At 41.2% G+C, this 922,746-nt stretch carries 831 protein-coding genes, 2 tRNA genes, 3 rRNA genes, 2 other RNA genes, 16 pseudogenes and 12 riboswitches (2 of these 866 running past the window's edge); of the genes and pseudogenes, 222 read left to right on the top strand and 632 right to left on the bottom strand.

The genetic code is table 11. The annotated features are described in order from the left end of the window. Together DESACI_RS12620 and DESACI_RS12615 are read right to left on the bottom strand one after the other, a co-directional pair. Positions 1 to 1,094, bottom strand: the 5' portion of a protein-coding gene (locus tag DESACI_RS12620) for an MFS transporter (RefSeq protein ID WP_014827581.1). The gene continues 367 nt to the left of window position 1, outside the view; the window shows 1,094 of its 1,461 coding nt (coding positions 1-1,094); the start codon lies at positions 1,092 to 1,094; its stop codon lies off the left edge, out of view. 272 nt (positions 1,095 to 1,366) lie between these two features. Then, positions 1,367 to 2,593, bottom strand: a complete 1,227-nt coding sequence (locus DESACI_RS12615) for an MFS transporter (protein WP_014827580.1) — start codon at positions 2,591 to 2,593, stop codon at positions 1,367 to 1,369. Positions 2,594 to 3,247: 654 nt separating this feature from the next. On the opposite strand from DESACI_RS12615, the gene DESACI_RS12610 reads away from it, so the two are divergent. From DESACI_RS12610 to DESACI_RS12590, 5 genes are all read left to right on the top strand, one after another. Then, entirely contained in the window at positions 3,248 to 3,712 is a 465-nt protein-coding gene (locus DESACI_RS12610) for a hypothetical protein (protein WP_014827579.1), read from the top strand. Between the two features lie 175 nt (positions 3,713 to 3,887). Continuing rightward, the gene (locus DESACI_RS12605) at positions 3,888 to 6,593 is read left to right on the top strand and encodes an ATP-binding protein (protein ID WP_014827578.1); all 2,706 of its coding nucleotides are present in this window, start codon (positions 3,888 to 3,890) and stop codon (positions 6,591 to 6,593) included. Between the two features lie 11 nt (positions 6,594 to 6,604). Continuing rightward, positions 6,605 to 7,471, top strand: coding sequence for a response regulator (locus DESACI_RS12600; RefSeq protein WP_014827577.1), 867 nt, complete (start codon positions 6,605 to 6,607; stop codon positions 7,469 to 7,471). 319 nt (positions 7,472 to 7,790) lie between these two features. Further along, complete coding sequence (locus DESACI_RS12595; RefSeq protein ID WP_158310180.1) at positions 7,791 to 8,813, top strand: PAS domain S-box protein; 1,023 nt, start codon at positions 7,791 to 7,793, stop codon at positions 8,811 to 8,813. A gap of 64 nt (positions 8,814 to 8,877) precedes the next feature. Beyond that, positions 8,878 to 11,136, top strand: coding sequence for a PocR ligand-binding domain-containing protein (locus DESACI_RS12590; protein WP_014827575.1), 2,259 nt, complete (start codon positions 8,878 to 8,880; stop codon positions 11,134 to 11,136). A 58-nt stretch (positions 11,137 to 11,194) separates the two neighbouring features. Here DESACI_RS12590 and DESACI_RS12585 read toward each other — a convergent pair whose 3' ends face one another. After that, positions 11,195 to 11,902 (bottom strand): potassium channel family protein, encoded by a 708-nt coding sequence (locus DESACI_RS12585; protein WP_014827574.1) that lies wholly within the window; start codon positions 11,900 to 11,902, stop codon positions 11,195 to 11,197. 827 nt (positions 11,903 to 12,729) lie between these two features. On the opposite strand from DESACI_RS12585, the gene DESACI_RS12575 reads away from it, so the two are divergent. The 8 genes from DESACI_RS12575 (at position 12,730) to DESACI_RS12540 (ending at position 22,914) form a co-directional block, all read left to right on the top strand. Beyond that, positions 12,730 to 13,200, top strand: coding sequence for a nucleoside deaminase (locus DESACI_RS12575; protein ID WP_014827571.1), 471 nt, complete (start codon positions 12,730 to 12,732; stop codon positions 13,198 to 13,200). 436 nt (positions 13,201 to 13,636) lie between these two features. Next, on the top strand, positions 13,637 to 15,568 hold the full coding sequence (gene amt / locus DESACI_RS12570; protein WP_014827570.1) for an ammonium transporter: 1,932 nt from the start codon (positions 13,637 to 13,639) through the stop codon (positions 15,566 to 15,568). Continuing rightward, positions 15,558 to 16,205, top strand: a complete 648-nt coding sequence (locus DESACI_RS12565) for a response regulator transcription factor (RefSeq protein ID WP_014827569.1) — start codon at positions 15,558 to 15,560, stop codon at positions 16,203 to 16,205. Before amt ends, DESACI_RS12565 begins: the two co-directional genes overlap by 11 nt. Before the next feature lie 122 nt (positions 16,206 to 16,327). Continuing rightward, complete coding sequence (locus tag DESACI_RS12560; RefSeq protein ID WP_242833049.1) at positions 16,328 to 17,542, top strand: ammonium transporter; 1,215 nt, start codon at positions 16,328 to 16,330, stop codon at positions 17,540 to 17,542. A gap of 228 nt (positions 17,543 to 17,770) precedes the next feature. Further along, positions 17,771 to 18,688, top strand: coding sequence for an EamA family transporter (locus DESACI_RS12555; protein ID WP_014827567.1), 918 nt, complete (start codon positions 17,771 to 17,773; stop codon positions 18,686 to 18,688). Positions 18,689 to 18,947: 259 nt separating this feature from the next. Then, on the top strand, positions 18,948 to 20,372 hold the full coding sequence (gene cls / locus DESACI_RS12550; protein WP_014827566.1) for a cardiolipin synthase: 1,425 nt from the start codon (positions 18,948 to 18,950) through the stop codon (positions 20,370 to 20,372). A 168-nt stretch (positions 20,373 to 20,540) separates the two neighbouring features. Continuing rightward, a complete protein-coding gene (locus tag DESACI_RS12545) occupies positions 20,541 to 21,386 on the top strand; it encodes a YitT family protein (protein ID WP_014827565.1) in 846 nt (281 codons plus the stop codon). Positions 21,387 to 21,498: 112 nt separating this feature from the next. Beyond that, a complete protein-coding gene (locus DESACI_RS12540; RefSeq protein WP_014827564.1) occupies positions 21,499 to 22,914 on the top strand; it encodes a GGDEF domain-containing protein in 1,416 nt (471 codons plus the stop codon). On the opposite strand, the gene DESACI_RS12535 is transcribed toward DESACI_RS12540, so the two are convergent. Next, complete coding sequence (locus DESACI_RS12535) at positions 22,915 to 23,640, bottom strand: polysaccharide deacetylase family protein (RefSeq protein ID WP_014827563.1); 726 nt, start codon at positions 23,638 to 23,640, stop codon at positions 22,915 to 22,917. Positions 23,641 to 24,009: 369 nt separating this feature from the next. Here DESACI_RS12535 and addB point away from each other — a divergent pair, with 369 nt between their 5' ends. From addB to DESACI_RS12470, 13 genes are all read left to right on the top strand, one after another. Then, positions 24,010 to 27,639 (top strand): helicase-exonuclease AddAB subunit AddB, encoded by a 3,630-nt coding sequence (addB, locus tag DESACI_RS12530; RefSeq protein ID WP_014827562.1) that lies wholly within the window; start codon positions 24,010 to 24,012, stop codon positions 27,637 to 27,639. After that, positions 27,632 to 31,684, top strand: a complete 4,053-nt coding sequence (addA, locus tag DESACI_RS12525; RefSeq protein ID WP_014827561.1) for a helicase-exonuclease AddAB subunit AddA — start codon at positions 27,632 to 27,634, stop codon at positions 31,682 to 31,684. Before addB ends, addA begins: the two co-directional genes overlap by 8 nt. A gap of 152 nt (positions 31,685 to 31,836) precedes the next feature. Then, entirely contained in the window at positions 31,837 to 34,869 is a 3,033-nt protein-coding gene (locus tag DESACI_RS12520) for an FAD-dependent oxidoreductase (RefSeq protein ID WP_014827560.1), read from the top strand. A 35-nt stretch (positions 34,870 to 34,904) separates the two neighbouring features. Further along, positions 34,905 to 35,387, top strand: a complete 483-nt coding sequence (locus DESACI_RS12515; RefSeq protein ID WP_014827559.1) for a hydrogenase iron-sulfur subunit — start codon at positions 34,905 to 34,907, stop codon at positions 35,385 to 35,387. Next, the gene (locus DESACI_RS12510; RefSeq protein ID WP_014827558.1) at positions 35,380 to 36,330 is read left to right on the top strand and encodes a 4Fe-4S dicluster domain-containing protein; all 951 of its coding nucleotides are present in this window, start codon (positions 35,380 to 35,382) and stop codon (positions 36,328 to 36,330) included. Before DESACI_RS12515 ends, DESACI_RS12510 begins: the two co-directional genes overlap by 8 nt. A gap of 9 nt (positions 36,331 to 36,339) precedes the next feature. Further along, on the top strand, positions 36,340 to 37,353 hold the full coding sequence (locus tag DESACI_RS12505; RefSeq protein WP_014827557.1) for a 4Fe-4S dicluster domain-containing protein: 1,014 nt from the start codon (positions 36,340 to 36,342) through the stop codon (positions 37,351 to 37,353). Beyond that, the gene (locus DESACI_RS12500; protein WP_014827556.1) at positions 37,353 to 38,195 is read left to right on the top strand and encodes an FAD/NAD(P)-binding protein; all 843 of its coding nucleotides are present in this window, start codon (positions 37,353 to 37,355) and stop codon (positions 38,193 to 38,195) included. Before DESACI_RS12505 ends, DESACI_RS12500 begins: the two co-directional genes overlap by 1 nt. A 24-nt stretch (positions 38,196 to 38,219) precedes the next feature. Continuing rightward, positions 38,220 to 39,461, top strand: coding sequence for a (Fe-S)-binding protein (locus DESACI_RS12495; RefSeq protein ID WP_014827555.1), 1,242 nt, complete (start codon positions 38,220 to 38,222; stop codon positions 39,459 to 39,461). 252 nt (positions 39,462 to 39,713) lie between these two features. Continuing rightward, a complete protein-coding gene (locus DESACI_RS12490) occupies positions 39,714 to 40,877 on the top strand; it encodes a pyridoxal-phosphate-dependent aminotransferase family protein (protein ID WP_014827554.1) in 1,164 nt (387 codons plus the stop codon). Between the two features lie 321 nt (positions 40,878 to 41,198). Next, the gene (locus DESACI_RS12485; protein WP_014827553.1) at positions 41,199 to 42,185 is read left to right on the top strand and encodes a (Fe-S)-binding protein; all 987 of its coding nucleotides are present in this window, start codon (positions 41,199 to 41,201) and stop codon (positions 42,183 to 42,185) included. Next, positions 42,185 to 43,384, top strand: coding sequence for an LUD domain-containing protein (locus DESACI_RS12480; protein WP_014827552.1), 1,200 nt, complete (start codon positions 42,185 to 42,187; stop codon positions 43,382 to 43,384). Before DESACI_RS12485 ends, DESACI_RS12480 begins: the two co-directional genes overlap by 1 nt. Before the next feature lie 214 nt (positions 43,385 to 43,598). After that, positions 43,599 to 44,426 carry a class I SAM-dependent methyltransferase gene (locus DESACI_RS12475; protein ID WP_049804121.1) on the top strand — a complete coding sequence of 276 codons (828 nt, stop codon included), beginning with the start codon at positions 43,599 to 43,601 and terminating at the stop codon, positions 44,424 to 44,426. Positions 44,427 to 44,851: 425 nt separating this feature from the next. Further along, a complete protein-coding gene (locus DESACI_RS12470; RefSeq protein WP_014827550.1) occupies positions 44,852 to 45,055 on the top strand; it encodes a hypothetical protein in 204 nt (67 codons plus the stop codon). A 121-nt stretch (positions 45,056 to 45,176) separates the two neighbouring features. On the opposite strand, the gene msrB is transcribed toward DESACI_RS12470, so the two are convergent. After that, positions 45,177 to 46,136 carry a peptide-methionine (R)-S-oxide reductase MsrB gene (gene msrB / locus DESACI_RS12465; protein WP_014827549.1) on the bottom strand — a complete coding sequence of 320 codons (960 nt, stop codon included), beginning with the start codon at positions 46,134 to 46,136 and terminating at the stop codon, positions 45,177 to 45,179. Between the two features lie 30 nt (positions 46,137 to 46,166). Then, positions 46,167 to 47,152: pseudogene (locus DESACI_RS12460) on the bottom strand (tyrosine-type recombinase/integrase). A 358-nt stretch (positions 47,153 to 47,510) separates the two neighbouring features. On the opposite strand from DESACI_RS12460, the gene DESACI_RS12455 reads away from it, so the two are divergent. The 6 genes from DESACI_RS12455 to DESACI_RS12430 all read left to right on the top strand — a co-directional run bounded on the left by DESACI_RS12455 (position 47,511) and on the right by DESACI_RS12430 (position 54,014). Further along, positions 47,511 to 48,662 carry a metallophosphoesterase family protein gene (locus DESACI_RS12455; protein ID WP_014827547.1) on the top strand — a complete coding sequence of 384 codons (1,152 nt, stop codon included), beginning with the start codon at positions 47,511 to 47,513 and terminating at the stop codon, positions 48,660 to 48,662. After that, positions 48,652 to 51,081 (top strand): coiled-coil domain-containing protein, encoded by a 2,430-nt coding sequence (locus tag DESACI_RS12450; RefSeq protein ID WP_014827546.1) that lies wholly within the window; start codon positions 48,652 to 48,654, stop codon positions 51,079 to 51,081. Before DESACI_RS12455 ends, DESACI_RS12450 begins: the two co-directional genes overlap by 11 nt. Before the next feature lie 263 nt (positions 51,082 to 51,344). Next, positions 51,345 to 52,157, top strand: coding sequence for an EFR1 family ferrodoxin (locus tag DESACI_RS12445; protein ID WP_014827544.1), 813 nt, complete (start codon positions 51,345 to 51,347; stop codon positions 52,155 to 52,157). Between the two features lie 250 nt (positions 52,158 to 52,407). Further along, on the top strand, positions 52,408 to 53,403 hold the full coding sequence (locus DESACI_RS12440; protein WP_014827543.1) for a DMT family transporter: 996 nt from the start codon (positions 52,408 to 52,410) through the stop codon (positions 53,401 to 53,403). Positions 53,404 to 53,467: 64 nt separating this feature from the next. Continuing rightward, a complete protein-coding gene (locus DESACI_RS12435; protein ID WP_014827542.1) occupies positions 53,468 to 53,791 on the top strand; it encodes a heavy metal-binding domain-containing protein in 324 nt (107 codons plus the stop codon). A gap of 4 nt (positions 53,792 to 53,795) precedes the next feature. After that, positions 53,796 to 54,014, top strand: coding sequence for a hypothetical protein (locus DESACI_RS12430; RefSeq protein ID WP_041276079.1), 219 nt, complete (start codon positions 53,796 to 53,798; stop codon positions 54,012 to 54,014). Between the two features lie 568 nt (positions 54,015 to 54,582). On the opposite strand, the gene DESACI_RS12425 is transcribed toward DESACI_RS12430, so the two are convergent. Next, a complete protein-coding gene (locus DESACI_RS12425) occupies positions 54,583 to 54,783 on the bottom strand; it encodes a hypothetical protein (RefSeq protein ID WP_014827540.1) in 201 nt (66 codons plus the stop codon). Between the two features lie 350 nt (positions 54,784 to 55,133). On the opposite strand from DESACI_RS12425, the gene DESACI_RS12420 reads away from it, so the two are divergent. The 12 genes and pseudogenes from DESACI_RS12420 to istA form a co-directional block, all read left to right on the top strand. After that, complete coding sequence (locus DESACI_RS12420; protein WP_014827539.1) at positions 55,134 to 55,793, top strand: DUF6483 family protein; 660 nt, start codon at positions 55,134 to 55,136, stop codon at positions 55,791 to 55,793. Between the two features lie 246 nt (positions 55,794 to 56,039). Next, positions 56,040 to 57,734: a sigma-54-dependent Fis family transcriptional regulator gene (locus DESACI_RS12415; protein ID WP_014827538.1), complete on the top strand. Its 1,695-nt coding sequence runs from the start codon at positions 56,040 to 56,042 to the stop codon at positions 57,732 to 57,734. Between the two features lie 330 nt (positions 57,735 to 58,064). After that, a complete protein-coding gene (locus DESACI_RS12410) occupies positions 58,065 to 59,639 on the top strand; it encodes an acyl CoA:acetate/3-ketoacid CoA transferase (protein WP_014827537.1) in 1,575 nt (524 codons plus the stop codon). Beyond that, complete coding sequence (gene fabG / locus DESACI_RS12405; protein ID WP_014827536.1) at positions 59,636 to 60,382, top strand: 3-oxoacyl-ACP reductase FabG; 747 nt, start codon at positions 59,636 to 59,638, stop codon at positions 60,380 to 60,382. Before DESACI_RS12410 ends, fabG begins: the two co-directional genes overlap by 4 nt. 77 nt (positions 60,383 to 60,459) lie before the next feature. Next, positions 60,460 to 61,638, top strand: a complete 1,179-nt coding sequence (locus DESACI_RS12400) for an acetyl-CoA C-acetyltransferase (protein WP_014827535.1) — start codon at positions 60,460 to 60,462, stop codon at positions 61,636 to 61,638. Between the two features lie 19 nt (positions 61,639 to 61,657). Further along, on the top strand, positions 61,658 to 63,052 hold the full coding sequence (locus DESACI_RS12395) for a GntP family permease (protein WP_014827534.1): 1,395 nt from the start codon (positions 61,658 to 61,660) through the stop codon (positions 63,050 to 63,052). Positions 63,053 to 63,689: 637 nt separating this feature from the next. Further along, the gene (locus tag DESACI_RS12390; protein WP_014827533.1) at positions 63,690 to 64,205 is read left to right on the top strand and encodes a YfiT family bacillithiol transferase; all 516 of its coding nucleotides are present in this window, start codon (positions 63,690 to 63,692) and stop codon (positions 64,203 to 64,205) included. A 55-nt stretch (positions 64,206 to 64,260) separates the two neighbouring features. Next, complete coding sequence (locus DESACI_RS12385) at positions 64,261 to 64,731, top strand: (2Fe-2S)-binding protein (protein WP_242833048.1); 471 nt, start codon at positions 64,261 to 64,263, stop codon at positions 64,729 to 64,731. An 83-nt stretch (positions 64,732 to 64,814) separates the two neighbouring features. Next, the gene (locus DESACI_RS12380) at positions 64,815 to 65,930 is read left to right on the top strand and encodes an aldo/keto reductase (RefSeq protein ID WP_014827531.1); all 1,116 of its coding nucleotides are present in this window, start codon (positions 64,815 to 64,817) and stop codon (positions 65,928 to 65,930) included. Positions 65,931 to 66,111: 181 nt separating this feature from the next. Then, positions 66,112 to 66,462: a transfer-messenger RNA gene (gene ssrA, locus DESACI_RS23685) on the top strand. A gap of 158 nt (positions 66,463 to 66,620) precedes the next feature. Next, positions 66,621 to 66,935, top strand: a complete 315-nt coding sequence (locus DESACI_RS12370) for a helix-turn-helix domain-containing protein (RefSeq protein WP_014827530.1) — start codon at positions 66,621 to 66,623, stop codon at positions 66,933 to 66,935. A 151-nt stretch (positions 66,936 to 67,086) separates the two neighbouring features. After that, a pseudogene (istA, locus tag DESACI_RS12365) lies at positions 67,087 to 67,881 on the top strand (IS21 family transposase); the annotation flags it as partial. 23 nt (positions 67,882 to 67,904) lie between these two features. On the opposite strand, the gene DESACI_RS12360 reads toward istA, so the two are convergent. From DESACI_RS12360 to DESACI_RS12350, 3 genes are read right to left on the bottom strand one after another with little or no spacing between them, the layout of a single operon-like run. After that, positions 67,905 to 68,924, bottom strand: coding sequence for a site-specific integrase (locus tag DESACI_RS12360; protein ID WP_014827528.1), 1,020 nt, complete (start codon positions 68,922 to 68,924; stop codon positions 67,905 to 67,907). Then, complete coding sequence (locus tag DESACI_RS12355) at positions 68,911 to 69,882, bottom strand: tyrosine-type recombinase/integrase (RefSeq protein ID WP_014827527.1); 972 nt, start codon at positions 69,880 to 69,882, stop codon at positions 68,911 to 68,913. The genes DESACI_RS12360 and DESACI_RS12355 overlap by 14 nt, the downstream gene beginning before the upstream one ends. Then, a complete protein-coding gene (locus tag DESACI_RS12350) occupies positions 69,879 to 71,129 on the bottom strand; it encodes a site-specific integrase (protein ID WP_014827526.1) in 1,251 nt (416 codons plus the stop codon). Before DESACI_RS12350 ends, DESACI_RS12355 begins: the two co-directional genes overlap by 4 nt. 235 nt (positions 71,130 to 71,364) lie before the next feature. On the opposite strand from DESACI_RS12350, the gene DESACI_RS12345 reads away from it, so the two are divergent. The 5 genes from DESACI_RS12345 to DESACI_RS12325 all read left to right on the top strand — a co-directional run bounded on the left by DESACI_RS12345 (position 71,365) and on the right by DESACI_RS12325 (position 74,311). Continuing rightward, entirely contained in the window at positions 71,365 to 72,099 is a 735-nt protein-coding gene (locus tag DESACI_RS12345; RefSeq protein WP_242833047.1) for a hypothetical protein, read from the top strand. Beyond that, positions 72,092 to 72,859, top strand: a complete 768-nt coding sequence (gene istB / locus DESACI_RS12340) for an IS21-like element helper ATPase IstB (protein ID WP_014827525.1) — start codon at positions 72,092 to 72,094, stop codon at positions 72,857 to 72,859. Before DESACI_RS12345 ends, istB begins: the two co-directional genes overlap by 8 nt. 1 nt (position 72,860) lies before the next feature. Continuing rightward, complete coding sequence (locus tag DESACI_RS12335) at positions 72,861 to 73,247, top strand: hypothetical protein (protein ID WP_014827524.1); 387 nt, start codon at positions 72,861 to 72,863, stop codon at positions 73,245 to 73,247. 214 nt (positions 73,248 to 73,461) lie between these two features. Further along, entirely contained in the window at positions 73,462 to 73,782 is a 321-nt protein-coding gene (locus DESACI_RS12330; RefSeq protein WP_158310179.1) for a helix-turn-helix domain-containing protein, read from the top strand. 118 nt (positions 73,783 to 73,900) lie between these two features. Then, positions 73,901 to 74,311 (top strand): IS3 family transposase, encoded by a 411-nt coding sequence (locus DESACI_RS12325; RefSeq protein ID WP_083845586.1) that lies wholly within the window; start codon positions 73,901 to 73,903, stop codon positions 74,309 to 74,311. A 50-nt stretch (positions 74,312 to 74,361) separates the two neighbouring features. Here DESACI_RS12325 and DESACI_RS12320 read toward each other — a convergent pair whose 3' ends face one another. Beyond that, complete coding sequence (locus DESACI_RS12320; RefSeq protein WP_014826382.1) at positions 74,362 to 75,723, bottom strand: IS1182 family transposase; 1,362 nt, start codon at positions 75,721 to 75,723, stop codon at positions 74,362 to 74,364. 1,537 nt (positions 75,724 to 77,260) lie between these two features. Between DESACI_RS12320 and DESACI_RS12315 the strand changes: the two genes are divergently transcribed. The 12 genes from DESACI_RS12315 to DESACI_RS24265 all read left to right on the top strand — a co-directional run bounded on the left by DESACI_RS12315 (position 77,261) and on the right by DESACI_RS24265 (position 85,814). Then, positions 77,261 to 77,680: a GNAT family N-acetyltransferase gene (locus DESACI_RS12315; protein WP_014827523.1), complete on the top strand. Its 420-nt coding sequence runs from the start codon at positions 77,261 to 77,263 to the stop codon at positions 77,678 to 77,680. A gap of 229 nt (positions 77,681 to 77,909) precedes the next feature. After that, the gene (locus DESACI_RS12310; RefSeq protein WP_014827522.1) at positions 77,910 to 78,095 is read left to right on the top strand and encodes a hypothetical protein; all 186 of its coding nucleotides are present in this window, start codon (positions 77,910 to 77,912) and stop codon (positions 78,093 to 78,095) included. A 204-nt stretch (positions 78,096 to 78,299) separates the two neighbouring features. Beyond that, positions 78,300 to 78,755: a GNAT family N-acetyltransferase gene (locus tag DESACI_RS12305; protein ID WP_014827521.1), complete on the top strand. Its 456-nt coding sequence runs from the start codon at positions 78,300 to 78,302 to the stop codon at positions 78,753 to 78,755. A 555-nt stretch (positions 78,756 to 79,310) separates the two neighbouring features. Next, positions 79,311 to 79,901: a hypothetical protein gene (locus DESACI_RS12300; protein WP_014827520.1), complete on the top strand. Its 591-nt coding sequence runs from the start codon at positions 79,311 to 79,313 to the stop codon at positions 79,899 to 79,901. A 419-nt stretch (positions 79,902 to 80,320) separates the two neighbouring features. Further along, a complete protein-coding gene (locus DESACI_RS12295) occupies positions 80,321 to 81,094 on the top strand; it encodes a SurA N-terminal domain-containing protein (protein WP_014827519.1) in 774 nt (257 codons plus the stop codon). Between the two features lie 211 nt (positions 81,095 to 81,305). Further along, positions 81,306 to 81,632, top strand: coding sequence for a TIGR04076 family protein (locus tag DESACI_RS12290; RefSeq protein ID WP_014827518.1), 327 nt, complete (start codon positions 81,306 to 81,308; stop codon positions 81,630 to 81,632). Between the two features lie 242 nt (positions 81,633 to 81,874). After that, positions 81,875 to 82,069 (top strand): YwbE family protein, encoded by a 195-nt coding sequence (locus DESACI_RS12285; protein WP_014827517.1) that lies wholly within the window; start codon positions 81,875 to 81,877, stop codon positions 82,067 to 82,069. 65 nt (positions 82,070 to 82,134) lie between these two features. Then, the gene (locus DESACI_RS12280) at positions 82,135 to 82,737 is read left to right on the top strand and encodes a pentapeptide repeat-containing protein (RefSeq protein ID WP_014827516.1); all 603 of its coding nucleotides are present in this window, start codon (positions 82,135 to 82,137) and stop codon (positions 82,735 to 82,737) included. 215 nt (positions 82,738 to 82,952) lie between these two features. Further along, positions 82,953 to 83,426 carry a hypothetical protein gene (locus tag DESACI_RS12275; RefSeq protein WP_014827515.1) on the top strand — a complete coding sequence of 158 codons (474 nt, stop codon included), beginning with the start codon at positions 82,953 to 82,955 and terminating at the stop codon, positions 83,424 to 83,426. A gap of 261 nt (positions 83,427 to 83,687) precedes the next feature. Continuing rightward, on the top strand, positions 83,688 to 84,302 hold the full coding sequence (locus DESACI_RS12270) for an SGNH/GDSL hydrolase family protein (RefSeq protein WP_014827513.1): 615 nt from the start codon (positions 83,688 to 83,690) through the stop codon (positions 84,300 to 84,302). 214 nt (positions 84,303 to 84,516) lie between these two features. Beyond that, a complete protein-coding gene (locus tag DESACI_RS12265) occupies positions 84,517 to 85,005 on the top strand; it encodes a GNAT family N-acetyltransferase (RefSeq protein WP_014827512.1) in 489 nt (162 codons plus the stop codon). 341 nt (positions 85,006 to 85,346) lie between these two features. Then, positions 85,347 to 85,814, top strand: a complete 468-nt coding sequence (locus DESACI_RS24265; RefSeq protein WP_148271299.1) for a hypothetical protein — start codon at positions 85,347 to 85,349, stop codon at positions 85,812 to 85,814. On the opposite strand, the gene DESACI_RS23680 is transcribed toward DESACI_RS24265, so the two are convergent. Further along, positions 85,815 to 85,952: a helix-turn-helix domain-containing protein gene (locus DESACI_RS23680; RefSeq protein ID WP_282434174.1), complete on the bottom strand. Its 138-nt coding sequence runs from the start codon at positions 85,950 to 85,952 to the stop codon at positions 85,815 to 85,817. It lies immediately after the preceding gene. A 186-nt stretch (positions 85,953 to 86,138) separates the two neighbouring features. On the opposite strand from DESACI_RS23680, the gene DESACI_RS12250 reads away from it, so the two are divergent. The 7 genes and pseudogenes from DESACI_RS12250 to DESACI_RS12220 all read left to right on the top strand — a co-directional run bounded on the left by DESACI_RS12250 (position 86,139) and on the right by DESACI_RS12220 (position 90,256). Next, positions 86,139 to 86,339: a hypothetical protein gene (locus DESACI_RS12250; protein ID WP_014827509.1), complete on the top strand. Its 201-nt coding sequence runs from the start codon at positions 86,139 to 86,141 to the stop codon at positions 86,337 to 86,339. A gap of 122 nt (positions 86,340 to 86,461) precedes the next feature. Further along, the gene (locus DESACI_RS24915) at positions 86,462 to 86,674 is read left to right on the top strand and encodes a hypothetical protein (protein WP_202947852.1); all 213 of its coding nucleotides are present in this window, start codon (positions 86,462 to 86,464) and stop codon (positions 86,672 to 86,674) included. A 9-nt stretch (positions 86,675 to 86,683) separates the two neighbouring features. Then, positions 86,684 to 87,202, top strand: a complete 519-nt coding sequence (locus DESACI_RS12245) for an ATP-binding protein (protein WP_202947851.1) — start codon at positions 86,684 to 86,686, stop codon at positions 87,200 to 87,202. Between the two features lie 651 nt (positions 87,203 to 87,853). Next, positions 87,854 to 88,423, top strand: a complete 570-nt coding sequence (locus DESACI_RS12235; protein WP_014827508.1) for a TetR/AcrR family transcriptional regulator — start codon at positions 87,854 to 87,856, stop codon at positions 88,421 to 88,423. 18 nt (positions 88,424 to 88,441) lie between these two features. Next, a pseudogene (locus DESACI_RS12230) lies at positions 88,442 to 89,092 on the top strand (flavodoxin family protein); the annotation flags it as partial. A 215-nt stretch (positions 89,093 to 89,307) separates the two neighbouring features. Then, positions 89,308 to 89,610, top strand: coding sequence for a DUF2087 domain-containing protein (locus DESACI_RS12225; RefSeq protein WP_014827506.1), 303 nt, complete (start codon positions 89,308 to 89,310; stop codon positions 89,608 to 89,610). After that, positions 89,600 to 90,256 (top strand): chloramphenicol acetyltransferase, encoded by a 657-nt coding sequence (locus tag DESACI_RS12220; protein ID WP_014827505.1) that lies wholly within the window; start codon positions 89,600 to 89,602, stop codon positions 90,254 to 90,256. The genes DESACI_RS12225 and DESACI_RS12220 overlap by 11 nt, the downstream gene beginning before the upstream one ends. 647 nt (positions 90,257 to 90,903) lie before the next feature. On the opposite strand, the gene DESACI_RS12215 is transcribed toward DESACI_RS12220, so the two are convergent. Next, a complete protein-coding gene (locus DESACI_RS12215; RefSeq protein WP_014827504.1) occupies positions 90,904 to 91,512 on the bottom strand; it encodes a TetR/AcrR family transcriptional regulator in 609 nt (202 codons plus the stop codon). A 190-nt stretch (positions 91,513 to 91,702) separates the two neighbouring features. On the opposite strand from DESACI_RS12215, the gene DESACI_RS12210 reads away from it, so the two are divergent. From DESACI_RS12210 to DESACI_RS12180, 7 genes are all read left to right on the top strand, one after another. Then, complete coding sequence (locus DESACI_RS12210; protein WP_242833046.1) at positions 91,703 to 91,879, top strand: cysteine hydrolase family protein; 177 nt, start codon at positions 91,703 to 91,705, stop codon at positions 91,877 to 91,879. A 92-nt stretch (positions 91,880 to 91,971) separates the two neighbouring features. Continuing rightward, the gene (locus tag DESACI_RS12205) at positions 91,972 to 92,625 is read left to right on the top strand and encodes an MBL fold metallo-hydrolase (protein WP_014827503.1); all 654 of its coding nucleotides are present in this window, start codon (positions 91,972 to 91,974) and stop codon (positions 92,623 to 92,625) included. Between the two features lie 34 nt (positions 92,626 to 92,659). Continuing rightward, on the top strand, positions 92,660 to 93,871 hold the full coding sequence (locus DESACI_RS12200) for a multidrug efflux MFS transporter (RefSeq protein ID WP_014827502.1): 1,212 nt from the start codon (positions 92,660 to 92,662) through the stop codon (positions 93,869 to 93,871). A gap of 1,073 nt (positions 93,872 to 94,944) precedes the next feature. Further along, complete coding sequence (locus tag DESACI_RS12195) at positions 94,945 to 95,622, top strand: response regulator transcription factor (RefSeq protein ID WP_014827501.1); 678 nt, start codon at positions 94,945 to 94,947, stop codon at positions 95,620 to 95,622. Next, positions 95,619 to 96,674 carry a sensor histidine kinase gene (locus tag DESACI_RS12190; protein ID WP_014827500.1) on the top strand — a complete coding sequence of 352 codons (1,056 nt, stop codon included), beginning with the start codon at positions 95,619 to 95,621 and terminating at the stop codon, positions 96,672 to 96,674. The genes DESACI_RS12195 and DESACI_RS12190 overlap by 4 nt, the downstream gene beginning before the upstream one ends. 178 nt (positions 96,675 to 96,852) lie before the next feature. Beyond that, on the top strand, positions 96,853 to 98,088 hold the full coding sequence (locus DESACI_RS12185; protein WP_014827499.1) for an amidohydrolase family protein: 1,236 nt from the start codon (positions 96,853 to 96,855) through the stop codon (positions 98,086 to 98,088). A 13-nt stretch (positions 98,089 to 98,101) separates the two neighbouring features. Next, positions 98,102 to 98,980: an amidohydrolase family protein gene (locus DESACI_RS12180; RefSeq protein ID WP_014827498.1), complete on the top strand. Its 879-nt coding sequence runs from the start codon at positions 98,102 to 98,104 to the stop codon at positions 98,978 to 98,980. 197 nt (positions 98,981 to 99,177) lie between these two features. Here DESACI_RS12180 and DESACI_RS12175 read toward each other — a convergent pair whose 3' ends face one another. After that, entirely contained in the window at positions 99,178 to 99,360 is a 183-nt protein-coding gene (locus DESACI_RS12175; protein WP_207643895.1) for a recombinase family protein, read from the bottom strand. A 470-nt stretch (positions 99,361 to 99,830) separates the two neighbouring features. Between DESACI_RS12175 and DESACI_RS12170 the strand changes: the two genes are divergently transcribed. The 16 genes and pseudogenes from DESACI_RS12170 (at position 99,831) to DESACI_RS12100 (ending at position 114,024) form a co-directional block, all read left to right on the top strand. Beyond that, positions 99,831 to 100,793: a helix-turn-helix transcriptional regulator gene (locus DESACI_RS12170; RefSeq protein ID WP_014827497.1), complete on the top strand. Its 963-nt coding sequence runs from the start codon at positions 99,831 to 99,833 to the stop codon at positions 100,791 to 100,793. 118 nt (positions 100,794 to 100,911) lie between these two features. Continuing rightward, positions 100,912 to 101,541 carry a type 1 glutamine amidotransferase family protein gene (locus DESACI_RS12165; RefSeq protein ID WP_014827496.1) on the top strand — a complete coding sequence of 210 codons (630 nt, stop codon included), beginning with the start codon at positions 100,912 to 100,914 and terminating at the stop codon, positions 101,539 to 101,541. Positions 101,542 to 102,027: 486 nt separating this feature from the next. Beyond that, positions 102,028 to 102,264 (top strand): hypothetical protein, encoded by a 237-nt coding sequence (locus tag DESACI_RS12160; protein ID WP_041276074.1) that lies wholly within the window; start codon positions 102,028 to 102,030, stop codon positions 102,262 to 102,264. A 334-nt stretch (positions 102,265 to 102,598) separates the two neighbouring features. Continuing rightward, positions 102,599 to 103,285 carry a response regulator transcription factor gene (locus tag DESACI_RS12155; RefSeq protein WP_041276073.1) on the top strand — a complete coding sequence of 229 codons (687 nt, stop codon included), beginning with the start codon at positions 102,599 to 102,601 and terminating at the stop codon, positions 103,283 to 103,285. Beyond that, positions 103,272 to 104,261, top strand: coding sequence for a sensor histidine kinase (locus DESACI_RS12150; protein ID WP_014827494.1), 990 nt, complete (start codon positions 103,272 to 103,274; stop codon positions 104,259 to 104,261). The genes DESACI_RS12155 and DESACI_RS12150 overlap by 14 nt, the downstream gene beginning before the upstream one ends. Before the next feature lie 82 nt (positions 104,262 to 104,343). Continuing rightward, entirely contained in the window at positions 104,344 to 105,033 is a 690-nt protein-coding gene (locus DESACI_RS12145; RefSeq protein ID WP_014827493.1) for an ABC transporter ATP-binding protein, read from the top strand. Further along, the gene (locus tag DESACI_RS12140) at positions 105,030 to 107,624 is read left to right on the top strand and encodes an ABC transporter permease (RefSeq protein WP_014827492.1); all 2,595 of its coding nucleotides are present in this window, start codon (positions 105,030 to 105,032) and stop codon (positions 107,622 to 107,624) included. The genes DESACI_RS12145 and DESACI_RS12140 overlap by 4 nt, the downstream gene beginning before the upstream one ends. A gap of 233 nt (positions 107,625 to 107,857) precedes the next feature. Then, a complete protein-coding gene (locus DESACI_RS25195; protein ID WP_014827491.1) occupies positions 107,858 to 108,637 on the top strand; it encodes an RNA polymerase sigma factor in 780 nt (259 codons plus the stop codon). A 67-nt stretch (positions 108,638 to 108,704) separates the two neighbouring features. After that, positions 108,705 to 109,019 (top strand): annotated as a pseudogene (locus DESACI_RS23670) (DUF1254 domain-containing protein); the annotation flags it as partial. A 219-nt stretch (positions 109,020 to 109,238) separates the two neighbouring features. Continuing rightward, entirely contained in the window at positions 109,239 to 110,015 is a 777-nt protein-coding gene (locus tag DESACI_RS12130; RefSeq protein ID WP_014827490.1) for a cyclase family protein, read from the top strand. A gap of 145 nt (positions 110,016 to 110,160) precedes the next feature. After that, positions 110,161 to 110,451, top strand: coding sequence for a hypothetical protein (locus DESACI_RS12125; RefSeq protein ID WP_014827489.1), 291 nt, complete (start codon positions 110,161 to 110,163; stop codon positions 110,449 to 110,451). Positions 110,452 to 110,721: 270 nt separating this feature from the next. Next, complete coding sequence (locus DESACI_RS12120) at positions 110,722 to 111,180, top strand: hypothetical protein (RefSeq protein WP_014827488.1); 459 nt, start codon at positions 110,722 to 110,724, stop codon at positions 111,178 to 111,180. A 66-nt stretch (positions 111,181 to 111,246) separates the two neighbouring features. Further along, a complete protein-coding gene (locus tag DESACI_RS12115; RefSeq protein ID WP_014827487.1) occupies positions 111,247 to 111,735 on the top strand; it encodes a hypothetical protein in 489 nt (162 codons plus the stop codon). A 46-nt stretch (positions 111,736 to 111,781) separates the two neighbouring features. After that, on the top strand, positions 111,782 to 113,020 hold the full coding sequence (locus DESACI_RS12110; protein ID WP_014827486.1) for a glutathionylspermidine synthase family protein: 1,239 nt from the start codon (positions 111,782 to 111,784) through the stop codon (positions 113,018 to 113,020). A 24-nt stretch (positions 113,021 to 113,044) separates the two neighbouring features. Continuing rightward, positions 113,045 to 113,470, top strand: a complete 426-nt coding sequence (locus tag DESACI_RS12105) for a DUF350 domain-containing protein (protein WP_014827485.1) — start codon at positions 113,045 to 113,047, stop codon at positions 113,468 to 113,470. A gap of 359 nt (positions 113,471 to 113,829) precedes the next feature. After that, complete coding sequence (locus tag DESACI_RS12100; RefSeq protein ID WP_014827484.1) at positions 113,830 to 114,024, top strand: YwbE family protein; 195 nt, start codon at positions 113,830 to 113,832, stop codon at positions 114,022 to 114,024. A 2,434-nt stretch (positions 114,025 to 116,458) separates the two neighbouring features. Here DESACI_RS12100 and DESACI_RS12090 read toward each other — a convergent pair. The 4 genes and pseudogenes from DESACI_RS12090 to DESACI_RS25785 form a co-directional block, all read right to left on the bottom strand. Beyond that, positions 116,459 to 117,367, bottom strand: a complete 909-nt coding sequence (locus DESACI_RS12090; protein WP_014827482.1) for a class I SAM-dependent methyltransferase — start codon at positions 117,365 to 117,367, stop codon at positions 116,459 to 116,461. 214 nt (positions 117,368 to 117,581) lie between these two features. After that, positions 117,582 to 118,181, bottom strand: coding sequence for a type 1 glutamine amidotransferase family protein (locus tag DESACI_RS12085; protein ID WP_014827481.1), 600 nt, complete (start codon positions 118,179 to 118,181; stop codon positions 117,582 to 117,584). 409 nt (positions 118,182 to 118,590) lie between these two features. Then, positions 118,591 to 119,307 carry an MBL fold metallo-hydrolase gene (locus tag DESACI_RS12080; protein WP_014827480.1) on the bottom strand — a complete coding sequence of 239 codons (717 nt, stop codon included), beginning with the start codon at positions 119,305 to 119,307 and terminating at the stop codon, positions 118,591 to 118,593. A 910-nt stretch (positions 119,308 to 120,217) separates the two neighbouring features. After that, positions 120,218 to 120,523 (bottom strand): annotated as a pseudogene (locus DESACI_RS25785) (DUF7674 family protein); the annotation flags it as partial. 384 nt (positions 120,524 to 120,907) lie between these two features. On the opposite strand from DESACI_RS25785, the gene DESACI_RS12070 reads away from it, so the two are divergent. Beyond that, entirely contained in the window at positions 120,908 to 121,459 is a 552-nt protein-coding gene (locus tag DESACI_RS12070) for a flavin reductase family protein (RefSeq protein WP_014827478.1), read from the top strand. A 215-nt stretch (positions 121,460 to 121,674) separates the two neighbouring features. Here the strand turns inward: DESACI_RS12070 and DESACI_RS12065 are convergent, their stop codons facing one another. The 5 genes from DESACI_RS12065 to DESACI_RS12045 form a co-directional block, all read right to left on the bottom strand. Next, a complete protein-coding gene (locus DESACI_RS12065; RefSeq protein WP_014827477.1) occupies positions 121,675 to 122,043 on the bottom strand; it encodes a hypothetical protein in 369 nt (122 codons plus the stop codon). A 98-nt stretch (positions 122,044 to 122,141) separates the two neighbouring features. Further along, the gene (locus tag DESACI_RS23110) at positions 122,142 to 122,837 is read right to left on the bottom strand and encodes a hypothetical protein (RefSeq protein ID WP_014827476.1); all 696 of its coding nucleotides are present in this window, start codon (positions 122,835 to 122,837) and stop codon (positions 122,142 to 122,144) included. Between the two features lie 130 nt (positions 122,838 to 122,967). After that, positions 122,968 to 123,345 carry a hypothetical protein gene (locus DESACI_RS12055; protein ID WP_014827475.1) on the bottom strand — a complete coding sequence of 126 codons (378 nt, stop codon included), beginning with the start codon at positions 123,343 to 123,345 and terminating at the stop codon, positions 122,968 to 122,970. 155 nt (positions 123,346 to 123,500) lie between these two features. After that, complete coding sequence (locus DESACI_RS12050; protein ID WP_014827474.1) at positions 123,501 to 124,367, bottom strand: hypothetical protein; 867 nt, start codon at positions 124,365 to 124,367, stop codon at positions 123,501 to 123,503. Next, positions 124,367 to 124,687 (bottom strand): PadR family transcriptional regulator, encoded by a 321-nt coding sequence (locus tag DESACI_RS12045; protein ID WP_014827473.1) that lies wholly within the window; start codon positions 124,685 to 124,687, stop codon positions 124,367 to 124,369. The genes DESACI_RS12050 and DESACI_RS12045 overlap by 1 nt, the downstream gene beginning before the upstream one ends. 404 nt (positions 124,688 to 125,091) lie before the next feature. Between DESACI_RS12045 and DESACI_RS25515 the strand changes: the two genes are divergently transcribed. Beyond that, positions 125,092 to 125,220 carry a hypothetical protein gene (locus tag DESACI_RS25515; RefSeq protein WP_282434139.1) on the top strand — a complete coding sequence of 43 codons (129 nt, stop codon included), beginning with the start codon at positions 125,092 to 125,094 and terminating at the stop codon, positions 125,218 to 125,220. Positions 125,221 to 125,872: 652 nt separating this feature from the next. Here the strand turns inward: DESACI_RS25515 and DESACI_RS23660 are convergent. From DESACI_RS23660 to DESACI_RS11945, 22 genes are all read right to left on the bottom strand, one after another. Continuing rightward, positions 125,873 to 126,061, bottom strand: a complete 189-nt coding sequence (locus tag DESACI_RS23660; RefSeq protein ID WP_014827472.1) for a hypothetical protein — start codon at positions 126,059 to 126,061, stop codon at positions 125,873 to 125,875. A gap of 265 nt (positions 126,062 to 126,326) precedes the next feature. Continuing rightward, positions 126,327 to 126,695, bottom strand: coding sequence for a hypothetical protein (locus DESACI_RS24255; RefSeq protein ID WP_014827471.1), 369 nt, complete (start codon positions 126,693 to 126,695; stop codon positions 126,327 to 126,329). Continuing rightward, a complete protein-coding gene (locus DESACI_RS23105; protein WP_014827470.1) occupies positions 126,649 to 127,254 on the bottom strand; it encodes a class I SAM-dependent methyltransferase in 606 nt (201 codons plus the stop codon). Before DESACI_RS23105 ends, DESACI_RS24255 begins: the two co-directional genes overlap by 47 nt. Positions 127,255 to 127,677: 423 nt before the next feature. Beyond that, positions 127,678 to 128,310, bottom strand: a complete 633-nt coding sequence (locus tag DESACI_RS12035; RefSeq protein WP_014827469.1) for a universal stress protein — start codon at positions 128,308 to 128,310, stop codon at positions 127,678 to 127,680. Positions 128,311 to 128,580: 270 nt separating this feature from the next. After that, positions 128,581 to 129,498: a methylenetetrahydrofolate reductase gene (locus DESACI_RS12030; protein ID WP_014827468.1), complete on the bottom strand. Its 918-nt coding sequence runs from the start codon at positions 129,496 to 129,498 to the stop codon at positions 128,581 to 128,583. Further along, positions 129,491 to 130,162, bottom strand: coding sequence for a methylenetetrahydrofolate reductase C-terminal domain-containing protein (locus DESACI_RS12025; RefSeq protein ID WP_014827467.1), 672 nt, complete (start codon positions 130,160 to 130,162; stop codon positions 129,491 to 129,493). Before DESACI_RS12025 ends, DESACI_RS12030 begins: the two co-directional genes overlap by 8 nt. Further along, positions 130,159 to 130,638 (bottom strand): hydrogenase iron-sulfur subunit, encoded by a 480-nt coding sequence (locus DESACI_RS12020; RefSeq protein ID WP_014827466.1) that lies wholly within the window; start codon positions 130,636 to 130,638, stop codon positions 130,159 to 130,161. The genes DESACI_RS12025 and DESACI_RS12020 overlap by 4 nt, the downstream gene beginning before the upstream one ends. Next, complete coding sequence (locus DESACI_RS12015; protein WP_014827465.1) at positions 130,638 to 135,107, bottom strand: FAD-dependent oxidoreductase; 4,470 nt, start codon at positions 135,105 to 135,107, stop codon at positions 130,638 to 130,640. The genes DESACI_RS12020 and DESACI_RS12015 overlap by 1 nt, the downstream gene beginning before the upstream one ends. Continuing rightward, the gene (locus DESACI_RS12010) at positions 135,097 to 135,969 is read right to left on the bottom strand and encodes a CoB--CoM heterodisulfide reductase iron-sulfur subunit B family protein (protein WP_014827464.1); all 873 of its coding nucleotides are present in this window, start codon (positions 135,967 to 135,969) and stop codon (positions 135,097 to 135,099) included. The genes DESACI_RS12015 and DESACI_RS12010 overlap by 11 nt, the downstream gene beginning before the upstream one ends. Then, positions 135,962 to 136,552 carry a 4Fe-4S dicluster domain-containing protein gene (locus tag DESACI_RS12005; RefSeq protein WP_242833044.1) on the bottom strand — a complete coding sequence of 197 codons (591 nt, stop codon included), beginning with the start codon at positions 136,550 to 136,552 and terminating at the stop codon, positions 135,962 to 135,964. Before DESACI_RS12005 ends, DESACI_RS12010 begins: the two co-directional genes overlap by 8 nt. A gap of 130 nt (positions 136,553 to 136,682) precedes the next feature. After that, positions 136,683 to 137,189: a tetrahydrofolate dehydrogenase/cyclohydrolase catalytic domain-containing protein gene (locus DESACI_RS12000; protein ID WP_014827462.1), complete on the bottom strand. Its 507-nt coding sequence runs from the start codon at positions 137,187 to 137,189 to the stop codon at positions 136,683 to 136,685. 252 nt (positions 137,190 to 137,441) lie between these two features. Continuing rightward, the gene (locus tag DESACI_RS24700) at positions 137,442 to 137,621 is read right to left on the bottom strand and encodes a hypothetical protein (protein ID WP_162470961.1); all 180 of its coding nucleotides are present in this window, start codon (positions 137,619 to 137,621) and stop codon (positions 137,442 to 137,444) included. A gap of 140 nt (positions 137,622 to 137,761) precedes the next feature. After that, on the bottom strand, positions 137,762 to 139,465 hold the full coding sequence (gene ptsP / locus DESACI_RS11990) for a phosphoenolpyruvate--protein phosphotransferase (RefSeq protein WP_014827460.1): 1,704 nt from the start codon (positions 139,463 to 139,465) through the stop codon (positions 137,762 to 137,764). Between the two features lie 78 nt (positions 139,466 to 139,543). After that, the gene (locus tag DESACI_RS11985; RefSeq protein ID WP_014827459.1) at positions 139,544 to 139,807 is read right to left on the bottom strand and encodes an HPr family phosphocarrier protein; all 264 of its coding nucleotides are present in this window, start codon (positions 139,805 to 139,807) and stop codon (positions 139,544 to 139,546) included. Between the two features lie 313 nt (positions 139,808 to 140,120). Further along, the gene (locus DESACI_RS11980) at positions 140,121 to 140,462 is read right to left on the bottom strand and encodes a PTS sugar transporter subunit IIA (RefSeq protein WP_014827458.1); all 342 of its coding nucleotides are present in this window, start codon (positions 140,460 to 140,462) and stop codon (positions 140,121 to 140,123) included. Between the two features lie 68 nt (positions 140,463 to 140,530). Next, positions 140,531 to 141,838 (bottom strand): PTS sugar transporter subunit IIC, encoded by a 1,308-nt coding sequence (locus tag DESACI_RS11975; RefSeq protein WP_014827457.1) that lies wholly within the window; start codon positions 141,836 to 141,838, stop codon positions 140,531 to 140,533. 179 nt (positions 141,839 to 142,017) lie between these two features. Further along, on the bottom strand, positions 142,018 to 142,338 hold the full coding sequence (locus DESACI_RS11970) for a PTS sugar transporter subunit IIB (RefSeq protein WP_014827456.1): 321 nt from the start codon (positions 142,336 to 142,338) through the stop codon (positions 142,018 to 142,020). A 6-nt stretch (positions 142,339 to 142,344) separates the two neighbouring features. Beyond that, positions 142,345 to 142,602: a hypothetical protein gene (locus DESACI_RS11965; RefSeq protein ID WP_014827455.1), complete on the bottom strand. Its 258-nt coding sequence runs from the start codon at positions 142,600 to 142,602 to the stop codon at positions 142,345 to 142,347. Between the two features lie 15 nt (positions 142,603 to 142,617). Next, entirely contained in the window at positions 142,618 to 144,720 is a 2,103-nt protein-coding gene (locus DESACI_RS11960) for a BglG family transcription antiterminator (RefSeq protein WP_014827454.1), read from the bottom strand. 632 nt (positions 144,721 to 145,352) lie between these two features. After that, positions 145,353 to 146,654 (bottom strand): B12 lower ligand biosynthesis ThiC-like protein BzaB, encoded by a 1,302-nt coding sequence (gene bzaB, locus DESACI_RS11955; RefSeq protein WP_014827453.1) that lies wholly within the window; start codon positions 146,652 to 146,654, stop codon positions 145,353 to 145,355. Positions 146,655 to 146,673: 19 nt separating this feature from the next. Continuing rightward, a complete protein-coding gene (gene thiC, locus DESACI_RS11950; protein WP_014827452.1) occupies positions 146,674 to 147,972 on the bottom strand; it encodes a phosphomethylpyrimidine synthase ThiC in 1,299 nt (432 codons plus the stop codon). Between the two features lie 345 nt (positions 147,973 to 148,317). Then, a riboswitch (cobalamin riboswitch) is annotated at positions 148,318 to 148,490 on the bottom strand. A gap of 125 nt (positions 148,491 to 148,615) precedes the next feature. Next, positions 148,616 to 149,176, bottom strand: coding sequence for a TetR/AcrR family transcriptional regulator (locus DESACI_RS11945; protein WP_014827451.1), 561 nt, complete (start codon positions 149,174 to 149,176; stop codon positions 148,616 to 148,618). Positions 149,177 to 149,322: 146 nt separating this feature from the next. Here DESACI_RS11945 and DESACI_RS11940 point away from each other — a divergent pair, with 146 nt between their 5' ends. Beyond that, entirely contained in the window at positions 149,323 to 150,210 is an 888-nt protein-coding gene (locus DESACI_RS11940) for an NAD(P)H-binding protein (protein ID WP_014827450.1), read from the top strand. A gap of 164 nt (positions 150,211 to 150,374) precedes the next feature. Here the strand turns inward: DESACI_RS11940 and DESACI_RS11935 are convergent, their stop codons facing one another. Together DESACI_RS11935 and DESACI_RS11930 are read right to left on the bottom strand one after the other, a co-directional pair. Continuing rightward, on the bottom strand, positions 150,375 to 151,331 hold the full coding sequence (locus DESACI_RS11935) for a VOC family protein (protein WP_014827449.1): 957 nt from the start codon (positions 151,329 to 151,331) through the stop codon (positions 150,375 to 150,377). A gap of 145 nt (positions 151,332 to 151,476) precedes the next feature. Further along, the gene (locus tag DESACI_RS11930; RefSeq protein WP_158310177.1) at positions 151,477 to 152,613 is read right to left on the bottom strand and encodes a GGDEF domain-containing protein; all 1,137 of its coding nucleotides are present in this window, start codon (positions 152,611 to 152,613) and stop codon (positions 151,477 to 151,479) included. Positions 152,614 to 153,109: 496 nt separating this feature from the next. Here DESACI_RS11930 and DESACI_RS24910 point away from each other — a divergent pair, with 496 nt between their 5' ends. Next, positions 153,110 to 153,352 carry an amino acid permease gene (locus tag DESACI_RS24910; RefSeq protein WP_041276072.1) on the top strand — a complete coding sequence of 81 codons (243 nt, stop codon included), beginning with the start codon at positions 153,110 to 153,112 and terminating at the stop codon, positions 153,350 to 153,352. Between the two features lie 431 nt (positions 153,353 to 153,783). On the opposite strand, the gene DESACI_RS11920 is transcribed toward DESACI_RS24910, so the two are convergent. From DESACI_RS11920 to DESACI_RS11795, 28 genes are all read right to left on the bottom strand, one after another. Then, positions 153,784 to 155,259, bottom strand: coding sequence for a PAS domain-containing sensor histidine kinase (locus DESACI_RS11920; protein WP_014827447.1), 1,476 nt, complete (start codon positions 155,257 to 155,259; stop codon positions 153,784 to 153,786). Positions 155,260 to 155,768: 509 nt separating this feature from the next. Further along, a complete protein-coding gene (locus DESACI_RS11915) occupies positions 155,769 to 157,004 on the bottom strand; it encodes an anaerobic sulfatase maturase (protein WP_207643893.1) in 1,236 nt (411 codons plus the stop codon). 19 nt (positions 157,005 to 157,023) lie between these two features. Then, complete coding sequence (locus DESACI_RS11910) at positions 157,024 to 157,803, bottom strand: dienelactone hydrolase family protein (protein WP_014827445.1); 780 nt, start codon at positions 157,801 to 157,803, stop codon at positions 157,024 to 157,026. 457 nt (positions 157,804 to 158,260) lie between these two features. Continuing rightward, complete coding sequence (locus DESACI_RS11905; RefSeq protein ID WP_014827444.1) at positions 158,261 to 158,692, bottom strand: Hsp20/alpha crystallin family protein; 432 nt, start codon at positions 158,690 to 158,692, stop codon at positions 158,261 to 158,263. A gap of 249 nt (positions 158,693 to 158,941) precedes the next feature. Further along, positions 158,942 to 160,129, bottom strand: coding sequence for an MFS transporter (locus DESACI_RS11900; RefSeq protein WP_014827443.1), 1,188 nt, complete (start codon positions 160,127 to 160,129; stop codon positions 158,942 to 158,944). A gap of 246 nt (positions 160,130 to 160,375) precedes the next feature. Next, positions 160,376 to 160,465: riboswitch (cyclic di-GMP riboswitch) on the bottom strand. A 201-nt stretch (positions 160,466 to 160,666) separates the two neighbouring features. Continuing rightward, a complete protein-coding gene (locus DESACI_RS24550; RefSeq protein WP_014827442.1) occupies positions 160,667 to 160,819 on the bottom strand; it encodes a hypothetical protein in 153 nt (50 codons plus the stop codon). A gap of 288 nt (positions 160,820 to 161,107) precedes the next feature. Further along, positions 161,108 to 161,782, bottom strand: coding sequence for a CDGSH iron-sulfur domain-containing protein (locus tag DESACI_RS11895; RefSeq protein ID WP_014827440.1), 675 nt, complete (start codon positions 161,780 to 161,782; stop codon positions 161,108 to 161,110). A gap of 178 nt (positions 161,783 to 161,960) precedes the next feature. Then, positions 161,961 to 163,211 carry an HD-GYP domain-containing protein gene (locus DESACI_RS11890; RefSeq protein ID WP_014827439.1) on the bottom strand — a complete coding sequence of 417 codons (1,251 nt, stop codon included), beginning with the start codon at positions 163,209 to 163,211 and terminating at the stop codon, positions 161,961 to 161,963. Positions 163,212 to 163,570: 359 nt separating this feature from the next. After that, the gene (locus tag DESACI_RS11885) at positions 163,571 to 165,814 is read right to left on the bottom strand and encodes a glycosyltransferase (RefSeq protein ID WP_242833186.1); all 2,244 of its coding nucleotides are present in this window, start codon (positions 165,812 to 165,814) and stop codon (positions 163,571 to 163,573) included. A 271-nt stretch (positions 165,815 to 166,085) separates the two neighbouring features. Then, positions 166,086 to 167,135, bottom strand: coding sequence for a family 8 glycosyl hydrolase (locus DESACI_RS23100; RefSeq protein WP_014827437.1), 1,050 nt, complete (start codon positions 167,133 to 167,135; stop codon positions 166,086 to 166,088). A gap of 97 nt (positions 167,136 to 167,232) precedes the next feature. Further along, positions 167,233 to 167,751 carry a molybdopterin-dependent oxidoreductase gene (locus DESACI_RS11875; protein WP_014827436.1) on the bottom strand — a complete coding sequence of 173 codons (519 nt, stop codon included), beginning with the start codon at positions 167,749 to 167,751 and terminating at the stop codon, positions 167,233 to 167,235. Positions 167,752 to 168,068: 317 nt separating this feature from the next. Continuing rightward, the gene (locus DESACI_RS24545) at positions 168,069 to 168,224 is read right to left on the bottom strand and encodes a hypothetical protein (RefSeq protein WP_207643892.1); all 156 of its coding nucleotides are present in this window, start codon (positions 168,222 to 168,224) and stop codon (positions 168,069 to 168,071) included. 256 nt (positions 168,225 to 168,480) lie between these two features. Next, complete coding sequence (gene thiE, locus DESACI_RS11870; RefSeq protein ID WP_014827434.1) at positions 168,481 to 169,104, bottom strand: thiamine phosphate synthase; 624 nt, start codon at positions 169,102 to 169,104, stop codon at positions 168,481 to 168,483. 5 nt (positions 169,105 to 169,109) lie between these two features. Beyond that, the gene (gene thiF, locus DESACI_RS11865; RefSeq protein WP_014827433.1) at positions 169,110 to 169,724 is read right to left on the bottom strand and encodes a sulfur carrier protein ThiS adenylyltransferase ThiF; all 615 of its coding nucleotides are present in this window, start codon (positions 169,722 to 169,724) and stop codon (positions 169,110 to 169,112) included. Positions 169,725 to 169,726: 2 nt separating this feature from the next. Further along, positions 169,727 to 170,848, bottom strand: coding sequence for a 2-iminoacetate synthase ThiH (gene thiH / locus DESACI_RS11860; protein WP_014827432.1), 1,122 nt, complete (start codon positions 170,846 to 170,848; stop codon positions 169,727 to 169,729). A gap of 2 nt (positions 170,849 to 170,850) precedes the next feature. Further along, a complete protein-coding gene (locus tag DESACI_RS11855) occupies positions 170,851 to 171,657 on the bottom strand; it encodes a thiazole synthase (RefSeq protein ID WP_014827431.1) in 807 nt (268 codons plus the stop codon). A 56-nt stretch (positions 171,658 to 171,713) separates the two neighbouring features. Beyond that, on the bottom strand, positions 171,714 to 171,914 hold the full coding sequence (thiS, locus tag DESACI_RS11850) for a sulfur carrier protein ThiS (protein WP_014827430.1): 201 nt from the start codon (positions 171,912 to 171,914) through the stop codon (positions 171,714 to 171,716). A gap of 22 nt (positions 171,915 to 171,936) precedes the next feature. After that, entirely contained in the window at positions 171,937 to 173,208 is a 1,272-nt protein-coding gene (gene thiC, locus DESACI_RS11845; protein WP_014827429.1) for a phosphomethylpyrimidine synthase ThiC, read from the bottom strand. Positions 173,209 to 173,362: 154 nt separating this feature from the next. Then, a riboswitch (TPP riboswitch) is annotated at positions 173,363 to 173,465 on the bottom strand. Positions 173,466 to 173,492: 27 nt separating this feature from the next. After that, on the bottom strand, positions 173,493 to 174,866 hold the full coding sequence (purF, locus tag DESACI_RS11840; protein ID WP_014827428.1) for an amidophosphoribosyltransferase: 1,374 nt from the start codon (positions 174,864 to 174,866) through the stop codon (positions 173,493 to 173,495). A gap of 94 nt (positions 174,867 to 174,960) precedes the next feature. Next, positions 174,961 to 175,066: riboswitch (TPP riboswitch) on the bottom strand. Positions 175,067 to 175,160: 94 nt separating this feature from the next. Continuing rightward, positions 175,161 to 175,568 carry a nuclear transport factor 2 family protein gene (locus DESACI_RS11835; protein ID WP_014827427.1) on the bottom strand — a complete coding sequence of 136 codons (408 nt, stop codon included), beginning with the start codon at positions 175,566 to 175,568 and terminating at the stop codon, positions 175,161 to 175,163. Positions 175,569 to 175,578: 10 nt separating this feature from the next. Then, positions 175,579 to 176,271, bottom strand: coding sequence for a DNA alkylation repair protein (locus DESACI_RS11830; RefSeq protein ID WP_014827426.1), 693 nt, complete (start codon positions 176,269 to 176,271; stop codon positions 175,579 to 175,581). Between the two features lie 297 nt (positions 176,272 to 176,568). Continuing rightward, on the bottom strand, positions 176,569 to 177,933 hold the full coding sequence (locus DESACI_RS11825; RefSeq protein WP_014827402.1) for an ISNCY-like element ISDsac1 family transposase: 1,365 nt from the start codon (positions 177,931 to 177,933) through the stop codon (positions 176,569 to 176,571). 162 nt (positions 177,934 to 178,095) lie between these two features. Continuing rightward, the gene (locus tag DESACI_RS11820; protein ID WP_014827425.1) at positions 178,096 to 178,551 is read right to left on the bottom strand and encodes a CinA family protein; all 456 of its coding nucleotides are present in this window, start codon (positions 178,549 to 178,551) and stop codon (positions 178,096 to 178,098) included. 560 nt (positions 178,552 to 179,111) lie between these two features. Then, a complete protein-coding gene (locus DESACI_RS11815; RefSeq protein WP_014827424.1) occupies positions 179,112 to 179,630 on the bottom strand; it encodes a DUF3231 family protein in 519 nt (172 codons plus the stop codon). Positions 179,631 to 179,649: 19 nt separating this feature from the next. After that, a complete protein-coding gene (locus tag DESACI_RS11810) occupies positions 179,650 to 180,177 on the bottom strand; it encodes a DUF3231 family protein (protein WP_014827423.1) in 528 nt (175 codons plus the stop codon). 244 nt (positions 180,178 to 180,421) lie between these two features. Further along, entirely contained in the window at positions 180,422 to 182,110 is a 1,689-nt protein-coding gene (locus tag DESACI_RS11805) for an oleate hydratase (RefSeq protein WP_014827422.1), read from the bottom strand. A gap of 161 nt (positions 182,111 to 182,271) precedes the next feature. Further along, entirely contained in the window at positions 182,272 to 182,835 is a 564-nt protein-coding gene (locus tag DESACI_RS11800) for a TetR/AcrR family transcriptional regulator (protein ID WP_014827421.1), read from the bottom strand. Between the two features lie 74 nt (positions 182,836 to 182,909). Beyond that, the gene (locus DESACI_RS11795) at positions 182,910 to 183,296 is read right to left on the bottom strand and encodes a MerR family transcriptional regulator (RefSeq protein ID WP_014827420.1); all 387 of its coding nucleotides are present in this window, start codon (positions 183,294 to 183,296) and stop codon (positions 182,910 to 182,912) included. 250 nt (positions 183,297 to 183,546) lie between these two features. Here DESACI_RS11795 and DESACI_RS11790 point away from each other — a divergent pair, with 250 nt between their 5' ends. The 6 genes from DESACI_RS11790 (at position 183,547) to DESACI_RS24980 (ending at position 187,699) form a co-directional block, all read left to right on the top strand. Continuing rightward, positions 183,547 to 184,278 carry an amidohydrolase family protein gene (locus DESACI_RS11790; RefSeq protein ID WP_202947850.1) on the top strand — a complete coding sequence of 244 codons (732 nt, stop codon included), beginning with the start codon at positions 183,547 to 183,549 and terminating at the stop codon, positions 184,276 to 184,278. Beyond that, a complete protein-coding gene (locus DESACI_RS25510) occupies positions 184,263 to 184,493 on the top strand; it encodes an amidohydrolase family protein (RefSeq protein ID WP_202947849.1) in 231 nt (76 codons plus the stop codon). The genes DESACI_RS11790 and DESACI_RS25510 overlap by 16 nt, the downstream gene beginning before the upstream one ends. A gap of 240 nt (positions 184,494 to 184,733) precedes the next feature. After that, the gene (locus tag DESACI_RS11780; RefSeq protein WP_014827419.1) at positions 184,734 to 185,651 is read left to right on the top strand and encodes an ABC transporter ATP-binding protein; all 918 of its coding nucleotides are present in this window, start codon (positions 184,734 to 184,736) and stop codon (positions 185,649 to 185,651) included. After that, positions 185,635 to 186,648, top strand: a complete 1,014-nt coding sequence (locus DESACI_RS11775) for an ABC transporter permease (protein WP_242833043.1) — start codon at positions 185,635 to 185,637, stop codon at positions 186,646 to 186,648. The genes DESACI_RS11780 and DESACI_RS11775 overlap by 17 nt, the downstream gene beginning before the upstream one ends. Positions 186,649 to 186,678: 30 nt before the next feature. Continuing rightward, positions 186,679 to 187,491 carry a GDSL-type esterase/lipase family protein gene (locus DESACI_RS11770; protein WP_014827417.1) on the top strand — a complete coding sequence of 271 codons (813 nt, stop codon included), beginning with the start codon at positions 186,679 to 186,681 and terminating at the stop codon, positions 187,489 to 187,491. A 19-nt stretch (positions 187,492 to 187,510) separates the two neighbouring features. Further along, complete coding sequence (locus tag DESACI_RS24980) at positions 187,511 to 187,699, top strand: hypothetical protein (protein WP_207643891.1); 189 nt, start codon at positions 187,511 to 187,513, stop codon at positions 187,697 to 187,699. Between the two features lie 18 nt (positions 187,700 to 187,717). Here DESACI_RS24980 and DESACI_RS11760 read toward each other — a convergent pair whose 3' ends face one another. The 3 genes from DESACI_RS11760 to DESACI_RS11750 all read right to left on the bottom strand — a co-directional run bounded on the left by DESACI_RS11760 (position 187,718) and on the right by DESACI_RS11750 (position 190,720). After that, on the bottom strand, positions 187,718 to 189,079 hold the full coding sequence (locus DESACI_RS11760) for an FMN-binding glutamate synthase family protein (RefSeq protein WP_014827416.1): 1,362 nt from the start codon (positions 189,077 to 189,079) through the stop codon (positions 187,718 to 187,720). Between the two features lie 280 nt (positions 189,080 to 189,359). Next, positions 189,360 to 189,980 carry a hypothetical protein gene (locus DESACI_RS11755; protein WP_041276068.1) on the bottom strand — a complete coding sequence of 207 codons (621 nt, stop codon included), beginning with the start codon at positions 189,978 to 189,980 and terminating at the stop codon, positions 189,360 to 189,362. A 131-nt stretch (positions 189,981 to 190,111) separates the two neighbouring features. Then, the gene (locus DESACI_RS11750) at positions 190,112 to 190,720 is read right to left on the bottom strand and encodes a hypothetical protein (protein WP_014827415.1); all 609 of its coding nucleotides are present in this window, start codon (positions 190,718 to 190,720) and stop codon (positions 190,112 to 190,114) included. Between the two features lie 457 nt (positions 190,721 to 191,177). On the opposite strand from DESACI_RS11750, the gene DESACI_RS11745 reads away from it, so the two are divergent. Beyond that, the gene (locus tag DESACI_RS11745) at positions 191,178 to 191,387 is read left to right on the top strand and encodes a hypothetical protein (protein ID WP_014827414.1); all 210 of its coding nucleotides are present in this window, start codon (positions 191,178 to 191,180) and stop codon (positions 191,385 to 191,387) included. A 15-nt stretch (positions 191,388 to 191,402) separates the two neighbouring features. Then, positions 191,403 to 192,200, top strand: coding sequence for a hypothetical protein (locus tag DESACI_RS11740; protein WP_174270320.1), 798 nt, complete (start codon positions 191,403 to 191,405; stop codon positions 192,198 to 192,200). A gap of 298 nt (positions 192,201 to 192,498) precedes the next feature. Here DESACI_RS11740 and DESACI_RS11735 read toward each other — a convergent pair whose 3' ends face one another. After that, complete coding sequence (locus tag DESACI_RS11735) at positions 192,499 to 193,278, bottom strand: arylamine N-acetyltransferase family protein (protein ID WP_041276067.1); 780 nt, start codon at positions 193,276 to 193,278, stop codon at positions 192,499 to 192,501. Positions 193,279 to 193,542: 264 nt separating this feature from the next. Here DESACI_RS11735 and DESACI_RS11730 point away from each other — a divergent pair, with 264 nt between their 5' ends. After that, positions 193,543 to 194,178, top strand: a complete 636-nt coding sequence (locus DESACI_RS11730) for an oxygen-binding di-iron domain-containing protein (RefSeq protein WP_014827410.1) — start codon at positions 193,543 to 193,545, stop codon at positions 194,176 to 194,178. Between the two features lie 153 nt (positions 194,179 to 194,331). Further along, the gene (locus DESACI_RS11725; RefSeq protein ID WP_014827409.1) at positions 194,332 to 194,709 is read left to right on the top strand and encodes a pyridoxamine 5'-phosphate oxidase family protein; all 378 of its coding nucleotides are present in this window, start codon (positions 194,332 to 194,334) and stop codon (positions 194,707 to 194,709) included. A gap of 105 nt (positions 194,710 to 194,814) precedes the next feature. Here DESACI_RS11725 and DESACI_RS11720 read toward each other — a convergent pair whose 3' ends face one another. The 4 genes from DESACI_RS11720 to DESACI_RS11705 all read right to left on the bottom strand — a co-directional run bounded on the left by DESACI_RS11720 (position 194,815) and on the right by DESACI_RS11705 (position 198,015). After that, complete coding sequence (locus DESACI_RS11720; RefSeq protein WP_014827408.1) at positions 194,815 to 195,792, bottom strand: uroporphyrinogen decarboxylase family protein; 978 nt, start codon at positions 195,790 to 195,792, stop codon at positions 194,815 to 194,817. 198 nt (positions 195,793 to 195,990) lie between these two features. After that, positions 195,991 to 196,458: an acyl-CoA thioesterase gene (locus DESACI_RS11715; RefSeq protein WP_014827407.1), complete on the bottom strand. Its 468-nt coding sequence runs from the start codon at positions 196,456 to 196,458 to the stop codon at positions 195,991 to 195,993. 186 nt (positions 196,459 to 196,644) lie between these two features. After that, positions 196,645 to 197,139 carry a peptide deformylase gene (locus tag DESACI_RS11710; RefSeq protein WP_014827406.1) on the bottom strand — a complete coding sequence of 165 codons (495 nt, stop codon included), beginning with the start codon at positions 197,137 to 197,139 and terminating at the stop codon, positions 196,645 to 196,647. 168 nt (positions 197,140 to 197,307) lie between these two features. Continuing rightward, positions 197,308 to 198,015, bottom strand: a complete 708-nt coding sequence (locus DESACI_RS11705) for a 4Fe-4S double cluster binding domain-containing protein (protein ID WP_041276066.1) — start codon at positions 198,013 to 198,015, stop codon at positions 197,308 to 197,310. 234 nt (positions 198,016 to 198,249) lie between these two features. On the opposite strand from DESACI_RS11705, the gene DESACI_RS11700 reads away from it, so the two are divergent. Beyond that, positions 198,250 to 198,636, top strand: a complete 387-nt coding sequence (locus tag DESACI_RS11700) for a hypothetical protein (protein ID WP_041276065.1) — start codon at positions 198,250 to 198,252, stop codon at positions 198,634 to 198,636. After that, complete coding sequence (locus DESACI_RS25780) at positions 198,566 to 198,901, top strand: ATP-binding domain-containing protein (RefSeq protein WP_427846750.1); 336 nt, start codon at positions 198,566 to 198,568, stop codon at positions 198,899 to 198,901. The genes DESACI_RS11700 and DESACI_RS25780 overlap by 71 nt, the downstream gene beginning before the upstream one ends. An 83-nt stretch (positions 198,902 to 198,984) precedes the next feature. Here the strand turns inward: DESACI_RS25780 and ssrS are convergent. Then, a non-coding RNA gene (gene ssrS / locus DESACI_RS23645) (6S RNA) lies at positions 198,985 to 199,169 on the bottom strand. A 210-nt stretch (positions 199,170 to 199,379) separates the two neighbouring features. Here ssrS and DESACI_RS11690 point away from each other — a divergent pair. From DESACI_RS11690 to DESACI_RS11670, 6 genes are all read left to right on the top strand, one after another. Next, positions 199,380 to 200,723 carry a methyl-accepting chemotaxis protein gene (locus DESACI_RS11690; protein WP_014827404.1) on the top strand — a complete coding sequence of 448 codons (1,344 nt, stop codon included), beginning with the start codon at positions 199,380 to 199,382 and terminating at the stop codon, positions 200,721 to 200,723. 297 nt (positions 200,724 to 201,020) lie between these two features. Continuing rightward, positions 201,021 to 201,977 (top strand): AraC family transcriptional regulator, encoded by a 957-nt coding sequence (locus DESACI_RS11685; RefSeq protein WP_014827403.1) that lies wholly within the window; start codon positions 201,021 to 201,023, stop codon positions 201,975 to 201,977. Positions 201,978 to 202,136: 159 nt separating this feature from the next. Beyond that, positions 202,137 to 202,307 (top strand): hypothetical protein, encoded by a 171-nt coding sequence (locus tag DESACI_RS24540; protein ID WP_158310173.1) that lies wholly within the window; start codon positions 202,137 to 202,139, stop codon positions 202,305 to 202,307. A gap of 218 nt (positions 202,308 to 202,525) precedes the next feature. Beyond that, positions 202,526 to 203,890 (top strand): ISNCY-like element ISDsac1 family transposase, encoded by a 1,365-nt coding sequence (locus tag DESACI_RS11680; RefSeq protein ID WP_014827402.1) that lies wholly within the window; start codon positions 202,526 to 202,528, stop codon positions 203,888 to 203,890. Between the two features lie 154 nt (positions 203,891 to 204,044). Further along, the gene (locus DESACI_RS11675; protein ID WP_014827401.1) at positions 204,045 to 204,608 is read left to right on the top strand and encodes a flavodoxin family protein; all 564 of its coding nucleotides are present in this window, start codon (positions 204,045 to 204,047) and stop codon (positions 204,606 to 204,608) included. 68 nt (positions 204,609 to 204,676) lie between these two features. Further along, the gene (locus tag DESACI_RS11670; protein ID WP_041276063.1) at positions 204,677 to 205,075 is read left to right on the top strand and encodes a GNAT family N-acetyltransferase; all 399 of its coding nucleotides are present in this window, start codon (positions 204,677 to 204,679) and stop codon (positions 205,073 to 205,075) included. 93 nt (positions 205,076 to 205,168) lie between these two features. Here DESACI_RS11670 and ligD read toward each other — a convergent pair whose 3' ends face one another. The 3 genes from ligD to DESACI_RS11655 form a co-directional block, all read right to left on the bottom strand. Continuing rightward, positions 205,169 to 207,610, bottom strand: a complete 2,442-nt coding sequence (gene ligD / locus DESACI_RS11665) for a DNA ligase D (protein ID WP_014827400.1) — start codon at positions 207,608 to 207,610, stop codon at positions 205,169 to 205,171. 183 nt (positions 207,611 to 207,793) lie between these two features. Then, on the bottom strand, positions 207,794 to 208,078 hold the full coding sequence (locus DESACI_RS11660) for a putative quinol monooxygenase (protein ID WP_014827399.1): 285 nt from the start codon (positions 208,076 to 208,078) through the stop codon (positions 207,794 to 207,796). 38 nt (positions 208,079 to 208,116) lie between these two features. After that, a complete protein-coding gene (locus DESACI_RS11655; protein WP_014827398.1) occupies positions 208,117 to 208,353 on the bottom strand; it encodes a hypothetical protein in 237 nt (78 codons plus the stop codon). Positions 208,354 to 209,055: 702 nt separating this feature from the next. On the opposite strand from DESACI_RS11655, the gene DESACI_RS11650 reads away from it, so the two are divergent. Continuing rightward, complete coding sequence (locus tag DESACI_RS11650; protein WP_014827397.1) at positions 209,056 to 210,717, top strand: L-lactate permease; 1,662 nt, start codon at positions 209,056 to 209,058, stop codon at positions 210,715 to 210,717. A gap of 403 nt (positions 210,718 to 211,120) precedes the next feature. On the opposite strand, the gene cobD is transcribed toward DESACI_RS11650, so the two are convergent. From cobD to DESACI_RS11580, 14 genes are all read right to left on the bottom strand, one after another. Then, positions 211,121 to 212,206 carry a threonine-phosphate decarboxylase CobD gene (gene cobD, locus DESACI_RS11645; protein WP_014827396.1) on the bottom strand — a complete coding sequence of 362 codons (1,086 nt, stop codon included), beginning with the start codon at positions 212,204 to 212,206 and terminating at the stop codon, positions 211,121 to 211,123. After that, a complete protein-coding gene (locus tag DESACI_RS11640; protein ID WP_014827395.1) occupies positions 212,196 to 213,113 on the bottom strand; it encodes a GHMP family kinase ATP-binding protein in 918 nt (305 codons plus the stop codon). Before DESACI_RS11640 ends, cobD begins: the two co-directional genes overlap by 11 nt. After that, positions 213,113 to 213,670, bottom strand: coding sequence for a cob(I)yrinic acid a,c-diamide adenosyltransferase (locus DESACI_RS11635; protein WP_014827394.1), 558 nt, complete (start codon positions 213,668 to 213,670; stop codon positions 213,113 to 213,115). The genes DESACI_RS11640 and DESACI_RS11635 overlap by 1 nt, the downstream gene beginning before the upstream one ends. After that, positions 213,667 to 215,196, bottom strand: coding sequence for a cobyrinic acid a,c-diamide synthase CobB (locus tag DESACI_RS11630; protein WP_014827393.1), 1,530 nt, complete (start codon positions 215,194 to 215,196; stop codon positions 213,667 to 213,669). Before DESACI_RS11630 ends, DESACI_RS11635 begins: the two co-directional genes overlap by 4 nt. Positions 215,197 to 215,341: 145 nt before the next feature. Further along, positions 215,342 to 216,301, bottom strand: a complete 960-nt coding sequence (gene cbiB, locus DESACI_RS11625) for an adenosylcobinamide-phosphate synthase CbiB (protein ID WP_014827392.1) — start codon at positions 216,299 to 216,301, stop codon at positions 215,342 to 215,344. 17 nt (positions 216,302 to 216,318) lie between these two features. Next, positions 216,319 to 217,929, bottom strand: a complete 1,611-nt coding sequence (locus DESACI_RS11620) for a cobyric acid synthase (RefSeq protein WP_014827391.1) — start codon at positions 217,927 to 217,929, stop codon at positions 216,319 to 216,321. 37 nt (positions 217,930 to 217,966) lie between these two features. Then, positions 217,967 to 218,602, bottom strand: coding sequence for a precorrin-8X methylmutase (locus tag DESACI_RS11615; protein ID WP_014827390.1), 636 nt, complete (start codon positions 218,600 to 218,602; stop codon positions 217,967 to 217,969). Continuing rightward, on the bottom strand, positions 218,599 to 218,967 hold the full coding sequence (locus tag DESACI_RS11610) for a sirohydrochlorin chelatase (RefSeq protein WP_014827389.1): 369 nt from the start codon (positions 218,965 to 218,967) through the stop codon (positions 218,599 to 218,601). The genes DESACI_RS11615 and DESACI_RS11610 overlap by 4 nt, the downstream gene beginning before the upstream one ends. Continuing rightward, on the bottom strand, positions 218,957 to 219,751 hold the full coding sequence (gene cobK, locus DESACI_RS11605) for a precorrin-6A reductase (RefSeq protein ID WP_014827388.1): 795 nt from the start codon (positions 219,749 to 219,751) through the stop codon (positions 218,957 to 218,959). The genes DESACI_RS11610 and cobK overlap by 11 nt, the downstream gene beginning before the upstream one ends. Then, positions 219,748 to 220,437, bottom strand: a complete 690-nt coding sequence (cobJ, locus tag DESACI_RS11600; protein ID WP_014827387.1) for a precorrin-3B C(17)-methyltransferase — start codon at positions 220,435 to 220,437, stop codon at positions 219,748 to 219,750. The genes cobK and cobJ overlap by 4 nt, the downstream gene beginning before the upstream one ends. Further along, positions 220,434 to 221,672 (bottom strand): cobalt-precorrin 5A hydrolase, encoded by a 1,239-nt coding sequence (locus DESACI_RS25180; RefSeq protein WP_014827386.1) that lies wholly within the window; start codon positions 221,670 to 221,672, stop codon positions 220,434 to 220,436. The genes cobJ and DESACI_RS25180 overlap by 4 nt, the downstream gene beginning before the upstream one ends. Then, on the bottom strand, positions 221,669 to 222,457 hold the full coding sequence (gene cobM / locus DESACI_RS11590) for a precorrin-4 C(11)-methyltransferase (RefSeq protein ID WP_014827385.1): 789 nt from the start codon (positions 222,455 to 222,457) through the stop codon (positions 221,669 to 221,671). The genes DESACI_RS25180 and cobM overlap by 4 nt, the downstream gene beginning before the upstream one ends. After that, positions 222,444 to 223,175, bottom strand: coding sequence for a precorrin-2 C(20)-methyltransferase (cobI, locus tag DESACI_RS11585; protein WP_041276061.1), 732 nt, complete (start codon positions 223,173 to 223,175; stop codon positions 222,444 to 222,446). The genes cobM and cobI overlap by 14 nt, the downstream gene beginning before the upstream one ends. Then, positions 223,175 to 224,413 carry a bifunctional cobalt-precorrin-7 (C(5))-methyltransferase/cobalt-precorrin-6B (C(15))-methyltransferase gene (locus DESACI_RS11580; protein ID WP_014827383.1) on the bottom strand — a complete coding sequence of 413 codons (1,239 nt, stop codon included), beginning with the start codon at positions 224,411 to 224,413 and terminating at the stop codon, positions 223,175 to 223,177. Before DESACI_RS11580 ends, cobI begins: the two co-directional genes overlap by 1 nt. A 231-nt stretch (positions 224,414 to 224,644) precedes the next feature. Beyond that, positions 224,645 to 224,822: riboswitch (cobalamin riboswitch) on the bottom strand. Between the two features lie 337 nt (positions 224,823 to 225,159). On the opposite strand from DESACI_RS11580, the gene DESACI_RS23095 reads away from it, so the two are divergent. Further along, complete coding sequence (locus DESACI_RS23095) at positions 225,160 to 225,594, top strand: YtxH domain-containing protein (RefSeq protein WP_014827382.1); 435 nt, start codon at positions 225,160 to 225,162, stop codon at positions 225,592 to 225,594. A 48-nt stretch (positions 225,595 to 225,642) separates the two neighbouring features. On the opposite strand, the gene cbiD is transcribed toward DESACI_RS23095, so the two are convergent. The 5 genes from cbiD to DESACI_RS11550 all read right to left on the bottom strand — a co-directional run bounded on the left by cbiD (position 225,643) and on the right by DESACI_RS11550 (position 231,495). After that, positions 225,643 to 226,785, bottom strand: coding sequence for a cobalt-precorrin-5B (C(1))-methyltransferase CbiD (gene cbiD, locus DESACI_RS11570; protein ID WP_014827381.1), 1,143 nt, complete (start codon positions 226,783 to 226,785; stop codon positions 225,643 to 225,645). 554 nt (positions 226,786 to 227,339) lie between these two features. Continuing rightward, positions 227,340 to 228,152, bottom strand: coding sequence for an energy-coupling factor transporter transmembrane component T family protein (locus tag DESACI_RS11565; RefSeq protein WP_014827380.1), 813 nt, complete (start codon positions 228,150 to 228,152; stop codon positions 227,340 to 227,342). Next, positions 228,146 to 229,990, bottom strand: coding sequence for an ABC transporter ATP-binding protein (locus tag DESACI_RS11560; protein ID WP_014827379.1), 1,845 nt, complete (start codon positions 229,988 to 229,990; stop codon positions 228,146 to 228,148). The genes DESACI_RS11565 and DESACI_RS11560 overlap by 7 nt, the downstream gene beginning before the upstream one ends. 26 nt (positions 229,991 to 230,016) lie before the next feature. Continuing rightward, on the bottom strand, positions 230,017 to 230,535 hold the full coding sequence (locus DESACI_RS11555) for an ECF transporter S component (RefSeq protein ID WP_014827378.1): 519 nt from the start codon (positions 230,533 to 230,535) through the stop codon (positions 230,017 to 230,019). A gap of 216 nt (positions 230,536 to 230,751) precedes the next feature. Beyond that, positions 230,752 to 231,495 (bottom strand): AIR synthase family protein, encoded by a 744-nt coding sequence (locus tag DESACI_RS11550; protein WP_041276060.1) that lies wholly within the window; start codon positions 231,493 to 231,495, stop codon positions 230,752 to 230,754. A 96-nt stretch (positions 231,496 to 231,591) separates the two neighbouring features. Further along, a riboswitch (cobalamin riboswitch) is annotated at positions 231,592 to 231,768 on the bottom strand. Between the two features lie 181 nt (positions 231,769 to 231,949). Between DESACI_RS11550 and DESACI_RS11545 the strand changes: the two genes are divergently transcribed. Then, positions 231,950 to 232,516, top strand: coding sequence for a spore coat protein (locus tag DESACI_RS11545; protein ID WP_014827376.1), 567 nt, complete (start codon positions 231,950 to 231,952; stop codon positions 232,514 to 232,516). Between the two features lie 100 nt (positions 232,517 to 232,616). Here DESACI_RS11545 and DESACI_RS11540 read toward each other — a convergent pair whose 3' ends face one another. The 8 genes and pseudogenes from DESACI_RS11540 to DESACI_RS11505 all read right to left on the bottom strand — a co-directional run bounded on the left by DESACI_RS11540 (position 232,617) and on the right by DESACI_RS11505 (position 241,479). Next, positions 232,617 to 233,780, bottom strand: coding sequence for an MFS transporter (locus DESACI_RS11540; protein WP_014827375.1), 1,164 nt, complete (start codon positions 233,778 to 233,780; stop codon positions 232,617 to 232,619). Between the two features lie 76 nt (positions 233,781 to 233,856). Beyond that, positions 233,857 to 234,600, bottom strand: a complete 744-nt coding sequence (locus tag DESACI_RS11535; protein ID WP_014827374.1) for a DUF1287 domain-containing protein — start codon at positions 234,598 to 234,600, stop codon at positions 233,857 to 233,859. 289 nt (positions 234,601 to 234,889) lie between these two features. Further along, positions 234,890 to 235,222 carry a DUF6054 family protein gene (locus DESACI_RS11530; protein WP_014827373.1) on the bottom strand — a complete coding sequence of 111 codons (333 nt, stop codon included), beginning with the start codon at positions 235,220 to 235,222 and terminating at the stop codon, positions 234,890 to 234,892. An 89-nt stretch (positions 235,223 to 235,311) separates the two neighbouring features. Beyond that, positions 235,312 to 235,575 (bottom strand): annotated as a pseudogene (locus DESACI_RS11525) (PaaI family thioesterase); the annotation flags it as partial. A gap of 344 nt (positions 235,576 to 235,919) precedes the next feature. Then, positions 235,920 to 238,376 (bottom strand): HD domain-containing phosphohydrolase, encoded by a 2,457-nt coding sequence (locus tag DESACI_RS23090; protein WP_014827372.1) that lies wholly within the window; start codon positions 238,374 to 238,376, stop codon positions 235,920 to 235,922. 274 nt (positions 238,377 to 238,650) lie between these two features. After that, positions 238,651 to 239,403: pseudogene (locus DESACI_RS11515) on the bottom strand (DUF5714 domain-containing protein); the annotation flags it as partial. 169 nt (positions 239,404 to 239,572) lie between these two features. Further along, positions 239,573 to 240,820 (bottom strand): MFS transporter, encoded by a 1,248-nt coding sequence (locus DESACI_RS11510; protein ID WP_014827371.1) that lies wholly within the window; start codon positions 240,818 to 240,820, stop codon positions 239,573 to 239,575. Between the two features lie 176 nt (positions 240,821 to 240,996). Further along, a complete protein-coding gene (locus DESACI_RS11505; protein ID WP_041276447.1) occupies positions 240,997 to 241,479 on the bottom strand; it encodes a MarR family transcriptional regulator in 483 nt (160 codons plus the stop codon). A gap of 394 nt (positions 241,480 to 241,873) precedes the next feature. On the opposite strand from DESACI_RS11505, the gene DESACI_RS11500 reads away from it, so the two are divergent. After that, positions 241,874 to 243,061, top strand: a complete 1,188-nt coding sequence (locus DESACI_RS11500) for an acyltransferase family protein (RefSeq protein ID WP_014827369.1) — start codon at positions 241,874 to 241,876, stop codon at positions 243,059 to 243,061. A gap of 12 nt (positions 243,062 to 243,073) precedes the next feature. Here DESACI_RS11500 and DESACI_RS11495 read toward each other — a convergent pair whose 3' ends face one another. From DESACI_RS11495 to DESACI_RS11475, 6 genes are all read right to left on the bottom strand, one after another. After that, positions 243,074 to 243,763 carry an aspartate/glutamate racemase family protein gene (locus DESACI_RS11495; protein WP_014827368.1) on the bottom strand — a complete coding sequence of 230 codons (690 nt, stop codon included), beginning with the start codon at positions 243,761 to 243,763 and terminating at the stop codon, positions 243,074 to 243,076. 49 nt (positions 243,764 to 243,812) lie between these two features. Further along, positions 243,813 to 244,997: an aminotransferase-like domain-containing protein gene (locus DESACI_RS11490; protein ID WP_014827367.1), complete on the bottom strand. Its 1,185-nt coding sequence runs from the start codon at positions 244,995 to 244,997 to the stop codon at positions 243,813 to 243,815. Positions 244,998 to 245,037: 40 nt separating this feature from the next. After that, positions 245,038 to 246,555 (bottom strand): MocR-like pyridoxine biosynthesis transcription factor PdxR, encoded by a 1,518-nt coding sequence (gene pdxR / locus DESACI_RS11485; protein WP_014827366.1) that lies wholly within the window; start codon positions 246,553 to 246,555, stop codon positions 245,038 to 245,040. Positions 246,556 to 246,891: 336 nt separating this feature from the next. Further along, positions 246,892 to 247,143, bottom strand: coding sequence for a hypothetical protein (locus DESACI_RS11480; RefSeq protein WP_014827365.1), 252 nt, complete (start codon positions 247,141 to 247,143; stop codon positions 246,892 to 246,894). A 279-nt stretch (positions 247,144 to 247,422) separates the two neighbouring features. After that, the gene (locus DESACI_RS24535; protein WP_158310172.1) at positions 247,423 to 247,566 is read right to left on the bottom strand and encodes a hypothetical protein; all 144 of its coding nucleotides are present in this window, start codon (positions 247,564 to 247,566) and stop codon (positions 247,423 to 247,425) included. Between the two features lie 84 nt (positions 247,567 to 247,650). Further along, a complete protein-coding gene (locus DESACI_RS11475) occupies positions 247,651 to 248,292 on the bottom strand; it encodes a hypothetical protein (protein WP_242833040.1) in 642 nt (213 codons plus the stop codon). Positions 248,293 to 248,537: 245 nt separating this feature from the next. Between DESACI_RS11475 and DESACI_RS11470 the strand changes: the two genes are divergently transcribed. Both DESACI_RS11470 and DESACI_RS11465 read left to right on the top strand, forming a co-directional pair. After that, positions 248,538 to 249,002 carry a C40 family peptidase gene (locus DESACI_RS11470; RefSeq protein WP_014827363.1) on the top strand — a complete coding sequence of 155 codons (465 nt, stop codon included), beginning with the start codon at positions 248,538 to 248,540 and terminating at the stop codon, positions 249,000 to 249,002. 119 nt (positions 249,003 to 249,121) lie between these two features. Next, positions 249,122 to 250,726, top strand: coding sequence for an IS1182 family transposase (locus DESACI_RS11465; RefSeq protein ID WP_014825273.1), 1,605 nt, complete (start codon positions 249,122 to 249,124; stop codon positions 250,724 to 250,726). Between the two features lie 171 nt (positions 250,727 to 250,897). Here the strand turns inward: DESACI_RS11465 and DESACI_RS11460 are convergent, their stop codons facing one another. The 6 genes and pseudogenes from DESACI_RS11460 to DESACI_RS11440 form a co-directional block, all read right to left on the bottom strand. Next, a complete protein-coding gene (locus tag DESACI_RS11460) occupies positions 250,898 to 252,058 on the bottom strand; it encodes an acyltransferase (protein WP_014827362.1) in 1,161 nt (386 codons plus the stop codon). A 258-nt stretch (positions 252,059 to 252,316) separates the two neighbouring features. Continuing rightward, the gene (locus DESACI_RS23085) at positions 252,317 to 252,619 is read right to left on the bottom strand and encodes a flavodoxin family protein (protein ID WP_014827361.1); all 303 of its coding nucleotides are present in this window, start codon (positions 252,617 to 252,619) and stop codon (positions 252,317 to 252,319) included. Positions 252,620 to 253,259: 640 nt separating this feature from the next. Continuing rightward, a complete protein-coding gene (locus DESACI_RS11450; protein ID WP_014827358.1) occupies positions 253,260 to 255,620 on the bottom strand; it encodes a PEP/pyruvate-binding domain-containing protein in 2,361 nt (786 codons plus the stop codon). 20 nt (positions 255,621 to 255,640) lie between these two features. Next, positions 255,641 to 256,261 (bottom strand): TetR/AcrR family transcriptional regulator, encoded by a 621-nt coding sequence (locus DESACI_RS11445; protein WP_014827357.1) that lies wholly within the window; start codon positions 256,259 to 256,261, stop codon positions 255,641 to 255,643. Positions 256,262 to 256,477: 216 nt separating this feature from the next. Beyond that, a pseudogene (locus DESACI_RS25175) lies at positions 256,478 to 256,653 on the bottom strand (DUF2238 domain-containing protein); the annotation flags it as partial. Between the two features lie 12 nt (positions 256,654 to 256,665). Beyond that, the gene (locus DESACI_RS11440; protein ID WP_014827356.1) at positions 256,666 to 257,484 is read right to left on the bottom strand and encodes a flavodoxin family protein; all 819 of its coding nucleotides are present in this window, start codon (positions 257,482 to 257,484) and stop codon (positions 256,666 to 256,668) included. Between the two features lie 162 nt (positions 257,485 to 257,646). Between DESACI_RS11440 and DESACI_RS23640 the strand changes: the two genes are divergently transcribed. The 3 genes from DESACI_RS23640 to DESACI_RS11430 all read left to right on the top strand — a co-directional run bounded on the left by DESACI_RS23640 (position 257,647) and on the right by DESACI_RS11430 (position 260,053). Beyond that, complete coding sequence (locus tag DESACI_RS23640) at positions 257,647 to 257,814, top strand: DUF1540 domain-containing protein (RefSeq protein ID WP_014827355.1); 168 nt, start codon at positions 257,647 to 257,649, stop codon at positions 257,812 to 257,814. A 148-nt stretch (positions 257,815 to 257,962) separates the two neighbouring features. Then, positions 257,963 to 259,567, top strand: a complete 1,605-nt coding sequence (locus DESACI_RS11435; RefSeq protein WP_014827354.1) for an IS1182 family transposase — start codon at positions 257,963 to 257,965, stop codon at positions 259,565 to 259,567. A gap of 288 nt (positions 259,568 to 259,855) precedes the next feature. Further along, positions 259,856 to 260,053, top strand: coding sequence for a PspC domain-containing protein (locus DESACI_RS11430; RefSeq protein ID WP_014827353.1), 198 nt, complete (start codon positions 259,856 to 259,858; stop codon positions 260,051 to 260,053). 129 nt (positions 260,054 to 260,182) lie between these two features. Here the strand turns inward: DESACI_RS11430 and DESACI_RS11425 are convergent, their stop codons facing one another. The 21 genes from DESACI_RS11425 to DESACI_RS11325 form a co-directional block, all read right to left on the bottom strand. Beyond that, positions 260,183 to 261,925, bottom strand: a complete 1,743-nt coding sequence (locus DESACI_RS11425) for an ABC transporter ATP-binding protein (protein ID WP_014827352.1) — start codon at positions 261,923 to 261,925, stop codon at positions 260,183 to 260,185. A gap of 1 nt (position 261,926) precedes the next feature. Further along, entirely contained in the window at positions 261,927 to 263,681 is a 1,755-nt protein-coding gene (locus tag DESACI_RS11420) for an ABC transporter transmembrane domain-containing protein (RefSeq protein WP_014827351.1), read from the bottom strand. Between the two features lie 416 nt (positions 263,682 to 264,097). Then, entirely contained in the window at positions 264,098 to 264,445 is a 348-nt protein-coding gene (gene ytxJ / locus DESACI_RS11415) for a bacillithiol system redox-active protein YtxJ (protein ID WP_014827350.1), read from the bottom strand. 12 nt (positions 264,446 to 264,457) lie between these two features. Next, complete coding sequence (locus DESACI_RS11410) at positions 264,458 to 265,234, bottom strand: ABC transporter permease (RefSeq protein ID WP_014827349.1); 777 nt, start codon at positions 265,232 to 265,234, stop codon at positions 264,458 to 264,460. Next, positions 265,231 to 265,986, bottom strand: a complete 756-nt coding sequence (locus DESACI_RS11405) for an ABC transporter ATP-binding protein (RefSeq protein ID WP_014827348.1) — start codon at positions 265,984 to 265,986, stop codon at positions 265,231 to 265,233. The genes DESACI_RS11410 and DESACI_RS11405 overlap by 4 nt, the downstream gene beginning before the upstream one ends. A 45-nt stretch (positions 265,987 to 266,031) precedes the next feature. Beyond that, positions 266,032 to 267,015 (bottom strand): ABC transporter substrate-binding protein, encoded by a 984-nt coding sequence (locus tag DESACI_RS11400; protein ID WP_014827347.1) that lies wholly within the window; start codon positions 267,013 to 267,015, stop codon positions 266,032 to 266,034. Positions 267,016 to 267,093: 78 nt separating this feature from the next. Next, a complete protein-coding gene (locus DESACI_RS11395) occupies positions 267,094 to 268,239 on the bottom strand; it encodes a M20/M25/M40 family metallo-hydrolase (protein ID WP_014827346.1) in 1,146 nt (381 codons plus the stop codon). A gap of 491 nt (positions 268,240 to 268,730) precedes the next feature. Then, positions 268,731 to 270,935 (bottom strand): PepSY domain-containing protein, encoded by a 2,205-nt coding sequence (locus DESACI_RS11390; RefSeq protein WP_148271294.1) that lies wholly within the window; start codon positions 270,933 to 270,935, stop codon positions 268,731 to 268,733. Between the two features lie 232 nt (positions 270,936 to 271,167). Then, positions 271,168 to 271,920 carry a carbonic anhydrase gene (locus DESACI_RS11385; RefSeq protein ID WP_014827344.1) on the bottom strand — a complete coding sequence of 251 codons (753 nt, stop codon included), beginning with the start codon at positions 271,918 to 271,920 and terminating at the stop codon, positions 271,168 to 271,170. Positions 271,921 to 272,263: 343 nt separating this feature from the next. After that, positions 272,264 to 272,620, bottom strand: coding sequence for a DsrE family protein (locus DESACI_RS11380; protein ID WP_014827343.1), 357 nt, complete (start codon positions 272,618 to 272,620; stop codon positions 272,264 to 272,266). Positions 272,621 to 272,666: 46 nt separating this feature from the next. Next, positions 272,667 to 272,978, bottom strand: a complete 312-nt coding sequence (locus DESACI_RS11375; RefSeq protein ID WP_014827342.1) for a hypothetical protein — start codon at positions 272,976 to 272,978, stop codon at positions 272,667 to 272,669. Between the two features lie 367 nt (positions 272,979 to 273,345). Beyond that, positions 273,346 to 277,152 carry a phosphoribosylformylglycinamidine synthase gene (locus tag DESACI_RS11370; RefSeq protein ID WP_014827341.1) on the bottom strand — a complete coding sequence of 1,269 codons (3,807 nt, stop codon included), beginning with the start codon at positions 277,150 to 277,152 and terminating at the stop codon, positions 273,346 to 273,348. 261 nt (positions 277,153 to 277,413) lie between these two features. Further along, on the bottom strand, positions 277,414 to 278,586 hold the full coding sequence (locus DESACI_RS11365) for a MalY/PatB family protein (RefSeq protein ID WP_014827340.1): 1,173 nt from the start codon (positions 278,584 to 278,586) through the stop codon (positions 277,414 to 277,416). A 363-nt stretch (positions 278,587 to 278,949) separates the two neighbouring features. Beyond that, complete coding sequence (locus DESACI_RS11360; protein WP_014827339.1) at positions 278,950 to 279,483, bottom strand: DoxX family membrane protein; 534 nt, start codon at positions 279,481 to 279,483, stop codon at positions 278,950 to 278,952. A gap of 405 nt (positions 279,484 to 279,888) precedes the next feature. Continuing rightward, positions 279,889 to 280,335 carry a C-GCAxxG-C-C family protein gene (locus DESACI_RS11355; RefSeq protein WP_014827338.1) on the bottom strand — a complete coding sequence of 149 codons (447 nt, stop codon included), beginning with the start codon at positions 280,333 to 280,335 and terminating at the stop codon, positions 279,889 to 279,891. Between the two features lie 331 nt (positions 280,336 to 280,666). Beyond that, positions 280,667 to 281,563, bottom strand: a complete 897-nt coding sequence (locus tag DESACI_RS11350; RefSeq protein WP_014827337.1) for a succinate--CoA ligase subunit alpha — start codon at positions 281,561 to 281,563, stop codon at positions 280,667 to 280,669. 2 nt (positions 281,564 to 281,565) lie between these two features. Then, complete coding sequence (locus DESACI_RS11345) at positions 281,566 to 282,792, bottom strand: ATP-grasp domain-containing protein (protein ID WP_014827336.1); 1,227 nt, start codon at positions 282,790 to 282,792, stop codon at positions 281,566 to 281,568. A gap of 707 nt (positions 282,793 to 283,499) precedes the next feature. After that, positions 283,500 to 285,140, bottom strand: coding sequence for a sigma-54-dependent Fis family transcriptional regulator (locus tag DESACI_RS11340; RefSeq protein WP_014827335.1), 1,641 nt, complete (start codon positions 285,138 to 285,140; stop codon positions 283,500 to 283,502). A gap of 317 nt (positions 285,141 to 285,457) precedes the next feature. Continuing rightward, positions 285,458 to 285,811 (bottom strand): toprim domain-containing protein, encoded by a 354-nt coding sequence (locus DESACI_RS11335; RefSeq protein ID WP_014827334.1) that lies wholly within the window; start codon positions 285,809 to 285,811, stop codon positions 285,458 to 285,460. 79 nt (positions 285,812 to 285,890) lie between these two features. Continuing rightward, the gene (locus DESACI_RS11330; protein WP_014827333.1) at positions 285,891 to 287,792 is read right to left on the bottom strand and encodes an ATP-binding protein; all 1,902 of its coding nucleotides are present in this window, start codon (positions 287,790 to 287,792) and stop codon (positions 285,891 to 285,893) included. Continuing rightward, entirely contained in the window at positions 287,785 to 288,477 is a 693-nt protein-coding gene (locus DESACI_RS11325) for a response regulator transcription factor (RefSeq protein WP_014827332.1), read from the bottom strand. Before DESACI_RS11325 ends, DESACI_RS11330 begins: the two co-directional genes overlap by 8 nt. Positions 288,478 to 288,642: 165 nt before the next feature. On the opposite strand from DESACI_RS11325, the gene DESACI_RS11320 reads away from it, so the two are divergent. After that, the gene (locus DESACI_RS11320) at positions 288,643 to 289,125 is read left to right on the top strand and encodes a hypothetical protein (RefSeq protein ID WP_014827331.1); all 483 of its coding nucleotides are present in this window, start codon (positions 288,643 to 288,645) and stop codon (positions 289,123 to 289,125) included. 219 nt (positions 289,126 to 289,344) lie between these two features. On the opposite strand, the gene DESACI_RS11315 is transcribed toward DESACI_RS11320, so the two are convergent. Then, positions 289,345 to 290,781 carry an MFS transporter gene (locus DESACI_RS11315; protein ID WP_041276058.1) on the bottom strand — a complete coding sequence of 479 codons (1,437 nt, stop codon included), beginning with the start codon at positions 290,779 to 290,781 and terminating at the stop codon, positions 289,345 to 289,347. Further along, positions 290,762 to 291,226 carry a MarR family winged helix-turn-helix transcriptional regulator gene (locus DESACI_RS11310; RefSeq protein ID WP_014827329.1) on the bottom strand — a complete coding sequence of 155 codons (465 nt, stop codon included), beginning with the start codon at positions 291,224 to 291,226 and terminating at the stop codon, positions 290,762 to 290,764. The genes DESACI_RS11315 and DESACI_RS11310 overlap by 20 nt, the downstream gene beginning before the upstream one ends. Before the next feature lie 192 nt (positions 291,227 to 291,418). Here DESACI_RS11310 and DESACI_RS11305 point away from each other — a divergent pair, with 192 nt between their 5' ends. Beyond that, positions 291,419 to 291,628 carry a hypothetical protein gene (locus tag DESACI_RS11305; protein WP_014827328.1) on the top strand — a complete coding sequence of 70 codons (210 nt, stop codon included), beginning with the start codon at positions 291,419 to 291,421 and terminating at the stop codon, positions 291,626 to 291,628. A gap of 71 nt (positions 291,629 to 291,699) precedes the next feature. On the opposite strand, the gene DESACI_RS11300 is transcribed toward DESACI_RS11305, so the two are convergent. The 9 genes and pseudogenes from DESACI_RS11300 to thiD form a co-directional block, all read right to left on the bottom strand. Further along, positions 291,700 to 291,945 (bottom strand): hypothetical protein, encoded by a 246-nt coding sequence (locus DESACI_RS11300; protein WP_014827327.1) that lies wholly within the window; start codon positions 291,943 to 291,945, stop codon positions 291,700 to 291,702. Between the two features lie 144 nt (positions 291,946 to 292,089). Further along, on the bottom strand, positions 292,090 to 292,734 hold the full coding sequence (locus DESACI_RS11295) for a DUF3786 domain-containing protein (RefSeq protein WP_345788493.1): 645 nt from the start codon (positions 292,732 to 292,734) through the stop codon (positions 292,090 to 292,092). A 60-nt stretch (positions 292,735 to 292,794) separates the two neighbouring features. After that, positions 292,795 to 292,917: pseudogene (locus DESACI_RS25675) on the bottom strand ((Fe-S)-binding protein); the annotation flags it as partial. Between the two features lie 65 nt (positions 292,918 to 292,982). Then, positions 292,983 to 293,696: a purine-nucleoside phosphorylase gene (gene deoD / locus DESACI_RS11290; protein ID WP_014827325.1), complete on the bottom strand. Its 714-nt coding sequence runs from the start codon at positions 293,694 to 293,696 to the stop codon at positions 292,983 to 292,985. Positions 293,697 to 293,801: 105 nt separating this feature from the next. After that, the gene (locus DESACI_RS11285; protein WP_014825279.1) at positions 293,802 to 295,559 is read right to left on the bottom strand and encodes an IS1634 family transposase; all 1,758 of its coding nucleotides are present in this window, start codon (positions 295,557 to 295,559) and stop codon (positions 293,802 to 293,804) included. Positions 295,560 to 296,635: 1,076 nt separating this feature from the next. Next, complete coding sequence (locus DESACI_RS11280) at positions 296,636 to 297,373, bottom strand: SDR family NAD(P)-dependent oxidoreductase (protein ID WP_014827324.1); 738 nt, start codon at positions 297,371 to 297,373, stop codon at positions 296,636 to 296,638. Positions 297,374 to 297,595: 222 nt separating this feature from the next. Next, complete coding sequence (gene thiE, locus DESACI_RS11275) at positions 297,596 to 298,225, bottom strand: thiamine phosphate synthase (RefSeq protein WP_014827323.1); 630 nt, start codon at positions 298,223 to 298,225, stop codon at positions 297,596 to 297,598. Continuing rightward, positions 298,218 to 299,030, bottom strand: coding sequence for a hydroxyethylthiazole kinase (gene thiM / locus DESACI_RS11270; protein ID WP_014827322.1), 813 nt, complete (start codon positions 299,028 to 299,030; stop codon positions 298,218 to 298,220). The genes thiE (DESACI_RS11275) and thiM overlap by 8 nt, the downstream gene beginning before the upstream one ends. Positions 299,031 to 299,068: 38 nt before the next feature. After that, complete coding sequence (gene thiD, locus DESACI_RS11265; protein ID WP_014827321.1) at positions 299,069 to 299,872, bottom strand: bifunctional hydroxymethylpyrimidine kinase/phosphomethylpyrimidine kinase; 804 nt, start codon at positions 299,870 to 299,872, stop codon at positions 299,069 to 299,071. An 80-nt stretch (positions 299,873 to 299,952) separates the two neighbouring features. Further along, positions 299,953 to 300,065, bottom strand: a riboswitch (TPP riboswitch). A gap of 250 nt (positions 300,066 to 300,315) precedes the next feature. Between thiD and DESACI_RS11260 the strand changes: the two genes are divergently transcribed. Further along, entirely contained in the window at positions 300,316 to 301,653 is a 1,338-nt protein-coding gene (locus DESACI_RS11260) for a DNA recombination protein RmuC (RefSeq protein ID WP_014827320.1), read from the top strand. A gap of 147 nt (positions 301,654 to 301,800) precedes the next feature. Here the strand turns inward: DESACI_RS11260 and cydC are convergent, their stop codons facing one another. The 4 genes from cydC to DESACI_RS11240 form a co-directional block, all read right to left on the bottom strand. After that, positions 301,801 to 303,633 carry a thiol reductant ABC exporter subunit CydC gene (gene cydC / locus DESACI_RS11255; RefSeq protein ID WP_014827319.1) on the bottom strand — a complete coding sequence of 611 codons (1,833 nt, stop codon included), beginning with the start codon at positions 303,631 to 303,633 and terminating at the stop codon, positions 301,801 to 301,803. After that, a complete protein-coding gene (gene cydD, locus DESACI_RS11250; RefSeq protein ID WP_014827318.1) occupies positions 303,630 to 305,372 on the bottom strand; it encodes a thiol reductant ABC exporter subunit CydD in 1,743 nt (580 codons plus the stop codon). The genes cydC and cydD overlap by 4 nt, the downstream gene beginning before the upstream one ends. Positions 305,373 to 305,499: 127 nt before the next feature. After that, positions 305,500 to 306,504 (bottom strand): cytochrome d ubiquinol oxidase subunit II, encoded by a 1,005-nt coding sequence (cydB, locus tag DESACI_RS11245; protein WP_014827317.1) that lies wholly within the window; start codon positions 306,502 to 306,504, stop codon positions 305,500 to 305,502. After that, positions 306,495 to 307,880 carry a cytochrome ubiquinol oxidase subunit I gene (locus tag DESACI_RS11240; protein WP_014827316.1) on the bottom strand — a complete coding sequence of 462 codons (1,386 nt, stop codon included), beginning with the start codon at positions 307,878 to 307,880 and terminating at the stop codon, positions 306,495 to 306,497. Before DESACI_RS11240 ends, cydB begins: the two co-directional genes overlap by 10 nt. A gap of 527 nt (positions 307,881 to 308,407) precedes the next feature. On the opposite strand from DESACI_RS11240, the gene DESACI_RS11235 reads away from it, so the two are divergent. Then, complete coding sequence (locus tag DESACI_RS11235; RefSeq protein WP_049804021.1) at positions 308,408 to 309,919, top strand: IS5 family transposase; 1,512 nt, start codon at positions 308,408 to 308,410, stop codon at positions 309,917 to 309,919. A 12-nt stretch (positions 309,920 to 309,931) separates the two neighbouring features. Here DESACI_RS11235 and DESACI_RS11230 read toward each other — a convergent pair whose 3' ends face one another. From DESACI_RS11230 to DESACI_RS11160, 15 genes are all read right to left on the bottom strand, one after another. Further along, the gene (locus tag DESACI_RS11230; RefSeq protein WP_242833156.1) at positions 309,932 to 311,494 is read right to left on the bottom strand and encodes an LTA synthase family protein; all 1,563 of its coding nucleotides are present in this window, start codon (positions 311,492 to 311,494) and stop codon (positions 309,932 to 309,934) included. 473 nt (positions 311,495 to 311,967) lie between these two features. Then, positions 311,968 to 312,237, bottom strand: coding sequence for a hypothetical protein (locus DESACI_RS11225; protein WP_014827314.1), 270 nt, complete (start codon positions 312,235 to 312,237; stop codon positions 311,968 to 311,970). Positions 312,238 to 312,333: 96 nt separating this feature from the next. Next, a complete protein-coding gene (locus DESACI_RS11220) occupies positions 312,334 to 313,845 on the bottom strand; it encodes an IS5 family transposase (RefSeq protein WP_049804021.1) in 1,512 nt (503 codons plus the stop codon). 258 nt (positions 313,846 to 314,103) lie between these two features. Then, entirely contained in the window at positions 314,104 to 316,515 is a 2,412-nt protein-coding gene (gyrA, locus tag DESACI_RS11215) for a DNA gyrase subunit A (RefSeq protein ID WP_014827313.1), read from the bottom strand. Between the two features lie 23 nt (positions 316,516 to 316,538). Beyond that, a complete protein-coding gene (locus DESACI_RS11210) occupies positions 316,539 to 318,452 on the bottom strand; it encodes a DNA gyrase/topoisomerase IV subunit B (protein ID WP_014827312.1) in 1,914 nt (637 codons plus the stop codon). Between the two features lie 204 nt (positions 318,453 to 318,656). Then, positions 318,657 to 319,760: a 4Fe-4S binding protein gene (locus tag DESACI_RS11205; RefSeq protein ID WP_014827311.1), complete on the bottom strand. Its 1,104-nt coding sequence runs from the start codon at positions 319,758 to 319,760 to the stop codon at positions 318,657 to 318,659. Positions 319,761 to 319,795: 35 nt separating this feature from the next. Beyond that, entirely contained in the window at positions 319,796 to 321,805 is a 2,010-nt protein-coding gene (locus tag DESACI_RS11200) for an oxidoreductase (RefSeq protein WP_014827310.1), read from the bottom strand. Between the two features lie 21 nt (positions 321,806 to 321,826). After that, the gene (locus DESACI_RS11195; protein ID WP_014827309.1) at positions 321,827 to 322,267 is read right to left on the bottom strand and encodes a MarR family winged helix-turn-helix transcriptional regulator; all 441 of its coding nucleotides are present in this window, start codon (positions 322,265 to 322,267) and stop codon (positions 321,827 to 321,829) included. Positions 322,268 to 322,678: 411 nt separating this feature from the next. After that, positions 322,679 to 323,803, bottom strand: a complete 1,125-nt coding sequence (locus tag DESACI_RS11190; RefSeq protein WP_014827308.1) for a toxic anion resistance protein — start codon at positions 323,801 to 323,803, stop codon at positions 322,679 to 322,681. A gap of 119 nt (positions 323,804 to 323,922) precedes the next feature. Continuing rightward, on the bottom strand, positions 323,923 to 326,394 hold the full coding sequence (locus DESACI_RS11185) for a YceG family protein (RefSeq protein ID WP_014827307.1): 2,472 nt from the start codon (positions 326,392 to 326,394) through the stop codon (positions 323,923 to 323,925). A 35-nt stretch (positions 326,395 to 326,429) separates the two neighbouring features. After that, positions 326,430 to 326,768 carry an arsenate reductase family protein gene (locus DESACI_RS11180; protein ID WP_014827306.1) on the bottom strand — a complete coding sequence of 113 codons (339 nt, stop codon included), beginning with the start codon at positions 326,766 to 326,768 and terminating at the stop codon, positions 326,430 to 326,432. A 79-nt stretch (positions 326,769 to 326,847) separates the two neighbouring features. Further along, positions 326,848 to 327,810: a DMT family transporter gene (locus DESACI_RS11175; protein ID WP_014827305.1), complete on the bottom strand. Its 963-nt coding sequence runs from the start codon at positions 327,808 to 327,810 to the stop codon at positions 326,848 to 326,850. 108 nt (positions 327,811 to 327,918) lie between these two features. Next, positions 327,919 to 328,326: a TIGR02328 family protein gene (locus DESACI_RS11170; RefSeq protein WP_014827304.1), complete on the bottom strand. Its 408-nt coding sequence runs from the start codon at positions 328,324 to 328,326 to the stop codon at positions 327,919 to 327,921. Between the two features lie 98 nt (positions 328,327 to 328,424). Then, a complete protein-coding gene (locus DESACI_RS25775) occupies positions 328,425 to 329,813 on the bottom strand; it encodes a TerD family protein (RefSeq protein WP_014827303.1) in 1,389 nt (462 codons plus the stop codon). Positions 329,814 to 330,284: 471 nt separating this feature from the next. Beyond that, positions 330,285 to 330,632 (bottom strand): cupin domain-containing protein, encoded by a 348-nt coding sequence (locus tag DESACI_RS11160; protein WP_014827302.1) that lies wholly within the window; start codon positions 330,630 to 330,632, stop codon positions 330,285 to 330,287. 359 nt (positions 330,633 to 330,991) lie between these two features. Here DESACI_RS11160 and DESACI_RS11155 point away from each other — a divergent pair, with 359 nt between their 5' ends. Beyond that, on the top strand, positions 330,992 to 332,218 hold the full coding sequence (locus DESACI_RS11155) for an aminopeptidase (RefSeq protein ID WP_014827301.1): 1,227 nt from the start codon (positions 330,992 to 330,994) through the stop codon (positions 332,216 to 332,218). A gap of 32 nt (positions 332,219 to 332,250) precedes the next feature. Here DESACI_RS11155 and DESACI_RS11150 read toward each other — a convergent pair whose 3' ends face one another. The 40 genes and pseudogenes from DESACI_RS11150 to DESACI_RS10960 form a co-directional block, all read right to left on the bottom strand. After that, positions 332,251 to 332,664, bottom strand: a complete 414-nt coding sequence (locus DESACI_RS11150; RefSeq protein WP_014827300.1) for a PaaI family thioesterase — start codon at positions 332,662 to 332,664, stop codon at positions 332,251 to 332,253. Between the two features lie 330 nt (positions 332,665 to 332,994). Next, complete coding sequence (locus tag DESACI_RS11145; RefSeq protein WP_014827299.1) at positions 332,995 to 334,437, bottom strand: sigma-54 interaction domain-containing protein; 1,443 nt, start codon at positions 334,435 to 334,437, stop codon at positions 332,995 to 332,997. A gap of 316 nt (positions 334,438 to 334,753) precedes the next feature. Continuing rightward, complete coding sequence (locus DESACI_RS11140; RefSeq protein WP_014827298.1) at positions 334,754 to 335,947, bottom strand: thiolase family protein; 1,194 nt, start codon at positions 335,945 to 335,947, stop codon at positions 334,754 to 334,756. Between the two features lie 70 nt (positions 335,948 to 336,017). After that, positions 336,018 to 336,800 (bottom strand): enoyl-CoA hydratase/isomerase family protein, encoded by a 783-nt coding sequence (locus DESACI_RS11135; protein WP_014827297.1) that lies wholly within the window; start codon positions 336,798 to 336,800, stop codon positions 336,018 to 336,020. A gap of 49 nt (positions 336,801 to 336,849) precedes the next feature. Next, positions 336,850 to 337,707: a 3-hydroxyacyl-CoA dehydrogenase family protein gene (locus DESACI_RS11130; RefSeq protein WP_014827296.1), complete on the bottom strand. Its 858-nt coding sequence runs from the start codon at positions 337,705 to 337,707 to the stop codon at positions 336,850 to 336,852. Positions 337,708 to 338,097: 390 nt separating this feature from the next. After that, the gene (locus DESACI_RS11125; protein WP_014827295.1) at positions 338,098 to 339,852 is read right to left on the bottom strand and encodes an acyl-CoA dehydrogenase family protein; all 1,755 of its coding nucleotides are present in this window, start codon (positions 339,850 to 339,852) and stop codon (positions 338,098 to 338,100) included. Between the two features lie 42 nt (positions 339,853 to 339,894). Beyond that, complete coding sequence (locus tag DESACI_RS11120) at positions 339,895 to 341,238, bottom strand: MFS transporter (RefSeq protein WP_014827294.1); 1,344 nt, start codon at positions 341,236 to 341,238, stop codon at positions 339,895 to 339,897. A gap of 38 nt (positions 341,239 to 341,276) precedes the next feature. Beyond that, on the bottom strand, positions 341,277 to 342,560 hold the full coding sequence (locus DESACI_RS11115) for a CaiB/BaiF CoA transferase family protein (RefSeq protein WP_014827293.1): 1,284 nt from the start codon (positions 342,558 to 342,560) through the stop codon (positions 341,277 to 341,279). A 430-nt stretch (positions 342,561 to 342,990) separates the two neighbouring features. Continuing rightward, the gene (locus DESACI_RS11110; protein WP_014827292.1) at positions 342,991 to 344,916 is read right to left on the bottom strand and encodes a sigma 54-interacting transcriptional regulator; all 1,926 of its coding nucleotides are present in this window, start codon (positions 344,914 to 344,916) and stop codon (positions 342,991 to 342,993) included. A gap of 38 nt (positions 344,917 to 344,954) precedes the next feature. Further along, the gene (locus tag DESACI_RS11105; protein ID WP_014827291.1) at positions 344,955 to 346,298 is read right to left on the bottom strand and encodes an MFS transporter; all 1,344 of its coding nucleotides are present in this window, start codon (positions 346,296 to 346,298) and stop codon (positions 344,955 to 344,957) included. Positions 346,299 to 346,738: 440 nt separating this feature from the next. After that, positions 346,739 to 347,359 carry a hypothetical protein gene (locus DESACI_RS11100; protein ID WP_014827290.1) on the bottom strand — a complete coding sequence of 207 codons (621 nt, stop codon included), beginning with the start codon at positions 347,357 to 347,359 and terminating at the stop codon, positions 346,739 to 346,741. A 59-nt stretch (positions 347,360 to 347,418) separates the two neighbouring features. Continuing rightward, a complete protein-coding gene (locus DESACI_RS11095; protein WP_014827289.1) occupies positions 347,419 to 349,248 on the bottom strand; it encodes a SulP family inorganic anion transporter in 1,830 nt (609 codons plus the stop codon). A gap of 955 nt (positions 349,249 to 350,203) precedes the next feature. Beyond that, positions 350,204 to 350,740, bottom strand: a complete 537-nt coding sequence (locus DESACI_RS11090; protein WP_014827287.1) for a universal stress protein — start codon at positions 350,738 to 350,740, stop codon at positions 350,204 to 350,206. 188 nt (positions 350,741 to 350,928) lie between these two features. Then, positions 350,929 to 351,507, bottom strand: a complete 579-nt coding sequence (locus tag DESACI_RS11085; RefSeq protein ID WP_014827286.1) for a universal stress protein — start codon at positions 351,505 to 351,507, stop codon at positions 350,929 to 350,931. Positions 351,508 to 351,652: 145 nt separating this feature from the next. After that, positions 351,653 to 352,129: a hypothetical protein gene (locus DESACI_RS11080; protein WP_014827285.1), complete on the bottom strand. Its 477-nt coding sequence runs from the start codon at positions 352,127 to 352,129 to the stop codon at positions 351,653 to 351,655. A 5-nt stretch (positions 352,130 to 352,134) separates the two neighbouring features. After that, complete coding sequence (locus DESACI_RS11075) at positions 352,135 to 353,061, bottom strand: sulfite exporter TauE/SafE family protein (protein WP_014827284.1); 927 nt, start codon at positions 353,059 to 353,061, stop codon at positions 352,135 to 352,137. A 492-nt stretch (positions 353,062 to 353,553) separates the two neighbouring features. Continuing rightward, positions 353,554 to 354,183 carry a hypothetical protein gene (locus tag DESACI_RS11070; RefSeq protein WP_014827283.1) on the bottom strand — a complete coding sequence of 210 codons (630 nt, stop codon included), beginning with the start codon at positions 354,181 to 354,183 and terminating at the stop codon, positions 353,554 to 353,556. A gap of 911 nt (positions 354,184 to 355,094) precedes the next feature. After that, entirely contained in the window at positions 355,095 to 355,724 is a 630-nt protein-coding gene (locus DESACI_RS11065) for a hypothetical protein (RefSeq protein ID WP_014827282.1), read from the bottom strand. Positions 355,725 to 355,799: 75 nt separating this feature from the next. Further along, the gene (locus tag DESACI_RS11060; RefSeq protein ID WP_014827281.1) at positions 355,800 to 356,471 is read right to left on the bottom strand and encodes a universal stress protein; all 672 of its coding nucleotides are present in this window, start codon (positions 356,469 to 356,471) and stop codon (positions 355,800 to 355,802) included. Between the two features lie 709 nt (positions 356,472 to 357,180). Next, a complete protein-coding gene (locus DESACI_RS11055) occupies positions 357,181 to 357,819 on the bottom strand; it encodes a universal stress protein (RefSeq protein ID WP_041276056.1) in 639 nt (212 codons plus the stop codon). Positions 357,820 to 358,289: 470 nt separating this feature from the next. Further along, complete coding sequence (locus DESACI_RS11050) at positions 358,290 to 358,829, bottom strand: chromate transporter (RefSeq protein WP_014827279.1); 540 nt, start codon at positions 358,827 to 358,829, stop codon at positions 358,290 to 358,292. Continuing rightward, positions 358,826 to 359,434 carry a chromate transporter gene (locus DESACI_RS11045; protein WP_014827278.1) on the bottom strand — a complete coding sequence of 203 codons (609 nt, stop codon included), beginning with the start codon at positions 359,432 to 359,434 and terminating at the stop codon, positions 358,826 to 358,828. Before DESACI_RS11045 ends, DESACI_RS11050 begins: the two co-directional genes overlap by 4 nt. Positions 359,435 to 360,311: 877 nt before the next feature. Then, positions 360,312 to 360,455: a hypothetical protein gene (locus DESACI_RS24530; RefSeq protein ID WP_158310171.1), complete on the bottom strand. Its 144-nt coding sequence runs from the start codon at positions 360,453 to 360,455 to the stop codon at positions 360,312 to 360,314. Between the two features lie 382 nt (positions 360,456 to 360,837). Further along, positions 360,838 to 362,730 carry an adenylyl-sulfate reductase subunit alpha gene (gene aprA, locus DESACI_RS11040; protein ID WP_014827276.1) on the bottom strand — a complete coding sequence of 631 codons (1,893 nt, stop codon included), beginning with the start codon at positions 362,728 to 362,730 and terminating at the stop codon, positions 360,838 to 360,840. 38 nt (positions 362,731 to 362,768) lie between these two features. Beyond that, positions 362,769 to 363,209 (bottom strand): adenylyl-sulfate reductase subunit beta, encoded by a 441-nt coding sequence (gene aprB / locus DESACI_RS11035; RefSeq protein WP_014827275.1) that lies wholly within the window; start codon positions 363,207 to 363,209, stop codon positions 362,769 to 362,771. 81 nt (positions 363,210 to 363,290) lie between these two features. Continuing rightward, positions 363,291 to 364,463: a sulfate adenylyltransferase gene (gene sat / locus DESACI_RS11030; protein WP_041276055.1), complete on the bottom strand. Its 1,173-nt coding sequence runs from the start codon at positions 364,461 to 364,463 to the stop codon at positions 363,291 to 363,293. Between the two features lie 219 nt (positions 364,464 to 364,682). Then, a complete protein-coding gene (locus tag DESACI_RS11025; RefSeq protein ID WP_014827273.1) occupies positions 364,683 to 365,852 on the bottom strand; it encodes a (Fe-S)-binding protein in 1,170 nt (389 codons plus the stop codon). A gap of 27 nt (positions 365,853 to 365,879) precedes the next feature. Then, positions 365,880 to 368,102, bottom strand: coding sequence for a hydrogenase iron-sulfur subunit (locus tag DESACI_RS11020; protein WP_014827272.1), 2,223 nt, complete (start codon positions 368,100 to 368,102; stop codon positions 365,880 to 365,882). Positions 368,103 to 368,106: 4 nt separating this feature from the next. Next, the gene (locus DESACI_RS11015; RefSeq protein WP_014827271.1) at positions 368,107 to 369,354 is read right to left on the bottom strand and encodes a CoB--CoM heterodisulfide reductase iron-sulfur subunit A family protein; all 1,248 of its coding nucleotides are present in this window, start codon (positions 369,352 to 369,354) and stop codon (positions 368,107 to 368,109) included. A 744-nt stretch (positions 369,355 to 370,098) separates the two neighbouring features. Next, on the bottom strand, positions 370,099 to 370,449 hold the full coding sequence (locus DESACI_RS11010) for a YlbF/YmcA family competence regulator (protein WP_014827270.1): 351 nt from the start codon (positions 370,447 to 370,449) through the stop codon (positions 370,099 to 370,101). Positions 370,450 to 370,792: 343 nt separating this feature from the next. Continuing rightward, positions 370,793 to 372,686, bottom strand: a pseudogene (gene aprA / locus DESACI_RS11005) (adenylyl-sulfate reductase subunit alpha). Positions 372,687 to 372,732: 46 nt separating this feature from the next. Next, complete coding sequence (gene aprB / locus DESACI_RS11000) at positions 372,733 to 373,176, bottom strand: adenylyl-sulfate reductase subunit beta (protein ID WP_014827269.1); 444 nt, start codon at positions 373,174 to 373,176, stop codon at positions 372,733 to 372,735. A 399-nt stretch (positions 373,177 to 373,575) separates the two neighbouring features. Further along, entirely contained in the window at positions 373,576 to 375,615 is a 2,040-nt protein-coding gene (locus DESACI_RS10995) for a heterodisulfide reductase-related iron-sulfur binding cluster (RefSeq protein ID WP_014827268.1), read from the bottom strand. 101 nt (positions 375,616 to 375,716) lie between these two features. After that, positions 375,717 to 376,706, bottom strand: coding sequence for an electron transfer flavoprotein subunit alpha/FixB family protein (locus DESACI_RS10990; protein WP_014827267.1), 990 nt, complete (start codon positions 376,704 to 376,706; stop codon positions 375,717 to 375,719). A gap of 14 nt (positions 376,707 to 376,720) precedes the next feature. Then, positions 376,721 to 377,494: an electron transfer flavoprotein subunit beta/FixA family protein gene (locus DESACI_RS10985; RefSeq protein ID WP_014827266.1), complete on the bottom strand. Its 774-nt coding sequence runs from the start codon at positions 377,492 to 377,494 to the stop codon at positions 376,721 to 376,723. Positions 377,495 to 377,603: 109 nt separating this feature from the next. After that, a complete protein-coding gene (locus tag DESACI_RS10980) occupies positions 377,604 to 378,773 on the bottom strand; it encodes a (Fe-S)-binding protein (RefSeq protein WP_014827265.1) in 1,170 nt (389 codons plus the stop codon). A 27-nt stretch (positions 378,774 to 378,800) separates the two neighbouring features. After that, positions 378,801 to 381,024: pseudogene (locus DESACI_RS10975) on the bottom strand (hydrogenase iron-sulfur subunit). A gap of 4 nt (positions 381,025 to 381,028) precedes the next feature. Next, positions 381,029 to 382,276: a CoB--CoM heterodisulfide reductase iron-sulfur subunit A family protein gene (locus tag DESACI_RS10970; RefSeq protein ID WP_014827264.1), complete on the bottom strand. Its 1,248-nt coding sequence runs from the start codon at positions 382,274 to 382,276 to the stop codon at positions 381,029 to 381,031. A gap of 725 nt (positions 382,277 to 383,001) precedes the next feature. Next, on the bottom strand, positions 383,002 to 383,910 hold the full coding sequence (locus DESACI_RS10965; protein ID WP_014827263.1) for an NAD(P)-dependent oxidoreductase: 909 nt from the start codon (positions 383,908 to 383,910) through the stop codon (positions 383,002 to 383,004). Between the two features lie 158 nt (positions 383,911 to 384,068). Further along, entirely contained in the window at positions 384,069 to 384,452 is a 384-nt protein-coding gene (locus DESACI_RS10960) for a desulfoferrodoxin (protein ID WP_014827262.1), read from the bottom strand. Between the two features lie 447 nt (positions 384,453 to 384,899). Between DESACI_RS10960 and DESACI_RS10955 the strand changes: the two genes are divergently transcribed. The 3 genes from DESACI_RS10955 to DESACI_RS10945 are packed head-to-tail and all read left to right on the top strand — an operon-like array spanning position 384,900 to position 388,109. Beyond that, positions 384,900 to 386,006, top strand: coding sequence for a 2-hydroxyacyl-CoA dehydratase family protein (locus tag DESACI_RS10955; protein ID WP_014827261.1), 1,107 nt, complete (start codon positions 384,900 to 384,902; stop codon positions 386,004 to 386,006). Between the two features lie 27 nt (positions 386,007 to 386,033). Continuing rightward, complete coding sequence (locus DESACI_RS10950; RefSeq protein ID WP_014827260.1) at positions 386,034 to 387,308, top strand: 2-hydroxyacyl-CoA dehydratase subunit D; 1,275 nt, start codon at positions 386,034 to 386,036, stop codon at positions 387,306 to 387,308. A 21-nt stretch (positions 387,309 to 387,329) separates the two neighbouring features. Further along, entirely contained in the window at positions 387,330 to 388,109 is a 780-nt protein-coding gene (locus DESACI_RS10945; protein WP_014827259.1) for an acyl-CoA dehydratase activase, read from the top strand. 50 nt (positions 388,110 to 388,159) lie between these two features. On the opposite strand, the gene DESACI_RS10940 is transcribed toward DESACI_RS10945, so the two are convergent. From DESACI_RS10940 to DESACI_RS10810, 27 genes are all read right to left on the bottom strand, one after another. Continuing rightward, positions 388,160 to 389,506, bottom strand: a complete 1,347-nt coding sequence (locus tag DESACI_RS10940) for a HEAT repeat domain-containing protein (protein ID WP_014827258.1) — start codon at positions 389,504 to 389,506, stop codon at positions 388,160 to 388,162. Next, the gene (locus tag DESACI_RS10935) at positions 389,503 to 390,093 is read right to left on the bottom strand and encodes a 2-oxoacid:acceptor oxidoreductase family protein (protein ID WP_014827257.1); all 591 of its coding nucleotides are present in this window, start codon (positions 390,091 to 390,093) and stop codon (positions 389,503 to 389,505) included. The genes DESACI_RS10940 and DESACI_RS10935 overlap by 4 nt, the downstream gene beginning before the upstream one ends. Then, positions 390,086 to 390,898, bottom strand: a complete 813-nt coding sequence (locus tag DESACI_RS10930; RefSeq protein ID WP_014827256.1) for a 2-oxoacid:ferredoxin oxidoreductase subunit beta — start codon at positions 390,896 to 390,898, stop codon at positions 390,086 to 390,088. Before DESACI_RS10930 ends, DESACI_RS10935 begins: the two co-directional genes overlap by 8 nt. A gap of 1 nt (position 390,899) precedes the next feature. After that, positions 390,900 to 392,015 carry a 2-oxoacid:acceptor oxidoreductase subunit alpha gene (locus DESACI_RS10925; protein WP_014827255.1) on the bottom strand — a complete coding sequence of 372 codons (1,116 nt, stop codon included), beginning with the start codon at positions 392,013 to 392,015 and terminating at the stop codon, positions 390,900 to 390,902. Continuing rightward, complete coding sequence (locus tag DESACI_RS10920) at positions 392,008 to 392,223, bottom strand: 4Fe-4S dicluster domain-containing protein (RefSeq protein WP_014827254.1); 216 nt, start codon at positions 392,221 to 392,223, stop codon at positions 392,008 to 392,010. The genes DESACI_RS10925 and DESACI_RS10920 overlap by 8 nt, the downstream gene beginning before the upstream one ends. Positions 392,224 to 392,467: 244 nt before the next feature. Continuing rightward, the gene (gene cls / locus DESACI_RS10915; RefSeq protein ID WP_014827253.1) at positions 392,468 to 393,904 is read right to left on the bottom strand and encodes a cardiolipin synthase; all 1,437 of its coding nucleotides are present in this window, start codon (positions 393,902 to 393,904) and stop codon (positions 392,468 to 392,470) included. A gap of 9 nt (positions 393,905 to 393,913) precedes the next feature. Continuing rightward, entirely contained in the window at positions 393,914 to 395,266 is a 1,353-nt protein-coding gene (locus DESACI_RS10910; protein ID WP_014827252.1) for a VWA domain-containing protein, read from the bottom strand. 3 nt (positions 395,267 to 395,269) lie between these two features. After that, positions 395,270 to 396,148: an AAA family ATPase gene (locus DESACI_RS10905; protein ID WP_014827251.1), complete on the bottom strand. Its 879-nt coding sequence runs from the start codon at positions 396,146 to 396,148 to the stop codon at positions 395,270 to 395,272. 163 nt (positions 396,149 to 396,311) lie between these two features. Beyond that, the gene (locus DESACI_RS10900; protein WP_014827250.1) at positions 396,312 to 397,520 is read right to left on the bottom strand and encodes a DEAD/DEAH box helicase; all 1,209 of its coding nucleotides are present in this window, start codon (positions 397,518 to 397,520) and stop codon (positions 396,312 to 396,314) included. A 60-nt stretch (positions 397,521 to 397,580) separates the two neighbouring features. Next, the gene (locus DESACI_RS10895; protein ID WP_014827249.1) at positions 397,581 to 399,869 is read right to left on the bottom strand and encodes a type IA DNA topoisomerase; all 2,289 of its coding nucleotides are present in this window, start codon (positions 399,867 to 399,869) and stop codon (positions 397,581 to 397,583) included. 372 nt (positions 399,870 to 400,241) lie between these two features. Beyond that, positions 400,242 to 401,498 carry an adenosylhomocysteinase gene (locus tag DESACI_RS10890; RefSeq protein ID WP_014827248.1) on the bottom strand — a complete coding sequence of 419 codons (1,257 nt, stop codon included), beginning with the start codon at positions 401,496 to 401,498 and terminating at the stop codon, positions 400,242 to 400,244. Positions 401,499 to 401,637: 139 nt separating this feature from the next. Then, complete coding sequence (locus DESACI_RS10885) at positions 401,638 to 402,288, bottom strand: class II aldolase/adducin family protein (RefSeq protein WP_014827247.1); 651 nt, start codon at positions 402,286 to 402,288, stop codon at positions 401,638 to 401,640. Positions 402,289 to 402,329: 41 nt separating this feature from the next. Next, a complete protein-coding gene (locus tag DESACI_RS10880; RefSeq protein ID WP_014827246.1) occupies positions 402,330 to 402,920 on the bottom strand; it encodes an HD domain-containing protein in 591 nt (196 codons plus the stop codon). 549 nt (positions 402,921 to 403,469) lie between these two features. Then, the gene (locus DESACI_RS10875) at positions 403,470 to 403,787 is read right to left on the bottom strand and encodes a TusE/DsrC/DsvC family sulfur relay protein (RefSeq protein WP_014827244.1); all 318 of its coding nucleotides are present in this window, start codon (positions 403,785 to 403,787) and stop codon (positions 403,470 to 403,472) included. Between the two features lie 97 nt (positions 403,788 to 403,884). Continuing rightward, complete coding sequence (gene dsrP, locus DESACI_RS10870) at positions 403,885 to 405,045, bottom strand: sulfate reduction electron transfer complex DsrMKJOP subunit DsrP (protein ID WP_014827243.1); 1,161 nt, start codon at positions 405,043 to 405,045, stop codon at positions 403,885 to 403,887. Continuing rightward, on the bottom strand, positions 405,038 to 405,838 hold the full coding sequence (dsrO, locus tag DESACI_RS10865; protein WP_014827242.1) for a sulfate reduction electron transfer complex DsrMKJOP subunit DsrO: 801 nt from the start codon (positions 405,836 to 405,838) through the stop codon (positions 405,038 to 405,040). The genes dsrP and dsrO overlap by 8 nt, the downstream gene beginning before the upstream one ends. Next, entirely contained in the window at positions 405,835 to 406,305 is a 471-nt protein-coding gene (gene dsrJ / locus DESACI_RS10860; protein ID WP_014827241.1) for a sulfate reduction electron transfer complex DsrMKJOP subunit DsrJ, read from the bottom strand. The genes dsrO and dsrJ overlap by 4 nt, the downstream gene beginning before the upstream one ends. Continuing rightward, positions 406,305 to 407,924 (bottom strand): sulfate reduction electron transfer complex DsrMKJOP subunit DsrK, encoded by a 1,620-nt coding sequence (gene dsrK, locus DESACI_RS10855; protein ID WP_014827240.1) that lies wholly within the window; start codon positions 407,922 to 407,924, stop codon positions 406,305 to 406,307. The genes dsrJ and dsrK overlap by 1 nt, the downstream gene beginning before the upstream one ends. Positions 407,925 to 407,930: 6 nt before the next feature. Next, positions 407,931 to 408,932: a sulfate reduction electron transfer complex DsrMKJOP subunit DsrM gene (gene dsrM / locus DESACI_RS10850; protein ID WP_014827239.1), complete on the bottom strand. Its 1,002-nt coding sequence runs from the start codon at positions 408,930 to 408,932 to the stop codon at positions 407,931 to 407,933. A gap of 17 nt (positions 408,933 to 408,949) precedes the next feature. Beyond that, entirely contained in the window at positions 408,950 to 409,504 is a 555-nt protein-coding gene (locus DESACI_RS10845; protein ID WP_014827238.1) for an RsbRD N-terminal domain-containing protein, read from the bottom strand. Positions 409,505 to 410,010: 506 nt separating this feature from the next. Further along, on the bottom strand, positions 410,011 to 411,861 hold the full coding sequence (gene htpG, locus DESACI_RS10840) for a molecular chaperone HtpG (RefSeq protein WP_014827237.1): 1,851 nt from the start codon (positions 411,859 to 411,861) through the stop codon (positions 410,011 to 410,013). A gap of 212 nt (positions 411,862 to 412,073) precedes the next feature. Continuing rightward, the gene (locus DESACI_RS10835) at positions 412,074 to 412,514 is read right to left on the bottom strand and encodes a YaiI/YqxD family protein (RefSeq protein WP_014827236.1); all 441 of its coding nucleotides are present in this window, start codon (positions 412,512 to 412,514) and stop codon (positions 412,074 to 412,076) included. 80 nt (positions 412,515 to 412,594) lie between these two features. After that, a complete protein-coding gene (locus tag DESACI_RS10830; protein ID WP_014827235.1) occupies positions 412,595 to 413,473 on the bottom strand; it encodes a CvfB family protein in 879 nt (292 codons plus the stop codon). Positions 413,474 to 413,578: 105 nt separating this feature from the next. Further along, complete coding sequence (locus DESACI_RS10825) at positions 413,579 to 414,886, bottom strand: ATP-binding protein (RefSeq protein WP_041276054.1); 1,308 nt, start codon at positions 414,884 to 414,886, stop codon at positions 413,579 to 413,581. A gap of 116 nt (positions 414,887 to 415,002) precedes the next feature. After that, on the bottom strand, positions 415,003 to 416,325 hold the full coding sequence (locus tag DESACI_RS10820) for a dicarboxylate/amino acid:cation symporter (protein WP_014827233.1): 1,323 nt from the start codon (positions 416,323 to 416,325) through the stop codon (positions 415,003 to 415,005). Positions 416,326 to 416,440: 115 nt separating this feature from the next. Next, positions 416,441 to 417,304 (bottom strand): response regulator, encoded by an 864-nt coding sequence (locus DESACI_RS10815; RefSeq protein ID WP_014827232.1) that lies wholly within the window; start codon positions 417,302 to 417,304, stop codon positions 416,441 to 416,443. Between the two features lie 258 nt (positions 417,305 to 417,562). Then, complete coding sequence (locus tag DESACI_RS10810) at positions 417,563 to 419,257, bottom strand: sigma 54-interacting transcriptional regulator (RefSeq protein WP_014827231.1); 1,695 nt, start codon at positions 419,255 to 419,257, stop codon at positions 417,563 to 417,565. A 336-nt stretch (positions 419,258 to 419,593) separates the two neighbouring features. Here DESACI_RS10810 and DESACI_RS10805 point away from each other — a divergent pair, with 336 nt between their 5' ends. Beyond that, entirely contained in the window at positions 419,594 to 421,687 is a 2,094-nt protein-coding gene (locus DESACI_RS10805; protein WP_014827230.1) for a glutamine synthetase III family protein, read from the top strand. Between the two features lie 268 nt (positions 421,688 to 421,955). Here the strand turns inward: DESACI_RS10805 and DESACI_RS10800 are convergent, their stop codons facing one another. The 6 genes from DESACI_RS10800 to buk all read right to left on the bottom strand — a co-directional run bounded on the left by DESACI_RS10800 (position 421,956) and on the right by buk (position 428,864). Next, a complete protein-coding gene (locus DESACI_RS10800) occupies positions 421,956 to 422,273 on the bottom strand; it encodes a DUF6951 family protein (protein ID WP_014827229.1) in 318 nt (105 codons plus the stop codon). 28 nt (positions 422,274 to 422,301) lie between these two features. Continuing rightward, entirely contained in the window at positions 422,302 to 423,876 is a 1,575-nt protein-coding gene (locus DESACI_RS10795; protein ID WP_014827228.1) for a methylenetetrahydrofolate reductase C-terminal domain-containing protein, read from the bottom strand. 368 nt (positions 423,877 to 424,244) lie between these two features. Continuing rightward, the gene (locus tag DESACI_RS10790; RefSeq protein ID WP_014827227.1) at positions 424,245 to 425,228 is read right to left on the bottom strand and encodes a 4Fe-4S binding protein; all 984 of its coding nucleotides are present in this window, start codon (positions 425,226 to 425,228) and stop codon (positions 424,245 to 424,247) included. Positions 425,229 to 425,668: 440 nt separating this feature from the next. Continuing rightward, the gene (locus DESACI_RS10785) at positions 425,669 to 426,538 is read right to left on the bottom strand and encodes an SDR family oxidoreductase (protein ID WP_014827226.1); all 870 of its coding nucleotides are present in this window, start codon (positions 426,536 to 426,538) and stop codon (positions 425,669 to 425,671) included. A gap of 316 nt (positions 426,539 to 426,854) precedes the next feature. Continuing rightward, complete coding sequence (locus DESACI_RS10780) at positions 426,855 to 427,769, bottom strand: bifunctional enoyl-CoA hydratase/phosphate acetyltransferase (protein ID WP_041276053.1); 915 nt, start codon at positions 427,767 to 427,769, stop codon at positions 426,855 to 426,857. 30 nt (positions 427,770 to 427,799) lie between these two features. Continuing rightward, positions 427,800 to 428,864, bottom strand: coding sequence for a butyrate kinase (gene buk, locus DESACI_RS10775; protein ID WP_014827224.1), 1,065 nt, complete (start codon positions 428,862 to 428,864; stop codon positions 427,800 to 427,802). Between the two features lie 389 nt (positions 428,865 to 429,253). Here buk and DESACI_RS10770 point away from each other — a divergent pair, with 389 nt between their 5' ends. After that, positions 429,254 to 429,814, top strand: coding sequence for a flavin reductase family protein (locus DESACI_RS10770; protein WP_014827223.1), 561 nt, complete (start codon positions 429,254 to 429,256; stop codon positions 429,812 to 429,814). Positions 429,815 to 429,949: 135 nt separating this feature from the next. On the opposite strand, the gene DESACI_RS10765 is transcribed toward DESACI_RS10770, so the two are convergent. From DESACI_RS10765 to DESACI_RS10740, 6 genes are all read right to left on the bottom strand, one after another. Further along, complete coding sequence (locus DESACI_RS10765) at positions 429,950 to 430,705, bottom strand: class I SAM-dependent methyltransferase (protein ID WP_014827222.1); 756 nt, start codon at positions 430,703 to 430,705, stop codon at positions 429,950 to 429,952. A gap of 247 nt (positions 430,706 to 430,952) precedes the next feature. Next, positions 430,953 to 432,131: a C40 family peptidase gene (locus DESACI_RS10760; protein ID WP_014827221.1), complete on the bottom strand. Its 1,179-nt coding sequence runs from the start codon at positions 432,129 to 432,131 to the stop codon at positions 430,953 to 430,955. 500 nt (positions 432,132 to 432,631) lie between these two features. Further along, positions 432,632 to 432,747: ribosomal RNA gene (gene rrf / locus DESACI_RS10755) — 5S ribosomal RNA — on the bottom strand. Positions 432,748 to 432,864: 117 nt separating this feature from the next. Continuing rightward, a 23S ribosomal RNA gene (locus DESACI_RS10750) occupies positions 432,865 to 435,777 on the bottom strand. Between the two features lie 369 nt (positions 435,778 to 436,146). Beyond that, a 16S ribosomal RNA gene (locus tag DESACI_RS10745) occupies positions 436,147 to 437,714 on the bottom strand. Together the 16S, 23S and 5S rRNA genes form the textbook arrangement of a ribosomal RNA operon. 424 nt (positions 437,715 to 438,138) lie before the next feature. After that, positions 438,139 to 438,456: a hypothetical protein gene (locus tag DESACI_RS10740; protein WP_041276052.1), complete on the bottom strand. Its 318-nt coding sequence runs from the start codon at positions 438,454 to 438,456 to the stop codon at positions 438,139 to 438,141. Positions 438,457 to 438,585: 129 nt separating this feature from the next. Here DESACI_RS10740 and DESACI_RS10735 point away from each other — a divergent pair, with 129 nt between their 5' ends. After that, on the top strand, positions 438,586 to 439,761 hold the full coding sequence (locus tag DESACI_RS10735) for an N-acetylmuramoyl-L-alanine amidase (RefSeq protein WP_014827219.1): 1,176 nt from the start codon (positions 438,586 to 438,588) through the stop codon (positions 439,759 to 439,761). Positions 439,762 to 440,408: 647 nt separating this feature from the next. On the opposite strand, the gene DESACI_RS10730 is transcribed toward DESACI_RS10735, so the two are convergent. From DESACI_RS10730 to DESACI_RS10700, 6 genes are all read right to left on the bottom strand, one after another. Then, a complete protein-coding gene (locus tag DESACI_RS10730; protein ID WP_014827218.1) occupies positions 440,409 to 442,010 on the bottom strand; it encodes a peptide chain release factor 3 in 1,602 nt (533 codons plus the stop codon). A 519-nt stretch (positions 442,011 to 442,529) separates the two neighbouring features. Next, entirely contained in the window at positions 442,530 to 443,318 is a 789-nt protein-coding gene (locus DESACI_RS10725) for a formate dehydrogenase accessory protein FdhE domain-containing protein (protein WP_014827217.1), read from the bottom strand. A 39-nt stretch (positions 443,319 to 443,357) separates the two neighbouring features. Further along, positions 443,358 to 444,056, bottom strand: coding sequence for a formate dehydrogenase subunit gamma (locus DESACI_RS10720; protein WP_014827216.1), 699 nt, complete (start codon positions 444,054 to 444,056; stop codon positions 443,358 to 443,360). A 53-nt stretch (positions 444,057 to 444,109) separates the two neighbouring features. Continuing rightward, on the bottom strand, positions 444,110 to 444,889 hold the full coding sequence (locus DESACI_RS10715; protein ID WP_014827215.1) for a 4Fe-4S dicluster domain-containing protein: 780 nt from the start codon (positions 444,887 to 444,889) through the stop codon (positions 444,110 to 444,112). Positions 444,890 to 444,891: 2 nt separating this feature from the next. Further along, positions 444,892 to 447,939: a formate dehydrogenase-N subunit alpha gene (gene fdnG / locus DESACI_RS10710; protein WP_014827214.1), complete on the bottom strand. Its 3,048-nt coding sequence runs from the start codon at positions 447,937 to 447,939 to the stop codon at positions 444,892 to 444,894. A 354-nt stretch (positions 447,940 to 448,293) separates the two neighbouring features. Beyond that, positions 448,294 to 449,517 (bottom strand): cache domain-containing protein, encoded by a 1,224-nt coding sequence (locus DESACI_RS10700; protein ID WP_014827213.1) that lies wholly within the window; start codon positions 449,515 to 449,517, stop codon positions 448,294 to 448,296. A 173-nt stretch (positions 449,518 to 449,690) separates the two neighbouring features. Here DESACI_RS10700 and DESACI_RS10695 point away from each other — a divergent pair, with 173 nt between their 5' ends. Next, complete coding sequence (locus tag DESACI_RS10695; protein WP_014827212.1) at positions 449,691 to 450,149, top strand: YbjN domain-containing protein; 459 nt, start codon at positions 449,691 to 449,693, stop codon at positions 450,147 to 450,149. Between the two features lie 32 nt (positions 450,150 to 450,181). Here DESACI_RS10695 and trhA read toward each other — a convergent pair whose 3' ends face one another. After that, a complete protein-coding gene (trhA, locus tag DESACI_RS10690) occupies positions 450,182 to 450,832 on the bottom strand; it encodes a PAQR family membrane homeostasis protein TrhA (protein ID WP_014827211.1) in 651 nt (216 codons plus the stop codon). Positions 450,833 to 451,092: 260 nt separating this feature from the next. Between trhA and DESACI_RS10685 the strand changes: the two genes are divergently transcribed. Next, entirely contained in the window at positions 451,093 to 451,299 is a 207-nt protein-coding gene (locus DESACI_RS10685; RefSeq protein WP_014827210.1) for an alpha/beta-type small acid-soluble spore protein, read from the top strand. A 231-nt stretch (positions 451,300 to 451,530) separates the two neighbouring features. Here the strand turns inward: DESACI_RS10685 and DESACI_RS10680 are convergent, their stop codons facing one another. The 6 genes from DESACI_RS10680 to DESACI_RS10655 form a co-directional block, all read right to left on the bottom strand. Continuing rightward, positions 451,531 to 451,728 carry a hypothetical protein gene (locus DESACI_RS10680; RefSeq protein ID WP_014827209.1) on the bottom strand — a complete coding sequence of 66 codons (198 nt, stop codon included), beginning with the start codon at positions 451,726 to 451,728 and terminating at the stop codon, positions 451,531 to 451,533. Positions 451,729 to 451,815: 87 nt separating this feature from the next. Then, positions 451,816 to 452,982, bottom strand: coding sequence for a DNA polymerase IV (gene dinB / locus DESACI_RS10675; protein ID WP_041276433.1), 1,167 nt, complete (start codon positions 452,980 to 452,982; stop codon positions 451,816 to 451,818). A 67-nt stretch (positions 452,983 to 453,049) separates the two neighbouring features. Continuing rightward, positions 453,050 to 453,478, bottom strand: coding sequence for a MauE/DoxX family redox-associated membrane protein (locus tag DESACI_RS10670; RefSeq protein ID WP_014827207.1), 429 nt, complete (start codon positions 453,476 to 453,478; stop codon positions 453,050 to 453,052). Further along, positions 453,475 to 453,888 carry a thioredoxin family protein gene (locus DESACI_RS10665; protein ID WP_041276049.1) on the bottom strand — a complete coding sequence of 138 codons (414 nt, stop codon included), beginning with the start codon at positions 453,886 to 453,888 and terminating at the stop codon, positions 453,475 to 453,477. Before DESACI_RS10665 ends, DESACI_RS10670 begins: the two co-directional genes overlap by 4 nt. Before the next feature lie 216 nt (positions 453,889 to 454,104). Next, entirely contained in the window at positions 454,105 to 454,527 is a 423-nt protein-coding gene (locus DESACI_RS10660) for a GNAT family N-acetyltransferase (protein ID WP_014827205.1), read from the bottom strand. A 119-nt stretch (positions 454,528 to 454,646) separates the two neighbouring features. Then, entirely contained in the window at positions 454,647 to 455,900 is a 1,254-nt protein-coding gene (locus tag DESACI_RS10655) for a Y-family DNA polymerase (protein WP_014827204.1), read from the bottom strand. 185 nt (positions 455,901 to 456,085) lie between these two features. Between DESACI_RS10655 and DESACI_RS10650 the strand changes: the two genes are divergently transcribed. Further along, positions 456,086 to 456,667, top strand: a complete 582-nt coding sequence (locus DESACI_RS10650) for an HDIG domain-containing metalloprotein (RefSeq protein ID WP_014827203.1) — start codon at positions 456,086 to 456,088, stop codon at positions 456,665 to 456,667. 314 nt (positions 456,668 to 456,981) lie between these two features. Here DESACI_RS10650 and DESACI_RS10645 read toward each other — a convergent pair whose 3' ends face one another. From DESACI_RS10645 to fadR, 13 genes are all read right to left on the bottom strand, one after another. Then, the gene (locus tag DESACI_RS10645; protein WP_014827201.1) at positions 456,982 to 457,182 is read right to left on the bottom strand and encodes a CopZ family metallochaperone; all 201 of its coding nucleotides are present in this window, start codon (positions 457,180 to 457,182) and stop codon (positions 456,982 to 456,984) included. A 125-nt stretch (positions 457,183 to 457,307) separates the two neighbouring features. Next, positions 457,308 to 460,016 (bottom strand): heavy metal translocating P-type ATPase, encoded by a 2,709-nt coding sequence (locus DESACI_RS10640; RefSeq protein ID WP_242833184.1) that lies wholly within the window; start codon positions 460,014 to 460,016, stop codon positions 457,308 to 457,310. A 78-nt stretch (positions 460,017 to 460,094) separates the two neighbouring features. Next, a complete protein-coding gene (locus DESACI_RS10635) occupies positions 460,095 to 460,439 on the bottom strand; it encodes a metal-sensitive transcriptional regulator (protein WP_041276048.1) in 345 nt (114 codons plus the stop codon). Between the two features lie 132 nt (positions 460,440 to 460,571). Continuing rightward, on the bottom strand, positions 460,572 to 460,919 hold the full coding sequence (locus DESACI_RS10630; RefSeq protein WP_014827198.1) for a cupin domain-containing protein: 348 nt from the start codon (positions 460,917 to 460,919) through the stop codon (positions 460,572 to 460,574). Positions 460,920 to 461,009: 90 nt separating this feature from the next. Next, positions 461,010 to 462,560: a histidine ammonia-lyase gene (gene hutH / locus DESACI_RS10625; protein ID WP_014827197.1), complete on the bottom strand. Its 1,551-nt coding sequence runs from the start codon at positions 462,558 to 462,560 to the stop codon at positions 461,010 to 461,012. A 145-nt stretch (positions 462,561 to 462,705) separates the two neighbouring features. Next, a complete protein-coding gene (gene hutP, locus DESACI_RS10620; protein ID WP_014827196.1) occupies positions 462,706 to 463,146 on the bottom strand; it encodes a histidine utilization transcription antiterminator HutP in 441 nt (146 codons plus the stop codon). Positions 463,147 to 463,458: 312 nt separating this feature from the next. Next, positions 463,459 to 463,734: an SHOCT domain-containing protein gene (locus DESACI_RS10615; RefSeq protein ID WP_014827195.1), complete on the bottom strand. Its 276-nt coding sequence runs from the start codon at positions 463,732 to 463,734 to the stop codon at positions 463,459 to 463,461. Further along, positions 463,731 to 463,934 carry an SHOCT domain-containing protein gene (locus DESACI_RS10610; RefSeq protein ID WP_014827194.1) on the bottom strand — a complete coding sequence of 68 codons (204 nt, stop codon included), beginning with the start codon at positions 463,932 to 463,934 and terminating at the stop codon, positions 463,731 to 463,733. The genes DESACI_RS10615 and DESACI_RS10610 overlap by 4 nt, the downstream gene beginning before the upstream one ends. 363 nt (positions 463,935 to 464,297) lie before the next feature. Continuing rightward, positions 464,298 to 465,590, bottom strand: a complete 1,293-nt coding sequence (locus DESACI_RS10605; protein WP_148271292.1) for a methyl-accepting chemotaxis protein — start codon at positions 465,588 to 465,590, stop codon at positions 464,298 to 464,300. A gap of 160 nt (positions 465,591 to 465,750) precedes the next feature. Further along, positions 465,751 to 467,520 (bottom strand): acyl-CoA dehydrogenase family protein, encoded by a 1,770-nt coding sequence (locus DESACI_RS10600; RefSeq protein ID WP_014827192.1) that lies wholly within the window; start codon positions 467,518 to 467,520, stop codon positions 465,751 to 465,753. A 344-nt stretch (positions 467,521 to 467,864) separates the two neighbouring features. Next, positions 467,865 to 469,022, bottom strand: coding sequence for a thiolase family protein (locus DESACI_RS10595; protein WP_014827191.1), 1,158 nt, complete (start codon positions 469,020 to 469,022; stop codon positions 467,865 to 467,867). Positions 469,023 to 469,033: 11 nt separating this feature from the next. Continuing rightward, positions 469,034 to 471,421 carry a 3-hydroxyacyl-CoA dehydrogenase/enoyl-CoA hydratase family protein gene (locus DESACI_RS10590; RefSeq protein WP_014827190.1) on the bottom strand — a complete coding sequence of 796 codons (2,388 nt, stop codon included), beginning with the start codon at positions 471,419 to 471,421 and terminating at the stop codon, positions 469,034 to 469,036. Continuing rightward, positions 471,408 to 472,058, bottom strand: a complete 651-nt coding sequence (gene fadR / locus DESACI_RS10585) for a fatty acid metabolism transcriptional regulator FadR (protein ID WP_014827189.1) — start codon at positions 472,056 to 472,058, stop codon at positions 471,408 to 471,410. Before fadR ends, DESACI_RS10590 begins: the two co-directional genes overlap by 14 nt. A 210-nt stretch (positions 472,059 to 472,268) precedes the next feature. On the opposite strand from fadR, the gene DESACI_RS24785 reads away from it, so the two are divergent. The 4 genes from DESACI_RS24785 to DESACI_RS10570 all read left to right on the top strand — a co-directional run bounded on the left by DESACI_RS24785 (position 472,269) and on the right by DESACI_RS10570 (position 475,675). After that, a complete protein-coding gene (locus DESACI_RS24785) occupies positions 472,269 to 472,439 on the top strand; it encodes a hypothetical protein (RefSeq protein ID WP_014827188.1) in 171 nt (56 codons plus the stop codon). Positions 472,440 to 472,781: 342 nt separating this feature from the next. Beyond that, positions 472,782 to 473,507: a (Fe-S)-binding protein gene (locus DESACI_RS10580; RefSeq protein ID WP_014827187.1), complete on the top strand. Its 726-nt coding sequence runs from the start codon at positions 472,782 to 472,784 to the stop codon at positions 473,505 to 473,507. Further along, positions 473,507 to 474,949, top strand: a complete 1,443-nt coding sequence (locus tag DESACI_RS10575; RefSeq protein ID WP_014827186.1) for a LutB/LldF family L-lactate oxidation iron-sulfur protein — start codon at positions 473,507 to 473,509, stop codon at positions 474,947 to 474,949. The genes DESACI_RS10580 and DESACI_RS10575 overlap by 1 nt, the downstream gene beginning before the upstream one ends. 15 nt (positions 474,950 to 474,964) lie before the next feature. Further along, positions 474,965 to 475,675, top strand: a complete 711-nt coding sequence (locus DESACI_RS10570) for a LutC/YkgG family protein (RefSeq protein ID WP_014827185.1) — start codon at positions 474,965 to 474,967, stop codon at positions 475,673 to 475,675. A 154-nt stretch (positions 475,676 to 475,829) separates the two neighbouring features. Here DESACI_RS10570 and splB read toward each other — a convergent pair whose 3' ends face one another. The 3 genes from splB to DESACI_RS10555 form a co-directional block, all read right to left on the bottom strand. Next, positions 475,830 to 476,873: a spore photoproduct lyase gene (gene splB / locus DESACI_RS10565; protein ID WP_014827184.1), complete on the bottom strand. Its 1,044-nt coding sequence runs from the start codon at positions 476,871 to 476,873 to the stop codon at positions 475,830 to 475,832. A gap of 140 nt (positions 476,874 to 477,013) precedes the next feature. Further along, entirely contained in the window at positions 477,014 to 478,690 is a 1,677-nt protein-coding gene (locus DESACI_RS10560; RefSeq protein ID WP_041276431.1) for an ABC1 kinase family protein, read from the bottom strand. Positions 478,691 to 478,803: 113 nt separating this feature from the next. Next, positions 478,804 to 479,112 carry a phasin family protein gene (locus DESACI_RS10555; RefSeq protein WP_014827182.1) on the bottom strand — a complete coding sequence of 103 codons (309 nt, stop codon included), beginning with the start codon at positions 479,110 to 479,112 and terminating at the stop codon, positions 478,804 to 478,806. Positions 479,113 to 479,554: 442 nt separating this feature from the next. On the opposite strand from DESACI_RS10555, the gene DESACI_RS10550 reads away from it, so the two are divergent. Then, positions 479,555 to 480,322 carry a C40 family peptidase gene (locus DESACI_RS10550; protein ID WP_242833154.1) on the top strand — a complete coding sequence of 256 codons (768 nt, stop codon included), beginning with the start codon at positions 479,555 to 479,557 and terminating at the stop codon, positions 480,320 to 480,322. A gap of 2 nt (positions 480,323 to 480,324) precedes the next feature. Here DESACI_RS10550 and DESACI_RS10545 read toward each other — a convergent pair whose 3' ends face one another. Genes DESACI_RS10545 through DESACI_RS10535 form a run of 5 tightly spaced genes read right to left on the bottom strand, consistent with a single transcriptional unit; the run spans position 480,325 to position 482,541 of the window. After that, positions 480,325 to 480,546: a hypothetical protein gene (locus DESACI_RS10545; protein ID WP_041276047.1), complete on the bottom strand. Its 222-nt coding sequence runs from the start codon at positions 480,544 to 480,546 to the stop codon at positions 480,325 to 480,327. Continuing rightward, positions 480,539 to 480,673 carry a hypothetical protein gene (locus DESACI_RS25505; protein WP_282434166.1) on the bottom strand — a complete coding sequence of 45 codons (135 nt, stop codon included), beginning with the start codon at positions 480,671 to 480,673 and terminating at the stop codon, positions 480,539 to 480,541. Before DESACI_RS25505 ends, DESACI_RS10545 begins: the two co-directional genes overlap by 8 nt. Next, complete coding sequence (locus DESACI_RS10540; RefSeq protein WP_014827180.1) at positions 480,663 to 482,054, bottom strand: sigma-54-dependent transcriptional regulator; 1,392 nt, start codon at positions 482,052 to 482,054, stop codon at positions 480,663 to 480,665. Before DESACI_RS10540 ends, DESACI_RS25505 begins: the two co-directional genes overlap by 11 nt. Then, on the bottom strand, positions 482,047 to 482,223 hold the full coding sequence (locus DESACI_RS23635) for an ATP-binding protein (protein WP_083845581.1): 177 nt from the start codon (positions 482,221 to 482,223) through the stop codon (positions 482,047 to 482,049). The genes DESACI_RS10540 and DESACI_RS23635 overlap by 8 nt, the downstream gene beginning before the upstream one ends. A 39-nt stretch (positions 482,224 to 482,262) precedes the next feature. Beyond that, complete coding sequence (locus DESACI_RS10535; RefSeq protein WP_041276046.1) at positions 482,263 to 482,541, bottom strand: hypothetical protein; 279 nt, start codon at positions 482,539 to 482,541, stop codon at positions 482,263 to 482,265. A 198-nt stretch (positions 482,542 to 482,739) separates the two neighbouring features. Here DESACI_RS10535 and DESACI_RS10530 point away from each other — a divergent pair, with 198 nt between their 5' ends. Next, positions 482,740 to 483,657: a LysR family transcriptional regulator gene (locus tag DESACI_RS10530; protein ID WP_014827179.1), complete on the top strand. Its 918-nt coding sequence runs from the start codon at positions 482,740 to 482,742 to the stop codon at positions 483,655 to 483,657. A 27-nt stretch (positions 483,658 to 483,684) separates the two neighbouring features. Here DESACI_RS10530 and DESACI_RS10525 read toward each other — a convergent pair whose 3' ends face one another. From DESACI_RS10525 to DESACI_RS10510, 4 genes are all read right to left on the bottom strand, one after another. Further along, entirely contained in the window at positions 483,685 to 484,404 is a 720-nt protein-coding gene (locus tag DESACI_RS10525) for a M48 family metallopeptidase (protein ID WP_049804117.1), read from the bottom strand. Between the two features lie 470 nt (positions 484,405 to 484,874). After that, a complete protein-coding gene (locus tag DESACI_RS10520; RefSeq protein WP_014827177.1) occupies positions 484,875 to 486,407 on the bottom strand; it encodes a Na+/H+ antiporter NhaC family protein in 1,533 nt (510 codons plus the stop codon). 143 nt (positions 486,408 to 486,550) lie between these two features. Further along, a complete protein-coding gene (locus tag DESACI_RS24780) occupies positions 486,551 to 486,724 on the bottom strand; it encodes a hypothetical protein (protein ID WP_014827176.1) in 174 nt (57 codons plus the stop codon). Between the two features lie 91 nt (positions 486,725 to 486,815). After that, positions 486,816 to 488,555, bottom strand: coding sequence for a methyl-accepting chemotaxis protein (locus DESACI_RS10510; protein WP_014827175.1), 1,740 nt, complete (start codon positions 488,553 to 488,555; stop codon positions 486,816 to 486,818). Between the two features lie 321 nt (positions 488,556 to 488,876). Here DESACI_RS10510 and DESACI_RS10505 point away from each other — a divergent pair, with 321 nt between their 5' ends. Next, on the top strand, positions 488,877 to 489,494 hold the full coding sequence (locus DESACI_RS10505) for a nitroreductase family protein (protein ID WP_014827174.1): 618 nt from the start codon (positions 488,877 to 488,879) through the stop codon (positions 489,492 to 489,494). Between the two features lie 285 nt (positions 489,495 to 489,779). On the opposite strand, the gene DESACI_RS10500 is transcribed toward DESACI_RS10505, so the two are convergent. Then, on the bottom strand, positions 489,780 to 491,060 hold the full coding sequence (locus DESACI_RS10500; RefSeq protein ID WP_014827173.1) for a 4Fe-4S dicluster domain-containing protein: 1,281 nt from the start codon (positions 491,058 to 491,060) through the stop codon (positions 489,780 to 489,782). 205 nt (positions 491,061 to 491,265) lie between these two features. Here DESACI_RS10500 and DESACI_RS10495 point away from each other — a divergent pair, with 205 nt between their 5' ends. Continuing rightward, the gene (locus tag DESACI_RS10495; RefSeq protein ID WP_014827172.1) at positions 491,266 to 492,111 is read left to right on the top strand and encodes a patatin-like phospholipase family protein; all 846 of its coding nucleotides are present in this window, start codon (positions 491,266 to 491,268) and stop codon (positions 492,109 to 492,111) included. Between the two features lie 172 nt (positions 492,112 to 492,283). Here the strand turns inward: DESACI_RS10495 and DESACI_RS10490 are convergent, their stop codons facing one another. From DESACI_RS10490 to DESACI_RS10465, 6 genes are all read right to left on the bottom strand, one after another. Next, on the bottom strand, positions 492,284 to 493,468 hold the full coding sequence (locus tag DESACI_RS10490) for a pyridoxal phosphate-dependent aminotransferase (RefSeq protein WP_014827171.1): 1,185 nt from the start codon (positions 493,466 to 493,468) through the stop codon (positions 492,284 to 492,286). Between the two features lie 329 nt (positions 493,469 to 493,797). Then, positions 493,798 to 494,049 (bottom strand): hypothetical protein, encoded by a 252-nt coding sequence (locus DESACI_RS10485; RefSeq protein ID WP_014827170.1) that lies wholly within the window; start codon positions 494,047 to 494,049, stop codon positions 493,798 to 493,800. Positions 494,050 to 494,096: 47 nt separating this feature from the next. Beyond that, a complete protein-coding gene (gene nspC / locus DESACI_RS10480) occupies positions 494,097 to 495,236 on the bottom strand; it encodes a carboxynorspermidine decarboxylase (protein ID WP_014827169.1) in 1,140 nt (379 codons plus the stop codon). A gap of 10 nt (positions 495,237 to 495,246) precedes the next feature. Beyond that, complete coding sequence (locus DESACI_RS10475) at positions 495,247 to 496,446, bottom strand: saccharopine dehydrogenase family protein (RefSeq protein ID WP_014827168.1); 1,200 nt, start codon at positions 496,444 to 496,446, stop codon at positions 495,247 to 495,249. 156 nt (positions 496,447 to 496,602) lie between these two features. Then, positions 496,603 to 497,835 (bottom strand): LL-diaminopimelate aminotransferase, encoded by a 1,233-nt coding sequence (locus DESACI_RS10470; RefSeq protein ID WP_014827167.1) that lies wholly within the window; start codon positions 497,833 to 497,835, stop codon positions 496,603 to 496,605. Positions 497,836 to 498,330: 495 nt separating this feature from the next. Next, entirely contained in the window at positions 498,331 to 498,561 is a 231-nt protein-coding gene (locus DESACI_RS10465; RefSeq protein ID WP_014827166.1) for a hypothetical protein, read from the bottom strand. 352 nt (positions 498,562 to 498,913) lie between these two features. On the opposite strand from DESACI_RS10465, the gene asnB reads away from it, so the two are divergent. Then, the gene (gene asnB / locus DESACI_RS10460) at positions 498,914 to 500,797 is read left to right on the top strand and encodes an asparagine synthase (glutamine-hydrolyzing) (protein ID WP_014827165.1); all 1,884 of its coding nucleotides are present in this window, start codon (positions 498,914 to 498,916) and stop codon (positions 500,795 to 500,797) included. 187 nt (positions 500,798 to 500,984) lie between these two features. Here asnB and DESACI_RS10455 read toward each other — a convergent pair whose 3' ends face one another. Beyond that, positions 500,985 to 502,331, bottom strand: coding sequence for a hemolysin family protein (locus tag DESACI_RS10455; RefSeq protein ID WP_083845580.1), 1,347 nt, complete (start codon positions 502,329 to 502,331; stop codon positions 500,985 to 500,987). Positions 502,332 to 502,573: 242 nt separating this feature from the next. Beyond that, a riboswitch (cobalamin riboswitch) is annotated at positions 502,574 to 502,783 on the top strand. Between the two features lie 98 nt (positions 502,784 to 502,881). Between DESACI_RS10455 and DESACI_RS23630 the strand changes: the two are divergent. From DESACI_RS23630 to cobS, 3 genes and pseudogenes are all read left to right on the top strand, one after another. Beyond that, positions 502,882 to 503,046 (top strand): annotated as a pseudogene (locus tag DESACI_RS23630) (nicotinate-nucleotide--dimethylbenzimidazole phosphoribosyltransferase); the annotation flags it as partial. A gap of 118 nt (positions 503,047 to 503,164) precedes the next feature. Next, a complete protein-coding gene (gene cobU / locus DESACI_RS10450; RefSeq protein WP_014827162.1) occupies positions 503,165 to 503,797 on the top strand; it encodes a bifunctional adenosylcobinamide kinase/adenosylcobinamide-phosphate guanylyltransferase in 633 nt (210 codons plus the stop codon). Between the two features lie 3 nt (positions 503,798 to 503,800). Further along, the gene (gene cobS, locus DESACI_RS10445; protein ID WP_014827161.1) at positions 503,801 to 504,538 is read left to right on the top strand and encodes an adenosylcobinamide-GDP ribazoletransferase; all 738 of its coding nucleotides are present in this window, start codon (positions 503,801 to 503,803) and stop codon (positions 504,536 to 504,538) included. A gap of 317 nt (positions 504,539 to 504,855) precedes the next feature. Here cobS and DESACI_RS10440 read toward each other — a convergent pair whose 3' ends face one another. After that, positions 504,856 to 506,037 carry an aminotransferase-like domain-containing protein gene (locus DESACI_RS10440; RefSeq protein WP_014827159.1) on the bottom strand — a complete coding sequence of 394 codons (1,182 nt, stop codon included), beginning with the start codon at positions 506,035 to 506,037 and terminating at the stop codon, positions 504,856 to 504,858. 326 nt (positions 506,038 to 506,363) lie between these two features. Beyond that, positions 506,364 to 507,926, bottom strand: coding sequence for a sensor domain-containing diguanylate cyclase (locus DESACI_RS10435; protein WP_014827158.1), 1,563 nt, complete (start codon positions 507,924 to 507,926; stop codon positions 506,364 to 506,366). A gap of 164 nt (positions 507,927 to 508,090) precedes the next feature. On the opposite strand from DESACI_RS10435, the gene DESACI_RS10430 reads away from it, so the two are divergent. Continuing rightward, a complete protein-coding gene (locus tag DESACI_RS10430) occupies positions 508,091 to 508,741 on the top strand; it encodes a TVP38/TMEM64 family protein (RefSeq protein ID WP_014827157.1) in 651 nt (216 codons plus the stop codon). 116 nt (positions 508,742 to 508,857) lie between these two features. On the opposite strand, the gene DESACI_RS10425 is transcribed toward DESACI_RS10430, so the two are convergent. Then, complete coding sequence (locus DESACI_RS10425; protein WP_014827156.1) at positions 508,858 to 509,487, bottom strand: SGNH/GDSL hydrolase family protein; 630 nt, start codon at positions 509,485 to 509,487, stop codon at positions 508,858 to 508,860. Between the two features lie 120 nt (positions 509,488 to 509,607). Between DESACI_RS10425 and DESACI_RS10420 the strand changes: the two genes are divergently transcribed. Further along, the gene (locus tag DESACI_RS10420) at positions 509,608 to 510,582 is read left to right on the top strand and encodes a cation diffusion facilitator family transporter (RefSeq protein ID WP_014827155.1); all 975 of its coding nucleotides are present in this window, start codon (positions 509,608 to 509,610) and stop codon (positions 510,580 to 510,582) included. An 80-nt stretch (positions 510,583 to 510,662) separates the two neighbouring features. Here DESACI_RS10420 and DESACI_RS10415 read toward each other — a convergent pair whose 3' ends face one another. The 8 genes from DESACI_RS10415 to DESACI_RS10385 form a co-directional block, all read right to left on the bottom strand. Further along, positions 510,663 to 511,163 (bottom strand): GNAT family N-acetyltransferase, encoded by a 501-nt coding sequence (locus DESACI_RS10415; protein WP_014827154.1) that lies wholly within the window; start codon positions 511,161 to 511,163, stop codon positions 510,663 to 510,665. A gap of 28 nt (positions 511,164 to 511,191) precedes the next feature. Then, the gene (locus DESACI_RS23625) at positions 511,192 to 511,356 is read right to left on the bottom strand and encodes an aspartyl-phosphate phosphatase Spo0E family protein (RefSeq protein ID WP_014827153.1); all 165 of its coding nucleotides are present in this window, start codon (positions 511,354 to 511,356) and stop codon (positions 511,192 to 511,194) included. Positions 511,357 to 511,488: 132 nt separating this feature from the next. Beyond that, on the bottom strand, positions 511,489 to 512,109 hold the full coding sequence (locus DESACI_RS10410) for a DNA-3-methyladenine glycosylase family protein (RefSeq protein WP_014827152.1): 621 nt from the start codon (positions 512,107 to 512,109) through the stop codon (positions 511,489 to 511,491). Positions 512,110 to 512,367: 258 nt separating this feature from the next. Beyond that, complete coding sequence (locus tag DESACI_RS10405; protein WP_014827151.1) at positions 512,368 to 513,414, bottom strand: phosphodiester glycosidase family protein; 1,047 nt, start codon at positions 513,412 to 513,414, stop codon at positions 512,368 to 512,370. Positions 513,415 to 513,607: 193 nt separating this feature from the next. After that, a complete protein-coding gene (locus DESACI_RS10400; RefSeq protein WP_014827150.1) occupies positions 513,608 to 514,705 on the bottom strand; it encodes a GIY-YIG nuclease family protein in 1,098 nt (365 codons plus the stop codon). A 66-nt stretch (positions 514,706 to 514,771) separates the two neighbouring features. Beyond that, positions 514,772 to 515,971 (bottom strand): MFS transporter, encoded by a 1,200-nt coding sequence (locus tag DESACI_RS10395; protein ID WP_041276042.1) that lies wholly within the window; start codon positions 515,969 to 515,971, stop codon positions 514,772 to 514,774. A gap of 48 nt (positions 515,972 to 516,019) precedes the next feature. Continuing rightward, entirely contained in the window at positions 516,020 to 516,598 is a 579-nt protein-coding gene (locus DESACI_RS10390; RefSeq protein WP_014827148.1) for a peroxiredoxin family protein, read from the bottom strand. Positions 516,599 to 516,625: 27 nt separating this feature from the next. After that, the gene (locus DESACI_RS10385) at positions 516,626 to 517,330 is read right to left on the bottom strand and encodes a cytochrome c biogenesis CcdA family protein (protein ID WP_014827147.1); all 705 of its coding nucleotides are present in this window, start codon (positions 517,328 to 517,330) and stop codon (positions 516,626 to 516,628) included. 338 nt (positions 517,331 to 517,668) lie between these two features. On the opposite strand from DESACI_RS10385, the gene DESACI_RS10380 reads away from it, so the two are divergent. Beyond that, entirely contained in the window at positions 517,669 to 517,881 is a 213-nt protein-coding gene (locus tag DESACI_RS10380) for a (2Fe-2S)-binding protein (RefSeq protein ID WP_014827146.1), read from the top strand. A 78-nt stretch (positions 517,882 to 517,959) separates the two neighbouring features. Here DESACI_RS10380 and DESACI_RS10375 read toward each other — a convergent pair whose 3' ends face one another. From DESACI_RS10375 to DESACI_RS10350, 6 genes are all read right to left on the bottom strand, one after another. Continuing rightward, entirely contained in the window at positions 517,960 to 519,720 is a 1,761-nt protein-coding gene (locus DESACI_RS10375) for a cell wall-binding repeat-containing protein (RefSeq protein WP_014827145.1), read from the bottom strand. A gap of 430 nt (positions 519,721 to 520,150) precedes the next feature. Further along, positions 520,151 to 520,429 carry a hypothetical protein gene (locus tag DESACI_RS10370; protein WP_014827144.1) on the bottom strand — a complete coding sequence of 93 codons (279 nt, stop codon included), beginning with the start codon at positions 520,427 to 520,429 and terminating at the stop codon, positions 520,151 to 520,153. 101 nt (positions 520,430 to 520,530) lie between these two features. Next, positions 520,531 to 520,959, bottom strand: a complete 429-nt coding sequence (locus tag DESACI_RS10365; protein ID WP_014827143.1) for a hypothetical protein — start codon at positions 520,957 to 520,959, stop codon at positions 520,531 to 520,533. Positions 520,960 to 520,962: 3 nt separating this feature from the next. Next, complete coding sequence (locus DESACI_RS10360; protein ID WP_014827142.1) at positions 520,963 to 521,160, bottom strand: helix-turn-helix transcriptional regulator; 198 nt, start codon at positions 521,158 to 521,160, stop codon at positions 520,963 to 520,965. Between the two features lie 374 nt (positions 521,161 to 521,534). Further along, positions 521,535 to 521,780 (bottom strand): NapC/NirT family cytochrome c, encoded by a 246-nt coding sequence (locus DESACI_RS10355; protein ID WP_014827141.1) that lies wholly within the window; start codon positions 521,778 to 521,780, stop codon positions 521,535 to 521,537. Positions 521,781 to 522,146: 366 nt separating this feature from the next. Beyond that, entirely contained in the window at positions 522,147 to 525,599 is a 3,453-nt protein-coding gene (locus tag DESACI_RS10350) for a pyruvate carboxylase (RefSeq protein WP_014827140.1), read from the bottom strand. A 474-nt stretch (positions 525,600 to 526,073) separates the two neighbouring features. Here DESACI_RS10350 and panB point away from each other — a divergent pair, with 474 nt between their 5' ends. Beyond that, the gene (gene panB / locus DESACI_RS10345; protein ID WP_014827139.1) at positions 526,074 to 526,907 is read left to right on the top strand and encodes a 3-methyl-2-oxobutanoate hydroxymethyltransferase; all 834 of its coding nucleotides are present in this window, start codon (positions 526,074 to 526,076) and stop codon (positions 526,905 to 526,907) included. Positions 526,908 to 527,118: 211 nt separating this feature from the next. Here panB and DESACI_RS10340 read toward each other — a convergent pair whose 3' ends face one another. The 3 genes from DESACI_RS10340 to DESACI_RS10330 all read right to left on the bottom strand — a co-directional run bounded on the left by DESACI_RS10340 (position 527,119) and on the right by DESACI_RS10330 (position 529,280). Then, positions 527,119 to 528,033 carry a hypothetical protein gene (locus DESACI_RS10340; RefSeq protein ID WP_041276040.1) on the bottom strand — a complete coding sequence of 305 codons (915 nt, stop codon included), beginning with the start codon at positions 528,031 to 528,033 and terminating at the stop codon, positions 527,119 to 527,121. A gap of 320 nt (positions 528,034 to 528,353) precedes the next feature. Next, entirely contained in the window at positions 528,354 to 528,563 is a 210-nt protein-coding gene (locus DESACI_RS10335) for a hypothetical protein (RefSeq protein ID WP_014827138.1), read from the bottom strand. 201 nt (positions 528,564 to 528,764) lie between these two features. Next, positions 528,765 to 529,280, bottom strand: coding sequence for an Lrp/AsnC family transcriptional regulator (locus DESACI_RS10330; protein ID WP_014827137.1), 516 nt, complete (start codon positions 529,278 to 529,280; stop codon positions 528,765 to 528,767). Between the two features lie 56 nt (positions 529,281 to 529,336). Between DESACI_RS10330 and DESACI_RS10325 the strand changes: the two genes are divergently transcribed. Continuing rightward, positions 529,337 to 530,089 carry an MBL fold metallo-hydrolase gene (locus DESACI_RS10325; RefSeq protein WP_014827136.1) on the top strand — a complete coding sequence of 251 codons (753 nt, stop codon included), beginning with the start codon at positions 529,337 to 529,339 and terminating at the stop codon, positions 530,087 to 530,089. Positions 530,090 to 530,245: 156 nt separating this feature from the next. Here DESACI_RS10325 and DESACI_RS10320 read toward each other — a convergent pair whose 3' ends face one another. Next, positions 530,246 to 530,929 (bottom strand): alpha/beta hydrolase, encoded by a 684-nt coding sequence (locus DESACI_RS10320; RefSeq protein WP_014827135.1) that lies wholly within the window; start codon positions 530,927 to 530,929, stop codon positions 530,246 to 530,248. Further along, positions 530,916 to 531,377, bottom strand: coding sequence for a helix-turn-helix transcriptional regulator (locus tag DESACI_RS10315; RefSeq protein WP_014827134.1), 462 nt, complete (start codon positions 531,375 to 531,377; stop codon positions 530,916 to 530,918). Before DESACI_RS10315 ends, DESACI_RS10320 begins: the two co-directional genes overlap by 14 nt. Before the next feature lie 126 nt (positions 531,378 to 531,503). Between DESACI_RS10315 and DESACI_RS10310 the strand changes: the two genes are divergently transcribed. Together DESACI_RS10310 and DESACI_RS10305 are read left to right on the top strand one after the other, a co-directional pair. Then, positions 531,504 to 531,863, top strand: a complete 360-nt coding sequence (locus DESACI_RS10310) for a PadR family transcriptional regulator (protein WP_014827133.1) — start codon at positions 531,504 to 531,506, stop codon at positions 531,861 to 531,863. A gap of 31 nt (positions 531,864 to 531,894) precedes the next feature. Continuing rightward, on the top strand, positions 531,895 to 533,067 hold the full coding sequence (locus DESACI_RS10305) for an MFS transporter (protein WP_014827132.1): 1,173 nt from the start codon (positions 531,895 to 531,897) through the stop codon (positions 533,065 to 533,067). 124 nt (positions 533,068 to 533,191) lie between these two features. On the opposite strand, the gene pepV is transcribed toward DESACI_RS10305, so the two are convergent. The 7 genes from pepV to DESACI_RS10270 form a co-directional block, all read right to left on the bottom strand. After that, positions 533,192 to 534,583, bottom strand: a complete 1,392-nt coding sequence (gene pepV / locus DESACI_RS10300) for a dipeptidase PepV (RefSeq protein ID WP_014827131.1) — start codon at positions 534,581 to 534,583, stop codon at positions 533,192 to 533,194. 2 nt (positions 534,584 to 534,585) lie between these two features. Beyond that, positions 534,586 to 534,957: a PqqD family protein gene (locus DESACI_RS10295; protein WP_041276426.1), complete on the bottom strand. Its 372-nt coding sequence runs from the start codon at positions 534,955 to 534,957 to the stop codon at positions 534,586 to 534,588. A 4-nt stretch (positions 534,958 to 534,961) separates the two neighbouring features. Further along, positions 534,962 to 536,887: an OPT family oligopeptide transporter gene (locus DESACI_RS10290; RefSeq protein WP_014827129.1), complete on the bottom strand. Its 1,926-nt coding sequence runs from the start codon at positions 536,885 to 536,887 to the stop codon at positions 534,962 to 534,964. Between the two features lie 1,037 nt (positions 536,888 to 537,924). After that, on the bottom strand, positions 537,925 to 538,869 hold the full coding sequence (locus DESACI_RS10285; protein WP_014827127.1) for a TIM44-like domain-containing protein: 945 nt from the start codon (positions 538,867 to 538,869) through the stop codon (positions 537,925 to 537,927). A 70-nt stretch (positions 538,870 to 538,939) separates the two neighbouring features. Beyond that, the gene (locus DESACI_RS10280) at positions 538,940 to 539,626 is read right to left on the bottom strand and encodes a PspA/IM30 family protein (RefSeq protein WP_014827126.1); all 687 of its coding nucleotides are present in this window, start codon (positions 539,624 to 539,626) and stop codon (positions 538,940 to 538,942) included. 57 nt (positions 539,627 to 539,683) lie between these two features. After that, positions 539,684 to 541,180: a flotillin family protein gene (locus tag DESACI_RS10275; RefSeq protein WP_014827125.1), complete on the bottom strand. Its 1,497-nt coding sequence runs from the start codon at positions 541,178 to 541,180 to the stop codon at positions 539,684 to 539,686. Between the two features lie 15 nt (positions 541,181 to 541,195). Further along, positions 541,196 to 541,849 (bottom strand): NfeD family protein, encoded by a 654-nt coding sequence (locus tag DESACI_RS10270; RefSeq protein ID WP_014827124.1) that lies wholly within the window; start codon positions 541,847 to 541,849, stop codon positions 541,196 to 541,198. A 355-nt stretch (positions 541,850 to 542,204) separates the two neighbouring features. Here DESACI_RS10270 and DESACI_RS10265 point away from each other — a divergent pair, with 355 nt between their 5' ends. After that, positions 542,205 to 542,519: a flavodoxin family protein gene (locus DESACI_RS10265; protein WP_242833152.1), complete on the top strand. Its 315-nt coding sequence runs from the start codon at positions 542,205 to 542,207 to the stop codon at positions 542,517 to 542,519. Between the two features lie 152 nt (positions 542,520 to 542,671). Here DESACI_RS10265 and DESACI_RS10260 read toward each other — a convergent pair whose 3' ends face one another. From DESACI_RS10260 to DESACI_RS10230, 8 genes are all read right to left on the bottom strand, one after another. Beyond that, positions 542,672 to 543,916 (bottom strand): MFS transporter, encoded by a 1,245-nt coding sequence (locus DESACI_RS10260; RefSeq protein WP_014827123.1) that lies wholly within the window; start codon positions 543,914 to 543,916, stop codon positions 542,672 to 542,674. A gap of 326 nt (positions 543,917 to 544,242) precedes the next feature. Next, on the bottom strand, positions 544,243 to 544,746 hold the full coding sequence (locus DESACI_RS10255) for a CBO0543 family protein (protein WP_014827122.1): 504 nt from the start codon (positions 544,744 to 544,746) through the stop codon (positions 544,243 to 544,245). A gap of 269 nt (positions 544,747 to 545,015) precedes the next feature. Next, positions 545,016 to 545,204, bottom strand: coding sequence for a hypothetical protein (locus DESACI_RS24860; RefSeq protein WP_083845578.1), 189 nt, complete (start codon positions 545,202 to 545,204; stop codon positions 545,016 to 545,018). 208 nt (positions 545,205 to 545,412) lie between these two features. Next, complete coding sequence (locus tag DESACI_RS10250; protein ID WP_014827121.1) at positions 545,413 to 546,744, bottom strand: acetyl-CoA hydrolase/transferase family protein; 1,332 nt, start codon at positions 546,742 to 546,744, stop codon at positions 545,413 to 545,415. A 279-nt stretch (positions 546,745 to 547,023) separates the two neighbouring features. Continuing rightward, positions 547,024 to 548,163, bottom strand: coding sequence for an acyl-CoA dehydrogenase family protein (locus DESACI_RS10245; protein ID WP_014827120.1), 1,140 nt, complete (start codon positions 548,161 to 548,163; stop codon positions 547,024 to 547,026). 409 nt (positions 548,164 to 548,572) lie between these two features. Beyond that, positions 548,573 to 549,910 (bottom strand): acetyl-CoA carboxylase biotin carboxylase subunit, encoded by a 1,338-nt coding sequence (gene accC, locus DESACI_RS10240; RefSeq protein WP_014827119.1) that lies wholly within the window; start codon positions 549,908 to 549,910, stop codon positions 548,573 to 548,575. Positions 549,911 to 549,971: 61 nt separating this feature from the next. Further along, positions 549,972 to 550,166: an acyl-CoA carboxylase biotin carboxyl carrier protein subunit gene (locus DESACI_RS10235; protein ID WP_242833151.1), complete on the bottom strand. Its 195-nt coding sequence runs from the start codon at positions 550,164 to 550,166 to the stop codon at positions 549,972 to 549,974. Between the two features lie 112 nt (positions 550,167 to 550,278). Further along, positions 550,279 to 551,064, bottom strand: coding sequence for an enoyl-CoA hydratase/isomerase family protein (locus DESACI_RS10230; RefSeq protein ID WP_014827117.1), 786 nt, complete (start codon positions 551,062 to 551,064; stop codon positions 550,279 to 550,281). Positions 551,065 to 551,711: 647 nt separating this feature from the next. Here DESACI_RS10230 and DESACI_RS10225 point away from each other — a divergent pair. After that, complete coding sequence (locus DESACI_RS10225) at positions 551,712 to 552,953, top strand: IS110 family RNA-guided transposase (RefSeq protein WP_014827116.1); 1,242 nt, start codon at positions 551,712 to 551,714, stop codon at positions 552,951 to 552,953. A 153-nt stretch (positions 552,954 to 553,106) separates the two neighbouring features. Here DESACI_RS10225 and DESACI_RS10220 read toward each other — a convergent pair whose 3' ends face one another. The 4 genes from DESACI_RS10220 to DESACI_RS10205 all read right to left on the bottom strand — a co-directional run bounded on the left by DESACI_RS10220 (position 553,107) and on the right by DESACI_RS10205 (position 558,601). Next, positions 553,107 to 554,636 carry an acyl-CoA carboxylase subunit beta gene (locus tag DESACI_RS10220; RefSeq protein WP_014827115.1) on the bottom strand — a complete coding sequence of 510 codons (1,530 nt, stop codon included), beginning with the start codon at positions 554,634 to 554,636 and terminating at the stop codon, positions 553,107 to 553,109. 225 nt (positions 554,637 to 554,861) lie between these two features. After that, positions 554,862 to 555,221 (bottom strand): AtuA-related protein, encoded by a 360-nt coding sequence (locus DESACI_RS10215; RefSeq protein ID WP_014827114.1) that lies wholly within the window; start codon positions 555,219 to 555,221, stop codon positions 554,862 to 554,864. Positions 555,222 to 555,224: 3 nt separating this feature from the next. After that, positions 555,225 to 556,577 (bottom strand): acyclic terpene utilization AtuA family protein, encoded by a 1,353-nt coding sequence (locus DESACI_RS10210; RefSeq protein WP_014827113.1) that lies wholly within the window; start codon positions 556,575 to 556,577, stop codon positions 555,225 to 555,227. A 455-nt stretch (positions 556,578 to 557,032) separates the two neighbouring features. Next, complete coding sequence (locus DESACI_RS10205; protein WP_014827112.1) at positions 557,033 to 558,601, bottom strand: sigma-54 interaction domain-containing protein; 1,569 nt, start codon at positions 558,599 to 558,601, stop codon at positions 557,033 to 557,035. 208 nt (positions 558,602 to 558,809) lie between these two features. Between DESACI_RS10205 and DESACI_RS10200 the strand changes: the two genes are divergently transcribed. Together DESACI_RS10200 and DESACI_RS10195 are read left to right on the top strand one after the other, a co-directional pair. Next, the gene (locus DESACI_RS10200; RefSeq protein ID WP_014827111.1) at positions 558,810 to 559,202 is read left to right on the top strand and encodes a c-type cytochrome; all 393 of its coding nucleotides are present in this window, start codon (positions 558,810 to 558,812) and stop codon (positions 559,200 to 559,202) included. A gap of 298 nt (positions 559,203 to 559,500) precedes the next feature. Further along, a complete protein-coding gene (locus tag DESACI_RS10195) occupies positions 559,501 to 560,106 on the top strand; it encodes a phosphatase PAP2 family protein (protein WP_014827110.1) in 606 nt (201 codons plus the stop codon). A gap of 159 nt (positions 560,107 to 560,265) precedes the next feature. On the opposite strand, the gene DESACI_RS10190 is transcribed toward DESACI_RS10195, so the two are convergent. The 4 genes from DESACI_RS10190 to DESACI_RS10175 all read right to left on the bottom strand — a co-directional run bounded on the left by DESACI_RS10190 (position 560,266) and on the right by DESACI_RS10175 (position 566,185). Beyond that, a complete protein-coding gene (locus DESACI_RS10190) occupies positions 560,266 to 561,510 on the bottom strand; it encodes an Nramp family divalent metal transporter (protein WP_014827109.1) in 1,245 nt (414 codons plus the stop codon). A 15-nt stretch (positions 561,511 to 561,525) separates the two neighbouring features. Beyond that, positions 561,526 to 562,770: a magnesium transporter gene (locus DESACI_RS10185; RefSeq protein ID WP_014827108.1), complete on the bottom strand. Its 1,245-nt coding sequence runs from the start codon at positions 562,768 to 562,770 to the stop codon at positions 561,526 to 561,528. Between the two features lie 250 nt (positions 562,771 to 563,020). Beyond that, positions 563,021 to 563,177, bottom strand: a riboswitch (M-box (ykoK) riboswitch). A gap of 526 nt (positions 563,178 to 563,703) precedes the next feature. Further along, a complete protein-coding gene (locus DESACI_RS10180; protein WP_242833150.1) occupies positions 563,704 to 565,296 on the bottom strand; it encodes a methyl-accepting chemotaxis protein in 1,593 nt (530 codons plus the stop codon). A gap of 274 nt (positions 565,297 to 565,570) precedes the next feature. Then, on the bottom strand, positions 565,571 to 566,185 hold the full coding sequence (locus DESACI_RS10175) for a LysE family translocator (RefSeq protein WP_014827106.1): 615 nt from the start codon (positions 566,183 to 566,185) through the stop codon (positions 565,571 to 565,573). Positions 566,186 to 566,301: 116 nt separating this feature from the next. Between DESACI_RS10175 and pdxR (DESACI_RS10170) the strand changes: the two genes are divergently transcribed. After that, positions 566,302 to 567,714, top strand: coding sequence for a MocR-like pyridoxine biosynthesis transcription factor PdxR (gene pdxR, locus DESACI_RS10170; protein WP_014827105.1), 1,413 nt, complete (start codon positions 566,302 to 566,304; stop codon positions 567,712 to 567,714). Between the two features lie 21 nt (positions 567,715 to 567,735). On the opposite strand, the gene DESACI_RS10165 is transcribed toward pdxR (DESACI_RS10170), so the two are convergent. The 6 genes from DESACI_RS10165 to DESACI_RS10140 form a co-directional block, all read right to left on the bottom strand. Then, on the bottom strand, positions 567,736 to 568,593 hold the full coding sequence (locus tag DESACI_RS10165) for an EFR1 family ferrodoxin (RefSeq protein ID WP_427846745.1): 858 nt from the start codon (positions 568,591 to 568,593) through the stop codon (positions 567,736 to 567,738). Between the two features lie 273 nt (positions 568,594 to 568,866). Then, on the bottom strand, positions 568,867 to 569,868 hold the full coding sequence (locus DESACI_RS10160; protein ID WP_014827103.1) for an ABC transporter substrate-binding protein: 1,002 nt from the start codon (positions 569,866 to 569,868) through the stop codon (positions 568,867 to 568,869). A 122-nt stretch (positions 569,869 to 569,990) separates the two neighbouring features. Next, positions 569,991 to 570,842, bottom strand: a complete 852-nt coding sequence (locus tag DESACI_RS10155) for an ABC transporter permease (protein WP_014827102.1) — start codon at positions 570,840 to 570,842, stop codon at positions 569,991 to 569,993. Beyond that, entirely contained in the window at positions 570,835 to 571,569 is a 735-nt protein-coding gene (locus DESACI_RS10150; protein ID WP_041276421.1) for an ABC transporter ATP-binding protein, read from the bottom strand. The genes DESACI_RS10155 and DESACI_RS10150 overlap by 8 nt, the downstream gene beginning before the upstream one ends. 374 nt (positions 571,570 to 571,943) lie before the next feature. Further along, positions 571,944 to 572,567, bottom strand: a complete 624-nt coding sequence (locus DESACI_RS10145) for an HAD family hydrolase (RefSeq protein ID WP_014827100.1) — start codon at positions 572,565 to 572,567, stop codon at positions 571,944 to 571,946. A 61-nt stretch (positions 572,568 to 572,628) separates the two neighbouring features. Then, positions 572,629 to 573,504, bottom strand: a complete 876-nt coding sequence (locus DESACI_RS10140; RefSeq protein ID WP_014827099.1) for a LysR family transcriptional regulator — start codon at positions 573,502 to 573,504, stop codon at positions 572,629 to 572,631. A gap of 128 nt (positions 573,505 to 573,632) precedes the next feature. On the opposite strand from DESACI_RS10140, the gene DESACI_RS10135 reads away from it, so the two are divergent. The 3 genes from DESACI_RS10135 to DESACI_RS10125 all read left to right on the top strand — a co-directional run bounded on the left by DESACI_RS10135 (position 573,633) and on the right by DESACI_RS10125 (position 576,134). Continuing rightward, positions 573,633 to 574,844, top strand: a complete 1,212-nt coding sequence (locus tag DESACI_RS10135) for an MFS transporter (RefSeq protein ID WP_014827098.1) — start codon at positions 573,633 to 573,635, stop codon at positions 574,842 to 574,844. 248 nt (positions 574,845 to 575,092) lie between these two features. Then, positions 575,093 to 575,635, top strand: coding sequence for a hypothetical protein (locus tag DESACI_RS10130; RefSeq protein WP_014827097.1), 543 nt, complete (start codon positions 575,093 to 575,095; stop codon positions 575,633 to 575,635). Positions 575,636 to 575,660: 25 nt separating this feature from the next. Beyond that, positions 575,661 to 576,134, top strand: a complete 474-nt coding sequence (locus DESACI_RS10125) for a hypothetical protein (protein WP_014827096.1) — start codon at positions 575,661 to 575,663, stop codon at positions 576,132 to 576,134. Positions 576,135 to 576,483: 349 nt separating this feature from the next. On the opposite strand, the gene DESACI_RS10120 is transcribed toward DESACI_RS10125, so the two are convergent. Continuing rightward, complete coding sequence (locus DESACI_RS10120; RefSeq protein WP_014827094.1) at positions 576,484 to 576,672, bottom strand: hypothetical protein; 189 nt, start codon at positions 576,670 to 576,672, stop codon at positions 576,484 to 576,486. A gap of 297 nt (positions 576,673 to 576,969) precedes the next feature. Continuing rightward, positions 576,970 to 578,352 carry an MFS transporter gene (locus DESACI_RS10115; RefSeq protein ID WP_014827093.1) on the bottom strand — a complete coding sequence of 461 codons (1,383 nt, stop codon included), beginning with the start codon at positions 578,350 to 578,352 and terminating at the stop codon, positions 576,970 to 576,972. Between the two features lie 570 nt (positions 578,353 to 578,922). On the opposite strand from DESACI_RS10115, the gene DESACI_RS10110 reads away from it, so the two are divergent. Continuing rightward, on the top strand, positions 578,923 to 579,300 hold the full coding sequence (locus tag DESACI_RS10110; RefSeq protein WP_014827092.1) for a hotdog family protein: 378 nt from the start codon (positions 578,923 to 578,925) through the stop codon (positions 579,298 to 579,300). A 159-nt stretch (positions 579,301 to 579,459) separates the two neighbouring features. Here the strand turns inward: DESACI_RS10110 and DESACI_RS10105 are convergent, their stop codons facing one another. From DESACI_RS10105 to DESACI_RS23075, 48 genes are all read right to left on the bottom strand, one after another. Next, entirely contained in the window at positions 579,460 to 579,933 is a 474-nt protein-coding gene (locus DESACI_RS10105) for a hypothetical protein (protein ID WP_041276039.1), read from the bottom strand. Between the two features lie 97 nt (positions 579,934 to 580,030). Continuing rightward, the gene (locus DESACI_RS10100) at positions 580,031 to 581,392 is read right to left on the bottom strand and encodes an IS1182 family transposase (RefSeq protein ID WP_014825334.1); all 1,362 of its coding nucleotides are present in this window, start codon (positions 581,390 to 581,392) and stop codon (positions 580,031 to 580,033) included. 114 nt (positions 581,393 to 581,506) lie between these two features. Then, positions 581,507 to 581,779, bottom strand: coding sequence for a DUF3784 domain-containing protein (locus tag DESACI_RS10095; protein ID WP_014827091.1), 273 nt, complete (start codon positions 581,777 to 581,779; stop codon positions 581,507 to 581,509). Between the two features lie 45 nt (positions 581,780 to 581,824). Continuing rightward, a complete protein-coding gene (locus DESACI_RS25170; RefSeq protein WP_242833183.1) occupies positions 581,825 to 581,905 on the bottom strand; it encodes a hypothetical protein in 81 nt (26 codons plus the stop codon). 85 nt (positions 581,906 to 581,990) lie between these two features. Continuing rightward, positions 581,991 to 582,599 (bottom strand): LysE family translocator, encoded by a 609-nt coding sequence (locus DESACI_RS10090; RefSeq protein WP_014827090.1) that lies wholly within the window; start codon positions 582,597 to 582,599, stop codon positions 581,991 to 581,993. A 64-nt stretch (positions 582,600 to 582,663) separates the two neighbouring features. After that, complete coding sequence (locus DESACI_RS10085) at positions 582,664 to 583,167, bottom strand: NAD-dependent epimerase/dehydratase family protein (RefSeq protein WP_014827089.1); 504 nt, start codon at positions 583,165 to 583,167, stop codon at positions 582,664 to 582,666. Between the two features lie 1,472 nt (positions 583,168 to 584,639). Continuing rightward, complete coding sequence (locus DESACI_RS10075; protein WP_014827087.1) at positions 584,640 to 586,004, bottom strand: FAD-binding oxidoreductase; 1,365 nt, start codon at positions 586,002 to 586,004, stop codon at positions 584,640 to 584,642. A gap of 301 nt (positions 586,005 to 586,305) precedes the next feature. Further along, a complete protein-coding gene (locus DESACI_RS10070; protein WP_014827086.1) occupies positions 586,306 to 587,004 on the bottom strand; it encodes a hypothetical protein in 699 nt (232 codons plus the stop codon). 39 nt (positions 587,005 to 587,043) lie between these two features. Beyond that, positions 587,044 to 587,352: a hypothetical protein gene (locus DESACI_RS10065; RefSeq protein ID WP_049804058.1), complete on the bottom strand. Its 309-nt coding sequence runs from the start codon at positions 587,350 to 587,352 to the stop codon at positions 587,044 to 587,046. A 994-nt stretch (positions 587,353 to 588,346) separates the two neighbouring features. Continuing rightward, positions 588,347 to 588,697, bottom strand: a complete 351-nt coding sequence (locus tag DESACI_RS10060) for a hypothetical protein (protein WP_014827085.1) — start codon at positions 588,695 to 588,697, stop codon at positions 588,347 to 588,349. Further along, the gene (locus DESACI_RS10055) at positions 588,694 to 588,975 is read right to left on the bottom strand and encodes a hypothetical protein (protein WP_041276038.1); all 282 of its coding nucleotides are present in this window, start codon (positions 588,973 to 588,975) and stop codon (positions 588,694 to 588,696) included. Before DESACI_RS10055 ends, DESACI_RS10060 begins: the two co-directional genes overlap by 4 nt. A gap of 20 nt (positions 588,976 to 588,995) precedes the next feature. Beyond that, positions 588,996 to 589,544, bottom strand: a complete 549-nt coding sequence (locus DESACI_RS10050) for a GNAT family N-acetyltransferase (protein WP_014827084.1) — start codon at positions 589,542 to 589,544, stop codon at positions 588,996 to 588,998. Between the two features lie 156 nt (positions 589,545 to 589,700). Next, a complete protein-coding gene (locus DESACI_RS10045; protein WP_014827083.1) occupies positions 589,701 to 590,135 on the bottom strand; it encodes a GNAT family N-acetyltransferase in 435 nt (144 codons plus the stop codon). Positions 590,136 to 590,703: 568 nt separating this feature from the next. Then, entirely contained in the window at positions 590,704 to 591,606 is a 903-nt protein-coding gene (locus tag DESACI_RS10040) for a PEP/pyruvate-binding domain-containing protein (RefSeq protein ID WP_014827082.1), read from the bottom strand. Between the two features lie 38 nt (positions 591,607 to 591,644). Next, positions 591,645 to 593,327 (bottom strand): PEP-utilizing enzyme, encoded by a 1,683-nt coding sequence (locus tag DESACI_RS10035; protein WP_014827081.1) that lies wholly within the window; start codon positions 593,325 to 593,327, stop codon positions 591,645 to 591,647. A gap of 35 nt (positions 593,328 to 593,362) precedes the next feature. Beyond that, positions 593,363 to 593,953, bottom strand: coding sequence for a TetR/AcrR family transcriptional regulator (locus DESACI_RS10030; RefSeq protein WP_014827080.1), 591 nt, complete (start codon positions 593,951 to 593,953; stop codon positions 593,363 to 593,365). 272 nt (positions 593,954 to 594,225) lie between these two features. Beyond that, the gene (locus DESACI_RS10025) at positions 594,226 to 594,513 is read right to left on the bottom strand and encodes an HTH domain-containing protein (RefSeq protein ID WP_014827079.1); all 288 of its coding nucleotides are present in this window, start codon (positions 594,511 to 594,513) and stop codon (positions 594,226 to 594,228) included. Between the two features lie 6 nt (positions 594,514 to 594,519). Continuing rightward, on the bottom strand, positions 594,520 to 594,654 hold the full coding sequence (locus tag DESACI_RS25500) for a hypothetical protein (protein WP_282434164.1): 135 nt from the start codon (positions 594,652 to 594,654) through the stop codon (positions 594,520 to 594,522). 80 nt (positions 594,655 to 594,734) lie between these two features. After that, positions 594,735 to 595,190, bottom strand: coding sequence for an immunoglobulin-like domain-containing protein (locus DESACI_RS10020; RefSeq protein ID WP_014827078.1), 456 nt, complete (start codon positions 595,188 to 595,190; stop codon positions 594,735 to 594,737). A 109-nt stretch (positions 595,191 to 595,299) separates the two neighbouring features. Continuing rightward, positions 595,300 to 595,497, bottom strand: a complete 198-nt coding sequence (locus tag DESACI_RS10015) for a sigma factor-like helix-turn-helix DNA-binding protein (protein WP_041276037.1) — start codon at positions 595,495 to 595,497, stop codon at positions 595,300 to 595,302. A gap of 123 nt (positions 595,498 to 595,620) precedes the next feature. Further along, positions 595,621 to 596,553, bottom strand: coding sequence for a DUF4830 domain-containing protein (locus DESACI_RS25165; protein WP_242833149.1), 933 nt, complete (start codon positions 596,551 to 596,553; stop codon positions 595,621 to 595,623). Positions 596,554 to 596,653: 100 nt separating this feature from the next. Continuing rightward, positions 596,654 to 597,124, bottom strand: a complete 471-nt coding sequence (locus DESACI_RS10005; RefSeq protein WP_014827076.1) for a hypothetical protein — start codon at positions 597,122 to 597,124, stop codon at positions 596,654 to 596,656. A gap of 239 nt (positions 597,125 to 597,363) precedes the next feature. Next, entirely contained in the window at positions 597,364 to 597,840 is a 477-nt protein-coding gene (locus DESACI_RS10000; RefSeq protein WP_014827075.1) for a GNAT family N-acetyltransferase, read from the bottom strand. A 230-nt stretch (positions 597,841 to 598,070) separates the two neighbouring features. Next, entirely contained in the window at positions 598,071 to 598,538 is a 468-nt protein-coding gene (locus DESACI_RS09995; protein ID WP_014827074.1) for a GNAT family N-acetyltransferase, read from the bottom strand. 98 nt (positions 598,539 to 598,636) lie between these two features. Continuing rightward, positions 598,637 to 599,416, bottom strand: a complete 780-nt coding sequence (locus DESACI_RS09990) for a SurA N-terminal domain-containing protein (protein ID WP_014827073.1) — start codon at positions 599,414 to 599,416, stop codon at positions 598,637 to 598,639. Positions 599,417 to 599,988: 572 nt separating this feature from the next. Next, on the bottom strand, positions 599,989 to 600,423 hold the full coding sequence (locus DESACI_RS09985; RefSeq protein WP_014827071.1) for a GNAT family N-acetyltransferase: 435 nt from the start codon (positions 600,421 to 600,423) through the stop codon (positions 599,989 to 599,991). A gap of 523 nt (positions 600,424 to 600,946) precedes the next feature. Beyond that, a complete protein-coding gene (locus DESACI_RS09980; RefSeq protein ID WP_014827069.1) occupies positions 600,947 to 601,537 on the bottom strand; it encodes a tetratricopeptide repeat protein in 591 nt (196 codons plus the stop codon). 63 nt (positions 601,538 to 601,600) lie between these two features. Further along, positions 601,601 to 602,338: a class I SAM-dependent methyltransferase gene (locus DESACI_RS09975; RefSeq protein ID WP_014827068.1), complete on the bottom strand. Its 738-nt coding sequence runs from the start codon at positions 602,336 to 602,338 to the stop codon at positions 601,601 to 601,603. Positions 602,339 to 602,645: 307 nt separating this feature from the next. Beyond that, positions 602,646 to 603,380: a hypothetical protein gene (locus tag DESACI_RS09970; RefSeq protein WP_014827066.1), complete on the bottom strand. Its 735-nt coding sequence runs from the start codon at positions 603,378 to 603,380 to the stop codon at positions 602,646 to 602,648. A 43-nt stretch (positions 603,381 to 603,423) separates the two neighbouring features. Then, a complete protein-coding gene (locus DESACI_RS09965; RefSeq protein WP_014827065.1) occupies positions 603,424 to 604,242 on the bottom strand; it encodes a hypothetical protein in 819 nt (272 codons plus the stop codon). Between the two features lie 106 nt (positions 604,243 to 604,348). Continuing rightward, the gene (locus DESACI_RS09960) at positions 604,349 to 604,906 is read right to left on the bottom strand and encodes a carboxypeptidase-like regulatory domain-containing protein (protein WP_014827064.1); all 558 of its coding nucleotides are present in this window, start codon (positions 604,904 to 604,906) and stop codon (positions 604,349 to 604,351) included. A gap of 32 nt (positions 604,907 to 604,938) precedes the next feature. Beyond that, entirely contained in the window at positions 604,939 to 605,439 is a 501-nt protein-coding gene (locus DESACI_RS09955) for a LysE family translocator (protein ID WP_014827063.1), read from the bottom strand. Between the two features lie 266 nt (positions 605,440 to 605,705). Next, positions 605,706 to 605,948: a hypothetical protein gene (locus DESACI_RS24225; protein WP_014827062.1), complete on the bottom strand. Its 243-nt coding sequence runs from the start codon at positions 605,946 to 605,948 to the stop codon at positions 605,706 to 605,708. Positions 605,949 to 605,998: 50 nt separating this feature from the next. Next, positions 605,999 to 606,442 carry a hypothetical protein gene (locus tag DESACI_RS09950; protein WP_014827061.1) on the bottom strand — a complete coding sequence of 148 codons (444 nt, stop codon included), beginning with the start codon at positions 606,440 to 606,442 and terminating at the stop codon, positions 605,999 to 606,001. A gap of 52 nt (positions 606,443 to 606,494) precedes the next feature. Next, a complete protein-coding gene (locus tag DESACI_RS09945; RefSeq protein WP_014827060.1) occupies positions 606,495 to 607,004 on the bottom strand; it encodes a hypothetical protein in 510 nt (169 codons plus the stop codon). Between the two features lie 76 nt (positions 607,005 to 607,080). Beyond that, a complete protein-coding gene (locus DESACI_RS09940) occupies positions 607,081 to 607,635 on the bottom strand; it encodes a hypothetical protein (protein ID WP_041276036.1) in 555 nt (184 codons plus the stop codon). A gap of 75 nt (positions 607,636 to 607,710) precedes the next feature. After that, the gene (locus DESACI_RS09935) at positions 607,711 to 608,625 is read right to left on the bottom strand and encodes a TIGR01777 family oxidoreductase (protein WP_014827059.1); all 915 of its coding nucleotides are present in this window, start codon (positions 608,623 to 608,625) and stop codon (positions 607,711 to 607,713) included. A gap of 75 nt (positions 608,626 to 608,700) precedes the next feature. Further along, entirely contained in the window at positions 608,701 to 609,063 is a 363-nt protein-coding gene (locus tag DESACI_RS09930; protein ID WP_014827058.1) for a hypothetical protein, read from the bottom strand. Positions 609,064 to 609,102: 39 nt separating this feature from the next. Then, a complete protein-coding gene (locus DESACI_RS09925; RefSeq protein WP_014827057.1) occupies positions 609,103 to 609,570 on the bottom strand; it encodes a GNAT family N-acetyltransferase in 468 nt (155 codons plus the stop codon). A 46-nt stretch (positions 609,571 to 609,616) separates the two neighbouring features. After that, a complete protein-coding gene (locus DESACI_RS09920; protein WP_014827056.1) occupies positions 609,617 to 610,120 on the bottom strand; it encodes a GNAT family N-acetyltransferase in 504 nt (167 codons plus the stop codon). Positions 610,121 to 610,342: 222 nt separating this feature from the next. Beyond that, complete coding sequence (locus DESACI_RS09915) at positions 610,343 to 611,161, bottom strand: VPS10 domain-containing protein (RefSeq protein WP_158310170.1); 819 nt, start codon at positions 611,159 to 611,161, stop codon at positions 610,343 to 610,345. A 226-nt stretch (positions 611,162 to 611,387) separates the two neighbouring features. Beyond that, positions 611,388 to 611,975, bottom strand: a complete 588-nt coding sequence (locus DESACI_RS09910) for a hypothetical protein (RefSeq protein WP_014827054.1) — start codon at positions 611,973 to 611,975, stop codon at positions 611,388 to 611,390. 9 nt (positions 611,976 to 611,984) lie between these two features. Further along, complete coding sequence (locus DESACI_RS09905) at positions 611,985 to 612,344, bottom strand: hypothetical protein (RefSeq protein ID WP_014827053.1); 360 nt, start codon at positions 612,342 to 612,344, stop codon at positions 611,985 to 611,987. A gap of 127 nt (positions 612,345 to 612,471) precedes the next feature. Further along, positions 612,472 to 612,945, bottom strand: coding sequence for a hypothetical protein (locus DESACI_RS09900; RefSeq protein WP_041276035.1), 474 nt, complete (start codon positions 612,943 to 612,945; stop codon positions 612,472 to 612,474). A gap of 7 nt (positions 612,946 to 612,952) precedes the next feature. Further along, a complete protein-coding gene (locus DESACI_RS23605; RefSeq protein WP_242833148.1) occupies positions 612,953 to 613,129 on the bottom strand; it encodes a hypothetical protein in 177 nt (58 codons plus the stop codon). 481 nt (positions 613,130 to 613,610) lie between these two features. Next, positions 613,611 to 614,618 (bottom strand): uracil-DNA glycosylase family protein, encoded by a 1,008-nt coding sequence (locus DESACI_RS23080; RefSeq protein WP_014827050.1) that lies wholly within the window; start codon positions 614,616 to 614,618, stop codon positions 613,611 to 613,613. A 150-nt stretch (positions 614,619 to 614,768) separates the two neighbouring features. Next, entirely contained in the window at positions 614,769 to 615,773 is a 1,005-nt protein-coding gene (locus DESACI_RS09890; RefSeq protein WP_014827049.1) for a hypothetical protein, read from the bottom strand. A 67-nt stretch (positions 615,774 to 615,840) separates the two neighbouring features. Next, on the bottom strand, positions 615,841 to 616,287 hold the full coding sequence (locus DESACI_RS23075) for a helix-turn-helix domain-containing protein (protein ID WP_014827048.1): 447 nt from the start codon (positions 616,285 to 616,287) through the stop codon (positions 615,841 to 615,843). Positions 616,288 to 617,077: 790 nt separating this feature from the next. Here DESACI_RS23075 and DESACI_RS09875 point away from each other — a divergent pair. Then, positions 617,078 to 618,631: a recombinase family protein gene (locus tag DESACI_RS09875; RefSeq protein ID WP_014827047.1), complete on the top strand. Its 1,554-nt coding sequence runs from the start codon at positions 617,078 to 617,080 to the stop codon at positions 618,629 to 618,631. Positions 618,632 to 618,804: 173 nt separating this feature from the next. Next, positions 618,805 to 620,913: pseudogene (locus DESACI_RS09870) on the top strand (thioredoxin domain-containing protein). A 443-nt stretch (positions 620,914 to 621,356) separates the two neighbouring features. On the opposite strand, the gene DESACI_RS09865 reads toward DESACI_RS09870, so the two are convergent. The 32 genes from DESACI_RS09865 to DESACI_RS09710 all read right to left on the bottom strand — a co-directional run bounded on the left by DESACI_RS09865 (position 621,357) and on the right by DESACI_RS09710 (position 666,025). Further along, positions 621,357 to 622,424: an HD-GYP domain-containing protein gene (locus DESACI_RS09865; protein WP_014827046.1), complete on the bottom strand. Its 1,068-nt coding sequence runs from the start codon at positions 622,422 to 622,424 to the stop codon at positions 621,357 to 621,359. Between the two features lie 171 nt (positions 622,425 to 622,595). Further along, the gene (locus DESACI_RS09860; protein ID WP_014827045.1) at positions 622,596 to 623,963 is read right to left on the bottom strand and encodes a sodium-dependent transporter; all 1,368 of its coding nucleotides are present in this window, start codon (positions 623,961 to 623,963) and stop codon (positions 622,596 to 622,598) included. A gap of 202 nt (positions 623,964 to 624,165) precedes the next feature. Then, positions 624,166 to 625,890 carry an adenine deaminase gene (ade, locus tag DESACI_RS09855; protein ID WP_014827044.1) on the bottom strand — a complete coding sequence of 575 codons (1,725 nt, stop codon included), beginning with the start codon at positions 625,888 to 625,890 and terminating at the stop codon, positions 624,166 to 624,168. A 68-nt stretch (positions 625,891 to 625,958) separates the two neighbouring features. Further along, a complete protein-coding gene (locus tag DESACI_RS09850) occupies positions 625,959 to 627,290 on the bottom strand; it encodes a 5'-deoxyadenosine deaminase (RefSeq protein WP_014827043.1) in 1,332 nt (443 codons plus the stop codon). 113 nt (positions 627,291 to 627,403) lie between these two features. Next, positions 627,404 to 628,765 carry an NCS2 family permease gene (locus tag DESACI_RS09845; protein WP_014827042.1) on the bottom strand — a complete coding sequence of 454 codons (1,362 nt, stop codon included), beginning with the start codon at positions 628,763 to 628,765 and terminating at the stop codon, positions 627,404 to 627,406. 90 nt (positions 628,766 to 628,855) lie between these two features. Next, positions 628,856 to 629,857: a xanthine dehydrogenase family protein molybdopterin-binding subunit gene (locus DESACI_RS25495; protein WP_014827041.1), complete on the bottom strand. Its 1,002-nt coding sequence runs from the start codon at positions 629,855 to 629,857 to the stop codon at positions 628,856 to 628,858. Next, positions 629,854 to 631,119, bottom strand: a complete 1,266-nt coding sequence (locus DESACI_RS25490; RefSeq protein WP_014827040.1) for a xanthine dehydrogenase family protein molybdopterin-binding subunit — start codon at positions 631,117 to 631,119, stop codon at positions 629,854 to 629,856. Before DESACI_RS25490 ends, DESACI_RS25495 begins: the two co-directional genes overlap by 4 nt. Next, entirely contained in the window at positions 631,119 to 631,583 is a 465-nt protein-coding gene (locus DESACI_RS09830) for a (2Fe-2S)-binding protein (RefSeq protein WP_014827039.1), read from the bottom strand. The genes DESACI_RS25490 and DESACI_RS09830 overlap by 1 nt, the downstream gene beginning before the upstream one ends. Then, positions 631,580 to 632,422, bottom strand: coding sequence for an FAD binding domain-containing protein (locus DESACI_RS09825; RefSeq protein ID WP_014827038.1), 843 nt, complete (start codon positions 632,420 to 632,422; stop codon positions 631,580 to 631,582). The genes DESACI_RS09830 and DESACI_RS09825 overlap by 4 nt, the downstream gene beginning before the upstream one ends. 70 nt (positions 632,423 to 632,492) lie before the next feature. Continuing rightward, positions 632,493 to 632,592: riboswitch (purine riboswitch) on the bottom strand. 294 nt (positions 632,593 to 632,886) lie between these two features. After that, positions 632,887 to 633,744, bottom strand: a complete 858-nt coding sequence (gene yqeB, locus DESACI_RS09820; RefSeq protein WP_014827037.1) for a selenium-dependent molybdenum cofactor biosynthesis protein YqeB — start codon at positions 633,742 to 633,744, stop codon at positions 632,887 to 632,889. Positions 633,745 to 633,767: 23 nt separating this feature from the next. Then, complete coding sequence (locus tag DESACI_RS09815; protein WP_014827036.1) at positions 633,768 to 634,484, bottom strand: nucleotidyltransferase family protein; 717 nt, start codon at positions 634,482 to 634,484, stop codon at positions 633,768 to 633,770. Then, entirely contained in the window at positions 634,466 to 635,359 is an 894-nt protein-coding gene (gene yqeC / locus DESACI_RS09810) for a selenium cofactor biosynthesis protein YqeC (RefSeq protein ID WP_014827035.1), read from the bottom strand. Before yqeC ends, DESACI_RS09815 begins: the two co-directional genes overlap by 19 nt. A gap of 357 nt (positions 635,360 to 635,716) precedes the next feature. Then, positions 635,717 to 638,272, bottom strand: a complete 2,556-nt coding sequence (gene xdh, locus DESACI_RS09805; RefSeq protein ID WP_041276410.1) for a selenium-dependent xanthine dehydrogenase — start codon at positions 638,270 to 638,272, stop codon at positions 635,717 to 635,719. Beyond that, on the bottom strand, positions 638,265 to 639,668 hold the full coding sequence (gene hydA, locus DESACI_RS09800) for a dihydropyrimidinase (protein ID WP_014827033.1): 1,404 nt from the start codon (positions 639,666 to 639,668) through the stop codon (positions 638,265 to 638,267). Before hydA ends, xdh begins: the two co-directional genes overlap by 8 nt. 364 nt (positions 639,669 to 640,032) lie before the next feature. Further along, on the bottom strand, positions 640,033 to 640,983 hold the full coding sequence (gene arcC / locus DESACI_RS09795; RefSeq protein ID WP_014827032.1) for a carbamate kinase: 951 nt from the start codon (positions 640,981 to 640,983) through the stop codon (positions 640,033 to 640,035). A gap of 2 nt (positions 640,984 to 640,985) precedes the next feature. Continuing rightward, the gene (locus DESACI_RS09790; RefSeq protein WP_014827031.1) at positions 640,986 to 641,990 is read right to left on the bottom strand and encodes an ornithine carbamoyltransferase; all 1,005 of its coding nucleotides are present in this window, start codon (positions 641,988 to 641,990) and stop codon (positions 640,986 to 640,988) included. 92 nt (positions 641,991 to 642,082) lie between these two features. Beyond that, on the bottom strand, positions 642,083 to 643,330 hold the full coding sequence (locus DESACI_RS09785) for a YgeY family selenium metabolism-linked hydrolase (RefSeq protein ID WP_014827030.1): 1,248 nt from the start codon (positions 643,328 to 643,330) through the stop codon (positions 642,083 to 642,085). A gap of 335 nt (positions 643,331 to 643,665) precedes the next feature. Further along, positions 643,666 to 645,429, bottom strand: coding sequence for a sigma-54-dependent Fis family transcriptional regulator (locus DESACI_RS09780; protein WP_014827029.1), 1,764 nt, complete (start codon positions 645,427 to 645,429; stop codon positions 643,666 to 643,668). 403 nt (positions 645,430 to 645,832) lie between these two features. Continuing rightward, a complete protein-coding gene (gene dpaL, locus DESACI_RS09775; RefSeq protein ID WP_014827028.1) occupies positions 645,833 to 647,056 on the bottom strand; it encodes a diaminopropionate ammonia-lyase in 1,224 nt (407 codons plus the stop codon). A gap of 367 nt (positions 647,057 to 647,423) precedes the next feature. Further along, complete coding sequence (locus tag DESACI_RS09770) at positions 647,424 to 648,905, bottom strand: pyridoxal-phosphate dependent enzyme (protein WP_014827027.1); 1,482 nt, start codon at positions 648,903 to 648,905, stop codon at positions 647,424 to 647,426. A gap of 195 nt (positions 648,906 to 649,100) precedes the next feature. Continuing rightward, positions 649,101 to 650,330, bottom strand: a complete 1,230-nt coding sequence (thrC, locus tag DESACI_RS09765) for a threonine synthase (RefSeq protein ID WP_014827026.1) — start codon at positions 650,328 to 650,330, stop codon at positions 649,101 to 649,103. Positions 650,331 to 650,340: 10 nt separating this feature from the next. Then, positions 650,341 to 651,669 (bottom strand): putative aminohydrolase SsnA, encoded by a 1,329-nt coding sequence (gene ssnA, locus DESACI_RS09760; protein WP_041276409.1) that lies wholly within the window; start codon positions 651,667 to 651,669, stop codon positions 650,341 to 650,343. 37 nt (positions 651,670 to 651,706) lie between these two features. Then, positions 651,707 to 652,915 (bottom strand): NAD-dependent dihydropyrimidine dehydrogenase subunit PreA, encoded by a 1,209-nt coding sequence (preA, locus tag DESACI_RS09755; RefSeq protein ID WP_014827024.1) that lies wholly within the window; start codon positions 652,913 to 652,915, stop codon positions 651,707 to 651,709. A gap of 90 nt (positions 652,916 to 653,005) precedes the next feature. Continuing rightward, positions 653,006 to 654,358 carry a nucleobase:cation symporter-2 family protein gene (locus tag DESACI_RS09750; protein WP_014827023.1) on the bottom strand — a complete coding sequence of 451 codons (1,353 nt, stop codon included), beginning with the start codon at positions 654,356 to 654,358 and terminating at the stop codon, positions 653,006 to 653,008. Positions 654,359 to 654,891: 533 nt separating this feature from the next. Beyond that, positions 654,892 to 657,951, bottom strand: coding sequence for a putative selenate reductase subunit YgfK (ygfK, locus tag DESACI_RS09745; protein ID WP_014827022.1), 3,060 nt, complete (start codon positions 657,949 to 657,951; stop codon positions 654,892 to 654,894). 6 nt (positions 657,952 to 657,957) lie between these two features. After that, on the bottom strand, positions 657,958 to 658,485 hold the full coding sequence (gene xdhC / locus DESACI_RS09740; protein ID WP_014827021.1) for a xanthine dehydrogenase subunit XdhC: 528 nt from the start codon (positions 658,483 to 658,485) through the stop codon (positions 657,958 to 657,960). Beyond that, complete coding sequence (gene xdhB / locus DESACI_RS09735) at positions 658,478 to 659,359, bottom strand: xanthine dehydrogenase FAD-binding subunit XdhB (protein ID WP_014827020.1); 882 nt, start codon at positions 659,357 to 659,359, stop codon at positions 658,478 to 658,480. The genes xdhC and xdhB overlap by 8 nt, the downstream gene beginning before the upstream one ends. 13 nt (positions 659,360 to 659,372) lie before the next feature. Further along, a complete protein-coding gene (gene xdhA / locus DESACI_RS09730) occupies positions 659,373 to 661,736 on the bottom strand; it encodes a xanthine dehydrogenase molybdenum-binding subunit XdhA (protein ID WP_014827019.1) in 2,364 nt (787 codons plus the stop codon). A gap of 443 nt (positions 661,737 to 662,179) precedes the next feature. After that, the gene (locus DESACI_RS09725; protein ID WP_014827018.1) at positions 662,180 to 663,952 is read right to left on the bottom strand and encodes a sigma-54 interaction domain-containing protein; all 1,773 of its coding nucleotides are present in this window, start codon (positions 663,950 to 663,952) and stop codon (positions 662,180 to 662,182) included. A 181-nt stretch (positions 663,953 to 664,133) separates the two neighbouring features. Beyond that, positions 664,134 to 664,397 carry a DUF1294 domain-containing protein gene (locus DESACI_RS09720; RefSeq protein ID WP_041276408.1) on the bottom strand — a complete coding sequence of 88 codons (264 nt, stop codon included), beginning with the start codon at positions 664,395 to 664,397 and terminating at the stop codon, positions 664,134 to 664,136. 58 nt (positions 664,398 to 664,455) lie between these two features. After that, positions 664,456 to 665,016 carry a UbiX family flavin prenyltransferase gene (locus DESACI_RS09715; RefSeq protein ID WP_014827016.1) on the bottom strand — a complete coding sequence of 187 codons (561 nt, stop codon included), beginning with the start codon at positions 665,014 to 665,016 and terminating at the stop codon, positions 664,456 to 664,458. 100 nt (positions 665,017 to 665,116) lie between these two features. Then, positions 665,117 to 666,025: a DMT family transporter gene (locus DESACI_RS09710; RefSeq protein WP_014827015.1), complete on the bottom strand. Its 909-nt coding sequence runs from the start codon at positions 666,023 to 666,025 to the stop codon at positions 665,117 to 665,119. Positions 666,026 to 666,553: 528 nt separating this feature from the next. Here DESACI_RS09710 and DESACI_RS09705 point away from each other — a divergent pair. From DESACI_RS09705 to DESACI_RS09695, 3 genes are all read left to right on the top strand, one after another. Further along, positions 666,554 to 666,640 (top strand) — tRNA-Leu (locus DESACI_RS09705). 158 nt (positions 666,641 to 666,798) lie between these two features. Beyond that, on the top strand, positions 666,799 to 667,785 hold the full coding sequence (locus DESACI_RS09700; protein WP_014827014.1) for a tyrosine-type recombinase/integrase: 987 nt from the start codon (positions 666,799 to 666,801) through the stop codon (positions 667,783 to 667,785). A 115-nt stretch (positions 667,786 to 667,900) separates the two neighbouring features. After that, the gene (locus DESACI_RS09695; RefSeq protein ID WP_014827013.1) at positions 667,901 to 668,113 is read left to right on the top strand and encodes a hypothetical protein; all 213 of its coding nucleotides are present in this window, start codon (positions 667,901 to 667,903) and stop codon (positions 668,111 to 668,113) included. A gap of 40 nt (positions 668,114 to 668,153) precedes the next feature. On the opposite strand, the gene DESACI_RS09690 is transcribed toward DESACI_RS09695, so the two are convergent. The 4 genes from DESACI_RS09690 to DESACI_RS09675 all read right to left on the bottom strand — a co-directional run bounded on the left by DESACI_RS09690 (position 668,154) and on the right by DESACI_RS09675 (position 670,208). Continuing rightward, on the bottom strand, positions 668,154 to 669,272 hold the full coding sequence (locus tag DESACI_RS09690) for a hypothetical protein (RefSeq protein WP_014827012.1): 1,119 nt from the start codon (positions 669,270 to 669,272) through the stop codon (positions 668,154 to 668,156). Between the two features lie 16 nt (positions 669,273 to 669,288). After that, positions 669,289 to 669,636 carry a hypothetical protein gene (locus DESACI_RS09685; RefSeq protein WP_014827011.1) on the bottom strand — a complete coding sequence of 116 codons (348 nt, stop codon included), beginning with the start codon at positions 669,634 to 669,636 and terminating at the stop codon, positions 669,289 to 669,291. Between the two features lie 68 nt (positions 669,637 to 669,704). After that, complete coding sequence (locus DESACI_RS09680; protein WP_014827010.1) at positions 669,705 to 669,965, bottom strand: hypothetical protein; 261 nt, start codon at positions 669,963 to 669,965, stop codon at positions 669,705 to 669,707. A 24-nt stretch (positions 669,966 to 669,989) separates the two neighbouring features. Continuing rightward, complete coding sequence (locus tag DESACI_RS09675; RefSeq protein ID WP_014827009.1) at positions 669,990 to 670,208, bottom strand: hypothetical protein; 219 nt, start codon at positions 670,206 to 670,208, stop codon at positions 669,990 to 669,992. 187 nt (positions 670,209 to 670,395) lie between these two features. On the opposite strand from DESACI_RS09675, the gene DESACI_RS09670 reads away from it, so the two are divergent. Continuing rightward, positions 670,396 to 671,262, top strand: coding sequence for a hypothetical protein (locus DESACI_RS09670; protein WP_014827008.1), 867 nt, complete (start codon positions 670,396 to 670,398; stop codon positions 671,260 to 671,262). A 151-nt stretch (positions 671,263 to 671,413) separates the two neighbouring features. On the opposite strand, the gene DESACI_RS09665 is transcribed toward DESACI_RS09670, so the two are convergent. Then, positions 671,414 to 672,655, bottom strand: coding sequence for an IS110 family RNA-guided transposase (locus DESACI_RS09665; protein WP_014826601.1), 1,242 nt, complete (start codon positions 672,653 to 672,655; stop codon positions 671,414 to 671,416). Between the two features lie 643 nt (positions 672,656 to 673,298). On the opposite strand from DESACI_RS09665, the gene DESACI_RS09660 reads away from it, so the two are divergent. Together DESACI_RS09660 and DESACI_RS09655 are read left to right on the top strand one after the other, a co-directional pair. Beyond that, a complete protein-coding gene (locus tag DESACI_RS09660; protein ID WP_014827007.1) occupies positions 673,299 to 673,649 on the top strand; it encodes a hypothetical protein in 351 nt (116 codons plus the stop codon). 36 nt (positions 673,650 to 673,685) lie between these two features. After that, positions 673,686 to 673,979 carry a zinc ribbon domain-containing protein gene (locus DESACI_RS09655; RefSeq protein ID WP_014827006.1) on the top strand — a complete coding sequence of 98 codons (294 nt, stop codon included), beginning with the start codon at positions 673,686 to 673,688 and terminating at the stop codon, positions 673,977 to 673,979. Positions 673,980 to 674,550: 571 nt separating this feature from the next. Here DESACI_RS09655 and DESACI_RS09650 read toward each other — a convergent pair. From DESACI_RS09650 to DESACI_RS25765, 23 genes are all read right to left on the bottom strand, one after another. Continuing rightward, positions 674,551 to 676,011: a phage portal protein gene (locus tag DESACI_RS09650; RefSeq protein ID WP_014827005.1), complete on the bottom strand. Its 1,461-nt coding sequence runs from the start codon at positions 676,009 to 676,011 to the stop codon at positions 674,551 to 674,553. Positions 676,012 to 676,027: 16 nt separating this feature from the next. Further along, the gene (locus DESACI_RS09645) at positions 676,028 to 677,593 is read right to left on the bottom strand and encodes a terminase large subunit domain-containing protein (protein WP_148271291.1); all 1,566 of its coding nucleotides are present in this window, start codon (positions 677,591 to 677,593) and stop codon (positions 676,028 to 676,030) included. Positions 677,594 to 677,595: 2 nt separating this feature from the next. Further along, on the bottom strand, positions 677,596 to 677,988 hold the full coding sequence (locus DESACI_RS09640; RefSeq protein WP_014827003.1) for a hypothetical protein: 393 nt from the start codon (positions 677,986 to 677,988) through the stop codon (positions 677,596 to 677,598). 429 nt (positions 677,989 to 678,417) lie between these two features. Next, positions 678,418 to 679,920: a helicase-related protein gene (locus DESACI_RS09635; protein WP_148271290.1), complete on the bottom strand. Its 1,503-nt coding sequence runs from the start codon at positions 679,918 to 679,920 to the stop codon at positions 678,418 to 678,420. Between the two features lie 165 nt (positions 679,921 to 680,085). Continuing rightward, entirely contained in the window at positions 680,086 to 680,835 is a 750-nt protein-coding gene (locus DESACI_RS09630; RefSeq protein ID WP_242833182.1) for a hypothetical protein, read from the bottom strand. A gap of 510 nt (positions 680,836 to 681,345) precedes the next feature. Further along, complete coding sequence (locus tag DESACI_RS09620) at positions 681,346 to 682,233, bottom strand: DUF5309 domain-containing protein (protein ID WP_014826999.1); 888 nt, start codon at positions 682,231 to 682,233, stop codon at positions 681,346 to 681,348. 41 nt (positions 682,234 to 682,274) lie between these two features. Further along, the gene (locus DESACI_RS09615; RefSeq protein ID WP_014826998.1) at positions 682,275 to 682,691 is read right to left on the bottom strand and encodes a hypothetical protein; all 417 of its coding nucleotides are present in this window, start codon (positions 682,689 to 682,691) and stop codon (positions 682,275 to 682,277) included. 14 nt (positions 682,692 to 682,705) lie between these two features. Then, entirely contained in the window at positions 682,706 to 682,912 is a 207-nt protein-coding gene (locus DESACI_RS09610; RefSeq protein WP_014826997.1) for a BhlA/UviB family holin-like peptide, read from the bottom strand. A 75-nt stretch (positions 682,913 to 682,987) separates the two neighbouring features. Next, positions 682,988 to 683,116, bottom strand: a complete 129-nt coding sequence (locus tag DESACI_RS25485; RefSeq protein ID WP_014826996.1) for a hypothetical protein — start codon at positions 683,114 to 683,116, stop codon at positions 682,988 to 682,990. 2 nt (positions 683,117 to 683,118) lie between these two features. Beyond that, positions 683,119 to 683,322 carry a DUF5659 domain-containing protein gene (locus tag DESACI_RS09605; protein WP_014826995.1) on the bottom strand — a complete coding sequence of 68 codons (204 nt, stop codon included), beginning with the start codon at positions 683,320 to 683,322 and terminating at the stop codon, positions 683,119 to 683,121. A 168-nt stretch (positions 683,323 to 683,490) separates the two neighbouring features. After that, the gene (locus DESACI_RS25480) at positions 683,491 to 683,625 is read right to left on the bottom strand and encodes a hypothetical protein (protein ID WP_014826993.1); all 135 of its coding nucleotides are present in this window, start codon (positions 683,623 to 683,625) and stop codon (positions 683,491 to 683,493) included. 1,775 nt (positions 683,626 to 685,400) lie between these two features. Beyond that, the gene (locus tag DESACI_RS24975; RefSeq protein WP_207643921.1) at positions 685,401 to 685,637 is read right to left on the bottom strand and encodes a hypothetical protein; all 237 of its coding nucleotides are present in this window, start codon (positions 685,635 to 685,637) and stop codon (positions 685,401 to 685,403) included. Positions 685,638 to 686,064: 427 nt separating this feature from the next. After that, positions 686,065 to 686,373: a hypothetical protein gene (locus tag DESACI_RS09595; protein WP_014826992.1), complete on the bottom strand. Its 309-nt coding sequence runs from the start codon at positions 686,371 to 686,373 to the stop codon at positions 686,065 to 686,067. 18 nt (positions 686,374 to 686,391) lie between these two features. Beyond that, positions 686,392 to 686,580, bottom strand: coding sequence for a hypothetical protein (locus tag DESACI_RS09590; protein WP_014826991.1), 189 nt, complete (start codon positions 686,578 to 686,580; stop codon positions 686,392 to 686,394). A 37-nt stretch (positions 686,581 to 686,617) separates the two neighbouring features. After that, positions 686,618 to 686,830 carry a hypothetical protein gene (locus DESACI_RS09585; RefSeq protein ID WP_014826990.1) on the bottom strand — a complete coding sequence of 71 codons (213 nt, stop codon included), beginning with the start codon at positions 686,828 to 686,830 and terminating at the stop codon, positions 686,618 to 686,620. A 998-nt stretch (positions 686,831 to 687,828) separates the two neighbouring features. Next, complete coding sequence (locus tag DESACI_RS09580; RefSeq protein ID WP_041276031.1) at positions 687,829 to 688,059, bottom strand: hypothetical protein; 231 nt, start codon at positions 688,057 to 688,059, stop codon at positions 687,829 to 687,831. A gap of 20 nt (positions 688,060 to 688,079) precedes the next feature. After that, a complete protein-coding gene (locus DESACI_RS09575; protein ID WP_014826988.1) occupies positions 688,080 to 690,569 on the bottom strand; it encodes a hypothetical protein in 2,490 nt (829 codons plus the stop codon). After that, positions 690,566 to 691,426: a hypothetical protein gene (locus DESACI_RS09570; protein WP_041276030.1), complete on the bottom strand. Its 861-nt coding sequence runs from the start codon at positions 691,424 to 691,426 to the stop codon at positions 690,566 to 690,568. Before DESACI_RS09570 ends, DESACI_RS09575 begins: the two co-directional genes overlap by 4 nt. Continuing rightward, a complete protein-coding gene (locus tag DESACI_RS24970; protein WP_014826986.1) occupies positions 691,419 to 691,565 on the bottom strand; it encodes a hypothetical protein in 147 nt (48 codons plus the stop codon). Before DESACI_RS24970 ends, DESACI_RS09570 begins: the two co-directional genes overlap by 8 nt. Positions 691,566 to 691,675: 110 nt before the next feature. Next, positions 691,676 to 691,879 carry a helix-turn-helix domain-containing protein gene (locus DESACI_RS09565; RefSeq protein WP_014826985.1) on the bottom strand — a complete coding sequence of 68 codons (204 nt, stop codon included), beginning with the start codon at positions 691,877 to 691,879 and terminating at the stop codon, positions 691,676 to 691,678. Between the two features lie 394 nt (positions 691,880 to 692,273). Continuing rightward, complete coding sequence (locus DESACI_RS09560; RefSeq protein WP_014826984.1) at positions 692,274 to 692,462, bottom strand: hypothetical protein; 189 nt, start codon at positions 692,460 to 692,462, stop codon at positions 692,274 to 692,276. 143 nt (positions 692,463 to 692,605) lie between these two features. Next, the gene (locus DESACI_RS23595; RefSeq protein WP_014826983.1) at positions 692,606 to 692,782 is read right to left on the bottom strand and encodes a helix-turn-helix transcriptional regulator; all 177 of its coding nucleotides are present in this window, start codon (positions 692,780 to 692,782) and stop codon (positions 692,606 to 692,608) included. A 255-nt stretch (positions 692,783 to 693,037) separates the two neighbouring features. Next, entirely contained in the window at positions 693,038 to 693,118 is an 81-nt protein-coding gene (locus tag DESACI_RS25765; protein ID WP_427846749.1) for a putative holin-like toxin, read from the bottom strand. A 277-nt stretch (positions 693,119 to 693,395) separates the two neighbouring features. On the opposite strand from DESACI_RS25765, the gene DESACI_RS09555 reads away from it, so the two are divergent. After that, entirely contained in the window at positions 693,396 to 693,968 is a 573-nt protein-coding gene (locus DESACI_RS09555) for a helix-turn-helix domain-containing protein (RefSeq protein WP_014826982.1), read from the top strand. 184 nt (positions 693,969 to 694,152) lie between these two features. Here DESACI_RS09555 and DESACI_RS09550 read toward each other — a convergent pair whose 3' ends face one another. From DESACI_RS09550 to DESACI_RS09485, 15 genes are all read right to left on the bottom strand, one after another. Further along, complete coding sequence (locus DESACI_RS09550; RefSeq protein ID WP_014826981.1) at positions 694,153 to 694,545, bottom strand: DUF3795 domain-containing protein; 393 nt, start codon at positions 694,543 to 694,545, stop codon at positions 694,153 to 694,155. A gap of 85 nt (positions 694,546 to 694,630) precedes the next feature. Continuing rightward, on the bottom strand, positions 694,631 to 695,143 hold the full coding sequence (locus tag DESACI_RS09545) for a GNAT family N-acetyltransferase (protein WP_014826980.1): 513 nt from the start codon (positions 695,141 to 695,143) through the stop codon (positions 694,631 to 694,633). 498 nt (positions 695,144 to 695,641) lie between these two features. After that, positions 695,642 to 696,025, bottom strand: a complete 384-nt coding sequence (locus DESACI_RS09540; RefSeq protein ID WP_014826979.1) for a hypothetical protein — start codon at positions 696,023 to 696,025, stop codon at positions 695,642 to 695,644. A 488-nt stretch (positions 696,026 to 696,513) separates the two neighbouring features. Beyond that, entirely contained in the window at positions 696,514 to 696,651 is a 138-nt protein-coding gene (locus tag DESACI_RS24520) for a hypothetical protein (RefSeq protein WP_158310168.1), read from the bottom strand. Positions 696,652 to 696,902: 251 nt separating this feature from the next. Further along, entirely contained in the window at positions 696,903 to 697,811 is a 909-nt protein-coding gene (locus DESACI_RS09535; protein WP_014826977.1) for a class I SAM-dependent methyltransferase, read from the bottom strand. A gap of 369 nt (positions 697,812 to 698,180) precedes the next feature. Further along, on the bottom strand, positions 698,181 to 698,468 hold the full coding sequence (locus DESACI_RS09530) for an OsmC family protein (protein ID WP_014826976.1): 288 nt from the start codon (positions 698,466 to 698,468) through the stop codon (positions 698,181 to 698,183). 140 nt (positions 698,469 to 698,608) lie between these two features. Beyond that, positions 698,609 to 699,388: an inositol monophosphatase family protein gene (locus DESACI_RS09525; protein WP_041276405.1), complete on the bottom strand. Its 780-nt coding sequence runs from the start codon at positions 699,386 to 699,388 to the stop codon at positions 698,609 to 698,611. Positions 699,389 to 699,585: 197 nt separating this feature from the next. Beyond that, a complete protein-coding gene (locus DESACI_RS09520; RefSeq protein ID WP_014826974.1) occupies positions 699,586 to 699,918 on the bottom strand; it encodes a zinc ribbon domain-containing protein in 333 nt (110 codons plus the stop codon). 357 nt (positions 699,919 to 700,275) lie between these two features. After that, a complete protein-coding gene (locus DESACI_RS09515; protein ID WP_207643920.1) occupies positions 700,276 to 700,842 on the bottom strand; it encodes a hypothetical protein in 567 nt (188 codons plus the stop codon). Positions 700,843 to 700,938: 96 nt separating this feature from the next. Next, a complete protein-coding gene (locus DESACI_RS09510) occupies positions 700,939 to 701,994 on the bottom strand; it encodes a hypothetical protein (protein ID WP_014826972.1) in 1,056 nt (351 codons plus the stop codon). Positions 701,995 to 702,132: 138 nt separating this feature from the next. Further along, complete coding sequence (locus tag DESACI_RS09505; protein ID WP_014826971.1) at positions 702,133 to 702,396, bottom strand: hypothetical protein; 264 nt, start codon at positions 702,394 to 702,396, stop codon at positions 702,133 to 702,135. 112 nt (positions 702,397 to 702,508) lie between these two features. Continuing rightward, positions 702,509 to 703,033 (bottom strand): hypothetical protein, encoded by a 525-nt coding sequence (locus DESACI_RS09500; protein ID WP_014826970.1) that lies wholly within the window; start codon positions 703,031 to 703,033, stop codon positions 702,509 to 702,511. Positions 703,034 to 703,149: 116 nt separating this feature from the next. Then, the gene (locus tag DESACI_RS09495; protein WP_014826969.1) at positions 703,150 to 703,620 is read right to left on the bottom strand and encodes a hypothetical protein; all 471 of its coding nucleotides are present in this window, start codon (positions 703,618 to 703,620) and stop codon (positions 703,150 to 703,152) included. A 705-nt stretch (positions 703,621 to 704,325) separates the two neighbouring features. Then, entirely contained in the window at positions 704,326 to 705,717 is a 1,392-nt protein-coding gene (locus DESACI_RS09490) for a hypothetical protein (RefSeq protein ID WP_014826968.1), read from the bottom strand. Positions 705,718 to 705,867: 150 nt separating this feature from the next. Further along, positions 705,868 to 706,710 carry a hypothetical protein gene (locus DESACI_RS09485; RefSeq protein ID WP_014826967.1) on the bottom strand — a complete coding sequence of 281 codons (843 nt, stop codon included), beginning with the start codon at positions 706,708 to 706,710 and terminating at the stop codon, positions 705,868 to 705,870. Between the two features lie 199 nt (positions 706,711 to 706,909). On the opposite strand from DESACI_RS09485, the pseudogene tnpA reads away from it, so the two are divergent. Beyond that, positions 706,910 to 707,113, top strand: a pseudogene (tnpA, locus tag DESACI_RS23590) (IS200/IS605 family transposase); the annotation flags it as partial. Positions 707,114 to 708,306: 1,193 nt separating this feature from the next. On the opposite strand, the gene DESACI_RS09470 reads toward tnpA, so the two are convergent. The 7 genes from DESACI_RS09470 to DESACI_RS23070 form a co-directional block, all read right to left on the bottom strand. Next, the gene (locus DESACI_RS09470) at positions 708,307 to 710,439 is read right to left on the bottom strand and encodes a DUF927 domain-containing protein (RefSeq protein WP_014826966.1); all 2,133 of its coding nucleotides are present in this window, start codon (positions 710,437 to 710,439) and stop codon (positions 708,307 to 708,309) included. A 738-nt stretch (positions 710,440 to 711,177) separates the two neighbouring features. Next, complete coding sequence (locus DESACI_RS09460) at positions 711,178 to 711,732, bottom strand: hypothetical protein (protein ID WP_148271289.1); 555 nt, start codon at positions 711,730 to 711,732, stop codon at positions 711,178 to 711,180. Between the two features lie 57 nt (positions 711,733 to 711,789). Further along, positions 711,790 to 712,395, bottom strand: a complete 606-nt coding sequence (locus DESACI_RS09455; RefSeq protein ID WP_014826962.1) for a recombinase family protein — start codon at positions 712,393 to 712,395, stop codon at positions 711,790 to 711,792. A gap of 367 nt (positions 712,396 to 712,762) precedes the next feature. Further along, entirely contained in the window at positions 712,763 to 715,954 is a 3,192-nt protein-coding gene (locus DESACI_RS09450; RefSeq protein ID WP_014826961.1) for a DEAD/DEAH box helicase, read from the bottom strand. Positions 715,955 to 716,259: 305 nt separating this feature from the next. After that, positions 716,260 to 717,480, bottom strand: coding sequence for a hypothetical protein (locus tag DESACI_RS09445; RefSeq protein WP_014826960.1), 1,221 nt, complete (start codon positions 717,478 to 717,480; stop codon positions 716,260 to 716,262). A gap of 432 nt (positions 717,481 to 717,912) precedes the next feature. Beyond that, positions 717,913 to 718,149, bottom strand: coding sequence for a VOC family protein (locus DESACI_RS25475; protein ID WP_282434163.1), 237 nt, complete (start codon positions 718,147 to 718,149; stop codon positions 717,913 to 717,915). Positions 718,150 to 718,676: 527 nt separating this feature from the next. Then, positions 718,677 to 722,714: an SIR2 family protein gene (locus tag DESACI_RS23070; protein WP_014826959.1), complete on the bottom strand. Its 4,038-nt coding sequence runs from the start codon at positions 722,712 to 722,714 to the stop codon at positions 718,677 to 718,679. Positions 722,715 to 723,114: 400 nt separating this feature from the next. On the opposite strand from DESACI_RS23070, the gene DESACI_RS09430 reads away from it, so the two are divergent. Together DESACI_RS09430 and DESACI_RS09425 are read left to right on the top strand one after the other, a co-directional pair. After that, positions 723,115 to 723,369: a helix-turn-helix domain-containing protein gene (locus DESACI_RS09430; protein WP_014826958.1), complete on the top strand. Its 255-nt coding sequence runs from the start codon at positions 723,115 to 723,117 to the stop codon at positions 723,367 to 723,369. Continuing rightward, positions 723,350 to 724,414, top strand: coding sequence for a tyrosine-type recombinase/integrase (locus DESACI_RS09425; RefSeq protein ID WP_014826957.1), 1,065 nt, complete (start codon positions 723,350 to 723,352; stop codon positions 724,412 to 724,414). Before DESACI_RS09430 ends, DESACI_RS09425 begins: the two co-directional genes overlap by 20 nt. Positions 724,415 to 725,222: 808 nt before the next feature. On the opposite strand, the gene DESACI_RS09415 is transcribed toward DESACI_RS09425, so the two are convergent. Together DESACI_RS09415 and DESACI_RS09410 are read right to left on the bottom strand one after the other, a co-directional pair. After that, a complete protein-coding gene (locus DESACI_RS09415; RefSeq protein ID WP_014826956.1) occupies positions 725,223 to 725,816 on the bottom strand; it encodes a hypothetical protein in 594 nt (197 codons plus the stop codon). Positions 725,817 to 726,120: 304 nt separating this feature from the next. Further along, entirely contained in the window at positions 726,121 to 726,315 is a 195-nt protein-coding gene (locus DESACI_RS09410; protein ID WP_041276027.1) for a hypothetical protein, read from the bottom strand. Positions 726,316 to 726,581: 266 nt separating this feature from the next. On the opposite strand from DESACI_RS09410, the gene DESACI_RS09405 reads away from it, so the two are divergent. After that, positions 726,582 to 726,887: a DUF3846 domain-containing protein gene (locus tag DESACI_RS09405; protein ID WP_014826955.1), complete on the top strand. Its 306-nt coding sequence runs from the start codon at positions 726,582 to 726,584 to the stop codon at positions 726,885 to 726,887. A gap of 756 nt (positions 726,888 to 727,643) precedes the next feature. Beyond that, entirely contained in the window at positions 727,644 to 728,738 is a 1,095-nt protein-coding gene (locus DESACI_RS09400) for a GerAB/ArcD/ProY family transporter (RefSeq protein WP_041276026.1), read from the top strand. 331 nt (positions 728,739 to 729,069) lie between these two features. Here DESACI_RS09400 and DESACI_RS09395 read toward each other — a convergent pair whose 3' ends face one another. The 9 genes from DESACI_RS09395 to DESACI_RS09350 all read right to left on the bottom strand — a co-directional run bounded on the left by DESACI_RS09395 (position 729,070) and on the right by DESACI_RS09350 (position 735,445). Next, a complete protein-coding gene (locus tag DESACI_RS09395; RefSeq protein WP_014826953.1) occupies positions 729,070 to 729,474 on the bottom strand; it encodes a PaaI family thioesterase in 405 nt (134 codons plus the stop codon). A 53-nt stretch (positions 729,475 to 729,527) separates the two neighbouring features. Further along, positions 729,528 to 729,980, bottom strand: a complete 453-nt coding sequence (locus DESACI_RS09390) for a DinB family protein (RefSeq protein WP_014826952.1) — start codon at positions 729,978 to 729,980, stop codon at positions 729,528 to 729,530. 176 nt (positions 729,981 to 730,156) lie between these two features. Next, a complete protein-coding gene (locus DESACI_RS09385; RefSeq protein ID WP_014826951.1) occupies positions 730,157 to 730,732 on the bottom strand; it encodes a flavodoxin family protein in 576 nt (191 codons plus the stop codon). Between the two features lie 617 nt (positions 730,733 to 731,349). Then, positions 731,350 to 732,231, bottom strand: a complete 882-nt coding sequence (locus DESACI_RS09375) for an AraC family transcriptional regulator (protein WP_014826950.1) — start codon at positions 732,229 to 732,231, stop codon at positions 731,350 to 731,352. A gap of 808 nt (positions 732,232 to 733,039) precedes the next feature. Beyond that, positions 733,040 to 733,438, bottom strand: coding sequence for an SdpI family protein (locus tag DESACI_RS09370; RefSeq protein WP_014826949.1), 399 nt, complete (start codon positions 733,436 to 733,438; stop codon positions 733,040 to 733,042). A 60-nt stretch (positions 733,439 to 733,498) separates the two neighbouring features. Next, positions 733,499 to 733,834 carry a hypothetical protein gene (locus DESACI_RS09365; protein ID WP_014826948.1) on the bottom strand — a complete coding sequence of 112 codons (336 nt, stop codon included), beginning with the start codon at positions 733,832 to 733,834 and terminating at the stop codon, positions 733,499 to 733,501. A gap of 50 nt (positions 733,835 to 733,884) precedes the next feature. After that, complete coding sequence (locus DESACI_RS09360) at positions 733,885 to 734,322, bottom strand: hypothetical protein (RefSeq protein WP_014826947.1); 438 nt, start codon at positions 734,320 to 734,322, stop codon at positions 733,885 to 733,887. 34 nt (positions 734,323 to 734,356) lie between these two features. After that, entirely contained in the window at positions 734,357 to 734,845 is a 489-nt protein-coding gene (locus tag DESACI_RS09355; protein ID WP_014826946.1) for a hypothetical protein, read from the bottom strand. A gap of 267 nt (positions 734,846 to 735,112) precedes the next feature. Further along, positions 735,113 to 735,445 (bottom strand): hypothetical protein, encoded by a 333-nt coding sequence (locus DESACI_RS09350; RefSeq protein WP_014826945.1) that lies wholly within the window; start codon positions 735,443 to 735,445, stop codon positions 735,113 to 735,115. Between the two features lie 548 nt (positions 735,446 to 735,993). On the opposite strand from DESACI_RS09350, the gene DESACI_RS09345 reads away from it, so the two are divergent. Next, a complete protein-coding gene (locus tag DESACI_RS09345) occupies positions 735,994 to 736,263 on the top strand; it encodes a hypothetical protein (protein ID WP_014826944.1) in 270 nt (89 codons plus the stop codon). Between the two features lie 205 nt (positions 736,264 to 736,468). After that, positions 736,469 to 736,615 carry a hypothetical protein gene (locus DESACI_RS24775; protein WP_014826943.1) on the top strand — a complete coding sequence of 49 codons (147 nt, stop codon included), beginning with the start codon at positions 736,469 to 736,471 and terminating at the stop codon, positions 736,613 to 736,615. A 275-nt stretch (positions 736,616 to 736,890) separates the two neighbouring features. Here DESACI_RS24775 and DESACI_RS09340 read toward each other — a convergent pair whose 3' ends face one another. Beyond that, positions 736,891 to 738,132 carry an IS110 family RNA-guided transposase gene (locus DESACI_RS09340; protein ID WP_014826601.1) on the bottom strand — a complete coding sequence of 414 codons (1,242 nt, stop codon included), beginning with the start codon at positions 738,130 to 738,132 and terminating at the stop codon, positions 736,891 to 736,893. A gap of 1,289 nt (positions 738,133 to 739,421) precedes the next feature. On the opposite strand from DESACI_RS09340, the gene DESACI_RS09335 reads away from it, so the two are divergent. Further along, positions 739,422 to 739,907 (top strand): peptidoglycan-binding domain-containing protein, encoded by a 486-nt coding sequence (locus tag DESACI_RS09335; protein ID WP_014826942.1) that lies wholly within the window; start codon positions 739,422 to 739,424, stop codon positions 739,905 to 739,907. Positions 739,908 to 739,937: 30 nt separating this feature from the next. On the opposite strand, the gene DESACI_RS09330 is transcribed toward DESACI_RS09335, so the two are convergent. From DESACI_RS09330 to DESACI_RS09315, 4 genes are all read right to left on the bottom strand, one after another. Beyond that, positions 739,938 to 741,413, bottom strand: coding sequence for an amino acid permease (locus DESACI_RS09330; RefSeq protein WP_014826941.1), 1,476 nt, complete (start codon positions 741,411 to 741,413; stop codon positions 739,938 to 739,940). Between the two features lie 204 nt (positions 741,414 to 741,617). Next, positions 741,618 to 743,531: an APC family permease gene (locus DESACI_RS09325; protein ID WP_014826940.1), complete on the bottom strand. Its 1,914-nt coding sequence runs from the start codon at positions 743,529 to 743,531 to the stop codon at positions 741,618 to 741,620. 73 nt (positions 743,532 to 743,604) lie between these two features. Next, complete coding sequence (locus DESACI_RS09320; RefSeq protein ID WP_014826939.1) at positions 743,605 to 744,306, bottom strand: response regulator; 702 nt, start codon at positions 744,304 to 744,306, stop codon at positions 743,605 to 743,607. Further along, complete coding sequence (locus DESACI_RS09315) at positions 744,290 to 746,965, bottom strand: sensor histidine kinase (protein ID WP_014826938.1); 2,676 nt, start codon at positions 746,963 to 746,965, stop codon at positions 744,290 to 744,292. Before DESACI_RS09315 ends, DESACI_RS09320 begins: the two co-directional genes overlap by 17 nt. A 402-nt stretch (positions 746,966 to 747,367) precedes the next feature. On the opposite strand from DESACI_RS09315, the gene DESACI_RS09310 reads away from it, so the two are divergent. Continuing rightward, entirely contained in the window at positions 747,368 to 747,697 is a 330-nt protein-coding gene (locus DESACI_RS09310; RefSeq protein ID WP_014826937.1) for a nucleotide pyrophosphohydrolase, read from the top strand. A 138-nt stretch (positions 747,698 to 747,835) separates the two neighbouring features. Further along, positions 747,836 to 748,156 carry a hypothetical protein gene (locus tag DESACI_RS09305; RefSeq protein ID WP_014826936.1) on the top strand — a complete coding sequence of 107 codons (321 nt, stop codon included), beginning with the start codon at positions 747,836 to 747,838 and terminating at the stop codon, positions 748,154 to 748,156. 192 nt (positions 748,157 to 748,348) lie between these two features. Here the strand turns inward: DESACI_RS09305 and DESACI_RS09300 are convergent, their stop codons facing one another. Together DESACI_RS09300 and DESACI_RS09295 are read right to left on the bottom strand one after the other, a co-directional pair. Next, entirely contained in the window at positions 748,349 to 748,468 is a 120-nt protein-coding gene (locus DESACI_RS09300) for a DUF4023 family protein (RefSeq protein WP_014826935.1), read from the bottom strand. A 126-nt stretch (positions 748,469 to 748,594) separates the two neighbouring features. After that, complete coding sequence (locus tag DESACI_RS09295; protein ID WP_014826934.1) at positions 748,595 to 748,891, bottom strand: hypothetical protein; 297 nt, start codon at positions 748,889 to 748,891, stop codon at positions 748,595 to 748,597. A gap of 469 nt (positions 748,892 to 749,360) precedes the next feature. Between DESACI_RS09295 and DESACI_RS09290 the strand changes: the two genes are divergently transcribed. Further along, on the top strand, positions 749,361 to 750,113 hold the full coding sequence (locus DESACI_RS09290) for a C1 family peptidase (protein ID WP_014826933.1): 753 nt from the start codon (positions 749,361 to 749,363) through the stop codon (positions 750,111 to 750,113). 112 nt (positions 750,114 to 750,225) lie between these two features. On the opposite strand, the gene DESACI_RS09285 is transcribed toward DESACI_RS09290, so the two are convergent. From DESACI_RS09285 to DESACI_RS09270, 5 genes are all read right to left on the bottom strand, one after another. Beyond that, positions 750,226 to 750,909: a PhoH family protein gene (locus DESACI_RS09285; RefSeq protein WP_014826932.1), complete on the bottom strand. Its 684-nt coding sequence runs from the start codon at positions 750,907 to 750,909 to the stop codon at positions 750,226 to 750,228. A gap of 322 nt (positions 750,910 to 751,231) precedes the next feature. After that, positions 751,232 to 751,870, bottom strand: coding sequence for a carbonic anhydrase (locus DESACI_RS09280; RefSeq protein ID WP_014826931.1), 639 nt, complete (start codon positions 751,868 to 751,870; stop codon positions 751,232 to 751,234). Positions 751,871 to 751,960: 90 nt separating this feature from the next. Next, positions 751,961 to 752,131 (bottom strand): hypothetical protein, encoded by a 171-nt coding sequence (locus DESACI_RS24510; RefSeq protein WP_158310166.1) that lies wholly within the window; start codon positions 752,129 to 752,131, stop codon positions 751,961 to 751,963. Continuing rightward, positions 752,131 to 752,688 carry a flavodoxin family protein gene (locus DESACI_RS09275; RefSeq protein ID WP_014826930.1) on the bottom strand — a complete coding sequence of 186 codons (558 nt, stop codon included), beginning with the start codon at positions 752,686 to 752,688 and terminating at the stop codon, positions 752,131 to 752,133. The genes DESACI_RS24510 and DESACI_RS09275 overlap by 1 nt, the downstream gene beginning before the upstream one ends. A 401-nt stretch (positions 752,689 to 753,089) precedes the next feature. After that, on the bottom strand, positions 753,090 to 753,308 hold the full coding sequence (locus DESACI_RS09270; protein ID WP_014826928.1) for a hypothetical protein: 219 nt from the start codon (positions 753,306 to 753,308) through the stop codon (positions 753,090 to 753,092). Positions 753,309 to 753,498: 190 nt separating this feature from the next. Here DESACI_RS09270 and DESACI_RS09265 point away from each other — a divergent pair, with 190 nt between their 5' ends. Then, entirely contained in the window at positions 753,499 to 754,491 is a 993-nt protein-coding gene (locus tag DESACI_RS09265; RefSeq protein WP_014826927.1) for a polyprenyl synthetase family protein, read from the top strand. Here DESACI_RS09265 and DESACI_RS09260 read toward each other — a convergent pair. After that, entirely contained in the window at positions 754,488 to 755,558 is a 1,071-nt protein-coding gene (locus tag DESACI_RS09260; RefSeq protein ID WP_014826926.1) for a tetraprenyl-beta-curcumene synthase family protein, read from the bottom strand. The genes DESACI_RS09265 and DESACI_RS09260 overlap by 4 nt on opposite strands. Before the next feature lie 186 nt (positions 755,559 to 755,744). Between DESACI_RS09260 and DESACI_RS09255 the strand changes: the two genes are divergently transcribed. After that, positions 755,745 to 755,951 carry a ferritin family protein gene (locus DESACI_RS09255; RefSeq protein WP_014826925.1) on the top strand — a complete coding sequence of 69 codons (207 nt, stop codon included), beginning with the start codon at positions 755,745 to 755,747 and terminating at the stop codon, positions 755,949 to 755,951. A gap of 15 nt (positions 755,952 to 755,966) precedes the next feature. Further along, a complete protein-coding gene (locus DESACI_RS09250) occupies positions 755,967 to 756,242 on the top strand; it encodes a spore coat protein (protein WP_242833147.1) in 276 nt (91 codons plus the stop codon). 66 nt (positions 756,243 to 756,308) lie between these two features. Here the strand turns inward: DESACI_RS09250 and tatA are convergent, their stop codons facing one another. From tatA to DESACI_RS09140, 23 genes are all read right to left on the bottom strand, one after another. Then, positions 756,309 to 756,518, bottom strand: coding sequence for a twin-arginine translocase TatA/TatE family subunit (tatA, locus tag DESACI_RS09245; protein WP_014826923.1), 210 nt, complete (start codon positions 756,516 to 756,518; stop codon positions 756,309 to 756,311). Positions 756,519 to 756,816: 298 nt separating this feature from the next. Continuing rightward, positions 756,817 to 757,581 carry an SDH family Clp fold serine proteinase gene (locus tag DESACI_RS09240; RefSeq protein ID WP_014826922.1) on the bottom strand — a complete coding sequence of 255 codons (765 nt, stop codon included), beginning with the start codon at positions 757,579 to 757,581 and terminating at the stop codon, positions 756,817 to 756,819. A gap of 85 nt (positions 757,582 to 757,666) precedes the next feature. Next, complete coding sequence (locus DESACI_RS09235; RefSeq protein ID WP_014826921.1) at positions 757,667 to 757,960, bottom strand: hypothetical protein; 294 nt, start codon at positions 757,958 to 757,960, stop codon at positions 757,667 to 757,669. Positions 757,961 to 758,051: 91 nt separating this feature from the next. Then, on the bottom strand, positions 758,052 to 759,341 hold the full coding sequence (gene hemL, locus DESACI_RS09230; protein WP_014826920.1) for a glutamate-1-semialdehyde 2,1-aminomutase: 1,290 nt from the start codon (positions 759,339 to 759,341) through the stop codon (positions 758,052 to 758,054). Positions 759,342 to 759,364: 23 nt separating this feature from the next. After that, complete coding sequence (gene ahbB / locus DESACI_RS09225) at positions 759,365 to 760,381, bottom strand: siroheme decarboxylase subunit beta (protein WP_014826919.1); 1,017 nt, start codon at positions 760,379 to 760,381, stop codon at positions 759,365 to 759,367. Beyond that, positions 760,353 to 760,553 (bottom strand): SPASM domain-containing protein, encoded by a 201-nt coding sequence (locus tag DESACI_RS23580; RefSeq protein WP_148271287.1) that lies wholly within the window; start codon positions 760,551 to 760,553, stop codon positions 760,353 to 760,355. Before DESACI_RS23580 ends, ahbB begins: the two co-directional genes overlap by 29 nt. A 16-nt stretch (positions 760,554 to 760,569) precedes the next feature. Further along, complete coding sequence (gene hemB, locus DESACI_RS09220) at positions 760,570 to 761,544, bottom strand: porphobilinogen synthase (RefSeq protein ID WP_014826917.1); 975 nt, start codon at positions 761,542 to 761,544, stop codon at positions 760,570 to 760,572. A 138-nt stretch (positions 761,545 to 761,682) separates the two neighbouring features. Continuing rightward, positions 761,683 to 762,861: a putative heme d1 biosynthesis radical SAM protein NirJ1 gene (gene nirJ1, locus DESACI_RS09215; RefSeq protein WP_014826916.1), complete on the bottom strand. Its 1,179-nt coding sequence runs from the start codon at positions 762,859 to 762,861 to the stop codon at positions 761,683 to 761,685. Continuing rightward, the gene (cobA, locus tag DESACI_RS09210) at positions 762,854 to 764,371 is read right to left on the bottom strand and encodes a uroporphyrinogen-III C-methyltransferase (protein WP_014826915.1); all 1,518 of its coding nucleotides are present in this window, start codon (positions 764,369 to 764,371) and stop codon (positions 762,854 to 762,856) included. The genes nirJ1 and cobA overlap by 8 nt, the downstream gene beginning before the upstream one ends. 181 nt (positions 764,372 to 764,552) lie before the next feature. Further along, complete coding sequence (gene hemC, locus DESACI_RS09205) at positions 764,553 to 765,464, bottom strand: hydroxymethylbilane synthase (RefSeq protein WP_014826914.1); 912 nt, start codon at positions 765,462 to 765,464, stop codon at positions 764,553 to 764,555. After that, positions 765,461 to 766,798, bottom strand: coding sequence for a glutamyl-tRNA reductase (hemA, locus tag DESACI_RS09200; RefSeq protein ID WP_014826913.1), 1,338 nt, complete (start codon positions 766,796 to 766,798; stop codon positions 765,461 to 765,463). Before hemA ends, hemC begins: the two co-directional genes overlap by 4 nt. Further along, positions 766,774 to 767,412 (bottom strand): precorrin-2 dehydrogenase/sirohydrochlorin ferrochelatase family protein, encoded by a 639-nt coding sequence (locus DESACI_RS09195; RefSeq protein ID WP_014826912.1) that lies wholly within the window; start codon positions 767,410 to 767,412, stop codon positions 766,774 to 766,776. Before DESACI_RS09195 ends, hemA begins: the two co-directional genes overlap by 25 nt. 102 nt (positions 767,413 to 767,514) lie before the next feature. Then, positions 767,515 to 768,375 (bottom strand): c-type cytochrome biogenesis protein CcsB, encoded by an 861-nt coding sequence (gene ccsB / locus DESACI_RS09190; RefSeq protein WP_014826911.1) that lies wholly within the window; start codon positions 768,373 to 768,375, stop codon positions 767,515 to 767,517. A 32-nt stretch (positions 768,376 to 768,407) separates the two neighbouring features. Beyond that, positions 768,408 to 769,712 (bottom strand): cytochrome c biogenesis ResB family protein, encoded by a 1,305-nt coding sequence (locus DESACI_RS09185; RefSeq protein ID WP_014826910.1) that lies wholly within the window; start codon positions 769,710 to 769,712, stop codon positions 768,408 to 768,410. Positions 769,713 to 769,951: 239 nt separating this feature from the next. Beyond that, positions 769,952 to 770,920 (bottom strand): polyprenyl synthetase family protein, encoded by a 969-nt coding sequence (locus DESACI_RS09180; RefSeq protein ID WP_014826909.1) that lies wholly within the window; start codon positions 770,918 to 770,920, stop codon positions 769,952 to 769,954. Positions 770,921 to 770,927: 7 nt separating this feature from the next. After that, positions 770,928 to 771,284 carry a twin-arginine translocase TatA/TatE family subunit gene (locus tag DESACI_RS09175; RefSeq protein ID WP_014826908.1) on the bottom strand — a complete coding sequence of 119 codons (357 nt, stop codon included), beginning with the start codon at positions 771,282 to 771,284 and terminating at the stop codon, positions 770,928 to 770,930. Between the two features lie 116 nt (positions 771,285 to 771,400). After that, positions 771,401 to 772,159, bottom strand: a complete 759-nt coding sequence (tatC, locus tag DESACI_RS09170) for a twin-arginine translocase subunit TatC (RefSeq protein WP_014826907.1) — start codon at positions 772,157 to 772,159, stop codon at positions 771,401 to 771,403. A gap of 4 nt (positions 772,160 to 772,163) precedes the next feature. Next, positions 772,164 to 773,246 (bottom strand): cyclic dehypoxanthinyl futalosine synthase, encoded by a 1,083-nt coding sequence (mqnC, locus tag DESACI_RS09165; protein ID WP_041276023.1) that lies wholly within the window; start codon positions 773,244 to 773,246, stop codon positions 772,164 to 772,166. Between the two features lie 20 nt (positions 773,247 to 773,266). Further along, positions 773,267 to 774,370, bottom strand: a complete 1,104-nt coding sequence (gene mqnE, locus DESACI_RS09160; protein ID WP_041276399.1) for an aminofutalosine synthase MqnE — start codon at positions 774,368 to 774,370, stop codon at positions 773,267 to 773,269. Positions 774,371 to 774,388: 18 nt separating this feature from the next. After that, on the bottom strand, positions 774,389 to 775,243 hold the full coding sequence (locus DESACI_RS09155; protein ID WP_014826904.1) for a UbiA-like polyprenyltransferase: 855 nt from the start codon (positions 775,241 to 775,243) through the stop codon (positions 774,389 to 774,391). A 14-nt stretch (positions 775,244 to 775,257) separates the two neighbouring features. Continuing rightward, a complete protein-coding gene (locus tag DESACI_RS09150) occupies positions 775,258 to 776,025 on the bottom strand; it encodes a polyprenyl synthetase family protein (RefSeq protein WP_014826903.1) in 768 nt (255 codons plus the stop codon). A 271-nt stretch (positions 776,026 to 776,296) separates the two neighbouring features. Continuing rightward, positions 776,297 to 776,674, bottom strand: coding sequence for an adenosylmethionine decarboxylase (gene speD, locus DESACI_RS09145; protein WP_014826902.1), 378 nt, complete (start codon positions 776,672 to 776,674; stop codon positions 776,297 to 776,299). A 302-nt stretch (positions 776,675 to 776,976) separates the two neighbouring features. After that, positions 776,977 to 778,068 carry an XdhC family protein gene (locus tag DESACI_RS09140; RefSeq protein WP_014826901.1) on the bottom strand — a complete coding sequence of 364 codons (1,092 nt, stop codon included), beginning with the start codon at positions 778,066 to 778,068 and terminating at the stop codon, positions 776,977 to 776,979. A gap of 256 nt (positions 778,069 to 778,324) precedes the next feature. Between DESACI_RS09140 and DESACI_RS09135 the strand changes: the two genes are divergently transcribed. Continuing rightward, positions 778,325 to 779,347: a molybdopterin-binding protein gene (locus DESACI_RS09135; RefSeq protein ID WP_014826900.1), complete on the top strand. Its 1,023-nt coding sequence runs from the start codon at positions 778,325 to 778,327 to the stop codon at positions 779,345 to 779,347. A 392-nt stretch (positions 779,348 to 779,739) separates the two neighbouring features. Continuing rightward, positions 779,740 to 780,177, top strand: coding sequence for a hypothetical protein (locus tag DESACI_RS09130; protein WP_014826899.1), 438 nt, complete (start codon positions 779,740 to 779,742; stop codon positions 780,175 to 780,177). Positions 780,178 to 780,543: 366 nt separating this feature from the next. On the opposite strand, the gene DESACI_RS09125 is transcribed toward DESACI_RS09130, so the two are convergent. From DESACI_RS09125 to DESACI_RS09090, 8 genes are all read right to left on the bottom strand, one after another. Then, positions 780,544 to 781,122: a TerD family protein gene (locus tag DESACI_RS09125; RefSeq protein WP_014826898.1), complete on the bottom strand. Its 579-nt coding sequence runs from the start codon at positions 781,120 to 781,122 to the stop codon at positions 780,544 to 780,546. Between the two features lie 57 nt (positions 781,123 to 781,179). Next, positions 781,180 to 781,758, bottom strand: coding sequence for a TerD family protein (locus DESACI_RS09120; RefSeq protein ID WP_014826897.1), 579 nt, complete (start codon positions 781,756 to 781,758; stop codon positions 781,180 to 781,182). A gap of 27 nt (positions 781,759 to 781,785) precedes the next feature. Further along, positions 781,786 to 782,397, bottom strand: a complete 612-nt coding sequence (locus DESACI_RS09115; RefSeq protein WP_014826896.1) for a TerD family protein — start codon at positions 782,395 to 782,397, stop codon at positions 781,786 to 781,788. Positions 782,398 to 782,418: 21 nt separating this feature from the next. Next, entirely contained in the window at positions 782,419 to 783,201 is a 783-nt protein-coding gene (locus DESACI_RS09110; protein WP_014826895.1) for a TerC family protein, read from the bottom strand. Positions 783,202 to 783,415: 214 nt separating this feature from the next. Next, positions 783,416 to 784,252, bottom strand: a complete 837-nt coding sequence (locus DESACI_RS09105; RefSeq protein ID WP_049804055.1) for an HAD family hydrolase — start codon at positions 784,250 to 784,252, stop codon at positions 783,416 to 783,418. Next, positions 784,249 to 785,364: a cysteine protease StiP family protein gene (locus tag DESACI_RS09100; RefSeq protein WP_014826893.1), complete on the bottom strand. Its 1,116-nt coding sequence runs from the start codon at positions 785,362 to 785,364 to the stop codon at positions 784,249 to 784,251. The genes DESACI_RS09105 and DESACI_RS09100 overlap by 4 nt, the downstream gene beginning before the upstream one ends. Further along, positions 785,330 to 786,799, bottom strand: coding sequence for a phosphoribosyltransferase family protein (locus tag DESACI_RS09095; RefSeq protein ID WP_014826892.1), 1,470 nt, complete (start codon positions 786,797 to 786,799; stop codon positions 785,330 to 785,332). The genes DESACI_RS09100 and DESACI_RS09095 overlap by 35 nt, the downstream gene beginning before the upstream one ends. Further along, positions 786,750 to 787,949: an HpcH/HpaI aldolase/citrate lyase family protein gene (locus DESACI_RS09090; protein ID WP_014826891.1), complete on the bottom strand. Its 1,200-nt coding sequence runs from the start codon at positions 787,947 to 787,949 to the stop codon at positions 786,750 to 786,752. Before DESACI_RS09090 ends, DESACI_RS09095 begins: the two co-directional genes overlap by 50 nt. A 370-nt stretch (positions 787,950 to 788,319) precedes the next feature. Here DESACI_RS09090 and DESACI_RS09085 point away from each other — a divergent pair, with 370 nt between their 5' ends. After that, positions 788,320 to 788,766 carry a demethoxyubiquinone hydroxylase family protein gene (locus tag DESACI_RS09085; RefSeq protein ID WP_014826890.1) on the top strand — a complete coding sequence of 149 codons (447 nt, stop codon included), beginning with the start codon at positions 788,320 to 788,322 and terminating at the stop codon, positions 788,764 to 788,766. A gap of 38 nt (positions 788,767 to 788,804) precedes the next feature. On the opposite strand, the gene DESACI_RS09080 is transcribed toward DESACI_RS09085, so the two are convergent. The 6 genes from DESACI_RS09080 to DESACI_RS09055 all read right to left on the bottom strand — a co-directional run bounded on the left by DESACI_RS09080 (position 788,805) and on the right by DESACI_RS09055 (position 796,370). Then, positions 788,805 to 789,977 carry an NAD(P)/FAD-dependent oxidoreductase gene (locus tag DESACI_RS09080; protein WP_014826889.1) on the bottom strand — a complete coding sequence of 391 codons (1,173 nt, stop codon included), beginning with the start codon at positions 789,975 to 789,977 and terminating at the stop codon, positions 788,805 to 788,807. Between the two features lie 442 nt (positions 789,978 to 790,419). Further along, positions 790,420 to 790,683 (bottom strand): hypothetical protein, encoded by a 264-nt coding sequence (locus DESACI_RS09075; RefSeq protein ID WP_014826888.1) that lies wholly within the window; start codon positions 790,681 to 790,683, stop codon positions 790,420 to 790,422. Positions 790,684 to 790,712: 29 nt separating this feature from the next. Continuing rightward, a complete protein-coding gene (gene mqnE, locus DESACI_RS09070; RefSeq protein WP_014826887.1) occupies positions 790,713 to 791,822 on the bottom strand; it encodes an aminofutalosine synthase MqnE in 1,110 nt (369 codons plus the stop codon). A gap of 485 nt (positions 791,823 to 792,307) precedes the next feature. Then, complete coding sequence (locus DESACI_RS09065; protein ID WP_014826886.1) at positions 792,308 to 793,378, bottom strand: M24 family metallopeptidase; 1,071 nt, start codon at positions 793,376 to 793,378, stop codon at positions 792,308 to 792,310. 416 nt (positions 793,379 to 793,794) lie between these two features. Beyond that, positions 793,795 to 794,685, bottom strand: coding sequence for a 4-hydroxy-tetrahydrodipicolinate synthase (gene dapA / locus DESACI_RS09060; protein ID WP_014826885.1), 891 nt, complete (start codon positions 794,683 to 794,685; stop codon positions 793,795 to 793,797). A gap of 82 nt (positions 794,686 to 794,767) precedes the next feature. Continuing rightward, positions 794,768 to 794,943, bottom strand: a riboswitch (Lysine riboswitch). A gap of 410 nt (positions 794,944 to 795,353) precedes the next feature. After that, on the bottom strand, positions 795,354 to 796,370 hold the full coding sequence (locus DESACI_RS09055) for a YeiH family protein (protein WP_169314525.1): 1,017 nt from the start codon (positions 796,368 to 796,370) through the stop codon (positions 795,354 to 795,356). 244 nt (positions 796,371 to 796,614) lie between these two features. On the opposite strand from DESACI_RS09055, the gene DESACI_RS09050 reads away from it, so the two are divergent. The 3 genes from DESACI_RS09050 (at position 796,615) to DESACI_RS09040 (ending at position 800,396) form a co-directional block, all read left to right on the top strand. Then, a complete protein-coding gene (locus DESACI_RS09050; RefSeq protein ID WP_014826883.1) occupies positions 796,615 to 797,508 on the top strand; it encodes a LysR family transcriptional regulator in 894 nt (297 codons plus the stop codon). Positions 797,509 to 797,805: 297 nt separating this feature from the next. Further along, entirely contained in the window at positions 797,806 to 799,749 is a 1,944-nt protein-coding gene (acs, locus tag DESACI_RS09045; RefSeq protein WP_014826882.1) for an acetate--CoA ligase, read from the top strand. A gap of 35 nt (positions 799,750 to 799,784) precedes the next feature. Further along, positions 799,785 to 800,396: an acetate uptake transporter gene (locus DESACI_RS09040; RefSeq protein WP_242833146.1), complete on the top strand. Its 612-nt coding sequence runs from the start codon at positions 799,785 to 799,787 to the stop codon at positions 800,394 to 800,396. A gap of 315 nt (positions 800,397 to 800,711) precedes the next feature. Here the strand turns inward: DESACI_RS09040 and DESACI_RS09035 are convergent, their stop codons facing one another. The 10 genes from DESACI_RS09035 to DESACI_RS08990 all read right to left on the bottom strand — a co-directional run bounded on the left by DESACI_RS09035 (position 800,712) and on the right by DESACI_RS08990 (position 811,559). Then, positions 800,712 to 801,056: a biotin/lipoyl-containing protein gene (locus tag DESACI_RS09035; RefSeq protein ID WP_014826880.1), complete on the bottom strand. Its 345-nt coding sequence runs from the start codon at positions 801,054 to 801,056 to the stop codon at positions 800,712 to 800,714. Next, entirely contained in the window at positions 801,053 to 802,588 is a 1,536-nt protein-coding gene (accC, locus tag DESACI_RS09030; RefSeq protein ID WP_014826879.1) for an acetyl-CoA carboxylase biotin carboxylase subunit, read from the bottom strand. Before accC (DESACI_RS09030) ends, DESACI_RS09035 begins: the two co-directional genes overlap by 4 nt. Positions 802,589 to 802,599: 11 nt before the next feature. After that, a complete protein-coding gene (locus DESACI_RS09025; RefSeq protein ID WP_014826878.1) occupies positions 802,600 to 804,147 on the bottom strand; it encodes an acyl-CoA carboxylase subunit beta in 1,548 nt (515 codons plus the stop codon). 13 nt (positions 804,148 to 804,160) lie between these two features. Further along, on the bottom strand, positions 804,161 to 804,574 hold the full coding sequence (mce, locus tag DESACI_RS09020; protein ID WP_014826877.1) for a methylmalonyl-CoA epimerase: 414 nt from the start codon (positions 804,572 to 804,574) through the stop codon (positions 804,161 to 804,163). A 46-nt stretch (positions 804,575 to 804,620) separates the two neighbouring features. Beyond that, the gene (locus DESACI_RS09015; protein WP_014826876.1) at positions 804,621 to 805,022 is read right to left on the bottom strand and encodes a cobalamin B12-binding domain-containing protein; all 402 of its coding nucleotides are present in this window, start codon (positions 805,020 to 805,022) and stop codon (positions 804,621 to 804,623) included. Positions 805,023 to 805,037: 15 nt separating this feature from the next. Beyond that, positions 805,038 to 806,711, bottom strand: a complete 1,674-nt coding sequence (locus tag DESACI_RS09010) for an acyl-CoA mutase large subunit family protein (RefSeq protein ID WP_014826875.1) — start codon at positions 806,709 to 806,711, stop codon at positions 805,038 to 805,040. Then, positions 806,690 to 807,595 (bottom strand): succinate--CoA ligase subunit alpha, encoded by a 906-nt coding sequence (gene sucD, locus DESACI_RS09005; RefSeq protein WP_014826874.1) that lies wholly within the window; start codon positions 807,593 to 807,595, stop codon positions 806,690 to 806,692. Before sucD ends, DESACI_RS09010 begins: the two co-directional genes overlap by 22 nt. Further along, positions 807,576 to 808,712: an ADP-forming succinate--CoA ligase subunit beta gene (gene sucC, locus DESACI_RS09000; RefSeq protein WP_014826873.1), complete on the bottom strand. Its 1,137-nt coding sequence runs from the start codon at positions 808,710 to 808,712 to the stop codon at positions 807,576 to 807,578. The genes sucD and sucC overlap by 20 nt, the downstream gene beginning before the upstream one ends. Before the next feature lie 180 nt (positions 808,713 to 808,892). Further along, on the bottom strand, positions 808,893 to 810,776 hold the full coding sequence (locus DESACI_RS08995; protein WP_014826872.1) for a sigma-54-dependent Fis family transcriptional regulator: 1,884 nt from the start codon (positions 810,774 to 810,776) through the stop codon (positions 808,893 to 808,895). A gap of 318 nt (positions 810,777 to 811,094) precedes the next feature. Beyond that, the gene (locus tag DESACI_RS08990) at positions 811,095 to 811,559 is read right to left on the bottom strand and encodes a ferritin-like domain-containing protein (protein ID WP_014826871.1); all 465 of its coding nucleotides are present in this window, start codon (positions 811,557 to 811,559) and stop codon (positions 811,095 to 811,097) included. A gap of 624 nt (positions 811,560 to 812,183) precedes the next feature. Here DESACI_RS08990 and DESACI_RS08985 point away from each other — a divergent pair. The 7 genes from DESACI_RS08985 (at position 812,184) to DESACI_RS08955 (ending at position 821,039) form a co-directional block, all read left to right on the top strand. Beyond that, positions 812,184 to 813,470, top strand: coding sequence for a DedA family protein (locus DESACI_RS08985; protein ID WP_014826870.1), 1,287 nt, complete (start codon positions 812,184 to 812,186; stop codon positions 813,468 to 813,470). A 136-nt stretch (positions 813,471 to 813,606) separates the two neighbouring features. Then, positions 813,607 to 814,248, top strand: coding sequence for an ABC transporter ATP-binding protein (locus DESACI_RS08980; RefSeq protein WP_014826869.1), 642 nt, complete (start codon positions 813,607 to 813,609; stop codon positions 814,246 to 814,248). Beyond that, positions 814,245 to 815,036, top strand: a complete 792-nt coding sequence (locus DESACI_RS08975) for an ABC transporter permease (protein WP_014826868.1) — start codon at positions 814,245 to 814,247, stop codon at positions 815,034 to 815,036. The genes DESACI_RS08980 and DESACI_RS08975 overlap by 4 nt, the downstream gene beginning before the upstream one ends. A gap of 226 nt (positions 815,037 to 815,262) precedes the next feature. Further along, on the top strand, positions 815,263 to 816,831 hold the full coding sequence (locus tag DESACI_RS08970; RefSeq protein ID WP_014826867.1) for an L-aspartate oxidase: 1,569 nt from the start codon (positions 815,263 to 815,265) through the stop codon (positions 816,829 to 816,831). After that, positions 816,809 to 817,675 (top strand): carboxylating nicotinate-nucleotide diphosphorylase, encoded by an 867-nt coding sequence (nadC, locus tag DESACI_RS08965; protein WP_014826866.1) that lies wholly within the window; start codon positions 816,809 to 816,811, stop codon positions 817,673 to 817,675. Before DESACI_RS08970 ends, nadC begins: the two co-directional genes overlap by 23 nt. A gap of 83 nt (positions 817,676 to 817,758) precedes the next feature. Further along, a complete protein-coding gene (nadA, locus tag DESACI_RS08960) occupies positions 817,759 to 818,844 on the top strand; it encodes a quinolinate synthase NadA (RefSeq protein ID WP_014826865.1) in 1,086 nt (361 codons plus the stop codon). A gap of 620 nt (positions 818,845 to 819,464) precedes the next feature. After that, a complete protein-coding gene (locus DESACI_RS08955; protein ID WP_014826864.1) occupies positions 819,465 to 821,039 on the top strand; it encodes an APC family permease in 1,575 nt (524 codons plus the stop codon). Between the two features lie 208 nt (positions 821,040 to 821,247). On the opposite strand, the gene rocF is transcribed toward DESACI_RS08955, so the two are convergent. The 9 genes from rocF to DESACI_RS08910 all read right to left on the bottom strand — a co-directional run bounded on the left by rocF (position 821,248) and on the right by DESACI_RS08910 (position 832,070). Further along, entirely contained in the window at positions 821,248 to 822,150 is a 903-nt protein-coding gene (gene rocF / locus DESACI_RS08950) for an arginase (protein WP_014826863.1), read from the bottom strand. Between the two features lie 33 nt (positions 822,151 to 822,183). Beyond that, positions 822,184 to 823,251, bottom strand: coding sequence for an alanine/ornithine racemase family PLP-dependent enzyme (locus DESACI_RS08945; RefSeq protein WP_014826862.1), 1,068 nt, complete (start codon positions 823,249 to 823,251; stop codon positions 822,184 to 822,186). A gap of 15 nt (positions 823,252 to 823,266) precedes the next feature. Further along, the gene (locus DESACI_RS08940) at positions 823,267 to 824,628 is read right to left on the bottom strand and encodes a GlmL-related ornithine degradation protein (RefSeq protein WP_014826861.1); all 1,362 of its coding nucleotides are present in this window, start codon (positions 824,626 to 824,628) and stop codon (positions 823,267 to 823,269) included. Between the two features lie 2 nt (positions 824,629 to 824,630). Continuing rightward, a complete protein-coding gene (oraE, locus tag DESACI_RS08935) occupies positions 824,631 to 826,841 on the bottom strand; it encodes a D-ornithine 4,5-aminomutase subunit OraE (protein ID WP_014826860.1) in 2,211 nt (736 codons plus the stop codon). Then, positions 826,834 to 827,205: an ornithine aminomutase subunit alpha gene (locus tag DESACI_RS08930; RefSeq protein WP_014826859.1), complete on the bottom strand. Its 372-nt coding sequence runs from the start codon at positions 827,203 to 827,205 to the stop codon at positions 826,834 to 826,836. Before DESACI_RS08930 ends, oraE begins: the two co-directional genes overlap by 8 nt. An 83-nt stretch (positions 827,206 to 827,288) precedes the next feature. Further along, entirely contained in the window at positions 827,289 to 828,701 is a 1,413-nt protein-coding gene (gene ortB, locus DESACI_RS08925; RefSeq protein WP_014826858.1) for a 2-amino-4-oxopentanoate thiolase subunit OrtB, read from the bottom strand. Beyond that, complete coding sequence (gene ortA / locus DESACI_RS08920) at positions 828,694 to 829,038, bottom strand: 2-amino-4-oxopentanoate thiolase subunit OrtA (protein WP_014826857.1); 345 nt, start codon at positions 829,036 to 829,038, stop codon at positions 828,694 to 828,696. The genes ortB and ortA overlap by 8 nt, the downstream gene beginning before the upstream one ends. A 4-nt stretch (positions 829,039 to 829,042) precedes the next feature. Then, entirely contained in the window at positions 829,043 to 830,095 is a 1,053-nt protein-coding gene (ord, locus tag DESACI_RS08915) for a 2,4-diaminopentanoate dehydrogenase (RefSeq protein ID WP_014826856.1), read from the bottom strand. A gap of 568 nt (positions 830,096 to 830,663) precedes the next feature. Beyond that, positions 830,664 to 832,070 carry a sigma-54 interaction domain-containing protein gene (locus DESACI_RS08910; protein ID WP_014826855.1) on the bottom strand — a complete coding sequence of 469 codons (1,407 nt, stop codon included), beginning with the start codon at positions 832,068 to 832,070 and terminating at the stop codon, positions 830,664 to 830,666. 263 nt (positions 832,071 to 832,333) lie between these two features. On the opposite strand from DESACI_RS08910, the gene DESACI_RS08905 reads away from it, so the two are divergent. From DESACI_RS08905 to kce, 8 genes are all read left to right on the top strand, one after another. Further along, a complete protein-coding gene (locus tag DESACI_RS08905; protein ID WP_014826854.1) occupies positions 832,334 to 833,731 on the top strand; it encodes a sigma-54 interaction domain-containing protein in 1,398 nt (465 codons plus the stop codon). Positions 833,732 to 834,109: 378 nt separating this feature from the next. After that, complete coding sequence (gene kamA / locus DESACI_RS08900; protein WP_014826853.1) at positions 834,110 to 835,354, top strand: lysine 2,3-aminomutase; 1,245 nt, start codon at positions 834,110 to 834,112, stop codon at positions 835,352 to 835,354. 29 nt (positions 835,355 to 835,383) lie between these two features. Then, positions 835,384 to 836,421 (top strand): L-erythro-3,5-diaminohexanoate dehydrogenase, encoded by a 1,038-nt coding sequence (kdd, locus tag DESACI_RS08895; protein ID WP_014826852.1) that lies wholly within the window; start codon positions 835,384 to 835,386, stop codon positions 836,419 to 836,421. Next, positions 836,402 to 837,493, top strand: a complete 1,092-nt coding sequence (locus DESACI_RS08890) for a hypothetical protein (protein WP_014826851.1) — start codon at positions 836,402 to 836,404, stop codon at positions 837,491 to 837,493. The genes kdd and DESACI_RS08890 overlap by 20 nt, the downstream gene beginning before the upstream one ends. A 25-nt stretch (positions 837,494 to 837,518) precedes the next feature. Beyond that, entirely contained in the window at positions 837,519 to 839,228 is a 1,710-nt protein-coding gene (gene kamD / locus DESACI_RS08885) for a lysine 5,6-aminomutase subunit alpha (RefSeq protein WP_014826850.1), read from the top strand. After that, entirely contained in the window at positions 839,215 to 839,958 is a 744-nt protein-coding gene (kamE, locus tag DESACI_RS08880; protein ID WP_014826849.1) for a lysine 5,6-aminomutase subunit beta, read from the top strand. The genes kamD and kamE overlap by 14 nt, the downstream gene beginning before the upstream one ends. An 88-nt stretch (positions 839,959 to 840,046) precedes the next feature. After that, entirely contained in the window at positions 840,047 to 840,445 is a 399-nt protein-coding gene (gene kal, locus DESACI_RS08875) for a 3-aminobutyryl-CoA ammonia lyase (RefSeq protein WP_014826848.1), read from the top strand. A gap of 122 nt (positions 840,446 to 840,567) precedes the next feature. Continuing rightward, on the top strand, positions 840,568 to 841,377 hold the full coding sequence (gene kce / locus DESACI_RS08870) for a 3-keto-5-aminohexanoate cleavage enzyme (protein ID WP_014826847.1): 810 nt from the start codon (positions 840,568 to 840,570) through the stop codon (positions 841,375 to 841,377). 244 nt (positions 841,378 to 841,621) lie between these two features. On the opposite strand, the gene DESACI_RS23065 is transcribed toward kce, so the two are convergent. Together DESACI_RS23065 and DESACI_RS08860 are read right to left on the bottom strand one after the other, a co-directional pair. Next, complete coding sequence (locus DESACI_RS23065; RefSeq protein ID WP_014826846.1) at positions 841,622 to 842,767, bottom strand: hypothetical protein; 1,146 nt, start codon at positions 842,765 to 842,767, stop codon at positions 841,622 to 841,624. Positions 842,768 to 843,165: 398 nt separating this feature from the next. Further along, on the bottom strand, positions 843,166 to 843,774 hold the full coding sequence (locus DESACI_RS08860; protein WP_014826845.1) for a TetR/AcrR family transcriptional regulator: 609 nt from the start codon (positions 843,772 to 843,774) through the stop codon (positions 843,166 to 843,168). A gap of 127 nt (positions 843,775 to 843,901) precedes the next feature. Here DESACI_RS08860 and DESACI_RS08855 point away from each other — a divergent pair, with 127 nt between their 5' ends. Continuing rightward, positions 843,902 to 844,462 carry a flavodoxin family protein gene (locus tag DESACI_RS08855; RefSeq protein WP_014826844.1) on the top strand — a complete coding sequence of 187 codons (561 nt, stop codon included), beginning with the start codon at positions 843,902 to 843,904 and terminating at the stop codon, positions 844,460 to 844,462. After that, positions 844,459 to 845,145, top strand: coding sequence for an NADPH-dependent FMN reductase family protein (locus DESACI_RS08850; RefSeq protein WP_014826843.1), 687 nt, complete (start codon positions 844,459 to 844,461; stop codon positions 845,143 to 845,145). Before DESACI_RS08855 ends, DESACI_RS08850 begins: the two co-directional genes overlap by 4 nt. A gap of 87 nt (positions 845,146 to 845,232) precedes the next feature. Here the strand turns inward: DESACI_RS08850 and DESACI_RS08845 are convergent. The 7 genes and pseudogenes from DESACI_RS08845 to DESACI_RS08820 form a co-directional block, all read right to left on the bottom strand. Continuing rightward, positions 845,233 to 845,448, bottom strand: a pseudogene (locus DESACI_RS08845) (GntP family permease); the annotation flags it as partial. A gap of 62 nt (positions 845,449 to 845,510) precedes the next feature. Continuing rightward, complete coding sequence (locus DESACI_RS08840; protein WP_427846744.1) at positions 845,511 to 847,472, bottom strand: acetoacetate--CoA ligase; 1,962 nt, start codon at positions 847,470 to 847,472, stop codon at positions 845,511 to 845,513. A 10-nt stretch (positions 847,473 to 847,482) separates the two neighbouring features. Continuing rightward, on the bottom strand, positions 847,483 to 847,881 hold the full coding sequence (locus DESACI_RS25470; RefSeq protein ID WP_049804053.1) for an SDR family oxidoreductase: 399 nt from the start codon (positions 847,879 to 847,881) through the stop codon (positions 847,483 to 847,485). Further along, positions 847,878 to 848,243 carry an SDR family NAD(P)-dependent oxidoreductase gene (locus DESACI_RS25465; RefSeq protein ID WP_049804052.1) on the bottom strand — a complete coding sequence of 122 codons (366 nt, stop codon included), beginning with the start codon at positions 848,241 to 848,243 and terminating at the stop codon, positions 847,878 to 847,880. Before DESACI_RS25465 ends, DESACI_RS25470 begins: the two co-directional genes overlap by 4 nt. Before the next feature lie 425 nt (positions 848,244 to 848,668). Then, positions 848,669 to 848,989, bottom strand: a complete 321-nt coding sequence (locus DESACI_RS08830; RefSeq protein ID WP_041276020.1) for a helix-turn-helix domain-containing protein — start codon at positions 848,987 to 848,989, stop codon at positions 848,669 to 848,671. Between the two features lie 310 nt (positions 848,990 to 849,299). Further along, positions 849,300 to 850,073 (bottom strand): hypothetical protein, encoded by a 774-nt coding sequence (locus tag DESACI_RS08825; protein ID WP_014826840.1) that lies wholly within the window; start codon positions 850,071 to 850,073, stop codon positions 849,300 to 849,302. Positions 850,074 to 850,441: 368 nt separating this feature from the next. Further along, positions 850,442 to 851,437 carry a PepSY domain-containing protein gene (locus DESACI_RS08820; RefSeq protein WP_014826839.1) on the bottom strand — a complete coding sequence of 332 codons (996 nt, stop codon included), beginning with the start codon at positions 851,435 to 851,437 and terminating at the stop codon, positions 850,442 to 850,444. A 738-nt stretch (positions 851,438 to 852,175) separates the two neighbouring features. Between DESACI_RS08820 and DESACI_RS08815 the strand changes: the two genes are divergently transcribed. Continuing rightward, positions 852,176 to 852,982: a hypothetical protein gene (locus tag DESACI_RS08815; protein WP_014826838.1), complete on the top strand. Its 807-nt coding sequence runs from the start codon at positions 852,176 to 852,178 to the stop codon at positions 852,980 to 852,982. Between the two features lie 141 nt (positions 852,983 to 853,123). On the opposite strand, the gene DESACI_RS08810 is transcribed toward DESACI_RS08815, so the two are convergent. From DESACI_RS08810 to DESACI_RS08800, 3 genes are all read right to left on the bottom strand, one after another. Next, complete coding sequence (locus tag DESACI_RS08810; RefSeq protein ID WP_014826837.1) at positions 853,124 to 854,038, bottom strand: NAD(P)/FAD-dependent oxidoreductase; 915 nt, start codon at positions 854,036 to 854,038, stop codon at positions 853,124 to 853,126. 435 nt (positions 854,039 to 854,473) lie between these two features. Continuing rightward, positions 854,474 to 855,601 (bottom strand): lipid II:glycine glycyltransferase FemX, encoded by a 1,128-nt coding sequence (locus tag DESACI_RS08805; RefSeq protein ID WP_014826836.1) that lies wholly within the window; start codon positions 855,599 to 855,601, stop codon positions 854,474 to 854,476. Positions 855,602 to 856,243: 642 nt separating this feature from the next. Next, positions 856,244 to 856,975: a protein kinase family protein gene (locus DESACI_RS08800; RefSeq protein ID WP_014826835.1), complete on the bottom strand. Its 732-nt coding sequence runs from the start codon at positions 856,973 to 856,975 to the stop codon at positions 856,244 to 856,246. Positions 856,976 to 857,563: 588 nt separating this feature from the next. Beyond that, a riboswitch (NiCo riboswitch) is annotated at positions 857,564 to 857,659 on the bottom strand. A 240-nt stretch (positions 857,660 to 857,899) separates the two neighbouring features. On the opposite strand from DESACI_RS08800, the gene DESACI_RS08790 reads away from it, so the two are divergent. Further along, a complete protein-coding gene (locus DESACI_RS08790) occupies positions 857,900 to 858,466 on the top strand; it encodes a hypothetical protein (protein WP_014826833.1) in 567 nt (188 codons plus the stop codon). Between the two features lie 1,308 nt (positions 858,467 to 859,774). Here the strand turns inward: DESACI_RS08790 and DESACI_RS08785 are convergent. From DESACI_RS08785 to DESACI_RS08755, 7 genes are all read right to left on the bottom strand, one after another. After that, positions 859,775 to 861,508 (bottom strand): SWIM zinc finger family protein, encoded by a 1,734-nt coding sequence (locus DESACI_RS08785; protein ID WP_427846743.1) that lies wholly within the window; start codon positions 861,506 to 861,508, stop codon positions 859,775 to 859,777. Positions 861,509 to 861,606: 98 nt separating this feature from the next. Beyond that, positions 861,607 to 862,194, bottom strand: a complete 588-nt coding sequence (locus DESACI_RS08780; RefSeq protein ID WP_014826831.1) for an RQC domain-containing protein — start codon at positions 862,192 to 862,194, stop codon at positions 861,607 to 861,609. 54 nt (positions 862,195 to 862,248) lie between these two features. Beyond that, positions 862,249 to 862,605 carry a hypothetical protein gene (locus tag DESACI_RS08775; protein ID WP_014826830.1) on the bottom strand — a complete coding sequence of 119 codons (357 nt, stop codon included), beginning with the start codon at positions 862,603 to 862,605 and terminating at the stop codon, positions 862,249 to 862,251. A gap of 315 nt (positions 862,606 to 862,920) precedes the next feature. Next, positions 862,921 to 863,241, bottom strand: a complete 321-nt coding sequence (locus DESACI_RS08770; protein ID WP_014826829.1) for a type II toxin-antitoxin system RelE/ParE family toxin — start codon at positions 863,239 to 863,241, stop codon at positions 862,921 to 862,923. Next, on the bottom strand, positions 863,222 to 863,494 hold the full coding sequence (locus DESACI_RS08765) for a type II toxin-antitoxin system Phd/YefM family antitoxin (protein WP_014826828.1): 273 nt from the start codon (positions 863,492 to 863,494) through the stop codon (positions 863,222 to 863,224). The genes DESACI_RS08770 and DESACI_RS08765 overlap by 20 nt, the downstream gene beginning before the upstream one ends. A gap of 77 nt (positions 863,495 to 863,571) precedes the next feature. After that, entirely contained in the window at positions 863,572 to 866,535 is a 2,964-nt protein-coding gene (locus tag DESACI_RS08760; RefSeq protein WP_014826827.1) for a TOTE conflict system archaeo-eukaryotic primase domain-containing protein, read from the bottom strand. Between the two features lie 224 nt (positions 866,536 to 866,759). Continuing rightward, positions 866,760 to 867,218, bottom strand: coding sequence for an AAA family ATPase (locus DESACI_RS08755; protein ID WP_049804051.1), 459 nt, complete (start codon positions 867,216 to 867,218; stop codon positions 866,760 to 866,762). 288 nt (positions 867,219 to 867,506) lie between these two features. On the opposite strand from DESACI_RS08755, the gene DESACI_RS25875 reads away from it, so the two are divergent. Both DESACI_RS25875 and DESACI_RS25870 read left to right on the top strand, forming a co-directional pair. Then, positions 867,507 to 868,130 (top strand): IS66 family transposase, encoded by a 624-nt coding sequence (locus DESACI_RS25875; RefSeq protein ID WP_049804050.1) that lies wholly within the window; start codon positions 867,507 to 867,509, stop codon positions 868,128 to 868,130. Between the two features lie 44 nt (positions 868,131 to 868,174). Then, positions 868,175 to 868,657 carry an IS66 family transposase gene (locus tag DESACI_RS25870; RefSeq protein WP_049804049.1) on the top strand — a complete coding sequence of 161 codons (483 nt, stop codon included), beginning with the start codon at positions 868,175 to 868,177 and terminating at the stop codon, positions 868,655 to 868,657. A 21-nt stretch (positions 868,658 to 868,678) separates the two neighbouring features. Here DESACI_RS25870 and DESACI_RS08745 read toward each other — a convergent pair. Beyond that, positions 868,679 to 869,949: pseudogene (locus tag DESACI_RS08745) on the bottom strand (transposase); the annotation flags it as partial. A gap of 110 nt (positions 869,950 to 870,059) precedes the next feature. On the opposite strand from DESACI_RS08745, the gene DESACI_RS08740 reads away from it, so the two are divergent. Then, positions 870,060 to 870,380, top strand: a complete 321-nt coding sequence (locus DESACI_RS08740) for a site-specific integrase (protein ID WP_242833145.1) — start codon at positions 870,060 to 870,062, stop codon at positions 870,378 to 870,380. Between the two features lie 117 nt (positions 870,381 to 870,497). Here the strand turns inward: DESACI_RS08740 and DESACI_RS08735 are convergent. The 20 genes from DESACI_RS08735 to DESACI_RS08640 all read right to left on the bottom strand — a co-directional run bounded on the left by DESACI_RS08735 (position 870,498) and on the right by DESACI_RS08640 (position 895,286). Beyond that, positions 870,498 to 870,574, bottom strand: a tRNA-Pro gene (locus tag DESACI_RS08735). 70 nt (positions 870,575 to 870,644) lie between these two features. Continuing rightward, a complete protein-coding gene (locus DESACI_RS08730) occupies positions 870,645 to 871,091 on the bottom strand; it encodes an ACT domain-containing protein (protein ID WP_014826826.1) in 447 nt (148 codons plus the stop codon). A 51-nt stretch (positions 871,092 to 871,142) separates the two neighbouring features. Then, positions 871,143 to 873,272, bottom strand: coding sequence for an acetate--CoA ligase family protein (locus tag DESACI_RS08725; protein ID WP_014826825.1), 2,130 nt, complete (start codon positions 873,270 to 873,272; stop codon positions 871,143 to 871,145). 118 nt (positions 873,273 to 873,390) lie between these two features. Further along, a complete protein-coding gene (locus DESACI_RS08720) occupies positions 873,391 to 875,505 on the bottom strand; it encodes a sigma-54-dependent Fis family transcriptional regulator (RefSeq protein WP_014826824.1) in 2,115 nt (704 codons plus the stop codon). A gap of 18 nt (positions 875,506 to 875,523) precedes the next feature. Next, positions 875,524 to 876,681, bottom strand: coding sequence for an acyl-CoA dehydrogenase family protein (locus DESACI_RS08715; RefSeq protein WP_014826823.1), 1,158 nt, complete (start codon positions 876,679 to 876,681; stop codon positions 875,524 to 875,526). A gap of 28 nt (positions 876,682 to 876,709) precedes the next feature. Beyond that, on the bottom strand, positions 876,710 to 877,588 hold the full coding sequence (locus DESACI_RS08710; protein ID WP_014826822.1) for an enoyl-CoA hydratase/isomerase family protein: 879 nt from the start codon (positions 877,586 to 877,588) through the stop codon (positions 876,710 to 876,712). 525 nt (positions 877,589 to 878,113) lie between these two features. Then, the gene (gene spoIVA / locus DESACI_RS08705; protein ID WP_014826821.1) at positions 878,114 to 879,598 is read right to left on the bottom strand and encodes a stage IV sporulation protein A; all 1,485 of its coding nucleotides are present in this window, start codon (positions 879,596 to 879,598) and stop codon (positions 878,114 to 878,116) included. A 214-nt stretch (positions 879,599 to 879,812) separates the two neighbouring features. Continuing rightward, positions 879,813 to 880,826: an NAD(P)H-dependent glycerol-3-phosphate dehydrogenase gene (locus DESACI_RS08700; protein ID WP_014826820.1), complete on the bottom strand. Its 1,014-nt coding sequence runs from the start codon at positions 880,824 to 880,826 to the stop codon at positions 879,813 to 879,815. Between the two features lie 264 nt (positions 880,827 to 881,090). Continuing rightward, on the bottom strand, positions 881,091 to 881,681 hold the full coding sequence (gene plsY, locus DESACI_RS08695) for a glycerol-3-phosphate 1-O-acyltransferase PlsY (protein ID WP_014826819.1): 591 nt from the start codon (positions 881,679 to 881,681) through the stop codon (positions 881,091 to 881,093). 3 nt (positions 881,682 to 881,684) lie between these two features. Further along, positions 881,685 to 883,016, bottom strand: a complete 1,332-nt coding sequence (gene der, locus DESACI_RS08690; protein WP_014826818.1) for a ribosome biogenesis GTPase Der — start codon at positions 883,014 to 883,016, stop codon at positions 881,685 to 881,687. After that, positions 883,009 to 884,340: a DUF512 domain-containing protein gene (locus tag DESACI_RS08685; protein ID WP_014826817.1), complete on the bottom strand. Its 1,332-nt coding sequence runs from the start codon at positions 884,338 to 884,340 to the stop codon at positions 883,009 to 883,011. The genes der and DESACI_RS08685 overlap by 8 nt, the downstream gene beginning before the upstream one ends. Positions 884,341 to 884,425: 85 nt before the next feature. Then, positions 884,426 to 885,022: a hypothetical protein gene (locus tag DESACI_RS08680; RefSeq protein ID WP_014826816.1), complete on the bottom strand. Its 597-nt coding sequence runs from the start codon at positions 885,020 to 885,022 to the stop codon at positions 884,426 to 884,428. Between the two features lie 56 nt (positions 885,023 to 885,078). Then, positions 885,079 to 886,224 (bottom strand): putative lipid II flippase FtsW, encoded by a 1,146-nt coding sequence (gene ftsW / locus DESACI_RS08675; protein WP_014826815.1) that lies wholly within the window; start codon positions 886,222 to 886,224, stop codon positions 885,079 to 885,081. Between the two features lie 94 nt (positions 886,225 to 886,318). Then, positions 886,319 to 888,307 carry a bifunctional 4-hydroxy-3-methylbut-2-enyl diphosphate reductase/30S ribosomal protein S1 gene (locus tag DESACI_RS08670; protein ID WP_014826814.1) on the bottom strand — a complete coding sequence of 663 codons (1,989 nt, stop codon included), beginning with the start codon at positions 888,305 to 888,307 and terminating at the stop codon, positions 886,319 to 886,321. Positions 888,308 to 888,533: 226 nt separating this feature from the next. Next, entirely contained in the window at positions 888,534 to 889,133 is a 600-nt protein-coding gene (locus tag DESACI_RS08665; protein ID WP_014826813.1) for a lysophospholipid acyltransferase family protein, read from the bottom strand. Positions 889,134 to 889,135: 2 nt separating this feature from the next. Beyond that, positions 889,136 to 889,813 carry a (d)CMP kinase gene (cmk, locus tag DESACI_RS08660; protein ID WP_014826812.1) on the bottom strand — a complete coding sequence of 226 codons (678 nt, stop codon included), beginning with the start codon at positions 889,811 to 889,813 and terminating at the stop codon, positions 889,136 to 889,138. A 723-nt stretch (positions 889,814 to 890,536) separates the two neighbouring features. After that, positions 890,537 to 891,208 carry a Ni/Fe-hydrogenase, b-type cytochrome subunit gene (gene cybH / locus DESACI_RS08655; protein WP_014826811.1) on the bottom strand — a complete coding sequence of 224 codons (672 nt, stop codon included), beginning with the start codon at positions 891,206 to 891,208 and terminating at the stop codon, positions 890,537 to 890,539. A 14-nt stretch (positions 891,209 to 891,222) separates the two neighbouring features. After that, on the bottom strand, positions 891,223 to 892,935 hold the full coding sequence (locus DESACI_RS08650) for a nickel-dependent hydrogenase large subunit (protein WP_014826810.1): 1,713 nt from the start codon (positions 892,933 to 892,935) through the stop codon (positions 891,223 to 891,225). 96 nt (positions 892,936 to 893,031) lie between these two features. After that, positions 893,032 to 894,156, bottom strand: coding sequence for a hydrogenase small subunit (locus DESACI_RS08645; RefSeq protein WP_049804048.1), 1,125 nt, complete (start codon positions 894,154 to 894,156; stop codon positions 893,032 to 893,034). A gap of 392 nt (positions 894,157 to 894,548) precedes the next feature. Further along, positions 894,549 to 895,286, bottom strand: a complete 738-nt coding sequence (locus tag DESACI_RS08640; RefSeq protein ID WP_014826808.1) for a CPBP family intramembrane glutamic endopeptidase — start codon at positions 895,284 to 895,286, stop codon at positions 894,549 to 894,551. A gap of 79 nt (positions 895,287 to 895,365) precedes the next feature. Between DESACI_RS08640 and DESACI_RS08635 the strand changes: the two genes are divergently transcribed. Then, on the top strand, positions 895,366 to 895,632 hold the full coding sequence (locus tag DESACI_RS08635; RefSeq protein WP_014826807.1) for a hypothetical protein: 267 nt from the start codon (positions 895,366 to 895,368) through the stop codon (positions 895,630 to 895,632). Between the two features lie 6 nt (positions 895,633 to 895,638). On the opposite strand, the gene DESACI_RS08630 is transcribed toward DESACI_RS08635, so the two are convergent. Continuing rightward, positions 895,639 to 896,292 (bottom strand): HAD family hydrolase, encoded by a 654-nt coding sequence (locus DESACI_RS08630; protein ID WP_014826806.1) that lies wholly within the window; start codon positions 896,290 to 896,292, stop codon positions 895,639 to 895,641. Between the two features lie 86 nt (positions 896,293 to 896,378). On the opposite strand from DESACI_RS08630, the gene DESACI_RS08625 reads away from it, so the two are divergent. Together DESACI_RS08625 and DESACI_RS08620 are read left to right on the top strand one after the other, a co-directional pair. Beyond that, the gene (locus DESACI_RS08625) at positions 896,379 to 896,594 is read left to right on the top strand and encodes a hypothetical protein (protein WP_014826805.1); all 216 of its coding nucleotides are present in this window, start codon (positions 896,379 to 896,381) and stop codon (positions 896,592 to 896,594) included. Between the two features lie 322 nt (positions 896,595 to 896,916). Further along, complete coding sequence (locus tag DESACI_RS08620) at positions 896,917 to 897,309, top strand: PaaI family thioesterase (protein WP_014826804.1); 393 nt, start codon at positions 896,917 to 896,919, stop codon at positions 897,307 to 897,309. A 144-nt stretch (positions 897,310 to 897,453) separates the two neighbouring features. Here the strand turns inward: DESACI_RS08620 and DESACI_RS08615 are convergent, their stop codons facing one another. The 9 genes from DESACI_RS08615 to DESACI_RS08575 all read right to left on the bottom strand — a co-directional run bounded on the left by DESACI_RS08615 (position 897,454) and on the right by DESACI_RS08575 (position 904,946). After that, on the bottom strand, positions 897,454 to 897,783 hold the full coding sequence (locus DESACI_RS08615) for an AzlD domain-containing protein (RefSeq protein WP_014826803.1): 330 nt from the start codon (positions 897,781 to 897,783) through the stop codon (positions 897,454 to 897,456). A 71-nt stretch (positions 897,784 to 897,854) separates the two neighbouring features. Next, a complete protein-coding gene (locus DESACI_RS08610; protein ID WP_014826802.1) occupies positions 897,855 to 898,571 on the bottom strand; it encodes an AzlC family ABC transporter permease in 717 nt (238 codons plus the stop codon). Beyond that, positions 898,568 to 899,854, bottom strand: coding sequence for a 3-phosphoshikimate 1-carboxyvinyltransferase (aroA, locus tag DESACI_RS08605; RefSeq protein WP_014826801.1), 1,287 nt, complete (start codon positions 899,852 to 899,854; stop codon positions 898,568 to 898,570). Before aroA ends, DESACI_RS08610 begins: the two co-directional genes overlap by 4 nt. An 88-nt stretch (positions 899,855 to 899,942) precedes the next feature. Continuing rightward, complete coding sequence (locus DESACI_RS08600) at positions 899,943 to 900,833, bottom strand: prephenate dehydrogenase (RefSeq protein ID WP_014826800.1); 891 nt, start codon at positions 900,831 to 900,833, stop codon at positions 899,943 to 899,945. Further along, on the bottom strand, positions 900,833 to 901,861 hold the full coding sequence (aroF, locus tag DESACI_RS08595; protein ID WP_014826799.1) for a 3-deoxy-7-phosphoheptulonate synthase: 1,029 nt from the start codon (positions 901,859 to 901,861) through the stop codon (positions 900,833 to 900,835). Before aroF ends, DESACI_RS08600 begins: the two co-directional genes overlap by 1 nt. A gap of 391 nt (positions 901,862 to 902,252) precedes the next feature. Beyond that, positions 902,253 to 902,621, bottom strand: coding sequence for a chorismate mutase (gene aroH / locus DESACI_RS08590; protein ID WP_014826797.1), 369 nt, complete (start codon positions 902,619 to 902,621; stop codon positions 902,253 to 902,255). Between the two features lie 13 nt (positions 902,622 to 902,634). Then, positions 902,635 to 903,054, bottom strand: a complete 420-nt coding sequence (locus DESACI_RS08585) for a HutP family protein (protein WP_014826796.1) — start codon at positions 903,052 to 903,054, stop codon at positions 902,635 to 902,637. 117 nt (positions 903,055 to 903,171) lie between these two features. Then, positions 903,172 to 903,645 (bottom strand): hypothetical protein, encoded by a 474-nt coding sequence (locus DESACI_RS08580; protein WP_014826795.1) that lies wholly within the window; start codon positions 903,643 to 903,645, stop codon positions 903,172 to 903,174. A 41-nt stretch (positions 903,646 to 903,686) separates the two neighbouring features. Then, positions 903,687 to 904,946, bottom strand: a complete 1,260-nt coding sequence (locus DESACI_RS08575; RefSeq protein WP_014826794.1) for a BaiN/RdsA family NAD(P)/FAD-dependent oxidoreductase — start codon at positions 904,944 to 904,946, stop codon at positions 903,687 to 903,689. A gap of 372 nt (positions 904,947 to 905,318) precedes the next feature. Here DESACI_RS08575 and DESACI_RS08570 point away from each other — a divergent pair, with 372 nt between their 5' ends. Both DESACI_RS08570 and DESACI_RS08565 read left to right on the top strand, forming a co-directional pair. Beyond that, positions 905,319 to 905,588, top strand: coding sequence for a carboxymuconolactone decarboxylase family protein (locus tag DESACI_RS08570; RefSeq protein WP_014826793.1), 270 nt, complete (start codon positions 905,319 to 905,321; stop codon positions 905,586 to 905,588). 14 nt (positions 905,589 to 905,602) lie between these two features. Then, positions 905,603 to 906,499: a phosphatase PAP2 family protein gene (locus DESACI_RS08565; protein WP_014826792.1), complete on the top strand. Its 897-nt coding sequence runs from the start codon at positions 905,603 to 905,605 to the stop codon at positions 906,497 to 906,499. Here the strand turns inward: DESACI_RS08565 and DESACI_RS08560 are convergent. The 6 genes from DESACI_RS08560 to DESACI_RS08535 all read right to left on the bottom strand — a co-directional run bounded on the left by DESACI_RS08560 (position 906,471) and on the right by DESACI_RS08535 (position 914,269). After that, positions 906,471 to 907,544 carry a 4Fe-4S binding protein gene (locus DESACI_RS08560; protein ID WP_014826791.1) on the bottom strand — a complete coding sequence of 358 codons (1,074 nt, stop codon included), beginning with the start codon at positions 907,542 to 907,544 and terminating at the stop codon, positions 906,471 to 906,473. The two genes, DESACI_RS08565 and DESACI_RS08560, sit on opposite strands and share 29 nt — an antisense overlap. Positions 907,545 to 907,656: 112 nt before the next feature. Next, a complete protein-coding gene (locus DESACI_RS08555; protein WP_014826790.1) occupies positions 907,657 to 908,376 on the bottom strand; it encodes a FadR/GntR family transcriptional regulator in 720 nt (239 codons plus the stop codon). Positions 908,377 to 908,597: 221 nt separating this feature from the next. Further along, complete coding sequence (locus DESACI_RS08550) at positions 908,598 to 909,893, bottom strand: (Fe-S)-binding protein (protein ID WP_014826789.1); 1,296 nt, start codon at positions 909,891 to 909,893, stop codon at positions 908,598 to 908,600. Between the two features lie 2 nt (positions 909,894 to 909,895). After that, a complete protein-coding gene (locus DESACI_RS08545; protein ID WP_014826788.1) occupies positions 909,896 to 911,284 on the bottom strand; it encodes an FAD-binding oxidoreductase in 1,389 nt (462 codons plus the stop codon). Between the two features lie 263 nt (positions 911,285 to 911,547). After that, the gene (locus DESACI_RS08540) at positions 911,548 to 913,188 is read right to left on the bottom strand and encodes an L-lactate permease (RefSeq protein ID WP_014826787.1); all 1,641 of its coding nucleotides are present in this window, start codon (positions 913,186 to 913,188) and stop codon (positions 911,548 to 911,550) included. Between the two features lie 616 nt (positions 913,189 to 913,804). Beyond that, positions 913,805 to 914,269: a hypothetical protein gene (locus DESACI_RS08535; protein WP_014826786.1), complete on the bottom strand. Its 465-nt coding sequence runs from the start codon at positions 914,267 to 914,269 to the stop codon at positions 913,805 to 913,807. Positions 914,270 to 914,429: 160 nt separating this feature from the next. Here DESACI_RS08535 and DESACI_RS08530 point away from each other — a divergent pair, with 160 nt between their 5' ends. Next, complete coding sequence (locus tag DESACI_RS08530; protein ID WP_014826785.1) at positions 914,430 to 914,942, top strand: hypothetical protein; 513 nt, start codon at positions 914,430 to 914,432, stop codon at positions 914,940 to 914,942. Here the strand turns inward: DESACI_RS08530 and DESACI_RS08525 are convergent. From DESACI_RS08525 to lepB, 11 genes are all read right to left on the bottom strand, one after another. After that, positions 914,939 to 915,727 carry a pseudouridine synthase gene (locus DESACI_RS08525; RefSeq protein ID WP_014826784.1) on the bottom strand — a complete coding sequence of 263 codons (789 nt, stop codon included), beginning with the start codon at positions 915,725 to 915,727 and terminating at the stop codon, positions 914,939 to 914,941. The two genes, DESACI_RS08530 and DESACI_RS08525, sit on opposite strands and share 4 nt — an antisense overlap. A 40-nt stretch (positions 915,728 to 915,767) precedes the next feature. Continuing rightward, positions 915,768 to 915,929, bottom strand: coding sequence for a hypothetical protein (locus DESACI_RS24500; RefSeq protein WP_158310164.1), 162 nt, complete (start codon positions 915,927 to 915,929; stop codon positions 915,768 to 915,770). Beyond that, a complete protein-coding gene (locus tag DESACI_RS08520) occupies positions 915,926 to 917,344 on the bottom strand; it encodes an ArnT family glycosyltransferase (RefSeq protein WP_014826783.1) in 1,419 nt (472 codons plus the stop codon). The genes DESACI_RS24500 and DESACI_RS08520 overlap by 4 nt, the downstream gene beginning before the upstream one ends. Beyond that, positions 917,329 to 918,123, bottom strand: a complete 795-nt coding sequence (locus tag DESACI_RS08515; RefSeq protein ID WP_014826782.1) for a glycosyltransferase family 2 protein — start codon at positions 918,121 to 918,123, stop codon at positions 917,329 to 917,331. The genes DESACI_RS08520 and DESACI_RS08515 overlap by 16 nt, the downstream gene beginning before the upstream one ends. Before the next feature lie 51 nt (positions 918,124 to 918,174). Further along, positions 918,175 to 918,711: a spore maturation protein gene (locus DESACI_RS08510; protein ID WP_014826781.1), complete on the bottom strand. Its 537-nt coding sequence runs from the start codon at positions 918,709 to 918,711 to the stop codon at positions 918,175 to 918,177. Further along, positions 918,708 to 919,289 carry a nucleoside recognition domain-containing protein gene (locus DESACI_RS08505; protein WP_014826780.1) on the bottom strand — a complete coding sequence of 194 codons (582 nt, stop codon included), beginning with the start codon at positions 919,287 to 919,289 and terminating at the stop codon, positions 918,708 to 918,710. Before DESACI_RS08505 ends, DESACI_RS08510 begins: the two co-directional genes overlap by 4 nt. A 95-nt stretch (positions 919,290 to 919,384) precedes the next feature. Then, positions 919,385 to 919,822, bottom strand: coding sequence for a GerW family sporulation protein (gene ytfJ, locus DESACI_RS08500; protein ID WP_014826779.1), 438 nt, complete (start codon positions 919,820 to 919,822; stop codon positions 919,385 to 919,387). A gap of 4 nt (positions 919,823 to 919,826) precedes the next feature. Next, positions 919,827 to 920,471, bottom strand: a complete 645-nt coding sequence (locus DESACI_RS08495; protein WP_014826778.1) for a DUF2953 domain-containing protein — start codon at positions 920,469 to 920,471, stop codon at positions 919,827 to 919,829. A gap of 108 nt (positions 920,472 to 920,579) precedes the next feature. After that, on the bottom strand, positions 920,580 to 921,230 hold the full coding sequence (locus DESACI_RS08490; protein ID WP_014826777.1) for an HAD family hydrolase: 651 nt from the start codon (positions 921,228 to 921,230) through the stop codon (positions 920,580 to 920,582). Positions 921,231 to 921,413: 183 nt separating this feature from the next. Beyond that, on the bottom strand, positions 921,414 to 921,926 hold the full coding sequence (locus DESACI_RS08485; RefSeq protein WP_014826776.1) for a DNA-deoxyinosine glycosylase: 513 nt from the start codon (positions 921,924 to 921,926) through the stop codon (positions 921,414 to 921,416). A gap of 252 nt (positions 921,927 to 922,178) precedes the next feature. Continuing rightward, on the bottom strand, positions 922,179 to 922,715 hold the full coding sequence (lepB, locus tag DESACI_RS08480; protein WP_014826775.1) for a signal peptidase I: 537 nt from the start codon (positions 922,713 to 922,715) through the stop codon (positions 922,179 to 922,181). Here lepB and DESACI_RS08475 point away from each other — a divergent pair. Next, positions 922,693 to 922,746, top strand: partial view of a YgaP family membrane protein gene (locus DESACI_RS08475; protein WP_242833144.1) — the start only. Its footprint extends 357 nt past the window's final position; only the first 54 of its 411 coding nucleotides appear in the window; it begins with the start codon at positions 922,693 to 922,695; its stop codon lies off the right edge, out of view. The two genes, lepB and DESACI_RS08475, sit on opposite strands and share 23 nt — an antisense overlap.

Below are 922,746 nucleotides of genomic sequence, written 5' to 3'. Positions count from 1 at the left end.
ATAGCAGTTTTGCTTGATAAGAATACCAGCACCATTGCTCCGCTGGATGCCAGAATCATCCCGCTGGCGGTCAAAACTTTGGGGCCTATCCGGTCGTCAAGCGCCCCGGAGAGGGGAGACATAATAAACATAGCTATGGAAACGACTGTTAAAATGAGGCCGGTATAATAAGTGGGGAGTTGCATCACCCATTCTAGATAAAACGGCATTAAAAAGATGACACCGAACATTAGCGAGTAGGAAAGCATCCCTGAGATATTCCCCCCGCTAAAAGACTTGATTTTAAGTAAATTTAAATCCATCATAGGATTCTGACATCTCTTTTCCCGAAGGACAAACAGAAATAAAAACAAGATTACACCCATAAATTCGCAGATAATTGTAGTTGATAACCAGCCGACGATGTAACCGTCTTTAAATATCAGAACTAATAAGATTAAAGCTGGTGTAAAAAGTATTGCCCCTAGGTAATCAAAGCGAGAAGAATGCGGGTTTGGCTTATCCTTAGGTAGGATAAAGGCGGCAATAATGGTCCCGACAAGTGCTATAGGAAGATTCACGTAGAAGATCAAACGCCATCCATAATTAGCCAAGAGAATTCCCCCTACCGTTGGTCCAATAGATAAACCAATCGCCTGAGCGGAACCTTGAATGCCAATTGCTTTCCCCCGACTGTTTTCAGGAACTGAGGCTGTAATAATCGCCACGGAGTTAGCTTGCAGCATCGCTGCCCCGAGAGCTTGCAGAACTCTGGAAACGATGAGAAAAGATATTGTTGGCGCTACACCGCATAACCCTGAACCCAGGCCAAAAACAGCAAACCCAATGGTATAAAATAATTTCCTGCCCAGTCTATCGGATAAACTGCCTAACAAAGTTAAAAGAGATGTCAAAGTCAAAAGATAGGCAATAGAAACCCATTCAATAATGTTCATGCTAACGGAAAAACTTCTGCTTAAAGTGGGCATGGAGACGTTGATGATGCTGGCATCCAAGGCAGCCATAAAGGCACCTATACATACTGCGCCAACAATATACCAATGATAGCCTCTTTTTCTAGACAAGGGTTGATTCTTTGATACATCCTCATTCATTATTTATCACTCCTTAACAGAGTAGAAAACTAGATATAAGAAAAAGATCCGAAGTCCTTTGGGTTTGACTAGCCCTATATTTTAAGGTAAAATCTCCAAGGATTAAGGGTAGATAGAGATTATTTATAAATATTCTTATATAATCTTAATATTAAGCATAATTTAAGTATACGTCAATATCGTTTTGCCATCGTACGTCAAAATATATTGCTAATGTAAACGTAGTCGCAAATATAATAAAGGCAGGCGAGGTGATAAGAAGGGGATACTGGTCAGTGCTGAACCGCATGTTTCTTTATCACTGTATTAATAACAATTAGCAGAATTAGCAAAACTGAAATTGATCCACAAACCAAAACTCCAATACCAGCTCCCCATCTTTGCGCAATGCTCCCGACAAAAAGGTTTCCAATGGGTGTAGTCCCTAAAAATGCAAACGAGTAAACACTCATGACTCTGCCCCGGAATTCGTCGGCGGAATTGAACTGCATTGTTGAGTTTGCAGTCGTCATAAATAGAATGTTAGAAAACCCAATAATCGCTAACATGACGGAAGCCAAGGGTAAAAAGTGGACTAAATATAGCAGCGTAAGAAAGGCGGATACGGAAAAAGCGCTGCCAAATAGCAGTCTTAACCTAGGCTTACCTTTAGCCCAAGAGGCTACCATTAGTGCTCCAATGAGTGAACCTGCACCACTGGAAGACAATAGAAAACCATATCCCCCAACACCTTGTTTAAGTACTTCTCCGGCAAATAGAGGAATAATCACGTTATAGTTCATGACAAAAGTACCAACAGAGAGCGTACATAGGACAGCGCTGCGCAGAAAGACTGAATGTCTGATATACATTAACCCTTCATATATTTCAGTCAGTACTTTCTTGGATACCTTTTTAGCTTCAAAGGGTTTAGTTTTTATCAAGTTGATTGCAATTATGACGGGAATAAAACTGATTCCATTAAGGATAAACAACGGACCCGCTCCATATTTGGCCATTAATACGGCGGCTATGGCCGGCCCAATCATTCTGGCGACATTAAAAATGGATGAGTTTAGCCCAATTGCACTTCTCAAATCTTTTTTTTCTACTAATTCCGGCATGAAGGATTGGCGTGTAGGTTGATCGAGGGTGTTTACCAACCCAAGGAAGATAGCTAAAGTAAAGATATGCCAATAAGTTATCTGTCCGGACAAGACTAGAATGGCAAGAATGAACGCAAGGATCATCATGCATGTTTGTGTGAATAGGAGTATTCGTTTTTTAGGGTAACGGTCAATAATTACTCCGGCAAAAAGTGAAAAACACATGACCGGTCCAAATTGTGCTACTCCGAGCAGCCCCAATAATAATGCGGATTTAGTCAAAGTATATGCCAGCCATTGTTGGCCAGTCGTATCTATCCAAGTGCCTATTAAAGAAATACATTGACCAAGCCAAAAATAACGAAAATTTCGTTGAGTTAATGCAGGGTATGTTTCCTTGAGTTTTGCTAACATTGTTTAACCACCCATTTCATGCAATTACTTTTGTTCAAGCTTGCAGTGCGATAAGAGATAGCGTCGAACCATTAGTTTTTTATCGGGGTAAAGTTCTTTTGCCTTTTCAACTTCTTCATTAAAATTTTTGATAAACGTATTTGATCTAACCGTTGCCGAATAGTTAGATAAAATTCCTCTACTGAGAGAAAGAAACATGCGTTCAATTTCGTTATGCATATGAGGGTTTTAGTTGGATAAATTTAAGAAAAATAAGTTATAAGTTCAATATTGGTAAGCACAATTGCAATCCTAGATACCATTAATACTACTACTATTATATGTAGTAGTATTAATAATGGTATTTTATTTAATCATATATAGTTTGTCAATTTTATAAATAGGGCAGCTCTGTTTGCGCACTGGAACCGTGAGAGTTAGGCATTGATCAACATGATCTTCACTAAAACTCATTGGCAGAAGAGAGAAGGTTATCGAACACAAAAAGTGCTGCTCCAAGGTGTAGCTCCTTTGTGTTCGATATGATGATTCTATATAATAAATTGAGAATGGGCAGGTCCCGAATGGTTATAATTACTTAATTGAAGCTGTATAGCGTCTTTGACTATCGGTGATAATTCAAGCAGCATTTATTTATAATTGAGGTAGGAGTCTATGGGATACAACGTTGCTGATATAATTGAGAAAGCTCTCAAAATTGCAGTTAGAAGAAGAGCTATATATGAAAGTATTGGACAGCACAAGAGTGACATTTTATATGTAAAGATATTTTCAAATGTTTTAATTAAACAAATGGATAAAACTGTTAAATATTACGAATCGCTTTTAAATGAAATAAGGAAAGTAACGTTTGAGGAAATTGATTTTTCAACGTACGATAAAATGTCATCATTAATCAGTAATTTTAATATGAGATTAAATGAAATCAATATTACTAGTGGCCGGGAGTTTTTAGAGTTTTCACTGAGTTTAGAACGGGCTGTATATTCATTGTTAGTAGATATACAAGGTAGGTTTGTGAAAAATACCGATGACGTTCATACACGAACCTATGAAATATTATCTGATATTATTCTAAGTAAGGCCAAGCAAATTGAAATGATTGAAAGAATGTTGTGAGCTTAAGCATAAGAAACTTGGGGTTTTGGTGATAGTGAATTACTTGATATGAATAATTAACAAGGAATGCTCCTTTTATAGTATTGAAGGAGATTAGCTTGATATGTCGAATAAAACGTCTAACTATCAGTAATCTTAATTAACTCACTTAAACCTTTGTAAATGGGGCTTTACAATGAGAGACGAGAACAAAACAAGTCCTATCTATAGAAATAATAGTAAAGTCAAGGAAGCTATTCTTTGTCTGAGAGACATTACAGATCAGACGAGTTATGCAGCTGAACAGAAGAAATTACGAGAGGAATTACAGCTTGAAAAACAAAAAGTAACGGACATTCTTGATAGCATAACAGCGGCGTTTTTTGCTCTTAATGACCAATGGAAAATTATATATGTTAATAAAACTGCCTTGCAATACTTTAATAAATCTGAACAGGAATGCATCGGACAAGATTTTAGATGTCTTAAGCCGGAAATTAAAGGGTCAATCTATGATGAGTACTTCAGAGAAGCTATGACCCAAAAAGCGCCAAGGCATTTTGAGGCTAAAGGTGTCTTGGAGGACAGATGGTTTGAAGTCCATGTTTACCCTTCTGCAGATGGGATTTCTGTTTACTGCAATGACATAACCAATCGTAAACAAATGGAAAACGCACTGCAATATTTGGCTGCCATTGTAGAAAATTCTACTAATGCTATTTATAGCACGGATTTAAAGGGTTTAATTAAGAGCTGGAATCCGAGCGCGCAAAGAATTTTTGGCTATTCTTTTCTTGAAATAGAAGGACAATCGGCATCAATTCTTTATCCTCCAGATATGTTATCTCAATATGATATGTTTTTGAAAAAAATCAATTATGGGGAGTGTATAATTCGACCAGAGATTCCGCACGTCAGAAAAGATGGCTCAATTATTTATGTTTCAATTTCAAAATCGCCGATTAAGAATGAAAAGGGCGAGATTATCGGAATCTCATCAATCGTTGAGGATATTTCACGGCGTATAGAAATGGAAAAAGAGATGCTGCGCCTAAATCGTCTCAGATCAGCCGGTGAACTGGCCTCTAGGATGAACGTTAAGCTCTTAGAACTGGATCGACTAAAAGATGAATTTCTGGCCAATACGTCACATGAACTTCGGACACCACTCCATGGAATTATTAATATTACAAAGGCCGCAATAGAAAGCGGCCAGCTTAATCAAATTCAGCAGCAAAATCTACAAATCGTTGTTGCTTCGGCACAGCATTTACATAATCTCATTAATGATATTTTAGATATGTCAAGCCTTCAACAAAGTGCTATTAAGTTGGCACGAAGACCTGTGGATATACGTACTATGACTGAAACTGTTATATTCGTATTGAAACACCTTCGCGGCAATAAGAAAATAGAATTTATTAATAGCATCCCGAGGGAATTATCTCCGGTTTATGCTGATGTTGAAAGGCTGCGTCAAGTATTATTCAATCTTTTAGGAAATGCCTTGAAGTTTACGACAAAGGGACAAATTGTGGTTGGTGCGGTTAAACGAAATGATAGCCTAGAAATCTGGGTTGAGGACACTGGCTGCGGGGTCCCGGAGGACAAGCTAGAAGAAATCTTTAAGTCCTTTTATCAGGTAAACGCGTCGGAATCGAAGGAGATTTACGGCACTGGGTTAGGTCTATCTATAACTAAGATTTTAATAGAACTACATGAAGGCACTATCTGGGTTAATTCAACAATTGGCAAAGGGAGCCGATTTACTTTTACATTACCAATTTGTTTTGAATCCAACGAAACGATACATCTGGAAAGCAGCAATGATGTCCATAATAAGGCGGCTGCGGAAGATGCTGCAATGAAGCCGGTTTATAGGTCATTAATCTCTGATAACAAAAGGAAGTATTCTATCCTGGCTGCGGATGACGACGTGGCTAGTTTAACCGCTCTTTTTAATATTCTTGACAATGAAGGTTACTACGTCAAAGCTCTCAATAGTGGGGAAGATGTTTTGCAGGAACTTCAAAAATGCCCTGAATATAACCTTGTAATTCTAGATATCATGATGCCCAAATTATCTGGCTATGAAGTCCTTAAACGAATACGAAAACGTTTTCATGCCATAGATATGCCGGTGCTCTTATTGACAGCTAAAGCAAGGCCCGATGATCTGCAGGCTGGTTTTGATGCCGGGGCCAACGATTACCTGACAAAACCTTTTGAAGCCTTGGAACTAAAGGCAAGGGTTAAAACCCTTGTACAGTTAAAAGAGTCGGTCAGTGAACTGGTAGCAAAGGAACTTTCATTTTTACAAGCCCAGATTAAACCGCATTTTCTGTATAATACGCTTAATGTAATTACAGCTCTCTGTAATAAAGCACCTTTGCGTGCTAAAGAGCTTCTTTATGACTTTTCAGATTATTTAAGAGGCAGTTTTGACTTCGAAAACCTTAATGGGATGACACCGTTATCGACGGAGCTATCAACGATACAGGCCTATCTATCGATTGAAATGGAACGTTTTGAAAATAAGTTAAGGGTAGAATATGACATAGATGAAACCCTTGATATCTCGGTTCCCCTGCTGACAATACAACCCTTGGTGGAAAACGCAATTCGACATGGAATACTAAAAAAGGCCAAGGGCGGAACGTTGAAATTAAGTATTAAAAATCGCGACAAGTATGTAATTATCAAAGTTCAGGATGATGGAATCGGAATCCCACCAGATAAACTTGCCGATCTATTGAACAGCAAAATTTCGCAAGTAGGAGTTGGCTTAAAGAATATTCAGCGCAGGCTGATGCTCAGCTATGGAGAAGGGCTTGATATTCAAAGCGAAGAAAATCAGGGTACAATTATCACTATGAAAATCCCTAATTCAACAATAAACTGAGGTGATGTGTTGTGATAAGGACAATTCTAGTTGATGATGAGCCGGTAATACTAGAAGATTTGAAATTGATGATTAAAGACTTTAAAAATATAGAGGTCGTAGGAGCTTACACTGATCCTCAAGAGGTTCTTCAAGAGCTTTCTATTTTAAGGCCTGATTGTGCTTTTTTGGACATTGAGATGAGTGACCTGAACGGTATCGAACTGGCAGCAAAGCTCTCGGAAAAGTACCCCGACATAGAGGTGATGTTCATTACGGCTTATAACCATTATGCAACCCAGGCCTTTGAGGTTAATGCCATTGAATATATATTGAAACCTGTCAGGCCGGAAAGATTAGCTAAAGCCATAACAAAAATTTCTCAGAAAATTAAGTATAGAAAGTCTTTGGCCCACGTATCTCTTAAAATACGAAGTTTTGGAAATTTCGAGGTTTTTGTAGGGCACAAACCGATTCGTTGGACTCGAACGAAACCGAGAGAACTTCTTGCCTATCTGTTGCAAAATGATGGAAAATGGGTGGACAAATATAAAATATGTGATGATTTATGGAGGACACTTAAGCCAGAGAAGGCTTTAGCCAGCCTCCAGACGGCCGTTTGGGCTATCAGAAAGACTTTGAGTCAGTCGGGATGTATGGCGAAAATCAATTACGCTCATGATTCGTATCAGCTGAATTTGCCGGAAACCGAATGGGACTTACAGCAGTTTGATGATGCCTATGATATTTTTCTAAGAACGGGGTTAGCAGAAAGAGGCAAGGAAGCTGAATTATTATATACCGGAGAGTATTTAAACGGTGAAGATTGGCTATGGGCCGATCTGATCAGAGAAAGTTATGCTCAAAAATATAGAAATTTAAAACAAAGATTATACTAAGTTGTGGAACCATTAAAATGATTTAGGCATACTATACCCTTAAAGGGACATACATAATTTTGAACAAAAGCCAAAAAGATGGCGATTATTCGCTATCTTTTTGGCTTTTGTTGAGAATTTGTTGAGCATTTCAATTTATAATAATTACAGAAGAATAATATTACTCACATTTTGGTACGTTGAAAATCTTTAGAAAGGAATGATTTCAATGCAATTGAATTCTAAGATACTCAGGTTTGAGTCTAAAGAGAACAAGTACTATAGTGACAATGTATGTAAGGCTTTAGAAGTTCAAGTTAATCTTCTGAGGTGCAGAAAGATGAACTTTTTTGAATCTATTTTTAAGCATTCTAGAGATATTGTCCTTTTGATTAATTCCAATGGAAACATAATTAAAGCTAATATCGCAGCCGCAAAGGCTTATGGTTATAATCTTCAGGAACTATACAATATGAAGATTTACAGTCTTCGAGCTCCCAAAACCAAGGATTCTGTATATCAACAACTGCAGGAAGCTTTTGATATAGGAATTTCCTTTGAAACGCGGCATGTCAGGAAAAATGGTGAAGAGTTTCCTGTTGAAGTAAGTGCGCATCAGCTAATGTATAACCATGAAAAATTATTATTGAGCATTATCCGAGATGTAACGAAACGTAAAAGGACAGAGCAAGTGTTTGCGGAGACAGAAATTATTAAGATTATCGAAAAAGTTGCCTCCGGACTTGCTCATGAAATTAGGAACTCAATAACCAGCGTCCATGGATTTCTTCAACTTGCAGCTCATCAGAAGATGGAGCAAAACCAGTTTGCTCATCACTGCAATCTAATGCTTGAAGAGCTTGATTATGCTGAACTTGTGATTACCGGACTGATTTTAGTTGCCGGTGATAAGTTTTTGGATTTGCAAGTTCGTAATCTGAATCAACTTATAGAATCAATGTTCCCATTACTTCAAACACAAGCGAAATTACAGGGGAAAACTATTGAACTTTCCCTTGAAGATACTCAAGCCATCTATTTGGACGCTAAAGAAATTAAATTACTGGTTACTCAATTAACCAATAATGCGCTCGAATCCATGTCATCTGGCGGTAAAGTAATAATTCGCACTCAGATGATTGATGATAGCCCTGTTTTATCTATTCGCGATAACGGCAAAGGAATACCTCACGAAATTCGAGACAAACTGGGCACTTCATTTTTTACAACAAAAGATATAGGGGTTGGCTTGGGTTTAGCGATATGTAATCGAATTGTTATCCGTCATGAGGCAATTATGAATATTGAAAGCAATGGTTTAGGGACAACGGTCAATGTAACGTTCCAAAGTAAATCAAAATAATGGGACATGTTTTTTACAAGTAGACGAGAGTTTCGCCATCAAAAAGATTAGGGAGGTGTAATGTATGGGCAAGTTGTTCTTGTCTGAAAGATTAACAGAAATTAAAGTATCTAAATTTAAAGAGCTCTTTGATATTGGCGAAATACAAAAACTACAAAATTCATTTTCTGCGGCTACAGGTGTGGCTTCTATCATAACTGAGCCCGATGGAACTCCTATCACTGAACCAAGTGGTTTTTGTGATTTATGCAATGAAATAAGGAGCACCGAAAAGGGTTTCACAAGTTGCAAAAAATCAGATTCCATCCTTGGTGTTCCTAAAGAAGATGGACCTAACATTCGAAAGTGTTTAAGTGCCGGTCTTTTGCATGGCGAAGCATGTATCATTGTTAATGGAATACATATCGCCAACTGGTTGATTGGACAAGTTCTTGATGAAGATTCTAAAATTGTGGATTTGCTGGAATTTGCAGATGAAATCGGTATGAATCAGGCTATTTATTGCCGAAAATTAGCTAAGGTCAAACGCATGCCCAAACAACAATTTGAAGCTATATGTAATTATCTATATTTAAATGCACTGCTGCTCTCAAAGTATGCAGTACAAAATATTTCTTTAGTACAGCAAATCAAGAGTCGGATTAAAAGTGAAGAAAAAATTAAAAAACTTAATACTGAACTTGAAGAAGGAATAAGGAAAAGAACATCTGAATTAGTCATGACAAACGGAATGCTCGAAGAGTTTAATGCAGAGTTAGAAGAGATCAATGCCATGCTTGAAGAGGAAATTGGCAAACGGCAAAAGGCTGAAGATGAAATTAACACATTGAATAAGGAATTAGAGACTAAAGTAGCAGAACGTACCAATCAACTTCAAGAATTGAACGCCATATTGGAAGAAGAAATCGCTGAGAAGATACTTGCCGAAAATGAACTGAAAAAATATCAAATTCTTGTGGAAAAAGCCAACGATGTCATGATGTTTCTTGATAGGGAAGGAAATATTCTGGAAGTTAATTACGCTGCAACAAGAGTATATGGGTATACATTTGAAGAATTTTCCTCCTTAAATGTTTCGGATTTGAGGCATTTTCATAATACTTCAGTGATTATTGCCCAAATGGAAGCCGCTGATAAAGAGGGTATTATTTTTGAAACGATTCATTATCGAAAGGATGGTTCGCCGATTGATGTTGAGGTAAGCTCACAAGGAGCTAATTTGGCCAATAAAAGAGTTCTTCTCAGTGTCATAAGAGATATCTCTGACCGAAAGAAACGAGATGATGAAAATCGATATTTAAGTTATCATGATGCCTTGACAGGTCTTTATAACAGGCGGTTTTACGAAGAGGAAATTAAACGCTTAGATACCAAAAGAAACCTTCCGATCTCTATCATCATGGGAGATGTCAATGATCTGAAGCTCATAAATGATGCCTTTGGTCATAATAAAGGGGATGAGCTTTTACGAAAGGCTGCGGCAGCAATACAAAGTGCCTGCAGAACGGATGATATAATTGCCCGATGGGGAGGCGATGAATTTATCATTCTTTTGCCTAAGACTAATAAAGAAGAAGCAGAAAACGTTGTCCGAAGAATAAAGCATCGATGTTTATCCCTAAGTGTTAATTCCATACAAGTTAGCATTTCATTTGGGTGGGAAACGAAGACAAGTACAGATGAAGATCTGCTCAAAGTTCTAAAATGTGCTGAGGATTTCATGTATAAAGTTAAAATCATTGAAAACGAAGGTACAACAAATAATTTAATCAAAACGATTATTAACACCTTGCATGAAAAAAACCCAAGGGAAGAACAGCACTCTAAAAGAGTGAGTGAATTATGCCAGCTAATAGGCAGAGCAATGGGGTTGTCCGAAATTGATATTAGCAGACTTAGAGTTGCCGGTCTGCTTCATGACATAGGAAAAATTGCCATCGAAGAAGGGATTCTTAACAAACCAGAAAAACTTACTGAAGGTGAGTGGGAACAAGTAAAAAGCCACCCGGATATTGGCTATAGGATCATGAATACATCCCACGAAATGTTAGAATTAGCGGGGTATATACTAGCTCATCATGAACGTTGGGATGGAAATGGTTATCCAAAAGGATTAAAAGGAGAATCTATTCCAAAGATTTCAAGAATTATTGCTCTTGCTGACAGCTATGATGCCATGATAAGTATGCGCCCCTACAAAAATGCTCTTACGAAGGAACAAGCCATCTATGAAATCCAAAGAAGTTCAGGGACTCAATTTAATCCGGGAATTGCTTCAATTTTCATCGAAAGACTACTCGTTGATCCGGCAATAAATTATTAAGCATCAAGGCATGATGGGAGCGGCTGTTTTCAATCAAACCGATGAGTACACTTAAAATTTAGGGATCAGCAAAAAATACAATCCCCATGGTAAAGATATATATAAAGAATAGGACTTCAAGGGTTACTAGAATTCTTGAGGCATCACTTATCGGTGAGAAGTCTCCCATGCTTGCAGTAGCAAAGGTTGTAACACTAAAATAGACAAATGTAAATAATTCGGAGACGATGTCATTTCCGAAACGTTTTCCTGAAAAACTTCCCGGAACCATGTGATATTCAAGATCATAAGCAGCAGCAAAATAAATCAATAGAAGAGAAATGGCTGAGGCCACAGGAATAAATGTCGTAAGCATATGCCCATCGGTAGATGTTAACACCCTAAACACATAGTACGAGACACCCGCAGTTGCGATTATCGAATATATGACGACCACGGCTGAGCCGACCGGAGTATCTTGAGGTTCTGGAAATCCTTCAAAATCCTCGTCGTCTCGCTCATTATTCCATTGCTTATGGTTTGCCATAAGCAACAATAGGATCGTTGCTCCAGCCCCAATAGTCGCAGGCAGTAAAGGCCAAATATCAGCAACTGCAATATCTCGTTCCGAAGGTCCGACAGACTCATGCTCAGGTTTTGGGAAAGTCTCTGAAGAATTGATAGCGCCCTTCCCCCACTCGACAAACGGTGAATTCGCAGGGCAAGTGTGTGGCGGATACCAAATATGCGGAGGGCATTGCCCCTTTAATTCATCCCGCTGAACCATTCCATCTCCTCCTTATGCCACCATATTATTCCATAGAAGTTAATTCTGTGTTTTTTAAACCCAAAATACAACCGCCATTTTAAAGGCCCAAACTAGAAATCCCCCGCCTAAAACAGCGGGGGAAGTCTGATATTAGCAAACGAATAAATAATTCTTTCGGAACACTGGAAGGAATTGATCTAAAAAATTACTCCTAAAGCGATAAGAATTAATACAGCGATGAAAATAATACTTACACCAACGCATCCAGTAACAGGAAAACAGACTGGCCGACAGGTTGTGATAGGACCGATGTGGGGAGGAGCCCCTACTGGTGAAATGTTAGGATAATGACCAAGATATCCGTACATCATTACACTCTCCTTTAAATTAAAATACTATTCCCATAGCGATAAGCAGAAGAATAATAACAACAACTATACCAATACCGGGAAGAAAATTAGGGGTACAAACACCGTCAACACCATATGCCATTTTAAAATCCTCCCTTAATAAAAAATAGTTAGGAAGAAACAAACTTTTAAAGTAAAATTATTAATTAACATTAGTTAATTACTACCACCAAGGACCAAAGAACGGCCAACCGAAACCAATCCCCCACCAGCGAGGACCCCACCACATAATACCCCCTCCTTATATTTGAAATAGATTATTAACCTAGTACACTTTATGAAAACATAGGAGGTTTAGTTCCATATTATGTATATATAGTAAGGATATTGTAAATATGGGAAAATAGGGAACGAATGCAAATAGAGAGTGGCCCTTGCAAAATTTCTGCAACATAATTTGCTCATTAGTAGTAAAGAATGGTTGGAGGTCTAAAAATGGCTAAAACAGATGAATTTTTCATGAAGATAGCAATTGAATTGGCTATTTCAGCGGTAGAACATGGCAATGAACCTTTTGGGGCGGTTCTTGTGAAAGATAATGAAATAGTTTATACCAATGAAAATCAGATATATACTGCAACTGACCCGACATTTCACGCCGAAGCCGGATTAATTCGGAAGTTCTGTTATGAGACACATATTGTTGATTTACGAGAATATACGCTATATTCAAGTTGTGAGCCATGTTTCATGTGTTGTGGAGCAATGGTTTGGACCAAGCTTGGCAGACTGGTTTATGGAGCCAGTGATATTGACTTATGTAACATATTGGGTGAAAACGGCAGTCAGTGCTGTCAAATTGTATTTAATAACTCACCATTTAAACCAGAGGTGACAGCAGGAATATTGCGGGATGAAAGTCTTCAAGTATTGGCAAGCTATTTTTCTCACAATATAAAAGGTTAAATTCTAACTCTGTAGGGATAAGCAGCAAATATAATTTTAAGATACTCTAGGATTAAGGGTGAACTTTTTTGAAACGCGCGACTACTCAAAGTGCAAAATCCAAACAGACGTAAACGGAAATATCAGATAATCGTCAACGACCGAAATTTCTCTAACTAAAATGGAGCAGCCTCTCGTTGTACCCATGAGTACTGTTCCCCAAAGGTCAGGAAATGATGAGTTGATATTTTTTCACAAATCGAGGGCACTTTACCCAAATGGGTAGAACCTAACTCCTTATTCTGGCGAGTAAATTATTTGTAACATACGTATAAATGGAAACGTTTTCTTGGTAAGATAACTGCAGCGAAATAAAATTTATAATTAATTCAGCACATAAAAGTTTAGAATTTTCGTACAGGATTATTTTTATGGTTTATGTGGAGTGAAATACTGCATGAGTATTAATCATTTATGGATCATTGTCAGTGCATGTTTTGTATTCTTTATGCAAGCGGGTTTTGTTTGTTATGAAGTTGGTTTCATTCAATCCAAAAATGTCATTAGTGTTGCCATTGAAAATATCATTACATTTGTCATTACAACTTTAGTTTATTGTTTTATAGGATTTGCACTTATGTTCGGAAAGAGTCATTGGGGGCTTTTTGGCGGCAATTTCTGGTTTCTTAATAACCTATCTCAAGCACACAATTCCCTGGGCTTTGTTTTTGTATTTTTTGAATTAATGTTTGCCGGAACAGCAGTAACAATTGTATCTGGGAGTATGACGGAGAGAACCAGACTTTTGCCCTTATTAATTGCTGACGTTTTTCTGGCAGGATTTATCTATCCTTTATATGGGCACTGGGTGTGGGCAGATATGTTTACCAATCAGTCGGCCTGGCTAAAACAGTTGGGATTTATGGATTTTGCAGGAGCCACAGTCGTCCATTGCACTGCGGGCTGGGTCTCTTTAGCAGGAATTATCATTGTGGGGCCGCGTAAGGATAAGTGGGACGATCATGGGAGAATTAAGAAATTAGGGAGATCGAATATACCGTTTGCTGTATTGGGAACATTTATTTTATGGTTTAGTTGGTTCGGGTTTAATGGAGGAAGCCTTTTGGAATTCAATGATCGTGTTGGGCTAATCCTCTTAAATACAAATTTTTCAGCAGCAGCAGGGGTTGTTGGTGCTGTACTGACAACCAGTGTCTTTATTAAAAATCATAGTTATATGGAAGCTGTTTTTTCAGGCGCCTTGGGTGGATTAGTGGCAATAACGGCTGGGTCTAATTATCTTTATCCTTTTCAAGCGGTTATGGTAGGGTTTATCGCAGGGGTGGTCGTTGTTTTAGCTAGCTTATTGCTAGAAAAACTAGGATTAGATGATGCTGTGGGTGCAGTACCTATACACGGTTTTGGAGGTGCTGCAGGGACCATATTATTAGCTTTATTTACTCCCGTAGAATTTCTTGGAGGCCAAACACGTATAGTTAAGATTCTAGTTCAGTTATCGGGGGTAATACTTAATTTTGTCTGGGCCTTTGGTTTGGGTCTGTTAATGTTTTATACAATCAAAAAAACACTCGGCTTACGGGTAACCGAAGAAGAAGAGGACAAAGGGTTAAACATTGTTGAATTTGCTGATATTTATTCATGGCAAGACTATTTGAAAATGACACATTATGAAAATTTAACACAAGATCTCAATCTGAAAATTCATGCTCAAAATCAATTATTGCAGAAACAGGCTAAACTTTTGGTAGAAACGCAGGAGCATGAACGGCTTAAATTGGCAAGAGATATCCATGATGGCGTTGGACAATCCTTGGCGGCTTTAAAATTACAATTGGGTATGATTGCAAATAAGGTTAAAACAGAGTACAAAGATAATAAATTGGGCAATCAAGTTGAAGGAACTGTTAACCTTGCAACCCAAACTATAGAGGATATTAGGGCTGTGCTATTTAATTTGAAACCAGCCTTTTTACGGGAAAAGGGTCTTAGTACTGCAATTGAAGTTTTAATAAAGAACTTTGAAAAGACTACAGGCATCAAATCGGAATTTAATTTATTAACGGAAATGCCTGCTTGGGAGGATGCTGCGGTCTTGAATATATATCGAGTAATTCAGGAATGTTTGACAAATATCTTAAAACATGCTCGGGCAACAATGGTAAACGTTAATTTTGTAAGGCTTAAAAGGAATTTGTATTTGTTTCAGGTCAGCGATAATGGAGTAGGTTTTGAGGCCGATGGAGTACATACGGGATTGGGGTTGAATTCGATTCAGGAAAGATTGCAAATGCTGGGCGGGAGACTTCAGATTATAACGGCAGAAGGCCAAGGAACTTCATTGATGATGGAGGTGCCTTTTGAAGATTAAAGTATTTTTAGCAGATGATCATAAAATACTCCGAGAATCATTACTTATTTTACTCCAACAAGAAAATGATATAGAAATAATTGGTGAGGCCCCTGATGGGCAGATGGCATTGCAGGAAATTCTGCGCTTAAAACCGGATATCGCTATACTAGATATTTCTCTTCCCCGGCTTAATGGTTTGGAAGTGGCAGAACGAATTAAAAGAGATTGCCCAGAAATAAAAGTAATAATCTTAACAATGCATAAGAATGAAGAATTTGTGGCCCGGGCCTATCAGTCGCAGGTTAGTGGCTATGTATTAAAGGATAATGCACTCGAAGAATTATTAAAGGCAATTAGAATAGTACAATTAGGTGGAATATATCTTTCAACAGATATTACTTCCACGGTCGTAGCCGGCTTTGTGAAGAATTTTAATCTTAAGAAGGGAGAGCCCGATGAACTTATTTCTTCAAGAGAAAGAGAAATAATCCAGCTTCTTGCTGAAGGAAATAGTAACAAACAAATAGCCAACATGCTGAATTTGAGTTTAAAAACCGTGGAAACTCATAGGTCTAATATCATGCATAAAATGGAATTTAAAAGCCTAGCCGATTTAGTTTTATATGCAGTTCGAAATCATATCATCGAGGTATAATTAATAGGGCGAAAATTAAATACAGTGAAAATTGCCGTATAATACAGTAAATCCCGTATTAATTAATCCTTCGTTTTAGTTTAAGATTTATTTGACTTTAAAAATTAATAAATGGGAGGATTATGATGATTAATACAGGAGATACGGCGTTTGTTTTAATAAGTGCCGCTTTGGTCTGTCTTATGACCCCGGGTTTAGCATTTTTTTACGGTGGCCTGGTAAGAAAGAAGAACGTATTGACAATCATGATTCAGAACTTTGTTTCAATGGGAATCGTGACGGCCATTTGGGTCCTGGGAGGATTTAGTCTAGCCTTTGGTAAAGATTTTCATGGTATTATAGGAAGTTTACAATATTTTGGTTTAAGCGGAGTGGGCATGACCCCAAATCCGGCTTATGGGCCAACCATACCTTTCCTAGTATTTTTCTTTTATCAAGAGATGTTTGCCGTAATTACGCCTGCTTTGATTACCGGGGCCTTTGCCGATAGGATAAGTTTTAAAAGTTATCTTAAGTTTTTAGTATTATGGAGTATTTTTGTCTATATACCTGTGGCTCATTGGGTCTGGGGTGGAGGCTTTCTGGCCCAAATGGGGCTTGTTGATTTTGCAGGCGGTATTGTTGTTCATGTTACTGCCGGAATTGCCGCTTTGGCCTCAGTGTTTTTCGTTGGAAAACGAGTTTTGCAACCAGGAGAGAGCACTGCGCCGCATAACATTGCCTTTGTTGCTTTGGGGACAGGACTCTTATGGTTTGGCTGGTTTGGATTTAATGGCGGCAGTGCGTTAGCTGCTAATGGTGTTGCGGCAACCGCTTGCGTCAATACCGATATTGCAGGTTCCCTGGCCATGATTGCCTGGCTTATTATATCTTGGATTCATGAGAAAAAACCGACCATGTTAGGTGTTCTTACTGGTGCAGTTGCTGGCTTAGCAACTATTACGCCTGCTGCAGGCTATGTCCGGCCTTGGGGAGCTGCTATCATCGGTTTACTGGCTGGGGTTGTTTGTTATGCAGCGGTTCAATTACGCATAAAACTCGATTGGGATGATGCTCTTGACGTTTGGGGAGTGCATGGAGTCGGAGGTATTCTAGGATCAATTTTGGTGGGTGTATTTGCAATATCGAGCGTTAATCATACGAGCGGTCTGGTTCAAGGAAATCTGCATCAATTTTTAATTCAAATACTAGGGGTTGCTTTCACGGCTCTTTATGCTTTTGGTGTAACGTATCTTATCTTAAAAATTATAAATGTTTTTGAATCTGTGCGTGTGCCTAAGGAAGTGGAAATAAAGGGACTGGATGCAATTCTGCACGGTGAAACAGCCTATTTGTAATTTTAAAAATGGAATATAGGTCAATCAGCCAGAGATTAAGGCTCTTGCTGATTGACTTTTTTTGTACTATCAGAAAGGATGCGCTGGTCTACTTTCCTGGTGGTCTAGTTATTACGATAGTTGAAGGGATCTCTATAGGGAAAGAAAAACATCGGTTGAGAATAAATTGTCATCGCACAATTAAACATGGTAATATAAATTGTTGAAAATAATTCTGGAGATGACAAAATGAATAACGTGAGGAGCAATGGACACGGTCGTGGAATAGTGGCAATTCTTATATCCGCCTTAGGTTTTGCCTTCTATCCCATCTTTGGGAAATTTGTTTTTGCGGGCGGAGCAAGTTTGGCAACGGTTTTGTTTATACGTTTTCTGATTGCCGCCGCGGTTTTTTGGGGTCTAATTATCGTGAGAAAAAGTACTATCCATTTAGCCAAACGAGACTTTTTGCGACTTTGGTTGCTTGGCGGAATAATTTATGCAGGGCAAGCCGGGTTATATATTTCAGCTGTAAAATTTATTCCGGCATCCATGGCTTCTCTTATTTTTTATGTATACCCGATTCTAGTTACAATCTTAGCTTTGGCAACTAAACAAGAAAGACTTTCTGTTATAAAAGTCGGCGGTTTGTTGTTTTCCATTATAGGATTAATCTTTGTTTTAGGATTAAACTTTGGAGGATTGAATGTTCTTGGTATATTATGCGCTTTGGGTGCTTCAGCAATTTATTCAGTCTATATTTTAACGAGCAATCGCGTCATAAATTCTGTTAGCCCGTTGCTTAGTTCTGCAGTGATTTCAAGTGCAGCCTGTGTAACCTATGGGTTAACCGGTGTGATTCAGGGATTCACTTGGAATATCTCAGTTTTAACCTGGCTGGATATTTTGGGGATTGCAATTTTATCTACCATCATAGCTATCTTAACTTTTTTTGGGGGGCTTCGGAGAGTTGGACCAACGACAGCCTCTATTGTCAGTACTTTGGAGCCGGTGTTAACAGTAGGTTTAGCTTATATTCTCTTAGGTGAGTATTTAAATACTACTCAAGGTATCGGTGCCGCCTGTGTCTTATTAGGAGCTATTTTGGCAGCTTGGCCACATAATAAAAAATTAAATATTGGCATAAGGGAAACAGAATCCTTGTGAATTCATCAAAAGGCTTTCCACTCACACCTAAAACTAATCCAGTTAAGTATGAGAACTTGCCTAAATTGTGGGAGAAGTTTCCTTGAATTATCACCGCTTGCCAATGCAATAGTGTTCGCCATCACCTCGGATGCAAGTACTCTTTGATGTATTTGCAGCATTTGAATTAGTACAAAAGCATTAAAATCAACTACATGTGCACATAATACCTAGAGCATTTGTTAAATACTTGCCGGAATTATAACTGGGCGGTGGAGATGTGTATTGGTTAATTTTACTGCTATTTGTTCAAATAGTTCTTTTTGGATCCGTTATTCTACTTGAAAATAAAGATCCGGGGAAAACGGTAACTTGGCTGTTTATTCTCAGCCTTCTGCCTGTCCTTGGTTTTCTTCTTTACGTCTTGTTTGCTCAAAGGCAACGCAATCAATTGTTTAAGAAAAAAACTCTTATTTCCAAAAGACTGCCTTATAATAGCGATCAACAAGAAACCCTTTTAGAGCAGGAATGTCCGATGTTATATCAGGAACGTTCTATTGACCCTAAAATATTAAAACTCCTTTATAACAGTGGTTATGCTCCTCCAAGTGTCCATAATCGTGTTGTTGTACTTGTCAATGGCGGAGAGAAATTTAAGGCTTTACTTCAAGCATTAGAAAATGCCTCTCATCATATCCATCTGAGTTACTATATCTTTAAGGATGATGAAATTGGTGCCGATATTTTAAAGATTTTATCACGTAAATCCTCGGAGGGAGTGGAGGTTCGAGTCCTATTGGATGGAGTCGGAAGCCTCTCGATTGCGGGAAATTTTATGGGCACTATGCGAAAGATGGGAATACAAGCCCATTGGTATTTTCCTGTACGTTTTCCTTTTTTAACTCCCAGGCTCAATTTGCGTTACCACCGCAAAATCGTGATTGTGGATGGATCTGTAGGTTTTATGGGAGGATTAAACATAGGAGATGAATACCTTTCCCGCAACCCGAAGCTGGGATTTTGGAGAGATACCCATATAAAACTTTTAGGTGAATCCGTACATACTCTGCAAACAATTTTTTTAAATGATTGGTATTCAGTATCAGAGCAAGAGATAAAGGGGGAAATTTACTTCCCAAAAGTTGATATTCCCGACATTCTTCCGATTCAGATTGGTGTCGGTGGCCCAGATACTACCCGCTCATCTATTTTGCAGGGATTTTTCGTCGCACTGACAATGGCTAAAAAGAATATAAAAATCGAAACGCCCTATTTTATCCCCGATGAAAGTTTAATGATGGCGCTCAAAACTGCCGCTCTTTCAGGAATCGATGTTCAGATAATCATTCAGGGAGTCCCTGAGCATAAAGTGACTTACTGGGCTATGAACTCCTATCTGGAAGAACTGCTTAAGGCGGGCGTTCAAATCTATCAATATATGAAAGGGATTCTCCATGCCAAAATCTTGCTCATTGATGATAATTTGGCATCTGTAGGGTCGGCCAATATGGACGTGCGAAGTTTTGTCCTTGATTTTGAGATTTCTGCTTTTATTTATGACAGTAATATAACGATGATACTGAAAGAAAACTTCGAACAGGACTTAAAGGAATCTCGGAGTATTAATCTTGAAACATTTCAAACCCGTCCTTATTATGAACGTCTTAAAGAGTCTTTAGCTCGACTATTTTCCCCCTTGTTATAGAATCCTGGCTTTTTCACCGAATACGAATGCATTAACTTTACCTCGGCTATAAATATCTGTATAATATTATCAACCTCAAACCTCCCCGTAACTCTTTTGGAGACTGGGGAGGTTTGATTTATAAAGTAAGTACATCCAGAGAGACGTTGCATACTTGGAGGGTAAGGTATGAAAATAACGAAACGTACTAAATCAATTGCGGGTATACTGGCAATTGCTGCGGGAGCAATTATTGCAGCCTATGGAGTTCAAGCCTTTGTCGTCCCTTCCGGACTTGGAGGAGGCGGGGTAGGGGGTATTGCGCTTTTGCTATATTATACCTTTAAACTGCCTATTGGTTTGATGACCTTCCTATTAAACATTCCCTTATTCATATTAGGCTGGCGCGAAATTAATAAAGATTTTATTTTCAAAACGATTTTGGGCCTGGTTATCTTTTCTATTTTTTTAGATTTATTTAAAGGTATACAGCCTGTTCCTATTAACGATATCTTCTTAGGAGCACTTTATGGCGGAGTGTTTTCAGGTATTTCCTCAAGTATCGTTTTTCGCTTTGGCGGAAGTCTTGGGGGAACCGATATTGTTTCCAAGGTTATCCAGCGTAGATTCGGTGTGCCCATAGGAACTTCAGCCTTAGCAATTAACAGCGTGATCATTCTCGTTTCATGGGCCATATTGGGCTCTAATAGGGCTCTTTATACCTTAGTCAACCTCTTCGTCTACGGACGAGTCCTTGATCTGATTCAAAGCGGCGTTCCTTCAAAATCCATAACCATTATTTCAGATCAATCGGAAGCCTTAGTTGGTCGAATCATGGCAGACTTAGGCAGAGGAGCTACCTTTCTAAGTGGTCGGGGGGCTTACTCCAACGAGCCTAAAAATGTTGTTATCTGTGTGGTAAGTTTACCTGAGATTGGCCGCTTAAAACAAGCAGTACGTGAGGTAGACCCGGACGCCTTTATGATTGTGACTAACGCAGGAGAAGTCCTTGGCAGAGGGTTTAAAAATGAATAATTTTAGAGTTAATAAATTTGTTGCAGGATTTGGTCTGAAGCAAAGAGAATTATAATCTTTGGTAGTAGAAGGATATCTTGACTATCAGTTATAGAACAGAGGGGTCGAACTGATGACGGGCAAGAACAAGAATCACTGGAGAATTCAAACGTTATGGGCTTCCGGCTCTCCGCATAATTTGATTTGGACTTTTAGCATGATTTGCTTAATGTTTTGTCTGGCGAGTATTATTATTATCCTAGGTGATAAAAGCATCTTTTTAATTTCGCTTTTTTTCCTGATTACGGCTTTAGTGGCACTCTATTCTCCTTGGGAATATATGCTAATACAAGTTCTATTTGCCTCCGGCTTAACATTTCTCATTTTTTATGAAAATTCACTACGCCTCACCCTTCTTCAATGGTTTCTCTATACGTTTGTTTATCTTTTAATTGGGATTGCAGTGAACAGGGAAATTTATTCCATCCGTCAATTTCAGCGCCATGAAACAGAAATGTCGGCGTTATCGAACATCTCTGCTTCGCTGACGAAAACGCTGGATTTATGTGAATTAACGAATCAAGTCGTAGACGAGATATTTTCATTATTTCAAGCCGATGGCTGCACTATTTTCCTAATGGAAGAAGAAAAAAAATCGTTACGAGTCATTAGCGCACGTGAAAGTCGAAACGATCCTGTAATTCTAACCAGCATTTTGCATAGCCAACCTCGAGTAGGTTTTGGCATGGTAGGCTGGGTAGCGGCTACCGGGGAATCCATTCTTTCCGGCGATGCCGAACACGATCCTAGGGCTATCCACATTCCTGGTACTCCCTATGATGATGAATCGGTGATGGGAATTCCGCTTCAACTGGAAGGGGAAACCTTTGGGGTTCTCTGGATTTATACCCTTAGTTTAAATGCCTTTAACAAAGAGGATCTGCAATTAGCCCAGATATTTGCCAACCAGGTGAGTGTGGCATTGGCAAACGCCCGCTTATACGAACATGTACGCTGCCTATCAGAAACGGACAGCCTAACCGGCCTTTTAAATTCTCGTTCGCTTTCGGATTTAACAGAGCGGGCCATAAGCCATGCAAAAGCTACCCAGGGGAATGTTTCGCTTCTTTTTATTGATTGCGATAACTTTAAGGGAATTAACGATCAGTTTGGTCATCCCGTGGGGGATCAATTCTTGCGTTTTTTTGCAACACTCTTGCTTGAAGGGGTAAGAGAAGGGGATGCTGTAGTACGCTACGCGGGAGATGAATTTGTTATTCTCTTGCCTAATACCAATCTAGATGCTGCGATCAGCATCGCAGAACGCTTAATTGAGAATACACGTGCCAAAAGTATGGAGAATAATCCTTTGCTTCATACCACGATTTCAGTGGGACTTGCTTCTTATCCGCAACACGCCTTAGTGGCTGAAGACCTCATTAAACATGCTGATGATGCCCTTTACGTTTCAAAGCGTAACGGCAAAAATCAGTTAACCGTCTACAATTCAGACACTAAAACTAAAACTATGTCTCAGCAAAACTCCTGATTATTTCAACTCATTATCGAGCGCTTTTAATTCACTTAGAGTAACAATTCGATAGCCTTCGCTTTTAAGGGAATCAATAACAGTTGCTAAGGCCTTAACTGTTTGAGTGCGACGGTATCCGCCGTCGTGCATGAGAATAATCGCTCCTGGGAAAACATGATCCATAACATTTTTAACAATTTGATTTACTCCAGGATCGCGCCAATCTTTACTATCAACACTCCAAAGAACCACTACCTGTCCGTTCTTCTTGATGCTGTCCAGTTGTTCTTTTGTTATACAGCCTCCCGGTGGTCGATAGAAATAAGTGTGAGTTCCGCATGCTGCATAAACTGCAGCGTCTGTTTGACCTATTTCTCGCAAAAGCTGCCTTTGCTTATAATCATGATCGTAGCTGTGATTTCCGATTTCATGGCCTTCACTTACTAAGCGTTTTACTAAATCAGGATATTCCTTAACAGCCTGACCCAAAACAAAAAACGTTGCCCGTACTTTTTTTTCTTTGAGAATTTCCATGATTTTCGGTGTGTCAATAGGATTAGGCCCATCATCGAAGGTTAGCGCTACAACTTTTTCTTGTGTATGAGCCATATAATAGGTACCCGGTGCACGTACTATGGAGGGAGCCGTTAATGAATGGGCAGAGCTAAAGGCAATGATTCCGAAAATGATCATAAAAAAACAGGAAATGATTATTTTCCGTCGAGTTAGTACACAAAAAATCATCTACTACACCCCCCAATTACTTTATTATCCTATTTCAAATATCTCAGGGCATGCCTGGAATTTTAATGAAGGCAGCAGACCAACGGTTAACCGGTGGTCTGCTGCCTGAAAACAATTTTATGGCATTCTAATGTGTCCTTTATACGTGCTATAATCAAAGTGAGTTTTTTTAGTCAGCTTCTGGGCCTGCGAAAATTACTAAAGCAACTATTTCGATTTTGCGAAGAATTTGAGTGAATCATGTCGTTGGCTAGTTACAAGATATACAAATCATAACCTCTATATTATTAAGACGTCCTGAAGAAAGAGATATTAGAGGGTGTTGGCGGGATTGACACATAAACTGTGTCCTGAGAAAGGAGAATTGAGTTGAGTCTCCGATTGATTATTGGCCGGGCAGGCAGCGGTAAAAGCTCACTCTGTCTGGAGGAAATACGCAGTGAACTTCGGGAGCAGTCGTGGGGGGACCCCATAATCTTTCTTGTTCCCGAACAGGCAAGCTATCAGATGGAAGTGGCTCTGGCCAATTCGCCTGAATTGGCAGGAAGTTTGCGAGCACAAGTTTTGAGCTTCCGCAGGATGGGCTGGCGGGTTTTTGCCGAAACCGGGGGCGGAAATAAGATAATGATCGGAGCTACGGGCAAACGAATGCTTCTGCGGCGGATTCTCCTCAAACATCGTCTGGAGCTGAAGGCCTTTGCCCGTTCGGCAACTCGCCCCGGAATGGCCGATCTTCTTGCCAAAACTATTGGGGAATTTAAAACCTATCGCATCGCTCCTCATGACTTACGTGACGTTAAAAACCCCCATGAACTATTGGAGAATAAACTTTTTGACTTAGCCCTGATTTATGAGGAATTTCAAGTATCCCTCGGACAAGCCGTAAGGGATCCCGACGATGAGCTTTCCCTTTTGGCAGCAAAGATACCGCAAGCCCCGCTTATTCAGGCAGCTAAAGTTTGGATTGATGGTTTCATTGGTTTTACGCCTCAGGAACTGGAGGTTTTAAAACAACTTATAACAACTGCCGCCAATGTTGTGGTAACAATTCCTCTTGACCCTGACCTTTTGAGTGAAGTGCGAGATACCGAAGGAACTTTAAAAATAGGGGAAGAGTTTTTTACAGGTCCATGGCAAACCTATCAAGCTCTGCAGCGATTGGCTATTGAAACGGGAGTTCAAGTTCAACCTCCGTCAATTCTGGCGGCCACAAAACGCTTTCAGCATCCTTGGCTTTACCATTTAGAAAAGTATTATTTTTCTTATCCAACAACCCCTTTTTCTGAAACTTATACTTCGAATCTACCTACAGAGTCTCCCACGTTTAATGAGTCTACCCTTATACCAGGTCCTGGAATTGAGATAATATCCGCCGTCAACCGGCGGGCGGAAATCGAGGGAATTGCCCGAGAATTACGTAACTATGCCCGGGATGAAGGATTATGTTGGAAGGACATGTCTGTCATGACACGTGATCTTTCGGGGTATCAGGATTTAATATCTCAAGTGTTTACTTCCTACGAAATTCCTTTTTATATTGATCATAAACACACCATACTTCACCATCCTTTCATAGAATTGGTGCTCTCAATTCTGGAAGTAGTTTCAGGTAATTGGGCTTATGAACCTCTTTTTCGCTGCTTAAAGACCGATTTTTTCCCGTTGCAAAGGGATGATATTGATCGTTTGGAAAACTATAGTCTTGAACATGGCATCAATGGCGGAAGCTGGAGCAGTAAGGCGCCCTGGCGCTACCATCGACAATGGTCACTTGGTCAAAATGAGGAACAGCGTGATCGTGAGTTAAAAATCGAAGCTCAGTTAAATAGCTCTAGGTTAATTATTTACCAACATATTTTTCCTCTTTATGAAGCGCTGACGAATAGGGATAATAAGGAAGCTATAACGGTTCGCGAGATTACGGAAACCCTGTTTTCTTTTTTAGAGAAACTCGAAGTGCCCGCAACCTTGAAACGCTGGGCTGATCATTCTCAAACTGAAGGGAAGCTGAGCGAAGCCAGACTGCACGATCAGCTTTGGGCCGCAGTGATCCAGGTATTCGATGAAATCGTTACCGGCTTAGGTGACGAAATTTTAGAACTTGAGGATTATAATTTAATTCTTGCTTCCGGAATTGAGGCGCTGGAAATCGGGCAAATTCCACCCGGAATTGATCAGGTCCTCGTGGGATCTTTAGATCGCTCACGAAATCCTGAAGTGCGTATTCAATTTATTCTCGGTGCTAATGAAGGAATTCTGCCGGCAAGACCAGGTTTTGAAGGCGTTTTTGATGCTGAAGAACGGGAGGAATTGGAGAAAGAAGGTGTTTCTCTCGCTCCGAAAGGGAAAGCACAGATGTATGAGGAACAATTTTTTATCTATATGGCTTTAACCAGAGCAAGAGAGAAGTTAGTGATCTCCTATCCTTTGACAGATGAAGAGGGAAAGGCTCTTACGGAATCCCCAGTAATTCCGCGTTTAAAACAGCTTTTCTTAATTTCCGAGAACTTTCTGGGCAATCAGGAGGCTTTAGAACTTATCTCTCATGCGGATTCCGCTCTTCAATACTATGCAGGTCAGCTGCGCAATCCAGAACGGAGTGAGCATACATCGCCCATTTGGAAAGCAGCCGAATTATGGTTGAGCCAAGATCCTCAACATCGGCGGAAACTGACCTATATTCAGTCGAGCCTCACTGCGAAAAATCAAGAACAACGGATTCCGCGTCCAATAGCTCGCCGTCTCTATGGTAAGCAATTAAAGGCAAGTGTCTCCCGTTTAGAACAATTCTCCAAGTGCCCTTTCGGACATTTTGCCCATTACGGTCTGAAGCTCCATGAACGTCCCACATATCAGCTTACCCGTCCAAATATGGGAGAATTCTTTCACACTCTTTTACATGATTTCGCTCTTCAGCTGCAAGAGAGAAACTTAGATTGGGGCAAATTAACGAAAGAAGAGTCTTGGGGCCTTATTAGTGAATTAGCGGATCAGTTAGCGCCTAAGCTGCAGCATGAAATTCTTCTAAGCAATGCCCGCTATCGCTACATCACCCATAAACTTAAGCGCACTGTCCATCATGCAGTGCGTGTACTGGCGGAACATGCCCGGCGAGGAGTATTCCTCCCAATCCAGTTGGAAGTTAAATTCGGTCCGAATGGGACACTTCCCGGGGTTGAGGTTCCTCTATCAGGAGGAGATTCATTAGTTTTATCCGGACAAATTGATCGTGTCGACGCTGCCTTTTTAAACGGGCAAGTATATTTGCGAATCCTTGATTATAAATCCAGAGAACAAACGTTAGCTCTGGATACAATTTACTACGGTCTTAATCTTCAATTACTTACTTATTTAAGTGTTGCCCTCCAAGGTGCGGAGGTCTTGTTGAATACCGTTGACCTTTCAGCTCTTAAAGATCAAGAAAGTCCCAAGACTTTACCGCCAACCTTGCCTGCCGGTTTTCTTTATTTTCCTGTCCTTGAACCTCAGCTTGATGAAAAAGCCCCTCTTAGTGCGGAAGAAGCGGAAGAACGGCGTCTTAAAGCAATTAAAATCAGCGGCTATTTATTAGCGGACCCCCATGTTTTAGAAGCAATGGACGCTTCCTTTGCTGCCGGACAATCCGATATACTAGGCTTGAAATTAAATAAAGATGGTTCGTTCAGAAAAGGCGCCAATGTTCTGACAGAAGAACAGTTTTCAATGCTGCAGAACTATCTTTTTCATACTCTCCGTCAGACAGGTGAGGATATTCTTGGAGGGGAAATTTCCTTATATCCCTACCGACGGGGTAAGAGTACAGGCTGCCAGTATTGCTCCTATCGCCCAGTATGTCACTTTGACCCCTATCTTCCGGAAAATCAATATCGAGATTTGCGGCCATTAAACCAAGAAGAACTTTGGGACCGTTTAGAAAGCATTAGTTCTCCTGCCTCGGTTGCAGACAGACCGGCAAAAGGAGTTTTAAATTGGCTGGAAGGAGAAGACTTTGATGAGTAAGCCATCTTGGACAGCAGAACAACGTACGGCAATTAATCTACGCGGCCAACTTTTAGTGGCTGCCGCTGCCGGTTCCGGAAAAACCGCTGTGTTAGTTGAACGGATTATAAAACAAATTACAGAGATAGATAATCACGTTAATGTGGATGGGTTTCTTGTGGTTACCTTCACCAAAGCTGCCGCAAATGAGATGAAAGAGAGGATTGGCAAAGCCCTTGATGAGGCCCTGTTCCAAGAGCAAGACTTTAAGCAAGTTGAACATCTCCTCCAGCAGCGAGCTTTACTCCAGAGAGCCAATATAACCACCCTGCACTCATTCTGTTTAGAATTAATTAGAAAGTATTTTTACGTGCTGGATCTGGACCCGGCATTTCGAGTCGCTGATGAAGCAGAGATCACACTCCTGCGTCAGGATGTGGTGGAAGCTCTCTTTGAAGAACGTTATGATTGTGAAGACCCGGACTTTATAGCGCTCATTGATGCCTTCGGCTCAGACCGGGATGATCTGGCAGTAATGGAACACACACTCCGTATTTTCGATTTTGCCCAAAGTCAAACAAACCCCTTGGAATGGCTAAAGACCCTTGACCAAGCCTATCTCTGGGATGATTTGGAAACCATGATGCAGAGTGAGTGGGGACAATCCATTCGACAGGGACTCCTGGATTCCATTGAGGAAGTCTATAGTCTTCTGAAAAATGCTGAACAAATTACCCAAAAGCCGGAGGGACCTGTTCAATATGCAGAAACCTTGCAAGATGACCTTAATCGTGTTGGCCTCTTGAAACAGCTAATGAACTCAAGTTCCTGGACTAGGATAGAATCTCAAGTTCAAGAAACCGCTATGTTTCCCAAACTGTCATCTGCTCGCTCCAAAGGGGATAAAGAATTACAAGAAGAATGCAAAAAGCTTCGTGATGAGGCCAAGAAAAAAATGAATGCCCTTAAAAACGAACTTTTCTCATATCCTCATGAGCGCCAATTGCAAGATTTTAAACCTATGGCAAGAATAGCTCAATCGATGGGCCAATTGGTCTTGGATTTCTCTCGGAACTATGCTGGGGCTAAAAGACAACGTAACATTCTGGATTTTTCGGATCTTGAACATTTTGCCCTGCGCCTACTCGAAGAAGAGGACAAACCTACTTTAGCAGCTCAAGGAATTAAAGACTTTTTTACAGAAGTTCTCGTTGATGAATACCAAGATATCAATCCAGTACAAGAACGGATTTTGCAGTTGGTGTCTCGTCAGGAAGTGTCCCCGAACCTTTTTATGGTTGGGGACGTTAAACAGAGCATCTATCGTTTTCGCATGGCAGATCCCGGTCTGTTTCTGAATAAGTATCAAAACTTGCCTCATTGGAATCCAGAATCTCAGGTTGATGCGTCTGTGCCTGTCAAAATGGTTATCGATTTGAACCGAAATTTTCGCAGCCGCCAAGAAATTGTAGACGGTGTTAATTTTCTGTTCCGCCAGATCATGACTCAAGGTTCCGGAGAAATATCCTATGATGATCAAGCAGCTTTGCAGTATGGAGCTTCTTTTGTCAAAGGACAAGATTCAATTTCTACAGCTGAGGGCCCAATAGAAGTCCATCTTATAAATCTAAAGAGTGTGAAAGCCTCTTGGAATAAAGAAAACGTGTCTCAGGGAATAAGTCAAAGTTCTGACGAAGTCTCGAATCAAGAATTCTCCAATCAAGAATCTTCTCAGGAAGAATTCGACAAAGCTAGAATTGAAGCACGCTTTGTCAGCGAACGGATTCAAACCCTTGTAGAAGGCTCCGAGTTTCATATCTATGATAAGAAATTGGGAAATTTCCGTCCGGTACAATATTCCGACATCGTAGTCTTAATGCGCTCCTATTCAGCAGTGGCTCCAGTCTACGTAGAGGAATTTCAGAAAGCAAACATTCCCGTGTATGCAGAAACATCAACGGGTTACTTCGGGGCAAGTGAAGTAGAAATAATCCTTTCTCTTCTTAAAGTCATTGATAATCCGCATCAGGATATTCCTCTGGCAGCAGTTCTGCGTTCTCCTCTGGTGGGCCTTAACGGACTTGAACTTGGTAAACTGCGCATGGTACTTCCGGAAGGAGATTTTTACGAGGCCTTGACACTTTCTGTTTGGGCCGGTTTAGATGAGGATCATCTTTCCGAAGATAACCAAGAGATTTTTTCACAGGTTCTAAATCTTTATAACCATCATATATTGTCTCGAATTAAAAAAGCCCAAGACTTATTAGCTTCAGCTCCCGGTTTAAGTGAGAAAATTGTTGACTTCTGGACAAAGCTGCAAAGCTGGCGGACTCAGTCACGCCGTTTGTCACTGTCTGAACTTCTCTGGGCCCTCTATGAAGAAACCGGGTATTTTACTTATGTGGGAACGCTGCCTGCTGGGGTTCAGCGTCAGGCCAATCTTCGAGTGCTTTATGACAGGGCTAAAGGTTTTGAAGCCACAAGATACCGGGGGTTATTCCGCTTCCTTAGATTTTTAGAACGATTTCAGGGCCAGGGGAAGGATATGGGCAGCGCCCGTGCGCTGGGAGAAAATGAAAATGTTGTCCGCTTAATCACAGTCCATGCCAGTAAAGGACTGGAATTTCCTGTTGTCTTCGTAGTCGGTCTGGGGCGAAGCTTTAATTCAAGAAGCCTGAATGGAAAGCTGCTTCTTCACTCCGAGTTAGGTTTGGGCATGCCTATCATTGATGTTGAGAACAATGTGCGTTATCCGTCGTTAATCCAATATGCTGTACAGCAGCGTCTGGCTCAAGAGTCGTTAGCCGAAGAGCTGCGTATCCTTTATGTTGCTCTGACCCGTGCCAAAGAACGATTGTTCCTCTACGGCAATGTGGAAAACTTGGACAGCGCTCTTCTCAAGTGGCGGCGAATTTGTGACTGGCAAGATGTTTCACTGCCCGAGGAATTGCTCCGAAATGCCAAGTCCTTTCTTGATTGGATTATCCCCGCATTGGCTCGTCATCCTTTAGTTGACTTAGGCCAGGGGCAAGACCATACGATCATAACTCTTCCTGAGTCCAATTCTGCGTGGGAAATCTTCTTTCATCATAATTTGGAATCCGAACAAGAGATGAATCATCAAGACAGTCCTAAACCGGTCTCTGAAACGGAAGGGGAGGAAACTGGCTGCGAAAAGCGTGGTATTGAGGAAGTTAAAGAACCAACAAAAGAATTGGCTAAAGAAGAAGTTGTTGATGAATCCACAGAAAATTTAACCCCTGAACAATGGTTTTATGAAATCGACCGCCGTTTACGTTGGAAATATCCTCACCCGGTTAGTCTGGTTGCCAAAACAAGTGTTTCAGAATTAAAGCGCCAGTATAATTGGTATGTTGATGATGAAACTTCTCAACATGAGAGTATCTCTACGAGAGGGGATCAAATTCTGCGACCGAAGTTTCTCCAGACGTCACATTCCTTGACGGCAGCAGAACGTGGGACTGCCTTGCATACAGTGATGCAGCATTTGCCCTTTAGAGAATGGAGTACCGATTGGGCAGTTTTAAACTCAGCCGAGCAGACGATAAAAATTGTTGAATTACTAAACCTTTTGCAAGACAGAGATATTCTAAACGATGAACAAAAGAACAGTATCGAACCGCCTAAAATTGTTCAACTGCTGAATACGCCTCTCGGATTACGGCTGTTCTGTTCGGAACGGGTTCTTAGAGAACTGCCTTTCACGTTAACGTTTACTCCCCAAAAACAAGCTCAAACGAATATCTTAGTTCAAGGTGTCATAGATGTAGTTATGATCCGGAAGAACGGTCAAGAATTTTCTGCTGAAATTCTTGATTACAAAACAGACGCTTTGGTGGGAAGAAACGAAAAGCCCCCTGAACAACTTCTCATCGATCGGTACGCCCTGCAACTGACCCTTTATGCTTTGGCCATTGAAAAGCTTATGGGCATTGGAGTTACTCAATGTTCACTCTATTCGTTTTCCTTAGGGAGAGAAGTTATCATTCCAAATTCACTTTGTCTGGAAATACGGCAAACGATGGAAAATCAACTATTCCTATGATACTAGCCAAAAATCTTATTGAATAATTACATTCTTCTATAATATTTTGGCATTTTGCGAAAGGATTTTTAATTTATTTGGCGAATTTAATAATCATTGCCCTTGTGATAGTTGTAACTATTGCAAAGAGTTAGCATGAAAGAGGTGTTATAATGAGTCAAAATAAAATCGGTGCTGTAATGATTGTAGGCGCAGGAATTGCCGGTATTCAATCTGCACTTGATTTGGCAGAGTCGGGGTACTTGGTCCATTTGGTAGAAGAATCGTCAGCCATTGGCGGAACCATGCCAATGTTAGATAAGACATTCCCTACTAATGATTGCTCTATGTGTATTTTGTCTCCAAAGCTGGTAGAGTGCGGACGCCATCTTAACATTCGCATTTATACAAATTCCCAGGTTATAAAAACCGAAGGGGAAGCTGGGAATTTTAAAGTTACTATTCGACAGCAGCCGCGCTTTGTCGATGTTGATAAATGCACAGGCTGTGGATCATGCGCAGAAGTATGCCCGGTTAAAGTTGATGATGAGTTCAATCAAGGAATCGGTAAACGTAAAGCGATCTTTAAACAGTATTCACAGGCGTTTCCTAACGCCTATGCAATTGATCCTAAAAAATGCCTCTTCCAAACCACCGGAAAGGCCAAAGGCAAGGACATTTGCAAAAAGTGTCTGAAAGCCTGCCAAGCCGGTGCTATTAATCATGATATGGAAGGCGAAGATATCGAAATTGAAGTTGGTTCGATGATCTTGAACCCTGGTTTCAAAGTATTTGATGCGTCTGCCTTGGAGTATTATGGGTATGGCAAAATCAAAAGCGTTGTTACCAGCTTGGAATTCGAGCGTCTCTTAAGTGCTTCCGGCCCCTTCGATGGTCATTTAGTTCGTCCCTTCGATAAGAAAGAGCCGCAAAGAATTGCTTGGATTCAGTGCGTTGGCTCCAGAAATGCAAAAATCAACAAAAATTATTGCTCCGGCGTTTGCTGTATGTACGCTATTAAAGAAGCAGTCATTGCCAAAGAGCATAGTCATATTCCCGTGGATACTACGATTTTCTTTATGGATATGAGAACTCCGGGCAAAGATTTTGAGAAATATTACAACAATGCTAAGGATAATCAAGGAGTCCGCTTTATCCGTTCTCGTATCTATGAGGTTACAGAGGCTGAAGACGGCTCAGGAGATTCCGTCATTCGCTATTCCAATGAGGATGGCCAAATCTCCACCGAGCAATTCGATCTTGTCGTTCTTTCCGTTGGCTTAGAGCCTGGGGAAAGTTCCAAAGCTTTAGCCGAGACCTTAGATTTAAAAGTCAATAAATTTGGCTTTGCCGAGTTGGAACCTCTCAGCGGTGTTAACACTTCCCGAGAAGGTATTTTTGCCGCGGGTGCTTTCAGCGGCCCTCGTGATATCCCGGAAACAGTCATGCAGGCCAGTGCCGCCGCCGGTGCAGCTTCCGCTTTATTATCCCAAGAGCGGGGAACTCTGGTCAGCGAGAAAGAATATCCGCCGGAAAAAGAAGTCGCCGGAGATGTTATTCGTACAGGAGTTTTCATCTGTCATTGCGGCGTTAACATTGGCAGTGTCGTTAATGTACCGGAAGTCGTGGAATATGCTAAAACTCTGCCTACCGTTGTCGTAGCCACAGAAAAAATCTATGCTTGTTCCCAGGATGCTCAAGCTTCTATGAAGGAAATGATCGAAGAATATAAACTTAACAGAGTTGTAGTTTCTTCCTGCAGCCCCCGAACTCACGAACCACTCTTCCAAGAAACACTAAAAGAAGCCGGTTTGAATGCTCATTTATTTGATATGGCCAATATCCGCGACCAATGTTCCTGGGTACACATGAACGAGCCGGAAAAAGCCACTGAAAAGGCTAAAGACCTAACCCGCCTGGCTATTGTTCGAGCCACAATGCAGCAACCTGTTCAGCCGGTATTTATGGAGATGAACCATGACGCTTTAGTAGTTGGCGGCGGAGTTGCCGGTATGACTAGTGCTTTATCCTTAGCCGATCAAGGATATGTTGTTCATTTAGTTGAAAAAGCTCCGGAACTTGGAGGTATTGCCAAACGCTTCTCCACCGGTTTCCGAGGAGAAGATATCAAGGCTTTCCTGGCAGGATTAATCGACCGCGTCAGCAGTCATCCCAAAATCACCCTGCATCTAGGTAAGGAAATTCAAGAGGTTGGTGGTTTCTTAGGAAACTTTACAACGACCCTGAAGGATGGAGAACAAATCCGCCATGGGGTTGCCGTCATTGCTATCGGCGGCCAAGAATATCAGCCTAAAGAATATTTCTACGGTCAAGATCCCCGTGTCATGACTCAGATCCAAATGGATGAAGCCTTAGTACGGCACGATGACCTAGTGTCTAAAGCTCAAAATTTTGTATTCATTCAATGTGTCGGTTCCCGTTGCGAAGAAAACCCTTATTGCAGCCGCACGTGTTGTACTAAATCCGTTAAACTGGCCTTAAAAGTTAAAGCTAAGAATCCTAAAGCTAATGTCTTTGTTCTGTATCGCGATATGAGAACTTACAGCTATTTCGAAGAGGACTATGAGCTGGCTCGCAGAAGCGGAATTCTTTTCGTTCGCTACAGTGAAAATGAAAAACCTGTAGTTACTAAAGAAGGAGAAACTCTTGTGGTCACTGTCAGGGATCACGTCTTAGATCGTCCTATTGAAATTGAAGCTGACGTCATCTGCCTTGCGGCTGCTATTAAAGCACCGGAAGACGGCAAAAAACTCTCCAAGTGGTTCAAAGTACCCCTTAATAATGAAGGATTCTTCTTAGAAGCTCATATGAAATTAAGACCTGTTGATTTCAGTACTGACGGTGTCTATATGGCAGGTATTGCTCATAGCCCTAAAAATATGGAAGAGGTTATCGCCCAGGCTAAAGCAGCGGCCGGTCGTGCCGGCGTGGCTTTATCTAAGGAACAAGTTGAATCCGCCGGTTTAACTGCCTTTGTTAACAAACGCAAGTGTACGGCCTGCGGAACCTGCGAAGCTATATGTTCGGCTAAGGCTGTTGCCGTGGATTTAGAAAACCGGGTAGCCGTCGTGAACGATGCACTGTGTAAAGGTTGTGGAGCATGTGCTTCCAGTTGCCGCTGCGGTGCCATCAATCTTAGAGGATGTACAAACGAACAAATCGTGGAAATGTTAAACTTCTTCTAAAATTGAACTGCTTTAATAAGGCTAAGGAAAGGTAGATGTTTATGGAAGAACGTCAAGTAAACGTATCTGATACGGACAATAAAGCTTACCAACCTAAGATTGCCGCCTTTTTATGCAACTGGTGCAGTTATGCCGGCGCTGATCTTGCCGGTGTCAGCCGCTTTCAATATCCAGCGACAATCAGAACTATTCGAGTCCCATGTTCAGGAAGAATCAATCCCTTATATCTCTTAAAAGCTATGGCTAACGGAGCCGATGGAGTCCTTGTTTCCGGATGCCACCCTGGTGACTGCCACTATATCAGCGGTAATTTCGTCGCTCGCCGGAAATTTGCTCTGATCAAGTCCCTTTTAAAACATGTTGGCTTAGAAGAAGACCGGGTCAGTTTCTCTTGGGTATCTGCCGCAGAGGGTGTTCGATTCTCCGAAGTGGTGAAAGGGGTTACGGAACGTGTCGCAGCCCTGGGACCTAATAACGGTGTATTTAAAGTAAAGGACGGGGGTGGAACGGATGAGTAGTGTCGTGGAAGATATCCGAAAAACAGCCCGCCAATTACTGGCCGACGGAAAAGTCGATGTTGTCATTGGATATGAAAAAGGTTCCTTGCCGCTGAAAGCTACACCTTGCTTTGTCCGTACAGTAGAAGATACAGATAAACTCATTTGGGATGAAACCTGCGAAAATAATTTAGCAGCCTTTTCTTATAAGATTAAGGGGAAGAAGGCTATTATCACTAAAGGATGCGACAGCCGTGCTTTAGTCGTGCTCCTGCAGGAAAACCAATTAACTAAAGACGATGTCTACATCATCGGAGTTTCCTGCCAAGGGGTTATCGACAAGCGGAAGATTGAAAACGAACTCGGGGAAATAATCGAAGCAACGGTAGCTGATGGCAAGATTTCAGTAAAAGGTATGTCAGGCAGCGGAGAATTTACTTTTGCAGATGTTAAGGATGCAACCTGCCAAACCTGCCGTTATCCCAATCCAGTGATCGAAGATATTCACCTTGGCGGAACTGTGGAAGTACCCAAAGAGGCTGTCCTTTTTGCCGACGTTCTGGAGATGGAGGCAAAATCGGATAAAGAACGTGAAGCTTATTTCGGAGAGCAGATGGACAAATGTATTCGCTGCTATTCTTGCCGCAACGCTTGCCCGCTGTGTTACTGCCAGGAATGTTTTGTTGATTGCAATACCCCGCGCTGGTTAACAGGCGGAGTAAACCGGGCCGAAAATCTTTTCTTCCAAGCCGGACGTGTTCTCCATCTGGCCGGACGTTGTGTTGATTGCGGCGCCTGCAGCAGAGCTTGTCCCCAAGGAGTAGATATTCGGGCCTTAAATCGCAAGATGAGCCGTGACGTATTAGAAATGTACAATCATGAATCCGGAATCAGCCTAGATGTTAAGCCAGCTCTTAATGAATACAGCGGGGATGACCCAGAAGCATTTTTGGTAAAGGAGTGAGGTGAAGACATGAAGATAAGTAAAGAAAAATTCGGCCAATCCTTAGAGGCTTTGTCCTCAGACTATAAAATCATTGCTCCGGTCAGTGAAGCTGGTGGAGTGAACTTTAAAGCCGTTAAGAGCTTTTCGGACATTAAGCAAGATTATCTGAATTCCAAACTTCCTCCAAAATCTTTCTTCTTCCCCCAACATGAAAAGCTGTTGTCCTATGTCAAAAACGGCAAAGAAGTCACCGTTAAAAACGAGCTGAACGCGGAAAAAACAATTCTTTTCGGAGTAAGACCCTGTGACGCCAAAGGATTGCTCCTGATTGATAAAGTTTTTAAGAACGACCAGTATCGAGATCCCTATTATTATGATCGCCGCGATAATACCGTAATTATCGGCCTGGCTTGTAAAAACATTGCTCCAACCTGTTTCTGCTCATCAATGGGTTTATCTCCGGCCAGCAGCGAAGGGGCCGACATTTTCCTTATTGATTTAGGTGATTCCTACGAAGTAGAAGTGATTACCGAAAAGGGCAAAGCACTGTTCAGTAACCTTGGTCTTAGTGAATTAACCGCACAGGAACAAGCAATTGTTGATGCCATTAAAGGTGCTGAGACAACAAGTAAAGTGGATGTATCGACCATTACTGAAAAACTGGACAAAATGTTCAACAACTCCTATTGGGATACGTTGCAAGAGAAATGCTTAGGTTGCAATACCTGCTCCTTCTCCTGCCCAACCTGCCATTGTTTCGATATTTCCGAAGAAGTACGCCAAAACTCAGGGAGTCGCGTAAGAACCTGGGATGCTTGCATGGCCCCGCTCTTTACTCTGCACGGTTCTGGTCATAATCCTCGCAACGAGCAAAAAGCTCGCTGGCGCCAGCGAATGATGCACAAATTTAATTATTTTGTGCATAACAATGGGGACATAGCCTGTGTTGGCTGCGGCCGCTGTATTCGCAGCTGCCCTGTAAATATGGATATGCGCCAGGTCATTGATGGCGTCAACAAAGCAGAATTGGTGGTGGAATAATGCAACAGAATCCTTATCTCCCGATAACAATGAGGCTCGCTAAAAATTTAGTTGAGACCGAAGATCGAAATATTAATACCTTTACTCTGGAATACCTCAATAAACAAGATGAAGAAAACTTCAAATATATGCCGGGACAATTTGCCGAACTTAGTGCTTTTGGTTACGGCGAAGCTCCCTTTGGAATCGCCACATCACCTACGGAACCCGGTGTTCTCAAGTTTTCTGTAGCTAAAGTAGGCTGCGTATCCAATGCCCTCCATCTGATGGAAGAGGGCACCATGGTGGGAGTCCGGGGTCCCATGGGCAACTATTATCCCGTGGAAGAATTTAAGGGAAAAAACCTTGTCATCATCGGTGGAGGATTTGCCTTTACGACGCTTCGCTCGTTGGCAGTCTATATGTTGGATGAAAAGCACCGCGGCGACTATGGAGACATCACAGTAATTTACGGAGCGAGAAATCCTGGCTTATTGCTTTATAAAGATGAATTAGCCGAGTGGGACAAAAATCCCAATATCAATCTTGTCACCACCATCGACCGTCCGGCAGAGGGCTGGACTAAGCACGTCGGCTTTATTCCGTCGATCACAGAACAAATTGCACCATCCTCTGTAAATACCTATGCAGTTGTATGTGGACCGCCGGCAATGATTAAATTTACGCTGCCTGTTTTGGAAAAACTGAATTTCCCTCCTGAACGCATCTATACCTCATTAGAAATGCGGATGAAATGCGGGCTGGGAATCTGCGGCCGCTGCAATATTGGTACTGAATACGTTTGTAAAGACGGTCCGGTTTTTTCGATGGCTCAATTAAAAGAACTGCCTAGCGAATATTAATTCAAAATCGGAGGTGATAGTAAGATGGCAGAACCCATTAGAGTTAAAAGTTTAGATCCGACCCTGCGCGATGAAGTCGCTGAAATGTTAAAAGGCTATGATTTCTCGAATTGTCTCACCTGCGGAATGTGTACTGCTGGATGCAAGTATAGTGATATTTGGGAGGATAACGATCCTCGTAAATTCATACGTAAAGTAGCCCTAGGTCTTCGGGAAGAGGTCGAAAACGACCCCTTTGTCTGGAATTGCAATATGTGTGAACGCTGCACCGTTGAATGCCCTATGGGTGTGAATATAGCTGCGATTACCCGGGCTTTCCGCGGAAAAACTCCTGTTCCTCCAGGTCATCTGCAAATTATTGCTGATGACCATATCAGAACAGGAAATCAAATGGCTGTTGAGCAAATTGACTACGATGAGACTTTAGAATGGCTTGAAGAAGAGCTTCAAAACGAACTGAAAGATCCCAGCTATAAAATTCCTATTGATGTACCTAATGCAGATTTTATGTTTGGATTTAATGCGCGTGAGGTAAAACACTATCCAAATGAACTCCAAACGATCTTGCATATCTTTGCGGTTGCCAAAGTTAATTATACTCTTAGCAGCAAGCGCTGGGATGCTACAAATATTTGTCTTTTCACCGGAAAGAACGATGAATTCCAGGAAATTTCCCGTCCCCTCTTTGAAGAAGTTGAGCGCTTGAATGCTAAAGAACTCATTGTCACAGAATGCGGTCACGCCTTCCGTTCCTGCAGGATGTTTAAGCGTTCTTTTTGGAAAGGCAAAGATTTTCCTGTCCGCCACATTGTTGAACTTTATGCGGATTTAATTAAGGAAGGGCGACTTAAACTCGATAAGACTAAGAATCCTCTTCCGGTAACTATGCACGACCCTTGTAACACTGTACGTAAAGAAGGAGTTTATGAACCTCAACGTTATGTAATCAAGAATGTCGTCATGGATTATCGCGAAATGAATCCTGATGGTAAATACAATATTTGTTGCGGAGCCGGCGGTGGTGCTCTTGCTGTTGCCTCGACCAGAGCACAACGTATGGAAAAGGCAAAACCTAAAGTTAAACAACTGATAGATTCCGGAGCAAAAATAGGTTGCATTCCATGTCATAATTGCATTGACCAATTTAATGACATGAATAAGTTCTATAAACTTGGAATGAAAATGTATCACCTTAGCCATCTCATAGAGAATGCCTTAGTGACTGATGAGGAACAAGAGGCAGAAACTGGAGATAAATCACAGTAGGAAAAATAATTTTTATAAAATAATAATATTGTATTAAAAACCCTTATGAAGTCCCGTTAGGGCTGCCGCCCAACGGGACTTTGTTCTATTGCATAATACAGTATTTACATAATAATCTGTCTTTGAACAAAAAATGAAACACTTGCAGGAAATATTAGATTTAAGGAGAAAATATAATAATATGTAATTATATATTAATGGTAGCAGGAAACACTAAAAATAATTGGATACTAAGAAAGAAGGGGTCTAATCATGCCAAATAAGGAAATGCTTCTTATCCCCGGGCCTACACCCGTTGTGGATGAAATTTACGATGCCTTGTCCAGTGAAACCTATGCACACACTGATCCGCGCTTCGTTAAGATTTTCAAGAATAGTTTAGAACAAACTAAAAAATTATTTAACACTGACGGTGAAGTATTTGTGATTGCCGGTTCCGGCACACTTGCGATGGAAATAGCGATTATTAATACTGTTGCTCCAGGGGAAAAACTGCTGGTTATTAGCCACGGTTATTTTGGAGACCGTTTCATTCCGTTAGCTAAAGCCTTTGGGATTCAAGTTGAGACTATCCAAGCAGAATGGGGAGAGCATGTTCGCAAAGAAGTTATAGAAGATAAATTGGCTTCCGGAGATTTTAAAGCCGTAACCGTTACTCATGTTGACACCTCGACAGGAATTATGGCAAATCTTGAAGAGTTAGTTCCCGTTGTTAAGAAATCAGGAGCTCTCTTTATTCTTGATGGAGTCTGTGCAGCAGCAGCAATTGATGAAGATATGCAGAAAACTTACGGAGATCCATCTTACACTATCGATGTTGTCTTAACTGGATCACAAAAAGCGATCGGGGTACCACCGGGTCTGGCAATTGTTGCGTTTGGATCAAAAGCCTTAGCAGCTCGCGAAGCTATACCCTCGGTCCCTGGCTATTACACTGATATTAAAAATTGGCTTCCTATTATGCAAGATCCCGGAAAATATTATGCGACTCCACCTGTCAACATGATCTATGCCTTTAACAAAGGGATGGAAATTGTCATGGCCGAAGGATTATCTGAACGCTATCAACGCCATGCCGCCTTAGGTAAAGCTGTAAGAGCCGGCTTAAAAGTATATGGCATGAAACCTTTAGCTCCTGAAGCAATTGCTGCTCCGACCCTGAGTTGTGTTCTTTATCCTGAAGGTGTAAACGATGCAAAATTTCGGTCACGTCTGGCGGAAAAAGGTATGGTTATTGCCGGGGCTTTAGCTTCCTTATCTGGTAAAGCATTTCGGATTGGTCACATGGGCAACGCTACCGAAAGTATGTTTAAAAAAGCCTTAGAACTCATTGGAGAAACCCTAAAAGAAATGGGACATGAAGCGAATGTTGAAGAGGCAGTAGCTGAGTTTACAAAGGTTTACCATACTCGCTAAAAACGCCAGTTTTGTAATTATTTATTCCTTTATGTTAATCGTTTTAATAGTTAGGTGATAATAAAATTATCTTGGATTAATTGGGATTGTACGACTGAAATATCAGGAAGTACAATCCTTTTTTTATTTTTAGAATGTATAACCTTCTTGTGCATACTGCAAGAAGAGCTAATACGTGCGAAGATAGTGTTTTTACTCCCCAGCATATGTCACTCTCGAATAATACATAATACATGCGCTGTAATCTATTTACATTTAACTCCTTTTTTAATTTAATGATAATAATATGGTTTACTCTAATTACAGATTGGATGGGATAGTATGGCTGTTGAAATAAAACTACCTCCTGTACTAGATATTATTCGAGGCAATATTATTAAAAACGGCAATCCTTTAGCTTTGAAAGGTTCTGAAGTAGCCGCCTGGGCTAAAGAGCTAAAGCTTCCTGATCAGGGAGATTTGCTTTTATACACCGGAGGGGAGTACCAGTTGCTGCCTTTTATAGATTCGTTAGTAAGTACGATGACCGTAATGGACCAAGGGAGCAAAGTTTTCTCTCTTATGATGGGGGCCCGTAATCTTATTAACAAAACAGGCATCAATGCTGAAAAAATCTATGCCTCAGTGCTGGCTAAAGATCGTGAACGATTTAACTCAATTTCCTATAAAGCCGCCATTATTCTCCAAAAGTTAGGATACGAGCTTTGCTATTCAGGTGAAAAAGAATTGTACAGCGGAGCATTACTGACAGAATTGGGCTTCAATATTGATATGCAAACCTATGCTCTAAAAGTCGCAAAGGTAATTAGGGAAAGCAAGGCTAAAACTATCGTCTGTTTATCACCCCATGCCGCTGAAGTCCTTAAGTTTGTTTATCCAAAACTAATTTCAGATTTTAACTATGAGATTAAAACCTTTGTGGAATTGGTCTGGGAAAAAAGAGATAAATTACCGAAAATTAGTCTCAACAAATCGGTTGTCCTTCACGACTCATGTCGCTTAGCTCGCGAAATGGATATAACTGAGGAACTTAGAGATATTTTAACTAGCATGGGAGTTTCATTCCGAGAAGCCAGCAGCAATCGTAAATGGACGACATGCTGCGGCGGGCCTAACAAGCTTCTATATCCTGAAATATCTCATACCATCGCTTCCCGACGGATTAATGAACTAGAAGAAACCGGTGCAGATATTATCCTAACCTCTTGCCCTTATTGTCTTGCGGCCTTGCTAGGCGGACAAACAAAGGATGATAAGACGATTGTTGAAGATTTTATTGAATATCTTTATCGGGGGGTTGGAGCGTAATGTCTGATTTGCAAAAAGAATTTAATATATATACCAAAGATATTATAACAGCAAGCAGGGATGAAAATATTGAAAGGGCTATTACTCGTGCAGTTAAGTCATATCGCCAAACCACCGCAGAAACCTTAGAACGTTACCCTCATACTCCTGAATTAGCTGCGGAAGTTCGAGAGATTAAGAAAATCTCTATAGCCAATCAACAAACATTGCTTAAACAAGCCATGGAATCCGTGGAACGCAACAAAGGCAGAGCTTTTTATGCCAAAGATAAACAAGAAGCTCTCGAATTAGCGGCAAAGATCATCGGCACAGGAAAAACTATCGTAAAAGGGAAAAGTATGTTGGGAGAAGAATTGTCTCTCCGCGAATATCTGGAGGAGAAAGGAAATGAAGTTTGGGAAACGGATTTGGGAGAATTTATCTTACAGCTCAACAAAGAACGCCCCATGCATATTTTATCTCCTTCTGTACATGTACCCAGAGAACGAGTTGCCGAGATATTTTCAAAGTTCTTCGCTAAAGAAGTCCCCCCGGACATAGCTCAAGAAGTGGCTGAAGTACGTGACTTCATGAGAGAAAAGTATTTTAAAGCAGATGTAGGGATAAGCGGAGCCAATGTTGTGGCGGCGGATACAGGGGCCATGGTGATTATTGAAAACGAAGGGAACGTAAGGCTGGCCACAGGAGCACCTCCGGTTCATATCGTCTTAGTAGGTATTGAAAAGATAGTTCCCACGTTTCAAGATGCGATGAAAGTGACAGAGGTTACCTGGCGATACGCCCAATATGGCGTCCCAGGTTATGTTAATATAATCAGCGGACCGAGTAAAACCGGGGATATCGAAAAGGTCACTACATATGGGGCCCATGGGCCAAAAGAATTTAATGTGATTTTTGTGGATAATGGACGAAGTGAAATGGCAAGGGAAAACGAATTCAAAGCTGCTCTTCATTGCCTGCGTTGCGGCGGCTGTATGTATGAATGCCCAGTCTTTCAAATCACAGCCGGTCATTTTGGCCACATCTATATGAGTGGGATCGGGACAGTCTGGACAGCTTTTGTAGCTGGAGGCATGGATAAAGCCGCACCTCTTGCCTTTACCTGTCTGCGCTGCGGACGCTGCGTTGAACGCTGTCCCATGCAAATCAATGTACCTGCAATGGTTCAGAAATTACGCGAAAAAATAGTAAACGGTTAAGTTATCTTTATTACCTGTGAATTATAATCTTTAAAACCGATTAGAAGCAGCCCACGGCTTTCGGCTTGGGTTGCTTTTTACTGTCCCTGCTATGGATAGTGGATACAGCTTTTCTTTTGATACAACTATCACCTGGATTATTTCTGGAATATAATACCACAGACTCATGGGTTAAGGAGGTGAGCCGGTGGGTAATAGTAAACGCGTAGAAGATATGAATTATTTCGAACTTATTGCTTGGTTAGGCATAGGCAGTTCCCATCCAGGAGGTTTTCCCGCTACGAGACAGAATTTAGCTGCCTTACAATTAAAGCCGGAAGACTATGTGCTTGATGCTGGGTGTGGCAGCGGACTTACAGCTTGCCATGTTGCAAAAACAATTGGATGCAAAATATTGGGGATTGATATCAATCCATTAATGGTTGAAAAGGCCATAAATAGAGCAAAAAAGGAAGGCGTTTCCCATTTGGTTTCCTTTGAGGCAGCGGATGTTTATCAACTGCCATATAAAGACAATCAATTTGATGTTGTCATAGCTGAGTCTATTACAGTCTTTTTAGATAAAGTGAAAGTATACAAAGAATTTTATCGTGTCCTTAAACCTCAGGGTAGGGTGGCCGATTTAGAAATGGCTCTCATAAAGGATTTGCCTCAGGATATAAAACAACAACTAGAATCCTGTTTTGGCCCTGGCACAAATCCGCTGCCTTTCGATCAATGGCTGCAATCATTAGCAGATGCCGAATTTGAAGAAGTCACTATCATAAATCCTCAACCCATGAGCAATAGCAGTAACTTGGTTATAAGTGAACTAAAAAAAGATTGGCTGTTAATAAAAGATCTTCCCATGAAAATTAAGAATCAGCCCGGTCTATATAAGCGACTTCAGCGCAATGCAAATTTCATGAAGAGAAACCTGAGTTACTTTTGCTTTGGTCTGATCATCGGTCGGAAACCCGAACCCAAACCCAAACCCAAACCATCTATTAATAGGGGTTTTAGAGGATGGCTGGCGAAACTTTTCCGAAGAGAAATCAAGTAGAGTAAAATAAAGATACTAGCCACAAAATACAGGCAAAAGGGTGTATTTTGTGGCCCTTTGGCCTTTTTCTTTCCCTCATTAAAAAATACTTGGGCGAATTGCTATTGCAAATACATTTTGTGAAAGCCCCATTTTTATGAAGATAGATGAATATAATACCAGAAATAGATATATTTTTACAAAAATAATTATCTTCAGACTTCACTAAATATATTGACTCTTCAGACTAATTGGATTAAAATTGAAGTATCCTAAAAATTTAATTTGCCTCATTCATAAGATACAACATTTCAATTCTCAATATTTCAAGGCCTACTTGCGAGAGATAGATGGTTATGATAAGATACAAATATAACATATATAATGAAACGTGGTTTTATTATATGAAACATTTGTGTTCTTATACTTTAAGGAGGTGATTAACAATGACTCATGGTGGAGATGAAGAAAAAGAAGTCTCTAAATGGGCAGAATCTCAAGGAACAAGTGAAAATTCCGGTGATTGGGAAAAGGGAACACGGGGTATCTATTCCGAACATGGTAAGAGTTTACATCCCAGACAAGCACGTGCGATTGAAGCACACGACCTCTGCTACGATTGCGAAACTGGGTTTCACTATATGAAATAATTAATCAAGCCTTTCATAATCCCTAGAAACCTTCTGGATCGGGTTTTAGGGATGCTTTAATACTCAGTTAAGACCTCCACTTGTAGAAGTGGAGGTTTCTCTTATTAATTGATTAATTTTATCAATGTGAAAACAAGCTTAGATATTCATCATAGCCTTCCTCTGCCAGTCGTTCCTTAGGAATAAAACGCAAGGCCGCAGAATTGATACAGTACCGTAATCCCGTCGGTTGTGGGCCGTCTGTAAAAACATGTCCAAGATGAGCAGCTCCTTGAGTACTGGTAACCTCAGTTCTCTGCATAAAATGACTGTAATCAGGCTTTTCTTGTACCGCATCAGGTTTAAGGGGCTTTGTAAAACTCGGCCAACCACATCCTGAATCAAATTTATCTGCAGAGCTAAAAAGAGGTTCGCCGGTAATAATATCAACATAGATGCCTTCAGATTTATTATCCCAATATTCATTGTCAAAGGGAGGTTCAGTCCCTTTATTTTGAGTCACCTCGTATTGCAGCTTTGTCAATTTCGTCTTTAAAAGTTCATTATTTGTTGTATTCCAATGTTGTTCAATAAAACCATCTCGTCCAGATCCACGACGATAGGCTTCATATTTTAATGGATTTTTTCGATAATAATATTGATGATACTCCTCGGCTCTGTAGAATTCTGTAGCGGGAAGAATCAAGGTAACGATTGGGTTTTCAAACCTGCCGCTTTTCTCTAGCTCGTGTTTAGAACGCTGAGCTTCAAGTTGTTGTTCATGGTTATGATAAAAAATAGCCGTTCGGTAAGATGTGCCCCGATCTGAGAACTGCCCCTCTGAATTAGTGGGATCAATCTGTTGCCAATAAACATCCAAAAGTTTTTGATAGGGGATAATTTGAGTATTGTAAGTAACTTGCACTGCCTCAAAATGACCGGTGTTCTTATAACAAACATCTTCATAGGTGGGATTTTCAAAGTTCCCGCCTGTATAACCCGCTATTACTTCACGAACACCCGATAATGCTTCAAATGGTTTTACCATGCACCAAAAGCACCCACCGGCAAAGGTAGCAAGCTGATAGTTTTGATCTCCCATTGACAAGTTTTCCTCCATTTAGCAATCTTTTTACTTAAATTTTATTAGATCCGCTGCTTGTTTGAGTGTTTATCAAGAACTTTAGCATAAATTCTTGTCGTTCGGGGGTCTGAGTGACCTAAAGCATCCTGAACAATAGCAAGATTGTCAGTCTCCCTGAGAAGCAATGTTGCAAATGTTGAACGCATCTTATGGGCGCTGAAACCCTCCGTATTGTGACCAAGATTTTTTAAGATATTCATATACTTTGATATTAAATTTTGCACTGCTCTCTTACTAACACGTTTTCCTTGCATAGAAAGAAATAATGCATCTGATTTTTTTGCGCTATAACGGGGACGTTCGTGCGAAATATAGTCCATCAAAGCATTAGCAATTTCACGATTGAAGTAAACCACCGTTTCCTTATTGCCTTTGCGCCGCACTTCGAAGCACCCTTTATTGAAATTAGTGGTACTGAGATTCAGATTGCAAAGCTCAGATAAACGCAGCCCGGTACCAAGAAGAGTAAGTATTAGTGCGTAATCCCTTTTTTCTGTATAAGCATAATATTTAAGTTGACCAGGGGATAATCCCATTCCGGTTTCCATGACATCTGTTAAATCGGCAATCTGGTTTGGTTCTAATGCTTTAGGGAGCTTCTGATGAATTTTGATGGGGTCCAATTTTACAGTCACATCTTTGACAAGCAAGTCTTCCCGAACCAGGTAATGAAAGAAGGACTTTATGACCGCCTGTTTACGTGCCAGAGCACGTGCACCATTATTTCGCTGGGCACTAGCCCAACTAAGGTATGATTCTACATGATGATGACTAATCTTTTCCATTGAAGCCAAAGAAATATCGGCTGAAGCGTTTGGAAGCTCAGGTAGGGAATGACATAAATAATTAAAAAATAAACGAAGTTCCAGAGCGTAAGCCATTTGCGTTGATTTTGATTTATTGGTCACCGCTAGGTGATTAATATAATTCCTTGCAAAATAGGGGAGGGGAGAGGAGTCGAATCGATCTTCCATGGGCTGGCCTCCGTTTCTATTAAACTTACTCTACGTAAGATGATATGCCAGATTTTAACTCTTTCATTATAACTTGGAATTAGTAATCTTTTCAATCTAAGCATTTTTATTTAGTAATCCAAAGAGATATGCTTTTTGGAAGGGTTAATCTATTAATCTTTTCCCAATGTAAAATAATTGATACATAACCGTTTATCATATTAATTGTAGTTTGATCCTTATAGATATGTTTCTGTGCTAAACGACCTATAGTTTATTGCCTTTGATGTGTTGTAAAATGAAATTATGTTAACCTTTGGGAATGAATTCAGGATAAATAAGACAAGACTATCATTTATTGTCAAAATGAGGTGAAGGTATGGCTTCGAAAGTCCGTTTTTTACAATGTTCCGGCTGTCGTTTTGACAGTCCGTTTTGGGATGGGCCAGATACATGGATTCCCTATCGCAATCAAGACTTGTGGAAGACATTTGAAGCAGTACTTTCTTTATGTCAGTCGGAAAATATTGATCTGCTTTTTCTAATGGGCAATTTATTTGAGCAAGAATATACTCGTAAACCAACTGTTGAGAGGGTAGCGAATTCCTTAGGATCATTAACTAAAACCCGTGTTTTTATTGTACCTGGTGAAAAAGATCCTCTTGTGATTTCCTCACCTTACCGGCTTACTGTATGGCCGAACAATGTCCATATATTTTCCAGCGGAATAAACAATATAAATCTTCAAAACAAGGTGACAGTATACGGTTCAGGATGGACCGCGTTTCAACAAAACAAGTCTTTCCTTAGCAAAGGCTTTCGAGCCGATGTTGATACAACCTCAATTATGCTTCTTCATTCCGAAGTGGGCAATGATGAAAAAAGTAATTTTCTCACGCTTGAACAAATAGGAGCCAGTGAGTTAACATATTTAGCCTTAGGCCATCAGGAGAACTATAGCGGAATTCAGAAGACCGGAAGAACTTTCTGGGCAGACAGCGGCGTTATAGAAACCAGAAGTTTTACCTCAAGCGGTCCTCACGGCGTGATCATCGGCGAGATAGAAGAAGGCTCGATTCGTCTTGAATTCCGAGAACTGGGGCAGCGACAATATATTTCAAAGAGTTTTGACCTTCCATCCGACATTCAATCTCTTGAGACAAAACTGTTGGCGGAAACGAGTTCCGAAGAACGTCAACGGAATTTGTATAGAGTCACCTTTTCTAAGTCCTTGCCCGAGGAAGACTTAGACTTTAATTCCTTGCAAAAAATTCTCTCGGAGAAATTCCGTTATATCCAAGTGATTGATCCTCAAGAGGAAACACATTCTCCATTAGAACTGGATCATAGTAGGCCGGTTCGGGCGATACATGAAGAATGCGATTTTATGACATTATCGCAAGTCTATCTCCAGAAAATTAGTGACTATCAATTAGCAGCGACGAGCTCAGAGGATCAGAAACAATGGGAACTGGTGAAAAAAATCGGTCTGGCAGCACTGGAGCAGGGGCGGATAGACGATGAAAATTGAACGAATTAATGGTCTTCATTTGAAGGGACTTGGGAATATTAAGTGGACATTCCCGGCAGGTCCAGTCTTTCTTCTTTTTAAAGAAGAAAGTCAGCAAAAAGTTTTAGCTGAGTTGTTATGGGAATTATTTTGCAAACAAAAAACGCTGGACACTGTCCATCCATTGGGTAGTTCCAGCGTGTTCGAAATGTGGGTGAGCAGAGAAAACCACCGCTTCCATATTCGTCAGGAGTACCAGCTCTGTGACAATGATCTTTTGCCAACTTCCGATTTTATCAAGGACGAGATAACCGGGGAGAATGTTTCTCTTGCAGATTCAATGTCCTTAGGAGAATACATATTCGGAGTCAATCTCCAAGTAGTTCAACAGGGGGTAACTATTGACTGGTCGGAAATTAGTGATGTCAATCAACTTTACCAAAGAATAGAAAACATTTGTCAGAGTGGAGATGAAAAGCTATCCCCACAAAAAGTAAAAGCTTCGTTAATCGGAGCCCAGAATAAGGTCCTTGAACAAAAGGGGAAAATAGCTCTGGTTAAAGCTGAGTATGATGAGTTACGAAAGGATTGGGAAAATTCTCACCGGCAGCAAGAAGAAGAACGACTTCTTTTAATAGAACTTAAAGAATTTGAAGAAAATGATGCAATTATAGCTGAAAAAATTACAGCAGCTCATAAAATCAAAGAACGTTTAACCTTGCTAAATCAAAATCAAGATTATCGTGAGCTACGACGACTTCAGACGGATATCATCAGTTCGGAGGAGCGCCTACGAAGAGCTGAAGCTAATCTAGCAGCCTTAACTAATGAGTCAGTAATTGATTGGACTTTAGTCGAAAGCCTGCGTGAAGAATGTATAAGATGGGCTGATCTACAAGAACAAATTAAACGCATTGATCATATTATTCAAACGTTAGGGGACAGAATTGCAAATCTAAAGGTTTCAATTCAAACCAGCGGGTATGAGGGATCTAATAACGAAAAGCAACGCATGTACAGACTTTTAGAAGAAAAAAATACAGCACAAGATAAACTTAATAGTCTAGCTAATTTTAAAAAAGATCTGGCGGACACTCATCTAAGCTTATCCCAGGCCGCTGCTGAGCTCCAGGAATTAAGTGAAATGACCTCTGTTACACAGAAAGATGCAGCAAGGGTTGCTCGATGGGAATGGCAATTAAGGAAGTGGCATAATTCGATAATCGGCGGAACCTTTGAGCGCATTTCACAAGAACATTTTAGTAGATTCAGTATCGAAAAAAAGCTCCGAACTCGTATTAAGCAATACTACGAAACCCTCCGCGTCAAAGACTATGAAGGCTTTCAAAATCGGCTTACCAAATTCCATGAGCTAAAAAATTACGCGGAAAGACTACAAGAAAAGATTATTCAATTGAAAAATGTTATCGACCAGGAAGAAATTCTCCGTGAGACGGTTGATTCACGAAATGACTCATTAAATGAAGCTTTTTTCGCTGCTAATGTTGACAATTTTTCATTATGGTTAGAAGGTTGGAAGGATTGTAACAGAAAAATATTTCAATTATCCCATCTGCAAAAAAAACTACAGTCATTATCTGATCGTTATGATGCAGAAGATACTATCCTGCGCGACTTTACAGCAGAATTAAAGGAAAAGCTCAATGACTGGAACACACCAGTTACAGATCGAGAAGAAGTCTTGGCCATGGTCTTTAATGTTGCCCATCAATTAAGGGAAAAAGATAGGGCGGAAAAAAGAATGGCCGAATGCAGATCGAAATTTATGGAGATGATCGGTGATCGTGACTTAGACACTTTGGCTAAAAAAATTGAACCTTTAGCTGAGTTGGACAAGGAAGCTCTTATTTCCAGTACTGATCGTCAGTCTGCAATTGCTTCATGGGAGATAGAGCGCTTAGAAATTAGTCGACTTCGTCAGGATACAGAAAAGCGTCTCAAATCGATGAAAAAATATCTGTCGCTACCCGTCTTAGAAGAAAAAATGGAAGCGTCTAGGAAGGAATGGATGACCTATGAGAACTTACTTATGGCCATTAATGACACTCTAAGACTTTTTGAGATGTCAACAGACTCTTGGCAAGCAACTTACGGAAATGCCCTCTATTTTGAAGCAACAAGAATTCTAAAACAATTCTCTTCCTTGTCAGACATAGAAATGTCTCAAAAGGAACTTCTTAAGACGAAAAGAGAATATTTTGCTTATCGCATGGCTATTGCAGAATTAGCTCTGGGCAATAACATCGAGTTACCTCTTTATCTCTCAATTGAAAAACTATCTGAGGACGAAAGTTTCCTGACAAATATTACAGAGTATTTATCACAACTATCTCCTGCGAGACAAATAATCCTTTCCACCACTAATCTTAAACTCGCGGAAAAGCTCAAAAACATCGGCTGGCCTTCAATTATAGTCTAATTCTGATTTCGTAATTCCTCAATTTATAGAAAGACGTTGGCACTCCATTACAGAAGTGTTATGACAACGTCTTTCTTTGCAACCACTATGTTTTTATGGGTTGAGTTCTTACCGTCACTAAAATCAGGGGAGTTTTTTTTGGCTCTAATATGCTTTTTCGCCATATTTCGCCGCCAACTTGGATTATAGTTGTCTCTAAGAAATTGTTTTTCTCTGAAATAAGTTGAATAGAAATAGAGCTATTAAATTAGAGGAGGTTTCCTATGACTAGATCGATCAGAGCCATGTATTTTAGTCCAACAGGTACGACCCAAAAAATAATTACGGGAATAGCTGGAACTATCTCAAAACATTTTGCGCAGGAAACACATACCATTGATTTCACCTTACCCGAGGAAAGGATGAAACCCATCTCCTTTTCTAGAGATGATATAGTAATTATCGGTGTCCCAGTCTATGCAGGAAGAGTTCCCAATGTATTGTTGAAATACTTAACGAGCATTATGGGTAACGATGCTTTAGCAATTGCTGTTGTTTTATATGGTAATAGAAATTACGATGATGCCTTAATTGAATTAAGAGATATTCTAAATAATAACGGATTTAAGGTCATTGCAGGAGGAGCATTTATCGGAGAACATTCGTTTTCAAAAACACTTGCTCAAAATAGACCTGATGAAAAAGATATGAACATAGTTGAGGATTTCGCAAACCAAATCATTAATAAAATGAGAACCAGCAATGAACTTCAAACTGTAAACGTCAAGGGTAATCAACCCTACCGAAACTATTACAAGCCCATAAATAAAGAAGGTATTCCCGTAGACATTCGTAAGGTTACCCCCAAAACAAATGACCGTTGCCTAGACTGTAAGCTTTGTGTTACTGTTTGCCCCATGGGATCAATTGATCCCGAAGATGTGACTAAATTAAAGGGGATTTGTATTAAATGCGGTGCCTGTATCAAAAAATGCCCTTCAGAAGCGAAGTATTATGACGATCAAGATTATTTAAGACATAAACAAGAGTTAGAGTTAGAGTTTTCCTCTCGAAATGAGCCGGAACTCTTTCTATAGCCTTTGCAAATCTTTAGGAAACTTTCAGCAATTTTACAGGATAGTTATAGGCCGCCATTAGGTGGCCTGAATTCATTTACCGGTTAAAGCGAACAGTTCAGAGTTTTTCGCGGATACTAAACAGTAAAAAATTTAATGTATTGCGACTAATAATTTATGTCTTTTATCATAGGTACATATGGGGTAAAATCAATAGGATTAATACTAATTGATTTAAACATAATCTTTCGGAAATTAAGAGGGAATAACAATGCAATTCACAAGACAAAACATTGGGCAAGCCGCACAAAAAGAAAGAATTGAAGCATATTTAATTCTGCTTATTTCTTCAACGCTGTATGCAGGTAACGTCATTGCAGGAAAATTAATAGCCAACGATGTTCCTTCTGCAGGCTTATCTGCCGTACGAGGAATACTGGGGCTTATGATTATAGTTCCTCTTACTTGGTCACGACTCAAAATCTCAACTAGACCTAATAGAAAAGAGATGTTGCAACTTCTAGTTTTGGGATTTTTCGGTATTACTCTTGCTTATTTGACGTTTATTGTAGGAATGAAATATTCGTCAGGGACAAATGCTTCGATTATTGCGGCAACTTTGCCCGCCTTAACGAATTCGCTGTTAGTCATTGGATTTAAAACAAAATTGAATAAGCTGCAATTTTGGGGCATAGCAACTTCCTTTTTAGGACTTCTGATTGTGTTTACTAAGGGATCGATACATCATCTGCTCACATTAAATTTGGGGCTTGGGGATATAATTCTTCTTGCTAATGTTTTGTTTATGGCATTTTTCTATGTCCTGAGTCAAAGAATTATGAAAAAGTTGTCCTCAATTGTGACATCGGTTTACGCTTTGGCTTTTGGCACCTTTTTACTTATTCCTATGGGTGTTTGGCAACTTGTCTCCGCCCCTTGGCATATTAATTTTTATAAACTTTTAATTATCATCTACATGGGATGCTTCGTCACAGGATTTGCTTTTTTTCTTAACCTCAAAGGCATTAATCTCATCGGCAGCGGACGTGCTGCAATTTTTAGTAACCTTCAGCCAGTGCTTTCAATAGTCTTGAGCGCATTAATTCTCGGAGAATCTTTAGCAATTTACCATTGGGTTGGATTTCTGCTTGTTATTTCCGGAATTGTTCTATCTCTAGCAAAACCTGAACAACTATTGAAAGAACCTTGTGGTAACGAAATTTCTCCGGCGACAGCACAAGGTGAGGAGCTAAAAAGCACGCTTTGAATGTTTGACTATTTGCACAATGATTTGCGTAAAATAAGGATAAAATGATTGAGGAGTGATGGCAATGTTGGTCGTTACCACTGAAAATATCCAAGGATACAAAGTCAATGAAATAAAAGGGCAAGTTTTCGGAGTTGTGGTTCGTAGTAGAGGATTAGGGGGGAACCTTGTAGCCGGATTGCGAAGCATTGTCGGTGGAGAAATTCATGAATATACAGCGTTACTTGAAGATACACGTAAACAAGCAATTGACAGATTGGTTAAAAACGCCCAGGCTATGGGGGCAAACGCGGTAGTTATGATGAGATTCGATTCTAGTGAAATCGGTCAAACGATGAGTGAAATTGTAGCCTATGGGACTGCTGTTGTTGTGGAGAAAGAAGCTTAATATAATGCTTGGAAGAATTAATTTGTTATTTTTGGTAGGCCTCATTATTATTGCAGTTCTCTCATGGCTAATTTGGGATAAACGATATCGAAAAAATCATGGAGAAAACATCCCTAAAGGATATATTGCCACAAATGAGGTTTTCCATGATCCTGTAACTAATAAAAGGCTTAGAGTATATTATAATCCGCTAACAGGAGATAGATTTTACCATGAAAATTAGAGCATAAGGGAATATCAGCCAATAACCCAAATTAGAGTCAGATTGATTGCCCCCCAGAGTTACCAAGGCTATCTGGATTGGCACATTAATCCTTTTGAGGAACCATTATTATACATCTCCATATATTAGAAGTGAGAAAGCAATGGAGGTGATAGCATGTTTGGTTTTGGACCATGGGGTTGGGGTTTTGGATGGTATAGGCCTTTTTGGCGTCCTTTCTGGGGAGGCTTTTGGTGGTAAATCCTTTGAAATATCTCTTTAATTTCTTCTTCAATAAAAAATAAACCGGGGCAATTCACCTGGTTTATTTTTTATACTATCGGAAAGTATAACCTTCGGTTAAATACTGCAAGAAGAGTTTATACGTGCGAAGACAGTGTCTTCGTCCTCTAGCATAAGTGCAACTAACCTGCCGCTTTCGCCAGAGGCTTAGCGCCAGCTAAGTTTTCTTTATGCTTTTGGTTGTATTCTGCAAGAAAGTTAATACGTGCGAGACATTGTCTTTATCTTATAGCATAATTGTATTGTATCTGACAGTCTCTTGCGCCTGTGCCTTGGAGACAGATTATTAATCTGGTGACTTTTTACCGTTATTACTTCTATGTTCTTTTTCAATAGTAAATATCAATTTTCCCCCTTTTGATTCTAAATTAACCAGGCTGGCACCTCTGTGTAAATTCGCGTTAATTGTTGCAATTTCTTCACCAGAAATATTACTAAGATCAACTTCAAGTATTCCTCTTGTGAGCTCAATGGTCTTGAGGTTCATATAATTAATTCCCTCCTTAATCACGAAATCATGATCTGATTTTAAGTTCAAAATTACCTAATTCCAAATTACCTAATTGCCGAGTATACATATTTTTAGCTTTTTCTAACTCAGCATACGCCCTTTTGAAATAAACTATATTTCGAGCATATAAAAATTTAGAGTTTTGTCCAGATCCTCGTGTAGGTTCTTAGCATCTACCGGTTTTAGTTTACCTCGTACCTTCTAGTTTATCTGGAATTTGAATTAATTTTTCATTCCGTTTGCAGGGAACTCATGGGAAAATCGCTATGGAAACTCGTAAATTGGGGATATAATATTAACATCAATGATCGGATAGGAGCATAGAAATGTTTGAAGAAAAAGATTATTTAATGAAAATGATAAAAGAGTTCACAAATGCTATAGCAAAAATTGCTGGGTTAAAGGCGGAAAATAAAATTGAAGAAAGTCAAGAGGTACTTAGTGAAACACTAAAGCACTTTACTGACCTCGATATGAAAGTAATAGAAGCACTTCCTTATGATATTCTAATCCACAAAATCGGCGGCAATACGGTAAATTCAGAAAAATATTTAATGCTTAGCGAACTATTAGTTCAACAAGCTGAAATTTATGAAATTAGGGGAGAGAAGTCAAGAGCAAACAATTTATTGGCAAAAAGCTTAAATATAATGCTCAATATTCTACTCAATGATAATAATCCAATCTCAGAATCGAATGTTGTTAAGGTAAATGAAGTCGTTGATAAACTTGGTTGGTATAACTTGCCTAATGAAAGCGAGCTTTTGTTATTCCAGTATTATGAATCAACTCAAAGCTATGCCAAAGCCGAAGATGTGCTCTTTCATTTACTTAAATCGGATGAAAATAATAAAGATATTTTAAAAAAAGGTATCTCATTTTACGAAAGATTAAAGGATAAAGATCATGATGAACTTGAAAAAGGGAATCTACCTTTCGATGAGGTGTTAGAAGGGTTAGAAAGTCTCAGGCATTATAACGGGTAAAATAATCAAGAAGAGCAATAGAGATGAGACGATTTTCACTCTCACTCTATTGCTCTTTTCTTTCTATTCTAACCATGGAACGGGTAATTTTCATATTCGACGAACAAACACCTTAGCCAACTATGCCAAAAACTAGAACAAGCGACTTTGAAGCTTGTATATGTAAAAACATGTCGTATAATGACGTATGAAGAGTTTTAAGATATTTCTCGCTTGTTCCATAATTTCTTCAAGGAGGACTAATCTGTGTATTTTTCCAAATTATCATTAATTTGGCAGACATGCGTTCAAGGCATGATTTTATGTAATTCTGAGTTAATAATTGAGGCGGCAAACCCTTCTGCTGAACGGATGTTGGTCAGTTCTGCAAATTGCCTGGCAGGTAAACCATTAGCCATGTATTTACCAACCATAAAACCCGCTAAAAGCGGTGAAATGGAGCAAGTCATTACTGAGGAAACAGTGTCTGTCAAAGCAAAAACATTAAATGTATGCACTTTTCCGGTAACCATAACTGAGAAACAAACGGGCATATTACTCCTTCTTAATGATGTTACCGAATTGAAAGAGGTCCGAAAAAAACTGGAAGATACGGAGAAATGGAAAAATATCCTAACAACCGTCTTAGATACTGCCTATGAGGGAATTGTAATTGTCGATGAGAACGGTTATGTCACAACGTTTAACCAAGCCTATGAAAACTTTATAGGAGTTAAGCGGGAAAAGATGATTGGTCGTCCGGTAGAAGAAGTTGTGGAAAATACACGGCTGCATATCGTCGTCAAAACTGGAAAACCTGAAATTCGGCAGATTCAACGGATCAAGGGGCATGATATGATTTGTGACCGGATCCCCATCCGCGAGGGGAATAAAATTATCGGCGCAGTTGGTAAAGTGCTTTTTAGAGATGTTTCAGAAATTGATCAGTTACAGGAACAAACTCGCCGTTTAAAGCAAGAACTGGAGTATTATAAAGGCAGGCTGCGGCGTCAACAACAGCAGGCTCGTTACTCTGTAGAAAATATTATAGGCAAGAGCAAAGTAATTTCTGATCTGAAAGAAATGGTTAGCAAAGCTGCAACAAGCCGTTCTACGGTGCTTCTTAGGGGGGAAAGCGGAACGGGTAAAGAACTATTCGCTCACGCTATACATAATTCGTCGCCTTTCTATGCCAAGGCGTTTATTAAAGTAAATTGTGCTGCTATACCAGAAAACTTGTTGGAATCCGAATTGTTCGGTTATGAGGAAGGAGCGTTCACTGGGGCCAAAAAAGGCGGCAAAATAGGCAAATTCGAACAGGCAGAGGGCGGAAGTATCTTTCTTGATGAGATAGGCGATATGCCCTTAAGTATGCAGGTTAAGCTTTTACGTGTTTTACAAGAGAGAGAGTTGGAACGGGTTGGTGGGACGCAAACGATTAAAATTAACACCCGTGTCATTGCTGCTACTAATTGTGAACTAGAAGAACTGGTTCTTGATGGAAAGTTTCGGCAAGATCTCTTTTATAGGCTGAACGTTGTTAGTTTACCAATACCGGCTCTTCGCCAACGGACTGAAGATATCCCCGTATTAATTGAGCATTTTCTTGATAAACTCGGGAAAGTTCTTGGCTGCGGACATAAAAAAATCAGTTCAGATGCTTTAGAAATCCTCTTAAACCATAGTTGGCCGGGGAATATCCGTGAATTAGAAAATGTACTGGAACGAGCTTTAAATATCGTCGATGGCGACGAAATATTAGCGGAACATTTACCGGATTACCTTATTGAGACTACTAATGGGGCAGCCATTGTAACGTTAAAAGAAGCTCTTGCCAAAAAAGAGTGCGAGATGTTAAAAAAGGCTCTCGAAACTACCCATGGAAATGTTATTGAAGCCGCAAGGCGCTTAGGTTTAAGCAAATCCAGTTTTTATGAAAAAATGTCACGTTACGGTATTTAACTTTTCCGGATACATGGAAACGGAGTCCGGGTTTCCGGAATATAGGCTGAGAACCTATATATTCAATAGTTTATGTGTTTCCAAACAACAGAATCTTTCATTGTTTTCCGGATTTCCGGAATAGTAACAAAGAAACCTGCAGATTTATCAGCCTGCGGGTTTTTATTTTTTTGGCACGGTTTTTGCTATTTAGAATATTTGAAATCAAATAACCAAGAAATATGTCGAATTACATGAAGAGAGGGAGGAGTATTTTAATTTGGGCTTCAGAAAGACTTCTTGATGTTGACTCTATCCAACAGAAAGCAGAAACGGAGGAGAGTAAAGAACGTGCGAAAACGATTTATGTCAGCGAATGAAGCGGTAGAGTTAATTCCACACGGCAGTACCATAGCCATTGATGGTTTTGTCGGGATTGGTCATCCGGAAGAACTCACCGAAGCGCTGGAAAAGAGGTTCCTTGAAACGGGTGAACCGCGAAATTTAACGTTGGTATATGCAGCCGGACAAGGAGATGGACGAGATAAAGGTTTGAACCACCTCGCCCACGAGGGATTGCTAAAACGTGTCGTCGGCGGGCATTGGAATCTGGCTCCTAAGTTGGGGAAAATGGCAGTTGAAGAAAAAATCGAAGCCTACAATTTTCCTCAAGGTGTTATAACGCACTTGTTTCGAGATATTGCCGCAGGCAAACCTGGAACCTTGACCCATGTGGGGTTGGATACCTTTGTCGATCCCCGTCTGGGCGGTGGAAGATTAAACAAAGTAACCCAAGAAAATTTAGTTGAACTTTTATCTGTCCAAGGTAAAGAATATTTGCTTTATCATAGTTTTCCAATCGAAATTGCACTTTTACGAGGTACGACATCTGATGAGGATGGAAATATATCTCTTGAGAAAGAAGCATTAACCTTAGAGGTGCTGTCTATTGCTCAAGCTGTAAAAAATAATGGGGGCCTTGTCATTGTTCAGGTTGAAAGGGTTGTTCGACGCGGAACTTTAAACCCTCGGGAAGTGATCATTCCAGGAATTTTGGTTGATGTGATTGTCAAAGCCAATCCTGACAGGCATATGCAGTCGTTTGCAGAACAATATAACCCTGCTTACAGCGGAGAACTTCGCTTACCACTCTCTCAACTTGAAACTATGCCTCTTGATGAACGAAAAGTTATTGCTCGCAGAGCTTATATGGAACTTAGCCTCGGAGCTGTCGTAAACCTGGGGATTGGAATGCCTGAAGGGATAGCAGCCGTTGCAACAGAAGAGGGAACGTTAGATGAAATGAACCTGACTTTAGAATCCGGAGGAATCGGAGGGGTTCCCGCAGGCGGATTGAGTTTCGGGGCCAGCTTTAATCCGGATTGTATTATCGATCAGCCGTACCAATTTGATTTTTACGATGGTGGAGGGCTGGATATAGCGTTTTTGGGAATGGCTCAAGCGGACGCCCAGGGAAATGTGAATGTCAGCAAGTTTGGACCGAGGATTGCCGGTGCCGGTGGTTTTATCAACATCACTCAGAATGCCAAAAAAGTAGTATTTTGCGGAACCTTTACAGCCGGTGGACTCGAGGTAGCGGTTACAGAGGGCAGTCTAAACATTATTAACGAGGGGAAAATTCCTAAATTCATAGAAGAGGTAGAACAGATTACCTTTAGTGGTCATTATGCGAGGAAGAATGGCAAGAAAGTAATATATATCACTGAACGAGCCGTATTCTCCCTGAGTGAAGAAGGTCTGATCCTTAAGGAAATTGCACCGGGGATTGATGTGGAAAAAGATGTATTATCCCTGATGAGTCCCCGTCCCAGAATATCGTCTGAACTGAAAGAAATGGATCACCGGATCTTTAATCTTGGTTTGATGAAGTATGAAAAAACGTATATGGAGTGTGTGGCAAAATGAGAACCAAAGATCGCGTAACTTTAATAACCGGTGCTGGTCAAGGCTTGGGAAAAGCCATAGCAATAACGTTTGCCCGTGAAGGGGCAAAACTGGCAATCAATGATGTTCGCTTCAATGAAAAACAAGCCCTTGAGACGATTACAGAATTGAGAGAGCTGGGAGCTGAAGCAGAACTTTTTCTTGCAGATGTAAGTAATGAGGCTGAAGTTGAAGAGATGACGAGGAACGTTTTGGAACGCTTCGGCCGTATTGATATTTTAGTTAATAATGCAGGAATTAATCGAGACGGTTTAATCCATAAAGCAGAGAAATCAAAGTGGGACGCAGTCATAGCGGTCAATCTCACCGGCCCTTTTCTCTGTACTAAAGCAGTCTTACCTTCCATGGGCCAGCAAAATTACGGCCGGATTGTAAATATTTCTTCAGTAACCGCCAGAACAGGAGTTGCCGGAACGGGGTATTACGCAACGGCTAAGACGGGACTGATTGGGTTAACGAAAATAACTGCTGCGGAAAATGCCAAAAAGGGCATTACAGTCAATGCAGTTGCTCCCGGCTATATCAAAACCTCAATGATGATGACTTATCCGGAAGATGTCCTTAACGGAATTATTGCTAAAATTCCGGTGGGGCGTTTTGCCGAACCTCAAGAGATAGCCGAAGCTGTACTTTTTCTGGCAGAGGACACTTCCGGTTATGTAACTGGCTCTGTCTTAGATATCAACGGCGGCTTCCACTTTTAAGCACGGGATGCCTACAAGCACTGGTGACTGGAAATCATTATGGTTTTGTGTTCGTTTATTTATGCAGGAGGTAAATTATGAGACAAGTCGTAATCGTAAGTGCAGTAAGGACACCCATTGGCAGTTTTGAAGGAGCTTTATCTCAAATTCCCGCAGCCGAACTTGGAGCTGTTGTCATAAAGGAAGCAATTAAACGTGCCGGTCTAAAGCTTGACCAAGTCGAAGAAGTGATTATGGGGAATGTGTTATCGGCAGCCCAAGGACAAAATCCTGCTCGTCAAGCCGCAATGAAAGCAGGTGTTCCCCAAGAAGTTCCTGCCTGGACTGTAAGCAAAGTATGCGGATCAGGCTTAAAGGCCGTGATCTGTGCGGCACAGGCAATTCTAAGCAATGATGCGGATATTGTTGTTGCCGGTGGAATGGAAAGCATGTCTCAGGCAAGCTATGCTTTGCCCAAAGCCCGGAATGGCTATCGCATGGGGAATCATGCAGTGATCGATACCATGATTAATGATGGTTTGACCGATGCCTTCCATAACATCCATATGGGAGTTACGGCAGAAAATATTGCTGAACACTATGACATTTCCCGGGAGGAACAAGACAAGTATGCGGTATCCAGCCAAAACCGTGCCGAAGCCGCAATTAAGTCGGGAAAATTCAAAGATGAAATCATCGCTGTCCCTGTCCCGCAACGGAAGGGTGAAACAATCTTGGTTAATCAAGATGAATTCCCGCGTTTCGGTGCTACCTATGACGGGTTAGCAAAATTAAGACCGGCATTTAAAAAAGATGGCACCGTTACAGCGGGAAATGCTTCCGGAATCAATGACGGTGCGGCCGCAGTCGTAGTCATGTCTATGGAAAAAGCAGAGGAGCTTGGTTTGACTCCACTGGCAACGATTACTTCGTGGGCTTCTGCCGGCGTGGATCCGCTGATCATGGGAACCGGTCCAATTCCGGCCTCGCGCAAAGCTTTGGCAAAAGCTAACCTGAAGATTGAAGACATCGACCTTATTGAGGCCAACGAGGCTTTTGCATCTCAAACTTTAAGCGTGGCCAGGGAACTTCTACTCGATGCTGACAAAACGAATATCAATGGTGGAGCTATAGCGTTAGGGCATCCTATTGGTGCCTCGGGAACAAGAGTCTTGGTCACATTGCTTCATGAAATGAAAAAGCAGCAAGTCAAACGTGGCCTAGCAACGTTGTGCATTGGCGGCGGTCAAGGTATAGCCATGATTGTAGAAAGGTAATAAATAAAGGGGGATTTATATGTTAGCAGTACTTGGGATTTTGCTAAGCTTGGGACTTCTGATGTTCATGGCTTATAAAGGATATTCCGTTATCTTCTTCGCTCCGGTGTTTGCCCTCCTAGCAGCAGTACTATCGGGAATGGCCATTATGCCGACTTACACTGAAGTGTTTCTCCCCAATTTGGCCAGTTATGTAAAAGTTTACTTTCCATTCTTTCTCCTTGGAGCTGTGTTCGGTAAAGCGATGGAGGAATCCGGTGCAGCGAAAGCCATTGCTAAAGCTATTGTTCAGAAGTTAGGTAAAAAACAAGCGATGCTCTCGGTGGTTTTATCATGTGCAATTCTCACCTATGGCGGGGTCAGTCTTTTTGTGGTTGCCTTTGCCGTTTACCCCTTTGCTGCTTCGATTTTTAAAGAAGCGGATATTCCCAAACGCTTAATCCCGGCAACGATTGCCTTAGGTGCCTTTACCTTCACGATGGATGCTCTGCCGGGTACACCGCAGATTCAAAATACTATCCCCATGAAATTTTTTAATACGGATTTATATGCTGCCCCGGTGTTTGGAACAGCAGGAGCGATTATCATATTTGTGGTTGGCATTCTTTATCTTGAATGGCGTAAAAGGAAAGCCCAGGCGGCCGGTGAAGGATATGGCCTTCATGCGAATGAACCGGAACTGGTTGAAGACCAAAATCTGCCCAATGCCTTATTGGCAACAATACCTCTAATTTCCGTACTTGTTGTTACATTATTATTACAAAAAGTTGTTTTTCCCCAATGGGATATTGCTTCATGGGTTACAAAGGCTCCCTATAGTATTCCTAAAGATGGCGTGGTCGGAACTATGAACAACTGGGCCTTAATCATTGGTTTAGCGGCGGGCACATTTATTGCTTTAGTGCTTAATCCAAAGCGAATTAATGGCAATGTCGCTAAAGCAATTAATGCCGGCGCTATCGGTTCTTTACTCGCGGTTATGAATACAGCATCCGAAGTAGGATATGGTAATGTTATTAAAACACTTCCTGGTTTCAACTCCATTGCCCATGCTCTCATGAACATCAATCACGGCGGCAGTCCGTTATTATCTGAAGCCGTTACGGTGAATACTTTAGCAGGGGTAACCGGTTCAGCCTCTGGTGGAATGAGTATAGCACTTGATACCTTTGGCAAAGACTATCTGGCTTGGGCCCATAAAGCTAATGTGAGCCCGGAACTCTTGCACCGTGTTGCCTCCATGGCTTCCGGCGGGATGGATACCCTGCCGCATAATGGTGCGGTAATTACCCTCCTGGCGATCAGCGGCTTAACCCATAAGCAGTCCTATAAAGACATCTTTGCAATTACCTTAATAAAGGCAAGCACAGTATTTGTTTTGATTGGAATCACCACTATATTCCGTTTTGCTTAAGAAATGAAGTAAATTTAAATAGCTTTTTCCTAGACGTAAGTGAAGTCTTAGCGTCTCGGAATTTTGGAAGATCGCACCACTAATTTGCGGAAAGTGCAGCAAACTACAGTAACTAACCAACATGGAGAAATTGTTGTGAATGGTACGGCGGTTTTCAAGAAATGCTCTTGAGGAGATAATTAGGAGTTAACAGGGGGAGGGTAGATATTAACTGCCTTCCCCATATTGTTGTCCTTCCGAACCTCAGAATAAGAAGAAGTGGATAAACACATATTCAAACCCCATTGATTAATTTTTTTTCTGCTTTCCAAGCCAGGGGGGCGAGTAGTCTGATACCCCATAAAAATAAATTATATGATAAAATGTTAATAAATGAACTATATAGGGGTTAGAAATGGAGTATTTACAAATCATATTATTATGAAGGGAAATGTATAAAAGCCACAGCATGTATAGGAGTAGTAGGTATCAATAAGGTAACAAATGTAAGCTTTGATTACTTTTTAAAATATGCTGACTTGGCATTATAAAATGGCTCTTATCAAGTTTTTGTGGAACATCAACCAGGATATTTTACGATGTTGAGGAACTGAAGGAGGCAATCCATTGATTAACCAAAAGGAGGTCATGTTCAGTTATGGATAAACTTAGGTATCCCATCGGTCAATTTAATATGTCAGAAGATGTTAGTCTGGATCAAGTTGAGAATTTGATTGCTCAAATCGAGGTTTTGCCACGTTTGCTTGCTGATTCGGTTAAAGATTTGAGTAAGGAACAATTAAATTCATCCTACAGGCCAGGGGGATGGACGATCCGGCAAGTTGTTCATCATATAGCAGATAGTCATATGAATGGTTACATAAGATTCAAACTCGCACTGACTGAGAATAACCCTACAATAATGCCGTATAACGAAGCGTTATGGGCAGAGCTTGAAGACGCACGAACATTACCAGTCGAGGTTTCTCTGAAGCTTATCGAAACTCTACATGAAAGATGGGCTTTTTTAATGAGGTCGTTATCAGGCACCGAACTTAATTGTCAATTTCGCCATCCAGAGGCCGGAGACGTAAGCCTTAGAAAGGGAATTGGGTTATATGCCTGGCATGGTAATCATCATTTAGCACACATTACTAACTATATTGGCCTTTAGCTTTCCACACCCCCTATACTTAGATTTTTAGATCTAAAGAAGGAAATGATAAACTATGATTCAACTTAACACGAATAAAGATAAAGAAATGGCTCCGACTTGTCCTCTTTGTCATGGTATAGGACAGAAGGTTCGCAAAATTACAGTTCAGCATCAGGTAAAACAGGGTTTTAAAGTTGAAGGCGAACAGTTTTTCCTCTGTACAACTCCCGAATGCGATGTTGCCTATTATACTCAAAATAAGAAGACAATCCCCCAAGAACAATTGATTAATAAGATCTGGCTTAAGGAAGTTCCTCCTCCCGTTTCAATTTGTTATTGTGCAAACGTTACGGAGGATGAAATTTTATATCATGTGGCGATCGCAAAATGTTGCTCTTCTCTGGACGATATTAAAAAGCATACTGGGGCAAATACTGGGCACGAATGTCTTACTAAAAATCCGGCAGGTGCCTGATGTTCTTCTGTTGTGCAATCGGTGATTGCCAAAGGTCTCGCTTTAAGGAAAGTAACAAAAGGCCAGTAGTAGGTTAGTAGTGTATATTCTGGGCATGTTTTCGCAGATATTACCTTCATTTGAAAGACAATATTGGAAATGGAGTGTGTCAAATGCAGTATACGCAATTTGGAAAAACGGGACTTAACGTTTCTAGGTTTGGGCTGGGTTGTATGCGATTCCCATCGAGCGAGAAAGATGCAATTGAAATGGTTAGGTATGCACTAGATCATGGGGTGAACTACATTGATACCGCTTACATGTATAAGGATAGCGAAATAATAACTGGAAAAGCTCTCAAAGATGGTTACAGAAATAAAACTTTCATAGCAACGAAAAACCCTATCTGGCACATAAGTAAGCATGAGGATTTTGAAAAATATTTGGATGAAGAACTAAAACGTCTTGGAACAGAATACATTGATGTTTATCTGCTGCATAACTTAAGTCATGATAATTGGGAGAAGGTTAGAAAATTTGACGGCTTTAGTTTCCTAGACAAGATGGTTCAAAAAGGGAAAATAAGGCATAAGGCTTTTTCCTTTCATGGAACTTTATCGGCATTTAAAGAAATCGTAGATACTTTTGACTGGGAGATGGCGCAAATCCAATTAAATATTTTGGATGAAACTTTACAGGCAGGGGTCGAAGGCTTAAAATATGCGGCGGATAAAGGAGTCGCCATGGTCATCATGGAGCCGTTAAGAGGAGGATTCATGCTTAATAATGTCCCCGAGGAAGTATACGATTTAATTAGTCATTATCCGGAAAAACGTTCACTTGTTGAGTGGTGTTTCCGCTGGCTCTATAATATGCCTGAAGTATCGGTCATTTTGAGTGGAACAAATACTTTGGAACAGTTAAAAGATAATTTGAGAATCTTTAACGATTCCGCACCGAATGTAATGACAGAAGAGGATCAAAATCTCATTAAAAAGATAAGGGGAATTTTTGAGTCGAAAAATAGCATTGGCTGTACAGGCTGCAGATATTGTATGCCCTGCCCCCAAGGTGTCAGTATTCCTGAAATATTCCGTCTCTATAATAGTAACCAGCTTATGAAATCCCACTGGGTAGACAAAGGGGTCTATCGTATTAGTTTGTTGCCTTCAGGTTCCGGTGCCGATCAATGTATATCTTGCGAACTTTGTATGGAACAATGCCCACAGGGTCTAAATATACCCATTTTACTTAAAAAAGTTCACGAGGAATTCACGGCCCAGCCCTAAATAACTTTTGACAAGAGAATGGGCTGGAACAGTAAAAACGGGAAACACTGATATCATTTCACAACAATTTATCCAGGCACATTGGCAATTTTTAACTACCACTAATCGCTATATCTTAAGCCTCGGAAGGTTGGTTATGGAAGAAAAGTTGAAAGGGTATTATGCAAGTAACATTTCATATGGGGGCGTTTTGGACTCGCTCGGGGAAGCAGTGACAAAAGTTGCGCGTCGAGATTCCACCTGGTCTCGTTAAACGGTGGACCAAAATAGTTAACGAAAATAATTACGCCCTAGCTGCCTAAGTGCTGTTAGCATCCTGCTTTCAAGACCTACGATGAAGGGCCAGGGTGTCAATTTAGTAGGACGCTCAAATTCAATGCTCGAAGACATTAGCTAAGATGATCGAGCTAGTCTGAAATGAATCCTTGCCTTTAGGAGTCATTAACGGTGAAGGTTAAATTAAAGGACACACGCGTAGACGCTTTTGTGGCAGCTCTTCGATACAGGGGCGCAAATCCCCTCGTCTCCGCCAAATAAGTACTCAATAATTGATACAATTAATAACATAAAAAGTCCAGCAATGCTGGGCTTTTCGGCGTTTATGGGTAATTTAAGCATCACTTTGTGATATGCTCCCTTTATGGTAGACAGTTAAAATAATAAAACTGTTATCATAAGGAGGAGCTTTTTTTGTCCCATAGATCAAGAGTATCAGGGTCAGAAAAAATAGCGGCAATTGAAAAGTATCTTCGTGGAGAAGATACACTATCTCATTTAGCAAGTCTTCTAGGTGTTGATTTTAAATCCGCCCAGCAATGGCTTCAAACATACCATTCACTAGGTCCAAATGGACTAATTAATACATCTAAGAATACTGCCTATTCTGTGGAACTTAGAACTTCAGCTGTCAAAGATTATTTGGTGGGCGGTGGTTCCTACATGGATATATGTAGGAAATATGGTATTAAATCAACTTGCCAGTTACGTTACTGGTGTTTGTTGTAAGATAAAAGTACCGAAAGTTGCAAGTTAAAATTCCAGAGTGTTGCAATTGGAAATTCCATAGTATTGCAAAATCCATTGCAGGCATAAACCATAGCCTATATCCTTGTATCTGTTGAAGAGAGGATACAAGGAGGAAAGGAGAATGCTTACAATGGACAAGGTTCATGATATCAGATTCCGTTACTTCGTGAAAGGAGAAAACATTTCTCAAATTGCAGATACTCTACACTTGGACTGGAAGACGGTACAGAAGTATGTCGATAAGACGGATTTTAACAAACCAGCCCCCAAGCCGGCTTCAAATCAACGTTTCTGTCCTAAACTAGATCCCTACAAGTCAACCATTGATAAGTGGCTTGAAGAGGATAAACAGGCACCTCGAAAACAGCGGCATACTGCCAAGAGAGTCTTTAACCGTCTTAAGAAGGAGTTCGCTGGTTTTAATTGCTCATATAGGACCGTTGCCAACTACTATGCCGTAAAGCACAAGGAGCTTTTCAATAGTGCCAAAGGCGGATTCCTTCCGCTAGAGCACCGTCCAGGTGAGGCACAAGTCGATTTTGGGACAGCCGACTTTTATGAAAATGGTACCCGAAAAACAGGAAAGTATCTTGAAGTGTCATTTCCCTATAGCAACAAAGGTTACTTGCAACTCTTTTATGGTGAAAATATGGAATGTCTCCTGGAGGGGCTTGACGCTATTTTTCGGCACATTGGTGGAGTCCCTGAAGAATTATGGTTTGACAATACCAAAACCATTGTCACCAAAGTCCTCCGAGGTGGCGGGCGTGAGACCACGGAACGGTTTGACCGTTTTCAGGAACACTACCGGTTCCAAGCGGTCTTCATGAACCCTGGCGAAGGTCATGAAAAAGGTTATGGAAAGTGTGAGATAATGTATAGTAAGGTCGTGGATGTACCATTTTTACAGGTAGTTGCGCCGTTTTACTTTACATTATCTACACAGTATTATTTAGAAAAAGACTTTAGCCATTCTAATAAATCGTCATTGGCTAACCATATCGGTGTTGCTTCTGGTGTTACATCCGTATAAGCTTTTTCAATTGCTGCGCGCTTTTGACGGGAATCTGTTCTAGCATAAACCTCTGTGACCTGGATAGATGTGTGTCCAAGAATATCACGTATATATACCAGATTGACACCCGACTGAAGCAAATGCATGGCCTTGGAGTGCCTTAAAGTGTGGCAACTTAACTTTTCTGGTATCATGGATGGATTTTTGGTCCTGGCCTGCATCGCATATTTGGCTAGTATGTAATTTACTCCGGCACGAGTGAGCTTTTCCTTCCGGCTGTTGCTAAATAATGGGTACATATTCGCATATGGTTCCAGAAGCTTTTGCTCTGCCATATACATTTTGAGAAATTTCATCTGTGCATCAAGAAGCGGAACGATCCTAGCCTTATTACCTTTTCCAATCAATTTTATTGTACAAGGTACATCAAAGCGCACCATAGAAGGTGTCAAATCTATGATTTCCTGGACACGTGCGCCACTGTCATACATAAGTGACAATAATGCAAGGTCTCTTCGCCCATTACGGGTTAAACGATCCGGTTCTTCAAGAAGTAACCGGATACCTTCCAATGAAAGATAATTAATAGATGTCTTTTCTGTCCTTTTTACCGGAATAGAGAGTATTCTCTGCCATTCCAGCAGGTTTTCTGGGCACTGGTATTGTAGGTAATGAAAAAAAGAATGCAGGGCAGCAAGGCGTACATTTCGTGTTGCTGTACAACAATGCCGGGATTCCTCAATCCAGTCCAGAAAATCCACAATATTTTCTTTAGTTAATTGTTTGAGTAACAGCTTGTTGGCTGGAATTCCTTTCTCATCTTTCATAAATGTTAGAAAGAGAATAAACGTATCTTTATAGGATGCAATGGTATTTTTACTAACACCTTTTTCACCGGGTAGATAACAGATCAGGAAATCGGTCAATCTCTTCGAGAAATCAGTTGGTTTCATGGCAGTCTACCTCAGGAAAAGCATAAGCACAGATATTGTTAACATTGGAAATTATCTCAGGATACATCTCAGATGTCAGCCTAACATATTTTTCGGTTGCCTCCAGGGACTGGTGTCCTAGATATTCAGAGAGTATTGGAAGAGAGTAATAAAGGTCTAAACCAGCCTTTGCCATTGCCGCCAGCGAATGTACGCTAAAAACGTGGCGGATATCGTGCAAGCGTGGCCCCTGACCTTTCCCGCCATGAGGAATACCTGCTTCCCAGAGGACTTTCCTAAACCATTCATAGATAGCTTTCGGATTACATCTGCGCCCATTACGTTTCACAAAAAAGTAATCTTCAGGCCCCTGTACGACTTGTAAGGAATCTCTGTATTGCCTGCAAACGTTAGCAAGTGAATCAGAGAAAGGAATCATCCGATCCTTGCCATTTTTGCTTTTCCGGATAATTAGGTATTGTTCAGTTAGGTTTACGTCTTTCACTTTTAGAGATACCGCTTCACCGATGCGAATTCCCGTACCGTATAACATGCGTAAAAGTGCAGGAATTACATTGACTGCCGAATCCATAAAGTTATCCAATTTTAATCGTTCACTGGCTGCAAAGACGGACCTCATCTCCTCTTTGGAGAAAATGTATGGTGTAAAAGTGCTTTTGTAAGCCTTAGGTAGCCGAGGAATATATGAAGGATACCCTGAATCATTGAGGAAAGAGGAAAACTGTATCAGATACATAACTCTTTTGTAACAGGTACTATCCGACTCATTCGGGCGTTTCACTGCCCACTTATCGGCCAGCTCCTTAGTAATGCCAATCTCGGTCTCCCCGTTTCTGATGGTAAACTGATCAAAGATGTAATAGGTGCTTTCAGCATCTTTAAACTTATAGCCCAAGTTTCTTTTGAGATCGATGTATTGCTTAATCAAAATAGCATATATGCCCTTGTATCTGCTCATCTGCCCGAACCTCTTTCATAAAAAGAGCGTGAGACAGGCGGCACTTCCAAGGCACACTGGCGCAGAGAGTTCATATCAATTCTAAGATAGATCCGGGTACTTTCTGTGTTCTTATGCCCCAGTACTTCGGAAATGACAGGCAAAGGTGTCTTTTTCTCAAGCAGGACTCCGGCTAGGCTGTGACGGAGTGCATGGGGACCGTGTTTACGTTCCTTTTCGTAATGAATATCTGCCCTTCTTAGATAAAAGCACACGATGCTATGGAGGGTTGATCGGTTGAGCCTGTCATACGGGGGAGTTACATGAAGGAATATGAAGGGTACATTTGAACTAGGTCTTCCGTATTTTAAATAGTCGATGATGGCTTCACCGATTTCGGTTAGCAGTGGAAGTTCTATTCCGGATTTGGTTTTTTGTTGGTACAGGACAATAAGATTCTTTTCCCATAGGATGTTTTCAAAGGTAAGATTACAAACGTCGGAGGCTCTGAGTCCCAAACGTGCTGTAATTAATACCATTGCATAATCCCGTTTTCCCTTTGGACTACTCCTATCAATAGCAGCTAATAAAGCTTTGACTTCTTTTTGGGAATAAGTCGAAGGAAGTTTTGGCTGCTTAACATATTTATCCTTTGGGAGCAACCGGGAACAATCTATTTCGGCTAGTCCCTGATCATAAATATATCGGAGATACCCTTTAACGATTGATAGGTTCCTATGTCTGGTATAGGGAGTAAAGAAGCCCATCTGATTAGCATAATTCAGAAGAAACAACTGATTTATTGAATTTAGCTCTGTAATTCCATGATCATTAAGATAATTGAGCAAACGCCGCAAATTGCTCTTGTACTCTTCAACCGTTTCTCGTGAAATTCCATAAGATTTTTTGTAATCAATGTAAGATAACATAGTCTTACCGATAGATCCAAGCAGTTCCCGGAATTTCTGGTTCCTTCTGAATTTCACAGTTCTAGTCTCTAGGAATTCTGTCAGTACGTTGGCGCATTGGATAATAGTTTTCTCCCAACGGTCAAGATTATCATAGCCTCTGGTTCCAATTAGGTGGTAAATGAATGCCTCACCAACAGACGCATTATAGTATTGTAGATCATTGTCTCTCATAAATACGGCTACTTTTTGCCATGCGGAACGATATTGACTAATTCTCGAATCGGAATAGGCAAGTTTTTGGAGATAGTTGACGACTTCACCCGTCAATATCTCAAGTGTCATTTGATTTTCCTTCATTAAAGCTAATACCCCCTTAATTGATTTAAGCACACCGCTTGAATCAACTATAGAGGACAATAATGTAAAGTAAAGCGACAAAATTCTCAGTGTAATTGAGTATTTAACCACCTTACTTTACATTATCTCACACTTTCCATAACCTTTTTAATGTAAAGCTTTACATTAAAAAGGCAATGTGGAAAACAAAGTGGGTTACCAGAGACGCAACTTCCTTGTTCCGCTACCGCATTTCATGAAGCTCTCTGATTTCAACCGGCAGCTTCTCAAGCTGTGTGAGGAAGATGCCATGAGGGAACATTACCGCCATAATGATACGATTGAGGAACGGTTTGCTGAGGATTTAAAACACTGCCATGCCCTTCCTGATATCGAGTTCGATCTCAGCGGCAAAGGAACGGTTACTACCAATAACTGGGGCAAATTTTATCTGAACAAAGGAATGCATGAGTATTCGGTTTCGCCGAAACATGCAAACGTTGCGGTTAACTTGAAACTGACCTCATCGCACGTCATTGTGATGGATGAAAACCTTCGTGAAATTGTAAGACACCGCCGTCTTTATGGCGATAATAAACAACAGAGTATGGACTGGCTTCCCTATCTCAGACAACTTTCTATACGTCCACGGGCCTTGAAATATTCCGGTATCTATGACCTTATGCCGACTGCCATGAAACAGTTCTTTGAAGGCTGCACCAACTCGGAAACCGGTAAAGTTCTTAAAGTTCTAGCTGAACTGACGGGCAGAACCGGCTTTGACAGTGCACTCAATACCGTCGGCCAGGCGCTCTGTTACGGCGCATCGGATGCGGACAGTCTTAAGAACCTCTACCGTCGTATTTATGCTGATGTACCGGAACTTCCGCCGATGCCCTTGAGTCCGGAAATACCAAAGGTCGCTCAGATGCCAACGAACCTCGTCACTTACGATGTCTTCCTAAGAAAGGGAGGTAACGTAAATGCTTGAAGAAGAGATCATTTACTGCTGTAAGAAACTAAAGTTGAGCCACAATCTCGCCGATATGGCTCAGACGACGGAAGGACAATCCCATCAGGACTATTTACATAAACTCTTGTCCGCAGAACTAAAGAACCGTGAACAAGGGCGTATAGCTAAACTGATGAACAGTGCAGGCTTTTATAGCATTAAGACCTTTGACGGATTCCGATTTGATGAAATAACGCTTCCCTCCGGTCTGACACCGGAAAACCTAAAATCGTTGAACTTTATTAAAGAAAAGAAGAACATCATAATGTATGGCCGAACAGGAACGGGAAAAACTATGCTTTCCACTGCGCTCGGTGTAACCGCCTGCCAGAAAGGTATTCCCGTCCGATTCTACCGTACGGCAGCCCTGGTCAACCAGCTTTCGGAAGCCAAGAAGGCCGGGACCCTTGGAATACTGTTGAAAAAATTGAATAAAGCATCCGTCATTATCCTCGATGAGTGGGGCTATGTACCTTATGACCGCACCGGTGCCCAGTTACTCTTTGACTATCTTTCTGAGATCCATGAGCAGAAATCGGTCATCCTGAACACAAACCTGGAGTTTTCCCGGTGGGTCAATGTACTCTATGATGAACAAATGACCGCTGCCCTTGTCGGCCGGCTCATGCATCATTGTTATCTTCTCCTCTTTCCAGGAGAGAATAACCGGCTAAGGGAGTCCAGCATCAATGAGCTTTACCAATCGATAGCCTCAACAGATAAATCGGAGGATCAATGACATGATCATTAACAAAACGGTGATTAGAGATCTTGAACATAAATTCAGGAGGTCTTTTCCTGCTGACCTTAAAAAGTATTTACTTGTGAACTATGCAAACGAGCCGTTTCCGTATGAATTTACCGAACAGGATCTTTACGCTAATATCCAGAAAGACATCCATGATTATGAAGCTGGGACGTTGGATGTTACAGTAAAAAGCCCGTCCGAACGCTGGGCTGAAGAACGTGAATACCTACAAGACCTGTGCATTGAAAAATTCCGTGAGATCTGCATTCTTAAGGAGTACATTTCTGAACTGGAACACAAACTTTTAGAACACGGCCTAGAACCCTCCCAAATGGTGAAACAACGGGTTAAATATGAAGCCGAATCATTGCCTTATTAACCACATTGAGGTGACAAATGTCTGCAAAGAATCTATTTCCCTGCTAAGAAGTGGGGAAATAGAACTTGCAACATTGTGGAAAATGGAGTTGCAATACTATGGAAAAATTACTTGCAACTTTTAGGAAAAAGTTCTTGCAAAAAACAGTTACTGGATTTTAAAGTATAATAGTCATGAGAAGTTAATGTCTTCTGGAACAGGGGGAACACTAATCATGACTAAAGGACGAACAACGACTAACGATGAACGGATTGAAGTCGTTAATTACTGCATAGAACATCAATATAATTACGCTGAAACGGCACAGAAATTTCAGGTATCCTATCAGCAGGTTTATTCCTGGACCAATAAATACTTAAAAGATGGTGTGGAGGCACTTCAGGATAAACGCGGTAAAAGAAAATCGGAAGATGAGATGTCCGAAGTAGAGAAACTACGGGCACAGAACAAGTTACTTGAGACTGATAATAGAAGAAAGCAAATGGAGATTGATTTACTAAAAAAGCTGGACGAGATAGAAAGGTGGCGGTTTTAAGCCAAGTAAGACATGAAACGATCTATTACGCCGTACGTAATCTTCATGACACAAAATCATATCCTATAAGGGAACTTTGTGAAATTATTGGTATCCAGCGTCTTCATACTATAAATGGCTGAACAGGAAAGAAAGCGATAATGAGAAGTTCAACAAGGAGCTACTTCCAATCATTAAGGAGGCCTATGAGGAACGGAACGGTATCCTTGGATATCGCCAGATGACCACGAAACTTAATCGTGAACATCATCTTCGTGTTAATCATAAACGGGTATATAGACTCATGCATATCCTAAATCTAAAATCGGTGTGTCGCAGGAAACGAAAGAATTACATCAAATCAACGCCTGAAATCACAGCAGAAAATGTTCTAAACAGAGAGTTCGAATCCAATGAATTCGGAACAAAATGGCTCACTGACGTTACTGAAATGAAGTTTAGCCTTCAACGCAAGGCTTATCTCAGTGCCATCCTTGATCTGGCAGATAAAAGTATTGTTTCTTATGTGAGTCAATTTCATAATGTTTAATTGTTAAAGCTCAGACCTTCAGAATTTCGTTAGTAACATTTTTTGAAGATTTATGCTGCAGCTATACGTTTGAACTTGTTCAATCGGTCTACGGCTAATTTGCAGAGGGTATAGGTCAGGATAGAAAACTCGAAATCGACTTTGGCTACGTTTCCTCGATGTCGAATGTTGTTTAACTGAAAGTACTCTTTGAGATAAGCATTAACACGTTCTACGGCTGTTCTCTGTTTATAGAGTTCAAAGTAGCGCCCACTTCCTCTGGCTGGAACGGTGTATTTTCTGGGGTCTGAGGAAACCTTAACCTTGAATACCTTTTGACACTGGTTGTTTTCTTTCAGAGGACACTCTTTGCACTCCTTGGGTTGAGTATATTTCAACGTGTCGTATCGGGAATCATAGCTATCATATCGGTAGGAATGACCTTCTTGACACTTAGGGCAAAAGTATTTGTCCTTGTCTTCAGGTAGTTGTTCATTGCGTGGATTGTAATCAATCAGGGCCCTTGACCCCATGGCTTTTGCTTGTTGGTAAATTGAGCTGTAATCGTAACCAGCATCCAAAAGCGAATAGGAAGGCTTCAGCTGGGGGTGAAGTTCATGAAGAGCCTTGAGTAGAGGAATCGCCATTTTGCCATCATTGACATTTCCCGAGGAAAGTAAGGACTTTAAAATGTATTGGCTTTTACAGTCCACGAGAAGATGACCTTTGAACCCGAACCAAAAGACGTTTTTGCCCTCGGAGTTTTTCTTAATTCCCCAGTGAGGATCTTGCGGGATTTGCTGTTCGATCGTCTTGAAATCAAGAGGAAGTTGAGCTTCAATTTTCTTCTCAAAGAGGGGTCGATTCTCTTCCAGTTCCTGTTGTTCTTTGAGCCATTTCTCCCGTTCCGATTTGGGTTTTCGTCCGCGTTTTTTGGAGGTTTGCTTGACCGGAATCTCTTCGTCTTTCTTTTTCTCAGGTTTACGGTCTCTCGCTTCAATATGAGTAGCATCGATGGCTATAACATCCCCATCGATGAAGCCTTCTTGAAACGCCTGAGAGACTAGTTCATTTTGAATTTTTTCCAAAGCAGAAGAACCCTTGATTTTTTGAATCATTCGAGTATAAGAGGACTCGCTAGGAACTGCATCAGCCATCGTAAAGCCGCAGTCGAAACGGAATTCCAAGCTGTTTTTTAATCGTTTTCGTAAATCTTTGATCGTAGGAATTCGTTCGATCACTCGAATGAATAAAGAATAGATCATGGCTGAATAGTTAAGCGTGGTTGGAGCTCCCAAAAATGCCCTTTTTGAAACCACTCTCAACAAAGGAGTAATATTCAGCGGTTCCAATAGAAGCGGATACGATTCTTTCGGTGACATTTCTAAGATTTCTTCCAAGGAAAATAGACGTTCTTGGCGAATACTAAACATTGGGAGTTCTCCTTTCAACCTCTCGGTGTTTGTTTGGTCACTTACACTTTCGAGATTTTGGGGAGGTACTCCTTTTTTTACGGGTAAAAAGCCCGCTTATATCAAGGGGTATGAATTATGAAACTAACTCATGTAATTGGACATTCCAACAATAATCAACTGGTTTTTAAAACGTTTGATATAGCCCACAAAACGTATCCTAATGCCAAACCTTTCTTTCATAGTGACCGTGGCTTTCAATATACGAATAAAATATTCAAGAAAAAATTAGACGATACAGGAATGACACAAGCATGTCAAGGGTATCCATCCACCTGGATGTGCTGCTTGTGCGGCTGTAGCAGTTGCTGGTTATGGCAGTATAGGATCTTTTTGTGCAGGTTATTGTGCTCATACGCTATAATCTTAATCGAGAAATATTATTTTAGGTTTAACTTGTAATTGTAATGGAGTTTTATGTGAGGATGGAACTATAATGTAGACCATAAGTTCCGCCTCACATAATAACTCCCAAAAAACTAAATAAAGTTATAACTCGCTAAAATGGGGGAGACATTTGAAAAATTTCGGTAAACTTTTTATGGGGCTCAGTTTGTTATCGTTAACTGTCGCGTATATAGTAAAGGGGATTTTTTATTATGCTCCAGTCGTCGGATGGCTCTTGGCAATTATCCTTTCTTCCATTGCTTTAGTTATTTATATCAAAACGCGTTCCTGATCATGTCAATCACGACAAACGCTTTTTTAAAAACGGATTTCCGCAGGAATTTGCTTTGGTTAAACTTAGACGTGGCAATATTTGCTTTTTGTGCAGCACTTTAGCCCCTACCGCAGCCAAGCCATTGATTTCGCAGGTATATTTATCGATTTAAAAAGTGTACTAAATTAGGAGTTTACCTTTTATCAGCCATTTCATTCTGCTAAAATCAGGGGGAAAGAGGGGATAAAATGAGAATAATACATTGCAAAATTGGTAAGGTATATGAAAAATATTTACCAAATTGAACGAGGTTTAAGTAACCTTTCTGACGGAAGAGTTAAACCAACTTATAGCACAGACCAACTTATTCTGCCTGTGCTTTGCTTTTGCTGAGGATAAAAGGTTTTGGGATATTTAGGGGTGTGACGTCGATACAATTTTCTACCACCGGAACGTAGTGTTTGTTTATATTACATGTTTAGACAAAGAATTTATCATGCAATTAGAAATTTATCGGATATTAAGAAGCTGTTAACATAATACTTTTATTTGATAACTTTTTGAATTATTTTTTCGGCAAAATCCCCCACGCACACCCGCGCCCCCGCTAACCTCAAGAAGAATTAGCCGCCTCCGATAAAGCCTAGTTGACGGTCGCGAGTGGCGACTGCCGCTGGGAGTGATAATACAAAGAAACCCTAACAGCTAATGCTCCGGGATATCCTTACCTATCCAAAGGCGCTAACCGAACCGGAAAGCTGAAAGGATGGGTTGCATGTTGGGGCTGGTTAAAAATCCAGATAGAATGAGCAAAGTTTTAAATCGGAGTGAGAAAGCATGTTTAACTACAAGATTGGTATAGACTGTATCGATTGGCAACAGCTCTTTCAAATATATGATGAGGTTGGATTAGTTGCTGGCTACGGTAAAAAGAAGGATCATGACAAGATTTGTAAGGCATTTGAACAAAGCTATAAGGTAGTAACAGCTTGGAGAAATGAGAAACTAATTGGAGCGGCCAGGATGTTGTCGGATGGAGTTTGTTATGGAATGATCTTTGATGTAGGTGTCTTGCCGGAATATCAGAAATTAGGAATCGGTAAAGGTCTAATTGCTGGATTGCTAAAAGAAAACGAGCACCTATGCATTCATTTGACATCGACTTTTGGGAACGAGGAGTTCTATAGAAAGTTAGGGTTTAAGCATCATAAAACTGCATTTGCTAAGTATCCATATGACTCAGATTATTTGGCTTGATCTTCGGTTGCACAGTTAATACCCAACTCCTCGAACTCCACAAAGCCAAGTTATCCCTAACTGTCATTGCTTCAGGATGTCCTTACCTAACCAAAGGCGCTCACTGAACTGGGAAGGTGGAGGCTGAGAGATGCGTCACATAGAGTGTTGGGAGTGTGGGATTGCCGGAAGCAGGCCGTCACCCGGTTAGAAAAGAGAAATGAGAACATTATAAGAACGGTGAGAAAAAATGCTAAACATTCGAAATGCAAAAACCGGTGAATCTGAAATCTTGACAAATATTGCCGTGAGATCTGAAGCATATTGGGGATATGATTCCAGCTACATGGAAAAGTTTCAGTCAATTTATAAAGTGACTGAAGAGTTAATGGATTTAGCATTGTTACAAGTCCACAAGCCAAGGAATTCTATATAAAAATGGGCGCGATTTATTGCGGAGAAGTTGAATCTTTACTTAAAAGAGGACGACTAATTCCACGGTTTATTTATTCAGTAAAGTAACGTGAAGGTAAATAATCCTGCCACTTGCTAATCTTAAGGAGAAATAGCCGCCATTATCAAAGCTATCTGCTGGTCAAGCGAGTCAATAAACTAAGTTCCATACATTGGAGGTATTTCTATGTATCTTAAAATAGATGATTTATCCGGGCCACAAGTTGCTGAATTAGTGAGAGAGCATCTACAGAGTATGGCCATTCAGTCTCCGCCGGGGAGTATGCATGCACTTGGTCTTGAATCCCTAAGAAAACCTGAAATTACTTTTTGGAGCGCCTGGGAGGGTGATGAATTAGTTGGGTGCGGGGCTCTAAAAGAACTGGATAGAAAACACGGAGAGATCAAATCAATGCGAACTTCCTCATCGCATCGCAGAAAGGGTATTGCTAAGGGCGTTCTTCAAAATATTATTGAAGAGGCCAAGGTGCGCGGATATCAGAGATTGAGTTTGGAAACGGGTTCAATAAATGCTTTCGAACCGGCTAGAAGATTATATATAAGTTTTGGGTTCCAATATTGTGAGCCGTTTTCGGAATACGTAGAGGACCCAAATAGTGTTTTTATGACGAAGGAATTATGACTCCTTTTACCATTCAACCGTCGCATTGATCCCTACTAACTCCAGGCCCACCAGCGCCCCCAGCTAAATTTCGGGAATTTGATAAACTTACTTATTAAGTCAGGCCTCCACTGCTAGGGGAAACCTAAAAATCCCCCCACCTGCGAGAGCTGGGTTAAAAACCAAATGATCTAAACGGCTTTGCGAATCCAGGGCGTATTGCTCTGGATTTTTACAATTTGTCGAGGTACGGTGGTATAATTAGGAAAGGATAGCGGTTAGAACTGGTCCGGACGCCAATTCCGTCAATTAGCGTACAACTCAAAGCGGCAATATTCTGGGCAAGATGCCCGGCAGTTATTTACTCAAGCCACTTGCACCACCCAGCTATCCCTCAACCCCAAATCCCCACCAATGTGATAAAACCCAGCTACCAGTCAAGCAACCAGACTCCTTCAATCCCGAAGGAGGGGATGCGCTTAGCTAGTGGATACGGGAGATAGGTGGATGGAGTCTATAAAAGGAGACGTCTTCTGAAGGATGAGATTGAAAGTCGGAAAAGGAAGAGGGGTGTAAATGAAAATAAAGATTATATCCATACTTATCATTCTTGTGGTTTCGGTATTATCATTTTTCGGGACATTTTACTTAGGCATAAATGGTGTGTTAGGCGTTAAAATATTTGGTTTAACGATTGGGACGTTGCTACCTATAGTTATTGAAATAATTTTAAGTATTATCATTGTTTATGATTTTATAAGTATCAGGCTTAAAAGAATGCGATATGGGGAATTAAAGTATGTCTTGAAAAGGACTAATAAAAAAGTTCAGGTCATTGGGTTTTTCATCCTGGTAGCAATTTTAATATTCGAAGCGATTTTAAGAACTGTTGATATCTCATTTCTATATATGCTGGGCATGTTACCACTAATGTTCGGTTATCACAATATGGAAAAAGAGGGGTTAGGCGATAAATGCATCTACCAATGGGGAATACCTACAAAGTGGAGTAATGTTTCTTCATATAATTTTAAAGAAGAACTATTGACATTTAATGTAACTAAAAAATATTTGTGGATGACTCAAGACATAAAGATACCATTCAAAGTTGAGAAGGAACAACAGACTGAAATTCTCGACTATGTAAAAAGCAGGGTGGGAATATAAAAAACTATTGATTAACTAAGAAAAGTTTAATTTGCCAACAAAATGTATCTAAACTCAATCCCCCCCACGTCATCCTGCCCCCCGCTACCCTCAACCCCAAATTCCTATAAACCCCAGCCACCAGTCAACCACCGAACTCTTTCAATCCCGCAGGATGGATGTCCTTACCTAGCGGATAACCGAACCGAAAGCTGGAGGGATGCGTTGCATCGAGTCTTGCATAAGGGGGTACTGTTGTCGTTTTATCCGAGAGTGTTGATGGCAAAATTAACGGAGCGTCTTCGGACGCTCTTTTTACATTCATATTGCAGGAAACAGATGGCAATTGTGGAATTAAGATTAAGATACCTGATTTAACCACCACGCCTGGCTGATAAGAATGAAGGGTGAACGTCAGCTAGAAAAGAGGGATTTAGTTGATGAAGAGAATTTTAGTATCTATTGTACTTTTACTTCTGTTAAGTCAAATTTTAATCGGTTGTGGTCAAAAAGCTGAACAACAAGTCCCAACAAACATACTTAAAGCGGTACAAAGCATGACATCACAAAATAATAGTCATACCCAAATAGCACAGCCCATTGTCGGAAGTACTACGAATATAGCAATCCCTGATCTTAAGAATATAAAAAATACAAAGTATCCAAATGTAGTTGCAGAGGTAGGGGATACCAAAATAACCGGTTTGCAGCTTACGCGGGAAGTTTTAATTAAGCAGAATGACTTTGTTAACAATATTAAAAAGCCCCAGGATGAATTCTTCTACGAAAAAATAGCATTGGGTCTTCTAGTAAAAAATGCGTTAATTGATAATGAGGTAATGCGCCAAGGATTGCAGGTAACTCCAGACGAAGCTAGCTCATATTTGGAACAACAGAAAAAATCTATGGATTCGCTACCAGATAGCGACCCTGCCAAAAAAGCGTATACAAAAACAATAAATGACAATGGCTTTAGTACTTCCACGGATTACATCAATTCTCCCGAAACGATAAAATTTACGCAAATTCTTTTAGGAAGAGTGAAACTTAGAAACTTAGTTTTACACTCGATTCCAGCCGGGCAGAATGAAGCTTATAAGACATGGCAAGATTATACAGATAAGCTGATAAATCAAGTCAATTACAAAATATTTATCCCTGTTGATATAAAGGGTTACCAACAATTAGAGGAGCAGACTGCCAAAGGAAAATAGAGCAAGTTATATCACCCCCACACCAGCCCACCCTCGCCAAGTTCAAGAAGCCGTCATTTGATTTAAAGGTTAGCCAGGAGTCTGGTGCCAAGTCAATTCCCCCGCTTTCCAAAAGAAGGCCCCTTTTGAAACTTGGTGAGCTGGTGAGGTGATAGTATTCTGGTTGAATTAGAGGTATAAGTCGACAGAATTCATGAAAGAGGTTAAAGAGATGGGAGCAACAAAATATTATGACGTTAAAATTTCGGTTCTCAAAAAACTCGATGTTGGCGATATCCATGAAAAGTACGCTTCAGAAGGAGTTCCAACAAAGTGTTCAAAATATAAAAAAGGACAAGAGTTCATAACAAAAAATTGTAATAAACCTGAAGGATTTTGTAGTTGGGCTTGGGCAGGGATTCAAGACAAGGTTGTTTATTTAGCATTAGGGCATGATTATCCTTGGGTTAGGCAGAAAGGAACCGAAATATTCTGTTGTGCCGATGGACTTCATCCAGTACTTTATAAATTGGAGAGAATAGAAGGAACCGAGTCATAACTTTCCTGATGCCACTGTAAGTCACTCGCACCACTTCCGCCCGTATCCCGCTACCCTCAAGCCCAAATACCCGCCTCCCCATAAAGCCCAGCTCGCTCGTCAACTATCGGACTCCTTCAATCCCGCAGGATGGGATGTGCTTACTTGGTGGATACCTGGGGGAGGTGTGGGGATGGGTTTACATGGAGTGACGGGGGTTACCGCATGTTAAATAGAAAAAAGATATGTAGGTGGTCATTGTAATGGAAGGAAATAATCGTGTAAATATCAAGCGAGGTACGCACGTTTTAATAGTTCAAAAACAAGATCAAAGAACGGAAAAATTAACTGAAGGTGTTGTAAAAGATATTCTAACCAATTCGCCTACTCATCCTCATGGAATAAAGGTTCGACTTGAGAGTGGAATAGTGGGTCGAGTAAAGCGGATTATTCCTTAAACGTAAAAATAACTAGAATTTGATAAATTTCATCATCAAGGATATTGAAATATAAGAGGCATTTTATGTTAGAAAAAACAATTTCAGAAGCAAGGTTAGATGATAACTATATTAAGAATGTAAGTTTTGTAAATGAGGTTCTTAAGGATGCTGATATCTCAAAGATTGAATTTGAGTCGGTACAGTTTGACAAGTGTCAATTTATTAATTGCAATTTTTCACGTGCTAGCTTTTATGACGTAGCCTTTATGAATTCCGATTTCTCAAACTGTATCTTTGAAGATAGCTATTGGAAGAAATCAAAGATATTAGAAAGTAAAGGCGATGGAAGTAACTTTAGTCAAGGTCATTTCAAAGAGGTAGTGTTATCTAATTGTTCATTCCGTTACGCAAATTATACAATATCAGTATGGGTAAGCTGTGCGATAAGTGATTGTAACTTTAAAGAAGCATTTATATCAGAGGTAAAGTTCAAAAAGATTAAGCTAAAAGCAGTCGATTTTCAAAGTGCGGATTTCTTTAGAACTTCTCTCAAAGGAATTGACCTAACAGATTGTATTATTGAGGGGATTACATTATCCGATACATTTAGTGAACTTAAGGGTGCCAAGATAAACGCCATGCAAGCTGTTGATATAGTACAAATTTTGGGAGTAACAATTATTTAGACCCTACTTCAAGTAGTTGATTATTCCTAAGATTTTTGGGAAATATGCTCCAGTTCTAATTGAAATAAAGCATATCTACCTGTCAAAGCCACCGAACTCCTTTAATCCCGCAGATGGATGTATTTACCTATCGGATAACCGAACCGGAAAGCTGGAGGGATGCGTTAGAAGACATTTCAGCCATGCCCAGAGTATTCTAGAACGGATGTGATTCAATGAGTAGGTTTATGTTTATTGCAGCTGACGTTGAATTGCCAGAAATAGATTTATCTGGCGTCCTAAGGCTGACGGTTAAGGACTTAAAGAGCATGAGTCCTAGACCAAAATCATTTTGGGATCTAGATAAACTTTCTGATGATAGTAAAGCATTAGTAATTCCGAAAGACGCCGATACTACAGGGTTACAAATATCGAAATGTTCAAATCCTCCTCATGAAACAGGAGAATATATTAAAAAGAAATACATTTATTGGCTAGGTGGAAGATTTAACTCTAAGTGGAAAAAACAGTTTCAAGAATATTTACAGGATAACTTTGGAGAAGGTACTTACTTTGAGCTTTGGTCACTATGGTTCGGAAACGACAAAATGGATGAGATATTACAAGAGGAATGTAACTTTGTAGATATCGCTAATTTTGATTTTGATAAATTGTTGAATACAGATTGTTGTATAACTGTAATTATGTAGACACCCCAGCGCCCCCAGTTTCCCTCACCCCCAAATACCCATAAACCCCAGCTCACCCGTCAAAGCCACCGAACTCCTTCAATCCCGCAGGATGGATGTCCTTACCTATCACATATTCGAACCGGAAAGGTGGAGGGATAGGTTTATGGATTGTTATGGTGGAGAGGAGTTTTTTAAAGGCAGACGAGATTCGAAGATCGGATTGGGGAAAAGGTTAAACATAGAAGCTAAGTTAATTGACTGAGTAGCAAGGTGAAATATATGGAAAAGAAAAGAGTATTTGTCCTTGGCGATAGCATCTCGATACACTACAGCCCATTTTTGGAAAAAATGATAAGCAGTAAGTTTAAGTATCAACAAAAGGACCAGGTTATTGATGCTCTCAAGGATTTGGATAAGCCGAATGGGGCTAATGCGGGTGACAGTAATATGGTCCTGGAGTATTTAAGAGATGAAGAGAAAAAAGGTGTATATTACGACATATTGCTCGTGAATTGTGGTTTACATGATATAAGGGTAGATCGTAATGCTAACCAAATTCAAACTGAGAAAGAGCGCTATGAGGAGAATTTAAAACAAATTTGTGAAGTTACCTTGAAAATGTCACAAAGAATGTTTTGGATCACGACTACCCCAGTTATTGATATAATCCATAATCGTAGATCTGAAGGATTTCTAAGGTATGGCAAAGATGTTGAACTCTATAACCATTTGGCAGAAAAAATAATGGACAATTTGCAAATACCAATTATTGATTTATTTTTATTCACTAGCAGTCTAGGAAACAATATCTATTATGATCATGTACACTTTACTGAAGAAGTCAGGGCATTACAAGCAGCTTTTATTTCTGGATATTTATTTAGTATTGGATAAAAAAGTGGATTAATTCCAGTCCACCCAACACTCCCGCTACCTCTCAACCCCAAATCATCATAAACCCCTGTCAACCCACCGCACTCCTTCAATCCCGCAGGATGGATGTCTTTACCTAACGGATACGGAAATTGGGTGGAGGGATGGGAGTTGGGAGAGCACAAAAATATGCCTCGTTCAAAGATAGGTACATAAAAATAAGAAGGGATTGCCAATGAACATATCTTTAACTAAAGCTGAGTTGAAAGATGCAGAAACTATTCATGTGATGCAAACAAATTCGTTTATGCCTTTACTTGAAAAATATCAAGACTTTGAAACCAGTCCTGCCAATGAGCCAATTGAGAAAATAGTGACCCGACTTAATCAGTCTTTTACAGATTATTATGTTATAAAAAATGACGGGGTTACTGTTGGCGCTATTAGAATAATAAAAATGGGAGACCAACGCTACCGTGTCAGTCCTATTTTTATCTTACCTGAATACCAAGGAAAAGGGTTTGCTCAGAAAGTCTTTGAAATAATTGAAAGGGTATACTGTGATGCAAGAGCGTGGGAACTAGATACACTATTGCAGGAAAAAGGAAATTGCCATCTGTATGAGAAATTGGGATATAAACGAACTGGTAAAATGGAGACTATTAATAGGAAAATGACGTTAGTATTCTATGAAAAGTATCTAACCCCTTCGCAAGAAATTTGATTTCTATTTGTTTTCCCGCTACCCCTCAACCCAAATCTCCATAAACCCCCAACCGCCGGTCAACCAAAGAACTCCTTCAATTCCGCAGAATGGGATGTGGTTGCCTGGTGGATGGGGGATAGTGAGGGGTTACATTGGTTGGGACTAAAATATATTAGCTTACAGATATAGTTTGAAACTACAAAATTATACAAGCGTATGGAGGAAAACTTAATGATGCGAAAAGGTGGTCCTTCTTGGGCCGTTACAATAACACATGATGTGGCTATGAATTTCGCGTTATATGTTGGTTGTTGTTTCGGGTTTATTTCTAAGAGTATGTATTCGGGCAGGGTACTACTTTGGCATATAAACAGTTGGGTGATTATTCTGATTGTAATCTTTCTAGACAGTGGGAAAGTTGGTGGACACAGTTAATACATGAAAGAAGCTCTAATCTTAGTAATGGTGTTCTGAATCCAATAAATAGTTTGTTCAATCCCCCAGAATTCTCAGATTTAGGTGACAGGCAGTTAACAAATTGTTGTAAAGAGGCATGGCCTCTGTTTTCTTCGTGGTGGGAGATGCCAGCAGGTGGTGGATCAGCAATGGCATATTGGGAATCTGTCCCTAATGTGATCAATATAGTTCATAAATTTGAACAAAAAGAAGGTAAAAATGTAAAGGACTTTAGGTTGCATATTGATCTCGTGTACACCGGCATATCAGAAAGAATAGAACTTAGGCAGGATTATGTAATAATGGCATTGGATATCAAGCAATTAAGAGAAGAGTCTTGGTGGATGCAAAAACTCAGGCAAATTGGATAATTAATTAAGTCCATACGATCCCTTTTTGACCGTATTCTTTGACATGTTCAATTGCCTTGAGATAGCCTTGATTTTCATACCACTTTTGTATAACCGTTTTACTGCGATCCAGTCTTGCACATCTTTCATTCCCTCCAGTGGTCGTCCTTTCTCTAATTTACTTCAGAGAAAAGGATAACTATTTAGTTGGAGGGGGGCAATATTCAGTGAAAATAGGGGGTCAGTTTTCAGTATAAATCAATAGCATCTGAGTCTTACTTAATTTGACATGTTTTAATAGTTATGAATGAGTAAAAGTAGACATTGGTATGGAGGGGAAACACTATGGATGAGAAACGAATTTTCACAATTGGGCTGAAACTGGTTGGCGTTATGAATATCATAAGTGGCTTAGTCAACTTTGTTAGCTTTATTCCTGTTATAATAAATGCTTTAGGTGGTCCCATGCCAAGCCGAATAGTCGAAATGCCAAATCAAATTGTTATAGTACATGTTGAAAAGAGAGGGGAAGTGGACTCCTTTTAAGCGAGTATATGTTAACGGATCTGCATATGGACACCAGAAAAGTTCACCCCCCGAATCAATATCGCGGTTTCAAAACCGCAAATCGACAAGTATGATACCTTGATGAACAGGGGGGCTGCGGTATGAGTAATTCGCGAACCGAGATTAACCCTGTTAAAGAGACCATAATGCTTTATGCAAAGCAGTTAAGAACCCCTGCCTTTATGGGCTATGAAAATGTTATACGACAACTCTCTCCAGGCGAGGGATATGACAAATTTCTCTGCGAAACCATGAAACTTGAAGTCATACAACGGCAAGCAGTTGGACAAAATCGCCGAATTAAGAAGGCTTGATTTCCTGTCATGAAGACTCTGGATGAGTTTCAATTTGGACGACTCGAACATGTTTCTGAATCCTTCATCTGGGAGCTCGCTTCATGTGATTACATAAAAAAGCGGCAAAACATCGTTATGATTGGTAATCCTGGCTCGGGGAAAACCCACCTATCCATAGGACTTGGTTTAAAAGCTTGTTATGCAGGCTTTAACGTTAAGTTCTATACGGCAGTCAATTTGGCCAGTACCTTAGCTGAAGCTATACAGTTTCACCGCTTATCCAAGCTAGAGAAAAGTCTTGCTAAAGTTGATTTGCTTGTGATCGACGAGCTTAGTTACCTTACGTTTAACCGACATCAATCAGAGATGCTGTTTCAAGTTATCTCTGAGGGCTCCGAGAGGGCCAGTGTCATCATAACTACAAATCTTGAGTTTTCCAGTTGGACCGATCTTTTTGAAAATGAAATTATGGTAGCTGCTTTAATCGATCGAGTAACCTTCCGGTCATATTTTGAACATGAATGTAAAGGATTCTTACCGGCTTGAGCAGACATTAAGTGAAACGCACTAGAGGCTGGCGGGCGCGGAGCCAGTAAAATCTCCATTCGGGCTACGCCCTCATTCCGATTTTACTGGCACAAACTTAACGGATAAATGGCTCAATATTTTTCCAGCGTTTTTCATAATACGGTTCACTTTTTTTCTAGCGTTAGTGGCTCAAATTTTTTCTGGCGAATGGCTCACTTTTTTCTTGACGTTCGCACAGTGGTGCTACCCTTGCAGAATCTAAACAAATGGAAGGCGCTGTGCGAGATTTTTATCGTTAAAAGGTTTGAGGAATCGTTAATAAAATATAAACTCAAACATCCTACTTCCGGGCAGAGACAGCAACGAGGACAGTCCTGGGTTTTACGGCTTAGGATTTTTGTTGGCTCTGTTGTAAAAAAATATAATAATAATGTAAACGGCATAATGGCAAAACTGTTCTTTAAAATATAATTATTACCCAACATTTAGGATCCGATGTCAACTCCATTTCTGCAAATGGAGTTTATTCGAACTGCTTGTTTTTTTCTAAGCATGTGTATGGTTTCAAAACCGGTATGCTATTATTGTAGGCTTGACAAAGCGACACTTGTGTTGCATAATTATAAAAGCGACATGCGTGTCGCTAATGTGTAGGAAAGGTGAATTGCAATGTCAACCAAAGGAACTAATACTAAGCAAAATATCATCGACGCATCAATGCAATTATTTTCTAAAAAAGGCTATCTTGCTATTACGATGAAAGACATTTGTGACTGCTGCGGTTTGAGCAGAGGGGGGCTATATCGTCATTTCTCTTCCACGAAAGAGATCTTTATAGCCATGCTTGACAGAGATATAGATGATGATAGAAATGCTGTGAAGCGAGCGATCAGTCAAAGAGTACCCGCCAAAGTAATCTTTGAGCATTATTTAGCTCATGAGAGAAACGCCATTTTCAGTGACAATAAAGGGTTGTTTTTCGCTACACACGAATTTGCTTTTGTCGAATCTGAACAACGTGCTTATTTTGATAAACGAGTAGAGTTATCAGTTGAATTACTGAGTATTCTATTCAGATATGGTCAAGAAACAGGAGAATTCAAGAATTTTGATGTTTCTGTTGTAGCAATGCATATTATTTATTTTTTTGATGGCTTGAAGACATCTTCATCTGTTCTCACAATAACTGAAGAAATAGTAGATCAGCAGTTAAATATCATAAAGGAGATGGTTATATGAAAATTTTTTAACGGCAGTCCCCGAGGCAAAAACAGCAATACAAATGTAATGGTGGAAGCTTTCTTGGCAGGTGCACGGGATGCAGGTGCGGAAACCGAAAATATCTTTTTGATTGATAAAAAAATCAATCATTGCACTGGGTGCTTTTCCTGCTGGTTCCAAACACCAGGAAAATGTGTCCACCAGGATGATATGAATGAACTGCTGGAAATGTATAAGTGTTCAGACATTGTATGTTTTGCTACCCCGGTTTACCTTTGGAATATGACAGCATGCCTCAAAAACTTCTTAGATAGATTAATTCCAATAAAAAGCCCGAATGTTGTGGAAAGTGACGGCAATTTTGATATGAAAAATAGCCTGTCAAAATTTCCGGATGTTGTGATTATTTCTAATTCAGGTTTTCCGGGAGAAAACAATTTTCATACTATGCACGAAGTGATGAAATCCGCAAATCCGATACTGGAAATATACCGAAATAACGGTATGCTTCTTCGAATGAATAGGGATGACATACAGTCAAAAGTGCAAGAATATCTCTCCTATGTTAAGCAAGCCGGATTTCAAATTGCATCAAAAACTAAATTATCAGATGAAGTAATATCCGGGCTAAATTCAGAGCTATTAACTGTTGAGGAATATATCAAAGTAATTTCGGGTGGCAAGTAATGAGCTTGAGCAATTGGTACACTTAACTGACATCTTAAGGCGACACTGATTAACATTTGCGTAAAAAAAAGGCATGACACAAAAACAGGTGCCGATATGATAAACATCAGCGGCAAAGCGATCTCTAAATGGGAACGATCTTAGGTTGTCCTCTTCCTACAAATATAAAGAGGTATTTCTCATGGGAAATTATAAATTTGTGATGAGGTAATAGCATGGAACAAAAGCTTAATATTAAACGATTCCTTGATGATTCAGGTAGAATAACGCAATTACCACAAAAACAGAAGGTGAGATATGCATTGCTGGAGTATTTGGCTGAAAAATTTGAGATTGACTGTAGTTATACGGAACGAGATGTGAATGATATCTGCAACAAGTGGCATACTTTTGAGGACTACTTTCTACTGAGACGAGAACTCGTTGATAACGGTCTTCTATGCCGTGAGCGAGACGATTCCATCTACTGGAAAGTGCCAATCAACACAAAGGAAAGGAAAGTTAACGATGAATACTGAATTTCATCCAATTGATCTTAACACTTGGGATAGAAAACAATACTTTTATTATTTCACAAAGATGCTTCCCACAAGGTATAGCCTCAGCGTGGAAGTAGATATTACAAGCACTTATAATATGGTAAAAAGAGCTAATAAAAAGTTCTTTCCTGCTTACCTGTATTTAGTTTCAAGGCTAATAGCAGAACAACAAGAATTTCGAATTGCAGAAAAAGATGGTCAATTGGGATATTATGAGGTTTTGCATCCGACCTATGCTTGCTTTCATGAAGACGATAATACCATATCTAGCATGTGGACTGAATACAACTCGGATTTTGAAACTTTTTATCGGAATTACATCGAAGACCAAAAGCAATATGCTGGCAATCATGAGATTATAGCAAAACCAGATGTAATGCCCGATAATAATTGCATGATAGGTATGTTGCCATGGATACAGTTTACAAATTACACGCCTATTTCCTATGGTAACGAAAGTAATTTTTCCCCTGTATTACAAGCAGGGAAATTCTTTGATAAAGCCAATAAAAAAATGATGCCATTATCCATCACGGTACATCACGCTGTAGCAGATGGATATCATGTTGGTTTGTTCCTCAAGAAATTCCAAGAAAATATGAATTATCCAGAAGAGTGGATTTAAGTGGGAAGTAGAATAATTATTGCCTAAAGGTATAAAGCTGGATTTCAAAACGATCCCCCTGTTTTTTGGGGGTCTTACCTTTACGCATAATGATAATTCCGCATATCAGTATTACTTTACTGGGAAAACAAACGTTGAGACCGTAGTTTCTGCTCAGAGTTTTGCGATTAACCGGGTCTGGGGAATTGAATAATATTTTGCACCCCCAAAAGCACAAAAGCCCCCCTTGAGCATCAAGCGAAGGTGGATCGTTAAATTGTATCAAAGAATATGTCTTTTAGCCTCATTATCTCAAATAAGTACTCAATAATTGATACAATTAATGAACATAGAAAGTCCAGCAATGCTGGGCCTTTCGGCTATTTAGGGCAGAGAAAACATCGTTTAAGGCGGTGCTTTCTTTGTTTTTTGCATCCGAATCGTTAAAAGATGCACCCCCCTGAAGGGTGAAACCTACCTTTCGTTAAAAGGTGTAAGGTAGAGGATCAAGTGAGTAAATTAGGAAGAGATATAATTATAGCCAAATTAGAGGATATCCTCTGATTATGGGCATGAAAGAAATAGGAATAGTAAGTAAAAATAAGAAGGCTAATATCAGAAGATGAGTTGGCAAAATAATTTTTGTTAAGCTGAACCATAATGAGTTATTATTTAATCCCGAAAAATAATGCGCAAAGTTGCTCCAAAATTATCTCTGGCGCATATCCACGTACATCTCTTTGAAATGAATAGGAATCTCTTTTTAAAGCCATCAACAACATATCCGCCCTAAAAACACTGTTGAAATTGGTCTGTTCAGTTGTATTCATCTCGTCAAATAGTTCCACTAAAAGTTGGTGCAATTCGTTGAATAGTGGACTCTGCATTCCTGACCTGAGTGAATTAGTTGACGATAAATCCTCTACTCCTGTAAGCAATTGTGCCTTTCTTTCTCGAAAACGGATAAATAAACTAAGAATTCCTTTTAAGCGTCGACTTGGAGGATTAGAGTAGTTATGTTCCAGGTAGTTTTCTATATCATCAAAAAGTTGATCAACGTTTTCTTTAATTAAATCAAGACATAATTCACCTTTGTTTCTGTAACGCCGATAAAGAGTTCCAGACCCGACCTGCGCTTCGATGGCAATTTGATTCATACTTACTTTTTCAACACCATTTTGCTCAAAGAGCTTAATGGCTGCATTCAGAATGCGCTGACGATTCTCAGCAGCATCACGGCGCTCTGTGCGAATTTGGGGTGCTTTTGAATTATTCATTATATCATCACATCCATAAAACTTATTGACAAGCGGAGAGATCTCCATTATATTATATGGAGAACTCCCCACTTATATTAACATAAAGAAAAGGAGTTGTAAAACATCTTGCAAAATCATTCTCCGGTCTCGACAAATTGATACCTTAGTCCTAAGTGGAATTTCAACAAGCGGTGTCATTCTGTGAACTTTGCGCGAAGCGGCGGATAAAGATTATGGCCTAATCGTACTTTCCGACGCCTGTCTGGACGCAGATCCGGAAGTTCACTGGGTGTTAATGGAGAAGGTCTTCCCCCGTCAAGCGGATGTTTTGACAGTAGATGAGTGGATGGCTATTTTGACTGCTGCAAGGCTGAAGATTGGCTAATCACTCCACCAAACCAGTTTGCCGTATACTAAACGTTAAATGCCGTTGCATACGGTAAATATATTGAGAACTATAAAAAGGGGTGTCGAAAATTGAAAATCAAATGGTTAGGCCAATCATGTTTTCTGATAACTTCGGGAAATGGCACAAAAATACTCACTGACCCGTTCAAAAATATGTTGGGTTATAAGTTACCTGAAATTGAAGCGAATATTGTATCTACCAGTCACAATCACAGCGATCATAATAATATTAATGCAGTCAAAGACAGCTTCACCCATGTTAACGAACTGGGTACTTTTGCGGTGAATGATATTGCTATAAAAGGGGTAGCAACATTTCATGATAAAGCTTTGGGGACCAAGAGGGGGAAAAACACGGTATATATCTTTAGTATTGATGGAATCAATGTCTGCCACTGCGGCGATCTGGGACATGTGCTAACAGATACTCAGATTAACGAAATAGGAACTGTAGACATACTCCTGCTTCCCGTTGGTGGACGCGCCACCATTGATGCATTGGGTGCTGTTCAAGTCATGAAGCAACTGAATCCAGCAATTGTGATCCCGATGCATTACAGGACAAAAGCGTTTGGGCTGCTTGGCTTTATATTTGAAAAGGTCGATAAATTCATTGCTGCTTCTGGGTTAAAGGCTAAAAAGTGTAAGGAACTGGACATTGATAAGGCCAATATAAAAGAATACAAAGAAGATAAAGAGATTGTTATCCTTCAATATGATTGAGATCAGACAGCTTTGAACAAGGAGAGTTATATTCATGCCAATTTGGAAAAGAAATTTATTCGTTTGCTGGTTTGGAATTTTTGTAGCAGCTATCGGGATGAGTCAGATTGCCCCTGTATTACCGCTTTATATTCAGCATTTGGGTGTTAATAGTACATCTTCCATTGCCCAACTTTCAGGCGTTACTTTTGGTGTTACCTATTTAATTTCAGCCGTTTTCTCACCAATTTGGGGTCATTTTGCCGACAAAGTTGGGCGAAAGCCAATGATTTTGCGGGCAAGCCTTGGTATGGCATTAGTTATTGGTTGTATGGGATTTGCGCCGAATGTATATGTACTGATCGGGTTAAGATTATTGGAGGGTGTTATCACAGGTTTTAGCACTGCTTGTACTGCTTTGATTGCAACTCAAACGGACAAAGAACACGCAGGATATGCTTTAGGCACACTTTCAACAGGAAGTATTGCTGGTTCTTTGCTAGGTCCTGTTATTGGCGGTTTTATCGAAGAAAACCTTGGGTTTCAACCAGTATTTTTTATAACAGGGGCCTTGTTGCTGATTGCATTTATTATGACCGCTTTATTTGTTAAAGAATCTTTTGTCCGTCAGGATAAAAAGGCCAATAGTATCAAGAAGATATGGGAGGATATTCCTGAAAAGAGTTTGACGATTATTCTGCTTGTAACCTTTTTTATTTTAGCTCTAGGGTTATATTCTATAGAACCCATTGTAACTGTTTACGTCACTCAATTAACCAAAGGTACTGCTGCTACTCATGTTGCACTGTTGGCCGGATTAGCGTTCTCAGCTTCAGGGCTGGCAAACATCATTTCAGCACCGAGACTGGGCAGACTTTCTGATAAAATAGGTGCGCATAAAGTTATTTTAATTGCACTCATTGTTGCCGGAATCATTTATATACCACAAGCCTTTGTAAAGAATCCATGGCAATTGATAGGGCTGCGCTTTTTATTGGGATTAGCGATAGCTGGGTTGAACCCTTCTGTTAATACCCTTGTTAAGAAGATTACACCAGATTCGCTTGTAGGTAGAGTTTTTGGCTTTACCATGTCCGCTGGATATCTGGGCATATTTGGTGGCTCTGTATTAGGCGGGCAAGTGGCAGCCCATTTAGGAATTCAATATGTCTTTTTTGTAACCAGCGCACTGTTGATGATAAATGCAATATGGGTGTATTTTAAAGTGTATAAAAAGCTTTGTCTGAAGGAAAAAGTCAGATCGTAATTCTACACAACATTCTTTATTGCTTATATTTCACCCTATCCATTACCAATGAACATTTAATGTTTTGAACAATTTGGTTAATTAAGTCGCTATACCGTTAATCGACTTTGCAACTATTATTTTGTACGATTTTAGCTTCTTACTCGTCGAGGATCAGTTCGCCTTCTTGATCCTGATCATCTCAATTTTATGATTGCGGCATTCTTTCAGCTACCTTCATTCCTTTCGAGACAGGAATGTCTGGCGAATCTCATCCCGGTATCTGGTAGCTAGAGTATTCTATAATCGTTATTGAAATCCTTTTTGTAGATTGTACCAAGAAGTTGCCGCACCCCCATTAAGCAAATGCACCCCTTGGATTATTAATCGAAAGATGAATCGTTAAATTGTATCAAAGTATGTGTTTTTTAGCCTAATCATCTCAAATAAGTACTCAATAATTGATACAATTATTAAACATAGAAAGTCCAGCAATGCTGGGCTTTTCAGCATTTTAGGGCAGTGCTTTCTCTGTTTTTGAACCCAAATCGTTAAATGATGCACTATACTTTTTAACGATTCCTACCTTTCGTTAAAAAGTATAGTCATCGTTAAACGGTTTATGGAATCGTTATAAAGTGTAAATCAAAGTGGAAATTGTTGTAGAAGTAAAAAATATATCTAAATTCGGAGGATATTTTGCTGATTTTAGGTATGAATAAAAAGGGATGGCGAATATAGATAGGCAGGCTAAAACCTCAAGCTGAGTAGGCAAAATAGAAAAAATGGGTAAGCACATATACCGATTTATCAAGCACCTAATCTTCTATTTTTGTGTTAAATGATTACTTTGACGCTATGTAGAGTCGAATCTTCATTACTTGGTCGGAAGCCTCATTGCTCCGCGACTGCAAGATGGAGGTCCAAGGGCAATGGCACTCTCGTGCCCGTGCTAGCGAACTCTTCCAAGCAGCATCTAGGACAGGTGAATACCAACGACAGCACGAATAAGCTAAGGGTGGGTTGGAAAGAGAAATTTTGTTTATATTGTATTTACATTCGTCGTGTATACTTACAAAAAGAGGGTGAAAGATTTGAATAAGGTTTTAGTTATAGATGATGACGGTTATATCCGAGAACTTATTTGCACTGTATTAAAAAATGAAGGATTTTCTGTGACTGAAGCTGTAAACGGAAGGGATGCCTTACAAAAACTTGGAGAAGAAAAAATAGACCTTTGTGTACTTGACATCATGATGCCTCAAATGGATGGCTACGAATTTTGCAAACAGGTTCGTAGATATTATGAGGATATGCCTGTATTAATGCTGACCGCCAAAAGTGAACTTTCCCAAAAAGTCAGGGGTTTTGAAATTGGTGCGGACGATTATTTAACAAAACCCTTTGAAGTTGATGAACTGATTGTTCGAATAAAAGCACTTCTGAGGCGTTATAAAGTAGCTGCTTCACAAACTATTAATATTGGTGATTTAGTCATGGATAAAAGTAGTTATGCTATCATTATCAATCATGAAAAATGTGATATACCCATGAAAGAATTTGAGCTTTTATTTCTGCTTGGAAGTTATCCTGGTAAAACCCTTTCTCGCGATAAGTTAATTGAAGATATTTGGGGTCTTGATTTTGATGGAAACGAGCGAACACTTGACGTTCATATCAACCGTCTTAGAGAGAGATTTCCGTCTGACGTTTACAAATTCAGAATTACTACAATTCGGGGGCTTGGTTACAGATTGGAGGCAGCGAAGTGAGAGGAGCCTGGTCTTTTGCTTCAGTGTTGCTGATTTTTCTTCTAGCATTATTTAGCCTTACTTGTGGATATTATAGTTTTACGTTTATTTTCAGGCAATCAGAAATTATCCCATCATATCTAACCTTTATTGCTCAAAGTTTCGTTTCCATAGTGATATTTTTTCTAGGTTTTAAAATTTATTTAAATTTGCAATGGCACTTTACTCATAAAACTAGAAAATTTGACCTTTCCCGTTCTGAAATATTAAGCGGAGCTGTTGAGGCCATGAATAAGATAGCTTCCGGTGATTTTAATGTGTTTGTTACAACAAGCGAACTCGACCCTTTTAATGAAGTAGCTGACAATATTAACAGAATGGCAAGAGAACTTGGTTCCCTGGAAAAACTTCGTCAGGATTTTATATCAGATGTATCGCATGAAATACAGTCACCGTTAACTTCTATATCGGGGTTTGCCTCACTGCTGAAAAAAGGAAATTTAAACCAGAGCCAAATATCACACTACGCCACTATAATAGAAGCGGAGAGCAAACGATTATCTAAACTCAGCGAAAATTTATTAAGATTGTCTAATTTGGAATCGGAAAATCACTATTTAGATTTAAAGCAATATCCAATCGATAAGCAAATTGAAAATATTTTGCTTATGTTAGAACCTCAGTGGTCGGCGAAAAATATCACTCTTGACGTTTCACTTGAAAGAACGATAATATGCGGTGATGAGGATTTATTAAGTCAGGTATTGATAAATCTGCTTCATAATGCTATTAAATTTACACCGGAAAACGGCAGTATAGGCGTTAAATTATCAAGCAATAAAAACATAACTGAATGTAAAATCTCCGATACAGGTATAGGTATTTCTCAGCAAGATCAACCGCGAATCTTTGAGCGGTTTTACAAAGCAGATAAATCTCGTGACCGTTCTTTGGGCGGCAACGGACTTGGGCTTTCAATCGTAAAAAAGATTATTGATTTACATGGAGGAAAAATATCCCTTATGAGTGAAATTGGAAAAGGTACGGAATTTACTATTTTGCTGCCCAAATAGAACTAATAGATCAATTACCACAGTCTGAATTTATTGACTGTGGTTTTTATTTTCTGTTTACATTGCGTTTAAACTCCATTTAAGTTCGGTTTAAATTGCAGTCCTATACTATGCTTGTAGACACCAAACAGGTTCAAACAGGGGTTAGAAATATTACGTTTGAAAAGAGGTTATTAGCATGAATAAAGAAAAAATCACATTCATTACCAACGTAAAAATCTTTGATGGCGAGCGAGTAATCGACAAGCAATCTGTCACAATCAACGATGAAAAGATTATTAATGTTGGAGGTCCTGCTCCCGAGGGTGCTGAGATTATCGATGCAAAAGGCTGTACGCTGCTTCCGGGATTAATCGACGCTCACTCCCATCCCAATCTTAAAGATTTGAGGTCGGCAATAACATTTGGTGTTACCATGACATACCAAATGCAGGGGTTTTATACGGATGATCAGAAAAAAGAAATCGACGAAAAAAGAGATTTGGCATATGCCTTGAAATCAAATCTTTCAATTTCAGCCCCCGATGGTCATCCAATGGAACTTTTAACCCCTGAAGTTAAAGAAAAGATGAAAGCTCTGTCAGCTGCAGCTGGACCGGGAGCGACTATGGATAGACACGCTACTACGCCTGAAGAGGCAGTCAGATGTGTAGCTAAGCGTGTAGCGCAAGGCGCTGACTATATTAAAGTTATGATCGAAGACGGAACGGTTTTTGGTCATCCTGGCATCCCCGACCTCAGCGATGAAGTCATTGAGGCTGCCTGTAAGGCTGCACACAGTCAGGGCAAAATGGCTGTAGCACACACGATGTCTTTAAAAGCTACCGAACGTGCGATTAAAGCTGGAATCGACGGGCTAATGCATCTCTTTGTTGACAAGCCTAGTAAAGAAATCATTGATACCATTATAAGTTCAGGGGTGTTTGTATGCCCAACGATCGTTGCCGGTGCTTCTACAATAGGAGACAGCGACACAGAACGATTTGGCAATGATATACGTGTAAGTTCTAAATTGACCGACGAATGGAAAATAGCACTTAATAAGCATATAGCCTCCTGGCCTCAGGGCAAGACGGAAGATCTGCTGGCAACTGTAAAGGCCCTCCATGACGCTGGAGTCGATATTTTAGCTGGCAGTGATCCTACACAGCCGAATGTTGGTGGAATGGTACATGGTGCCAGCCTGCATCATGAACTGCAAATGATGGTCAAAGCTGGATTGACTCCGATTGAGGCTTTGAGAACAGCAACTTCCATCCCCGCACGCCGCTTCGGAGTGTATAACCGCGGCCGCATAGTGAATGGTGCTCTCGCAGATCTGTTACTGGTACAAGGCGATCCGACGACGAATATCTCAGACACGTTATCAATTAAGGCAGTTTGGCGCCAGGGTACAAGACTAACTACAATATAAGGAGGAAATTCATATGTCTTTTATAGATGTACATCATCATTTAATTGGAAAACAGCACCTTGCCGGAATGCCGGACTGGAGCTTAGAACTTGACAAGGAGTCAATGGACCGCATGGGGCTTACAAACGCACTGTTATCTTTACCAGTAGCAGGGGCCCCCGAGCAAACCCGTGGAATAAATGATATGATAGCCGGTCTTGCGGCAAAAGATCCAAAGCGCTACGGAATGTTGGCGTGTTTGCCGAGTGCTTATGTAGATGCTGCATTGAGGGAGATCGAATATGCCTGCGATACATTGAAGGCGGACGGATTCTGTATGCCAAGCAATGCGAGCGGAATCTATATCGGTGATGACCGCATGGATGAGATCCTTGCGGAGCTCAATAGGAGGTCGGCCACTGTACTGCTTCATCCCACCAAGGCTGGCGGAGAGATCCCATCACTGCTTGTCACTGATTTATCCACCTATGAGTATCCGTTTGAAACATCACGTGCCATGATAGACCTCATTTACAGGGGCAAGATTCAGAAGTATCCTAATATAAAATGGATTGTCTCTCATGCGGGAGGAGTTTTACCGTATATTGCTTATCGCGTAAGTACGGTTGCACAGGAAAACAAAGCAATGCCATTGACTTCCGACGAAGTAATGTCTTCTTTGAAAACACTCTACTATGATGTAGCGCTTTCAACCGCGCCATACGTATTTGCGACACTAAAAGAACTGTTTGGTACTTCGCATATTGTTTTCGGTACGGATGCTCCCTTAAGATATGAGGGGCCAGTAACAGAAAGCATACAACAGCTCAAAAGTTACCGAGGATTCGACGAAGGTGAAAAGAGCAAGATAATGTCTGAAAATGCAAAAGAACTTTTTCCTCGATTGCGTTAAAGCAGTAGTTTTAAGATTTAAGAACGAATCGGGAATGTTAATTCTTTAATAAGCTCATGAGCTAAGCCAAAATGATGTTAAGACTTTAAGTCTTAACGTCATTTTCTTTGAGATAAACTCTTGAATACCTTCCCATTATCACATCGTGTAACTATAGGTACACATTCAAGCAGGATAGCTCAACTTATTCAAGATTGCTAACCTTTTTTCATACTGCAGTGAGCGCTTTTGCGTTTAACACCATCGGTTTCGATATTGCTTCTACGTGACTTTTCCGCTTGAACGCGATCAAACTTCTCCTCCGAGATAATAGCAGGATGGCAGTCTTCCAGCATTCTCTGGAACCCTGGGCGTCCAAAGGTGTTTTTTCCAGAACGCACGTCAGCATAAATGCCCACGAGTCACAATCCAAATGGCTATCAACCAGATCTCTAAAATAGGAAGTTTGGTTCGCAAGGCTGTGGGCATGATCTTCGTGGGAGGTGCTGACCCGACAGTAAATGGCTACCTTCAATCCTTTCGGAGAATGTCCTTTTTGTTGTAATACCTGGTGATTGCTTATCCTGGTATCCGGTAGCCAAAGTCGCCTAATTTTCATGTGCTTAGGCTTAACATCTTTATCCTTTAGAAATATTATAGATCGTTTAACTTTCCGCGCATATATAGATGTATTTGGTAATTCTAATGTGGCATAATGACGTTGTGTTACATTCCGATTCTGATATTAATAAAGGTTCACGCTACTGATAATGCTATAATAGTGGCGTGAAGGGAAATGTGGATTCCTTTTGTTAGGAAATAATGAGAAAAAGGAAGGATGGAAATGTCCTAAAGGAAAGGAGGATGTCCAATGGCAAAAAACGATAATATGCTGGCGATTATATGGATGCTTAATTCTGGATCAAAAATAACTGCGAAGCAAATAGCGGAAAAATTGGAGATAAATATACGAACTGTTTACCGTTATATTGATTCGCTCTGCGCAAGCGGAGTACCGATTGTATCTGATGCAGGACAGAACGGTGGATATAGTTTACTGAGTAATTTTATCCATGCACCTTTGTTTTTCGATATTGAAGAACAAAAAGCACTGCTTCATGCCGCCGTATTTGCCAACGAAGCGGGATACCCTTTCAGTGAGTCATTAAACAATGCAACACAAAAATTAAAAATGTATTCAAACCAGGAACAGGAAAGTATCCTCAAGCGCCACTTAGCCGGTTTCGAAGTGTTAAACCGTGATATTGCCCCGTCTGTTAAGCTGACATTGGAAGAACTGGAGCGGGCTGTAGCAAACGAATATTCTGTTGAAATTGAATACCGTACAAGCCATGATGAACAACCCCGGCCAAGAGTGATTGACCCTTATGGAATGCTCTATTGGAACAATAAATGGTATACGGTTGGATTTTGCCATCTTCGAAATGAAATCAGAGTCTTTCGGGCAGAACGGATTTTTCGGATACAACGGACGCAAATGATGTTTAAAAGGCCGGAAGCCTTTTCTGCTAGGAAATTTTTAATTCAAAATCTTTTACCGGATTCTGAAAGTAAGGATGGGTTGGCCTCAGTAATTATTTGTGGTAGGTCAGAAGCTTTGGACGATTTGTGTATTCATTGGTTTTTAGGTCATCACCTGAAAGAGCGTACATCAAATCAAGCAGTTTTTTTATTAGACGAAAGAGCACTTCATGCATATGTACCCCATTTTCTCTTATCTTATGGAAAGGCTATTCAAGTGATGGAACCGCAGAGTTTAAAGAAAAAGCTTGTTTCTGTTGCATCCGAATTAATGGAATATTATCAATTATGATAGCTTCACTGACAGTGGTTGTCAGTGAAGCTATTATATTATGAAGTTAAACATCGTTCTTTATCATGGATGGATGTTTGATTAACGCTTGAAAAATAAAAAAATGGAGGACATGCGTATGAATAATAATGTTGTATATCTTTATGTATTTGATACAATGGCCGATTGGGAAGTTGGATTTTTGACTGCAGAGTTAAACTCAGGAAGGTATTTTAGGAAGGATATATCACCAGTTAAAGTAGTAACTTTAGGACTTGAAAAGAATTATATTACTACAATGGGCGGGTTGAGAATACTACCTGATATTGATTTGGAAGAATGCAACATAAAAGAAACTGACGCTTTGATTTTACCTGGTGGTGAAACGTGGATGGAAACAATTCATCAACCAATATTAAGTTTAGCTAAACAATGTATCGATAAGAATATAATTGTAGCGGCGATATGTGGTGCGACAATGTCACTTGCTCAAAATGGACTTCTAGATTCAAGAAATCATACAAGTAATGATTTGGGATATCTTAAAATGATGTGTCCTAACTATGCAGGAGAAAATCACTATAAGCAGGAGTCTGCGGTAACTGACGGAAAACTGATAACTGCTTCCGGAATAGCTCCGTTGGAATTTTCCGTACATGTCTTGAAAGCCTTGGACGTGTTTTCTACTAAGACATTAGATGCCTGGTATAATCTTTATAGGACTCATGAATCCGAATGTTTTTATGAGTTGATGAATTCAATCCAATAATGAGGGAATAAGCGTGGATCTGTTATGTTCAATTAAGGAGAATATTAAAGTGAGCCCGCGTTTAGGTACTGTGCACTCCCACAGAAAAATGCACCCCCTTTTGAGCAATTGCACCCCTTTGATCCTCAAGCGGGAGTTGTATCGTTAAATTGTATCAAAGAATCTGGTTTTTAGTCTCATCATCTCAACTAAGTACTCAATAATTGATACAATTCATGAACATAAAAAGTCCAGCAGTGCTGGGCTTTTCGGCGTTTTAGGGTAGATTGAGTATTGTTTAAGGCGGCGCTTTTTCTGTTTTTGTACCGGAATCGTAAAAGGTTTAAGGAATCGTTGAAAAATTTAAGCGAGATCTATAAAATGTACACATAGAAATGGACATCTAAAAGGTTCAGAAACCCCTTATTGTGGACACCGTAAGGTTCACCTGATTATACTCACAATAAGAAACCAGAAGCCGCCTGAATTTAATGGCTAGTTCTATCTGTGCTTTTTGGTTTCTTGCTTAGGATAAAAAGCTTCAACGAACTGAATCTAAAGCTAAAGAATCACGAGTTTAGTAAACTGCATCCCCAAGGAACAAAGCTGCCGCAGGCTGATGCAATCAGAGATACGCTTAAAGTCATAGATCTCAACGGACTAAAACAAGTCAATCGTATCAATGCAATTGTCCGAGCAAAAAACAATAACAATAAAGTTTACGGTTGGCAAAAAGGGGGCTAATAAGATGGAGGCAATTGAGATTTGGGACTATGACCAAGCAAATATCATACGGCTGTTCTAGTAAGGCGATGAGAACCATTTCACAACTCAACGAGAAATGGTAAGGCTTTTATTGAAAGGACAATATCTGCTGAAGTATAGATCCGAATTAGTTTTTGTAGTTCATAGAAATGCGCAATTAAATAAGAAACTGAAATTGTGGAGTAAGCGAAGGTATATCCTTTTTTAGGGGAATAAGACAACTAGAGCATAAAACTTAAAAATGTTTAAGTAAAGGGCTGTAAAATTTATACAGAAGCTAAATTGCTGGTTAATTAAAGGATGGTGAAAATAACTGAAACGGATATTTTTGGTTGAGGACGATAAGACAATCGCTAAAAACCTTATGCAATTGCTCAGCTCGGAGGGATTTTCAGTCACTCACGCCCCTACGCGGGGTGATGCTCATGCGGCGCTTGCCGTGAATAAATTTGACTTAGTGTTGATTGATATTTCTTTACCTGACGGAAATGGCTTTACGGTTTGCACGGAAATCAAGGAAACGCAAGATGTTCCCGTCATCTTTCTGACTGCTTCCGGCGATGAGGCGAGTGTTGTTACGGGGCTGAACATGGGCGCGGACGATTATATCACCAAGCCTTTTCGTCCGCGTGAATTGATTGCACGAATTAGAACAGCCCTGCGAAAAAGCGGACGCTCTCCATCGGTCTTTGAACTCTGCGGTCTTTATGTCGATATGGCAAGCGGCGTCGTGAAAAAGGATGGCAGCGAGGTTTTTCTTTCAGCCTTAGAATACCGCTTGCTGCTGGTGTTTATTAACAACCCAAAAAGTATTATCACAAGGAGCAGACTACTTGACGAATTGTGGGACGCTGCGGGCGAGTTTGTCAATGACAATACATTGACCGTGTACATCAAACGGTTGCGGGAGAAGATAGAGAACAACCCAGCAAGCCCGCAAATCATTCTGACCGTTCGTGGGACAGGATATAGATTAGGGGACGGGTATGCTTCGGAATAAAGAGTTTCGGCAGTTCGCCATTTTGTTCTCCTTAATCGCCGCCGCCGCTGTAACGCTGGGATTTACAATCAATAAAGCTGCTGGAATGCTTGCCATTGCTTCTGCCGCCGCTTTTGGAACAGCGCTTTTTGCATTTACCAAAGCCCGATATAAAAGCATTGCGCAGATTTCAGATCAAATCAATCTTGTGCTTCATAATGTTGATCATCTGTATATTAGTGAATCGGATGAGGGCGAACTTTCTATTCTGCAAAACGAGATTACAAAGATGATGCTGCGTATTCGGGAGCAAAACGACGCGCTGAAAAAAGAAAAAGAACATCTTGCCGATTCTCTGGCCGACATAGCTCACCAACTCCGCACCCCGCTCACATCCGTAAACCTTATTCTATCATTATTAGAGAATGACCCTGACAAAAATGAACGGAAAGCATTGATACGGGAAACTAAGGAATTGTTCGAACAGATGGATTGGCTGCTTACTTCCCTGTTGAAATTATCCCGCCTAGATGCGGGCATTGTGGTTTTCAAAGGTGAGGAGATCGATGTGAACACTTTGATAAGCGCCGCGATTCACCCGTTTTTGATCCCACTTGAGCTGCACAATATTGCTTTGCAAATAGACGTGCCGAAAGGGATAATCCTTCAGGGCGATTCTGGTTGGCTTTCCGAAGCCATTCAAAATATCCTCAAAAATTGCATGGAAAGCGCAGGCGATAACGGGAAGATTGTGATTGCCTGCACAGACAACCCGCTGTTTACCGAGATTGCCATCCATGACAGCGGCGCAGGCTTTGAAAAAGAAGATCTGCCCTGCCTGTTTGACAGGTTCTATCGTGGGAAAAACGCTGGTGCGACGGGGTACGGGATCGGATTGGCTCTCTGCAAGATGATTATAACGAGGCAGGGCGGGATGATTACCGCTAAAAATCACTCGCAGGGCGGCGCGATATTTGCCATTCGTTTCCCAAAGTGACGAATCTCTCACCTGAAAGTCACAGAGATGTAAGTTGAAAGCTTTATTATATGGGTAAACCGTGACGAAGGAGGCTCACATAATGGAGTTTTTAAAAATTGAAGATTTATACAAGGTCTACGGTAAGGGCGAAAGCCAAGTCACCGCGCTTGACCATGTTTCGCTTGCCATCGAAAGGGGAGAGTTTACCGCAATCATCGGTTCCTCAGGTTCCGGCAAATCCACTCTACTGCACGCTATCGCTGGTGTGGATAAGCCAACGGGGGGGAAGGTGTATCTTGAGGGGCAGGATGTCTATGCCCAAAGCAACGAAAAGCTTGCCATTTTCCGTAGACGGCAGGTCGGACTTATTTATCAGTTTCACAATCTCATTCCTACACTGAATGTGGTGGAAAACATCACCCTGCCGATTCTGATGGACAGTCGGAAGGTCAACGAGGAGAGGTTGAATGACCTGTTGGAGTTGCTTGGCCTGCATGAGCGGAGAACACATTTGCCGAACCAGCTTTCCGGCGGTCAGCAGCAGCGCGTGGCCATCGGCCGCGCATTGATGAATGCCCCAGCTGTGATGCTTGCCGACGAACCCACCGGCAGTTTGGACAGCCGCAACAGTCATGAGATCATCCATCTGCTTAAAGAAAGCCATACAAAGTACCATCAGACCCTGATCATCGTCACGCACGATGAAAACATCGCTTTGCAGGCAGACCGTATCATCGGAATCTCGGATGGTAAAGTGGTGCGGGACGAGAGGCAGGCGGCTCGCTCATGAACATTTTCAACAAAGTAGCACTGCAAGGCCTCAAAAAGAGCCGCACGCGCACATTTGTAACGATTATCGGCGTTGTTCTGTCTGCCGCCCTGATTACGGCAGTGGCTTCCTTTGGCGTTTCCCTGCTAAACTATATGGCGAACGGCGCGGCCCAGAAATACGGCGGTTGGGACGTAGAATTTGAGGATGTGAATTCTTCTTTCGTAGCCAAACAGGCAAGTAACAACAATGTTTCAAATACCGCAACATTTGAAAATATCGGCTACGCAAAACTTGAAGGCGGGAAGAACCCCAAAAAACCGTATCTTCTTATCGCCGGATTCAGCAAGAAAGCCTTTGCCGCCCTGCCCATCGAGCTGGTTTCCGGAAGGCTGCCGAAAAACGGCGGGGAGATTCTTGTTTCGGGGAGTGTCATGACAAAAGGCGGCGTTCAGTTCAAGGTGGGCGACATGCTTACCCTTGATGTCGGGAACCGCATGAACGGAAACGAGAAGCTCGGCCAGAGTGATCCGTACACCGCCGAGAGTGAAACTCTTGTGCCGCAGGACGAGAGAACCTACACGGTGGTCGGCATCTGTCAAACGCCCCACTTTGAGGAAAATTCCGCGCCGGGATACACCTTAATCACAACCGCAGATGCCCCAGGCACAGCGGACGATCTCAGCTTGTTTGTCACGCTGAAAAACCCGCGTGACGTTCATGCTTATGCACAAAAAACAGCCGGAAGCCATGCTTACATCTTGAATAATGATTTGCTGCGTTTCATGGGTCTTTCGGACGATCCGGGCGATAAGGTGTTTAACGATCTTCTGTACTCCAGCGGGAGCATTGTAGTCTTCATCATCATGATTGGTTCGATTTTTTTAATTTACAATTCCTTCAACATCTCCTTGAACGAGCGCACATATCAGTTCGGGATTCTCTCGTCGGTGGGAGCCACCGCGAAGCAACTGCGCCATTGTGTGCTGTTTGAGGGGCTTTGTATCGGTGCGGTCGGCATACCGATTGGTGTTATTGTCGGAATAGGCAGCATGGGGCTTGTGCTTGACCTTGTCGCCAAGAATTTTGGAAACGTTCTCTACAGTAACGTCCCTTTAACATTGACGGTATCCGCCCCCGCGATTATCGGCGCAGCGGCGGTCAGCATGGTTACGATTCTGATTTCGGCCTATATTCCGGCTCGCAAGGCTGCCAATATGCCTGTGATGGAGTGTATTCGCCAGACGAATGAGGTGAAAGTGGAAGCTAAAGCAATCAAAACCTCAAAACCGGCACAGCACATCTTCGGCCTGGAAGGTACGCTTGCGCTGAAAAACTCCAAGAGAAACAAGGGACGTTATCGCAGCATTGTGCTGTCACTTGTTTTAAGCATTGTGTTGTTTGTATCGGCCAGCGCTTTTGTAACGTATTTGAAACAGGCATCGGAGCAGGCAAAAGCGGTTAGCAACTACGACATCAGTTTTGGCACACAGGATATGAACGACAGCAAAATGCTGCAGCTTTACGACAAACTGAAAACTGCCGCCGGTATTACCGACAGCTCCTATCAAGTTGTTATGAAGTATTCCTGCTCTGCCAAAGCAAGTGATCTTTCAGACGCTTACTGGGAATCCGCGGGAGTACATTCGTCGAACGAAACGGTCAATCTGCCAATGCAAATCCAGTTTCTTGATGACAGAACCTATCTGAAAATTATCAAAGGCTTGGGTTTGTCCGAGAAGGAATATACCGGGCAAAACGCGAAACTGATTGCTGTCGCCAAAGTGCAAGGCCACAGCAACTGGGAGGAGAAGGTTGGCCAGATCAAGGATATATTCAAGAATTCTTCCCTGTATTTTACCATCGCTCCCAAAATAAATAGCGAGCCGAAAACGGAACATGGACAAAACGTAAGCATTACGATTGTCAATACCGTGCCGCCTGATACACCAGCGGTAACAGGAATGTCCATGCTGAGCCCTTATACTATTATGGGGATGGCTCCCTACTCGCTCAAGGAGAAGCTTGTTCACTCCGAGACTGCGTCGAATATCAGGGTTAAGGGCATGACCTTTCGGTCAATGAATCCATCCCAGTCTGTGGCTGAAATGAAAATGATGATTCAGGGCGAAGGAATTACAGCCTCGTATCTCCTTTTGAATTCGTCTGAAATATTTGATCAGAACCGCAATATGATATTCATTGCCAACGTGTTCGCTTATACGTTTATCATTATGATTTCGCTGATTGCGGCTGCCAATGTGTTCAACACGATTTCCACAAATATCAAGCTGCGCCGGCGGGAGCTTGCTATGCTCCGCTCTGTGGGGATGTCCGACCGCGATTTCAATAAAATGATGTGCTTTGAATGCGCCTTTTATGGCGAGAGGGCTCTGCTTGTCGGGCTTCCCCTGGCAATCATCTTCTCCTGGCTGATTTACAAAGGGATGGTCGCCGGCGGAGCAGACAATATAAATTTTGTGTTTCCGTGGGGCAGTATCGGAATCAGCGTGTTCAGTGTGCTCTTTGTGGTGTTTATTACCATGCTGTATGCCATTAGCAAGATAAAAAAAGAAAATATTATTGACGCACTTCGGGATGACATGAACTGATTAAGGATTCTGCAATTAATCATACCAAGTTGGCAGGGAAGGTGAAACAATAAAAAAGAAGCGTTCTCATTCTACATTGACGGTGGAAGGAGAACGTTTTTTGGTTTAAAACTCTATGAATTAGTCGTATAGCCAACATAACTACGTTAATCCAATGCAACCATTTCAAGCGTTTTTTAGTCTAATATGTAGAGAAGAAAAAATGCAGAACAATTATGGAAAGAAAGGTTTAGGTGGAATATCAAATTAAGAAGGCTCAGAAAGGGGACAAAGAGGCCTTCGTCCAAGCCATAACTTTATACCTTCCGGTAATGTATAAAGTCGCCAGGACAAGATTATCGTCCGAAGAAGACATTGGAGATGCCATTCAGGAATCTATCCTTTCGGCGTTTAAGAACCTACAGTCGCTAAAAAATCCCAGTGTTTTCCACACCTGGCTTATGAGGATTTTAATTAATCAATGTAATGGCATAGGGACGAAAATAACTAAGGTTACTGTGGATAAGTCAAGGCTGGCTCTTTCCATCAAGGTTAAGTTTAGAGATGTCAAAGCAATTAAGAAAACGTCCAATATACATTTGGATTTGTTAATCACAGATGGTAAGGGGACTGTAATTTCCGGAGAGGGGTATGTTAATCAGTCTATAGGCGGATATGAAGAGAATACGGATATCTCTAATTTAAACAATGGGGTATTGGAATACAATGTTTTACTGAGTTCACTTGATGCGAGTATCCCCCAAATGCTGCCGACGGGTTTCGCAATCAAGTTTCTGGTCAATTCAGTTGACCCCATTACTATCGAAACAATTAAAACACAGTTTATTGATTCAAGTGGCAAAACCTATCAAAACTCTGGGGCAATGAGCGTTGAGCGTACAGAGGACAATAAGTCTTTAGTTTCTATGGTGTTTGAAGTATCGCAATTTGATAAAATTGATTCATTTAAGTTACTGGTTAAATGTCTTGGCGAGAAAGAAGGAATTGTTACTTTAGTGAAAGATGTAAGATAGAAGAAAACGGTAAAGCAATCAGGAGGTAAACCCTCTTCATTCATCAGGCTCATACTTAACGACTACTGGCGTGAACCGTGACACGATTATCACGATCCGCTGGTTAGACCTCAGTAAAGGACCGCAAATCTTGCATGTGCCGGACATGTCCGGCCGATATTACAGTGTGCAGTTCACCGATTCGTCGAAAAATACTACCTTTTCCTACGTCGGTAAACGTACCACAGGAACCGAGGCCGGAACCTACCTCATCTGCGGTCCCGATTGGAAAGGAGCCGTGCCGCAGGGGGTGTCACAAATTTCTTCGCCAAATAATTCGGCGCTCGTTGATGCAGCCATAGTGTGCGATGTTCTCTGTAAAAAATCGTTTTTTTCCTGTTAAAACAGCTATATTATTGCTAAAAACTCCAGTTAATAGCCAAAGTGAGCGTTTTTGGACGCTCTTTTTGTGTTCTTATTGCAGGTAATTTAGGATAATTGTGGAATTAGGACAATTGGTAATAGTTTCATGACCATCACCTGCCAATACTTTTTTATTAATGAGGACATAACGACAAATAGTCATTGGTCTTTAATAATGAATTTTACAGGAGGATGCCTAATGAGAAAGTTTATTGATTTAAGCATTTCTATTGAAAATAATATACCGTCAGATCCGAAGGAAATGATACCAAATATCCAATATATGAACCATGATATAGGTGCGCAACAAATGGCCGCATTCTTTCCCGGTATTGATACAGCAAATGATTTACCTGATGGAAAAGGCTGGGCTATTGAACAATTGACTCTATCATCGCATACAGGAACACATATTGATGCACCTTGGCATTATCATCCAACAATGAGTAACGGTCAAAGAGCATTAACCATTGATGAAATTCCTCTTGAATGGTGTATGGGTAATGGTGTCAAACTGGATTTAACCAAATTTCCCGATGGGTATCTTGTTACAGTTGAAGATTTGGAAGATGCCTTTAAAAATATTGGATATAAGTTAAAAGCAGGCGACATTGTTCTTGTAAACACTGGAGCAGATAAATTTTGGGGCAAACCGGAATATTTAATTAAAGGGTGCGGAATGGGTAAAGAAGCGACACTGTGGTTATGTGAAAAAGGTGTTCGGGTTGTTGGAACGGATGCATGGAGTTGGGATCGTCCATTGCCTTTGATTGCAAAAGATTTTGTGCAAAGTAAAGATCCATCAATTATTTGGGAAGGTCATTTTGCAGGGATTGAATGTGGGTATTGCCATATTGAAAAACTCACCAATCTAGAAAAATTACCTTCATTTGGTTTTACCTTTTGTTGTTTCCCGATAAAAATCAAGAATGCAAGTGGTGGATGGATAAGAGCCGTTGCTATTTTAGACGAATAAAATAAATGAATAATATTTCGGCAAAAATGGGGCCTAACCTGCAGTTAAGAAGTTATTTAATTTTCCCGTTTTAAGACTATCTTTACCACATGTGTGGAAGTAGGAGAAGATTTAATGATCGTCAGCTCATTGGAGGTTATTTTTGATGGAACCAGCGAAATTCATTCGTAAGTGGGAAAGAAAACGTACGAAAGGGCCATTGAAACATATAGTTCTACATAGCGTTGTTATTCCGGTTGGAGGGCTATGTGGCGGAATAATCGGAACAACACTTGGTCATGGAGATGTCCATAGATTTCTTGCCAACTCACCATTTGGCGTAGCTTTTCTTTTTTTGTGGGGGTTAGGGATAGGTGTGTTTGATTGGAAGAGAAATGAAAGTAAATACAAAACATTAGTTGAGAAAGGTGAACCACCCTTACCTACACTTCGTTAACAGGTAAGGGCTTCAGGCAAGCCCAAATGCCACTGAGACATTTTTTGATTTTGCTTATGGAGTAGCCGATGCGGGCGTGCCGTTCCGCGACATTCGGGCGTAATCGATCGCCAGCAGACCTTGCCAGTTGTCAGCATTTCATCTGAAGAGGCGGCCTCCCACTTCGGATGGCTTAGACAATTAGGTTTTCTGTAGCAGGATTATTCCATTTTTTAAGCGAATAGGAAATAAAAGAGTAATACAAAAAAGGAAGTAGAAGGAGAATGAGGAATGGCTCAGTTAGAGTACCGATTGCTGGATGAAGAAATGGGTTTTCCAGCACTTTTTGGGTATGAAAGCATACCGAAAGAAGAGGTAATTGCGCGCTGTTTATGTGATTACTTCGTAAAGGAATTTACAGTCTATGAGCTCACTTCATCTGCTAAAGAAGAATATTTGCAAGTGATTTATGTGAAAAAGGTGGAGGAAAAACCGAATTCCTTTAGCCCAGGACAAATTTCGGGGATGGGATATATTTTGTTGGAGTTTCGGGAGTTCCTGGAGGAGGCAGAGCATTACCCCCTTCTTAAGACTCTGGAACTTGGGAATATGCAGGATTTACTCATGTATGCGGTTAGCCAATATATAAACTTTCAAGGGAGTGAATGGGAAAAGACTTCCTTTGAAATCGATGAGGATCGGCAAGTCTTCAGCCTATATTTAAAGAAGTCAACTCCTGTTAAGGCTTAAAGTATAAGGGTTAAACTCAAATGTTTACATTAAGAGTTAGCATTGTACCTAGAAAGAAGGGATAAGGTGACCAGGACACAACGCATGGTCGGGATTTTCTTATCAACGGCTCTCGTAGTTGGTATTGTGGGCTATGGAATAAAGGAAATATCTGAGGACCAACAAGAACAGCAGGGTATTATCGGTGGTGCAACAAATGGAGGAGGGACGGTTATTGTTGAGAACGACTCCCATGGAGGGCTTTTCTCAGGGTTCTTTGGACCGTTTGGTCCATTCGGTCCCTTTGGGTATTTTAGCGGACGATCTTCTGGGTATTTCTCAGGAGTAAATTCGGGAGTATCCTCAGGAACGTCCGGGAACGTGAAGGCCCCTGCGTTCGGCTCATCAGAAAGTTCTTCAAGCACACAATCGCAAGGTGCAGGAATTGCCGGTATATCACCATGGGGGAAATCGGGTTCGACAAGTTCCAGTTCCTCTTCTTCTAGTTTTAAGAGCGGGATTTCGAGTGGTAGTCATGGTGGGATTGGAAGCAGCAGCGGTGCCAGTGCCAGCTAGGTGTCAAATTAAATTGGGTTTAAGATTGAAAGGGGAAAGTTAAACCGTGAAGAGGTGTCAATACCCAGAGGTTCGTGAAAAGTTTTACGGGTCCATTCGCGAGGTTTTCTCCTGGGACTGGATCGATGGAAATGAATATGGCTTAGCTGGAATCCACTATATTAACGAGGAGTTTCGTCAGGAAATTGCTATGGCAACGGATGGACTCGGGAAGATCTATGCAAAAACTGTAGTGATGGTTCAGCAAAGTCCAGAAAGTTTGCTTGAAATGTTGGGACTCCCCACGGAAACGTTTCAGGCGATTCGGCTCCCGATCTTGCCAGAAATTCCGACGACGATCGGTCGCTTTGATTTTGCGCATACCGCACAGGGGATTAAAATGCTGGAATTTAATGCAGATACCCCCACAAGTGTGGTCGAAGCATTTTATACAAATGGTAAAGCGTGTGAGTTTTTTGGTGCAGGCAACCCCAATTTAGGGATGGAGCAGGACCTCACAGATGCCTTTCAGGGGATTGTCGAATGCTATCAGGGGTTAGGCTACCCGATAGAAAATATCGTTTTTAGCGCCTTGGATTGGCATGAAGAGGATAAGGGAACAGTGGAGTACTTATTGAAAAGGTCGGACCTGCCTGGTCGATTTGTCCCACTGGAAAATCTCAGAGTGATTGAGGATGAACTCTGTGCGTTTATCGAAGGAGAGTATCAGAAAATTGATGTTTGGTACCGGCTTCATGCACTGGAAAAATTGGCTGAGGAGAAGGATGAGGATGGATATCCCACAGGAGCCCATGTTCTTGATCTAATCGCCCGAGGAAGATTGGCGATTATCAATCCCCCGGCAGCGTTCATTGCCCAGACTAAGGCAATGCAGGCTTTAATATGGGGTTTGCATGAGGCAAAAAGGTTCTATACTGAGGTTGAGCATGAAATTATTGAGCGCTATATGCTCCCGACTTATCTGGAAAATCCTTTTTTAGGGAAAGAACCCTTTGTGGCAAAACCTATTTATGGGAGAGAAGGAGGAGCTGTCAGTATTTTTCAAGCGGATGGTAGCGTACTAGAGAAAGACAGGGATGAAATGTATTGGGAGCAACCGATGATCTATCAGAAATTCGTGGAGCTGGAGGAAGTGGAAAGCATGACAGTGACCGGCCCTTATAAGGGACGATTACTCTGGGGATCTTTTCTCGTCGGAGGAAAGGCCTCAGCGATCAGTGCAAGAATCGGGGAGCGAATCACAGGAAATCTATCGTGCTTTTTGCCGTCGGGATATAAGAAATAAGGAGTGGGAGAGAGGGGCTATTGTATGTTATTAATCAATTTCCTTAGGTACTTGGGAGTCACTTTACCATTGATGGCTTTTGCTATCTTTTTATTCACTTTAACTACACCTTATCAGGAATTTAAAATCATGTTTGATGGTGATGATTTGGAGAATCCGTTAAAGGTAGCAGCTGCTAAAGCTGTCGCTTTCGATTTAGGGGGTAAGATACTCGGTATTTCGTTTTTGCTTGCTTCAGCGATCTATCATGCAGTTAGCTTGTGGGATTTGGTGGTTTGGGCTTTAACTGGGATCGTTTTTCTCGTTGGAATTTATTATCTATTTGAACTTTTGACTCCGGGGATTACGATTCGGAAAGAAATACCGAATGGGAATGTGGGCGTCGGGATCTTTTCGTTTTGTTTAAGTTTGGCTACTGGGGTTTTAATGGCGGCTCTGATCAGCTATTAATTGTCAAAACAATCCATGCCTTGAATAGTCAAGGTGTGGCTATTTCATTCAAATTATTTATTTAACTGCAGATGCAATATTCAGTCCGACGAATGCCGCTGTTTCAATTATTCCCTTCGGATCAGAATTTTTAACCATTGGGTGTCTATACGAGGTGTGTACGACTCTTCTAAGCTTTCTGCTTCCTCGCCGATCAGTATCGGATTAAAAGGGCGACTCCCCCCACCGAACCGGAAAGCTGGAGGGATGCGGGAGTGAAATCAGCGAGATCAGGCCGAGGCTGAGAGAGCGCGTTGCATGGAAGATTTGAGTGTGGGGATAGAGGTTAATACATTAAGGATTTATAGGTGGTCATAGTAATGGAAGGAAATAATCGCGTAAATATCAAACGAGGTACACACCTTTTAATAGTTCAAAAACAGGATCAAAGGACGGAAAAATTAACTGAAGGTATTGTAAAAGACATTCTAACTAATTCGCCTACTCATCCTCATGGAATAAAAGTTCGCCTTGAGTGTGGAATAGTGGGTCGAGTAAAGCGAATTATCCCTTAAACGAAAATCTATTAATTTTCCGCATCAATTTTTAAGATAAGGGTGGAGCCGATCCTGGTTGGTTTCTACTAACCAGTGAATGATAGTGATTCACCAGTCAACTTGCCCCCTAGCCAAGTTCAAGAAGAACATGCGGTCTGAAATGACCGCCTTGATGATGTGGACTGAGTAGGGTAATGTTCAATGATCAATTGTTGCATCATGCTCCGGAGAAATCGAGATCGCTTGCCCTGTCAATAGTAAGTACGATTCAAACGCTAATGATGATAGTTTTTTCTCCGCTTTGTGGATTTCTGGCAACTCATGCAGGCTATCATGTCATATTTATGTGTTGCTTTATTGTATTTACTATCATGACAATAGCAATAACCTTTAGATCATTCGGCTTCGAGTCATAGTAATCACCATTTGGCACATATCACGAATTATTGAAAGAGTATTGGCATCAAAACGACTTAGGTTGTTTGTTACCTTTATTCTGGCACTCCATCAACCCAAAATCCCCTAGCCTCTTGTGCCCCCCAGCTACCAGTCAACCACCGAACTCCTTCAATCCCGCAGGATGGAAGTTCTTACCTATCGGATACGGGAGACTGGGAGATGGGTTGGATGCGGGAGTTAAAAGGAACCTATTGGTAAGTAGGTTGTAAATGTAAAAATATTGGGCTTTAGAGCTAAATTGAAATTATAGAACGGAGGAATTGCCATAATGGGTGGTAACCCGATTCAATTTGATTATACTGCTCTCTTTATCTTTATATTTCCAATCGTGTTTTTTGCACTTATAGCCTATTTAATAGTTAATGTGGTACGTTATTTAAAACGCAAAGATAAAAATGATAAAGAAATGATACAGAAGATGGATGAACTGATTAAGTTACATCGGCAATCAAATAACCATCTTCAATAATGACATAGGGGAAGGCTTAAAAGTAGGGTGAAAATACCCCAAAGTCTGTTGTGAGAATTTAAGCTACAACGCGACCAAATTGCTGCCACTTGATGAACCTTACTAAGTTCAAGAACAATCCTTGGATAAAGCCTAGCCAGGAGTAAGTATGTGAATGCCGCCAGGAATGGGGAAGAGGACTGGCTAAATTTAAATGTCTCGGAAGAATCATGAAAGTAGTTTTTTAATTCGTTTCAGCTGAATTACTAAAATTAATACAAGATAATATCGTGCATAAATAATAACCCCTCTAAGCTCAAGAAGAAACATCGCCGTGATAAAGGCTAGCTAACTTACATATCATCAAGAAACTTGATAAATGATTCAAGCAATAAGATACAAAGACTACAGTTCTTCTGAATTTTTGTGTCATTTATAAATTTAAGAAATATAAACTTTTGTGTCGCTCGTCAATACTTGAAAAGAAGTAGCTCGAGAGAATAAATTATTTGGGTCCTATAATAGATATTATGTAAAGTAGAATATAATTTATGGTGGGGGTAGACTAAAATAGCCCGAAAAAATCATGGTACGGATTTTAACAAACTGACTCGTCCGTATCAGCGATTTTTTAGGCTATCAGTGTTTAAGCAATTATCAGTATTATCATGTCGGTTATATAAATTCAATTGATAACTACTACTATATTTGGCTTTCTGGTTTGATATCTTCTAGATTAAGCTTCAGTTTGGAGATTGACATTACTATTCATATGAACTCTTTTATAAGGTTTACGATAACCGTCACGAAAAAACCAGCCTCTAGGAGCCTCTGTAAGGCTTTAGAAATATTTGCTTAATATGATTTAGCCTAATCTAAGTAAACTATGGCTACAGGAGCCATTTAAAGCCTTGAATATGTATCGATATATATATACGAGTCATTTTCAGGTACTAAATTCGGGATTCTAAAAGATTCAATTAATGCTTTACTAATCGAATTACGTTATTAATAGTTATTTGAGCATGTAATTAACTTATTAGAATTATTGACCTAACCACATGCTCAATTAGCCTCTATCAACTATGCGTTAAATGCCTTTTTAATGAAGAGTTGCATCCTGTTTTATATTTAACAAATTAGTTCTATTTAACTTAAAATAGGTTTTTGCGGTTATTCCGTTTTCTCCATTTCTACTGGTATTAGTTTTGCAATCTTCTTTCCATCCTTAATGATTGTCAATTCTTGTTTCTCTTGTCGCAAGATTAAGATATTCAACGAAATTTGATTCAAAATCATCTTCGGTAAGAATCATTTATCAACCTCCCTCCTTGATTTCCTCGTTCTTACTGTATAAATATAGCTTGTCCATTTGAATATATTTCTCTTCAGGAGATTTTCTCATTAGCTACTTTCTAGGTCAGCGCTAATCCTGAAAGATCATTTTATACTATTCTCATAAATGTAAAATAATATCGATTAGACCTCCTAAAATTGGCTTTCCACCAAGTTCGGATACTCTCCAATCAATAACCTGACCTTAATTTACCATGTAGCATGGGACAAATGTACATGTTCACTTGCTGCATAGCCTTCATTACATTCCTTGAAATATTTCTGTTGTATCTCTTCAGGACCTAAATTATCCAGCAGTTGCAATCCCTGAAGAGCAAGGTCCATGCTAAGTTTTGATGGATCAAATCCTGTTATGATGGTCTCTCCGATAGTCTTTGTATTTTTCATAATATAATTAATACGATTCGAACCTTTGTCAGGATCAAAAGCTAATTTATCGTAATAATCGAATACAATCTCACTACCGCTACATGATAACTTTATTATAGCCTTGAGTGTTGACAATACAGACTCAAGTGGCAGGTAATGGGTCACTCCCATCCAGCTAAAAAAACTCACTTGCCCTGAATCATATTTTGATTCTAAAAGGGCTGAAGATAGATTGCTCTCAGTAAAATCTACCGGAATGTAGTGCAGGAATTCCGGTTTTTCAAGGTTTAGACGGCCTAATAATTGGCGTTTTAGTTCTTGTGTATAAGGTAAATCAAGCTCGAATACTTGCAGGCGATCTGTCAGATCAAGACGACGATAAGCAAAGGTATCAAGTCCTGCACCCAGAATTATATATTGTCTAATACCCTTCCGGATGCCTTCTTCAAGCCGTTCTTCTACAAATCGTGCTCTGGCTAGGACGGGACCAGCCATGATTCTCACAGCCAAGCGTAATGAGGTTGCGTCATCAGTACATTCTTTTGCTAGCTCAGGAGCCATTTCTGCGGCGGATTTAATTAAATGCTGTTTAAATGCTTCCCGAACTTCCTCGGGTATTAAATCATAAGCAAGTGGATCATTAAATATTTTCTTATTATCATAAACTGCGTGAAATCCTCGTAGAAATGCCATCATAAATGCTGTGCCACTAGGATTTCTACTGACCATAATATCCCTCCCCAGAAATAAGCCTTTGGTTAGAAATCACGTTACGATGTTTGTTAATCCGAATATTGCTACAACATCATTGTGTTTATGGTAATCCTGCTAATAAAAGTCAACCATAAATTTCAGAAAATATCAATAATGGAAGACAGAATCCATATAATTTTAACTCATCGTAATGCTCATTTTGTACAATAAACTATCTACCCCCATAAATTTACATGCTCGGCATAGGTGCCCCGTAGTACCCAAGTTTATGAAAATTGTAAAATTCAAGAATCCTGTTTTCAGGTGCAGCTCCCAACGCTAGCATTACTTCTTTAGCAAACTCCAAAGATGCTGTACCGTTAGCTGTAATAATATTATTATCTCTTACTGCCTGTTGCATGATATATTTTTCTTCTCCTGTGTATGAATTTCCAGCCCATTGCTTTAAGTCATTTAAATCATTACTGGTATGGCTAACATTATTTAAAACACCAATTGTACCAAGAAAGGCCGAAGCATCGCAGATACCACCCAAAACTTTTCTATTGTTTAATGCATTTTGTACCAAAAGTTTAACCTGCTGTGCAGACTCATTTCTCCATGACATTCCACCAATTAGAATTAATCCCTCAAAATCTGTTGGAGCTGATTGAATATCATAGTCCGGAAGAACGGTAAATCCCCCTATGGATTGAATGATATCCTTTGTTAATGAAACGGTCTTCACAGAATATTCATCTTGACCTAAAGATAATATTAACGACGATAGATAAGCGGCTTCCCAATCAGCGTATTTATCCAAAATAACAAATAGCACTACTTTTTTCATTAGCTGGCCTCCCTCTTATAACTTTATTAATGATAATAATATTCTACCAACTAAACACTTGTATTTAAAATATAAACAATACTAAATTCACTTGATCATACACCCATTATTTAAGAAAATTTAGAAGTTCATCGGTCAGGGCTGGCTTGTTGGTTGTAAAATCAATTATTATTCGCCACATTACTGTTTTTAAGTAGCTGACAAACTATCTTGACTTCTACTTAATCGTCTTTTCCTTCTTCCCTCCATATATTACCAAAATAGTATTTGCAGCCTGTTTAGTGACATATTGTATCCGATAAAAATGATGTTGATTATCCAGGAGACATATCATAGTGGGTTCTAAACACTAGAATTTTTCCTCAATTTACGAAGAATGTTCCGAAATATGGCAACTTAAAGTATTTTTCTATCGTTCCAGAAGAGAACTCATGATATTAAGGATATCTAATTTACTTACTGGTTCAGCGTGTCCCATTACACATATATCAAAATCATAGTTTTCAATCGTTGTAATTAAACAATGTAATTTACCTTTATCTAAATAGCAATTATTATAATAATCCACTCCCACAGCATCGCCTATAAATAACACTCTTTCTTGAGGTATAAAAATGCAACTACAGTCTTCACTATGTGGAGATACGATAGGATGTAATTCAGCAACTATATCTCCTAGGTCAATTTCCATTTTTCCATCATATGAGATATCGGAAGTCGATACTTGTATCTCCGAAAGTACTGGATACTCTTTTCGAATACTACTATCAGCAAATTCAATCTCAAGCTTTGTTTCTAACCTCTTCTTCATTTCCGAATCGGTCCATTTCCACTTCGCCATTTCTGCCAATTTGTCATTCGTTTTTTTGTTAGCAAATGTGATCCCTTCGACTGCATTCATACCAAAACTATGGTCCCAGTGCCAATGAGTAATTGCGATGAAGTCTGGTTTTCTTAATCTTTCATCACTTATAGCGTCATTGAATAATTGAACATGCCTTTTTGAATTACCCGAATCCACCATTAATGAATATTTCCGCCCATATATATATCCTAATACAGGCCTATCAACCTCTTTGTTATGCATACTATAAAACACTCTATCAGTAAGCCGTCTTAACTCCATAAAAAAGGTCCTCCTTATGTAAAAGCTCATGAACCCAAACTTAAAAACTATCCCTCTTTTAACTACTCACATCTAAGCCATCCCTCAGCTTCCCAGTTCAGTTATCCGATAGGTAAGAACATCCATCCTGCTGGATTGAAGGAGTTCGGTGGTTGACTGGCGAGCTGGTCTTTATAGGAAGTCAGGTATTTGGGGTTAAGGGTAGCGAGGGGTGCAAAACGCGGGCGATGTAGGGGGATTGGGTGGTAGTGTAAGTTGTTATATAATACTTTTTAAGCTTTAACGGCGGGTTTGTAGTCGGCTTAGTCGTTTTATTCCGTGTTGATTACCAGTTGGATGTCAGCACCTTTTCAGGTATGTAATTTTACATTATTCGCCCAGTTGTTTCTTATTCCTGTTGGCTTGCACCATAGCGACATTTGCTTTTTCCAACGCTCCTTTATCCTCTGGAGATTGTATCTTCCTTGCGGTTGACCTACCGAAATCGGACTCCATAGGACATACCAAGTTCAGTTTCTATTAGACACGGATGGGTTAGGTTTATTCAATACACCGGCAGATATGTAGGCAGTAACATACGCACATGGGAAGCTGCGTTTTCCAATCTGCAATACAATGGTTAACATATCCCAGCCACTGCTGCTAATGACGATGCTTAATCATAAACCATACCATTCTTTCCCTCGCCCCTAGTTGCCATGGATACTAGGCAACCAGTTGGGCTTTTCCTCATGCAACCCACCCCGGAGTTATCCCCGACGCAGTTTCGGACGGGAATGTCCCTACTACTGGGACAGCAGACTGTAGTCTGCACTAATCTTTCAAGAAGAAGCCGTTTCTTGCGCACTTCCATTAATAGCCTAATGTGTATATGGATAATTGTAGCATTAAGGGAGTCCAAACAGTTTACTTATTTTCGCCCTAAGAATCTTTCAATTTCATCGGATTGTCTTTTTGTATATATACCCATGTACCTATATGCTGTATTAAGAATCTCTTTATCATCTCCCAAATACTCTAAGAGGGTTACTTGTAGTACATTCCTTATATCGTCATCATCACTGGTAGCCATACCTTCATAGAAAGAAAAAATACGATTTTTCAATTCTTCATTTCCGTGACTCTTTAATAGATTAACCACAAAGCTGTTCATTACATTACCAAAAATGTTATGTAAACCTGGAAATTGATCATTACCCCACCAAGCTATTTCTTCCTGGTATTTTTTTTTTTGACCTCAGGGATGTTAAACAAAAGTTGTCCGATGATATTGTTTTTATCTTACGTTAGCATGGCGTTTCTCCTAATGGAACAATGTTATTATCTTGGAAAATATGGATTAGCGGAAGTTCAGTAAATATGAATAAACTGTAACAAATTAAGAATAATTAGAATATGCGGATTCAAAATAACAAAAATATGTCTATAAAATGCACTATAATTTAAACGTATAAAAAATGCCCCTGAAGATCAATAGACCTTCAGGGCACACATTTACAATATAATAACTCATTGCAAAGAAAAAGTCTATACTTATTTGAGGAAACCAGATATTATAAATGCTGGCAGCCAAGCAAGACTAATGTTTGGAGGAATAAACATGGAAAAGATAAAAATTAAAAATTACCCGATGGTTAATTCAACTCCTATTGTGCTTGCTGGAGCTGATGTTAACGGTAAGCCAAATTATACCACTATTGGGGCATTCGGAGTAGTGTGTGAAGGACCGATTTTTTATATATCCTTAAAGGATACCCATTTTTCTACTATTGGCGTCAGAGAAAATGGATACTTCAGTGTCAATATTCCCTCTGCTGATATGATTGAAAAAACAGATTATTGCGGTTTAGTATCAGGAAAAACAATAGATAAATCACATTTGTTTTCATCGTTCTATGATGAGATTGGAAAAGCTCCAATGATTAGTGAATGTCCTATGAACTTTTTATGCAAAGTCATTCAAACCGTTCCTATCTGTGGCTTTACAGTATTTTTTGGAGAAATAGTTTCAACATTTATAAGTGAGGATTGCTTGACAGGTGATGTACCCGACCCACTAAAAATCAATCCGACTTTAGGAATGGGTTTTAGATACTTTAAGTTAGGCCAGTCGGTAGGAGTCGTGTTTAAGGAAGGTAAAGTAATAAAATAATGGCTGAAAAAAGGATGTCATACATTTGATTATCCCTTCTTTTACTTATCCAACGTTTAATGGGTTATCAATACTATTCATAACAAATTACTTCGAAATGAGCTTTGTATTATCTCACTTATGCCGCCCTACGCCTTAAAGAGATGGGGCGATTGTTATAGCTGTAGGGTTTAAGAATAACCTGAAGCTATCGAGTACCAAAAGAAGTTACGTTATTATCTCCAATCCCAAGATGGATTTTGCTTCAGCAGAGTTATGAAATCCTGAATAGGAAGTATTATACCGTGGTTGTTGTCAATCCAAGTGTTTTTCATACTGTACTCAGTGAGAATTAAATTTTTAAGAATGCCTAAAGAAATATAATCCACAAGCATAAATTGGGGTTGTTTAAATGGAATGACCTTTAATTCAACTTCATATTCCTTAATTAGCTCGGGTTCAATATGATAGTAAACCCGAGAGTCTGCATATTCGACGACGAACCAAATATTGGAATAGTATTTCCTAATACAATTGTTATGCTCCATTCTCTCAATGACTGATAACTCTAAATTTTTATTGCCAACAAGAATAATGGACTCCATATTATACCACCTATGGCAAACATTATTTGCTATCCTATAGTTCACGAATTAAGAATAATGCAAAGTAAGTACACCCTTCCAATCTTACATTATTCAAATTAAAGTTTGGCTAATAAGGATTCTACATCAAAAGCTCTTTCGATTAATTCATCGTCATCTTTAATGCTACATTGAAGAACTATAGAACCATCCTCATTCCAACGTAAGGGTATTATGTCGTTGTCAATGTTCAATTCATTTTCCATTTCATACGAACTATAAATTACTTTATAGGGCAATTGCTCTGGATTTGTAAGGTTAATAAATAATGTTGCATATGGACAAGCCCAATAACATCCATCAACCACGAGAATATTGTTCTTATTGAAATAAAAGGCCCCCGTCCAAATGAAAGTCTCTTCTTGCCCCAGAAAACTCACATCTGGCACGAAATGATATACCTCATAATTGGATAAATTCATTATGCTGTAGCCGTATAAATCAATTTTAAAGAGTAGATATGTTTTTCCATTCGAATGCTCAAAAGCATAAAAGAAAATGCTTTGGTTTACGTTTTCAAATTTGGCTACTATTTGACTTTGGCTATTTAATATTTCAGTTTTAGAAGCAAGGACCCTATATTTTGATATGGAACAAGTTTCATCTTTGTAAAATGTAATTCTTGCTGAATGTTTTCCATCAGATAACGGTTGCTCTATAACTTGCTCTTTGTATTTATTATCAAATACAAAGTTAAAAGTGTCTCTGTATTTTTTGTATTCTTCTGTATATGCAACATTCTTGAGGCTGTTCATTCTAGCTAACTCCATTCTATACCTAAGAGTATAAGAGTAACTGGCAGTTTATGACATCAATAGTATCTTTGTGAATTAACTCCTTGTCTCTCGCTGCAATATTGTTGCTCATAACGTTGCAACCTCACACTTATTGAGTCTTAGCCATGAACATCCGTCTTATTTGCCATCCCATATACCCCAATCCTGTCCCACAGAGCAACCCGAACAAGGACGGCAAAACGATAAGCGGGATGAGTATTAAAACCTGGGTAAGAGAGTGAATATTCTGGTTGTCAAACCACAAATATGAATAGGATACTAGAAACCCGAATACAGCTCCAAGGCGTAACGCATCGCTTTTACCTATCCCTAGCCAGGCTGTCACAAGAAGGACTATGATACCCCAAGGTACCGCATTTAGCAACGCTTTCCCTTGTGCAATACTGAACCGACTAAAAATAAATGCTGTAATTAAAGCAAGAAGTATCGTAAACCAATACCGTGTTGGCAGTTTAGTGAGTTTCATCTTATAATCCCCCTTAACAGCATTAACAAGAAGCATAAAAGATTTATCGGAATGAAAAATACAAAATTCAAATAAAAGTTACTGCAATTGTACAATAAAATTTACTTAGAAATCAGATTGACTTAGATTATATTTCAAAGTGTTTATAAACGAATTTATTCTTGTATAAACTGGTCGATTTGTGCAATTGTGCCGCGTTTAAGTCCGATTACTGCAAAGATTGTACTGAGTGACATTAAAATGATTCCTGTAATAAACATTGTGCTACTTACATCTTGTGTGATAAATAATTGTGGTGCGTTAGTAGTGATCCTGGCGATTAAGATGGTTGATAGCATTACTGATACTACCATACCAAACAAAATGACGATTTCAGGGATATAAACGAGTTTGAGTTCAGGCAATTTAAACTCTGTTCTTGCTATAACAAATGAAACAGCAACAGTTCCTACAACTAAAAAGAGAGCCGAAAGTAAAAGGTACCCAATCAAAATGGTATAAATATGGCCTTGCGGGTGCCAAATCACAAGGATTGTTGTTAAAATTACGAATAAAAGCAGGCATGAAAGAGCTGCCCAAAATGGACTTAACACATTTTGCTTTCCCTCCCTATAAGCTCGTTTGACCGAAATATATAAAATGGGTAAACCGCCTATTAAGAAGGCTAAAAAAGAGATAAAACCAACAATGAAAATTGCCTTATAAATAACCCCAAATTCAGGATGAATTGTATTTATTACTTGAAAATTAGGAATGGGATCATTAAGCCGCTGAAGTAAACTCCATCCGATACCATATAACATAAATGAACAAAAAATCATCACAATTCCTGACCGAACTCGATTGATCATATAGAAAATCCCCTCCGTAAAACCATTGTAATTAAAATTAGCGTCAATAGCCCCTAATAGTAAGTCAAACATAGTGGTAGGTGTTATTTTGTGTTCTTCTAACACTATCAGCATTTCATCTTCATACCGTTCACGCCAAACACGAGGATAGAGTTTTAATAACCAACGCATTAAAATCCCTCCAGTGTTGCTAATCGGTTTTTTCCAACCATTGCAACTTGTTCTAATGTTGCAACTTGTTCCCGAAGAGCTGTTATCCCTGCACCAGTAATGCGATAAGGGCGACGCCTTTCCTCAGTAACCAGAGATTCAATCCATCCCTGTTTCTCTAATCGCGAAATCGCACCATAGAGTGTTCCTGGCTCCAGTTGAGTACCACTGAATAGCTTAATATCTTCCATCATAGCGTACCCATGTTTCGGTCCATTTGCCAGACTTGAAAGGATAAGAAACGATGCGTCCGAAAAACGTCCTAAATCATTGCTTCTCATAAATTATTCTCCCCCACTTATTACGTTCAACTTACTAAGTATAACTGAATAATAGTGTATTCTTTAACAGTTGTCAATGTATTTTATATGGTAAATTAGAAGAAGTACTTCGGAAGTGAAATAAGAAACCTAATGAGTAAAAAGAAGAGCCGACGTCTTTCATATGATGTCTCTCACCATTTTTAACTTCCCATAATCCTACTTTTTGTTCCTTAACTTGGTTTATCGGAACTTACTATTATTAGCCTTTGGCGAAGTTCGGTAAATGGGTCCTCAGCGAAGGTCATTTACGATACAATCTTCTAGAATCCGATAAAGATGGGTATTAAGCCTCTCTGTCTTTTTGGAAACGAGGGGTTCTTAGTTATGTCTAATACGTTGATTTACTCTGATTCCCTTGCTTTGTGTTCTCTACGTTGGTAGGACGAAGCTACGGGCCTGGTGTTCAACTGCCCCTGCGCGGGCTTCTTCGCGGGATGGTAGAAGATAATCAGCGAGCCAACCACCACCATGAATCCGGCAAATACGCCTAGAAGGATGTTTTTGCTTACGACGTTGGATAATAACCAGTAAAAAAGGGAACAAGAATGAAGGCCGCTCCTACTCTGCCCATTGGCATAAACGATTAAAAACCAACGTACTTAGGAAACCCCAAATATATATTCCATTGCGTATCATTTAAGTTCAATTCTTTCCAATTTATAAAGAACCGGATGAAGTCCATCGGCGCAACAAAAATTTCGGTTCCTTTCTGCTTTACCCAAGGATAATCATGTCCTAATACTAAATACACAACCTTATCTTGAAGTCCTGCCCAAGCCCAACTACAAAATCCTTCTGGCTTATTACAATTCTTTGAAATGAACTCTTGTCCTTCCTTATATTTCGAACCCCTTCAAAACGAGCCTTTGAGGGAACCAGTTCTTGACTGCCAGTTAATCTTTACGCAAGGCGGTTTCTTGAACTAAGCAATGACGCGAATTAATATCTTTGTCTATTTGCAAATAACTGTGAGTAAGCCCCTCTAGTACTTCTTCATTCGATCGTGGAATCGAACTGAATTGTTTACTTCAAGCCAAAACATTGGCTACTTCGAACAACTTCTTAAACAAATAATCCTGCAGCGGAGGTGTCGAGGTGATAGGTTGGATATTAGGGATGTAATTAATCCAAAGTAATAACAAGCTAAAAGTCTTCCATCATCATTTTATAAGTACAGCGTGACTCACAGTTAGAACTACTACTTTCACACTGAAATCCAACAATTTCTCCGATCTCAGTAATTTCCTTAGGTTTTTGCCGGAAAATCTTTAACGAAACAATCTTTGAAACGGTTGAACATATTTCCTGTCTCTCTTCTACTATCTTTTCCAAATTTTAACGCACCTACTTTTACAGTTTCAACATGGAAGCTTGCCGTTGCGACTGTTGAATGGTAAAAGGAGTCATAATTCCTTTGTCATAAAAACACCGTTTGCGTCCCCTATCTAATACGCAAACGGCTCACAATATTGGAACCCGATACATGTATATAATATTCCTGCTGGTTCTATAGGACACATGCTTTTGTCAATGATCTAATTGATGATAAGACCAACGGAAATCTAAACAGGCTTCTCAAACAATTTAATAAATTGGATTAGTCATTATCCTCAAAATGCTTCTCTCTATTTAATCCGGCATGTCTAATACCATCGAGCAGGTTAACCAAACCCTGTGAACCCAAAAATATTCCTAATCCAATGATAAATTGGGCAATCGTTCCGGCAAATCCAAGTGATCCAAATAGCCTTGCCGTAGAATTCGGAACTTTCATTGTATAAAAACTTAGAAATGCTGAGACGACCTTGGGTATTGAATTGCCAAGTAATAATAACCCAAGTACTGAAAATGCTACTCGCTGAATGTCACTTGCATTAACTCCTGATTCTTCAAGGACAATTGGCTCCCGTCGACCATATCTAACGTCGGGGCGAGCAAAGATATATTGCAGTCTGAGGACCAACATCTATTATCCGAACATCATGGAAATTACTTCTAATTTCCTTTTCCCCCTGGCGTACAAATCCAAAATAATCTCCACCTTCGGCCCATTCAACGATATCCGTAAATAATCTGCGCTTTTGGTTATAATCGTAAAAAAGTACTTGGCCGCGGGAAAGTCTGTTGGCCTCGGCATATATACTTTGACGCAATTTGGAACTCAAGCCATGCAGAACATATGAGGAGAGAACTAGGTCAAAACTTGCGTCCGGAAAATCTAACCCCTTGGTGACGTCCCCCTGCTTAAATTCGATAGACTCCCCCAGGGTGGACTTCCTGGCTGCTCTGAGCATGGATGAGGAAAAATCCACCCCCACGGCCTGATACCCACGCTCAGCTAAGCAATATGTAAAAGCACCTGTGCCACAACCAATATCCAACACTTTACCGCCTGCTGGAATCTTCAAAAAATCTGTGTACTTATCTAAAATTGAGCCATAATTCTTGACCTGCCAACGAAAGAATCTATTGTAAACAGGTGCAATCAGATTAAATATGCGGACATGTTTCTCTAACTCTCCCAAAGTATCCTATCCTTTCCTTCACGCAGGTATCGTTCAATGGTTTCTGTATGCTCTCATCCACCATGCTTCCTGATCCCCTCGAATTCCTGCCGAGAAATCCCTTTATAATCCAATATAGCGTAAACTACTTTAACTAAATATGACAGTTCCTCATCGCTTTGGCTGTCCGGATACTCCTGAAGCTCTTCACCTACCTTTGCGTTTAATAAGTCCGGGTACTTTGTTTCCGAAACCCTTACCCTATGATTGGCAGGCCAATAGGCGGCGTGAGACAAGAAAAACTGGCATTACGGACAACGTTTGCGCATACTTTTCTTTTTCGCCGAACTTCCCGCTTTTCCCTCCACTAATCGCCAAATATTTGTTGGACAACAAAAAAAGCACTGGGTAATCGCCCTCTAGTGCTTACTATCAAGATTATTCTTAATGCTCAGTGTCTGCCAAGTAACTATCAATAAAGTGTTGAGGAAGTTTCTTAATTAGCAACACTTGTATAGGGGATTTGTATAACACAGTATACGCTAAACTACCAAAAATCAGCCTATTTAAGGTAGAAAGCCCCCGCGTACCCATAATTATTAATTCAAATGAACCTTTTGTTGCATAATCAAGAATTACATCTGCCATTTCGGATATGTCAAATGTGTTGGAAATACTGTAATCGGAACATAATTCCTCATACTTGACGTTGGCCCCTTTCTTTGAAAATATTTCGTTAGTTTTGGCAAGTATTTGAGAATATTGTTTTCTTGAGTCCGAATCACCTTCATCGAGCACGCGCCTCATCCAGTCATAGGTAGGGCTAACCGGCCAAGTGTCTATCCAACTATATACATTCCCTTTAGAACAACCCCAAGAATATCTTTTGTATCTAGTCCTCAACTCTTTCCAACTATATTCTGTCCCCATTAAACTTCCATCAGCTTCATGTACCTGCACGATGGTCAAATGCATATTAGGCATAATCTTCAATAGCGTGGCAGTATAAACAGCTGCAGAAAACGCCTGGTGTGAACCATCGGAGTAGAGAAGTACTTTAAACTTAGAATCATTCATGTCAAATACCTCTTTCATCAATACATTTGACACTGATAGCCTAATTCTTCAATCTGTTTTATATCTGACGCTTCCAAAAGTGTTCATCATACATCCGGTTCCGACATGCTGGGAGTTAAAATCTACAGCGGCCTGGTATAAAGAATTCCATTCTTGCGAAATAATTTTTATTATGGTTCACTAAGAGCCTTATGATACACCAATTCTAATTTAGTGCTTCACCTCTGGGATAAATTCGGATCCGCCTCCGCTCGGGAGGCGGATCTTTTCTTAAGGCCTTGGTAACAGCCCCGCTCCTTTGACGATTTCCGGCACTATTTCTTCCCAGGCCACTGCCATGATATGAACCCCCCGTACTCCGGGAACGGTCCGCAAATGTTTGATCTGCTCGATGCAAAGTTTGATGCCCTCGGCGGGTTGGTCCTCAGCCTTGCTCATTCTTTCCACAATCCCATCGGGGACCAGCATGCCGGAAACATTTTTCTGCATATACTTAGCCGCTTTAGCGGACTTGATGGGCATTACCCCGGCCATAATATAAGCTTGCTGGTGGAGGCCCCGCTTGCAGGCCAGATCCATGAAGGCTTCAAAGCGCTCCATGTCGAAGATGCACTGGGTTTGAATGAACTGGGCGCCAGCCCGGATTTTCTTTTCCAGCCGCAGCACCCGGAACTCGAAGGGGTCGGCGAAGGGATTGGCCACCGCCCCGATGAAAAACCGTGGTTCGCCCTGCTTGATTACTTCCCCGGATTGGAACACTTTGGCGTCCCGCATGTCTTTTACCGTTTGGATTAACTGGATGGAATCCAGATCATAGACGTTTTTCGCTCCTTGATGGTTGCCAAAAGTCTGGTGATCCCCCGAAAGACAGAGCACATTGCGCACGCCCAGGCTGTAGGCCCCCAGCAAATCGCTCTGCAAGGCTATGCGGTTGCGGTCGCGGGTTGTCATCTGGATAATGGGTTCGCCGCCTGCCGCCAGGACATGCACACCGGCCCCGATGCTGGAAAGTCTGACGATGGCTGTCTGGTTGTCGGTGAGGTTTACGGCGTCCACAAATGGCTTTAGATGTTCGGAGTGATTACGGATGCCATCTCCCTGAGCGTTTTTAGGGGGGCCAATCTCGCAGGTTACTGCAAATTCACCCTGTTCAAAAAGGCTCTGCAGTTTGCTCTTTTCCTCAGCCATCGATCTTCACATCCTCTCTGACCATTTTGCGGGGACCGCCGTCCCTGGACTTAGACCAGTCCTTGGCCCCAGCCACGTCCAGAAGCAATTCCAACCTGCCCAGCTCGCTCATCCTGTTGTAAATCAACTGCCAGGCGCATTCGTTGGGCTTCACTTCGCATTTGCCATTCTGCGAACCGCCGCATGGACCATTTAAGAGGCTCTTGGCGCAGCGGATTACCGGACATACCCCGCCGGTCCGGGCTAGCACACATTCCCCGCACAACCCGCAGCGTTCTTCCCAAACTCCGTGCTCCATGGTCGCACCGGCAAACTTGGTATTCAGAGCCGGAACCACCCAGGTTTGGGGGAATTGTTCCACTAGAAACTGTACACCCACTCCGCAGGCCAGAGAAAGGATGCAGTCTATACCTTCCAGCTTTTTGGCCAACTGCTGCACGTATTCGGGATCGCACTGGCGGGTCAGGGTTTCCTCCACAGTTTCTAGTGAGTCGCCCATAAGCTCGCGCTTCATGCGCAGGGTACTGGCCAGAATTCCCACTTCCTTTTCTCCGCCGGCCAGGCAGACCGACACGCAGCCGCCGCAGCCCACTACCAAAACCTTTGACATTCCCTGCAGGGTCTCCAGGATTTCCTCCAACGGTTTTGCTTCCGCTACGATCATATAGGTTCACCCTCCTCTCCCCTTGTAGCCTGCTCAGCCCTGGCTGTGTTCAGCGGGTTGGGACCGAGCTTTAAAATTCTTTCCGTCATCTCATTGGCTATTTCAGCAAATCTGGGGCCCATGGAGCCCGACAGATTGAACATTTCCAGCCTCTCACCGCCGACCCCGACCTTGTCGAGGATTATTTTGGCGGCGTTAACCCTTTTTTTGGCCCTGATGTTGCCTTTGAGAAAATGGCAATCCCCCTCCATGCAACCCGCCACATACACCCCGTCCGCTCCGTCCTCAAAGGCCTGCAGCAGGAGACGGATATCCACTTTGCCGGAACAGGGCTGTTCGATCATCCGCACCGTTGGCGGGTACTGCAGGCGCAGCGATCCTGCCAGGTCGGCGGCCGAATAGGCGCAGTAGTAACAACAGAAGGCAATGATTTTGGGATAGAAACTTTCCTTATTTCCACTCTCGCGCTTTTCCATTACTCAGTCCTCCCAACCGCAGAGATTTTGGCCAACATTTGTTCGTCGGTATAGTGCTGGAGTTGAATGGCTTTAGCCGGGCACTCGCCGACGCAGGTGCCGCAACCGTGGCACTGGACAGTTTCGATTTCTGCGACCATTTTAGGCCCGATCTTCGGTACGCTGTAGGGGCAAACTCGGACGCAGGTTAGACAGGCGGCGCATTTTTCCGCTTCCACTTTTGCAACCACCCCACCCACCATCAGGTGGGGCTTAGCCAAGATGGTCACTGCTCGGGCCACTGCCCCCTGGGCCTGATAGATGGCCTCACTGACAAACTTGGGCGAGTGGGCGGCTCCACAGAGGAACATTCCAGAGCCCGGAAAATCCATCGGTCCCAGCTTGGCGTGGGTTTCCATGAAGAAGCTGTCTTCATTCAGCGGTACTTTGAGCAGGGTGCCCAGTTCCCTAGCGCCCTCGGCCGCTTCAAAACCCTGCGCCAAGACCAAGAGGTCCGGTTTGATCAGAAATTCTAATTCTGAATCCAGGTCTGCCACCCTAATCGACAGCTCGGTGCCAATATTCGGCGCAGGCAGATTATCCGGGGAGTAGCGGACGAAGACTATCCCCATTTCTCGGGCTAGCTTATAGTAGCTCTCCAGGAAACCGTAGGTGCGGATTTCGCGGTGCAGCACATAGACCGTGCCCTGAGGATTTTGCTGCTTCAGCCTGATGGCGTTGGAGATGCCTTGGGTGCAGCAGCTCCTGCTGCAGTAGGGCATCTCCTCCCCGGCGCTGGCGCAGAGGATAATGGCCGCTTCGTGCCATTTGCCCAACTGCTCTTGATAGGCTGACCACAGCTTACCTTCCTGTACCTGCTGCAGGGCGTGGAGTTTTTCTTCCAGCTCTGACAGGGTGATGATTCTGGGGTCTTTATTGATTCCGTAAACCGGGTTTGCTTCCGACAACCTCCCGCCGGTGGCCACGACAACCACTCCGTGGTGCACCTCCCGGCGTAGGTCACCAGTCTTCATAGAGCTGACAAAGTGTCCCTGGTGACCGGTAATATCCTGGAGTTCCGTTTGAGTAAACACATGAATTAAGGGGTTGGACCGGACTTTATCGATCATTTCAAGCATATATTCCTGTGCGTCCCGGCCGTCTTCCCCAAAGCGCAGGCTGCGCAGGCTGCCGCCCAGGATCTGCTCCCGTTCCACCAGGTAAGACTCGAATCCCTGCTCGGCAAAGGTCAGACAGGCCGTCATTCCGGCTATCCCGCCTCCGATAACCAAAGCCCTGGGGACTACCGGAACCGGTTCCAGGTGCAGGGGCACATGGCCCTTGACCTTGGCCACTGCCGCCCGGACCAAATCCCTGGCTTTAACCGTAGCCCGTTTTGGTTCGGCCCTGTGCACCCATGAGCACTGGTCCCGAATATTGGCCATTTCGAAAAGGAACTGGTTTAATCCGGCCTCCCTTAAAGCCTCTCGGAACAGGGGCTGATGCGTCCTGATGGTGCAGGAAGCCACCACGACCCGGTTAAGCCCTTGCTCGTTGATTACGTCTTCAATGTGTTTGACGGAATCCTGAGAACAGGTGTAGAGGAACTCCTCGGCGTGGACCACTCCGGGCAGGGTCCTGGCATAGGCTACAGTGCCAGGAACATCGACGATGGAACCGATGTTGATGCCGCAGTGGCAGACAAACACTCCTACTTTGGCTTCTTCCTCGCTGACATCGCGTTCCGGAGGATAGACCTTGGGAGTAACCAGCTGGTTTCGTCCGTCAGCCAGAAGAGCACCGGCAGCAGCGGCAGCAGCGCTGGCGTTCATCACGGTCTCGGGAATATCTCTGGGACCCTGGAAAGCTCCCGCCACGAAAATCCCAGGTCTTGATGTCTGAATTGGGTCGAGGGGTTTGGTATGGGCGAAGCCGTATTCATTCAAGGTTATCCCCGTGACACGGGCCAGTTCCCCGGCAGCCTTCGGCGGTTTAACCCCCATAGCCAGAACCACCAATTCGAACTCTTCCTCCACGATATTACTATCCTGGTAGTATTTGATGATCAGGTTACCGCTCACCGGATCTTCCTTGACGCTGGAGATCATGGTGCGCACATAACGCACCCCGTTTTTCTTGGCTGATTTAACGTACTTGTCAAAGTTCTTGCCGTAGGACCTCATGTCCAGGTAGAAAATCGACGGCTGGATGTTGGCATCGTGTTCACGGGAGATGATGGCTTCTTTGGTCGAATACATACAACAGATGGAAGAGCAGTATTCAGTTCCCTTATCACAGGTCCGCGATCCTACGCATTGGATAAAGGCGACTTTCTGCGGCGCTTTGCGATCCGAAGGCCGCAGCACATGGCCTTGGGTAGGCCCGGTGGAACTAAGCAATCGTTCATACTCCAGGGAGGTCATAACGTTTTCATAGATGCCGTAGCCGTACTCACCTCTCAGGTTTCCCGATTCCAGCTGGTAACCGGGAGAGAGGATTACGGCTCCCACGGCCAATTCATAAACTTGGGGTTCTGCCGAATGGTCAATAGCCCTTTTCTTGCAGGCCTTGACGCACTGCAGGCATTCAGAGCAAATCCCGCAGTTTAGGCAGCGTTTAGCCTCCTTGATGACCTGCTCCCGGGTCAGGCCTTCATAGACTTCAGTGAAATCCCTGACCCGCCGGGCGGGATCCGCCTGGGCCTGGTTTTGCCGGGCAGCATGCGTCACCTTCAAACCTTCAGGTACTCCCACCGGTTCCGATTTCGCCAGACTCCTGCCCTGCCTGAGATCCTGACCTTGGAGGAAACGGTGGATGGATTCAGCCGCTTCATGGGCAGCGCCGACGGCAGCCACCACAGAAGCAGGCCCGCTGACGATATCCCCGCAGGCGAACACCCCTGCTTGATTGGCAGCGTAGGTCAGTTGATCAACCTTAATCACGCCCCGGTTGGTTTCCACCCCTGTTCCGTCCAGGAAGGACAGGTCGCTGGCCTGGCCAATGGAAAGGACAACGCAGTCGGCACTGATTGTTTCCGTTTGCAGTTCATCATAGGTCGGATTGAATTGTCCATTTTCATCGAAGACCCGGGTACAGCGTTTGAAAACGGCCCCCATCACTCCGCCGTTTTTGCCAAGGATTTCTTTGGGTCCCCAGCCGGCATGAACGCGCACCTCTTCTTCCTCGGCTTCATCGATCTCCCATCGGTGAGCCGGCATATGCTCATAATCTTCCAGGCAGTAGAGGTGAACTTCCTCTGCCCCCAGCCGTAGTGCGGTGCGGGCCGTATCTATAGCTACATTGCCCCCGCCGATAATCACTGTTTTCCTGCCTACTGCCGGAGTTTCACCCAAGGCAGCCGCCCGGAGGAACTCGACCCCCAGTTCTACTCCCTTGAGTTCGCACCCCGGGATGGGCAGCGAACGGCCCTTTTGAAAACCTGTTGCAACAAGCACTGCGTTAAATTCTGATTGCAAGTCCTTAAAGCGTACGTCTACCCCGACCCTGGTATTGGGCCTAAAGGTCACTCCCAGGTCTAGGATTGCCTGGGTTTCACGGCTGACAATCTCCCCGGGCAGACGGTAGCGGGGAATTCCGGCCCGCAGCATTCCGCCGGCTTCCGGCAGGGCATCAATGACAGTCACCTGGTAACCCAGCTCAGCCAGGTCCTTGGCTGCTGCCAGGCCGCCGGGACCTGCCCCGATGACCGCTGTTTTTAAGGGATTTCCTCGTTCATCCACCAAGAATTCTGCGGGCGGTTTGACCAACAGGTTCTGTTCCGCCGCTTCAGCCCAACCGTAATCCGCCGCAGAGCGTTTCAACTGGGCAATGGCTATGGGCTGATCGAACTGCTTGCGGTTGCATTCTCCTTCACAGGGATGGTGACAGATTCGTCCGCAAACCCCGGCAAAGGGCATGCGCCTCCTGATAACCTCCAAGGCCTCGCCGAACTTTCCTTTGGAAAGCAATGCTACATAACCCTGGGCGTTGCAGCCTGCCGGGCAAGCGCCCCGACAGGGAGGTGTGCCGCGTTTTTCCACTAGGTACTTGTTGGGCACCGCCTGGGGAAACAGCTTATAAATTGCTTTGCGCTGCATGGAGTCCTCGTTGAAGCGATCCCCTACCTCAACCGGGCAGACCTGCTCACAATCCCCGCAGGCCGTACATTCGGCCATATTGACGTAGCGCGGGGCCTCTGCTACCGTGGCCTTAAAGTTACCTGCGTCACCATCGACTTTGGTCAAAGTTGAACAGGTATGGATTTGAATATTAGGGTGGCTTAAGGTGTCGGACATTTTCGGTCCTAAGAGACACATGGCGCATTCATTGGTGGGAAAGGTTTTGTCCAACTGGGCCATTTTGCCGCCGATTGAGGATTCGTCAGTCACCAAATGCACCAAGAATCCCCCATTGGCCAGATCCAGCGCGGACTGCATGCCGGCAATTCCTCCTCCAACCACCATTACCGCGCCAACCACGTTATCTGCCACCGGATATCCCCCCTTGCACTTTGCTTAACACCGGGGTTGTATCTACCAGATGGGACTTGAACCACCGCTTGCTGGCGGAAATCCCCAGAGCCAGGCCCACCAGTTCTGTGAAATAGAAAGCAGGTAAACCCTGGGTCTGCCTGCCTTCCAGATTAGCCTGGCACAGGGGGCAGGCTGTAACCACAGCTTCCGCGCCCGCCTTCTTGGCCTCGCGGACCAGCTTCTCCACCAGGGAAGACGCCACTGATCCCTCGGTAATCCCCACTCCGCCGCCGCAGCATTCGGTTTTATAGGACCAGCGGACCACTTCGGCACCCAATTCCCGCAGTAGAATATCCATCTTCTGAGGCTGTTCCTGGTCATCGAAAGCGGCAATTTCCGGCCGGACCAGGAAACAGCCGTAATAGGGGGCGAGTTTAATGCCGTTCAGCGAAGTACTCAGCTGTCCTTTGATCTTGTTGAGCATTTCCGGCTTGGTTAGCAAGTCTAAAGGATGGCTTACCCGGACCTTTTCCCGGTAGGGTTTGCCCAGAACCTGCTCCACTTTAGCCTGCAGCTCCCTGGCCTCTGCTGACTTTTTCTGCAGATAGCCGGAGGTGGAGCGCAAGATGCTGTAGCAAGCCGCACAGGGTACAATCAGGTCTTCTCCCACATCCTCGGCGATCATTAGGTTGCGCAGGGGTAGGGCCCGGCTGAGGGCATGCCCGGCACCGTGGGCTGAACTCGCGCCGCAGCAGTTCCAGTCCGGAATTTCTGCATAGTCCACGCCAAGGGCTCTAAGTACCGCACGGCAGGAAAGGTCGTATTCCCTGGCGCTGGTATGTAGAGAACATCCGGGATAGTAACCGAGTCGCTCACCCATTGTCTTTACCCCCTTCCTTCTTTCGGAGTGCTACTTCTATCTGGAAAATCTCACGGATTTGCCGGCTGTTGCTGCAGCGGTTGGGGAGAAGCGCCAACTTCCCTTTAAGGAACATCCTGGCTCCCAATCCTTTATCGTCCGTCCATCTCTTGGAGCGCCATTTGTAACCGGCCACCATGCCCAGCTCAAATACTCTGCCGTGGTGTCTAACTGAAGCCAGGAAGCAGTCGTGGAAAAAGGGTAAGCTTTCAGCGGTCAAATCCCCGGCCCTTAAGGCACGGGCCTTGACTACGTCAAGGATTGCCGATATGTTGATGCCATTAGGGCAGCGCGCGTGGCAAGTCATGCAGCCCGTACAGTACCAGATTCCCGGCGAAGCAAGCAACTCCTCCTGCTTCCCCAGCTGGGCCAGCCTCACCATCTGGTGGGGTCTGATGTCTGTGTAGGAGCTTACCGGACAGCCGCCGCTGCACTTCTTGCATTGATAACAGCGTCTGATAGGCTGACCGCTCTCCGTTTCCAGCAGCTCTAGGAAATCGTTCACATCCTTTACCCCCAAACAATTATTAATTCTTCTTGACATCTTGACCAAGTAAGGTTCGTGCCAACACTAAAAAGGCCGTAAATCTGCCAATTAAGACAAAGATAGTTTGGCTTGCGCAATAACTGGATGACCATAATCTTTCAAAACTGTTGTAACGATACCGGCGAATTTATTTTATATGCCCCTTTTGCTTGGCGATCTGATCGACGGCAGTATAAAAGGTTTTTTCGAGCATCATGAGAATGCTTAAAATATCCTTTTCATGCGGATCAAGGCCAAACTTTTCTATTTTGTGGTAATCTTCATCGTTCAATTGAATATTTTTTTGTGGACTTATATGGTCATATAATAGATTTAACACGGACTTAAGAGTGGATGGCACTACGACGATCAGCCCATGAATAGATTTTTCACGATTTAGCGATTCGATTAATGTCACTACCTTTTCTAACCCAATATTTTGAGGTAGCAAATACTCTGAGTATCGAATGGGCAATGAGTCACAGGTTTTCCGCAGGAGATCTCTGGAAATCGCAGTATTAGGTCCGTCAATCAACACCGCAGCTAAACAGACCGGCTCGTTTAATCGTTCAAATAAGAATTCTAAATCATCAGTAAGAGACTCGAAGCTTCTTTTAATATACTGAGATCCTAATCCATTCATATCAATATCCAAAGTAGCTTCCCCCTTATATATTTTTAATTAGTATAGTATATTTTGAATATTCTGAATAAGTACCATGAAATGTGCCTATTTAAATGTCAAATAGGCACATTGCCCGAAAAAAAAATCCAACTCTCCTGTTGGACCCAATACTTAGGCGTTATCTTGATTGTAGAGTCTACTGGCAGTTCTTAGGACTCCATTCCCTACTGTTGACATTACAGCGCCTCTTAGAAGGGGACGGGTATATTGATTTTAGTGTTTTCAAGCATTATGGATAACTTTTTTTATTGCTCCCGAAGAAATTTGTTCCGTCAATTGCAGCCACAGTATATCCGTCAATTGTTCCGCCTTGAAAAACCTTAAAAAACCTAAAAGCACAGGCCGAATAACTTGGCCTGTGCTATAAATGGGGTTAACTTTTCCGTCAGAAAGTTTTTTCAACCTACGTTCGATGTGGTAAACATTCTTCCTATAACAGTTTACTAGTTTTCCAAAGTAGTTCTTCCTAATATAAACTCTCTTCCCTACTGATTTTAACGGATAGAGAAGTTTGACAAAAGACAAAAAAACTCGAAATTCTACTATCCTCTGATCGACTTTAATCTCAAAGCTTCTTTGATCCCCTCTGCCGTCCCAATGGCCAATACTTCAGGCACCCACGCCTGAATTTCAGCATAATTCAGCTTTCCGATGAGTTCCCTTGCTTCCAGGACAGATATAGCACTCATACTGAATTCATCCAGTCCCATGCCCAGCAGCAAGGGGATTAAAGCAGTTTCTCCGGCAGCTTCGCCGCACATCCCGACCCAGATTCCGGAGTTGTGTCCGTTTTCGATAACCTTTTGCACTAGACGCAACACCCCGGGATGATAAGGTGTATAGAGAGAAGCGATATTTTCGTTTAAACGGTCCACAGCTGTCGTATACTGGATCAAATCATTTGTTCCAATACTAAAAAAATCCACTTCTTTAGCCAAAATGTCCGAGATCAAAGCGGCTGAAGGAATCTCTATCATAATGCCTACCTCGACATCCGGACTAACAGCAATTCCTTCAGTAGCCAATTCTGCTTTGGTATCGGCAAGAATCGCATTGGCCTGACGCACTTCATCCAAGCTGGAGATCATCGGATACATTATCCCGAGCTTGCCGTAGACACTTGCCCGCAAAAGGGCACGCAGCTGGGTTTTAAAGATTTCGGTCTGGCGCAAACAGACACGGATCGCCCGATATCCCAAAAACGGATTACTCTCTTTGCCCAAGCCCAAATACGGAATCTCCTTATCACCGCCCACGTCTAAGGTTCTTATTATTACTGAGTTTGGGGCCATTTCTTCCAGGGCTGCCTTGTACGCTTGAAACTGTTCATCTTCACTTGGCAGTGTATCCCGATTTAAATACAAAAATTCTGTCCGAAACAATCCCACTCCTTCGGCTCCATGCTTCAGTGCTCCTTCACAGTCTTTAGGTGTTCCGATGTTAGCAGCAATAAGCACTTGCCGCCCATCCTGAGTCATTGAGGGCTGTTCCTTGAGCGCCTGCAGCCTTGCCCTGCTTTCCCGCTCCTTTTTCTGTTTAGCAGAATAAACCATTAAGGTTTCTTCGCTGGGGTTCAGGACTAATTCCCCGCTTTCACCATCAAAAACCACCAGATCTCCGGTTTTGATAATGCTCGTCCCGTCAACCATACCGACTACCGCTGGTATCTCCAGCGTTCTTGCCATAATCGCAGTATGGGATGTTCGGCCTCCAATCTCAGTGACGAAACCCAGGACACGTTCCTGGTCCATCGTCGCCGTATCGGACGGAGTAAGGTCATGGGCAACGATAATATAACTTTCAGGTAAATGAGCTAAATCAGATTGTTCAACTCCTAAGAGATGACGTATCATCCTCTGGCCCACGTCCCTAATATCGGCAGCCCGTTCACGCATATAGTCATTATCCATACTAGCCAAAAGTTCGGCGTAAAATTCCACACCATCATGAACAGCCGCTTCAGCAGACAAACCTTCTTTTAATTTACCCCTCACGAACGTCAGGAGTTCTTCATCCTGAGTGATCAAGATTTGCGCATCGAGAATTTGGGCCTTATCTCCCAATTTAGCTTCAGCTTTCGCCCGGATATTTTCCAGTTGAAGACGCACCGTACTCAGGCATTTTTCCAGACGTTGGTTTTCTTCCTGATAGTTAAAGTAGCTTTGTTTTGGTGAATTTGTGGGAATCTCTTTGAGCACAAAGGCTTTCCCAATGGCAATTCCGGGTGATACCCCTATTCCCATCATTTTTGATCCTCCATTTTTGAACTTGGCAGCATTATTTTTTCCACCGAATAGTTTCTTGGATTCTAATACCCTATTGATTTATTCACCAAAATTCCCAGCAAATAAAGCTTGGATCTTGTTTTCCGTCTCCAATTCGTCCGGACCATCGATTCTAATTACAAGAATATCTCCTTTCTGGGCTCCCACACTCAGAACTCCCAGAATACTTTTAAGATTATATTCGTTGCCATTTTTAATAAGCGTAACGGCCGACTTACTTTGGGTAGCCGCTTGTACCAATAGACTAGCTGGTCTGGCATGAAGGCCTTGCGGATTCGTTAAAGTATATCCTTTTTCAATCATTGGACTGTCTCCTTTAAAGTAATTATTAATCAAGTTGTAACGATATTTCTTAGATTGCTAATTCGTTAGCTAGATCATACAAAAACGCCAATCTTTTTTATCTCACCCAATATTGTCACCTCTCAACCAAAACGCTTTTGAAAGTAACCGCAAATACTTGTGCAGCTTTGGATTGTTGAAAGGGGTATTCTCTGTTCATTACTTAGTAATAAGCGTACAAAGAATCACCCCATAAAATAGAATACTGCGTTTCCCGTGAATTTGCTTAATTGCCTTTTTATCTAATCTAATTTATACTTAATTTGCCGAACACTTATCGAATTTTCTTTTCTAATTCATGGACACGTTTATAAAGAGCGATTTGTCTTTTTATAAGGTTCTTTTCAGCAAGAGCAGTCATGAGCTGATCTTGGGCGTGAATGACTAGGAAATTTGGTACAGTGTCCTTTTCTAATTGACCTTGTATAAGTTGATTCTGGTATTTATGACCCTCATAAAATTCCTGATCAGCTTCTTCAAGGTTTTTTTCCGCTTGCTCAAAATTGCCTTCTTCAGCGGCATCCAGAGCTTCGTAAGCTTTGCCGCGGGCATTGCCGCCGTGCAGGACTAGATTCAAAATGATTTGTTCGAGGTCAAGTTTATTTTCGACGTTCACTTTTAAGCCTCCCCTATTGTTAATTCTAGATTGTAGATACTTAAAACGGATTCTGAAAAATTCATCTACTAAGCAGTTTCTTGTTCAGCTGCTTTTTCGTTTTCTACCAATTCTTTTTCGAACATTTTGAAGAAAGGATAGTAGATAATTGCAGCGACAATCAAGTTAACTAACTGAAGAGCAGCACCCTGCCAATACCCACCTGTAGCAATGATACCACCTAGAAATACCGGAGTCGTAAATGAGGGCTGGGTAACAATTCTTGGTACAAGATGAAAAGCAAAGGCTGCATAGTTAATAGTAACAGCCGCAACTGGGGCTAGGATTAAGGGAATAAACATAATTGGATTTAAAACAAGCGGGGCACCGAAAAGAAGAGGCTCGTTAATATTAAAGATAGCTGGAATAATTTCTGTTCTGCCAATACCCTTAAGCTGTTTGGAAGCGGACATTAAGAACATAATCGTTAATGGCCATGTCAAACCTGAACCACCTATGTGCGTAAACATATGGAAGAAAGGTTCAGTAACAATTCCAGGAAGCGGCTGACCGGCTTTCAGAGCAGCATCATTGGCTGCCAATTGGGTCATCCAGAACGGATAGGCTACTGAAGACACAACGTTCATACCATGGATGCCCAGTGACCATAACAGCATCATGAGAATGATTTCGGCCAGTGCAGCCGGATAGCTGTCAGACACAGCAACTAATGGTTTAAAGACCTCAAGTACTAATTGCGGAACAGTGATGTGCATATGGGACCACACAATCCATTCAAGAGCCCAAGAAAATGTGATCATGAAAAAGAACGGAACAAGAGCTGTAAAAGTTCTCACGACATAAGGAGGGACCCCGGCGGGCATCTTAATAACGAGACCTTTCTGAGTGAAAAACTTCATTATTTTAGCAGTCATAATTCCAATCATAATCGCAACAAATAATCCTTGACCTCCGAGATAGTTTAGAACATCTCCAAAGGAGACTTTGCTTACATCTGTTGCGGGAAAGCAGAGAATGAGGAAACTGACCATCGAGAGGATACCGGCCAAAGCATCATCTAAGTCCCACCTTGTAGCGAGGCTATAAGCTGTCCCAAAGGCAACCATCAAAGCCATGATGCCAAAGCTTAAATTAAACGCGGTCATGATTTGGCCTTGGATCGGTGTAATAGCATTATTCCAAGCTGTGATAATTCCCCAGTGAAGGGCTACAGGTGGATTAGAGATAATCAAGAAAACAGAACCCGTAATAATAAGTGGTAATGCAAAGATGCAAAATGCATCACGAATGGATTGCAAATAGATGTTTTGAGCAATTCTTGCTAGGACAGGCATAAAATGCTCATCCATCCACTGCATAAATCGGCTGTTTTTCATAATTTAGCCCCCCAAATATTTATTGTTAAAATCGGGATTATAATGTCCTTACAATTTGGCAAAGACTCATTACCCCCAAGGGGTGAAGACTAATTCGTTTACCACCTCGCTCTCCTTCAGTCTTATTCATCTTGGTTGGAAAATTCCGTAACCTAGTAAGGTCTTCAAAAGTCCTTACTTTAACTGTTTGACTTTGCTTTTTTTGCTAACTCAAGGATCTGGTCGAGGACTTTGCTTCCGTTCATCATGGCAAAGGCCTGCATATCGACGAGATCTACCGGAATCCCGTATTTACTTGCCGCCTCTTCGATCTCCTTCTTGAGATGCCTAACCTGAGGCTCAAGTAAAGCAACGGTGTAATCTGCCGCTTTTTTCTTGAATTCACCTGTACCCCCGGCATCAACAGTAATGTCCAGATTCCTCTTCTTGGCCTCGTCGGTTACACTCTTAGCCAGTGAACTTGATGTGGCACCCCAACTGCATAAAATAATCGCTTTCATAATTAACTACCTCCTATTTTTTAATGCCTGTCTAGAACTATTTAAATTCTTCTGGTAAAGCAGAAGCATTCTCGTGAAATAACTCTGAATCAGATAGAGAGCAATAAGGAATAGACTCCCAAAGACAAACAAGCTTAAACCCGCAGAGAAATGGTAGTGAATAATTTCATTGATAGATTCCCCGAACCAAACTGTTGCTAAGAGAATATAGAATAACCCTAATTGTTTTTTAGAAACTGAAATTAAATTTCCTTCTGATGTCAATTTACTCACCTCCTTCTAAGAAAAGATTCTTTCTATTTGAACATAAAGCTTTTTAAGAAGAGTTTCTTCTAATAGAGCGCGACAGTCCTCTACGTTTGAACTTCGATTAATTTCGGTGACAAAGTCCGAACTCTCGATAATGGAACTAGAAATATCCCCGATGATCTCCAAGCTTTCTTTAACATATAGTGGTGCAAGCATTAGAAAAGCCGTTGTCACCTTTTCATTTTTACCAAGTAAATTTATTAGATTGGCAGGCTTGTCCAATCGAGCGACGGCTATCATCGGCTCCGTTATTTCAGAGCTGGCACAATGATAAATGGCGAAGTTTTTTTTCGGGATTATAATAGCCCCAAGTTTTTCCCTATCCAACAGTGTCTGTCTTAAACTTAAGGCTTGCTGTCGATTCAATAATTTCTTCTCAACAAGCTCGTTTAAAAGTCCCTTAATAATACAATTGACTTGGGTAGAACTCATCGTTGTAAAACAGACATTCTTGGTTAGAACACTAATTTGTGAACTGTAATCTTTGATATATTTTAATTGGCTCAACTGGTCTTTCTCAAACTCGATTTTTCGCTCCTGGGGTTGAACACTTATCCTTACATTTAATTCACCTTCCAACTTTTCTAAATCACTTTCCGTAAAAAGTGGATTAACAATAACGACCTTAATGTCATCTCTTTGAATAGGAACAGTCGATATAATAACATCTAAATCAAACGTCTCTTTCATTTCGTTGATCTTTAGCACAGACGCCGTTGTCACAACATTTAATTGGGGGATCTTCTTCAGTTTGGCCATTAACATTCTAGAAGTTCCTATTCCGCTCGCACAGACCAAAAGAGCATTTATCTTTCTAGTCTTATTTTTTAAACGTTCTAGCGATGCGAGAAAGTGCATTGTAATATAGCCAATTTCATCGTCATTAATCTCGAGATTCAAATCTTCTCTGAGAGTTTTATCCAGGGTTAATTTGCACTGTTTAAAAACGGTTTTATACTGATTTTTTATTTGCTGTATGAGAGGGTTACGGATCTTAAAACCGTTTTTCAAGCGATAGACTGAATATAGTAGATGAGATTTTAAGTCCTTGTACAAGGTTTGATCTTCTCTAAAATTTATTCCGAATACCACTGAAGCCTTTTGAATAATTTTGTTAGTCATGGTAGTCAAGAACTGATCATCGACCTGAAGGGCCTGTGTGCCAATTCTTACCCCTTGAAGGTGAATTGTAATATACCCGATTTCGGCTTCTGGGATTTCAATAGGAAGGTCACTCGTAATAGAACGGGCTATTTTTTCAGCGTAAATATAATCTCCCGATTCTTTTAATTTTTCTAAAGTTGAATTTTGAATATCAATAGTTTCTCCGTTAAGAAGCCTTTTAATTGCTAAAGCTAAATGAATCGCTAACTCAATATAGAGTCTATCTTCAATCTGGTAATTCATTTCAGTGGCCAAGTTTGTTAGAGCCTTTTCAATTACTTTTAAGGTATTATGATCCATCATGTTTAATAATCTATCATTTAACTCATTATTAAGCTTGTTGCTTGTAGGATTTGCTTGATGTTCATAACCTTCTTGTAAAAAGCTAACTAATTCATCAGCACTGTAAGTTTGATATAACAAATCTATGATAGCATGTCGAATATTCCCTTCATCAGATTCTATATATATTCCGACCCCCGGCTTAGAAACTAGAATAATATTTTTACTCTCCAGCCATTCTTTAATATCTTTAAGGTAGTAACTGATGGTAGCACTAGATACATTAAATTTTTTGGCGAAATATTGTATTTTAATAGGTCCTTTACCTTGTAGGAGATCTAAGAGGATTAGATTTTTCTTGTTCTGAACCTTCATAACTGAATCAATACCAGGAATATTCAATTTAAGATGAATAAGTTGTTCAGAATCTCCATTTAAGACAAGCCCTCCATCCGCGTTTGCGACTTTAACTCCAAAAGTCTGAATTTCTTTATTGATATTGTCAATTTCTCGGTAAACTGTTCGGACACTTATATTATATTTTTGGGCAAAATCCTTAACCTTTATATTTTCTCGGTTAATAAGCTTTCGGAACAAATCGAGTTGTCGCGAACTAAGCTTAATCATAATGTTTCCCCCCCTTACCCAAATATTTAAAGTACTTATTAAGAAATATATTTATTTACTTCTAAAAATCAATTTAGAATTTGATTTATAATTTAATTCTTTAATATTTAGTAGTTAAATTATCTAACATTTATTATAAACGTTAGAGATGACATAGCAATATGAACTTAATTATACATTGACACATTTGTACTGACACTTTTCTATTATTTAAGGTAATAAATATTATTTATTACCTTTTCCTTCCATTAAATAAGGAAATTTAGCAGTTGTTTTAGGCTTATGTTTGTTCTAAGAGCCGCATGACAGGTAGGTTAGCAACTATAATTTTTAAGTTGTTTTCCGTTTGACCGTTAATACAAGCTAAACCCTAACATTCTAGGAAAAAGCTCATTTAATATTATGGCCAATACCAAAATAATCGCTCAAGAGTGATTATTTAGATTCGTCTAGAGTAGTAAGTAAGTAATAGAATGCCGGCAAAGCCCATTGCCTGGACTTCATAATTATGAGTTATTCTAAAACCAAAAAATAAAAATATACCGCTGATAAAGTTAATGAAAAACGACCGGCATGCGTCGGTCGTCTACTTTTATATAAACAATCACTATACCAATTTCAAAGTCGGTTCCTCATGAATTCGACATACTGTCGTCCGGCTGGCCAAAATATTCGGCAGCGACCTGGGCGGCACATCCGGTTCCGCATACCACACAAACGTGATCGTTTGTGGTAGTTGCTGCGGAAGCTTTCAGTTGTTCGGGATAAAGGGCCGCCGTAATCTGCCCGTCAATGTTCAGGGCAACACGGGCCTTGGCCATTTCCAAATCTCTAGCCCAGGCTTGTTTATTGCCTTTGGTGATATCAGCAATATGGGCTGCCATTCTGGTGGTGATTACTCCGGTTCTGACGTCTTCCTCAGTTGGTAGCCCCAGGTGTTCGGCAGGAGTCAGATAACATAGAAAATCCGCACCGCATGCTCCGATCAATGCGCCTCCGATCGCTCCGCTGATATGATCATAACCTGGAGTTACATCCGTAGCCAAAGTTCCAAGAATATAATATGGGGCATTGTTGCATAGTCTTTTCTGCACGCGCATAGTAGCTTCGACATGATTAAGGGGAACATGTCCCGGTCCTTCCACCATGACCTGTACACCGGCCTCCTGTGCTCTCCTGGTTAGTTCTCCCTGAATGATCATTCCTTGAAGTTGCGCACCATCCAACGAATCGGCGATACTGCCGGGTCGGATGGCATCCCCCAGGCTTAAGGTTACGTCATAGGCCTTTAATATCTCCAGCACACGATCGAATTTTTCATACAGCGGATTTTCTTTCTGATTGTGCAGCATCCATCCGGTAAGAAAAGCTCCGCCCCGGCTGACCACGTCGGTTACGCGCCCGACTGTCTGCATTCTTTTGATAACGTCCATATTCAGAGCACAATGAATCGCCATAAAATCCAGACCTTCAGCCGCTTGTCGTTCAACGACCTCAAAAATATCCTCTTCTCTCATGTTGACAACACTGCCGTATTTTTCAATCGCTTCGATACCTGCTTGGTAAATCATCGTGCTGCCTACCGCTACATGAGCTAGGGACAAGGACTGCTTCCTCATCCCATCTATATCTTTTCCCGTACTTAAGTCCATAAAACTGTCGCAGCCGGCTTCTTCCGCAATCGCAACCTTGCGTGCTTCTATTTCCATGTCATCACGGTCGCTCGAGGTACCGATCAAGGCATTAACCTTAATCCTTAAACCTTCCCCAATCCCACAGTATTTAAATTCCTTCCGTTTTTTGTTTCTGGGAATAACTATTCTCCCTTCTGCGATTCCCTGCCGGATAAACTCTACATCAAGATTCTCATCAGCTGCCACGGCCTCCATTTCCTCAGTAATGATTCCTGAACGTGCTTTTAAAACCTGGGTCATCTTATCTACCTTTCCCTTCTTAACAGCTATGTTTTGTTGTGTTCAGATACTTTGCGACAATTTCCATAGCACAATACTTTCCACACATGGCACAAGCTGAAGATTCGCCGCTATTTCGTGTTTTCCTGATCTCTTTTGCTCTCTGCGGATCAAGGGCCAATTCCAGTTGTCTTTTCCAGTTCAGGTTTTTCCGAGCCATAGACATTTCTAAATCCCATTGATGGGCTTCTTTCATCCCTTTGGCCAGGTCTCCGGCATGTGCAGCGATACGGGCAGCTATGACTCCCTCCCGTACCTGATCAATACTGGGAACGCCAATATGTTCAGCAGGAGTTACATAGCAGAGAAATTCCGCACCGGCCCAGGCACTGATGGCACCCCCGATTGCAGCATTAATATGGTCATAACCGGCAGCAATATCCGTAAGCAAAGGCCCGAAAACAAAATATGGGGCCCCCTTACAAAGGCTCTTTTGCAAAGTAACCGTCGCCTTTACATGATCAAGGGGCATATGTCCAGGTCCTTTAATCATGATTTGAACCCCCCCTTCCCGAGCCCGTCTGACCAGTTCTCCCAGGATTACCAGTTCCTGAACCTGCGCTCCGTCCAAAGAATCAGCCAGACAACCCGGCCTCATCCCGTCTGCCAGGCTTAGGGTAACGTTATATTTTCTGGCAATTTCCAATACCCGATCATATTGTTCGTAAAGGGGATTTTCACATTGATTGGCGATCATCCAACCAATTAGGTGAACACCTCCATAACTTACTAGTGGGTCAATACGCCCTTCTTTCTTTGCTCGTTCCACAACATCCATGGTTGTTGCACAGTGTAAAGCTAAGAAGTCAACACCATCGGCAGCATGACGTTCAATGACCTCAAACATTTCCTCGGCATCCATTTTCACACTCGAACCGTACTTTTCTCCTGCTTCAGCGATTGCCTGATAAACCGGCAGTGTACCAACTGGAACGGAAGCAGAATTTAGTGTCTCTTTACGCATCGTGTCGATATCACCGCTAACGCTTAAATCCATTAGAGCATCCGTGCCTGCTGTTAACGCTGTTTTGATCTTTTTAACTTCTTCGTCGATTACAGCATTATTACCGTAAAGACCGATACTGGCACTGACCTTTGTACGCAGCCCATTTCCTATCCCTATAGGAACAATAGTCTTATGATGAAAATTACAAGGGATTACTATTCTGCCAGCGGCAACTCCCTGCCTAATAAATTCCGGTGAGACGTTCTCCTGGGCTGCCACCTGATCCATTTCAGGTGTAATTATTCCTTCCAATGCTTTCGTTAACAAACTCATCATTATCCTCCCTATATGAATTTAATTTCTCTTGGTTTTCCTCTTGTTTTTATAGAATTGCTAGCTCCTTGTGTATCTTGTTATAAATAGACTTCATGGCCATCCGGGTTTACTAAAGTCCATTTTGTGCAAACGCTTTTTCAATTGACATACATTGGTTATGCTCCCATTATGAACTTCTGCGACTGACCTATAGCTACATCTCCCTCAGGAAATTCCCATGGGAACATCTGCCCCCTCCTCCCACGAAACTAGTAACTTAAAATAAAAACAAAAAACCCGCAACTCATTATGAGTGCGGATTTTTCCATCATCCTCACCTAAATCGACTTAGACACGAAGTCGATACTAAGTATTTTACAGGCAGGTCTCCTGACTTAGGTTCATAGCCTCCTTGCCTCCTTCCTCCTTACAGAGTGGTAATGACAATAGCTCCCCTTTACAGTGGCGGGTCCGTCCGGGACTTTCACCCGGTTCCCTATTCTCCCACATTGGGCACCTGTAAAATCTTGTTAAATTAAGCTAATATTACTTGAGAATATAGAATATGTCAAGCAACAAGCTCAAAATGTTGCTTTCATCCCTTCCTCGTAATCTACTCACTCGAACTCCATCTCCAAAAGCGGCTATTTCCTCTTGAAGGTTAGCCAAGCGAAACAGGTGAGGTGATTAGTTTTTCATACAGCGCATAAACATCGAGTACTTGCTCGGCAAAGCTTTTCTCGTCACTTTTGATCCATTTTTTAAATGCGATGTGAAATATTTCAACCGAAAATCGTGCGGCAAGCTCTGACAGTTCAATATCATATTTGACAGACAAAGCGTTTATGACAGACTCAATTAGCACCTGCCTTTTCAACAGCTCACGTTCCTGCAAATCAGGGTTGCTTTGAATAATTTGATTCCGTGCCAATACACGCTCCCGCGAACCATCAAAAAACTCAGAAATCGTCGCAAAACCGCCAACTGCAAGCTTCAGGGGCTTTCGCTCGACCTCAAAATTGTCAGTGATAAAAGCCGCGACCCGTTGCCCCAACGTATTGCTCGAGTCAAAAAGCACGTCCGATTTGTCCTTAAACTGCCGAAAAAATGTTCGCTCCGTCACACCTGCTAGACTCGCAATCTCCTGCACTGTCGTGTTTTCATAGCCATTTTTCATAAATAATTGTGCGGCTGCTAACTGCAATTTCTCTTTACTTTTCATTTTGCTCATTCCTATTTTTTAAATTTGATAGCACCACATATTTGTCAGTGTCTGACATTTTTTATTGACAACAAAATTCTGCAAAGGTATAATGATTTCAATGTCAGTTTGTGACATTATTTTATCAAAAAGAAGGTTAAAACACAATGAAAATTACAGTTCTGGGCTCACTCGGCAATATCAATCGCAACTATCTTCCACGCCTGATCGCTGACGGACATGATGTCACCGTCATTACTAGCTCGCAAGACCGAATCGCCGCTATCCATGCCCTCGGAGCCGAAGCTGCTGTCGGTTCAAACCGCGACGTCGACTTCCTCACCACAACATTCCAAGGCAGCGACGTTGTTTACCTCATGATTTCAGGCATCAACCCGATGTCAGGCGCTGACATGTGGCAGGCCGCCATAGAGCTTTCTGAAAATTATAAGACCGCCGTGCAAAGCTCAGGCGTTAAAAATGTCGTAAACCTCAGCTCGATCGGCGCTGACAACCCCAACGCCGGCATTCTTTATTGCTACCATTTTGGAGAAGACGCGCTCAACTCACTTGATGGTGTGAACGTTGTTCACATCCGCCCAGTCGGCTTTTTTAACAACCTTTTTGCCGACATGCAAAGCCTTAAAACTCAGCAAACCATCTTCAGTCAAGTTTCAGCTGACATCATGCGCGGCTGGGTTAGCCCCGTTGATATTGCGGATGTAGTTTACGCACTGATTTCCAACACCCCAGCGGGAAAAAGCGTGAAATTCGTCGTGAGCGACTGGGGCACTGGCAACGATTGGCTCAAGGCTCTTGCTGAAAATGGTATTGAAGCCAAATACCAAAAAATCCCTGCCGAAGCCATTGCTACAAATATGAGAAAAATCGGCTTCCATGAAGACACAGCCAACCGCTTCGTGCAAATGAATCGTGCCGGAGAAAACGCTGACGAATTCTACGCAAGCCTCCGCGCCACGGATTACCATCTCGGCAAAGTCAAACTCGGTGATTTTGCGAAAGTTTTTGCGGAGACATATAAAAAATCAATATAAATAGATTGGAAGACATTTTTTTAATCCACAAATATAAAAACGCACCTCGGTGCGTTTTTATTCGTTAAAAGTTGATTTTTTGAGGCATGCTCATAGGCATAATGTGAATTTTCTACTAGTGGCGATTCATCCACTAATTTTTGACTAAAGTAAAAATTTTGTGTTTACTCTATCTGTCTAAAGACTATGACAGTACCAAGCGCAGAGGAAGATGGTACAAAAATATCCTTAGTTGTTTCCATCACCGGGAATCCGTTTCCTTCAATATATTTCCTGGTAGCCGATATGTCGCGTACTTTAACAACATATCCTACAAATCCCGGCAAAGCCGGTGCCACTTCACCTGGAAATAAATTGGACAACTGAGATTCGGAAACAATTGTTATTCGCGCACTTTCTAAATCGATAAAACGTGTAACTCCATCTCCCTGCACAGCGCGGCCTAGATATTGCTGATATCGATTGATAAAATTATCAATTTCTTGATCAGTAACACAAAGGATAACTTCAACAAGTTCAATCGCCCCGTTCGGATGATCCATTTGGACTTGTTTCTGTAAAATTTCTAATGGCGGAAGATCCGCAATGGCGAGTCGACCTTCAGGTACATCTTCTCCATCAATCTCCAAGACTTTGACAGGCATTATCTGTACGCCGTCAGTAGTTTCAACAAGGCGCTGGACAGCGTTGACTCCGCTATGTCCAATATTACATTTCGCAAACCTGTCCGCCGAAGCGTTTACATCAGGTGTAAAAAAACAAAGAATATGGGTGCCTTCGTAGCGAGCCAGACACTTGGAAACAGTTTCTATGGTGCGTTTGATATTCTCAAGAACTTTAGGAAGCACTGCTGGTGGAACCTGAATGGGAACGAGGTTAGCATTTTCGGGAATCAGTCCTGCATCTTTTACTACAGTAGCAATCTCTATGAAGTTGCGCAAAAATGTAATATGTGTGTTCGCCATGCCAAGTGGCTTAGGTTTCTCGCCTTCATTTTCTGCCATCATTGGATATGCAGGTATTAGACAATCAAAACCAAGTTTTTGATACAATTCCAACGCGACACCCATATCTTTAACGACATGACCAATATGATGGATATGCTTGATTTCAGCATTCATGGAAAACTCTCCTCTATTTGCATTTTCCAATAACATGACTCTAATTTGCCCCAAGTTCGCTTTGGCAATTCCATAAAGGAGTTCATCCTGATGTGTCTAAAACCCATCACACAAACCCCCTACGAGACCATCATCTAAGGTGTCTTTAATTGGCTTTCCTTACGTCATTTGCTACAACTACTTTATTTCTTCCATTATTTTTGGCCTCATACAACGCTCTATCCGATAGTCTTACCAGCTGATCAACTTGATTTGTAGTTTCAGGAAATGAGGAAATGCCTATAGAAACTGTTACATGGATTGTTTCATCTGAATCGATTATAAAATCGTACTGAGCCACGCAAGTTCTAATCCGCTCAGCAACATTTACGGCTTGTTGTAATGAACAATTTAATAATATAATGGAAAATTCCTCACCGCCATTTCGGGAAATAACGTCTCCCGGTCTGGAGTTTTCTTGCAAAAGAGAACTTATTTCTTTTAAAATTTTATCACCTACCGGATGTCCGTAGGTGTCATTAATTCTTTTAAAGTAATCAACATCTAAAAATAGCATCGAAAGATTTTCATTCTTTTCTTTGGAATGTTCAAGGGCATTATTCAAAAGTCTATCAAATTCTCGTATATTGTTTAAACCTGTCAAAGAGTCTTTTAGGGCGGCTTCTTTTATTTCCATGTACCGATGATTCGTAAGGATAATATAATCCATTAAATAAAAGACAATTGAACAAACTAAGATTGTTCCGCTGCAATAAATTACTATCATTAAAATTAAATTGGGTTCATTTGTTGAATGTGCTAATTTCGCAGGTAGAGGAGGGAGTGGTGTTATGATTAAATTCGCGACAAAGACAAAGCATACCCAGAAACATTCTAAAACCCATTTTTTCCAGCGTTCTATCTTTAATTTTCCAATTACCCCACAACCAACTGCAACAGATAATCCAGTTATAAAATGCCCTAAATATCCAAATTCATGGACTGGCAAAGTAAGTATTTTAACACCGTAAATAATAATAGAAGCTAATATTGCTGTAGGCAGAGAAAAATAAATTCCAGAAATTATTATGGCTATGTTTGAAAAATCGATAAGAAATCCCTTGATGGTCTGAGAACTGTAAACTATTAAAACTGACCCAATAATACCGGCAAGAGTTCCGGCAATAATTACTTCTTTTAAAAATTTTGAGGTGACCCTCGAGTCTACTTCCCTATATATTTGATTTCCAAAAACAATTAAAGACGCCAAAATGGTAAAGTTAATAAATAAATCGCTGATCATTCGTAACATATTTATCAGTCCTTATTCATCTAGTTGTATTTTCGGCTAGAACTTATTTTATATGCTTATGAGCAGTTTCTAAATTCTATATCATCCCTAATACCTAGCAAACATATCGTACAAAATCTAATCAACCTAAAATTCGACATAATACCTTATATTCCTTTTGTATTCGCGAAATATATAAAATAAATTCAATCACTGAGTTAATGAGCAGTTATACTGACTATTTGCTCGGTTTATAGCCGACGTTTCTTCTTCAATATAGTTGTAAGCCCTTCAACAGAAAGATTGAAGGGCTTAATTTATAGCCAACATTAAATCATTCAATATATAGTTATTTCACGTTAATAAGCATTGAATTCATATTGACAGCAGTAGATGCAATCTGCTCGAAGAGTCGTAGAAATCTCAGATAACTATATCCCCTATAACTATCTTGAAATTCACAGTTTTAAACTGAGGCCTTATAATTTAAAAATGACTGATCGCTTCTATGGTTCTGATCATCCAGACTGCATTTTTCGGCTCTGCCAGAGCAATGGAGTCCATGGCGAAGGAAGAGAATCTTCCGGCGATTTTCGGAAAAACGAATACCTATGGAACTCCGGTAATTGCTATGATAGTCACGGCGCTTTTCAATATAGCGCTGATCACGCTAAAATCTCCTGCGGCCGTTCTCGCTGCTTCGGCAATTGGCTACATTTGCGCTAACGGCATCAGCCTGTCGCCTATGTAAAAGTATACTCCGACAAAAAGTTTCGTTCGCTGCCCAGAGAATTCAAGGCTCCTTCCGGATGGAAGCTCATCGCGCTGATTTGCGCACTGATCAATATTCCGTTATATCTAGTTGGGATCACGTATCTGAATGCCTTGGATTCCGGCTGATCATCCACGCTTGTAGGACTGGGTGTGTTGCTTTTATATATACCACTTTGGTTCTATACTCAGCACCTAGTCTCGGAAAATCAACAAAACTATGTTAGAAAATCAAAAGCGGCCTAAGCCGGTCAAACCCAGCACTTTGTCGCGGAAATGCGCCCCTTTCCCCAAAGTCGCATTCATAATCGGACGAATGAGCCGACCTTATTCATTAAAAGCACCATTGCAAAAGTGTATCGCTTGGGGGAAAGACGAAGTCTATTGGAGCACATAAATTTCCAGAAAAAATTAGCTCCGTCTAAACCGTACAAAAAAAGTAGTTCCTTCTGCGGATGTTTCAATATCAATTTTTGCGTTATGCTTAGCCGCAATGCTGTAGCAAACTGCTAATCCTAACCCAGTTCCATCTTTTTTGGTAGTGAAGAATGGAGTGCCGATTTTCTCGAGCACTTCTGGCTCTATCCCTTCACCATCGTCAGTAACGGATAATACAACTTCTTCTTTCTCCATAAATGTTCTTATCTTCAAAGTCCCACCGGGTGACATCGCCTGCGTACCGTTAAGAACAAGATTTAGAATTAACTGCCGCATTTCTTTTTTGTCTAAAGGGATCTTCTCGACCTCTTCTAGTTCTAGGATTATGTACTTGTTGTTAAGCAATCCATCCGCTTTGATTAATGGAAATAAGTTTTCAACTATTTCTTTTATGCTTTGTATTTCTAATTCAACAACCCTGTCTTTGGCCAATGAAAGGAAGTTCGTGATAATAGAATTTGCTCTGTCCAATTCATCGATCATCAGGGTGAAAAACTCCAGATATTTGGAACACTCCTCTTTGCGAGATAGTAATTGCAAAAATCCCCTTACAGTAGTCATTGGGTTCCGGACTTCATGACCGATACCTGCGGCCATCTGACCAACCAAGTTCAATCGATCGAGGTGGGCCATTTCCTTTTGCATCTTGCTTTTTAGGGATGTTTCTTCATACTCTTTAATTTTTGTTATATCATCTGCGATTCCTATACATCGAATCATTCTTCCGTTTTTGTCAAGGATAGGCATTGATCTATCCCAAATCCATCGGATCTCACCATTTGGCCTGATAATTTTATACTGCTCATTTAATAAACCTTTTACAGTGCGCATTTCTCCCGAATATACTTGGATAATTCTTTCTTTATCTTCAGGATGTATGGCATCAATAAAAGAATCGGGATCATCATATAAACTTTGACATGTTTTCCCCCACACTCTCTCGTATGCCGGATTAATATAAACAAGCCGTTCGTTCTGACGAACCCAAACCACTTCGCCAAGATTTTCAGCAAGCTCCTTAAACTTTAACTCACTTTCTTTCAGGTCAATTTCGCCCAGCTTTCGCTCTGTTATATCTTGAACAATTCCGTAAGTGCGAATTAATTTCCCGGACAAATCTTGCCCATATTTGATTTTTACATGGACCCATCTATTTTCGGCATCCCTTCTAATTATCCTAAAATCTATTTCAGGGCTTGTATCAATTATAGGGTTTCGCATAATTTTTATTATTAATTCTTTATCGTCAGGATGTACTAAACTTATAAAATCATGTATGGTTGGTATAAATTCTTGCGGCTCGAAACCACATATACGAAAGAGCTCATCAGACCAAGTATTTTCTCCAGTGATTCTATCGAATTCCCAGAAGCCTAAATGAGCAAATTCCTGGGCCTCCTCTAATCTCATCTTGATTTTTCTTAGTTCTTCTTCCTCATCTGATTTCATATCAATTCTCCCGTCATTTTGTCCTAAAACTTGAATAATGGTCATATTTGAAATTTATTATAATCCTTATCACCTGGCGTTTATTCGAGTGAAATTTAGTTATTTCAACATATTCTGCATTTTAAATGAAATATCCTCTCTGTAAAAATGCAAAGACATAAACATTTTTTCGGATTTGATTACCACAGAACTATATGAGAAAAGGCGATACATATCCTACGGAATTAAAAAAACAGCTCCACTGATGCTGATGGAGCTGTTTTTTTAATGTAAGCCTTCGGGTTCTGCTTAGCATGCTCAGGCCCCATTATTAATGCTATGAATTCCATTACTCGGCAAGGTCATTGGAAGATTAAGAATTATGTAAAGTGCAAAATCTAAAAAAAAGCACCTTCTTTATCAGAAGATGCCTCTTCAAATCGGTTAACCTCATGTGAGAACTTGTCGGGTTAACAGATTAAGTGTTTGAATTAGTGAATATAGAAAACAATTCTCTTGGTCTTAGTCTTCTATAACCGCTTGGACCAGCAGCAATGCTTTGCTTTGCGACCACTACCACAGGGACAGGGATCATTTCGTCCCACACCTTGCCACCGGACCTGTAATTCGGCAAGCAGTTCAGCTATAATCGCTTCGGAAGTCAACCCTTGTTTCCTGAGTTTCATGACATGCCTCAACGGTTGTTCTGCATGAGCAAAAATCTGCCGTAAACCGGTACATAAATAATTAAGACCTTGTTCTCCGTTCTCCGCTAAAGCGAACCTGTCTTTAGGGCATCCCCCATTGCATATCGAAAGCCATGAACAAGAACGGCATTGTAGGGGGAGTTTCGTCTGTTTATCGTTACCGAAACGTCGTTGTACTGGTGAGTCAACTAGTGTATTCAGGTGGGAAGATTCAATGTCACCGATGCGGTGGTCAGGATTAACAAAGTGATCGCACGAGTATACACCGCCGTCATGCTCGACGATGAGTACTTGCCCGCAGGTTGGAGCCATCCAGCATAAGCTGGCATTCCCTCCAGACCATACTAATGCCATTTCCGCGAACAGTTGGACATTCAGCTGTCCAAGATCGTGACTGATCCAGTCGTCGAAAATCGCACACAGAAAATTTCCGTATTCTTCTCCCGTCACGGAGTCCGATGTCGGGTTTCCGTCTGCTGCAAGCCGCACGATTGGTATGAATTGAATCCACCCTGTATTAAGCTCTTTGAGCGCCCGGTAAACAGCGAGCGGTTCTTTGGCACTGTCGGATGTTACGGTGCACAGCAAATCAGGCTGAATCCCGTGAGACTGCAAGCATCGGACTGCAGCCACCGCCCGTTCATAAGAGCCGCTGCCTCTATGATCTTTGCGGTTTTTGTCATGCAGCCATTGTGTACCGTCTATACTCAGCCCCACATCAAATTGGGCGTCAGCTAAAAACGAACACCACTCGTCATCCAGCAGAATCCCGTTGGTCTGAAGATTATTCCAGCAGCTCCATCCTTCCGGGAGATAGCGTTTCTGCAATTTTACTACCAGCCGGTAAAAGTCCAATCCTGCTAAGGTTGGTTCCCCGCCGTGCCACGTAAACTGCACGACAGGCCCCGGGCTTGATGCTATATATTGATGGATATACGTTTCAAGCAAGCTGTCCGACATGCGGACTTGTTGATGCTGGCCTGAAAATAAACGTCCTGTCTCTAAATAGTAACAGTAACTGCATTCCAAGTTACACAGCGACCCAACCGGCTTCGCCATAACAACAAATGGCTGCATCTTAATCTCTTTCCTTCAGACTTAGATGTTCACCGAAAAAGTCAAATACTTTCTCCCAGGCATCCATGGCCTGCCGCGGCCGATACATTTGAGTATGATAATACATAAACCCGTGTCCCGCGTCATCATACCGATAGAATTTATAATTCTTCCCGTATTTTTTGAGCTCTTCTTCCTGCAAGTCAACTTGTTCCGGTGTGGGAAATTTATCGTCATTTCCAAACAGACCCAACAGAGGGCAGCCTAACTCAGGCGTATAGTCAATGGGGGCAACAGGGCGGGCTGGAGTCAGTTCTTCTTTGGAAGCGACTACGCGTCCCCCCCAGCAATCGACTGCCGCATCAAGTCCACTGACCTTGCACGCCGCAAGAAAGGCGTGGCGTCCCCCGGAACACATACCGATAACGCCTGCTTTTCCATTGGAATAAGGCAAAGAATTTAGGTATTCTAAAGATCCCTCACAATCACCTATTACGCTGTCATCGGCGACACCGCCAGCATCACGAGCTTTTGTCGCTATCTCATCAGGAGTCCCGTGCCCAAACCGACAGTATATGTCGGGGCAAAGAGCCATGTAGCCATGCTGTGAGAAGCGGCGGGCGGTTTCGCGGCAAAACTCATCCCACCCGGGCATGTGCGGAATCAAGATTATTCCTGGGAATGGTCCTTTCCCAAGAGGCCGTGAAAAGTAGGCGTGTATTTGATCACCTTTATACCCGGGCATAGTGATGGTCTCAGCCAGCATCCCTTCATACTCATCAGTTCGTAATTTGTTCCACATAATGACTCTCCTTCTGCGCTAGTTATATGTATGTTTCATTTAATTATATATTCGATGGACAAATTTGGCTATCAATATCCCTATTCCTGAGTGAATTCATTTTCTATCATACCGATCTTTTTCAGAAAGAACATCCCTGTAGTAATTTATAGCAGAATAGTTTGGGTAACTTTTTTAAATCATTAGTATAAACTAGGAAACGAAGAATTCAAACAAAAGTCTCCTTTTCCGAAAGTATTTACAAAACTTCTGAATTATAATTACGTGGAAGATCTTGACACTTGAATAAGGTAAGATTGAAATAGAACACCATCTAAAAAAATAACCCCTCACTTGGAGGGGTAAATAGAGTAGGAGCAATGCCATAAAAGAATGTATGTTAACCGCATTTAGCGGGAGTATACATTTATGTATCAGGACGAGCGCCCATTTATTAAGGGCACTCATCCTTGCTATTTTATTGAATTTCAATTTTTCGATTAGTATTTTGAATTACTTTCTTCGGTAAAGTCACTATCAAAACACCATTTTCATATCTGGCTTCGATACTATCACTTTCAATACCATCAAACGCGAATTTGCGAGAGATAGATTGCTGATAACGTTCGCGACGGATATAGTTTTCTTCCTCTTCCTTGACTTGTTTATCTTGTTCTACCGAAATTGTTAGCACATTATCTTCAAATGATACATTCAAATTTTCCTTACTCACGTTAGGAAGATCTGCCTCCAGAACATACTCGTTGCTGTTATCTCTGATATCAACCTTGAGATTGTTGGTGTTTTGTGTAATCCCGGAAAAAAATGGCTCGTTGAAGAAGTTTCGAAAAATATTTTCAATCTCATTATAATGCTGCAACCGTCTTGGACTAGAAATTAAATCATACATGATTTTATACCTCCATCAGGGGTCTTTTTACTTCCTGACCTTTCCTGACATTTAGTATACTCTCTCTATTCTTCATACTCAAGCGTCAAATTTGACCATTTCTGACCTTTTTCTTTGACCTTGACTGAATTTATTCTTTTAGCTCATTAAGTGTTTACCTTTCACCTTGTAATGGATGCCAAGACCATTCCTTATGTTAAGATATAATTCACTTATAGTACAATCAAGGGCAGTTTACTAGTTAATGTTTTACCTGGCTGCAGCTCTAGGTTCTGCATCTAAGTTTCGATTAAAATAGACCATTACGGCGTTAACAAGCAAAATAAACATTGTAACATAAAAAACATTTTTAATACCATAAGTGGCTGCTACGGTACTCCCAACTAGTGGACCTATAAGATTGCCTAAGAAAGTGGAAGCAGAGTTGAACCCGAACGCTGTAGCTTGCAGCTCTTTAGGAGCCTTCTTTTTAACGAGTACATTTAACGATGGTATCATACCTCCGATAAATAATCCTAAAAGGAACCGACCCACAAGTAAAACGTAGATATTAGTGGCTAAGGCTTGAGGAAAATACATACATGCTGCTGAACATAAGGCAATCATCAAAACCTTGCGCTGACCGATATTATCACCCAATCTACCTAATGTAGGTGCGCCAATAAGATTTGCAAACCCACTCATTGCAACAACTAGACCAGCAATCAAGGCCAAATGCCCGCCAGAATATAATGTTTCTGCATAGATTGAGACGATTGGTTCAATGCTCATCATACCGACTTGGGTGAATGTAGAGGCCATAAAGACTGGCAAAAGTGGTTTTAATTGAATAAGTTCACCTTTTTTATTATTTTTCGAATATATTTTTGGCTCATGATTTTCATGTACAAATATCAAAACAATAATACCGGCAACGATAAGAAACCCTCCTGTTAAAAAGAACACAGCACGGAAACCAATAGTTTCGGCTAAAACACCACCTATCAAAGGGCCGATGAGATTTCCTGCAATTGCTCCCGTTTGAAGCATGCCAAGTGCCTGGCCTGAATGCTCATTAGGCGTTATTGAGGCTTGCAATGAAACGGACATGGAGATAAATCCGGAAAAGATCCCGTTGAATAATCGGAATAAAAGCAATTGCCACACAGACGCAACTGCGCCCATTAACGCTGTTACGACGCCCATACCTAGGCCGGCACGTAAAAGCATGATTTTGCGTCCATGCTTGTCGGCAAATCTTCCCCAGATGGGTTGGAAAATAACGGATGTGACAAATTGGGCTGAAAAAATCCACCCCGACCATTGTTCTATGTCCTTTAATTGATGTACTCCGAGCTTTTCAATATATAAAGGAAGGAATGGAATCACCAAACTCATACCGGCCGTGACTAGAAAGTTGGTCACCCATAAAATCCAAAGCGTTCGTCTCCAGTTCAATAATAACTGCATCTCCTTTGGTATTAAAATCATTGTGCCTGTTGTCTGTCCCTATGTCAGGAAAACCATTTTACTTCTTATTTCTACCATGCTCCGTCGTGATGACTTACTTAAGGAAAGTAGTAAAACGTTATCTCCTTCTTCATATTCTAAGGAATAATTTACTTATCACAGTTATCTAAACTACTTAAATGAATAAAATAAGCAACCTACAATTAAAAGGTTACTTAAATGTACGATCAATATTAAAGCAATTAGGCATTCATGTTCTGTGTAAGGAATTTAGACCCTATGATTTTGCGTCCCGCTCTTTCGGACGGTCTGCCGTATTGCTTAGGAAATTAGTCCTCTAAAAACAAACCAATTCCTTTTAATATATTACCAAATAGCCTCATTTTCAACAATAATTTTTAGGACCTTACCCCTATCTTGGGCTGGAGTATTGGACAGAAAATGAACAACATGGGATCAAGTATGTAAAAAAGGTGCAAAGAACCCCAGGATTCAGAGGCTCTTTGCAAGCTAGTCGATCTTCCTTTATGCAGCTGACGGAGCAGCAACCAATGCAATCAGAGCGGCCCACAAATCTCCTATAGCGGCCCACAAAACAGCAAACGCTGTCCAAAAAGTCCCCAGAGCAGCCCAAACATTTCCTAATGCAGCCCATAAAGCGCCTGAACCTAAAGCCATAATGACACCCCCTATTTAATCCAATTATTCATGAAGGCTTGTATATCATATCTTATGCAGTTGTCCAAATAACGCTACACGCTGATTTTCATCAGTGTCTCTTGAACAACGCGAAACTCAATCTTCGTTTTATTAATTATACCTTCTTCATGATAACTAAAATCAAGAAAATAAAAAGAAGCGTCAAAACGCTCCCTCATCGCCCACACAAATCCTTGGTGTTAGTATGAACTGTACTTTATTAAAGTACAATGAAATAACAAATAATATACCGAAGTTGCCAAATCCTTATTTCTTATCCAAAAACTTTGTCAGCACGTGTGTAGCATCGCAGAAAGGTTTATTTTCGGAATTCCCACAGCGGCACAACGCCACTCTGTTTCTAACTTCATAGGTTTCACCATTTGCCCCTACGATAGGAATATTTCCTTTTACGAAAATACCGGCACTTACCCTTTTTTCAGGATCTTGGATGATATCGATGGAGGGCTGAAGTTCAGGTTCAATTTCATTTCCATCTTTATCCACTGCGACAAGTCTTCCCGCCAAACATTCGCTCGCTGCAATGATCGCTTCACTCCTGTTGTCGCCCCAATCCGATTTTTGAGTCAGTTCCCAAACGTTACCATTATCCCTGTGGCAAAAACGGGCAAAAGCGCACCGGTTATCATCTAATAGATCGATCTCTGGTCCTCCTATTAATTCCGCTCGGTCTTCATATTTAGCCTTTGACGCAGTTTCAGTTCCTACAAACCCAACCTTTTCATGGGAACCGTCACAAAATGGAGTGTTTTTTGACTTTCCGCAGCGGCACAAAGCATAGGTTTCGGTTTGTGGCAATTCCCGTCCCTCAAACAGTTCGTATTTTCTGCCTTGAGGGACAATGATTTTCTCAGATAATGGTACGTTGCCCGTGACGATATAAGGACCATCTTGTGTAATTTTAATCTCAGGTTTTTGCATGGGGTTCTCCTTTTTCTTTTGCGTATCGATATCCTACCGAAAATCATTTTATTCTTATCTGTTTACTTTGTAAAGATCGTAAAAGAATTGTACACAACACTCCCCATCCGATGGGCTGCCAGACTTGACTAAACCATAGGTCATTGTTCGTTGTGTCTGCCCCGTCATTTTAAAGTTCTTAACATTGTTTCTTAAGAAACGGTGGAATTACTTTCTTCGTAATTAAATTAAGGATCATATCAGCATTTAAGCAAATATAATTAACCAATTTCGAATCAATTTTATTTTCCAGGGCCATCATGGTCATGGTTTGCAGAATTTGTTCAACACTTAATCCATTTCTGTAGGGTCTATCCTCTGATAATGCACAAAAAATATCCGCTACCGTAATAATTCGTGCCCCTAAACTAATTTTATCGTTTTTGAGCCCGAATGGATAACCGCTGGCATCTAATAATTCATGGTGCTGGGAAACCCACGTTGCAATAGTGGTAAATCCTTCAATTTGTTTAAGTATTCGAAAACTATAGTAGGGGTGTTGCTTGATAAGATCAAATTCCTTTTCCGTAAGCTTTCCAGGTATAGTCAAGATCTCATTAGGTACTGCTAATTTTCCCAAATCATGCAGTAAACCAGCTAGATAAAACATTTTAATTTCTTCGTCATTATAGCCATAGATTTTAGCTAAGGAGCTTGATACAACAGCTACATTTTTCGAATGGCTTGCCGTATAAGGGGATGTCTCATCCACGATTTTGGAAAATACTTCAGCAATTTCTATAAGTTCATCGTTATTAAACATTAACTTGCCTAAAAAATCTAGATCGCTTAAGAATTCGTTTTGATAACTTGAATTTACAATGTCTAACCAAAAGCTTTCTGTTTTTGCAAGATGCTTGACCACTTTTATAAGGTCTATATCAAAAATATTTGAATCTGAAATGTAATCCAATATTTTATTACGTTGATTAAATATGTGATCGTTTGCATCAATCAGTACATCAATTCTGTCTGCAATATGGATTATTCTACTTAAAAGCGGAATATCCTGCCCTCTTAAGCCACTAGGATTTCCCCCTGCAATTCGATCATGATGGTATCTTATAGGAATAGAAAGTACATTTAAATGTCTGCAATCTTTCAAAATTCTATACCCTGATTCAGCGTGATTAAAGATAGAATCTTGATGATCATTATGCATAATTAGATGTTTTTCTTCCCAATTTGAAGCGGCTCCAATATCATGTAATAAGGCTGCATACAATAGAGTTTGTAAGGAAGTCTGAGATAGTTGAAGTTGTTGAGCTATGGAATATGAAATTATTGCAGTTTCAAGGTGATGCTTTGATATACCTTTATTTGTTAATTCGAGAGCCGTTGACATTCCTTTAATAAAACTAATAGGATGAATTTTTGATATTGTATGCAAACTCGCCACCCCTTTTACCCAAAATCAAACTTGATTTCTCATGGGCTGCATTCATGTAGTTACATAGGATTCATGTAATTATTTGATAAATTCTACATTTTTCACTCATTTTCCTTCCTTAGTAACATGATTAATACATACAACATGAGGAAGAATAGGGGTATTTTATCTCAAGCCTGTTACAGATCCGTCCTTAGCCTCTAGAATTGCGCGGCTCTTGTTAGTTTCCATCACAACATCCAGACAGAAAAAAGACCCCCGCCAGTATAGCAGAAGCCTACAATATGTATGATGTAATTACCCCAAGATGTCATCTTGGAATATTAGATCATCCGGAGTAAAAAGACTGTGTTGAGTATTCATTTACCTATTAGTTTGATCTGATTGTCTCTAACAATTGGCGGCTTTGGCACGCTCCACCGGCTAAACTTTCTTCGTCGGCTTGATTCGATCCATTGCAATGAACATTTGGCTACTTCACGGTAATTGAGAACCTTGTAAAGATGAATATTTTGGCGTCGTGAACGTTCCTTCATACTTTTTACAAATCTGCAATACAATAGGATACGCTGAGTCGTGTTTAAGACGAGATCAAATTCCGGATAATTCTTGTCAGATCTAATCGTGACATAGTGATAGTTAAAATCCAATACCTCTATAAATTTAAGGTTTCCCTTCACATAAGCAATTAAGCGATTATTGATTGGAATTCGCGGTAACTTACGGTTCATTGCTGAAAATTTACTCTTTCGATACTTAATGTTGCTTCCGATAAGTCTCCAACTCCGCCCTTGATGATGTTCAGGCAGCATTGGCTTGCGATCATATAAAATATGGAGTAAGTTCTGATAGTTTGATTCGTCATAAGCTGTTATTTGGCAGGCGTATTTATAACAGGATGATGTTTGTCGGGCAACATGAACCACAATGGCCTGAAATTCTGCAAAGTAATTCCGATCTGAAACTTTCAGTATGAGCGGTTTATCGGGTTCAAAATACACAGGTTCGGAAAAAAGCAGAGATATACCCGTTTCAGAAATATCATAGGAATAGGCTATCCGGTATTTTTCACCAGCGCAAACCTTGACGGCCGTCTTGATGGGAAATCTTTCAGTTTGACGAAACTTTGGACGCTCTGAGGCAAAGATAATTGCTATCGTTAAAACAATGAAGTTGTAGGAAAGCCAAAAGAAATTTATAGCATAGGCTGCCGTAAAACCATGAATCAAAAAATCAACAATGATTCGCCCAATTCCTATGAGTGATAATAATGCTAATATGATCTGTACTCTAACCAGACGCCATTGCCCAGTAAACTCAGAACGCGTTACACTATCTTTAGGGGTAACTTTAAACTTCGCCATAGTAAACCCCAGAGTTTCCAGGATCACCCCACGAAAGACATGGGGAAATAGAATCGTATCGTAAATATGGCTCCAAAATGTAGTCCGTATGCCTCTAGTGAAAAGCCGGAAAACAAGAGTGGACAGTGCAAACATTGGAAGCCAGATCTCAAGCACGGCTTTAACAGTTGCCTGCAGAACCACAACCCCAAATACAGAATAAGCTATAGGAGCAAGTAGGTAAATCGCACGACCGAAGCCAAAATACCAATACGTTAAGGTACTTGTGTACATTAGTTTTTGGAATATGGTTAAGCCTGATTGACTCCAAGGATGGTGAAATTTAAAAGTTTGTATAACACCTCTTCCCCACCGAATTCTCTGCTGATAGAGGTCAGCCAGATTTTCCGGGGAAAGACCGGAAGCCAATACTTCGTTAAGGTATATGCCACGATAACCTCTACTCTGAATAATCATTCCTGTTGCAATATCCTCGGTTATAGTACCGGTTACAAACCCTCCAATTTCTTCAAGGGCTTTACGGGAAATTACGGTATTCGATCCTGCATAGATTGTAGCATTGAATCGGGACCTTCCGGGTTGAATCAAGCGAAAAAACATATCCTGTTCGTTTGGAGTCCTATGTTCCTGAAATAAGTTATATTGAAACGGATCAGGATTATAAAAACTCTGTGGGGTTTGCACGAAACCCATCTTCTTATCATTGAGAAAAAAAGGAATAGTGCGTGTTAAAAAATCCTGGAGCGGTATCATATCGGCATCTAATGTGACTAAGTAGGGGGATTTAGAGTACTTTAATGCATTGTTTAAATTCCCTGCCTTGGCATGCTCATGTTCGGTACGCGTAATATAGTGAACACCCAATCTTGAACACATTCGTTTCAGTTCGTCACGTTCGCCATCATCACAGACGTAAATAAATACGCCTTCTGGCCTAGGATACTTTAAATTTAAACATCCCACAATAGTCTTATACAAAAGATCGAGAGGTTCGTTATATGTTGCAATAAAAATATCGACATCCGGGTATTCTCCCTCCCAAGACGATGGAGATAGTGTGTCAATCCTGTAGATGGTAAGATAAAACAGAATCATTTCGAAGAAACCCACTATTTCAGCCCACAATAATGCCAATCCTCCGACAATAGCCACAAAACCATCATTTAGAGGAAGAGTCCAAAAAGTACGCCAAACTAAATAGACAAGATTAAAGACTAAAAACAACACAAGAATAAACATTCTTGCCAAGAATTTTTCCCCTCTTTCAACGCACCTGACTTGTTTGGGATAATTTTAAATGCCTAAAGAAGTCACAAAATGATAACATTACTGTTTATACTCTAATATTCGGCATTTCTCACTCAATTACCTTCAACTACAAAGCCATATAGTTAAAAGAGGCGAAATATCACCTAAGATAACAAGTATACATAGATAACTAAAAAAGTATTAAGACATTATTTTGATTCAACAAGTTAGTAGGAAGATTTATTCTTGTTCCGAAACTAACTTAAAATTTATTAGCGGCTAGACTCATCACCCAAACCTTCATTGCATTACCATAATAAGTTGGACTTTGGCTATGACTAAGTCTCCAGATTAGAGAAATTGATAATGGGGAGTACGGTTTATAAAGGCTCAGCGCTGTAAATGATGCCAGATAATCAGTATTGAGAAAATTGACAGTCGGGACGCCCTCGAGAGTATATCCAGACTTGAGTCCGCGTTTTGCCAAAAGTTTCAGGGTACCTAGTTCCTTTCCCAAAATATTACGGGCATTAACATTATGATTCTGTCGATAATAACAAATCCATCGAATAGGCACTCTAATTGCATCATAACCATAATTGTTATCTTTAGGATACCCTAAGTGATCAGCCCAGTCGGGAGCGAGTCCTGTTGTATTATTAAGGGTCTTTACTAGCCAATTTGAATTGGCTTGAGCTATTTTCTCCCAGACTAAATTTCCGGTTATTTTATAAAATAGTTCATAATATGCCGGAGCAATATAGGATGGGTTATAAATTTCCGGATTACCCCAATTGTCTCCAGGCAACAATAATCCTTCTTGATCTGATTCATAGGTGACAATAGAATTGAGTATTTGTTTTGCCGCTTGAACATAACCGCGTCCCGGCCATTTCTCCTCAGCTAAAATTAAGGCATAAGCAATATCTTGATCGGCATCCGTTGCTGATCCTTGCCCAAGGATCTCACCATTCTTCCCAATTTTCCAATTCATCAAACCCTTTGCATCTAGATTATGATTCGCGTAGGACCAAAGACGATCAAAGTGGTAAATATCATCGAACGCCACAGAAAAAAGCATGCCATATCCTATACCTTCACTAACAGTGCTATTTTCCATTTGAGGATTTATAACTCTGTCCCTATTAGTACCCGCTGGTACAATGTAACTAAGCCAACTTTCATAAGCACTGCGTGCCTGTCGCTGAATATAAGTTTGCCAACCGTAAAAAAGAAAAGCACCCAGTAAAATAAGGATTACAGATAATGTAATAATTGCCTTTATTAATAAACCGATATTTAATTGTTTCACAGAGTCACTCTCCTTTCGGAATAGTTCCGAATTGTTCATTATCTGAGGGCTCGTTTAAGAAATGATTAACACTTTTTTACCCTGCTAATTGAACTCCTCAAAGACTCTGAACACACTTGGGCGTTTTACCGCCGAATCCGTAAATATCACTTATAGGAAGTCCGCCCATGGTAACTCCGGAGGCAGAAACACGTGAAAAAAAACAAATATGACCCGGAGATACAAAATTGGGTGTGCCAAAAGCATTGGCAAATCGTCCATTAAACAAGGTATACGGCCGACCCGTACCTTGCATCATTGCAAAATACTCCGGACCATATTCCTCCCTTACATTATCAAGCTTTTCAACAATTTCATTAATTGCTTCCTCCCAGGAAATCTGAGTCCACTTATTTTCTCCACGGTCACCCATACGTTTCATTGGATAGGTTAGTCTTTCAGGATGATATAGAAGTTCCGGAGATGCCATACCTTTAGGACAAATGTATCCTTTACTTGTTGGGCTCTCAGGATCCCCCGTAACCTTAATGACTCTATCTCCATCCATATGTACCAACACCTGGCATACTCCGTGACACATTCGACAAGATGATCTAATGACATGAAGGTCTTTCATAAACATCCTCCTAAACAACTTCTTTACAGATAGTTTTGGCTTAAGTGCAATTGATAATCAGGCCCCAAAAATGTTCTGACTCAAAACCCATTCCACGAACTGCCTTTATTTACCTGCAATTTGCTATCAAGAATAACAAAATATCAGAAAGGCCACCTACCTCCGGTTACCATTAACCAAAAACACGAAAACGGGCTTAAGGGCCAATTTTCGTGTTTTGATGTTTAGCCAAAAACGTGTTTAGCATAAAAAAACCAATCTGCCTAATACCAGAAATGCTTAGATTTTCTGTGCTCTTCAAATGGTTATTTTGGTAATTAATTACCAGCGGTGATAATGACCCCAACCGTAGGGATGACCGTATCCGCTCCAAGGGTAACGATGATGCCCCCTAAAACCGGGGTATCCCATATGACCCCAACCATGACCAAAATAACCGCCATGCCCCCAGTAACCTGGGTGTCCATATCCAATACCAAAATGATCCATGCTCATTCACTCCATATAAATTATTCTCTATCCATATTATGGTAATAAATAATTGTCTGGTGCTTGTGTAATATCTCTCATTTGTAAGTTTTCATACTGTTTCCGATTTTCTCTTCCGATATTCTAATCCTCCTCACAACCTTAATAATGTTTCCATCATGTCGAAACTGAATAACTAAAAAGTAAACTTTTGACCCCTCACTATTCAGTAAGGGGTCAAAAATTTTGAGCAGTTTAAATTTATTTATTGAAGATGTTATTTATCCTCGAAATCGTGCCTTGGATATCCTCACTTCCTACAATCTCAGTGACTAGGGCCACTGTTTTGGCTCCATTTCTAATCACTTCAGCTAAGTTATGCTCTTTGATTCCGCCAATCGCGACGAATGGAATATCCAAGTTTTCAACAACATAACGTAAATACTCAAGACCTACCGGATCACAGACATCAGTTTTGGTCTGAGTCTTATAGAGCGGACCGACACCGATATAGTCCGCTCCATTCTTTACCGCAGCCTGTGCTTGATGAGGAGAATGAGTCGATAAACCAATCATACGTTTGGGGCCAACAATCTTTCGTACAACATCTATCGGAAGATCATCTTGGCCAACATGGACTCCATCGGCATCCACAGCCAAAGCCAAATCAAGGAAATCATTGACAATAAAGATTGCATCAGCCTCCTGAGTCAATTTCCTTAGTATTAGACATTCTTCGTACATAGCCTTAGGTTTTTTTGCCTTTTCTCGATATTGAAGAATTTTAACCCCGCTTTTTAGGATTTGTTTCGATACCTCTATATTGCTTCTTCCCAAAGAATGCGGGGCTGAAGTGAGTGCATAAATTCCCTCAGGCAGTATCATAAAACCTAAGCCTCCCGTCCTAATATCCAAGTTAATACGGTATCAGCCTCTTTAGCTGCAGCTATGCCAACCCTTGGGGACATAGGCGGCTTATGCTTCGACACTTCCGATTCCAAGTCGCCGATCATCACGAACTTAGTATTAATTTGATGGGTTGCCAGGGCATCAGAATTTCCCCAACCCGCAAGCCCTGAGGCGCTTACTATATATTTACCCTGTTTGAAAGCGGCTTCAACGAACAGTTTCTTTGTCTCAGCTGAATCAAAGGCTTCAATCCAAACATCACAATCCGCAAAGAGTGATTCTACATTTTTCTTAGTTATTTTCTCGATGCCGATGTTGAGCTGTAAATCAGGATTAATTCGTTTTAAGTTGTCGGCTAATGCTTCTACTTTAAACTGTCCAACCTGATCGGCAAAGTAAAATTGCCGGTTAAGATTGCTGGGTTCGATCCGGTCAAAATCTATAATCGTCAGGTTCTGGCATCCGGAACGAACGAGATGCATGGCAGCATTTGAGCCTAAGCCCCCGGCGCCACCGATACCTATCTTAACTGATGTAAGCCGGGATAGACGTTCTTCGCTAAACGTTTTATTTAAGCTTTCAATAAGTGGGTTCATGTTTAAGCATCTCTCTTATCTCGAAGGTTAACCCAGTCACAAAAGACGGGTTGGTAGCCCTTAGTCCGCAGCATCTTCACAACGTCTTCCACGGATCGCTCATCGGATATCTCAAATTGAGCACTGCCTGTTTCCGTTGTCTCCGCATAGCCTCCTACAGAGGTCAATGAACCGGCTGAGAGTTTGGTGATTCCCAAGGGTAACAGAGAATCTCGCATGGCGGCGCTTTCTCTGGTGGAAAGGGTAATGCCTGCTCGTTGCAAGAATAAACGATATGCCAAAAGAATTTGTACAAGTTCTGCATCCCCAATGGGATATAACGGTTGATAAGAACCGACATGGGGTCGCATTCGTGGCGCAGATACCGCGACTTCTACTTCCGGATAGGTTCTTTGCAAATAGGCGGCGTGTAAGCCTGTAAAAAACGCCTCTTTTCTCCACTCACCTAAACCAAGCAGAGCTCCGATTGTTACCCCACTAAAGCCTGCCTCACAGGCCCGTTCAGGGGCCTCCAAGCGGTAGCGATGGACACGTTTGGGGCCGGCCAAGTGAACAGAGGCATAAATGTCCTCATCATAAACCTCTTGATAAATGGTCAAAGTGTCAATTCCTGCTTCATAAAGAGTGTGATATTCTTTGATTTCAAGAGGATAAACTTCAATACCCAGCGATGCAAAATAGGGTCTGAGAACCTTGGCACAATCTGCGATATACTCTGGGCTGCTGGCCTTGCGGGATTCGCCTGTTAAAAGCAGCAAATGCTGGAGTCCCATCGCCGCTATGGCTTTACCTTCTACCTCCACCTCAGTAAAACTTAATTTGCGCCGCACAATTTCATTCTTGATATTGTAGCTGCAGTATATACACTGATTGGAGCAGAAGTTGGCCAGGTATAATGGGGTAAAGAGAAGAATCGATTTGCCGAAGTTTTGGAGGGTCAGCCGATGCGCTTTCAGAGCCATTTGCTCCAAATAGGGCCTGGCAGCGGGTGATAGCAAGGCTAAAAAATCAAATTCATCAAGCCGGTGGTGACTCAGGGCTCGCTCAACATGGATCTCAGAGAACTGATCAAAGGGGTAACGAGTTAATTCTTTCTGCCAAGCTTTAAACTCGTCAAAAAACATAATTATTCCTCCCTTAAAAACCCTGTCAAGGGAGATGAAGCTTCCGCCTCCTGGCGACGGGCGCCAAGACCTGCAAGATAAGCAGTCCTGCCGGCCTCGACGGCTAACCGGAAAGCCTTGGCCATGTCCACGGGCTGATAAGCCGTAGCAATGGCTGTGTTGACAAGAACTGCTGCTGCTCCCATTTCCATGGCTTCCGCAGCTTCCGAAGGACGCCCGATACCTGCATCAACAATGATGGGTACCGAGATTTCTTCAATCAGTATCCTTATAAGTTCCCGCGTTTGCAGGCCGCGGTTACTGCCTATCGGAGCCCCTAAAGGCATCACTGCGGCGGCTCCTACGCTTTGCAACCGTCTTGCTGTCCCCAGATCAGGGCACATGTAGGGAAGAACTACAAACCCTTCTTTGACAAGCTGTTCCGTAGCGATCAAGGTTTCCTGGTTATCAGGCAATAAATAACGTTGATCCTGAATAACCTCAATCTTAATCCAATGACCACAACCGGCAGCTTTTGCCAGACGTGCAATTCGTATTGCTTCCTCCGCTGTGCGGGCTCCGGAAGTATTCGGAAGCAAGATTATGCCTTCGGGTATGTAATTCAAAATATTTTCTTGGGAATTTTTCCAGTCCACCCTGCGCAAAGCCATGGTTACAACTTGTGTTCCAGAGGCTTCAATGACTTTGGGAACAATCTCGTGACTAGAAAACTTGCCCGTTCCTGTAAACAACCGGCTGTTGAGTTTCGTTCCGCCAATCGCAAATATATCTGTTGTCTGTTCAGGTTTGACTGCTCGCTGCATAATCATTCACCTTCCACTTTCATTACCGTTCACTATCCATTTGAATACGGGCAGAGTCGAAATCAGCCCCCGCCCACAAACTTCAAAATCTCTAATTTGTCCCCCTGTTTTAAGACAGTGTTTCTCCACAGTTCCTCGGGAACAATTTCCCCATTGTACTCAATAATCACTGTTCTCGTGGGAATGCTTTGCTCTTCAACCCACTTTTGCAGGCTGAGGCTTCCTGTTAATTCCACCATTTCTCCATTAATCGTTATCTTCATAGTTGGCCCTCCTGGGTAAGAATTACAGAATTTTATTCATCAGTCTCATCGGACACATTTCTCCGCACATTGTACAGCTATCTTCGTGAGTTGGAGAAGATTCTCTCCGATAACGTTCGGCTTTTTCCCGATCAATCGCTAAATCAAACATAGTTGACCAATCCAACGCTTGTCTTGCTTTACTCATTTTAAGATCCCAATCGGCAGCCCCTGGGATTCCTTTGGCAATATCTGCGGCATGAGCCGCTATTTTAGTAGCTATGATTCCTTCTTTCATATCTTCCAGGGAGGGAAGGCGAAGATGTTCTGCCGGGGTTACATAACATAAGAAGTCCGCTCCTGATGCGGCAGCTATGGCACCGCCAATGGCACTGGTAATGTGATCATATCCTGGAGCAATATCTGTTACTACTGGGCCTAATACGTAAAAAGGAGCGTTGTGGCATAATTTCTTTTCTAATAACATATTGGCTTGAATTTCATTGAGAGGGACATGACCTGGGCCTTCAATCATAACTTGAACATTCTTTTCCCAAGCGCGCAGGGTTAATTCGCCTAACACGATAAGTTCTTCAATCTGCGCAGGATCAGTAGCATCCGCAAGGGATCCCGGACGACAGCCATCCCCCAAGCTCAGGGTTACATCGTACTTGGCACAGATATCCAATAGATCGTCAAAATACTCGTAAAATGGATTCTCGCGATTATTTAATTCCATCCAGGCAAACAAAAGCGAACCTCCACGGGAAACTATATTTGTGACGCGTTTATTTTTTCGAAAATGGGCCACTGTTTGACGATTAAGTCCAGCATGGATCGTCATGAAATCTACCCCATCTTGGGCATGCTTTTCTACAACTGCTAAAAACTCTTCTACAGTGATATCTTCGAGTTTTTTATCCAAATAACCAATGGCATCATACATAGGAACTGTGCCGATCATTGCTGTTGACATGTTAATTAGACGGGAACGAAATTCTGCTGTTTTTCCATAGTTGCTCAAATCCATAATAGCTTCAGCCTTCATATTAATGGCTGTTTGTACCTTTTCCAGTTCAAGATTAATATTCGCACAATCTTTGGAAATCCCTAAGTTGACATTGATTTTCGTTTTTAGGCCTTGCCCTACGCCTTCAGGGCTTAAAGATTGGTGATTAATATTTGCCGGAATGACCACAGTTCCTTGGGCAACACGTGCCCGTATATCTTCAGGGGATTGATTCTCTTTCTGAGCAACAATTCTCATCGCTTCGGTAATTTCGCCTCGTTTAGCGGCCGCCATTTGTGTTGTCATATCTAAGTGCCTCCTCAAATATTTTTTACTCTGTTTGAAGAATTAAATAACGTTAAGCTTTACTTAAATGCATGCCCTCCTCTCCTTTAAGATTCTAAAAGTACAAAGAAGAAAGCGACTTTCCTTGTGGAAGCCGCCTTCATCTAAATACAACATTAGACGCACATTGCTTCCCTACGCCGGTATTACCCGGATCAGGTTTGAAGGGTTAAGAGAACTCTCAATCTCAGCCTGTTACGGCACCCCTAGCAGTTAATTTATAAATTGGGTAAATGGTAAATTGACTAGTACGGAATCCTTGGTTTCAGCGGATATCTTTTATTAAAACAAGCTAAACAAACGTCTTGAGAAAACACGGAACGAAGTAAACCGGCTTGTGATAAGTAATATAGTGTATCAGCGTTTAAATATTCACGAATTTTATCCACTGACATTTGTGCCGCGATTAATTCTGCCTTTTCAGCAATATCGATACCGTAATAACAGGGGAATTGTACTCGAGGAGAAGCAATAAGCAAATGCACTTCTCTAGCGCCAGCCTCACGGATAAGTTTAACTAACTTGACAGCAGTAGTTCCCCGTACCAGGGAATCATCAATTAATATGACACGTTTAGAACGGATAACCTCAGGTTGAACTTTTATGGTCTTAGTCACTACCAGTTCTCTTAACGGTTGAGCAGGTTGTATAAACGATCGATCATATTGGGTAGTTTTTAGTAAAGCCTCTTCTAAAGGAAGCCGCCTTGCAGAAGCATAGCCTAATGCCGCATGACGCCCGGAACGGGGAACGGGAATCACTACATCAGCATCTATGGGATATTCTCTGGCTAATTCTTGCCCCATCCAAAAGCGGCTTTTTTCGACATTAATACTATCAATTGTGCTGGCTGGGTGAGCGAAATAAATATACTCAAATGCACAACAACATGTTTTTGACGTGTTAACTACTTGATGTGATTGTATCCCGGTTTCATTAATAATTATCATCTCTCCGGGAGCGATATCTCTGATAAAAGTTGCGTTAATTGATTGAAGGGCAAAGCTTTCAGAGGCTAAACAGTAAGCCTTTCCTAAGCGACCTAAGCAGAGCGGCCGGAGTCCAAAAGGATCTCTAATGCCAATTAAGGCATTGTTCGTCATGACAACTAAAGAATAGGCCCCGTATAATTTATTTAATGCGTTGCTAATTGCATTTTCCAAGGAAGAAGCTTGTTGATTTATTAAATGTAGAATTACTTCACTGTCTGCTGTACTCTCAAAACGATGACCGGCCCGGGTCAGAGATAAACGCAATTCTTGGGCATTCATGATATTGCCGTTATGAGCCAAAGCGATTTCTCCAAATTGTGTGGAAAGAGTTAACGGCTGGGCATTTTTGATGTGATTCGAGCCGGTTGTCGAATAACGCACATGGCCAATTGCACTACTTCCATGTAGGCTGTCGAGAATTCCATCGTTAAAGACACTGGTAACGAGTCCTAAAGCTTTATAGGTTTTCATTGAAATTTTGTTAGATATGGTTATTCCACAGGATTCTTGTCCTCGATGTTGTAAAGCCCTTAATCCAGAAAAAGCCAAACGTGCAGCATTATCTTCAGACCCCAAAATGCCAAATACTCCGCATTCTTCCTTTGGTTTATCATGTTCGCAATTCATGTGGAAATCCTCCCAGACCAAATAAAAAACAGCTTACCCGTTGGTAAGCTGTCGTTTTGACTCATGTAAACTATGCTTCAATGAATGTAAGTCAATATTAAACGATTTGCTTTCCTACGCTGGTATTAACCAGATCAGGTTCGAAGGGACAAGAGCAATAGCTCTATCTCAGCCACTTTTGGGCACCCCTAGCAATTAATTTTGTTTTATTATACAACGTCATACTTAAGAAGTAAATGTAAACGTATATATCATTAAAGAGTTAAGAGATAGGATTTTGAGGAAAATGGCAGATTATTTTTCTGGCTCGAATGAACAATGCACATGCTTGATCTTCCATGCCTCTATGTTCCTTTCCAAATACATTGTTGTTCTTACTGCTGGTTTAGGAAAACTTTTATACCTTGCATAAAAACATACACACGCAGCTCTTTCTGTTTTAAAATAATGAATGTTTTCCATTATCAGTTCTTCAACTGCTCCTGATTCGGTTTTCTTACCATTTTGAAAAAAATCTCGCAATAATTTTAGATGTTCATCTACAGAATATGTATCATTATTTTTGTGATTATCATAATATACTAATTCGCTGTCATCATCAGGATAAAATAACTTTAATCTTTCTATATTTCTTTCTAGAAAGCACTTATCATATTCTTTTATGAAATTATTCAGTTCATCATCTTCAAGTTTATCCAACATTTCTTATTCCTCATTTTACTTTCAGTGTCCGCAGGTACGCCTTTGCTTCGTCACTGATTCGGTAGCTCTCAATCGCTTTCTGAATAGTTTTGTTATGTGTCCACTTCTCCAAGCGTTGTTCTTGAATATATGGCAAAGATGCTTCGTACTGCTTAGCCAATGCCGTTGCGAAATACCAGGCGATCATCATGTTGACATAGTATTCATCCGACCGGGTAGCCGCCACAAGCTCAAGCATCTCCGTCCGGAAAGAATCATCGAGATAAAAGCTCATCAGCATTCCAATCCCGAAGCGCACTGTATAGGTTCGGCCGGATATCAGCCAGACATTGATTTTTTCGTAGAGCTCAGGCAGATGCTTTTTAAATATCTTTGGAGAAATTAAATCACAGGTTGCCCAGTTGTCTATGTACGGCAGAAACTCTTCAACGGCGGCAACGGCACCCTCATATTCCTTGATCGTTTCGATGAGGAAGCCATGCAGGTTATTTTCTTCATAATACGCGTGCGGTAGGATTTTAAGAAACTCCAAAGCCTCCGGCGTTTTGGAAAATTCCCGGGCTAACTTCCGTAGATCCGGCGTACGGACGCCGATTACTGTATCCGGGTTTACCGTCGGCATGAGTTTGCTGGCAAACTCTTTGTATTTCAGATCCTGCAGCTCGAATAACCGTCGTCGGATTTTTTCTTCTATCCCATTCATATCGTTTCACCTTTCCTCAACTAAGTATTATTAATTGGAATCAATTAGCCTTCTCCTGTTCGGCTTGCCGCTGTTTTGTTCATCAAATTTCTTCTTCCCAAACATTCCGGTGGTGAGTTTACTCTTTGAGGTTAAAATTTAAGAGTGCCTTCTGTATAGATTCAAGAACATCCAAGACTCTTTTAAGTAGATTCCCCTGAAAAAGTCGGTTAAAAAATACTCGTTTTAAACTCGTCTGGAAACAACATAGTTTTTAAGCTTTATACTCAAATACCCCTTGCCATTTCTCGGTTTCCTCTAAATCAGGGCCGCTATTCGTCTCAAATTGTAGGTTAATATCCCAAATCCCACCCAGGTACTTACACCTTGGTGGCCTCGGGACAGACTTCTCCCTAGACCATATTTCCGTTTCAAAATGCTTATGGTACCTTCTCCGCCAGCTCTCCAAGCTTGCAATCGTCGGAACCATCTCTGCTTTTCGTGAGATGCCTGTGCTTTACTCTTCTTGCCCTTTTTAGGCATCGATATTCGTTTGATTCCTAGGTCAGTCAGTTCTTTTTGGTTCTTACCGCTGCTGTAACCTCTGTCGGTAGCGATTGAATATGGCACTTTTCCTGTTTTAGAAATATGACGTTTAACAGTTTCTACCAAAAGACTGTCATCACTAGGATTTCCAACATGAACTTTATAATCGGTTATAATGCGGTCTTCATTTTCTGTGATCTCTGTTTTATAGCCAAACTCTGTCGGACTCTTTAATTTCCCTTTTTGAATCGGCCGTGCATCTGGATCATGAAGACTAATCACTCGATTCGAAATGTGGGTGTTTCCGCCGTTGACTTTTAGTGTTTGATTCACAATTTTGTCGGCGGTGACTATGACCTTATCGAGTTTCTCAATCTTGCGTTTTGTAGTGTTGCTCATCTGCTCGCCTAGAGCTTCTTCGGCTTTATCCATAATCTGATGGGCGTTAGTCATAGTTTCAATGGCTTTATCAACTAATTTATCGGTAATCTTACGAACTTCTTCAACAGCCTGATGATTACGCCGCTTAAGTGTTTTACCGATTTCCAAAATTCGCTTCTTCGCTGAACGACAGCGTTCAATCATCTTGGGCATCGTCGAACCCGCAGTTTCTCGAAGGCTTTGAGCTTGGCGTGTTATCGATTTAATAGCATCGGCCAAGAGCTGAGCATCCGTAGGGTAATGAATATTGGATTCCGTCACCGTTGTGTCCGTGCGAAGTCTCCGGCTCCGAGTAATCTTGTCTTGAGAAGCCTTAACAACGAGAGCTTCATTAAGCTGTTCAACGATGTCTTCTCCATACTTTTGAGTCAGTTTAATCAAGGTCGTACTATGAGGAACTGTCGCATCTAAGTTAATTCGACAAAAGCGACGCCATTTAATGCTGTCACTAACCTCTGCAACGAGAGTTTCATAACCAAACTCATAACGGAACTTAAGGTACATGAGACGAAGAAAGGTTTCGACAGGAACTGTCGGTCGGCCAATACGTATATTCCAACGAGAAAGGAAAGGCCGCATAAATTTCTCATCATCCAGAAGTTCATCGATAGTCTTTAATTCCTTGCTTAGTTCTAGAACTTGCTCAGGTAAAGCAAAATCCCAAATAGTAAGTTGCTCATTGTGAAGACGTAACATTTTTTGACCCCCTGAAAGGATTTTTTCACCCTCTTGGAGAATCTAAAAACTAGGAATTCTCCAAAAGGGTAGTAGAATTTGGTTGCTTGTCACTTCTAAATTTCTACCAAATCCTTGGGAATTCCTTTTATTTTGGCCATTTTGAAAATATCGGTTAGTTTTTCAGGGGAATCTAAGTATGATTTCGGTAATAAATTGTTTTTGATCAGTCCTCCTCATGACCGGTACATTTATTTTTTCAGCTATTGCTTGCTCCGCTTTAAATACTACGGCGAAATAGACAACTCCTGGCTCGCTGTCTTCATTATGTAAATCAATAGTTGTGAAAGTCCCTGTTACCCCAATACTAAAATCAGCTTGAGTATTCTTCTGACCTGCTATAGCCATGGCCTTTGCACACTCTAAGCTATACACGCCGTATTTCTCAATAATAACTTCAGGAACTCCAATAGCAAGTTTTTGCCGGTTTGAATAAGTAACATACCCCCCTGGTGTGACATTCGATGCTCCTTCTACATCTGTAATCGAGGAAATAATATGTCCTCCTGTACAGCTCTCAACCGTTGTGATTGTCGCAGACAACTCGTTAAGCAACGCGACAACTCTTTCTGCATTCATTATAATTCTGCCTCCTAAATGATGTTTGAGGAATAGCTCCTCCCTCTCACAAACCTTTCTTTTGGGAATTAGGGAATTAATACGGATATAACTACTTAACTACCAGTATCGCACTTAATAATCATCATTTTAAGGCGAAAATACTTATATATTATAACTTTTTAATTATATCTCAACCAAGTAATATCGGCATAAAAAGATAATGACCTTTCCTGGAATTCAGATAAAAACATTTGAACATCTCCGATCAGACTGGTTCAACCTTAAGGTTCTTCTTCAAATGTAAATAATCGGGACTGTGCCAAAACTTGTTCCCCTCGCATTGCAATCTCACTTTTGCCTCCCTAATCACTAAAGAAAGGCGTTGTCACTTCACTATAGCAGTGAAATGATAACGCCTTTGGCTATTTTGCCCCACTTTTGGTTTTCTGAGTTAAGTTTTTACACAACCCCTTTTGCAGTGACTCGGCTGCCAGATTATTTTCCAGATGACTACGGTACTATCTGCCGGGGATCGGCATGTATGGTAATCCTCGACAGATTGTCATCAAGTTTAACAACTAAGGTCTGTACATAGGTGGTTTTATTAAATAATCCTTCATTTTTCCATATTCAAGAAATTTATCATATACTTTCATTTCTTCATTCATAAACGACATAAACAAATCCCTGATTTTTGGTGAAGTACTGTGAATAAAAGCCATATTATGTACCGGTAAAAATGCCTGAATACCACTTAATATCCGCCTGTAAATATATCTGTCTGATATCAATTCGGAACTTGACGTCTCTTGGACTTGTTTTGGTGGTCTAAGTGGCAAAGGTATACCGTAATTCAAAAGCTCCTTTTCTAATGCCTCTATATGTTTCATCAGAATTTTGCTTCCGTGATTAATGACTAACTTAAAATCAGTATCTTGTACTGAGCTGTTTAAAAGGTTAGTAATATACATGACATTGTATCTCTGCATCAAATGATTCCAGAGATGATAGACCTCGCTTACATTGATAGTTCTTTGTTTTTCTCGAAGAGATTTGTTCATTTCGGAAACTTTTTCAAGGGACTTTAATATCTCCATAGTCTCAACCTCATTTATTCTAATTATATGTACGATAGGCAGGTGGATGGTTTAAAAAGCCTTTTAACTTACCGTATTCCACTAGCATTTCCTGTAATTCAATGGTTAAGAGCAAGTGATTCTTTAGGCTTTTTCTAACATCTGGAGTGGTACTTTGCATAAAACCTATGCCCAGAACCGGGAAGAAAGCAGCAATTATCTCATAAAACATTTGAAAAATATCCCTATCCTTAACTGATTCCATATAAACTATTGAACTAACATCTGCCGGCGGCCTCATGGGAAAGGGCAAATCGTAATCGCGCATTATTATTTCCATATCCTCAATCCCTTTGAGAATGCCATCTTTTACCTTGCTTTTGATGATCTTCAAATCATTATCTTCAATCATATGCTCAAAAATCTGAATGCTTTCTAAAGCATCCAGCTTAGTGACTAAAACATCCCAAATATAAAAAACTTCAACCACATTGATAATTTCCTGTTTTTCACTGACTGATTTACCGATATCAGCGACTTTTTGGATTTTATCCATAATATCTACCATTTTTTATACTCCCTTTTATATCCTCTTCATCTTATTGTTACCCGATTCTTATCATTTATACTTATATATAAAGAGGACACTGCATCAATCATTGCAAGTGCCCTCTTTGTATAGTCTTCTATTTCTTTCTACTGTTTCATCATTGAGTCGTTCAGCGGGTGTCAAGAGATTCCAAGGATATTATGAAATTAATACACTAGTTAGAGCGAGGAATCATATGCATTTTGAAATCGGAAATTGGATTCTATAACAAATTTCCGATTTCAAGGTTCTTTAAAAGAAGCCCAAGAGGGATATCTTTAAGCGAACTCACACCAAGACAGGTCTTTGCCGCTTTGGTTAGTACCCGTAGATCATACCATCCGGGGTAAACCGGTTCGACAGGTTTTTCTAAGCCAAGCAGCCCATATACGGCCATCATTGCACTGCGGACCGAGTATTCAACGGTGAATACACAATCATGCGGAATTTCCGCAAACTGTCCGAGGAAACCGAAATTCCTACTGCCTGATGGAATCACATTCGGCCTGTCGCCTGCCACACGCGGCATAAACTGAGACGTGATATAAGGCATCATTGCCGGAATAACATTGACCGTGTGCGACAAAATTTCGGAAATACTGTCTTTGAGTCCCATGTGATAAAGCAGTTCCTCAAACATCTCACGTCCGGTACACTCGGAATAAGTTTTCCTGATATAGTCACCTGGTACATCCATGTTTAGTGCATATGCCCATAGAACCTTAACATTGTCAGGTTGACCGATAAAATGCGGATGTTTTGGCACAACCCAGCTCATCAGCCAGCTGGAATCCTTGATTGTAACCAGCCCCCCCATACCCGGTTTGTCACCTGTCAAATTCAGAATATGCGGGAACACGATATCATCGTCTTTTAAGGTTATTGTAAAGCTCATCCACTTTGTTTTGTCAATATTTGAACAGAATGCTTCCGGATGACCGAAATCCGGTGACTTTACGGCTATTTTCTCCCAAACGGAAAAGCAGCCCTTATCGTCCGATCGGTTAAGCGGAGCGGGAGTATTGAAATCCCCACGCTCAGTATTCTGAGTCATTGAACCGTTTGTGAAGAGAACAAGATCATCTTCGGTGACTGAAATCTTGCCGGTTTTACCGTCCTTGGAATAATGGACGCCGGTTGCAGTCTTCGTATCGTTGGAAAAATCGAAATCAATGTCGGTTACTGTATAGCCGTATGCAAACTGCACCCCGTTCTGTTTCAGCCATGTAATTAATGGCAAAATTAGTGAATCGTACTGGTTATAATCCGTGTGCAGGATGCCTTTCAATCGGTTCATTCCATCAATCAGGTGCATGAAACGTTCCATGTATCGTTTAACTTCAACGACACTGTGCCACGGCTCAAAGGCAAACATTGTAACCCAAAAATACCAGAAGTTAGTCTTGAAAAATTCGGGAGTAAAGTATTGTTCAATGGTAGTTGCTCCCAGCGCCTCTTCTGTCAGCATGTGAAGCTTCGCCAATTCCAGAGCATTTTTTGTGCTGAGACCGAAAGAAGAGAAATCCGCCGGAGTACCCTGCTTCTCTACCAAACGGCAGTGGGATTCAATCGGCTCATCGATATTTAGTTGATGAAATTCATCAAGTACACTGACCTTCGGGTCGGAAAGCGAGGGAATAAAACTAAACAGTTCGCTGAAACACTCAAAATGCGATTCGATTTCGCGTCCCCCGCGTGCAGTATACCCCTTTTCAGCCGTTCCTGCACCATCCATTGACCCTCCGAGACGATCCAGTGATTCCAATATATGAATATTTTCTCCCGGCATATGGGCATCATGAATCAGAAATGCTGCCGCAGAGAGAGAACCGATTCCGCCTCCGATAAGGTAAGCATGCCTTTTTTCAATGTTCTTTGGAGCCTTTGGATTGATTCTTTCATAGTTATACATAAAAAGCACTCTCCTTTCACGCAAGATATCTTTGGATGCAGACTTACTTAACCGATCCGAAAGTCTTGCTATAAAAAAGATAGTACAAATCAAAAGAGTGCTCAATGAACAAAACGGGATACGTGTGCAATAATTACACACATTATAGAAATTGTGTAATTTCAGCTTCTATCGAATTTTTTTAATGTATTTACAATGTTCCCACTCATCATTTGATCGATTTGCTTTAACATTTGCTCAGGAGTTTCCCGTAAATCCCTCTTTAGCCAGGAAATAAACACACCCATGAGGGCATTTGAATAAAATTCACAACATTCAAGCTTAATCTCTTCAGCCAACACCATGCTTTTAGAAATATCTTCTATTATCCTGAACAAAAATCGATAAAACACACGTTGCAGAAATGCTTCTAAATGGTCTCTTCCCAAGGAACGGTAAGTGTTAAGGCAGATCATGCGATTGTCTGCCGTATATTCTAAGATCAACTGCAGACCTTGCTGCCATTGGTCGAGCGTGCAGTATTGATCAACACCGTCGATTACTTCACGGCTAAAGATCCAGCCCAGCAGTTCATACACATCGTGAAAATGATTGTAGAATGTATGCCTTGTAAATCCACAATCATCAGTAATCATCCTGACATGAATCTGGTTAATAGAGTGGGACAACATAAGCTTTTTTAACGAATTAGCAAGTGCCGTTTGCGTAATTGCAGTGTTAGCCATATAATCCTCCGATGTAACACTTTTATAGAAGAAGTATTTCCGGGCCAGCCCCCTGGCAATGTGATGGGTTGTAGCTACCTTGGATTTGAATCATCCGAAATCACTTGATTTATGACTTTATGATAGCGTTTCGCCTTTTCTTCCATAAATTCAACTCTTCTCGTTGCCTCCTCCAATTGCTCCCGTGCAATCTCCTTGTATTTTAAAATAATTTCATAACGGAGAGGAATTGAAGAATCTCCTTCTAGGTATAGATCAACAAAGTGTTTGATATCCTTTATTGACATACCGCAATCCTTGAGATACTTCACCCTGATCAGCCAATTAAGAGATTCCTCGTCAAATATGCGATGATTATAGTTGTCACGATGTATGTTCGGTACCAAGCCCTTGTCAGTATAGTATCTGATTGTATGCTCTGTGAGATTAGTTTTTTGAGCTATTTCTTTGACTGTGTACAATTACTCTGCCTCTTCTCTGTAAAAACGCTTGACTTCGAGTTACTCGAAGGCGATAAAGTAAACATATCAAGAAAAGGAGGCGAAGTAAAGTATCTTCTCCCCCCGTAGTATCTTTTGCGCTGGATTGAGGAAGATTTGAAAAATCAATAGTATCTATATGTAGAAGAGCAGTTAGAGTCAGGAAGAAACTCCCCTGGCGAGCCGGAAAGATGAAGAATATTTATCAGATAAATTAAGGGAGGTAATAATAATGCGCATTATTACTCTTGAAGAGCATTTTACTTTTCAGGGATATATTGACAGATTTGGCAGACAATCCTTTCATAACAAAGATGAGCAACTGTGCGACCTAGACGAACGTCGAATCGCTGAAATGGACGCCGCCGGTATCGACATGCAGGTGCTCTCGCTGACCTCTCCCGGTACTGAGTCGTTAACGGCGGAGGAGGCGTTGAAAATCTCCGGCAGCGCCAATGACCTTCTGGCAGCGGCGATAGAACGTCATCCCAGCCGTTTTGCGGGCTTTGCAGCCCTGCCGGCAGCTGCTCCCGACCTCGCTGCCGATGAACTGGAACGTATGGTTTGCCAATATAGTTTCAAAGGTGCGGTGATCAATGGTCACATACAGGGCCGCTATCTGGACGACAGTTTCTTTTGGCCCATCATGGAACGGGCAGAAACGCTCCAGGTACCCATTTACCTGCATCCAGCGCCACCGCCGCAGCCGGTAATCGACGCCTACTATACAGGCAACTTCTCATCTGAGGTAACCCGTATACTTTCGTCGGCAGGCTGGGGATGGCATATCGAAACTGCTGTCCATATCCTGCGTCTTATTCTCAGCGGAGTATTCGACCGCTATCCCAAGCTGCAGATCATTATAGGCCACTTGGGCGAAGCTCTGCCTTTCATGATGCCAAGGATCGATCAAGTTCTGCAGCCGAATCTAACTAATTACAGCGCCCTATGGCAGCCTACCTAAGAGAGAATGTCCATTACACGTTTAGTGGTTTCAATTTTAACGCTGCTTTCCTGAATCTGTTGTCGGAAGTCGGCAGCGACCGCATCATGTTCTCGGCAGACTATCCTTACGGCTCAATGGAAAAAGGGCGAGCTTTCCTTTCTCAGCTGCCTGTCAGCGCCACTGATAGGGAAAAAATCGCTCATGGCAATGCTGAACTACTCCTGCGTTTGTAACAACACCAACTTGTTCGCTGATAATTTCCTACAAATAAGGTCTCCATCATCTTTTACTAGCTTCCTCAAAACCTCTGGTTTGTGATGCTCGGCGGCTATTTCCTCTTTAATATTTCCCTGCAATGAGTTGCTTATTGATACCATAAGAATTAGTATATAAGAGTATTCTCCGCCCCAGTCGCACGAATTAGTCCGAAAATGCATAGTTATTTCGAGTGAAAATGTAAAGAGGAAAAAAGAATGCAACAAACTCCGGTACTGGAATTGAAAAACATAAAAAAAACTATCAAGGGAAAAGAGATCATAAAACATATTGATCTCACCCTTTATCCTTCTCAAATCTTTGGTTTTCTCGGGCCGAATGGTGCCGGGAAGACGACGACAATCCGCATGATTGTTGGCTTGATCCGACCGACGGAGGGTTCTGTGACGATCTGTGGCCATTCTGTCGCCCACGATTTTGTTAAAGCAATGTCCAACGTCGGATGTATCATTGAAAGCCCTGATATGTACAAATACTTGACCGGGATGGAAAATTTGCTTCAATATGCCGCCATGAACAAAACAATAGGCAAGCAGCGTGTCCGCGATGCGGTGGAGATGGTTGGACTCCAACATCGGATCAATGACAAAATCAGCACCTATTCTCTAGGCATGCGCCAACGTTTGGGCATTGCTCAGGCCCTGCTTTCCCGACCTAAACTCTTAATTCTTGACGAACCCACAAACGGGTTGGATCCGGCCGGCATCACGGAGTTCAGAAATCTGATCCGCAGACTTGCTTACGAAGAGAGCATGACGGTCTTTGTCTCCAGTCATCTGCTCTTGGAAATACAGGAAATCTGCGATACGGTCTCAATTATTAAGCAAGGAACAGTCATCAAAACCGGCGCAGTCCAGGAACTCCTTCACGAGGACAAGATCGAGTGGCAGCTGAATGATCCACAAAAAGCGATCGCACTCCTTGATGAACATTGGAACATCAAGGCGGTTCAATTGAAAAAGAACACTGTCAGCGCCCGTCTCGGCGAACCATCCCTTGCCGAGATTAATGAACTCTTAATAAAAGAAGGCCTGGAACTTACCTACTGCTCATCAAAGCAGAATACTCTCGAAGAGCTGTTCCTCGGCCTTACAGAAGGTGATCAAATTGTTTAGCCTGATTGAAAACGAAGTCACTAAAATGATTGCTAAGAAGCGGCTTATGTTTGTCTTGATCATTTTGGTTATCTTGATCTCCGTCTTCGCCTATGGTCAAAACCGAACTTTGGCAAGGACCAAGGCGCAGCTCACACAGCGCATGGGGATTACGGCAACGGTTGACTGGCGCAAACTGGCGGAACAGCAGTTGATTGACATGAAAGGCAGGCTGGACAGCCCCTACATGGATGCTAAAAGCCAATCGTCTCTAACGGTAAGAATGCAGCAGCTGCAATATGATCTCAACAACAACATCAACCCCTTGGATCAGTCCGCCGCAAAATTTACGGCGACTTTCATGGAACAGTCCATCTTCTTATTCCTGCCCTTGCTTGTTGTCATATTGGCCGCAGATATGGTGTCTGGAGAATCCTCCAGCGGGACGATTAAGCTTCTCCTTGTTCGGAATGTTCCCAGGTGGAAAATCCTCCTAAGCAAATATCTGGCTTTGATCATTCTGGAAGTGGTAGTGGTCTTCTGTGCCTTTTTGCTATCCGCTCTTATCTCCGGCTTCTTCTTCGGTTTTGGCGGCTGGATGGCGCCGGTCGCAACCGGGTTTAAGGTCCTGGCCGGGAAATTGGACGCTTCCGGAGTTTTCAATGTTCAGGAGTGGCAGTTTTCTCTCATGGTCTACTCTTTGGCTTTCTTTGTAGCCGTCGTTGTGGGCAGCATCTCCTTTATGATTTCTGTCCTTGTCAAGAGCACGGCTGCTTCAATTGGGATTATCTTGGCCACCCTTATCGCTGGGAATTTCATTAGCTTCTTTCTTTCCGACTGGACCCTTACACATTACCTGTTCATGGTTAATCTGCGACTTACCGATTATTTGTCAGGAGCGGTCCAGCCGGTTGATGGCATGAACATGCTCTTCTCAGTCACGGTGCTCTTCGTCTGGGCCTTGGTGGCAACTTTCGTTAGTTTTCTTTACTTTACTAAAAAAGACATCCTTGTTTAGTCCAAATTGCAGATGCAGGGAGAAATTAGCATGCTTAAGAAGACGATCTGGTACTCCGTTTTCACAATAGCCATCGCCGGTATTGTCGTATTGGCAGGAGGGTTCTATCAAGCACTCAAGGTCACAACGGAAAATAGCCCCTTTCGGCCTGCAAAAGTCGCCATGACCCAAACTTCAGGAAGCCCAGCCAAATCAGAGCTTAAGAACACCAATACACTCCAACTCCTCATTCTTGGTGACTCTATCGCCAAGGGAACCGGTGATGAAAAAGGCAAAGGCTTCTCCGCTGATCTGCCACAAGCAATTAAAACTGACACTTCCAAAGATATCCTCGTCACTGATGCAGGAATAAACGGGTTGGAAAGCCAGGGACTGCTAGGACAGCTTCAGAACGGGAGACTGAACAAACCCGTTGCGGGAGCGAATTTTATTTTGCTCTCCATCGGCGGCAATGATTTAAGAACGATTCTCTCCTTAAATCCCCAGGCCCAAGAGGATGAATTCAAAATCAAAGAGGACAGTTACCTCAGCAACTTAAAACAGGCGCTCAGGATTCTCCGAAGTTCAAATCCTAACGCCTATATCGTTTTTCTCGGTCTTTATAATCCCTATGAAAAAACGACCACCGCGGAAGAGGTCAGCCTTTGGCAAGAGTGGAATTATAACACAGAGCTGCTCATCGAAAGCGATCACAAAGCCATCTACATTCCAAGTGATGACTTGATGAAATTCAATCTCGGCAAATATCTCGCTCCCGACGGCCTCCATCCTAATTCCGCCGGATATCTGGCTCTATCCGACAGAATCCGCAAGTCGCTTGAAAGCGTCATCGCGGGAACGTAAAGAAGACGGCAAAGCCTTTATGGTCTGTCGAGTTGTCAAACATGTAATGACAAATCCATGGCTTTGGCTTGGTGAGGCGCCTCTCCTTCTCAAACAGGCGTTCCAAAAGAGTCCCGGTCATGACCTCGATCTTGTTATAGTCGAAAGCCTCGGGGTAACCAACCGAGTCCAGGATCTCCCGGTTATGACGGTTCATTCCTCCAGATAAAATGCTTATCGGAAATTCTTACTTCGCTGCCAGATGAACTGTACCCCTACGGAATACGGGTTCTCCTGCATAACCAATTTTTAAAGCGGCGGCTATTTCCCGATCAATACAAACTAAGTCCTCTCTCCCCAAATCGCGAATATTATTTTTCCCCATTGCCTGGAGGGCCATAATCATTTCCTCTCTGCATGATTGGAAAAAGTTAGCCAAATGCCTGCTTCCTTCATCAACATCAAATTGATCAGCCAAGCTCCCGTTATAGAGTGCTAATTGAGGAGCAGGATTCTCAGGCAATGCTTTAATCATTTGACTTTGCAAGGAAGCGATAATCGCGATTGAACCGATGTAAACTGCATCGGCACCAAGAGCCAAAGCCTTGAGAAATTCTCCAGGAGTCCGCAATCCCCCTGCGGCTATAAGAGAAAATTGTTCCCTTTTTCCTTGTTTTCTAAGCCAATCAACTGTGCGGCTTATTCCAAAGAGAGTTGGCAATCCCATATCATCCTCTAATGTTAGGGCGGCGGCAGCGGTCCCTCCTTCCTGTCCATCAATCACAATGAAATCAGCCTTGGTCTGGCCGATTATCTCCAGTTCACGTTCTATGAAATGAGTAGCTGCGATTTTTATCCCAATAGGTACTTCATACGTTTTTTGGAGTTGATTGACTAAATTGATAATTTCCTCAGGAGAATTGACCCCCTTAAACCTTGCCTTCTTCCCAGAAGTTTCACCTGGTTTGACATGCCACAACTCACGTAAGTGTTCGTCCATTTCTTCATATTTCATTGAAGATTCGACTGCGCCGCCCCAAGCGCCTTGTCCTAGTTGTACTTCAATCGCATCTAATTGTTTGAGTTGCTCCGGAGTATTTAACCATCCGCCACGATTATACTGACCAACAAGAAATTTAGCAGCTTTCCTTTCTTCAGATGAAACAGCCGATTCTCCTGTGTTTGTGGCGGTACCGGCTAGTGCTGCTCCTTTTGCCAAAGCTTCTTTCATTTTAAGATTAAGTGAACCTCCATAAGACATGCCTGTAATAAGAATCGGCAGGTCAATTTGAAGGGGTCTTTTAGCATTTGGCCCAATAGTTACTTGCGTTTTGATATTTGACTGTTTCGCTGTCGGTAATTGAAATAGTTGACGGGGATTGAGGAGTAGTTTTTCCCAAGGCGAAAGTCGTAAGGGACTGCCCATAGGACGTTTTAGGGCTTTACCGGTTTCAGCCCTGATTCCAGTCTCGGCAATAGCTCTTAATGTAAGTTTTTCCATGATTGTCATCATTACCAGAGGGCTTTTTGCGTAGTCCTCAGTAACTATCTTCTCAAATAGACCGTCTGTAATAGGGTTAGCCATTCGCAATAACAGTTCATTTAACATTTTTGATCACTCCTAAGATTGAATTTGTGATTAATAAGCTGACCCAATTGCAATTCAAAGTGACTTCGATTGGATTTATCAAACCCAAAAGTAGTCATTTTAGTATTGTGTCGATACATTCTAATTTATGTGCAAAAGAAAGGGCGAATTAACCTCAAGATCAACCGCCACGATCAGAAATCATTTAGGATATTCTAATGTGACAATATTTTGTTTTACTTGTAACCTCAATGCTAGTGGATAAAACTCTCTTCAAAGAAAATAGGTAATTGAAACGGTACTAATGACGTGCCTTCTTATAGATGTTATTTACCTTTTTATCTAAGTCGATAGTGCCGCCATACAATGACTTCAAGATCTCCATATTATACATACCCTTAAAAAGGGTCTCGTTGGCCTTTGTGAACATTTGACTTATTTTAAGAAGATCATCTGGTTTCTGCTTTTTAAAATATAATGCTGCGTAACCAAATCCTTCGGAGGCCAGTCTAAATCCTGTAATATAGTCCCCTTTCACCAGCTCAATATTGGCCATCTCCCTGGTAAGAGTATACTTTTTGCCTCTTATAATGATCTCTTTTGAAAATTCAAGTTTAGAAATTTGGTTAGAAATTTCCTTAGTCTTCTTTTGAGAATCCTTCGACAAGCGTATTCCTTCTTCAATGGTCTTGGGATGGGCCGCATCATATTGATCCATTATCAACCTTCCTTGGTAGTCAAGGTTATATATTTTATCAGAAAAGTTCTTAAGTAATATAAGAACTTCTTGTCGATATTCTAATCGTTCCGGCAATTCTAAGTTTTGACCTATAGTATTTGCACTTGCCAAAAATGGCACTAAGGAAACTTCATTTACTACGTTTTCCCATGTCTGATTTGCGTTGACATTTCTGTTTTGCATAGACATTCTAAAAATGAAATAGCCTATAACGATTACAGCGAGAACTCCTAAGATTAAAACTTTTCTTTTCGTTTTTACCCCTCCGATCCATATGAGAAGCTTTCAAATCCGGCATTATTAGTTTTCTAAGACTAATTAAAAGTCTTAATATTGTTATTACCAGTGGGTTCTGAGTATTTTGCTTTTAAGGCTTCCAAATCAAAAATTCCCTTAAGGAAGTTTTCATCAGCCTTTCTAAATGAAGCTCTCATTTGGTTTAGGGCATTTGTATTTTGGCCGGCAATATAGGGTGGTACATAATCATAACCTTTTGATGTCAAAGTAAATCCCTTTACAAAGTTATCCTTAATTTCGTTGATGCTCCCTTGTTCATTCTTGATGTTGTACTTTTTTCCTTTAACAATTACTTCATTTGGAAACTCTATTTTCGAAATGTCAGCGGCAATCTTTGACATTCTGGCCTGAACGTTTTTCGAACGTTGAACCCCCTCTTGAAAGTTCTTGGGGGGAGATTCCATGAACTGAGCTATTACTAACGTTCCCTGATGTCGAAACGCATACATCTTCTCGGAAAAGTCCTCAATTAGCTTTAAAACTTCCTGCCGATATTCTTTATCCATCGTCTCAGCGGTACCTTGTAAAAGTGTTTTTGGACTCCCCCAAAAAGGCACTTGTGAGATTTGATTTACTACATTTCTCCATGTCTCGGTTACATCGGCTCTTCTATTCTGAGACTGCATCTCTAAAATTCTATACGCCGAAACACCCAGAACTAAAATTAACCCACAGATTAAAATAATTCTCCTCGTTCAAACCGCCCCCTTAAGATAACTTTCGAGGTACTGTTATGCGTTAAACAATCGATAAATGATTAAAAAAATAAATGGCTAAAGAAAACCTTTAGCCAATTTTGCTTAATTATTCAATTTTTACGTATATTATTCCAAACCCAGCCTGTAGAAAAGATGTTCTCATATTGTCAGGGCCCTTTTTCACGTACCACCATATTCTGGAATATAATATCTTAGAATTGGAGGCTGCTTTTGTGATTTGGAATAATTGCACCTTTTGGTTAATTCAAAGCTATTGGATGATATGGTTAATTGGCTCCTTTATTGTCTCAATGATTCTAGGCGCTGTTATTTTTCGTAACCATGAATCCATTCGATAAGACCTTTCTTATTTATGGAGGACATTATGAGTGGTTGTTCAACCATCATGGGAAACGCAAGTAATAACATGAATGCAAATCAACAAAACACGAAATTTTGGGGCATCTGGCTGCCTGTCCCGACTTTTATTGCGATCCTTAATTCGCTTTTTTGGACCTGGCTCATCCTCAATACGGTTGGTTATACGGAAAGAGCCATTGAAAAAGCAGGTGAAAGAATAACTGAGCAGTTTTAATTGGGGTGAATCTTTATGCCTCCAATGACGGATATTATCTTAGAACAATATTTAGGTCGATTTAGCCCATATTTTAGGGAGGTATTATGTAAGGATTCAAAATTCTTACAGAAGTATTACTCATTATTGCTAAGACAAGGACAGAAATGGTTTGCTAGTAAAACAAACCCATTTAGACTTTGTCCGGATACAGTAGTGTTTTGGTTTTTCGTCCGGCCATATTGCGCCATTGGATTAGCTATACGGGATCTTCGAAATGTACAAATTCTCTGGCGCCAACAAATGGAACCAAACGAAACAATATATTTACTATTTAAAGTGATTGAAATATGGCCTCCGTATTCTCTGACCCTATTGGCCACCTATGCCTCTCTTGCTTTAGTAATTATAGACGCTGCTTACAGGATCTTTGAAGTAATTGGACTGAAAAATGAGCAAAAATCAATGAAAACGGATATGGACACAAACAATCTTTCGTATGAACCAGCTGAATTAGAAGAAATAATTAAACAGGAAGTAATAAATGAACATAGTAGTTCTTGCAGCAGTTACCTTGACCCATTTAGCCTTACGCCAAGAATGTCCATTTACTTTCCTGTTTATGATCATCATACATCGATTGGTTTTCTTACTATTGACTTTCGCCATGTTGAATTGAGCATAAAACAATCCCTAGAACCCAGTGATAACATCGTCAGTCTTATTAGATTTTTCGATTTGTATTCGCCATTTCCATTGCAGATTGCAGTGATGATTCTATCATTCGGGTTATTTTTGAATGGTGCTATTTATAAATTGGAGCAATTGAAATGAGTAAAAAAGAGTAATAAAATAACTGCCTAAGTTTCAATAATAACTTTAATTTATTCAGATTAACCTTAGTGAGGGGGGAGGTTATGTCACTTTGGGATTTATGGGCTCATGGTACCACTATGGGGGCTCAACCCTTTGCTTATTTTTCTCCTTTACTTTCTATAACTGTTTTTATAATTATCGTATTTATAATTACGGCATTAAAACAGGTGATCGACAACTCGGATCAACATGTTCTATGGTAATTAACTTCTAAATCCCTGCAAAATAAATTGTATCCAATGCTGGTTGGGGAGATTCACTCAATCGTATTCAAGTTAAGCTGAAAATGCTTTTTTAACAGTTCATTAAACTCGCCATCATTTGCCACATTTTGTTCGCAAACCTTCCCGTTTTCAAGAACCTTAAAATGGTTATCGGTTAACGTAATTCTGCCTTCCTTAGTAGGCATTGTACAAAATTTCATCTTTAGAAAAAGTGAATCGGGATACGTTGCGGTAAAGTGATTGGACATTAGAAAATCCATGGGGTAACATTCATCTAAGGTAAAAGCATATAAATATTGATATTCATCCTTGACTTTGTATTGTAATACATAACCGAATTTGGGGTCGTTAAGCAATCGGTAAGTATGGGCAAATTGCCGCTGCTCTAATCCTTCTTCCAATAAAAGAGGTGCAGTAATTCCATTATTTCCATAGCCGACATCAACCAACCATCTCTTATCATCGATTTCCACCATCAGCAATTGGTGCAATTTAGCCAAAAAGGTCTTTCCGTCTGTTGTTCCTCTAGCCAATAGGTCAGTCACCTTAAAACCCAGTTCTTTAAGAATATAAGAGAACAAGCCATTCATTTCAAAGCAATAGCCACCTCTCTTATTTTCAACAATTTTCTTATAAAGAGATTCCGTATCAAGCAAGATCGGCTTTCGGTTATAAACATCAAGATTTTCAAAAGGCACATTCAATGTGTGGGATGTGTGCAGTGCATATAGAGTCTCATAGGAAACATCAACATTTCCTTCGTAGTTAATTCTTTCCAAATAAGCATCGATATTTTTTAGATTTATTGACAAATTAATGCACCCCATTTTGTTTTATTCATTATTACAATAATTAAATCACTTCTCTAAAACGATTACCTACCAAAAGGTAAGTATCTAAAAAAAGAGTGCCAACTTGCAAAATAACTGTCATGGATATATTCTACTAATCAAGCTTAATTTAACAACCACATCTAGTTTAAGATTGCAAATTTCCTAATTAATTTAACGTTCTAGGGAATTACTATCTTTAAACCAAGTCATACCAGAGAAATTCTGGGGAAAGGAGTCACTAGTATGTCTGTTATTTATCAAGATCTACATCAATTTAGCACCTACATTCCGCCCATCAACCTTACATTTAACCAATATCTTCTAACTGCCAAGGAGCCAATTTTGTTTCATACAGGGAACGTTCAACAAGCAACTGAAATGGTGCCAAAACTGAAAACCATTCTTGGGTATAACAACCTGAGCTATATCTTTATTTCGCATTTTGAAGCAGATGAATGCGGCGGATTGTCATACCTGCTTGAACATTTCCCACAAGCTAAACCAATATGCCCTGAAGTGACAGCCCGTCAGCTAACCGGATTTGGACTTACTCAAGAGTTTATCGCCAAAAAACCTGGCGAGAAACTCACAACAGAAGATTACGAATTAGAGTTCTTTAGTTACCCTTCAGAAATGCATCTTTGGGAGGGACTGTTGGTCTTGGAAAAAAGACGCGGGATCTTCTTCAGCAGTGACCTTATGATCCGCTTCGGAGAAGCAATCGATGCTATTGTAGAATCTAACTGGGAGACTGAAATCGACGGCATCCGTAAGGAACAAGTGCCTGACTCCGAACGCCTTATACAATTACAACGTACGTTAAAACAATTCAACCCCAATTTTGTGGCAACCGGCCACGGTCCCTGTCTTAAAGTTTGATAGACCTCTAATAAGTTCCTTCATTTAAAACTTGAACGAATTTGGAAGCTATTTATTAACGCCAATTGTCTTAAAAGTCGAGTAGCCTCGAAGGAAAAATAACTCCATGATTAGTTTACGAATCCTTAATTTTAACTTAGGGGGTTTATATGAATGCTTAACGAAAAGCTCAAAGAAGTGATAGGTCACTCATCCGACGGAGCAGTTGCTATTGTAACTCAAGGGATAAATGAACCCCATGTGGTCAATACATGGAACAGCTACATTACCATAACACCAGATGGGGAATTTCTTATCCCAGTTGGCGGAATGAACGAAACCGAGAAAAATATCTCTCAAAATAATAAAGTCAAACTTACGATCGCTAATCGTGAAGTACAAGGTAAAATGTATAAAGGAACAGGCTTTTTAATTAAAGGAACCGCCGGTTTTGTTAAAGAAGGTTCGGAATTTGAGATGATGAAAACTAAATTCCCCTGGGCCAGGGCGGTACTGAAGATAACGATCGAATCTGCAGACCAAACTCTGTGACAAGAGCTCTTTAGTTACTATTAGTGAAACACGATAATAAGATTCCCTATCAGCAGTATTAATTGAAGAAAAAACCTCCGAAGATGGCTTCGGAGGTTTTTTCACTTAGAACATTTCCTTGCTCATTTTAGCAATTTCAGTGCTAACGCAATCATAGACGCCGGGGAAGGAACTGATCCCCAAACCCTGAGTTAAACAGGGAATGAAATAAAGTTTTCCGCAATTTGTGCAGGCCCTTCTGACTTCTGCCCCACAGATCTCCTGGGTCCAATCCGGGAAATCAATGGTGCCGCTGTCCAGATCACCCATGAACGATATTTTCCCGCCGTATTTCTTGATTAACTCCGGCGTATTGTTGGTTGTCATGACTCCCTGCCAAATGTCAATTCCCATTTCGATCATATACTCAACTAAATTAGCGGCATAGGAATCGCTATGGTGAACGATCAGTTCCACGCCATTGGCCTTGTAGAAACCGTAGACTTTTTTATACGCGGGTAAATAGAACTCTTCGAACATTTCCGGAGAAATAAACGAATTTTTCTGACTGCCCCAATCGTCATGATGGAAAAGTGCATCGGGATGGATGTGGTCGATTATTTCCTTTGCATAAGCCAGCTCGAAATCAACCAGATAATCGATAAGCTCATGCATGGCTTCAGGTTCTTCATATAAGGCCATCAGAGCATCTTCCATGCCCATAAGGTTATGGCACTGTTCGAAGATTCCCGGTGCAATAAATGCTGTCACGAATTTTTCATTACGGTCCACAGATTTGGCATGCGCTACGGCTTGACCCCAGAATTCATCAGAAGTCGGGATCTCCGGTGCTTTGACGTATTTTTTCCACTCAGTGATATCTTTCAATACCTTGTGCTCTTCATCGTGCACAGGAAACTGGCCGATCTGTCCTTCGGGCCATCTGTATGTTATTCCCCAGCTGTTTACGCCTTCCCCTCCGATCGGGAGCTTTTTGTCAAAGCGTGTTTCCATGATTATTTCCATGAATTCATACTGGTTGACAAAACGGCCAGGCTTGCCGCCTCTGATTGTTTCTAATAAATTCTGTCTTGGGGTTAACATGAATGCTGCCTCCTTTTGTGCAATCTGTTTTCTATAATGATACCTATAATATCAATCTTCTGAGCATTCAACATGCGCTCTAAATATCCTTCCGATATCTCCTAATTATTTATATTTTATTCAAAAGATCAAAAAGCCCTCCAGAAGTTGCAAGTGATGATTTCATAAGCCTAAAGCAGGTGTGGATATAACCATTGATTATTTTCGGAGCTGTTTATAAGCAAGATAACGATTCTGCCCTTCCTCAAATAAGTTTCTTTCTTCCTCATTCTCGAGCACAAGTGACGGTACATGTTGCGGTTTGCCCTTCTCATCTAAGGCCACGAATGTAAAAAAGGCAGTCAAAGCTATTTTAGCAGGTTCCTCTTTTGTAACATCTTCAACGGTAACGGTAACAGAGACTTCCATCGAACTTTTCCCAACAAAAGTCAACTTTCCATAGCACGTTACAACATTTCCAATATGAACGGGATAGAGAAATTCAAGTTTGTCGACTCTTGCCGTAACAACATTAGTACGTGCATGTCTAAAGGCTACAACTCCAGCAGCGCTGTCCATCATTTTCATAATCTCGCCGCCATGAACATTACCTGATGGGTTGGCATGCTGAGGAAGCATTACGTTTGACATGACAACTTCTGATTGTTTAACTGATTTACCAGTCATAATTATCCCCTCCATAAACTACCTCTGATTTGTAATCGAAATCTCTAGATTTTCTAGATAGGTAAAAATCCAGAGCATATTGTCACTCTGGATTACTTTTTACCTTTAACATCCCCAAAGCCGTTTAGATTATTTGTTTTTACCCCCGCTCTCGCTCACACCTCAACACTTCAATTTCTGTAGACTCTAGCTGAAAATTTCACTTCGCAAATAGAATGATTTATTATCAATCGCTCTCATCGTAGCCAAAATTCCGTCAAGGTGGTCATACTCATGTTGTAACAATTCAGATAAATCTCCCTCCAGCATTATTTTTCTAGGTTCCCATTGTAGATCTAGATATTCAATCGTACATCGTTTATACCTCTTTACCCTAACCAGTAGCTGCGGAAAACTCATACAATCGTCGATAATTTCCATCATTTCGTCATCGATAAACTCTAATGTTGGATTAATGAAAACGACAGGTTCATCAATATACATATATAATAGCCGTTTGAATATGCCTATCTGAGGAGCAGCAATGGCTCTACCGACGCCGTATTTATTTCTAAAGTCAATCATCGTGTCATGTAAATCTTTGATAACCAGCGCTAAATCATTTAGTTCGCTTTCTTGTACGGTTTCACTAACTTCATATAACTTTGGATTACCAAGTAATAGAATCTCTTTAATTGCCATTCTTTAATTTTTCCCCATTCTTTCAGACTACTACGTTGAATCCCTTCAACTTGTCTCCAAATAAGAAAAACCCGGTATCGGTTGCCAGACAGTTAGCAAGAGTTTATCGCTTGTAACTGCCTGTTCCTCCGAACTTAAGCAAGGCGCAAACAGCATGACAGACGAAAACTACCTCCGTTTTCCCCAAGGACAAACACTAATACAAACTCCACAGATATTTTTGTCGATTTCAGGTCGTTTTGCAAAATCATTTGTTAATTTTTCCACACATCGGCTAAAGTGTAGAGCCTCTTCACGCGATTGAGGATGATCATCCCATGATATACCTTTTATGGCGGCAGCAGGACACGCAAGTTGGCATCTGTTACATTTTCCACAGCGATTAGGTTGCACAGGATCTTGGTCAAGTTGTGCGTTGGTTAATATCGTAGCTAATCGAACACGCGGACCATACTTAGGCGTTACCAACAGAAGACTTTTTCCTTGCCAGCCTAGACCTGCAGCTTTGGCCATCGCTTTGTGAGATATATGTCCCATCCAATTAACCTTATCAACTGTAAGCGAAGCAGGAATAGCAAGGGCACGAAATCCTTCCTGCAGTAGTTCATTTTGTAAACGTAAGGTAATATTATCTAAAAGAATGTTAACGGCTTGATAATGATGGACATACAGGGGTGTCGGTTCATTCTTTATTTGTTCAAAAACATCCGGTGAAACTGCAATAGCAATCACAACGGCGCTTGTATATTTCTCAAGAAGATCTTTAGGTTCAGTAGGAATTCCACTGACGCGTCTTAAGTCAGCTATTCCGACCAAATCAGCCCCCAGTTCGATAGCTTTCTGTTTTAATTCTAATGAACTAACCACTAAGATCATCTCCTCTCATTTCATAGTGCGCTTGGAACTTGACTTCTGGCCAGCTTTTTTTGAAGTGGTTATTACTTCTTGAACTTAACAGTACGGAATTGGCGTGGCGATTATGGCTCGATACTTGGCTGAAATGACCACTTAATTGATTTGGAAAAGTCTTTTCTGAAAACTAATTCCACAATTTACCCTAAGTTTCCTGCATAGATCAGTCAATAAAAACTAAATCCCAGGAAAATTCATATGTTCCGGTGGATGAGAATTATTGTTGAAACAATTCAACGAGAGCAGGATATGATCATACGTGATGTTGAAACCGAACTTCTAATAGTTCAAGGCGCAGCCGGGAGCGGCAAAACTTCGATTGCTATGCACCGGATTGCTTTCCTTCTCTATCATGGACTTGGCTCAGGCTTAAGTTCCTCGAATTTTATGATAATTTCTCCTAATGATATTCTTAATCAATATATATCAACTACTTTGCCGGAACTCGGGGAAGAAAACGTCCAGCAGACCACCTTTGAGTCAATTGCTCATAGTTTTATTTCAGATAAACTAAATCCTGAGGGACGAAGCGCACAGCTCGAGAGACTTATTTCCGGAGGAAATAGTTCAAACAAAATACACTAAGGTTAATCTTGTTACCGCCGACGATATAACCTTAAATAAGGGAGTAACAATAGCTTCTGTTTATATGGCCAAGGGATTAGAATTTGACGTAGTACTTCTATATCAGGCTTCGGCAGAGAATTATTCCAGTGAATTTGACCGCAAATTACTCTATGTAGCCTGCACCCGTGCCTTGCACAGGCTTTCACTGTATCATACAGGAGAATTAAGTGGCTTCTTGAAATTCAATGGTAAAGAAACTGCAAGATTTGACCTCTCTTCTTGAGCTAAGCTTCCGAGCAAGGTGTAAATAAAAAAATCCGAAGCATCAAGTCGCTTCGGATTTTTTATATAACATTTTGTTCTTTTTCAATACCCGCAAAGCCGTTTAGATCATTTGGTTTTTAACCCCGCTCTCGCAGGTGGGCATTTTCACCTTACTTTTTAGTCTTCCCCTAACAGTGGAGGCCTGACCTAGTCAGATAAGTTTATTAAATTCCCGAAATTTAAATAGGATCAAAACCAAATCAAATCTTCGCACAACGCAGGTTTGAAGGAATTTCATTATAACAAGTTTATGTTCAAAAAACATCAGGAAAGTTATGGTTAATACCCTTTAAGATGTTTTTAATATCTTCTAAAGGATTTCTCACATTAATATAGAACTTTACAGTTAAGGCATTTCTTAATATTTCAAATTGTCTACACTCCATTAATTAAAGTTTAATTACAATCATATTCCATGAAATTTAGGGGGCTTTTATATGTCAGATTTTCTTGACCGTTTGAGTAGGTTTCTTGTTTTAAAGAGTCGAATTATCCGTTGGTGGTTTAACCTCTCACTCTCTCATAAGCTAACTCTTGCTTTTTCAATTAGTGCTATTATCAACCTTTCTGGCGGCGGTTTTGCTTACTACTTAGCCGTAAAAGGAGATAATTTAGTGGCCCATATTGGAACTCTATTACTAGTAACGACATTAGCAAGTTTATTAATTTTTCTTTATGGTCTTTATATTTCTTTTCTTACCTCAACTCCCCTGCAGCGTTCAGTAGAATTTGCTGAAACGTTAGCAAAAGGAGACTTAACTCCTCAACTTTATTGCCTCACGGAAAAAGACGAAATAGGGCAACTCTGCATCTCTTTAAATACTATGTTACAAAATTTCCGATCGTTAGTAAGTGGAATTCTTTCGGGAGCTGACACCTTCTATGAATCCGCAATTGTCCTAAGAGATCGGGCAGAAGCTACAGCACTGGCTGCACAACAAGTCGCTTCGTCGATAGAGCAAATAGCTCAAAGTTCCCAGAATGAGAATCAAACAAATAGTATTCAAGCGATCCAATTAGCAGTTCAAGCTATGTCAGAAGGCATCGGCCAAATTGACAGCAGTGTTTTTCTGGCAAACGAAGCCGCCTCTCAGGCTTTGCTCCTTGCTAAAGACGGAGATCAAGCGATTAGGAAAACAGGGGTACAAATGAAGCATATTCATCAAACGGTTGAAGAAACTGGGACAATAATTTCCGAACTCGGCGAGAAATCCTCATCGATTGGTGAGATTGTGGAAACCATTAAATCCATAGCAGGGCAAACAAACTTGCTTGCTCTCAATGCTGCCATCGAAGCGGCTAGAGCCGGAGAACACGGGCAAGGATTTAATGTTGTTGCAGAAGAAGTTCGGAAATTAGCAGAGCAATCAAAACAGTCCAGCGCTCAGATTGAACAAATCATTCAAGGCATAAAGGTCAATGTTGACCGAGCAATCGCCAGTATGAGCGCCGAAAAAGATGTTGTCAACGAGGGTACTATGATTATTAAGGAAGCTCAAGAAGCTTTTAACAGGATTATGAAAAGCACTGAAATTGTAAATCAGCAAATAAAAGAAGTATCACAGTTTTCCCAGTATATTTCCACCAACTCGAATAAAATATTCTCTGAAATTGGTAATATTGATAACATCATAAAAGAGACCACCGATCAAACAATGGCTGTTGCTATAAGCAGTACAGAACAGATGAATTCAATGCAAGAGATAAATATCCTCTCGGAGGAACTGCAAGCTGCAGCACAATCGCTCCAAGATTCAGCCCAAAAATTTAAGGTCGCTTAAATATATTTAAATGATACTTGACGAGTATCACGTTATTGAGATACTAAGGTGTTATCGATAATCGAGCCATCTTTTGTTTCAATTTTCTCCCTAGCTGCAAATGCAGTTTTATGCTCACAAAATCTTCAAACTTCCTGCAAATTACTTAGATATTAAAATGAAGTGTTGGTCGAATTATTCATACTTTGACCGACACTTCATTTTTCTTGCTATTAGTTTTATAATTTGCATAATCAATGAAGAAAGATCTTAGGCAAAGGCATTCCAAATATCACCATAAGGAGCTGTTTTCAAATTTTGAATGCAAATAATCACTCCATTCTTCCTGCCCCAGATAATACTGAGAAATCAATTGAAGCAGAAATGGCGCGGCTTTCACGTCTGTTATTAACCGTTGCTCCTTATGATGGTGTTAGACCCCTTCCCATCTCAGGTTTATATGTTGCACGTTATTCAAGTATAAACGTGGACTGCATAAAGACTCTCTACTTACCTTCTTTGGGGATAGTTGCACAAGGAGCAAAATCCATCACAGTGGGACAGGAGACATACCAAATCGAAAAATCTCAAATGTTGATGCATCCTGTCGCCCTGCCAGTTGCACTAAAGGCCATAAAGGCCAGCAAGGCCGAACCTCTTCTCGCTGTCAGGCTGGATTTAAGCCCTCAAAGAATTGCAGAGCTAGTTTTGAAAGTATATCCTCATGGCCTTCCACCGATTCGTCAATGGAGTGCAGGTTACGTAGTAAATGCTGATGTGAGCTTTGTCAACGCAGTAACGAGGTTGCTGGAATGCCTGGAAAAACCCGGCGATGTTGAATTGCTTAGCCCCCTTATTATGGACGAAATTTTAATCCGCCTTCTTCGCAGTCCAATTGGCATTCATGTTGCCGAAATGGGTTTTGCAGACTCAGATGTACATCAAGTTGCAGAGGCGATCGCCTGGCTTCGTGAAAATTATTCTCAGTCTGTTAAAGTTACGGATTTGGCTGAGCTGACACATATGAGTGTATCATCTTTCCATGATCATTTTAAAGCTGTTACATCGATGACCCCCATGCAATATCAAAAAGCATTACGTTTACAGGAAGCAAGGCGCTTGATGCTTTCCCGCGAAATGGATGCAACGACGGCTTGTAGAATAGTAGGATACGTGAGTAATTCTCAGTTTAGCCGTGATTACAGTGTTTTTTTCGGAGCCTCACCCAGAAGAGATATAGCCAGATTGCGTCAACAATCCCAGAGATCGGAGTGACCTAGACAACGGCAATATGTTTGGTCCACAATATTTGAATCCCTTCTGTTTTTCCTAAAGTTAATCGGATTTACGCTTTCTATTATGCTCGCTATCGAAAGGCAGCGGGCATTTATTTGTACGATCTCACTGCATGTCGCTAAGCGGCATCGCCGATGAATGGAAAATTTATTTACCAGAAAAGAAAATGCTATTTTCAGCAGTATACTTTCTTCTGGCATAAGTACAACGGGGATCAAAAAAAGCTCTGGAGAATTAGGCAAAAAGAAAAGTGAAATAGGCAAATATCATAATCTAAGAACTTTTATAATAAATATAGCCCTTGACTAGCGGGCATCTCATTCATGCCTTCTAGTCCAAGCAGCTCCGTAATTAGATTCCCCTGAAAAACTAACCGATATTTTCAAAATGGCCAAAATAAAAGGAATTCCCAAGGATTTGGTAGAAATTTAGAAGTGACAAGCAACCAAATTCTACTACCCTTTTGGAGAATTCCTAGTTTTTAGATTCTCCAAGAGGGTGAAAAAATCCTTTCAGGGGGTCAAAAAATGTTACGTCTTCACAATGAGCAACTTACTATTTGGGATTTTGCTTTACCTGAGCAAGTTCTAGAACTAAGCAAGGAATTAAAGACTATCGATGAACTTCTGGATGATGAGAAATTTATGCGGCCTTTCCTTTCTCGTTGGAATATACGTATTGGCCGACCGACAGTTCCTGTCGAAACCTTTCTTCGTCTCATGTACCTTAAGTTCCGTTATGAGTTTGGTTATGAAACTCTCGTTGCAGAGGTTAGTGACAGCATTAAATGGCGTCGCTTTTGTCGAATTAACTTAGATGCGACAGTTCCTCATAGTACGACCTTGATTAAACTGACTCAAAAGTATGGAGAAGACATCGTTGAACAGCTTAATGAAGCTCTCGTTGTTAAGGCTTCTCAAGACAAGATTACTCGGAGCCGGAGACTTCGCACGGACACAACGGTGACGGAATCCAATATTCATTACCCTACGGATGCTCAGCTCTTGGCCGATGCTATTAAATCGATAACACGCCAAGCTCAAAGCCTTCGAGAAACTGCGGGTTCGACGATGCCCAAGATGATTGAACGCTGTCGTTCAGCGAAGAAGCGAATTTTGGAAATCGGTAAAACACTTAAGCGGCGTAATCATCAGGCTGTTGAAGAAGTTCGTAAGATTACCGATAAATTAGTTGATAAAGCCATTGAAACTATGACTAACGCCCATCAGATTATGGATAAAGCCGAAGAAGCTCTAGGCGAGCAGATGAGCAACACTACAAAACGCAAGATTGAGAAACTCGATAAGGTCATAGTCACCGCCGACAAAATTGTGAATCAAACACTAAAAGTCAACGGCGGAAACACCCACATTTCGAATCGAGTGATTAGTCTTCATGATCCAGATGCACGGCCGATTCAAAAAGGGAAATTAAAGAGTCCGACAGAGTTTGGCTATAAAACAGAGATCACAGAAAATGAAGACCGCATTATAACCGATTATAAAGTTCATGTTGGAAATCCTAGTGATGACAGTCTTTTGGTAGAAACTGTTAAACGTCATATTTCTAAAACAGGAAAAGTGCCATATTCAATCGCTACCGACAGAGGTTACAGCAGCGGTAAGAACCAAAAAGAACTGACTGACCTAGGAATCAAACGAATATCGATGCCTAAAAAGGGCAAGAAGAGTAAAGCACAGGCATCTCACGAAAAGCAGAGATGGTTCCGACGATTGCAAGCTTGGAGAGCTGGCGGAGAAGGTACCATAAGCATTTTGAAACGGAAATATGGTCTAGGGAGAAGTCTGTCCCGAGGCCACCAAGGTGTAAGTACCTGGGTGGGATTTGGGATATTAACCTACAATTTGAGACGAATAGCGGCCCTGATTTAGAGGAAACCGAGAAATGGCAAGGGGTATTTGAGTATAAAGCTTAAAAACTATGTTGTTTCCAGACGAGTTTAAAACGAGTATTTTTTAACCGACTTTTTCAGGGGAATCTAATTAAGAAGATTTACATTATTAGATGACATCAGGGAGGAAAGAAATGATGAAAGTAATGGCTTTCGTTGGAAGTCCTAGGAAAGGTGGAAACACCTCGAAAATTGTTAATTCTATTTGCACGGGCCTTAAAGAGAATGGGCATGCGGTTGAAGTTTATTATTTATCGGAGCTTGATAATGTGGGATGCAAAGCCTGTGACTCATGTCAGGCAAATAAAGTCGAATATTGTGCAATAAATGACAAGATGACCACCCTTTTACCAAAAATAGCGGATGCAGACTGCATTATTGTGGGGACGCCGGTCTATATGCTGCAATTGAGCGGGATCACGAAGAATTTTCTCGACAGATTATTTACTTTCTATAGACGGTCCAATCATACTGCAAGATACTTGCCAGGGAAAAAATATATGACGGTTACTTGTAATGGTGCACCAGCAGAAGCATTCGGAAATGTTACGGAGTACCTCAATCAGCTCTTTAACGGTTCATTTAAAATGAAGAATGTCGGAAATATAATAACGGGTAATTTAACGAATAAAGATGATATCTTAAAACAACAAGGAGTTTTAGAGCAAGCCGAAGAACTGGGGCGAAAACTAAGTTAATTAAGCTCAATCATAACTGTCATTAAGAATAAATCAAAAGTCTCTAAAAACTCATACACTTTCGGTGCTTGGCTTTTTTCATAGTTCCTCCCCCAAAAGAAATACACCTTTACCTGTTTGATATAGAAACAGGTAAAGGTGTTTGTTCATCTAATGTAAGTTATTATCTGCCAAATTGCAATGAACGAAGCATTGTGATAGCTCAGGCAGATGAAGGAATCGCTCAATTAAGATATTTCCTGCTTGAGCCTGAAACTCGCGGTGCGGGTTTGGGGCGCAAACTTGTTGATATGGCTCTGGCCTTTTGCCGAGAAAAAGGCTATAAACAAGTTTTTCTTGAAACGATTTGTTTTCTTGAAGCGGCTAGGCATATTTATGCAAGCAAAGGATTCAAAATAACCAAAACCCATAAAAATCCGTCTTGGGGAGACGATGTAATTGAAGAACATTGGGATTTACTTTTATGAAGTAATACGCCAACGTTCTCCGGGGAACAAGTTAATGATGAAGCATTTCGAAATTTGCTTCAGGAAACCGTTTCGACTGCCATTCGCGCTTCTTCATTTAAGCTGTTGATTATTATGGAAGAAATCTTTCCACGGGTCATTGCCGCCGATCCTTCGGAGGGCTTCCGCCATATCGACACCGTTAGGAGTTACTGTGTCCAATTCTTCCCACGCAATGGGCATGGATACCCCCGCTCCTTTCCTTGCTCTCAAGGAATACGGGGCAATGCTGGTGGCGCCTCTGCCGTTGCGAATCCAGTCAATGAATATCTTGTTAGTACGCTTAGCCTTTCTTACATTACTTGTGTAGCGGTCAGGCCATTTCTTCTCCATTACTTCGGCTACTCGCCTGGCAAAATCGCGAAACCCTTCCCAGGCAACGGCAGGTTTTAAAGGGACAACCACGTGGTACCCTTTGCCGCCGCTGGTCTTAAGGTATGAGTTCAGGGAAAGCTCGGCAAGAATATTCTTCATATCCCGCACACCCTGTCGCACCCTGCTAAGTTCCATCCCCTCATCGGGGTCCAGATCAAATACCATCATATCCGGCTTTTCCAGCTCGTCGACATGGCTTCCCCAGATATGAAATTCCAGGGTACCCATTTGTGCTTCCGCTATCAGTCCAGATATATTCTCAATATAGAAGTAGTCTTCCATTTCTCCGCTGCCGGTTAAAATAGGGATAGTGACGATCCCTTTACTCCCAGGACCCGGATGCTTTTTATAGAAGCAAGTCTGTGAGATGCCCTTAGGGCAGCGTACAATGCTGAGGATCCTGCGTCTAACATAGGGCAGCATGCACTCTGCCACCTTAGCATAATACTTAACCACATCCCCTTTGGTTATTTCAGAGTCTGTAAAGATCACCTTGTCCGGATTGCTAATCTTTATTCCTTCGATGATGATACTGTTGGTGCTTGATTTCATGGTTCTCTCCACTTTTTTGCCGGATGATGGGGATGGCATTTCCTCATCCGTTTTTTCCTTTTTAATTTCTCTGGGATTTTTGTCCCTCCGCAGGCCTTTGAAGCTTGCTTGCCTTAAAAGATTATCGTTTGTCCATTCGGCATATTTAATTTCTGCGACCAGTAAGGGCTTAAGCCAGGTGATTTTTTCATTTGACCTGGGCTTGGGGACGGGCCGGAAAGATGACTCCTCTTTTTTAAGGCATGTAAATTCTTCCTCCAGCTCTTTCATATCGGCTTCGCTCAGTCCGGACCCGGCACGTCCTGCATAAACTAATTCCTCACCTTCATAGATGCCAAGGAGCAGAGAACTTATCCCGCTCGTTTTTCTATCAGTAAGAGTATATCCTCCGATGACAAATTCCTGTCTCGTATCGCATTTTAGTTTGATCCAGTCGCCGTTTCTTGTTCCCCTGTATACGGAATCGGCTTTTTTACCTACGATCCCTTCCATGTCTGCCTCACAGGCCGCACGGAAACTTTCCTTGCCGTTTCCTCTCATGTGACGGCTGTAATGGAGATTAATGGGGGCACCCTTCATTAAAGTTTCAAGGGTTTTCTTTCTGTCAATTAGACGGTGTCCCCGAAGGTCCGCTCCATCTAAGGCCAGGAGATCAAAGACGATATAGGTCAAGTTTTTAGTCTGATGATTTTTTAGATAGTTCTGCAAAGCTTGAAAATCCGTTTTACCCGCTTCGTCCGTGATGACCATTTCACCATCTAAAATCATTGCCCTTCCCGCAGCCCATTCTATAAGGGAATGGACCACTTCCTGAAATCGTTCGGTATAATCATTGCCGTTCCTGGTAACAAGGCGAACGCTGTTACCTTCAACATACGCCATTATCCTGTAACCATCGTATTTCAACTCATAAAGCCAATCCTCACCCTTAGGAACCGTGCTGACTAATTTAGCAAGCTGCACGTCGGTATTGTTGAAGGGATTACTCGTGAACTTTTCCTCTTCCCCATCTTCAATTTCCATCATGGTCCGTCCGGTTCTGATACTGGTGGTGAATTCTGATAGTTCTTTGTCCTTTTTAGTATATTCATCGTTCTCTTTAAGTAACAGCCAGTTATCCTGCTTCTCCTCAGCCTTACCTTTTAACCGCACAAGAGCCCATTTCCCCTTAAGCCTTCGCCCTTTCAGAACAAACTTCAGCATACCTGCACGGAGCCCGTCAGCTACATCCCCGTAAGGTTCCCAACTGCCTTCATCCCAGATCATAACAATTCCGCCGCCATATTCCCCTTTGGGAATCGTACCCTCAAAGTTTCTGTATTCCAAAGGATGATCTTCCATCTTTATTGCAAGCCTTTTGTCCCGAGTATCGTAGGAAGGGCCCTTGGGTACTGCCCAGCTCAAGAGTGTACCGTCCCATTCCAGGCGGAAATCGTAGTGATCTCTGCGGGCCAAATGGTGCTGGACGACATACCTTAGATCCGCTTGGGCTATTTCTGTTCTCCCTTCCGGTTCCAAGGTTCTTGTAAGATTTCTTTTTTGATTATATTCGTTGAGATTTGCGGTCATCTAATTACGCCGGTTCCTTTTCTTTTTTGCTATTGTTTCCAACTTAAATTATAAGTATCCGATCGTTTCCTATGTGCTTCCTAATAGAAGAAAGCTTGAAAATGTTTAGTACCAACATATGAGTTTTAATCAAGTTTCGCCTTTATCAGCTTCTTACTAAAATTTCAGGACGTTTTTTGAGTATTACGTTGGAATGTAGACTGCCCTGTCTACCGGTTTAGCTAAATAAGGGCCGACGGTTTCATTCCATGTTTTAAAATGCTCAGTTTTAAGATGATCGTCCATGGCCTGCTGGGAACTGTAAACCTCATAAAGCACAAATTTTGATGCATCATCTCGGCACTGAAAAAGGTCAAAACTCTCTATGCCTTCTTCCTGAAGGGAATTCCTTCGGTTTTCCTTAGTTGCCTCAATAAACGCCTTGATGTTTGACTCTTTGACATAGATGGTTACGATTTTAACTAACATATACCCTCTCTCCTTAAAACAAGATAAATATATACCGATTATATCTTGTAAATTTGCAAATTACACGCCTTCCCCATTTGCTTTTGAAGATACAAGCTGAGTTTACGAATCAATGGAACAATCACAGTTGAAAGCAAAGTGGTGATAATGGCACCCAATTTATTATTCGCCTGCAGCCTATTCAAGATTTTCTTCTGAAAGCTTACGATCTCAAAGAGATTATCGTAACTTCCGTCATAAGCAAAGGTTAGATTTGTAACTTTAATTTGAGACATAGTATTATCCTCCAGAGAAAAATTAAGAGCTGCAAGAAAGCTAATTCTCGCAGCTCGTTAATATACAGCAAAACCAACCCCATCTTGGGTGTAGTAGGGATGTATTATTTGAGTGAAAAAGATAGGAACTTTCTTGCTTAAGAACAACAAAATAAGTGGTAAAAATAACTGCACTAATTCATCATGTTTTATTTTAGCAAGAAAAATTACGCATCTTTTCAACTCCATTCTTCTGGTATTACATTTTTTACTACTACTTATCGCAAACAAAATCAATATGCTTTTTCATACTTTCAGAACCTCGCGTCATTCAAACGATACCTTTCCGCCAACATAATATCAAATTATTGAAAGTTGTTGGGCTGTTTGCAAGGGAGTTGCTGGAGCGGCATTTTGATCAATCTTTCTGTTTCAATATATAAAACTGTATTTTAATATTTATCATTTAATGTATCACATTATAAATGAATTGTCGAATATAAGTGAAACAATAAACTTTTTGATAAATCGTGTAAAAGCGGTTAAACTTTATATATATTTTCTTTTCACAAAATTCTTTGATCTAAAGGAGGATGATCCAATTGTTAGCTAAAGAATATCTTGACAGAGTAAGTTGCGGGCCTCCATGTTCTGTCTTAACTAGAAACTAATCACTCTACTATGAACTGACTAACTATCTTGATAGGAAGGAAGGGGTTTTCGATGCCTTGGACACAGAATTATTCAGCATTGGCTGGTAATGTTGGATTAACTTCACTCGCTGTAGCAGTACCTATCCTCTATTTGTTTTGGGCTTTAGCTGTTAAAAAAATGACGGGGCACATTGCTGGGGTAACCACTCTTATATTAACTATTCTAGATGTTGTTATCGTTTACAAAATGCCTGTTTCAATGGCGATATCTGCCAGCATCTTGGGTGTTTTTAATGGACTCTTCCCGATTGCCTGGATTGTATTTTCGGCTGTCTTTCTCTATAATTTGGTCGTTGAAGCAGGGCAATTCGATATCATTAAATCATCAATCGCATCGCTCTCCAACGACCGACGACTTCAAACCTTGTTAATTGCTTTTTCCTTTGGTGCGTTTCTTGAAGGTGCAGCTGGTTTTGGCGCACCGGTTGCTATTGCTGGGGCTATTCTTATCGGCTTAGGGTTTGAACCTCTATATGCTGCAGGACTCTGCTTAATCGCGGACACTGCTCCTGTAGCATTTGGCGGCATTGGCAGCCCAATTATCGCTGCAGCTTCAGTTACAGGAATCAGCGCCAATGTTATTTCCCAAGCAGTCGGACGTCAACTGCCATTCCTTTCTGTTTTGGTTCCTATGTATCTTATCATTGTGCTGGCTGGATGGAAGAAAACCGTTGAAGTGCTTCCAGCAGTCCTTATAGCTGGTGGTTCGTTTGCTATAACACAATTTTTATCCTCAAATTATTTAGGAGCTTATCTCCCTGACATCATCTCTTCTCTTGTATCTCTTGTCTGCACAGCAGCTTTTCTTAAAGTTTGGAAACCAAAAACTATTTGGCGTTTCCCGCATGAAAAAGACACTGAAACAGGAACCACTGTCAAATATACGGGAGCTCAAATTTTGAAGGCTTGGACTCCATTTATTATCTTAACCATCTTTGTTGGAATTTGGGGTGTACCTGCTTTTAAAGATTTCGTTGCAAAAGATCTGAGATGGTTTATCAATATTAAACATTGGCCGGGTCTTGATGGCTTAATTTATAAAGCAGCACCTATTGTTCCCAAACCTACTCTTTATCCTGCGAACTATGAATGGGATTTCTTCTCTGCCGCAGGAACAGCCATTCTTTTGGCGGCTATCATTTCGTCCTTTGTCCTCGGACTGAAGCCATCCAAGACGATCAGAGTTTTTGGAGCGACATTCAAGCAACTTCTCTATCCGATTATTATGATGGGTTCTGTATTAGGAATCGCTTATCTGGCGAACTACTCTGGAATGTCATTTACACTTGGTTTACTGTTCGCTTCCACCGGAAAAATCTTCCCGTTCCTGTCTCCTATCTTGGGATGGTTGGGTGTATTCTTAACTGGTTCGGACACATCTTCCAACGCCTTGTTTGGCAAACTGCAAATGACAACTGCTTCGCAGTTAGGCTTAAACCCAGTCTTGGCTGTTTCGGCAAACAGTTCCGGAGGTGTTATGGGTAAAATGATTTCTCCACAATCTTTGGCTGTTGCAGCAGCGGGTACCAATCAAGTCGGTAATGAATCAAGTTTGTTCCGTTTTACCTTTAAACATTCTCTCGGTTTTGTAGTTATTGTCGGCATAATCATTGTACTTCAGGCTTACGTTTTCCCAGGTATGTTACCCCACGTGTCGCTTGCACTTCAGTAACATTCAATACGCATAAGAAGACTGTCCTTTTTGATTAGGACAGTCTTCTTTTTGGTTGTAAGCAAATTTCAAGAAGATAACATCGTCCATGTGATATCCATAGATACAATATAAAATATGAAGCGATTTAAACGATGCTCATTCTATAAAATAAAGAAAACTTAGCTGGCGCTAAGCCTCCGGCGAAAGCGGCAGGTTAGTTGCACTTATGCCAGAGGAAAGTATTTAACCAAAAGTTATACTTTCTGATAGTACGATGAAAAGTCCGGTACGACCGGACCTCCTATGTTCATAATTGTATTAATTGTTGAGTATAGGTAGTTGAAGCGAAAAATTGAGTCCAAAAGTCTATCGGGCTCAATTTAATTGACATAATGATCGTATCGTTCTTTGCAAAAGAAGTTTAGAAATAGAAAGCTTTAAGCGCTTCAAGCAATTTCTTCATGGCTGAGATATCTTTAATCGCTACTCTGATAAAGTTCCCCTCTAAGCCAGCAAAATTTCGGCAATCCCGGACAAGAATTCCCCTCTCCCCAAGATATTGAATTAATTTAGAAATTGAAGAATCGAGAATCTCAAGCAAGGAGAAGTTTACTGTGGTGGGAAGAAGCTTCAATTGAGTAAAACCCAGTGATTCAAATTGTTGATAAAAATAGGATCTGCTCTCTTCGATTTTATGGCGAACATCCCTAGAATACGACTGATCCATTAAGGCAGAAATCCCTGCTTTTTGAGCAAGGACATTAACAGACCAAGGATCCCGGTAGCCTTCAAATCGGTCTAACATTGATCTAGAGGCATAAGCTGCACCCAAACGCAAGCCGGGGATGCTATAGAACTTTGTTAAAGAATATAAAACTATGAGATGTTTATGCCTTGTTAAATAAGAACGAGCAGATTTATACTGTCCTTCCGGTAAAAAATCAAAGAATGACTCGTCGAAGAGAATTTTACAGCCCATTTCGCTGCTGAGTTTTAGGATACTTTCAAAAGTTTTCTCTTGAAGAATACTTCCTGTTGGATTATGGGGAGAACAAAGAAATAGAAGATCACATTCCCGAAGATATTCCTTCCATTGTTCCTCTGAAAAATGATACCCGTTCCATCCCTCTGCTCCCAAAGGGATATAACTAACTTGAGCCCCTACAGAGTATGCTGCTCGTTCATATTCACTAAAGGTTGGCAAAGGAATGGCGACTTTTCGAGGCTTTAGGGCATTTACGATGGTAAAGATTAATTCCCCGGCGCCATTGCCAACCATGATTTCCTCAAGAGGTAATCCTAATTGACCCGCAAGAGTTGTTCTTAAGGCCAAGCATTCGGGATCGGGATAACTTACTATTTCCTTAAGACTTTCTTTCAGGCAATCCCATACTCCTTGAGGAGGTCCAAAGGGATTAATATTAGCGGATAAATCAACGAATTCACGTTGGCCAAAATTTTCTTGAGCTTTTCTAAGATTACCGCCGTGCACAACCTCACCCCGCATTTTCTGCAAACCGCAGCTTATTTATAATGATTCCTCCAGGATGGCTTTTAAAGAAATCAAGGTAAACCGGATTGAACCGTCGTTGAATTTCACACCGTAAATCATTGTGAAAGGTACGTTCCACAGATTCCGAAGAAGGAAAAACGCCTGCCAGTAAGGTTCCGCTATGAGCTGTAACGACACCCAAGCCATTATTTTTTAAAACCCAATCTAAAAACGGTTTGAATTGTGGTTTAGGATTCATCTCTAAATTGCACTGGGCACTCATTGTCCCGGCTATGGCCAATTTTTCTAAATCCCCTTGCTCAATCCCTTCACAAGCCAATTTATAGGCTCTGCCAATGGTCTCTTCGAAACGCCGGTAATGTTCGCTGAGTCCCGGTCGGGCATTGAAGAGTTTAGTATCGATTGAACCGCCCCAATCCAAAGCTAAAAATATAGCAGGCACGGTAGTTCCTAAAATTTTATAGTTATGTCCTTGAACATGATCAAACGCTGTGATTCCCGGAAACATCACACTATCGCTAGGCTCAATGCGCATAGCCAGTTTCATCAATTGTTCAGATGAAGGATTTTGGTTTAAGGCCAGCAAAAGAGCTGCTGCTGCTGCAGAAATATCGGCTGTTGAACTGGCCATCCCTTTCCCTTCCGGCAACTGTTGAAGAAACTCGACTTCTCCTCCTAATGCCGGCAGGTCCAAATCTTCTTTAAGAAAATTCAAGACTTGAAGCACTTTTGTTTTCTGTGAAGGAAGCTCCCAACGGTTACTAAATAAGTCAACGGTCACTCTGATCTCGGAAAAACGGTCAATAGGACAATCGACTAGAAAAGGGATTCCCTTGTGAGCCCCCTGTACCCATTCTCCGCATGTTCCCGGACACCGAGCAAGCCCCACCGAGACATTCATTAATACTCAATCCCCCTACGACTGTGTACCCCCTGGGCAAAGGGATGCTTAATCAAGTTTAAGTCCCACCATGAATCCACCCAGGAGTCTATTGCTTCGGGCATTCCCCGTCCGGTCAGAATCCAACTTATAGAAATATTATCAGCAAGAAGTTCCTGTAATTGCTTAAGGTTTAAAAAACCTCTATTAATTGCATGACTAACTTCATCTAATATAATGAGATCATAGCTGTTGCTTTTAGCTTCTTTAAGGACATATTCATAGGCCATGTTTACAAGACCATGAGCTATCTCCGGGTCTCGATTTTGACGAAAGCATTCACCACACCCTGTGCAATGCTTCAGACCAGTGCGTATCATTCCCGACCAACGGCATCCTACTCCGAACTGAAGAAGAGGAATTCCTAATTGATTTAGGGCCATAATTTCACCGCTATACGTGCTCCCCTTGAGAAATTGTACCATAAGGACCTTTTTGCCTTCGGAATAGGCAAGAATTGCATCCCCAATGGCTGATGTAGTTTTCCCTTTTCCCTGGCCCGTGTAGACTGTAATCATGATGATCGTCTCCTCTCATGAGAGGAAAACCAGTGCTGCATTAACTCCGGTTGTCCGGCAAAATTAAGATGGAGATAAGAAGCCACAAGATTATCCCGGGCATACCCTTCCAGGCGATCCGCCTGGTCTCCTTTATACAGTTCATAAACTGCCGGAACCTCGGACTCATAAGTAACTCGTGAGTAATGGAACTCATGGCCTTGAACCATAGTTCCTCTGGGTCCGAGAAAATTATCTTCCCTGAAAACACCTTTGCGATAACCAATACCTTGCAAACGTTTTGTCATTTCTGCTTTCATGGGGATGAGACCGGCCATGGGGAGTTCTGTACCATCAAAACTTGTAATTGATTTTCCTAAGTACATATAGCCGCCGCATTCCGCATAAATGGGTTTTCCGCTTGCCGCAAAGTTGCGAAGAGACTCAAGAAAGGAAACATTAGCACTCAATTCTTTTAGATGCAGTTCCGGGAAACCACCGCCAAGAAAAATCCCATCGAGATCTTTCGGCAGCGATTGATCGTGCAAAGGGCTGAAGGGTACGACGGAACAGTTCAAGCCTGCGGCCATATCCAGAGCATCCTGGTAATAAAATAAGAAAGCCTCATCCCAAGCTAAACCTAAGCGAAATCTATGGTTGGAAACATCAAAGTCTGAGGCTAAGCTTCCCTTACTTTTGGCAATGCCGGATTCCCTGCCGCCAGCAACTGTAACTTTATCTAGATTGTCAAAGTTCTCTCTGGTATTTGAGTGACTATTGTTCAAAATTTCGTTGTTGTCAGATGAGTTTAAATCCAAAGATAAATAATCATAAATGTCTGCTCGAGATGTTTCCGGAAAATCAGGTGCCTTAAGCATGATTTTCTCAATCTGCTCAAGATCTAGATAAGTTCCAATAAATTCAGCCAGAGACTCAATATATCCTTCCAGCAAGCCGCCTTCGCCAACAGGAATTAACCCCAAATGCCGTTCCGGCAGGTGAAGAGATGTTTCCTTCGGAAGGACCCCAAGTACAGGGATTTGCAGTTCTATAAGAGCGTCTCGCAGTATTTTTTCCTGAGCCGAGGACTTGACCCGATTAAGGATAACGCCTTGCAGGTTCACTTCAGGATCATAAGTTTTGAATCCATGTACCAAGGCTGCTACACTGCGGGACATGGAAGAAGCATCAACAATAAGTAATATTGGGGCTTTGAGAAGCTTCGCTACATCTGCCGTACTCCCAAAACCTGCGGTCCCGCTCATACCGTCGAACATTCCCATAACACCTTCGATCACTGCCCAACGTTCCTGAGAACTTTGCAGAAAGGCCGGAAGAAGGCGCTCTCCCAGCAGCCAACGGTCAAGATTACGGGAAGGCCTGCCGGTAGCAGCCGCATGATAACTGGGATCAATATAGTCAGGACCGACCTTATACCCTTGAATCGGACGCTGGCGTTTATTTAACGCTGCCATCAATCCCGTTGCCAGAGTAGTTTTGCCCACGCCGCTGTGGGTACCCGCCAGGACTATGCGAGGAATCTTCACGCCGCTGCCCCCTCTTCTAAAAAAGTTAGTTCCTTTCAAGACACTAGAAATTAAAAGCTGCTATGAATAGATAGTTTAAAGAGAATATGACTAAAGAATAAGTCATACTCACAAATATTATTGTTTGGCGCCAGATTCACTTTGGTTAACTTACCCAATAAGCTAAACCTAAAGCCGGGAGCAGTGACAGCCATGTGGCTGATCTGACAAGCTTTTGGCAAAGAACTATGTCTCTGAAGTTCGAGACATGCATAACATCTCCCATTTCTGCTCGATGATGAGAACGGCCATGGTAAATATTGATTCCGCCAAGCTGAACTCCCAATAATCCGGCCACAACACTTTCAGGATTTCCGCCATTAGGGCTGGGATGACCTGAAGCATCTCGCTGCCAAATTTTATAGGCCCGTCTGACCGGAAGTCTCTGTAACCATCCTGCCATGAGCAAAAAGAATACCGATAAACGTGCCGGGATGTAATTTGCCCAATCGTCCGTTCGTGCTGAAAACCAGCCAAAGTCTTCATACTGTTCATTGCGATAGCCTACCATGGAATCCAAGGTACTAATAGCTTTAAAAGCCATTGCCAGGGGAGCCCCTCCCAAGGCTGCGTAAAAAAGCGGCGACAGAATTCCATCCACGAAGTTTTCAGCCAGAGTTTCCAGCGTGCCACGGACAATATCCTTTTCGCTAAGATTAGAAGTATCACGACTGACAAACCAAGAAAGTTTGACTCGTGCCTCTTCCAAATCGCCTCGTTCAAGGGGTTTCAGAACACTTTGTCCCGCATCCAGGAGGGATTTGCCGGCCAGGGTTGTAAAAACAAAATAAGCGCTGATGATGAAACCCAATATCGGATGGATCGTCTTTACTCCATATATAATAGCCCAGGTCAAAAAATAAGTGCCGCCGACAATTAAAAATGTAAGCAAAACTCCTTTTATGCGCCTCGATCTTCCTGGGCCATGATTAAGCAGTCCCTCTAAAAGGGCTATGGTTTTACCGATCATCACGACGGGATGAGGCCAATTCGGCGGGTCACCGATCATTTGATCGAGAATAAAACCCAGTAAAACCACAAGGGTCAAATAATGAATTTCTGTCATCATCCATCATCCTTCTCCTAGCAATTTTCTTTAATGGATGATTTCCCAATTACAGAAACTTTAGCTGCATTTGAAAATTCCTGATCGTCATTTGGCGGCAGTCCCATAATCCTGCGGATACGCTCAACATCAACATTCTGACGTACGAGATCAGCTAATTCATTAAAAGCTGATTCCCTCAGGGCCGCCTGAGACTGAGTCGCTTCACTGGGACGAATGCGGTCTTTACGCTGCCAAAGCCAATTCAGAAGAGAAGTCCTTAACTGATCATTGTCAAAAATCCCGTGCAGATACGTTCCGTAACCATTCCCTGCCTGTAATCCGTCAGGATATGATACACCGTTAGACGTTAATTCAAATAGCGGTTCTTGATCTTCATCAGGGATAGAACGCCCCATATGGATCTCATAGCCTGCCACAGACTCTCCGGTACAACCTTGAAAAAAGGTTCCCGTCGATCGGATGGTCCCTTTACTTTGGACCGTATGTTTTTGCGGGTAAAATTCGGTGACCATGGGGAGAATTCCCAGTCCGGGCACTTCTTCCAGATCGGATTCCGTATGAAGAGGGTCCTTCACTAATCGCCCCATCATTTGGTAGCCTCCGCAGATCCCAAGGATAGGAAGATCTTCTTTCCAAGACTTATATATCTGATTTCCCAACCCGCTTTCGTGTAAAAAGCGTAAGTCAGCGAGAGTGTTTTTACTGCCAGGAATAACGATTAAATCCGGGTTCCCTAAATTGCCAAGTTCTGTAACATAGTGCACACAGACATCAGGCTCGTCCTGCAAGGCATCAAAATCAGTAAAGTTAGAAATATAGGGCAAGCGAATCACCGCAATATCCAGTTGATCAACGGAGGAAACAGCAGGTTTTTCCGCAGCTTCGCTGATAGCTACAGAATCTTCGTCCGGAATCCGTATTTTAAAATAGGGAACAACACCCACTACAGGTATTCCTGTTCTTTCTTCAATAAAATCTAAGGCCGGCTGAAGAAGAGCCAGTTCCCCCCGAAATTTATTAAAGATAATTCCCTTAATCAAAGCCCGTTCTTCCGGTTCTATTAATTCTAAGGTCCCCACCACGGAGGCCAAGGCTCCGCCCCGGTCGATGTCGGCGACGAGTAAGACGGGCGACTTCGCTTCCATGGCTACGCGCATATTTACGATGTCGTTGGATTTAAGATTTACTTCCGCTGGGCTGCCTGCCCCTTCGATAACAACGATTTCATAGTCATTGAGCAATTCGTGCAGTGCCTTTTGGGCATGAGGCCAAGTCAAGCGCTGGTATTCCCCATGATAACGCAGGGCTGTCACATTCCCTTGGGAAACTCCCATAATGACGACTTGAGAACCTTTGGGACCGCTGGGTTTCAATAATATAGGATTCATACGCACATCAGGATCGACACCCGCCGCTTGAGCCTGAACCACTTGAGCACGTCCCATTTCACCCCCTGCTGCAGTAACAAAGGAATTAAGGGCCATATTTTGGGCTTTAAAAGGACTGACCCGGTAACCTTCCTGGTAAAAGATCCGGCAGAAGGCGGCGGCTAACACGCTTTTCCCCACGCTGGAGGAGGTTCCCTGGATCATGAGTCTGGCTGCCGGTTGTTTCTCTGGAGACATATCCTCACCCTCTTTTCTAAGGTGGTGTTAATTCGCTTCAATTCTTTTGCCGCAACGCGGTATAGATTAAGGCATTGACTACGGTTGCTGCCATGGGGCTTCCCCCGCGGGTCCCCAGAACAGTAATCGAAGGGATTTCCTGGTGCTGCCAAAGTAAATCTTTGGCTTCCTTGGCACCGACAAAGCCCACAGGGATGCCGATGATTAAAGCCGGACGTGTTTCGGGATTCTCGGCCAGACGCAAAACCTCCAACAGAGCCGTAGGAGCATTGCCAATCGCAACTATTGCGCCCTGCAATCGATCCGGATACATCCGAAAGGCGGTCATTGAGCGGGTAATCCCCCACTCTTTAGCTTGTTGAGCAATTTCCGGTGCATTCAAATTGCACTCAACACTTCCTCCTAGGGATTTAAGTTTTTCTTTGGCGATTCCGGCGCGTACCATCTCCACATCCGTGATAACCCTGGCTCCGTGTTTCAGGGCTTCAAGGCCGCAATCAATAGCTTGAGGATGGAGGGCAATAACCTGTTCCAAGGATGGATCACCACTGGTATGAATTAAGCGTTCGACCACTGGATATTCTTTTTCCGGCCAGTCACGCGTAAGAGCAGAACGAATGATATTCATACTTTTCTTTTCAATTTGCTGGGGATCCAATATAAACTCTGTCATCCTCGACTGGCCTCCTTGATGCGCTCAGACGCCAGTTGGGCAATGCCGTCATCAGCTCCCAATTCTCTGGTAAAGACAATTTCGACTTCCGGATGCTGTTCGCGTATCTCTTTCAGTTCTTCATGAATATCATAGGTGACATGAATTCCCCGGAAGAGAAACAGCGGCATAATAACAATATGAGAGGCACCTTCCTGGATTTTTTCCGCTACAGCTTCAGGAAGACTGGGATGATCGTGAGCCATATAAGCAGGCGTAACTTGTTGATCTAGTAAGGAACTTACTTTTTCAGCGACCTCTAAAAGTCCTTGATTTGCTTCTGCGCGGCGGCTTCCATGTCCTAAAAGAATGATCTCAGTTTTCATCAAAGAGTTCCTCCATTTGTTTTAGAAATTGCGGTATCGAATGAGCAACAACTATCGGAATATCCGAGCTGCTTATTGTTTTAGCGGACGGCCGCTTTAAAAGAACCAGAGGTATATCTAACCTGCGGCAAGCTTCTGCTTTTTCCAAGGTTCCTCCTACTTGGCCGCTTTCCTTAGCAACCACAACATTAATTTTTAATTGCCGGAACATGGCTTCGTCCCAGGCTTGAGAAAACGGCCCTTGGGCAGCAATGATCTGATTGGGCTTAAATCCTAGGTTTTCACAACGTGATAAAACCTGGGAAGTGGGCAAGACACGTATGAAAAGGCTTTTATTGTTTAAACAGGGTTGTGCCCTCCAATCCGGCAAGGAATTGCTCCCGGTGGTAAGCAGGATGCGTTCCCCCAGAGCGGCCGCCTTTTGGGAAGCGCCTGGAATATCCTCGGCCCAATGAATCAGACGGTGATCCTCAAGATCCAGGGGCAAACGCTCCCAGCGCAGATAGGGTATTTTTAGTTCGCTGCAAACATTTTGAGCTATTTCCTTGACCTGCAAGGCATAAGGATGGGTGGCATCGACGAGAGCTGAATAAGATCCACCTTTAAGAAGGTCTGTTAGCTGCTCGGCATTTATAGCTCCTGAACGAGCATCCAGACCTGATTCCGCGACTAAATCTGCTCCGTAAGCGGTGAGAGTCGATACTAATACCTCATGTCCCCGGCTCTTTATGGCTTCAGCCAAATTGCGTCCGTCTTCTGTCCCAGCTAAGACCAGGAACTTCATAATTTATAGCCTCGGGAAGTCACCATATAAGGTCCGACGATACGGGTTTGGGAATTTCCGACAATGACCGTCGTCAGCATATCGATGGGGTGATTAGTAAATTCGGCAAGGTTCGTGATTAAGACACTGGATTCGTCACCTCGTAAGGCTTCACGAACAAGCCCGACGGGAGTATCAGGACGGCGGTATTGCAAAAGGATTTCCCGGACTGTTTCAATATGTTGGGTACGGCCTTGACTTTTCGGATTATAAATAGCAAAAATGAAATCCCCTTCAGCGGCTAAGCGAACCCGTTTTTCAATAACTTCCCAGGGGGTAAGTAAATCACTTAAACTGATCACGGCAAAATCATGCATGAGAGGTGCCCCAAGCATGGAGGCCGCCGCTGAGGCTGCCGTAACGCCCGGGATAATTTCCAAAGGGAGGTCCATAAGTCCCGCCTGTTCCATACATTCAATGATAATCCCAGCCATTCCGTAGACTCCGGCGTCTCCGCTGCTTACCACGGCAACTCGGTGCCCTTCTCCTGCCAAACGAATGGCTTCCCGGCAGCGATCAATTTCCTGCCGCATGCCGGTGGCAACAACTTCTTGATGGGTTATAAAGGGCCGAATCAAATCTATGTAAGTTTTGTAACCTACGATGTATTCTACCTCATTTAATACGGATTGAACCCGTGCTGTCATGTGTTCAGGATCTCCGGGTCCGAGTCCCACGACAAAGAGTTTGCTATGCTGATGGCCACCGTGACTCCCTGTCCTTTGGTCTTGGGCAGAATCAGCTGCCCCTTGTGTGCTCCCAGTATACTCGCTGCTTCGCATACTCCGTCCACTCCTATCTTTTCCATTACAAAGTTTGATCGGGTTAGTTGTTCCTGGTTAATTGCTGTTTGAAGTTCAGCGGCGGAAAAGGTTTGAAAATCAACTCCGAGGGATTGAGCCGCTTTCCGCAATCCCTCCTCATCAGCTTTTAAATCAATACTATAAATGCCGGAAATAGCTTTTAAGGATGCACCGATTTTTTCCATATCTTCAGTGATACGCTCTAAGACCACAGTGCCGGAAACTCCTCTGCGGCAACCGACTCCGACACTTAAAACCGGAGGGATAAGATAAATACAATTCGCCGGGATGTCACGTTTCGGAAAAGCATCGATAATTACATTTGCTTCATCTTCAGCCTTTATGTTTCCTACATTATGATTATCTAAAGCATGATTATCTAAAGAGTCCTTCATTCCATTTCTTGATTGATCACCTTCGCCTCTGCAATTCAAATAATCTAGAGATTTTCCTCTTCCATGCCCCACAGAAAAACAATAGTGAGGATCGTCGAGAAGTGTTGGGTCAATGCTCAGAATATATGGAGTTACTACTTTGAGGACTTTCTCTTCCAGCAGCAAACGATTGACTGCCGGTAAATGGTCAACAGGCTCTACCTTCCAGCCAAACCTTCGAGCGTATTCATCGGGTGCTATGATCCCCCGGCCATCTGTAGCGGTAGTAATAACTGCCTGGGCATCAATTTGCTTGGCAATTAGTCTGGCCCAGGCATTCGCGCCTCCTAAATGCCCGGAAAGCAAAGGAATTACAAATTTCCCTGCCTCATCTAAAACCAATACGGCAGGATCTCGGTCTTTCCTGTCGATCAATGAAGCTATCTTTCGAACCACAATTCCTGAAGCCATGATAAAGATAAGTACTGAACCTTCCTGCCATAGTGCAGGAACAAGGTCCCCTAAACGCTGAAAAATTCGAATAGGGATAGAGCCTTCTCTTTCTTTGTCTTCGGATGTGATCATTTTTGGAATCGCTTTTTCATGAAGATAAAGAGTCGGGGCCATAGAACTGGGAAGATTCTCTCCAATGCGAAGAGCTGTAGTCAAACCGCGATCTGTTATGGCAAGCAGCGCTATCTTCACGATTCTTTTCCTTGTCTGAATTCGTGAGTAAAGGTTGGGTCATAAAGCTTGGACCGAGCATATCCCCCTGCAGGATCTAAGAAATCTCCCACAAGGATTTGGGCCTGTTTTCGGATACCGGCGGCTTTCACTTTATCGACGATGGTTTCCAAGGTTCCGAAAACGATCTCTTCGTCAGGCCAGCTGGCTTTGGCAACTACGGCAATGGGAGTGGTGACAGGATATCCTCCCTCAAGTAAAGCTTCAACCACAGACTTCATATCTTGAACGCTTAGAAAAATTGCCATACTGGATTGGTGTTTAGCTAAAAGAGTTAAGGCTTCTCGCTCCGGGACTGGGGTTCGACCGGCCAAACGAGTGAGAATTAACGTTTGGCTGATATCCGGCAAGGTAAATTCCCGCTTGACTGCTGCAGCAGAGGCAAAAACTGAGCTGACTCCCGGAATTACTGAATAGGAAATCCCTTGCTGGTCCAACCGATCAAATTGTTCTTTAATGGCTCCATACATGCTTGGGTCTCCGGTATGGAGACGAACGACGGTTTCACCGTTTGCAGTTCCCTCGATCATTAAAGTGATAACCTCTTCCAGGGTCAAAGAAGCACTGTCATGACAGGGAGTTCCCGGTTTAGAAAGCTTAAGTAACTCAGGGTTGACTAAAGACCCGGCGTATATGACCCGATCCGCTTTCTCAATTGCTCGTGATCCTTTGATAGTAATCAGTTCCGGATCACCAGGACCAGCACCTACAAAGATAACTTCACCCTTTGTCTTAGTTTCGCTCACCCTTTTCCCTCCCCAATAAATTCTTTTTAACCAGAAGCAGACTGAGATAGTCTACCTTATCTGTTTGAAAATCTTCAGGTTTCGGTTCCCAGCGGATTTCCTCTCCGAACTGTCCCAGGCGTGTCAGTAAGACGGCTTTGCGATCTCTTTCTTTAAGAAGATTTAATATTTCAGGAAGTCTGCGTGAGACTTTCATTAAAACTAAATTGGGAAAATCAAGATATTGTCCAACATCCTCCGTGCTCGGCAAAACTAGTAAAGGCTCATCCCCCGTCGCCAGCGGCAAATTGATTTTCGCAGCCGCAGCCGCCATAGCAGTAATGCCTGGGATGGTAGTAATTAAATCGGAAGGTAATTTTTCTTCCAAAAGATTTAGCAGGTAACTGTAAGTACTATATAAGGAGGGGTCTCCTAAGGTAATAAAGGCGATAGATTTACCCTGCTTTAGCTCCTTTAAGAGCATTTCAGCTCCATCCTGCCAGGCTTTAGCTAAAACTTGCTGATCAGCTGTCATGGGCATTTCTAATTCTAAAAGACGCACATTCGCTGGACAATGGACTTTAGCGATGTCCCAGGCAACACTTTCCCTTTCCATTTTCGATTTTGGTATGGCGACCAGATCTACTGCCTGCAAGACATCGACAGCCTGCAGAGTTAAAAGGCGAGGGTCTCCCGGTCCTACTCCGACTCCATAAAATTTTCCCCATGTTGTTGTCATCATCGTACCCCTTTTCGTGCAGATAGTATAAAGACAGGATTTAAGGCTTGGGCCATATGCAGATTTTGAACGGGCTGCCAACGGACAGCTTGCAGAGAGACAATATCAATGTCCTGATAGTTCAGTTCAGTCAGTAAGTTTACGCTCTGAGACATGGTTTCGAGAGTTACAGCTGTTATTACAACCCTTCCCCCCTCAAGGAGGGGTACCATTCGCAAAATATCTTTCATTCGCCCCTTACTTCCCCCAATAATACAGACATTAACGGCGGGAAGTTCAGCAAAAACGTCTGGAGCAGTTCCGGGGATCAAGCGAAGATTCGAAACTTCAAACTTTTGCTGATTGGCGACAATTAAAGCTTGTGCTTCAGGATTATTTTCAATGGCATAAACAACTCCCTCAGGAGCTAAACCTGCAGCTTCAATACTGATACTTCCGGTGCCCGCGCCGATGTCAACGATCGTATCGGTTTTGGAAATTTGGGCCTTGGCGAGGACTTGGACTCTAATCTCCGACTTGGTCATAGGAACTTTTCCCCGCAAAAATTCCTGGTCAGGAATCCCTATCCGACTCCTGGAGGCAACATTTGCTGCAGTCTCAAACTGATGGTCTGTTGAATGCATTGAATCCGGATGCAGAATAAGAATCGCGTTCTTCAATAAATCTTTTTCCTGGGCCAAATGACGGGCATCCATTAATTGCCATAGTTCTTCAGGATAAGCCAGAGCATTCCCTACTGAAATATTCGGATTTTGTCCCAAATCGAGATAGAATTGAGCAACGTTTTGGGGAGTATTTGCCCCGCCGGTCAATACTGCTGTCAGACGAATTAGTTTGGGGGGGAGTAATGACAGATCTCGTCCATGAACACTGACAAAGTCAGCCTCTTGCCAAGGCAGACCAGCTCTGGCAAAGGCAAACTGAAGAGAACTAATTCCGGGGTACACATCCATCTGTTCCTCGGGGAATTCTTTTTTTAACCTTGGCAGCAGGCTGAAAAACCCAGGGTCACCCGAGACGAGAACACCAATGACTTTCTTCTCCAGAAGAGCATCTTTAATCACAGTGAGGCTGGAGTCAAGGTCTCCGGACAAACAATGTTGACTGCCCGGAAAATCAGGAAACAATTCAAGGGCTCGTGACCCTCCTATTAGTACATCACAGTGATTAACAAGATCTCCAACAGCCGGTGGCAGCCATTCCGACCTGCCGGGACCAATTCCGATTACCTTTAACATTTCTTCCCCTTCTTCCGTGGTTGGATCGCTGTCTCAAAAACTCGACGGCAGATCTGTGAGAAAAATATAGAGAATAAAGAAAACTTAGCTAACGCTCCAAGACACTGTCTTCGCACGTATAAACTCTTTTTGCAGTTAGCCGAAGGTTTCTCTCTGATAGTATTAAAAAAGAGCCTGAGCGGCTCGTATGGTTTACCCTTAATAAACACACACATTACCTATCGCTCGTAGGTCAGTGAATTACTTAAGTAAGGTTTTCTGGCTTCAAATCATCATTCTCTCCATCATTTCAAGATCTAAATGGACGGGAGAGAACTCCTTGTTCACAGTGGCGGGACCGCGCCGGATTTACACCGGCTTCCCCTTTCAGATCCTCATTGACTGAGGAGCCTTAAGTATTTGATATGAAATTATCTCGAAAGTTACTAAGTAAATTAAGAGGCTGCTTTATTGTCTAAGTATTCTATAAATATATACAAAATTCCTCTTTTTGAAGAAAACTTATCTGCCCAAGCAGTTTAAAAATCAAACAACGATACGATAATCTGATTTTTATTGTAAGGCTTAACGTCTATTTAATCAATTAATTCTTAAATTATTCTTTTACTTCAGTTTAGGTTTAACAAAACATAATGATTATATTTTAACCATATATGTTATATTATACCATCAATTATTAGGAACTACACTAACTCCTCTAGAATAATATATTTTGCATAAAGTGCAAAGAAAGGAGTTCATGATTTATGCCCATAGCTAAAAAAACGAGCATAGGTTCTGTTGCCATTGCAGCCCTCGTGGGCGGAGTAGCCGGCGCGTTTGTCGGGTTAATGGTCTCGCCGAAGAGCGGAGAGGCATTACGTAAAGATATTCAGACTAGAGCCGTCAATATTGCCGATCATGTCCAAGATTGTACTGTTCAACAAGCAGAAACCATAAAAGAAAAAAGCACGAATCTTTTGGAAAAAGGAAAGAAAATCAAAGAAGATCTCAATGTTCTATGGCAGGACATAAAACCTCGAAAATTAGGTTATAAGAACGTTGTTCAGTCCTCACTTGAAGAGATCATCGAATCAGAAGTAGAGAATGAAAGCCCTTCAGAACCCCTTACCGAAACCCCATCTTCAGAAACTTCATTTCCGGAAACTCCAGCTCAAGATGATATTGAAACCTTGCTTTAGAACGTTATCCATTGACAAAGAAAGCCCTAAAATCGTTTTTAAGCGATTCTAGGGCTTACCATTAAAAGGTTCAAAAGGCCATTTCCATTGCTGACTTTCAATTATCTTCTGGGCATTCCTATCCCAACCAACCGGCTTTCCATTCAATAGAGTCATGATGGTTCCCACTCTCAGACGGTTAAAAGTAAACCCTTGGGCACGTTCGCTGGCTAATTGTGCCAGATGATGGAGCAGCCCGTCATGACCTTGATTTAAAAGCTCCAGCGCAGCACCTTCGGTAGTAGGAGATTCTGAAAGCAACGATAAGGTTTCAGACTGAATTCCCATGAGGGCAGCGTGGGCCAGCAAAATTTCCATTCGGGCATCTGCCACGCGGTTGTGAGTGTGGAAGATCCCTCCTGAAACTTTGATTAATTTTCCAATATGCCCGAGTAAAACTACCTCCTCAATACCCCGGTAAGCGGCTTCTTCCAAGAGAAAACCAACAAAATTACTCATTTGGATAACAGCTTCCGTAGGAATATTAAAATCTTCTGTGGCAACTCGAAATCCATAATGCCCCGGAGTAAGGACAATTGCTTGATGCCCATAAGCCACCGCTTGATCTAATTCCGGTAAGATCGAGGTTTTAAAGGCTTCTTCGGACATTGGACGAACAATCCCGCTCGTTCCTAAAATTGAAATTCCGCCAACAATACCCAAACGTGGATTTAGAGTATGCTTGGCAGTTTCTTCTCCCCCCGGAACTTCAACAGTTATTTCAAGTTCTTCCTGAGGAAAAACTTCTCTGACTGCTTCGCGAATCATTCGTCTTGGCACTGTGTTAATGGCTTTCTCTCCCACCGGTTGATCCAAGCCTTTTTTAGTGACCCTGCCAACTCCTTGTCCGCCATTGATATGGACATCACCTTGAATTGAGAGCTTGCGTACCAAGACACGGATCTCTAATCCGTCCGTGATATCGGCATCGTCTCCGCCATCTTTGAGAATACTCGCCGTCGCTCTGGCATTTTCAAGGTTTCCGCCATGGACAGGCATCGTTAATCGAGCTTGATTCGGCAGAGGTATTTCAATTCGCTCCGGCAAACTACCTCCTTGAAGGAGAAGACAAGCTGCTTTGGCAGCGCCGGCGGCACAACTGCCTGTTGTATATCCTTCGCGCCAGGTATGTCGATCTTTATCTCGAGCCATATTGATCTCCTATTAGCAAATTAATGGAATTAAAGACAGTTTTTATTCTGAAGCAGTATTATCCCGAAACGAAACGATGATTATCCTTAAATAGTTTGTTTTATTGTGGTTCACTTTTATGCGACACAGTCTGTTCTTTATAGATTAAATAATTTTCCATGATTAAATTATCGAGTTGGAGAAATTACATGAATTCAATCTGAAAAACTATATCTTTCAATTTATACTTAAATTTATTTAAGTATAGTTGATAAAGTATGTTAGATCAAGTTAACAATTGTTTATCCAATCGTGAGACTCCCACTTCTTGTAAGTGGTAGTGGTCCCCGGTCTCTGCTTCGGTGGGGGTAGAGTCCCGATGTTCAGCTTTAGCTGAACGAGTTCACTAAATCCACATACAATCTTCGTACTCTATCATCAGTAGTTTATCTTCAGTACTATATATTAACTATATATTCAGTATTTTATCTTGAGTACTTTCTTTCCTCAGAACTAAGATTATCCTTTCAGCTAAACATCCAATATATTAACTGTAAACAATAAACCTAAATTCATTATAAAATTCCTAGGCGAAGCTTAAAACGGACAAAAAGGGCCAATACAAATACAATAAGAATGAAAGCACTTATCCATAAATCTCTTATCGAAATGGTTTGCTGAGGTTGAACGGACAAAGCCCGCGTTAAACCATACCCCCGGTTCAGCATGGCCATCGACAGGGTATTAGCCATCATAATCGAGTTAATAAACAAAGGGACCATAACTGGGACATAGGAACGAATTGTACCAATAATCCCTTTTCCTTGGAAATTCATGCCCCTTGCCATTTGAGCCTCAAGAATAAGGCATCTTTTTTTATCTAAGGTGGGAATAAAGCGCAGTGCCGTGGTCAGTATCATAGATACTTCGGCGGGAACCTTCAGCCATTGAAAAAAGCAGGTGAATTCCTCAAGTGACGTTGTGAAGGTCAAGATTGAGGAAGCGATCAATAAACTCCATATCCGGAGTAAAAAGGTCGTCCCCATTAAAAAGCCTCCGACGGTGGCTCCCAAGTGATTCCCTGGGAAAAGATAAAAGAGAATTTTTCGGTTGTCAATGTGTTCAAAGTGCTGAGGTGAGAAAGAAAACCCAGTAACAAGGGTGATCGAAATGACAATAGGCAGTAAAGGAACGATCAGGCCTAGGATTTTACGCAGAGGGATATTTATCCACAAGGCGATAAGGCCCGTGAAAAGGATAATAGCAAGCTGGTAAATAGGATTTTGAAATAAAAAAGTCAGTATGATAATCACTAAGAAACAAAGCATTTTACTGCGAACATCTAAACGGTGAATTAAGGTATTTTCTGATAAAGAGGCAGCTAACATTTTGTCATTTCCCCTCTTTCGAAAAGTGCCGTAAATTCTTCCGGGTGGAGTAACGTCTCTTGAATTCCCATGTCACGTAAACCTAAGGAAAGCCGACAGAGCTGGGGTGGAATTATAGAGGCATCTGCTAAAACCTTTTCTTGGGCGAAGACCTCCCGGGGATGCCCATCAAGAAGAATCCTGCCCTCATTCAGAACAATAACCCGTTGGGCATATTGGGCTACAAGATCCATATCATGACTTACCATGACAATGGTCGTACCCGCTTGATGAAGTCGGTTGATCAATTCCATCATTGCCTGTACTCCCGACCAGTCTGTTCCAGTCGTCGGTTCGTCAATAATTAAAATTCGAGGATTAAGCACTAGGATTGAAGCTACAGCAATCATCTGTCTTTCTCCTTTTCCCAAGGTAAAAGGGTGAAGATGACGAAAGCCCTCTAAGCCGGTTTCTTGAAGTACTTGTTGAATTCGTTCTTTGATTTCTGAGGTAGTCAAACCGCTGTTTCTCAGGCCGTATTCAATTTCTTTTTCAACGGTGGTGGAAAAAATCTGATGGTCTGGATTCTGGAAAACATAACCAACGATTTTTCCCAAATGAGAAATATCATTGTCTTTTGTACTCATACCATGAACAAAGACTTCCCCGTTTGATGGTTTCAACAGACCATTCAAATGTTTTGCTAACGTCGTTTTGCCGGCACCGTTTTGACCAATCAGAGCAACAAAATCCCCGATGTCTATTGTTAAATTTATTCCTTGTAGAGCATTTCTTCCTGATTTATATTGATAAAATAAACCTTTGATTTCTATGGCCTTTTCCTTGAGCAGCTGACACTCCTTCTGATCTTGCATTTGCGACTGAAGCCATGAAGGGCCTACATCCTCAGACATCTGATTTTTGGTAACCTGTGTATGATTAGAAAGCAATTTTTTTAAAAGTATTTCGGCAGCCGATATATCTAATGGGATTTCTTCAAGGGATATCCATCCTCTTTCATATAATTCCCATCCGATAAGACTGACAGGCAAAGGTTTTATCCCATACCGGAGCAATAAAGGAATGTTGCGAAAAAGTTGAGCCGGTTCACCACGCCAAACCAGTTGTCCCTGATTTAAGACGATAATTTCATCCGCCCTGTTGATCACTTCTTCACCGGAGTGCACTGCCAATAGAATGGTCAAGGCATTTTTCCGGCGCAATTCATCGAGGGTTGCGAAAATCTCCAATTGACCCGCAGGATCAAGTTCTGACGTAGGCTCATCGAGCACTAATATCTCTGATTTCATCGCCAGAACCCCTGCAATCGCCAACCGCTGTTTCTCTCCGCCGGATAATTCCTCAGTCAAACGATGATTATATCCTTTAAGCCGAACCTTTTCTAAGGAGTGATCAACACGTTGTTGGATTTCTTCTAAGGGAACAGAAATGTTACGGGGACCAAAAGCCGTATCTTCTTCCACAGTACGGCCAAGAATTTGAGTTTCCGGGTCTTGGAGGACAAGCCCTAAAATTGTGGACATGAGCTGGACAGGAGTATTCCTCACGTTTCTGCCGGCCACTCGAACATCTCCGGTCAATTTTCCTTCAAAAAGCTGTGGTATTAAGCCGTTAAGGCATAAACTTAAGGTTGTTTTCCCGGCTCCGGTAGCTCCCATTAGGACAACGAACCGTCCTTTTTCAATGGTAAGGTTAATTCTCTGCAAACTTTCCTCGACAGAATTTGGATAATGATAAGAAACATTCCTTAGTTCGATGGCTTTATCATTTTCAGTATTAACTAAGGTTGAGTGGGTTGTTTGATTAGTTCCTGCCGCGTTGGTTGTTTCTATGGCCACAGTTTCTTCACTTTCCTCCTTTAATCCTAGATAAGCCGAGTCCCTTTGATTGCTTTATAGGCAATCGCCGAAATTATTACATTAAGGGCAGAACCGAGGACGAGAAAAGGAAGTAATCCGAGTACTCCACCCATTCCCATGATTGGCAGCATAGCAAAAGAAGATACAACTCCATTTAGTATTATTCCGGCAATGGCGGCAGGTATAAGGCCGAAAGTTTTATTCACCCAACGATAAGCCAAGGCCCATAAAGCCATCTGTACTGCAATATAAAGATGAACAGGGATTGTTAAAGGGAATCCAACTACAGCTGAAGTTAATAAGTGACCAAAAGCTATAACCACGGCTCCCTCAATTCCTCCAAAGGCTAGAGCACAGAAAAAACCAGGGGCTGAATCCATACCGATAGTTCCCACCGGACTTGGAATTTTAATTAGTGCACCCACATAACTCAAGGCTAAGAAAATAGCCATGACAGAAAGCCGTTTGACATTCCAGGCGGACAGCTTGACCTCTTTTGTTTCCATGTTGTTGATTTGACCCATTAATTTTTCCCCCTTAATATTTCATATGTTTTACATTAAACTTCATTTGTTTATAGAATTACATTCTAATTCTCATCTGTTAGTATTTTTATGCTTCATAATTTTGTGTTATAGTTTCAATGATTATTTCATCGATTCCTCCATCGATTCCTCATTTCACTATGTCATGCCCCATCTCCCCAGCTCTCTTATCTCCTCCGTTATATCCTTAGTTCATTAGATTAGTGCACCAATTTTATTAAGCTGTAATTGATCCCGGTTTAAAGAAAGTAAATTCTCTTTTGTTGATGAAGAAGCAGAGAAAACAAGACACGTGGATGGACCAGCGGATTTATTTAAGTCTAAAGAACAGGATTGATTAATTAACAACTTACTGTTATTATTTGAGGCTAACAGCTGGGCCTCTTTCAAAATTCCTTTTGACCCCACGGGTATAACGTCATGGATTCCAAGAACTTCTAAGAGCTTTTGCAGATCTGTAACCTGTACGATTTCTGGATCTTCCGGATTGCAAAGTTCAGAGCCGACTTTTGGCATACCAAGGCAGTAAACTTCATCTCCAATTTGTGAAGTTCCTACTCGCAGATGTTCTGTACGAACTGTGCCAATGACACTTATGCCGAGCCCAGTTTGTTGGGTCGGTATATTTTTTTCGGTGCTTACAGCCATCGAGAGGTTAAGCCCGGCAAAGTCTAACTCTTCTTTCACCCCCTTTAATAGTTCCTCACCCGTCGGAGAAGGTTCGTTAGAAATCGCCACAGTCATGATTTTCGGTACTGCGCCTACGGCTAGGACCTCCAGCAGGGCAACTCTGGTGGTCATTCTTCCAGTGACCGACCAAGATACTTTAACGACATCAAACTCTTTTAATCCGATTGCCCCGCAGGAATCACAAGATGCAATTAGATATTGCTCTGGATTTATCAAAACAGCTTCTATATCGCGACCCTGATATCCCAAACTTCTATCACTCCTTTCTCTTAGCAGAACAAAAAGTTCATAGTCAAAAGTCTGCTCCCTAGGAAACAGATTTTTGACCATGAACTTTGCCTTGATTCATGTTCTACATTATAGGCAGGTCTCCTGACTTAGAATCATCAACTTATACACCTTCCCGGTCACCCAGTGGCTTTATATAAGTCTCCTCATTTACAGTGGTGGGTCCGTCTGGGATTCTCACCCAGTTCCCTATTCTCCCTTTATTTAAAGGGCACCTCTAATGTCTGATTTTTAATTTAATTAATCGTATTTTAATCTATAAAAGCTTAGATTACAAGAGTTTTTTGAATCACCAAAATTAGAAACTGTGTAGGTCAAGGGTACAACCGACGGTTAAGCTGCGGTTAGCGAGAATAAAAGTTAGTCTTCTGAGCAATATAAAATGACAAAATACCAAAAGGAGGCTGCCATTATTATGAAATTAGCAAACAATGAAGCCCTGAATCTCAACGAATTAACACTGAGTTGTGTTAATTCAATTACAAATATGGCTTTCTTTCTTAGTCAGGTAAAAGACCCGGAATTAAGGTCCATTATTCAGGGACATTTTGATTACCACGTTAAGGATTATAACATTAAAGTTGAATATCTCAGCAGACCGGACGGTCCGACATCTACCCTCCAAGTTCCTCCCTTAAACAATACCCTGCCTAATTACACCGAATCACAAACAAACGTGCAATCGGTTACTCCAAGGACACAATTAACCGCGTTAAATGATAGAGAAATTGCTACATCCTATATGCTGACCTTAAAAAGAGCAGGTCGTGAATATGCATGGTCAGCCATGGAAGCAGGCAACCCTGGCTTAAGATCATTTTTAGAAGATGCTTTTAAAATGTCATCACATCACGCCTATGATGTTTGGCAGTGGATGGTTAAGAAAGGTTATTATCCTCTTGAAGCTGCTGATCAAACCACAATGAACATCCTTGGACAGTCTTATAATGTTGTCCAAGGTCCGGCTGCAACCTTACAATGAAAAATCATGGCACTCTCATTCGGGGAGTGCCATGATTTTTGGGTCCGGAAAGGATTAGGAAATTAATTCATTTCAGTTTCTTCTTAAATACCTTATGTGTTTACTTCACGGCACCCCCCCAGGCCCTGACATCCGGGAGGATAAAGGCAAGTCCAAGGCCCAGTACAGGAAGTAAGCTTATGATGTTCATAGTAAAGGGCAGGCCGAAACGATCAGCGATAGCTCCAAGTAATGTTACCCCGATAGAACCCATACCAACTGCAAAACCTAGCATCAGTCCTGAAGCAAGCCCAATATTACGAGGCAAAAGCCTTTGTCCAAAAACCACAGTGGTAGAAAAAGTCGAAATCAATGCGGCACCGACAATGAATGCGAGAATGGGGATCCCAATTCCATTTAGGTGCAGAAACGGGTAGACAGTGGCTAAACAAAGAACCATAGAGACCAATAGGCCCTTGCGCCCGCCGAAACGGTCGGCAAAAGGCCCGCCGACAATTGTGCCTACTGCCCCGGCAATTAAAAAGGTGCTCACCAGATAATCAGGTTTTTCAATTCCTTTAAAATTAGGAAAATAAAAAGGGATAAAATAAACCAGGCCGGATTGTATCCATGACCTTATCGTTACATACAGGATTAAAATTATGAGGCTTCCTACTTGATTTTCATGATCCATTTGATCTCCATTATTTTTTCGTACATGTAAATTCTTCGCTAGTAATTTATTGAATTTAGGTAATAGAAACACGAAGACCAAAGCGGCCAAAGCTCCCGGAATCATTACACCCTGAATTGAACCTAAACCAGAAAAGCCCAAAACAAACGCAGCTAACATAGGACCTAGACCATATCCTATATTCCCTCCCACTGAAAAGATCGCCATCGAAGACCCGGCTTTGCTGTCCTCGCTAATGAAATGAGCTATTTTAGAACCTTCAGGGTGATATCCCGCTACTCCAATACCACTCAAAAGCACCACAAGTAAAAGCAACCCGTAGGTTTTAACAGTGCCAGTGAGAGCTAAACCTAAACCAGAAAGGAGAAGCCCCAGGGGCATTAACCAGGGCATGCTGCAACGATCGCTTAAAACACCGAAAATTGGCTGGATAATCGCTGAACTAAAAGTAAAAGCCAACGCAACGATACCGATTTGAAAATAGCTAAGATGAAAGCTCTTCGCTAAGAAGGGAGACATAATAGGAAGGACCCCTTGGCTCAAATCTACAATTAAATGGCCAATGCTTAAAAACCACAAATATGGATTCACTTATATCGCCTCATTCTCTATTTCAATTTTTCACCAACGGCATGGGCTAACACAATGCTTGCAGGTGTTGTTAACACTAAAACTTTGGAAATCGGAAATGGCCGGTTATTTTAGAAGGCCAGCTTTGGAGTTGGTCCGTTTCACTCGCCGTGGGTCCTGCAATATGTAAAATATATGGTACGCCATCCTTCCTCCGTTTATCAGAGATAATTGCAACATGTTCATGTGGATTATCAAAAATAACAATGTCTCCAGGCTGCCATTGGTATAGGTTTTCAGCGTCACCGGGTTTTATATCCCTCGTAAGTTCTGTTCCGTACCTTCGAAAAAAAACAATCAAGTTTGGAACCCGGCGAAAATCTATATTTGGATCGGGATTGCCCGCAATACGAGAATATTTTGCAGGATTTTCCCGGATATCTTTATCCACTAATGCCTTTAAATTATAACCCGCATCACGCATAGCCCTCCACACAACGTCAGTACACACACCTTCACTGTCGGGAGGAAAACCTCCTTGGTAATAAGCGCTGCGATAATGAGGCTTTCTGTTCACTTCCGCTCTGGCCCCTTTAACAATGTCTTGTAAATCGGTGATGCCATCGTTATCCTTATCACTTGGGCATGAAATATTGGGGATCTTAAGTGACTGTCCTATGGGCAACTTGTCTATAGGATGGAACAAATCAATACCAACCCATGATATCAGGGCTAATCCTATTAGGCTGAACAAAACCGTATATCGTTTAACAGATCTTTTCAGGCTGATCACCTCACCAAGGACACATTTTAATATAGTTACTTTTGAACTTTCTTCCATCCACATCCAAGAGAATTATCATAACAGACGTATCTACTTAAGATAAGGTATTTCGATATGTGAATTTTAATTTCCTTCTACTGAGCATTTCTTATTCTTATTTACTCTTTTATAAAAACAAGGCCCGAATAATTGTATGAGCTTGAAGGCCAGCAACTCTTGCCGGAGTTCCGATTACTAGATGCCCTTTAGAAGATATGCGATCATTATAAAAAGCTGCTCTCTCATGAGAACAGCTAAGTAAAGCTAAAATATGAGTTCGAAATTTTCCGATTTAGCCCTTAGGTAATTACGATTGAATGATAAAGTCATCAAGAATGTCTTTTACGCTGCTGGCAAAGGAATCTGCGGCACCCCAATCAAAGTTGAAAATCATCCCTTCTGAACTTCCTGTGGCTATTGATCTTACGTCCGTTTGTCCATAAATATTATCGATTATTACGACGAGTGCCACCCTATTCTTTACACGCATATAATATTTTTCAAATATTAATGTCCCGATGTAATTTCCATTACCTAAATCATGAATTTCCTCATGTACAAGATCAGCATCCACATTTTGCTTGACTATATCCAATGCTTCGATGGGAGACATACTAACCTTGAAATTATAAGTACTCATCAATGTTCCTCCTTTGAATTTAGAAGAAGCCTTCTAATTAATTTAATATTCGCGTCTTGACTCAAGCTTAGAATTATCAACATTGGTGGTTAACCAACTTTGATAATCATACATGTGCTCACCCCATGAGCATATAATTCATTATTTTCCCCTATTATGCGACCTTCAACAGTGGCTAGCTTTCTTCCTATATGGATAGGCTTGGCCTCACAACGCAAAAGTTTACTTTCTGCATTGACTGGTTTAATAAAATTAACCTTAACTTCAACTGTCGAGCAGGTTATGTTATGCGGAAGTGTTGTGAGTACCGCAGCGGTCATGGTGGTATCCAACAAAGTGGAAAGAATTCCTCCATGTACGGTGGATTTTGGAAGGTATCATTATGGCACTTCACATCTTCGGTTTAAACATCTATTAATTCAGTTTTGATTTTATACTATGTTCTGACTTTGTTTTATTGGCGTTTGCCCTGACCTTTCCTGATGTTTAGTATACCCTCTTCCGGTATTTTACTCAACCCTCAAATCTGATCATCACTGACCTTCGGATAACATTTTAACTGATTTGAAGTTTTTAACTACTTAAAGGTTAATATTTCGTCTGAAAGATCTCTAGGATATAACCGATCAAGCTGAGGCAATCGGTTATATCCTATATTTATCTCTCCCTTCTATGGGAACCCAGAATAATGTCGCTTCTACGATGTTATATTATTGTCTACTAAATTACCGTTCATCAATAGCTTTAGGAATACTTCAACAATAACAGGATCAAATTGTTTTCCCGAACATGCTTTTAATTCTTCAATTGCCTCTTCAACACTAACGGCAGCTTTGTATGGTCTAGTATTCGTCATGACATCAAAAGAATCAACTATGCTTAATATTCTTGCCATCTTTGGTATCTGTTCGCCCTTTAAGCTATTAGGATATCCCTTCCCATCATAACGTTCATGATGAGAAAGAATATATTTGGCGATATGCGACAGTTCCGGCGTTGACTCAGCAATACGAAAACCTATTTCCGAATGTTTTTTCATGATATCCCACTCTTCAGCGGAGAGCTTGTCCGGTTTCATTAATATATGATCTGGAATCGCAATTTTGCCAATATCATGGAGCATTGCAAACAATGCTAATTCATCAAGTTCGTATTGCGAAAATCCCATTTCCTCACCAATTTTCACGCACATAATTTTCAATCTCGCTGCATGTTCTTCTGTTTCTTGATCTTTTTCAAAAAGGGTTCTTTCAAGGGATAAGAGCGTTGAACTTCTCAGGCTTGTACTTTCTAAAAGTTTATTTTGGTACATTCTTTCTTCAGCAATTTTAATAATATCTTTACTTTTGTAATTACCATTCTTTTCAGCGCTGCCAATTGCAATACTTAATTTTACAGGAAGATTCGGGGATATATTTCTACATTCGCTTTTAATCTTTTTTATAATTTCTTGACAATACGATTGATCCTTATCTTTAATGAGAATAATAAATTCATCTCCACCCCAACGAGCGATAATATCACTCACTGAGCAACTTCTCTTAAGGATCTCAGAAATTTGACACAATAACTTATCACCCTGATTATGTCCATAGGTATCATTAGTATATTTCAATCCATTTAAATCCCCCATTAGGATTTGATATTTAGATTCTATGGATCCATCGAGACTTTCAAGTACTTTCTCCATATACGCTCTATTTTTTAGGCCGGTTAACTTATCAGTATAACTTAATATATACAATTCTTGCTCAATCCGTTTTTGCGTAGTAATATCTGAAAAAGTCCCCACCACACGTTTAGGCTTTCCTGAAGAATCATATTCAACGACTTTACCACGATTTAAGATCCAAATCTGTTCGCCATTATTTTTGAATACACTGTATTCTTCATGTAAATATTCCTTGTCCCCACGAATACACTCATCTAAGGCATTATTGATCGTTGATTCATCTACTTTAACTGGGCGGAAGTATTTTTTGTAAAGGTCGTCCTGATCAAGAGTTTCATCACCAACTAACCTTAACCACTCAGAATTGATATAAAGATTCATATCCTCAATTCTCAGATCCCAGAACCCATCATTGGTCGCTTCCATTGTTAACCTGAATCGTTCTTCTCCTTCTTCAATATCTTTATAAGCCATTTTAATTTCTTCAAGCATATGATTTATTGCTGTCGCTAACTTCGAGATTTCATCCTTTCCACTAAGTTCTATTCTTGACCATACGTCTTTTCTTATGCCTACCTCGTGGACAAAACTATAGAGCTTGCGCAGACGTTTAAGTATCGTTCGATCGATTACGAGTATGCAAATTAGGATTATCGTAAATAATCCTGCTAAAAACACCCATCTAAATAAATTCAGAGTTTTTATTCCCTGATCATAAATATTCCTTTCCCTCTTCATGGTTATTGAAATATCCGGATTTCCATTAAGATCTTTAACATAGGTAGTAGCCATTATCAGGGTTTGGCTTTTTTTAATAACTAAACCATCGTCAGAGGGTGTTGCTTGGCTTGGATTAACGCTTCCAATATCTATGGTCTCATGAGTAACATCATCCAGATAATTCAAGAAGCTTTTATCTAAGTATTGCCCAATAATAAGATAGCCGTCGGCAGGAGGTTTCTCATTAGACTGAGTAATTGAGGAAATAAGAATAATCATAGGTCGGTTCGAAACCATAAGCATGCCTGCAAGGACGTCATTTCCTTGAATACCCGATAATTTTTTTTGACTTTTATTGATGTAACTAATAATACTTGAATCAATTGAAGTTTTAACACCATTCTCAAGATCATAACCTTTAGCGTAAATAACCTTTCCATCATTATTTAAAAACATCATCATATTAAGTGATAAATCAGTAAATGTTGAATTCTGTAAATTGTTATTAATATATGCTTGATTATCGTCCCTGATAAAATTGAATGTGTCATCCCATTTTGCCCAATCTAGGAGGGTGCTTTTTAAAGAATTCTGTCTTGAGTTTAACATAATAGAAATGCTTTTATAATTTTGCTTTATGATTTGATCTTCTTGACTTAATAAGTTATCGATTAAAAACATTCTAATTGCACCTAACATAACTAGAGCAACGGCCAGTGCACCTGCAGTAATGACAAAAAATGTCTTAAGTCTAATCCCCATAACCCCTTACCTCTTCTCAACACGCATCCCTTGGTATTACTTACAATCTAATCATGGCTTTGATCAAAATATGAAAACATTTGTTCCTTGACATACAATATTCGACGCAATTCGATTGTACTCCTTCAATAACGTGCTAGCAATTTCTCTCTTTTAATAAGTAATATATTTTCTACAAACATTTCATAGCGTTTTTAAGTTTATCACATCTAAGAAAAACTCCGCATAGCAAACCGCTGAACCAGAAAGGTTCAGCGGTCTTAGAGATGATTTATTAATTTTGGGATATTTCGTTTATCTGAAAATACGAACATTTGGATTTTCTACATCCGTGAGGGTGCCGCGAACTGTGGTTACAAATAATTGCCTTACTGGGTACTGGTAAAACAATATCAAAATACTCCTTGACTACATTGATCGCTTCACTTAATCCGGTTCTGACAAAGTTCTTGCAGCAACAAGGACCAGTTTCATCAGCAATTCTTGCAACAATTCTCCCAGCAGCTCTCATAGTCATTGCCGTTTCTTGGTCTTTAGGACAAGCCGCATCTAATAAGACGCTAAAACAGGCACCAATAGCCGGAACAATTCCACAGACTCCCGTCAGCCCGCAATAACCTCCAATGGCTTGTTTCTTCGTTCGATTCAAGGATTCCACAATTTGTTCATTTGTAACCCTGATCGACCCTTCATTCTTAATTGCTGCCATCAAAGCTCCTGCAGCAATCCAAGCATTTTCACAACCGAGCATAGGTATATTACGCTGTGTCATCAGAGACTCAGCTATTTCCAAAGGGTTTGTTGAGTCGGTACTCAAAACAAAGTCTTTGACAGCTGACCAAAGGCCCTTTCCGTGACATTCATCGCAGACATAGTGTCCATCGGGACAGAAGATGTTGGCTATTTCAATTTTGCCGCATTGAATGCAAGCTAGTTCCCGCCCTGAATTGGTATATTCTAATGGACCTCCGCAAATTTGGCAGTTCTCGGTTTGAGTTTCATTGTGCTGACCAACACTGGATGAACTGCCTCAGCAATCGCTGGAACCTGAGAAGGCTGTTTTGTTAATATCCATCATAATGCTCCTCTCCCGCTGCTTATATCACAATTATAGTTGATCGAGGATTTGAATACAACTTAGTATCCAGTCATTTTTAGTGAGTAACGCTATTATTATGACGTCTTCATTTTTGTAGTTAGTCTTGAACCCATAACTGATTATGTGTACCTTTTTGTATAGCTGTTACTGCCGCTGTCACAAGAATTATACCCATTACGGCGGGGGCGAAATGTCCCAGAGATACATACAACTCGCCGCCAAGAATAGGCCCGATTATTCGTGTCAAAGCCTGAACGGATTGACTGCCTCCCTGAATCCTGCCTTGTTCCTCAGAACTGACAGCACTGGAAAGTATCCCATTGACAGACGGACCAAAAATGGCATCTCCAAAACCGTATACAATTGTACCTGCAATAAAAAATGGAAAGGATGAGAATATAACAGATACTGCAATGAGACCGTAAGCTATAGTTTCAGAGAGCATTCCAAGAACTGCTATTTGCGATACTTTGAGTTTAATCAAGAGCTTGGGCATTAGAAGACTTTGAGTAATAATATCCAGGGCGCCGAGAATAGAGAACATAACTCCTATTATCCAGGGTCCCCATTTAAAGGTATCTTTGGCTAGTTGAGAAAATAGGGCTTGAAGAGAACCGGAGGGTACACCGAGCAAGAAGATCGCAATAAAAATCCATTTTAGGTTTTTTATAGATAATATACTTGCTAATTGAGTCAATGGATTCAACCTCGCAAAGGAGATTTTCTTCAGTCTGCGGTCTTGGCAAAGACTTTCAGGCATATAAAAGGCCCCATAGACAACATTTAACAATGTTATGATCGCTCCAAAGTACACGGGAGTAGAATAGCCAAAATTTGCAAGCAATCCGCCTAGACTAGGTCCGATGATGGTGCCTGCTCCAGCAGCTGCGCCAGCCCATCCGAAGTATTTTGTTCGCTGATCCGCTGGCGTGATATCGGCAAAATATGCTAAGATGGTGCTTATATTTCCGCCTGTAAGCCCGTCTATTATGCGCCCTAGAAACAATACCCAAAGAGCGCCGCCGATACCAAAAATCAGATATCCGGCAGCGGAGCCCAACAGGCATACTAAGAGTATCGGACGGCGACCGTACCGATCACTCAAAGCTCCAAGCGCGGGAGCTGCCAGAAATACGCAGATTGCATAGATGAAAGTCAGCAGTGCAACAGCCATAGCCTGATTTCCAGCATTCTTAAAAAAGGGTTGTACCAAAAATGGAACAACAGGTGTTGTAAGTCCGAAGCCTATACCATAAAGAAGTACGGAAATTAGACCGAATATTAAAGCATTTCTATTAACGATTTGTTCAATAGGTTGTGTATTAATTAATTTAAATCTGCTCATTAAGATTTCTCCTCACTAAACTATTTATGTTTCCGTGGCAACATAGATAGTTTAGTTCAGTATTGTTTCCTTGTCAATAATAATGTTTCCTGGTAAATAATAAAAGAGGAGGGTATCATGCGCTGATGTTCCAGCGTTTTGATACCCTCCCTTTTAGGATGTTTTTATACCACCCATTATTCGAAATCATTTCGATTTGCTATATCTTCTTCTTGCTTCTTTATTTCCGCATCCAAATGTCTTCGATACGTCTCTACGAAACTAAGCATCATATCAAATTGTTCCTCAGTTACCTGCTCAAATACGACTTTATCCCGCTCATGAAACTCTTTATGAAGTTCCTCGTGCACGTTATAAATTTCCTTCCCTCTCTGAGTCAAGCGAAAATAGATTTCTTTCTTATTAACCGGCTTCTGGTAGCTTTCGATAACGCCTTTGTTTATAAGTTTCTTAGCTATTTTACTTATGGCTCCCCTAGTCATATAAAAGGACTCCGCAAGTTTTGTCACGTTGGAATCCTCATTTTTTCCAATGTATTCGATGCAATGTACTTCAGAAGATTTATAACCCTTGAGACTATCTTCCATCTTCCTATTAATAAAAACAATCTTGTTGTATAAGTCCCTCAAGCCCATTGTGAGCATTTCCTCTTTGGTCATAGTCATGGCCTCGTACCTCCATCCGTTGGTGCATTAACAATATTATATTAAACTTATGTTTCCGCTTCAACAATATTAATCTTATTGACATACATAACACATTTAATAATGCACCTGCGTTTTTTCTATAGCTGATTCCAGGATAAATCTGGGTTTTGCTTTTTCATTAAAGTTTCAGCTTTCTCTAAGCTCATTTTCAGCTACAAGTATTATCCTTTTACTATAAACTCAGGGAGGAAAAATGTTGTAACAAACTTAGAAAAGAATTTGTATTGGCTTTCATTTTGAACGCAAAGCAAGATTAGGATCGACGATTCAATTGTTATTCACTTCAAAAAAGCCATATCCTATCCCTGCAAATTTAAATTAAAAAATAATTAATACGAGGTAAATAATGGATAAGAGAACGGAATATTTGGATATTGCCAAAGGTCTGTTAATCATCAGTGTCATATTAACCCATAGTCCTTGGCCTTATGCACCGTATATGTATTGGTTCCACATGCCGGCGTTTTTTATAATCAGCGGATTATTATATCGAGATGGAATTGATTTCAAAAGACAATTCTTCAAGTTCTATTTACCATATTTCAGTTTTTCCGCGGTAGATATATTATTCAACTTTTTAATGTATCCTGGTATTGCTTCCTTAGGAAACTTTTTATCGTCCTTTAAAAACTATATTTATGGTGGAAAAGCAGTATGGGGCGTATTTTGGTTTATTCCAGTATTGTTAATCAGTAAATTTCTTTTTAGCAAATTAAAAAGTAACTTTAAGACGCCCTATGTAATAGCAATCCTCTCTCTTGGATATATTGCTGTTCATATATATTCAATAAAGGTTATACCTAATTCTATTGTTGATATAACTAAGCAGTATTGGTTGCCATTGGATATCGATGTAGTTCCTTTAGCTTTAGTATATTATGCTATTGGTTTTTACTCTAAAAACATTATACGATATTTAGTAACAAAAACCGCTATGTTTATTAGTGGAATCGCTTGTCTGTTGTTAACTTTTATTAATTTTGCTTTTAGAATTGATTTCTACATGAACATGAAAGATTCTTACTATAAATCTCTTATTTGGGATTTAATAATTCCTCTATGTTTTACCATCTTTATTCTAGCTATTAGCAATAATTTAGTTAAGGGAAAACTAAGAAATTTTTTAAATTATTGTGGTGTAAACTCCTTGATTATTATGTATTTGCATAGACCTATAGGAAACTTAACACTTAAACTTTTCCCTTCAGTGGGGTGGTTAGGATATACACTATGCGGATTATTTGTATCCATAGCATTTAATTTTATCATTAGCCAATCATTCTTAACTCAGATTTTATTTAAAGGAAAACTACCCAAATACAAACTGCGCTTATCATTTATTACTCATCAAGATTCTTTGACTATTCAACAAGCTCGTTCAAAAGTTATAACGCTGCATAGAACGGCTAAAACTGAAGTTTATCGCAAAGTAAATCAAAAACTGACAGTAGTCTCAATGGTGCCCCCTTTGTCTAGAGACTTTTGGAAAAACTTAAAAATAGGGAAAAAAAGTTACTATACTATGGGGTCCTGATTATAGGGACGATTACCTAAGAGCAAAATTCACTGCCTCTTTAGCATGAAGTTCAGTTGTGTCAAACAATGGAACGGTGGAATCCTCAGGTTTAACTAATAGACCAATTTCGGTACAGCCTAAAACAATTCCTTTTGCGCCCTGCTCAATCAAGTCCTGAATAATCCGCTTATAGTTAACTCTAGAGTCTTCTAGAAGATATCCTAAGCAAAGTTCGTTAAAAATCACATCATTTATGATTTCCCTATCTGTTTCCTGGGGAATCAAAACATTGATGCCTTGAGCCTCTAAACGCGACTTATAAAAATCTTGTTCCATGGTATATCTTGTTCCCAAAAGGCCAACAACATTAATTCCGTTCGAAATAAGTTCTTGAGCCGTGACATCAGCGATGTGCAATAATGGAATATGAATGCCTGCCCGAATCTCGTCAGCAACTTTGTGCATAGTATTGGTGCAAATGATAATAAAGTCGGCACCTGAAGCCTCTAAACTATGGGCAGCATTTGTCAGAATTCGGGCAGCCTTTTCCCATTCGTTATTTCTTTGACAGATCTCAATTTCCTCAAAATCGACACTTAAAAGAACGCATTTAGCGGAATGAAGACCTCCGAGCCTTACTTTAATTTCTTCATTAAGAATACGGTAATACTCGGAGGATGATTCCCAACTCATCCCCCCAATTAAACCTATTGTTTTCATTAATAACCTCCTTCATTAATATCCCTACTAGTTGGTATCCTTTCCGATATTACATAAACTGTTTTAAAGTTTCTCCAAGATATTTAATACCTTCTCTAATCCTCTCCTCCGGCATATTGGAATAATTGACTCTGAAGGTGTTCTCTTTTCCGCCGTTAGGAAAGAACGATCCTCCTGGTACGAAGGCAACTCTTTTTTCCAGACTTTTTTCCAAGACATCCCTGGCATTAATGTTCGCAGGCAGCTCTACCCAGGCAAATAAACCCCCTTGAGGTCTCGTAAAGGTTACTCCCTCTGGAAATTCCTTTTCCATGGCTTGAACCATAATAGTTTTCCGTCGTTTATAAACCTCACGTATCTTGGCAATATGCTTATCAATATCATACAACTCAAGGTATTTGGCTATTTCCCTTTGAGCAAGGGTATTACATTGCAAATCTGTCCCTTGCTTAACTAGGACATATTTTCTAATGACCGACTTTTCACCGGCAACCCAACCAATTCTATAGCCTGGGCAAAATGTTTTGGAGAAAGTTCCATAACAAAGCACACAACCTACCTGATCAAAGGATTTAACTGATGGCAAATTTTCACCTTCAAACCTAAGTTCCCCATATGGATTGTCCTCAATAATCATAACATTGTGCTTTGTTGCTGCATTAACTAGGGATTTTCGCCTCTCAAGACTCCAAGTCCTTCCCGTTGGATTCTGAAAGTCAGGAATGACGTAAATTAATTTAACCTTTTGAGTGTTTTCCAGAATCCTATTCAGTTCTTCCGGTATCATTCCCTCATCATCTGTAGGCACCTCGACGAAATTACAGCCATAGGCTCTGAAGGCACTAATTGCAGCAAGGTAAGTTGGACTTTCACAAAGTACAATATCTCCTTCATCGAGAAAAACTTTACCTGTTAGGTCAAGAGCCTGTTGTGATCCGTGAGTTATCAGTATATTATCGGTATCGAAGCAAGTCCCTAACCGGTGATTCATTCTTTGCGCTATCCATTGCCTGAGTGGGGTATATCCTTCGGTGGCTGAATATTGCAAGGCTTTTGCGCCTTCTTCCTCAAGCACAATTCTACATACTTCTTTAATTTCTTCTACAGGAAAAAGCTCTGGTGCAGGTAAACCACCAGCAAATGAAATAAACTCCGGTCTCTCAGCAACCTTTAAAATTTCTCTGATCTCAGAGGCCTTTATAAAGTCCATTCTCTTCGCATACTTAAAATCCATGCTAACTCCTCCTTCATCTCGCCTAAAATAGACCATTAGATTAAACGATTGGATTGATCTCCAGTGAGGGATAATCATCGCTGCAATTTTGTTCATCTATTAACTCTTTCATAGCTTCACACAACCTCTGAATCCCTTCCGTAATATTTTTAAGTTCTTCAAAAGTGAAGTTTAAACGTATAAAATCGTCACCGTGTTCTGAGGTAAAGAAAGGTGTTCCAGGGACGAAGACTACCTTACGTTCTGCCGCCTTAGTCATAAGTTTAGTCGCTGAAACTCCGATGGGAAGTTTACACCAAATATAGTAGCCTCCTCTAGGCATATTCCATAGCAAATCTGCCGGTGCATTTTTGGCCAAAGCATCGTACATTGCATTTCTTTTTTCCCGATAGTCTTTGCAAAGCCTGGGGATATGCGATTTAAGTCCCCCGCTTCTAATAAACTGTTCAATTATCCACTGTGATAAACTACTAGAATGCAAATCCATAATTTGTTTTGCGGCGGCGAACTTCTTTATAACCTTTTTATGCGCCGTCATCCAACCCAACCTCAAACCAGAATAAACAGTTTTGGAAAAGGTACTTAAGTAAATAACATACCCGTCATTATCCATTGCTTTCAGCAAAGGAAGTGAATGACCTTCATAACAAAGATCCCCGTAAGCATCATCTTCAATAATCAGAACCTTGTATTTATAGGCCAGTTCAATTAGTCGTTTCCTGCGTTCCAGCTCCATTTCAATCCCTGTTGGATTATGAAATGTTGGTATTGTGTAGATCAATTTGGGTCTGTACCTCTGTAACAACTGTTCAAGTAATTCGATTCTCATGCCCTTTTCGTCCATGGGAATCCCCATGACTCTGGCACCGACAGATTTGAACACCTGAATAGCAGGAAAAAATGAAGGTTCTTCAACGACAACGATGTCTCCCGGATCAAGGATTATCCTTGCAGCTACGTCCAAACCTTGTTGTGAACCCGAAAGAAGCATGATCTCATCATAATTGCAATAGACTCCTCGTTTTTGCATCAAACCGGCAATGGCGTCACGCAATGAGGTAAAGCCTTCGGTGGGAGAATGAAGTAAAGCCTTAAAATTTCTTCTTTCTATTAATTCTTTTTCGATACCAAGAAAAGCGTTTAGAGGACCAGTATCCGGAGAGGCCATCCCTGTGGCAAAAGAAATCACATCTTTTCTGCTTGCTAAGGTTAACAAGTCCTTTAGAATGTAGGAATCAAAATCATCTGCATGATGACTAAAAATTTGGTTCCATGCCGGTTCCTGTGAAGTGAAATCACTCAAGTCTGACTCGTCCTGAAGATAGGAAAGGACAACCGTTCCATTTCCAACATGAGAGCCAACCAGTCCTTCGGCTTTTAGTTCGCGATAGGCGTTCAAAATTGTTGTTCTATTGACGCCAAGACTTTGAGCCAACTTCCTTTCTGGCGGAAGCCTGAAGCCAGGGGTTAGCTCACCAGATATAATCATCCGACGTATCTGCTCGGAAATCTGAAGATAAACAGGCGTATGATTTTCTCTATCAATGATTAGTCTCATGCCAAATCACCTCATTGGATTCATCCAATTTAAATTATTAACCCAAAAACGCCAATAATCAACAACCAATAAACTATATTTTTACTCAACCAATTGTGAATAACACGCTTTAATTAGTTTGAATTGAATAGTAAAGTAAAAAAGAAAAAACCTTGGTTCCGTAAAGGAATCCAAGGCTTGATCGAACTAGAATTTATAAATTGACTCGTTATTAAGTTGCAGCAAATATCTACCATTGCTGCAACAAACTACTCAAAAATATGTTAATCGAAAGATGAAGTTATGTCTACAGCTCGAATATATATCTTTATATGTCTTGATATTTCTTGGACAAAATTAACCGCATTTTTGCAGAGTTTTTTCGTCTCGGCTTAACTTAATGATTACATTAGTGTTCGTTTCAACAGGCTCCGGAAGCATAACGTATCCCATTATCATTTCCATGAACCTCTTGCAGACGTTTCTTTGTTCCTCTGTGCAACCAATGCCTTCCAACTCCTTGGCGCTTAACTTTACTCCAAGAGCAGCGGCATTACAATAATAATAGGGTCCGTCGATATTCATTCCTTCATTAATATATGGACACATTTTAATTCCCCCATTGATATTAGTATTTGGTTTGAGCTCAAATTACTTGCTACTAGTTTGTCGCACAATTCACAATTGTTGATTTTGTTTGTGATTGTGATTACATTCACTATGTAAACTATATCATACTGTTGTTATTAAGTCACTATTTTTTGCTAGGCATAAATATTACTAATCTCAAAATTTTATCTAGCCGAAAGAATTTGCTTTAATAACTATAGATCTTGAAACCCGATTAGGGCCAGGCAGATCAAATTAATCGCCAGACCGTACTTAAAACTATCGAACAATCTGGCGATTACTGTTTTCAAACTTACAAACGTCACAGCGTAACCATAAACTGCTTTTTATGACGCTTTGAGTTTCTTCATAAGCAATAGATTCAAACTCGCAGATAAGATCTTTCTTAATCTGTTTTTTCACCTTCTCTTAGAAGATAATTCCTTAAATTTTCATTAGTTATGGAACTTCTTCGCGGGGATAACAACTTGCAAAGTTCTTTTTCTGTTAATTTCGCAAATTCATAGTATATGTATTCGCTGTGTTTTGCGATGGCTGAGGCTGAACAAATTTTATTTTATCTATATCATTTGATGTATTGATAGTGATATTAAGAGATTGTTGTTTATCTCGCAGATTGAACATAGTTGGCTCAGCAAGACTAACCATCGTCTTTGCGGAAACCAATCCGTAAATCACATTGTTAAGAGCTGCGGAATAATGAGTTTTTGTAAAGCGAAGCTTTTTAAAAAAGCCAATCTTTTGTCCTCCCGTATAAAGAATTCCCCATGTTAACATGGAAGTGATCAGGCCTTTAGATAAGTAATGATCCTTACCCGTCTTTTTAAGCATAAATATTGTTGGTAATCCAAAAATAGCACCAACTGAAAAGTGCAGCAGTTCGCCTAAGAGAAAATTTTTTCGCTGATTTGTCCTAAAAGGACTTACAAAAAATTGTCCCGCTAAATGACCATATAGTTTCTCAGTACCCCCAACTTTGAAAATTAAGGCATTTGATATATCCATACAAAGGGTCCCAATAAAACCTCCAAGAAGCCCTGTAACAATTGAATCTTTTGTTTCAATCTCAAAAAGTGACATTTCTAAACCCCCCTTTATTCCATTTATATATAGCATTTCCTTCTGCATCTATATTATTTTGTCACAATATCCCAAAGTCACCCACCCCTAATCTTAGTAAAGGGCAAATATTATTATAAAAGATTGTAGGCCATTCTTCCTGTATCAGCGTAGCAGGAGTAATAAATACTCAGTCTCAGTTAATAGGCCATAAATATCCATTAATTCCAACAACCTTATAATGATTTACAAGTTGTCATTATGTTATCCTTTGTTATATCCTTTTAAGGACAAGTTTTTTCTGGGAGGTTAACATGATGAAAAGAATAATAACATTAACTATAACCGTCTTGATAGGTATATTAGCTATGGTTCCAGTAGCAAATGCTTCAACAAATACTGCTCGTGCCGCAAAAGTTCAACGAGTTATAGCAAAATCAGAAAGTTTCATTGGTACAAGATACGTCTTAGGTGGGACAAGTTATTACGGTATTGATTGTTCCGGCCTTACAATGGACGCATACAAGGTTGCAGGAATCGCTCTCCCGCGGACAAGTTCCGGACAGTATAACGTTGGAACTTATGTCACGACAGGTCGACTTTTACTGGGTGATTTGGTTTTCTTTAGCTTTAATGCACGCCATACGATAACTCATGTTGGCATTTATCTTGGCAACGGTAAATTTATCAACGCTACAAGTCATAAAGGAGTAACCATCAGTCGCTTTAGCCCTTATTGGTGGAAAGCTTATGTTGGGGCTAAAAGAATAATCAGGTAATAACTGAAGGGGCCGTTGCAAAACGAACTAAAATAGTTCGCAAGCAACGGCCCTTTTTCTTACTAAAAATAGAAAACTGCGGGTCCCAAAGAACTCGCAGTTAGCGTATAATTTAAGTTATGCTAAAAACCAAATTACACACTAAGAATTATAACGAATTAGGTGGACACTATCAATTAGCTTTGCCATTTAATTTTAACGTGTTAATACCAGAGGATGACTCCGTTCGACTACTAAGCCACATTTTGGAGGGATTAAATTACGAAGCGTTGTATAAGGCCTACTCTTCCACTGGAAGAAAACCGGTAGTCGAACCCAAAATCCTGTTTAAAGTATTGACCTATGCCTATATGAATAACATTTACTCCAGCCGAAAAATTGAAGTCGCCTGTAAAAGAGACATTAACTTCATGTGGTTATTGGCAGGATGCAAAGCACCTGACCACAGCACCATTGCTCGATTCCGAAAAGACTATCTGAAGGAAGCCATAGAAGACCTCTTTTTCCAAATGGTAAAGCATTTACATGAGCTTGGTGAAGTAGAGTTTAAGAACCTCTTTGTCGATGGAACAAAAATTGAAGCCAGTGCTAACCGTTATACCTTTGTCTGGAAAAAAGTCGTTAACAAAAATGAGGCAAAGATGTTCTTGAAAATTCAGTCTTGTCTTGAGGAGATCAATTTGACCTATTTAAAGGACTTCAACGTAACCAAAGAGACGTTACTTAAGGATCTTAAGACTGCTATCTCTTACCTAGAAGAAAAATGTCAGCAAGAGCAGATTGAATTTGTTCACGGTATTGGAAAACGGAAATCAAAGCTGCAGAAATTTATAGAAAGCCTGAAGGAATTCTATACCCGGCAAGAAAAGTACAATGCACATCACCAATTCTTCGAAGGAAGAAATAGCTACTCTAAGACCGATCCTGATGCAACGTTCATGCATATGAAAGATGATCATATGCGCAATGCTCAGTTAAAGCCGGCTTACAATGTCCAGATTGGCGTGGAAAGCGAATATGTAACAGGGGTTGGGATCTTCCAGGATCGTAACGACATAGCCACATTAATTCCTTTTTTAAATATGCTTGAATCAAAACTACAGGCGCATTATGAGAATGTTACCGCAGACTCTGGTTATGAGAGCGAAGAGAACTATCTTTATCTCGAAGGAAAACATCAGACCTGCTACATAAAGCCACAGACCTATGAACAATGGAAAAAGAAGAGCTTCAAAAAAGATATTAGTAAGCGAGAAAACATGGCTTACAATGCGGAAATCGATGAATACACGTGTCATAATGGAAAACAACTCAAACCCGTTGGAATCACTCATCGAACATCAGCAACCGGTTACCAGTCCGAAATAACAGTCTATGAATGTGAAGACTGCAGTGACTGTCCGTGTAAAAGTCGCTGTACAAAAGCTAAAGGCAATCGACGAATGCAAGTATCCAAAACGTTTGTGGCCAAACGCCAGATCTCGTATAGAAACATCACAACCAAAGAAGGAATACTGCTAAGAGTAAATCGGTCCATACAGGTTGAAGGAGCCTTTGGGGTCCTCAAAAATGACTATAACTTCAACCGCTTTCTAACACGAGGCAAAAACAGTGTGAAAACTGAATTTATGCTGCTGTGTTTTGGGTATAACGTGAATAAACTTCACTCTAAAATACAAAATGAACGAATTGGGAAACCCCTTCATCCACTAAAAACCGCATAAAAAGGAGAGAAAAACGGCCTAATCCTGAAGGCTTATTTTGTTATACTCAAATTTAAGAAGAAAGTAGAGATTAAGCATTTCAATCAAACCAATAAATATCTTTCAAGGGAAAAAGAAAAAGGGAGCATCGCTTGCTACTTTAGAAAAGTAGTTTTGCGACACCTCCAGGTTTTAACCTCTTCCTGTGAAGGTGTATTGAAAATCCCTATTACTGATGTATTTCTGCTGGTACTTACAGTTCGTACCAAGAAAGTATTTTGAAAATGGTAACAGACTTAATAACTGAACCAACTTCACAGTTAATGCAATCGTTAATATATAGATGAGTAAGCTTGATGCCAAGAAATCTTTTATGGGATACACCTTGTTTAATTCCATCGCTACTGCTTGAAGCACAATAACATGTGCTAAATAGGCCGAATAGGAGTACGGAGAAGTTTCTTTGAATAAACGATATAGTTTTGGTTTTTGGTTTGCAATGTAACAGGCAGAACAATATGACATTAGGATAGAAAAAAGCATGTATGAAACTTTTAGAAAACAGTATAGATATCCAGGCATAATATACTTATGTCCGGGAAGATGAGGTGATATTTGAGCGAAATACATATAGAGCATCAACAGTATATATGAAAATAATATTTGTTTTCGATAACGTTGGAGCCACGATAAAAAGCGGGAATATCCGAATATAATATAAGCCCCTACAACGAAGTAAATTGAGTACAACAAGGGTGTTCGGTCAATAAATTTTTGCTCGTTATTTGTAGGGGTTGTAAAAATGATCTTACCAATTAATAAAGTAATTCCATTATTCCTCAGAAGTATTATGTATAACACAAAAGAAATTAATAGGATACCCACTTTATATAATTTAGGCAGTTTTATAATCCGTTTGGACAGCCATAATAACAGCGGAAAGAACAAGTAAATTGTTAAAATCATTGACATGTACCATAGATGGTACCGTCCGGTACCGGCGGCCAATTGCCCTAGGAAATGATCAAAAGAAGACTGTCCGTACTGTTTGGCATCGATTATATTAATAATAGACCAAATTACATAGGGCAGAAAAATATAAAGGATCCGTTTTTTATAAAATGTTAGTTTATTCATTGGTTCAGTATGACTATAGAATAGACTGATCGCAGTAATCATCACAAACATGGGTACAGCGGGTTGAGCAATAACATAGAGCAAACTTAGAATCAGTGATTCCGAAAAACTTGCCCCTTCCCGCCAGGCATATGCCCCAAAAATGTGCTGGGCAACAACAAATGCAAAGCCAATCATTCTTAGGACGTCTAATTCTTTAATATGTTCTTTGTTCATATCTAACCACTTTTCTTTAAAACCTGAGGGCGACTGGTTTTTAATTTTACTTGGTTTGATTTCTTACTTGAGGATATAATCATAAATTATAAATTCAGTGAAAAACAAACCAAAATCTATTTTAACATATAATTTGTTAACGATGTCTAAACTGATTCACTTTTTATATTGGCAAAAAAAACCGCCGTTAAGGATTTCAAACCTTTCGTCGGTTTACTTTTTTCGATTTAGCACCTTTTGGATTTTAAGCAAACAACTCTATGGCTTTTCTAGCGATTCTTTCACCAAATATGTTTGCCCGTTCTTGTTGACCATCAAGTAGACCAACATACCTTTTACCAACATCTCAGCAATCATTGAGAGTTCCGCCACTTCTGCTCCGCCATCTACATGCTTTGCAGTAGCAAAAACAGCACCGGGTTTTCCTCCGATATTTTTAGCCGTATCTAACCATTGCTTTAGTTGTCCTGCAAAGGTTACCGCAAAACGTTTTAGCACCATTTTCAGGATGTGGAAATATAAAGCAATGTTATAACAAGGCTCATCTTCTCGTAAATACATAAAACAAGCCCCAATATCTCAGTCGATGAAATATCGGGGCCTGTAGTATTCAATAATCTTTTGTAATGATCTAAGTGGAAACACTTCGCCATCAGCTAATTACCGCCAAAGTAGACCAATATTCCTTAGATTGAGTAATGTCTCCATTTATTGCTTTGGTTACATCGACCCCAACCGTTTTATTATCTATTTTAGTCTTCTTCATCATAATGCACGACCTTTCTTAGAGATTATTTTAGTGAATCATTATTATTTTGCAGCGTGGTTAACTAATGTTTCATTTGATTCTTTGACATTAATATACACAGGGCAGCCCATAATATACATTAACAATTGTTTTTTCATTTTTAACACCTCCATCTTTTACTATTGTGTGAAAAATTTTAAACTCCATTTGATCGATGGCTACTATTTTGTTTCTGTAATTATAATAAATCATATTCTACTATAAGTAAAATATATAATTGTAATTCTATGCATGAGAAATATAGATACGGAAAGGGAGGCTGTTATGATTCAGCCTCCCTTTTGTTAAATAGGGCCTTATGAAAACCAGTTTTAGTTCTTTCTAAAGCAGCAGAACTCTTTGCTAGGATCAAAAATCATACGAGAACACCTGAAGTTCTTTATGCTTTGGGAATTATTTACGACTCAAGATTTCAATCAAGCCTTGACCGCCATCTACTATCACCCTGTCTCCTGTTTTCAACCTACTGGTTGCGGTTCCGCAGCCCACGACTGCCGGAATGCCAAGCTCTCGTGCAACAATGGCAGCATGTGACAAAGGAGCTCCTATATCGGTTATGATTGCAGCGGCTTTAGGAAAAAGAGGAGTCCAACCTACATTGGTTGTTGAAGTAACAAGAATTTCTCCTGGCAGAAATGACTCTGTTTCTGCAAAGCTCTCTAGTAGACGAACATTTCCTTCAATCTTCCCCGCGGCTCCAGGAAAACCTTTTATGACCTGTGGGTTTTCATCGCAGGGCAAACGTTTCGTTCGAGGACCAAAATAATCGATCCGACGATCCTCTTCTCTTGCCCACATAAAGGGGTCAAATCGCCCTCTGATAAATTGAGGCATAACAGGGAGAGTCTTGTAAAGGTCGTAATTTTGCTGGCGAACAACTAAATGTCTAAGCATTGAATCATCGCCTCTGAGTAAATCCGGCACTTCAAAACAGTATAGGAAGAAGACATTATCAATTTGCGTAAGTTCTCCAAGTTTGAGCATGAAACAACGTATCACACGGAACGTTTTAACAAACTCGGAACGCAACGATTCTCTATCCTGTGCTGTTAGTCTTATTTTAGAAAGATTCTTTTCCAACCATTTTCGTTTTGCCGGATAACGCAAATCAAACCGTTCTTTTGCCTGTCTAAACTGCTCTTGTTGCTTTTGTAAGAGTTCTTCGACATCAACGCCGGATTTTTTATATTCAGTAATCTGCTTATCAAGGTATTCTTTATCTTCTATCGGATATGGAATTGACATTTCAAATTCATGCGGGCTGCGGTGACCATACTGAGCCATATAATCTTCACGGCTCAGCTCTCCCTTAGTAATTTCCATGATCCCCATTAAAGGCCCCAGGCTTTCTAAACCATGATCTCCTCGAACATTTGAAAGCAAACGATTAGCCTCTTCCTCGCCTACCATTTTAATGAGTCGTTTACGGAGGGTTACTAGTGTCGTACTGCTTGCTCCTCCGAGCCACGCATTCCAAAGTTTAGACACGTAGGGCCTTATTTCGTTTAACCAAAGATCGAGCAATTGCTGACGCGAATTGAAATCATCGATCTGTTTGAGGACCTCATTACACCATCGCTGGGTGAAATCGAGATAATATTGTTTGTTTTTTTGCGCCTCTTTTATCCGTTTGACGTTCTTCTTACCTCTTTGTATCAATTCCTTAATTAAGGCGACTTTCTCAAAAGGATAGAGAGGTACCTCGATATCGTTGGGGATGTTGCCGAAAACATCTCCTATTAATTGTTTACCCCAATTCAGACTAAGACCAAATTGCGGCATAATCGACAACAGCATACTGACATTTGTATAAACCCTGCCGCAAATATTACCAGACCATAAATAATATCCGGTGATTCTTTGGCATTCTATATCAAGCTCCCGAATCAAACTCCAGGTAAAAGGAGTCATGACATCGGGTATTGCTTCTCCGACGTTATTGTTAGTCCACAAGAAATCCCCATCAAGACTTTCGTTAATTTCGTAGCTGTCGTAATTGATGGTGCGCAAGCTGGTAACAGGCCGAGATTGAAGGATATACAATTTGTCCTTTGCCAAGGCCCACTCAATATCCTGCGGTCCGTTATAATCATTTTCCAAGTTGTTGGCATATCTAAAAAGCTCTTCCGCATATTGTTTAAATTCCTTTGGACCATCATACTTGCCTTTTGGCCTCATTAATCTAAAGGGATTGGCATTAGCCTCGCCGGAAACGAGCTGCTCACCCAAACCATGGACATAGTTTCCCGCCATACTGGTATGACTCCCAGTAATGGGGTCCGCCGTAAACAAGACACCTGAAAGTTCCGACGGCACCATTAATTGAACGACTACGGCTATTTTATGCCTTTCCTCGAACCCATGAACTGAACTATATACTTTGACACGCTCAGACTCTGTAGACTTAAATACCGTATGAATTGCGTCACGAACCTTATCTGCTTCAACATTGAGAACAGTTTCGAATTCCCCTGCAAAAGAAGCTAAAGCCGAATCCTCGCTCAATCCGGAAGACCTTACGGCAAAAAAAGCCGATCCTCCGGAATTCTTAATAATGTCCTTGAGGTAAGCCTCTATCTCCTGCCAAGCGCTGTTATCCAGACCTTGTTCGTTAAAGGCTGAGGGCAAAATTACAAAACCTTCCGGTACCGGATAAACACCTTGAAACATTCGTGCAAGCATAGCGCCTTTTCCACCGGCAGCAGAATAAAATTCAGGAGTTAATTCATTAAAATGCTTCACGAAATTTCCCATAAAATCACTTCCTTAAGTGTTTATTTGTAAAAGGCAATTTCCAAATACTTTAGATAAACATCCAATTCCTTTGATATTTCTTCATAATCCAAATCAGTGAGATGTTGGGATTTAATCTTTGCAAGTATTTGGTTGGAGTAACCCTCTATTGTCCAAATTACAATGTTTTTTGTCTTGTCGATTTCAAAAGTGTCTTTGAATTTATCGACATCAATATCCCGAAAAAGTTTAGCGTAATTATCGTTTAATATTTGCTTGTTTTTTTGCTCTAAATCATCTTTAATTTCCTGCGCTTCTTCAAGAACAGCAGTATAAAGAAAATTATATATTTCCGGGTATTTTTTTATTAGGCCGATTTTTAATAAAGCCATCTGACGGATTCTCTTAAAAATATCTTTCTCTAGCAAATTAATTCTTGCAAAGAACTCCATGGTAAATGTCTCTAGGGAGTAATTATATAAATATAAAAATAAGCTTTTTTTATTTGTAAAATAGTGAAATAATAAACCTTTCGATATACCGGCTTCTTTAACAATTTCGTTGGTTGAAGCATTTTTATAACCTTTTAAAGCAAATTCTTTCATTGCAGCATTTATAATACGATCTTGCTTAAGTTTATCTAACTCTAAAAATTTTAACATTCATTCTTTCCTTCTTTTTAGTAATAATACATTGACCACATAGGTCAATCTAAGTATAACGCAATTGACCAGTGTGGTCAATTGCGCAAACGAAAAATTTTTATAGATCAATTTATTATTCCTAGAGATCTTATAGTTTTGAATTATTCATTCAAACTCTAATTATATTAGTCTAGTCCTTAATTTTGAATTTAGTTTGGAATTGAAGTTTAGTTATTAAGTTAATATGGCTGAATACTTAGATAATTTTTCTAAAAATTTGTCATGGGTTTTACTCACAAATATTAATGATGTTACTGATCCTAATAGGGACATAATCATATCCCATTGGGTATCCCAGACATCACTTGAGTACCTAAAAAGGCATCAGCAGCACTGCAGGTAGCCTCTGCAGGTGTGGTTTTTTAAACCCTATACTTATTTCGAATCAGAGCCAATTCTTTACGACGTTTAATAAATTCTTGTACTTGATCTTTTAACCAAACTTGAAAATGTTCTTTTAAATGATCTTTGCTAAAGCGAGCTGCAGATGGTCCAAATTCCCAAGTCAAGGAATTGCCATCATCGGCAGGTAAGATCTTTGCTTCTTGGCCGCAGATAGGACACAACGCATGATTGGGTGTAGGAAACTTCCATAAATCAGACCAGCAAGTAGGACATTGTCCTGATTCTGGTTGATGAGGTATGCCAAATAAAGATTGACCGATAAGCTTGATTCTCTCCCTCCCCTCCGGATCAACCAATGTTTCACCGGGCAAGGCACCGATAAACATATGAGCATCTTTTACCTCCAGCCCCATAAAACGAGCATTGGCAATCATGGCAGAAAGGGTATATCCTTCCCAGCACCTGATGCCTGCGGTACCGATAATTACACAGGGTTTTCCCCAAATTTGATCAATCTGTTGTGCAAGAGCAATAATACGGTCACCGAAGATTTTTGTAATTCCAGCCGGGCCCAAAGCATAGCACGGCGAGGAGAGTATAACTCCGTCAGCTTCTTTAATCCGGTCGAATAAAGAATACAAATCATCATCCAGAGGACAGCGCTTATCCTTTCCTAAGCAGGCATAACATGCTTTACAGGGCATAAGCTTGAGATCTGTCAACTTAACAAGTTCTAACTCCGCTTCCTCCCCAACTGAAGCAGCAGCTTCTTTAATAAGAATTTCTCCATTCGCTAGTTTGCGCTGAGAAGCTACAATTCCTAATATTTTTTTCAAAGTGATCTCTTCCTTTATCTTAAATGTTTTATGATCTTAAGTTGAATCTTTACTAAATTATACCACTTATTTAAGCTGATTTCGGTATTACAAATAAATGGATTCATGAAAACAATGATTCTGGAGAATCTATTAAAGAATCAAAATTAAGGAGGAATTCACATGCCAGTTAAGAAAATGCCTCAACCTAATGGTGGGATTAAATGTGTTGTTAACACCTGTCATTATTATGGTTCAGGAGATCATTGCCATGCTGAGAAAATTGAAGTCCAATCCCCCAATGCAACGACACCAGATATGACGGACTGCGCTACTTTTCGTGCAGAGTAATCCCATTTAACTACTCCTTATAATTTCCTAAAGATAAGGGGCCGTTGCAAAACGAACTAAAATAGTTCGCAAGCAACGGCCCTTTTTCTTACTAAAAATAGAAAACTGCGGGTCCCAAAGAACTCGCAGTTAGCGTATAATTTAAGTTATGCTAAAAACCAAATTACACACTAAGAATTATAACGAATTAGGTGGACACTATCAATTAGCTTTGCCATTTAATTTTAACGTGTTAATACCAGAGGATGACTCCGTTCGACTACTAAGCCACATTTTGGAGGGATTAAATTACGAAGCGTTGTATAAGGCCTACTCTTCCACTGGAAGAAAACCGGTAGTCGAACCCAAAATCCTGTTTAAAGTATTGACCTATGCCTATATGAATAACATTTACTCCAGCCGAAAAATTGAAGTCGCCTGTAAAAGAGACATTAACTTCATGTGGTTATTGGCAGGATGCAAAGCACCTGACCACAGCACCATTGCTCGATTCCGAAAAGACTATCTGAAGGAAGCCATAGAAGACCTCTTTTTCCAAATGGTAAAGCATTTACATGAGCTTGGTGAAGTAGAGTTTAAGAACCTCTTTGTCGATGGAACAAAAATTGAAGCCAGTGCTAACCGTTATACCTTTGTCTGGAAAAAAGTCGTTAACAAAAATGAGGCAAAGATGTTCTTGAAAATTCAGTCTTGTCTTGAGGAGATCAATTTGACCTATTTAAAGGACTTCAACGTAACCAAAGAGACGTTACTTAAGGATCTTAAGACTGCTATCTCTTACCTAGAAGAAAAATGTCAGCAAGAGCAGATTGAATTTGTTCACGGTATTGGAAAACGGAAATCAAAGCTGCAGAAATTTATAGAAAGCCTGAAGGAATTCTATACCCGGCAAGAAAAGTACAATGCACATCACCAATTCTTCGAAGGAAGAAATAGCTACTCTAAGACCGATCCTGATGCAACGTTCATGCATATGAAAGATGATCATATGCGCAATGCTCAGTTAAAGCCGGCTTACAATGTCCAGATTGGCGTGGAAAGCGAATATGTAACAGGGGTTGGGATCTTCCAGGATCGTAACGACATAGCCACATTAATTCCTTTTTTAAACATGCTTGAATCAAAACTACAGGCGCATTATGAGAATGTTACCGCAGACTCTGGTTATGAGAGCGAAGAGAACTATCTTTATCTCGAAGGAAAACATCAGACCTGCTACATAAAGCCACAGACCTATGAACAATGGAAAAAGAAGAGCTTCAAAAAAGATATTAGTAAGCGAGAAAACATGGCTTACAATGCGGAAATCGATGAATACACGTGTCATAATGGAAAACAACTCAAACCCGTTGGAATCACTCATCGAACATCAGCAACCGGTTACCAGTCCGAAATAACAGTCTATGAATGTGAAGACTGCAGTGACTGTCCGTGTAAAAGTCGCTGTACAAAAGCTAAAGGCAATCGACGAATGCAAGTATCCAAAACGTTTGTGGCCAAACGCCAGATCTCGTATAGAAACATCACAACCAAAGAAGGAATACTGCTAAGAGTAAATCGGTCCATACAGGTTGAAGGAGCCTTTGGGGTCCTCAAAAATGACTATAACTTCGACCGCTTTCTAACACGAGGCAAAAACAGTGTGAAAACTGAATTTATGCTGCTGTGTTTTGGGTATAACGTGAATAAACTTCACTCTAAAATACAAAATGAACGAATTGGGAAACCCCTTCATCCACTAAAAACCGCATAAAAAGGAGAGAAAAACGGCCTAATCCTGAAGGCTTATTTTGTTATACTCAAATTTAAGAAGAAAGTAGAGATTAAGCATTTCAATCAAACCAATAAATATCTTTCAAGGGAAAAAGAAAAAGGGAGCATCGCTTGCTACTTTAGAAAAGTAGTTTTGCGACACCTCCTTTTTATTTTAGATAAAACAGAACAGTTCCCTAAAGGATTATGGCACATTTATGTATCTTCCTGCGTATTAAGAAAGAGATCATTTTTTTATCCCATTATATCTGTTAAAGGAGGCAAAAAAATGGCGAGACGTTTGTATAGATCAAGCCAAGATCGGCAGCTCGGAGGCGTATGCGGCGGAATCGCAGAGTACTTAGATTTAGATCCCAGTCTGGTTAGAATAGGCGCATTACTTCTTCTCATAGTAGGTGGTACAGGTTTTTTGGCCTATCTTGTTGCCTGGCTCATTATACCAAGCGAAAAAAAATCTGATTTTTAACGAACCATCATGAACTTTGGAAAGGCAACACTATTGGATTAAATATATCAAATTTCATTACAAAAATAGCCACAACTTTTAAAGTCATGGCTATTTTTATACTCATTAACACTAACGCGATGGTTTGATTTATTCTCTGCTGCCGTGCTGCAGTAAAAACATCTTGTAATATAACCCTTCTAAAGCCAAAAGTTCAGAATGAGTTCCCCTTTCCACGATTTTACCATTGTGAAGGACTAAAATCAGGTCGGCATCCTGAATTGTGGAAAGACGATGGGCAATGGCGATGGTTGTTCGTCCCTGCCGCATCCTTTTTAAAGCATTTTGGATGGCTTCCTCTGTTTCCGTATCCACATTAGCTGTGGCTTCATCCAAAACTAGAATCTTAGGATTTCCGGCGATGGTGCGGGCAAAACAGATAAGTTGACGCTGACCGCTGGATAAAGTTGCTCCCCGTTCTCCCATGGGCTCCTGAAATCCTTGGGGCAGCCTACGTATAAAATCCTCTGCCTGAACAAAAGAAACAGCCTCTCGAACTTCTTTTTCCTTAATCTCAGTTCGGGCGAGGGAAATATTACTGGAGATAGTTCCCACAAATAAGAAGGGATCTTGGGCTACAAGTCCTACTTTTGACCGCAGCTCTTGATCAGAGTACTCGGATACGGATATCCCATCAATGAGAATTTCCCCTTGGGTGATCGGATAGAACCGCAGGAGAAGATTAGCAATGGTACTTTTGCCGCTGCCGGTGTGCCCGACTAAGGCGACAGTTTGCCCCGGATAAGCAGTAAATGAGATCGACTTCAAGACCTCTGACCCCTTAATGTCACTGTCATATGAGAAACTGACATCTTTAAATTCAATCTTACCCTTAGCAATGACAGGAGAACTGCCGGAATCAACTTTCCGGCTTGTACGCTGATCATCCAATAGTTCGAAAACCCGTTCCGCAGCAACTAACGATTGTTGAAATTGAGATAAGCGCTGCATCATCATGTTCACCGGTTCAAAGAATCGATCAATATAGTTAATAAAAGCGTAAAGAACCCCAATTTGAACTGATCCCGTTATTGATTGGAGCCCGAAATAATTTAAGATAATGATTAAAGCAAAGGTATAGATCAGGTCAACAGCCGGACGCACAAAAAGGCTTTCTAAGCGAATATTAGCCATGGCTGCGTGATAGTAATCATCGTTAATGTTCTGCAATTCCTGGCGAAAGCGTTTCTCTTGGCGCATGGCCTGGATTATATTCATCCCTTGGATAGATTCGTTCAGTTTGGCATTAAGATGGCTAAGTTCTTTGCGTAATTTACGGTACACCTTGGTACTTACTTTACGATAGCCAACCATGAGGATAAAAATAATGGGAAGTAAAATCAGACAAAATGAAGCTAAGCGCACATCCAAATAAAACATGGCCACAAAAACGCCAAGCATGAACACCACATTCTGCACGAAAGCAGCCAAAACTCCCACAAACAACTCTTTAATGGCTTCCGTATCATTGGTGATACGAGATATTAAGGCACCGGCAGGGGTTTTATCAAAGACTTTAAATTCCAGGTTCTGTACATGGTTGAAAACATCAATTCGCAGTTGTTGAACTATTTTTAAAGCTATTTGGTTAAAACTGACTAATTGACGATAGTGAAATAGTGCCGACAGTATGTTCAAGCCTACATAGCTGATTGCCAGAATTAATAGTGCCCCACGATCAAAGGAACGCGGTACCAAATGCTGATCAAGAAAAATCTTCACAAGAACCGGCCCGATAACATCAGAAAAGGTAGCTAGGATGAGAATTATGGATGATAAGGTCAAAGACTTTTTATGGGGAGCAAGATAACCCATCAGGCGTCGAATCACCATTTTAAAGCTCCCCCCCTTCTTCAATCAACGATTCAAGTTGTTGACTTCGATAAGTGGAGGCATACCAACCGTTAAGGGCCATCAATTCCGAATGGGAACCCTCTTCGCTGATTTGACCGTCTTTAAGAACGATAATCAGATCCGCCTCTTCGACAGCACTTAGACGATGTGACGATATAAACGTGGTTTTTTGAACTCTCATTTTGCGCAGACTTTGCAAAATGGATTTTTCCGTTTTGGCATCGACTGCGGATAACGAATCATCTAAGATGAGAATTTCCGGTTCCAATAAAAGTGCCCTGGCAATTGATATTCTTTGTTTTTGTCCACCGGAAAGTGTCACCCCTCTGTCCCCAACCAAGGTGTCATACCCTTCAGGAAAACTGAGAACATCATTATGGATATCGGCAATTGCCGCCGCATCATGAATTTCCTCTAAAGATGCCGCAGGTTTACCTAAAGCAATATTTTCAGCAATAGACGTTGAGAATAGGAAATGATCTTGGGGTACATAGCCAATTTTACCGCGTAATGATTCGAGAGTTACATCATAGACAGAAATTCCTCCGATTTGAAGAGCACCACCGCTAAGATCAAATTCACGCAAAAGAAGACGTAAAAACGTAGTCTTCCCGCTTCCTGTTTTACCGACAATCCCCAGAGTTTGCCCCTGCCGTACCCGGACTGATATGTTTCGCAGCACCGAAGTACTAACTCCGGGATAACTAAAGGATGCCTTTTCAAAAATGACATCACCATTGTTGAATCGAGAGAGAGCGTTCTCCTTTTCCATGATTTTCTGATCGATCTTCAATAACGTATCAACCCGGTCATATGACGCTCTGCCCCGTTCGAGAATATTAAACAGCCAGCCGAAAGCCAGCATAGGCCAGATAAATTGACCTAAATAAATCGTGAACTGAGTAAGCTGTCCAAAGGTCAATCTGTCGTTAATTACATCGATTGAGCCAAAAATAAGAGCGAGAAAAAAAGAAATCCCGATAATTAGTTGGATTGTAGGATCAAAGAGGGCATCAACTTTGGCAACCTCAAGATTCTTCTCTACGACATCTTCGGACAACTTGCGAAAAGCTTCCAATTCAGCCTTTTCTTCTCCGAAGGCTTTTACCACTCTCACTCCGTTAATATTCTCCAGAACTTTATCATTAAGGTCGGAAAAAGCTGCCTGGGCCCGGTGAAATCGTTTATGAAGCATCGTCCCGTAGCGGCTGGTAGCCCAAGCCATTATGGGCATAGGCAGCAGCGTTATTAAGGTGAGTTTCCAACTGATAAAGACAGCCATCGAGATAATCACTAATCCGCCGGTTGTCAGGGAGTCCACAAAGGTCAATACCCCCATACCCGCTGTCATTTCAATGGCTTGAATGTCATTAGTTGCATGAGCCATTAAATCCCCGGTACGATACTTTTGATAAAATTGCGGGGACATAAGGGTGAAGTGATCAAAAAGCCGTTTTCTAAGTACTTTGCTCAACCGGCTAGCAGCACCAAAAATCATAAGTCGCCAGGTGAAACGTAAAGCATAGACGGCCACACCGTTCCCTATTAGCAACAATGTCCATTGAAGCAGCGATCTCGGCGTTAGAACTCCGCGGGTAACTTCATCGACAATAACCCGAACAACATAGGGTGGGAATAAATTAAGAAAGGCGACAAGAACCAGTACAATAATCCCTGTTATGTAGCTTTTTTTCTCTAACTTAAAAAACCACATCAGGTCTTTAAAAAGAAGCATACTATCTCCTCTCGTATTACAATTTGTTTCGGAGAATTTATTAAAGGGATTTAAACCCAATACGTACACACTCATCCGCTTGACCTATGTCACAATATGAGTGAACCTACGCGCAGTACGATATCTAAAAATGCTAACGAATGCTCTAAAATTATACCATAACGATGATTGTATGTTCCTCAAATATTTTATTAAACGTAAAATTTAAGGTATTAACTATAATAGAGATGGTCCATTGTCCAATGAGTAATTATACGTTTCTATAAAAAAAACTGCATATAAGTGGATTATTAAGCCGCTTTTATGCAGGGTTTTCTTTATTGAGGGCGCTTAGGCATTTTGCAACAGCCCATCTTTAACTTCCTATTCATATTATTTTTGTTTTGCGTTTGGATATAACCTTAGAATTAATTTAGTTATGCGTTTTCTTGCAGGGCCCGAAGTATATTTTCTAAGGTGACTGCTTGATGCGAAGTGTGCCAAACAACTTTCTTATTTCTAATTAGAAGTATTTGAGGAGATTCATGCTTGATTCCTAAGTCCCTTTCCGCTTGATTGGAAACCGACCGTGATTCAATTACTTTAATGACAGCTACTTGAACTTGCTCCGGGGCTTGCCGGGCGAATTTTTGGATCTCTTGCCAAGCACGAGCACTTATCGGACATTGAGTGCTGTGCTTAAACAGGAGAACTTCTTGCTGATAAGATTCATTTAAAACGGCTTCAAATTCTTGAAGCGATGACAATTCTCTTATTTCAGTCATAGTCTCAGCTCCTTAATTAGGGTTCTTATTGACATGCTGCCAGCGGCATAAAACCATCTCAAGCAAATCGACGATGATGAATAGTCCGACTCCCAAGACAGCCATCATAATGATTCCTGCAAACATTTCATCCGGTGCCGCCCGGCTCCATGCGTCCATGATGAAATAACCCAGACCTTTTGTGGTTGCAAAGGATTCGGCAAAGAATAAAACGGCAATAGCTGTTCCCATACTGAGACGCAGGGAAGTCAGTACATCAGGCAAACTTGCAGGCAGCAAAACATAGCGATAGATCTGTCCTCGGCTGCCTCCTAGAGAACGCAGTGAGGAAATTGTTTCAGACGGGATTTTGCGGACCGAATCCCGGGTAGTAACCAGAATCTGAAAAAAGACGATCAAGGTAATCAGAAATATCTTAGATTGATCACCCAAGCCAAGAAATAAAAGAATTAAAGGCAGAAAGACTATTTTTGGGATTGGATAAAGAAGATAAATCAACGGAGCTAAAAAACGGTCTATTTTGCTTTCAAATCCCATGATGAGTCCTAAGGGAAGCCCTAGAAACAAAGAAATTAAAGTTGAAGCCAAAACTCGATAGGTACTAATCCAAAGGTGAGTTCCAAGATTCCCCTGCAATAAGCGTTGTGTTGCTCTGAAAGCTGCTTCGGGTGTCGGCAAGAGAGGTGACTTTAGAATCCAGGCACCATACTGCCAAAGAGCCAGCAGAAATATCCCGGCTCCTAAGTAACCCAGGAGCTGATTTTGAAAGGTTCTCCGGCCCTGCTTCATTCTGCCGCTCCCCCTTCTAAAAGAGAACGAATGTAGGTTGCCTTTTCAAAAAACTCAGGGGTTTGCCTGTAACTCTTTTGTCCCACAAGAGGATTTAGAATTTCTCCTACAATTTCGGTGGGGCGTCCATTTTTGAGAACTAAAATACGGCTTCCCAGAAAAACAGCCTCCTCGATACTGTGTGTCACTAGAACCGTTGTCAGTTTTTCCTCTTGCCAAATTCCCAACAATAGTTCCTGCAAACGCTCACGTGTAAGAGCGTCGAGAGCCGACAAAGGTTCATCCATCAAAAGCAAATCTGGCTTGAGAGTTAAGGCCCTTGCCAAAGCCACCCGCTGTTTTTGACCACCGCTTAATTGACTGGGAAAATGATGACGGACTTCGGACAGGCCCATTTTGTGAATTATTTCAGAGACAATGTTTTGATAGATTCTTTTAGGTTGATGCCGCACCTTCAAGCCTAGCCGAACGTTTTGCTCAACATTAAGCCAAGGAAAGAGTCCATATTCTTGAAGGATGATGGCTGTCTTTTGGCGGGTTTTCTTTAAAGGCTCTCCCCAGATTTTAATTTCTCCCCCGGAGGGGATTAATAATCCTGCAAGCAGATAAAGAAGCGTGCTTTTTCCGCATCCGGAGGGGCCAATGAGTACAAGGCTTTCACCCGGCTCAATTTTTAAATTAAAATCTGTATAGATCTTGACCATTGTTGTTCCTTGAACATAGGCAAGATTACAATTCATCACTTCAATCACAGGTTATGTTTCTCCTTATTATCCATACCTCTGTTAAATTTCTGATTAGGGCAAAAGGCTTTTGTCTACTAAATCTTGGTAACTATATGCTTGGGGAATAAGCTTTTTATTTACCATCCATTTCATAACGCTGTTAACTTCCTCTTGAGTAGGTAATTGAAGTTTTGAAAAGGTTGGAGTTTTGTAGCTTTGTTGAATAGGGGCAGGCACTTGAGCTTTTTCTAAAAATAAACTTCGATATTGTTCAGGATGGGTACTTAAGGCTTGTCCTGCTAAACCATAAACTTGAACCGCGGCTTTAACGCCTGTCGGATTATCTTGAATGCTTTTCGTTCTGAACAAGAGTACTGTTTGTGAGATATTACGATAAGTATCGTCTGCGACTAAATGGGCCCCTTTCGCTTGGGCTAACGATGCTAAAGGGTCCGGCAAACAAGCAGCATTGATTTGGTCTGAAAGGAGCATGTCCAAACGTACGGGCATCTTAGGGATAGACACCTTTTGAACATCGCTTAACTGAACCCCTTTGTCACTGAGCATCTGGTCACTGACATAGTCAATAATGGAGTTCTCGGATATTCCTAATTTAGCACCTTTTAGTTCCTTGAGATTTCGAATGTTGGACTTCGGTGATGATAGAATGGCGAAGCGACCTTCCTGAGGAGTGGCACCAAGACCGATGGTTGCAATTTTTACATCTGTTCCAATTTTCTTTAACAGTGCAACAGCCACTAAATCGGCAACTTCACCATCGATTTGACCGGCCTGTAAAGCTGTGTCACGTTCCACAGCACTAGAAAAGCTCACCAATTGAACTTGAACTCCTTCTTTAGCAAAGAGCCCGTCTTTTTCAGCAACATAGAAAGGAAGATTGTCCTCAATGGGCAGAACACCGATTTTCACGGGGGCACTGGTTTGAGCTGATGTTTGTTTCGCAGTCGTTGATGTTGAGGTGCCGCACCCGGACAGTACTAATGCTAATCCTAGGATTAAAGGTATTACTTTAAACCAAATACTGTTTTTTCTCATCTTTTCCTGACACTCCTCAATACTTTATGTTTTTTTAGGTTTTATCTAAAATCTGGTCTATTGTCAATTAATAGTCTTCTATTTTATCATCGCGAAATCTTTAGTCTGTGAACTCACAGCTTTTATAATTTCGATGACGAATTGAGTGGTCCTAACCAGATCCTCTTCAAGGATGTATTCATCCGTTGTATGAATCTTTCCCATGCCTGTAGACAAAACAAGGCTGGGAACTCCGTAACTATTGTAATTATTAGCGTCACTACCACCACCGGTAGCGATAAATTCAGGAGTTAGTCCTGCAGCCTTTGCCGCATTTGCAGCTAAAACAGCAATTTGTGATTCTTGGCTTAGTTTAAACGGGGAATATAATCTCTGAACCTTGATCTCTGCCGAAGCGCCCATTTCTTCCGCTGAATTTTGAAAGATTTTACAGATCTCTTCAGTTAATTTCTCGAGTTTATTTAAATCCCGACTTCTCGATTCACAAGCAATCTCTACATTTTCCGCTACAATATTTGTTGCTAAACCGCCTCGTATAGTGCCGACATTAGCTGTTGTCTCTTCATCAAGACGACCACAGGGGACGTTGGCGATCGCCTTAGACGCAGCCACAATGGCATTAATCCCTTCTTCGGGAACAATTCCTGCATGAGATGCCCTGCCTTTAATGGACACATTAATTCTGTCCTGCCCCGGAGCTTCCAGAATAATTCTTCCCGGTGCCCCGCTGGAATCCAGCACAAAACCTAAATTTGCTTTTAATTTTGTTGAATCGAGGTTTTTGGAGCCATTAAGACCTCCTTCTTCGGCAATACTAAAAACTACTTGGATATCCCCGTGAGGAATATTCTGTTCCTTGATAACTCGCAAAGCCTCTAAAATAGGTACAATGCCGGACTTATCATCTGCCCCTAAGATCGTCGCCCCGGCAGAGCTGATGATCCCTTCTGTCTGAAGGGGTTCTATATTTTGACTGGGTTCTACCGTATCCATATGTGCCGATAATAATAAGACGGGCGCTTCGGGGAGATTACCTCGCAAATAGCCAAAAACATTGCCGCAGTTACCGCCGATTGCTTTCCCCGCCTGATCTTCATAAACCTCCATGCCAAACTGCACCAAACGTTCTTTAAGAAGATCGGCAATTTGTCTCTCCTGACGCCCTGGGGAATCAATTTTAACCAGTTCCAAGAATTCTGCTATCAATCGCTTGCGATTGGGCATTAGACATTTCCCTCTCTTTAATAGATTTGTTGAATGGTTCACTATTGAACTAGTGTATTTACTCTAATAATCTATTATTCAACAATTCCAGCTCAATTCCTGCCGGTATTTTAGTTGTCCGCCCTATACTCCAGTGAACTCGTTCAGCTAAAACTGAACATCGGGGCTTCAGATGGGATCTCTACCCCACTTGAAGTTTACGAAGGACCCAGGGGCTGTGTAAAATGTTAATTCAAAAAGTCCGAAGTGGGTAGCAAATAACCAAGGCGTTCTCCCTTAACTAGTATAGTGGACTGAGAATGCCTCTATATAATGATTATGCAAGTGAAAGTGGGGACTCAATGAGGCTGCCAACAAGTTTTGGTACAACCCCTCTTAAAAATCGGATAAATCATCTATGAATACAACACCTTCGAAAAGAAAAGAGAGTCTTGTCGTTCAAGACAAAACTCTCCAGAGAATAACTAGTAAATGAGTGATGTTCGTTAAAATTAACTGCGCCAAGTCAGTGCTCTGAATAAATCCCCCGCAGCTTCAGCACGATCCACAACTTCGTTGGGAGCAAAGCTTTGACCTTTGACTTGTACAATCCCTGTGCCAGTTGCCACGGCAACGTACCCTAAATCAGCCGTCGGAATATCCGAACTATCTTGGAAATTAACCTGATAAATATTCTTCAATTCAGCTAATTTATTAAGCTGCAGAAAACGCAGAAGTATCTTGCATAATAAGTCGCGGCTGACTTGATCCTTTGGTTGCAGGTTTTCCTTTAGCCAACCTTGATCTTTAGCCCGGGTGATTATCTCTGAGTCGGATAAAGATGCATATTGCCAAACGCCGTAACGGCTGAGATACATAGCTCTTAAGAGAGAACCAAGAGTCATTTTCTCATTAGGTTTAAAACTACTGCCAAAATCCCCAAATAATCCTGCTTCTCCAAGAGCTGATATCTCTTGCTCACCTACAACTCCTGTGATATCGGAAAATTCGTATGGCTGTGGCCCTTGGTCAACCGTTTCCCCTTGAAAATTCAGCAATTCACCGCTCATGGCATCAAGAATATTAAACGATTGATTGCTTTGATCTTTTGCCTTAGGAAGATAAACTAAACGCACATCTCCGGGAATACCATTTGAAAAAATTCGAACATAGGTCAAAGTCATCGGGCGATTCTTTAGAAAGGCTTCAACTGCCTGATCTTTAGTTAATATTCCGGAGGAGTTCGGAAAATCAAGATTAGACCAGTTTAAATCGTAGTTGGTAATGGTTCCGTCAGAAGGTTCTACACGAATCGCCATTATATTATTCGGAAAGTCAATCCCGTTTACCACGCGATGATAGATGAAACTTCCTGTACCGACAGGTTCAGCTATTTTCATCTGCTCAGGGCTGTCTGCTGTATCCAACGTTACTTGGCTGAACTTATTAGGCTGAACTTTTTGCAAAAAATTTTCTGCTATTTTTTGCATTGCTGTTTTGTCCAGTTTCGAATCACTTTTAGCCGTAGATTGATAGGAGCGGTTGAATCCCAGTAATTCTCCCGTTGACGCATCAATTCTGGCACTCATATATTGAGCTTGGCCTTCTGAGTTATCCCGATTCGCGTTGAACCAATCAAAACTCCAGACACGATTATCCGCGCTTCGCCAGTCTGTACTCAAGTTGGCGCTGCGCAGTGTTAATTCATCGGGAATACTAATCCAGCGTTTCACTGCCGCAATAGCTTCATCTTGTTTCAGAAGCTTGGCTGTATTAGCCACCTCACGCTGTTCCTGAGGAGTTAAATTTTGAGCGGCACTCGAAGCCGAACCGGCCGCGTCACCTTTGCCGCCCATACCGCCGCTCATAGATGTCTCAGCAAGCCAATCTCCGGAATTTAGCGTAAGCGGTTCACCGGTCAAGGCATCGATTGCTCCCCCGCTTGGGCTGACTAATTGATAAACAAGTTTGGCATTTAGTTTTTGACCGGCACTCAAGATTCGGTAAGGTTCCGGTGTCCAATATTGTAGTTTAAAGAAAGGTGATGCAGTAAAGGCTTCTTTAGCCTGAGTTTCACTGATTACATCTTTACTGTCTGGAAACTTAACATCACTCCAGTTGAGATTGTAGGAGATAATGTGTCCATCACTGCCTGAGACCTGGACATTAGCACCATTCGCTGTAAAAGGAATATCATTGACGAGCCGCTGATACTGAAAGTTGTAAGTAACCGGTCCATAGGTATTGATTGGTACAATCTGTTGATCATTATTCAGCAATTTCATATTTTGAGCCCGTTGCCCCAGGAGCCGGTTCAAAAGCGTATCACAAATTTTCCGAGCATCTTCTTTCGTTACAACAGAGATGCTCGAACTTGTCGTTGAGGTTTCATCTTTCCAGTTGTTAATACTAATAATATCACCATTGACGGCATTTACCTCAGCCATGAAATCCCCGGGTTTATCAGTATTATTCCAATGCAGGGACCAGGCTTGCCGGTCATCACTGGTACTGAAATTTGAGGTAAAATTCGTTAGATCACTCGGTATGTCAAAATTATGTTTAACAATCTCGATGGCCTTTTCTAAAGAAATTGTCGGCAATGACATTACTGGGGAAACAACAACCGGTATCGTTGTCCCTGAAGCCTGTTCAGCAGCGAGAACCGGTGAAGCTGTTATTTGCAGAAAAAATGCCATAGATATAAGGCTTGCCATTGTTTTTCGATATTTATTGTTCACTCTTTTCCCTTCCTCTCTATTTTCTTTAAATTTTTAGCGTACCTATCCCTCCTTACTTTTGTCTTAAATGATATAGATCGCATACTATGATGTCTTCCTCTGTTTAAAAGCATGTTCTTTAATCTATTTCCTATTATAAAATATAGACGTTTAATTAGCAGGTTTTCCGACTAAGAATTTATCGACATAAACTTACATAAATCGTACTTTAGTTAAGAATTGACACCTTTCCTTGGTCTAAATCATATTTAGCGCCAACAATTTGTATCTGTTTTGTATTTAAATACTCTTTAATCACAGGACTCTTTTGAATATCAAGAACTGAATTATGGATATTCAAGTCAACACATGTCTCAAGGAATATGTTTCCCTTTAGACCATAAGACGTTGCTGTATGGACAGAGGGTGTTATTTTATCAATTACAGCAGATAGGCTGCCTTTCGCTTCTCCTCCTTCTACGGCAGCAGTGACAGCCCCGCAGCCTTCATGGCCAAGTACTAAGACTAAAGGCACCTTTAGATGATCAACGGCATACTCCACACTCCCTAATTCAGCGGGAGTTATGACATTCCCCGCGACGCGAATGACAAATAGATCGCCTAGAGCTTGGTCAAATAACAATTCCGGCGGTACGCGTGAATCTGAGCAGCTAATAATCGCCGCAAAAGGATGCTGCCCCTTCTGCAATAAGTCAGAACGCTTGTCGGCACTAAAATCTTTATTTAAGACCTTTCCCGATTTGAAGCGTTGGTTACCATTCAAAAGAAGTTGCAGTGCTTCTGCCGGAGAAGTTATCATCTCCTTGCGTTGATAGACGGGCATTGCTGATGTTTGTTGCACTTGAGAATTTTGGTCAACTGAGGGGGTAACGGGCTGAGGAAGTGACGATTGATGGCAACCGTTCAGAAGGATTGCGAGATTAAACAGGACTAAAACTATGTAAGAAGATTTCCGTTTCATAAAAATTCTCTCCTTATTCTAAATGCTTTCTATACCCAGTTTAACCCAAAGAAGCCCCGGCTTAATCTACCCCACAGGTTATACATTCAGATACTATCCAGAAAACTTGGTTGGTGACTGCCAAGTTGCACTTATGCCGGAGGACGAAGACACCGTTTTCACTCGTATTAACTTTTCTTGCAGTATACGACCACAAGTTTTGCTTTCGGATAGCATAAAAAAAACAGGTCTCCTTAAAGGAAACCTGCTGTCTTGCTTATGATAATTAGGTTTTAGTCTTAAAATGATGGACTATTTGTATGAAATGCCATCTCATGATCGAAGTACTTTTTGGCAAGAATGGTTAAAATGTAAATACTTTAGATTCCGCTGCCATATCAATCAGATGACCCGCTGTCGATAATTTTGCGCCTTTAATAAATTGATCTTCTCCAAAAAGTCTAGTACGCGCACAGGGAGTGCAAACGTAAAACGAGACATCTTGACTTATCAGATAGTCAAGGTATTGCTTGGCATTATCCCCTGTGGGTGCCATAACTCCATCTGCCAATCCCAAAATCGCGTAAGAAACCGCATCATCAACTAAGAAAATATTTACTTCATGCCCTTTTTCTTTGGCTACCTTCGCCAGTTGAAAAGCCCTAGTGGCCCGTACAGGGTCCTCAAGTCCACGGCTTAGCACAAATAGAAATTTTTCCATAGCTAATTCCTCCTTTACTTTTGGGGATAGGAAGATCGAAATAAACCTACATATCCCCTGCCTCTTTGGTTGGGCAAGTTTTGCTCAGGTCGATTTCAGCTGTAATCTCTTTCCATGATGCTTCTTTAATATTGAGCGTTTCCAGTAACAGTATTAGATCTGACCTGCCAAAATAAGCCGGATTTCCTTGGGGATCAATTGTCATGAGAATAACAGGCATCCCAGGAAAGACCGGAAGCATCGCTTTAATAATCATAATAGCATTATCTGAGTCATGAAAGATATTGCGGTTTACCGAAATCACCGCAACATTTTTGTCTTGTACTGTAACGACAGCTGCTTCAAATTTAGATTCCATATAGTTCATCTCCTAATTCTTTTGTGATCAAATCCTTGGTTATTTTCCTCTCTTCTCGCCATCTCGAAAGTATGCACCCGAAATCTATACTTCTAACAGTACTCGGAAAATAACCTCTCCTAATATAAAATGCCCCAGAGTATGTCTTCGACAAACAATTCTCAAACCCTGCAAAGGGATTACCAAGATATTACTCTAACTCCTCTTGCGTATACTTATTTACCTCCAATCGGAGACTCCCGTTTCCCTTATGTGGAAGTGCTCTCCGTTCTTTGTTTCGGAGGGGTAGAGTTCATCTTCTGGGCATAACATTAGTTATTGGCTGGGCGTTTTCGTCGAAACCGCCCACAGGACACTTTCGTCACTGTTAATCCCTGAAATAATTAACACCGCCGGCAAAAATCGGCTGATATTTTTCTCCGGGGATATTGCATGCCACTCCATGGCCCGTCCGTTCAGAATGAGCCATCTTGCCTAAAATTCGTCCATCCGGACTGGTAATACCTTCGATGGCCTCATAAGAGCCATTTGGATTAAACTCGATACGATTACTAGGATTACCAGAAAAATCAACATACTGGGTGGCAATTTGCCCATTGGCTTCCAGGGTTTCTATAATGTTTCGACTGGCAACAAAACGTCCTTCTCCATGAGATACAGGAATCGTATGAATGTCCCCCAGCTTGACTCCGCTAAACCAAGGTGATAAAACAGAGACTATCTTTGTTTGAACCATACAGGATACATGGCGCCCAATCTTGTTATAAGTCAAGGTCGGGGCTTCTTCCGTCAAATCCAAAATTTCTCCATAGGGCACTAAACCTAGTTTAATCAATGCCTGAAAGCCATTGCAAATTCCTAACATAAGTCCGTCACGTTTGTTTAAGAGTTCTGCAACAGCCTCCTTGATCCGAGGGTTCCTGAACATAGCTGCAATAAACTTTCCGGAACCGTCAGGTTCATCTCCGGCGCTGAAACCACCGGCTAACATGACGATTTGGGCTTGGGCAATTTTCTTGGCCATCTCCTGAATTGATTCTTCCACGTCTGCAGGAGTTAAGTTGCGAATAATTAGCGTTTCAACAGAAGCGCCTACTTTTTCAAAAGCCCTTGCAGAATCATATTCACAATTAGTTCCCGGAAAAACAGGGATAAAAACTTTAGGTCTGGCAATTTTCAACGCTGGCTTTTGTATATTGCGTAATTTATAGCTTACAGTTCTTGGCTCAATCATATCTTCAGTACAGGTAGGGAAGACTTTTTCTAAGGGTTGTTCCCAAGCTTTTAAAGCCAATTCAATACCGATAGAAACTCCGTTGACTGTCAGCTCTGGGGTGTTTTGAGTCGTACCCAGCAGTTTATAGTGAACCTCGCCAAAAACATCATCTAAGGAGACTGATTCTTCAATTTCTAACAGGATTGAGCCGTAATTGGCGGCATAAAGCTGCTGAACGTCCATAGGTTCTTTGATTGTTAAACCAATCCTATTTCCAAATGACATCTTACTGACAGCCGCCGCCAGACCTCCCATGGGAATAGTATGAGAAGCTAAAACATATCCGGCTTGGATTAATTCATAGACCTTGCGGTAGTTTTTCATCAGTTGTTCAAAGTCAGGAATTTCCTGGCTGTTCCGCTGCGAACTTATTAAGACCACTTGACTTCCGGCTTTTTTGAACTCCTGGGAAACCACCTTGTCCACGTTAAGGACATTGACGGCAAAAGCTACTAAGGTTGGCGGTACATTTAAATTCATAAAGGTACCTGACATACTATCTTTTCCGCCGATAGCTGGTATTCCGAGCTTTTTCTGAGCATAAAAAGCTCCTAACAAGGCGCTAAAAGGTTTACCCCACTTTTCCGGATCCGTACCGAGTTTTTCAAAATACTCTTGAAGAGTTAGACGAACCTTGCGATAATCTCCGCCGAGAGCAACAATTTTACTCACGGCATCAACGACTGCATAGAGAGCACCATGGAAGGGGCTCCATTTTGCCAGCTGCGGATTATAACCATAGGTCATTACCGTGGCAACCGGTGAATCTCCGCTTAAAATTGGGAGTTTGGCTATCATCCCTTCGGCGGGAGTCGCTTGATATTTCCCTCCCAGAGGCATTAAAACTGTGGACATGCCAATGCTGCTGTCAAACCTTTCGACAAGGCCTTTCTGGCTGCATACATTTAGGTCCTGTAAGTTAGCAAGCCATGCTTTAGCAAAAACAGAGGACTCTAAAGGTTCCGTTGTGAAAGAATGGAGAGCCGCAGATAATTCTTTAAAGTAGTTGTTTTGAAAATCCGGTAAATTCACTTGAACCTTTGCAGTTTGTTTAATACCATTCGTATTTAGAAACTCCCGGCTTAAATCAACAATAGTCTGACCTCTCCAGGTCATTTTAAGCCTGGGGCTGGAAGTTACCTGAGCAACCGGAGTAGCTTCTAAATTCTCCTCATGGGCAAACTTAATGAAAGGCTCCAAATTTCCCGAACTAATAACTACTGCCATACGTTCCTGTGATTCGGAAATAGCCAGCTCTGTGCCATCCAACCCTTCATATTTTTTGGGAACAACATCAAGATTGATCTCCAGTCCTTCTGTTAATTCACCGATGGCTACGGAAACACCGCCTGCTCCAAAATCGTTGCAGCGTTTAATCATGGTGCTGACTTCCGATTTTCGGAACAAGCGCTGAATCTTGCGTTCCGTGGGCGGATTTCCTTTTTGAACCTCTGCTCCACAGGTTAACAAAGACTCTGAGGTATGTTCTTTTGACGAGCCAGTTGCACCTCCACATCCGTCCCGTCCTGTTCTTCCACCGACTAATACGACTATGTCTCCAGCTTGAGGTGTTTCACGCACAACATTTTTGCGAGGAGCTGCTGCGATGACAGCCCCGATTTCCATACGCTTAGCTATAAAACCTTCATCATAGACTTCAGTAACTTGTCCCGTTGCCAGACCTATTTGATTTCCATAAGAGCTATAACCTGCTGCGGCTCCTTGAGTGATTTTGCGCTGAGGCAATTTTCCGGCTAAGGTTGCTTCCAGTTTACCTCTGGGATCTCCGCTTCCTGTTACACGCATGGCCTGGTAGACATAAGTTCTTCCTGACAAGGGATCACGTATGGCTCCGCCCAGGCAGGTAGCAGCGCCTCCGAAGGGTTCAATCTCGGTGGGATGATTATGAGTCTCATTTTTAAACATGACAAGCCACTCTTCAGATTGGCCATTTAATTCTGCATTAACAACAATACTGCAGGCGTTTATCTCTTCAGATTCATCGAGGTCATTTAGGTATCCTCTCTTTTTTAATTCTTTCATTCCTATGACAGCCAGGTCCATCAGACAAATATCTCTGTCATTTATTTTTTCCGCATAGACAAAGTTTCGAGAGGCAAGATATTCTTGATAGGATTCCAGTAACTGTGAGGAAAAGTCTCCAGAGGGAATCGTTACTTCTTCAATTCTTGTATTGAATGTAGTGTGACGGCAGTGATCCGACCAATAGGTGTCAATGACTCGAATTTCAGTAATTGTCGGATTCCGCTTCTCTGAGTCACGGAAATAGGTTTGGCAAAACATTAAATCCTCAAAACTCATTGCTAAGCCAGATTCGTGAAAAAATACTTTAAGTTCTTCCGCGGATTTAGCAATAAAATTCGAGATTACCTCTACATGGGGGGGGATGACAGATTCAAATTCCAGAGATTTAGGCTTTTCTAAAGAAGCTTCCCTAGATTCCACCGGATTTATACAATATTGTTTAATAACTTGGAAATCATCTTCTGTTAAAGAACCCTTGAGAGCAATTACTTTAGCAGAAGCAATAAGCGGCCGCTCTTTTTGAGTAAGAATTTGGAGACATTGGGCAGCTGAATCTGCTCGCTGGTCATATTGACCAGGGAGATATTCCATGGCAAAAACTCTGTCTTCTGCCGGGACATCAAGACGTTCATCATACATATAATCAAGAGGCGGTTCAGCAAAAATGATTGAGCGCGATTGTTGGTATTCTTCATCTGTTATTCCGGAAATATCATAGCGGTTAATAATTCGTAAGCCTAACAAAGAATTGATCCCTAAGTTTTCACGCAGATCGCTCAATAATCCTTGAGCCTCGATATCGTATCCTGGCCTTTTTTCAACATAAATCCTCTTGACTGTTTGTGATTCCATGAGTTACCTCCATTATCTATTTGCCTTAAATATAATTTGATCTCCATTCGGTTAATAAACAGGCTTTTCTCTGGGGAATATTCTTGATCGGCAATATAAGCCAAAATATGTTTAAGGTCATAGCGCTTTGTCTATGACCTCGTTGCCAGTTACTTTAAACTATAGGTTGTCCGTTTTCTCTATGTTTGCATAATACCATGATTCAAAAAGAAATAAAAGCCACTACTTGAAGTGCAAACTTTAAGAAAAGTGTGACGCACGTTAAAGGTCTTTAACAGCCCTGATAATTCTTCCCAATCCCTCTTCTAATAATGAACGCGGGCATCCAATATTTATCCTTTCAAAGCCTTCGCCTCCTGGGCCAAACCCATAACCCGCATTTAACCCGACCCCAGCTTTATGAACTAAAAATTCCTGTAATGCTTTAGGATCTAACCCTAAAGCACGGAAGTCAAGCCAGACAAGATATGTTCCTTCCGGCTTTATCACTTTAATTTGAGGCAATTCTTGAGAAACACGCAACAAGAGATAGTCTAAATTACCCTGTAGATATACCATTAACTGATCCAGCCACGCTCTTCCTTCTCGATAAGCCGCCTCCATGGCCGTCGCGCCGAAGACATTTGGAAGATGGATGCCAGTCAAGTTTACTGAGGATTTATAAATTTCCCGATATTTCTCATTGGGAATAATTATATTTGAAGTTTGCAGACCTGCAAGATTAAATGTCTTGCTTGGAGCCGTGCAGACGATGGAATGTTGAGCTAATTCTAATGATAGTGAACCAAAAGGTAGATGTCGATATCCATCATAAATGAGATCACCATGAATTTCATCGGAAATCAATAAGACATCATAGGTTAAGCAAAGTTTGCCTAAAAGCTCTAATTCTTCTCTTTCCCACACACGCCCTACCGGGTTGTGGGGACTGCAGAAAATCATGAATTTAACACCGTCGGCAAACTTTTTCTCCAGGTCGTCAAAATTAATTGTATATCTGCCATCTCTCAAACCTAGTTGGTTATTGACAACCTCGCAGCCATGATTCTTAATAGCTTGAAAAAAAGGATGGTACACGGGAGACTGCAGAAGAATTTTATCTCCGGGTTTTGCAAAAGCCCTCACCAATTCGTTCAGAGCCGGAACAATCCCAGGACTATATACGATCCAATCACGTTGAATTTGCCAGCCATGTCGCTCTTCCATCCAGGCAATGACGGATTCATAGTATTGGTCCATACCGTCAGTATATCCATAAATACCGTGTTGGGCCCTCTTAACCAAGGCTTCTACCACTGCCTGGGGTGCCTGAAAATCCATGTCCGCTACCCAAAGTGGTAAAATATCCTCACGCCCAAAAATCTTTTGGTTAAAATCCCATTTTAGAGAGCCGGTCCGGCGCCGGTCATGAAGTTTGTCAAAGTTGCAGTTCATAAGCGACTCCTTTTTCTGTTCATTTCCTTAATATCTCTTCTTTGACTCTTTACTTTCATTCTAGATTATATCAATACAATTATATCTTACATTTTATTGTATTGGTATAAACTAAAAATTATTTAATCTGCTTTAACTATTAAATTACGCTGCAAGATACTAACATTTATGTGAATATAAACCTACACTTATCCGCTGATGGGATTCCTAACTGCATTACACTAAAATCTTAGGAATGTTCGTCCGACAAGCTGTTTAATTAATGAACAAAAAAAAGAAGCATCGTTACATAAAGTAAAACAATGCTTCTCTACCAACTACCTGTTCAATATTTTTAATGTTAAATGTTAAATTTTTAATTTTTTAGTTAAGAACTTTTTGACCTTTTTTAAACCTTAAATATCCACTAACACCGATTAATTCGAAATATTTTGCGAAATTCATAACAATGATGTTCGTCCAGATATAGCCAAAGTTGTTTCCAGATCCGGCAGTTATAAACTGCACATTCAGGAAGAGACCAAGTAAAGCAACCCATAAGAGTCTGAAACCGATGATCATTCCTATACCAACCGCAATCTCGCAAATGGGAACTAAGAAATCTGTTATACCGGGCATACCGTTAAAGATATGAACGGCAATCCAAGCCCATAATTTATTGATATAGAGAGGGTCAAATCCATGCGCTTTAGGCGGGAGCATGTTGGCAACCATTCCTGCTATGAGTCCTTTAGCATGACCTCCAGCCAAGTTAAGCCAACCTGAAGTTGCTTTTTCCCAACCTGCCTCAACCCAGGCATAACCATAAATGATTCTTGCTACTGTGAAAATTATAACTACGAGAGCCTTTTTCCAATCCTTTAATTCTGATTTGACAGCATCAAAATATGAGTTCATGTCTTTCTACCTCCTGTTTTTTTAAAATCGAATTTAATTAAAATAGAGCTTGATTATCTTATCATAAGTTGAAAATGATTTTCAATGTAAAAATACTGTAAGCTTATCCATAAAATAGAATTAATACTATTTACTAATTGTTCTGGTATTATTATAGCGCTTTATCAATCCGTAATCAATACTTATTTATATTAATTTTAGTCTATGCATTAATACTAGTTAATGGTTTTCTCGACTCTAATGATAATCTCTACAATTTGAAAATATAAATCACTTATCGATTATAAATCATTCAGATCACTGGATTTAAAAACCCATTAAATGGCAATATTTTAGCACAACCCTTTGAGCAGAAAATCTGCTGCTAGGATTGTGCTAAAATATTGCTTTATAAGAACCCCATGCTTATTTATTTGGTAAGGAAAGCCCTTTTTCCAAGATATATTCCATCAGAAGTTTGGCGGTTCCCCCTGTTAGTTTCAGACAATGTCTTAAATGCTCCGGAGTATCAAATTCATGAGGATTTAAAACCCGGCAACAAGTCCCTCCAAATTGATCAGAAAAGCGATCATGGAATTCATGGGCGAGGTTGTAAACAGGTTCCCGATCTATCTGGGGAGTGGTACGACCTTGGTAAAGTCCTAAAATCATGACTGAACTGGTTAAAGCCCCGCACATACAGCCGGCATGCCCTAATCCTCCCCCAAACCCCGATGCCATTTTTAAGCTTTCACTATTCAGGGGATTTTTGAGTAATTCATTAAACGTTTGCAGAATTGACTCTGAACAATTTAGGCCTTCCTTAAATTTGTTTCCAGCTCGTGAACGAGCCTCCATTGCCATGTCGTCCATAAAATACCTCCTACTCTTTACAAGTACCTCCTTAAGTTATTCTCTATATATTCGAATATTCCTACTATTTAATAGAATCTTGGATCAATGATTCTTAAGAAAATACAACAACTTTCGATAAATAAGTGATTTTCATGCGAGTGAACACGATACATTTATCTATAGTTAGAATTCGGTTCCTATTCCGTTTTAAAAATATCTAATCCACAAGTAGATTGATGATATTCCAATGGTTAAAACCCTAACGAATAATATAAAAGGCACTCCCCAAACTTTTGGGCGAGTACCTTTCTGAATTCCGATGAATTAACCAAGATTAATTGAAAAGTAATTAATTAAGAACCTGTTTTAATAGTGGGATTAAATCATCAAACCGTTCCAAGACATGGGCACCTGCGCTCCGCAGCAGGGCCATTTTTTGAGTCGGTTTACCTGTACCACCGGAGATCATAGCACCAGCATGGCCGAAGACTGTCCCTTCAGGCATAGTTTCAGTAAATCGGCCTGCCACAAAACTGAATAAAGGCTTTGTGAATCCCCCTTCCATCATAAATTCAGCCGCTTCTTCCTCAAAATGTGTTCCCGGTTCAGAAAATGTTACAACGGCTTCAGTTTTCGGATCCTTTTGATAAAGCAAGAGCAGATCTTTGATGGAAGTACCAATCAGAGCATCCCCACCGATACTGACTGAGGTACTTACGCCATAGCCTGCCCGTTTAACCAGCCAAGAACTTTCTGCGGTCATGCCTCCGCTGCGGGAAATAACGCCGATCCCGCCGGGAACAAAACAGCGTTCAACATTATCTCCCCCTATAGCACCTACTTTGACTCGATCTTTAGGGGTAATAATTCCCACAGAATTAGGACCAATCACACGTACGCCATTTTTTTTAGCAGAGGCTAAAAATTTCATAGCATCCATTTGCGGAACATTTTCTGTAGCAATAAGGATTAAGGTTACTCCCGCAGATATGGCCTCTAAAACTGCATCATAGACAAAAGCCGGAGGTACATAGATTACTGACGTGTTTATGCCATGAATCGCCACTGCTTTTTTTAAGGTGTCATAAACAGGTACCCCATGGACTTCTTGCCCGGATTTTCCGGGAGTAACACCGGCCAATAGTTTAGTTCCATAATCAAGACTGTGTTTTGTGACCATGGCCGCTTCTCTGCCGGTAATTCCTTGAATTGCAATTCTAGAATTTTTATCTAAGAGGATAGACATAATTAAATCCCCTCCCCTGATATTTCTAAGGCTTTAATTCGCTCGACCATTCTTTGAGCCGCTTCCGTAATAGTGGCATTGTCCCCGTAGTATTCAACTCCGGTTTTAGTGAATATTTCTCTTGCAGCTTCGTCATTGACACCGGCCTCTCTCACGACCACAGGAAAGATTTTTGGATCTTTTCCCATTTCCTTTAAAGCTTGAACGACTCCCTGAGCAAGAACATCGACCTGAGTATTATTTGTAATATTATGAGCAACGAATAACCCTTTGACTCCCGGTTTCGCTAAGATCCCTTTAGTGATCCCCAAAACTTTTCGTTCAGGCGGGTTCCCCCCCACCTCGCTGTAATTGGCAGGTCTTCCCCCGAAGGAAACGAGAGCATCAAAAGAAAGAAGGCTTCCTCCTCCCCCGCCGCATAAAAATCCAATCTCTCCTCCATCCATTTCTGTATAGCGGGCCGTCCCCCGATAAGGATCTAATTCATTGACTTCTACCATTCTTTTCTCTAAATCGGTCAAAGGCCGCCAAGTTCTTTCGCTCCCTAATTGAACCATCGCTGCTAATTCAGGGTGTCTGTACATTGCGCTGTCATCAACACTCATGACTGAAGCAGCCGCTGCCACGTCTCCATTTTCGGTAAGCACTAAAGGGTTGATTTCTAAAAGAGTTGCATCTTTAGCAAGAAATATCTTAACTAAGCATGTTAAAGCTTGGGTTGCTAACGTCAAAGGTTTTCCAGTCAAACCAAGCTCAGACCATAATTCTTTTGCTTGAAATTCGGCAAACCCAAGAATTGGATCGATAGATTTCGTCATTATTTGTTCCGGTGCACTTTGACTCAACTCCTCAACATCAACTCCTCCTTTTAAGCTGGCAATAATTAAGGGAGTCTGTGCTTTCTTATCAATCGTAATTGCTAAGTACCATTCCTGAGCAATTGCGATTTTTTCTTCAATTAGGACTTTCTCTACCGGAAAATGCCTTACCGTCATGGCCAATAATTCTCTCGTCAGCTCAAAAGCTTCTTGGGCATTTTGAGCAAATTTGACGGCCCCTGCTTTACCACGCTTTCCCACAGGTACTAAGGCTTTCAATACCACAGGAAAGCCCAGTTCGGCAGCTTTTTCAGCTGCTTCCTCCGGTGAACGGGCAACCACGTGTTTTGGCACAAGAACTCCTGCTTCCCTCAGAAGGTTTTTACTGTGGTTTTCTAATAGTTTCCCCATATTTACCCCGCTTTCTTTTCTTACAAAGTTAGATTTGTATCTCAGTTTTAGCTGAACGAGTTTACTTTCCCAACCAGCCCAAGATGCTCTGGATCGTTGTGGCTCGATTAAGTTTTCCGCATGGCAACATCTAATCCAGGTCCAGCCCTGATGGCAGGACTTAACCCGGCTAACCCACCGCCGACGATAAGTATATGAGTTTTGATTCGAACAATGTCCAAGCCCTTTCCTCCTTATGAGAACTTTATATTATTGGAATTTTAGCAATATTCATGCCAATTATTAAAGTTAGGTTCTTAAAAACTGTTTAAAACTTAGCTGACCCTCGAAGACACAGTCTTCGCACTTGTTAACCTCTGGCGCAGACAGCATGGGGTGGCTACTCTGCAAAAACTGCCCGAACACTTCAGACCTCATAGGAGGTGGCTTCGACCACAAGAGTGAACTCGGCCAATCCACACTGCAGGATTCTTTGTTACCGGTTGCAGTGTGGCCATAAGATCGTCCGCTTATCGTCAGGGTCAGCGGTTCACCTCAGGACCTGCCCTGAGGTTCGGCACGGAAATGTCCGTGGACTTTTTCATAAAAAAAGGCCGCATAAGTACGGCCTTTTAGAGGGGTAATAATAATTCACTTAACACTTAACGCTCAGCGCATCATAGTGTTCATAAAATGAACAGTAATCACTTTATGAACATCCTAAACGTTCATTTTTTATTTAACAATGCATTTGAATTAAGTTTCTTCCAGAGAGTTGTTCTGCTGATGTTTAATTTTTCGGCAAGCTGCGTTTTGTTACCCTCATAGCGCAGTAATAACGCTTTAATTAACTGAGTTTCCATATCCTCTAAAGTTCCTGGATAAACCGACAATGGGAATTCTTCGTTTGGTTTTACGGGGTTATCTTTATTTAAACTTGATTGACCTAAATCTTTTTTTATGCTTACTTCTGAGCAGAGCTCAGGGAAAAAGGAAAAGAGCTCACCTTCACTTAAGGGCTTGTTGTTTCCTGCTAAGACTAGATAACGTTCGAGGATATTCTCTAACTCTCTTATATTGCCAGGATAATCATGGTTCTGAAGAGCTGATTCAAACTCAGGTGAAAGATTTGGTTTAGAGCCATGAGTATGTTCATAACGAGTGAGATAATGGTCCACCAAGTCCATAATATCTTCTTTTCTTTCCCTAAGCGGAAGTAAATGGAGATTTAATACATTAAGCCGGTAGTACAAATCTTTGCGAAACGTTCCCTCGGCTACAGCGGCGTATAAATCCTCATTACTGGCAGCAATTAACCGGACATTCAGCGGAATATTTTTTTCTCCTCCAAGTTTGCGCAGTTCTCTTGTCTGAATAACTCGTAAAAGACGGGCTTGTAAATCTTGAGACATCTTTCCTATCTCATCCAGAAATATTGTGCCTCCATCAGCAAGGGCAAAGAGACCGACTTTACCACCTTTTTTCGCTCCTGTAAAGGCTCCCTCTTCATAACCGAACAATTCGCTCTCTAAAAGATTGTCTGGCAGCGAGGCACAATTGACAGCAACAAAGGGACCGTTTTTGCGAGGGCTTTCATTATGAATGCTTTGAGCAAAAAGTTCCTTACCGGTTCCGCTTTCTCCCCTTATAATGACCGTACCCTCAGATTTGCTGAATTGTATAGCTTTAGTGATCGTTGCCTGAAGAGTTGGTCCAACTAAATCGTTGAACGTGTAATGGGCCACTAGACCTTTTTCAAGGATATAACGTTGTTGACGCTCCTCTTCGTCTCTCTTCTTTTGTCGATGGGATACAATTTCTCGAGCCCCCTCCAAGGCAGAGACTATCGTACTAAGGCTCGAAAAAATCAAGAAACTTTCCATACCAAAGGCTCTCGCCAGAAGCGCTCCCCGTTGCCCGCCGCCAACAGTAACTTCACAGCCATCATGATGAGCCTGTTCCATCTGAGCGGTTAGTTCACGGATGTTTCGAAAGGAATAATGTTTTATTTCTATTTGCAGGATTTTTCGAACTTTAATTAAAAACTCCTGGTCCATAAGGTTAGGATAACTGAAATATCCGATCTGAGGACTGTAATTTTTAGCAGCAGCTAAGGCCAGAAGAACGTCTGCTTCACTAGGAGCTAATGACAAAACCGGCAGAGAGAATGTTTGTTTTAATAATTCCGCCGTTGCTCCTCTGCTGATGATAGCATCTACGGTATATAATTCATTAAGATGCGAGACTTTTTCAAGAGCCTCTTCTAAAACAGCCTCTACAACGATGACCTTCATTTTTAACTTTGCGGCTGAATCTAAGACTAATCCCGTAAGTTCCGGATAAGCTGAAGTTACGATAACTTTACTCATAAACTCCCCTTAGTGTTTAATAAGAGAATAATTAATCTACTATTCTAAATTATCAGATATTAATTAAGCTTGCAATACGGTACTTAAAAAGAAAATATGTAATTATATTGTATAGGATATTTGGATTATATTTACAATGGAAGGAGTACTGTAATGATGTGACTTTAAAATGCCTTAACTTCAAAGCAGTTAATCAAAACACCATCAAAGAAGCACATTTTTCTGTTTAGAAAGTCAATATGGCTAAGTTGGCCGCCCAATCAATAAGTATAAGTCTATTTAATTATGCCTCCATTCGCTCCTATCCCCCATCTTTTTTAACATTCGTTGCTGCAGTCCGCCTCTTCCGGAAGTTTGACTATGAAGTGAGCCCCTTCAAGGATCTGGGTCAATACGTGAAAAGGAGTTGTTGCTACTTCACGATACATTCTGTGAGTATATAAATGGCGAACATTAGGAAAGTCTTGCTTGAATAGGCGTCTAACTTTGTCGCCCGCATAATCAGCATCTAAAAGAACATAGACTTCATCCTCGCTATATTCGGAGATCAATTCGTCTAGTTTATCCTCACCTATCGTTCCATAGGTACATGCTATTTCTACGGGTTCGTCTAAAATTTGCTGGAGACGCTGTTTATCAGTTTTTCCTTCAACAATAATCACTTTTCCCATGAATCCACCTCTGAACTTTCTAATAGATTTTCATAATACTGAGCTAGCCTCTGCGCTTCGTGACAGAAATATTCTACAGCTAGTCAACATTAAAATCAGAAGGAAGTTCAATTGGCAGACAAATTGTGATCCTCGTGCCTTTCTTCGGCTCGCTTTGGATTTCTATCCTTCCGTTTTGGAGATCTATCAACGCTTTAGCAATTGCTAAGCCGAGCCCAGTCCCTTTGCTGGTTCGAGATCCGTCTCCCTTATAAAAACGCTCCCAAATATGCGGTAATTGATCTGCAGTTATACCATATCCCTCGTCATCAATTATGATGATCAGCTCCTGTTTAGCCAGCAGAGAGATTTCGACGAAAATAGAAGTATTATTGGGTGAATGGGTAATAGCGTTATCCAAGAAAATAATCATGAGCTGACGTAACCGGTCATAATCCCCTAGAAAAGGAGGCACTTCTTCTTTAATTGAATAGGCTAATTTTATTGTTTTGGTATCAGCCAGACTTTGCAGGCTCTTTAAGGTATCGCTTAAAAGGCTTGTAAAATGAATGCACTCTCGATGGATGGCAGCTTTACCGGATTGCAGGTAAGAAAGTTCCAAAAGATCCTTTACCAATCGTTCTAAACTATGGGTTTCTGAAAGTATCTTTCGGTGAACATTTTGTATATCTTCCCAAGTCTCGATGTTTCCATCGTTTATTGCTTCAAGGTACCCCCGGATTACGGTCAGGGGAGTACGAAATTCATGGGAAACATTCGCTACAAAATCACGACGCAATTGTTCAAGCCGCTCACTTTCACTGATATCATGAACTAAGGCAACACACCCGGTTACGGCATCTTGCTTATCGACGATGGGGGAAATAGTAAATTGAAGTATCTTATCTGACCAGTTTTTAAGAATCTGAATGGTTTGCTTCTTCTCGAACACTTGAGCGATTTCAGGTTTGATTCCTAAAGCTTTAAAGTCTTTGTCAACATCTTCAACAGAGTAAGGTAAGATCCGGTTAAGGATTCCCGCAAGGGCTGCGTTAGTACTTACCGGTTCGAAGTTGTAGTTGAATGCCGCAATTCCTTCGGAAATACTGGACAAGATATCATTAAGTTTTTGCTTTTCCTGGAATAGTTCGTCAATGGTTAAACCAAGTTCTTGGGCCATAAGATCAAGAGACTTCCCGAGTTGTCCGACCTCATCACTTCTCTCCACTCCCGTTCTGGCATTATAATTGCCGTTTGTGATTTCAACAGCGGTTTGGTTCATGGCTTTTAAAGGACGGGTAAAGAGGATTGAATAAAATACGCCCAAGGCTACAGCGAGTAAAAATGCCCCCAATAAACTGACGCCTAATATACCGGTGGCTTTATTAAGGACACTGGTTATTCCTGTTACCGGAGTATGTAAAAGGACTGTACCTATCACCAAATTATGATCATCGAAAATGGGAACACCAATCGTAATGGTCGCTTCCCTATAGATGCTGCTGAAGCTTTCACTGATGGATTCTTGGCCTTTTAGGACATTTCGGATCACATTTTCGGCCTCTTGGGGAAGCGGTTCAGTATTCGTTAGGAAACCTTGACCCAAACCACTCCCTTTATTGTTTCCCTGTCTAGCCCCATATCCAAATCCTCTGCCTTGACCCATTCCCTGCCCTGGGATATTACCGGAGATTACAACAGGCAGGCCAGTATTATCAGTGATCCAAACCTGAGAGTCAGTTATAATATCAAGAGAACGTAGATAGGCGCCATAACCCCTCAGAGGGTTGTTAGGGCCTATTGACTTATCCTTAGAGTCTCCAATTACTTCAGCTGCCACAGACGCAACGCTGCGCGCACTGGTGAGCATTGCCTTTTCCCGACTGGCAAAGGCATATTGTTTAAAAAGCTGCATAAATAATACGCCAATGGCAATCATACAGATAGTAACTATTAGAACCAAACTAATGGTTAATTTGATAACTATTTTATTTTTAATCATGCTTAACCTCAAATTTATAGCCGACTCCCCATATTGTCCTGATATCCCAAGGAAGACCCGCAGGAACATTCATTTTAGCTCTTAAGCGTTTAATGTGAGTATCCACGGTACGAGCATCGCCAAAATATTCGTATCCCCAAACACTGTTCAGGAGATTATCTCTGGAAAAAACTTTTCCCGGGTTTGAAGCCAAGATCCATAGAACTTCGAGTTCTTTCTTAGTTAAAGAAATGGGCTTTCCCTCAATTAGAACTTCGTAATCTGAAAGTTTTATAACAAGACCAGGATACTCAATAATTTCGTTGTTTAGTTCTTCTGAAATGTCGAGCCTTCTTAGAACTGCACGGATTCGGGCCATAACTTCACCGGGACTAAAAGGCTTTACTATGTAATCGTCTGCCCCAATGTCTAACCCCATAATTCGATCTCCGTCTTCACCTTTCGAAGTTATCATGATAATTGGCACACTTGAGTTTTGGCGTATTTCCCGACAAACTGTAAAACCATCCTTTTTAGGCATCAGAACGTCTAATAAGATAAGCAGCGGCCGGTACTCGGCAAACTTAGAAAGAGTTTCCTCCCCATCACGCGCCACAATTGGATAATAACCTTCTTTACTTACGTAACTTTTTAATATATCGACAATACTCTCATTATCGTCAGCAATTAAAAGAAACTTGTTCATATTCGTCCCCCTACTCCAAGTCTATTTTACCATTATTTAACCGTTTGATTGTGACATATTTGTGGCACCTTTCATGTCATAAGAGGTTCAAACTTTTGTCATAATTTTGCCACATTTTATTTGTATCTTATCACTGTAAATATAATTGAAAGGGTGTGCAGAACAATGAAAACCTTTAAAAAAATTCTAGTTGCAGCAACAATGGCAGTGATGTTAGGGGGTGCCGGAACAGCCTATGCAGCCGTCATCACTAAGACACCTGCCGACATAGCCGCCAGTGTAACCGGCAAATCAGTGTCCGACGTAGTCCAAGAAAGGGCTTCAGGCAAAACTTACGGAACAATAGCCAAAGACGCAGGAAAACTGGAAGAATTCCAGGCTCAAATGTTAGAACAAAAAAAAGCTATCCTGGATCAAAAAGTTCAGGACGGTCAATTAACACAACAGCAGGCTGATCAAATCTATACAGCACTTAAAAACAATCAGGCTGTATGTGATGGAACAGGCAATGCTCTCGGAAAAACCTACGGGCTGGGACTTGGCAATGGTTCAGGTCTCCATCGCGGTCAAGGTATGGGGCGCGGAGGAAATGGTTTCGGCATGGGAGGCGGCAATGGAATGGGCTGCAGACTAAGTCTGAATCAGTAAAAACAGTGATAAAGAAATCCTTACCTGCTCCCTCGACACTTGGCCATCTGGCCTGCGGCTTCCTCGTTGACCTAGGCTAGAAGATGAAGTCAATGTCTTCGCACGTATTGACTCTTCTTGCAGTATACAACCGAAAGTTATACTTCCTTACCGTAAAAATAACTCCGCCTGAAAAATCAATCAGGCGGAGTTATTTGCTGTAACGTTCGTTAATAGTTATTACATATTTTCCGAAACCAACGTCGAAGATTCACTGCCGCGCATATAGGAAATAATGGCGGCCAGTAGACTCATGCCAAAAGAAATAGCAAATGCAGTTCTTAATCCCCCAATGAACTGAGCTACGGCAATCCCTTGCGAGCCAACTTGGGTGCCGGCAAAAAGGCCCTGCAGTGCCTCCGGGGTTATGCTTGAAGATATAATTGCCATTGAAAGAGCCATGCTGATTACACTACCTGCATTATTCATCATCGTTCTTACTCCACCTGCGATGCCTCTTCTTTGTGGAGCTACCGCTCCCATAATGGCACTGGTGTTAGGTGAGAAAAACATCCCTGAACCAAGTCCGGCAATAAACATCCAAATGGCTAATTCGAGAATCGACGTGGATTCTTTGATTTCCACCATACCGATAAGTCCTAAAGCTGAGATGAGTAAGCCCAGAGAACTGAGAACCCTCGAACCATAACGATCAGAGAGTTTTCCGCTGATCGGAGCCATTATCATCATGGATACAGCAAAAGGCGACAAGAGAATCCCAGCCATCACCGGATCTATAGCTTTAATTCCTTGAAAGTAAAATACCAGCAAGAAGGTAACAGCTCCTCGCGCTATCCCATTTAACAGATTGCTTGTTAGAGCAAACGCTAAGATCCTTGTTTTGAAGAGACTTAAATCCAGCATGGGTTCTTTAATTTTATTTTCAATTTGAACAAACGCAACCATAAAAATAAGAGCCAACGCAAAGAGGACTAATGTTGAGAGATTCAACCAACCTTTAAATCCGCCTAAAGTTAGAGCAACTAATAAAGCTAGCATGCCAATGGTAAAGAATATAGTTCCTAACCAGTCAAAGGATTGTTTTTGAGGAAGCCGCTCAACTTCTTTTATCTGTGACCATGCCCAAATGCTTCCTATGATCCCTATGGGGAGATTAATATAGAAGATCCATCTCCAGCCAATAGTAACAAATGCCCCTCCTAAGATCGGACCAATAACTGAACCAACGCTGATAATCATACCGTTTATCCCCAGGGCCTTGCCAAGTTCCCCCCGGGAAAAAGCATCTGCAACAATAGGAGTACTCACAGCTAAAAGTAACGCCCCGCCGATAGATTGTATTAGTCTAAAAAGAATAAGCTGCCAAGCAGTTTGGGAAAACCCGCAAAGCAGGGAACCAATGGTAAAAATAACGAATCCACTGACAAAGAGTTTTTTTCGTCCTATCATATCAGCAATTCTACCGATGGAGGGAACGAGAATAGTTATAACTAACATATAGATCATGACAGTCCAAATGATGGAGTTCATACTGGCATGCAATTCTTTCATGATATCAGGCAGGGCAATAATTAGCGTATTGCTGCTCAACACAGAAAGCAAGGCTCCAAGGGAAGTACATGACAAGGCTTTCCATTTATAATCCACTTTTCTCACGCTCTTTCTCTTCAAGTTCTATTTTGTAATTTGCTGCGTTTTCAGCCATTCTACGTAAAATCGCTTCAACCTTACGAATTTCCTCGTCATTAAAACCAGAAGTGATAAGGTTTTCCCAATCCATAATTACACTTTGGATTTCGGGAATAACGCTGTAACCCTTAGGCGTTAGGAAAACTTTATAAGCACGCCTATCCTTTTCGTCAATTTTTCTTAGTAAATAGCCTTCATCTTCAAGCCGCTTAAGAGTTTTTGCAGTTGTTCCTTTATCAATTTTTAAGAAATTAGATAACTCTTCCTGACTTTGACCATCTTGGCGATAAAGTCTCATCATCAACCCATATCCACTGCCAATATTTAAAGTTTCTAACCTTTTTGTTGAATAGGACTGACCATAACGATAAAGGGTAGAAATGTATCGGCCGATTAAATACTCATTTTTCAAACTTACCCCCACCTTAAATCATTGACCCATGATTAGTTTTAGATTAGTTGCAATAGCAACCTTTTTAGATTATAAAGCAGATTAGTTGTTATTGCAACTAATTTGTCCTTAAATGTTTTCCAGTTATTTTTTGCTTGAATAAAACAAACCCAGGATATTGGCATATATTGGTTAATAAGGAGGTGCCAAAAGATGTTTCTTGGAAGAAATCGCGTCTTGAATCAAGGAGGAGAACTCGGCAGTACGGATGCAGGGGAAAATACTGAATTTTTAAATCAAGTAAATCGACCCATGCCAAACGGCATGCAGCGTTTCCTAGCGAAAAAGGGTATTAGTTCCTATGATGACTTTTCAAACAGGGTACAATACGCTCCTCGAATGCCATTCAGAAGAGTTCGTTAATCTTGTCTATCAATTTCGCAAGCTCATGTTCATATAAACAGCCGCCTCATGAAAGGAGGCGGCTGTTTATGTTATGGTTTCAATCTTAAATTGTCTGATCTATATTCAGGAGTAATATCAATAACTTCACCCGTGGAAAAGTGTTTCGAAGGTTTGTGAAACAGTCCGGAATATTTTCTTCTCCAATATAAGCGCAAAATCCCGATTGCTCCTACCATGATAACTCCTATTAAGATGATTCCGAAGGTGAAGGCTGCCATGGTGATTACCACCCCAAAAATTGCGATAGACCAAAGAACTTTGGACAATTTTGGCATATTTCCCCCTCCTAGACTGTAATTAACAACATTATTCGTAGCGCACAGCGGTACAATTCCCAAGTATGAGGTAACATACCGCCCTTCCATAGATGGCGTTGAAACTTAAAACCTTCATATTAATAAAATAATTGATCAGCTATGCTAAATTACACTAACTCCGTCTCTTGGAGAGCCTAAGTGTCGTAAGGAAATTTTTCGAAACATCACTAAAAGGCCCATGCATAGTCGATAAATGGAATCTATATGAAGATTTGTTCCTGCAGTTTCATCAAAAAATACATTGATTTTTGACTCAAGGTCTTCAGTTAGTTTAGTATAGCATATTAGAATAGGCACTTTAGGTAATGGATACAAGGCGAGGGAAATATCTGAATCAAAGTGAGCTTTAACTGGTTTTCCGCTAAAAATATATATCATATCTTCGATCAAATCCGGATGGGCATCTAGAAGCAATTTTAAAGGCTTTTCAAACCTTTGATGAAAGAAACTATTCCATACTGTCTCCTTGCTTAATTCCCTGAAGGGAACCCATTTTCCGGTCGGATCATTGCCCGCTCCTTGAATGATATAATTGAGTAGCGGTGTTATAACCCAAACGTTGAGATGGCAGTCAGATATTACATTACCTTCAGAATCAACTGTGAAATCCTTTCCCAAGCACCTAATACTCAGTTTTTTTCCTGAAAGACCGGCTCCTAATCGTTCTGCTGATTTAGAAAAATCTACTCTGCTAATTTCCTTTTTTAATGGTTCAAGGACATTTTTAAGTTGCTCTTCCTGGGTCAATTGCCGAACGATTTTCCCTTCAATTTCCTCGATGAATTTCCTATCTAAATGAGGACATTCTGTAAGGTGTTTTTCTCCCTTGATTATGGCAGATGCAAAGGCCAGACAAGAAGCCAAGCCACAAAGTTTGCAATTTGATTTTGGGAGTAACTTATATACTTCTAAAGGATTATCCAAGGGCATTGAATTTAACCCCCTTTGAAACATACAACAAGATCAAAGAAATTTGCAATTAATCATCCTATTGATTAAACATCCAGTTCTAAGGTCGTTTGCAGAGCGATCTCGATCATGTTGCGGAAAGTTTTCTGCCGCTCTTCGGAGGTTGTGATTTCGTGGGTAATAAGACTATCACTTACGGTCATAATCCCAAGTGCTTTTACCTTAAACTTAGCCGCCAACGTATATAAGGCTGCTGCTTCCATTTCCACTGCCAAAACTCCAAACTTAGCCCAGTGTTTCCATTCATCAGGGTCATCGCCGTAAAACGTATCGGTACTTAATATATTTCCCACCCGAACCTGGACTCCCAATTTTTGCGCATTATTATAAGCTTTCATAAGCAAGGAAAAATCAGCCGTTGGAGCATAGTCCATGTTATTAAATCTAAGCTTGTTCATGCTGGAATCCGTAGATACACTCATGGCCAAAATGACATCTTTTAGGTGAATATCGTCCTGCATGGCACCGCAAGTTCCAATGCGAATTAAATTCTGAACCTTATATTCAGTAATAAGTTCGTTGACATAAATTGATATTGAAGGCATCCCCATACCTGTTCCTTGCACAGAGATACGTTTTCCTTGATAGGTTCCTGTAAATCCATACATTCCTCTGACTTCATTATAACAAACAACATCTTTGAGGAACGTTTCCGCAATGAACTTTGCCCGCAATGGATCGCCTGGCAAAAGAACAGTACTTGCAATCTCACCTTGTTTAGCACCAATATGTATACTCATGAAATTCACCTTCCTAATTAAACTATATAGCCCGAGTTTGGCGACATTTTTTACCAGTACTGGACGTAGCAAGGCTTTAGACCATGTGTAAATTAATTTTTGTCACTACAACGTGTTTTTCAGTAAGAAATCATCAAATTGGTTGATCACTTTTGGTTTCATCATTTTTTCGCAATGAAACAATTTGACCCATTGTTCCTGCTGTTCCGTCATCTCCGTAATAGTTAGAGAACGTTGGGTAGAGCTTTTTAAGCCAACCTGATTTAATTGACAACTGCTTACCTGCCTTAGTAGCTCTTCAGATGATAGTGCGATTCCTGAATTCCTGAGGATTATCTCGATTGAGTTTATCAGCAAGTAAGCTATAATGCATATGCTCACATGGGCTTTTACACGTTCTGGCCGTGTCAAATAGATAGGGCGTAGAGCAAGCTGTGATTTCATCTCGCGGAAAGCTTCTTCAATCTTATTTTTCTCTCGATACTTTTGAATCACATCCCTTTGTGGTATGTTCAAATCGTTCGTAATAAAACAGGTTATTCCGTCCAATCGCCTTTTCTGCTGTTCCTTGTTCTTATCAATCTCGGCCGATAATCGGAAAGATTGTACAATTCGTGTCGTCTTATCACTTTTAGTTACTGTCAGTTCAATAGGCGTAACAGTCACGAGAAGTACCGATTTGAGTTTTCGTTTAGCAATCATTGTCTTGATATCTCGCTCAATCGTTTCCTTATTACGCGACTTTTTGGCAACCGCCAGACTGTCATTTTTCTCCGTGATCCAAGCCATGGCCTGAGCTACTCGCTTTTCTCTTGATTCAATGTCCTCATAAAATCGAGTAACATCAAAAGAGAAAATGAATCGGCGCTGATCAATTTGCCCCTCACGTGTATAAAAAAACTGATTTTCATCCGTTGGCTGAAATTCATGAAGTGCTAGTATCTGCTCATAATCATCTTTTGAAGCAGGCTCTGGCATGAATTCGTTGAATAGCGAGTGGCTAGCCATCTCATCCTTGTCCATTGCCGACAAATAGGTGAGTTCTTGCCGTTCAAGAAGGTTTAAATGATCATCGGACACCATGCCTCGATCAAATACAAGATGACATCGAGTCAAACCAAATCGTTTTTTCAATTCTTTGACCACGTCAGGCAGCGTGGTGACGTCCTGAGTGTTACCTTCAAGCACCTTCCAATAGAAAGGAGAACCAAGAGGAGTAACCATTAATGCGATTACAATTTGTTGCAAGTCGGGGCGGTGATCTCTCGAATAACCCAGCTTGGCAATAACACATTTGCTACCTTCCAAATAAGTTGAAGTAATGTCATAGAAAAAGCCTTCCCCGACTGAAGGATCAAACTGCAGAAGTTGCTGATAGAGATGAGCCTGTAAGGCAGATTCCCGCTTGTTCAGATCATCTAATTCACGATAAACAGCAAAATCAGAAGGTTTGGCTGAACTACGGTGTATTGCTGGTAAAACCGTATCTTGAACCCACTCCATGACATGGATTTTACTTCGAGGTTCTATACAACGATTGAGGACCATCGCTTCTGTAAGCAAGCCATTAGAGAAAAAGCGATGCAAGTTGAATTTCTCCCACAGCGAATGTAATAGAAGGATGGGTAGAAACATCCAATGCTTTGTGACTACGATATCGGAACTCTTAGTAAGGGAAAGATCAGCATCCTGCTGAACCTGAAGAATCATTTTCATCCTTGTGGCATCCTCGTCGGATAAAACACCAAGGTTTTGAATGAGACGGTGCTTGGGTTTTCCATCTTTATCTCGATAAGAAGCAACAATTTTGTAGTAACTGTAGGTTTTGCCTTCTTTTTTAATGGTAACTTTCTTTAGAAACATTTGTAGCCTCCAAGAGCAATATATTAGGACTACAAATATTATATCACAAATACCTATAATTAGGTATATTTTTGATTTATTTTGCTAATTATTTAGGACTACATATTTAGAGGTGAGGCCTGAATCCCTTGCGCCGCAAGGGATTGGAAATATATGTCGCCAAACTCGGGATATAGTTTAACTTATTTTACCTGATCCATTTATGATCTGTCCACTTTATAAAGCTATTATTCAGATTTAACATAATTGGGAAGTATAATATGACTGCAAATAAGCCTGCCAAGGGGCAGGCTTATTTGCAGTCATTTGGACATCATCCAAATTAAATTTTTTCAGAATATCCTCTTAGAGACTGTTAGTAGAACATCTGCATTTGCACAATCGTTAATTTTAAAAGGTTCCCTCCGATTATGCTGTCCCGGAGGGACAAAGAGGATATACATGAAAAAGACTTAAGGACAGTTGTCCTTACGACTACATTATACAATATTGAGAAGGGGTTTGCCTCGTGGTAAGATTAGGGAACTATGGCAGTATACAACTGGAAGTTATACTTTCTAACAGGTAAAAAAGGCCACTTTATAGTGGCCTTTTTCATAGTAAATAATCCCGCAAAGTTCCCCTAGAATTAATGGATAAACGGCTCTGGATTAATTTTTAACATTCTCAAACCATACAGACTATAAACCAAATTAAGTTAGGTTAGCAAACTAATCTCGACAAATCCTCCACTACTTCTGATTAATTGTGTTCCGGGTACAATCCTCTGAAATCTCGACTAAATTTCTAAGCTGAATCAATGATTAACTGATTACCAAAGAAAATTCACGCGGACTTACGAAAACAGAGTAACACGGAGGAACTTTGCGGGAAAGCTTTCATAAAACTGAAAGAAACTACCTGCATAGGTAGTTTACCATCCATCGAATTCAGCATCTGTAATACCGCAATGCTGAAACTTCCGAGGAATCGAAACGTTACCTAGCAATGCCCTAACAAGAATTTAACCGAATCGTTTTATTTACTGTTTATAATTCTATTATAATCAGTTTTATTCTCTTGTCAAGAGCATTTAGTTAAATAAAATTCCCTCCATCAACGACAATCGTCTGCCCTGTTACAAAACCGGCATGAGCGATAAGAGCATAAACAACTTCAGCAATGTCCTCCGGCGCAGCTACTCGGCCAAGAGGAGTGCCTGCGGCCAGGTGCGCAATATGTTCATCCTTTCCCTCTACCCACCGGGTCTGCACGATTCCCGGGGCAACCGCATTAACCCTTACTTCAGGGGCTAATACACGTGCTAAAGATTTGTTTACGCTGATAACGGCTGCTTTCGATGCGGAATATGCAATAGAACTGCCTAACCCCGTAAGACCGGCAATTGATGCCATATTAATAATACATCCCCGGGTTTTTTTTAGTTCAGGGGCCGCTGCGCGGGAGCAAAAAAACGTTCCTTTGACATTAACTCCCATGATGTCATCCCAATACTCGTCTTTTAACCCTTCAAGGTCAACATGATCTACAAAGTGCGTCATACCGGCATTATTGATAAGAATATCTAATTTCCCAAAATCATTGATGACTTTCTTGACCATGATTCTAACTTCCTGATCATTCGCTACATCTGCACGGTAAGTAGAACAACGAACACCCAAGCTTTCTGCCTCAGCCTTCGTTTTTAAAGCATCCGCTTCCGAGCGGGAATAATTAATTGCAATATTAACTCCGGCTTTAGCAAGTATCAGAGCGATGGCTCTTCCGATACCGGTGCCACCACCAGTAATTAGAGCCACATTCCCTTTGAGCATATGAAATCCTCCTTATTATACTACTGATATGTTTCTTGATTCATTGTTATAATGTATATTGTTTTCAAGTATATCGCACACTTTAAAACTCCACAAGCTTAATTCCCAAGAGACTAGGTAGTAAAGTGGCAACGACTTTGGCTATTTGCACCCGCTTTTGGTTTTTCGAGTTAATATTATATAGTGTCCCCGAAATTTCTTAACTAGAATGAAAACTAGGCTTTATGAACTTGCAAGAAGTTTGCGAAAATCATGAGCCGCTTGGTAAATATCATCTTGAGCCAGAATAGCTGATACAATGGCAACACCGTCTATCTTAGCAAACATCACTTGCCGAATAGTTTGCTGGTTGATTCCGCCAATGGCAACCACCGGGATTTTCACAGACTTTTTAATAAGCTCAAGCTCATGAAGACTGACAAGTTTAGCATCGGCTTTTGTTGAAGTGCTGTATATGGCTCCAGCTCCAAGATAGTCTGCCCCTTGTTCTTCAGCCAGAAGAGCTTCGGCTAAGCAGCTGACAGAGACCCCTATTATTTTATCGGGAAATAGTTCTTTTGCTTTACTCATGGGAAGGTCATCTTGACCAACGTGCAATCCTTCGGCATTGACTGCCAGTGCTATATCTAAACGATCATTGATGATCAACGGTATTTTATAGCGTGATGTTAGGTCTTTTAACTCATAAGCTATGTTAAGAAACTCTCCGGTAGATACTGATTTTTCCCGAAGCTGAACCATGGTAACTCCGCCTTGGATGGCAAGTTCAACACTTTGAATTAAATCTCGACTGCCTAAGAGCACCCTATCCGTAACTAGATATAAACTATAATCCGCCTTCATTTTACTCATAACTGATCTTACTTTCTTGGGCAAGTAATTCAGGAGTCAGATTATAGATGCTGTCAAACAAACGGGCCCGGAACGTTCCAATTCCTTCTCCGTGGTGGAGAGAGGCATGAGCAATTTCCCCCGCTAATCCCATACAGGTGATTCCCGCAATTGTCGCAGCAAAATAATCCTTTGTCACGCCGCAGAAGGTTCCGATTAAGGAAGTTGTCATGCAGCCGGTCCCGGTAACATCAGCCAATATCCGGTGACCGTTGTTCAATTTACACACTTGTTGTCCATCAGACACAACATCGGTTTTTCCTGTGATAGCAATAACACAGTTGAGAGTGAAGGCGAGTTTTTTAGCAACAACACTGCTGTTATTTTCATCAGCCAACGAATCTACGCCTTTGATAGCAACTTCTTGGCCTGCTATGACGCTGATTTCGGACATATTTCCCCTTATAACTTCTGGGGTAAGGACTTCAATCAATTTTTGAGCAGTTTGCGTTCTCAGCTTTGTTGCTCCAACACCAACCGGATCTAAGATAATGGGAACCCCCAACTCTTTGGCTCGCGTTCCGGCAAGCAGCATGCTGTCGATGGTCCTGGAGTTCAACGTCCCGATATTGAGAACTAATGATGAAGCAATCCCGACCATTTCTGCAACTTCCGCCTGATCATCTGCCATAACCGGGGAGCCCCCCAAGGCAAGGACAATATTCGCACAATCGTTTACCGTCACATAGTTAGTTATGTGATGTATTAAAGGTTTATTTTCCTTAATCAATTTAAAATTGGTCATGATTCTTTCACGCAGTTCCATTTTTATCGCTCCTCTTTCCTTACATACGTTTCGCAGTATTAATTATTAAATCCCGCTTTTTGGTAAAGTGAATAAAAGTGATGAGTAGGTCCAACACCTTTCCCAATATCCAAAGAATGTTCAATCGCTTCTATAATGTAATCTTTAGCCAGCGAGACAGCTTCGCTTAACGGATAGCCCAAAGCAAGATTGGATGTTATGGCAGAAGACAAAGTACAGCCAGTTCCATGAGTGTTCTTTGTCTTTACACGCTGTGAAGTATAATACTTAAAGTTCCGACCATCGTAAAGAATATCCGTTGAATCGTTTTCGAGATGCCCGCCTTTGAGAAGAACATTTTTAGCCCCCATCTGATATATGTATTTTGCTGCACTCTCCATCTGGGTAAGGTTCTGAATGGTCATTTTTGTCATAACCTCAGCCTCTGGAATATTAGGGGTTACGACAGTTGCTAAAGGCAAAAGTTCACGAATTAAAGTTAGCTCTGCTTGAGGGTTTAGCAGATGGTAGCCGCTTTTTGATACCATAACCGGATCTATAACAATATTCTTCGGCGCATAAACTTTCAATAATTCTGCTATAATCTCAATGGTCGATATTTGTGAAACCATACCGACCTTTAATCCATCAACTTCAATGTCTTCAAAAATCGCCTTAATTTGTGCAGCGATCACCTCTCTTGAAATATCTTGTACCGCAAAGACGCCTTGGGTGTTTTGAGCAGTTACAGCCGTAATAACACTCATCCCAAAAATGCCATGGGCAGAAAAAGTTTTTAAGTCTGCTTGAATCCCTGCCCCTCCGCTGCTGTCGGAGCCGGCTATAGTTAATGCCTTTTTCATGATTTTCCTCCCTTAGGATTACTATTTGCCAGAGAAAAAGAGCTCAAACCCTGCCTAGGATCTGAGCTCTTAATATTTTCATAAAAAGAGTAACTGCTTACCTACGCTGGCATTATCCAGATCAGGTTTTAGGGTCTCAGACTTTTTAGGGTCTCAATCTCAGCCGGCCTCTCCAGCTCCCCCGCTTTCAAATTTATCCACTTTTCCTTAATCTAACATGGTCAAATTTCAAAGTCAACACTTAATGACTGACGCCCTTTGAAACAGAATAGACTTAATAGCGAATTTGTTTTCAACGATGTACACTCGGTTTAAGCAAGTACAAATCTTTCAATTTGTTATCCTTTGATTTTGAAATCTAACGACTTCACGAAAATTTTACGAAAAATGTCCGTCAAATGTGCTAATGTAATATTAAGACTTAAACTACAGGAGGCATTTTGATGGTCGACCCAATGCTTATAACCCTAATCGTTCTTGTATCTATTTCAATCCTTTTGTTAATTCTCTTGTTGCTGCGCACCTCTAAAAATTCCTTGACTCCTATTACCGGCAAATTTGAGCTGTTGGAGAAAAGCCTCGAACGCAGCGAGCGGTTGGTTCAGGGGGAAATTTCCAAAAACCGAGAAGAATCTATGCTCAATTCCCGTCAAGTGCGTGAAGAACTTAGCCAAACGGTGCATACCTTTAATAATTCTGTTTTAGCACGTATGGCAGAAATAGCTTCTCTCCAGCGCAATCAATTGGATATCTTTTCCGAACAGTTAAATTCTCTTACCAAAACCACAGATTTAAAAATGGAACGACTGCGTCAAACTGTAGAAGAACGACTTTCGCGGATTCAACAAGATAACGCACAGAAGTTAGATCAAATGCGCGCCACTGTCGATGAAAAACTCAGCGCCACTCTTGAACAACGCTTAGGGGAATCCTTTAAATTGGTCAGTGAACGGCTCGAAGCTGTATACAAAGGGTTGGGCGAAATGCAGACCTTAGCCTCCGGTGTCGGGGATTTAAAGAAAGTCTTATCCAATGTAAAAACCCGAGGAATCATGGGCGAGATTCAACTGGGTAATTTGCTTGAGCAAGTACTTACGCCGGAGCAATATGCTACAAATGTGGCGACGAAGCCTGGCAGCAATGACCGCGTTGAATTTGCAGTTAAACTGCCGGCCCGCGATGGTCAGGACAGTATTCTTTGGCTTCCCATTGATGCCAAATTCCCCTTAGAGGACTATGAACGATTAATGGAAGCACAAGACCAAGTGGATATCCCACACATTGAAGAGTTCGGAAAATCTCTGGAAGCTCGCCTAAAATCGGAAGGCAAAAGTATCCATGATAAATATATCGCTCCTCCCCACACGACAGATTTTGGCATCCTATTTTTGCCTGTGGAAGGTTTATATGCCGAAGTTTTGCGGCGTCCCGGTTTATGTGAAATTCTTCAGCGAGAATATAAGGTCATCATTACCGGGCCAACAACACTTGCCGCCTTACTTAACAGTTTACAAATGGGATTTCGAACCCTTGCCATTGAAAAACGGTCAAGTGAAGTTTGGAATCTGCTGGGTGCCGTAAAAACGGAATTTGGCAAGTTTGTTGAAATTCTCGAAAAAACGCAAAGAAAACTTCAAGAAGCAAGCAATACCATTGACACCGCAACTCGAAAATCCCGAACCATCGTACGCAAACTAAAAACTGTTCAATCTCTGCCCGTGAACGAAACGGACCTGTTATTAAGACAAACCGAATCTGACAATGCCGAGATTGAAGAATAGGAAAATCATGAGCAGAGCTGCCAAATCCTTATTTGAATTTGACAGCTCATTATTTTGGGCACCCTTAATATTGCGTTAATTATTCTGTACTAAACTTAGATTAAGCTAAAGATTATTCTGATTTCACCTAAGTTGATCATTTAGATCTTAATTAATGAATCGATCTCTTTTCCATAACTCCCAATATGCCCCTTCGTGCTGTAAAAGTTCGGCATGAGTTCCTCTCTCGATAATCCTGCCTTCCTTCAGCAACAAAATCTCGTCCATTATTTCCAATCCCGAGAAATTATGGGTTATTAAAATAGTTGTTCGACCCTCCATAAGTCGGTAAACCTCGTTTAGTACCTCACTTTCAGTAATCGAATCAAGACCTGCTGCTGCTTCATCCAAAATTAAAATCGGTGCATTCTTTAATAAGACGCGGGCAATGGCTAAACGTTGTCTTTGTCCTCCTGAGAGCTTAAAACCGCCTTCACCAATGTAACTGTCATAGCCATTGGGTAAAGAAGTAATGAATTCATGGAGCTTAGCCTGACGTGCCGTATCCATGAGTTCCTGATTCGTTGCAGAGGGTTTTGCTAAGAGAAGATTTTCTTTGATAGTTGCATTAAAAAGATAAGTCTTTTGAGTTACGACTCCGATTATCCTCCTTAACTCCTCTATGTCATACTCTGGTAGACTATGATCCCCTAAGGAGATCTCACCTTTTTCACAGTCCCAAAATCTCAGGATGAGGTTAATAATGCTTGTTTTCCCAACTCCGCTTGAGCCGACGATGGCGACTTTGCTGCCTTGAGGGATGGTAAACGAAACATCCTTCAAAACCCAAGGTTCTGTCTTTTCATATCGAAAGCTTACTTCTTGAAAACTAAGTTTCAAGTTGTCTGCTCTGGGGATAAGCTTTCCTGGGTTCTCTCTTGAATCTTCGTTTTTACTTGAATCTTCATGTTCTCTTGAATCTTCATGTCTTATCTTATCGTTTTCCCTATTATAATCATGTTTCTTTCTATCTCTGCCATCTTTTGTCTCTTCCGGCTTCATTAGGTCTAAGAGTCGATCCGCCGAAACAAGGTTCTGTTCTAAGTGGTGAGGAACAAGGGCTAAAGGAAAGACGGCTTCAAAACTGCTTAACGTTCCAAGGGCTAACATCCCTAAATTAACTCCATTCAGTCTTCCCTTTTCCACAAGCAGAATTCCTAAGACCAGGATAAGCCACATTCCCAGATTAGCGATCAACCCTGTCAGGGCTGCGGAAAAAGCCGCTAATTTTGTTATCTTTCGTTCGCACTCAATCAACTCATCGTTGGTTTCTCGGAATTTGATCAGGTGATCCCCGACCTGATGATATGACAACAGCTCCGTCATGCCCAAAAGTCCGTCAGCGACTTGGGTATTCAAATGCGCCTTAAGGAAGATAATCTGAGCCCCGATACCCTGTCCCAATCTTTTAACCAGCCAAGGAACTATGACCCCCGCTATGACAAAACAGGCGGCAAGGATATACGAAAGTCGAATATCATAATTCGCTAAAAATATTCCATAGCCAATAAGAACGAAAAAAGCCGCTATAGGTGGTGCGAAAACCCGAAGATAAAAGTTCTGTTGTGTCTCCACGTCCGCCACAATGCGGCTCAATAAATCTTCACTGCGCAAGCCGCCTAAACGAGCTGGAGCAAGAGGTTCTATTTGCTCGTAGAACTTGACCCGTATCTGACTTAAGACCCGAAATGTGACATCATGAGATAGGTAGCGTTCCAGGTAGCGAAATACTGCGCGGGAAAGTCCAAAGAAACGGACACCTACGATGGTCACCATTAAATCAAGAATTGGCGGGTGAAGAGCTGCTCGAGCAAGCAAATAGGCCGAAGCAGCCATTAGACCAATATGGCTCGTAATGGTTAGTACACTTAGAAAGAGTGCCAAGAGAATTCTTGGCCAATAAGCCAGCATCAAACGGGTTAACCAGCCTATACTTTTCATAAAGAGCTCCCTCTTGCTTTCCTGACCAGGTCATAGTAAAGCCCTTGTTTTTCCAACAAAACCTCATGATTTCCTTCTTCAACAATCCGCCCCTGATCCATAACAAGTATACGATTTGTGTGCTGAATCGTATTGAGCCGATGAGCAATGATTATGGAGGTCTTGCCTTGAGTTAAATTATTCAGGGCGTTCTGAATAGCATCTTCACTCTCTAGATCTAAAGAAGAAGTTGGTTCATCAAAAATGAGCAGCGGAGCATCTTTTAAAAAGATTCTGGCCATTGCAATTCTTTGAGCTTGTCCCCCGCTTAAGCGATATCCGCCTTCCCCCAGGATTGTGTCATATCCCTGAGGAAATGACATAATAAAACCATGAGCATTGGCAGACTCGGCAGCATTGATTACTTCTCTCATCTCCGCCTGAGGCCTTCCGAGAAGGATGTTTTCTAAAATACTGCCGGCAAATAGATAAGGGTTTTGAGAAATATAACCTATTTGTTCCCGCCAATTGTCCATGGAGATAGTCTCTAGCAATTTACCATTAACATAAATTTGTCCGGACGTGGGTTCAACGAAACCCATTAACAGTTGAACCAAGGAAGTTTTTCCTGCCCCGCTGGGACCCACAAGAGCAATGCTTTCTCCGCTGCTTAGAGATATATTGATATTTTGTAAGGCAGGAGTTTCATCCTGGTCGTAAGTCAATGAAACGTGCTCAAAGGTAATCTGATAAGTTTCCGCAAGTATATCTATGGTACAGTGATCAATGCCGGACTTCGCCATCGTTGGCAGAGGCGCATCAAGGATCTCATAGATTCTCACTGCCGCATTTACCCCGGATAATCCGGCATGGAAATTTAGGCCAAGAGTTCTTAGCGGAGTGTAAAATTCAGGAGCAAGCAACAGTAGAAATAACCCGGTGGAAAAAGATAGAGTGCCATAGACAAGTCTTAAGCCAATGGCAACAGCTACCAGAGCTGTACTCATTGTTGCGAAAAATTCGAGCATCAGGGCTGATAAAAAGGCGATCCGTAAAACACTGAGGGTTGATTCTCGAAAAGAATTGCTGACTCTGGCGATGACTCTGATTTGATCTTTAGATCGCCCGAAGACTTTTAGAGTGGTAATTCCCCGCAAGATATCTAAGAAATGCCCGTTCATCCAGCTAAGACTCTGCCACTGCTGCAAGGACTTCTTCTCAGCTAATTTCCCGATCAAGATCATAAAGATGGGGATTAGAGGTCCGGTCAAAAGAAGAATACTTCCGGATTTCCAATCTTGTGGAAATACGAAGGATAGGATGATTATAGGTATCATGACTGCCAAAAGAAGTTGAGGAATATATTTGGCAAAATAATCAACCAGTGAATCAGTTCCACTGACAAGAGTAGAGATTAACTCACCGCTTTTTTCTTTTCGGATATAGAGTGGACCTAAGGTAAACAAACGATCGATCAAGCGCTGCCGCAAATTGCTTTTGACCCGTAAGGCTGCTTCTTGGGCAAAGACTTCACTTCCCCATTGAAAAAGTGCTCTCGTTAAAATAATACCCAGTATTATACCAAGGGCAACGCCAACGTTTTTTAAAGAAAGGCCTTTCAGGAAAACATTGGCTACCGTTTGGGAGAAAAACCAAGCTTGAGCCACGGCCAATAAGGCAATCCCACAGCCTAAACTTAGCGAGAGAAAGAGGAATCCCCTGACATGATTCGCTTCTTTAACCAGACGCCGATCAAACAATTAATTCATCTCCTAAGTTTTAACGGTGAATTCACATAAAAATGAGGGCTTTTCCCTTTGGCATTCTAGATTTAAATCGAAGGAATGCTTTAAGAACAGGCCCTCATACTATTTTAATATTTGAGACTTAATAATGTAAGTCTTTTTCGGTAACACGCTTGCGAAATACCCAGTAAGTCCAGCCTTGATAAAGTAAAACAATAGGAACCATGGTGAGAGCAACAATGGTCATGATTTTTAAAGTATAGGGACTAGAAGAAGCATTATAAATTGTCAAACTCCAATTTGGGTTAAGACTCGAAACCATAACGCGTGGGAAAAGTCCCCAAAACATCGCCAGGGTAAATAAAAGAATGGTCACGCCATTAAGGATAAAGGAAGCTTTTGCTTTTTGTGAACGCAGCAGGACGTTGGCCAAGATAAGAGCTATGCCGGATGACAGCAAGAGGATTCCGGCCCCTGTGTGCGAGAAGAGATCCGTCTGAACGTACGTTAACCCCGCCATAATCAGTACGATCAAAATAGCTCCTAAGCCCAGACCGCGAGCTGTTTTCCTCGATCGATCAGCCATTTCTCCTGTGGTTTTGAGACTAAGGAACAAGGCGCCATGGAAGGCGAAGACAAAGAGAGTCGTTAGCCCGCCTACAATTGTATAAGGAGAAAGCAGAGTAAAGAAAGTCCCGACGTATTGCATCTTAGCATCGATGGGTACTCCCTTGATTAAGTTTGCCACAGCAACTCCCCAGAGAATCGCTGATAATAAACTGCCGGTAAAAATTGCCCAATCCCAAGTGTTTCGCCAACCGGAGGCTGAATGACTGCTTCTGAATTCGAAGGCCACACCTCTTATAATCAGGGCTACCAAAACGAAAAACAACGCCAGAAAGAAACCGCTGAACAAGGTCGCATACCAATTGGGAAAAGCGGCAAATATGGCACCGCCTGCTGTAATCATCCAGACTTCATTGCCATCCCAATGGGGGCCGATGGTATTAATAATCATTCGACGTTCCACATCATTTTTACCGAGGATAGGCAGTAATATTCCTACTCCAAAATCAAATCCTTCCAGGAAAAAGAAGCCCACAAACAAGACCGCAATCAAGATAAACCAAAGAATATTTAAGTCCATAATGACGCCCCCTTCATTTCATGATCCATTATTTCCGGGCTTGCCTCTTCAGGACCCTTCTTAATGAATTTAACTAAGAGGTAAACATCCGCAATAGCTAAAATTGCATAGATGAAGGCAAAACCGGTCAAAGCAATGAGCATGGAAACAGCTGATACGGAGGTAGAAACGCCCGCCTCGACTTTTTGCAGTCCATAGACAATCCAGGGCTGACGACCGACTTCTGTCAAATACCAACCTGCAGTATTCGCGATATATGGAACTGGAATTGTAAATAATAAGAGCTTTAAAAACCACGTCTTCTGTTCTAAGCGCTTTGTTTTGTAGAAATACAACCCTAGAAGAACCATTAACACCAGCCAGAGTCCTGCGGCAAGCATGATTCGAAAACTCCAGAACAACGAGGTTACTGGAGGTATATAGTTACCTGGTCCATATTGCTTGATATCGGCTGCTTGAAGTTCTTTGATTCCTTTAACTTCTCCAGTAAAGCTATCATAGGAAAGAAAACTTAACAAACCGGGGATTTCAATTTGGGCATTATTTTTTTCCTTTTGTTGATCAATAGAGGCGACTAACAATAAACCTGCCGGATTTTCAGTATTCCAATGTGCTTCAGCAGCCGCCATTTTCATAGGCTGTGTTTTAACAAGATACATACCTTGCAAATGCCCAATTCCAGTAACTCCGAAAGTACTAATGATACCAAATACGACAGCTATATGAAATGAACGACGAAAAACGTCCGAATGGTTCTTCTTTATTAGATGATAGGCGCTAATTCCCATAACGAAAAATGCTGCTGTGACAAATCCGCTGAGCACCGTATGGGGAAACTGATAAAATACATGGGGGTTCGTTACTAAAGCAAAAAAATCAGTCATTTCAGCCCGGCCATTACGCAGAGTAAAGCCAACGGGTTCTTGCATAAAAGAGTTAGCAATTAAAATCCATAAGGCCGAAAGATTGGAAGATATCGCAACTAGCCAAATACTAAGTAGATGTACTTTTTTGGACAATCTATCCCAACCAAAAACCCAAACTCCTAAGAATGTTGATTCTAAGAAAAAGGCCAGTAAAGCTTCAACTGCTAAAGGAGCTCCGAAAATATCTCCGACAAAACGTGAATATTCAGACCAGTTCATGCCAAATTGAAATTCTTGAACTAAACCTGTTACTACGCCCATAGCAAAATTAATCAGAAAGAGTTTACCCCAAAATTTAGTCATCGTTTTATAGGTCTCATTACCTGTCTTTACATAAAAAGTCTCCATTAAGGCAACTAAAATACCAAGACCCAGGGTCAATGGTACAAACAAAAAATGATACGATGTTGTCACTGCAAACTGTAATCTTGATAAAATAAGTTGAGTCATCGACGCACCTCCACTTTCATAGTAACCCGAACTACACCACGTTCAGTTGGATTTGTTACAATTGATCCCCCCACTTCTTTTTTATTTGAATACATTGCGCTAATAATTGGTTTACTGAATAGAATTACATAGAACAATAGATCGATTAGTCAAAATATATATATTATTTCTTTGATTAATATTATACTAATTACAAATAAATCCGTCAATACACTTAGAATAGGTTAAGAATATTTTAAGACACTCGGCAAACCCACACTGCTGGAGCATGCGTAATGAGTCGCAGTGCGGCAATAAGCTCGTCCGCTTATCGTCTTGGCCAGCGGCTTAGGGGGCAGGAATTAAAGAAACCTAAGTAAGTCTGCGGTTTCGTAAACTTACTTAGGTATGCAGCATTCAAGCTAATTAGGGATTACTGAATAACCTCGAAACCTGCATGGGAGTAGGAACTAAGGCCATTTTCGTGGTATAATAAAGCAAGATAAAGGATGAATATGGTCGAAAAACCTTGCAGATGGGGGACGAAAATGTACCGAAAACCTACAGGTCAAATTAGCTTACTCGAAGACTTCAGATTTTTTGCAGGCGGCAAACTTGATGCGAATAACCGTTGGGTCAAGATGGCCGATTTGATTCCCTGGAACGTTGTTGAAGAGCGATATGCTTCTCATTTCCCAAAGCATACTGGAAATGTTGCGAAACCAGTTCGTGTCGCATTGGGTGCCCTCATCATCAAAGAAAAGTGTGGATTTTCCGACGAAGAAACCGTCCAACAAATCATGGAAAACCCCTATTTGCAATACTTCATCGGGCTGGAGGAATTTCAAACCACTCCACCGTTCGATTCATCGAGTATGGTCCATTTTCGGAAACGCCTCGACGCTAAGGTAATTGCTGAACTGAACGAAGCCTTATGTAAGGGAGAAACAAAGACGGAAACTGAAGATCATAAAGATCAAAACACTCCCCCACCAAGTTCAGGTTGTACAGACGACAATCGTCGTGAAGATCAAGCAAGCAGTGAGCAACCACCCCAACAAAACCACGGAAAACTCATTTTGGATGCCACATGCACCCCGGCCGATGTGAAATATCCCACGGATTTTTCTCTACTAAATGACGCACGGGAAAAGTTAGAGGCCATGGTGGACACCTTGCATGAGAATCAAATAGGGAAAGAGCTCAAGCCAAGAACCTATCGACAAAAGGCACGTAAACTCTATCTGAAGTTAGAAAAGAATCGGAAACCCAGAAGTCGTGAAATCCGCAAGGCCATTCGGAAACAGCTGAGCTTCGTTACAAGAGACCTTCAGATCGTCTTGAAACTATCAGCCAAGTACCCAGAAGGACTCAGTAAACGGCAGCAAAAAGACTTAGAAACCATACAAACACTCTTTGAACAGCAAAAAACCATGTATGACAAACGAGTCCACACTATAGAAGAGCGTATCGTGAGCATTAGCCAACCGCATGTTCGCCCGATTGTGAGGGGTAAAAAAACAGCAGCCACAGAATTTGGAGCGAAAGTTGCCATAAGTATCGTCAACGGATTTGCTTGGATCGAGAAGTTGAGTTGGGAAGCCTTTAATGAGGGCACCACCCTGATTGATTCGGTAGAAACCTATAAGGAGCGCCATGGAAACTATCCTGAATCCGTGATTGCCGATAAAATATATCGGAACCGAGACAACCTGCAGTACTGCAAGTTACATGGCATTCGGCTTAACGGGCCCAAACTAGGTCGACCCTCGAAGGATAAAAAAGAGCATTTAGAACAAAGGCGGCTAGAGAAACAAGAGGCAGGCCTAAGAAATGCAGTCGAGGCGAAATTCGGTGAAGGAAAACGTCGTTATGGACTAGGTCGAATAATGGTACGTCTCAAAGAAACGAGTGAGACGGTCATTGGCTTACAGTTCATCATCATGAACCTGGGGAAGCGCCTCCGGGATCTTTTGTACCTTTTTTGGGAAACGCCTTTTTTCGAGTTGGGAGATTTTGTTTGTTGCCTAGAAACTAAAAATATGGGGACTGTTCAGTAATCCCTAATTAAGTTATTTATATCCCTGAGTTTTAAAATAATTTTTCTCAATGACAAGGTCTGCCATATCAATGCCCATGATCGCTTGATCTTCGTCATCTTTTGTGGGCGCTTGTCCTATATATTGTTTATTGGCTAAAACAGCAAAATTCTTTTTTGTATTTAAGAGATTTCTGCCAAAAGCGGTATTGGCATAGAGTTTTTCGTTGATTCCCATTAAGGAAGCAATTGTTGGCATCGTATCAATTTGTCCCCCGGTAATTTTTAGCTCTTCCCCTTTCATTCCTTTGTGAAAAATGATCAGAGGAATCCGTTTGCTGTCATCAAGCCACCAGCTTTGCTGAGGCTGTACTTGTTTTACCTCATCATCATAATACTTGTGCACTCCCGTATGATCACCGTAAATCACGACAACTGTATTATTCAATACTCCGCTTTGGTCAAGAGTATCGAGAAAGTGACCGATCTGTTCATCCGTATAATGGATGCTTTGAAAATAGCCACCCAGTTTAGATTGGTTTAATTCATCGCTTAGTTTGAGCGTACGATATTGCGCCGGTAAGTCAAAAGGATTGTGACTAGTCAAAGTGACAATAAAATTATAGAAAGGCAGCTTCTCTTTTTCTATAATAGGTGGTATCTGCTTTAAGTAAGAACCATCACTGATCCCTAAACCAATTTTTTCTGTCTCGTCAAAATGAGTGACATCATAGGTTTTTTCAAAACCTATGGCCCTTAAAGCGGGCATCCAATTCCAATAAGCGCCTTTATCGGGATGAATGGCCAGCGTTGAATACCCTTTCTGCGCCAGCATTTTAGGCAGTGAATTGTACGTATTATCCGGGAAACGGAAAAAGGTAGCACCGGTGCGAATGGGGTAAACGGAAGTATTCGTCATTAGATCAGCATCAGAACTTGTCCCATTATTAACTTGTTCATAGAAATTAGAAAAATACAAACTGTTAGCCAGCAATTTATTGAGGTTCGGCGTGATTTCCTGGCCATTGATTTTCTGGTTTATGACAAAATTCTCAAGGGATTCAACTTGAATCACCAAAAGGTTCTGACCTGCAAACATGCCTGTAAAATGATTGGTAGGCATGTTTTCTTGTTTTTGCTCAAACCAATTTTGAATTTCCGCTGTTTGCTGAGGCGTAATTGGCTGTACATGCTTATTTTTATAAAAATTATAAAGATCAAAGATATGATAACCCAAAGGAGAAAGGTTAGACATCGTTTGATTAGGAGACCAAGAAACTCTGAACAACATAGTATTAGGGTTTCCGCTTAAATCCAATTGAAGATGTTCATAGTAAATACAAGTTATAGGCAAAAGAAAGGTCAGCAAAAAGGCGATTCGGTATCTGGGTGTTTGCTGAAAAAATGATTTCCTGAAAAACCAAAGGGCAGCATATACTAAAAGATCTGCGAACATTAAAACATCAATCGGCCGCAGCATTGAAATGATACTGCTTGATAAATTATCAAGATTCGTTGTTTGACTAAGGATATAGGGAGAAATAAAACTATTGAAACCCCTATAATACATTAAGTCAGCAAGAACTAATGAAGTCATTAAAATATTGCAGAGCATCATGAACCAAAATCGCAAATGCCCTCGAAATAAGAAGCTAAAGCTCAGTGGTATGAGAATCATGGAAATATAAACAATAAGCGGCGGAGGCGAACTAAAACTATAAAATGCCTTCATAAAATTGAATTTAGAAGAATTATCATTATTAACTAAGCCTAGAAATAAGATAAACTTAGCTAAAATTGAAAGAACCATGAACACTAAGATTATATTATTTTTTACAAATTGCATCAGTTCAATTTTTTTCGGGTTTGCTAATTTTCCTATACCTTGTGTCGAATTTAACTTTGGGGAACTATAAGCAACCCGTTCATCATTTTGCGACAGGATTAATCAGTCCTCTGCTAAATATTTTGCATATAGCATACTTCAAGGAGTCAGAAAAGTCCATACATTAAAATTTGAAGGAGTTAGTGCCAGGCACATCCTCCTTCCCCATATGACGTTAAAATCAGTTACATTAACACGTTCGTAGGATCTTCGAAAACAGTTTTAAAATTGTCATTTTCAACAATTTGGGTAATTAATTCTCTCTTCTCATCCTCTGAATACTCATAAAAGATAGGATTAAGGTCCCATTGATCATTTGCAGGATAATAGCGCAAATTGGCCCTTACGGTCTTTTCGTTTCCGCCATTATGGAAGATGAGTGTTAAAGCGTAGTTGTTAAAGTTATATTCCGGATCAAAACCGGATCCGTTAACTGTAACATCGAAAGTTTCCATTAATTCATCCTCCCTTTTACACCTTTTCGGCATTATCCTTTAGTATGTTGTTCAAGCATTCGAGTTATACAATAAAACTCTTCTGCTATTTAGGGATTACTGAACAGTCCCCATATTTTTAGTTTCTAGGCAACAAACAAAATCTCCCAACTCGAAAAAAGGCGTTTCCCAAAAAAGGTACAAAAGATCCCGGAGGCGCTTCCCCAGGTTCATGATGATGAACTGTAAGCCAATGACCGTCTCACTCGTTTCTTTGAGACGTACCATTATTCGACCTAGTCCATAACGACGTTTTCCTTCACCGAATTTCGCCTCGACTGCATTTCTTAGGCCTGCCTCTTGTTTCTCTAGCCGCCTTTGTTCTAAATGCTCTTTTTTATCCTTCGAGGGTCGACCTAGTTTGGGCCCGTTAAGCCGAATGCCATGTAACTTGCAGTACTGCAGGTTGTCTCGGTTCCGATATATTTTATCGGCAATCACGGATTCAGGATAGTTTCCATGGCGCTCCTTATAGGTTTCTACCGAATCAATCAGGGTGGTGCCCTCATTAAAGGCTTCCCAACTCAACTTCTCGATCCAAGCAAATCCGTTGACGATACTTATGGCAACTTTCGCTCCAAATTCTGTGGCTGCTGTTTTTTTACCCCTCACAATCGGGCGAACATGCGGTTGGCTAATGCTCACGATACGCTCTTCTATAGTGTGGACTCGTTTGTCATACATGGTTTTTTGCTGTTCAAAGAGTGTTTGTATGGTTTCTAAGTCTTTTTGCTGCCGTTTACTGAGTCCTTCTGGGTACTTGGCTGATAGTTTCAAGACGATCTGAAGGTCTCTTGTAACGAAGCTCAGCTGTTTCCGAATGGCCTTGCGGATTTCACGACTTCTGGGTTTCCGATTCTTTTCTAACTTCAGATAGAGTTTACGTGCCTTTTGTCGATAGGTTCTTGGCTTGAGCTCTTTCCCTATTTGATTCTCATGCAAGGTGTCCACCATGGCCTCTAACTTTTCCCGTGCGTCATTTAGTAGAGAAAAATCCGTGGGATATTTCACATCGGCCGGGGTGCATGTGGCATCCAAAATGAGTTTTCCGTGGTTTTGTTGGGGTGGTTGCTCACTGCTTGCTTGATCTTCACGACGATTGTCGTCTGTACAACCTGAACTTGGTGGGGGAGTGTTTTGATCTTTATGATCTTCAGTTTCCGTCTTTGTTTCTCCCTTACATAAGGCTTCGTTCAGTTCAGCAATTACCTTAGCGTCGAGGCGTTTCCGAAAATGGACCATACTCGATGAATCGAACGGTGGAGTGGTTTGAAATTCCTCCAGCCCGATGAAGTATTGCAAATAGGGGTTTTCCATGATTTGTTGGACGGTTTCTTCGTCGGAAAATCCACACTTTTCTTTGATGATGAGGGCACCCAATGCGACACGAACTGGTTTCGCAACATTTCCAGTATGCTTTGGGAAATGAGAAGCATATCGCTCTTCAACAACGTTCCAGGGAATCAAATCGGCCATCTTGACCCAACGGTTATTCGCATCAAGTTTGCCGCCTGCAAAAAATCTGAAGTCTTCGAGTAAGCTAATTTGACCTGTAGGTTTTCGGTACATTTTCGTCCCCCATCTGCAAGGTTTTTCGACCATATTCATCCTTTATCTTGCTTTATTATACCACGAAAATGGCCTTAGTTCCTACTCCCATGCAGGTTTCGAGGTTATTCAGTAATCCCTATTTAAGAGCAGCGGTAGCTAATTGCATTTACGCTCGTGGAAATCAAATAACAAAAGTTTACTTGTCCCTCAGAAGGTTTATTTCTGCAGGGAGCAGTAAGTCGCCCGGTATCCTAGAGGTCTGATAGTGAAAATATCCTAAAACATTCCTAAAGCAAAATTGTTGTGTAAAACGGGTATCCATTGTGACCCGGATTTTGCACGAGATTCTACTTTAAGGCTTTTTATTTCGATTTTCGTAACGTCACCCTCTACTTGAAGAATTTCTAAAGAATCCTCCTCATTAGCCCGGGTGATGTCTGTTAAATATCCAATTTTCTCAGCACTCACTTTGGTGATGGCGATGCCTTTGCCTGCTCGAGACTGAGGTTTAAACTCTTCAAAGGACGTTCGTTTAATATATCCTCGTTCTGTGAGCGTCACAAGGTCACCCAAAGGATTTTCAGGCATTAATAATAGTGCATCGACGACCCGATCACCTTCATTCAGAGTAATCCCCTTCATACCCCGCGCTTTGCGCCCCATAGGGTTAATATCCGTTAACGGGAAGCGAATGGCCTGTCCATAATAGGTGGCAATAAATAGTTCTCCAGCATCTGTTCCTATAAACACCCTGGTTAGGACATCATTTTCTTTGAGTCCCATGCCTTCGGCATTGCGGGCGTGAACAAAATCTTTAACAGGACTTCGCATGACTTGTCCCTCTTGAGTTATAAAGATAAAATAACTCTGATCTGTCCCCTCTTTCACAGATAATATTGCTGCAATGGTTTCCTCTGCTTGAAGTTGGAGTAAATTACTCAGCGGGCTGCCTTTCTCTTTAGGGCCTGCTTCAGGTACAGTCTTGGCTTTTATGCAGTAAAAATTACCTGTTTGCGTGAAAAAGTATAGTGTCTCTTGATCTGTTGCCGAAACTTTTAAGGAGACAACGTCACCATCTTTAAACGATAGAGCGGGCATTGTTTTTATATTCTTGCTTGGCAGGGGAATTCGCTTGATATATCCCTGCTTAGTAAGTATGACTTCAAAGGGATGTTCAACCTCCTCAAAGGAACTGAGATCAAACGTATTTCTCATTTCTTCCGGCATAATACGAGTTCGTCGTTCATCCCCATACTTATCGGCGATGTCTTTAAGTTCATGTTTAATAATTTGAAAGACCTTAGAAACATCTGCTAGGATACCTTCTAATTCTGAAATTAACCGTAAGGTATCGTCATAATCCTGACGTATCCCATCCAGTTCAAAGTTTGTCAGGGTCTGAAGTTTCAGATCCAGAATAGCCTGAGACTGAATTTCTGAAAGCTCAAATCGCGTCATCAGCGCAGCTTTAGCCAGAGCCGGAGTTTTACTGGAACGTATGATTTCAATAACCTCATCAAGATGATTGATGGCAATCATTAAACCTTCAAGTATGTGGATTCGATGTTTTGCTTTTTCCAATTCAAACTTAGTTCGCTTCGTTACAACTATTTTCCGGTGTTCAATGAAAGCCGCATTAATTTCTTTTAATCCTAAAACTTTCGGTGTCCCATCTGGGGTAATGACAAGATTAATGATACCGAAGGTCTCCTCCATCTGAGTGTATTTATATAGATTGCGTAAAACTTCCAGAGGATCCGCTTCTTTGCGGCATTCCACTACCAAGCGAATCCCTTCGCGATCCGATTCATCACGAACCTCGCTAATTCCAGAGATTTTTCCGGAATCAGCATGGGCCTCAATTTTAGATGCTAAGGTCGATTTATTAACTTGAAAAGGTATTTCAGTAATGGCGATCAAATTTTTGCCACTTTTACCTTGTTCTATTACTGCCTTACCACGCATGGTCACTTTTCCACGACCGGTTTTATAAGCGCTGATAATTCCATCAGTTCCTATGATCAAGCCGCCTGTGGGAAAATCAGGACCTTTCACTTTTTCCAGAAGCTCTTCCACGGTGGTGTCCGGATGGTCAATCTGCTGGATTAAACCTGCTACGACTTCCTTTAAATTATGGGGAGGAATATTTGACATCATGCCAACGGCAATTCCAGATCCCCCATTGATTAATAAATTAGGGAAGGGGCTGGGAAGAACGACAGGTTCTTTCAGGCGCTGATCATAATTTGCCTTGAAAAGCACTGTGTTTTTATCAAGATCTTGAGTCATCAATTGCGCTAAGGGGGTCATTCTCATTTCGGTGTAACGCATGGCTGCTGCATTATCGCCATCGATAGAGCCAAAATTTCCTTGGCCATCCACCAAAGGATAGCGAATTGCCCAGGGCTGCGCCATACGAACAGCTGATTCATAAATCGATGAATCACCATGGGGATGATATTTCCCCATGCAATCTCCGACCAGTCGGGCAGATTTACTGTAAGGCTTATCGGGAGACATCCCGATTTCGTCCATAGAGTAGAGAATTCGGCGATGTACGGGTTTTAACCCATCACGAACGTCCGGAACTGCTCTCTGTAAAATGACATGTTTGGAATAGCCTAAGAACGATTCAGGCAGGACTTCTTCCAATGGGCGTTGACTTATTGTCTCTTCATTCATACTCAATTGGTTGGTTCCTCCTTTCTCGTTTACAAATCGTCATCGGTAAAAATAATATTTTCCATCAGGAAATCCCGCCGCGGCTCAACCTGTTCGCTCATTAAGATTCTCAGTTTTCGCTCCGCTTCTAATGTATCATCGATGGTAACTTGAATCATACGTCGATTGGCCGGATTTAACGTTGTTTCCCAGAGTTGTTCGGGATTCATTTCACCAAGTCCCTTGTAACGTGAGACCTTTGCTGTTTTTCCCAATTCCTTTAGTTCCTTTTTTAATTCTTCTTCATCAAAAGCATAACGGATAATCTTTCCTCGTTCTTTTTCCACTTTAAAGAGAGGCGATTGGGCAATAAAAACTCGACCATCTAAGATAAGGGGCTTCATGTAACGGTAAAAAAACGTTAACAATAAACATCGAATGTGAGCTCCGTCAATATCAGCATCCGTCATGATACAGACACGAGCATAATTGCCTTTATCCAAATCAAATTCCTTGCCGATGCCCGAACCTACCGCTGTAATAATGCTTCGGATTTCCTCGTTTTCGAGGATCTTATCCAGCTTTGCCCGATAAGTATTAATGACTTTGCCGCGTAATGGAAGTATCGCTTGAAACCGCCGGTCCCGTCCCATTTTGGCGGAACCCCCTGCACTGTCTCCTTCTACTAAAAATAGTTCATTGCGACTTTTATCTTTGCCGCTGCAGGCAGCGAGTTTTCCGCTTAATGCTTTAACCTCTGCATCACGAGCCTTCTTTTTTAATTCTTTGGCTTTTTTAGCTGCCAAGCGGGCTAAACAAGTCGTTAAGGTGCGGTTAATCACTTGTTTGGCCAAGGATGGGTTTTGTTCTAAGAACTGACTTATTCCTTCGTTGGTTAGGGACTGGACAACACCTTCTATCTCCAAATTAGAGAGCTTTGTTTTCGTTTGCCCTTCGAATTGAGGCTCTTTGATTTTCAGAGATAAAATACAAGTCAAACCGTCACGAAGATCATCCCCGATGAGACTTTCATCTTTTTTAAAGAGATTATTTTTACGCCCGTAATTATTAAACGCCTTCGTTAAAGCAGTACGAAAGCCGGATTCATGAGTTCCACCTTCATCTGTAGGAATATTATTTACATATGAGTGCAGGGATTCATCCTCACCATCGTTATATTGAAGTGCAAATTCGACGATAACATCGTCTTTCTCGCCCATGTAATAGATCGCTTTTTTATGGACCGGAGATACTCCGGCCTCCTTGATAAGATGTTCAACAAAGCCAATGATCCCCTGCTGCTCTAAAAAGATCTCAGACTTTACCTCTCCCCGGTTATCCGTAAGGATAATCGTTAAGCCCTTGTTAAGAAAAGACAGCTCCATAAGCCGGCTTCTTAAGGTGCTATATTTGAAGACCGTTGTCTCCTTGAAAATTAAAGGATCTGGTTTGAAATTGACCTTTGTTCCCGTACCTTTGACCTTTTTACCAATAACTTTTAAGTCAGAAATTAATTCACCGCCCCGAGCATATTCAACCCGATAAAGCTTTCCGTCTCTTTTAATTTCTACACTTAAAAACTCCGATAAGGCATTGACAACACTGGCTCCAACCCCGTGCAGCCCACCTGACGTCTTATAGGTATCTCCGCCAAATTTGCCTCCGGCGTGCAGTGTTTCAAAAGCCAGCCGAACAGCGGTGATATTTTTCCCCGGATGAATGTCCACAGGAATTCCCCGTCCATTGTCCTCAATAGAAATTGAGCCATTTCCATTAAGGGTCACCGAAATTCGATCGCAAAAACCTGCTCCGGCTTCATCAATAGCATTGTCAATGATTTCATAGGCAAGGTGGTGAAGGCCTTTGTTTCCCGTAGAACCTATATACATACCCGGACGGCGGCGTACGGCCTCCAGGCCTTCTAATACCTGTATCGATTCTGCATTATACTGCTTTGCTGACAAACAGTTCACCTCCGAAGTGATTTTACGCTATTTTTGTCATTATGTACAATAACACTTGCTTCTCTACCTTGTCCAGAACTTTGCTAAAAAAAACTGAGTAAAGTGTGTATTTTAGCACAACTTTACTCAGAAATGGTAAATTTATCTATAGTTTCTATAGTTTTTTTTAAAATTACAGATTACACATTAAACAATTTTAACACCTTATCGTCCCTTTTCATTAGCCATTCGTTTTAATTTCTCTCGACCATTTTCAGGCGGAATTAGTTGAACGTCTCGACGGGTCATGGTTAGGGCGTCGCTCGGACACGCCGAAGAGCAAACTCCGCAGCCAATGCAGATCTCGTAATTTACAGTAGGTACAATAGCATTTCCTTGATCAGACATGGTGATCGCCTTAATTTGACATTTGTCTGAACATAGGCCGCATCCCAAGCATTCTTCACTGTTAATTTCGGGTTTGAAATTGCTTGGATGGGCGGCAAAAATTTCTTGTTCATTAATCCCGCGGAGAACTTTGCAGCAGCAGCCACAGCAGCTGCAAATGTAAGTAGGCTTATTCATAACATTGTCGCAGAGATGAACCAATCCTAATTCCTCAGTTTTTTTAAGGACTTCCAATAAATCTTCAACACTTGCCGGTTTACCTAAGCCCTTACGCACAATCCATTCCGCCGCTCCGCCAAGGGACATACAAACTTCAAGCGGTGCATCGCAGGCTTTCCCCAAATGAGTCGCCTCATGTCGGCAAGCACACATTGAAATCGCTCCGCCGCCGGCTTGTTTAATAATTTCTGAAGCTTTTTCGTAATTTAACACTTCAGTTTCCACAGCTAGAGGAATCAGTTTTTCATAAACCAAGGTTCTCATCACCTTGGTATCCACCCCGGCTATTTCCCGCATAACCCCATCCTCATGGAAATAGGTTTCAAATAACTCTGCTAACTCTTTTAAGGTAAGATGGTCTCCTGTCCTCATAAACGTATATTCAAAGAATCCTACTAACATGGGGGACAACATATAATAAAAGGTATTCTTACGGGGGATGTCCAACACAAGACCTTTGTTAGACATGTCCTCCAAAATCACTTTTAACTCTTGCTCTTCAAGCTTAGTGATTTCCGATAGTTTATCCAGAGTCATTGGCAGAGCCGGAAATTGACTGCCAACGAAAGCTTCAGTCTCCGTGTACATTTTATGAAGTATAGCCATTAATGCTTCGTTGATCGGTGCACCTTCCGGTGTCCTGCTCAACCGTTCGGCCAAAGCTTGATAGACTTCTTCTTTGGCACTCACGATATGTCCCATGCTATCGCCTCCTCCAATCTATCCGCTCAACGGGTTCACTCAGTTCTAGCTTCCTCATAGGCGTTATGAATAGCATCTAAAGCTTTACGTGGATTTACCGCATCACCGATCAGCTTCAAGTTTTCGATCTTTCCTTTCAAAGCGAGATAAAGCTCATTTTGCGATCGTGAACCTACAGCAAAAATTACGGTATCTGCCGGAATTAAATTTTGTATTCCTGCACTTTCTGCGATAACTCCATCGGCAGTTATCTCTAAAACCTTTGTTTGATCCAGAGCTTTAACACCATAACGTTTTAAATCGGCTAACATTGACCAGCGAGTACTTGGGCCGATATCTCTGCCGATTCCCTTAGCCATCTCTAATATAGTTATTTTCCTGTTACTTTGAGTCAGCAAGTGATAGAGTTCTTTATCAGACTCCGCATGCTGCAGCATCAGAAAACGCAGCGTCTCACTGTCCAGAGTTCTTGCTTCCGCTAAATATAGAGCCGTTTCCACGCCAACTGCTCCGCCGCCAACGATAATAATGTTTTGTCCGGAAGTCTCGACACCCGCCAAGACATCCCATGCCTGAAGAATCTTCATATTTCCGCGATTCGGTATCGAGGGACTTATTGGACAAGACCCCGTGGCAATAATGACTTTGTCGAAGGTTCCTTTATTGATTTCTTCCATGATCTTTTCCGGAGTTGCCTTTACATCATAAGTAATTCTTACACCCTGCTGCAGGCAGACTGTTTCTAAATATTTGCCAAGATAAAGGAAATCTTTACGTCCCGGTGGGGCAGCTGCCAAGCTCAATTGTCCTCCCGGTTCACGGGTTTCTTCCCAGACTGTGACATGATGTCCGCGTAAACTTGAGACTCGGGCATATTCTAATCCGGCAGCCCCGGCTCCGATCACAAGTAATTTTTGGGGGCTTGAAGTCGGAATCAATCCCCCTAACTCTGCTTCACGTCCGGCTTCAGCATTAACTAAACAGGCAACAGGTTTTAAACGGAACACATTATCAAGGCAGCCCTGATTGCAGCCGATGCAGGGACGGATTGTTTCGGTCCTGCCCTGCATGGCTTTCTTGGGAAGATCCGGATCAGCCATAAGCTGACGGGCCATGCCAATGAAATCCGCTTTTCCCTCTTGCAGGATCCTCTCAGCAAGTTCCGGAGTATTAATGCGGTTGCAAGCGATGACAGGAATCGAGACAGCGTGCTTAATTCCGGAAGCTAAGTATGCAAAGGCTCCGGGAGGAACATTCATGGTGAGTTGAGGCACCGGTGTTTCATGCCAGCCGCCAGTGACATTGAGGGCATTTACTCCAGCCTTTTCCAAGGCCTGACAAAAGGCCCTGGACTCGGTATTGGTATGACTGCCAGGCATAAAGTCATTCCCTGCGACCCGAACAATGATAGGATAATCCGGACCAACAGCACTGCGTACAGCATCAACGACTTCTAAACCGAAGGTCATCCGAGCCTGAAGGTCCCCGCCATAGCGATCTGTGCGCTGATTGGTTAGAGGAGAAAGAAACTGTGATATCAGGTAACCGGCACTGGCCAATATTTCAACCCCGTCAAAACCTGCTTTCTGTGCGCGTTTAGCCGCGCTGACATAAGAGGCAATGATCTCGGATATTTTCTCCTGGGAAAGTTCTTGAGGAACCTGGCCGGTTAACCGGGATGGTATCGGAGAAGGAGCAACGGAAGGCTGACCGGTATGCGCGGAATGAGCATATCGTCCTGCTTGGTAAAGCTGAGGCACAATTTTTGCCCCTTCTTCATGGACAGCATCGACTAACTGGCGCAATCCAGGTATGTAACGATCGTCATCAAGTTGAGTCATCCCAAAGGCGTTCCCGATCTTATCAATACCACAGCCGCCGACAATGATAAGCCCAACGCCACCACGGGCACGACTCCGATAATACTCGATCAGCCGTTCAGTCACTTCACCATCGGGGCTGTACCCCAAATGCATTGGAGTCATGACTAGACGATTAGATAATTGAAGAGTTCCGATTCGGGCAGGAGAAAACAAGAGGGACATCTCAAATAACCTCCTTTTACTTTAGTCCTGAAAAAGCCTTTCCAGGACATTTTCGAAAATAGCATAGTCCTCGTTGGAAAACCGCCCTTTTATCTGTTGATCCATTTTTTCTGCCAGATTGGTAATTTCTAAAATGTTCTCACGAGCCTTTTCTTTTAAAAAAACTAAGAGCGAGCGCCTGTCTTCAGGATCGTCCCTCCTTTCCACAAGGTCTTGCCTTTCCATGCGATCCAAGATGGAAGTCAGAGTCGAACCATCCATTTCCAGACGTTTGGCTAAATCCTTAAACTTAAGTCCGTCATTCTCCCAAACAACGATCAAGACATAAAACTGTGACGGGGTTATTCCGAAAGGAGAAAGATTGCTTTCATAAAAACGATAAATCTTTCTCATGACTCGACTAAGCCTATAACAGACGTATTTGGAAGGACCGCTTGAATTATCGGAGACCAATTCTGTCATAAACAACACCCCCCTATTTTGTTTGTATATTAATTAATTGTATACAAATGAATTATGATCTTAGTATAGCTTGCTTTTATCTAACTTACAATATTTTAATTGATTATTCTAAATATTATAATAGGACTTCGATTTTCGGACATAATTCGATCGTGAAGGAGATGTTGCAAAATGTATAACCCCCGAGATTACCATTCCTATCCTTCTCTGATTTGTGGTACCTCTTAGGGGAATAGAGATCTGACAATATGAAAAAAAACAGGCCGCTAGGCCCGTTTTTTCCATACTGATTAGAAGATATTTACTTACGTCTTTCTTTTCAAGAGAAGTCGTTCAGCTAAATCTAAACCTTGGGGCAAAATGTATAATAAGCAATCCGTCTGTACCAAAGGCATGACTCCTAACTATAAGTTAGCGGATTATCCCCCGATTAATAAATTCTTGTTTTAGTACTTCTAAGCGTTTTGTTCCATCGATACGCTTTTGACGCATTTCATCTTGGATAGCTTTCGTTTCTTCAATTCCTCGAACAATGGTTTGCCAGGATTTTTCTAAGGTCTCTATACTAACGGCACTCCCCGAAGCCAGTTTTGCCACCATTTTAGATTGCAAAGCCGTATTTTCCGCATTGCGGAGCAGGAGTTCATTGGTCTTTTCATCCAGGGCACTCATAGCTTTAGCTTGAACAGATTGTCGCTTTAACATAATTGCCTGAACTAAACATTGTTTAAATATCGGCATCGTAATAACAAACGCCGAGTTTATCTTACGGATGAGATTGTAATTACCATACTCTATAGATTTAATGGTTGGCATACTTTGTACGGCAACATTTTCAGCCAATTGCAAATCATAAATCCTCTGCTCTATAATCTCTTGAACTTGCAATAAATTATTGACTTTAATTTGGTCAAGCTGGTTACCTGTTTGATTGGCTGTTGCTTGCGCAGCAGGAATGATATTATTTTTCAGCTCTTCCAAAACTACTTGTCCGGCATAAATATATTGCCCTAACTGTTCATAATACTCTGTATTTCTAATAAACATGTCCTCTAAATGTTTATTGGCAGTATTGATCTCTGCTTCGTATTGTTTTAACGTTACAAAGACTTTATCCACCTCATCTCCCATGGAGTTATATTTATGGAACAAAGCTTCGACGGAATTTTTAGCTTTAGAAAACACTTTTGACAAAAATCCCGGTGACTTTTCTTCGAAGTCCTTAATATCAAACTTGTCCATGATTTTATTTAATTGAAGCAAGAGCTCTCCCGAATCCTCAACCTTAGTTGTCTGCATGGAATGTAAGATAGCATCTGCAAATCTTGAAACTTCTTCAGATGTATTCTTGCCAAAGGTCATAATTGAACTTACATCCTCAATGTTTATCTGGCGAACAATACTGCGTACTTCCGGGCTTTCCTTTACTTTAGTCATGATTTCATTTTTTGTTTGTTCAACATTAAACTCAGGAATAGGTGCCGGGACTAAACTTTTGTCTTCAGTCAATGTGGTTGTGAAGCCTTGTATTTCCATCGTATTCAAACCCCTTTCCTAGCTCATTAATTTAGCATGTTTTGAGAATCAGTTATCATTTCCGTCAATATAGTAAGTATCATGGCAATTTCATGATATTCACACCTTTGATCTTTGACTCATGACTTGTCATTATTGAAAAATCTTGATAAGAAACTCTGTTTATGACCTGAAGAAGCGATGTATTGAAGTTCGGGAAGATTAAGGTCGTATTTCACTACCGGCAACTGAAACACATCGAAAAGGTTCGGTTTAATCAATTGTTCAAGGGTATTATACTTTGTAGGAGTTAAGATGAGAATATCTAATCCCACGAGATTTAAAAAAGCTAAGGTGATAGCATCAAATTCCGAAAAACTTTCCTTATTACGATCATAAACTATAATTTTAGGAATTTCTTGAGGAAAATCAAACGTTTCTATAAGTTTTATCAGAGAATCATCCATTGTTAAGATTGTCATCAAAATCTTTAACTTCATACGCTCATCAATTTGCAATAAAAGCATATTTGAAAATAACAGTTCATTAATTTTGGCAATAATAAACTGCTGCAAAGAAGTTCTCAAATACCCAAATTTATAATGTTGACTCTTTATAACCTTTTCTTCATCAACATAACCCTCTTCATTAAATAAATAATCAGCTTGGTAGAGCTCTTGTCTTGTATAATTAACTTTGCTGAATGGTAAGACTTTGATCATTAAGGTATTCGGAGCCAGCGAAAAGCTTTTTATATCTTGCCAAAAGGAGGTCAAATCTTCAGTAACACCATTAATCTTGGCAAACAGATTGGGCACATAGACTTTTTTATTTTGGACTTTGAATTCTGCCCTAATTTTGGCAGGTTCTGACCAAAGGATCTTCAGTTCATCATAAGTCGTCTTTAGCGTAATCGGTTGTGTCAGGTAATGTTCGAATTGCCAAGGTTTGTACAAACCAACATCTTCGCTATAGATTACTTCTTCAATTTCTCTGGAAGCATTATAAGCAATCGTACTTTTACGTATTAATCGTTCGCCAAGAGGAAAAGGTGATACGGACATACCCGTTGAATTCTTTATCAGTTGAGTCAATGTACATTTATCATCGATACTTGCAAAGGCAGTATCGCCCTCTAACTCAGGGTGAACAAAGAGTACATCACTTCCTACCCTATGGAAAAAAATCAACAAATAAACTTCATGGAGTTTAATAGAGCCGTAAAAAAGAATTTTAAAGCAAGAGTCATTAAATATATCTCCCTCCCCGTTATATAACGTGGAGTTTCCTTTCGCTAAAAGCCTTGGTATATAGCGATTAATCCAGACAACCAGCTTCAAAGAAAAGTTTAAGAGAATCGAAGGCGTGAGATGCGGCTGTCTTTCCGAGAATAAGGTCACAGTATCAACAAATGATTGTTTAATCGTGTTATTGAAGACCGGAACATTAATCTGCGGCAAGATATGAGCCTTAAGAATAGTTTCTAAAAGATCCTCTCTATTCTCAAAGGTAATATGGGCAAACTCCTCCGGGATTAATGAACTTTCCGCCGGAGTTGGGGCGGGAACTCCGTCTTCAAATCTTAGATAGTGACCTGAATATTGCAGTGTTCGATCTAAGTTATAAAGGTTATTATAATATTCCGCCTCCCAATCATCACTTGAGACAGATACTCCGATATAACGCACAAATAAGGCGGGTAAAATTGGGAACTGTCCTGAACTATATCCGCTGCGCTTCGATAAAGGAATAAGGACATCTGCAAAAGGGTTATCTGATGATTTCAATTTTACAACAATAGACGGTTCGGCTGCAATTTTAGAGATGATATTTAAAGATTTCTTAACTCCCGTAGTTTTAAGTTGGACAGCTGTGCTATCTTTTTTAACAGGTTCCGTGCTTGTCTTTCTCGTTAAAAAGGGGGTAACAGGTAGTTCTTCAGACAGCCTTAGCTCCTGACAGAAATGATTTTCTTGATCGACTTTTTCAAACCTGTCATCATGGGCCGTATTGATCACTAAGACATCGCAGCCGAGTAAGAACATCACGATGAGAAAATATACCTCATGGGTCTTTGGACTTCCCCAGTAAAAGATCTTCGGGTTAAACAGGCTTTTTCCAGAGCATAGTTTGCCAAAATCCGAGAACCAAAGAAGCATTTTAGTAACAAAATTTATGGCAATATTAATGTTCTTGGGTTGATCATTAAGCATATATAAATTAAGAACAATAGCAAATGCTTCTCTTATCCTTTGAAGCCCCATAGCATCCGGCACAATCGAGAAAAAGCTTTTTCCTTCCAGGACATTAAGAAGGGCCCCATTATTGTAATCTTTAAGGGAGACAGGATCCAAAACTTTTTTAATCTTTTCAATAAGCTTCTGGTCATTACTCAAGGGAATGACTGTATCCCAAATCATGTAATCATCCAGAGATCTAATTTTCTTTTCCAAACTACTGGCATGAGTTAAAAGTTCATTTTGCTTGTCGCAACCTATAATTCGATAAAAAAAGACTTTACTCCCACTTCGTTCATTCAAGGGAGTCATCATCTCGAGCAATAGTTTCTCGATTTGCTGCAATCTCATTCGATCATCTTGACATATCTCCACTCTATCTCACCTCTTAAAGCAAGACTTCACTCGACCTATTCCCAGGTTGTCCATATCTCCGGTTTGTACCCAACCGTCGCAAATTTCCCATTTCGCACGATGGGGGTTTTATACAGACTCGGATTTTTTAACAGTAGATCCTCTCTGCCTTGCGGAGATATAATTCTATCCATATTTAGAGATTTATACTCTTTAGCGTCACAATTTATTAGATTATTTAGACCAAGCGCAGACTTAACACTTTGTAATTCTCCTTTGCTTAAACTAAATTGGGTTAAATCGATGAATTGATACCTGATTTTTCTCTCTTTAAAATAGCGCTCAGCCTTTTTGGTGTCAAAACATTTTTTAACTCCAAAGATTTGTACATTCATTTTATGATTCCCCTTAAAGTATCTGCTTAAATTATGGCATAATTCCTGCAAACTGATACTCTTTCTTGTAACAAGTAATTTATGAGGACACTGAACGGGTTTTTCTAGGCACTCCCGACCTAAAACTGTGAAGCGTCATTCCAAGAATCACAAGCCCAATGCCGAATAATGATACGATACCGGGATAGTTTCCCCTTAAAATAAATACCTCTCCTAAAAGGGAAAAAATTATTTCACCGGACTGTGTTGCCTCAACGGCAGCTAGTTTATGAAGGTCTCCTTTACTGAGATCTGTGGCCGTAAAAAAGAGAATTGTAGCTATAACTCCGGAGGATAGAGCTACAATCAAAGCTTGATTAATTTGTTGATAGCTGGGAAGGCCAACATTCAAATATCCAAAAACGGACATTATTATCCAAAACGGAAGGCTTGCCAAAGTCATACCAAGAACTCTTTGATAGGTATCCAAGTCACTTCCGCAAGCTTCCATCATTTTTCTATTTCCTAAGGGATAAGCAAAGGCAGCTACAATTACGGGCAAAACTCCCAATAAGATTTCCTTGACTGATAGATGCTGAATTTGCTGAAATTGTATAACAGTGACGCCAACAAGTATGATTAAAGATATCCATAGCCCTTTTATGGGAACTTTTGCTCGTATCTTTTGAGGTCCACTATCTGTGGAAACAACTTCATAAAAGAGGGGGGCAAGCAAAGAGCCCGCAACAATGGTAATTTGCCACATACTTGCCACTAACCAAGCGGGACCATAGGCGGCAGCAAAACATAAGGGCGCATAAAATAGTCCAAAACCGACGGTGCTCCAACCAAGCCATAACCAAAATTTACTAACCATATCTTTAAGTAAAGCTTTTATATTCCCTCGAACAATAACAATTAAGAGCAGCGGCGGTACCATAAATTCATAACGAAGAACTGCGCTCCAAACCCAACTGCCTCCCGAAAGGTTCATTGCCCGGTTAAGCACAAAGGTAAATGCAAAAAAGAATGAAGCTAGTATTCCCAGAAAAATGGCCTTCAAAGTTTCCCCCTCAATCACTCTGTAAAAACTGCCAAATAGTTCTTTCTTTTTAAATCTTTGAAATTCCTTAATTTAGTGAACTCATAAATATTATTGTATAGCATAATTTCATGAAGAACAAGAATCACCAGGGAAAGGCACTTTAAGGTCTATCCCTTTTTGCCTGAGATTCGCGATACATTCTTCTAAATAGTCCTTGTTGTGTTCCGGAAAGATAGTTGTATTGTCTAATTGGCTCGCTTCCTTTATTAACAGGTTAGGCCACGGCCCAATATTTTTTCCCCGATATTCAGGACTATACCATTTGGGATCAGGGGTGTAACCCCGGTGTTCCATTTCCTTTAGAACAAGAAAATGATAGTCGACAAGCTTTTTGTAACTATGCGTAAACACATAATTGACAGTGGAATGTTTTTTTCCCCACCCCTTTCCCCGTAAAGCGCAGCATTCACGATGCTGACCGAGGATTTGGGCCCTGGGCAATAATGGTAAGAGAGCCTGATGCCAAAGACGCACGTAACAACATCCTTCCTGGATTGTGAACAACTTGAACTATTGAAATTACACTCCGTGTCAAGCACGAATAACTCAAACTGAACATGAATCGTTATCACCTAATAAATAAATTCCCCGGGATCTAAGCGAACCTCGCGGCATATTTCGACGACAACATCTTTTTCGACAGCAGAAAATTCACCGTCAGCAAAACCGATAGCACAGCAAAGACGAACAACCAGGCGAGCAGCATCTGGTTTAGTGGCGACTTTGCCAATGGCTCTTAAAGCCTCTGCTTTGCCTAACATGCGATCATTTCTAATCCTTTGTACATAATCATTAAATCGGCTGTCAACTTCCCGAATATTTATACCACGCATTTCCGGACTTGTTCGGAAATAGTCGATGAGTTTTTCTCTTTCCGAAGGCTCTATAACTCCGTCCGCCGCAGCGACCAGTGCGCTCCCGGCAACCAGAGCATCTGTAAGGTCTTTACCCATATACTTATTGACAACATTCCTGGCAGTTTCGGTCTGCTGCTGCAGCCACTGAGCAGTGTTGTTATTGCTCGCCGCATCCCATCGCTCCCGACAGCTCAAGCACACAAACTCCATGTTTCTGCTTCCAATGAAACCAGCTAATATCCCAACAGGCCCCAGCAGCATGCCGCCGACAAATGCTTTGCCCAGACCAAACCCTTTCTTTCCTCCCGTGATCTGAGTAGAATGGCAGCGAGGACAAACGAGTCCCCCGTGATTCTGAGCATATCCGTAACTCTGAGGCGCTTGATAAGACGACATGTTTGTTTGCTCGTAAGTCGGTGATCTAAAGTTTGTCGTTTCGTAATTGAGACCCCTTCTATTTTCATAATTATCCGGATAGCTATCCCTTCGGTTAGAGCCATTCATTCCAGTTGAGGGGTGTTCTTCTTCAACTTCCAAGCCAAAATTCCGGCAAAGAGCTGCCAAACCGCCTTGGAAACCACTTGCAACGGCGTGAAATTTCCACTCCCCGGCGTGACGATAAATTTCAGCAGCTACGATGGCCGTTTCCACTGAAAAGTCCTGCCCAAGGTCATAGTTAAGCAGTAATTCATTCGTCGTCGCATTAATAATCCGAACGTAGGAACTTTGAATATCCCCAAAACTTTGTTTCTTTAATTGAGCATCATTGATCGTTATCGTAAAGGCAATTCGCTCAATGGATGCGGGTACAGCTTGGAGGTTAATCCGGATCTGTTCATCGTCTCCGCCTCCAGAGCCTTTCTTATTGTCTCCGCTATGTTTTACCGAGCCTTGACCACCCGAAGGATTATTATAGAAGACAAAATCATGCTCGTCATTGACGAGACCATTAGAGCCTAATAGAAAAGCCGATGCATCTAAATCATAATCATAACTATTCGACGATTTATTAGGTGCCCAGCCCAATCCAACAATTATCTCGTGTAAATTAGGATTACTCTTAGTCAAATCTACCTTTTGACCTTTACTCAGTCTCACGGCCATTGGAGTTTCCCACCTTTCCAATTCATAACAAGTGGTTAGGATGACAAGATTAAATGAAGTTTACCATATTAAACCAAGGAGATGCAAACACCAATTATTCTATGTCAGCACACTCATTACGCCACAGCAACAATATTATCCCTACCTGAAATCTTCTCCAGAATTAACAATCTAGTTAAGCAGGGTCGTTATGACCTAGTTATGCGGCGCTATGTCTTAGTTAAACAAATAACTTCTTTGGTGCGTTTAAGTTTATCTTATAAAAAAAGCTCGCAGAGAATATCCCTATCGAGCTTGGCTGGAGCGTATCCAGTAACTATTAAATTTTAAGGTTATAAAGAAAAATCAGCCGGCGCTCACGGTGTCACTGTTTTCTCACGTATTAACTCGTCTTGCAATCGAAGATTATACTTTCTAATAGTTAAGAGAAATAAGTATCCGTCGCAAGTCGAACGTTGAAATTAAACCCAATTAATCGAATAGTACAAGCGCTAAGAATTCCAAGTTCTGAGATCCGGTATTTTCAAGTGAATGTTTTTCACCCGAGCGAGTTATGATGACATCTCCGGGTTTAACAGGTTTTTGTTCCCCATTGTCATTTAAGAGTCCTTCTCCGCTGAGAATGACATAAGTTTCAAAATCCCCAACATGTTCATGAAGGCCAAGAGAAGCCCCCGGAAGCAGGATATTTCTGGCAAATAATCGTCCCTTGCCATTAAATTCGTCAACATTAAGAAAATGCGTAATTTGTAGTTCGCCTTTACCGCCAAAGCGTTCAAATACTGTTTCCTTTTTTAAGGAATCTCCACGTTTTAACATTTTGTCACTCTCCTATTGGTTAGTCAACGATATTATATCACATACTAAATAATAGCAAGACACGTCATGTATATTTTTAATAATCTTCACTTTAGACCACATTCTATAGTCTTTAAAAAGTCCCCGAAACTCTTTTAGAGTCTCAAGGAAGTGAAGAAATGGAAGGAGTAACCCCAGCTTATAGAAGCGGAGATCTCATATGGGCATAAATTCTTAAGGAGGAGAATTCTGCTAAAAATCTATGTTATAATTTATATAAGCTTTCGCTTGTAGTTATCGATTTTATAAGAAAAAAAACATCCCTCTAGATTAACATTAAACTTAAATTTATTTTACGTTTTACAGGAAGGATTGTTAACATGCTAAATAGTTTAGAAAAATACGCATTGCTTATCGTAAGAACTGGCTTGAATCTTCAACCAAACCAAACCTTAGTTATTTTTTCCCCTATCGAATGCGCCCCTTTTACACGCCTGGTAGCGCAAACAGCGTACCAAGAAGGGGCACGTGATGTTGTAATCCAATGGCGAGACGAGCTTTTCTCCAAAATTAGGTATCTCGGAGGTCCGGAAGAGATATTTGCAGAATTTCCTGATTGGCAGAGGGATTTTTATCTTACGTATGTACGTCAGGGAGCTGCCTTTTTAACGATCTCCGCATCCGATCCGGAGTTAATGCGCAATGTCAAACCTGAGCGCATAATGAACGCTCAAAAAGCAAGTAGTACTGCTTTGAAAGAATACCGTGATCGGCTCATGAGCAACCAAAATGTTTGGAGCGTAGTTTCAATTCCAACGGAAGCTTGGGCCAAAAAGGTATTTCCCTCTCTGCCCAGCAACGAAGCAATTAATAAATTATGGGAAACAATTTTCATGACGGTACGAGTAAACACAGAAGATCCTATTAAATCATGGAATGAACATAAAAACAATCTCAAAAAAAGAATGGACTTTTTAAATACTCATAACTTTAAGTCCCTTCATTATAAAAACTCACTGGGAACGGATTTATTGATAACGCTTCCTCAGAAACACCAATGGCTCGCAGGCTCCGATTATACACCTGATGGCCTGGAGTTTATTGCCAATATGCCCACAGAAGAGGTATTTACTTTGCCTAAGAAAAACGGAGTTAATGGGAAGGTTGTCAGCTCAATGCCCTTAAACTATAATGGAAATTTAATTGAACAGTTTTCATTTACATTTAAGGATGGAAAAATTATTGACTTCAGTGCTCAAAAAGGATACGAGACTCTTAAGAATCTCATTGAAACTGATGAAGGAGCTTATTACCTTGGTGAAGTTGCTTTAGTTCCCTTTGACTCGCCCATTTCAAATTCAAAGATTCTATTTTACAACACTCTTTTTGACGAAAATGCGTCTTGTCATTTAGCGCTAGGTAAGGCCTATCCCGTGTGTATCAAAAACAGTGAAAAAATGAGTCCGGACGAATTAGCAAAATTGGGAGTCAATGATTCCCTGATCCATGTTGACTTTATGATTGGAACCAATGACCTGGAAATTATAGGAGTAACGCAAGAGGATAAGGAGATTCCCGTCTTTCAAAATGGAAACTTCGCCTTTTAGTCCCTGCTAAATTCTCTTAGAATAAAAATATTCTATCCTTCGTGAGATGCACGTTTTTTATTAACAATAGCCATAGTACATCTGGAAACACATATCAGGTTCTCTTCTTCATCTTTAATTTTAATATCCCAGACCATAGTGGTCCGGCCCTTATGAAGCGGAATCGCTACAGCTGTAACTATACCATCAGCTTTTCCTCGAATATGATTGGCATTTATCTCCAATCCCACAGTGATTTGATTCTCCTTATCGATTAAGTTATAAGTCCCTACACTGGCTGCTGTTTCGGCTAAAGCTACTGAGGCTCCGCCATGAAGCATTCTTGCCGGTTGTCTGGTTGCATCACAGACTGGCATGGTAGCTACAACTCTCTCTGGAGTAACCTCTAGTACCTTAATTCCCAAAGCTTCCATTAATGTGCCTTTTACACTTGCGATCTCTTCCACTGTAAATCCCCCTTAAAATTTTAGTTATCAGCAAAGAATAAAAGTTCTGCCCTGCTGAGAACGCAGCGTAGCATAGAATTATAAAATAATAACTTAACTTCCTTTTAGATTACTCATTGAATAAAAACATAATGTAAACCAAAGACTTTTAGCTCCAATACAGAAAATTAGAAATTATGTAGAATAAAACTATTATATGTTATTAACTTTAAACCTTCAAGTTATAATAGGATTGTAAAGTGAAAAGATAAGTGCCCTATTAACGCAAATAAGTGTTATCCATTGTCTTTAAACCTTGGATAACACTCTTTTAATTCCAGGAATTTAACCCTATTTATTATTCTTTTTCCGGTATAATATCGAACGATGAATTCCTAATTTTTTAGCAGCTTCGCCAACCCGACCGCTGCATTCGGTTAGTACTTGGTTTATGTATCCCTCTTCAACAGCTTTAATCACCTCTTTCAGGGTACCTTCATAAAACTTATTTTTTTCCGGTGGATACTTTTCCGTAGGTGGATCAGATCGCGAGATGCTGTTAATAAAAAAGTCTTCTTGGAAGTTCAATAGATCCCCTACGGAAGTTATAAACAATCTTTCAATAACATTGCGCAGTTCTCGGACATTTCCCGGCCAATTATAGTTATATAAGGCCTGCGTCGCTGTCTTTGAGAGAATTTTTTGCAAAGCATATTTTCGATTTAAGTCCTCAAGAAATTTATTGGCTAAAGCTAAAATATCTTCAGGCCTTTCTTTGAGAGGCGGCAAATTTATGGGAATTACATTCAGTCGGTAATACAAGTCACTTCTAAACAACTTTTGGTTAATCATAGTCTTTAAGTCTCGATTAGTTGCGGCAATAAATCGAACATTAGCTCTATAGGCGGATGTGTCACCCAAGCGTTTCGCCTCTCCCGATTCTAAGACTCTTAACATCTTGGACTGCATTGATAGAGGCAATTCGGCAATTTCATCTAAAAATAACGTACCGTTATTGGCAATTTCAAACAAACCAGGTTTTCCCTGAGGATTTGCACCCGAAAATGCTCCGCGTACATAACCAAAAAACTCCGATTCCAGTAATTCATGGGGAATCGCGGCACAGTTAACTGGGATAAACGGTTCTTTTGAGCGATGACTGTTTCTATGGATGTGTCTTGCCATAACTTCTTTTCCGGTTCCTGTTTCGCCAAGGAGCATAACCGTGCTATCTGTTTTAGCAATAAAGTTACTTGTTCTTATAATCTGCCGCATTTGCTTACTTTCTGCCACAATTTCCTTATTTCCACCATCGGTGTCACTTAGATACTTGACAGCAGTTTTGTAGATGTGAGCCGTCGTTCGTTCCTTTTCTAAAGCTTCTATATATTGATTGACGACATCTGTATCACGAGCGTTCGTTATAACCATAACAATATCGTTAAATTCATCCATCAGTGGTTTGCTGGTTACCACTTGTTGTTCTCCCTGATTATTTCTCACAATTCCTGAAACAATGGAACGTGTTTTTATAGCCTGCATTGTAGGAGACCAATCGTAAACTCCATTTTTAACGAAGTCTTTCACATTTTTTCCTACTAATTCACCAGTCGTTAACCCCATAAACTTGCCAGTCCCTTTATTAGCTAAAAGTACATTACCTAAATTATCGGTTACAAACATGGAGTCATATGAATTATCTATGATCTGTTGTAAAAAATGCTGTCCAACGGTTTTATTGAATTCCGTTGATATGGCTTTCTGCGGATTAAAATTAGGATTTTCTGAGACCACTATTATCACCTTCTCATTAAATAAACTAAGCTGAAACGATAATTTGGGTCGAAGAAAGGTTAATTGTTATTGAAAACAGCACATTCAGGAATTGATTTGTATAGAAGGAAAATTAACGCTATAAAATTATATAACACTTACATTATTATCCATTCGACACACTCTCATCAATAACCTTCCTAGCCCGAATTGATAATTTTTACTATCTGTCTTCCACGAAAAAATAGAACCAATCATAAAATAGACTTACGTTGGTTCTATACATGCTTACCAAAATCTTAAGAACAACTATATTATTAAGGTTATCGACTAACCTTTAAAAAACTTTAATTACAAGAGCCGCACCAGTATCGCCTGCTGCACATCCTGTAAATAGTCCATATCCGCCACCTAGAATCGTAAGTTCTTCGATCATTTCAATAATTGCTCTTGCGGCGGTGGGACCTTGCGGATGACCATAAATAAGTGAACAACCATAATTATTGATGGTCATAACATCAATATCCATTTCATGAGCCATATAAAGATCATTTGCAGTGAAAGGGCTGTGAGTTTTAATAGCTTTTACATCTTTAACGGTTATTCCCGCTTTTTCCAGTGCCATTCTGGCAGCCGGGACCGGTGCCATGGCCATATGAGCCTTTTCCGCACGGGCAAATCCATAGGAGAGTACCTGAATTTGAATGGCTTTATCTTTACTTAAATTTTGAGCCTTTTCTTGAGATGTGACGATAACACCACAATTTCCGTCTGCCGGATAGGTTTGCGCTCCAAAGGAGAGAACCCCACCGGGAATTACAGGTTTTAATTTGCTCAAACCTTCACGTGTTGTGGGAGTTACCCCTTCATCTGCTTCCAAAACTCCAATCTTCTTTTTGTTAATTTTATATTCGACAGGAATCATGTAGCGTTTTTGAAATTCACGATCATTAGCCAGGGAATCCTGATACTGTTCATATCGTCTCAAGGTAACACTATCAACATCTTCTTTAGTTATCCCACCGGCCTTATTCACAACATTTTCGGCAGTTTGGATCATTGCAGCGCCGGCCCAGGGGTCTTTAGCGAAATTATCCATCATCCAGCTTTCTTTTACAACTTCTCCTCCAGGTCCCATGGGATTAGGCCAGATTGTAAATGGTCCGTTGGAACAGCGATCCGTGAGCAAACAAAATGCTGTATCATAAAGACCCGTCTCAATGGATGCCGCTGCAAGATTAATGGACGTTGTAGATGTTGAACATGCCTGGGGAATATGGACGCCGGGAATATCTGGAGCGCCCATAAGAGCTGCTGCCCAAGGAGCAGCATAGAAGGAATGAAGTTGGCCGATCGTTTTACCAAACACTAGGTATTCGAAAATTTTTGGGTCAATTTTTTGATTTTCGAACCACCTTTTAGCCGTTGAGGCAGCTAATTCAACGGAATTCTCATTCTGGAGACTGCCTTGCCAACGAGCAAAAGGGGTACTATAGTAACCTCCATAGGGAATGAAAGCTTTGTTATACATTTTATAACCTCCTTAATTGCCATCAGACCTTTAGAAAGCGATAAAACCAAATCTTCTGTTTTTCAAGATATTAGCAGTTTCTAAATACTGCCGGACGCTTATTGATAAATGCTTCCAGGCCTTCCTGAAGATCTTGCGTTAGGAAGATCTTTTCCACATATTGCATTTCAATTTCCATACCGTCCTCTAATGAAAGCTCAATTCCCTTATTGACAAGGTATTTAGCATAAGATATTGCCACCCCGGCGCCCTTGGCCAATTGTTTGGCAAGTTTCAGAGCTTCTTCTAAAACAGTACCCTGTGGTACGATTTGATTTATTAAACCGATGTCCAGGGCTTCTCTCGCCGAAATTACTTTTCCTGTAAACAATAGTTCCTTTGCTTTTGCCGGCCCTACCAACTTTGCCAGTCTTTGAGTCCCCCCGAGTCCAGGTATGAGACCTAAGGTTACTTCCGGCAAGCCCAGTTTGGCTTTTTCATCAGCAATTCTTAGATCACAGGCTAAAGCCAGTTCGCATCCACCGCCTAAAGCCAAACCGTTTAAGGCTGCAATAACAGGCTGAGGTGTTTCTTCAAGAAAGGTAAACATTTCTTTATAGATCGTTGCATTTTCCCGGGGACCTGTCTCCATTTGCTTGGGAAAATCCTTAATATCAGCGCCGGCAACAAAACATTTTGAACCATAGCCTGTAATTATCAAAGCCCTTATTTCTTTGTTTCCTTCAACCTCTTGCAATATTCTTTTTAATTGTGATCTAACCTCCAAAGTAAGAGCGTTAACCGGAGGATTATTAATTGTAATAACTCCCACACCTTCGGAAATTGTCAGTTCAACAACAGTATTCTCAGCCATAACAGCTTCCTCCTGAATTCAAAAATACTGAAACTAAGGTACTTAGAGGCTATATATCATAATCGAACCAGCCGCCGCCAGTCTTCTTACCGAGTCGTCCGGCGCGAACCAGGGCTTTTATGGCTTGTGGAGGATTCCATTTCATGTCCTTGGATTCATTGAATAAGTAATCTCCAACATGAACGGAAATTTCAACACCGGTAAAATCCATAAGTTCGAAAGGCCCCATGGGATAGTTCAGACCCAATTTTACAGCGGTATCAATATCTGCCGGAGAAGCAATACCTTCTTCAACAATTCGAATAGCTTCCAGAAACTGCGGCATCATGATCCGATTCACGATAAATCCTGGGGTATCTTTCTTGACGACAACCGGAGTTTTGCCCATAGCCAGAGCTGCATCGGATGCTAATTTTACTGTCTCATCGCTGGTATAATATCCTCTTATAACTTCTACCAAGCGCATAATTAAAGGTGGGTTAAAGAAGTGCATGCCAACTACTTTATCCGGACGGGAAGTTGCAGATGCCAGAGTAGTTATGGACATAGATGATGTATTTGAGCTAAAAATAGTTTCCGGAGGACAAATGGCATCGAGTTTTTGAAAAGCGTTCTTTTTTACCTCTAAGTCCTCAAAAATAGCCTCGATCACTAAGTCGACAGACGCTAAATCTTCCATTTGGGTTGTCAAAGTTATTCTCTTGAGTACTTCTTCCTTTTCTTCCATTGTCATTTTCTGTTTTGCGATGCTCTTATCCATGAACCCGGACATTCGCTTAACTGCACCGTCTACAAATTTCTGATCAACATCACAGAGCACAATTTCAAAACCTTTGACAGCAGCCAGATGAGCAATTCCACCACCCATAGATCCGGCACCTAAAACACCGATTTTTTTAATTGTCATTTCCCCTTACCTCCCTATTCTAAAAAATTACTTCCTATTAAATAGATATTTTTTTCTTTCATCTCCCTTCTAACATGATCCTTTCTTTGCTCAGCTTAATTTGCAATAAGCCATGGCACATCCAGCTATTTCGCAGTTTCCTAACGTCAATAGGTATATGTTGCAATTACCATGCCAAATAATTTAGGACCGGTTATCACAGTACTGCTGCAAAATAGAGACAATATTGGCCAGACTTAAATCATAAAATGTAAAATATTTTTCCTAACCTTGTAAAGGAATTTTTCAGACGAATCATTTAGAAAAAAATAACCTTCCAATGGAATATCATTCATTCCCCGGAAGGCTTAATAAATCGATAAGCCATTACTGATTAATCAGAAACATTAGTTAAACAATATATTTTCCGTTTTCTGAAATAGCGGCAGCAATCTCCTGCCTTAATGCGATTATGTTTTGAAGTTTGTGGTTTGTTACTTTTTGTAAATTATTCAGCAGATTTTCTAAATCCTTTCCATTAACAAGGGCAGCCAATGTTTCTTTAGCAAGATACTCTAAATGTCCAAGGCTAGAATTAAGGAAAGCCCTCGCCATGGTTAGTTTCAGCTTAGCCTGCTCCTCGCCCTCGTTAAGCAGAGATTTTTGAGCTCTAAGCCATGCGCTTTCAAGAGCAAATACTTGAATTCCCATATCTGCTAATCTGCCCAATAGTTCTTGCTGTTTCGACAGCGCTTTTCCATACTTCTGAAGAGCGCTGCCAAATATCAGGAGAAAGATGTCCTTCGCTGCCTGCACCATTCCCGCTTCCCCTTCTCTGACGATACTTCCGGATTCTATTTTTTTCAACAGCTGGTCAACGGTCTCTTGAAGGGGTATATCCCCCTTATCTGCACGGCGCAAAAGTGTTGTGGGGATTAATACTCTGTTTATTTCATTAGTTCCTTCAAAAATCCTATAAATTCGTGCGTCTCTATAGAGTCGTTCGATAGTATATTCAGAACTGAATCCGTAACCGCCGTGAATTTGGACTCCTTCATCAACAACGTATGCTAAAGCTTCAGTAGCGAACACCTTATTCATTGAACATTCTAACGCATACTCCTCAATCCCTTTGGCAGCAACCCGTCCTCCGTCTTCGCCAGAAGTATCTAAGCTGTTCATCATGTTTTCCAGAAGACCACCAGTTCGATAAACCATGCTTTCCGTCACGTAAACTTTGATAGCCATTTCAGCCAATTTTTCTTTAATCAAGCCAAAGTTAGCGATAGGGGTCCCAAATTGCTTACGTTCATTAGCATAGGAGGCTGCTAATTCAAGGGCATATTTAGCATTGCCTACCGAATTGGCCGCAAGTTTATAGCGTCCTAAGTTCAAAATATTAAAAGCTACGACATGACCCCGTCCCCCTTCAAATAGTAAGTTTTCTGCGGGAACATGGACGTCTTCAAGGATCAAGGGCCTAGTTGAAGAGCCTTTTATGCCCATTTTCTTCTCTTCAGCCCCGGTCGATAACCCCTTGGAATCTCCGTCAACAATAAAGGCCGAAAACTTATCTCCATCAATTTTCGCGTAAACAATAAATATATCAGCCATCGCCGAATTTGTAATAAACTGCTTTGTTCCGTTCAGAATATAATACTTGCCATCAGGACTTAAATCAGCCCTTGTTTTGGCCGACATAGCATCCGACCCCGCCCCCGGTTCCGTCAAAGCATAAGCTCCAATAAGATCACCGGTGGCTATTCCCGGCAAATATTTTTTCTTTTGTTCATGAGTGCCGAACATAACGATAGGCATGCTTCCAATCCCCGTTTGTCCACCTTGGGTCATAGCGAAAGAACCTGCTCGCCCCATACATTCGGCAATAATAGTTGTACTAATTTTATCCATTTCAGTGCCGCCATAGTCCTCTGCTATATCGGCACCGTTAAGTCCTAAGTCCCCGGCAGCCTTGAGAAGTTCCCTATTAAGACCTTCTTTTTTCGCTTCAAGTTCTTCCATTCTCGCTAAGACATTATCCGTAACAAAACCGGCTGCTGTCCTGTATATCATTTTATGTTCCAAAGTGAAATCTTCGGGGGTAAATATATCTTGGGGATTTGTTTCCTCGAAAAGAAAACTACCGCCTTTTGGTAAATTGCTCATTTAACTCACTCTCCTTATAATTTATGACTTTATCATTAGCCATTAGGCCTTAACTCCGGCAATATTTTCAATACTTTTCCCTTTCGTCTCGGTAATAAAGAACAAGGCAACAAAAGCAGCAATGACTGCCGGAATTGCAAAGAATATAAAGATACCTGTAAAGCCCACCCCTAACTGCTGAACATAACCTGCCACGATGGGACCCAAAAAACCCCCGACTCTCCCAAAGGCTTGGGCCCAAGAAACACCGGTTGTTCTAAATTCTGTGGGGTACCCTTCCGCCAAGAGAGGCTGTGTACCACTAAGTCCCCAATTCATCGCAAGGCCTACCAGCGTCCCACAGATAACAACTTGCCATTGATTAAGAGCAACTCCTAATAACAGGATTGCTGCGGCAGTAAAGATCCAGCCAAAAATTACATTGAGTCTTCGTCCAATCTTGTCTGCAGCATAACCAGTACCAATGCCGCCAATCATTCCGAAAACATTTTGCAAGACAGCAAAAGAATATCCTTTCACCAATCCATAACCTTTGCCAACGAGTAGAGTTGGCAGCCAGCCGTTAATGCCATAGATAACTACTGAGCCCATAAAATATATAATCCAGAGTGCCATCGTTGTTTTTCGATAGTCTGCAGAGAAAACAGCACTTATACCAACCTTCACCGGAGAAGGTGGTGAGGCCAAACTACCTGAAACATAGTCCTTTGCTCTTCCTTTGGCGGTTATTTCCATACGTTTTATTTCCTTAATGGCTTCATCTTCCCTTCCTTTCCCTAAGAGCCAACGGCAAGATTCCGGGAGTAAGAAGAGCAGAATAAATGTATAGACGATCGGTAAACCCCCTACTAGATAGCAAACCCTCCAGCCGAAGGTCGGAACAATATATATAGCCGCGATTCCTGCCACCACCCAGCCAAAAACATAGAAGGACATAATTGAGGAGGTAAAATACCCTCTGTTTTTAGTTGGTGAACTTTCGGACAACATAGTCACGGCTACTGGAATAATTGCACCAAAACCAATACCGCTCAGTATTCTCAGAACAGCAAAAGCTTCAAAACTATGCACGAAATAAATGGGAAATGTTAACAAAGAAAAGACTAAGCAAAAAAATGCCAGTGTCTTTTTTCTGCCGATACGATCAGAAATCACCCCTCCAATAATTCCTCCGATCATTAAACCAATAAGGCTCCAGGAAGCCAGGCTTCCTGTTTGAACTTTTGATAAAGCCCATTCCTTGGTCATTTGAGGCATCGTATAAGAAACAACCATGTAATCAAACCCGCTGAAGAGCAGAGCAAGACCTATTAGAAAATAAATTTTAAAGGTATATTTAGAAAGACCAATTTCGTCGATAATCTCCGAGATTGATATTTTATCCATACATTTACCTCCTCTGTTTATTTAAAAGAAATTGGGCTCTAAATAACACCTTTTTCTTTAAAATCGACAATTTCACTCTCACTATAACCAAGGATGGTATGAAGAATCACTTCCGTATCCTGACCTATCTTCGGGGCTCCACGCCATACTTGAGCGGGTGTTGCACTCATCTTCGGGCAGAATCCAAATGCTTTCACAGTTTCTTCGAGAGTCTCATCAACATATTGGACGAAGTTGCCTCTCTTTTCATAATGTTCACTGTCAGCAAGTTCCGCTGAAGTTCGGACGATTCCGCAGGGCACCTTTAAATTCAGTAAATATTCCTTAGCCTTTTCAGCCTCTCTTGCTGCAACCCATTCCGTGGCTATCTGATTTAACTCCAAACCCAACTCGGAATTGATGGCTTCAACGGAACCGCCAGCCGCTTCATGAGAATATTTGTCCAAATCCAGCCCCAGAGCCTTAATGAATCGACCATAAACTGCCGGGCCATAGGCGCCAATATATAAGTATTTATTATCTATAGTTTTAAAAAGGTTTCCCGGTTGGAAAATAGCAACCTTATTACCCTTCCTCTCTCTAACCTTACCCAACAGAAAATATTGTACAAACGTATCATTAAGTACTTTGCTCATGGCCTCGATTTGCGCAATATCAACAGCTTGACCTTGACCGGTTTTTTGCGCGTGAATATAGGCCATAAGGATACCGTTGACTGCAAACATAGCAGTCAAATAATCATTAATAAAGGTTGCGGCATGAGATGGAGGCGAAGGTTCAGGGAAACCATTGACATACATGTAACCTCCCTCTGCTTGACCAATAGGATCATAAGAAGGTCTGTCACATTCCGAAGGAACACCACCGAATTGCGGCCTGCCAAAACCACTTATGTGGGCAATCACTAGCTTAGGGTTGACTTCTAAGAGCATCTTTTCTGTTATTCCTAATTTTTCGGTCCAGACCATATTCTCTACCCAGACATCACAATTCTTAATTAATGAGAGGAAAATTTCCCGACTTTCTGGAATTCTGAAGTTAATTTCCAACGTCAGACTCAGTTTATTTCTAGCCTCCTGAATCCATCCGGCACTCACCCTCTTATCACCGTGCTTGACAACTGGAGCCTGTTCACGATACGGATCACCTACCTTAGGACGTTCAATATGAATGACCTCCGCACCGTATTCAGCCAGTAAGGAAGCGCTAAATGGCGCTGCCACAATGCTGCCGGTCATCAAGACTCGCATGCCTGTCAAAGGCCCATAGGTCGGTACAATAACCGGGGCTGGAATTCTCTCAATTTCCTTCCATCGCTCCATAGTTCTTATCCCCTTTCGATTATTTAATTAATCTTTAATAAACTAAAAAATCTATGTGATATTCTGTTGCAGTTAGAGTTGAGATATTATTTAAATATTCGGTCTATTGAACTTTGCAATTCTCATGCCATTGGTTTGATGACTCTTATTCCTTAGGAAGCAGGCATTTCAAAAAAAATATAAACAACAACCAAAAGACTTTGGAAAAATATTTTCCTAGATGTGTAAAATTATTTAACGACTTTCGATCTGCGTAATACCATTTCCAATGATCAAGTGTCACTAGTCAATACCTCGATTCTCCATTGTGCAGCATCATGTCAAATTTTTGATCTCTGATAGTAAAAAAAAAATTAGCATTTAAAATGCTAACCTTGGCTTAACCTTAATAAGTTATCAAATTTCTTAGAAACCTTGTTGTTTACCAAAATTAACTATAATTGAGCATCTTTGAAAGAGTAGGTCTGCTGATACCGAGTTTAAGGGCTAATTCACTGTTGCTTAATTTTGCTTTTGCTCTCATCCTTCTAACTATTTCAGAATTCATTTCAGCCAACGTACTTACACAAACACTGATTTTATCTTGAGTACAATCCTCTGAATCAGTAGGTAAACTAGTTTCCCCAAATTCCTCTTCTAAAAGTTCCATCATAATATTTGATGCATCTTTTTCATGACTTGCCAGAACAATGCATCGTTCAACTAAATGTTCAAGCTGTCTGCTGTTACCGGGCCACTCCATTTTGGAAATCTTATTATAAACATAAACTGGGACAGAATAGATCTCCTTATTATACTTGGCAGAATACTTCTTTAAAAAGAACGTCACTTGACAGGGAATATCCTCTCTTCTTTCACGTAAAGGTGGTATCATGATTTTTAATACACTTAAACGGAAATACAAATCCTCGCGAAATGTACCTTTTTTTACCATTTCACCCAGATCCTCATTTGAGGCAGCAATAACCCGGACATCCACAGGAATCACCCGATCGCTTCCTATACGCCGAACTTCTTTTTCTTGTAATACACGCAGAAGGTTCCCTTGCTGTTCAAATTTCATTTTGCCAATCTCATCCAAAAATAAAGTTCCGCCATTCGCTAATTCTATTAGCCCTGGTTTCCCTCCTTTTATAGCACCGGTGAAAGAACCTTCGGTATAACCAAACAGTTCACTCTTAAATAAATTATCATCAAAGGATGCGCAATTTACGGCAATAAACGGACCGTTACATCTCAAATGATGTTCATTATGCATACTTTGAGCCAGCAACTCTTTACCAGTGCCGCTCTCACCTCGAATAAGAACCGGGCAATCGGTATTTGAGAACTTTTTTGCTTTTTCAATCGTTGAACCCATTTTATTGTTGACGAAAATAATATCACTAAAACTATATTTAGCTATAAATCCCTTGGCTAATAAATCTTTTTTGTACTTTAGTTCTTCTTGAACCTTACTCATCTCCATACAGGTAACTAAAATTCCCTTAATCGATGAATGTTCAATAATTGGAAACTTATTGACTAACACGCTGCCATTAAATGCTTGATAAATATACCCGAGCCTTTTCTCCGGCCCATCAAAAATTCCCGCCAAACAACGACAGTTGCTCATATCATTTAGAGATTTACCAATGACTTCTTCCGAACTTAAACCAAATAACTTGGATGCTGCAGAATTGAAAACCTCTATCACATTCTCTTCGTTAACCACGATAATACCCTCATGGGTATATAATGATATTTCTTTAAGATGCTCAATATTAAGTTTTGGACGAATCTTGGCTTCTAGAAACGCTTTGGCATGAATCAAGGCATTTTTAATGGTTTTTTCTCCCGCCGAAACAGAGACAAAATGTAATCCGAATTGGTTAACTAAATCTTGAATCTTCTCGCCTACTCCCAAAACTACCTGTATCCTATCCCGACGTGCTCTTTTCATCTGATCCTCTAGTTCTTCCCAAGTCCTATAAACATAAATTTTAACGGCAAGGCCAAGAACAGTGCTGAGTTTTTTAATAATCTTAGGATCCTCAGTTCCGGCGACAAACAATCCTAATTCTTTACCAAAAGTTCTTGCTAAATCAAGGGCCAAAACTATATCCCACTCGGTGGGATGAATACTGATCATTGGAGTAGAGGGTAAAGCTTGCCGCAAAAGCTCCAGAGTGGCTCCCCCACTTAAGACTACTTTTATTCGATTAGGGTCTTGAGATATAATATCCTTGACCAAACTTACTGCTGATTCAAAGGAAATTTCTACAATTGAGACATTTATATTAAGGTCCCTTTGAACTTTTTCAACAATTTGGGTTACTTCTTTATCTGGAGAAGTAACGATAATTTCGGTAAGCATAATATCCCCCCCAGCTTTTTGTCCAAATCGCCCCTTAATTAAACTTTAGCCCCAGCAACATTTTCGATACTTTTTCCTTTCGTTTCCGTAACCAAGAAAAAAGCTGCGATTGCTGCAATTAAGGCTGGAATTGCAAAAAATATAAAAGTACCAGTAAAGCCAATTCCTATTTCTTGAATGTATCCCGCAGCAATTGGGCCAAGAAATCCACCCATTCGTCCAAAGGCTTGAGTCCAGGCAACACCAGTATTTCTAAATTCGGTGGGATAGGCTTCTGTCAGCAGAGGCTGAGTTCCACTCAAGGCCCAATTCATGATTATACCGACGGTGATACTGCAGATAACTACCTGCCATTCATTAGTTGCATATCCTAAAAATAAAACTGCTAAGGCGGTAAATAGCCAACCTAAAGCAACATTTGTTTTACGTCCAATAAGATCAGCAATATAGCCAGTACATAAAGCACCTAGAATGGAAAAGAGATTTTGCAGTATCGCAAATGAATAACCTTTAATTAAGCTATACCCTGCGCCCACTAATAACGATGGCAGCCAACCTGTGATGCCGTATATAACAACGGAACCCATAAAATATATAATCCAATTCGCTAATGTTGCCCGGCGATATTGAACGGAAAAAACAGCATTCATACCAACTTTAGGGCGCGATGGCGGAATGGCCAGGCTTCCGGGAGCCCAATCAGGGGCAACCCCATTAGAAGCTATCTCCATTTTTTTCAATACTTTAATTGCCTCATTTTCCAGTCCTCTTCCCATAAGCCAATATAATGATTCATTCAATTTAAATAGTAAAACTATGGCATACAATGCTGGGATTCCGCCTGTGAGGTAACAAACTCTCCAACCGTACTTCGGAACAATAAACATAGCCGCAATACCGGCAACGACCCAGCCAAGAATATAAAAGGCCATTAAAGACGAAGTAAAATAACCTCTATTTTTAGTCGGGGCGCTTTCCGACATCAAAGTAACAGCTATAGGGATGCAAGCGCCTAGACCAATTCCGCTACAGATTCTGAGAAAAGCAAACGCTTCAAAACTATGCACAAAATATATTGGAAAGGTAAGCATAGAGTAAAGTGCTACAAAACTTATCAATGTTTTTTTCCTGCCAATGTGATCAGAGATTAACCCGGAAACTAATCCACCAACCATTAAACCTAAAAGGCTCCATGAGGCAAGGCTTCCTGTCTGAACTTTTGATAGTATCCATTCCTTCGCCATTTGAGGCATAGTATAGGCAACGATCATATAATCAAATCCATCAAAAAGAAGAGCTAAGCCAACCAGGATATAAATTTCTAGAGTATATTTTGAGATTCCTAACTGATCAATGATATCGGAAACGGAAGTTTTATTCATTTTTTTCCCTCCACTGTTTCAAAACATCCGCCAGCAGTTGACTAATTATCCGCACATAATAATTACCTCCTTTCACTTTTGGGTTATTTGTTTAACAATAAAACTAGCAAAATCTATACCAGATTATGAATACTATTTTGAATATATAGATAACTCCAAATATACTTAATTGTTAGGCAATTACTCGCGGAAATAAAGAAAACACCATAATTTGAAAAGAGCAAATTATTATTCGGTTGCTAAAGTGATACAATCTGGTGCTATTCAAGCAACATCGTTTCGATATTGCAACTATTATCATTTTCTTAATAAAGTATCTCCTTCGATATTGTAATCAAAAAACAGATACCTCGTTTTTGAGATACCTGTTTTTGTCATTTATTGATGATTGATTAATTGATTCCATTTGTTGAATGAATTAACTGATTGATTTCTTCTTACTATTTTATCCAGATATTAAGTTCATTTTTGTTCTCGATGATCTTTTCCGCAATTCTAGTTCCAACATATTGAAAATAACTCTCACCAAAATAATTTTGATTTTCAATAAATTTGCCGCTGGCATTTACTCGATGCAGTAAAGGAATGCGATTTATTTTGTTTATATCAAAATTTTTAATAGCCTTACCAAATTCTTCACCTAAAATAGCATTCCCCCAATATACAGGGCCTTTTTCAGGTTTAATTCTAAAAACGCGACGTAAGAATTCATAGGGAAAGGCACCAAAGGTGATAATTACTTTCGGCTTGTATTCTAAAACAATTTCTCGAAATGCCTCAATTTCTTCCCCAACTTCAATCCCCCACCAATTTAAGGTATTTGGAACAATCCCGCTGTCCGTTACCGCATTTCGGATATATATATTCGTTGTATCTATTCTGGTTTGAATCTCTCGGAATACTTTGTCTTGTATTTCCGCAAGTACAGGTGTCCAAATTTGATGCCGAACTGCAGGATATTTAGGATTTACCAGTAACCATATAGGATAACTTTTATCTCCGGTATCCCGCTTGAGCTTTTCAGTCTGTGAAATATAATTATTGCGCGTAAGGCTCGTCATTTTGAATCCCACCTTTCAAACAATTTGAAATTTATCGGACACTCACCTATTTAGGTGATTTAATTGACACTTGAATTTTCCAGATACGTCGTTTTTTTGTTGGAACTATTCCCTCCGTTAAAATTAGTGACGGATTGTAAAAGATGATAAGCAAAATTATTTACGACTGAGTTATCTTTTTCACATGAGAGTACAGTTCTTTCATTCTCAGTCGTTATTGCAACAGAGTTTAGGATCTCTTCTTCGGATAATGTAAATTTATAGTCCCTTTCAAGTTCTTTTTCAAGATTTGCTTTTAAGAGTATTGTGTTTATCTTTGGCCTTGCTCCGCAAATTATTGTCTCTCCGCCATATCTCTTAACAGACTTAATAAAAATCTTTAAGGCATTTATAGCTGTAGCATCCAGCGAACTGACATTTTCCATCTTCAGGATACATAACTTTGCTTTGCCAACCAAATTATCAAGTTTTTGCTCTAAGTCGAAGGCTGAACCAAAATATAAGTGTCCTTCCAATTGAATTATCAGCAAGTCAGTTTTGTTATCAATAACCTCAAGCTCTTGACGGCTTATTCTTGAATCTTCTTCCAGTATTGGAATGAACAATCGGACCGGTGCTTTATTAGTATCCTTTAAATAGAGAATGATGGATATCACAATACCTGAATAAATGGCATAATCCAGATCAGGCATCAAGATTGTCGCTAAACAAGTAATTGCCATAGCTAAGGAGTCAGAGCTAAATTTCCCTAATTTTACGATCCGCTTGATTTCTTCTTGGTCTATTAAGCTATAAGCTGTTACCAATATTACCCCCGCTAAGCAAGGATTCGGGATATATTGGGCATAAGGTGCAAAAAACAAAAGAACAATAGCGATAACTATGCCGGACATAATTGCCGCCATGCGAGTAACTGCACCGTTATAGTAGTTGATAGCTGAGCGAGTAAAAGACCCTGAGGAAGGAAAACACTGAAAAAATGAGGATATAATATTTGAGATCCCTTGACCCATAAATTCCTGATTAGCATCAATTTTTTGACGTGAGGTACTGGCAATAGATTTTGAGATAGAAATGGCTTCTACCAATCCGATAATGGAAATTGCAACTGCACCACTGAATACTTTATTTAGAGAATCAAAACTAAATTGTACCATCTTGAAAGGAGGCAACGATGATGGTATTGCGCCGGTAAGCTTTACACCCTTTTGATCCAAACCAAACATGACAATAATTAAAATTGGGATAACAATGCCTATAAGCGCTCCAGGCAGGTTTTTATTAATTTTTTTGCAGATCAAGATAATGGCAATCGTCAATAATCCCAAACCTAGAGCATAATAATTTGTTTGGCTAATGTGAGTTAGTACATAGTAGAGTTTCTCCATTGTCGGAAGTTGGGCTGAATTTTTGATTGAAATGCTCAGAATGGTGTTCAACTGTCCAAGGGCAATTAACACTCCGGCACCTGCAGTAAAGCCGACGATAACACTATGTGATACAAAATTAATAACCTTTCCTAACTTAATTATTCCATACAACATTTGTAAAGCTCCAACGAGAAGTGTCATAAGAAAGAGCATTTGATAGGCGTTATCAAGCCCCATATAATTTCGCATACTGGCTGCCACCAGCAGACAAATTGCATTGGTAGGTCCGGTCACTAAATGTTTTGAACTGCCAAACATTGAACCTAAAATCGAAGAAATTATCGCAGTGTAAAGCCCATATACCGGGTTTACTCCCGCGATCAGTGCATAAGCCATAGACTGAGGAATCGCTACCACAGCGACTGTCAAGGCTGCAATCAAATCTTTTGTAAAATACTCTTTTTTATAATTTTTCAACGTCCCGATAATAGGAATATAGCGAAATCGCGTTAGGTTCATGGTAATCCCACCTTTCCTTAGAACAACAACCTACCAGGCATTTAAGTCGGGTCCATTTGCAGAGTTGTTACTTCGAACATTTTGATGCGCAAGTTTTAACCCTTAAATACGCAATAAGAACTAAGCCTATTGGTCTATACCCATAGACGATCTGTGTTTACTCAGTTTAATATTCTTTGTAATTGATTTGTCTGACCCTTGGCTGCACCAACATACGTTGGCCGCAGCCAAGGACGCTCTGATCTTTTCCGGTATGATATTCCCGAACAAGTGGTTTACAACGTAGAAAAATTGATTGAATTCTGGTATAATTGATTTAGTCACATTTTTTAGCGGCCTTCGAGGCTGCTTTTTTTATTTTCTTAATCCTTGAATCAAGTTTCTTCCGTTTTTGCTTTCGCATCTAGACATGCTCGCTCCCTCCATTTCTTTGTGCTAAACGATCCGCTAAAATGATCCCAAAGGATGCTGCCATAACCATGATCGCCATAATTCCTGTTAACATAGGTTCTCACCTCCAAATTAAATATTTCACTAACTTTAATAAAAGGTTAACATTATGTTTTTATTCTGTCTATGGGAAATCGATATGCTCACCATCAATTAACTCAATGGTAAATATGGTATAAAAAGCATTTTACAAAGCGTCTTTTTAATCTATCTTGCTGTTTCACTTATTAGTAAATAGTTTTTTATCTATAGAAAAATTTGAACATATGCCTTATATGTCTTTCTGTCAAAAAATGCTCTTTTTCTACACTAAACAACTAATCGATTGGATATCATGACACCTACTTTCCAACAGTCTTATAAAAATGCGGTAGTTAGATAATAATTATTACCGATGCCGAAGGAATGGCCCACAAAAAAAAGTCCCGAAAAAGAATTTACTCTTTTCGGGACACTAATTATTTCAGGCAAAAACTATTTATGACAAAGACTTTTAAAGGCAAAACTATTTAAGGCAAAAACTATCAATAAATTCCTGTGGAAGCTTTTTTACTAACAAAACTGGAATTGAAGACTTATTGAGAAGATTATGTGCCAAACAACCAAGAATTAGACCCTGCATCGATGTAAGTCCTCTCGTTCCCATTATGATAAGCCTAAAAGACCTCAGAGCAGCGTAGCTAACAAGCGCTTCCACTGTTTCAGAAATACTAGGGTTACTGTAAATGATTTGGTAATTAATGTTTTTCTCATTCTCTAGGAATATTTTTTCGGTCTCGTGAAGGATTTTTTCGGAATGTTTCTTAACAACTTGATCTGCATCATCAATCACAATTCTTTTCCACTCAGAGGCCGAATTAATAAACCAATAGTCTCTCCAATTTACGTCTGAAACAGCATGGCTTTCATCTCTTTCTTGAACTTCAACAATTGATAAATACATATTGGGTATTTTTTTTAAGAGAGCTGCCGTATATACGGCTGCTGAAAATGACTGTCGTGAACCGTCGGAGTAAAGCAGCACTTTGAATATCTGGCTCATATGAAAACCCCTTTTCATTGTACAAACTTAACCCATTACGAGATTCTAATGAATGCCGATGTCTCAATAAAACGTATAACTATCCTGAAAGGCAAATGCCCCGAATAAGAATTTTAAGTTTTCTCCTCGAGGCATTTAACTGAGACTTATTAAACTACTTAACCATAACCCAGCCAAATTAATCAGCATTAAATAGATACTTTGTCTTCCTTGTTTTCTAAGTAACTGTCAATAAATTCTTGTGGGAGTTTTTTTATAAGCATCACAGGTATTGTAGACTTAGTGAGCAAATTATGAGCTAAGCTGCCAAAAATTAAGCCTTTTAAACTTGATAATCCACGAGTACCAATAATTATTAAGTCAAAGCAATTAGTATGTGCATATTCAAGAATAACATCTTCAATGTGAGTAGTATCCGCAGCATTATCTCCAGAGCCTTTAGTATATATTTCTTTATGAACAACGTTATATCCTTGATTAAAGAAAATTTGGTTGGTTTTACGAAGGATCATATGATATTCTCTCTCAGTTTCACTGTCCGAATCCGAAAGCACGTGCTTCATCCATTCCGAGGTAGGTGTTCCAGGCCAAGTGTCAGTCCAATCATAAGCTTTAAATGCTGGTGCTTCCGAATTATCAATAACTCGTAAAACGGTTAAATGCATGTCTGGCATATTTTCTAATAATGTGGCTGTATAAACGGCCGCCGAAAACGCCTGATGTGAACCATCGGAGTAAAGAAGTACATTAAACTGAGAATCATTCATAACATCAACCTCTCTTACGCATTTGTATATTCATATTATTGTAACACAATTGAGAGGATTATGAGAGGATTAATAAAACCAAAAATAGTTAGAAATTATTTATTCCGATTTTAAGTGGGTTGATCCGCAATTTAGGAAAATCGCCTTATTCTGCGACATGGAATATCCCCGAAGCGGCAAGAACTATGATTATAATCTCACAGCTGACCATTAAGGTATAGGTTAAATCTTTTTTTCTTAAATAATTGATGAATAAAGAAACATAACCTAACGTTGATACAATACCTAAAAAGGCCAACCCGACATAGTTCATATAGTCACCATGATTGATATAGCCAAGCCAACTCCATCCACTTGGGGCGTTAGTAGCTGCTAAATACTGATGAACATTCATTCCCCAAAACTGAGGCATATCAGATGGTTTGACGATCGGACTGAAAGCTCCAGCCATATAACCGATAAAAGTAATGAGCATTCCTATGATACCTGCCCAAGAGCAAATGAGTAGAATGGTCGCATAAATATTCTGTTCAGGACTAACCTTAACATTATCCAATACATTCCCTTGTGCATTTACAGCGTCTTTCGCAGTTGCACTTGTAACACCTGTTTGAATTCCCATTATTCTTACCCCCATCCTAATCCATTTAATAACGATTTTAAGCCAGCAAACAGTAACATTAGTATAACAATATAACGAATTGCTTTAGGTTTGGCTGTATTTAAAATCTTCACTCCCACTCGAGAACCTATCATGATCCCAATAACCGAGGGAACCGTTATCATTGGCAGTACTGCACCTTGATTCAGATAAATCCAGGCGGCCGAAGTATCTGTGATCGCCAGAAGCGACATACTAGTTCCCACCGCTACCTTCAGAGGTGCTCCTAAGACTAAGTTAAGAACTGGAACATTTGCCCAACCTGCACCGATTCCAAACATCCCTGCAATGATTCCAATACAGCCGAAGAGTATTAATCCTTGAGGAAGTCTCCAGACAGTCCACTGAATATCCTGACCACTGGAAGATTCGAAGTAAGCCCCCCCGATATTTAAATATTTGGCCAAAGGATCCGGACGTCCGATTTTAGGAATTTCACTATTCTTTGAAAAAACAAACAATAGTGCAATAGAGGTTATTAAAAGCCCCAGTAAAATTTTGAGAATACTTTGGGGTAATGCAAGACCTAAATAGGCACCTACAATACTCGATGATGATGCAATTAAGGCTAAAGGAATAACTAAACGCAGGCTTGCAAGATTCGCTTTAAGGAGTTTGGGAGCTGCCGAGAGTGAACATGCTAAGGCAACAAATAAGCCCGAACCACGAATAAAATCAAAATTGAATGGAAAAAAGCTGCTGACGATTGGCACATACAAAACACTTCCGCCTACACCCGCTAATGCTGCCACAATCCCTATCAGGAAAGTTGTAACTAGTAGAGCCAACGGCCATACCCACCATGGTATTCCAGGGTTGCCGGCTGCTTGAGTTACCGCAAGATTAGTTGCAGAATATATCAGGCCGGCATCAGTTACTAATTTTTCAATCATTGCCTCTTTACCTCCTACATCAAATTACGGCGGTTAAAAACAAAACGGTTTCAATTACTTAGAGTGATTTATTTCTTGATTTACCGTTGTTAAAGTATCAGTGGAAAAATGCTTATCTCAAACCTCCTTATAGTGATATTTGAGTATGTGAGTCTTCTCACAAACAGAGTAACATTTATCTTAGCTTCGTGTCTATAGGATAACAATATGTTCATAATCGATTTTACTTATGAAAAAAAAGACTCGAACAGGTCCTATTTAAAACAAAAATCTGTAGGATTTAACTCACTACAGACTTCATCGAGTCTTTATTAATATTTTTAGATATTTTGTCTTCATCAATCAAAGAATATTCTTATTGAAGCTTGATATTTCGCAGACTAATTTTCAAGGAAATATCTTTACCATTCTGATTGATGAATAATAGGGGGTTTTGGAAGATCCTGAATTGTTCTTTTTTGCACTAAGATTTGCATCGGTACTCCCTCAACCTTATATCCAAATATTCAAACTATCTTTATGCTCAATAATTTTATCTGCAATTTGAGTTCCAACATAATGGAAATATGTCTCGCCGTCTTGACGACCTACATAAATAGGATCTTTCGTGAATTTAGCGGTTTCAACGACTCGACGAAGTAATGGAATCCTATTTGTCTTTGTAATATCAAAATTTTTAATCGCTTTTCCAAATTCTTGGCCCAAGTTTGCTGTACTCCAAAATTTAGGACCTTTTTCAGGTTTAACCTGATAAGCCCTTCTTAAAAATTCAAATGGAAACGCACCAAAGGAAATTATTATTTTAGGTTTATGCTCATTAACAATTTCTTTAAAAATATCAATTTCTTCAGCAACGTCTACTCCCCACCAATTTAAAGTATTAGGAACCAGTTCACTTACTTTAACAGCATTCCTGATATATATATCCGAAGTATCGATTCTAGAGTGTATAACTCGAAATACTTTGTCCTGTATCTCAGCTAATACTGGAGTCCAAATATTATGACGAACTGCTGGGTGTTTTGGGTTTACAAGCAGCCAAATAGGATACTCTCTCTCTCCGGTCTCTTGTTTAATCTTTTCAACGGCAGGAATATATCTATTAAGTGTTAAGTTAGACATATTGACTCCCTCCTCCCAAAAATTTGCGGCAGCGATTATCAATTCTTAACTTGTTGCAGTTGCTCGTTGTCTTGCAGCAATATTATCCCTTGAGTGAACTATTCTTATTTTACCGGTCAAATTTCTTAGCAACCCTTAGGTTAGCTCATACCAAGCATCTCTAGTTTATCTTCCAGGATAAATGTTCTCCCTCCTCACTCTCACATGTACTTATCCTCACAATTAAAGATTATCATTGCCTAAGGATAATGTCTATAACTAAGCAATATAATCGTAATCAGATTTTCCTATTGATACGAGTTGCCCGATATCTATTTGTTGAAGTATATAAAGGGCTAATTTTGCTCCTAAGGGATCGATTTCCTAAATAGACGCATTTCAATTGTTTTAAGCATTAGTAATTCGTTGAAAACGCTTGAAAATCAAAGCTTTTATTAATCTTGAATTTAAACGCTTAAAGTATTCATGAATTTCTCAAACGCACAAGTAATTCTTTAAGTTAAGATTGCCCTATAATTAAAAAGTGCAATAATAATTCTTAATCATCTAGTATTAATTTCAAAATATATTTTTTACTGAGCAAGAAAATTATCTGCGGCTAAACTAAAAATCTCTAATTATGATTAATTCTCTAGTTTGAGAGCATTGAAGTCTGACCAAGACACTAAGCAATTCAAAATACCGGAGTAATGAGATGCCGGCGTAGATATAAACTCGTCAGTGATCGTCATTGCGTAAGCAACTGCCGAGTTGCATTTATCCTTGAGGAGAGGAAAAGTAAGGATACTACGAAATCTTATACATTCTGACAGTAAAAAAATAACCCTGAATAGGCTTCAGGGGTTTCTTTATGAATTAGTACGGATTAAGTATAATTTAGTTAGGATTAGTTGCAAAATCCTTAGCATTAATTATTCTATCCAAATGTCCAGATTATCCTTATTAGCTATAATCTTCTCTGCTATTTTTTTGCCAACATATTGAAAATAGTTCTCTCCGTAATAGTTATGATCTTCAATAAATCTTCCGCTTTTTACAACTCTGCGCAACAAGGGAATACGATTGGTTTTCGTTATGTCGAAATTCTCGATGGCTTTGCCAAATTCATCGCCTAAATTTGCTGTACCCCAAAATTTCGGTCCTTTTTCCGGATATATTTCATAGACTCTACGGACAAATTCAAAGGGAAAAGAGCCAAATGTAATTAAGATTTTAGGTTGATATTCCACAACAATTTCCCTAAAAAGATCTATTTCCTTTGCTAGCTCAGTTCCCCACCAATTTAAGGTATTAGGTATGATTCGGCTGTCACCTACAACCTTTCTAAGATATATTTTCGTCGTATCTATTCGGACATGCAAATCTCTAAATACCTTATCTTGTATCTCTGCAAGAACTGGAGCCCAAATATTATGACGAACTGCAGGATGTTTTGGGTTAACTAACAGCCATATTGGATAAGATTTGTCTCCTATCTCCCTTTCAACGTCCTCTACTTGATTTGATTTTAATGTTTCATCGGTTGCCTTTATCGCGGACAATATAATCCCTTCTTTCGTTTCTGTCATCTACGGAAAGAATCAAAGAGAAATTATTAAACGTACTATCCTATTTGATTAAAAGAATATACTACTGGCATGGCCACTAATTATATGTGGCATTTGACTGGTGACAGTTTCCTTTGCATCTGACAAGTAATTATTAATGAACTTCTGAGATAGTTTCTTGATCATTAATACTGGAATCGGAGACTTAACTTGTACTTTGTGAGCTAAATCACCAAAAATTAAGCCTTTAAACATTGATAAACCATCAGCACCCAGAATAATTAGATTAAAGGGGTTACGCCTTGAATAATCAAGAATTAAATCAGCTGTATCAGATATATCTGCTTTATTTATATTGGTAAATAAAATTTGGTGATTAATATTAGAGGAATTTTCGACGAATATTCGATTAGTTTTTGAAACCAACCTCGCGTCGTGTTCACTGGGATCGTCATCCATTGTAAAGATTCTTTTAAACCATTCGTCTTTAGGTGGTTTAAGATATGTCTGGGACCAGCTAAGATCAGATTCGTTTTCCCAATACATTCTTTTGTACTTACGCCTTAATTCAGCCCAACTGAATTCTGTGCCCATAAAACGCTCATGACTTTCTTGTATTTGAAGAACAGTTAATTTCATATTTGGAATATCATTAAAAAGATTCGCAGTATAAACTGCAGCATTAAAAGTTTGTGTTGATCCATCAGAATATAGCAAAACGTTAAAGTTTACATTTGTCATAAGAAATAGCTCCTTTCCTAAAAATAAGCTAGTGATATTATGCACTAATCATTTAGGAATTGTAGATAAGCCATACTATTATTTTTTGTTAAATCTGCTTTAATATTTTCTAATTTTATTCTTCAGTATTTCTTTGGATTTATGATATAATAAACATGTCAAATTTCTTAGCAGCCTTTGCAAGGCTGTTTTTTTTTATAAATTAGATTAGAATACTGTGCTTTTATAATGGATATGATTCTAACCAACTAACCACGCAAGTTAGTTTAACATATACATATTACTCTTGTAAAACGGGCTTGTTCACCTCCTATTTACTTGTGACTTTACTAACAAGTACAGATTAGCATTGTATTCGCACTGTGTCTATATCAAATCAATATGTTCATAATCAATATAATTAATTATAAATGATTCCTCCAAAATTATCCAAGTCTTCAGAGACACTTGGCTAATCTTCACACAATAGGTGTATGCGTAATATATAGCAGTTTTATGATAGGTTCGTCCGCTGATCGCCGTAGCCGTTGGCAGGTTAGTTGAACTTATGTTCGAGAATAGTATATGACCGATAGTTATACCTTCAGAGATTGAAAAAAGACCTTAGATTAAAATCCAAAGTCTTTTAAAGAATATTTACAATTAAATTAACGTTCTCTAATTTCCAAAATTAGAATATTTTATATTAAATATTATTCCGTGAATTTCTTTATAAATCTGAAGATGCCAGGTAGTTATCAATAAAATCTTCAGGAAGCTTTTTAATCAATAATACGGGAAGGGGTGATTTGTCAAGAACTGTATGAGCTAAACTACCGAACATTAGCCCTTTTATAGTTGAAAGGCCACGTGTTCCCATAACAATTAATTGAAAAGGATTTTGTGTCGCATAATCTATGATCATTTTAACCGTTTCGGAAATACTTGCAGTTTCATTAAGACTTGTTTTTTTATACAGAATTTGCTCTTTAACATCGCTTGAGCGTTTCTGATAGATTTCATTTGTCTTTTTTAAGATTTGCGCGTATTTTTTTTGACTCTCTGAAGTAATTTCTGTTTCTTTGAGTATACTCTTCATCCATTCAGGATCAGGATTCTCGGGCCAGAAATCAATCCACCTATAATCATTTTCGGTTAAACGACCCCAATGATAACGCTTATATTTTGGTCGTAACTCTAACCAACTATATTTTGTCTCTTCATTTCCATCATCACTTTCTTGTACTTGCAGAATTGTCAGCTCCATATTTGGTATTTTCCTTAAAAGGGTAGCTGTATATACTGCAGCAGAAAAAGCTTGATGAGACCCATCTGAATAAAGTAATACTTTAAATTTCGAATCATTCATACGAACACCTCTTTCACAATGTGGAGGAATAACCGTCAATTTTCCCAGGACACAATGCCCCATCTCTTTCCATATGATTTAAGTCATTTCCTATTTTAAAAATTATAGCATATTTAAATAACGAAGAACAATATAAGATAGAACCTTATTTGTAAATAACTATTAAAAAAGAGTCATAGTAAAAGAAGAAGCTCCAGAGATCTCGGACCATACTGAAGCTAAACTGTAGCTGTTAAATTGCCTTCTGACTTGTAGAGTTACTACGTGTTCCTACGAGTTCGTTCCGTCTTTCGTATTCTCATCCAATCGTGAGACTCCCACTTCTATAAGTGGGAGTGGTCCCCGGTCTCTGCTTCGGTGGGGGTAGAGTCCCCAACCGAAGCCCCGATGTTCAGCTTTAGCTGTACGAGTTCACTCAATTCTCATAACTTAGGCATTCAGGCATTCAGTGAATATTTATATTGATTGGCCTAAAATATAAAAACGCCGATGATTCCTGATCCAAGGATAAGATAAGCCGGATGTATCTTTGTCTTTATTAATAAAATGAAAGCGGCGACTAATAATATGCTGCTTCTAATATCTATGAATTGGCTTCCGCCGACAATTCCATTGCTGATTGCAAACTTAATGGCTGCAAAAGCTATAACGCCTACAATTGTTGGTCTCAGTCCATAAAAGGCAGCTTTTACATAAGGATGTTCTTGGAATGCAAAGAATAATTTCCCTACCAGAAGAATTAGCAGTAATGATGGTAACGTCACTCCGATACATGCAACTACAGCACCCGTCAGTCCGGCTAATTTATAACCAACAATCGTTGACGTATTACTGGCAATTGGTCCAGGTGCCATGGCCGATACAGCAATCATGTCTGTGAATTGACTGATATCGAGCCAGTGATGACTTTGCATTTCCGTCTGGATGAGGGGGATCATGGCATATCCTCCCCCGAAACTTACAAGCCCGAGTTTAAAAAATGTTATTATCATTTCTAAATATAAACTCATAGCGTTTCACCAGCTTTCTTATGCGATAGTCGTTTATTTTGCTGATCCTTAACTTTTACAATTACAATTCCGGCAAAAGCTCCTAAAAAGATGACTAAGATTAAATTAAGACTTTTGAAAAGTAAGAGAGAAATTATACAAACGGCACACAGGGCAGCACATATTTTATCTACTACGGAAACAAGCCCCATTTTGTAAGCCGCCGATGCGATCAATGCTACTACAATAGGCCTAATTCCTTTCAATGCTGCTTGAACATAGATATTATGTTGGAAAGAACCTAGTAAAGCACCTAATACTATAATAATCGCGAAGGTTGGAATGACAATTCCTAACAAAGCAGACAAAGCACCAGCTATTCCACCGATCTGATAACCTACAAATGTAGCTGAATTGACAGCAATTGCGCCAGGTAACGACTGAGAAACTGCAAAGATATCAACAAGGTTCTCTCGATCTATCCATTGTTTTTTATGAACAATTTCTTCCTCCATGATAGGAATCATGGCGAATCCCCCGCCAAAAGTAATCGGAGATATTTTGAAAAAAACCATAAAAATCTCATATAGAAACTTGATCGTAATTTTCCTCTTTTCCTTTTCCACTTTAACTCCCCCTATTATAAAAACAAGTTATACAGGATTAATTTTATAAATTTAATTGTGTTCTTTGAATTATCCCCCCTATCCTAGTTGAATACATCTATGTCAGACAGTAGGTTTCAAAGTTATTGACATATAACCCAGAATAATCCATGGCTTGTAATAGAGATAATTTTCACTTGATAATCTATAAATTTAATCCTGCTAGCTAGGATTAGTGAAAAAGATTAAAATTTTGAGGGATAAACCAAAGTAAAAATATCGAATCTTAATTGCGAACATATCTGCATGATCTTTCAAAACATATTGATGTCTATTAGATGTCAATTATATTGTCGGCTGAAATACATTCATTATTCATTATCTTTGTTATAATAGGCACATTGCAATGCTCATTGGTATTTACATCGAATTTATGACTTAAGATTAACACCGTGAGTATTCCGAGTCAATATGGTCGTAATCAAGATATGTTATGGCAAGAATATATTGCTAGAATATTATGAATATTATTTGGTTATTAAAATTGAATTATTATTTAGTTACTTATGTTTATTTATATCTTTCTTGCCCTTATTAATATAAAATTGATATATTAATTGTGTTAAGATTGTATTTCAAGCGAAATATCATTCGTTATTTAAATATATATTCAATGTTTTTTACTAAGTTTCCCATATACGATTTTATCTCTTGTTGAACTCATAGCTTCCTTAGGTTTAATATTAATTTTAATTATTATTCTTTGTTTCTTGATTTACTCTTTGCTTTCATTAGGTGTTTTTTAAATATCTAATTTAAATATAATCTGTAAGTGCAATTTGTGTAGCAATTTCTAAAAAAATTTTACGAGCGACAGAAGTTACTATTTTTGCACTTGTTAGCCTTTGGCACAGGAGGTCCCTTCTCGCAATCCCGATAGTGTCCCGTGGAGAGTATCGCACATGTTTAGCTTCATGTACACTCGGCCAATCCACTCTGCAAGTGTATCCCTAATGAGTTTCAGTGTGATGATAAGCTTCATTCTCTTATTCTCCAAGGCCAGCGGCCTCTTCTCGCAATCCCGATACTCTCCGCTGGAGAGTATCACACTAGTTTGTTTCAGAGATTTTCGGTAGATCTACATGCCAGGTGTTATGTCTAATGAGTTGAGTGTGATGATAGGGCTCGTCCGCTTTCTTCGTAACCATTGGCTACTTAGTTGCAATTCCTGGCAGGTAAGTTGCACGACTTATGCTAGAGGGCGAAGACAATGTCTTGGCACGTATTGACTATTCTTTCTGTATTGAACAAAAAGTTATTCTTTCTGACAGGTAAAAAAGAAGACGAGTATAAACCTTTCGTATATTTCCGAAAAGCCATACTCGTCCTCAAAATTACTAAGATTAGGAGTGGTAAAGTGTTACTTAAAATTTAACGTCAAACATATCGATAACCGGACGTTTGAAGACAGACCACTCTTTGGTTTGTGGATCCCATTTCATGTTGACGAAACAATGCCAGTTCTCTTCGTCAAGAGTTGGTATGTCTGTTCTGATATAGTATCCGGGCCAACGGGTCTCTTCACGGAAGGTGACTGCTTTCAAGTGGGATTCGGCTTGCCACATTCTGTGTTTGTTTTCCCAAACTCTCAGCAATTCATAAATGTCATTGGCTGCCAGTTTTTCAGAGTCTTCTTTGAGGAATTCAAAGAGTTCTGCTGCTCTGTCTAAGGATGCTTGGTTCATGCAGAAATATACGTTAGCTCCGCCAACATACTCATCCATCAGTTTTTGTAAACGGAACATAAACTGTTTCGGAAGAATATAGTTCGGGTTAACTTGTGGATCGGTACTGAAATCTTTATATTGCTCATAGATTTCCAGCGGTTTGTAAGTGATGGCTTTCATTTCGTCAATCACAGAAGGCTCAACTTCGAGAAGTGTGTTGTTCTCTAAGATATATTTGCAAGCTGACTTTCCTGCAATACGTCCTTCTGCGTGAGTTCCTGAGGAGAATTTGTGCGGGCAGTTTCCGGATGCGTCCCCTGCTGCAAAGAGGCCAGGAACGGTGGTCATGTTAGCATAACCCCAGAAGTAGTCTGTTCCAGCGGAGAGGTCTTCCGGACCGGAAATCCATGCTCCTGAAGAACCGGAGTGAGAGCTGATGAAGTAAGGCTCTGCTGCTGCGATTTCAGAAGATCTTTCTTCAGGCTGAACGTTGGTTGCTGCCCAAAGTAAAGCTTGTGCAATCGTCATATCGAGGAAGTCTTCCCATGCTTCATTCTCTAAGGATTTCATTTTCTTCTTGAAGGCTTTTTCGTCTCCTTCATACGCTTTGGCCAGATTGGAAATAGCTTCTTCTGTACGCATGAAGAGAGGTCCTTTACCTTCTTGAACGTCTAATAACCCCAGATGGTTACGAAGGTTTGCAGGAATTGGTTTAATGGAACCGTAGACGCCAAATTTTTTCAGCTCATCGGCGCGGGTTTCCATGTAGTTTTCACCCAAAGCATTGGTTGCGCGGGATTTGAAGAGTAAGAACCAAGCTCCAACAGGACCATAAGCGTCTTTAAAACGAATCGGTACAAAGCGTACTTCTTGGCTGCTCATCTCTGCTCCAGCCTTCATGGTGAAGTAAGCGGATGAACCGGTGGAGAATGGAGGATACCATGAACGTCCGGCACCTTCACCTGTGGATTTAGGTTTGAAGACACCAACCGTTCCGCCCATTGCACACAAGGTTGCTTTTGCTTTGAAGACATAGAATTTGTTCTCACGAACACTGAAGCCAACAGCTCCTACGCATTTACCGTCTTTTAAGAGGGGCTCAGTGATGAAAACTCTCTCATAAATGTTTTCTTCGCCTAAAGCAGTCTTAGCAGCTTCAGCAACGATAACTTTATAGGATTCACCGCTGATCATCAGTTGCCATTTTCCTTCGTGAACATAGTTGCCTTCTTCGTCTTTCCACAAAGGAAGACCCCATTTTTCAAACATGTGCACGGAGCTGTCAACGTGACGAGCGATGTTAGCGACTAAGTCATCACGAGCAATTCCCATCATATCGCCTTTAACGTAGCGGACATAGTCTTGAACAGTATTTCTGCCTTCTGCAAGACCAACATAAAGGTTAATAGCGGACAATCCCATTCCGACTGCACCGGAACGCGGCATTGATGCTTTATCAACTAAGGTTACTTTAAGTCCGTGTTTTTTGCCCCAGTAAGCTGCTTCTACAGCTGCGCCGCAGGCTCCCATTCCGCCTCCGATGATCAGAAGGTCGGTTGTTACTTCTACTGTTTCAAAGTTCATTGGCATTGATTTTAACCTCCCTATTTATTCCTTATTGCAAGAGCTTATTTCTTATAAGTCCAAACCGGCATTTTCATGGAAGAAGGCTCAGTGAAGAGTTCGATGCTGTTGATATCGGTGTTTGCTTCAACAAAGCCGCCATCAGGTACAGCAGAACCTTCTTCAGTTGTACGGATGGGGAACTTAAAGCGTTTAGTCATGCCATTGCGGAATTTAACGGTCCACATGATGCTGTCCGAACCACGAAGAGGTACACAGGAAGCGCCGAGGGGAACAAAATCTGCATATCCGCGAAGGTCCATAGCTTGTTGCGGGCAAGCTTTAACACAGCATAAGCACTCCCAGCATTGGCTTGGATCTAGGTTTACAGCTTTCATTCTTTCTTTGTCTAAAAACATCAGGTCATTTGGGCATGCATACATGCAAGCTGTTTTATCTTGCCCTTTGCATCCGTCACACTTTTCTGCAATTACAAAACTTGGCATTTGTTAAACCTCCATCATTCATATATTTTTGAAACTAAACTTAAGAAAAAATTTCCTAGTTTAATTTACAAACCAAATGTTTTACTTATTTAATGAGCCATAATATTTGAGTAAGATTTGCAGAACTTCTGGACGACTGAAATTGCTGGGTGGAACTTCTCCAGCTCCTAACATTGCTCTTAATTTTGTACCGCTAATTTTGAGGTGATCTTCTTTACCATGAGGACAGGTTTTCTCAGTGGTCATACCTTCACACTTGTTGCAGTACATAGCAGCAGTTACTTTAAGTGGTTGACAGAGAATTTCACCGGGTTTGAATTGCTCGAAGATTTCTTGGGCTTGATAAGCTGTATAATAGTCACCAACACCGGCATGGTCACGGCCAATTAAGATATGGCTGCAGCCGAAGTTTTGACGGAAAATAGCATGAAGAATAGCTTCGCTTGGTCCTGCATAACGCATTTCCATCGGATATACTTTCATAACAACATTCTTGGGATTGAAGTAGTTCTTTAAGAGAACTTCATAGCAATCTAAACGAACTTCTGCAGGAATATCACCTTTTTTAAGTTTTCCTACGATTGGGTGAATGAAGAGTCCATCACAAACTTCATTTCCCATTTTGCAGAGAAATTCGTGAGAACGATGCAAGGGGTTACGGGTTTGGAACGCAGCAACGGTTGCCCAGCCTTTTTCATCAAAGATTTTTCTGGTTTGTTCCGGAGTAGCATAATAGTCGCCATATTTAGAAGCATAGCCCAATTGGCTGAAGGTTACTAAAGAACCGCCAACGTTGATGTCTCCTTGAGCCATGACTTTTTTAACGCCATCGTGTTCTGGATCATCAGTGAAGAAAACAGCTTTGCATTCTTTAACTTTGTCATATTCATACATATCGCTGATGGTTAAGATACCAACATAGGTATCAGTTTCATCATCAACTACGGCAACTTCTTGACCAACTTTAAGAGATCCGGCTTGCTCTTTAGTAACGGAAAGAGTAATGGGGAGAGGCCATGCTAAACCATTGGTTAAGTGTTTGGTTTCTACAACACTCTCATAGTTTGCTTTGTCCATGAAACCGGTTAAGGGACTGAATGCACCCATGCCGATCATTAAAACGTCTGATGTTTCTCTTGAAGTCATGCGAATTACCGGTAATGTTTTAGCCTTTGCCAGAGCCTCAGCACGTTGTGCTTCAGGAAGCAACACAGGAGTTAATTTTCCGCCATGGGGTGGTACTAATTTTGACATCATTAAGTCCTCCTCTATCTATTTTCTTCATTGAGAGTCTACGAATTTGTGTATAGTATTCGCCAGAGTCCACAAATTTTGCTGCTAGGAGCAGCATTGAAGGATTACCGGCATCCCCCCCCTCGAATATTATCTTTTAAATAATTAAGACAATATCACTAAGCTGAACCCTCTATCTTGTAGATCTAAAAACACGATATTTGTATTACCTACCAGATATTAAGGCTTGCTCGCTGAACAAAGGAGTTCGGACATTTCCATAACTTCCAGCACATCTTTCTTCTCCAGACCTGCACAAGCATCGTCGAGCATTAAGATGCAATAGGGACAGGCTGTGACTAAGACATCAGCTTGCTTATCCACTGCATCGGTAATTCTCAATTCTCCGAAGCGTTGGCCAAATGGTACTTCCGCCCAAACACGTCCTCCTCCGCCTGCACAGCAGAGGCTCTTGCTCTGATTGCGGTCCAGTTCGACGAACTCTACTCCGGGGACAGCTTGGATCAGTTCCCTCGGTGCATCATACACTTCGTTATGCCGTCCTAAATAACACGGATCATGGAAGGTTACCTTTTTCCCTACTTCTCCCTTAAAGGTCAGTTTTCCTTCTTTCACCAGTTTGCTTAGAACTTCCGAATAATGCACGACTTCATACTCTCCGCCGTAGTCCGGATAATCCTTCTTAAAGGCATATAAGCAGTGGGGCGATGTCGTTATGATCTTCTTGACCCCTTTGCTGTTAAACAAGTTAATGTTGGACTCTGCTAACTTTTGGAACAATTCTTCATCGCCCAGTTTACGGATTGTCTCTCCGCAGCAGTTCTCTTCCGCTGTTAAGACTCCGAAGCTTACTCCGGCTTGTTTTAACAGGCTGACAATGCTTTTCGCGATTTTCTTGCTCCGGGTATCGTAGCAGGAGGTGCAGCAGACATACAGCAAGTACTCTGTGTCTTCACTGAAGGCTGGAATATCCAGTCCTTCCTGCCATTCCGTACGCTTTTCTTTCTCTCCTGACCAGGGGTTTCCGTTGGCATGAATGCTTCCGGCGATCGGCCTCAGGTGCGCCGGTAAAAACCCTGCACCTACTGTGGTGTTTCGCATCGACCGTACGTTGCTGATAATATCTACTTTCCTCGGGCAATTCGTTTGACACATCCCGCAGGTCGCGCAGGCAAACAGGACTTCTTCTTCTTCAAAACCTTCTAATCCCAGTTGACCCAAGCGCTGCATTTTCCGAATGTTAAATGCTTCACTCACTTCTCCGGGGACTAACCGCCAAGGACAAAGGTTGGTGCAGAGTCCGCATTGCATACACCAGCTGAGCGTCTCCGCCCCTGAAGAAACAATATAATCTTTCATCTCCAGAGATACACTTTTTATTTCTTCCATACTAATGCTCCTTTGCTATTCAAGGACTTAGAACCCTTTATAGGGGTTAGGACCCAGTTCTTCTAGTCTCTCGGCAAAGCCGTCCAGGATTCCTGGTATTTGATCGTAATCCATAATGGATACTTGTTCCATCCGTACGCGCTCCGACTCCAGTGACAATCGATCTAACGTTTCTGCCACTTTCGAAAGCCGGGTTTCCGCCAATTCGCTTCCTTTGATGAAGTGGCATTGATAGTCATCGCCGTGCTTACATCCCAGGAGTAATATGCCATCAATTCCTTTGGATAACGTATCCGCGATCCATACCAGGCTCATGGAACCTAAGCATCTTACGGGAATCACCCGTACCCAAGCATTGTACTTTAATCGGTTGATACCCGCCATGTCTAATGCCGGTATGGCATCATTTTCACAGGCGAATACTACAATTCTTGGTTTTTCTTCATCCTCTTCCGGTACTTCAATGGCTTTAATCATGTTGCCAATCATCGGCACGGAGTAGTTTTTGAAGGAAATGATCCGTTCCGGGCAAGCTCCCATACAGATTCCGCACCGTCGGCAACGGGTTGGATTCGGCAGCGGGTTGAATTTATCATCTTCGTTGATCGCTCCGAAAGGACATTCTACGGTACAACGTTTACATTGTGTACAACGCTGCATAGCAAAACTTGGGAAGGATAGATCCCCTACCCTTGGATGCACCGCGGAACCCAGTTCGCTCAGTTCAATGCATTGGATGGCTTTCATCGCTGCTCCGGTGGCATCTTCGATACTGGAAAGAGCATCCATCGGGGCTCGAACACTTCCTGCCGCATAGATCCCCGTTCGTCGGGTTTCATAAGGGAAGCAGATGAAATGGGAGTCTGAAAATCCATATTTCAGGGTCGGCATCTCAGGGCCTTGGCGATACGCCAGATTCAACAGATTTGAACGGATGATCGTGTCACCTTGCGGTTTCTCTTCTTTTTCTTTTTCTTCGTCGTCACTCTTCGCATCTAAGCTTTCTCCGAAAGCTGTTGTTGGGACCATCCCTGTGGCTAAGACGACTAGATCAACCCCTTCGGTGCCTATGGTCGCACCCGTAAGGACGTCTGCCGCTTCGATGAGCAGGTTCTTGTCATCGTCTTCTGTAATCCCTGTCACGTCTCCGCGAACGAAGATGGCTCCGTCTTTTTGTACTCGTTTGTACAGTTTTTCATACTGTCCGGGAGTTCGGATATCTTTATTGAAAACGTAGATCGCAGCTTCCGGGTTTTGCTCCTTCAGATAAGTTGCTTGCTTCAGGGATTCTACACAGCAGACTGAGGAGCAATATGGCAGGTGGTTACCATCCCGTGAGCCTGCACATTGCAGGAACGCGATGCTTTGTACTTCTTTGCCGTCTCCGGGGCGTACAATCTTTCCGTTTTTCGCCAGTTCTTCAAAGGCTTGACTAGTGATAACGTTAGCATATTTGCCATAACCAAGGTGCTCTAATTTCCCGGCTTCATAGGGTACGGCTCCGGTAGCTAAGACAACGGATCCGATGCGTTCCTTGATTACACTGCCGTTTTGCTCGATGGTCACATCAAACATTCCCGGCGCACCGGCGATCTCTTTAATTTCTGCACCGGTGTAGATTGTGACATCCGGGTTGGCTTCTGCTTCTTGGATTCTTGAGGCGATATCGACCTCTTCCGGATCGCTGTAAGGAGCCTTTAAGGGAGCTTGTTTAAATAAGCTGTTCATCCAGCCGCCCAGTACCGGGTTCTTCTCAACGAGGACTGTTTTATAGCCTGCTTTGGCTCCTTCAAGGGCTGCAGTGATTCCTGTCAGGCCTCCGCCCACGACGAGGATGGTTTTAACCATGTTCTCGACTCGGTACCCTTCCGGGATGTCAATATGGGCAGCCTTGGCCAGACTCATCCGCAGGTTGTCTTCCGCCATCATTTGGGTATCTTCATCATCCTCGGGATGGCACCAGATGACTTGTTCCCGCAAATTGGCCCGTTCCAGGATGATTGAGGGCCCAAAATCAAAGACATCATAATTGACCCGGGATGAGCAGCCGGCGATGACGACGGTGTTAACCCCTTCGTTAGCGATGTCACTTTTAATTTGAGCGACGCCTTCTTCTCCGCAGAAAAACGCGTGTGTCTTACATACAGGAACTTTGCTTTCTTTGGTGGCAACCTTGGACAGAGCCTCAATGTCTAAGGCGTCTCCAATTCCACAGCCGGTACAGATATATACCCCTGTCTTTTTATCCATTGAGCTACCTCCTCACCGTAGATTGTAGGGCTTTTAGTGCTGCTGCTGTAGCATCTTTTGCCGATGAGGCTACATCCAATGGCTTCTTCACGCTTCCAGCGCCATAGATCCCGGGTTTTTCTGATTCTGAAGCAATAAATCCGTCCTCATCATAGGCTATACTAACCGGTACTTTGGTTCCGGCTGTGGATGGCACCATGCCTGTCGCCAAAACGACCATGTCCACACGTTCCCTCATGATTTCACCGGTTTCTTGATTCTCGACTTGTACGATCAGTTCCTTCGTCGCAGGATCTTCGGAGATCTCTCCTACTTTTCCTTTGATCAGGTTGATCTTGTCTTGGACGTTTGTATAAAAGTCTTCATATTTTCCCATCGCCCGGACGTCAATGTAAAACATCGATACTTTCGCATCCGGACTTTGTTTTAAGACGTAGGTTGCTTGTTTCAACGATGCCATGCAGCAAATGCCGGAACAATACGCCAGGTGGTTCTCATCACGAGATCCGGCGCACTGGACAAATGCAATGGTTTTAACTTCTTTGCCATCCGAAGGTCGGACAATCTTTCCGGCGGTCGGACCATTAATGGCGGCCATACGTTCCATCATGACATTCGTAATAACATTTTGATACCGGCCAAAGCCGTAATAGGAGATCTTTGCAGCATCATATGGCTCCCAGCCGGTAGCCCATACGATAGAACCCACGTTGAGTTTGAAACTTTTGGGTTCCATATCCAATTCGATAGCGCCATACTCACAGGCACTGAGACATTTACCGCATTCTGCTCCCAGACATGCTTCCCCGTCAATCAGGTACTTCATGGGAAACGCAAAGGCATGAGCTTGATAGATTGCCTTCGTTTTATCCATACCGTAATTGAACTCATTGGCTCTCTCTGCCGGGCATACTTCCGTACATTTCCCGCAAGCTGTGCAGTTTTGGTTCACATAGCGCGGTTTCGATGTTACGGTGACGGTAAAATCCCCTTCGTCTCCCTCAATGGATTCGATCTCTGCCAAGGTGAAAAATTTGATTCTCGGATTCTGCTTTATTCTGCGGAAGTTAATCTCTAACCCGCAGTTTGGAGGGCATAACTTAGGAAAATATTGGTTCATCTGGGCTACCCGGCCGCCAAGATAGGCTTTCTCTTCAACCAGATAGACCTCGCTTCCTGCTTCGGAAGCTTCTACAGCGGCGGTAAGCCCGCTGATTCCCCCTCCAACCACCAGAATACTCTTATAAGCCATCCTTTTACCTCTTTTCTTCCACTATCTGAAAGCATAACGTTTGGTTGTATACTGCTAGAAGAGTTAATACGTGCGAAGACAGTGTCTTCGTCCTCTAGCATAAGTGCAACTAAGCAGCCGCCTGCGCCAGAGTCTGCAAGTTGGCTAATTCGTACGAAGACAGTATCTTCGGGCGCCAGCCAAGTTTTCTTTACTTCAAAGCAAGACTTAATATTTAATCGTAACAAATTACACAAACTATTTTAAAAAAAATTTATAAGTATATTAAAAAAATTCGACAAACTACATTAAGATAACTCAGTAAATTACACCAGAACATATTAAAATAACCTATTAAAATTACTCGACTTAATTAATTTTCTCACAAATTAGATTAGCACTGAAGTCATAATACGTCAATATGAATGCGATTAAGATCTTATATTGCCAAACTATTGATCATCTTAGTCAAACTATTGATTATCTTAACCAAACATATTCAGGATGGGTCCAAGTTATATTTAGACGCAGATAAAGTCATATCTTAGAATATTACAAATGCAGAGAACAACAGATATTGAACTATTTTGCACTTATATTGAGACAAATCCATCCGTCAAAAAACATCCTCCAATAAATCTTGTTGCTTGCCCATTCTGAACAAGCAAAGATTTATTGAATAGAACAAGTTTATGCCTATGAAAAGTAAATCTAGCCATAATAATAATGTATTAAGAAAGACAAAATCATTAAGCAACAGACAAATTATTTATCGATGCTTTGAATTCCTTCCCGGATCTTACCCGATATTGTCTCCATCAATTTTTGAAAATTATTATTGGCATTGTTCGAGGCAAAGACTTGAGAATCAGATAGGCAGACATTCTCCAATTCCCGCATTTTTTCTTCATCTTCTTTAGAAAGTTCCGTTCCAGCCATTTTTTTAAGGTAATGTTCTTTCTTCAGTGTTTGCAGATCCTCTACTAATTTCCTCGCCTGTTCATTATGCAGGAGATTATATTCCGCTTTTTTGAATTCTTGATATACAGGGGTATCAGCAATCAGTTTCCCAAGGTTAATACATTTTTCTAAGATATCTTCGTATTGTTGATCCATTTTAAGTCCTCCTTAGTTCGTTTCCTGATAGTTTAAAATGATGAGTAGTGTGATGACAGCAGAGGCACAAATCCGAGCTAAACATTGTAAACCTGCCCTGATTAGTCTTAGCAAATTTACGATATTTAAATCTGGGGATGAGTTCATTTTTCTGATATCCCAGAAAATTACACACATTCCCCCACTTGTCTGCTAAATCTATTGTAATACGAACTATCCTTATTGACTACCCTTTAATGTCTATTTTGTAAATGTCTCAATTACGATTGTTTATGATGCTTTAAGCAGAGGAATAGTCCCCACTTATAGAAGTGGGGACTTAGAAAATGATAATTAACGCTGCTTAAAATTTAACATCAAACATATCAATAACCGGACGTTTGAAGACAGACCACTCTTTGGTTTGTGGATCCCATTTCATGTTGACGAAACAATGCCAGTTCTCTTCGTCAAGAGTTGGTATGTCTGTTCTGATATAGTATCCGGGCCAACGGGTCTCTTCACGGAAGGTGACTGCTTTCAAGTGGGATTCGGCTTGCCACATTCTGTGTTTGTTTTCCCAAACTCTCAGCAATTCATAAATGTCATTGGCTGCCAGTTTTTCAGAGTCTTCTTTGAGGAATTCAAAGAGTTCTGCTGCTCTGTCTAAGGATGCTTGGTTCATGCAGAAATATACGTTAGCTCCGCCAACATACTCATCCATCAGTTTTTGTAAACGGAACATAAACTGTTTCGGAAGAATATAGTTCGGGTTAACTTGTGGATCGGTACTGAAATCTTTATATTGCTCATAGATTTCCAGCGGTTTGTAAGTGATGGCTTTCATTTCGTCAATCACAGAAGGCTCAACTTCGAGAAGTGTGTTGTTCTCTAAGATATATTTGCAAGCTGACTTTCCTGCAATACGTCCTTCTGCGTGAGTTCCTGAGGAGAATTTGTGCGGGCAGTTTCCGGATGCGTCCCCTGCTGCAAAGAGGCCAGGAACGGTGGTCATGTTAGCATAACCCCAGAAGTAGTCTGTTCCAGCGGAGAGGTCTTCCGGACCGGAAATCCATGCTCCTGAAGAACCGGAGTGAGAGCTGATGAAGTAAGGCTCTGCTGCTGCGATTTCAGAAGATCTTTCTTCAGGCTGAACGTTGGTTGCTGCCCAAAGTAAAGCTTGTGCAATCGTCATATCGAGGAAGTCTTCCCATGCTTCATTCTCTAAGGATTTCATTTTCTTCTTGAAGGCTTTTTCGTCTCCTTCATACGCTTTGGCCAGATTGGAAATAGCTTCTTCTGTACGCATGAAGAGAGGTCCTTTACCTTCTTGAACGTCTAATAACCCCAGATGGTTACGAAGGTTTGCAGGAATTGGTTTAATGGAACCGTAGACGCCAAATTTTTTCAGCTCATCGGCGCGGGTTTCCATGTAGTTTTCACCCAAAGCATTGGTTGCGCGGGATTTGAAGAGTAAGAACCAAGCTCCAACAGGACCATAAGCGTCTTTAAAACGAATCGGTACAAAGCGTACTTCTTGGCTGCTCATCTCTGCTCCAGCCTTCATGGTGAAGTAAGCGGATGAACCGGTGGAGAATGGAGGATACCATGAACGTCCGGCACCTTCACCTGTGGATTTAGGTTTGAAGACACCAACCGTTCCGCCCATTGCACACAAGGTTGCTTTTGCTTTGAAGACATAGAATTTGTTCTCACGAACACTGAAGCCAACAGCTCCTACGCATTTACCGTCTTTTAAGAGGGGCTCAGTGATGAAAACTCTCTCATAAATGTTTTCTTCGCCTAAAGCAGTCTTAGCAGCTTCAGCAACGATAACTTTATAGGATTCACCGCTGATCATCAGTTGCCATTTTCCTTCGTGAACATAGTTGCCTTCTTCGTCTTTCCACAAAGGAAGACCCCATTTTTCAAACATGTGCACGGAGCTGTCAACGTGACGAGCGATGTTAGCGACTAAGTCATCACGAGCAATTCCCATCATATCGCCTTTAACGTAGCGGACATAGTCTTGAACAGTATTTCTGCCTTCTGCAAGACCAACATAAAGGTTAATAGCGGACAATCCCATTCCGACTGCACCGGAACGCGGCATTGATGCTTTATCAACTAAGGTTACTTTAAGTCCGTGTTTTTTGTCCCCAGTAAGCTGCTTCTACAGCTGCGCCGCAGGCTCCCATTCCGCCTCCGATGATCAGAAGGTCGGTTGTTACTTCTACTGTTTCAAAGTTCATTGGCATTGATTTTAACCTCCCTATTTATTCCTTATTGCATGTTTTCAAGAGATTATTTTTGATAAGTCCAAACAGCCGGTAACTTTAAGGATGAAGGTTCACTGAATAAATTAAGACTGTTGATATCTGTGTTTTCTTCAATAAAACCTCCATCGGGTACAGCGGAACCTTCTTCAGTTGTACGGATGGGGAACTTAAAGCGTTTGGTCATGCCATTGCGGAACTTAACAGTCCACATGATGCTGTCAGAACCACGGAGAGGTACGCAGGAAGCGCCGAGGGGAACGAAATCTGCATATCCGCGAAGGTCCATAGCTTGTTGCGGACAAGCTTTAACGCAGCATAAGCACTCCCAGCATTGGCTTGGATCTAAGTTTACAGCTTTCATTCTTTCTTTGTCTAAAAACATCAGGTCATTTGGGCATGCATACATGCAAGCTGTTTTATCTTGCCCTTTGCATCCGTCACACTTTTCTGCAATTACAAAACTTGGCATTTGTTAAACCTCCATCATTTTAAATTTAAAATATTGTCTGCATAGTGTTTCATACAATAATTATGCTTATTAACATAAAGACAAGTTTTGGATCGATAACTTGAATAAATTAAGGGTATTAACATGATGTCTCAGAATTATGTCTTGGCTTTACTGGCATTCGTTACATTTCTAGGAGGTAGCTCTACAGGAGTTTATCAAATTACTTATGCATCCCTCCTTTTATAAAATACCAGAAGTAAATAAATGTAATTCTATACAGAGATCACAATTAACTAAATCACTTGGATATTAGAGAATGTTCCCTCTGTACAGAATTAGTACAATGTTCTGAATTCCAATGACAATATTAAATGTTCGGAATTCGAACCATAAAAGTAAATCTTTTGAATTGATTATTTAGATTACCATTTCTAAAATTTCTGAAATATCGAGAGCCTTTAAATCCTCTCCAACTTCGCGCATAGCAATTCCATCAACAATCATGGTTAAACAGAATGGACAAGCAGTACTTACATAATTAGTTTTAACTGCGATAGCTTCATCAGTACGCATAACATTAATGCGTTCACCTTCATGCTCCTCAAGCCACATACGTCCGCCGCCGGCTCCGCAACAGAAACTCTTTTCGCCTGTATGAGCCATTTCTTTGATTTCTAAACCAACCATTTTCAGCAATTCACGTGGTTGATCATAGATCTGGTTATAGCGTCCTAAATAGCAGGAATCATGATAGGTAACTGATTTTCCGGCAATATTTTTGAATTTAAGTTTTCCTTCTTTAACAAGATCCAACAAAAAGACCGTATGATGTATGACTTCAAAATTCCCATCTAATTGAGGATATTCGTTCTTAAGAATATTAAAGCAGTGTGGACATTGAGTAATGATTTTTTTGACTCCATAACCTTTCATAACCTCAATGTTTTCCGAAGCCAATGAGTAGAATAAATATTCATTGCCAAGTTTACGTGCTGAGTCACCGCAGCATTTCTCACTATTACCCAAGATTGCAAAATGAACACCAGCTGCTTGGAACAATTTTACCAAGGCTGCAGAAACTTTTTGATTGCGTGCATCAAAGGCTCCCGAACAACCAGGCCAATATAAATATTCAGCATTAGGATCTTCATCAAAGGTTTTAACGCCAAGCCCTGTCAAGAAATCAGCACGTGTCGTCCAGCCAATCCCCCAGGGATTTCCGTTATTCTCCATATTCCTAAATGCCAGCTGGGCTTCTGCAGGGAAACGGGTCTCCATGAGTACCAGATTGCGGCGCATATCAATAGTCTTATCCACATGTTCAACAAAAACAGGACATTGCTGTTCGCAAGAACGACATGTTGTGCAGGCCCATAGATCTTCTTCCGGAATTACTTCACCAATCAGTGACCTTACCGGCAATTCTACAGCTTCTTCAGCTGCAGCACTTTCTAAATCTGCACCTTGATTGGCTACCGCTAATTTTTGTGATGCCTTAAGGGCTTCACCGGTTTCTTCCATTAAAACACGCATATCTTGAATGATCTTTTTGGGATTTAAGTGTTTTCCACTTAAGTAGGCAGGGCAATTATCCTGGCAACGTCCGCAACGTAAGCAAACATCCGTATTAAAAAGGGTTTTCCACGTAAACTCACGTAATTGACTTTTCCCAAAGGTTTCAATGCTTTCATCTTCAAAATCAATGGGTTCAGGGATTCCTATGGGTCCTCGGTGACGGAAAAACATATTTAACGGCCCGAGTATAACATGGAACATCTTTGAATAAGGGAAGTATCCGATGAACGTCATTGCTAAGAGAAGATGAAACCACCAAAGGAATCTGTGCAATGAGAGTAATTGTGCTTCGTTGAGAGATGCTTTAAGAGGAATAGATATCCACTGTCCTATAAATCCCCATCCGGCCCAAGGATCAGGTGTTGCAGCGATGCGGGTTCCTTCAATGACAAAACCCGTTAACAGTATTACAAATATTAAAGCTAGTGTGATTGCATCATCCGTTTTATTATCTAGTCGATCAGGTCTTTGTATATAACGGCGATAAAAAGCAACTACGATGCCCAGGATAGCTAATAAACCAAATACATTAGATGTTAGTTTAATAAATAAATAAAGCCATCCATGGAAAATATGTAGTCCAAAATCTGCTTGCAGCGTAATCATAGCAGTTGCAAAAGCTAAAAATACAAATCCCCAAAAAATGCAAAAGTGCATAATACCCGGATAAGAATCTTTAAGGATTCGCTTGTGCCCGAATCCATATACAAGAATATCTTTTATGCCTTGCCATACGTCTTTCCAGCGATTCTCAGGTTGTCCTAATTTCCAAAGTGACAAACGTTTGTACACTCCGTAACCGAAGAAAATAAGTGCAATGATGAAGAATAAATATAGCCAATGTTCTCCTTCAATGTTCCAGTACACTTGACGTGTGGCCATTCTCATCTCTCCTTAGTTATTTAGCGAAGCACCTTTTAGGCGCTTCGCTAAATTAATTTATTCAGTTATCAAATATCAATTACTAAAACTTAAAACTACAATTAAGCATTAACAATTTTTTTGAATTCTTCAGTGAGTACAGGAACAACTTCGAAGAGATCTCCGACGATTCCATAATCTGCAACATTGAAAATATTCGCTTCAGGATCTTTATTAATAGCAACGATAAATTTGGAAGAACCCATACCAGCAAGGTGCTGAATAGCTCCTGAAATTCCGCAGGCAATGTAGAGGGTAGGAGCAACGGTTTTTCCTGTTTGCCCAACTTGGAATTTTTGCTCTCTCCAGCCTGCATCAACTGCTGCACGAGAAGCTCCTACGGCAGCGCCGATGACATCTGCAAGTGCTTCCAAGATAACATAGTTCTCGGGGCCTTTCATTCCGCGTCCGCCGGAAACAATGATATTTGCTTCTGTCAATTCAGGACGTTTAGAAGCAGCAATGGCAACTTCCTTGAGAATTGCGCGCAAATCTGCAGCATCAATTTCCGCACTTTCTTTAACAACTTCAGCTTTGCGGGAATCATCAGCAACAGGCAAAGTATAGGTATTAGGACGAATTGTAGCAAGAATTGGACGAACACTGGAAGCAAGATATTCAAATGCTTTACCAGCATAAATTGGACGTTTAAAGACCATAAAACTGCTAGCATCGAGTTCAATGCCGGTGCAGTCAGAAGCCAGTCCGACACCTAAACGTTGGGCTAAACGAGGAGCGAGGTCCTTTCCAACAGCCGTATTACCCATAAGGACGGCTTGGGGTTCCTCTTTGCGAATCAATTGGTTCAATGCTGAAGTATAAGCTCCGGTTGTATATTCAGCCAGTTTCTCATTTTCAACGAGTATAACTTTATCTGCGCCATTGGCAGCTAGAGTTTGTGCAAGTCCTTCAATTCCTTGACCAAGTACAACGGCTACCAAAGGCTCGCCGGTTTCATCGGCCATTTTACGTCCTTGTCCAAGAAGTTCTAATGAAACTTTACGAATTTGTTGTTCGCGTTGTTCAACAACAACCCATATTCCTTTTGCCATGTTTATTCCTCCTTCTACAAAACTTTAGCTTCTTCATGCAATAGTCGTGCTAATTCTTTGGCGGCTTGAGCTGCATCCCCAGGGATCTTTTGTCCTGCTTTGCGAGCTGTAGGCAAGGTGTATTTCTGAACAGTCATTTTAGATGCTAAATCACCGGCAGCTAAACCGAGGTCTGCAACAGCCATTGATTTTAAAGGTTTCTTTTTAGCCTTCATGATTCCTGCTACCGATGGATAACGGGGTTCATTAAGACCTTTTTGGGCTGTGAATACAGCAGGTAATGCAACTTCAATAGTTTCAGTTCCGCCGTCAATTTCACGAGTTGCGGTGACTTGAGTTCCAGCAACATCGAGCTTAAGAACGCTGCTTACAGAAGGAACATTTAAGGCTTCTGCTAAACGTACACCCAGTTGGCTAGCTCCATCGTCAATGGCAATTCGGCCAGATATGATAATGTCATACGGGAGTTGTGCTATTGCTTTAGCAAGGATTTCGGCATTAGCCCATTCATCGCTACTGTCCAAAATAGGATCAGTAACTACTACACCTTTGTCCGCCCCCATGGCTAAAGCCGTACGTACAGCCTCCTGAGCACGTGGACCTCCCATAGTAACAATGGTTACTTCGCCACCAAATTTCTCCTTAAGACGAATTCCCTCTTCAATAGCATATTCATCGTAAGGATTAATAATTAGGTTGACCCCATTGGGATCGATTTTGCCGTTACCATCAAGAACAATCTTAGCCTCGGTATCAAATGTTTGTTTGATGCAAACGATGATGTTCATGCTTTCTCCTCCTAACTTTTACTATTTTGTCAAAGGCTTATTGGGATTAATGGTTGATATATTTTTGGACACCTCCCCTATATGGGGAAATGGTATCGCCAATAAGATATTAAGGCTTGCTCGCTGAACAAAGGAGTTCGGACATTTCCATAACTTCCAGCACATCTTTCTTCTCCAGACCTGCACAAGCATCGTCGAGCATTAAGATGCAATAGGGACAGGCTGTGACTAAGACATCAGCTTGCTTATCCACTGCATCGGTAATTCTCAATTCTCCGAAGCGTTGGCCAAATGGTACTTCCGCCCAAACACGTCCTCCTCCGCCTGCACAGCAGAGGCTCTTGCTCTGATTGCGGTCCAGTTCGACGAACTCTACTCCGGGGACAGCTTGGATCAGTTCCCTCGGTGCATCATACACTTCGTTATGCCGTCCTAAATAACACGGATCATGGAAGGTTACCTTTTTCCCTACTTCTCCCTTAAAGGTCAGTTTTCCTTCTTTCACCAGTTTGCTTAGAACTTCCGAATAATGCACGACTTCATACTCTCCGCCGTAGTCCGGATAATCCTTCTTAAAGGCATATAAGCAGTGGGGCGATGTCGTTATGATCTTCTTGACCCCTTTGCTGTTAAACAAGTTAATGTTGGACTCTGCTAACTTTTGGAACAATTCTTCATCGCCCAGTTTACGGATTGTCTCTCCGCAGCAGTTCTCTTCCGCTGTTAAGACTCCGAAGCTTACTCCGGCTTGTTTTAACAGGCTGACAATGCTTTTCGCGATTTTCTTGCTCCGGGTATCGTAGCAGGAGGTGCAGCAGACATACAGCAAGTACTCTGTGTCTTCACTGAAGGCTGGAATATCCAGTCCTTCCTGCCATTCCGCACGCTTTTCTTTCTCTCCTGACCAGGGGTTTCCGTTGGCATGAATGCTTCCGGCGATCGGCCTCAGGTGCGCCGGTAAAAACCCTGCACCTACTGTGGTGTTTCGCATCGACCGTACGTTGCTGATAATATCTACTTTCCTCGGGCAATTCGTTTGACACATCCCGCAGGTCGCGCAGGCAAACAGGACTTCTTCTTCTTCAAAACCTTCTAATCCCAGTTGACCCAAGCGCTGCATTTTCCGAATGTTAAATGCTTCACTCACTTCTCCGGGGACTAACCGCCAAGGACAAAGGTTGGTGCAGAGTCCGCATTGCATACACCAGCTGAGCGTCTCCGCCCCTGAAGAAACAATATAATCTTTCATCTCCAGAGATACACTTTTTATTTCTTCCATACTAATGCTCCTTTGCTATTCAAGGACTTAGAACCCTTTATAGGGGTTAGGACCCAGTTCTTCTAGTCTCTCGGCAAAGCCGTCCAGGATTCCTGGTATTTGATCGTAATCCATAATGGATACTTGTTCCATCCGTACGCGCTCCGACTCCAGTGACAATCGATCTAACGTTTCTGCCACTTTCGAAAGCCGGGTTTCCGCCAATTCGCTTCCTTTGATGAAGTGGCATTGATAGTCATCGCCGTGCTTACATCCCAGGAGTAATATGCCATCAATTCCTTTGGATAACGTATCCGCGATCCATACCAGGCTCATGGAACCTAAGCATCTTACGGGAATCACCCGTACCCAAGCATTGTACTTTAATCGGTTGATACCCGCCATGTCTAATGCCGGTATGGCATCATTTTCACAGGCGAATACTACAATTCTTGGTTTTTCTTCATCCTCTTCCGGTACTTCAATGGCTTTAATCATGTTGCCAATCATCGGCACGGAGTAGTTTTTGAAGGAAATGATCCGTTCCGGGCAAGCTCCCATACAGATTCCGCACCGTCGGCAACGGGTTGGATTCGGCAGCGGGTTGAATTTATCATCTTCGTTGATCGCTCCGAAAGGACATTCTACGGTACAACGTTTACATTGTGTACAACGCTGCATAGCAAAACTTGGGAAGGATAGATCCCCTACCCTTGGATGCACCGCGGAACCCAGTTCGCTCAGTTCAATGCATTGGATGGCTTTCATCGCTGCTCCGGTGGCATCTTCGATACTGGAAAGAGCATCCATCGGGGCTCGAACACTTCCTGCCGCATAGATCCCCGTTCGTCGGGTTTCATAAGGGAAGCAGATGAAATGGGAGTCTGAAAATCCATATTTCAGGGTCGGCATCTCAGGGCCTTGGCGATACGCCAGATTCAACAGATTTGAACGGATGATCGTGTCACCTTGCGGTTTCTCTTCTTTTTCTTTTTCTTCGTCGTCACTCGTCGCATCTAAGCTTTCTCCGAAAGCTGTTGTTGGGACCATCCCTGTGGCTAAGACGACTAGATCAACCCCTTCGGTGCCTATGGTCGCACCCGTAAGGACGTCTGCCGCTTCGATGAGCAGGTTCTTGTCATCGTCTTCTGTAATCCCTGTCACGTCTCCGCGAACGAAGATGGCTCCGTCTTTTTGTACTCGTTTGTACAGTTTTTCATACTGTCCGGGAGTTCGGATATCTTTATTGAAAACGTAGATCGCAGCTTCCGGGTTTTGCTCCTTCAGATAAGTTGCTTGCTTCAGGGATTCTACACAGCAGACTGAGGAGCAATATGGCAGGTGGTTACCATCCCGTGAGCCTGCACATTGCAGGAACGCGATGCTTTGTACTTCTTTGCCGTCTCCGGGGCGTACAATCTTTCCGTTTTTCGCCAGTTCTTCAAAGGCTTGACTAGTGATAACGTTAGCATATTTGCCATAACCAAGGTGCTCTAATTTCCCGGCTTCATAGGGTACGGCTCCGGTAGCTAAGACAACGGATCCGATGCGTTCCTTGATTACACTGCCGTTTTGCTCGATGGTCACATCAAACATTCCCGGCGCACCGGCGATCTCTTTAATTTCTGCACCGGTGTAGATTGTGACATCCGGGTTGGCTTCTGCTTCTTGGATTCTTGAGGCGATATCGACCTCTTCCGGATCGCTGTAAGGAGCCTTTAAGGGAGCTTGTTTAAATAAGCTGTTCATCCAGCCCGCCCAGTACCGGGTTCTTCTCAACGAGGACTGTTTTATAGCCTGCTTTGGCTCCTTCAAGGGCTGCAGTGATTCCTGTCAGGCCTCCGCCCACGACGAGGATGGTTTTAACCATGTTCTCGACTCGGTACCCTTCCGGGATGTCAATATGGGCAGCCTTGGCCAGACTCATCCGCAGGTTGTCTTCCGCCATCATTTGGGTATCTTCATCATCCTCGGGATGGCACCAGATGACTTGTTCCCGCAAATTGGCCCGTTCCAGGATGATTGAGGGCCCAAAATCAAAGACATCATAATTGACCCGGGATGAGCAGCCGGCGATGACGACGGTGTTAACCCCTTCGTTAGCGATGTCACTTTTAATTTGAGCGACGCCTTCTTCTCCGCAGAAAAACGCGTGTGTCTTACATACAGGAACTTTGCTTTCTTTGGTGGCAACCTTGGACAGAGCCTCAATGTCTAAGGCGTCTCCAATTCCACAGCCGGTACAGATATATACCCCTGTCTTTTTATCCATTGAGCTACCTCCTCACCGTAGATTGTAGGGCTTTTAGTGCTGCTGCTGTAGCATCTTTTGCCGATGAGGCTACATCCAATGGCTTCTTCACGCTTCCAGCGCCATAGATCCCGGGTTTTTCTGATTCTGAAGCAATAAATCCGTCCTCATCATAGGCTATACTAACCGGTACTTTGGTTCCGGCTGTGGATGGCACCATGCCTGTCGCCAAAACGACCATGTCCACACGTTCCCTCATGATTTCACCGGTTTCTTGATTCTCGACTTGTACGATCAGTTCCTTCGTCGCAGGATCTTCGGAGATCTCTCCTACTTTTCCTTTGATCAGGTTGATCTTGTCTTGGACGTTTGTATAAAAGTCTTCATATTTTCCCATCGCCCGGACGTCAATGTAAAACATCGATACTTTCGCATCCGGACTTTGTTTTAAGACGTAGGTTGCTTGTTTCAACGATGCCATGCAGCAAATGCCGGAACAATACGCCAGGTGGTTCTCATCACGAGATCCGGCGCACTGGACAAATGCAATGGTTTTAACTTCTTTGCCATCCGAAGGTCGGACAATCTTTCCGGCGGTCGGACGATTAATGGCGGCCATACGTTCCATCATGACATTCGTAATAACATTTTGATACCGGCCAAAGCCGTAATAGGAGATCTTTGCAGCATCATATGGCTCCCAGCCGGTAGCCCATACGATAGAACCCACGTTGAGTTTGAAACTTTTGGGTTCCATATCCAATTCGATAGCGCCATACTCACAGGCACTGAGACATTTACCGCATTCTGCTCCCAGACATGCTTCCCCGTCAATCAGGTACTTCATGGGAAACGCAAAGGCATGAGCTTGATAGATTGCCTTCGTTTTATCCATACCGTAATTGAACTCATTGGCTCTCTCTGCCGGGCATACTTCCGTACATTTCCCGCAAGCTGTGCAGTTTTGGTTCACATAGCGCGGTTTCGATGTTACGGTGACGGTAAAATCCCCTTCGTCTCCCTCAATGGATTCGATCTCTGCCAAGGTGAAAAATTTGATTCTCGGATTCTGCTTTATTCTGCGGAAGTTAATCTCTAACCCGCAGTTTGGAGGGCATAACTTAGGAAAATATTGGTTCATCTGGGCTACCCGGCCGCCAAGATAGGCTTTCTCTTCAACCAGATAGACCTCGCTTCCTGCTTCGGAAGCTTCTACAGCGGCGGTAAGCCCGCTGATTCCCCCTCCAACCACCAGAATACTCTTATAAGCCATCCTTTTACCTCCCCTATATGCCAATAAAATCTCGACTAACGTCGAGCCAGTCGATTAGGTAACCCCTAACCGACTTTATAGCACTCCTCCAAAGATGAATTATGGAGGTATTTGCTTTATAATGGAAAGTCTGAAGGTGTATTATAGAAAAATAACATAAATTTAGATTATTATGATTATTATCAAGTAAAAAATAATAGCATTAAATAATTAAAGCAGGGAATATGAATACTTTCACATATAGAACTAAAAAAAATAAGTAGACCCATGAAGGCCTCTTCTTTATAAGCCGAGCATTAAATAGTACTTACTTGAGAAAGTAATAACTTAGTATATCTACAACGTTTAGAGGTGTTTGTTTACACAAATAAGATTAGCACCGAGGGTACGAGAAGTCAATAATACTATAATTAATATATTATATAGCGAATTAATTAAATAGATAATTCTATTAGGAATTCAAATAGCATGTTTTATAACGTAAAAATTATTAATATCATTTTGTCGAGTTGCTTCGAATTCGTCCGCCTAGAGAATGATTAAACAACTATTTCAACTAAATTACATTATATCTCTCAAATTTAAGGGACATCTAAAAACCGGCCATATTAATAACGAATAATAGAATTAAGAAAACCACTGTGAAGAAAGACCACGGAAACTGCTGAGAATTTGTTCCGTGGTCTTTGATTAATTAATGAGCTTTGTCACTTAAAACAAAATAGTTATGAGTTGACTGAAGATAAAGAAGTATATAATTTATAAAGGCTTTGGGTACCGCTGTTTTCTTCTCCTTCTGCAGCTAATTTCTCATACAAGGATTTGGCTAGCTCAAGTCCCGGAGTAAGCAGTCCCATTTCTTTAGCTGCCCCCAGGGCGATTGTCATATCTTTAATAAAATGCTTGACATAAAAACCGGGAGCAAAATCATTGGCGAGCATACGCGGCGCAAGATTGCTTAACGACCAACTGCCGGCGGCACCAGAGGCAATGCTTTTAAGAACCGTGTCCGGATTCAAGCCCGATTTCTGCGCATAAGCCATTGCTTCACAAACACCGATCATGTTAGAAGCTATAGCAATTTGGTTGCACATTTTTGTATGTTGGCCTGCTCCTGCCTTTCCCTGATAGACAATATTTTTTCCTAAATAATTTAAAATCGGAACTAAAACATTGAAGACTTCTTCATCGCCGCCTACCATGATAGCCAAGCGAGCTTCCTTAGCACCTACATCTCCGCCGGATACAGGAGCATCCAAAGCATACATTCCTTTAGCAAGGGCTTCTTGATATAGTTTAGCAGCTAAAGACGGTGATGAGGTGGTCATATCGATAAGAAAACTTCCGCTTTTGGCATGATTAATAATGCCATGTTCCCCAAAATAAATTTCTTCGACATCTTTTGGATAGCCCACCATGGAAACAATAATATCACTATTCTCAGCCAACTGTTGAACGGTTTCCCGCCAAACAGCTCCTGCATTAAGGAGAGATTCCGCCTTATTCTTTGTTCTGGTATAAATATTTACTTCATAGCCCGCCATTAATAGATGTCCGGCCATGCTTTTTCCCATAACTCCTGTACCAACAAATCCAATCTTCGAATTTTGTTTGATAGCTAACAAAGTCTTCATACCCCTTCCCAACCTGTATCCTTAAGCAAATAATCAATCATAAATTGAACTATATTGAAGATTGACATGAATGGCGTTTATTATGACTTTATAGTTGTTTCCTTGATCCATATCCCCTCAGATAATTATTTGAATGATCTATTTTCTAATTGCTAATATCATTTGCCGGCTTTCCAGAGACCATGAAGAGTGCAGTACTCTCTTACTTCAACTATATCTTCAGCTTTAACCAGGAAAAATGCTTCCGGTGCTTGACCCGGTAAAAGCTCGGCTCTCAGAACTTCATTTTTCGTTAAAACTTCAATAAAACGAATAAAGTGTTTTTCCTCCATGGGATGTTGAACGCTGCCAACCGAAACTTTAACTCCTCCCTCTACTTCCTGGTAGACAGGAACATGCTTCTCAAGGCTAGCATCTACAACACCTGCCTGCAGTTTTTCCATGGGTTTATTGCAGCAGACTAAAGCAGGGGCGCCAGGATTAACAACCTCCACTACGTTACCGCAAACGCTGCATACATATAGTTCTCTGATGTTCGTCATTGAATAATGCCTCCTTTTCTTCTTAAGCATAACCTTCTGATTCATTCAGTATTCTCTATGAAGCGTTAATTTCCTTCTTAAATATATTTCTTCTTTGTAATTATGATTAGTATAAACTTTCATGGTCCTTTTCAGTTCGTAGAATGAGATGAAACTTATTTTGTATTAATTACTATTTACTTATATTTTACTGAATATTTAAAATAATATCTGTTACTTATATACTTTATTTACTATAATAGTAAAATAGAAAATCAACCTAAGCTTCTCATACTTATCCGATGAATACAGACTACTTAATTGACAGCTGTTAATAACTGCAAGTGAACTCGCGCTGAAGGATGGACTCTACCCACACCGAAGCAGAGAACAAGGCCCACTCCCACTTATAGAAGGGGGAGTCTCACGATTGGATCAATCGTTAAAATTAAAGAGAGGAGCTCTCAAATGTCAAACGGAGCCACAGAAGCCTTGAAATATCTAAAGGAAGAAGCTTATCTCAACGGAACTGCCCGTTTACAACGCTATCCAGAACATAAATTTTTCGGTTACTTTTGTTCCTATTTTCCCGAAGAACTAATTCTGGCTGCCGAGTTAGAACCAATCCGCCTCTTTCCGGACAATTACCAATCAACTCCCGCTGAACTTCCTGGTTACTGCTGTTCATTAGCCCGCGGTACCCTGGAAATGGAAATTGAGCGCAAATGGCATGATCTTAGCGGAGTAGGTTTCACTCATACTTGTGACACAATGCAGTGTCTCAGCGGAGTTTGGGCTTGTTCAGGACACACACCATCCCTTAATCTAGTGCCTCCCGTAATGTTAACAGCTCTGGGGGCCGCTCAATATTATTTCTCTGAGTTGGAGACTCTTGTTAAGCAGTTTGCTCTTTTAACTGATAAAGAGATAACACATTCCCAGTTGCGCACTGCCATCGATTTATGCAATCAAGTGCGGGAATTAGCAAGCCAACTTGATAGTTTACGCCCTCAGCTTCCTTCTCAGTTAATCTCAGCCCTGCTCAGAGCCGGTCAGGTGATGCCGCGTTCAATCTTCTGTGAAGTTTTAGGCGCCTGTCTTCCGGAAATCCGTAAAATGGCAGCGCCGGAGGAGCACAAGCTTGGAGTCCTACTTACCGGAGCCATTTTGGAAAACGACCATCTCTTTGCCATGATTGAAGACTTAGGCGGCAGGGTTGTAGCCGACGACACTTGCTCAGGATATCGCCATTATGCTGGGCAACGATTTGCTAGTTCTGATAATCCCCTAAGGGACATAGTTCAGCGATACAGTACAATGCCTCCCTGTCCCTGCAAAAACAAGAACTTAAATGAACGACTCGACTATATTGAACGACTGGCACTTGAACGAAAAGCAAAGGCCGCAATCATTGTAATTCGCAAATATTGCGAACCTCATGCCTGGGATTCTGTCTCCCTCCTAAAATGTCTCCAAAATAGGGGACTTCGCACCTTATGTTTAGAACTTGAAGGAGCAAACGTCGGCGGACAGGAAAGAACAAGGCTCCAAGCCTTTTTGGAGAGCATGATGTAGTAGTTCTAAAGAAGAGGAGAACACGTTATGCCTATATCAGCAAATAATAAGAGCCCCCAGCAAGGCAATGTTGTAAATCAAGAAAGAAAAATACGCCATTACCGGCCATTGAAGAGTAATGCAGCACTTAAAAAAACCATGAGACGTTATTATGCCTTGACAAACTATCACCGCTATTGGGGAAAGACATTAAATCGCCCCTTAGCATGGGTGACAAGCGGCGCTCCGGTGGAACTTTTAAGAGCCTTTAAAATTCATCCTGCGTATCCGGAACAATATGCGGCTATCTACAGTACCCATAAAGCAACAGTAAAACTATGCGAGGTCGCCGAAGCTGAGGGATATTCCTTAGATCTTTGTTCTTATGCACGCTCACATCTTGGCGGAGTTATAAGACCAGACCTGGCTCCCTATGGCGGAATGCCAAAACCTGATCTTTTAGTTGCCTGTAATAACATTTGCGGAACTGTTTTAAAATGGTACGAAGTCTTGGCACGTCACTTTAATATTCCTCTGTTAGTATTAGATACACCATTTTTAAACGGAGAACTGACATCTCACGCCAAAGAGTATGTGCTCAATCAATTGCAAGGAATGATAGACGAATTGGAAATAATCACCGGACGTAAGTTTAACGAAAATCTTTTAGCCCAACAAATGCGTTTCAGCAGTGAAATAACGTCTCTCTGGAAAGAAACACGACAATTATGTTGTTCAATCCCCTCTCCTCTCAATGCACCTGATCTCTTTATCCATATGGCACCTATAGTTGTATTGCGTGGTTCCCAGGCAGGAATCGATTATTATCGACAACTTAAAAATGAAGTTCAAGAGAGAGTCGCAAAATCACTAGGGGCCATAGAAAATGAACGCATTCGTCTAGTCTGGGATAATATTGCTATTTGGCCTAGAATTTTTAGCTTTTATAAACTATTTGCAGAAAAGGGAGCCTGTTTTGTTACAGACACCTATAGCGGCGGCTGGGCAGTAGACCATGCCCCTGGAACGCCTCTGGAGAGTTTAGCTGCCACCTATACTGAAGTTTTCCTTAATCGATCTCCAGATTATAGAGCCAAACAATTAATTAGCTTAATTAAAGAATATAAAGCGAACGGATTCGTAATGCATTCAAATCGTTCCTGTAAACCCTACTCCTTAGTTCAGGAAGTCATTCGCCGAAAGGTTATGAGGGAAACCGGTGTCCCTGGGTTGATGATCGAAGCTGATATGGCTGATCCCAGAGTTTATGCCGACGAACCGGTTCGAAATCGAGTTCAGGCCTTTTTAGAAACCTTTGATTAACCATATTTCAGGAGGAATACGATGGGTAATTACTGTATGGGGGTAGATATTGGTTCGCTCACCGTTAAAATCGTATTGCTAAACGATAAACGGGAGATTATTGGCCAAAACGTTGCGAGGGCCGGGTATAGCGGGCGTGACGTAGCAAATCGCTTAATTGAGCAGCTCTTAAAAGAAAACAGCCTATCAGCTTATGATATCCAAACTACGGTAGCCACCGGTTACGGTCGAGTTACCTTTCCTGCAGACAGAGAAGTCTCTGAGATTACATGTCAGGCCAAAGGCATAAGTCATCTTTTTCCGAAAGCTCAAACCATCATTGATATTGGCGGGCAAGACAGCAAGGTCATTCGATTATTTCCTAATAGCAAAGTCGCGGATTTTGCTATGAATGACAAATGTGCTGCAGGTACGGGGCGTTTCCTTGAAGTTATGGCCACTGCTTTAGAAGTCCAGATGTCGGAAATAGGATCATTGGTCAAAGCTTCCCATAACCCAACAAAAATTTCATCGTTTTGTACTGTTTTCGCAGAATCTGAAGTCATTTCTCACGTTTCAGCGGGAACAGCAAAAGAGGATATTCTGGCGGGAGTTTGTGATTCGGTTGCCAGTCGAGTCGCTTCAATGACTCGACGTACCGGTCTTGAACCGGAAATTGTTTTTACAGGCGGCGTCGCTCACAATCAAGGAGTTGTAAAATCTCTAACTCAACAGCTTGGCCATCCTATTACTGTCTTTCAGGAACCTAGTATTACAGCGGCACTCGGAGCTGCCTTGATAGCTTTCGAACTTAACCAGTAAACTCGTTCAGATAACGCTGAAGCTCAGGGTTTCGATGATGATAACATTATTTAGTTATCCTGCTCAATTTTTTTCAAAGCACTTCGTGCACATTCCCTTACTTTGACGGATTCTCCGTAATCTCCAACTACTCTGTTCAATTCTTTGATGGCTGCCGTCGTTCCTATTTCTCCTAAAGCTTGGGCTGCCGTTTCCTTAACACTTGCTACTGGATCCCGTAAAAGTTGAATGAGATTGAATATGGCTTCTTTACATTGAAGTTTACCTAATGCCTGACAAGCAGCAGCTCTAATCAGACTATCATGATCACTTATATTATTTAGGAGAAGTTCCTGAGCTTCCGGAATATTAGCAAAACCTTTAAGGAGATGAATATCCACTCTCCGACTGATCTTTTTATAAATTCGCTTATGTAACTCAAAAATCTGTTCTTGATTAAACTCAACGAAGGTCCAATCCAACAGTTTGACCAAGACTTCCTCATTAAGCCTCATGAGAATTCCTTTACCGCATTCATAATCCTTAATGATTATCGCCTTCTTTAATTGATCACCTAACCTCGGTAAAAGGAAGCCGGCAACGGTTCGAGCACTCTTTTCGCTCAAGGTTAATTTGCCGGCTTTATTTTTCTGTATATAGTGCAATGTTGTCAATCCTTCTATGGCACAAGAAAACAGATTAATATGCTGACTGCTGAAATGTCCAATTAAATCACTTTCATCTAAATACCCTTCATGAGTATGAATTATCTCCAAAAGTGCAACTAAATCAGATACCTGTAAGGGCAGACCCAGATCAATGATTACTTGCTCCAAGGTCAATCGTTCCCTGAATAAGGGATCATTCATAAATGAAGTATGAAATTGATAAAGAAAACTGAGCTGTTCATCGCCATATTCCCTTAACTCCAAATTTTGCAAACATTCTAAAAGGCTCACTCGGTGAGTCTGGATAAAAGCTTTGACTTTCTTATATCTTAACAGGAGCAAGTCCAAATAATCTAAAGGATATCCCATTTTTTCAGCCATATTTGGCAATGATTCTTCATAAATCCAGAGGCGAAAAATACGCCGCCAAGGTTCCTTGGGATCAATAATTTGTGGACGGTTGATAATTTTTTGAGCCGGGAGAAGTAAATCCTTAGCTAAATCAGCGACGACTGCCGAAGGATTGGCAAACTGATTCTTCATTTTCCACTGGATTATTTCTTCAAAGGTGATATTGCTCAACAAGTCTGCATTTTGCCAAAAGCAATTGGCAAGGTCAGGAATTATCGTTCCATGAATATAGTTCAAGGCCATGGGACTTCTTGGGCCGCCCCATTCTTCCAATAAAACTTTAGTTAATGCTTCTGTTAACCTTAAATAACCACTTTGCTCCCATTCTCTTTGCTTCAAATATGACAAGAGCAATCACCTTCAGTTAACCTCGGTTTGCTAAGCTTTTCTTTTTCATTCTGGCCCAGCTCCCAGCCAAGATCAAGGGCTTTCAAATTCCTGTCAATTGTCCCCAGAGGAACCCTTTGTCTTACTGCCTGCTTAAGACTTTCCAAAGAGACAGCTTCACTTAAAGATCCTAGGACACCCAAGGCCACAATATTAGCGCCTTGTTCTGAACGAAGCTCATCCCGGGTAGCTTTTGTTATGGGCAGTGAGTAAAAATTATTGATTCTCGGCTTTACCTCAGGTACATAAAAATCATCCACAATAAGCACCACATCATCTTTAAGGTGCAAACCATACTTTTTATAAGCTTCTTGGCTGAGTGTCAAGACGAAATCTGGGGTTTCGATTTTTGGATAGTAAATCTCTTCGTCACCGATAATAACTTCTGCCCTACAGGCGCCGCCCCTTGCCTCAGGACCATAGCTCTGACTTTGAGCAGCGTTTCTCCCATCTTTAATTCCCGCCTCGGCTAAGATAATTCCCGCCAAAATTAACCCTTGCCCACCGGTTCCAGTCAGGAGAAATCTCTGTTTAGTCATAAGCACTCGCCTCTCTTAGTTTTTTTCTGAGTTTTTCGTATTCATGAGTATATTCCGGTCTTTGTCGTTTAAATATCTCACCGATTGGAAAGTCTTCTTCAGAGACGGGTATTTGTCCGGACTTTATGGCGTGTTCCTTCTGCCAAAGCAGCATATCGGCGGGAGTCTTGAAACGGTTCTTCCGTCCATAGGAAACCGGGCACTGGGAAATTGCTTCAACGATTGAAAATCCTGAATTATTGTAAGCATCCATGATTAATTTCGTCAGGATTTGATTATGATACGCAGTTGCTCTTCCTCCATAGGTCGCCCCAGCAGCCTCGCAGAGGTCTAAGATTTGAAAAGGTCTTTCCAAATTGCCATAAGGTGAGGTAGTTCCTCTTTTATCATAGGGTGTTAAAGGCGAAGTCTGACCACCTGTCATCCCATAAATGCTGTTATTTATTACTATGGCCGTCAAATCAATATTGCGCCTGGCTGCATGAATTAAATGATTGCCTCCGATGGCTGTGGAATCCCCATCTCCCATAACTACAAAAACATCTAAATTAGGCCGTGCAGCCTTAATACCAGTGGCAAAGGCTAATGCTCGCCCATGAGTCGTATGAATGGTGTTAAAGTCTAAGTAGCCAGGCATCCTAGAAGAACAGCCAATTCCTGAGACAAATATTACGTTATTTTGATCCAATTGAAGGGCTTGAATTGCTCGAACGATAGCCGCTGTAATCGTTCCGATTCCACAACCCGGGCACCAGATATGAGGCAAGGTCTCAATACGAAAATATTGGGCAATATCCTGAAACACTTTATATTACCTCCCGAATTCTTTCTAAAATTTCCCTGGGAGTAATTAGTTCGCCGTCCATTCTATTGAGACGATCTACCCTATCAAAGCCAAATAGCTTTTCAACTTCACCCGCAAGCTGCCCGCAGTTCATCTCTACAACCAAATACTTGCGATTGGATAATCTTATGAGTTGCTTATTGGGAAACGGCCAGATCGTTATAAACCGTAAGAAGCCGACTTTTAATCCTTCTTGGCGAGCTAAGTAAACGGCCTCCAGAGACGAGCGCGCTGAACATCCGTAGGCAATAACAATTAATTCTGCGTCCCCCGCATTAATTTCTTCCACTATTTGAATCCGTTCCAAATACGGATCTAATTTTTGAGACAATCGTTGTAAAAATTTCTTAACGACCATCGGATTCCCAGTCGGCAATCCTTTTTCATTATGAGTTAACCCAGTAACATGGTAACGATAACCCTCTCCGAAATTGGCCATCGCCGGAATCATGCTTTCATTATTTTCATAAGCGACATACTCACCGGGAGGTACAGACGGCTTTTTCCGATTTGAAATTTCCATGCTTTCTGGAATGAGAATCTTTTCTCTAAGGTGGGCCACAACCTCATCCATGAGGAGAATGACCGGCGTGCGAAACTCCTCCGCAAAGTTAAACGCTTTAACCGTTAATTCGTAACACTCTTGTACCGAAGATGGTGTCAAGGCAATAATGGGGTGATCTCCATGTGTGCCCCAGCGGGCCTGCATAATATCTGCCTGGGCAGGAGAGGTAGGCAAGCCGGTACTGGGGCCGCCCCGCTGAACATTAACGATAACGCAAGGAATCTCAGCAGCAACAGCATAACCCAAATTTTCTTGTTTCAGAGAAAACCCCGGACCACTTGTTGCTGTGAGAGATTTTAATCCTACCAAAGATGCTCCAATGACTGCTGCCATACTACCTATTTCATCCTCCATTTGGATAAACGTACCTCCGCACCTAGGCAGCTTCTCAGCCATAATCTCAGCAATTTCAGTAGAAGGAGTAATGGGGTATCCTGCGTAAAAAAGTACCCCTGCTGCCAAGGCTCCTTCGGCTACGGCCTCGTTGCCCTGCATTAGACGAATATCAGACATCGTTAATCACCTCAATATTTATGGCATAGTCCGGACAAAGTTTCTCACAGATCTTACAAGCTATACACTGATCGGGTTTAGCAACGACTACGCGGCTAAATTCATCACTTTCAAGCACGTTTTTAGGACAAAAGACTATACAAATACCACATTTCTTACACCAATCCTGACTTATTTCAACAATTGCTGTCTGCACTTCAAGTTCCAAGCTCCACCCTCTCCTTCTACCGCTACTTTTAAGTTCGCTATTTTGGCCTCTGGTCTCTTTTCGCCGTCCATGGCTTCAGTGACCCTTAGCCCTCCACACTGAATGAGTATGCGAAATGAGTTGGAGTGCGGCCTCATTGCCATCCGCATATCGTCTTGGCCAGCGACGCAAATAATAAAAAAAACCTCCCACACGCTATTGTATGAGAGGTCTTTTCAGTATAAGCTTCCGGAACGGCTATCTTTTATAAAAGTGGAGAAAACAAACGAGAACTTGACTCCTTCAGTTTATTAGCTAAGGGACGTTTCTTATAGTCCTCGAGGATTATTTCCTTGCTGTCTTTTAGATCTTGATAGAAGTCTTGTTCCAATCGATGAGCTAAAGGTTTGTCATAAATAAAAGCACTTATTTCAAAGTTTAAACTGAAACTGCGGATATCAAAATTGGTTGATCCTACAACTCCAATTTCACCATCAAGGATTAGAATCTTGGCATGGAGAACTCCTTTCTGATATTGATAAATGCGAACACCTGCCTCCAATAACTCTTCAGCATAGGAAAGAGACGCCCAATAAGTAATTTTATGATCAGGCACCCCTTGAAGAATAACCCGAACATCTAAGCCGCTTAGGGCAGCAGTTTTTAAGGCCATCATCGACCCTTCATCGGGAATAAAATAAGGTGTTTCAATAAAAATAGTTTTCTCCGCACTCGTTAAAGCCACAAAGAAGATTTCCAGCATTGATCCCCAATTCGAATCCGGACCCGTTGCGGCAATTTGCGTCATTTGGACTGCTAATTGCTTTGATTGAGGATAATATTCCGGTAAAAAAACATTCTGGCGAGTCGTACCATTCCAATCGTTCAGAAATACAGCCTGAAGGAAATTAACGGAATCCCCTTCGAGTTTGAGAAACGTATCGCGCCAAAATCCAATTCGTTGATTGCGAGATAAATACTCATCTCCGACATTAAGTCCTCCTACAAAACCAATTCGTCCATCAATAACGACAATCTTCCGGTGATTGCGTAAATTAAGTCGCCGGGATAAAAAGGGAAAGCGTACAGGATAAAACACTTCCGCCTCAACTCCCGCTTCTCTTAATGCGCCAAATCGTTTTCGCAAAGAACTGTTTACTAAGCCATCCACCAAAACCCGAACTTTTACACCTTCGGAGGCCTTTTGAATCAATAAATTTAGGATATCCCTGCCAATACTGTCATTGTGAAAGATGAAAAATTCCAGATGAATATGATTCTCGGCAATTTCTATAGCCTCAAAGATGGCCTTAAAAGTATCGATCCCATTGGTAAGGACTTCTGAACAATTGTTAAAGGTTATGGGAGCAGAGGCATCATTCATTAAAATTCGAGCTAATTTACGATTAATAAGAATACCTGTGGTCTGATCATCATAATCCGATTTTCCCTGCCGTTCTTTTAAAATTTCTTCCGTAGGCCCTGGCAAAAGCTGGGTATGCTGGGAAAGTTGATGTTTACGAACGACTCGACCTAACATTAAATAAATTAGAGCTCCTAAGATTGGCAGAGCCCCTAGAATTAACAACCAAATAATTGTTTTGGACGGATCTCTGTTTTCCAAAAACACCACTGAGCCGAGAATTATTAATTGGACAACCGTTATTAAGATGACCGTTGAAATTAGAATGGAAATAAGCAAGACCCTCCTCTAGAAAACTTCTTTTACGATTCTTTGCAAATCATTGGCCGTACCGCAGCAAAATGCTCTTGAATAAAAAGGCTGATATACTTTCATGATATTATCCGGATCGTTCCATTCTTCAATGTTTAAAGGATTCAACCAAATAATCTGCCGAACCCTGGCAGAAATTTGCGCTATGTATTCTTTTTCCGGAGACCGGTAATTATTTTTGCCATCGCCTAATAATAAAACCGAAGCTCTAGCAGACACATCTTTCAAATAGGTCTCGGCTAGTTCTTTAAAAACTGCTCCGTAATCTGAAAAGCCCAAACTAACCTTATGCCCCCAACTGCGAATTTCTTCCCTAATATTATCGAAGTCCTCATCCCAAACAAAACTCGAAACATCCCATACCTTATCAATAAAAAAATAAACTCTAAGCTTACGGAAACGCCGTCTAAGACAAGAAACTAAAAAGAGCAGAAACTCCACAAACGGAGCCATCGAATTCGAAACATCGCAGAGAACCACTAATTCTGGAACACTAGGGATTTGCTGATGATAATTCAGACGAAAAATCAGGCCATCCCACTGGGCACTTTGGCGGATAATCCGAGCGAGATCAATTCTCCCTCTTTGGTTAGTTTTCCAGCGTTGTCCGGTTCGAACAGCTAGTTTGCGCGCCCATTTCCGAATGCTTGACTTAACTAAGTTCTTCTCTGATTCTGTCAGCATACTGAGCGGTTTAAATAACCAATGCTGCCGGAGAAGTGGCTGCCAGCAATTTTCTTGGTTCACCTGGATTGCTATAACCTGATGTCTGATTTCATCCATTAATAGAGTTTGATACTCCTGGAGGATGTTCCATTCCTCTTCAGTAAGAGTTCCCCGGCGATAAGCCAAATCATAGGAATTAATCCAAGTATAATAGTCCAAATCTGTTAATGCGGCTTGTACAAGATCATCAAAGGCTGCTCCCTCCTTGACAAGCATTTCAAGCTTCTGACGATTACTAATTAAAGAAATCTCGCGCAAGCTTTTGTTTGTCAATGAATTTGTCAGGCTAAGGCCGCCAAAACCCCTCCCAATCCCTTGTCCGCCAATACTTGGACTGTTGAGCTCTTGTTTAATCGAATCCTTTTCCTTTTCTTCTCCGTTGATTGCATCTATTGAATTATCATCGAATAAAATTCTCCAAACACTTTCGAACATTAAAATGTCCTGGGATCTGTGAATAAGCAGTGCCTTTATAATCTGCTTCTCAGAGATATTTGGAAAACGTGCCAAACAAATTTGAGCTTCACACACATCTTGCGAAGAAATCATGATCGATACATGTCTCAGAGCATTAATCAAACGGATAAAATTCCACCCATTCATGGTTTAGCTCATCCTGACTTTCTCTTCGGACTCCCACTTTTTAAGGCGTTCCTGCAACAATACCATATCCTTAGGATACTTCAATAATACATTGAGTATCCCAAGTAAATCACTATAATTAACATGTTCTTTCTGAAGAGCTTTCAAAGCGCAAGCAAAATCAATGGATTCTGAAACACTTGGCAACTTTTGCAAAGGGAGCTTACGCACTTTTGCAACAAATTCACAGACCTCCTGAATAAGATGTTCTGCAAGGTCCGGAACCTGCGAATTCAAAATAGACATTTCCCTTTCGAGGGTCGGATATGTCAAATAGATATGAATACATCGTCTTCTTAAGGCATCACTAAAATCACGACTGTTGTTGCTTGTCAAAATTACGATGGGATTTGACTTAGAAGTAATCGTACCCATTTCTGGTATCGTGACTTGCTGCTCAGCTAACAACTCCAAGAGGAAGCTTTCAAACTCCTCATCACTTTTATCCAATTCATCAATTAATAATAAGACGGGGTCATCGGAACGAATGGATTTCAAAAGGGGTCTAGAAAGCAAAAATTCTTCTGAAAATAAATCGAGCTTAATTTTATCCCAATCATCGGTTTTTGCCAGCTGCAAGCGAAGAAGCTGCTTGGCATAGTTCCAATCATAAAGTGCTTTTGTGATATCCAGTCCTTCATAGCATTGCAGCCGTATCAATTTGCGACATTCCGCCTTGGCCAAGGCTATGGCCAGCTGCGTTTTCCCAACACCCGCAGGACCTTCAATAAGGCAGGGTTTATGTAAGGAAAGAGCTAAAAATAAGGTAGTAGCTGTTTCTTGGTCAATTAAATAGCCTTCGTCTTCTAAAGCCTGAGTTAATTCCCAAGGAGAAGAATACATCGCTTACCTCCTATTTAACCCATCATAATTTAAAAAATCCTTTATCTTCGAATTTCATCCGAAGCCGTAACTAAAAATATTCCAAGTTATAATCAAGAAAACATTATTTCCGATATCAAATTTGAAAATCCTAAATTGATTATACAATAATTTTCAGAAAAAATTAATGATTTGTCTTACCTCTCTGCGGGCTTATATTCTTAGACGTATTGCTTTTTACCTTTGTTTTCACGGCGGGATCAATAATCTTTCCAAAGGCCATTTCTTTTGGATAAATCTTAACCCCATAATCACGTTCCAACTTATTTAAACTAGATATTTCGTATTTCGTAACAAGAGATACCGCAACTCCGTCTTCCCCTGCCCGTCCGGTCCTTCCTACACGGTGCAGATACAACTGCGGATCCTCAGGTAAATCCAGATTGAAAATATGGCTTACTCCTTTGATATCCAGCCCCCTGGCAGCTAAGTCGGAAGCAACTAATAGCTTAATTCTCCCTCGTTTAAAGTCATCCATAGCTTTGCCACGATCTACTTTACTGGCACCCCCGTAAATACCTTCTGTTTCTAATCCATGAAATTTCAGTTTTTCAACAATCGTTTCGATATCTTCACTTTTATTAATAAAGATTAAGGATCTTGTGGGATTCATTAACCTAATGAGCTTTCTTAAAACTTCAATTTTGTCTCTTTGTTCTGCCACAAAATAGAAGTGTGAAATACCGGGAGCTATTTTGGGCTTCTCAGAAATTCGGACTATTTTAGGATTTTTCAAAACGTTTTTGGCCTGCTTTAGGGCAGAGTCTGGCAGAGTGGCAGAAAACAAAACTAATTGTGTATCCCTCAACGTTGTTTTGAGCACTGCCATGACATCTTTATAATTATTTTCATCGAATAGCCGGTCGGCTTCATCAAGAATAATTGTTTTAATGGTGGAGGCTGAAATTTTCCTCTTTCTTATGAGCTCCAGAACCCGACCACTAGAACCTACAATGATATGCTGTTTTCCTTTGAGCTTCTCAATTTGCCTAGCGATATTCACGTTCCCGATAATAACCGCTGAAGTTACCAGCACTCCCGAATTTTTAGCTAGCATCTCTATCTCACCCTGAATTTGCAGAGCTAATTCATGAGTTGGAGTAAGAATCAATGCTTGTGTCTCATTTTTTAAGACATCAATTTTTTGAAAAATAGGCAGCAGATAGGCTAACGTCTTACCCGTTCCTGTTTGCGATTGCCCAACGACATCAAAATTCTTTATAATCAGAGGTATTGCTTGTTCTTGAATTGCTGTCGGTTCATTGATACCTTGTTGTTTCAAGGCAAGTATTAATTCTTCTTTTAAGCCAAGTTGTGCAAATGAAGCTGCCATTATGTTCTCCATCCAATCTGATGTATTTTTAAGTGTATTTAGAAACTAAGCAGGGATAAGCTATTTTGCTCCCTCAAATTCAAATTTCAGTTTACCCTCAACAGAGTTTTCCCAAACCAAAAATGCAGAAAACTTCTTGCCGGTACTTGATTTGAATCCTTTAATAAGTGGGGTTCTGCCCTTTTTTAACAGACTTTTCACTTGATTAGAAGTGATTGTTTTTCCGCAAATTTGCTTTTTCCATAATACAAATTTACATCCATTTTTCCAATCAGAACATCCAAATCCTTTCTGTCCCTCGATCACATCATGGCCGCACCTGGGGCATCTGCCAAGATTTAAAGGATTGCTTTTTTTAGACTCCGAATTAGATTGAGTTTGCTTGGAGCTCGCTATTTTAGGTTTTGATTTAACTTTTGGTTCAATTAATTGATCTGTTTTACCTTTTGCCGATGTTACAGCTGTAACTCTAGGACCTAAGGCTAAAGGCATTTTACCATAGGTTTTCTGAAATACACGCAATTCGGCAATAATCTGCTTAATCGCACCTTCAACGTCTGCCATATACGCCTCTAAAGATAATTCTCCCTTTTCTACTTTCGCCAAATTAAACTCCATTTGACCCGTCATTTCCGCACTGATCAGGAGCTGAGCCTTGGAAAGTCGTTCTTTGATAAGTTTAATTAGTTCTATTCCTTTTGTTGTTGGTTTGAGTGCCTTTTGTTCTTGAAAAATGTACCCCCGGTCTAGTAAGCTTTCAATAATTGCCGGTCGCGTTGCAACGGTACCTAACCCTTTCCCTTTTAATTGCTGCCGAAGAATTTCATCATCGACTTGCCTCCCTGCTCCTTCCATCGCCTTAAGCAAATCACCTTGAGTATAGCGTTTAGGTGGAGTTGTAGATTTTTCTTCAATAGAAAGGTCTTTTATTACAACCTCTTCTCCCTGATTGAGAGGCGGAAGAGATTCATCGGCACCCTCTTCATTGTCCTCTTTCCCATAAACAACTTTCCAACCGGCGTTTACCAAGACCTTTCCTTTCGTGCGGAAGTACTCACTCTCAATCCGGGTCTCAACATCTGTTTGTTTGTAGATAGCCGGAGGAAACCAAACAGCAAGAAAGCGCCTTATGATCAAATCATAGAGATTCTGCTCATCTTTAGTAAGTCTAGCCCAGGGGATTTTTTCATTGGTAGGAATAATTGCATGGTGGGCTGAAATTGTATTGATTACACGTTTCCCAGTGGGAACTCCTAAACGGCTCGCTTCCTCTACCAACCATCGATAGGGCTCATGATTTACCGCTTTAAGATGATCAAGCAACTTAGGAATCATGTCTTTAGGAAGATAAGCGCAATCAGTTCGCGGATACGTAATTCCTTTTTTTTCATAAAGGGATTGGGCTATTTGCAAAACTTTTTCAGCGGTATAACCGTATCTTTTCGACGCGGTAACAGTTAAAGATGTTAAATCGAAGAGCAGAGGCGGTGGTTCCTTAACGCTTTTTTGGCTAAGTTTCCCGATATAGGCAGGTTTGCCTTGAATTCTACTGAGGATTTCCTCAGCTTCCTGGAGTTTTAACAATCGCCTCGCTTCATCACTGGGATCAAACCATTTTCCGTGGTAATTGCCCGAACATGCTGCAAACTCAGCATTGATTTCGAAAAAAGGTTGGGGAATGAAATCCTGAATCTCCCATTCTCGCGTGACAATTAAAGCAAGTGTGGGGGTTTGTACCCTTCCTATGGAAATAACATTAGGTTTCTTTTGTGAAGAATCATAACTCCCAAACAAAGAAGTAAATCCTTCCGTCAAATTCATACCAAAATCCCAATCCGCATAAGATCTTCCATTTCCGGCAGCTGCTAAACCCGCAACAGACTCTGCCGACTGAAGGTTTTCTAGTCCCTCACGTATTGCAGAGACAGTTAAGGACGAGATCCAAAGTCGTTTTAAGGGTTTTGGGCAATTTGCAGCTTCCCAAACTTCTTGAAAAAGCAACTGTCCTTCTCGGTCAGCGTCTGTCCCACAAATAACTTCTTGAATCTGCGAGGATTTAAGAAAGTGCAGCACGACCTGATACTGTTTTTCTGCACCGGACTTGATAATTCTTCGAAACTCTGCTGCCTGAGGCAGTACAGGCAAACGATTCAAACTCCAGCGCTTGCCCACTCGCTCTAAATCCATATAGGCCTCTGGGCGTTCTAATTCTAACAAATGTCCATAACACCAAGTGATCACATAGTCCTCATTCTCTAGGTAACCGTCTCCTCTATTTCTAACCCCTAAGGCATTGGCATATTCACGGGCCTGAGATGGCTTTTCGGCAACGATGAGTCTTTTTCCCATGCCTTTGCCTCCCTTTTATTCTAAGAATTATTATATAATTATACTCTATTAAAGGATAATCCTTCCTTATATAATTATTTCTCGCTATTCTAAGAACCCTACTTAGATTCCCCTGAGAAAATCCCTTTTCGGTACATATACCCCAATATTGTTGATATATGACACTGATATAATGCGGGTTATAGCTTATCCACTGGATACTGTTTCGTTAAAAACATAGTTCCTCGGGGAAATCTACTTATGAAAGTAAAATTACTCCTTCGGCTTCTTTGGTGAGGGTAGAGTCCTCACCAAAACCACTATAAAAACACCGTTAGTGAAACGGTGTTTTCAAGGTCATACTATTGAAGAACATAATTCATCTGACTAGCCTTAATCAGCTTCGGGGATCCATGATGCGAGATATGCCTCTTGCTCTTTGGATAAAGTATCAATGGATAAACCCAAGGATTGAAGCTTCAATTGAGCTACTTTTTCATCAATCTCTGAATTAACTTGATAAACTCCGGCTGACAGTTTCTCATGATTAGCTGCGACGTATTCCAGGGATAACGCCTGAAGGGCGAAGGTCATATCCATGACCTCTGCAGGGTGTCCATCTCCGGCTGCCAGGTTTACAAGTCGTCCTTCGGCCAATACATATAACTTTTGACCAGTTGACAATACATACTCTGCAATATTCGTTCGGGCAACTCTTTCTGACACGGCAATCTCTTTAAGCTGAGCTACATTAACCTCCACATCAAAGTGACCGGCATTACAAAGAACGGCTCCGGATTTCATATGAACAAAATGCTCTTTGTTGATGATGTTCGTATTCCCAGTCACGGTAATAAAGAAATCTCCGTATTGGGCCGCTTCAACCATAGGCATCACTTCAAAACCATCCATTAAAGCTTCATTAGCTTTGATGGGGTTAATTTCGCAAATAATGACTCGGGCGCCCAAGCCCTTAGCCCGCATAGCCACACCTTTGCCGCACCAGCCATACCCCGCAATGACTGCTGTTTTACCGGCAACCACTAAATTCGTTGTGCGCATGATTCCATCCCAGACAGATTGCCCGGTCCCATAGCGATTATCAAACAGATATTTACATTGAGCATCATTGACGGCGATCATTGGAAACCGCAAAACCCCATCCTTCGCCATCGAATGAAGGCGTAATACACCGGTGGTTGTTTCTTCTGCCCCGCCTTTAATTTTTTTCAGCAATTCGGGCCGTGTTGTATGAATTGTCGAAACAAGATCTCCACCATCATCAATGATAAAATCCGGCTCTGTATCCAGGGCCAGTTGGAGATGCTGCTTATATTCCTCTTCAGTGGCATTATGCCAGGCATGAGCTTGAATCCCTTGCTGGACAAGAGCAGCCACGACATCATCTTGTGTAGAAAGCGGGTTGCTGGCAACCACTGTGACATTTGCTCCGCCAGCCCGAACAACATGAGCAAGATAGGCCGTCTTCGCTTCTAAATGCAGGCAAATAACAACATTTTTCCCCGCAAAAGGCTGTTTTCTTTCAAACTCTTCCCGTACCATATTTAGGACTTGCATTCTTGGAGCTACCCAATCAATTTTACTTTGTCCAAGAGGTGCTAAAGATAAATCACGAATCGTTGATTTCATGTGCTAATACCCTCTTTCTGTTTCTAAGTTTTAATTATACACTATTTACTAATTGATTCTCTATAGTTTCTTATAAATGAGTCATTATCTTTTCCATATATTATCTGCTCCATAGATAAGCTAAACTAAGACATTGATATTATCTTTGTCCGTAACTATGAAGATAAAAGTTCCTCATTCCCTCAATATCTTCTGAGGATAATTCCACAACTCCGCCCAACAACTGAGCGAAAATCGTTATTTTTGCTGCTTTCTCAACAATTTGGCAAACCTTCAAAGCTTCGTCTAAATTACTGCCAACCCCAAGCATACCATGATTGGCAAGCAAAACGGCATTTCTGCCCTCCAAAGCCTTTACCGTATTCAGACCTAATTGCTTACTTCCAGGCGGAGCGTATTCGTTAACCCGAACATTACCACCGACAATTTGAACCAAATCTTCTACAGCTCCCGGAATTTCTTTTCGAGCAGCAGCCACGGCAGTCGCGTAAGCGCTATGCGTATGAATAATTGCCTGAACGTCCGGCCGTGCATGATAAATAGCCAAATGAAGCGGCAATTCAATCGAGGGTAATCTTGAACCAGCTAATCTATCCCCTTTATAGTCCATAACTACAATGTCATCATGAGTTAAGATGTCATAGTTCATCCCTGTTGGAGTGATAACAAAACATTCATGATTAGGTACCCGGCAGCTTATATTTCCCCAAGTCCCCACTGTAAGCTTTGTTGACAATATTTCCTTACCTATATCAACTACATTTTGCCGAGCAAATATTATCTGATCCATCGAATTTCCTCCGTATAATCCTGAAACTAATATTTATCTTCCTATTTCTTTAAGTAGCCCTTTTCTATGGAATCGGTAATGATCTTTTGAGCTAAATCCCAAAGAATAGGAACCGGTTCCTCGAGAACAGAATTTCGTTTTAATACTTTATCGCTCATGATGCCTGGCTTCCTCCATGTATGACCATTCGTATTGTAGTTTAAAAGTAAAGGCTGCAGGCGGTCAATACTTGCAGCAAATTTTGCTTCCGGTGTAGCCATATCCTCAAATTCGTGCCAGAGGGACATAATTTCCGAAGCCTGATCGTTAGGAAGGAGATTAAATAATCTGTCCGCAGATTTTTGCTCGCGTTCATCCTTATCTCGATATCCTTCCTCATCATAGCAGAAAGTATCTCCGGCATGGATTTCAACAAGATCGTGGACGAGGATCATCTTCAAAACCTTTAAGATATTTAATTCAACCGAAGAATATTCAGACAGTATTATAGCCATAACAGCCATATGCCATGAATGCTCAGCATCATTTTCCTGCTCAGTCGTTCCAATAACAACATTTTGCCGGAAAATCCTTTTTAATCGGTCAATTTCAACGATAAATCCAATTTGATCTTGCAGTCTTTGATTTATCAAGTGATTCGCTCCCTCATGTAAATATATTGTAAATCATATTGTAATTACTTTTGTTTAATTGAATTATTATTGTTCGATTGCTTAAAGTATATCCACTAAGAAAACTACTTCTAGCAATGGGGTTACTGCGTCTCTCCTTCGATTTCTTTGCTGGGAATAGATTCCCCACCGAATCCTCAATGTTCAGCATTAGCTGAATGAGTTCGATACCTATTTTCCGTAGTTACCGTGATTTCTGTTTCTGGTTTCGCCATACGTTTATTTTATATAATTTCGAAATTATATATTACAGACTGTATTTATAGTTCAACATAGTTCTCAAAATTCCTGCCCAGTAAACTCGTTCAGCTAAAGCTGAACTTCGGAGCTTCAAAAGCGGACTCTACCCCACCTGATGTTTACAAAAGATCCACCCCCACTTTTAAGAAATGGGGGTCTTAAACTTGGATAAAGTAATCCTTAAGAAAAGTAAAGGAGCCGATCATGATGATCGACTCCAAATATAACTTCGTGCTTCTGGGATTTGGCACTACTGGATTAATGCGTTTATTACACGCAACCAGTTGGTTTTGGTAAGCCAGCGATTTTGCAAGCTCCCTTTCCAGGGCCAGCTGGGAATAATTCATAGATTTTCTTTTGATCGAAACCAGTGTCTTTGCACATTTTACGAACCATTGGAGCAACACCGAATTGATCATAGTAATCTCTGAGGTAATTGATCATTTTCCAGTGCTCTTCACCTAATTCTTCGATTTCTTCAGTTTTAGCAAGAGCATTTGCTACATCAACAGTCCATTGTTTATGATCCTCTAAGAAACCGTCTTCATCCAAGTCTACTACTAAATCCCCAACAGTAATTTGAGCCATTTTAAATATCCTCCTTTAATGAGTTTATAAAATTGATATTGATGAGTTTACTACAAATCTTTAACTCATTCAATAATCAACAAAAATAACTTAAGATTTAAGCAGCTTTTTCTTCTCTGACTGATATTGCGACTTTATAGAGAACTGTAACAATCAATGCCCCAATGGCATAAATAGCAAGGACAATTGCTATTTCGTTAGCAGTTGGTATATAGTCTACAACTCTGTCAAATGAGTTGGGAACAAATCCGGCGAGAATTAAGACAACGCCTTTATCAATCCAGTTCGCTAAATAGATTGATAGAAGAGCAATTGGCAGAAGTACCGGACTCTTCCGTGTTGGGAAGATTAACAAAGCTACACCAAGGAAAGCAAGAAAAGTTGCTGTCCACATCCACGGCACCAAGGTAGCATGTCCGTCAAGCCCGACGAAAATATACTTAAATGACGCCATTTCTTCAGGAATGTTACTATAAAAGGCAGTAAAGACTTCACAAATATAGAAGAAAATGTTGGCAATCATAGCGTAGCGAATAATTTTGACCAAAGATGGAATCGCAATACGCTCAGGATCAGGATCAAATTTACTAACTTTACGCACAATTAACATCAAAAGAATAAGAAGAGAAGGGCCTGCCGCAAATGCCGAAGCGAGGAATCGGGCTGCCATAATAGGGGTCATCCAAAAACTTCGGCCAGGCAAACCAGCATACAAGAAAGCTGTAACCGTGTGAATACTGAATGCCCAGGGAATCGAAAGATAGATAATTGGTTTAACCCAGTTAGGATAATGAACACCTTTGCGCTCAGCGCCGAGCGATGTCCAGCCTACGATACAGTTAATTGCCAGGTAACCGCAGAGAACACACATATCATAGAACATAACTGAGTGTAATTGCGGATACAACAATACATTAAGAATACGCATTGGCTGACCTACGTCAACAAAGATGAATAAGATACACATGATCACAGCACCGATGGCTAAAAATTCACCAAAGATAACCATTTTGCCAAAGCGTTTAAAATCGTGAAGATAATAGGGTGTTACAAGCATAACAGCAGATGCCGCCACACCAACCAGAAAGGTAAATTGTGCAATATACAATCCCCAAGTTACATCACGGCTCATACCTGTCAGTCCAAGACCATAATTAAACTGTCTCATATAGCAGAAGAAGCCAACGGCAATAACTGCCAAGAGGAAAATTATCCATGCCCAATATTTTTTGCTACCCGACAGAGCTTTTTCAAACATGGTCCCCACCTCCTACCAAGTAATAGATGTTCGGTTGGGTTCCCAACTCTGTCCTGCGGCGAATGGTTAATTTTGTGCTGACAATCTTATGAACTTCTGAATTTTCGTCATTTAAATCACCGAAAATCATACCTCCATTAGAAGCCTCAGCACAGGCAGGTTGTTCTCCTTTTTCCAGCCTTTCATAACAACCCAGACATTTTTCCACAACACCTTTAGTTCTGGTCGGAAAATCCGGGTTAAAGTCTTCGATGTAAGGTCTAGGATCGCAAAAGTTAAAACTTCTGGCACTGAAGGGACAAGCACCCATACAAAAACGACATCCGATACAACGGTGAAAATCCATAGTTACAATACCATCAGCGCGTTTAAATGTCGCACCGGTAGGACATGCCCGAACACAGGCGGGGTTTTCACAATGATTGCACATGACGATAAAAGGCAGATTTTTCATCGTTTCATCGAGATATTCATTCTCTGACTCTGCAAAGGTGTGTTCAAAGTCGTCATCCCAAATCCACTTGATTTCACCCTTAGTATGGTCCAAATTCGGTATATTATGGATTTTATCACAAGCCTGAATGACACGAGTAATATCTGCCTGAGTTTTAAACTTGCTCATATCCACAACCATAGCCCAATGCTTAATTTTATCAGCGTTGGGGGCCGCTTCATACTCAGAAGCCGCGGAAACCAATTTGTCTTCAATTCCTAAGGAAACAAGTGAACCGCCGAGTCCCAAGGCTGTCATAGCCCCTGCTCTTTTTAAAAATTGACGTCTATTGATGCTCATTGATTCGCCCCCCCTGGTAGATTGTGGCAACTCCAGCAGGTCGGCTCTACTGATGCATAATTATGACAAGTAACACAGAATTGATCAGACGGATTTACTACGGAGTTACTCGCACCTGTTGTGTTCGTCGCAGGATTTGCTCCAGTCGTGCTTACCGCTGGATGATTTACTGCCGTTGAAGAATTGGCATAGTGACACTTCGTACAGGTATCAATATTAATGTCAAAGGATTTGCCTTGACTGTTAACGTAAACTGTCTTACCTTCACGCACATATTGATCCCGCCATTCGTTGAGCAGCTGCATATGATTTGCCCTCATATAGGCGGCCGGTTCAACACATTGGCTGTTAGAGGGTACATTAATCACTGGACCGGCGGCTGCTTTACCAAGATTATAGAAGAAGGGAAACGCGAGAACAGCAACAAAAATTACCAGCGAAGCAATAATTCTTCCGCCTTTATACATTATTCATTGCCCTCCTTTCCCGGTAAATCCTCACCGCGTAAGTCAGTTGTCCTCTCTTTTTCGCCAGTCATCACCAACGCATTAGCAAGTAATTCGTGAGTACCGGCAACACCAACACCAGGGACCCAATAATCCATTAATGCGGGTAAAGCCGCCCTATCAACAGCACAGATATTCGCAAGCATATTTACCCCATGCTTATCATGAACATATTTCACCGCATTGGCCCGAGGGAACCCGCCCCTCATTCGTTCTTCCATATTTTCAGTAGCATTCAACCCTGAACCGCTGCCGCAGCAGAAGGTCTTTTCACGGATTGTGTTTTCCGGCATTTCAAAGAAATTGTTGCAAACAGATTTAATAACATATCGTGGTTCATCCAAGAGTCCCATACCGCGAGAAGGATTGCAGGAATCATGGAAAGTAACCCTTAAATGATCATTTCTGCTTGGATCCAATTTGAGTTTATTGTGCTTAATTAAATCCGCTGTAAATTCTGTAATATGAACCATTTTCGTGGATTTCGCATTTTCAAATCTCGTTCCGGTAATTGGGGAAACGGGTACATCTAGGAAATCGGCAGGTCCGTTCCAGGTATCCATATATTGATTAAGAACACGCCACATGTGACCACATTCTCCACCAAGAATCCATTTAACTCCTAATCGCTTAGCTTCAGCGTAGATCTTTGAGTTAAGTCTCTTAGCCATATCGTTAGAAGTAAAGAATCCGAAGTTTCCACCCTCAGAAGCATATGTGCTCCAGGTATAATCCAAACCAAGTTCATGGAAAAGCATGAGATAGCCCATACACGTGTATATTCCAGGCTCACCCATGAAGTCGCCGGAGGGAGTAACGAAGAGAATTTCCGCGCCTTTTCTGTTAAATGTTGGGTTCACTCTGATTCCCGTAATATCCTCGATATCATCAATCATGAGTTCAATATTACTTTTTAAAGCGTGAGGCTCGAGACCCAAGTGGTTTCCCTTCATGTAACAAGCTGCTACCGGTCCGGAAATCCAGTTAATATTCAAGCCTAACAAGTTAAGAAGTTCTCTACCCATGATGGTTAGCTCAGCCGTGTCAATGCCATAAGGACAAAAGACGGAACAGCGTCTGCACTCAGTACATTGAAAGAAATAGTACCACCATTCTTTTAATACATCAGCATTAAGATCACGAGCTCCGGCTAATCGTCCTAAAACTTTTCCGGCTTTTGTAAAATATCTCTTGTACACTGATCTTAATAATTCGGCTCTTACCACCGGCATGTTTTTGGGGTCTCCGGTACCGATATAGAAATGACATTTATCGGCACAAGCACCGCATCTGACGCAAACATCCATAAATAACTTAAAAGAACGGTATTTGCTTAATCTTTCTTCTATCCCTTTGATAATGGTATCTTCCCAACCCTCCGGCAAGTTCCAATCCTCGTCTTCCGGCGTCCATTGATGAGCATTAGGAAAACCTACAGTTAGCAGATCTTTTTCTTTACCAGCCGCAGGGTAGGTAGCTGGTTTGAACTCAACAGGAATATCCATCCAATCCTTCGCCGGGGGATTATAATTGATGCTTGATGATAAGTCTCCAGGTTTAGGAAGTTTATATTTCGCCATCCTCTATCACTCCTTTTCCACCGGTATACCGACTTTTTTCATTTTCTCTCTGAATTCATCTTCGTACTCAGCATAGCTATGAACCTCTACGGTGGGATTCCAAGGATTGATATGTCGTACCATACGGTTATTACTGATCATATTTCGAGTCGGACTCATGAAAATACCGCCCATGTGCATTAATTTGCTGGTTGGGAAATAAATAAAGAGACAACATATTAAGAATAAATGCACATAGAAGATAGCACCTATTCCTGCAGGCAGTACTGGATGTAGTGTTGCGATACTCAAAGCTAATTCCTTCACCGAAATAATATCAACTTTATAGAAATAGCGCATGAGAATACCTGAAACGGCAATACTGAAAATTAAAAAAAGCGGAAAATAATCTGCAGGTAAGGAAATGTATTTAACTTTGGGAATGCAAACTCTTCTTAAGAAAAGGAACGTTATTGCAAGGATAAATAATAAATCGGTAATATAAATTTGCGGTAAACCGATTTGCAGCATACCATCAACGCTGTCAACCATCTGCAGAGCAACAGGAATAGGTGCTAAAAAGAATCTAAGATGCCTTATGATAATAATCAGGAATGACCAGTGGAACACCAAACTCCCTAACCAAAGCCACTTTGCTGAGCCATAAGCCAGTTCCGGCCCATTCTCCCCTTCCCTCAATTCGGTCTTTGTGTTTCGGAATAACGAACGAAACAAGAGTACTTCTGAAGCCATTCTTACGACTACGCCAAGGGTTGATGTTGGATTTTCGATCTTAGCCTGTTTGATCCAAGGTAAGGACTTTTGTTGACCACAAGTTGTTGGAATGCGGAATGGTACTGGTGAACGCCCCCATTTAACGACGCGATAGATGAATCCGCCTACAAACAAAACAAAAGCCAAATAGGGTATAATGATACCAAAAACGAAATGTAAATTTGTGATACTGCCACCGATAATGGCAACTAGGATAAGAACGATGACTGCGAGGAAAGAATACAAGGCTTTCACTCTACGACCTCCTTCCTTTACAAATTAAATTTTAGTTCTTTGTGCTCAAATTCTTCGATCGGGATCTCGTGCATCAAATTCGCCTTTTTGAGTAGTGTAAATGTCATACGCTTGAGTTCATCCGTTTTGATCTGGTTGAGTTGTTCCCTGCAACCTGAATATATATCAAAGGCTAAGAGAGCCAGATCATCAACTTTAGATTCGAATTTTAAAAATTCCGGATAGATCTGCTCCTGCCTGATTACCTTTTCAAGTTCTTCTCTGATTACCTTTTTAAGCATAAAAATAAAGCTTACTGCTTTTGAAGGGGAAAATTCCTGTACAGCTCTTACTCGTATCATGTTGTCTAAAACAGTCTTGCACTTTTCTAGACTTTCATCTTCCAACAGAGCCTGATAAAGTTCTTTGATCCCATTAGATAGCGCGTATCCTACCGGATTTTCAAATCTGTCCTTTTTGTTTTTCAGCATACCTGATGGGTCTTGGGGATAGGTACTCAATATTTCATCAAACCATTTTGAGACAAGTTCGGATCTTTTTTTCTCGAGAAGTTCTTTAAACGTTGAGTCCATGATGATCACTCCTTGTCAGTTATTTAGTCAAGACAATTCAGTCGATGCCGAATGGCGTCATGTTCTCCATCCAACACCGACCTTCCCCCGTTGACTATTTTTAAGATTAGATTGATTCTCCAAGTAATTTCGAGGGGTGAATGGCGATTACACCATTAAATATTTGGAGAGTTTCAACTATTCGGATTGTGTTTGTTCTTATTATCACTTTTAAGTTTAAGGATTTTTAACTAGCTTGTAAAATTCTTATTCCTAATTGCACTATTTGATAATTACATAGCAATATTAGTCTAACCAAGGCATAACACAAGGAATTATTTCTTTATCCCTATAATAATTCAAGTTAACAAAGCGCTCATTGATAAATATATTTTATATCAAGGATGTGAAAGGTCGTTGTTTTCCCGTCCTTGTATCAATTACGAGGGCTGTTATAATTTCTTCGGTGGAGTTTATAACTACCCCACCGAAGCGAAACCTCAAGGGTGAACTTTATCTGAACAAGTTCACTTTCCTAATGCCCGTGCAAGTATTTCATTGAGTCTGTTGACCATGCCCCGAGGATCTAAAATTAAACCCGCAGCGATCTGAGCATTTTCAAAAATCTGTTCTGCCGCGATTTTGCCAAATGGATCATCACTTATTCGAGCCGCATCCAATTGTTTGATCATTGGATGTGCTGCATTAATTTCTAATACACTGGGACCGACACTATCAAAATCTTTATTCATAAGCTGCATCATTCTTTGCATGCTATTAGTCCCATAAGGGCTTATTACCACTGCAGGGCTGTCAACAAGACGTTTAGATTCCCGCACATCTGTAACTTTTGAGCCTAATACTTCTTTAAGCCATCCGGTGAGCGAAGCTACCTGCTCTTCGGATAATGCCTCTTCACTACGAGCTTTTGGTTCTTTGTCTATAAGGTCCAGATTTGCTTCATCTGCTGAAACTAAACGTTTACCTTCAAACTCCCCTATCGAACCAAAGATATAATCATCAATAGCGGCATAGGTATAGATGACTTCTAAGCCTTTGTCTCTGAAGATTTCCAGATAGGGTCCAGTTTCAATGGTCTCCCGAGAAGGTCCGTTGACATAATAAATAGCCGTTTGATCGTCCTTCATCCGAGATACATACTGACTGAGAGTAATTAATTCACCTGCCTGAGTATTAGATGATTCAAATTGCAGAAGCTTAAGAAGGTCATTGCGGTGAGTGAAGTCATTCGCAGCACCTTCCTTGAGAAACAGGTTAAATTTATCCCAAAATGTTTTATAGCTTTCCGGATCGGAGGTAATTTGCCCTTCCAGGAATTTAAGGAAGCGACTCGTTACTACTTTGTTGAGTTTTCCAACCAAAGCGCTGTCTTGCATAGTTTCCCTGGAAATATTCAAGGGAAGTTCTTCACTGTCGATAACACCTCTTAGGAAACGCAGCCAATCCGGTAAAATGGAGGTCGATTTTTCTTGAATTAAGACTTTTTTGCAATACAAATTAACTCCCGGGTCCATTCGGCCGAATCCGAATTGTTCAAAGTTTTCTTTCGGCACGAAAAGCAGCGTATTAATATTCAATGGAGCATCCGAAGAAAAATGCAGCCGATAGAGCGGCTCATCATGAGCATTCGCAATGAACTTATAAAACTCATTGTACTGCTCATCCGTAATTTCATTCTTATTTTTTGTCCATAGTGCATCTACTGTATTTACTTTTTGTCCATTGACAGTCACCGGATAAGGGACAAAACTAGAATATTGCTTGATGATACGTTGTATCGTTTCAGCCTTGGCAAAATCATAGGCATCCTCTTTCAAATGAAGCACCATCTTTGTACCACGCTGGTTTTGATCCCCCGGCTTTATGGTATAACTGCCTGTTCCGTCAGATTCCCAAATTAGACTTTCACCTTCGGGCAAATAGGTTCGCGTATAGATAGTAACCCGCTCTGCAACCATAAACGCTGAATAAAATCCGACGCCAAATTGGCCAATAAGATTAAGATCTTTTTGATCCCCTTTTGCGCTTAAGTGCTGTATAAACTCTTTCGAACCGGAATGAGCAATCGTCCCTAAGTTTTCAACGAGTTCAGCGCGGGTTAAACCCACACCGGCATCAGTGATTGTAACCGTGTGGTCTTCCTCAGAGGTGTCAATATGAATTTCTAATGGCAAGTCCCTATCGTAGACCTCTTGCCCGGTTAATTGGGTATAACGAAGTTTTTCCATAGCATCAGAAGAATTAGAAATCAATTCCCGTAAAAAGATCTCACGCTCTGTATAAAGAGAATGAATAACAATGTCTAATAACTGCCGAATTTCAGTTTGAAATTCTTTTGTTTCTACTGCCGTGCTCACTTCTTGAACCTCCAATTAAAATAATTAAGTAATCAAGGAAGACTTAATATTTAGCCTCCCTTCACATAGTTTAATTAAAATTTGACAAAAGTGCAAAGTCAATTAAGAGTATTTAATTTGCATTGGGTTATCCAATCTCATTCTTATCGCCAATATCTTCATAATAATATTTCAATGATTATTAAGTTTTTATGCTGTATATAATAACCAGCTTAAGTTTGTTGTTCTTGAATTATTCTCTCTAAACTATGCTCAAAGGACTGATCATCTTCCGGCTTGCGTTTTTTAGGTCCTTTTGTTCTCCCCCCGCTCCTGCGAAACTTTGCCTTAACTTCACGCTCTTCCAGCATAAAATCGATCGTGTCATTACTGAATTCTTTACCTGCAGGATTTAAACAGCGAACCCCTTTACCCAATAGCATGGCTGCTAAACCCCAATCTTGAGTTACAGCGACATCACCAACCTGGGCAAGATTCATCAGACGTATATCTGCTTCTTGCGAAGCATTGCCTACCACTACGTGAAAGTCTGATTTAATATTATGATTAAAGCTTGCAACAGTCCAAACCAACAGTGAATATCCTCGGGCAAGTTTATGGCAAATATCCAAGACGGCCTTAGGACAAGCGTCTGCATCGACTATTATTTTCATAACGTTCCCTTCTTTGAGAAGTCAGAATGTTTTATGCCCGTGATTGTCTCGCTGGAGCTGACGACAGTTACTTAGTAAGTTTAGGTGTCAGTATTGTTGGTGTTCACTGGCTGGGACGCACGTGGATTCTCGCCTAAACCATCCTCAAATTTCAAAATCTTATTCTCTTTAAGCAATCTGCCGACTGCCCTCTTAAATGCCGCTTTACTCATTTGCAGCCGGCTCTCTATTTCCAGAGGGCTGCTTTTATCATTCAAATGTAAGAAACCATTTCCTTGACGAATTCCTTCTAAAATTTTCATTCCATCCTTATCCATTTGAAGATAAGAAGGTTCTCGCAGAGACAGATCCAATTTTCCATCCTCACGAACTCTAATCACGCGAGCTTCAACCTGATCGCCCTCGTGTACTTCTGTATAACACTCAGAGCTTGGTATCAAGCCATAATATTTATTATCTACGGCAACAAAAATACCGGTTGGAAAGTTAACTTTATAAACAGTCCCTATTACTTTTTCATTTTTCTGATATGGAGAATCCGAGGATAAAAATTCATAGATATCAGATGTTGCACACATTCTGTTACTTTTATCTAAGTACACCTTGACTAAATAATGTTTATCTATTTGGATAGGATATTTCTGCTCTTGAAACGGTAAAAACAACCCTCGTTCAAGACCTATATCGAGAAAAGCGCCAATCTTAGTTTTGGCACTGACTTTGAGATAAGCTAGGTCTTCTAATTGGGCCAAGGGTTTTCGACGCGTGGCAATTAAGCGATCTTCAGAATCCCTATAAATAAAAACTTCCAGGACATCGCCCTCTTTAGCGCCTTCAGGAACCTGTTTAAGCGGAAGAAGGATGTTATCATGCCTTATCCCTGTTTCGGCATCCAGATATGCACCAAACGAAGTAAAATTGTTAATTTTCAACCTGCAGTATTTTCCAATTTCAATCACATCTTGGACTCCTTTACATACTAACAAAGGTCGTTATAATAAACGACCTTGTCAATCTATTTAACATATTATATACATAAGTGATGCAGTTAACAAATATCATTACTATTTATGTGCATAACGCAATGGAAGCTGAACATGAAACCAAGTCCAAATTACTCTGCCCCTGGTTTGACTTATATGGACATTTCCCATGGCTTCTGTTAAAACATGATGGACATGAGTAAGGCCTATCCCCGTCGAAGCGGTACCTGTATCCGAATACTTCGTCGTAAATCCCGGCAAAAAGATTAAATTCCGATCGTCCGGAGAAATCGGACTCCCAGTATTACCGAGATGCAAGTATAGTGTTTGGCTACGAACATGCCAAATCACAGCAATTTTCCCTTCTAGGCCAATGGCATCTATAGCATTTGCCAAAATATTATTGACCACCACTAATATTGGTAAGAAATTTTCTACAAAATAATGGCTTGAACTTGAAGGATATAACCATTGCACCTCCTTATGATGAGCGAGAGCGTATCGCTGCTGACTTTCGATGACCAGGGCCATGGCCTCTTCCAGATCAATTTTAGTGTAATCATTGGGTTCAATTAATGCTGCCAGACTGCTGAAAACTCGCTGAGTATCCTTCTTAATTTCATGGATTTTCTCCGCTAATTTTAAGAGCTCATTCTTCTGTCCTGACCCAACAGTCTCCGGTAGAAAGTCTTGATAAAGATGAAAACTTTTTTCCGTTGCCTCTTCTATTTCTTTCATAATTTTCTTCAGAAAAAAACCTTCTGAATAAAGAGTTGCACCCATCAAAAGCTGCCCTTGGAACTTTTCCCTTTCTTTCTCCCGCAAAATTCTCTGCCTAAATAACTCTGTAGTTGCTATAAAGGCCAGGAAAAATAGTCCTTTCACTCCTGCACCCAAGAGTAAAACATAAACACTATGCCAAGTCGTGTGAATATTAGCCATAAAGGTAAGTTCTAAGAGATTGGCGATAAAATCAAACACCATGTAATAAAGACTTGTCCGGATGGTATTATTTTTCTGATACTTTACTTTAGAAAGCAGGATTCCTGCTGTCAGAGCCAGATAGTAGAGTAAAGCCGGAGCATAATCTAAAAGCAGATTTTGCCAAGGTATTGGATGAGGAGAAATAAGTCGATCAACGATGACTCTCACGAGTACAACAACAAAACCAGTCAAGCAACCGTTAGCAAGAGTGGCGAGTCTAGGAAACGAATAAAGGCAAAGAACATAAAAAACACTGCCTAAGCCAAGGCGAAATGAAGATCCGAAGGGAAAGAAGCCTATTTCACCTAAGATATATGTTCCTGCAATGAGAGCAACCCGCAGCGTATCAAAAGGCATTTTCTTCTGCAAGCCGGTTAACCAGTCCACCCATTTCTCCAAATTCAATGTTTACACCCTCCAGAAGCAAGAGGATGCAGCCGGAAATCCAGTCTACATCCTCAAAGAAAATCAATAATTTATCATGAGCATTATTTCTATCTATAATGTAACATAATCAAACATTACTTGGCAAAGGATTCAGCCATCCCAGATTCTTGGCTAAGGTGATCAAGATCTCCGAGATTACTTTCCAAATCCTCCGGCAGAGGCTGCAAGGGATACGTAGCTCTTGATTTATCAAAAACTCCTTCGAGTTTTGCCATGACTACCGAAGCAAGGGAAACACCTATAACATTGACGACTGTACGACCCATGTCCATAATTCTGTCAACACCCGCAATTAAAGCTAAACCTTCAACAGGGAGCCCGGTAGACGCTAATGTGGATGCTAGAACGACAAAGGATACACCGGGAACGCCGGCCATCCCCTTGGAAGTTATCATAAGGACAGCGATTATGGTTAATGTATGCACGAAGGTCAAATGAATTCCATACATTTGGGCGATAAAAGGTACGGCTAATCCCTGATAAAGTGCACTGCCATCTAAATTAAACGTATAGCCTGTCGGAACAACGAAGGAAACAATTGATTTAGGAACCCCAAATTGCTCCATCTTTTTCAGAATTCTTGGAAAGACTGATTCGGAGCTGTCGGTAGAGAAAGCAATCAACATTTCTGCACTGAGGTTTTTTAGCAAGGTAAATAAATTAATACCTGCCAGCTTAGCCACAAGCCCAAAAACAACAACTACAAAAAAGATCATCGTTAGATAGAGAATTCCCACCAATTTTCCTAAAGGAAGAAGAACAGCCAATCCGAACTGAGACACTGTGAAGCCCATTAAAGCGAAAACCCCGTAAGGAGCGGCAGACATAATGATATTCGTCAGCTTAAACATGGTTTCGGCAACACCTTGGAAGAAATGAAGAACTGGTTTGCCAACTTCCCCAATCCCTGCTAACGCTACACCGAAAAGCACAGCAAAGAAGATAACTTGCAGTAAATCAGCACGAGCTAATGAATCGACTATATTTGTCGGAATGAGGTTTACAAATAAGTCCGTTGCCGTGTGATGAGTCGCTGTACCGGTATAAGCACTGATATCAACCTTCGTTATTCTGCTCAAATTAATGCCAATTCCCGGTTTTGTGAGATTTGCTACGGTAACTCCAAGTAAAATAGCAATAGTCGTAATAATTTCAAAATAAATGAGAGTTTTTCCCCCTAGTTTTCCCACCTTTTTCAGGTCGCCGACCCCGGCAATGCCAATGACAATCGTGGAAAAGACAATAGGTACGACGATCATTTTAATCGAGCGGATAAACATGTCTCCCACTGGTTTGAGCCATCCGGAATAATTGCGGAAGAAATAACCATAAAGAATACCCAGGGCCAAACCGATAATGATCTTAGTTGCCAAGCCAATTTTCTTGCGTTCCGTCATCAGAATCCTCCTTTAATAATTAATAATTTGGCGAAAGTTTCTGATAACAATATACAATAAGGACTACAGAATCCTACAGAAACTGACAAAACAACTTCTAGAGAAAGCAAAGAACTTAGATATCATGAAGCACATCCATATATAAAGCTATAATAAATTTACGAATATTTATTCTTGCCGAGCTTGTTCGCTTTTGTCGTAATTCCAAGACACGATCCCGAACTTCGGCATAATCAAAGTATTTTGAGGCGTATCGTTCAAAACACTCGTCATAAAAATCTTCTGAGCCACGCAAGGCAATATTACCCAGAGCTTGTTTTATGACCCGTCGAATCCTTTGTTCGATACTTTGTATTTCTTCTTCGCTGCCGGCAATAGCTTGATAGACGGATCGCAAAGGCAAATTAAGCAACTCCTCTTCACTATCCCTAAAGCGCAGGACAATCGCTTGTAACTCCCGACTGCCGGTTTCACCGAGAATCCCTAAATCGGCAAATACAAGTTGGAACCTCTTTTTAATCATTGCCTCATCAGTCTTCTTAACCTTTAAAGGTTTGGGATTATGAATTTCTGCTAAAGATTTTTCAATTAAATTAAGCGCAGATTTTAAGCGCTGCTTTTCTAATACTCGATCCGCAATGGCTAATATTTCTTTACGATTGATCGGCTTATGAATAAAAAATTCGACGCCCACCGTATAGGCTTTTGCCAATAATGTCTTAGCCTCGACTTGGGATATCATGACAAACAATGTCCCAGGGTACAAAGATAGGACGTTTTCGACAACTTCAATCCCCGAGATATCAGGCATCAGCAGATCAATAAAACACACATCGACTCGATGACCACTCTCAAAATATTTCAAGGCCTCTTGCCCCGACGAGAATTCAGCGATCACATCCCCTCTTGTGTTTAAAATATCCGCCAGCATACGTTGAGATGCCAGATCATCATCTACCACAGCAAAGGTTGCAGCCATTCACCCAGCCCCTCTCGCAAAGTCAGAAGTATTAACGCGCAAAATAACACCGTACCTCACCTATTATAACTAACAGTGAAGTACGGTGTAAAGAAAACTTGACTGGCGCTGAGCCTTTGGCGAATGTGGTATCTTCCCGCCATCTCGATAAAAAACTTCTCCTTTTGTAATGAGTGTAATTAAACTTTCTATAATTTACAAATAATGTTTCTAGTTATTAGAGCTGTATTACAGTATCAAGATTACACGCATAACAATCTATGACATTACTTTAAGTTTATTATAGAGCGTTGCTAAGGATATTCTCAGCGCGTTTGCTGCTTCCTTTTTCCCCTCAACAGTATTCCCATATCGTTTTAATGCTTTCGAAATCATTTGTTTTTCCAGTTCTTCGATCGGAATAATGTCTTCATCTCTTGTTTCTTTTTCCAAAATACTTTGAGGATTAATGAGATTAAGGATATGTTTATGAGTGATAATTTCATCTTCTACTGAGACCATCGCCCGTTCGAGAACATTTTGGATTTCTCTGATATTACCCGGCCAATGATAGTTCATGAGCATTTCTTCCGCTTGGGAAGTTAATCCCGTCACATGTTTTCCAAACTTCCGGTTAAATTTAACGATGAGAGATTGCACATAAGCCGGAATATCCTCTTTATGTTTTCGCAGGGGGGGAAGACGCAGTTCTAAAACATTAAGCCTATAATACAAATCTTCGCGAAACTCTCCGTACTTAACCATTTCCAACAAGTTTCGATTCGTAGCAGCAATCACTCGAACATCAACTTTAATGGTTTGAGTTCCCCCAACTCGTTCAAACTCCATTTCCTGCAAAACACGCAAAAGTTTCGCCTGCAGGTATGGGTTCATATCACCGATTTCATCTAAAAAAATAGTTCCGCCATTGGCAAGCTCCATCTTTCCCAGTTTTGTTTTCAATGCCCCGGTGAAAGCTCCCTTTTCATGTCCGAAAAATTCACTTTCCAAAAGCGTTTCCGGTATAGCAGCACAATTTACCTTTATAAATGGTTTATCCCAGCGTAAACTAGCACCATGAATAGCATGAGCAAATAACTCTTTCCCAGTTCCGGATTCACCGGTGATTAAAATTGTTGAGTTGCTTTTAGCTGCTTGGCGCGCAAAATTCAAGGCATTTTCAAATTCCGGATGGCTGCCGATCAAGTCATCGAAGGTATAAGAACTCGTAGAAATCTGGTTAATTCGCGTTTGTAAATCATTAATTACTTGATTTGAAGTTCTCACTTGTTCCATTAATTTGTAGATATCTGTCAGTGGCTGGAAGACGACAACTGCACCTTCCATTTTCCCATCAACCACGATGGGTGCTGAGTTAGATATCACCTCGACGTCCGTACCCCCAACTAAGGCGCGATGAGCAAACACAGGTTCATGGGTTCGTAACGAACGGGCTAATGCTCCATTAGGCGACTCTTCAAATATATTCTTTCCTATTCTTTGACCTGCAGGTATTGAAGTAACGCGACTGAATGAAGGATTCACATATTTAATCCTGCCGTCAATGCTTGCCACTTCTATGGCTTCCTGGACAGAATTTAAGATTGCGTCCAGTTCTCCCCTATAACGGCGGATATCCGCTAATTTCTCTTTATCCTCAATAATTAGCATCATAAGGTTAGCTGCTTGAGAATCGATGATTGTTGCTGCGGTTTTAGGAACGAGTTGTAACTGCGCTTGGACATTAGGTACCCCGGTTGTTTCAATGATAACATCCAAAGCCTCAATAGTTAACACCTCATCCAAGGTAAGACAGGTCAGGATACCATCACTTTTCGCCATTTCCATTCCTGGCGTGTTTCGCAAATCACATACGGTTATAATTTCAATTTGTTCAATACCACGCAGAGTTTTGTAAATGGTAGTTCCTCCCTGCCCCATACCAACAATACCCACTCTAACCTTATGCCCCATGATTTCACCATCCTGAAAGAATATAAAGTATTTTTTAATTATTAGGAATATTCTATGTCAGAATCCAAATTCCTACTTAAAATAGTAACTTTTAGAAATTTCCTTTCTTTAAATTTAAATAGTCATTTTTGGGTTGTGAATATTTTTGGACGGTTTTGCGAATACTGTATTATTTCTATTTCTCTCTTGTCAGATGCTTAGTAACGTGATAAATTAAGTATATATTGGATGGAGCAATGACGCTCTTCTTAAAGATTCGAAAAATAATCTTTAGGGGGGAGTCTTTTTGTTTATCTGAGGAAATTTTGATAGTTTAGGAAGGGGAAAGAGACAACTATGGATATTTTTGGGGAAAACGTTTTTAATGATGCGGTTATGAAAGCACGTTTACCGAAGCCCGTTTATAAATCCTTGCGCAAAACCATTCAAGAAGGACTTCCTCTGGATCCTGGTATCGCTGATGTTGTTGCTAATGCAATGAAAGATTGGGCCATTGAGAAAGGCGCTACCCATTTTACCCATTGGTTTCAGCCTTTGACCGGCATTACTGCTGAAAAGCATGATTCGTTCATTTCTCCAACGAATGACGGACGTGTCGTTATGGAGTTTTCCGGAAAAGAACTTATACAGGGCGAACCTGACGCTTCCTCCTTTCCGAGCGGCGGAATTCGGGCAACCTTTGAGGCCAGAGGATATACAGCTTGGGATTGCACCTCACCGGCCTTTCTTAAAGAAGACGGCGGAGCACCTACTCTATGCATTCCTACTGCCTTTTGCTCTTATACCGGTGAAGCTCTTGACAAAAAAACACCTCTGTTGCGCTCCATGCAAGCACTTTCTAAACAAGCGGTACGTATGTTAAAACTTTTCGGCAATACCTCTTCTACCTCAGTCACCAGTACGGTTGGTGCGGAGCAGGAGTATTTCCTTGTGGATAAAAAGTTTTTTGATAAACGACTTGATCTCCTCTTAACCGGTCGTACTTTATTCGGAGCCATGCCTCCAAAAGGACAAGAGCTTGAAGATCATTACTTTGGAAGTCTCAAAACACGAGTCGCCGCCTTCATGCGTGAAGTCAATGTGGAACTTTGGAAATTGGGTGTTCTTGCTAAAACCCAACATAACGAAGTTGCCCCCGGACAATTTGAAATTGCCCCGCTTTTCACCACCACGAACATTGCCACCGACCATAATCAACTCATTATGGATACTATGAAAAAAATTGCTCTTAAACAAGACTTAGTCTGCTTACTTCATGAGAAACCCTTTGCCGGAGTGAATGGTTCAGGAAAACATAACAACTGGTCTATGTCTACCAATGAAGGACTCAATCTACTGGATCCTGGCACAAATCCTCATGAAAATTACCAGTTTCTTACCTTCGTTTCAGCAGTCATTAAAGCCGTTGATGATTATGCCGAACTTCTGAGATTGTCTGCAGCGACTCCAGGCAATGACCATCGTTTGGGCGCCAACGAAGCTCCCCCTGCTATTATTTCAATCTTCTTAGGGGATCAACTCACCGATATCTTTACTCAACTTCAAAATGGCGGTCTCAAACGTTCTCTTCAAGGAGATAAATTGTTAAGCGGTGTCGAGACACTTCCTTCTTTCCGTAAAGATTCAACCGATCGCAATCGGACTTCACCTTTCGCCTTTACCGGAAACAAATTTGAGTTCCGTATGGTGGCCTCTTCACAATCAGTATCCGGTCCAAATGTTGTTCTTAATTTGATCGTGGCTGAAGTTCTCTCTCAATTTGCTGATCGTCTTGAAAAAGCTGCTGACTTTAATGACGAACTCAATAAAATTCTCCGCGAGACAGCTACTAACCATAAGCGAATTCTATTTGACGGCAACGGTTATTCCGACGAGTGGGTTGAAGAAGCAACGCGCCGTGGATTGCCCAACATTACTTCCACCGTTGATGCCTCACTCGTCCTCAAGCGTCAAGAGACGATTGACTTGTATGAAAAACACAAAGTCCTCAATAAAACCGAAATCGAATCGCGCTTCGAAATTAATATGGAACAATATATCAAACAGATCAATATCGAAGCACTCACCATGATTGACATGGCTAAGCATCAGATTATGCCTGCCGGAATCAAGTACACCACACAATTGGCAAACTCTATCAATGCCATTAAATCAGCTTCCGCAGCTGCCAATGTTTCGGTTCAGGAATCTCTGCTTAATAATATTTCCTCAACACTGGCATCCTTCCAGGCAAAATTGAGTGAACTTGAGAAATTCACTCAAGAAGCCGCAGACAAGACTGAAGACGCTTATGAACAAGCTTCTTTCTACCGCGACGTTGTTTTCAAAGCTATGAATGCATTGCGTCAAGACGGAGATCTTCTTGAAACAATGATTGATGCTGAAGTCTGGCCGATGCCGACCTATTCTCAAATGTTATTCATGCTCTAAACTAACTGAGATCTGTTTTTAGACTTATCCATGAATTAACTAACCAGTTTATAAGCAAGAAGTAAGGATTATACGCTTCATCTGCGGTATAATCCTTACTTCTTATTTTTGGGTAAATACTTAAGCGATTAATTTCAGTAAAAATCCTCTGATCTCATCAGCGGCTTCAGGGACACTCCCAATTGATACTGTAGGCGTTTTATGCGCAATGAATTGTAGAGTGGTAAAAATACCCCGTGCATAATAAACAACACGGGGTACTTAGTTCTTATTCTTTAGTGATACTGATACTGGCATTTTGCTCCAGGGCCAAACCAGCGGCTACCTCTATCGTTTTAAGTATCCCTGATAACCCTGGACAACTGGGATGAGGGCTATATTTGGCAAACACTTCATAGACTCTCCCAGTGTGAAGCTTATTAAACATTTCTTTAAATGCATCAACTTCAGTCAGTTCTTGAGCAATTTTTTGATAGTTAGGGCAATCACTGGATATCTCTAACATTACATTTTGACGATCCTCGCTCAGCGCTTTAACTGTTATGGTAAATCCACAAATACCACTTTTTATGATTCCTGTTGCCATAAAATGTCCTCCCTAAGCAGTGCTATTCCTATTTCTTCGTCTGAGGAACCTTGCTTTCCGGGCGCTTTATACCTAAAATAGGAGCCGAGTGATCTTTACCCAGATAGAAATTCGACCAAGATGATGTCTGATATAGATCCCAGTTTGCGGGCGGAACTGGGGGAACATCAATATTAGCTTCTTCTCCATACTTCTTAAGTCGGGCATAAGCTCTTACCCAAATGCATTTTTTCTCATTAGGATAGACTTCACACCAGCCGTTGAAACTTCCTCCGCAGGCGCCATTGCGCTGATTTTTGGGACACTGGGACATAGGACATAAATAGGCTATATCCAACATGGCGCAGTCCCCGCAGTCTTTGCAGTCCAACATGACAACTTTGGCAATATGCTCCAGAGCATGTAAACGTTTCTCTCTCTTCTTCTTGCCCTCGGCAGCATGATAAAAACTTCGCATTACAGGGAACAATTTCTTATTCGGCGTAAACATCAGCGCATGCATATTGCGCATCATGGAATACCCCAAATTAACGGGTGCATCCAGAGGCAAGTTAGCACGATTTGCTGGACGATCAGTATTTAAACCCGTTTTTTCATCTTTTTCGAAGTAATAGAAACCATTTGGCTGCGGGTAATCAAATTCGCGAATATAATCCTGCCAATTTTTACTGAGGTCCTCCCCTTGATCAATGATATATTCAACTTGTTCGTATTTAATATTATGGCCGCCGATATGCACTCCCGCAAAGCCCATACCTTTCATAATGGCATACATTTTAGCGGCTCTCAGCATACGTGCTCCAACACCTTTATCTGGGGCACCTTTCTCTGCATCCAGTTCCGCCAATAATTTATCGGTAACTACACATCCCGGCAATTGGTTTTGATTCATAATTCGAGCCGCACCAAAAGGTAATATATAAATATTACCCACAACAGGAATATCATAATTATTTACTTTCAAGAATTGTAATACTTCGTGGAACTTGCGAGCATCATAACCAAGCTGGCAAACTAAGAACTGGGCTCCTCCGGCAATTTTCTTTTTCATTTTATAATATTGCACCATTTGTTCAGCTTCTGCAGCTTTAAAGGGAGAAACCGCCGCGCCCGCAAAAAAATCACTCGGCTTTTGAAAAATTGGACCTTTCATACCTTGAATTTCTAAACCCTTATTCATTTCCGAAATTAATTGTAGTGTATTTATCGGATCAAGATCAAAAACAGGCTTGGGTCGTCCTTGAAAGCCAGAAACCGGATAGTCGCCCGTCATCACCAGAAGATTACGGACGTTGGCTCTGTCTAAAGCATATAGTTGACTTTCCATTTGGTTGCGATTCTTGTCCTTACAGGTAAAGTGTACAAGAGGTTCTATACCTAGATTTAAGATCTCCATTCCTAAATTATCGGCAAGGATAGCTGGATTGCCCCCCGGATTATCCGTAATAGTCAGAGCATGTACTCTCCCCCCTTTTGCGGCTTGTTCCGCGGAGGTAATGGCCACTTCCTGAGCTTTTTCATTTGCGCCTCTACCTGGGACTAACTCCCATGTTACCGATAATGTATTTTTGTCGAGAAGCGATTCTTTGAACTTGTTTTCCATCTCCTAGTTCCTCTCCCTTTCCTCGATATTTCTGTCATTTGTTGCTGTATAGTTTATTATACCTCTTCTTGGACAAGAAATTAAGCTTAATTTTCAGTCTAGAGATAACATTCAATCAATTCTGTTGTTCTTTTTTTTGCTGAGCTTAATTATATAAAGATTATATTCAGGAATTTATTAGAAAATTAATTCCTTCTGTTAAATTATATAGAGATTACCCTAAAAGATCCATCCTTAAATCTCTTCCAAATGGTTTTTTAAAGAGAAATAAATTAAAAATAATGCTCATCAGCCACTGACATGACTGTGAGCATACCTTCCCCATTTCCCACTACATCTATATACTCCTGATTTATATTATAGAACGTCTAAATCATTAATAACAATTGTTTATAGGTTTCTAGAGTCATGTTTGATCCCCAATGGCCTGTGGCTTTGGCAAAGACAATTACTAAAAACCAAAGACTAAGAATAACTAAGGTAAGATAAGGGAGTGAGAGTATTTTCTTACCTCTCGCAACCTTAAATCTTAGTGTATTTTGAACCGGACACTGCTGAACACAATTTAAGCAGCCTGTACATTCGGGTGAAAAAACACGAGTCTGCAGGTCTACTGTAATTCGATTCGGACAACTTTTAGTACATTTTCCGCATTGGATACAGGTTTCTTGATTACGTGTAATTTTGAAAGGACTTAAAAAACTGAACAACCCTAACAGAGCTCCGTAAGGACAAAGATATCGGCACCAAAAGTTCTCGAATACAATTGTCAGTAAAGCCAATATTCCAATGACTGATATGCCAGTGACTGATAAGTGTTCCATAAATTCCAGCATCATTACATCAGACATTCTATTATAAGGCGACTGCACGAAGGAAACGGCATCGGTTCCACTCATTCCCCAAAAAATCGCAACCAAAAATAAGAGCAAAAGCAGATATTTCAAAGACCTTAAAATATAATCCAACCAACCAGGTAGTTGGAAATTGCGTCCGAATATCGTTCTCCCGATCTTACCAAGACCCTCTGAAAGAGTTCCTATTGGGCAGATCCAAGAACAAAAGGTTCTTTTAAACAAGAGAGATGTCAACACTATGAGCAGAAAAATTACTAAACCAGCAGGATGAACTGAGTCAAATATTCCTGTTGCCAACCATGCCCTTAGCCCAACGAGAGCACTCAATGGCAAAAAAGCTTCGACTCCGGGCGGGCGGCTTATAAATGTTGTTGACTGATTTGTGAGCTGATTAATAAACAGTAAAAAGTCAATTCCAATATAACCCACCATAATTGCAAATAACAATTGAACACCATGTCTCCAGGAAATTGCCGCTTTTAGTTTTGAAAACATGGGACCCCTCATTTCTTTGATAGTATTAAAATATCCTTACCTAGTATTATCTTAGCAGATAAGTTGTCTTTCGTTATGTGATACTAATCACAACAATAAAGATAAGACCCCTTCAGAAAAAGAATCCGTAAATGAGAATTCTCCAGTTCTAATAACTATAAGATAATCTCATTTCGGATTTAAGTTATCTACAATTTGTATAGAAATTAAGCAATAATTTCTATATAAATATTTCTCTTATCTATTTTATTTTTTATTTTTTATATCCTATTGGAATCTTAGAAGTTAATAACCGATTTAAGGACTTTGGACTTTGGACTTTGAACTTTAGAGATACAGTGATACAGTGATTTTAAGATCGAAGGTCTGTATTTTACGATCCGGGGATTTAACTTAAAAATTTACGTATTTTGATATTTTGAAATTACGTGTTTAGTGTTTTATGAGTTAATTATTGTCCCACCATTGATATGCAAAATCTGTCCGGAAATATAAGAAGAATCCTCAGATGCTAAAAAAACATAAGCCGGAGCTAATTCTTTCGGTTGACCTGCTCGCTGCATCGGGGCCGTACTACCAAAGGTCGAAACTTGATCCGCTTGAAATGTCGATGGGATTAAGGGAGTCCAGATCGGACCCGGAGCAATGCCATTAACTCGAATTCCCAATTTACACAGTGACTCCGAAAGTGAACGTGTAAAAGAAACGACGGCACCTTTACTGGCAGAATAATCAATAAGCTGATCGTGTCCCTCATAAGCCGTTATTGAAGCCGTATTGATAATAGTACTTCCAGGCTTAAGATGAGGCAACGCTGCCTTGCTTAAAAAAAAGCATCCAAATATATTCGTGCGAAATGTACGCTCCAACTGACTGCTTGTAATGTCAAGCAAACTGTTTCGAGGATGTTGTTCCCCGGCATTATTAACCAAAATATCTATTTTGCCAAATGTCTGAAGTGTAGAATTTATAACCCCTTGACAGAAAGATTCAACTCCAACGTCACCGGCGAGCAACAAGCAGCGTTTTCCTAATTCTTCAACTCGGATTTTAGTTGTATTCGCATCTTCATGTTCATTGAAATAAACAACAACAATATCGGCTCCTTCCTTAGCATAAGCAATAGAGACGGCACGTCCGATACCGCTGTCTCCACCTGTAATAATAGCTATTTTTCCGTTTAATTTATTACTTCCTTTATATGCCGGATCTTCAGCCAGAGGTAATGGATTCATTAACGTTTCAAGACCGGGTTGCTGTTCTTGATGTTGGGGAGGAAAAGCTGGTTTTGGTAATTTAGCCTCGGTCATTTTCAACGACTCCTTTCTCATTAACCCACGTATAAACAATAATAAAATGACCATTTTAGGCTATTTATACTCCCTCCAGCAGATGAGTTTAGCTATCCTGATTTTTCCATTCATATTCAAGCCTATTATTAACCAAATTTACCTTTTTAGGTCGTTCTTTTACATAAAAAGAAAGCATCCTAATTTCTTCTAAAATTTGTATTAGGAAGGCTTTCTTTTTAAAAACTTTTTATCCAAGGATCAAAGCCATGATCTTATGATTAAGCTGCTAAGCAGCTTAAATCCATCACAGTTTTTTCCCTTTCGCAAGGTGTGATTATGATAGTTCCCCTCTTCGACTTAAAGCAGCCATAGTCAGGGCCATTAATTTACTTCTTGGTGTATCATTTCGCGATGTCAAGACAATAGGTACTTGGGCACCGAGAATAATACCAGCCATGGTTGCACCACCAAAATAGACTAAAGACTTTCCCAGTACATTACCAACCTCAATGGAAGGAACCAGGAATAGGTCAACATTTCCATTAATCTGACTGGAAATTCCCTTATGCTTTAAGGCAACAGCGCTAACTGCTCCATCCAGGGCTAGAGGCCCCTCTACGACAGCATTCGTAAATTCTCCTTTTCGATTCATATCTTCTAAAGCTTTAGCATCTATAGTTGCGGGCATCTTAGAGTTTACCATTTCATTGGCGGCCAAAACAATGACATTCACTAAATCCATGCCGATACCCTTTAGATATAATAAACTGTTCTCTAAAATCTCTTTCTTTTGTCCCAAATCCGGAGCAATATTCATTCCTCCATCCGTAACAAAAAGAAGTCGGGTATAACCAGGTACTTGAAAAGCTGCCAAATGACTTAGCAAGCGACCGGTTCTCAATCCTCGTTCCGACCGTAAAACAGCACGCAGAAAATCGGAACTATTAATGAGTCCTTTCATTAGGAAATCTGCTTGTCCGTCAACCACCGCATCCACTGCCTTATGGGCTGCTTGAATAGGATCTGGTTCATGGATCAAGTTGGTTTTTTCTAAATTTAATTCTATTTTTGATGCCAATTGCTTAATTACATCCTCATCTCCGATGAGAACTGGCGTAATAAGCCCCTCACTTTCGGCAAGTTTAATTGCTTCTAAAACTTCTAAATCTGCAGCAGCAGCAACTGCAACTTTCGCCCGCCCCATGCTCTTAGCCTTCTCCAGCAGGGACTCAAACCCAGAATACCGCATTTTGTATCACCCCATCTTCAGTCCAAAGGTTTATCCCTGATAAACCAGCGCCTGCTCTTCACCTTGTAAAACTCTAAGTGCTCCCAAAGCCAAAGCTTCCATTTCCTCTTCCCCCGGAACCACCTCAACAGAAGCAATAAAAGATACCCGGCGAGTAATTTCCTGAGTAATGAAATTAGAATAAGCTAATCCGCCGGTTAAAACGATTCGATCCACGTTACCTGACAATACTGTTGCCATGGCTCCGATCTCCTTAGCAACTTGATAACAAAGTGCTTCCAAAACTAACTTAGCCTGGGAATCACCTTCGTTTATCCTTTTTTCAACTAAGCGAGCATCTTTGGTGTTAAGATAGGCAAACATGCCGCCTTCTTTGAGAATTTTAGTCAGAATTTCACCCTCCCTATATTTGCCGGAAAAACAAAGCTTTACAAGCTGATAGGCAGGTAATGTACCACACCTTTCCACTGAAAAAGGTCCCTCATTATTGCCGTTGTTAACATCAATCATTCGGCCTTTGTAATGAGGGGCTACTGAAATTCCTCCACCTAAATGAGCCACAATCAAATTGACATCCTGATAATTTTTGCCCATTTTATGCGCGACCTTACGAGCCACGGCCTTCATATTCAAGGCATGAGATTGACTTAAGCGCGGCAATTCCGGCAAACCTGAAAGACGCGCAAGCGGCTCCATCTCATCTACAGCAACAGGATCGACGATAAAAGCAGGAACTTTTACCCTCTGACCAAGATGGTAAGCAATGATCCCTCCCAGATTCGAAGCATGTTCTCCTCCTGGAGCATTCTGCAAAATATGAACAAGATTGTCATCTACAAGATAAGTACCACCGATCAAAGGATTCAGTAAACCGCCGCGTCCGGCTATAGCGTTAAATGTATCAAGGGAATCATCTTTTAAAGCGAGTGTTTCTAAGACTGCGGCAATCCGATATTCATATTGATCTCCAACCCGGGCAAAGCGTTTTATTTCCTGAGACGAATGATCAATTCCCGTTTTCCAAAGACATCGTTCGTTTTCATAGGCCGCAACTTTTGTTGAGGTCGACCCCGGATTTATGACGAGTATTCTCAAGCCCATCCTCCTTAAATGTTATAATTTTTTCTCCATTAAACATATCTGTTAATTAACAGATTGTGAGCATGAATTTACAACAAAAAATTAATTCGCTCAACAAATTTCATTTAACTTACCAAATCTAACCAATACTGAGTCAATTATTTACTATTAACCTAAAACATACGTTTAATTATAACATATAATATATTAAAATTAATCCTTTCCAGAAGGTCAAAAGATTTTAATGACTTTAGCTGTAGGGAACAGCTTTTAAAGATCCCGTTATAAAGCGCAGATTATTACACCTAGAGATGTCTTTTTGAAGATTTATATAAATATTATATAATTAGGATGAATATCCAAAAAACCTTAATGTTCAAAATAGGTGTAAAAGGAGTACTAACATGAGCAAGATAATGAAAAATCCTTCAACCTCTCTTTTTCCTATTCCTACAATTCTTGTATCCTCTCAATTAGAAGGATATAGCCCAAATATTATTACCATTGCCTGGACCGGTGTACTCAACTCAGTACCCCCCATAGTCTACATAAGTGTCAATCCGCAAAGACACTCCCACAAAATGATTAAAGAATCCGGTGAATATGTTATCAATATTCCTTCAGTCTCACAAGTTAAAATTGTAGATTATTGTGGGATCGTTTCCGGGCGAACTACTGATAAATTCCGGGAAACAAAATTAACTCCAATTCCTGCTAGCTTTGTAAAGGCACCCATGATTTCCGAGTGCCCAGTTAATATCGAATGTAAAGTGAAAGATACCATTTTCCTGGGAAGCCATGATGTCTTTATCTCCGAAGTTTTAGCAGTTCATTTTAATGAAGAAGTTTTAGACTCAAACCAACGACCAGATCTTAATAAGATCAATCCCTATGCCTACGGTCTTAGTGAATACCGCGAAATAGGACAAAAACTCGGCTCTTACGGTTATTCACGCAAAGAGTAATAACAATCTTAAAATGGTTACTTTTCTTAAACCTTATTGCATAGGAACTATATCATCCTTTTATTGGTCTTTAACTCTATTTATAATTAATGTGTAATTGTGCTGATATAGATTCTAGATCAACTTAGATAATAATCAGAATTTAGTCGCTAAAATTTCATATCGATAGGTTGTAATATAATCAGGTCCAAAGGGATACTTAATTTTGCAATGTCCTGATAGATTGCTGAGCACACGAAAAATTTCTTGCCTATTTTCCTGACAGGTATCCATTCTGTCAAACCATTTTGGTAATTGATATTGTTCTTGCAGCAAAGACGTATGACCACACTTTAACGGAAGTTCTTTTAATAATTCCTGCCACTGACGTGGCGAATAGGAACAATGATGTGAACTGTCTCTTAAGAGTTCAATCCGATTAATTTCTCTTTCCGATTCTTCTCCGTCAAACACTGAACAATCAAGAATATATAGCTTACCAGAAGGTTTTAAGACTCTACACATTTCACTTAAAGCTTTTTTCACGTCCAAAAAGTGATGAACAGCAAATCTTGAAGCAACAATATCAAATTGTTCGTCAGGAAAATTAAGTTTATGAACGTCTTCCAGCAGAAAAACAATATTTTTGATTTGAGATGAAACGGCCGCTGCTTTCGCTTCAGCTAACATTTCGGAAGTAATGTCGATTGCGATAACATCTTTCACATAGTTTGCTAAGGCAATAGCTGTATGTCCTCCTCCAGTTGCCACATCCAATGCTTTTGCCTCCGAAGTCGGGTTAACAAGCTTGATCATTCTCTCCAAATCTTCAGGATTTCCATGTGTTGAGCTTAATCTGTATTCCTTGGCTCTCTGTCCGAAATTTTGCTGTATCTTTTGTTGATGATCCACGACGATTCCCCCTTACCTAGTCCACCTTGTTATTAATCTTTTGTCTTACTTAGATTATTTACATATGCTTTCGATATGACAGATGTCCCGTTTAGCGTTTTTTAACCAAAAGACGAGATTACTTTAAAATAAATTCAGTCTTAAAAATTTGCGGTTCTAGGCCGATAGTATAAAAACAAAACGCCCTTTAAATACGGTTTGCGATTAAATTAATTAATCTACCGAATTTAAAAGGCGTGTGAGATTTTTACTGAGCAAGAACACGTCGTGCCCCTAAGTAACGAACCGACCAATATGAATTTGTCATATCATCATAGGAGACACCGCCGTTGGAAGAATTAATCATCGTATTATTTCCTACATAAATTCCAACATGAGAAGCATCTGAAGCATAGGTATGAAAGAACACAAGATCTCCAGGCCTAAGGTCTGAGCGAGAAACAGGCACCCCATTCGTAAACTGTTGTTCTGAAGTTCGACTTAAAGATATGCCAAAATGGCGATAAACATATTGAATATATCCGGAGCAATCAAACCCCGGTGAAGGGGTTGTCCCGCCCCATACATAGGGAATGCCTAGAAATTGAGATGCATAACTTAGGACTTCCTTTGCACCGCCGGATACTGCTACGGTCCCAGACACGCCACCAGTATCTCCCTGACCAATTGCCCCTTTGTCCCTCGCAGCGTTAGCAGCCTCTATCTCCTGTTGCTGAATCAATTGTTGAATTCTATTGACTTTCGCTTTGGCATTTAAAGATTGAGTGAGTGTTGCTTTTTCTTGCGTACTCAACTGCGACAGGACTTCTTGCTGCTTGTCTAACACTTGCTGGACAGACTGTTGAGACTGAGTCTTTTCATCAAGTGTCGATTGTATTGAAGCTTTCTTTTGATTAATTAATTCCTTTTGATCGTTTAATGATTTATCTAAACCGGCTATATCATTTTGGATCTTACTGTAAGTACCTACGATCATTTTCACCTGATCGGCTCGCTCAAGAAAATCAGATAAACTGGTCGCATCAAGCAAAATTGCAAGATAGGTTGTCACACCATCTTCATAGTTGCTTTTTATGAATTGTCCCAAGGCTTTTACATGCTCTTGGCGCTGATCTTCAAGTTTCTTTTGTCGATTTTCTAAATCTTGAAGATGACTCTGTTCCTGCGTTAATGATGTTTGGTCTCGGGCGATGCCGTCGTTTAAAACTTTAATTGATTGTTTTAAAGCTAAGACTTGTGCTGTAGCTTTTGCTACTTTATCCTTCTGATCATTCAAGGTTCCATTTAAGGTTTGAACTTGCTGCTGGGATTGAAGCAACTGCTGATGCAAATCATCGGCTTGAGCTGGAATTCCCGTTGAAACAAGGAGCAAGGCTCCAATAGTACCAGCAACTACCGATTTATAAAAAAACAACTTCCTATTCATCCATCAAACTCCTCAACGATCCTTAATAATTAAGAATTCGCCATAAATCTCTAAATTCCTTGTCAAAGAATTCAAAATTTGCCTTTAAGGAGTTGGTGTCTAGGATGTTTGATAGAGCTAATGAAAATACTCTTCTTGACTAACCTCTTTAAACAAAGGTCCAGGCTCTATAGAATTGGGCTGTTTCATATAATTATAAACATCCTTTCAAATTCCCTACTGTAAGAGGTTGGGCATCACGCATAAGTTCATACCCTAATTGGCCATTGGGTTCAAGAGTTGCAATCTTAACATCTTGATAGTTTTAATCCAACTTGTCGTAGTCTCATTAACTTCAGTGTTCGTATATACGAAAAGCGGACGAGCTTTTCGCCACATTGCGACTTGTGACGCATTCTCCTGCAATGTGGGTCCGAACGGGTGGAACCCCGGTAGTTTTGCTTTATATTTCTTGTTATAGACACAGAAAGACTGCCATTAAGGCAGTCTTTCGTTTGTTTACCTGGCGATGACCTAATTTCCCAGGGGCTATGCCCCAAGTATGCTCGGCCCTGGAGGTCTTAACTTCCGTGTTCGGTAAGGGAACGGGTGGAACCCCTCCGGCATGATCACCAGATCTCTGAGATTTTCAGTTTTCTTTTACAGAACCCTGCTCTCTCAAAACCACATAGAGTCTTCTTTCTAGTTTCGTCTTCTTCGGAAACACTGAGCCACGTTCCTGCCGTAGTTCAATTAGGTCAAGCCCTCGACCGATTAGTACCGGTCAGCTCCACACCTCACGGTGCTTCCACATCCGGCCTATCAACCTGATCTTCCTTCAGGGGTCTTACCAGCTCTCACTGTGGGAAATCTCATCTTGAGGCCGGTTTCGCGCTTAGATGCTTTCAGCGCTTATCCGATCCGAATATAGCTACCCAGCTGTGCCTCTGGCGAGACAACTGGTACACCAGTGATTCGTCCATCCCGGTCCTCTCGTACTAGGGACAGATCCTCTCAAATTTCCTGCGCCTGCGACGGATAGGGACCGAACTGTCTCACGACGTTCTGAACCCAGCTCACGTACCGCTTTAATGGGCGAACAGCCCAACCCTTGGGACCTACTACAGCCCCAGGATGCGATGAGCCGACATCGAGGTGCCAAACCTCCCCGTCGATATGGACTCTTGGGGGAGATAAGCCTGTTATCCCCAGGGTAGCTTTTATCCGTTGAGCGATGGCCCTTCCACTCGGTACCACCGGATCACTAAGCCCGACTTTCGTCCCTGCTCGACTTGTAGGTCTCGCAGTCAAGCTCCCTTTTGCCTTTACACTCTGCGCGCGATTTCCAACCGCGCTGAGGGAACCTTTGGGCGCCTCCGTTACTCTTTAGGAGGCGACCGCCCCAGTCAAACTGCCCGCCTGATACTGTCCTAATCCCCGATTCAGGGGACCTAGTTAGAACTTCAGTACAAAAAGAGTGGTATCCCACCGGCGACTCCACCAAGGCTGGCGCCCTAGCTTCTCTGTCTCCCACCTATCCTGTACATTTTATACCAAAATCCAATGTCAAGCTGCAGTAAAGCTCCATGGGGTCTTTCTGTCCTGTCGCAGGTAACCCGCATCTTCACGGGTATTACAATTTCGCCGAGTCCCTCGTTGAGACAGTGTCCAGATCGTTACACCTTTCGTGCGGGTCAGAACTTACCTGACAAGGAATTTCGCTACCTTAGGACCGTTATAGTTACGGCCGCCGTTTACTGGGGCTTCAATTCAAAGCTTCGCCTTGCGGCTAACCTCTCCTCTTAACCTTCCAGCACCGGGCAGGTGTCAGCCCCTATACTTCTCCTTGCGGATTCGCAGGGACCTGTGTTTTTGTTAAACAGTCGCCTGGACCTTTTCTCTGCGGCTCACCTTGCAGTGAGCGCCCCTTCTCCCGAAGTTACGGGGCCATTTTGCCGAGTTCCTTAACGAGGGTTTTCTCGCGCGCCTTAGGTTTCTCACCCCATCTACCTGTGTCGGTTTGCGGTACGGGCACCCAGTCACTCACTAGAGGATTTTCTTGACAGCTTGGAGTCGGTTACTTCGCTACTATGTTTCGCTCCCCATCACGTCTCAGAGTTATCGCAGGGCGGATTTGCCTACCCTACCTCCTACTCGCTTGGGCGTGCTCGACCAACGGCACGCTTAACCTATCCTTCTGTGTCTCCCCATTGTTAATAACGCTTCTCGGTGGTACTGGAATCTCAACCAGTTGTCCATCACCTACGCCTTTCGGCCTCGGCTTAGGTCCCGACTTACCCTGGGCGGACGAGCCTTCCCCAGGAAACCTTAGATTTTCGGCGGACAAGATTCTCACTTGTCTTTTCGCATACTCATACCGGCATTCTCACTTCTAAACACTCCACCATTCCTTACAGAATGACTTCCCTGCATTTAGAACGCTCCCCTACCCCTGCACGTAAACGTGCAAGCCATAGCTTCGGTGATACACTTGAGCCCCGTTACATTTTCGGCGCAGAACCACTCGACCAGTGAGCTATTACGCACTCTTTAAATGGTGGCTGCTTCTGAGCCAACATCCTGGTTGTCTGTGCAGTTCCACATCCTTTCCCACTTAGTGTATACTTTGGGACCTTAGCTGATGGTCTGGGCTGTTTCCCTTTTGACTATGAATCTTATCACCCACAGTCTGACTCCCAATCTTAAGACCATGGCATTCGGAGTTTGATAAGGTTCGGTAACCTGGTAAGGCCCCTAGCCTATTCAGTGCTCTACCGCCATGGTTCATCAATTGAGGCTAGCCCTAAAGCTATTTCGGGGAGAACCAGCTATCTCCGTGTTCGATTGGCATTTCACCCCTACCCACAGCTCATCCCCTGCCTTTTCAACGACAGTGAGTTCGGGCCTCCAGTGGGTTTTACCCCACCTTCACCCTGGCCATGGGTAGATCACACGGTTTCGGGTCTACAGCATGCAACTCGTCGCCCTTTTCAGACTCGCTTTCGCTTCGGCTCCGGCTCTTCGCCTTAACCTCGCTGCATACCGTAACTCGCCGGTTCATTCTACAAAAGGCACGCCACTACACCGAAGTGCTGTGACTGCTTGTAAGCGTACGGTTTCAGGTTCTTTTTCACTCCTCTTCCGAGGTGCTTTTCACCTTTCCCTCACGGTACTGGTTCACTATCGGTCGCTAAGTAGTATTTAGCCTTGGGAGGTGGTCCTCCCTGCTTCCCACGGGGTTTCACGTGTCCCGCGGTACTCAGGATTCCCTCACAGAATGTCTCCCTTTCACTTACAGGGGTGTTACCTTCTCTGCCGAGACTTTCCAGTCTTCTTCAGCTAGAGATCCATTCCTAAAAGAGGGTCCTACAACCCCAATCCCCGAAGGGATTGGTTTGGGCTCTTCCCGTTTCGCTCGCCGCTACTCAGGGAATCGATGATTCTTTCTCTTCCTCCGGGTACTTAGATGTTTCAGTTCCCCGGGTTGTCCTCGGCAACCTATGTATTCAGCTGCAGATCACCGGATATGACTCCGGTGGGGTTGCCCCATTCGGGTATCCACGGATCAAAGCCTGCTTACGACTCCCCGTGGCATTTCGCTGTTAACCGCGCCCTTCTTCGACTCTTAGCGCCTAGGCATCCACCGTACGCCCTTAGTAGCTTGACCTAAAATCTATACTACGTTAGGGTTTCTCAAAACTTCGTTGACACGTCGTTTTGAGGTGATGTTTCCTTTGACTTACTAGAAATTATTTCTCTATGCAGTTTTCAAAGAACAGCATGTTCAATGTTACCAATAATTTTGTGAACGAGATTCCATTTTGATTAATTCGCAAGTATTTATGCGGTTCATCTTCCTGGTCTCTCAAAACTAAACAACAGTTTTGCCAATGAGTTTGCCGATCCCTCGGCTTGAGTCTTGCGACTCTTTTTTGATCTCTTATTAAAAACTTAAGTTTAACCTTCGTTTTCTTCATAAGAGCATCGACCCATAGGATGTTCGTTTAAAGCCTAAGCTCTAAACCGTTCTCCTTAGAAAGGAGGTGATCCAGCCGCACCTTCCGATACGGCTACCTTGTTACGACTTCACCCCAATTATCGGCCCCACCTTCGACGGCTAGCTCCCTTGCGGGTTACCTCACCGGCTTCGGGTGTTGCAGACTTTCGTGGTGTGACGGGCGGTGTGTACAAGGCCCGGGAACGTATTCACCGCAGTATGCTGACCTGCGATTACTAGCGATTCCGACTTCATGCAGGCGAGTTGCAGCCTGCAATCCGAACTGAGACCGGCTTTCTCGGATTGGCTTCACCTCGCGGCTTCGCTTCCGTCTGTACCGGCCATTGTAGCACGTGTGTGGCCCAGGACATAAGGGGCATGATGATTTGACGTCATCCCCACCTTCCTCCGGTTTGTCACCGGCAGTCTATCTAGAGTGCTCACCTTGACGTGTTAGCAACTAAATACAGGGGTTGCGCTCGTTGCGGGACTTAACCCAACATCTCACGACACGAGCTGACGACAACCATGCACCACCTGTCTCTCTGCTCCCCGAAGGGCACCTCCCTATTTCTAGAGAGTTCAGAGGATGTCAAGCCCTGGTAAGGTTCTTCGCGTTGCGTCGAATTAAACCACATGCTCCACCGCTTGTGCGGGCCCCCGTCAATTCCTTTGAGTTTCAACCTTGCGGCCGTACTCCCCAGGCGGAGTGCTTATTGTGTTAACTCCGGCACAGGAGGGGTCGATACCCCCTACACCTAGCACTCATCGTTTACGGCGTGGACTACCAGGGTATCTAATCCTGTTTGCTCCCCACGCTTTCGCGCCTCAGCGTCAGTTACAGTCCAGAAAGTCGCCTTCGCCACTGGTGTTCCTCCACATATCTACGCATTTCACCGCTACACGTGGAATTCCACTTTCCTCTCCTGTCCTCAAGATACCCAGTTTCCGATGCACTCTCAGGGTTGAGCCCTGATCTTTCACACCGGACTTAAATACCCGCCTACGCGCCCTTTACGCCCAATAATTCCGGACAACGCTCGCCCCCTACGTATTACCGCGGCTGCTGGCACGTAGTTAGCCGGGGCTTCCTCCTTAGGTACCGTCATGTCTCCTCCATATTCCTGAAGAGACCGTTCTTCCCTAAAGACAGTACTTTACAATCCGAAGACCTTCATCATACACGCGGCGTTGCTCCGTCAGACTTTCGTCCATTGCGGAAGATTCCCCACTGCTGCCTCCCGTAGGAGTCTGGGCCGTGTCTCAGTCCCAGTGTGGCCGTTCACCCTCTCAGGCCGGCTACTGATCGTCGCCTTGGTAGGCCTTTACCCCACCAACCAGCTAATCAGACGCGGGTCCATCCATAAGCGATAGCATTTTCAGAGGCCATCTTTCCTTAAAAAGCGATGCCGCTTCTTAAGCGTATCCGGTATTAGCCCTCGTTTCCAAGAGTTGTCCCGGTTTTATGGGCAGGTTACCCACGCGTTACTCACCCGTCCGCCACTAAAAACTTCGTAAAGTAAACTTAACGAAATTCTCCGTTCGACTTGCATGTGTTAGGCACGCCGCCAGCGTTCGTCCTGAGCCAGGATCAAACTCTCCAAAAAAGTTATTCAACTTCTTCGTAAGAAGATGATTTCTTGCTCATGATTTCATGATTCTTTTGAAACTCTTGCGAGTTTCTCTCATTGGCTGTCCTTGTTGTTTAGTTTTCAAAGACCATGGATAGTCTGAGTGTCGCGGAGGACATGGATGTCCGAGAGCGACCAAAGATCAGGATTTAAATATTAACGCCCTCATTCATAATTGTCAATTACTTTTTACACATTATAGCAATTAAGCAAGTTATGATTTGGAAATTTTGCCGCATTTGCGACGCTCAGTTATAGTACCACTTTTATCGATATACTGTCAACTATTATTTATCGATATTTAAAATATTATGCAATCCAATTTATTCCATATTGATTTGCGCAAACTATATATGCATTGCAGCTTTAATTAGTTGTAGTTTTAGCACAATTTACATTCCTAACGAGATATGATGATGACCCAGCGGGTCCGAATGATATCGTAAAATAGACAGCCGGTAACACGCATGGTTTTACTCCAAAGGATATGTAAGCGTGCACCAAGTAGCTGACCTGCGAAATAGGACCCAATTAGAATCGGAAATGTAAAAAGCGCCCATCCAAGGCCGAAATAAAGGCGGAGAAAAATAATGATTGGGACAGGAAGATGAACCGATAAAAACCACGGTAATGAAAACTTCTTCACATTTTCTCGCCAATAGCCAAAAGGGATATTTAATAATATGACGATTATCGAAACAATAAACCAGATCATCATGGCATAATCCTTTCAATAATTAATTGTAAAGTATCAATAATCTTTTTTATAAACTATGTTTACGAGATAGATTCCTACAATATACATAAATGAGGAATAAACAGGATAACAGGAGGAGTGTGCTGTTGAATGTTTCACCGTCCTATAATTCTATTAATACGCAAACCTATTCTTATGAGTTTGATAATATTGCTGACCGTAGTTATCATTGCAACTGGCACATTAAAGACAACCTTCTCCCAAAGTCTGAAAAATAAGATCATTGTCATTGATCCAGGTCATGGAGGCGCTGATCCTGGGGCGAAAAATTCAGGGATTAAAGAAAAGGACGTAAATTTGGATATATCACTTCGCTTACGCAATTCCTTGGAAGCAAAAGGCTGTACAGTTATTCTCACTCGTGAAATCGATAAGGATTTCTATGATCCCGGACAATATGTAGGCCGTTCAGCGAAGCGAACTGATTTAAATCGAAGAGTCAGTCTAGCATCTTCAAATAACGCAGACGTATTTATCAGTATCCATGCTAATAGTTTTCCCAGCCGAAAGACTTACGGAATGGAAACTTATTATCATCAAGAATCATTAACAGGAAAAATTTTAGCGGAACAAATTCAAGAACATCTGATTAAATTACAGCCCGATAATACCAGAAAAGCCAAGTCCGGCGATTATTACCTTTTGAATCAAACAAAAATGCCCGCAGTGATCGTAGAAGTGGGGTTTATGTCTAACCCGCGCGAACGAAAACTTCTATTAACAGATGGCTATCGGAACTCTATTGCAGCTGCAATTGCCGACGGCATAGCAGGCTACTTCGAAACTCCAAAAGATATACGAGAAGGAATAAAAAATGTGTCAAGCCAAGAAGGTCCAACACCCATTGGCAAAGACTCCTATAATTTATACTTTTCAAATATTAGTCTGGACGGTTTAGGCGCTGAAAAGCGAGTCTTCAATCCGACTACTTGGAATAAGCTCAACCTAACTCAAAAGTCAGATGTTATCCTAAAAAATCTTATCGAGGGACCAACTTCCCCTATCTATGTTGGCACTCTTTCACCAAAGACAAAAATTATTTCCCTGGTGTTGCATAATGATATAATCACCGTTAATTTCAGCAAGGATATCCGCGAGGACTACTTTGGCAGTGCTCTTGAAGAAGACATTGCCGTGAAATCTATTGTTTGGTCACTAACTCAATTGCCAGGAGTAAATGGAGTAAACATTTTAATTGACGGAGAATTCGGTGATTCAATCGGAGGTCATGTAGTTTTCGATCACGTCTTAAATCCTCGCTCTTAATTATGTTCGGAAGTTCAAGGTATTAGTATTTTGATAACAACACTTTAGCAGTCACAGTTTGGGCAAAGAATAATTGCGGCAAATACGTTGAGCAAAACACTGTTATACAACATTATTCATTTGAAAAATAAATATAAAACAGATATTGATTTAACGAAATACTGTAGTATAATAATAATATAAATTTTATTCTGTATGATAGGAGGTTGAATCATGAAACTGATTTCTATAAATGATACTGCTCCAAATAATAAACCTCTTTTGTATCCTCCAACCTGTTCCCAATGTCCTGATCGCGGGAATTGTAGTCAATGCATCGCATTTTGATGTTTTGGCTTTAATTTCTACTCCACTTTATTCCCCTCCTTTTATTGCTATGCCGAGTTTATGCTCGGCTCTTTCTTTTTAAAAATTTATAATCATAAGCTATAACTTTCCACCAAATATCTCTACTTTTTTTATAGATATTTTCCTATGCTTAGTAGAGACCATTCAGTCGATTTTATGCTTATGTTTATGACTATGCTTAAGGCTATGCTTATACTTATTTTTATTTAGTATTTACGATAAATAATGAAGTACAAAGAGAGAAGCTTGGGATTCCACTTTATTCCCAAGCTTCTCTCTTTGTACTTCGGAAAATCAAATTAGCTTACAGTAAGTTCTTTAGGCTGATTTAAAAACTCTATCTCATAACGATCACTAAGCCATTTTGCTTTCCATTCATCTAAGAGTAATACAGCATAGTTTTCGTCTTTATCTAACACTACGGTACTCATACTGGATTCGGTTAATAGTTTAATATTTCTTTCAACCTTATCGACCCAACGTACAATTTCATAAGGAAGATGTTGAATTTCAACTTTAACACCATACTCTTCCCGTAAACGGTATTCTAAAACTTCAAATTGCAATTGTCCTACCACACCGATAATTGGAGCTTCAACTCCCACGTGCAAGTCACGAAAAACGTGAATTGCTCCCTCTTCCTGCAGCTCTTGGATACCTTTAATAAATTGCTTTCGTTTTAAAGCATTGGCAATACTAATTCGGGCAAAATTTTCAGGACTGAAAAAAGGCATTGTTTCAAATTGAAGGCCGTCTTTTTCTGTTAAAACATCCCCTATTCGCAAAAGACCACTGTCGTGAACTCCAATAATATCCCCAGCATAAGCTTCGTCGAGAATTGTTCGTTCCTGAGCGAACAACTGCTGTGGTTGGGCAAGTCTAAGACGGCGATGTGACCGAGTGTGTATAACATTCATCCCTCGTTCATACCGTCCTGAACATATCCGAACGAAAGCAATCCGGTCTCGGTGCTGAGCATTCATATTGGCTTGAATTTTAAAAATAAAACCCGAAAAACTATTGGTTTCTGGAGCTAATATTCCCATATTTGTACTTCTCGGCTGTGGTGCCGGCGCCAGTTTCAAGAAACTCTGCAGGAAGTTCGGAACTCCAAAATTATTGAGAGCACTTCCAAAAAACACCGGGGTTACCTCACCGCGGTCAACACGTTCTTGTGAAAAAGCGTTCCCCGCTAGATCTAAAAGATCAATCTCATCGTGCAATTGTTTAAGAAGTTCTTGTCCAATCCCTTCTTGAACATTTGGATCGCTAAGATTCCCTGAAACAGGCGGTGTTGAACTTTTTTTGCCGATACCTGAGATGAACCGCTCAACCATCCCGGATTGCCGATCATAGATCCCCTTAAAATCCTGGCCCATTCCGATTGGCCAATTCATAGCATAGGCTTCAATGCCTAAAATCTTTTCCACTTCATCCATTAAATCGAGAGGATCTTTAGCCTCTCGATCAAATTTATTGACAAATGTAAAGATCGGTATTCCTCTTTGCCGGCAGACATAAAACAACTTCTTAGTTTGGGCCTCAATTCCTTTGGCTGCATCGATTAACATGACCGCACTATCAGCTGCAGTTAATGTACGGTAGGTGTCTTCGCTAAAGTCTTGGTGACCTGGAGTATCTAAAATATTAATAACGTAACCCTGATATTTGAATTGGAGAGCACTTGAAGTGATGGAAATTCCTCTTTGGCGCTCGAGTTCCATCCAATCTGAAGTGGCATAACGTTCCGCTTTGCGAGCTTTGACGGAACCTGCCTCATGAATTGCGCCACCGAAGAGAAGCAGTTTTTCAGTTAACGTAGTTTTACCGGCATCCGGATGGGATATAATGGCAAATGTTTTTCGGGTACTTATTGCCGATATCAAGTTTACTTGGCTCAATGTCTTTAACTCCTTAATCTGTTATCCTTTAAATAAAAATGTTTCATTAAAAATGCTTTACCTTGGAAGGCAAAGAACTAATAATATTTTAAAAAAATCATTCACGAGGTTCTCTGCAATAATTATATGAAAATCATCTCAAAATGGTATTATATCATGATATATCATTAATTCTCAATTGAAACTTTATTCGGATAGATATTCATTCTGTAAACTATAGCAAATTTTTAATCTAACCGTAAGACTTCCACTTCTATAAGTGGGAGTGATCTCTATTCACTTTAATTACTTTGGCGTAGGTGGTTGCCTAGTTGCACGATTGCTAGAAGACAGAGAAACTGTTTTCGCACGTATTATCACTTCTAGCAGTATACAACCGAAAGTTATACGTTCTTCTAGTACAAAAAAAATGTTCTCAATCACTTTGACAGTGAAAGAAAACACTTTTTTATTCTGTACCTGCCTGGAAATTTTGAAGAATACATTTTAGGTGACTCTTATTATTATGCCATATGCTTCCTATTGAGTCTTTACAGATGTTCTATGGTCAGCTACCCAGTGTTCACCTGCATAATTCAGTGGTAAGGTTCTGACGTCTTCCCAAACTAAATCTTCAGCAGTCAGCAATCTTAAATCAAATTCTTTAAAAAACTGTCCGCAGCTTTCACAAGTTACTAATTCAACGCCTGGATATTCTTTAGCCCGCAAATAGTTTTGCGAACTAGCTTCATCCCGGCCGCACAAAATACATCCAGTCCTCATGACTGGCCATTCCTGGCCACAGAAAATGCAGTGTAAAAAGCGTTTTCCATGGGGCGGTATAAGCACTGAAAGTACAGCTTTCTCACCACAGATAGGACAACACCTATTTTGATTTTCCTCACTCTCATGCTCATGCTCACTGATTGAGTTACGGAACTGTATGTTATCCTCAAACCTGGAATTTAACATTATCCGGACTAACTGAGCTAATCCACTCAGCGCTAATTGGAGGGTGCTTTGCAGCCAAGCTTTTTGTATCCCTCGTCCCGCTTTAAGATTTTGCCAAGCATCTTTTAAATCTGAATCAGAGACTTCCTCTTCCATGACTCGATTTAATCTCACCCAAAGTTCAAATATCGCATCTGCTGGCAGATTTGCCAAGGGATAGTAAGGCGGAGCCTCAGTTATTTTTAGGTTTTGCAACCAAAATGATCCTCGTTCCTCCTGCCATTCTTTAATCTCTTCCTTAAGTAACCTATAGGTCTGATAAGCTTCCTCCAAATTATTCTCTTCAACAGTTGCATTCGTTTCATTCAGCGTATTCATTAATTGTCCTCTCCCCGCCAACATTTCATGATATGGTTATCAAAATCTTTGCTCCTTTTGAACTCTGTCATACCATACAGCGTGGTGAGCTCTGGCGAACTTAGCTGATACATACCCATTCAGCATTCCCGGTAAAGCGGCCCGCGAATCCGGATGTAATACTCCCAAATATATATGTCCAAGTGAAGCTGCGACCATCATAAACATTGATAAATCATGAACCGGATAGGCCCAGCGAACAACTCCTGCCGGAAACCAAGGTGCCATCCACATCACGGCTCCGCTTACAGTAATAAAGAAAGAACCAAAGATTGTAATCAAGGAGTTAATTTTTTCTCCCCCATTATATTTGTCTTGAGGAGGATAATCACCATGTCCGCCAAAGAACTCTTTAGGAAAGGCTTTGACATGCTGCCAGTCCGACTTCGTGAATTTAAAGACGGATTTTAACCATTCCCAATGGTGACTGGGATTTCCGACCACAAACATCAGCCCCACGATGACGACAAAAACGATAGCAGCCCCCCGGTGTATCAAGCGGGCAATTTGTATCCCCCCGAATACACTCATGACGGGTTGAAAGGCTGGACTGAGAATTCCCAGGCCCGTAAATAGCAAAAGAAAAAAGGCAATGGCATGAACCCAGTGACTTATACGTTCACCCTTGGTAAACCGCAGTATTTTACGTGAGTTTTGAGGTTGATTTCCTTCTCTCTTTGTTTGAGCGCTATTGCCCATTAGACTTCCCCCCATTTTTTTAACTTCAATTGATTCGGAGCAATTTTCTGCTCTTAGTCATCTTTAGAACGATAGGCACCTTTTACTAAATTGGCAAAAACGCCTATGACCACGGCAGCTGCGGCTCCACCCACTGCAATCCCGCCTACAGGCCGGACGACATCTTTCCACAGTGTAAGAGAAAGGGGAATCGTCGGATTGGCTGGCAGGCCATATACTTCGGGGCGATCCAAGAGCAGATAGAGAAAGGTCGTACCGCCCATTTCCTTTTCTCCATAAAGCTGTGCCTTAGGATGGGTTTTCTGAACCACAGCGAGGCGTTTTTTCGCTTGGCCCAACAGGTTCGAGTACTCTCCAAACTCTATAGCACCGGTTTGACAAGTCTGTGAACAAGCAGGTTTTAGATTGTTCTCGACTCGGTCAATGCACCCAGAGCATTTAAATGACTTCTGAAGAACTTGATCAACCTTTGGAACACCAAAAGGACAGTTTTCTGAACAATAGCCGCAGCCAATGCATTTTGCGTGATCAATGACAACAAACCCAGATTCTGTCTGGCTTATAGCTTTAGACGAACAAGCTTTTAAGCAAGCCGGATCTGCACAATGGAAACATTGTGCTTTGCGCATCAAGAAATTCATGGTTTGCTGTTCATACTTTTCCGTAAAAGTTACATATGTCCAAGTCTTCGGAGTAAAGTCTTTTTGAGATTGATAGCTAGTAACCAGATGAGTCTTCTCGGCAGGAAGCTCATTCCATTCCTTGCAAGCGACAGTGCAGGCTTTGCATCCCGTACATTTCGATGTATCCACAAACACCATTTTTCTGGTCATCGCTAAGCCCTCCTTACATTAACTAAGCAAACTTTATACTCTGGAGTTCCCGCGCCGGGATCTAAGGCTGCGATTGTCAGCTCATTGGTGCTTGGACCTGGGCTTAAACTTGCGAATCCCCAACTCCAGGGCATACCAATTGTTTCAGTTTCTTTGCCGTTTACTTTATAGGTCTGCAGGCGATCCGTTACAAGGGCTCGGACTGTAACCTTACCCCGAGCAGATGACACTTCCACCATGTCTCCTTCTTTGACGCCTATCTTTTGGGCAAGATTTTTACTAAGCTCGGCAAACGGTTCTGGCATAATTTCGTTGAGCCAAGGTATATTCCGCGTGATTCCTCCGGCGCAGAAATGCTCCACAACCCCATAGGTCGTCAAAACGTGTGGGAAATCATTGGCCTTACCCATTTTTTGAATTTCAGGTGAAGATGAAAGGATTAAAGCCACAGGACTTTTAGATACTTTTGAATGTAAGAGGTTTTCAGTCGGACTTTCCGTGGGCTCATAAAATTCCGGCAAAGGTCCATCAACGCATAACCCGGCAGGGCGCACTCCAATCGGCGGTAAACCATCAGCAGAGGGAGTTACGGGTAAACCGCTCATATAATTAGCTGCAAACAAGCGTCCTAACCCTTCCGGATTCATTCGAAAACTTTGCTTGCCTTCAGGCGTATCAGGTCCTTTCGTCTTGTCTACAACATCCGGGCCATCATTTCCTGACCAAATATTATTGGCTGCATCCCACCAAATCAATTTGCGTTTGTCATCAACAGGCTGTCCCTTTTCGTTACAGGAGGCTCGATTATAAAGTATTCGAATATTTCCTGGCCAGGTAAAACTCCAATCTTTATAGAGCCCTAAACCTGTTGAATCAGCATTTTTTCGTCGAGCCGCTAAATTTCCGTTACCGGTTACACCCGCATAAATCCAACAGCCCGTAGAAACAGCTCCTGTCGGTGCTTTCAGATAATCCGCCAAAGATTGCGTCAACTTTCCATTGGTCTCATCATAGCCATTCAGCTCCTGAAGTACTTTTAAAGCACTCGCTTCTTCGCCATAATCCCAGCGAGCGTTCAATATTGGAGCATCTTTTACATCTGTGCTTCCGGCATAGAGTTTACGAATCCTTTTAAAAATCGAATCGAGAATTTCAAGGTCCGGCTTTGCCTCTCCCAGAGGTTTAAGGGCGGCATTTTTCCATTGAATCCAACGAGAAGAATTTGTTAAGGTACCATCTTTTTCATAAACAAAGGCGGCCGGAAACATAATCACTTCTGTTTTAATATCTGCAGGTTTGACCCCAGGCTCTCGCCAAAACTGAGCCGTCTCAATTTCAAAGAGGTCGGAAACTACCAGCATATCAAGCTTTGTCAATGCCGAACGCACTAATTGCCGATTAGGTATAGAAACTAATGAATTGGAACCAAAGTTAAAGGCCAATTTAAACTGACCTTTTTGCATCATCTCAAAAAGTTTTACCATTGAAGCATTAACGGCAGGATTAATTTTCGGCAAATAGCTTAATGCGAAATCATTATCTTTTGTGGCATGCTCACCAAACCAAGCCTTTAGAAGAGCTATTAAGGGTTTTTCCTGAACTGACCCATTGCGAACTTTATAATCACGAATACTCTGATCCGTATTAATAGGATAAGGTAAATATCCAGGTAAATTATTAAATAAGTTTGCCATATCTGTCGATCCTTGAACATTAGGCTCTCCACGCAGAGCATTAATTCCCCCGCCGGCTTTGCCGATATTACCTAACAGTAATTGAATGACTGCGTAGGCACGTATTCCTTGAGTACCTGTTGTGTGTTGGGTCATACCTAAAGCATAAAGGATTGTCCCGGGTTTTCCTTTACAAAACATGTCTGCAATCTCTTTGATTTTTGCCGCCGGAATTCCGGTAATTTTTTCAGCAACGTCAAAGGTATATCGTGAATAATGAGTTTTCAGCTTAGAAAAGACACTTTCTGGGTCCTCAAGGGAATCTGCTTTAAGAGGCTTATTATCCGAACCAAGTTGATACCCCCAACTTGTTACGGCATATTTTCGATTCTTCTCGTCATAACCTGAGAAAACACCGTCTTCAAATTTATAATCCTTCGATACTTTAAGTAAGGCATTTGTATAATTCAAAACATAATTCCGATCAAATAATTGATTTTCAATAATATAATTAATCATCGCACCGAGATAAGCAATATCTGTGCCGGGTCTGATTTGAGCAAATAGGTCAGCTTTTGAAGCGGTCCGTGTGAAACGCGGATCAACGACGATCATCTTAGCTCCCTTTTCCTTCGCCCGGTTAATCCACTTCATGGCTATCGGATGATTTTCCGCGCAGTTACTGCCCGCAATCAAAAAGACCTCCGCATTCTGTAAATCAGACCATGAATTTGTCATAGCACCTCTACCAAATGAAGGCGACAAACTTGCCACCGTAGGAGCATGTCATATTCTGGCCTGATGTTCATTATACGGAGTACCTATAATTCGGCTGAACTTGGAAATCAGATACGACTCTTCGTTGTCCACTTCAGCAGAGCCTAAGAAAGCGATCCCTTCTGCTCGGTTAACAGGTAATAAATCATGTTGCCCAGTTTTAGCGTTGATTACCTCATCAGTAGCTTTCCAAGTAGCATCTCTGACCTCCTTCGTCTTCTGAGCCACTCGGTTTAAGGCATCCTCCCAAGAAATATCTTCCCAATGATCAGAACCCGGGGCACGACGTCTCGGTTTTGTAACACGATCAGGGGAATAGGCGACACTGAGTAAGCTGGCAGCTTTAGGACAAAGAGTCCCCTCATTGGTCGGGTGATCCGGATCTCCCTCAAGATGTACCAGTTTTCCCTCTTTAACATACAAGAGCAGTCCACATCCGCCCGAACAAAAATGGCATATGCTCGGGATCTTTTTGCTTCCCTCAAGTTTCAGAGTAACCCCTTGAGCTTCTGCTACCGTCGGATCAAAACCTAAACCTGAAGCTAAAGCGGCAATGGATAGCCCTGAAAGTTTAAGAAAACTACGGCGAGAAACATCCATACCTTTTCCTCCTCTGTTTATCTCTTTTTCTTTTCTATTAAACACACCTATCTCTTTCCATCTAAGTCCAGGAATAGGTAATGCCTAATACTTTTCAGCTTATAGCTCACGAGACATTTATATTATTGAATTTTCCAAATATTCTACCCTATAGATTAACCCTATTTCTCGTCTCTGTCTGCATTATGTACATTAAGTAAATAAAAAAAGATTATGTAAACCGGCTGCTTAGGTACACTTTTCTGGGGTGAGATACAAACAAACGTTATTTTTTCGTATTTAAAAGGGACGTTGAAAAAGCGAATTTTCAACGTCCCTTTAGGGAGGAATAAGAGGATTGGGGGCTTAGATGGTTCAGTCCTGAATAAGATGAAAAAGTTTAACAGGTCTTCCTACGGTTCCATATTTTAATTCAGTACCTAATACACTGCATTGCTCTAGATAATCCAAATAACGCCGAACAGTTACCCTCGTAAGCTTTACACCTTCTGCCACCGTTTCAGCTGACACAGACTCATCGGTATCTCGCAAAAACGTGAGAATTTGTCTCAACGTAACCACATTTAAACCTTTTGGTAATCCCTTTCTCCCTAAATATTTATGTTCAAAAACTTCATCAAGGCTTGCATCCAAGGAAGGATTAATTTCAACACGGTTCTTGTAAACCTTTTGTTCTTCATTATACTTATTTTCAGGGTTCGGTTCCTTGAACTCATTCTCCAATCCTTCTTCAAGGGAACCGATGACTTCATAATCCTCCAACAGATCTTCTTTACTCTCCCGAACAATAGTCACTTTGCTCATTTCATCAGCAATGGTACTAAGTCGTTCAACCATCTGGTTAAATGCAACAGCTAAATCCCCAATTTCTCTCGGTCCAGTTACATTGACTTTTTCTGTAGCATGTCCTGTCGCTACATCTCTTGTTCCTAACGTTATTTCCCGCAAGGGATGGATTATAACTCTTTGGATAAAGAACCAAGTTAAGACTATTACAATTAGGGTTAAGCCTAGACCTAAAATACTCAGCCGTATTAAAGAATTAACGATAAAGGCTTGAGTGTAATTCTTTGATATCCCAACATAGAAAATACCAATAATTTCTCCGTTACTGTCACGTATGGGCTCATAGGCAGTTTGAAACAACTGACCCACGACATTTGCTTCTCCAAGATATGTTTGTCCATTTTTCAAGACCGTTTGAGCCACAACATCGGAGACTTTTGTGCCGATGGCTCGTTTTCCATTAGCATCACGCACAGTGGTGGCTGTACGAGTGTCTCCCAAAAACAGAGTCACTGTATCACCCGTTAACTCAGATAAATGATCCACGAGTTCTGTTTGATACGATACCTGAACATCTCCTTTATATAAAATTCCTGATTTTATCTGCCATGGTCCCGGCATTCTGACATTAATAATGTCCATACAGGTTTCTAAATCCGTCTCGGCTTTCACAATAGCTGCCTCAACAGCCCGTTCTTTCATATACCAACCAAAGACGAAAATAAAACTTGCAGCTAACAGAATTAACGAACCAAGCATGAGCAATAAAATTTGGTGTTTAAGAGAATGCAAGTTACCCCCTCCTTCGGAGAGATAATAATCCTTTATATTCTTCGAGATAATTCCACATATAACCTCCTTTTCCAAGGAAGTATTTTTAGTTCAGGATTTTTGACGGTGCAGGAATTGTTAACCTTCACGTGGAATTTGTAATTTATCTAAGGCATAATAAGGAGGGTGCTACCATGTCTTTATTTCAAGTTCTCTACGAAGTTCTAGATCAAAATGGTTGGGATTTTGACTCTGACACCAAAAATGAAATTATAAAGCTTGAGATTCGAGGAGTTAACGCTAATTTCCATGCTTTTCTCCTCGTTGATGAGGAGCAGGAATCTTTACTTTGTAATACACATATTAGTCAAAAAATTCCTTACGCTAAGCGACTTGAAGTATGTGATTTCATGAGCCGCGTCAATTACGAACTAGCGAACGGTAATTTTGAGATGGATATGGACAACGGAGAAATCCGCTTCAGAACCTTCCTTGATTTAGCGGATGCCGAACCCTCCAAGGATCAGATTCTTAATATTGTCTGGAATGGAGTACTTGGTTTTGACACTTATTATCCAGGCCTAATGAAACTTGTCTATGAAAATTATAGTGCAGAAGCAGCAGCAGCTTATTGCAACGAAGAAAACAGTTAAAAGGGAGTGGCATCATTCGCCACTCCCTCGTATTATGCTGAGATAGGAACTATGTAAATAAGCATCATGATAAAATGAACTAAACTCCCAGCTGCAATAAAAAGATGAAATATTTCATGGAATCCAAATCGTTTAGGAAAAAAATCAAAGATTTTAGTTGCATAAATGACCGCACCTATTGTATAGGCCACTCCGCCTACCGCCATAAGAATAATTGCTCCCTCGGGAAGGTGATGGATAAGCTGTATGAAAGGTACCAAGGCAATCCAGCCAAGGGAAACATAAAATGCTGTTGAGACATAACGCGGTGCATGAATAAACCAAATTTGTAAGATCATCCCTATTAATGCTAAAGTCCAAACAGATATGAGCATTGCCCATCGCCAAGCTCCCTCAAGTCCGAAAAAGAAAACCGGGGTATATGAACCTGCAATCAGAAAGTAGATAGATATATGATCAATCTTTCTCAGGATCAACTCTTTTTGCGGTGTTGTCCTAACCCAATGATAAACTGAACTTGCCCCGTAAAGCACAATTACGCTCAAACCATAGATTGTCATCGTAATCAGCTTAGAGATACTATCCTTGCTGTTTATTATTAAGAGTACCAGACCTGCAATGGCTGCAAAAAAAGGAACTAAATGTGTCCAAGTATTAACTGGTTCTTTCATTTTTAAGCTCATAAGGATGGCCTCCTGAACATTTTTCCTACATAGTTCTTCTAACTTAATTTTATACCTTGCCTGATTCAAAATCAATAAATCATAATAACCCCACGTTTTAACTTCCCCATTTTTTTTAACTTCCCCATTTTAATGAAGATAAACAATAAAATAGGGAAGCAATTTAAATTGTAGCAATAATTACCTGATTAATAAAAGCCAACAAAGACATAATAAGAATGTTCCGGTACACAAACACATTTAAAAGGAGGGTTCCTATCATGGCAGGAGAAAGAAACACAAACACACCAGCATCACAAGGTGCCGCACAATCTTTGGATCAGTTCAAGTATGAAGTTGCAAATGAAATGGGACTCCAACTAGGTGGTGACCGTACCAGCCGCGAAAACGGTTCCGTTGGCGGTCAAATGACGAAACGGATGATTCAATTCGCTGAAGAACATCTTAAAGGCGGAACAAGAATCTAACGTTAAAACTGTAAATTAGTTTGTAAAATAAGAAGGGTATCATTAATGATATCCTTCTTATTAATTTTGTATGCCGCGTCTATATTATAGTGCATTATAGTGACTGTATATAGACAATAGGAAATTCAAATTTGCACAATATACTTCATTATCAGAGTAATTGATCCTAAAAAATTTTATATTCCGGTTGGATGACAACTTAATCTAAATACAAAAAGGAGCCCTAAGCTCCTATTTAATAGTCCCGTCCGTTTCTTCCAAATGCTTCTTCTTAGAAGCCAATTGAGCCTTTACATCTTTAATTTGATGGGCTGAAAGTTCTTCGGCGTTTTCTTCCAGAAATTTTTCGTTTTTGTGGATATTCTTCAAGGTCAAATCAAGTCTTTTTAAATCTTCAAACTTATTTTTGTTTCCGTCATGTCTCGGCATGCTCCTCACCTCTGAACTAGTTTGTCCAAAAGGCAGAGATTAATCCTAAAAGGTTATGCCAAAATAAAGAGTTACAGGTTATACGTATTATAAAAGTCTTGCCCTTACAATGCCCCTTTTGCCAAATTTTTGGTTTAGAGCATCGATAACCTTTGCCAAAGTTTCCGATTTGCTGTCTTCTTCTGAGAACAACGCAAGTTGACAATCACAATTTGAAGACAAATTACTCATAGTAACCCCAAGCAAACGTATAGGCTTTATTAAGGACACACTTCGCAAAAGAGTTCTTGCTTCATAAAAAATTACCTCATCAAGATCTGTTACTTGATCTAAGGTTTGAGAACGAGACAATGTTTTAAAATCGTCAAACCGTATTTTTAAAGTTATTGTTTTTCCTTTCAAGCTCCTTTGGCGCAGACGCCGGCCTACATCTACAGCAAGCTCTAATAATGTAGTCTCCAGAACCTCCACATCTGTCACATCCGTTGAAAAGGTTGTTTCTCGTCCAATGGATTTAATAACCCTCTCACTTTCCACAGGCCGTTCATCAATACCCCGAGCTAACTGATAAAGTTGACTGCCCATTACTCCAAATTGCTGAATTAAATAGTCTGGTTTTAAATTGCGTAAATCTTTAATTTTTCTTACATTAAGTTTATGTAACTGTTCCGATGTTCTTTTGCCCACTCCCCAAACTCTTTCAATCGATAAGGGATCGAGAAATTCCTGAATCTTATCAGGCTGAACTAAAACAAAACCGTCCGGTTTCTGTAAATCCGAAGCTAACTTCGCGAGAAACTTGTTTGAAGCTATACCTACTGAAGCCGTTAAGTTTAGTTCTTCTTTAATACGTTCTTTAATCTTCAAAGCAATTGAATCCACAGCCCCGAATAAACTCGTAGAACCTGTGACGTCTAAAAAAGCCTCATCCAATGATAATGGCTCTACTAAGGGAGTATAGGTCAAAAATATTTCCCGGATTTTTAAGGATACCTCTTTATATTTTTTCATATTTACAGGCACAAATATGGCCTCAGGACAGCGGCGATAAGCTTCACTCATGGACATGGCGGAGTGTATACCAAATTTTCGAGCTTCATAGGATGCCGTGGAGACTACGCCGCGACTATTCGGTTTCCCCCCAACCACTACCGGTTTACCCAATAATGATGGATCGTCTCGCTGCTCTACTGAGGCATAAAAAGCGTCCATATCGACATGTATGATTTTGCGTAAGCCTTCCCATTGATTCAATATATCATTAGAGCAATTTCGAGGGATACCGCCAAATACACTTGTCACCAGCCTCACCTTTCGCACATTATATTTCAGTTCCGGGTTTGGGTAAAATGTTTTTCTTCCATTCTCTAAAACAAACGATACCAGCTAATATCATAATAGAGAAATCTCGAATTACATAATATAACGTAATTTTTTCCGGTCCGCTAAACCCGAAACATCCACACCCATAGGGCAGAACATGACTATAGTTCAGGACTGTTTGAACTAAGAAGAACAAAGAAAGCAAAAGCAAGAAAAGACTGGCATACTTACCTTGCCAATTTAACCCCAGAGATAAGCCGGACAATATTTCCAGCCAGGGAAATACTATCGTAATCAATAAGGCAATATATACTGGCATAAAGGGATAATAAGCTAAAATTGTCGCTTTAAAAAGATAAAGATTTAAAATTTTTGAAACTCCGGCGTATAGGTATATGCCGGCAAGCAATAATTTTAAGAGAATCACTGGGTTCCTCCTGTTTCCTGAAAAAAATTCAGATAATCCTTAACATTTCCGAAGCCCCCTGTGATACCTTTAACTAACTTGTGATTATTATAGACATAAATTGTCGGTGTTCCTTGTATCTGATATTGCTTACGCAAATAATCATACTTCTGAACATCAACTTTCACAATGTTTTGTACCGCCAGGTTCTTCACTGCCTCTTTTAGATAGGGTTCGGTTTTAATACACTGTTCACACGTAGGAGAGTAAAAATAAACATAAAAATTATCGCCCTTATCTATCATTTGTTGTAGTTGAGCAGGCGTAATATCTGTCATCTTGTCCTTCTGAAACATTTGTGACTGCCAAAAATAAATTCCCAAGGATAGCAATATTCCTACGATAAAAATGGAAATAAACAGCTTCTTCATCAATTAACCTATTCCTTTCCCTTCGCCGAGGACGTGAACTTGTTATTATCGATCAAGCCTCACATTGATAAGCGAACTTTTAATTTAATTCAATTCAAATTATTTATCCAGTTTTACGATACCCATTTCTTGTAAGTGGGGTTAGGTCCTTCGTAAACTTCTGGTGGGGTAGAGTCCCCATCTTAAGCCCTGATGTTCGGCTTTAGCTGAACGAATTCACTCCGTAAAACCCTTGTCCTTCATTTCTGCTGCGTTGTGAAATAAGGCCATTCCTGTCTTCATTTTCCTAAAATCAAGTTTTTCGTAAAAACCTTCTTTTCCCAGGGCTGCATACAAAATAATGTTACAGTTGGGAAGAGACCTTTTAATGGTATTTACGATCATCCTCCCTATTCCTTTTCCTTGGTATTCAGGCAGTATGGCCAAATCATACAAAGCCGCCTGATAAGCCCCATCGGAGATAGCGCGGCCAAAACCAACCAACTTTTCGTCATCAAAAACAAAAACCACCGTATGACTATTCTCAAAAGCTTTCTTATGAATTTCCGGCGCATAACTTGCCATGCCAACTAATTTCAAAGTCTGAGATACAAGATCCCATCTGATATTTGAACAGTCGCACTGAATTTTCAAACTCATTTTGTTTCTCCCCCTTGTTTCCGAATTTGCAGGGATATTAATAATCAAGAAAATTCCTTACCCTGATATTCAAGGCAAATCGGGAAATCCCTCCTTATAGCTAAGGACAATTTTTTCCTTTATAAAAGACTTGTCATCATAGGATAATCCTCATTTTCAATGACACCGCCGGTTATTGAATGAAGCCCGCTGTGCAGAAAAGCTGATCTAAAAATCGCAGCGGACCCAAATTTCTCTCTGATGACATCAACGGTACTGTCTACCTTACGCCGTTTAGCAAAATTCTTCCCAAATAAAGCGGTTTGATAAAAGTCATTTTGGCAAAGTTCGGATACACGCAGTCCCACATGTCTAAGGGGTTGGTTATCCCATAATTCATCGAAAAGTTTACAGGCTATTTCCCAGAGTTCATCAGTACAATCCGTAGCATTAAAAAGTTTTTGCTGGTGGGAACAACTATAAAATTCATGGGTTCGAAACGATATGGATACTAATCGTCCTAATAAATTAGCCTGGCGCAGCCGGGCACTTACAGATTCAGTGAGCGAAAGAAGGACAAGATGAGCATTCCTCCGATCCTCTACATCGAAGGGAATGGTTGTAGAATTGCCCATACCTTTCACTTCAATAGAACCACCCGGTCGAACAGGAGAATAATCAAGGCCATTGGCATAATTCCAGATTAAAACCCCATGGGATTTAAGAAACAGCTTAAGAAGCCTTAGGTCAAAGTTGGCCAATTCCCCAATCGTTCGAATTCCCCGAGATCGAAGCTTTTTAGAAGTCGCTCTTCCAACCATAAAAAGTTCCTCAACCGGCAGAGGCCACATTTTTTGGGGTACTTCTTCAGGAAAGATGGTATGAACCATATCCGGTTTTTTAAGTTCTCCAGCCATTTTAGCCAATAGTTTATTGGTGGAGATTCCAATGTTCACAGTGAACCCCAGCTCATTTTTTATTCGTTCTTTGATCTCGAAGGCCGTTTTTAGGGGGTCCTGGAAGCGCAGATCCATTCCGGAAAAATCCAAAAAACATTCGTCAACGGAAAACCGCTGAATAAAAGGACTATACTCTTGGAGTATCTCAACCATAGCATCACTGCACTGGCGATATAGAGTATAATTGGGGCGGACAATAATTAACTCCGGGCACTTTTGACACGCCGAGTAAAGAGTTTCACCCGTTTGAATGTTAAACTTTTTAGCAGGAATCGACTTTGTAAGTACGATGCCATGTCGAGTGCTTGGGTCGCCCCCAACAACTGCCGGAACTGTCCGCAAATCCAGGGATTCCCCCTTCTGAAGCCGATATGAGGCTTCCCAGGAAAGGTAAGCAGAATTAGCATCGATATGAAAAATATATTGTTTCGCCATAGTAATAACACCGCCTGTTTATGGAGGTTGAGCAGTACACCTATTTGCATTTAACAGAACTTATGTTCCCATTATAATCACATCCCTTTCAAACATCAACGAAAAACTGCTTAGAGACAAGGTTGACATAAAAGGGAGAAACGTTTAGTATTTTTTTAAACACTAAGGGAAAAGAGGCATCTATCGTGGAACAGACAAGACCAACCAGAGAACAAGCCTATGATCTTTTAAGAAAATATAATAAGAGTGACAGCCTGATTATCCACGCCCTGTCCGTTGAAGCTGTTATGCTGCATTTTGCCGGCCTTCTTGGTGAACCTGATAAGGAAAAATGGGGCATCATTGGGTTGCTGCACGACATTGATTATGAAATGTACCCTGAACAACACTGCTTGAAAGCACACGAAATACTGACAGAACACAACCTGCCTGAAGACTATATCCATGCGGTTCAAAGTCACGGCTGGGGGTTATGCAGCAATGTTGAACCTATTCATACCATGGAAAAAGTATTATACACCATTGATGAACTAACAGGCCTCATCGCAGCCACTGCTCTCTTGCGGCCAAGCAAAAGCATTCTCGATCTTGAAGTGAAATCCGTTAAAAAGAAATGGAAACAGAAGAGCTTTGCTGCCGGAGTTAACCGAGAAGTCATTGAGCAGGGCGCAAATATGTTGAGCATGGAACTCGACTATATTATTGGAGAGACTATTAAAGGGATGCAAAGTGTGGCTGAAAGTATCGGCTTAAAAGGGCAGCTATAGAAGTGATTTTGGGGTTGTAGTGGGGTTAGAGTCCATCCTTCAGCGCGATAGCATTTATTATTGGCTGGGCGCTTTCGGCAAACTGTCCACAGGACACTTTCGTCACCGAAGCCCCGAGGTTCAGGTTCAGCTGTAGCTGAACGAGTTCACTCCGATAACCGAGACTTTGCGCTCGGTTATTTTTAATTGGCATACTTTAGTTTCCTTAATTACATGGAGTTCTCATACAAACCAAAAGGAAAGAGGGGAGTCCACTCAACTTCAAAAAGCCTGAGTGATACTCCCCCGAAAGAAAAATCATTATAAGATTTGCTTTATTCAACCACGGTATACCCTGCGTCTTGAACAGCTTTTACAAGACTGGCACGATCCGCGCTTCCCGTAATAACCGCTTCTTTAGCTTCAAGATCGACCTTAACGCTTTCAACTCCACTAACTGCTTGCAACGCTTTTTCAGTTCTCATTTTGCAATGATTGCAAGTCATACCTTCAACTTTCAGAATGGTTTGGCTCATTATGTTTCACCTCCATAACTTCATAAAGTATCTTCTACGTTTATACGTTCTCACAAAGGAAAACCTAATATGCCCTTGTGAGAAAAATTAACACTTAAGGTTTTGGCAAACCAAAACGGCCACACTTAGTTCATGAGCGATTTATCATACCGTCTCAGCAACAGTGAACTGGTTACAACAGAGACCGATGAAAAGGCCATAGCCAGACCTGCCCACTCCGGAGGCAAAAGCTGCCCTGTTAAGGGATAAAGAACTCCGGCTGCAATGGGAATTCCGATAGTATTATAAATTAAAGCCCAAAACAGATTTTGTTTAATCTTGCTAAGGGTTTTTCTTCCTAAGCGAATAGCCCGTTCTACATCCAGAAGATCATTGCGGACCAAAACCACGTCGCCGGTTTCCTTAGCAACATCCGTTCCCGAGCCAATGGCAATCCCCACATCCGATTGAGCCAGAGCCGGAGCATCGTTAATTCCGTCTCCCACCATCGCCACCTTGAACCCTTGATCTTGATAACGTTTAATAATATTGATTTTATCCTGGGGCAGGATTTCGGAAATAACCTCACCAATCCCCACTTGCTCGCCAACAACTTGGGCCACCTTATTATTGTCACCGGTAATCATAAAGGTCTTCAAACCGAGACGATGCAGTCTGGCAAGAGCCTCTTTCGTGCTTTCTTTAACCACATCCGCCAGAGCAATTAAACCAATCACACTACCGCCTAAAGCGATAAAACTCGTTGTACGTCCAAGATCAGCCAAACGTTGAAAATCACTTTGTGCATCTCCCACATCTACCTGATATTTATTCATCAGTTTAAGGTTGCCGATGAACAGTTGTTGTCCGCTGAGCAGGCATGAAACTCCGTAACCCGCCTCTTCATGGTAATCAGAGACCTCCTCAATGTTCAACTGTTCTTGTTTAGCCGCTGTGACAACAGCTTGGGCCAAAGGATGAATTGAGGGATGTTCACCTGCAGCAGCAATGCTTAATAGCTCTTGTTTCGTATAATTAGCAAAAGGAATAATATCCGTCACTTCGGGAGTTCCTTTAGTTAAGGTACCGGTTTTATCAAATCCAATGGCTTGCAAATGAGCAATTCCTTCGAGGACAGCCGCAGATTTGAATAATATCCCGCGGTTTAAGCCGACTCCGCTGCCCACCATAATGGCAGTCGGGGTTGCTAAGCCTAAGGCACAAGGGCAAGCAACGACCAAAACCGCAATAGCAGCCGTGAAAGCGAAAACAAACGTCCTGTGCAAACCAAAATACCAGATTATAAATGTTATGAGGGATATGGAAACCACCGCGGGAACAAAGTAGTTTGAGATGGTATCAGCCAAACGCTGAATCGGAGGCTTAACTCCTTGAGCATCCTCAACCATTTTAATGATTCCGGAAAGAACAGTATCTTGTCCCGTCTTTGTAGTCTTTACTTTAATGCTCCCGGAACGGTTTATGGTTGCTCCAATGACAGCATCGCCGACCCCCTTATCAACCGGAATAGATTCCCCGGTTAACATTGCTTCGTCAATACTTCCTTGACCTTCCACAATTTCACCATCCACTGGGATTCTTTCACCTGATTTGACGAAGACAATATCGCCAATTTTCAAGTCAGAAGCGGCTACTTCTTTTTCTTCTCCATTGATCAGCAAACGCGCTCTATCCGCCTGCAGCTCCAGCAAACGTTTTAGGGCTTGTCCCGCACGGCCTTTGGCCTTTGCTTCCAGGTACTTGCCAAAACGCACAAACGTGATCAGCAAGGCAGAAGTATCAAAGAAATTAGGTCCCTTAAAGAACAAGACAGGGAAAAACATATGCAGCGTTGTCATTAAACTATAGCCATAAGAAGCGGTGATCCCAAGGGCTACTAACACATCCATATTAGCCGAGCGATTTTTCAAAGCGTGATAGGCTCCCCGGTAGAAGGTCCAACCCGCAGTAAATTGAACAATTGTAGCCAAAGCAAGAATTAAATACATTAAAGGTCTAGTCATGTGAAGATACATCAGCGGCATAATCGGCAGAGAGAGGACAGCACTGAATATAAGCCAATTGCGCTGTTGAATTGCTATACGATCATCCTGGTTCTCATCCTTAGTCTCCAGAGGAGTATATCCAGCATCACGCACCTGCTGAAAAATTTCCCCCATTGTGACAACACCGGGATCAAATTCAACACTAACCGTCTCATTTGCAAAATTGACTGAAGCTTTTTGAACCCCTTCGGTACCCTTAAGTTTCTTCTCAATGGCCAGGGCACAGTTCGCACAGGTCATGCCGGTTACCTTAAATTGTTGTTTGCCTGCATCTTCACTTTGAGCACCATAGCCGAGGTCTTTGATCTTGGCTAAGATTGTTTCTTCTTGAACAAGATTAGGGTCAATAGATACCGTCAGCTTCTCCGATGCAAAATTGACAGCCGCAGAACTGACACCCGGCATGTTTTTAAGGCCTTTTTCAATGGTTAAAGCACAATTTGCACAGGTCATACCGCTAATCTTAAATTGTTGCTTTGTCTCCTCGGGGGTTAAAGAAATTGATTCAAGAGGAATAATCTTTGAGCCGCTTGCTTCATCAGGACTAATGCCAGCTATCTGAGGTTCAATTGAACCCGATGATTCTGCTGCCTCCGCCGTCTCGTCAACAGGTTTTTCCAAGGAATACCCGGCATCTTCAATTTCATGACGCAGAGCATCCATATCTATCTGAGATGGATCACCAACAAAACTCGCTTTTGAATCTTCCAATGAAACCTTGACCTGATCTACCGTCGGCAATGACGACAATAATTTGGTGACATGATTGACACAATGCTGACAGGACATACCATAAACTCCGATGGTTATCTCTTTACGAATACCCTCTTCATTCAAATTAATCCCTCCTTTCGCCACCTAAAGTTCTTAGCGAATCATACGAAAAATCGTCTTTAAGACCTCATCGACGACCTCGGTTTCTCCGTTTTGCAATTGTTCTTTGACACAAGATTTCATATGTTTTTCCAAAAGCAAACGTGCTGCTCCATCTAACGCCGATTGAGCCGAAGAAATTTGGTTAAGGACATCGTCACAATATACGTGCCGTTCGATCATCCCTTTAATTCCCCGGATTTGACCTTCGATGCGATTCATCCGAGTCACAAGTTCTTTTATCGTTTTATCATCATGATGGCTCAACCGTTCTCCGGAAGTTCCCTTAGCGTTGTAACAATCGGGACACGAATGCCCCTGCTTTTCATCACTATTCATCGAATCACCTCTTGCCAATATAGTATACCCCCCTATTCTATATGTCAAGGAGAAAAAGATTCATGCCCATATTCCTGAACATGAATCGTAATCCTCTATAAAAAATAATTCCCTATTATTGCAAAAGTATTCTTACTTATCCCCTTCTTCCGGAACAATACAAATCATAGAAAACAGTTCTTCTCCTCGATTGGAGAATTGATGAACTGCATTATCAGGCACATAAGCGTAAGAACCTGCCTCTACTTCATGATCTACCCCATCGAGATGGAGAATTCCTTTCCCTCTGACAACATAATTTATATGAGGCCAAGGGTGGCTGTGTTTAGGCGTATAACCCTCAGCTTCCAGATCAAAAAGCCGCATGACGTATCCTTCCCAACCTTCTTTGGGAGATACCAGGACTTTTTTATAAACATTCTTTACTGTGTCGCCCTCGAGTTTATTTCTCAGAGCGTCTTTTTCTCGTGCAACAATCATGTGGTTTTCCTCCTCAACAATAATTTAATCATCTTATTAAATTCTCCTTTTCGGCTCGAACTCCTTTTTTATTCACACTAAAAGGCATGGTTATTCATTGAGACAAGCTTCGACTGCAGCCACAAGTTTACCTGAAGAAACTAAGTCTTTGGCCTGTTGAACATCCGGATACATAATTCGGTCCTCGTGAAGAGTGCTTACGCTGGAGCGAAGAAGCTTATATGCCCCTTGGCTGCCCTTACCTAAGCGAAGTTCCCCGGCTCTCCTTCTTAAATCAATGCCCTGACAAGCTGCTAATAATTCCATTGCCAAAACATTCGCCGCATTTTCGATAATACTGCGGGCCTTACGGGCAGCAATTGTCCCCATACTGACATGATCTTCCTGATTGGCTGAAGACGGTATAGAATCGACACTGGCCGGATGGGCCAAAATTTTATTTTCAGACACTAGAGAAGCAGCAGCATACTGTACAATCATAAATCCTGAATTCAACCCGCCATCCGGTGTTAGAAATGCCGGTAATCCACTTAAATTGGGATTCACTAAACGTTCTAAGCGTCTCTCCGCAATATTGGCCAGTTCTGCCACAGCAATCCCCAGAAAATCCATAGCTAAAGCAATAGGTTGGCCGTGAAAATTCCCTCCCGAAAATACGTCTCCCTGCTCGGGAAATATTAAAGGATTATCCGTTGCTGAATTAATTTCAGTTTCTACGACCCTCTTGACATATTCCAAAGCGTCTTGCGAAGGGCCGTGAACTTGCGCAATACAGCGCAAGGCATAAGCATCTTGAACACGAGGCCGCGGCTCCCCGGCAACATAGGTACTTCCGGCCGTGAGTGTACGAATTTTTTCTGCTGTTTCTATTTGCCCCCGGTGAGGACGAACCGCATGTATTTTAGGATCAAAAGCATCTAGTATTCCTTCAAGAGCTTCTAACGACAAGGCACCCGTAATGTTAGCGGAATGACAAAGTATCTCCGCATCCTGAACAGCCAAAGCAGCAATAGCTGTCATAATTTGAGTTCCATTAATCAGGGCAAGTCCTTCTTTTCCTTCTAAAGCCACTTTCTTAATTCCGGCCAGATCCAGGGCTTCCTTTCCTTTCATGCGCCGTCCCTGATAAAATGCTTCGCCCTCACCAAGAAGAACTAAAACCATGTGCGAGAGCGGAGCGAGATCTCCGCTTGCCCCTAAAGAGCCTTTTTCGGGAATAACCGGAATTATCCCAGCATTTAATACCTCTAGCAGTGTTTCTAACGTTTTTAAGCGAATTCCCGAATACCCTTTGGCAAGAGCATTAGCACGCAAAAGCAAAATTGCTCTCACTACTTCTGCCGGCAGGGGGTCTCCCACTCCTGTGGAATGGCTCATAATCAGGTTTCTTTGCAGCTTTTTGGCATCATCCGTTGAAATAACCACATTGCTGAACATTCCAAAGCCTGTTGTAATTCCGTAAACAGATTTATTATCATTAATCAGCTGTTCCACAAACTCTCGTGATTTAAGAACCTTGTTTTTAGCATTTGGCGTTAAAACCGCCCTGGCACCATGTCTTGCTACTGCAGCCACTTGCTCTAAGGTCAGAGATTCTCCGTCTAAGGCAACTTCAATTTGTGTTTCTGCGATTTTACTCATCTAAATTCCTCCTAATTAAGAGCAACGAAAAAGAGGATTAAACTGAAAACTTTCGTCTTCAGCTTAGCCCTCTGTCATCTAACATCTCTGAGCATACCCTATTCTATTGCAATTTCCATGATTTCATACAGTATTGATAGATTAACTATAAATGATTGATACCCAGCCCACAAACCTCATGTTCATGTCCTTTGATCGGCGCTCCGATCATCCCATACATCCCAACTGCAAGCCATAAATCATCAGTATCTTTAAGCGTTCGAGGTCCAATAACGATAGAAAAGCGCAACCCAACCGTTCGCAAGACATTACCCAGTTGTATCTGACCGCGTCCCAGACCTTGCAAGGCATCCAAGATAGCATGATAGAGTGCATGCTGAGAGCGATAGCGTTCATCCACCAGTCCTTCACGCCTGGCCGCGGTTTCGATGGCGGCAATGATCTTCTGAATATCCATTGAACCTACTTTGCCGTAAGTTACTGCAAATCCTTTATCTCTTGCAGAGGCAGCATACGTATCAATAAGCTCCCCTTCAGCCATGGCTATTAATAGAGCCGTTTTTCCCAAAGATGAACATTGTTCCATCATTAATCCCGACACACTCTCTACTAATTATTTTTGTTCTATCAACTCTATTAGTTTCAGCCTTTCGGCAAGAAGCTAACCCTTCTCTTATCATAGACGAGATTTACAGCGGCGACAATATCAAATTTTAAAATATTCATAATTTCGGAGGAAACCACGTACTTTAAAATGCATGATATAGTCGCTCGATGATATTTCAAGTTACAATTCAATAAAGGGGCAGCAGCAATTTGCTACGCCCCTTATTTGGAGAAGTCTACTTTATTATGATAATTCTATCTTTCAACTAAATGTTTATATTTTGGTTAACCGCTAATTCGTTAAATCATGGTATCTGAGTTGATATTCTTCGGAATCTATTTCTCCCAAGGCATAACGCTCTCGGAGAATCTTTAAGGCAGGGTCATTTTGTTTCTTAAGTAATACCATTTTACCCCCATGACGACGCAGAAAGAAAACTGCTAAAAGAACTAAAATGATAAAAAAGAGAAGATGTAAACCTAGAGAAATTAAAGCCATCCACCCATTTGGAGAATTGTACATCATCCCGTAACCATACCCACGCATAAAATTACTGCCATGCATCATTTTCGTATAACTCCTTCCTCTAATATTTTCTTACGTTCGTTAAATTCCTCTGAATTTATTTCACCACGGGCATAGCGTTCACGAAGAATGTCGAGCGCATTTTGGGTCCTGTTATTCCCTTGATAAGGCAGGCAGCCATGCTTATCGTGATGATATGAAAAATAAGCGATTAGGCAAATTAAAATAAATATGAAAAACATCGAAAATCCCCCCACTTTCTCCTAGTTGCTTCTTATATCCCTATCATTAACCATGTGGAACTATCATAATGAAAGTATATAAGAATTTCCAGCAAAAAAGGTGTGGTTATTGTGAATTTGATTTTAAGATTTATATAAAATTCTTAACATTTTATCGGCGATAAATAAATCACCCATTTATTTCAATTCCCATGATTTAATACAAAGCCCGTAAGGCAGAAACCGTTAGTTCATACCGAATAATAAAGACTTGCTGCCATTTGAAGGGCAACAAGTCTCTTATCAACTTGATCCAACCATTGCATCTAAGCTATTTCATCCTATCATGAGACTCCCACTTCTTGTAAATGGGAGTGGACCCCGTTAAATATTAAAGCGTTCCACCTCTTGAAGAAGTTGATTAGCATTCTGGGCCAATGATTGAGCGGCAACTGCTACTATTTGCATTGTAGAAGCAACTTCCGTTGCCGATACTTCCATCGTTTGGGCTGTTGCAGCTGCCTCTTCGGATATTTTTGTAACATTTTCAACATAGCTAATCATTTCTTCCATACTTCCAAGAGTTTGACCGCTTGATGAAGCGATATCAGAAATGTTTGCTGAAACAACATTTGTTGCTTGAGTAACAATTGATAAAGTGTCCTCCGCCTGTTTAATGGATGTAACGCTTTCTTTGACGATTAAATCTGCTTGCATCATTCCTTTAACCGAATCGTCAATATTCTGCTGAATAGTTACAATTAACTGAGTCACTTGGCTTGTGGATGCGGCCACATTTTCTGCCAGTTTACGGATTTCATCGGCAACCACAGCAAAACCCTTTCCGTGCTCACCGGCTCTGGCAGCTTCAATGGCTGCGTTTAATGCCAATAAATTAGTTTGCTGGGCTACCTGAGCTATTGTCTCGGCAATAGATCCGATTTGATTTGATTGTTCAGCCAAGTCTTCAATCCTCTTCATAGACTTGTTAACAGAATGACTGGTTTTCTCCATTAGAGCTGCAATTTCTGAAAGTTTGACCAAACCTTCTTTTGAATTTTCATCTGATTTTATAGCTTCTACAGAAAGAGCCTTTGAATCTTCCACAATCATTTGTGCAGAACCTGCCAGCTCTCTTATCATTTGTTTCATCTGAAGCATAGTTTGCGATTGATTTTTAGCCTTGGCAGCCATCAGGCTCATATGATCAGCAACCTCACTGTTTGTTGCCGTAACCTCTTCTGAACTCGATGAAAGTTCTTCTGAGGAAATGACCCATGTGTTGGCCATTTCTCTAATTTTAATAATAATTCCTGCGAAGTTTTCCATCATATGATTGAATGCTTTTCCCAATTCGGCTACATCGCTTTTCTCGGAAATATCGATTCTTTGAGTCAGATTACCCCTTGCGACTTGTATTATGCACTCTTCCATCTTATAGATTGGCTTAAGAAAAAAATAATAGTTTTTTAAGGAAGCAAGAATTCCAATTAAAATTCCCGCACTTAAAAAACATAAAAACGTTAAAACAGCTTTTATACCACTAAGCCCTATTAAGTAGATGATTCCTAGCCCCAAGAGTGAGTCTGAAGGAACAACAAATATTTGCGTCTTTAGTATATACCTGCCTAATCCAACATTGTTAGTCCCATTGGAAGATCCCTTATTTGTCTTCATGAAGTTAATCTCCCCTCTTGTTTTTTTCGGAGATACCAAAGCAACATTGACTACGCTTAAGATACATGCGCGAATAGGCCATGTCATTTTTGACGATGGCCTATTCCTTATTTTTTTCTAAGGCTTAATTCTCCATCCCGGTGCGAAAGCAAGGTGATCCTCAGGACGTCGGATAACTCTCTTTTTCAATAACATAACGAGCAATCTCCTGCCTCAGCCCGATTATATCCAGTGTTGGCCGGCGAACAAGTTTTCGCACACCGGCCAAAACGGTACTAAGGGAATCTCCTTTTTCCACTGCGCAAACCACTTCTTTAGCTTGTTGCTCAAGAATATTAAAGGCTTCAAAGGTACCCAGGGTGGCAGCCTTTTCCGTAAATGTTTTATGAGCGGCAGAAACGTCAAGATCCCGAACTTTAAGGGCCCTTAATACGGCACTCTCCATTGCATAAACTTGAAGTACCATTTCAGCCATACCCATTAAGACAAATTGATTATCTTTGATAGCAACCCCTAAATTTTGGGCTGCTAATCCGGCAACCATCAGGCACAATTTTTTGGCTTTCTGCACTAATTGATACAAGCCGTCCAGGCCTTCCGCTTCACCGCTTAATCCGCTGGTCATTAAATCTTTACTCACGGACTGAGCCGCTTGCAGTAAGGGCAGCTCTCCTGTCATGGCTCGTTTAAGCAGCGTTGCGGGAACCAACAGGCGGTTAATCTCATTGGTTCCTTCAAAAAGCCGGTTGATTCTCGAATCACGATACATGCGCTCAATCGGATATTCTTGAATATAGCCATATCCTCCATGAATTTGAACCCCTTCGTCTACCGCAAAATCCAAGACCTCTGAGGCGTAAACTTTATTAAGAGAACATTCAATGGCGTATTCTTCCAAAGCCTTTCCGGCTTCCTTACGGCAATCACCTGTTAAATCAAGTCCGTGGAACCCGTACTCCATCAGCCCGGATGTACGATAAACGACACTTTCAGCCATATATGTTTTAGCTGCGATTTCGGCAATCTTATGTTGAATCGCTCCAAAAGAATTTAGAGGAACGCCAAATTGTTTGCGCTCAGAAGCATATTTTAACGCAGTCTCCAACACTACAGAAGCACTTCCGAGATTGCCCGCGGCCAATTTGAATCGCCCTACATTCAGGATATTAAAGGCGACGACATGACCACGTCCAAGTTCTCCGACGACATTCTCCACCGGCACCATGACATCTTCCAGGATGACTTGACGGGTGGAAGATCCTTTGATCCCCATTTTCTTCTCTTCAGGTCCTAACGATACACCCGGATAGCCTCGTTCGACAATAAAGTTCGTTAACTTTCCGTCTACTTTAGCATAAACCAGGTAGATATCGGCAAAACCTGCATTGGTAATAAATTGCTTCGTTCCATTAAGAATATAATGGGTACCCTCCGCATTAAGTACCGCAGTAGTCTTTGCCCCTAAAGCATCTGAACCTGAACCCGGCTCGGTTAAACAATAGGCGGCAAAGGTTTGACCCGTTGCCAGTCCCGGAAGGTATTTGGCCTTCTGTTCAGGGGTCCCGAAATAAACGATTGGCAAGGTTCCGATGCCTGTATGAGCTGCATAAGAAACAGCAAAGGAGCCGCCACGGGGGACTTCTTCCCCAACAACAACCGTTGCAGCCTTATCCATACTTAAACCACTAAATTCTTCAGGAATCTCTAACCCCAGCAAGCCCAATTCTCCTGCCTGGCGCATAAATCCCTTAATGACACCTTCAGCTTGGGCTTCGATTTCTTCCATCTTAGGAACAACTTCTTTGACCATAAAATTATGCGTCATACGTTTCAGTTGCATATGATCTTCATTTAACTGTTCACGGATAAAAATTTGGTCCGGCTTTACTTCAGTTAACAAAAATCCCCCACCGCGTAATTCTAAATCCATATCTTATCCCCCTCTTTCATGGCTTAATTTCTTTGTTTCTATGACAATCTAAGTAAAACATCCACTCGAACCTAGTTGTCAAAATTCTAAATGTCTATGATCTTAGACTATAACGTTAAGACCTGTTGCCAAGCTTCAAAATATTCAAGCAAGAATCGCCTTTCCATACCCTTTGGGATCAAGACCACGCCTCATCGCAGTTGACGAAGATGTTCAAAGTTCCAGCTCCCAAACTCGAACATCAAACTCCGATCTAAGGGTTTTGAAACTTAAGACATAGAAAGTACGATTCTTTCTTGTACTTTCGGAAAATATAACCTTTGGTTATATACGGATAATTTAGATTAGAGAAGTTCATACACTCCTGCAGCACCCATTCCTCCGCCGATACACATTGTTACCATGCCATATTTAAGCTTGCGTTTTTCCATTTCATGCAAGAGTGTAGCGGTGAGTTTCGCCCCAGTACAACCGAGAGGATGACCAAAGGCAATTGCTCCTCCGTTGACATTGACTTTATTAATATCTATCTCTAAAGTCTTAATAATTGCTAAGGACTGTGAGGCAAATGCTTCATTCAATTCAAAGAGATCGATTTGATCCAAAGTAAGTCCCACCTGCTTTAACACTTTAGGAATAGCTTTGATTGGCCCGATACCCATCAAGTCCGGTTCCACCCCGGCAACGGCAAATCCGCGCCAAACGGCTTTTGGTTTGGCACCTAAAGAAAGGACTTTGCTTTCGGAAGCCAGCAGTGTGATGGCAGCTCCGTCACTTGTCTGGGATGAGTTCCCTGCCGTGACGGTTCCTCCCAGCTTAAAAGCAGGTTTAAGCTTTGCTAAAGATTCCGGCGTGGTCTCCGGACGAATCCCTTCGTCTTTACTGAACCATTTTTCCCCCGGTTTGCCCCAGGTCGGCAGGGGAACCGGTACAATTTCATCATCAAAACGGCCGCTGCTTTGGGCAGCATAAGCTTTTTGATGACTTTGAACCGCAAAAGCATCTTGCTCTTCCCTTGAAATTTCATACTTTCGAGCAACATTCTCGGCGGTAATTCCCATGGATACGTAGACTTCCGGAAGATTGGCAATCATGTAGGGATTAGGGGCAGGTTTTCCCCCACCCATGGGAACCAAAGACATGCTCTCTGCACCGCCGGCAAGCATGACATCGGCTTCCCCTAAACGTATGCGGTCTGCTGCCATGGAAATTGCTTGAAGTCCTGAGGAACAGAACCGGTTGATGGTAACTCCAGGTACATCGATAGGAAGTCCTGCCCGCAAAGCTATGATTCTGGCCATGTTCATCCCTTGTTCTGCTTCCGGAAAAGAACATCCGATGACACAATCGTCGATGTCGGCAGCGTTTAAAGCTGGAACTCCTTTAAGAACGTCTTGAATGACATAGGCTCCCAGGTCATCTGGACGTACTTGAGCCAAAGAGCCCCGGGATGATTTGCCGATAGCTGTCCGCTTCGCTTCAATAATAAAGGCTTGTTGCATGCTTCTCCCCCCTAATTCCGTAATGGCTTGCCTTTCGAGAGCATGTGGCGAATCCGGTCTTGGGTTTTAGGTTCACCCACTAAGCTCAAGAAGGCCTCGCGTTCCAAATCCAAGAGATATTGCTCATCCACAAGTATTCCTGCCGGACGATCTCCCCCGGTCAAGGCATACGCCAGTTTTTTACCAAGGTATTGATCATAGTCTGAAATGTAATTTCCTTGTCTCATACCATACAAGCCCAATTCTAAAGTGGCCCGGACTCCGGGACCGCCTGCTTTAACCTTTGCCGGCAATTTCGGTCTGAAGTTGTTGGCTAAGTCGATAACTCGGGCTTTGGCATCCATGATAATGTGGTCCGGGTTCATGCTGTAACGATCGTGATCACGCAGGAATCCTAATTGCCGAGCTTTTTCAGCACTTGTGGAGACTTGAGCTGTGGCAATGGTTTCGAATCGTTTGGCAAAGAAGTAATCTGGAGCTACCTGAACTCCAGGCAGAACTCCTTCCATCGCTCGCACGGCCATCTCCTTCGTTCCTCCGCCGCCAGGTATCAAGCCGACTCCAAGTTCAACCAAGCCCATGTAGGTTTCTGCTGAGGCTTGTATAGCATGGGAATGCAGACAGATTTCTGCTCCGCCGCCGAGAGTCATGCCAAAAGGTGAGGCCACAATGGGTTTTTTAGCGTATTTCATAGCCAGTGTTGTATTCTGCAAAGCTCGAATCATAAGATCAATTTCATCCCAATTTTCTTCTTCGGCCTCGAGAAGAATTAACATTAAATTAGCACCAACACAGAAGTTCTTACCTTGATTGCCAATCACCATCCCAAGATAGTTTTTTTCCACTTCAACGAGTGACTTTTGGATCATGGTGACAATATCGGCACCAATGGAGTTATTGGGAGAATGGAACTCCAAGCAGGCTACGCCGTCTCCAAGATCAACCAGACTCGCTCCGGGATTGCTGAGGATAACCTTTCCGGCTTTATGAGCTTGTTTGAGTGAAAAGGCATGAGGGCTGACAGATTTCGGGCAGTATTCTCCGTTATTGTAAAACGCGGTCTCTCCCGATTCATTCTTCTGATAGAAGCTGTTGAGGCCTTTAGCCAGTAACTCTTGAACAACGGGCGGAAGATTTCCTCCTTCTGCGACAATCCGATCCGCTGCAGCCTTTACGCCAAGAGCATCCCAGATTTCGAAAGGTCCCATCTTCCAATTGAAGCCCCAGCACAAGCCTTCATCAATGGCTGTAATATCGTCGGCGATCTCTCCGAGCCTATTCGCCGCATAAATTAAAACGGCCTTAAGAATGTTCCAGGAGAACTGAGCTCCAGCGTCATCGCCACTGACAAGAGTACGAATTTTATCCTTGAGACTTCCCGCTGCTTTAGCTTTTTCTAAAGAAGCAAACTTCACTTTTTTCTGGGCAACATAAGTCATTGTCTGAGGATCGAGGACTTCCACCACTTTGCCTTGAGGCCCTTTCGTTTTCTTATAGAAACCTTGTTTGGTTTTGTCACCGAGCCATCCATTTTGCAGCATCGTGTGCATAAACTCGGGAAGCTGGAAATCATCTTTTTCCGCAGGCACCCCTTGGGCAACAGTATTGGCTGTATGCATAAACGTATCTAAGCCAACGAGGTCAACCGTCCGGAAAGAGGCGCTTTTGGGCCGGCCCATGACAGGACCCGTTAGGGCATCAACCTCATCAATTGATAACCCTGAGCGCAACATCTCTTTGAGGGTAACGACGAGACCGAAAACACCAATCCGGTTAGCAATAAAATTAGGAGTATCTTTCGCCAGAATGACTCCTTTACCCAAAACCCGCTCTCCAAATTCAGATAAATAGGAAACAATCTCCGGATCTGTATTGGGCCCAGGTATTATCTCTAAGAGTTTCATATAGCGCGGAGGGTTAAAAAAGTGGGTTCCTAGGAAATACTTTGTGAAGCTCTCAGGAAGTCCCTCCACCATAGCTTTTAATGAGATCCCTGATGTGTTAGAACTTACGATAGTTCCAGGTCGAACATGAGCCGCCACTTTCTTAAAAAGCTCCACCTTAATATCAAGGCGTTCAACGACAACTTCAATGACCCAATCTACTTCACTCAAACGATCTAAGTCGTCACTTATGTTCCCAACTTCAATCCGTTCTGCAAACTCAGGAACGAATAAGGGGGCGGGATTCATCTTCATTAAATTATTCTTATTGGTTTCTGCGATACTGTTCCGAACCCTTCGATCCTCTAGGGTTAAACCTGCCGCTTCATCTTTAGCAGACAGTTTGGCTGGGACAATATCCAACAAAAGACTTGGAATTCCGGCATTTGCCAGATGAGCGGCGATAGTGCTCCCCATGACACCTGATCCCAATACCGCTACTTTACGAATTTGCATTTTCATCCTCCTCTCGTTTCTCATCCGGGATAAGCTGTCTTTTTTCTTCCGTTTTTCTTAACCTCAAAGCACCCTCAAACAACGCCAACATCGGTTCAACCCCACTTACTAAAGTCCGAGGGTGACGAGCCAATACCCAATCGGTAGTGGCTTCATCCAAGGAGCCGAAGATCATTTGACGAGCTACCCAAATATCGACATTAGGAATTTCCCCATGTTCTATACCTAGCAGGATCACCTCCTCGATTAGCTTAAAGTAATCCAATAAGGGGCCATTAATGGCTCTGCGAATACTCAAGTTGGGCTGTCTTAGCTCTAATTGAGTGACTATTGCCAAGGAACGATTATGTTCCATGTTCGAAAAATGAGTTTCAACAATTGTTCTTAAACGTTCCTCTGTCGTCCCACACTGGGCAAGTTTATTGCGGATCACGGCGATAAAATCACCCATACGGGATTGAAACAGCTGAATAAGTATGTCTTCCTTGCTTTTGAAATATAGATAGATCGTACCGTCGGCAACTCCCGCTAATCGGGCAATCTTAGAAACTTGACAATGATAAAAACCTGATTCTGCAATAGCTGTAATTGCAGCATCAAGGATACGTTCATATTTTCCCTCTCGCTGCAAACTCATAATAATTAAACGCCCCTCTGTAAATTCTTCTTGAATGAATATTCATTCATTAATGGGATAATGATACCATATTTGTTCTTAAAAATAAATAGATTTTTCAGAACTTTATAAAACTTATAATTTCGATTCGACTTGACATTCCTTCTTGCTAACGTATGATTAATTTAAGTCTATCTATAGAATTTGATTGAAAGGACGAACACGAGAGAAATGAACGTAAAAATTTTTACTTCTCCAGATACTCGTATTCTTGAAAAAGAGATTAATCAATGGTTTGAAGACAATAGTTGGGTTAAAGTCCTTAATATTACGCAAAGTACAGGATCAGTTACCGTCATTTCGATTTGGTATGCTGAACCGAATGTCCCTATTCTAGGTTAGAATCCATTGATTGAGACTCTACATTTACCTGTTCAATATTAAGTTCTTTAGTTTAAAGTTTAAGCAAGGTAAAAAGCTTAACGAAATGCCTGGGCTTTCTTTTATTCAATCATAGAGGCCGTGTGAAAATTTTGTTTCCCACGCCCCCCTTCCTAGGGCAGTCAACTCCTTCTTAAAAACTGCGGATTCTCTTGAGAACCCGCAGTTTTATTTTTGAACAAATTCACTCTTTCGTGCTATAAATTCTAAGCGAATTGTCTTTCCCGCATCAAAACCTTCCTTGTTAGGAAATACTAACTTCATAATTAATCGTTAACAGTCTTAACGAAGGGATGGTCTGTTATGAAAGTTTCCCTCTTTGCCACTTGCCTGGCGAATGCCCTTTATCCGGACATCGATATGACCATGGCAAAAATCCTCACTTATCTGGGGCTTACGGTAGATGTGCCCGAAGGGCAGGCCTGCTGTGGGCAAATCGCCTTTAATTCCGGTTATTTCGATGATGCTCGGGAAGTAGCACGAACCACTATTAATGCCTTCGAGAAAAGCGAAGTCGTTGTTGGCCCCAGCGGGTCTTGTATAGCCATGATCCATCACTATTACCCATTCTTATTTGAAAACGATCCCGTCTATCTCGCCAAAGCCAAAGACCTGATTCACAAAAGCTATGAGTTTACTCAATTTATTGTTGATGTTCTGCAAAAACCTGATTTAGGGACCAAATATAAGGCCAAAGCCACTTATCACCCTTCCTGTCATGCCACTCGGCTTTTAGGAATTAAAGATGCTCCCCTAACCCTTATTGAACATGTACACGATCTTGAACTTATTCCTTTGCCCGAGTCTCAGTTATGCTGCGGGTTTGGCGGAACCTTTTCTGTCAAGATGCCCAAAATTTCCGAAGCCATGGTCGCTGAAAAAGCGGAACATGTTTTAGAATCAGGAGCTGACTTACTGCTCGGTCTTGATATGGGCTGCCTGATGAATATTTCCGGTTACCTGGAGAAAATTAACAAACCAATTAAAACCATGCATATAATTCAGTTACTTGGGGAGGGAATGAAGTAATGTCCTCATATAATTCCATCGTCGATAAAAGAGTCGATAAGGCCCTAACCAACGACTTTCTGCGCAAAGCTACTCGTCGTGCCACAGATCGTCTGCGCAACAACAAATACCATGCCGTTGACGAACTGGGGGATTGGGAAAAATGGCGGCTGGCCGGTGATACCATTCGCAGCCATGTTATTGCTAATTTGGACTATTATCTAAAACAGCTGGTAACTCAAGTCGAAAAAAACGGAGGGCATGTCCATCTTGCCCAAACTCCTTCAGAAGCGGTAGAAATTGTCCGTAAAATCGCCCAGGATCACGGCGCTAAAACCATCATAAAATCTAAGTCTATGGTTTCGGAAGAGATCCACCTGAATAAAGTCTTGGAAAAGGATGACATCAATGTCGTCGAAACGGATTTAGGAGAGTACATACTGCAAGTTGCCGGGGAAGTCCCATCCCATATCATTGTTCCCGCTATGCATAAAACTCGCCAGCAAGTTGCCGAAATCTTCGAACCCCTAGCCGGACATCCATTGAGTTCGGATACCCCCACCCTAACTCGTTTCGTGCGTCAGGAAATGCGTCAAAAGTTTTTACAAGGCGATATTGGAATCACAGGTTGTAATTTTGCCGTAGCTGAAACCGGCAGTATAGCGATGGTAACCAATGAAGGAAATGGTCGAATGGTGAGTACACTCCCTCGCGTCCAAATTACCCTTATGGGGATGGAGCGCATCGTTCCTTCTTTTCGAGAACTCAGCGTCCTGCTCAACCTTCTTGGCCGGAGTGCCACGGGACAACGGCTTTCCAGTTACACCACGATTCTTACACCTCCTAAGCAAACAACGGAACCTGATGGGTCTGAAGAATTTCATCTGGTCATTTTAGATCATAACCGTTCTGAAATACTTGGTGATCCCACTTTCCGCCAGTCCTTAAAATGTATCCGCTGCGGAGCCTGCTTTAACGTCTGCCCCGTCTATCGCCAAATTGGAGGCCACGCCTATGGTTCTGTCTATTCCGGACCAATAGGCTCTGTCATTACACCTTTGCTGGAAAATGATTGGGAAAAGTGGGGGCATCTCCCTTACTTTTCTTCCCTTTGCGGTGCCTGCAGCGAAGCCTGTCCTGTGCGCATTCCTCTTCACGATCTGCTCGTTAAACTAAGAGCGCGCAAAACCATGACAGGGCATACTCCTTCCATCGAAAAAACAATTTTCCATGCCTATCGCTATATGTTTACCCATGAAAAAACCTTGCGCCATGCACTTCGCCTGGGGGCACGTTTTCAGTTCCCCTTCGTCCAGCATGACCGGATTGTCAGCGGTCCTCCCCCTCTTTCTAATTGGACCAAAAGCAAGACCTTGCCCAAGTTAGCCCCCAAATCCTTTATGTACTTATGGGCAGAAGCAAAAAACAGAGGAATAACCCCCACTCCCGATTCCAAAGAGTAAGATGAGGTGAGAGCAATGACCAATACCAACGATTTTATCAGTCTCCTGGCATCAAAACTCGGACGATCCACCCCTGATTCAGCACCGGAACCGGTAGCTTTCGATGTTCCTTCTTACCAAGTCTCCGACCAAGAGCGGGCATCAATCTTTCTTGACAATTGGCAAGCCCTCGGCGGCAAGGGTGCTGTTGTGAAATCACCCGATGAAGCTATCCATTATCTGCAGGAATGGTTCGGCAATCTTTCCTTTGATCAAGCTAATCAACAATCGATTGTCAGCTGGAACTTGCTCCCCGCCATTGGTGAATCTGCCTTTTCCAGTTTGAATTGGCCGCTTACCCGCTATTCTCAAGGAGCTCCATCCCCTCAAGACCGCCACCAATTAACTGCTCAAGCCGAGCTCGGTGTAACAGGTGCAGACTGGGGGGTTGCTCTTTCTGGCTCTATCGTTACCTGCAGTAATCCTCAGAGAGGACGGGCGGTCAGCTTGCTCCCTCCCCGCCACCTGACCTTTATCGAAACATCGAAGCTCAGAAATACCATCGCTGAAGTCCTCGCCGAAGTTTCCGCTTTAGAAAATCCGCCGTCTGCGCTGGAATTTATTACAGGTCCCAGCCGAACTTCGGATATTGAAATGGATCTTTCCATCGGAGTTCATGGCCCTATTGAAGTCTTCGTTCTTCTCATTGACGACTCTACGAATACCTCTGCTAATTCCGGTCAGTAAACTCGTTCAGCTAAAGCTGCCTTGGGGATTCGGAGAGGAATAAAGTATGGCAAAACAATCTAATTATTTATGTTCGTCGTCCCTGCGGCGCAAAGTTCGCTCACCTTTATGGGTGGGCGTTTTCTTATATTATCAGGCGCCAGCCAAGGTTTCTTTATATAAAATACTCCACCTTAGCTAATGAAAAATAAGTCTTTACTTGTTCTGCAAAGAATTCTTTTAACTCTTCTAATTCTTCAGGAGGATAGATATATTTCCCATAACCAAACTGACCATATTTAAACTTTCGGTCCTCTTCGACCATTGGCAATAAAGAATTCGGGAAAATCTCTTGAATATTCGCTTTGGCTTTTAAAGTATAGCGATGGGAAATAAACTCAAGGGTTAGCTGCTCGGAAGACCACCCCTGGGGTGCCAGCCGTGTTAATTCCTCTGCCGTTCTCTCCAGCAAATGCTGATATTCCGCTTCCCAGCCAGGGAAGCGAAAAATAGGCGCGAATATAAACCCCAAGGGATAACCCGCATTGAGTACTTTTCCTGAGGCAACAATCCGTTTTTCAGGGGAAGGAGTTAAATGTTCAAATCTGTTCACCACATAATCACAGTTCAGGCTGAAACGAAAGCGTGTATGGCCTTCGTGACTGGCGGACAGCAAGGAATCCACATCCGTAAATTTCGTTACAAAGCGAAATCGTCCATATCGTTCACGGCCAAAATAATTAATCGTCTTTTTCAGAGCTCCGGTATATCTTTCAACTGGGATAGGATCAGACGTTGCCGCACCTTCAAAATAGGTAATTTCCGGTGAACGCTCACCTATTAGCTTCGAAGCAATCTCTAAAATTTCTTCAATATTCACATAAACCCGAACGTATGGTTTCTTTCCTAAGGTCGTTGCCAAATAGCAATACTCGCACATTCCAGGACAACTTGTCACTAAAGGCAATTGGTAATGAGCCGACGGTTTACAGGTTTGGAATTTTTCACTTCGCCTTACGCCTATCACTAAAGTCCCTTTAGCTTCGCGATAGGCTTGAGCCGGGTTGTTTCCGGGTATTCCTGTGACTCTGTTGTGAGATGATGTGGGGGTCACAGGAATCTGCAAGGCACGAAAGCTCTCTACCAAAGTCTTACCTAATGGATATTCAAGAGCCTTAGGTTCGAAGAAAACTCGTTTCGGAACAAATTCTTCTGTCACAGTCTTTCACCTCTTGCTTAGGTTACCCTTGCGCAAGAAATTAAAATCCAAAACAAATCAAAATAACAAAACATTTATAAATATTTTCCTAAGGCAATAGCCATTTTCCTCAACGAATAAGCCAGTAAGAACCAAATTACTCAAAACTTTCCGGAACGAAAAATCGAGATAAATAACCAGATAAGCATTAAGGCAGCAGCACCAAAGCCAATTTCAATAGCAGGCATCTTCCAAAGCATAATCGGCTGACGCCCTAAAGCTGAAGCAATGATCAAACCCATCATAACAATGCTAAAGGACAATAATACAATGCTAAAGGAAATCTGATTGGAAATCCGATCCATTCTGCGCATAAATATTTCCAGTTCAGGGATGCCTACCTCCATATGTATTCTGCCTTTCAGAACGTCACGCATCAGAGCTTTCATTTGTTTGGGCAAATCAACTAAAAGTTCGCTGTAATCCGATATGTTATGCCATACTTGTCCGGCGATAGTTTTCGGATGATATCGTTCTTTTAGCAAACGAAGTCCAAAAGGTTTAGCCATATCCATAATACTCAGCTGGGGATCAAGTTTTTCGACAATACCCTCCAAGAGCAGTAAACATTTTGCCAATAATGTGAAATCCGCAGGAATTCTGATTTGGTGACGATAAGCTACCTTTAAGAGATCTCCAATCGCCGCACCTAAACTGATCCTGCTCATAGGAACATCCATATACTTTTCCCTTAAATCGTCAACATCTTTAGTAAGTAAGGGCATATTGACTTCGTCGGGGATAATGCCGATTCTTAATATCGCCTGGATCATACTTTCTGTGTTTTGGCGCATCATGGCTATGACCATAGAGGCAAAATTATACTTCATTTCCTGAGAAAGTCTACCCACCATCCCAAAGTCAAGAAAAGAAAGCACCCCATCTTCCAAAATAAAGATATTTCCCGGATGAGGATCACCATGAAAAAACCCTTCAATAAGTACCTGATGAAAAAGAGCTTTTACCAGGTGATCGGCGATTTCTTTGCGCTGATAGCCCCTAGCATCAATTTCATCATACAAGTTAAGTTTTATCCCCTCCACGTACTCCATCGTTAATACTTTGCCTGTGGAGTAATCCCAGAATATCCCCGGAATATGTACGCTGGGATCGTCTTTAAACTGTTTAGCGATTTTTTCGGCATTGCGTGCCTCAATAGTATAATCAAGTTCATTGCGCAGGGATTTAGCAAATTCTTCAACTACGTCCCTTAATTGCAGACGTTCCATGCGAACCATCTTGTGTTCTGCTAAGGTTGCCAGGTCAAGAAGAATTTCCAAATCCGTTTCAATTAAATCAATTATGTTTGGGCGCTGAACTTTTACTGCAACTTTTTCTCCGCTTAGCAGTTGAGCCAAATGAACCTGTCCGATTGATGCAGCGGCAACAGCTGTTTCATCGAACATTGAAAAAATCTCCTCAAGTGGAGACCCTAACTCGTTTTCAATAATCCGCCGTACTTCCGTAAAAGAAAAGGGAGGAACACTATCCTGCAATTTTTCCAGTTCCGAAATAATTCCTTCCGGAAATATATCTGCGCGCGTACTGGCAATCTGACCAATTTTAATATAAGCAGGACCTAATTCTTCAAGAACTTGGCGAACTCGTTCCCCCATGGATATGGGGTCGTTATCCTCCCACTCAGTAAAAAGACGTTTGGGAAGAGAAAGCATATTAATAAGTCCAATTTCTTCAACAAAAAAGCCGAATCCATGGCGGGCAAGAACCTTTGCCACATCTCGGTATCGTTTTAAATGGCGAATCCTCTTCCCGATCATCATAATGTCCCCTCTACCTTTAGTTAGTCTTGTACAAAGAAAATTAGCAAATCCATTACAGGCAGACTCTAAACAGCAGGAGCGGGCCAGAAGGCCCGCCAGAGTTGCTCAAATTATCGATTCTCCGTATTCTTGACGATGGTTTCTAAATCAGAAATGCGCTTTTCTAATCTTTCTATATCGTCCTTTGTTGAAACATTCAACTCCTTTAGCATTTTTTCCAATTGACTATGAATAAAGCTATTCATTTCCCTTCTCTGGGCTTCCCCCTTGTCCATTAAGTCTTGAATTAGATCCTTCGATTCTGAAGACGTTACTTCTCCTTTTTTTACCATCTCGTCTACGAATTTTTCGATCTGTTCTCTGCTGACAACTGCTAACCCTAAACCAAATGACAACCCTTTGCGCAACAAATCTTTCATGATCACTATTCCTCCTTTTAAAAATCGGCCTAATGATACTTACATAATCTGTAATGTATGGTGCGGCTCTGACACCTTATATCTATTGTATCTACTTTATGATTGTTTGCAAAACAACACTAACTTATTTAGTATATCATTTGTTATTTGGCGAAATTCCCCCCTAAAGCCTTAAGGCAAAATATACCAAGGACAAACCAACCTAAACCAGGTATACTGAAAAACAACCCGCCCGCCCATCCAAGTTGTCACCTAGCATAAGTACAACTCACCTGCCGCCAGCCACGACGAAAAGCGGACGAGCTTATCACCACACTCCAACTCATTACGCATATTCCTGCAGCTGGATTTGACAACAGTCTCTAAAGCAAAACAAGGGCAGTGTTTTCCACGGGAGATTATCGAGATCGGATGATGCCAAGTAAATTTTCCTTTATGAAATATGGTTCAAAATAAATATCGTTTTGAAAGGGCGATAGTCATGAAACGAATACTTTCTTCAAAATTCCTTGTCCCAGTAATTTCCTCTATCCTATTAATCAGTTTTATCACGATAGCCCCAACACCAATCTCAAAAGATCAGGTCGTTGAAGCTTATATAGCACCTCAATTAGCACCAAAAATCACAAGTCAAGAGTCTCTCGAGAAAGCAAACCCAACAAGCATACCAACTCCCCAGACCCCAGAGAAAAATCCAAACATGAGCTCTGAGTCCGGTTCTAATTCAAGCTCTGTACCAACCTCCTCCAAACCTGCTTCAGTCCCTCCTCAACCCTCTCGTTCTTCAAATTTTGTTACCACCGGTTCAGCACCTAGGAAAAGCTCCGGTACAACAGCCACTAGCTCACTAGCTAGTGCCATTATTGCCACGGGTAAAAATTATATCGGGGTAAAATATGTCTACGGCGGGACAAGCCCTTCCGGATTCGACTGTTCCGGCTATGTTCAGTATGTTTTTGCCCAGCATGGTATTAGCTTGCCACGAGTTTCCCGTGACCAATATCATGCCGGAAGTCCTGTGGCCTACAGTCAGCTCGAACCAGGAGATCTTGTTTTCTTCTCCCTTGCTCATGACGGCATCGTGGACCACGAAGGAATCTATATAGGAAATAACCAATTCCTCAATGCTGCCAGTTCTAAAGGCGTAACCATCTATACCTTAGGACCCTATTGGAAATCCGCCTACGTAGGAGCCCGCCGAGTGTGTTAATTTTAATCAGGCAAGGGTTTACCCTTGGTCTCTTTAGCCCAGATAAGTGTGATTATCCCTACCACATAAATTGATGATACTGCAGCGACCGCTTTAGCATAGGAACCAAAAGAATCAACTAAAAAGCCAGTCAAAAGAGGGCCTGAAGCTGCTAAAATTCTGCCGAAATTAAAGCAAAAAACTTGTCCCGTTGCTCGAAGTCTTGTAGGATAGAGTTCAGCCAAATATATTGGAAATCCCGAAAAGATGCCATTGTTGAACAAGCACCTGCTGACGTGTAATCCCAGCTATAAACCAATACCCCTTCCTCTGTTGCAGCAATAATCCTTGAGGCTCATTATTATTCCTCATTGCTATCCACTCGATTCTCTAATCCATATTCATCAATCTTATATTGCAGTGCTCTCCTGCTAATATCCAGCAACTTGGCAGTTTTGAGCTTATTTCCTCCAGTTTTCTGTAAGGTCAAGACGATAGCCTCTTTTTCTAAAGCTTTAATCAAGGTACGCAAGGTTTTGGGTTTAGCCGCTGCTTCTGGAAATAAAGTCTTATGCTCATTAAACAAATCCAGAGGTAAGTCCTCAAGCAAAATAACCTGCCCACTGCTCATAACAATGGCATGTTCCATTATATTTTCTAATTCACGTACATTTCCCGGCCAATTATAAGATTGCAGAGCGTTTAAGGCTTCCCTGGAAATAACTTTAGGCTTCAAGCCTAATTTCCAGCAAAATTTATCACGGAAATGTGCTGCCAGAAGCGGAATATCCTCTTTTCTTTCACGTAAGGGAGGAATTAGTACAGACACCACATTTAAGCGATAGAATAAGTCCGGGCGGAATGTCTTTTCTAAGATACTTTGACGTAAATTTTTATTTGTAGCAGCGATAATCCGGACGTCAACCACGATTTTTTCATTACCGCCGACTCGTTCAAATTCTCTCTCCTGCAAAACCCTGAGAAGCTTAACCTGTAGTGAAGAACTCATTTCTCCAATTTCGTCGAGAAAAATTGTTCCTCCATGGGCATTTTCAAATTTCCCAATTTTTTGCTGATAGGCTCCAGTAAAGGCTCCCTTTTCATGCCCAAAAAATTCGCTTTCCAGAATCCCTTCCGGGATAGCACCGCAATTGATCGTAATAAAGGGTTTATTTTTACGATTGCTGTATTGATGGATGGTGCGGGCTACTAATTCCTTCCCTGTGCCGCTCTCTCCCTGGATTAAAACGGAAGAATCGCTGGCACTGACTCTGCCAATTGTTTTAAATACTTCCTGCATCAAAGGACTGGAACCTATAAAGGCTTTAACAGGCGGATTGGCCGTTTTCTCATCCATGGATGAAAGCTCGTTTTTTTCAAAAAATGAAGAGAAGACTTTCTCAACAGACATTTTAACTTCAGAAATGTCAAAGGGCTTTGTTAAATAATCAAAGGCACCAAGACGCATCGTCTCAAGGGTTGTTTCAACAGTACTAAAGGCTGTCATCATAATTATTGGCAAATTTGGGAAGTCAAGTCTCAATATTTTAAACGTCTCCATACCATCCTTTTTGGGCATACGAATATCCATGATCAAAAGATCAAAAGGATGGCTCTTTATTTGCGCTAGAACTTCCACTCCATTACAAGCTGTTTCAACTTTATAATCCATCTTACTTAACACTCGCTGAAGTAAATTGCGGACATGTTCTTCATCATCAGCGACTAAAATACTTCCCTTTGGTTTAACCATCAAGGATGCCCCCTTGCTTCCTTGGAATAATAAGTTTAAATTCTGTTCCTACATTTATTACGCTCCGTACTTCAATTTTTCCATGATGCAGTTCCATTAATTGATGGGTAATAGCCAAGCCTAGACCCGTGCCATTTTCACACGTTGTATAAAACGGATCAAATAATATAACAAAGTCTCTTCAATGACTTCATTGAGATTCGTATATTCAAAATGACTTGCAGACGGTCTGGCAAAGGCCTGAGAATTCACTGGCAAAAATACCTGCTCCTGAAAGACTAACAACAGTACCAATAATAAATAAGCAAATTATGTTTTCTCTCAACCGAGAAATTTCCATTCGATTAGGACTAAGAGGATGCCCAGTTTGCAGAGCCTGAGATTCGAAGGCGTTATTTGCAGCTTCCATTGTCACAAAGCCAGTAACAGCAATCGGTGTAACGACAAGCAAGAAAATTGAAAATATTATGTGTGCACGAAACCGCATCGTTTCACCTTCCGTCTCAATTCTCTTAATATTAATTCGTCTGATTTATCTGAATTCCTCTAATTTTTAATATAATTAGGATTAACTTTAATTGGCTGGGGTTCTTGTATTATTAAATCTATGTTTTATAATCAAAATGTATAATAAAAATATTTACTATGAATTTCATTGATAATAAATGTAATTGAGGTGTTTGAGATGGATATTCGCCATTTAGAATATTTTATCGAAGTTGCTCGTCAAAAAAGCTTTAGCAAAGCCGCGCTTATTTGCCATGTATCGCAATCGGCCATTAGCAAAATGATCAAAGATTTAGAAACGGAGCTTGGAACGCCTCTATTTAATCGGAACTCAAAATATGTCCAATTAACGGATACCGGAGTTATCTTTTTTGAGCAGGCACAACAGGTTACTGTTATGTTTCATCATTTGACCACCGATTTTGAAAATAAAATTAAGATGGAGAAAGGCAAGATTTCCATAGGCTTACTGCCCATAACAAGCTCCACCATATTTGCCGAATTATTGGGGGAATTTAAAAGGAAATATCCACATATTGCAATTAATCTATCTGAATATGGCTCGAAAAAAGTAGCTCTTGCCATCAAGGACGGAACTCTAGATGCTGGGGTCGTCTGCATAGTGCCTGATCATCACTACTATGACTCAATTTCTATTTCCAAAGACCCTCTTTTTGTAATTGTCTCCTCACAGAATCCTATCAGTCAGCTGAAATCCATTGAACTCTCTTCCTTAGCTAATGAATCCTTTGTTTTATACAGTCAAGATTTTAGTCTCCACGATGAAATTATTGGCCAATGCCGAAATGTTGGTTTTTCCCCAAACGTAATTTTTGAAACCTCACAGCTTCAACTAATGACTCAAATGGTTGCTGCAAATCTTGGAATTGCTTTCTTACCTTCTGCCGTTTGTTCAGAGCTAGATCCCAGTCGTATTGTTTCTGTCCCCTTAACAGAACCACAAATCATCCATACCATGTCCATTATTTGGAAAAGAGGACGTTCTCTTTCTCATGCCGCAAATTTGTGGCTGGAATTTGCCAAAGAATTCTTTAACTCTAACGAACATCCCTTTGCTAATATCGTAACCACCTAAGGTGCGATGGACTCACAATCCCTTGTTCTATAAAACTAACTCGTGCCCATGTTCTTTGAGCCACTTTCTCCATGTTAAAAATTCCGGTATAAACCTTTCAACTCTCTGCCAAAATTCGGGAGAGTGGTTCAGGTGGGTCAGATGAGCCAGTTCGTGAATAATAAGGTAATCAATCACTTGATCGGGTGCCATAATTATTCGCCAATTAAGATTTAGGTTTCCGCGACTGGAGCAGCTCCCCCACCGCGTTTTTTGATCTTTTAAGCGAAAATCTTGATACGTTACCTGCATCCGTCTCGAGTGGGTATCAAGTTTTTGCTTAAAAACAGTACGAGCCTGAAACTTATACCAAGCAATGATCGAATCGCGAATCATTGCCTCAGACTGAGAATCAATGTCTTCCTGCGGCAATGACACAACAAGCATTTGACCCTCTTGACCTACATGAATTCTTCGATAACTATGGTACTTGAAGCAAAGTTCCAGTAAATGACCTCGAAAAAGAATATGTTCATGATTTTCTAAATTTCTTGCCCGATGATTTTCCCTTTGGCGTTTTTCCAACCAGTGTTTTATAATCCAAGCTTCCTTTGATCTCAATAATTCCTTGATCTGCTTTTTAGGCACATATTTCGGAGCCGAAATTCGCACTCGATCATTCAAGATACTCAGCGTTATTCTTCGATATCGAACGCTTCGGCGTTCCTCGTAGGGAATTATTTCATCACCTATACTCAATTGATTCACCAAACAAGCTCCTCCTCGCAATCGTGTTAAAGGGACGGTCCTACTGACACATTTTCCATGTATTCCTAGAAGTGTCATTGGAACCGTCCCCTTAAAACCTCTCCTTAAAACCTCCACTTAAAAGCTCCCTTAATACCTTCTTTTCGCCTTTGTCACCTATAGGGCGTATTTGATTATAAGAATTTCTTGATTCGCTAACTTTGACATACCTTTTTAACTATCGTTATAAGTGTCGCTAGGGAACCATCCCTTGACCCAACTTCGTCACATTAACGATACCCGAAAGTGTCACTAGGACCGTCCCTTTCACACGCTAATACTTTAAACCTATTCTACCGTCATTATATAGGATGGTACTCCCATTTCCACGAAAAATAAAGGGACGATCCTTACAACATTCAAAGAATGTGTTGTAAGGGCCGTCCCTTTGACACCTTTGACACCTTTGACACGTCGATGCGTTTTGACACCTAATAGACACCATGGTAAAACCAACCGACAAGACCGTAGAGAACCAGGCAGGCTGCTGCAACCATTAAGCCAAGGCGGAGCTTCAACTTTGCATAATCCATCACAGGAATTTTCATCACAGTAGCCATCGCCACAGTGTTATCACTCAAGGGAGAAACAAATCCGCCAAAAGTACCGCTTGCAAATACGGCTCCGGCAATTAAGGGCAAAGCAGCATGTTCTGTAGCCGCCAGGGAAAATCCCAGAGGCAGCAATATGCCCCAGGTTCCAAAGCTTGAGCCGATGACATAAGAAAGCGAGCAGCCTAAAGCAAAAAACGCCGGTGCAATAAAAGCAGCAGGAACTAACCTTCCCACTGTCTGCTCCGTATAACTCACAAAGCCAAGATCCGTAGATACGGCCGATACCGCCCAGACTAACACCAGGAGAACATTCACTGCCATCATCTCGTTCCCACCTTGTAAAAATCCGAAAAGTGTTCGTTGGAGAGGCTGCTTTTGAGCAGAATACCAAATAAAAGAGATCAGTAGGGTCGTTAACAAGGCTTCCAGCATTGCCTTTGCGGCATTTGCCTGGATAAAAGCTTCGATAAAGTTTGAGGAATGCAAATGCCCATCCCACCAGGTATAGAATAATGTTAAGATAAGGAGAAGCGCCAAAGGCAAAATAAGATTCAGAGCATTTGGTTTCACATTCTGAGCGACAAGTTCAACAGGATCCGGAAACGTTTCATCACGAGAATCATTTTTCCTTTGTTTATTGAACTTAGGTGAAGAAAGTGCAATTTCTGCCGACGTTTCCGCATAGGCCAATTTAGCCGAACCCTTTGCCCTTATCGTTTCAATAGATTCAACAGACTGAGATTCTTTGTTCTCGGCTTGGACTTTTTCTGTTTTCCGAAAGGAATAGGCTAAGGCAAAAGCAAGCATTGCTAAGGAAAAAAAGTTAAAGGGAATGCTTAGTAAAAATAAATTATAGGGAGCCATTGGAATTCCCTGATGACGACTCGCCGTTCCCAACAACCCAATACTATAGCCAATAAACACCGTCCCTAAAGGCATAATTGCGCATAAGGGAGTCGAAGTAGCATCAATGATAAAAGCAACTTTATTAACGGGTACCTGAAGACGTGAAAACACTTGTTTCATCACCGGTCCCACGGTAATGATCCGAAAGTCCGGAGCCATGAAGGTAATTAAGGAAGACAGCCAGGTTACAATAAAGGCTCCTCGTCCGGAAGTAATTTTCTTTTCCATGAGTTGAGCAAAACCGCTGACTCCCCCGGTAATACGAACCAAGCCGACAAAGGCGCCAAAGCCATACATGAAAACTATCAAGCGCAAATTATCAGAAACTGCTAATTCCTTTAAAATATAATCAAGGGCAGTACCCACTCCCCCTAACAGTGAAGGATTAACCATATAGGATCCAATCAACAAACCTGCCACTAAGCCAGGAATCACCTGTCGAGTCAGCAAAGCCAGCGGTATTACAACTAGAAACGGTATCAATGACCATATGGTTCCATGCATTAAAAATTCCCCTTTTCAACGTAGGCTACTGTGTAATATCCCGCGCTGAAGGGGAATCTATTCAATACTTTTTTACAATCAAAAACTATCATGATCCCTTAGATGAATTCATTTAAAAGAAATTCGCAAATCATACTCTAACTCTACTTACCCATAGTTGTTTGGAGCAGGGGTAAGCCGTAATAAATAAGAGCGGCAAAAATAACCATTGTAATAGCCAGTTTAAATAATTTTTTAAGTATAAAACCCACCACTAAAATTCCCAGAATAATTATTATAAGTTGTTTAAGGGCCAACCCTGCAATCAATGTTTCCATGAATTTCACCTCCAAGAACAGCGCCAAAGGGCCGGGAATAATTCCTCTTCACCATAAGACGAGATACTATAAATGTGATTCCTTTTAACATCTAAACGTTGAATTTATTAACCAGCAAAGAAAGACTTTCACCAAGCTTCGCCAATTCCTCGGCAGCTCGACTTACGGAACCCATCGTTACCGCTTGTTCCTCTGAGGCGGATGAAACTTCTTGCGTACTGGCAGCTGTTTCCTCGGCAATGACTCCGATACTTTTAACAGACTCCACGGCTTGAGCAGCCCCACCGGCCATTTGCTGGGTTACAGAAATTACTTCTTGAATTTGTTCAACTACCGTATTAACCTCTTCAACAATCGTTTTAAAAGAATTACCTGCCAGATTCACCGCATCAACACCTGAAACTACTTCCTCTTTACCCATTTCCATGCCTTCAATAACACGCTCTGTTTCCCGCTGGATATTAGTAATTAGGGTAGCTATTTGGGTAGCGGATGATGATGATTGTTCCGCTAACTTGCGAACTTCTTCAGCAACAACTGCAAATCCGCTTCCATGTTCTCCCGCACGAGCAGCCTCAATGGCAGCATTTAGGGCTAATAAATTCGTTTGATCAGAAATACCTTTAATTACGTCAACAATTTGTCCAATCTGTTTAGATTGCTCTCCCAAATGAAAAACAGCTTCGGAAGTTTGAACAGAAACATCACGAATTTGTTCAATTTTTCGAACAGCATTTTCCACTTGAAGAGATCCAACGTTAGCAGCATGGGCTGCCTTTTCGCTGCTTTCATTAACAATTTCTGTATTGGCGGCCAATTGTTGAGCACTTGATGACATCTGTTCGATGACAATGTTCGTATCCTTTACTGATAAGGCTTGATTCGATGCGCCTTGCGCCAGTTGAACCAAGGTCGTAGAAACTTGTTCACTTACTGCCGTTGCTTCCTCTGCAGCTGCAGACAATTCCTCACTCGTGGCAGCGACGCTTGCGGATTGTGTCAAAACTTCTCCGATTATTTCTCTAAGAGTCCCCACCATTTCTCTAACAGCTTGAGCTAATACACCTATTTCATCCCTATTTTTAATATCCGGCACGGTAATGCTTAAGTCACCATTGGCAACCGATTGAGCTACTCTCGTCACCTCTCCAAGGGGACGGCTAATATTTCTCGCCAGTACGATAGTTAGAACCATTCCTATTACAAAAGCACCGCAAATAAAAATAATCAAAAACATTAAGCCGGTAGCATTGGTTGTTTGAGCATCGGCAACCGCTTGTTCTCCGCCTTTATCCATAAAATACATCTGAGCTTCCATGGCCTTAATTACTTGATCAAAACTTTCTTTACTTTTATTGGTAAGAAGAGAGCGAGCTTCAACATCATTTTGATCTTCGATTAATTTCCAGACCTGATTGGCATCGGTAAGATAATCATCGAATGATTTCTTCATTGTCTCACTTCTGGCTTTCCCATCTGCGCTTGTAACATATTTATTGTAGGCTGCGAAATCACTTTCCCACTTCGTTTTATTATTTAGAAAGTTAAATTTTATCCCCTGATAGGCAGTAGCATCATGTCGTTCTGAGAAACCTAATAAAAGGGTTCTCTGCATATCTTCTGTATCTTCTACAACCAAGGACAAGGCATTGGTGGCTTTCAGCCAATGATCTCCAAGGTCCTGAGCGTTCTGATTTAGTCGATAAATACCGTAATATCCCACAGTTCCAACAAGTAGAGTCAGTATAATAATAGCTAGAAAACTAACTTGCAATTTAAATTTTATCCCAAAGCCTGTAGTAGATTTAAAATGATTGCTTCCTTTTTTCATAGACTAAACACTCCATTTCAGTCATTATAATTCCTTCTGTTCTGATCTAAAAATAACACGACATTGCACTTTTTAATCATTTATGTACTAACTCATATTTTTCGTATTTCGACAGACAAGCTCAATAACCCTCTATTTCTACAAATTTTCAAAACTTAATAACTAAGCAACACAATATCTTAGAACTAGGCGAATTTGCAAACACAAAACATATCTACTAAAATAGACATAACTCTCAGTTAAGAAAAATACCCAACCTTGGAAACTCCTCCTATAATTTTATTACTTATCGAGGTTGATCAATTATTTCAGAGAAAGAAGATGAATACCATGGAATTACATGAGGCTATGAAAGCTCGACGAAGCATCCGAAAATTCAAAAAGGACCCTGTCCCCGATACATCGATCCGAGAGCTCATTGAGGCAGCTCGACTTGCCCCCTCGGGCAGTAACCTTCAGCCTACCCGCTTTGTTATCATTAAAAGTGAAGCTGCTCGTGCCCAACTAACTGAAGCTTGTCCTCTGCCTTTTGTCAGCCAGGCCCCTGTAGTTATTGCCTGCTGTGTGGATATGGATTCCTTCGGAGGCATGGGCACAAGAGCCCAAGAACTTAAAGAGGCCGGGGCTTTCGCAGATACCCCTCTCGATAAAATGGACCCTGACGCCTATGCTAAACGCAAACCCATGGATCCCGCAGTTGCTGAAGGTTATTTGCGTTTAAATGCTGCCATTGCTGTTGATCATCTTACCTTACGTGCCGTTGATCTTGGTCTGGGAACATGCTGGATTATGATGTTTGATCAAGAGAAAGTCAAAAACATCCTTGGTTTAAGCGAAAATTACCGTGTTGTAGCCTTAATTCCTGTCGGTTACCCTGATCAAAATCCCAAACCCCGTCCTAGAATTGATTTGAGTCAAATTGTACTTAAAGAAGTGTAATTTGGACGATCATACGTTGCGGAAATATATTTAACAGGTTACAGTGTACGATAAGCTTGTCCGCTTTTCGTCGAGGCTGGCTCCTGCCTAGTCGTACTTAGACTTGAAGATGAAGACATTGCCTTCGCACGTTTAAGCCCTTCTAGCAGTATCGAACCGAAAGACTTACTTTCTGATTGTAGAACAAAGGAAGGACTTGTCACACAAGTCTCTTCCTTTGCTGATTTAGATAACCTTCATAAATTCCCTTACAGGAATCTTCATATAAGCTATCAAGAGGATTTCTTATACCTCATAATTTTTAATCAAAGCTAACAAGTACTTAGACTTCACCTGTTCACTTGCCATCATTTGTTTAATCGGCGGCATTTTTAAGATTGCGCCCAGGATTGCTGCCATGGCTCTGTGGCTTAACAAAGCTTGGTTATCAAAGATAAGATCATTAAGTTTTCCTTGTTCAATACTTTGCCGAACAATACGATGAACGGAATTGACGGGGGTTATAACTCGTTTATCCCGATGAGTGAGTTTTAAGGAGCCGCGATTGCATGACCTGACACAAACACCGCATCCTAAGCAAACATTCTCATCTAATTTAGCTCTTTTTAAAACTTTGCCATCTCCAATGGTTTCAGATTCGATGGACAAGGCCCCTACCGGACAGGCTTTGACACACCTTCCGCAGCCATTGCACCTGTTTTCTTCAACCACCGGCAAAAAATTTGTAGTGTTGATGCTATTTAACGTTCCAAACCGCTTGATAGCCAAAAGAGCTTCACAGCAACAACCACAGCAATTGCAAATAAAGGGTAATCCTTCTTGTTCATTTTCACCAATTTGTACTAAGTTGTGCTCATAGGCCTTTTCGAGTAAACTCATACTTTCCGAAACATTGACTTCTCTGGCATAGCCATATTTGATCAGGCTGGATGCAGTTCCCCCGAAAGTCATGCAAATATCCAAGGGAGCATCACAAGCCTTACCCATATGACTCATCTTATGTCTGCAATAACAAGTTCCAATCCCAATGTGGGAAGCCTTTTTAATAATTTCACTTGATCGTTCATAGTCCAGGATGTGCAGATCATTAACAGTGCTTAATGCTTGTTCGTTAACAAAAATTCTGCCTAATTTTGTATCCGTGACAAATAAATCACGAACAAAATCCTCTTCGACATTTAAATATTGATAATAGAGTTCTGAAAGCAGTTTCTGATTACTATTACCCTGGAGACGCATCAGTGAGAACTCAAAAAAGCCGGCCATTGGCGGAGGCAGCACAAAAGTTCTCACGCCAGCCGGGTCCTCGATATCTAACAATAACGCTCTAGAGGCGAGTTCCGTTAAAATCTTTTCCGTTTCCTTTAAATCTAACTTTAATACTTTACTTGCAGTTTCAAGAGTAAAAGGTTTTATTGGCAGCTTCGACATAAGCTCTGCTTCCTTTTCGCTCATGAGGACCTTCAGTATTTTGAATAAAGACTCAGTGGGGGGAGCCCCTTGGGGAAATCGATTGATTCGTTCGCTAAAGTGTTGATAACCGGATTTCAAAGTTCTATGTGCCATGAATAGTTCTCCTTTATGTACATCTGCAGCAAAATGGTCTAACATTAATTATATAGCAACGTGGAGTAATCTTCCATTTCTAATTTTGACACTTTTAGACAACTTAACACCTAAAAATCATGATTAGGAATCAACATAAGATCCAATGCTTATTTAAGCTTTAATGCATCACAAGAGAATATTTGTAGTAAACGAGGTGTGCCTTATGGAGAAAATTGGTCTTGTACTTGAGGGCGGTGGCATGAGAGGCCTCTATACCTGCGGAGTCCTGGAATACTTTATGGAAAATGATCTCTATTTCAATTATATCATTGGCGTTTCCGCCGGCGCATGCAACGCAGTTTCCTATATTTCGAAGCAGCGTGGTCGTAATGAAAGTGTTATTATCAATTATGCAAAAGATTGGCGCTACATGAGTCTTAGGAATCTTTTGCTTAGTAAATCATATTTTGGAATGGATTTTATCTTTGACGAAATACCTAATAAGCATGTCGCTTTTGATTTTCAAACATTTTATAGTTCACCTTGCGACTTTTTAGTAGGTGCTACAGATTGCAAAACCGGTAAACCTATCTATTTAACTAAAGAAGACATGGGAGATAAATTCCAGGCTTTGCGAGCCTCGGCTTCCCTGCCTCTTATATCCCCTATTGTGAATTATAAAGGCTACCAATTATTAGATGGCGGAATTTCAGATTCCATTCCGATCCGCAAATCTATTGCAGACGGCAACACAAAAAATATCGTTGTCTTAACAAGAAACAAGGGCTATAGAAAGAACCCGGCAAAATTCACCGGCCTCATCAAATTAGTGTACAGAAAATACCCTTTTTTCGTGGAAACGATGCTAAATCGCTATAAAATTTACAACGATACCCTTGATTATATCGAGCAGCTTGAGCATGATGGTCAGGTTCTGGTTATCAGACCGTCAAAGCCTTTAGAAGTCGGGCGATTAGAAAAGGATCCCCAAAGACTTAAGGGATTACTGCAAAACGGATATATCGATACAAAAGAATCCTATGAAAGAATTCTCAACTTTGTATCTTGATCTCAATTCAGACAGTTAACAGCAATATTACCAGACAATGGAGTATTGATAAACAACTTGAGAAAATAGTCTGAACGAAAAATCAGCCCAAAAGAACGTTTTAGTGAACGCCTTTTGGGCTTTTTTCATACTATCAGACCCCCATGCCATTTAGCGGCACCCCTGATGCTATTTACCGAAGTTCTTCAATCAAAGCCTTAAAACCAGGCAAAGCCTTTTCAATAGTTCGATAGGCTACGCAATAGGCAATACGAACATAGCCGGGGCATCCAAAAGCAGTCCCTGGTACAATGAGTATATTTTTCTTTTTGGCCAGATTGCAAAATTCCACATCGTTCTCGATGGGTGTTTTAACAAACAAGTAGAAGGCACCTTCTGGCTTAATACATTGATAACCATAAGATAGAAGTCCATTATAGAAAAGTTCACGATTTTTGTTATAAGTTTCAACGTCAACTTTAGCATTTAAACATTTAGCGACAACACGCTGGAATAAAGAGGGTGCGTTCACGTAACCCAAGATACGATTCGCAATATTTGCCGCCATCTGTATATTTTCAAAATCAGCCGCCTGATCAGGAATTACCAAATAGCCTATGCGTTCGCCCGGCAAGGAAAGAGATTTACTGTAGGAGTAGCCAATAATCGTATTCTCATAATACTTTGTCACATAAGGAACCTCAACATTATCATAAGCCAACTCTCGATACGGCTCATCGGAAAATAGATAGATATCCGTGCCAAATTCCTTTTGCTTGCTTCTTAAAATGTCTGCAAGCTTAATGATGGTCTTTTCTGAATAGACGACCCCTGTGGGGTTGTTAGGTGAATTTATGATTACCGCTTTTGTCTTCTGTGTAATTTTTCCTTCGAATTCCTCCAGATTTGGTTGAAAATCACGAGTATTTGGAGATATGATGACTAATTCGCCCTCATAGTTTTTGACATAGCTTCGATACTCACCAAAAAAAGGTGCGAAGGTAATAACTTCATCCCCTGGGTTAAGTAAGGTCTTTAAAATAACATTCATGCCACCGGCAGCACCGACGGTCATAAGTATGTTCTTCTGTTCAAACGCAGTACCAAATTTATCGTTGATAGACTTAGCGATGGCTGCCCTTACATCTTCAAATCCTGAATTGTTCATATAGCCATGAACACTGTTGGAACTTTCCGAGTTTATTATTTCAAGAATTGCTTCCTTAACATCCGCCGGTGGTTCAACGCTTGGGTTTCCAAGGCTGAAATCATAAACATTTTCAGCTCCATGAATTTCCGCCAGTCGTTTCCCTTCCTCAAACATTGCTCGAATAATTGAGCTGTTTTGAACCTGCTCTTTCATTTTAATGGATATCATTGCCCTCAACCTTTCTTTTATGTAAATGTTTGTCCAATCTGCGATTTTGATATCTCATTATACCACTGAACAGGATAACTTGTTAAACCATCCCAATTACAATTATCACAAAAATTCTCTTTCAAGTTCTACCACAAAATAACATTTTCATCATCTAATAAGGGCCGCGTCAGAGGTATGGAGACTGTCCTAGAGTTTGTCCATGATTCGCGGTTTGCCCGGGTCGCAAGAGGGACTCCGTGGCCATGCAAAAACCTACCCCCTTCTTAAAATATCTTGATGCTAAGATATTTCTCAAGGAGATAGGTTATTACTGATTGAAAACAAGATCAAATTCCGTGAGCCAATGTTTCCCTGGATAAATTCTGACGCCGAACATACTCATGATAAGAGTTTCTCGACTTTGTCAATATATCGAGCCATTCCTCGTTTGTAAACAAGGAGGTCATCTGAGATTGATTCTTAAGAATCAATGAATATTGACTAGGATACTCCACCTCGATTACATCCAAAATTCCCGCCGGGAAATACTGGACGCGCTTTCGGTTTTTCAAACTTCGGTAATCCTCTAAATTATACATAAAATACCTCATCAGTTGGTTGTCTTATCTTATTATAGCATAAAATCTTAAGAAAGACGTTGTTTAAAATCCTGATAACCAAATTCTCTGATGATTTTTATTCCTTGTTCTTCTTTAAAAAGAGCTATAGCCGGAAGGTTGACGCCATTAAACATATTGTTCTTCACCATAGTGTAGTGAGCCATATCACAAAATACAAGCCTTGTCCCAATGTTTAGAGGTTCTTTAAACGAATAATCTCCAATGATATCGCCGGCAAGACAAGTATGTCCCCCCAGTCTATAGGTATAAGGATATTCACCCGGTTTTCCGGCATCAATCACATTAGGCCGATAGGGCATTTCCAGGACATCCGGCATATGACAGGCTGCCGAAGTGTCTAGAATAGCATTTTTCATACCGTTCTCAACAATGTCAAGAACACTGGCAACCAGAAATCCTGTATTTAAGGCAACTGCTTCTCCTGGTTCAAGATAAATCTGCACTCCATATTTATCTTGCAGCCATTTTATGGAACGAACTAATGTTTCAAGATCATAATCAGGCCTGGTAATGTGATGTCCCCCACCCAGATTGAGCCATTTCATAGTTTTAATATAGGGTCCAAATTTCTGATCAACTACTTGAATCGTTCGTTCTAAGGTATCGGAATTCTGCTCGCACATGGTATGAAAATGAAGGCCTTCAATACCATCGAGTTCCTCAGGCCGAAAGTTAGCCAGGGTAACACCCAGCCTGGAATTCTGATAACAAGGGTTATAAATTGGGGTCTCAATCTCGGAATATTCCGGGTTGATGCGAATACCGCAGCTAATTTTTTGAGCTCCCTGCTGTTGCACCTTTTCTTTGTAGCGATTCCACTGGGAAAAGGAATTAAAAACGATATGATCACAATTTTCCATGATACCGTCAAATTCCTCTTCAATATAGGCCGGGGCAAAGATATGAACTTCTTTTCCCATTTCTTCCCGCCCGAGTTTAGCTTCGAACAAGGAGCTGGCAGTAACCCCTTTCAGGTACTTACTAACCAATGGAAATACGGAAAACATGGAAAATCCCTTTAAAGCAAGGAGAATACTGCATCCCGTACGTTCTTGTACGGAATACAGTATTTCAAGGTTTTTTAATAACAACCGTTCATCCACAATATAGCATGGAGATGGCAAATCATGAATATCAAAATCCAATTACTACACCTCAATCAAGGAGCGTTGGCATAAAACTTTCCTGCCAAGGCAGACCACATTTGTTAAGCGCTTCCATGAAGGGATCGGGATCAAATTCTTCAACATTAAAGACACCAGGTTTTTTCCAAAGGCCTTTGAGCATCAACATAGCCCCAATCATGGCCGGAACACCTGTTGTATAAGATATGGCCTGAGATCCTACCTCGGCATAACATTCTTGGTGATCACAAACATTGTAAACGTAATAGGTTCTGGGTTTTCCGTCCTTAATTCCTTGGATAATGCAGCCGATATTTGTTTTCCCTTTCGTTCTCGGCCCCAAAGAGGCAGGATCAGGGAGTATCGCTTTTAAAAATTGCAGGGGAATAATTTGACGTCCTTCAAATTCGATGGGCTCAATGGAAGTCATGCCCACATTTTCGAGAACACGTAAATGATTTAAATAATTATCCGAAAAGGTCATCCAAAATCTGATCTTCTTAACTCCCTTGATATTAATTGCCAGGGACTCCAATTCTTCATGATACATGAGATAAATGTTTTTGGGACCAATTTCGGGAAGGTCGTAAACTTTTTTCACGGCAAGAGGAGGCGTTTCAACCCAAGAACCGTTTTCAAAGTACCTTCCATTCGCCGTAATTTCTCGAATATTGATCTCAGGATTGAAGTTCGTTGCAAAAGGATAACCATGATCGCCGGCATTAGCATCAACGATATCAATCGAATGGATTTCATCAAAATAGTGCTTCTGAGCATAGGCGCAAAAGACTCCGGTAACTCCAGGATCAAAGCCGCTTCCTAACAACGCAGTCAACCCGGCCTGAGCAAACTTTTCCCGATAGGCCCATTGCCATTTATATTCGAATTTTGCAATATCCGGTGGTTCATAATTGGCAGTATCCAAATAATCAACACCGGCTGCTAAACAGGCATCCATAATAGTCAAGTCCTGATAGGGGAGCGCAAGGTTCATGACAATATCCGGTTTAAAGCTTTTGATTAGCTCAACAACTTCATCGGTGTAATCCGCATCAAGCTGAGCCGTTTGAATTTTTGTGCGGCCGCCGGATAATTTATTTTTAATTGCTTCACATTTCTCTAAAGTTCTGCTGGCTATACATATTTCCTCAAAAACGTCCGGATTCTGGCAACATTTATGTATTGCAACACTAGCCACTCCGCCAGCACCGATAATCAAAGCTTTCCCCATATCAACAACCTCCTAAATCACTTGTACAGCAATGCAAATTATACCTAAACCACGACAATTTAGCAATATCAGTCTCGAAAAATAAAGAAAAACAAGGGAAATTCTTTAAATTCTCCCTTGTTTTTATATAACCAACTATTTCTATTAATATTCCGCTTACATTCTCGTCTTTATTCTCTCAATCGCTCGGAGAGTATTTTCGCGGGTGCCAAAAGCTGTTAGACGGAAATATCCTTCCCCGTTGGCTCCAAAGCCAGCTCCCGGTGTACCTATGACATGAGCGTTGATCATCAGTTTATCAAAGAACTCCCAAGAACCCATATGATTGGGGGTCTTCATCCAGATATAGGGAGCGTTGACTCCACCGAATACCGTATAACCAGCTTTCTGTAATCCTTCACGAATAATTCGGGCGTTCTCCATATAGTAATCAATAGTCTCCCGAATCTGCCGCTGTCCTTCTTCCGTAAAAATGGCGGCAGCGGCTGCTTGTACCGGATATGAAACGCCATTAAATTTTGTCGTTTGTCTCCTTAACCAGAGCTGATTAAGGCTATGAGCTTTGCCCTGAGAATCGTAAACTTTTACATCCTTCGGTACGATAGTATAGGCACATCGGGTTCCAGTAAATCCGGCTGTCTTGGAGAAACTTCTAAACTCAACGGCAACTTCGCGGGCGCCTTCAATCTCGAAGATACTGTGAGGAACTCCTTCTTCTTGGATATACCCCTCATAGGCCGCATCAAATAAAATGATGGAGCGATTTTCTCGAGCATAATCCACCCATTGTTTCAATTCCTCTTTAGATAGAGTCATACCCGTTGGATTATTAGGAAAGCACAGATAGATCATATCTACTCGAGTCTTGGGAAGAGATGGTTTCATTCCGTTTTCTTCAGTACAGGGAAGGTAAACGATGGCATCGTACTGTCCCTTCTTACTGTCATAAAATCCTGTCCGTCCTGCCATAACATTGCTGTCAACGTAAACAGGATAGACCGGGTCTGTCACAGCCATAATGTTGTTGAGTCCAAAAAGTTCTTGGAAATTTGCTGTATCACTTTTCGCTCCATCGCTGATAAAAACCTCATCGACAGACAATTCTACGCCTCGCGGAATGAAATCATGATTCATTATTTTCTCTATAAGAAATTGATACCCTTGCTCCGGCCCATAACCCCTAAACGTTTCAGCCTTACTCATCTCTTCAACGCCTTGATGCATGGCCTCAATGACTGCAGGAGATAATGGGCGGGTTACATCGCCGATTCCCAAACGGATAATGTCTGCTTCCGGATTGTCTGCTTTAAATTTATTTATCCTGCGGGCTATTTCTGAAAAAAGGTAACTCCCCGGTAACTTTAGATAATTCTCGTTGACAAGTGCCATATGTATTCAAACTCCTTTATTTTTTCCTTTTATATGTTACAAATTATATTTACAGTGCGAAGATTTTGCAACTAAATCAGTAAAGTATACAATTTATGCCGCCAAGAGCGCTGATTGGCCAAAAGCAAAATCTGAATTATAGAGTTATCACCCTATACCTCAAAATAGTCTTAAGCTTTTTAGGAACGGTTTATACCCGGCACAGTAACAATAATCGAACAAGCCTACGGCAAATACAATTCCTTATAGGCTTTTCCGACATACCTAGAACTAGCTATGCCCAGTATAATGATTTGTAATTAAATCCCCAGAGAATATGATAGTAGTCGATGTGAACTCATCTTCGAATAGTAATACCTCTCAAGATTTTATTGTTTAATGGAAAGGGGAATTGCTCTCCGAGCACTTGATGCTCGTTTTGCAGCCCCCCCTTTAAGATTATGAATCTCAGTGAATAACGCTTTCTAGATTAGGATTTAGTAATCTCTAAGGATATTATTCTTCTGTTGATAGCTCGATAACTTCACGTTCCGGTTCAGACTCTTCCTCCTCAGACTTGTAGGAATTACATTGACATTGACTGGGTTTTTCAAGTTCCCATAAGATAAAGACCAACATTATGACTGTCACTGCCAATTCATAAACTATAATACCGCCGATCAAAATCGGCAAGCTGTCTAATTCCTTAACCGATTTGCAGGAACAACCTAGTTTATTTTCAGTCATAGCCATTACCTCCCCTACAGTGATACACTTACCTACAAGTTATTCCATAATGTTCCATTTAGAGCATGGCTGATCTTCTTAAGATAAAATGTTCTCTCATCTTCCTTCGAAAGAACCTCACTCTTTTGACTCTATGCAAAGAATACCTATAATTGTCGCAGCTTGAAATAAATATATAGAAATTCTCGGCACTTGAGTGAATTTGGCAAAACAACTCGATGAATGGTGTAAATTAGAAAAAATATGATTCCCCAAATCAAAAGCGAATCCGTAAACTATTGCATGCTCAAAGCATATAGTGTAAGGAGTTAATTGATAATGATTATCTTTTAGATAGGGGGAAGAATTAAACATGTGCGGTATTGTTGGCTGGATTGATTGGAAACGAGATTTGTCATCTCAAAAAGAGGTACTGGGGAGTATGACTCAAACTCTTACACCCCGCGGACCTGATGCTGAAGGGTACTGGTTCTCACCTCGCGCTGCTCTTGGTCATCGTCGTTTGATAGTTGTTGATCCTGAAGGCGGACTGCAGCCTATGACCCGACAACGAGGAGAACATACTTACACTCTCATTTATAATGGTGAGCTGTATAATACTCAAGATATTCGCACAGAACTTAAAAGTCTCGGCTATCAGTTTGAAGGTCATTCGGATACTGAAGTCGTGCTTGTCTCCTATTTAGAATGGGGACCGGCTTGTGTGGAGCGCTTCAATGGGATTTTCGCTTTTGGCATCTGGGACAGTAAATCTCAGCATTTATTTGCTGCAAGAGACAGGCTAGGGGTTAAGCCTCTCTTTTACAGCGAACAAAAAGGTTACTTACTTTTTGCTTCGGAAATTAAAGCCCTGCTCAAACACCCAGGAGTTACTCCTTTGATCGGGAAAAACGGGTTAGCAGAAGTCTTCCTCATCGGTCCCGCCCGTACTCCCGGCAACGGTGTCTTCGAGGGGATATCCGAATTAAGACCTGGACACAGTATGCTCTACTCCAATAACGGCTTGAAAATCCACCAATACTGGGCTTTGCCGAACAACATCCATACTGATGATCTTCCACAGACGGCGACAAAAATCCGCAACCTCTTTCTTGATACTGTCCAGCGTCAATTGGTCTCTGATGTGCCGATTGGGACCCTTCTTTCGGGTGGTTTGGACTCCAGCGCCATTACTGCCATTGCTGCCAATACGGTTGCCTATCAAGGAAAAGGCCCCTTGCCAACCTTTTCGGTGGATTACGCCGACAATGACAAGTATTTCAAACCTAATGATTTTCAACCCGATGCTGACGGTCCATGGATAAAACGAATGTCCGAAGCTTTTTCTACCCAGCACACGAATTGTACATTTAAGATTCCCGATCTTGTGGATGCCCTGAAAGCTGCAGCATCGGCGCGTGATCTGCCGGGTATGGCTGATGTCGATTCTTCATTGCTGCTTTTTTCCCAAGAAATCAAAAAGCATGTTACAGTGGGTCTCTCGGGAGAATGTGCAGATGAAGTATTTGGAGGTTATCCTTGGTTCCATCGCCCGGACTCTCTGGCTGCGGAAACCTTTCCCTGGGCACTTCACGTAGAAAATCGCTTACAAGTGCTTTCTCCAGAATTAATAGAATTTCTTCAGCCTTACGATTATATCAGACAGCGTTATGAGGAAGCCTTAACCGAAATTTCAAAGCTTCCCGGCAGCGCTCCGACACACCAAGACAGCAGAACCGTCACAGATCATCAACGCGAGGCTCGAATCCGGGAGATCTCTTATCTAACTATCACTCGTTTTATGCCTACTCTGCTTGATCGCAAAGACCGAATGACCATGGCCACTGGCTTAGAGGTGAGGGTTCCTTTCTGTGACCATCGCATTGTAGAATACGCTTGGAATATTCCTTGGGAGATGAAGGCTTTAGATGGAAGAGAAAAGGGACTTCTCCGCCATGCACTAACAGGTGTTTTGCCGAAAGATGTACTTTGGCGCCGTAAAAGCCCTTATCCCAAAACCCATCACCCAGAGTATCTGCAGTCTGTACGCAGTTGGCTGAGAGAAATCGTTTCTGACCCTTCATCACCCTTGCTCCCCCTCATTAATCTTCCTGCCTTGGAAGATCTCATGAAGCTTTCAGATGCTATGCCCTCAGGACGCCCATGGTTTGGCCAACTTATGGATATACCTCAACTTTTTGCTTTCTTAATTCAAGTGGATTTTTGGCTCAGGGAAAAGGAGATTCAAATCCTCTGATACTAACTCAGCCAAGGGAGTCATTGTAAGAAAGTTTTTCAAATCAGTATATGTGCAAAAAAATAGCCCAAGAGTACGTTATTTGATATGCTCCCGGTCAAGGGGAGCATATCATTTAACGACTTCTGGACCATTTCTCTATCTATCTCAAAAGGTGCTCGTGCAAATGCATCTTGCGACAACCTGCTCATTTCATTTTATCACCCTCATTTGTTTCAACATCTATAGGTTCTTCTATTGACTGCTTTTTCGTAACCTTAACTTTCGTTATTCTGAAACCATTGACTTCAAGCACTTCAAAGAGAAATCCATCAAAAAAAATAACGTCACCCTTTAAAGGTTTGCGGCCTAAGCGGGAAAAAACGTAACCGCCAATGGTCGATACCGTATCTTCCTCAAGCTGAATCTCAAGTAACTGCGATACTTCTTCCATCAAAACTCGGCCATTTAAGATATATTCTTGATCGTTCAGCTTTTCAATAGGAGGCTGCTCTGATTCAAATTCATCGTAAATTTCTCCAACCAGTTCTTCCAGCATATCTTCAATGGTCACAAGTCCTGCGGTTCCGCCGAATTCGTCAACAACCACTGCCATATGCGTTCGTTGACTTCGCATAGCCTGTACTAAGTGGGAAATTGGCATCCCTTCGGGAACGGCAAGAATGTCACGTTTAATTTTTGTTATATCCTTCTCTTCAGACTGTTCTTGGAGCCAGAAAATGTCCCTCATATGTACTAATCCTAGGACATGATCTTTGTCATCATCACAGAGCAAATAACGAGTATGCCCATATTTCTTAACAACTTCAAGAATATCGGAAAACTTGTCCTGAACAAAAATACAAACCATGTCCTGGCGGGGAATCATTACCTCACTGGCAATTCGGTCGGAAAACTCGAACACATTATCCAAAAGTTTCCCTTCCATTTTATCTAAATAGCCGTGTCTTTGGCTGGCATCAACCAACATCCTCAGTTCTTCCTCGCTGTGGACAAGGTCCTGTTCATTGGCCGGTTCGATTCCCCAGAGACGCAGGACCAAGTTCGCGAGGTTGTTGAGCGCCCAGATTACCGGATAGAATACCCTATAAAATCCTTTTAATAAACCGGCTGTTGCCAGAGCCGTACCCTCATCCTTTTGGATAGCTATAGATTTAGGAACAAGTTCGCCCAATACTATATGTAAGCAGGTAATCAAGGCAAAAGCAATAATTATGGAAATGGTTTCAGTATACAGCCTCTCCCATACGCCCAGGCCTTTAAACAAAGGTTCGATCAGTGCGGAAACAGCAGGTTCTCCCAACCAGCCTAAACCCAAAGAAGCCAGAGTAATCCCCAGTTGGCTCGCCGAAAGATAAGCATCGAGTTTTGAGGTGACTTCCAAAGCAGTCTGTGCCCGACGGGACCCGTTATCAGCCAATTCAGCCAAACGGGTTTTACGGACTTTAACCATGGAAAACTCCGCTGCCACAAAAACGCCATTTATAACAATTAATAGAAATGCGAATAAAACCTTGAAAAGGCTCCAAAACAGACCTTCTATGACACTCTCCTGATTAGGTTAAGTTAATCATCTAACCTAATCTTTTCCTTTCTAAATATTTCATTCTTATTGATTCATTGATTAATTATTTTTAATCAATTTATATTATACGTTTTTTATGTCATAGTTTATTATATATACAATTTATTTTTTAGTAAAATAAGACATCCGTGAGAGATAATCCAATTATCACATTACTTCTTGAGAATTACCAATTAATGTGATATTCTATTGGAAATTAATCCATTTTAGGTGCCCTTTGGGGAGAATAGGGAAGTTCGGATAAAGCAAACCAGCTGAAAGTTATGCTTTCTGATAGTAAAAACCGACGCGGACCCACCACTGTAGTCGAGGAGCCTCGCTGACCACTGGCCTAAGCCGGGAAGGCTGCGAAACGGCGATGATTCGATAGCCAGGAGACCTGCCTAAAATGTTGACGGCTTCCCAAACCTTGGGAAGCGTCGGTGACGATGGCAAAGTCCCGACCACATTGATTTGTGGCGGGACTTTGCCTTTTTGCTATCCAATTCAATAAAGGAGGAAAAAGCTTGGAGGAATTCAGCGAACTTCTCAGCCCCGAATCAAGAAAAAAGCTGTTCTTTTAATGGCTGATGATCATGGTGTGGTCGAAGAAGGCGTTAATGCCTTTCCTCAAGAAGTTACTCCCCAAATGGTGTATAATATTATTACAGAGGGGCTCGATGTGCTTACACATTCTGAATGAGATAGCAACCTTTAGAGATGCGGGGGGCAGCGAAAAATAAGTTTAGATCCACATCTATAGGATTAATATATCTGACAATGAGGGGAGTCGTTGAAATCTAATGTCTCAATTTACCCTTATCACAGGAGGATCACGTAGCGGTAAAAGCAGTTTTGCCGAACTATTAGCAGCTCATAGTGCTTCTCCCAACCTGCCTGTAACCTATATTGCAACGGCTCAAATCTGGGACGAAGAAATGGCTTCTCGAGTCAAAAAGCATCAGCTTCAAAGGCCTGCTGCTTGGCAGTTGATCGAAGAGCCCTTGAATATTCGAGAAACCTTGCTCAAACTAAAAAATGACGAAGGAGTTATTCTACTGGATTGCGTCACTCTCTGGCTCACAAACCTTCTGCTTGCCGAACAGCCTGAACAAACACACCAGGCTGGGCAGACGACCCCTCAGTTTGATCAGAGCATATATGAACAAATTGAAGTAAAAATCCTGACAATAGTTCAAGAGGCAGCAATAATAGCCCAAGAAATTAAACCAATCGTCATTTTTGTAACGAACGAAGTTGGACAAGGTATTGTTCCGGAAAACCCTTTGTCTCGAGCATACCGGGATTTAGCCGGACGATGTAATCAAGCGCTTGCCAAAAAAGCAGGTAGAGTTTATTGGGTGATTGCAGGTCTTCCTATGGAAATCAAGAAGCCTGCTGAGACCCTGCTCTCTTCTCTGCACAAGGAGAGGTAGCCTATGCGAGGATTTCTCATTGCTCTCACGTTCTTAACCAGACTTCCTTTACCTTCCCCTGAGGTAGAGGTGACTTCCGAGGAATTTGCCGGAAGTTATCGTTATTATCCACTGGTAGGGCTCGTTATAGGTTTCTTCCTCTGGCTTATAGCCAAAGGATTATACCACTATTTTCCGCCTCTGGTGCTGGGCTCCATGCTCTTAGTTGGTGAACTTGTACTTACAGGTGGACTCCATCTCGATGGTTTTATGGACAGCATGGATGGGTTATTGTCTGCTCGAAGCCCGGAACGGATCTTGGAGATCATGAAGGACAGCCGAGTGGGAGCTCATGCATCCATGGCTCTAGTAGGATTACTTTTGCTCAAATTCTCCCTGCTGGCCAGTTTAACTCCTTCCAAATATCCCCTCCTCCTAATAATGCCCATGTTTTCCCGTTGGGTCTTTCAAATCGGTGTCATTGCCTTCCCTTATGCTCGACCTCAGGGGTTAGGCAAAGGATTTCATGAAGCAACTCAATGGCTGACCCTTCTTATCTCAGGCGGCTTTGTTTGCCTAATTTCTTACCTCTTAACCGGCATTGCCGGCCTAGTCTCATTTTTCATCTGTGTTGCTGCAGTCATCCTTTGGGCACATAGAGTCACCTCCCTTTTAGGTGGATTAACAGGTGATCTATACGGTTCCATCATTGAACTTTCTGAAGTACTTTTCCTTTTTTTTGCCTTTCCCTTTCTCCACTAAAGAGTACTGGACATTTCCCTAACTTTCCCGCTGTTAATCCATCGACCCGATCGTTGAAAATGTTCTTAAGCCAAACTTGACAATCATTCCAAACATGAGCCGACGTGCGATTACAGGCAAAGAGACGGTTAATGTTCATCAATTCATCTCGCCACCTATAGAGGATGGGTGTCTTCTCCCCGCAAGAAGATAAAAGCGAAGCGTTCTCACTCCACTTTAACTGATATACCCGCCTTTAGATCAAACAGTTCCACTGCTTATCTTCATGGGGATTATCAGCCTGTGATAGGAGAACGCTTCTTTTTTAATCTCTTTGGTTACAGGGAATGAGTAGATGCTTGTCCTAAAATCGCACGTGCTAAACGCTGAACTCCCTCTTCAATAACTTCCGGCGTCGAGCAGGAATAGTTCAAACGCACCTCCGAAGTTACACGCTGGTCCGTATAAAATAGCGCACCGGGAACATAGAGGACATTTTGACGTATCGTCTTTTCCACGTAATCAAAACTGTTGGCAATATTTTTAAATCTCGCCCAGAGAAAGAGACCTCCCGAAGGAACGATCATTTCTACTTCGTCACCTAAGTGCTTTCCTATAGACTCAACCATAGCCTGCCTTCGTTCCTTATAGACTGTTCGTAAGGTTTGAATATGATCGGGAAGTACACCTTCTTTTAAAAACTCCAGCACAGCGCGTTGTGTAAGATTATTACTGTGCAAGTCTACTCCTTCTTTTGTTTGACAAAGATGATCAACAATATCTTCATCCGCAATTACGTATCCTACCCTTAGTCCGGGGGCTAGAACTTTTGAGAAAGTTCCCAGATAGATGACATTTTCACCCAAATCTACTAAATTGGGTAAAGCTTCTCCCTCAAAACGCAGCTCTCCGTATGGATTATCTTCAACGATCATGAGATTATAAATTTGAGCTACCCGCAAAAGCTGCAGTCTGCGCGCAAGTCCCATAACCTTACCGGTTGGGTTCTGGTAGTTTGGAATAAGATATAAAAATTTCGGCGTTACTTCTCCAAGCATCTTCTCCAGTTCTTCGGGTATGATCCCTTGGTCATCACAGGGAATCATCCTGAATTGCGCCCGAAAGGCTTGAAATGCTTGGATAGCTCCTAGATAGGTCGGCATTTCTAAAAAAACAACGTCTCCTGGATCTAGGAACGTTTGAGCCAGCAAACTCAAACCTTGTTGGCTTCCGGTAGTTACAACCACATTTTCCATCTTTGCTGATTTGCCGTTTCTCGTATGCTGCTTGGCCAGCCATTCCCTTAGAGGCGGATGCCCGGCAGTCTGTGCATATTGGAGAGCAGATTTGCCTTGTTCTTCAAAAACTCGCTGGAAACTGTGCTTCAGGACTTTATCCGGAAAAAGTTCATGGGCCGGTAAGCCACCGGCAAAGGATATCATATCCGGATTCTGGGCTGCTTTTAACATTTCTCCGATAAAGCTTTCCCCTGTATTTTCCATCCATTTTGCATACTTCATCGCCAAATCCTCCTCAAATCCTCTGATCTATGTCACATTTAGGAAATATTCTTTCTTGTAATATAATTCACCAGAATATAATTCTACTTTCTATAACAATCTCCTGCTTAGATTTCTATAATTACTTTAGTTGTCTATTTCCCTATTCTTCCCTTCGTATCTTTAGAAGAATACGTGGTCACTGAGGTTTTTTAAATAACACTCTATCTCCGTGATTCTATTCTTCAGTAATGCCTCTGAGCAGCATGGAGGTCCGGTAGTAAGAAAGGCCCAAAAAGCGTTAGTAAAAACGTCCTCTTGGGCTGATGTTTCGTCCATACTATTTATTATCGAACTGAGACCATGTCACTCACAACGATCTGTCCCTTCCCATTATCTTTACCAATATAGAGACGTCGATCCGAAACTTTATACAATGATTCATAGTCCTTAGATTCTGTTGGAAATTCAGCGACCCCAATAGTAACGCCCAAACCAAGCTTTTCAAGTTCTAAGTTGTTTTTCAGACGTTCAATAATCTTAATTGAATCTTGACCCGCCTTTAAATCCGTAAGTATCACTGCAAATTCATCTCCACCTGTTCTGGCTACAATATCACCTAAGCGAACAGATTTTTGCAAATTATGGGCCAGGTGAATGAGCGCAAGATCTCCAGCAGGATGCCCCTTGGTATCGTTCAAATTTTTAAAGCCATCTATATCAAGCAGCAAAAATTGAAAGGTTGTACCGCGCCTTAAGGTATTTGCCATTTCCCCTAAAATCCTCTGTTCAAAGCCCTGGCGATTCAATATACCGGTCAAACCATCCGTCGTAGCTAAACGTCGCAGTTCCATTCTTTGTCGGATTGTTTCTAAGGACATACTTAGCATCCTCACAAAAGCCGAAAGTATCTCTTGAGTATATTGAAGATCCCTAACCCCTGATTCCATAAGCCATAATTCCCCGACAATTCCATGATGGGTAATGATGGGATGAATAGAAATCTTTTTCACAGGATAGGGAATATCCCATTGATCTGATTCTTCCAGATCTTTTAAGGACGGGGTAGATGATGGAATATATCCGGTCGGAAAATGACATTCTTTATAACGATTTATCCACTCCTGCCAAACCGTTTCATACTGTTTAAGGCGGCCAAAAGAAGAGCCTAAGATCCACTCACCCTTTTGTTCCATATGAAAAAAGCCTGCTTCAAGATATAAAATTTCCATGGCCATTTCTCCGGCTTCAGCTAACAACTGTTTCTCTGAAACGGCTTTAACCAGAATTTCGGTACCTCTTAAAAGCAGAGACAAGGCCTGCTCACGCTCCAAAGCCGCCAGATGCAGCTGTTGTTCATAGACATTAGAAGAAATTAGAGGCATGAGCTGCTCCAACCAATAGATACTATTTTCATCGAAAGCAAATGGGTCAGCACTAAAGAGAACTAATAAGCCGAATAAGCAGCCATAATGAACAAGCGGGACACATAAAATCCGGCGTATCTTAAATTCCTGTAAATTTTCTCTCCACTCTGAAAAAGAACAACTAGCGTTTAATTCAGCAGGACGATATTCATCCCCTGTCTCGTCAATCTCATGAATTTCAATTTTGGGTTCAAAAGCAGTATTGCCTTCCATCACCTTTTTTAAGATGATCTGAAAATTAAAAGGAAAAAAGCGCTGCTTCAAAAAACTCTCTTGTTGTTCAGTGCGCGCACTAATTGTCAGAGAACGAAATTTATTTTCTTTAAATAGCCAAATACCTGCCATTGTCGAATTAAAAAAATCAAGCCCTCTTTTAGTCAAAATTTTTAGGGCATCTTCAAAATTTTCTTCACGATTAATTTCTTGGAGAAGTCCGAAGATGTCTTCGGGTTTCAGACGATAGGCCTGAGTTTGGACCGACATGGGCTGATCACCCTTTCACTCTCACGTCATAACCTATTTTAACACAAACTCAGAGAAGGAAAAGACATTTACATAGTTATCATCTAATCGCTGCTGTTCAAAAGTGCGCATAGTATGTTAGGATTAAGATAAGGATCGAATAATCAATATCGGGAGGCTATCTTTTGAAAAAAAAGTATTTCTCATTTCTAACTTTGTTGCTCTCCCTAGCTCTGGTAATTTTCCTTTATCCAAAGCTTCAGCACCCTTTCGCCTTTCAATTCTTCATTAAACGATGGGGAAACCTCAGCCTTTTCATTGACATGTTAATTATTGCACTACTTATGCTCTTTCCTCTAGTTCCTTTTGCTTTAATAGCCGGAGTAAATACTATCTTATATGGTTGGATTGGCGGTTTTTTGCTTTCTCTAGCAGGAAGCCTTTTAGGAGCAGCTATAGGCTTTGGCCTATCCCGATCGCTGGGGCAAGCATGGGCTCAACCCAAAATTGCGGGATTGGGAAAATGGGGAACTCTAATTGAAGGAAATAGCTTTTCCATTGTATTGCTCTCTAGGCTTGTTCCTATTCTTCCATCTGCAGCCGTCAACTATGCGGCAGGATTATCTCAGATGCCTTTTCCCTCCTTTCTCCTCGCCACCTTCTGCGGGAAATTTCCAATGATCATTTGGGAATCTTGGGTAGGACACGACTTTTGGCGAGCTTCCCACCACCCTGGTCGTTTTGTGGTTGCTCTAGGTATGGGAATTTTCATATTTGGATCTGTAGCTCTTTATTGGTACACTACTAACAGAACTGATCCCCAACAAAAAGCTTAATAAATGACTATCATAATTTATATGGTATGTGTTAATTTTATAAATAATTTCAATCTTTTAAGTAAATATAATAAAAGCCTTCACTCATAACTGAAAGAAGGCTGTCTCACGATTTCTTAGGCTCTTAGTAAAGCTCTTGCAATTCTCTGATGACCTATTACGTTGGGATGTGCGTAATCAGGTCCTATTAGCCGTTGCTCCTTCCCATGAAACTCTCGATCTATAAAAGCGACGTTTCCTCCATATCGGTAAGCCCAATCAATAATAATCCTATTAACTTGATCAATAATGAGTTGCGCTTGATTAGAATATTGAGCATAAGGACCTGCCGGTAAGGGGTTGTATATAGCAGCTATTTTCAGAACCGCCGTTGGGTTAATGCTTCTGATTTCTTCCCCGATTTGACACATAGTTTTTCGGAGCGAATAAATGATTAAGGTTAACTGAGTCGGATTAGAAACTCGAGAAGAATTTTTAAAGAACTGAAGTAAGTCGTTTGAACCGATAGTAATAGTCACTAGAGAAGCCTGAGAAATTAAGCGGCGTATTCTAGGATCTTTCTGTAGCAAAACAAGCAGCCCGCCGGTTGTCAAACCGTTTATCCCAAGGTTAAGCAGTTTTAAGTTTGGTTCATGCCTTCTAAGAAATTGGGCATACACAGTCGGAAATGAATAAAGCCCCCCAACACCATAACCAGCCGTAATAGAATCTCCTAAAGCCAGATACAAAGACAAATTCGCACCCACTTCCTATAATCCTTGTTCACTATTAGGGTATGTTTTCCAACTGATTTATGTCACGTGCCGCGAATAAACCCCACTGTTTCTGGGAAGCTAAGAAAAAAACAATTGAATGGTGTGGTTATCGTGAGCAATCTGTGGGAATTAATCAGGAAGGGGAATTCTTCATCTCTCTACGCTTCCTTGGGAAATCTCATCCTCGTCATTATAAAAAGTATTGCTGCTTTCACTAGCGGAAGCGGCGCCATGTTTGCCGAAGCTATGCATACTGGAGCCGATACTGTAAATCAAATCTTTGTTTTTATTGGCAGTATCCTGGCGGAACGAAAGCCAACGCCTCGCTTCCCAACTGGTTTTGGGAGACTCATTAACGTATTTTGTATGGGGGCTGTCATTGTTGTAACGATCATGGCCTATGAAACTGTTCTGGAAGGAATCCATCTAATTAAACATCCCTCATCGTTTCAGGCTCTGGGTTTTACTATCTTTAGTCTTTTGGCCTCAATGGCAACGGATGGTTATGTTCTCCTTAAAGCGATTCGTGAAATCGGAAAGGAGACTCATAGCGATAAAAAAGGACTAAATCTCATCCCTTTTGCTCTTAAAAATGTTAAGAAAGCATCTCCTCCAACACGTCTAGTCTTTTATGAAGACCTAGTTGCAACGTCCGGGGCTGTCCTAGCTCTATTGGCAATACTCCTGACACGGTATACTCCACTCAAATCTCTTGATGGATTCGCCGCCATTATTATTGGTTTACTCATGGGCGTCGTAGTCTTTCGCGTCGGATATGACAATATGGTCGGTCTTATTGGAGTTTCTGCCCCTAAAGAGGTTGAGGATAAAGTATCTCAGATTATCTTTGCCGATTCAGCCGTCACTGATATTAACAAACTGCGTATCCTCCAGGAAGGACGCTTTTATCATGTTGAGAGCTATATCGAGCTAAATAGAGGCTATACTTTAGCAGAGGCCGACAAAATTAAAGCGAGAATCCGTGACCATTTATTAGATTACGAAGATGTCACGGATGTGACCCTTGGCATCATCGAAGATAATGGAATCAGAGACTGGAGATCTATGGAATCAGCTGCTCCTTAAGAGGATCCATAAATACGAAGCGCTAAACATCCATTTTTATAGATGTCTAGCGCTTTTAAATTTTGTGCGTTAATTTAAGCCTACGCTCTAATAATTTTATCGTAACAATAGAAAGGGGCTTCTTTCCCCATAAAATTAATTTCACCAACGAACCGGTAGCCGCACTTTTGAAAAAGAGACTTCATCTTTTCATTTTTAGAATTTGTATCAGTTTTCAGATAAGAAAAATTCAAGCTTTGAGCTAAAGTTTCGGCAAATTGCATTAATTCACTCGCCAAACCACATCTTCTGTAATTCGGATGAACAGACATCCTGTGAATCACCATACCTTCCTGAGGAGATGACCACTGGAGGGTAGAATATTCCTCAGGCTCAACTCTATTTACACAAATAAATGCGGCTAAATTCCCCTCCCGTTCTTTAACGAAGAGATTCCCTGCCCTAATGTCCACTTCAAAATCACTCTGTTGAGGGTAATTTTCATCCCATTGATAATTCTGATAAGAATGCATCTCCAAAATTGTCTCACGGATAATAGCCATGATTTGTGGAATATCATTAATTATTGCTCTTCTAAGCATCCTAAATACTCCTAATAGCATTTTTAATCTAACTAAGGAAATTGGTAATAAGGTTGTGGTAAAGCGTCAAATACGAATCCAGTCGCTGGCTGAGGGTAACCACCTCAGGGTCAATTAAGGATTTGTGTTGGGCTAAGACGACGAGCTGAGATCTTAAACTCTCGATTAGACCTAATATTTCATCCGGATTCATAATCTCCCCTCCCCAACTTACTCCCTTATCTTTTTTTCAAATTCTTGTCAACATATTACTCTAATCGGTTTAATAATTCAATTATTGAGAGGCTTTTTTCGTATCAAAATAAAACAGTGTTTTAAAACGTAATTATATTGATAATGCCCATAAATAGAGCGAGGCAACCGAACCATAAGGAGAATATCTTTTGCGATATCGTTCAAAGGTCTCCTTCGGTAGTTCCTTGAGATTATATAAATTCATCATACCTCTGCAAATGGCCAAGTCTTTAAAACTTAGTACATCGAGACGGTTCAAAGAAAATATAAGAATCATTTCCGCCGTCCAAACGCCTACGCCCCTCAAAGAGGTAAGTTTTGAGATGATATCCAAATCGGACAGACTATTAATATCCTGGAAATCTATGGCACCATTCAGGGCCGAATCCGCAATCCCTTTTATATAACCGGCTTTTCTTTCCGACATTCCGCAGGCTTTGATTTCGGAAAGAGGCACCCGGGCAATGCTCCCGGGTGTTAAATCAGGAATCAGCGATGTCAATCTCATCCAAACAGTTTCTGCTGCCTTATTGGAAATTTGCTGACTAACAATACTAGAGATCAATGCAGTAAAAGGATCAGGTATAATCTCACGCCGAATGAAACCAATCTTATCAATTGCTAAACCAAGCTTTTTATCTTTTCGTTTGAGATAATCAATTTCTTTTTGGCCATAAACGAAGATAGGCTTATTTTTATACAGTTCACCCATAGTTTACCTCTAAAAATGAAATTTTCCACATCCCATTTTATTCATCCAATCGTGAGACTCCCACTTCTTGTAAGTGGGAGTGGCCCCTGGTCTCTGCTTCGGTGGGAGTTGAGTCCCCCCACCGAAGCCCCGATGTTCAGCTTTAGCTGAACGAGTTCACTGCGTATAATTATACACTAAAATGATTAAAACATTAAGCTATTCCTCTTCAAGTACACGTTACCAATTCCGGTGCCAAAATCATATTAATGAGCCGTATTATTTAACGATGAAGAAAGAAGGTATAGAACGTTCACCGTATTGGCTTGACGGATGATTAATCATCTTGCCCCTGTAATAGAGAACTGAAGAAGCACCGCCATCAAGGTTCGCTACGTTATAAGCACCATATTGCAGCATAATATCCTGCACGTCTTTTAGAGTAGCGCCCAATGAACCCATTTGCCGCCCATCAATAACGAGCATCAAAATAGTGCCATCTTCTGTCTGTCCAATAGCTGTCCTGGGAGCGATCCCCCACCCTCCATCTCCTTGAGTTATGGAAGGTTTGCCATCGACCACGAGGAACGGGCTGAACGTAACTGCATCTCGTATATTCATTTGTTTGATTTGTTCTAAGGTATAATGTCCAAGCACTAAAACATTATCACGGTTTAAGCCAATGATATCAAAGGATGAGACTGGATCCTTATGAAGAACTTTGCCATTTGAGATAAGAATCCCTAGCGGTTGGCCCCCATTTCCTGTCCCCTGAGGGTCCTCAAACACTCCGCCATTAATCACAGCCACGGCTCCGTTCTCTTTAGCAATAGCTTCAGCCTTCTCTCCTACTTGGCCCAAATAGCGCGTGGCTGCAACTTTAACACGAGCCGGATTCTGAATCTTTAGCAAGTAGCCTTTAAAATTCTTTTGACTAACGTCGATAAGCTCAATACCAGTGTTTTGGGCCGTATTTTTCGTTTTAACATCATCCGGATGAGAGTTTCCCAGGTTGGTTGCTTTGTTCTTATCCATAATTTTTTGTATCTCTGCTGTGCTGAATAAATCAGTTGCCAGATATTGGTGGTGCAATGTAGTCATGGCAGTAGTTACCCATAATTCACGAAGTGATTCGAAAGGTTCTATTGGGGCAAATAAAAATCCTAAAAAGCACAAGGTAAAGAGTATGAAAAGAGTGGAGAGTCCAATTAAAAACTGCTTAAGCCTTTTTTTCTTGCGGCTATAATAATAAACCCCGGCAGGTTTTCTATTAAATCTCGGTTTCCCGCTTGGATCAGATATTCTTGGAATGCCTGTATTACTCATTTTACCTCCATCCACTACAAATAAACACATATGCTTAAATATCTATATTTTACACCAAATTTCTGCAGATAGATAAACCAAATTTTTCAAACTGCTAAATCCGTCTAAAGAAAACTTGGCTAGAGCTCGATTGATAGCATAAAAAAACGGCCATAAACTCAGTTATAGTCGTTCGTTTTCCATTCTTAAACTATCAAATTAGCTCGCTATAAATTCGATCAATCAAGGAAACAACTTTCGTTTCCAACTTAAATTTATCTTTCGACAAGTATGAGGATGGTATCCAAAAGTGTAGAACGTTACTAGGACTTCTCCTTAAATAGGAGTCGATGATTTGCGCTTCATCTATTTCATTCTGAGTGAGAAGACTGTCTTCTCTTGTTTGAGGGGTGAACGTATCACGGATATTTTGCAATACGTTCAAACTTAATTCACTGCGATCCATGTTCATTAAATCAAAGATTTTTCTGGCGAGAAGCCTATTGCCTTTGATCAAAAATAACTTCAATTTAAATCCATCCATAGGTTCAAAGGCAATAATATTCTTGTTTTTTCTCGCAGTTAATACCAGTTTCTGCTTCCCTAAAACATGTCTTAGCCCTAAATAATAATCGCGATAGATGGCTGCCTTTTCATATTCAAGATTATCGATTGCACGATTGATTTTCCCCGACAATTCCTGCAGAGCTCTCTTGCCGTTCCCGTTGAACAATTGCTGGATTTTGTCTACATAAGCCTTGTATTCCTCAATACTTACCTGACCGGTACAAACACCCAAACATGAACCTAATTCCCGAAAGAGGCAGCCATTCGAACTTTTTTCTAATCTCAGTGAAGGGCATTTACGCAAGGGGTAAAGGTCATTTAAATATTGAACAGTTTTCTCCACATGCTTCAGACTTGGAAACGGGCCAAAATAAACGGCTCCATCAACTTCCTTTTTATTTTTTATAACGATCTTAGGAAAGTCTTCATTAGGAATCGTCAGATAAATGTACTTGGCGCTATTTTTCATCTGCCTATTATACATTGGTTTTTTCTCTTTGATTAGGCGACATTCCTCAATCAAAGCATCTAATTCAGTATCTGTAACTATATACTCAAAGGAATGGATATTTCGTATCATTTCAACGATTTTAGGAGCCCTGTTTTTCGAGTTTCTGAAATATTGTGAAACCCTATTCTTTAAATTCTTGGCTTTACCAATATAGATAATATTCCCCCTAGAATCAAACATTATATAAACACCGGGTTTCTGGGGAAGCTGTTTTAGTTGATCCAGCCTATTCAAAATTTCTCCCCCTTCACGAAGACAATCAAAGTTGATTTATGCTAAAATACTTAATTTGTAAATTGCTTACTTTCTGGCTTCCAGCTTATCGATGTGCAAAAGATCAGGAAATAATCTCATCCACAAGAATGCTACAACGATGGTTCCGATACCCCCAATTAATACAGCCGGCACCGTTCCAAACCAAGAGGCTGTCAGGCCCGATTCAAATTCACCCAGTTGATTAGATGTACCTATAAAGAGCATATTGACGGAACTAACCCTCCCTCTCATGTTATCGGGAGTTTCCATTTGGACAAAGGTCGAACGAATAACGACACTTATCACATCTGATGCACCTAAGAGAATAAGGGCCAGGATAGAAATGATGAAAGACTTTGACAAGGAAAAGATGACCGTGGCAATCCCAAACAAAATCACCGCCATGAACATCGTGCGGCCTACATTTTTCTTCAGAGGATTTCTGGCCAGAAAAGCGGACATCAGCAAAGCACCGACAGCAGGGGCCGAGCGCAGTACGCCGAGTCCGAAAGAACCGATGAATAATATTTTGCTGGCATAAATAGGAAGTAAGGCTGTGGCACCGCCAAAAAGAACCGCGAATAAATCAAGGGAAATAGCTCCCAAGATTACCGGTTTGCTCTTGATAAAGGATATCCCAGCAAATAACGTTTTTAAACTCTTAGGTTCTGTCTTAACTTGCTCCTTCCGTGTAGACACAAATAATATCAACATACTGGACAAAAACATGAGGCTTCCGGTAATGCTGTATACTACACCTGGTCCTAGGGAATAGAGGATACCTCCTAACCCCGGTCCAATAATGACGGCAAACTGAAAAGCTGAAGCGACGAGGGCCGCTGCCCTGGGAAAAATCTCTTCACTGACAATATTAGGGAGCAAAGCCTGCATTGGAGGTCCCTGAAAGGAATTAGCAATGCCAATCAGAAAGATTATGATAAGAATACTTTCTTTGTTAATCCAACCATGGTAACAGCCGAAAGCGAGTAAAAAAACCGCCAGTGCCTCGACACTCTGGCTTATCGAGATAATGAGTTTTCTGTCATAGCGGTCAGCGACATGCCCAACGACCAGAGTCAGAACAATCATAGGCAGAAACTGGACAAGTCCAACAAGTCCTAAATAAAATGCCGATTGAGTTAAGGAATAGATTTGCCATCCTACAGCAACTGTCAGCATTTGAATAGCTAAAGTATTGGCCACCCGGGATATCATTAAAAACGACAGTGATTTGTTCTGCAGCATCGATAAATTGTTAATGGTAATCAGCCCTCTCTCTTTCTGCACCAATGATTAGTTAATGGCCTTTACCATAGTTCCCATCGTTTCCATGGTCATCGGTCCAACGATTGTTTGTCTGATAACTCCCTGGGTATCTATCACAAAACTGGCAGGGATCGATGAAATATTGTACAACTGTGCTGCATCACCCTTCTCATCTAAAAGTACCGGAAATGTAATACTGTCTGTTTTCATAAACGTTGTAACATCATCACGATTTCTCTCTGCTTTTGTTAGATTTACAGACAAAATTTCAATTCCCTTAGATTTGTTCTGAGTTGAAAACTTCTCCATTTCCGGCATCTCCAAGCGGCAAGGAGGACACCAAGATGCCCAGAAATTGAGTATTACCTTTTTGCCGCGCAGACTCGATAGCTTTATAGTCTTTCCGTCAACGCTTTGAAGTTCAAAATCCGGGGCTAAATTTCCCTTTTCTAAGCCAACCGTTGGTTCCTGACCTTGAATCCCCTTTACGGTCGGCCCCGCGGAAATGGTTTTGGGATCGGGGCTTTTACTTTTATTTCCACCGACATTATAAATACCCAAAAGCACCAAAGCTATGATGGGAACCAAAACAATAATTCTTTTCATCTCAAGAATTCCTTTCTGCTTATGTAATCACACGAATCTGGATAACCACGCGCTTATCTTCTCTAGCTGACCGGTAAACATCAGAAAGCCCATAGCAATCAAAATCCACCCATTGACCCAAGAAAGAATGCCTAAGTTTCGATTAATTTTCTTCAAAATAGTGAAGGAATACGTGATAACCACTGAAATCATAAGAAACGGAATACCTAAACCTAGTGAATAAACAAAAAGCAAAACCATTCCGTTATAAACGGTATTAGTAGATCCGGCCAAGAGAAGAATTGAGGATAGGGCCAAACCAACACAGGGCGTCCAACCGGCGCCAAAAGACATGCCCAAAACGAGAGATCTCACAAGATTCATTCTTCCGCCGGTTTTTGCTTCCCAACGTCTTTCCATCATCAAAAAACGAAGTTTCAAGATCCCAGCCATCTGCAAGCCAAAGACAATTACTAATATCCCGCTTATCTTTTCAATTTCTGCGCGATTATGGTTGAAAAGCTTTCCCAAAGCGCTAGCCGATGCTCCCATGATAACAAACACAATACTAAAGCCTATGATAAAACTCAGCGACCGAATCAAAAGCATACGTTTGGGAACTACAATCCTATTATTTTCAAAGGACGAACCGGTTAGATTCGTTACATAGGCTGGAATCAAGGGAAAAACGCAGGGTGAGAGAAAAGATAATATTCCCGAAGTAAAGGCAAATGCTATGGTTACATTTTCCACTGCTCACTCCCCCTCAACAGATAGTACAATTCACACTGCAGGAGTATGCGTAATGAATGCAGTGCAGCGATAAGCTCATACGCTTATCGTCGTGGCCGGCGGCAAGTTCGTTTCAGCCGGCCGAGATGATAAAAATTCTTAATAGATAGAGTATAGCTTTAAGAGGAACACTAAGCAACCAAAATTAAGCTGCCTCAGTTCGATATAGTAATGAACCAAAGGCAGCTTTAATTTCATCAGAATGATGGAATTAAGGTATTTATAGGATAGGCCAGAGATTTTAGAACGAGCAAATAATCTGCTGGCAGCAGAAGCGATTTCAGTATAAGGAGAAACATATGGAAGAAACTATAAACTCAGAAATTATTGATAAGCTTACAAAAGTTTGTATCTGTCAAGGTATATCTAGAGCAACTATTAAAAAGGCTATTGATCATGGGGCCGCGACGATAGAAGAAGTTAAGAAAGCAACCGGAGCAGGCCAAGGCTCTTGTAAGGGCAAACGCTGTTCGGAAAAAATCCAACGACTATTAACTGAGATTAATAACTAAGTTGTTCCTTATGTATTTCCCGGAAGGCATGTGAACTCGTTCAGCTAAAGCTGAACATCGGTGAGTCTCATAATTGGATTAATTTTGATTCTTGGTCTTTTTATAAAGCTTAAACGTTAAGGAGTTCCCCTCTACGCTGCTTCGAATAAGTATGTAAGCCTTGGTATTATTTTTGAATTTAAAGTCTAATTCAGGATAAGCTACTGTGGCGTCCTGCCCCGGAGGGACATAGCTGATTGGCAAGGAATGAGGGTGGCGTTCAATGATTTCTAAATGGGCAAGAATTACAGCATTATAAAGGGTAGAAGAAACTTGGCAAACGCCTCCGCCTAGCCCAGGAGTGAATGAGTCCCCTTCAATAATTAGGGCCTCTTTATATCCTGCCTGGGCGGTTCGTTCTCCAACACTTTGATTGAAAGAGAAACGTTCACCAGGTGCTAAGATTTTTCCATCAAGGGCTTTGGCAGCCAAACGAATGTTTTCAGTCCGGTTGATCAAGCGAGTATCAAAATAAGTAGTATATTGTGCCATGGGTAATGGTTCTTGAACGATTAACCTAAGTTTTATGGTATTGGCAAAACCGTTGACGACTCCGGTATATTCAGTGGTCCCTATCTTACTAGTATCCACCGTCTGACTACTCCACTGAACAGGAACATCAATGATATCGCTGTTGTACAGTGTTGCATGAACCGTAGTGGGTAACGTATAGTTTTCATTTTGCGTAACAGTATTATTAAGGTCAGCGATGGAATAGATGCTCGTTTCTTTTACTGCTCCCAACAATAAATCTTTTGAGTTTGTTAGGATTTCATCAGATATAACGCCACTTCCACCGAAAGTCACTAAATCCGTACTCGAATTAGTTGCCAGAAAACTGCCAAAGTATCCGGCCGTCGATTTGGGCAAGGTTGGAATTGAAGGATCAACCATGATGATTGGGGCACCTTCTTGAGCAGCTACAACACTTCCAGCCAATGCATCAGCAAAACCATAACCGTTGGCAAGAAAGACTGTTGAGGGATGCGGGGCAAATGTCTCAGCAATCAATACATTGGTATCAAACCGTGATTGTCCCATCAAGCGTTGGATCTTCGTATCCGGCAATAGGTTACTGATTTCAGATTTAACATTGTCAGAGATGGCTATTTCCCCTCCGGTTATATAGATTTGCGAAGGTTTAAGATGTCTTAGATAATTTTTCATTTCTTCCGGGAGCTCATCTGGCGGCGATAAAAGGATTGGCCAATCCTTATTTGCTGCAAAACTAGAAATACTTAAAGCATCAGAATATTGATTCCCGGAAGATATCACAAGGGCAGATCCCGTCGTGGTGTTAAGCGAAGCAGCAATTTTATAGGATGTATCATATCTGTCCATACCCGCAATTCTTATAATATGCGAATAACCTAGTTCATAAAGTTTATCTTCAAACTCGTTCCCGATAATTCCTGTTCCGCCAATAATGTAAACGGTCCCTTGGGGATCAAGATGCTGACGAACATAGTCAAAGGCATCTTGAGATTTAGCAACCGTTGTATCAACTAAGAGGATTGGGGCTTTCTTTTCATGAGCCAAAACACTGGCAGATATTCCGTCGGCAAAATCATTTCCTGTTGCTAAGATAACACTTTGGATTTTTTCATGACAATAATACTCAGCGATAGCCTTGGCAGTTCCGAATTCAGTTTGGCCGGCAAGCCGATTCATGGTAACACTTCGCGGTTGACTAGTATTCGAACTTAAATCACTCGTGTTATTGGTGGCTGCAAAGACGGGAAGGGCTGCAATCAGCGTACTCCAAACAATCATAATTAATACTATCATCTTTTTCCTCATCAACTACTCACTCCTTCAATTATCTGGATAATTATCTCACGCAGCAGAAATGAAGACTGTCGAAGAGAGCATTGTGATGAGGCGCTATTAATTGATAATAGTGTCCTATTTAAGCGAATTTGGATTATTATTCCATTCCGCTGTTTCATTAATTTTTTTCAATAAAAAAGGACAGCCATTAGAGGCTGATCCCTTTTTGATACTGTAGGTAATTTTGTAGAATTCAATAATAAGTTATTTATCGGATCGTCAATTTCTAAATACATTTCATAGATTAACAGCCTAATCATCATTAATTCGCTAAAGTATGCCCTTATCACCTCTTCATAAAAATTATGTTTAAATTATGTTCCTGGTTTATTCTTAAGAATTTAACCTTTTGGGATTCGTGTTGTCAATTTTTTAATTGGTTAGCAGTACTAGCCCCTCTCTACAGTTCCTTGAAGCGAAACCGAAAGTTTGAAACAACTTCTTCGAACTCGGGAAATCCCTCATTCTGTAGTAAACGTCCGTAATTAGCATGCTTTGTATTAGTATCCACCACTGTGGTCCAAAAGTATTGAATCATCCCTTGGGCATCTCTTTGTTTCATCCGCAAACGCAACCCGCGAGTTGCTTTCTTAAAGCGATCTGATGCGGATGTCGATTGTAAAATGGGGTTAAATAAATTAATTTCCAGAAAATCGAGAATCTCTTGCTCTTTAGTCATAACTCCCCTCCTACTCTCTGATCGTTTATAAGTGAAGAAAGGTATTTTACTAAAGACTATGAGACAAGTTGCCATCCTATGATAAATTCCTTGAGTTCAGATTACATTCGCTTTCCATAATAATTGAAAAGAATAATAGATAAACCTAACTGGATGAACATAATTGCAGCAACCATTAAGATAAAGACACTTTTGGCTCCCATAAAACTCATAGTCATTACCAAGAGACTTAGAAGATAAATTAATATTTGATTAATTTTTGCTCCAACCTTTTCTTTTAAACGAATATTCCTTTCATCATTAAGCTCAATGGCAATTCTGCGTTTCATTTTTTCACTCTCCGTATGGGATACTAAAAGAACATCAAAGAACTTTCCTATTCCAAGACAAAATAAAGCAGCCCCTAAACCTATGCCAAGGCCTGAAATTTGCTTTACATCACGGCTTACAAGTACAAATCCCCCAAGGTAGAACAACACAGCTCCTGCAATCGTTAGAAGAATGTATAACCATAGTTTATTTCTTTTCATGACCTACTCCTCCTCATAAATAAATATCTCTTCAATACTCAAATTAAATAAATGTGCAATTTTAAATGCCAGAATAATTGATGGATTATAACGCCCGTTTTCCAAAGAACTAATAGTTTGTCTTGATACTTCTAGCCTATCGGCCAGTTCCTCTTGGGTTATTCCCCGCTGCTTCCTAATTTCTTCGAGCCTATTTTTCAAATTCATTCCTCCATGCGGTATTGTAAAGTTTACTTTCCATTAATATTAACATCATTCCTTCATAATGTAAAACTAGCTTTACAACCTTCCTACAATCTCCAGTGTAGAGTATCACACTTGTTTAAGGAGACTCTTGGACAATCCAGCTGCATGCGTATGCTTAACGAGTTGCATTGTGGCGATAAGCTCGTCCACTTATCGTCGCAGCCAGCGACTACCTGGCTGCAATTATGCCAGAAGACGAAGACACAATCTTCGAACATACTAATTCTTCTTGCAGTATACCAACGGAAGCCTATACTTTCCTCTAGCAATAAAAAAAGCTGCTCAAAAGCAGCCCAATATGAATAACGAGAATAATTTGAAGCGTTTTATCACAATTGCTTATAACCTTTTAAATCGGGTCTTAAATAAATATCTACTGCATGCCCTGTATCCCTATGGCAATCCAAACAGTTTACATTTTTATGGGCCGCAGTCTGCCAGGATGTAACATATTTATTGACTTCATGACATGACCCACAAAAGTTGGGGCCGGAAGTGGCATAATAACCGACCTGAAATAAGACATATAATCCAACAACAGTAATCCCACTTCCCAAAAGAATCTTCTTCCACATATTGATCCGTCTCCAATATTTCTTTAATGAATACTGTAGTATGGAGTGGGATAGTTTTCCCAATAACCACATTTTCGGCATAGCACGATTTCACGATGATTTATAAAGGTGTAATAAAACGTCTCACTTTTACATTTCGGACACAATAATGCCATGGAAAGGCCCCTTTTCAAATTTCTGCATACACATAACATTTGAGAAAACGAAAGAGTTTATACTGGTAATTTTCTTTATATATCATGACCCAGTCTATAATAAAGACTCAAATCCTTAAAATAACTCTATACTCTAAGGAAAAACCCGTTGTAATTTAAGTCAATTTAAATCACAACGGGTTAAATGATTAGTTAATCTATTCTCTGATAGTTACTTAACAACGATTAAGAGTTCTCCGGCCTTAACCTGTTGTCCTTCCTTGATATTTACTGAGCTGACAATACCAGAAACGGTACTTGTTATCCTAGTTTCCATTTTCATTGCTTCGATAACAGCAAGCGTCTTGTTTTCCGTGACCTTGTCACCCTCTTTAACCATTAAGGTCACAACCGTTCCTGGGATAGGAGATCCAATTTCATTCTTATTGTCTGGGTCCGCCATTTCCGTTAGGTTATAGTCCCCTGACTGGCTAAGAAGGTTGATGTTGCTCCAGTTTTTGTCTTTGATTTTGATCTCTCTTCTGTTCCTATTGACTTCGAATATCAGCGTTCTGTATCCTTCCAAATCCGGCTTTTCAATGGAGCTGAGCTTAATCATCAGGCTCCTTCCTTCCGCCACCTCAGCCTCAATAATTTCTCCTTCACTCAGACCATGAAAGAACACATCGCTTCCCAGGCGGCTTAGGTCCCCGTATTCGCCCACAATTTTCATAAATCCTTCAAATACTTCCGGATACAAGGCATAACTAAGAACCTCTTTCCTTGATGGTGTCACTTCAAATTTATCCTTAAGGTGCTTGGAGATTCTGTCAAAATCCTCATCTGGAAGCAGTTCGCCTGGACGTTCGGTGATCGGCTTTTCTCCCTTCAACACAAGCTTCTGAAGTTTCTCCGGGAATCCCCCCATCGGCTGACCGATCATACCCATGAAAAATGCCACCACCGAATCAGGGAATGTCATATTTTTTGCTTTTTCATAAATATTCTCGGGGGTGAGGTGATTCTGAACCATAAATATGGCGAAATCCCCTACAACTTTTGACGAAGGTGTGACTTTTACAATATCCCCCAACATCACATTAACTTGCTTATACATTTCTTTAATTTCGTCAAACTTATGACCAAGGCCAAAACTTTCCACTTGAGGCTTTAGGTTTGAATACTGTCCTCCTGGAATCTCATATTTGTATATTTCGGCAGATCCCGATTTTAATCCCGACTCGAATTTACCGTATACCGGCCTGACTGCCTCCCAGTAGTCAGAAACCTTTTGAATTCCTTTAAGATCAACGCCAGGATCCCTTTCCGTATTTCTCAGGGCTGCCGCAATAGAATTCATGGCAGGTTGACTTGTCAAACCCGACATACTGTTAAAGGCAGTATCCACAATATCTACCCCAGCTTCCACCGCCATAAGGACCGTTGCCACTCCATTGCCTGTAGTATCGTGTGTATGAAGATGAATGGGGATTCCAATCTCGTTCTTCAAGGCACCGACAAGTTTAAAAGCTGCGTGGGGCTTCAGGAGAGCCGACATATCTTTAATACACAGGATATGGGCCCCGGTTTTTTCTATCTCTTTAGCAAGCTTTATATAGTAATCCAGGTTATATTTTTCCCTCCTGCTGTCGAGGATATCTCCCGTATAGCAGATACAGGCTTCGGCGACCTTCCCGTTCTTTAATACTTCGTCAATAGATATTTCCATCCCCCTGAGTTCGTTAAGGGAATCAAAGATTCTAAAAACATCAATACCCGAAACTGCCGACTCTTTAATAAATTCTCTGATGACATTGTCGGGATAGTTTTTATAACCTACGCCATTGGCTCCCCTGATGAGCATTTGAAATAGAATGTTGGGAACTCTTTTACGCAGCTGCTCCAACCGCTCCCAGGGAGATTCCTTCAGAAATCTGTAAGCTACATCAAAAGTTGCGCCGCCCCACATTTCAAGAGAAAAAAGATCTTTGCCAAAGACCGATGTCGCCTTGGCTATTTTAATCATATCCTTGCTCCTGATCCTGGTGGCCATCAGCGATTGATGAGCATCCCGCATGGTGGTGTCTGTGAGCAGCACCTTCTTCTGGGCTTTTACCCAGCTAACCAGTCCCTCTGGCCCTTGAGCATCGAGGATCTGCCTTGTTCCGCTCAGATCGTTGGGATTAACCCCGTCGATCTGAGGCACCTTTGGAACATCATATTGCAATTTTATACCCATTGTCTCGTTAACTACGATATTGCCAAGGAATTTAAGCAGCCTGCTTTCATCATCCGTCTTATGTGTAAGAGAGATTAGATCAGGATTTTCTTCGATGAAACCGGTATGACATTCTCCTTTTAAAAACTGCGGGTGATTGAGAACATTAATTAAAAATCCGATATTCGTTTTAACCCCTGTAATCTGGGTCTCAGTTATAGAGCGAATTGACTTTTTAATAGCATCCTGGAAACTTCTGGACCAAGAAATGTTTTTGACGAGAAGACTGTCATAATAAGGGCTAATCTCAGCGCCGGTGAATCCATTGCCGCCATCCAGCCTGATCCCAAATCCCGAACCGGTCCTGTAGGACTCAATCTTCCCAGTGTCCGGCGCGAAATTATTGGTGGGATCTTCCGTTGTGATTCTACACTGAATGGAGTACCCGTTAAGCATGATATCCTCCTGCGAGTTTATCCCGATCTCAGGAGAATTTAAGGCGTAGCCTTGGGCAATCTTGATCTGGGCCTGTACAATATCTATCCCGGTAACCATTTCCGTAACCGTATGCTCAACCTGAATCCGTGGATTCATTTCAATAAAATAATAATTTCCCTGGTTATCAACCAAAAATTCGAGGGTTCCGGCACTTCGATAGTTAACAGCCTTGGCAATCTTCAAGGCATCCTGATAAATGTTGTTTCGTATTTCCTGAGGGATGGAAAAGGCGGGCGTGAATTCCACAACTTTCTGGTGCCTTCTTTGGATAGAACAATCCCGTTCAAACATATGAACAATATTTCCGTACTTATCACCGAGAACCTGCACTTCGATATGTTTGGGTTTTTCGATAAATTTCTCCATAAAAATATGATCAATGCCGAAGGCTTTTTTAGCCTCGTTTTTAGCACTTAAGAAAGCAGATTCCAGCTCGCTCTCGTCCCTGACGACCCTCATGCCCCTTCCGCCGCCACCGGCAGCTGCCTTAAGCATCAATGGGTAACCGCATTCTGTCATATGCCTTCTTGCGTCAGCCACCGTTTTGACATCCCTCTCATACCCGGGGATGATCGGGACTCCCACTTCTTTGGCGACGATCTTAGACTTGATCTTGTCCCCTAACCGTTCCATCATCTCCGCCGTCGGTCCGATGAATTCGATGCCTTCCTGCTCGCAACGCCTGGCGAATTCTGGGTTTTCCGATAAAAAGCCGTAGCCTGGATGAATAGCATCTACACCCTTCTTAATGGCCAAGCTGATGATCTCCTCAATATTAAGATAAGCGTCAACTGGACTTTTACCTTCACCAATGAGATAAGCTTCATCGGCTTTGCTTCTAAAAAGAGAATATTTATCTTCGTTGGAATAAATGGCTACCGTCCTTATTCCCAACTCATTGCAAGCTCTGAATACCCTAATGGCGATTTCACCTCTGTTGGCGACCATCACCCTTTTAAAATTTCCCATGAATGTCTTCCCCCATCATTTAGTTGATCTAAATCAATCTTTGCTGATATAGTTTAGTACCTTCATATCATTTACCCCAGCACTAAAACTTATAGTAAATACTCTAATTATACTTTATAATCAGCCTTAAAACATTTTTTTCTGTTGTTATACAGTATACAAGCTTTTTTTTAAGAAATTCTCAAAACCGTATACTTAATATCAGATGCCATATTTGATAATTACGTGGCCATACTACTTTAATTTAAAAAGGATTTAGTAATAGTCAAGACACAAGTAACCTGATATACTCATTTTGGGCAGTATCATTTGAACTGCACCTAAATGGTATCCAAAAAATTTAAGTGATTCTGCCTAGACCTGTTACAGGCAAGGACAGAGGGATGAAACTGTTATATTTAAAAGTTCCTTCTGTTAAAGGAACTTTTTTTGTTAACTTGTTTCTCGCCTCTCCTGAAAAAAGGAGGAGAAATGATGAAATCCACAAAAGACTTCTTGGAAATGAAAAACCAACGAAAAAAGATTGTTATGGTAACCGCCTACGATTATCCCTCAGCCAAGCTGGCCGAACAAGCAGATGTTGATATGATTCTTGTAGGTGATTCTTTGGGCAATGTTGTACTAGGATATGATTCCACCGTCTATGTGGCGATGGAGGACATGATTCATCATGCTAAGGCTGTAAAACGTGGGGCTTGTGATACTTTCATTGTAGTGGATATGCCCTTTATGAGTTATCATCTCTCAATTAGGGATACACTTATAAATGGAGCCAGACTTATTCAAGAAACCGGTGCTCATGCTGTTAAAGTTGAAGGAGCTGACAAAGTGCTTGAACATATTGAAGCACTTGTAAAAGCCGGTATACCTGTTATATCTCATCTGGGACTTACTCCCCAATCAGTGGGAGTCCTTGGCGGATTTAAAGTTCAGGGTAAAGACGCCGAAAGTGCCCGGCAAATCGTCGAAGATGCCAAGCGCTGCCAAGACGCAGGGGCATTTGCGGTTTTGCTCGAATGTGTTCCCAAACAACTCGCTGAGGAAATATCTTCATTATTGACAGTCCCTACAATAGGGATCGGGGCAGGGGTTCATACTGATGGCCAAGTGCTTGTTTACCATGATATTCTCACTTATGGTATAGAACGTGTTTCGAAGTTTGTTAAACCCTATGCTGATATTAATAAGCAAATTACCAACGGTTTAAGAACATATGTACATGAAATACGTAGTGAGCTTTTCCCAGATGACCAGCACAGCTTTACGATGAAAGAGGAAGAATTAAAGTTCCTTTATGGAGGCAAGTAGTGATAGTAAGGAGTGTGGCAACTTTTTTAAAGTTTTGCCACACTCCCATTTTTATTCTTCAACGAACACTCTTTTCTATATCGCTAATTTTTCATGGATAAATGGAGTATGTCTTTTGGTAATTGGACGTGGAATTTTTCTCTCTCAAATCCTTCCGGATCAGTTGATGGCAGAAACTTCGGATTTCTCATGGATTGAGGAAAAGGACTAACTAAAATTTTCGAGCAAGAAAGTTCGTTACAGTTTGTATATCTTTGTTGCTACCTGATTCGTTAATTTCTTGATCTAATTTTAGATTATTATTGAAAGACCCATCTGTATTTTGAATATAGACTGTAGCTAAACAATTGCTATGATCATCTTCATCAGCGACGATAATGATTATATCTTTTAATCCGTCTTTATTTACATCATTAAAGGAAACCGCTTTAACGTCAACTCTATAGGGTAGTGTTGCGGCAAAATCATAGAGGATATCCCCATCTTTGTTCGTTAAATAGAACTCAACGGGTACATGATTACCACCCGTAAGTTTACCCGCAACGAATTTAACGTTGCCCCAGGAATTTAAATTGACCATAAACGATTGACTTTCAATTGGACTAAAGCCCTTTATGTCCTTAATATTCTCTGGCGCAAATTCAAAGGTTCCTTCTGGTGGTTGTACCGTCTTTTTTGATTTATCTATTATTTTAATAGTTGCGTCTATTTTATTTTTTGATTTTAAGATAAATTCGAGTGTTCCCTTATTTCCTTGTGAATCAAAATACTGACATTCAGCAGTATCCTTGTCAATTGTTCCTTCAAAATCAACCTCAATACTGGGCAGCTTACTATCGGTTTGAAGATTGTTAAGTAAGTTTAATTTCCCGGTTACTTTACCATTTTCGATTTTTGAGAACGCAAATGAAACTTCACTTGTTGCATTTCTATTCTGCCATATCTTCTTAACATACTGACTATAATCCAATGAATCACTGGTCGTAAGTTTATCACTTGACCCCATTGTCCCTGTGGAGGCTTTTTCATTAGAATGTTGAGTAGTATCTGTCAAGTTGTTGTTATTTCCACATCCTGTCAAGAGAAGAGACACTGCAATTATTGCCAATAATATTTTTTTAGTCATTGTTACCCTCACTATTAATATTTTTATCTTATTTCTAGACCATCGACGATTACCGATGGTCTCCCCCGCTAAGTTAATTACCACATCAATGTCCAACAGTTCGCAATTAGTCCATTCTATGGCCTTAACCCTATTATCTAAGCTATTTTTGACTCTGTTGGGATTCCTTATTGCAACTTATCCGTTAGCAAGCAATTCCTCTTTCAAGTTTCTTCCTACAAAACCCGAACCGTCAAAAATCAAAACATTCATAGTTCACCTCAATACCCAGGCAAATTAGTCATTCTTTTGATTATTTCGGAATTTATTGATACATTGGTTCATTCATCCTCAACAAGCCTTGCCACATCAAAGCCACACTTTTTGCACTTACCTTTCAGTAAAATGCCAAACTTGTCATTAAGCAAAGTGTACTCAACTATCGTTGTTACCCCACATTTGGAACAAAATACGTTATTTAAGAGACGCTGCTGAATATTTGGTGGGATTTTTGACCACTTTTTTACTGCTTCAAAATCTGCAACCGACATACACTAATCACCTTTTCCTCATCTCAAATTAAGACTAAACTGCTTTAAGCGTAAAGTGCAAAATAATAATCTCATTTCCGATAAACTATATTTATACTTACTATTATATATTTCCTTCAATATAAGATAAATTTCCTTTCTAAAAGTAGTAAAGAAATGGCCGAATATATAATATTCTAATTTCTTTCCTATCCACTTTTTCTAAGTCTCCGGCGGCTTATCATCGTTAAAGGGCGAAAGAGAAATGAGTTTTTCTGTTATTTTTTTAATTGAAAGATTCACTCTGTAGTTACCGAATTCCAATATCTCATCCAAGAAATTTGTCAACTCGGCATGATCATTAGCTTGAACTTTGAGTAAATAACATCCCTCACCACTTACACGATGGGCTTCTTCAATCAGCGAATGCTTCCCAATAAATTTTTGAAACCTTGAGTGATCTGTTGTCTTCATAAAAACTGTAACAAAGGCTTCTAAATGTTTACCGTGTATTGACTCATCTACAGAAACCGTAAATCCTTTAATAACTCCTATTTGTTCTAATCTTCGCACTCTATTGGCAACCGCTTGGCCGGTTAAATGGACACGCTCACCAATCTCTTGCCACTGTAGCCTGGAATTCTGTTTCAGTAGGTTGATAATCTCACGATCCGTTTGGTCAATTAATTTGCTCCAATTATTTTGATTGTGAAAGTTATCTGCTTTATATTGATTCACCAATCAATCAGATCCTTTCTTATAATTAATACAAGAAAACCAAGGAGGATGATCCAATGGAAATTCAGTTAATCCGTCACGCTACAATGTTACTTAAAATTAATCAGAAGAGGTTTTTAGTAGACCCAATGTTCAGCCCCAAAAATACACTCGAAGCTATTCCAGGAGTAGCAAATTCCAATAGAAACCCTTTAACAGATCTGCCAAAAGACGCAGCTGCTCTAATCAATGTAGATGCCGTATTGGTAACTCACACCCATCGAGACCACTTTGATCATACGGCCATCGAAATGCTGCCTAAAGATATTTTGATGTTTGGTCAGCCCTCTGACGCTGAAAAACTTGCTGAACACGGATTTACCAATACAAAACTGCCGCTGGAATCATGCGCTTGGAACGAAATATTGATATTTCGAACTAATGGAAAACACGGCACAGGTGATATTGGAGAAAAGATGGGACCTGTCTCTGGCTTTGTTCTCCGCTCTCCTCAAGAACCATCCCTTTATATTGCTGGAGATTCCATTTTTTGCGACGATGTTGAGCAGGCTTTAGAGAAATACCATCCTGACATAACCGTTGTTTTTGCCGGAGCAGCGCAATTTAGTTCCGGAGACCCCATCACTATGACGAAACAAGATATTTGCCTCCTGGCAAGAAAAGCGCCCTATACAAAAATTATCGTTGTTCACATGGAGTCCTGGAATCATTGTGCCCTTTCTCGTTCGGAACTGAAACAATATATTGATGAAGAAAAACTATCAAATCAAATCTATGTACCCAATGATGGAGAAATAATGATTTTCTAAAATATAAATAACGATACATTAGGCTTTTATAGTCTGAATTATTTTCCAAATATCTCCTTCAATGTTCCGGCGATTAACTTCTTTCTCTTAATAATTAATTAATTTTTTATCCCTTTGTAATTAATTCTTGATATATACCAAATCAATTGGTGACTTCTACACCAGCCTTTTTAGGCCCTCTAGAAAACCGTATATTTCTTCCCCGATCCTTTCACCAGTTTCAGTCAAAAGAACTAGATGCCCGCCAGTAGGATATAGTTTTAAAGTTTTATGTCCGCTAATGTTAGCATAGATGTGATTTGCACTCTTGGGCTTAATGACGTCATCATCGAGGGTTTGAAAAATCAGTGAAGTGCATTTGGTGTCTTTTAATAAAGATTTTGTCTTATGTAGTAAGATTAAAAATTGAATTAAGGCCGCAAATGGAGGAGGATTGGTACTCGAAACCAGATATTTTCGAGCATAAAATCTAAAATCACATCCTAAATTGAGAAAAACTCTTTTTAGATTTAAATAGTAGATAGGTGTATTAATCAACACTAACGCCTTAATCTTATGAGCTTGGCAAAGTTGAATCCCAAGTAAACCTCCCATTGAAAAGCCCATTACGACCACATTATTACATTGCTTTTCCAGGTCATTATAGGCTGCAAAAACAGATTGAATCCAATCAGTGTATTTAGCTCTGGCAAGTTCTCTACGACTTGATTCATGCCCTGCCAGAACGGGCACCGATGTTGGAAGTCCGTTTTCATTAAGTCTAGTAACGAGTGAGTCAATCTCACGACGGCTTCCTGCAAAACCATGAATTATCAGGCATCCTGTTTCAAATTCCTTCATGTTCAACAAGCTCCTTAAGTCGTTTATTCATTTGATCTAATTCAAAAGAAGAACAAATTCGCCTGTCTTGACTGTCAAGAATTCGATAATGCTGAGTGATAAGGTTTTTCTGCAATTTGTAGCCAAAAGAAGCTTCAACTTCTTCCCACCATACTCTTCCACCCAGAGTTTTGGGATAATCCTGTTCTGTGCTGTTGAACGCAAAGGCCAAAATTACTTCTTTGGGCTGACCGCCAAACATCAAGGTCAGAATCTCACTTTTTTCGAAAATAGTGCAGAGTGTAACGGCACCCATCCAGCCAAGTGTCGACCTTCCCTTTTCGATCTGGACGAGAGTTTTCTTGGATACACCTAATATTTCCGCCATTTTATCCTGGGAATAATTAAACTCTGTACGAATCAATTTTAGTTTTTGGTCCAGATTTTTAATAAATTCATCTTTTGTCACATACAACAACTCCCATATAGTGTAATCTTACACTATATGGGAGTTGTTTTCAACTAAGGTTAATTTGATCTATACTGTTAATTGCACTATAATGTAATTGTCTATTAACGAAGGAGAGATCGCTTTATGAGTAAAAAAGAATATGCTCCCCGGCATGCACCTGCGTTTATATTGCTTTTTTTGGCTCGAAAATCAGATTACGGAGGCTCTCTTCTGGCCAGCATGAAACGGGAAATGCCACATTTTCTGGGAGACAGCGCCATGGTTTATCGTACGTTGCGTGCCCTTGAAGGTGAAGGGTGCATCGAATCACGATGGGACATTCAGGACATTGGTCAGCCCAAGAGGTTTTATGTCATAACTCTTAAAGGGAAGGAACGTCTCGAAGAATATCTCAGAGATATAAAAATGCGCCAGGAAAATTTCCAATTCTTCATTAATGAATATCAAGCCCTTCTTCAGAGCACCCCACCCACTGAGGAGTAACTGAGAGAAAGATTTTAAAGGAGAGACTTTTATGGAGGAGAAGGAACAAGGTTTTTCAGGTCGTTCCCTTGGAAGAACGCTCGTTTTTACTGTCAGTCATATGATTAATGACACTTATCCAAATCTATATCCGGTATTATTACCGGCCTTGATGGCACAACTTAGTTTTAGCACCGCGGCAGCAGGCTTAATCAGCACCGTTTCTGCGTTAAGTGCTCAGTTGCTTCAGCCGTTCATGGGGTATTGGGCGGACCGTTCCGGCGGCAGAAAGTTTGTCGTGGGAGGACTTGCTTTGGGGAGTCTCTTAGCTGCCATTGCCTTCGGCTTGGCTCCCTCTTATGCTATTCTTCTTATCTTGCTTCTTATCAGCGGTTTAGGTAATGCGGCTTTTCATCCGCATGCTTCTGCTCTCGTAAGCGATATCACAGGTAAACGTAAAGGTTTCGGCATGAGTTTATTCATGATCGGAGGGAATTTTGGTCGTGCCATAGCCCCAATTTTGGCCAGTACAGCCTTTCTTATCGGAGGCCGGTTTGGACTTCTCTTCGTTGCTGTTCCAGGTTTACTGATGGCCTTAATCATGTATTGGGTAATGTCACCTCCTCCTGAGCCAAAACCAGGCCAAGGCAAGTTTCTGACTCCGGAATTTATTCTCGGTTTGCGGAAGGCCGGTAGTCTTCTAGTGGTTGTTGCTCTGCGAAATATGACATCCCTGACGACTCTGACCCTTGTTCCTATCCTTTGGCACTCTTCAGGTTACCCGCTGACTGAAACCGCAACGCTTTTATCCCTTTTGTTTATGGCAGGAAGCTTTGGAAATGTTGCCGGAGGTGCATTATCAGATATTATTGGTCCTAAACCGATTCTGATTGCCTCAGCGCTTCTTTCCTGTCTTTGGTTGGTACTTTTCTTAAATGTTCACACAATGTTTCTCTCATTTGTCCTAATTGCGCTCCTGGGAGCCTCACTTTATTCCACCAGTTCAGTGGTTATGGTTTTTGGTCAAGCCCTTTTCCCGAAGAATAAAGGCATGGCTTCAGGACTGACGTTAGGGATTGGCAATACATTAGGAACTTTTGGCGTAGCCTTGATAGGTCTGATAGCCGACTACTATTCGGCAACCATTGGTCTGTATGTCTCCGCCTTTGCGGTTCTTATAAGCATTCCATTTGTCATTCGTTTAAAAACCAATTTTAATGACTAACAAATAAGCAGCAATCGTACCAATACCTTACAAGATAATTTTGAGCAAACAAATCCCGGTTCAACTTTTTTCAAGTTAAACCGGGACTTATTTGTTAATGTACTTAGTACACTAATGCCTTACCTTACTTCGCTAATTCGTGGATTGCATGAGCATAGATCTTGGCATTTAGCACTAAATGTTCTATTTTAATGTATTCATTAGCTTGGTGATCAAGATCCTCCTCACCAGGCAGTATTGGCCCAAAAGCGACAATGTTAGGCATTTCTTTGGCATATGTTCCGCCGCCGATGGCTAATAAAGTAGCTTCCATGCCGGTTTGTTCCGTATAAACTTTTTGCAAAGATTTAATTAGGGGATGATCTACTGAGAAATATAAAGGTTTTTGATGAAGGTTAAGTTCAACTCCGATACCTGTCCCCTCAAGGCGTTTATAGATTAAATCCATCATATCCTCTAAGTTATAGGTTACAGGGTAGCGCAAATTCAAACCCAAACGTACTTCGTTATTCTCTAAGGAAATTGTCCCAACATTAAAAGACAGCTTCCCTGACTCCTTGTCCTCAAGATCAACCCCAAAGGATTTCCCGTCTGTTTCCATGCCGACATACTTATTCAAGAAGGCGATAAAGTTAGCTGCATCATTGTCGCCCAATGACAGTTTACCAAGCAATTGCATCATCTGCATGATGGCATTTTTGCCCAGATGAGGCAGACTGCCATGGGCTGAAACACCCTTTGACTTAATTATCACTCCACTATCTTGTGGCTCAGCAAAAATAGTATAACCAGTGATTTCTGCAAATTCTTGGACAGTCTTAATGATTTGAGCCGAATCCTTCGCCACAACTTGTGCCTCACAGTAATCAGGCACCATATTTGCTCTTTGTCCGCCCTTCATCGACTTGATTACAACGTCTTCCTCGTGCTTTTGCTCCAGATTTTTTACCAAGTCAAAAAAGGTAATCCCTTTTTCAGCATAGATAATCGGATATTCAGCATCAGGAGTAAAACCGGAAACCGGTGGTTTTTCCCTAGCCAGATAATGCTCCATTTCCTGGCAGCCGCTCTCTTCATTTGTGCCAAATATGACTCTAACCTTGCGTTTCAAGTGAAGCTGAAGATCCTTGATGGCTTTAAGGCCGTATAAAGCAGCTAGAATCGGCGCTTTATCATCCATAGTTCCTCGGCCATAAATTTTCCCGTCATGAATCTCGGCAGCATAAGGAGGATAAATCCAGCCATCACCTTCTGGAACCACATCTAGATGCCCGAGGACACCCACATAGTCCTCCCCTTCCCCGTACTCGGCATAACCAATATAGCCATCCAAATTAACGGTTCTAAATCCCATTTTTTCTGCAATTGACAAAGCCTTATTGAGAGCCTCATCGACATCAGCACCGAAGGGTTTACCTTCCTGTGCCTCTCCCTGGACGCTTTTAATTCGAATAAGTTCCTGAACCGATTGAATCAGGTCATTTTTATATTGCTCTATTTGTTGGTTAAGTTCCATCATTAATCCCCCTGCAACTGCGGACCTCTTTTAAACAAGATCCAGCCTTTTTTGTTCAGATAATTCAAATAGGAAATCAGTCTTTGGTATTTAGGATCAAACTCAGTTCCAAAAAGATTTTGCAATTTTTGTCCGATCTCGAACACCGTACACTTGCCATCAATAAGGGACCAAACCTGCGACCCTAAATCATCCAATTCAACATCGCTAATATATGGTTTCTTAACCAACCAACGAGCAAACTTCTCAACAAATTTATCATGCTCAAAGAAGAGAAACACTTTTCCATTTCTTAATTCCCATTGTTGATGTTGTTTCCATGGGATATAACAAAGATAATTATCTTCCTTGTTTTTCTTCTTAAGACTAGACATGAACTCACCCATTCTGTTTCTTATCTTTCTTTACAGTAATCCAGTACATCCAGACAGCTAACAGAATATAAAGAAGCATTGCCGTATATGGGCTGCCGGTAATTCCCGGTAAAATGTTAGCTCCAAAGCCGATGTTTATACTCAGGGTAGCAAATACCGCAATCACGATACCCATAATCGCATCCCCGGCAACAAGTCCGGAAGCCAGCAGAATTCCCTTTTCTACCTTTTCCTTTAATTGTTCACTATTGTCACGGAATTTTCGGTCAACAAATACTCGGATCAAACCACCGACCAGAATACCTGCACTGAGGTGAATCGGCAAGTAGAGACCCAGGGCCACCGGCAAAACCGGCAATCTCATTAAAGCACACATCACTCCGAAGGTAACGCCGATAATAACAAGAATCCAGGGTATTTGACCTGTCATAACACCTTTTACAACCATGGACATCAATGTCGCCTGAGGTGCAGCCACAGCATCGGAGCCAATCCCGTAAGTATGGTTTAACATTAACAACACCAAACCGGAAAATACAGAGGCGAAAGCTACACCTGCATACATGCTGAATTCCACTCGTTTCGGTGTACCACCAATGATATGAGTAGTCTTAAGAGCTTGGGCAGCATCACCGGACACAGCAATGGCAATACAGACAATAGAACCTGCCAGGATAGCGGCAACCATCCCATGCTGACCAGTTAACCCTGTAGCTTTTAACACAGCCGTGATAAAGAGCAAGGAAGCAATGGTCATCCCGGACACCGGATTATTGGAAGCACCGACGATTCCGCACATCCGAGCAGAAACCACAGCAAAGAAGAAGGCAAAAATAACAACCAGCAGAGACCCAACCGGTCCAATAGAAATCATAGGCAATAACCACGCAAGAAGGAATACAAAAACTGCTGCCCCAATAACCCAAATAATCGGCGCATCTATATCTGTACGTTTATCGCTGACAGTTCCTTTACCCAGACCACCCATTGCTGATTTGAATGAGCGGCCAATGGTGGGCAATGATCTGCCTAAACTGATAAATCCACCGGCAGCGACAGCTCCTGCCCCCACGTATCTGATATAATTGCTCCAGATCGCTGAAGCACTCATTTTCGAGATTAATGTCGTGGAAGGGAACAAGGGGGTAGTCAGCCCTGCACCTACGTATTTAATCAAAGGAATTAACCCGAACCAGGCCACCAGTGCACCGGCAAACATATAGAGTGCAGCTTCAATCCCGATGATAAAACCAACCCCGGCAAGTGATGCCAATGTATCGACACCAAAGACGGTACTCTGCAAGGATTTAATCGTCCATTGTGGTTCTTCCATCCAAAGAGCAAAACCACCGGAGAAGAGTTTATAACCACCGCCATACAACAAACCTGTCAGTACTGTCTTAAATCCGGTACCGCCGGAACTACCTGTAGCAAGGATTTCAGCGGCTGCCATACTTTCAGGAAAGATAAGCTTCCCGTGTTCTTCCACTGTCAGATATTTACGCAAGGGAACAACAAAGAAAATACCGATTAATCCCCCGAGCAGTGTAGCAACGACAATTGTTGATAATTTTAACTCCAGCCCCCAGATGATAATCGCCGGCAACGTAAAAATTATTCCGCCCGCCAAGGCCTCACCCATAGCGGCGATGGATTGAATCATATTAGCCTCTAAGACATTGTTGTGTTTAAAGAGTCCTTTAAGTATTCCGGTAGCCAAGACCGCCGAAGGAATCCCAGCGGCAATTGTCATTCCTACCTTAAGTCCGAGATATGTATTGGCGGCAGCAAAGAGTGCGGCAAATAAAACACCCATTACTAACGACACTACAGTGACCTCAGGCATGGCTTCACTAGCGGGTATATACGGAATATAATCCTCTCCGTTGACTCCACCGTAAGCCGAATGATCCAGACCTCTCTTTTCCATTCACATTACCTCCTGGATTAAATTTAAATATTTCGACATCATTTTATAGTATTCTGCATTTTGTGTACAAATATCAAATTATTTATGCGACACCGTTTATATTCACTTCTTTCATGATTTAGAGCTATTAATTACTTCATACCCATTGTTTCAAAATCTGCAAAAGCAGAAATGTCCTCCAGGAGCGGACATTTTGTGTTATTGTCCACGTAAGGAGAACATTGAATAGTATTAGTACAGAATATGACTTTTCTAGGAGATCCAGCCCCTTCTCTTCTAATTCAAATTAGTGTACACAACTTATAATAAGGCTTATTCTAAAAACCATCACTGCAGCTCTTCTGTATCTTTAATCGTATTTTCTTCGTCTTCGCCTTATCTTCTTCCATAAACCTTCAAATAATCCTACAAAATCAATACCGAATTGATTATTTACATTCATAAGAATTCTTATGACAAACGTACTCATTAGCAAAGCGATTACTAACTTTATAATATCATTCATGTAAATGTATCCTCCTTGGAGGCCGGCCACTGCTCAAAATACTTGTCTGCAATCCGCTAGTTCTGCTCTGAGATGACAAACCCCATTAGGACAGCCCCTAATGATATGTACTGGTTCTCTCCTAATACAATAATCGTTTCCACTCCATTCATTGGAAATATATAAACTTTACCTTATTATCTGAGAGGGCAAAAAAATGTTCAGCAATTTATTGCCGAACATTTTTATACTATCAAAAAATATGACCTTCTCTTAAATACTGCAAGAAAGGCTAATCCGTGCAAAGGCACTGTCTTCGCACGGATTAGCTCTAACTTACTGAAAATTTGACTTGCTCAGGATCTTGACCTATTACCGAAGGACTTGCAGTATACTGCCGAAGGTTATACTTTCTGACAGTATAAACATTCATGAACCTTTTCGTTTTCATAGTAGAATGAAAATGCATTTTCGTAAGAAAAAAAGCTGTCTCCTAAATATCTTGGAGACAGACCTTTTAAATAATTATAATGTTACCTTTACCGTAGGGTTTCTAATCGTCTATTCCGCGAGCAATTTTAGCTATTTCTAAGGCGTCTTCCTGATAAATACTTGCCAATAACCACTTTTCATCCTGCCAGATAAACTTCCAAAATTCTGTAAAGTAAAGTCTGTGATTATCGTTTCCTGATATCAGTTTTCCTGAGTTGTCGACAGTATAATCAATTAAACTCGCAAAAACCATGACGATAAAATACTGTGATCCTTCATCCAAATGACTCTGGATAAACTCAATATCCCCAGTGTTCAAAATGGGTTCTTTTATTATATTACGCTCTCCGCGCGCTTTCATACCTTGCAGATCTGCTTGATACTTGTCATTCAATGTCGTTATTAGATACTCTTCAGATTGAGAAAGGTCCTGGCGGCTCCAACTATCTTGCAGCCAAAAGAAAACTTGTCGTACCCTTCCGATAAGGAAGTCCCGATCCCAACGAGGAAACGTTTCAGCTAAATAGCTCATATTCTCGCGCGTATAGTTAATAGCTTTACCAAAGCGCTGAAGATTTTCCGAATTTGAAATCGGTCGGCCATTTATATCCACAGAGGTTTCCCTTGAGCGGCCGTCATTATCCGTCGATCCGGAGTTTGTCGCAGACGGGAATCGATCATTACGCCTCCACTTCCGTCTATCTTGGTTCCCTGCATTAAAGTATCGCCACGCTATATACAGGATAATGAGGAAAAGTATTACTCCTGATCCCCCATAGCCCCCGCCCCCGAAGAAGAAAGGAATAGGAAAGAAACCGCCAAGTCCTCCGCCTCCGAAATGGCTGCCTCCCGAAAAAGATCCTCCACTACCAAGGCTGCCCCCCGAGCTATGACCCAAGCTTCCGCCTACACCACCGCCGCCGCGCGCTAAGGCTAGTGATACTTGACTTCCCAAGAGAATGAGTGTCGTTAGAATTACCGCTGTACGTTTTGTCCTAAAATTCATGCCAATCACCAATCCTAAGCATCTCTGTTCGAAACCTTGTGATGAAGATCCGTTGTATTCAACGGAGAACCTAATTCTTATTTAACTCAATTTTATTTCCTTCTTTAAGCCTGGCTAACTCATCTTCAATTTCAGAATTAACTTTGCCCGTTTCGAGTTCTGCCAATTGATCTTCGATTGTTTTCGTGTGTACCATTGTTCCGGACGCCTTGGCTTCCGCCTCCATGCGCTCGACGCGATCTTTCATTCGATCAAAATCATCTAACGGGTCATGAGAGGAGAGTCCTGATACAGCTTCATTGGCCTTTTTCATAGTTTCCGCCCGCCGTTGACGCATCACAAGATCATTACGCTCCATCTTTGCCTTTTCCAGTTTCTCCGAAAGCAAACGAAGATTTCCCTGAAGTTCTTCAACCGATTTACTCTGTTCTATAAGTTGAGACTCATAATCGCTCTTACTGATCTCAGCCTGTTTTTTATATGTTAAGGCAGTCCTCGCCAAATCATCCTTTCCCTGCTGTACGGCAAGTGCGGCCTGTTCGCTGCGCACTTTAATTTCCTTATTCAAGCCTTCAATGCGTTCCTCAAGTTGAATTTTATCAGCTAGTGAACGGTTGACTTGAACTTGAAAATTACGGACTTCCTCCGTTGCTCGTTCTACATAAAGATTTAACATTTTTTCCGGATCTTCAGCCTTTGATATAAGATCCATAGTATTTGCCTGAAGCAGATCTTTTACTTTACTAAATAACCCCATAGCTTCCAAGCTCCTTTCAGATAGTGATATTAACCAATAAATTGATCGATTAAACCCTTACGTCACGTTATCTTCATCAAAAACATTTACTGAAGCAGAACCATTATTTTTCTTCAACCCGCCCAGACCGGAAATAACATCCTTGATGTCTATGCCGGTTAAAGTTTCCACAAGATCGGGAACCTGGGCAATCATATTCGTGACATCGCGAGTGACTTTCTGCATCCCAGAATTGTCCCCGCCTGTGGATACAACCGTAATCTTATCGATGTTTTCAAGAGGTGCAGTGACAGCTTTAGCGAGGTCAGGCAAGCCGGCAAGTAATTTGTCTAAGATGGCCGCTTCTGAGTAATTAGCAAATGCTTCTGCTTTAGCTTGAATAGCCTCAGCTTCAGCAAGACCTTTGGAACGAATAATATCCGCTTCGGCAGTACCGATAGATTTAGTAGCTTCGGCCTTTGCTTCGCTTTCCATCTTGATGTTAAGGGCAGTGGCCTCAGCCTTTGCTTTATTCTCGATTACAGTAACCTGAGCATTAGCCTCAGCCTGAGCTTGCTGCTTAATTTTCACAGCCTGAGCTTCGGCTTCCGCAGGTTTAATGACATTAGCTTCCAATTCTTTTTGTTTACGATTAATCTCAGCTTCGGCGACGGCAGTTTCACCCTGACGTTCAATCTCTTTAACAGTCCACTGCTTCTTGGTCAAATCCTGCTGCAGTTCGGCATCGCGCAGTTTATAAGCATTTTCCTTATCAGCCTGTGCCTTTTGCACTTCAGCATCATATTGAGCTCTTTTCAAATTCAAATCTTTCATATTCTCTGCTTGTTGTGTCTCAGACTGAGTCTGAGCTTCTACAGTCTTTTGCTGCGCCTCTGCCCTGGCAATGGCTGCGTCCCGCTCTGCTGCTGCTTTCTGGATTTCACTTTCTTTGAAGGCCGTAGCCTTAGCTATCTCGGCCTCCTTAAGTACACGGGCGATCTCTGGTTTACCCATATTTTCAATATACTGATTTCGATCTTTGACACTCTTAATAGTAAATGAACGAACTTCAAGCCCCATCTTCGATAACTCGCCCTGACAGGTCTCAAGCATCTTTGTTTGAACCATATCCGGTTCCTTAACAATTTGCTCTACTGTTAACTGGCCGATAATACTGCGAAGGTGACCCTCCATGACCTGTTTAATCATAATCTCTTGAGCTTCATCACTCTTGGACAAAAACTGAACTGCCGCTGTTTTAATTGCCTCTGAGGTATCAATAATCTTAATTTGTGACACCGCTTCAATGGTTACCGCAACTCCCTGATTCGTATATAAATCATTAGCCGGAGCAATATCAAAGGACATCAAGGCTAAAGATATACGCTTGCAGGTTTGCACAAGCGGCCAGACGACACGACCGCCCCCTGTAACAACATTAGAACCACCCATACCAAAGACAATAAGAGCTTCATCAGGGCCCGCTTTCTGAAACATGCGAGCAAGAATACTTAAGATAAGCACCAAACCTACAACCGCTACCGCTACAACGATAAGAATACTCGAAAAAAACATCTGATTTACCCCTCTCTAATTCTTTTGCCTACCAAATGAATCAGCTGAAGTTACGTAGGCTACTCCCCTTTCTACTTTAACTATTACCACACTTTCGCCTTTATTTATTTGACCCCCGTCAAATGCTTTTGCCCTGATAATTCTATCTGTACCCTGTAAAAGATACATAATCTCACCCATTGAATCCTGGGATATTTTAGTTATAACTAAACCGGTTATCCCCACCACATCGTTATCCTTTATGTCTAAATAAGCGGTCTGATTCCTGAGCATCACTGTTATTACTGCTCGAACTACCCACCAAAATGCTATACCTCCGACTATGGCAAGAGGAAGTGTGAGTAAAAGTCTATTAAAAACTTGAAAGCCTACAAGACCACCTGCCCCAAAACCAAGCAGAAAAGCAAAGATAGCCTGGATATTTAATATTGGAGCGGTATAGACTGACGCCCCTTCATTAGCTATGTTGCTGTTATTAGTTGATTGCATATTAGCATGCGTCAAATGCCCCATACTATGGGAATCACCGAATTGTGCATGACCGACATGAGACATATGCCCGCCATGTCCTCCAAAAGCTATGCCTAACACACTGAGGATAAAGCCCACTGTTAAACAAATTATGTAAATACCCTCCAGAAAATTGACGCTTGAACTAAATATCGTCATAAGAATCACTTCCTAAGATTAATAGAAAAAATATCGTTACTACAGAATATGCAGCTATTTACCCAAAATAAGTTTAGCCATAGTAAAAATATTTAGGAGCTTCGATTTGGGTTTAAAAATTCTCCATTTCTATTCATTATTATTCCACCATTTTACTAAAGTTCCTGCATAAAGAAATCATAAAACTCGAAATAACACTCAACGAAACGCCCCATCCGGACGCCACACCCGTACTATGCTTTAATCAGTGCAACTACCCTTCCCTTTCGCTTGAGGCTTGGCCAGCCAAGCTTTCTTTATGATATAATGACCTTAACTATACAATTCTAAAGGATTTAATGGAGGAAATTAGAGCATGAAAAAAGTGGTCGCTTTTACGGGAAGCCCACATTCAGCTCAAATGAAACTATTATGGGATAGACTCTGCGGTTTGTTCGATGAAAACCACAAGCCCCGGTACGATGTTAAAAACCTGATCATGGTGTACTCTCAAGGAAATCCAAATGCACAGGCTTTTCAGATATCCTTTCAAACAAATGAGGCAATGCTTAAGATGTTTGGTTTAAATGTCGTTAAGACTATTCTTCAAACGGGCGGCAGAGAATCCAACACCGCAGCTAATAATAAAGAACTTTTATTAGAAGCCTATGAAGCAGGAAAAGCAATCTAGTCAACCTGTCTTACTAAGCTTCGCTGCCATTAGTACCACAAGAACTTACAAATAATCCTCACCTTGAATAAAGGCGAGGATTATTTGTAAGCAATCATAACTAAGTTATCATCGAAAGAAATCAATATACCTTCCGGTTCCTTGCATTAATGCTAGGAATTGTTTTTCGTTTGATCATAGTTGCCAAAAACCCATTGATAAAGCCCTGCATTAATCAATTGCAAGCCTGCAGTTAATACCAAAGGTAAGGCTAAAAGACCTGTTTCAAACATGTATCCTGATATAGCAGGGCCAATAGCTGAAGGCAGTCTCATAGACAGGGCATTAATACTTGTGGCCAGACCCCTTCGCTTATCGCGGGTCAAACTGGCACTTAAGGCCGATCTGCTGCCTTGTGTACCACGATTAATTGCGTTTCTAATGACATAGATAAATGAAGCTAAGCTAAAATTCGGCATAAAGGGCAGTGCCACCATTAAAATAGAACCAATCACTCTCATCCAAGTTACTGACTTTACCATACCATACCTTTCAGCTAAAAACCCATTGATTATCGAGAAAATCCCAGTCAGCAAAAAAGACAGCGAAAGTGTTACACCAATCGCTTCTGTTCCAACATGATACCTTAGACTGAACCAATAGGCCATCATCGGGCCAGTTAACCCAACAGCAATACCATTAATTGTATTAATTAGGGCAAATTTAAACATGGCTATATTTTCCTGACGAAGGATATTAGTTTCACTGGTTTGGGTTATTTTTTCATTCTCAATTTTACTTTTTGCCGGACTATCCGAAACATCTTTTGTTTCTTTAGTATTAATCAAAACAACTGCACATAGCAAAGAGAATATCGCCACCAAGATAAAAATCGGCCGGTAGGCCAACAGTGGGCTGCTTACATGCATCAGGCCCGGTAAACCGCCGATAGCTGCTCCCAGAGCCATCCCTATAAAACCAATGGCATTATTTATGCTAAATACTTTTCCGCGCTGGGATTGTTTTACACAACGAGCCAGCCAGGCCTGTTCCGCAGGACTGAAAGGACCGGCTGCACCACTCTGACCCCGACCGAACCCGACAACTACAATAGCTAAAACAAGTACAATCGCTTTAGTCGTAAAACAAGAGGCAACGGCTGCTGTCATAGTCAATAGTTCAAATATCAGCAAAAATGGCTTTCTTCCTAACTTATCACTGATGATACCAACAAATAAGATTAAGATTGCTCCGAACAAACCGGCCGCCGATGTTACACCACCGATCATAGTACCGCTCCAATGAAGTGCCGCTAAATAAAGGGTAATATCTACGACCATAGCTCCTTGCCCAATACTTCGCAATCCCCTTACAAGCATTAATCTTTTTGCTACGCTGTGAATTTCAGTACTATCCATAATATATAAACTCCTCTTATTATATTTCCTTGACGGCCTCAATAAATTTTGATGGAGACATCCTGCACTGCTGTTTTCCAAACAAGATCTTCCGGATACCCACCGCTTTATTCTCGTCCGTGTGGATTATACTCTCTTAATATTATCTATCTCTTTCAGATAAAATTGCTTCGTAATCAATTATAACGAATGTTAGTTGCGATAGAAACTAAATTTTTAAGCAAATCTACCAGCGTATATCATCGAAGAATGAACTCTGAATAATCATTGGATCGTAGTAATATGCTCGAAAAATAATAAGAAGCAATGTTTGTTTGATTAATGTATCAAAAGCTGCCAATGGGAATCTTGAAAACATACATTAATAAACATGCTGCAATAAATGATAATCCCCAAGCCCATCCCGGTTTAATTTGATGGATAATTAATAAAGAGAACATGAAAACGTTAAATAATACAGAATAGATAAACCGCCAGCCATTATAATAGCTAAAATGACCGGCCCTAACAGCAGCAAATTCTATACTTGAAAAGATGAGTACCCATAGGAAAACATAGAGAATCTTTAGTATAATCCCTTTTGCTGGATAGAATGAAAAGAATAGGAGAAGAAAACAAGGAAACATCACTAAGGACATCAGGATCTCTGCTAGAGGACGTGCCATCATAGGTGTAGAAAATGCCCAAAGGGGCTTTAACCGAGTAAGATGTAAATAAACAAAGTTTCCGAGAGCCCAGAAAAGAAAAGTTGGATAATAGAGTCTCCAGTTTTTGACTTTCCCCCACTTGATTGTTGCAACAATAACAACAACAGTTAATATAAGATCCATATTTTGGTCTCCTATATCTCAGCTTTATCATATTTCACAGTATTATACTTGCTTAATTAATTTATTCTTATACAAGACCACAGACACCTACTCCGCTCATATTAATCCTCAAAAGGTCGCAATTCAAGTCAAACAGAATGCCACGACCGACCTCCTATTCTAAAGTAATAAAACCTTCGCCAAAAATTAAACATGGCAAAGGCATAATAAAACTTTTATTTTCGAGTTTAGACTAAATTTAACCATTTAATTAAACGCAATCATTTCTCTTAAGCGCGAACCGCCTTTCCAGCTCTAATTCGTGGATTCTTCATGTGTTTCTTAATTTCCACAAGGATTTGGCTGGCATTAAAGATTGAAGAATAAGTTCCACTGACTACCCCAATTAGCATTGCTAAGGAAAAGACCCTTGTTGAATCGCCGCCTAAAATAAAGACCGACGGCAACCAAAACATCATGTAGCAAGGCTATAATCCCAGATATGGCAAACACAAATTGAACCTAACGGATATATAAGCTATCATAAGACCCACGGCAATTCGTCAACCAATTAAAGGGACCGTCACATAAAGACGGTCCCTCTAACTATAGTGTGGTTATCTCTGTATATTAATAGAAAGTTTTTAATTTGATAATTGCTCATGATGACGGATGTTGCGCGAAAGGTTATTTATTACTTCGGCGCCAAATCTTGAGCTTCTTTGCCTCATCGATCAATTCTTCTCTAAAATCAGGATGGGCAATTGAAATCAAAGCTTCCGCCCGCTGCCAAGTCGACAACCCTTTAAGATTAATCATTCCATACTCCGTGACGATATAATGAACGGTCGTCCTGGTATCTGTAACCACAGCACCCAAAGTCAGAAGCCCTTTAATGCGAGACTTGATTTGTCCCTGTTTATCCTTATAAGTGGAGGGCAAACAGATAAAACTTTTGCCTCCCTTCGAGTAATAAGCTGCTTCCACAAAATCAAGCTGACCGCCAGAACCACTTATCATATTGACGCCGGCCGATTCAGAGCAAACTTGGCCCGTCAAGTCGATCTCCAGACAACTGTTGATAGAAATTAGGTTGTTGTTGCGCGAAGCATTGCAAGGATGATTCGTGTAATCCACAGGATAGGCCGCCAAAACCTGATTATTTTTCATGAAATCATAAAGTTTCTGTGTTCCTGCTGCGAAAGAAAAAGTGATTCTGCCCTTGTCCAACTGTTTACACGTCCCATTGACCTTCCCGGCTGAAACCATATCTACAAACCCGTCGACTAACATTTCTGTGTGAATCCCTAAGTTCTTTAGATCCGATTCAGCAATCATTTGCCCTAAGGCATTCGGCATACCCCCAATTCCCAACTGAATACAGGCACCGTCCATAATTTCAGGCATTACGTAAGCAGCAATTATTTTGTCCTTCTCAGAGGGAGGGGCTGACGGTAATTCAGGTAATCCTCTATGGCCTCCTTCGACAATATAATCTACTTGTGAAATATGAACCACATGGTCATATCCGCCATGTACACTGGGCATATCTTCATTAACTTCAACAATGACAACCCTTGCTTTTTCAATGGCTGCCGCATAGTGAGAAATTGTAACACCAAAACTAAAATACCCATGTTCATCCATTGGAGCGACTTGAATTGCTACCACATCTGTCTGCAAATTCTCGCGGAGCCATCGAGGCACCTCAGAATATTTGATAGGGATGTAATATGCCTGACCGTTTTGTACCAATTTTCGTTCACGGCCACTAAGGTGCCAACTATTCCAAGTGAAATGTTCTCCCAATGGGTCACTGTCCAGAATAGCTGACGGCTTTAGCAGAACCGCCGCACGAATATTTACATCATGCAGTTCTTCCTTACGTCTGGCTAAGGCTTCGTCTAACAAGCAGGCCATATTTGCCGCCCAGCTAAACTCAACCCAATCTCCGCTGCGTACCACTTTTACGGCTTCATCGGCAGAAACACACTTTTTACGATACTCATCAATATACATAATACACTCCTTGCCTTTTTACTTCACACCTTGTTCATAACTCCATTGGTGATAGTCTTCCCGACAAGCTTTAATCTTAAGCTATGGCTGAATGAGTTCTTTTCTTCTGAAAGGCGTCTGCCCTAGTTGGAGAACTTAATTCTGAAAATACCAAACCCCCTTCCGATTAGAGAATAATAGTTTTATTATATTGAATATTCAGTTATTTATAATTATACTACAATTTGATCTTTTCGTCGTTATAGGCAGCTATATTCGATGATGAAAATCAAAAGAACTTTACCGACAACCCATCTTTCTGGAAATGACCATGCGTAAAATTTCCGATGTTCCTTCCCCAATTTCCAGCAGCTTAGCATCACGCAGATATCTTTCGACGTGATAGTCTTTCATATAGCCATAGCCGCCGTGAATTTGAATAGCCTCCAACGAGTTCTTAACTGCAGTTTCAGAGGAATGCAGTTTGCCCATAGCTGATTCTTGCCCAAAAGGCAGGTTGGCATCTTTAAGGCTTGCCGCCCGCAATATCATCAGACGTGACAGTTCCGTTTGGGTCAGCATATCTGCCAGTTTAAACTGGATGGCTTGAAAACTACTTAATGTCTTCCCAAATTGCTTGCGCTCCATAGAATACTTCAAGGCCTTATCAAGAGCCCCTTGAGCAATGCCTACTCCCATTGCTCCAATACTGATCCTGCCGCCATCCAAGATTTGCATAAATTGACGAAAACCATTGTTTAACTCACCTAAGAGATTTTCGGCCGGAATTTCTACATCCTCAAACACAAGCTCCGTAGTATTGGAGGCACAAAGGCCCATTTTCTCATAAGGAGTGTTAATCTGGAATCCTGGAGTACCCGGCTCAACTAAAAAGGAGCTTATCCCACGGGTTCCCTTTCCAGGATCGGTAACCGCTGTTACGGTAACAACTCCCGAATAGCTTGCATTGGTAATAAAACATTTCGAGCCGTTAAGAACCCAACCCTTATCCGTTTTACGTGCTTTTGTCTTCGTACCGCCCGAGTCAGAGCCCGCTCCAGGCTCAGTTAAACCAAAGGCAGCCAAATATTTGCCGCTAAATAAGGAGGGCAAGTATTTGGCTTTTTGTTCAGAGTTCCCAAAATAGTAAATCGGACTTATCCCCAGGGAAAGTAACGCCGCATAGGTAATCCCAGTGGAGGCACATACTCGAGTTATTTCCTCAACAGCCAAAGCATAACTAACTGTGTCTCCACCGGTCCCTCCTACGGCTTCAGAAAATGGCAAACCTAAAAGTCCCAGCTCACCCATCCTTTTAACTATTTCCATTGGAAATTCACCGGTCCGGTCACGTTCCTCTGCCCCAGGCTCGACAACCTCATCTGCAAAGGAACGAACCATTGTACGTATTGACTTTTGATCTTCAGTTAAACCAAACATACCTCTTCCTCCTTTTTTTACCTTATTAGGAGGGACACATCTTCGGAACTACTCCGTATATACAGAAAAAAGAACTTAGCGGCATCTGGCTGGTTCGGTTTTCTATGAATGGAAAGTCATTGTAACACGAGTTTATACTTTCCGATAATATTCCGTAATATAAAGAAAATTTGGCTGGCGCAGGCAGTTGCGTAGTTGCACTTCTACCAGAGAACGAAGACACTGTCTTCGCACGTATTAAGCCTTCTTGCGGTATACAACCGAAGGTTATACTTTCTGGTAGTATTAGAAAAGCATATCGCGCTAGGTACTCGACCATTATTGAAGTAAAGGGAGTATCTGCCCGAAAATCCGTCCTCTGAAATGACACGTTTCATTAGCCTGTACTTTCACTGTCAAGTTAATCCTTTTACATCCAACGCTCGATGAAATCCGTATGAACCTCACCTCTAATGTAGGCAGGATTAGTAATGACTTTTAAATGAAAGGGAATTGTTGTTGGAACCCCCTCAATTTTATACTCTTTTAAAGCCCTTTCTAATCTTTGAATAGCTTCATGCCGGTTTGCTCCCCAGACGATGAGCTTACCAATTAGGGAATCGTAATAAGGGGAAAGACAATATCCCTCACAAGCAGAACTATCGACGCGAACTCCGGTACCCTGAGGCTCTCGGTAAATCCCGATAGTGCCGGGGGAAGGCATGAAGTTCTTTTCCGTATTCTCGGCATTGATTCTGCATTCGATGGCCCAACCGGAAATCCGAATATCCTCCTGCCGAAAGCCTAATGATTTCCCCGCCGCTATCCGTATTTGTTCTTTCACCAAGTCAATTCCCGTCACAAGTTCAGTCACGGGGTGCTCCACTTGAATTCTGGTATTCATTTCTATGAAGTAAAACCTACCGCTCTGATCTAGGATAAACTCGACAGTCCCGGCACTGGAATAACCAACCGACTTCGCTGCCTCAACAGCAGCCAATCCCATTTCTGCCCGAAGCTCCGGTGTTAAGGTACTGGCAGGAGCTTCTTCCAGCAATTTCTGATTGCGCCTCTGCAGCGAACAATCTCGTTCGCCTAAATGGACGATATTCCCATGCTTATCTCCAAGAATTTGAAATTCGATATGACGCACTGTCTCCATATATTTTTCCAAATATATTTCCGGATTCCCGAAAAACATTTGGGCTTCCTTTTGAGCGTTCTGAACTGCTTGGTTTAGCTCCGCAACATTTTGGGCAATACGCATCCCTCTGCCACCGCCGCCGGCAGAGGCTTTAATCAGCAACGGATATCCAATCTCCTCACCTAAAGCTTCAGCCGTTTCCTCATCCAGCATCACTGCCTGTGAACCTGGTACCACAGGGACTCCAGCCTCAATCATTTTCTGACGTGCTTTTGCTTTATCTCCCATAATTTCAATGGCTTCCGGCGGGGGGCCAATAAAAGTCAAGCCGCTTGATTCGCAAATTCTGGCAAAGCCGGCGTTTTCGGATAGAAAACCATACCCAGGATGAATAGCATCTGCTCTGGTTTGTTCTGCAGCTCTAATGATATTTGAGACATTGAGGTAACTCTTTAAACTCGAGGCAGGTCCAATCAGCACCGACTCATCAGCCATTTTTACATGCAGAGCGTCCCGATCGGCTTCGGAAAATACGGCCACCGTTTGAATACCCATTTCTTTACACGCCCGGATTACGCGTACAGCGATTTCCCCGCGATTAGCCACAAGGATTTTCTTAAACATAACGTCTCCCCTTCAGCTTTATGTCTTGAGTATGCAGTAAGCACCCTACCAAGCGGAAACCTTAATCCTCCAGTTCAAACAATACTTGCCCTTCCTGAACAAACTCTTCTAATTGACAGTTAACCTTCGTTACAGTACCCGTGGCTTCAGACTTTATATCTATCAACATCTTCATCGATTCGACAACCGCCACCACATCTCCTGACTTCAACTTGGTTCCTTCAGCGACTAGGATATTATTAATTAGTCCGCTCATACTCGACAGAATTTTCATCGTTACAAATCATTCCTTTCACTGCGCTCAAGTCACAAACAGCATGAAAATATTAAACTTTAGCCTTTGTCCTGCGTTTGGACTTCAACTGCTGTTAAATTCCTTTGAAGTTTGCCGGACGCTTTTCTAGAAATGAGTTAATACCCTCTTTCAAATCCTTGCTTGTAAAGGCTATTATTCGGTAAACCCCCATGGTTTCCACCATTTTGTCAAAATCGACCTCTCGATTAAAATTATGAATCTTTAAGGCTAGATCAACAGACAGCGAACTTAGTCGAGCAAACCTCTCCCCATACGCCCAGAGAGTACTCTCCAAGTCCGCCAAGGGAACAACCTTATTGACAAGACCAAACTCTAAGGCCTGGACTGCATTAAATCTTTCGGCAGTCAACATGAGTTCTAGCGCCTTCTTACTTCCCAGGGCCTCTCTAATGAAGGGATAAATCACAAAGGGAGCTAAGCCAAGATTGATTTCTGTAAGCCTGAACACGGCATTATCTGCGGCCACCGCCAAATGTGCAGCAGCCACTAATCCTACTCCCCCACCGTATGCGGAACCGTTGACCCCAATAATCAGAGGCTTGTGCAAGGCATTGATACTCTTATAAAGGTCTAAACTGTTTCTTAAGCGCAAATAATGTTGGGCCGGTGAGAGTTCTGTATCCTTCTCAAATGCTTTTAGATCGGCACCTGCTGAAAAAACCTCTCCCACCGCTGTTAATAAAATAACTTTAACCTCATCCCGTTCATTTAAATATCTTAAGAGGGCTACCAATTCATCGTTCAACTCATCCGTGAAGCAGTTTCTTTGCCTAGGATTGTTAAGCTTTATAAAACCGATACCTTCTTTTTCTTCATAAATAAGGTAGTTATAATCCATAGTCTCACTCCTCGTATAATTAATTTAGTTCCTGCCCCACGAGTCCAAAAAACTAATGGAACGTGGGGTATTTAAATGACCAAAGAAAACTGGAAATTCGGTTGGTTGGTCATCATCAACAAGATGCGCGCAGAATAACGCATACCCCATGCAGTCGTCGTGCCTGTGGGCAGTGTGGACAAGTCAACCCCAAAGCACACTTCAAATTCGACTTGTCCAAAGCCTGAGGGAAAGCTCTTTTAAGACAGACCCATAAGGGCTTTTCCATAGGCTGGCACTGTCCACAGGCTCAGGATAAGGATAAGGAATACCTGAGTAATGATTCCTTAAGTCGTTCTTTGATAACAAAAAAGTATTTAAGTTTGTTGGGGTTTCAGGCAAAATGATACCGTGAGGTTCGTTCTGGTAAGGCCTTTCACTCCTTGAGGCTATGACCTCTTATTAAGTCTGACTGCCAGCCCACAATTTGAACTTTTAACTCGAAGGTTGCACAGCTTAAAGGGAACCCCTCCGATGGTAGCAGATCGGCTGGATCCGAGGTCTTTTTAAGACAAGTGCTGATTCGGCGAGGTTGTTGACCTGTTGTGGTGCCTGGTCCCAACGTTAATCTTACAAATTCTTCGACTCGGAAAGAGAGGTGATTTTACTTGAGTTTATTTGTCGGTATAGATGTGAGTTCCAACGATTTTAAAGTGCGAATCTTAGATGAGCGTGGTAATGAACCTGTTAAAAGGCTAAGGGTTTTGAATGATCAGCCTGGTTGTGAGCAAGTTGCCCGATATCTCTCTGAAGCCTGTAATAAAGAAAATGAGGATCGGCTGGTTATTGGTTTAGAGGCCACTTCCGTATACAGTTGGCCGTTACAAATGTTCTTAGCGGAAGACCATTGTTTAGCACCTTTACAACCCCAAATTTATTCCTTTAACCCCAAGGTCGTTGCTAATTTCAAAAAGGCTTATGTGGACCTTCCGAAGAACGACTGGATTGATGCCTGGGTCATTGCCGAACGTTTACGCTTCGGCCGGCTTCCGGAGGGCTCTCAGGTCGATTTCCGCTACTTACCGTTACAGCGACTCACTCGCTTTCGTTGTCATCTGATCGAAATGATCTCCAGAGAGAAGAATTATTTCCTCACGAACTTGTTCTTAAAGTTTAGCACTCTTGCCCAAGGTACGGTTTTTAGTAATACTTTCAGCGCTACTTCTGAATCCTTGACACTTGAGTTTTTTTCTCCAGAAGAGGTTGCGGCTCGACCGCTTGATGAACTGATTGATTTCCTCATGGAGAAAGGAAGAAGTCATTTCGAGGATCCGGAATCCAAAGCCAGAGAGTTGAAGGAAGCCGCTCGCAAGGCCCATCGACTACGTGGAAGCCTATTGCAACCAATTAACCTTATCCTGGCCACGAGCATCGAAACCATCCACGCTTTGGAGAAGCAGGTAAAGAAAATCGATAAGGCGATCGAAGCTGAAATCAGGCATTTCCCTAATACGCTCATTACCATTCCCGGTATTGGCCCTGTGCTTTCAGCTGGTATTATTGCTGAGATTGGAGACATCCGCCGTTTTCCGAATGAAGGAGCCTTAGCAAAGTTTATTGGGCTAACCTGGCGTTCTCACCAGTCCGGTGATTTTACAGCCGATGACACGCCCTTAACTCGAACTGGCAACACCTACTTGCGAAGTTATATCATCCAGGCTGCTAACCTAGTACGCCAAAAAGAGCCGGAGTACAAAGCCTTCTACCAACGTAAATTCTCGGAAAGTAAGACTCACCATCATCGCCGTGCTCTCGTGCTTACTGCACGCAAACTCGTCCGTATGGTTGATGCTCTGCTACGCAGCAACCAAATCTATATGCCACATGGCAATAGGGGGATTGCAAACTAGGCACGAACTAAGAGAATTGAAGTCCCATTTTTGTAACTTATTCCCATTCAATTTTAGGAATAAGAGGGCTTTCTATTGCCTTTTTTTGCCAACGGATAACTAACTTACCGAAAATTTGACTCACTTAGGGTCTTGACATATTACCGAAGGACTTTAAACCGGATGTATCGAATTGTTTTTCTGAGGCCATACCCGTTCTTTATTTCGGTAGGCCTCCAACCGATAAGATAGTTCTTTTCTAACTCCTTCAAAATCGATTAATTGATCCACAATAAGTTCAGATGCCAAGCCATAGATATTAATATTGTCCGAGTACTCTTCCTTCTTTTGATTCATAAAGGCCAGCTTAGCCTCTCCTTCCAATTCGTCAATTTTATTAGAATACACAGCCTTAACAGCCGCTTCCGGTCCCATAACGGCAATAAGAGCAGTAGGTAATGCTAACACTGAGTCAGTACCAAAGGCCGGCCCAGCCATTGCATAGAGACCTGCTCCGTAGCATTTGCGCACAATCACCGTTATTTTGGGAACAGTCGCTTCCGATACAGCTGAAATCATCTTAGCACCATGACGAATTATTCCTGCCCGTTCTACTTGCGATCCTACCATATACCCTGGAATATCCGCCAAAAAGACCAGAGGTATGTTATAAGCACTGCAAAGCCAAATAAACCTTGCACCCTTGTCAGAGGAATCTACAAACAAAGTCCCGCCTTTAACCTTTGACTGGTTGGCTACAATTCCTACAGTCTCTCCCTTGATTCTGGCCCATCCCGTGATAAGTTCTTGGGCAAACAAGGCTTTATATTCCAGAAAGCTTCCCTCGTCGATAATTCGATGGATTAATTCGTACATATCAAAGGGCTGATTTTGGTTATGAGGGATAATTTCTGCGATGGGTCTTCCTTCAGACGGCTCTTTAGCAGCAGCGGGTGCGGGTTTTTCCAAATAGTTTTGGGGCAAGAAGGCGAAATAGTTCTTACAGAGCTCAATGGCATGAGTATCATCGGCTGCCAGAACATCGCCAAGCCCGCTGACTTTACAGTGCATACGCGCGCCACCTAAATCCTCCAGAGACACCTTTTCTCCAATGACTGCTTCCACCATACGAGGAGACCCCAAAAAGGCACTGGCTTTTCCTTCCACCATAATGACTAAATCACTAAACGCCGGCAAATAGGCCGCACCTGCTGGGGAAACTCCGAATAGAATTGTGATTTGTGGAATAATCCCAGACATTTCTATCTGATTGTAAAAAACTCTGCCAATGTGGTTTCTTCCCGGGAATACGTCTTTTTGATCAGTGATTCTAGCTCCCGCAGAATCAACAAGGTATATAATAGGAAGCTTCATCGAGAGCGCCTTCTCTTGGATATATAAAAGTTTTCGGACCCCCTTAGCCCCCCATGATCCTGCTTTGACGGTGAAATCTGCGGCAGCAAAGCAAACCAACCTTCCGTTAATCTTTGCCATACCTACAATGTTGCCATCTTCCGGAAGCTCCGGGTCCAAACAATTGCTAAACGTCCCTTCCTCCAGAATCGAACTCTCATCAAACAGTAGGTTCAACCGGTCACGCACGAAGAGCTTGTTTTGTTTCTTTAGGCTCAAATGGTATTTTTCCGGCCCTCCTTTTTGAATCCTTTCTAATTCTGATAAATACTTTTCTTGTCTTTCATCCATTGTTATAACCATTCCTTTCAACACATGTTCAAGGCTCTTATTGCAAAAATCAATTGATAATTTATTATTCCTTATGTCTCTCTTGGTAGAATATTCCGAATATTACTTTGATACAACCTTCACCTTCCCGAATATAGGGCTTGGGTTACAACAATCGACTGTACCTGAGGGAGCATAGCCTTTCACCCCTGATTTTTCCATTCATATTGACTTCTATTATTCAGTTTAGCTAGGATATCTGAAAGACTTTAGACCTGCTAAAATATGATCCGGAACTTCGATTTTCATTCGTAAAAGATTAGAACCAAAGCATTTACCCAAACTGTCGCTGCGCAAAGATTGAGATGCTCCCCCTGCCAAGGCCCCGTCAATGAGAAACTTAAGGGCCAGCAAATTATCCATTTCGAATCTTTGCACCGGTCCGGTCACTAGTTGCTTAAAGTGGTCAAATACGCGTTCTTCCGTTATTTCCTGCTTAAATAGTTCGTAAAGCTCTTGGTTTTGAGCAAAGATGGAGATATCACTGCTATCTCCCTTGTCGCCGGATCTTGTCTGGGCAATTTCAGAAAGTTGAACTAAGGCCATTTGCTACACCTCCACAACCGATATCTTTACTTGGGCTTCAATCTCTTCTCTGGGAATATACGCCGACTTTTGACCAATCAATTCCCGTACCGGCTGCATCCCACTCAAACCGGTAGCATGCGGCGGACCATTCAATACCATAGAAGGAAATTCCCTTCCGATTTTGGCAGCTTCATCTCTAGAATCAGTTCGCATGGCAACTCTCAGCATTACTTCATTGGGCTCAACTTCAGGTTCCGGAGCCAAGGGGCCGTGAATAGAGTTGATGCCGATATACTCACTGTGAATTTCTTCGTATCGTATCCCTTGCATGTCTATTCTCTGCCTGATAATTTCTTCAGCTTTTCTGGCCTTGGGCAGTGCATCAGGCCATGCGTACGTAATTCGCCCCTCACCAACATAACCACTGGAGTATCCCATGGTGGCCTTTAAAGTTTTGGGTTTCGGATTGCCTGTTGCCCCAGAAACCTTAACTTGATTCTTCCCTACATCTTCTAACTTGATCGTCGTGAAGTCCACGGACACGTCAGGCGTCAGATAGCTGTTAGGATCATGAATTTCATACAACAGCTGCTCCTTCACCGAATCAACGCAGACCAGGCCGCCTGTGTTTTCGGGGTTGGTAAAAATAAATTCACCGTTCTCATAAATTTCCGAAACAGGATAACCATGACTCCCCAGATTTTCTACCTTCCACCATTCTCCGCTGAAATTACCGCCTGTCCCTTGTCCTGAACATTCCATCAGATGGCCCATGACGATGCCTTGAGCAAGCTTGTTCCAATCTCCATCTTTCCAGCCAAATTCATAGATAGCCGGACCTAAAAATTGCCCGGTGTCGGTGGTTCTGCCGGTAATTACAATGTCAGCGCCTGTTTCTAAGGCCAGGGCCACTTCTCTGGCCCCCAGATAAACATTGGCAAACATATACTTATCCTCAAGATTGTCTAAATCTCCCTCATGGGTCAAATAACCTTTTTCGCAGAACTCGCGCAAACGGTCTTTAATATTATCGCCCTCAACAACGGCGATCTTAATATCCGACAAACCTAGTTTTTGCGCAATTCCCTTTACGGCTTCTGCTGCTCCCATCGGATTGAGTCCGCCGCAATTGCTGATAATCTTAATTCCTTTTTCTCTGCAGATTGGTAATAGAGCATTCATGAGAGGAAAGACATCTTTTGTGTACCCATCATTGGGATTTTTCTTCTTAGCTTTGTGAAGAATGGCCATTGTCAACTCTGCTAACGAGTCTCCACAGATATATTTAACATTTCCGTATTTAGCTACATCGACTGCAGAAGTGAATACATCACCCCAAAAACCTACCGAGGCTCCAATTCTAACAGACTTCATGTAATCGCCCTCTCCTTAGATAATTTTCAATACACCTGGTCTACTTCTTCGACTGCCATCGAAACTTCATCTACTTAAGTGAGCAGAGGCCATGTCAACTACTTTAGGAACTTCTCAACCAGGCATGTAAAACAATTGCAGTAACCGTAATTCAGATTTATCCTTTTTTCCCTCCCTTCGAGTTATTAATGGTTGCAATTTTAGTGCCAATAATTAAAATATTCTGAATTCAATGGTCGTAAAGGAGCTATTCCTTTTTACTTCCGAAAGCCAATCCCGTTAAACACTCTATTTTCTACACCAAATTAAATTGATTTCAAAGCATTTAAGCCCTTTTTGCGGGCAATCTTTTTGTACTTGCACCTACTTATAAATTCTCGAACTCAAATCAGTGCCATATTTGATACAAATTCAAGGTTCGATCAATATTTCTTGGGCATATTTGCTACACTTGTTTACTTTCCGCCACTATGAATACTGTAGTCATTAAGTTTGCGATAAAAGGTTCTTCTACTCAGTCCTAATAATTTCATGGCTTTACTTCGGTTATCCTCACAAGCTGAAATTGCACTTAAAATTACCTTCTTTTCAAAGGCTTCAACTGCTTCTTTTAACGTTCCGTTTCCATAGTCAAATTCATTTTCTTTTTCAACAGTTAAGCCAATTGATTCTTTCATATGCGGCGGCAGGTGAATCAGCTTAAAAGTATCCTCAAAACACATTATTCCGGCATATTCCATGCAGTTTTGAAGTTCACGCACATTTCCCGGCCAACTGTAAGAGTATAAAAACGAAAGTACCTCCTGAGAAAGAACGATGGATTTCCCATATTTCTTGTTATACTTTTGCAGAAAATAATTTGCCAATAACCCAATATCCTCCCTGCGATCTCTTAAGGAAGGCACTTCAATTTCTACTATATTGAGTCTAAAGTAGAGATCCTGCCTAAACTTCTTTTCCTTGATCAAAATGTCCAACGGTTGATTTGAGGCAGCAATCATTCGTATGTCCACAGGAATGTTTTTCTGCCTGCCTATTTTTTCGATTTCCCTATTTTCTAATACTCTTAATAATTTTGACTGCATGGCCAACGGCATATCACCAATTTCGTCAAGAAACAATGTTCCTCCATTAGCTAATTCAAATTTGCCCATCTTGCCGCCGGATTTTGCGCCTGTGAAGGAACCCCCTTCATATCCGAAAAGTTCACTTTCAATTAAGTTTTCAGGGATCGCTGCACAATTAACCATGATCATGGGACGATCTTTTCTTTCACTATGGGAGTATATAACTTTGGCAATTTCCTCTTTGCCAACTCCATTTTCTCCTTTAATCAGCACCGTTGCCTCTGTTTTAGCAACAATTATCGCCTGGGAAACTGTCCTTAAAAAGCTTGGACTATTTCCTATAATCTTAAGTTTCCCTAAGTCATTTTGCGCTTCCATTTGACGCCTGTAAGACATGGCAATTTCATTGGCATTCTCTACTTCCTGACCCAATTTAACTAAAGTTGTTGAATCTCTAAATATTGAGGCAACTGCTTTTAGCTCTCCATCTTGTTCAATAGGAAATATATGGACCGAAACATATTTATCAAGAGTTTTTATATATTGGTTCTTTTTGATAATAGGTAGTTTGGTATCAATTACTTTTAAAATCTCCGCTTCCGGCTCTATTTGTTGAATTTTCCTACCGATAATATTTCGTGTTGCAACGCCAAGAATTCTGGAATATGCCCTATTTACATAAAAAATTCTACCTTCCAAGTCAATTGCAATGACAGCCTCTTGAAATTTATCCATGATATCGCCCAACATCCACATAGCTGTTACCTTTAGAAGGTATAACAATAACTCTTTAGTGACTTCACCAGTCTTATTACCCTCATCATTCATTACCTCAATCATTGAACTGCTCCAATTTATATCATCAATGGTTAAACTGTGAACATTAGAATTTTCATTCAGTCCATTTTTAATCTGCTTATTGCCAATCCAAGGTTTCATAATATCTAGAAGTTTCATTTCAATTTCCTTTCCAAACTCTGAAACACACTTCTCTAAGTCTGTTCCACTATCATCTTTCTTTCCTTCCTAAAAATTCAAGCCCTTCATCACATTTTCCTGCTTGAGGTTTTGTCACGCCAAGGCTTAATACCGCAGAATAAGCAGAATAATTGGTAAGGAATATGTACATTTTAACTACAGATTACGAAAAGGAGGAAAATTACATATGCACCCGCGAAAATTAACTTCAATTGTTACTTTGCTTATTGTCCTACTCCTAATAGGATGCAGTAAACAACCAGCTCCTACCACTCCACCCCCTGCTCAGACAGGGCAATCAACAAATACTCCCGCGACTAACGTCGCCAACGGGGCATCTGCAGCTAAGACCGAAGTTACCGGCGCAACTCTATATACTACAAATTGTTCAGGATGTCACGGAGTTACCGGAGCTGGCGCGAGTGGTCCCGCCATTAATACGGATGAATGGAAGAATAATTCATCGAAGGTTCAAGGTGTTGTCAAAAAAGGGCAGGGTACGATGCCTGCTTTTACCGGAAAACTCAATGACACTCAAATAAAGGCAATTGGAGATTTCGTAGCTTCGTTGAAAAAATAAAGAACAATTGACAATGATATATGCCTAGTATCAATGAAGCGTTAAAGGAGAAATTAAAAGGAACAGACCGCAAAATATTATTTAAAACACTGGAATTATATTTTGCAAATTTAGGAATACCCTTGAACAAGCTAAGGGTATTTCCTATTTTCAACAACTCTTTTTCTGGTCTGCTAATTGGCAGATTATATATGATGCGCATTAATTAAATTTCATTTTCAAGTATCGAATATTGTTGTATTATATATCTTATGCTATCTATAACTATGGATCTTTCAAAACGAAAGGAGCCCGTAAATTGAATTCATTTGACCTTTATATATACCATCATATAAATGGTTTGGCCGGACATTATTCCTTCGTGGACAGAATTATGGCCTTCTTTGCCCAGTATGCTTTGGAACTATACGTTGTTTTGTTTTTGTTAGCTTGGTTCACTTTACCCAAAGCGGAGTCAATGAAACGTCATGCTTTGGTTGTTGCGGGTTTTTCAGGAGTATTGGCACTGTGCTTTAATGTAGTAATTGGGCATGTTTTCTTCCGCCCACGCCCCTTTGTTGCGCTTCCTAAAGGGACATTCAATCAACTTATTCCACATTCCCTTGATACTTCATTTCCTAGCGACCACACCTCAGGAAGCTTTGGTTTTGCCGCAGGATCTTGGCGAAAAACCCAGTTCTGGGTTAGAAGGACTTTTACAGTTTTAGCATTTATTGTGGCCTTTGCTCGAATTTATACCGGTGTGCACTGGCCAACAGACGTTCTAGCTGGTATGGTAATTGGTATTTTTAGTGCTCGATTAACTTGGATTTTTAATCGTAAACTTAAGCCTTTAACATTAATAGCCCTTCGGCTTTTTCGCTACGGAAAATTTTCTAAAATGAAATCACGATCAGTAACGTAAACAAAAGAAAAAAACTATTTAATAACGTGCCTAATCAGAACAAACCTAAAAATGACGCTGTAATTACAAAGAGTGATTGAACTGTTCTATCAATCACTCTTTTATAATTAATTGTTTTTGGTCTATCCCATGATTCAAGTGTTTAATCTTCCAATAATCTTACATAAATGAACCAATCAGAAGTGCAATCGTTAAACCGATTAAAATAACTGTCGTTACCCATCCAACAATATTATGAAACAACTTATTAGTGTGTTCTCCCATAATCTCCTTATTATTTATTAAAAGCATCATACAAATGAGTACGACCGGCAGCAAAACACCGTTAAGAACCTGTGACCATAAGCTTATCAAGATAAGCGGCGCATTCGGTATAAGAATAATCCCTACAGCAATGATCAAGATAGCAGTAAATAATGTATAAAATTGGGGAGCTTCATTTAGTTTTTTATCAATACCTGCTTCAAATCCAAATGCTTCACAAACATAAAATGCTGTGGCAATCGGAAGTATCGTCGCCGAGAAGACCGAGGCGATAAATAGACCAAAAGCAAATACTTGAGATGCAAATGTTCCGGCAAAAGGTTCCAAGGCTAATGCTGCATCTTTTGCCTCTTGTATCTTGACACCGTTGACGTGAAGAGTTGATGCACAGGCAACCACTATGAAGAAGGCGACGACCACTGTTGCAATACTGCCAATAATTACGTCCCACATGGTAAATTTATAATCCTTAATTTCCAGTCCTTTTTCTATTACTGCAGACTGCATATAAAATTGCATCCATGGGGCTATCGTTGTCCCAATCAAGCCAATAACCATCGTAATATAATCAAAGTTATATTCTATATCCGGGTGAATTATTGAGGCGCCGATTTCTCCCCAGTTTGGTTTTCCCATGATAGCGGATATGATGTAAGAAAGAAGGAACACACTGAAGATCAAAAATATTTTTTCAGCCATACGATAAGTTCCTTTGACAACCAGAAACCACACAGCAATTGCCACAAGGGGTACCGCAATATATTTGCTGACGCTGAAAACTTGCATACTACCCGCTACACCTGCGAACTCCGTCGTTGTATTGCCGATGTCGGCAATGAGAAGCCCAATAAAAATAAAAAATGTGATTTTTACGCCTGCGTTTTCCCTTATTAAATCTGCAAGTCCTTTTCCTGTAACCATGCCCATTCTCGCATTCATTTCCTGTACAACGACAAGGGCGATGAAGGCGGGAATCAAGGTCCATAAAAGACTATATCCATAGTGCGCTCCGGCCACCGAATAAGTAGTAATTCCACCTGCGTCGTTATCAACACTTCCCGTGATGATACCTGGACCTAGAACTGACAAAAATAATACCAAATTTCTTAATAGGGATGATTTCTTTGCTTGTGTCATCATGATGATCACCTCCATCTAATTTCTATTTTTTCTTACGATTAAATCCATAACATCATTGATAATAACCATTCCAAGCATCTTCATACTTTTGTCAACCACCGGAACTGAAAGTAAATTATACTTGGTTATTATTTCGTTCAGTTTTCCAATTTTTTCGTAATCATAAACATAGATAACATCACTATGCATGATTTCCTTAAGTTCGATATCAAGTTCAGAAATGACAATATCCCTTAAAGAGACAATCGCAATAAGTTTTTCATTATCATCAACAATATAAAGATAATAAACCGTATCTGGTTCAGGTTTTAAGTGCCTTAACTCCTTTAAAGTTTCGTTGACTGTCATGCTCTGATTAAGAGAGATATAATCTGTGGTCATTAAACTTCCTACCGTGTCATCCGGGTATTCCATCAATTCCCGAACTTCAAGAGATACTTCTTGTTCCATCTCATTTAACAGTTTCTCGGCATCTTCCTCTTCCATCTCATCAAGAATATCTGCAACTTCATCTGCCGGCATTTTCTCAAGAACGTCGGCAGCCTTTTCTACCGAAAGGTTAGCCAAGACGTGTAATTGCGCATCTGTTTCAAGTTCTTCAAGAACATCTGCCGCTCTCTCTTCGTCGAGAGAATTAAAGATTGCAACCTGGGTGTGTTTATCGTATTCTTCAATAATATCGGCAAGATCCGAGGGGTGAAGGGTTGAAAGTTTGTCATGTTCTTTGGAAAGCGTTAGTCCAACATGGATATAATCAACGGAAGCCACATCATCCCATAAAATCATTTTACTTGGTACGCGAATCCCAAAAGGTTTTAAAATTCTCTTGATCGGTTTAGCAATCCCGATACGTCTTAAGAGGCCATCAAAACCTACATCAACCGCAATTGTAAATGTACCGCTTTTTAGAATTGCTAACCGTAAATCGTTCACCCTTACAACTTTCCGGCCATCCATATCGACAATTTGCTTATCTAAAACATGCTTTTTAAGAAACATAGTGTTTTGTTTGGCAACTTCAATTTCTTTTAACCGATCACACTGAATAATATACTGACCCTGATTTTTATAAATAGATACCTCAGAAAAGTCAATAACTCTAATTTTCCCCTCTACCTTAACTTTAGCTGCAATTACTTTTGGGCTGATCTCGTTTACATCAACTATTAAATCCAATAGCTTGCCAACTATCTTTTGATTATCCATAATAACCTTATTACCTAGTACCCGGCTAAGATAAAAAGTTGATATTGTTAACACAAAAAATCCCTCCATTCTTGTACGGAGGGATTTTTGACAATAATATATTAAACTTAGATTTATCAATAAATCAAAGTCTTAATTCCCTCCATAACCATATTCAAATACAAGCATCTACCATCAGGGTCTGTATCCATAATTACGACCTCCTATGATTAGATTATTAAGTTGCAATGCAACGGTTACAACTTCCTAAAAAATAATAAAACCTTCGCCAAAACTTGAACATGGCGAAGGCAAAATAAGCCCTTGTTGATCCCGTTCAAGCTTTAGCTCTGCAAGGCAGTGAAATTACATTAGGTTATGCCTTGTTTTTCGACATATCCTGTTGACCTTCTCGAGTTGTCTCCAACTCTCCGCGGCAGCAATCCATATCCTTGCGGTAGCCTCACCTACCGAGGTAATATTAACTTTGTTTTATTGTAATACTTTAATTTCATTATTACAAGCACATTTAGCCAATTTGCGTCTGATTTATTTTATTTCGGTTCATAAAGTTCAAATATCTAATCGATGCTTAATGAATAGTTTGTTTAAGCGGAAATTTAACTATTTTGGATAACATCCAGACCTCTCTCCTTTATCTGGCGAAGATATCGGTTCTTTGAATTTTCCAAACTACCCTTGCTCTTTTCGCCCTTGATAAACCGCTTTGATTTCGGGTGGTGACAGCGGTATTGGTCGAGCTACCTGCTTCTAAAACTTGATTATCGTCTTCCAGCAAATTCGTATATTTATGGCATAACTTCTCATCAACTGCCCTTTCTTTCTAAGGATAGGATCTCCAACTAGTCACTGGTGACATTCCGGCTGCTAAACCCAAAGAAAAGGCAACCATTTTTACTCGGTTGCCTTAGTGATAATTATTGAGTTATGTTAGTTCTGCCAATTATCTTTATGCTATGTTAATATTGAATGACTTTGAGAGAATATCTAAATATCAAACCTTTGTATTACTTCATATAAATGTTCCGAAGTTTCGGCTAATCCTGCTGCAATCGCAACTAGTTCTTGCGTTGAAATCATCTGTTGCTCGGCTGCAGTTGCCGATTGATTTGCCCCCTCGGCAAATTGTGTTGCGATTGAGGTAGCCAATCTTTGGGCTTCAGCTAACTGTTGGCTTCGATTTAATAAATGATCGGCATTTGAAAGATTTTCTTCTACTCTTATAGAGGTGGAGTTAATCACATCATCAAGTGAGGTGATCGCATCTCCTGCTTGTTCAATCACAGTTTTGCCGTGATTTACTACCTCCATTCCTTGATTAATATTCTTCACCGTCGTATTGACCATTCCCTGAACATTAGAAATAAGCAGCATAATTTGTTGAGAAGACTGAGCCGAACTATCCGCCAGTTTTCTGACTTCCTCAGCAACAACAGCAAAACCTCGGCCGTGTTCCCCAGCTCTGGCTGCCTCGATGGCAGCATTAAGGGCTAATAGATTTGTCTGCTCCGTGATCCCATTGATGACTGAGATAATATCCCCGATCTTTTGTGCCTGATCAGCTAAACTTAAGATCGAGTCATTCGCCTGCTCAGTGACTTGATAAATAGCTTCCATCTCCTGAACGGCTTCTTTAACAGCTAAGGTTCCTTGTTGGCTTGTATCTTTGGCAGAGGTCGTTAAAGATAGAACCTTCTGAGTACTCTCCAAGATACTTTGGGCGGCAGATTCGATTTCATCGACTTCATCTTGAGACTTCTTTATACTCTGAATTTGCTCAGCGGCTCCTGCGCTAAACTCTTCTAATGTGGCAGCAAACGTTTCTTGATTTTCAACTAACGCATTAACATGGGTTGCTTGAGTTTGACTCATAGCCTGAGCTTTCTCGGTAATAGTAGTGAGGTCTGTAATTATGGATGTCATCCCGATAGAAACTTTGTTTATTTCATAAGATAAGTTTCCTAATTCATCGTCCGAATGAGCTTTAGCTCTGGACTTTAAATTTCCTTTTGCAATCGATTTTGTGACCTTGAATGTTTCTTGAAGAGCGGTAGAAAGTTTGTTTTTAAACCAAAAGCTATAAAAAGCATGGACCCCTAAAGCGATTAGTGAAGAAATAATAGACACTGGTGAAAAGGAGCTGTAAATTAGCAATGCTCCTGCAAGAAAAAGTGAGGGTAACATGCCGATATACACTTGTTTTGTGAGTTGTCCTTTATTAAGAGGAATGTCCAGACGAACTGCATAGGTATGCTTACCTTTGACAAAGATTGGACTAGCAACTTCAAACAGGACTTCACCAGTATTGCGATGATAAATCTGAGTAATTGGTTCTGTACATCGTGCACCCCGAAGTTCTGTCTCATTGTTAAAGTAAATACCCTCTCTCAAACGATTCGAATGAACCAGAGCCAACCCGTCCAAATCAAATAAACACAGAAATTCATTGTCACCAAGGTTTCGATCAATCACTTCTCTAAGCGGCTTGACAGCACTTTTCCAATCATCATATTGATCTAAAATACCTTCAATTTCTTTAGCAATGCGTTCGATAGTCGCTAGGCCTCGTTTTTTTTGCATTAAACTAACTTTTACGTCTCTAGCTATCTTCATCTACCACCTTTTTTACAGACTCAAAATTAATTAAATAATTCACAAACCAGAAAATCTTAGAAAATCGACAAAATATTACTAATTATGAGTCTAGCACGAACTTGCCTTAATTTCAATATGAAGCAGGAATTTAAATACTTTGCCTTTGCTTTACAAGCAAAGGGCTGCCATCTATGGCAGCCCCCATCGCAAATTCAGATTAACGGTCAATTATTTCACGAATGTCAACAAAAGAATTAACCTATAGAGAACTAGCTGCCAGATTAATTGCAAAGACAATGAAAATGATTCCAAAGACCTGAGAAATACCTTGCAACCGTTTGGGCGATTTTGCGACAATAGTTTTCACTGACCCTGCCAGTATTCCATAGCCCGCAAAAACGATAAAGGTCAGCAGCATAAATACGATGCCGAGCAGAAAACTCTCTCTTATATAGCTCTGGCTGTTGCGGCTAAGGTATTGGGGCAAAAATGAGAAAAAGAACAGCGTAAGTTTTGGATTTAAAAGATTAATTAGAATTGCTCTGCGTATAACAGTCCCTGGGTTTTCTTCTTTAATTGTTTCACCAAGATCTAATTTCGTTTTTGATAGGAGCATCCTAACTCCAAGATAAAAGAGATACAAGACACCGGCCATTTTAAGTACAAAGAAGGCCTGTTCACTCATCCTTAACAATACTGATGAAAATCCTATACTTATCATTAGATGAGGAAGAATACCGGCTGTACAGCCTAGGGCAGCGATGGCACTTGCCTTTTTACCTTTTGTTATGCCTGTAGAGATTGTGTAAATAACCCCGGTTCCAGGAAGCAGAATTATGATTAATGAAGTTACTATAAATGTGTATATGCTCATACATTTCCTCCTCTGTGTGATTAATTCCATTTTTATGATATACTGTAATCTAAAAAAACGGTTCATAAAAGTACCGCTTAATATCATTTTTTATAGAACCACTCCGAGGAGAAGCGATGATGTATATTAATTTAGATCGAAACAGCACTATTTCTCTCACCAGACAAATCTATAGTCATATACGAGAAGCCATTTTGAATGGAACACTAAAGCAGTTTGAGAAACTTCCATCGACACGAGAAATGTCCCATTCTCTTAATGTAGCAAGAAATGTTGTTATTGAAAGCTATGAACAGCTTACCGCTGAAGGCTATATATATACTAAAAATGGGGCTGGAACATACGTCAACGATGGAATCTATTTTGAACGAACAGCCACCCTTTCTTCCCTAATTAATCGAAAGGCAATTGAAAACCGGCCTAATAAAAATGTCATTAGTTTTCGCACAGGAATCCCCGATTTAGCCTCTATTCCTATAAAAAAATGGGGGCAGCTCTATAAATCCATTACCTTGTCAGTATCACCCCTGCACATGGATTATCAAAGTTCTAAGGGCGAGTATGAGCTAAGATATCAGCTTTCAATGTATTTGCGGCGAGCACGCGGAGTAAATACCTATCCAGAGAATGTTCTCATAATAAATGGGGCTGCCCAAGCGTTTAGTTTGTTGAGTCGGCTTGTCTCAGACGATGGATACGCATTGGTAGAAAATCCCCTTAGCTATGGCATACTTCATACTTTAGAAAGTAATAAGGTGAAAATAAAAACAATTCCCGTTGATGAATTTGGAATGGAGACAGCAAAACTGCCTAATTTTCCACCTGAATTAATATTTACAACCCCAAGTCATCAGTTTCCAACTGGAGTAATTCTGCCAATCAAACGCAGGATTCAAATGATCCAGTACGCAAGAAAACATAACTCCTACATTGTTGAAGATGACTATGATAGTGAATTTCGATTTGATGGAAGTCCAATACAGTCCATGCAATCACTTGACCCAACGCGCGTAATTTATGTGGGGACATTTTCCAAAACACTTATGCCGTCATTGCGCATGGGATACATGGTATTGCCTGATGCTTTGTGTGCTCAAATGGAAGAAACTAAGTATGTAGCCGATTTACATTCTCCCATCCTTGAACAGCTTACTATGGCCAAATTTATTGAAGCAGGTTTTTTTGATATGCATATTAAGAAGATGAGAAGTATTTATTTAAAAAGGAGAAATCATTTGATCAAATGCCTTAAAAATGCGTTCGGTGATACAGTTTCAATTTCTGGAGCAGAAGCAGGAATGCACTTAGTAGCAACGTTTAAAGCCATAAATTTCAATAACTTAGTAATGCATAATATCGAAGACAATGATCTGCAAATTGTACCGATCAGTAAACATTATCTGCTTGATGAAACTAATAAGGTGCTTAAACACCCTTATAATGATTCTCTAATTTTTGGTTATGGAAACACAAATATTCTATCCATTGATGCTGGCATAAAGCGACTATATACAGCGTTATCATCGTAATTAAACAAAGTTTTAGTTAAATTAACCCCTCTCCAAAGACGAGATGGATTTATTGTTCATTAAATCTTTTAACTTAACTTCTGGGTTATGATACCTTGGATAAGCAGGTGTCTTTTTCCCATACTGCAACGATTCTTTTGGGCACCACTGTATACATGCTAAACACTGTTCACAATGATTATGCCAAGTTAGTTTACCGTTACGAATATCAATATTATGAGTCGGGCAAATATTAAGGCAAATAGAACATTGATTGCAGTGGTTGTCGACCCAGAATTTTACGTCCATTTTATGAACGTATGGAAAGGTTACTTTGTATAAACCAGTAAACACAACTCTTTGCCACAAAGGACCTTTTTCAACCGGCATTTTGACTCTGCTCTGAACCTTCTCGGCAATTAAGGATAACTTTAATTGAGCTGCTTGAAAGCGCTCATTTTGTTTATCCAGTGAACCAGGACCTCCCCAGGGTATGTAATTAGAAGGCATGATAATTGACCAGCCGCTGGATAATGTTAAATCCTTTGATTCCATTACCTTTTTTAGCTGTACCAACGTATTAGAGACTTGACCGGCATTATTAGCAATAGCAAAAATATAGTCAGGTGAAATAGTCTTCAACTTATCCAGAAAGGATAAAACCCGTCGGGGTACGCCCCAAATATGTACTGGAAAAATCAAACCTATTGCAGATGAATGGATCGTTTGTTTTTGTATATCCCAATCTACCATGGAGATAAGCTCGGCATTGCCTATCTTGCCTGCAAGAGTTCGTGCTAACCACAAGGAATTGCCGGTTCCGGTATAATAAAAAATGGTAGACCGTGTGAATTGACTGTTTTCGTTGCAATTCGAATCTGATTTTGTCAATAAAATCACTCACCTCTATTAAGATATTTCATTCATTTTATTAAGTTTTACTTCTCCTTATTTTAACCCATTTGCGCAGTTCATGCCTACTAATTTCCTAGTACGGTTCACTTTTCCACAGCCCATCGACTCGTCACTGACGGCATCTTTTCTGCAATCAATATAAATGGCTCAGCGAATTAATGCTGAACCATTTATATTTAAATATTAGATCTGAAACATATCCGAATCTTAATGAAACGTATGCTTTCAAGAAATTAATTCATCCCTGCTGGAAAGAACTTATTTTATAGCCTTGATTGCAGTCTCGGCGAATTTTGTGTTGACCACTTTTTCATAAGGAGCAATCTGTTTAAGTTCTCCAGCATCCTTAATAATCTGCTGCAGGAGGTAAAAATCCTTTTCCTGAAGAACAGGATTTTTCTTATAAGTGTTCTGTTCTTTATAGCGTTTAATAGAACTGGTCAAAATCTCCTCATTCTCATCCGGGAATTGGGGCTTGATAGCCTTGGCGATCTCTTCGGGAGAATGTTTTTCAACCCAGATCTGACCCTTATAGATGGCGTTTGTGAATTTTTGAATGACATTTGGATTTTTCTCAATATAACTCTTCCTGGAAAAATAGGCTGTATACGGAACTTCGCCGCTCTCCTTGCCTAAAGAAGCTACAATAAAGGATTTGCCTTCTTTCTCCATGACGGATGCCGTGGGCTCAAAAATAATTACATAATCCCCTTTGCCTCCCAGAAAGGCCCCTGGCATTGCCGCAAATTGTATCGTTGTGTCAATGTTAACATCTCGACCTGGGGTAAGACCGTTTTTACCCAAAACATACTGGAGAACAATAGCCGGCATTCCGCCCTTGCGTCCGCCTATAATGGTTTTTCCTTTCAGATCACTCCATTTGAAACCGGGATCAGGCTTTCTGCCCATCAGGAACGTCCCATCTCCATTGGTAAGTTGAGCAAACACAACACTATTATCTTCTTTGCCTTCATTATAGACATACACACTAGCCTCAGGTCCGGCAAAACCGATGTCCTCTTCCCCAGATAGAACCCCAGTCATAACCTTATCCGCTCCCTGACCGTTTGACAGTTCGATATCCAACCCTTCTTCCTTAAAAAAGCCCTGAGTCATAGCAACATACTGGGGGGCATAAAAAACAGAATGAGTCACCTCAGAAAGTTTGACCTTTGTTAGCCCGTTTTGAGTGCCACAGCCGGAGATCACTATAGAAAGTCCCAAAAGTAAGACACTAAATATTATAATTAATCGTTTCATAATGGCTCCTCCCCCTTTTATTATAGAAACTTATGTACAATATTAAGTTTCATAGTACCTTTACATGCCGCTTCAGCAGCACCAGCAGATGGTGAAAACATCATTCTTTGGAAACAGCTGCTCTAATATTTGAGATCATTATTTTTTACAAGCAATCTTTCAAGATAAACCACCCCCTGATACATGATAGCGGCAGCTACTCCAAGAATTATTACACTGGTCATAACCAGGTCTAACCTGAAAACCTGTCCTCCGTAAATGATAAGGTAACCTAACCCGGCTTTGGAAACCAGGAACTCTCCCACGATTACTCCAACCCAAGACAAACCGACGTTAATCTTTAAAGCATTAATTATGGTGGGGAAGGAAGCTGGGAGCACTACTTTTGTCAGAACCTGAAATTTGTTCCCGCCAAAGGTTTGAACCAGTTTGATCTTTTCTTGATCAATCCCCCAAAACCCGTTGAGAACCTCTAAAATTGTAACAATAAGAGAAATCGCCAGAGTCATGACAATAATGGCTGCCGGACCCGCTCCGATCCAGACGAGAAACACGGGCCCAAGAGCGATCTTAGGTAAACTGTTGAAGATAACCAGATACGGTTCAGCCACTTCGGATATAAATTTTGACCACCACAGTATGACAGCCAGGAATGTCCCCAGGAGTGTGCCTAAAGTAAAACCGACGATAGTTTCCAGACAGGTAATACCGATATGATAAAAAAGCACTCCCTCCTTATATAACTGGACAATTGTTTTTATAATCCTTGAAGGTTGGCTGGTAATAAAGGGATCAATAATTTTAGCATCCGCCATAATTTCCCATAGGACAAGGGCTAAAACTAAGAGGATAACCTGAGTCATGCGAACTGAGATTTTACCAAACCTCACCCTACGTAAGTATTCCTGATGTTCCAACGAAATGGTTAAGGCTTGGGAAATGGCAGGAATGTTCTCTTCATCATCTTTAAACATGAACATCCAGCTCCTTCCATATCTCCTGAAAATAGTGCCGAAATTCAGGGGCTTCCCTGCAAGTTAAAGGAGTCCGGCTGCTGCAGCTTAACTTAATCTCATGGATGTTCTTAACCATTCCAGGTCTTTTGGAAAGAACAATAATCCGATCGGCCATACTGATACTTTCTGAAATATCATGGGTAACCAAAATAGCGGTTCTATTTTCCTTTTTGATAATGGAATAGATATCATCATTGACGGCGAGCCGAGTCTGATAATCCAGGGCGGAAAACGCTTCATCCAGGAGCAGAATCTGCGGATCCGTTACTAGAGTTCTGATCAGCGCCGCCCGCTGCCTCATCCCGCCGGAAAGCTGATCTGGGTATCTGTTTTTGAATTCATAGAGCCCGTAGGTTTTAAGAAGAATCCGGGCTCGCTCTTTAGCCTCTTGGGTCACAGCCTTGCGGATTTCCAACCCAAGCATGACATTTTGCCAAATGGTTCGCCAATTGAAAAGATGATCCTTTTGCAGCATATAACCAATTTTTCTCGAGGTCCCCGTGACCTTTTCTCCATTTAGCCACACTGTTCCTGAGCTAGGAGAGAGCAAGCCGGATATTATCGATAAGAGTGTTGATTTTCCACACCCGCTGGGACCGACAATGCTCACAAATTCCCCATCCTGAACCGAAAATCCAATGTTTTTAAGAGCCGTAATTTCCCCGTTCAGGGATTGATATTTCATGCTGATGTTATGTACCTCGACTGCATTCAATGTCACTCCCCCCAGTCTTAGATTCTTTAATATTGTATTGGTAGAGATCTAAAGCTGTGAGTGATTCCAAAATAAAGATAAGCCTCCACCTGTTTTGAATAAATAACAGAATGAAGGCTTATAAAATGTGCAAAGCCCAAGATTAACAGGTTACCACGAAATCGAACGATTGCATGTATAACCCCCATTTGGGCTATTTTAACTTTTCTTGAATAACATTAAATATTTTTTGTTTCTATTTCGTCAGACATGCCGATCGAAGTCTCGCCTCAATCCCGACCGGCATGTCATTTACTTTTTGCAGAGAAGACTCCCATTCTCTAAAGTATCTCAAGGTTGTAGGATTAGAATAAAGTTAATAATTCTTCAAAACGATCGATAGCATAATCATATTCTTCAACGTTACCAAAGCCGTATCTTGCATATACAAATGGAATTTCTGCAACTTTTGCTGACTCTGCATCTCCATTTGTATCTCCAACATAAATTGGCTTTTTAAGCTTATTTCTTTTCATTATGATTTTATTGTTTTCCCCTTTTGATAGTCCTGTCACACCCCAGCACTCAAAGTCAGTGAAATATTTACTTAAATTATGCGCCTTAAAGAAACATTGTATGTAGCCATCCTGACAATTACTAACTATGAATAACCTGTAGTTTTCTGATAACTTTTTAAGTGTCTCTTCCAATTTTGGAAATAAAACTCCACCATGTTCACCAAGATGTAATTGTTCCACTTCACAGAACTCTTCCAATAATTTACTTTGAAAATCCTTATCTAAGTCCGGAAATAATTTTTTGCTTATTTCATCCATTGGTAGCCCCATGCATCCCTCCATATCTTCAGGAGTTATAACCTTTGTTATGTTTGGATAGTTTGCTAATACTGTTTTCCAGGCCTCACAAATTCCTTCTATTGAATTCCAAAGAGTGCCATCTAAATCAAAAATAATACTATCAATACTCATTTTTATTACCCATCCCTATTTATAAAATCTCAATTAAATAACGTGCTCAACCTCAATTGGATCATTTTGACGAATCTTTGATAAAGGACTTAAATCGAGTTAGCGCAGGTGACGAATACCCCTGAGATCTCCAGATCATGTGAATGCTAAGAGTACATCTTGGATTACGCACTCCAATGAGTGAAACCTTTTTCAGATCAATCCCCGGAAAGAGCGGAATCAGAGCAACGCCAAATTTAGCACCGACAAGCCCGGCTACTGTTCTTTCATCAAAGGCCTCGAACGACATTTTGGGCTGGAAACCGGCATTATTGCACAGTTTCTCAACGATATCACGAAGTGCAGTTTGAGGTTTATAAAGAACAAAGGGATCATTTGCCAATTCGCTCAAATCAATCTGCTCAACGTTTGCCAGCCTGTGATCTTTAGCAACTATTAAGTATAGCTCCAGCGTCATTATATGTAACGAGCTAAAGTCTTTAAACGGTTGCTGTAGTGTGCAGAAGGCCACGTCAACTTTAGCTGATTCCAGCTGATTCAGTATTTGATTGGAGGTATCTTGAGTTAAATGAAATTGAATTCCGGGTGCTTCATTTTGAAACTTACCGATTAATTCCGGGATAAAACTTGATCCGAGCGGTTGAATAAAGCCAAGTGAAAGCGTACCATGCATGGGATCGACCATATGGTCGATTTTTTTCTTTGCCTCATCTATTTCCCCCAGTGCCCGATTGACATGTTCAAGAAAAAGTTCTCCGTAGCGATTTAAAACGACACCACGACTTTTTCTTTCAAACAATGGAACTCCGATTTCTTCCTCGAGCCGGGAGATTGTTCGGCTTAGGGCAGATTGTGAGAGAGTTAATTCTTCTGCAGCTTTTGAAAAGTTACAGATGCTAGCTAGGATTTGAAAATATTTGAGTTGATGCCAGTCCATCTAATTTCCCCCGCGAAAAAGTGATATTACAATTATGCATTAAAATTATGCGGAATACAATTTGTTTCGCATACCTGATTGGAGTTACAATTTAAAAGTTGTGACTAATAGAGGAGGCAAAGTTGAGTATGAAAGAAAAATTATGGACGAAGGATTACTTAAGTATAACGACTCTCAGTTTTTTTATTTTCCTGGCTTTTTATGTGTTATTAACCGCTCTCCCTTTATATTTGGTGGGTACACTCCATGCAGGCGCAGACAAAGTAGGACTGTTGGTGACACTGTTCTTGGGGGCAGCTATCATTATTCGGCCTTTTGCAGGTCGATGGGTGAGTAACGGCGCACAAAAGCAAATCCTTGTTTATTCCGCAGTGGCCTTTTTCATAGGAACGTTGCTTTATCCCTTTGTAGCAAAGAATATTTGGGCGTTACTTCTGCTGCGGGTTTTTCACGGGATGACGTTCGGTGTTATTACTACAGCAAAAGGTACCATTTGCGCAGAACTCATTCCAGCTTCACGGCGAGGAGAGGGATTAAGCTATTTTTCCCTAGCAATGAGCTTAGCGATGGTATTTGGTCCATTTATTGGTCTGAAATTCGCCGCTATCAATGCTTACAACAGTGCTTTTATTACGTGTATGGTTATATCTGTGGTGACGATTGTTCTGGCTGTAATTATCAAAGTTCCGGACACAGATGACGCAACAAAAACACTTTCAGAGAAAAGTAAATTTTCATGGAATGACTTGTTTGATAAGAAAGCCGCCCCTTTTGCTTTAGCGACATTTATTTTAGCCTGTGCTTATTCGGGTATTTCTGCCTTTTTAGCTCTATACATGAAGGGTTTAGGTTTAGCGTCTTTGGCTAGTTCATTCTTCCTGATCTACGCCGGATTAATTATGATTTCCCGCCCGTTTACTGGACGTTGGTCAGACCGATTGGGGTCAAAAATTATTGTTTATCCTTGCTTTGTTATCTTCGCGATAGGAATGTTCTTGTTGAGTCAATCCCACGCAAGTTACTTATTCCTAATCGCCGGCGCTTTGATTGGTATCGGTTATGGCTCAGTCACGCCAATTTTACAAACTCAAACTATCAGTTCAGTAGAACCACACCGGGTTGGTATAGCAAACTCCTTATTCTTTAATTCGATGGATGCCGGTATGGCAATCGGCGCCTATGCCCTAGGGATCATGGCCAGCGGTTCGGGATATCGATCCATTTATGTAGCCGGAGTGGTACTGATTATCGTCACTGGACTTCAATATTTAGTACTTACTCACAAGAAAGAAATTCTTGAGATCCAGGCCGAGCTTACTAGTGAACTTGTAGGCAAATAGAAAATATGCCAATCTAATACCGAGCTATCATGTCCTACAACCCAGATAACCACTGGGTGTAGGATTATTTTTTTCACCTGTTTTTAGTAGTAGCGGATACTTCATTAAATTACTTATAAGGCAGGAAACATGAAAGTTGTAGGTTTCTATCCTATCCATTAAATCCTTATAGATTAAAACATGGGAATAATTACATTACTTTTTAATTATCATTAGTGAAATACTATGATGAAAGGAGGTTCTGCTAAGTGAAAAAAATTAAGGATCGTATTACTCTTAGTATTCTCGCTGGGGGTATCGGAACACTAGTAATGACGTTAATCGATAATTTATCAATACTTATAGGAATCTCTCAACGCTCGTATCGTACTACTGCTGCCGGAGTTTGGGTTTCTTCCCGGAAAGAAGCAGAAAGTCGGCAAGGTCAGCTTTTAGGCTTTTTGATGAGCACAGGTTTGGGCATGGTTGGAGCTTTCGGTCTCGTTAGCATGTTAACTAAATACGGTAGAGATATGCTTTGGCCTAAAGGTCTATTTTTCGGTGTTTCGTTTGGAGCCGTCATCAATGCGATACTAAGTGGTCTTTCGAATAATAAAGTAAAGCCTAAAGATGCGTCTAGCAATTTGTCCTATTTAGTCTCTAATGCGGCATTTGGTATAGCTACTGCCTTTGTCACATCAAAAATGGGGCACGATTCCCTTTTTGATGCGGTACCGGTAAATGATCGGGTCAAGCCAACAGAAAAAACAACTGAAGAATTAAAGAAAAGTGATCTTACAGCGGCGGAATAAGGAACAGTCAAGGAGGATAGGATTAGTGACAAAAATTCGTGATAGGATTATTCTCGGTATTATTTCCGGTTTAATCGGTGGTGTCATAATCACTTTAATGGATTACATTTTTTTGATAAAAGGAGTTGTTATAACTTCTCTACATGAAATGGCGGCTAGAATTTATATTAATAGAAAAGAAGCCAAAACACCCTTAGGCAAACTACTCGGAGTTATAATAAGCATGGGTTTTTCCGTCGGAGGGGGCTTAGTCATGACGGAGTTATTAACCCGATCGGGTAAGGAGAATCTTATCGCGAAAGGCATCTTTACTGGAGTGACTTCAGGGGCAATCATTCCTGCTCTCCTTAGTGGGTTAAATAAAAATAAGATTAAGGCCAAAAATGCAAGCACTCACTTATTTTATTCTTTAGCTCACGCTGTATACGGGATAGTCGTCATTCTCTGTTGTGTTAAGCTTGGTCACCCGTCATTATTCGATGAATCTCCTCCAAATTAGAAATGACCCTGAATATATCTGTTTAGTGATAACTCATCAGGAAAGGACATCCCCGTGGAACTTGTATAATCTGATACACAATTAGATAAGATAGTGTTCTGACCGCCTTGTTTATCCAGATAAATAGTCTTGGAATAAAACTTAATATTGTCTAATTTGTTGCCTACGTATAGTATTTGACCACCATCAACTATCTGTTTACCAGAAGTGATAATAACGCCATTATCTAATTGAATATTGTTAGTTTCTCCTTCGAAAGTATACACTTTGAGCTAATACTTACATTAATCAAAATTGCATTTTAGATATTCTTTTTAAAGGAATACCATCCAACGTGCTTTGAGCAAGTCTAATTTAACTTTTCTTGAATATCATTAAGTATTTTTTCGATTTTATTGAGTTTTTTAACATGCCACACAACGAAAGTAACTACGATGATAGGTATTCCGAGAGGTACTAAGAGTGAGAGTATAATTGGAAACGTTGGGTCAATAATTGCTGGGAAAATAAACATTTCTTTTTCTCCCTTCAACACCATACTCAATGCCACCATAGTCTTAACAGTAAGAAATCCGTTTTTAATACGGGCGTAAGAATAACCAGAATCCAGGTGATTATACAAAATCAGTATATGAACTAACCTTTGGTTAATCTGGATAAAATTATATCATAATTTTTACAGGAATATTCTTAAGGTTCATTGATTACATACAACTATCTCTTCTGTGTTAAACGGATCTGGAGAAATAATAACCGTTCAGGGAATATAGGTTCTCATAGATATGCTCAGTTCTAAGGCTAAGGAACTGAAAGCGTACTTTAAAAACCGTAATCATTAATCCCTTGTAACTACTGCCATTACCATTTTTCTCTTTTCTAGCCGTCTTACATACAAAGCTAGGAAGAATCCGCCAAGAGCGAATACCGCCGCAAGCAAGCTTGCGGCCGTGAATCCGTTGCTGGGTGCAGCAGACAGAGAGTATACTCCGGAGAAGAGTGAAGATCCGATGCATCCCGCGATCTGGAAGCCAGTGCTCATCACTGTAACACCATGAGGATTGAGTTCCGGAGTAAGAAACGAAAGCGCAAAGCTCTGCACAGGACCGATAATTAGAGCCGAACCACAGATGACGGGAATATAGAGGGCAGCAAGAAGTACAGGGGATCCCGTATTTTTGGCAAGGGCCAGTGCAAAGGTACAGACACAAATTAGAACAAACCCCAGAGGCAAAAGAGCCTTTACACCGTACCTATCATATACTCTTCCCGCAATCGGGGAGACCACACAGGAGAGCAGAATTGCAGGGAAGAGCGTGAGGGAAGAGTCAAGAGCCGATGCTTCGAGCGCACTCTGCATAAATACCGGTATAACGATGTTCATGGCGAAAATGACCACAAGCGAAATCATGTTAATAATTACGCCAATTGCAAACGGCTTGACCGACAGTGGTCTGAGGTTAATGAGCGGCTCGGAAAGTTTATTCTGACGTGCAATGAATGCAATCAGGCAGAGGATACCCACAACGATCGCAATCAGGGCAATCAGAATGTTGCCGGAAAAGATTGTGGATACACCATAAAGGATGCCGATCAGGGCAAAACCGACCTGAATGGTAGAAGCGAGATCGAGTTTGGGATGCGTAAGTTCGGCGACATTGCTGAGCAGGCAAACTCCGCAGATGAAGCAAATTGCGGACAACGCTGTGAACACCCAGAACAGCATATGCCAATTAAAGAAGGAAAGCAGGACACCGGCCACGATGACGCTTGACGAAGGTCCCAGGGTTGTCATGGCGCCCATGATACCCATATAAGTCCCAAGCTTGCGTTTCTGAGCAACTTCCAAAGTTATATTCATCCCGATGGGGATCAACATGCCGGTGCCTATTGCTTGGACGATGCGTCCCACAAGCAGCATGGGAAAGTTTACAGCAAGGGCGCCGATTACACTTCCTGCCACGAGCAAACCAACACTAATCAGATACAGACACTTCGTCGGCACGCTTCGATACAAGAAAGCGGACACAGGAACCATGACCGCGGCTCCCAGCATGTAGGCGGTCGCGAGCCATTGAACTGTGGAGACCCCCACTCCCAGATTGTCCATGATTGGGGAGAAAGCGACATTCAGAAAAGTTTCGTTGAATGTTGCCAGAAAGGCAGAAAAGGCCGCAATGAACACAATCGTTTCAGGCTTGCGTGCAGATACATAGACCATAGTAATACCTCTTTCTATTGAGTAATTTGATACTTTTTTTAACGATAGTCATTGAAATATAAATCCGCTTATGTCATAAATCGCTCCTTTCCAATCTAAAACAAAAGAAACGGCACACATTAGCAGGTACGTAATTTAAATACGATCCTTGCCTAACGTGTGCCGTTATATTATCGAATAACATATTGCTCTTTTACAGTCAAAAACGACACACGTATCTTGTATGTACCGTAATCAGATTTACGAGCCATGCTCTACGTGTGTCGTTTACATTTGCTATTAAATTACTTAATTATTTTAGAGAAATTCAAGACAAAAGTCAAGACTAGATTAGAGAGAAATATTAGAAGGAAAGGTTTTCTCTCGCTGTTAGCCGTTCAAAACCTCACATATTCTTACCTACTAGCCAATAGCTTTTTCCTCTCTGTACACTTTACGTCTTGATTTAACGGATGCCATCCTCTGTTGCTCATAGTCCCAAAGTGGCTTCATAAACGGCAAAACGATCTATTAAATAAGTCGGAATTTTTATATAATTATAACAAACAGTTGTTTAGGGGAGGGGATTTTATGATTTTAAAGGTAGGAGACGTTTTTACTTATCAAAAAACTTTTACAGAACAAGAAATTTTACAGTTTGGAGAACTTACTGGAGATAAGGGAAACCACCATATTGAGCGTGATAGTCAAGGTAGGCTTATGGCACAGGGGTTGCTTACTGCTTCTGTTGGGACAAAAATCGGCGGTGACTTAAACTATATCGCAAGAGAAATGGTCAGTGAGTTCATTCGCCCAGTCTTTTCGGGAGACACAATCGCTTGTGAACTAACTATTATAAAAGCCGATAAAAAAGAGGGTTTCACAGAAGTCGCAATGAAATCCGTTTATAAAAATCAACAGGGTAAAGAGGTACTTATTGGAAAAAGTTACGGAATTATTCGTGATTAGTTGGCATTCAAACACTTGTGTTGAACAGGGTTAATGCATCCAAGCATTGCCCTCTTTTTGCGTTCTCTTTTAGTACCATGCTCTCTCACTTATCTCCCACATCTTTTATGGGTTCTAAATATACTTCCGTATCCAAGTCTTTTATTCGGGAAGTTAATTTTAGTTTGTGATTTCATTCTTAGTATCCGAATTCAACTCGTTAAATAGTGCTTCCGTTTTTGATTTAGATTGATTATTTAAAATAATCAATTCAGATGGAGTCTTTATATAAATAAATGGTGGTTTAGTAGTATCAATATATAAGGTCACGTTACCAATATCTGAAGAGAACTCTCCTTTTCGGGTAGAACCAAAACCGTCAAGACCATTAATCTTTGATATAATCACAGGAAGTTCATTCTTTAATTGTACACTTTGAATTTCTTTAATATTTACATTTTCACCATATATTGTAGAAATATCTAAGGTGCCATTGCTAATAGTATAAACAGGAGGCTTACTACTTAAATACATTAACATTCCAACTAATATAGTTACGGTAATCATAGGTATAATAACAACTAAAATTTGATCTTTAAGCTTCCCTTTATTAATTCTTAAATCAGTTACTTCTCTATCAGAATGAGATTTCAAGCAATATATATTTGTGTAGATAATTGAGTCAATTTCATAATGTTTAATTGTTAAAGCTCAGACCTTCAGAATTTCGTTAGTAACATTTTTTGAAGATTTATGCTGCAGCTATACGTTTGAACTTGTTCAATCGGTCTACGGCTAATTTGCAGAGGGTATAGGTCAGGATAGAAAACTCGAAGTCGATTTTGGCTACGTTTCCTCGATGTCGAATGTTGTTTAACTGAAAGTACTCTTTGAGATAAGCATTAACACGTTCTACGGCTGTTCTCTGTTTATAGAGTTCAAAGTAGCGCCCACTTCCTCTGGCTGGAACGGTGTATTTTCTGGGGTCTGAGGAAACCTTAACCTTGAATACCTTTTGACACTGGTTGTTTTCTTTCAGAGGACACTCTTTGCACTTCTTGGGTTGAGTATATTTCAACGTGTCGTATCGGGAATCATAGCTATCATATCGGTAGGAATGACCTTCTTGACACTTAGGGCAAAAGTATTTGTCCTTGTCTTCGGGTAGTTGTTCATTGCGTGGATTGTAATCAATCAGGGCCCTTGACCCCATGGCTTTTGCTTGTTGGTAAATTGGGCTGTAATCGTAACCAGCATCCAAAAGCGAATAGGAAGGCTTCAGCTGGGGGTGAAGTTCATGAAGAGCCTTGAGTAGAGGAATCGCCATTTTGCCATCATTGACATTTCCCGAGGAAAGTAAGGACTTTAAAATGTATTGGCTTTTACAGTCCACGAGAAGATGACCTTTGAACCCGAACCAAAAGACGTTTTTGCCCTCGGAGTTTTTCTTAATTCCCCAGTGAGGATCTTGCGGGATTTGCTGTTCGATCGTCTTGAAATCAAGAGGAAGTTGAGCTTCAATTTTCTTCTCAAAGAGGGGTCGATTCTCTTCCAGTTCCTGTTGTTCTTTGAGCCATTTCTCCCGTTCCGATTTGGGTTTTCGTCCGCGTTTTTTGGAGGTTTGCTTGACTGGAACCTCTTCGTCTTTCTTTTTCTCAGGTTTACGGTCTCTCGCTTCAATATGAGTAGCATCGATGGCTATAACATCCCCATCGATGAAGCCTTCTTGAAACGCCTGAGAGACTAGTTCATTTTGAATTTTTTCCAAAGCAGAAGAACCCTTGATTTTTTGAATCATTCGAGTATAAGAGGACTCGCTAGGAACTGCATCAGCCATCGTAAAGCCGCAGTCGAAACGGAATTCCAAGCTGTTTTTTAATCGTTTTCGTAAATCTTTGATCGTAGGAATTCGTTCGATCACTCGAATGAATAAAGAATAGATCATGGCTGAATAGTTAAGCGTGGTTGGAGCTCCCAAAAATGCCTTTTTTGAAACCACTCTCAACAAAGGAGTAATATTCAGCGGATCCAATAGAAGCGGATACGATTCTTTCGGTGACATTTCTAAGATTTCTTCCAAGGAAAATAGACGTTCTTGGCGAATACTAAACATTGGGAGTTCTCCTTTCAACCTCTCGGTGTTTGTTTGGTCACTTACACTTTCGAGATTTTGGGGAGGTACTCCTTTTTTACGGGTAAAAAGCCCGCTTATATCAAGGGGTATGAATTATGAAACTAACTCAATTGTTATGATTACGGAAATAAAAACAATAATTAAAAAGATGACGACATTAATTTGCGAAAAACCTAAGGCTAACATTGCAATCGAGGTTATTATTAACAACGTGCCTGCTGCTCGGGTCAACTTTTTCCTGTCACATTTATTTTGCTCTTCTTTACTCATTGTATTATACCCAGCAATTAGCCAACTTCCTCTACCTGATAGTAGTATTATTGATAATACGAACATTAACCCTGCTAAAACACACATGACAATCATCTTTTTTCCTCCGTCAAGCTATTAGTAAAGGAAGGATATCCATTTTTAAAAAATCGCCGTTAACTCCATTGGGAGAATTCGGCCAATATAGTTCATTGACCAAAACGGTTGGTTATTTTCCCACAATGTTTCTTCTCCCGCAAAATTACGTCCTCCCAAATAACTGTCAATATACCGATAGGAACTGTTAATCTATAAAATTAAAATCTTATTAAGTCTTCTTGAAAAACATTCTAAAAGCAAAATATACTAATGCTAGCCCAACGGTAAAATTAATCGCTGAGATTACTAAAACGGGTAAGAATTGCCGTGTAATGCTACCGAAGACCGCGATGACTGTCAAAAAGAATATCGTTGATAATACAGAGCCTAAGCCAAAGAGATAAACATCAGCTCTTGTAAGTTTTTCTTCAGCTATCTTGGTTGAAAACACTCCCGCCCAAAATAGTATCGTTAAAGGGTTTGATGCAGTCAAAACCATTCCTTCAACAAACGAGTTTTCTGTTTTAATCCCGTTGAACAAGCTCACATTGGGCAAAACTTTCCATCCAAATGTCCCAACGATGATATGTAACCCGAATAACGCAACAATTATTGCACCAAAGAGTTTAAGTACCTGCTTTACCCTTTCCTTATCAATAAATGATGCAATTCCAAATATCGCCAGCAATATGTAAAGTGCATCAATGATCGCAACACCTAAAGCAGCTAATTCAGCAGTCAATAATCCCTTATTTCCTCCCAAGGTGAATATAAAGACACATACTGGTCCTATTGCTAACTGCAACATCATCCCCAGCTTAAATCCTTTTGTAATCACGGAATAGCCTCCAAATTAAGAATGCTTATTTATCCAATATGCTTTATACCCCTAGATTTTACATTCACGGCATTGCCATTCTGCTAAGAGCACCTTCGCTCTCTATGACTACACCAATCCGTAGAGTTACCACTCTAGTTAAATTACTTTGAACCTTGCAAGCCTCGTTTTCCCAAGCTCGGCAAACTTGAGCTAAAAAGTCCTCCCCTGCTTTTTCAGACTCAGTTATTTTCTCATCCTGGCGGTCTCCATAATAACCAACTGCTGAAGCGTTAACTAAAACTTTAGGTTGAATGGCACGATTATTTATGGCTGTAACAATGGCTTCAGTAGTTCTAATCCTACTCTCTAATATTTCCTGCTTAACCGACCTAGTCCATCGGCGATTGCCAATTGACTCGCCCGCTAAGTTAATTACTACGTCAATTTCAGGTAGTTGATTCATAGAAGTTAGAGGGGAATGATTGTCCCATTCAATAACCTTAACCTTATTTTCTAAAGTATTTGTGGTTTTAGAGGGATTCCTTGTTACTACGTATACCTGGTATCCATTCGCAAGTAATTCCACTATCAGGTTTCTTCCAACAAAACCCGTTCCTCCAAGATTAAAACCTTCATTTTTCCCACCTCAGCCTCACCTCTATTCGGTCTTTCCATAAAGAGCATAGTATTTTACGCTAACTCTCCACAAACTTCATATCTTGACAGTGTTATTCTTAGAAAGTAGTTTTGTTACCATTAAGGCAATAAAATAGAGGGTTAAATAGAAGGGAATATAACTAAAGGCAGTGTAATTGTATAAGCTCGAAAATAGCCCCAAGTATACTAGGGTTGTTATTATGGCATTATTCCATACCTTCATTCTCAACTTAAATGTTAATATCCCTACGAAAATTGAAAGCACAGGACAAATTATGAACAAAAGCATGAGTATAATCCCTTCTCCTTCTGAGTTAGGAAGGCTAAAGGCATAATAGCTGGGAGATACAATGACCAAGGTTTCAGCGAATAGTAGCATTATTTTTTTAAGAAAAATGGCGGGTATTTTGTTCTTCATTTAAGACCCCCCCAGGATTTTCCTTCAACTTCCACAGGCTTCAATTATTCAATCGTTGCTCAAGTATAATAGCTCTTGGATGAAATCCAAACCTTCTATAGAAGTTTAGTACTTGTTCGTTTCCCACTGCGACATCATAATCAATAGTAATTAACCCCTTTACATTTCCATTCACATAATAAGTATTTTGAGATAAAGTCCGTTCTAAATTCCTAGAATTCTTATTTGCCAAGGAATTGTAATCGGCAATTTTTATGGATATTATTGAAACTACAACAATGGCAACTCATGTAGCCTATCTACATAATCTTTGTGACAATTACCCTACGACTAGGACTCAAGATACCATAAATTGCCTTCATTTTGATAGAGTTCAACAAATTCCTAAATATTCCTTCTGCAAATGATAATATTCGAAAATAATAAACCAGTAAGTCAAAAAACGTTCTAGTTCGTTAATCACAAAAATCCAAACACTATATACTTATCAAAAATAGCAATCGGCAAGGCTTCGATCTTATCTCCGCCTTTTCCCCTGTTCCACATGGTGCATGATAATTTCCCGTCACACTGTGACAACAATTAATTACACACACTACTATATTATGTAAAATCAAACAGGCAAAATGTACCCACGAACGTAGGTAGAAAATATTGCGCCTGTTTTTGATTTAATTCAGAACATTTCCAGGCAATACAAACCGCACGAATAGCTGGTTTCATTATGTAAGTGTTTTAAACTTGTAACAGTCTCAACGTGCGTTGATGTGAATGCATTGTATACATTTAAGTAACGCCAACGTGCTCGTACGTTAAAGAAATATATTGTTTGTAGATGAAATTCAGCCTTTTTCAATAACTGCTATTGCGATTTGTGACTAATTTTTCTTGTAAGTTCTCAAACCTTCTTTCTGTGCATAAATCTTCGAAAAAAATAATAAAGCTGCAAACCTAAGGCATGCAGCTTTTAAGGAAACTATATCTTAATTTTTATTCCCGTGATCACAGACTAGAGCCGGTGGAATACTCTGTGCGAAGTTGAAAATATTTTCCGGGTCATATTGCGCTTTAACTTTCTTTAGCCGGGCAAAATTATCGCCGTAATATTCCTGACCGTAATTTTTTATGCTTAAATCAGGTACATTGACGTATGATCCGGTTATATAGGGCTGCAGTTGTATTCGGGTCTGTTCAACAAGCTCAATATTCTTTTGAGCTTCTGATTCTTCGGTCCATGAGGCGTCCCATTCCACATAATATTTTGTATTGCGCCAGAAAAAAGCTGTATCATGGGAAGGTACCTGGTTCATTGCACCTCCGGAGTTCAGGAAAAAGAAATTGGATTCACTTCCTTTTGCTTTTTCCAGGAAACTTTGGATTGCTTTAATTCCATCAGCGGGCAGGATTTGCTCCACCCAGGCGGATGACCACGTAGTATTCTGAGTGTCGAACAGCGGTTCATTCGGAGCCCAGAATTCAATTGCTTCCAGTAGTGTAACCTCATCAATAAACACTTTTAAAGGAGACCCGACATCCGTCAAAGTTGTTATCAATTTCTCTAGCTCTACTTTGGGACCTAGGAATATTCCCTGAGAGCGGAGCAACCCATTCGTTTTCGAAAATACTTCCAATATGGTACCAAGTCTTTCGTCGACGGACGGAGACCATCTTTGCCATATATCGATAACTTTATCCAATTGCTCCCACGGCCATATTATTTCGAATATCCCGACTTGAAATGGAGCTGGTCGTATTTTAAACGTATAGGAGGTTATGATACCGAAGTTGCCGCCTCCACCTCCGCGAATGGCCCATAGCAAGTCCGGGTTTTCGTTTTCGCTGACGTGTAAAATTTCGCCATTGGCGTCAACTATAGTGGCTGCCAGAATATTATCGGAAATCACTCCGGCCGTGCGCTGGATAGCCGTAATTCCTCCGCCAGTACTTATCCCACCTATACCAACAGTGGAACTGTCTCCAAAAGGAGCCAAGACTCCCTCCTGTGCAAGCATCCTGACAAGCGGACCTACACGTATTCCTGCTTGAACCGTGGCGATTCCCTTTGTCTTATCCAGCATGACATTTCTCATTTGACTGGTATCTATTACGATTCCACCATTTGTCTGGGAAAAATCTTTTGCCAATGCATGCCTGCCACTTCGCATCCGAATGGGTACTTTATTCTCACGCGCCCATTTGACGGCGTTTGCCACATCTTCTTTTTGCTGCGCAAAAACAAATACTATGGGAAATGAGTTAGTGAATGGGTTCCAGTTCATGCGGGCCTGTTGGTACTCAGGATCATTTGGGTATATAACCGTTCCGGTTAGTTTTGTTTTTTGGTTCATTTGATCACCTCGATTTGAATTACCACTTTTATACCCAAGCTCTCATATGTTTTATAATATGAACTTCTATTAGATATGTGCATCTTTTTGCCTCAGTTATATCTCAAGCAAGAAGGCTCTTTGTTCTTTCGTACTGCATTTCCGAACATCTGATAGCCAAAAAATGCTATTCATGCTCAGGATACATATCTCTTCACAACCTATCTGTGTTGAAATTGATCATGTTTCACAAGGGGCTTAATTCCTTTTTTCTTTGGTTCCTATAGACCTTACTCGCTTCACCATCGGCGCCACCGTCAAGTTATCTCGCAAAGGTCTTTTCATCCTGTTCATTAAAAAGTACTAATGCAGGGATACCCATGCTCCCAGACATATGTAACCCACTTGAATTATTCGCATATGCTTCTATCTTAAATGTACGAGCCTCGCCTGGGTTCAATTCAAATGTTTCCATTTTGTTATCATTATCTTTTAAAACCAGTCCATTCCCGAAGAAACGTTTTAAGTCATCATTGGCACTAGGCGGTTTTATCTCCATATGAAATGTTACAGGTCTCCTGCCATGGTTAGTTAAATTTATCTCGGCAGAAATTATTATTCTACCATCATCACCGACCTTAAAATTACATGTGCTTATTCCTTTATCATATCCAATAGCGTTAATCCCTGTAGAAAATCTCATAACTATTTGTTCACCTGCATAAGTAATTGGCAACCAACATAAAACCAAAATTAAAGTCATGATATTAAGCCTTTTAGCTAATTTTTCAGGTGCTGACTCTAACGAAAATCTTAAACAGATGGCTCCTATAAGTAATAAAAGCAGACTATCTATTGCACTATAATGTATTCCTGACGAACCGTTCGACCAGGGTGGTTGATTTAGGAACTTGAAAATATAATCCCCTATTGTCCATCCGTTTGAAAATTGTATCATTGACGCTAAAGAAACAAGAATTATAGTAATCGAACAAATTGTGCCAACAACCCATCTCCTCATTTTCCCACCTCAAATCACAGAATCATAATTTTCGCAACTTCATTTTTTCCTCATAATTATAGATTGAAAATGATACTTTTCTCCCGTTTCAATTCTTTCAAAATTGATGACCTGAAAGTAATTTGAAACGACTTTTTGGATAGTTTCATCGGTATAAAATGAGAAAAATCGGTGCGGAGTATATTTGTCATCCTGCCATATGCCTTCTGAATCGCCGCCACCATATACACCCATAAAAAATAATCCAAATGGCTTTAGCACATTTTTAATCTCTTCTAATACTATATTGAGACTTGCCTTTTCAACTGACACGAGCGTAACCATTGTTAAGAAAAATACCTTTCCCATATCCTCCCCTCATTAATCTCTCGAAGAAAGTTCCTTCTCATTGGATTATCCTACGAATGCCGTTCAACACAAGAGTACTGCGAACTACTTTTTTCATTAACAATAGCATCAATGGTAAAAAAATTAAGTCTAGAAAACTGAACCCTTCAATAGAATACGGTAAAAAACTGAAAGAGTTCAGTGAAAAAGTATATAATCATAATCCTTATTCTTACTATTTGTCTTCAAGTCTTTGGTCCAATTCCCTGGCTTCCTGTTTTCAGCCAAACTTCACGAATAATAGAACAATCATTTAACAATCGTTTGTCTGTCGGATTTCCTCAAACCACTTCGGTTATAGAAAGCCATTTTAATGACAAGGGGCAACTTCTACATAGTGTGTACTTCGATGATAAAGAACTCTTATTTAGGGGATATATACAGCTCTGGAAAATAGATAATATCGAAAGTTTCTTAGTCACAAGTTAAAATCTCAGCACCTTTGATTTTAAGTCTTTCACATGTAGAAAAGTCGTTGTAGGACCATTGGAAGGCATTTTAACCGAATGGACTGCATCATTTGGGGATATTTATTCTATTTCCGGACGAGAATACTGGCTAAAAGCTGATAGTTCCGATGTTTTAAGAATTTCTTTTTTCACAGATTCAGATTCGTTTACTGAGGAACAATTACGGCAGATGGATAAAATACTAAACACGATAAATTGGAAGTAAGTGTTTAGAAATAATTTAGAATAACATAAAAGAGCATCCTAATCTCTTTTTGTTGTCCAAAATCTTAGAGCCGACTCATCCTTACTATGTTTTTTAAAATCCAAGACTTTTGCCAAAATCCATCAATAAATATGATGTGAAATTATTCCGAAACCAGAACATACACAGGGAGCATCGATATTTTTGTTAAATCTGTATATAAAGCTATGTGATTTTCCAATTCATATGTAACAGTTAAAGATTAATCCTGCTAATAAACTTTCATTTAGGTAAAAGAGAATTAGGCTTCGCCATAATATTGTGCATAATAGCTTGCACCTTTTTTCGTTACTTTAACGTTAATTAAATGATTTCCTGATTCATCGAGAGGTGGTCTCGTCAACGAATAAATTTTTGCGTTTTGTAGTTCTAGACTATTTCTATCTAATTCAGTCTGAAACTGATTCTCAACAATTCCTGTGGTCAAGGCACTCATTGGGTGCTCCGACAGAAACAAATATGTTCTAATTGCCATCTGTGGTGTGGCATGAGCATGGGATGTAACATACCCTATGAAAATACTGCAACCAATAATCATGGAAGTAACCGCAACAACCAACTTCTTTTTCAATGCATAACCAATTTTCCTCATTTCATCTCTCCAATCATCTCTCCAAGGATAGAGTATCGTAGCCTACCCACGGTACACACAGACAGATTCATATTTATTCGAATCGACGATTCTATTAACAGAATAATCTTTCTCTCGATATCTCTCAATTGATCTATAGTTATTCCGTAAATTTCTTTCAGTTCTTCTATTCTTATAGTAATACCGTTTTCAAGACCCCATCTCGCAGAAAGAATCTCCCTTTCTTTCTCATTCAGGCATTTCGCCATAGCTTCAATAACCTTTTCTTTTGAAAGCATTGATAATTCCTCGTTTGCTTTTACATAACCGCCCCTGTATTAAACAATCGATAATAATAGAACGGCTTTACTTCGGTCTCTCCAGAGTTTATAACCATTTTTGTCGCTAGTTTGGTGAAACCACACTTTTCAACGACTCTATGGGAAGAAATATTATCAGGTTCTACGATAGCGATTAGATAATCAAGGTTTAAGTTATTAAATACCCACTCTGCCATAGCCTTTACAGCCTCACCTATGTATCCCTTATGACTATAATTTTCAGAAACAAAATATGCTTTTTCAATTTCGTTATTGACTTCCTCTTTATTTCCAATGCCGACCATACCTATAAGATTTTGATTTGATTTTAGAGTAACGGCAAGCATTATTCTGACACTATTTTTGCTTGCTCTTAAATACTCCTCTTCCACCCATCTTATCCATCTCTTTCTTTCTTCCAGAGATATTTCCCAATCAGGCATCCATTTTAATATATGAGGTTGAGTGCAGATAGATTGTATTTCTTCTGCGTCATCAATGGTAAATTGTCTTAATATAAGTCTTTCAGTTTCAATGTGAATATTCATTCTTAACCTTCCTCTATAAATCAGGTGTCTTGGCTTTAACTTCTAACCAATGGTCAAGTTCAGAAAAAATTCCATGGCTAATTCAAGTACTCCATTTAAAGCTTGGTATTCTATATTCCAATGTCTCTAAAGTCTTATACTCTTTAAGTTCTATGTTCATAACATCTTACTGAAGTTTTTCTGTTCTTTGTTGCAAGTATATCCACAAGCCGTATAAAATGCGTGTGAACCCATTCTAGTTGCTCCTGATACTAATCGTATACCCCAAGCACCTGTATCACGTGCCCAGTTCTCGACTTCATTCAAGAGCATTTTTCCAATACCTTTACCTCTAAAATTTGACGAAACAGCAATACCCATAATATTTTTCAGATGCGGTGTATATAGCAAATCGTGATTGTTTGCGTGAATATATCCCACTACTTTATCAGAAACTTCGGCTACATATAATTTATGGTTTTTATCACACAGTAATCGTTCTAGTTGACCCTTTGTATCTTCTGCAGGGTAGTTATAACCCATTTCATTTTTATTAAGTAAAACTATATCTGCATAATCTTTTAGTTCACATTCTCTGATGATGATTATCAAGTTAACACCTCCAGAACAAATGTCTCTTCATGGTTAAGGGCAACAAGAAATCTTGCAAATTTGAACGTTGATTCAAGTGAGTAGAAGCTCTCATCGCTAATTACCCATGTTTTCCCTATTCGAACCACTGAAAGCTGATAATGCAATCCGATTTGTGAATGTTAAACTAAACCATACACATTTACGCCAATGAAAGCATACAAGCTTCTGCCACAAACTATACAACTTTTTGCCAACAACCATACAACTTAAATCAAATACTGCTATCGGACTTTGTTATCCCCCTCCCCTCACGACTTCCCACTCGCGTCCAAGTCATTGTTCTAAACTTTACAAACACGTTTGCTATATCTTCACCTCTATCAAGAAAGAGGGAAACACTCCACGTCTCAGGGGTAAACATCTATACCTAAAAGAATATATCTACGCACAGTTTATACTCAAAGCGACTGTAATACAATAATTCCATTACCATATTTTGATTTTTTAGCATCAATATTCCAATACCTCTACGTTCCTTCCACCAAAAACAAGTGCGTTGATCATAACTAAACAATTTATAGCTAAATTAATCCTTAAGCGTAGTAATGGGCCTGCTTTGAAGCAGGTAAAACTCTCCCAAGCCATAGCTCCACTCGATATCTTGAGGTACTCCATCGAAATGCTTTTCTATTTGGAGACATAGGCAGACCACCTCCCGAACCTGTTGTGAGGTTAGACACCCTCGGGCAGGGCGTTGTGTACGCAAGGGGAACGGCGATTGTCCTTTCTTGGGAGCAGGCACGAACTTAAGAATTGCACCATCAGGACGTCTGGCAATCCATTGATCAGGGATTATTTCACCTTGAACCAAAGATTCCCCAATACCATGCACGGCATTAATAATCAGCTCACTTGAGTTATTTGTAAGTGGGTTAACCGTAAAGACCACTCCCGAGACCTCATGCGGGGCCATTTCCTGAATGACCACAGCAAGAGCTGCTTCACTCTCTCCGAATCCTTGTAATAAACGATACTGCACAGCTCGGGAAGACCAAAGTGAAGCCCAGCATTTTTTTATGGCCTCAAGTACGGCTCTTTCCCCTTGGATATTAAGATATGTTTCCTGTTGACCGGCGAAACTGGCACCGGGCAAATCTTCTGCCGTAGCCGAGGAGCGAACTGCAACTGTCGGACTGCCCATTCGTCTATAAGTTTCAAGAACTTCCAGCGTTACTTCCCTAGGCAAGGAAACATTTTCTATTTCCATCTGAATTTTAGAAGTTACAGCTTCTAAAGCAGGTAAGTCTTCGACGTTAATTTTCGGTAAACGAATCTTTGGTATGCAATGCCGGTACCCTTCAACGGTTAAAACAAAGCCTTGGGGTACTTTCATTCCTGCCAAAACTAATTCACCAAGATTAGCCCCTTTCCCGCCGGCTAAGGATAGGTCTTCCCTTTTTAACTCTTGAAGTAACCGTACATATTTCATTGCCTCATTCTCCATTTATTTTTCACTTTAGATAAATCTTAATCTAAGACTTGAAGCTTTCCAGCGGTTCCGTCCACACGTACACGTTGTCCATTATGTAATGTTTTTGTTGCCTTAATCGTCCCAACTATCGAAGGAAGTCGATACTCTCGAGAAACAATCGCTGCGTGGGACAATGCGCCACCCGAATCAGTGACTAGCGCCGCCAACTTCGGAAATAGCACTGTCCAGGTCGGAGTAGTAAAGGGGCAGACTAAAACCTCTCCATCTTGAACCAAGCTGAACTCTTCGGCAGTATGTATAATTCGCACCGACCCTTCGGCAACTCCCGGAGAACCTGGGATTCCAAGTAACTCTCCCTCCGGAGATAGTTCCAGCGAAACTCCCTGCTGCGCTTCTAGAAGGGAATATTGTTTCACAAAGATCTTCATTCCTTCCGCTGCAATTGGGGGAAATACATGGAAAGGGGGGGCAATAGGTATTTTTCCAATTGTCTGTGGAGGCACTAATGAGAAATTTTTGCAATGTTCAGCCTTTCTCTCAGCCACCAACCCGTTTAGACTGGCATGGTCGTAATTTTTCCTAAGGGCGGAGAGCAACTCTTCGCGATAGAGAAAGAATATATCATCCGGACTATCGAGAATATTCTGCTTAACAAATCTTCGTCCTGCTTCAATTGCAGCATAACGGGTAAGGCTAAGAGGAACAGTCAATAAAATGTAATCATGAATTTCACTTAAGGGTTGAGCCTCTTCCGCTAATTCCAGCCAAGCGTCAAAATCCTTCCGCTCCTTGCCCTTTAAAGTGCTGCGAAGTTCCTTAATCCGCTGTTGCCGGTATGCTTGAAATTCAGAATCTTCGGTTATTGAGTTATCTGAGTCCATTAACCCCTTAATAATCCCAACCACGATCTCCGGCATTTCTCTCCACGTGGGTGTGAATTCAAAACTATCTGCCGGTCGATCGCCTTCACTTTCTAAGAATTGATCGAGTTCTTTTTGAAACCAAGTATGAGATAGCCCCTGAAGTGCTTTTTCACTAGGTAAAGACAATATCTCGCTGACCGTCTGGTCTGCAGCAGCACGCCGGGCCAAGGTTAAGAGACGGTTCATCGTATTAAGTACTGCGGGATCATTAATTTGCACCAATTCGAAGGCTTCATATTCCGTCAGGTTGAGAAGTTTTTCGCATATTTCCAACCAGCGCCCTCGTATGTACATACCCAGCATGACAATTTTACAATGTGGATTCCAAGCCCAGCATAAAAAGTCATATAATTGCTCCAGGTGATTAGCTATTTCTTCCATACTTGCGTTGGCGCGATTAAAGCCGCGGATCGGTTCAAGACGCCTCTGAGCTTCTGGCTCCCATACTTCTCTCCAATCATGTGCGTGCTTTTCAAACCCTTTTTCCTTAATAAACTGTCCAAAACCCAAGACCCGGCTGCGAAGCAGCGGGTTGATCCGCCACAAATGAAAGAGAAGCGGAAACCGTTCCATAATCGGCGGAGCATCTCCCCCAATAGGCTCAATTCGTTGAAAGACATATCCATGGAGAACAAGATAGGCATATTTTAGAGAGGGCATAGACCATTCTTCATAAGCTCGAGCTGATCCAACTTCGATAGGAATCAGTCCATACGAAACAAAAAGCGGGTGTACCGGTCTCGGCCAATGAATGTTATCCCGCATCCAGAATCCCTTAGCATCCCAATGTGACATTACTTTTCTACCTCCTTCAATTATCAGTTATATTTCTACTGTTTTATCAAGGCACCTGATAAGTGGGTATTTACTGAAGATAGAATAGCGGATAAGAGGTCGTCTTGCTGACCGTAATGGTACCATCTCACCATATGGACCATATATAACCCATCAATATCGTGGGCTAGATCCTGGGCAGGCCTTTCTCTCGTTACAACTCCGGCACTCTGACCACGTGCGAAGGCTTCTGTTATCATTCTCCGGAAGAGAGTCCCCTGTGGATTTTCTGGCGTTTGTCCGCGCTTCATCTTTTCTAGCAGGGTGATCAGAACAAGATCCGGTCTTTTCATGGTCCACTCAACGGCACTAGCAATGAGGACCTTAATTTGATTATCAGTTCCTGGAGTGGTTGCAAAAAAATCTTCAATTTGCTCTGTCGTTAGTTCTTCTGTCCCATAAAATATTTCAAGCGCTAAATCTTCTTTAGACTGAAAATAATTATAAAATGTTCCCCTAGCTACCCCGGCTGCGCCAGTAATCTCTTCAATTGTAGTTTCCATAAACCCTTTAGTTCCGAAAAGTTCTTCACCGGCTTTTACGAGTGCCGATTTAACTTCGGCCTTTTGTTTATCTCTTAATTTCATTAAAATTTTTACACCTCGATTTAATTTATATTGAAGTAATCCAAAATTATGTACTGGTTCATTTCGTGCACACTGTTCATTGAATAATATAGTTCATTATATTTTCATAATGTCCTTCTGTCAAGAATGCTACTTTCCCTATTGAGACAAAAAAATAATCACGACATAATAATCGTGATCAATAATAAGTCTAGAGTAGTAACTTTCCCCTCCTCAACTTTTATTAGTTCGCAAAACCTATTCTATACTCAAAGCAATCCCTTTAAGCAGGATTATATCTTTGGCTCAACTGCTTTAAATATAAATCTTAACATCATAATGACCGATGCAAGCCTATATTTTTTTTCAATTGGCACTGTGCTATCATCATTCATGAAATCCAAAACATCCTGCTCTTGGATTTTTGCAAATTTCGCTATGGTATCCGTACTAATCTTATGAACCTCAATGAGCACCCACAAAAATGCACTGAATCTAAAATCTGGTTCATCATTTGGAACATTCCCCAACATCATCAGTAAGTTAATAAATGAAATACGTTCTGCAACACCTGTAGGCATTTCAACTTAATGTCCATCAATTTTCGCTCCAAACAAATTCGATAGGCATTCAGTACTCATTCCATAACTGTTCATCAATGTATCCAATGTTTCTTCTATTTCTTTAAGCCCTATCTTCTTAACCTTAACCATCTCTGGCAATATCATCACCTCTAATAATTCGCCCTTATTAAATATTCTTCGGAAATTCCTACGAATACGTCTTGGAATATGATAAAAAATTATTTCACTGTAAAATTTGCGGTCAACTGATAAGTATTGTAATTACCAGGACTCAGAGCATTTAAAAAATCTGTTACGATTCGATATGTCCCTCTCTCCAACTTTTCACTATATAATCGGATGTCATAACTGTGTTTCATTTCAGAATGAGGGGCTACCCTATGTCCAATAGAAGTAAATACTGCTCCTTTGTTTCCAAGAGCCTTCCATTCATTGCCGACCAACTTCTGAATGGTAAAAGGATTACCAAATGTCAGGTCTTTATCAGTATCATTTTTCCATACCACATTAATCTTACTGATGTTGGAAGGATACTGGCTTTTCTCAACATACATGGAAACTCCCAAGAGTTCCGATATTCCATTAGATGTACTTGGTTTATTATTACATCCAACAGTTCCAACAGCTAAGACTATAATGCTGAAAATAAGGGCTACTATTAATCTTTTCCTCATTTCATCCCTCCAAGGATAATTGAGAGTATCGTAGCCTACCCACGGTACACACAGACAGATTCTTATTAATTCCAATCAACGATTCTATTAGATACCCTATATGAAAAATTTAAGTTTCCTTTATGTACAAAATAATCTTTCTCTCGATATCTTTCAATTGCTCTATAGTTATTCCGTAAATCTCCTTCAGTTCTTCTATTCTCATAGTAATACCGTTTTCAAGACCCCATCTCGCAGAAAGAATCTCCCTTTCCTTCTCATTCAGGCATTTCGCCATGGCTTCAATAACCTTTTCTTTTGAAAGCATTGATAATTCCTCCTTGGGCTTTTCCCTAACTTTTTCAACTATTCCAATTACCTTTTATATTGTGATTCTTAACTCACTCAGTATCATGAATGCAGAAAAACCATAATTATTAAGTCCAACCCGCTATTGAATATTCTTAGTGCCATCCTTATTCAAAGAAACTTTCACGGTAAAATAATCTTCCTTACCGTTTTGGTTGTTCATTTTCACCTTCACTTGGTCCGTTTTGTTCTCTTTTGTCTCTACAACAAATAAATCAGAACCCTCGAAACGCATTCCTTTTTCCACAATCTTGCCTAGTACTATTAAAGACTCAGTCGGATTCTCTCCTTTTGGAAATATAATTCCAACATAACGCATATCAAATCCGTTTTTTCTAGCCTCTTCCTCTTGAGTTTTGTTAATACCGCTGTATGTATTTAGTGCGACTAAGAGTTCCTCCAAGCCATCATTATCTACATCTACCAGGCACTTATCGGTTACCACCGAATTGGGGTACTTGCTGTTGAAATAATCCAGCAGTATCTTTTCTTGCCCTGTGTAAACATTCTGAGTTACGGAATCTTGACCGTATTTCTTTTTCCAATTCTCCTGCCACTGTTGAAAACTTAAACCTGTTACCTCTTCCAAGGTCCTTCCATCTATTGAACTGTAAGCTCCAACGACATCAGCATTTGGATATGAATACCCGCCAATAACCTCACCGTCTGACAACATAACATAGAGATTTACTCCGTTTTTAGCATTCTTATCTCGCTTTTGCAGAGGGTGATTTTGAACAGTAAAGCCATATACAACTATTTCTTTACCGAAATATTCATCTGGCTTAATCTCTTGTACGCCCCACACTTGTTGATATGGGATAGATGCCGTTCCTCCATAAAGCTTACTTTTTTCTAAAGTATATTTATCGACTTCTCCAAAACGAGAAGTAATCTCATAACCTTGAGACTTCACATAATTCTCGGCAGTCTTTTCATCATCGCTAATGCTCTTGTTGCAACCCACAGAAATTAGAAATACCAGTCCAATGATAATATAAAGTAATCGTTTCATCGGCCTCCATCCCCTTTGCCAACTCGCCTTCATACCAACCTATTACATTTATATATAATTAATATTTTTCCTGTGGCACCCCACGATATCTATGGAATTTCTAATCGAATTTCTCAGTCATGGTTTTCAAAATCATTCCGATATTAAAGCCAATTAAGCTACCTGAAAGTGAGTATCTTAATGATTCCCAATTAATTTGTTTGGGCATTGGGGGAGGATATATCATGACAAAAATAAAGCCTATAATCACTGTTACAATAAAAACCCTATAAATCATATCGTTGCGTCTCGATTTATCGGATGTCAACCTCTGTTGCTCATAGTCCCATAGTGGTTTCATAAGCGGAAATAGCCGAACATAAAGAAACCTTTTTAAGCTTTTACCAAATTTGATATCACTTAAAAAAAGCATAAGAATAAGACTCGCGGTTACGCGTGTCGGCAATCCCATATACACTGGCATCACGAAAAACAAAAACAACACTAAGGCAAAGTGAATATTTGATATAACGGCTTCAATAAATCTTAATCTTCTTAAATGACCTGTATTCACCATAGCATTCTCTTTCATTACCCCGACAACTCCTTCAGAAGCAAGAAACTTTGTCAAGTGCAACTTTAGTTATTACAACTATATCCCATATTAATTGCGAATCATGGCGAAATAGCATACTATTTCTAAAGAGAAATGCCCTCAGATAGAAAATGCCAAAACTATCTAAGGGCATGCGGATTGCAAATATACTCATTTTGCAACTTTCGGGAAAATCAACTTGCAAAATACGTTGATAGGTAAGAGTCTTTTAAATTTCACAACTCCTTTTCAAAACACATCACCATAAATTTATCTCCCAGTTTCTCACGATAAAAGATAAATCCCCTATTAATCCAGAAATTTAACGCACGGTTATTTCCTTTGATAACGCCCAGGCGTACTTTCTTTAAACCTTCATTCCGCATTAAACACTCGAATTTTTTTAGTGCTTCGATAGCGTATCCTTTTCTTTGATGCTGGGCATGTATCATCAGCAAACCTAACCACGGCATCTTGTCAGACGGATTCTCCATGAGGTAATCAATTACCCCAACTGGACAACCATCGTAAACAACAAAACACGTCACTGCACCTAGTCTTTTAGATGATTCGTACATCTCTAGGATTTCTGCATCACTAAGTACAGCATGACCTTCAGATAACAAGTTATATTCTTTATTTGAGTTGATTATTTCTTCAAATACCTCAAGACGCTTAGAGGTAACTGGTTGGAAATCAAGCAACGGCATCATGTTAATCTCCTAAACTTATTGAAATTTGTATAGTGAGTGGCAATTCCGCCTGGTTCTCTATGTGTCCGTCCAACACTGATTAGGGCGGAGGATTTATACTACTGGGTTATAGAATATCTTGAAGTTAACCAGGACCAATTAGCAGTTTAAGCCTTACAGCCATAGGCTCTATATCGTACCAATACGTAATTGGAGCAAACAACCTGACAAGAATCGCTCTATACTACAACTCACAATGATTTGACTTTCATCATTATATATTCCAATATTCCGTCTTTAAAAAGGTCATCAATACTACCAATCTGTTTATAACCAATTGATTCATACAATTTTTTAGCTTGCTTATTAAAGCCACTTACTAGGAGAAACACTTTATCTGAATGCATAAAACCTATGTCTTCAAAAAAACCTAAAAGCCTTTTTCCTATGCCCTGCCTGCGAAAATTTTCCTTAACAGCTATGTTACATACATATGGAAAATCATAAAACATACCATTTAAAACAAACCTTATGTATCCTATACACTTACCTTCTCTATCTAACGCTAAATACATTTCTTTTCTCTTAAATGCTTCAATCAAATGGTTTCTTGCCACATTTTCATCTGGAAGGTAAATACTTGCTAGTTCAGAATTCATTAAGGCTTCTAAACAATCCTCTAAGTATTTAATCTCTCCTTGAACAATTGTTATCTCCATATTCTCACCCCTTTTATTGAAGAATCCAATTTGCCCTGTTTATTCCTACTAAATAGGTGCGAAATAAGAATTTTGTGAAGTACCTCAAGACTTCAATATTAATTTCCAAGGTCAACTTGCTGTTCTATTTGTTGATAACCTTTTATATCTACTGGGATAAATATTTTATAATTACCCTCATTTATTAGCTTATCAATATAATCATCCCAAGCTTTTGCTGGTCCATTCTGTCCTTTTGGAACCGATTGTAGAATAATGTTTCTAAGTTTTCCAGTTGCTAATGTCTTTTTAACTGCGTTTATTGTCTTTGGAGAATTCATATAATCGGTTATACTGTTAAATCCATCAGCCTTAATTGTTTGCATGAAAGTGATTTTTGCAGGGGCATTATCTGGCAATGAGTCATAAAATTTCTCATCTTGTTCTATGGAAGATTTGATTTCATCATCTGTTGCCGTTATTCCTTGCTTTTTTATCTCAGTATCGATTAAGTCATTCGTTATTAACTGTCCTAGTGCAACTTTTTCATAAAAAGATTGATTCTGTGGCTTTTTCATATAGACATTATTATTCCGCTTAATTGCTTCTTCCATAGTTAGCTGTAAACCAGTTATTTTTGTATCCCCGACCTCGGCAACAACATCTGGATACATAGTATTCTTAATATTATTAAGTTCTGGAATCGGTTCAGGCGTTGTGCTTTTTACGGTAGGCTTAACAATGATATGATTGCTATTATTTTGTGGTAATGATGTTTGAGTGGGTAATTTCAATTGTGGCGTATTCGTTTGTACCTGATGTTCAACTTTTTGATTACAACCTGACACAAGGAAACTAAAAATTATTACAGGAATACAAAATAACATAATTCTCTTCAAAAATATTCCTCCTCTCTGCATTGTCAATTATACCCTCTTCTGTTTTTTGGAGTCCCAAATAATCTACCAGCACGTAGCAGTTATAAGAATTTGTGGAACCTGACTTGTGACGCTATTTCAGAAAAATAAGATTTTGTAGTTCTCAAACCTTTCCTCTATAATCATTTCTGCTTTTCTCTTACTATAAGTCGTATGGCTCCTATAAGAATAAAACTATAAATGACATCGTAAATAACACTAAAGTATTTATTTTCAATCAGTGTAGCCAAATAAAAAAATATATCGGAAATAACTATAAAGACAATAATTTTGCCAATAATTGCTTGGGATTTCTACAAAACTTAATATAATATATATCCAATGACTGTCAGGATAGGGGATACTATTGTACTATAGGATACTCCGAGTATCAATCCTAATGCAATCATAATAACCCCAATGGAAATAACTCTATTTCGGTTAGCCTCAATATACTCAAAAAACATATAACCACCTCCTAATTTTTCTAATTTGCTTTTGCTTCACTATATGCTACAAATACGTCGCAACATCAGAATAGTGCGTAACACTCATCATTTGAGCTTCTTTTTAAAGCCTTTATGCGTTTGTGAACTATATCCTGCTGACTCATAAAATTTACAGGCATCAATTCTGTTGCTTTCTGTTACAAGTATTACTTGAGTACAATTTCTTTTTGTAGCAATTTTCTCAAGTTCAGATACTAGTGCCTTTCCAACTCCTTGGTTTCTATATGTTTTATCAACTATCATGTTTTCTAGGACTAGAAAAGGCTTACAATCACCATATAATTCCTCGCATATTACTCCCATAACGGAGCCGATTAACGCTTTATTTTGGATGGCACTGACTAATATATGCGACCTGTTTTTTTGCAATTTATTAAACTGCTTATGCATGGCTTCAACAGAGGACTCTTCATTCCAAAATTGTTTGTACAACCGAGCAAGTTGAGGTATGTCCTCGGCAATCATTTCCCTGATAATCATTAACTTTACTCCTCTTAAAAATTTGCACCGCATTATTATTCTTGAATATGTCTCATACCATCTTCCATCATTTGGTTCATTGTAATAATTTGGAGAACTTACCTTGTGACGCTTTATTTGCTACGAATACCTCAAAGTTTTAAAAGAATGTGAAATAAATATCATGAAATTATTTATAATTATTCAGAAATTCATCGATATTACTTACTTTATTCTTTAAATCATCTATTTCTCTTGATAAATTGCTTATCCGTCTAAAAAATCTGCTTATTTCCAAAATTACGATTAATAATATCGCCAGTATAATACCTGTAGCTATCCCTTGCACTATTCTTCCTCCCTTTTATAATTTGGCTATACTGCAATATTTCTACGAATGTATTATAGTTTAGGATTATAACATAATTTATCGTAATCCATTTCTCCCCATTAATTTACTCATCAAACAAAACCGTTATCTATTTTCCACAGCATTTTCCCCTTTAGCCTGTCCACGACATAGAGGGGGTGTCCTCTTGGAAGCCTACTTTTTCATTTTCTTCTTAACCCTCAATATTGTGCCCTGAACATATGTATCGCTTTGGAATTCAAACCTTTCATCTTTAGTCAAATGATTTAGAAGTTCTGCTTCATTAAAAGTAAGATATCCCTCTACAAGTAGCTGACAATATACGTCGTCCAATTCTCTCCCTTTCCTTTTTCCTTTTAGGTAATCATAACAAAAATCCGTTGTTTCCTCGTTCAGTCTTAATATTTTGGGAGTTGAAATCCAATTGAAGTCTTTTTCGCTCTTTCCTAATGCAAACAAAGCATCCAAAATCGAATGTTGAATATCCTCATTATCGGGGTTATTTATATATAACGGTTTCAAATAATCAATTGCTTTTTCGTACTCTTTACATAAAACATAAGCCTCTCCCAAACGCCATTGTGCATAGATATCTTCAGGGTTATTCTCCGCCATCATCTGTCTAAGCTTTTTTAATCCTTCATAATCCTCCTTGCTAATGAGTTCATAGTCATCTTCCCAATCTTCATCCCCTTCCTCATCAGCATTGCCGTCAAGTTCCTTTCTACGACTATTAAGGTCTATAATACTGTTTTCATTATCCAAATGGATTACCTCTTCCTAAGATTCTTAAACTTCATCTGCCTTCAAAGTCTAACTTCCCTATGTTTATGGTTTTTGAGCCTTAACGATAAGGAATGGGGGTCTTCTTCTCTCCTCTTTTAACGACTCATTCTTTTCTTCTGATTCTACGGTAGCCGTTGGTTCTAGTACACTTTCTATTTGAAAGCCAGTTTGGATGAGTGTATTCATTATCGTTGATAACGTCCTATGATATTTAATTACCCCGTCTATAAACCATCTCTGCTCTCTTATCCCCTCATCCGCATAGTCATCTAATATCCAGTGGACCTTTTTCCCATTTTGGTCTTTAACCCATCCATCAGAAACTTTCTTAGCTGTTGCAACTGGATGCTCCTGCGAAAAAATTAATGTACCACCAGGTCTGACGCAAGCATATATTCGCTTGACCAATTTCGCGAAATTAACAACATAATGGAAAGCTAATGAACTTAAAACTAAATCAAAGTTGTTAGGTTTTAATTCAATGTCCTCTATTGACTGATTCACGTATTCTATCCTGTTGTCGCTGAATTCCTGTTTTGCTTTAGTTATCATTTTATCGGAAATATCTACCCCTACAACGCACTTAGCTCCATTCACAACATACCATTTACACGACTCCCCGAAGCCACAACCTAAATCCAAAACCTTCTTGTCATGTAAATCGGGTAACAAAGACCGAAAAGCAGGAATTTCAAGAACATCATTAAGTCCCTTTCCCTTTTCTCGCAGGTTAATATATGACTGATGGAAAATAGGATTGTCGTAAATATTCTGCTTCATGAACCCCTCAACTCCATGATTTCTACTTTAAGAGAGACTTTCAAAATGCCACTCTTTCGTATAAGAACTTCGTTACTCAAACAATTCTGCGTTGTCCGCATAGATAAACTATCTAAAATTCATAAACACAGGAGATGGAGCTTTATGGAAAATAGAGAATGCATAAATTGCAAACAACCAATTAAGCCAGCTTGGTTAAATACTGGAGCGGGAGTTCTTGTCCTCGAACAACCAATAAAAGGGCTAAAACGAAAAGCATGTGGCGTAAAGGCTTATGTGTGCCCTAATTGCGGACATGTTGAACTTGTCACGATTCAACCGATTGGTTATCAACTTTTTTCTTGCTTTTCAAAAGAAGCTCCTTTTGCCTTTCCAATTCTGACCAATATGGAGTAGTATCGAAAAATGTATTTGCCTTTTGAGCCTCTTCCCTTGATGCATAAACCTTAAATCCAGGCGGACTTTTGATACATGATATAAGTAATTCAATGGATTTAGGATTGTAAGAAAATTTGAGTATTTCTTGAATCTTCCGTTGGCGTTCAGAGCATTGTAAGTTATCCTGTATTTTTTCAAGTTCCATCGCGTTTATATTATAGGACATTCCCATCTGCTCACGCTTAAGGATATCCCACCAGTATGGGTAGAAGGTAACTAGTTCCAAAAACTCTTTCAAGCTGTTAGCTATTTTTCCGAACATCCCGTTGCGACACACATATCCGACGGGGTAATCATCCTGAGCAAGACTTCCAGAACCGCCTATCGTACCAAAGCAATTACCCTTACTATCAACAGCAAAAATCGAAAATATCGGTATAGGATAGAACTTGAAATCCTCCAGTACTTGTGTAGTACAGAAAACCACATCACAGTGCTCTTGCAGTAGTTTGTAAATTTCATGAGCCTGTTCATGTTTAGAAACTGAAATAACTTCCTTCCCAGCAAACACAATGTCGCATTTCTCGCCGTTTTCAGACACAAAGACTCCCATTACCTTATTAATTTCAATGTCTATAATTAGCCTTTTGGGTACTTTTTCCATGCTTCAATCTCTCCAGTTCAAAATAAACCCAATAGTCCAAGATTCATAGGGAGTATCCCTTTCCAATTACATGTGCGTGGAAAAAGTCTGGATTTAAAATAGAATTTAATAAATCTAAAGGCTCCGAAACCAGTAAGCCTGTCGATTGCCATTGTTCACCCCACCCATAGACGAGCACTCTCTTACATATTTTCTTTAAATCGTAGAAATAATTACAGGATTCCAGTTCATCTTTAGACCAACCTTGTAAAGGGGAAGCTCCAATGGTATTTCCATTTCTTGAAAGTTCTGATAATAAGTACATAAAGAACTTATTTCTAAACACATACGGTTCCACCGCATCCAATGACTGTAGTTCATTATTTGATACGAATTCATAAGCCTTGACATTTTGAGGATTATCTCCATTTAATGGAATTGGTAAGGTATTAGTGCGAAATAAAGTCGCAAGACAATCATCTATTTTGCCATCTTGTCTTAACATTTCATATGCCTTTATTGCTCCCTTAGTAAGTTCTTTTGCCCAAATTCCTGATATTAGGTTATCCCTAGTAAAGACTCGGAGTTCATTAAAGATACTTGGAAAGAGCTGTATTGTTGGCAAACTCACAAATTTCATTAGAGGCATAGGCGAAGTGAATTCAAATTGAAAGGGAACATGACATCCTGAGTAATAATCATTGTGATAAGTTATAGCAACTAGAACCTGCAAGGTACTATTCATTAGTATTATGTCGTGGGGATTATGTTTCTCGAAGTATTCAAAGTAAGGGAACCTTGTAAAGATTGCTGGTTCAGTTTGCTTAATTCCTGTTCTTCTATGTAGTTCTGAAATCGTTTGTAAAGGTACTCTCTTTAACATTTAACTCGTAAACCTTCCATTAAATTAAGTGATTGAAAACTTGGGGGTTGAGTTCACAGAGGAACTTCTTAACTGTAAATTACCCACCCCTGTTTCAATAAACCTATTAATGCGTCTTCTTTAAGTATTGAGCGTACTTATCAACAAGCGAAAGTATTTCAAGATGATGATTATTCCCCAATTGTACATCTGGCTCATTTCTTTCCCCTGGGATGATTGGGCTCATATAGAATGGTTGAACTGTATCACCTTCACTGACAGGAACTTCAAAAAGAACGGTCTCGCGATAACCCTCTTTAAATGCTATTGCAGTAACTGTTCCCCGTGTCCCTAAGTCATTTGGGTCTGCCCAGAAGTACCTTTTATCGATGGGGACTGTTAATTTCTTTTCTGCTTTTCCCTTGTCATCAGAGGTTATAGAATCAATTACCTCCCCTTCCCCATTGATTATCATTATTTTTACACCCTGAATCGGTTGCAATTTGGAGTCCATGACGTTAAAGGATACCTTGGCGGTTATGGTATTACTTGCTTTAATGATGTTTACCGAAGTGGTTTGACTAGCATTAAGATTGATAGATTTGTTTTCTTTATTACACCCTACAAGTAATATTATCAGGCTGAAAATAAGAATTGCTGGGACCGTATTCTTTGTCAATTTCACATCTCCCCACTCCTTTGGAATTAAAAATCTTATTAAGTCTTCTTGAAGAACATCCTAAAAGCAAAATATATTAATGCTAGCCCTACGGAAAAATTAATCGTTGAAATTATGAAAACGGGTAAGAATTGCCGTGTAATGCTACCGATGACCGCGATGACTGTCAAAAAGAATATTGTTGATAATACAGAACCAAAACCGAAAAAGTAAACATCAGTTCTTGTAAGTTTTTCTTCAACTATTTTACTTGAAAAGACCCCTGTCCAAAATAGTATCGTTAAAGGGTTTGATGCAGTCAAAATCATTCCTTCAACAAACGAGTTCTCTGTTTTAATTCCGTCGAATAAGCTCACGTTAGGCAAGACTTCCCATCCAAATGTACCAACGATGATATGTAACCCAAATATCGCAACAATTATTGCACCAAAGAGTTTAAGTACCAGCTTTACCCTTTCTTTATCAATAACTGATGCAATTCTAAATATCGCTAACAATATGTAAAACGAATCAATTATCACAACGCCTAAAACAGCCAATTCAGCAGTTGTAATCCCTTATTTCCTCCCAAGGTGAATATAAAGACACATACTGGTCCTATCGCTAAAACTGCAACATCATCCCCAGCTTAAATCCTTTTGTAATCACAGAAAAGCCTCAAAATATTAGATGCTGATTTAACCAATATGCTTTATGCCCCTAGAGTCTACTTTTCGGACCACTATTAGCCGAAGCAACATACCACCCTTTATCCGACCTCTTCAGGTTAAAGAAGTATGTGTTTACGCCATCGATTCTGCCTTGATTACTTCCCCGCCAATTTATATTTACAATCTACCGTTGCGATATATCGAGTAGAGTTCGAACTAAATGACGAATCCTTCTTTTCATCCAATATCCGATAACTGCTTGTGTTAGTGTCCAAGTAAACACTGATTGCTTTTTCAGGAGTACTGCCGTAAGGAGTTCGGTGAACACAACCTATTTCAAGAACAATAAGACCGATACAGAGTATCAAGGCGACAGATTGAAATACTTTTCTTTTCATCTTGTTCTCAAATCCGTCCTTTTTAGGACCTAAAGATTAATCGCCTATCATTAAGATATATCTTTTTCTTCATCTGAAGGTGTTCGAATCCAGGATGATATAAAAACATACCCACACACAATTCCACTGATATCTAGGCTCCGCGTGTCTGATACCATGAATTGATACCAGTCATACTTATAAAGATAAAGAAACAAATTAGGAAATATCACTGACAACAAAAGATTGATGTTATAAAGAAGCGTTGGAAGACCTATCGGTAAAAGCATTTGCCAATCAATTCTCCATTTTCCTTCTTGGCGAATACGTTGAATTAGCCCTGGCACTGCTAAAACCATTCCAATCACTATGGGATATAACGCCATAAAGATAAATACAGGAAAGTTAACAGTTCTTCCGCCATGCATTCCAATATCGTGTATATACCTACCACTCTCGTACATTATGACTCCGACGAATAGGGTATAAAATAAATAACCAAAGAATCTTTTCACAAGTACCCTCCCTTCCAATTTCTCAGCCAATTTAGCGAATTTGACTTACTATCTATTTTTTCATTACGTCTTCAGCAATTGAGTACAGTGTTTGTATAGATTTTAACGATGTTTCATCATTATCATTCAAGTAGGAAACAGTGTAACTATTACTTTGCATACTTTTCACGTCAGGTAGATAAAGCTGTCTTTCGGAAAGTAGTATTGCCATACTCTTCATCTTGCTATTGTTATCTGGAAAAAAATAAATGGTTATAGTCGATGCTTTTTTGAGGGCATTTCCACCGTCTAATACTTTCCTGTCTTCATCCCGACCCAGTTTTTTAACGTTAACATTCATGAGGCAATCAATCATTGTCGATATTATATTGGTGTCTGTCAGTTTCTTCACATCAAAGCCTTTGTGTATTTCTACTACGCCTATTTTTCCCTTTTCAATTGGATTAATCTTGTTGGCCGAAACAACATTTGTTCCACCTACCGAGACCGACTCTTTTCCACACCCAGTAGCTATCAAAAAAATAGAAATCAGAATTACCGCTAAAAGTGACTTTCTCGTCAAATTCGTATGAAGACCTCCCTATCTAAATGAACATTTGGTTTATACACGATGTTGGGCTAAATCGGAATGTTATAAACTAATTATTTGCCAAAATGTCTCCTTTGTGATATATGTTCATAACGTCTTTAGGTATATCTTTCTTTTCAATTTTAACTAAATTAACAAAAGCGTGGATTACTCCATTGGCATTCTGAGCATAAATTCCATTTGGAATACCCGATACGTCTATGTACACAGGCTCTAAATTACTGTCAGTTGCAATGAATGTTTTAATGTCCTTACTTATCGAGTAATTTGGCTTAGCAGGAAACAGTACATTGAAAACTAATGATTCCTTAGAGAAATTCGGTAATGATTCATAAAGGATTCCTGGTAAATATTTATTCATAAAATCGCCCCAATCTTCGGCATTTTGAATTATAAAAGTTCCATGTGGGTATGCTTTGAGCTGATTTTCTTTTAAGGTAATAAAGCCTCTGAAAAAGTATTCAAACGAAATAGCTTTTATATCCTTTCTATTACTATCTTCTTGATTGGTTATTATTTTTGTATCTAAAGAAGGACCTTTAGCACAGCCAGAAAGAATTAATAATAAACTTATGAGGATTATATAACCCTTAACCTTAATCATGTACCTTCCCTCAATTCAAGCGTAATTACGTGATATCCTACAAATGCGTCGCAACATAAGAATGATGTGACATGTTTATTTATTCCCTATAGCGTTCTCTAGAGCAGACCTTAACTTCGGAAATTTGAATTCAAAGCCAGCGTTAAGAAGTTTCTTCGGGATAACCCGTTGTCCGTGTAATAACATATCTGCCATTTGTCCCAATACTATTCTCAATAATAACTCAGGCATTGGCAACCAAGACGGCCTATTTAAAACTTCACCTAAAATCTCACAGAACTCTTTCATTCGAATGGGGTATGGTGTTGTTGCGTTTACAGGACCTGTTAGCTCTTGATGTTCGATTATGAACCGCATCGTACTTGTTAAATCCTGAATGTTTATCCATGAAATCCATTGATTTCCTCCCCCCAAAGTACCACCCAAGTAAAACTTGAAGGGCATTGCCATTCTGCTAAGAGCACCCTCTCTTCCAATGACTACACCAATCCGAAGAGTTACTACTCTAGTTAAATCACTTTGAACCTTGTAAGCCTCGTTTTCCCAAGCTCGGCAAACTTGAGCTAAATAATCCTCCCCTGCCTGTTCAGACTCAGTTATCTCCTCATCCTGGCGGTGTCCATAATAGCCAACGGCTGAAGCATTAATTAAAAGTTTCGGCTGAATGGCACGATTATTTATGGCTGTAACAATAGCTTCAGTAGTTCTAATCCTACTCTCTAATATTTCCTGCTTAACTGACTTAGACCATCGGTGATTGCCAATTGACTCGCCCGCTAAGTTAATTACTACGTCAATTTCAGGTAGTTGATTCATAGAAGTTAGAGGGGAATGATTATCCCATTCAATGACCTTAACCCCATTTTCTAAGGTATTTGTGGTTTTGGAGGGATTCCTTGTTACTACATAGACCTGGTATCCATTCGCAAGTAATTCCACTGTCAGATTTCTTCCAACAAAACCCGTTCCTCCAAAGATTAAAACTTTCATTTTTCCCACCTCGGCTCGCCTCTATTCGCTCTTTCCATAAAAAGCATAGTATTTTACGCTAACTCTCCACAAACTTCATGTCTTGACAGTGTTATTCTTAGTAAGTAGTTTTGTTACTATTAGGGTAATAAAATAGAGGGCTAAATAGAAGGGAATATAACTAAAGGCAGTATAATTGTATAAGCTCGAAAATAGCCCCAAGAATACTAGAGTTGTTATTATGGCATTAACCCAGGCTCTCATTCTCAACTCAGATGTTAATATCCCTATGAAAATTGAAAGCACAGGATAAATTATGAACAAGAGCATGAGTATAATCCCTTCTCCTCCTGAGTTAGGAAGGCTAAAGGCATAGTAGCTGGGAGATATAATGACCAAGATTTCAACGAATAGTAGAAATATTTCTTTAGGAAAAATGGCGGGTATTTTGTTCTTCATTTAGGTCCCCCCAGTATTTTCCTTCAACTTCCACAAGCTTCAATTATTTAACCGTTGCTCAAGTATAATAGCTCTTGGCTGAAATCCAAACCTTCTATAGAAGTTTAGTACTTGTTCGTTTCCCACTGCGACATTTAACCTTTTCTTTGTTATGGAGTTTTGTTCCAACCAATTAAGTGCCCTTTCCATGAGGACAGTCCCCGAACCCATTTTTCTATATGCTTCGTCCACGAATAATGACTCTATTTCCCCCATGTTATTGTCAATTGTTGTAACGCAATAACCAATCGGTTCCTGTGGCTCTCGCAGAACTGCAATATCAACTCTTAGTTGTCCTGATTCTGTCCGACTCAGCCAAGATGCCTTTCTTTGGTCAAAGGTCATCAATGCCATGCTGTCCCGAAAATGGGTGGAAATTGTTTGATGATGGATATTGAGTTTCTTCCAAAGTAATCCAACCTTATCTAGAAGCTCCGCACTTCCTTCAACGAAATGAACATCCGCCAAAGCTCCCGCCCCCTAACTAAGTCATTGTTTTAAGCAACCTATCAACTCAGGGAATTATCTTCTCGCAACAAAGAAACTCCCCTTTTCTAAAATTGACCTTCCCTGATACTCTATAATCCTGTTTCTTGTATAAATTGACTGCTCTATTGTTTTCACTAAAGACATCCAGGCGAATTGCCGTATATCCATTTTCTTTAGCTAATTTCTCTACAAACTCGATTAAACTTCTGGCTATACCTTTTCCTTCATAGTTTGGGTGTACCATGAGTCTATGAACAATTGCAAACTTTCCTTGTTTATATAGCCATTCGACAGCTTTGTATTCTGGTTCCTGGTCATTATTCAGAACGATGCAACCTATAATTTCTTTTGAGTTTTCAAGCAAGGCAATATAAAGAGAATGATTGTTTATATCTTCTTGAAATATTTCCTTATTGGGATAAATGTCATCCCATTGGTCAATGTCCTTACGTTTCATGTTTTGTGAACAATTAATACACAATTTTACGATTTCATCGAGATGTTGTTCTGAAGCTCTGGTAATTTTCAATGTGTTAACTCCCCCTGATTGTATCTGAGCAGGATTAATGACTAGCTCTGGACTTTAAATCTGAACCCATGTATACCCACCATCAATGGTCTTCCATAAGATTCCATCAATAATTGCCCATCCTAATTTTTCTGAAGTAAAATCCAATTGCTGAAGTTTCTCAAGGCTAATATTTGGTGAAATGCGGACAAACGAGTGCGAACCGTCCGATGTAAGATATAATTAATAGCCGTCACTAACGAATGCATGTGTGGCATCGATAATACTCCAATGAAATCCCCTATATTCTTGCGACTCTTGTGCTGTCTGAACTGGAGTTGTCGGGGTCCAACTTAATCCCCCATCCTCAGTCCTATAGAAAACGAATGCTGGCGGGTTCTCCCCTCTAAATTCAACGGGCAATACTCCCTCTTTTTGATTAAAGAAATGTGGGGGTTCAGTACTTACAGCCCCTCCATCAGTGTGATAACCCTGTGGAGTTACAATAGTTTTTTGAGACCATGTCCGTCCCCCATCTGATGAGCTATACAACCAAATACCATCGCCATGGGAAAAACCCGTTAGCCAACCGTTCTTTTGATTTGAAAATACAAGTCCGTTTTTAGAACCTGCCAATGGCAAAGCATTAGACGGTTTCTCGTTGAGAATCGCCGAGGCATTTGACTTCCAGGATGCACCACCATCATTCGACTGGAATACTTCTACCGATTCCGACCCCATGGAAACATCATAGCTTGCCAATAACCAACCATGTGTTAAATCGATAAAATCAAGAGAAGTAACTCTACCATAATATGGGGCCGTATTAATCTCAGCACTTTCCCATTTTTGCCCTCCGTCTGTGGTATGGTAAACAGTAATGCTGGTTGATGATTCTTTATTGAAGACAACCCAGAGAGTTTGAGCATCGTAGCTCAATAATGTACCTACGCTAGTACTGTCGACACCCTTTGGAGTGACATTAGTCCAGCTAGCCCCACCATCAACTGTTCTCAGTAACGAACCTTGGCTCAGTGCCCAACCCGTCATTGCGTTAACCATATGTATCGATGTTAAGTTACTCAATGCTCCCAAACTAAGTTTGCTAGTATTTGTATCACTGTTAGATAACGTCTCATTATTATTTATAGAGACGGGACTCTGGCTATTGCCGACATTGCTAGAATTTAAATTACCACAGCCTGTTAACATAAGCATAAGAACGATAATGTTAGAAAGTAAACGGTAATGCTTACGAACCAATATTAGGACTCCTTTCTAGAATCTCTTATGCCCCTTCGCCAGGTATGATATCTGAGCTTTCATCACTAATTGCCCATGTTTTCCCTATTCTAACCACTGAAAACTGATAATGCAGTCCAATTTCGGGGTGGGCAATGACATTGTTGATTAATGCTTTATCCCAAACCCAAATATCAGCACTGACAGTGGCAATGTTGCCATGTCCACTTATCTTGATATTTTTACATTTGGAAATCCCGCCGTCTAAAAACCTATAGTTACCTGTTTCCTGAGCATTTATCAACGCTTCAGATTGCCCAACCATTTTCTTTAATATTTGCGAATTGGGAATGTAGAACCTAGAAAGCGTACCTTCAATAACCTCGTTTGCTTTTCTCTGAACTTTATCTGGAATACGGGTGTTAAGATTTGAACGATAAGGTTCTGGGAGGATACTAGCAGTTTGCTCTGTTTTCACAGAGTCAAAAACCAACTTTTGAATTTCAATAGCATCAGTCGCTTTAATGCTTGTAAATCCCCATTGGGCAAACCAGCTAATAAATAAAATGATGCATGTGACGGTTATTCTTATAATCCAGCTTTTATTTTTAAGAAAAGATTTCACGGTATCCATACTGACCCCCTAATGAACCATTGTTGAAGCCTTACGATACTCGTTTTGAAAGTATACCGCCACGGATTCTCTCACATCAACACCTTTGATTTGGAATATTTTCGTACCCACTGGGCATTCGTTAGCTTCTCCATTATTTTTAGGCGAAGGGATGACTTGTTTTTCCACTTGACCAATTTGGTCACCCAAATTGTCCTTTGAAATCAGCTCAGAACTTAGATAGTAAGTATCGTTGTTAAAGATTATCATCGAAGCATATAGCACATCTCGTTCTTTAATGTTATTTCCTTCGAATGTTCTCTGACTACAACCCAGTAAACCAACTGAAACCATCATTAGCACCATGAAAGACAAAAGTCTCATTTTCATAGGTAATACCTCTAATTTTAGAAATATTCAATATTCTAACTAGGGAGTTATCTCAACATATATATCACTGACATAAAATTAAATACCGAGCCACCGTTATGTATCAAAGAACGGCTATAAACTCAATTCATAACTTCAATGTTTCTTCTTTCTTTAGAAGCTTAACAGCAATACAAATACACACGATAATTGAAATCCCGTATGGAATGTTTATTGAATCCAGTAAGAAACCGTTAGCAATATGCAAGGCGATTAAAGCTAAAAAATATACAGATAGCAGTAGATTAGCTCCCCCTGCAATTACTGATTTATAGTTTGGTATACAGTAAAATAGGCTGGCATTAACACAAATGACACTTGCTATTAACACTATCGTCCAAATTGTTGCATTGTAAGACCACCCAAGGATATTGTGAATAGTATAACTTAGTATCAACTGAATAATTAAGCATAGTAATATTGCAACTGGAACGGCGATAATCCACCTCAGCCAATTTGGTAATTTTGCAAATAACCAATCATTGTTCTTCATTTCTAACACCCTCAAACCAAGAGGCAGGAGAATAATGCTCCTGCTCTTTCCATTTCTCGCTTGTAACAATGTGAGTTTATTTTTTATAGTGACCTCCTACATCAAAGGCTTTAGCCGTATTATCGCCAATACTCCAATACATATTATCCATGCAATAGATGAGTGGGTTTATCTTCTTTGTGTCTGGAAAGCCATTTGTTAGCAAATCTTCACCAACATAAGTTTCAATTACTTCACCGATAAACACTTCCATACCTATTTTTAATATCTACCTTCCCAGTTTTTATATATATGACATCGTATAATTGTAAAGCCTGATGTCAAAATCTCTCACCTAGAATTCAGCAATTCTACAAGATATTCCTCCCATAAATTCAATATCAGAAAATAATAACCACCATAATGTTACAACATGTGAGTAGTCATTTCTTAAAATAGCCCAATAGATTGATTTGGTTAGCTTCAATCTATTAGGCTATTATTTGTACAGTGTTCTTTGTATTTATTGCAGACTGGAGCGACAGAAATATATCGAGGAGTACTGCTGATTACTGTACCAAATATTACATTGATATTAATCAATACGTTCATGTTTGCTAAAATCTCCTTTTTAGCCTGTCCATTAAGCTTTGATTAGGTGAATATTAAATGAGTATTTTGCTACTAAATAATCTTATAGAGTTAGCTTACCAACTCAATGGCTCTTTACCTCCAAACAATTCTACTTCTTACCCCTAAACTCGTAATTCCTTTCCCTCCGCTAGCCACAATCCATTGATAATCGTCGCAACAGCTTCAATCCACTCAACATTGTGCCCAACAAGCTGTTGATATTCAGGGTGAAAAGAATCATTTCTCATATATCTTATTGCATCCAACATTTCTTTTTGGTGAGTGGTGATTACACCTAGTGAGTATAAATAATCGATTTTCTTGGCAAGTTTTCTTGTACTTTCGGGTCCACCATTAATTTCAAATTTCAACGAGACTACTGCTTCAAAAGCCTTAAAAGCCTGCTCTAATGCTATTGTACAAAACGGATTATATAAATAGCCATATGCAAACAATGCTCTGGCAACCTCAAATATGTTTTGAATACTCGTTGGAATGGAATTATGTAGCTTGATGTTTTCAACCGCCTTAATGAAGTCAGCTTCATTCGTCTTTGTTACCGAACCGTCGCCGTTTAAATTGACTAATATGTCTGTAATCCTATCTGGTTTGTAGTAATTTTCAATATCTACCGCCTGGAATGGTCTTTCTATACTATGAGCAAGAATAAACCACCATTTCTCATCCCAATATCCGTTCGCACTTCCAGATGTAGACGGAGCTACAAAGATTCTGGTAGTTGTTATTTTTTCTGGTTGAAAACCAAAATCGATTTTGGCACGGGATAAATACATACTTGCCGAGTTCTTACCGTTAAAACAGAGAATATCGGGCTTAAATTCTTTTATCTTAGTCGTCAATGTATAGATGTCAAAGTCATTAGGAGTAAGCTTTTTGTCTAACCCACTTTTCGTCTTAACTAAGTCTGTTAAGCCTAAACCGTAATGAGTTAACGATTGATATTCGTTGGGACTCAATTCCTTGGGCGTTAAGCCAATCTTATGAAGTATTTTCCAGAACTTATTTGTTGGGTGAGCATAGTAATCTCCTCTTTCGGCAGATGTGTCACTAACTGCCGTTCCACAAAAAACGATTCTCATATTGGGAGTTAGAACATCTTGTAACACCATCTTGAACCTTCCTTTGTAAGAGAATGAATGTAGAAAAACCTATATCCTATTTCTTTATTTTCTTTGTAAACCCCTTTTTCTTCTTAAAAACATTAAAGGTCACCAGAGTTTTTTATATAACTCCGATGACCTAACCTTAGAACCATTTAACTAAAAACTTACTACTTTTCGTTCCTTTTCTTTTTCATCAAAAAAACTTGTAAAATATCTGACAAACCTCTCAAACAACTGGACGATTTCATCTAGCACCTCTGTCCTCGGTCGACCAAAAGTCAAAATGGGTATATCCAGGATAAAACTCGAAATCTTCTCTCGAAAATTAACTGCGTAGCCAATAACATTCTCAATATTTTCCTTTCTCGTTTTCAGTTCCTTGAAAGTATCTGAATTTTTTCTAGGTATTCTGAGCTTTAAATGAGAGTAAGCATCTCGAATGCTAATTTCATAGATATTCCCGTTTCCTGCACCATACACAATGGCATTTGTGTCAAGTCTGGATTTTGCCCGATATACAGGTGGATAATACCACATGTCTTTGCGGATTTTTTTTATAAGATAGAGATTTGAGCCGAGACGGGTAGAAAGACTTTCAGGTTCAAGCTGAAAAGGTTTACAAATATTCTGTTGCCATAAACCTTGATGCTTTTCTCCATTTCCCTTCCCATTATATCTCGCAATTATCTTCAACGGTTCCTTGACCTGAGATAATCGACCTAAATTCGGAATAACATTCAAAGGATAGAGCATTGATAATTGCTCAAGTACTGGAATAACTTCTGGATTAACCACAGCAAATAGAACATTTACAGGCTTTTTTTGACTTTTAATAAACTCAACAACCTCTTCAATTAGATGTTCCCTTTTTGCAAAGGTAAGAGCCTCCCATACAATAATCCCTTTGTTAATATTACTTATAATAGTCTTTACCATATCCATGTGACGCATATCTGCAGGTATAAGCTGTACCTCGACAAAGAGATTTTGATTTATTTTATCAGCCCATCCACAAATATCAATCTTCTTACCTTTAAAGGGAACTTCTTGTTCCAACTCATCTATTTTTGAACCAACTATATTGTTTAACAAACTTGAATGAATCGATTGGTATAGCGAAAAAAGATTTTCTTTTTCCTCGTCAAGTCTGAACCTGGGCAATGTATTACCTCCCCTTCATTTCAAATTCAAAGGGAATCCGCTCGGATTCCCTTTGAACTTTACCTTACTAAATTTGTGCCTTAATTCGGTCTACGGTTTGGAGTATCATGCCACTCTCAAGAAATTTAACCTCATCGTCCCATTCTGCACTAGAAATGACTTCGAATAGTTTCAATAGAAGTTCTTTGACCTCAGTTGTTACAATTGTGTCGCCAATTTTAAAATCGTTCTTCAAAAGAAGTTCACGAATTTCGGGCAATTCCCCATCGTTCTCAGAATTTGACGCTAGCGAGAGAAGCTCAGAAAGATTTAGGTTAAGTCCCCTTGCAATCAACTCCATAATTGGGTAGCTTGGAGCTTTTCTATCGCCCTTCTCAAGACGATTTAGGTAACTGCTGGAAATTCCTGTAATTTCTGATAGTTCACTAAGAGATAGCTTCATTAGTTCTCGTTTATAACGTATTGCTTGTCCAAATTTAGGGTCCACTTCTCTCTCAGTATTTTCCTTTTTCATTTGCAAAAATGCCCCTTTCTCAATTTTGATTCATTGTATTATAGATTTGTAGAGGCAGATTTATAATTCCGTAAAAACGATTATATGTTACGTTGTATCCCTATAATGCTAGTTATTTCAAATAATTACTCTATCAAACCGCAATTTTTCTCAGACCAGCGAAGCCTCTGGAGTTACGAAAAAACACCTTACGGAATTAACTCAATAAGGGGGTTTTTACCTGATTACTTTTATCTTTAGGTAGTCTAAATGTGTATTATAATAAATTATATTATATTCATACTGTAATATATAAGTGTAAGCACATAAGCTATTTCCAATGTCTATATTTTTTGTTATGCTTTATTCAGTTAAGCGTTCTTTAGCTTAATGGTTAAAAACCTTAAAACATCAAGAAATAATTGCATTATTTTATTGGCTTGTTATTAATTTCGGGAAATACTCTTATAATAAAATGTATTTTAAAATGAAAGCTGCTAATAATAGCAACTTAACCTGCCAAAAAATGAACTTTAGTTAACAATCTAATGTTTGGAGTGATTTTTATGGCCGCACTGTTCTGACGTGTGGGAAAGGATGAAATTTTAATTGAATAATGGCACTAATACAAAACTTTTACTCAAATCATCTAATGGTAAAATTAACTATAATACCATTAAACTAACGGAACCATCTCAAAAAGCTCTTAACGAATTTCACAAAATCCTCCTCCCTTTTTTCTTGGAAACTCTAAATACCGAACAAAAATCAAACTCAGATAATTTGTCAGCATAATTTGGGGTTTAGACAAATGGAAACAGAAAATGAAATAGAAAAAGTAGCAATTTATCTGAGGAAATCAAGGGGAGACGAAGAGGAAGACGTTTTATCAAAACACAGACAAAGACTTTTAGAATTTGCTGAGCAAAAGGGATGGAGTTATGAAATATTTCAAGAAAAAATCGGAACAGGTGATGGGGTCGAACATAGACCTGAACTCAAACGACTTTTAGATTTTGTGGAAGATGGTCTTTATGATGGTGTATTGGTTGTTGAATACGAACGACTTAGTCGTGCAGGTACAAAAGACTTAGATGAGATAATCAAGGTATTCCATTATAACGATACGTACCTGATTACTCCAGAAAAAATTTACGACCCAAATAATACAGGCGATTTAACATTGTTAGGCATCTTGTCCGTTCTTTCCAATGCGGAATTACGAACTATCGTTAAGCGATTAGTTGATGGAAAAAAGGATGGAGCGATAAAGGGAAATTGGACTAACGGCAAGCCACCATACCCTTACGAATATATAACTGAAGTTGGGGTTGATAAAAGAGGAAGAAATAAAATTATCGGTCATATTACTGTTAATGAGGAAAAGAAAACCGTCTATACTCGTATTAAAAAAATGTATCTTTCTGGTAAATTTGGAACTGAAGAAATTTCTTTCATTTTAAATCGCGAAGGAATTTCTTCACCAAATGGCTCAACATGGCACAACAATACAGTTAAGAGACTATTAGTTCATCCGTTTCATATGGGTCAAGTAATCTATGGAAAAAACCAATGGAAAAAAAGAAGAGATAACAAACGAAAGATAACTCGTCATAAAAATGAATCAGAATGGTCTGTTGGAGAAGGTCAACACCCTCGCCTAAAAACACCCGAAGAACATGAAAAGATTTTAGAATTACTTGCAAAAAATCGCAAGGTCCCTCACAAGAGTAAAGCTGGGTGTTTCCCTACAACAGGATTACTCTATTGTAGAAAATGTGGGTACAGAATGGTCTATTCCGTAGGTAGAATTGAAGTTAAGAGCGGAAAAAGTTATAACTATACAAAGTGTGCCCATCATTCACCAGTCGGTACAAAGTGCCCTCAAACTGGAGTTAAAATGGATGAAGATTTCTATGGAGCTCTTTTTCAAGCAATCGTTAGTGACTATCTGGATAAGGGACATTTAATCAAGCTTCAGCAAAACTGTAATTTTAACATGGAACTTGAGCGAAATATTAAACAGAAACGAGACACACTTATTAAAGCAGAAAAAGCGTTAATAAGAATAAAAGATGCCTATGAAGCTGAAATTTATACTCTGGCTGAATTTTCAGAGCGGAAGAAAGCTCAAGAAACACTAATAGAATCTTTAAAAGCTGAAATTCAAGAACTAAAAAACACCCCTCAACGGGAATTTAATCTCCCACCTGAAGAACTTGAGAATCGCATCTGTGAATTCAAATCACTTTGGGAAAAAGGTGCTTCACCAAAGGAAATTAATACCCTGATGAAATCCATTGTCAAGAAAATATTCTACGACCGAACTGATAACGAAGTAACTTTTGAGATTGAATACTTGTAACCGCAATCGGCAACCCTGTCATATTAAGGGTTGCTGTTCTTTATCTAAACTCATAGAATGTAACCATTAGAAGCTAATTCTTAAAAGAATTATTAGAGTCCTAATAGATAATAATATTCAAAGACTTGTTATTACATCAAACAAAATTCCTCAGCAAAAAGGAGGTGTTGCCCATGACAACAAATAGTAAGCATATACCCAATAGATTAGTTAATGAAAAGTCCCCCTACTTACTTCAACATGCTCATAATCCAGTTGATTGGTTTCCTTGGGGTGAAGAGGCTTTTCAGAAAGCGAAAACAGAAAATAAACCTGTTTTCTTATCTATTGGGTATTCGTAGTGTAGTTTACCGACTTGTCACTGGTGTCACGTCATGGAGCGTGAATCCTTTGAAGACCAAGAGGTCGCCGACCTCTTAAACCGCTATTTTGTATCGATTAAAGTGGACCGCGAAGAGCGTCCCGATATCGACCATATTTACATGGCTTTCTGTCAAGCTTTAACAGGAGCTGGCGGATGGCCGCTTACGATCATGATGACGCCTGAGAAAAAGCCCTTCTTTGCCGGTACATACCTCCCCAAAACAGCTCATTATGGCCGCCAGGGACTGATGGAGGTGTTGGAACAAGTCGGCGTACTTTGGAGAGACAAAGAAGCTTATGTCCGGGAAACAAGCGATCAAATCGTGTCGGCCGTTCAATCTCAACAATCCATTCCGACAAAGGATCAAGCTTCCTCTCCCTCAACCGCTGGAATTGAAGCTTGGGGAAAAGAAGTCATTGAGAAAGCCTACCAGACTTTGGCCCGAAGTTTCGATTCCCACTATGGAGGGTTTGGACAGGCACCAAAATTTCCGGCTCCTCACAATCTGACCTTCCTCCTGCGTTATGCCCAAGACCATCCTCAGAGCAAGGCCCTTGCCATGGTGCGCAAAACATTAGACGGAATGGCTATTGGAGGAATTTATGATCATATTGGATTTGGTTTTGCTCGTTACAGCACCGATGAAAAATGGCTGGTCCCTCACTTTGAAAAAATGCTCTATGACAACGCACTGCTAGCTCTCGCGTACTTAGAGAATTATCAAGTAAGCCATGATGCGAGAGATGCTCAAATTGCTGAAAGCATTTTTACCTATGTACTCCGAGACATGACATCCCCAGAGGGTGGTTTTTATTCCGCAGAAGACGCTGATGCCGAAGGTGTAGAAGGTAAATTTCATGTCTGGTCTCCCGCTGAAGTCGCCGCTGTGCTAGACAAAGAAGCCGCTTCCAGATATTGCGACGTCTATGACATCACTTCCAGAGGGAATTTTGAAGGTAAAAGTATTCCTAATTTGCTTCAAGGAAGCTTGGGTAAAAGTTTACCTGATAATTCCGAATCGCTTCTTAATCAGCTGCAAACACTTGAATCAGCTCGTCGTGCATTATTTGCTGCTCGCGAGCAAAGAGTCCATCCTCATAAAGATGACAAGATCTTAACGGCCTGGAATGGTCTCATGATCACAGCTTTGGCCAAAGGTGCTCAAGTGTTGGGAAAGCTGGAATTATTAGAGGCTGCCGAAAAATCAGTTCAATTTATCCTCAAAAACCTTCGACGCAGTGACGGCAGGCTTTTAGCTCGATTTAGAAAGGGAGATTCTGCTTACCTAGGCTATTTAGATGATTATGCCTTTCTTATTGAAGGACTCCTAGAACTATATTCGACGTGCGGCAAGGCTCATTATCTTGAAACTGCTCTTCATCTCCAAGATCAGCAAGATAAACTCTTTTGGGACAACGAGGATGGAGGATACTTTCTGACAGGTTTGGATGCCGAAGAACTTCTCATCCGTCCTAAAGAGAGCTACGATGGAGCTCTTCCCTCCGGCAACTCAATCACCGCACATAATTTAATCCGCTTAGCACGACTAACCGGAGATGAGCGCTGGAATGAAAAAGCAGAGCATATTCTCCTTTGCTTCCGCCCGGTACTTGAAGAATATCCCACAGGGTATACGGCTTTTTTGCAGGCTCTGCAATTTGCACTTCAACCAAGCCAGGAGCTGATTCTTGCCGGACCCCTAAACTCCCCCAAATTGCTGGAAATGCGTCACATCTTTTTTTCCGACTTTCATCCCTTCGCATCTGTCCTTTACCATGAAGGAAGTCTTAACTCTTTCATACCCTGGCTCAGAGATTATCCCATTGATCATGAAGTAATGACTGCCTATCTCTGTCAGAATTTCACCTGTCAACGCCCGGTTCATGAGATCGAAGAATTCAAAGCTCTGCTTAATTAAGTCTAACTACGCAAAGACACTATTGAAAACATTCTAATTGACTTGACTGTACCCGAGCACTGTCTTTGCATTTGTTAGACTTAAACACTGCGGTCACGTTATCCTACAAATCTTCTGAAACAATCGGCTGTCTGTGGCAAGCCACAGATTCAATACAATTCCGCTAGTGTGGAGGGAAATATATAACGATAATGTTGCTTTAAACTACTAAAGGGCTGTAACAAAGTACACGAAAATACTTTGATTACAACCCTTTTTTAATCATCCTTAATAAACAGTTCAATAATATTCAATAATCGTGATAATTACTTGAAAGGATTTCTTAAGTTTAAGTCCAATTAAATGACAATGATACAAAGTGTCATCATTTGCGATTTTCTAATTCCCCTGGTAGACCACTTACCATGCCACTCAGTTTTTCAGTATACGATCGAGACAAATAGCTAGCGATTATCCACCGCCACAATCATTATGGAAGGGAAATTTGCCAAGTTATAATCTATGGGCTCAGTAAGCTCTACGTCCCCTTGGTAAAATACTCGCACATAAGGACGGTTGGGAAATGACGGGTTCTGTTTTACTACATTTCCTCTTTGTCCATTACTTAACAAAATACCCGAACCAGATGGATAAACAGCAATGTGCTTTCTAAATACATCCAAAATTTTAGGGTCAAAATGGGTATTTGATTGAGCAATGATGATTTCATAGGCCTCATTAGGTTCTAAAGCCTTACGATAAACCCGGCGGCTCGTTAATGCCTCATAGACATCAGCAACTGCAGCCAGTCTGCCGTATTCGTGGATCTCTAAACCCTTCAGGTTTCGAGGATATCCCGAACCGTCCCACATTTCCTGATGTTGGTATGCTATATGAGCTGAAAGCAAACTAAAATCATCGTTTTTGCGCAGAATATCAAAGCCAAGTGTCGTATGCTTCTTAATTTCGGCAAATTCTTCGTGAGTAAGAGGCGTTTTCTTATTGAGAATGCCCTCCGGTATCTTTATTTTGCCGATATCATGCATAAGAACACCCATCCCGAATTCAATTAAGCGTTGTTCATTAAATCCGGAGGCAATTGCCAGAGTTAAGGCTATGATCGTCGTATTAATGGAATGATGAAATGTGTATTCGTCATATCCATGAATATTGGTTAGATTACATAAAATATCTTTACTTGACAAAAGGTCATTAATCATTTCTTGGATAGTCACGCGAACTCTTGCCGAAGGCAATGAATCTTCGGAATCCTTTTCAATATATTTACAGATTTCTTGTATTGTCTTATAGGCCACTTCGCGTGTTCGCGCAGAAATTGTAATATTTAATTCAACATCATCCAACCGATTATCTTCAATAAATAAAACATCGTAACCCATTGCTTTTAATCGTTTAATAAATAACGCCGTCAGACAAACCCCAGATTGCAATAAAATACTGCCGGAAGGGTTGATCACAGGACGAGCCAGAACAGATCCTTCCTTGACAAAACGCGTGTTCACCAAGCGCATTAATATTTTCACCCTATTCGATTGGTTTTAGTTACTATCTCTCCTAAACATAACACTTCGTCAAAATATATGAATTTACCTCTTTATACGAGTTGACATAATATAATTTTCCCTTTGGTCACAATTCATTTTCCCTTAAGTCCTACCCGCTGTTTCACTATCGCCGATATTTTAGATATGAATAATATTCAATCCAGTTAACAGAATAATAGCAATGGCAATTGGAACTAAATATCTAACTAAAACTATATAGACTTTAAACAAGCCTTCATTGCGTAATTGACCCTCATTAGTCATCTCACGCTTCACATTAGCATATCCCCATTGCCAACCCGCAAACAAGGCAATGAAGATTCCACCCAAAGGTAAGAGGACATTCGATGTTGCAAAGTCGAAGAAATCGAAAAAAGTTTTACCAAATATCAAAACATTGGACAACACACTATTAGACAACGTAGCCGTTGAACCCAGCAAACCTATGCCAACAATCGTTATGAGCGTGGCTTTCCGCCTCGACCATTGATACTCCTCAGTGAAGTAGGCAATCGGAACTTCCAAGAGAGACAACATAGCACCGGTTGCAGCAAAAGCGGTCAGCAAGAAGAATAAAACCATAAAAATTCTGCCTAAGGGCATGGAATTGAACACCGTCGGAATAATGATAAATAGTAAGGGTGGACCGGCTTTAGGTTCAAATCCAAAAGCAAATACTGCCGGAAAAATAGCAATGCCCGCCATCAGAGAAACTAACGTGTCAGAGAGTGCTACTTTTACTGCCATCTTTGGCAGGTTTTCCTGTTTGTCTACATAACTGCCATAAGTAATCATAGCTCCCATGCCGACACTTAGCTTAAAAAATGCCAAACCTAACGCAGCCAGTATAGCACTTACAGTGATCTTAGAAAAGTCCGGTTTAAATAAGAACGCTAAGCCTGAAGAAGCACCGGGCAGGCTTAAGGACCTGATATCAATAATAACCAGCAAAATAAAAAGCATGGGCATCAGGAATTTGGTGACTCTCTCAATTCCTTTCGTAACACCTGCCATGATGATAATGCCGATTACAATTAAAACCAGCACTTGCCAAAATAAAGGTTCAGCGACTCCTGAGATCAAAGAGTTAAAGACTTGTGTTGTTTGCTGCGGTTTATTCGTTAGAAGCGCACCACTCGCCGATTTGAAAATATAGGCATAAACCCAACCGACCACAGTGGTATAGAAAGCCATAATTAAAAAGGCGCTTATTACCCCTGCTCCACCAACTAAAAACCAAGGCCGTCTTGGCTGTAGTTTCTTAAAAGCACCTACTGCGTTAGATTTTGTTGCCCGTCCTATGAGATGTTCTGACAACATTACAGGCAAACCGACTAATGCCAGGCATACTAAATAAACCAGAATAAAAGCTGCCCCACCATTAGCACCGGTTACATAAGGGAACTTCCATATATTACCGAGTCCAACAGCTGAACCCAGTACTGCTGCTATGACTCCGATACTGCTTGAAAATCCTTCTCTTTTATTCTGTGATTCTTGTTTCAAAATCTGCCCTCCATTCTTTCGTGAAACTTGTTTATTCGACATATTATGTACGGATTCCTTCTATCCTACTACATATGAGCCATTATAACCGTATTCGCCCAACAAAAATAAGCTCGCTCTTACGCGATGAACTCATTTCTTCTTACCAAGTTCATCCCAAAGCAAGCTTTTCTAGAAACTTAAATGTATAAATTAACCTATTTTACAGAATAACGTTTGTCAATTGAAACTTTGACACGTCAACTAACCCTAAATCAGTGAGTTTAATTTCTGGTATTACAGGGAGAGATAGAAAGGCTAGGGTCATAAAAGGATCAATGGTTTCATAAATTCCTAAATTTCGGGCTTGAGCATGAATTTCACTGAGAGTCTGAGCAATTAACTCGGCATCCAGATTGGACATCAGTCCGGCAATGGGTAATGGCAGCTTACCAAGCACTTGATCTCCACGTACCAGGCAAAGCCCGCCTCCCATTTCGGCACAAGTATCAATGGCCAGATTCATCTCCTCATCACTCATTCCCACGACCACAAGATTGTGGGAATCGTGGGCCACCGTAGAAGCGATGGCTCCTTTTGTCAAACCTAATCCTTCCACAAAACCTACGCCGACATTTCCAGTCTTATGGTGACGCTCAAGAACCGCGATTTTGGCTATTTTTTGAGCAGGATCAGCCACTACACAATGATTAACGACGGGCAATTCTCGAATAATTTCTGAGGTGACCAGCGAATGTCCCTGGACACCAATGACACGCATTCTTGCAGAGAGAGCTCCAGCACTCGTTATATTCAACTTCAGTCTGTTGGGGGACCTATTCTCTAGATGTACACTTTCCGTCATTCCCATAATGCTTGACTTGGGAAAATGAGGGCGTTCACCTCGGCAGCTTAGACGTTTCCCCCGCCAGTATACTTCCTCGATCTCAAAACGGTTAAGATCTTTGAGGATCACAAAATCTGCTTGATATCCTGGTGCCACTGCTCCAAGTCCTAAGAGCCCGATGGCGCGCGCAGTATTAATGGTAGCCATCTGGATAACCCTAATTGGGTTCACACCCTCTTGGATTGCCAAGCGAACCAGATGGTCGATGGAACCTTCCTGAATTAAGTCTCTCGGATGCCGGTCATCGGTGACAAGCAGACATTGACTTGAGTTTTCGGGGGTAACCGCTGGTAACAGATCCCGCAGATTATTAGCAGCGCTCCCTTCTCTTAACATGACATAAAAACCCCTGCGGAGCCTTTCTCTGACCTCTTCAACCGTAGAACACTCATGTTCCGTATGAATTCCCGCCCGGTAATAGGCATTAAGATCCTGAGGAGATATTCCGGGAGCATGACCATCTTTAAACCTCACCGGGAGTTCTAGCTTTTCCACCATCTCTGCCTTAGCCGCCAAAACTCCCGGATAATCCATGACTTCCCCAAGTCCGATGACGTTTGGATGATCTAGAAATCCCTTGAGATCAGCCGCCCTGAGACGGGCCCCGGAAGTTTCCAATTCCGTTGCCGGAACACAAGAAGGCAGAGCAACAAAACCATTAAAAGGCAAATCCTGAATACTATCCAAGATATAGCGAATTCCTTGAACACCTAATACATTGGCAATTTCATGGGGATCAACAACGGCTGTCGTAACACCGTGAGAAAGAAGAAGAGAGCAAAATTCTTCCGGGCAAAGATGTGAGCTTTCAATATGAACATGACCGTCAATGAGTCCGGGAACGATATAATTTCCGTCTAAATCCAAAACTTTTTCCGCATTCTCAAAAGTTCCTATGCCCACAAACTGCCCCTGATGGATGCCAATATCTGTCTCATGGATTTCTCCGGAGAAAACATTGACCAACTTGGCTCTTTTCAGGACAAGATCAAGACGTGCAAGTCCTCTCGATTCATCCATTCTTTGCCTAAAGTTAGACATCAGCCACCCCTCCTTTCTGCAAAATCAAGCACCTAGGAAGCTGTTCTATTCTCCGTTTGAGAAACCTTTTAAATCATTCCTACCCGTTTCATAACACGATTCAAGCTTTGAGTCGAACGTTTTTTAAGTTCGGGAACGTCGATGGTCAGCAACTTGCGATCTCTCATGACAATTTGCCCATCAACCATAGTAAGGCGGACATCAGAGGGATAAGCCTGATAAACCAACTGAGAGTATACGTCCACATGTTGGTTGGGCCAGGTGTGTAATCCCTGAAGGCTTACAACGGCTAAATCTGCCTTTTTACCGGCTTCCAGGCTCCCAAGATCTGCTTCGCGTCCCAAAGCACGTGCTCCGGCGATGGTTGCAAGTTCAAATACTTTTTGGGCCGGCATGGCAGTTGGGCCATGTAAAGGTTTTTGGATGAGAGCCGCGTGACGCATTTCCCGGAAACCATCCAGATTATTACTGCAGGGTGCTCCATCAGAACTGAGGGAGACTTCGGCACCTCGCCCCAAGAGCTCGGTAATGGCGGCTATCCCCGAAGCCAGCTTCAGATTCGATGATGGACAATGGGAAATCCGCGTTTTAGTCCGAACCAGAATATCCTTTTCGGTCTCATCCAGCCAGATGCAGTGAGCGAGAATTAACTTCGGGCCTGTTAAGCCGACCTTATCTAAATAGACGACATTGCGCATTCCCCGGGTACTTTCCACAACTTGAATTTCGCCTCGGTTTTCAGAAGCATGGGTATGCACAAAAGCCTTCTTTTCTCTTGCCAGACGCGATACTTCCTTTAATAAGGTATCGGTACAAGAAATGACAAAGCGAGGTGTAAAAGCTACTTCTAATCGTCCGTTTCCTTGCCCGTTAAATTTCTCAAATAAGTCCACACTTTCTTGTAAAGAAGCCTCTGTGGTTTCCTGCAAGGAAAGAGGCACATCTCCGCTGGGATCATCCATCATGACTTTCCCGGCCAGTGCTCTCATTCCGCTGGACAATATAGCTTTGAAAGCATGTTCTGTATGATGCACTGTTTCCATATCTACGATTGTTGTCGTTCCACCTAAAAAGAGTTCTCCAATACCAAGCAATGCGGAATCATAGATGGATTCAGGATCGTGTCCGCCTTCTAAAGGCCATATTCTTAATTTCAGCCAGTCCAAAAGTTCCAAATCATCAGCCTGACCCCGAAACAAGGTCTGACAAAGATGGATATGAGTTTGAATCAAGCCGGGAATGAGCAAGTCACCGTTCAGATCAAACACTTGATCGGCAGAAGACTCCTTAACCTCCCCCACCGCTGCAATCCTTGAGCCATCGACTAACAGATCGCCCTTGATCACATCACGCTGAGCATTCATGGTCACAATGGTCGCGTTTTTAAATAGTACACGCATGCTAAATTCCACCTTTCTCCTCATCCGAAGAGAATTATTTCCTCAAAAAACCTGGAATCGGGAGAGATGTGCTGAACTTTAAAAACACATCTCTCCATAATCCCCGTGACTTATTAGCCCCCGCCAAGGACAAAGTGAACAATGAATAAGATGGTCAAAATATAGGTAACGGCATTATTCTCTTTGTGTCTTCCAGTAACTAATTTAATAATTGTATAAGACATGAAGCCAAAGGCCAAACCCTGGGCAATAGAATAAGTTAAGGGCATCATAACGATGGTGATAAAGGCCGGAAATGCTTCCGTAAAATCTTCAAAATTAATATGAACTACTTCGCTCATCATTAAAACACCTACAATAATAAGAACAGGTGCCGTCGCTTGCCCTGGGATTAAGCCAACAAGGGGAGCAAAAATGATCGAAAAAATGAAAAGAACTGCAACGGTCACTGCGGTTAAACCGCTTTTTCCGCCCTCAGCTACGCCAGCTGTACTTTCAATGTAGGACGTTACCGTTGGAGTACCCATGATGGAACCAAACATCGTACCAATCGAATCGGACATTAATGCTCTGCCGACTCTTGGCAGATTTCCTTTTTCATCCAAAAGACCGGCTTTGCGAGAAATTCCCAATAGTGTTCCAATATTGTCAAACAGATCAACAAAGGTGAAGGCAAAGAGAATCGAGATTAAACCATAATTAAAGACACCCATAATGTCAAGTTTCCCCATAACCGGTGCTACAGCATGGAAAGGATTGGAGAAGGCAACAAAACTCGATACACCCGTTGGGAACTGCTTAATGCCCATAAACATACTGAAAATTGTTGTCAGGAGAATTCCGAACAATAGACCGCCTTTAATTCGTTTAGCCATAAAAAATCCGGTCACAATTAACCCAAATACTGTCACAATGACACTAGGAGACTTCATATTGCCTAATTGAACAAGAGTATCTTTATTCGCTACCACAAGGCCGCCATCTTGCAAGCCAATAAATGCAATAAACAGTCCAATACCGACGCCAATAGAGAGGCGTAAAACTGTGGGAACTCCTTCCATAATCCATTCCCGAACTCTGGTGACCGTTAAGAGAAAGAAGATAAATCCGGAAATAAACACCGCCCCGAGAGCAGTTTGCCAGGGAAGTTTCATACCGATGACCACGGAATAGGTAAAGAAGGCATTAAGACCCATCCCGGGAGCCATGGCAATAGGATAGTTAGCATACACACCCATAATTAAGGTTGCTACTGCAGCGGCGATCGCAGTCGCTGCAAAGGTCGCATTCATGGGCATTCCCGCGTCTTTTAAAATATTGGGATTAACGAACAAGATATAGGCCATAGTGACAAAGGTTGTCACTCCTGCGAGAATTTCGGTCCTTACATTGGTACCCAATTCGGAGAGATGAAAAAAGCCATCGAGAAAGCCTTGACCGGCCGTAGGCGGAGAATTTTTTGACACGCTTGACATGAACAGCCCTCCCTAAAATCGACATAATGCCTCATTCTGACTGACCTTGATGCCAAAACATAAATCTAGAGCCTTATTGTTTTTTATAGTTTACCCCAATTCCTCCTTTTTCTCTGCTAATGCCTGCAGTATTTTTTCCGGTGTTGCCGGCAACGAGGTGATTCTTACCCCCACAGCGTCATCAATGGCATTGATGACGGCAGCAACCGTTGGAAGCATCGCTGGTTCACCGAGACCCTTGGCGCCATAAGGGCCGCTGTCCTCAGCTTCTTCGATAAAAAATGCTTCTATATTAGGCACATCGAGTGCTGTGGGAATCAAATAACTGGAAAATGCCGGGTTCTTAATCGTTCCTTTTTGCAGTTCAAGTTCTTCCAGCAGAGCATAGCCGATCCCCTGGGTCACTCCCCCTGCTATTTGCCCCTCGACTTGTGAGGGATTTAAAGCCTTCCCCACATCATGAACGGCAATAACTTTGAGAACTTTCACTTTGCCTGTTTCCGTATCCACTTCTACCTCTGCAGCTTGACAACCAAAGGAATAAGGCCAGTAAGGAGCTCCCTGCCCGGTGGTGAGATCCACGGGAGTCGAACGGGCTGTAGAACTTTCCGCGCTGATAAAGCGCTCCCCATTCAAACGAGCTTTAAAAACCATGTCTTCCAGAGGCATCCGCCGGAACGGATCACCCTTGACTCCAATATATCCTGACTTAAGCTCAATGCCCTCTGCTGTCGGGCAGGAAAACTCACGGGCAGCGTAGGTCAGCAAACGAGATTTAGCTTGCCGCACTGCTTTAAGAACTGCGTTGCCGGTATTGTAAGTTTGGCGGGTTGCGGCAGAAGTTCCCGAATCGGGAGTTACATCTGTATCAGCCGTATTAACACAAATATCCTCTGCCCTAAGCCCCAATTCTTCGGCAGCAATTTGGGCAAAAATCGAACTGCTTCCCTGTCCCACATCCACGGCCCCGGTCAAAACCGTTGCCGAACCATCGTCATGAATTTCCACAAAAGCACTCGAAACATCCGGAAAACCATTGCCATACCCAGTTCCATACCAGGCACAACCCAAACCTATTCCCCGTTTTTTCATGGAGTTTCCACCTCTCTTCTGAAATATGGGGCGATCTTGGCTAAACATTGATCTAAAGGAACACTGCTGGTCAGCTCTTGTCCCGTTGCCGTGATACTTCCCACTTGGAAACAATTGCGCAAACGAATTTCTAAAGGTGATATCCCCAACTTCTTAGCCAGAAGATCCATTTGACTTTCATAAGCCAAGACCGTTTGAGCTGCACCGAAGCCCCGCATTGCTCCAGTAAAAGGATTATTCGTAAAAACTGCATAACTGTCAATCTCCACGTTGGGTATCTCATAGGGCCCTGTGGCATGAACAGCAGATTTGCGCAAAACATTGACACTCCATGAAGCATAGGCTCCTGCATCACCTATGATCTTGGCCTGCATGGCTACAAGCTTGCCATCCTTCGCAGCTCCAGTCTTGTAATACATAGTCATTGGATGACGTTTGCTGTGGGAATAAAAAGACTCTTCCCTTGTATTCTCCATTTTGACGGGCCTCTGGGTCTTCAAGGCCAGTAAGGCCGCTATAATTTGCAGAGAGATATCTTCTCGCCCGCCGAAAGCACCGCCAACTGCCAAAGTCTTCACTTGAACTTGACTGTAGCGAAACCCCAGGGCATGAGCAATTTCCCCTCGATCATAGTGAGCATATTGAGTTGCAGTTTGAACCACCATATGCCCCCGTTCATCCAAATAAGCGAGAACAGCTTCTGGCTGCAAAAAAGCATGATCTACATGCTGTGTCTTATAAACTTGTTCGACCACAACATCCGCTTTAGCCCAGCCTTCCTCCATCGATCCCCTGCGAATGGGCAGGTGGTACAGGATATTTGTAGGCTGAAGTTCCGGGTGCAAAGGCGGAACCTCTGGCTTCATGGCCTCTTCGGGTTCAAAAATGGCCGGCAGAATTTCATAGTTCACCTGTATTCGCTCCGCGGCTTGGCGGGCTATCTCCATGGTTTCGGCTCCCACAACGGCCACCGGGTCCCCCACCATGCGTACATAGTCGGCGATGACCGGCTGATCACGGAACAGAACGCCATGTGAATTATGAGGTACATCTTTAGCGGTCAGGACTGTCACAACACCTGCGATCTTCTTAGCTTCTTCGCTGTTAATATTCAGAACCCGAGCATGAGGATGAGGACTGCGCAGAACAACCCCGTATAATTGATTAGGAAGATTGACATCGGCCGGAAACTTTGTTTGACCAAAAACCTTTCCCCAAGAATCTTCCCTCAGGACACGAGACCCTACTACTTCAGTTTTCATTATTTTTCCTCCTCGGCAGCCCGCTTGACGGCACGCAGAATCTTATCATAGCCCGTACAGCGGCAGAGGTTTCCCGATAAAGCCACTCCAATTTCCTCATCGCTGGGATGAGGATTCTTATCCAGTAAATTTTTAGCGGAGAGAACCATCCCCGGAGTACAAAAACCACATTGTACTGCCCCAACTTCTACAAAAGCTTTCTGAACAGGATGAGGTTTTTGCCGATTCCCAACGCCTTCAATGGTTGTAATCGCAGAGTTTTGTGCCTGCCCTGCCAGCACGAGACAGGCGTTGACGGTTTTTCCGTCTAAAATCACGGTGCAGGCTCCACATTCTCCTTCTCCGCATCCTTCTTTTGTTCCCATCAAACCTAAGCGATTACGCAGTACATCCAGCAATCGTTCTTGCGGGTCCACCTCTAAAACGTACTTTTTATCATTTACGATCAATTCGATAGTCATCATTTATCCAACCCTCCTTGCAGCCTTAACGAAGCAACCGCTTCCCGAAAAACGCCGGCCACGGCAACCCGTTTATAAGGAGCTGAAGCTCTTTCACCCAAGGCTTCGCGCACAACACCTTGAACTTGACGGATCCCCAATTTCAGCCACGATTCATTAAACTCCTGATGACTCAATGACTGGGCCAGAGGCTCACTGAGAAACGCTCGTCTTCCAACGGCACCTAAAGCGACCCGAACATTTCCAATCTTTGAACCCTCAAGCTCTAAGGCCACTGCGACACTTAAGCGAGCAATAGCTAAGGCTTCCCGTCTCCCCAATTTGGCAAATCCGGTAAACTGATGTCTTTTAGGGATTTTAAATCCGCCGATAAGGGTACCTGGAGAAAGCAAAGGTGTCTGTTCTAATAAGTTAGCCAGCGGCAATTGCTTCACTCCTTCAACGGAAAGCAAAACAACATCAGCCCCCAGGGCTAAGAGCGGAGGCAAACCATCGGCTGCCGGAGAACAGTTCCCAAGATTTCCGCCAAGAGTCGCCTGATTGCGAATCTGCGGTGAACCCATCGTTTGGCAGGCTAACCAGAGAGCCGAAGCCTTCTTTGCAACAAGTTCGCTTTTGCCCATATCTGTGAAAGTTGCCATACTGCCAATTTCTACGGACTCGTTTGTTTCCCTAATTTCTCGGAGTTCTGAGATCTTGCCAAGATCAATCAATACTTCCGGTAAGATCTTTCCTTTCTGCATTTGAAGTACAAGATCTGTTCCTCCGGCCAAAAACATTCCTTGGGCTGAATGTGCTATATCTATTGCTTCTTTGACACTTTGCGGCCGATAATACTTCATAGAATGTCCCCCTCTTGCTTAACGCCGTTTAAAGATTTTATAAAAAGAAAAAGCAACCATAATTATTTCTCCATAAACCATTCCGGCTCATAGAGAAGCAATTACGGTTGCCTCGTAGACACCCTCGACCCAATTATCAAGGATATATGAGTTATAATTACACTATTTTGTTTTTTCTCACTATAGTTATATTCGTCAAATTTATTGGAATTCCTACTTAAAATTTTAAAAATTTTGTTTCGTATCTTATGATAATCCAAAAAAATATGGCAGATATAGGTGACTATCCCTATTTTGAGAGGATAAGGAAATTACGCAGTTCCTATACATGTTATTATTTTCTCACACTACCACGTAAATGACACTTACCATAAACTGGCGCTGCCACTTTACAGACATGTGGTCTGCCCTAAAAAGCAATATTACATAAAATTAGTTGCTTCGATCAAGATCTGATTGTTGCTTTAATTAGAATGTTCGTTTTTCAAACGAGGCGAATGTAATAATTTACTTTCCATCATTCCCAGAAGAACAGCAGAACCAATAGCCCGTGCTTTTTCTGAAATGGTATAACAATACTCTTTATTCCCGCGCGGATCAATATCACCCACTTTAACCGCAGGGTCAATGGGGGTATTATCCATTAATAATCCTCGCAGGACACCATCAATTCCGGCACAGATTCTTTGTGAGTCAGTCCCGTCCTCGATTAAACCAACACAATCACCCGCCTGAACCTTTTCGCCAATGTCCTTTTGCGCTTTAAAGATCCCTGCTTTAGAAGAATAAAGAACGCGTTCTTTGGTATATCCGCCAATATTGCCTGGGATTCCTGTATTAGGCTCGGCGGAACCGGTATAGATCAGCCGGCCTAAGTTGTGACCTCGATTCGTTTCAACGACCAAGTCAACATCGGCACCGGCCGTAAAACCAGGGCCCAATCCGATGGTGAAAGCAGCCATATCCCGGCGGGTACCTATGTTCCGTTTGGCCAAAATGGCATCGACTAAGAATGTCGGCTTAAGACTTGCTATACAATGAAGTTCGGGGTCAATCAAAATGGGAACAATACCGGTTTCCCAAGCAGGTCCGCAGGACTCTGAATCAGCAACAAGACTTGCCGAAATCTCCTCAACTTGCCAGTTCCCCTTAACAACGGCCGTACCAAAGCATACCGGCCAGCGAACCATCAAGGGCTTGGGCACTTCTGTCATTACCACCCGGAATCCTGCTTTCGCTAGAGCCCACCCTACCCCTGTAGCTTGTTCTCCGGCACCTCGAACCAGTACCACAGGTCCATGCAATTCGAGTTTCTTTTCCATAGTCCTCATCCTCCTTACTTTATTCAAGTTTGGATTGTAGTTTGATCCCTTCTTTGGCAATATTCCAGCCAGGCCTGATATTCTTCAGGTGTATCCACATCCTGCAGGAATGTCTCTCTTACCCTGCACCTAGTCCATCGTTCAGGATAGCGGTATAAGACCTTCCTACCTCCTTCTTCCCCTTGTAGCTCGCTGAGTTCCGAAACATACCTCCGGTGAAAAAATACCGGAGAGCCAACTCCAGCATCGGATATGGGCACTAAAAAATCCGGAGCCACTCTCAAAGCCTGCTCAAAACAAAGGGCTAATTCCTGGGAGGTGACTCCTACCTGATCACCTGGTAAAAAGCCTACCATCTGTGTGGTTTCCTCCAAATCTCTAAGCCCTAAACGAAGAGTTTCGGAAAGGGGGATTACTTCAGGTACTTGCAGCCAATTTCCACCCGCTTCTCGAAAAGAACGCTGGATTTCCTCAGTTAGATATTCCTCCGGCGGACGCCGTGTAACCACACGAATTTGTATCGATTCTGAAGGAGTTTTGATCCCCGCAGACGATTCCTGAGATAATTCTTGAGATAACTTCTGAGACGCTTTTTGAGACGGTTTTTGTATTAATCGAATCCCTTCCAAAACAGTCTGAGTCACGTGACCGAGAACAGTTGTATGTATGTAAGGTAAAGCCAGTTTGTCTCGGCCCATTCGTGTTGCTTGCCCGGCTGCCATTACCACAAGTCGAACCATAGCAGCTTTCCCCCTTTGGCATCTCCCGCAGCTATTCTTAAGCTTCGCGGCTTTGTTTCCGGAGCTTTGGAGAACACCTCTTCCACCCCTCTGCGGTAAAGAGCTTCCAAAAGAACAACAAGGTCCTTAAGCTCAGGCAAACCGGCTTGATTTTCCATTTCAGGGAAAATCGATTCCTCAAAAGACTTTATTTTTATAGGATCAGGCTGGTCGTGAATATTAAGCAAAATGACCCACGCTAAGTGCTGATACTGGGGGTAAAATACCGGAGACTTCCTAAAGTACCGCCAGGCGCTTTCCTCCGTCCACTGGTTATTAAACAGATCAGGACAGCATTCGGCCCGATGGACATCTTCAGGTTTCAGCTCCTGTCCCCACAATCTTCCATCTACGACTAATACTCCACAATCCGATTGCAGCGGAATTTGAGGCTCATGACCGGCCCAACATTTTAAACGGCGCTCTCTTGCTCCATCACCTTCGATAATCCAATGGCGCCGGCCCGGATGGTCATTACTATGGGTAATGGGGCCGTCTACATCCCCTAATACCGCGTCATCCACTGCGGAGAGAGAATGACCTAACCATTTTCCGCTTCTCTCTTCTGCTCCAGAATACCAAAAATAAGCAGTTTTGGATGCGAAGGGCGGCGGCATGGAATGGAGCCAAGGCTTGAGATGTCTCTCCGGGTACACTTTTGTCGTTGTTGTGGCAATTACCGGAAACCCCGCAGCATGAATTTCTTGGGTTAAAGTCTGGAGGCAAGTGGTCTTTCCACCAGCCCCGATCAAGGTAATGACTCGTGCCTGCTTTGTCATTTCCCAAAGACTTCCCCCCGCCCAATTAATTTGTGAATCATTACTTAATTTCGCCATATTTGTTCCCTGCACTCATTCATCCATAATGTTATGAGATAATATTACAGCTCATTAATCGGCTTTATTCCCAGCTAAGACCCCCACTTCGCTAAGAGTGGAGTACTCTTTTATTTACTACGTCGGGGGAAAGCCCCCCCCAACGTAGCCCCAAGGTTCAGGCTCGGATTTAGTTTTAGTTTTAGTTTTAGTTTTAGTTTTAGCTTTAGTTTTAGCTTTAGTTTCCAGCTTCAGTTTCAGCTTCAGCTTAAGCTTCGGTTTCAGCTCCAGAACCACTTTAGCTTTATTTAATTTAATTTATTCAATTTAACTTTGCTTAAGCTTCATTTTGCTTTGTTTTGCTTTAGCTGAACGAGATCACTTTTTGTATGGTGTCTCACGCAGCGGGAGTGAAGTGCGCACTTTACCGTCAAACTTATGATAAGCCGAAGCTACGGCGGGTGCTGCTGGAATTGACGAGATTTCCCCGATTCCTTTAGCCCCATAGGCTAATGGTGAAGAATTCTTCTCAATGATAATTGATTCAATTTCCGGAACATCCGTCGATCTCAAGAGACCTAAGGTACCAAATTTGGCCGTGGGAACACCGTTTTGCAGCGGGAAATCTTCTTTCAAGGCGTAACCTAACCCCATGACTACTCCGCCCTCAATCTGTCCTTCTACGGCTTTAGGATTAATGGCCCGTCCTACGTCGTGAGCAGCCACAACCTTTTTCACGAGGCCCTGCTCATCGAGAATCACTACTTGAGTAGCATAACTGTAAGCAACATGACTGACCGGATTCGTTTTATCGGAATTAATGGGATCTGTCTTACCGAAATATTCCCCATAAAACTCCATGCCCTCTAACTCTTCCAGAGAGCATTTATATAAGGCTTGCTGAAGTTTCAGCGATGCTTGCCGGACAGCTTCCCCTGTAAATAGCGTTTGACGCGAGGCGGTCGTTGTTCCCGAATCCGGAGTGACAAAAGTATCGGGCACACCAAAAGAAATACGCTCCAAAGGCAGACCTGTCGCCTCATTGACAATTTGACTTGTCACCGTGGCTAATCCTTGTCCAATACAAGCGGCACTTGTCAAGACTAATACTTTTCCGTCGCATACTTGCAGTTTGACCCGTCCGGTATCCGGCAAACCGACACCTATTCCAGTATTCTTCATAACACAGGCAATTCCTGCATAAGGATTAGATTCGTACACCTCTCGAACTGCCAAAAGTGTTTCCTTAACAGCTGTCCCCTCATCGGTGATCTGGCCTGTAGGATTAATCATGCCAGGCTCCAGGGCATTGCGGTAGCGAATTTCCCAAGGAGAAATCCCCACTTTTTCAGCTAAGAGATCAAGATTTGTTTCAGAGGCAAAAGCCGCCTGAGGGACACCAAAGCCCCTAAAGGCTCCGGCCGGAGGATTATTGGTATAAACACAAAGTCCGGTAATATCAACGTTCGCAATTTGATATGGTCCCCCCACATGGGTACAGGCTCTCTGCAGTACAGCGGTTCCCAAGGAGGCATAAGCCCCGGTGTCCGCAACAATTTTAGCGGTCAGGGCCGTTAGTTTTCCCCCAGCATCACACCCGGTGGTGACTTCCAATTCCATGGCGTGCCGTTTAGGATGGACAAGGATACTCTCCTTGCGCGAAAGGGTGAGCTTGACAGGTTTTTGAGTTTTATAAGCCAAAAGAGCCGCATGATGCTGTACGCTTAAGTCCTCTTTTCCTCCAAAACCACCGCCGACGAGTTTACTGACGATCCTGACTTTTTCAGCCGGAAGCCCCAATATCCCCATAATGCCATGTTGGTCATCGTAAACGCTCTGATCACCGACATAGACTAAAATCCCTCCGTCTTCCTGTGGAATGGCCAAAGCGCTTTCCGGCTCCATAAATGCATGTTCCGTGGGCGGGGTTGAATATCGTTGAGTTATCACATGAGCTGATTTTGCTAAGGCTTCTTCTACATTTCCCCGCTTGATGATGGTGGTGCTTAACAAATTTCCTTGCTCGTGAATTTTCGGAGCATCGTCGGCCAGAGCCTCCGTAGGACTGAGAATGGGTTTGAGTTCTTCGTAATCAACTTTGATTAATGCTAAAGCCTCCCGGGCTTGCTTTTTTGTTTGAGCTGCAATTAGAGCAACGGCATCCCCAACATAGCGGGTTTCTTGCCCAACGGCAATCAAGGTCGGCCAATCGTGAAATATATGACCATGCTCATTAGTCCCGGGAATATCTTCTGCTGTCAAAACTGCCTCAACCCCGGGATAAACCCGAGCAGCCGAGGTATCGATCCCCTTGACAAGAGCTCGGGGATAGCTTGTGCGCAGGACTGCGGCATGAAGCATATTCTCAACGAACAAATCGTCTACATATTGACCGGTTCCCAGGACTTTTTCCCGAGCATCCAGGCGCTGAATACTTGTCCCCACTCCGGCTCCCGAAAGCGCCGCAGCATTGGTCTGCATTTCACCGCGCAACACTTTAGCCGCTAACATAATTCCTTGTTCTATTTTTACATAACCCGTGCAGCGACAGATATTGCCGCGGATCGCCTCTTTAATTTCTTTAGGGGTAGGATTGGGAGACTTGTCAATTAAAGCTTTAGCACTGACGATCATCCCGGGAATACAAAATCCGCACTGAACGGCACCGGCTTCCGCGAAGGCCCAGGTATAGGCTTCTTTTTCTCTTTCAGACAGCCCATCCACGGTCAGGACATTCTTTCCCGCCACTTTGGCCAGGGTTTGCGTACAAGCCCGCACTTTCTTGTCATCCACAAGTACTGTACAAGCACCGCACACCCCTTCTCCGCAGCCGTTTTTTAAGGATGTGATCTGCAAAACGTCCCTCAAATATTCCATAAGGTTCATATCGTCCTGGCAAGAATACTCTGTTCCATTGACATTAATCTTAAACATGTTTCCCATCCTTTCTCCTCAGAAATGGATTCCGGAACAAATACTTTCCTGCAGGTAACTCTTGAATTAATTCTCCATCTTGACAGACCAGTTTGCCGCGTAAAAATACCTTAATGGCTTTTCCCTGTTGTCGGAAGCCCTCAAAAGGAGTATAGTCCACTTGCTGGTGCAGTCTGTCGACTGAGATTTCAGACGAACTTCTCGGGTCCCATACTACCAGATCAGCATCACTGCCAGGCGCTATAGTGCCTTTGCGGGGAAATAAGCCAAACAGTTTCGCGGCATTGGTAGATGTCAAAGCGACAAACTCATTAAGATTCAATTTCCCTGTTTGCACACCATAGGTATAGAGCAACCCCATTCTGGTTTCCACACCGGGTGCTCCGTTGGGAATCTTACTGAAGTCTTCCAGACCTAGTTCTTTCTGGCCTTTATAATTAAACGCACAATGGTCGGTGGCCATCGTCTCCAAAATCCCCGTTTGCAAACCCGTCCAAAGCGCAGCTTGATTTTGAATCGGACGCAAGGGCGGGGATATAACATATTTGGCACCATTAAAACCTTCAGAGTCGTAATAACTTTCATCGAGCAAGAGGTATTGCGGGCAAGTTTCCGCATAGACCTCTCGACCTTGTAATTTGGCGTCAATTACAGCCTGAAGGGCTCCACTGCAGGTAAGATGAACAATATAAACAGGCGCATCGGCCATCTGAGCAAGAGCAATCACCCGTGAAGCAGCTTCGGCTTCTGCCTCGGGAGGCCGGGTCAATGGATGATATTTAGGAGCAATTTTCCCTACCTGACGGGCCTTTTGCACAAGATCATAAACCACATCTCCGTTTTCACAATGGACACAAACCAGTGCTTCACATTCTCCGGCCCGGCGCAGGGCCTGTAAGAGAGCGGCATCATCGACTTGCAGGACATTTTTATAAGCCATATACAGTTTAAAAGAAGGCACACCTTCTTGGTGAACCATTGTTGTCATTTCCTGAGCGACAGAATCATTCCAATCAGTAATCGCCATGTGAAAACCATAATCCACAAAACATTTACCGTCAGCTTTTTTATGCCAGTTTTCCAAGCCTGTTTTGAGACTTTCCCCTTTAAATTGAGTGGCATAATCTATAATCGTGGTAGTGCCCCCCAATAAAGCGGCTCTAGTCCCCGAATAAAAATCATCGGAAGTCGTAATATCTCCTGCGGGGAGGTCAAAGTGGGTATGGGGGTCAATACCGCCCGGAACTATAAAGCAGCCGTCCACATTGATGACCTGATCACCAGGTTGCTCGATCTCAAAACCAAGAGCCGCAATCCTCTCGCCTTCAATCCGGACGTCTGCTTGATAAACGTCGGCAGCTGTTACTACAGTCCCGCCATTTAATACAATACCCATTCCATAATCTCCTTAAGGCTTATTTAGAAATTCGTATGTGGTACTTGAGGTCCTTCATTCTATCTTTACCTTAACTAAAAACCTATATTAAACCCTATCTAAGGCTCTACTTCTATAAGTTGGGGCTAATCCTTGATTTCTTCGCTGGGTGTAGAGTGATGATTCATTTAACTTTCAGAGGATTCTTGAATTTTGAGACAGAGTGCTTTCCGCGGAAAGCACTCTGATTAGGTTGAGCCATGGGTGTTGCCTAATACCGAAGAACCTGAACAGTTATATTTGAGAAATTGATACTTAAAATCTTACATTTGAATTGTTGATACCTAAACTAATGTTACTTAATTCCAAAATTGATGAGATAAAATTACGGATAAACATGAGTGCCGGTCTTTCCGGCTACAGCATCTTCCAGAGATTCAGGATTCGTGATGATCGCTTCTTTTCCGCCATTCTCCAGGAATTTAATCACTGCCTGAACTTTCGGCAGCATGCTGCCGGGAGCAAAGTGATTTTCAGCCATATATTGCTTCAGTTCAGCCAGAGAAACCTTCGTTAAAGCTTTTTCCTCAGGTTTACCGTAGTTGAGATAAACCGTCGGCACTCCGGTTGAAATAATTAAGAGATCCGCATTAATGTCTGAGGCCAGAAGGCTTGAAGCAAAATCTTTGTCAATAACGGCATCGACACCCTGAAAAGAATTATCCTCTCGTTTCATAACCGGGATTCCGCCGCCTCCCACGCTCACAACACAATAGCCGGCACGAGCGAGTTGATTAATAACATCCTTTTCCACAATTTCTTGGGGAAGAGGAGACGGCACAACTCTGCGATATCCTCTTCCGGCATCCTCAACCAACACCCAGGAAGGGTTTGATTTTTTAATCATTTCAGCCTGCTCTTTGGAATAGAAGGAACCAATAGGTTTTGCCGGTTTTTGAAAAGCAGGATCATCGGGCGAAACCACCACCTGAGTCACAAGGGTCACTGCCGATTTCTTAATGCCTCTCTTTTTAAACTCGTTATCCATTGCCTGTTGAATTTGATAGCCAATGGCACCTTGAGTGTCCGCGCCGCAGCTCACTAAGGGCACCTGATGCATTGCAGCAACATCCGTAGCTATTTCTGATCTTCTCAGAATAAATCCAACTTGGGGGCCATTGCCATGAGTAATGATCACTTCGTATCCTTGCTCGATCATACCCGCAATGTGCTTAGCTGTTTCACAGACTGCTTGATATTGATCCTCAACGGATTCATGTCCTTTGTCCCGAATCAGAGAATTTCCACCGATAGCAACAACAGCTAATGTACTCACGTTTATTTGCCACCTACCAACAAGGTCATCACTGCTTTTGCTGTATGCAAGCGGTTCTCAGCAGCATCGTAAGCAATGGAGTGAGGTCCGTCAATGACTGAGTCTTCCACTTCGTTATTGCGGTCAGCCGGCAGAGCATGCATATACATAACATCTTTGCTAGCAGTTGCCATTTTAGCTTCCGTGCACTTCCAGCTCTTATTGGCAATTAAAGCATCATCAATAACCTTGCTGGCACCGGTTTCCGTAGCACCTGTTTGGTCGGTAACCCAGTTTCCCCAGCTCTTAGGAATCACAATATCGGCATCTTTATAGGCGGCTGCCTCATCGTGAGTAATTGTCAAAGTGCCGCCATGCTTCTCAGCGTTAGCTCTGGCTTGTTCAATAACCCATTCAGGTAGTTCCCAACCCTTAGGATAAGCCAACCAAACATCCATACCATAACGCGGGAAGAGGAGGACTTGAGTAACAGGTACGGAAATGGGTTTTTTATGACTTTCAGCATAAGCCCAAATAATAGAAATCTTTTTGCGGCGTAAATCTGGAAGTTTCTCTTTAATAGTCATCAAGTCAGCCAGACCTTGGAAAGGATGATAGAGGTCACATTGCAAGTTCATAATGGGCGCGGAAGACCAGCGAGCCATTTCGTTCAAATAGGCATTTCCTCTGCCCCAGTTGCAGTAACGGCAGGCAATCATATGTCCAAAGCGTGAGAGAATAATTGCCGTATCTTTTGCTGTCTCACCATGAGCAACCTGCATGGTACTGGAATCTAAGAAACCGGCATGTCCGCCTAATTGAGCCATCCCAGCTTCCATGGAGTTTCGGGTCCGAGTGGATTGTTCAAAGAACATTAAGAAACCGGTTTTATTGGTAAGATAAGGGGTATCTTCACCCATGGCAAATTTCCGCTTAAGGTCCATCGAGACTTCAAGCATGGTGTCAATTTCTTCTCTTGTAAAGTCCTCTAAGTTAATGAAATGTCTTCCTCTGAATACCGTGTTCATAGTTTTGCTTCCTCCTAATATTTACTTCATTTATGAAAAGGTATGGGTTAAGAAGTTCCTGCCAGGAATTGTTACATTAGTACGATACTAAATTATAGTTTCATTAAATTTTCTGTCGCACTCGGCATGGAATCAACATACTTCCGGATATAGAGGCTTGGAATGACAGCATACATAGCAGCGCAATCTACAAGTTCTTTTTTCCAAGTGCGTTCATTCGGGGCATGAGCTTGGTCCTCATGACCAGGCCCGAATCCAATGCAAGGAATTCCATAACGACCCATGATGGACACACCGTTAGTAGAGAAGGTCCATTTATCAACCACAGGATCTTTGCCAAATAATCCTTTATAAGAGTCTTCCAAAGTAGCGCTCACCGGATGTCCGGCTTCGATTAACCAGGTTGGGAAATAGGATTCTGTCGGATAAACGAGATTGGTATAGGACGGTCTTTCATAAGTATACATACTCACTTCGGCATTAGCTGCTTTAACGGAAGGGAGATTTCTGATTTGTTGCAGAGCAAATTCCCAAGATTCTCCGGCGGTTAAGCGACGGTCTACAGATATCCAACAGCTATCGGCTACGGCACAGCGTGAAGGTGAGGTATGGAAGATTTCCGAAACCGTTAAACTGCCCTTTCCTAAGAAAGGATGATCTTGCAAGTTCTCATGTAAACTGCGCAGCTCAATTAGAATCGGAGCCATTTTATAAATAGCATTATCTCCTCGTTCTGGAGCCGACCCATGGCAGCTGACGCCTTTCGTCATGACTTTAATTTCCATCCGGCCACGGTGCCCGCGATAAATCTTGCCATCGGTTGGTTCTGTTATTACCACGAATTCGGGGACAACCTTATCTTCCTTAATAATATACTGCCAGCATAACCCGTCACAGTCTTCTTCCTGTACGGAGCCCACGACCACTAAAGTAAATTCATCTTCCAAACCAAGATCTTTGATGATCTTACCGGCATAAACCATCGAGGCCATACCGCCGGTTTGGTCCGAAGCCCCACGGCCGATAATGATTTCTTCATCTTCATATCCTTGATAAGGATCATATTTCCAAAGTCCGGGATCACCAACGCCTACAGTATCAATGTGTGCATCCATAGCAATCAGGTGCTTGCCATGGCCGATATAACCAAGAACATTACCCATCGGGTCAATATCTACTCGATCAAACCCTACTTTAACCATTTCTTCCTTAATTCTTAAAACGACATCTTTTTCTTGACAGCTCTCGCTTGGTATAGCGATAAGATCACGTAAGAAACGGCTCATTTCAGGTTCATACTTTTTGGCCAATTCCAGAACTTTTGCAAAATCGGTATCCAAAATAAATTCCCCTTTCGACGTTTGGATTGGTGATTTTCGATCATCATATGGATATTATGATCGTTCCTATAGGGATTAATGCAAGAATCATGCCAAAGATTGTTGTCTTATCCAGTTTAAGTTTTGGCTATAATTTTGATCATCATGGAAACATCCAAAAGGTCTGCTCAGGCAGATTCTCAAGATGAGACTTACAATTAATAGGTTACTCTTTCGAAATCTCTCGAAGGTTGTCGTAAGCGGAGTTCAGACTTTATGTCTCATTTTGATACAAACGTCAAAGATTGAGACACTTCATGACTTCCATAACATGCTGCAACATACTGCCACCGAACTTAATAAAAGGTTTTATTTTCTCCGATTTGATACTCCTTGATCTTTCGATAGAGGGTAGCCCTGCTGATCCCCAGTAAATTGGCGGCATCTTCTTTATGGCCTGCTTTTTCGGCGATAGTCAAGGCTTTCGTAATAGACTCCCTCTCAAGTTGCTTTAAGTTCAAGGAGACACTTTTGGGTTCAGATCTGAAGCCTTCCTTGATCCGTTGGGGCAGATTTTCGATGGTAATCATGTCTCCCACAACCATGGTAACGCAATATTCTATCACGTTACCCAATTCCCGGACATTGCCTGGCCAAGCATACTGGGTTAATTTTGTCATAACTTCAGGAGTTATGCCTTTCACCGCTTTTTCCGTAACCGACGAGTAATAATCTAAATAAAATTGAATCAAAACCGGAATATCCTCTTCTCGTTCCCGCAGAGGAGGAATCATCAAGGGAATAACATTAAGCCGATAATAGAGATCTTCTCGGAATTCTCCGGTTTTCACCATTTCGTCCAGATCACGGTGAGTTGCGGCGATTACTCGTACATCTAAGGGAATAGAGCGTGTACTTCCGATTCGTTCAACTCTGCGTTCCTGTAAGACTCTTAGAATCTTGACCTGTAAGTGCAAAGGCATGTCGCCGATTTCATCTAAAAAAATAGTTCCATTATGGGCCAATTCGAACTTACCCATCTTGCCGCCCCGTCGTGCACCGGTAAAGGAACCTTCTTCATAGCCGAATAATTCGCTTTCCAATAAGTTTTCGGGAATTGCTCCGCAATTAATGGCAATAAAAGAGTGCGCTTTTCGATTACTGCTCTGGTGAATGGCTCGGGCCAACAATTCTTTCCCAGTCCCACTTTCCCCTTGAATCAGTAAGGTAGCCTTACTGGGAGCTACATGCAACGCCATGGTCTTAAGTTCATTCATCTTCTCTGAGTTGCCAATAATCTGGGAAAAATGAGTTTCGATTTCACTCACGGTGGCCTCTTTAACTAACTTCTTGATTTGCTGAATATCCTTAATGGTGATAACGGCACCTTCAATGGCATCATTATTCTTAATGGGAACAGCATCACAATAAAGCTGAGTGGCAACACGCTTCCCTCTTATTGGACCGGAAAACTGTTCGCCCCGTTCCACTGCCAGCCACAATTTCTTATCTTCTAATAACTGGTACAGCTCTATTTCCTGGTTCGCATCAATATCCAATAACTTTCCAGCATGGGTATTAAAATGAGTGACCTGCTTTTGATCGTTGATCAATAAAATTCCGTCAGGCAGCAAATTTAGAACGGTAAGCAACTGACTTGTCAATAGCTCACGCTCACGGTTTTGATGACTTTCAACCACTTTCCCAACAAGAAGCTCCGACATTTTTTCCAAAAAACGCAAAAGTGATTGTTTATTATCTATGAGACGCTTCGTTTGCTCCTCATCGAAACTCACCAGCCCTATTACGCCAATGATTTGCTCATCAGCGCGGATAGGAATGGCAACTTCGGCAAACTCAAGACAATTCCCCCGGCAAGGACAAGGCTTGCAAAGTTCATTGTAACCGGGATTGTCAATAATCACGGGTTCTCCGGTCTTCATAACATGGCGGTAAACAAAGCCATCATTCATAGGACTCCCGGAGCGCGCCTTATACTTCCCTGTTCCGGCTACCCGGATAAGGTCAAAATCAGCAATTTCGACCTCAATTTTTAAAGCTGCAGCAATGGCGTCTGCCGTTTGCTGTACTGTTGTTTTTATGTCACTCAGGTGATACATCTTAACACCTCAATAATTATTCACAAATTATCTGCCACTTATATTATATACGAGTTTTTGTCTCATTTCGAGACTTGACGATAAATGGCTCAAAATAAGACTTTATAGCAATCGATTTTAATATTATTCATCAAAGCATATGAGTTTATAGCGAATTTGTTCAACAAAAGCTGAACCTAGGGAATTCATTTGGGAACTCTAATCTCACCAAAGAAAGTTATCACCACTTTTTGAATTTGACTCTTTGTTAGATGGAGCAAATTTATAATTACCAATAATTACCCAAACTAACCTTCAATAAACTTTGAGTATACTTTAAGAATTACCCTGAAACTAAAGAAGGGAGCACACTTTCATCTTCCCTTGTGCTCCCGATTTTTATGAACTCATACTTGAGAATGGGTTAGCGCCCCGTTGAAGGCAGTTCTCCATCCCAGACAATGCTGAGATACTTATAAGGATCGGTATTTCCTTCCGTATTAAAGATAAGAATTTGTGATTGATCATTGATGTTTAACTGTTCCCGGGCAGATTTAAAGGCTTTGTCCTTTAAAAATGAGTTTAACAGTCCTGCAGTCACCGCGCCTGACTCTCCCGAAATAACCCTGGGGTCTCCCAGCAAAGGATTGGCCAAAACGCGCATTCCCCGTGCCGCAACCCAGTCCGGAGCAGAAACAAACAACTGGCTGTAATCTTTTAAAATATTCCAGCCAATGAGATTGGGTTCACCACAGGCCAGTCCCGCCATAATCGTCGACATGTCTCCGCCCACGACTCTTGGCCGGCCATCTCCGGCCAGAGCTGATTTATAGAGACAATCCGCTTTATTTGCTTCAACCACGACTGTCTTGGGGCGCTCCTCCTGAAACAGAGAGGCAAAATATCCCTGTACAGATCCGGCCAAAGCTCCAACTCCTGCTTGCACGAAAATATGAGTGGGTTTCTCGACACCTAGGTTATTTAGCTCTTCCAGCGCTTCCGCCGACATTGTGCCATAGCCCTGCATGATCCAGCTTGGGATTTCCTCATAACCTTCCCACGATGTATCCTGCACAACCACCCAGCCATTTTTTTCTGCTTTTTCAGCCGTCATGCGTACCGCATCATCATAATTCAAATCCGTGATGGAGGCTTCCGCACCCTCTTCTCTGATTTTTTCTAAACGAAACTGCGAAGATCCCTTCGGCATATAGACTACAGACTTTTGTCCTAATTGACGAGCGGTCCAGGCAATTCCCCGCCCATGATTTCCATCCGTCGTCGTTGCAAACGTTATGTCGCCCAATTGTTTCTTAATTTCCGGAGAAGTGAGAACTTTATAAGGAAGTTCGCTGATATCTTTATTGAGCCTTTGGGCCAGATACCTCCCAATAGCATAAGAGCCACCCAAAGCCTTAAAAGCATTTAACCCAAATCGAAACGATTCGTCCTTAACATAAATGCCCCTAACCCCATAATTTGAAGCCAAATTTTTTAACGAGCGCAGCGGTGTAGCCTGATAATCCGGAAACGTCGCATGAAATTTTCTCGCTTTATCTATTTCATCTTTGCTGAAGAGATCAGTTGAAGCACCTTGCTTAAAAGCTTTTAACATATTATTTTTTACCCATTTAATTTCGTCACTCATTACTATCGCTCCTATTTAAATTGATTTAAAACCAGAAATATCTCATGCAATTATCATGCCAACCAACGATGTCAGGGGGACGGTCCTTTTGACACATTTTTTTAAGTGCACAAAGGAGAGTGCAAAAGGGACGGTCTTCTTGACACATTATGCCACCTTAAAGATGCTGCCAAAGACCTAAAAGTTCCATCCTCCTGAAAAAAAATTTGGTGATATTATCTTTTTTGATAATATCACCAAAACAAAGGCTTGGAAATCGTGCGCTGACAGGGCCGGAGGGAAGGTCCTACCGCAGACGTGCTGAGGGGACGCCTCGGAAGAGAGTCAGAAAGTGTGTCAGAAGGACCGTCCCCCTGACACACCCTGGTTATTCGGCCAGGCCGGTTCTTTCGTTAAATTGTTCGATGAGTTTGTCTAATTCAGGTCCCATTTGATGCAGTCTGCCCCAATAATTATCATAGTCGTACCATTGGGCATTCAGTTCATCTAAATCATACATTTGTTGCTCAATCCAAGTGTAGTATTTGAGGTTGTGGATACGTTTTTTGCTTTGGTAGGTTAATTCCTCCATACTGTCTGTTCTGACACCCAGGACATTGCGATTATGGTCGATAGCTGCGTGAATCAGGCTGTATTCTTGGCCCCGTTCTTCTTCCATTTCTTTTAAGCGAGATTGATACATCTCAGCCGAGTCGGTCAGGACGGTCATGACAATATCGTCTTCGGTTAATTCGTAGTATTTTGCGAATTTGATGGCCGATAAGATATTAGCCGCCCCGGAAATTCCAACCCAAGGAAGTTTAGCAATCACTTCTTCGGAGACACCTTGCTCTTTCAAATATGATTGTCCGGCAGGTTCGTTAAAGAGCCGGAACAATCCCAAACTGTCATTATCATCGATGGCAATTACCATATCCGTATTCTTAACATTATGAATCCAAGGAATATGTTTATCCCCGATTCCTTCAATTCTGTGATCACCAAAGCCATTATTAAGTAAGGTCGGGCACTGAAGAGCTTCCCCGACAGCCAACTTGGCCTTCGGATACTGGTCTTTCAAGTAATCCCCGCAGCCCAAGGTCCCTGCCGAACCGGATGTTAAACATACTCCGGCGAGTCTACCTCTGGAACCGGACTCAGCTTTAATAATCTCCTGCATGGCGTTTCCGGTGACTTCATAGTGCCAGAGATGATTGCCCAATTCTCCAAACTGGTTGAAAATCACTACATTATCACGGGTCCTTCTCAGTTCCCATGTCTTGTCATAGATTTCCTTAACATTGCTTTCGCAGCCAGGAGTAGCAATGATTTCACCGGCTACTGTTTTCAGCCATTCAAAACGCTCTCTGCTCATGTTCTCCGGCAAAATGGCGATGGACTTGCATCCCAACAGAGCTGAATTATAGGCCCCGCCGCGGCAATAGTTCCCGGTAGATGGCCAGACAGCTTCATGATATTTCGGATCAAATTGACCCGTTACTAAGCGCGGAACTAAACAGGCAAAGCTCGCCCCAACCTTATGTGCTCCCGTGGGAAAATATTTGCCTGCCATAGCGATAACTCTTGCTTTGACCCCAGAAATTGCTGAGGGAATTTCCAAATAGTTTGGGAGAGAATTATAAAGTCCGCCTTCTTTGACAGGCTCATTTTTCCAGGAAATTCGAAACAAGTTAATTGGGTCAACATCCCATAATCCAGTCTTTTTCAGCTTTTCTTTAACCTTAGCCGGAACTTTATTGGGGTCTTTCATCTGAGCCAAGGTCGGAATCAAAATGTTTCTTTCTTTTACACTCTGGGCTGTTTTGGCAAGCTGCTCCTCATTAACCGTTAAATCAATCAAGTTTTTCATGTTTTTCCTCCTTTATGGTAGCGAATTAGAACCTTTGCCATGGATTTTTCTGGTTGGGTCTATAAATGTAACGATTCAATACTGTAATGCTTCTACAACGTCATAATTCTATATCGTCACAGCACTGCAACTTCCATTATTCCGTAATATCATAGTTTTTAACCTATTGTAACAGTTATAATCCTGAAAATCCGGCTATAGTTTCCCCATAAGTTCTTCGATAGAAGGCTCCACTTTTATAGGTTCACCCACTGCCGCAATAGCGTTTTTCACATCTTTTAAGCCATTTCCCGTGACGATTGCTACGACCTTATCGTCGGCTCCAATGACCCCCCGTTTAACCAGAGCTTTAAGTCCTGCCATTCCCGTTACCCCTGCCGGTTCACCGAAAATCCCGCTGGTCCTGCCCAGTTCACGCATAGCTTCCAGGATTTCCTCGTCAGGTACGGCAATCATAGTTCCTCCTGATTCCCGCACCGCCCGCAACGCTTTATCCGGGTTTCGAGGCACACCAACAGCAATACTGTCAGCTAAGGTGTTCTCTTCCGCCGGCTTCCAGGGACGGTTTTCCAGGAAGGCATCAACGAGAGGGCAGCATCCTGTCGATTGAACCCCGACGATCTTGGGCAAACGTTCAATCCATCCGGCTTGGTATAAATCTTTGAAGCCCTTCCATACCCCGGCAATGGTGCATCCATCACCGACGGAAAGCACAACCCAATCCGGGACATCCCACTGAAACTGCTCGGCGATTTCCAGGGCTACCGTTTTTTTACCTTCCACCAGATAAGGGTTTATGGCCGCATTGCGGTTATACCAACCAAAACGCTTGATAGCTTCGGCGGACAGCATGAAGGTATCCTCATAAGAACCATGAACACTAATTACCTTTGCCCCAAAGATCAACAATTGAGCCACTTTCCCCTGGGGAGCGCGGCTGGGTACAAAAATTACACTTTTCAAGCCCATGGCCGCGGCACTTCCGGCTAAGGATGAAGCGGCATTCCCCGTGGAAGAACAAGCCACGGTGGCTGCGTTTTCCTCCACTGCCTTGACAACAGCTATAATGGAAGCCCGGTCCTTTAATGACGCTGTCGGATTCTGCCCATCATCTTTGATATACAGGTTGCTCATCCCTAAATGCTTGCCTAGACCGGGAGGCTTATACAAAGGGCTCCAGCCCACCCTCAGATGGGGCCGGGGAGTTTCCGAGCGAATGGGAAGAAAGGGCAAATAGCGAAAGATTGAGTAATCTTTAGATTGAGATAATTTTTCCCGGGTTGTTTGCCGGTTTATAGCTGAATAATCATAGATAACATCCATAATTCCTGCCTTCGAACCGCAGGTCGGGCAGGTATAAACTCCCGGTTCAGCCGCCAGTTCCTTACCGCACTGAATACAGCGCAATCCCAACACATTCTCCATGACAGTCACCTCAAATCCTATTCCAAATTGCCTGTGCCAGCTCTCGTGAACGAGCACAAATGGCTTGCTCATCAATATCCACAAGGACTCTGTCGAGCATACGCAATTTGCCGTTGATAATCGTTGTTTCCACTTGATGCCCAGAAACACCAAAAAGAAGGTGCCCGCTCCAGTTAGTTTCAGCCAAGGGGGTTGGCGGGACATAATCCACAACAATCACATCTGCCCAGGCTCCCGGAGTGAGTTCGCCAAAGGTTCCGCCAAATAAATCAGAAGCGATCAAAGGGTTGTTGCCATAAAGCATTTGGGGAACTTCAGCCCAAGCCACACTTGGATTAGCCGCAGCATGTTTTTGCAGGACATTTTCCACTTTGGCGCTCTCAAACATATCACAGGTATACCCATCAGTACCTAAGCCAACACGAACTCCCTTCTCCAGCATTTTCAGAACCGGAGTCACGCCCACCGCATTCCCCATATTTGACTCGGGATTATGGACTACTTGAGTATTGGTAGACCTAAGCAGCTCAATCTCCTGATCATTGACGTGTACACAGTGAGCGGCAATGGTTTTTGGCCCAAGGATTCCGTACTTATGGAAACGTTCTACGACTCTCATGCCATGATTCTTCACGCAATCCTCCACGTCCTCAATTCCTTCGGCGACGTGAACATGAAACCCCGCTCTCAATCTCTTGGCTTCTTCATGGCACTGATTTAAAGTTTTGTCCGACAGTGTCAAAGATGCATGGAGTCCAAACAATCCAGCAACCATTGCATCAGGTTTTGCCTGACAAGCGGCAATAAAATCGGCATTTTCCCTTATCCCCTCTTGGGCAATCGATTCGCCGTCACGGTCTGAAACCTCGTAGCAGAACGCAGCACGCACTCCCATTTCTCTGGCGGCCTTTGCCAAGGTTGACAAGCTGCCTGTCACCGCATGTGGACTGGCATGATGATCAACAATAGTTGTGGTACCCGTTTTTATACACTCGATGAGCGGAGTTAATGCGCTATAGTAAACATCTTCCATGGACAATAACTTATCCAGTTTCCACCAAAGGCCTTCCAAAATATCACTAAAAGAACGCGGCGGTTTACTTTTGGCATCCATGCCCCTGGCAAAGGTACTATAGAGATGCATATGAGTATTTATTAAACCCGGCATAATCAATTTTCCATGGGAATCGATAAACCGAGCTTCCGGGAATCGAGCCTGCAGCTCTTGAGAGTCCCCAATCTCGAGGATTCTATTGTCCTGAATCAGCACACCGCCTACCGGAAGGACTCGATTACTTTTCCCTAAGGTTAATACTGTCCCATTGCCAATTAAAAGCATCACTTAATTCATCCTCTCATTTATAAAGTAGACTATCTCACCCCGTGAGAATAGTACGCTCACCTGCTAGCTTGCTTAGAGAAATCGCCTTACATGAACATATTGCCTGGCAAAGACCGCAGCCAATGCATTTTTTCAGATCAACCTGAGGGAATCCCTCATTCCAGAAAATAGCATCATGACCTCCTGTCCTGCAAACACGATAACAACCACCGCACTGATTGCATAAATCAACTTGAATATTGGAAACTACTTGAATTCCCCGTGGAAGATGAGAATGTCCAACCAGATAAGGCAAGGAGCGTCCAATGACATCTGTCAAATTTTGAAATGATTTTTCCTCCATCCACCCCTTTAATCCCGAGATCAACTCACGAATAATGCCAAAACCAAAACGTAAAACTGCTGTACAGAGCTGCAGAGAACTCGCCCCGAGAAGAAGAAATTCTGCGCCATCCTGCCAAGTGGTAATTCCACCGCTCGCTGCAATGTCAAGATTCAACTTTTGAGCAATTTCAGCAGTGCAGCGCAAAGCAATGGGTTTTAAGGCTGGTCCAGAAAGTCCTCCATATGTAGAAAGTCCCGCAATATTGGGATAGGGGATGAGTGTATCCAAGTCCACTCCGATAATACTTTTCAAAGTATTTAAAGCACAGACGCCTTCTGCTCCACCGCGTTCAACCGCGGTTGCAGTCGCTATGATATCCGAATCTTGTGCAGATAACTTCACAACGACAGGAACCTTTCCTGCAGCCTCCTTGACCCAACGAACAATCTCCTCAGTGCTTGAAGGTTCTTGAATTTTTGAACCTAAACCCCATTCCGCACCATGAGGAAAAGAAATGCTGCATTCCAGCAAATCCGCTCCCGCCTCAGCCATTCGGTAAGCTAACATTTGCCATTCTTCTTTTCGGTTGGCGATGATGCTAGGAATTACTGCCTTAGTCGGAAAAAGACGTTTCAAAAGACGAATATTTTCTTCAATCTGCTCAACAGAATGCTCAGAAATCAAGTCGATATTTTGCAGTCCGATAAAATCTTTAAGATGTTCCACCCTCATGACTAAGGGGAATACACGCCGAACAACATTGGAATCAACACTGACAGTTTTTAACACCGCCCCCGCCCAACCGGCTTCAAAAGCTTGTGTTAACTGATCTACTTTGTCCGTACTTGGCGAAGGGGCTAAAACAAAGGGGTTTTCTAGTTGAAATCCGCAAAAGTCCACTGTTAAATCAACCGACATTTTAAATTCCCCTTCTAACACCCATTATTATTCCTGAGTTTCGCAGGCGGGAAAGCAACGTCTACTTTCCCACCTGGTGTTATAAGCGTTTTATGCGTTCATACCTGCATTCTCAGCTAATTCTTTTTGGGTCTCTTCTCCACCCTTGCTCCCGTTAAACAGAGCATTGAGAATAACGGCCGCCATGGAACCTAAGGTAATACCACTGTGCAGAATTGTCTGACTCCAGTCAGGGAATAACTTAAAGAAATTTGGGTCTACGACGGGGATAACACCCAAGCCAATACTAATAGCCACAATAAAAATGTTATTGGGGTTTTTATCGTAATCAACTTTGGACAGGGTTTTGATTCCATTGGCAGCAACGATGCCAAACATTGCAATTCCCGCTCCGCCCAGTACTGCGTTCGGCAAGGAAGCAATAATCGTCGCTAACTTCGGGAAGAAACCCATAACCACTAAAATTGCTCCGGAAGTAGCTACTACAAAACGACTTTTCACCCCTGTCAGGCCAACTAGTCCAACATTCTGAGCAAAGGCAGTATATGGGAAGGCGTTTAAAATCCCGCCCAAGGTCGTAGCTAATCCGTCTGCCCGTAATCCGGCCGTAAGTTCCTTTTCACCAATAGGTTTTCCAACCATCACACCGATAGCCAAGAAATCCCCGGTTGACTCCACCATAACCACCAGCATCACGATAATCATGGCAATAATTGCTCCGATATCAAACTTCGGCATCCCAAAGGCAAAAGGATAATCGATTCCTAACCAAGCAGCCGAGGATACTCCTGAAAAATTCACAAGCCCTAAAGGCATAGCAATAATAAGACCGATAATTAATCCCAACAACACCGAAATATGAGCAATAAAACCCCGGAAGAACTTATTGATTAAAAGAATGGCAATAAGAACTATACCGGCAACTCCAATGTAGGTGAGATTTCCATAGTTCGGGTTTCCGGTGCCGCCGGCAGCCCAAGCAATACCCACCGGCAAGAGAGAAATACCAATGACTGTGATAACACTCCCAGTAACAATAGGAGGAAAGAAGCGGATCAGTTTACTAAAATAAGGCGCTAAGAGAAAGGTACATAAACCCGCTACGATGATTGCTCCGTAAATGGTCTCCATGCCTCCGGTTTTAGCAATAATGATCATCGGAGTCACGGCAGCAAAGGTAACGCCCTGGATAACAGGAATCTTGATGCCAATTTTCAAAATTCCTAAGGTTTGCAGCAAGGTAGCAATCCCACATGTGAACAGATCAGCATTAATCAAAAAAGCCGTTTGTGCTTTCGTTAAACCGGCTGCACCCGCAATAATCAAAGGCACCGCCACTGCCCCGGCATACATTGCCAGAACATGCTGTAATCCAAAAATAAATAGTTTGACTGCCGGCATCATCTCGTCAACAGGTGCAACGGAATGTTGTGTGTTGGCCATTATATTCCTCCTCATTGTTTGCAGCAGGATATCGCTAACTAAAAATCAGCACCTCCATCCCATCAAAGCCCCGAATCTTCCTGCCTTCATAAAATTCAAGGCATTCTTTCTTTTGTGATTCTTCAGAGTTATAAAATTAGCAAAATTCGTGCCAATTTGATAATACCTCGAATTATCCGACATTATCGTTCTCATTGAAAGTTTCCAGTTTTAATAGTTTATCAAAGTGATAAGTTTTAAGAATTATCAGCTAAATTTTATTACAAAAATCTTTATTCTTAGTCAAAATTCTAGATCATAAAGCGTATTCTATAAATGTCAAATTGATACGAATTTATCATATTGATAAATAATACTCTTCTAATCAATGGCTTTACCCAATTACCCGACAAGATTTCACCGGCATTTAAGTAATCTCAATATATTATCTGTGTAAAAAAAATTATTTACACTACAGAGGAGGCGGATTAATAAACATGAACTATATAAAGAGGCCTAACAATATGTTGACCTCTTTATATATGTCCCCAATACTAAACTTTATACAGATAAGGATACTGCTGAACAACTGTCCAAATAAAGGCAGCTAGAGATCTATCAATGGAAGCATTCGTATTGCCGGATTGGTCAAAAGCCACTTCCATAACTTCGCCCTTGAGCCTGAGCTTGACAATAAGTGCTGGGGCTTCTTGGAGAATGACAAAACCGGTATTTGCAGAATCTGCAAACTCCTTTTCACTCCAAAAGAGCGTCATCTTTACTTTATAGGGCGCATCATCATAAGGGCAGAAGGTTTCACAGTTGCCGCATTCGTTACACATGCCGTCAACATGGAGAATCTGGTTGCGGTTCGTCAATCCTTCACCTTCAACGGGGATCATTAAATTAGCGCGGTTCGGGCATACCTCGGAACAAATATTACAGAGATAATTACATTCCAGACAGCGCCCTGTTTCCTGCTCATCATCGTAAACCGGCTGCATAACTGCCTTTTTCGTCCGCACATCAAGCAATTGTTTTTCCTTATCAAAGGTAATCCGAGAGGCAAATTCCTGCTTGAATTCCAGTTGTTCTTTTTCAAGGATGGCCCTGGCCACTTTCGTTCCATGGGAAATCGCTCCAACTACGGTCCAAGGGCCAACGAGAGCATCTCCGCCAAGATAGACATTTTCAACATTCGTTTCCAACGTCTCATCATTGACCTTGATTTTCCCCTTTTCCCCTACCTCAATCCCGTTAGTCTTTAAGAGGTCATAATCAATCAGCTCACCAATAGCCGACAACACCGTATCAACCGGAAGATCTTCATAAACCCCTGTACAGGGCACAGGACTCCTTCGTCCGGAAGCATCCGCCGGTCCTAATTCCATGACTTGGCACTTAAGAACCCCGCCGCTCAAAGACACAGGCGTCAATAGTTCTTTAAAAATCACGCCATCCTTCTGAGCATAAGCTAATTCTTCCTCGTCAGCCGGCATGTAATCTTTCGTGCGGCGGTAGACAATATACACTTCTTTGACACCCTCAACACGTAGGGCAGCTCGAGCTGCATCCATGGCCGAATTACCGCCTCCGACCACAGCAACCTTTTTGCCCAGGTTCAAGCCCTTCCGATCCGTATTAAAGGCTTCTAAGAACGGAATTGCTCCTTTGACACGCTCTGTATCTCCTTGAATCTCCAAGGCATTTGTCCTGCCTGCACCAATGGCTAAAAAGACATACTCAAATCCTTTGGCCTTATAATCGGCCACCGAAATCTTCGGGGTGACCCCAAACTCAAATTTAACTCCCATGGACTCAATCAGTTCAATATCCTTCTTAATCGCTTCCCGCGATATTCTGAAGTCCGGAATAACAAATTCAACCGTTCCACCGGCTTTCTCCCGCTTATCAAAGACTGTAACATTCATACCTGCCTTAGCTAGAAAGTAAGCCGCCGAAAGTCCTGCCGGACCCGCTCCGATAACAGCCACACGAGCTTTTGACTTAGGCTGGACTTTAGAAATCTTTTGCATATAATCGGCAAAGCCTTTTTCGGCCGCCACAAGCTTTTGTCCACGGATGTGAACTGATTCGTCATAATCGAGACGCGTACACTTGGTCATACAAGTATGGGTGCAAATAGTCCCCGTGATAAAAGGCAGGGGATTCTTAGAGACAATGACATCAAAGGCTTCCTCATAGCGCTTTTCTCCCACAAGACGCAGGTATTCCGGAACATCCTGCTCGATTGGACAGCCATTCTCACAAGGCGCAATAAAGCAGTCCAAGAGGGGTAATTTAAGCGAAGTTTTGCGGCTAAGCATATCCCTGGACTCTTTGATATGATTAGCATCTTCAAAAGAACTGTCCGCCAAAGCCTTGAGCTTATCCAGATCCAAACGGCTCGATTCCTGATTATCCAACAACGGATCAAGAAGATCAGCCAATTGCTTAAATCGTTGGTAGCCACCCGGTTTAAGCAGGGTTGTGGCTACTGTAATCGGACGAATTCCTGTTGCGAAAATTCGGTCAACATTAAAAGCGTCTGCCCCGCCGGAATAGGAAATCTTTAGATCCCCCTTGTATTCCGAGGCAAGTTTATAAGCTAAATTGATAGTCAAAGGATAAAGAGAGCGCCCGGACATATACATTTCTTCCCCCGGCAGCTCATTCCGGGTGATTTTTACCGGCAGCGTATTGGAAAGTTTAACGCCAAAGTTTTTCTTATGCTCTGAGGCAAAGACTTTTAAACGCTTTAACATTCCCACGCCGTCGCTGAACTGCAAATCATGGGTGAAGGACGCTTCTTTTAGGTCTATATAATCGTATCCCATTTTGTCAAAGGTCTTGCGGACATAGTCATAGCCTAAAAGCGTGGGATTCATTTTTACAAAGGTATGAAGTTTCTTTTCGCTGATCAAATAGCGAATAATGGCCTCGATTTCTGCCGGAGGGCAGCCATGCATGGTGGATAAGGTAATAGAGTTGCAAATGTTCGGCGAAATCTGATCCACAAAGGCCTGATCCACATGTTGGAAAAGCCCCATCTCTTCCCGCAACACAGCCTGACATTCTTGGAAAATCTTTGTCTGGGAAGCGTCCTTTAAACCTTCAATGAATTCGTCCACTTTAGGCGATTGAATTCCTTTCAAATCATAACCAACACTCATATTAAACATAAAGCGCCGTTCACTTTGAGCAAAGAATTCCTTTTGGATAACGTACAGCAAAAACCATGCTTTGACATACTCTTCGAATGCGCCCATAATCGGAAGCTCTGTTGACCATTCCGTATTATAGCACTCGTCTTCCGCTGAAATACAAGGTTTGGCAATTTCCAGTTCATCCATGATCTGAACGGATTTAAGCTCGAAGAAACGACTTCCGCTCATATAGGAAGCGATAATGTTTTGAGCCAATTGAGAATGAGGTCCTGCAGCCGGTCCCACCGGAGTATCGATTGCTTCCCCGAACAGCTTCATATTGCGATCGTTTGCTTTCCGGAAGTACTTCTCTTCGGGAATGCCAAACACCATTCCGCTCTGCTTGTTTTCATCCATTACCCAATGAAGCAATTGTTTAAAGGGGATAAGGGCCATTTTATCGCTCATAGTCTATTATCTCTCCTTAGCTTTTTCTTGTTGTTGCTTGTAATGAGGACTGTCAACACAAGTACAAATGTGTCCTTCCAAAGACTTTTCAGCAGCTTTAAGGATATTCTGATACCCGGTGCAACGGCATAAATGCCCCGAAAGTTCCCGTTTGAGTTCATCGCGGGTGTAGTCTTTACCGCTTTCCGTCAAGGCTGTGGTCGTCAAAACAAGCCCGGGAGTGCAGAACCCGCATTGAACTGCGCCTTCCTCAATAAATGCTTTTTGGACTTTAGAGAGCTCCCCGTTCTTAGCCGCTACTCCTTCAATAGTCGTAATAGCTTTGCCGTCCGCCCAAACCGCTAAATAAATACAAGAATCATAAGGGGTTCCGTCAATCAACACACTGCAGGCTCCGCACTCACCGACGCCGCACCCTTGTTTGGCGCCGGTATACCCTAACTGATTTCTCAAAAGTTCCAGCAAAGACATACGGACATCGACGTCCAGGCTATATGATTTTCCATTGACCGTAAATGAAATCTTTTTAAACAAGTTCTACACCTCCCGCGTTGGCAATAGCTGTCTGCAAAGCCCTTTGGACCAGTTCCTCCACCAAATGTTCACGATACTCTTTGGAAGCTCTCCAAGAGGTTCGTGCCTTGGTTGAATTAAGAGCGAGCTTGCCGATTTCTCGAATCGTTTCCTGAGTTATTTTCTTCCCGCGGGCATATTCTTCCGCATCCGAACAACGCAGAGGTGTCGGGCCTGCAACGCCCAGTCCGATACGGATCTCACGGAAGCTGCCGGACTCCGGCCTGCAGAGAACCGCAACTCCAAGAGTAGCAATATCCATAGCTTCCCGCATGGCAAACTTTATATACTGCCCCCCAAACCCCTGATAATCTTCCGGATTAATAAGAATAGCCGTAAGGACTTCCCCGGGTTTTAAATCCACCTTGCCGGGTCCCAGATAGAATTCCTGAACGGGAATCACCCGTTCACCTTCGAGATTCTGCAATCTCAAGCGGGCATTCAGGGCAAACAAGGAGGAGGCACTGTCGGCAGAGGTTGCCCCGTTGCAAACATTGCCGCCGATCGTGGCAACGTTCCTGATCTGCGGCCCCCCCATAGAGATTGCCGCTTCCGTAAGGATAGGAACATGTTCCCGAATAATCCGGTCATTAAACACTTGAGTAAAGGTTGCCATGGGACCGATGGCAATAGTTCCGTTATCTAACTTTCGAATATCCGTTAATTCAGGGATCTTGCGAATACTCAATAATTCTGCCTCTTCAAGCTGCCCTCCGTGCATTTTGACAAGGACATCCGTGCCGCCGGCAATGATTTTAAGCTTTGGCTTCGCAGCTAAAAGCTCCAAAGCCTCGCGAAGGGTTTCCGCTTCGTAATATCCTAAAATATCGTACATTATTTCACCGCCTTTACAGTAATCCAGCTTTTTTCAAATGTTCAAAGACTCGTTGGGGATTCATCGGTATTCGATTAAAGGCAACACCTGTCGCATCTAAAACAGCATTGCGAATCGCCGGGGCAGGAGAAATAACCGGAGGTTCTCCTAATGCCTTTACCCCAAAGGGTCCGGTGGGATCTTCAATTTCCACAAAGGCAGCGCCAATGTCCGGTGTATCCATAATGGTAGGAAGTTTATAATCCAACAAATTATTATTTAAGGGTTTTCCCGTGGCTTCATCAAAGAGCAGTTGTTCCGACAAAGCATATCCTATCCCCATGCTCACACCGCCATGAACCTGTCCGGCAGCCAGTTGAGGATTGATAATTTTCCCCGAATCATGAACATTGTAGATTTCCAATATCTTAATTTTGCCTGTCTTAATATCGACTTCTACTTCAGCAAACGTTACACCAAAGGGCATGGCATTAATACGGGCATTATTAGAAACATCGCTGGTGATCGGCTGGGCGTTTACTCGATCATAGAAGGACTGCATGGCAACCTCCCAGAGCGGTATAACTGGTTCTCCCGAATGTTTATAGACAATCATCTGATCTTTAAGATCCAGAATATGAGCAGGTATATCAGTCATTTTCTGGCCGAATGCTAAGATTTTACCCTTAACCTCCAAAGCTGCCTTTTCAACAGCCATCCCGCTGACATAGGTTTGACGCGAGGCATAGGAACCTGTATCAAAAGGCGAAATATCTGTATCCTGTTGAGAAATCACATGAACCATCGACAGCGGGAGTCCTAGAATTTCCGCGGTCATCTGTGCGAAAACCGTGTCACTTCCTTGGCCTATTTCCGTAGCTCCAAGCTGAAGCTGGACTGACCCGTCTTGATTCAGAACGATTCGAGCGGCCGCTAACTCCAAAGCGACAGGATACGTCCCCGAAGCATAGCTGAAGCAAGCCATCCCCACACCGCGTCGAATATCTCCGTTTTGGTTTTTATAGTGTTCCTTCTTCTCATCCCAACGGATAAGTTCTTTACCTTTGTCAATACATTCGCGAATTCCGCAGCTCAAAACTTTATTTTTACTAAGGGGTTCAATATAACCCACATCTACTAAGTTTTTCCTGCGTACTTCGATAGGATCAAGCTTTAATTGCTTTGCGATATCCTCAATATGAGATTCAAAGGCATAAAAGATCTGGGGAGTTCCATAGCCGCGCATAGCACCGGCAACGGGCAAGTTTGTATAGACCGTAACAGGCGAGTATTTCATCGCCTTCACCGGGTAGAGATAACGAAACTTGCTGCCTCCGCTCCCTGCGATAGAACTTCCATGAGAGGCATAGGCTCCGGTATTTGATATCGCCGAAATCTCAATGGCATTCATCGTACCATCTTTGTTGACACCGGTTTTGATCTTGAATTTAAAGGCGTGACGTGTCCGTGTATCAACCATTCCTTCCTCCCGGGAAAGTTCCAGTTTAACCGGCCGGCCGCCAACGGCGAGAGTCATAGCCGCATTTAAGGGTTCGTAGCAAACATCTTGCTTATTGCCGAACCCGCCGCCGATATAAGGCTTGATAACCCGAACTCTCCCCCAAGGCAAACCTAAGGATTGAGCCACAATACGCCGTACAATCTGGGGAATCTGAGTGGAAGTCACTATATTAATCCGCCCATCGGCATCTACATAGGCATGAGACGTCTGAAGTTCAAGATGGCAGTGTTGAACAATACTCGTCTCATACTCTCCTTCGATCACATAATCCGATTCCTGCAGAGCTGCCTCCATGTCCCCCCGTTCAAAACCGCCGCCGGTAGAGAGAATATTTCCTTCACTTCCCTCGTGGATTAAAGGAGCTCCTTCACGCATGGCTGCTTCAGGTGAGGTCAAAGCCTCCAGTACTTCATATTCAACGCGAATCAATTTCAATGCTTTCGAAGCGATAATTGCATCCTCGGCAACGACTGCCGCAATGGCATCTCCTACATAGCGGGCTTTCTTAGCCAGAATATAGCGGTCCTCTTTATCCCGATGACCCGGGTCTAAAGAATAAGGATGACCTGCTGTGGCAAACAAGGGTAAATCCACCTCTTGTTCGTCATCCAGCACATCATTGGCTACCCCGGGTAAGGCCGTGGAAAATTTAATCCGCGGCAGATCTTTATAGGTTAGAACAGCCTCAACTCCCGGCAAAGCTTTCGCTTCACTGACGTCAATGGATTTAATAACGGCATGCGCATAAGGGCTATGTAGGATTTTTCCAACCAACATATTCCGTTCAGAAAAATCATCTGTATATTTGGCCTTGCCGGTTACTTTTGCAACAGCATCAACTCGATTGACGCTTTTACCAACAACATTGTAAGCCAATTCGTATCCCTCCATCCCAAATATTTATTTTAACTCTAAATACATCAGATCAGTTTCGGAAAACCTTGATATAGTGTATCTTTACCGACAAAGCAAAATAAAACTCATCTTTATTCTCTCCGTGCAAAATTTATGCCAAGTAGTGAAAAACTCCGAAAAATAGCATTTTTACGGAGTTTTCATTAAACAATATAAAATTGCAAAACGGTTTTTATCTCAAAATGATAGAAATAATTTAGATCCATCCCACCACACACCCTATAAATCCAAGAGTCCATCATTAATCATCATTTCTCAAATTAATAAATAATTATCATTTTGATAATCTTCGTGGTTATACTCCCCATCTCGCAAGTCCTAACTTATTTATCGGAACGATTAAATTCCAAGTCTGAAATTCAATTCCTCTAAAAGAATACCCTTTAACGAGAATTTTTCGAAGATCACTCAATATTGTAACGCGCTAATTTACGATAAAGTGTTGCTAAACCAATCCCCAAGGCCTGAGCTGCTTTTTCCTTCCCTTTAACCCCTCCCCCCGTGGCTTGGTAACATCTCAAAATGGTTTCTCGCTCTATTCTTTCTAAGTTGAAGAGTTCGCTACCTTCCGCCTCTAATTTCTCTTGTGTCATTCTTGCCGGCAAATGATCCTCAGTAAGAGCAGAATCCTCCGTCAAATTCATGGCATACTCAATGATGTTTTGCAGTTCTCGAACATTGCCGGGAAAAGAATATTCCTGGAGCTTACGCTGAAAGCCTTCGGAAACAGAACGCACCTTTTTATTTAACTGTTGATTATAAACTTCGATAAAATGCTGATACAAAATCGGCAGGTCCTCTTTTCGTTCTCTTAAGGGCTTGATATGCATGGGAATTACATTAATCCGATAATATAAATCTTCTCGGAACTCCCCTTTGGTCATCATTTCTTCTAGATTGCGATGGGTTGCCGCTATAACCCTTACATCCACCGGAATCGTCGTTATGCCGCCAACCCGTTCAATTTTTCGTTCTTGAAGAACACGCAAAATCTTAGCTTGCAAAAATAAAGGCATATCCCCGATTTCATCTAAAAATATGGTTCCTTTATTGGCTAATTCAATCTTCCCGATCTTTCCGCCTCTGCGGGCTCCGGTAAAAGCCCCGTCTTCATAACCAAAAAGTTCACTTTCCAAGAGATTTTCCGGTATCGCCGTACAATTAATGACCATAAACATCCCTTGATGCCTGGGACTGAGATTGTGGATCGATCGTGCCAGCATTTCTTTACCGGTTCCACTCTCCCCGCGAATCAAAACTGTGGACTTACCCGCGGCAACTACTTTGGCTCGTTCGCGAATCTGGCACATGCACTTACTTTCTCCGAGAATATCTTCAATGGAATAACCGGGATCTCGCAAATTCAGACGATTAACAATCCGGCTTATTTCATCAAAGGGCCGAAGAATTACGGCAATACTTTTAACGCCATCCTCATCTTCCACAGGCAAAGCCCGCAAAAGCATGTGGGAGCGGTTTTTCTTCGATTCAATATAAACTTCCCGTTCAACAATTTCCTCCGCGCCTTTGCCAACCGCTATTATCTCCGCTACGGTTTGCGGTGCAAAAAGAGAACTGATTTGGCTGCTGGGATTAAGCAGATTTGCGCTGAAAAGTCGTTGAGCCGCCTGATTAAAATGGAGAATAGTTCCGTCAAGGTCTGCCGTAATCAACCCTTCATCCAAGCAATCAATAATGGAATTTAAATAATGGTTCGCAGAAACAAGTCCCGCCAGAAACTCTTGCTCCTTAAGTTTCAGCGCAATGGTCTCTGCCATCTTGGTTAAAAAGATGAGATAGGAGTGTTGATTCTCAGCTATAAGATTCGCCTGCGCTTCTGTGAAGCAAATCATCCCAATCGCCCCTACCGCTTTGCCATCGACATTAATAGGGGACACCACCTCATACTTCTCGGAGCAATTACCGCGAGCCTTGCAGGGACCGCATAAAGGATGAATACCCGGCGTTTCAATGACAAATTGATGCCCGGTACGAAGAACTTCTCGATAGACATACCCCTGCCGATCCATGGATTGACCAACCCCTTTATGGTAGCGACCAGTTCCTGCAATACGGACTAATTGTTTATCAGCTATTTCTATATCAATTTTCACAACCGTCGCAATTGCTTCAGCGATCTGCTGAGCATATTCTTTTACGTCAATTAGTTCAACCATGTGATTAACCCCCATATGCCCCTTACGACCCCTATGCCACTTTTACTTAGTTAACCCATTATTCTGTTACTCAGATACCTGGTTACTCCAAGATCCTTTTATTCCAAGATCTTTTTACTCCAATACCCCTTTACTCTACATTACCTCTTTACCCCATCACTCTTCTAAACATGATCAGGCTCTAAACAATAACATGTTTATAGATCAAAAATCCTAAAACCACTGCATTGAGAAGTATAAACATAGGAGCGCCAAAAACAAATCTGGGATGAGCTGTTTTATGATGGAAAAACTTCATCCCGGCAAACAGCCCCACTCCCCCGAAAATAGCTCCCATCCAGAGCAAAGTTGCTTCTGAAATTCTCCAGCGCTTTAATTTTGCTCTTTTCTTGTCTCTACCCATTGCAATAAAAACATAACAATTCCAGAGAATATAAATTACCATAACTATTTTTATAGGAAGCAATTTTACGTCCCTCTTTCTCTCTTTCCTCAAAAACTATCTAAACTCCGCTCCAACGTTCAAACAACGCATGCTCAATTCCAAACTGATCCAACACTCGTCCAACCACATGATTCACTAAATCCTGAATTTGTTGAGGATGATGATAAAATCCCGGTGAAGCGGGCATGATTGTTGCTCCAGCCCTGGCCAGTCGCAGCATATTCTCCAGATGAATTATGTTGTAGGGCATTTCACGCGGCACAACCACCAGGGGGCGCCGTTCTTTTAAAGTTACCTGAGCAGCTCGCGCCAAGAGATGATCACCTGTTCCGGTAGCCATTAACCCTAACGTATTCATAGAACATGGAATGACCACCATCCCAGAGGTTCGATAAGAGCCGCTGGCAAGCGAAGAAAACAGATTTGTATTTTCATGAATGTTAACATTCTCCGGGAAGCTCTTCCGCTCAGCTCCGGTTTCAAAGGCTAACACCTTTTCCCCGGTCGGTGTCATAACCAATTCAATTTGCCATTCCAGTGATGCTAATGCTTTTATTAAAGCGAGTGTATAGATTGATCCGCTGGCTCCGGTTAAGCCTACAATTATTCGTTTGGTCATGATGCCCTCCTGAAGATAATATAATCTCTATTAATCTAATAACTCATGTTTCCTAGCGTTTATATTGCTAATGTTCTCAAAATGTTCTAAGGATTTTTATCTAATGTTCGGTAATCGAAATCCTATCCTTGCGAATAAGACGAATTCCCCAAAAGATAATTCCCGCCCCCACGATCTGCAAAATATGAATCTGTTCTCTAAGGATGATTGCCGCCATAATAACGGCTACTGCGGGAACGGCATACATATAAGCCATCACACGATTGACTCCGATCCTGCTTATAGCATAATACCAAACCACAAGCCCGTAGACTGTGACAAGAAGGGTGGAAAACAACACTGAACCCCATGCTGAATAGGGAATTGATGACCATGATAACGCTGTTACACCTTTAAGTCCCACCACCAATAGAAATATGGTACCAAAAAGAGATGAAAAGGTGATAGTTTTTAAAGCTGAGTACTTACATAGCATTCGTTTAGCAAGTACTGGATATAAGCCCCAGATGCAGGAAGCCAATAGCGCAATAAGATCTCCTCGCAAGACATCCCAACCGAGTGCTAATTTGTTTGTTCCAAAAAGCAAAACAAAAACTACTCCCAATAGAGACAGAGCACTTCCTCTTTGTCCTTTCGAACCCAAACGTTCTTGCCCGGCCATCCATGCGAATAAGGCCGTAAAGACCGGCGAAACGGCTAACATTAAGGAAGCATTCGTCGCGGTAGCATACTTTACTGCGGCCATGAACAAGGTTTGATAAATTGTAACGCCTACTAACCCGATTAGAGCTAAACTCCAACAGTCTTTTAACTCGACTCGTATATCTCTTTCTAAGGCATACAAGAGCAGGAGCAGTAGGGGGGAAGCTCCCACAAAACGCAGCACAGTAAATGACAAAGGATCAAATCCAGCCATTCCCCATTTACCTACGACATAGTTTGCTCCCCAAACTAAAACAACTCCCCAGATCACCCACTCCGGGAAATCATTCGTCGACTGATTTTTCATAAGAACACTCTTTCCTCAATATTAAAGACCCCTGGCATAAATTTATTTGATGCCGGGGGCTGCTTGCCTAGATGTCTTTCTCATATATTTTTTCTCAATTACTTCCGAAACCATAAAACACATTGATTTTTAAAACGCTTTCATTCATGCAAGTACTAATTTTGTCCATTCATTCTTTAATAGCATTAATTGTATCATAGATCACTGAAACGGAAAATATCAAAGTTTCATTATTAAAAATAGTACACTAAGCCATTGGCGCTGACCTTTATAAATGATGCTATTGCTTTAGTTGAATCAACTGTAATTCATTACGTCCTTATTTCCTAAAACGTTCGAATAAATTTAAGGAGATACGTTTATTTTTTAATGCCCGGTCTATGAATTTTTATGAAAATGTATCAGATACTAATTTAGAACCATGAAAATCTCTCATCATCTGATATCTTAAATTTCCTGATATATTTGCTCAAGATGAATTTTGATGTTGACAAGATGAATACAATCTCCTATAATAATCAATGTTACGCGGTCGTGGCGGAACTGGCAGACGCGCTAGATTCAGGTTCTAGTGCTCGCAAGGGCATGGAGGTTCAAGTCCTCTCGACCGCACCAATTAAGGGTTTAAGGGTAAATTGAGAAATCAATTTGCCTTTTTTGTTTTTACGGGTACGCACTAGATTCGTCAAACTGAAACGCACTAGATTTCTAGGACAACTACCCAAAATTTATGAAAAATCTAGCAAGGGAACAACAAAGAAAGGGTTGTTTTTATGGCTAGAAAATCAGCAGTTATTTCCCCTGTCAAAAGAAAATCAAGAAAAATAGTAGCACCTACCGATTACTCAATTCAATTTGATGATTACTTAATTCATTGTGAGGAAAGAAATCTAACTCAAGGTTCTATTGAAGGTTATCGCTTTTATTTAGGGTATTTAAAGAAGTATCTGGAAGAAAATGAACACTCATTATTAGTTGATGAAATTACTGAAAGGGATATAAAGGATTTCCTTAATTTCATGCGTAAAACTAAAAACAATACTCAAGCAACTATTAATTCAGCAATTGCATCTATTCGCCCTTTTTTCAATTACCTTATTGAGCAAGAAATCATTCAAGATCATCCAATGGCAAAAATTAAAAAGGGCAAAATTGACCAAAAACCTATTATCCCTTTTTCAAATGAAGATATTAAAAACCTGTTAAAACAACCAGATAAGTCCAGACATGCAGGATATAGGGATTATTGCATGATGCTTATGCTTTTATCCACTGGAATGAGAATTAGTGAATGTCTTAATTTAACTATTTCTGATATTGATTTTAAGAATAATAGAATTCTCATTCGAGAAAGTAAAAACAGAACTCCAAGAATTGTAGGAATGGCTAAGAAAATTAAACCTGAATTACAACGTTTCATTCGCCTATGCCTTCCCAATGCCAAACCTTTTGATATATTGTTTCAAAATCAGGATGGTGGAAAACTTGCCGACAATACCATTCAGGAAAATTTCAGGGAATATGGAGTACAAGCCAATATTGACCCTAGAATCAGAGTATCACCTCACACGTATAGGCACACATATGCCATCAATTACCTCAAAAATGGTGGGTCTACCGCATCGCTCAGGGAACAATTAGGACATAGAACGATTGAAACAGTTGAAAAGTATTTATATTGGTCAACGGATGATAAATTAGAGGAATTTGAAAAATATAACCCCTTAGACAAAATGGAATTACAAGGGGGTGTTTGCTGACCATGCAAATACTGAAATGCCCCTAATGTAATTCCATTCTAAAACTAAATATTGCCTTTTTAGGTTGTGATTGGCATACTGAAAAGGGTAAAGATTTGCAAGGAGTGATTAAATCATGGCTAATATAATTAATTTTCCTCATTTTCTTGAAGATGAAATTAGAATCAATAATGCAAAGGTTTGGATTCCGTCAGTAAGCAATTTCTGTCTGACAGCAGGTAAAGAATACCCTCTCATGTTCAATGATTTGACAGAAGAATGGTTTGTTTATGATGATGATAACAGTCAAAACTATGCGTTTTGTTATATTGAAGGTAACTACAAGTAATTAAATTTAAGGGATGTAATTAAAGTACATCCCTTTTCCATTACCACAATCCCCTTAAATCTATGGATATTTGAACCTGCGAAGCATCTCTATTATTCGTGCAGGTAATAACCAATTTTGTTGCGATATATTGCTTATTGTACACAGTAAAATGATTTCCATCTGAAACTGTCAAAGTGTAATAAGTGGTTGTTGGGCCTGAAGCAGTTATAGTAAAGGTGTCGGAATTCGCGACAGAATCAACGTATTGGTAAACCGTGTAATCCTGAGACGTAGTTTGAAGTAAAGAAGTAACATTAGGTAATATTTGGTCAACAACAACAGGAACATGATTTACCTTTGCTGTCACTTCTAAAGTTGCACTTACATAAGGATTATCTGATTTTGTGACTGTGATAATTGACGTACCCTCAGTATATGCGGTTAGTAAACCATTAGCATCAACAGATACATTGCCATTATCAGAACTATATGTTACAGGGAAGGTTACACTCGCTCCATCTTTTGCCATTGAAATATTTGTCTGATAAGTTGAGCCAATATCAACTGAAACAGGTGAAACATCAGTAAATGCAACTGTATAAGTAACTACATCAGCAATTTCATTGATTTTATCATCGTTTGCTCCCCATAAATCTAAATCACAGGATAAAGTAATTAAACCTTTTACTGTCCTATCAATGCCTGTAATCTTCCAAGGGGAATTCATAGAAATAAAACGTTGATTAATCACGATGGCTAATGTATCAGGATTCTCCTGCAATGTGACAAGGATTTTACCTACAGGTAACATAATATATTGACCACTTTGAACATCAAAAATTTTACCCTCAATAAAAGTAGGGAAATTTTTCACGTAACCATCAAAATTAAAATTCACATTATAGTTACATTTTCGCATAATCGCCTTATATTTTACTATCCTCTGACCATTAACCTGAGAAACTACAAGCCATTTAGACAATAAATAATCCACCTTATCGCCTTGTTTTAGAGGGGATAAGGTGGATATATATTTATCATCATGATTATTTGCATTGACAGGGATGGAGGACAATATGGCTCTAATTTGCGTGGTATCATTCAAAGTTAAATCTTTACCCATTTGCTCAAGCATATAATTAAAGCTTGAAGCATCAGGATCAAATAATTTCACCATTCATTTATCCCCTCTCTTAATCAGCAAACATATAAAAAAATGAAGCCCCATCAGCATAAGTTTGAGTATCATCAGGTATTTGTCTGATTTTATATGTGAGTGCATCTATTCTCTTTTCAAGATTCTCATGGAATTGATAAATTGAAATATCATCCTGTTTATAATTTTTCATCAAATCAGGTTGATTGGCAACCGATTCAAGAATTGATAATGCTGCCTTTAAGATATTGCGCTTATTTGTTTTTGAAGTTGGAATATATTCAGTTGTACCAACAAGTAAATTTTCTTCAAGGTATATATTTAATTCATCTGGTGTAAGGTCTATGCCTTTGATTTCCATGATTAAGCGGTCTGAATTTGTCATGGTTGATTTCCTCCTTTAATTTTGGATATAAAAAATCCCCATAAATTAGGGGATTAGATGAATATTAATTATTCGGTTACTTTTTTTATTTCATTTTCATAGAAATCAATACCTTTAGAAGTTATCCTAAATTTAAACATTCCATAAGGCAATCCATCATCGGCATCTAAATATTTTATAAGTTTTTCATCTTCAAGGTATCTCAATTTAAACATTAATTCGTTTAAGTTAGGTATTTTTTCTCTCATAAAATAGCTGTAATTTTGTTTCTTACATTCGTCATATGTTTGAGACAAAATCTTTATCACTTCTTCTTTTGTAGTTGTCATAAAATATCCCTCCATTTTTTATAATTAACTTAAATAAGCACTTTCCCCATCAGGTGAAATTTGAAAGCTCTTATTTCCATCAAAGAAAACATAATCGTTGTCCATAAACTTCTTCAAGGCAGTTTTTACATGGGAATAATTCAACCCTGATTTATCTCTTATCTGAATATCAGTAAGCCAAGTATTCTTATTTTCCAATAAAACTTTCAATACTTGTTTTTGAGTTGGCTTGATTTCAATCACCTTATTCACCTCTTTCTCGCTTCCATTTTCAACATAGATAGATATTTTCCTGCTAAACTTCAGAATGTTCTATTAATTTCTCAAATACTACGTAATAAGACAAATCCTATAGACATGATTCACCAAAAAAATGTCCGAGGACGGGTATATACTTTTGGTATAAATAGATTTTGGGAGGTATTTGAAAATGGAGAATCCCATAAAAGAAATATTAATAAAATCTAATACCGAAAAAAGAAAAACAATTCTTCTTATAGTCATTATTCTTGTCGTTTGTATAGTCCCCCTCTCACTAAAAGCACTTTATGACTCAAAACTTTTTAATGATAATGTTCGAAAGGGAAATGATAGTTTCTCTAATGAAAAATTCAACGATGCTGAAACGTTTTATAGTAATGCCCTAAAATATCGCACAGATCAAGCTATTGTCGATAAGCAGGAGTTAAGTAAAAATTTAAGCTTTTCGCTTCAAAACTATAATTTAGGATTAAAACAATTTGATGATAAGAATTATTTAGATGCTTATAGGTCATTTAGTTATGTTTCAGCACAAGATACAAAACGTTATAAAGATGCACAATCAAAAGAAGCTGAAAGTAAGAAAATGTATACTCAAGATGAGATGACAAAAATTGACCAGTACGCTAATTCAAAGGATTATCAAAAGGCAATTAATGAAATTCAAAACTTAACCGTTACCAAGTTTCTTGATGAGAATGTCCAAAAAGAACTCCTTCAAAGAAGACAACAATACAATGATTTATTAGCAAAGCAAAATGCCGAAGCAGAAACCAAAGCTAAAGCAGAAGCAGATGCTCAAGCCAAGTTAGAAGCTCAAAAACGTGCCGAGGAAGAAGCAAAAGCTAAAGCATTAGCGAAAACACAAGGTGTCAGAATAGGAATGACTCAACAACAGGTTTTAGATTCTTCGTGGGGAAGACCAAATGAGGTCAATAGAACGGTTACTGCTAACGGTACACATGAGCAATGGGTATATGATAACGGAGGTTATTTGTATTTTGACAATGGAATATTAACCGCGGTTCAAAATTAAGTCCTTCGGTAATATGTCAAGACCCTAAGTGAGTCAATTTTTCAGTAAGTTAGTTATCCGTTGGCAAAAAAGGCAATAAAAAACCCTCTTATTCCCAAAATGAAATGGAAACAAGTTACAAAAATGGGACTTCAATTCTCGTAGTTCATGCTTAGTTTGCAATCCCCCTATTGCCATGTGGCATATAGATTTGGTTGCTGCGTAGCAGAGCATCAACCATACGGACGAGTTTGCGTGCAGTAAGCACGAGAGCACGGCGATGATGGTGAGTCTTACTTTCCGAGAATTTACGTTGGTAGAAGGCTTTGTACTCTGGTTCCTTTTGGCGTACTAGGTTAGCAGCCTGGATGATATAACTTCGCAAGTAGGTGTTGCCGGTTCGAGTTAAGGGCGTGTCATCGGCTGTAAAATCACCGGACTGGTGAGAACGCCAGGTTAGCCCAATAAACTTTGCTAAGGCTCCTTCATTCGGAAAACGGCGGATGTCTCCAATCTCAGCAATAATACCAGCTGAAAGCACAGGGCCAATACCGGGAATGGTAATGAGCGTATTAGGGAAATGCCTGATTTCAGCTTCGATCGCCTTATCGATTTTCTTGACCTGTTTCTCTAAAGTGTGGATGGTTTCGATGCTCGTGGCTAGGATAAGGTTAATGGGTTGCAATAGGCTTCCACGTAGTCGATGGGCCTTGCGAGCGGCTTCCTTCAACTCTCTGGCTTTGGCTTCCGGATCCTCGAAATGACTTCTTCCTTTCTCCATGAGGAAATCAATCAGTTCATCAAGCGGTCGAGCCGCAACCTCTTCTGGAGAAAAAAACTCAAGTGTCAAGGATTCAGAAGTAACGCTGAAAGTATTACTAAAAACCGTACCTTGGGCAAGAGTGCTAAACTTTAAGAACAAGTTCGTGAGGAAATAATTCTTCTCTCTGGAGATCATCTCGATCAGATGACAACGAAAGCGAGTGAGTCGCTGTAACGGTAAGTAGCGGAAATCGACCTGAGAGCCCTCCGGGAGCCGGCCGAAGCGTAAACGTTCGGCAATGACCCAGGCATCAATCCAGTCGTTCTTCGGAAGGTCCACATAAGCCTTTTTGAAATTAGCAACGACCTTGGGGTTAAAGGAATAAATTTGGGGCTGTAAAGGTGCTAAACAATGGTCTTCCGCTAAGAACATTTGTAACGGCCAACTGTACACGGAAGTGGCCTCTAAACCAATAACCAGCCGGTCCTCATTCTCTTTATTACAGGCTTCAGAGAGATATCGGGCAACTTGCTCACAACCAGGCTGATCATTCAAAACCCTTAGCCTTTTAACTGGTTCATTACCACGCTCATCTAAGATTCGCACTTTAAAATCACTGGAACTCACATCTATACCGACAAATAAACTCAAGTAAAATCACCTCACTTTCCGAGTCGAAGAATTTGTAAGATTAACGTTGGGACCAGGCACCACAACAGGTCAACAACCTCGCCGAATCAGCACTTGTCTTAAAAAGACCTCGGATCCAACCGATCTGCTACCATCGGAGGGGTTCCCTTTAAGCTGTGCAACCTTCGAGTTAAAAGTTCAAATTGTGGGCTGGCAGTCAGACTTAATAAGAGGTCATAGCCTCAAGGAGTGAAAGGCCTTACCAGAACGAACCTCACGGTATCATTTTGCCTGAAACCCCAACAAACTTAAATACTTTTTTGTTGTCAAAGAACGACTTAAGGAATCATTACTCAGGTATTCCTTATCCTGAGCCTGTGGACAGTGCCAGCCTATGGAAAAGCCCTTATGGGTCTATCTTAAAAGAGCTTTCCCTCAGGCTTTGGACAAGTCGAATTTGAAGTGTGCTTTGGGGTTGACTTGTCCACACTGCCCACAGGCACGACGACTGCATGGGGTATGCGTTATTCTGCGCGCATCTTGTTGATGATGACCAACCAACTGAATTTCCAGTTTTCTTTGGTCATTTAAATACCCCACGTTCCATTAGTTTTTTGGACTCGTGGGGCAGGAACTAAATTAATTATACGAGGAGTGATTTAAGATGAGTGCAAAAAACATTGTTATTGCTGGTGATTATTTTAATTACCGCATTGGGTGGACGACTGGTTTAGTATACATTGAAGATTCAAAGGGATATAACATTGAAGATATTAGTAAATCAAATGTGGAACACTATGAAATCGTTACGGAGGAAAGCATAAAAAGTGCTTCAAGTGCAATAAGCAGAGGATTGCTTGGAGGATTTTTATTAGGCCCAGTTGGATTATTAGCAGGTCTTTCTGCTAAATCTAAAGGTATCCATACTTTAGCTGTTCAGTTTAAAAATGGTAAAAAGTGTTTAATAGAAATAGATGATAAAAGATATAAAGAAATTATTAAGCGGATGTTTTGAATCAAATTGTATTTAAGTAGTAAGGAGGAATTCAACTTGATTACTCCATCAAGTGATGTTATGTCATTATGGTTTATTTTTGGTATAATCTGCGGAATCATCAGTGGAGCAATAGCATGGGCAAAACATCGTTCTTTTATAGCATGGTTTTTTGCAGGATTTTTCTTTAGTATCCTTGGGGTTTTAATATCTGCAATAATTTCGAGGAATGAAAAAAAGTGTCCTAAGTGTGGGGAGTTTTCTCCTTATGGAACAGAGAAATGTGAGTTTTGTGGGTATGAATTTATTCCAAGTGAATCTGAGGATTCAAAATTTACTTTGAACGTGTAAAATTGGATTAACTATGGCGACTCATTTCAGAAAAGGGGTATCGAATCAGCCCCCTATTTCCATTAAAACTTCAATTTGATGCTATATAATTACCCTATAAATGTCCATGAGTGGTGGAATTTCCCTAGTCATTATCAATTAGATTTTAACAAGTAAATGGGCAAGTAATACCCCAAACCCTACATCCCTTGATATAAGCGGATTGTAGCCATTTTACCTAATGTTACACAATGTCTATTGTGTCATATTTTACTTTACATAGTGTTCATTATCGGACCCAATAAACAATTCTGATAATTACAATGTATCTAAGCATAGATGCTCTTGATTTGAAGCACCTATGCTTTTTTGTTGGTTATTATGTCAGTGAGTGAGTGCCACCTACATATTGAATACAGCAAAATTATAGTAATTATACCCCATATGGGTATATAGATATTATAACACGCGCGATTTTTTAGAACAATTACATTCATAATCAAACGCTTATATAATCCATAACTTAATGCAACACTACATCTAGTATTAACAAAACAAATTAACCACTATATCTAGTATCACTTAATCTCACTTAACCATTTACATTACCATTATCTGTATTTATATTGTTATTGGTAGCATCACTTCCACTAACCACATTCCCATTATTATCAAATGTTTGTTGTTGTGCCTGTTGCTTCTTAACCTTTGCCTTATCTTCCTTCTTAATCCTCTCTAACTCCATAGCCACATCATATGTCATAGGACACTGTTCTAATGTACTCTGTAAACTAATAGCACCCATATCTCTTAATGTCTTTAGATCATTGATTATATCTGTCTGATTCATTGGCCTTGCGTATTCAAATACTACATCTAAAGCATTAGCATCTATCACTATACCTTTTGCTTTAAGTAATGTTTCAAACGCCTTAAATCGTTGTTCTATGCCCTCTCTCATATACATCTCATTCATACCTGCTCTTAAATCAGCAAGAGAGAACAATAACTTAATACTTACTTCTGATAAATTGCTAACGTCCTGAACACCCATAGATACAGCCGGAACACTAGAAACCTGAAGTAATGAGTTATATAAAATCTTCCAAACTGATTCAAAGGATTGATAATCTAATTGACCATTAGCAAAACTAAACTGTCCACCATCATCTAACTGTAATCCTGTTCCTACTAATGTAGAAGGTATAGCACCCTCACCTGATTTACCGATGCCTAACTTCTGCCCGACAACTACAGGTATAGGATTAATGAACTTATAAATTGAATCCGTATATTTACTAATTAAATCCTCCAAGGCATCCACAATATTTACATAATCCTCCAAATCACTTCGCCCTGCTGTTTCATCTAACTCATTCTTATTTTTGTAAATAATCGGCAAACCTGAAGGATTATTAAACTCACCTACTAATCTTATCTCTCCACCAAAGTCATCATACTTTAATACCTTATCCTCAGTAAAAACATTCCAGTAACTTACATTCATAATCGAAGTAAAGTATTCAACGAATCCAATATATTCATTCTCATCATTGTAAACAGGATAACTGTCCTCTGGCAGTATTAACTTACTTCTAATCTCTTTGTCTTTGTCAATATAAACATACTCAGCCACTGACCCATATTTACATACCTTATCTAAAATGTCCCAATCAATCTTATTATAATTGCCTTTTTTATAAACATCCTTGACTATAGGTACACTTGCTTCATCTCCTGATATAGTGACAGGATTCTTGAGCAAATAACTTGTCGAGAAGTTTAATATCGTCTTGGCATAATTCAAAACAATAGTTCTCGGATGGAATTCTTTCCCATTCCACATTTCAACCGATTTATCTAAAATGGCATGTTTGCCACTTAAATAATCTTTAATGTTTATAATGTTCATGATGCGTTCCTGATTACTATATACATAAGGTACATTATTTTGCTGACTTACATTGACATGAGAATTACTGTAATTGGTAAATTGTATAAACCAATACTCATCTCCATCATAATAAGCATTTATATACTCTTGTAGATTCATTTATTTCATCCCTTTCTTATAAATACCATTTGCCACATTTAAGCCCCTGAACTGCCAATGCTGAAGCAATTACTAAATCATCGTGAAAATCATCTCCACGCTTATTTGATGTCTTACCATCGGCTTCAACATAAATCTTCATTTCATCAAGAGTGCTGCTATCATTTATCAAAATCAAATTCTTCTCAAATTGCTCTTTAAAATCTTGGACTAACCTTGGTTTTGAAACTGCTGTAGTAATCCAACCAACCATATACTTTTTCTTACCTCTATCATCAAAAGTTTTCATCTTGTACATGTTTAAATATTGGCGTTCAGACCTTAACTTCTCAATGACTGACTGACCAAAACTATTTTTCTCCACTACAAGAAAGGCATAGTTAAACATCATGCCCAAGTCATAAACAACATCAGCAAATTTATAGATAGGTATTTTATTATCCATAAACACTGCGACCTGCTCACCCTCCGAACTATAAACACTAATCGTTGAATTATCTCCACCATTACCTGAAGCAGTATCAACTCCTGCATAATATCGTTCTCCTGGCTTAACATTTTTGAACATATAAAAACCCCTGCCATAATAACTAGCAAGGGAATCAGGGAGAGATATATTTAGTTCATCTTTCCTCAATGGAGGAAGTAGATTCATAACACTATTATTAATTGCTTGCTCATTAAATATTGATCGACTTGTGGCCCTGAAACTTTCTTCAGGAGTAAAGGGAAATTCCTGCTGAAAATCTTCTAATGCCATGTCCTGAAGTTTCCATCTACGCCACATTATCATCTTCAAACTAACTTTAGCATTATATAAAGGTAATTCATCCTTCTCTAATTGCTCAGGTATCAATCTATGATTATGATTATTGGCCTTAAACCAATCCTCAGCAATGTTTAACTCGTGTTTGAATTGGCTTACAGTGGCACTAGAAGTCCAAGGAAAGAAAAATGCTTTATATCTGCTCGATTTATCCTTATAGGACTTTGTAAATAGTTTTTGGTAATAGTTGTATCCGTTAGAAGTAGTTTCAACAACAATCATTGAATCCATATTTTTTGCAAGTGCTTGCTCTAATGACACTAATGAATCTTTTTGTTGGTCATCGGGATAAAAAGCAAACTCTGACAAGTGGATATACTGTAAATTCATTCCGCGCCCCAAGGATTTATTACCTGCGGTCTTTACCATTACCTTAGAACCGTTCTCCAAAAATAATTCCATTCTATTTGAACGCTTTTCTGCTGGCTTATATTTGTCAGGAATAGTTGCATAAATCATTTTCAACTTCTCAAATAGTGCTTGTGTACTCTCAACATTATAAGAAACCATCATAGTATTAGTATTTGGTCTGGTACAAACAAGCCACAAGCAATATATCATCATCAAAGTTGAAAAACCTAATTGTCTGCTCTTGGCGATGATATTAAACTTATCCATGCCATTAAAGAATTCTACCTGTTGCTCATTCGGAACAAACTTAACTAAATCTCCATTATTATCAATAATCTGAACAAAGTTTTTAGCCCACAAAAAGAAGTCCTTATTAATCTTCTCTAATTTTGTTTCCTTTTTCATTGTCATAGTTCAAGATCATCTTCTTCATCTTCAACAGGAGCAGAATTATTATCTTTACTATTCTGTTTAATGCTTGATGCAATAGATTTCTGAAGTTTAATGACAGTATCAACTGCCTTTGCATCACCTTTTTTTGCTTTATCAAGCATGACATTATAAATTTCTAATAAATCATTACCTGCATTTGACATAATAAGTAAATTGACTAAGTTCTGATATTCCTCCGTTTTTTCCCAAGCGTAATATGTTTCCCTTGTTTTTATTAAATCAATCTTCATGATTTCTTCCAACGGACGTTCTTTATATGCTCTACCTCTTGTAGATAGTTTGAATTTCCACCGAAAATATCGTTTATATTTTAAATTTGTACGTGCTAATTGCTCGTCTAAAGTCATTTGTATCAACTCCTATAATTATTTTGTAATGGTAACTCTTAGTGACATCAAAAAAAGGCACCTCAATATGAAGTACCTTTTCTTGAAACCAATTATAAAAACAATTAAAATTATATTTATGGCTGGCGGGAGCCACTGCACCCGACAGACATACCCCGCTGGTAAGCGCCCTGTGTTCTTATTCATTGAAATAAGATTTACATTAAACTTTTGCCTATGGCATTGGGCAATAATTTGAATTTGCTATGGTTTCGCGCCCCAAGGTCGCAAAACCCAAGCAAATATCAAAATTATTACCTCGCATTTGCCCACCGTGGGCAACTGCCAAATACTTTTTATATTTATTTTTAATTAAATACTCTTGAATTATATTTGCAATATGATATAATAATTAGTTGGGACAATTTATGGATAAACCTATAATAGAGGTTATTCCAAATTTTGTCCCATTTTGTTTTGCGCATTATCTTCTTTTACTTCCCAATATCTTTTTGGACCACTTTTTTTAGATATAATAAAATATTTTATATTATTTGCTTTAAAATACTCGTTTAATTGTCCTATTGATTTTTGTTGTCTATTCCTAGAATCTCTTAAATCAACTATATCAATCAATTCATTTTGTTCTTCTTTTGTTAATTTTTTGCCAACAACCTTTGCCATAAAATTAACAATCTTATCTTTTTGATAATCTTCTTCAATAGTCCGATAATTATAATATCCGTTATCATCTCGGAATCCAAATTTACTCGCAAGATATTTACAATAACCAAAATCACCATAAGTTTTCATGAAACTTAATTCAGCCAAATCTGTTTTAACCTTAAAGAACATTAATTCATTTACTTTTAGTGTTGATTTATTATCTTCTTTTACCGTGTCATTATAGACAATGTTACTGGTATCATATTGTCTTTTGTATTCCTCAAGATATTCTTTTACGGTATGTTCTCGCAAATAATCAGCCATATTAACTTTTCTCTTTAATTGGGTTTCCATGCCCCCTAATGATTGATTATTAATAGTTTTAACGTACAAATAAATTTTATCATCTTTATTTTCTAGGCGTTTTCTGCCTATACACTGAACTAAAACGCCGATATCTTTAACATCACAAACAATATGATACAGGTCAATGTCATTTATATTAACCCCTGTATCCATGCAGGTAGTAGTGATTAAAATTTGATCTTCAAATCTTTCCTTCTTTAGCATTTCTTTGATTTTTTCTTTATCCACATATTTGTAATGTTTATCACTTTTACCACAATTGAATAAACAATGCTTTTTGTATTTTTTGTACAAATCATATGCTTTTGTGGCTGATTGGATGAAGAAAATGGCCTTATGATTCTTTGCTATTGCTTCTTCTATGAATGCTTCTAGTGTTTCATCTTTATTAAAGAAGGTTAAACTTTTAATAAAATCGTATGTAATAGGGACTTCATAATCAATCGTTTCTATTTTTCTAACTCCAGTTATATAATTTTTCATGTAATCGCCCGTAGCACTCATAAATATTTTAACTGGGAAAGTTTGGGCAAGAATTGCATTTAAAGATAAATCGGTATTGATATTAAATGCCGCATCACTCATGAAATAATGAAACTCATCACAAACAATATAATCATATTCACTGAAATCAAAATAATTTTTATTGGCTTCTTTATTTTCGATATATTGATAGGTTTTAATATCAATAATATCCGTCTTTTTTGCCTTACCAATTTCATCTACAAATTGATCTTTACAATTAATTCTATTTACTAATAAAAGAATTTTACTGCCCTCTTTTTTGGCTAAGGCGTATAGATTGTTTTTTATAAAATATGATTTACCTACTCCTGTACCTGCTTTTATTGTTATTACATCGCCTGGCATCCAAGATTTAACCTTTTTTATAGTAACCACATCTGAAACTCTCATTAGCATTTCCTTTCATTTGTTTGAATATTCATTTCCTTCGCTTCAAAATTCTACTCTTGTTTTTCTTTAAGGTCAATGATAATTCCGAACATTACAATTAATTTGAGAATAATTGTTCGAACATTTTTGGTAATATTAGGACTGAGTATTTTACCCAGTCCTTTCAAAACTCTATTTAATTTTTGTAAAACAAACCTTATTTCTGTTAATTAGAGCCACACTAAACATCTCAGGAAAATCATCCTTTGTATATGTCTTATAGTTGACTAAACATGTAGGCCAATCTCTTGTAAATTCTCTTCTTATGTAGAATGGTTTATCAGGGCGAGATAAATCCAAACTAAAAAGACACTGCAAATTTGCAATGTCTATGTCAGTGGTGAGCATACCATTTTTATTAAGTTTTATTTTGCTTGCCATATTATATTTCCTAATCAGATCATAGAATTCGGTTGAAGTGTGCCGTTCTAGCACCTCAATTAATTCAGGGAATCCAAGTGCCTTGAGATATTTCGAATGTATCTCAATGAATCTTGAATCGTAGTGTCCCTTAAATCCAACATCTAAACAAAGTAAAGCCATCTTACCTTCTTCTGTCTCTGGTAGAGGAATATCATAGAAACTCCATATCTGAATTGCTGTGCTACCACAAAACTTTTGAAAGTAATTATCTCTTGATATTTTTCCGATATTGTTTAAGTTGGCACTCTTTTTATTGACACTGTCCTTAGCGGACAACATTGTTACATGATTACTCCAACATCTTCCATTAACCAAATCACAATCAACTGCAATTGCAGGAACATCTGATTCTTTAAGCTCATAAATAGTTTGAAAATCATAATAGTAATTTGTCTCATAACCTTTAATTTTTTTAAGTAAAGCGCAACTAACCAAACTATCTATATCATCCGTTAGCATCAACTCATAGTCCTCATTGTCAGAACACCATTGCGGAAATCTCTCCTTTATTTTGGATTTCATTTTCAATATGTTGTTTGTCTATTGATAATGTACCGTAAAATTTAACCATGCTATGGTTAAATCACAATGTCACCCTCCCTCTCTTTTACAGAATCAAGAAGGCAATCGTTGTTGCCCTTATCGACCACAAACATTAATACAACCCCTTTCATTTGTTTATAGGTTATTTGTTATCAATAAATTGCTTGTAATTTTTGACGTAATAATCGTTTATGTCTGTCCTGCCTGTCTCCCACATTGAGAGAAGTGGCACACTACATCCAAGTACCTCAGCAATTTGTCGAAGTTTAATTTTTTTGATTTTCCTTGTAAATGTATAATATTGTCGCTCCGTTAATTCCTCTGTCATCAGCATTTTAAAAACATCCTTCATTTTTCAAATTGTTAAAAAGTTAAATAAAAATATAGAGAGGGATATTTCACCCTCTCCTGACCAACTCTGACCTTTTAGGCAAAAGTTAAAACTGAGATTGCTTTAGGATTCATAACTTTCAAAGTCAATTCAGCAATTACTTGACCTTGAGTGTAGTCACCTGTCTTTGCTAACATCTCAAATTGAGGTTGACGAAGATAAGCAATTTTAAGATATGCAGGGTCAAATACAACCATTTTATCAACTGGCATATGACGATTAAGTAAGAGTTTGATTGTGCCATAATTAGTAGCAATGCTAGAAACTACAAGCCCAAACAAATTTTCTTGTGCAATATAGCTGTATTTTCCATCATATAAAGCATCAATACGCTCTTTGAGGTCAGCATTAACCATGCCAATATATTGACCTGTAGCCATTCCTGCTGTCCAAAGTGCTTTTACAGTGTCTTTTACGTCTGCTTCTGCAAGAGTTCCAGCAGTAGCATTAGAAATAGATTGTTCAGCCAATGCAAAGGAAAATAATCCACCCATTCTGCGAATAAAAGGAGTGGCAGAACCATCATTTTTAACTCCATTGATAAGTTGTTTCTCCATCGAAACTTTCATTTCGATTAAGCGGTCGTTGATTTCCTCAGCGAATGAGTTAGGAACGCCTGTGATACCTGAAGCGGATGCAGTTCCAGAAACAGAAACTGCCTTTTTAAAAATTTCACAAACATTTGACATTTCTGCTCTTGCGCTTGCTTGGAATACAGAAGTTTCTGAACCTTCAACCTGAGAAATATCAGCAGTATTATCAAGGGATTTTGTTCTCCAAGTATCAATCTTTGAAGTAGTGGTATCGAATTTACCTCCACCTAAAAGCATGGTGCTGAAAGGAGTATCTAGCGGACTTACCAAACTTATTTCTTTAGCAAGGTTAATATTTTCCAAAGAGGTAAAATTAGCAGTTGTAATCATTATAAAATTCCTTCTTTCTTTTATTTAATATTAGTTATAAATTAAGAGAATAATTTAGACAGTTTACTGCCTATCATAGTTTGAGTATCACCTGATTTTTCTGCCTGTGCATAAGCATCAGCAGTTTTATGACCGCTAGGAACATAAGCATTATTAAGTTTTTTGGCTTCTAGGATTTTATTAAGTTTTTCCGCTTGAATATCTAAATCTTCAATGGTATTAGCATTAAAGAATTCAGCAAAATCACTAAGACCTTTTTCCTTGATATGTAAAGATTTTTCTTTATTCCATAGTTCTTGTTCCTTGGCTTCAATCTCTTTTTCCTTATCTGTTTTGGCAACTGGCTTTAATCCTGCTAGTTCTGTTTGTAAAGGTGCAAGGATTTCAGTTTCCCATTTTTCCTTATGCTCAGTAAGTAATCCATCAATATGGGCTTGTTGTTCAGGTGTAAATTCCATTCGTTATCTCTCCTTTATTTTTGTTTCATAATAGTATCTTTAAGGGCATCTACCGCTTCAATGACGTTCGTATAAACATCATTAGATTTTTCTAGTTGGAGCATCAACTTATCTTCTCTTGCTTGACTAGATTTTCTTTCAGACATAAGCAACCAAACAAATAAAACTGCGAATATTCCTTGCCCCAAAACTTGATTTATTAGCTCTGCATTTAAGTCCATTTCACCACCTCATTTCAGATTTTAAAAAGTTAAATAAAAAATAGGCATAAAAAAATTGCTATCTCTAGCAAAGGATTACTTTTTGATTTTGGCTAAATTTTGATTGATCAATTTGATCATATTCATCATCTGAAGGTGGAAATTTAATTGTTGTGCTTCAATACGGAGTAATTGCATTTCTATTTGTTTTAATGTTTGTTCCATTTTTATACACTTCCTCTCATTTGTTTATAATCGTCTATAGCATCAATTAACTCTGGACAGTTAGTAAATGTAAATACATTGCGTTTGGGCATAGCAGTATCAAATCTATCAGGTATCACGCTATGGAGGACAAAGCCCCTTTGCATTAAGAAACCTGCAAGTCGCATTGATTTTATGTAAAATGTTTTTAGTGTATCTGTTGGCATTTGTTGTCACACCTCCGTTTTAATAGTTTAAGTAATATACTAGGCAATAAACTATAATAAAGATTAAGGTTTGTTTTGGGTATTCCTGCAATATAGAACCAACTACTTGAATTGCTATTAATGCATTTTTTATTGGATGTCTCATAAATCTAATTAATCTCATTTGTTTCATCTCCTTTTGTTTAAATCGTTTCTGAAATCTTCAATTGTTTTAGCAATATCTTCCAAACCATATTTTACAATGTAATATTTTGGATTTAATGAAAAATTAATAGTTATAAATCTTACAATTTTACTTGTCATTTGTTTCACCTCCATTCGTTTTTTGGGATATATTTAATTCATCAAAAGAGGGGTGGAATCCCCTTAATGATGAAAAAATGGCATTTTTAAAAATGGCTTATATCAAGGGTTTGCGGGTATGGTAAAAATCAATATTTCATTTTAAATCGGCTGTATTGAGTTTAAAATGTTAAGTAGGGTAATTGTAAGGGGTATCATTTTGTAACGCCTTAGAAGGTCATTTAAATTGATTTTTCTATACTTTTTTATCATGGGTATAGAATTATACCAACTAAGAAAGATAGGTATAAATTTACCATCAATTGATGGTGTTTTGAAACTTAGAATTGATATTTAAACATAAAGAAGAAGGTGCAACAACTAGGTCGCACCTTTGCATAGAATACTCACTATGCTTATCGTCTTTCCTTTGTTTTGGAGGAGTCAGGTCTAGCTACCCAACGAGACGCAACGGAATAAAATGACTTAAATTTTTCAACTAGTAATGTATTATAATCCACTTGCTGAAGGTGGAGGATAATCGAGTTAAAAAGTTAATTAAGAAGTTAAATAAAAAAAATAATACTATATATCATAAGTTAAGAAAATACATGTGTCCTCTGTAAGTATTACAGGAGTGTAGTTACAGGCGTTTTCTATTTTCGAACATTTTTATTTTTTTTACTTTTTATTAAAATACTATCCACATTACAACGGCTAGAGCGTGACTGGAATCGCTTGTATCTGTGGGGATACAGAGGATTTCTGTTTTCCTTCCACGATTTTTAACTATATCCATATTAGAATGGCTGTAACAAACCTTGAAATGATTGTTGGATATGGGTTAAGAGGTTTTTCTAAAACTTCACATTTGTCATTTCTTTACCATTATTAATACGTTTTGTTTTATGTATTATCAAACCCTTGTCACAAGCCAGTTTTAGACGTTTTCTATTTTCTCGCTTTTTATGTACAAAAACACTAATATAATATACTTATCACTTTACCAGCCATTGGTAATTTTAAATGTAAATATTATTTGGTAGACAACTATTAGTATTCATAATTAGAATGATTATTTAATTTGATTATATTATTTGATTGGCTACTATTAGTATCATAATAAGCAAATATTTTGAATTTGTTTATATACCATATACAAGGAAGATAGACAGCCCTGAAACCGTTGTGCGAGTAGGACTGTAGAATCCGCTTTAACTAATTACGTGAAAAATGCTTATATACCCATATACAGCAATTTAACTAATTTCTGAAACCATTGCCACATAAGGGATTGAAGGGTGTGATTTTTATGATTTACACTAATTTTGATAATTTTGATTAAAACGCGATTAAATTTTATTTCTTCCCTTATAGGACATTAAGAAATAAAGTACAAATACTAATATTGCTATGTTCTTGATTTTGATGAATCCTGAAAGGGTTGGTGTATAAGGGTCTTCTAAAACTTCACTGCTTTCTTAACATTTGATATTTCTTTCCCTAAGTGACCATTGAGAAACAAAGTACAATGTAATCTGGAAGCATTGATAATACTATGTTATTTCTTTACCATTATTAATACGTTTTGTTTTATATATCGTCAAACCCTTTCTATAATTGAATTTCAGGGCGTTTCTATTTCGTGACATTTTTATTTCTTTGTCTCCTTTTTCTTTCCACCCAGTTACTTTTCTCAATTTCTTTTGCACAAGTTGGACAATATTTTAATTTGTTATTATATTCATATATACAAAATTACATCTATTCTTTAAAAGTATTGATATATGTGACTTTTAAGCGTTTTCTATTTGCGAGAATTTATTACTATAATATCTTTCTTTTTGGATTTTCCTATCATTTTCTAATTTAATTTCCTTAGCACAAGTAGGACAATATTTTGATTTATTGTTTGAGATAATACTATCCATATTAAGCACACTAGGGATAATTAGTGAAAGTATTGCTATAAGCAAGTTTGCGGGATTTTCTAAACGTATAAAATTTTTATTTTTGTTATTCTTTTTATACATAGTTTATTTATGACAAGTTATGTGCTAAAATAGCAAACAATTACAGGTAATTAGTTCCCCACTAGATTTTTCAGTTATTTAAAAACTCTATAATCCTTATGTATGTAAGCGTTCAGAGATTTGGACAGGAACTGGCAGACGCGCTAGATTCAGGTTCTAGTGCTCGCAAGGGCATGGAGGTTCAAGTCCTCTCGACCGCACCATTTTTATGTCCAAAAACTTTTGGGTTAAAACCCTGAAAGCATTGATACAAGCCACTCTACAAGCGGATTAGCGGGTTTCAATTATAACGGGGGTTGAGCAAAATACCTAATAAAAACCCGTAAATATCGCTAAGTATTCGGTAGCATTCAGTCAAGAGTCAGTCAGGTTCAGTCAAGAATCAGATTAAAAACTCACCTTTTAAATAGGTGAGTTTTTTGGTGCTCTATATCTTTTCGTCCTTCCCCCAAACCCTATGTTCCTCAGCCACCCACTCATTCCCATCATAAGATTCAATGCGAACCGGAATCTCATCTGGGACTTCTACAATTTCTAATTTGTTTTTCGGACCGAACTGTGACTGACCGTTTGCCCTTTCCCCAAGTTGCTCGACCACACGAATCAGGTCGGGATCGGATCGGAAGACAATACTGTTTAAGTCTTTAGGTCTTTCCTTCCCGTAGGCGGTCCAGGCTTCCTCGGAAAGGCTGAAATTAGCATAGGAACGATCTATTACTATTTTTATGCGAACCACTCCTCTTTGAGAGCTGACTCAAGGCTTAGGGCGATATACAGTTATCGTCATTTTTTCAGTGCGCCCATCTCCCACTGGTTTAATTCCGTCTGTTGTAGCTATTAGAACATATTTTCCGCTTTTTGTTTCGCCGAAGGATTTTGTTAAATCTATTCGTATTGTTAAAAAACTTCCCTGAATTTCTGCATCAATGTTTTTCGCCTGCAATATCAGCCCTCATTTCTCAATAGCTATCCGATTAATCCTATGCCGGCTTCGGTCGATAGACTGTAAGAACCATCTTCTCCTCGCGATCACGACCAATCTGAAGAGTACCTTTGGACGAGGCGAGCAAAAAATTTTTTTCGCTCCTGGTCATACCGATTGATCGTGCAAGATTAATCCTGATTTCGAGTATATCTCCCATAATTTCAACTTCCATATTTCGGTCTGATATAACTCTGTTTTTTTGTGTCATCGTACAGCTCCCCTTGATATTTAATCAAACATTATCCTTGAAATTGAGCGAAAATGATATGTCATTTTCCCCCAGTGAGGATAGGTTGTTATAGAGTGTTTTTAGTAAAAATTAATAGCTTATCCATATCGTATAAACATTCAATATTTAATAGCTTATATATAGGTAATTAAATATTAAACGAAATAAAATATGAGTCTAGATTGTAGACATTTTCAGGAGCCTCTCACCTATTTCGAAGTGCTATACTTCGCGCACTTTAAAACGCCTGAAACCGTTGTGGCAGTGAATGTTTAGTCGTTGAAAATAGTTTTGATTCGCGTTATGTCCATACAAATCAAAACTACTTTCATTCGTGCAATGATAGGCTAGGTATAAATACACATTTATTAATCATTTCAAATGATGATTCAAAGCGTCAATCAGTCATGAAAAAACAGCGTTTTTAACCTCATTAGTAAATCCGTGAAAGCCTTGCGAGAGTATGGCTGAGATTGTTCATGACATTTAATGAATTAATTAATGAATAAAGCTATAAAGTATAGGACTTTCGCAAAGTATAAGGCTTTCTAGGTCAACGGATAAATTTAATCATTGTGTGACCTCCTCTGTTTACTCTTAATCGCAAAAACAGCAGCACCGAACACCAGTGCTATGCCAATAGCCCCCAAAATTATTATTTTTATGTTCACTTTTGCCGGTATTGGGGTGTGTCCATTCCCAGGGATTCTAAAACGAATTAAATCCCCACCACCGCTAACTCCAGTTAAAGTAGTTCGTGTCGGAACATGTACAGATAAAGGTTTCACAGATGAAAAATTATACGGTATTAAACCAGTTATATCTTCCTCATTTCGACAATCTAATGGGATTTCTGATAATGGGCGCATTACAAAAACATTACCAGATAAGCTGCCATAGGTAGAGACACCACAATTTGCATTTTTTGGAGGTTGCGAAGTCCATATAATTCCATTTGTTGTTGGGTGATCTTTATTTTATAGGGTTGTTTCGGGATTTTCTCCTAGTTTAAATTTGCAGGCACTCGTCAAATCAACTCCATAAAGTTTGTAACCCAATGTGTAAGAGTGACCAGGAGTGACCACTTGATAAGCAGCATCAACTCCGCCAACAAGATTATGCTGACTATCATCAAATGCTTGGGCTGTTGAAACGCCCGAAAACAAAATTAAAACAGAACAAACAAGAAGCATTATTGATTTTTTCATTTCGCAAATCAACCCTTTCTTTATCTCATCCACGGCTCCCTCGCTGCGGGAATATAGTAAATATCCGTACCTGTTCTCTGTAACTCCTGTGATGGGGTGCTATCACTATGAGTATAAGTTCTATACTGTGAGAACCCCCCCACAGGTGTATTAATATGGTGTACATAGGTAACGGTTTGCGTCCATGTCGCTGTTAATGTTGAGTCCCAATCGTACCCTGGCAGTCCAATCGGTGGCCTCCACGTAGGCCATTCTACAGGAAAACTGGCAATACTGTCGTTCACCGATGCCCCATTTTCTTGACTTCCAGCCCTCGTACTCTTTGAAAAGGTCGCTGTTTTTGTTGAAGCAATCGTCAGTGGCTCCCCAATTTGCGCTGTGCCGGTCGGCTTTGGCGTATTTACTGGATATGTTATGAACCCGCTTAAAACTGATGAATAATATTGCCATCCGGCTGGTGGCGCTGGGACCGGGATTACAAGATCAGCCAACATTGTGTCGCCATAATTGAATTTCAACGGGTTACCAGTTACCAAGTTTGGGTATCCCCCGGCGTCTATGCCCGAATTGTTTGTGTCACCATTGTGATAAGACGATATTGTGAGATTGCCCGGGCTGGCAACACCAACTACAGGAACATTAATCGTTATCGTCGGTGATGGATAATCTTTTTGTTCCATTACTCCGGTACTATGATCTTTGACATAGAGCGTCTCAGTTAAGGTCAGCGTGTAATTAGCGCTAGACGTCGGCAAGGTAATACTAGTCGAATCGAAAGCCGCTGCACTCCCTGAACCGGTTATCAGGTCTGTGGTATTGCAGTCGAAATTTACCTGTTTATCTGCTGAACTACCATCCGGGAAACCGGTGATATGAATAACACCATAACCATCGCTGGTATCACCACTCAAATCTAACCCCGGTGCGAACATTGTAATATTTTCTGTATCTCCAGGTAAACCCGTGATCGTCTTGTTTGGCGGCGCATATACGACCCCACTTGGACCAGCGACGCACATTTCAAGAGAAACGGGGCTCAGGAGATAAATCAAAATCCCAGGCGAACCATTTGCATCGTTGGACCAGGTATAGGACGTTGATTTTGCTGGACTCATTACAGGACCGATATCAGCGTCGTAAACCATGTCGATGTAATCGCCTATGACGCCATAATTATTTTGATTAATGGGTACGTAGGAATGGGGGTTTGTAGATATTGCGCTATTCGGTTGTGGCGAATAATATACCTCCCCTGAGGACGGATCAACGAAAGCCTCACCTATATAGTCGCCTACTGAACTGGTCACGAAGCTCGGATCCATTACATCATGAGCATTTGTTCCACCCGATTCAACCCAGAATGACCCCGATGGAGTAATGGCGTTTTCAAGCTGACGGTTCATATCTTTCCATGCTACATGATCATTCCCGTTCTCGTCTCTCGCTATCGCCATGTTTGAACATACGTGCGTTACCCCGTTCGGAGTTATCCATTTTTGAATAAGATTGCCGGATGAACTCCAACGATAAGCATTTCCACCGTAATCCGTATTAAACACATCTCCGGACACCTTATCCACGGGCGTTGGGGAAAAAACTGGAGTTAAAATAGTGCCTTTACCAACGATTGTGCTTGTGTCGTTTGATGGATCAAAGGAAACGAGCCTTGGTGCAGAATATGAGTCGATACCGAACCATATGGTATTTGATATTGGGTTCCATGATGGCGATGAGGTAATTGCTTCGGAAGAATCGCCTGAGCCAAGAACTGAGTCAGAGGTGAGGAAATTATGAGTATTGCCAGAGAGGTCGGTGGAAACAAATCCGCCATTATCACATCCGACGGCAATATAGCCGTTGGGGGTGATAATTGGTGAAGCTTCGCACATGTCGAAGTCAGAGTTGCCGTTTATAAAACTATATAGCGTTGCCCCCGGATTTCCGATGGGCCACCAATAAAGCTTATTGCCAGCTCCGACGGCCACAAAATTCCCGTCGTTTGAAATGGTTACACCCGACGGGGCGTTCGCAAAGTTTGTTCCTCCTGAATAGCCACAAGGAAATGCAGCGATTAAGTCGGCTGCTGTTAAAGTAATCACATTGCCTTCGGCGAGATCACCGGATTTAATCGTATACTTCCATACATGTCCCCATCCTCCATCATCCCAGGTATACTGGTACATCGTGTATCCGATGGGATCTGTTATGGCAGTCGTTGATGAGAATTGGTTAAAGGTAAATACGCCAGTTTTAGGAACGTCTCCCGTTACCGGGTTAGGCGCATACGATTCGTCGATCGAGGGAATATGAACGACCACGGGTTTCCCAGCATAGGACACGACCTTTCCTGATCCCTGCGCGAGAACCCATGGATCGGTACTGGAACTGGATATGCTGGTTGCCGTCCGTTGTGGGTCGAAATCCCAAGTTGTAATCCCACATTGAGCCGATGCTATGGCGGGAAAGACCAGGATTAGGAGGGCCGTAAGGATAGAAATTAACTTTCTCATTTCCTTTTGGTCCTCCATTCACGGATATAGATAGAAAGAACAAAACCAATCGAAACCACAAGTGCTAACGCTAACAGACCATACACTATATATCGCTTCCTATTTAGGGAATCCGTTTGGGCTTTATCATCCGCAGCTTGTTTTGCATTGTCGATTTTGGTGATAGTTGCATAGGTTAATGATGAAGGGTCGCTCACTGGGTCAGAGTGTTGCTTTGCAACTTCTGGTGACACTGGCGTTTGAGTTTTTGAAACGACGGGTGCAGGAGGACCAGAGACAACAGGGGGTTCGGGAGTAGCAACTGGGGTTGATACTGTTTTAGGTGCTGGAGCTGGAGTTGAGACTGGCGATGAAGTTGTAGTTGCTTTAGGTGCTGAACCACTCAGCGGAGCCTTTCCCGCATTATAAAAATCAGCAGGAGTGTAGCCCGAAGCATCGATGATAGATTGAATTTGCGGTGTGTAAGAACATGGGGCTGGGCCTGTGTAGTTTGTTGGTTGTTTATCGGTCGGGTGAAGTGCGAACCAATAAAACCTACTATTCAGCGGCATTTGATAATGATGGTTCTGTGCCCAAAGAACAATATCCATGTTGTTCGGCTTATCCCAGTCTGGATACTGAGCCGAGAGATCGGGGATACCGCCACCGGTCGAACCACCAAAAAGTGGGTCGCTAAAATGCCAGTTAATCGTTGAATTTCCCCCGCCAGTAGCAATTGTCCACCCCGTGAGTACCGGAGGCCAAATCTCCCCACTGACACCGGTAGCCCCGTAATACGCGAAGGCTGGGGCAACGGCTGTGAAAATAAGGGTAATCAATATATAAGAAGTTAACAGGATTTTTTTAATCTTAGTCATCGTCATCATTCTCCCTCTCATCAATTATCTTAATCAAAACGGCATCTCCAAGCTTTAAGTAGGCAATTTTTCCGCTCTTACATAAATCTTCAAGCGTCATAAACCCCGGCATAGATATCTCACCACCTTTCTTCTTCATAGGCTTTGTGAATACCTCCTCAAAATCGCGTGTCTCTTTTGATTGATTATGAATTGAAACGCAGGATTTAGAGATATTATTTGATATTATTCCTCGTGGAAATTTCCATTTTACTCCACTACCTGTGAATTTTTTTCGATCCATTCTTTCAAAGCGTCGCGTGGAATCAGAAACTTAGACGTTGGACGGATGGCAGGAATAGCCTTCGCCTTGGCCAACGTTCGGACCATTTCAGGGTTAAGTCGAAGAATTTTCCCCGCTTGTATAGGGCTGAGCATAATCGGTAGATCTTCCCATTTTGTTTCGTTTTTCATTTGTTTTGTTACATCCTTTCTTTAGTAAAATATTATACCTCAACAATATCAAATTTTAATTGATATTTCAATTAGTATTTTCACATATTATCAATTTTAATAGTTCTTCTTTAATATAAATTTTGATAATGATTCAAATGATATTGAAGGTCATTGGATATCCGCTACATTTCACGGAGACATGCATAATGCCCCCTTCCTGCCGTTTTCAGGAGGGGGCAAGGGGTATTCATTATTTCATTAATTTCAGAGGCTTAGAAGGGCCTTTTTGACGATGCTTGATAATTTATGAAATTTTATTTTACAGAAGGAGACCATAGTGGTAGGGTACAAGGGTCTAAATTAAAAGAAAATCCATAGCTATATACTACGGATTTTCAAGAATTTAAGACTGCTATGAAATTCTGGAATCTTCGTCTAAAATTTTAATTGCATGACTTACCCCTTCTTTAAAACCGTCCTCGCGCATGGACCACAATAATTCACCTACGAGATACTCATACCGTTTAAACCGTTCTGCTTCAGGACCTATTTTTATTTGGCGGCCTAATAGGATCATTTCTTGACTTTCTAAAGTGGTCATCTATCCTCGCCTCTTTCTTTTTCCAACACTTGTAATAAAGAGGCCCATTCTGCTATACTTATAGAGAAGTTCAGCCTTTACAAGGTTGGTTTCATGTGGGAAGTTGCACTGTCTTTTTGCGGAGATGGGGTGCGGCTTCCTTTTCATTTTTGGTTGTGAGTCTGCTGATTAAGCCACTCTTGAACTTTACCTCTGTTGAACCTAACAAGTTTCCCAGTCTTTAAATAGGGCAAACCCTGATTGCGCCATCTATCGAGTGTGGCTCGGCTGATATTAAGCCACTCACAAACCTCTTCCTTCGTGAGTAATCTATCTTCCATGATTCACCTCCTGTAATTATTATATTACTCATATCTACTCATGTCAACTCATACTAAAGACTGTCACAGGGTAATTTAAATACGATAAAGTGTCTCACCTCCCGTACTTGCTCAATTTTTTAAAGAGATATATAATTAACTCATAGAAATTTGCATAAAATAAAACCAGGATGCGGGAACATCCTGGCCGTACAACTCAGCCGCAAAGGGGCGGCAATTAGGGATGGCAAAAGTAGCCACTTGTTCAGCGGTGGGCTACTTTTGTTTTGTCTTAAGTATCAAAACGACTAACGTCGCGAATGCAATCATTAGTGAAATTGTTTGATACACACTCATAAGCCTCACCCCCTCTCGGGAGTTATTGGCCGCCCACCCTGCCCTTATTGAGTTGTACAAGCTGATTATATCATGAGTTACTATAAAGCCATTAGATATTATTTGTATTTATTTTTGACTCGGATTAATAATATATGATAGAATATCAGAAATTGATCATCACTTTATCAAGTATTGTTTATCAAACAACAACTTCATTTGCTAATCGTTGCTGAATTACATAATTTTACTCTCTCGTTCCATAATTAAACTGACTCTGAAAGGCTGAAAAACAATTATGAAAATCGGTAGCGAAATTAAAAAAATTCGAATTGAAAAAGGCATAACACAAGTGGAATTATCGCAGAAAGCAGATGTCGCTCAAGGCCGGGTGTCAATGATTGAAAATGATAAATATCCTGATACAAGCCCGGAATCGCTCCGCCCTATACTGGATGTCCTGGGGGTCACTTATGCAGAGGTTTGCGGCAGAGCTCAAACGGCTGAAGATCAGAATACTGTCCTTTACGATATCATGGAAAAATTGAACCAGATTAGCCGAACAGTCGCACCAGGGAACGGAGTTGTTGTTGAATCCAAACCAAAGGTCATTGACGAGTTTGGAAACACATCACTACTGCCCGTGGAATTCTCTCCAATTTTGACGGTTGTATTAAAAGAATGTGTTGGTGAGTATGGACCTGGGGATATCCTATTTTTTTCTAAAATCAAAGCCCATTCGGAAATAAAAGAAACAGACTATTTAGTCGAGGAAACAATTTCCGGGACCCCACAGGTATTTTTAGCAACCGATATTGAAAAACGTGAACAAGCCATCGGACGAGCCGTAAGAGTACTAAAACAACTATGAGCATCTATTTTTACAGCAAAGTGGGCTAGTGTGATACTAGTCCACTTTGTTTATACTCAGTACATCCATGAATTCGACATCTGTATTAAAGTCATTCACCTTCCCCATTTTTGCCTAACGGGGATATGGATTTTGTGAAGTTAACTAATGGGAGTTCAGCGAAAGTCTGTGCCAAAACACATATTCATTTATTAGCACTATCCAAGTTTTCCTTTTTTGAAAAGAAAGCTATTTCCAAGCAGCGGTATTCTTTTTCCGTGCATTTCCACTTTAAGCTCTCGGCGTACTTTTGCGTCTGTTCAAAACATTTAATCATAAGATAACAAGGATATTCTTTGCAACTTCCACAGTTGTTCACTTTCTTTTCAGAAGCACATTGCTGTATTTCATACCTACAAAAACTTGAGGTGGGACATCCGTAACACATAATTTCGTCGACCGATACAATCGTATCGCGGTAACCGAGACGATACCATAATTCTGCTACCGCTTTAATTCTTAAGATATCGCCACTCACAGTAGCAGTATATCTTGGACACGCGGTACAATTATTCCCACAAAAGGCGATCTCCTCCATAGATTCCCTCCCCTTTTCCGCCAAAACTCAACAAATTGGAATTTGTAGCTTCACATTGTTGATATAAACTGTGACAAAAACAATGCTATATTGTACGGCTATAAAGAAGATGAGGTATGTCTTTGTTTTTATAACGTCTAAGAAACTGCTTCTTCATAGACATACCAAGTCTTTCAGCCACTTTTCTTGAAGCCGTATTCTCCGGTCGAATTTGAGCCGTAATTTCATTTAGATGCAAAACATTAAAAGCATAGTCAACACAAGCAGAAGCGGCTTCAAAGGCATACCCGTTTCCCCAATATGATTTTTGATAAATATAGCCAACTCCAACATAGTTTTCATCATCCGCTTGTTCAGAAATTAACCCGGTGACTCCAATTAACATATCAGACGCTTTTTCTATTACTGCCCAGTAACTATAGCCGTCCCTATAATATCTCATAATATTTTCATCAATCCACTGCACTACTTCATCATCAGAAAAGGCATGTTCCCAAGCATACATGACATCAATGTCCTGCAAAATTGAGCAGACAGACCTATAATCATCTGTTTGTATTTTCCGCATGTACAAACGTGGTGTTCGCAAAATAACCATGTCAAAATTTCTCCTGCCAAATTTATTTGATCTGCCTTTTGCATGAATTATGAACATTCATAAATTCCTGTTTATATCCCTACTTTTCCATGCTTCGCAATATCCTCGAATGCGTTGCAGTTTCCTGCTTTTTGTTCCTTGACCTGGTTTATCGGAACTTATCATTATTAGCCCAATGGGAACTTAGAATAAATAATCTTCAAACTATGAACAGTCTGGATAAGGACGATGCAGCTTTGCGGTCAATTCATATAACGTTTAGCTCCCACAACGTCTAAACCACATACTTCTAGTCCTGAATCGCGTGTTATCTGCTACCCGTCGGAAATACCACATTTATCGAAAATATGCAAGATAAACTCCCAGTGAAGTTACTATTAAGGTTAATACTCCAACAATGAACATTGGATCTTTATATATTTCTTTTTTCTCTTGAGTTAACTTTTGATTAGTAACATCTTCGGACATTTTCTTAATCAAAAATGATCTCTTACGAACCTATTTATGAAAAGCTTTTCTGATTCCTGATGAAGTTTCATCAGCCCATAGTTTACTTTCTCCTGTAACAGTAACGAAAAAACTACCAGGACCATAGAACAAAGTAATTATATACTTCTCATTATCCTTTATTCTCATGAAAAATCCTTGTAAGTAGGTAATTTTTGAATTGCCCAAAATCTCATTATTAAATTCTTTAAAACTAACAAAAGTTGTTCTTAATTCTTCTCGTTCTAGTCCTATTTCAAAAGAATTGCTACTTCTAAAATCGCTGATATTTTCGACTTTATTTAAATAGCTTTCAAATACATGGTAAAAATTTATAATATGTTGTTTCTTTAAATAAGGACATTTTACAAAATCCAATGTGATAGAATGCTCCATACTTTCCTCCTCTCGGAAGACTATATATAAGAAATAAATAATACTTCTAGAATCAACTATTCCATGAGATTACTCTAAAGTTAGCACAGAACTATTCTCTTTCTTTATTTCAATATTTCTTATTATATATCTAAATCATTTTTGTTCTTGCCGCTTCCAATCCATTACTAACCCATCATAGACATTTCACTTTGAATTATTAGTCTAACGTGTAATTATAGATAATGGGAATGGGAGCATTCCCACCTTTATAGTAATATTATTGATTGACAGAGGTAGTTTTTTTTCTCAAATCGTCCAAATTAAAAAAACTTCATCAGGTTAATCAAATTTAGTCTTTAAAAACTATTTTTCACATGTATTTTGCTTATTTGCAGATATAAGAGTAATTCCAACTTTTAGTGAAAATTCGCCGCTTAGCTTATTACAAGAATCACATGCAGGAACAATTTGTTCTCCTGATACACTGGAATTAATAATATGCGCACCTAAAGTTGCATCGTTTGAACAGTCTTTAATGGAGCATTTTGAGGGCCAAGATTTACCCGAAGCGTTAATCCAATGCTGCTTCCATGACCCACAATTACATGACCGTTTTCCAGTTCCACCTTTGTTCTTCCATCCATCCGGCGTTACTCCCATATGATACCTCCTTCTAATAGATTAACCTGATAAAGTTAAAGTATATAAGTACATAAATTAGGTATTTTCGGTCTTTCTGAACTTTTAATTTTTAGCCTGATTGATATATGAAAATGTAAAAACGTGAGAGGTTAGATGAGTTAATATAAAATTGTAAGTACTTTAATCGTTCATATACCCATTATTAGCCTACTACGAAGTTCGGATACACTCTAATCAATAACCTGACCTTAATTTACCACGTAGCAAGGGCCAAATGTACATGTTCACTTGCTGCGTAGCCTTCATTACATTCCTTGAAATATTTCTGTTGTATCTCGTCAGGACCTAAATTATTCAGCAGTCGTAATCCCAGAAGAGCAAATTCCATACTAAGTTTTGATGGATCAAATCCTGTGATAATTGTCTCTCCAATAGTCTTTGTATTTTTCATAATATATTTAATACGATTCGAGCCTTTGTCAGGATCAAATGCTGATTTATCGTAATAATCGAATACAATCTCGCTACCGCTACTTGATAACCGCATAATAGCCTTGAGAGTCGACAATACAGACTCAATTGGCAGGTAATGGGTCACTCCCATCCAGCTAAAAAAACTCACTTGACCTGAATCATATTTAGATTCTGAAAGGGCCGAGGCTAGATTGTCTTTAGTAAAATCTACCGGAATATAGTGCAGGAAATCCGGTTTTTCAAGGTTTAGACGTCCTAATAATTGGCATTTTATTTCTTGCGTATAAGGCAAATCAAGCTCGAATACTTGGAGTCGATCTGTCAGATCAAGACGACGATAAGCAAAGGTATCAAGTCCTGCACCCAGAATTATATATTGTCTTATACCTTTCCGGATGGCTTCTTCAAGTCGCTCTTCAACAAACCGCGCTCTGGCTAGGACGGGACCAGCCATGATTCTCACAGCCAGGCGTAACGAGGTTTCGGCATTAGTACATTCTTTTGCTAGCTCCGGGGCCATTTCTGCGGCGGATTTAATTAAATGCTGTTTAAATGCTTCCCTAACTTCCTCGGGTATTAAATCATAAGCAAGTGGATCATTAAATATTTTTGCATTATCATTAACTGCGTGAAATCCTCGTAGAAATGCCATCATAAATGCTGTGCCACTAGGATTTCTACTGACCATTAATATCCCTCCCCCAAAATAAGCCTTTGGTTAGAAATCACGTTGCCATAATTAGTTAACCCAAATTTATTCTACAACATCAACTGTCCATTTTTAGCATAACTGCTATATGAATTTTGTGAAGTTTATTAAATGAGTCTTTAGCGAAGTTAAGTTACTGATTTTTATATACAAGAAGAAAGCTGCCAGGCTTTGGACCCGACATTGAACATGACGCAATATTGTAGTTATCGAGTAACAATCTGAAATTTCGGTATTTCCTCAACATTATTTCTTAACTTTGCCCATACAGGACAATATGTTTCCTCAGTAAGCTTAATCACATTCTCCACTTCTGAACTTTCAACGTTCTCAGAATTTATTACATATTCAAGAAAAATCTTTTGAAAGTGAACTTGGATTTTGATCTCGCCTTATACCCTTTGCCTTAACCTTAAGTCCAAAGTTATTCTTTCTCATCTTTCGAAGCAACGTCACAATCGTAGTTCCACTACATGATGCTAGGCTTATTAGTAGCAATTCAAGAGGTGTATAACCTTGTCCATCTCCTAATGGTGGTTTGCTGTCAATAGTAATTGCCGGATTTGATCGAGTAATCCCAGCAAATTGAACCTTTTGATTCGTTAAGTCAACCGAAACTTCCAATTGGTAATCCATATTATGATCCTTCCATTTCCCAATTAACTGAAGATATTTCTATGCAATAATTCCAGGGTGGAGGGGGGATAAGGTGGACGGAATACTGACGATTTAGGTGTCTGAATATGTTCGGAATGTGTATCCACAACAATCTCTATTTATTTAGATAAAACCTTTTGAAACTCATCAAAAACTCCCGGGCTTGAAACAATGATACTATTTCCGTTAAGACAATCCGGAACTATTATTCTTTGCCCATAGTATCCAGTTTTTGCTCCCGCTTCAATAGCAATAAGTTTGGCAGCAGCAACATCCCATGGGTGCAATTTTCCTTCATAAAACCCCTGCATTCTCCCACATGCTACCCAGCATATGTCTAACGCTGGTGAACCCAATCTCCTAATATCTCTCACCTTGGGTAAAATATTTTCTAAAAGTACAATAACATCTCGGATATTGTCTCTTTTATGGGGAAAGCCCGTGCCAATTACGCATTCTCTCAAATTATCAACATCTTTTACTTTTATGAGTTTGTTATTTAGAAAAGCTCCAAAGTTCTTATAAGCATAGAACATTTCATCAAGAAAAGGATTATATACTACCCCGACCCTTACTTCATTTTCGACTGCAAAAGCGATAGAGACAGCAACTTGATATTGATTGTTGGCATATCCTACCGTACCATCAATCGGATCAATAATCCATGTAGGATTCTGAATAGACATTTCTTTTTGAACGTTATCCTCTTCCGATACGAAATTGTGATCAGGAAATATTTTAGAGATTTCCGTTTTAATTAGATCGTTAGAGATTAAATCAGCAGTGGTTACAAGCTCATAACCATCTTTTAAAGATTCTTCATATTGATTGTTTTCTCGAAGTTCTCTGATTCTATCTCCTGCCAATCGTGCTATACGAATAGCTTCACGTCTTATCAATTCCGTAGTTATCACATCCCATCTTGATTACATTAATTCAGTCTCAATTGATCCGAATCAACTCCGATACATTGCCCTCCCAACACTCTCCGGCTAGACTTACATCCCCCTTTTGGGATCCAATAAAGAGCGTTGTGAAAAGTTAAGTCCCTCGACCAAATAAGGTACGAAGGGGTGGATAAGCTCTTATAGATAATTTATTCTCTGTTATGTTTATAAAAATATATAGAAAGTCCAAACAATGCTAGAGCGAGAGCAATAACAACTATCAACGAATAAGACGGTAACTTGATTCCGATTATGCTCTCCGTGGTCGTAGAAGAAGAGCCATTTGAAATAGTAGACTTGATATCAATCGGCAGTGCAAGAAAGAGATATATAACGCTCATTACAAGGAAAACACCAAGAAGGATTAAAACTTTCCCCCAGACGCTCTTTCTAAGTTTTGCTCCGCAATAAGGACATATACTGGCTTGCTTTGCCACTTCTTTCGAACATGTTTTGCATGTTGTCAATTGACTGGTAGCCACAGTAAGCGCCCCCTCTAGTTTGTTACTTGTTCTTATAAATCTTTTTGTCTCTTTAAAATGATTTTTCCGCAAAATGCCTAACGGATATATGAGTATTGGAAGATCGATCAGTTGTTATTGGGCAAAAAGACCATTTGCCATAGTAGTGGCACTTTAATAGTTTGGGGCCCAATATGCATGGCCCAAGGATGTACTGAAGGAATGTTATCTTGAAAGTTTCACCGCACTTACTGCACATATATAGCATACGGTACCTTCTACATTTGTGGCTTCTATCTACCACCGCAATATTCAGCCCAAAGTTACACGGTTCTTCGGAATAACTAGAGGTATCAAACTCAAACTTTTAGCCATATTTTATTTAATACTTAGATCTTTTAAGATTTTAATAAACTGGCTTTTAGTTTCAGGTTCCTTATCATTCAGGCTAAATTCTATTGTATAAATGACTTTGTCCTTTATGCTAATAATCGCATAGTAATCATAATGCGTTCCGGTGATACCAGAAGCAGCTGTACCATTGTCAGCATCCATTGTATAAAGACTGCAGTGTCCTAAAGGGATATCAATTTTTTCTTGTTTAACTAAAGAGGCGTGATTAGGTCTGATCTGCTGAAAACCAAAATTAACATCGTAGTTCTGGTAATAAATCCAGCCCCTATTTTGTTCGCTCGTATCTAAAAAGAAATACATGGCTTTATTTGATTTGTCAATTTTCCAGTTTAATGGCAGTTTTATATTTAGTGATGCAAGGCTATATCCGCTATCTGCATTCTCAAAGGAATTGACTGTAGGCGGAGTAACATTCGTATTGCTTGTATTAATCTGCGTTTGATTACCAGATACCATCGCAGTACCTTTTGAACCTATTATATCTTGTCTACTTCCACACCCTGAAAGAAGAATCACAACTAATAAAGGCAAAAATATGTGTCCTTTCAACTAACTCATTCCTCATTTTTCAATGTGTTTATTCTTATTCATTTACTGAAGGACTTTCAACATCCGTTCTTAATCTTTTTATATCAGCTCTACCATAACATCTTTACGGTTTTTTTCTTGAAACACCATGCGCCATTCCACATCATCAACCGGTTTAAAGTGCAGTGCGGAACAGATTACATGGACCTTACTTTGTTCTCTACCGCCGTAATTGATAGCAGGCGATCCATATGCAACGCCAATGAAACCTACGCAATTGCCGGTTAATACCTGCGGCTCATTGGGATTGGTGATCTTCTGCCGAGGTTGGTCGGAACGAAGACAATCAGTGACAGTGAAAGCTCCATCAGGCAGGTCCGGCGAGAGCGTATAGCTCATCACCATACAGTATGTCGGGAACTCCTGATTTTTTCTGTGAAAAAGCTCACGTGACATTTCGTGCTGCGCATATTCCTGCACGATCAGCGTATGCTGTGCGCCAGTGATCGGGTGTGTAAACTCGATGCGCTCGCCGGGCGCTGACACATGGAAGTGCGGTCCCGGTATAGCAACAGGCCCCTGCATTAGTGTTATCCTGAGCGTCGTGATCTGCGGTTTGCGTTTTTTCGCCCATGGAAAAGCGGCACGCCAGATTGACCAACCGTAGGCAGGATTAAGGCCATAATGCCGGATCACGTTCTTGGCCTCAGTGCAATTGCCCTCTGGGAAGCAGGGATTCCATGACAAACCACAGTTATGAGTGCCTGAAAGGACAGTTCCGTTCAAGACAACTTTCCGATTTATATTGATGGCTAGCGGATTTTCTGCGTCAATCTGCATACGCTGTTCATCGGTAAAATTGCTTCCGCCGTCCTCAATGGATAGATTCCATTTGTCCATAAAGAAACGAATGCGCTCGGATGGTACTTGTTTGCAAAAGTCCACAACCAAACCCTTAGTGCAGGTGTAAATCGCCGGGATATGCCAGACTTCATCGTCCCAGACAAACTGCTTATCGAGAGAAACTTCCTTGCCGGCTCTTTCACGGTCATGATGTCCCCAAAAGTTGCCATCAAAGTAAACCTTCCATTCAGGTATCTTCGATTTGATAGGAACCCACTCCTTCCGTATATTTGATGGTCTGTAATCAAACACGGCCTGCAGTTTACCATTATTAGCCTAATCGTAATATGGAATTTGCGAGGTTCGGTAATAGCGAAGGAAATTGCGATACAATCCTATTTGTGTCCGATAATGAAGGTTATGACAATAGCACCCGCGTATTGCTGATTGCTATTGTTTATCGAATTTATCTCCACGGGTAAAAAGAAGTACCTCTCCTAAGCCTCCAATTAGTATTAATATAATTCCTAATCCATTAAAGATTCTTATCGATTCTTGGAGATAGACCACGTATGTATTGGTATCTATGCTACCACCCTGTTGTTGTACGATACTACTAGCATGCTCTTGGCCTAACCAAATACTATTTAATGTCAATACAAATCCGACAATTAACACCACTAGAAAAATAATGTATGCTTGTTTTTTTCTCATCAATGAAGTTATCTCCTTTCAGTACAATAACAAAGTTATTATCCAACAATAAAGAATTACCTCTTTTTTAAGTTGCGTCCGATAAAACAGATTATGTTAAACCAGCAAGCCCTCAAAATTCACTCCTATTCAGTTTTCTTAATTCTTTTCTTGCTCTATAGCGTAAGCTCTGAGTAATTACTCTTGAGTTTTCCACTATCACTAAAGAGTCTTTTAACTTCTTTTGTTTTTCAAGGTTTAATTCATCGTACCACTTAAAGGCTAACTCAGACCAATATGGTCGTTGTTCTTCAAGTCCTGCTCTAACTATCTCAAAAGAAGGAAATAATTCATCAAAATCAATGATTATATCTAAGTCCTTAAAAAAATCAATTATTTTTTCTTTAATTACGTTTATAGGTTGCTCTAGAAGAACAATAACGCGAAAAAATGACCGAGGCTCACTTAGAAGGTGTAGACCACTTCTTCCCTCAAATACCCAACTGCCATCATCCATTAAACCCATATATAAATCCGGCTCATGACAAAGTAAGACTGGTAACCATCCAATCTTTTCTTCAGAGGGTAGTAATTTTGAATGCCTCAATGTAATGCGAGGTAGAATTGCCTCTAATACTGATCTTCGATAATCAGTCATGTTTGTCCCCCTTCAGTGACATGGCCCTTTGATATTTTATATTGATTTTACTCCTAGCTTGCGTCCTATAAAGAGCGTTATGAAAAGGGCACCCAGCCTTTGTTTGAATAACGGGTTTATTGCTTGGAATTATAGTAGATTAGATCAATCGCTTCCTTAAAGTAGTTTCGGAATCTAATAGATAAGTCGTCATCTTTGCTAAGAAGTAATGTTAGGGTTGAATCGAAACAAACGATCTCTGCTGTAGCAAGGGGATGCTGAATTGTAGGCTTTTTAACCCAAAAATTAGAATTACCGTCGGCATAGGGTTTTACCGCCAAGTTTTCAGGGTCAAAAGTAATACCTTTCCTGAATGCAGAGAAAACTCCCCAAATAAATTGAATGTCATACTTCAAAACCATATCGGTGAGTTCTTCCCCAGTAATCCATACAACGTTTTGTTTCAGTAGATCGACGGGGTACTGATTACATTCTAGGCTGGTGACTAACCAATTAAATTCGAGCTGCCTATTCCCGATAGCCTCGAATACCAGTCTCATGTTGGTATGAAACCTCATTTTCTCTGAGCGTAGCAAGATCGTATTCAAAACAAATCCTCCCCAACATCTCGAAGTCATTTAGAATCCGAACATAGCCTATAACAATTTTAACGAACTTCGAAATCATTCGGCAGTAATGCAATATTTACCTTTATTTTACTCCTTGGGTCCTATCACCAACATTACGCATATTTATGAAAAAGTAAATTCCTCATTTTGGACCATATCTGACCGTGAGTGACAATTTAAGTGTTTTTGATTTCTACCCTTTTGCAGGCTGGCAGCGTGTTTTTACCTAAATGTAAGGGTTCAATTTACTCCCGTTTTCATCGATTTACTGTAATTTTCACATTCGCATTATAGACCTCCATGTGGCCTTCGTGCCGCACCATCAAATGAATGAAAACTGGGTTCTAGTGGAAATACTTTTGCAGTGGCATAAGGTCGAAGTGTCTTGGTGCTATTAGCCCGATGTTATAGACTGATCAAGGCTTCCTGCTTGCACCACAAATTGTTGCCATGAGCACGTAGGATAGATTAATGCATCTACAGGAGGCCCGCCGTAAATTTACTCATTGGAGGTCATTCAATGAACGTTACAAACGGCTGGCCATTTATGTCAGTGATTTTGGACAGACGGTATCCAGTTTTAACCTAATGGGCATATCATAATCCTGGAAGTTTCACATGCTCCATCCTTTTGCCGGTGCCCGAAGTTGTTTTCGGGTACTGTCAGTCAATCACCAAAAAGAATTACTCCCATTGTTCAATTATTGTTGCTCCCTGTTCTATCAACGATGAATATTCAAGTGTTTCTAATATTCCTATTTTAAGTTTCTCTACTAATTCATCGCTAATAAGGATCTCTTCGTTAGCACCAATATTGAAAGCACCCTTGGCGATTTGCTGCAATGCATTATCATCTATTTTTTTAACTCCACTTTTCCCGATAACCATTAGAATATAAAGCATAAAGATGTCTTTTTTGTTACTGGATGCTGGGTTAATCTTATTGGGTTTATGCCCAGCCTTAAAATGTTCTTTAACAAATCTTTTTATGGATTTCTTGTGAAGTAAAGCGGCTTCAGTTATTCTGCTGATGTTTTTTAAAAGAATGTCTATTATTGTTTTATTAGGGGTTACAGTTTCGTCGTTTATTTCTTGAAAACCCCTCACAGCATTACAAACAAACATGTATAATAGAATATCAACTTCAGGTATTTCTGCTGGTAGCATAAATGTTATCCCATTTGGCAGTTTAACAGGGATAAAATGCGCGTCGCTGGTTAGATATTCTTGATAGGTTCTCTCTGTATCCATTAGCGACTGATTAATAATTTCTTTACGCGAGGAATCTGTGCATAGTTCTTGGTATATCAAATTGTTAGTGCAAAATTCAGGAGTGTGATTACAGACAATAACTTTATACATAACGATACCGAAAAGATTAACAATAACATTTATTCTGTTTTGCTTGTCTTGAAAGGAAAGCAGGCAGTGACTTCCAAAGTTGATTTGATTGCCCACAAAATCATAAATTTTAGAATTTTGAACAATACTTACAGGACTTTCACAATTACCGGTATTAATAAAAGATATAATATTGTCGAAATCATCATGATACCCAGATACACTATTTTTTGCACAATACCATTCAAAAGCGATTTTAGCCGCCAAACGAAATATTGCAGGATCAAAATATATTTCTAAGTTGACATTTACTGTTTTTTCAATAACAAGTGTATTTATATCTATTGGTTTAACTTTACTCTGATCTTTCGCTATTTCATTTGCTCGTTCAAGGGAACTCATAAGAAATTTCTTATCAGCAGACTTTAGGACACGTCCGTTAAATAAGTCTTTTTCAGACGAGATATAAGTTTCATAATCAACATCATCAATTTTAACAGTTGCTGCGTATCGAGCATAATTTTTCCCCTTGCTCGACTTTATATCTAATTCGTTAGTAATAAAAGAAAGAGCTTCAATAACTTTGCTCTCAAACATATCGCTGAATTTATTATTGTGATCAACTCGGCAAACATTTTTATTAGTTATTCTTGCATTAGTGAGTGCATCTGGGATAATGTCTGATTCGGATAAATCATTATCAGTGTCACAATATATACAACGCTTATCAAGCATAGACATTTCTCCTGTTTTCAACATACTCCAAATTCATGTTATTCTTTGCAGATAAAATAGCTACAAACCCAAATACCCAAATAAACATTAGGGTATCATACTTATCGATAATACACTATTGGACAGCGTTAACTTACCCCATGAATTTCCCTATGCTTGGAATTTTTTTGACAATTGTGAATTTTCAATCGTAAACGGTAACTGCAAATCTCCTAATGATTTGTAAGCTTCAATGCTCGCCGGGATAATTGAATTAAATCCTTGTAACCATTTCTGTACTCTATCATCTTCATAATTCAATTCACAAGAAAATGCAAAATTCCTTATCGCCGCATGAATTCTACTTATCGTTATTGATAAAATAGTAAATTTATTTGGTAAATCATCAGGTCTTAAATCTGGAACCGCCATTACAACATATTCTTCAGATTTAACCGATGCAGCAAATGCATCATGTAAAGTTGACGGAATTGTTGGATGCTTAATCTTGCACAACCATTTATAAGAACCGTATAATTCCATCCATTCAATTTCAAAATTAGCTTGCGAATACGGTTTATTAATAATTTTTGCCTCTATTTCCGACTGTTTTGCCATTATCTTGCATAAGTCAACGACCTTCCAAGGTGATTCTCCCGTTTCAGATTTACTTAACTTTTCTGCCCGTCCAAGATCTCCGGCTATACACGAAGACATTAGGGCATTTTCAAAAGTTGCAGCAGCTATTGATCCTGCCTGTGAAGTATAACCTTGTAACAAAAGAAGCCAAATGGCTCTCAAATCAGTTAGCGAACGCTTTAAAAACAATGCAGATAATAAGAGGTCTATTTCTTTTGAACGTTTACAAGGTAATGTTGGAACTTCGACGCCGCATTCATAACAGTTTTCTATAGGCTTGTTATAAGGAGCAAGCATTTCTGAAATTGTCAGATTCGCCGAAAACTCCATTTTATTTGATGCTTTCCACAAACCCTTAGCACTTTCTTTTTTCAAAATTTACCCTCCTTAAGTTTTACTCGTGTTTATGGGTCTAACGTTTTTCACGGTCAGTATGTCGTTTATATTTTATTTTCCAAGTGCCAGGTCAAAACCTTCGCCAGCTTTAGCATGATTACTATAGGATCAGCTGGAATATATCATTCATCTAAGAGGTGAATGATATGGCCGACTATCAAAAAGGTAGCCATACGGTCTTCTAATCGAGTGTCTGCCTCAGCTTTCATCATCAAAGTTAGCACAGTATCTCAAGAGGCGATCATCAAGATTACTTCAAGAAGAATTCCCTAATTTTAAAAAGCGAAATTGGGGTCAACATTTGTGGGCACGAGGGTATTTTTGTGCAACAGTTGGCACTGTCACAGATCAGATAATTAGAGACTATATCGAAAATCAGTAAACAGACGGTGACGAAGATAACTTCAAAATTGAAACGCGAGTTTCAGTTACGTACTTCAGTTGGTATTTAGCCAAAGGTAGCTTTTAGCAGGCTTTAGCCTTACCTGGACTTTCAGTCCGTTTTAGACCCTCCGGCGTTAGCCGGTTTTTGTTTAGATAGGAGTTTTGTTTACAAGTTAATATCGAGAAATATTCTTTTTAGCCCCTACGAATTCGCTGTGGGCATAACTTATTATGACATCTCCAACTTCCAGTTATAGACATTCGGGCCACTCTGAATTAGCCCTTAGTCACGTCTATCCTACTAACAAAGTGGTTATGTCCACGCAGCTACACATTCATTCTTCGGCGAAAGGAGTATCTTCATTAAACTTCTACACCTTTCCTCTATTCCCTCCTAAGGTCCCGGAAATAATCCAAGATAAAACAAAAATACCAGACCATGAAATCTATCTATCTCTGAAACCAGCCTGCACCAACGCTTTCAGGTTCGACAAATTGCGCGTTTTGCTCTGAGATCGAGTTCGAGCGGTGTGGTGGTATATTCGTACCCTGGAGGGCCGAAGGGCGATTGCGTGGCGATGAGAGAGGGATAAAAGACCACAAACATACTGCGATTGACCTTGGGTGAGGGGTTAGGAAAAAAGGCCACAAAAAATCGCTGTAATAAATTGGGAAAATTTTCCGCAAAAGATATTATTATTATTATTATTATTATTATTGTTGTTGTTGTTGTTGTTATTGTTGTTATGTCTCCACTTTGTCATTTTGTGTCCTCACTTTGTCATTCTATATCTCCACTTTGTCACAGTTTTGTCTCCACTTTTTAAGGTTTTATCTCCACTTTTGTCACATCAATTAAAACGCCACAAGCTCACTCCCATAGGGGTTTCAGCTATAATTAGGTCTCCACTGTCTCCACTTTGTCCACTGTTTTGATTTAGGATATACTTTAGGGGTTATTTGCACATCGAAAAATATATAGTATATATTCTCGAAAAGGTGGACAAAGTGGAGACAAAATAAACAACAAAGAGCTGAAACCCTCGTGGCTGTTGGGTTTCAGCTCTTTACGTATGTGACAAAAGTGGAGACAAAGGTGGAGACAAAACGTGAAAAAGTGGAGATAACACACAAAAAAATGATGACAAAGTGGAGACGAAACGAAAAAAGAGTTGACAAAGTGGAGACACTTTATTTTTTCTTGTCTTTTTGGTCTGTCACTTCCTCTTCCTCTGCCTTTGCCTCGAACTTCAGCTTGTAGCCACGGATTTTCCCGCCGTTGATGTTGAATTCTGGCAGCATGTGTTTTTTATCCCCGCAGCGGATGAACTCACCACTCGCAATTGCCGCCCGCTCAAATTCTGACACTGAGTACCCAGAGCGTTTTAATTGGTCTACAACAATTTCTGGCCTAATTCCCACCGTCACCGAGTTCTGGTCAATGGAGATAATTTTACCCCACCAGCCTCCGACTGACGGTTCAAATCCCTTACCATCTGCCTTAAACTTTGATCGGTTGCAAAAAAACAACGAACGTATTGCATTCACTACCTTTTCGGACCGGTCCTCTCGCGTTTCAACAATGCCACCCAGAAACTCGTCAAACTCGATCAAAAAAACTTCAAAATAATCATGGGTTTGCTCGGGCTCCAATATTAATATCTTGGCCATAAAAAGATCTAAAGCAACTAACATTATCGAGAAATAATCCAAAAATGTGTGGACCCTACCGGATTGTTTATGTTCGTCATCGAGTCTTGCCAGAAGTAGGTTTTTAGCCTCTTTAAACCTGATAACAATTTCGTCCTGCCCTAAATCCTCGACCAATGGTGCATACGCTTTTATTAATGTGCCATAATATTTCCCCATGTTATCCTCAAGGATTGTGGCCGTACAGTTGCCATTTTTAAAAAACGAACACCCAGGCTTTGGTGTTAAACTTATAATCCGATTTTCAAAACCCTCTTGATTGGCCGTTTCTTTAAGGTCAAACTCACCGGTTGAAACAACATTTAACTTCCAAGTTAAAGTTTGCGCTACGCCACCGACCGTTCCGCGCCCTCTACCCATACCATTGGCTATCATATAAACAGTTTCCTGAATGATATTTTTCATTTCGGCTTTAGCTTCGTCGAGGAACACCCCGATCGAACCCATGAAGGCACAATATCGTTCGAGGTAAACCTTCGTATTGTCCCACGACCGCCAAACACCCTGATTAATGGGATAGCCAATCGCCGACGCAATAGCTTTCATCGTGGTCGATTTCCCGCTGCGCGATGCTCCATGAAGGTGCAAAAACCAGCCGTTTGGCCTGCCCAGCGGTTCAAGGAAAAGCGACCCTAGTGTTGAACAAAGCCCCAATAAAAACTTCCCATTGGTCCGATCTTCCATTGCAATATTAAAGACATTCTCGACCCATTCGTCCAAAGTCCCCTTAGAGATAATAGCTTTAAGGGTTGGGTTTAAATGTGGTTCCACAATGATTTCTAAATTTGGGTTTTGGGTGTCGATTAATATTTTGTCTTTATTCCATCCCAAATGAGATGTTCCTTGGACAGTGGGTATGTTATCACCATTTGAATGAGTAAAAGCCGAAAGATATTCCATCGCAGCCTTTATTGTATTAGTTCCAACCTGAATTCCATAACCAATATACGGTGTGAATTTTTTGGAGTCTGACAAATAATCGGACGGTATTTTAGCTGTTGCCCATTTCCCTATTTCGGTTTGAAACGCCAATTCATAAGTATACCTTTCATCGTCCAAGGAAATTATTCGTTTAGTAATTATGAGCGCACCGCTACAAATCAACGAGTTTTGCCGCCAAACTCCTCCTCGGTTATCAATTGAGTATAAAATACTAGGCAATGTTAAATCATCGGGGATATCAATGGTCGCATTTGGGTAAAATGGTTTAACTGGTTCACCACGTTCGAGGTTTTTTTCAGCTTTGACATACCCCAAATATTCAACAAATAAAATGCCTAAATAATTCCTTTCTTCGTTATTGCTGAGTAAATCCAACATAAAGTCTTGGAAACGGTGAAATTCCGGATCATCGGTTAAATCTACAAATTGTTTCCACATTCTTCCGATATCTCTCAGGATGGCATTCATACTTGTAATATTTTCTCGCCGACAAAATGACCGAATTTTGTTAATCAGCGTTACATTATTTTTTATAATTGACTTTAGTTCGTCTAAACTTGCTACTGCTTGGATCGCCTCGGCAATTTCGTCACCGCCGGTAACACAACGGCGAATCCCCGATAATTGGTGTTGGGATTGACCATTTGCGCTTACAGTGGTATCATTACTCATGAGTACATACATCCTTTCTGTGAGACCGCTGCCAACGGTCTTTTATTTTTGTCCTAAAGTTAGATAATATTAAATAATATCACTTCCCTCAAAAAACACTTCAACCCCCGGTCTTTTAAGTGACCGAGGGTTGTTTGGCTTTTTGTTTGAGATATGCCTTCACCTCATCTACATCGTACCTGAAACTACGACTTGTACCTATCTGCATCCGGGGGAGGCCATCCACTTCGAGTTTTCTCAAAGTAGGTCGAGAGATGTGGAATTCCTTTAACAGTTGGTTTTTAGTCATGATCATTGTTTTTCACTCCATTCTGGTTATATTAATTTATATTTTTATATTAAAGCATATTTTTAAAAAATACAACAGACCGTTACAATAAGTTTAAATTATTTAAGAGACATTTTTAAATATTAAGCTTAATATTCTATTTGATAAAATATCACTACCATTATTATTGTCATTAAACGTAATAATATATGATAAAATATTGCTAAACTATAAACAACAGCCAATAAATCCATAATATTGCCACCACAACCACAGAATTGCCCTTCTAAGCCATTAAAACATCACTTTAGGTGTTACAATACCCCTGCAAGCAAAAAAATCCTTAAAACGGCTCCTAGGAGTTGTTGACTACTTTTTGATATTTTTTATTAAATAAATATAGTTTAACAAAGCGAGGACACTAGAGGACAAAGTGAGGGCAAAAAAAGAGAAGGGCCTTGAACCCTTCTCTAGTCATCTTCATTTTCGGAGTCCTGGTAAAACTCATTAATTTCCTCCGGCGTGGATGGCTGCCAGTAATTATCCTTGAATATTTCTGGATATCCGTAATCGACTAATAGCAAATCTGCGTCGTCAGACGGAAAATCTTTACGGGCGTAACCCATGCAATTAACTCCATTATCATCAGCCCAAGCCTCAAACTGTGAACATTTTTCATCACCTTTGTCAAAGGCACAATTGGAGCAATGTTTTTCGATCAGCGGTAATTCTGGTGTCTCTGACCGTATCCGGTATGACCCGCCACGTTCATAGATTGCCGCTACACCGTTTAAAACAAGGCCTTTCAAAAACTCCCGATCGGTACTGAAGCATATCTTAGTCTTAAACACGCGACCCCATACAAGTGGAGCATTGTCCCGCAAGTCATCACCCATACGTTTCCGCATATACGCGGCTACCGCACCATCGTCAATCTCGCTGTATTGGGGATTACGCAGAAACCCTGCTACGAGATCGCGGGGGCTGTCACCGGCGATCCAATCGTCCGATTGTAGATCGCGCAAAAGCAAAGAGTTGGAGGAGGGGATTTCCTCTCCTTGATCAATAAATCGAAACATAGTTTAAGGCTCCTTCCTAATTGTTTTTTTCTCGAATTCCATTTTCCTCTTTCGTTGCTCTCTGGTCAGTGTCGCTTTGCTGATTCTAGTCATCTTGGCCACCTGTGTATAAGAATTTTCCTTTAACAAATCTAACGCCATGTTTATCTGTGTTTCTGTGTACTCCTTTGGTCTACCTTCCTTGAATCCTGCCTTTGTTTTGGCAATGGCCTTACCTGTCTGTGTACGTTCTATAATGGTGTTCCGCTCCATCTCTGCAACTGCAAGCAATGTTGTTAGAAAGAATTTGCCCATTGTAGTATTTTCAAGCAGACCAACATTTAAGACGTGTACAGCTACTCCTTTATCGAATAGCTCTTGTACTATCTGGATGCCCTCAACAGTGTTGCGTGCTAATCTATCGAGTTTAGAGACAACCAAGGTATCTCCCTGTGTTAACTCACTAATTAGCTTGGTGAATACAGGGCGTTCTGTTGTAGTACCTGTGAATTGCTCAAGTTCTACACGTGCATTTTCATATCTGCCGAGAATCTCTTGTTGTTGTACCTCCAAGGAATAACCGTCTTTCAATTGCCCTTTGGTCGATACCCTGGCATATCCGATAATCATGGTTCAGGGCCTCATTTCTTAGATGTCGTTTTGACTATTAGTTTTGAATACGATCTATTCCTTGATTATACACCATCGGAAAATCGTAGTCAATACTGTTAAGTTATGACTACGATCGTTGAGTTGAGACCCAAAATAAAATAGAAAGACACCCCCCAGGGATGTCATTAATTTTTAAGAAAGTAAAGGCTGACTATTATCATTTAAATATCATTAATTTAACCACTGATCCACTAGAACTATTAGATATTTATTTGAAGTCTCATGTTGTTTGAATATCCACTAATATTTTATTAAAAATCCGGAACTACTCTATGTTCTTTCTCGAAGATAGGTTTGGCATCACGTCGTCTTCTTACACGCGCTTTTATGTGCAGTACGTCAAAGCGGTCTCAAAATAATCTCTGTTTCCCCAGACTGACCTATCTCCAACTATATACAGATTCCCTTGCGCACGGGTGACAGCTACATTGAGAATATTAGGTCGTTGACATGCCCACTGGACAGCTCCCTCGCCTTTACCTCCCGAATCAACACCAAGGCACAGCACAACTGTATCCGCTTGTTTGCCTTGAAAAGTATGGATGGTTCCAATACAATTACTGATCCAAGCTCTGACAACATGCGTGTTTACAGCAATACCCATTTGTTCTAATTCGCCATATAGGTTGTTCCTGAAAAAAGTCGCAAGACCTGCTCGGACACTACGAAATGGAGAAATGAGAAAAAGAGAAGGATACTTTTGTGAAGGATCATTTTTATCAGCATACTCTTTAAAACATTTCTTGATGATCGGCAAAATCTCTTTAGTTTGCTCGGGTACATAGTGACCATTTCGGCTATTTCCGCACACATGCAGCCAGGTACATTCGGCATAATCTCGTTTTTTGGATGCGTAAATCATCTTGTTGTTGTACGCGATTTCGTTGGAGATCTTGAATACCTTGGGCTGACACCTGTTATGCACTATCAATGGAGCACCAATCCACAAATCGTCAGGTTCTTCCAGAGTGCGAAAGCCACCCAGCCTGTTGGCAAGATCACTTAAGCTCTGTACACTGGTGAACTTATCGGTGATGATGATGTCCTGCGAATAGTATCTTCCCAGTGCATCGATAACACTGTCGTGTAGCGTGACTACTGGCTCAATTTGAAGTGGATCTCCCACAGCAATGACCTTTTTGGCACGCCATATAGCTCCAGCAGCCGATTGGGGCATGGCCTGACCCGCTTCGTCTATGAAAAGATATCCGATGTCCTCTGGGGGTATGTCCTTCAGAAACGACCCTACCGACGCGAAAGTCGTAGAAACTACCGGGACAATCAGAAAAAAACTTTGCAGCAAAGCAGATGCAGCAGTTTTTGCTTTAATCGCAGGTATTTGCCTCCGCATTAGTTTTGCAAAAGCATCCAGATTATCCCGCAGTAGCTTTGAATTTTCTACGAAAGCTTTATGTAATTGTAACGCCTCCAAAAATAGCGTTTCCCGGAGTCGATTCAAATCACTGTATCCCCAAGGAGATGTTTTGCTCAACTCCTCATTAGCGTTGCCGAAAAAATATTCATCAACACGAAAATGTGAACTGGTCTTTGCTCGAAATTGCTCTAGCTTTTCTCGTTCAACTGCTAACTCAGACTCCAAATTTACACGTTTTTGACCCAGACTCTCTATATTAATTTTTAGTATTTGTTTTGCCTGCTCGATTTCGATAACCACCTTGTTTTGCTTCTGTTGGTGCATTACGCAAGATTGGAGCTGACGCTGAAGGTCTCGATATGTGTTGCACCATCGGCTGCGCCAGAACAAGGACTTAATGATGAGTAACGGGTCGCTTTTCCTCATTTCTTCTAATGATGTACGGCAACGACCGATTTCTTGTTGCAACCGTTCCAACTCTTGCTTTTGAAAAGTTAATTGCTCAGAAATTGCATTTTCGGATGTTTTTACTTTGCCTATCTCTTTGTCAACATCCTGTAAATCAACCTGTAACTGACGGTATTTCAAAACATGTTTATATATCGACTCTATCTGCACATATTCCTTGTCAAACTCTACAAGGGCCGCCTGAAACCTAGCTTTAGACCGGTCCCAATCTTGCTTCGAGATTTTCTTTATGCGTTCCCTCAGCATTTTGTTCAGGTCATACCTAACTGCATCTTTAGAATCCTTATTAAGTGGCCAAAAACTCTCAACAAACCGTGTGCAATTTTTACGGTTGCCCAAGGCAGCAGCATTCAACGCCCATGTTTTCCCTTCGCCAAAGAGAAGGTCGGAAACCTCTGAAAAATACTGGTATTCCTCCAGATTATACTCTTTTGGTATTTCAACAATGGAGGGAAGGCTATGTGTAATATTTTCCACTGCTCCGTTATTGTTCGAAGTTACTAGTATTCCATAACGCCTTATTTCAGGTTTTAATTCGAACACATGGTTGATGTACAACCCTTTGTTAGTTTTAGTTTCGATTTGACAGATTTCTTCTGCAAATGCATCATCAGGGGTGGCGAGATTGCACATGGCATTCGCTCGGTTCACAACAATTGCTGCTATAATATCCTTGAGCAACGTTGTTTTTCCTGTCCCAGGTGGCCCGTTGACCGAAAAGAGAGGCTGTTCATAGATCGTATCCGCCAGAAATGCATTAACATTGACCTGTTGCATAAAACGGGACCCGTAATCACTAGGCCACCGCCCCTTCGGAAGATTTCGTGGAGCCATCAGTTCAAGCAGTACGTCTGGGCTGTGTTCAATATCAATCCTGTTTCTGGCTCCGTGCTCTAAAAAATTACGAAAGCTCTCCCCACATACGGATTCATTCTTACTGACGTCTGCAATAATCCGCTCAAGATCGCGCACAAAAAAACTATTAAACAGATCATTTTGTTTGATTTGAGCATCGGTTTCCTCATCATCGGCCTGGGTATCAGGTTCCGCCTGCTCCACTATTTCATCACCAGCACCATCAGCTATAGCTTTATTTTCTTCGGGGTCCTGCTTGTCACCGATTACCATATCGATGCGCAGCCATACATCACTGAAGTCCAACTCCCAGTTAAGGTAGCTTGCGAAGTAGTTACGTGCCTTTAGAAGGAAATCATAAGTCATAGTCTCGTTATTATCCTTAAGATAAAGAAACATAGAGGTCTCAAAGGAATGGAATGCCTGATCCCACTCGTCCATAACAATTTTCCCGTCGCGTACTCTGTGAATTGCCCATGGAAAGGAGGAAACACGAAAGCTGTCTGGGTTAAATATCCCCTGTGTATCTAAGCTGAAGCTGCAAAAACAGCTTTCATCGTCACCAGTATCTCGAAAGCGCATCTTTTTGCCCATTCCTTTTTCCAATGCTTTAAGCGCGCCATCTATTTTGAAAATCCCAAAATAGACATTATAGTATCGGATCACTTTTCCGGGTTTGATAACAGGATCTCGAAAATTCGGAAATAACTCTGCTCTCAGTATCGAAAAGGTTTTTATATTTTCATTATGTTGTTCCTGTAGTGAGTAAGGATTAAAATGCTCTAGCTTATGCCAGTATTGTAGTGTTCTGATATCCATGTTGCTCTCCTAATCAATATTTCAATAAAATCCCAGTATTTTCTTAAAGACTCATCAGCTAAGGTTAGCCTAATTGCGTATAATCCATTTGTTCACGTCTGTGTCCCACTTCTTTACCTCCTGAATTCAACACCGTCGAGGATACCAGAGGAATTTCATCTCTGTTCCCCTGCCCTGTTTATGTCACCCAGTATTTCTTTCCCCAACCTGAAACGTAACCTTCTTTTGGGAAGCGAGGGAAATTAACATGGCACTCGACTACTACTAGCTACCTTATCACGGCGGCTTCTTGAACTTAGCAAGAGTCAAGAGGAGGTGATTTGATTTTTATTGCTTAACTTAATTATCGGTTTCTTTTTCCAGGCAAATTCATAGGGCAATGTTCTATAAAATCTAGCCCACATGAGGTTGATCCATAAGCTTGATTCTAAAATGTCTCCACTAGCCCAACTGATCCAGTCTGTAAAAGTCCCCTTAGGGTGGGAAAATACATCCCTAAGATGTAATAAATAAGAACACCTCTCCTTTTCCCAAAGCGATAGTGCTCCAATTCTCACTGCATGGTCAAGAAGATGGGGTTTGTTCCGTGGAAACGGAGCACCTTTGACAGTAATCTTTCTTGCTTTTTGTCCATTTGCCCAATTTAATATGTTTTCACGAGGCCCGTATACTCTTTCAACAACTTGCTTTCCTTCAATTTCTGCAGAAACCTCAACACATCCAGCTCCAAGCCATTCGTCATATAACGCCCTTAAAGAGGCTTCTAAAGCCAATACTGCATAATGAACCGAGATGGTAAAAAATTCCCATTCGTAATAAGCATTTACATATAACAATCTCGCGCGGTGCATGACTTGTTCAATTTCATCAGGACAAGTCTTAAGTAGTGAACTTTTTTGCATATCGCTTACTAAATCATATCCCGAAATTTCGGTCGTTTCACAACCAATTATTCTGGTGACAGCCTTTATTCGTTTGTCCGGCTCTCCACTTGGAATACGTAGCTCTAATGGTCGAAAACCAATAGTACTCAGCGCTTGACCACGTAAATCTATTAACATATCCTGTTCATCTCTTATCAAAGATTCTATAGCCTCTTGTAGCATTGACACATTAAAATATTTTTCAAAACTTTTACCCTTTGGTACTTTAATCCAAACATCATGACTTCTTGGATCGTAGCTCTCATTCCATTGGGAATCTACATCTATCATCGTATCAAATAACTCACTTGGTCGGGTATTTTCATTATACTCGTATGCACCTTTACCCAGTCGTAACCGTAATATATAAAATGTATCCATACGATACCGCTCAACTGGACAGGGCAAAACTTGTTTAATGACCCTTATACCTGCAATAACTATGGGCGATGAACTATCATCACGTTTTACTCGTTTTTCTAATTCGTTTAAAACAAAGTGTTGAGCAGAAATCAAAAAACCTTTAATTGTTGTTGACCATGAATCTAGGTTTTGGCTTTCTAATGTTAACTTTGGTATTTGGATTTGTTTTGAACTTAACATTTTCTAATACCTTTCTCTGTATGTTACCCGATTTATCTAGTTATTGGTGAATATTTGCATATATCAAAAATACCGGCCATTCCGATGATTACATATCTAAGTATTCTGTGACTACAAGCCACCGTAACAAGCTTCGAAAATGGCTTCTTTTGGGAAGCAGGGGAATCGATTCGATGTGACGCATCCCTCGGCCTCCAGCTTTCCGGTTCGGTTAGCGCCTTTGGATAGGTAAGAACATCCCGCAGCATTACCTGTTAGGGTTCCTTTATACAACGCTCCCTACTAGAAGGGTCGCTCTGGCGCCCCCTTACCCAACGCTCCACCGCTTCAACCACAGCTATCGTTCATTATCGTAGCGATTACTTTTTCTTGAGGCTAGCGAGGGCGCAAGCGGAGGGGGGATTTTGTACTGATGGTATATCTGTAAGCAAGCTAAGCCCGTTCACAAGCATCCAAAGAGTACCGAGATAGTCTTTCTGAATGAGTTCCTGTATGTAATTCAAGAAGATGTTTATCAAAATTATAGAAATACAATGAACGACCTTCACCATCAACTCTTGAACGTGGGTGCCTAAGTTCTAGCCCAAGTTCTCTAATTATTACATCATAATAATCAAGTTCTTCATCTTCTATCCTGCATGCAATATGATTATATGTACGCTCAGGCAAGGATTCCCCTTCTATTACTGCAATTCACAAATCATTAACTAGAAAAAACTTCTCCTTTGATAATGAAAAAGTTCTTACATTCGCTTGGGTATATTTCTTTTGCGTCAAAGATTGAGCGAAAGAAAGTCGAAGCGATTTCTATATTCTTTTCAATAATGGTCAAATGGTTTATCCCTTGAATCAATTAAAGCTCTCCAATTTGCGTTGGATTTGTAGTTCATTCAGAATTACTCTATCCACATGTTAATTATACTCACACACCCCATCGCCTTCTGCCCTTCGATAACGCTTTCGGTCATATACCGGCATTAATGGATATTCCCAATATCAGGAAGGCTAGGTATGAGCAGGCCTATTGACGCACCTATGGTACGCAGGGGGTAACGACCAACCGGGGTAACTAAGTATGGATACACTATATAAAGCCATCAAACGTGACCTGCCTGAGTGCTGCATTTCGCAGCATATGTTAGCTAACTTAAATTTAAGCAACGTGCGCTTCTTGATTTGTAATGTATTAAGTGGAATTATCCTTGATTTATTTCTAAGAGAATTTCATTAATATCATAATTTGTGGGATACATTTTAGCTAACTCTTGAAGTTCTGAAATAGTTATGTTTGCATCTTTTTCATTTTGCAAACTAGACAAATTGAATAACCCTCTTGCTAAGGCTAGTACAACCTCATCGATATTGGGGTACTTTTGGAATAACACTTTAATTTCAGCAATTGTAATTAATGCATTCAATTCATTTTGTTTTGCCAATAAATTATTTAGGGCCCTTGCGAGCATTCCGATAACTTCCACAATATGTGAATATTTTTTAGCTAAGGCTCTTATCTCATTAACTGTAACTGTTCCGTCTACTTCATTTTGTTTATAACACATATTAAATAACCCATTTGCCAAGGCAACTATTATATTTTCATTGTCCGGATATTTAAAAGCCAACATTTTTATTTCTTCAATTGTATCTTTTGCACTTACCTCATTTTGCCTAGCTAATAAATTAACTAAGCCCTGTGCCAAATATACAACTACCTCCATGTTGTAGCTATAGGTAGCAACAAGTTTTCTAAGTTCGGCAATTGTCATAACTAACACCGTTTCGTTGTCTTCTTTATAAGACAAATTTAAAAGAGCATTTGCTAACGATTTAATAACCTCAATATTATTTGGGTACTTATTTTTCATAGATCTCAATGTGTTAATTGTTATAGTTAAGGCAGCTACATCCTGTTTAATAGACAGATTATTTAGTCCATAAATATAACTAACCAATATTTCCTGATTATCAGAGTACTCCTCTACCAATTCCTTCAACTCAGTTACGGTTATGGTTGCACCGGTTTCATCTTGTTTATTAGCGAGATTATTCAAAGTTTTTGCAAGACACTCTTTGATATTAACATTTTCCGGATATTCATGAGCTAAAAGCCTTAATTCCGTAGTGGTTGCAGCCACACCTTCTTCATCTTGCTTACGAGATTGATTAGCCAACCCGCTTGCAAAGCACTTAATGACTATTTTATTATCACAGTGTTCTTTTAACAATGCTTTTAGTTCAGCAATTGTTTCAGTAACCTTTGACTCATCTTGCTTAACAGACAAATTAAGTAAACCTCTCGCAAGTTCCCCGATAACTCCCTCAATGTTCGAATATTCATTTATCAAAGCTTTTAACTCATTAATTGTTGACATCGAGCCTGTTTCATCTTGTTTGATTACCAAATTTGCTAGCCCTTTTGCATATCCAACTATCACATCAATATTTTGGGGATACTTCTTAATTAGATCACCTAGTTCATTTACTGCCAATAACGCATCATTTTTATTTAGCAAAGTGGTCAAATTTAATAGGCCTTTTGAAAATTCCACCACAATCTCTGAAAGATAAGGATAGTTATTTGCTAATATTTTCAATTCACCTACAGTAGAAGATGCACCGATTTCATTCTGCTTTATAGACAAATTATTTAAACCTCTTGCAAGAGCTACTGCAAGCCATATAATATTGTCATATTCATTTAGTAATGCTCTTAATTCCGTCACAGTTGTATTCGCACCTGTTACATCTTGTTTTACCGATAAATTAACAAGTCCATTAGCATATGAGATCACAATATCGGCAATATCAGGGTATTTCTTTACTAATAGTCTCAGTTCAGCTACAGAAGCCATTGCACCTAATTCATCTTGCTTATCAGTTAAATTAGACAACCCATTTGCAAGCCTTTTAAGGAATATTGCATTATGTTTGTATCTTTTTGCCAGTGCTCTGAGTTTAACAATTACAGACTCTATGATACTCTTATCAGCTACTAAAGTTAAATGCACTAAAAATAGCGAAAATAACCCTTCTTGAAAGATATTGTTTTCCTCAAGGATTGGTTCAATCATTAATTTAATGAGGTCTTTTCTTTCGTGCATAATGTCAATGTAGTCAATAAATAATTTACTAAAGAATTGGAATGCTTCTACGGGTTTTTTCCAAGAATTATTTATAATATTTTCTACATTATTCTTCTTTTCTTTTAGTAATTCGCTAAGAACAAAATATTCGCCTATTAAATCGGGATTAATAGGTGTGAAAATATAATCATTAACATTATCTTTCCGAATCAAATTCGTATCTAGCAACATTTCCTCAGTGCTATCGTAATTTTCTGATTTACTACATAAAACCTGCCAATCATTATTGCAAAAATTTAACGCTTCTGTTTGAATATTTAATCCGCGCAATATTGTTGCCAATACTTTAATTCGAAGAAAGGCTTTTTTAAACTTTTGATCGTTTGATATAAAATTTAATTCATTTTGATATCGCTTAGTCTCTCTCTCAATAATATAATTTAAAACATCATTTCGTTTCCATTTTAATGGATTTTTGTTTTCTAAGAATGCATCAACTAAGAATAAAGCGTATAAAGGTCTGCTTAATTCTGGGTCAATATCCTGAAGTATCTTATACAATATACTTACCGAATAATCGGATAATGATTTGTTATAGTTCTTGGCAAAATCTAACATTATTCTTAGAATTGCTTTTGATTCCAAATTATTAAGAAATAAAAAATTTTTTTGGTAACAAGTATCGTCAATAGTTCGACTTGAAATTGTACCGTCTTTCATTAGATTTACCCAAGAAGAGTTAATAATATTAGTTCCGTCACGCTCAATTAGAATAATGCGTTTTACTATAGTGCTTGGAGTATTATACAAAACCTCGAACCACTTACCAATATCCTTGGCATAGGCATATACATAATCAAGAATAAACAATGTATTTTTATTAAGGTTTTCTGAAATTTTCTGCAATCCGTTAAAATCATACTGTTTTGGAATAATTACATCCCAATTCTTTGAGACTAATTCTTTTCGAACCTCATATGCTAATCTGCTTTTGCCGCTTCCCCCAGCACCTGTTATGGCCCACCATTTTACATAATGGTCACCTAAATCAGCAGTACAGAATTCAATTAACCTTTTTATTTCTTCTTCACGACCAAAAAAACCAACGGACTCAGCGGTATAAACAAATCGATTATCAACTTTATTGTGAATTTGATTTTCGTAATAAGTTAATCTTTGAAAGGCTGTTTTATTCATTCTTTCGAGTAATCCTTCAAGTATCATACGGACTGAACCATGTTGTCCTTTAGGATATAGAATAGCACGGATACCTTTGTTAGCCAGTTTACGCGATTTTTCTCTAATATTTTGAGCGTCAGAGTCAATAATTGCATAATTTACAAAACCATCTTCTAACGTTTTTTCAAGAACAGTCATGGTTCGATCGGTATTTAAGCTACAACCTAGAAATAACATACTTCTCTGTTTAAAGCATTTACTTAGTTCACGAACCAAATCGCCTGATGGATTATAATAATAATCGTAGCTTTCTTTAGTTAATACTAATTTGCCTACTTCTGATATGTCGCCATGAAACTTATATAGCGTTGTTTGATTTTGAGTTCTTAAAGCCCAATTAAGCATTTCATTATGCCCTGGGTGACCTATTGAATTAAATGGAATACCATTCAAATTATAGGTTTTTTCAAGAACTTGATCAAAATTGGTTGTTATAAGAAGACCTTTAAATAAAAATGGCAATAGATACACTGCTTGTTTGTGAAATTCTTGATTAAGAGTAATATCATTTAGTTTATTACTGCCAAAGGTCTGTTTAATATCATCAAAAAAATTAGCATTTCCACGTTCATATTTAAGAAGAGTAGCTGCTTCTTCGTATTTATATTCGTTGAGTAACTTAATGAAATACTCATCATTTTCAGGACTAGAAATCTTTTTAAAAATATCTTCAAGGAACTTGTGCCAATTCGGATAAACAAAAGCAGAAAGGCCAGCCCCTACAAAAGGTATAAGTGAATGAATATTCTCTAAAATAGAATCAAAAACTCCTTGATTATCTACGTTATAATTCATTAGTTCAGTAAATGTTAATTTTTTATCATGTACTAACATCATTCCACTTCCAATTATAAATGTTAATCTACTTGAGTTTGAGAAAATCACTAAAGTATATCCCCAAGCATTCAACATATTTCCAAATATTCCTTCTAATCGATCGTAAATTTATTTTTAAAAACAAATTCGCCAGACCATTCATAAAAATATGGAACAATATGGCGATTACTGTTTCTAATTTTCACAGCCTCAAGATGGTCCTACTTAGTTGTTACAAATTTAAACACTATTTCCGAAAACCGATAAGCTACTATTAATCATGTTAACGCTTTCAAACGAACGACCGTTTCAACGTGATGTGATTGCGGAAACATATATCTTGTCTCAACCAATAAACCGTCAATACTAGAATTAAATTTCACCATACTAGTCGCCCTTTTTCCAAAAGAACATATGAAATCAGCCAAATTAATAATTTCGCCAATCAATTTCTTGTTGGACAAAAACCACTATAAGTGAAAGGTGGTTTTTATAAATGACTATAAGTTTCTATACAGTGCCGGAAGTTGCTACCATGTTAAGGTCGAAAACGAATTACATTTACGATCTCATTAGTCAGGGCAAACTTAAAGCTATACGATTGTCTGAGAGAAGGACGCGAATATCATCAGATGCCTTAGCGGAATTTATTTCTAGTTCTGGTGAAAATGTCAATAATCTATCGTATAATATTAGCAAAGCTCAACCCCCGAAAAGGGGGCGTAAACCGAATGGCACAATTAAGAAATAGAGGAACTAACGTATGGCAAATTCAGATATATTTAAAGAAGGATGGTGAGGGTAAAAAACAATTTCATTACGAGACTTTCTATGGCTCGAAACCCCAGGCCAAACTTCATGCTAACAAACTGGAGTTAGATTTCAAAACTAAGGTCGGTTCATCTAAGACCACTATCCAATCCGTAGAGGACTTATTGATCACATGGCTACATGACATTCAAAAGCAAATTGAGAAAAGCACTTATGACCAATACAAACGTCACGCCGAAAAACTCAAAGATTTATTGGGGGATTTACAGTTATATACTGTGAATTCGGTAATAATTGCGGAACGTCTCAAAGAATTAGATGGTAGCGGCTTATCAGCGAGAACAATTAAAAATCACTACCGAACGCTCATGACGGCTTTGAATTGGGGAGCCGGGAAAAAGTATTTGTCTCGGGATGTTATGGTAGGCATAAAACCCCCAATGATCCAACATGTTTCCAGAAATGTACTTAAAAGTGATGAATTAAAACTTTTTATTCAAACCGCCAAACTTTACAAACATTATCTGCCTTTAAAAATTTTAGCTATAACCGGAATGAGAATTGGCGAATTAATGGGTCTAAAGTGGAAAAACCTTTCGCATGATGGAAAAATCAAGATTGTCGAAGCGGTCAATTCAAAATCAAGATATTTGAAGGCCACCAAAACCAAAAACAGCAAAAGAGAACTCCAACTTGATTCGGAAACAACCGAAGAACTTAGGGAATACAAAAAAGCAATGTCTCAAAATAACAAAGCTAATGATAATGATTTCGTCTTTCAAAGTGATAATGGCGACTTTCTGCCCTATGAGGCCCTGTACAAGACCAAGCAGGAGGTTTTAAAAAAGGCCGGACTCCATCACATTCGAATACATGATCTCCGGCATGGTGTAGGTTCCCTTATGCTAGATTCTGGTGCATCTATTACCACAGTGGCCGAACAACTTGGCCAAGTCCCAGCGACCACAGCGGGAATCTATAGCCATAGCCTAAGAAAAGGCGGAACCATCACTAGCCTGCTTTAAGGGTCAGTCATTCAGTCAAAAATTCAGTCCTATTTCATCCAAGCCCTGGTGCAGGCTCATCCCAGACAATCATGAAAGGTTCAAGTCCTCTCGACCGCACCACATCGCTTATAAACGTGATTTCCGTAAGGGAATCGCGTTTTTTGTTGTTCCATACACAAATCCACTAATCATCCGTATTTTAACGTATTATTTTCGTGGTCTAGTGCGTTTTTTTTACGAAGAAACACCTCATATCTCTTGAAACACCATTTTTCTACGGGTGCTGGATAGGATCTTCCGGTATTCCTCACCTGAGTATTTCGAATCTGCCTGTGCCCTACTTATCTCATTCTTGATCTCGGCATCTAAGTTCACAGCCCTGCATAATACTCTTTAGGAAACACTACCCAATGAGATTCTTCGGTCTCAAGATTTGTTTGCCACTTTTATATACAGTCTTTCGGTATTTGCCAAAATTCTATACACACTCCTAAATTTAGAATTGAACCGGAAAGAATTTACCAACTTTTTTACTTAGTGACCACACATATTACTCTGTGCTTCTGAATGATGAGTGGCCGGCAGAAAAGAATTTTATAGCATTGAAGGTTGCTTTATATCGGACCGTTTCTACACTTTCCTCAACGATCACGAACACATCATAATCGTTATCTACGTGCTCGATCCTTCGTAGCAGCACAGCAACATTCTTGTTGTTGCTACCGATGGTCTTGGCTTCCAATACATCTCCCACAAGGTATAACTTGGTATATACGATTCGTATTATTGTAAAAAAAGCGAACCCTTATGCTAAGAGAAGATATAATTATATAAATTTTGAAGCTCCATCTTCTTTATTGAGATTTACATCTGAGTATGTCGGTTGAACTGTATTTCTATTCGATTCCTTTATTTGTTCACTTGTTTTTTCTGTCGGTTTTAAATAATTGTTTTGAGGCGGGGGGTCAAACAGTGAATCGTGACCTAATTTAGCAGCTGAAAAAGTTGCAAGTAACCCAAAAACTATGTTACTAAAAACATAGGACAGATTACTTGCCGCATCTCTTGGCTTCATCTTATTCCAGGGGGCAAGATTTGGGATAGCCGTAGCAATTGCTCCAAAGATAATACCCGATGTAATACCTTTAGAAACAAGTTTATCGCGTCCGTTTTGCGACATACGGTTGATAATGTAATTGGCCCCAAGAATGCTCACAGCGGAGTTCATTATTACGCCAAGAACCTGACCCCTTAAATTTTTCGCTTCGCTCTTAGATACGAAGACCCCTGCGGCAGCTTGTCTAAATGACCTTTTAGATATTTTTGCTTTTTGAGAGATTCCATCAGTAAGCATCAATCCAGCAAGTCCAATCATTCCTGAAACAATTGAAAGGGTATCTCTATCCTTTATTTTTTTCATGTTGTGTTATTACCTCCCCCTCTTTAAATTTATTATGCTTATATAGAATTTACTTTTATTCAGCTAATATGACAGGAAGTAATTGGCTGATTTTACATTGTTAATTTTCTGGCTCTATGCATTGTCCATAATTATCCCTCCATATTGTTTACGGTTCATAAAATTTTTAATTACCTTTCCGTGACATGGTTTGCTGTATATCTCTATCAGCAAGCATCTTTTGGTAGCACATCTGCTGATACTTTGTTTTTTAACCTTCTGATTCGTAATTTAATCAAGCGATATTTGAAACTCCATCAGAAAATTATTTTACTTCGTAATAAAAACCTTTATCACTCCAGTTAAAACACCCTTCTTCTATTATCAATGTTTCTTCATTATGCCCCCAAGGGATTAAATAACCATCGTGAGTGCTGCTTTTTAGTTCTTTAGTTTGTTGTTGAATATCATCCAACAAATCTTTAATGCTTGCTAGTTCATATAAATTCGTAGGTTTCACTACACCAAAAAGATTACCATCTGGATACTTAAACAGAAATAATTAATTCATTATGAGGCTCCTTTTACCACTAAAGTATCGTCAATAGGAAAGAAGGTGATTTAGCCTTGCTTGCTTCTTTACTTTTTCTTTTGCAACCACGCACGCTGCGAAATTATGTAGGCTATCTTCTCTCTCATAACCCATCCTCTTAGAATTTTATATTGGAATTATACTTTATTTGATGTAGTATTAAATATCACGCAATAAAAATGGAGGTAATAGGAATGAGAGTGTTGTTCAGAGAACCACTGAATCAGCCTTTGCAATTGAAGGAGATAGAAGGCACTTTTGAAGACTTTCAGGAGTTAGTTGGAGATTTGATAGAGATAGTCCCGTTAACAGACGATATAGTGTGCTTATGTAATGATGAAGCGGAAATGCTAGGACTGAAAAAGAACTTTTTCGATGACCGACAAGGTTGGATCTTTGGGGCTTGTGTTTTTACTGCAACTAAGAACCGGGAATTCACTTCTCTTTCAGATAAACAAATTGGATACATCTCAGAGTATATCGGCTTTCCTGTTGTCTAGTTGTTAACTATACTCTTTATTCTGGCAGGAATTAAAAGACCAGGGGATGTTGCAAAATGCATAAGCGCCCCCCATTAAACAAGACCTTGCATAAATTGTGGTTAAAATCACCCATTTATATGCGGGGTTTTATTTATAAAAACGTATAAATACTCATTATGCAACAGTTCCTTTTATTAACTTTTAAGTCCTAATTGAATCGTTAATCTGACGTCTTACAGTTTTAGGAATAGCTCTCGGCGGACATAAGGAAGTCTTGAGGATATGGATGGTACACCTAGATTCCCTCCTGTTTCCTATCTATGATCCACATTATGGTAATTGAATTTTGTCTCGCGCAAGACCCTAAATTTATAAGGCAATAGAAAAAGCGTCCCTTTCGGAACGCTTTCTTTATATAATTAAGCTCATTATCTTCTTTCCGTAGACCCTTAAGAAGAAGCTCTTGGTATTAAATCAATGGAAAGAACTCCATAAAACAAAATCATAAAATTTAGCGGCCTGATAGGGCTGCTAAATTTTATCGCGAACAGATTTCTATTGGGTATAATCTACTTGTATTCGGACAAAAATACGCTTAACTCTTAAGAAGAGGGGCGTTCACCCTCAGGCTGATACACCCTTGCGTTCTTGAGCATTATTAGTTACTAGAAGTACATAGACAGGTAATAGCCATCCTCTATTAGTTTAATTGATCAAATATATTTCGCCGTTATATTTTCCTTTTAGCACTGCAGATCAAGGAAAAAGGTGACTATGGAAAGAATCTCGACACATCAATTCTGGTCCTTAGGGGCTGCTGTACTCATGGGAGGAAGTTTTATCCTTTTAGCAAACTTTGTTACAGTAGCAAGTGGGCGGGACAGCTGGATGGTTATTTTACCGACATTTGTCATGGCGATTCCTTACGGCCTAATGGTACTTTCACTTTCATCGCAATATCCGAATACAAATTTGTTGCAGATTTCAGAAAAGCTCTTTGGTAAATGGATAGGCAAAATTATAGGAATTTTATATATTTTAGTCTGCGGTTACTATAGCGGTTTATCGTTAGGCGCGATAGGGCTCACTTATGAGCAATCGATTATGCCGTTAACACCTCGTTGGGTGTTCAATCTAGGTGGTCTTCTTATTGCTTTCTACATAGTAAACTCTGGTATTGAGACATTTGCGCGCTTTTCCGAAGTTATCTTCCCTGTAATTATAATTTCACAAATTCTGAATATTGGTCTTGCTATACCGAGGATTGAACAAGGAGAACTTTTGCCCTTTTTAAGCGATGGATTAAAACCCCTTTTTTGGGGGGCTCTAAGAGTAATCCAATTCCCAATGGAATATATCCTCTTCTTAGCGGGACTGCTTACCTTTCTGCCAAACGGTAAGCAAGAGCAAGCCCAAATGAAAACCGGAGTTTGGCGAGCTGTTTTCATGGTAGGAATTTTAGAAACTCTTATAGTGTTGATCCAAATTCTTGTTTTTGGTCCAGAAGAAACTAATCGTCTAGCATTTGGCATACTTACACTCGGGAAAATGGTGGAATTAAGCAAGACGATTTCGGGTGTTGAATCTATGTTTATGGGGGTCTGGCTTGGAGCCTTAATTATAAAATCTTGTGCTTTTATCTTTATGACGACTTGGGGCATCGAAACCGTATTTAACGTAAAGGGGTTTAAATGGAGACTTGCAGTGAGTGCTGTTGCTTTGGGAATCGCTTTATGGTTTACGGAAGGAGCTACCTTAACTGCAGAACTGTTTTTTGTAGAAAATAAGCTAATGTTTCCTTTTGCGTTCGTTTGGATACCCTTCCTTTGGGGATTTTCGCTATGGAAGATGAGGGCCAATTTTAATTAATTAAAGGAATGGAAAAATTGAGGATAGTTTCGAACCAATTTATAATATTTACAGCTATTCAGAGACTCCGATTTCGAGTATATTTGATACAAAGCCCAAGCGAGAGATAGATCTGCAGACTTACAAAAAAAATCCCCTCTCTAGGAGGGGGAAAGTAGATATATGGCTGTATTGACATTCGTAATGATAATACTTACTGATAGAAAAGACAAATAACATCTTTTGAAGTTAACTATAAAAAATATTTATACAACAAAGCCCGCCTCCGATTAAGGAGATGGGCCCATTCCAAGGCTCCCGAACCTTCATTAACATACCGCGTAATTTCAGGTTAATCTATAGGAAGCTCATCTTTCTTTCTATATACCATGCCGGTAAACCGGGCAATGATTTTCTCATCTTCATCGAATATTTCTACGTTATAACTTGCGATTTTCTTATTAATAAAGACTTCTTTCGCTATGGCAGTAATTATTTTACCTTGGGGTGGTTGAAAATAGGATATATTTGCATTAATTCCTAAAGAGACTTGTCCATGAGAATTTGATGCCGCTGCGAACGCAAAATCTGCTAAGGTGAAAATCACCCCTCCTTGAACAATATTTACAGCATTTAGATGATCATCTGTAATTTCCAGGCGAGCGATTGCATAACCAGGTTTAACCTCAACAAGTTTAATCCCAACAAATGCTGCGAATCTGTCTTTGTCCAAGTAATTCATTATATCATTACTCATAACATCCTCCCATTTTCGATAGATTGTCAACCTAATAAAGTTCTCTACGGAAATTAAAGGTCTGAAGTACCAAAGATTTGAATCAGATGATGGTCCATATGCCTCATATAATCTTGAATAAGCTCCAAAAACGTAAAGACCTTATTATTGCCGAAATCGCAAAGATACGATAATTTCTCTTCCGGAATCTTTGAGATTACGTTAATAATTTGTAGGTTTACAGCAGTCCAAAACGTTACAATGTCACCAGTCTGTGTATTGAGATAGTCATGAACTATTACCCAATCATTTTGCTTATAGGGTACAACAACAAACGGTTGCTCTTCAAACTGCATCCTGACAAACCTATGGTGGTTGTTTGTGGCAGAATCGCACAAATGCCCGAGGATTTCTTTCTTTGACCACTTGCCGTTTGGCTTTGCCATCAATTCAACTTCTGAAAACTGATTTATCTTACTCGGAAGAACTTCGCTTAAGTAATTTAATCTTTCGATAATCTTCTTCATTCTCTTTACTCCTCACTTACATAATTTCATGTTTTAAATATTCGCGATGGAAAGTATTAAACGGAATTCAATGCTGCCACCTTATATAAAGGCGTAACACTGACGGATACGTGGCATTCCTTATTACGACTGAGGATGCTAAACCTATTATCCTATGGAACAAATTAGCATTTTACTTAGCTATTTGCAAAGGGCTCATTCGCGAGCCATCGGCCCATGTGCCGGGCTTCTTCTAGTAATTCGGTCTGATTGGTCAAATCCTCGTGCTGTCGAGTCCCACCGGCTATAAGGATTTTATACGATCCAAAACCAAGGAATAAAAGGTTATTCCCTACATGCTCAAAATAGTGCCGGAATAAGTCTGTATCAGGCCTTCCCTGGGTTGCCGCGAGCAGAACCTTTTTTCCGGGCTCGAGACTGGTGGTATAACCAGGACGGAGGAACGGCAGCAACCTATCAACCGCCGTCTTTAATTGTGCAGACATCTGCCACATATAGACTGGAGTCGCGAAGATAATCCCATCGGCACTGGCTATCTCATCAAATATTTCCCGCATGTCGTCCTGCTGTATGCATTGTCCTTTGTCCGTGCAAGCGCGGCACCCCTGACAGCTATTTATATTCATGCCGTTCAGATAATAAGACTTAACCTCAGCTCCCAGGTCAGCAGCCTCTTTACTAACCACATCAGCCAGAGCTGCCGTACACCCATGTTCATGGGGACTTCCGTTAAGGATAACAACTTTTTTCATAAAATATTTTCACCCCTCTGATGTAAATATTATAAGGTAATTTAATAAATAATTTCCCGTTGGCGGAAATTCTTCTATAGTCCCCTTAATCCCCAGATATGTATATTCTAAATTTAAATGTTATAGTTTGACAATAATTGCTTGCGAAAAAGGTTCTAATATTTTACACCTTGCGGAGTTAAAAGAATCTTAAACAGATACATAACACTACAGATAATTAATAGTCCAAAAAAAACATTGACCCACAAAGAAATAACAAGTGGTCAATGACCGTTATATCCCAATGTGAACTTAGGTTTTAAACCACGCAAAATCGTCGTGCCAGATATACCCATAATAGCCGAACTGGTCTTCTTCCCAATCTGGTATAGGGCCTCAAACCATTCCAAACAAATGCCAGGCGACCCACATCCTTGAATGCAGAGGAATTTAAGTTCATGAAAGATAATGAAGAAGTACTTTTTGACGATTAGTCTGCACCTTTTCTCCTGCCACATAATGAAAGAATTGACAAGGAAAACACTCATACCAATGTAAAAATCCCCATCGCTTGCGTGGATGAGGATTTTTACATAATGGTCATTACAATTGGGAATTATGATACATCATATTTCATGTTAATTATTATTACTTTTTAGAATCGGTACCCATATTTCAGTTCTAATGGGCGATTGGGTCACATCTTTTTGCTCTGTCCATAAGATTGTTGGTCCTTCTGCATGTTCATAGTTTGAAGAAGGAAACCATTCGGCATAAATGCGGCCCCAAACATTTTGTAATGTATCGGGAAATGGTCCTACCGACTCAAATACAGCCCAAGTTGAAGCAGAAACTTCGAGTTGAGCAAGGTTTTCCGGACATTCCCTTGTCGTTGCCACTCCTAAATAATGATCAAGCTCTCCCTTTTCTTCCTTGCGTTCTTCTGAAAAGTTTACAGATGCGTTGATTAACCCCAAGGGCTCTATATCGGAAAGTTCGATAAGTTTACGAATCAATTCTTTGTTAAGACTTTGCCACATAGAGGCAATTTCCGGATTGACTCCATTAAAAATGACGGGAACTCTTTTCTTGATACCAATTATACGAAAAGCCTCTTTTTCTACGATTCGATAGTTCATCTCATTTCCTCCTTTAATGGACAATTGAAAGGTCATTCTGGGATATGCTTTTAGTAGTTGACCATTAAGCTTCGCTTCTGATGGAGTTATTCCATGCAAGCTTTGAAACGCTCTCGTAAATGAATCTGGCGAGTTGTATCCGTATTTAATCGCCACATCGATGACTCTAAGATTGCTGTTTTTGAGTTCAAAGGCCGCAAGTGTAAGCCGTCTGCGGCGAATATACTCTGAAAGCGTGATACCTGCAAGGAAAGAAAACATTCTTTGAAAATGATATTCTGAGCAAAAAGCCAATCTTGCTGCTTCATTAAAATCAATTTCATTCGTTAGGTTTTCTTCAATGTAATTTAGTGCGTCATTCATCCTTTTTAAGGAATTCATGCCATGACCTCCTCTCATCAATAGAATATCAGGAGTTATAATTATCTATCCGACTTTTTCTGCACGATTATGTTGGATTACCTTATTAGGTAATGAGAATTCATCAAGTAAAGGATTAATCTAGAAATGCCGCCCACAATGAGGCGGCATCATCTATTCTGAAGGGTTAAAAACGGAAGAAAGTGTATTATGCATTCCCATAAGGTTCTTCATAGAATCGAGGCATTCTTTTTATCACCTTAAAATTAATAAAATCATTCGCAAATATATGGAGTGCGGATCTAGGATCTTTGGATCGCATAAATTCTTGCGTCTTGTAATTCCAAACTATTTCTGTCTATTTCGTTTGTAATTGATTCTCTTCTATTCCTGTGGTTAAACACTCATTGGATGCCCCGACAGGAACAAATAGGTTCTTCACGTCTATTAACTCATATCGAAGTTTACCTTACTCATGGAGAAGTTATAGCTATTAGCGCCTTCGCCGCCCCAGGGCCCAGATTCAGTATACCATTTCCTCATTTTTGATCCATCTTTATTGTCCTATATTATTTTCAAGTAACATTAATAATATGGCGGTAATAAAATAGAAAGCTACAAAAATTAAAAAAATAGCAATCTCCTTCTTAATCCTACCTAAATACTTACATCTAACCACTTTCAAAACAAGAATTATAGGTAACGAAAAATAAACAAGTACGATGACACTAAAGAATTAAAGCTTTAAACATCGAAAATCACAAACTCCTGAGTATTCTTTCGGAACTATTTTCAGCTTTTGTTAAAACCCGATAAGATTAAGAAAAAGTCACGCCCTTGGAATTATGCTGTTTTTTCTATTACCATGTTCATCAAAATTACTTTTCAAAGCCATCTCCGTAGGAACTATTGAACCAACGATGAAAACGGTTTGGATACTGCAAAGTATCAAACTTAACACACCTATACTATTGTCGGTTTTCCCAATTACAAATAACATGACTAGTGCAGATGGAATAAGCATGATGCTACCTATTATTATCCATACCTTTCCGCAATAATGATGTGCAAACTCCCAAGTATCCTTGTTTTTCATAGACATAGAAGTTCTGTACCCAAAAACAGAGTTGATTTCTTTGGGCACATTTTTAATAAAATATTTTCCCATCCCAATCATTGTAAAGGGAATTAGTAAATTCATAACCAGCATAAAAATCCAAAAACCCAATATTATAACCCCTTTTAAATATCAATTAGTTATGACTGGAGCCTTAATTGATTATCTATTTTAAGGACCGCTATTAGCCGAAGAGACATACCAGCCCTTATCCGACTTCGTTATATCAAAAAAGTATATGTTTAACCCATCGCCTCTGCCATCATGACCCCCAAGCCAATTGTATTTACACTCCACCGTCACTACATAGCGAATGACGTTCGAGCCAATAGACGATTCCTTCGTTTCCTCTAATAGTCGATAATAATTTGTGCGGGAGTCTAAGAAAGCATTGATTGCCTTTTCCGGTGTAACTCCATATGGAGTTCGATAAACATAAGTAATCCCAAGAACTATAAGACAAATACAAAGAATTAAGACGCTAGATTGAATTCTTTTACAAACCATATCCTCAAAAACTTCCTTGTTACTTTCAGAAAATCCTACACTCGTTTCTGTTAGTTGAACACATTGTCTTCATCTAAAGGTTTACGAATTAAGGATGATAATATGACAAAGCCACATACAATCCCACTAATATCAAGACTTCTTGGGTCTGTTAATATTAAAAGATACCAAGCATAATTTATAAGAGATATATGAAATAACCAAGTCAATATAATATTTATATTTAAAAGAAATGTCGGGACGCCAACCGGAAGAAGCATCGGCCAATCAATACGCCATTTCCCTTTTTGTCGTATACGCCCAATTAAACCGGGCACTGCGAAAACCATTCCAAGCACTATTGGATATAAGGCCATAAAAACATATAAAGGATATGGGTAAAATGTTCTTCTGGCTTGAGCTCTTAAGCTCTGACCCAATAAAAATCCCCAGTACACAATGACTCCGACGACTAGAGTATAAAATAGATAGCCCATGAATCTTTTCACAAGAACCCTCCCTTTCATGTGACGTGTTTGACTATTAATCTGTCAAGAGATAATTTACATATTTTTTAGGAGTTCCGTATGAGTTGCCGACTTCTCTAGTTTTCGATTGATATGTCGTGGCTTCTATTTGCGCCTTTGTGTACTCGCCACTAGGAATATTAATATAATATCCGGTATCACTGGGATACCCAAATAAATAGGCAACCGGCTTGTCATCTTTGACAAACAAAATGTTATTAATTCCTTCGTTCAATGCCTGGATCAATTTAGGGTATTTAAATCCAATTTGTTTTTCCATTTCATCCCGCGGTAGATAGGGCAGAAAAACATACATTTTATCATAGTCGAATGTAATTAAATTTTTTACATTTCCCTTCTCAGAATATGTATTTTGAGATAAAATACGTTCCAAATTTCTGGTATTCCTACTTACCAAGGAATTGTATTCTACAATTTTTACGGATAATACTGATATTACGATGATGGCAGCTATTAACCCAAGCCACCTCAGAACTCTTTTCAAATTTATTCCACCTTATTTTGAATACTAATGTCTCCGACTGACTGCTAAGATGCCATAAATTACCTTGATCTAAAATTCAACAAATTCCTAAATATTCCTTCCCTAAATACTGATATCCGAAAATATTAATCCGGAAGTCAAAAATGCGGCATTCATAATACCCAATTCCAAAACTCAACCTATTTTAATCCGTTCATACTTATGGAAGCCCTGTAGTTGTCCATCATTTTCGTATTATAGGAATTTAGATTGAATTAGGCTGATCTCCTAATAGAAATATTCCGGAAGAAAGTTCTCAGGCAGAACCTTGTAACTGAGTACAATTTCATTATTATGGGGTTCTCTTGTTATTAGAAAACGATAAATATTAAGGTCAATATTGTACTCCTCGTCTGCTTGGACAATTAATAACGAACAATGGCTGTTATTTAAAAAGAAGGTCATTAAAATGGATATAACTGCTTCAGCAAATCCGACCGTATTCTCTAAGTTGGGGAAAAAATATATTCGTTTTGCAGATAAAGTTTCCAGTTCTAGATGAGCAGGCATTAATTCCTTGATTAGCTCTGTTAAATCATCACGTTCCCAACGGACTATCACACTCTATTCCCCCCCAGCAGTCGAAAAAGCAACTAGGGATTCTATTGACTGTTTGCATTTTCTGTTTATTTTGTATTTGTTTATCTTAATGCAATATATACTAATTTATGTTTAATCAATGCCATTTGTCCTTTATGAGTTCATACAGCCTTTTCACCAACGAAAAACTCCCGCACAGCCGTAGCCGCCGGGAGTTTTTCGTTGGTGAAAAGTTTTTTTATTGTATTCATTCGTTTGAAATGCCTAATCCCAATCTAGCTTGAAAAGGATTGCCTGTTGCTAGCGGTAATAACTTCTTTGTTCACCACCGAAACGCGTAGGATAAAATGTGACCAACTGAGGGAAATAACTTATAAAGAATGTGAATCTTGATTATTGAAGTAAATCTTCGGGTATACTAGACTTTGATTTTATTCAATTGCAGTATTGATTGCAGTGTAGTCATAACATTTAGACAACTTTAACTGACAGGTGTTTCTTTATTTATGTCGAATTTAGATATTTGTTAGGGCAAATTAGATTCTTGGATTTATTAAGGAGTTGTTGGAATGAGTTATCAAATCACTGGTGCTGTTGTTAACGAGCAGGGTCTTAAATTCGCTATTGTTGTGGTCAACCATGATGTCGTTCAAAATATCAGCGAAAACGAAAAAGCGCTGGATGCTTATCGTTATCTTTTCCCTGATATGCCGATCATCCTATTAGGTCATGATTGGCAAGGAAAATCAGCTTATTACGGTCAGAAAGATCTTGTGGATTTTCTAGCCCAGATAGATCCTCAACGGATTCCCTGGAGACGTTATGTGATTGCTGACTAATCAGATCGTAATATTACCCTTGCAAATAACCAAAGGCGTTGTCATTTCACTAAAGTGACAACGCCTTTCTTTAATGATTAGGCATGCAAAAGTGGGAATGCAGCGAGGTGCCAACAGGTTTTGCTATTGGAAGAAATTAACGTCTTAAGTGTAATCTCTTTTGCAGAAGATAAGATTAGAGTTTGATGCAAAAGGAGAATGGAACATGGCAACATTAGGAAAAAGCAACAATACAAATTTTCTACCCAAAAAGAATACACCTCAACCAGGAATTATTACACCAAAAACAAAAGGAATATCCAAAAAAACGGATATTCCCACTAATGAGAATACAGACCCTAGTCATGATTAATCATCAACTCTTACAGGACAGCTAATTGTCCTGTATTTTATTTTTAACATTCTAGGACATGCTGAATAGACTATATCAAACATCACTTCTCAATTTCAATATGACTGTTTGCATCACTGAAAAAGTCCTTCGGTAATATGTCAAGACCCTAAGTGAGTCAATTTTTCAGTAAGTTAGTTATCCGTTGGCAAAAAAGGCAATAAAAAACCCTCTTATTCCCAAAATGAAATGGAAACAAGTTACAAAAATGGGACTTCAATTCTCGTAGTTCATGCTTAGTTTGCAATCCCCCTATTGCCATGTGGCATATAGATTTGGTTGCTGCGTAGCAGAGCATCAACCATACGGACGAGTTTGCGTGCAGTAAGCACGAGAGCACGGCGATGATGGTGAGTCTTACTTTCCGAGAATTTACGTTGGTAGAAGGCTTTGTACTCTGGTTCCTTTTGGCGTACTAGGTTAGCAGCCTGGATGATATAACTTCGCAAGTAGGTGTTGCCGGTTCGAGTTAAGGGCGTGTCATCGGCTGTAAAATCACCGGACTGGTGAGAACGCCAGGTTAGCCCAATAAACTTTGCTAAGGCTCCTTCATTCGGAAAACGGCGGATGTCTCCAATCTCAGCAATAATACCAGCTGAAAGCACAGGGCCAATACCGGGAATGGTAATGAGCGTATTAGGGAAATGCCTGATTTCAGCTTCGATCGCCTTATCGATTTTCTTGACCTGTTTCTCTAAAGTGTGGATGGTTTCGATGCTCGTGGCTAGGATAAGGTTAATGGGTTGCAATAGGCTTCCACGTAGTCGATGGGCCTTGCGAGCGGCTTCCTTCAACTCTCTGGCTTTGGCTTCCGGATCCTCGAAATGACTTCTTCCTTTCTCCATGAGGAAATCAATCAGTTCATCAAGCGGTCGAGCCGCAACCTCTTCTGGAGAAAAAAACTCAAGTGTCAAGGATTCAGAAGTAACGCTGAAAGTATTACTAAAAACCGTACCTTGGGCAAGAGTGCTAAACTTTAAGAACAAGTTCGTGAGGAAATAATTCTTCTCTCTGGAGATCATCTCGATCAGATGACAACGAAAGCGAGTGAGTCGCTGTAACGGTAAGTAGCGGAAATCGACCTGAGAGCCCTCCGGGAGCCGGCCGAAGCGTAAACGTTCGGCAATGACCCAGGCATCAATCCAGTCGTTCTTCGGAAGGTCCACATAAGCCTTTTTGAAATTAGCAACGACCTTGGGGTTAAAGGAATAAATTTGGGGCTGTAAAGGTGCTAAACAATGGTCTTCCGCTAAGAACATTTGTAACGGCCAACTGTACACGGAAGTGGCCTCTAAACCAATAACCAGCCGGTCCTCATTCTCTTTATTACAGGCTTCAGAGAGATATCGGGCAACTTGCTCACAACCAGGCTGATCATTCAAAACCCTTAGCCTTTTAACTGGTTCATTACCACGCTCATCTAAGATTCGCACTTTAAAATCACTGGAACTCACATCTATACCGACAAATAAACTCAAGTAAAATCACCTCACTTTCCGAGTCGAAGAATTTGTAAGATTAACGTTGGGACCAGGCACCACAACAGGTCAACAACCTCGCCGAATCAGCACTTGTCTTAAAAAGACCTCGGATCCAACCGATCTGCTACCATCGGAGGGGTTCCCTTTAAGCTGTGCAACCTTCGAGTTAAAAGTTCAAATTGTGGGCTGGCAGTCAGACTTAATAAGAGGTCATAGCCTCAAGGAGTGAAAGGCCTTACCAGAACGAACCTCACGGTATCATTTTGCCTGAAACCCCAACAAACTTAAATACTTTTTTGTTGTCAAAGAACGACTTAAGGAATCATTACTCAGGTATTCCTTATCCTGAGCCTGTGGACAGTGCCAGCCTATGGAAAAGCCCTTATGGGTCTATCTTAAAAGAGCTTTCCCTCAGGCTTTGGACAAGTCGAATTTGAAGTGTGCTTTGGGGTTGACTTGTCCACACTGCCCACAGGCACGACGACTGCATGGGGTATGCGTTATTCTGCGCGCATCTTGTTGATGATGACCAACCAACTGAATTTCCAGTTTTCTTTGGTCATTTAAATACCCCACGTTCCATTAGTTTTTTGGACTCGTGGGGCAGGAACTAAATTAATTATACGAGGAGTGAACTGGATGATTATTACGGCATTGTTCGTTATTATTTTTTTATTGTCGATCACTATTCAGGAAATCCGCAGACTCCGCAGGCTTCTCCAACCAGCCGCTAATTCCGTACCATTTATAACTTTAACTGCCTAGGTGTCACCGCCTGAGCTTCTTTAATGGTAAAAATATTAGATCCCCAAAATAGATAAGATCTCCGCGTCCGGAGATCTTATTGCGCAATGTCCCATAGCCTTTGTTTTTTTGTCTATAGGACAAAATTAACGTATTAATATTAGATTGTCACTTTCCATCGGATATTTTCGGAAATAGAAAAAACGCTCCTTTGGGAACGCCACTGTTCTCAATTGGTAAAAAATACAGTAGCATTATAACACGGTATATGGTACATGTAAACATTCGCTTTTTAAATCGTCAAACTAGCTCTAAATAGCCCATCTTAGCACCCTCTTTAATGGTAAAATATGTAATATAAATACAATGATGCTTCTTAAAAAGAAACAAAGTACGATCGTTTCTTCAAAATTGTAAAAAACATGGAAATTAACACTTCCTCCTCTTTAACACAGATCTTCAACAGTACATACAATGTAAAGAAAACTTAATAAGCGCGAAGGCGCAGACGATTGCCTAGTTAAAAAAAGGAGGGGTTGATTTTGGATCAACGCCATGGTCAACATTATTTTCCGCATTATTCTTCTTGTCCCATTCTAAAAGAAGGATCTACAGGCCCTGAAGTTCTTAAATTGCAAGAGCTCTTAATGGCCAATGGTTACCCTCCAGGGAGTTTGGATGGTATCTTTGGCCCGATAACAAAATCGGCAGTATTAGCTTTTCAAGCCCAGAACAATTTAGTTCAAGACGGAGTCGTCGGTAAGCATACGTGGAACGCTTTAGGGATTCATTGCGGTTCCGTACCGGTTGACCATTGTCCAACCCTGTATGAAAGGAATACCGGACCGGCAGTCATAGAACTTCAAGAGATTCTAAAACGCAAAGGATTCTACCCGGGTATGGTTGATGGAGTTTTTGGACCCATAACTAAAACTGCTGTTCTGTCTTTTCAAGAAAACATGGGATTAGTTCAAGACGGAATCGTCGGCAGAAAAACGTGGAACGCTCTAGGAGTACATTGTATATAAGAAAATGGATTTCTTTCAACTAAAAGGAGGTTAAGTCTTAGGACACCTCTTTTTTTCTTGGAGAATTTCTGACGTATCTTTATCTTTTTGCATTAATTCCTCTGAGAACTCTGTAGAGAATCCTCTCTGATAGTGTTTAATGGGCATGCCCTGAACTTTTAATGATCTATTGTCTGCATTCTTACTTCGGACTAATTTCATCACCCAATAGGCAAGAGAATACAAGAAAACCATAACTACACCGGTTACCAGACCGGAGCTTTGTCCCGGGATAAAGGGCATACTAATAAATACTAAAATCATGCTTATGAGTGTAAACCAGGATGTGTACGGATACCCAGGCATCTGACATTTCCCATCAGGAGGGCATCCCTTCTTCCGCCGAAAACGAATATGACAGGCCATAATGACAGCATAGGTAAACAAAAGCGCAAAACCACCTGAAGTAATCAAAACGAGATAAACACTTGGAAACAAGTGGCCAAAACCTAAGCCCAGAAGCATTGCAAAACCGGAAACTATAATTCCGCGATGCGGAACATCAGTATTATCCTCTAACCACTTTGGGGCATGTCCTTCATAAGTTAAAGCCCTAATCATGCGTCCTAATCCGAAAACAGCGGCTAACATTGCCGAAAGGCTTGCAGAAATCAATACACCATTTAGAACGCTGCCGGCCCACAGTATTCCTTGGCGATTAAGAGACATAACCATCGGGCTCACATTATCACTTAGCTGAGCGGTAGGAACCAAGGGCATGAGAACAGCAGCATAGAGAATGTATAACCCAACGAGAGACAAGACAGTATAAGCAATTGCTTTAGGGATTGTCTTGAGTGGATTCGCAGCCTCTGAAGCAGCCAAACCAATAATTTCAAAACCGGCATAGGCAAAAATGACGATTAACATACTTCCGGCAATTCCTTGTATGCCTCCGGGCATTAAAGGTTCGCGGACCAATTCTCCGGCTCCGATTGAACGCATACCCGGAACGATTCCAATGATCAGAGCAATCCCCAGAATGATAAAAAAAACAATCGCCAATAATTTTATAGAAGAGAGACCGCTTTCAAGCTTACTCAGACGGTGTGATCCTAAGAGATTTAGAAGTGTGACTCCGATAATAATGATAGTTCCCGAGAGTCCTAGAGGAATATGTGGAAACCATTGGCGCAGAAGAATCGGGATTGCTGTGGCCTCACTGGACATAGAAAAAATTGTGCCTGTCCAGTAGACCCATCCTACAACAAACCCTGTTCCTTCGCCCAGTTCATCGGCTGCGAAAGTGCTGAAAGAGCCCCCGTATGGATCAGCGACCGTCATTTCAGATAATGCAAAGAGTATGAAATAAACTAAAACTCCTGCCAAAATAAAGGATACTAAAATTGAAGGCCCCGCTGCATTCATGGCCACCGACGTACCCAAAAAAAACGATCCTCCGATAACACTTCCTAAAGCCATCATAGTAAGATGTCCTGCAGACAGACCCTTATGTTTATTCTCCATTATGTTCTCCCCTATTTTGCAGATTTGATTTGTTTTTCCGAGGTATTATGACTCAAAGTAAAAAAATCAATTCTTTTCTAAGGGAAACTTAAGCAATTTTCCCGAATACCCCATGAAATAATATAGCCAGCAGAAGTTAGCAAGTCCTCTGCTGGCTATTTTTTAGTTGCAAAATGTCATCTGATGTTGCTATTCTCAAAACTCTTATTGATCCACAGGCGTATGAAAAGGAACGCTGGTCACCAAAATATTCTTGTGCAATAAAAGCAGCAATTTCATCAATTGACCCGTCTGGTTGTGCAGGAAATTCTGCCAGATCTTAGGCGGGACAAATTCAGGAATAACTAAAGTGACGGTGGAGAAATTAGGATCTTTTTCAAGAGTATCCAAGTAGTTTAGTAAATCATGAACGGTAGCTCGGTAAGGAGAATCTACAATGGCTAAATCGATTTGAATATTGTTTTCCTTCCAATGTCTCTGGAGTTTCTCTGCTCTTTCCTTGTCTGAAGCTATGTGCACTGCCGAAATCAAAGGCGTTAACTCATAGCCGTATTGGAGAGCCTTAAGTACTATTCTATTCAAGTCAAACACCGGGACAACAATTTTACTTCGGTATTCTGAGAGTTCAATATGACTTCGACGATGGGCAATTCTGGCTATTTCTTTATTAAACGCCTCGATGTCATCTTTAGTCGGTTTAATGTATTGGATTTCACGTTTATATACTTTTGCCACAACATTAAAGAAGAACATAAGCAAGGGGATAATAATGGCTACCAACCAAGCACCTTCACTAAATTTAGTAATTAAAAAAATAACAAACACTAAGAAAGAGATTAGTCCGCCAAATAAGAAGATTATTAAATCTTTGTAAAAACCCTTAGGCCTCGTCTGGAGGCAATGTTTGGCTAAACCAAATCCCGTTAGGGAAAAGCTGATAAAGACCCCGATGGCATATAAGGGCAGCATACTATGGGTATCTCCATCAAAAACAATAATCAATCCTAATCCTATAATACTCAAGGTCCAAATCCCAGCGCTGTATACCAGACGGTCCCCAAGATTTTTGAAATAGCGAGGGGCATAGCCGTCACGGGCCATTAAACTCAAGAGTATCGGCAAGCCAACAAAAGGTGTGTTGGCGGCTATGACGAGAATGGTTGCAATCCCAGCCATGAGAATGTAATACATGATTGTTTTGCCAAAAATCAACAGTCCCAGTTGATTGATAATTGTATTGTCATCACTGGGGATTAAATGATATTGACTTGCCAAGAACACCAGGCCTACAAGGCCAACTGCCACGATAAAGCCAAGTATAAACAATGTATGGATTGCTCTTTTCTGGGCAGGGGCCTTAAAAGCGGATACACCATTACTCACGGCCTCAGTCCCCGTTAAAGCGGTGGTACCGGCAGCCATGGCTCTCAGGAAGACAAACAGCGTTAAGTTTTGAGAATTAGCCACGATGATAGCATGGGAGTATGGCATAGGGGCAGTTCCATAAACAAAGTATTTAAATAAACCAAAACCAACGAGGGCAAAAATACTGATGATATACGTGTAGACCGGGATAGCAAAAAGCTTTGCAGATTCTTTAAGACCCCTTAAGTTGACCAACGTCATAAAAATGATAATAATACAATCTGCCACTACTTTATGAGGAGTTGGTTCCAACCAGCGAAATATGCCGGTAAGGTTTTCAACAGCCGAACTAACGCTGACTGCAACCGTCAGAATGTAATCGATGCTGAGACTTGCGCCGGCCAGCAACCCCATTTTTTCTCCTAAATAAGCATTGGCAACGGTGTATGAGCCGCCCCCTTGGGCATATTTTTGAATGGTACGGCGATACAGCATTAAAATACTGAGAAGAAGCAGCACGATAGCACCGGTAACCTTCATCGATGCCGCATAACCGGCAGTGCCAGCAATCATTAACACATATAAAATGGCATCCGGCGCATATCCCTGAGAAGATATGACATCCGAACCAAAGACCGGAATACCTCCAAAAACTCCAATTTTATGACTTTCCGCACTTTGGGTTTCTAAAGGGTGCCCAAATACTAAGGTTCTTAGCTTTAACCAAAATAATTTCTTACTGGCAGAAGCCATGTCAATTCTCCTCCGATCTTTACTATTGAAGTCTCATGGTTCATTTTACCGGTGGAACTCCTGGAACGTGACTTTATAATAATCTGTAGCCAACCCCTGGTTCAGTAATAATATGGCGTGGACGTGAGGGGTCCCTTTCAATTTTGCGGCGAATCTGCCCCATAAAGACCCTTAAATACTGTATGTCATTTTCGTAGGCAGGCCCCCAGACTGTCCGCAGAAGAAACTTATGGGTGAGAACTTTTCCGGCATTCAATCCAAGATTTTTCATCAACTCATATTCCGTGGGAGTCAGCTTTATTTCTCCGTCAGACACTTTGACCTGCCGGTGAGACAAATCAAGGACTAAATCATCAAATTTCAAGATCGGTTCTTCTTCGACTCTCTCCGAATGACGTAACGCTGCGCGCATTCGCGCCAGTAATTCGCCCATACTAAAGGGCTTAGTTACATAATCATCCGCTCCGTGGTCAAGGGCCGTGATTTTATCTGTTTCTTGTTCTTTGACGGACAGAATAATGATAGGAACTTTGGACCATTCTCTGATTTTATTCAAAACCTCCATACCATTCATATCAGGGAGTCCTAAGTCCAAAATCACAAGATCTGCATTATTCATGGCAACTTCCTCTAAACCGGCTTGACCTGTTCCTGCTTCCCGAACGTCGTAACCATGACTGGTCAAACTAACCCGTAAAAATCTGCGAATTTGGGTTTCATCATCAATGATTAAGATTCGTTGTCCCTTCTTATCTATGTTAATCTCCTCCTTCAATGGGAAGTTTATCGGAGAGTTCGTACTCCAAAGGCAAAGTAAATATAATAGTTACGCCGCCCAATTCGTTGTTCTCAGCCCAGATATCTCCATTATGACTTTCGATAATTCCTTTACAAATTGAAAGGCCTAATCCGGACCCACTAACTTGAAGAGGAGACGTAAGCCGGTAAAATTTATCAAAAACCTTGCTCAAATCTGTTTCAGGAATAGGATTGCCCCGATTCGCTACAGAAATTTCTAAGTTTTGCCCAACTTGCTTTACAGATATCACGATTTTGCTTACCGGTTCAGAATACTTAACAGCATTGTCCAACAAGTTCACGATTACTTGTTCAATCAAAGCATAGTCCGCTTGGACTAAGGGCAGCCCCGCCGGGATATTAATATCCAGTAAACGTTTCGCCAGCACAATATCCAAACGGTTGATTGCTACGCCAATGATATCCTGAATATCACACCAATCTTTATGTAATTTGAGCATACCGCTTTCCAGGCGCGCCATATCCAAGAGATTATTGACAAACCGATTCATTCTTTCTGCCCCTTGGAGAATTGTTTGCAGCAAATCGTGACGAGCATCAGGCGAGTATACAACGTCTTCGTCTTCTAAAAGGCCTGTTGCCGCACCAATAATTGAGGACAAAGGGGTTCGTAAATCATGGGATAAAGAATTGAATAAGGCGGTACGCAAACGCTCTGATTCAGCTAAGGCATGAGCCTGTCTTGCTTCATCGGCTAGCTTTATACGATTGATGGCCAGTGCGGCAAGTCCGGCAAAGGCATCTAAAAAGCGAATTTGCTGAGGGCTTACAATATCATTTTGATGAAAGAAACAAATTCCTAAGACCCCATGAGTTCCTTGTTCAGTGATTAACGGAAGATACAATGCTTTTGCTGACCTCAAAGTCTCGGTCCCTCTACCGGCTTTTTGCCCTCTCTCATAAACCCAAGATGCTACATTCATTTCGCTTTCAGTCATAAAATGATCTGTGGAAGAACTCTGACTCAAAACCAAATTATTCCGTTCATCCGGCAGCAGCAGAACAACCTGTCCATCAAGAGTTTCACCAATCTTGCGGGCAATACTGTCTAATATGCGCTCCAGCTTATCTACTGCCGTTAAATCCCTGCTCAGAGAATACAAGGCCGATACTTGCTGCTCACGCTGACGTGAATAGTTGATCTGGTCCGTTAAACGACCGGAGAGAGTCCCGGTGACAATACCCGCAATCATGAGGATAACGAAACTTATTACATATCGAAAATCATCGACATGCAAGGTATAAAAAGGAGGCACAAAGAAATAGTCGAAGATAATAACACCCATCCCTGCTGTAATTAAGGCCGGCAGCCTGCCCCAGCGCGCGGCGGTGAGAAGAACGGGCAGCAAATAGAGCATAGGAATATTGACTGGCCCTAAAAATGTCTCTATGGGCGAAACAGCAACGGTCAATGCGGACATCATGAGTACAGACATTAAATACGGTGTTGCAGAATACCTCTGACGGCGTGAAAGATGGCCTAACGAAGTATTATTATCTTCTGCAATCGTTTCACGCTTACGGTCTGCAGCATTTTTTCGCCCAGATATTACATGGACGCTGATGCCATGGCTTCTGCGGATGACTTTATCGACAACTGACCCATGAAACAATTCCTGAAAACGAGCACGTTCCGGTTTCCCGATGATGATTTGCGAAACGTTCCGTTTACGAGCTAAGGTTAAAAGCTCTTCAACGATGTCATCTCCATGGGGAGTAACAATTTCCGCCCCCAATTTTTCAGCCATGCGCAGATTTTCTTCCATGAGGTCCTTTTCGTTTTCGTTTTTTTGCATTTCTCCAGGAAGTACTACATGCACGGCCAGCCATTCAGCATTCTGTCGCGCTGCCATTCTCTTCGCGGTACGGATAAGTTTAGTAGAAAAAGGATTGCCGCTGACACAAACCATCACTTTTTCTCCGGATGGCCAAGGGCCGGCAATCCCATGATTCCGCATATATGATTCCATCTGACAGTCTACCCGCTTAGCCGTATAACGCAAAGACATTTCCCGAAGGGCATTAATATTGCCTGGACGAAAGAATTTCTCAATCGCTTCCGCAGCCACTCCGGGGACGTTAACTTTACCCTCCTTGAGCCTTTGAATCAGCTCGTCCGGGGTAATATCCACCATCTGAATTTGCGAAGCAATCTCCAGAATACGATCGGGCACAGTTTCGCTTACCGTAACACCCGTGATTTGGGCTACAACATCATTAAGGCTTTCTAAGTGTTGAATATTTAAAGTGGTATAAACATCAATTCCTGAGGCCAATAACTCTTCAACATCCTGGTATCGTTTCCTATGCCGAGATCCCGGGATATTGGTATGGGCTAATTCATCGACCACAACCAGTTGGGGGTGGCGTTCTAAGAGAACTTCTAAATCCATTTCTTGAACTAACTTACCCAGAAATTCCTGAGTTTTCGAGGAAATATAAGGAATCCCCTTTAGTACGGTCTCTGTTTCAAGGCTGCCATGGGTTTCCACAAAACCAATGACCACATCCGTACCTTCGGATAATCGTTCTTTTGCTGCCTCCAGCATGGCATAGGTCTTTCCTACTCCAGCGACAGCGCCCAGAAACACAGTCAGTTTTCCTTGGTTCTTCATTATTCAATCACCTGCTCATAAGGCTTCAGCACCAAAGTTCATCCTTAGAACCAACCCTTTCTCCATGCTGCAAGTTTTGGCTGGCATAGAGTTGAGAGTGCATAATCCCAATGCTGACTTATTATAGCCTGAAAGCCCATAAAAATTGTCTAAATATAACCTCCTAAAGCATAAAGAATATATAAAGATTAGGAGATTAAGCTCGATATTCCTGTCTTATTCATATCTGGTAAATATTTTTTTCATAATTCAAGATATTTCACCCTAATAAGACTTCGAATGCTTAGTATAATACTTGTTTGTTCATTGTTTGACAATATCCCATAGAAAATAATTATATTCGAACAGGTTAAAGGAATTGTCTCTTCTTAAGAGAATTTAAAGTATCGAGGTGAACTACTAATGGAGGATCTAATCAACTATATCTTGAAATTCAGAGACGATAGAAATTGGTCGCAGTACCATAATCCGAAGGATTTAGCAATCTCACTCTCCCTGGAAGCCAGTGAACTTTTGGAAAACTTTCAATGGCGGACAAGCGAAGAGGCTATCGATGAAAAGTTTGAGGATATCAAAGATGAAATTGCCGATGTTTTCATCTATTTAATCCTGTTGTCCGATCGATTGGGTATAAAACTATCACCGGTAGTAAGGGATAAGCTTCTCAAAAACGAACAGAAGTATCCAGTTTCCAAATCATATGGTTCAAGGAAAAAATACAGCGAACTTTAAAATCAGACTCAACAATTTGCAGTTTCTTCACTCAAGATCACGCGAAAAATACATGGACTGACCGAGAACTATACGGTAAAATAGGCCATGGAGTCATTATTTAGCTAATTATGCAGTCAGAACATGGGAGGCCATAGAATGTTAAAAGATAATCCAAATAAAATATGGGTCGTAGCAAGACCATACCAGGCGAACAATCCTGAGTATAGCCAGTACAATGATGTGGCAGAAGCTTTATCCGATTTTGATGATTGGACACAAGATCGTGAAAATATCGCCGGCTGCGAAGTGTTGTTCCGGGGGATAACTTTAATGGAATCCTCCAGCGGAAAAGTAAGAGGTGCACTATGCGAGCAATATCACCCAGATTGCTCAGTCAGAAATAAACTTCCAAATCCGGAGGAAATAGTTAACTGCGAGGAATGTATAACAAGGTTGATGATAGACCATGTTGAATAGTGTTTACTTATATAACTTAAGCCCTCTCTGTGAGGGCTTTTTCTTTTGCTCTATTTAGTTGTGAATTAAATAGAAATCACTTTCAAGATGGGCAAACAATGGTTATTCGACTGAATTTGCATCCATTAATACCTACATCAATACTTAAAAGAACCATAATCTTGTAAGACTATGATTCTTAATGATAACTTTCTATTTATTGGTACTATGCTGCTTATTGGGCAATTTGCGATCCGGATTTCCTTTGCCTTGGTGTTTCTTATTTTGTTCTTGCTTGTCCTGAGCTTGGAGAATTTTATCCAAATTTTCCATAGTTAACCCCTCCTTGAAATATAGCACATAGTTACTTTAACCAAAGCTGAGGCTTTACATGCTAATTCAGATAGAACTTTACATGCTGCTACTGATAGAGTTAGAGGTTAACTTGGTTCATTTAACTCACTCGTCAAGATAGAATAACACTTTCACTTCATTTTGTGCTTCAATCTCTAAACAGACATCTTCTTGCTTGGGAGCAAAATCCACTCTGATGATATCATCGAGTTTAATCCAGAATACATTCATATCTTCTCCCCACACAGAAACCTTATCGTCGGCAAAATCGATGTTCGTCACTGTTCCAAAGTCCATCGTACATTCGACAACACACAAGACTTCTAGGCATCTCAACTTTTTACCAAGAAATTTCTGCTTAAGAAACTTTACAAATTCTATTTTAGAGGATAAGGACAACACTCTTAATTCCCCCTTTATTTCTACGTATCCTAAGTTATACCTTTAAATTCCTCTTGAATTACTATACATAAAAATCGGTCATAATCCAAGTTCTAAATAAATTTACTTCCGCATAGAATTTTGGCAAAAAAAATTCCCCTCATCAAAGGGGGGGAATAAGGAGGAGGAAAGAAAAATGAAAAAACCTTTATGTTAACCGCTAATTAGCGAGGAGCTTTCGTTCGCTAAATTTTTGTTATACTTATCATAAAATATAAATGTTACTCTTCCGTGATCTTTATATGAAGAATCTGTTAAGAATTAAATTTTTTTATTTCAAAACAGTCCTTAGTTAATTTTCCTTCTCCTGAGGTCCAACAAGCTTATTCACAATTTCGGACAATCATGCGTACTATAACGTTGAATACAGAAAACTTGGCCGACGCAGGCGTCTGCTTAGTTAGAAATTTTTATAAGCGAGGAACATGATATGGCTAAGAGAGTGTATAAGCTGAAACATGACAAAGTTGATGCGAGAGATAAAATTTTTTATTCCGCCCTCCATAAACAAATGACCCTCCCCCCTCTCGTAGATCTGAGAAATGGATGCTCCCCTGTGGTTGACCAAGGAGAATTGGGCAGTTGTACTGCTAATGCTATTGCTTCCGGTTTGCGTGAATTCCAGGAATTACGCAGCGGAAAGTTGACCCCGCTGAGCCGCTTATGGCTTTACTGGGGAGAACGAAAGCTGGAAGGAACTGTGGATGAAGATTCCGGAGCCAGTATCCGGGACGGCATGAAAATTCTCCATAAGTTTGGTTGTGCCCCGGAAAACGATTGGCCTTATGATATTTCAAAATTCACCCAAACCCCACCCGTGGTTTCTTTCCTTGATGCTCTTCACTACAAAATAAGCGAATATCACAGAGTTTCGGACTTACTAGCCCTTAAAGCAGCTTTAGCGACAAGGTATCCCGTTGTCATCGGCATCAAGATCTACGAAAGTTTCGAATCTGAAGAGGTAGCTCGAAACGGTATTGTGCCCCTTCCTCAACAAGGTGAACAATATCTTGGGGGACACGCTGTATTAGCCGTCGGTTACAAAGACGACGCTCAGAATACAAACTCGGGGGTCGTTATCTGTCGCAACTCTTGGGGGGGAAACTGGGGAGAAAGTGGATATTTCTTTCTTCCCTACGCTTATTTTGCTGAAAATGTTGTGGACATGTGGACAGGTAAGTAAATTCGTCAGATAAAGCTGAACCGTCTTAGCATTGGATAAACAGGTACTGCTGCCTGCCGAAAAAAAAATGATCCCCAGTACTCGGGGATCATTTACATAAACGCTTCGTGACTTAAACAGTTTGGAATTTATCCGCCCAATTTGCGAGTTCTCCTCGAAAGTTCTTCGATAAGGTTATGATCTTGCAATAAGGTTGATCTTTAAAATGTTCCATATAGGGCACAAAGCCACTCTTTGAACTTGGAATATCGGTTTGCCCTGAGTGACCAATACAGATAACTTTACAAGAATCGTGAACCCGGGTAAATATTTTTCGAAGTTCAATGGCTGTGAAGTTTTGACATTCATCAATAATAATGGTCATATCTTTAAGGTTAGTTCCTCGTAAAAATAAGGGACTCTTTGGATAACACCAGATACCATCCATAACACGTTTTACGCTTACCTTTCGGCGTATAGCTTCATTGGCTAATACCTCTTCATTATAAATGCACTGAACCGGGTTCTCATTAATTTCCAAAAGAGCGTCAATGAGAGGTTGATGATATATACTCTCCTTCTCTGATTGTGTCCCAGGTCTAAAACCCATAATAGCTTCTTGGACAGGATTAAAAATATAAATGAGAGGCTTTTTCAGGATCTTAGCGCAGGCAACGGCCAGGGTCGTTTTTCCTGTTCCTGCTTTAGCGTTAACCATTACTAATTGATAATCAAAGATTGCATCGACATATTCCCGCTGTTCAGGCGTTAAACGTGGTGCGAGGCCAAACAATAGGTTATTCTCTGGAAGCGGCATTGTTCTCACCTTATCCTTGTATAATTAAAATCTCCAATTAAAGTGCTTCAGAAATCGTTTCTAGCATAACTTCCACATTGTTTCGAAATTTTCCTTCTCTGAAGTATTCCGAGGTCAATCCTAATCTTTTTAGATTTTCTCAACTTGATTTGTTTTATTCAGAGACCCGGCCGTCCATTGTGGCGTTCATTGTTGAGAGGAATAAAATAAGCGCTTCCCTGTTGATAAGGATAAGCGCTCATGGTATTCAGTCACTTGATTATGTTATGATTCCTGTGAACTCAACTCAAGAATACGCTCTCGAGGGTTTTTCTTAAAGGCCCTAGTTCGCCAATTCAAAAATACCCTTTTTGGCATTATATATGAAAACTTCTCCGGATTCAATCGTATAGTACATACCGATTATATCAATTTCCCGCTTATTATACTTTTCAACAATAAAGGGATACGACAGTAAGTGCTTGATTTGTTCTACGATATTTATTTGTTCTGTGAGCCATTCTCTCTTCATTTCATCATCGGCGTCGCCCAGTTCTTTTAATACTCTCAATTTAACATTCTGAGCGAGTTCCAACCATTTTTTGGTAGTAGGCAATTGATTCAGTTCTTCATCCGGAAGATATATGGATGCACATCCTCCGCAATTTGAATGGCCGCAAATAATAATCTGTTTAACCTTTAAAACATTCACCGCGTACTCAATGCAAGCAGTTGTGGCTGACATTGGCGCCTCTTGCTCTAAAACTTGATGATATTGGGGAACTATATTAGCGATATTTCTAACGACAAATAATTCCCCTGGAAGGGATTTGGTAATTAACTCCGGAACAACTCGGGAATCAGAACAACCAATAAATAAGGTATGAGGTTCTTGACCTCGCTTTAAACGAGAAAATAAATTTTTATGTTCCTCATAATCCTGCGTTCGGAATTTAATTAAACCCGCTATCAGATTTTCCATATATGCTTAACACCTCCTGCCTTCAAGAGCAGCAACCCTTAATCACAACTGAAGATTAACATCTCCGGAATCATTAGTCAATGTTGGATATTACAAAGCAATATCGTAATGATCATATATATCGATTACAAAAACAAACCGTTTCCTTCGTGCAGCCTTTTCGTCCAAGTTAAACTCAAAAACCAACGGCAAACTTGTCGTTGGCTTAAAATTAGACGTGGAGCTGAATCCTTCAATTTCTTCACGGAGGCACAAGTTCACTATTTCTTACTGCTATATAATGATACCATTTCTTTAGCAGCAGCTTTAATGGTCTCAAGCTTATACTTTCGGTTTTTCTGAGTAACCCCGATTAAGTCAAATTTCTCTGCCTTGATTGTGAGGAAAATTCGTTCCAGAGCAGTGAGGCATGAGGTAATACCATTTCCGGTTCCTCCGGCGGCAGCCACTTCAATGATAGGTTTTCCTTGAAAGTAAGACTCCTCTTTGAAGGCCTCGCATCGGCGCAGGCGGTCAGTAAAGGCTTTAGCAGATTCGCTCAAATCTCCAAAATAAACTGGAGTTACAAAAACAAAGGCATCAAATCCTTCTAAGGAAGCGTGCAGAGCTTGGAATTCATCTTGAACTTGACATTCATGCTCATTGCGGCATGGACCCCATCCATTACCACAAGCTTGGCAACGGCCAATCTTTTGTTGATTTAAATTGATAATTTTAACGTTAGCGCCTACTTCGAGGGCACCTTCTTGGGCTGCTTTTCCACAGGCCGCCGTTAATCCATCCAGATTAGGGCTGCAGGTAAAGATAACAACATTCATTATACTCATCCTTAACCTTTCCAATTACAATGTTAATTCATTGTACCAGGAAAATTATACCTTTGAAAGTATTTATATAACCTTTCAAAGGAAACATATAAATAATTTTTAACGAAGAACCCTTTCCTTTATAATATTAACAAATAATTGCAATAGTGCGATGATCAGGATTAAAATTAAAAGTAAACGTTGTAAACATAATATATAACTGCGATTACAGCAGGGATTGAACAAGCCAATATGTATGCAACTAACGTGGGTTTTATAAGTTCCTCCCAAATTGTTTTCGTTCTCATAATTTATACTCCTAATTCATTTCTGCCATCGATCATATACCTCTTTCAGTTCTTCCAGAGGAACAGGCTCGTCGCGCAAACGAGCCCGTTTTTTGTGAGAGTTAGTTAATGTTTATGAGGTTTCAACTGGGTTCCTTCCATAATGCCTCGATTATGAAAGACCTCATCGACTTCCAGGGTAAGCTGGCCACCCTTGGCGTTTTTACGGCCATTGGTTCCATAGTTCGGTGTCTGATCATCATTAACGACACTAACTACTCCTGCAGGCTCCCAAGGTTGACGGTTTAACTGGGAAGCATGTTCCTTATCATTCTCATTACCCACGGCTATTCCTCCTCAGCGTCTCAGTTTCAATTTGATCTTAAAATGACTGATCAATTTAAGATTTCCCCCCCGATTTAAGATTTAGTCATAGCCGATAAAATTAGTTCATAAGTACTTTAGGTATCCAATGACGCCCTTTCAGACATAATAAAAGCATATTGTATTTTAATAGAGGGCTGAGGCTGATGCAATGAGTATTCAAGAACTACATAAACCTAGCGACATGTTGATGGGATCCTTAAAATTTCCAGAATTACTATTTGTGGAAGATCAACTGAACGAAATAATTAATAAAGCGGATGGTCTCATTCAAAAAACCTGCGGCATCTTACTAAAATCAGGCGGCAAAAGGGTACGGCCATTATTGACCCTCTACAGCGGGATGTGCTTTGGTCCTCTAAATCCCTTAATACTTAGAGCTTCAGTTGCCGCCGAATTAATTCATATGGCTTCCTTGATTCATGATGATGTCATTGATAAATCTGCAACAAGACGTGGAAAACCAACAACAAATTCGGTGTATGGAGACCATGCTGCTATTTTGACCGGAGATTATCTCTTTGCTGAAGCATTTAATATTCTCTCAACAGAAAAGCTATTAAAATGCATGAGCTTCTTCATTGAGGCCATTCAAGCAATGTGTGCGGGAGAGGTGAATCAAGCTAAAGAGCAATTTTCCTCGGCCATCGGAACGGACCAATATTTTAAACGAATTGCCCAAAAAACAGGAATTCTTCTGGCAGCCTGTTGTCAATCAGGTGCCCAGTTAGCAAATGCCGGAACTGAAGAAATCCTCAGTCTGCGAGAGTTTGGTTTAAACATCGGCTACGCGTATCAAATCACGGACGATATCCTGGATCTTAACAGCTCTTCAGACTCTTTAGGTAAACCTGTCGGAGCCGATCTGCAAAATGGCAATATGACTCTGCCGCTTATTTATCTCAAAGACAATCCAATATATGGCAACTGGCTGCAGGAAATTATCAATTCTCAGCGTGTCACTCCTCAAGGGCTGAACAGCATTTATGAAGCTCTGATGAGTTCCGGATGCCTGAATCAAGCTCATTTAGCCGCTGCCCAATGTGTCGAAAAGGCTAAAAACAGCTTAAATATAATCCCGCCCAGTCCTTATCGAACAGCTCTCCTAAATCTTTCGGATTTGATTTTGCAGCGTACATATTAAAGGAGGTTTCTTTTTCTCAGCCAACAACACATCCAAAAGAGAACCTGTACTCCTACCCCGCTCTTGGTTAAGAGTTGCTTCGTTATAAACCGAATATCTCTATCTTGACCTTTTTCATCCGATAGGTACATGGCAAGAAGTCCTTGAACTACTGCTCGCTCAAATTTTTTATAGCGAAGTGTTTTTGCCGCTTCGTATGATTTATGGATAAAAAGCTTTAAGCGATCAGCTATTCTTTCCGAGCCGGAATAATACGCTACAAAATTTAACTGTCCTGTTTCACGATCTTCGCGAAGATCAATGAAATAATCTAACAAGATATGCAGACCACATATCCACGGAAAATAAGCCTGACAAATTTTATCCACGTCAGAAGCTTGTAAATCAATATCAAAAGAAGCTGCGTACAAACAAAATATCCCCAGCGTTGATCCAGTGGCAGCTGCAAATTCCCAGGACGTGATTGAGGGATACTTTCTTAAGTAGGGGTCAATCCAGTCAAGCATTACCGATTCTCGTCGTTCTGCCTCTAAATGTTTATAGGTTTGTAAGTGAGAATAAAGTCGTGCTAATTCCAGAGCATTTTCCTGGACTAGATGAAAGGAAGGCAGGCTCTTTAGACTCGCTTGACAAGTTTTGACTAATTGTTCGAGATACCCTCCATCGTTCTGATAAGGATAATACTTATAATAATCTGATAGATTCGCTTTAAAAACTAAAGCTTCTTCCATAGCCAAATGCAATTGGGCAAATGCCATTTCATCCTCAATTTCTAAGTTGTCAACTAAATTATCTAGATAGTCACTCATCGTCTGGTAAGCGACAATAAAACGAACCGTTTCTATTTGATTGGCACCCGGATATAAGGCATAAATACTCCCTCCCTGGCAATGAAAGGCTTTTAACCGGATACTTTCCAGAGCCTGTGAACTCAGTCGGGAATCAGGAATTTCTTCGGCCCGCTTCCGCCATAGCATTAGTTCTTCTTTAACCATGGGAAAAACCTTAGTAACAAAATTGTAAATTAATTTTCCACGATTGATCGATCCCTTTTTGACAACCTTCATTCCTGATTCTCCTTATAATTATTAACCCTTGCCGTTACATCTCCCATAGTCTTCCCCAATATCTGCATAGTTCAACCCTCTTCAGTCTTCCAACCCCCTAGCACTCTATTCCATCCAATATTTAGAAATCATATAGAAAATTAATACGGGAATACTAGAGTCATTATGACAGAGGGGAGGTTGACTATGAATACAACAAAACCTGAATTGACTTCTAAAAATCTGGCCATTCTGAATGACCAACTTGGTGCTGAGTCATTACTCGTTCACAAGTTCGCCCAAGCATCGCAAACTGTTCAAGACCCGGCAATCAAATCGCAGCTTTCTTCAATTTCTGAACTGCACCGTAAGCACTATGATACCTTACTTAATTATTTAAATTCTCATCAATAGCGTCTAAAGAAAGGAGTGATTTTATTGACTTCACAAACCACGATGTCAGAGCAAGAAATTGTAACTGATTTACTGACAAGTGAAAAACATGTGACATCAACGGTTAATACGTTCATAACAGAATCTACCTGTGCCAATTTGAGGCAAAACCTTAAGACAATACTCGATGAAGAACACAGCATACACGAAAACCTTTTTAACATCATGAACCAAAAAGGTTGGTATCCCGCGAGTGATGCTCAAGCTCAAGAGGTTCAAAAAACTAAGGATAAATTTAAACCACTCCAATAAAACCTTATTAGAAAAACTAAAAAAAGACGGGGCACAGTTTGCCTCGTCTTTTTGTGATATATTCCTTTATTCAGCTTTATCGAGATTGACTGCTTTGTTCTCCGGAGCATTAGGTACACTCTCGTCGCCGCCTTGACTTGCTGTCTTAAATTCTTTGATCCCTTTACCTAAAGCTTTGCCCACATCGGGTAATTTTCCGGGACCAAAAATAACCAGAGCGATTACAAGAAGAATACCACCCTCCAAAGGGGACACGAATCCAAACGTTGTCAGCATCTGATCCACCTCCATATATTTTGACCAATACAGTCATAAACATTAACCACTTGAAAATTAAAATGCAGTACAAGTTTATCCTATCCTATTGTGCAACAACAAGCAATATGTTTTTTGTGGAAAAGTCAGAAAAAGACTGTTTCTAAACAAGTCTTTTTCTGAAACACGTTTAAAAATGGTTAGTTAATATGAAAACTTACTATATTAGTTAGGATTAGTAGAATTAGTTAAATTTACTTTTACTTAACTAACATATTTAACGAATCTAGATTAACTTGTTTAATTTCATTGTACTGGGTCAATTTCGTTCATTTTTAAAGATTTCTTCGTAAGCCAGATATAGGCTCCAAATAACTTCCCATAATTCGTCCCGGGCAAGAGTTACATTCAAACCAAGTTGTTTAGCTTCTTGATGCCCAATAGGGTAACCGTGAGAAAAATAACCCTCGGTTAAAGCTCGGGCAACACTTTCAATACGGTCCGGAGAATCTTTAAACATGTAGTTAGACATTAATATTTCCGCATATTGTCGCGATGCTTTAATGGTTTTTTCATAATCTCCGATAAGCCAAGGATCAAGTTTATTTAACATCGGGGTAGCCAAAAAGGAAACAACTTCAGGATCACCACTCGTGGTAATTGATCTCTGTAAATAATCAAAACAATGCCAAACGGCTTGAACCGGTACAAGAATATCCTTATAGACAGGATGTTTAACTAGAGGATCAATTGGTCCCAGTTCAGATAGAGGCCCCATAATGACCTCATCAGCCCCTAAGACTAACATCGATGCTGCCGACTTAGCCGCAAAGGGAACAATAACCGAAAATTCCTGGCAAAACTCGCGAATTAACAGGACCACTTTATAAGGAGTATCTACAGTTCCGCCGTAACTATGCAAAATTAAATCAATTTTTGGAGTAGGTCCAATTTTTTTCAGTTGTTTATAAAGAGGAACTAAGATGGAATCATCCAGTGGTGAATATGAAAAATAGACTAAGACTTTAGAATTTCGCAATTCTTCTAGGCGCTCAAGCAAATTTACACGATCTTCTTCGTTCAAACCAAGTCCCCTCCCAGCCTTCCTCACGTACCATATTATTCCAATTAAAAGCTGGTCGTGAATGTCCACTGGAAGAGAATTGTCACTAGGAAGGTTTCTTAGGCAGTGTTACATTGACCTTTGATTTTACATGACAACTCTGGCAAAACTGTTCCCCGCCCAGACCCTTTTTTTCATGACAAGGGTAACATTGTTTCCAAGGCTGTTGATTATTGAGAACTGCATAGCCATGACCTTTGGGTCCGTTTATCCAAACATTTTTGGGAATTGATGAATGTGGATTAGAAGGATCGTGGTTCTGCGAAATAATGATGACTGTAACTAAGGCTCCAAATAAAGCAACGGTAATGATGGTTCTTAATACGTGTTTTCTTTCCATAGATCTTAAGCACCCCTGTCAAATCACACTTGCCATCAATCCTCAAAGTGTCGTTACGATGGCACTTCGTTGGTACCGGCACTTTTGCCTCCTAAAGGGTTTTTATGACTAAGCGGGCTTGCTCAAGAGTATTATCGATATCCGCATCAGTATGTGCCGCAGATAAGAAAACTGCCTCAAACTGGCTCGGTGCCAGGTAGATACCCTTCTCAAGCATACCCCGAAAATACTTTGCAAACCGTTCAACATCTGAGGTACAGGCACTGGCATAATCCTTAACAGGCACATCGGTAAAGAAGGCAGAAAACATAGCCCCGAGAGCATTAACCCAAACCGGAAGTCCAGCCTCTTTAGCAATACGTTTTAGACCTTCCGCTAAGCGAGACGTCTTACGATTTAGTTCCTCATAGACACCGGGTTGCTGCAGCAATTTGAGAGTCGTTAAACCGGCATTCATGGCCAAGGGATTTCCCGATAACGTCCCTGCTTGATAAATAGGACCACTGGGAGATATTTGCTCCATAAAACGTCTTTTCCCGCCATACGCCCCTACAGGCAGCCCTCCCCCGATGACTTTGCCCAAACAGGTCAAATCCGGATCAATGCCATAATGGGCTTGCGCACCGCCATAACTAATCCGAAAACCTGTCATAACCTCGTCAAAGATCAGCAAGGCACCATACTCTTCCGTCAGACGGCGGACACCCTGTAAGAATCCTTCTCCCGGCAGGACCACTCCCATATTGCCGGTAACCGGTTCAAGAATTACCCCGGCAATGTCTTCTCCTTCACGTTGGAAAATTTCCCTGAGTCCTTCCAGATCATTATACCGTGCAGAGATCGTGGTCGCCGCAGTTTGAGGCGGGACGCCGGGAGATGTAGGCACACCAAAAGTCAGGGCACCACTTCCGGCCTTAATTAAAAGCTGATCGGCATGTCCATGATAACAGCCTTCAAATTTAACAATCTTCGTTCTGCCTGTAACTCCTCTGGCCAGACGCAAAGCACTCATCGTGGCTTCCGTCCCGGAATTAACCATCCGGATCATTTCCATGGAAGGGTAAGCTTTAAGTACTTCCTCTGCCAATTCCGTTTCAACTTCTGTCGGCGCACCATAACTTGTGCCTCGTTCGGCCACCCGTTTTATCGCTTCTACCACTTCAGGATGAGCATGACCAACGATGAGCGGTCCCCAAGAGCCTACATAATCAACATAACGGTTGCCGTCAATATCCCAGAGATAAGCGCCTTCAGCCCGGTCAATAAATACAGGATCCCTGCCTACCGATTTAAAGGCTCTTACCGGAGAATTAACCCCCCCGGGAATAACTCTTTTGGCTTTGGCAAAGGCTTGGCTGCTTTTTTCATCAACAAACGGCAAGTGAATGCCCCCCTTTTACGAATCTAAAACGTCTCTTCTTCAAGAAAATACTGCATACTGCTCTTTTTCAATTCTGCAGTACTAAAAAGCATGGAATAATCAGTAACGCCTGTGGCCGCAGAAATCCTTTTCATGATTTCGTCACAGTCCTCCATGGTTTTGCCATGGATCATCGTAAATAAATTATAGGGCCAATCGGACAAGGTTGGTCTTTGATAACAATGGCTGACTTCCTTAAATTGGGCCATGATTTTTCCGACCTCTTCTGCCCGGTCAAGCTCCACTTGCCAAACACCCATAGAATTCGCAACAAAACCGGCTTTTTGGTGTCTTAACACGGCACCAAAGCGGCGCAAAACTTTGGCATCCAATAAGTCTTTGGCGCGGGAAATCAGCTTCTCAACCGGCCAGTTGAGTTTTTCGGCCAGAACCGTAAAAGGAGTTGGGGAATCCGGCAGATCGCCTTGAATCATTTGAATCAGAGAAATGTCTGCATCGGTTAGGTCAAAAGGTTGACTGCTTCCTCTGTTGGTTGATCCTTGTTCTCCACTTTCAGGCGAACTTAAGGAATCGTCTTGGGCATCTTCCTCTTCGCTAAAATCAAAATTAACGTTAATTTTAAATAGTCGTGTGGCTGGAAGGCTAAATACTTCAGAAATCTCTAACTCAGTACGAATCCTCTGAATAATACGCTCGGCAACTTCCTCTGACCGGGCTATCAAGGTAAACCAGACATTATAGTCATGCTCGCGGATATAATTGTGGGTTACCCCCGGGATTTTGTTAAGTAAGTCAGCCAAGTCTGAAATCTTCTCTTCCGGAACTTTCGCTGCACACAACGTACTATAATACCCTAATTTCCGAGAATCGAAAACCCCGCCTAAACGACGGATAATTCCTTCCCGGCGAAGCCGCTGAATCCGCGTGAAGGCATTCTCTTCTGTAATTCCGGCAACGATGCCAAGGATTTCATAGGGATGAACCTCAATGGGAAATTGTTTTTGGATCTCGTTAAGCAGCGTACGATCGGCGGAATCCATGCCAACCCCCCTCCCTTCCCTGATACAAGCTCAATGGCTCCTCAGCCGTGTAATCCCCTTCACTATAATAGGCAGCCCGCGCCCGGCAGCCACCGCATAATTGTTTATATCCACAGTAACAGTGATCATAAAACAGGTTGCAGGCATTCGTCGTATTCCAAGATACCATCACGGACGTCCCTCCCATCTTAACCCTCTCTTAACCAACGTGCTGCATCGAGAGCATGATAGGTAATTACCAAATCGGCTCCCGCGCGTTTCATGCTGACTAAGGCTTCCATGACGATACGTTTCTCATCGATCCAGCCGTTGGCAGCAGCAGCTTTAACCATGGCATACTCCCCGCTGACATTATACGCGGCAATGGGCAAGCCAAATCTATCTTTGGTGCGGCAGATAATATCGCCATAGGCTAAAGCCGGCTTAACGATAATCATATCCGCACCCTCTTCAATATCTAAAGCTGTCTCCAGCATTGCTTCGTTCCCGTTAGGCGGGTCCATTTGATAGGTCCTGCGGTCCCCAAACTGAGGTGCCGAACCGGCGGCCTCACGAAAGGGGCCATAAAACCCTGAAGCAAATTTAGCTGAGTAAGCCATGATGGGAATATGAGTAAACCCTTCCCGATCCAACAAATCCCGAATGGCTGCAACTCTTCCGTCCATCATATCAGAAGGGGCAACCATATCCGCACCTGCGCGGGCATGGGAAAGGGCTGTCTGAGCTAAAAGGTCTAAGGTCGGATCGTTCAAAATCTGTCCGTGATCAATAACTCCGCAATGTCCGTGGTCGGTATACTCACAAAGACAAACATCCGTTATAACATAAAGCTCAGGATAATGTTTTTTCGCGATACGCACAGCTTCTTGGACAATACCGTGTTCATCATAGGCCCCTGTGCCGACACTGTCTTTACTCTCAGGGATACCGAACAGTAAAATTGCGGGTATCCCTAATTTTACCACTTCGTTCAAAGCCTTTACAAATTCATCCAGAGAATAGTTATATACTCCTGGCATTGAAGAGACTTCCACTCTCTCATTCTCGCCAGGCATGACAAACATAGGATAAATCAAATCATCGATGCGCAGATGGTTTTCTCGAACCATTCTGCGGATTGTCTCGCTAGACCGTAGCCGTCGCGGGCGTCTTTTCAGGTCCATACCACTACCTCCTAAAACATAAACTTATTAGCCTTACCCAGACTGCTTGCTCAGCTTCTTATCCAATGACCCGCTCAGTTTAACTGAACTTCGAAACTCTGTGAGAAGTCATCCTCGCCGAAACATATGGTGTTTACTCTACTTACTAATCCCAATCTCCTCGTCTGTCAAATAACAAGCCGGGTCAGATTCCCAGAAGTCTCCTGTCACAGCTTCGGCACGGGTGCGGAAATTGCCGTTGCACATATCTAAGAAATTGCAGGAAGCACAGCGGCCTTTGAGCAGGGGTTTTCTATCTTTAAGCCCGGCAAGAATCGGTTGCGAAAGATCCGTCCAAATCTCTCCGAATTTACGCTCCCGAACATTGCCAAAGGTAATGTGTTGAGTGAATTGATCGGGATGCACATACCCCATAGGATCAACTTCTCCGAAGGCAATTCCTGAACGATTACCGCCGTTAAGGCCAATCAAGCCCTTGATTTTTTCGGCCTTCTTGGGATCATCTTTGAACGCTTGAAGGTACATAAAAACCCCGTCACAATGATTGTCAACCGTAAGAATTTCCTTTTTCAATCCCCGTTCTTCAAAATCCCGGGTGCGCCGGATAATAGTCTCCATAGCTTGTCGAGATTCTTCAGGAGTTACGTCTTCACTGATCATCTGACTGCCTCGTCCGGAATACACCAAATGATAGAAGCAGACCCGATCGATATTTTCAGCTTCGATAAAATCAAAGATCTTATCGAGTTCCTGAAAATTATGATGATTAATAGTAAAGCGCAGCCCAACCCGCTGTCCTACGGCAACACAGTTTTGGATGCCTTCCATGGCTGCCTTAAATGCCCCCTCTTTACCCCGAAACTTATCGTTAACATCTTGAAGTCCGTCTAAAGAGATACCTACATAGGATACACCGATTTCTTTTAATCGTTTGGCAACTTCCGGTGTGATTAGGGTGCCATTGGTGGACAGGGTAGCCCTTAACCCTTTAGATATGGCATATTCAGCCAACTCGAAAAAATCAGGGCGAATTAAAGGCTCTCCTCCTGAGAAAAGAATAACCGGGGATTTAAACTCTGCCAAGTCGTCAATAAAGCGTTTGGCTTCTTCAGTAGTCAGTTCTCCGGCATACTTTTGTGCGTCAGATTCCATATAGCAGTGGGCACATTTCAAATTGCAAGTCCGGGTCATATTCCAAACAACGACTGGCCCGGAATCAACCGTCGTACCGTGTTTGGCTCCCAGAGAGTTTTGACTGTAGCGCAAAGAGTCGCCGAAATACTCCGTATCAAATAAGAGCTTTGTAACACTAATCATGCTTTTTTCCCTCCAGTAAGGCATCGACAAGGCCATTTATGGTATATTCTGAAGCTTCTCTGTGCATTGTAAGTCCCAGTTCACGGGCAGTTGCACTGGTTATGGGTCCGATGGAATAAAGCAAAACATTCTGCAGTAAATCCATTTTTCCATCCAATAACTTCATAAAATTCTTCACCGTAGATGAACTTGTAAAAGTAACACTATCAATTTCCTTATTTTGCAGCATCTTCTGCAGTTCATCCTGATTAGCACTGCCGAGTATCGTCTTATAAACAGGAACATCCCAAACCTCAACACCCATGCCTTTCAGAGAATCAGGAAGAATGTTCCTGGCTTCTTCCGCCCTCGCCAGCAAAACCTTATCTCCTGCCTTAACACGGCCGTTTAAACCTTCAACAATCTTTTCCGCCCGGTACTCTTCAGGTACATAAGCCACTCTCAGCCCACGCTTCTCTAAGGCCGCTTTTGTGGCCGGGCCGATGGCAACTAGCTCTATACCTGCCAAATCCCGCACATCTCGTTTCTGCTCTAAAAGTTCTGCGAAAAAGGTTTCTACTCCATTAACACTGGTAAAAATAAGCCACTGAAAGCTTTTTAGATCCTCTATGGCTTTCAACAGCGACGTTTTATCCGTTGGCGGGGCAATCTCAATTACCGGAAATTCCCAGGCCTCTCCACCTAAAGCTTCTATGGCCTGGGACAATTCACTAGCTTGATGGCGTGCCCGAGTGACAATGATTCTCTGGCCGAACAACGGTTTCTTTTCAAACCATTGAAGTTTTTCCCGCAGGGAAACAACCTCACCGACAATAATAATTGAGGGATTGGTAAATCCTTCTTCTTTAACCTTTTCGGCTATGTTATTTAACGATCCCACCAAAGTGCGCTGTTCCGGTCTCGTGCCCCATTGAATAATCCCAACGGGAGTTGTTGGCTTTCTCCCATTCTCCATAAGTTTTTGGGCAATCAAAGGAAGGTTTTCCATTCCCATGAGAAATACAAGAGTGCCGTGGGATTGGGCAATATGATTCCACTGAATCGACGTTTCATTTTTGGTGGGATCTTCATGACCCGTTATGACAGCAAAAGACGATGTTAAATCCCGATGGGTCACGGGAATTCCGGCATAGGCAGGAACTGAAATGGCAGAAGTAATCCCCGGAACGACTTCGAAGGGAATTCCTGCTTCTAAGAGAGCCTCCGCTTCTTCTCCTCCCCGGCCAAAAACAAAAGGGTCGCCCCCTTTAAGACGAGTCACAATTTTACCCTCAAGTCCTTTGTCTACAAGAAGCTGGTTAATCTCATCCTGCTTAAGGGTGTGACGATCCGGCGATTTCCCAACATAGATAAGTTCACAATCCGGGCGGGCAAGGGTCAAAAGGCGCCGGGACGCCAGGCGGTCGTAAACTAAAACCTCTGCCTTGGCAATACATTCCGAACCCTTAATCGTGATTAACTTTGGATCTCCCGGGCCAGCCCCGACTAAATATACATATCCTTTATTCAACCTGAACACTCCTATCTATGCTGAAGATGCAACTATGAAAATGGGGACGGTTCCAAGTTACAGCAGAACCGTCCCATGTTCTTTGAGTATAGATCATGGGTTCATAACCATTATAACAAATCCTCAAAACGACTTTTGTGATTTGGAGCACTTAGTGATAAGTTTTTAGCGTACAATTTCCTCAGCGAATTTCAGCTAAGATTTCTGCAGCACCTAAACTAAGCAATTGATCGGCAACTTCAATTCCAACGCTTTCAGGATCAGTGCCTCTTCCTTCCGCTTTCAGCAAGCGGTTTCCGTCAAGGCTGGAAACCATCCCTTTGAGGAAAATCTTCCCGTCAGTAACCTGACCTAAGGCCCCAATGGGGACTTGACACCCTCCTTCAAGTTTACGCATTAACATTCGTTCCGCGCGGACAGCAAGTTCAGTTTCGGGGTGATTGACAGGAGCCAGCAAACCACGAATATCATCACGCTGTTGGGCGATTTCAACGGCAATAGATCCTTGCCCTACTGCCGAAAGCACAAGATCTTCGGAAAGAATCTGCGTAATCCTCTCTTCCCATCCTAATCGTTTTACCCCTGCTGCAGCCAGGACGATACCATCCATCTCCGACTCTTGCAGCTTTCGCCAGCGTGTCTGGAGATTGCCCCGCAAATCTGTAAAGCACAGATCAGGGCGATAATGCTTGAGCTGGGATTTACGACGCAAACTGCTCGTACCTACTAAGGCACCTTCGGGTAATTCTTCCAAGAGTATTCCCTTTTTGCTTAAAAAAACATCTCTTGGTTCTTCTCGTTCACAAAAAGTGCATATTTCTAAGCCCTCCGGCAACATTGTCGGCAAGTCCTTAAGGCTGTGAATGGCCATATCCAATTGATTATTTAACAGTCCATGCTCTAATTCTTTTGTGAATAGACCTTTATCTCCTATTTTGGCTAAGGGTACATCTAATATTTTATCCCCTTTGGTTTTCATAGGGACCAGCTCAAAACTAAGATGCGGATGAAGCTGCTCGAGCCGATGTTTCACCCACTCTGCCTGCCACATAGCCAACTGACTGTCTCTTGTTCCGATTCGAATCTTCTTCATTCTGCCCTCCCATGGCGCACAGGACTTATATGCTGATTTACAAGCGTCATTTGCCGTTTCGTTTCTTCCTCAACATCTAAGTCGAAAAGGTTTTGTAAAATTTCTGTGTAAAGATGCCCTTGAGATGTGGAAGCATATTCTTTAAGGTTGGTAATTGGCACATGTAAGAGCTGGTTGACTATAGAATTAGCCATTGACCTCACAATCTTTTCCTGTTTTGGCGTTAATCCGCCTAAACGCTCGATGGCCCGTTCCAGCTGCGCATCTTTAATTTGTTGACCCTTTTGCTGCAGAGCAACGATGGTTGGAACAACAAACAGTGAATTATGCCATTTTACGAACCGGTTCATTTCCTCTTCAATAATTTTCTCAGCGTTGAGGGCGGCAAGCTCTCGTTCCTGATGATGGCGATCGATCACTCCTCGCAAGTCATCAATGTCAAATAAGGTTATATGCTCGATCTCTTTGACATCAGGATGGATATCCCGGGGAACCGCTATATCAATAAGCAACAAAGGACGCCCTTGGCGCTTTTCCATAATCGTCTTCATTCGCTCAGGGAGAATTACAAAATGAGTGGCAGCCGTAGCGGAAATTACGATGTCCACAGTCTCAAGGTGCTTATCCATCTCATCAAAGCGAACCGCCTGACCGGAAAATTCTTCAGCCAAAGAAACAGCCTTATCATAAGAACGGTTGGAAACCATAACTGTGGAGGCTCCGGCAGCAACCAAGTTTCGGATCGTTAAGGTGCTCATTTCACCCGCACCTAAAATTAAAATTCCTTTTCCCTGGAGCTCTCCGTACTGTTGCTTGGCAAGCTCCACCGCCGTATAGCTAATAGAGACAGGATGCTGATCAATTTGAGTTTCCGTACGAATTCGTTTGCCTACGGCCAGGGCCGTTTGAAAGAAGACATTAATAGCCTTGTTCGTAACTTCTGCGTCATTAGCTTGCTGATATGCACTGGCAACTTGTCCGAGAATTTGAGTTTCTCCGCGAACCATAGAGTCTAAGCCTGCTGTTACCCTAAACAAATGACGAATAGCATCATAAAGGGTATGGACATAAAGATATTGGTTTAAAAGTTTTTCGTCGATACCGTGATGAGCCGACAGAAATTTTTTAATGGAGACAATACCCACTTCAACATCTGTTGTGGCAGCATACACTTCGGTTCGATTACAGGTACTGAGAATTAGAACACCTTCAAGCGCAGGATAATTCCTTAGCTTTTTTAAGGCCTCCTGAATCTGAGAAGGTTGAAAACTCATTTTCTCTCTTATTTCGACAGGCGTCCCTTGGTGGTTTAAGCCAACAGCGATTGGAAACACTGCTTAACCACTCCTTCCGCTTCGGATAGTCGGTTCTCTTGAATTAGTTTCCTGACTTCGCCGTCCGTTATACGCTCCCAAAATACGCTCCGTTTTTCGGGCGACAAATCATTTTTGACAATAGTACGCCAAGTTTTCAGTAAGCGCAAATACTCCTTCATCTCGGATCCAAATAGCTTTTCCAATTCTGCGCGTATCTGCCGGGCTACAATAGGACTACTTCCTCCTGTGGAAACAGCTATTTTCAAATCTCCCTGCTCCATAATGGAGGGAACTATAAAGCTGCATTTTTCGGGATCGTCCACGACATTAACTGGACGATATTGACTCTTGGCATCAAATGACACTTGCCTATTGACTTCTTCATTTTCAGTGCAGGAAAAAACGAGGCGGGCTTCGCCAATGTCTTCCGAGGAATATTCTTTTTCAAACCAACAACAAGTCGTATCATTGATCAAACTTCTCAGCTCGGGCACAATTTCCGGAGAAACAACACGAACGACGGCCCCATGTTTCAATAGAGTCTGTACTTTGCGCAGAGCCACGTTTCCTCCTCCAACAACCAAAATGGATTGATCCTTTAAATCCATAAAAATCGGATAATACTGCGGCATAAAATACTGTCACCTTCTCAAGCTTTCTCCCAGATATAATTCGCCCTATTCAGACATTTCCCCTGCCCCAAAACTAAAGATTTCTTACAATTAATACTTTTTCTATTGGGCGTAAGAGTGCAGTCCCGGTAAGAAGTAGTTAACTCCAAAGAACGTAAATAATACGGCGGCGAAACCTAAGACAGCCATCCAAGCCGCACGTTTTCCTTTCCAGCCATACATCAAACGGGCATGTAAATAAGCTGCATAAATAATCCATGTAATTAAAGACCAAGTTTCTTTGGGGTCCCAGGACCAATAAGTACCCCAAGCATAATTTGCCCAGATTGCTCCGGTAATAATGCAAAGGGTTAAAAGAGGAAAAGCAAACCCTATCACTTTATAGGACAATTCATCAAGGGTTTCTAAATCCGGAAAACGGGCAATAATCCCTTGAGGTTTCGCTTCCCATCCCCTGCCTTCTTCCTTAAGTTTAAGAAGGTACATGATCCCCAAACCAAAGGAGATGGCAAAGGCTCCATAGGCCAGCATAGCAGTTACCACGTGGAAAGTAAGCCATTGGCTTTTTAAAGCCGGAGGAATTGCCTGAGCTACCCGTTCCTCAGGCCCCATGCTCATAATGATAAACATCAAGAGCAAGACAGGTATGGGCATCACAAAAGCACCCAATGACTTTAACTTGTAACGATACTCGATATACAAATAAACTGCCATAATTCCCCAAACAAAGGTTAAAAGGAATTCGTAGCCATTAGACAGCGGCGGATGTCCTGAAATTACCATGCGAATAACAATGGCTGCCGTATTAGCTATCAGACCGAGAGCCGCGATGTAGGTTGCCAAACTGCCAATCAGGTCTTTCTTTATACCGATCCAAACCCAATATAGCATCATGCAAAGAATATAAGCCATCACCGTAACGTAAAACGCAGATGATTCAAGGTTCTGTAATCCAAGATTCAAGATTTTATCCTCCTTACCTTGATACTCTTTTACTAGTTTGCTCGTATTTCTCCAACTAATCGGTCAAAGACCTCTTTAACACCGCCAACTACTTTTCCAGTGGAAACACCCATGGTTAACTCTCCCCGGTTGTCCTTCTCAGCCTGAAATATGCCGCTGACAAGAATCGGGCGCCAGTAAAAGGACAAGATTAACCCCAGAAGCAATAAGGCACATCCTAACCAGATAATCATAACCCCCGGATCTTGTTTGACTTGTAAGCCTGTATAGCCGGAGTTCCCATCGAGAGTAAGTTTATAAGCACCTTGAATATCAATGGTTTGCCCAAAATCAAGCTGGCCGGACTGTACAGCATCCTCACTCATACCCTTAAAAACCTCAAATAGCATCGAAGGTTTTTGAGAATCACTATTAATCGCTGATGCTACAAGATAGAGATCTGTCCCAGGAGCATTAAAATAATTTCCGCCTCGATCTTCCAAGGTAACGGGAATCTTCTGTCCTTTAACATCTGCGGTAAGATGAACCCCGTTAATAAAACTGGATTGATAGAAGGTAACTCCTTGATAAGTAAACGGATGATTAACGGAAATGGTATGGCGGGCCATAACCTTGCCATTCTGCAAAATGCTCAGATCCGTATACCAATTATCTCTCTGACCATTGGCTAACATACGATCTTCTGCCGAATTAATCAGGACATCAAAGGTTTCCTTGACAGTACCCCGGGATACTTGAATGGAATGGATGGGCACTGTCGTCCCCGTACCTGCCATCAAGAAGCCTTTGAATCCCAGAGAAGAGCCGATGACAGCTCCGATAACCAAAACAACAAAGGACACATGAGAAATGAAGGATCCCCAATTTCCCCAGCGTCGTTTTATGGCTGTAAAACCCCATTGCTTGTCTTTTTCAGCAAAAACGACTCTAAAACCCCTATGCCGCAAAACATCTTGTACAGATTTGCGCAGGGATTCGCCGTCTCCTTGCCATGTCTCCTGAACCTTTTTAGGTATGACGCTGCTGTTTTCCGGAGGGTTAAGTTTAAACGTCCGGTTATAAATGCCTTGGAACCTTTGAATGCTGCAGATAATGAGATTAATACACAGCAGGCCTAACAGCAAACGAAACCAGTATGTACCATAGAGATTCGTAAATCCTAAGGTCTGCCACAGCTTGCCCACTGCCTGAGCTTTGTCGGGATCAACATCCATCTGAGGAAATAAGGTTCCTATACCAGCGAAGAATGCAATAACTCCAAGCAAAACCAGTCCTAATTTCATGGAACTGAAGATGCGCCATAATTTGTCCACGGCACTCTCTTGATGTTCTTTCACGTGATTGCCTCCTTATTTATGAGCATCATACAAAAGCCGGGTCTATTGAACCTTAAATGAAAGGCTTGATAAACCCGACTTTATAGCTCTCTGCTGACGAGGCCATAGTTCAATGTACCCTCATTTGTACTAGTTTATCATTTCCAAAACCGGAATTCAAGCAAGCGCCAGCCTCCGCCAATCGACAACCAAGGCCTTCCGTAGAAACATTGCGGAAGGCCCATTTTCTTTGACGATTCTTAAAATTTTCGAACAGCAATAAAATCCGCTAAATCTTCCAGTGCCTTCCGGGATGAAACCTTCGGCAGATCCTGGAGGCGCCTTTTAGCTTTACTAATATAGGCATCGACGATTTGCATAGATTGATCAATGGCTCCGGTGGCCTTAATCAAGTGAATCGTCTCCGTAACTTCAGCATCCGATTTATCAACTTTCTTTAATAACTCATGAAGACGCGAACCTTTGGGAGAAGATCTGAGGGCCAGAATCATTGGCAAGGTCATAATTCCTTGGCGAAGATCTCCGCCAATGGGTTTTCCGAACTCGGAAGGCTTTGCCGTAATATCCAAAACATCATCGACAATCTGGAAAGCCATACCTAAGGAATGGCCATAGGCTCCCAAAGCCCAAACCTGATGTCTGGGAGCCTCAGAAACCAAAGCCCCAAGCTTACAGCAAGCGGAAATCAGCAAGGCCGTTTTACGCTTAATCCTGAAATAATACTGTTTTAAGTTCTGCTCTACATCAAAGGAAGCCTTAATCTGTTGAATCTCCCCTTGACACATCTCCACGCTTACTTCCGCCAAGATACGGGAGACCTCAGGATGGTCTATTTGGGAGATAAGAATTAACGATTTGGCCAGTAAATAGTCGCCCGTTTCAACTGAAACGATATTTCCCCAATTTGCTTTGACGGTTGGTCTGCCTCTTCTTGTCAGAGAGGCATCCACCACATCATCATGAACTAAAGTAGCCATATGAATAAGCTCCAAGGCCATGGCTACGGGGATAAGCTTTTCTATCGAGCAAGCATAAAATTTACCTGCCAACAGCGTAAAAGCCGGACGTAAACGTTTGCCTCCGGCAGTTAATAAGTGGATACCAGACTCCTGGAGGATCGGATAGTCCGTCTCCACAAATTTTGTAAGTTCTTTTTCAACCTTTTGAAGATCTGAATTTATCTGATTAAAGAGCCAGAGTTGTTTCAAAACCGATTCACCTGCTCGCACCTTTTTCTTCATAAGATACCATATCTGATGGTAGTTCCGCTAGCGGATCTGCAGGATTTTCATCCTCAAATGTCAATAATTCTTCATCCGCATCAGCCTTTTCTGTTTCCTGCGGACTCTGCGGGGGGGTGGTTTCAGGCATGTTTTCACTAAAATCCATTGCTTTATTAAAAGCGTTGCGGGGAGTATCAATTGTACCTTGAAATTCTCGGGTTACATCTTGAGTCGCTTTTCGAAGCTCAAAAACTATTTTCCCTATTGTTCGAGCGATTTCCGGTAAATCCTCAGGCCCAAACAAGATTAAGGCAATACCCAGAATTAGGAGGATTTCTGTCAAGCCCATATTTCTGCCCCCTTTATCCCAAACCTTCTATTCCTTTAACCGTTCTGTGTCATTTAAACTCAATTTTCACCTTAAATAATCTCCAAATCTCCGCCGGATTTCAATCAGTCCGCACTTTACTGAGACGCCAGTGCTTTTGTTCTCTTCCGTTCCACAATGTATCCCAACCAAATACTAATCTCAAAAAGGAAATACATAGGAGCTGCCATTAGAAATTGAGTAAATAAATCCGGGGTCGGTGAAACAACAGCGGCCAAGATTATAATAATCAAAACTGCCCAACGTCGTTTCTTCGCTAACGTTCTGGGCGACAAAATTCCTATACGAATTAAGATTAAAAGTACGATGGGAAGCTGAAAGACAAGTCCGAAGGTCCCGAGAAAGGTGATAAGGAAACCCAAGTAAGAGGTTTTCGTTACAAAAGGTGTTGACTGAACCATACCCCCGCCCGCATAAAGCAGAACCTTAATTCCCATCGGCAAAATAACAAAAAAACATAAGGCCGCACCACCGATAAAAAGAAGAAGAGAACTGGGAACAATGATATAAAGATATTTTTTTTCGTTTTGCTTTAAGGCCGGCAAGACAAAGCTCCAAATCTGCCAGAGGATGACGGGCAGAGATAAGGCAACCCCTATTAATAAAGAGACTTTCAGCTTTACCAACATTGGCTCCATTGGGGTAGTGGTAATAAACGTAATGTTTTTCAGCCTTAAGACCGGGTAAGCTAAATAGGCAAAGGTCTGATCACTAAAAAACCAGCCAAGGACAGTTCCTATGGCAACAGCATAGGCGGCTATAACGAGTACTTTACGAAGAGCAAGAACGTGTTCCAAGAGCGGCATATTGCCATCCCCACGTGGTCGCCTGCGCATCCAACTACACTTCCTTCCCGTAGACCTTTAACCGCTCATAATGAGTATTGCGTTGTACTGCCTGGTATCCCGCATCTTCAATGCAGCGAATAATTTCCCGTAAAGGAACACGAGTTTGCACTCCGGCCGCGCGCACAACGTTCTCTTCGAGCATGGTGCTGCCAAAATCGTTGGCTCCAAAGCGCAAGGCCACTTGGGCCATCTTGGCCCCTTGGGTAACCCAGGAGGCTTGAATATTAGGGACATTATCCAACATTAAGCGCGCCACCGCAAGAGTTCGCAAATACTCTACACCGGTACTGCCTTCTCCGCCCAATTCCGTATTCGAGGGCGCGAAACTCCAGGGGATGAAGGCGGTAAACCCTCCCGTGCGATCCTGAGCTTCGCGCACGTGGAGCATATGCAAGATACGTTCCTCATAGGTCTCAACATGGCCAAACATCATGGTTGCCGTGGATTTCATGCCCAGCCGATGAGCCGTGGTCATCACATCCATCCACTGCTCCCATTTAATTTTATTCGGACTAATGAGATGCCTGACGCGATCCTCGAGGATTTCCGCTCCCCCGCCTGGAATGGAGTCCAGTCCGGCAGCTCTGAGGCGGCCAATGACCTCCTCCAGACTTAACTTTGACTTTTCTGCCAAATCCCAGATCTCCGGCGGACTGAACGAATGAATATGAATATTAAAATGAGATTTAATATCACGCAGCATCTCTTCAAAGTACTCCAGTCCCAAATCAGGATGCAGTCCCCCTTGAATAAGAAGCTGAGTTCCACCCACCTCAACTGTCTCTTTTATCTTAGCATGCAAATCTTCTCTTGACAAAATAAATCCTTTAGGATCACCGGGTTTACAGTAATAAGCACAAAACTTACATTGACAAGAACAAATATTAGTATAATTTATATTTCTGTCGATAACAAAGGTCACAACGTTTTCCGGATGCATTTTATTGCGAATGAGGTCGGCTCCTTGCCCCAGGGATAGAAGATCAGCGTCTTGTAAGAGCTGAATGCCATCAGAAAGCGATAATCGTTCTCCTGCTAAACGTTTCTCGATGATCTTTACAGTCTCTAAATCCATGCCCATTCTCCCTTTCCCTGCTAATTGGTTTTCAGGACACGATAAAGAGTATCCCTTTCCACGGCCTCCCGGCCAGCCTTTTGGATCATATTGATAAGAGCCCGTTTGCTCATAACCTGTCCGGTCTCTGCCCCAGCAGAATGAATAATCCGCTCTTCCACAACGGTACCATCAAGATCATCCACTCCAAAAGCCAGAGAAACTTGAGCCAACTTAGGTCCCAGCATAATCCAAAATGATTTAATATGATCGAAATTATCCAAGAGAATCCTGGATACAGTCAACATTTTAAGATCTTCGAAACCGGTGGTACTTTCTACTCCCATCTGTCCTTCCAACTTGGTGTTTTTGGGATAAAAGGGCAGCGGGATAAAGGTCAGAAAGCCATGGGTACGATCCTGCAGATCTCGGAGCTGAAGAAGATGGTCTATCCGTTCCTCAGCCGTCTCAACGTGGCCGTAAAGCATAGTTGCGTTTGTGCGCATGCCTAAACCGTGAGCTGCCTCTTGGATTTCCAGCCAACGCTGTCCGGATACTTTCTTCTCACAGATTTTAGCCCGCACACGCGGTGAAAAGACTTCGGCTCCCCCTCCCGGCAGAGAATCCAGTCCCGCAGCCATTAACCTGCGTAAAACTTCGGATACTGATAACCCGGTAATTTGTGTAAAATAATCAACTTCCACTGCTGTAAAGGCTTGAATACAGGCCTGAGGCAAAATCCCCTTGACCCGGCGCAGCATCTCAAGATAATAGTCGAAAGGTAGATCAGGGTTAAGCCCACCCACTATGTGAATTTCGGAGACCCCTTCCTGGGCCGCTTCATGAGCCGCTTTTTCTATGTCTGCTAGGGATAAGGTAAATGCTTGGGGGTTTTCCTTTTCAACTCCATAAGCACAAAAATGGCAAAGATTCGTACAAACATTAGTATGATTGATATGACGATTGACAATAAAATACGTTTTGTTGCCATTTTTTTGCTCACGTATAAGATTGGCCATATATCCAAGGGCCAAGATATCCCCGCTTTTCATCAGGCGAACGCCGTCTGCAAAATCCAAGCGTTTGCCATCTTCCACTTTATTAATTAAGTCTGATAATTCGCTTTGAACAAACAATGATGTCAGAACGTTCCCCTCCACTTCTTAATGCCAAATGATTAAGTCAAGAACCGAAAAAACGAATAGCATAACACTCAAATAGCCATTTAAATCAAAAAAAGCGACACCGACTTTTGAGAGATCGCTGGCCGATACAATGCGATGCTGACGAAAGAGTAAAAATACTGCAATTCCTACACCCAGGTAATAAAGCCAGCTCATGGACATCACAACCCCCACCGCGATAAAAAGCAAGGGAGCCAGGGCGTGCAAAACCGCCGAAATCTCCAAACCTCTCTGGACCCCAAAAATCGCCGGTATAGAGTTTAAGCCTTCACGACGGTCAAACTCCACATCCTGACAGGCATAGACAATGTCAAATCCTGCTACCCAGGTGACAACTCCCAAACCTAAAAGAACCGGAGCCAAGGCCCAATGCCCGGTTACCCCAATCCAAGCGCCGCAAGGAGCCAAGCCCAAAGAAATTCCCAGAACAAAATGGCAAGCCCAAGTAAATCGCTTGGTATAGGAATACAGGACTAAAAAGAAGACCGCGATGGGCATTAACCATAGGGCCAGAAAATTGAGCTGATAGGCTGAAAATCCCAAAAGCAAGAAAGAGAGAATCGTATAGATATAGACTTCCGTAACTTGAAGCTGCCCTGCCGGTATTGCCCGCTGGGCAGTTCTGGGATTTCGCGCATCAATGTGCCGGTCGATTAAGCGGTTCAGTGACATGGCGGCTGTTCGCGCTCCAACCATGGCTAAAGTAATCCAAAACAATTTAACTCCGGAAGGAATACCATGGGAGGCTAAAAAAGCACCTAAATAAGCAAAGGGCAAAGCAAACAAAGTATGCTCAAATTTAATCATTTCCAAAAAAACTTTTAGTTTATGCATTCCTTACTCCATTCCTACAATCCCGATTCAGGAATTGTCCTGTCTGAAGTTAAATGTCTGACCATGAAATTATATACCTCATGAAGAGGCTGCAGCTGAAGCTGAGTTCCGGCAGCAATTTCACTGAGAATATCATTGGCCTTCTGAAGAATTGATTGGATGACATCACTTTCCATCTTCTGTTTTGAAGCTCCCCATGCTTTTCCCAGCTCTAAGCCAAAGGCTTCAAGCTGATGCTGCAGCGGAAGGGAAACATTAGCGAGCTCAGCGCTCAAGCGAGCCGCTATGGCCGTCAGAGATGCGCTTTCTTTTTCAATGATTTTCAGCCACTCATCGTTCGTAAGTCTTCTATCACGAGAAAGCCAGCGGGAAATCCCCCCTTCGCTCATCGTCCCGATGACTTGAGCCAAGGGAGCGAGGAATTGCAGCAACCTTTCCTGGCAAAGATGCAAAAAAAACTTACCAAAAAGCAGGTCACCTACCAGTACCGGGAACTGGCGAAGCTCTTCAGCGAGATCACTATCATCTTTCATCAGCTTATGGACTTGATGGGCCATATAGATAAACTGGACAATTTCTGCTAAAGCATCTGATTTTTCTCCATGATCCCCGCATGATCGACTGACTGCTAAGACAATAGCCGGGCAAACAATTTTATCCAGTTCATCCATATCCAATGGAACTAATTCTTCAAAACTGGCAGGTTTGAAATTTATTTCTTGACGCAATCGCGCCTGTACTAAGTTCAGCTTCTCTAAGAAGCTGAATTCCAGCGGCATCATTTAATCGCTCCTTGTTCTCCATTCAGACATTAACCTATTACTTATTCTATATATTTAGTAAAAGTCCTGCCCCGTAATTTATTCTATCCAGATAATATGACATTATTATTCTTATTATATGTAAAACAACAATCGAAATATAATAGACCCTGCAACTTCTTCAGTTACAAGGTCTATCTAGTACCCTTCAGAAAGTCAAACTTTTGATTGGTATAAGTCAGAATTTCTTTATCCGCACTCGTTCTAGTCCGGAGTAAAATAAATATCCCTCCTAAATATTTACCGCTTTCTTAGGATCCTCAACAATTCCTCGTTTAATTTCTGTTGCAGTCATATGACCCGCTTTGAAATGATCCGTTAAAAAATTGCATGCATCCCAGGGATTGACACGGTCCCCGCAAGTAAAGACGTCAACTGCCGCATATCCAAGTTCCGGCCAAGTGTGGATGGCTAAGTGAGATTCAGATATGACTACAACACCACTCACTCCTTGAGGACTGAACTTATGAAACGCTACCTCACGTACCTCAGCACCTGCCTCCAGAGCTGCGTCGACCATTAATGCTTCGACTTTTTCCCTATCGTTTAAAATGTCGAAACTACACCCATAAATTTCAGCCAACACATGACGTCCAAGAGAATTTGCCAATTGTGATCTTTGCCCCCTTTTCTCTAAAAAGATGAAGGAATCTGAGCTAACCGCATTCGTAAAAATGGGTCCTCCCAAATTTCCATCAGGTTAAATTTTAGCACAAAGTTCGGTGTTGTCAATAAAAATTTATTCATATTCGTGATATCCTTGAATAGACTATAATTTTCTCAGGATAAAGTTTACTAACGTCTATTTTCCTTCGAATTACTCTAATATTCACTACTTATCATATGAAATACCGTCATTTTGTGAACTCGTCCACTGCTTCCCATTCGCCAAAAACTTTTTATTTCACTTTCTCAAACACCTTTTTGAACTTTTATTAATTCTCCAAGAATACATACGGCGATTTCTTCCGGAGTTTCAGCCCCGATATTCAAGCCAATAGGAGAATAGAGTTTTTGCAGAAGCTGCTTAGGTATGCCCTCCTTTTCTAATTCAGCTTTCAAAGCATTCACTCTCCTACGACTGCCGATCATCCCAACATATGCCGTCTGCTGAGTGATGATTTTTCTCAAACAGACCTTATCGTAGCGATGACCCCGAGTTATGATAACAACAAAGGTTTCCGGGCTAATTGTCAGAGTGTCCAAGGCAGTTGCAAAGTCATCGCAAATCACTCGATCCGCCATATGAAACCGCCCTGCATTGGCAAAACTCGGGCGATCATCAACGACCGTTATTTCATAGCCGAGGATTTTGGCCATGGCAGCCAAGGGCAAAGCAATGTGTCCGGCTCCTAAGATTAACAATTCCACAGACGAAGACGGAGGTTCAAGCAACAAGCGATATGAAGCCTTAGAACCGGAACCTTCAAGAGGGGCGAACTCAGTATCCAAGGTAATTAGTACCGGTTTGGAGTATTTAATTGGGTTTTGAGCATAGTCCAAACCGGTCTGATTAAGTTGTTCCAAGCCAAGATCGCCCAATGCCTCTCCCGTATTGCTTGTAAATAGCTTTTTACCGATGAGCTGTTTTTCGGGTGCTTCCAACACAGTCAATAAATAGGGTGACTTTTGGTTTTCTAAAGCCGCTAGATAGTCCTGATAAAACTTGATTTGTTCCGCGGGAGTTTGAGGACCCAAATACTCAATTAAAAGTCCCATCAAACCTCCGCAGACCATTCCCTCGTCTTGAGCAAGATCCGCAGTCATATTCAAGCTATGTAATTTCGTCTTCCGTGAGGTTAAGACATTAAGGGCTTCACGCCGGGCTTCAGCCTCCCCGCATCCGCCGCCAATCGTTCCCACCGTTGTTCCATCAGGAAAAACTAACATTTTTGTGCCGGGCTTACGCGGGGTCGAGCCTAAAACACTGCAAATTGTAATCAAGGCAGCCTCAATGTTTTGCTCAAAAACCTTCTTTAATCCCTGAAAAACTTCCTTTTCCATTCGCTCGCCTCCCTAAAAGCTAATTTCTTTTGTTCAAGAGTATTTATATTATAACATAGACCCCTTGATTTTCATCCAATCGTGGGACTCCATTTCTCTATGTGGAAGTGGTCCCCGTTTTCTGCTTCACTCTCTTATGTTTCTTCCTATATTCCTTGACCTCTTAATAAGAATACGATACCATGCTGAATATAGACAAACTATATTAAATTTAATATTTCGTCAAAATACATCATGATGTATTGGAGGCTTTCCCATGGAGAAAATCAAAGTTCAGGATGCAGTCGGTGCGGTTTTGATTCACGACATGACAGAAATCATTCCCGGCGTAACCAAAGGCCCCCGTTTTCGTAAAGGGCATATCATTCGAGAAGAAGATATCCCCATACTCCTCGGAATGGGAAAAGAACATATTTATGTTTGGGATCAAACGCCGGGCCTCATCCACGAAAACGAAGCTGCTGAGCGCCTGGCCCATGCTGTCGCAGGTCCCGGTCTTGATCTCAGCGAACCCAAAGAAGGAAAAATCAATATTACAGCAGCCTGGGACGGACTCCTTTACGCCTCTGAAGACGGCATATTAGCCTTAAATACTTTGGAAAATGTGGTCCTGGCAACGATTCACAATTACCGACCCGTGAAAAAAGGAGATAAAATCGCAGGAACACGGGTTGTTCCCCTGATGATTGACGAAAAGGCGATTCTGGAAGCGGAAGAAATAGTCCGAACATTTTCTGCGCCGATCCTCGAAATTCGCCCTTTGAAAACCTTCAAGGTTGGGATTGTAACAACGGGCAGTGAAGTCTTTCATGGCAGGATAAAAGATAAATTTGGTCCCGTCCTTAGACAGAAAATTGAAAGCTGGGGATCGGCCGCCCTGGATCAGACCTTTGCCAGCGATGATGTATCTATGATTCAAAAGGCTATCCGAGATCAAATTCAACAAGGTGCAGAGATGGTTTTGGTCAGCGGAGGAATGTCAGTGGACCCTGACGACGTCACCCCCACGGCTATTAAAGAAATGGGCGCTCAGCTTATCACCTATGGTGCTCCCGTTCTGCCCGGCGCCATGTTCTTGCTTGCTTATCTGGGAGATATTCCGATTATGGGCTTACCGGGCTGTGTTATGTACTCCAAAACCACTGTATTCGATTTAGTGGCTCCTCGTATCCTTACGGGAGAACGTCTTACCCGCCTGGATATTGTAAAGCTTGGTCACGGAGGTCTCTGTTTGGAATGCCCTGTTTGCACCTATCCTCAATGCTCTTTCGGTAAGTGAACGAGTTACCCCCATTTATCCAATCGTGAAACGCCCACTTCTCTAAGTGAGAGTCGTCCCCGTTCTCTTTATCCACCATCTATAAATGGCCGAGGACTTAATAAGTTCGGAGCCATTTTTTAAACCCTATTGCATCATCTTTAAATTTTTTATCCAATCGTGAGACTCCCACTAAGTGGGAGTGGTCCCCGGTCTCTGCTTCGGTGGGGGTAGAATCCCACCGAAGCCCCGATGTTCAGCTTTAGCTGAACGAGTTCACTATTTTTAGTACCTATTTATAATATTAATCTTAATCTTTATCGAAATCGAAATCTCCCATAAACACTAGTAACATTTCTGTGCCGGACGAATATTCTAAATTACTTAATATGCCTTTTGAAGGGGGATTAGGTATGAGAATTAAAAGCTTCCTGCAGTCCTACATAAAAACTCTGCTGCCTCTTACAGCTCCGTTTCTGATTCTTTCTCTCTGTCGTTTGCTCCTGCCCATTGATATGAATTTACTTATTTATGGATTTTCCGTTTCCTTAATTGGCAGCTTCTTTCTCGCCCATAATTTAAGGGAAGTACATTTCATGGTTGACTTCAAGAATCGTCGGGAATATCTAAACAGTCTTACAAAGGCCTTAGCAAACCTTGGCTTTATCTTAAAAAGCACCGAAGGATTCTTAACAATCTATGAACACAGAAACTTAAACCTTTTTAAGCGAGAGATTAAAGTCTATTTGTTCCGCGACAGAGCTCTGATCATAGCCCCTAGAAAATACACCTCTTTATTTCGCAAGGATCAAGAAACGAAACTTTCCTTATTCTTTAGGTACTTTGCCTAAGAAAGTCCTTAATGCAAGCGCAGTATCCTAACGGGTATCCATCAGCCCCATAAGGTTTGGTTCGCCTCCTTCCTTCCATTAATAACCATACATAGCCGATAATTTTAATTAAATTGCCATTACCTCATTGAACTCGACAACCTAAAAATGAACCTCCGGTCTCAGATTGGGATAATGATTGTAAACTCCTGAAAAAGAAAAAGTCGAAACGAAGTTACTTAAACTTTGTTTCGACTTTTTAAATACTAGAAGACCTCCGTGCAACTAAGCATCCGCCTGCGCCAAAGGCTAACAAGTGCTAAGACGATGTTTTCGGGCGCCAGCCATGTTTTTCTTTATGAGGTCAGGTTATTTACTTTATTGGCATCAGCCAGCCTGCAGGCCATAATTGGCGCATAAAGCTGCAAGTCCTCCGGAAAATCCGCTCCCAACCGCATTAAATCTCCATTCTCCCTGATGACGGTAAAGTTCACAAACGACCAAAGCTGTTTCAACAGAAAAATCTTCTCCCAGGTCGTAGCGCATGATTTCTTGGTCGCTAACTTCATTAATAACCCGCACATAGGCATTGGAGACCTGCCCAAAGTTTTGACCGCGAGCAATTGCCTCGTGAATCGTTACTGTGAAGGCAATCTTGTCGACATGACTGGGCACAGCGGCAAGATCAACTTTGATTTGCTCATCATCGCCCTCACCTTCTCCGGTCAGGTTATCACCGGTATGCTGTACGGAACCTCCTCCACCTACGAGATTATTGTAAAAGATGAAATCTTCAATTCCTCCAGCCCTGCCATTTTGATCTAGCAGAAAGGCTGAAGCATCAAGATCGAAATCCGCCCTGCCTGAATATTTATTGGTATCCCAGCCCAGGCCAACGATAATCTTGGAAAGTCCCGGGTTTCCTTTTGTTAAATCAATTTTCTGTCCTTTTTGCAAACTAATCATGTTAACACCTCATTGCCCATTCAATTTTATTTCTTCAATCGCTTGTTTCCAAAAGTTTTAGACGTCTAAGCCAAAATCCTTGCATAATCCGGCGAGTCCATTCTGATACCCGCTGCCGATAGCATTGAATTTCCACTCTGCATTATTACGATAAAGTTCTCCTACCACGATGGCTGTCTCAACGGAAAAGTCTTCACCCAGATCATAGCGAATAATCTCTTCACCTGTCTCTTCATTGAGAACCCGCACATAAGAATTGGAAACTTGTCCGAAGTTTTGGCGACGCTCCTTGGCTTCATGAATAGTAATTCCAAAAGAAATCTTAGCAACACTGCTTGGTACTGAAGAAAGATCAACTTTAATTTGCTCATCATCGCCCTCGCCCACTCCGGAACGATTATCTCCCGTATGAACAACAGCACCTTCAGGACTTGAAGTATTATTGAAGAAAACAAAATTTCCATCTTCTGCCACTTTACCTTCAGCATTTAACAAAAAAGCCGAGGCATCGAGATCAAAGTCATTGCCGCCATCATACTTGTTAACGTCCCAACCCAAACCAACAACAATCTTTTTTAAACCAGGATTTCCTTTCGTTAAATCCACTTTCTGACCTTTTTGCAAACTGATAGCCATTATAATATCCCCTTTCCACAATACTTATTATTGATAACGGCGAATTATTTCGCTCAAAGAAGCATCCCTGGTAGCTTCCCCTAGAGCAGCAAATTTCCATTCGCCGGAATGGCGATAGACTTCAGCTACAATCAAGCTGGTTTTTCCAGAATAGTCTTCCGTCAAATTGAAACGGCAAAGTTCCTGTCCATTACCGGAATTAACGACGCGAATAAAAGCATTGGCAATATGGCCGAAATCCTGTCTTCGTTTGACACAGTCATAGATATTAACCACAAACACAATTTTGTGAATTTCAGCGGGAACCATGGCTAAATCCACGTGGATTTGTTCATCATCCCCGTCTCCGCCGCCTGTAAGATTATCGCCGCTATGTTTAACACTTTTTTCAACGCTTTGCAGATTCCCGAAATAAATCAAACGGTCTTTGCGAGTAAGCTTGTCATTGGCATCCAGCATTAAGGCCGAAGCGTCGCAATCGATCTCAGGAGGTTTTCCTCCCAGAAGACTGCTCAAAAAGCCCCCCGATCTTGACTTCGCTGCTTCATCCCAACCTAAACCGACCATAATTTTCGTTAGCCCCGGGTTTCCTTTCGTAAGGTCAATCTTTTGTCCTTTTTGCAAGTTAATAACAGCCATAACTCATCCTCCATTCGATATTCAAGATACCTTGTTTTCCTTAGAATCATTATCATCTTTGGGTTTGTCCTTCTGTCCTAACATTGACTTAAAGTAATGCACAAAGAATGTGCTGAAGAAAACAACCACCAAAATCACAAAAAACAGCGAATCCGATACAATATAGCCAAACACGGAAGCCATCATTTTAAGGCCGATGAGGCTAATTAGAACGTAGGCCGTTGTCTCGATCTCAGGGAACTTCTCAATTAAAATCAAGAAGATCCGGGCGACTCCCCGCATCATCAAAATCCCGAAAACCGCACCGAGGAATAGTACCCAAACCTTTCCGCTCACTCCAAAAGCAGCCAGAACACTATCAATACTAAAAGCAATATCCATCAATTCAACCTGCAGTACGGTGCCCCAGAAGCTTTTAGACTTCCCTTCCACCGTCCCATCCTCTTCTTCACTGTTCATGAAGAAATACTTGAAGGACATCCAAAGCAAATAGAGGGCTCCTATCATTTTTACCCAACGGATTTGTACGAGATAAACTCCAAACCCAATGGCTAAAAAGCGAAAGAGATAGGCACCCCAAATCCCATAAAAAAGCGCCTTTTTTTGTTGCCGCTTCGGCAGCTCACGTACGATAACAGCTAAAACCAGAGCATTATCCGCTGATAATAAGCCTTCCAGAATGATCAGAGAACCAATAATCCCAAAGCTTACCGGATCTGACAGGGTTGCCAGTAACGCATGGAGTGAAAAAAACTGAGCATAACTTTGAGATACTCCATGGAAAAAAGATGAAACGGAATCCACTTAGAACCACTCCTATTGACACAAGTTTATTGTATAGTATCACAACCAAGGGAAGCAAAACACTACGTTTAAAATGTTCACATAACTTTCACATTTTTCCTCCATTATGCTATTTTAACCATTACTTTAACACATGAATACGTTTTATGCGATTATTTTTACAATGTTTACCACACTCATTGTACTTGAAATGAATACATTATACAACTTACCTTTAATCAAGCATCTTTAGAACATGTCGTAAGATTTCTTCCGCAGCTCCAATACCGCTGGTCCTGGTAAATTGAATTCCTTGATTGTTAATTCTCTTTGCAGTAAACACTCCCATTTGATATTGCAAAAACAGCTCGCCGTGGGACGGTGCAAAAGCCGCATCAGCCTGCTGCAGCAATTCAAGGTCTAAGAGAGAATCACCGGCCGCCGCAAGAGTGCTGAGACCTTCTTTTTCTTGAAGATAGAGAATAGCGGACTTTTTACTGACATGGTACGGAATGAGATAGAGTTTTCTTCCCTGAATCGAAAGAGTCCAACGCAGCTTACCGGCCCAGAGAGCAAAATCGTCTAATTCAGAATAAGGCATTTTCTCGCGGTCAACGATACAATAATAAAACAGGTCATCGGCTAATTTATCGGATTCCTTGAGCACCCAGGAAGGATGAGAAATTTCCCGAAACTTACTAAGTAAATCCCGAACATCCGCGCAATTAACGTTTCCTGCTAAAACCTGTTCTTTCCACGCCTTATCTTCGCAGCCTTCTTGAATAACAGTTCCGCCATTACTCGTCACAGCGTAACGAGGGCATATCCCATAGCCTTGCAAATTAACTCGGGAATATTGAAGTATTGTTCTGGTGGTAACGGGTACAAAGAGAATCTGCCCGGATAGTTCTTGTAACAACTTGAGGGCATTTTGAGTCATGAAAGAGACATCCCGATTATCTAACCGCTCAACCGGCAAGATTGGATCAGCCTTCGACGAAGGAGTTAAGGAACGATGAGAATAGATTAAAGTTTGATCAAGGTCGCTGGCAAATAACATTGATTTCCTCATGATAATTGCTTGATCATACCACAGCAGGCGTAAGTTAATTCCGGAAAAACTTCTACCGGAACTCCTCTGTCCTTGGCTAACAGCAGAATATGTTTTAAGTTTGGGTTATCCGGTTCATTGACCAAAATCCTTTCAGGCAACCGTCTTAAGAGAACTCTCGTTGTTTCTCCCAAACCTGGTTTCAGCAAATTAATATCCCTCACCTGATACTTTTTCTGAATTTCCTCTAAGTCCTTGAGTCCCTTCCAGGTAATCTCAGTATTTTTCAAGGGTAAATTCGCCAAATGTTCCCTATCAAGATTTTTAAATTGGGCCGAGATGGTATCCACAAAGAGACCGGAAACATTTTCGGCCTCAAGTTCCTGATAATATCTCGCCCCATGAAAATCCTGTTCACCGATTAGATCCTTTCTTAACACTGTTCTGCTGATTAATCCTGAAACAGTAGAGTTCAAACAAGCACTTGGAATAAGAAAATCCTCACGGGTACCAAAGGTATTGACACAATGCCCCGGGTCCGTGAGAACGGCTAAATCACTGTCGAGTTCGTATCCATAGGTCGCTTGGAACTTAAGACAGGCATCACGCAGTGTCATGGTTATCGCCCCTTTTCCTGTCCAACCATCAATAAACTGAAGTTTATACTCCGGATGATGTTGAAGGATATAAAGAATCGCATTTTCATCCATTCCCTTCCCGCGTATGATCGAAATACTGTAATGGGGAAGGTTCAACCCTCGCTTTTCAAGCAGATAACGTTTCAGCAAAACTCCGATAGGGGTTCCGGCCCGCGCTAAGGAAACGAGAACGGTCCTGCTGCCATTGCGGCGCAGGATTTGTTCTGAAACAATTCCTGCCGCTTCAGCGACTTTATTGGCATTCTCCTGTAGTGATTGATGAAAAAGACGGAGATATTCTGCACTGGGCTGATATTCAATAGGCAACATTTCTGAATAATGTCCTCCTGATTGAATCAAACTCTCCCTGGTTTTTAAATCCGTTTCTCGAATAACACCATTAAGGTTTTTTAAAAGAAAAATCACATCTTCGGGGCTATAGCTTCCCATAGGCAATGGATCAGGAATTGGCCGCCGAGGGGTTCTTAAGGTCACTCAAAGATCTCCTTTCTGAGGAAGATACACAAAATATGAAAACAACACGAAAAATACCCTTAGCGTGAAATATTTGCTGAAGAGGGTATAACCGTTCACGACATATCTCTCTTTCAATAAAAAAATACACTTCATCGTAATAGTTTGCCGGTAGATTATAGACGTAATTAATAACCCCCGGATCTTCAGGACTTGGGAACGCCCATCCATTTTGAATGGCGTAGTCAGGTTTGGCTATGGTATAGATTGGGCTCCTGGTGGTAGAATGGAATTTTACTCCATCACCCATATACGCTGAGATCAACATAGGAAAATACATAAATTCTCCGCTTCCCAGACAAAGTGTCCTAGCTCCTTGACGATGGTGTTTCAATGCCCGGCCAACTTTTTGGGCTAAAGAGATGCTTTTCTGATGGTCACTCCAGGATAATCCAAATCTGCCTGTCAGTCTTAGATAGGGAGTTAGGTTCTTAAGTCCCTCAGAATCCAGAGAGTAAACAGGCACCAGCTCCAATGGAACAAAAGGATAACCTTCCGAAAGCGTTCGATACTCTATTGAGGGGTTTCCTTTTGGCTGAGTCAGATCTCCGACAGCAAAGGGTTCCCAGGAAGGATCAGCATTTGGGCTTTGTCCCTTGACCGGATCAGTATAGCTAAAATCTCCGCCCAGCAAGGAAAACGAATGAATTTTTATACCCAGTTCTAATTCCACCTGTTTGAACGCCGCACGATGTTCCGCTGATCTCCAGTCCAGAAGCGACAGAGTCACATAATTCTTCTTAGGGTATTGATGATGAATTGCTCGGATGAGGTTAAGAACGGTATTTCCTGTGGTCAGCTCATCATCAACGAACACAATAGTTTTTGCAGTGTGCAGATCGTCGTTGTTGTTCAAGTAGCAACGGTGATTAATGGCATGAGAATGCTCTTCGCGAAATTCGAGTTCGGATTTTAAACAAGGAATATCTTCCCGGGTGGTATGAAGATAACCGGCATTTTCAAACAGGCCGAAAACCGATTGTCCTAAAGCCGTTGCCGTTTCGGCAAAGCCGATAAACAAGGTCTTCTCCGGAAGAACCATAAGAGGCTTTTGTACCAGTTCTGCAAAAACTTCCTGCAACTTCTGTTTTGTCCTAAGGGCCTGAAGCAGCGAGGAGGTATATGGATGAGTAATTCCCGAGAGCGAGTTGGCATATTGAACCGCTAAGGCGGCCCCGGCTAAAAGCGGCAATAAGGGCTCAACTGGAATATGTTTGCCCAAGACCTTGCTGACAAATAAAAATCTCCGCCGCTTGTTTTTCCTTAAAGCCAAAGAAAACAGGGCTTCGGGTTCCAAAGTAAAAGGGTTGCTCTGCAGACAAATCTTTAAACTAAGATCTTCAAGTTTATACTGATAAGTCTTGCCTGAGTAACCCGACAAAATTTTGTTGTTCATGAAATACTCCATAATTTTGAGCTCGACTTAATATTTTTTGAGCCCATTGATAATGCGGTTTAGGTTCATTCATTTTATTAGTATAGTGACTGCGAATGACCCCCTGTTGACCATAGGACTGTTCTAAAATAGCCATAGCATCAAGATACTCTTCATGCCCCACAACATAGAGAGCCTGAACAGGGATCAAATGGCTGGGATGAATGACGGTTTTGCCAATCATTCCATTTTCCTTATCTAAGATGACCTCCCGCATCAAGCCGTCAACGTACTTGTTTAAGAGCTGACCTCGCAGGTTGGTCCCCTGAATTCCCTGATGACTCCTCTGGAATTCTTCAAAAGGACTTTTACGCAGTAGAGGTTTTAGTACCCTGCCCTCACCAGCAAAGTATTCCCAGACAGGTCCGGAAACGACATAACCGCTCTCAGCTCGAGCAAAAATGTTGAGAATATCAGCGATGCAATCACGTATAACGGTAATATCATAGATGGTCACATCCGGCCCTCTGCGAATTCCAAAAAGGCCGGAGAAATCGGTAGCCCCTATTCGAACATTTACGATAAAATCCTGATACAAATCAAGAAGCCGTTTTATTTCTAACAATTCACGGCTTCGAGTTTCCCTGTAAATTACTTGAGGGCTTTCAATGATTGGCATTCCGTAAAATCGATCCGAGGATTGATGGTTCAGATCCTTAAGCACTTCCAGGTAACGAAAGCTATCTGAAGTGAATTTCGGGAAGACAAACCCGGCAACCAAATGAGAAAACCCTGCCATCCTCCGGTAGAGTCTAAGGATTTGATCAGGGTTACGAACTCGCAGAAAGATCAGAGGAAGATCCTCCTTGAACAGCTCTCCACGCTCAATCGCCTGACCAAGTCTCTCGAATTGAACAGTCAGGTTTTCTTCTGCCAAAGGCACTTCAGCATCTCCAATGGAATCTTCTAAACAAAAGACTGTTGAGACCAAAGCCGGATTCTTTTTATCGATAATGTCTTGAGCAATGGTTTTCCGTGTTCCCGGCATATAAAGGGTCGCGCCGAGAGCATAAGCAAGGACAGAACGCGGTGTATATTTATCGAAAGGCTCCGGAGCCTTAAAAAACGTAATATCTTGACCTTCGCGCGGCAAATAATTGAAATGTCTCACCTTTTCCCCCTAACTAAACCATCATAATCGTTGCTGAATCGTCATCATCGTTTATTTACCAATTCTAGACATGGTTTTTAAATCCTTCTTTTTCGGCAGCTCAAATTTGCAAGTTCTCAAATCTACTTCTACCGCAGGAGTGTACTCAATGGGGATCACTCCCACTTTTTGAAGTGGGAGTCTCACGATTGGATCTAAGGAATAACCCTACTTTATATAAGTGGGAATCTTAGATGGAAAAATACGATGGTTTCTTCATATATAAATGGCAGGCACGCTTATATCCGAATAGAAATCAGCCTTTTGATGAATTTTAATATAATGAGTGAACGATCAAGAAGTTGCGTTCAAATAAATTTAGGAGTAAATCATGGACCAAAAACTACTGTCGCGATTTAAAGAATTTTATACCTTGGAAACCTTCCAGGTAGCCTATTATAACGAACAGCTACAGTCCTCAACAGACGAATACTATTGCCATGCCTTTGAAAAGATGGCCCAGATTGAGCAAGGTCATGTGGATTTTTTTGCCGAAGAGTTAGACAAAGCAAATGTCGATCCGCCCACCGTTAAGGGATCAGTGTTTAGTTTAGCTGGTACATTTCTCGGAGACATGGTCAAGTCGACGGGGGCACATAATACCTGCAAACTTGGCATGGCCTTAGAAAATAAAGCTATACAAACGTACCAAGCCTTTATTCAGGAAAGTACCGACAAAAAGTATTCAATACTGCGCCGGACTCTCATGGAATATCGATTGGATGAAGAATTCCATAGTCTTTGGCTCCAAGACTATATGAAAAAACATCCGATTTAATTTGCAGTGACTAAATCAGTCTAGCACTTTCTTTTGGACTAAAATTCAAGGGCTTCCGAGAGATGACTTCTGGAAAACCGCTGGGGAAAAAGTAACGAGCTTTCGATTCGTTCCGAGCCGCCCTTAATGATTAGCTCTGCCATAATACTGCCAATGGCCGGAGCATGCATAAAACCGTGGCCGCTTAATCCACTGACCACAAAAAATCCTTTTAATTCGGAAACCTCACCGAGAATGGGGTGGAAATCGGAAGTTTGTTCCCTAATTCCTGTATAAGTGCGAAGCCATTTAATGTTCAGAGCGGAAGGAATTGTCTCCATCGCCGCCATAAAAAACTCTTCCGCCAGGGATTTGTCAATTGTTTCATCAATTCCAGGCCGAGTATCTTTATCTGTTCCTCCCAATAAAATTGTTTTTCCGCTGGCTTCCTGATGCAGATAAAAACCACTGGTTAGATCAACAATCAAAGGAGCAGCAGGCGGTACATCTTTGGGGTTGGTACAAACATAAACCTGGCGTAGGAAAGGATGTACGGGCAGCATAATTCCCGCTGAAGCTGCCACTTTAGCGGCATAAGGGCCGGAGGCATTCACAACAATGGGGCTCCAAAGCGTTCCTTTCGTCGTTTCAACACCTATAACATCTTCGTCCCGGGTAATAATTTTAGTAACTTCCTGTTCAAAATTGACCCTGACTCCCTTGCGGCGCACTGAAGCATAAAGAGCCGCTAGGACAGCGTAAGGATCCGCATAGGCATCCCATTGGCCAAAGGTTCCCCCCAAGTAACGCTCTCTCTGCAGATAGGGGAAATTCTTTTCCAAGTCCTCTTGGAGAAGCAGGTTGATAGGAATCCCTTCATCCTTGGCTTGTTCTGTTGCCTGCCGGAGCTCCTTCCATAGGAATTCCTGCGAGGCCAGCATTAAATACCCTCGCTCCCGATACCAGCAAGGAGCATCAAAGACTGTTTCGAAATTAAGGAAAAAATCCCGGCTTTGCAGACTTAGCTTCCTGAGCAGAGGACTGGTAAATTGATAACGAATGCCTCCGGTACATGTTCCTGTTGAACCCAGACCCAGCAATTTTTCCTTTTCCAAGACGATAATCGAACATTGAGGTTCGCGCTCCAGCAGGTGATATGCGATGCTTAAACCTATAATACCTGCTCCAATAATGATCACATCGGCTTTCGGCTGTACACCGCTATTGTTCATGACAGTTCAACCACCTTTATACGAAAGTAAAGAGTTCTAGGGGTCTCTTCTATCCTCAACTGATCTTCAACTGACAAAGGGCCCTTTCGATTTAACTTTTAAGTATGAGTTCGGCAAGAAATGCTCTCTTCCTCCGTATTAATTACTAAATTTTCTCATTCTATTAGCTGCACAACTTGAGAAAGGCTTTGTCTCTCCACCACGATTGTGGAGTGACAAAGCCTTTCTCTCCTAAAAAATATAAGCCCTGTCCGAAGACAGGAGCTTATAAAGAGCATACAATGATCTACCTTGCACCTTTATAGATAGCTTATTACCTAAGAATGATCTTTCGACCATTATCAAGCAGGTCACAACCCATAAAAATGGTTCGTTCGACCATGCAAGATACCTACCCAACCACACACAACCTTACGGCTGTATATGACCAGTCAATTCATAGTTATGCAAGCTGCCTTGTATATCTATGAAAAAAATCAATACCCCGCATCATCTTAGCTCGACCTTTTACAATAAGTTGGAACCCCATAACAATCAATATTGTTGCCAAAAATCGACTGTAATAAAGCTTTTCCCCACTATAAAAGATCTTCCCTCCGACAACAAACAAGCGTTTTAACACCTGAAAATCATCTTTGGCCGACCCATATCGACCCGCAAAGAGCCGATATAAATCTTGGCTCGACCACTGTATACCCTTGATCATATAGTGCTCTTTTTACAGATTTTTATGCATCACTTGGGGTTGGGTTCGTAAATTTTTCGAACATTATAAAAGGTATCTCGTTCAACGGCAGTTAAGCCAACTTCATTAATCATACGGATTAGTTCCTGTTCACTTTGTTCTTGTGGGCTGGAAGCACCGGCGGTGTGATAAATTTTTTCCTCTCGCACTACTCCATCTAAATCGTTAGCTCCAAAATTCAGGCACATTTGCGCAAGCTGTAAACCGGAAGACACCCAGTAAGCTTTAATATATCGGAAGTTATCAAGAATAAGGCGGGCCGTGGCAATAACTTTTAAAGTTCTTACGGCACTGGCCTGGGGCAGGTATTCGAATTTTGTATTCTTCGGATGAAAGGCCGTCGGAATTAAAGCATAAAAGCCTCCGGTTTCATCCTGCAGCTTACGCAAGGCTAGTAGATGATCAATCAACTCTTCATCAGTTTCTATAATACCATAGAGCATATTCGCATTCGTGGGTATTCCTAATTTATGGGCTGTTCTATGGACTTCCAACCAACGCTCACCGCTTAATTTTCCAGGACAGATAATATCTCGTACCCGCTGACTGAAATTTTCGGCTCCTCCCCCAGTAACAAAGCGAAGACCTACCTTTGCTAATCTTTTAAGGATCTCTTCTACAGGCACACCCTCAATTTGAGCAAAATAGTCATACTCTGCAGCGGTAAAAGCTTTAATACTGACTTGAGGTACGCTCTCCTGAACTTTTTGCAGCATTTCTACATAGAAGGAGAAGGGAAGCTCCGGGTGAATTCCTCCCACCATATGAATTTCAGTAGCACCTAAGGAAGCAAAATGTTTGGCGCGCTCAACGACCTGTTCAATAGTCATTGTATAGGAACCTTTTTCGTCCAGGTCTTTGCCAAAGGCACAAAATCCACAGCGCACTTTACAAACATTGCTATAGTTAATATGTGCATTGTTGTTAAAATAGACTTGATCGCCGACCTTGGCATGTCGGGCTTCATTCGCCAAATAACCTAATCCAAGGATATTATTTGTTCGCAGCAAGCTAATCCCATCGGCACGGTCCAAGCGTTCCCCTTTTTCAAGCTTTTGGCCGATATCTTCCAAGCCGGACAGAACAGAGCGAAATTGCACGTTTAATTCCTTCTTTCAATACTACAACTTGTTAGTCTAAATGGATCGATAATAATTGCTAATTGAAAAGTAATTGTTTTTCTTCATTAAATGGAAATGGCAAAAAATTAATCGAGCATCTTTCTACCCGATCAAATTTCTAAAGAAGTTAAAACAATTGTACCGTTTGCTTAATAGCATTGTCAATAAGAGTGTCTTGACCATGTTTGGCTTAACTCTTCTGAATTCAACGCTGTATTATTGGCCAATCACTGCTCCTTCGAATGCAAAACCTCTTACAAGATCACCTAGTAAACCGGCATCTTATCGGCCTTGTCTCTAGCCATATTCCATCCTTTCGCTGATTCGGATAGAACCCCGATGGTTTCCTTAATTTCAAACTTAATATCTGGCAATTCAAATACCTCCAGCTAGCATAATGTAACGAACAGTATACACGTTCTCTAGGCGACCGGCTTCTCTTTTTCTTGTACCCTTCCTATGCGTCAAAGAATAACTTGCAATTCCTTGGGATACTTATTGAGAACCTCGCAGCCATCCTCCATGACCATCACGAGATCTTCAATTCTCACACCAAACTCCCCAGGCAAATAAATTCCCGGCTCAACAGAAAAAATCATACCTGCCTCAAGGGGAATATCCGAAGCAAGGCTTACATCAGGAGGTTCATGACATTCAAGACCAATTCCATGTCCCAGTCGATGGGTAAAATACTTGCCGTATCCTCCCTGAATAATGATATCCCTCGCTGTTTTATCTATTTCCGAAAGCAATACTCCCGGCTTTATCCTGGAAATTGCCGTTTCGTTGGCGAGCTTTACTAGGTCATATACACGACGCTGCTGCTCGGAAACAGTTTTATAAAATACAGTTCTTGTCATATCGCACCAATAGTGGTTCAAAGGTGTAAAAATGTCTAAAATCACACTGTCGCCTGTTTGGAGAACCGTGCTGTCACTGCTATGATGGGGATCTGCGCCGTTTGCGCCAAAGCAAACAATCTGTGTCCCTTCACAATCCGCACCGTTTTGCAGGAAGAGCTTATTGACTTGAGAAGCAAGATAATTTTCTGTCACTCCGTCTTCGAGCATAGATATGACCGTTCCAACCACCTGATCATTGATGCGGGAATTATGGCGCATCATGATCATTTCAGGTTCATCTTTAAACATTCTGGCCAGATCTACAGGAGCAGAACCGTGAACAGGTACAACATCATTCCTTAACCCCATCAACTCAATTAGGAACTTACTGCTCCAAAACTTATCAATCCCCAGTTTTCCTGCTTTAACCACGTTGGCTAGATCCTTGACAGGATTTTCGCTGTCTGTGTGACAAATCAGCGGCAAATCCGGCATACTATTCAGGCCAAAAATCTCATTGCCAAACAGAACTGCCTTTCCCGAAGCATCCAAATACAAGGCAATCATGCGCTCATGAGGTTCAACCCAATACCCGGTTAAGTAATAAAGGGATGCCGTGGATGACACTATGATCTGTGTCAGGCCCTCTTTTTTCATTTTGTCGATAACATCATTGATTCGTTGCTTGTTCATCTGTCTCTTCTCTCCAATTTAATTTTTAGTAACTCATCTTATTTTGCCTTTTCATAAGGAGATTCAGTCCCCAAAAAATTATCTATTACTTATAAACTATTGCGATGACTCCAATGAAAATCATAACAGATCCTCCGGCTTTTTGTACATTGAACTTTTCCTCCTTAGACCGTTACAACAAATTTATTCAGGCGCATCGCTCATTCGCACGTTCTATCACTGATCTGTAATTATTGTATCATTTTGGTAGTTCAACTTGAATCACTATTAAAAAACAACATACCCCGATACGCTAACAACCAGCTATTCTTCCGCTCTATCGCCATGGTCGGTGACTACCTAAAAAAAGTCCTACCCCCGGTTTTGTCCGGTCGTAGGACATAATACTAGTTATTGAAATCGGAGGTGTTCTTTCCTCAGACATTCAATCCATATCTTCTCATAATAGAAATCAACTTTTCACGGTGAGTATCCTCTATTGTAGTGAGAGGTAATCTCAGATAATCCTTGCAGAAACCCATAGCTGCCATAGCAGCCTTGACTGGAATAGGATTTACTTCACTAAATAGTACATTGATTAGATTGTAAAGTTCAAATTGCTGCTCAGCACTGCCTGCGATGTCACCGTTAAAGAAACGGGTGCAAATCTCACGGGTCTGGGCAGGCATTATGTTGGAAAGGACAGAAATGCAGCCAATTCCGCCAAGTGCCATGAGGGGAACTATTTGATCGTCATTGCCTGAATACAAATCAAGCTTGCCACGCACACGAGCCATTGTTTCGACAATTTTAGAAATGTTGCCATTTGCTTCTTTAATCCCTACTATATTTTGGTGTTCAGCCAATACCTCATAGGTTTCCGGCTCAATATTAATACCTGTCCTTGAAGGCACATTATAGAGGATAATGGGTTTTGTACTCTTGTCGGCAATTTGGGTAAACATTTTAATCAGGCCCTTTTGCGTAGCCTTATTGTAATAAGGGGTAACTACGAGCATTGCATCCGCACCTGCTTCGCAGGCATAACGCGTGAGGTCATGTGCGTATTCCGTATCATTGCTGCCTGTGCCGGCAATAATTGGTACTCTGCCTGCCGCGCGCTGAACAGCAAATGAAATGGCCTCTCTGTGTTCGGCGTCAGTGAGGGTCGACGCTTCACCGGTGGTTCCGCAAATTACCAGAGCGTCAATTCCTTCTGTAATTTGCCAATCAATCAATTTGCCGAACTGCTCATAATTAATTCCTGTTTCGTCCAGAGGGGTAATAAGAGCAGTTGCGATACCCTTAAACACAGTGTTCTTTTCCATATTAAAATCTCCTTCAATAAAAAAATAGCTGATACGGAATCAGCTACTAAATTACCCATACGACTTTACAATCCATTATGGTAATATAGATAGCTCTCCGCAAATGCGACAGTTGAACGAATCTTATTTCGTTCAACCAGCCCAGTCTCCACGTAAATAAGACCGACTTCGGCATCTACCCCTTTCACCGAAGCTACGGTCTTACGTAAACCTTAACAACTTCGGGTACTGATTGTATAATGCACCTCTATCATTTAATCCAGTCTATTCATATTTATTGTGCTTGTCAAGGCCAAAATTGGAAGCACAAGGAAATACAAAGCATCTAATCCGGCAAGCTAACTTAACAGACATTCCTTCGGGTCAAAAATTTCTCTGTATAAAACGTTAGGATGGCGAAGAGACTCATGATTCCGGAGTATTTTATAATTATCGCAAGCAAACTAAGCAAGTTTGAGCTTTGGATTTGCCCCTTCTCTCCTTCTGATGAGGAATGGTCATAACTTTGATCCCTGTCTTCACCTGCAGCAAAAAAATCTTCCCAAAATTAATGAGAAGATTTCAGATAATATCAACTTATATAAATTCCTTATGTTTAAAATATAATATTCTAATTTCACATTTCACTTATATTTGCTAAGTTAAATGAAAAGTAATCAATACGAGTTCTAAAACCAAAGTGTAGCGTAAGAAAACACAGAAAGAACAATCGATGCGATAAGCATTGCCAACAATGGCCGTAACGCCCGGTTGCGCAGACGTGATACATTAACATGGAGTCCCAAACCAACCATAGCAGCCGCTAACAAGAAAGGACCAATAACATCTGAAATCTCCTTCAAAATAATTTTTGGTATGTGAAAATACGTCCCGATGATACTTGCTGCAAGAAAACCAATTAAAAACCAGGGGAATGGTGCCCTTTTCGCTTCTCCCTGTTTCTTATTCCGCCGTGTCCAGAGTGAAAGAATCATACTCAACGGAATAAGCAGAAAGACCCGTCCCAGTTTAGCTAATAAACCGATCTCTAAAGCATTCGGACCGGCCGTTGCTGCGGCCGCAGCAACATGGGCTATCTCATGCAAACTAATTCCGCTCCAAATTCCGAATTGGACCGGAGAAATCGGAAGAATAGGGCGAATCAGAGCATAACCAATAGCAAACACAGTACCAACCAGGGCGATAATACCTGCTCCGAGTGCAGTATCTTCATCATCCGCATTGACAACCGGAGAAACAGCGGCAATAGCCGCAGCACCACATACGCCTGTTCCTATTCCCAGAAGCAAGGTAAGCATCTTTTCCCCCTTGAATAGTTTACCAAGCAAGACTGTTATACTAATAGCAACCAGAATAGATAATATATCATGAACCAGAAGCAAGCCCCCTTGGTTTATAACGACATCAATATTGAGTTTGAAACCATATAAGATAATGGCAAAACGCAGGATTTTATGCCCAGAAAATTGTATTCCTGTATGAATACTTTCTGGATAACCAAAGACGTTTCCATACACCACTGCAATAAGAATCGATGTGAGCATAGCACCTATTCGATCCAGAATAGGTAAATTGGATGCCACCGTACCAATTGCAGCAATAGCCAAAGTAAACAATATACCGCCATAAAATCTAAACAACCTTGATTTTGGTTTAAAGTTTGTTGTCGTTCCAACGTAAGCCATATTATTTTGAGACATTTGTCTTCAACCCTTTCCATTTGCTAAAAAATACCCGAAATATTCCTTTTCAACACTTGCTCCGGAACAAGTGCTTACAAGTTGTTTTTCCTTCAGGTTCTTGTCTAACTATAAGGGTTGAGATTTTCAGTTACAATCGAGATGTTCTATCCTAAAGATTTACTTATTAAATATAAAGTCAATTAATCCTAATTCGATTAGGCTTTAAAGAATCGAGGAGGTTTTTGTTTTGATTACGGAATCACTTAAAGTTCTCGTAACGGTGGTCGATAATAATAGTTTTTCTCGGGCTGCCGAAGAACTCTTTTTATCTCAGCCAAGCGTCAGTTTCCACATTCGAAATCTTGAAGACGAATTTGGAGCCAAACTTCTTAATCGTTCCTCCCGGCGGCTCAGCCTTACACCTGCCGGAAAAGCCTTATTTAAACACGCTAAAAAGATCCTCGATCATTACGACCAGGCCAAAAACGAAATCGATGAACTTCGCCAAGTTGTCACCGGAACTTTGAGAATTGGCGCGAGTTTTACCATCGGTGAATATGTGCTCCCTCGCTTTTTAGCAGAAGTTTCGGTAAACTATCCAAACGTTAACGTATCTGTTTCCATCGCCAATACGGAAGAGATCGCTCAAATGCTGCGTCAGAACCATTTGGACATCGGAATCGTTGAAGGGCAAGTTACCCTCCCAAACATCGAAGAAGAACCTTTCATGCAAGATGATATGCTTTTAATAGTCCCCTTAGATCATCCACTAAGCAAGTTGAAGAAAGTTTCAGCAGATGACCTGCAAAATCAGATTTGGATTTTGAGAGAATCCGGTTCCGGAACGCGCTCCTTCGGCGATGACCTCTTAAAATCATTGGATATTAAAGTGAATCGTTCTTTTGTCTTCAGCAGCAACGAGGGCATCAAAGAAGCGGTCATACATGGCCTTGGAATAGCTTTTGTGTCGCGGCTCGTCGTCCATAAAGAACTAGCGGCTAAGATTATAAAAACCGTGCCGATCAAAACAGAAGAAAAACTCCAGCTTTCCCGCCGCTTGAGTATTCTGCACAGTAAAGAACAGACAAGTTCTAAGGCAGTCGACGAATTTCTGGAGAAACTACGCTTATTTAAATTATAGATCCAAACTTATAGACCCAACGGCGAGCTCTTCGGAGTTCGCCGTTTAATTTTGGGGGTATATACCTCGTATCCCTACGACTTTTCTCTGCTATGGAATTATTTTATGCTCAACACAAAATAATTAAATGTCTGAATTTATTAAATATTCTTTATTTTCTGCATATAAATTATTATAATGATCTTTAATTACAACCCTATTTCTTTGAAAGAGGAGGTGTCATCGGAATCCTCTCAGGAATTATCTTTTTTTATATTCATGTATGAACTGTCAAGATAAGAAAGGGTGTGGTAGATAGTGACTGAAACACAGCTTGAAGCTCTTTTATACGAAAACAGGCATTTTACACCTGCAGAAGAGTTTAGTTCCCAAGCCAATGTTCAATCATCAGATATCTATACTGAAGCTTCTGACGATCGGCTGGGATTTTGGGCAAAACAATCAGAACGTCTGACCTGGTTTAAACCCTGGACCCAAGTATTAGACTGGAAACCGCCCTTTGCTCAGTGGTTTGTGGATGGTAAATTGAATGCCGCCTATAATTGTGTTGACCGCCACCTTAATTCTTGGCGGCGTAATAAAGCGGCAATTATATTTGAGGGAGAAGGCGGCGATAGTCGGGTTCTCACCTATCAGGATTTATACCGGGAGGTTTCCAAGTTTGCCAATGTTTTGAAGTCCTTGGGCATAAAAAAAGGCGACCGCGTCACTATTTATCTTCCAATGATTCCCGAAGCCGCCATAGCCATGCTTGCTTGTGCCCGTCTCGGAGCTCCGCATAGTGTAATATTTGGCGGATTTAGTGCAGAATCATTGAAAGACAGAATACTCGATGCCCAGGCCAAGGTATTAATCACCGCCGACGGCAGTTTCCGCAAAGGAAATATTGTTCCGCTTAAGGCTAATGCAGACAATGCCTTACAAGGCGTAGACTGCATCGAACATGTTGTCGTTGTCAATAGAACCGGTCACAAAGTAACGATGTTGGAAGGCCGGGATGTCTGGTATCACGATGCCATGCAGAAAGCTGCCATGGCTTGTCCAGTAGAAACAATGGATGCTGAGGACATACTTTTTATATTATATACCAGCGGAACCACAGGTAAACCTAAAGGCGTGGTACACACAACCGGCGGCTATATGGTGGGAGTAACGACGACTCATGATTGGGTTTTTGACCTTAAAGAGGATGATGTTTATTGGTGTACCGCGGATGTAGGCTGGATTACAGGGCATAGTTATATTGTTTATGGACCTCTGGCAAATGGCGCTACAATTCTGATGTACGAAGGCACCCCCGATTATCCTGCTAAAGATAGGTATTGGGAAATCATTGAAAAATATAGCGTTACTATTCTTTATACCGCTCCGACAGCTATCAGGACATTTATGAAATGGGGAACAAGCTATCCCGAAGGAAGAAATATTTCCAGCTTGAGATTATTAGGTACTGTCGGAGAACCTATTAATCCCGAAGCATGGATGTGGTATCACAAGCACATCGGTGGTGAACGCTGCCCGATCGTTGATACCTGGTGGCAAACTGAAACCGGCATGATTATGATGACACCTCTGCCTGGAGTTACAAAAACTAAGCCAGGATCATGTACTATTCCTTTCCCCGGTATAAACGTTGAGGTTGTCGACCAGTCCGGTAATTCCGTACCGAAAGGTTCCGGAGGATTTTTAGTCATTCGCGAACCATGGCCGGCAATGCTCAGGACCGTGTACAATGACCCCGATCGCTATATTAAAACCTATTGGAATAACTTTGAAGAGAATTATTTTACCGGTGACGGAGCCAAGTGGGATGACGACGGCTACTTCTGGCTCTTAGGTCGTGTCGATGATGTTATTAATGTTTCCGGTCATCGTATTGGAACTGCCGAAGTGGAAAGTGCTTTAGTTGATTATCCGCTTGTGGCTGAAGCAGCTTGTATCGGCAAAGATCATGCTGTCAAAGGTCAGGCCGTTGTCTGCTTTGTTACCGTAAAAGAAGGTATCGAAGTCATCGATGGATTTGTTGACGAGCTGAAAGGACACGTTTCCAGTAAAATCGGCTCGATTGCCCGCCCTGATGATATTTATTTAACAGCCGAATTGCCCAAAACCAGGAGCGGCAAAATCATGAGGCGACTTCTCCGTGATATTGCCGAAGGCCGGGCATTGGGCGATGTTTCAACGTTGGCCGACGCCGCCGTTCTGGATTTCTTAAAAAGGAAATACGGCGATGAAAGTTAAGACATTGATAAATAATAGTAGACCTTTGCTACTCAATGAAAAGGAGTGTGGATGATTTGGCAGAGATCATGGAAATTCGTGAAAGTTCCATAGCAGACCCGGGGCCACTTGGCTTAGCAGGATTTGCCCTCACGACATTTATTCTCAGTATGTCAAACGCTCAATTTGTTCCCGCAGCGTTTAGTGCTCTGTTTTTGCCTTTAGCTTTATTTTACGGAGGTTTTGCCCAAATTCTTGCCGGCATGTGGGAATTCAAAAAAAATAATACCTTTGGTGCTGTAGCTTTTACTACGTACGGGGCATTTTGGCTGAGCTTGGCATCCATGGTTATTTTACAAACACTTAAAATTATTAATTTTGGGGATTATGCACATGCAGCCACCGGACTTTATCTCATCGGCTTTACCATCTTTACATTTTATATGTGGATTGGTACTTTTAGAATAAACAATGCTTTACTTGCAGTATTTACCTTTTTGGAAATTACCTTTATCTTCTTAGACCTGGCGGAATTCGGTTTTATTTCCAGTGTTCCCGGCGGAGTTTTTGGTCTTATCACGGCCCTTTGTGCTTGGTATGCCTCCGCAGCTGCGATTATTAATCCTCTGTATAAAAGAACTGTACTGCCGGTAGGACCACGTCGTTAACAGCCGCATTTTCAGTGAACTCGTTCAGCTAAAGCTGAACATCGGGGCTTCGGTGGGACTCTACCCCCACCGAAGCAGAGACCGGGGACCACTCCCACTTACAAGAAGTGGAAGTCTCACGATTGGATAAAGAGCTTGATAATCGAAGGTGATAATCGAAGGTATTGCAAAACAGCTTTCGAAAATAAGAGAATCCCATACACAAAATCAGCCCAAAAGGACGCATCTATTAACGCCTTTTGGGCCTTTTGATTTCTTCGGTTGGGGTAGAATCCCCCACTCGAAGCCCCGAGGTTCGACTTTAGCTGAACGAGTTCACTGAATGACAATAAGAAGTTCACCGGCAGAAACAGTTTGACCAACACTGACCAGGATATCGAATACCCGCCCGTCTTTACCGGCGGGTATTCGATTTTCCATTTTCATAGCTTCTAAAGTCACTACCGTTCGATCTGCTTTAACTATATCACCGATCTTTACATGAGTCTGAGTAATGACCCCGGGCATAGGAGCTAAAACCTGCCCATTGCCATGACCCGTTATTTGATTTCTTTGCGGATTTTTTGGCAAAGCAGCAGTATTATTAACTGCCTTTTGAGTTAACTCTTCCACTTCGACTTCAAATTCCTGATCATTTACACGAACCAGAAACTTTTTCATAGTAATCCTCCTCCATATAAACTTGCCAAACGCCAAGGGGAACGTATCTTACCTGAAGTTTGAATGTTAATAATACGGTAGCGCTGGTGTTCTGAATCCCCATAAGCTTCCACGGCTGCGCTAAGCACCGCAGCCAGAAGATTGTCTCTAGATTGATCGTCTTGATCCGGGCGGTCTGAGGATTCCAGGCAGAACTCATTCTCCGAATCAAGCTTCTGCTGAATAAAATCCGTTGTGAATTCCCCTCTTTGGAAGTCGCTGTCAGCCAAAATCCTTTGGTGAAATGGAATCGTCGTCTTTACTCCCTGAATGCTGAATTCAGCCAAAGCGCGCTGCATTCGGGCAATAACCCCCTTCCGCGTCCGGCCATAAACGAGCAGTTTGCTAATTAGGGAGTCATAAAAAGGAGTCACTGTATAACCTGAGTAAGCGGCACTGTCGACGCGGACTCCAAAGCCCCCCGGTGGACGGTAAACGTCGATTTTGCCCGGTGCAGGCAGGAACGTCACCGGATCCTCTGCATTAATACGGCATTCCATGACCCAGCCTGTCAGCCGGATATCAGATTGCTCATACCCTAGCGGTTCTCCGGCTGCAATTCGGATCTGCTCTTTAATCAGATCAAGACCGCAAATTAATTCTGTCACCGTGTGTTCGACCTGAATACGGGTGTTCATTTCCATAAAGTAAAAATTCAAATCTTTGTCTAAGAGATACTCCAGAGTCCCTGCACCACGATAAGCAACAGCTTTAACTGCATCCCTGGAAACTTTGCTCATGCGGTCTCTAAGCTGGGCGGTGAGCGCGGGTGACGGTGACTCTTCAATCAGTTTCTGGTGCCGTCGTTGAATTGAACAATCTCGTTCGCCTAACGTGACAACTTGACCATAGTTGTCCGCCAAGATTTGTATTTCCACATGCCGGCATCCCTCAAGGTATTTTTCCAAATAAACATCCGAATTTCCGAAACAGGCATTGGCCTCGGAGCTTGCACTCTCCAGACTCTGAAAAAGTTGATCCTCTTCGAGAACCAAGCGCATACCCCGTCCTCCTCCTCCGGCAACGGCCTTGATCAGCACCGGGTAACCTAAGGCCCTAGCGATAGGCAGTGTTTCTTCGGCGCTCCTGACAATTCCCGAGCCTCCCGGAACAACGGGAAATCCAGCGGCAGCCATCGTTTCCCTGGCTTTTGCTTTATCGCCCATTAAAGTCATGATCCGGGCATCAGGACCGATAAATATGAGACCGGCCTGCAAAGTTTTTTCTGCAAAAAGCGGATTTTCCGCTAAGAAACCATAGCCTGGGTGAATGGCCTGGACACCCATAGTTAAGGCAGTTTGGATAATCCAGTCCATGTCCAGGTATCCTGCCCTGGAGACACACTTAACCGCTTCATCCGCCAGCTGAACATGGAGAGAACCTCTGTCAGCTTCGGTATATATTGCAATAGTCCTGACCTGCATCTCCCGGCAGGTCCGAATTATTCGGACAGCGATTTCCCCTCTGTTAGCAATTAAGATTTTGCGAAACATAGTTCCACCCCCTAATAAGGTATATTGCCATGCTTCTTGCGCGGATGTGTTTCACGCTTAGAATTCAGCATGTTGAGACTTTGAATAATTATTTTCCGGGTGTCGCGGGGATCAATCACATTGTCAATTAAGCCCTTGGCACTAGCAATATAAGGATTTGCAAACTTCTCTCGGTATTCCTCAGTCCTTTGTTTCATCGTGGCCTTGGGGTCTGCCGACTTCATTATTTCTTCCCGGAAGATAATATTAGCCGCACCGTCCGGCCCCATTACTGCGATTTCCGCCGTCGGCCAGGCTACGGCAACATCGGCGCCTAAGGAGCGGCTGCACATTGCCACATAAGCTCCGCCGTAGGCCTTCCGCAGAATAATCGTAATCTTGGGGACTGTGGCCTCAGAATAAGCGTATAAAATTTTTGCCCCATGACGGATAATTCCGCGGTACTCTTGGTCAACTCCCGGAAGAAAGCCGGGAACATCGACAAAGGTAACTAAGGGTATATTAAAGCAATCACAAAAACGTACAAAGCGGGATAATTTATCGGAAGCATCGATATCTAAGCAACCGGCGAGATAAGCGGCCTGATTGGCAACAATTCCTACTGACATCCCCGCGAAACGGGCAAAAGAGGTTACAATATTTTGGGCAAAATGCTGATGAACTTCGAAAAGTTCACCGCCGTCCACGATCAGATTGAGGACATCCCGGACATCATATTGCTTGTTGGGTTCAATCGGTACTACCTTTAGCAGGGCATCTGCTTCAGTGTCAGGGGGCCGGTCCTCTAAGATAGGTGACTCCTCCAAATTATTTTGGGGCAAGTAAGTTAACAAATCCCTCACCCTTACCAGTGTTTCAGTTTCCGAAGGATAAAGAAAATGAGCTACTCCGCTGGTATGGTTATGAACCATGGCCCCGCCTAATTCTTCAGTCGTTACTTCCTCCCCGGTCACAGATTTAATGACTTGGGGACCGGTAATGAACATCTGGCTGGTGGTTTCTACCATAAAGGTAAAGTCGGTAATAGCCGGTGAATAAACAGCGCCGCCGGCACAGGGTCCCATGATCACAGAAATTTGCGGGATTACTCCTGAAACCAAAGTATTGCGATAAAAGATGTCACCGTAAGCCGATAAGGCACTGACTCCTTCCTGGATACGCGCGCCCCCCGAATCATTGAGGCCGATAACCGGGGCACCGTTTTTGAGAGCAAGATCCATGATTTTGCAAATTTTTCGAGAGTGAAGTTCACCTAACGCCCCGCCGAAAACGGTAAAGTCCTGGGAGAAAACATAAACAAGACGGCCATGGATCGTACCATAGCCTGTGACGACACCTTCCCCTACGTTAACCACATCCGGCTTAGTAAAATCGGTCATCTCTCCTTTAATAAAGGTATCCGTCTCAATAAAACTTCCCGCGTCAAGCAGATGGTCAATACGCTCGCGAGCCGTCATTTTGCCGTTCTCATGCTGCCTGTTAATGCGGCCGATACCACCCCCAAGTTTGGCTGCTTCTTGTAAAGCAGTCAGTTCGCTAAGCTTAGCGTAGATATCCAAGGGTTCCACCTCCTTAAACCTGGCCGCGGCGCTGGACGAGTTCGATTAACGTGTTGAAGGTACTTTGAGGATGGATAAAAGCGACCCGGCTTCCGCCCAGTCCATTTCTAGGGATCTTATCGATTAAACGCAACCCCGAATTTTCCAATTCCAATAACTTTTCCTCAATATTTGCGACTTGCAGTGCTAAATGATGAATCCCACCTCCACGGGAAGCAAGAAATTTCCCAACGGGACTGTCATCTTCCATAGGCTCTAAAAGTTCTAAATTGGTGTCACCCAGCGGTAACGTTGCCGTCCGGACTTTTTGTTCGGGAATTGTTTCAACTTGACTGCAGCTCAACCCCAAGCCAAGATAAACACTGATAGCCTCATCCAGGTTTTTGACAGCGATCCCCAGATGGTCCAGTTTTAATTGAAGATCCATATGCCTTGATACTCCTTTCACTCGCCTCTCCGGCATGACATAAAAGCTACCCAACTACTCGTTCTTTGATAAAGTTAACAATATCCCCAGTGGCTGTTCCCGTTTCAAAGATCCCAGCTACTCCTGATTCTTTTAAGAAGTCCTGGTCATCTTTGGGAATGATCCCACCGGCGATAACTTGAATATCCTGAGCACCCTCACGGGCCAGAAGCTCAATAATCCTCGGAAGCAGGTAATTATGGGCCCCCGATAAAATGCTGATTCCAATGATTTGGACATCCTCTTGGATCGCAGCCTCGACAATTTGCTCCGGGGTTTGCCGCAAGCCTGTATAAACAACTTCCATTCCGGCGTCCCGCAGGGCCTGGGCTATAACTTTAGCCCCACGGTCATGCCCATCCAATCCGACTTTACCGATTAAAACCCGAAGATACTGTTCTGTTGCCATGGTAACTCCTCCTGATTAAAAGGTAATTTCTTGCCGGTATTCTCCAAATACTTTTCGTAAGATGTAACAAATCTCACCCAAGGTGCTATAATTCCGGACGCAGTCCAGTAAATAGGGCATCAAGTTTTCCGCGCTTTCTGCGGCCTTTTCTAAGCGATTCAGACCCCTCTCAACTTCTGCTTGATTTCGTTTCCGATACACAGCTGCTAACCGTTGTTTTTGTTCTTGTTCGACTTTCGGATTCACCTTAAGCAAACCTTTGGGGGGATCTTGTTGAAGCTCAAATTTGTTAATCCCAATAACAATCCGTTTTTGCTGCTCGATTTCCATTTGATAACGATAAGCGCTGGTCTGAATTTCCTTTTGTTGAAAGCCAAGTTCGATGGCCCGTACGGCGCCGCCTAATTCATCAATCTTTTTGAGGTAGCCCCAAACGGCCTTTTCAATATCATCTGTTAATTTTTCCACGCAATAGGATCCGCCCAAAGGATCCACCGTCTCCGTTATGCCGGTTTCATAGGCGATAGTCTGTTGGGTTCGTAAAGCGAGCAGGGCCGATTCCTGGCTGGGGAGGGCCAGAGCCTCATCCCAGGCATTTGTGTGCAGGGATTGAGTGCCGCCCAGCACAGCACTTAAGGCCTGAAAAGCCACCCGTATAATGTTTACCTCGGGCTGCTGGGCCGTCAGGGTACAGCCGGCTGTCTGAGTATGAAAACGCATCATCCATGATTTAGGGTTATTGGCTTTGAAGCGGTTTTTCATAATCTTGGCCCATACTCTGCGGGCAGCTCTAAACTTAGCGATCTCTTCCAAAAAATTCGAGTGAGCGTTGAAAAAAAAGGAGAGTCGGGGGGCAAACTGATCAATTTCCAACCCGGCTTCCAAGGCTGCTTCAACATAGGCAATTCCATCTGCTAAAGTAAAAGCGACTTCCTGAACTGCAGTTGAGCCCGCTTCCCGAATATGATAACCGCTGATACTAATGGTGTTCCAATTGGGAAGATGCTCGGCACAGTATTTAAAGGTATCGGTGATTAGTCGCATTGAGGGAGCCGGGGGGAAAATGTACGTTCCCCGGGCCATATACTCCTTCAATATGTCATTTTGAATCGTTCCTGATAATTTAGCGGAAGCTATGCCCCGTTTTTCGGCAACCGCAATATACATCGCCAGAAGTATGGCAGCGGGGGCATTAATCGTCATAGAGGTGCTGACCTTATCCAAGGGTATATCTTGGAAGAGCAATTCCATATCTGCCAAGGAATCAATAGCCACACCCACTTTTCCGACTTCCCCTTGAGCCAGAGAATCATCGGAATTATAACCAATTTGTGTCACCAGATCGAAAGCGACGCTTAAACCGGTTTGTCCTTGTTGTAGCAAATACTTAAAACGGGAATTCGTTTCTTGCGCGGTTCCGTAACCAGCATATTGACGCATCGTCCAAAGCCTGCCCCTGTACATGTCCGGCTGAACGCCGCGTGTATAGGGAAATTCTCCGGGAAAGCTTAAATCGGTCAGATAGTCCAATTCTAGATCCTCCGGCGAATAAAGTCGCTGAAATTCCACCTCCGAGGCACCGTTTTTCCAAGGTTCAGTACTGGGTTGCTTAGAATTTCCGGCAAAATTCTTACTCTCCCAAAGGGCTTTTGCACGAACTATTTTATTTAATTCTTCACTCTTTTCCACGGGTATAATTCACTCCTCTCCTCTAAGAGCTGCTTAACGAGCCCGCCGACCTCCCAAGGCAAGTTCGCCAAAGTTACACCGGCAGCCGTTAAGGCTTCAACTTTACTTTCAAAAGTACCCTTACCACGTTCAATTATTGCGCCGGCATGCCCCATTCTTTTACCGGAGGGAGCGCTTTTGCCCGCTAAAAAAGCAACGACAGGTTTTTTCATGCCTTTGATGTAACGAGCCGCTTCTTCTTCAGCATTTCCACCGATCTCGCCGACAAGAACCACAGCTTTTGTTTGCGGATCTGCCTCGAACTTCTCCAGGACTTGAGTGAAGGACAGGCCAACGACTCGATCTCCGCCCAGGCCCAGCACCGTCGATTGACCGATTCCAGCGCCGGTCAGTTGGTAGACGATTTCATAACTGAGAGTCCCGCTCCGGGTCACAACACCCACCTCACCGGGAGTAAAAATGTTGTTGGGCATGATGCCAATCTTGGATTGTCCCGGCGAGATCAGTCCATAGGTGTTGGGGCCTATTATTTCTACCTGTTTCTTCTCAGCGAAGGCCATAAGTTCCAGAGCGTCATGCAAAGGAACATGTTCGGTTATAATTACCAAGGTTTTAAGCCCGGCATCCATGGCTTCCAGAGCCGCATCTTTGACTAACCTGGCCGGTACAAAAATGACAGATGCATCTGCCTGCTGCTCTCCCATGGCTTCTTCAACCGTTTCGAAAACCTGGACTCCCTGAACTTCCTGTCCGCCTTTGCCGGGTGATACGCCTCCGACTATTTTGCTTCCGCAGGCCAGCATCTGCCGGGTATGAAATTGCCCTTGGTTCCCGGTAATTCCTTGCACAAGGATTCTCGTGGTTTCATTGATAATAATGGACATCGTCTCCGCCCCCATTCAGTAAAGCGATTACTTTTCTTACAGCGTCTTCAATATTCTTAAATGATTCAATGCCCTGTTCTTGTAAAATTGCAGTTCCTAAATCTTCATTGGTACCTATGAGGCGAATAACGACAGGCAGTTTCAGGCCAAGACTATTCTTTACTTGTACGAAGGCCTGTGCTACCTCATCACAGCGAGTTATCCCGCCGAAGATATTGATCAAGAGCGCTTTAGGGTTTGTAGAAAGCAAGATTTCCAAGGCTGCTGCCGTCGCTTCTAAACTTGATCCTCCTCCGGCATCCATAAAATTACGGGCACCGGCCCCAAAATGTTTAAGCAGATCAAGAGTAGCCATCGTAATTCCTGCCCCGTTAGCCATAACTCCGATATCCCCGTCCAGCTCAACATAGGAGATTCCTAAATCTCCGGCTTTCTTTTCAACGGCTGTCCTTTCTTCAACCCAGGGAACCTCAGGAAGAAAACGGAAGGCTGCATCATCATCCAAGGTCATTTTGGCATCAGCGGCAAGAACTTGCGTTGGAGTAACAACCAGCGGGTTAATTTCCACTAATTCGGCATCGTACTTGCGGAAAATCTGGTAGAGCTTAAGCATAAGATCGGAAACTTGTTGAGCCTCCCTGCCCTTTAATCCCATTTGCCGAGCGATTTCCCGGGCGGCATAGGGCCGAAGGCCAATGGTAACGTCAATAAGACGCTTGATCATCAGTTCTTCCGGTACTTGCTCAACCTCCATCCCACCGGCCGCAGAAGCTAACAGAACCGGTTGTTTTTTAGCGCCATCAACTGTAAGGGCAAGGTAGATTTCGCGTTCAATACTCACCTTTTTTTCAATGAGAACCTTCTCCACTTTGCTGCCCTTAATCTCCGCCGCCAACAAATCCTGTACCAGGGAAAGGGCGTCTTGAGGAGCTGTGGCGAACTTTATGCCGCCAGCCTTTCCTCGTCCCCCGGAAAGAACTTGAGATTTGACAGCCACAGGACCCGTTTTTTCAACAAAGGCGGCCACGCCTTCAACTCCGGTAAAAATTTCACCCTTTGGCACAGGTATCCCATTGTTTTGAAGAATCTTTTTGGCCATAAACTCGTAAAGTTTCAACGAAACGAACTCCTTTCACCTAATATTCTGAATTATCTGCTATTAATAAGCAAGATTTATGCCATCTTTCTGCACATGAAAAAGAGGCGAAATTCAAGCCATTCGCCCCTTTTAAGGTAATTTATTCCTCTTTGTTGAAACACTATGTTGCATAATGATTAATATCGTGTTGCAAATGTTTCAAATCGTTTCTTTATATCCTCTTAGTTTTCGCCAGATCGTCGTCCGGCTGATGCCAAGTTTTTTCGCCGCTTCAGTTTTATTGCCCTTAACGCTCTTTAAAACACGGATAATTTCTGCTTGTTCATTAGAACCAACACCTTTCAACATCAGCCTTTCAAATAATGATAACAGCAGCGCCTCATGATCTTCTTCCTTATAGAGGGCTGCGAATCTTTCAATCATATTTCGCAGTTCGCGAATATTTCCAGGCCAGTCATAATTCCTAAATACAGCGTTCCGGGAAATTTTCTCAATTTCCTTTGCAGTGAGATCATGACAAAGTTCCGTAAGAAAACGTTCTACAAGTAAAGGAATATCTGATTTACGGGCTCGCAGAGTAGGAAGACGCAGTTCTAAAACATTAAGTCTGTAATATAGATCCTTGCGGAAATAACCCTTTTCTGTCATCTCCCATAAATCTTTATTGGTAGCTGATATCACTTGAATATTAACTGAGCGGATATGATCTCCTCCGATGCGCAAAACTTCACGTTGTTCCAGGACTCTTAACAAACGGGATTGCAAAGACATGGAGAGTTCACCGATTTCATCCAGAAAAACCGTACCCTCATGAGCTAGTTCAAACAACCCTGGCTTTCCGCCTTTTTTAGCTCCTGTAAACGCTCCTTCTTCGTAACCAAAAAGTTCGCTTTCCAGCAAATTATCTGGAATTGCGGCACAGTTTATGGTAACAAACGGATGCCGAAACCGAGGACTGGCGTTATGTATGCTTTGAGCAAAAAGTTCCTTACCTGTGCCTGACTCCCCAGTGATTAGAACCGAAGAAGCATTTTTAGCATAGAGAAAAGCCTCTCTTTTGGCTTTTTGAATCGGCTCACTGTTCCCAATGATGTCTTTAATCGATGTTTTAGCGGCAAAACCCTTTTCATAGAGACTCTTGCGAATCTTTTCTTCAACTTCTTGGATAATCCCAATATTTTGGAATGTTGCAACTGCTCCCATAACTTCCGAGTTAACCGAAATAGGTATACGATTAATGACAATCTTGTTCTTCCCGACAGTCTCAATTTGGTTTAACTCTGGTTTATTTGTCTGAATAACTTTGGTAAGCTTGGCATTGGGAAATATTTTAGCAACGGATTGGCCTATCACTTTATTTTCAGCAGCGCCAATAATTTTTTCAGCACTAGAATTAATGACTGTAATTAATCCATCCCGATCAACAGCTATTATGCCTTCATAGGAAAAGGCCAAGATTGCCCGCAGTTCTTCAGCTTTTCTGGCCTCGACTTGTTTGGAGAAAGCTACTTGAACTGCCGTATCCAAGGCACGAGTAACACCGTCCGACGAATAAATAAAAATTCCCTTGATTCCCTCAAATTCCTTTTTGCTGATTGCTTCTTGAAGGAAGCTTCCCCCTATTACAACGTTGATACCTTCGTTTTTCAGGAGGTTTAAGCACTCTTCAATGTCACTAAACTTTTGATAGGTAAATTGGCGAATGGTAATATTCAACAATTCAGAGAAGTTTTCTAAATTAGGAATCTTGCTTTCATAAGCAATAAGTCCAACCGTATCGGAAACAAGTTTTGCTTCTCTAAAGGCAGCAAGCAAGTCAAAACCTGTTACTTTGATCTCAACTAAAGGGATAGACAGCTCCGCTGAGAGGAGTTTGGCTGTTCCTCCCGCGGAAACAAAAACATCAACTTCCTTATTTTTTTCCATAGCTTCGGCCTTTTGGAGCACATCATTCAACATACAATCAATCACAATAATCCGAACCGGATGAGGTGCTTTATATTGGAGTTTATTTATTAACGATGTTAAAGCATGATAACTAAAGACTGCAATAGTCGGTTCATTTCTAGTTTTTTTATGCATAACAACGCACTCCCTTCGCAATCGGCCCTGGAAGAGTTTTTTTCTTGAAATTTACCCAACATTTTTAAGGTACTCTTAAAGGGAAACTATGTTGTAATAATATTTATATTATAGCACTTAAATACTGAATCTATAGAATATTTTGTCTATTTATCTTATTGAAGCATTTGCTATCTTTTATCCAATCGTGAGAGTCCCACTTCTTGTAAGTGGGATTAGTCCCTCGTTCTCAGTGTTCGGTTATTTCTTCTAGAGCTTAAATACAATAAAAAAAACCGCTCCGGTTCAGGGAGCGGCCAAAATACTTTTTAGCTTATATTACCATACTTCTCCAAAAGCAGAATTAACATAAATCTTCTCCAATTTAACTTTATGCATTTCTTCCATTCTGGAAAGGTCTGAAAATAGTTTCTTTTGCCGGTCGTCAGTAGTAGCAAGGGCAAATTTTTTATACATGTTCATTGCTTCTTCCTCTTTTTTCATGGCTAAAGCAATCGCGTCAACGAATTTCATTTCTGTTGAAAGTTTAGGACTTTCTACACTTTCTGACACATGATAATCGTCAAAATCATCTAATTGAAATTCTGGGATATCTCCGACTAAGTAATCCTGTAAGAAATCTCTATGCTTTTGTTCCTCGGCAGCCAATTCCTCGAACGTATCTGCAAGGTTTTTATCTGAAGTTATTTTCTTTGCCGCATTACGATAAAATTCATAGGCGTCTACTTCATTACTAATGGCGTAAGTTATGGCATCTTTAAAGCTATCTTTATTAGTTGTCATTTTAATCTCCTCCTCCAACTATTTCAATTTGATTCTAGTATACCTTAATTTAAAGTTAGCTGTAAATAATATAACTCCAGTATATGTAAGAGCAGTTCTAAAACAGACTAAAGTTCGACTTCTCCTCATAGATAGAAATTATTTGAATGATCTGCCAGTTTTGTCTTGTCTTATATGCTTCTATGTAAGGATAGCGTTATTATACCATATTGACAATTAATTCAGTAAATAAGGTAAAATTGACTCCACTAATTCCTCAAACCCGCAGGCAGATTGAATGATTTCGTTTTAAATAATAAATAGGAAGATTGATAATCTTAAAGGATTATGAAATGATAGTGATAGATTAATCTTTGCTATTTTCACTCATAATCCTTGCAAAAGGAACTGCCTTATCGGGAATACTATCTGTACTTTATCTTGGGAGTGAACTCGTTCAGCTAAAGCTGAACATCGGGGCTTCGGCAGGGGACTCTACCCCACCGAAGCAGAGACCGGGGACCACTCTCACTTACAAGAAGTGGGAGTCTCACGATTGGATGAACTTCTTTCACTTAGGGTTATTTTGAAACGCTTAACAAAAAGGAAAACTCTTAAATAATTCAAATCCTGCAAGGAGGAATTATGAGTTCAACACTTCTTATATCTTATGTAACGCATTATGGGTATTTGGGTTTATACGTGATTTTGGGAATTTCAATTTTAGGAGTACCACTTCCCGATGAAACATTAATGGTCTTCATTGGTTTTTTGACGTACGAAGGAAAACTAAATCCCGTTTTAGCCGTATTATCTTCCGCGGGTGGAAGCATTACCGGAATTACAGTGGCCTATTTTCTGGGAAGATTATTTCAACAGAACGTCATGCACCATCTTAAAAAACATGCTGGGAGCGAACGATTAGAAAAAGCATTTGAATGGTACCAGCGGCACGGAGGCAAGCTCTTAACCATTGGCTATTTTATCCCCGGTGTACGCCATTTATCGGGTTATATTGCCGGGTTAACCCGTTTAAGTTATAAAAGCTTTGCCTTCTTCGCTTATCTCGGTGCAATTCTTTGGGTGTCAATCTGGGTTATCATCGGAAGACTGCTGGGAAGTCGCTGGGAGACAATTCTCCCCATTATCCATCGCTATGCACTCATTTTGGGAGTTATAGCAGCCTTCTTAGCCCTGACCTTTTATCTTGTCTACAGGTACCATCATCGCTTGGGCGATTGGTTATATAATCAATGGCAACGGTTGCCTGAACGTTATATGTCCCTCGGTAAACGACGTCTTATCGTCACAGTTGGCGGTCTGCTATTTTTAGTTTTATTTATTTTCTTTATGGGGTTGATCCAAGATTTTGTGTCTTATGAAGTAGGTCCGTCAGATGATCTCGTTGTAAACTGGTTAGCCGGTTCTGCCCCGTATTATCTGGTACCGCTGATGCAAACCGTCAATGCACTGGGAACGCATCTATCAATCTTTATAGTTTTTATTGCTGCGGGGGGATTACTTTGGTTTACAACAAAAAGGTTGGGTCATATGGTTCCCTTAGCTTTGGCTTGGTTGGGGGGAACAGTTATTGATTTGCTGTTTCGTCTCATTTTCAGTGGCTATAGTATTCGACTTTTGGAAAACCTTACTCCCATTCAGGCATCAAGCCAAGGGTTTCTTATTGCGGCTCTGTCATTTTATGCAGTCCTCGGTTATCTTATAGGGAAAAGCAGGCATAAAAAGACTCAATTTACGGTAGGTATTCTTGATTCTTTGCTCTTGATTGCCTTAACCCTCAGCCCCATTTATCTCCGAATTCATCCCCCGAGCACGATGCTTATGAGCCTCACGGTCAGCGGACTGTTAACGTTAATAAGTCTCTTTATTTATGAATTCCGATTTTCATATTATAAAAAGCAGCTGTCATAAATAAATCGGGGGCCTTGCAGGATTATCCTAAATTAACCTAACTTGGAATCAGAGCCTATTATACAATATAATAAATTGATGAAGTAACATATGCCCATATAATGTTGTTCCAAAAGTACTACTAGGGAGGAAAATAATGTTCGAATTTTTGAATGTAAAATATAAGGATGTACTGGATTTACCAACACTTAACATAGGACAAGAGAAAATAACCACTTTTATAGGTCCAAGCGGCAGTGGTAAAACAACTATTTTAAAAATGTTAAATAAATTAATCTCTCCCACACAAGGCAAAATTATATTTAAGGAAACCGATCTGCAACAAATAAATTCTGTCGCCCACCGCAGACAAGTTAGTATGCTTTCTCAAAACCCTGCTATATTTGCAGGGAGTATTCGTGACAATTTAAATGCCGGACTAAAATTTCAGGAAAGAGAGTTACCAAGTGACGGGGTATTAAACCACATCTTAGAACAAGTAAAATTGAACAAGTCACTCGAAAGTGCCGCCAATACCCTATCTGGAGGGGAAAAACAAAGGCTTGCTTTAGGCCGTCTCCTTCTTCTTAATTCTGAAGTGTATCTTCTCGATGAGCCCTCTTCAGCTTTAGATGATGAAACCGAAGAAATAATTATTCAAATGCTGACAGATCATATAAAGAGAGAAAAGAAGACAATTGTAATGGTAACCCATTCAAAAGCAATCGCCCAGAAATATTCCGACATTATCATCGAGATATCTAAAGGTAAGATGCTTAAGTCGGAGGTGCAATTATGAACGGGATCATTAATTTAACTTTTTTGCAGGTTGGGCTTTCCTATTTTTTTGTTTTAATTGTTCTTGCGATTGTTAGAATCCGAGGAATCGCAAGAGAAAAGGAAATCATTATTTCTTCTCTTAGAATGACGTTACAATTGATTTTGACCGGTTATATTCTTGTTTACGTATTCCATTATCCCAATCCCCTCCTTACCGGGGCGATCATTTTAATAATGGAAGCTTTTTCGATTTACACGATTTTTAAAAAGTTTAAAGGAAACTTATCAAATCCTTTAAAGAAAGTTATTGGATTTTCTATGAGTATTGGTACTATATCTTGCCTCTTATATTTTTTATTGATTGTAATCCGGATTACTCCTTGGTATAATCCGCAATACTTTGTGCCAATAGCCGGAATGTTCATTGGTAACTCAATGACCGGAATATCTCTTGGTGTCAAATCCTTACTTGAGGGAATGACGACACAAAAAGCACTGGTGGAAGAAGCTTTAATACTCGGAGCAACACCTCAAGTTGCTACAAAAACCATTATTAACAGTACATTTGATTCCGCCATTATGCCTACGATTCAATCGATGGTAGGCATGGGAATAGTTTTCTTGCCGGGGATGATGACCGGACAAATCCTTTCCGGCACTACGCCGACGACTGCCATATCATATCAGATAGCCATAATGTTGGGAATTCTTGGTTCGGTGGCACTTACTGTTATCCTATTTCTTCAAATGGGATACCGAACGTTCTTTAATCAAGAAGATCAGTTAAATGAAGATATTAGTGTATAAGAATCTAGACATGTCGGCTGGATAGTATTTATCAAGCCGTTTTTTTGTTCCTGAAATTCCGCTTAGTTCATCTCCAAAGAAAGGTGTTACGTTGAACCGGCATGACAGTTTCCCAGCACACGTACCTGTCTTTATGGAAGGAAGCTTTTGTCAATACAGGTGTCTTGACAAATGTATTGTCATAATGGTAAAACAAGTTATATTCTAAAAGAGAGCTGGGTTAAAAATGAAAACCATTAAGACAGATTTATTAATTATAGGCAGCGGGATTGCAGGTCTGTCGACAGCGGTGGGTGCATCGCCTTATGGAGAAGTTATCGTCATCTCGAAAGATCAGCCTGATCTTTGTAATTCAACCTTGGCTCAAGGGGGGATTGCCGCAGCAGTAGGAAAAAATGACTCTCCTGAAGCGCATACACAGGATACCTTAACAGCAGGTGTTGGCATTTGCGAGGAAAAGATTGTTGAAATCTTGACAGAAGAGGCTCCTAAGGTTATTGACCGTTTAATTGAGCTTGGGACAAGCTTTGATCGAACAAATTCGGGTGAACTTGCTTTAGGAAGAGAAGGTGCTCATAGACTGGCTCGCGTGATTCATCGTGGGGATGATACCGGGGCCGCAATCTGGGAAGCTCTATTTCGCAAGGCTCAAGAACAAAAGGTACATTTTTTAGCAGAAACCCGAGCTGAAGTTCTTCTGGTTGGGGAAGGTCACTGTCACGGAGCACTTGTGAGAAACTCAAAAGGTGTTCAACGGATTCTTGCGCGAAATGTTGTCCTTGCTACGGGAGGAATCGGTGAGATCTATGGGAGAACGACTAATTCCCCTCTTAGCACAGGAGATGGCTTGGCTCTGGCCTGGAAGGCAGGGGCTGTCCTAAGCGATCTCGAATTCGTTCAATTTCATCCTACAGCTTTAGATACGGAGGAGAAACCACTGTTTCTCATTTCCGAAGCGGTTAGGGGCGAGGGCGCAGTCCTGGTCACTGAAGAGGGTGAGCGGTTTATGCTAAACTATCATCCGCAGTCTGATTTAGCTCCCCGGGATGTTGTAACACGCGCAATAGTTTCGGAACAGAAAAAGGGACATCAGGTATATCTGGATACTTCGGCATTAGGTGATCATTTTGAACAACGTTTTCCGAATATCTATGCCAAAGTTCAATCTCTGAGTCTTGATCCGAGAAAGGATCTGATTCCCGTAACACCGGCGGCTCATTTCTTAATGGGGGGAATTAGGACGGACAGTTATGGCCGGACGAATATCATAGGTTTATATGCTTGTGGCGAGTGCGCAAACACAGGTGTCCACGGTGCGAATCGGTTAGCAAGTAATTCTCTCTTAGAAGGATTGGTTTTTGGCCAACGAGTGGCTCAAACCCTTACGGAATCCCCATCCCCCAAAGAACCCACCTCAAGCACCTTAGATATTACGGATCAAGGCATATTAAAAGAGGTTTCAGCTCCCCAAGTGATGAAACCTTTAGATTTAAATGATCCACGAGTTAACACGCTGCAAAAGCTGATGTGGTCTTCCGTAGGGATTATCCGGAACGAACATGGGATGACAAAAGCTTATCAAACACTCTGTCAACTGGAAGAAAACGTTAGCCCAAATGAAGATGAACTTCGGAATATGATCCTCGTTGCGAAATTTATTACATCGTCAGCTCTTAAACGTTTGGAGAGCAGAGGAAGTCATTATCGAGTGGATTATCCGGAGGTTGATGCGGCCTGGAAGGCAAAACATTTGAGCTTGGGAGGTGTTCCGTATGAATCCTCTATACTTTCATAATATCGTTAACGAGGCTCTCAAAGAGGATCTGGGGTTTCAAGATCTGACAACAGAGGCAATTATTTCTGAAAATCATTGCTCGGTGGCCGAGATTACAGCTAAAGAAGCCGGAATTATCGCAGGCATGGATGTCGCAAACTATGCGTTCAAGTTACTTGATGATACAGTGAGTTTCCAAGCAAAAATTGTGGATGGCGAGAAGGTCTCTTCAGGGCAAGTGGTGGCGGTGATTGAGGGAAGAACCCGTACTCTGTTAGGGGGAGAAAGAGTCGCACTTAATTTCATGCAGCGCCTTTCTGGCATTGCGACCGGGACAAAAAAGGCCGTAGAGAGTATCAAGGATTTTCCATGTCGCCTCGTTGATACGCGAAAGACGACCCCTGGCTTAAGAGGTCTGGAAAAGTATGCTGTACGCATGGGAGGCGGGTATAATCACCGTTTCGGGCTTTTTGACGCTATACTCATTAAAGATAATCATATTGCAGCAGCCGGAGGGATCACCGAGGCGGTTAGTTTAGTACGGGAAAAAATCGGTCACATGGTTAAAGTTGAAGTTGAAACTGAAACTTTGGCACAAGTCGAGGAGGCGCTTAGTGTCCCGATCGATATTATCATGTTAGATAACATGTCCTTGAATCAAATGAGAGAAGCTGTACGACTCATTAATAAGAAAGTCCTCGCTGAAGCGTCAGGTGGGATAAACTTAGAAAACGTAGTCCAGGTAGCAGAGACAGGGGTAGATTTAGTTTCTTTGGGTTGGTTAACCCATTCTGTACGAGCTCTGGATCTGAGTCTAAATCTTATCGAGTCATCGATTCTTGATCAATTAAAGTTAAATATTTAATCGGAATTAATACCGAAGTATCAAACGCAGCATTAAATGCTAAACGTTTTAACTCATTCATCAAAAGTTAGTGAGGAGAAAAAATGTACAAAAATCAACAACCAATACCTGATGAATATATTCTAATGAGTGAAAGGGATCGAGAAGAACGTATCCGCGCCATCAAGGCCAATCTGGGCTCAAAGATGATTATTCTGGGACATCACTACCAACGTGACGAGGTTATCCGATTCACCGATTATCGAGGGGATTCTTTAAAGCTGGCACAAATAGCTGCCCAAGAAAAAGAGGCTGAGTATATCGTTTTCTGTGGTGTTCACTTTATGGCAGAAACTGCAGATATGCTCACCTCCCCGGATCAAAAGGTTATTTTACCGGATCTCAATGCCGGCTGCTCAATGGCGGAGATGGCAGATATTGATGACGTGGAAGAGTGTTGGAATCGCCTCTTAGCTAAGTATTCCCAAGAAATTATTCCAGTCACGTACGTTAATTCCAGTGCGGAAGTTAAAGCGTTTTGCGGTTGTAATGGCGGAATGACCTGCACTTCTTCTAATGTTACGAAAATCTTTAGTAAGCTACTTGATGAGAAAAAGAGTATTCTGTTTCTACCTGATGAACATCTTGGCCGAAATACCGGTCTTACATTGGGACTTCGAAATCAGGATATCTTACTCTGGTCCCGAGACCATTCAGAAGACGTCGAACTTCCCCAGCAAGCTCCGAAATTAATTCTTTGGGATGGGTACTGTGGTGTACACCAGAAGTTTAAGGCCCACCATGTGGATGAAGTTCGCAAAAAATATCCGGGAATTACGGTTGTCGTCCATCCGGAATGCAGTCATGATGTCGTTGAGAAGTCAGATCTCAGTGGTTCTACAGACTTTATCATTCGGCAGATCACGGCTGCTCAGAAAGGCAGTATCTGGGCGGTTGGAACGGAAATTAATTTGGTCCATCGCTTAGCTCTAGAAAATCCTGACAAAAAGGTTATCAGTCTTAATGAAAATACTTGCTTGTGCATTTCAATGAGCCGAATTAGTCAACCTCATCTACTAGCAGCATTGGAAAGTCTTAATCAAGGCAACGTTGTTAACCAAATTAGCGTTGATCCTAAGATAACGGCCGATGCAATTTTAGCCTTAAACAGGATGCTAGCTCTTGTTTAAGAGCCCTGCTACCCTCTCCTCATCAAGGATCAAGGAACACTCAGTGCTTTGACTGTGGATGAGGGTAGTGCCAGAGATCTTTCATTCGACCGCAAAAATATTTTCAACCCAATGGAGAGATGCAAAGGTTTTTGCTTTTTAAGAGGCATTACTATCTTAAATATACTTTATTGGCAGCAAATTTTTTTGCCTTCACTTTAAGGTAAACTACATTTAGGTGCCCATAGGGTATTTTTTTATCCTGCCCTTTGTGTGAGACCTAACTTAGCTTGCACTTAACCATTAGAGTAACCCCTCAAACGCCTCTGCCGTTGTAAGGATCACTAACGCAAAATTCTCTCGATACGTTAATTATGAAGCATATAAGTTATGTGGGGAATTTTCAGAAATTTGGAACTTTTCTTGCATGGTGCTATAATAGTGTGGCCTATCGTATTACTGTTCATTATTTTCAAAAATCTATGGCTGCAACTATGCGTATAAAGGAGATGATAATTCCTCAATATGTTCGGTCTTTAAATAGACCTTGACTCTATGTTATACATATCACAATAGGTCGCTAATCCCTTTTTTCCGGATGAGGTCTTGCAAATTTAAGATTGAGGAGGATGTTTAGAAATATGAAGCAATTAGGTCTTAAACGAGATTTATCCCTCTTGGATTTAACGTTTATTGGGGTTGGCGGCATCATTGGCTCCGGCTGGCTTTTAGCCTCTCAGGCTGCTTCTTCAGTAGCTGGTCCGTCTGCCATTCTTTCCTGGCTTATAGGAGGTATCGCCATCATCCTTGTAGCCTTAGTCTATGCCGAGTTAGCCGGCATGTTGCCGGAGGCCGGAGGCAGCGTTCGCTATCCCCAGTATTCCCATGGAAGCTTAGTCAGCTTTATCATTGGCTGGGGAGGCTGGCTTAGCTGGGTAGCTACTCCTCCTGCTGAAGCCGAAGCCATTACTCAATATGCCAACAATTATTTCCATATCTTTTTTAATGACAAAACTGGGCTGCTTACGATGAGCGGACTAGTGGTTTCTATACTTTTAACCGCCTTATTTTTTGTAATTAACTACTTTGGTGTTAAACTCTTTGCTAAAATCAACACAAGCATTACCTGGATCAAATTCGTGATACCCGTGGGTACTGCCATTTTAATTATGACCTTCGGCATGCATCCCAGCAACTTCGTCTCTCATGGAGGATTTTTTCCGAACGGATTTTCTGCAACGTTAATGGCCGTCGGCAGCTCAGGTATCATCTTTTCCTTGCAGGGCTTTCGCCAAGGTGTTGAATTGGCCGGTGAAGCGCGGAATCCTAAACGGGATGTGCCTCTTTCTGTTGTTTTAGCCGTTCTTATCTGTGTCGGTATTTATGTTCTTCTGCAAATTGCCTTTATTGGAGGGCTAACACCCACCATGTTGAATAAAGGCTGGTCTTCCTTAAGTCTTGACGCCCCATTTGCTCAACTCGCTGCCGCCGTTAACTTGGGCTGGCTGGCTATCATTTTACAAGCGGATGCCATGATTTCTCCAGGGGGCACCGGCTTAGTGTATACGGCATCAACCGCCCGTGGAATTCTAGCCATGGCGGAGAACGGGTACCTCCCCAAAACCTTTCTCCACATTCATCCCAAATGGAGAATTCCATCCCATGCCTTAATCTTCAACCTAATTATTGGCATTTTGACTCTCCTGCCATTTTCCTCTTGGAATAAGATTATTGCCTTTGTCTCTGTTACAGGAGTTATCAGTTACCTTTTGGGACCGGTGTCTGCCAGTGTATTACGTCGAACTGCTCCAGAACTCGAACGACCAACGAAACTCCCTGGTTTGACCATTCTCTCTCCGCTCGCCTTTATAGTAGCAGGTCTAATCGTCTATTGGACCGGCTGGCCCAATACCGGATATGCTTTAGGAGCAGTCGTCGTTGGTCTTGTCATTTACTTCTATTATTATCTTAAAGGTAATTTTCGATCCAGACATTTGCAGGCAGGTCTATGGTTTGCTGTCTACCTCATATTCATTATCGTCTTTTCCTATATTGGCAGTAAATCCTTTGGTGGTCTGAATCTCATTCCCGCGCCATACGACACCATCCTTTTTGCAGTCTTTAGTCTGCTTGCCTTTTTTTGGGCTACACGCTCAGGTTATCGCACGGAGGAAATTATTGAAACCAGCCGAAAAATTGCTGACGGAGAGTATTAAAGTTTCAATAGCAGTGAACTCGTTCAGCTAAAGCTGAACATCGGGACTTTAGATGGGGACTCTACCCCACCATAAGTTTACAAAGACCCCCCGCTTATAGAAATGGGATAAGTCAATAATGGGTCCCGCATCGCTGACTGAAGTGATGCGGGACCCATTATAATTTATACTTTAGTTCAGCCTAAAATTCGCACCAAATAATTGTTTTCTAATAAATACGTTTTCCAAACGCAGAACAAATTAACCCAACCGCTAACTCTGCCGTCTTGTTCTTATAATCTAAAATAGGATTTACTTCCACCATATCCATGCTTATAAGCAGGCCGGTTTCAGCAATCAATTCCATTGCTAAATGTGCTTCACGATAAGTTATTCCTCCGGCAACAGGTGTCCCTACACCTGGTGCTTCTAAGGGGTCAATAACATCCAAATCAAAACTCACATGGATTCCATCTGTTTCCAGAGACGCCCTGCGAATTGCTTCATGGACAACCTCTTTCATTCCTCGCTGGTCTATATCGTTCATCGTGAAGACGGTAATCTTAGAGCGACGCAGCATTTCCCGCTCTTCAGGGTCCATATCTCGTGCGCCAATGATTACTGTATTTTCTTCTCGTATTTTCTTCTGCTCCCCCCCAATCGAAGTTAACTCTTTCGCCCCGATGCCATTAGCTACGGCCAGAGGCATTCCGTGAATATTACCGCTGTTCGTCGTTACAGAGGAGTTATAATCTCCGTGAGTATCAAACCAAATCAAGCCAAACCGCCGGCCACTTAAGGCCAGTCCTGCTAAAGAACCGATCCCTAAACTATGATCACCGCCGAGGATCAAAGGAACTCCCCCCTCTTTGATTACCTCGGCAACTTTGAGATGAAGCTGCTCGTTAACCTTGGCAATTTCCTCTAAATACTTTAGCAGTTTATTATTAATTTCACGTGTCTCAGGAATCGGAACCTCCAAATTGCCAAGATCCTCGACCTTCCATCCCAGCCGCAGCAACTCTGCGTTCAACCCGGCATAGCGCATAGCACTTGGCCCCATATCTACTCCACGCCGATCTGCTCCAAGATCAATGGGCACCCCGATAATTCGAATGACCCGTCCGTTCACTTAGGTTCCCCCTCGCTCAATCTTCTTGGTAAATTAATTAATATAACGCTTATGGACAAACGGAGAAGTCATGGCCCCCAGCAATCCCCTATAATTCAGATTAAATTCAACCACCGAGCCTACCGATAATTCCGGGGCACCTGTGACATCCACGATCAGATGATCCGAACTCGCCCCAAAAATCCTAAGTCGTTCATCCCGCAATATTAAGCCCTCAGTCGGAACATCCTGTCGTCCTAAAGCGATGATCCCTCGTTTTCTCCATCCTTCATCAGTGAACTTGGGAATTTCTCCAAAAGCGTCCTGACCAATTGAACCTAACGGAACGGTTGGTTTATCATAACTTTCCAAAATCTCAGCCCTTAAAATAAAGGCATCAGAAAAGGCACCGGGCAGAGGTTGTCGGTTAACGGTCTCGCAACCTAGAACAATTCCTTCACCGATTCGCAGTTGATTAATTCGAGCAGGGACCTTGCCGCTCTGAAGAAGCGATAATGACGCAGAATTCCCTCCGGAGATAACCGGTAGAGAAATTCCAAATTCTTTTTCTACTCCTTCGGCCAGCTCAACAAGTTGTCCTAAATTTTCGGGCGTGGGAATCACGCCGCCATAGCAAGCTAAATTAACTCCCAATCCTTCCAATATTAAACCCTTTAGGCGGAGTACTTGAGAAACCAATTGAGATAATTCCTCGGGCCATATTCCCTCTCGCAAATCCCCCATCTCCACCATGAGAATCACCCGATGTGTTTTGTGGTATCTTAAAGCCGCTTGAGAAAGAGCCTGCAAGACTTCCCAATTTGAATTTAAACTTACTTCAGCCAATATAACGGTCTCATCAACCTGAGAAAGCCCCGGCAAACGTAAAAGCATCAAAGGAGTGTCCGGAAAGGCCTTTTTTAAATGCGCAAGATTTTCTAACCGAGAATCTGCCAACATCCTTATTCCTCCCGCTAACATTGCTGCAGCAATTTTGGATTCACCTGAAAATACTTTGGTTACGCCAACCACTTCAACTTGATAAGGATCAGCAATCCGCTTTAATACATCAACATTCTTGGTAATCTTAGTAAGGTTAATCACTATTTCGGGTAAGCTCATGCCGTTTTCCTCCCTCTAATTTTCTATCTCAAGTGATTTGCGCAAAAGCAGCCAGGATCCTTGGCGATACGTTGTCGTCAGCACTCCCAAAGATGCCATAATATAATCTGTATCCAGCATCAGGGCCACTTCTTCTCTTGGAAGCAAAGCGTCCCCCGCCTGTTGATAACTTTGCCTTATCATTCCCAACCCGTTCGGTAAACGTGTAAGTGCCCCACCCGTTCCTACGATCCAACGAATTCGCGTTAGATCACGTCCATCAACACGTGTAACTCTGCCATTTGTTCCATAGTAGTGGCGATACCTGCCACTATGTCTCAAAAGAGCGATCCTTATCGCCTCAGTGGTCAATTCCGAGCTTAGAGCCACCTCTTCCGGAGTTCTCGGAACTGGTTTTAAATAGTTAGCCCAATCCCGACCGTGATGCTCCGATATTTTTTCCTTCCCTGTAAGCTCGACGATACTTTGAGCATTGACATAGACTCCAAGATCCCCTTCCACCGTTCGTTTTGCTAAAGGTTCCGGCCCAAGGGCTATTTTTTGATTTTCCTCTGCCCCCAAAGTAATCGAATGAACATCCGTCGTTGCTCCTCCGACATCAAACACTAAGACGTCTCCCATTTCACCGTAAAACAGTTGAGCCGCTTGCATTACGGCACCGGGCGTTGGCATGATCCTGCCATTGACAATCTTCCTGATTCCTTGCATCCCCGGAGCCTCGGTAATATGTTGTTCAAAGACTTCCTGAATAGCGCGCCTTGTCGGTTCAATGTTCAGTTGGTCAATCTTCGGGTAAACATTAGGTACAACTCTAACATCCAGATTTGCTTGAGCAAGAATTTTTTGCACACTCGCTGCGACAGCAATATTTCCGGCATAAATTATGGGAATTCGCCAAGTGGTTTGACTAAACCAAGATGCTAGTTTGTTTGCATTTTCAAGAACAACTCGCCGATCGCCATGATCCACCCCGCCGGCTAGGAGCATAATATTGGGGCGGATTTGGAGAATTTCTTCCCAATCTTCCTCTGTCAGCTCTCCGGCAGTTTGATAGCGGACCACCGCCCCTGCTCCCAAGGCAGCTTCCCGTGCAGCACGAGCCGTCATATCGGGCACAAGACCATGAACCGTCATTTTCAGTCCACCGGCTGCCGAACTCGTTGCATAAAAAGGAACGTCCCTCAGCGAACCCACCGGTCCGGTCGTTTTTTCAAGATCGGCAACGGCCCGCCTCAACCCAATCCCTACATCTCCATCAAGCACGGTGGTAGGGGAAAGACCTTGCCCAAGCAAGCGCGGGTTAGTCGTGTCCAAACCATCGAAGGCATTTACCACGGTTGTCGTGCTGCCGATTTCAGCCACCAGTACCTTTCTCATGGCTAATCCCTCACTTTGACCGGGAAATGCTCCTCCCGATACTTAACCAGAAAGCTGGCCACATCAATCCCTTTGGTTCCCCTTCCAAACCCGGCATCCATTCCCCATTCCCTGGCTAATTCATTGGTAACTTGCGTCCCTCCTCCTACAAGAATCAAGCGGTCGCGAACTCCACGTTCAACACACAAATCATGTAATTTTTGCATATTAAGACGATGCATATCTCCATGAGTAATAATCGTGCTAATCAAAATAACTTTAGCGCCTGTCTCTAGGGCAGCATCCACTACTTTGGCGATTGGAACGGAGGTTCCTAGGTAATGAAACTTCATTCCAAACCCTTCTAATCCGCCGTGTTTGATATCCAGAATTTCCCTCAACCCCACCGAATGTTCATCGTCCCCGACAGTGGCGGCCACCCCCAGCATTGGCCTCTCCTGAACTTTCTGGCGAATAAGCTCTGCGCTGAGCCGCTCCTCTGCTTCCGGTATTTTAAGTGTCAAGGGATTAATCGTAACTCCTATTTTACCCTTGACTTCTAAAACCGTTCCCTCCGCAGGGTGCATGACTTGTTTATGAATAACCTCAGTTTCCTTCCACCCCATTTGTTTAGCGATCTCTAAGGCCGCAAAATGAGCTGTCCGAATATCCGTCGGCAAAAACAAGGTCATACTGATAACGCCATCCCCTGCCCATTGGACTTCAGGGGTTAACGTTTCCTGACGGTAAGGACGGCTTTTCTCCAGACGCTTATTGACATTGTCCTCTTCATCAAGTTCATCAATCCATTGAATTTTTTCCGGCACACAAAGAGTGCAGCCGCCGATCTTGTCACATATAGTCTCTACCCCTTCCGGTCTGTGATTATCGCCAAAGTGTCCGCAAACCGGAGCAAAATAATCACGAGCTCGAGGTAAAACCTCTGTTCCCACTCCCCCTTTAATATCTCTGACGATTCCGTCACCATTCCGTTCCGGATAAAACCCCGAATCCACGAAGAACCCTTGTTGAACCGCTTCGAAATAACCGCCTGTCTCCAGGATTTCTTCGAGAAACAAAACGGCTCGTTCCTTCAGTTCACGCACCCGGTCTCCTAAGATCCCCTCCCGTTTAATCCCGACCATTTCCTGCAAGCCGTCTAACCCCACCAATGCCTGCTTGGCCGTGTTTAGGCCATTCACCGTGTTATAGTGCCAGGGAACATTACGCCCTTCATCCGGAGTGATGGTACTTTGAATATCCGCGGAAGTGAGGCGGGAAAGCAGAACATTCAGGGTATGAGTGACAGTCACTTCCCGTGTATCAGATTCCATATATTTGGTATTCATTTGCGCCCGCATCCGAAAGCCGGCAAACAATTCCCGTAAAGCCACAGCGTAGGGCAAATCCAAACGCAGCGCCGGTGCAGGTGGTGCTGTTGGGGGAACGGTTGAAAGGCAAATACGATCTTTAGGCATCCCCACTTTGATAGAATAGGCACAGTTTATAGCGTGCTGAACCAGTAGTTCCGGCATCACCTTCCAAGCTTCACGGGCTGTAGCGTTTGCATTATGTGCCCCGTCGATTTGCGCAATTTCAGCCCAGTTCATGACCTTTTTAGCTTCGGCGGCATCAACAAACGAGCGAACAGCATTAATATTCCGATAGAGGACATTATATTGAGGGTCTTGGTGTGCACCATTAACCCCTTCCTCAGCTAAAAGAACGGCAACCTCCGGCCCTGCGACACCACTTACATAAGAATGCAAATTAATCTCCCGACCCACTTCATCTTCGATCAAATCTAATGCTTTGCGGGTTGCCCGCAGTTGTTTGCGGCTAATCGGGACTCCCCCAATTCCTTCCGGTGTCCCTTCAAGCAAACCGTCATAATGGCTTTGTCCAGCGGTTCGAATCACCATAATGTGATCTGCACCATGATATGCAGCCATCCTCATCCGCCTTAAGTCGTCCTCAAAACGCCCGGAAGCAATCTCTGACGTAATGGTACATTCCGGTTGAGGATCAATTCCGCCAAAGAAACCCGCCGCAGGAAGAGGCTGACTGGCTTTTAGCCCCTGAGAGGTCTGAGAGTACGTAAACGGTCCTAACTTCTGCTGAGGAACCGACTTGCGCCAGATCCACCCCTTTCGTCTTGGTCGATAACTTTCCAGATTCCCCAGAATTTGTTCAATATTAAGCTTCTTATGCTGATCCAGTGAACAATCAGGCATTATGCTTCACCTCTCCGAAGAAATCTTTGATTGTCTCCCAACCCTCTCCCCGTGCTAACTTTTCCGCTGCTTGAAGAAGTTCCAAACCTTCTCTTTCCGCATAGCGCCAGACACAATGCCCGGCTCCGTGTTCCAGAACTCCATTCAATAACGCTTTTTCCACGACCCCTTTTGCTGTAAGACTATCCAAACCCATCCGTAAGAGCACAGATCGCTCAATGGAGGGTGACGTATGAGTCCGTGCTAATTCGAGCAGAGGGTCTACGATCTGATTAGTTAATAGCCAAAAACGTTCTTCCAGTTCTTTCTCACTAAGTTCCGCCAGATGTGCCCGCCGCACTTCGTAATCGTCCTTACGCTGCATATCTAACACCCCTTCAAAATCAATATCAATATCACCATCGCTAACTCTATTACTTTTACTATCTAAACCTTCGACATCGAGTATTATCCGAAATGATGGAGTACCTCTTCGATTCGGGCTTGATTCCAGCGTGTTTCCAAGGCCAAGTATTCTTTGTCCTGCTCTGTTAGGCTGGCATAAGGGGTTTCTCCCACGACATTTTTCAGATAGCTCTGTCGAATATGATCCAACTCCAAGTCTTTTACCTGAATCTGAGCCGGATGGACTGGAATAATGATATTTTTTCCCGGAACACTGTCATGCGGATCACCACGCCGCACTTCGATACCGTTTTCCCTGGCAAAGGTCAACTGAGCTTGGGGATGTTTACCCGCTCCGGTATACTCGGTTTCTTGAACAACAATGACCTGATCTTTTCTCAGTTCCTGAGCCAAAGCAAAAGCGGCTGCCAAGGAGGTGTTTCCGGCCGGTCCTCGTTCCAGCCCTTCTAACTGGGCCAAGGCCTCCGTGATATAGAACGCTTCACCCTGAGTCACCGTGACATAACGATCCAGATAACGGAGGGGGCGGGCAGCATTGCGAGGAACATCCGAACGATCGGGACAAATTGCAAAAGGCAAGCCAAAACCAGTATGCCCGGTGGTAAAGGATTTACGATTAAAATCCCGGTCACTGGCCATATGCAACCCTTTGAGGTCAATACTCGCTCCGATGACCTGAGCCGAACAACCGGCTTTTCGCAGTCCCCGTGCCGTCCCGGTAACATTCCCTCCGCCGGCATGAGTAACCACTACGGCATCGGGAACTTGACCGGTTAACCGGCATGTTTGTTCCACGAGTTCATATCCCAAGGTTTCTACTCCGGCAATTCCAAAGGGTGTATAGAGTGAAGCATTAAAAAACCCCGTTTCTTCCAAGAGCTGCAAAAAAACATAAAAGAGTTCCGGCCCAACGGATAACTGAAGAACTTCCGCTCCGTAAGCCTCACACACTCGACTCTTCTCAATAATTTCCGGTTGTCCCTGTCCGCGAGAATCAAAGACTTCCTGAACAATCAGACAAGGAATACCCCTCATAGCGGCCTGAGAAGCAACAGCGGCCCCATAATTTCCGGAGGTTGCGGCAATCACACCCGGATACCCACGTCGTTCCGCTTCATAAACCGACAAGGCTGCGCGGCGCGCTTTAAAACTGCCCGAGGGATTAGCTGCTTCGTCTTTAATAAAAATTCGTGCCCCTTTCCCCGGAGGAGCCACTTCACGAGCCAAAGCTGTTAGATTCCGAAGTTCTAACAAAGGCGTGTTTCCTACCCCTGCTGCTCGTTGGATTCGAGCTGTCTCCTCCAGAGAATAAGCCACCGATCCCATCATTGCCTCATAATCAAATCCCAGTTTGCCAAATTCAAATAAGGAGTAATCAATCCCGATAGCTTTACGCATGATTTCTCCCTTACGGGCCATGACTGCCTCGTAAGATTGGGCTAATGGTTTACTCATCGCCATCCCCCTCTTTCTTTAGCAAAGTCCTTAATTCTTGCCCGATAGCCAAAAGCTCTTTTTGCGGTTCTCCAAATGTATGGTTATAGCGAGGATGAAGCGAAACCAATTTCCCTTCCACCAAACGCCCAATACGGGTGCGAATAGAGACACTCTCCCCCAAGTTCGCTCGCTCATTGACTAAAAAACCCCGCATACGCATCTCCAAGGGAACCTTCTGGGTATCCTCCGGAACTTGGGAAGCCCGTTCGCCAGGTTCCAAAATTACCTTCCAAATTTCTACCCAGTCTCCGCTTACTGCACTTTCTTCAATAATGCTTTCCTTCTCCTTACTCATTTGTTTACTCCCCCTTTCGCCAGGCCAATAGCTCCCGTATATCTCCCATTAAAGCGGCTGGAACCGGTAATTCTGCCATGCTCAATAGTCCTGGGCGAGCCGCTAAAACCTGGGGAATCATGTTCACAGCCATGGCCATGGTTCCAAGCCCGCCTGGAATTTCCGGTTTAATTGCTAAATGAATATCCGGTTGTCCGCTGATGTCGATATAATCTCCTGTCTCAATCCCTTCCAGATGGGGCAAAACTTGCTGGGGATGAATCAATTCAATCTTAGGGACCCCATCAACATACCCAATTGCTGTATGCTGGCAGCCTGCCACTTGACCCGGCTCGACTTTCACATAGGCCGTTTCTCTCTTAACCTTCGAAATAATAGGAAAACGGGTTTCTTCAATTTTGTCCAACTTCCACCCCAACGTTTTTGCTAAGAGATAAAGCGATTCTTTAAACCCAACATGCCCGACAATCCTACCGCTTTGTAACCCCGCCTCGAAGGCTTCTGCACTCACACCCACGCCCTGTGTCTGCATGACCGTGGGGCCAAAGGGAGACAGGTCATTAATCCGAGCGGCTTTAATCTTATCGACCGCCAGACAAGTACCCGTCAACGCCAAAATTAAGGTATCCAGAACAAATCCCGGATTAATCCCCGTCCCAAGAACACTCACTCCATACTCTCTAGCCAATCCGTCAATATGCATCGCCAGCTCAGGTTCCTGAGCCCATGGATAAGCCATTTCCTCCGCAATACTTATAACATTTAAGGAATGTTTAAGAGCTATCTCAATTTGGGGAGTCACTTCCTTGGTAAAAGAAGATGTGGCTAAAATTACAAGATCAGCTTTTTCCAGATTCATTTCTCCCGGTTGTGGCGGTCGCTGAATTCTGACCCCACTCTTAACTCCCCCCAAAAACTCTCCTAAATCCTGCCCAATTTTTTGGGGATCTTGGTCATAAGCATAGACAATCTTGAGCCCGGTTTTTGACTGAATTAAGCGGGCCATACCACTTCCCATGGCCCCCAGCCCCCATTGAATTACACGTATTTCGTTCATACCGTTAACCCTCCTCATCGGCATCTATTTTTAGCTCCTGTTTTCACTGCAAATAGCATTCATTAGAACAAAGTGCTAATTTTCTCTTGTTTCTTTAATATTGCAAAAGTTATGCCATTAAATTACTCTATTGCCCGTTCGCACGCGCAGCATTTCCTATTCACTGCCGTCAAAGATACGATCCTTTAACCTTAAGCTAAATCCGAAAGATTAGCTCGTGGATTAGTCTCCACTGGGGCTATCGCCTAAAATCTTTTTGTAATTCTGCCTGTGAAGCGTTGGTCTGGTTAACGCCTATCATCCGTATTCGCTTGGACAAAATACACTTAACGTACTCACTCTACCGTAAATTTTTTTTTGGGGTCTTACGCAGCGGAGTCATAACTTAAAAAGCAAGATATTTTGCCTTTCTGCAAAATATCTTGCTTTTAAACTTCACTCACTCATTTTTTATTTTATCCCGTTATTAAACCTTACACTTCTTGTCAATGGGGCGGGGCCTTCGTAAACTTCAAGTGGGGTAGCGTCTCCATCTGAAGCCTCGATGTTCGGCTTTAGCTGAACGAGTTCACTTAATCCCGCCTTGAATTTTTTTATAATCTATACTGCGCAGCTTATACTGAAGTAATTGACGTGAAATCCCCAATTGTTCAGAAGCTTTGGTTAAATTTCCTTCAGTCTTCTCCAAAGCTACCCGAATCATACGTTCTTCTAATTCTCGAAGACACTCCTGAAGTGTTAATGTCGATTTTTTCTCCTTGCCTTTTCGCCTCTTTAGTGTGGGGGCCTTGGCTTGTAAGTAATTTGGCAGCTCATTCACCCCAAACTCCTGTTCCGCCATAACCACTCCCGCTTCGATCACATGGGCCAGCTCTCTGACATTGCCAGGCCAGTCGTGATTTTTCAGAGTGAGCAAAACGTCGAAATTAAGAGTTGGAACACTTCGCTGATGTTTATCAGCCATTTGCCGCAAGAAATGTTGAATTAAAAGTTCTATGTCTTCTTTTCGTTCCCGCAAGGGAGGAAGTGCAGTTTCCAAAACGTTAATTCGGTAATAAAGATCGGTACGAATTAGTCCCTGACGAATGCTCTCTTCAGTAGGTTTATTTGTGGTCGCCAGAATACGTACATCGATCTCTTTTTCCCTTAGATCCCCCAAACGGCGAATTCTTCCTTCTTGCAAAACGCGTAATAATTTTGCCTGAAGGTTAAGGCCCATAGAGTCAATCTCATCTAATAAAAGGGTCCCCCCTTGAGCTTGTTCGAACAATCCCGGACGATCAACCGCTCCCGTAAAACTGCCGCGTACTGTTCCAAATAAGATACCTTCCAACAAACTTTCTGGTAAGGCGGCACAATTCTGAGCGATGAACGGTCCATCTGCTCGCGAGCTATAGGTATGAATACTCTGTGCCACCATCTCTTTACCCGTTCCGGTCTCCCCCGTAATTAAAACACTAATCCCGGTATTCGCAGCCCGTTTCGCTTTAGCCAATAAGACAAGCATACTTTCACTCTGGGTCACAATATCATCGAAGCTATAAAAAGAAGATTTTTTTTTCGCCTGATTGCGTAAAGGCGGGTGAAGTTCACTCTGAAGTTGAACTACTTGTTCAGTCAATCGCGCCACCCGACTCAAATCCCTAGTCACTTCAAACGCTCCCACGAACTCTCCCTGGACATAGAGCGGATAAGTATTATTAACACTCGTAATCTTTTCGCCACGAGGATTAAGATACGTCTGACTGACTTGAACTAAAGGATTACGAGTTTGTAAAACGTACCAAAGTGTGCTCGTCTCTTTAGATAACGATGGAAAATTCCGTAATAAACTTTGTCCAAGTACATCTTTCGGATCGAGTCCTTCAATACGGCCCATCGCCCTATTATAGTAGATTGTGTTTCCCTCAAGGTCTACGACATGCACCCCTTCATCTAGTTGGTCCAAAATCATCATTAAGCTGACTTCATTCATATAATTACTCCATCTGCAAAAAATTTTGCCCTCATAATTCTGTTGGAAGAAAGTCAAACCGCCGTTGTATGTAATATTCTAGATACGATAGTATGGTTCTAAAAGCAATCGTAATTTAATGTATAGCAAAGATTCGTGATAACCCTCGATACTCCTTCTTAAACTATTCCTAACCTGGATCAAAATTTCAAATTTTCACACACCTCGCAAATAATGTAGTAAACTTAAATCACTAATACGTGGAGAGGAGTGAAAAGGCTATATTGGAACCCAATTTTTTAAGTGAAAGCCTCTATACTCTACTGGAAAATATTCCCGAAGGAGTCCACATCACAGACCAACAAGGAATCACCCAGTTGTATAATCAATCTGCTGCTAACATTGACGGCATTAATCCTCAAAAAGCTTTAGGAAAACATGTTCTGGAAATGTTCCCCTCTTTAACTGAAGAGACCAGTACCATTCTTCAAGTCCTGCGCACTGGTGAAAGCGTCATCCGTAAGGAACAGGAAATTCGAAACCTTTACGGTATCCCCATTTACCTCTTAACAACCAGCCTGCCTATTCGTGCCAATGGACGAATCGTAGGGGCTATTGATATTTCCCAAAATCTAACCCAAGTTAAACTGCTCGCCGAAAAAATCGTCGACTTACACTCCGATCTCAAACTTCGCCCTAAACGCCCCAACGTCGAACATGCCAATTATACCTTCAACGACATTATTGGCCAGCACCCCGCATTGCTCGAGGTCATTGAGCGAGCTAAAAAAGCCGCCCGAACAGATTCTCCTATTCTCGTGCACGGCGAAACTGGTACAGGAAAAGAATTATTAGTTCAGTCAATACATAACCACAGTCCACGCCGCAACGGTCCATTCATCAGTCAGAATTGCGCTGCCCTTCCCGCTACACTCATGGAAAGCATCCTCTTCGGCACCAGCAAAGGAAGTTTTACCGGTGCTGAAAACCGAATCGGCCTCGTTGAGCTTGCCGATGGAGGAACCTTGTTCCTAGATGAACTAACCTGTCTGGATTTTGAACTACAAGCTAAGCTCCTGCGCTTTATCCAGGAAAAAAATATCCGCCGCATTGGTGACTCCCAGTTAAGGCCTATGAATGTGCGTATTATCACTTCCACAAATATGGATCCGGCGGTTGCCGTCAAAAAAAATCTTTTACGCCCGGACCTCTACTATCGACTCAATGTCGTTAGCTTAAAGCTTCCCCCCTTGCGTGAACGTTCAACTGATATTCCTATCCTTACCCAGCGCTTTATCACAGAGCTTAACCAAAACCTTCACTGCCAAATTTCCAGCATTTCACCCCCCGTTCAAGACCTGTTTAGCAGCTATCCCTGGCCTGGCAACATTCGCGAATTACGTTGCACCCTTGAAGGGGCAATGAACCTCGCTGAAACTGATTCCCTTGAAATAACCCATCTCCCCCCTCATCTATTACAAAAAGCGCTGCCGGATCAGCCAATGAACCTGTCTGACGTAGAAAATCTCCCTCTGCCGGAAGCTTTAGGCAAAGTTGAAAAAACACTTATCTCCTCCGCTCTGGAAAAATCCAAAGGTAATGTTTCTCAGGCCGCAAAAATCTTAGGCCTCCCCCGCCAAACCCTGCAATATAAGATTCAGGCCCTAGGCATTAAACTATAACCCCAACTTCTGACTTCCAAACTCTCTCTACCCTTCAACTTCTTAACTTCTTAACTTCTTAACTTCTTAACTTCTTAACTTCTTAACTTTTAGTTCAAACCTCTTAACTTCTGCCTACTGCTTTAAAACTCCAAAAATTCGGCATAATGCCGGAAAACCAGCAGTTTTCTCTTTCTAAACAGCCTTTAATACGTATGTTAAACGTATTAAAGGCTGTTTTTCTCCGCTAATTGCAGGCGTTTTGCCGCCTCCCAAAAACTTGCGGCGCAGTAGTTATATTGGCATTTATCTTGCAAACATACGAAGTTACTTCAAACGAAGTAACTTCAAAATAATTCCCAATACGCCTCTCAATGTTTCAAATAAGGAGGTCCCAATATGTGCTCACGTCACGACATTTCCAAATGGAGCTCTGTCCCCGATGATCAATGGAATGATTGGCATTGGCAGGTTTCCCACCGCATCACGACGGTCGAGGAACTTAAGGAGGTGATTCCTCTGACTGCCGAGGAAGAATCCGGCATAGAACATTGTCTTGGTACCCTCCGTATGTCCATTACGCCTTACTACGCTTCATTAATTGATCCTGCAAATCCTCATTGCCCAGTGCGTAAACAAGCTGTTCCCACTTCCTTAGAGCTTCACGTAGGAGAACACGATCTTTCTGATCCCTTACATGAAGACACAGATTCTCCAGTCAAAGGATTGACCCACCGCTACCCGGACCGCGTCTTGCTCCTCGTAACCGATCAATGTTCCATGTATTGCCGGCATTGTACGCGCCGCCGAATCGCCGGTCAGACGGATCAGCCCCTTCCCTTGGAAGACTTTAAAAAGGCACTCGCCTATATTCGGGCTACACCCCAAATCCGAGACGTCTTAATATCCGGCGGCGACCCCTTCACCCTCTCCGATGATCGATTAGAACACATTCTTTCCAATTTGCGCGCTATTCCTCACGTGGAAATTATCCGTATCGGCACCAGAATTCCAGTGGTTCTTCCCATGCGCATCACAGATAACCTTGTCCAAATGTTGCGAAAATACCAGCCCATCTGGATTAACACTCACTTCAATCATCCCCAAGAAATCACCCCGTCGGCCAAGGCCGCACTGGCTCGCCTGGCTGATGGAGGAATTCCCCTCGGCAATCAATCCGTTCTTCTCCGCGGAATCAATGATTGCCCCAATATCATGAAAAAACTCGTCCACGAACTCGTCATGAACCGAGTTCGCCCCTACTATATTTATCAATGTGATCTTTCCAAAGGGATCGAACATTTCCGCACCTCAGTGGCGAAAGGCATTGAAATTATCGAAAACTTACGAGGGCATACCAGCGGCTATGCCGTACCAACCTATGTCATCGATGCCCCAGGAGGCGGCGGCAAGATTCCGGTGAGTCCTCAATACCTTATCTCCATGGGGGCCAATAAAGTCATTCTCCGCAACTATGAGGGAGTCATTTGCGTCTATGACGAACCGAATATTCTCCAGGACCAATGTCAGTGTCAATACTGTCAGGAGCAGGACCCCTCAGTCGGCTTGATGAAGCTCTTAAACCATCAAAAAATTTCCCTTGAACCCGAAAATCTCGATCGCCGCCAACGCCACGCCAATTAAAAATGCGACATCTGAAAGGAGTTATAACGATGAACTTAGGCTGCCCTTATGGAACCCATCGCGTCATCAACCCGAAAGGAGTCTTTCCCCAACCCGCTCAATCCATAGATAATGATTTTTCAACTCTTTATGACAACGAAATTCTTATCGATGTTGAAGTCTTAAATATTGATTCCGCCTCCTTTACCCAGATTAAAACTCAGGCCGAGGGAGATTCAGAGAAAATTGGCCAAATCATCTTAGAAACCATTACTCAACGAGGCAAACAACACAATCCTGTCACCGGCTCCGGAGGAATGCTCATTGGAAAGGTAAAAGCGATTGGCTCTGCTCTGCATAACCGAGATCTAAAGGTCGGAGATCGAATCGCCACCCTCGTTTCCTTATCTTTGACTCCTCTGCGTATCGACAAAATACTCGCCGTCCACAAAGACATTGATCAAGTAGAGGTGCAAGGGGAAGCGATCTTGTTTGAAAGTGGAATCTACGCCAAACTTCCCGCTGACATGCCTCAGAAATTGGCCCTAGCTGTACTTGACGTGGCTGGGGCTCCCGCCCAAACGGCTAAAATCGTCAAACCGGGAGATACCGTCGTCGTGATCGGAGGTGGCGGAAAATCAGGTCTTCTCTGCCTCCATGAAGCGTGTAAACGGGCGGGCGTCACCGGCAAAGTGATTGGAATTAGTCACTCCAAAGCTGGTGTACAGCGTATGAGGGATTCCGGATTACCGGTCATTCCGCTCCAGGGAGATGCTCGCGATGCTCTCTGGGTCTTAAAGGAAATTGAACGCCTAACCGAAGGCAAGCTGGCCGACCTTACCTTAAATATGGTCAATATCCCTCATACTGAACTCGGCAGTATCCTAGCCACGAAAAACAAAGGGACCGTGTATTTCTTTAGTATGGCGACATCGTTCACCGCCGCAGCCTTAGGGGCGGAAGGCATTGGCAAAGATGTCACCATGTTGGTGGGAAACGGGTATACCGAAGGACACTCGGAAATAGCCTTAGCAATCATGCGCGAAAATCCCCGCCTCCGTGAGATTTATGAAAGCACCTATGCCTAAGTCCAAGGCCTGGAAAACTGAGCTCCGCTCCCGACTCTCCATGTTTTCCAACTTAATTTTTGCCGGGCTCGTTAAGAATGCGGGAAAAACCACAGCGTTAAACGCCGTCAATGACTTGTTTGAGGATAGAACCCTCGGGCTGACCTCAATCGGGTATGACGGTGAGGCGAAAGATGCTATTTATCACCACCCTAAACCCTCCATCTCAGTTCGACCTGGGCAGCTGGTTCTTACTGCAGAGCGTTTCCTCTCCGAAACGTCGAAGAATTATGAAATTCTTGACAGTTGGGGCCACCATCCCCAGTTTGGATCCTGGCTTATTTTAAGAATTACATCCCCGGGTGATATCCGGATGGCCGGCCCCTCATCCCTCTCCGAACTCCTTGAAGGTATCTCCCGCCTAAGGCACTTTGGGGCTGCTCAGATACATGTGGATGGAGCACTGAATCGCCTTTCTCATATTTCCTTAAACAGTACCCTTCAACTTGAAACCACTAACAATCTTGAAATTCTGAGTTCCGGGATTATCCTCAGCACCGGTGCCGCTTTAGGAAACACGTTAAAAGAGGTTGCAGAGCGCACCCAATATAGCCTTGAATTATTCGAACTTCCCGCTTATTCAGTCTCCGTTGGTTCCCCTTCTAACCCTCCACAACTTGATGTTCCCGTAAACAATAACTCCTTCTTCTACCAAGGGATCTGGTTTCCTCTCCCGTCATTTCTCTGGAACCAAGACCTTAAGACCCTACTTCCCTCCCAAGTCGAAATTCTTTATCTAAAAGGAGCTCTCACAGATTCTATTTACTTCGCTCTGCGCGCTGCCGGACGTCTGCCCCAAGAATTAATAACTCGAACCCCTGCCCATATTTTACTCTCACCTAAAGTATGGAGCGGTTTGAAATCCAGAGGGATCAGGGTCAAAGTTCTGCAGCGCCCGAATCTACTCCTGCTCACCTTAAGTCCCTGGCACCCTTTAACCCCCATCCCGACCGAACTCCTCGCGGAAGCTTTGCTTCCTATGGTTAAAGTCCCCCTCATAGACATCCAAAAGCAACATCTGTGGCTTCCCTAATTATTACCGAATGGAGGTGGTCCTATTGACTCGTCCCTACCTAAAAAACAAACTTCATCTCGATCCTAAGCTTATCAATAAAGCAAGAACTCTCGCCAAAAACATCGTTCGGCAAATCACACCACTTATCCTCTCTCATAGCACGGTGAGCGTAGAACGCACAGTTCTCCGCTTACTGGGGATTAATGGGGTTGACCCAGAAGGTATCCCTTTGCCCAATGTCGTGATAGATCATCTTAAAGAACATCACCTCCTTGAAAAAGGAGCCGCTCGAGCCATTGCCAACGCCTGCCTGCACTATAAGACAGAGCCTCAGATCCTGGCAGAACAATTGGGCCGCAATGAGCTATCGTTGGCGGATCTTCCCTTTTTCCCGCAGGAAGAAATCGACCAAAAAGCCTTTGCCCTCGCTCAAGACGCAGTAAACCAAATTCTCCAGCAACGCCAAACACGGGAACACCTCATTTCCACATTAGGTGAAGGTCCCGAACCTTATCTCTACGTCATCGTAGCGACAGGCAATATTTATGAAGATGTTCTGCAAGCCAGGGCAGCAGCACGTCAAGGAGCTGATATCATTGCTGTCATTCGCTCAACCGGGCAAAGCCTTCTCGATTATGTACCCTACGGATCAACGACAGAGGGATTTGGCGGCACATTTGCCACCCAGGAAAACTTCCGCATTATGCGTGAAGCCTTAGACCAAGTTGGGCAGGAACTCGGCCGCTACATTCGCCTCACAAACTACTGTTCCGGACTCTGCATGCCGGAAATTGCAGCCATGGGGGCCATAGAACGTCTCGATGTCATGCTCAACGACTCTATGTATGGCATCATCTTTCGGGACATCAATATGCAGCGCACCTTCATCGATCAGTATTTTTCCCGCTTGATTAATGGGTTCGCCGGGATCATTATCAACACCGGAGAAGACAACTATCTGACCACCGCTGAAGCCATCGAAGCCGCACACACTGTCTTGGCCTCAAATTTTATCAATGAACAATTCGCCTTTCTTTCGGGTCTTCCTGAAGAACAGCAAGGTTTAGGCCATGCTATGGAAATCGACCCGGATATTCCAGATTCCTTTCTTTATGAAATCGCCCAAGCTCAACTGATTCGTGAAATATTTCCCCGTTCACCCATCAAATACATGCCACCCACGAAGTATATGACTGGAAATATCTTTCGCGGACATGTTCAAGATACACTTTTCAATGCAGCCTCTGTCTTAACCGGGCAAAGCATTCATCTCATAGGGATGCTCACGGAAGCTATCCACACTCCCCTCATGCAGGACCGTTTTCTCAGTCTGGAATCTGCTAAACTTGTTTTCAAAGCCATGGGGCACTTCCATGAAGAAATAACCTTTACGCCCGATGGCTTAGTACACCAACGGGCACAATCCACCCTGCAAAAGGCCGTTGACATGCTGGAAGAAATTCAAAAGAAAGGTCTTTTCGCTGCCCTTGAAGAAGGGATGTTTGCCGATATCTCCAGAAAACCAACAGGAGGTCGGGGACTCGACGGTGTTTTCCGTAAACATCCTCAGTACTTAAATCCCTTTAATACTCTTCTCAACTCCAACCTCACGGGCTTTCAAAACCTTCACGATCCCCGGAACGCTCATGATTCCCAAGACAGCTGTAGTCCTGATTATTCCAACGATTTCATGGGTTCTAATAAGTTTGCAGTAACCCCCCTCAAAGAAGGTGATCTTGATGTCAAAACTTGATCTATCTCAAGTTCGTCCCTATGGAGATACCCTTGACGATGGCATCGTCCAACTGTCCTTAACCTTACCCGTCCCTTTTGGTGAAGAAGCACAAGAAGCTGTTCGGCGATGGGCGCTGAAAAGTGGTTTTCAAGACCCGAAAATCGTGCACACTGTTGATCTGGGAGAAGGCTTTAGCTTCTTTGTACTTTATGCACGTTCTCCTGTCAGTGTCGATTTCAGTGAAATTGAAGTCCCCAAGCTTTCACATGAGCATCTCGAAAAGCCAGAAATAGAAAAGCGTATCCGCACTCAGCTGGGCCGCAAACTCGTCGTAGTAGGGGCCTGCATCGAAAGTGACGCCCATACAGTCGGAATCGATGCGATTATGAATATGAAAGGCTATAACGGGCATAAAGGGCTGGAAAGTTACCACGAAATAAACGCTTTCAATCTTGGGGCACAGGTCTCTTGTGAAGAATTACTTATGAAAGCTCACGAAGTCTCCGCGGATGCCATCCTAATCTCTCAAGTGGTTACCCAGAAAGACATCCATCTCCGCAATCTAACCCGCATGGTTGAACTTCTTGAACTTGAAGGACTGCGCACACGCTACCTTCTGATTGCCGGAGGACCAAGGATCAACTATGAACTCGCTAAAGAACTAGGCTATGATGCCGGATTCGGAACAGGTACCTATGCCGAGGATGTTGCAAGCTTTATTCTGGATAGAGTACTGGCTCGCAGTTAACCTGAGGTTTTTCAATATACCCCACGTTCCGTTAGTTTTTTGGACTCGTGGGGCAGGAAGTAAATTAATGATACGAGGAGTGATAACTATGTACGAAAGCAAACTTCGTTTGCGCATTAGTTCCGCGGATGCCCACTATGGCGGTGGTTTAGTGGACGGGGCGCATATGCTCGCCCTTTTTGGAGATGTGGCTACCGAATTACTCATTTATACAGATGGAGATGAAGGTCTCTTTGTAGCCTACGACAATATCGAGTTTCTGGCCCCCGTCTTCGCCGGAGATTATATCGAAGCGACAGGGGTCATTACCGACTACGGAAACACATCGCGCAAGATGCGCTTTGAAGCGAAAAAGGTGATCTCTCCCCTCCCCGGAAGTGACTCCGCTGCCGAAATTCTTAGCGAACCCGTTCTCGTCTGCCGAGCCACAGGCACCTGCATGGTTCCTAAAGATAAACAGCGTTTTTCCCCACCTCAGCGTTCCTAACCCTGAAGAGGCTATGACACATGAAGACCGCTGTCAGGCTGAGGCAGTCATGCGCCAACCAACGGATGATGCCTCAGTCATCGCTATGTTCACTGCAATTTTGAGGAGGTAATGAGATAACTATGGAAAAGCTCATTATTACCGCCGCTCTCGTCGGCGCTGAAGTAACACGTAAACAAACACCCTTCCTTCCCCTTTCGCCGCGCGAAATTGCTGACGAAGCAAAAAAAGCATGGGCTGCGGGCGCTTCCATCGTCCATCTGCACATGCGTGACTCCATCGGCAATCCAACTCAAAATAAAGAACTTTTCGCAGAGGCAGTTGACTATATTCAAGCCGAAACAGATCTCATCATTCAGGTATCCACCGGAGGAGCGGCTGGGATGACTGCTGAGGAACGAATTCAACCTGTCACCTTGGCGCCGGAAATGGCTTCTTTAAGTACAGGAAGTGTAAACTTCGGAGAGGATGTTTTCAGTAATCCTTTACCGATGGTGCGCGAATTTGCCCTCGCTTGCCAAAACTATCACGTAAAACCGGAAATTGAAGTCTTTGAAGCGGGAATGATCCAAAACGCCTTAAATCTCAGAGAGTTAGGCCTGCTTCATGAACCTATTCACTTCAATTTTGTCTTAGGAGTTCCCGGAGGAATGCCCGCAACCGCGAAAAATCTTCTCTTTCTTCTTGATCTAATCCCTCCTGCTTCAACTTGGACCATTTCCGGTATCGGCAAACATCAACTACCCATGAACACTCTCGGCATTATTCTTGGCGGACATGTTCGCACCGGATTTGAGGACAACATTTATTATCGCAAAGGAGTTCTCGCAGAGGGAAATACACCTCTCGTAGAGCGTTTAGTTTCCCTTGCCCAAAGCTTAGAGCGCCCAGTAGCTAGTCCCTCAGAAGCCCGAATACTACTAGGACTCTAAACTACTGCCTCCAACTACTCTCATACCTTAAACCTACTCTCACAGTCTCTAGGTCTCTATCTCTTGCCAGTTACTGATTTCGGGTCTACCACAGTCAACCGCCACTCATTCCCGCTCCGAAAGATTGCCGAAGGATTGCCAATGCGCTGAGTTTTCATTTCCCCAAAAGCTGAACCTTTAACAAAAAGTTAAGGCCCTTGAATTTAGGGCCTTTTCATAGCTTCTTAAATCTGAAGTTCTCCGATTACTGTAGTTCTTCGACCACCGTAAATCCAATAATTCTTAAAAAAGTCATCAGGGCATCAGCCTTTGCCCTCTCCAAATTACATACTTTCAAATCGTACGTTTGCTTTGGATTCGGATTCGTACTAACTTTAACGACGAGCGCAGTATCAATACCTTGATAGCTTACAGTGACATTATATTGATCAGAAACATTCTGCAATGAGGTGATTGTGTTTCCCTGGAAAGATAAGGCGTCAGTGGCAGCGGTACTATAGGTTACTAACTGCGAAACGTCTTTTGAGCTGCCATCTGAATAATGTGCCGCAACGGAAATTGTTCCGGATTGTTCAGCCATAAGGTTTAAGGTTGTTGGCAAAAGGGAAATTGAACTCAAAGAGACAGGTGCCGGTATTGGCGTACCGGTGATGGCTGCTAAATCCGCCTGTAGCTGTGCAAAATCAAACCCTTCTGGTGATACTCCCTTACCATTGAGAAACTCCTGACTAAGTATAGCCCAGGCTTCCTCACAGTAAGTTTTTAAAAAATCAACCGTCATTTTCTGTACTCGTCCCCAAGTTACACAATAAATATATGAGCCATCATATCCAACCACAGGAACATAGTGACCCCCTTCAATTTGAGAACCCTGTACCACGCTCCATGGTTGACCATTGTTAAACTGCTCCATAGCACTGTCAGGAAAATTAATACCAATACCGACAGCACTAAAAAGATATACGGCTTCAAGCAATTCATTCAACAGATTCGAGTGGTCTAATAACAAATAAACTGCAATCTTGTGCCTATTACCACCTGCATCAATCATTCCAGTCTTTTGGCGATATTGCAAAGCAGTCCTAACCTCTGTTCCCTGGTCGGTATTGGGATCATTAGGGTTATATCCAGTTATCGCACTATAATCGCTCATGGCATTTGCTGCGGTAAAGGATGCCTCTACACTTCCTTCCGCTGTCCAAAGCATTGTTTCGTGGTCAGCTCCTGCAATAACGCAATCTCCAACAGTATCGTTACCAAGCAGCCCCCAGTCACTTATTAAGTTTTGGTGTCCGAAAGAAGGTGGGATAGGTGGTAGTGCTGTTCTTCGATAATTGCGGTAGAGTAGATCTTTTTCATTGGGGATAAACGGTTTCCTGCCAAATTTCATTTTTCACCCTTCTTCCTAAATATAATTAGGAGTATATCCCCTGACTCCCCGGGGTCTCATACCTGTCTACTCCTCCCTATCAGAATATGCGGACGAGTTTCTTAACGTGTTACCACATCACTCACCTCTCTTCTTTCTTTAACTCAATTCACTCAAACCTTAGTAAGTCCTTGAAAACAGAACATCTCATAATAGTCGTCAGAAATATCTGACTTCAGCTCCCAGAGTGCTTCATTTGGCATTTCATCATGTCGTACTAATTCCACAATTATCCTATTTTTCCTGCAATAAGAACGCAAAAAAGAGCGTCCATAAACGCTCCGTAAATTTCTCCTCTCACTGCACCCGGGTTAGAATAATCAATATCTTTAATAATACGTTCCTGACCGGCTAACCTTCTATAAGTTCAGGAACGTTCCGCCCCAAAGTATCTTTCTGACAAGTTCCAGATAATCACCATCATAAGGAAAATCCTTTTTGGCAATTAAGATGGCCATACCGTGCACCAAACCCCAGCAGGACAATGCCAATGCATTTAGGTCAACGCTGTCAGCCTCTCTGTTTTGAATCTCCGCTTGGCAGCGTTCGATCGCCTCATAAAACGTATTGAAAGGTTGATCATCTTTTATACATGTTACGTGATTAATCTTTTTAATATTATTTGCGAAATCACTTAGGAAAAAAAGTCGTAAATATTCCGGATTTTCAACAAAGAACCTCACATAAGAGTAACCCATTTCTTTAAGCTGGCTTTTATTATCGTTCGGATATTTATTAACAGCTTCCACAAGGCATTGGTTAAATTTATGCTGAGCTTCGACAGCAATTGCCATGATTAGATCGTCCTTACTATCAAAATGCCTGTACGGTGCGGTGTGGCTTACACCGCAGGCTTTCGCCACCTTGCGCAACGAAAAGTTTTCATACCCTTCTCCATCCAAAAGCTTTAAACCTTTTTTGATCAATTCCGCCTTCAAATTTTCATGATGATAATTTTCGTTTGACACTCACTATACTTCCTCTCAACAAACATAACTCTATTATACCACAAGATAATATAATGTTTACATTGTAAACATTGCGTGCTATTATTATGTTGACACTGTAAACATAATTCGATAGGGAGTGAATTTAATGAAAGCCTTATTGATTTCGGATCAGGAATATATGACCAGAACCTATCAAGGTCTAAATGATTTAACGGGTAAGTTCTTGAAACAAAAAGGGTTTGAGTTAGAGTTGATGGAACTGAGTGCGGAAAACCTGACCTTTTGTAAGGGTTGCTTTGGTTGCTGGATCAAAAAACCTGGGGAATGTGTTATCAACGACCGGATGACCCAAATCAACCGAAGTATAATGAACAGCGACGTAGTTATTTATCTCAGCCCAATCATCTTTGGGCAGTTCAGCCCAACTTTCAAAAATGTTATTGATAGAGGTTTACCAAATATGTTGCCATTTTTCGAAACAAGACCTGATGGTTCTACGATGCATCCACCTCGATATGATACCTACCCCGGTCAGATTATCATCGGTTACGGAGAGGAGACTTCCGAAGAGGATAAACAACTTTTCATCGATGTAACAAAAAAACACCGCAGAAGTATTGAAGTCCTGATCTATCAAGAACCAACTGAAAACACAATCATGGCCTTAAATAAAATGGAACTTGGAAGGTTAGGTGGACTGCTGTGAAGAATGTCGTTTTAGTCAGCGCCAGCCCTAAAATCAACGAACAATCAGTCTCCAGAAAATTCCTGGAAATGGCGGGAAGCGAAATTAATTCTGATCTGTTTAGTAAAACATTTATAGACGTCAGAAAAAGCTTCTTAACCCATAACCTTACGGAAGATTTTGAAACGCTTGCCAGAGCTGATATCATCATTATTTCATTTCCTCTTTACTATTTTTGCATGCCAGGCATGTTAACTCGATTTTTAGTTGATTACCATAATTATTACACTTCCAGCGGGATCGCCAAAAAAAATGTAAAAATATATACTATTGTTAATTGTGGGTTTCCCGAACCGGAAATAAATCTAGAGGCTGTCAGAATTATCAAGAGTTTCAGCCAACATCTGGACGCAGAGTTCCGTTTCGGCGTTCTCATCGGTGGGGGCGCCATGATGTTTGCCGCCAAAGATGCGCCTTTTATGAAAAAAGCCGTACAAAAACTTAAGTCCGCTTTTTCCTCTATGGCAGCAGATATTCAACATAAGAATTCAACAACGACGGATTCTATTTATATTGGCGTCAATTTCCCATTTTCAAGGCACCTTTACTTTTTCATGGGTAACAAGGGCTGGATTACAATGGCTCACAAAAATAAGCTGCATAAAAAAGATCTTTATAAGAAACCGTACCAGTTAAACGAATAGAGCTATTGCTGCGATCATAGCAACTTAAGACCAGGATTTAGTCTAGACTAAATCCTGGCCTGTTTTACCGTAGTGCCGTATGCATTATTAGACAAAGTGGAGAATGCTTTGTAACCCAATGAGGAGGAAAACTGTTCCTGCCTTCAAAAGGGTAATAACAAAAATATCTCTATAGGACTGTTTGTGACCAATCGCTCCAGCGTTAATGGCCTTGGCAATATTTCCTTTGATTCTAAGAGGATTAATTACGATCGCTAATGCTATTCCCACAAGCAGAGCAATAATTAGAGCCCAGTTATTCATTCTAACGTCGTTTATAACTTTTAGGTAATTTTAAGCTTCATTTTAGAGTTTGAATTTTAAGTTTATACTTTAAGTTCCGGCAAATCCTTAAAAAGTTCTAAGGATTGTGGGTTAGCCAGGGCATCAAGATTCAGTACCGGTTCATTGTGAATGATGTTGGCTACAGCTATTTCTACTTTCTTTCCATTGAGAGTATAAGGAATATCTTTTACAGCGATGATCTTCGAAGGCACATGTCGTGGGGTGCTGTTCAGTTTGATCGTTGCTTTTATTTTGTTTTCGAGTTCATTATTCACTTCAATGCCTTCGGATAGCTTAATAAATAAAATGACCCTAATATCATTATTCCAATGTTGACCAACCACAACGCAGTCTGCCACTTCAGGCAGTGATTCTATTTGGCGATAAATTTCCGCAGTTCCAATACGCACTCCGCCGGGATTTAAGGTTGCATCCGAACGACCGTAAATTATTACCCCCCCGGTCTCCGTGATCTCTATAAAGTCTCCGTGGCGCCATACATTTGGATAAACATTAAAATATGCCTTGTAATACTTTGCTTGATCTGCATCATTCCAAAAACAAATGGGCATCGATGGAAATGGCGCCGTACAAACAAGTTCACCTTTTTCCTTTAAGAGCGATTGGCCTTGACTGTTATAACTTTCCACCTTCATACCTAAACCCCGGCACTGGATTTCGCCGGCATACACGGCTCCGATGGGATTTCCGAGGGCAAAGCATGAAATAATGTCGGTTCCTCCGGAAATAGACGACAGACAAATATCTTGCTTTATGTGCTGATAAACAAATTGAAAACTTTTTTCGGAGAGTGGGGAACCGGTTGAGAGAATGGTTTTTAGAGACATCAGATTGTATGATTCTCCGGGGTGTAAGCCGCATTGTTCAACGGAAGATAAATATTTGGCGCTCGTACCAAAGACTGTTATTTTCTCATCTTGAATCAGCTGCCAAAGAGCTCCGGCCTCAGGATAGAAAGGTGAACCATCATAGAGTACGACAGTGGCGCCAATTGCTAAGGAGCTAATCATCCAATTCCACATCATCCAACCACACGTGGTAAAGTACAAAATAGTGTCTTCCCGTTTTAAATCCGTGTGCAGCATGAGCTCCTTTAAATGCTGAATCAGGGTTCCGCCGGCCCCATGAACAATGCATTTAGGTACACCCGTAGTTCCGGAAGAATACATGATATAGGTTGGGTGGTTAAAAGGAACTTGAGTAAATTCAATTTCCAAGTTCTCATCCGCAGCAAGAAAATGATTATACAATATTGCATTAGGTATTTTACGGAAATCAGGTTCTTTTTCGATATTGGGAACGATCACTACTTTTACAAGGTCACATAGATCACTGGAGATTTGAAGAATTCGTTCCAAGGAGTCAAAAGCTTTGCCATTGTAAAAGTAACCATCGGCTGAAAAGAGGACTTTCGGCTTGATTTGCCCAAAACGATCCACGACACCTTTAATTCCGAAATCAGGTGAACAGGAAGACCAAACAGCTCCAATACTGGTGGTAGCGAGCATTGCTATCACGGTTTCGGGCATGTTGGGCATAAAACCCGCAACCCGATCTCCTTGAGTAACACCTAAAGAGCGTAACGATTTAGCCAGACGGGCCACTTGATCATAAAGCATGGCATAGGTCATCCTAACCGATTCTTGGCCTTCTCCCTTAAAAATTAAGGCTGTTTTGTTATCACGAAAACGCAATAAATTTTCAGCAAAATTCAATTTCGCCCCAGTAAACCATCGAGCAGACATCATCTGTTCGTAGTTTTCAACGACATGATCATAGTTTTGGGAAGCTTTGATTTCGGCAAATTTCCATAGTTCTGCCCAAAGGGACGAAGTGTTTTCAAGGGACCAAGTGTACAGTTCCTCATACGACGTGATCTGCACAAGGTACTTACTATTTATCGTCTCAATGAAACGTGTCATATTCTTTGCTTGTTTGCTTTCTGGAGATGGCTCCCATAACTTTAAACTCAATATTTTCACCTCATTATCATTAGACCTGGCTCCATCCCCCATCGATGGTATATCCTTGGGCAGTAATAGAAGCAGCAGCGTCAGAGCATAGATACAAGGCTAAATAGCCAATTTCTTGAGGAGTTAATAATCTTTTCTGGGGTACGGGACGGAGAATTACTTCTTGGAGCACTTGCTCTTCTGACATATGATGGTTTTCCGCCAAATTATGAAGCTGCTTTCGTACTAGAGGAGTATCCACATAACCTGGGCAAATTGCATTTGCTGTAATGCCAAACCCAGCCGTTTCCAAGGCGAGAACTCTTGTAAGCCCTAATAAGCCATGTTTAGCAGAGACATATCCGGCTTTGTAGACCGAAGCTATTTTTGCGTGTACAGAGGCTATATTTACAATCCGACCGAATCCTCTGGATTTCATACTTGGAACCCCACCGCCTGCGCCAGCAAAAACGGGCCTACTAACATAACCTCCAACAGACGGCGGAAAATCTTTTCATCAAAATCTTCTAACGGTGATACATGCTGAAAACCCGCATTATTAACTAGAATGTCGATGTGTTTTGACTTTACTTTTCGAACGAAATCAGGATGGGTGATATCTCCGGGAAGAAGATCGCCATTAAGACTTTGGGCAACTTCTATCAGACCGTCCTCAGTAAGATCGTTCACGATTACTTTTGCACCGGCTTCACTTAAACCCTGGGCAATACCGAACCCAATACCTGATTTTGCACCTGTAACTAAAGCTGTCTTACCTTGCAAATCAACGGAAAAATTCATGAGTTTCAACTCCCTTCGAGTGTCTAATTATAGTTATATTCCAATGCTTTAGAATATACTGAATATTTCGCCCCCTCTTTGGCTGCTTTTCAAGATATATTGCTATTCAAAATAGCAAAAAGCATGCCAATATATTTCCTATAAAATTCTTTAAAAGCTATGTAGAAAATCTTGTGAAGCTTGAAGACACTATCTTCATACATATTTGCCCTTCTTGCGGTATACAATCGAAAGTTATACTTTCTGCCTGATAGGTAATAAAAAAGCAACACTATAACTGTGTTGGTTTTAGAAAAAGTTATACTTGGTATGGAATTATGAATGCAGCAATTTCGCTACACTCTTTGAGAAATATTTTAGGTAACACGACATTTAATCAGAAAAATCCGCTCTGAGTGGCATTGCTACATGTTGCAAAATCTCTACTATTCTTCCGTGAACAAGAGATTGGTCAATCCATATTTATCCATCTTGCGATATAAATTAGTCCGATGTATCCCCAAAATTTCTGAGGACCTAACTTTATTTCCCTGTGTTGCTTTAAGAGTTCTGATAATCACCTCTTTTTCAGTAGCGGCAAGTTCTTTTGCTAAAGAATTTAACTCCTTTATTTTAGGTTTCATAGAGGATTCCCGTAAATAGAGGGGCAAATCATCGAACATAATCTTATCGCCTTCAGCCACATTAATTGCGCGCTCAAGGGCATTTTGCATTTCCCGCACGTTACCGGGCCAGGTATAGGTCATGAAAAGATATCAGTTCTGTCTGAAATATCATGATACATTGTTAATTTATTAATAATTCAATATATTCAGTATAGTCCTTCTCAACTATTATTTAAAGAGAAACATACAGTTGGCCAATTGACATATTTCAGAACTGACTTTCAGCCGTTGTGATAAGCGTTCTCCTTTTCACAAACCGATAAAAATAAAACTATCTCCTCTCCCTCATATCGAAAAACTCGAACATTCGGTGCGCCCTGACGATGTTTTTTACATTGCACTCTATCTTTCAAGGAATTTCTCAACCAATATTCGTTTCATCTTATAGTTACTATTGATACCTTGGTTTTCTCGACGACATTGCGAGATAAACCAAGAGGCTGCTGACAAGGAATATATGAATGAATAAAATACTGCCGACGTTCATTGGGATAAAGGGTCTGAAAGTAACTAGACCCATGCCCAATTCTTTCACACTCACTATGTCTACTCGCCAATAATAGACCATCATGATTCCCGACAAAACACTTCCGAGGAGTAAAAATAAAGGGACATAGCTGAAAGAGACGGAGCTATTCTTCGTAAAGGAAGTATAAATACTGCGTACTATGATAACCAATAAAGCCACCATAAACACGATGTCCGTAATATAAATCGCATTGTGGGGAAAACCGATGGAAAGAAAACTATCTGCATTTTCCAAGCCTTGAACAAGCGAGGGTACCGGATTTAAAAACAACCGCAAATGCCGTATTAGAATAATTAGAAGAGCCCCAAAAAAGATATAGACACCTGCCCAGAACCATTTAGAAACCCCCGATTCTTCTTTTAATTCCTGCGTTGCCATTTTTATGTTTCCGAAGAATGAGCGAAAGAATAGTATATCTAAAATTTTTGGATTGGTCTTATTTTTAGTCCCCAGCGAATTTTCCGAATTATTTTGTTCTAATTTTAACAGACGATTTATATAACCAATTGAGAATATGATTAAAGCTAAGTAGGGTATACCAATTCCAAATAAAGCATAAAGCTTAAGAACTCCAACCCCAAACCATGCAATAAACGCCAAAACCAAAACAATCAATAATGAAGACAACAATTTCATTTTATAAACGCCTCATTTCTTTGACAATTGAATCAGCCCAAAATTAGGGGCTTCCTTACCTTTTTCTATTAAATATAAGAAATAATCATATAGTTTTAGCGAAGGAAATTCATTTAGTTACTGAAAGAAAGATTACTTATAGAGTTTACCCTCAATCAGTTGTCCTATTCGTCTTAGTTTCTAGGTCACTTTTCTTCCCTAACCATTAAAGAAAGGCGTTATCACTCCACTATAGTAGTGAAATGACAACGCCTATGGCTATCTAAACCCACTTTATGTTTTTCAAGTTAAGTTTTTAAACAGCCCCGCTTACCTGAAACTATACTGCTTGTTTCTTTGAACTAATCTTTTATTAACTTCTCTCAATACTACTTCACTTCAATAGTATTCAAGATGGGGCCGTGCCAGTTTTCATACCAAACCTGGCCGCTATATCCATTAACGTCGAGCTCTGCATAATCCTTACCATCTTTTTGAACCATGAATTCGTAATAACCAGGAGCTGTTTCAGGTTTTTCGATCGAATATTCTTGACCCATTCGGCTTACAAAATCTTGAGCATTTTTTACAGCCTGTTCTTCACTCACCGTCATGGACCCAGCGTTACCCCAATTCATAGGTCCATATTTACTATTCCACATAATATTGGGACCCATTTCAGCTATAATTTGTCCGCCATTTTTATAAATCATGATCTCATAAGCTTTAGCCCCAGTTTTAGCATCCTTAAACTCCGCTTCGTACCCATTGGAGAATTCATGGAGTTCGTCAGCGACAACATTCTGGTCAACTTTTTGGGTGTACGCTTTAGCAATTGCTACGGCTTGATCTGAGGTGCTGACTTCACCGTTAGTAAGGTTAATGCCTAAGCTTTGAGCATTATATCCCCCACCCATCATGCCATAACCTCCACCGGTTCCGTTAGCTCCGTAGCCTCCCATCATACCATAGCCCCTACCGGCTCCATTACCTCCGTAACCTCCCATCATACCATAGCCCCCGCCGATTCCATTACCTCCGTAACCTCCCATCATGCCATAACCCCCGCCGGTTCCATTACCTCCGTAACCTCCCATCATGCCATAACCCCCAAAGGGTGCATTGGAACCTGGAGTTATTCCACTATTCGTAGTATCTATTAGTAAAGGCTGTGTTGATTGATTCGTCGAAGGAGAACTATTATTTACCGTGTTTATACCGTTATTTGCAACAGTTCCTTGAGATTGAGTTGATATATTACGGGCAGTAAGTTTTTGTGCAGCTGATTGTGTAACAACTGACCCGGAGTTAAGAGCGAACGCCGTACCGGAAAGTGCCATCACACCCGCAATTGATAGTCCAATAATCCACCTTGATCTTTTCATCTTTATTCCTCCTCAAACTTTTTGCTAAAAAAATTTTTAACTTAAATACTCTGGCCTTCTATGCACAAAGTATAGCGAATTAATTCGATTTTGCTGTGAATTAGTTATGAATTTCTTATGAATGCAATCGCACCTGGAGCTTAGAAAGGCGCGATTACTAGTGGCTGCATAGAAAGATATTGTCTTAAAATTAGTCAGCAAAACAATTTAAGGTTTGAAATTTACATAACCTATTTGCAGAAAGGGGGCATTGCTCTGCGAATTACTCAAGTTCGCTTTGCAACTCTTGTTTACGGTTCACGTTTTTGGACGTTGGAATTGTTGATACCAAAAAATCCGGCTAAGATTACAAAAGCGTAACCTTAGCCGGATTCTGCAGTTCTTTCTTGACGAAGAGGACTAATCTTTATAAGTTCCTCCATCGTCGATCAAATGCTTAGTTCCAATACTCTCTACATTGCCGTCATGCCGGAATGTTAGAAATTAATCTGAAAAACTCTCAGCTATGATTCAGAAAGTTTTAAGTTTGAGCTCAGTTTAAATTCAGCTAGCATTCGTAGAATTACATCGTGGTTAAAATCAAGTATCTTATTCGAAAGGAGATGTTGATGGGAAGATCATCATTCAATAACATCAATATAATTGGTTCCTACTTAATTCACCGACTCAAAAGTACATGAACAAGACATTAATTCACTTATCTTACTCAGAATGAAAAATTGAAAGGGGCAATCTAATATGAAAAAAGTCACACCTTTGATAGCCTTAGGTGCAATTTCTCTTATCACACTTCTAAGTGCATCAACAGCATTTGCAACGACAACGAACCTCAATAGTTCAACAACACCCACTCAAGTTCAGCATAACTTCAAAAGAGATAACCATAATGGCCCTAAAACAGTTCTCGATACTTTAGTTTCCGCTGGCACCATTACCCAAGACCAAGAAACCTCTGTTTTAAATTCTCTTAAACCCTCAGGTGCTCCTAACGGCGACAACGGTTTCTCGACGGCTTTGGATAGCTTAGTCTCAGGTGGTACCATCACTCAAGACCAAGAAACCTCTATTGAAACAGCTCTCAAAGATGCTGCTCCGGCTCAAGGTGACCACCATGACGGATTTCAATCTGTTCTCGACAATCTAGTCTCAGCTGGCACCATTACCCAAGACCAAGAAACCTCTGTTTTAAATTCTCTTAAACCCTCGGGTACTCATAACGTCAACAACAGCTTCTCGACGGCTTTGGATAGCTTAGTCTCAGACGGTACCATCACTCAAGACCAAGAAACCTCTATTGAAACAGCTCTCAAAGATGCTGCTCCAAACGGAACCCCTGATCAAGGCAACCAAGATGGGTTCTCAATCGTCCTTAATAGCTTAGTATCTGAAGGTTCTCTTACTCAAACCCAAGAAGATGATATTCTGAATGCCATTTCAACTGGTATGCAGTCAGGATCAGATTTGAAAACCATACTTGACAATCTCGTATCCGCTGGTGCAATTTCACAAGTTCAAGAAAATGCTATCCAAAATTCCTTAGATTAACGCATAAACCTTGACTATTTCCTGAAAGCCCTTCAGCAAAATCTGGAGGGCTCTCTCTTATTCACCTTGTAATGCACTTTTATCAAATCTTGTTCGGAGGCTAGATAGTAGCCATCTAATAATGAGGGCATTCTTTAATATCTATCTTCCTCTCAGATAAGCTGCCGCCTGAATCCCCGCAATTGCTCCATCGGAAACGGCTGTAGCAATTTGTCTCACCTCCTTTTTGCATATATCACCCACAGCATAGACACCAGGAATTTTAGTTTGCATTTTCTCATTTGCAATAATATATCCATTCTCATTTTCGAGCGAGGAATACATTGCGGAATTAGGGGTTGACCCAGCATAGATAAATACAAAACTATTCGGAGCTTCCATGACTTCAGTCTCATTAGTATTTACATCTGTAATTTCCAATGTTTCAATTCCTGTACTCCCTTTTATATTGGTGAGTCTGGTATGAAGACGAATCTTTAGGTTCGAAGTTTTTTCCGCTTTTGATGTGAACTCCACTACAGCTCCTAACTTTTCCTCAAAATGGATGACAGTAACCTGTTTGGCCAACTTTGACAAAAATAATGCTTCTTTTAAAGCACCATCGGAGCCGCCCACTACAAATATTTCCTTTCCCTTATATTTACTTAAATCATCTGACAAATAATAATCTACCCCCTTTCCAATGAGTTCTTGTTCACCCGGTATTCCAAGATGTCTTGGCGTAGTACCGTTGGCAATGATTACTGTTTTAGTTTGGTATGTACTCTTTTTAGTTTCTACCTCCTTGATCTCTGCTTCTAGATTTACGGCAGTTACTTCCTCAAATTTAATAACTACTCCCGCGTCTAAAGCTTGGTTATATATTTTAGTCGCAAAAGTCTTACCCGTTTCATTTTCTATAATCCCAGAATAATGAGTAACGTTTGAGACTTGTCGGATAACTCCACCTACTTGCCTTTTTTCCAAGATTAATGTTTTTACTCCTCTACTAACAGCATAAATCGAGGCGCTTATGCCTGCAGGACCTGCACCGATAATAATTAAGTCATAAACCAAAGTACTCAACTCCTTATTCATACTATTTATCTAAATTTCCTCTATATTATTTGAATTAAGTGTAAAAATAATAATATTAATTTTGCGCTGATAGTTCCCTTAGCATATTCCGCGTACAGAGCTGGAAAACAACCCGCATAGACGAGCCTATTGCGGGTTAATATCGCACAGACAAAGAAATAGACCCAACGAAGTTACCGCTGAGCCTGTTTTTCGCTGAATTTATCATATAACCTTCGTCCAAATTGAATAACGTCTATTGAAATAAATAAACCAAGCATAGATAAATACAAGCATAGTTAACTATAGGTAACTACATATTTCTGAAATGCAAATAACGGATACGGTAATAGAGCAAGAATATAAGCAAAAGTGTACCAACGAAACTAATAAACTTGTCCAATTTTTCGTTCAAACCCAATTTAGTACACTACCCTATCGCCGCTTTAAATATAGCTGAAAAGCCCGGTGTAATAAAGGCTGCAGAGGATAGTCCCAAGCACCAATCATTTCACAGGCCTCGCCTCCAAAGCCCAATTTAAATCGCAACAACCCAAAAAGGTGGTCAGATTCATCCAGGGTGGGGCTGATGCCTCTAAAATCATAGGTGTGGGAATTAAGCTGATAGGCATTTTGAATCATACGCCACTGGATTGCATGATTAGGGGCCTTTTCCCGTTTTACATTGCTGCTTGCCCCGTAAAGATACCATGAGTGAAAGTTGGAATGCACGGCTAAGGTAGCAGCCAATAATTCCTCTTCGTCTTCCGCCAGATAAAGAGTAATCCGATCTGCTGCTTCGGCCTTTAATGACTGGTACATATTAGAAAAGTAGGAGAAACTGCGCACCCTGAATTGATCCCGTTCTGATGTTACCTTCAGCAACTCATAAAAAGCCGGCAAATCCTGTTCTGTCCCGATTCGGACCTTGACACCTAAACGATCAGCCTTTTTAACGTTGCGCCTCCAGTTGGTATGAAAACAGGCGAAGACCTCATCCAAGCTGCGTCCCTTTAAGGGCAGGCGGTAAACATATTCGGGTTGAGACGCGGCGAAACCCGTATCCCCTCTCTGCTTCTGCCAACCGAGTTGCCGTAATTGTTGTTGGACCTGTTTGGCAGTTGGGTGGTCCTCGTCAGGTGGCAAATCACGCAAAATTTTACCAGAGCTGCCCTGTTCGCGAGCTTGCTCTAAAAATTTTTTAATTGTGGGAGTATACCATTTTGCCTGTACCACAGGAGGGTCGATTTTAACACTGAAAACATGCTTGCTTTTCAAATAGGCAAAAAAAGGTTCAAACCATTCCTTGAGGTTAGGGCTCTGCCAATCAATAATCGGGCCGCGGGGACAATAAGCCAGGTACCGGTTAAGGTATGGCATTTTCCGGTATAAAACCAAACCACATCCTGCCAATTTGTTGTCCGAGGTGAACCACCCCAATAAATCGCTGGTCCACTCGGTTTTGACCTTAGCCCAAGAAGGATACTGCATAAAATTGCCTAAATCGGCTTGAGAAATAAACGAATAATAGGTTTCTACACTTATTTTGTCAACTTTCAACATCAAAAAATTACACTCCATTATAAAAACACAAAGCCAAGGGTTATACATCTTTATCTATGACTGTATCAAAAGGCTAAAATAAAGTATTATGCAATTTACCCGTCGTAAAAAGGCTTTATATTTTTTTAGTTATAAATTCGGCTATAAAAAAGGGCTAAAATAACCGTATTAACTATTTTACCACAATTATGATGTTTAGACTCCTAAAGTCTGTATTTTTCATTTAGAAGCTTCGACTGGTTTCATACAAAAAGGCAAAAATTCTCGCATACCCCGATGTGTCCGGCTCAACTAAGCGATGAGAAAAATCAAAATAAGCCCATCCGTTCGGTAACTTCATTCTACCGAAGAGGGATAGGCCTTTTTTAAATAATTTCTTATTAATTTCTTAAGTTTTCCTTATGAACGATTTCTTTTTTAAGTTCTTATCACAATTTCCTGAATATAATCTCCAAACGTGTAAGTATGCTAAGTCAATATATTTAACTTCAAAACTTTCATGAGATTTAAATGGAGATATTGAAATCTTGGACCCAAGAAATCACGAAGGATTAGTTTAGGTTGTTTCCGCCAAGTGCTGCAACGATCAGATTTTTCCCAAGCCCACTCTCTCTTCTTAATCCACCGTTGCACTACACCTCTTTATTTATTAGCTTCAAACGTCTCGTGAAAATCTTGTTCAACGTCAAAGATACTTGTATACCGTTGATCAACACCCATTAGCCTTTTTAAAAGTAACAGTTCCTTTGGCTGCAACAGCAATTCGTTATACCAAGGGCGCTTCTTGAAGCCTTTGAGTTCAAAAGAAGAGTAATACAGGTGCAGAAGAAAGTCTCCCAAAAATGCGAAATCCATATCTGCCCTGTATTTCTCGTTATTAATCCAACGAGCAAGCCCAAAATCAACAAGGTTAACCTTTTGACCATCATACAATGTATTTGGCACCCTTATGTCTCTATGGACTATACTCTTTGAATGCAAGTACTTTAAAATTTCGACAAGTTGGCGTCCTACTTTATAGATCTCCGCTCTTTCAAACACGTGTTTGTCAAGATAAATTATATCTTCGAACGTTTTACCTGCCTTAAATTCAAGTACGTAGCCATAGAAGTCCTTACATTCAATCTTTTTAATAAACCGAGGAACGCTCTCATGATGTAAGCTCCTAAGAATTTCCTCCTCAAACCGAGCCTTTACTCCGGCTTTCTTGAGCATTCCCCTTTTTAGTTGCTTGAGAATATACGATTTCTGATCCTGAGAAACCTGATAGCAGATACCAAACCGGCCCTCTCCTATCGTTTTCTCGATGGTATAATCAGCTATTTGCTCATACGGATTAAATAATTTGTCCCGTCTAAATAGGTTTAAGACCATGAACTCTTACGATGATGATGACTCGAAGAATACCTGTCGTAGCGATTTGAACCAGACAGTGAATGCCTTCTCGAACCTGTCAAGGCCTCAAATATTTTACCTAGTATTCCTCCCGAGCCATGCGGCCTTTTATAATGCCCGCCTCCATGATTCGGATCCGGGTAATGTCCTCTATTTTTTGATCTTGAAACAGAGGAAAAGGAATGCATGATGAATAGACTCTTTAGAAAAGCGTCCTAGTCGCATAATGAACATATTTATGAGAATAGCTGCTAAAACGCCCCTATTCAATAGTATTAGTGTCATTCTAAATAGCTTGCTAATAAATGACTTTAATTTCTCATGTAAATTTCTCAAATTTATAATTGGTTTGTTATTATTTATAATAAAATTAAACGTTGTTTCATAAATATGTTGCTCTGAGTTCTCAACTAAGCTATGAGGCATATACACAGACATCAACGAAAATAGTAAGAGAAATATTAAACAAAAAAATTTATTTTTATGTATAATGCTAAAACACAGCATATTCACAGATGCTACCCCCATTTAACGAAAATACCTGTGGGATTCTAATTATATTAGAATTATAGTCCCACAGGTATTTTATCCTGCTGCCAGTTCTTCCGCCGGCCCAGCCCCACACACTTTATCGAAGTGTATCGCCTGCTCTATTAGTAAAGCTATAAATCTTTATATTGATCCAATTTTTTTACATTATATGTTAGACATATTAATTTGTCAACAAAGCTTAACTACTATGCCGCTGGGCTAGGACTTCCATTCTGAGGGGATATATGGCATTTTGTTTTTGACCGCATGGAAAATGTTACATGAAGAAATAAAATATTTTTGAGAACACTAATTTAAATTAATTTGTGCTAAAAATCGAATTGTAATAAGTTTAAAAAGGAGGTTTTTCTTATGAACATTCCAAAAACTAAAGATCGAATGTTGTTAGGCATCCTTGCGGGAGGGTTAGCTTTTATCGTTCAATCAATCTTTGATTACACATCTTATAAACTGAATATTTCTAAACGTCCTTATTGGACAACTGCTGCAGGCGTTTGGGTGAGTAGTCGAAGGCAGGCTAAACAATGGAGTGGTCAAATGTTAGGAGCTTGGATGACTTTTGGTTTAAATGCGGTGAATGGTATATTTATGGTATGGAGCTTTACAAAGGCTGGTTTAAATAAATGGCCCTTAAAGGGTATTGTTTTAGGTTCGATTGCAGGCAGTATCACTAATGCGCTCTTAAGTGGCTTTGCAAAAAATAAAGTTTCGCCCAAAGACAGTAATAGCACCTTATCCTATTCTTTAACAAATGCGGTTACGGGATTTATTGCTTCTTGGGCTATAGTGATATTTGGGGATAAATCACTATTCAACGAAAGAAGAGTCATTGCAAATAACGCAAAAGCAGAGTCGTTGACAGTTATGCCTTATAATGATAGCAGTGCAGAAAGTTCCTGCCCTACTTATTTACAATAAAATCAGGAATAGATTAAAGGCCTTCGATTAATGGGAGGTCTTTTTAAAATTACCAACCTAATTATGGTATTTTGTAATAAAACCTAGTAATTATCACAGGGACCTTACAAGTTTAGAAGGCAATCCCTATCTGTTTTGTTCCATGTTATGCTAGGAAACAAAACGGAGTCATCCTTAATTATGTCGAAATCTAAACGGCTTGTGTTAATGACAAGAAGGCCCCGGCCCCCGTTCGGAGGAATCATCAAATTGTTCGTTCATGCCTGAAAAAGGCGAAAAGCACTCATCTCCTGAGTTGGAATCCTTGCGAAGGTGTTACGTTACCGAAACTTGATGATAAAGAAGCAAAGGCATTAACTGTTAATGAAATGAACAAATTCATAGACATCTTAGGCTCTCCAAAAATTGGCCCCAAATGGAGAGCTGCTTTTTTATTAGCTATCGGTACGGGACGGACTATGGGAAAATGTTAATTTAAAGAACTACACCATCTCGATAAAAGAGGCTGTTTCGAGAACAAATGCGGAAGGATTAATTTTTAAATCCTCAAAGACAAAAAAATCCAAGCGTATTTTACCAATACCCAGGAAGTTGCTATTGCCTTACGTTTATGGAGAATCTTGCAGCAAAGATAAAAATCAGTCCCAGGAGTAGATTATCAGGATCAAGGACTGGTTTTCACCACTTCTTGTAAGATAAATATAGGGTTCAGGTCTTCAAAACCTACCCGAACGTTCTTTGACAACCTATTCCTCATTGTTCAGATGAATTAGTTGACACTCTATGATATCTATCACTAAATATCGTGCTATAATCACTTTTGTCAGAGAGATAGATGTGCGTCCCACTTTGGATCCCTCTTTTGAGGTCTTATCCGTGATATAGCGTGTCACTCCACAAGAATGATTCGATGTTTAGCTGGTTGGGTCACTACTTTAGTATTACCTGTTTCAACTGCAAGATTGTTTGACATTCTTTCTAGTGGATGCTCTGATCCATCTGTTTGAAGGGTTGTGTTAGTTTGTCTCAGTTTCTTAACGATTTCGTAGTTGGTATCGATGTTTCCTCCGAGTTCTCTATTGTTGCTATGTTAGCACCCACCGGAGAACTCATCCGTAAACCATTTTGCGCTTACAAACCCCTTCAAAATTGCCATGTGTAGTCCAACTTGCCTTTTTCTATAGTTTCGATATTTTTCTTCTAAATCCACTTTACTTTCACTCCATATAATTTGATATTACGGTTCTCCACTTACATCAGGAAACGAGCGAGCCGTATCAGCTCAGCTCATTGCCTCTGTATACCCATTTATATTCTAGATAACTCATCCCTAAATGCCGGTCTATTTGCATATTTGTTATAAAGTTTCTGAATGATTTCCGCTGCCCGTTCTTTCCCACCAGCTTTTTTAAGATTACGAATAATAGCACATACCCTCTGATAATCTTTCCTATTACCTGCTCTTGCAGCGCTCTGCTCAATATTTTGCAGAAAAAGCAGGTAAACCTCTTCCTTGAATTCAGGAACAAGATGCCTGTAATAAATCTCGACCGATAAGGGACTTCCTTGAACGAACTCAAGTAATTTTTGTTTTTCCCCTTCTTCTATTAGAATACGGGGGTAGACATCCAGATAAGTCTTCTTCTGGTTTTCCAATAAAAAAATGATCTTGGGGTAAACAGAGGGCCACTCATTTGTGGTATACGTGTTTTTCAATTCCTCGTAATAATCAAAGCTTCCATCCAGAATAAAATCAGTTGCCATACCACGCTGTTCATTAATCTTCCTGGAAAGTTTAAAGGCTTCGTACCTGTATTTCTTCCACTGGTTTACCAATCCATGCAGGCTTTTATCCTTGTCCTCCCCATCAAGGGTAAGCTTTATGACATAGTCATAATCCTTTTTGTTCATAGCGCTTTTAATTGCCATTTCCCTGAAGTCGGAGTATTGCAGGTTATTTTCAATAAATTCCTGTGCTTTTTTCTGCCCATCATGTTTCTCAACCTGATGATAGCGGATGAGATTAACCCGCTCGGCTAAATAATTGACACCCCATGAATCTCCCTTTGCATTTTCCAGCATTATGCTTAAATAATTTTCCAATTTGCCTCGTAAATCCGAAGTGTCGGCAAGCTCTGAACAGCATTCTATAAGGTCTATTCTCCAATCCGTCCAGCCAATGTATCGTTGATGTAATGCTTCTTCGATCAGCTTATTAAACATATTTTCTTTGTGAATTAGTTTTAGTTCTTTATCCCCACTCATTTCATTAATAATAGCTAAGCTTTCCTCAATCACTTCACCGATTACACCGTCAGAGTCATCTGCGTCTTGAAGCAAATCCATCATTTCCTGGATGACGCAAAGACTAAGTTGTAAAGCATGCACAGGTTTATTCTGCTCTAAAGCAAAATGGGCCTTTTCCAGCACCAGATCCGCACCCCTGACAGCTTCACCGGTGTCTCCGTACGCTACAAATCCATGTCTATCTGAATTGTTATTGATATAGGTACGAATCAGAGCCATAGCCTTGGAAAGTTCAGCCTCATCATCTCCATCATCAAAATTAAGTTCAATTCGCCGCTTTATTTCTTCATATTCAGCGGCGATATCCAGCAAAAATTCAATCAGTTCATCTTTGGTTCTATCAGATAATATTTTTTCGATATTAGGCGCTTTTCGCTTCTTCGGAACCGGGGATTTAAGTACAGATTCTGAGGCCATACTATTTTGGGATATCTGGTTAGTTCCTTTGGATAGATTGTTTTTAATATCCCGTACAGCAAGGAATGCTGCTACCTGATGCTTGCAATAATCGCCCATATCATAGGGACAATCGCACCCGGTATTGATTATGTTTGCCTGATCATCAAGTTCGACCCCCACCGTGTAGAGCTCAGTGCCTTCAACCTCTGCCTCAAAGACATTCTCCTCAGTTTCTTCAACTGACGTTACATAGTTATTCTCGTAGTAGTCATAGCCCCTTGCCAGTATCTTTTTCTCGATGTAGTTTTCAAAGTTGTTAAGATTCAATGTTACCACCCTCGTACTCTCTTCACAGGTCTGAATTTTGTCTTTTCAAGTAGGATTCGGTCGTGAAATCACAGAATTTGTGCTGCCGCTATTGCCCAAACCCTTCATTAAAAAATAGTTCCCTCTTTCAGCAGATAATCAATGACCTTCTGAATCTCAGCCTGCACCTTTTTGTATTCAATTTCCTTCCAGACTTTCAGAATTGGTATATACCTGGCATTGCCGGTCTGTTTGATTTTATCAAGAAACAGTATAATCATTCCTCTGTTCCTATCCTTCAACTCCTGAACAAAGCTGTAGTCTTTTCCTTCCAGAAGTCGTTCAAACTTTTGTAATAACTCCCCCGCATAGGTTTCCCTCTCAATTTCCCAGCCTATTTTTGAGAAAACAAGCATTGGCAGCCTGTCCGTGTATTCAATTTCAAGGTAGCCTTTCTTTATAATCCAATCAATCCGATGCGTTATTTCCTGTAAGGTCAGTTCCCGATGGTATCCATACACCGGACATTGATCCAGTCTATGCTCCAGCACTTTTTTGTCTTTGGAACCCTTCAGAATCTTGGCTAGCATACTCCTTCCCCCAGTTGCAATAAGTTCATCGGCCGCACGAAGTATCGCCTTTATCTCTTCAATTGTTAAGCTTTTTATATCCCCGCTATCCAGCTCATATCTTACCCTTTGTTTTTTTCTGCTCATTGTTAAACCTGCTCCACTATTCCATACTTTTTATGTTCATCGATTTTAAGATAGTCAAAATGGTAAGTCATCAATACCTGTCTGTAGCTCCATGTCTTTTTTGCATTCTTCCTCTTCAGAATAAGCCGGAGCAAAAATTTCCTGAAAGCCCCAATAAAGCTCTTCTACCTTCTCTTCACACTGATCATGAAGTCTGTTTTCAAGCCAGCTTTTTTTTGCCGGGCTAAGCTTTCCGAAGGGCATGTTAAAAAGTCTATTCATGGTCATATCTGCAGCTTGCTCAGTTGGAGACTTTTTACTGCATCTTTTACATATGTGTTTTGCATGTCCCTTACCCGAAAAGCTCTCATTCGATTTATATTCTGAACAAATCTTGCAGTAATGGCCGCTTTTGCGTTTTTTCTTTGACATTTTTCTCTCCAATATTTCTAGTTTCTAACAACCAAATTTAATCATTCCATTATTTCAGGATATTTCCTTGCCCTGACGGATTATTATAAAAGCACCTTCTTTCATTTGTAGCACGTGCTAGCCTTCCATAAAATCCGTGACATCTTCATCTTTATTGTAACAAAAAAGAGAGAACGCATCTCTCCATAAATTCTCGCAGTATTTTCTACCTTATTAAGGCTTTGGAGCGAAGCGAAGCAAAGCAAATCCAATAATCTCTCCTCAGACCCCTTAGGTTCAAAGGCGTATCCCACGCCGACGGGAGCAGTAGCACAATTACAGCATATTTTGGTAATTCACAGCACCGTAGAGTATACGCATTATAACAACTTGTCTTTCAAGCTCATTTACAAGGTAAAAAACAATATAATTATCAACCACTAACTTTCGATATCCTTTATTTCTTAGCGGTTCATCCAATACAAAACTTCCGGAATACGGAAAATATCTTAGTTTCATTATATTTCGTTCTATTTTTTCAAGTAGATTGTGTGCAGCAGCATCAGCAAATAGATTCTCGGAAATATAGCTATATATTTGTTCAAGATCTTCGCTTGCTTTAGGCGTGAACTTTAAACTATAACTCTTTGTAGACATATCTTTCTTTCAATTTTGCAAAGACTTCTTCCCCATCTAACAGTGGAACACCTTGGGCAAGTTGGTTCTCAGCCTCAGCAAGCTTCCTATAAACTTCAACCAGCGCAAGTTTACGTTCATAAGTTTCCATACTCATAATGACTAAATCCCCATATCCGTTTTTCGTGATAAAAATCGGCTCGTTCTGCTTGTGGCATAATTCAGAGATTTCGTTTGTATTTCGCAAATCTGTTATTGGTCTAATATGTGGCATATCCTCTCACCTCGTCATGAGTGTTGACATTATTATAGCATAATTATGTACATATATTATATGATTCTGCATAACATTCAGGACTGTAATTTCTCCAGACTCCTTATTAATTCATTAGCAATGTTAGGACTATACAGTCGCATGATACTTTCTTCGGCACTACCAAAACTCAAAAGGTTGATACTTCCATACCACACGATCCTTTGGTCAATCACTGCATATTTCTGATGAATATTTGATTTAAAAATAAGACTTACCCCAGCATCCTTCAATAGATCCAGGGCATCCTGCAATGCACTCGCGTTCTTGTCGTTGAAATCTCCAATCGTCCGGGTTATCACGATTACTCTCACTTTATTTTCTAAGGCAATCCTCAGGTGCTGCATCATCTGCAATGTCCGTCTCTTGGTAACAAATGGGCTAACTATGAGAATTTCTCTTTTAGCATTGAGAATATCGTTTGTGTATACCGGTAGAAAATTGCTCTTATCAAAGATAACATCAATTGACTCTGGTGTGCTTTCGCCGCCTTTAGCTCTATAACCAATGGCAGCATACCCGTTAAGCCGTTTATGATACATCCGCTCAAGCATCCGTACATGGGTATCCACGTAATCATAAATTTGTACTTCATTTTTGTTGGCAAAGTGTCTGTGCAGCCTTCCGGCATATTGCTGCAAAGTACCTTTCCAGGATATTGGCATCACTAAAAACAAGGTATCTAGGCGTGGTTCATCAAAGCCCTCCCCAATATATTTACCTGTGGCAATTAAGGTTATCTGCTTGTCAGCGGGTGTTTCTGCTATCCTTTGCATTATCTCCCTAGTCTCTTTTATCCCCATTCCACCCGTTAAGGAGATCACTTCGGGAATTTTCTCTTTTAGTTTTTGGGCAAGAAATTCGACGTGCGCTGTACGCTCGGTTAAAACGAGACAATTTCTGCCCTGTTCGTAGCTTTTAACCACATCATCTATAATCTGTTGATTCCTAAATTCGTTAACAACAATTTCGGAATACAATTCTTGGATGGATACATTCTTTTCATTCTTATCTAAAGGAACTCTGAGGGATGTAAACCTGGGTATAACATAATGCTCGAAGGGTCTTTTAGCGGCCTGTTTTTTAGCATCATCTTTGTAGCAAATGGAACCACATTGCATAAATATGATCGGATGATGACCATCTTTTCGTTGAGGCGTTGCCGTTAATCCATAGACGTATTTGCTATTTGAACTTTTGAGAACCCTCTCAAAGCTAACAGCGGCTATATGGTGACACTCATCCACAATTATCATGCCGTAATTTTTCACGCAATCCTTAACTTCATCCATTTTGTATAAGGACTGCATGACGGCTATATCTATAATCCCACTTAAGTTATTCTTTCCTGCTCCCAATTGTCCAATATTACTGTTTGTCTTTTTCCTTCCTCTCTTGTTAACTTCGTCCAAATCAGGATGGTCTTCATTTATAGTCAGAAATTCTGTTAATCTTCTTTTCCATTGGGTTACTAAATTCACTTTATCAACAATAATCAGCGTATTAACTTTTCTTTCAGCAATCAGATTTATTGCAACCACTGTTTTGCCAAAAGCGGTTGTTCCGGATAGTACACCTATATCATGCTCAAGCAATTTTTGAAGAGCCAGTGGTTGTTCATCCCTCAAGCAGCCGTTAAATTCTACATCAATACTTCTGCCGTGATTTGTTTTATCGCTAAATTCAGGTTTAATCTTTAGTTCTGTAAATAAAGTCTTTAAGTTGGTTTCACATCCTCTTGGCAGGCAGAGATATTCTTCTATTTCGTCAGAGCATGAGATTACGCGGGGTATTTTTCTAACAGATAGTCGCATGGCTTGAGCTTTGTAAAACTCCGGATTGTGGAAAGCCGCCAACCGTTTTAGTTGATTCAAGGCTCTTTGGGAAACGCCCGATTTCGGGATATATAACATATTGGCTTTGACAATTTCTATAGACTGAGGAAAATCATGCGCTGATAATTTAACATTCTTAGTTTCCCAAGGCTTTGTAGGCTCTTCTTGATCATCGCTTTTCAAAATTCCGAGTTCGTTTCCAGGGCAAAGTCTTGAAATGAGCGTTTCAACGTCCTGTTCAGAGAGCTTTCTTATAGCAGATAAAAATTCCCACTGGTCCTTGAAAGGCTCAAAGCCGGAATCGATAAAAACACTGTTATGATTATTCCTTGCCGTTTTTTGCAAGGGCAAGGCTATTAAATTTCCTAAACCGCCCTTTGGCATAGTATCCTGATTAGGAAAAAACCTGTCATAGGATTTAAAATTAATCTCATGGCGTTTACTCATAGCGTAGGTAAGCAGCGCGCTTCCCAGCTTTCTTGCCAACGAAGCAGCTAAAGGGCTATCAAAGAAAATCCAGGCATGAGCACCTTTACCTGACCGTGAGCGTTCAACCGCTATAGGAATGTCAAATTCCAAACCTACTTCTCTGAGCTGTGAAATATCCTTCTGCCACTCTCCCTCATCAAAGTCAATGACTAAAAAATAGCATGTTTCAGCCAGGCACAGAGGATATATTCCCACAACTAAATTGTTACGACCTCGCAAATGATCGTCAATTGCCTTTTCATCCAAAGGGGCATAATCCTTATGGGAGCAGGCGGAGCATTTTTCCTTTGGCTTTTTGCAAAGCCCAGGCTTCCATTCATTTAAGCAGTACGGTGAATATCCATTTGTACCCTTCTTATTGTTTTCCCACCGTTTAGCATAAACATCATCCCGGCCTTTGAATAGGGACATAAATAGCTCAATTTTATCCTTTGGTTCTGACATATTATTGAGGTTGAATTGCAAAGTTCCGTTTTCAGATAATTGGTTAGAAACTTCTATAACAGCATCAGGACTCGGAAATAAGCTATCCTCATAAAAAGCTTCAGAGGTTCCATCAGTAATAGCCCGATGTTCTGAAACACCGAGCTTAGAATTTAAATAGCTTATTTCTTCTTTTAGGCTGTTGTTTTCGAGTAACAAAGCTTGATATTTTTTAAGCAGTTCTTCAAAAGTCATAATGTCATCCTATTATTTCTTTAACCTACCAGTTAACCAGTACAGTTCAGGAGCTATTCTTTTTAAATTCTTTCCTATAATATACCATATTTGAGGTTTGTATTCTCTGATAGAATGCAACAAAGCCCTGGTAATCAGGGCTCTTTCATGACTTTTCAATGTTATGTAAGGCTATATGATGGAAATAGTATGCCCCTCAACTAAAACGGTTACTCTCTTTATCACTATGGTCTACCTCCAAGGACATTCTTTTCCCAGAGTTCTCCCAAGGAGTATACTTCTAGCCAATCATTTAACTCTAGAGAAGTAGACCTTTTAAAAATGGACTGATCATTCTTGTAATCTACCACGATTAAATCCTCTGGCTCTAATTGATCAACTAATAAAAGGGATTGAGTTGAAGCAATTATTTGAGTATTTTTAGACACACTTTTAAAAAGTGAACCTAAAATATTAATTGCATAAGGGTGCAAACCTAGTTCGGGTTCATCAATTAGAATACAAGTAGGAAGATCTGGCTGTAATAACAATGTGGCAATACAAATAGTTCTAATTGTGCCATCAGAGAGCTGACTAATATCAAAATAATTATCAGATTCTTTATGTTTCCATTCAAGTCGAATCTTGTCTGGATTCAATTTTACAGGTTCTAAAATAAAGTCTTCAATAAATGGGGCTATCAATTGTACAGTCTTTAGAATATAGGAATAATGTTCAAAATGATTTTTTTTAGTAGGTAGAGAAAAGCAGCTAAATTAGACCCGTCAGGTCGAAGAACCCGATTATCATTGATTTCACAATTCCCTTTAATCCTAGATGATTCACTAGTATCATGAAAATGATATACACGCCACCTGTGTTTTAATGAAGCTGAGGCTATTGCGGATAGTTCTGCGACCGAACCTCAATATGAGGAGGTCGTTCCAAAACCTTATAAGCGTAAGAAGAAAAAAGGCAAACGGGAAGCAGATTTGGCTGATTTTCCTGTGGTACGCGTAGAACATAAACTTTCTGCCGAAGAATGTGTTTGTCACTGTGGAAAGGCCTTGAAAGTGATCACCGAAGAAAAAACAAGTTATCTGCGTTTTGTGCCGGCTCACTTTGAACGAGAAGAACATGTGGTTTCCGTTTATGGGTGTGAAGACAGCAGCTGTGGGAATATCCTTCGTGCTAAAAAAGATCCTTCCTTGCTCCGTGGTAGCATAGCTACTCCCTCCATCGTGGCGGCTATTATGAATGGAAAGTATGTTAACTCGGTCCCCTTGGCTCATCACGAAAGTGAGTTTCAACGTTATGGCGTCAATCTGTCTAGGCAGACGATGGCCAACTGGATGATCCGTTGCAGCGAGGAATACCTATCCTTGTTATACGATGAGATGAAACATCATCTACTTTCCTACTGTACCCTTCATGCGGACGAAACCCGAGTTCAAGTTTTACATGAAGAGAACCGCAAGGCAACTTCTGAGAGTTGGATGTGGATCTACCGTTCTGGAGAGCTGTGCGATGGACCTCCGGTCATCTTATTCAAGTATGAAACAACACGGGGTGGCTATCATCCCAAGGAATTTCTCTCAGGGTATGCGGAAATCTGACGACCGATGGTTATCAGGCCTATCGCGGTCTTCCTGAGGACATCGTGATTTCTGGGTGCATGGCTCATGCCAGACGTAAATATGACGAATGCTTGAAGAGTATCCCACAAGAGCAGCGAAAAGGGACGACGGCGGATGAAGCTCTTAAGCGCATTGCATTACTCTATAAGATTGAAGCTATATTGAAGGACAAATCGCCTGAAAAACGGTATGAAAAACCCTTGAAACAAAGCAAGCCGATTCTTGATGCTTATTTCGATTGGTTAAAATCCATGGTTGAAACGATAGACTCCGGCTCACTGATCGGTAAGGCTATTAACTATTCCTTGAACCAACAAGACTATCTCGAACGTTATCTTGTGGATGGCAGTATTTCTATCGATAATTCCGCAGCGGAAAGATCCATACGCATTTTTGCCACGGGCCGCAAAAATTGGGAGTTCTGCAATACACCCAATGGAGGCTCTTTTGTGTTTTGTCTTTTAGCACATCAAACTAGTATCTCAAGAATACTAGTTTACTACTAGATACGGTGGGTTTGACGCTTACTTTGCTACGTTTCCTCGATGTCGAATGTTGTTTAACTGAAAGTACTCTTTGAGATAAGCATTAACACGTTCTACGGCTGTTCTCTGTTTATAGAGTTCAAGTAGCGCCCACTTCCTCTGGCTGGAACGGTGTATTTTCTGGGGTCTGAGGAAACCTTAACCTTGAATACCTTTTGACACTGGTTGTTTTCTATCAGAGGACACTCTTTGCACTCCTTGGGTTGAGTATATTTCAACGTGTCGTATCGGGAATCATAGCTATCATATCGGTAGGAATGACCTTCTTGACACTTAGGGCAAAAGTATTTGTCCTTGTCTTCGGGTAGTTGTTCATTGCGTGGATTGTAATCAATCAGGGCCCTTGACCCCATGGCTTTTGCTTGTTGGTAAATTGGGCTGTAATCATAACCAGCATCCAAAAGCGAATAGGAAGGCTTCATCTGGGGGTGAAGTTCATGAAGAGCCTTGAGCAGAGGAATCGCCATTTTGCCATCATTGACATTTCCCGAGGAAAGTAAGGACTTTAAAATGTATTGGCTTTTACAGTCCACGAGAAGATGACCTTTGAACCCGAACCAAAAGACGTTTTTGCCCTCGGAGTTTTTCTTAATTCCCCAGTGAGGATCTTACGGGATTTGCTGTTCGATCGTCTTGAAATCAAGAGGAAGTTGAGCTTCAATTTTCTTCTCAAAGAGGGGTCGATTCTCTTCCAGTTTCTGTTGTTCTTTGAGCCATTTCTCCCGTTCCGATTTGGGTTTTCGTCCGCGTTTTTTGGAGGTTTGCTTGACCGGAACCTCTTCGTCTTTCTTTTTCTCAGGTTTACGGTCTCTCGCTTCAATATGAGTAGCATCGATGGCTATAACATCCCCATCGATGAAGCCTTCTTGAAACGCCTGAGAGACTAGTTCATTTTGAATTTTTTCCAAAGCAGAAGAACCCTTGATTTTTTGAATCATTCGAGTATAAGAGGACTCGCTAGGAACTGCATCAGCCATCGTAAAGCCGCAGTCGAAACGGAATTCCAAGCTGTTTTTTAATCGTTTTCGTAAATCTTTGATCGTAGGAATTCGTTCGATCACTCGAATGAATAAAGAATAGATCATGGCTGAATAGTTAAGCGTGGTTGAAGCTCCCAAAAATGCCCTTTTTGAAACCACTCTCAACAAAGGAGTAATATTCAGCGGTTCCAATAGAAGCGGATACGATTCTTTCGGTGACATTTCTAAGATTTCTTCCAAGGAAAATAGACGTTCTTGGCGAATACTAAACATTGGGAGTTCTCCTTTCAACCTCTCGGTGTTTGTTTGGTCACTTACACTTTCGAGATTTTGGGGAGGTACTCCTTTTTTTACAGGTAAAAAGCCCGCTTATATCAAGGGGTATGAATTATGAAACTAACTCAAATGATAAAAATATAAAGAACGACCAATTAATGTTCCCGTTCCCGATGCGACCCGATAGCTACACTAGTTATTTAGGGAAGCTCGTGAGAGACAAAAAAATACCGAAGACTCGTTTGCACTTTCTTCGGCATTATCACGCGACATGGCTGTATGAAAATGATGTGCTAGATCATTTAGCAGCCGAGCGCCTTGGACACGATATTAAAGTTTTAAAGGGAATTTATCAGCATCTTGGAGTTAAAAAGAAAGATGAGATCAATAGAAAAATAATCGAACTCCAACAAGAAGAAAGCAGATAGAAATAAGAGCAGGATACGAAAATAGACCATTTATTATGGTCTATTTTTTGGTCGGCATTTGGTCGACATTTGGGGTTCGACCCGCCTACCTTAAAAGGCTGAAAGCCTTGATAATACTGGTCGGAGCGACACGATTTGAACGTGCGACCTCTACCACCCCAAGGTAGCGCTCTACCAAGCTGAGCCACGCCCCGATGCTTTATTCCTTCAAACGAAGGCTTATACAGAGTAACATATTAACGAGAAAAATGCAACCCCAAATTTTTAGGTTTGGCCGATTACCTCAATTTTGCGGACTCCGCTGATATTTCCCAGTCCGTTCAAAAGATTTTCGGGGGTATCGTCCATCCCGGCTGTTTCTAAGGAAATTGAGACATTGGCAATGCCTTGGAGAGGTATCCCTTGGTTAATCGTTAAGACATTGCCCTTTATTGAGGCAATAAAATTCAGGACATGGGAAAGAATCCCAGCTTTATTTTCCAAAATCAGAGAAATTGTTAAGATCTTTTCGCGGCTGGCCTCATAAAACGGGAACACGCCGTCTTTATATTTATAGTAGGCGCTGCGGCTTAAACCTACCCGTTCAACTGCATCATTGATCGTATAGGCCTCTCCTTTAACAAGGAGCTCCTTAGCTTTTGCGGTCTTTAAAATAGCCTCCGGCAATATGTCTTTACTGACTATTAAGAAATCGTTAGACTTACCAACCACCCAATCTCACCTATCTCTGCAATCATTCAGTATGCCCAGAATTATTATAAGCTAGTTTGTACAAGTTTGGCAAGAATCAGAACTTATTAACACTCCATCTAAAACTTTGGCACCTAACCCTTTAGGTAATACAGTTACCGGATTCATGTCCAGGCTTAAAAGAGTGTCCTCCGCTTCCACGGCTAATTGGCTGACACCGAGCAGTATTTCCGTTAAAGCTTCCTTATCGACTGCTCCCCTTCCTCTTACACCGTTTAACAGAGCCGCCCCTTTGATCTCATTGAGCATATTCTCTGCATCTTCACGGCTTAAGGGGACTGGTTTTAATATGAAATCTTTAAGTACTTCGACGAAAATACCGCCCAGTCCAAACATAATCTGAGTTCCCAGGACAGGATCTCTTTGCAAACCAATGATGACCTCGACTCCCGGCGTGACTTGCTCTTGTATTAAAATACCATTAATTTTTGCCTGCGGGTTATAGGCCTTGCCTCTCTCTATGATTTCCTGAAACTTTGCTCTTACTTCCTGAGGAGAACTAATATTGACAGCAACGCCGCCCGCTTCGGTTTTGTGCAGTATGTCCGGAGAATCTATTTTCATAACCACAGGGTAGCCAAATTTCTCGGCAATACCTACCGCTTCTTCCGCAGTCACAGCCACATATTCTTTAGTAACCGGAAGTCCGTATAATTCTAACAATTCTTTAGTAGCGTGTTCACTCAGTGCCTGAGAACTTTTCCTTAAAACCGTTTGAATTTGGCTCTTTCGAAGAGGATCTATCTTATCAATGGCCGGCAATTTCCAATTCTTTTGGAAATTAGCATAATGGTATAAGGCTCCAATGGCTTTCACTGCTCTGGCCGGTGAATGATACAAAGGAACACCGGCCTTTTTAAGGACCTCAAACCCTGGTTTAGCAACTTGACCGACGCTCCAACTGACAACTAAAGGCTTATCGGTTCCTAAAGCGGCTTCGGCTATATCCCGGCCAATTTTCTCAGCTATTTGCCCAGTAGCCATGGTAATGGCAACAATCAGCATATCCAGTTCGTCAGAAGCTAACAGGATTCTTAAACATTTTTTAAATTCTTCTCCCTGATTTAGGGATTGAGCAGTTACATCCACTGGATTTTGGGCGCAGCCAAATGAAGGGATGACCTTTTGTACTTCTTTCTGTAAAGAAGCACTTAATTCCGGCACTTGCAATCCTATCTCTTCGGAACGATCAGCCAGCAAGATCCCTACGCCTCCCGACATGGTGACAATTCCCACCCTTGGTCCATGCGGAAGCTTCCCCGGCAGAAAGGCTTGGGCTAGGTCTATGATATCCTCACTGTCACGGGCTTGAATTATTCCCATTTTTTCAAAGTAGCTTTTATAGGCTCCCCCAGAGCCGGTTAAGGCAGCTGTATGAGTAGCGGCAGCTTTTTGGCCGCTGGCTGAATTCCCAACCTTTAAAGCAATGATTGGCTTTCCCGCCTCAGCGGCTTTTTCTGCAGTCTTACGAAACGATTCCCCGTCTCTTAAGCCTTCAAGGTAAGTGAGAACTACTTTCGTATCCGGGCTTTCTACAACATACGTTAACCCTTCCCCAGCCGTTACATCTGCTTCATTGCCCGTTGTAACAACATAATTCACACCGACTCCGGCTTCCTGCAATAAATTAAAGAGCATAAAACCAACAGCTCCGCTTTGCGAGACTAAGGCGACCGGACCTGTTTTTATATGATCCACTTCCATCGAGCCACTGAAAGAGGCAATTAATCCTGTGGAAACATTCAGGATACCTAAACAATTGGGACCGATGACCCGCATGTTATATTCTTTGGCGATCTGAAGTATTTCTTCTTGAACTTTCTTACCTTCCTGGCCCATTTCAGCAAATCCTGAGGAGAAAATGACGGCTCTTTTTACTCCCTTGCCACCGCAGTCTCTTAAAATCCCCGGCACTCTTGCTGCTGCAACAGCAATAAGGGCTAAATCGACTTGCTCAGTAATATCTCCTATTGAAGGATAACAAGGTAAACCGACAATTTCTTTATATTTAGGATTAATAGGATAAATTTGGCCCCCAAACTGGTGTTTCAAAAGATATTTAAGAATTTTACCGTTAATTGTGGTAAAATCCTGGCTGGCCCCAAAAATAGCAACACCCGTTGGCTCCATGAAATAATGCATGTTTCTCCCCCTCTCATGGTCTTTCCCAGTTAGGTCCAGCTATTTGATCATTGTTGCTATCTCCCTGACATTTTAAAATTTGATAAATCAATAGGAACCTTTAGGAACATTTACTTCTTTACTTTTTCTGCACTATTTTGGCGTCATGACTACCCTTCGGATCTTTAATCTTCTGTAACTTACGTACCACCGTTGATTGATTAACACCCAAAGCCTCTGCCGCTTTAACTGTCGTTCCGTGCAACTCCATAGCTAAGGTTACAAGTTGTTGTTCCAAATCATCGATTGCTTCCTTCAGGGGAACCACGTCGCTCACCGTGACTGCCCGAAGGTTTTTCTCTTTTTCATAAAGTACCGTCTTAACCTCTTTCCCGGAAATCGTTTTTCCCTGAGCGGTAACTACCAATCTTTCCAGAACATTCGCCATTTCCCGAACGTTTCCCGGCCAAGAGTAATTCAAAAGCTGCTGAATTCCCTCCGGGGCAATGGCCTTTTCCAGATCATGACGTTTCTTGTTTCGTTCTAAGTAATACGTAATCAAAGGAATAAGGTCTTCCTTTCGTTCTCTTAAGGGCGGAACGTTGATTGGGACAACATTGAGGCTAAAATAGAGATCTTCACGAAACAGCCCTTTTTCCACTAGCTCGATTAAGGGGCGATGGGTGCCGGCTACAATTCGAAGATCAGCCACTGCTTCATTCCCATCAGAAGTCTGAAGCACTTTATCCTGGAGAACCCTTAACAGTCTTCCTTGCAGGTTTAAAGGTATTTTTTCTATATCTTCAAGGTATAAACTTCCATGGTTGGCTAACTCCAATAATCCAATTTTCCCTTTGATCCCGCTGCCCAACGCAATTCCTTGACCAAACATTTCTGTCTCTAACAACTGGTAGGGAAGCGAACCGCAGTTTAACTTATAAAAGGGGCCTTGCTTGCGTTTGCTCTGAAAATGAATCATCTTGGCGATTTCTTCTTTGCCTGCTCCCGGTTCACCTACCAAAACAACAGGAGTATCCACTTTACTGACTCTCGCTGCCAGATCAAGAACATTTTTCATAATGACTGAGCAGGCCCTTACATTTGAACTTGTTTCCTCGTGATTTTTCATTTGAGCAATCTCAGCCTGATACTTTTCTGAAAGCTGCTTACTCTCCTCTAAAGCTTCTCGTAAATAAACCAATTCGCTCATATCACGGATGTTGATAACAACTTTAACGATTTCTCCCTCGTCATCAAATACCGGATTACCCGTGATAACCAGGGAATGCTCGGCAGCAGATCTTTCCAAGATACTGACTAACCCACCCTGTTTCTTAACCAAATGAATAATATTCTTGCGAAAAACGCCGTTGTCCACGAGTTCCTTAAAAGCCTTCCCAACTAGATCTTCCCAAGAAACTTCTAATATTCGGCCTACTGCGGGGTTGCAGCGCAAAATTTCACTTTGCCGGTCACAGATAATAATGCCATCGTACGAACTGGCTATGGTTGTCCTAAGTTCTTCATTTAATTGTTTCACGGTTCTTAGTTCCTGCAGTACTTTTTCTATCTCCGAAACATCTTGAAAAACTCCTACCGCACCAACAACTTCCCCGTCTCTAACAATAGGAGTACGATTTGAAATATATTGGCGCCGGCCCACCTGGAACTTCGTCCCGAAATCCGGTATCCCGGAGCGGACAACGTCCAGGAGACCCGAAGGAATTATCACATCCGTTAAATATCTCCCAACGGCTTCTTCTTTTGTAGCTCGAGCCGGTCTTTCGGCTGCAGGATTCAAAGACGTTATGATACCCTGTTTATTGATAGCAATGATTCCGTTATGAGCTGAGTCAAAAACTGCTTCAAGCTCCTGCCGGCGCAATTCAATCTGTTGAAAATAGGCGCGTCCCAAAGAATACTTGGTGACGACACCGGTAATTTCGTCTAAGTTATTTAATACAGGGTAAATATCAAAAGGCAAATCCCATACTTCTTCCAAGAGAGCTTCTTCCTTTAACGGCAGGAAACGTGTGGTAAGGTAGTCGGCGGCCTTATGCACTGGATTAAAGGATGCCAAACTCTTTTCAAAGATCATTTCTTTTGTAACCATACCCAGCAGATGACCCTGTTCATTAAGCAAGGGCAAACCTGATACCTGTTTTTCCTGCATTAAGATCAGAGCATCCCCGATGGTATGATAGCTGTATAAACTTACAGAAAGTCGTGTCATGACTTGGCCGACGCGCAACACGTTGTATCCTCCCTACTACTAGCGATTTGGCTGATATCCTAATTCAATGTTGGCTATAATCTGCATATGAATATTGGAAGTGCCCTCCAGGGTTTCAAACTGCTTGGCATCCCGCAGCCAGCGGCCGCAGGGATATTCTGTGGAATAACCGTAGGAGCCATAGATTTTCATGGCCGTATTAGCGGCGTGAACTGCTGCCATACTGCTGAAGAGCTTGGCCATTGACGTTTCCTGTTGGTTTGGCAGTTTGTTTTCTTTAAGCCAGGCAGCATGATAGACCAAATATTTAGCCGCTTCATCTTCTAATTTCATTTCAGCGATCTGTTGTTGGATCATTTGATGTTTGCCAATTGGTTTGCCGAATTGCGAACGTTCGTTGGCATATTGGACAGCTCCTTCGAGGCAAGCCGCCGAAAGCGCTGCCGCACCCGTTGCGCAGCCCATCCGAGTATTGTTTAACATCCACATACAAATCTGAAACCCTTTGTTCCGCGGTCCCAAAAGGTTTTCTTTAGGAATCTCAGCATTTTCGAATACTAACTCAGAAGTTGGCGCCGGCCACATGCCGACTTTTTTAAGAATCGGAATTCTGGTAATACCGGGAGTATTGTTATAGTCAACGATAAAACAAGAGATGCCTTTACTGCCCAGACCTTTTTCCGTGACAGCATAGACAAGCCCCACATCACAGGTGTGTCCCCCCGAGATCCACATTTTAGTTCCGTTCAAGAGCCAATGGTCGCCCTTATCTTCTGCATAAGTTTTCATACTGCTCACATCTGAGCCGGTGTTTGCTTCCGTCATGGCGAAGCTCCCCACGAACTTACCGCTGACTAGTCCGGGAATATATCTTTGTTTTTGCTCTTCTGTACCCCATTGATTGATAGTCATAGCAGGACCCCAAACATTGCCGCTGATACTCAATCTCCAGGAAGTATGAACTTTGGCAATTTCATATAATGCCGTTACGGCTTCCATCCAGCCCATGCCATTTCCGCCATATTCTTCAGGAATACTCCAGCCCAGCAAACCCAATTCGCCCATTTTAGTTAAAATCTCGCGGCGATAATAATGATTTTCTTCATCTTCTTCAACATAAGGAGCAATCTCCTTTTCGGCAAAGCTGCGAGCCATATCTTGAACCATTTTTTGATCTTCGGTCAACCCATAGTCCATTTTCTTCCTCCTCCTGCAAAAATCCGGATCAAAGACCTTTAAAATCAGGTCTTCGCTTATCTTTTATGGCGGCTAATCCTTCTCGATGGTCCTCCATTTCAGTAACTATGGCCATCTGCGAAGAAATGAGATCTAAGGCCGTCCGCAAATCATTAGTACGTTGAGCCGAATAAACCGCTCTTTTAATCATCTGTACACAGACGGGCGGGGAACCGGCAATCTTCTGAGCCAATTCTAGTGTTGATTTTTCCAACTCTGTTCCTGGGACAACTTTATTAACGAGACCAATTTTTTCTGCTTCAGCCGCAGTGATGAACTCCCCAGTCCACAAAAGTTCTAACGCTTTGGCGACTCCTACCAAACGAGGCAGGTAGAAAGCTCCGCCATCTCCAGGAACTAAGCCAACTTTTACATATCCCGCCGAAAGCCGGGCGTCTTCAGCAGCTACCCGAATATCGCACATTAAGGCCATATCAAGACCGGCACCTACAGCCATACCGTTTATTCCGCAAATAACCGGTTTATCCATCCTTTCAAGCGTCAGGGCAATTTTATGGATATGGTCTGTCAGCGACCTTTTTCGGTCAATGGCTTTATCACCCCAAGACTCTCCTTCAGAATCGCATCCTATAAATCCCTTTCCCGCCAACATTGCTTTTATATCGCCGCCGGCACAAAAGGCCTTGCCCCTGGCCGTTACCACAACGACTCTTATCGTTTGATCCTCTTGAGCATCTTGCAAGGCTTCTGCCCATCTGCGAATCATAGGCATGGAAAAGGCATTATAGTTTTCCGGCCTATTCAAAATAATCCGGGCTAAATAACCGTCTTTCTGATAGAGTAAATGGTTCTCCGCTTCCTTTTCCGAGTTATCTTGTTTCCGCTCGTAAAATTCCTTGTTTTCCATGAGATTCATCCCCTTACGTTTGAACTATCTTATTTTTCGCCAGATCTGTGACCCTCAAAAAATTCCCTTCTAAGGGGAAACTAAATCACTCTATTCACACCCCCGTCTATTATGCATTTGCGCATATTTCTAGTCTTCCCCACATTAGCCTTTGAACAGCTTCTTCTGAATTCTTAAGTCAATTGCGACATTGCATTGTCATTGAATATATGGAATTCTTTCATATATTAGGCCTGAAATCCGATTACATGGTTTTACTTTATGACCATTATTGCACTCTTGCATAAATAATATTTCACCTGGCAATACAATATAACACTTTTCAGAAAATTACAATATATTTATGCATTTGTGCAATGAAAGTTTAGGGGCATGTCCTGTCCCCTGCTATAGCAAAAAAATAGGAACGTTAGGAAACCCTAAAGAGCGCGTCCCAACATTCCTTTATTATAAAACTATAATAATTACCAACTTATGCTAAATTGTTTGCCCTATGCTTAAGAAGTCCGTTTTGCCATTTATCTTTTAAATGATGATACAAATCAGACCGCCATTGCCGTCATTGACAATACGCTGCAAGGTATCTTGAAGTTTATGCTGAGCATTTTCCGGCATTTTATAAAGTTTGTTTTGGATTCCTTCCCTTACTAAATCATGTAAGGATTTACCGAAGATATTTGAACTCCACACCTTTTTAGGATCGCTTTCAAATTCATCAAGAATATATTTGACGAGTTCCTCGGCTTGTTTCTCGGTGCCGATTAAAGGGGTAATTTCTGTGGTAACGTCAGCCCTGATGATATGGAGTGAAGGGGCGCTGGCTTTAAGCTTAATACCATAATGTCCCCCTTGTTTAACAAGTTCAGGTTCTTCTAAGAACATTTCCTCTAATTGGGGAGTCACAACCCCGTAACCATTGACACGGACCTCTTCGATGGCCACGGACATTTTATCCCATTCTCTCTTAGCCTTACTGTAATCCTGAACAATGCGCAGCAAAGAGTGATCTCCTTCAATCTCCAGACCGGTTAACTCCTGCAGGACTGTTTTAAAGAGACCGTCAACAGCAGTTATTTCGATGTTGGCAACGCCGGTACCCAAATTCATTTCTTTCAGCAGAACGTCTTGGGCATACTGGCATTCCGTCAGATCATCCAAGGCTTGATCAATATCCCGCAAACGCCGCACATCTTCAATAGCTTTTCGAACAGTATCTTCGAAAGCAGCCCGTACCTCATGGGTCGTCTCAAGTTCTTCAACCCACTTAGGCAGATCGATGTTCACCTCAGCCACAGGGAACTCGTAGAGAACTTCTTCGAGTATTTGGGTGATATCGTCTTGATTCATATCCAGGCAATTTACCGGAAGAACAGGAATGCTGTACTTTTCTTCCAGATCACGGCATAATTCCATCGTATTGTCAGAATACGGTCGAGTCGTATTCAGGAGCACAACAAACGGCTTGCCAAGCTGACGCAGCTCGTATATTACTCTTTCCTCCGCATCTAAATAGGCCTCCCTAGGAAGGTCGGTAATGGAACCATCCGTTGTAATCACAATGCCAATAGTGGCATGGTCAGTGATCACTTTGCGTGTGCCCAATTCAGCTGCCTCTTGAAAAGACATAGGTTCGTCACTCCAAGAGGTTTTCATCATCCGCGGTTCTTCACCATCTTCTGTTTCATAACCAATGGCGCCCTCAACGCCGTAGCCAACACAATCAACCAGGCGTACATTCATATGGATTGAGTCTTTAACCACAATTTCCACAGACTCTGAGGGAATAAATTTAGGTTCTGTCGTCGTAATCATTCGACCTGTCCCGCTTTGTGGAAGCTCATCTTTGGCCCGTTCCCGCTCGAAGGCATCTTGAATGTTGGGTAAGACCAGGAGGTCCATGAAACGTTTGATGAAGGTGGACTTACCTGTGCGGACTGGCCCGACGACACCGAGGTAAATATCGCCCCCCGTACGTTCTGCGATATCCCTGAAAATGTCTAGTTTTTCCATTAGAAATTTCCCTCCCTTTTGAGTGCTGTCCCAAAAACTGGGGAAGGGCCACCACCTTATCTCCCCTTCCACCTCCCTGTAACTCGTGGATACCCATGACTGGACTAGCACATTAAGCAATATAATTATATTGATGGTTTTCCGAAAATATGACAGTACAAAAAACACGGGGAAGGATTTTTATCCTTCCCCGTGTTTAAAACATAGTTATCAGCTATTTAAACCAGCTCATTTCTACAGCTTCCTCCAATTCATGCCGCTTCCCGCGCATCATCAAATCGGTAACGGCAATTTTAGGATCTGTGCCCTCAAATAAAACCTTGTAGGCTTGCTGCGTAATAGGCATCGAAATTTTCATTTCCTGACTGAGTTCATAGGCGACTCGCGTATTTCGCACGCCCTCAACAACCATGCCTACCTCCTTGAGGACAAGATCCAAAGGCTTTCCTTGTCCAAGAGCAACCCCAGCTCTTCGGTTGCGGCTATGTTGGCTGGTACAGGTTACGATGAGGTCTCCAACACCGGACAACCCGGCGAAGGTTAAGGGATGCCCGCCCATGGCTACGCCCAAACGAGCAATTTCAGCCAAGCCTCGGGTCATCAGGGCAGCTTTTGTATTGTCTCCAAAGCCTAAACCCTCGGCAATCCCCGTACATAAAGCGATAACATTCTTTAAAGCACCCCCAAGTTCCACGCCGATAACATCCGGATTTGTGTACACCCTGAATTTAGGGGTCATCATAAGATCCTGAACTTTTTCTGCGGTGTCAACATCTGAAGCTACCACAACAGTTGTCGGAATATCCCTGCCCACTTCTTCGGCATGGCTGGGGCCCGATAACACGGCAATAGCCTGATCGGCAAGTTCTTGTTTCAAAACTTCCGAAAGGCGATAGTGAGTTCCTTCTTCCAAACCCTTAGCTGTATTGACAACAATGCCCCCCGGTCTTAGGTTGGGTTTTATCTGCCGGGCGGCTTCTCGTACATTATGTGACGGAACACTTAGAATCACCAGATCAGCATTCAGTTCTGAAACATCTGTAGCAGGCATGAGCCCTGATGGTAAAACAACTCCCGGCAAATAGCGCACATTTTCACGGAGCTTGTTCATTTGGGCCATCTCATCGGCCTTACGCCCGATTAAAGAGACTTGATGACCCGCTTTGGTCAAGAGAACCGCTAAAGCACTCCCCCAGCTTCCGGCTCCAAAAACAGCCACTTTTGACATAACCTACCCCCTTACTCGAGATTCGAGGTTCGATACGCGAGGTACGATTAGCAATATTCCTACCTGGCCTCGTTTTCCCAGAAACTATATAATTTTGGTTTAACCTTCACAAGATTGTAGAATTTCTCGGGCTTTAGCCGATATATTCGAACGGTAACAATTTAATACCTTGCTAAATTGACACCACGTTTATTTTCGAACCAACTCATATTTGATTCTAATTCAATTCTTCCATGTTCCGATTCATTTCTTCATGGTTCCAATTCAGCTCTTCTTTTTGCCAAATTTATTTTCAGTCCCATTGAGAAGCCGTTTAATATTGGAACGGTGAAGGAATATTACCGTCGATGCTCCGACTAAGCCAAAAATCCGATAGGCTAACGGTTCGCGAAAAAGGAATACAGATATGACAACCGTAAAGGCGGCTATGATCGATCCCAAGGAAACATAGCGTGTTGCCCAGACAATGACAATAAACAACCCCACAGCCAACAACATAATCTTGGGCATCAGGACTGTTATAATTCCAAACCCTGCCGCTACCCCTTTGCCGCTGGGCCGAAATCCAAAGAAGGGATTCCAGCTGTGGCCCGCCATAGCTAATAATCCTCCCGCGATGCCGCCCCAGGCTCCAAAAAAGCTATAACCCAAACCAGCCGATAGGGCCCCTTTCATAAAATCTCCCAGCAGTACTGCAATCCCCAATTTCACCCCCAAGAGACGAAAGGCATTAGTAGTGCCGACATTCCCGCTGCCATGATGCCGAACGTCAATTCCTTTGAGAAGACCCGCGAAATAGGCGAAAGGAATTGCTCCTAGAAAATACGCCAAGATAAATATCGCGTAGCGCAGCATGACTTACTCCTTCTCTTCATCTTTTTGGCGAACAACAATTCGGATGGGTGTACCTTCAAATCCGAAGTGTTTCCGCATCTGATTCTCTAAATAACGCTTATAAGAAAAATGCATCAATTCCGGATCATTGACAAAAATCACAAAGGTCGGCGGTTTCACACCGGCCTGGGTGAGGTAGAGAACCTTTAACCTCCGTCCTTTGTCTGTCGGAGGAGGATTAAGATGGAGCCATTCCCGCATCAAGGTATTCAAGGTTGCAGTGGTCACGCGGGTAGAATTTTGTTCCACGACAAAATCTACGAGCTCCAATATTTTATGCACGCGCTGTCCGGTTTTTGCTGAAATAAACATCGTCGGAGCATACTGCAAAAAGCCTAGTTCTTCTCGGATCGTTTTTTCAAATTTATTAATCGTCTTCTCATCTTTTTCGACAAGGTCCCATTTATTCACGACGATCACGATAGCTTTGCCCGCATCATGAGCATATCCCGCTATTTTCTTATCTTGTTCGGTAACGCCCTCCGTAGCATCGAGAAGCATTAAAATCACGTCGGAACGGTCAACGGCATGCAGTGAGCGTACAACACTGTATTGTTCTGTTAATTCTTCGATTCGTCCCTTGCGGCGCATACCCGCAGTATCAATAAGAATATAGTTTTTTCCCTCAAATTCAAAGGGAGTATCGATAGCATCCCGGGTTGTTCCGGGAATGTTGCTGACAATGACTCGTTCTTTTCCCAGCATGGTATTAACTAACGATGACTTTCCGACATTGGGGCGTCCAATGACCGAAATGCGAATAATGTCCGGATCATTGTCCTCACCATCGTTTTCCGGTAAATTGGAAACCACCATATCTAATAAATCACCCATGTTCATGCCATGAACGGCCGAAATGGGAATGGGTTCGCCCAGACCCAACGTTAAAAAGTCATAAAGTTGTCCTTCAGCCTTCTCGAAATTTTCAACTTTATTGGCTGCCAATAATACCGGTTTACCGGAACGCCGCAAGGTACGGGCAATGAGATCGTCATCCGGCGTAGGCGCTAATTGGGCATCAACTACAAAAATTACTACATCTGCCTCTTCCATGGCGATTTCCGCTTGCCTGCGCATTTGAGCCGCAATCGGGGTTCCTTCGGCTTTAAACTCAATCCCCCCGGTGTCGATTAAGGCAAACTTGCGTCCCAGCCACTCGGCATCACGGTAAAGACGATCCCTTGTGACTCCAGGCTTATTTTCTACAATGGCTACCAAGCCACCGGCTATACGGTTAAAAAGCGTTGATTTACCAACATTTGGTCGTCCGACAATTGCTACCACAGGTTTACTCAAAGTATTCCACCCCCAACGAAAATCCAATCACTTGTTCTAAAAAAGCCACCCCATGATTCCTTACAATTATCGCACAGCCGTTAACCTTTTCTTCCAGCCAGTGAACGCTGTAGTCATCGAGGAAGATCGGTTCGTCTGCCTTCAGCATCACCTGAGGTATCAGAAAGTCATCTCCCGCCAAATCACCCAGTTGCTGAGCAATATCTTGGGCTGTCAATAATCCGGCTACCGTAACGGATGTCCCGAAAAAGTCATTGCGGATGGCATGTACGGTAAGCGTCAAACCGCCCACCTGCTCCATTAATTTCTTGGACCACTTCTCAAAGAAACCCTGGGCGGATGTCCCAGTGACAAGATGCACATGTCGGTTTGCAATCATTTTGGGCAAGTGCGGCCAGCCCATCTCAAGTTCCGAGATAAACTTCCGAGCCATGCCTACCCCGTTTTCCAACTGCGGGAAATCATCGTAAACTGAAGTTTCAGGAAACTCCCGACCTGCAAGAACATAAAACTCATCGGCAAAATAAACCAAATGCTCTCCGATTCGCTGGAAATAATCCTGCTGCCATCGTTCAGCCTGATCTAATAAATGAGCTGCTTCCGCGGGAGTAAATCCACGCAAGGACGCTAAATGCTCCCGATAACGTGTCAATCCCACAGGTACCACGGCAATCGACTGCACAGCCGAGTATCGTTCCCCCAGCTTCATAATCGTCTCCGCCAAGACCTCACCGTCGTTCTGCCCTGGAACTAAAACAATTTGGGCATGAATCGCAATGCCAGCGTCTGTTAAGCGTTGTATCTGCTCCGGAAGTTTGCCCGCCAGGGGATTTTTCATCAACTTGACGCGTATTTCCGGATTCCAAGCATGAACAGAAACATAAAGAGGACCAAGATGATACCTTATAATCCTATTGATTTCTTCCTCACTCAAATTGGAAAGAGTTATAAAACTCCCTTGGGTCATAGAGAGACGATAATCATCATCTTTATCGTATAGTGAAGCCCGCATTCCTTTCGGCATTTGAGCAACAAAGCAAAATGAACAATTATTACGGCAGAACTTAGTTCCCTCAGAACTAATGGTTTCAACTTCTAAACCTAAAAATTCCCCAGGATCTTTCTCAATGGTTAATTCCCATTGTTCGCCATTCTTTTTTTCAACAAGTAAGGTGAATTCTTCTTCGGCGATACCATACTGAAAGTCAATAATATCTGTCAGCTCTTCTTCATTGACCGCCAAGACACGATCACCGACTTCAATTTCCATTTCTTCGGCGATACTGCCTGGGGTAACTCCCGCAACTACGAGACCTTTTGTCAAAAATTCCATCCTCCTAAGCAATCCAGAGCGGGCATATAGCCCAGTCTTCATTGCCTATCAGTATACTATATTTAGATTGGACATGCTACTTAAGATCTTGATCATTAGCAGAATCAAAAACCGGCAAGGCCTTAGCTTCTTGGTAATAGGTCCTCCAACCCAGCCGCAGTCCCGCCCATACTGTTAAGAAAATAACTCCGAAATTCCAAATAAATGGGTCAGGTAAATCCACGTGTCTGAGAATTCCTTCATAGACAACTCGTTCAAACCCCTGATTCAACAAAACGCTCCCGATTAAGGCCAGTGCGGTTCCCCAGTAAGATTTGGCAGTCAACCAGGCTACTGAAGCCAGGGCCAATGCAAAAATCAAGGAACTAAAGGGTAACACCCCGGGATCATTGACTTGAAACAAGATTTCCACACCTAGTGCAAAGCTTGTGAGGATCAAAGGCCAAAATTTGCGCCGGGTACGTTTCCAGGCATAGCCGCCGACAAAAAGCATGACTGCCATGCGGGCGTAATGATAATGCCAAACGCTCTCTGAAGCAAGGACTACCTCAAATAGTTTTCCCAAAAGCCAAACCTTCGCTAATTTCAGGAAAAACCAGCGAGAAATCCGCTTTTCAATAAAGGTCACCAGAGTTATAAAAAAGATAATCCATTCACCATAAGGAAAATTCAAAGAAACTCCTCCTCTGTCGGGAAACCATAGTTCTATTATTCCCGATCAGAAGGAGTTTACACTGAGGCCTTCGACAAGTCATGAGAGTTGCTTTGAGATTTCCGGCAATAACGGGTTACGTTTAAAATCAAGCCCAGTTCAATTAGAGTGATGACCAAGGAACTCCCGCCATAGGAGATCAAAGGCAGAGTGATTCCGGTAACCGGTAAAACGCCCGTTACCACCGATAAGTTAATCGCCGTCTGAATGGCTAAGGAAGAAGTTAAACCGAAACCTAAGAGGCGTCCAAATCGATCCGGGCATTCCCGAATGACATAAAAGGCTCGGGCATACAAAGCTACAAAAAGAGCAATTAAAAAGAAGGTCCCCCACAGCCCCAATTCTTCTCCAACCATGGCAAAAATCATATCCGTGTGGTTCTCTGGCAGAAACCCATATTTCTGTAAACTCCTCCCTAAACCAACTCCGAACAAACCTCCTGAGCCAAAAGCAATTTCAGCATTTGTAATTTGATAGCCGATATCACTGGCATATTTCCAAGGATCAAGCCAAACTAAAATTCGCTGCCATTGGTAACCGTGAATAAAATACATAAGAGGAACTCCAAAGGCCGGAACGGCAGCTGCAAACCACCATGTCGGAATTTCAGTCTGCAATAACATAACCGCGCTTGTCAAAGCTAAAACCATAGCAGTACCAAGGTCCGGCTGTTTGTAAACGAGGGCTAAGATTACTCCTGTAAGCGGCAAGAGTATCCCTAAGGGAACACGCCAGTCTTTTCCTTTTTTAATCGGATATCGATCAAGGATATGGGCATAAAAAAGAACAAGGGTTAATTTGGTAATTTCTGAAGGCTGAATTTTGATACCGGCAAATTGTATCCAGCGGGCAGAACCCTTGGCCGCAATCCCGGCTCCTGTGAAAATGACGGCGATGAGCAGCAGCACACTCACTAAAACTCCCAACCCGGCGAAGCGCCGCCAGAAGGAATAAGGCAATTTGATGACAACAACTGCCAGGGCACAGCCTATACAAACCCATTTAAGTTGCTGAAGAACATAAAAGTAGGAATTTTGTGTGGAATTAAATCCCAGGACAGCCCCGGCACTTAATACCATAATGAGCCCGAAAGCGAGAAGAGCAAGTGTTAAAAACAAAATAGGAAAATCAATGGGCGAAATTGGCAGACGTTTGGCCAGCATAATCACCTTCCTTCGTTACTAGAAGGAAATGACTCCCTGCGTTTATGAGCAAGAAGTCATTTCGAAACCAAGAAATCAATCCTAAGAAACCCAATTAGTCGTTGTTTTCTGGGGAAAGTTTTTCGCCCAGTGCATCTCCAATCGTCATCGACTTAATTTCGGGTTGTTCAGCTATCGCTTGTTGATTTTGGACTTTATCAGCGTCGGAAGCGGCCTCGCGAATGCTCAGGCTGATCCGTTTCACTTCAGGCTTACATTCGATAACTTTGGCACTGACCATATCTCCAACTTTAAGTACTTCTTCTACTTTACTGATTCGCCGGTTAGAAATTTGAGAAATGTGAATCAATCCGTCCACACCGTCCTCAAGCTGAACGAAGGCACCAAACGTCACGATACGAACTACTTTTCCTGTCACAATCGATCCCAAAGGATATTTTTGATCTGCTTGTGCCCAAGGACTTTCTTTGAGTTGTTTCAGGCCTAAAGAAATTTTCCCGGTGGCTTGGTCCAATTTTAAAACCTGAACTTCGACATGATCCCCCACCTTCAAAATCTCAGAAGGATGCTTTATTCTTGTATAAGCCATGTCCGAAATATGAAGAAGCCCATCAAGGCCGCCTATATCCACGAAGACACCGAAGTCAGCCATTCTTCGAACTTCTCCGGAAACAACGTCACCTTCCTTAAGGGTTTCCAGCAAATGTTTCCTTTTTTTGGCCTTTTCCTCTTCCAAGATGACTTTTTGGGAGAGAATTACTTTTCGTTTGGCCGGTTCAAACTCCAGCAAGCGCAGGCGAAGAGTCTGTCCCAAGAACTGGTTCAGATCCTCCACATAGCCTAACTGTATTTGGGAAGCAGGAACAAAACCGCGCATTCCCACATCAACAACCAGACCGCCTTTAACCGTTTCGATCACTTTGGCCTGGATTTCTTCTTTACTTTCCGCTAATTGTTTTAATCTATCTTGAGCACCTGCTTCATCCGCTTTACGTTTAGACAGGACAGTATGCCCTTCGGAATTCTCCACCCGGATTACCACCGCTGTGATTTCATCACCTATGGAAACGACATCTGCTGGATTTGTTTGGCGGGCTACCTTTAACTCTGACAAGGGGATTACTCCCTCAGACTTCCAGCCAATATCTACAAAAACTTCATCATTGGTAATTTTGACGACTTTTCCAGTGACTTGAGCCCCAAGATGTAGTTCTTGAAAACCTACATCCCAACTGGCCATGTCCATTCCATCTTCATTGATTTCCGACATTTTCTTAAAAACCTCCTCAATTATCCAATCTGGGGTCGAAGCTCCTGCGGTCAAGCCCGCAGTCTTTGCTTCGGAAAACCAGTCAGCTTCTAATTCCTCCGCTGTTTCAATTAGATATGTTTTCGTGCTTTCAGCACAGATACTTGCCAATTTGCGAGTGTTGGCACTGTTACGGCCGCCGACCACCACCATAATGTCTACAATTCCCGCTAATTCACGCGCTGCCTTTTGACGTTCAGCCGTTGCGTTACAAATCGTGTCATGAACGGTTAAATGCTCTGCATGTTGTTTCAATTCCTCAACGATTTCGGCAAAACTTGCCGCAAGTTGGGTAGTTTGAGCTAAAACCGCTAAGTTAGAATAAGCAGGAAGTTCTCGAGCTTCCTCCACCGTCTGAATAGGAATGGCTTGTACACCTGCCCAGCCTAAAATTCCCTGGACTTCCGGATGGAGCTTATCTCCGACAACTATCACTTGATGTCCTTTTTGAGCCGACTCGGCAGCTAAATGCTGAGCTTTTTGCACAAAGGGACAGGTAGCATCTACCACCTTAATCCCTTCTTTTTCAGCCTCTTCATAAACGCGAGGCGCAACACCATGAGACCTGATAATTAAAGCCTGATCGGCTTTAGCTTCTTCTAATCCGTTGACAACACGGATACCTTGCTTTTCCAAACGTTGCACAACCTGTTGGTTGTGGATCAATGGTCCAAAGGAAACCGCCGAAGATGTTTCAACAGTTCGTTCTGCCATATCCAAGGCACGTTTAACTCCAAAACAAAACCCGGCTTTATCTGCCCGTTTGACAATCAAGTAAGACCCTCCCACATAATTATATGAACTAGTTCTCTATTCTCGTTCAAAAATCCTGCCTATTAATGAGTTTTATCAAATATGAAAGGCTTAAACACGTTGCCTCCTAAGATTTAACCTTAATTTAGCCTACCCTTTCTTTTAAAAAAAGATGCGACAGAATAAGCGGCCTATCGTTTATCAGTCCCCTTATCTGTCTGCATCTGAAATTTGAATCGAGTATGTTTTATTGCGCTTTCGGCAGTTGCAAATCCAAGACCGCCTGCATGATCCGATCGGCTATCCATTCTCGTCGGTTATCTATCCCCGCCGGTGCCTTTAGCATCTCGGTTGTAAGAGGCTTCCCAATAACCACCGAAAGATTCCCCCAGCCTTTAAACATATGTTGAGTTCCATTGACCTTAATGGGAACAATGGAGGCCTTACTCTTTTCCATTAATAGTACCATACCAGGCATACCCTTTTGTATTTCCCCTGTTTTAGAGCGCGTTCCCTCGGGGAACATGCCTAACACTTGCCCTTCCTTTAGAATAGCCAGTGATTGTCTGATGGCATTCATATCACCCTGACCTCTTTTTACCGGAAAAGCTCCCAGCTTGTTAAAGAGCCACCCTAAAAGTGGGAAAGAAAACAATTCTTCTTTAGCCATAAAACGGACGGGACGCGGAATACTGGAAGCTGCCACAACGGGGTCCCACATGCTGACATGATTTATCGCCAAAATCACCGGACCCTCCAGGGGCATATTCTCAACCCCCTGCACATTCCAACCCATTAGTTTAAATTGAAGACGAAACATACCTTTGGCAAAATTATAGATTGTCATCATTATCCCTCCTGTGCTAAACGAAGGATTTCTGCAACAATATCCTCAACCTTTAAGCCTGTCGTATCCAGAATCTTGGCATCGGGAGCCGGTTCTAAAGGCGAAACTTCCCGCTCCGTATCCTGACGGTCACGTCTTTGCATATCCCGGGCTACTTCCTCAAAGGGGATATCTTTGCCGGCATTCCTGAGTTCAATCCACCGACGCTTGGCACGTTCTTCAGCCGAAGCAGTTAAGAAAATTTTAAGATCCGCTCCAGGCAGCACATGAGTGCCAATATCCCGGCCATCCATAACCACCCCGCCTCGGGCTGCCTCCCTACGCTGAAGCTCAACTAAACGTTCCCTCACCTTTGAATAAGCAGCAACCGTGGCAACAGCCCGAGAAATTTCCGGGTTTCTAATAGCTTGAGTGACATTTTGACCATCACACCACACCAAGCGTTCCTCAGAGTGATCAAGCACTACCTGAGCAGTTTGGGCGATTTGACTAACCTTTTCTTCATCGTTGATGGGAATCCCGCTTGTCAATGCTTTATAAGCAATTGCTCGGTACATTGCACCGGTATCTACATAAAATAAGTTCAATTGTTTGGCCACAAGCTTTGCAACCGTGCTCTTTCCTGCTCCAGCAGGTCCATCGATTGCAATTTGCAATTCATGTCGTTCTCTATACGCCACTGTAATGCTCCCATCTATACAAAGAATTTTCCATTGATTTTCTAAAGTCTTTTAAATATGTACAGATACTATCAAATGTCTTTATTTAAATATATTACACAAATTATATCATACGACTTTGCGACCAAACAATCTTTCGTTTTTAGTCCTTATGCTTTAGATCTCTCAATTTTATAGATTTTCTATTTTATCAAAGATTTATTATAAATAACAATATAAATAATACACTCGGCCGACCCACACTGCCGGAATATTCCTAATAAGTCGCAGTGTGGCGATAAGCTCATCCGCTTATCGTCATGGCCATCGGTCTCTTCCCGCCGTCCTTGGCTTCAGAGACACTCGGCCGTCCATGGCCATCGAAACAAAAGAGAACTGAACACCTTTTGAGGATTCAGTTCTGCACTTATTATCTGATTAGTCAAGCTTACTTTCGTTGTAAATATCACCAGATTCTTTAACTTGTAAATTCTCTTTAAACCCATCTATGACTGCCGCTTCTATAAATGAGGGTTCTCATTCGATTTCTTTGATGGGGATAGGGTTTATCCTTCAGCGCGAAAGCATTTGTTATTGGCTAGGCCTTTCGTCGAAAGTGTCCACAGGACACTTTCGTCACCGAAGCCATGAGGCTCAAGCCCAGACTTAGACTTAGACTCAGACTCGGGTTCAAGTTCAAGTGCAAGTGCGCTAGAGTTAGAGTTCAGCTTTAGCCGAACGAATTCACTTGTTATCCTTATTGGAATTAAGTTCGAATTTATAGCCATTGATCATTGAGGATATAGTTCCGTCATCATCAAGAATATCTTGACGCAGCACCATATATAAGTGTCCAACTAAGAAAACAGCATATCCCCAGGCTAGAAAATGATGCAGATTGCGGACCTGATACTCGTTGTGAAAGAGAGGAACTACCCAACCAAAAAGGGCTTGGATAGTCCCGTTAGGATCACCTCCCCCGCGCATCGCCAAGCCGGTAAGGATGATTAACAAACCTCCCGCCCAGACAAAAACGAAGTACATCAATTGGGCAAGTGCATTATGTCCTACATGGGAAACATGTTCATGGGTCATAAACGTATAGTATTTAAAGGTTCTGACGGAATCCCGCCAAAAATCTTTTTTCCACAATTTCATTTTCGAATATTCATTTCCTGCCCAAAACCAGTAGAGTCGAAACAGCATGTTGGCAATAAAAATAAAAGCGAATAATCCATGCCAATAACGAACTCTCCCCATAAAAAAATGCCCTGTTGCCTCGCCTGGAGATTCCAAGATTGGATGCCCGATATACATTCCCGTTAAGAAAAGTACTGTGATAGCCAGAGCGTTAACCCAATGGAAAAACCGTACGGGAAATTGCCAGACATAAACCTGACTGCGAAGAATACTCATCTTAAGCCCTCCTTTTAAACTACCCGAACTTTAAGAATTTCATCTCCCTGAGGAGTTAACAAATGAGTGGCACAGGCTAAACAAGGGTCGAAGGAGTGAATCGTTCGCAACATTTCCAAAGGTTGATCTTGATGAGCAACAGGGGTATCTAACAACGACGCTTCATATGGCCCTTTTTGACCTGCAGCGTCTCGGGGAGAAGCATTCCAGGTTGTGGGCACCACAGCCTGGTAGGAACTGACCTTCCCCTGATTGATCTTGACCCAATGCCCCAAGGCACCCCGGGGAGCTTCCGTAAAACCGACTCCTTGAGCTTGAGCCGGCCATTTTTCCGGGTCCCATTTTTCTCCGTTAAAGGCCTGACTGTCACCGGCTTTGATATTGGCTACTAAGTCACTATAAAAACCGGCAAGATGATTTACCAAGTATTTCGACTCCAAAGCCCTAGCCAAAGTGCGTCCTAAAGTTGAATAAAGAGCAGTAACGGGTAAATTTAAACGATGAAGTGCATCATCAACCAAACCTTTGATTTCCTTATTACCACGGGCATAAGCTACAACAAAACGGGCTAAGGGACCTACTTCCATTGGACGGCCTTTCCAACGGGGAGTTTTTATCCAACTGTACCCTTTGTTCTCATCGAGATTGTTGTAAGGCGGGTTAGGCCCATTGTAGGCAGCTTCCGTTTTCCCTTGCCAGGGGTGCAGTCCTGCTTTAGGGTCATCATAACGATACCAGGAATGGGGAACAAATTCTTGTATTTGCTGAGGATCTTTCAGATCGACATCTTGTACTTTGCTTAAATCTCGGTCTAAAACAACTCCCCCGGGAAACAGAAAGCTATCAGGTTCGCGAATATCAACCGTAGGAATACCGCCATAAGCTAAATAATTTCCTACGCCTCCGCCGTATAGATCCTGCTTGTAAAAGCTTGCAATAGCAAAAATGTCCGGTATCAATACCTGATTGACAAAAACTTGAGCTTCATCAATTTTTGTTTTTACTAAATTTAAACGTTCCATATTGACGACATCATTGTCGTTCATATTAAGAGTGCTGGCCATTCCTCCAACTAAGTAATTAGGATGGGGATTTTTTCCTCCGAAAATGGTATGAATCTTAGCAATTTCCTTTTGCCAAACCAGGGCTTCCAGATAATGGGCAACCCCGACTAAATTTGCCTCCGGAGGAAGACGATACGCCGGATGCCCCCAATAGGCATTGGCGAAAATACCAAGTTGTCCGCTCTCCACAAAAGTTTTTACCTTGTTTTGCACATCCCGGAAATAACCATCGGAGGAATTGGGCCAATCGGAAATTGAGCGTGCTAAAGCACTTGCTTGTGCCGGATCAGCCTTAAGGGCACTCACAACATCGATCCAATCAAAACCATGCAGGTGGTAAAAATGGATAACATGGTCTTGGACAAACTGGGTTGTCGTCATGATGTTCCGGATATAGTTGGCATTTTTAGGAATGCGTATATCCAAGGCATCTTCAACTGCCCGAATTGAAGCCAGAGCATGAATATGGGTACACACTCCGCAAATTCTTTGCACAAAGGCCCAGACATCCCGAGGGTCCCGGTTTTCTACAATTTTTTCAATCCCACGAAAGACTGTGCCTGCACTGATGGCATCAGTAATCCGATTGCCGTCAACAACTGCTTCAATTCGCAAATGTCCCTCGATTCGGGTAATGGGGTCAACGACGATTCTTGTGGTCATGGTTCGCTTCCTTTCCAAACGAAACTTCTAATCTTTACTCCTTGATCTCACTGTAGGACTTAGGTTTAAGTTTTATTAGACATTAAGTAGTTAGCATTAACTCCTGTCTTTATCTTTTTTATTTTCTCCGTGTTTTACAACCGCTGTCATTCCGGCATGGGCCACTACCGCAAGACCGGCTACCCCCACTACATCCATCCCAACCCGATCCACATCTTTCCCCAGGGCATTGTTAGGAATCTTCGCCAGGTGAGTATAGAAGGGAGTGTTATCAAAGAAGTTATTTTCCGAACATCCTATACAAGGATGCCCCGACTTAATCGGATAACTTACACCATCATTCCATTCTGTGATAGCACATGCGTTATAGGTTGTCGGACCTTTACAACCCATTTTGTAGAGACACCAGCCTTGTTTCGCTCCTTCATCGTCGAAGGATTCCACAAATTGACCCGCGTCGAAAAAGGCCCGCCGGACGCAGTTGTCGTGGATGCGGTGTTCGTAGAAGGCCTTAGGCCGTCCTTGGTTAGTCAGCTCCGGGATCTTTCCGAAGGTAAGATAATGTACTATTGTTCCTGTGATCACTTCCGCAATAGGAGGACAGCCAGGAACATCAATCACCGGTTTATTTTTTACAACCTGTCGAACAGGAACAGCTTGGGTCGGATTGGGATGGGCCCCTTGAACGCAGGCGTTTGTGGCACAGGAGCCATAAGCAATGACAGCAGCCGCTCCATCAGCCGTTTGCTTCAGAAGCTCTGTTGCCGTTACACCTCCGATGGTGCAGTAAACTCCCCCATCCCCTAAAGTAGCGCTGCCTTCAACCACCAGGACATACCCCCCGGGATAATCCTTCATCGTCTTTAAACGCACATCTTCTGCTTGTTTGCCGGCGGCTGCTTGGAGCACTTCCATGTAGTCGAGAGAAATCATATTAAAAATCAAATCAGACACTAACGGATGAGAGGAACGCAAAAAAGATTCACCACAGCAGGTACATTCCTGTAAATTCAGATATATAACCGGCAGCCGCGGTTTCGACTGTAAAGCGGAAACGATTTTCGGATACTCTGCTGCATCCAAACCCAACATAGCACCCATAAGAGTGCAGAATTTGAAGAAGTCTCTCCTGGATACTCCTTTGCGGCAAGCCCATTGATAGTAGGTCTCAGATTTCGACAAAAAGTCTCCCTCCCTTGGTCCCAAGAATACAGATCGCATGATGTTTCTTAGTGTTTGTCATTTATTGAAGATTATTCCAAAAGATATTCGTACAATACTTCGTTCTTGGCGCCCTGGAAAAACTGCCCCGAACACTATAGACCTCGAAGGAAGGTAGCTTCGCCCACAAGAGTGAACTCATTGCATGGAGAGGCGGTAAAGCTCACAAAGCTTGCGTGGGAGAAGCGGAACCGTGGTTCACATCATGTACTGCCCTGAGATTCGGTGGAGCTCCCAGCCCCGAAGGCATGAACAATTTTCATCGTCTGATGGTACTGCGTAATGTCATGGCGGGCTGCCCCGATGGTAAAAAATATGCTCCTCTAAAACTTGACAAAAGAACAGTCAAGTTTTAGAGGAGCACTATTTGATCTAAGGTCTATGCATTATCTCTATCCGGTAAACTTTGCCGCAATTAATGTGGCTACTACGTTGTTTAAGGAGTGCAGCGCGACATTAGGATAAAGAGATTTGTATTTATCAAAAAGATAAACTAAAGCAATTCCTAAAACAAAGCGGGGAATAAATCCGTAGGCCTGAAAATGAAGCCCTGAGAAAATCGCTGCACTGATAACAGCAGCCGTCCATTTGCCGCAATAAGTTCTCAGACTGCCGTAGATCAGTCCTCGAAACATAGTTTCCTCAACCAAAGGGGCTAAAACACCTGCTAAAAGCAAATTCAAGATCAGGGCAACCCCTGATGATTGTCCAAGCAGTTTAGTGTAGACATCCGTCGTTGGCGGGGACATTCCTTGTTTATATAAAAAAATAACATACCCGATATTTAAAACCCAAGTTATTGCATATGTTTTTACGATATTTGGCAGTATTTTTCGAAGAGGGACCGACCTCCAGCCAAAATCAGACCATTTCCAATGTCGTACTACTTTTAACAACAAAATTAAAAGAATGAATGAAAACTGGGTTAAAAATGCATTGAGATACATTAAAACACGCTCATTGGGCCAAATTTTCATTAACCAGAGGGTTCCCAGGGCCAGAACTATATAAATCACTATAATTCCGCCTAAAACGGTCAATAAATCAACCCAGTTTAAAGTGCGGTTTCTTTGGGGTTCGGGATACTCATGAAATTCTATAACTTCATGATGTTCATTTTCTCCGTCCATACTCACTCTCCATCATTATGTTCTTCAACACATAGTTTATTAACAAATTTCTCAGACTAACCTGCAAGGGGGAATCAACATGAATTCTGAGGAAGTAACACTACAAGTTTATCATCGTCATTTTAAAATTCCCGTCGAAACCTATTTGAATTCTGTAACCGATTATTTAGATCCTTGGGAAGAACGAGCTTATCAACATTTTGTTGAGCAGTTTCTTAAAACAACCCATGACAACGGCATTGTTGGTATGGTACGTCAAGAAAACGATAAAGACTATGTTTATCTCGATGCTGCAGTACGGTATCCCATCAACCATCAAATAGACCTTGAAAAGGCCGGAGACTAAATCACCTCAATTTTGAAGCAATCGCTCTAACTCCCGTACGCTGGAAACAAGATAATCCGGAGCTGCGAGCTCTAATTCTTCATTCGTCCCATAACCATAGCCAACTGAAATAACCTCAATATGATTAGATCTGGCCCCTTGAACATCGTAGCGACGGTCGCCGATCATAACCGTTTTGGACCGGAGCTCTTGGGGTACTCCTTGCAAAACTTCACGAATTAGATCTTCCTTTTCTACAAATTTTCCGTTCAATTCGCTGCCCATGATCTTGCTAAAATAGTCTTTCAGCGAAAAGTGCTTTAGTATTTCTGCGGCAAAAATTTTCGGTTTTGAGGTAGCCAAAAAATGCTGACAGCCCTTTCCCTTTAACGAGGCCAACAATTCCGGAATGCCTGGATAAACCTTATTTTCAAACATGCCGATTTCTCTGAAACGTTCTCGATAAAAATCTAATGCAGTTGTTAGAAGATCGTTATCTTCAGTCTCAAGAAGCACCCTGAAACTATCCATTAAAGGCGGTCCAATAACCCATTCCAATTCGTCTTCATGAGGATAGGGAAAACCAAGCTTTTGGAGCGCATACTGTACAGAGCGTGTAATACCTTGTTTGGGGTCTGTCAGTGTCCCATCAAGATCCCAAAGTAAAATCTGATATCGCATGGAAAGCCTCCTTGTTTTTCCTTATATTACCCGGATGAGATTCTCTTAAATCGGCTAATCTAAAACGTAAGAAAGGAGGATCAACTATGTTTTGGCGTCAAAGACAATATTACCATTCCCATGGATTGTTTTTTATTCTCAGCCTCGTTGCTGCCTTTATTTTGGGGCGCAAATCTGAACAGTATGGATATACCATCGTATCACGGGGACACGGTTATTCAAATTCAGACTCTGATTCCGATGAAAATAACGAGATGGATATGATGGGCGATTCTCAGTCAGAGAATACTTATCAGAGTTAAATTGAAACGCTGATTCACCGGCAGAACACATATTGCCAAAATAAAAGTGAATATCCCATGACTTTTACTATACCTAACTTAACTTAAGTTTACCAGGAAAAAACAAAAACTCCGAGAAATTCTCGGAGTTTTATGTTTGAGACGATTTTTATGCCTTAATACGTGACACTTAAAACTTGAAATCTGCAGAAAATTAGTATCCCCTGTCAAAATGTGATATCCTCAGATTAAAAGTGAACTCGAGTCTTACTATTGGATAACGAAAAAGTTCTCATATCTATGCCTTTAAGCAGCAGTAATTCAGAAAGCAGGTGACCCTAAAATGGTTCGAATCGCCGATTTAGAAAACAACAACTACTGGAAGCACTTAGGAATGATGACGGAAGAGACTGAAGACGGAAAAATCCAACTGGTTATGAAAGTTACAGAGAATTTAAAACAATTCTACGGGAACGTACATGGCGGGGCCATCGCAAGCTTATTCGACGCATGTATAGCAGTGGCCATAAACCAGCGGCTTAGTCCTGAAGAAGGCGCCTCAACAGTAGAACTTAAACTTAACTATTTACGCCCGGTTCAGAGAGGAACACTTTATGCATTAGGAAACGTTATCCATAAAGGCAGGAGAATCGTCGTCGGACAAGGTGAAATTAAAGACGATCAGGGCAAAACTGTAGCCTACGGAACCGCGACCTTTATGATCACACAATTATAGGATTGAAATCATAATAAATAGTAAAACAACATAATATTTGTTAAACACTACTAACAAAATCAAAATAATTGTTCATTTTAATAACGCTTCTGTTTGCTCATAATCTTTTAATGTTTTTTAAGCTTAGGATCTCGCATAGATTAATTAATGGAAAACAAGCATCAGCTTATCCAATCCCCAGTAGACAATCATGCCAAAGAGTATTCCCAGAAATAAATTCGGAATCTTACGAGCAAATAGAAACGTTAAAATCCCTGCCCATAAGTAAGGATTGTTAAGTACGACAACCGATCCTCCCGGAGTAACTAACTCCGGAATAACTAAAGCAGCCAGCAGGGCAATTGGGACTAGTTCAATAAAATTCCGCACAAATCCTTGAACATTTGTCCCTTTAAATAATAGAAACGGCAGTACCCGGGAACCATAGGTTACCAAAGTCATTAAAAAAATTGTTTCAACGAAATGAATCGGCATAATTCTCCTCTCTTCCCGCAATCCGATAGTCTCCAATGGAGGGTATCGCACGTATGTTACGTTTATTTCATTCAATGGTTTAGCTTATCGTTTCTGCTTTTCCAGACTGCTCCGATTCCTGCGGCAAGGGCAACACTTAAGATAATGTATAGTTTTCCTGGAAGAAGCAGTTTGAAGACGACTGCTAAGATCCCGGCAAGAATATACGTCATCAGATTCTTTCGGGACAAGGAAGAGGCAGTCAAGATGATGAAGAGAGCGAGAAGTGCGAATTGAAAACCAGAGAACTGGACCGGCAGCCATTTGCCAATCAGCCCGCCTAACACTGTAAAGATAACCCAGGAAGCAAAGGCGCCCGAATTAACTCCCAACATAATACGGCGGCGCTGTTCTTCTTCTGCCACCTCCTTGAGAATTCTTGAATTGAGGACAAAGGTCTCATCGGTGAGTCCTTGGGCTAATCCTAGTGACCAAGTGCGCGATCTTTCTGGGAAAAAATGCACAACGGAAAGACTCATAAGTACATGTCGGATATTAACAATTAAGGTGGTAAGACCTATCATCCATGCCGTGGCACCTTGGTGAAGCATTTCAATAGCAATGAACTGAGAGGCGCCGGCAAATACGAAACAGGACATCAGCCCTGCTTCCCAAACACTTATACCAAACTGAGTTGCTAAAATGCCGAAGGTTACAGCTACAGGAGCATACCCTACGACAATACTTAACGATTGACGCAGCCCAAAGACAAACCCTTTTTCCATAGGTTCTATTTTCGCAGAACTCATAGAACAACCTTCTCTACAATTTCTAAAAAATTAGGGAATGAGACATTCGCAGCTGCCATATTTTCCACGCTGACTCCTTCTTGGGAGAGCATTCCTGCTACTGCCCAAGTCATTGCCAAGCGATGATCTCCGAAACTGCTGACTTCTCCGCCGTGCAACTCAGGCCGACCCTTGATTCTCATTCCGTCCGGCAGCTCTTCAATCGTTGCGCCTAAAGCCTTTAAGCCTTCCGCAACTCTTTTTATGCGATCTGTTTCTTTAATCCTTAGTTCTGCCGCATCGCGAATGACAGTTTCCCCTTCAGCTAAGCTGGCTGCTAATGCTAAGATTGGTATTTCATCGATCAAACGCGGAATTAAATCTCCGCTAATTTCAATTCCTCGCAGCTGAGAAGGTCTAACCCTCAAGGCTGCGCGAGGTTCGCCGCAGATTTCTGAGCTTTCTAGGTATTCGATATCTGCTCCCATGGCTTGCAGAACGTCAATAATCCCGGTACGAGTCGGATTTATCCCAACCTCCGGAAGAATCATCTCACCTTGCCTAACTAAACTTCCTAAAACTAAGAAAAAAGCTGCTGAAGATATATCCCCGGGAACAGAAACATTTTGACCCGTCAATTTCCCGCCGCCCTTAACTTTTACAATAGTATTGTCGCTTTGAACCTCAACCCCAAAGCCTCTAAGCATTCGTTCCGTATGATCCCGGGATAGTGTAGGTTCTTGTACACTGGTTTCTCCCTTTGCTCTTAAGCCTGCTAAGAGTAACGCCGATTTGACTTGGGCTGAAGCTACCTCGGTTTGAAAAGACTGTCCCAGCAGCTGACCGCCTTGCATGGTGATGGGTGCCAAGTTGCCCTCTCTTCGTCCCAAAATACGTGCTCCCATTTGTTTGAGGGGATCCGTGACCCGTCTCATAGGGCGTGAACGCAGGGAATCATCTCCTGTTAAGGTCACAGAAAAAGGACTGCCCGCCAATACACCGAGCATTAGCCTGAAGGTTGTCCCGGAGTTACCCGCATCTAAAACGTTGGCTGGCTCTTGCCAATTGTCCATGCCTTTTCCGTGCAGCCATACTTCAGTTCCTTGTCTTTCCCAAGCCACGCCGAGTTCTCTTAAACATCCCAAAGTACTTAAGCAATCTTGTCCCAATAAGAAATTGGTAACATGAGTTTCACCAAAGGCCATTCCGCCTAGAAGGGCAGCCCGATGAGAGATGGATTTATCTCCGGGAACTTGAATTTCCCCCTTAACTCCTGTTATAGGCTTAACAAATACGCCTCCCATTGGAATTCCCCCTGTCCCATATTTATTGCAGATTTATCATATTATACTATAAGTTCTTAAGCTAAGAGCAACTCAAAAATTCACCGTATCAAAGAGCAGTGCGGATATTATGCGCCATCCGAAACACTTCTGCAATCTTCTCTCCTTCTCCATTCTCGAGGTACTCGCGAAATTCCCTCACCCTCTTTTCCCAAAGGGTTAGTCCCTCCAGAATGGTCTCTGAATTCCTCACCATAATTTCTTTCCACATTTCCGGAGAGCTGTCTGCGACTCGTGTCAGATCTCGAAAGCTGCGGCCTGCCAAAGACAAAAGCGACTCTCCGTCAAAGGAAGCATCTTCGGCAGCTAAAGATAACGTAACAGCCAAGATATGGGGGATATGACTTACCATAGCTGCTTCACGGTCGTGATCCGAAGGATCGCGAAACTCTACCCTTGCCCCAAATCCCTGAACCAGCTGCACAAATTTTTCTAAAACGAATTCCGGGCAGTCTGCAGAAGGAGTTAGGACGTAGGGGAAGCCCCGAAAAAGGTTTTGATTGGATGCTTCGAATCCCGACTGTTCCGATCCCGCCATGGGGTGCCCGCCTATAAAATAAACTTCCGATCCTTGCAATTCTTCTTGACACTTGAGGCAAATTTCAGATTTAATACTGCCGACATCCGTGACAATAGCTCCTTTGGGAATTTTAACTGCTAAATGGCTGAACCCTTTGACTAATTCTTTAAGCGGAAGGGCCAAGACAACAAGATCGACTTCCAGAAACTCCGGTACCTCGGTCCACCCTTCTTGAATCCAACCTCGTCGTATCGCTTCTTCGATACTTGCTTCTACCATATCAACAGCCACTACATCCCAACCAAGATCGTGTAAGGCACCCGCCCAAGACCCGCCGATTAATCCTAAACCAAAGATGCAGGCCTTCGGAACCCGAAGGCCTGACCATCCCGGCGTCAAAGTAGCCGCTGGATGCTGCATCACAAGCTCACTTCCCCTAGGGAACGACCAAGGGCTTTGCTTAATCCGGCCAAATCATCCATCATTAGTTTAAACTTTTCCGGAGTTAAGGACTGCTTTCCATCGGACACAGCTTTCTCCGGCTGGGGATGAACTTCGACGATTAAACCGTCTGCTCCGGCTGCCAAGGCCGCTTTAGCCATAGGATGAACCAGTTGCCACCGGCCTGTGCCATGACTGGGATCAACGATAACAGGCAAATGAGAGAGAGTATGCAAGGCCGGAACCATTGTTAGATCCAGGGTATTGCGGGTATAGCTCTCAAAGGTGCGGATTCCGCGCTCGCAAAACATGACTTGGTAATTTCCGCCATCCATGATATATTCGGCCGCCATCATCCACTCTTCCAATGTTGCTGAAGGTCCTCGTTTCAATAGGACAGGCTTTCCGCATTTCGCCACTTCTTTAAGAAGAATAAAGTTCTGCATATTTCTTGCACCGATCTGCAGGATATCTGAATAATGGGCTACGAGAGAGACATCTCTGGCATCGATAACCTCTGTCACCACTAACAGCCCTGTTTCAGTCCGGGCATCGGCTAAATAGCGCAGTCCTTCCTCTTCCAGCCCCTGGAAGGAATAAGGGGAAGTACGCGGCTTAAAAGCACCGCCGCGCAAAAAAGTTGCCCCAGCTTCTCGTACGGCGTGTGCTGTTTCTATAATCTGTTCTCTGCTTTCCACTGCACAGGGCCCTGCCATCATATGAACCTTATCGCCGCCTATTTCATGGTCTCCAATACGAATGATACTATCCTTCGGGTGAAATTCACGACTGACCAATTTGTAAGGCGCTAATATCGGCACGACTTTTTCAACCCAAGGCAAAGCTTCTAAATCAAGAGCCTTAATTCGAGTACGGTCACCTACCGCACCCACAATCGTCTTTTCGACTCCTTCAGAAAGATGTACTTTAAATCCCTCTTCTGTTAACCGCGTGGAAACTTCTTCAATTTGTTCAGCTGTTGCACCCATCTTTAAGACAATAATCATTGGACCTGCCCCTTTCAACCATACTACTTTTTTCGTTTTTGTTTTGTTTTTCTACCATCCTGCTTAACTTACCCTTTGACCAATACATTTAACATCTCATGGCTAAAGTTTATAGTTTCTACCTCCTTTAAACACTCGGCTGTCCCTGGCCGGTAGAAAGTACAAAAAAACACCCTTAATAAGAGGGTGCTTTTGCCTTCAATAAATGCGCCCATCCTACTATCCTACGATCATTTGTTAAGAGCACAAACAATCATTCTTAATAAAAAAAGTACCATCCTACATAAGCTTTGCCTGGCAAAGCCCGTACATACATCTTCGGGAAATAAATTGAATTTATATTACCACAAAAGGGGTTGTCTCCACAACCCCTATACTATAACAAATTAAATTATTCGCATGTCTCCAAGAGATCTTTGCGTAAGCCTGCGGCCTCACGCAAAAAAATATGCTTTATCTCTCTCTGGGTGCAGTCGGTATTAGCATGAATTAAGACTCGAATGCAGCGCTTAAGCGAACCTGGGACAGGTATTTCCGTGGCGCAAAGCAGGGGAACCAGCTGCCAGCCAATCTCACGGGCACTCGATGCAGGAAAATCTGCATTTAAGTCCGCTGTCACCGTAAAAATTGCACTCACTAAGTCTTCCGTGCTTAATTTATTATCTTGGAGAATCTTTGTCAAGAGTTCCTTCGTTGCTTCGCGAATTTCTCCGGCATCATTATGCAAAACGGTGGTTGCACCGCGTATTCCACGTACCATATTTGTTCCTCCTTTAATCTTTGGGAGCAACACGATGTCCCAATCCTACGGCTACTTCGTCCAAATGCAGAAGTCCGATGCCAAAAAAGACTGCAACACTTAAATGGTCGTCTTGTCGGGCAATTCCGATCTTACCACCAATATTTAACCCCATAGCTTTATTCATAATTTGACTTAAGGCCTCACGGGTTGCACCAGCCACGGCGCCTTCATCACTGTGAGTTTCATGAATAGCCCCTTCGCGTTTAGCCGCCACAATAGCTCGTTCTACAATCTTACGCACTGAATTAATATATTCACCGCCATAATCAACAGCAGCCGTCTTAACACCTTGTCGTTGATAGTAGTCTTTGAGGTGAGTTTCTTCTTCCCTGCTCTCTGTCATAGCCATTTTTAAAGCTGCCAGAGCAATTTTTTTACTTTGTGCCATCATTCCGTCCTTCCTTTCCCATCGTTAATACCAGTCCTACCGTCCTGCCCTCCCTCTCCCTAAGTCAAGTTTTTCTGCTTAATGATTGCATTATAGTCCACAAGTTTGGCATTTGCAACATTAAGGGCTAACTTGAAACGTTTGAATAGATCCCGGTAGAACAATTATTTGAGTTTGGTGTGGTTCAATTAATCCTTCTTCATTATTCTTGAGAATCTGCACCCGTATTATCTGGGATAAGCCTCTGCCGTCCAGCTGAATTTGACCCGTTTGAGCAAGTATTTGCTGTTCCCCCTTCGAAAGGGTTGCCAGTTCTTTGCCATTTTGCAGAACCGGTATTGGGGCAGCAGGGTTTGCTTTTAAGGTCAGTCTCCATAGTTTGACAGACTGGTTCGGGGCAAGAGAAGGTAAGTCCAGAGGAGGAGACTCCACTTTAGAGGCCACCGATATGTAGAATTGCAGGGGATCACGGACTACACTGAACTGCATGACAACAAGTAATACGGAAGCTAGAACCATAATCCGGATAACTCGGCGCTCTCCACCTTGAACACTCAGCCAAAGCCGTTCGCCAATAGGAACCTTTCTACGCACAAACACCACCTCGAAAGAAGTTTATGCGCGAAGTATCTCTGTCAGACCAGGGAACAGACTTCTTCACAGGCAGCGCGGCCGGCGCGAAAACCCATAGCAAAAGCGGCCTGCAAATTAAAACCGCCGGTTATTCCATCAACATCGACGACCTCACCAGCCCAGTATAACCCTTCGATTCGTTTGGAGGCCATTGTTTTCGGATTGATTTCTTTGACATCTACACCGCCTGCGGTGACAATAGCAGTCTCGATAGAAAGGGTATCGGTAATTGTGAGAGCTAATTCTTGCAGCAACGAGATCAGCCGTTTTCGCTCCTCACGGTTGACTTGATGGACAACCCTGTCAGGATTAATACCGCTTAATCGAATCATCACGGGAATCAAACTTTGGGGCAAAAGATCTTCCAGAGCATTTTTAAACTGTTTATTGCTGTATTTTTGAAAATCTCTTTGAATACGCAAGTCTAATTGTTCCGCAGTCAGGGCTGGTTTCAAATTAATCCGCAATTGAACAGGCTCACCCTGACGTACCCCTTCACCTGCTTGACGGCTGAGGGTCAAAATGATGGGACCGGATACTCCGAAATGAGTGAATAGCATTTCTCCAAACTCAGCAGCTTTTTTCTTTCCTCCGATCCACAGAGTCGCTTCAACATTTCTAAGAGATAAACCTTGTAGTTCCTTCACCCATGATTCAGCCGTTTTCAGGGGAACTAGAGCTGGACGGGGAGTAATCACATGGTGACCTAACTTTCGGGCAAATCGGAAGCCATCACCTGTCGAACCTGTAGCAGGATAAGACGCTCCGCCTGTACAAACGATCACAGCCTGAGCTAAAAATCGCCGCTTATCAATTCCTTGTACTCCTATGACTCGTCCATTCTCAACTAAAATTTCCTCAATGGTAATCCCGGTGATTATTGTCACTCCCAATTCGGTTAGGAAACCTGCCAGGGCTTCGACGACGTTTTCTGCATCATCGGAAACGGGAAAAACACGCCCTCCTCGTTCAACTTTGGTTTCCACCCCATAGTGAGCTAGAAAGCGACGTAAGGCAACATTATCAAACTCTCTTAAAATCCCATGCAAGAAACGCCCGTTTCCTGGGTAATTACGGATAAAGTCCGCAACATTTTCTTCATTTGTAATATTACATCGGCCTTTACCTGATATAGCAATTTTTCTGCCCAATCGTTCCTTTTTTTCCAGCAACAGAACCTTTGCTCCGTTTTGGGCTGCTTGTCCTGCGGCCATCATTCCGGCAGCACCGCCGCCAACCACAATTATCTGATAATCCTTCATTCTGGTTCCCTTTCATTATTTATACTCACTAAGATCCTATTTCTATAAGTGGGGGTTACTCCTTCGATTTTCTCAGTGGGAGTAAAGTCCTCCTTCGCAGCGTAATATTCCTTTTTGGTTATAGGCGGCTAGGGCGATACTCTCCACCGAAGTCTATCGTCACCAAAGCCTCGATGTTCAGTTTCAGTTTCAACTTTAGCTGAACAAGTTCACCGTTTCATGACACATTTCCTTTATTCTAACGTATACTTAACTAACTGTCTTTCCAGGGGAATTCTATTTTTTTGCCCTTAAAACCCATCTGTGCTAAAATTATCCCTACTTAAACTATTTACATAACATCTCTTTTTTAATTATTTAGGAGGTATTTTTATGAGCCTTGACCAACGTACCACTACCCTTGCCCGAATTTCCGCTGCCGTCGCCTGTAATGCCCTGGCATCTCTTCGTGTCGCGATAACGGAAGCCTTGGAAATGGGCCTTGAAACGTCAGAAATTCAAGAAGCAATCTCATTAGCCACTGAAATTCAACAACAACCCATCACTCATATGACTCATCTCGCCGAACAACTCTTGCGTGAACCAAAGAAAAAATCTCACGAACACAGTGCAGATTGCGGGTGTGGCTGTCACCATGCCTAAGTTGGGAGGCAGACATGATTAGCTTCTATCAAGCCATTCAATCTATTCATACTCCTGTCATTGACGACTTTTTTATCATGCTCAGCTTTTTAGGCAGCGAGCCCACTTATATCCTTTTAATTTCTGTAATCTATTGGAATATTGACAAGCGTTTTGGATTCAGACTTGCAACGTTATTTCTGACTTCCATGGCTTTGAACGGATTTTTAAAAGACATTATTAATGCCCCGAGGCCGATTGGGCAGCCCGGCATTCGTTCTCTTTATCTTTCATCGGCAACAGGCAGCTCCTTTCCCAGTGGACATAGTCAAGGAGCTGCCACTTTTTACCCCTATGTTGGGAAGCATTGGCGCTCCCACAAGGTTTGGTTGGGAATCAGTGCTTTTATGACCTTGGGAATTGGCTTTTCCCGGCTCTATCTTGGTGTACATTGGCCCCAAGACGTTCTGGGCGGCTATTTAATCGGAATCATCATTGTTTTAGGATTTCAGCAAGTCGATGAGCGCTTGTTTAAACTTCAAATCCCGTTACGGTCCAAACTCATTCTTTCCCTCTTCATCCCTTTGCTGTTTTTGATTATATATCACACCCATCGAGGTATCCAAATGGTCGGGTTTGTTATCGGTTTTACCTCCGGGTATTTTTTAGAGGATTATTATCTCGACTACCGTGAACGAACTCGCTTTGGACCTTCCGCTTTGAAAACTTTCCTTGGCCTTTGCGTCTTTGGACTCTGGGCCTGGCTCTGGCACCCACTGACACGTATCCATCCCTGGCTTTATCTTCCGGTCTTTGCGGCCGGAGGAACTTGGACATCCTTTGGGGCTCCCTGCCTCTATCGTTACTTAAAATGGGAACGTCCATTAAAAGAAGAAGAGATTTCTAAAGGAAGAAAGAACTTCGTCCGTTAGGATCACTCGTTGAGCAGACAAGGCATAAATCGGTATTGTCAAAAATCCTTTTACCGCACTTTTTACAATATAAAGGACTTCCTTCATGAATCAAAACTTTACCTGTTAAATACTTGTAGTTTAACATTTTTGTCGAATAAGACAGGGCATGAATACGGCAAACCTCGATACAGCGATTGCAATGAACGCATTTTTGAGGTTCAAGAATGAGTTTTTGGGACAAAATCTTGTCCTCATATGGGGACTCTTTGGCCGCCGGATCAGAATCCCATTCCTCAGTTTTTTGCAGGGCGCCCTGAGGACAAATTGATGCGCAAACTCCGCAATTAGTACACAACTTGGAGACCGCCAAAACTTGGAAGGGTATCTTATCATCCTCGTCATTTTTTAAGGATCGTAATAATCCCTGACGGCTCTTAGGGATCGGATACGTTTGATCAGCCGTTAGATTAGGCAGCCATTGCTCAACTTTATTCATGCTTTTCTGGCGCCAATTTCCCAAAGCAAAACTTTTATTTACTGTTTTTTGAGCTTCAATATCCTTAAATTCAGTGCCTTCTTGACCGTTATCCGGTCTTACAAGGATTTGAACTCCCGGATGTTCCGGCCAGGACTCGTGGACCTCTTTAAACGCTTGGACACTGACCGTACAAGCTGCACGATCCCCACAAGCTGTGCATATTCCCGCAGCGATGCTCACAGGTTTTTTCTTTGCCCAAAGAATTAGTGTTTTCCAACTATCCCGATCCAACATACCCAAACACGGGATCTCAAAACCTGCTGGAAGAGCCTTAGGACAATTCAAACGAATTTCATCAGTCTCTTCAAGATACTCATAAAACTTATCAACCATAATGTCAACAAATCCGTCACTTGGGCATACGGCCATACATGCCCCACATTCGGAACATTTCTTGGTATCCAGTTGTCGATACTCAGAAATTGCTTTATAAGGACAGACTTCTATACACCGCCGGCAAGTCTTCGTATATGCTTTTTTAGTATTGAGGCAATTTCCGTTGTGATATACCATCTGACAAGTCATATATCAGACCTCACTCTTATCTGCATTTTATAAAGTCGCCCTAAGGTACCCATCGGATATTCTCGTTGAAGAAAAAAGGCGGGAAACACCTACACTAGTGTTTCCGCCTTTTCTATTTGTAATTACGAAGTAAGTCTTTAGCCAATTCACTTTCCACGCCAACCAGGTGCTCCAACATCAGTTTCTGAGCTTGTTCAATATCGTGCAATCGTATCGCTTCGTAGATCGCCAAGTGCTCATCATATAATCTATGCGGCTTATTTTTATCAACGGCTAGTTTATCACGGCTGGTCTTCAAAGTGATACGCATCGTATCGGAAATCGTGTTCATGAGACGTATCAAAATCTTATTGTGTGTAGCCTTGGCGATTGAGTAATGAAAGTGATGATCTGCTTCTTCCCCGGTTCGGTGTAAATCAAGATCCGTGCGCATGAGTTCCAGATACTTATGCATCTCTGCAATCTCATCTTCGGCGGCTCTCTCTGCAGCCAGCCCGGCAGCTTGTACTTCGAGAATTTTTCGTGCCTCATAGAGTTCCAAGTCCGAATCTTTTTCTATAAACAGCATCCAAGCCAGGGGGGCTACTACGGAATCCACATTTACTTGTCTAATGTACATCCCCTCGCCTGATCGAACCTCAATCAATCCCATTAATTCAAGGGCGCTAACGGCTTCACGGATCGATGAGCGGCTAACTTTGAAACGCTCCACCAACTCGCGCTCCGAAGGCAGCCGGTCTCCTGGTTTCAAATGTCCATCTATTACAAGTTGGCCAATTTGATCTACAATTTGTTCATAAATCTTTTGGGTTTTTATGGGTTTTAAAATCACCCTTTTCACTCCTTGCAAAACACTTTACCTTCAGGGGTAGAAATTCACAATTTTATTTTAATATTCTATCATACTTTTTTCAGTTTATCATGCGTATGATGCAAAATCCATTATTTTCAAAAATAAAAGAGGAAACACTAGCAGATTAGTGTTTCCTTTAGTTTTTCGGTCTTGATTTCTTGAAAATCCTAATTAACTAAGACATAGCAGTTTCCTGAGCGTTATGACTTAGCTTTCTTACCGGCCCGATAAGATTCAGCCAAAATTTGTATGGTATGCATCACCTGTTCTTGGAGACCCGCATTTTCCACACCGCTTTGCAGCTGCAGTCGGCAAGCAGGACATCCGGTAGCTACAGTATTAGTTTGAGTTTGAGATATATCGGCAATTTTACGATCAGAGATCTTCACGGAAAGATCCGGATGAACCAGACTAAAGGAACCTGCCATCCCGCAGCAACGACCCGGTTCTTTCATTTCGATTAATTCAACCCCGGGAATGCTTTTCAGTATTTCACGCGGTTCCTTATTAATTCCCTGTCCACGGTTAAGATGGCAAGGATCGTGATAGGTCACTTTACGGTCAACACGGCCAAGTCCTTCTTTCTTAAACGGGACTTTATGAATCAGGAACTCTGAAATATCATAGGATTTCTCTGACCACTTCTTAGCCAGGGCACTAAATTCTGGATCGTTCTCTAAAAGATCCATAAAGACATGTTTCCAGGCAGTGCCGCCCGAGGAACAGGCAACAACTAAGGCATCGGCGCCTAGCTTCTCAAACGCCCGCAAATTGCGGCGTGCCAAGGCTCGGGCTGACACAGTGTCACCATTCACCGAAGCAGGGATACCGCAGCAGCCTTGTCCCCGAGGAATAACTACTTCGATATCGTGTTCAGTCAAAACTTCAACGACAGCTTTTCCGATATCCGTGTAAAAATAGTTGATCATGCATCCTGTGAAAAAAGCCACTCGCATTTTGGGATTTTTGACTTTAATAACCTCAGGAAACTCAGAGCGCAACGTACGTTTCGCCAACATCGGAAAGACCTTTTCTGTCCCAATACCAATGTCAAAACGCATTCGGGCAATTCGGTCACTTTTATGCGGCAAGTGTTTTAAGGCTACCCCCTGAAAAACGCTGCCGGTTTTCATGCCCATATCAAAGATCCGCTGCATTTTAAGAGCTGTAAAAGCAATCTTTTTGACAGGATGTAATCCTTTTTTGCGAACCGCTTCTGCCCGAGCCGCTAAAATAATTTTGTCAAACCGAACTCCACAAGGACAATTATTATTGCAGGCCATGCAAGTAGTGCAGAGTGAAAATCGTTCAGCCATTCCTTCGGTCATCTCTGCTTCGCCGGAGAGAATAAATTCAGCTAAGCTAATTTTCCCCCGTGCCACACCAACCTCTTGGCGCGTCTCTTTATAAATCGGGCAAACAGCCTGACAGTTGCCGCATTTCATACATTTATGGAGTTCTTCGTTAATCGAATCCAAAGAATCATATACGGACACGATTAGTCCCTCCTTACAATTTTGCCAGGGTTCAACATATAGTTGGGATCCAAGGCTTCTTTAATTGCCTTTAAGGCTTCTACTCCGGCTTCTCCGAATTCCAAGCCCAAAAAGCCCATTTTAGCAACGCCAATTCCGTGCTCACCTGAAAGAGTCCCGCCAAGAGCAATAGCGCCATGGAAAATTTCGTCGACAGCAAGATGAACCCGTTTCATTTCATCTTGATCGCGCTCATCCGTCAAAATCGTTGGATGCAGGTTTCCATCCCCCGCATGACCAAAGGTGGCAATCTGCAGGTTATACTTTTCGGCAATTTCACGGATGGTTTTAAGCATATCAGGAATCTTGCTTCTCGGAACGGTAGCATCCTCAAGAACCGTCGTAGGACGTTTCTGAGCTAGAGCCGGAAGAGCACTGCGTCGCGCCAGCCAGAGAAGATCACGTTCCTTATCGTCCTTAGCGACTTTTACTTCAACGGCTCCCTCTTCTTTTAAGATACGTTCCACTAAAACAGACTCGCGTTCCACAACTTCTTTATAGCCATCGACTTCACATAAGAGAACCGCTTCGGCATTAAGCGGAAGTCCGGCATGCACAAAATGCTCTACTGTCTGAATCGTTACATTATCCATAATTTCTAAGGTAGCCGGAATTACTTTGTTGCGGATAATGGCAGCAATGGCGTTTCCTGCCTTATCGAGATTATCAAAAACACCCAAAACGCTTTTTCTTGTTTCAGGAGCCGGAATCAGCTTCACGATCATTTCCGTAATAATTCCCAAGGTGCCTTCTGCACCCGTGAATAAGGCCACTAAATCATAACCTGTAACATTCTTAACGGTCTTACCGCCCCAGCGGATGACTTTTCCGTTGGCTAAAACGATAGTTAAACCCATGATATAGTGTTTGGTAACTCCGTATTTAAGGCCTCGCAATCCCCCTGAACATTCGGACACAGACCCGCCCATGGTTGCGGTAGTGACCGTACCCGGATCGGGAGGATAAATTAAGCCGTGTTTAGCAGCCTCATCATTCAAAGCCTGAATAATAACACCCGGCTGAACTGTGGCTGTTAAATTATCTTGGTCGAATTCGACAATTTTATTAAGGTTAAGCATGGAGAGAACGATTCCACCTTTAATAGGAACGGTTCCGCCGCTGAGATTGGTTCCTGATCCCCGTGGATAGATGGGTACCTGATGGCGCTGAGCTATCTTCACAACCTCTGCGACTTGTTCGGTAGAAGAGGGCGAAACTACAACATCCGGCTTTTGATGCTTCAATGCTGCAGTTGCATCATAAGCGTAGGTCAGTAAATCTTCCTGTTCTGTAAGAACATTTTCACGACCGAGCACTTGCACGAGTTCCTCTAAGACTTCACGAGCTAACATTATCTTTTATCCCCCTTTTTGAATTGTCTGACTATCAGACCACATAAAAGACATAAAACTACAATTTTTTTATCTTTTCTATATATAATAATAATCCAACTGTATAGAAATTTCAATATGAGAATATTATATAATTAGATTGACAAATTTATATAGTTGAACTTATTTAATGAATGCAAAGAGGGAAGAGGTAATATTAACCGCTTCCCTCTTCAGAAATCCTCTGAGAGTCTCATTAGAGAATATAATTTAGTAACTTGCTTTTAAGGAATCATCCATGGTAGGAAATAAGCTTGTACATAGCAAATCACCATAACAATTAATAGGAAAAACAAGCTGTGCTTGAGAGTGAAACGATACAGAGCACCTTCTTGACCTACTAAACCGGTAGCCGATGTTCCCACGGAAATGGATTGCGGGGAAATCATTTTACCCATAACACCGCCGGAAGAGTTTGCAGCTACAGTAAGCACTGGATTTACCCCAATTTGCTGAGCTGTAACTTTTTGAAGTCCGCCAAAGAGTAAGTTTGAAGATGTGTCACTGCCTGTCAGGAACACTCCCAACCAACCGAGGACAGGTGCGAAGAATGGGAATGCACTGCCCATCTTGGCAAACGCTAAACCAAGCGTCGCGCTCATGCCTGATGAGTTAAATAATTGACCAAGACCTACAACGATAGCGATCGTTAACAAGGCCCAGCGCAGTTCGTAAATCGTTTCGCCTAAGGTTTTTAACCATGTTCCAAAGGACATACGAATAATAAACATACTGATAAAGGCAGCTACTAAAATAGCAGGGCCAGCATTCAAAAGATTTAAAGAGAAGGAAGCAGGAATTGGTGTTGGTTTAGCCACAAGAGGAGCAACTTTTACGGCAACCATGTCCAAAGCCGGCCACTTTTTAACGATGAATGCAATAGGCGTTAAGAACTTCTTAACTGCGTCTACATTCCAGAGGACAATTGTAAGACTCAGAATCAGGTATGGCATCCAAGCTGTAACCACACCACCATTTGGTTTTGGGCCATTTTTCTGCTCAGATGCTTTCGCTGAAGAAACCTTTTCATTGGGAAAATGAAACTCAGTCTTTGGTTTCCAAACCTTAAGAAGCATGGTTAGAGCAAATAGGCTGCTTAATGAAGCCAAGACATCAGGAAGTTGGGGTCCAAGGTAATTGGAGCTTAAGAATTGCACGACTGCGAAAGTTATACCAACTGTGAGAACAGCCGGAAGAACTTCAATGGTACGTTTCCAACCTGCCATAACCCAGACCAAATAAAATGGCAACCAGATGGAAATAAAGGGCAACTGACGACCAACCATGGCTCCCAAGGTATGGGGATCAATTCCAACCACAGCAGCCACAGCAGTAATCGGCACCCCGATGGCTCCGAAAGCAACAGGTGCAGTATCTGCAATTAAACACAATCCTGCAGCATAGAGAGGATCAAAACCCAATCCCACGAGAACAGCTCCGGCAATAGCAACGGGAGCTCCAAATCCGGCAACGCCTTCGAGGAAAGCACCGAACGAGAAAGCAACGAGCAACATCTGCAGACGACGGTCATTGGTTAATCCAGCAATTGAGTCCCGAACGACATCAAAGTGACCAGTTTTAACCGTCATTTTATATAGAAAGACCGCAGCCACGATAATAATACCGATTGGCCATAGACCGGTAAAAGCTCCGAGAAAATCCGAAGATACTGCGGCACTCACCGGCATTCCATAAACAGTAACCGCAATAATTGTTGCAACAATTAAAGTAATAATTCCGGCGACATGTCCCTTCAATTTGACTGCAGCTAGGAGTACTAAGTATAAAAGAATTGGAATCGCTGCCACTAGAGATGAGAGCGCGAGGTTGTTCCCTACAGGAGCATAAACCTGTGACCAATGCATTTAAATTCCACCTTTCGACTATTTATGTCTCATCATTTCCAAATCGCTAATCTGTTATTCCGATTCTCTAAACCTCCTTTATTTTTTATTTTAAGGTGAAAATCGACAGGACGCTCCGGCCATCAGACCAAAGTCCGTCTTTAATATAGTAACAATACTATAAGAAAATTTCAATATGCCAATATAATTCTTTATTTCACAATTATCACCTTTTTTATAAAAATCCATTCCAATTAAAAGAATATTAAGCAAAAAACCTTTTCATTTATATTTTCTTCAGTAGATTTAGTATGAATCTTTTTAATTATTTAACTATTACAGGAATAAAAAAATGTTTCTACTCAATAGTCATTAACAATACATTTCGTTTATTGATTACCTAAATGAGAAAATAAGCTTTATTAAAATTCTGTAAATCTAAATTAAATATTTCACAAACATAATCACAATTCATCGTTTAGATGACTAAGTATAATCCATACAAAATCGGCAAGAAGATTTGATGTTTTACTCCAACGGCGTTTATAGCAAACATTAATTCATAAATACAAGGACGGTGAAGAGATCAAGTTTCTTTTCCTCACCGTTCTTGTTTCTATAATATAGACGTCTTGACTTAATGCAAATATTTTTGTTCTATTAATTTAACCTCTTGCTGAAAAGATTGACTTAGACGAAATAACAAGCGTTCCATGTCCAGACGATGGAGAGTGATATTTTCCGGGCTTAAGAACTCAATCTTACGAAACTCCGGTTTTATTAATAAAGGCAGCAAATCATCAAGATTTTCCACCCGAAGTGTCAAAATAATTGGAGCATAGGCAAAGTCTTGAGTGCGCCTCCCAGAACCTTGACTTACCGTATATACATCTAAGCTTAAATCAACGTCCTCGATCATGATTCCCTGGAGAGGAACATTCCGTAAAACGGCAACCTGCTGTTCCCTTGTTGCCTCCGCCACTTGTTCTTTACTTCTGCTCCCAAAAAGAAACCGACCGCTTCGTGCTTCACCCTTAAAATCTAAACGAATTCTGACACGAACATGTTCCGTGAGAAGTTCGTCTCCAATTCTTATTTTCATCTCTACTCTCTCCGTTCTATAATAAAACAACATTTATTTTGCCTTTTAAGCAAAATATTCTCCAAAGAGATGAATTTCTCCTGCTTACTTTGCAATAGGCTTGTATTTTGTGGACATACTAAGCCTATCATAAGGAAATCCAAACAAAGGAGATTGCAGCATGAGAAAAACTGTGGTTGGTATTTTCAAAGGACCCCAGCAAACCAAAGAAGCTCTTGAGGAAATCCAAGGAGAATCCTTAGCCAATAGCAAAATTTCGGTCATAGTTCTTAGCGATTATCTTCATCAAGGGGAATTTAAAGAAGAAATCGCCAATGAACTGGCCTATTATCCCAGTGAAATAAACTTAGACAAATTTAATGCCTGGCTTGTGCAAGCCCCTCCCTTCAATGTACCAAATCTGGGAGAGGTAGTTGTTGCCGGTCCTCTGGCCAGCCAGTTGATGCATCAGCCGCAGGGCCGCGGGCTGCCTGAAGTTCTTTTAACTTATGGTATTTCTGGAGAACGAGCGCGACATTACGAGCATGAGGTACGTACCGGACATTGGCTTGTTCTTATCCCAACCAGTCACGAGAAGCAAAATTCAGTAGCCAATGCTTTAAGTGCTTTTGGCGGCAAGGATGTTGAAAAGTGGAACACTTCCTTAGATCATCCCCTTTATCCTATAGGTTAATTCAAACCCACCAGTAAACGCAGTCTTTTTACTTCCTCCCGAGTTAAAGACCGGTACTTTCCTGCCGGAATCCGTTCGTCAAGGGTCAGGGGCCCGTATGCGATCCGTTCCAGTTGAAGAACTGGGTAACCTACAGCACCGAACATCCTCCGAACTTGCCTATTTTTCCCTTCGTGAATCGTAATTTCGATAACTTCCAGTCCCTTACCTTTCTCTTTTGACAGATTGCCTTTTGCCAAACCGCTCCTGAGTACAACTCTAGCAGGAGCGGTTTTTCCATCTTCAAGAACAACTCCTCTTCTCAGTTGTTCCAGGGCCTCGATTTCCACCGGCCCCTTAACCCATACTCGATACGTCTTATCCACCCCAAAGGAAGGGTGCATTAAACGATGCGATAATTCTCCATCGTTAGTCATGATTAACAGACCCGAAGTCTCATAATCTAACCTGCCCACAGGATAAACTCTTGCCGGAATATCTTTCATTAAATCCACAACGGTAGTTCTTCCTTGTGGATCTCGGGCACTGGAAATGACTCCAACCGGTTTATTCAGTAAATAATGACAAAGTCCCTCAAACATTTGAACCGAGTTTCCATCCACCCAAATTTGATCGTCAGAACAGACCTTAGTTCCTAAAACAGTAACAGTCAAGCCATTGACTGTTACACGCCCATCCAGTATCAATTTTTCAACCTGGCGGCGTGAGGCGACTCCTGCTTGAGCCAAAACTTTTTGCAATCGTTGGCCCGGCTGCCTGCTTTGCCTACTTTGTTCATCTTCCACGAAACTTCAATCCTTTTCTCTCTAAGTCCTCTTAATGTCTTCATCCAATCGTGAGACTCCCACTTCCTCCATCCTTCAGCGCGATAGCATTTGTTTTTGCTAGGCGCTTTCGACGAAACTGTCCGCAGGACACTTTCGTCACCGAAGTCCCGATGTTCAGCTTTAGCTCAACGAGTTCACTTATGTTCGGATATCTAATCAACCCCTGCTAAGCTCCTTCTGTTTCTTGAGGGAATAAACCCCCGGACCCACTTCCGGGTATAGTTCTCGGACATTTTTCCAGAAAAGTTCATGTTGTTGTGTTTTCGGAAGCCTGACAACATAATCCCCTGGAAATTGTGATAATACTTGGGCCGGAAACTCTTCCCCTGATCCTTCCACGACAAAAGGGAGACGAAAACCCACACGATGGGCATAATAAAAGGTCATAGGTGCAGGATCACTTAAAACCAGAACACTTGAAGAAGGTGTATGTTCTTTTATCCACTCTGCCTGCGTTAAATATTCCGGATTCCATTGATACTTAGGTTTCAAATATGTATAGGATTCCCGGTTGACTACAATCAAGAGCATGAGGACAATCACCAGGTAATACCAGGTTTTACATTCGTCTAAAGCATAAGCACTTAATAAGGCAGCTAGGGGCAAAACCGGAATCAGGTAATAATCCAACGGAATACGAACACAGACTATGCCGAGATAAAGCAGGCCAATTCCCACCCAAGTCAAAAGAGCTAATCGACCGTTATCCCGTTTAAAAAACAAACGCAATAACCCCAGCCCGGAAAGGAAAAGGACACTGTCCGTTAAACCTCGCTGCACATTTTTTATAAGCAACTTCCAATTCAAACTGCCGGAATTAACGACTTGATCCTTTAAAATTCCGGATACAAATTGGCTCGAAGTGCCAGCATTCATATGTACCCATGCATAGTATACCATAGGAAAACAGAGAGCAAAAAAACAATAACTCAGGATTTTCTTCATTTGAGTTTGTCTTAAAGGGTAAAAACCCAAAAGCAGAGCAACAGGAAATAACATTAATTGAGGCAGCTTCGCTAAAATAGCACCCGCCAGAACTAGTCCAATTTTCCAGATATGGTGCCTTTCAGGTGCTCTTCTCCAGCGAACTATAAGAGCAAGGGCCCAAATGCTTAAGGCTTGCGCCATCGGCTCCGGCATTACAACCCTCCCATAATATATTGACAGCGGCATCAAAGCATAAATAGCGGCAGCTAGTAAGCCTGCTCTCTCGGAGATCAGATTCCGCCCTAAATCATATAAACCGCAAAGTCCAAACAGCGTCAAAATGACAGCCCAAAGGCGTCCCCAGATATCAGCCCAGCCAAATAATGTCCAAGTCCATGCCAATAAATAGGGAAACAGGGGGAACTCTAATTCAACTCTCTGAGGAACAACTCCATCATAATTCAATTGAGGTATCATTACCCTGGGAAAATCGAAAAGATGACCAAGCATATGAACGGCTATACTGGCCGTATCAGCTTGCCGCCAACCTTGATCATCGAGTAATGGGTTGGTTATCCCTTTCAGGCGAAGGAGCAAAGCAACCCCTAAGATGATCCCTAATAAGCACCATGTTACTCTTCGACCCATTCCACAGGACTCCACCTTTGTCGCTTAATTTGGTATATCAACTGGGCATACCCCCAAATCGTGGCCCAGATTTTCATCTTGCTGGCACTCTTTTTAAGTTCATAGTGCAGTTTTAAGGGAATTTCAGTCACGCAGTCTGCTAAAGGGGCCATCTTTAAAAGCAATTCCACCATGCCGGAAAAATTCCGGCTCTGAATAATGTTCGGACCATAATGTCTGGTCCCTTCAAGCAATAAGGAAAGTCGATAAGCACGGTAACCACAGGAATAATCGCGGACCCCACGAATCGGCACAAAGAAATTCATGACTTTTCCCGCTCCCCAGGAAAGCAATCGTCGCAGCATAGAGAGCCCATGCTGCTCTCCTCCTTTAACAAATCTCGAGGCAATGGCAAGATCAGCGCCCGAGCGAATTGCCTCACATAGCAAGGGGATGCGATCTGCCGGCTGAGTATTGTCGGCATCCATCGTGATAATCATATCTGGACTTTCATCCTGATGATCCGTTAGAGGATGCGGGAGAAGCGAATTATAATTCAAAACATATTGAAATCCACTGTTTAAAGCCGCCCCCAACCCCTGATTTTCAGGATGATTTACCTGGTGAACCGAGGGATATAGTTCGGCGTACCTCTGAATTACTTCAGACGTTGCATCGGTGCTCCCATCGTTGACCACCGCAATTAAATGGGGAATACGAGAACAGATTCCTTCAATATTTTCGAGCAGCGCTGGTAAGGAACCAGCTTCATTATACGCAGGCAAGACAATATAAAGCATACTAACCAATACCTCCTTTTCGGTATTGTTAGTATGTGCAGAATTCAGTCCTTAAAACGTTTTTGTAACAATCCAAATCGAAACAATCAACCCGATAAAATCTGCTAATAATCCCAATTTGAGGGCGTAACGATATTTCTTTATCCCAACCGAACCAAAATACACTGTAAGCACGAAAAACGTCGTATCGGTGCTTCCTTGAAGAGTAGAGGCTAACCTGCCTATATAAGAATCAGGACCGTATTGATTTATCAGTTGAGTGGCTACACCCAGAGCACCTGACCCGCTTAACGGACGCATGATCGCTAAGGGTATAATTGCCGCAAAATTAGAATCCAATCCTAAAAAGGCAAAAAGCGGCTGCAGCCAATGTGCCAAAATGTTCAATGCTCCGGAATCAACAAAGATTCGAATAGATACTAACATGCCTATTAGGAACGGAAGTATACGTACTCCGGTATTAAATCCCTCTTCGGCTCCTGCCACGAAGGACTCATAGACTGGAACTTTTCGCAAATACGCAATCACTGGGATAAGCAGTAACAGCAGCGGAATTGCCCAGCGAGAAATTTCGGCGATAACCTTCATTTAATTTCCCTCCGCCGAAAAAGAAAATCGGCGAATATGGCTGAAGCCATCGCACATCCAGTGGCAACAATGGTTGTGCCGATAATCTCAGTCGGATCAGCCGAGTTCGCCTTCAGCCTGACTCCAATAATCGTTGCAGGAATCAGAGTAATGCAAGATGTATTGAGAGCAAGAAAGGTAATCATTGCCGGACTTGCCACTTCAGGAGTAGGATTCTCCTTTTGTAATTCTTGCATTGCTTTTAGACCAAAGGGGGTCGCTGCATTACCTAATCCTAAAATGTTGGCACTTAGATTCATAATTATAGCTCCTAGGGCCGGGCTGTCAGGCTTTAGCGTGGGAAAGAGACGGCGAACGATAGGACCAAAAAGACGGGCTATCCCCCTGACAACTCCCGCTTCTTCAGCTAAACGCATCAGTCCCAGCCATAAACTCATGACCCCGATGAGTTCAATGGCTACCTCCACACCTAATTCCGCCGCTTTCATAGCCGATATAGTAACAATCTCGATCCGCCCATTAAGCGCGGAAATAGCAATTCCAATCACTAACATACAAAGCCATATGAGGTTAACCATTGCCCTCCCCCCTTGCAATGAATTTATGAAACCTGCGAAGAAAAAAGAACGAGATAACTCGTTCTTTTTCCGGAATATGTATTTGGGAACTTGTCTTATTCTCTGGCCAGAATAATTTCATCCGCCGGTTTCTTTTTCTTTTGAAACATTCCTGATAGTTTGTCTATAAGGTCAGGAACCGAATCCAAAATACGATCTATAACAACATTACTATCTACAGGTAAGAGGCGTATCGTCCCATTTCCAACGACCAAAAACCCAACAGGCTGTACGGATACGCCGGCACCGGCACCTCCTCCAAAAGGCAGTTGGTTATTTGCCGATTCACCCGAATTTCCATTCTCTTTTGACTTCTCGGGTGGAGAAAATTCGCTGCCACCAGCAGCAAAGCCGCAAGCCACTCTTGATATTGGAATAATGACCGATCCATCATGGGTCTCCACCGGGTCACCAATTATAGTGTTGACATCCACGATCTGTTGAATGCTTTCCATGGCGGTTTTCATTAATAATTCTATAGGATGATTCCCCATGCAACTACCCCCTTCTAGCCCGTTTGAATCTACGCACAGCATTAAATCCAACAAAAATAATATGACCGATTCTTAGGTGGAATATGCATTGGATATCACATAAAAAACCTTCTTTTTTATATTGAGGAACCACCACAAGCTCAGGGTTCTGAACCTCTACAATCACTTGCTTGTATAGACGAGCCAGAGCAAAACCAAACATGCTCCAAAAAGCTCCCGCTGCCATAGCTGTTTGAGCGGCGTCCTTGTATCCGACTTCAATTCGCCATTTAATGGCTTTACAATGGATTCCATGATAGAATTCCTTCTTTACCCAGGCCAATTGATGGAGATAATTGGGTACATTTGGCCAAAGCCTATATAGCCATCCTAGGCGAATATAACGAAGGCGTACGTCTGATTTTGCTTTCCGAGTTCCTCCCTTTTCTTCACTAACTTGATTCACTTCTATTTCCGGTCCTTTTTCCCATTCTAATTGAAGTGTTGGAATTTGATATTGAGCATGCCAAATTCCATGCAACGCTCGAAAATCAATCTCCAGATGATCTTTTTCCTCTACCCGCCGATAGCGAAAATCTACCTCTGCTTTAATCGCTAAGCTAAAAAGGAAAAGAATAGCCAACGCGAGCAAAAAGGCTAAAACTCGCATAGTAACCCCTCCGAACCCATCACCATCGTCTAACTATTTCTCTAAATAACTAAGATTTCCGATAGAACGTCATATTATGCTAAAGATTCCTCCAGTAACAATTATTACCTATAAGTACTTTAAAAATTCCAAAGGATGGTCAATTAAACTCCGAGCACCGTTTCTGATCAATTCCTCTCTCGTTCGATAACCCCAGAGAGCGCCCACTGCATACATATTGGCTGCTGCTGCAGTTTGCATATCCACCCCGGAATCCCCCAAATAAATGATTTCCGCCGGCGGAATAGCCAAACTGGAACTGATCAATAAAGCACCTGTGGGATCAGGCTTTCTCGGGATATTTACACTAGGACCTATGACAAATTCAAAGTTCCAATCTGCTAAAAGGACTGATACGACTTTTTGGGCCAATTCATCAGCCTTATTCGTTAAAATACAAAGCTTAATGTTACGTTTAGTCAGCTCGTCCAGCAATTCGGGAACTTCTGCATAAGGTTTCGTCTTGTCAAGACATCGCTCTCGGTATTCTTTCAGCATGGAATCAAAGCATCCAGAAATAATAGATTCATCTCTAGATTCCTCGGGCAATGCTTGACGGACGAGATTTTTAATTCCGTTACCAATAAAATATTTATAGGACTCTAAGTCATGAATTTCATAATTCAACCTGCGCAAAACTGCGTTCATAGACTCGGCGAGGTCTTCAAGGGAGTCAACTAAGGTTCCATCGAGATCAAAAATTGCTGCCTTGTATTTCATATAGCATCATTTCCTCCTGTTTAATTAATCAATTTTTAATGTAGCCGAAGCCAAACAAGACTCGTAGTTTAAAAGAACAACGGCCAAACTAAACAATAAATTATAGAAGATTTCTTAGAAAATTGCAAAGTCTCTCACCGAATAATCTATCCTAAGCTTTAAGCTTATTTCTATAAGTGAGGATTACTGCTTAAATTCACGAGCTAAAAATTCGCGGATTATCGCCCACTGATTAATCTTTTCTTCAAGTTTTATAGTATTAGCCGGGCTGGTAGAAGGCAATTGTCTAAAACTTAGATTGCTAAAGTTAAACCCCACCCGCTTTTTAAAGATTTCGTAGGCCTTGGCGCCATTAAACAGGACTAATGTGAGAGCAGTACAAGTCTCGAACAGACGATGAAAATCATTAACCCTCTCATCCTTAATATTGGAATCTAAACTTCCTTCTCTATGACAAGTTGCAATAACATCCCACAAGGCAATCCTTTGACTCCTAATAAAGCTGATCCGTTGCTGATAATCTGAATCAAAAGGCACAGAAAAAATTGTATAGAGAATTCGCCAAAACTGATTCTGCGGATTTGCATAATAACGTTGTTCTTTCAGCGACTGAACTCCTGGCATTGAACCAAGAATCAAAATGCGTGAGGTACTATCAATGATAGGCTGGAATGAATGCAGGGGAGTTTTCTCCAATCCTCTTCAACCTCTCTAATCTAAAATTCCAGCGGTCTCTTCCCGCCATCCCGATAGTCTCCAGTGGAGAGTATCGCACTTGTTTGGCTCCAGAGACACTCGGCCGATCCACACTGCAGGAGTATGCGTAATGAGTTGCAGTGCGGCAATAAGCTCGTCCGCTTATCGTCTTGGCCGGCGGCTGCAGAAGTAACAACAAAAAAGGGAGCCTTTTTAATCTCCCTTTCTCAGTCTGTTCATTATTTGGGCACATTATTTAGGCAACGTTCCAAACCTATTCAGGGGCCAATAACGTAAGACCGCCTTACCTTCGATGTCCTTGGCCGGCAAGGCTCCCCAATAATGGCTGTCAAGACTGTTATTGCGATTGTCTCCCAGTAAAAAATAGGAATCTTTCGGGACAGTTACAGGACCATAGGTATAATTAGGTGCTTCCATTTCGAAAGGTTCCGTCTGTGCTTGCCCATTGATATAGACCTTGCCGCCGGTAATTTGAACCTTGTCTCCCGGCAGTCCGATAACTCTTTTGATCCAATAGTCACCGCTGGAATCCAGGTTCTTAGGCGGGTCAAAAACAATGATATCGTCCCTTTGTATGCCGGAAAACTTATAAATCAACTCGTCGACAATGACTCTGTCCTGAATATGAATCGTAGGCATCATGGAAGGCGTCGGTATCGTCGCCGCTTCCACAACGTTGCTCCGCAGTCCCCAGGATAAAACCGAAGCGAATATTAAAATTTCTGCGAATTCCACGATTAAACGAATGACACTCTTCTTCTTAGCCACTGAAATACCTCCTCAAAAGCTCTATCTTAGA

The organism is Desulfosporosinus acidiphilus SJ4 (assembly GCF_000255115.2).
Classification (GTDB): domain Bacteria; phylum Bacillota; class Desulfitobacteriia; order Desulfitobacteriales; family Desulfitobacteriaceae; genus Desulfosporosinus; species Desulfosporosinus acidiphilus.
This window is presented reverse-complemented; position numbering and strand designations above follow the sequence as displayed.

Coding starts and splice junctions, on each gene's coding strand:
- DESACI_RS09375 (WP_014826950.1), bottom strand. CDS start 732,231: ATGAATTCCTTAAAAAGGATGAATGACGCACTAAATTACATTGAAGAA.
- DESACI_RS09930 (WP_014827058.1), bottom strand. CDS start 609,063: ATGAAGAACAAAATACCCGCCATTTTTCCTAAAGAAATATTTCTACTA.
- DESACI_RS10645 (WP_014827201.1), bottom strand. CDS start 457,182: ATGAGCCAAACCATTCTGAAAGTTGAAGGTATGACTTGCAATCATTGC.
- DESACI_RS09260 (WP_014826926.1), bottom strand. CDS start 755,558: ATGAAGGTTGTCAAAAAGGGATCGATCAATCGTGGAAAATTAATTTAC.
- DESACI_RS09505 (WP_014826971.1), bottom strand. CDS start 702,396: ATGAGAAAAAAACAAGCATACATTATTTTTCTAGTGGTGTTAATTGTC.
- DESACI_RS12100 (WP_014827484.1), top strand. CDS start 113,830: ATGGAAGGAAATAATCGCGTAAATATCAAACGAGGTACACACCTTTTA.
- DESACI_RS11745 (WP_014827414.1), top strand. CDS start 191,178: ATGAGTGGTTGTTCAACCATCATGGGAAACGCAAGTAATAACATGAAT.
- xdh (WP_041276410.1), bottom strand. CDS start 638,272: ATGTTTAAGATTAATGTCAATGGAACAGAGTATTCTTGCCAGGACGAT.
- DESACI_RS09865 (WP_014827046.1), bottom strand. CDS start 622,424: ATGCGCTTGGTGAACACGCGTTTTGTCAAGGAAGGATCTGTTCTGGCT.
- DESACI_RS08780 (WP_014826831.1), bottom strand. CDS start 862,194: ATGAGCAGAAAAAAACAAAGGGTAAGATATGAGCTGGATAGCGGGGAT.
- DESACI_RS11905 (WP_014827444.1), bottom strand. CDS start 158,692: ATGTATGATTTAATTTCTAGTCCAAGACGGTTGCAGCATTATAATGAG.
- DESACI_RS09425 (WP_014826957.1), top strand. CDS start 723,350: ATGGCACAATTAAGAAATAGAGGAACTAACGTATGGCAAATTCAGATA.
- DESACI_RS11355 (WP_014827338.1), bottom strand. CDS start 280,335: ATGGACGACATGGCAATGGAGGCTCGTTCACGAGCTGGAAACAAATTT.
- DESACI_RS09500 (WP_014826970.1), bottom strand. CDS start 703,033: ATGACTGATTATCGAAGATCAGTATTAGAGGCAATTCTACCTCGCATT.
- DESACI_RS10655 (WP_014827204.1), bottom strand. CDS start 455,900: ATGGCGAAACAATATATTTTTCATATCGATGCTAATTCTGCTTACCTT.
- DESACI_RS24980 (WP_207643891.1), top strand. CDS start 187,511: ATGGTCTGTCGAGTTGTCAAACATGTAATGACAAATCCATGGCTTTGG.
- DESACI_RS11300 (WP_014827327.1), bottom strand. CDS start 291,945: ATGCCAAAATTGTCCAAAGTTCTTTGGTCTATCGCAATTTTTGGGGTG.
- ytfJ (WP_014826779.1), bottom strand. CDS start 919,822: ATGGGGAATCATCCTATAGAATTATTAATGAAAACCGCCATGGAAAGC.
- DESACI_RS12425 (WP_014827540.1), bottom strand. CDS start 54,783: ATGAACCTCAAGACCATTGAGCTCACAAGAGGAATACTTGAAGTTGAT.
- DESACI_RS10685 (WP_014827210.1), top strand. CDS start 451,093: ATGGCAGGAGAAAGAAACACAAACACACCAGCATCACAAGGTGCCGCA.
- DESACI_RS12510 (WP_014827558.1), top strand. CDS start 35,380: ATGAGTAGTGTCGTGGAAGATATCCGAAAAACAGCCCGCCAATTACTG.
- DESACI_RS11135 (WP_014827297.1), bottom strand. CDS start 336,800: ATGGCTGAGAATACTGTTGTTGAACTGACAATTTCCGAAGGTGTGGGA.
- DESACI_RS10725 (WP_014827217.1), bottom strand. CDS start 443,318: ATGAATACGCTGAATGAAACGAATGCAACTGTTGAAGAGAATAATTTG.
- DESACI_RS08910 (WP_014826855.1), bottom strand. CDS start 832,070: ATGAATGAAGTCAGCTTAATGATGATTTTGGACCAACTAGATGAAGGG.
- DESACI_RS12010 (WP_014827464.1), bottom strand. CDS start 135,969: ATGGGTGAGCGACTCGGTTACTATCCCGGATGTTCTCTACATACCAGC.
- DESACI_RS09905 (WP_014827053.1), bottom strand. CDS start 612,344: ATGAAAATGAGACTTTTGTCTTTCATGGTGCTAATGATGGTTTCAGTT.
- thiD (WP_014827321.1), bottom strand. CDS start 299,872: ATGAAAAAGGCATTAACTATAGCCGGCTCCGACAGCAGCGGAGGGGCA.
- DESACI_RS08725 (WP_014826825.1), bottom strand. CDS start 873,272: ATGCATTATTTCATGGAGCCAACGGGTGTTGCTATTTTTGGGGCCAGC.
- DESACI_RS10410 (WP_014827152.1), bottom strand. CDS start 512,109: ATGGGTGAACTGTATAAAAATAAGCCTATCTTCGTTTATGGCCAAAAA.
- DESACI_RS10280 (WP_014827126.1), bottom strand. CDS start 539,626: ATGGGGTTATTTAGTAAAGTAAAAGATCTGCTTCAGGCAAATACTATG.
- DESACI_RS12070 (WP_014827478.1), top strand. CDS start 120,908: ATGGAAAAGATAAAAATTAAAAATTACCCGATGGTTAATTCAACTCCT.
- DESACI_RS08645 (WP_049804048.1), bottom strand. CDS start 894,156: ATGCGATCTGTATTCTTGGGACCAAGGGAGGGAGACTTTTTGTCGAAA.
- DESACI_RS09630 (WP_242833182.1), bottom strand. CDS start 680,835: ATGCTAACGGATGATATAGATAGTTTGGTTAGTTGCGCTTTACTTAAA.
- DESACI_RS11090 (WP_014827287.1), bottom strand. CDS start 350,740: ATGAGCCAGATATTCAAAGTGCTGCTTTACTCCGACGGTTCACGACAG.
- fadR (WP_014827189.1), bottom strand. CDS start 472,058: ATGAGTTTGCAGCGAGAGGGAAAATATGAACGTATCCTTGATGCTGCA.
- DESACI_RS10310 (WP_014827133.1), top strand. CDS start 531,504: ATGAGTAAAAAAGAATATGCTCCCCGGCATGCACCTGCGTTTATATTG.
- DESACI_RS12050 (WP_014827474.1), bottom strand. CDS start 124,367: ATGCGTTGGTTATTAAAACTCTATCCTCGTGTTTGGCGTGAACGGTAT.
- aprB (WP_014827269.1), bottom strand. CDS start 373,176: ATGCCAAGTTTTGTAATTGCAGAAAAGTGTGACGGATGCAAAGGGCAA.
- ortA (WP_014826857.1), bottom strand. CDS start 829,038: ATGAGTAAGGAGAAGGAAAGCATTATTGAAGAAAGTGCAGTAAGCGGA.
- DESACI_RS11535 (WP_014827374.1), bottom strand. CDS start 234,600: ATGGAAGAAAGTTCAAAAGTAACTATATTAAAATGTGTCCTTGGTGAG.
- DESACI_RS12395 (WP_014827534.1), top strand. CDS start 61,658: ATGTTAGCAGTACTTGGGATTTTGCTAAGCTTGGGACTTCTGATGTTC.
- pdxR (WP_014827105.1), top strand. CDS start 566,302: ATGATGTATATTAATTTAGATCGAAACAGCACTATTTCTCTCACCAGA.
- DESACI_RS10605 (WP_148271292.1), bottom strand. CDS start 465,590: ATGAAGACAAATAAGGGATCTTCCAATGGGACTAACAATGTTGGATTA.
- DESACI_RS08995 (WP_014826872.1), bottom strand. CDS start 810,776: ATGCATAAAAAAACTAGAAATGAACCGACTATTGCAGTCTTTAGTTAT.
- DESACI_RS11770 (WP_014827417.1), top strand. CDS start 186,679: ATGCTTAAGAAGACGATCTGGTACTCCGTTTTCACAATAGCCATCGCC.
- nadA (WP_014826865.1), top strand. CDS start 817,759: ATGTACAAAAATCAACAACCAATACCTGATGAATATATTCTAATGAGT.
- DESACI_RS12265 (WP_014827512.1), top strand. CDS start 84,517: ATGAACATATCTTTAACTAAAGCTGAGTTGAAAGATGCAGAAACTATT.
- DESACI_RS09715 (WP_014827016.1), bottom strand. CDS start 665,016: ATGACCAAACGAATAATTGTAGGCTTAACCGGAGCCAGCGGATCAATC.
- DESACI_RS10805 (WP_014827230.1), top strand. CDS start 419,594: ATGGATATTTTTGGGGAAAACGTTTTTAATGATGCGGTTATGAAAGCA.
- DESACI_RS10035 (WP_014827081.1), bottom strand. CDS start 593,327: ATGTCACATTGGGATGCTAAGGGATTCTGGATGCGGGATAACATTCAT.
- DESACI_RS11110 (WP_014827292.1), bottom strand. CDS start 344,916: ATGCTTACCGAAATTATCGTTACTTCTCCAGATAAAGAAGTAACCCAA.
- ortB (WP_014826858.1), bottom strand. CDS start 828,701: ATGAGTAAACCATTAGCCCAATCTTACGAGGCAGTCATGGCCCGTAAG.
- DESACI_RS08890 (WP_014826851.1), top strand. CDS start 836,402: ATGAAAGCACCTATGCCTAAGTCCAAGGCCTGGAAAACTGAGCTCCGC.
- DESACI_RS11400 (WP_014827347.1), bottom strand. CDS start 267,015: ATGAGAAAAAACAGTATTTGGTTTAAAGTAATACCTTTAATCCTAGGA.
- DESACI_RS10205 (WP_014827112.1), bottom strand. CDS start 558,601: ATGAAACTTCTAGATATTATGAAACCTTGGATTGGCAATAAGCAGATT.
- DESACI_RS09620 (WP_014826999.1), bottom strand. CDS start 682,233: ATGATTACAACTGCTAATTTTACCTCTTTGGAAAATATTAACCTTGCT.
- plsY (WP_014826819.1), bottom strand. CDS start 881,681: ATGCTGCGCTACGCGATATTTATCTTGGCGTATTTTCTAGGAGCAATT.
- DESACI_RS09570 (WP_041276030.1), bottom strand. CDS start 691,426: ATGACTAAGATTAAAAAAATCCTGTTAACTTCTTATATATTGATTACC.
- DESACI_RS11750 (WP_014827415.1), bottom strand. CDS start 190,720: ATGCAGTCTCAGAATAGAAGAGCCGATGTAACCGAGACATGGAGAAAT.
- xdhB (WP_014827020.1), bottom strand. CDS start 659,359: ATGTACGATATTTTAGGATATTACGAAGCGGAAACCCTTCGCGAGGCT.
- dsrK (WP_014827240.1), bottom strand. CDS start 407,924: ATGGCGAAATATAAACTTCCTAAACCTGGAGACTTATCATCAAGCATC.
- DESACI_RS08990 (WP_014826871.1), bottom strand. CDS start 811,559: ATGACAACTAATAAAGATAGCTTTAAAGATGCCATAACTTACGCCATT.
- DESACI_RS09660 (WP_014827007.1), top strand. CDS start 673,299: ATGAGTGCAAAAAACATTGTTATTGCTGGTGATTATTTTAATTACCGC.
- DESACI_RS09985 (WP_014827071.1), bottom strand. CDS start 600,423: ATGATTATCAGGGAAATGATTGCCGAGGACATACCTCAACTTGCTCGG.
- ligD (WP_014827400.1), bottom strand. CDS start 207,610: ATGACCGCAAATCTCAACGAATATAATCAAAAAAGAAATCTTACAAGA.
- DESACI_RS08665 (WP_014826813.1), bottom strand. CDS start 889,133: ATGACAATCTATAATTTTGCCAAAGGTATGTTTCGTCTTCAATTTAAA.
- thrC (WP_014827026.1), bottom strand. CDS start 650,330: ATGGAGAATGTGTTGGGATTGCGCTGTATTCAGTGCGGTAAGGAACTG.
- DESACI_RS10735 (WP_014827219.1), top strand. CDS start 438,586: ATGTTTCACCGTCCTATAATTCTATTAATACGCAAACCTATTCTTATG.
- DESACI_RS12605 (WP_014827578.1), top strand. CDS start 3,888: ATGAGAGACGAGAACAAAACAAGTCCTATCTATAGAAATAATAGTAAA.
- DESACI_RS12540 (WP_014827564.1), top strand. CDS start 21,499: ATGACGGGCAAGAACAAGAATCACTGGAGAATTCAAACGTTATGGGCT.
- DESACI_RS08930 (WP_014826859.1), bottom strand. CDS start 827,205: ATGCAGCGTAAGGACGATTACGAAGTGCGGCGGGCACATCTGGCGGAA.
- DESACI_RS12290 (WP_014827518.1), top strand. CDS start 81,306: ATGGGAGCAACAAAATATTATGACGTTAAAATTTCGGTTCTCAAAAAA.
- ytxJ (WP_014827350.1), bottom strand. CDS start 264,445: ATGACTGAAATAAGAGAATTGTCATCGCTTCAAGAATTTGAAGCCGTT.
- DESACI_RS12310 (WP_014827522.1), top strand. CDS start 77,910: ATGCTAAACATTCGAAATGCAAAAACCGGTGAATCTGAAATCTTGACA.
- aprA (WP_014827276.1), bottom strand. CDS start 362,730: ATGCCAATGAACTTTGAAACAGTAGAAGTAACAACCGACCTTCTGATC.
- DESACI_RS08770 (WP_014826829.1), bottom strand. CDS start 863,241: ATGTCTACAAAGAGTTATAGTTTAAAGTTCACGCCTAAAGCAAGCGAA.
- DESACI_RS09175 (WP_014826908.1), bottom strand. CDS start 771,284: ATGGGCTTGACAGAAATCCTCCTAATTCTGGGTATTGCCTTAATCTTG.
- DESACI_RS09115 (WP_014826896.1), bottom strand. CDS start 782,397: ATGGCTGTTATTAACTTGCAAAAAGGACAAAAGATTGACCTTACGAAA.
- ptsP (WP_014827460.1), bottom strand. CDS start 139,465: ATGATGGGAATAGGGGTATCACCCGGAATTGCCATTGGGAAAGCCTTT.
- DESACI_RS12145 (WP_014827493.1), top strand. CDS start 104,344: ATGGAGTTTTTAAAAATTGAAGATTTATACAAGGTCTACGGTAAGGGC.
- DESACI_RS11120 (WP_014827294.1), bottom strand. CDS start 341,238: ATGGATAAAATATCAATCTCGGAGATTATCGACGAAATTGGTCTTTCT.
- DESACI_RS10540 (WP_014827180.1), bottom strand. CDS start 482,054: ATGGTTAAACCAAAGGGAAGTATTTTAGTCGCTGATGATGAAGAACAT.
- ygfK (WP_014827022.1), bottom strand. CDS start 657,951: ATGAGCGATAAAATGGCCCTTATCCCCTTTAAACAATTGCTTCATTGG.
- kdd (WP_014826852.1), top strand. CDS start 835,384: ATGAACTTAGGCTGCCCTTATGGAACCCATCGCGTCATCAACCCGAAA.
- DESACI_RS11815 (WP_014827424.1), bottom strand. CDS start 179,630: ATGGAGATATTAAAGTCCCTTGAAAAAGTTTCCGAAATGAACAAATCT.
- DESACI_RS09635 (WP_148271290.1), bottom strand. CDS start 679,920: ATGCTAATGAGAGTTTCAGATGTGGTTACTATAAAAAAGGTTAAATCT.
- DESACI_RS11530 (WP_014827373.1), bottom strand. CDS start 235,222: ATGAGTACTTATAATTTCAAGGTTAGTATGTCTCCCATCGAAGCATTG.
- DESACI_RS11710 (WP_014827406.1), bottom strand. CDS start 197,139: ATGGCAATTAAAGAGATTCTATTACTTGGTAATCCAAAGTTATATGAA.
- DESACI_RS11050 (WP_014827279.1), bottom strand. CDS start 358,829: ATGAGTTTATATTTAGAAATGATAATAACATTTTTTAAACTCGGGCTT.
- DESACI_RS11435 (WP_014827354.1), top strand. CDS start 257,963: ATGCTAAAAACCAAATTACACACTAAGAATTATAACGAATTAGGTGGA.
- DESACI_RS12555 (WP_014827567.1), top strand. CDS start 17,771: ATGAATAACGTGAGGAGCAATGGACACGGTCGTGGAATAGTGGCAATT.
- DESACI_RS12455 (WP_014827547.1), top strand. CDS start 47,511: ATGGCTTCGAAAGTCCGTTTTTTACAATGTTCCGGCTGTCGTTTTGAC.
- DESACI_RS24915 (WP_202947852.1), top strand. CDS start 86,462: ATGAGTAATTCGCGAACCGAGATTAACCCTGTTAAAGAGACCATAATG.
- DESACI_RS11305 (WP_014827328.1), top strand. CDS start 291,419: ATGTTTCTTGGAAGAAATCGCGTCTTGAATCAAGGAGGAGAACTCGGC.
- DESACI_RS11800 (WP_014827421.1), bottom strand. CDS start 182,835: ATGGCTAACACTGCAATTACGCAAACGGCACTTGCTAATTCGTTAAAA.
- DESACI_RS10955 (WP_014827261.1), top strand. CDS start 384,900: ATGTCAAACGGAGCCACAGAAGCCTTGAAATATCTAAAGGAAGAAGCT.
- DESACI_RS12275 (WP_014827515.1), top strand. CDS start 82,953: ATGAGTAGGTTTATGTTTATTGCAGCTGACGTTGAATTGCCAGAAATA.
- DESACI_RS09585 (WP_014826990.1), bottom strand. CDS start 686,830: ATGACACAAAAAAACAGAGTTATATCAGACCGAAATATGGAAGTTGAA.
- DESACI_RS09550 (WP_014826981.1), bottom strand. CDS start 694,545: ATGGAGGAGATCGCCTTTTGTGGGAATAATTGTACCGCGTGTCCAAGA.
- DESACI_RS12150 (WP_014827494.1), top strand. CDS start 103,272: ATGCTTCGGAATAAAGAGTTTCGGCAGTTCGCCATTTTGTTCTCCTTA.
- addA (WP_014827561.1), top strand. CDS start 27,632: ATGAGTAAGCCATCTTGGACAGCAGAACAACGTACGGCAATTAATCTA.
- DESACI_RS10590 (WP_014827190.1), bottom strand. CDS start 471,421: ATGCAAATTCGTAAAGTAGCGGTATTGGGATCAGGTGTCATGGGGAGC.
- aprB (WP_014827275.1), bottom strand. CDS start 363,209: ATGCCAAGTTTTGTAATTGCAGAAAAGTGTGACGGATGCAAAGGGCAA.
- DESACI_RS11895 (WP_014827440.1), bottom strand. CDS start 161,782: ATGCAAAAACCTGAGATTAAAATTACACAAGATGGTCCTTATATCGTC.
- DESACI_RS11810 (WP_014827423.1), bottom strand. CDS start 180,177: ATGGTAGATATTATGGATAAAATCCAAAAAGTCGCTGATATCGGTAAA.
- DESACI_RS11975 (WP_014827457.1), bottom strand. CDS start 141,838: ATGAAAAACAGCCGATTTATGCAGTGGATGGATGAGCATTTTATGCCT.
- DESACI_RS25480 (WP_014826993.1), bottom strand. CDS start 683,625: ATGACAAGTAAAATTGTAAGATTTATAACTATTAATTTTTCATTAAAT.
- DESACI_RS10570 (WP_014827185.1), top strand. CDS start 474,965: ATGACCAATACCAACGATTTTATCAGTCTCCTGGCATCAAAACTCGGA.
- DESACI_RS10435 (WP_014827158.1), bottom strand. CDS start 507,926: ATGTCGGTCCAAACTCAGGCCTATCGTCTGAAACCCGAAGACATCTTC.
- cobD (WP_014827396.1), bottom strand. CDS start 212,206: ATGCGGGGTGAGGTTGTGCACGGCGGTAATCTTAGAAAAGCTCAAGAA.
- pepV (WP_014827131.1), bottom strand. CDS start 534,583: ATGGAACTTAACCAACAAATAGAGCAATATAAAAATGACCTGATTCAA.
- DESACI_RS09305 (WP_014826936.1), top strand. CDS start 747,836: ATGTTAAAAGATAATCCAAATAAAATATGGGTCGTAGCAAGACCATAC.
- DESACI_RS10250 (WP_014827121.1), bottom strand. CDS start 546,744: ATGTATATTGATGAGTATCGTAAAAAGTGTGTTTCTGCCGATGAAGCC.
- DESACI_RS11155 (WP_014827301.1), top strand. CDS start 330,992: ATGCTAAATAGTTTAGAAAAATACGCATTGCTTATCGTAAGAACTGGC.
- sat (WP_041276055.1), bottom strand. CDS start 364,463: ATGTCAAAATTAGTACCACCCCATGGCGGAAAATTAACTCCTGTGTTG.
- DESACI_RS09770 (WP_014827027.1), bottom strand. CDS start 648,905: ATGAAAAACTTGATTGATTTAACGGTTAATGAGGAGCAGCTTGCCAAA.
- DESACI_RS10220 (WP_014827115.1), bottom strand. CDS start 554,636: ATGGATGAAAGACAAGAAAAGTATTTATCAGAATTAGAAAGGATTCAA.
- DESACI_RS10150 (WP_041276421.1), bottom strand. CDS start 571,569: ATGAAATATCAATCCCTGAACGGGGAAATTACGGCTCTTAAAAACATT.
- DESACI_RS12215 (WP_014827504.1), bottom strand. CDS start 91,512: ATGAATAATTCAAAAGCACCCCAAATTCGCACAGAGCGCCGTGATGCT.
- DESACI_RS24520 (WP_158310168.1), bottom strand. CDS start 696,651: ATGGATGGAAGAACAAAGGTGGAACTGGAAAACGGTCATGTAATTGTG.
- DESACI_RS12305 (WP_014827521.1), top strand. CDS start 78,300: ATGTATCTTAAAATAGATGATTTATCCGGGCCACAAGTTGCTGAATTA.
- DESACI_RS10950 (WP_014827260.1), top strand. CDS start 386,034: ATGCCTATATCAGCAAATAATAAGAGCCCCCAGCAAGGCAATGTTGTA.
- DESACI_RS11655 (WP_014827398.1), bottom strand. CDS start 208,353: ATGTCTCAAATTAAAGTTACAAATCTAACCTTTGCTTATGACGGAAGT.
- DESACI_RS12245 (WP_202947851.1), top strand. CDS start 86,684: ATGAAGACTCTGGATGAGTTTCAATTTGGACGACTCGAACATGTTTCT.
- DESACI_RS11935 (WP_014827449.1), bottom strand. CDS start 151,331: ATGAATGCTGAAATCAAGCATATCCATCATATTGGTCATGTCGTTAAA.
- DESACI_RS12480 (WP_014827552.1), top strand. CDS start 42,185: ATGTCTGATTTGCAAAAAGAATTTAATATATATACCAAAGATATTATA.
- DESACI_RS11240 (WP_014827316.1), bottom strand. CDS start 307,880: ATGACTCAACTTATTTTATCAAGATTACAGTTTGCAGTGACAACATCG.
- DESACI_RS11830 (WP_014827426.1), bottom strand. CDS start 176,271: ATGAATGGGATAGAAGAAAAAATCCGACGACGGTTATTCGAGCTGCAG.
- tatC (WP_014826907.1), bottom strand. CDS start 772,159: ATGCGCAGGCGACCACGTGGGGATGGCAATATGCCGCTCTTGGAACAC.
- DESACI_RS11940 (WP_014827450.1), top strand. CDS start 149,323: ATGAAAATTACAGTTCTGGGCTCACTCGGCAATATCAATCGCAACTAT.
- DESACI_RS12320 (WP_014826382.1), bottom strand. CDS start 75,723: ATGTTTAGTATTCGCCAAGAACGTCTATTTTCCTTGGAAGAAATCTTA.
- DESACI_RS10405 (WP_014827151.1), bottom strand. CDS start 513,414: ATGAGTAATACAGGCATTCCAAGAATATCTGATCCAAGCGGGAAACCG.
- DESACI_RS08800 (WP_014826835.1), bottom strand. CDS start 856,975: ATGGTCTTAAACCTATTTAGACGGGACAAATTATTTAATCCGTATGAG.
- DESACI_RS10985 (WP_014827266.1), bottom strand. CDS start 377,494: ATGAACATCATCGTTTGCATCAAACAAACATTTGATACCGAGGCTAAG.
- DESACI_RS08545 (WP_014826788.1), bottom strand. CDS start 911,284: ATGTTAGCTCGTGAAGTCTTAGAGGAACTCGTGCAAGTGCTCGGTCGT.
- DESACI_RS12590 (WP_014827575.1), top strand. CDS start 8,878: ATGGGCAAGTTGTTCTTGTCTGAAAGATTAACAGAAATTAAAGTATCT.
- DESACI_RS11725 (WP_014827409.1), top strand. CDS start 194,332: ATGCTTAACGAAAAGCTCAAAGAAGTGATAGGTCACTCATCCGACGGA.
- hemC (WP_014826914.1), bottom strand. CDS start 765,464: ATGAAGAAGATTCGAATCGGAACAAGAGACAGTCAGTTGGCTATGTGG.
- DESACI_RS08975 (WP_014826868.1), top strand. CDS start 814,245: ATGAACGGGATCATTAATTTAACTTTTTTGCAGGTTGGGCTTTCCTAT.
- DESACI_RS09035 (WP_014826880.1), bottom strand. CDS start 801,056: ATGAAAAAGTTTCTGGTTCGTGTAAATGATCAGGAATTTGAAGTCGAA.
- DESACI_RS08945 (WP_014826862.1), bottom strand. CDS start 823,251: ATGAGCTTACCCGAAATAGTGATTAACCTTACTAAGATTACCAAGAAT.
- thiC (WP_014827452.1), bottom strand. CDS start 147,972: ATGAGTTTGTTAACGAAAGCATTGGAAGGAATAATTACACCTGAAATG.
- DESACI_RS24785 (WP_014827188.1), top strand. CDS start 472,269: ATGAACGTAAAAATTTTTACTTCTCCAGATACTCGTATTCTTGAAAAA.
- DESACI_RS12595 (WP_158310180.1), top strand. CDS start 7,791: ATGAACTTTTTTGAATCTATTTTTAAGCATTCTAGAGATATTGTCCTT.
- DESACI_RS11740 (WP_174270320.1), top strand. CDS start 191,403: ATGCCTCCAATGACGGATATTATCTTAGAACAATATTTAGGTCGATTT.
- DESACI_RS09560 (WP_014826984.1), bottom strand. CDS start 692,462: ATGACCACTTTAGAAAGTCAAGAAATGATCCTATTAGGCCGCCAAATA.
- DESACI_RS12065 (WP_014827477.1), bottom strand. CDS start 122,043: ATGGAGTCCATTATTCTTGTTGGCAATAAAAATTTAGAGTTATCAGTC.
- DESACI_RS10005 (WP_014827076.1), bottom strand. CDS start 597,124: ATGAAAGAGAATGCTATGGTGAATACAGGTCATTTAAGAAGATTAAGA.
- DESACI_RS09075 (WP_014826888.1), bottom strand. CDS start 790,683: ATGATCAAGGGTATACAGTGGTCGAGCCAAGATTTATATCGGCTCTTT.
- aroA (WP_014826801.1), bottom strand. CDS start 899,854: ATGGGAGGCGTATTTGTTAAGCCTATAACAGGAGTTAAGGGGGAAATT.
- DESACI_RS10470 (WP_014827167.1), bottom strand. CDS start 497,835: ATGGCACTTGTCAACGAGAATTATCTAAAGTTACCGGGGAGTTACCTT.
- DESACI_RS10070 (WP_014827086.1), bottom strand. CDS start 587,004: ATGAGGAGATGGGTTGTTGGCACAATTTGTTCGATTACTATAATTCTT.
- trhA (WP_014827211.1), bottom strand. CDS start 450,832: ATGAGCTTAAAAATGAAAGAACCAGTTAATACTTGGACACATTTAGTT.
- DESACI_RS08790 (WP_014826833.1), top strand. CDS start 857,900: ATGAACATTCCAAAAACTAAAGATCGAATGTTGTTAGGCATCCTTGCG.
- DESACI_RS10135 (WP_014827098.1), top strand. CDS start 573,633: ATGAAAGAAAAATTATGGACGAAGGATTACTTAAGTATAACGACTCTC.
- DESACI_RS11660 (WP_014827399.1), bottom strand. CDS start 208,078: ATGTTAGTTAAAATCGTAACCATCTATGTCAAAGAGTCAAACATCAAG.
- DESACI_RS25775 (WP_014827303.1), bottom strand. CDS start 329,813: ATGGCCGTGAGACTGAGTAAAGGTCAAAAGGTAGATTTGACTAAGAGT.
- kamE (WP_014826849.1), top strand. CDS start 839,215: ATGTCAAAACTTGATCTATCTCAAGTTCGTCCCTATGGAGATACCCTT.
- DESACI_RS10060 (WP_014827085.1), bottom strand. CDS start 588,697: ATGAGGAAAATTGGTTATGCATTGAAAAAGAAGTTGGTTGTTGCGGTT.
- DESACI_RS10140 (WP_014827099.1), bottom strand. CDS start 573,504: ATGGACTGGCATCAACTCAAATATTTTCAAATCCTAGCTAGCATCTGT.
- hutH (WP_014827197.1), bottom strand. CDS start 462,560: ATGAGTAAAATCGCAGAAACACAAATTGAAGTTGCCTTAGACGGAGAA.
- cybH (WP_014826811.1), bottom strand. CDS start 891,208: ATGAGTATTCTTCGCAGTCAGGTTTATGTCTGGCAATTTCCCGTACGG.
- DESACI_RS24975 (WP_207643921.1), bottom strand. CDS start 685,637: ATGTATAAAAAGAATAACAAAAATAAAAATTTTATACGTTTAGAAAAT.
- DESACI_RS25510 (WP_202947849.1), top strand. CDS start 184,263: ATGGCAGCCTACCTAAGAGAGAATGTCCATTACACGTTTAGTGGTTTC.
- DESACI_RS09395 (WP_014826953.1), bottom strand. CDS start 729,474: ATGAGTAATGATATAATGAATTACTTGGACAAAGACAGATTCGCAGCA.
- DESACI_RS10980 (WP_014827265.1), bottom strand. CDS start 378,773: ATGGAAGAAATAAAAAGTGTATCTCTGGAGATGAAAGATTATATTGTT.
- DESACI_RS12180 (WP_014827498.1), top strand. CDS start 98,102: ATGTCTTTTATAGATGTACATCATCATTTAATTGGAAAACAGCACCTT.
- DESACI_RS09095 (WP_014826892.1), bottom strand. CDS start 786,799: ATGAACAACAAAATTTTGTCGGGTTACTCAGGCAAGACTTATCAGTAT.
- DESACI_RS11780 (WP_014827419.1), top strand. CDS start 184,734: ATGCAACAAACTCCGGTACTGGAATTGAAAAACATAAAAAAAACTATC.
- thiE (WP_014827434.1), bottom strand. CDS start 169,104: ATGATACTGCCTGAGGGAATTTATGCACTCACTTCAGCCCCGCATTCT.
- DESACI_RS24225 (WP_014827062.1), bottom strand. CDS start 605,948: ATGAAAAGAAAAGTATTTCAATCTGTCGCCTTGATACTCTGTATCGGT.
- DESACI_RS09330 (WP_014826941.1), bottom strand. CDS start 741,413: ATGGAGAATAAACATAAGGGTCTGTCTGCAGGACATCTTACTATGATG.
- DESACI_RS10440 (WP_014827159.1), bottom strand. CDS start 506,037: ATGAAGTATGCAAAATGGATGGAAAATACAGGGGAAAGCTTTATCGGA.
- kce (WP_014826847.1), top strand. CDS start 840,568: ATGGAAAAGCTCATTATTACCGCCGCTCTCGTCGGCGCTGAAGTAACA.
- DESACI_RS10720 (WP_014827216.1), bottom strand. CDS start 444,056: ATGGGCAATAGCGCTCAAACAAAGAGAGAAGGAAATCAACCTCAAAAC.
- DESACI_RS12380 (WP_014827531.1), top strand. CDS start 64,815: ATGCAGTATACGCAATTTGGAAAAACGGGACTTAACGTTTCTAGGTTT.
- DESACI_RS10530 (WP_014827179.1), top strand. CDS start 482,740: ATGGATATTCGCCATTTAGAATATTTTATCGAAGTTGCTCGTCAAAAA.
- DESACI_RS11015 (WP_014827271.1), bottom strand. CDS start 369,354: ATGGCTTATAAGAGTATTCTGGTGGTTGGAGGGGGAATCAGCGGGCTT.
- DESACI_RS23095 (WP_014827382.1), top strand. CDS start 225,160: ATGCCCATAGCTAAAAAAACGAGCATAGGTTCTGTTGCCATTGCAGCC.
- DESACI_RS09315 (WP_014826938.1), bottom strand. CDS start 746,965: ATGAAGAACCAAGGAAAACTGACTGTGTTTCTGGGCGCTGTCGCTGGA.
- DESACI_RS09935 (WP_014827059.1), bottom strand. CDS start 608,625: ATGAAAGTTTTAATCTTTGGAGGAACGGGTTTTGTTGGAAGAAATCTG.
- DESACI_RS10465 (WP_014827166.1), bottom strand. CDS start 498,561: ATGACTGAAAATAAACTAGGTTGTTCCTGCAAATCGGTTAAGGAATTA.
- DESACI_RS10780 (WP_041276053.1), bottom strand. CDS start 427,769: ATGCGGTATTCTGGGTTTGAGTCCCTGCTGGAGAAGGCTAAGAGCATG.
- DESACI_RS12285 (WP_014827517.1), top strand. CDS start 81,875: ATGGAAGGAAATAATCGTGTAAATATCAAGCGAGGTACGCACGTTTTA.
- DESACI_RS09575 (WP_014826988.1), bottom strand. CDS start 690,569: ATGAGAAAGTTAATTTCTATCCTTACGGCCCTCCTAATCCTGGTCTTT.
- DESACI_RS10215 (WP_014827114.1), bottom strand. CDS start 555,221: ATGGCCTTAGTTCAACTTTCTGAAATTGCCCAGACAAGATCCGGCGAC.
- istB (WP_014827525.1), top strand. CDS start 72,092: ATGCTTGAAGAAGAGATCATTTACTGCTGTAAGAAACTAAAGTTGAGC.
- ssnA (WP_041276409.1), bottom strand. CDS start 651,669: ATGCTTTTAATTGGCAATGGGACAGTATTAACCTTAGGGAAAAGTAAT.
- DESACI_RS10845 (WP_014827238.1), bottom strand. CDS start 409,504: ATGGACTCAACGTTTAAAGAACTTCTCGAGAAAAAAAGATCCGAACTT.
- DESACI_RS11180 (WP_014827306.1), bottom strand. CDS start 326,768: ATGAATGTACAAATCTTTGGAGTTAAAAAATGTTTTGACACCAAAAAG.
- DESACI_RS12490 (WP_014827554.1), top strand. CDS start 39,714: ATGCCAAATAAGGAAATGCTTCTTATCCCCGGGCCTACACCCGTTGTG.
- thiH (WP_014827432.1), bottom strand. CDS start 170,848: ATGTTTTTTGACGAGTTTAAAGCTTGGCAGAAAGAATTAACTCGTTAC.
- DESACI_RS12495 (WP_014827555.1), top strand. CDS start 38,220: ATGGCAGAACCCATTAGAGTTAAAAGTTTAGATCCGACCCTGCGCGAT.
- DESACI_RS09285 (WP_014826932.1), bottom strand. CDS start 750,909: ATGCCGCTTCCAGAGAATAACCTATTGTTTGGCCTCGCACCACGTTTA.
- DESACI_RS11280 (WP_014827324.1), bottom strand. CDS start 297,373: ATGCTCAAAGGGAATGTGGCTCTAATTACTGGTGGTGGCACCGGTATC.
- bzaB (WP_014827453.1), bottom strand. CDS start 146,654: ATGACCCAGGTTTTAAAAGCACGTTCAGGAATCATTACTGAGGAAATG.
- DESACI_RS12105 (WP_014827485.1), top strand. CDS start 113,045: ATGTTATTAATCAATTTCCTTAGGTACTTGGGAGTCACTTTACCATTG.
- purF (WP_014827428.1), bottom strand. CDS start 174,866: ATGAATTGCGAACATGATAAACCAAAGGAAGAATGCGGAGTATTTGGC.
- DESACI_RS12250 (WP_014827509.1), top strand. CDS start 86,139: ATGGATGAGAAACGAATTTTCACAATTGGGCTGAAACTGGTTGGCGTT.
- DESACI_RS08765 (WP_014826828.1), bottom strand. CDS start 863,494: ATGCCACATATTAGACCAATAACAGATTTGCGAAATACAAACGAAATC.
- DESACI_RS12485 (WP_014827553.1), top strand. CDS start 41,199: ATGGCTGTTGAAATAAAACTACCTCCTGTACTAGATATTATTCGAGGC.
- DESACI_RS12350 (WP_014827526.1), bottom strand. CDS start 71,129: ATGAAGGAAAATCAAATGACACTTGAGATATTGACGGGTGAAGTCGTC.
- DESACI_RS08635 (WP_014826807.1), top strand. CDS start 895,366: ATGAATTCTGAGGAAGTAACACTACAAGTTTATCATCGTCATTTTAAA.
- DESACI_RS10365 (WP_014827143.1), bottom strand. CDS start 520,959: ATGAAAAGAAATAAACTATGGTTATACATTCTTCTAACGATTGCAGGA.
- DESACI_RS10935 (WP_014827257.1), bottom strand. CDS start 390,093: ATGACTAAACAGAGATTTCTCCTGACTGGAACCGGTGGGCAAGGGTTA.
- DESACI_RS23640 (WP_014827355.1), top strand. CDS start 257,647: ATGCCAGTTAAGAAAATGCCTCAACCTAATGGTGGGATTAAATGTGTT.
- ftsW (WP_014826815.1), bottom strand. CDS start 886,224: ATGCTGGCCAAACGTCTGCCAATTTCGCCCATTGATTTTCCTATTTTG.
- DESACI_RS23075 (WP_014827048.1), bottom strand. CDS start 616,287: ATGAAAAAGGAAAATACTGAGAGAGAAGTGGACCCTAAATTTGGACAA.
- DESACI_RS09125 (WP_014826898.1), bottom strand. CDS start 781,122: ATGATTAGTTTGCAAAAAGGACAGAAAATTGATTTAACAAAAGGAAAC.
- DESACI_RS11385 (WP_014827344.1), bottom strand. CDS start 271,920: ATGAAACGGAAATCTTCTTACATAGTTTTAGTCCTGTTTAATCTCGCA.
- thiF (WP_014827433.1), bottom strand. CDS start 169,724: ATGAACCCACTTATTGAAAGCTTAAATAAAACGTTTAGCGAAGAACGT.
- DESACI_RS10375 (WP_014827145.1), bottom strand. CDS start 519,720: ATGAGGAAAAAGATGATAGTATTAATTATGATTGTTTGGAGTACGCTG.
- DESACI_RS11615 (WP_014827390.1), bottom strand. CDS start 218,602: ATGACAGAGTTTATATTGGATCCCCAGCAAATTGAAAAGAAAAGTATG.
- DESACI_RS11445 (WP_014827357.1), bottom strand. CDS start 256,261: ATGTTAAAATTTTTAGAGTTAGATAAACTTAAGCAAGATCGTATTATA.
- DESACI_RS24780 (WP_014827176.1), bottom strand. CDS start 486,724: ATGGAAACATTGATTGCAGGGTTGGCCCTTAAACAACTTATAATAATT.
- DESACI_RS09400 (WP_041276026.1), top strand. CDS start 727,644: ATGGAAAGAATCTCGACACATCAATTCTGGTCCTTAGGGGCTGCTGTA.
- DESACI_RS11490 (WP_014827367.1), bottom strand. CDS start 244,997: ATGGATTTTAAGTATGCGAAGAGAATGGACTTTATAAAGGCCTCTGAG.
- DESACI_RS09780 (WP_014827029.1), bottom strand. CDS start 645,429: ATGTATCACCTGAGTGACATAAAAACAACAGTACAGCAAACGGCAGAC.
- DESACI_RS12390 (WP_014827533.1), top strand. CDS start 63,690: ATGGATAAACTTAGGTATCCCATCGGTCAATTTAATATGTCAGAAGAT.
- DESACI_RS10285 (WP_014827127.1), bottom strand. CDS start 538,869: ATGAATTTTAGGACAAAACGTACAGCGGTAATTCTAACGACACTCATT.
- DESACI_RS09385 (WP_014826951.1), bottom strand. CDS start 730,732: ATGAAAAAAGTTGTTATCCTTAACGGAAGTCCCCATGAACATGGGTGT.
- DESACI_RS10155 (WP_014827102.1), bottom strand. CDS start 570,842: ATGTTTAAAGATGATGAAGAGAACATTCCTGCCATTTCCCAAGCCTTA.
- DESACI_RS12055 (WP_014827475.1), bottom strand. CDS start 123,345: ATGAAACTCACTAAACTGCCAACACGGTATTGGTTTACGATACTTCTT.
- DESACI_RS10390 (WP_014827148.1), bottom strand. CDS start 516,598: ATGAAAAGAATTATTGTTTTGGTTCCCATCATAGCTTTGGTGCTTTTG.
- DESACI_RS10160 (WP_014827103.1), bottom strand. CDS start 569,868: ATGAAACGATTAATTATAATATTTAGTGTCTTACTTTTGGGACTTTCT.
- DESACI_RS11545 (WP_014827376.1), top strand. CDS start 231,950: ATGAAATTAGCAAACAATGAAGCCCTGAATCTCAACGAATTAACACTG.
- DESACI_RS10535 (WP_041276046.1), bottom strand. CDS start 482,541: ATGCGGTTTCGTGCACACATAATATTTTCAATTTTCTTGCTTGTCGTT.
- DESACI_RS11200 (WP_014827310.1), bottom strand. CDS start 321,805: ATGTCCCTCTTGTTTTCTCCTGCCCGAATCGGAACTCTTCAATTATCT.
- DESACI_RS11720 (WP_014827408.1), bottom strand. CDS start 195,792: ATGTTAACCCCAAGACAGAATTTATTAGAAACAATCAGAGGCGGCAAG.
- DESACI_RS11410 (WP_014827349.1), bottom strand. CDS start 265,234: ATGAAGCAGGGCCGGAGAACCTTTCAAAATCAGCTCCTGGGTTACTTA.
- DESACI_RS08615 (WP_014826803.1), bottom strand. CDS start 897,783: ATGCCGATTCATTTCGTTGAAACAATTTTTTTAATGACTTTGGTAACC.
- DESACI_RS11635 (WP_014827394.1), bottom strand. CDS start 213,670: ATGATTACAGTCTACACGGGCCAGGGAAAAGGGAAAACTACATCAGCC.
- DESACI_RS24860 (WP_083845578.1), bottom strand. CDS start 545,204: ATGATGTTTTGGTTGCCGTCGGTCTTTATTTTAGGCGGCGATTCAACA.
- DESACI_RS08715 (WP_014826823.1), bottom strand. CDS start 876,681: ATGGACTATGGGTTGACCGAAGATCAAAAAATGGTTCAAGATATGGCT.
- DESACI_RS11055 (WP_041276056.1), bottom strand. CDS start 357,819: ATGAATGATTCGAAATTTAAAGTATTACTTTATTCAGATGGGTCTCAT.
- DESACI_RS10520 (WP_014827177.1), bottom strand. CDS start 486,407: ATGCATGGAACCATATGGTCATTGATACCGTTTCTAGTTGTAATACCG.
- DESACI_RS10820 (WP_014827233.1), bottom strand. CDS start 416,325: ATGACGGAACGCAAGAAAATTGGCTTGGCAACTAAGATCATTATCGGT.
- DESACI_RS09650 (WP_014827005.1), bottom strand. CDS start 676,011: ATGAATCTACAAGAGTATATAAATGCTTATTATGATGGAGATGAGTAT.
- DESACI_RS10600 (WP_014827192.1), bottom strand. CDS start 467,520: ATGGATTTAGAATTACGCGGTGGGGGATTTTTGTTAACTGAAGTAAAG.
- nirJ1 (WP_014826916.1), bottom strand. CDS start 762,861: ATGATTAGTGTTACAAAGCTCTTATTTGATACGGAGTATTTCGGCGAC.
- DESACI_RS11360 (WP_014827339.1), bottom strand. CDS start 279,483: ATGAACTCATATTTTGATGCTGTCAAATCAGAATTAAAGGATTGGAAA.
- DESACI_RS09255 (WP_014826925.1), top strand. CDS start 755,745: ATGAATACAACAAAACCTGAATTGACTTCTAAAAATCTGGCCATTCTG.
- asnB (WP_014827165.1), top strand. CDS start 498,914: ATGTGCGGTATTGTTGGCTGGATTGATTGGAAACGAGATTTGTCATCT.
- DESACI_RS11430 (WP_014827353.1), top strand. CDS start 259,856: ATGGCGAGACGTTTGTATAGATCAAGCCAAGATCGGCAGCTCGGAGGC.
- DESACI_RS09850 (WP_014827043.1), bottom strand. CDS start 627,290: ATGCGTGTACTATTTAAAAACGCGACCATTGTGACCATGAATGCTCAG.
- DESACI_RS10575 (WP_014827186.1), top strand. CDS start 473,507: ATGTCCTCATATAATTCCATCGTCGATAAAAGAGTCGATAAGGCCCTA.
- DESACI_RS09975 (WP_014827068.1), bottom strand. CDS start 602,338: ATGAAGCAGAATATTTACGACAATCCTATTTTCCATCAGTCATATATT.
- cobI (WP_041276061.1), bottom strand. CDS start 223,175: ATGACAACAACATGGGGAAAATTTTATGGAGTCGGAGTAGGACCGGGA.
- DESACI_RS11420 (WP_014827351.1), bottom strand. CDS start 263,681: ATGCTTCTTTTTAAAGACCTGATGTGGTTTTTTAAGTTAGAGAAAAAA.
- DESACI_RS11960 (WP_014827454.1), bottom strand. CDS start 144,720: ATGATTAAGCTTAGTTCGCGACAACTCGATTTGTTCCGAAAGCTTATT.
- DESACI_RS08940 (WP_014826861.1), bottom strand. CDS start 824,628: ATGAGAAAGGTACTGGTGGCTGAAATCGGCAGCACGACAACCGTGGTA.
- dsrO (WP_014827242.1), bottom strand. CDS start 405,838: ATGAGCATCAATAGACGTCAATTTTTAAAAAGAGCAGGGGCTATGACA.
- DESACI_RS10050 (WP_014827084.1), bottom strand. CDS start 589,544: ATGAATATTCACATTGAAACTGAAAGACTTATATTAAGACAATTTACC.
- DESACI_RS09830 (WP_014827039.1), bottom strand. CDS start 631,583: ATGATGACTATCGAATTGATCGTAAATGATAAAAAGTACGTTTTAGAG.
- DESACI_RS12270 (WP_014827513.1), top strand. CDS start 83,688: ATGGAAAAGAAAAGAGTATTTGTCCTTGGCGATAGCATCTCGATACAC.
- DESACI_RS08760 (WP_014826827.1), bottom strand. CDS start 866,535: ATGACTTTTGAAGAACTGCTTAAAAAATATCAAGCTTTGTTACTCGAA.
- DESACI_RS11915 (WP_207643893.1), bottom strand. CDS start 157,004: ATGGCGAAGCCGGTTGGGTCGCTGTGTAACTTGGAATGCAGTTACTGT.
- pdxR (WP_014827366.1), bottom strand. CDS start 246,555: ATGAGACTAATCATTGATAGAGAAAATCATACGCCTGTTTATCTTCAG.
- DESACI_RS11480 (WP_014827365.1), bottom strand. CDS start 247,143: ATGTGTCCATATATTAATGAAGGAATGAATATCGACGGACCCTATTAT.
- DESACI_RS10200 (WP_014827111.1), top strand. CDS start 558,810: ATGCACCCGCGAAAATTAACTTCAATTGTTACTTTGCTTATTGTCCTA.
- DESACI_RS11140 (WP_014827298.1), bottom strand. CDS start 335,947: ATGTATAACAAAGCTTTCATTCCCTATGGAGGTTACTATAGTACCCCT.
- DESACI_RS11115 (WP_014827293.1), bottom strand. CDS start 342,560: ATGGAGCGATGGAAGGAAATTGAGAGAATTCCAGCCCCGGTTATTGTA.
- sucD (WP_014826874.1), bottom strand. CDS start 807,595: ATGTCCATTATTATCAATGAAACCACGAGAATCCTTGTGCAAGGAATT.
- DESACI_RS11225 (WP_014827314.1), bottom strand. CDS start 312,237: ATGGAAACTTTCGATGTTACAGTTAACGGATCCGGTTTTGATCCGGAA.
- DESACI_RS11325 (WP_014827332.1), bottom strand. CDS start 288,477: ATGAACAAGTTTCTTTTAATTGCTGACGATAATGAGAGTATTGTCGAT.
- ord (WP_014826856.1), bottom strand. CDS start 830,095: ATGAACGAAATACGTGTAATTCAATGGGGGCTGGGGGCCATGGGAAGT.
- DESACI_RS12330 (WP_158310179.1), top strand. CDS start 73,462: ATGACTAAAGGACGAACAACGACTAACGATGAACGGATTGAAGTCGTT.
- DESACI_RS09300 (WP_014826935.1), bottom strand. CDS start 748,468: ATGGAAAATTTGGATAAAATTCTCCAAGCTCAGGACAAGCAAGAACAA.
- DESACI_RS11160 (WP_014827302.1), bottom strand. CDS start 330,632: ATGTTAAAACGTGGAGATTCCTTAAAAAAGGAAACAGTATTTGAACGC.
- DESACI_RS08495 (WP_014826778.1), bottom strand. CDS start 920,471: ATGCGAGTTTTAGCCTTTTTGCTCGCGTTGGCTATTCTTTTCCTTTTT.
- DESACI_RS11885 (WP_242833186.1), bottom strand. CDS start 165,814: ATGTTTATTCTTGTGTTGTTTTTAGTCTTTAATCTTGTCTATTTAGTT.
- DESACI_RS12125 (WP_014827489.1), top strand. CDS start 110,161: ATGGAACCAGCGAAATTCATTCGTAAGTGGGAAAGAAAACGTACGAAA.
- DESACI_RS10180 (WP_242833150.1), bottom strand. CDS start 565,296: ATGCAAAAAAAACGAGGCCTAGCGACTATCGAACGCATTGCTAAAGAA.
- DESACI_RS11620 (WP_014827391.1), bottom strand. CDS start 217,929: ATGTCTCCAGAGAAACAACCGGCAGCCAGACTCATGATCCAGGGAACC.
- DESACI_RS12420 (WP_014827539.1), top strand. CDS start 55,134: ATGTTTGAAGAAAAAGATTATTTAATGAAAATGATAAAAGAGTTCACA.
- DESACI_RS09080 (WP_014826889.1), bottom strand. CDS start 789,977: ATGAACAATAGCGGTGTACAGCCGAAAGCCGATGTGATCATTATTGGA.
- DESACI_RS11320 (WP_014827331.1), top strand. CDS start 288,643: ATGAAAACCTTTAAAAAAATTCTAGTTGCAGCAACAATGGCAGTGATG.
- tatA (WP_014826923.1), bottom strand. CDS start 756,518: ATGCTGACAACGTTTGGATTCGTGTCCCCTTTGGAGGGTGGTATTCTT.
- cydB (WP_014827317.1), bottom strand. CDS start 306,504: ATGGACTTAAATATTCTTTGGTTTATCTTGATTGCGGTCTTGTTTGTG.
- DESACI_RS11205 (WP_014827311.1), bottom strand. CDS start 319,760: ATGGGACATATCGTGAGTGCCAAAGAAGAAGTCTATCAAGCTTTGGCC.
- DESACI_RS12130 (WP_014827490.1), top strand. CDS start 109,239: ATGAGAAAGTTTATTGATTTAAGCATTTCTATTGAAAATAATATACCG.
- DESACI_RS11495 (WP_014827368.1), bottom strand. CDS start 243,763: ATGAAAACAATAGGTTTAATTGGGGGGATGAGTTGGGAATCATCCTCC.
- DESACI_RS08530 (WP_014826785.1), top strand. CDS start 914,430: ATGAGAAAAACTGTGGTTGGTATTTTCAAAGGACCCCAGCAAACCAAA.
- cydC (WP_014827319.1), bottom strand. CDS start 303,633: ATGAAAAGTATAGGCTGGTTAACCCGTTTGATGCTGGCTTATTGGCCA.
- DESACI_RS11970 (WP_014827456.1), bottom strand. CDS start 142,338: ATGAAAGCGATTATTTTATGCAGTTGGGGTGCCACATCAAGTTCACTG.
- DESACI_RS25505 (WP_282434166.1), bottom strand. CDS start 480,673: ATGAGGAATAATAATGAGCCTCAAGGATTATTGCTGCAACAGAGGAAG.
- DESACI_RS11075 (WP_014827284.1), bottom strand. CDS start 353,061: ATGATTGAAAAATTAGTAACTGATGCCGGCCTGATATATTCTGCAACT.
- DESACI_RS10790 (WP_014827227.1), bottom strand. CDS start 425,228: ATGTTTTCAAAACTAAAAGCGGCAATTTCCTGGAGACATGGTGTTCAA.
- DESACI_RS11230 (WP_242833156.1), bottom strand. CDS start 311,494: ATGACTTCATTAGTTCTTGCTGACTTAATGTATTATAGGGGTTTCAAT.
- kal (WP_014826848.1), top strand. CDS start 840,047: ATGTACGAAAGCAAACTTCGTTTGCGCATTAGTTCCGCGGATGCCCAC.
- DESACI_RS12200 (WP_014827502.1), top strand. CDS start 92,660: ATGCCAATTTGGAAAAGAAATTTATTCGTTTGCTGGTTTGGAATTTTT.
- thiS (WP_014827430.1), bottom strand. CDS start 171,914: ATGAAGATAACGATTAATGGAGAAATGGTGGAATTAACAGGAAGCCTC.
- DESACI_RS10660 (WP_014827205.1), bottom strand. CDS start 454,527: ATGAGTTTGAAAATTCAGTGCGACTGTTCAAATATCAGATGGGATCTT.
- DESACI_RS25765 (WP_427846749.1), bottom strand. CDS start 693,118: ATGAGTGTGTATCAAACAATTTCACTAATGATTGCATTCGCGACGTTA.
- DESACI_RS24775 (WP_014826943.1), top strand. CDS start 736,469: ATGGCAACATTAGGAAAAAGCAACAATACAAATTTTCTACCCAAAAAG.
- DESACI_RS10970 (WP_014827264.1), bottom strand. CDS start 382,276: ATGGCTTATAAGAGTATTCTGGTGGTTGGAGGGGGAATCAGCGGGCTT.
- DESACI_RS12360 (WP_014827528.1), bottom strand. CDS start 68,924: ATGAAACCAACTGATTTCTCGAAGAGATTGACCGATTTCCTGATCTGT.
- DESACI_RS11105 (WP_014827291.1), bottom strand. CDS start 346,298: ATGAATAAAACTTCCGTTTCCGATATCATTGATCAGTTAGGAATCTCA.
- DESACI_RS11450 (WP_014827358.1), bottom strand. CDS start 255,620: ATGGGAAATTTCGTGAAGCATTTTAATGAATTAACTCCTGAATTTTAT.
- DESACI_RS09815 (WP_014827036.1), bottom strand. CDS start 634,484: ATGGTTCGACTTGTGGTAATGGCAGCCGGGCAAGCAACACGAATGGGC.
- DESACI_RS10640 (WP_242833184.1), bottom strand. CDS start 460,016: ATGTCCTGTCAGCATTGTGTCAATCATGTCACCAAATTATTGTCGTCA.
- DESACI_RS12505 (WP_014827557.1), top strand. CDS start 36,340: ATGAAGATAAGTAAAGAAAAATTCGGCCAATCCTTAGAGGCTTTGTCC.
- DESACI_RS25165 (WP_242833149.1), bottom strand. CDS start 596,553: ATGAAACGATTACTTTATATTATCATTGGACTGGTATTTCTAATTTCT.
- DESACI_RS08515 (WP_014826782.1), bottom strand. CDS start 918,123: ATGCTTTATATTGTCTTGCCTGCGTATAATGAAGCTGGTTCCTTACCA.
- DESACI_RS12615 (WP_014827580.1), bottom strand. CDS start 2,593: ATGTTAGCAAAACTCAAGGAAACATACCCTGCATTAACTCAACGAAAT.
- DESACI_RS12435 (WP_014827542.1), top strand. CDS start 53,468: ATGTTGGTCGTTACCACTGAAAATATCCAAGGATACAAAGTCAATGAA.
- DESACI_RS24255 (WP_014827471.1), bottom strand. CDS start 126,695: ATGTTGGTCCTCAGACTGCAATATATCTTTGCTCGCCCCGACGTTAGA.
- DESACI_RS09910 (WP_014827054.1), bottom strand. CDS start 611,975: ATGGATACCGTGAAATCTTTTCTTAAAAATAAAAGCTGGATTATAAGA.
- DESACI_RS11760 (WP_014827416.1), bottom strand. CDS start 189,079: ATGTTAAATGAACTGTTATTGCGAATGGCTAACCCTATTACAGACGGT.
- DESACI_RS12235 (WP_014827508.1), top strand. CDS start 87,854: ATGTCAACCAAAGGAACTAATACTAAGCAAAATATCATCGACGCATCA.
- DESACI_RS11505 (WP_041276447.1), bottom strand. CDS start 241,479: ATGACCAAAGAGGAAATGCTCACAATGGGCTTGAGGGACTTATACAAC.
- DESACI_RS11825 (WP_014827402.1), bottom strand. CDS start 177,933: ATGTTACGTCTTCACAATGAGCAACTTACTATTTGGGATTTTGCTTTA.
- DESACI_RS10015 (WP_041276037.1), bottom strand. CDS start 595,497: ATGCTTTCAAAAGAAAAGGTTATTGAAGCCATGGCGAAATGCCTGAAT.
- DESACI_RS10885 (WP_014827247.1), bottom strand. CDS start 402,288: ATGGATCAGATAATATTTGCTCGGCAAAATGTAGTTGATATAGGTAAG.
- DESACI_RS11070 (WP_014827283.1), bottom strand. CDS start 354,183: ATGTCTAACTTAACACTTAATAGATATATTCCTGCCGTTGAAAAGATT.
- DESACI_RS08970 (WP_014826867.1), top strand. CDS start 815,263: ATGAAAACCATTAAGACAGATTTATTAATTATAGGCAGCGGGATTGCA.
- DESACI_RS09265 (WP_014826927.1), top strand. CDS start 753,499: ATGAGTATTCAAGAACTACATAAACCTAGCGACATGTTGATGGGATCC.
- DESACI_RS23605 (WP_242833148.1), bottom strand. CDS start 613,129: ATGGAAGTGTTTATCGGTGAAGTAATTGAAACTTATGTTGGTGAAGAT.
- DESACI_RS08535 (WP_014826786.1), bottom strand. CDS start 914,269: ATGAAAATAAGAATTGGAGACGAACTTCTCACGGAACATGTTCGTGTC.
- DESACI_RS10490 (WP_014827171.1), bottom strand. CDS start 493,468: ATGATATCCATTAAAATGAAAGAGCAGGTTCAAAACAGCTCAATTATT.
- DESACI_RS10810 (WP_014827231.1), bottom strand. CDS start 419,257: ATGGGGCATAAGGTTAGAGTGGGTATTGTTGGTATGGGGCAGGGAGGA.
- DESACI_RS12045 (WP_014827473.1), bottom strand. CDS start 124,687: ATGAGAAGCAATGATTTAGGACGTTTTTCGGACGCATCGTTTCTTATC.
- cobK (WP_014827388.1), bottom strand. CDS start 219,751: ATGAAGTTCCTGGTCTTAGCTGGGACAGAAGACGGACGCAATTTGGCT.
- nadC (WP_014826866.1), top strand. CDS start 816,809: ATGAATCCTCTATACTTTCATAATATCGTTAACGAGGCTCTCAAAGAG.
- DESACI_RS10595 (WP_014827191.1), bottom strand. CDS start 469,022: ATGCAACAAGCCTTTATTATTGAAGCGAAGCGGACAGCTATCGGCAAA.
- DESACI_RS08820 (WP_014826839.1), bottom strand. CDS start 851,437: ATGAAAAGATCAAGGTGGATTATTGGACTATCAATTGCGGGTGTGATG.
- DESACI_RS11610 (WP_014827389.1), bottom strand. CDS start 218,967: ATGAAAACTGAGATCATTCTTTTAGGACATGGAAGCCGCCGCGCAGAA.
- DESACI_RS10355 (WP_014827141.1), bottom strand. CDS start 521,780: ATGTGGAAGAAGATTCTTTTGGGAAGTGGGATTACTGTTGTTGGATTA.
- aroH (WP_014826797.1), bottom strand. CDS start 902,621: ATGGTACGTGGAATACGCGGTGCAACCACCGTTTTGCATAATGATGCC.
- thiE (WP_014827323.1), bottom strand. CDS start 298,225: ATGAGTAAAATGAAGGCGGATTATAGTTTATATCTAGTTACGGATAGG.
- DESACI_RS10635 (WP_041276048.1), bottom strand. CDS start 460,439: ATGAATAGTGATGAAAAGCAGGGGCATTCGTGTCCCGATTGTTACAAC.
- DESACI_RS12225 (WP_014827506.1), top strand. CDS start 89,308: ATGGAACAAAAGCTTAATATTAAACGATTCCTTGATGATTCAGGTAGA.
- aroF (WP_014826799.1), bottom strand. CDS start 901,861: ATGATTATTGTCTTAAAGATGGGTGCAACAGCTGAACAAATTGAAGAA.
- DESACI_RS11715 (WP_014827407.1), bottom strand. CDS start 196,458: ATGACTGGTAAATCAGTTAAACAATCAGAAGTTGTCATGTCAAACGTA.
- DESACI_RS12475 (WP_049804121.1), top strand. CDS start 43,599: ATGAATTATTTCGAACTTATTGCTTGGTTAGGCATAGGCAGTTCCCAT.
- DESACI_RS10560 (WP_041276431.1), bottom strand. CDS start 478,690: ATGATCGGGAAGAGGATTCGCCATTTAAAACGATACCGAGATGTGGCA.
- DESACI_RS11340 (WP_014827335.1), bottom strand. CDS start 285,140: ATGAGTAAAGTTATCGTAACTTCAGCTTATCCGGAACTTACGGGATTA.
- DESACI_RS10795 (WP_014827228.1), bottom strand. CDS start 423,876: ATGGAAAACAAGTTCAAAGAATCGCTTCTCGACAAAAATACATTATCG.
- DESACI_RS12220 (WP_014827505.1), top strand. CDS start 89,600: ATGAATACTGAATTTCATCCAATTGATCTTAACACTTGGGATAGAAAA.
- DESACI_RS11260 (WP_014827320.1), top strand. CDS start 300,316: ATGGTCGACCCAATGCTTATAACCCTAATCGTTCTTGTATCTATTTCA.
- DESACI_RS08505 (WP_014826780.1), bottom strand. CDS start 919,289: ATGGTTAACCTCATATGGCTTTGTATGTTAGTGATTGGAATTGCTATT.
- DESACI_RS10815 (WP_014827232.1), bottom strand. CDS start 417,304: ATGGCTGCAACCTTTGCTGTGGTAGATGATGATCTGGCATCTCAACGT.
- DESACI_RS09995 (WP_014827074.1), bottom strand. CDS start 598,538: ATGGAGATAACAATTGTTCAAGGAGAGATTAAATACTTAGAGGATTGT.
- DESACI_RS10770 (WP_014827223.1), top strand. CDS start 429,254: ATGAGCAAGATAATGAAAAATCCTTCAACCTCTCTTTTTCCTATTCCT.
- accC (WP_014826879.1), bottom strand. CDS start 802,588: ATGTTTCGCAAAATCTTAATTGCTAACAGAGGGGAAATCGCTGTCCGA.
- DESACI_RS09845 (WP_014827042.1), bottom strand. CDS start 628,765: ATGTCAAGCGTGTCAAAAAATTCTCCGCCTACGGCCGGTCAAGGCTTT.
- DESACI_RS09130 (WP_014826899.1), top strand. CDS start 779,740: ATGAGAATTAAAAGCTTCCTGCAGTCCTACATAAAAACTCTGCTGCCT.
- DESACI_RS09690 (WP_014827012.1), bottom strand. CDS start 669,272: ATGGTGAAATTATTTGATCCTGATGCTTCAAGCTTTAATTATATGCTT.
- DESACI_RS11835 (WP_014827427.1), bottom strand. CDS start 175,568: ATGTTGGATAAACTTGAAGATGATGAACTGAATAATTTCATAAAAGAA.
- DESACI_RS09430 (WP_014826958.1), top strand. CDS start 723,115: ATGACTATAAGTTTCTATACAGTGCCGGAAGTTGCTACCATGTTAAGG.
- DESACI_RS12085 (WP_014827481.1), bottom strand. CDS start 118,181: ATGAAAAAAGTAGTGCTATTTGTTATTTTGGATAAATACGCTGATTGG.
- DESACI_RS12535 (WP_014827563.1), bottom strand. CDS start 23,640: ATGATTTTTTGTGTACTAACTCGACGGAAAATAATCATTTCCTGTTTT.
- DESACI_RS09040 (WP_242833146.1), top strand. CDS start 799,785: ATGAAAAGGAGTGTGGATGATTTGGCAGAGATCATGGAAATTCGTGAA.
- DESACI_RS23110 (WP_014827476.1), bottom strand. CDS start 122,837: ATGAACAGCCTCAAGAATGTTGCATATACAGAAGAATACAAAAAATAC.
- DESACI_RS25470 (WP_049804053.1), bottom strand. CDS start 847,881: ATGAAATCCAGAGGATTCGGTCGGATTGTAAATATAGCCTCTGTACAC.
- DESACI_RS09150 (WP_014826903.1), bottom strand. CDS start 776,025: ATGATGCCGCTGGAATTCAGCTTCTTAGAGAAGCTGAACTTAGTACAG.
- DESACI_RS11080 (WP_014827285.1), bottom strand. CDS start 352,129: ATGGGAATTCAAACAGGTGTTACAAGTGCAACTGCGAAAGACGCTGTA.
- DESACI_RS11345 (WP_014827336.1), bottom strand. CDS start 282,792: ATGGGGAAACTATTAGAAAACCACAGTAAAAACCTTCTGAGGGAAGCA.
- DESACI_RS11565 (WP_014827380.1), bottom strand. CDS start 228,152: ATGTTAGCTGCCTCTTTATCAGAAAATACCTTAATTCACCGTTTAGAT.
- mqnC (WP_041276023.1), bottom strand. CDS start 773,246: ATGGATTTAGAGACTGTAAAGATCATCGAGAAACGTTTAGCAGGAGAA.
- DESACI_RS08710 (WP_014826822.1), bottom strand. CDS start 877,588: ATGGAAAACAAGGAATTTTACGAGCGGAAACAAGATAACTCGGAAAAG.
- DESACI_RS08565 (WP_014826792.1), top strand. CDS start 905,603: ATGATTAGCTTCTATCAAGCCATTCAATCTATTCATACTCCTGTCATT.
- DESACI_RS10580 (WP_014827187.1), top strand. CDS start 472,782: ATGAAAGTTTCCCTCTTTGCCACTTGCCTGGCGAATGCCCTTTATCCG.
- DESACI_RS08620 (WP_014826804.1), top strand. CDS start 896,917: ATGGTTCGAATCGCCGATTTAGAAAACAACAACTACTGGAAGCACTTA.
- DESACI_RS10030 (WP_014827080.1), bottom strand. CDS start 593,953: ATGAAATTAAGAGATAAACAAAAGGCCGAAGTTAAATCGGCACTCGTA.
- DESACI_RS11640 (WP_014827395.1), bottom strand. CDS start 213,113: ATGAATGTCTCGGTGGGGCTTGCTCGGTGTCCGGGAACATGCGGAGAA.
- DESACI_RS10895 (WP_014827249.1), bottom strand. CDS start 399,869: ATGGGAAAAAGACTCATCGTTGCCGAAAAGCCATCTCAGGCCCGTGAA.
- DESACI_RS09455 (WP_014826962.1), bottom strand. CDS start 712,395: ATGATTATCGGATATGCCAGGGTATCGACCAAAGGGCAATTGAAAGAC.
- DESACI_RS10615 (WP_014827195.1), bottom strand. CDS start 463,734: ATGATGCATGGCAGTAATTTTATGCGTGGGTATGGTTACGGGATGATG.
- DESACI_RS11190 (WP_014827308.1), bottom strand. CDS start 323,803: ATGGAAATACAAGGCTTCACAACCACATTGACTGAAGACAAAAGTTTA.
- DESACI_RS12345 (WP_242833047.1), top strand. CDS start 71,365: ATGAAGCTCTCTGATTTCAACCGGCAGCTTCTCAAGCTGTGTGAGGAA.
- DESACI_RS10340 (WP_041276040.1), bottom strand. CDS start 528,033: ATGACTAAAAAAATATTATTGGCAATAATTGCAGTGTCTCTTCTCTTG.
- DESACI_RS23090 (WP_014827372.1), bottom strand. CDS start 238,376: ATGGGGATTAGACTTAAGACATTTTTTGTCATTACTGCAGGTGCACTG.
- DESACI_RS09405 (WP_014826955.1), top strand. CDS start 726,582: ATGAGAGTGTTGTTCAGAGAACCACTGAATCAGCCTTTGCAATTGAAG.
- DESACI_RS12080 (WP_014827480.1), bottom strand. CDS start 119,307: ATGGAGTTAAGACGGCTTACTGATAGAGTGTTTTATAGTATGCATAAC.
- cbiB (WP_014827392.1), bottom strand. CDS start 216,301: ATGACAGAAATTCATTATTTGACCCTTGTGGTTTTACTGGGTTTTATT.
- deoD (WP_014827325.1), bottom strand. CDS start 293,696: ATGAGTATACATATTGGTGCTAAACAAGGTGAGATTGCAAGTACTGTT.
- DESACI_RS11235 (WP_049804021.1), top strand. CDS start 308,408: ATGTACCGAAAACCTACAGGTCAAATTAGCTTACTCGAAGACTTCAGA.
- DESACI_RS09345 (WP_014826944.1), top strand. CDS start 735,994: ATGAGTTATCAAATCACTGGTGCTGTTGTTAACGAGCAGGGTCTTAAA.
- DESACI_RS10910 (WP_014827252.1), bottom strand. CDS start 395,266: ATGAATGGGTGGAATTTTATCCGTTTGATTAATGCTCTGAGACATGTA.
- DESACI_RS10295 (WP_041276426.1), bottom strand. CDS start 534,957: ATGTCTAGTCTTAAGAAGAAAAACAAGGAAGATAATTATCTTTGTTAT.
- DESACI_RS11650 (WP_014827397.1), top strand. CDS start 209,056: ATGCCTTGGACACAGAATTATTCAGCATTGGCTGGTAATGTTGGATTA.
- DESACI_RS09275 (WP_014826930.1), bottom strand. CDS start 752,688: ATGAATGTTGTTATCTTTACCTGCAGCCCTAATCTGGATGGATTAACG.
- DESACI_RS08815 (WP_014826838.1), top strand. CDS start 852,176: ATGAAAAAAGTCACACCTTTGATAGCCTTAGGTGCAATTTCTCTTATC.
- DESACI_RS09105 (WP_049804055.1), bottom strand. CDS start 784,252: ATGAGGAAATCAATGTTATTTGCCAGCGACCTTGATCAAACTTTAATC.
- DESACI_RS09680 (WP_014827010.1), bottom strand. CDS start 669,965: ATGACAACTACAAAAGAAGAAGTGATAAAGATTTTGTCTCAAACATAT.
- dsrP (WP_014827243.1), bottom strand. CDS start 405,045: ATGTTTGAAAAAGCTCTGTCGGGTAGCAAAAAATATTGGGCATGGATA.
- DESACI_RS08775 (WP_014826830.1), bottom strand. CDS start 862,605: ATGTCAAAGAAAAAACGCAAAAGCGGCCATTACTGCAAGATTTGTTCA.
- DESACI_RS10555 (WP_014827182.1), bottom strand. CDS start 479,112: ATGAAAGATTTGTTGCGCAAAGGGTTGTCATTTGGTTTAGGGTTAGCA.
- DESACI_RS08980 (WP_014826869.1), top strand. CDS start 813,607: ATGTTCGAATTTTTGAATGTAAAATATAAGGATGTACTGGATTTACCA.
- thiC (WP_014827429.1), bottom strand. CDS start 173,208: ATGACAACACAAATGGCGGCCGCTAAACGAGGCGAAATTACCGAAGCG.
- DESACI_RS08855 (WP_014826844.1), top strand. CDS start 843,902: ATGAAAGCCTTATTGATTTCGGATCAGGAATATATGACCAGAACCTAT.
- DESACI_RS08610 (WP_014826802.1), bottom strand. CDS start 898,571: ATGAGTTCTGCGAAAATAGAACCTATGGAAAAAGGGTTTGTCTTTGGG.
- DESACI_RS09710 (WP_014827015.1), bottom strand. CDS start 666,025: ATGAAAAATCAGTCGACGAATGATTTCCCGGAGTGGGTGATCTGGGGA.
- DESACI_RS09580 (WP_041276031.1), bottom strand. CDS start 688,059: ATGAAAAAATCAATAATGCTTCTTGTTTGTTCTGTTTTAATTTTGTTT.
- DESACI_RS10695 (WP_014827212.1), top strand. CDS start 449,691: ATGTCTTTATTTCAAGTTCTCTACGAAGTTCTAGATCAAAATGGTTGG.
- DESACI_RS12140 (WP_014827492.1), top strand. CDS start 105,030: ATGAACATTTTCAACAAAGTAGCACTGCAAGGCCTCAAAAAGAGCCGC.
- DESACI_RS09825 (WP_014827038.1), bottom strand. CDS start 632,422: ATGAAGTATTATCGGCCGCAAAGTGTCAAAGAAGCAATAGATATAGCA.
- yqeB (WP_014827037.1), bottom strand. CDS start 633,744: ATGGAAAAGAAACTCGAATTGCATGGACCTGTGGTACTGGTTCGAGGT.
- DESACI_RS10610 (WP_014827194.1), bottom strand. CDS start 463,934: ATGTTTTTCATATTTATTTTAATTTGCCTAATCGCTTATTTTTCATAT.
- DESACI_RS11025 (WP_014827273.1), bottom strand. CDS start 365,852: ATGGAAGAAATAAAAAGTGTATCTCTGGAGATGAAAGATTATATTGTT.
- DESACI_RS09915 (WP_158310170.1), bottom strand. CDS start 611,161: ATGGTTAACGCAATGACGGGTTGGGCACTGAGCCAAGGTTCGTTACTG.
- DESACI_RS10475 (WP_014827168.1), bottom strand. CDS start 496,446: ATGGGGAAAGCTTTGATTATCGGTGCTGGCGGAGTGGCTAGTGTTGCA.
- DESACI_RS09085 (WP_014826890.1), top strand. CDS start 788,320: ATGGACCAAAAACTACTGTCGCGATTTAAAGAATTTTATACCTTGGAA.
- DESACI_RS08805 (WP_014826836.1), bottom strand. CDS start 855,601: ATGTTGAAAGTTGACAAAATAAGTGTAGAAACCTATTATTCGTTTATT.
- DESACI_RS09610 (WP_014826997.1), bottom strand. CDS start 682,912: ATGGACTTAAATGCAGAGCTAATAAATCAAGTTTTGGGGCAAGGAATA.
- DESACI_RS10120 (WP_014827094.1), bottom strand. CDS start 576,672: ATGGTGTTGAAGGGAGAAAAAGAAATGTTTATTTTCCCAGCAATTATT.
- DESACI_RS24910 (WP_041276072.1), top strand. CDS start 153,110: ATGGTTCTGATCATCCAGACTGCATTTTTCGGCTCTGCCAGAGCAATG.
- DESACI_RS12575 (WP_014827571.1), top strand. CDS start 12,730: ATGGCTAAAACAGATGAATTTTTCATGAAGATAGCAATTGAATTGGCT.
- DESACI_RS25485 (WP_014826996.1), bottom strand. CDS start 683,116: ATGGAACAAACATTAAAACAAATAGAAATGCAATTACTCCGTATTGAA.
- DESACI_RS10000 (WP_014827075.1), bottom strand. CDS start 597,840: ATGATGCCGTTGCTTGATTTCCAACCAGTTACCTCTAAGCGTCTTGAG.
- DESACI_RS10380 (WP_014827146.1), top strand. CDS start 517,669: ATGGAAGAAACTATAAACTCAGAAATTATTGATAAGCTTACAAAAGTT.
- DESACI_RS10395 (WP_041276042.1), bottom strand. CDS start 515,971: ATGCTGCAGAACAAATCACTGTCGTTTTTAATGATATCCCGGGTGGCC.
- DESACI_RS12335 (WP_014827524.1), top strand. CDS start 72,861: ATGATCATTAACAAAACGGTGATTAGAGATCTTGAACATAAATTCAGG.
- DESACI_RS10255 (WP_014827122.1), bottom strand. CDS start 544,746: ATGGATCTTATATTAACTGTTGTTGTTATTGTTGCAACAATCAAGTGG.
- DESACI_RS25495 (WP_014827041.1), bottom strand. CDS start 629,857: ATGAAAAAACGGGGAATAGGTTTGGGTTGTGCCTGGTATGGAACTGGG.
- DESACI_RS11675 (WP_014827401.1), top strand. CDS start 204,045: ATGATGAAAGTAATGGCTTTCGTTGGAAGTCCTAGGAAAGGTGGAAAC.
- DESACI_RS11985 (WP_014827459.1), bottom strand. CDS start 139,807: ATGATTGAAAAAGGATATACTTTAACGAATCCGCAAGGCCTTCATGCC.
- DESACI_RS11930 (WP_158310177.1), bottom strand. CDS start 152,613: ATGATCAGCGATTTATTTATTAACTTTACCATTTTGGCGTCTTTAATT.
- DESACI_RS10020 (WP_014827078.1), bottom strand. CDS start 595,190: ATGAGGAAAAGATTAATAGTAGCCCTTATTTTCAGCATTATAGTCTTA.
- DESACI_RS11395 (WP_014827346.1), bottom strand. CDS start 268,239: ATGCCCAATCGCAAGCGATTGATAGCAGAATTCTTGGAACTGGTTAAA.
- DESACI_RS09605 (WP_014826995.1), bottom strand. CDS start 683,322: ATGCCAACAGATACACTAAAAACATTTTACATAAAATCAATGCGACTT.
- DESACI_RS10335 (WP_014827138.1), bottom strand. CDS start 528,563: ATGTCGGTTGCAGATTTTGAAGCAGTAAAAAAGTGGTCAAAAATCCCA.
- DESACI_RS11755 (WP_041276068.1), bottom strand. CDS start 189,980: ATGCAAAACAGAAATGTCAACGCAAATCAGACATGGGAAAACGTAGTA.
- DESACI_RS09640 (WP_014827003.1), bottom strand. CDS start 677,988: ATGACTTTAGACGAGCAATTAGCACGTACAAATTTAAAATATAAACGA.
- DESACI_RS11350 (WP_014827337.1), bottom strand. CDS start 281,563: ATGTCTATCCTCTTAGATAAAAATTCTAGAATTGCAATTCAAGGAATT.
- DESACI_RS08520 (WP_014826783.1), bottom strand. CDS start 917,344: ATGGGTCGAAGAGTAACATGGTGCTTATTAGGGATCATCTTAGGGGTT.
- DESACI_RS08985 (WP_014826870.1), top strand. CDS start 812,184: ATGAGTTCAACACTTCTTATATCTTATGTAACGCATTATGGGTATTTG.
- DESACI_RS09310 (WP_014826937.1), top strand. CDS start 747,368: ATGGAGGATCTAATCAACTATATCTTGAAATTCAGAGACGATAGAAAT.
- cobS (WP_014827161.1), top strand. CDS start 503,801: ATGCGAGGATTTCTCATTGCTCTCACGTTCTTAACCAGACTTCCTTTA.
- DESACI_RS25465 (WP_049804052.1), bottom strand. CDS start 848,243: ATGAATTTTTCCGTTGATTTGCAAGGTAAGACAGCTTTAGTTACAGGT.
- DESACI_RS11580 (WP_014827383.1), bottom strand. CDS start 224,413: ATGTTAAAGGTAATCGGAATTGGTCCCGGCAGGTCGGAATGGCTGCCA.
- DESACI_RS08640 (WP_014826808.1), bottom strand. CDS start 895,286: ATGGACGGAGAAAATGAACATCATGAAGTTATAGAATTTCATGAGTAT.
- msrB (WP_014827549.1), bottom strand. CDS start 46,136: ATGGGAGATCAAAACTATCAGCTTGCTACCTTTGCCGGTGGGTGCTTT.
- DESACI_RS10025 (WP_014827079.1), bottom strand. CDS start 594,513: ATGCCTACAGGTGTTGCAGAACGTATTTCATTTATTAACTTACTGATG.
- DESACI_RS12545 (WP_014827565.1), top strand. CDS start 20,541: ATGAAAATAACGAAACGTACTAAATCAATTGCGGGTATACTGGCAATT.
- cobJ (WP_014827387.1), bottom strand. CDS start 220,437: ATGACAGCACGGGTTCAATCCGTATTAAATGAGGTAGAATACATCGTA.
- DESACI_RS09015 (WP_014826876.1), bottom strand. CDS start 805,022: ATGGCAACAGAACAGTATCTTCGGGTTTTAATCGGTAAAGTCGGATTG.
- DESACI_RS09155 (WP_014826904.1), bottom strand. CDS start 775,243: ATGCATAAACTAAAAGTTTTTTTGGAAATGATTAAATTTGAGCATACT.
- DESACI_RS11380 (WP_014827343.1), bottom strand. CDS start 272,620: ATGGAAAAATTTCTATTTGTGCTAAGCCGTGGACTTGAGGACCCTGTA.
- DESACI_RS11060 (WP_014827281.1), bottom strand. CDS start 356,471: ATGACAAATGTAAACTTTAACGTTTTGCTATATTCTGATGGATCAACA.
- DESACI_RS11510 (WP_014827371.1), bottom strand. CDS start 240,820: ATGAGCAGATTTAAATTAATTAATACACAACCTATTGAACAAATCGTT.
- DESACI_RS11500 (WP_014827369.1), top strand. CDS start 241,874: ATGGATAAGAGAACGGAATATTTGGATATTGCCAAAGGTCTGTTAATC.
- DESACI_RS10305 (WP_014827132.1), top strand. CDS start 531,895: ATGGAGGAGAAGGAACAAGGTTTTTCAGGTCGTTCCCTTGGAAGAACG.
- DESACI_RS09970 (WP_014827066.1), bottom strand. CDS start 603,380: ATGGAAAAAGTACCCAAAAGGCTAATTATAGACATTGAAATTAATAAG.
- DESACI_RS09535 (WP_014826977.1), bottom strand. CDS start 697,811: ATGGTCAGTAGAAATCCTAGTGGCACAGCATTTATGATGGCATTTCTA.
- DESACI_RS25490 (WP_014827040.1), bottom strand. CDS start 631,119: ATGAAAACTGAAGTAGTAGGGTCTCGTGTCCTGAGGGAAGATTCTTGG.
- DESACI_RS12030 (WP_014827468.1), bottom strand. CDS start 129,498: ATGGCTGAGGAAAAGAGCAAACTGCAGAGCCTTTTTGAACAGGGTGAA.
- DESACI_RS11680 (WP_014827402.1), top strand. CDS start 202,526: ATGTTACGTCTTCACAATGAGCAACTTACTATTTGGGATTTTGCTTTA.
- DESACI_RS12120 (WP_014827488.1), top strand. CDS start 110,722: ATGGCTCAGTTAGAGTACCGATTGCTGGATGAAGAAATGGGTTTTCCA.
- DESACI_RS11465 (WP_014825273.1), top strand. CDS start 249,122: ATGCTAAAAACCAAATTACACACTAAGAATTATAACGAATTAGGTGGA.
- DESACI_RS24550 (WP_014827442.1), bottom strand. CDS start 160,819: ATGGCTTTAGGTTCAGGCGCTTTATGGGCTGCATTAGGAAATGTTTGG.
- panB (WP_014827139.1), top strand. CDS start 526,074: ATGAAATCCACAAAAGACTTCTTGGAAATGAAAAACCAACGAAAAAAG.
- DESACI_RS23085 (WP_014827361.1), bottom strand. CDS start 252,619: ATGTATTTACGAGAAGATGAGCCTTGTTATAACATTGCTTTATATTTC.
- DESACI_RS12500 (WP_014827556.1), top strand. CDS start 37,353: ATGCAACAGAATCCTTATCTCCCGATAACAATGAGGCTCGCTAAAAAT.
- oraE (WP_014826860.1), bottom strand. CDS start 826,841: ATGCCTGATTGTTCACTGGATCAGCATAAGAAGCTTAATATTGAACAA.
- DESACI_RS12280 (WP_014827516.1), top strand. CDS start 82,135: ATGTTAGAAAAAACAATTTCAGAAGCAAGGTTAGATGATAACTATATT.
- DESACI_RS09140 (WP_014826901.1), bottom strand. CDS start 778,068: ATGGAAAAGGAAGTTTTTCAGGGATTAAAGAAGGTTTTTGAGCAAAAC.
- DESACI_RS23625 (WP_014827153.1), bottom strand. CDS start 511,356: ATGAATCCGGATGAAATATTAGGTCTAATCGAGAGTTTAAGATCTCAG.
- DESACI_RS12025 (WP_014827467.1), bottom strand. CDS start 130,162: ATGATCGTAGCGGAAGCAAAACCGTTGGAGGAAATCCTGGAGACCCTG.
- preA (WP_014827024.1), bottom strand. CDS start 652,915: ATGTCGGTTGATTTAACAGTGGACTTTTGCGGATTTCAACTAGAAAAC.
- DESACI_RS12165 (WP_014827496.1), top strand. CDS start 100,912: ATGAATAATAATGTTGTATATCTTTATGTATTTGATACAATGGCCGAT.
- DESACI_RS08560 (WP_014826791.1), bottom strand. CDS start 907,544: ATGACTTGTCAGATGGTATATCACAACGGAAATTGCCTCAATACTAAA.
- DESACI_RS08575 (WP_014826794.1), bottom strand. CDS start 904,946: ATGAAGGATTATCAGATAATTGTGGTTGGCGGCGGTGCTGCCGGAATG.
- DESACI_RS12470 (WP_014827550.1), top strand. CDS start 44,852: ATGACTCATGGTGGAGATGAAGAAAAAGAAGTCTCTAAATGGGCAGAA.
- DESACI_RS09290 (WP_014826933.1), top strand. CDS start 749,361: ATGGCTAAGAGAGTGTATAAGCTGAAACATGACAAAGTTGATGCGAGA.
- DESACI_RS12520 (WP_014827560.1), top strand. CDS start 31,837: ATGAGTCAAAATAAAATCGGTGCTGTAATGATTGTAGGCGCAGGAATT.
- DESACI_RS12300 (WP_014827520.1), top strand. CDS start 79,311: ATGAAAATAAAGATTATATCCATACTTATCATTCTTGTGGTTTCGGTA.
- kamA (WP_014826853.1), top strand. CDS start 834,110: ATGTGCTCACGTCACGACATTTCCAAATGGAGCTCTGTCCCCGATGAT.
- DESACI_RS09545 (WP_014826980.1), bottom strand. CDS start 695,143: ATGGTTATTTTGCGAACACCACGTTTGTACATGCGGAAAATACAAACA.
- DESACI_RS24530 (WP_158310171.1), bottom strand. CDS start 360,455: ATGAAGCTTATCATCACACTGAAACTCATTAGGGATACACTTGCAGAG.
- DESACI_RS09325 (WP_014826940.1), bottom strand. CDS start 743,531: ATGGCTTCTGCCAGTAAGAAATTATTTTGGTTAAAGCTAAGAACCTTA.
- DESACI_RS10055 (WP_041276038.1), bottom strand. CDS start 588,975: ATGCTTTCAAAAGAAAAGGTTATTGAAGCTATGGCGAAATGCCTGAAT.
- accC (WP_014827119.1), bottom strand. CDS start 549,910: ATGTTTAAGAAAATCCTTGTGGCTAATCGCGGGGAAATCGCTGTACGC.
- DESACI_RS10875 (WP_014827244.1), bottom strand. CDS start 403,787: ATGGCTCAAATTACTGTTGGGGATTTAGTAGTAGACTTGGATGAAGAC.
- DESACI_RS09135 (WP_014826900.1), top strand. CDS start 778,325: ATGGAGAAAATCAAAGTTCAGGATGCAGTCGGTGCGGTTTTGATTCAC.
- DESACI_RS11285 (WP_014825279.1), bottom strand. CDS start 295,559: ATGTTTCTAAAGAAAGTTACCATTAAAAAAGAAGGCAAAACCTACAGT.
- DESACI_RS08955 (WP_014826864.1), top strand. CDS start 819,465: ATGAAGCAATTAGGTCTTAAACGAGATTTATCCCTCTTGGATTTAACG.
- DESACI_RS10800 (WP_014827229.1), bottom strand. CDS start 422,273: ATGGCAACAGGAATCATAAAAAGTGGTATTTGTGGATTTACCATAACA.
- cobU (WP_014827162.1), top strand. CDS start 503,165: ATGTCTCAATTTACCCTTATCACAGGAGGATCACGTAGCGGTAAAAGC.
- DESACI_RS10210 (WP_014827113.1), bottom strand. CDS start 556,577: ATGAAGTCTGTTAGAATTGGAGCCTCGGTAGGTTTTTGGGGTGATGTA.
- DESACI_RS10900 (WP_014827250.1), bottom strand. CDS start 397,520: ATGGCAGCTTCATTTGCACAACTTGGCTTAAAAGAAGAATTAATACTT.
- DESACI_RS08540 (WP_014826787.1), bottom strand. CDS start 913,188: ATGCATTGGTCACAGGTTTATGCTCCTGTAGGGAACAACCTCGCGCTC.
- DESACI_RS12450 (WP_014827546.1), top strand. CDS start 48,652: ATGAAAATTGAACGAATTAATGGTCTTCATTTGAAGGGACTTGGGAAT.
- DESACI_RS10415 (WP_014827154.1), bottom strand. CDS start 511,163: ATGCTTAGAAGAGCAATAATTAATGATATTCCACAAATCATGGCTATT.
- DESACI_RS11375 (WP_014827342.1), bottom strand. CDS start 272,978: ATGGAATCTAAATTTGAAGCAGCTGTCGTTACAGTACAAGACAAAAAT.
- DESACI_RS10065 (WP_049804058.1), bottom strand. CDS start 587,352: ATGGGAAAGGTATTTTTCTTAACAATGGTTACGCTCGTGTCAGTTGAA.
- DESACI_RS08510 (WP_014826781.1), bottom strand. CDS start 918,711: ATGAAGGTTATCGCCGAAATTTCTCGCTGGGCAATTCCGCTGCTGTTA.
- DESACI_RS11920 (WP_014827447.1), bottom strand. CDS start 155,259: ATGAAATCAGATGAGGAAGAAGAACTAAGAAAAATCAAGATGAGATTA.
- DESACI_RS11020 (WP_014827272.1), bottom strand. CDS start 368,102: ATGGATAAAAAGACAGGGGTATATATCTGTACCGGCTGTGGAATTGGA.
- DESACI_RS08625 (WP_014826805.1), top strand. CDS start 896,379: ATGTTTTGGCGTCAAAGACAATATTACCATTCCCATGGATTGTTTTTT.
- DESACI_RS10995 (WP_014827268.1), bottom strand. CDS start 375,615: ATGGCCACACGTCAAGTGTACTGGAACATTGAAGGAGAACATTGGCTA.
- DESACI_RS11195 (WP_014827309.1), bottom strand. CDS start 322,267: ATGACAGAATTGGTCTCCGATAATTCAAGCGGTCCTTCCAAATACGTC.
- DESACI_RS10945 (WP_014827259.1), top strand. CDS start 387,330: ATGGGTAATTACTGTATGGGGGTAGATATTGGTTCGCTCACCGTTAAA.
- DESACI_RS11100 (WP_014827290.1), bottom strand. CDS start 347,359: ATGACGAGCCTTACGCGCAATAATTATATTTCACAGACTGAAAAGCTC.
- DESACI_RS11365 (WP_014827340.1), bottom strand. CDS start 278,586: ATGAACTGCAACTTTGACAAACTTCATGACCGGCGCCGGACCGGCTCT.
- DESACI_RS10740 (WP_041276052.1), bottom strand. CDS start 438,456: ATGATGATCTGGTTTATTGTTTCGATAATCGTCATATTATTAAATATC.
- DESACI_RS10760 (WP_014827221.1), bottom strand. CDS start 432,131: ATGAATAGGAAGTTGTTTTTTTATAAATCGGTAGTTGCTGGTACTATT.
- DESACI_RS10960 (WP_014827262.1), bottom strand. CDS start 384,452: ATGACGAACATCAGAGAACTATATGTATGCAGCGTTTGCGGTAACGTA.
- DESACI_RS09415 (WP_014826956.1), bottom strand. CDS start 725,816: ATGAAAAAAATAAAGGATAGAGATACCCTTTCAATTGTTTCAGGAATG.
- DESACI_RS09790 (WP_014827031.1), bottom strand. CDS start 641,990: ATGAACACGGTATTCAGAGGAAGACATTTCATTAACTTAGAGGACTTT.
- DESACI_RS09750 (WP_014827023.1), bottom strand. CDS start 654,358: ATGGCCAACACACAACATTCCGTTGCACCTGTTGACGAGATGATGCCG.
- mce (WP_014826877.1), bottom strand. CDS start 804,574: ATGGATCTTCAATTAAAACTGGACCATCTGGGGATCGCTGTCAAAAAC.
- DESACI_RS09470 (WP_014826966.1), bottom strand. CDS start 710,439: ATGAGTAATGATACCACTGTAAGCGCAAATGGTCAATCCCAACACCAA.
- DESACI_RS12400 (WP_014827535.1), top strand. CDS start 60,460: ATGAGACAAGTCGTAATCGTAAGTGCAGTAAGGACACCCATTGGCAGT.
- DESACI_RS09940 (WP_041276036.1), bottom strand. CDS start 607,635: ATGATTAAGGTTAAGGGTTATATAATCCTCATAAGTTTATTATTAATT.
- ade (WP_014827044.1), bottom strand. CDS start 625,890: ATGTCTAACTTTAGGCAAAGAATGGATGAATCGAGAGGACTTGCACGT.
- DESACI_RS09055 (WP_169314525.1), bottom strand. CDS start 796,370: ATGGCTTACGTTGGAACGACAACAAACTTTAAACCAAAATCAAGGTTG.
- DESACI_RS10175 (WP_014827106.1), bottom strand. CDS start 566,185: ATGAGCATATACACATTTATAGTAACTTCATTAATCATAATTCTGCTT.
- DESACI_RS08570 (WP_014826793.1), top strand. CDS start 905,319: ATGAGCCTTGACCAACGTACCACTACCCTTGCCCGAATTTCCGCTGCC.
- DESACI_RS08700 (WP_014826820.1), bottom strand. CDS start 880,826: ATGTCAAAAGTGGCTGTTTTTGGAGCCGGAAGCTGGGGGAGTGCTTTA.
- DESACI_RS23065 (WP_014826846.1), bottom strand. CDS start 842,767: ATGAAATTTGGCAGGAAACCGTTTATCCCCAATGAAAAAGATCTACTC.
- hydA (WP_014827033.1), bottom strand. CDS start 639,668: ATGGGTATTGTATTAAATGGCGGGACTGTAGTAACAGCTGCCGACGTT.
- DESACI_RS23070 (WP_014826959.1), bottom strand. CDS start 722,714: ATGTTGAATGCTTGGGGATATACTTTAGTGATTTTCTCAAACTCAAGT.
- DESACI_RS12170 (WP_014827497.1), top strand. CDS start 99,831: ATGGCAAAAAACGATAATATGCTGGCGATTATATGGATGCTTAATTCT.
- thiM (WP_014827322.1), bottom strand. CDS start 299,030: ATGGAACTGCGTGAAAGAATCATGACCAATTTTAAATTGATTAAGGAA.
- DESACI_RS08830 (WP_041276020.1), bottom strand. CDS start 848,989: ATGACCTATACCTGGCCCGGTAACGTGCGGGAAATGCAAAATGCCCTT.
- DESACI_RS10095 (WP_014827091.1), bottom strand. CDS start 581,779: ATGATTGTCATGTGTGTTTTAGCAGGGTTAATGTTCGTATTATCAATA.
- DESACI_RS10550 (WP_242833154.1), top strand. CDS start 479,555: ATGGTTCAAAATAAATATCGTTTTGAAAGGGCGATAGTCATGAAACGA.
- DESACI_RS11730 (WP_014827410.1), top strand. CDS start 193,543: ATGTCTGTTATTTATCAAGATCTACATCAATTTAGCACCTACATTCCG.
- DESACI_RS11335 (WP_014827334.1), bottom strand. CDS start 285,811: ATGGGAAAAGTGATTATTGTTGAAGGAAAAACTGATAAACAGCGTCTC.
- DESACI_RS12430 (WP_041276079.1), top strand. CDS start 53,796: ATGCTTGGAAGAATTAATTTGTTATTTTTGGTAGGCCTCATTATTATT.
- DESACI_RS11700 (WP_041276065.1), top strand. CDS start 198,250: ATGTTCCGGTGGATGAGAATTATTGTTGAAACAATTCAACGAGAGCAG.
- DESACI_RS10245 (WP_014827120.1), bottom strand. CDS start 548,163: ATGTTTGGTTTAACTGAAGATCAAAAGTCAATACGTACAATGGTTCGT.
- DESACI_RS11805 (WP_014827422.1), bottom strand. CDS start 182,110: ATGTATAACTATGAAAGAATCAATCCAAAGGCTCCAAAGAACATTGAA.
- DESACI_RS12090 (WP_014827482.1), bottom strand. CDS start 117,367: ATGGTCAGTAGAAATCCTAGTGGCACAGCATTTATGATGGCATTTCTA.
- ahbB (WP_014826919.1), bottom strand. CDS start 760,381: ATGGATTCCGCCGATCGTACGCTGCTTAACGAGATCCAAAAACAATTT.
- DESACI_RS09065 (WP_014826886.1), bottom strand. CDS start 793,378: ATGAACAAGCAACGAATCAATGATGTTATCGACAAAATGAAAAAAGAG.
- DESACI_RS10715 (WP_014827215.1), bottom strand. CDS start 444,889: ATGACCAGAAAAATGGTGTTTGTGGATACATCGAAATGTACGGGATGC.
- DESACI_RS11095 (WP_014827289.1), bottom strand. CDS start 349,248: ATGAACCTAACGCGATTTCGCTATATTCCTATTATCGGGACGTTGAAA.
- DESACI_RS08490 (WP_014826777.1), bottom strand. CDS start 921,230: ATGAAATACAAGGCAGCAATTTTTGATCTCGATGGAACCTTAGTTGAC.
- DESACI_RS12515 (WP_014827559.1), top strand. CDS start 34,905: ATGTTTATGGAAGAACGTCAAGTAAACGTATCTGATACGGACAATAAA.
- DESACI_RS10680 (WP_014827209.1), bottom strand. CDS start 451,728: ATGCCGAGACATGACGGAAACAAAAATAAGTTTGAAGATTTAAAAAGA.
- DESACI_RS11460 (WP_014827362.1), bottom strand. CDS start 252,058: ATGAACAAAGAACATATTAAAGAATTAGACGTCCTAAGAATGATTGGC.
- DESACI_RS11705 (WP_041276066.1), bottom strand. CDS start 198,015: ATGATCTTAGTGGTTAGTTCATTAGAATTAAAACAGAAAGCTATCGAA.
- DESACI_RS11470 (WP_014827363.1), top strand. CDS start 248,538: ATGATGAAAAGAATAATAACATTAACTATAACCGTCTTGATAGGTATA.
- DESACI_RS11555 (WP_014827378.1), bottom strand. CDS start 230,535: ATGGGTCAAATCAACAACATGGAAACAAAAGAGGTCAAGCTGTCCGCC.
- DESACI_RS10905 (WP_014827251.1), bottom strand. CDS start 396,148: ATGTATTCTTCTCCTTGGGAATTAACTCAGGCTTTAGAAGACGAAGGC.
- DESACI_RS10260 (WP_014827123.1), bottom strand. CDS start 543,916: ATGGATAGTACTGAAATTCACAGCGTAGCAAAAAGATTAATGCTTGTA.
- DESACI_RS10510 (WP_014827175.1), bottom strand. CDS start 488,555: ATGAAAAAAGGAAGCAATCATTTTAAATCTACTACAGGCTTTGGGATA.
- DESACI_RS24540 (WP_158310173.1), top strand. CDS start 202,137: ATGGAAAATTTATTTACCAGAAAAGAAAATGCTATTTTCAGCAGTATA.
- DESACI_RS09695 (WP_014827013.1), top strand. CDS start 667,901: ATGGCTAATATAATTAATTTTCCTCATTTTCTTGAAGATGAAATTAGA.
- DESACI_RS12560 (WP_242833049.1), top strand. CDS start 16,328: ATGATGATTAATACAGGAGATACGGCGTTTGTTTTAATAAGTGCCGCT.
- DESACI_RS12355 (WP_014827527.1), bottom strand. CDS start 69,882: ATGAGCAGATACAAGGGCATATATGCTATTTTGATTAAGCAATACATC.
- DESACI_RS09615 (WP_014826998.1), bottom strand. CDS start 682,691: ATGGAATTTACACCTGAACAACAAGCCCATATTGATGGATTACTTACT.
- DESACI_RS10495 (WP_014827172.1), top strand. CDS start 491,266: ATGGAGAAAATTGGTCTTGTACTTGAGGGCGGTGGCATGAGAGGCCTC.
- DESACI_RS10230 (WP_014827117.1), bottom strand. CDS start 551,064: ATGGATTATAACTACCTTATTTATGAAGAAAAAGAAGGTATCGGTTTT.
- DESACI_RS11220 (WP_049804021.1), bottom strand. CDS start 313,845: ATGTACCGAAAACCTACAGGTCAAATTAGCTTACTCGAAGACTTCAGA.
- hemB (WP_014826917.1), bottom strand. CDS start 761,544: ATGGACCTGAAAAGACGCCCGCGACGGCTACGGTCTAGCGAGACAATC.
- DESACI_RS11085 (WP_014827286.1), bottom strand. CDS start 351,507: ATGAATGATTCTCAGTTTAATGTACTTCTTTACTCCGATGGTTCACAT.
- DESACI_RS11125 (WP_014827295.1), bottom strand. CDS start 339,852: ATGAGCAATTTACCAAAAGGCGGTAGTTTTCTTTTCGAGGAAACAAAT.
- DESACI_RS09120 (WP_014826897.1), bottom strand. CDS start 781,758: ATGGCTATCAGTTTGCAAAAAGGTCAGAAAGTGGATTTAACGAAAGGA.
- yqeC (WP_014827035.1), bottom strand. CDS start 635,359: ATGGCGAAATTAAGTAATGATTCACAAATTAATTGGGCGGGGGGAAGT.
- DESACI_RS10320 (WP_014827135.1), bottom strand. CDS start 530,929: ATGAAGGAATTTGAAACAGGATGCCTGATAATTCATGGTTTTGCAGGA.
- DESACI_RS08825 (WP_014826840.1), bottom strand. CDS start 850,073: ATGAAATTGTTGTCTTCATTATTGATTGTTTTGGTTTTGGCGTTTATT.
- DESACI_RS11910 (WP_014827445.1), bottom strand. CDS start 157,803: ATGTGGAACAAATTACGAACTGATGAGTATGAAGGGATGCTGGCTGAG.
- DESACI_RS10925 (WP_014827255.1), bottom strand. CDS start 392,015: ATGTCTGATATTCGTCTAATGCAGGGCAACGAGGCCGTAGCCGAAGGA.
- DESACI_RS09700 (WP_014827014.1), top strand. CDS start 666,799: ATGGCTAGAAAATCAGCAGTTATTTCCCCTGTCAAAAGAAAATCAAGA.
- DESACI_RS10235 (WP_242833151.1), bottom strand. CDS start 550,166: ATGAGCGGACTAATTAATAATATCCTAGTCGCTGAAGGAACCAAGTTG.
- DESACI_RS08740 (WP_242833145.1), top strand. CDS start 870,060: ATGAATTATGAAACTAACTCAAATGATAAAAATATAAAGAACGACCAA.
- DESACI_RS09555 (WP_014826982.1), top strand. CDS start 693,396: ATGAAAATCGGTAGCGAAATTAAAAAAATTCGAATTGAAAAAGGCATA.
- DESACI_RS09875 (WP_014827047.1), top strand. CDS start 617,078: ATGGAAACAGAAAATGAAATAGAAAAAGTAGCAATTTATCTGAGGAAA.
- DESACI_RS10350 (WP_014827140.1), bottom strand. CDS start 525,599: ATGGGAAATTTTAAAAGGGTGATGGTCGCCAACAGAGGTGAAATCGCC.
- DESACI_RS09450 (WP_014826961.1), bottom strand. CDS start 715,954: ATGGATATCAGAACACTACAATACTGGCATAAGCTAGAGCATTTTAAT.
- DESACI_RS10110 (WP_014827092.1), top strand. CDS start 578,923: ATGATTTTAAAGGTAGGAGACGTTTTTACTTATCAAAAAACTTTTACA.
- DESACI_RS10265 (WP_242833152.1), top strand. CDS start 542,205: ATGAAAAAAGTGGTCGCTTTTACGGGAAGCCCACATTCAGCTCAAATG.
- hutP (WP_014827196.1), bottom strand. CDS start 463,146: ATGGAACAATGTTCATCTTTGGGAAAAACGGCTCTATTAATAGCCATG.
- DESACI_RS09235 (WP_014826921.1), bottom strand. CDS start 757,960: ATGGAAAGAAAACACGTATTAAGAACCATCATTACCGTTGCTTTATTT.
- DESACI_RS10890 (WP_014827248.1), bottom strand. CDS start 401,498: ATGAAATCAACGATTCGTGATTTATCTTTAGCACCTCTTGGACAAAGT.
- DESACI_RS10100 (WP_014825334.1), bottom strand. CDS start 581,392: ATGTTTAGTATTCGCCAAGAACGTCTATTTTCCTTGGAAGAAATCTTA.
- DESACI_RS09720 (WP_041276408.1), bottom strand. CDS start 664,397: ATGGTAATTTATATTCTCTGGAATTGTTATGTTTTTATTGCAATGGGT.
- DESACI_RS09390 (WP_014826952.1), bottom strand. CDS start 729,980: ATGAAGAAGATTATCGAAAGATTAAATTACTTAAGCGAAGTTCTTCCG.
- DESACI_RS10505 (WP_014827174.1), top strand. CDS start 488,877: ATGAATACCATGGAATTACATGAGGCTATGAAAGCTCGACGAAGCATC.
- DESACI_RS12185 (WP_014827499.1), top strand. CDS start 96,853: ATGAATAAAGAAAAAATCACATTCATTACCAACGTAAAAATCTTTGAT.
- DESACI_RS10275 (WP_014827125.1), bottom strand. CDS start 541,180: ATGTTTTTTTCGAGTATTCTTATCGTTGTAGCGGTAGCGGTTGTAGGT.
- DESACI_RS09280 (WP_014826931.1), bottom strand. CDS start 751,870: ATGGAAAATCTGATAGCGGGTTTAATTAAATTCCGAACGCAGGATTAT.
- DESACI_RS10500 (WP_014827173.1), bottom strand. CDS start 491,060: ATGGCACATAGAACTTTGAAATCCGGTTATCAACACTTTAGCGAACGA.
- DESACI_RS09530 (WP_014826976.1), bottom strand. CDS start 698,468: ATGGATTACCAATTGGAAGTTTCGGTTGACTTAACGAATCAAAAGGTT.
- DESACI_RS08650 (WP_014826810.1), bottom strand. CDS start 892,935: ATGACCACAAGAATCGTCGTTGACCCCATTACCCGAATCGAGGGACAT.
- DESACI_RS11820 (WP_014827425.1), bottom strand. CDS start 178,551: ATGAATGCAGAAAGAGTTGTCGCGTTGCTTAACGAGTTGTCTGCGACA.
- DESACI_RS12315 (WP_014827523.1), top strand. CDS start 77,261: ATGTTTAACTACAAGATTGGTATAGACTGTATCGATTGGCAACAGCTC.
- DESACI_RS11390 (WP_148271294.1), bottom strand. CDS start 270,935: ATGGCAAGCCTTATATCTATGGCATTTTTTCTGCAAATAACAGCTTCA.
- DESACI_RS11790 (WP_202947850.1), top strand. CDS start 183,547: ATGCGCATTATTACTCTTGAAGAGCATTTTACTTTTCAGGGATATATT.
- DESACI_RS09685 (WP_014827011.1), bottom strand. CDS start 669,636: ATGACAAATTCAGACCGCTTAATCATGGAAATCAAAGGCATAGACCTT.
- DESACI_RS09670 (WP_014827008.1), top strand. CDS start 670,396: ATGGAGAATCCCATAAAAGAAATATTAATAAAATCTAATACCGAAAAA.
- dpaL (WP_014827028.1), bottom strand. CDS start 647,056: ATGAGTGACGAAATTAAATGGGTAAAAAATAATATGTTAAAAGCTTTT.
- DESACI_RS12445 (WP_014827544.1), top strand. CDS start 51,345: ATGACTAGATCGATCAGAGCCATGTATTTTAGTCCAACAGGTACGACC.
- DESACI_RS10785 (WP_014827226.1), bottom strand. CDS start 426,538: ATGACCGAGGCTAAATTACCAAAACCAGCTTTTCCTCCCCAACATCAA.
- cbiD (WP_014827381.1), bottom strand. CDS start 226,785: ATGGCTCGAGATAAAGATCGACATACCTGGCGCGAAGGATATACAACA.
- DESACI_RS12585 (WP_014827574.1), bottom strand. CDS start 11,902: ATGGTTCAGCGGGATGAATTAAAGGGGCAATGCCCTCCGCATATTTGG.
- DESACI_RS08600 (WP_014826800.1), bottom strand. CDS start 900,833: ATGCAGCATCCAGCGGCTACTTTGACGCCGGGATGGTCAGGCCTTCGG.
- DESACI_RS09445 (WP_014826960.1), bottom strand. CDS start 717,480: ATGTTAAGTTCAAAACAAATCCAAATACCAAAGTTAACATTAGAAAGC.
- DESACI_RS08630 (WP_014826806.1), bottom strand. CDS start 896,292: ATGCGATATCAGATTTTACTTTGGGATCTTGATGGGACACTGACAGAC.
- DESACI_RS10040 (WP_014827082.1), bottom strand. CDS start 591,606: ATGAAATATGTACGGTTACTTCAAGAGTTAAAAAGGGAAGACCTATCC.
- DESACI_RS10115 (WP_014827093.1), bottom strand. CDS start 578,352: ATGGTCTATGTATCTGCACGCAAGCCTGAAACGATTGTGTTCATTGCG.
- dsrJ (WP_014827241.1), bottom strand. CDS start 406,305: ATGTATAAAGGCGGAAGAATTATTGCTTCGCTGGTAATTTTTGTTGCT.
- DESACI_RS23595 (WP_014826983.1), bottom strand. CDS start 692,782: ATGGAAGATAGATTACTCACGAAGGAAGAGGTTTGTGAGTGGCTTAAT.
- DESACI_RS12295 (WP_014827519.1), top strand. CDS start 80,321: ATGAAGAGAATTTTAGTATCTATTGTACTTTTACTTCTGTTAAGTCAA.
- DESACI_RS10290 (WP_014827129.1), bottom strand. CDS start 536,887: ATGGAAAAGAGAGGTCTGGATCATTCGGCTTACGGTGGAGTCAACGGA.
- fabG (WP_014827536.1), top strand. CDS start 59,636: ATGAGAACCAAAGATCGCGTAACTTTAATAACCGGTGCTGGTCAAGGC.
- DESACI_RS09645 (WP_148271291.1), bottom strand. CDS start 677,593: ATGAAAAAGGAAACAAAATTAGAGAAGATTAATAAGGACTTCTTTTTG.
- DESACI_RS10485 (WP_014827170.1), bottom strand. CDS start 494,049: ATGTATAATTTAGAGGATTACCGAAGTTTGAAAAACCGAAAGCGCGTC.
- DESACI_RS10965 (WP_014827263.1), bottom strand. CDS start 383,910: ATGAAGACTTTGTTAGCTATCAAACAAAATTCGAAGATTGGATTTGTT.
- DESACI_RS11475 (WP_242833040.1), bottom strand. CDS start 248,292: ATGCAGAAGGAAATGCTATATATAAATGGAATAAAGGGGGGTTTAGAA.
- DESACI_RS12020 (WP_014827466.1), bottom strand. CDS start 130,638: ATGGAAAAGCGCGAGAGTGGAAATAAGGAAAGTTTCTATCCCAAAATC.
- spoIVA (WP_014826821.1), bottom strand. CDS start 879,598: ATGGAAAAACTAGACATTTTCAGGGATATCGCAGAACGTACGGGGGGC.
- DESACI_RS10270 (WP_014827124.1), bottom strand. CDS start 541,849: ATGACGATATTTAGTTCAAGCGTCAATTTTCTGGAGGGTATTTACATA.
- DESACI_RS12005 (WP_242833044.1), bottom strand. CDS start 136,552: ATGTCAAGAAGAATTAATAATTGTTTGGGGGTAAAGGATGTGAACGAT.
- DESACI_RS10325 (WP_014827136.1), top strand. CDS start 529,337: ATGGAAATTCAGTTAATCCGTCACGCTACAATGTTACTTAAAATTAAT.
- DESACI_RS24970 (WP_014826986.1), bottom strand. CDS start 691,565: ATGAAGAAGAAAGGTGGTGAGATATCTATGCCGGGGTTTATGACGCTT.
- DESACI_RS10990 (WP_014827267.1), bottom strand. CDS start 376,706: ATGGCAAAAGGAATATGGGTTGTTGTTGAACAACGCGAACAACAAATT.
- DESACI_RS11330 (WP_014827333.1), bottom strand. CDS start 287,792: ATGATTAAAAATAAAATAGTTATCAAATTAACCATTAGTTTGGTTCTA.
- DESACI_RS11370 (WP_014827341.1), bottom strand. CDS start 277,152: ATGGAATCACAAACAGTCAAGAGGATTTATGTTGAAAAAAGGCCAGGA.
- amt (WP_014827570.1), top strand. CDS start 13,637: ATGAGTATTAATCATTTATGGATCATTGTCAGTGCATGTTTTGTATTC.
- DESACI_RS12610 (WP_014827579.1), top strand. CDS start 3,248: ATGGGATACAACGTTGCTGATATAATTGAGAAAGCTCTCAAAATTGCA.
- DESACI_RS09365 (WP_014826948.1), bottom strand. CDS start 733,834: ATGGTTTGTAAAAGAATTCAATCTAGCGTCTTAATTCTTTGTATTTGT.
- DESACI_RS10665 (WP_041276049.1), bottom strand. CDS start 453,888: ATGAAGAAGCTGTTTATTTCCATTTTTATCGTAGGAATATTGCTATCC.
- DESACI_RS10190 (WP_014827109.1), bottom strand. CDS start 561,510: ATGATGACACAAGCAAAGAAATCATCCCTATTAAGAAATTTGGTATTA.
- DESACI_RS09565 (WP_014826985.1), bottom strand. CDS start 691,879: ATGAAAAACGAAACAAAATGGGAAGATCTACCGATTATGCTCAGCCCT.
- DESACI_RS11855 (WP_014827431.1), bottom strand. CDS start 171,657: ATGATTATGCAGCGAGCAGTCAAACCTGAACAGACAACAGATATATTT.
- DESACI_RS09195 (WP_014826912.1), bottom strand. CDS start 767,412: ATGCCGCAGTATTATCCGATTTTTATGGATTTAAAGGATCAATCCATT.
- DESACI_RS10145 (WP_014827100.1), bottom strand. CDS start 572,567: ATGAGTATTGATAGTATTATTTTTGATTTAGATGGCACTCTTTGGAAT.
- DESACI_RS11010 (WP_014827270.1), bottom strand. CDS start 370,449: ATGGATCAACAATACGAAGATATCTTAGAAAAATGTATTAACCTTGGG.
- DESACI_RS12440 (WP_014827543.1), top strand. CDS start 52,408: ATGCAATTCACAAGACAAAACATTGGGCAAGCCGCACAAAAAGAAAGA.
- DESACI_RS10075 (WP_014827087.1), bottom strand. CDS start 586,004: ATGAACCAAAAAACAAAACTAACCGGAACGGTTATATACCCAAATGAT.
- DESACI_RS23080 (WP_014827050.1), bottom strand. CDS start 614,618: ATGGTGTTACAAGATGTTCTAACTCCCAATATGAGAATCGTTTTTTGT.
- DESACI_RS11425 (WP_014827352.1), bottom strand. CDS start 261,925: ATGGTGATTCGACGCCTGATGGGTTATCTTGCTCCCCATAAAAAGTCT.
- DESACI_RS11945 (WP_014827451.1), bottom strand. CDS start 149,176: ATGAAAAGTAAAGAGAAATTGCAGTTAGCAGCCGCACAATTATTTATG.
- DESACI_RS10835 (WP_014827236.1), bottom strand. CDS start 412,514: ATGAAAATAATAGTCGATGCAGACGCTTGTCCTAAGGCCGTCTTGGAT.
- DESACI_RS12035 (WP_014827469.1), bottom strand. CDS start 128,310: ATGAATGATTCTAAGTTTAAAGTACTTCTCTACTCCGATGGTTCACAC.
- DESACI_RS09490 (WP_014826968.1), bottom strand. CDS start 705,717: ATGCTTGATAAGCGTTGTATATATTGTGACACTGATAATGATTTATCC.
- dapA (WP_014826885.1), bottom strand. CDS start 794,685: ATGGAAAAGAACACTGTGTTTAAGGGTATCGCAACTGCTCTTATTACC.
- DESACI_RS09965 (WP_014827065.1), bottom strand. CDS start 604,242: ATGTTAAAGAGAGTACCTTTACAAACGATTTCAGAACTACATAGAAGA.
- DESACI_RS11130 (WP_014827296.1), bottom strand. CDS start 337,707: ATGACAATTAAAAAAATCGGTGTTTTAGGTGCCGGATCTATGGGTGGT.
- DESACI_RS09540 (WP_014826979.1), bottom strand. CDS start 696,025: ATGGAGCATTCTATCACATTGGATTTTGTAAAATGTCCTTATTTAAAG.
- DESACI_RS10630 (WP_014827198.1), bottom strand. CDS start 460,919: ATGATTGTTGCACGAGAAAAAGACGCTCTGAGAAATAAACTCGAGGGC.
- DESACI_RS11875 (WP_014827436.1), bottom strand. CDS start 167,751: ATGAAAGACCTTCATGTCATTAGATCATCTTGTCGAATGTGTCACGGA.
- DESACI_RS08585 (WP_014826796.1), bottom strand. CDS start 903,054: ATGATGGCACAAAGTAAAAAAATTGCTCTGGCAGCTTTAAAAATGGCT.
- DESACI_RS09725 (WP_014827018.1), bottom strand. CDS start 663,952: ATGGTTGAACTAATTGACGTAAAAGAATATGCTCAGCAGATCGCTGAA.
- DESACI_RS10370 (WP_014827144.1), bottom strand. CDS start 520,429: ATGACTAAAGAGCAAGAGATTCTCGATTTTCTGGAAATTAATTTATTT.
- DESACI_RS11690 (WP_014827404.1), top strand. CDS start 199,380: ATGTCAGATTTTCTTGACCGTTTGAGTAGGTTTCTTGTTTTAAAGAGT.